At 64.6% G+C, this 888147-nt stretch carries 887 protein-coding genes, 12 tRNA genes, 1 other RNA gene and 31 pseudogenes (1 of these 931 cut by a window edge); 475 read left to right on the forward strand and 456 right to left on the reverse strand.

The window, feature by feature from the left end; translation table 11 throughout:
* The first annotated feature begins 242 nt into the window (after positions 1-242).
* From HSR122_RS01990 to HSR122_RS02015, 6 genes are read left to right on the forward strand one after another with little or no spacing between them, the layout of a single operon-like run.
* Positions 243-470 (forward strand): DNA-directed RNA polymerase subunit H, encoded by a 228-nt coding sequence (locus HSR122_RS01990; RefSeq protein WP_229111019.1) that lies wholly within the window; start codon positions 243-245, stop codon positions 468-470.
* A gap of 1 nt (position 471) precedes the next feature.
* Positions 472-2040, forward strand: a complete 1569-nt coding sequence (locus HSR122_RS01995) for a DNA-directed RNA polymerase subunit B'' (protein WP_229111020.1) — start codon at positions 472-474, stop codon at positions 2038-2040.
* A 3-nt stretch (positions 2041-2043) separates the two neighbouring features.
* Entirely contained in the window at positions 2044-3870 is a 1827-nt protein-coding gene (rpoB, locus tag HSR122_RS02000) for a DNA-directed RNA polymerase subunit B (RefSeq protein ID WP_229111021.1), read from the forward strand.
* Positions 3871-3873: 3 nt separating this feature from the next.
* Complete coding sequence (locus HSR122_RS02005; RefSeq protein ID WP_229111022.1) at positions 3874-6789, forward strand: DNA-directed RNA polymerase subunit A'; 2916 nt, start codon at positions 3874-3876, stop codon at positions 6787-6789.
* Positions 6789-8018, forward strand: a complete 1230-nt coding sequence (gene rpoA2, locus HSR122_RS02010; RefSeq protein ID WP_229111023.1) for a DNA-directed RNA polymerase subunit A'' — start codon at positions 6789-6791, stop codon at positions 8016-8018. The genes HSR122_RS02005 and rpoA2 overlap by 1 nt, the downstream gene beginning before the upstream one ends.
* Before the next feature lies 1 nt (position 8019).
* Entirely contained in the window at positions 8020-8445 is a 426-nt protein-coding gene (locus HSR122_RS02015; protein WP_229111024.1) for a NusA-like transcription termination signal-binding factor, read from the forward strand.
* Between the two features lie 15 nt (positions 8446-8460).
* Here the strand turns inward: HSR122_RS02015 and HSR122_RS02020 are convergent, their stop codons facing one another.
* Positions 8461-8982 carry a hypothetical protein gene (locus tag HSR122_RS02020; protein WP_229111025.1) on the reverse strand — a complete coding sequence of 174 codons (522 nt, stop codon included), beginning with the start codon at positions 8980-8982 and terminating at the stop codon, positions 8461-8463.
* Between the two features lie 174 nt (positions 8983-9156).
* On the opposite strand from HSR122_RS02020, the gene HSR122_RS02025 reads away from it, so the two are divergent.
* Together HSR122_RS02025 and HSR122_RS02030 are read left to right on the forward strand one after the other, a co-directional pair.
* The gene (locus tag HSR122_RS02025) at positions 9157-9585 is read left to right on the forward strand and encodes a 30S ribosomal protein S12 (RefSeq protein WP_229111026.1); all 429 of its coding nucleotides are present in this window, start codon (positions 9157-9159) and stop codon (positions 9583-9585) included.
* A 2-nt stretch (positions 9586-9587) separates the two neighbouring features.
* Positions 9588-10187 (forward strand): 30S ribosomal protein S7, encoded by a 600-nt coding sequence (locus tag HSR122_RS02030; RefSeq protein ID WP_229111027.1) that lies wholly within the window; start codon positions 9588-9590, stop codon positions 10185-10187.
* A gap of 46 nt (positions 10188-10233) precedes the next feature.
* On the opposite strand, the gene HSR122_RS02035 is transcribed toward HSR122_RS02030, so the two are convergent.
* The gene (locus tag HSR122_RS02035; protein WP_229111028.1) at positions 10234-10986 is read right to left on the reverse strand and encodes a DUF5781 family protein; all 753 of its coding nucleotides are present in this window, start codon (positions 10984-10986) and stop codon (positions 10234-10236) included.
* Positions 10987-11137: 151 nt separating this feature from the next.
* On the opposite strand from HSR122_RS02035, the gene HSR122_RS02040 reads away from it, so the two are divergent.
* On the forward strand, positions 11138-13324 hold the full coding sequence (locus HSR122_RS02040; RefSeq protein WP_229111029.1) for an elongation factor EF-2: 2187 nt from the start codon (positions 11138-11140) through the stop codon (positions 13322-13324).
* Positions 13325-13366: 42 nt separating this feature from the next.
* Here HSR122_RS02040 and HSR122_RS02045 read toward each other — a convergent pair whose 3' ends face one another.
* The gene (locus HSR122_RS02045; protein WP_229111030.1) at positions 13367-14335 is read right to left on the reverse strand and encodes a DUF5787 family protein; all 969 of its coding nucleotides are present in this window, start codon (positions 14333-14335) and stop codon (positions 13367-13369) included.
* A gap of 277 nt (positions 14336-14612) precedes the next feature.
* Between HSR122_RS02045 and HSR122_RS02050 the strand changes: the two genes are divergently transcribed.
* The 4 genes from HSR122_RS02050 to HSR122_RS02065 are packed head-to-tail and all read left to right on the forward strand — an operon-like array spanning position 14613 to position 18075.
* Positions 14613-15392 carry an electron transfer flavoprotein subunit beta/FixA family protein gene (locus HSR122_RS02050; protein WP_229111031.1) on the forward strand — a complete coding sequence of 260 codons (780 nt, stop codon included), beginning with the start codon at positions 14613-14615 and terminating at the stop codon, positions 15390-15392.
* Positions 15393-16421 (forward strand): electron transfer flavoprotein subunit alpha/FixB family protein, encoded by a 1029-nt coding sequence (locus HSR122_RS02055; protein ID WP_229111032.1) that lies wholly within the window; start codon positions 15393-15395, stop codon positions 16419-16421. It begins immediately after the preceding gene.
* Positions 16418-17746, forward strand: a complete 1329-nt coding sequence (locus HSR122_RS02060) for an FAD-dependent oxidoreductase (RefSeq protein ID WP_229111033.1) — start codon at positions 16418-16420, stop codon at positions 17744-17746. The genes HSR122_RS02055 and HSR122_RS02060 overlap by 4 nt, the downstream gene beginning before the upstream one ends.
* Positions 17747-17748: 2 nt before the next feature.
* A complete protein-coding gene (locus HSR122_RS02065) occupies positions 17749-18075 on the forward strand; it encodes a ferredoxin family protein (RefSeq protein ID WP_229111034.1) in 327 nt (108 codons plus the stop codon).
* A 118-nt stretch (positions 18076-18193) separates the two neighbouring features.
* Here the strand turns inward: HSR122_RS02065 and HSR122_RS02070 are convergent, their stop codons facing one another.
* Positions 18194-18655 carry a GNAT family N-acetyltransferase gene (locus HSR122_RS02070; RefSeq protein ID WP_229111035.1) on the reverse strand — a complete coding sequence of 154 codons (462 nt, stop codon included), beginning with the start codon at positions 18653-18655 and terminating at the stop codon, positions 18194-18196.
* Positions 18656-18722: 67 nt separating this feature from the next.
* Entirely contained in the window at positions 18723-19295 is a 573-nt protein-coding gene (locus tag HSR122_RS02075; RefSeq protein WP_229111036.1) for a cysteine hydrolase family protein, read from the reverse strand.
* 81 nt (positions 19296-19376) lie between these two features.
* Between HSR122_RS02075 and HSR122_RS02080 the strand changes: the two genes are divergently transcribed.
* Positions 19377-21026, forward strand: a complete 1650-nt coding sequence (locus tag HSR122_RS02080) for an Hvo_1808 family surface protein (RefSeq protein ID WP_229111037.1) — start codon at positions 19377-19379, stop codon at positions 21024-21026.
* 42 nt (positions 21027-21068) lie between these two features.
* Positions 21069-22376, forward strand: a complete 1308-nt coding sequence (locus HSR122_RS02085) for an Hvo_1808 family surface protein (protein WP_229111038.1) — start codon at positions 21069-21071, stop codon at positions 22374-22376.
* Between the two features lie 129 nt (positions 22377-22505).
* Here HSR122_RS02085 and HSR122_RS02090 read toward each other — a convergent pair.
* Together HSR122_RS02090 and HSR122_RS02095 are read right to left on the reverse strand one after the other, a co-directional pair.
* Positions 22506-23904: pseudogene (locus HSR122_RS02090) on the reverse strand (RNA-guided endonuclease InsQ/TnpB family protein).
* Between the two features lie 278 nt (positions 23905-24182).
* The gene (locus HSR122_RS02095; RefSeq protein ID WP_229111039.1) at positions 24183-24911 is read right to left on the reverse strand and encodes a DUF5518 domain-containing protein; all 729 of its coding nucleotides are present in this window, start codon (positions 24909-24911) and stop codon (positions 24183-24185) included.
* A gap of 164 nt (positions 24912-25075) precedes the next feature.
* Between HSR122_RS02095 and HSR122_RS02100 the strand changes: the two genes are divergently transcribed.
* Positions 25076-26233: a nicotinate phosphoribosyltransferase gene (locus HSR122_RS02100; protein ID WP_229111040.1), complete on the forward strand. Its 1158-nt coding sequence runs from the start codon at positions 25076-25078 to the stop codon at positions 26231-26233.
* 21 nt (positions 26234-26254) lie between these two features.
* On the opposite strand, the gene HSR122_RS02105 is transcribed toward HSR122_RS02100, so the two are convergent.
* On the reverse strand, positions 26255-26815 hold the full coding sequence (locus HSR122_RS02105; RefSeq protein ID WP_229111041.1) for a DUF1684 domain-containing protein: 561 nt from the start codon (positions 26813-26815) through the stop codon (positions 26255-26257).
* A 118-nt stretch (positions 26816-26933) separates the two neighbouring features.
* Positions 26934-28265 (reverse strand): M28 family metallopeptidase, encoded by a 1332-nt coding sequence (locus HSR122_RS02110; RefSeq protein WP_229111042.1) that lies wholly within the window; start codon positions 28263-28265, stop codon positions 26934-26936.
* Between the two features lie 97 nt (positions 28266-28362).
* Here HSR122_RS02110 and pepF point away from each other — a divergent pair, with 97 nt between their 5' ends.
* The 5 genes from pepF (at position 28363) to HSR122_RS02135 (ending at position 35345) form a co-directional block, all read left to right on the forward strand.
* Positions 28363-30156: an oligoendopeptidase F gene (pepF, locus tag HSR122_RS02115; RefSeq protein WP_229111043.1), complete on the forward strand. Its 1794-nt coding sequence runs from the start codon at positions 28363-28365 to the stop codon at positions 30154-30156.
* Between the two features lie 66 nt (positions 30157-30222).
* Positions 30223-31443, forward strand: a complete 1221-nt coding sequence (pan2, locus tag HSR122_RS02120) for a proteasome-activating nucleotidase Pan2 (protein ID WP_229111044.1) — start codon at positions 30223-30225, stop codon at positions 31441-31443.
* 153 nt (positions 31444-31596) lie between these two features.
* A complete protein-coding gene (locus HSR122_RS02125) occupies positions 31597-32025 on the forward strand; it encodes a universal stress protein (RefSeq protein ID WP_229111045.1) in 429 nt (142 codons plus the stop codon).
* A 56-nt stretch (positions 32026-32081) separates the two neighbouring features.
* Positions 32082-33836, forward strand: coding sequence for an arginine--tRNA ligase (gene argS, locus HSR122_RS02130; protein ID WP_229111046.1), 1755 nt, complete (start codon positions 32082-32084; stop codon positions 33834-33836).
* 552 nt (positions 33837-34388) lie between these two features.
* On the forward strand, positions 34389-35345 hold the full coding sequence (locus HSR122_RS02135; RefSeq protein WP_229112168.1) for a sulfite exporter TauE/SafE family protein: 957 nt from the start codon (positions 34389-34391) through the stop codon (positions 35343-35345).
* A 45-nt stretch (positions 35346-35390) separates the two neighbouring features.
* Here the strand turns inward: HSR122_RS02135 and HSR122_RS02140 are convergent, their stop codons facing one another.
* Positions 35391-35771 (reverse strand): metal-sulfur cluster assembly factor, encoded by a 381-nt coding sequence (locus HSR122_RS02140; protein WP_229111047.1) that lies wholly within the window; start codon positions 35769-35771, stop codon positions 35391-35393.
* 179 nt (positions 35772-35950) lie between these two features.
* Between HSR122_RS02140 and HSR122_RS02145 the strand changes: the two genes are divergently transcribed.
* A complete protein-coding gene (locus HSR122_RS02145; protein ID WP_229111048.1) occupies positions 35951-36721 on the forward strand; it encodes an SDR family oxidoreductase in 771 nt (256 codons plus the stop codon).
* Positions 36722-36775: 54 nt separating this feature from the next.
* Here the strand turns inward: HSR122_RS02145 and pyk are convergent, their stop codons facing one another.
* Positions 36776-38533, reverse strand: coding sequence for a pyruvate kinase (gene pyk, locus HSR122_RS02150; protein ID WP_229111049.1), 1758 nt, complete (start codon positions 38531-38533; stop codon positions 36776-36778).
* A gap of 233 nt (positions 38534-38766) precedes the next feature.
* Between pyk and HSR122_RS02155 the strand changes: the two genes are divergently transcribed.
* From HSR122_RS02155 to HSR122_RS02175, 5 genes are all read left to right on the forward strand, one after another.
* Positions 38767-39057 carry an AbrB/MazE/SpoVT family DNA-binding domain-containing protein gene (locus HSR122_RS02155; RefSeq protein ID WP_229111050.1) on the forward strand — a complete coding sequence of 97 codons (291 nt, stop codon included), beginning with the start codon at positions 38767-38769 and terminating at the stop codon, positions 39055-39057.
* 2 nt (positions 39058-39059) lie between these two features.
* A complete protein-coding gene (locus HSR122_RS02160; RefSeq protein ID WP_229111051.1) occupies positions 39060-39614 on the forward strand; it encodes a hypothetical protein in 555 nt (184 codons plus the stop codon).
* A 43-nt stretch (positions 39615-39657) separates the two neighbouring features.
* The gene (locus HSR122_RS02165; protein ID WP_229111052.1) at positions 39658-40212 is read left to right on the forward strand and encodes a poly(R)-hydroxyalkanoic acid synthase subunit PhaE; all 555 of its coding nucleotides are present in this window, start codon (positions 39658-39660) and stop codon (positions 40210-40212) included.
* A gap of 17 nt (positions 40213-40229) precedes the next feature.
* The gene (gene phaC, locus HSR122_RS02170) at positions 40230-41627 is read left to right on the forward strand and encodes a class III poly(R)-hydroxyalkanoic acid synthase subunit PhaC (RefSeq protein WP_394355539.1); all 1398 of its coding nucleotides are present in this window, start codon (positions 40230-40232) and stop codon (positions 41625-41627) included.
* 74 nt (positions 41628-41701) lie between these two features.
* Positions 41702-41983, forward strand: coding sequence for a hypothetical protein (locus HSR122_RS02175; RefSeq protein ID WP_229111053.1), 282 nt, complete (start codon positions 41702-41704; stop codon positions 41981-41983).
* A 234-nt stretch (positions 41984-42217) separates the two neighbouring features.
* Here the strand turns inward: HSR122_RS02175 and HSR122_RS02180 are convergent, their stop codons facing one another.
* From HSR122_RS02180 to gpmI, 4 genes are all read right to left on the reverse strand, one after another.
* The gene (locus tag HSR122_RS02180) at positions 42218-43195 is read right to left on the reverse strand and encodes a mechanosensitive ion channel family protein (protein ID WP_229111054.1); all 978 of its coding nucleotides are present in this window, start codon (positions 43193-43195) and stop codon (positions 42218-42220) included.
* Positions 43196-43786: 591 nt separating this feature from the next.
* On the reverse strand, positions 43787-44353 hold the full coding sequence (locus HSR122_RS02185; protein ID WP_229111055.1) for a hypothetical protein: 567 nt from the start codon (positions 44351-44353) through the stop codon (positions 43787-43789).
* 200 nt (positions 44354-44553) lie between these two features.
* Positions 44554-44973 carry a universal stress protein gene (locus HSR122_RS02190; protein WP_229111056.1) on the reverse strand — a complete coding sequence of 140 codons (420 nt, stop codon included), beginning with the start codon at positions 44971-44973 and terminating at the stop codon, positions 44554-44556.
* 109 nt (positions 44974-45082) lie between these two features.
* Complete coding sequence (gpmI, locus tag HSR122_RS02195; protein WP_229111057.1) at positions 45083-46603, reverse strand: 2,3-bisphosphoglycerate-independent phosphoglycerate mutase; 1521 nt, start codon at positions 46601-46603, stop codon at positions 45083-45085.
* Between the two features lie 167 nt (positions 46604-46770).
* Between gpmI and HSR122_RS02200 the strand changes: the two genes are divergently transcribed.
* The gene (locus tag HSR122_RS02200) at positions 46771-47175 is read left to right on the forward strand and encodes a DUF7522 family protein (RefSeq protein WP_229111058.1); all 405 of its coding nucleotides are present in this window, start codon (positions 46771-46773) and stop codon (positions 47173-47175) included.
* 66 nt (positions 47176-47241) lie between these two features.
* A complete protein-coding gene (gene mutS / locus HSR122_RS02205) occupies positions 47242-49872 on the forward strand; it encodes a DNA mismatch repair protein MutS (RefSeq protein WP_229111059.1) in 2631 nt (876 codons plus the stop codon).
* A gap of 30 nt (positions 49873-49902) precedes the next feature.
* Here mutS (HSR122_RS02205) and HSR122_RS02210 read toward each other — a convergent pair whose 3' ends face one another.
* On the reverse strand, positions 49903-51801 hold the full coding sequence (locus HSR122_RS02210) for a DHH family phosphoesterase (RefSeq protein ID WP_229111060.1): 1899 nt from the start codon (positions 51799-51801) through the stop codon (positions 49903-49905).
* Positions 51802-51924: 123 nt separating this feature from the next.
* Between HSR122_RS02210 and HSR122_RS02215 the strand changes: the two genes are divergently transcribed.
* The 4 genes from HSR122_RS02215 to HSR122_RS02230 all read left to right on the forward strand — a co-directional run bounded on the left by HSR122_RS02215 (position 51925) and on the right by HSR122_RS02230 (position 54378).
* Positions 51925-52440, forward strand: a complete 516-nt coding sequence (locus HSR122_RS02215; RefSeq protein ID WP_229111061.1) for a Mov34/MPN/PAD-1 family protein — start codon at positions 51925-51927, stop codon at positions 52438-52440.
* Positions 52437-52865: an FAD synthase gene (locus HSR122_RS02220; protein ID WP_229111062.1), complete on the forward strand. Its 429-nt coding sequence runs from the start codon at positions 52437-52439 to the stop codon at positions 52863-52865. Before HSR122_RS02215 ends, HSR122_RS02220 begins: the two co-directional genes overlap by 4 nt.
* Before the next feature lie 350 nt (positions 52866-53215).
* A tRNA-Arg gene (locus HSR122_RS02225) sits at positions 53216-53288 on the forward strand.
* 373 nt (positions 53289-53661) lie between these two features.
* On the forward strand, positions 53662-54378 hold the full coding sequence (locus HSR122_RS02230; protein WP_229111063.1) for a DUF309 domain-containing protein: 717 nt from the start codon (positions 53662-53664) through the stop codon (positions 54376-54378).
* 15 nt (positions 54379-54393) lie between these two features.
* On the opposite strand, the gene HSR122_RS02235 is transcribed toward HSR122_RS02230, so the two are convergent.
* The 5 genes from HSR122_RS02235 to HSR122_RS02255 form a co-directional block, all read right to left on the reverse strand.
* Positions 54394-55140 (reverse strand): MBL fold metallo-hydrolase, encoded by a 747-nt coding sequence (locus HSR122_RS02235; RefSeq protein WP_229111064.1) that lies wholly within the window; start codon positions 55138-55140, stop codon positions 54394-54396.
* 55 nt (positions 55141-55195) lie between these two features.
* A complete protein-coding gene (gene ligA / locus HSR122_RS02240) occupies positions 55196-56845 on the reverse strand; it encodes an ATP-dependent DNA ligase LigA (RefSeq protein ID WP_229111065.1) in 1650 nt (549 codons plus the stop codon).
* Positions 56846-56913: 68 nt separating this feature from the next.
* Entirely contained in the window at positions 56914-59472 is a 2559-nt protein-coding gene (locus HSR122_RS02245; RefSeq protein WP_229111066.1) for a type II secretion system F family protein, read from the reverse strand.
* A gap of 1 nt (position 59473) precedes the next feature.
* Positions 59474-61102, reverse strand: a complete 1629-nt coding sequence (locus HSR122_RS02250) for a type II/IV secretion system ATPase subunit (RefSeq protein ID WP_229111067.1) — start codon at positions 61100-61102, stop codon at positions 59474-59476.
* Positions 61103-61218: 116 nt separating this feature from the next.
* The gene (locus HSR122_RS02255; protein ID WP_229111068.1) at positions 61219-61794 is read right to left on the reverse strand and encodes a DUF7549 family protein; all 576 of its coding nucleotides are present in this window, start codon (positions 61792-61794) and stop codon (positions 61219-61221) included.
* A 122-nt stretch (positions 61795-61916) separates the two neighbouring features.
* On the opposite strand from HSR122_RS02255, the gene HSR122_RS02260 reads away from it, so the two are divergent.
* Positions 61917-62339, forward strand: coding sequence for a DUF5793 family protein (locus HSR122_RS02260; RefSeq protein WP_229111069.1), 423 nt, complete (start codon positions 61917-61919; stop codon positions 62337-62339).
* A gap of 34 nt (positions 62340-62373) precedes the next feature.
* On the opposite strand, the gene HSR122_RS02265 is transcribed toward HSR122_RS02260, so the two are convergent.
* The gene (locus HSR122_RS02265; protein ID WP_229111070.1) at positions 62374-63144 is read right to left on the reverse strand and encodes an NAD-dependent deacylase; all 771 of its coding nucleotides are present in this window, start codon (positions 63142-63144) and stop codon (positions 62374-62376) included.
* A gap of 103 nt (positions 63145-63247) precedes the next feature.
* Here HSR122_RS02265 and HSR122_RS02270 point away from each other — a divergent pair, with 103 nt between their 5' ends.
* Positions 63248-63847 carry a DUF7437 domain-containing protein gene (locus HSR122_RS02270; protein WP_229111071.1) on the forward strand — a complete coding sequence of 200 codons (600 nt, stop codon included), beginning with the start codon at positions 63248-63250 and terminating at the stop codon, positions 63845-63847.
* Positions 63844-64113: pseudogene (locus HSR122_RS02275) on the forward strand (hypothetical protein); the annotation flags it as partial. The gene HSR122_RS02270 and the pseudogene HSR122_RS02275, both read left to right, overlap by 4 nt.
* Before the next feature lie 16 nt (positions 64114-64129).
* Here the strand turns inward: HSR122_RS02275 and HSR122_RS02280 are convergent.
* Together HSR122_RS02280 and HSR122_RS02285 are read right to left on the reverse strand one after the other, a co-directional pair.
* Entirely contained in the window at positions 64130-65422 is a 1293-nt protein-coding gene (locus tag HSR122_RS02280; RefSeq protein ID WP_229111072.1) for an RNA-guided endonuclease InsQ/TnpB family protein, read from the reverse strand.
* A 5-nt stretch (positions 65423-65427) separates the two neighbouring features.
* The gene (locus HSR122_RS02285; RefSeq protein WP_229111073.1) at positions 65428-65547 is read right to left on the reverse strand and encodes an AbrB/MazE/SpoVT family DNA-binding domain-containing protein; all 120 of its coding nucleotides are present in this window, start codon (positions 65545-65547) and stop codon (positions 65428-65430) included.
* Positions 65548-65638: 91 nt separating this feature from the next.
* On the opposite strand from HSR122_RS02285, the pseudogene HSR122_RS02290 reads away from it, so the two are divergent.
* The 7 genes and pseudogenes from HSR122_RS02290 to HSR122_RS02320 form a co-directional block, all read left to right on the forward strand.
* A pseudogene (locus HSR122_RS02290) lies at positions 65639-65875 on the forward strand (hypothetical protein); the annotation flags it as partial.
* A 100-nt stretch (positions 65876-65975) separates the two neighbouring features.
* Positions 65976-67160, forward strand: coding sequence for an ADP-forming succinate--CoA ligase subunit beta (gene sucC / locus HSR122_RS02295; protein ID WP_229111074.1), 1185 nt, complete (start codon positions 65976-65978; stop codon positions 67158-67160).
* Positions 67160-68032 (forward strand): succinate--CoA ligase subunit alpha, encoded by an 873-nt coding sequence (sucD, locus tag HSR122_RS02300; protein ID WP_229111075.1) that lies wholly within the window; start codon positions 67160-67162, stop codon positions 68030-68032. The genes sucC and sucD overlap by 1 nt, the downstream gene beginning before the upstream one ends.
* A gap of 97 nt (positions 68033-68129) precedes the next feature.
* Complete coding sequence (locus HSR122_RS02305; RefSeq protein ID WP_229111076.1) at positions 68130-69500, forward strand: PAS domain S-box protein; 1371 nt, start codon at positions 68130-68132, stop codon at positions 69498-69500.
* An 82-nt stretch (positions 69501-69582) separates the two neighbouring features.
* Entirely contained in the window at positions 69583-70491 is a 909-nt protein-coding gene (locus HSR122_RS02310) for an ABC transporter ATP-binding protein (protein ID WP_229111077.1), read from the forward strand.
* A 2-nt stretch (positions 70492-70493) separates the two neighbouring features.
* The gene (locus HSR122_RS02315) at positions 70494-72386 is read left to right on the forward strand and encodes a PrsW family intramembrane metalloprotease (RefSeq protein ID WP_229111078.1); all 1893 of its coding nucleotides are present in this window, start codon (positions 70494-70496) and stop codon (positions 72384-72386) included.
* A complete protein-coding gene (locus HSR122_RS02320; RefSeq protein WP_229111079.1) occupies positions 72379-73428 on the forward strand; it encodes an ABC transporter permease in 1050 nt (349 codons plus the stop codon). The genes HSR122_RS02315 and HSR122_RS02320 overlap by 8 nt, the downstream gene beginning before the upstream one ends.
* A 74-nt stretch (positions 73429-73502) precedes the next feature.
* Here the strand turns inward: HSR122_RS02320 and trpA are convergent, their stop codons facing one another.
* From trpA to HSR122_RS02340, 4 genes are all read right to left on the reverse strand, one after another.
* Positions 73503-74330 carry a tryptophan synthase subunit alpha gene (gene trpA, locus HSR122_RS02325; protein WP_229111080.1) on the reverse strand — a complete coding sequence of 276 codons (828 nt, stop codon included), beginning with the start codon at positions 74328-74330 and terminating at the stop codon, positions 73503-73505.
* A complete protein-coding gene (trpB, locus tag HSR122_RS02330; protein ID WP_229111081.1) occupies positions 74327-75607 on the reverse strand; it encodes a tryptophan synthase subunit beta in 1281 nt (426 codons plus the stop codon). Before trpB ends, trpA begins: the two co-directional genes overlap by 4 nt.
* Positions 75604-76371 (reverse strand): indole-3-glycerol phosphate synthase, encoded by a 768-nt coding sequence (trpC, locus tag HSR122_RS02335; RefSeq protein WP_229111082.1) that lies wholly within the window; start codon positions 76369-76371, stop codon positions 75604-75606. The genes trpB and trpC overlap by 4 nt, the downstream gene beginning before the upstream one ends.
* Before the next feature lie 141 nt (positions 76372-76512).
* Complete coding sequence (locus HSR122_RS02340) at positions 76513-76683, reverse strand: DUF7556 family protein (RefSeq protein WP_229111083.1); 171 nt, start codon at positions 76681-76683, stop codon at positions 76513-76515.
* A gap of 195 nt (positions 76684-76878) precedes the next feature.
* Between HSR122_RS02340 and HSR122_RS02345 the strand changes: the two genes are divergently transcribed.
* The 3 genes from HSR122_RS02345 to HSR122_RS02355 are packed head-to-tail and all read left to right on the forward strand — an operon-like array spanning position 76879 to position 80113.
* Entirely contained in the window at positions 76879-77727 is an 849-nt protein-coding gene (locus tag HSR122_RS02345; RefSeq protein ID WP_229111084.1) for a CBS domain-containing protein, read from the forward strand.
* The gene (gene glyS, locus HSR122_RS02350) at positions 77724-79496 is read left to right on the forward strand and encodes a glycine--tRNA ligase (RefSeq protein ID WP_229111085.1); all 1773 of its coding nucleotides are present in this window, start codon (positions 77724-77726) and stop codon (positions 79494-79496) included. The genes HSR122_RS02345 and glyS overlap by 4 nt, the downstream gene beginning before the upstream one ends.
* A gap of 2 nt (positions 79497-79498) precedes the next feature.
* Positions 79499-80113, forward strand: a complete 615-nt coding sequence (locus tag HSR122_RS02355) for a diacylglycerol/polyprenol kinase family protein (RefSeq protein WP_394355540.1) — start codon at positions 79499-79501, stop codon at positions 80111-80113.
* Between the two features lie 69 nt (positions 80114-80182).
* On the opposite strand, the pseudogene HSR122_RS02360 reads toward HSR122_RS02355, so the two are convergent.
* A pseudogene (locus HSR122_RS02360) lies at positions 80183-80899 on the reverse strand (hypothetical protein); the annotation flags it as partial.
* Between the two features lie 840 nt (positions 80900-81739).
* Here HSR122_RS02360 and HSR122_RS02365 point away from each other — a divergent pair.
* The 6 genes from HSR122_RS02365 to HSR122_RS02390 all read left to right on the forward strand — a co-directional run bounded on the left by HSR122_RS02365 (position 81740) and on the right by HSR122_RS02390 (position 87201).
* On the forward strand, positions 81740-81970 hold the full coding sequence (locus HSR122_RS02365; protein WP_229111086.1) for a hypothetical protein: 231 nt from the start codon (positions 81740-81742) through the stop codon (positions 81968-81970).
* Between the two features lies 1 nt (position 81971).
* Complete coding sequence (locus HSR122_RS02370; protein ID WP_229111087.1) at positions 81972-82871, forward strand: ParB/RepB/Spo0J family partition protein; 900 nt, start codon at positions 81972-81974, stop codon at positions 82869-82871.
* A 67-nt stretch (positions 82872-82938) separates the two neighbouring features.
* Complete coding sequence (locus tag HSR122_RS02375; protein WP_229111088.1) at positions 82939-83829, forward strand: hypothetical protein; 891 nt, start codon at positions 82939-82941, stop codon at positions 83827-83829.
* 1 nt (position 83830) lies between these two features.
* Entirely contained in the window at positions 83831-84871 is a 1041-nt protein-coding gene (locus tag HSR122_RS02380) for a ParB/RepB/Spo0J family partition protein (RefSeq protein WP_229111089.1), read from the forward strand.
* A gap of 125 nt (positions 84872-84996) precedes the next feature.
* Positions 84997-85626, forward strand: coding sequence for a hypothetical protein (locus HSR122_RS02385; RefSeq protein ID WP_229111090.1), 630 nt, complete (start codon positions 84997-84999; stop codon positions 85624-85626).
* Positions 85627-86163: 537 nt separating this feature from the next.
* On the forward strand, positions 86164-87201 hold the full coding sequence (locus HSR122_RS02390) for a transposase (protein ID WP_229111091.1): 1038 nt from the start codon (positions 86164-86166) through the stop codon (positions 87199-87201).
* Positions 87202-87376: 175 nt separating this feature from the next.
* On the opposite strand, the gene HSR122_RS02395 is transcribed toward HSR122_RS02390, so the two are convergent.
* From HSR122_RS02395 to infB, 3 genes are all read right to left on the reverse strand, one after another.
* Positions 87377-87823: a hypothetical protein gene (locus tag HSR122_RS02395; RefSeq protein WP_229111092.1), complete on the reverse strand. Its 447-nt coding sequence runs from the start codon at positions 87821-87823 to the stop codon at positions 87377-87379.
* A gap of 2 nt (positions 87824-87825) precedes the next feature.
* Positions 87826-88716 carry a hypothetical protein gene (locus HSR122_RS02400; RefSeq protein ID WP_229111093.1) on the reverse strand — a complete coding sequence of 297 codons (891 nt, stop codon included), beginning with the start codon at positions 88714-88716 and terminating at the stop codon, positions 87826-87828.
* Positions 88717-88878: 162 nt separating this feature from the next.
* Positions 88879-90687, reverse strand: coding sequence for a translation initiation factor IF-2 (gene infB, locus HSR122_RS02405; RefSeq protein ID WP_229111094.1), 1809 nt, complete (start codon positions 90685-90687; stop codon positions 88879-88881).
* Between the two features lie 132 nt (positions 90688-90819).
* Between infB and HSR122_RS02410 the strand changes: the two genes are divergently transcribed.
* Positions 90820-91059, forward strand: coding sequence for a PRC-barrel domain-containing protein (locus HSR122_RS02410; protein ID WP_229111095.1), 240 nt, complete (start codon positions 90820-90822; stop codon positions 91057-91059).
* Complete coding sequence (locus HSR122_RS02415; RefSeq protein WP_229111096.1) at positions 91060-91521, forward strand: NOB1 family endonuclease; 462 nt, start codon at positions 91060-91062, stop codon at positions 91519-91521.
* Positions 91522-91607: 86 nt separating this feature from the next.
* On the opposite strand, the gene HSR122_RS02420 is transcribed toward HSR122_RS02415, so the two are convergent.
* From HSR122_RS02420 to thiD, 3 genes are all read right to left on the reverse strand, one after another.
* Entirely contained in the window at positions 91608-91763 is a 156-nt protein-coding gene (locus tag HSR122_RS02420) for a CopG family transcriptional regulator (RefSeq protein ID WP_229111097.1), read from the reverse strand.
* 125 nt (positions 91764-91888) lie between these two features.
* Positions 91889-92170, reverse strand: a complete 282-nt coding sequence (locus HSR122_RS02425; protein ID WP_229111098.1) for an FmdB family zinc ribbon protein — start codon at positions 92168-92170, stop codon at positions 91889-91891.
* A gap of 77 nt (positions 92171-92247) precedes the next feature.
* Positions 92248-93549, reverse strand: coding sequence for a bifunctional hydroxymethylpyrimidine kinase/phosphomethylpyrimidine kinase (gene thiD / locus HSR122_RS02430; protein ID WP_229111099.1), 1302 nt, complete (start codon positions 93547-93549; stop codon positions 92248-92250).
* 171 nt (positions 93550-93720) lie between these two features.
* On the opposite strand from thiD, the gene HSR122_RS02435 reads away from it, so the two are divergent.
* The 3 genes and pseudogenes from HSR122_RS02435 (at position 93721) to HSR122_RS02440 (ending at position 95691) form a co-directional block, all read left to right on the forward strand.
* Positions 93721-94191: a DUF7384 family protein gene (locus HSR122_RS02435; RefSeq protein ID WP_229111100.1), complete on the forward strand. Its 471-nt coding sequence runs from the start codon at positions 93721-93723 to the stop codon at positions 94189-94191.
* Between the two features lie 284 nt (positions 94192-94475).
* A pseudogene (locus HSR122_RS14980) lies at positions 94476-94583 on the forward strand (RNA-guided endonuclease TnpB family protein); the annotation flags it as partial.
* Positions 94584-94605: 22 nt separating this feature from the next.
* Positions 94606-95691: a geranylgeranyl reductase family protein gene (locus HSR122_RS02440; protein ID WP_229111101.1), complete on the forward strand. Its 1086-nt coding sequence runs from the start codon at positions 94606-94608 to the stop codon at positions 95689-95691.
* 39 nt (positions 95692-95730) lie between these two features.
* Here the strand turns inward: HSR122_RS02440 and HSR122_RS02445 are convergent, their stop codons facing one another.
* Both HSR122_RS02445 and tnpA (HSR122_RS02450) read right to left on the reverse strand, forming a co-directional pair.
* Entirely contained in the window at positions 95731-96729 is a 999-nt protein-coding gene (locus tag HSR122_RS02445; RefSeq protein WP_229111102.1) for a glycine cleavage T C-terminal barrel domain-containing protein, read from the reverse strand.
* Between the two features lie 180 nt (positions 96730-96909).
* Positions 96910-97317 (reverse strand): IS200/IS605 family transposase, encoded by a 408-nt coding sequence (gene tnpA / locus HSR122_RS02450; RefSeq protein WP_229111103.1) that lies wholly within the window; start codon positions 97315-97317, stop codon positions 96910-96912.
* A 44-nt stretch (positions 97318-97361) separates the two neighbouring features.
* On the opposite strand from tnpA (HSR122_RS02450), the pseudogene HSR122_RS14985 reads away from it, so the two are divergent.
* Positions 97362-98719: pseudogene (locus tag HSR122_RS14985) on the forward strand (RNA-guided endonuclease TnpB family protein).
* Between the two features lie 62 nt (positions 98720-98781).
* On the opposite strand, the gene HSR122_RS02465 reads toward HSR122_RS14985, so the two are convergent.
* Complete coding sequence (locus tag HSR122_RS02465; protein WP_229111106.1) at positions 98782-99597, reverse strand: hypothetical protein; 816 nt, start codon at positions 99595-99597, stop codon at positions 98782-98784.
* A gap of 161 nt (positions 99598-99758) precedes the next feature.
* Between HSR122_RS02465 and mutS (HSR122_RS02470) the strand changes: the two genes are divergently transcribed.
* Positions 99759-102413, forward strand: a complete 2655-nt coding sequence (gene mutS / locus HSR122_RS02470; protein WP_229111107.1) for a DNA mismatch repair protein MutS — start codon at positions 99759-99761, stop codon at positions 102411-102413.
* A 154-nt stretch (positions 102414-102567) separates the two neighbouring features.
* A complete protein-coding gene (locus tag HSR122_RS02475) occupies positions 102568-102951 on the forward strand; it encodes a DUF3450 domain-containing protein (protein WP_229111108.1) in 384 nt (127 codons plus the stop codon).
* A gap of 155 nt (positions 102952-103106) precedes the next feature.
* Here the strand turns inward: HSR122_RS02475 and HSR122_RS02480 are convergent, their stop codons facing one another.
* Positions 103107-104354, reverse strand: coding sequence for a hypothetical protein (locus HSR122_RS02480; protein ID WP_229111109.1), 1248 nt, complete (start codon positions 104352-104354; stop codon positions 103107-103109).
* Between the two features lie 151 nt (positions 104355-104505).
* On the reverse strand, positions 104506-105342 hold the full coding sequence (locus HSR122_RS02485; protein ID WP_229111110.1) for an aldo/keto reductase: 837 nt from the start codon (positions 105340-105342) through the stop codon (positions 104506-104508).
* An 872-nt stretch (positions 105343-106214) separates the two neighbouring features.
* Here HSR122_RS02485 and HSR122_RS02490 point away from each other — a divergent pair.
* Positions 106215-107613 (forward strand): annotated as a pseudogene (locus HSR122_RS02490) (RNA-guided endonuclease InsQ/TnpB family protein).
* Between the two features lie 52 nt (positions 107614-107665).
* On the opposite strand, the gene pdo reads toward HSR122_RS02490, so the two are convergent.
* Entirely contained in the window at positions 107666-108313 is a 648-nt protein-coding gene (gene pdo / locus HSR122_RS02495) for a protein disulfide oxidoreductase (RefSeq protein ID WP_229111111.1), read from the reverse strand.
* Positions 108314-108401: 88 nt separating this feature from the next.
* On the reverse strand, positions 108402-109517 hold the full coding sequence (locus tag HSR122_RS02500; protein ID WP_229111112.1) for a TDT family transporter: 1116 nt from the start codon (positions 109515-109517) through the stop codon (positions 108402-108404).
* Between the two features lie 301 nt (positions 109518-109818).
* Between HSR122_RS02500 and HSR122_RS02505 the strand changes: the two are divergent.
* From HSR122_RS02505 to HSR122_RS02550, 10 genes and pseudogenes are all read left to right on the forward strand, one after another.
* A pseudogene (locus HSR122_RS02505) lies at positions 109819-110010 on the forward strand (biotin/lipoyl-containing protein); the annotation flags it as partial.
* A 216-nt stretch (positions 110011-110226) separates the two neighbouring features.
* Complete coding sequence (gene lpdA / locus HSR122_RS02510) at positions 110227-111603, forward strand: dihydrolipoyl dehydrogenase (protein ID WP_229112171.1); 1377 nt, start codon at positions 110227-110229, stop codon at positions 111601-111603.
* Positions 111604-111715: 112 nt separating this feature from the next.
* Entirely contained in the window at positions 111716-112120 is a 405-nt protein-coding gene (locus tag HSR122_RS02515) for an OsmC family protein (RefSeq protein WP_229111113.1), read from the forward strand.
* Positions 112121-112176: 56 nt separating this feature from the next.
* Positions 112177-112446 (forward strand): hypothetical protein, encoded by a 270-nt coding sequence (locus HSR122_RS02520; RefSeq protein WP_229111114.1) that lies wholly within the window; start codon positions 112177-112179, stop codon positions 112444-112446.
* Positions 112443-113189: a lipoate--protein ligase family protein gene (locus HSR122_RS02525; RefSeq protein WP_229111115.1), complete on the forward strand. Its 747-nt coding sequence runs from the start codon at positions 112443-112445 to the stop codon at positions 113187-113189. Before HSR122_RS02520 ends, HSR122_RS02525 begins: the two co-directional genes overlap by 4 nt.
* Before the next feature lie 114 nt (positions 113190-113303).
* On the forward strand, positions 113304-113642 hold the full coding sequence (locus HSR122_RS02530) for a carboxymuconolactone decarboxylase family protein (protein ID WP_229111116.1): 339 nt from the start codon (positions 113304-113306) through the stop codon (positions 113640-113642).
* A gap of 189 nt (positions 113643-113831) precedes the next feature.
* Positions 113832-114959 (forward strand): thiamine ABC transporter substrate-binding protein, encoded by a 1128-nt coding sequence (locus tag HSR122_RS02535; protein ID WP_229111117.1) that lies wholly within the window; start codon positions 113832-113834, stop codon positions 114957-114959.
* Between the two features lie 126 nt (positions 114960-115085).
* Positions 115086-116891, forward strand: a complete 1806-nt coding sequence (locus tag HSR122_RS02540) for an ABC transporter permease (RefSeq protein WP_229111118.1) — start codon at positions 115086-115088, stop codon at positions 116889-116891.
* Positions 116888-118009, forward strand: coding sequence for an ABC transporter ATP-binding protein (locus tag HSR122_RS02545; protein WP_229111119.1), 1122 nt, complete (start codon positions 116888-116890; stop codon positions 118007-118009). The genes HSR122_RS02540 and HSR122_RS02545 overlap by 4 nt, the downstream gene beginning before the upstream one ends.
* Entirely contained in the window at positions 118002-119009 is a 1008-nt protein-coding gene (locus HSR122_RS02550; RefSeq protein WP_229111120.1) for an AIR synthase family protein, read from the forward strand. Before HSR122_RS02545 ends, HSR122_RS02550 begins: the two co-directional genes overlap by 8 nt.
* Here HSR122_RS02550 and HSR122_RS02555 read toward each other — a convergent pair.
* Entirely contained in the window at positions 119006-119173 is a 168-nt protein-coding gene (locus HSR122_RS02555; RefSeq protein ID WP_229111121.1) for a ferredoxin, read from the reverse strand. The genes HSR122_RS02550 and HSR122_RS02555 overlap by 4 nt on opposite strands.
* A gap of 95 nt (positions 119174-119268) precedes the next feature.
* Positions 119269-120120, reverse strand: coding sequence for a serine/threonine-protein kinase Rio1 (gene rio1, locus HSR122_RS02560; protein ID WP_229111122.1), 852 nt, complete (start codon positions 120118-120120; stop codon positions 119269-119271).
* 150 nt (positions 120121-120270) lie between these two features.
* On the opposite strand from rio1, the gene pth2 reads away from it, so the two are divergent.
* The 5 genes from pth2 (at position 120271) to HSR122_RS02585 (ending at position 123106) form a co-directional block, all read left to right on the forward strand.
* On the forward strand, positions 120271-120609 hold the full coding sequence (pth2, locus tag HSR122_RS02565) for a peptidyl-tRNA hydrolase Pth2 (protein ID WP_229111123.1): 339 nt from the start codon (positions 120271-120273) through the stop codon (positions 120607-120609).
* An 82-nt stretch (positions 120610-120691) separates the two neighbouring features.
* Entirely contained in the window at positions 120692-121435 is a 744-nt protein-coding gene (psmA, locus tag HSR122_RS02570) for an archaeal proteasome endopeptidase complex subunit alpha (protein ID WP_229111124.1), read from the forward strand.
* Positions 121428-122105, forward strand: a complete 678-nt coding sequence (gene psmB, locus HSR122_RS02575; RefSeq protein ID WP_229111125.1) for an archaeal proteasome endopeptidase complex subunit beta — start codon at positions 121428-121430, stop codon at positions 122103-122105. Before psmA (HSR122_RS02570) ends, psmB (HSR122_RS02575) begins: the two co-directional genes overlap by 8 nt.
* Before the next feature lie 76 nt (positions 122106-122181).
* Positions 122182-122727 carry an SOS response-associated peptidase gene (locus tag HSR122_RS02580; protein ID WP_229111126.1) on the forward strand — a complete coding sequence of 182 codons (546 nt, stop codon included), beginning with the start codon at positions 122182-122184 and terminating at the stop codon, positions 122725-122727.
* A 181-nt stretch (positions 122728-122908) separates the two neighbouring features.
* Complete coding sequence (locus HSR122_RS02585) at positions 122909-123106, forward strand: DUF7511 domain-containing protein (RefSeq protein ID WP_229111127.1); 198 nt, start codon at positions 122909-122911, stop codon at positions 123104-123106.
* 11 nt (positions 123107-123117) lie between these two features.
* Here HSR122_RS02585 and HSR122_RS02590 read toward each other — a convergent pair whose 3' ends face one another.
* On the reverse strand, positions 123118-124113 hold the full coding sequence (locus HSR122_RS02590) for a transcription initiation factor IIB (protein ID WP_229111128.1): 996 nt from the start codon (positions 124111-124113) through the stop codon (positions 123118-123120).
* A gap of 219 nt (positions 124114-124332) precedes the next feature.
* Between HSR122_RS02590 and HSR122_RS02595 the strand changes: the two genes are divergently transcribed.
* Positions 124333-125166 carry a TrmB family transcriptional regulator gene (locus HSR122_RS02595; protein ID WP_229111129.1) on the forward strand — a complete coding sequence of 278 codons (834 nt, stop codon included), beginning with the start codon at positions 124333-124335 and terminating at the stop codon, positions 125164-125166.
* Between the two features lie 79 nt (positions 125167-125245).
* Here the strand turns inward: HSR122_RS02595 and HSR122_RS02600 are convergent, their stop codons facing one another.
* Positions 125246-126577, reverse strand: coding sequence for a cytochrome P450 (locus tag HSR122_RS02600; protein WP_229111130.1), 1332 nt, complete (start codon positions 126575-126577; stop codon positions 125246-125248).
* A gap of 137 nt (positions 126578-126714) precedes the next feature.
* Here HSR122_RS02600 and HSR122_RS02605 point away from each other — a divergent pair, with 137 nt between their 5' ends.
* Positions 126715-127362: an HAD family hydrolase gene (locus HSR122_RS02605; protein WP_229111131.1), complete on the forward strand. Its 648-nt coding sequence runs from the start codon at positions 126715-126717 to the stop codon at positions 127360-127362.
* 84 nt (positions 127363-127446) lie between these two features.
* On the forward strand, positions 127447-127650 hold the full coding sequence (locus HSR122_RS02610; protein ID WP_229111132.1) for a YgaP family membrane protein: 204 nt from the start codon (positions 127447-127449) through the stop codon (positions 127648-127650).
* A gap of 46 nt (positions 127651-127696) precedes the next feature.
* Here the strand turns inward: HSR122_RS02610 and HSR122_RS02615 are convergent, their stop codons facing one another.
* From HSR122_RS02615 to HSR122_RS02650, 8 genes are all read right to left on the reverse strand, one after another.
* Positions 127697-128293, reverse strand: coding sequence for a methyltransferase family protein (locus HSR122_RS02615; protein ID WP_229111133.1), 597 nt, complete (start codon positions 128291-128293; stop codon positions 127697-127699).
* 67 nt (positions 128294-128360) lie between these two features.
* Positions 128361-129593, reverse strand: a complete 1233-nt coding sequence (locus HSR122_RS02620; RefSeq protein ID WP_229111134.1) for an MBL fold metallo-hydrolase — start codon at positions 129591-129593, stop codon at positions 128361-128363.
* A 94-nt stretch (positions 129594-129687) separates the two neighbouring features.
* Positions 129688-130167 (reverse strand): nucleoside-diphosphate kinase, encoded by a 480-nt coding sequence (gene ndk / locus HSR122_RS02625; protein WP_229111135.1) that lies wholly within the window; start codon positions 130165-130167, stop codon positions 129688-129690.
* Positions 130168-130172: 5 nt separating this feature from the next.
* On the reverse strand, positions 130173-130586 hold the full coding sequence (locus tag HSR122_RS02630; RefSeq protein WP_229111136.1) for a 50S ribosomal protein L24e: 414 nt from the start codon (positions 130584-130586) through the stop codon (positions 130173-130175).
* A gap of 1 nt (position 130587) precedes the next feature.
* Positions 130588-130815 carry a 30S ribosomal protein S28e gene (locus HSR122_RS02635; RefSeq protein WP_229111137.1) on the reverse strand — a complete coding sequence of 76 codons (228 nt, stop codon included), beginning with the start codon at positions 130813-130815 and terminating at the stop codon, positions 130588-130590.
* Positions 130816-130826: 11 nt separating this feature from the next.
* Positions 130827-131189, reverse strand: a complete 363-nt coding sequence (rpl7ae, locus tag HSR122_RS02640; RefSeq protein ID WP_229111138.1) for a 50S ribosomal protein L7Ae — start codon at positions 131187-131189, stop codon at positions 130827-130829.
* A 222-nt stretch (positions 131190-131411) separates the two neighbouring features.
* Positions 131412-132200 carry an ABC transporter permease subunit gene (locus tag HSR122_RS02645; RefSeq protein WP_229111139.1) on the reverse strand — a complete coding sequence of 263 codons (789 nt, stop codon included), beginning with the start codon at positions 132198-132200 and terminating at the stop codon, positions 131412-131414.
* Entirely contained in the window at positions 132193-133206 is a 1014-nt protein-coding gene (locus HSR122_RS02650; protein WP_229111140.1) for an ABC transporter ATP-binding protein, read from the reverse strand. Before HSR122_RS02650 ends, HSR122_RS02645 begins: the two co-directional genes overlap by 8 nt.
* 74 nt (positions 133207-133280) lie before the next feature.
* On the opposite strand from HSR122_RS02650, the gene HSR122_RS02655 reads away from it, so the two are divergent.
* Positions 133281-133703 (forward strand): DUF2391 domain-containing protein, encoded by a 423-nt coding sequence (locus tag HSR122_RS02655; RefSeq protein WP_229111141.1) that lies wholly within the window; start codon positions 133281-133283, stop codon positions 133701-133703.
* 496 nt (positions 133704-134199) lie between these two features.
* On the opposite strand, the gene HSR122_RS02660 is transcribed toward HSR122_RS02655, so the two are convergent.
* The 5 genes from HSR122_RS02660 to HSR122_RS02680 all read right to left on the reverse strand — a co-directional run bounded on the left by HSR122_RS02660 (position 134200) and on the right by HSR122_RS02680 (position 139210).
* Positions 134200-134724, reverse strand: coding sequence for a DUF456 domain-containing protein (locus HSR122_RS02660; RefSeq protein ID WP_229111142.1), 525 nt, complete (start codon positions 134722-134724; stop codon positions 134200-134202).
* The gene (gene tmcA / locus HSR122_RS02665; protein ID WP_229111143.1) at positions 134721-137015 is read right to left on the reverse strand and encodes a tRNA(Met) cytidine acetyltransferase TmcA; all 2295 of its coding nucleotides are present in this window, start codon (positions 137013-137015) and stop codon (positions 134721-134723) included. Before tmcA ends, HSR122_RS02660 begins: the two co-directional genes overlap by 4 nt.
* Positions 137016-137091: 76 nt before the next feature.
* A complete protein-coding gene (locus tag HSR122_RS02670) occupies positions 137092-137421 on the reverse strand; it encodes a 4Fe-4S dicluster domain-containing protein (RefSeq protein ID WP_229111144.1) in 330 nt (109 codons plus the stop codon).
* Positions 137422-137487: 66 nt separating this feature from the next.
* Positions 137488-138018 (reverse strand): peptide-methionine (S)-S-oxide reductase MsrA, encoded by a 531-nt coding sequence (gene msrA, locus HSR122_RS02675; protein ID WP_229111145.1) that lies wholly within the window; start codon positions 138016-138018, stop codon positions 137488-137490.
* A gap of 112 nt (positions 138019-138130) precedes the next feature.
* The gene (locus tag HSR122_RS02680; protein WP_229111146.1) at positions 138131-139210 is read right to left on the reverse strand and encodes an ATP-NAD kinase family protein; all 1080 of its coding nucleotides are present in this window, start codon (positions 139208-139210) and stop codon (positions 138131-138133) included.
* A gap of 161 nt (positions 139211-139371) precedes the next feature.
* Here HSR122_RS02680 and HSR122_RS14880 point away from each other — a divergent pair, with 161 nt between their 5' ends.
* Positions 139372-139494, forward strand: coding sequence for a hypothetical protein (locus HSR122_RS14880; RefSeq protein ID WP_267491089.1), 123 nt, complete (start codon positions 139372-139374; stop codon positions 139492-139494).
* Here HSR122_RS14880 and HSR122_RS02685 read toward each other — a convergent pair.
* The 4 genes from HSR122_RS02685 to tfe all read right to left on the reverse strand — a co-directional run bounded on the left by HSR122_RS02685 (position 139482) and on the right by tfe (position 142205).
* A complete protein-coding gene (locus tag HSR122_RS02685; protein WP_229111147.1) occupies positions 139482-140183 on the reverse strand; it encodes a competence/damage-inducible protein A in 702 nt (233 codons plus the stop codon). The two genes, HSR122_RS14880 and HSR122_RS02685, sit on opposite strands and share 13 nt — an antisense overlap.
* 62 nt (positions 140184-140245) lie before the next feature.
* Entirely contained in the window at positions 140246-141004 is a 759-nt protein-coding gene (locus HSR122_RS02690) for a DUF5803 family protein (protein WP_229111148.1), read from the reverse strand.
* Positions 141001-141672 (reverse strand): DUF2110 family protein, encoded by a 672-nt coding sequence (locus tag HSR122_RS02695; protein WP_229111149.1) that lies wholly within the window; start codon positions 141670-141672, stop codon positions 141001-141003. Before HSR122_RS02695 ends, HSR122_RS02690 begins: the two co-directional genes overlap by 4 nt.
* Positions 141672-142205, reverse strand: a complete 534-nt coding sequence (gene tfe, locus HSR122_RS02700) for a transcription factor E (RefSeq protein ID WP_229111150.1) — start codon at positions 142203-142205, stop codon at positions 141672-141674. Before tfe ends, HSR122_RS02695 begins: the two co-directional genes overlap by 1 nt.
* 269 nt (positions 142206-142474) lie before the next feature.
* Here tfe and hmgB point away from each other — a divergent pair, with 269 nt between their 5' ends.
* Complete coding sequence (gene hmgB, locus HSR122_RS02705; protein ID WP_229111151.1) at positions 142475-143809, forward strand: hydroxymethylglutaryl-CoA synthase; 1335 nt, start codon at positions 142475-142477, stop codon at positions 143807-143809.
* On the opposite strand, the gene HSR122_RS02710 is transcribed toward hmgB, so the two are convergent.
* Positions 143810-144769 carry a D-2-hydroxyacid dehydrogenase gene (locus HSR122_RS02710; protein ID WP_229111152.1) on the reverse strand — a complete coding sequence of 320 codons (960 nt, stop codon included), beginning with the start codon at positions 144767-144769 and terminating at the stop codon, positions 143810-143812. It lies immediately after the preceding gene.
* A gap of 176 nt (positions 144770-144945) precedes the next feature.
* Between HSR122_RS02710 and HSR122_RS02715 the strand changes: the two genes are divergently transcribed.
* Positions 144946-146310 carry an NAD(P)/FAD-dependent oxidoreductase gene (locus HSR122_RS02715; protein ID WP_229111153.1) on the forward strand — a complete coding sequence of 455 codons (1365 nt, stop codon included), beginning with the start codon at positions 144946-144948 and terminating at the stop codon, positions 146308-146310.
* Positions 146310-146486: a hypothetical protein gene (locus HSR122_RS02720; RefSeq protein WP_229111154.1), complete on the forward strand. Its 177-nt coding sequence runs from the start codon at positions 146310-146312 to the stop codon at positions 146484-146486. The genes HSR122_RS02715 and HSR122_RS02720 overlap by 1 nt, the downstream gene beginning before the upstream one ends.
* 58 nt (positions 146487-146544) lie before the next feature.
* On the opposite strand, the gene HSR122_RS02725 is transcribed toward HSR122_RS02720, so the two are convergent.
* Positions 146545-147408: a universal stress protein gene (locus tag HSR122_RS02725; RefSeq protein ID WP_229111155.1), complete on the reverse strand. Its 864-nt coding sequence runs from the start codon at positions 147406-147408 to the stop codon at positions 146545-146547.
* Positions 147409-147551: 143 nt separating this feature from the next.
* Here HSR122_RS02725 and HSR122_RS02730 point away from each other — a divergent pair, with 143 nt between their 5' ends.
* From HSR122_RS02730 to HSR122_RS02755, 6 genes are all read left to right on the forward strand, one after another.
* On the forward strand, positions 147552-149525 hold the full coding sequence (locus tag HSR122_RS02730) for a type II/IV secretion system ATPase subunit (RefSeq protein WP_229111156.1): 1974 nt from the start codon (positions 147552-147554) through the stop codon (positions 149523-149525).
* Between the two features lie 4 nt (positions 149526-149529).
* Positions 149530-151239, forward strand: coding sequence for a secretion system protein (locus tag HSR122_RS02735; protein WP_229111157.1), 1710 nt, complete (start codon positions 149530-149532; stop codon positions 151237-151239).
* Between the two features lie 33 nt (positions 151240-151272).
* Positions 151273-151782, forward strand: coding sequence for a DUF7283 family protein (locus tag HSR122_RS02740; protein ID WP_229111158.1), 510 nt, complete (start codon positions 151273-151275; stop codon positions 151780-151782).
* The gene (locus HSR122_RS02745) at positions 151760-152224 is read left to right on the forward strand and encodes a DUF7285 family protein (protein ID WP_229111159.1); all 465 of its coding nucleotides are present in this window, start codon (positions 151760-151762) and stop codon (positions 152222-152224) included. Before HSR122_RS02740 ends, HSR122_RS02745 begins: the two co-directional genes overlap by 23 nt.
* Before the next feature lie 142 nt (positions 152225-152366).
* A complete protein-coding gene (locus tag HSR122_RS02750; RefSeq protein WP_229111160.1) occupies positions 152367-153512 on the forward strand; it encodes a hypothetical protein in 1146 nt (381 codons plus the stop codon).
* A complete protein-coding gene (locus HSR122_RS02755) occupies positions 153509-154672 on the forward strand; it encodes a TrkA C-terminal domain-containing protein (RefSeq protein ID WP_229111161.1) in 1164 nt (387 codons plus the stop codon). The genes HSR122_RS02750 and HSR122_RS02755 overlap by 4 nt, the downstream gene beginning before the upstream one ends.
* A 65-nt stretch (positions 154673-154737) precedes the next feature.
* Here the strand turns inward: HSR122_RS02755 and cofG are convergent, their stop codons facing one another.
* The 14 genes from cofG to HSR122_RS14955 form a co-directional block, all read right to left on the reverse strand.
* Positions 154738-155832 (reverse strand): 7,8-didemethyl-8-hydroxy-5-deazariboflavin synthase subunit CofG, encoded by a 1095-nt coding sequence (cofG, locus tag HSR122_RS02760; RefSeq protein ID WP_229111162.1) that lies wholly within the window; start codon positions 155830-155832, stop codon positions 154738-154740.
* 87 nt (positions 155833-155919) lie between these two features.
* Positions 155920-157122, reverse strand: a complete 1203-nt coding sequence (locus HSR122_RS02765) for an MFS transporter (RefSeq protein ID WP_229111163.1) — start codon at positions 157120-157122, stop codon at positions 155920-155922.
* Between the two features lie 76 nt (positions 157123-157198).
* Positions 157199-157642 carry a GtrA family protein gene (locus HSR122_RS02770; RefSeq protein ID WP_229111164.1) on the reverse strand — a complete coding sequence of 148 codons (444 nt, stop codon included), beginning with the start codon at positions 157640-157642 and terminating at the stop codon, positions 157199-157201.
* Positions 157639-158253, reverse strand: a complete 615-nt coding sequence (cofC, locus tag HSR122_RS02775) for a 2-phospho-L-lactate guanylyltransferase (protein WP_229111165.1) — start codon at positions 158251-158253, stop codon at positions 157639-157641. Before cofC ends, HSR122_RS02770 begins: the two co-directional genes overlap by 4 nt.
* On the reverse strand, positions 158253-159032 hold the full coding sequence (locus HSR122_RS02780; protein WP_229111166.1) for a hypothetical protein: 780 nt from the start codon (positions 159030-159032) through the stop codon (positions 158253-158255). Before HSR122_RS02780 ends, cofC begins: the two co-directional genes overlap by 1 nt.
* Complete coding sequence (locus tag HSR122_RS02785) at positions 159004-160182, reverse strand: tubulin/FtsZ family protein (protein ID WP_229111167.1); 1179 nt, start codon at positions 160180-160182, stop codon at positions 159004-159006. Before HSR122_RS02785 ends, HSR122_RS02780 begins: the two co-directional genes overlap by 29 nt.
* Before the next feature lie 138 nt (positions 160183-160320).
* Positions 160321-161226 (reverse strand): complex I NDUFA9 subunit family protein, encoded by a 906-nt coding sequence (locus HSR122_RS02790; protein ID WP_229111168.1) that lies wholly within the window; start codon positions 161224-161226, stop codon positions 160321-160323.
* Positions 161227-161701: 475 nt separating this feature from the next.
* Positions 161702-161842 carry a hypothetical protein gene (locus HSR122_RS02795; protein WP_229111169.1) on the reverse strand — a complete coding sequence of 47 codons (141 nt, stop codon included), beginning with the start codon at positions 161840-161842 and terminating at the stop codon, positions 161702-161704.
* Positions 161839-162942: a hypothetical protein gene (locus HSR122_RS02800; RefSeq protein ID WP_229111170.1), complete on the reverse strand. Its 1104-nt coding sequence runs from the start codon at positions 162940-162942 to the stop codon at positions 161839-161841. The genes HSR122_RS02795 and HSR122_RS02800 overlap by 4 nt, the downstream gene beginning before the upstream one ends.
* Positions 162939-163895, reverse strand: a complete 957-nt coding sequence (locus HSR122_RS02805; RefSeq protein ID WP_229111171.1) for a signal peptidase I — start codon at positions 163893-163895, stop codon at positions 162939-162941. The genes HSR122_RS02800 and HSR122_RS02805 overlap by 4 nt, the downstream gene beginning before the upstream one ends.
* Complete coding sequence (locus HSR122_RS02810; protein ID WP_229111172.1) at positions 163892-165052, reverse strand: hypothetical protein; 1161 nt, start codon at positions 165050-165052, stop codon at positions 163892-163894. The genes HSR122_RS02805 and HSR122_RS02810 overlap by 4 nt, the downstream gene beginning before the upstream one ends.
* Positions 165049-165333, reverse strand: a complete 285-nt coding sequence (locus HSR122_RS02815; protein ID WP_229111173.1) for a hypothetical protein — start codon at positions 165331-165333, stop codon at positions 165049-165051. The genes HSR122_RS02810 and HSR122_RS02815 overlap by 4 nt, the downstream gene beginning before the upstream one ends.
* Before the next feature lie 158 nt (positions 165334-165491).
* Positions 165492-167195, reverse strand: coding sequence for a VWA domain-containing protein (locus HSR122_RS02820; protein WP_229111174.1), 1704 nt, complete (start codon positions 167193-167195; stop codon positions 165492-165494).
* 36 nt (positions 167196-167231) lie between these two features.
* Positions 167232-168110, reverse strand: a complete 879-nt coding sequence (locus HSR122_RS14955) for a TasA family protein (RefSeq protein WP_324254647.1) — start codon at positions 168108-168110, stop codon at positions 167232-167234.
* A gap of 347 nt (positions 168111-168457) precedes the next feature.
* Here HSR122_RS14955 and HSR122_RS02830 point away from each other — a divergent pair, with 347 nt between their 5' ends.
* The 3 genes from HSR122_RS02830 (at position 168458) to tmk (ending at position 170801) form a co-directional block, all read left to right on the forward strand.
* Positions 168458-169003 (forward strand): DUF7344 domain-containing protein, encoded by a 546-nt coding sequence (locus HSR122_RS02830; protein WP_229111175.1) that lies wholly within the window; start codon positions 168458-168460, stop codon positions 169001-169003.
* 238 nt (positions 169004-169241) lie between these two features.
* The gene (locus tag HSR122_RS02835; protein ID WP_229111176.1) at positions 169242-169871 is read left to right on the forward strand and encodes a DUF7344 domain-containing protein; all 630 of its coding nucleotides are present in this window, start codon (positions 169242-169244) and stop codon (positions 169869-169871) included.
* Between the two features lie 339 nt (positions 169872-170210).
* Positions 170211-170801 (forward strand): dTMP kinase, encoded by a 591-nt coding sequence (tmk, locus tag HSR122_RS02840; RefSeq protein WP_229111177.1) that lies wholly within the window; start codon positions 170211-170213, stop codon positions 170799-170801.
* A gap of 82 nt (positions 170802-170883) precedes the next feature.
* Here tmk and HSR122_RS02845 read toward each other — a convergent pair whose 3' ends face one another.
* Together HSR122_RS02845 and HSR122_RS02850 are read right to left on the reverse strand one after the other, a co-directional pair.
* Entirely contained in the window at positions 170884-171087 is a 204-nt protein-coding gene (locus tag HSR122_RS02845; RefSeq protein WP_229111178.1) for a hypothetical protein, read from the reverse strand.
* Positions 171088-171135: 48 nt separating this feature from the next.
* Positions 171136-171726: an alpha/beta hydrolase gene (locus HSR122_RS02850; RefSeq protein ID WP_229111179.1), complete on the reverse strand. Its 591-nt coding sequence runs from the start codon at positions 171724-171726 to the stop codon at positions 171136-171138.
* Between the two features lie 103 nt (positions 171727-171829).
* Here HSR122_RS02850 and HSR122_RS02855 point away from each other — a divergent pair.
* The 7 genes and pseudogenes from HSR122_RS02855 to HSR122_RS02885 form a co-directional block, all read left to right on the forward strand.
* A pseudogene (locus HSR122_RS02855) lies at positions 171830-172087 on the forward strand (ATP-binding cassette domain-containing protein); the annotation flags it as partial.
* A gap of 68 nt (positions 172088-172155) precedes the next feature.
* Complete coding sequence (locus HSR122_RS02860; RefSeq protein ID WP_229111180.1) at positions 172156-172401, forward strand: hypothetical protein; 246 nt, start codon at positions 172156-172158, stop codon at positions 172399-172401.
* A complete protein-coding gene (locus HSR122_RS02865) occupies positions 172398-173027 on the forward strand; it encodes an ABC transporter permease (RefSeq protein WP_229111181.1) in 630 nt (209 codons plus the stop codon). Before HSR122_RS02860 ends, HSR122_RS02865 begins: the two co-directional genes overlap by 4 nt.
* 104 nt (positions 173028-173131) lie before the next feature.
* Positions 173132-173305 (forward strand): hypothetical protein, encoded by a 174-nt coding sequence (locus HSR122_RS02870; RefSeq protein ID WP_229111182.1) that lies wholly within the window; start codon positions 173132-173134, stop codon positions 173303-173305.
* A 54-nt stretch (positions 173306-173359) separates the two neighbouring features.
* Positions 173360-174799 carry an APC family permease gene (locus tag HSR122_RS02875; protein WP_229111183.1) on the forward strand — a complete coding sequence of 480 codons (1440 nt, stop codon included), beginning with the start codon at positions 173360-173362 and terminating at the stop codon, positions 174797-174799.
* A gap of 2 nt (positions 174800-174801) precedes the next feature.
* Positions 174802-175527, forward strand: a complete 726-nt coding sequence (locus HSR122_RS02880) for a universal stress protein (RefSeq protein WP_229111184.1) — start codon at positions 174802-174804, stop codon at positions 175525-175527.
* Between the two features lie 127 nt (positions 175528-175654).
* Positions 175655-175729, forward strand: a tRNA-Met gene (locus tag HSR122_RS02885).
* A gap of 459 nt (positions 175730-176188) precedes the next feature.
* Here HSR122_RS02885 and HSR122_RS02890 read toward each other — a convergent pair.
* Together HSR122_RS02890 and HSR122_RS02895 are read right to left on the reverse strand one after the other, a co-directional pair.
* Positions 176189-176896, reverse strand: a complete 708-nt coding sequence (locus HSR122_RS02890) for a bacteriorhodopsin (RefSeq protein WP_229111185.1) — start codon at positions 176894-176896, stop codon at positions 176189-176191.
* 2 nt (positions 176897-176898) lie between these two features.
* Positions 176899-179208 (reverse strand): methyl-accepting chemotaxis protein, encoded by a 2310-nt coding sequence (locus tag HSR122_RS02895; protein ID WP_229111186.1) that lies wholly within the window; start codon positions 179206-179208, stop codon positions 176899-176901.
* Between the two features lie 139 nt (positions 179209-179347).
* On the opposite strand from HSR122_RS02895, the gene HSR122_RS02900 reads away from it, so the two are divergent.
* Entirely contained in the window at positions 179348-180769 is a 1422-nt protein-coding gene (locus tag HSR122_RS02900) for a protein kinase domain-containing protein (RefSeq protein ID WP_229111187.1), read from the forward strand.
* Positions 180769-181497 carry a hypothetical protein gene (locus tag HSR122_RS02905; RefSeq protein WP_229111188.1) on the forward strand — a complete coding sequence of 243 codons (729 nt, stop codon included), beginning with the start codon at positions 180769-180771 and terminating at the stop codon, positions 181495-181497. The genes HSR122_RS02900 and HSR122_RS02905 overlap by 1 nt, the downstream gene beginning before the upstream one ends.
* Positions 181498-181518: 21 nt before the next feature.
* Here the strand turns inward: HSR122_RS02905 and HSR122_RS02910 are convergent, their stop codons facing one another.
* On the reverse strand, positions 181519-182178 hold the full coding sequence (locus HSR122_RS02910) for a glycerophosphodiester phosphodiesterase (protein WP_229111189.1): 660 nt from the start codon (positions 182176-182178) through the stop codon (positions 181519-181521).
* Between the two features lie 108 nt (positions 182179-182286).
* Between HSR122_RS02910 and HSR122_RS02915 the strand changes: the two genes are divergently transcribed.
* Positions 182287-183000: an SDR family oxidoreductase gene (locus HSR122_RS02915; protein WP_229111190.1), complete on the forward strand. Its 714-nt coding sequence runs from the start codon at positions 182287-182289 to the stop codon at positions 182998-183000.
* On the opposite strand, the gene HSR122_RS02920 is transcribed toward HSR122_RS02915, so the two are convergent.
* Complete coding sequence (locus HSR122_RS02920) at positions 182997-184172, reverse strand: inorganic phosphate transporter (RefSeq protein ID WP_229111191.1); 1176 nt, start codon at positions 184170-184172, stop codon at positions 182997-182999. The two genes, HSR122_RS02915 and HSR122_RS02920, sit on opposite strands and share 4 nt — an antisense overlap.
* 158 nt (positions 184173-184330) lie before the next feature.
* Positions 184331-185074 carry an FAD-dependent thymidylate synthase gene (gene thyX / locus HSR122_RS02925; RefSeq protein ID WP_229111192.1) on the reverse strand — a complete coding sequence of 248 codons (744 nt, stop codon included), beginning with the start codon at positions 185072-185074 and terminating at the stop codon, positions 184331-184333.
* Between the two features lie 121 nt (positions 185075-185195).
* Here thyX and HSR122_RS02930 point away from each other — a divergent pair, with 121 nt between their 5' ends.
* Entirely contained in the window at positions 185196-185621 is a 426-nt protein-coding gene (locus tag HSR122_RS02930; protein ID WP_229111193.1) for a DUF5788 family protein, read from the forward strand.
* On the opposite strand, the gene HSR122_RS02935 is transcribed toward HSR122_RS02930, so the two are convergent.
* The gene (locus HSR122_RS02935; protein ID WP_229112172.1) at positions 185613-186269 is read right to left on the reverse strand and encodes an RAD55 family ATPase; all 657 of its coding nucleotides are present in this window, start codon (positions 186267-186269) and stop codon (positions 185613-185615) included. The genes HSR122_RS02930 and HSR122_RS02935 overlap by 9 nt on opposite strands.
* 13 nt (positions 186270-186282) lie before the next feature.
* The gene (locus HSR122_RS02940) at positions 186283-186867 is read right to left on the reverse strand and encodes a HalX domain-containing protein (protein ID WP_229111194.1); all 585 of its coding nucleotides are present in this window, start codon (positions 186865-186867) and stop codon (positions 186283-186285) included.
* Between the two features lie 114 nt (positions 186868-186981).
* Here HSR122_RS02940 and HSR122_RS02945 point away from each other — a divergent pair, with 114 nt between their 5' ends.
* On the forward strand, positions 186982-187908 hold the full coding sequence (locus HSR122_RS02945; protein WP_229111195.1) for an HhH-GPD family protein: 927 nt from the start codon (positions 186982-186984) through the stop codon (positions 187906-187908).
* A 3-nt stretch (positions 187909-187911) separates the two neighbouring features.
* Here the strand turns inward: HSR122_RS02945 and HSR122_RS02950 are convergent, their stop codons facing one another.
* Positions 187912-189192: an MFS transporter gene (locus tag HSR122_RS02950; RefSeq protein ID WP_229111196.1), complete on the reverse strand. Its 1281-nt coding sequence runs from the start codon at positions 189190-189192 to the stop codon at positions 187912-187914.
* Positions 189193-189280: 88 nt separating this feature from the next.
* Between HSR122_RS02950 and HSR122_RS02955 the strand changes: the two genes are divergently transcribed.
* Complete coding sequence (locus tag HSR122_RS02955; RefSeq protein ID WP_229111197.1) at positions 189281-190012, forward strand: helix-turn-helix domain-containing protein; 732 nt, start codon at positions 189281-189283, stop codon at positions 190010-190012.
* A 29-nt stretch (positions 190013-190041) separates the two neighbouring features.
* Here HSR122_RS02955 and HSR122_RS02960 read toward each other — a convergent pair whose 3' ends face one another.
* Positions 190042-190365 (reverse strand): DsrE family protein, encoded by a 324-nt coding sequence (locus HSR122_RS02960; protein ID WP_229111198.1) that lies wholly within the window; start codon positions 190363-190365, stop codon positions 190042-190044.
* An 84-nt stretch (positions 190366-190449) separates the two neighbouring features.
* On the opposite strand from HSR122_RS02960, the gene HSR122_RS02965 reads away from it, so the two are divergent.
* The 3 genes from HSR122_RS02965 to HSR122_RS02975 all read left to right on the forward strand — a co-directional run bounded on the left by HSR122_RS02965 (position 190450) and on the right by HSR122_RS02975 (position 192344).
* On the forward strand, positions 190450-191028 hold the full coding sequence (locus HSR122_RS02965; protein ID WP_229111199.1) for an NADPH-dependent FMN reductase: 579 nt from the start codon (positions 190450-190452) through the stop codon (positions 191026-191028).
* Between the two features lie 143 nt (positions 191029-191171).
* Complete coding sequence (locus HSR122_RS02970; RefSeq protein WP_229111200.1) at positions 191172-191648, forward strand: hypothetical protein; 477 nt, start codon at positions 191172-191174, stop codon at positions 191646-191648.
* A 72-nt stretch (positions 191649-191720) separates the two neighbouring features.
* Complete coding sequence (locus tag HSR122_RS02975) at positions 191721-192344, forward strand: YIP1 family protein (RefSeq protein ID WP_229111201.1); 624 nt, start codon at positions 191721-191723, stop codon at positions 192342-192344.
* A 66-nt stretch (positions 192345-192410) separates the two neighbouring features.
* Here HSR122_RS02975 and HSR122_RS02980 read toward each other — a convergent pair whose 3' ends face one another.
* Positions 192411-193370 carry an oxidoreductase gene (locus HSR122_RS02980; protein ID WP_229111202.1) on the reverse strand — a complete coding sequence of 320 codons (960 nt, stop codon included), beginning with the start codon at positions 193368-193370 and terminating at the stop codon, positions 192411-192413.
* A 52-nt stretch (positions 193371-193422) separates the two neighbouring features.
* On the opposite strand from HSR122_RS02980, the gene HSR122_RS02985 reads away from it, so the two are divergent.
* The gene (locus HSR122_RS02985) at positions 193423-193680 is read left to right on the forward strand and encodes a glutaredoxin family protein (protein ID WP_229111203.1); all 258 of its coding nucleotides are present in this window, start codon (positions 193423-193425) and stop codon (positions 193678-193680) included.
* A 50-nt stretch (positions 193681-193730) separates the two neighbouring features.
* Here the strand turns inward: HSR122_RS02985 and HSR122_RS02990 are convergent, their stop codons facing one another.
* Entirely contained in the window at positions 193731-194522 is a 792-nt protein-coding gene (locus tag HSR122_RS02990; RefSeq protein WP_229111204.1) for an inositol monophosphatase family protein, read from the reverse strand.
* A 38-nt stretch (positions 194523-194560) separates the two neighbouring features.
* The gene (locus HSR122_RS02995) at positions 194561-195082 is read right to left on the reverse strand and encodes an archaemetzincin family Zn-dependent metalloprotease (protein WP_229111205.1); all 522 of its coding nucleotides are present in this window, start codon (positions 195080-195082) and stop codon (positions 194561-194563) included.
* 135 nt (positions 195083-195217) lie between these two features.
* Between HSR122_RS02995 and HSR122_RS03000 the strand changes: the two genes are divergently transcribed.
* The 6 genes and pseudogenes from HSR122_RS03000 to HSR122_RS03025 all read left to right on the forward strand — a co-directional run bounded on the left by HSR122_RS03000 (position 195218) and on the right by HSR122_RS03025 (position 201526).
* Positions 195218-195520: a hypothetical protein gene (locus tag HSR122_RS03000; RefSeq protein WP_229111206.1), complete on the forward strand. Its 303-nt coding sequence runs from the start codon at positions 195218-195220 to the stop codon at positions 195518-195520.
* Entirely contained in the window at positions 195520-196032 is a 513-nt protein-coding gene (locus tag HSR122_RS03005; protein WP_229111207.1) for a hypothetical protein, read from the forward strand. Before HSR122_RS03000 ends, HSR122_RS03005 begins: the two co-directional genes overlap by 1 nt.
* A gap of 793 nt (positions 196033-196825) precedes the next feature.
* Positions 196826-197263 (forward strand): annotated as a pseudogene (locus HSR122_RS03010) (UDP-glucose/GDP-mannose dehydrogenase family protein); the annotation flags it as partial.
* A gap of 5 nt (positions 197264-197268) precedes the next feature.
* Entirely contained in the window at positions 197269-197508 is a 240-nt protein-coding gene (locus HSR122_RS03015) for a hypothetical protein (RefSeq protein ID WP_229111208.1), read from the forward strand.
* Positions 197509-197813: 305 nt separating this feature from the next.
* Positions 197814-199841: a hydantoinase/oxoprolinase family protein gene (locus HSR122_RS03020; protein ID WP_229111209.1), complete on the forward strand. Its 2028-nt coding sequence runs from the start codon at positions 197814-197816 to the stop codon at positions 199839-199841.
* Positions 199838-201526 carry a hydantoinase B/oxoprolinase family protein gene (locus HSR122_RS03025; protein WP_229111210.1) on the forward strand — a complete coding sequence of 563 codons (1689 nt, stop codon included), beginning with the start codon at positions 199838-199840 and terminating at the stop codon, positions 201524-201526. The genes HSR122_RS03020 and HSR122_RS03025 overlap by 4 nt, the downstream gene beginning before the upstream one ends.
* A 274-nt stretch (positions 201527-201800) precedes the next feature.
* Here HSR122_RS03025 and HSR122_RS03030 read toward each other — a convergent pair whose 3' ends face one another.
* Together HSR122_RS03030 and HSR122_RS03035 are read right to left on the reverse strand one after the other, a co-directional pair.
* Positions 201801-202079: a type II toxin-antitoxin system VapC family toxin gene (locus HSR122_RS03030; protein ID WP_324254655.1), complete on the reverse strand. Its 279-nt coding sequence runs from the start codon at positions 202077-202079 to the stop codon at positions 201801-201803.
* Positions 202076-202348 carry an AbrB/MazE/SpoVT family DNA-binding domain-containing protein gene (locus HSR122_RS03035; protein WP_229111211.1) on the reverse strand — a complete coding sequence of 91 codons (273 nt, stop codon included), beginning with the start codon at positions 202346-202348 and terminating at the stop codon, positions 202076-202078. The genes HSR122_RS03030 and HSR122_RS03035 overlap by 4 nt, the downstream gene beginning before the upstream one ends.
* A gap of 167 nt (positions 202349-202515) precedes the next feature.
* On the opposite strand from HSR122_RS03035, the gene HSR122_RS03040 reads away from it, so the two are divergent.
* The 3 genes from HSR122_RS03040 to HSR122_RS03050 all read left to right on the forward strand — a co-directional run bounded on the left by HSR122_RS03040 (position 202516) and on the right by HSR122_RS03050 (position 205819).
* Positions 202516-203388, forward strand: a complete 873-nt coding sequence (locus tag HSR122_RS03040; RefSeq protein WP_229111212.1) for a hypothetical protein — start codon at positions 202516-202518, stop codon at positions 203386-203388.
* A 287-nt stretch (positions 203389-203675) separates the two neighbouring features.
* Positions 203676-204776 carry an NADH:flavin oxidoreductase/NADH oxidase gene (locus tag HSR122_RS03045; protein ID WP_229111213.1) on the forward strand — a complete coding sequence of 367 codons (1101 nt, stop codon included), beginning with the start codon at positions 203676-203678 and terminating at the stop codon, positions 204774-204776.
* Between the two features lie 47 nt (positions 204777-204823).
* A complete protein-coding gene (locus tag HSR122_RS03050; RefSeq protein WP_229111214.1) occupies positions 204824-205819 on the forward strand; it encodes an ornithine cyclodeaminase family protein in 996 nt (331 codons plus the stop codon).
* Here the strand turns inward: HSR122_RS03050 and HSR122_RS03055 are convergent.
* A complete protein-coding gene (locus HSR122_RS03055; RefSeq protein WP_229111215.1) occupies positions 205816-206022 on the reverse strand; it encodes a DUF7535 family protein in 207 nt (68 codons plus the stop codon). The two genes, HSR122_RS03050 and HSR122_RS03055, sit on opposite strands and share 4 nt — an antisense overlap.
* Before the next feature lie 53 nt (positions 206023-206075).
* Entirely contained in the window at positions 206076-208988 is a 2913-nt protein-coding gene (gene leuS, locus HSR122_RS03060) for a leucine--tRNA ligase (RefSeq protein ID WP_229111216.1), read from the reverse strand.
* 104 nt (positions 208989-209092) lie between these two features.
* On the opposite strand from leuS (HSR122_RS03060), the gene HSR122_RS03065 reads away from it, so the two are divergent.
* Genes HSR122_RS03065 through HSR122_RS03075 form a run of 3 tightly spaced genes read left to right on the forward strand, consistent with a single transcriptional unit; the run spans position 209093 to position 210694 of the window.
* Positions 209093-210022, forward strand: coding sequence for an alpha/beta hydrolase (locus HSR122_RS03065; RefSeq protein WP_229111217.1), 930 nt, complete (start codon positions 209093-209095; stop codon positions 210020-210022).
* Positions 210023-210068: 46 nt separating this feature from the next.
* Positions 210069-210293 carry an antitoxin VapB family protein gene (locus HSR122_RS03070; protein WP_229111218.1) on the forward strand — a complete coding sequence of 75 codons (225 nt, stop codon included), beginning with the start codon at positions 210069-210071 and terminating at the stop codon, positions 210291-210293.
* A complete protein-coding gene (locus tag HSR122_RS03075; RefSeq protein ID WP_229111219.1) occupies positions 210290-210694 on the forward strand; it encodes a type II toxin-antitoxin system VapC family toxin in 405 nt (134 codons plus the stop codon). The genes HSR122_RS03070 and HSR122_RS03075 overlap by 4 nt, the downstream gene beginning before the upstream one ends.
* A gap of 65 nt (positions 210695-210759) precedes the next feature.
* Here the strand turns inward: HSR122_RS03075 and HSR122_RS03080 are convergent, their stop codons facing one another.
* The 4 genes from HSR122_RS03080 to HSR122_RS03095 are packed head-to-tail and all read right to left on the reverse strand — an operon-like array spanning position 210760 to position 214252.
* Complete coding sequence (locus tag HSR122_RS03080) at positions 210760-211335, reverse strand: UbiX family flavin prenyltransferase (protein ID WP_229111220.1); 576 nt, start codon at positions 211333-211335, stop codon at positions 210760-210762.
* Positions 211332-211748 (reverse strand): DUF126 domain-containing protein, encoded by a 417-nt coding sequence (locus HSR122_RS03085; protein ID WP_229111221.1) that lies wholly within the window; start codon positions 211746-211748, stop codon positions 211332-211334. Before HSR122_RS03085 ends, HSR122_RS03080 begins: the two co-directional genes overlap by 4 nt.
* A complete protein-coding gene (locus tag HSR122_RS03090) occupies positions 211741-212925 on the reverse strand; it encodes an aconitase X (protein ID WP_229111222.1) in 1185 nt (394 codons plus the stop codon). Before HSR122_RS03090 ends, HSR122_RS03085 begins: the two co-directional genes overlap by 8 nt.
* A 22-nt stretch (positions 212926-212947) precedes the next feature.
* Entirely contained in the window at positions 212948-214252 is a 1305-nt protein-coding gene (locus tag HSR122_RS03095; RefSeq protein WP_229111223.1) for a UbiD family decarboxylase, read from the reverse strand.
* A gap of 121 nt (positions 214253-214373) precedes the next feature.
* Between HSR122_RS03095 and HSR122_RS03100 the strand changes: the two genes are divergently transcribed.
* The 3 genes from HSR122_RS03100 (at position 214374) to HSR122_RS03110 (ending at position 217974) form a co-directional block, all read left to right on the forward strand.
* Positions 214374-216020 carry a histidine kinase N-terminal 7TM domain-containing protein gene (locus HSR122_RS03100; RefSeq protein WP_229111224.1) on the forward strand — a complete coding sequence of 549 codons (1647 nt, stop codon included), beginning with the start codon at positions 214374-214376 and terminating at the stop codon, positions 216018-216020.
* A gap of 149 nt (positions 216021-216169) precedes the next feature.
* On the forward strand, positions 216170-216850 hold the full coding sequence (locus HSR122_RS03105; protein ID WP_229111225.1) for a helix-turn-helix domain-containing protein: 681 nt from the start codon (positions 216170-216172) through the stop codon (positions 216848-216850).
* A gap of 329 nt (positions 216851-217179) precedes the next feature.
* Entirely contained in the window at positions 217180-217974 is a 795-nt protein-coding gene (locus HSR122_RS03110; RefSeq protein WP_229111226.1) for a 2-amino-3,7-dideoxy-D-threo-hept-6-ulosonate synthase, read from the forward strand.
* Positions 217975-217976: 2 nt separating this feature from the next.
* Here HSR122_RS03110 and HSR122_RS03115 read toward each other — a convergent pair whose 3' ends face one another.
* The 3 genes from HSR122_RS03115 to HSR122_RS03125 form a co-directional block, all read right to left on the reverse strand.
* Positions 217977-219254, reverse strand: a complete 1278-nt coding sequence (locus tag HSR122_RS03115) for a dihydroorotase (protein ID WP_229111227.1) — start codon at positions 219252-219254, stop codon at positions 217977-217979.
* Positions 219255-219406: 152 nt separating this feature from the next.
* Positions 219407-222091 (reverse strand): glycoside hydrolase family 31 protein, encoded by a 2685-nt coding sequence (locus HSR122_RS03120; RefSeq protein WP_229111228.1) that lies wholly within the window; start codon positions 222089-222091, stop codon positions 219407-219409.
* A 50-nt stretch (positions 222092-222141) separates the two neighbouring features.
* A complete protein-coding gene (locus HSR122_RS03125; RefSeq protein ID WP_229111229.1) occupies positions 222142-224823 on the reverse strand; it encodes a glycoside hydrolase family 31 protein in 2682 nt (893 codons plus the stop codon).
* Between the two features lie 474 nt (positions 224824-225297).
* On the opposite strand from HSR122_RS03125, the gene HSR122_RS03130 reads away from it, so the two are divergent.
* The 7 genes from HSR122_RS03130 (at position 225298) to HSR122_RS03160 (ending at position 233382) form a co-directional block, all read left to right on the forward strand.
* Positions 225298-226314, forward strand: coding sequence for an AI-2E family transporter (locus HSR122_RS03130; protein ID WP_229111230.1), 1017 nt, complete (start codon positions 225298-225300; stop codon positions 226312-226314).
* 280 nt (positions 226315-226594) lie between these two features.
* Positions 226595-228751, forward strand: a complete 2157-nt coding sequence (locus tag HSR122_RS03135) for an OB-fold nucleic acid binding domain-containing protein (protein ID WP_229111231.1) — start codon at positions 226595-226597, stop codon at positions 228749-228751.
* A gap of 276 nt (positions 228752-229027) precedes the next feature.
* Positions 229028-230524: an NAD(P)/FAD-dependent oxidoreductase gene (locus tag HSR122_RS03140; RefSeq protein ID WP_229111232.1), complete on the forward strand. Its 1497-nt coding sequence runs from the start codon at positions 229028-229030 to the stop codon at positions 230522-230524.
* On the forward strand, positions 230517-231836 hold the full coding sequence (locus HSR122_RS03145; protein WP_229111233.1) for an NAD(P)/FAD-dependent oxidoreductase: 1320 nt from the start codon (positions 230517-230519) through the stop codon (positions 231834-231836). The genes HSR122_RS03140 and HSR122_RS03145 overlap by 8 nt, the downstream gene beginning before the upstream one ends.
* Positions 231833-232225 (forward strand): DUF1667 domain-containing protein, encoded by a 393-nt coding sequence (locus HSR122_RS03150; protein ID WP_229111234.1) that lies wholly within the window; start codon positions 231833-231835, stop codon positions 232223-232225. The genes HSR122_RS03145 and HSR122_RS03150 overlap by 4 nt, the downstream gene beginning before the upstream one ends.
* A gap of 107 nt (positions 232226-232332) precedes the next feature.
* Entirely contained in the window at positions 232333-232527 is a 195-nt protein-coding gene (locus HSR122_RS03155; RefSeq protein ID WP_229111235.1) for a hypothetical protein, read from the forward strand.
* A gap of 84 nt (positions 232528-232611) precedes the next feature.
* On the forward strand, positions 232612-233382 hold the full coding sequence (locus tag HSR122_RS03160) for an HAD-IIA family hydrolase (RefSeq protein WP_229111236.1): 771 nt from the start codon (positions 232612-232614) through the stop codon (positions 233380-233382).
* Between the two features lie 11 nt (positions 233383-233393).
* Here HSR122_RS03160 and HSR122_RS03165 read toward each other — a convergent pair whose 3' ends face one another.
* Positions 233394-234059, reverse strand: coding sequence for a DUF7095 family protein (locus HSR122_RS03165; protein WP_229111237.1), 666 nt, complete (start codon positions 234057-234059; stop codon positions 233394-233396).
* A gap of 137 nt (positions 234060-234196) precedes the next feature.
* Here HSR122_RS03165 and HSR122_RS03170 point away from each other — a divergent pair, with 137 nt between their 5' ends.
* Positions 234197-234688, forward strand: a complete 492-nt coding sequence (locus tag HSR122_RS03170; RefSeq protein WP_229111238.1) for a phosphopantetheine adenylyltransferase — start codon at positions 234197-234199, stop codon at positions 234686-234688.
* Here the strand turns inward: HSR122_RS03170 and HSR122_RS03175 are convergent, their stop codons facing one another.
* Positions 234689-234997 (reverse strand): cyclin family protein, encoded by a 309-nt coding sequence (locus HSR122_RS03175; RefSeq protein ID WP_229111239.1) that lies wholly within the window; start codon positions 234995-234997, stop codon positions 234689-234691. It abuts the gene before it with no gap.
* Positions 234998-235323: 326 nt separating this feature from the next.
* Positions 235324-235983, reverse strand: coding sequence for a metallophosphoesterase family protein (locus HSR122_RS03180; protein ID WP_229111240.1), 660 nt, complete (start codon positions 235981-235983; stop codon positions 235324-235326).
* Between HSR122_RS03180 and HSR122_RS03185 the strand changes: the two genes are divergently transcribed.
* On the forward strand, positions 235982-236218 hold the full coding sequence (locus HSR122_RS03185) for a hypothetical protein (RefSeq protein ID WP_229111241.1): 237 nt from the start codon (positions 235982-235984) through the stop codon (positions 236216-236218). The genes HSR122_RS03180 and HSR122_RS03185 overlap by 2 nt on opposite strands.
* Positions 236219-236277: 59 nt before the next feature.
* On the opposite strand, the gene HSR122_RS03190 is transcribed toward HSR122_RS03185, so the two are convergent.
* On the reverse strand, positions 236278-238023 hold the full coding sequence (locus tag HSR122_RS03190) for a CARDB domain-containing protein (RefSeq protein WP_229111242.1): 1746 nt from the start codon (positions 238021-238023) through the stop codon (positions 236278-236280).
* A 925-nt stretch (positions 238024-238948) separates the two neighbouring features.
* Positions 238949-239425 (reverse strand): DUF7382 domain-containing protein, encoded by a 477-nt coding sequence (locus tag HSR122_RS03195; protein ID WP_229111243.1) that lies wholly within the window; start codon positions 239423-239425, stop codon positions 238949-238951.
* Between the two features lie 107 nt (positions 239426-239532).
* Between HSR122_RS03195 and HSR122_RS03200 the strand changes: the two genes are divergently transcribed.
* Genes HSR122_RS03200 through HSR122_RS03210 form a run of 3 tightly spaced genes read left to right on the forward strand, consistent with a single transcriptional unit; the run spans position 239533 to position 241803 of the window.
* The gene (locus tag HSR122_RS03200) at positions 239533-240582 is read left to right on the forward strand and encodes an ATP-binding protein (RefSeq protein WP_229111244.1); all 1050 of its coding nucleotides are present in this window, start codon (positions 239533-239535) and stop codon (positions 240580-240582) included.
* A gap of 52 nt (positions 240583-240634) precedes the next feature.
* A complete protein-coding gene (locus HSR122_RS03205) occupies positions 240635-241336 on the forward strand; it encodes an ABC transporter C-terminal domain-containing protein (RefSeq protein ID WP_229111245.1) in 702 nt (233 codons plus the stop codon).
* Positions 241333-241803 carry a DUF7311 family protein gene (locus HSR122_RS03210; RefSeq protein WP_229111246.1) on the forward strand — a complete coding sequence of 157 codons (471 nt, stop codon included), beginning with the start codon at positions 241333-241335 and terminating at the stop codon, positions 241801-241803. Before HSR122_RS03205 ends, HSR122_RS03210 begins: the two co-directional genes overlap by 4 nt.
* Positions 241804-241841: 38 nt before the next feature.
* Here HSR122_RS03210 and HSR122_RS03215 read toward each other — a convergent pair whose 3' ends face one another.
* From HSR122_RS03215 to HSR122_RS03225, 3 genes are all read right to left on the reverse strand, one after another.
* The gene (locus HSR122_RS03215; protein WP_229111247.1) at positions 241842-242201 is read right to left on the reverse strand and encodes a DUF5811 family protein; all 360 of its coding nucleotides are present in this window, start codon (positions 242199-242201) and stop codon (positions 241842-241844) included.
* Between the two features lie 83 nt (positions 242202-242284).
* The gene (locus tag HSR122_RS03220) at positions 242285-242767 is read right to left on the reverse strand and encodes a pyruvoyl-dependent arginine decarboxylase (RefSeq protein ID WP_229111248.1); all 483 of its coding nucleotides are present in this window, start codon (positions 242765-242767) and stop codon (positions 242285-242287) included.
* A gap of 187 nt (positions 242768-242954) precedes the next feature.
* On the reverse strand, positions 242955-244760 hold the full coding sequence (locus tag HSR122_RS03225) for an ATP-binding protein (RefSeq protein WP_229111249.1): 1806 nt from the start codon (positions 244758-244760) through the stop codon (positions 242955-242957).
* Positions 244761-244844: 84 nt separating this feature from the next.
* On the opposite strand from HSR122_RS03225, the gene HSR122_RS03230 reads away from it, so the two are divergent.
* From HSR122_RS03230 to HSR122_RS03250, 5 genes are all read left to right on the forward strand, one after another.
* Positions 244845-245294 (forward strand): hypothetical protein, encoded by a 450-nt coding sequence (locus HSR122_RS03230; protein WP_229111250.1) that lies wholly within the window; start codon positions 244845-244847, stop codon positions 245292-245294.
* A gap of 116 nt (positions 245295-245410) precedes the next feature.
* Complete coding sequence (locus tag HSR122_RS03235; RefSeq protein WP_229111251.1) at positions 245411-246211, forward strand: endonuclease/exonuclease/phosphatase family protein; 801 nt, start codon at positions 245411-245413, stop codon at positions 246209-246211.
* A gap of 77 nt (positions 246212-246288) precedes the next feature.
* Positions 246289-246615 carry a DUF7113 family protein gene (locus tag HSR122_RS03240; RefSeq protein ID WP_229111252.1) on the forward strand — a complete coding sequence of 109 codons (327 nt, stop codon included), beginning with the start codon at positions 246289-246291 and terminating at the stop codon, positions 246613-246615.
* 133 nt (positions 246616-246748) lie between these two features.
* Positions 246749-246991 (forward strand): antitoxin VapB family protein, encoded by a 243-nt coding sequence (locus HSR122_RS03245; RefSeq protein ID WP_229111253.1) that lies wholly within the window; start codon positions 246749-246751, stop codon positions 246989-246991.
* Complete coding sequence (locus HSR122_RS03250; protein WP_229111254.1) at positions 246988-247383, forward strand: PIN domain-containing protein; 396 nt, start codon at positions 246988-246990, stop codon at positions 247381-247383. The genes HSR122_RS03245 and HSR122_RS03250 overlap by 4 nt, the downstream gene beginning before the upstream one ends.
* 25 nt (positions 247384-247408) lie before the next feature.
* Here HSR122_RS03250 and HSR122_RS03255 read toward each other — a convergent pair whose 3' ends face one another.
* Positions 247409-248704: a tRNA (N(6)-L-threonylcarbamoyladenosine(37)-C(2))-methylthiotransferase gene (locus HSR122_RS03255; protein WP_229111255.1), complete on the reverse strand. Its 1296-nt coding sequence runs from the start codon at positions 248702-248704 to the stop codon at positions 247409-247411.
* Between the two features lie 142 nt (positions 248705-248846).
* Here HSR122_RS03255 and HSR122_RS03260 point away from each other — a divergent pair, with 142 nt between their 5' ends.
* Positions 248847-250868 carry a hypothetical protein gene (locus HSR122_RS03260; protein ID WP_229111256.1) on the forward strand — a complete coding sequence of 674 codons (2022 nt, stop codon included), beginning with the start codon at positions 248847-248849 and terminating at the stop codon, positions 250866-250868.
* Positions 250869-250899: 31 nt separating this feature from the next.
* Here the strand turns inward: HSR122_RS03260 and deoC are convergent, their stop codons facing one another.
* Entirely contained in the window at positions 250900-251520 is a 621-nt protein-coding gene (gene deoC, locus HSR122_RS03265; RefSeq protein WP_229111257.1) for a deoxyribose-phosphate aldolase, read from the reverse strand.
* A gap of 79 nt (positions 251521-251599) precedes the next feature.
* Here deoC and HSR122_RS03270 point away from each other — a divergent pair, with 79 nt between their 5' ends.
* Positions 251600-252460: a DUF63 family protein gene (locus HSR122_RS03270; RefSeq protein WP_229111258.1), complete on the forward strand. Its 861-nt coding sequence runs from the start codon at positions 251600-251602 to the stop codon at positions 252458-252460.
* Positions 252461-252569: 109 nt separating this feature from the next.
* Positions 252570-253454: a DUF4380 domain-containing protein gene (locus HSR122_RS03275; protein WP_229111259.1), complete on the forward strand. Its 885-nt coding sequence runs from the start codon at positions 252570-252572 to the stop codon at positions 253452-253454.
* A gap of 29 nt (positions 253455-253483) precedes the next feature.
* On the opposite strand, the gene HSR122_RS03280 is transcribed toward HSR122_RS03275, so the two are convergent.
* On the reverse strand, positions 253484-254539 hold the full coding sequence (locus HSR122_RS03280; protein WP_229111260.1) for a phosphoribosylaminoimidazolesuccinocarboxamide synthase: 1056 nt from the start codon (positions 254537-254539) through the stop codon (positions 253484-253486).
* Positions 254540-254622: 83 nt separating this feature from the next.
* Between HSR122_RS03280 and HSR122_RS03285 the strand changes: the two genes are divergently transcribed.
* Entirely contained in the window at positions 254623-255504 is an 882-nt protein-coding gene (locus HSR122_RS03285) for a universal stress protein (RefSeq protein WP_229111261.1), read from the forward strand.
* Positions 255505-255571: 67 nt separating this feature from the next.
* Positions 255572-256594, forward strand: a complete 1023-nt coding sequence (locus HSR122_RS03290) for a sodium:calcium antiporter (RefSeq protein ID WP_229111262.1) — start codon at positions 255572-255574, stop codon at positions 256592-256594.
* An 87-nt stretch (positions 256595-256681) separates the two neighbouring features.
* Here HSR122_RS03290 and HSR122_RS03295 read toward each other — a convergent pair whose 3' ends face one another.
* The gene (locus tag HSR122_RS03295) at positions 256682-258343 is read right to left on the reverse strand and encodes an MATE family efflux transporter (protein WP_229111263.1); all 1662 of its coding nucleotides are present in this window, start codon (positions 258341-258343) and stop codon (positions 256682-256684) included.
* Between the two features lie 139 nt (positions 258344-258482).
* Here HSR122_RS03295 and cofH point away from each other — a divergent pair, with 139 nt between their 5' ends.
* A complete protein-coding gene (gene cofH / locus HSR122_RS03300; RefSeq protein ID WP_229111264.1) occupies positions 258483-259823 on the forward strand; it encodes a 7,8-didemethyl-8-hydroxy-5-deazariboflavin synthase subunit CofH in 1341 nt (446 codons plus the stop codon).
* Between the two features lie 27 nt (positions 259824-259850).
* On the opposite strand, the gene HSR122_RS03305 is transcribed toward cofH, so the two are convergent.
* The 3 genes from HSR122_RS03305 to HSR122_RS03315 form a co-directional block, all read right to left on the reverse strand.
* A complete protein-coding gene (locus tag HSR122_RS03305) occupies positions 259851-260609 on the reverse strand; it encodes an SAM hydrolase/SAM-dependent halogenase family protein (protein ID WP_229111265.1) in 759 nt (252 codons plus the stop codon).
* Positions 260610-260731: 122 nt separating this feature from the next.
* Positions 260732-261820: a radical SAM protein gene (locus HSR122_RS03310; RefSeq protein WP_229111266.1), complete on the reverse strand. Its 1089-nt coding sequence runs from the start codon at positions 261818-261820 to the stop codon at positions 260732-260734.
* Entirely contained in the window at positions 261817-262077 is a 261-nt protein-coding gene (locus HSR122_RS03315; protein WP_229111267.1) for an rSAM-partnered protein, read from the reverse strand. Before HSR122_RS03315 ends, HSR122_RS03310 begins: the two co-directional genes overlap by 4 nt.
* Positions 262078-262245: 168 nt before the next feature.
* Between HSR122_RS03315 and HSR122_RS03320 the strand changes: the two genes are divergently transcribed.
* Complete coding sequence (locus HSR122_RS03320; protein ID WP_229111268.1) at positions 262246-262908, forward strand: 2,5-diamino-6-(ribosylamino)-4(3H)-pyrimidinone 5'-phosphate reductase; 663 nt, start codon at positions 262246-262248, stop codon at positions 262906-262908.
* Positions 262909-263351: 443 nt separating this feature from the next.
* Here HSR122_RS03320 and HSR122_RS03325 read toward each other — a convergent pair whose 3' ends face one another.
* A complete protein-coding gene (locus HSR122_RS03325; protein WP_229111269.1) occupies positions 263352-263723 on the reverse strand; it encodes a DUF5518 domain-containing protein in 372 nt (123 codons plus the stop codon).
* Positions 263724-263940: 217 nt separating this feature from the next.
* On the opposite strand from HSR122_RS03325, the gene HSR122_RS03330 reads away from it, so the two are divergent.
* From HSR122_RS03330 to HSR122_RS03370, 9 genes are all read left to right on the forward strand, one after another.
* Positions 263941-264897 carry a succinylglutamate desuccinylase/aspartoacylase family protein gene (locus HSR122_RS03330; protein WP_229111270.1) on the forward strand — a complete coding sequence of 319 codons (957 nt, stop codon included), beginning with the start codon at positions 263941-263943 and terminating at the stop codon, positions 264895-264897.
* 240 nt (positions 264898-265137) lie between these two features.
* Positions 265138-266886: an archaeosine synthase subunit alpha gene (arcS, locus tag HSR122_RS03335; RefSeq protein ID WP_229111271.1), complete on the forward strand. Its 1749-nt coding sequence runs from the start codon at positions 265138-265140 to the stop codon at positions 266884-266886.
* Between the two features lie 31 nt (positions 266887-266917).
* Complete coding sequence (locus HSR122_RS03340) at positions 266918-267292, forward strand: VanZ family protein (protein WP_229111272.1); 375 nt, start codon at positions 266918-266920, stop codon at positions 267290-267292.
* 217 nt (positions 267293-267509) lie between these two features.
* Positions 267510-268847 (forward strand): D-aminoacyl-tRNA deacylase, encoded by a 1338-nt coding sequence (locus HSR122_RS03345; RefSeq protein ID WP_229111273.1) that lies wholly within the window; start codon positions 267510-267512, stop codon positions 268845-268847.
* 179 nt (positions 268848-269026) lie between these two features.
* Positions 269027-270178 carry a cell division protein FtsZ gene (gene ftsZ, locus HSR122_RS03350; protein ID WP_229111274.1) on the forward strand — a complete coding sequence of 384 codons (1152 nt, stop codon included), beginning with the start codon at positions 269027-269029 and terminating at the stop codon, positions 270176-270178.
* Between the two features lie 76 nt (positions 270179-270254).
* Complete coding sequence (locus HSR122_RS03355; RefSeq protein ID WP_229111275.1) at positions 270255-271262, forward strand: hypothetical protein; 1008 nt, start codon at positions 270255-270257, stop codon at positions 271260-271262.
* A 70-nt stretch (positions 271263-271332) separates the two neighbouring features.
* On the forward strand, positions 271333-272199 hold the full coding sequence (locus tag HSR122_RS03360; RefSeq protein ID WP_229111276.1) for a CheF family chemotaxis protein: 867 nt from the start codon (positions 271333-271335) through the stop codon (positions 272197-272199).
* Positions 272200-272272: 73 nt separating this feature from the next.
* Entirely contained in the window at positions 272273-272641 is a 369-nt protein-coding gene (locus tag HSR122_RS03365) for a DUF5658 family protein (protein ID WP_229111277.1), read from the forward strand.
* Positions 272642-272741: 100 nt separating this feature from the next.
* Positions 272742-273164: a CopG family transcriptional regulator gene (locus tag HSR122_RS03370; RefSeq protein ID WP_229111278.1), complete on the forward strand. Its 423-nt coding sequence runs from the start codon at positions 272742-272744 to the stop codon at positions 273162-273164.
* On the opposite strand, the gene HSR122_RS03375 is transcribed toward HSR122_RS03370, so the two are convergent.
* A complete protein-coding gene (locus HSR122_RS03375) occupies positions 273161-273613 on the reverse strand; it encodes a DUF5814 domain-containing protein (RefSeq protein WP_229111279.1) in 453 nt (150 codons plus the stop codon). The two genes, HSR122_RS03370 and HSR122_RS03375, sit on opposite strands and share 4 nt — an antisense overlap.
* Before the next feature lie 123 nt (positions 273614-273736).
* Between HSR122_RS03375 and HSR122_RS03380 the strand changes: the two genes are divergently transcribed.
* Complete coding sequence (locus tag HSR122_RS03380; RefSeq protein WP_229111280.1) at positions 273737-274873, forward strand: DUF63 family protein; 1137 nt, start codon at positions 273737-273739, stop codon at positions 274871-274873.
* Positions 274874-274945: 72 nt separating this feature from the next.
* On the opposite strand, the gene sufD is transcribed toward HSR122_RS03380, so the two are convergent.
* From sufD to HSR122_RS03400, 4 genes are all read right to left on the reverse strand, one after another.
* Positions 274946-276157 carry a Fe-S cluster assembly protein SufD gene (gene sufD / locus HSR122_RS03385; protein WP_229111281.1) on the reverse strand — a complete coding sequence of 404 codons (1212 nt, stop codon included), beginning with the start codon at positions 276155-276157 and terminating at the stop codon, positions 274946-274948.
* Positions 276158-276172: 15 nt separating this feature from the next.
* Complete coding sequence (gene sufB / locus HSR122_RS03390) at positions 276173-277597, reverse strand: Fe-S cluster assembly protein SufB (protein ID WP_229111282.1); 1425 nt, start codon at positions 277595-277597, stop codon at positions 276173-276175.
* Positions 277598-277647: 50 nt separating this feature from the next.
* Positions 277648-278562, reverse strand: a complete 915-nt coding sequence (locus tag HSR122_RS03395) for an ABC transporter ATP-binding protein (RefSeq protein ID WP_229111283.1) — start codon at positions 278560-278562, stop codon at positions 277648-277650.
* Between the two features lie 126 nt (positions 278563-278688).
* Positions 278689-282630: a DNA polymerase domain-containing protein gene (locus HSR122_RS03400; RefSeq protein WP_229111284.1), complete on the reverse strand. Its 3942-nt coding sequence runs from the start codon at positions 282628-282630 to the stop codon at positions 278689-278691.
* Between the two features lie 108 nt (positions 282631-282738).
* On the opposite strand from HSR122_RS03400, the gene HSR122_RS03405 reads away from it, so the two are divergent.
* Positions 282739-282918: a DUF7331 family protein gene (locus HSR122_RS03405; RefSeq protein WP_229111285.1), complete on the forward strand. Its 180-nt coding sequence runs from the start codon at positions 282739-282741 to the stop codon at positions 282916-282918.
* A 52-nt stretch (positions 282919-282970) separates the two neighbouring features.
* Positions 282971-283300, forward strand: coding sequence for a DUF7322 domain-containing protein (locus tag HSR122_RS03410; protein ID WP_229111286.1), 330 nt, complete (start codon positions 282971-282973; stop codon positions 283298-283300).
* 168 nt (positions 283301-283468) lie between these two features.
* Here HSR122_RS03410 and HSR122_RS03415 read toward each other — a convergent pair whose 3' ends face one another.
* Entirely contained in the window at positions 283469-284533 is a 1065-nt protein-coding gene (locus tag HSR122_RS03415) for a DHH family phosphoesterase (protein WP_229111287.1), read from the reverse strand.
* 2 nt (positions 284534-284535) lie between these two features.
* On the reverse strand, positions 284536-285000 hold the full coding sequence (locus HSR122_RS03420) for a universal stress protein (RefSeq protein ID WP_229111288.1): 465 nt from the start codon (positions 284998-285000) through the stop codon (positions 284536-284538).
* A 98-nt stretch (positions 285001-285098) separates the two neighbouring features.
* On the opposite strand from HSR122_RS03420, the gene HSR122_RS03425 reads away from it, so the two are divergent.
* Positions 285099-285551: a universal stress protein gene (locus tag HSR122_RS03425; RefSeq protein ID WP_229111289.1), complete on the forward strand. Its 453-nt coding sequence runs from the start codon at positions 285099-285101 to the stop codon at positions 285549-285551.
* Here the strand turns inward: HSR122_RS03425 and HSR122_RS03430 are convergent.
* Together HSR122_RS03430 and HSR122_RS03435 are read right to left on the reverse strand one after the other, a co-directional pair.
* Positions 285548-286078, reverse strand: a complete 531-nt coding sequence (locus tag HSR122_RS03430) for a GNAT family N-acetyltransferase (RefSeq protein ID WP_229111290.1) — start codon at positions 286076-286078, stop codon at positions 285548-285550. The genes HSR122_RS03425 and HSR122_RS03430 overlap by 4 nt on opposite strands.
* Positions 286075-286443: a universal stress protein gene (locus HSR122_RS03435; RefSeq protein WP_229111291.1), complete on the reverse strand. Its 369-nt coding sequence runs from the start codon at positions 286441-286443 to the stop codon at positions 286075-286077. The genes HSR122_RS03430 and HSR122_RS03435 overlap by 4 nt, the downstream gene beginning before the upstream one ends.
* A 100-nt stretch (positions 286444-286543) precedes the next feature.
* Here HSR122_RS03435 and HSR122_RS03440 point away from each other — a divergent pair, with 100 nt between their 5' ends.
* Positions 286544-287212, forward strand: a complete 669-nt coding sequence (locus tag HSR122_RS03440; RefSeq protein ID WP_229111292.1) for a DUF5806 family protein — start codon at positions 286544-286546, stop codon at positions 287210-287212.
* Between the two features lie 209 nt (positions 287213-287421).
* On the opposite strand, the gene HSR122_RS03445 is transcribed toward HSR122_RS03440, so the two are convergent.
* Positions 287422-288639, reverse strand: a complete 1218-nt coding sequence (locus tag HSR122_RS03445; RefSeq protein WP_229111293.1) for a hypothetical protein — start codon at positions 288637-288639, stop codon at positions 287422-287424.
* Between the two features lie 103 nt (positions 288640-288742).
* Here HSR122_RS03445 and HSR122_RS03450 point away from each other — a divergent pair, with 103 nt between their 5' ends.
* The 6 genes from HSR122_RS03450 to HSR122_RS03475 all read left to right on the forward strand — a co-directional run bounded on the left by HSR122_RS03450 (position 288743) and on the right by HSR122_RS03475 (position 292565).
* On the forward strand, positions 288743-289024 hold the full coding sequence (locus tag HSR122_RS03450; protein WP_229111294.1) for a hypothetical protein: 282 nt from the start codon (positions 288743-288745) through the stop codon (positions 289022-289024).
* Positions 289024-289260, forward strand: a complete 237-nt coding sequence (locus HSR122_RS03455; RefSeq protein ID WP_229111295.1) for a DUF7123 family protein — start codon at positions 289024-289026, stop codon at positions 289258-289260. Before HSR122_RS03450 ends, HSR122_RS03455 begins: the two co-directional genes overlap by 1 nt.
* A 51-nt stretch (positions 289261-289311) precedes the next feature.
* Complete coding sequence (locus HSR122_RS03460; RefSeq protein ID WP_229111296.1) at positions 289312-289989, forward strand: class I SAM-dependent methyltransferase; 678 nt, start codon at positions 289312-289314, stop codon at positions 289987-289989.
* A 73-nt stretch (positions 289990-290062) separates the two neighbouring features.
* A tRNA-Gly gene (locus tag HSR122_RS03465) sits at positions 290063-290133 on the forward strand.
* Between the two features lie 257 nt (positions 290134-290390).
* Positions 290391-291569 carry a bifunctional sugar-1-phosphate nucleotidylyltransferase/acetyltransferase gene (gene glmU, locus HSR122_RS03470; RefSeq protein ID WP_229111297.1) on the forward strand — a complete coding sequence of 393 codons (1179 nt, stop codon included), beginning with the start codon at positions 290391-290393 and terminating at the stop codon, positions 291567-291569.
* A 93-nt stretch (positions 291570-291662) separates the two neighbouring features.
* The gene (locus tag HSR122_RS03475) at positions 291663-292565 is read left to right on the forward strand and encodes a glycosyltransferase family 2 protein (protein ID WP_229111298.1); all 903 of its coding nucleotides are present in this window, start codon (positions 291663-291665) and stop codon (positions 292563-292565) included.
* Here HSR122_RS03475 and HSR122_RS03480 read toward each other — a convergent pair whose 3' ends face one another.
* Positions 292566-292895: a carboxymuconolactone decarboxylase family protein gene (locus HSR122_RS03480; RefSeq protein ID WP_229111299.1), complete on the reverse strand. Its 330-nt coding sequence runs from the start codon at positions 292893-292895 to the stop codon at positions 292566-292568.
* A gap of 98 nt (positions 292896-292993) precedes the next feature.
* On the opposite strand from HSR122_RS03480, the gene HSR122_RS03485 reads away from it, so the two are divergent.
* The 4 genes from HSR122_RS03485 (at position 292994) to HSR122_RS03500 (ending at position 296827) form a co-directional block, all read left to right on the forward strand.
* Complete coding sequence (locus HSR122_RS03485) at positions 292994-293266, forward strand: hypothetical protein (protein ID WP_229111300.1); 273 nt, start codon at positions 292994-292996, stop codon at positions 293264-293266.
* A 49-nt stretch (positions 293267-293315) separates the two neighbouring features.
* Positions 293316-294968, forward strand: coding sequence for a histidine kinase N-terminal 7TM domain-containing protein (locus HSR122_RS03490; RefSeq protein ID WP_229111301.1), 1653 nt, complete (start codon positions 293316-293318; stop codon positions 294966-294968).
* A gap of 252 nt (positions 294969-295220) precedes the next feature.
* Positions 295221-296030, forward strand: coding sequence for a diadenylate cyclase DacZ (dacZ, locus tag HSR122_RS03495; protein WP_229111302.1), 810 nt, complete (start codon positions 295221-295223; stop codon positions 296028-296030).
* Positions 296030-296827, forward strand: a complete 798-nt coding sequence (locus HSR122_RS03500) for a mechanosensitive ion channel domain-containing protein (protein ID WP_229111303.1) — start codon at positions 296030-296032, stop codon at positions 296825-296827. Before dacZ ends, HSR122_RS03500 begins: the two co-directional genes overlap by 1 nt.
* Positions 296828-296864: 37 nt before the next feature.
* Here HSR122_RS03500 and dhaK read toward each other — a convergent pair whose 3' ends face one another.
* The 4 genes and pseudogenes from dhaK to HSR122_RS03520 form a co-directional block, all read right to left on the reverse strand.
* Positions 296865-297863 (reverse strand): dihydroxyacetone kinase subunit DhaK, encoded by a 999-nt coding sequence (gene dhaK / locus HSR122_RS03505; protein WP_229111304.1) that lies wholly within the window; start codon positions 297861-297863, stop codon positions 296865-296867.
* A gap of 389 nt (positions 297864-298252) precedes the next feature.
* On the reverse strand, positions 298253-299080 hold the full coding sequence (locus tag HSR122_RS03510) for a pantoate kinase (RefSeq protein ID WP_229111305.1): 828 nt from the start codon (positions 299078-299080) through the stop codon (positions 298253-298255).
* Between the two features lie 460 nt (positions 299081-299540).
* A complete protein-coding gene (aspS, locus tag HSR122_RS03515) occupies positions 299541-300845 on the reverse strand; it encodes an aspartate--tRNA(Asn) ligase (protein ID WP_229111306.1) in 1305 nt (434 codons plus the stop codon).
* 179 nt (positions 300846-301024) lie between these two features.
* Positions 301025-301414 (reverse strand): annotated as a pseudogene (locus tag HSR122_RS03520) (hypothetical protein); the annotation flags it as partial.
* A gap of 105 nt (positions 301415-301519) precedes the next feature.
* On the opposite strand from HSR122_RS03520, the gene HSR122_RS03525 reads away from it, so the two are divergent.
* Both HSR122_RS03525 and HSR122_RS03530 read left to right on the forward strand, forming a co-directional pair.
* Positions 301520-301693, forward strand: coding sequence for a DUF2080 family transposase-associated protein (locus tag HSR122_RS03525; protein ID WP_229111308.1), 174 nt, complete (start codon positions 301520-301522; stop codon positions 301691-301693).
* A 3-nt stretch (positions 301694-301696) separates the two neighbouring features.
* A complete protein-coding gene (locus HSR122_RS03530; protein ID WP_229111309.1) occupies positions 301697-303475 on the forward strand; it encodes an RNA-guided endonuclease InsQ/TnpB family protein in 1779 nt (592 codons plus the stop codon).
* Between the two features lie 134 nt (positions 303476-303609).
* Here the strand turns inward: HSR122_RS03530 and HSR122_RS03535 are convergent, their stop codons facing one another.
* Complete coding sequence (locus HSR122_RS03535; RefSeq protein WP_229111310.1) at positions 303610-304197, reverse strand: DUF7342 family protein; 588 nt, start codon at positions 304195-304197, stop codon at positions 303610-303612.
* A gap of 145 nt (positions 304198-304342) precedes the next feature.
* Positions 304343-304558, reverse strand: coding sequence for a hypothetical protein (locus tag HSR122_RS03540; RefSeq protein WP_229111311.1), 216 nt, complete (start codon positions 304556-304558; stop codon positions 304343-304345).
* A 96-nt stretch (positions 304559-304654) separates the two neighbouring features.
* Between HSR122_RS03540 and HSR122_RS03545 the strand changes: the two genes are divergently transcribed.
* From HSR122_RS03545 to HSR122_RS03555, 3 genes and pseudogenes are all read left to right on the forward strand, one after another.
* Positions 304655-306184: an AAA family ATPase gene (locus HSR122_RS03545; protein ID WP_229111312.1), complete on the forward strand. Its 1530-nt coding sequence runs from the start codon at positions 304655-304657 to the stop codon at positions 306182-306184.
* Positions 306177-307514 carry a hypothetical protein gene (locus tag HSR122_RS03550; protein WP_229111313.1) on the forward strand — a complete coding sequence of 446 codons (1338 nt, stop codon included), beginning with the start codon at positions 306177-306179 and terminating at the stop codon, positions 307512-307514. The genes HSR122_RS03545 and HSR122_RS03550 overlap by 8 nt, the downstream gene beginning before the upstream one ends.
* A 4-nt stretch (positions 307515-307518) precedes the next feature.
* Positions 307519-307818, forward strand: a pseudogene (locus HSR122_RS03555) (restriction endonuclease); the annotation flags it as partial.
* Positions 307819-308270: 452 nt separating this feature from the next.
* Here the strand turns inward: HSR122_RS03555 and HSR122_RS03560 are convergent.
* Entirely contained in the window at positions 308271-308675 is a 405-nt protein-coding gene (locus HSR122_RS03560; protein ID WP_229111315.1) for a helix-turn-helix transcriptional regulator, read from the reverse strand.
* Between the two features lie 126 nt (positions 308676-308801).
* On the opposite strand from HSR122_RS03560, the gene HSR122_RS03565 reads away from it, so the two are divergent.
* Positions 308802-309347 (forward strand): hypothetical protein, encoded by a 546-nt coding sequence (locus HSR122_RS03565; protein ID WP_229111316.1) that lies wholly within the window; start codon positions 308802-308804, stop codon positions 309345-309347.
* Positions 309348-309731: 384 nt separating this feature from the next.
* Here the strand turns inward: HSR122_RS03565 and HSR122_RS03570 are convergent, their stop codons facing one another.
* Positions 309732-310706 (reverse strand): deoxyhypusine synthase, encoded by a 975-nt coding sequence (locus HSR122_RS03570; RefSeq protein WP_229111317.1) that lies wholly within the window; start codon positions 310704-310706, stop codon positions 309732-309734.
* Between the two features lie 97 nt (positions 310707-310803).
* Between HSR122_RS03570 and hmgA the strand changes: the two genes are divergently transcribed.
* Complete coding sequence (gene hmgA / locus HSR122_RS03575) at positions 310804-312015, forward strand: hydroxymethylglutaryl-CoA reductase (NADPH) (protein ID WP_229111318.1); 1212 nt, start codon at positions 310804-310806, stop codon at positions 312013-312015.
* An 89-nt stretch (positions 312016-312104) separates the two neighbouring features.
* Here hmgA and HSR122_RS03580 read toward each other — a convergent pair whose 3' ends face one another.
* Positions 312105-312251 (reverse strand): hypothetical protein, encoded by a 147-nt coding sequence (locus HSR122_RS03580; protein ID WP_229111319.1) that lies wholly within the window; start codon positions 312249-312251, stop codon positions 312105-312107.
* Between the two features lie 36 nt (positions 312252-312287).
* On the opposite strand from HSR122_RS03580, the gene HSR122_RS03585 reads away from it, so the two are divergent.
* Entirely contained in the window at positions 312288-312461 is a 174-nt protein-coding gene (locus tag HSR122_RS03585) for a hypothetical protein (protein WP_229111320.1), read from the forward strand.
* Here HSR122_RS03585 and HSR122_RS03590 read toward each other — a convergent pair.
* Complete coding sequence (locus tag HSR122_RS03590; protein ID WP_229111321.1) at positions 312456-312860, reverse strand: hypothetical protein; 405 nt, start codon at positions 312858-312860, stop codon at positions 312456-312458. The genes HSR122_RS03585 and HSR122_RS03590 overlap by 6 nt on opposite strands.
* Positions 312861-313047: 187 nt before the next feature.
* Here HSR122_RS03590 and HSR122_RS03595 point away from each other — a divergent pair, with 187 nt between their 5' ends.
* Positions 313048-314265, forward strand: a complete 1218-nt coding sequence (locus HSR122_RS03595) for an RNA-guided endonuclease InsQ/TnpB family protein (protein WP_229111322.1) — start codon at positions 313048-313050, stop codon at positions 314263-314265.
* 142 nt (positions 314266-314407) lie between these two features.
* On the opposite strand, the gene HSR122_RS03600 is transcribed toward HSR122_RS03595, so the two are convergent.
* Positions 314408-314932 (reverse strand): DUF5817 domain-containing protein, encoded by a 525-nt coding sequence (locus HSR122_RS03600; protein WP_229111323.1) that lies wholly within the window; start codon positions 314930-314932, stop codon positions 314408-314410.
* A 269-nt stretch (positions 314933-315201) separates the two neighbouring features.
* Here HSR122_RS03600 and HSR122_RS03605 point away from each other — a divergent pair, with 269 nt between their 5' ends.
* Complete coding sequence (locus HSR122_RS03605; RefSeq protein ID WP_229112174.1) at positions 315202-316353, forward strand: inorganic phosphate transporter; 1152 nt, start codon at positions 315202-315204, stop codon at positions 316351-316353.
* A gap of 53 nt (positions 316354-316406) precedes the next feature.
* Here the strand turns inward: HSR122_RS03605 and HSR122_RS03610 are convergent, their stop codons facing one another.
* Complete coding sequence (locus tag HSR122_RS03610) at positions 316407-316787, reverse strand: hypothetical protein (protein ID WP_229111324.1); 381 nt, start codon at positions 316785-316787, stop codon at positions 316407-316409.
* 89 nt (positions 316788-316876) lie between these two features.
* Complete coding sequence (locus HSR122_RS03615) at positions 316877-317740, reverse strand: bacteriorhodopsin (protein ID WP_229111325.1); 864 nt, start codon at positions 317738-317740, stop codon at positions 316877-316879.
* Between the two features lie 218 nt (positions 317741-317958).
* On the opposite strand from HSR122_RS03615, the gene purH reads away from it, so the two are divergent.
* From purH to HSR122_RS03630, 3 genes are all read left to right on the forward strand, one after another.
* On the forward strand, positions 317959-319539 hold the full coding sequence (purH, locus tag HSR122_RS03620) for a bifunctional phosphoribosylaminoimidazolecarboxamide formyltransferase/IMP cyclohydrolase (protein WP_229111326.1): 1581 nt from the start codon (positions 317959-317961) through the stop codon (positions 319537-319539).
* Between the two features lie 61 nt (positions 319540-319600).
* Positions 319601-319849: a YhbY family RNA-binding protein gene (locus HSR122_RS03625; RefSeq protein ID WP_229111327.1), complete on the forward strand. Its 249-nt coding sequence runs from the start codon at positions 319601-319603 to the stop codon at positions 319847-319849.
* On the forward strand, positions 319846-320724 hold the full coding sequence (locus HSR122_RS03630) for a mechanosensitive ion channel family protein (protein WP_229111328.1): 879 nt from the start codon (positions 319846-319848) through the stop codon (positions 320722-320724). Before HSR122_RS03625 ends, HSR122_RS03630 begins: the two co-directional genes overlap by 4 nt.
* A 31-nt stretch (positions 320725-320755) precedes the next feature.
* On the opposite strand, the gene HSR122_RS03635 is transcribed toward HSR122_RS03630, so the two are convergent.
* A complete protein-coding gene (locus HSR122_RS03635) occupies positions 320756-321133 on the reverse strand; it encodes a DCC1-like thiol-disulfide oxidoreductase family protein (protein WP_229111329.1) in 378 nt (125 codons plus the stop codon).
* Between the two features lie 169 nt (positions 321134-321302).
* Here HSR122_RS03635 and HSR122_RS03640 point away from each other — a divergent pair, with 169 nt between their 5' ends.
* Positions 321303-321929 carry a phosphoribosyltransferase gene (locus HSR122_RS03640; protein ID WP_229111330.1) on the forward strand — a complete coding sequence of 209 codons (627 nt, stop codon included), beginning with the start codon at positions 321303-321305 and terminating at the stop codon, positions 321927-321929.
* Positions 321930-321978: 49 nt separating this feature from the next.
* On the opposite strand, the gene HSR122_RS14885 is transcribed toward HSR122_RS03640, so the two are convergent.
* Positions 321979-322113 carry a hypothetical protein gene (locus tag HSR122_RS14885; protein WP_267491217.1) on the reverse strand — a complete coding sequence of 45 codons (135 nt, stop codon included), beginning with the start codon at positions 322111-322113 and terminating at the stop codon, positions 321979-321981.
* A 101-nt stretch (positions 322114-322214) separates the two neighbouring features.
* Here HSR122_RS14885 and HSR122_RS03645 point away from each other — a divergent pair, with 101 nt between their 5' ends.
* Positions 322215-322886, forward strand: a complete 672-nt coding sequence (locus tag HSR122_RS03645) for an HAD family hydrolase (RefSeq protein ID WP_229111331.1) — start codon at positions 322215-322217, stop codon at positions 322884-322886.
* Between the two features lie 26 nt (positions 322887-322912).
* Here the strand turns inward: HSR122_RS03645 and HSR122_RS03650 are convergent, their stop codons facing one another.
* Positions 322913-324508, reverse strand: a complete 1596-nt coding sequence (locus tag HSR122_RS03650) for a tryptophan--tRNA ligase (protein ID WP_229111332.1) — start codon at positions 324506-324508, stop codon at positions 322913-322915.
* Positions 324509-324995: 487 nt separating this feature from the next.
* Here HSR122_RS03650 and HSR122_RS03655 point away from each other — a divergent pair, with 487 nt between their 5' ends.
* From HSR122_RS03655 to HSR122_RS03675, 5 genes are all read left to right on the forward strand, one after another.
* Positions 324996-326081, forward strand: a complete 1086-nt coding sequence (locus HSR122_RS03655) for a sulfite exporter TauE/SafE family protein (RefSeq protein WP_229111333.1) — start codon at positions 324996-324998, stop codon at positions 326079-326081.
* Between the two features lie 44 nt (positions 326082-326125).
* Positions 326126-326563 carry a universal stress protein gene (locus HSR122_RS03660; protein WP_229112175.1) on the forward strand — a complete coding sequence of 146 codons (438 nt, stop codon included), beginning with the start codon at positions 326126-326128 and terminating at the stop codon, positions 326561-326563.
* A gap of 82 nt (positions 326564-326645) precedes the next feature.
* On the forward strand, positions 326646-329180 hold the full coding sequence (locus HSR122_RS03665) for a DEAD/DEAH box helicase (protein WP_229111334.1): 2535 nt from the start codon (positions 326646-326648) through the stop codon (positions 329178-329180).
* Between the two features lie 70 nt (positions 329181-329250).
* A complete protein-coding gene (locus tag HSR122_RS03670; RefSeq protein WP_229111335.1) occupies positions 329251-329637 on the forward strand; it encodes a nascent polypeptide-associated complex protein in 387 nt (128 codons plus the stop codon).
* Positions 329637-330365 (forward strand): tRNA (adenine-N1)-methyltransferase, encoded by a 729-nt coding sequence (locus tag HSR122_RS03675; RefSeq protein WP_229111336.1) that lies wholly within the window; start codon positions 329637-329639, stop codon positions 330363-330365. The genes HSR122_RS03670 and HSR122_RS03675 overlap by 1 nt, the downstream gene beginning before the upstream one ends.
* Positions 330366-330373: 8 nt before the next feature.
* On the opposite strand, the gene HSR122_RS03680 is transcribed toward HSR122_RS03675, so the two are convergent.
* The 3 genes from HSR122_RS03680 to HSR122_RS03690 all read right to left on the reverse strand — a co-directional run bounded on the left by HSR122_RS03680 (position 330374) and on the right by HSR122_RS03690 (position 332257).
* On the reverse strand, positions 330374-330973 hold the full coding sequence (locus HSR122_RS03680; RefSeq protein ID WP_229111337.1) for a hypothetical protein: 600 nt from the start codon (positions 330971-330973) through the stop codon (positions 330374-330376).
* A 1-nt stretch (position 330974) separates the two neighbouring features.
* Positions 330975-331298 carry a transcription factor S gene (locus HSR122_RS03685; RefSeq protein WP_229111338.1) on the reverse strand — a complete coding sequence of 108 codons (324 nt, stop codon included), beginning with the start codon at positions 331296-331298 and terminating at the stop codon, positions 330975-330977.
* Between the two features lie 137 nt (positions 331299-331435).
* A complete protein-coding gene (locus HSR122_RS03690) occupies positions 331436-332257 on the reverse strand; it encodes a DUF7139 domain-containing protein (RefSeq protein ID WP_229111339.1) in 822 nt (273 codons plus the stop codon).
* A 142-nt stretch (positions 332258-332399) separates the two neighbouring features.
* Between HSR122_RS03690 and HSR122_RS03695 the strand changes: the two genes are divergently transcribed.
* The 3 genes from HSR122_RS03695 to HSR122_RS03705 all read left to right on the forward strand — a co-directional run bounded on the left by HSR122_RS03695 (position 332400) and on the right by HSR122_RS03705 (position 333808).
* Complete coding sequence (locus HSR122_RS03695) at positions 332400-332678, forward strand: DUF5789 family protein (RefSeq protein ID WP_229111340.1); 279 nt, start codon at positions 332400-332402, stop codon at positions 332676-332678.
* An 89-nt stretch (positions 332679-332767) separates the two neighbouring features.
* On the forward strand, positions 332768-333307 hold the full coding sequence (locus HSR122_RS03700; RefSeq protein WP_229111341.1) for an XTP/dITP diphosphatase: 540 nt from the start codon (positions 332768-332770) through the stop codon (positions 333305-333307).
* Positions 333308-333358: 51 nt separating this feature from the next.
* Positions 333359-333808, forward strand: a complete 450-nt coding sequence (locus HSR122_RS03705; RefSeq protein WP_229111342.1) for a TIGR00725 family protein — start codon at positions 333359-333361, stop codon at positions 333806-333808.
* Between the two features lie 168 nt (positions 333809-333976).
* On the opposite strand, the gene HSR122_RS03710 is transcribed toward HSR122_RS03705, so the two are convergent.
* The gene (locus HSR122_RS03710) at positions 333977-336199 is read right to left on the reverse strand and encodes an amino acid transporter (protein ID WP_229111343.1); all 2223 of its coding nucleotides are present in this window, start codon (positions 336197-336199) and stop codon (positions 333977-333979) included.
* A 160-nt stretch (positions 336200-336359) separates the two neighbouring features.
* A pseudogene (locus HSR122_RS03715) lies at positions 336360-336920 on the reverse strand (APC family permease); the annotation flags it as partial.
* A gap of 610 nt (positions 336921-337530) precedes the next feature.
* Between HSR122_RS03715 and HSR122_RS03720 the strand changes: the two are divergent.
* Positions 337531-337806, forward strand: a complete 276-nt coding sequence (locus tag HSR122_RS03720) for a PadR family transcriptional regulator (protein WP_229111344.1) — start codon at positions 337531-337533, stop codon at positions 337804-337806.
* Positions 337807-337916: 110 nt separating this feature from the next.
* Here the strand turns inward: HSR122_RS03720 and HSR122_RS03725 are convergent, their stop codons facing one another.
* Entirely contained in the window at positions 337917-338222 is a 306-nt protein-coding gene (locus tag HSR122_RS03725) for a DUF7565 family protein (protein ID WP_229111345.1), read from the reverse strand.
* Positions 338223-338308: 86 nt separating this feature from the next.
* Between HSR122_RS03725 and HSR122_RS03730 the strand changes: the two genes are divergently transcribed.
* Positions 338309-339073, forward strand: a complete 765-nt coding sequence (locus HSR122_RS03730; protein WP_229111346.1) for a PHP domain-containing protein — start codon at positions 338309-338311, stop codon at positions 339071-339073.
* Here the strand turns inward: HSR122_RS03730 and HSR122_RS03735 are convergent.
* Positions 339070-339555, reverse strand: coding sequence for a metal-dependent hydrolase (locus HSR122_RS03735; RefSeq protein WP_229111347.1), 486 nt, complete (start codon positions 339553-339555; stop codon positions 339070-339072). The genes HSR122_RS03730 and HSR122_RS03735 overlap by 4 nt on opposite strands.
* A 70-nt stretch (positions 339556-339625) precedes the next feature.
* Complete coding sequence (locus tag HSR122_RS03740) at positions 339626-340144, reverse strand: CinA family protein (protein WP_229111348.1); 519 nt, start codon at positions 340142-340144, stop codon at positions 339626-339628.
* A gap of 112 nt (positions 340145-340256) precedes the next feature.
* Here HSR122_RS03740 and HSR122_RS03745 point away from each other — a divergent pair, with 112 nt between their 5' ends.
* The 9 genes from HSR122_RS03745 (at position 340257) to HSR122_RS03785 (ending at position 347207) form a co-directional block, all read left to right on the forward strand.
* The gene (locus HSR122_RS03745) at positions 340257-340565 is read left to right on the forward strand and encodes an AbrB/MazE/SpoVT family DNA-binding domain-containing protein (RefSeq protein ID WP_229111349.1); all 309 of its coding nucleotides are present in this window, start codon (positions 340257-340259) and stop codon (positions 340563-340565) included.
* Positions 340558-341028 (forward strand): type II toxin-antitoxin system VapC family toxin, encoded by a 471-nt coding sequence (locus HSR122_RS03750; protein WP_229111350.1) that lies wholly within the window; start codon positions 340558-340560, stop codon positions 341026-341028. The genes HSR122_RS03745 and HSR122_RS03750 overlap by 8 nt, the downstream gene beginning before the upstream one ends.
* A 308-nt stretch (positions 341029-341336) precedes the next feature.
* Positions 341337-341567, forward strand: coding sequence for an antitoxin VapB family protein (locus tag HSR122_RS03755; protein WP_229111351.1), 231 nt, complete (start codon positions 341337-341339; stop codon positions 341565-341567).
* Positions 341564-341971, forward strand: a complete 408-nt coding sequence (locus tag HSR122_RS03760) for a PIN domain-containing protein (RefSeq protein WP_229111352.1) — start codon at positions 341564-341566, stop codon at positions 341969-341971. The genes HSR122_RS03755 and HSR122_RS03760 overlap by 4 nt, the downstream gene beginning before the upstream one ends.
* A 146-nt stretch (positions 341972-342117) precedes the next feature.
* Positions 342118-342552: a bis(5'-nucleosyl)-tetraphosphatase gene (locus tag HSR122_RS03765; protein ID WP_229111353.1), complete on the forward strand. Its 435-nt coding sequence runs from the start codon at positions 342118-342120 to the stop codon at positions 342550-342552.
* A 44-nt stretch (positions 342553-342596) separates the two neighbouring features.
* Positions 342597-343628, forward strand: coding sequence for a DUF5787 family protein (locus HSR122_RS03770; protein WP_229111354.1), 1032 nt, complete (start codon positions 342597-342599; stop codon positions 343626-343628).
* Positions 343629-343700: 72 nt separating this feature from the next.
* Entirely contained in the window at positions 343701-344531 is an 831-nt protein-coding gene (locus tag HSR122_RS03775; RefSeq protein ID WP_229111355.1) for an SDR family oxidoreductase, read from the forward strand.
* Positions 344531-345841: a glycerate kinase type-2 family protein gene (locus tag HSR122_RS03780; protein ID WP_229111356.1), complete on the forward strand. Its 1311-nt coding sequence runs from the start codon at positions 344531-344533 to the stop codon at positions 345839-345841. Before HSR122_RS03775 ends, HSR122_RS03780 begins: the two co-directional genes overlap by 1 nt.
* Before the next feature lie 49 nt (positions 345842-345890).
* Complete coding sequence (locus HSR122_RS03785; RefSeq protein WP_229111357.1) at positions 345891-347207, forward strand: DUF6498-containing protein; 1317 nt, start codon at positions 345891-345893, stop codon at positions 347205-347207.
* A gap of 183 nt (positions 347208-347390) precedes the next feature.
* Here the strand turns inward: HSR122_RS03785 and trpG are convergent, their stop codons facing one another.
* From trpG to trpD, 4 genes are read right to left on the reverse strand one after another with little or no spacing between them, the layout of a single operon-like run.
* Positions 347391-348032, reverse strand: a complete 642-nt coding sequence (gene trpG / locus HSR122_RS03790) for an anthranilate synthase component II (RefSeq protein WP_229111358.1) — start codon at positions 348030-348032, stop codon at positions 347391-347393.
* Entirely contained in the window at positions 348029-349720 is a 1692-nt protein-coding gene (gene trpE, locus HSR122_RS03795) for an anthranilate synthase component I (protein ID WP_229111359.1), read from the reverse strand. Before trpE ends, trpG begins: the two co-directional genes overlap by 4 nt.
* Positions 349717-350352 (reverse strand): phosphoribosylanthranilate isomerase, encoded by a 636-nt coding sequence (locus HSR122_RS03800; protein WP_229111360.1) that lies wholly within the window; start codon positions 350350-350352, stop codon positions 349717-349719. The genes trpE and HSR122_RS03800 overlap by 4 nt, the downstream gene beginning before the upstream one ends.
* A complete protein-coding gene (gene trpD, locus HSR122_RS03805; protein WP_229111361.1) occupies positions 350349-351350 on the reverse strand; it encodes an anthranilate phosphoribosyltransferase in 1002 nt (333 codons plus the stop codon). The genes HSR122_RS03800 and trpD overlap by 4 nt, the downstream gene beginning before the upstream one ends.
* Positions 351351-351576: 226 nt before the next feature.
* On the opposite strand from trpD, the gene HSR122_RS03810 reads away from it, so the two are divergent.
* The 3 genes from HSR122_RS03810 (at position 351577) to HSR122_RS03820 (ending at position 353069) form a co-directional block, all read left to right on the forward strand.
* Positions 351577-351651 (forward strand) — tRNA-Val (locus tag HSR122_RS03810).
* A gap of 283 nt (positions 351652-351934) precedes the next feature.
* A complete protein-coding gene (locus HSR122_RS03815) occupies positions 351935-352687 on the forward strand; it encodes a 4-phosphopantoate--beta-alanine ligase (protein WP_229111362.1) in 753 nt (250 codons plus the stop codon).
* A 97-nt stretch (positions 352688-352784) separates the two neighbouring features.
* Positions 352785-353069, forward strand: a complete 285-nt coding sequence (locus tag HSR122_RS03820) for a hypothetical protein (protein WP_229111363.1) — start codon at positions 352785-352787, stop codon at positions 353067-353069.
* 29 nt (positions 353070-353098) lie between these two features.
* Here the strand turns inward: HSR122_RS03820 and HSR122_RS03825 are convergent, their stop codons facing one another.
* Positions 353099-354799: a glycoside hydrolase family 13 protein gene (locus tag HSR122_RS03825; RefSeq protein ID WP_229111364.1), complete on the reverse strand. Its 1701-nt coding sequence runs from the start codon at positions 354797-354799 to the stop codon at positions 353099-353101.
* A gap of 267 nt (positions 354800-355066) precedes the next feature.
* On the opposite strand from HSR122_RS03825, the gene HSR122_RS03830 reads away from it, so the two are divergent.
* The 4 genes from HSR122_RS03830 (at position 355067) to HSR122_RS03845 (ending at position 357751) form a co-directional block, all read left to right on the forward strand.
* Entirely contained in the window at positions 355067-355630 is a 564-nt protein-coding gene (locus HSR122_RS03830) for a DUF420 domain-containing protein (RefSeq protein WP_229111365.1), read from the forward strand.
* A 78-nt stretch (positions 355631-355708) separates the two neighbouring features.
* On the forward strand, positions 355709-356875 hold the full coding sequence (locus tag HSR122_RS03835) for a thiolase domain-containing protein (protein WP_229111366.1): 1167 nt from the start codon (positions 355709-355711) through the stop codon (positions 356873-356875).
* Positions 356872-357258, forward strand: a complete 387-nt coding sequence (locus tag HSR122_RS03840) for a Zn-ribbon domain-containing OB-fold protein (protein ID WP_229111367.1) — start codon at positions 356872-356874, stop codon at positions 357256-357258. Before HSR122_RS03835 ends, HSR122_RS03840 begins: the two co-directional genes overlap by 4 nt.
* A gap of 202 nt (positions 357259-357460) precedes the next feature.
* Positions 357461-357751, forward strand: coding sequence for a hypothetical protein (locus HSR122_RS03845; RefSeq protein WP_229111368.1), 291 nt, complete (start codon positions 357461-357463; stop codon positions 357749-357751).
* Positions 357752-357767: 16 nt separating this feature from the next.
* On the opposite strand, the gene HSR122_RS03850 is transcribed toward HSR122_RS03845, so the two are convergent.
* The 5 genes from HSR122_RS03850 to hisC all read right to left on the reverse strand — a co-directional run bounded on the left by HSR122_RS03850 (position 357768) and on the right by hisC (position 362244).
* Positions 357768-359132, reverse strand: a complete 1365-nt coding sequence (locus HSR122_RS03850) for a phosphohexomutase domain-containing protein (protein ID WP_229111369.1) — start codon at positions 359130-359132, stop codon at positions 357768-357770.
* 107 nt (positions 359133-359239) lie between these two features.
* Complete coding sequence (psmB, locus tag HSR122_RS03855) at positions 359240-359962, reverse strand: archaeal proteasome endopeptidase complex subunit beta (RefSeq protein ID WP_229111370.1); 723 nt, start codon at positions 359960-359962, stop codon at positions 359240-359242.
* Between the two features lie 59 nt (positions 359963-360021).
* Positions 360022-360630 (reverse strand): CDP-alcohol phosphatidyltransferase family protein, encoded by a 609-nt coding sequence (locus tag HSR122_RS03860; protein ID WP_229111371.1) that lies wholly within the window; start codon positions 360628-360630, stop codon positions 360022-360024.
* A 15-nt stretch (positions 360631-360645) separates the two neighbouring features.
* Entirely contained in the window at positions 360646-361155 is a 510-nt protein-coding gene (locus HSR122_RS03865; protein WP_229111372.1) for an adenylate kinase family protein, read from the reverse strand.
* Positions 361156-361161: 6 nt separating this feature from the next.
* The gene (hisC, locus tag HSR122_RS03870; protein WP_229111373.1) at positions 361162-362244 is read right to left on the reverse strand and encodes a histidinol-phosphate transaminase; all 1083 of its coding nucleotides are present in this window, start codon (positions 362242-362244) and stop codon (positions 361162-361164) included.
* A gap of 136 nt (positions 362245-362380) precedes the next feature.
* On the opposite strand from hisC, the gene HSR122_RS03875 reads away from it, so the two are divergent.
* The 4 genes from HSR122_RS03875 to HSR122_RS03890 all read left to right on the forward strand — a co-directional run bounded on the left by HSR122_RS03875 (position 362381) and on the right by HSR122_RS03890 (position 364108).
* Entirely contained in the window at positions 362381-363016 is a 636-nt protein-coding gene (locus HSR122_RS03875) for a chemotaxis protein CheC (protein ID WP_229111374.1), read from the forward strand.
* A 45-nt stretch (positions 363017-363061) separates the two neighbouring features.
* Positions 363062-363523, forward strand: coding sequence for a transporter (locus HSR122_RS03880; protein WP_229111375.1), 462 nt, complete (start codon positions 363062-363064; stop codon positions 363521-363523).
* A gap of 75 nt (positions 363524-363598) precedes the next feature.
* Positions 363599-363859, forward strand: a complete 261-nt coding sequence (locus HSR122_RS03885) for an AbrB/MazE/SpoVT family DNA-binding domain-containing protein (RefSeq protein ID WP_229111376.1) — start codon at positions 363599-363601, stop codon at positions 363857-363859.
* Between the two features lie 84 nt (positions 363860-363943).
* Positions 363944-364108 (forward strand): hypothetical protein, encoded by a 165-nt coding sequence (locus tag HSR122_RS03890; protein ID WP_229111377.1) that lies wholly within the window; start codon positions 363944-363946, stop codon positions 364106-364108.
* A 103-nt stretch (positions 364109-364211) separates the two neighbouring features.
* Here the strand turns inward: HSR122_RS03890 and HSR122_RS03895 are convergent, their stop codons facing one another.
* Both HSR122_RS03895 and HSR122_RS03900 read right to left on the reverse strand, forming a co-directional pair.
* Positions 364212-365795, reverse strand: a complete 1584-nt coding sequence (locus HSR122_RS03895; protein WP_229111378.1) for a GMC family oxidoreductase — start codon at positions 365793-365795, stop codon at positions 364212-364214.
* 89 nt (positions 365796-365884) lie between these two features.
* On the reverse strand, positions 365885-366613 hold the full coding sequence (locus tag HSR122_RS03900; protein ID WP_229111379.1) for a fumarylacetoacetate hydrolase family protein: 729 nt from the start codon (positions 366611-366613) through the stop codon (positions 365885-365887).
* Positions 366614-366687: 74 nt separating this feature from the next.
* On the opposite strand from HSR122_RS03900, the gene HSR122_RS03905 reads away from it, so the two are divergent.
* Positions 366688-367287 (forward strand): DUF6663 family protein, encoded by a 600-nt coding sequence (locus HSR122_RS03905; protein WP_229111380.1) that lies wholly within the window; start codon positions 366688-366690, stop codon positions 367285-367287.
* A 449-nt stretch (positions 367288-367736) separates the two neighbouring features.
* On the opposite strand, the gene HSR122_RS03910 is transcribed toward HSR122_RS03905, so the two are convergent.
* Genes HSR122_RS03910 through HSR122_RS03920 form a run of 3 tightly spaced genes read right to left on the reverse strand, consistent with a single transcriptional unit; the run spans position 367737 to position 370982 of the window.
* A complete protein-coding gene (locus HSR122_RS03910) occupies positions 367737-369152 on the reverse strand; it encodes a flippase (protein WP_229111381.1) in 1416 nt (471 codons plus the stop codon).
* 1 nt (position 369153) lies between these two features.
* A complete protein-coding gene (locus HSR122_RS03915) occupies positions 369154-370023 on the reverse strand; it encodes a dTMP kinase (protein ID WP_229111382.1) in 870 nt (289 codons plus the stop codon).
* A complete protein-coding gene (locus HSR122_RS03920) occupies positions 370020-370982 on the reverse strand; it encodes a nucleotidyltransferase family protein (protein ID WP_229111383.1) in 963 nt (320 codons plus the stop codon). Before HSR122_RS03920 ends, HSR122_RS03915 begins: the two co-directional genes overlap by 4 nt.
* 776 nt (positions 370983-371758) lie before the next feature.
* Here HSR122_RS03920 and HSR122_RS03925 point away from each other — a divergent pair.
* Positions 371759-372070 carry a hypothetical protein gene (locus tag HSR122_RS03925; protein WP_229111384.1) on the forward strand — a complete coding sequence of 104 codons (312 nt, stop codon included), beginning with the start codon at positions 371759-371761 and terminating at the stop codon, positions 372068-372070.
* A 6-nt stretch (positions 372071-372076) separates the two neighbouring features.
* On the forward strand, positions 372077-372337 hold the full coding sequence (locus HSR122_RS03930) for a hypothetical protein (protein ID WP_229111385.1): 261 nt from the start codon (positions 372077-372079) through the stop codon (positions 372335-372337).
* Positions 372338-372348: 11 nt separating this feature from the next.
* Here HSR122_RS03930 and HSR122_RS03935 read toward each other — a convergent pair whose 3' ends face one another.
* The gene (locus tag HSR122_RS03935; RefSeq protein ID WP_229111386.1) at positions 372349-373266 is read right to left on the reverse strand and encodes a class I SAM-dependent methyltransferase; all 918 of its coding nucleotides are present in this window, start codon (positions 373264-373266) and stop codon (positions 372349-372351) included.
* A 21-nt stretch (positions 373267-373287) separates the two neighbouring features.
* A complete protein-coding gene (locus tag HSR122_RS03940) occupies positions 373288-374286 on the reverse strand; it encodes a sulfatase-like hydrolase/transferase (RefSeq protein WP_324254649.1) in 999 nt (332 codons plus the stop codon).
* Between the two features lie 74 nt (positions 374287-374360).
* Between HSR122_RS03940 and HSR122_RS03945 the strand changes: the two genes are divergently transcribed.
* Positions 374361-375014, forward strand: coding sequence for a transposase (locus tag HSR122_RS03945; RefSeq protein ID WP_229111388.1), 654 nt, complete (start codon positions 374361-374363; stop codon positions 375012-375014).
* 148 nt (positions 375015-375162) lie between these two features.
* Here HSR122_RS03945 and HSR122_RS03950 read toward each other — a convergent pair whose 3' ends face one another.
* Positions 375163-376335 (reverse strand): ISH3 family transposase, encoded by a 1173-nt coding sequence (locus tag HSR122_RS03950; RefSeq protein WP_229111389.1) that lies wholly within the window; start codon positions 376333-376335, stop codon positions 375163-375165.
* A gap of 61 nt (positions 376336-376396) precedes the next feature.
* Here HSR122_RS03950 and HSR122_RS03955 point away from each other — a divergent pair, with 61 nt between their 5' ends.
* A complete protein-coding gene (locus tag HSR122_RS03955) occupies positions 376397-376819 on the forward strand; it encodes a transposase (protein WP_229111390.1) in 423 nt (140 codons plus the stop codon).
* Here the strand turns inward: HSR122_RS03955 and HSR122_RS03960 are convergent.
* The 8 genes and pseudogenes from HSR122_RS03960 to HSR122_RS03995 all read right to left on the reverse strand — a co-directional run.
* Positions 376770-377180 (reverse strand): sulfatase-like hydrolase/transferase, encoded by a 411-nt coding sequence (locus HSR122_RS03960; RefSeq protein ID WP_229111391.1) that lies wholly within the window; start codon positions 377178-377180, stop codon positions 376770-376772. The two genes, HSR122_RS03955 and HSR122_RS03960, sit on opposite strands and share 50 nt — an antisense overlap.
* On the reverse strand, positions 377177-378715 hold the full coding sequence (locus HSR122_RS03965; RefSeq protein ID WP_229111392.1) for an alkaline phosphatase family protein: 1539 nt from the start codon (positions 378713-378715) through the stop codon (positions 377177-377179). The genes HSR122_RS03960 and HSR122_RS03965 overlap by 4 nt, the downstream gene beginning before the upstream one ends.
* 42 nt (positions 378716-378757) lie before the next feature.
* The gene (locus HSR122_RS03970; protein WP_229111393.1) at positions 378758-378958 is read right to left on the reverse strand and encodes a CopG family transcriptional regulator; all 201 of its coding nucleotides are present in this window, start codon (positions 378956-378958) and stop codon (positions 378758-378760) included.
* A 64-nt stretch (positions 378959-379022) separates the two neighbouring features.
* On the reverse strand, positions 379023-380051 hold the full coding sequence (locus tag HSR122_RS03975) for a hypothetical protein (protein ID WP_229111394.1): 1029 nt from the start codon (positions 380049-380051) through the stop codon (positions 379023-379025).
* Positions 380038-381198, reverse strand: a complete 1161-nt coding sequence (locus HSR122_RS03980) for a glycosyltransferase family 4 protein (RefSeq protein WP_229111395.1) — start codon at positions 381196-381198, stop codon at positions 380038-380040. Before HSR122_RS03980 ends, HSR122_RS03975 begins: the two co-directional genes overlap by 14 nt.
* Positions 381195-382391, reverse strand: a complete 1197-nt coding sequence (locus HSR122_RS03985; RefSeq protein WP_229111396.1) for a hypothetical protein — start codon at positions 382389-382391, stop codon at positions 381195-381197. The genes HSR122_RS03980 and HSR122_RS03985 overlap by 4 nt, the downstream gene beginning before the upstream one ends.
* Positions 382388-383560 carry a glycosyltransferase family 4 protein gene (locus tag HSR122_RS03990; protein WP_229111397.1) on the reverse strand — a complete coding sequence of 391 codons (1173 nt, stop codon included), beginning with the start codon at positions 383558-383560 and terminating at the stop codon, positions 382388-382390. The genes HSR122_RS03985 and HSR122_RS03990 overlap by 4 nt, the downstream gene beginning before the upstream one ends.
* 225 nt (positions 383561-383785) lie before the next feature.
* A pseudogene (locus HSR122_RS03995) lies at positions 383786-383961 on the reverse strand (IS701 family transposase); the annotation flags it as partial.
* 6 nt (positions 383962-383967) lie between these two features.
* Here HSR122_RS03995 and HSR122_RS04000 point away from each other — a divergent pair.
* A pseudogene (locus tag HSR122_RS04000) lies at positions 383968-384240 on the forward strand (ISH6 family transposase); the annotation flags it as partial.
* Between the two features lie 286 nt (positions 384241-384526).
* Here the strand turns inward: HSR122_RS04000 and HSR122_RS14990 are convergent.
* The 4 genes and pseudogenes from HSR122_RS14990 to HSR122_RS04020 all read right to left on the reverse strand — a co-directional run.
* Positions 384527-385345 (reverse strand): annotated as a pseudogene (locus HSR122_RS14990) (ISH3 family transposase); the annotation flags it as partial.
* Positions 385346-385351: 6 nt separating this feature from the next.
* Positions 385352-386446 carry an IS630 family transposase gene (locus HSR122_RS14995; protein WP_229112176.1) on the reverse strand — a complete coding sequence of 365 codons (1095 nt, stop codon included), beginning with the start codon at positions 386444-386446 and terminating at the stop codon, positions 385352-385354.
* 45 nt (positions 386447-386491) lie between these two features.
* Positions 386492-386818: pseudogene (locus HSR122_RS04015) on the reverse strand (ISH3 family transposase); the annotation flags it as partial.
* A 66-nt stretch (positions 386819-386884) separates the two neighbouring features.
* On the reverse strand, positions 386885-387091 hold the full coding sequence (locus tag HSR122_RS04020; RefSeq protein ID WP_229111398.1) for a transposase: 207 nt from the start codon (positions 387089-387091) through the stop codon (positions 386885-386887).
* 281 nt (positions 387092-387372) lie between these two features.
* On the opposite strand from HSR122_RS04020, the pseudogene HSR122_RS04025 reads away from it, so the two are divergent.
* Positions 387373-387692, forward strand: a pseudogene (locus HSR122_RS04025) (transposase); the annotation flags it as partial.
* 59 nt (positions 387693-387751) lie between these two features.
* On the opposite strand, the gene HSR122_RS04030 reads toward HSR122_RS04025, so the two are convergent.
* The 7 genes from HSR122_RS04030 to HSR122_RS04060 all read right to left on the reverse strand — a co-directional run bounded on the left by HSR122_RS04030 (position 387752) and on the right by HSR122_RS04060 (position 393813).
* Positions 387752-388315: a glycosyltransferase family 2 protein gene (locus HSR122_RS04030; protein ID WP_229111399.1), complete on the reverse strand. Its 564-nt coding sequence runs from the start codon at positions 388313-388315 to the stop codon at positions 387752-387754.
* A gap of 18 nt (positions 388316-388333) precedes the next feature.
* Entirely contained in the window at positions 388334-389398 is a 1065-nt protein-coding gene (locus tag HSR122_RS04035; RefSeq protein ID WP_229111400.1) for a glycosyltransferase family 4 protein, read from the reverse strand.
* Positions 389395-390537 (reverse strand): glycosyltransferase, encoded by a 1143-nt coding sequence (locus HSR122_RS04040; RefSeq protein WP_229111401.1) that lies wholly within the window; start codon positions 390535-390537, stop codon positions 389395-389397. Before HSR122_RS04040 ends, HSR122_RS04035 begins: the two co-directional genes overlap by 4 nt.
* 253 nt (positions 390538-390790) lie before the next feature.
* On the reverse strand, positions 390791-391750 hold the full coding sequence (gene porB, locus HSR122_RS04045; protein ID WP_229111402.1) for a pyruvate synthase subunit PorB: 960 nt from the start codon (positions 391748-391750) through the stop codon (positions 390791-390793).
* Positions 391747-392982 carry a pyruvate ferredoxin oxidoreductase gene (locus HSR122_RS04050; RefSeq protein WP_229111403.1) on the reverse strand — a complete coding sequence of 412 codons (1236 nt, stop codon included), beginning with the start codon at positions 392980-392982 and terminating at the stop codon, positions 391747-391749. Before HSR122_RS04050 ends, porB begins: the two co-directional genes overlap by 4 nt.
* Before the next feature lies 1 nt (position 392983).
* Positions 392984-393277, reverse strand: a complete 294-nt coding sequence (locus HSR122_RS04055) for a 4Fe-4S binding protein (RefSeq protein WP_229111404.1) — start codon at positions 393275-393277, stop codon at positions 392984-392986.
* Complete coding sequence (locus HSR122_RS04060; RefSeq protein ID WP_229111405.1) at positions 393274-393813, reverse strand: pyruvate ferredoxin oxidoreductase subunit gamma; 540 nt, start codon at positions 393811-393813, stop codon at positions 393274-393276. The genes HSR122_RS04055 and HSR122_RS04060 overlap by 4 nt, the downstream gene beginning before the upstream one ends.
* Before the next feature lie 705 nt (positions 393814-394518).
* Between HSR122_RS04060 and ppc the strand changes: the two genes are divergently transcribed.
* Together ppc and HSR122_RS04070 are read left to right on the forward strand one after the other, a co-directional pair.
* Positions 394519-397218 (forward strand): phosphoenolpyruvate carboxylase, encoded by a 2700-nt coding sequence (gene ppc, locus HSR122_RS04065; RefSeq protein ID WP_229111406.1) that lies wholly within the window; start codon positions 394519-394521, stop codon positions 397216-397218.
* Positions 397219-397373: 155 nt separating this feature from the next.
* Complete coding sequence (locus HSR122_RS04070) at positions 397374-397829, forward strand: universal stress protein (protein WP_229111407.1); 456 nt, start codon at positions 397374-397376, stop codon at positions 397827-397829.
* A 4-nt stretch (positions 397830-397833) separates the two neighbouring features.
* On the opposite strand, the gene HSR122_RS04075 is transcribed toward HSR122_RS04070, so the two are convergent.
* The 3 genes from HSR122_RS04075 to glpA are packed head-to-tail and all read right to left on the reverse strand — an operon-like array spanning position 397834 to position 402168.
* Complete coding sequence (locus HSR122_RS04075) at positions 397834-399159, reverse strand: anaerobic glycerol-3-phosphate dehydrogenase subunit C (protein ID WP_229111408.1); 1326 nt, start codon at positions 399157-399159, stop codon at positions 397834-397836.
* A complete protein-coding gene (gene glpB, locus HSR122_RS04080) occupies positions 399156-400430 on the reverse strand; it encodes a glycerol-3-phosphate dehydrogenase subunit GlpB (RefSeq protein WP_229111409.1) in 1275 nt (424 codons plus the stop codon). The genes HSR122_RS04075 and glpB overlap by 4 nt, the downstream gene beginning before the upstream one ends.
* Positions 400420-402168: an anaerobic glycerol-3-phosphate dehydrogenase subunit GlpA gene (glpA, locus tag HSR122_RS04085; RefSeq protein WP_229111410.1), complete on the reverse strand. Its 1749-nt coding sequence runs from the start codon at positions 402166-402168 to the stop codon at positions 400420-400422. Before glpA ends, glpB begins: the two co-directional genes overlap by 11 nt.
* 240 nt (positions 402169-402408) lie before the next feature.
* Between glpA and glpK the strand changes: the two genes are divergently transcribed.
* Positions 402409-403941 carry a glycerol kinase GlpK gene (gene glpK, locus HSR122_RS04090; protein ID WP_229111411.1) on the forward strand — a complete coding sequence of 511 codons (1533 nt, stop codon included), beginning with the start codon at positions 402409-402411 and terminating at the stop codon, positions 403939-403941.
* A gap of 3 nt (positions 403942-403944) precedes the next feature.
* Entirely contained in the window at positions 403945-405087 is a 1143-nt protein-coding gene (locus tag HSR122_RS04095; RefSeq protein ID WP_229111412.1) for a hypothetical protein, read from the forward strand.
* Between the two features lie 41 nt (positions 405088-405128).
* Here HSR122_RS04095 and HSR122_RS04100 read toward each other — a convergent pair whose 3' ends face one another.
* The 19 genes and pseudogenes from HSR122_RS04100 to HSR122_RS04190 form a co-directional block, all read right to left on the reverse strand.
* Positions 405129-405563 carry a hypothetical protein gene (locus tag HSR122_RS04100; RefSeq protein WP_229111413.1) on the reverse strand — a complete coding sequence of 145 codons (435 nt, stop codon included), beginning with the start codon at positions 405561-405563 and terminating at the stop codon, positions 405129-405131.
* 144 nt (positions 405564-405707) lie between these two features.
* The gene (locus HSR122_RS04105) at positions 405708-406985 is read right to left on the reverse strand and encodes an MFS transporter (protein ID WP_229111414.1); all 1278 of its coding nucleotides are present in this window, start codon (positions 406983-406985) and stop codon (positions 405708-405710) included.
* A 27-nt stretch (positions 406986-407012) separates the two neighbouring features.
* Positions 407013-407579 (reverse strand): GNAT family N-acetyltransferase, encoded by a 567-nt coding sequence (locus HSR122_RS04110; protein ID WP_229111415.1) that lies wholly within the window; start codon positions 407577-407579, stop codon positions 407013-407015.
* The gene (locus HSR122_RS04115; protein WP_229111416.1) at positions 407579-408112 is read right to left on the reverse strand and encodes a GNAT family N-acetyltransferase; all 534 of its coding nucleotides are present in this window, start codon (positions 408110-408112) and stop codon (positions 407579-407581) included. The genes HSR122_RS04110 and HSR122_RS04115 overlap by 1 nt, the downstream gene beginning before the upstream one ends.
* A gap of 294 nt (positions 408113-408406) precedes the next feature.
* Complete coding sequence (gene ptsP, locus HSR122_RS04120) at positions 408407-410095, reverse strand: phosphoenolpyruvate--protein phosphotransferase (RefSeq protein ID WP_229111417.1); 1689 nt, start codon at positions 410093-410095, stop codon at positions 408407-408409.
* Entirely contained in the window at positions 410088-410360 is a 273-nt protein-coding gene (locus HSR122_RS04125) for an HPr family phosphocarrier protein (RefSeq protein WP_229111418.1), read from the reverse strand. The genes ptsP and HSR122_RS04125 overlap by 8 nt, the downstream gene beginning before the upstream one ends.
* Before the next feature lie 192 nt (positions 410361-410552).
* Positions 410553-411464, reverse strand: a complete 912-nt coding sequence (pfkB, locus tag HSR122_RS04130; RefSeq protein ID WP_267491219.1) for a 1-phosphofructokinase — start codon at positions 411462-411464, stop codon at positions 410553-410555.
* A gap of 84 nt (positions 411465-411548) precedes the next feature.
* Positions 411549-412529: an isocitrate/isopropylmalate dehydrogenase family protein gene (locus HSR122_RS04135; protein WP_229111420.1), complete on the reverse strand. Its 981-nt coding sequence runs from the start codon at positions 412527-412529 to the stop codon at positions 411549-411551.
* A gap of 153 nt (positions 412530-412682) precedes the next feature.
* The gene (locus HSR122_RS04140; protein WP_229111421.1) at positions 412683-413144 is read right to left on the reverse strand and encodes a NuoI/complex I 23 kDa subunit family protein; all 462 of its coding nucleotides are present in this window, start codon (positions 413142-413144) and stop codon (positions 412683-412685) included.
* Between the two features lie 28 nt (positions 413145-413172).
* On the reverse strand, positions 413173-414231 hold the full coding sequence (locus tag HSR122_RS04145; protein ID WP_229111422.1) for a complex I subunit 1/NuoH family protein: 1059 nt from the start codon (positions 414229-414231) through the stop codon (positions 413173-413175).
* On the reverse strand, positions 414231-415913 hold the full coding sequence (locus tag HSR122_RS04150) for an NADH-quinone oxidoreductase subunit D (protein WP_229111423.1): 1683 nt from the start codon (positions 415911-415913) through the stop codon (positions 414231-414233). The genes HSR122_RS04145 and HSR122_RS04150 overlap by 1 nt, the downstream gene beginning before the upstream one ends.
* Positions 415910-416608 carry an NADH-quinone oxidoreductase subunit B gene (locus tag HSR122_RS04155; protein WP_229111424.1) on the reverse strand — a complete coding sequence of 233 codons (699 nt, stop codon included), beginning with the start codon at positions 416606-416608 and terminating at the stop codon, positions 415910-415912. The genes HSR122_RS04150 and HSR122_RS04155 overlap by 4 nt, the downstream gene beginning before the upstream one ends.
* Positions 416609-416610: 2 nt before the next feature.
* Positions 416611-417018 (reverse strand): NADH-quinone oxidoreductase subunit A, encoded by a 408-nt coding sequence (locus HSR122_RS04160; RefSeq protein ID WP_229111425.1) that lies wholly within the window; start codon positions 417016-417018, stop codon positions 416611-416613.
* A 92-nt stretch (positions 417019-417110) separates the two neighbouring features.
* Positions 417111-417764 carry a 5-(carboxyamino)imidazole ribonucleotide mutase gene (purE, locus tag HSR122_RS04165; protein WP_229111426.1) on the reverse strand — a complete coding sequence of 218 codons (654 nt, stop codon included), beginning with the start codon at positions 417762-417764 and terminating at the stop codon, positions 417111-417113.
* Positions 417765-417811: 47 nt separating this feature from the next.
* Positions 417812-418483 (reverse strand): annotated as a pseudogene (locus HSR122_RS04170) (MMPL family transporter); the annotation flags it as partial.
* 60 nt (positions 418484-418543) lie between these two features.
* Positions 418544-419107, reverse strand: a complete 564-nt coding sequence (locus tag HSR122_RS04175; RefSeq protein ID WP_229111427.1) for a helix-turn-helix domain-containing protein — start codon at positions 419105-419107, stop codon at positions 418544-418546.
* A gap of 71 nt (positions 419108-419178) precedes the next feature.
* Positions 419179-420282 carry a glutamate--cysteine ligase gene (locus HSR122_RS04180; RefSeq protein WP_229111428.1) on the reverse strand — a complete coding sequence of 368 codons (1104 nt, stop codon included), beginning with the start codon at positions 420280-420282 and terminating at the stop codon, positions 419179-419181.
* A gap of 52 nt (positions 420283-420334) precedes the next feature.
* On the reverse strand, positions 420335-420964 hold the full coding sequence (locus HSR122_RS04185; RefSeq protein ID WP_229111429.1) for a fibrillarin-like rRNA/tRNA 2'-O-methyltransferase: 630 nt from the start codon (positions 420962-420964) through the stop codon (positions 420335-420337).
* Positions 420961-421797 carry an NOP5/NOP56 family protein gene (locus tag HSR122_RS04190; RefSeq protein WP_229111430.1) on the reverse strand — a complete coding sequence of 279 codons (837 nt, stop codon included), beginning with the start codon at positions 421795-421797 and terminating at the stop codon, positions 420961-420963. The genes HSR122_RS04185 and HSR122_RS04190 overlap by 4 nt, the downstream gene beginning before the upstream one ends.
* 142 nt (positions 421798-421939) lie before the next feature.
* Here HSR122_RS04190 and HSR122_RS04195 point away from each other — a divergent pair, with 142 nt between their 5' ends.
* Positions 421940-423892, forward strand: a complete 1953-nt coding sequence (locus HSR122_RS04195; RefSeq protein WP_229111431.1) for an AMP-dependent synthetase/ligase — start codon at positions 421940-421942, stop codon at positions 423890-423892.
* A 16-nt stretch (positions 423893-423908) separates the two neighbouring features.
* Here HSR122_RS04195 and HSR122_RS04200 read toward each other — a convergent pair whose 3' ends face one another.
* The 6 genes from HSR122_RS04200 to HSR122_RS04225 form a co-directional block, all read right to left on the reverse strand.
* Positions 423909-425342, reverse strand: coding sequence for a DASH family cryptochrome (locus HSR122_RS04200; protein WP_229111432.1), 1434 nt, complete (start codon positions 425340-425342; stop codon positions 423909-423911).
* 105 nt (positions 425343-425447) lie between these two features.
* Positions 425448-425603: a hypothetical protein gene (locus HSR122_RS04205; RefSeq protein ID WP_229111433.1), complete on the reverse strand. Its 156-nt coding sequence runs from the start codon at positions 425601-425603 to the stop codon at positions 425448-425450.
* 75 nt (positions 425604-425678) lie between these two features.
* Complete coding sequence (locus HSR122_RS04210; RefSeq protein ID WP_229111434.1) at positions 425679-427679, reverse strand: SpoVR family protein; 2001 nt, start codon at positions 427677-427679, stop codon at positions 425679-425681.
* Positions 427676-428983: a YeaH/YhbH family protein gene (locus HSR122_RS04215; protein WP_229111435.1), complete on the reverse strand. Its 1308-nt coding sequence runs from the start codon at positions 428981-428983 to the stop codon at positions 427676-427678. The genes HSR122_RS04210 and HSR122_RS04215 overlap by 4 nt, the downstream gene beginning before the upstream one ends.
* Positions 428974-431247: a PrkA family serine protein kinase gene (locus HSR122_RS04220; RefSeq protein ID WP_229111436.1), complete on the reverse strand. Its 2274-nt coding sequence runs from the start codon at positions 431245-431247 to the stop codon at positions 428974-428976. Before HSR122_RS04220 ends, HSR122_RS04215 begins: the two co-directional genes overlap by 10 nt.
* Positions 431247-433313, reverse strand: a complete 2067-nt coding sequence (locus HSR122_RS04225; protein ID WP_229111437.1) for a PrkA family serine protein kinase — start codon at positions 433311-433313, stop codon at positions 431247-431249. The genes HSR122_RS04220 and HSR122_RS04225 overlap by 1 nt, the downstream gene beginning before the upstream one ends.
* A 374-nt stretch (positions 433314-433687) precedes the next feature.
* On the opposite strand from HSR122_RS04225, the gene HSR122_RS04230 reads away from it, so the two are divergent.
* Positions 433688-434089 (forward strand): DUF5820 family protein, encoded by a 402-nt coding sequence (locus tag HSR122_RS04230; protein WP_229111438.1) that lies wholly within the window; start codon positions 433688-433690, stop codon positions 434087-434089.
* A gap of 70 nt (positions 434090-434159) precedes the next feature.
* Positions 434160-434612: a UPF0179 family protein gene (locus HSR122_RS04235; protein ID WP_229111439.1), complete on the forward strand. Its 453-nt coding sequence runs from the start codon at positions 434160-434162 to the stop codon at positions 434610-434612.
* Positions 434613-434646: 34 nt separating this feature from the next.
* On the opposite strand, the gene HSR122_RS04240 is transcribed toward HSR122_RS04235, so the two are convergent.
* Positions 434647-435435: a M14 family metallopeptidase gene (locus tag HSR122_RS04240; RefSeq protein ID WP_229111440.1), complete on the reverse strand. Its 789-nt coding sequence runs from the start codon at positions 435433-435435 to the stop codon at positions 434647-434649.
* A 157-nt stretch (positions 435436-435592) separates the two neighbouring features.
* Between HSR122_RS04240 and HSR122_RS04245 the strand changes: the two genes are divergently transcribed.
* The gene (locus HSR122_RS04245; protein WP_229111441.1) at positions 435593-436558 is read left to right on the forward strand and encodes a methyl-accepting chemotaxis protein; all 966 of its coding nucleotides are present in this window, start codon (positions 435593-435595) and stop codon (positions 436556-436558) included.
* Here the strand turns inward: HSR122_RS04245 and HSR122_RS04250 are convergent.
* The 3 genes from HSR122_RS04250 to HSR122_RS04260 form a co-directional block, all read right to left on the reverse strand.
* On the reverse strand, positions 436555-437835 hold the full coding sequence (locus HSR122_RS04250; RefSeq protein ID WP_229111442.1) for an adenosylhomocysteinase: 1281 nt from the start codon (positions 437833-437835) through the stop codon (positions 436555-436557). The two genes, HSR122_RS04245 and HSR122_RS04250, sit on opposite strands and share 4 nt — an antisense overlap.
* 90 nt (positions 437836-437925) lie before the next feature.
* Positions 437926-439665 carry a histidine kinase N-terminal 7TM domain-containing protein gene (locus tag HSR122_RS04255; RefSeq protein WP_229111443.1) on the reverse strand — a complete coding sequence of 580 codons (1740 nt, stop codon included), beginning with the start codon at positions 439663-439665 and terminating at the stop codon, positions 437926-437928.
* Positions 439666-439739: 74 nt separating this feature from the next.
* Positions 439740-441017, reverse strand: a complete 1278-nt coding sequence (locus HSR122_RS04260) for a tRNA pseudouridine(54/55) synthase Pus10 (RefSeq protein WP_229111444.1) — start codon at positions 441015-441017, stop codon at positions 439740-439742.
* Positions 441018-441260: 243 nt separating this feature from the next.
* Between HSR122_RS04260 and HSR122_RS04265 the strand changes: the two genes are divergently transcribed.
* The 4 genes from HSR122_RS04265 (at position 441261) to HSR122_RS04280 (ending at position 446109) form a co-directional block, all read left to right on the forward strand.
* Entirely contained in the window at positions 441261-442274 is a 1014-nt protein-coding gene (locus HSR122_RS04265) for an ABC transporter substrate-binding protein (RefSeq protein WP_229111445.1), read from the forward strand.
* A 2-nt stretch (positions 442275-442276) separates the two neighbouring features.
* Positions 442277-443080: an ABC transporter permease gene (locus HSR122_RS04270; protein ID WP_229111446.1), complete on the forward strand. Its 804-nt coding sequence runs from the start codon at positions 442277-442279 to the stop codon at positions 443078-443080.
* Complete coding sequence (locus HSR122_RS04275; RefSeq protein WP_229111447.1) at positions 443071-443832, forward strand: ABC transporter ATP-binding protein; 762 nt, start codon at positions 443071-443073, stop codon at positions 443830-443832. Before HSR122_RS04270 ends, HSR122_RS04275 begins: the two co-directional genes overlap by 10 nt.
* Before the next feature lie 180 nt (positions 443833-444012).
* Positions 444013-446109, forward strand: a complete 2097-nt coding sequence (locus tag HSR122_RS04280) for a minichromosome maintenance protein MCM (protein ID WP_229111448.1) — start codon at positions 444013-444015, stop codon at positions 446107-446109.
* A gap of 15 nt (positions 446110-446124) precedes the next feature.
* Here HSR122_RS04280 and HSR122_RS04285 read toward each other — a convergent pair whose 3' ends face one another.
* Positions 446125-447036, reverse strand: coding sequence for a hypothetical protein (locus HSR122_RS04285; RefSeq protein WP_229111449.1), 912 nt, complete (start codon positions 447034-447036; stop codon positions 446125-446127).
* Between the two features lie 125 nt (positions 447037-447161).
* On the opposite strand from HSR122_RS04285, the gene HSR122_RS04290 reads away from it, so the two are divergent.
* The gene (locus HSR122_RS04290) at positions 447162-449381 is read left to right on the forward strand and encodes an ATP-dependent DNA helicase (RefSeq protein ID WP_267491221.1); all 2220 of its coding nucleotides are present in this window, start codon (positions 447162-447164) and stop codon (positions 449379-449381) included.
* A gap of 394 nt (positions 449382-449775) precedes the next feature.
* On the forward strand, positions 449776-450840 hold the full coding sequence (locus tag HSR122_RS04295; protein WP_229111450.1) for a 2,3-butanediol dehydrogenase: 1065 nt from the start codon (positions 449776-449778) through the stop codon (positions 450838-450840).
* A 30-nt stretch (positions 450841-450870) separates the two neighbouring features.
* Here HSR122_RS04295 and HSR122_RS04300 read toward each other — a convergent pair whose 3' ends face one another.
* A complete protein-coding gene (locus HSR122_RS04300) occupies positions 450871-452904 on the reverse strand; it encodes a MutS-related protein (protein WP_229111451.1) in 2034 nt (677 codons plus the stop codon).
* 37 nt (positions 452905-452941) lie between these two features.
* On the reverse strand, positions 452942-454027 hold the full coding sequence (locus HSR122_RS04305; protein WP_229111452.1) for a KaiC domain-containing protein: 1086 nt from the start codon (positions 454025-454027) through the stop codon (positions 452942-452944).
* Positions 454028-454146: 119 nt separating this feature from the next.
* On the opposite strand from HSR122_RS04305, the gene HSR122_RS04310 reads away from it, so the two are divergent.
* Both HSR122_RS04310 and mobA read left to right on the forward strand, forming a co-directional pair.
* The gene (locus HSR122_RS04310; protein WP_229111453.1) at positions 454147-455016 is read left to right on the forward strand and encodes an NAD(+)/NADH kinase; all 870 of its coding nucleotides are present in this window, start codon (positions 454147-454149) and stop codon (positions 455014-455016) included.
* 44 nt (positions 455017-455060) lie between these two features.
* Positions 455061-455657, forward strand: coding sequence for a molybdenum cofactor guanylyltransferase (mobA, locus tag HSR122_RS04315; protein ID WP_229111454.1), 597 nt, complete (start codon positions 455061-455063; stop codon positions 455655-455657).
* Positions 455658-455702: 45 nt separating this feature from the next.
* On the opposite strand, the gene HSR122_RS04320 is transcribed toward mobA, so the two are convergent.
* From HSR122_RS04320 to HSR122_RS04330, 3 genes are all read right to left on the reverse strand, one after another.
* Entirely contained in the window at positions 455703-456188 is a 486-nt protein-coding gene (locus HSR122_RS04320; RefSeq protein ID WP_229111455.1) for a DUF309 domain-containing protein, read from the reverse strand.
* A 119-nt stretch (positions 456189-456307) separates the two neighbouring features.
* Positions 456308-457714, reverse strand: coding sequence for a signal recognition particle protein Srp54 (locus tag HSR122_RS04325; RefSeq protein ID WP_229111456.1), 1407 nt, complete (start codon positions 457712-457714; stop codon positions 456308-456310).
* A gap of 127 nt (positions 457715-457841) precedes the next feature.
* Positions 457842-458255, reverse strand: coding sequence for a universal stress protein (locus HSR122_RS04330; RefSeq protein WP_229111457.1), 414 nt, complete (start codon positions 458253-458255; stop codon positions 457842-457844).
* A gap of 123 nt (positions 458256-458378) precedes the next feature.
* Here HSR122_RS04330 and HSR122_RS04335 point away from each other — a divergent pair, with 123 nt between their 5' ends.
* The 3 genes from HSR122_RS04335 to HSR122_RS04345 all read left to right on the forward strand — a co-directional run bounded on the left by HSR122_RS04335 (position 458379) and on the right by HSR122_RS04345 (position 462694).
* Positions 458379-459554 carry an inorganic phosphate transporter gene (locus tag HSR122_RS04335; RefSeq protein ID WP_229111458.1) on the forward strand — a complete coding sequence of 392 codons (1176 nt, stop codon included), beginning with the start codon at positions 458379-458381 and terminating at the stop codon, positions 459552-459554.
* Positions 459555-459825: 271 nt separating this feature from the next.
* Positions 459826-461247, forward strand: coding sequence for a dihydrolipoyl dehydrogenase family protein (locus HSR122_RS04340; protein WP_229111459.1), 1422 nt, complete (start codon positions 459826-459828; stop codon positions 461245-461247).
* Between the two features lie 70 nt (positions 461248-461317).
* Positions 461318-462694, forward strand: a complete 1377-nt coding sequence (locus tag HSR122_RS04345) for a UDP-N-acetyl glucosamine 2-epimerase (protein ID WP_229111460.1) — start codon at positions 461318-461320, stop codon at positions 462692-462694.
* Here the strand turns inward: HSR122_RS04345 and HSR122_RS04350 are convergent.
* The 4 genes from HSR122_RS04350 to HSR122_RS04365 form a co-directional block, all read right to left on the reverse strand.
* Entirely contained in the window at positions 462691-464133 is a 1443-nt protein-coding gene (locus tag HSR122_RS04350) for an MATE family efflux transporter (RefSeq protein ID WP_229111461.1), read from the reverse strand. The genes HSR122_RS04345 and HSR122_RS04350 overlap by 4 nt on opposite strands.
* A 180-nt stretch (positions 464134-464313) precedes the next feature.
* The gene (locus tag HSR122_RS04355; protein ID WP_229111462.1) at positions 464314-465063 is read right to left on the reverse strand and encodes a metallophosphoesterase; all 750 of its coding nucleotides are present in this window, start codon (positions 465061-465063) and stop codon (positions 464314-464316) included.
* On the reverse strand, positions 465063-466538 hold the full coding sequence (locus HSR122_RS04360; RefSeq protein WP_229111463.1) for an RPA family protein: 1476 nt from the start codon (positions 466536-466538) through the stop codon (positions 465063-465065). The genes HSR122_RS04355 and HSR122_RS04360 overlap by 1 nt, the downstream gene beginning before the upstream one ends.
* On the reverse strand, positions 466535-467809 hold the full coding sequence (locus tag HSR122_RS04365) for a Single-stranded DNA binding protein (RefSeq protein WP_229111464.1): 1275 nt from the start codon (positions 467807-467809) through the stop codon (positions 466535-466537). The genes HSR122_RS04360 and HSR122_RS04365 overlap by 4 nt, the downstream gene beginning before the upstream one ends.
* Before the next feature lie 147 nt (positions 467810-467956).
* Between HSR122_RS04365 and HSR122_RS04370 the strand changes: the two genes are divergently transcribed.
* Positions 467957-468118, forward strand: coding sequence for a zinc ribbon domain-containing protein (locus HSR122_RS04370; protein WP_229111465.1), 162 nt, complete (start codon positions 467957-467959; stop codon positions 468116-468118).
* 56 nt (positions 468119-468174) lie between these two features.
* On the forward strand, positions 468175-468606 hold the full coding sequence (locus HSR122_RS04375; protein WP_229111466.1) for a universal stress protein: 432 nt from the start codon (positions 468175-468177) through the stop codon (positions 468604-468606).
* A 59-nt stretch (positions 468607-468665) separates the two neighbouring features.
* Here the strand turns inward: HSR122_RS04375 and HSR122_RS04380 are convergent, their stop codons facing one another.
* The 4 genes from HSR122_RS04380 to HSR122_RS04395 all read right to left on the reverse strand — a co-directional run bounded on the left by HSR122_RS04380 (position 468666) and on the right by HSR122_RS04395 (position 472913).
* Complete coding sequence (locus tag HSR122_RS04380) at positions 468666-469742, reverse strand: P-loop NTPase (protein WP_229111467.1); 1077 nt, start codon at positions 469740-469742, stop codon at positions 468666-468668.
* Between the two features lie 185 nt (positions 469743-469927).
* Entirely contained in the window at positions 469928-471175 is a 1248-nt protein-coding gene (gene rbcL / locus HSR122_RS04385; protein WP_229111468.1) for a type III ribulose-bisphosphate carboxylase, read from the reverse strand.
* A gap of 40 nt (positions 471176-471215) precedes the next feature.
* On the reverse strand, positions 471216-471704 hold the full coding sequence (locus HSR122_RS04390) for a hypothetical protein (protein ID WP_229111469.1): 489 nt from the start codon (positions 471702-471704) through the stop codon (positions 471216-471218).
* A gap of 222 nt (positions 471705-471926) precedes the next feature.
* Positions 471927-472913: a formyltetrahydrofolate deformylase gene (locus HSR122_RS04395; RefSeq protein WP_229111470.1), complete on the reverse strand. Its 987-nt coding sequence runs from the start codon at positions 472911-472913 to the stop codon at positions 471927-471929.
* A 273-nt stretch (positions 472914-473186) separates the two neighbouring features.
* Between HSR122_RS04395 and HSR122_RS04400 the strand changes: the two genes are divergently transcribed.
* Both HSR122_RS04400 and HSR122_RS04405 read left to right on the forward strand, forming a co-directional pair.
* Complete coding sequence (locus HSR122_RS04400; RefSeq protein WP_229111471.1) at positions 473187-473873, forward strand: RAD55 family ATPase; 687 nt, start codon at positions 473187-473189, stop codon at positions 473871-473873.
* A gap of 1 nt (position 473874) precedes the next feature.
* Complete coding sequence (locus HSR122_RS04405; protein WP_229111472.1) at positions 473875-474282, forward strand: hypothetical protein; 408 nt, start codon at positions 473875-473877, stop codon at positions 474280-474282.
* Between the two features lie 42 nt (positions 474283-474324).
* On the opposite strand, the gene HSR122_RS04410 is transcribed toward HSR122_RS04405, so the two are convergent.
* Complete coding sequence (locus tag HSR122_RS04410; protein WP_229111473.1) at positions 474325-474609, reverse strand: DUF5789 family protein; 285 nt, start codon at positions 474607-474609, stop codon at positions 474325-474327.
* A 149-nt stretch (positions 474610-474758) separates the two neighbouring features.
* On the opposite strand from HSR122_RS04410, the gene HSR122_RS04415 reads away from it, so the two are divergent.
* The 4 genes from HSR122_RS04415 (at position 474759) to HSR122_RS04430 (ending at position 477155) form a co-directional block, all read left to right on the forward strand.
* Positions 474759-475550 (forward strand): PHP domain-containing protein, encoded by a 792-nt coding sequence (locus tag HSR122_RS04415; RefSeq protein ID WP_229111474.1) that lies wholly within the window; start codon positions 474759-474761, stop codon positions 475548-475550.
* Between the two features lie 77 nt (positions 475551-475627).
* Positions 475628-475792 (forward strand): DUF6757 family protein, encoded by a 165-nt coding sequence (locus HSR122_RS04420; RefSeq protein WP_229111476.1) that lies wholly within the window; start codon positions 475628-475630, stop codon positions 475790-475792.
* 69 nt (positions 475793-475861) lie between these two features.
* Positions 475862-476509 carry an HVO_0476 family zinc finger protein gene (locus HSR122_RS04425; RefSeq protein ID WP_229111478.1) on the forward strand — a complete coding sequence of 216 codons (648 nt, stop codon included), beginning with the start codon at positions 475862-475864 and terminating at the stop codon, positions 476507-476509.
* Position 476510: 1 nt separating this feature from the next.
* Positions 476511-477155 carry a protein-L-isoaspartate(D-aspartate) O-methyltransferase gene (locus HSR122_RS04430; protein WP_229111480.1) on the forward strand — a complete coding sequence of 215 codons (645 nt, stop codon included), beginning with the start codon at positions 476511-476513 and terminating at the stop codon, positions 477153-477155.
* Positions 477156-477170: 15 nt separating this feature from the next.
* Here the strand turns inward: HSR122_RS04430 and HSR122_RS04435 are convergent, their stop codons facing one another.
* Together HSR122_RS04435 and HSR122_RS04440 are read right to left on the reverse strand one after the other, a co-directional pair.
* A complete protein-coding gene (locus HSR122_RS04435) occupies positions 477171-477974 on the reverse strand; it encodes a TrmB family transcriptional regulator (protein ID WP_229111482.1) in 804 nt (267 codons plus the stop codon).
* Positions 477975-478015: 41 nt separating this feature from the next.
* On the reverse strand, positions 478016-479935 hold the full coding sequence (locus tag HSR122_RS04440; protein ID WP_229111484.1) for a glycosyltransferase family 39 protein: 1920 nt from the start codon (positions 479933-479935) through the stop codon (positions 478016-478018).
* 113 nt (positions 479936-480048) lie between these two features.
* Here HSR122_RS04440 and HSR122_RS04445 point away from each other — a divergent pair, with 113 nt between their 5' ends.
* The 5 genes from HSR122_RS04445 to HSR122_RS04465 are packed head-to-tail and all read left to right on the forward strand — an operon-like array spanning position 480049 to position 484719.
* Positions 480049-480837: a glycosyltransferase family 2 protein gene (locus tag HSR122_RS04445; protein ID WP_229111486.1), complete on the forward strand. Its 789-nt coding sequence runs from the start codon at positions 480049-480051 to the stop codon at positions 480835-480837.
* Positions 480834-481226: a DUF2304 domain-containing protein gene (locus HSR122_RS04450; RefSeq protein ID WP_229111488.1), complete on the forward strand. Its 393-nt coding sequence runs from the start codon at positions 480834-480836 to the stop codon at positions 481224-481226. Before HSR122_RS04445 ends, HSR122_RS04450 begins: the two co-directional genes overlap by 4 nt.
* A 3-nt stretch (positions 481227-481229) precedes the next feature.
* On the forward strand, positions 481230-482054 hold the full coding sequence (locus HSR122_RS04455) for a polysaccharide deacetylase family protein (RefSeq protein WP_229111490.1): 825 nt from the start codon (positions 481230-481232) through the stop codon (positions 482052-482054).
* 19 nt (positions 482055-482073) lie between these two features.
* On the forward strand, positions 482074-483129 hold the full coding sequence (locus tag HSR122_RS04460; protein ID WP_229111492.1) for a lysylphosphatidylglycerol synthase transmembrane domain-containing protein: 1056 nt from the start codon (positions 482074-482076) through the stop codon (positions 483127-483129).
* 48 nt (positions 483130-483177) lie between these two features.
* Positions 483178-484719, forward strand: coding sequence for an alkaline phosphatase family protein (locus HSR122_RS04465; protein ID WP_229111494.1), 1542 nt, complete (start codon positions 483178-483180; stop codon positions 484717-484719).
* Between the two features lie 18 nt (positions 484720-484737).
* Here the strand turns inward: HSR122_RS04465 and HSR122_RS04470 are convergent, their stop codons facing one another.
* Together HSR122_RS04470 and HSR122_RS04475 are read right to left on the reverse strand one after the other, a co-directional pair.
* Positions 484738-485766 (reverse strand): ArsA family ATPase, encoded by a 1029-nt coding sequence (locus HSR122_RS04470; protein ID WP_229111495.1) that lies wholly within the window; start codon positions 485764-485766, stop codon positions 484738-484740.
* 90 nt (positions 485767-485856) lie between these two features.
* Positions 485857-487230, reverse strand: a complete 1374-nt coding sequence (locus HSR122_RS04475; RefSeq protein WP_229111496.1) for an adenylosuccinate synthase — start codon at positions 487228-487230, stop codon at positions 485857-485859.
* Between the two features lie 171 nt (positions 487231-487401).
* On the opposite strand from HSR122_RS04475, the gene HSR122_RS04480 reads away from it, so the two are divergent.
* Positions 487402-487707: a hypothetical protein gene (locus tag HSR122_RS04480; protein ID WP_229111497.1), complete on the forward strand. Its 306-nt coding sequence runs from the start codon at positions 487402-487404 to the stop codon at positions 487705-487707.
* Here HSR122_RS04480 and HSR122_RS04485 read toward each other — a convergent pair.
* The gene (locus HSR122_RS04485) at positions 487704-489818 is read right to left on the reverse strand and encodes a DUF7527 domain-containing protein (RefSeq protein ID WP_229111498.1); all 2115 of its coding nucleotides are present in this window, start codon (positions 489816-489818) and stop codon (positions 487704-487706) included. The genes HSR122_RS04480 and HSR122_RS04485 overlap by 4 nt on opposite strands.
* Before the next feature lie 88 nt (positions 489819-489906).
* Between HSR122_RS04485 and HSR122_RS04490 the strand changes: the two genes are divergently transcribed.
* The 8 genes from HSR122_RS04490 to HSR122_RS04525 all read left to right on the forward strand — a co-directional run bounded on the left by HSR122_RS04490 (position 489907) and on the right by HSR122_RS04525 (position 494143).
* Positions 489907-490320: a DUF7541 family protein gene (locus HSR122_RS04490; RefSeq protein ID WP_229111500.1), complete on the forward strand. Its 414-nt coding sequence runs from the start codon at positions 489907-489909 to the stop codon at positions 490318-490320.
* Between the two features lie 44 nt (positions 490321-490364).
* Positions 490365-490661 (forward strand): DUF6684 family protein, encoded by a 297-nt coding sequence (locus tag HSR122_RS04495; protein ID WP_229111502.1) that lies wholly within the window; start codon positions 490365-490367, stop codon positions 490659-490661.
* A gap of 91 nt (positions 490662-490752) precedes the next feature.
* Positions 490753-491541, forward strand: coding sequence for an MOSC domain-containing protein (locus HSR122_RS04500; RefSeq protein WP_229111505.1), 789 nt, complete (start codon positions 490753-490755; stop codon positions 491539-491541).
* A gap of 160 nt (positions 491542-491701) precedes the next feature.
* Positions 491702-491998 (forward strand): DUF5785 family protein, encoded by a 297-nt coding sequence (locus HSR122_RS04505; protein WP_229111507.1) that lies wholly within the window; start codon positions 491702-491704, stop codon positions 491996-491998.
* 46 nt (positions 491999-492044) lie between these two features.
* Positions 492045-492806, forward strand: coding sequence for a GTP cyclohydrolase III (locus HSR122_RS04510; protein ID WP_229111508.1), 762 nt, complete (start codon positions 492045-492047; stop codon positions 492804-492806).
* Positions 492807-492915: 109 nt separating this feature from the next.
* On the forward strand, positions 492916-493479 hold the full coding sequence (locus HSR122_RS04515; protein WP_229111510.1) for a CBS domain-containing protein: 564 nt from the start codon (positions 492916-492918) through the stop codon (positions 493477-493479).
* 78 nt (positions 493480-493557) lie between these two features.
* Positions 493558-494043 carry a GNAT family N-acetyltransferase gene (locus HSR122_RS04520; RefSeq protein WP_229111511.1) on the forward strand — a complete coding sequence of 162 codons (486 nt, stop codon included), beginning with the start codon at positions 493558-493560 and terminating at the stop codon, positions 494041-494043.
* A 26-nt stretch (positions 494044-494069) separates the two neighbouring features.
* Positions 494070-494143: transfer RNA gene (locus HSR122_RS04525), tRNA-Thr, on the forward strand.
* 129 nt (positions 494144-494272) lie between these two features.
* Here HSR122_RS04525 and HSR122_RS04530 read toward each other — a convergent pair.
* Together HSR122_RS04530 and HSR122_RS04540 are read right to left on the reverse strand one after the other, a co-directional pair.
* On the reverse strand, positions 494273-495100 hold the full coding sequence (locus tag HSR122_RS04530) for an MBL fold metallo-hydrolase (protein WP_229111512.1): 828 nt from the start codon (positions 495098-495100) through the stop codon (positions 494273-494275).
* A 192-nt stretch (positions 495101-495292) separates the two neighbouring features.
* Complete coding sequence (locus tag HSR122_RS04540; protein ID WP_394355542.1) at positions 495293-498373, reverse strand: replication factor C small subunit; 3081 nt, start codon at positions 498371-498373, stop codon at positions 495293-495295.
* A gap of 221 nt (positions 498374-498594) precedes the next feature.
* Here HSR122_RS04540 and samp2 point away from each other — a divergent pair, with 221 nt between their 5' ends.
* Both samp2 and HSR122_RS04555 read left to right on the forward strand, forming a co-directional pair.
* Complete coding sequence (samp2, locus tag HSR122_RS04550; protein WP_229111513.1) at positions 498595-498795, forward strand: ubiquitin-like small modifier protein SAMP2; 201 nt, start codon at positions 498595-498597, stop codon at positions 498793-498795.
* 1 nt (position 498796) lies between these two features.
* The gene (locus tag HSR122_RS04555) at positions 498797-499177 is read left to right on the forward strand and encodes a GNAT family N-acetyltransferase (RefSeq protein ID WP_229111515.1); all 381 of its coding nucleotides are present in this window, start codon (positions 498797-498799) and stop codon (positions 499175-499177) included.
* Here the strand turns inward: HSR122_RS04555 and HSR122_RS04560 are convergent.
* The 3 genes from HSR122_RS04560 to HSR122_RS04570 all read right to left on the reverse strand — a co-directional run bounded on the left by HSR122_RS04560 (position 499174) and on the right by HSR122_RS04570 (position 501881).
* Entirely contained in the window at positions 499174-500550 is a 1377-nt protein-coding gene (locus HSR122_RS04560; protein ID WP_229111517.1) for a phosphoglucomutase/phosphomannomutase family protein, read from the reverse strand. The genes HSR122_RS04555 and HSR122_RS04560 overlap by 4 nt on opposite strands.
* A 74-nt stretch (positions 500551-500624) precedes the next feature.
* On the reverse strand, positions 500625-501239 hold the full coding sequence (locus HSR122_RS04565) for a winged helix-turn-helix transcriptional regulator (protein WP_229111518.1): 615 nt from the start codon (positions 501237-501239) through the stop codon (positions 500625-500627).
* Between the two features lie 66 nt (positions 501240-501305).
* Entirely contained in the window at positions 501306-501881 is a 576-nt protein-coding gene (locus tag HSR122_RS04570; RefSeq protein WP_229111520.1) for a GNAT family N-acetyltransferase, read from the reverse strand.
* A gap of 149 nt (positions 501882-502030) precedes the next feature.
* On the opposite strand from HSR122_RS04570, the gene HSR122_RS04575 reads away from it, so the two are divergent.
* The gene (locus HSR122_RS04575) at positions 502031-503119 is read left to right on the forward strand and encodes a metal-dependent hydrolase (protein ID WP_229111522.1); all 1089 of its coding nucleotides are present in this window, start codon (positions 502031-502033) and stop codon (positions 503117-503119) included.
* Between the two features lie 86 nt (positions 503120-503205).
* Positions 503206-505518, forward strand: a complete 2313-nt coding sequence (locus tag HSR122_RS04580; RefSeq protein ID WP_229111524.1) for a DEAD/DEAH box helicase — start codon at positions 503206-503208, stop codon at positions 505516-505518.
* A 159-nt stretch (positions 505519-505677) separates the two neighbouring features.
* On the opposite strand, the gene HSR122_RS04585 is transcribed toward HSR122_RS04580, so the two are convergent.
* Positions 505678-505878: a hypothetical protein gene (locus tag HSR122_RS04585; RefSeq protein ID WP_229111527.1), complete on the reverse strand. Its 201-nt coding sequence runs from the start codon at positions 505876-505878 to the stop codon at positions 505678-505680.
* A 62-nt stretch (positions 505879-505940) separates the two neighbouring features.
* Between HSR122_RS04585 and HSR122_RS04590 the strand changes: the two genes are divergently transcribed.
* From HSR122_RS04590 to HSR122_RS04605, 4 genes are read left to right on the forward strand one after another with little or no spacing between them, the layout of a single operon-like run.
* Positions 505941-508655 (forward strand): transglutaminase domain-containing protein, encoded by a 2715-nt coding sequence (locus tag HSR122_RS04590; RefSeq protein ID WP_229111528.1) that lies wholly within the window; start codon positions 505941-505943, stop codon positions 508653-508655.
* Complete coding sequence (locus HSR122_RS04595; protein ID WP_229111530.1) at positions 508652-509233, forward strand: DUF7269 family protein; 582 nt, start codon at positions 508652-508654, stop codon at positions 509231-509233. Before HSR122_RS04590 ends, HSR122_RS04595 begins: the two co-directional genes overlap by 4 nt.
* Positions 509230-510633, forward strand: a complete 1404-nt coding sequence (locus HSR122_RS04600) for a DUF58 domain-containing protein (RefSeq protein WP_229111532.1) — start codon at positions 509230-509232, stop codon at positions 510631-510633. The genes HSR122_RS04595 and HSR122_RS04600 overlap by 4 nt, the downstream gene beginning before the upstream one ends.
* On the forward strand, positions 510630-512147 hold the full coding sequence (locus HSR122_RS04605; protein WP_229111534.1) for a DUF7519 family protein: 1518 nt from the start codon (positions 510630-510632) through the stop codon (positions 512145-512147). Before HSR122_RS04600 ends, HSR122_RS04605 begins: the two co-directional genes overlap by 4 nt.
* Here HSR122_RS04605 and HSR122_RS04610 read toward each other — a convergent pair.
* The gene (locus tag HSR122_RS04610; protein ID WP_229111536.1) at positions 512144-513100 is read right to left on the reverse strand and encodes an AAA family ATPase; all 957 of its coding nucleotides are present in this window, start codon (positions 513098-513100) and stop codon (positions 512144-512146) included. The genes HSR122_RS04605 and HSR122_RS04610 overlap by 4 nt on opposite strands.
* Positions 513101-513203: 103 nt before the next feature.
* Between HSR122_RS04610 and HSR122_RS04615 the strand changes: the two genes are divergently transcribed.
* Together HSR122_RS04615 and HSR122_RS04620 are read left to right on the forward strand one after the other, a co-directional pair.
* Entirely contained in the window at positions 513204-514970 is a 1767-nt protein-coding gene (locus tag HSR122_RS04615; protein WP_229111538.1) for a transcription factor IIIB 50 kDa subunit, read from the forward strand.
* Between the two features lie 259 nt (positions 514971-515229).
* Positions 515230-515568 (forward strand): hypothetical protein, encoded by a 339-nt coding sequence (locus tag HSR122_RS04620; RefSeq protein WP_229111540.1) that lies wholly within the window; start codon positions 515230-515232, stop codon positions 515566-515568.
* Between the two features lie 212 nt (positions 515569-515780).
* Here HSR122_RS04620 and HSR122_RS04625 read toward each other — a convergent pair whose 3' ends face one another.
* On the reverse strand, positions 515781-517205 hold the full coding sequence (locus HSR122_RS04625) for a PAS domain S-box protein (protein WP_229111542.1): 1425 nt from the start codon (positions 517203-517205) through the stop codon (positions 515781-515783).
* Positions 517206-517555: 350 nt separating this feature from the next.
* Here HSR122_RS04625 and HSR122_RS04630 point away from each other — a divergent pair, with 350 nt between their 5' ends.
* Together HSR122_RS04630 and guaA are read left to right on the forward strand one after the other, a co-directional pair.
* On the forward strand, positions 517556-519211 hold the full coding sequence (locus tag HSR122_RS04630; protein ID WP_229111544.1) for a CTP synthase: 1656 nt from the start codon (positions 517556-517558) through the stop codon (positions 519209-519211).
* Positions 519211-520128, forward strand: a complete 918-nt coding sequence (gene guaA, locus HSR122_RS04635; RefSeq protein ID WP_229111546.1) for a glutamine-hydrolyzing GMP synthase — start codon at positions 519211-519213, stop codon at positions 520126-520128. Before HSR122_RS04630 ends, guaA begins: the two co-directional genes overlap by 1 nt.
* 135 nt (positions 520129-520263) lie before the next feature.
* Here the strand turns inward: guaA and HSR122_RS04640 are convergent, their stop codons facing one another.
* Together HSR122_RS04640 and fen are read right to left on the reverse strand one after the other, a co-directional pair.
* A complete protein-coding gene (locus tag HSR122_RS04640; RefSeq protein WP_229111547.1) occupies positions 520264-521310 on the reverse strand; it encodes a galactokinase in 1047 nt (348 codons plus the stop codon).
* Positions 521311-521312: 2 nt separating this feature from the next.
* On the reverse strand, positions 521313-522293 hold the full coding sequence (fen, locus tag HSR122_RS04645; protein WP_229111548.1) for a flap endonuclease-1: 981 nt from the start codon (positions 522291-522293) through the stop codon (positions 521313-521315).
* A gap of 88 nt (positions 522294-522381) precedes the next feature.
* On the opposite strand from fen, the gene HSR122_RS04650 reads away from it, so the two are divergent.
* Positions 522382-522975, forward strand: coding sequence for a hypothetical protein (locus HSR122_RS04650; RefSeq protein ID WP_229111549.1), 594 nt, complete (start codon positions 522382-522384; stop codon positions 522973-522975).
* A gap of 51 nt (positions 522976-523026) precedes the next feature.
* Here the strand turns inward: HSR122_RS04650 and HSR122_RS04655 are convergent, their stop codons facing one another.
* Positions 523027-523551, reverse strand: coding sequence for a GNAT family N-acetyltransferase (locus tag HSR122_RS04655; protein WP_229111551.1), 525 nt, complete (start codon positions 523549-523551; stop codon positions 523027-523029).
* Positions 523552-523626: 75 nt separating this feature from the next.
* Here HSR122_RS04655 and HSR122_RS04660 point away from each other — a divergent pair, with 75 nt between their 5' ends.
* Positions 523627-524202: a class I SAM-dependent methyltransferase gene (locus HSR122_RS04660; protein WP_229111553.1), complete on the forward strand. Its 576-nt coding sequence runs from the start codon at positions 523627-523629 to the stop codon at positions 524200-524202.
* Positions 524203-524225: 23 nt separating this feature from the next.
* Complete coding sequence (locus HSR122_RS04665) at positions 524226-524645, forward strand: DUF3054 domain-containing protein (RefSeq protein WP_229111554.1); 420 nt, start codon at positions 524226-524228, stop codon at positions 524643-524645.
* Between the two features lie 53 nt (positions 524646-524698).
* Here the strand turns inward: HSR122_RS04665 and HSR122_RS04670 are convergent, their stop codons facing one another.
* Positions 524699-524869, reverse strand: a complete 171-nt coding sequence (locus tag HSR122_RS04670) for a DUF7331 family protein (RefSeq protein WP_229111556.1) — start codon at positions 524867-524869, stop codon at positions 524699-524701.
* A 348-nt stretch (positions 524870-525217) separates the two neighbouring features.
* On the opposite strand from HSR122_RS04670, the gene HSR122_RS04675 reads away from it, so the two are divergent.
* Both HSR122_RS04675 and HSR122_RS04680 read left to right on the forward strand, forming a co-directional pair.
* Complete coding sequence (locus HSR122_RS04675) at positions 525218-525838, forward strand: hypothetical protein (protein ID WP_229111558.1); 621 nt, start codon at positions 525218-525220, stop codon at positions 525836-525838.
* 53 nt (positions 525839-525891) lie between these two features.
* The gene (locus HSR122_RS04680; RefSeq protein ID WP_229111560.1) at positions 525892-526488 is read left to right on the forward strand and encodes a hypothetical protein; all 597 of its coding nucleotides are present in this window, start codon (positions 525892-525894) and stop codon (positions 526486-526488) included.
* 43 nt (positions 526489-526531) lie between these two features.
* Here the strand turns inward: HSR122_RS04680 and HSR122_RS04685 are convergent, their stop codons facing one another.
* The 4 genes from HSR122_RS04685 to HSR122_RS04700 form a co-directional block, all read right to left on the reverse strand.
* Complete coding sequence (locus tag HSR122_RS04685; protein ID WP_229111561.1) at positions 526532-527185, reverse strand: anthranilate synthase component II; 654 nt, start codon at positions 527183-527185, stop codon at positions 526532-526534.
* Complete coding sequence (gene pabB / locus HSR122_RS04690) at positions 527182-528681, reverse strand: aminodeoxychorismate synthase, component I (protein ID WP_229111563.1); 1500 nt, start codon at positions 528679-528681, stop codon at positions 527182-527184. The genes HSR122_RS04685 and pabB overlap by 4 nt, the downstream gene beginning before the upstream one ends.
* A gap of 67 nt (positions 528682-528748) precedes the next feature.
* Entirely contained in the window at positions 528749-529324 is a 576-nt protein-coding gene (locus tag HSR122_RS04695; RefSeq protein ID WP_229111567.1) for a helix-hairpin-helix domain-containing protein, read from the reverse strand.
* A 25-nt stretch (positions 529325-529349) separates the two neighbouring features.
* Complete coding sequence (locus HSR122_RS04700; RefSeq protein WP_229111569.1) at positions 529350-530141, reverse strand: shikimate dehydrogenase; 792 nt, start codon at positions 530139-530141, stop codon at positions 529350-529352.
* Between the two features lie 95 nt (positions 530142-530236).
* On the opposite strand from HSR122_RS04700, the gene HSR122_RS04705 reads away from it, so the two are divergent.
* Positions 530237-531799, forward strand: a complete 1563-nt coding sequence (locus HSR122_RS04705; protein ID WP_229111571.1) for a hypothetical protein — start codon at positions 530237-530239, stop codon at positions 531797-531799.
* A 42-nt stretch (positions 531800-531841) separates the two neighbouring features.
* Here HSR122_RS04705 and HSR122_RS04710 read toward each other — a convergent pair whose 3' ends face one another.
* The 6 genes from HSR122_RS04710 to HSR122_RS04735 form a co-directional block, all read right to left on the reverse strand.
* Positions 531842-533239, reverse strand: a complete 1398-nt coding sequence (locus HSR122_RS04710; RefSeq protein WP_229111572.1) for an ATP-binding response regulator — start codon at positions 533237-533239, stop codon at positions 531842-531844.
* Positions 533240-533312: 73 nt separating this feature from the next.
* Positions 533313-534209, reverse strand: a complete 897-nt coding sequence (locus HSR122_RS04715; protein WP_229111574.1) for a Vms1/Ankzf1 family peptidyl-tRNA hydrolase — start codon at positions 534207-534209, stop codon at positions 533313-533315.
* A 25-nt stretch (positions 534210-534234) separates the two neighbouring features.
* Complete coding sequence (locus tag HSR122_RS04720; RefSeq protein ID WP_229111576.1) at positions 534235-534588, reverse strand: DUF5802 family protein; 354 nt, start codon at positions 534586-534588, stop codon at positions 534235-534237.
* Between the two features lie 174 nt (positions 534589-534762).
* Positions 534763-537396, reverse strand: coding sequence for a leucine--tRNA ligase (gene leuS / locus HSR122_RS04725; RefSeq protein WP_229111578.1), 2634 nt, complete (start codon positions 537394-537396; stop codon positions 534763-534765).
* Between the two features lie 135 nt (positions 537397-537531).
* Positions 537532-537975: a type IV pilin gene (locus HSR122_RS04730; protein ID WP_229111580.1), complete on the reverse strand. Its 444-nt coding sequence runs from the start codon at positions 537973-537975 to the stop codon at positions 537532-537534.
* 3 nt (positions 537976-537978) lie between these two features.
* The gene (locus HSR122_RS04735) at positions 537979-538467 is read right to left on the reverse strand and encodes a type IV pilin (RefSeq protein ID WP_229111581.1); all 489 of its coding nucleotides are present in this window, start codon (positions 538465-538467) and stop codon (positions 537979-537981) included.
* A gap of 425 nt (positions 538468-538892) precedes the next feature.
* Between HSR122_RS04735 and gnd the strand changes: the two genes are divergently transcribed.
* The 4 genes from gnd (at position 538893) to HSR122_RS04755 (ending at position 541370) form a co-directional block, all read left to right on the forward strand.
* A complete protein-coding gene (gnd, locus tag HSR122_RS04740; protein WP_229111582.1) occupies positions 538893-539798 on the forward strand; it encodes a phosphogluconate dehydrogenase (NAD(+)-dependent, decarboxylating) in 906 nt (301 codons plus the stop codon).
* A gap of 31 nt (positions 539799-539829) precedes the next feature.
* Positions 539830-540474: a hypothetical protein gene (locus HSR122_RS04745; protein WP_229111583.1), complete on the forward strand. Its 645-nt coding sequence runs from the start codon at positions 539830-539832 to the stop codon at positions 540472-540474.
* Positions 540475-540598: 124 nt separating this feature from the next.
* Positions 540599-541171: a 2Fe-2S iron-sulfur cluster-binding protein gene (locus tag HSR122_RS04750; protein ID WP_229111584.1), complete on the forward strand. Its 573-nt coding sequence runs from the start codon at positions 540599-540601 to the stop codon at positions 541169-541171.
* A gap of 126 nt (positions 541172-541297) precedes the next feature.
* A tRNA-Arg gene (locus HSR122_RS04755) sits at positions 541298-541370 on the forward strand.
* Between the two features lie 404 nt (positions 541371-541774).
* On the opposite strand, the gene HSR122_RS04760 is transcribed toward HSR122_RS04755, so the two are convergent.
* From HSR122_RS04760 to HSR122_RS04770, 3 genes and pseudogenes are all read right to left on the reverse strand, one after another.
* A complete protein-coding gene (locus tag HSR122_RS04760) occupies positions 541775-541993 on the reverse strand; it encodes a hypothetical protein (protein WP_229111586.1) in 219 nt (72 codons plus the stop codon).
* Between the two features lie 57 nt (positions 541994-542050).
* Positions 542051-542730: pseudogene (locus HSR122_RS04765) on the reverse strand (IS6 family transposase).
* Between the two features lie 99 nt (positions 542731-542829).
* Positions 542830-543489, reverse strand: coding sequence for a DUF5518 domain-containing protein (locus tag HSR122_RS04770; RefSeq protein ID WP_229111588.1), 660 nt, complete (start codon positions 543487-543489; stop codon positions 542830-542832).
* Between the two features lie 348 nt (positions 543490-543837).
* Here HSR122_RS04770 and HSR122_RS04775 point away from each other — a divergent pair, with 348 nt between their 5' ends.
* The 3 genes from HSR122_RS04775 to HSR122_RS04785 all read left to right on the forward strand — a co-directional run bounded on the left by HSR122_RS04775 (position 543838) and on the right by HSR122_RS04785 (position 546056).
* Entirely contained in the window at positions 543838-545046 is a 1209-nt protein-coding gene (locus tag HSR122_RS04775; protein WP_229111590.1) for a hypothetical protein, read from the forward strand.
* A gap of 142 nt (positions 545047-545188) precedes the next feature.
* On the forward strand, positions 545189-545707 hold the full coding sequence (locus tag HSR122_RS04780; RefSeq protein ID WP_229111591.1) for a hypothetical protein: 519 nt from the start codon (positions 545189-545191) through the stop codon (positions 545705-545707).
* 19 nt (positions 545708-545726) lie between these two features.
* A complete protein-coding gene (locus HSR122_RS04785) occupies positions 545727-546056 on the forward strand; it encodes a hypothetical protein (protein ID WP_229111592.1) in 330 nt (109 codons plus the stop codon).
* Between the two features lie 200 nt (positions 546057-546256).
* On the opposite strand, the gene HSR122_RS04790 is transcribed toward HSR122_RS04785, so the two are convergent.
* Both HSR122_RS04790 and HSR122_RS04795 read right to left on the reverse strand, forming a co-directional pair.
* Positions 546257-547180 carry a hypothetical protein gene (locus tag HSR122_RS04790; RefSeq protein ID WP_229111594.1) on the reverse strand — a complete coding sequence of 308 codons (924 nt, stop codon included), beginning with the start codon at positions 547178-547180 and terminating at the stop codon, positions 546257-546259.
* 10 nt (positions 547181-547190) lie between these two features.
* Positions 547191-547358 (reverse strand): hypothetical protein, encoded by a 168-nt coding sequence (locus tag HSR122_RS04795; protein ID WP_229111596.1) that lies wholly within the window; start codon positions 547356-547358, stop codon positions 547191-547193.
* Positions 547359-547511: 153 nt separating this feature from the next.
* Between HSR122_RS04795 and HSR122_RS04800 the strand changes: the two are divergent.
* From HSR122_RS04800 to HSR122_RS04840, 9 genes and pseudogenes are all read left to right on the forward strand, one after another.
* Positions 547512-547648 (forward strand): annotated as a pseudogene (locus HSR122_RS04800) (helix-turn-helix transcriptional regulator); the annotation flags it as partial.
* A 173-nt stretch (positions 547649-547821) separates the two neighbouring features.
* Entirely contained in the window at positions 547822-548316 is a 495-nt protein-coding gene (locus HSR122_RS04805; RefSeq protein ID WP_229111598.1) for a hypothetical protein, read from the forward strand.
* A 426-nt stretch (positions 548317-548742) separates the two neighbouring features.
* A pseudogene (locus HSR122_RS04810) lies at positions 548743-549156 on the forward strand (phosphatase PAP2 family protein); the annotation flags it as partial.
* Between the two features lie 293 nt (positions 549157-549449).
* A complete protein-coding gene (locus tag HSR122_RS04815; RefSeq protein WP_229111600.1) occupies positions 549450-550631 on the forward strand; it encodes a hydrogenase small subunit in 1182 nt (393 codons plus the stop codon).
* Positions 550632-550637: 6 nt separating this feature from the next.
* A complete protein-coding gene (locus HSR122_RS04820; protein ID WP_229111602.1) occupies positions 550638-552173 on the forward strand; it encodes a nickel-dependent hydrogenase large subunit in 1536 nt (511 codons plus the stop codon).
* Positions 552157-553116 carry a cytochrome b/b6 domain-containing protein gene (locus HSR122_RS04825; protein ID WP_229111604.1) on the forward strand — a complete coding sequence of 320 codons (960 nt, stop codon included), beginning with the start codon at positions 552157-552159 and terminating at the stop codon, positions 553114-553116. The genes HSR122_RS04820 and HSR122_RS04825 overlap by 17 nt, the downstream gene beginning before the upstream one ends.
* Entirely contained in the window at positions 553109-553591 is a 483-nt protein-coding gene (locus tag HSR122_RS04830; RefSeq protein WP_229111606.1) for a hydrogenase maturation protease, read from the forward strand. The genes HSR122_RS04825 and HSR122_RS04830 overlap by 8 nt, the downstream gene beginning before the upstream one ends.
* Positions 553588-553752, forward strand: a complete 165-nt coding sequence (locus HSR122_RS04835; RefSeq protein WP_229111608.1) for a hypothetical protein — start codon at positions 553588-553590, stop codon at positions 553750-553752. The genes HSR122_RS04830 and HSR122_RS04835 overlap by 4 nt, the downstream gene beginning before the upstream one ends.
* Positions 553753-553848: 96 nt before the next feature.
* A complete protein-coding gene (locus HSR122_RS04840; protein ID WP_229111610.1) occupies positions 553849-554085 on the forward strand; it encodes a hypothetical protein in 237 nt (78 codons plus the stop codon).
* On the opposite strand, the gene hemL is transcribed toward HSR122_RS04840, so the two are convergent.
* Entirely contained in the window at positions 554086-555420 is a 1335-nt protein-coding gene (gene hemL, locus HSR122_RS04845; protein WP_229111612.1) for a glutamate-1-semialdehyde 2,1-aminomutase, read from the reverse strand.
* 388 nt (positions 555421-555808) lie between these two features.
* Between hemL and HSR122_RS14895 the strand changes: the two genes are divergently transcribed.
* A complete protein-coding gene (locus HSR122_RS14895; protein ID WP_267491222.1) occupies positions 555809-555934 on the forward strand; it encodes a hypothetical protein in 126 nt (41 codons plus the stop codon).
* A gap of 34 nt (positions 555935-555968) precedes the next feature.
* Here HSR122_RS14895 and HSR122_RS04850 read toward each other — a convergent pair whose 3' ends face one another.
* A complete protein-coding gene (locus tag HSR122_RS04850) occupies positions 555969-556412 on the reverse strand; it encodes an SRPBCC domain-containing protein (RefSeq protein ID WP_229111614.1) in 444 nt (147 codons plus the stop codon).
* Positions 556413-556538: 126 nt separating this feature from the next.
* Here HSR122_RS04850 and HSR122_RS04855 point away from each other — a divergent pair, with 126 nt between their 5' ends.
* On the forward strand, positions 556539-558218 hold the full coding sequence (locus tag HSR122_RS04855; RefSeq protein WP_324254651.1) for a glycoside hydrolase family 13 protein: 1680 nt from the start codon (positions 556539-556541) through the stop codon (positions 558216-558218).
* A 14-nt stretch (positions 558219-558232) separates the two neighbouring features.
* On the opposite strand, the gene gfcR is transcribed toward HSR122_RS04855, so the two are convergent.
* Positions 558233-558853 carry a transcriptional regulator GfcR gene (gfcR, locus tag HSR122_RS04860; RefSeq protein WP_229111616.1) on the reverse strand — a complete coding sequence of 207 codons (621 nt, stop codon included), beginning with the start codon at positions 558851-558853 and terminating at the stop codon, positions 558233-558235.
* Between the two features lie 108 nt (positions 558854-558961).
* Between gfcR and HSR122_RS15000 the strand changes: the two are divergent.
* Positions 558962-559581: pseudogene (locus HSR122_RS15000) on the forward strand (IS6 family transposase).
* An 8-nt stretch (positions 559582-559589) separates the two neighbouring features.
* Here the strand turns inward: HSR122_RS15000 and HSR122_RS04865 are convergent.
* The 3 genes from HSR122_RS04865 to acs all read right to left on the reverse strand — a co-directional run bounded on the left by HSR122_RS04865 (position 559590) and on the right by acs (position 563986).
* Positions 559590-560645 (reverse strand): glycosyltransferase family 4 protein, encoded by a 1056-nt coding sequence (locus tag HSR122_RS04865; RefSeq protein WP_229111618.1) that lies wholly within the window; start codon positions 560643-560645, stop codon positions 559590-559592.
* A gap of 133 nt (positions 560646-560778) precedes the next feature.
* Entirely contained in the window at positions 560779-561840 is a 1062-nt protein-coding gene (locus HSR122_RS04870; RefSeq protein ID WP_229111619.1) for a phosphotransacetylase family protein, read from the reverse strand.
* A gap of 52 nt (positions 561841-561892) precedes the next feature.
* The gene (gene acs / locus HSR122_RS04875) at positions 561893-563986 is read right to left on the reverse strand and encodes an acetate--CoA ligase alpha subunit (protein WP_229111621.1); all 2094 of its coding nucleotides are present in this window, start codon (positions 563984-563986) and stop codon (positions 561893-561895) included.
* Positions 563987-564474: 488 nt separating this feature from the next.
* Here acs and HSR122_RS04880 point away from each other — a divergent pair, with 488 nt between their 5' ends.
* From HSR122_RS04880 to corA, 3 genes are read left to right on the forward strand one after another with little or no spacing between them, the layout of a single operon-like run.
* Positions 564475-564945, forward strand: a complete 471-nt coding sequence (locus HSR122_RS04880) for a DUF7523 family protein (protein ID WP_229111623.1) — start codon at positions 564475-564477, stop codon at positions 564943-564945.
* A 46-nt stretch (positions 564946-564991) separates the two neighbouring features.
* On the forward strand, positions 564992-566476 hold the full coding sequence (cysS, locus tag HSR122_RS04885) for a cysteine--tRNA ligase (protein WP_229111625.1): 1485 nt from the start codon (positions 564992-564994) through the stop codon (positions 566474-566476).
* Between the two features lie 37 nt (positions 566477-566513).
* On the forward strand, positions 566514-567479 hold the full coding sequence (corA, locus tag HSR122_RS04890) for a magnesium/cobalt transporter CorA (protein ID WP_229111626.1): 966 nt from the start codon (positions 566514-566516) through the stop codon (positions 567477-567479).
* On the opposite strand, the gene HSR122_RS04895 is transcribed toward corA, so the two are convergent.
* From HSR122_RS04895 to HSR122_RS04935, 9 genes are all read right to left on the reverse strand, one after another.
* Positions 567476-568711, reverse strand: a complete 1236-nt coding sequence (locus tag HSR122_RS04895; protein WP_229111627.1) for a tripartite tricarboxylate transporter permease — start codon at positions 568709-568711, stop codon at positions 567476-567478. The two genes, corA and HSR122_RS04895, sit on opposite strands and share 4 nt — an antisense overlap.
* A 138-nt stretch (positions 568712-568849) precedes the next feature.
* Positions 568850-569185, reverse strand: coding sequence for a 50S ribosomal protein P1 (gene rpl12p / locus HSR122_RS04900; RefSeq protein WP_229111628.1), 336 nt, complete (start codon positions 569183-569185; stop codon positions 568850-568852).
* Between the two features lie 15 nt (positions 569186-569200).
* On the reverse strand, positions 569201-570244 hold the full coding sequence (locus HSR122_RS04905) for a 50S ribosomal protein L10 (protein ID WP_229111629.1): 1044 nt from the start codon (positions 570242-570244) through the stop codon (positions 569201-569203).
* 1 nt (position 570245) lies between these two features.
* Complete coding sequence (locus HSR122_RS04910) at positions 570246-570884, reverse strand: 50S ribosomal protein L1 (protein ID WP_229111630.1); 639 nt, start codon at positions 570882-570884, stop codon at positions 570246-570248.
* 268 nt (positions 570885-571152) lie between these two features.
* Positions 571153-571314, reverse strand: a complete 162-nt coding sequence (locus HSR122_RS04915; protein ID WP_229111632.1) for a hypothetical protein — start codon at positions 571312-571314, stop codon at positions 571153-571155.
* Positions 571315-571347: 33 nt separating this feature from the next.
* A complete protein-coding gene (locus tag HSR122_RS04920; protein WP_229111634.1) occupies positions 571348-573240 on the reverse strand; it encodes a preprotein translocase subunit SecD in 1893 nt (630 codons plus the stop codon).
* On the reverse strand, positions 573237-574118 hold the full coding sequence (gene secF, locus HSR122_RS04925; RefSeq protein ID WP_229111635.1) for a protein translocase subunit SecF: 882 nt from the start codon (positions 574116-574118) through the stop codon (positions 573237-573239). The genes HSR122_RS04920 and secF overlap by 4 nt, the downstream gene beginning before the upstream one ends.
* Positions 574119-574263: 145 nt before the next feature.
* A complete protein-coding gene (locus HSR122_RS04930; protein ID WP_229111637.1) occupies positions 574264-574737 on the reverse strand; it encodes a DUF5812 family protein in 474 nt (157 codons plus the stop codon).
* An 83-nt stretch (positions 574738-574820) separates the two neighbouring features.
* Positions 574821-575384: a hypothetical protein gene (locus HSR122_RS04935; RefSeq protein ID WP_229111639.1), complete on the reverse strand. Its 564-nt coding sequence runs from the start codon at positions 575382-575384 to the stop codon at positions 574821-574823.
* An 88-nt stretch (positions 575385-575472) separates the two neighbouring features.
* On the opposite strand from HSR122_RS04935, the gene HSR122_RS04940 reads away from it, so the two are divergent.
* Positions 575473-576270, forward strand: a complete 798-nt coding sequence (locus HSR122_RS04940; RefSeq protein ID WP_229111641.1) for a CPBP family intramembrane glutamic endopeptidase — start codon at positions 575473-575475, stop codon at positions 576268-576270.
* 28 nt (positions 576271-576298) lie between these two features.
* Here the strand turns inward: HSR122_RS04940 and HSR122_RS04945 are convergent, their stop codons facing one another.
* Positions 576299-577171: an aminotransferase class IV gene (locus HSR122_RS04945; RefSeq protein WP_229111642.1), complete on the reverse strand. Its 873-nt coding sequence runs from the start codon at positions 577169-577171 to the stop codon at positions 576299-576301.
* Between the two features lie 131 nt (positions 577172-577302).
* On the opposite strand from HSR122_RS04945, the gene HSR122_RS04950 reads away from it, so the two are divergent.
* From HSR122_RS04950 to HSR122_RS04970, 5 genes are all read left to right on the forward strand, one after another.
* A complete protein-coding gene (locus HSR122_RS04950) occupies positions 577303-578229 on the forward strand; it encodes a PLP-dependent cysteine synthase family protein (protein ID WP_229112179.1) in 927 nt (308 codons plus the stop codon).
* A gap of 226 nt (positions 578230-578455) precedes the next feature.
* A complete protein-coding gene (locus HSR122_RS04955) occupies positions 578456-578920 on the forward strand; it encodes a 30S ribosomal protein S15 (protein WP_229111643.1) in 465 nt (154 codons plus the stop codon).
* Positions 578921-580045: a hypothetical protein gene (locus tag HSR122_RS04960; RefSeq protein ID WP_229111645.1), complete on the forward strand. Its 1125-nt coding sequence runs from the start codon at positions 578921-578923 to the stop codon at positions 580043-580045. It abuts the gene before it with no gap.
* Positions 580042-580317, forward strand: coding sequence for a KEOPS complex subunit Pcc1 (locus HSR122_RS04965; RefSeq protein ID WP_229111646.1), 276 nt, complete (start codon positions 580042-580044; stop codon positions 580315-580317). The genes HSR122_RS04960 and HSR122_RS04965 overlap by 4 nt, the downstream gene beginning before the upstream one ends.
* Positions 580314-580934, forward strand: coding sequence for a 30S ribosomal protein S3ae (locus tag HSR122_RS04970; RefSeq protein ID WP_229111648.1), 621 nt, complete (start codon positions 580314-580316; stop codon positions 580932-580934). Before HSR122_RS04965 ends, HSR122_RS04970 begins: the two co-directional genes overlap by 4 nt.
* 14 nt (positions 580935-580948) lie before the next feature.
* On the opposite strand, the gene HSR122_RS04975 is transcribed toward HSR122_RS04970, so the two are convergent.
* From HSR122_RS04975 to HSR122_RS04985, 3 genes are all read right to left on the reverse strand, one after another.
* On the reverse strand, positions 580949-582103 hold the full coding sequence (locus tag HSR122_RS04975) for an RNA-guided endonuclease InsQ/TnpB family protein (RefSeq protein ID WP_229111650.1): 1155 nt from the start codon (positions 582101-582103) through the stop codon (positions 580949-580951).
* A gap of 2 nt (positions 582104-582105) precedes the next feature.
* Positions 582106-582495, reverse strand: coding sequence for an IS200/IS605 family transposase (gene tnpA, locus HSR122_RS04980; RefSeq protein ID WP_229111651.1), 390 nt, complete (start codon positions 582493-582495; stop codon positions 582106-582108).
* A gap of 211 nt (positions 582496-582706) precedes the next feature.
* Positions 582707-583114: a cupredoxin domain-containing protein gene (locus HSR122_RS04985; RefSeq protein ID WP_229111653.1), complete on the reverse strand. Its 408-nt coding sequence runs from the start codon at positions 583112-583114 to the stop codon at positions 582707-582709.
* A gap of 103 nt (positions 583115-583217) precedes the next feature.
* Between HSR122_RS04985 and HSR122_RS04990 the strand changes: the two genes are divergently transcribed.
* The 4 genes from HSR122_RS04990 (at position 583218) to HSR122_RS05005 (ending at position 587814) form a co-directional block, all read left to right on the forward strand.
* Positions 583218-583913 carry a protein sorting system archaetidylserine synthase gene (locus HSR122_RS04990; protein ID WP_229112180.1) on the forward strand — a complete coding sequence of 232 codons (696 nt, stop codon included), beginning with the start codon at positions 583218-583220 and terminating at the stop codon, positions 583911-583913.
* 61 nt (positions 583914-583974) lie between these two features.
* Positions 583975-585237, forward strand: a complete 1263-nt coding sequence (locus HSR122_RS04995; RefSeq protein ID WP_229111654.1) for a HEAT repeat domain-containing protein — start codon at positions 583975-583977, stop codon at positions 585235-585237.
* A gap of 33 nt (positions 585238-585270) precedes the next feature.
* Positions 585271-587034, forward strand: a complete 1764-nt coding sequence (locus HSR122_RS05000) for a phospholipase D-like domain-containing protein (protein ID WP_229111656.1) — start codon at positions 585271-585273, stop codon at positions 587032-587034.
* Positions 587035-587124: 90 nt separating this feature from the next.
* Positions 587125-587814 (forward strand): hypothetical protein, encoded by a 690-nt coding sequence (locus HSR122_RS05005; RefSeq protein ID WP_229111658.1) that lies wholly within the window; start codon positions 587125-587127, stop codon positions 587812-587814.
* Between the two features lie 20 nt (positions 587815-587834).
* Here HSR122_RS05005 and nucS read toward each other — a convergent pair whose 3' ends face one another.
* Positions 587835-588551: an endonuclease NucS gene (gene nucS, locus HSR122_RS05010; RefSeq protein ID WP_267491223.1), complete on the reverse strand. Its 717-nt coding sequence runs from the start codon at positions 588549-588551 to the stop codon at positions 587835-587837.
* 93 nt (positions 588552-588644) lie between these two features.
* A complete protein-coding gene (locus HSR122_RS05015) occupies positions 588645-589151 on the reverse strand; it encodes a DUF6735 family protein (protein ID WP_229111660.1) in 507 nt (168 codons plus the stop codon).
* A 187-nt stretch (positions 589152-589338) separates the two neighbouring features.
* On the opposite strand from HSR122_RS05015, the gene HSR122_RS05020 reads away from it, so the two are divergent.
* From HSR122_RS05020 to HSR122_RS05040, 5 genes are all read left to right on the forward strand, one after another.
* Positions 589339-590442 (forward strand): iron ABC transporter substrate-binding protein, encoded by a 1104-nt coding sequence (locus HSR122_RS05020; protein WP_229111661.1) that lies wholly within the window; start codon positions 589339-589341, stop codon positions 590440-590442.
* Positions 590432-591550, forward strand: a complete 1119-nt coding sequence (locus HSR122_RS05025; protein ID WP_229111663.1) for a FecCD family ABC transporter permease — start codon at positions 590432-590434, stop codon at positions 591548-591550. The genes HSR122_RS05020 and HSR122_RS05025 overlap by 11 nt, the downstream gene beginning before the upstream one ends.
* Positions 591547-592362, forward strand: coding sequence for an ABC transporter ATP-binding protein (locus tag HSR122_RS05030; protein ID WP_229111665.1), 816 nt, complete (start codon positions 591547-591549; stop codon positions 592360-592362). The genes HSR122_RS05025 and HSR122_RS05030 overlap by 4 nt, the downstream gene beginning before the upstream one ends.
* 423 nt (positions 592363-592785) lie before the next feature.
* Positions 592786-594009, forward strand: a complete 1224-nt coding sequence (locus HSR122_RS05035) for a hydrogenase small subunit (RefSeq protein ID WP_229111666.1) — start codon at positions 592786-592788, stop codon at positions 594007-594009.
* The gene (locus HSR122_RS05040; RefSeq protein WP_229111668.1) at positions 594009-595538 is read left to right on the forward strand and encodes a nickel-dependent hydrogenase large subunit; all 1530 of its coding nucleotides are present in this window, start codon (positions 594009-594011) and stop codon (positions 595536-595538) included. The genes HSR122_RS05035 and HSR122_RS05040 overlap by 1 nt, the downstream gene beginning before the upstream one ends.
* 21 nt (positions 595539-595559) lie before the next feature.
* On the opposite strand, the gene HSR122_RS05045 is transcribed toward HSR122_RS05040, so the two are convergent.
* The gene (locus HSR122_RS05045; RefSeq protein ID WP_229111670.1) at positions 595560-596843 is read right to left on the reverse strand and encodes an amidohydrolase; all 1284 of its coding nucleotides are present in this window, start codon (positions 596841-596843) and stop codon (positions 595560-595562) included.
* Between the two features lie 102 nt (positions 596844-596945).
* Positions 596946-597348: RNase P RNA component (gene rnpB, locus HSR122_RS05050), an RNA gene on the reverse strand.
* Between the two features lie 110 nt (positions 597349-597458).
* On the opposite strand from rnpB, the gene HSR122_RS05055 reads away from it, so the two are divergent.
* Both HSR122_RS05055 and HSR122_RS05060 read left to right on the forward strand, forming a co-directional pair.
* Positions 597459-597860 (forward strand): prefoldin subunit beta, encoded by a 402-nt coding sequence (locus HSR122_RS05055; protein WP_229111672.1) that lies wholly within the window; start codon positions 597459-597461, stop codon positions 597858-597860.
* 4 nt (positions 597861-597864) lie between these two features.
* Positions 597865-598098 (forward strand): DUF3194 domain-containing protein, encoded by a 234-nt coding sequence (locus HSR122_RS05060; protein WP_229111674.1) that lies wholly within the window; start codon positions 597865-597867, stop codon positions 598096-598098.
* On the opposite strand, the gene HSR122_RS05065 is transcribed toward HSR122_RS05060, so the two are convergent.
* Together HSR122_RS05065 and HSR122_RS05070 are read right to left on the reverse strand one after the other, a co-directional pair.
* On the reverse strand, positions 598095-598313 hold the full coding sequence (locus HSR122_RS05065; RefSeq protein ID WP_229111675.1) for a hypothetical protein: 219 nt from the start codon (positions 598311-598313) through the stop codon (positions 598095-598097). The genes HSR122_RS05060 and HSR122_RS05065 overlap by 4 nt on opposite strands.
* Positions 598314-598411: 98 nt before the next feature.
* On the reverse strand, positions 598412-598831 hold the full coding sequence (locus tag HSR122_RS05070) for a hypothetical protein (RefSeq protein ID WP_229111677.1): 420 nt from the start codon (positions 598829-598831) through the stop codon (positions 598412-598414).
* A 232-nt stretch (positions 598832-599063) separates the two neighbouring features.
* Between HSR122_RS05070 and HSR122_RS05075 the strand changes: the two genes are divergently transcribed.
* The 4 genes from HSR122_RS05075 to HSR122_RS05090 are packed head-to-tail and all read left to right on the forward strand — an operon-like array spanning position 599064 to position 601688.
* Complete coding sequence (locus HSR122_RS05075) at positions 599064-599606, forward strand: bifunctional nuclease family protein (protein ID WP_229111678.1); 543 nt, start codon at positions 599064-599066, stop codon at positions 599604-599606.
* A 23-nt stretch (positions 599607-599629) separates the two neighbouring features.
* Positions 599630-600001 (forward strand): universal stress protein, encoded by a 372-nt coding sequence (locus HSR122_RS05080; protein ID WP_229111680.1) that lies wholly within the window; start codon positions 599630-599632, stop codon positions 599999-600001.
* Positions 600002-600045: 44 nt separating this feature from the next.
* On the forward strand, positions 600046-601560 hold the full coding sequence (locus tag HSR122_RS05085) for a hypothetical protein (RefSeq protein ID WP_229111682.1): 1515 nt from the start codon (positions 600046-600048) through the stop codon (positions 601558-601560).
* Complete coding sequence (locus HSR122_RS05090) at positions 601548-601688, forward strand: hypothetical protein (protein ID WP_229111684.1); 141 nt, start codon at positions 601548-601550, stop codon at positions 601686-601688. Before HSR122_RS05085 ends, HSR122_RS05090 begins: the two co-directional genes overlap by 13 nt.
* Before the next feature lie 19 nt (positions 601689-601707).
* Here HSR122_RS05090 and HSR122_RS05095 read toward each other — a convergent pair whose 3' ends face one another.
* Positions 601708-602193 (reverse strand): Lrp/AsnC family transcriptional regulator, encoded by a 486-nt coding sequence (locus tag HSR122_RS05095; protein WP_229111686.1) that lies wholly within the window; start codon positions 602191-602193, stop codon positions 601708-601710.
* Between the two features lie 426 nt (positions 602194-602619).
* On the opposite strand from HSR122_RS05095, the gene HSR122_RS05100 reads away from it, so the two are divergent.
* Positions 602620-603039 carry an OsmC family protein gene (locus tag HSR122_RS05100; protein ID WP_229111688.1) on the forward strand — a complete coding sequence of 140 codons (420 nt, stop codon included), beginning with the start codon at positions 602620-602622 and terminating at the stop codon, positions 603037-603039.
* Positions 603040-603123: 84 nt separating this feature from the next.
* On the opposite strand, the gene HSR122_RS05105 is transcribed toward HSR122_RS05100, so the two are convergent.
* Positions 603124-603645 carry a DUF192 domain-containing protein gene (locus HSR122_RS05105; RefSeq protein ID WP_229111690.1) on the reverse strand — a complete coding sequence of 174 codons (522 nt, stop codon included), beginning with the start codon at positions 603643-603645 and terminating at the stop codon, positions 603124-603126.
* A gap of 141 nt (positions 603646-603786) precedes the next feature.
* On the opposite strand from HSR122_RS05105, the gene HSR122_RS05110 reads away from it, so the two are divergent.
* Positions 603787-603860 (forward strand) — tRNA-Val (locus HSR122_RS05110).
* Between the two features lie 122 nt (positions 603861-603982).
* On the opposite strand, the gene HSR122_RS05115 is transcribed toward HSR122_RS05110, so the two are convergent.
* The 13 genes from HSR122_RS05115 to HSR122_RS05175 all read right to left on the reverse strand — a co-directional run bounded on the left by HSR122_RS05115 (position 603983) and on the right by HSR122_RS05175 (position 617229).
* Positions 603983-604477, reverse strand: a complete 495-nt coding sequence (locus tag HSR122_RS05115) for a DUF7321 family protein (RefSeq protein ID WP_229111691.1) — start codon at positions 604475-604477, stop codon at positions 603983-603985.
* A 135-nt stretch (positions 604478-604612) separates the two neighbouring features.
* The gene (locus HSR122_RS05120) at positions 604613-605854 is read right to left on the reverse strand and encodes a HEAT repeat domain-containing protein (protein ID WP_229111693.1); all 1242 of its coding nucleotides are present in this window, start codon (positions 605852-605854) and stop codon (positions 604613-604615) included.
* A 2-nt stretch (positions 605855-605856) separates the two neighbouring features.
* Positions 605857-606642 carry a bactofilin family protein gene (locus HSR122_RS05125; protein WP_229111695.1) on the reverse strand — a complete coding sequence of 262 codons (786 nt, stop codon included), beginning with the start codon at positions 606640-606642 and terminating at the stop codon, positions 605857-605859.
* Complete coding sequence (locus tag HSR122_RS05130) at positions 606643-607569, reverse strand: hypothetical protein (protein ID WP_229111696.1); 927 nt, start codon at positions 607567-607569, stop codon at positions 606643-606645.
* Positions 607570-607572: 3 nt separating this feature from the next.
* Positions 607573-609135, reverse strand: coding sequence for a hypothetical protein (locus tag HSR122_RS05135; RefSeq protein WP_229111698.1), 1563 nt, complete (start codon positions 609133-609135; stop codon positions 607573-607575).
* 109 nt (positions 609136-609244) lie between these two features.
* A complete protein-coding gene (locus tag HSR122_RS05140; RefSeq protein ID WP_229111699.1) occupies positions 609245-610480 on the reverse strand; it encodes a serine/threonine-protein kinase in 1236 nt (411 codons plus the stop codon).
* Between the two features lie 251 nt (positions 610481-610731).
* Positions 610732-611505: a zinc ribbon domain-containing protein gene (locus HSR122_RS05145; protein ID WP_229111700.1), complete on the reverse strand. Its 774-nt coding sequence runs from the start codon at positions 611503-611505 to the stop codon at positions 610732-610734.
* Between the two features lie 103 nt (positions 611506-611608).
* The gene (locus tag HSR122_RS05150; protein ID WP_229111701.1) at positions 611609-612379 is read right to left on the reverse strand and encodes a hypothetical protein; all 771 of its coding nucleotides are present in this window, start codon (positions 612377-612379) and stop codon (positions 611609-611611) included.
* Position 612380: 1 nt separating this feature from the next.
* Entirely contained in the window at positions 612381-614144 is a 1764-nt protein-coding gene (locus HSR122_RS05155; protein ID WP_229111702.1) for a zinc-ribbon domain-containing protein, read from the reverse strand.
* A gap of 70 nt (positions 614145-614214) precedes the next feature.
* Positions 614215-614979, reverse strand: coding sequence for a hypothetical protein (locus HSR122_RS05160; RefSeq protein ID WP_229111703.1), 765 nt, complete (start codon positions 614977-614979; stop codon positions 614215-614217).
* A gap of 3 nt (positions 614980-614982) precedes the next feature.
* Complete coding sequence (locus tag HSR122_RS05165; protein WP_229111704.1) at positions 614983-616191, reverse strand: ATP-binding protein; 1209 nt, start codon at positions 616189-616191, stop codon at positions 614983-614985.
* A 37-nt stretch (positions 616192-616228) separates the two neighbouring features.
* Positions 616229-616903 (reverse strand): hypothetical protein, encoded by a 675-nt coding sequence (locus HSR122_RS05170; RefSeq protein WP_229111705.1) that lies wholly within the window; start codon positions 616901-616903, stop codon positions 616229-616231.
* A 47-nt stretch (positions 616904-616950) separates the two neighbouring features.
* On the reverse strand, positions 616951-617229 hold the full coding sequence (locus tag HSR122_RS05175) for a hypothetical protein (RefSeq protein ID WP_229111706.1): 279 nt from the start codon (positions 617227-617229) through the stop codon (positions 616951-616953).
* A 363-nt stretch (positions 617230-617592) separates the two neighbouring features.
* On the opposite strand from HSR122_RS05175, the gene HSR122_RS05180 reads away from it, so the two are divergent.
* The 11 genes from HSR122_RS05180 (at position 617593) to HSR122_RS05230 (ending at position 626250) form a co-directional block, all read left to right on the forward strand.
* Positions 617593-618114 carry a hypothetical protein gene (locus HSR122_RS05180; protein WP_229111707.1) on the forward strand — a complete coding sequence of 174 codons (522 nt, stop codon included), beginning with the start codon at positions 617593-617595 and terminating at the stop codon, positions 618112-618114.
* Entirely contained in the window at positions 618111-620267 is a 2157-nt protein-coding gene (locus HSR122_RS05185) for a coiled-coil domain-containing protein (protein WP_229111708.1), read from the forward strand. Before HSR122_RS05180 ends, HSR122_RS05185 begins: the two co-directional genes overlap by 4 nt.
* A gap of 395 nt (positions 620268-620662) precedes the next feature.
* Entirely contained in the window at positions 620663-621502 is an 840-nt protein-coding gene (locus tag HSR122_RS05190) for a DUF7319 domain-containing protein (protein WP_229111709.1), read from the forward strand.
* 298 nt (positions 621503-621800) lie between these two features.
* Positions 621801-622427 carry a halocyanin domain-containing protein gene (locus HSR122_RS05195; RefSeq protein ID WP_229111710.1) on the forward strand — a complete coding sequence of 209 codons (627 nt, stop codon included), beginning with the start codon at positions 621801-621803 and terminating at the stop codon, positions 622425-622427.
* Positions 622424-622810: a DUF7318 family protein gene (locus tag HSR122_RS05200; protein ID WP_229112182.1), complete on the forward strand. Its 387-nt coding sequence runs from the start codon at positions 622424-622426 to the stop codon at positions 622808-622810. The genes HSR122_RS05195 and HSR122_RS05200 overlap by 4 nt, the downstream gene beginning before the upstream one ends.
* A 2-nt stretch (positions 622811-622812) precedes the next feature.
* Complete coding sequence (locus HSR122_RS05205; RefSeq protein ID WP_229111711.1) at positions 622813-623679, forward strand: ubiquinol-cytochrome c reductase iron-sulfur subunit; 867 nt, start codon at positions 622813-622815, stop codon at positions 623677-623679.
* A 4-nt stretch (positions 623680-623683) separates the two neighbouring features.
* Complete coding sequence (locus tag HSR122_RS05210; RefSeq protein ID WP_229111712.1) at positions 623684-624487, forward strand: cytochrome b; 804 nt, start codon at positions 623684-623686, stop codon at positions 624485-624487.
* A gap of 6 nt (positions 624488-624493) precedes the next feature.
* Positions 624494-625261, forward strand: coding sequence for a cytochrome b family protein (locus HSR122_RS05215; protein ID WP_229111713.1), 768 nt, complete (start codon positions 624494-624496; stop codon positions 625259-625261).
* Between the two features lie 2 nt (positions 625262-625263).
* Positions 625264-625635, forward strand: a complete 372-nt coding sequence (locus HSR122_RS05220; RefSeq protein ID WP_229111714.1) for a DUF7315 family membrane protein — start codon at positions 625264-625266, stop codon at positions 625633-625635.
* The gene (locus tag HSR122_RS05225) at positions 625628-625894 is read left to right on the forward strand and encodes a DUF7314 family protein (protein WP_229111715.1); all 267 of its coding nucleotides are present in this window, start codon (positions 625628-625630) and stop codon (positions 625892-625894) included. The genes HSR122_RS05220 and HSR122_RS05225 overlap by 8 nt, the downstream gene beginning before the upstream one ends.
* A 44-nt stretch (positions 625895-625938) precedes the next feature.
* Positions 625939-626250, forward strand: coding sequence for a PRC-barrel domain-containing protein (locus tag HSR122_RS05230; protein WP_229111716.1), 312 nt, complete (start codon positions 625939-625941; stop codon positions 626248-626250).
* A 3-nt stretch (positions 626251-626253) separates the two neighbouring features.
* On the opposite strand, the gene HSR122_RS05235 is transcribed toward HSR122_RS05230, so the two are convergent.
* Positions 626254-627708: a DHH family phosphoesterase gene (locus HSR122_RS05235; protein WP_229111717.1), complete on the reverse strand. Its 1455-nt coding sequence runs from the start codon at positions 627706-627708 to the stop codon at positions 626254-626256.
* Positions 627709-627951: 243 nt separating this feature from the next.
* Between HSR122_RS05235 and HSR122_RS05240 the strand changes: the two genes are divergently transcribed.
* From HSR122_RS05240 to HSR122_RS05280, 9 genes are all read left to right on the forward strand, one after another.
* Positions 627952-629049 carry an archaeosine biosynthesis radical SAM protein RaSEA gene (locus tag HSR122_RS05240; protein WP_229111718.1) on the forward strand — a complete coding sequence of 366 codons (1098 nt, stop codon included), beginning with the start codon at positions 627952-627954 and terminating at the stop codon, positions 629047-629049.
* Positions 629050-629097: 48 nt separating this feature from the next.
* Positions 629098-630105: an NOG1 family protein gene (locus tag HSR122_RS05245; protein ID WP_229111719.1), complete on the forward strand. Its 1008-nt coding sequence runs from the start codon at positions 629098-629100 to the stop codon at positions 630103-630105.
* Between the two features lie 93 nt (positions 630106-630198).
* Positions 630199-631491, forward strand: coding sequence for a 3-phosphoshikimate 1-carboxyvinyltransferase (gene aroA, locus HSR122_RS05250; protein ID WP_229111720.1), 1293 nt, complete (start codon positions 630199-630201; stop codon positions 631489-631491).
* A 221-nt stretch (positions 631492-631712) separates the two neighbouring features.
* The gene (locus HSR122_RS05255) at positions 631713-632795 is read left to right on the forward strand and encodes a hypothetical protein (protein ID WP_229111721.1); all 1083 of its coding nucleotides are present in this window, start codon (positions 631713-631715) and stop codon (positions 632793-632795) included.
* A gap of 51 nt (positions 632796-632846) precedes the next feature.
* On the forward strand, positions 632847-633842 hold the full coding sequence (locus HSR122_RS05260; RefSeq protein ID WP_229111722.1) for a DUF2800 domain-containing protein: 996 nt from the start codon (positions 632847-632849) through the stop codon (positions 633840-633842).
* Positions 633839-634189, forward strand: a complete 351-nt coding sequence (locus tag HSR122_RS05265; protein ID WP_229111723.1) for a calcium-binding protein — start codon at positions 633839-633841, stop codon at positions 634187-634189. Before HSR122_RS05260 ends, HSR122_RS05265 begins: the two co-directional genes overlap by 4 nt.
* A gap of 264 nt (positions 634190-634453) precedes the next feature.
* The gene (locus tag HSR122_RS05270; RefSeq protein ID WP_229111724.1) at positions 634454-635065 is read left to right on the forward strand and encodes a hypothetical protein; all 612 of its coding nucleotides are present in this window, start codon (positions 634454-634456) and stop codon (positions 635063-635065) included.
* Entirely contained in the window at positions 635058-635885 is an 828-nt protein-coding gene (locus HSR122_RS05275) for a nucleotidyl transferase AbiEii/AbiGii toxin family protein (RefSeq protein ID WP_229111725.1), read from the forward strand. Before HSR122_RS05270 ends, HSR122_RS05275 begins: the two co-directional genes overlap by 8 nt.
* Positions 635886-636152: 267 nt before the next feature.
* Complete coding sequence (locus HSR122_RS05280; RefSeq protein ID WP_229110974.1) at positions 636153-637325, forward strand: ISH3 family transposase; 1173 nt, start codon at positions 636153-636155, stop codon at positions 637323-637325.
* Positions 637326-637473: 148 nt separating this feature from the next.
* Here HSR122_RS05280 and HSR122_RS05285 read toward each other — a convergent pair whose 3' ends face one another.
* The 27 genes from HSR122_RS05285 to HSR122_RS05415 form a co-directional block, all read right to left on the reverse strand.
* Complete coding sequence (locus HSR122_RS05285; protein ID WP_229111726.1) at positions 637474-638130, reverse strand: hypothetical protein; 657 nt, start codon at positions 638128-638130, stop codon at positions 637474-637476.
* A complete protein-coding gene (locus tag HSR122_RS05290; RefSeq protein ID WP_229111727.1) occupies positions 638127-638732 on the reverse strand; it encodes a hypothetical protein in 606 nt (201 codons plus the stop codon). The genes HSR122_RS05285 and HSR122_RS05290 overlap by 4 nt, the downstream gene beginning before the upstream one ends.
* A gap of 54 nt (positions 638733-638786) precedes the next feature.
* Positions 638787-640262 (reverse strand): preprotein translocase subunit SecY, encoded by a 1476-nt coding sequence (gene secY / locus HSR122_RS05295; protein WP_229111728.1) that lies wholly within the window; start codon positions 640260-640262, stop codon positions 638787-638789.
* Positions 640263-640264: 2 nt separating this feature from the next.
* Positions 640265-640750, reverse strand: a complete 486-nt coding sequence (locus tag HSR122_RS05300; protein ID WP_229111729.1) for an uL15m family ribosomal protein — start codon at positions 640748-640750, stop codon at positions 640265-640267.
* Positions 640750-641217 (reverse strand): 50S ribosomal protein L30, encoded by a 468-nt coding sequence (locus HSR122_RS05305; protein WP_229111730.1) that lies wholly within the window; start codon positions 641215-641217, stop codon positions 640750-640752. Before HSR122_RS05305 ends, HSR122_RS05300 begins: the two co-directional genes overlap by 1 nt.
* The gene (locus HSR122_RS05310; RefSeq protein WP_229111731.1) at positions 641217-641855 is read right to left on the reverse strand and encodes a 30S ribosomal protein S5; all 639 of its coding nucleotides are present in this window, start codon (positions 641853-641855) and stop codon (positions 641217-641219) included. Before HSR122_RS05310 ends, HSR122_RS05305 begins: the two co-directional genes overlap by 1 nt.
* Complete coding sequence (locus tag HSR122_RS05315) at positions 641852-642415, reverse strand: 50S ribosomal protein L18 (RefSeq protein ID WP_229111732.1); 564 nt, start codon at positions 642413-642415, stop codon at positions 641852-641854. Before HSR122_RS05315 ends, HSR122_RS05310 begins: the two co-directional genes overlap by 4 nt.
* Entirely contained in the window at positions 642415-642867 is a 453-nt protein-coding gene (locus HSR122_RS05320) for a 50S ribosomal protein L19e (RefSeq protein WP_229111733.1), read from the reverse strand. Before HSR122_RS05320 ends, HSR122_RS05315 begins: the two co-directional genes overlap by 1 nt.
* Positions 642864-643574, reverse strand: a complete 711-nt coding sequence (locus tag HSR122_RS05325; protein ID WP_229111734.1) for a 50S ribosomal protein L32e — start codon at positions 643572-643574, stop codon at positions 642864-642866. The genes HSR122_RS05320 and HSR122_RS05325 overlap by 4 nt, the downstream gene beginning before the upstream one ends.
* Positions 643574-644110: a 50S ribosomal protein L6 gene (locus HSR122_RS05330; RefSeq protein ID WP_229111735.1), complete on the reverse strand. Its 537-nt coding sequence runs from the start codon at positions 644108-644110 to the stop codon at positions 643574-643576. The genes HSR122_RS05325 and HSR122_RS05330 overlap by 1 nt, the downstream gene beginning before the upstream one ends.
* 2 nt (positions 644111-644112) lie before the next feature.
* Positions 644113-644505: a 30S ribosomal protein S8 gene (locus HSR122_RS05335; RefSeq protein ID WP_229111736.1), complete on the reverse strand. Its 393-nt coding sequence runs from the start codon at positions 644503-644505 to the stop codon at positions 644113-644115.
* A gap of 2 nt (positions 644506-644507) precedes the next feature.
* On the reverse strand, positions 644508-644699 hold the full coding sequence (locus tag HSR122_RS05340; RefSeq protein ID WP_229111737.1) for a 30S ribosomal protein S14: 192 nt from the start codon (positions 644697-644699) through the stop codon (positions 644508-644510).
* Entirely contained in the window at positions 644696-645226 is a 531-nt protein-coding gene (locus HSR122_RS05345) for a 50S ribosomal protein L5 (RefSeq protein WP_229111738.1), read from the reverse strand. Before HSR122_RS05345 ends, HSR122_RS05340 begins: the two co-directional genes overlap by 4 nt.
* Positions 645223-646092: a 30S ribosomal protein S4e gene (locus HSR122_RS05350; protein ID WP_229111739.1), complete on the reverse strand. Its 870-nt coding sequence runs from the start codon at positions 646090-646092 to the stop codon at positions 645223-645225. The genes HSR122_RS05345 and HSR122_RS05350 overlap by 4 nt, the downstream gene beginning before the upstream one ends.
* Positions 646089-646451: a 50S ribosomal protein L24 gene (rplX, locus tag HSR122_RS05355; protein ID WP_229111740.1), complete on the reverse strand. Its 363-nt coding sequence runs from the start codon at positions 646449-646451 to the stop codon at positions 646089-646091. Before rplX ends, HSR122_RS05350 begins: the two co-directional genes overlap by 4 nt.
* Before the next feature lie 4 nt (positions 646452-646455).
* Positions 646456-646854, reverse strand: coding sequence for a 50S ribosomal protein L14 (locus tag HSR122_RS05360; RefSeq protein WP_229111741.1), 399 nt, complete (start codon positions 646852-646854; stop codon positions 646456-646458).
* Complete coding sequence (locus HSR122_RS05365) at positions 646854-647186, reverse strand: 30S ribosomal protein S17 (protein ID WP_229111742.1); 333 nt, start codon at positions 647184-647186, stop codon at positions 646854-646856. The genes HSR122_RS05360 and HSR122_RS05365 overlap by 1 nt, the downstream gene beginning before the upstream one ends.
* On the reverse strand, positions 647177-647563 hold the full coding sequence (locus HSR122_RS05370) for a ribonuclease P protein component 1 (RefSeq protein ID WP_229111743.1): 387 nt from the start codon (positions 647561-647563) through the stop codon (positions 647177-647179). Before HSR122_RS05370 ends, HSR122_RS05365 begins: the two co-directional genes overlap by 10 nt.
* A 63-nt stretch (positions 647564-647626) precedes the next feature.
* Complete coding sequence (rpmC, locus tag HSR122_RS05375; RefSeq protein WP_229111744.1) at positions 647627-647833, reverse strand: 50S ribosomal protein L29; 207 nt, start codon at positions 647831-647833, stop codon at positions 647627-647629.
* Positions 647830-648765 carry a 30S ribosomal protein S3 gene (locus HSR122_RS05380; protein WP_229111745.1) on the reverse strand — a complete coding sequence of 312 codons (936 nt, stop codon included), beginning with the start codon at positions 648763-648765 and terminating at the stop codon, positions 647830-647832. The genes rpmC and HSR122_RS05380 overlap by 4 nt, the downstream gene beginning before the upstream one ends.
* Positions 648765-649226: a 50S ribosomal protein L22 gene (locus tag HSR122_RS05385; RefSeq protein ID WP_229111746.1), complete on the reverse strand. Its 462-nt coding sequence runs from the start codon at positions 649224-649226 to the stop codon at positions 648765-648767. The genes HSR122_RS05380 and HSR122_RS05385 overlap by 1 nt, the downstream gene beginning before the upstream one ends.
* A 3-nt stretch (positions 649227-649229) precedes the next feature.
* A complete protein-coding gene (locus tag HSR122_RS05390) occupies positions 649230-649652 on the reverse strand; it encodes a 30S ribosomal protein S19 (RefSeq protein WP_229111747.1) in 423 nt (140 codons plus the stop codon).
* The gene (locus HSR122_RS05395; protein WP_229111748.1) at positions 649649-650371 is read right to left on the reverse strand and encodes a 50S ribosomal protein L2; all 723 of its coding nucleotides are present in this window, start codon (positions 650369-650371) and stop codon (positions 649649-649651) included. Before HSR122_RS05395 ends, HSR122_RS05390 begins: the two co-directional genes overlap by 4 nt.
* Before the next feature lies 1 nt (position 650372).
* Positions 650373-650633, reverse strand: a complete 261-nt coding sequence (locus HSR122_RS05400; protein ID WP_229111749.1) for a 50S ribosomal protein L23 — start codon at positions 650631-650633, stop codon at positions 650373-650375.
* Positions 650630-651373, reverse strand: coding sequence for a 50S ribosomal protein L4 (gene rpl4p, locus HSR122_RS05405; protein ID WP_229111750.1), 744 nt, complete (start codon positions 651371-651373; stop codon positions 650630-650632). Before rpl4p ends, HSR122_RS05400 begins: the two co-directional genes overlap by 4 nt.
* Before the next feature lie 5 nt (positions 651374-651378).
* Positions 651379-652389, reverse strand: a complete 1011-nt coding sequence (locus tag HSR122_RS05410; protein ID WP_229111751.1) for a 50S ribosomal protein L3 — start codon at positions 652387-652389, stop codon at positions 651379-651381.
* A gap of 7 nt (positions 652390-652396) precedes the next feature.
* A complete protein-coding gene (locus HSR122_RS05415) occupies positions 652397-653275 on the reverse strand; it encodes an RNA methyltransferase (protein ID WP_229111752.1) in 879 nt (292 codons plus the stop codon).
* Between the two features lie 495 nt (positions 653276-653770).
* Here HSR122_RS05415 and HSR122_RS05420 point away from each other — a divergent pair, with 495 nt between their 5' ends.
* The 6 genes and pseudogenes from HSR122_RS05420 (at position 653771) to HSR122_RS05450 (ending at position 660542) form a co-directional block, all read left to right on the forward strand.
* Entirely contained in the window at positions 653771-655645 is a 1875-nt protein-coding gene (locus tag HSR122_RS05420; RefSeq protein WP_229111753.1) for a HAMP domain-containing protein, read from the forward strand.
* A 273-nt stretch (positions 655646-655918) separates the two neighbouring features.
* Positions 655919-656272, forward strand: a pseudogene (gene dcd / locus HSR122_RS05425) (dCTP deaminase); the annotation flags it as partial.
* Positions 656258-657943: a dCTP deaminase domain-containing protein gene (locus HSR122_RS05430; RefSeq protein ID WP_394355551.1), complete on the forward strand. Its 1686-nt coding sequence runs from the start codon at positions 656258-656260 to the stop codon at positions 657941-657943. The pseudogene dcd and the gene HSR122_RS05430, both read left to right, overlap by 15 nt.
* 172 nt (positions 657944-658115) lie before the next feature.
* Entirely contained in the window at positions 658116-659012 is an 897-nt protein-coding gene (locus HSR122_RS05440) for a thiamine-phosphate synthase family protein (RefSeq protein WP_229111754.1), read from the forward strand.
* Position 659013: 1 nt separating this feature from the next.
* Positions 659014-659682 carry a class I SAM-dependent methyltransferase gene (locus HSR122_RS05445; protein ID WP_229111755.1) on the forward strand — a complete coding sequence of 223 codons (669 nt, stop codon included), beginning with the start codon at positions 659014-659016 and terminating at the stop codon, positions 659680-659682.
* A gap of 236 nt (positions 659683-659918) precedes the next feature.
* Positions 659919-660542, forward strand: coding sequence for a zinc ribbon domain-containing protein (locus HSR122_RS05450; RefSeq protein ID WP_229111756.1), 624 nt, complete (start codon positions 659919-659921; stop codon positions 660540-660542).
* A 44-nt stretch (positions 660543-660586) separates the two neighbouring features.
* Here HSR122_RS05450 and HSR122_RS05455 read toward each other — a convergent pair whose 3' ends face one another.
* The gene (locus HSR122_RS05455; protein ID WP_229111757.1) at positions 660587-661528 is read right to left on the reverse strand and encodes a DUF7115 domain-containing protein; all 942 of its coding nucleotides are present in this window, start codon (positions 661526-661528) and stop codon (positions 660587-660589) included.
* A 116-nt stretch (positions 661529-661644) separates the two neighbouring features.
* Between HSR122_RS05455 and HSR122_RS05460 the strand changes: the two genes are divergently transcribed.
* Positions 661645-661788 (forward strand) — tRNA-Met (locus tag HSR122_RS05460).
* 333 nt (positions 661789-662121) lie between these two features.
* Here HSR122_RS05460 and nth read toward each other — a convergent pair.
* The 3 genes from nth to HSR122_RS05475 form a co-directional block, all read right to left on the reverse strand.
* Positions 662122-662808: an endonuclease III gene (nth, locus tag HSR122_RS05465; RefSeq protein ID WP_229111758.1), complete on the reverse strand. Its 687-nt coding sequence runs from the start codon at positions 662806-662808 to the stop codon at positions 662122-662124.
* Between the two features lie 134 nt (positions 662809-662942).
* Positions 662943-664466, reverse strand: a complete 1524-nt coding sequence (locus HSR122_RS05470) for an HVO_2922 family protein (RefSeq protein ID WP_229111759.1) — start codon at positions 664464-664466, stop codon at positions 662943-662945.
* 55 nt (positions 664467-664521) lie between these two features.
* Complete coding sequence (locus HSR122_RS05475; protein WP_229111760.1) at positions 664522-664977, reverse strand: NYN domain-containing protein; 456 nt, start codon at positions 664975-664977, stop codon at positions 664522-664524.
* Positions 664978-665121: 144 nt separating this feature from the next.
* On the opposite strand from HSR122_RS05475, the gene HSR122_RS05480 reads away from it, so the two are divergent.
* The 4 genes from HSR122_RS05480 (at position 665122) to HSR122_RS05495 (ending at position 667108) form a co-directional block, all read left to right on the forward strand.
* Positions 665122-665196, forward strand: a tRNA-Glu gene (locus HSR122_RS05480).
* 164 nt (positions 665197-665360) lie between these two features.
* Positions 665361-666152: a site-specific integrase gene (locus HSR122_RS05485; RefSeq protein ID WP_229111761.1), complete on the forward strand. Its 792-nt coding sequence runs from the start codon at positions 665361-665363 to the stop codon at positions 666150-666152.
* Entirely contained in the window at positions 666153-666509 is a 357-nt protein-coding gene (locus HSR122_RS05490) for a tyrosine-type recombinase/integrase (protein ID WP_267491230.1), read from the forward strand.
* Between the two features lie 140 nt (positions 666510-666649).
* The gene (locus tag HSR122_RS05495) at positions 666650-667108 is read left to right on the forward strand and encodes a helix-turn-helix transcriptional regulator (RefSeq protein ID WP_229111763.1); all 459 of its coding nucleotides are present in this window, start codon (positions 666650-666652) and stop codon (positions 667106-667108) included.
* Positions 667109-667711: 603 nt separating this feature from the next.
* On the opposite strand, the gene HSR122_RS05500 is transcribed toward HSR122_RS05495, so the two are convergent.
* From HSR122_RS05500 to purL, 3 genes are read right to left on the reverse strand one after another with little or no spacing between them, the layout of a single operon-like run.
* Positions 667712-668833: a pyridoxal phosphate-dependent aminotransferase gene (locus HSR122_RS05500; protein ID WP_229111764.1), complete on the reverse strand. Its 1122-nt coding sequence runs from the start codon at positions 668831-668833 to the stop codon at positions 667712-667714.
* Between the two features lie 45 nt (positions 668834-668878).
* Positions 668879-669292, reverse strand: a complete 414-nt coding sequence (locus HSR122_RS05505) for an SHOCT domain-containing protein (RefSeq protein ID WP_229111765.1) — start codon at positions 669290-669292, stop codon at positions 668879-668881.
* Positions 669293-669323: 31 nt separating this feature from the next.
* Positions 669324-671450, reverse strand: a complete 2127-nt coding sequence (purL, locus tag HSR122_RS05510; RefSeq protein WP_229111766.1) for a phosphoribosylformylglycinamidine synthase subunit PurL — start codon at positions 671448-671450, stop codon at positions 669324-669326.
* Between the two features lie 124 nt (positions 671451-671574).
* Here purL and HSR122_RS05515 point away from each other — a divergent pair, with 124 nt between their 5' ends.
* From HSR122_RS05515 to HSR122_RS05525, 3 genes are all read left to right on the forward strand, one after another.
* Entirely contained in the window at positions 671575-671847 is a 273-nt protein-coding gene (locus HSR122_RS05515) for a ubiquitin-like small modifier protein 1 (protein WP_229111767.1), read from the forward strand.
* Positions 671848-671908: 61 nt separating this feature from the next.
* Positions 671909-672292 carry a hypothetical protein gene (locus HSR122_RS05520; RefSeq protein WP_229111768.1) on the forward strand — a complete coding sequence of 128 codons (384 nt, stop codon included), beginning with the start codon at positions 671909-671911 and terminating at the stop codon, positions 672290-672292.
* Positions 672293-672317: 25 nt separating this feature from the next.
* Positions 672318-672572, forward strand: a complete 255-nt coding sequence (locus HSR122_RS05525; RefSeq protein ID WP_229111769.1) for a hypothetical protein — start codon at positions 672318-672320, stop codon at positions 672570-672572.
* A 36-nt stretch (positions 672573-672608) separates the two neighbouring features.
* On the opposite strand, the gene HSR122_RS05530 is transcribed toward HSR122_RS05525, so the two are convergent.
* Complete coding sequence (locus tag HSR122_RS05530) at positions 672609-674531, reverse strand: aldehyde ferredoxin oxidoreductase family protein (RefSeq protein WP_229111770.1); 1923 nt, start codon at positions 674529-674531, stop codon at positions 672609-672611.
* A gap of 169 nt (positions 674532-674700) precedes the next feature.
* Between HSR122_RS05530 and HSR122_RS05535 the strand changes: the two genes are divergently transcribed.
* On the forward strand, positions 674701-675159 hold the full coding sequence (locus tag HSR122_RS05535; RefSeq protein WP_229111771.1) for a hypothetical protein: 459 nt from the start codon (positions 674701-674703) through the stop codon (positions 675157-675159).
* A 27-nt stretch (positions 675160-675186) separates the two neighbouring features.
* Here HSR122_RS05535 and HSR122_RS05540 read toward each other — a convergent pair whose 3' ends face one another.
* From HSR122_RS05540 to HSR122_RS05550, 3 genes are read right to left on the reverse strand one after another with little or no spacing between them, the layout of a single operon-like run.
* Complete coding sequence (locus tag HSR122_RS05540; protein WP_324254656.1) at positions 675187-675996, reverse strand: ABC transporter ATP-binding protein; 810 nt, start codon at positions 675994-675996, stop codon at positions 675187-675189.
* A 44-nt stretch (positions 675997-676040) separates the two neighbouring features.
* On the reverse strand, positions 676041-676754 hold the full coding sequence (locus HSR122_RS05545; protein WP_394355552.1) for an ABC transporter permease: 714 nt from the start codon (positions 676752-676754) through the stop codon (positions 676041-676043).
* A gap of 2 nt (positions 676755-676756) precedes the next feature.
* Positions 676757-677692: a substrate-binding domain-containing protein gene (locus HSR122_RS05550; protein ID WP_229111774.1), complete on the reverse strand. Its 936-nt coding sequence runs from the start codon at positions 677690-677692 to the stop codon at positions 676757-676759.
* Between the two features lie 137 nt (positions 677693-677829).
* On the opposite strand from HSR122_RS05550, the gene HSR122_RS05555 reads away from it, so the two are divergent.
* On the forward strand, positions 677830-678282 hold the full coding sequence (locus HSR122_RS05555; RefSeq protein WP_229111775.1) for a Tfx family DNA-binding protein: 453 nt from the start codon (positions 677830-677832) through the stop codon (positions 678280-678282).
* Here HSR122_RS05555 and HSR122_RS05560 read toward each other — a convergent pair.
* The 6 genes from HSR122_RS05560 to HSR122_RS05585 form a co-directional block, all read right to left on the reverse strand.
* A complete protein-coding gene (locus HSR122_RS05560) occupies positions 678279-678869 on the reverse strand; it encodes a J domain-containing protein (protein ID WP_229111776.1) in 591 nt (196 codons plus the stop codon). The genes HSR122_RS05555 and HSR122_RS05560 overlap by 4 nt on opposite strands.
* A gap of 111 nt (positions 678870-678980) precedes the next feature.
* A complete protein-coding gene (locus HSR122_RS05565; protein ID WP_229111777.1) occupies positions 678981-679736 on the reverse strand; it encodes a proteasome assembly chaperone family protein in 756 nt (251 codons plus the stop codon).
* A gap of 5 nt (positions 679737-679741) precedes the next feature.
* Complete coding sequence (locus HSR122_RS05570) at positions 679742-679924, reverse strand: RNA-protein complex protein Nop10 (RefSeq protein ID WP_229111778.1); 183 nt, start codon at positions 679922-679924, stop codon at positions 679742-679744.
* A 21-nt stretch (positions 679925-679945) separates the two neighbouring features.
* On the reverse strand, positions 679946-680746 hold the full coding sequence (locus tag HSR122_RS05575) for a translation initiation factor IF-2 subunit alpha (RefSeq protein ID WP_229111779.1): 801 nt from the start codon (positions 680744-680746) through the stop codon (positions 679946-679948).
* Positions 680747-680748: 2 nt separating this feature from the next.
* A complete protein-coding gene (locus HSR122_RS05580; protein WP_229111780.1) occupies positions 680749-680922 on the reverse strand; it encodes a 30S ribosomal protein S27e in 174 nt (57 codons plus the stop codon).
* A gap of 5 nt (positions 680923-680927) precedes the next feature.
* A complete protein-coding gene (locus HSR122_RS05585; RefSeq protein ID WP_229111781.1) occupies positions 680928-681209 on the reverse strand; it encodes a 50S ribosomal protein L44e in 282 nt (93 codons plus the stop codon).
* A gap of 104 nt (positions 681210-681313) precedes the next feature.
* Between HSR122_RS05585 and HSR122_RS05590 the strand changes: the two genes are divergently transcribed.
* Entirely contained in the window at positions 681314-681565 is a 252-nt protein-coding gene (locus tag HSR122_RS05590; protein WP_229111782.1) for an HAH_0734 family protein, read from the forward strand.
* Between the two features lie 3 nt (positions 681566-681568).
* Here HSR122_RS05590 and HSR122_RS05595 read toward each other — a convergent pair whose 3' ends face one another.
* On the reverse strand, positions 681569-684157 hold the full coding sequence (locus HSR122_RS05595; RefSeq protein ID WP_229111783.1) for a DUF2298 domain-containing protein: 2589 nt from the start codon (positions 684155-684157) through the stop codon (positions 681569-681571).
* Positions 684158-684634: 477 nt separating this feature from the next.
* Between HSR122_RS05595 and HSR122_RS05600 the strand changes: the two genes are divergently transcribed.
* Positions 684635-684928 carry a DUF7130 family rubredoxin-like protein gene (locus tag HSR122_RS05600; protein WP_229111785.1) on the forward strand — a complete coding sequence of 98 codons (294 nt, stop codon included), beginning with the start codon at positions 684635-684637 and terminating at the stop codon, positions 684926-684928.
* Positions 684929-685816, forward strand: coding sequence for a ketopantoate reductase family protein (locus tag HSR122_RS05605; protein ID WP_229111786.1), 888 nt, complete (start codon positions 684929-684931; stop codon positions 685814-685816).
* A gap of 27 nt (positions 685817-685843) precedes the next feature.
* Here the strand turns inward: HSR122_RS05605 and HSR122_RS05610 are convergent, their stop codons facing one another.
* The 4 genes from HSR122_RS05610 to HSR122_RS05625 all read right to left on the reverse strand — a co-directional run bounded on the left by HSR122_RS05610 (position 685844) and on the right by HSR122_RS05625 (position 693381).
* On the reverse strand, positions 685844-686212 hold the full coding sequence (locus tag HSR122_RS05610; protein WP_229111787.1) for a NifU family protein: 369 nt from the start codon (positions 686210-686212) through the stop codon (positions 685844-685846).
* 180 nt (positions 686213-686392) lie between these two features.
* Positions 686393-687817 (reverse strand): FAD-binding oxidoreductase, encoded by a 1425-nt coding sequence (locus HSR122_RS05615; RefSeq protein ID WP_229111788.1) that lies wholly within the window; start codon positions 687815-687817, stop codon positions 686393-686395.
* 90 nt (positions 687818-687907) lie between these two features.
* Positions 687908-690787: a UvrD-helicase domain-containing protein gene (locus HSR122_RS05620; protein WP_229111790.1), complete on the reverse strand. Its 2880-nt coding sequence runs from the start codon at positions 690785-690787 to the stop codon at positions 687908-687910.
* The gene (locus HSR122_RS05625) at positions 690784-693381 is read right to left on the reverse strand and encodes a PD-(D/E)XK nuclease family protein (RefSeq protein ID WP_229111791.1); all 2598 of its coding nucleotides are present in this window, start codon (positions 693379-693381) and stop codon (positions 690784-690786) included. Before HSR122_RS05625 ends, HSR122_RS05620 begins: the two co-directional genes overlap by 4 nt.
* Positions 693382-693661: 280 nt before the next feature.
* Between HSR122_RS05625 and HSR122_RS05630 the strand changes: the two genes are divergently transcribed.
* Together HSR122_RS05630 and HSR122_RS05635 are read left to right on the forward strand one after the other, a co-directional pair.
* Positions 693662-694165, forward strand: a complete 504-nt coding sequence (locus HSR122_RS05630) for a PQQ-dependent sugar dehydrogenase (protein ID WP_229111792.1) — start codon at positions 693662-693664, stop codon at positions 694163-694165.
* A gap of 98 nt (positions 694166-694263) precedes the next feature.
* Positions 694264-695538 carry an IS4 family transposase gene (locus HSR122_RS05635; protein WP_229109028.1) on the forward strand — a complete coding sequence of 425 codons (1275 nt, stop codon included), beginning with the start codon at positions 694264-694266 and terminating at the stop codon, positions 695536-695538.
* A gap of 14 nt (positions 695539-695552) precedes the next feature.
* Here HSR122_RS05635 and HSR122_RS15100 read toward each other — a convergent pair.
* Positions 695553-695819, reverse strand: a pseudogene (locus HSR122_RS15100) (IS6 family transposase); the annotation flags it as partial.
* A gap of 44 nt (positions 695820-695863) precedes the next feature.
* Between HSR122_RS15100 and HSR122_RS05640 the strand changes: the two are divergent.
* Positions 695864-696121 (forward strand): annotated as a pseudogene (locus HSR122_RS05640) (PQQ-dependent sugar dehydrogenase); the annotation flags it as partial.
* Positions 696122-696265: 144 nt separating this feature from the next.
* On the opposite strand, the pseudogene HSR122_RS05645 reads toward HSR122_RS05640, so the two are convergent.
* The 3 genes and pseudogenes from HSR122_RS05645 to HSR122_RS05655 all read right to left on the reverse strand — a co-directional run.
* A pseudogene (locus HSR122_RS05645) lies at positions 696266-696415 on the reverse strand (YccF domain-containing protein); the annotation flags it as partial.
* A 90-nt stretch (positions 696416-696505) separates the two neighbouring features.
* The gene (locus HSR122_RS05650; protein WP_229111794.1) at positions 696506-697312 is read right to left on the reverse strand and encodes an ABC transporter permease; all 807 of its coding nucleotides are present in this window, start codon (positions 697310-697312) and stop codon (positions 696506-696508) included.
* Positions 697309-698415: an ABC transporter ATP-binding protein gene (locus HSR122_RS05655; RefSeq protein WP_394355543.1), complete on the reverse strand. Its 1107-nt coding sequence runs from the start codon at positions 698413-698415 to the stop codon at positions 697309-697311. The genes HSR122_RS05650 and HSR122_RS05655 overlap by 4 nt, the downstream gene beginning before the upstream one ends.
* Positions 698416-698594: 179 nt before the next feature.
* Here HSR122_RS05655 and HSR122_RS05660 point away from each other — a divergent pair, with 179 nt between their 5' ends.
* Positions 698595-699407: an aldo/keto reductase gene (locus HSR122_RS05660; protein WP_229112183.1), complete on the forward strand. Its 813-nt coding sequence runs from the start codon at positions 698595-698597 to the stop codon at positions 699405-699407.
* A 561-nt stretch (positions 699408-699968) separates the two neighbouring features.
* The gene (locus tag HSR122_RS05665) at positions 699969-700559 is read left to right on the forward strand and encodes a methyltransferase family protein (RefSeq protein ID WP_229111796.1); all 591 of its coding nucleotides are present in this window, start codon (positions 699969-699971) and stop codon (positions 700557-700559) included.
* A gap of 6 nt (positions 700560-700565) precedes the next feature.
* Here HSR122_RS05665 and HSR122_RS05670 read toward each other — a convergent pair whose 3' ends face one another.
* From HSR122_RS05670 to HSR122_RS05695, 6 genes are all read right to left on the reverse strand, one after another.
* A complete protein-coding gene (locus tag HSR122_RS05670) occupies positions 700566-702452 on the reverse strand; it encodes an FAD-dependent oxidoreductase (protein ID WP_229111797.1) in 1887 nt (628 codons plus the stop codon).
* Positions 702453-702578: 126 nt separating this feature from the next.
* Complete coding sequence (locus HSR122_RS05675; RefSeq protein ID WP_229111798.1) at positions 702579-703235, reverse strand: metallophosphoesterase family protein; 657 nt, start codon at positions 703233-703235, stop codon at positions 702579-702581.
* Positions 703232-704170 (reverse strand): ADP-ribosylglycohydrolase family protein, encoded by a 939-nt coding sequence (locus tag HSR122_RS05680; RefSeq protein ID WP_229111799.1) that lies wholly within the window; start codon positions 704168-704170, stop codon positions 703232-703234. The genes HSR122_RS05675 and HSR122_RS05680 overlap by 4 nt, the downstream gene beginning before the upstream one ends.
* A 76-nt stretch (positions 704171-704246) precedes the next feature.
* Complete coding sequence (locus tag HSR122_RS05685) at positions 704247-705083, reverse strand: HEAT repeat domain-containing protein (RefSeq protein WP_229111800.1); 837 nt, start codon at positions 705081-705083, stop codon at positions 704247-704249.
* Between the two features lie 119 nt (positions 705084-705202).
* On the reverse strand, positions 705203-706036 hold the full coding sequence (locus tag HSR122_RS05690) for a hypothetical protein (protein WP_229111801.1): 834 nt from the start codon (positions 706034-706036) through the stop codon (positions 705203-705205).
* Entirely contained in the window at positions 706036-708123 is a 2088-nt protein-coding gene (locus tag HSR122_RS05695) for a vWA domain-containing protein (protein WP_229111803.1), read from the reverse strand. The genes HSR122_RS05690 and HSR122_RS05695 overlap by 1 nt, the downstream gene beginning before the upstream one ends.
* A 263-nt stretch (positions 708124-708386) precedes the next feature.
* Here HSR122_RS05695 and HSR122_RS05700 point away from each other — a divergent pair, with 263 nt between their 5' ends.
* Entirely contained in the window at positions 708387-709958 is a 1572-nt protein-coding gene (locus HSR122_RS05700) for an ATP-binding protein (RefSeq protein ID WP_229111804.1), read from the forward strand.
* 148 nt (positions 709959-710106) lie between these two features.
* On the opposite strand, the gene HSR122_RS05705 is transcribed toward HSR122_RS05700, so the two are convergent.
* Entirely contained in the window at positions 710107-710283 is a 177-nt protein-coding gene (locus tag HSR122_RS05705) for a hypothetical protein (RefSeq protein ID WP_229111805.1), read from the reverse strand.
* 243 nt (positions 710284-710526) lie between these two features.
* On the opposite strand from HSR122_RS05705, the gene HSR122_RS05710 reads away from it, so the two are divergent.
* Both HSR122_RS05710 and HSR122_RS05715 read left to right on the forward strand, forming a co-directional pair.
* Positions 710527-710925 (forward strand): SDR family oxidoreductase, encoded by a 399-nt coding sequence (locus HSR122_RS05710; RefSeq protein ID WP_229111806.1) that lies wholly within the window; start codon positions 710527-710529, stop codon positions 710923-710925.
* Positions 710922-711641, forward strand: a complete 720-nt coding sequence (locus tag HSR122_RS05715) for an acetoacetate decarboxylase family protein (protein WP_229111807.1) — start codon at positions 710922-710924, stop codon at positions 711639-711641. Before HSR122_RS05710 ends, HSR122_RS05715 begins: the two co-directional genes overlap by 4 nt.
* A 154-nt stretch (positions 711642-711795) precedes the next feature.
* On the opposite strand, the gene msrA (HSR122_RS05720) is transcribed toward HSR122_RS05715, so the two are convergent.
* The 6 genes from msrA (HSR122_RS05720) to HSR122_RS05745 form a co-directional block, all read right to left on the reverse strand.
* On the reverse strand, positions 711796-712461 hold the full coding sequence (gene msrA, locus HSR122_RS05720) for a peptide-methionine (S)-S-oxide reductase MsrA (RefSeq protein ID WP_229111808.1): 666 nt from the start codon (positions 712459-712461) through the stop codon (positions 711796-711798).
* Positions 712462-712851: 390 nt separating this feature from the next.
* A tRNA-Phe gene (locus tag HSR122_RS05725) sits at positions 712852-712925 on the reverse strand.
* A gap of 159 nt (positions 712926-713084) precedes the next feature.
* Entirely contained in the window at positions 713085-713903 is an 819-nt protein-coding gene (locus HSR122_RS05730; protein WP_229111809.1) for a hypothetical protein, read from the reverse strand.
* Between the two features lie 176 nt (positions 713904-714079).
* Positions 714080-714697, reverse strand: a complete 618-nt coding sequence (gene engB / locus HSR122_RS05735) for a GTP-binding protein EngB (RefSeq protein WP_229111810.1) — start codon at positions 714695-714697, stop codon at positions 714080-714082.
* An 84-nt stretch (positions 714698-714781) separates the two neighbouring features.
* Positions 714782-715201: a CBS domain-containing protein gene (locus tag HSR122_RS05740; protein WP_229111812.1), complete on the reverse strand. Its 420-nt coding sequence runs from the start codon at positions 715199-715201 to the stop codon at positions 714782-714784.
* Positions 715202-715310: 109 nt separating this feature from the next.
* Entirely contained in the window at positions 715311-716345 is a 1035-nt protein-coding gene (locus tag HSR122_RS05745) for a LamG domain-containing protein (protein ID WP_229111813.1), read from the reverse strand.
* A 128-nt stretch (positions 716346-716473) separates the two neighbouring features.
* Here HSR122_RS05745 and HSR122_RS05750 point away from each other — a divergent pair, with 128 nt between their 5' ends.
* On the forward strand, positions 716474-717760 hold the full coding sequence (locus HSR122_RS05750) for a TIGR00341 family protein (RefSeq protein ID WP_229111814.1): 1287 nt from the start codon (positions 716474-716476) through the stop codon (positions 717758-717760).
* A 324-nt stretch (positions 717761-718084) separates the two neighbouring features.
* Here the strand turns inward: HSR122_RS05750 and ftsY are convergent, their stop codons facing one another.
* The 6 genes from ftsY to HSR122_RS05780 form a co-directional block, all read right to left on the reverse strand.
* On the reverse strand, positions 718085-719380 hold the full coding sequence (gene ftsY, locus HSR122_RS05755) for a signal recognition particle-docking protein FtsY (protein ID WP_229111815.1): 1296 nt from the start codon (positions 719378-719380) through the stop codon (positions 718085-718087).
* Positions 719381-719383: 3 nt separating this feature from the next.
* Entirely contained in the window at positions 719384-719836 is a 453-nt protein-coding gene (gene pfdA / locus HSR122_RS05760; RefSeq protein WP_229111816.1) for a prefoldin subunit alpha, read from the reverse strand.
* Positions 719833-720006: a 50S ribosomal protein L18Ae gene (gene rpl18a / locus HSR122_RS05765; RefSeq protein ID WP_229111818.1), complete on the reverse strand. Its 174-nt coding sequence runs from the start codon at positions 720004-720006 to the stop codon at positions 719833-719835. The genes pfdA and rpl18a overlap by 4 nt, the downstream gene beginning before the upstream one ends.
* A 52-nt stretch (positions 720007-720058) precedes the next feature.
* Positions 720059-720502, reverse strand: a complete 444-nt coding sequence (locus HSR122_RS05770; protein WP_229111819.1) for a chemotaxis protein CheW — start codon at positions 720500-720502, stop codon at positions 720059-720061.
* Positions 720503-720504: 2 nt separating this feature from the next.
* Entirely contained in the window at positions 720505-722067 is a 1563-nt protein-coding gene (locus tag HSR122_RS05775; RefSeq protein ID WP_229111820.1) for a methyl-accepting chemotaxis protein, read from the reverse strand.
* Positions 722068-722165: 98 nt separating this feature from the next.
* Positions 722166-725525, reverse strand: coding sequence for a GAF domain-containing protein (locus HSR122_RS05780; RefSeq protein ID WP_229111821.1), 3360 nt, complete (start codon positions 725523-725525; stop codon positions 722166-722168).
* Between the two features lie 152 nt (positions 725526-725677).
* On the opposite strand from HSR122_RS05780, the gene HSR122_RS05785 reads away from it, so the two are divergent.
* The 4 genes from HSR122_RS05785 (at position 725678) to serS (ending at position 729389) form a co-directional block, all read left to right on the forward strand.
* On the forward strand, positions 725678-726769 hold the full coding sequence (locus tag HSR122_RS05785; RefSeq protein ID WP_229112184.1) for a hemolysin family protein: 1092 nt from the start codon (positions 725678-725680) through the stop codon (positions 726767-726769).
* Positions 726770-726806: 37 nt separating this feature from the next.
* Positions 726807-727538 (forward strand): tetratricopeptide repeat protein, encoded by a 732-nt coding sequence (locus tag HSR122_RS05790; RefSeq protein WP_229111822.1) that lies wholly within the window; start codon positions 726807-726809, stop codon positions 727536-727538.
* A 21-nt stretch (positions 727539-727559) separates the two neighbouring features.
* Complete coding sequence (locus HSR122_RS05795) at positions 727560-727850, forward strand: DUF424 domain-containing protein (RefSeq protein ID WP_229112185.1); 291 nt, start codon at positions 727560-727562, stop codon at positions 727848-727850.
* Positions 727851-728006: 156 nt separating this feature from the next.
* Positions 728007-729389: a serine--tRNA ligase gene (gene serS, locus HSR122_RS05800; protein ID WP_229111824.1), complete on the forward strand. Its 1383-nt coding sequence runs from the start codon at positions 728007-728009 to the stop codon at positions 729387-729389.
* A 30-nt stretch (positions 729390-729419) separates the two neighbouring features.
* Here the strand turns inward: serS and HSR122_RS05805 are convergent, their stop codons facing one another.
* Together HSR122_RS05805 and HSR122_RS05810 are read right to left on the reverse strand one after the other, a co-directional pair.
* Positions 729420-730127, reverse strand: a complete 708-nt coding sequence (locus HSR122_RS05805; RefSeq protein WP_229111826.1) for an RAD55 family ATPase — start codon at positions 730125-730127, stop codon at positions 729420-729422.
* 108 nt (positions 730128-730235) lie between these two features.
* Positions 730236-730748 carry a YkgJ family cysteine cluster protein gene (locus tag HSR122_RS05810; RefSeq protein ID WP_229111827.1) on the reverse strand — a complete coding sequence of 171 codons (513 nt, stop codon included), beginning with the start codon at positions 730746-730748 and terminating at the stop codon, positions 730236-730238.
* 129 nt (positions 730749-730877) lie between these two features.
* On the opposite strand from HSR122_RS05810, the gene HSR122_RS05815 reads away from it, so the two are divergent.
* The gene (locus HSR122_RS05815; RefSeq protein ID WP_229111828.1) at positions 730878-731312 is read left to right on the forward strand and encodes a hypothetical protein; all 435 of its coding nucleotides are present in this window, start codon (positions 730878-730880) and stop codon (positions 731310-731312) included.
* A gap of 84 nt (positions 731313-731396) precedes the next feature.
* Positions 731397-733640: an alpha-amylase family glycosyl hydrolase gene (locus tag HSR122_RS05820; RefSeq protein ID WP_229111830.1), complete on the forward strand. Its 2244-nt coding sequence runs from the start codon at positions 731397-731399 to the stop codon at positions 733638-733640.
* Between the two features lie 28 nt (positions 733641-733668).
* On the opposite strand, the gene HSR122_RS05825 is transcribed toward HSR122_RS05820, so the two are convergent.
* Together HSR122_RS05825 and HSR122_RS05830 are read right to left on the reverse strand one after the other, a co-directional pair.
* Positions 733669-734010 carry a hypothetical protein gene (locus HSR122_RS05825; protein WP_229111831.1) on the reverse strand — a complete coding sequence of 114 codons (342 nt, stop codon included), beginning with the start codon at positions 734008-734010 and terminating at the stop codon, positions 733669-733671.
* Between the two features lie 57 nt (positions 734011-734067).
* Positions 734068-734505: a zinc ribbon domain-containing protein gene (locus tag HSR122_RS05830; protein ID WP_229111833.1), complete on the reverse strand. Its 438-nt coding sequence runs from the start codon at positions 734503-734505 to the stop codon at positions 734068-734070.
* 143 nt (positions 734506-734648) lie between these two features.
* On the opposite strand from HSR122_RS05830, the gene HSR122_RS05835 reads away from it, so the two are divergent.
* From HSR122_RS05835 to HSR122_RS05865, 7 genes are all read left to right on the forward strand, one after another.
* Entirely contained in the window at positions 734649-735311 is a 663-nt protein-coding gene (locus HSR122_RS05835; RefSeq protein WP_229111834.1) for a hypothetical protein, read from the forward strand.
* A gap of 181 nt (positions 735312-735492) precedes the next feature.
* Positions 735493-735885: a succinate dehydrogenase, cytochrome b556 subunit gene (gene sdhC, locus HSR122_RS05840; protein WP_229111835.1), complete on the forward strand. Its 393-nt coding sequence runs from the start codon at positions 735493-735495 to the stop codon at positions 735883-735885.
* A 1-nt stretch (position 735886) separates the two neighbouring features.
* Positions 735887-736252, forward strand: coding sequence for a succinate dehydrogenase hydrophobic membrane anchor subunit (locus HSR122_RS05845; protein WP_229111836.1), 366 nt, complete (start codon positions 735887-735889; stop codon positions 736250-736252).
* 1 nt (position 736253) lies between these two features.
* Positions 736254-737192 (forward strand): succinate dehydrogenase/fumarate reductase iron-sulfur subunit, encoded by a 939-nt coding sequence (locus HSR122_RS05850; RefSeq protein ID WP_229111837.1) that lies wholly within the window; start codon positions 736254-736256, stop codon positions 737190-737192.
* An 89-nt stretch (positions 737193-737281) separates the two neighbouring features.
* Complete coding sequence (locus tag HSR122_RS05855; protein WP_229111838.1) at positions 737282-737569, forward strand: hypothetical protein; 288 nt, start codon at positions 737282-737284, stop codon at positions 737567-737569.
* A 124-nt stretch (positions 737570-737693) separates the two neighbouring features.
* Entirely contained in the window at positions 737694-739493 is a 1800-nt protein-coding gene (locus tag HSR122_RS05860) for a TIGR04190 family B12-binding domain/radical SAM domain protein (protein ID WP_229111840.1), read from the forward strand.
* A gap of 53 nt (positions 739494-739546) precedes the next feature.
* Positions 739547-741370, forward strand: a complete 1824-nt coding sequence (locus HSR122_RS05865) for an FAD-binding protein (RefSeq protein ID WP_229111841.1) — start codon at positions 739547-739549, stop codon at positions 741368-741370.
* 9 nt (positions 741371-741379) lie between these two features.
* On the opposite strand, the gene HSR122_RS05870 is transcribed toward HSR122_RS05865, so the two are convergent.
* From HSR122_RS05870 to truD, 7 genes are all read right to left on the reverse strand, one after another.
* Entirely contained in the window at positions 741380-741622 is a 243-nt protein-coding gene (locus HSR122_RS05870; RefSeq protein ID WP_229111842.1) for a hypothetical protein, read from the reverse strand.
* Positions 741623-741831: 209 nt separating this feature from the next.
* Positions 741832-742680 (reverse strand): aldo/keto reductase, encoded by an 849-nt coding sequence (locus HSR122_RS05875; protein WP_229111844.1) that lies wholly within the window; start codon positions 742678-742680, stop codon positions 741832-741834.
* A gap of 87 nt (positions 742681-742767) precedes the next feature.
* A complete protein-coding gene (locus HSR122_RS05880) occupies positions 742768-743022 on the reverse strand; it encodes a KEOPS complex subunit Pcc1 (RefSeq protein ID WP_229111845.1) in 255 nt (84 codons plus the stop codon).
* Positions 743023-743104: 82 nt separating this feature from the next.
* Positions 743105-743239, reverse strand: a complete 135-nt coding sequence (locus tag HSR122_RS05885) for a DNA-directed RNA polymerase subunit P (protein ID WP_229111847.1) — start codon at positions 743237-743239, stop codon at positions 743105-743107.
* A 25-nt stretch (positions 743240-743264) separates the two neighbouring features.
* Complete coding sequence (locus HSR122_RS05890) at positions 743265-743537, reverse strand: 50S ribosomal protein L37ae (RefSeq protein ID WP_229111849.1); 273 nt, start codon at positions 743535-743537, stop codon at positions 743265-743267.
* A gap of 48 nt (positions 743538-743585) precedes the next feature.
* Entirely contained in the window at positions 743586-744314 is a 729-nt protein-coding gene (locus HSR122_RS05895) for a DUF2103 domain-containing protein (protein WP_229111851.1), read from the reverse strand.
* An 81-nt stretch (positions 744315-744395) separates the two neighbouring features.
* Positions 744396-745733 carry a tRNA pseudouridine(13) synthase TruD gene (gene truD / locus HSR122_RS05900; RefSeq protein WP_229111852.1) on the reverse strand — a complete coding sequence of 446 codons (1338 nt, stop codon included), beginning with the start codon at positions 745731-745733 and terminating at the stop codon, positions 744396-744398.
* A 138-nt stretch (positions 745734-745871) separates the two neighbouring features.
* Between truD and HSR122_RS05905 the strand changes: the two genes are divergently transcribed.
* Positions 745872-746309, forward strand: coding sequence for an SRPBCC family protein (locus tag HSR122_RS05905; RefSeq protein ID WP_229111854.1), 438 nt, complete (start codon positions 745872-745874; stop codon positions 746307-746309).
* Between the two features lie 32 nt (positions 746310-746341).
* Here HSR122_RS05905 and HSR122_RS05910 read toward each other — a convergent pair whose 3' ends face one another.
* A complete protein-coding gene (locus tag HSR122_RS05910; protein WP_229111855.1) occupies positions 746342-747052 on the reverse strand; it encodes a metal-dependent hydrolase in 711 nt (236 codons plus the stop codon).
* 130 nt (positions 747053-747182) lie between these two features.
* Between HSR122_RS05910 and HSR122_RS05915 the strand changes: the two genes are divergently transcribed.
* From HSR122_RS05915 to HSR122_RS05925, 3 genes are all read left to right on the forward strand, one after another.
* Positions 747183-749780: a PAS domain S-box protein gene (locus tag HSR122_RS05915; protein ID WP_229111856.1), complete on the forward strand. Its 2598-nt coding sequence runs from the start codon at positions 747183-747185 to the stop codon at positions 749778-749780.
* 26 nt (positions 749781-749806) lie between these two features.
* On the forward strand, positions 749807-750580 hold the full coding sequence (locus HSR122_RS05920; protein WP_229111858.1) for a hypothetical protein: 774 nt from the start codon (positions 749807-749809) through the stop codon (positions 750578-750580).
* Between the two features lie 107 nt (positions 750581-750687).
* On the forward strand, positions 750688-750855 hold the full coding sequence (locus HSR122_RS05925) for a hypothetical protein (protein WP_229111860.1): 168 nt from the start codon (positions 750688-750690) through the stop codon (positions 750853-750855).
* Here the strand turns inward: HSR122_RS05925 and HSR122_RS05930 are convergent.
* The 3 genes from HSR122_RS05930 to gcvPA all read right to left on the reverse strand — a co-directional run bounded on the left by HSR122_RS05930 (position 750845) and on the right by gcvPA (position 754834).
* Entirely contained in the window at positions 750845-751909 is a 1065-nt protein-coding gene (locus HSR122_RS05930; protein WP_229111862.1) for a cell division protein FtsA, read from the reverse strand. The two genes, HSR122_RS05925 and HSR122_RS05930, sit on opposite strands and share 11 nt — an antisense overlap.
* Before the next feature lie 156 nt (positions 751910-752065).
* Positions 752066-753502 carry an aminomethyl-transferring glycine dehydrogenase subunit GcvPB gene (gene gcvPB, locus HSR122_RS05935; RefSeq protein ID WP_229111863.1) on the reverse strand — a complete coding sequence of 479 codons (1437 nt, stop codon included), beginning with the start codon at positions 753500-753502 and terminating at the stop codon, positions 752066-752068.
* On the reverse strand, positions 753503-754834 hold the full coding sequence (gene gcvPA, locus HSR122_RS05940) for an aminomethyl-transferring glycine dehydrogenase subunit GcvPA (protein WP_229111865.1): 1332 nt from the start codon (positions 754832-754834) through the stop codon (positions 753503-753505).
* A gap of 176 nt (positions 754835-755010) precedes the next feature.
* Here gcvPA and HSR122_RS05945 point away from each other — a divergent pair, with 176 nt between their 5' ends.
* Positions 755011-755451, forward strand: coding sequence for an arsenate-mycothiol transferase ArsC (locus HSR122_RS05945; protein WP_229111867.1), 441 nt, complete (start codon positions 755011-755013; stop codon positions 755449-755451).
* 15 nt (positions 755452-755466) lie between these two features.
* On the opposite strand, the pseudogene HSR122_RS05950 reads toward HSR122_RS05945, so the two are convergent.
* The 4 genes and pseudogenes from HSR122_RS05950 to dph2 form a co-directional block, all read right to left on the reverse strand.
* Positions 755467-755604: pseudogene (locus HSR122_RS05950) on the reverse strand (type II toxin-antitoxin system VapC family toxin); the annotation flags it as partial.
* A gap of 85 nt (positions 755605-755689) precedes the next feature.
* A pseudogene (locus tag HSR122_RS05955) lies at positions 755690-756291 on the reverse strand (transposase).
* Positions 756292-756548: 257 nt separating this feature from the next.
* Positions 756549-757067, reverse strand: a complete 519-nt coding sequence (locus HSR122_RS05960) for a hypothetical protein (protein ID WP_229111870.1) — start codon at positions 757065-757067, stop codon at positions 756549-756551.
* Between the two features lie 362 nt (positions 757068-757429).
* A complete protein-coding gene (gene dph2, locus HSR122_RS05965) occupies positions 757430-758476 on the reverse strand; it encodes a diphthamide biosynthesis enzyme Dph2 (protein ID WP_229111872.1) in 1047 nt (348 codons plus the stop codon).
* Positions 758477-758941: 465 nt separating this feature from the next.
* Here dph2 and HSR122_RS05970 point away from each other — a divergent pair, with 465 nt between their 5' ends.
* A complete protein-coding gene (locus HSR122_RS05970; RefSeq protein WP_229111874.1) occupies positions 758942-759526 on the forward strand; it encodes a hypothetical protein in 585 nt (194 codons plus the stop codon).
* A gap of 33 nt (positions 759527-759559) precedes the next feature.
* Here HSR122_RS05970 and HSR122_RS05975 read toward each other — a convergent pair whose 3' ends face one another.
* From HSR122_RS05975 to HSR122_RS05980, 3 genes are all read right to left on the reverse strand, one after another.
* Complete coding sequence (locus tag HSR122_RS05975; protein WP_229111875.1) at positions 759560-759709, reverse strand: hypothetical protein; 150 nt, start codon at positions 759707-759709, stop codon at positions 759560-759562.
* Positions 759710-759839: 130 nt separating this feature from the next.
* A complete protein-coding gene (locus HSR122_RS14900; protein WP_267491225.1) occupies positions 759840-759965 on the reverse strand; it encodes a hypothetical protein in 126 nt (41 codons plus the stop codon).
* 152 nt (positions 759966-760117) lie between these two features.
* Positions 760118-761446, reverse strand: coding sequence for a hypothetical protein (locus HSR122_RS05980; RefSeq protein ID WP_229111877.1), 1329 nt, complete (start codon positions 761444-761446; stop codon positions 760118-760120).
* A 79-nt stretch (positions 761447-761525) separates the two neighbouring features.
* Between HSR122_RS05980 and HSR122_RS05985 the strand changes: the two genes are divergently transcribed.
* Together HSR122_RS05985 and HSR122_RS05990 are read left to right on the forward strand one after the other, a co-directional pair.
* Positions 761526-762728, forward strand: coding sequence for a hypothetical protein (locus HSR122_RS05985; RefSeq protein WP_229111879.1), 1203 nt, complete (start codon positions 761526-761528; stop codon positions 762726-762728).
* A gap of 62 nt (positions 762729-762790) precedes the next feature.
* Positions 762791-764065 (forward strand): geranylgeranylglyceryl/heptaprenylglyceryl phosphate synthase, encoded by a 1275-nt coding sequence (locus HSR122_RS05990; protein WP_229111881.1) that lies wholly within the window; start codon positions 762791-762793, stop codon positions 764063-764065.
* A gap of 15 nt (positions 764066-764080) precedes the next feature.
* Here the strand turns inward: HSR122_RS05990 and HSR122_RS05995 are convergent, their stop codons facing one another.
* Positions 764081-764689 (reverse strand): DUF420 domain-containing protein, encoded by a 609-nt coding sequence (locus HSR122_RS05995; RefSeq protein WP_229111883.1) that lies wholly within the window; start codon positions 764687-764689, stop codon positions 764081-764083.
* 206 nt (positions 764690-764895) lie between these two features.
* Between HSR122_RS05995 and HSR122_RS06000 the strand changes: the two genes are divergently transcribed.
* From HSR122_RS06000 to ilvD, 3 genes are all read left to right on the forward strand, one after another.
* Positions 764896-765561 carry an O-methyltransferase gene (locus tag HSR122_RS06000; RefSeq protein ID WP_229111884.1) on the forward strand — a complete coding sequence of 222 codons (666 nt, stop codon included), beginning with the start codon at positions 764896-764898 and terminating at the stop codon, positions 765559-765561.
* A 298-nt stretch (positions 765562-765859) separates the two neighbouring features.
* On the forward strand, positions 765860-767221 hold the full coding sequence (locus tag HSR122_RS06005; RefSeq protein WP_229111886.1) for a sodium-dependent transporter: 1362 nt from the start codon (positions 765860-765862) through the stop codon (positions 767219-767221).
* Positions 767222-767405: 184 nt separating this feature from the next.
* A complete protein-coding gene (gene ilvD / locus HSR122_RS06010; RefSeq protein ID WP_229111887.1) occupies positions 767406-769163 on the forward strand; it encodes a dihydroxy-acid dehydratase in 1758 nt (585 codons plus the stop codon).
* Between the two features lie 66 nt (positions 769164-769229).
* On the opposite strand, the gene HSR122_RS06015 is transcribed toward ilvD, so the two are convergent.
* Positions 769230-770015, reverse strand: coding sequence for a hypothetical protein (locus HSR122_RS06015; RefSeq protein ID WP_229111888.1), 786 nt, complete (start codon positions 770013-770015; stop codon positions 769230-769232).
* Between the two features lie 139 nt (positions 770016-770154).
* Here HSR122_RS06015 and HSR122_RS06020 point away from each other — a divergent pair, with 139 nt between their 5' ends.
* Positions 770155-770328: a DUF7554 family protein gene (locus tag HSR122_RS06020; protein ID WP_229111889.1), complete on the forward strand. Its 174-nt coding sequence runs from the start codon at positions 770155-770157 to the stop codon at positions 770326-770328.
* A 40-nt stretch (positions 770329-770368) separates the two neighbouring features.
* Positions 770369-770869, forward strand: coding sequence for a 2'-5' RNA ligase family protein (locus tag HSR122_RS06025; RefSeq protein ID WP_229111890.1), 501 nt, complete (start codon positions 770369-770371; stop codon positions 770867-770869).
* A gap of 34 nt (positions 770870-770903) precedes the next feature.
* Here the strand turns inward: HSR122_RS06025 and HSR122_RS06030 are convergent, their stop codons facing one another.
* Positions 770904-772112, reverse strand: a complete 1209-nt coding sequence (locus tag HSR122_RS06030) for a CBS domain-containing protein (protein WP_229111891.1) — start codon at positions 772110-772112, stop codon at positions 770904-770906.
* 158 nt (positions 772113-772270) lie between these two features.
* On the opposite strand from HSR122_RS06030, the gene HSR122_RS06035 reads away from it, so the two are divergent.
* Positions 772271-772912 carry an acetate uptake transporter family protein gene (locus HSR122_RS06035; protein ID WP_229111892.1) on the forward strand — a complete coding sequence of 214 codons (642 nt, stop codon included), beginning with the start codon at positions 772271-772273 and terminating at the stop codon, positions 772910-772912.
* A 45-nt stretch (positions 772913-772957) separates the two neighbouring features.
* Here the strand turns inward: HSR122_RS06035 and HSR122_RS06040 are convergent, their stop codons facing one another.
* The 3 genes from HSR122_RS06040 to gghA form a co-directional block, all read right to left on the reverse strand.
* Positions 772958-774031 carry a TrmB family transcriptional regulator gene (locus HSR122_RS06040; protein WP_229111893.1) on the reverse strand — a complete coding sequence of 358 codons (1074 nt, stop codon included), beginning with the start codon at positions 774029-774031 and terminating at the stop codon, positions 772958-772960.
* Positions 774032-774092: 61 nt separating this feature from the next.
* Positions 774093-775088: an aldo/keto reductase gene (locus tag HSR122_RS06045; RefSeq protein ID WP_229111894.1), complete on the reverse strand. Its 996-nt coding sequence runs from the start codon at positions 775086-775088 to the stop codon at positions 774093-774095.
* Positions 775089-775358: 270 nt separating this feature from the next.
* Positions 775359-777773, reverse strand: a complete 2415-nt coding sequence (gene gghA / locus HSR122_RS06050; protein ID WP_229111895.1) for a glucosylglycerol hydrolase — start codon at positions 777771-777773, stop codon at positions 775359-775361.
* A gap of 132 nt (positions 777774-777905) precedes the next feature.
* On the opposite strand from gghA, the gene HSR122_RS06055 reads away from it, so the two are divergent.
* From HSR122_RS06055 to HSR122_RS06070, 4 genes are all read left to right on the forward strand, one after another.
* Complete coding sequence (locus HSR122_RS06055; RefSeq protein ID WP_229111896.1) at positions 777906-780158, forward strand: alpha-amylase family glycosyl hydrolase; 2253 nt, start codon at positions 777906-777908, stop codon at positions 780156-780158.
* An 87-nt stretch (positions 780159-780245) separates the two neighbouring features.
* Positions 780246-780731 carry an SRPBCC family protein gene (locus HSR122_RS06060; RefSeq protein ID WP_229111897.1) on the forward strand — a complete coding sequence of 162 codons (486 nt, stop codon included), beginning with the start codon at positions 780246-780248 and terminating at the stop codon, positions 780729-780731.
* 36 nt (positions 780732-780767) lie between these two features.
* Positions 780768-781667 (forward strand): DMT family transporter, encoded by a 900-nt coding sequence (locus HSR122_RS06065; protein WP_229111898.1) that lies wholly within the window; start codon positions 780768-780770, stop codon positions 781665-781667.
* Between the two features lie 57 nt (positions 781668-781724).
* Entirely contained in the window at positions 781725-782414 is a 690-nt protein-coding gene (locus HSR122_RS06070) for an HAD family hydrolase (RefSeq protein WP_229111899.1), read from the forward strand.
* A 329-nt stretch (positions 782415-782743) separates the two neighbouring features.
* Here HSR122_RS06070 and HSR122_RS06075 read toward each other — a convergent pair.
* Positions 782744-783940 (reverse strand): annotated as a pseudogene (locus HSR122_RS06075) (extracellular solute-binding protein); the annotation flags it as partial.
* A 62-nt stretch (positions 783941-784002) separates the two neighbouring features.
* Here HSR122_RS06075 and HSR122_RS06080 point away from each other — a divergent pair.
* Together HSR122_RS06080 and HSR122_RS06085 are read left to right on the forward strand one after the other, a co-directional pair.
* Positions 784003-785148, forward strand: coding sequence for an ISH3 family transposase (locus tag HSR122_RS06080; protein WP_229111900.1), 1146 nt, complete (start codon positions 784003-784005; stop codon positions 785146-785148).
* Between the two features lie 25 nt (positions 785149-785173).
* On the forward strand, positions 785174-785326 hold the full coding sequence (locus HSR122_RS06085; protein ID WP_229111901.1) for a hypothetical protein: 153 nt from the start codon (positions 785174-785176) through the stop codon (positions 785324-785326).
* Here HSR122_RS06085 and HSR122_RS06090 read toward each other — a convergent pair.
* The 3 genes from HSR122_RS06090 to HSR122_RS06100 all read right to left on the reverse strand — a co-directional run bounded on the left by HSR122_RS06090 (position 785307) and on the right by HSR122_RS06100 (position 788721).
* On the reverse strand, positions 785307-785618 hold the full coding sequence (locus HSR122_RS06090; protein WP_229111902.1) for a hypothetical protein: 312 nt from the start codon (positions 785616-785618) through the stop codon (positions 785307-785309). The genes HSR122_RS06085 and HSR122_RS06090 overlap by 20 nt on opposite strands.
* A gap of 166 nt (positions 785619-785784) precedes the next feature.
* Positions 785785-788031 carry an NADP-dependent malic enzyme gene (locus HSR122_RS06095; RefSeq protein WP_229111903.1) on the reverse strand — a complete coding sequence of 749 codons (2247 nt, stop codon included), beginning with the start codon at positions 788029-788031 and terminating at the stop codon, positions 785785-785787.
* 54 nt (positions 788032-788085) lie between these two features.
* Positions 788086-788721, reverse strand: a complete 636-nt coding sequence (locus HSR122_RS06100; RefSeq protein ID WP_229111904.1) for an IS6 family transposase — start codon at positions 788719-788721, stop codon at positions 788086-788088.
* 99 nt (positions 788722-788820) lie between these two features.
* Here HSR122_RS06100 and HSR122_RS06105 point away from each other — a divergent pair, with 99 nt between their 5' ends.
* The 4 genes from HSR122_RS06105 (at position 788821) to HSR122_RS06120 (ending at position 793500) form a co-directional block, all read left to right on the forward strand.
* Positions 788821-789837, forward strand: coding sequence for a sugar phosphate nucleotidyltransferase (locus HSR122_RS06105; protein ID WP_229111905.1), 1017 nt, complete (start codon positions 788821-788823; stop codon positions 789835-789837).
* A gap of 6 nt (positions 789838-789843) precedes the next feature.
* Positions 789844-790275: a DUF7510 family protein gene (locus HSR122_RS06110; RefSeq protein ID WP_229111906.1), complete on the forward strand. Its 432-nt coding sequence runs from the start codon at positions 789844-789846 to the stop codon at positions 790273-790275.
* A 246-nt stretch (positions 790276-790521) separates the two neighbouring features.
* Positions 790522-792747, forward strand: a complete 2226-nt coding sequence (locus tag HSR122_RS06115) for a CDC48 family AAA ATPase (RefSeq protein ID WP_229111907.1) — start codon at positions 790522-790524, stop codon at positions 792745-792747.
* A gap of 69 nt (positions 792748-792816) precedes the next feature.
* Positions 792817-793500 carry a metallophosphoesterase gene (locus HSR122_RS06120; protein WP_229111908.1) on the forward strand — a complete coding sequence of 228 codons (684 nt, stop codon included), beginning with the start codon at positions 792817-792819 and terminating at the stop codon, positions 793498-793500.
* Between the two features lie 209 nt (positions 793501-793709).
* Here the strand turns inward: HSR122_RS06120 and HSR122_RS06125 are convergent, their stop codons facing one another.
* Positions 793710-794198 (reverse strand): 50S ribosomal protein L11, encoded by a 489-nt coding sequence (locus HSR122_RS06125; RefSeq protein WP_229111909.1) that lies wholly within the window; start codon positions 794196-794198, stop codon positions 793710-793712.
* Between the two features lie 146 nt (positions 794199-794344).
* On the opposite strand from HSR122_RS06125, the gene HSR122_RS06130 reads away from it, so the two are divergent.
* Both HSR122_RS06130 and HSR122_RS06135 read left to right on the forward strand, forming a co-directional pair.
* Positions 794345-795457, forward strand: coding sequence for an OBG GTPase family GTP-binding protein (locus HSR122_RS06130; protein ID WP_229112187.1), 1113 nt, complete (start codon positions 794345-794347; stop codon positions 795455-795457).
* Between the two features lie 167 nt (positions 795458-795624).
* Positions 795625-796461, forward strand: coding sequence for a hypothetical protein (locus HSR122_RS06135; protein WP_229111910.1), 837 nt, complete (start codon positions 795625-795627; stop codon positions 796459-796461).
* A 57-nt stretch (positions 796462-796518) separates the two neighbouring features.
* On the opposite strand, the gene HSR122_RS06140 is transcribed toward HSR122_RS06135, so the two are convergent.
* Positions 796519-797076 (reverse strand): NUDIX hydrolase, encoded by a 558-nt coding sequence (locus HSR122_RS06140; RefSeq protein WP_229111911.1) that lies wholly within the window; start codon positions 797074-797076, stop codon positions 796519-796521.
* Positions 797077-797226: 150 nt separating this feature from the next.
* On the opposite strand from HSR122_RS06140, the gene HSR122_RS06145 reads away from it, so the two are divergent.
* The 6 genes from HSR122_RS06145 to psmA (HSR122_RS06170) are packed head-to-tail and all read left to right on the forward strand — an operon-like array spanning position 797227 to position 800480.
* Positions 797227-797424, forward strand: coding sequence for a DUF1918 domain-containing protein (locus tag HSR122_RS06145; RefSeq protein ID WP_229111912.1), 198 nt, complete (start codon positions 797227-797229; stop codon positions 797422-797424).
* A gap of 3 nt (positions 797425-797427) precedes the next feature.
* Positions 797428-797859, forward strand: coding sequence for an RNA-binding protein (locus HSR122_RS06150; RefSeq protein ID WP_229111913.1), 432 nt, complete (start codon positions 797428-797430; stop codon positions 797857-797859).
* A gap of 1 nt (position 797860) precedes the next feature.
* Entirely contained in the window at positions 797861-798559 is a 699-nt protein-coding gene (locus HSR122_RS06155; RefSeq protein WP_229111914.1) for an RNase P subunit p30 family protein, read from the forward strand.
* 54 nt (positions 798560-798613) lie between these two features.
* On the forward strand, positions 798614-799234 hold the full coding sequence (locus HSR122_RS06160) for a class I SAM-dependent methyltransferase (RefSeq protein ID WP_229111915.1): 621 nt from the start codon (positions 798614-798616) through the stop codon (positions 799232-799234).
* Complete coding sequence (locus tag HSR122_RS06165; protein ID WP_229111916.1) at positions 799231-799710, forward strand: Rpp14/Pop5 family protein; 480 nt, start codon at positions 799231-799233, stop codon at positions 799708-799710. The genes HSR122_RS06160 and HSR122_RS06165 overlap by 4 nt, the downstream gene beginning before the upstream one ends.
* Positions 799711-799712: 2 nt before the next feature.
* Positions 799713-800480 carry an archaeal proteasome endopeptidase complex subunit alpha gene (gene psmA, locus HSR122_RS06170; RefSeq protein ID WP_229111917.1) on the forward strand — a complete coding sequence of 256 codons (768 nt, stop codon included), beginning with the start codon at positions 799713-799715 and terminating at the stop codon, positions 800478-800480.
* Between the two features lie 319 nt (positions 800481-800799).
* Here the strand turns inward: psmA (HSR122_RS06170) and HSR122_RS06175 are convergent.
* Positions 800800-800882: transfer RNA gene (locus tag HSR122_RS06175), tRNA-Ser, on the reverse strand.
* Between the two features lie 26 nt (positions 800883-800908).
* Positions 800909-801667 carry a hypothetical protein gene (locus HSR122_RS06180; RefSeq protein WP_229111918.1) on the reverse strand — a complete coding sequence of 253 codons (759 nt, stop codon included), beginning with the start codon at positions 801665-801667 and terminating at the stop codon, positions 800909-800911.
* 91 nt (positions 801668-801758) lie between these two features.
* Between HSR122_RS06180 and HSR122_RS06185 the strand changes: the two genes are divergently transcribed.
* The 4 genes from HSR122_RS06185 (at position 801759) to HSR122_RS06200 (ending at position 806098) form a co-directional block, all read left to right on the forward strand.
* Positions 801759-802130 (forward strand): DUF998 domain-containing protein, encoded by a 372-nt coding sequence (locus tag HSR122_RS06185; protein ID WP_229111919.1) that lies wholly within the window; start codon positions 801759-801761, stop codon positions 802128-802130.
* A 61-nt stretch (positions 802131-802191) separates the two neighbouring features.
* Positions 802192-803826, forward strand: a complete 1635-nt coding sequence (locus HSR122_RS06190; protein WP_229111920.1) for a potassium channel family protein — start codon at positions 802192-802194, stop codon at positions 803824-803826.
* Between the two features lie 128 nt (positions 803827-803954).
* Positions 803955-804695, forward strand: coding sequence for an ABC transporter ATP-binding protein (locus HSR122_RS06195; RefSeq protein ID WP_229111921.1), 741 nt, complete (start codon positions 803955-803957; stop codon positions 804693-804695).
* Positions 804696-804700: 5 nt separating this feature from the next.
* A complete protein-coding gene (locus tag HSR122_RS06200) occupies positions 804701-806098 on the forward strand; it encodes a hypothetical protein (protein WP_229111922.1) in 1398 nt (465 codons plus the stop codon).
* Positions 806099-806201: 103 nt separating this feature from the next.
* On the opposite strand, the gene dnaJ is transcribed toward HSR122_RS06200, so the two are convergent.
* Positions 806202-807353, reverse strand: coding sequence for a molecular chaperone DnaJ (gene dnaJ / locus HSR122_RS06205; RefSeq protein ID WP_229111923.1), 1152 nt, complete (start codon positions 807351-807353; stop codon positions 806202-806204).
* Positions 807354-807464: 111 nt separating this feature from the next.
* On the opposite strand from dnaJ, the gene HSR122_RS06210 reads away from it, so the two are divergent.
* The 3 genes from HSR122_RS06210 (at position 807465) to HSR122_RS06220 (ending at position 809204) form a co-directional block, all read left to right on the forward strand.
* Positions 807465-807797 carry an uS10/mL48 family ribosomal protein gene (locus HSR122_RS06210; RefSeq protein WP_229111924.1) on the forward strand — a complete coding sequence of 111 codons (333 nt, stop codon included), beginning with the start codon at positions 807465-807467 and terminating at the stop codon, positions 807795-807797.
* A 76-nt stretch (positions 807798-807873) separates the two neighbouring features.
* Positions 807874-808446, forward strand: coding sequence for an NAD(P)/FAD-dependent oxidoreductase (locus tag HSR122_RS06215; RefSeq protein ID WP_229111925.1), 573 nt, complete (start codon positions 807874-807876; stop codon positions 808444-808446).
* A 50-nt stretch (positions 808447-808496) separates the two neighbouring features.
* Positions 808497-809204 carry a DUF7117 family protein gene (locus HSR122_RS06220; protein WP_229111926.1) on the forward strand — a complete coding sequence of 236 codons (708 nt, stop codon included), beginning with the start codon at positions 808497-808499 and terminating at the stop codon, positions 809202-809204.
* 19 nt (positions 809205-809223) lie between these two features.
* Here HSR122_RS06220 and HSR122_RS06225 read toward each other — a convergent pair whose 3' ends face one another.
* The 4 genes from HSR122_RS06225 to glyA form a co-directional block, all read right to left on the reverse strand.
* Positions 809224-810117 (reverse strand): bifunctional methylenetetrahydrofolate dehydrogenase/methenyltetrahydrofolate cyclohydrolase, encoded by an 894-nt coding sequence (locus HSR122_RS06225; RefSeq protein WP_229111927.1) that lies wholly within the window; start codon positions 810115-810117, stop codon positions 809224-809226.
* A 39-nt stretch (positions 810118-810156) separates the two neighbouring features.
* Entirely contained in the window at positions 810157-811107 is a 951-nt protein-coding gene (locus HSR122_RS06230) for a sugar kinase (protein WP_229111928.1), read from the reverse strand.
* Positions 811108-811157: 50 nt separating this feature from the next.
* Positions 811158-811865: a DUF47 domain-containing protein gene (locus tag HSR122_RS06235; protein WP_229111929.1), complete on the reverse strand. Its 708-nt coding sequence runs from the start codon at positions 811863-811865 to the stop codon at positions 811158-811160.
* Between the two features lie 88 nt (positions 811866-811953).
* Positions 811954-813222 (reverse strand): serine hydroxymethyltransferase, encoded by a 1269-nt coding sequence (glyA, locus tag HSR122_RS06240; protein WP_229111930.1) that lies wholly within the window; start codon positions 813220-813222, stop codon positions 811954-811956.
* Positions 813223-813981: 759 nt separating this feature from the next.
* Here glyA and tbsP point away from each other — a divergent pair.
* A complete protein-coding gene (tbsP, locus tag HSR122_RS06245; RefSeq protein WP_229111931.1) occupies positions 813982-814803 on the forward strand; it encodes a transcriptional regulator TbsP in 822 nt (273 codons plus the stop codon).
* 52 nt (positions 814804-814855) lie between these two features.
* Entirely contained in the window at positions 814856-816562 is a 1707-nt protein-coding gene (locus tag HSR122_RS06250) for a YcaO-like family protein (protein ID WP_229111932.1), read from the forward strand.
* Here the strand turns inward: HSR122_RS06250 and asd are convergent.
* Positions 816559-817599 (reverse strand): aspartate-semialdehyde dehydrogenase, encoded by a 1041-nt coding sequence (gene asd / locus HSR122_RS06255; RefSeq protein ID WP_229111933.1) that lies wholly within the window; start codon positions 817597-817599, stop codon positions 816559-816561. The two genes, HSR122_RS06250 and asd, sit on opposite strands and share 4 nt — an antisense overlap.
* A gap of 129 nt (positions 817600-817728) precedes the next feature.
* The gene (locus HSR122_RS06260; protein ID WP_229111934.1) at positions 817729-818031 is read right to left on the reverse strand and encodes a twin-arginine translocase TatA/TatE family subunit; all 303 of its coding nucleotides are present in this window, start codon (positions 818029-818031) and stop codon (positions 817729-817731) included.
* A gap of 166 nt (positions 818032-818197) precedes the next feature.
* Here HSR122_RS06260 and HSR122_RS06265 point away from each other — a divergent pair, with 166 nt between their 5' ends.
* The 4 genes from HSR122_RS06265 to HSR122_RS06280 all read left to right on the forward strand — a co-directional run bounded on the left by HSR122_RS06265 (position 818198) and on the right by HSR122_RS06280 (position 821428).
* Positions 818198-818674 (forward strand): redoxin domain-containing protein, encoded by a 477-nt coding sequence (locus tag HSR122_RS06265; RefSeq protein ID WP_229112188.1) that lies wholly within the window; start codon positions 818198-818200, stop codon positions 818672-818674.
* A gap of 107 nt (positions 818675-818781) precedes the next feature.
* On the forward strand, positions 818782-819267 hold the full coding sequence (locus tag HSR122_RS06270) for a GNAT family N-acetyltransferase (RefSeq protein WP_229111935.1): 486 nt from the start codon (positions 818782-818784) through the stop codon (positions 819265-819267).
* Between the two features lie 69 nt (positions 819268-819336).
* Positions 819337-820515 (forward strand): DNA primase small subunit PriS, encoded by a 1179-nt coding sequence (gene priS, locus HSR122_RS06275; protein WP_229111936.1) that lies wholly within the window; start codon positions 819337-819339, stop codon positions 820513-820515.
* Between the two features lies 1 nt (position 820516).
* The gene (locus HSR122_RS06280; protein WP_229111937.1) at positions 820517-821428 is read left to right on the forward strand and encodes a DNA replication complex subunit Gins51; all 912 of its coding nucleotides are present in this window, start codon (positions 820517-820519) and stop codon (positions 821426-821428) included.
* A gap of 220 nt (positions 821429-821648) precedes the next feature.
* On the opposite strand, the gene HSR122_RS06285 is transcribed toward HSR122_RS06280, so the two are convergent.
* Both HSR122_RS06285 and HSR122_RS06290 read right to left on the reverse strand, forming a co-directional pair.
* Positions 821649-822986, reverse strand: a complete 1338-nt coding sequence (locus tag HSR122_RS06285) for a glycosyltransferase (RefSeq protein ID WP_229111938.1) — start codon at positions 822984-822986, stop codon at positions 821649-821651.
* A gap of 66 nt (positions 822987-823052) precedes the next feature.
* Complete coding sequence (locus HSR122_RS06290) at positions 823053-824087, reverse strand: lysylphosphatidylglycerol synthase transmembrane domain-containing protein (protein WP_229111939.1); 1035 nt, start codon at positions 824085-824087, stop codon at positions 823053-823055.
* Positions 824088-824194: 107 nt separating this feature from the next.
* Here HSR122_RS06290 and HSR122_RS06295 point away from each other — a divergent pair, with 107 nt between their 5' ends.
* The 5 genes from HSR122_RS06295 to HSR122_RS06315 all read left to right on the forward strand — a co-directional run bounded on the left by HSR122_RS06295 (position 824195) and on the right by HSR122_RS06315 (position 829568).
* Positions 824195-824836 (forward strand): metal-dependent hydrolase, encoded by a 642-nt coding sequence (locus HSR122_RS06295; RefSeq protein WP_229111940.1) that lies wholly within the window; start codon positions 824195-824197, stop codon positions 824834-824836.
* Positions 824837-825443: 607 nt separating this feature from the next.
* Positions 825444-827354, forward strand: a complete 1911-nt coding sequence (locus HSR122_RS06300; RefSeq protein WP_229111941.1) for an autotransporter outer membrane beta-barrel domain-containing protein — start codon at positions 825444-825446, stop codon at positions 827352-827354.
* Between the two features lie 52 nt (positions 827355-827406).
* Positions 827407-828462 (forward strand): CARDB domain-containing protein, encoded by a 1056-nt coding sequence (locus HSR122_RS06305; protein WP_229111942.1) that lies wholly within the window; start codon positions 827407-827409, stop codon positions 828460-828462.
* 52 nt (positions 828463-828514) lie between these two features.
* Positions 828515-828928, forward strand: coding sequence for a hypothetical protein (locus HSR122_RS06310; protein ID WP_229111943.1), 414 nt, complete (start codon positions 828515-828517; stop codon positions 828926-828928).
* A gap of 151 nt (positions 828929-829079) precedes the next feature.
* Positions 829080-829568, forward strand: coding sequence for a transposase (locus tag HSR122_RS06315; RefSeq protein ID WP_229112189.1), 489 nt, complete (start codon positions 829080-829082; stop codon positions 829566-829568).
* On the opposite strand, the gene HSR122_RS06320 is transcribed toward HSR122_RS06315, so the two are convergent.
* The gene (locus HSR122_RS06320; protein ID WP_229111944.1) at positions 829515-830756 is read right to left on the reverse strand and encodes an NAD(P)/FAD-dependent oxidoreductase; all 1242 of its coding nucleotides are present in this window, start codon (positions 830754-830756) and stop codon (positions 829515-829517) included. The genes HSR122_RS06315 and HSR122_RS06320 overlap by 54 nt on opposite strands.
* A gap of 204 nt (positions 830757-830960) precedes the next feature.
* On the opposite strand from HSR122_RS06320, the gene HSR122_RS06325 reads away from it, so the two are divergent.
* Positions 830961-831188, forward strand: a complete 228-nt coding sequence (locus HSR122_RS06325) for a hypothetical protein (protein WP_229111945.1) — start codon at positions 830961-830963, stop codon at positions 831186-831188.
* A 69-nt stretch (positions 831189-831257) separates the two neighbouring features.
* Complete coding sequence (locus HSR122_RS06330) at positions 831258-831851, forward strand: DUF6149 family protein (protein WP_229111946.1); 594 nt, start codon at positions 831258-831260, stop codon at positions 831849-831851.
* A 3-nt stretch (positions 831852-831854) separates the two neighbouring features.
* Here HSR122_RS06330 and HSR122_RS06335 read toward each other — a convergent pair whose 3' ends face one another.
* On the reverse strand, positions 831855-833153 hold the full coding sequence (locus HSR122_RS06335; RefSeq protein ID WP_229111947.1) for an NAD(P)/FAD-dependent oxidoreductase: 1299 nt from the start codon (positions 833151-833153) through the stop codon (positions 831855-831857).
* Between the two features lie 172 nt (positions 833154-833325).
* Between HSR122_RS06335 and HSR122_RS06340 the strand changes: the two genes are divergently transcribed.
* Positions 833326-834207 carry a homoserine kinase gene (locus HSR122_RS06340; RefSeq protein ID WP_229111948.1) on the forward strand — a complete coding sequence of 294 codons (882 nt, stop codon included), beginning with the start codon at positions 833326-833328 and terminating at the stop codon, positions 834205-834207.
* Positions 834208-834248: 41 nt separating this feature from the next.
* The gene (locus HSR122_RS06345; RefSeq protein ID WP_229112190.1) at positions 834249-835310 is read left to right on the forward strand and encodes a CNNM domain-containing protein; all 1062 of its coding nucleotides are present in this window, start codon (positions 834249-834251) and stop codon (positions 835308-835310) included.
* On the opposite strand, the gene pdxS is transcribed toward HSR122_RS06345, so the two are convergent.
* The 3 genes from pdxS to HSR122_RS06360 form a co-directional block, all read right to left on the reverse strand.
* Positions 835307-836209 carry a pyridoxal 5'-phosphate synthase lyase subunit PdxS gene (gene pdxS, locus HSR122_RS06350; RefSeq protein WP_229111949.1) on the reverse strand — a complete coding sequence of 301 codons (903 nt, stop codon included), beginning with the start codon at positions 836207-836209 and terminating at the stop codon, positions 835307-835309. The two genes, HSR122_RS06345 and pdxS, sit on opposite strands and share 4 nt — an antisense overlap.
* A gap of 55 nt (positions 836210-836264) precedes the next feature.
* Positions 836265-837227: an AIR synthase family protein gene (locus tag HSR122_RS06355; protein ID WP_229111950.1), complete on the reverse strand. Its 963-nt coding sequence runs from the start codon at positions 837225-837227 to the stop codon at positions 836265-836267.
* 86 nt (positions 837228-837313) lie between these two features.
* Positions 837314-838162 (reverse strand): class 1 fructose-bisphosphatase, encoded by an 849-nt coding sequence (locus tag HSR122_RS06360; protein ID WP_229111951.1) that lies wholly within the window; start codon positions 838160-838162, stop codon positions 837314-837316.
* Positions 838163-838329: 167 nt separating this feature from the next.
* Between HSR122_RS06360 and HSR122_RS06365 the strand changes: the two genes are divergently transcribed.
* Entirely contained in the window at positions 838330-839112 is a 783-nt protein-coding gene (locus HSR122_RS06365) for a DUF1405 domain-containing protein (protein ID WP_229111952.1), read from the forward strand.
* 174 nt (positions 839113-839286) lie between these two features.
* Positions 839287-840107: pseudogene (locus HSR122_RS15005) on the forward strand (CBS domain-containing protein).
* 22 nt (positions 840108-840129) lie between these two features.
* Here HSR122_RS15005 and HSR122_RS06380 read toward each other — a convergent pair.
* Both HSR122_RS06380 and HSR122_RS06385 read right to left on the reverse strand, forming a co-directional pair.
* Positions 840130-840912 carry an SDR family oxidoreductase gene (locus HSR122_RS06380; protein WP_229111955.1) on the reverse strand — a complete coding sequence of 261 codons (783 nt, stop codon included), beginning with the start codon at positions 840910-840912 and terminating at the stop codon, positions 840130-840132.
* 85 nt (positions 840913-840997) lie between these two features.
* The gene (locus HSR122_RS06385) at positions 840998-841714 is read right to left on the reverse strand and encodes a type 1 glutamine amidotransferase (RefSeq protein ID WP_229111956.1); all 717 of its coding nucleotides are present in this window, start codon (positions 841712-841714) and stop codon (positions 840998-841000) included.
* Positions 841715-841945: 231 nt separating this feature from the next.
* Between HSR122_RS06385 and HSR122_RS06390 the strand changes: the two genes are divergently transcribed.
* Positions 841946-843034 carry a glutamate-cysteine ligase family protein gene (locus HSR122_RS06390; protein WP_394355553.1) on the forward strand — a complete coding sequence of 363 codons (1089 nt, stop codon included), beginning with the start codon at positions 841946-841948 and terminating at the stop codon, positions 843032-843034.
* Between the two features lie 196 nt (positions 843035-843230).
* On the opposite strand, the gene HSR122_RS06395 is transcribed toward HSR122_RS06390, so the two are convergent.
* The 3 genes from HSR122_RS06395 to HSR122_RS06405 form a co-directional block, all read right to left on the reverse strand.
* The gene (locus HSR122_RS06395) at positions 843231-843632 is read right to left on the reverse strand and encodes a universal stress protein (protein ID WP_229111958.1); all 402 of its coding nucleotides are present in this window, start codon (positions 843630-843632) and stop codon (positions 843231-843233) included.
* Between the two features lie 52 nt (positions 843633-843684).
* Complete coding sequence (locus HSR122_RS06400) at positions 843685-844470, reverse strand: sulfite exporter TauE/SafE family protein (RefSeq protein ID WP_229111959.1); 786 nt, start codon at positions 844468-844470, stop codon at positions 843685-843687.
* Positions 844471-844678: 208 nt separating this feature from the next.
* Complete coding sequence (locus HSR122_RS06405) at positions 844679-845305, reverse strand: SOUL family heme-binding protein (protein WP_229111960.1); 627 nt, start codon at positions 845303-845305, stop codon at positions 844679-844681.
* 160 nt (positions 845306-845465) lie between these two features.
* On the opposite strand from HSR122_RS06405, the gene HSR122_RS06410 reads away from it, so the two are divergent.
* The 6 genes from HSR122_RS06410 (at position 845466) to HSR122_RS06435 (ending at position 852906) form a co-directional block, all read left to right on the forward strand.
* Complete coding sequence (locus HSR122_RS06410) at positions 845466-845891, forward strand: NifB/NifX family molybdenum-iron cluster-binding protein (protein ID WP_229111961.1); 426 nt, start codon at positions 845466-845468, stop codon at positions 845889-845891.
* On the forward strand, positions 845888-846670 hold the full coding sequence (locus HSR122_RS06415; protein WP_229111962.1) for an MBL fold metallo-hydrolase: 783 nt from the start codon (positions 845888-845890) through the stop codon (positions 846668-846670). The genes HSR122_RS06410 and HSR122_RS06415 overlap by 4 nt, the downstream gene beginning before the upstream one ends.
* A 67-nt stretch (positions 846671-846737) precedes the next feature.
* Entirely contained in the window at positions 846738-847070 is a 333-nt protein-coding gene (locus tag HSR122_RS06420; protein ID WP_229111963.1) for a FaeA/PapI family transcriptional regulator, read from the forward strand.
* A gap of 16 nt (positions 847071-847086) precedes the next feature.
* A complete protein-coding gene (locus HSR122_RS06425) occupies positions 847087-847539 on the forward strand; it encodes a metal-dependent transcriptional regulator (protein ID WP_229111964.1) in 453 nt (150 codons plus the stop codon).
* 591 nt (positions 847540-848130) lie between these two features.
* Positions 848131-849849 (forward strand): L-lactate permease, encoded by a 1719-nt coding sequence (locus tag HSR122_RS06430; protein ID WP_229111965.1) that lies wholly within the window; start codon positions 848131-848133, stop codon positions 849847-849849.
* Between the two features lie 27 nt (positions 849850-849876).
* Positions 849877-852906, forward strand: a complete 3030-nt coding sequence (locus tag HSR122_RS06435) for an FAD-binding and (Fe-S)-binding domain-containing protein (protein WP_229111966.1) — start codon at positions 849877-849879, stop codon at positions 852904-852906.
* Positions 852907-852913: 7 nt separating this feature from the next.
* On the opposite strand, the gene HSR122_RS06440 is transcribed toward HSR122_RS06435, so the two are convergent.
* From HSR122_RS06440 to HSR122_RS06455, 4 genes are all read right to left on the reverse strand, one after another.
* Entirely contained in the window at positions 852914-853372 is a 459-nt protein-coding gene (locus HSR122_RS06440; protein ID WP_229111967.1) for a hypothetical protein, read from the reverse strand.
* Between the two features lie 44 nt (positions 853373-853416).
* Positions 853417-855150 (reverse strand): Nramp family divalent metal transporter, encoded by a 1734-nt coding sequence (locus tag HSR122_RS06445; protein ID WP_229111968.1) that lies wholly within the window; start codon positions 855148-855150, stop codon positions 853417-853419.
* A gap of 62 nt (positions 855151-855212) precedes the next feature.
* A complete protein-coding gene (locus HSR122_RS06450) occupies positions 855213-855758 on the reverse strand; it encodes a Fic family protein (protein ID WP_229111969.1) in 546 nt (181 codons plus the stop codon).
* 40 nt (positions 855759-855798) lie between these two features.
* Positions 855799-856224 carry a helix-turn-helix domain-containing protein gene (locus HSR122_RS06455; RefSeq protein ID WP_229111970.1) on the reverse strand — a complete coding sequence of 142 codons (426 nt, stop codon included), beginning with the start codon at positions 856222-856224 and terminating at the stop codon, positions 855799-855801.
* Between the two features lie 183 nt (positions 856225-856407).
* On the opposite strand from HSR122_RS06455, the gene HSR122_RS06460 reads away from it, so the two are divergent.
* The 5 genes from HSR122_RS06460 (at position 856408) to HSR122_RS06480 (ending at position 860322) form a co-directional block, all read left to right on the forward strand.
* Positions 856408-856548, forward strand: a complete 141-nt coding sequence (locus HSR122_RS06460) for a hypothetical protein (RefSeq protein ID WP_229111971.1) — start codon at positions 856408-856410, stop codon at positions 856546-856548.
* Between the two features lie 119 nt (positions 856549-856667).
* A complete protein-coding gene (locus HSR122_RS06465; RefSeq protein ID WP_229111972.1) occupies positions 856668-857417 on the forward strand; it encodes a hypothetical protein in 750 nt (249 codons plus the stop codon).
* Positions 857418-857469: 52 nt separating this feature from the next.
* On the forward strand, positions 857470-858291 hold the full coding sequence (locus tag HSR122_RS06470) for an MBL fold metallo-hydrolase (protein WP_229111973.1): 822 nt from the start codon (positions 857470-857472) through the stop codon (positions 858289-858291).
* Positions 858292-858396: 105 nt separating this feature from the next.
* Positions 858397-859926, forward strand: coding sequence for a cryptochrome/photolyase family protein (locus tag HSR122_RS06475; RefSeq protein WP_229111974.1), 1530 nt, complete (start codon positions 858397-858399; stop codon positions 859924-859926).
* A gap of 78 nt (positions 859927-860004) precedes the next feature.
* Positions 860005-860322 carry a DUF5783 family protein gene (locus HSR122_RS06480; RefSeq protein ID WP_229111975.1) on the forward strand — a complete coding sequence of 106 codons (318 nt, stop codon included), beginning with the start codon at positions 860005-860007 and terminating at the stop codon, positions 860320-860322.
* On the opposite strand, the gene HSR122_RS06485 is transcribed toward HSR122_RS06480, so the two are convergent.
* Positions 860323-860613, reverse strand: coding sequence for a hypothetical protein (locus tag HSR122_RS06485; protein WP_229111976.1), 291 nt, complete (start codon positions 860611-860613; stop codon positions 860323-860325). It lies immediately after the preceding gene.
* A gap of 294 nt (positions 860614-860907) precedes the next feature.
* Between HSR122_RS06485 and HSR122_RS06490 the strand changes: the two genes are divergently transcribed.
* The 6 genes from HSR122_RS06490 to HSR122_RS06515 all read left to right on the forward strand — a co-directional run bounded on the left by HSR122_RS06490 (position 860908) and on the right by HSR122_RS06515 (position 868287).
* Positions 860908-861060: a hypothetical protein gene (locus HSR122_RS06490; RefSeq protein WP_229111977.1), complete on the forward strand. Its 153-nt coding sequence runs from the start codon at positions 860908-860910 to the stop codon at positions 861058-861060.
* Positions 861061-861286: 226 nt separating this feature from the next.
* On the forward strand, positions 861287-861583 hold the full coding sequence (locus tag HSR122_RS06495) for a hypothetical protein (protein WP_229111978.1): 297 nt from the start codon (positions 861287-861289) through the stop codon (positions 861581-861583).
* A 1047-nt stretch (positions 861584-862630) separates the two neighbouring features.
* Positions 862631-863296 carry an outer membrane lipoprotein-sorting protein gene (locus HSR122_RS06500; RefSeq protein WP_229111979.1) on the forward strand — a complete coding sequence of 222 codons (666 nt, stop codon included), beginning with the start codon at positions 862631-862633 and terminating at the stop codon, positions 863294-863296.
* A gap of 203 nt (positions 863297-863499) precedes the next feature.
* Complete coding sequence (locus HSR122_RS06505) at positions 863500-865155, forward strand: PAS domain-containing protein (protein ID WP_229111980.1); 1656 nt, start codon at positions 863500-863502, stop codon at positions 865153-865155.
* On the forward strand, positions 865152-866837 hold the full coding sequence (locus HSR122_RS06510) for a sensor histidine kinase (protein WP_229111981.1): 1686 nt from the start codon (positions 865152-865154) through the stop codon (positions 866835-866837). Before HSR122_RS06505 ends, HSR122_RS06510 begins: the two co-directional genes overlap by 4 nt.
* A gap of 100 nt (positions 866838-866937) precedes the next feature.
* Complete coding sequence (locus HSR122_RS06515) at positions 866938-868287, forward strand: hypothetical protein (RefSeq protein WP_229111982.1); 1350 nt, start codon at positions 866938-866940, stop codon at positions 868285-868287.
* 19 nt (positions 868288-868306) lie between these two features.
* On the opposite strand, the gene HSR122_RS06520 is transcribed toward HSR122_RS06515, so the two are convergent.
* From HSR122_RS06520 to HSR122_RS06540, 5 genes are all read right to left on the reverse strand, one after another.
* Positions 868307-868762, reverse strand: a complete 456-nt coding sequence (locus tag HSR122_RS06520) for an RDD family protein (protein ID WP_267491232.1) — start codon at positions 868760-868762, stop codon at positions 868307-868309.
* A gap of 638 nt (positions 868763-869400) precedes the next feature.
* Positions 869401-869706, reverse strand: a complete 306-nt coding sequence (locus HSR122_RS06525; protein ID WP_229111984.1) for a hypothetical protein — start codon at positions 869704-869706, stop codon at positions 869401-869403.
* Between the two features lie 38 nt (positions 869707-869744).
* Positions 869745-871499, reverse strand: coding sequence for a MutS-related protein (locus HSR122_RS06530; protein WP_229111985.1), 1755 nt, complete (start codon positions 871497-871499; stop codon positions 869745-869747).
* 144 nt (positions 871500-871643) lie between these two features.
* Complete coding sequence (locus HSR122_RS06535) at positions 871644-872798, reverse strand: acyl-CoA dehydrogenase family protein (protein WP_229111986.1); 1155 nt, start codon at positions 872796-872798, stop codon at positions 871644-871646.
* A gap of 100 nt (positions 872799-872898) precedes the next feature.
* Positions 872899-873501 (reverse strand): chemotaxis protein CheC, encoded by a 603-nt coding sequence (locus HSR122_RS06540; RefSeq protein WP_229111987.1) that lies wholly within the window; start codon positions 873499-873501, stop codon positions 872899-872901.
* Positions 873502-873745: 244 nt separating this feature from the next.
* On the opposite strand from HSR122_RS06540, the gene HSR122_RS06545 reads away from it, so the two are divergent.
* Entirely contained in the window at positions 873746-874267 is a 522-nt protein-coding gene (locus tag HSR122_RS06545; protein ID WP_229111988.1) for a metallophosphoesterase, read from the forward strand.
* A gap of 109 nt (positions 874268-874376) precedes the next feature.
* Positions 874377-876269, forward strand: a complete 1893-nt coding sequence (locus tag HSR122_RS06550) for an SLC13 family permease (protein WP_394355554.1) — start codon at positions 874377-874379, stop codon at positions 876267-876269.
* On the opposite strand, the gene HSR122_RS06555 is transcribed toward HSR122_RS06550, so the two are convergent.
* Both HSR122_RS06555 and HSR122_RS06560 read right to left on the reverse strand, forming a co-directional pair.
* Entirely contained in the window at positions 876266-876538 is a 273-nt protein-coding gene (locus tag HSR122_RS06555) for a pro-sigmaK processing inhibitor BofA family protein (RefSeq protein WP_229111990.1), read from the reverse strand. The genes HSR122_RS06550 and HSR122_RS06555 overlap by 4 nt on opposite strands.
* Before the next feature lie 404 nt (positions 876539-876942).
* Positions 876943-877158, reverse strand: coding sequence for a YgaP family membrane protein (locus HSR122_RS06560; protein WP_229111991.1), 216 nt, complete (start codon positions 877156-877158; stop codon positions 876943-876945).
* A 119-nt stretch (positions 877159-877277) separates the two neighbouring features.
* On the opposite strand from HSR122_RS06560, the gene HSR122_RS06565 reads away from it, so the two are divergent.
* From HSR122_RS06565 to HSR122_RS06575, 3 genes are all read left to right on the forward strand, one after another.
* Positions 877278-877350, forward strand: a tRNA-Pro gene (locus HSR122_RS06565).
* A 157-nt stretch (positions 877351-877507) separates the two neighbouring features.
* Positions 877508-877711, forward strand: a complete 204-nt coding sequence (locus tag HSR122_RS06570) for an antitoxin VapB family protein (protein WP_229111992.1) — start codon at positions 877508-877510, stop codon at positions 877709-877711.
* Positions 877708-878103, forward strand: a complete 396-nt coding sequence (locus HSR122_RS06575) for a PIN domain-containing protein (protein WP_229111993.1) — start codon at positions 877708-877710, stop codon at positions 878101-878103. Before HSR122_RS06570 ends, HSR122_RS06575 begins: the two co-directional genes overlap by 4 nt.
* 93 nt (positions 878104-878196) lie before the next feature.
* Here HSR122_RS06575 and HSR122_RS06580 read toward each other — a convergent pair whose 3' ends face one another.
* Both HSR122_RS06580 and HSR122_RS06585 read right to left on the reverse strand, forming a co-directional pair.
* Positions 878197-878934, reverse strand: a complete 738-nt coding sequence (locus tag HSR122_RS06580; protein WP_229111994.1) for an SDR family NAD(P)-dependent oxidoreductase — start codon at positions 878932-878934, stop codon at positions 878197-878199.
* Between the two features lie 214 nt (positions 878935-879148).
* Positions 879149-879577 (reverse strand): lysylphosphatidylglycerol synthase domain-containing protein, encoded by a 429-nt coding sequence (locus tag HSR122_RS06585; protein WP_394355544.1) that lies wholly within the window; start codon positions 879575-879577, stop codon positions 879149-879151.
* Positions 879578-879584: 7 nt separating this feature from the next.
* On the opposite strand from HSR122_RS06585, the gene HSR122_RS06590 reads away from it, so the two are divergent.
* Positions 879585-879959 carry a hypothetical protein gene (locus HSR122_RS06590; RefSeq protein ID WP_229111995.1) on the forward strand — a complete coding sequence of 125 codons (375 nt, stop codon included), beginning with the start codon at positions 879585-879587 and terminating at the stop codon, positions 879957-879959.
* Between the two features lie 12 nt (positions 879960-879971).
* On the opposite strand, the gene HSR122_RS06595 is transcribed toward HSR122_RS06590, so the two are convergent.
* A complete protein-coding gene (locus tag HSR122_RS06595) occupies positions 879972-880625 on the reverse strand; it encodes an AIM24 family protein (RefSeq protein ID WP_229111996.1) in 654 nt (217 codons plus the stop codon).
* 220 nt (positions 880626-880845) lie between these two features.
* Here HSR122_RS06595 and HSR122_RS06600 point away from each other — a divergent pair, with 220 nt between their 5' ends.
* On the forward strand, positions 880846-881802 hold the full coding sequence (locus tag HSR122_RS06600) for a sensor histidine kinase (protein ID WP_229111997.1): 957 nt from the start codon (positions 880846-880848) through the stop codon (positions 881800-881802).
* 5 nt (positions 881803-881807) lie between these two features.
* On the forward strand, positions 881808-883331 hold the full coding sequence (locus HSR122_RS06605; RefSeq protein WP_229111998.1) for a bacterio-opsin activator domain-containing protein: 1524 nt from the start codon (positions 881808-881810) through the stop codon (positions 883329-883331).
* A gap of 91 nt (positions 883332-883422) precedes the next feature.
* Here HSR122_RS06605 and HSR122_RS06610 read toward each other — a convergent pair whose 3' ends face one another.
* Positions 883423-883749 (reverse strand): winged helix-turn-helix domain-containing protein, encoded by a 327-nt coding sequence (locus tag HSR122_RS06610; RefSeq protein WP_394355555.1) that lies wholly within the window; start codon positions 883747-883749, stop codon positions 883423-883425.
* Between the two features lie 187 nt (positions 883750-883936).
* Between HSR122_RS06610 and HSR122_RS06615 the strand changes: the two genes are divergently transcribed.
* From HSR122_RS06615 to HSR122_RS06625, 3 genes are all read left to right on the forward strand, one after another.
* Positions 883937-884536, forward strand: coding sequence for a response regulator (locus HSR122_RS06615; protein ID WP_229112000.1), 600 nt, complete (start codon positions 883937-883939; stop codon positions 884534-884536).
* A 189-nt stretch (positions 884537-884725) separates the two neighbouring features.
* Positions 884726-885412: a DUF5518 domain-containing protein gene (locus HSR122_RS06620; protein WP_229112001.1), complete on the forward strand. Its 687-nt coding sequence runs from the start codon at positions 884726-884728 to the stop codon at positions 885410-885412.
* A gap of 48 nt (positions 885413-885460) precedes the next feature.
* Positions 885461-886258, forward strand: coding sequence for a DUF3592 domain-containing protein (locus HSR122_RS06625; RefSeq protein WP_229112002.1), 798 nt, complete (start codon positions 885461-885463; stop codon positions 886256-886258).
* Positions 886259-886300: 42 nt separating this feature from the next.
* Here HSR122_RS06625 and HSR122_RS06630 read toward each other — a convergent pair whose 3' ends face one another.
* Positions 886301-888147: the 3' end of an adenosylcobalamin-dependent ribonucleoside-diphosphate reductase gene (locus HSR122_RS06630; RefSeq protein WP_394355556.1), read on the reverse strand. Its footprint extends 2062 nt past the window's final position; the window shows 1847 of its 3909 coding nt (coding positions 2063-3909); its start codon lies beyond the right edge, outside the window — the gene reads right to left on this strand; the stop codon is at positions 886301-886303.

Here is an 888147-nt window from a genome sequence, read left to right on the forward strand (position 1 = left end):
CTGTCGTGGCCCGCTTGCGATCGCTCTGATCCCGACTATCGCCCCGGCAACCGCTCCGAGACAACACTGCCCGTCGAAGACACCCCAACACCTTTGTCCGTGGTCCGCGTACACACGGGTACCGCCCGCAGGGGCCATCGATAGCCGTTGCCGGCGCTTTTGGCAAGCGTTAAATGCGTGCCGCCAATAGATGGCTGTAGTATCTCGAACAGCCTTCTCTAGCCGGTCAGACCACACCACACATGGTAGACGTAAGCCAACACGAACTCGTCCCGGATCACACCGTCCTCGACAGCGACGAACTCGAGGACGTACTCGCAGAGTACGACATCAAGAAAACCGACCTGCCGAAGATCAAACGCACCGACCCCGCGCTGCCAGACGAGGCCGAGGTCGGCGACGTGATCAAGGTCGAACGCGATTCACGAACGACAGACCGAGCGGTCGTCTATCGACTCGTCATCGAATAACATGGATACAGAACAACGCCGAACGGTTTCACGGGCATACTTCTCGAAGGATCGACTCGCCGAACACCACTTCCGGTCGTTCAACGCGTTCCTCGAACGCGGCATGCAGGAGGTCGTCGACGAAAAGGCGACCATCGAAACTGACATCGGAGACAAGGAAGGCCAGGAACCAGTCTGGGTCGAGCTTGGCGACGTCCGCGTCGTCACGCCCCGGGTGCGGGAGGCCGACGGCTCCGAAGAACTGCTCTACCCCCAGGAAGCGCGACTGCGCAACATCACCTACGCCGCGCCGGTCTTCATGGAGATGGCGATCGTCAGGGGCGGCGAGGAAGAGGAGGAACGCGTCGTCGACCAGACCGAGACCAAGATCGGTCGCATGCCGATCATGGTCGGCTCCCAGAAGTGTAACATCGCCGGCTTCTCCGACGAAGAACTGATCGACATCGGGGAGGACCCCGCCGACCCCGGCGGCTACTTCATCGTCAACGGGTCCGAGCGGGTGCTGATGACCAGCGAAGACCTCGCGCCGAACAAGATTCTCGCGGAGTACGACACCAAGTACGGCGACGAGGTGCAGGTCGCAAAGACCTTCTCCCAGCGCCGGGGGTACCGCGCGCTGGTGTTGACCGAGCGCACCCGCGACGGGTTGCTCGAGGTGTCGTTCCCTTCGGTTTCGGGTTCGGTCGATTTCGTCACGCTCGTGCGCGCGCTCGGACTGGAATCCGACGAGGAGATCGTCCACCGCGTCAGCGACGACCCCGAGATCGTGAAGTTCATGCTGGAGAACCTGGAGGCCGCCGACGTCCAGACGACCGAAGAAGCCATCGAGAAACTCGGCAAGCGCGTCGCGTCCGGCCAGGGCAAAAACTACCAGCTCAAGCGCGCCAACTACGTCATCGACCGGTATCTGCTGCCCCACCTCCACGAGGAGGGTGTCGACGAGGAAGAGGTCCGGATCAACAAGGCCTACTACCTCTGTCGGATGGCCGAGGCCTGCTTCGAACTGGCGCTGGGTCGCCGCGAGGCCGACGACAAGGACCACTACGCCAACAAGCGCCTGAAGGTCTCCGGCGACCTGATGCGGGACCTGTTCCGGACGGCGCTGAACAAGCTGGCACGCGACGTGAAATATCAGCTCGAGCGCGCGAACATGCGCAACCGTCAACTGTCGGTTTCGACGGTCGTGCGCTCGGACGTACTGACCGAGCGGCTGGAACATCCGCTGGCCACGGGCAACTGGGTCGGCGGTCGCTCCGGCGTTTCCCAGCTGGTCGATCGGACGGACTTCATGGGTGTACTGAGCCACCTCCGGCGGCTCCGCTCGCCGCTGTCTCGCAGTCAGCCACACTTCGAGGCACGCGATCTGCACGCGACCCAGTGGGGTCGTATCTGCCCCTCCGAGACGCCCGAGGGGCCGAACTGTGGGCTCGTGAAGAACTTCGCGCAGGCGATGGAACTCAGCCAGAACGTCGAGGACGAACAGAACCTGAAACAGTCGCTCGCCGATATGGGAGTCCAGGGCATCCCCGGCATCGAGAGCATCGAAACACAGCAGCCCGCAGACGATTAAACAATGAGTCAGGGACGCGAAGCGAAAGTCTACGTCAACGGAAGTCTGGTCGGGACCCATCCCGACCCCGAACAGCTCGCCGAACAGATCCGTCAGGCTCGCCGACGGGGCGAGATCAGCGAGATGGTCAACGTCTCGGTCAAAGACCGGACCGACGAGGTCATCGTCAACGCCGACGCCGGCCGGGCGCGACGCCCGCTGATCGTCGTCGAGGACGGCGAACCGCTGTTGACCGAGCGCGAGGTCGAACTACTCGAGGCGGACGAGATCGACTTTCAGGCCCTTGTCGATCGCGGCTACATCGAGTTCATCGACGCCGAGGAGGAAGAGGACATCCTCGTCGCCGTCGACCGCGAGGAGCTCACCGAGGACCACACCCACCTCGAGGTCGATCCCCAGCTCATCTTCGGGATCGGTGCCGGGATGATCCCCTACCCCGAGCACAACGCCAGCCCGCGCATCACGATGGGGTCGGGGATGATCAAGCAGTCGCTGGGGCTGCCAAGCGCCAACTACCGGGTCCGCCCGGACACGCGCCAGCACCTGTTGCACTACCCGCAGTTGTCGATGGTCAAGACCCAGACGACCGAGCAGATCGGCTACGACGAGCGCCCGGCCGCCCAGAACTTCGTCGTCGCCGTCATGTCCTACGAGGGGTTCAACATCGAGGACGCGCTGGTCATGAACAAGGGCTCGGTCGACCGGGCGCTGGCCCGCTCGCACTTCTTCCGGACCTACGAGGGCGAAGAACGGCGCTACCCCGGCGGTCAGGAGGACCGCTTCGAGATCCCCGACGACGAGGTCCGGGGCGCTCGCGGCGAGGACGCCTACACCCACCTCGACGAGGACGGACTGGTCAACCCCGAGACGCGCGTCGACGAGAACGCGGTCCTGCTCGGCAAGACCAGCCCGCCGAGGTTCCTTGAGGAGCCGGACGACATGGGCGGGCTTTCCCCCCAGAAGCGACGTGAAACGTCGGTAACGATGCGGTCCGGCGAGAGCGGGATCGTCGACACCGTCACTCTCATGGAAGGCGAGGACGGCTCGAAGCTCTCGAAGGTCAAGGTGCGAGACGAGCGCATCCCCGAACTCGGGGACAAGTTCGCGTCCCGACACGGCCAGAAGGGCGTCGTCGGACACATCGCTCCCCAGGAGGACATGCCCTTCACCGAGGAGGGCGTCGTGCCGGATCTCATCCTCAACCCCCACGCGCTGCCGTCGCGGATGACCGTCGGTCACATCCTCGAGATGATCGGTGGGAAGGTCGGCGCGCTGGAAGGCCGCCGGGTCGACGGCACGGCCTTCACCGGCGAAGACGAGGACGAACTCCGCGAATCGCTCGAAGAACACGGCTTCGAATCGAGCGGCAAAGAGACCATGTACTCCGGTGTCACCGGCGAGAAGATCGAGGCCGATATCTTCGTCGGCGATATCTTCTACCAGAAGCTGTATCACATGGTCTCGAACAAGATCCACGCCCGATCGCGCGGCCCGGTCCAGGTGCTGACCCGCCAGCCCACCGAGGGTCGCGCCCGCGAAGGCGGCCTGCGTATCGGGGAGATGGAACGGGACGTGTTCATCGGCCACGGGGCGGCCATGACGCTCAAAGAGCGCCTGCTCGATGAGTCCGACCGGGAGTACATCCACGTCTGCGCCGAATGCGGGATGACCGCCGTCGAGGACGTCGAGCAACGCCGCGTCTACTGCCCCAACTGCGGCGAGGAGACCGACGTCCACGAGATCGAGATGAGCTACGCGTTCAAGCTCCTGCTCGACGAGATGAAGGCCCTGGGCATCGCCCCGCGGATCGAACTGGAGGACGCAGTCTAAACCATGTCAGGACACGCACCGAAATCGATCGGGAGTCTCAGCTTCGGGCTGATGGATCCCGAGGAGTATCGCGACATGAGCGCCACGAAGGTCATCACGGCCGACACCTACGACGACGACGGGTTCCCCATCGACATGGGATTGATGGACCCGCGCCTGGGCGTGATCGACCCCGGCCTGGAGTGCAAGACCTGTGGCAAACACAGCGGGTCGTGTAACGGCCATTTCGGTCATATCGAACTCGCCGCGCCGGTGATCCACGTCGGGTTCTCGAAGCTCATTCGCCGGCTGCTTCGCGGGACCTGCCGGGAGTGTTCGCGGCTGACGCTTGACGAGCGCGAGCGCGAGGAGTTCCGCGACCGACTCGACCGGACGCGCGAACTCGGCGACGACCTCAACGACGTCACCAAGGCCGCGATCCGCCAGGCCCGCAAGAAGGACTACTGCCCGCACTGCGGCGCGGTCCAGTACGACATCAACCACGAGAAGCCGACGACCTACTACGAGGTCAAGCAGGTGCTCTCCTCGGAGTACCCCCAGCGGATCGCCGCCGCGATGGAACCCGACGAGGAGGACGCCGAACCGGTCTCTCCGCACGATCTGGCCGATGAAACCGGCATCGACGCCGGCCGGATCCAGGAGATCCTCTCCGGGGAGTTCCGTCCCCGCGAGGAGGATCGGCGCGCCATCGAGAAGGCGCTGGACGTCGATCTGACCGAGGAGGACATGGACAAGCTGATGCCCAGCGACATCCGGGACTGGTTCGAGGACATCCCGGACGAGGACCTGGAAGTGCTGGGGATCGATCCCGAGAGGTCACGGCCGGAGTGGATGATCCTCACTGTCCTGCCCGTGCCGCCGGTGACGGCGCGGCCGTCGATCACCCTCGACAACGGCCAGCGTAGCGAGGACGACCTCACGCACAAGCTTGTTGACATCATCCGGATCAACCAGCGGTTCATGGAGAACCGCGAGGCCGGCGCGCCACAGCTGATCATCGAGGACCTCTGGGAACTGCTCCAGTACCACGTCACCACGTTCATGGACAACGAGATCAGCGGGACGCCGCCGGCCCGACACCGTTCCGGGCGACCGCTGAAGACGCTCTCTCAGCGCCTGAAGGGCAAGGAGGGGCGCTTCCGTGGCTCGCTGTCAGGCAAGCGCGTCAACTTCTCGGCGCGGACGGTCATCTCGCCGGACCCGACGCTCAGCCTCAACGAGGTCGGGGTCCCCGACCGGGTCGCGACGGAGATGACCCAGACGATGAACGTCACCGAGCGCAACCTCGAGGAGGCCCGGCGGTACGTCCGCAACGGCCCCGAGAGTCATCCCGGCGCGAACTACGTTCGACGACCGGACAATCGCCGGCTGAAGGTGACCGAGAAGAACTGCGAGGAACTCGCGGAGAAGGTCGAGCCCGGCTGGGAGGTCTCCCGGCATCTCGTCGACGGCGACATCGTGATCTTCAACCGCCAGCCGAGCCTCCACCGGATGTCCATCATGGCCCACGAGGTCGTGGTGATGCCCTACAAGACCTTCCGACTGAACACCGTCGTCTGTCCCCCCTATAACGCCGACTTCGACGGCGACGAGATGAACATGCACGCGCTGCAGAACGAGGAGGCCCGGGCGGAGGCTCGCGTGCTCATGCGCGTGCAGGAACAGATGCTCAGCCCCCGATTCGGCGAGAACATCCTCGGCGCCATCCAGGACCACATCTCCGCGACGTACCTGCTGACACACACCAATCCCACGTTCAACGAGACGCAGGCGCTGGACTTGCTGCGGGCGACCAGCGTCGACGAGTTGCCCGAACCCGACGGTCACGAGGACGACGGGACGGAGTACTGGACCGGCCGCTCGATCTTCTCGGAGCTGCTGCCGGACGGACTCGATCTGGAGTTTACCTCCAGCGCCGGCGACACGGTCGTCATCGAGGACGGCCAGCATCTGGAGGGGACGATCGACGAGGACGCCGTCGGCGCGTTCGGCGGCGAGATCGTCGACACGATCGCCAAACAGTACGATAAGACCCGCGCCCGCATATTCATCAACGAGGTCGGGACGCTGGCGGTCCGGACGATCATGCACTTCGGGTTCTCGATCGGGATTGACGACGAATCGATCCCGCCGGAGGCCCAGGAGCAGGTCGACGAGGCCATCGGGAACGCCTACGAGCGCGTCGAGGAACTCATCGAGACCTACGAGCGGGGCGAACTCGAGTCCCTGCCGGGCCGGACCGTCGACGAGACCCTGGAGATGAAGATCATGCAGACGCTCGGCAAGGCCCGCGACTCTGCCGGTGACATCGCCGAAGACCACTTCGACGACGACAACCCCGCCGTGATCATGGCCGACTCCGGTGCGCGTGGATCGATGCTGAACCTCACGCAGATGGCCGGCGCGGTCGGCCAGCAGGCGGTCCGCGGCGAGCGGATCAACCGCGGCTACGAGGACCGCACCCTCTCCCATTACCGCCCGAACGACCTGAGTGCGGACGCACACGGGTTCGTCGAGCACTCCTACCGGGAGGGGCTGGAGCCCAAGGAGTTCTTCTTCCACGCGATGGGTGGCCGCGAGGGCCTGGTCGACACGGCCGTCCGGACCTCCAAGTCCGGGTACCTCCAGCGGCGGCTGATCAACGCCCTCTCTGAACTGGAGACTCAGTACGACGGGACTGTCCGGGACACCTCGGACACGATCGTCCAGTTCGAGTTCGGCGAGGACGGCACCTCGCCGGTCGAGGTCTCCTCGGGCCAGGACGAGGCGGCCGTCGACGTCGAGGAAGTCACCGACCGGATCCTCGAGGAGGAGTTCAAAGACGAGACGGAGAAACAGCAGTTCCTCGGCACCGAGAAGCGCCCGACAAACCTCTCGGAACACGCCGACGACTGGTGGTACGCGGAGGGTGATGACTGATGAGCGAGACACAATACGACGCCACGGACCGATTCGAGTACGTCGACGAGGACGTCGAACTCCTCGTCGAGGACACCGAGTTGCCGCGACGACTGAAGAACGAACTGTACGAGACGATCGACGACCGCGGCGGGATGGACCTCGACGCGGTCGAGGAGATCGCCTCCGCGGTCGAATCCCGGTATATCGACACGCGCGTCGACCCGCTCGACCCGGTCGGGACCGTCTCCGCCCAGTCGATTGGGGAACCCGGCACGCAGATGACGATGAACACGTTCCACTACGCGGGCGTCGCAGAGATCGACGTCACGCAGGGGCTGCCGCGGCTCATCGAGCTGGTGGACGCCCGCAAGACCCCGGACACCCCGATGATGACGGTCTACCTTGAAGACGAGTACGCGACCGAGCGCGAGCGCGCCCACGAGGTCGTCTGGAAGATCGAGGCGACGAAGATCCTCGCGCTGGGGGACATCTCCACGAACGTCGCGGACATGCTCGTCCAGATCGACCTCAACCCCGACACGCTGGCCGAGCGGTGGCCGACCGTCGAACACGTCGAGGACGTCGTCGACGAGATCGCCTCGACGATCGAGTCCGCGCTGGGCGTCAAGACCCGCCAGTCGGGCACTGTCATCGAGTTCGGTCCCGAGGAACCGTCCTACCGGGACCTGTTGCAGCTGGTCGAGGACCTGCGCGAGATCGTCTTCAAGGGGATCGAGGACGTCTCCCGGGTCGTCATCCGCAAGGAGGACACGGACGCGGGCGAGGAGTTCGTCCTCTACACCGAGGGGTCGGCCCTGGGCGACGTGCTTGATATCGAGGGCGTCGACGCCTCCCGGACGACGTGTAACAACATCCACGAGATCTACCGACAGCTGGGCGTCGAGGCCGCCCGCGAGGCGATCATCGACGAGACGATGAACACCCTCGAGGAACAGGGGCTGGACGACGTGAACGTCCGGCACCTGATGCTGGTCGCGGACATCATGACCAACGACGGCGAGATCGAGTCCATCGGTCGACACGGCATCTCCGGGAGCAAGGACAGCGTGCTTGCCCGGGCAGCCTTCGAGGTGACCGTCTCGCACCTGCTCGACGCCGCGATTCACGGCGAGATCGACGCCCTCGACGGCGTCACCGAGAACGTCATCGTCGGCAAGCCGATCAAACTCGGCACCGGCGACGTCGACCTGCGGATGAACCCCGGCAAGGGCGGTTCCGCGGACTGACATGAGGGTCACGCTCAGCGACGAGGCGCGCCAGCTCATCCCGATCATCGAGGACGAGACCGGCGCGACCGTCCGCGATTGCGTGATCGACGAGGAGTACGATCGCCTGCTCGTGCTCGTCAAGGCCGGCCAGATGGCGAAGGCGATCGGCTCCGGCGGCGAGACCGTCCGCGAACTCGAAGACCGGCTTGACCGGTCGATCAAGTTCGTCGAAGACGGACCCACGCCCGAGGATGTCATCGCCAGCGCGCTCGCGCCGGCGGCGGTGTACAACGTCACGATCAGCGAGAACGACGATACCGTCGCCTACGCCGAAGTCGACCAGCAGGACACCGGCGTCGCGATCGGTGCGGACGGTCGCAACATCGACGCCGCGCGAACGCTGGCGAAACGGCACTTCGATATCGACGACGTGGAGATCGCCTGATCGACGCCTCTCGTTTCACTCGTCCGGACAGGGCGGTTCGCTCCTGTTGTGGATCGTGATCGGCCGCGTTTCGCTCGCGACGCGCTCGCCGCCGTGTGATACCGTCAGGTTCGCCGTCGCCGTCGATTCCGGTTCGAGCGCCCCGTCCCACTCGCCGGCGTCGACGAACAGGAGCCGTTCGGACCCGTAGCGATCGATGGTTTTCGTCCCGTTCGACAGTCGCTGACCGTCGACGGTCAGCGTCCAGGAAAGAGTCCGCTGGCCGCTTGCGTTCCCCCGGCGTTCGAGACGCGCACTCCCCGCGAGTTGCCAGCCGTCGGGCATCGGGACAGTGCTGACACAGCTCGTCGTCCCGTTGCCGGCGAGTGCCTGCTCGAGTGAGAGCGTGTTGACCGACACGCGTGGCTCGAACTCGGTGACGGTCGCGTTTACCTCTGCCGTACCGCCGTCCGTCGAGGCGGCCCACAGAACGCTGTAGCTGAGCAGTCCGATCAGAAGAATCAGGCCGATCCCGGCGATCAGGGCGATCCGGCGCATATCTCTTCGAAGTCACACTCGCGGAATATGTCTTTCCCCGTCGAGGAACACAGCCGGGACGAGTAAGAGGATTCGATCGCCGAGAATCCGCCGGACGGGTGCCTGCGAACCAGCCACACGCCGGGGATCCAAAAGAAGACGCTTAAGTGCCTCGGCAGGGTACGGGCTTGTACTATGGCGAACGGCAAATACGCCGCACGCAAACTCAAGAAGGACCGCCAGAAACACCGGTGGTCCGACTCTGATTACGCGCGCCGCGAGCGTGGGCTGGGCGAGCAGTCCGACCCACTCGAGGGCGCTCCCCAGGGTCGAGGTATCGTACTCGAGAAGGTCGGCATCGAGGCCAAACAGCCCAACTCCGCGATCCGGAAGTGCGTTCGGGTTCAGCTGATCAAAAACGGCAAACAGGTCACCGCGTTCGCGCCGGGCGACGGGGCGATTTCCTTCATCGACGAGCACGACGAAGTCACCATCGCCGGGATCGGCGGCGCGAAGGGCCGCGCCATGGGTGACCTCTCGGGTGTCAACTACAAGGTCGAGAAGGTCAACGGCGTCTCGCTGATCGAACTGGTCCGTGGCAACGCCGAAAAGCCGGTGCGATAACCATGTCCGAGGCAGAACCCTCCGAATCCGAGTCCGAAACCGAAACCGGGGCGCAGCTGTTCGGCGTCTGGTCGGTCGAGGACATCGAGTTTCGCGATCCCTCGACCGAGCGCTACATCACGGTCACGCCGATCGCGCACACGATGGGTCGCCACGCCGAAAAGCAGTTCAAGAAAAGCGAGATCTCGATCGTCGAGCGGCTGGTCAACCGCCTGATGCAGACCGACGAGAACACGGGCAAGAAACAGCAGACGACACGGATCGTCCGCGAGGCCTTCGAGATCGTTCACGACCGCACCGAGGACAACCCTGTCCAGATCCTCGTCCGTGCCGTCGAGAACAGCGCTCCCCGAGAGGAGACCGTCCGCCTGAAGTACGGTGGCATCTCCGTCCCGAAGGCCGTCGACGTCGCACCGCAGCGCCGGGTCGATCAGGCCCTGAAGTTCATCGCCGAGGGCGTCTACAACAGCTCGTTCAAGACGACGACCGACGCCGCCGAGGCACTGGCCCAGCAGCTCGTCGGCGCGGCGAACAACGACGTTCAGACCTACTCCGTCTCCCAGAAAGAGGAGAAAGAGCGCGTCGCGGCCGCCGCACGGTAACTTCTCTGTCTTTTCGTCTCGCGCGGGTGCTCCGATCCGACGGCAGCTAGTCGGCGGCTCGAGACTCCTCGAGGGCGTATTCGCGGGTCAACGCCACCATCGACTTGCGATACGCGCTCGCGTCGGGTTCGGGATCGAGCGTCCGGAACCGTCGTCTGAACCCATCGAGGCTGACGTTCGGTGCATCCAGACCCGCGGCGTGCGCGAGGTCGTACAGCCGGTGGTCCGATTCGAGCAGGTCGTGCCGTTCCAGCAGCGCCAGCGCGAAGGCGGCGTTGACGGCGGTGATGTCGGGGTCTGACGCCGGCGTCCGTCGCGTCCAGGCCGGCGCAGGATCGATCGGGCGGTCGGCGACCGCGGCGGCGAGCGTCGACTCGAAAAACCGGACCAGCTTCCCGCCCGGGGCGAGCCCGACCCACAGGTCGTCGGCGTAGATGTCCTTGACGTGGTTGGCGATCTGATAGCAGTGCGTGACTTTCCGGCGTTCGACACTCCGTCCGGCAAGCGCCAGAAAGAGCACCTCGTCGGTCGACTGGACGTGCGAGGGATGCTCGCGTTCGTGCTGGCGCATGTGTGCGAACTCGTGCAAGGCGAGTTCGCGAGCCATCGCGCTCGTCGCGGCCTGTTTCGAGATGATCAGTCGGTGCACGCCGTCGTCGTGGCTGACCCGCGTCCGCTCGTCGGGGTCGGCCCTGATCTCGACGCGGACCGGCCACTGGAGTTCGTGCTCGGTCTCGAAGAGACTCGCCGCCCCGAGGAACGGTGCTGCCGGGCCGCCACCCCGGACCCGTATCTCCATGTGTGGTATTCTCAGGGTATGCAGACGTATCACTGTTGCGGGGCTGGGAAGCGCGTTCGCATCTCTCGAACATCCGACCGGGTGTCCCACTGTCTCGCACCCGGCTGGAAACACTACCCTTTTGACCCTCCTGCCGGTAGAGTCGCGCATAATGGGCCGACGCAAGAAAATTGTCCAGGAATGTGAGACGCTGATGGACAAACCGGAGAACATCCGGAACATCGCCATCGCTGCTCACGTCGACCACGGCAAGACGACGCTGACAGACAACCTGCTGGCCGGTGCCGGCATGATCGCCGACGAGGGCGAGGCGACGAAGCTGATGATGGACACCGAGGAGGACGAACAGGAACGCGGGATCACCATCGACGCGGCCAACGTCTCGATGACCCACGAGTACGAGGATACCAACCACCTCATCAACCTCATCGACACGCCGGGCCACGTCGACTTCGGCGGGGACGTCACCCGCGCGATGCGTGCCGTCGACGGTGCGCTGGTGGTCGTCGACGCCGTCGAAGGCGCGATGCCCCAGACCGAGACCGTGCTGCGGCAGGCACTCCGGGAGGGTGTCAAGCCCGCACTGTTCATCAACAAGGTCGACCGCCTCATCTCGGAACTCCAGGAAGGTCCCGAAGAGATGCAGGAACGGCTCCTGTCCGTGATCCACGACGTCAACGAACTCATCCGCGGGATGACCGAAGACATGGACGACGTCGAGGATTGGACAGTCTCTGTCGAAGGCGGGACTGTTGCATTCGGATCCGCGCTCTACAAGTGGGGCGTCTCGATGCCCTCGATGCAGCGGACGGGCATGGACTTCGGCGACATCATGGAACTGGAGCGCGCGGACAAGCGCCAGGAACTTCACGAGCGTACGCCGCTGTCGAACGTCGTGCTCGACATGGTCTGTGAACACTTCCCGAACCCGGTAGACGCTCAGCCCCGTCGTATCCCGCGCATTTGGCGCGGCGACGCCGACTCGGATCTCGCCGAAGAGATGCGGGTCGTCAACGAGGACGGCGAGGTCGTGTTCATGGTCACGGACATCTCGATGGACCCCCACGCCGGCGAAATCGCCACTGGACGGGTCTTCTCCGGAACCCTCGAGAAGGGCCAGGAGCTGTACGTTTCCGGGACGGCCGGCAAAAACCGCCTGCAGTCTGTCGGGCTGTTCATGGGCGGGGAACGCGAGGAAGTCGAGCACGTCCCTGCCGGAAATATCGCCGCTGTGACCGGGTTGAAGGACGCGATCGCCGGCTCGACGGTCTCCAGCGTGGAGATGACGCCGTTCGAGTCGATCGAGCACATCTCGGAGCCGGTCATCACCAAGTCCGTCGAGGCCCAGTCGATGGACGACCTGCCCAAACTCATCGAGACGCTCCAGCAGGTCGCCAAGGAGGACCCGACCATCAACGTCGAGATCAACGAGGACACCGGCGAGCACCTCATCTCCGGACAGGGTGAACTTCACCTCGAAGTCGTCACCCAGCGGATCGAGCGCAACCAGGGGATCCCGGTCAACACGGGCGAACCGATCGTCGTCTACCGCGAGGCCCCGCAGAGCGAGAGTCGCGAGGTCGAGGGTATCTCGCCGAACCGTCACAACCGGTTTTACATCACGGTCGAGCCTCTCGATGAGGACATCGTCGAGTCGATCAAGATGGGCGAAGCCTCGATGGACATGCCGGAACTCGAACGCCGCGAGGCCCTCCAAGAGGCGGGACTGGACAAAGACACCTCTCAGAACGTCGAGCACATCCACGGCAGTAACGTCTTCATCGACGACACGAAAGGGATCCAGCACCTCAACGAGACGATGGAGCTGGTCATCGAAGGGCTCGAAGAGGCCCTCAACGACGGCCCGCTGGCCGCCGAACCGGTCCAGGGGTCGCTCATCCGCCTCCACGACGCTCGTCTGCACGAGGACGCCATCCACCGCGGTCCGGCACAGGTCATCCCGGCCGTGCGACGAGCCGTCCACAACGCCCTGATCGACGCCGATATCAAGCTGCTCGAACCGATCCAGGACGTCCGTATCGACGTGCCCAACGACCACATGGGTGCCGCGAGCGGTGAGATCCAGGGTCGCCGTGGCCGCGTCGACGACATGTATCAGGAAGGTGACCTCATGGTTGTCGAGGGTATCGCACCGGTCGACGAGATGATCGGCTTCTCCAGCGACATCCGAAGCGCGACCGAGGGTCGTGCCTCCTGGAACACCGAGAACGCCGGCTTCCGCGTGATGGCCGACAACCTCCAGCCCGAGAAGATCACCGAGATCCGCGAGCGCAAGGGCATGAAGACCGAACTGCCCGAAGCCGTCGACTACTTCTAGATCGCGGCGCTGTCTCTCTCGTTTCGACGCCACGGAACCGTGTCAGCCGAACCGATCGAGTCCCACCTGTCGTCGCTGGTGGCCGTCCGGGTCGCGCCGCCAGGCACTGCTGGCCGCGCGTTCCCGCTCGCGGTCGAACGCGGGCGGCTCGGCGGACTGATAGCCCGGACAGTCCGGTCCACACTCCACGGCCGGCTCGACGATCCGGTCGTGAAACGTACAGAACGGGACAGTCGCCGCCCGCGAGTCCGCCGACGGATCGCAGTTCGCACACCCCGGGAGTTCGGTCGGTCGCCACCCCTTGCCGTACGCCCGCTCGGCCAGCCGTCTGCGGGCACGCCGCTTTTGCTCGGGGTCGACCGGCCGAATCTCGGTCCGCCCGGGGTGTTCGGCGATGATCTCGGTCCCGTCCGTCGCGGGATCGAGCGTCTCCGGCTCGCGGATTACCTCCCGGCTGCCGGTGTCGGGATCGAACCGCCAGACGCCGACCGCCTCGGGAACCCGATTGAGGTGCGCGCCAGTAACGTACGATTCCGTCGCGAGGACCACCCTGTCGAACAGCCCCAGCGCCACGTCCTGTCGGAGCTGGCGCTGGAGGTCGCCCGGCCGGGCCAGGTCGGGCTTGTTCTCGATGCCGACGAGCCGATCGAACCACTCCTCGGGATAGCGGGCCGTCTGTCGCACGTGCAGGGTTCTGTTCCGCCGTTCGCGCTCGAAGAACCCGATCTCGATGCCGTGTTCGATCAGCGACTTCGCTCGGTCCGGCTTGCGATCGGGGAAGACTTCCCGCCAGTCGCGGGCCCGACCGACGCCGACCGCCGCCTCGATGGCCGGCTGCGGGATCGTCCGATCGGTGATCTCCGCCCGTCGATCGAACCCGGGTCCGGGTTCGAGCACGACCGTATCGACGATCCGCCGGCCGTGGACGCTCGCGCCGATCTGGCGGCCGAGCACGCGCTGGTCGGTTTCGAGTGTGGCACACAGCGCCAGTTCGAACCCGTACTCGCGCACGTCGAGAGATTCGTCCCGACGAGCAAAAGCGTCTCGCCGGGACTCGCTGTCACCCCCACTATACTCGATTCTGTAACCCCGTATATATGGGGTTGCATATTGCAACGGACACGTCGGCGAATCGAACGGTCGAGGCCGTGCGCTCTCTCATATACTTGAATCTACCGCTGCGTGTGTGGCTTCTCACGCGCTGGGAATATGGCGTTTGTTTACTAAGATAAGGCGCTGTTTTTCCGAGTGAAGAGTTACCCCACACCCGATATATGGGGGTCTTACAATGACAGATGGATGGAACATAGTCGTCTGCGTCAAGCAGGTACCGGACGCGGACGACGTCTCGATAGATCCGGAGACGGGACGGTTGAATCGCTCCGACGCCGAGGCCGTGATGAACGCACCGGATTACAACGCGGTTGAGGCGGCGCTGGAACTGCGCGACGAGGTCGGCGGAACGGTGACGGCCCTCTCGATGGGGCCGCCCAACGCCGACGCAGTGTTGCGCATGGCCGTCGGGATGGGGGCCGACGACGGCGTGCTCCTGTCGGATCCGGCCTTCGGCGGCAGCGACACCTGGCCGACGAGCCTCGCACTCGCCCGCGCGGTCGACGAACTGGACGCCGACGTGGTCTTCGGCGGCGAGGAGACGACAGACTCCTCGACCGGGCAGGTCCCGCCGGGGATCGCCGCGCACAACGGTTGGGCACAACTCACCTACGTCGAGGAACTCGAAGCGCGGCCCGATGAGAAGCGGCTGGCCGCCAGACGCGACATCGAAGGGGGGTACGAGCGCGTCGCCGCCGACCTCCCCGTCGTCGTCGCGATGGGCTTCGGCGAGAACGATCCCCGTCCGGCGGGCCTGCACCGCAAGATCTACGCCGAGACCGACTTCGAACCCGAGACCTGGACGGCCGAGGACCTGGGCGTCGAGGACGAGGTCGGATTGGCCGTTTCCCCGACGCAGGTCGGCGGGATGGACACGGCCGATCCGGTCCCGCGCGAACAGGAGGTCGTCGAGGACAGCGAGGAACTGGCCGAGCAGATCGCGGAGGTGATCTAGATGGCGGCAACGAGCGACAGCGGCGTCGACATCGAGGAGTACGACGACGTCTGGGTGTTCGTCGAACAGCACGACGGCGAGGTCGCGAGCGTCACCTGGGAACTGCTGAGCAAGGGCCGTGACCTGGCCGACGAGCGCGGCGAGGACCTCGTCGCGCTGGTGATGGGCGAAGACGTTGCGGAGACGGACATCCCCCAGCAGTGTATCGCTCGCGGTGCGGACAGGGTGCTCGTCGCCGACGATCCGGTATTCGAACCGTATCGATCCGATCCCTACGGCGAGCAGTTCCGTCACCTCGTCGAGACTCGCAAGCCCGCGGTCGCACTGATCGGCGGGACTCACACCGGTCGGGACTTCGCCGGCCGGGTCGCGGTGCCGACCCACGCCGGACTGACCGCCGACTGTACCGAACTGGAGATGGAAGACGGTCGCTACGAGATGCGCCGGCCCGCCTTCGGCGGGGACGCGCTCGCGACGATCATCTGTCCCGAGCACCGCCCGCAGATGTCGACCGTCCGGCCGGGCGTGTTCCCGGCCGCCGAACCCGACGAGGACCGCGACGGCGAACTCGAGGACGTCGAAGTCGTCGTCGACGAGTCGGAGACGATGACCGAGGTACTCGACCGCGAGGTCGGCGACGTCGCCGACATCACTGACGCGGACGTCGTCGTCGCCGGCGGGATGGGCACTGAGGGCGACTTCGAACCACTGTGGGAACTGGCCGATCTGCTGGACGGCGAGGTCGCCGCGAGCCGCGACGCCGTCGAGGAAGGCTGGATCGAACCCGCCCGGCAGGTCGGCCAGACCGGCAAGACAGTCCGGCCGAAGCTGTACATCGCGGCCGGGATCTCCGGTGCGATCCAGCACCTCGAAGGGATGGACGACAGCGAGACGGTGGTCGCGATCAACACCGATCCCAACGCACCGATCTTCGACAACGCCGACTACGGTATCGTCGGGGACCTCCACGAGGTCGTCCCCGAGCTGATCGAGTACTTCGAGGAGCATGAGGAGGCGATTCCGGCATGAGTGAGACTCCGAACTACGATAACATGTACGACGCAATCGTCGTCGGCGCGGGACTGGCCGGGTCGACGGCCGCACTGACGATGGCTCGCGACGGGCTAGACGTGATCATGATCGAGCGCGGTCCGTCGCCGGGGACGAAAAACGTCTTCGGCGGCGTGCTGTACACGCCCCGGATCCGCGAACTGACGGACTTCGAGGACGCCCCGAAGGAACGGTACGTCGCGAAAAAGACCTACAGTATGCTCAGCGAGGAGGGCGACGAGACCTCGATGTCGATCGCGCCCTCCTCCTGGCGCGAGGAGCCGCACAACGACTCCTGGATGGTCCTGCGCCGGGACTTCGACGAGTGGTTCGCCGAGCAGGCCGTCGACGCGGGCGCGACGCTGATCACCGAGACGACGGTCACTGACTTGATCAAAGAAAACGGGGAGATCGTCGGCGTCGAGACCGATCGGCCGGACGGCGAGTTGCGGGCGCCCGTGGTTGTTCTCGCAGAGGGTGCCAACTCGCTGGTCAGCGAGGCCGCCGACCTCAAACAGCAGGACGACCGGGACAACGTCGCCGTCTCGGTCAAGGAGGTCCGCAAGTACGACCGCGAGAAGATCGAAGACCGCTTCCACCTTGACGGCGATGCCGGGCTGGCCGCCCACTACTTCGGCGACGGTGCCTGTGGCGACGCCGTCGGCGGCGGGTTCCTGTACACCAACAAGCGGACCGTCTCGATCGGCGTCGTCTACTCGATCGAGGACGCCGCCCGTACCGATCAGACGCCCGACGAGGTGCTCGAGGAGTTCAAACAGCACCCCGCGGTCGCGCCGCTGGTCCGCGGCGGCCGGATGGTCGAGTATTCGGCTCACGCGATCCCGGAAGGCGGGCCGGACTCGATGCCCGAACTGGTCCACGACGGCGCGGTCATCGTCGGCGACGCCGCCGGGCTGGTATTGAACAGCGGGATCCACCTCGAAGGGACGAACATGGCCGTCGAGAGCGGTTATCACGCCGGTCGGGCCGTCGCCGACGCGCTCGCACAGGGCCGGACCGACGCGGCCGCGCTGGCCAGCTACGAGACCGATCTCCGCGACTCGTACGTCGTCGAGAACCTCGATCACTACGGCTGGTTCATGGACACCGCGGCCGAGGAGAAGGAGTTCCTGTTCGATGACCTGCCGCGGGCGCTCGGCGAGGCCGGCGACGCCTACTTCAAGATGGACAACACACCGAAAGACGAGCACGTCTCGGAGGCCAAGAGCCGTATCCTCGATGCGACCGGCGGCTGGCTCGGTGCCGCCAAAAAGGCCTGGAAGTTCCGCAAAATGCTATCGTAACAATGAGTATCAAAACCCCATCCGTTCCGGACACCCCAGAGGTAGAGCGCGAGACCATCGAAGACCGCCTGTACACGGTCAAGTACAGCGACAGCGGCGAGTCCCACCTCGACGTCAAGGTCGAGGGGATCTGCGAGGAGAAGTGTACGAACTACGAGTGTGTCAACGCCTGTCCCGCCGACGTCTGGCGGGCCGAGGAGGGCGGCGTGCCGACGATCGCCTACGAGAACTGCCTCGAGTGTGGCACCTGCCGGTTCGCCTGCCCGCACGGTAACGTCGAGTGGGAGTACCCCGAAAACGGGAACGGGGTTTCCTACAAGTTCGGGTAGTGCGAGGACGAGCGAAGCGAGTCCTCGAACGGAGCGAGCGGCAACGGCGCGAGCAGCGAGACGCCGAGCGAAGCGAGTCCTCGAACGGAGCGAGACACTCCTTTCGTCGCGTCCCGCCCTACAGCGATTTCTCGAAGCTGATCAGTTCGTACTCGCCGAACGACCGTCGGCCCCGTTCTTCGAAGCCGTGGGCCGGGTAAAACTCCGTGGCCGCCTGCTGACGGCGAGCCGTCTCCGCGAGCAGTTGCGTCGCACCGCGTTCGCGGGCGCCCTGCTCCAGCCGATCGAGCAGCGCCGAGCCGATGCCGCGGTGCTGATAGGCGGGATCGACGCGCATCCGGAACACCTCGGCAACCTCGTCGTCGATCGTGAGCCCGCCCATCCCGACAACATCGCCGTCGAGATCGGCGACCAGGAACTCGCCGCCCGAATCGAGATATTCGGACTCGATCCGACGGAGGTCGTCGATCCCGGGCACGTCCTCGGGGTCGGTCCCCTCGGCGGCCATCGCTCGCTCGTTCAGCGCCAGCACGGCGTCGCCATCGGCGGGCTCGAACCGGCGGATCGTGGCGTCGATCATCGCGATGGCTGTCCCCGTATGCCGAGACGCCCACTCACGCTCGGGGATCGACTGACAACCATCGCGATCACGCGAACTCGACGTCCTCGCGGGTGGTGACCTCGCCGAACAGGAAATCGGCGTGTTCCAGGGCGTACTCGCGGTGGTCGTCCTCGATCGCGCCGACGGCGTCCTCGAGCAGGATCGGCCGGTAGTCGCGCAACCCAGCGCTGGAAGCTGTATGCAGGACGCAGACGTTCGCCAGCGTGCCGACGATCACCAGATCGTCGATACCGCGAGCGTTCAGCCATCCCTCCAGTTCAGTCCGGTAGAAGGCGTCGTAAGTGTGTTTCTCGACGATCAGGTCCGCGTCGTCGGGGTCGAGTTCGTCGACGAGTTCGGCCTCCCAGGAGCCTTCCAGCACGTGCTCGCCCCACCGCTCGAACTCGTCGTAGTAGTGGGCGTCCTCGAACTGCTCGGGCGGGTGGACGTCTCGGGTGAACACGACGGTCGCGCCCGCCTCGCTGGCTCGGTCGACCAGTTCGGCACAGGGCTCGATCGCCTCCTCGCTGCCGGGCGCATAGAGACTTCCGTCAGGGTGGCAGAACCCGTTCTGCATGTCGATCACGACGACTGCGGTCGCGTTTGGGTCCAGTCGCATACGCGCGTCTACGGGTTTCTGCCCGAAGACAATTGTGCCGTATCGCGTGCGTTTTTATACGATCAGCTCGTTGGCGAACGCATGCGCATGCGACTTGCCGTGGTGGCGGTGCTACTGTTGGCCGTTGCCGTCGTTTCGATCGGTGCGGTCGGCGGGACTGCCCCGGCGTCCGAGAGCCCGCTCGCACAGTCGTCGAACGATACCGCCAACGAGGCACCGCCCGATCCCGAGGCGGACCGGCTGGGCTGGGAGGACGGCCGCTGGTACAACGAGTCGATCGACGTGACGCCCGAGGACGGCCTCAACGACACCGAACTCGACCTCGTGGTCGCCCGGGGGATGGCCCGCGTCGAGCACGTCCGGGGTCTGGAGTTCGAGGAGACGCCGCCGGTTGAGGTTATCAGCCGTGACGAGTTCCGCGAGGAGACCGGCAGTCGCTACGGGAACGTCACCGAGAGTCAGCGGCTCGCCGAGAACGTCTACTACGAGGCGCTGCTGATGGTCGACGAGTCGACCGATGCCGTCGGCGCCCAGCAGTCGAACACCGCCGGCGGCGTCGGGGGGTACTACGATCCAGCGAGCGGCGAGATCAAGATCGTCTCCGAGAACACGGACACGCCCCAGATGAACGAGATCACCCTCTCACAGGAGCTGTTCCACGCGTTGCAGGACCAGAAATTCAACATCTCGTCGTTCAACCAGTCGACACAGGAGCTGCACAACGCCAGAGACGGCATCATCGAGGGCGACGGCAACTACGTCGACTACCTGTATCAGCAGTCCTGTGAGAACGAGTGGGACGGGGAGTGCATCATGCCCGAAGACGGCGGCACGCCGTCCGATTTCGACCCCCACTTCGGACTGTATCAGATCCAGCTCCAGCCCTACAGTGACGGTCCCGCGTTCGTTAGCGACCTCCACGAAGAGGAGGGCTGGGAGGCAGTGAACGAGGTCTACGAGAACCCGCCCGCCTCGACCGAACAGACGATCCATCCCGACAAATACGGTGCGGACGCCCCGACGAACGTGACCGTCGAGGACACCTCCAGCGAGGACTGGCGGCCGCTGGATGTCGCGAACGGAACCGACTACGAGTCCTTCGGCGAGGCCGGACTGTACGTGACGCTGTGGTATCCGGGCTACGAGAGCCGGGGAGATACGATCATTATACGGCCCACAAACCACATTGCAGGTGGTGAACTCGACCCGTACAACTACAACCACCCCTACACTGCGGGCTGGGACGGTGACAGACTCGTCCCGTACGTGACCGACGACAGCTTCGAGACCAACGAAACCGGCTACGTCTACGAGATGGTATGGGACTCGGAGGACGACGCTACCGAGTTCCTCGACGGGTACGAACAACTACTCGAGTACCGCGGGGCCGAGCCAATCCAGGCCAACGAGAGTACCTACCGGATCGCCGACAGCGAGCGCTTCGATGACGCCTTCTACGTCGAACAGGACGGGGCGAACGTGACGATCGTCAACGCACCGACTGTCGAGGCTCTCTCGGATATCCGTGCCGGTGCCGCGCCGGCGAACGAGACCGATCCCGGTGACGACACGCCCGCGGACGAACCGACTGACACGCAGACAGACGAACCCACGGATTCGCCAAGCGAGACCACGACCGAGACTGGCGACGGGTTCGGCCCCGGCTTCGGCGTACTCGCCGCGGCGCTCGCGACGATCGCGGTCGCGCTGGTAGCGGCCCGCCGGCTGTAGCGAGCGGAATCGCTTTCCCGTTCGAACCCTGTTTTCCTGCCGATGCGGCGGTTGCTCGCGATCGCGGCGCTGCTGGCAGTCGTACTCGGAGCCAGCTGTCTCGCGCCGGGCGGTCCGGGCGAACTCGGCGTCGAGAACGGGTATCACTACGACGACGCCATCGCCGTCACGGTCGAGGACGGACTGAACGAGAGCGAGCGCGAGGCGCTACTCGGGCGGACGATGGCCCGGATCGAAGTCATCCGCGAACTGGAATTCGAGCGGACGACGAACGTGACGGTCATCTCCCGCGAGGAGTACCGAAATCGGACCGGCAACTCGGGCGATCCGACGAACCTGACCGACCGACAGCTGTGGAACGAACAGGTGTGGGAGGCCCTGCACATCGTCGGTGAGAACGAAACCTATCCCGATGCGCGGTCGAGCAACCGCGGCTCGTCGGTCGTCGGCTACTACTCATCGGGGAAATCCGGGATCGTCCTCGTCAGTGATTCGTCGACGCCACAGGTGACCCGCGGGACGCTCGTCCACGAACTCGTCCACGCGCTGCAGGACCAGCAGCTGAATCTCGGCGAAACGCGCGACCTGCAGGACGCACAGCTCGCCGTCCGGAGCGTCATCGAGGGCGACGCCAACTACGTCGAGGCGCGCTACGAGAACCGCTGTGGAGCCTCGTGGGACTGCATCGAGACGCCCCGGGCGACCGGCCAGCGGTCGGACTCGTTCAATGCCGGGCTGTTTCTGGTGAGCTATCTCCCCTACGCCGAGGGGCCGCAGTTCGTCGAGTCGCTTCGCGAACGCGACGGCTGGGGGGCCGTCGACGGGAGCTACGAGGCCTTCCCCGCGAGCAGCGAGCAGGTCATCCACCCCGAGCGCTATCCCGATGACGAGCCGACGAACGTGACGGTTCCCGATCGCTCGAGCGACGAGTGGAGTCGGTTCGACGACCTCGACCGGCCCGTCTACGACACCGTCGGCGAAGGGTCGATCTACGCGATGTTCACCGCCGTCGGCGTGATCGACCGGAGCGGAGCAGCGCGCTACGACTACGAGCACCCGCTCTCGACCGGCTGGGCGGGCGATCGGCTCGTCCCCTACCGTAACGACAGCGGCGGCTACGGCTACGTCTGGCGACTCGCCTGGGAGACGCCCGAGGAGGCCGGCGAGTTCGCCGACGGCTATCGCGCGTTGCTCGAGGGATACGAGGCCGAACGCCTCGACGGCGGTCGGTACGTTGTCGAGGGCGGCGCGTTCGCCGACGCGTTCCGGCTCTCGCGGGACGGCAGGACGGTCACGGTCGTCAACGCGCCGACAGTGGAGGGACTCGAGGGCATCGACGGTCCGGGGTGACTGATCGAGAGCGCCGACAGCCAGTACTATGACATCCTCCGCGCCGTGAACAGAGAGGGACTACGTCCCTCAAGCAGTCGGGCGAAGCCCGACGACGGCGCGGTTTCCTCCGTGGGAGTCTCAGCCGGTCTAAGACTCGCCGGAGGCAACATTCCCGTTGTGGTGGACGGTACTCGGGTCTGTGCGCTGTTCTTTGGGACTTTCATGAGAGCGTGGTGACTCCGACCAGGTGTGGTCGTCCCACTCGAACCGCACGGGCCGTGCCATCGGCCTGACTGCCCGTTCTGTCTGCCGTCTCAGGAACGTTTCTGACGTCCCGAGAACCGAAGGTTCTCGTGGGCACGCAAGACGCGTCGCGTCTTGCGAACGCTGTAAGGTCGGCGTGCCCTTCAAACCCACACGGACAGGTGAGCGTGTCCTGATGCCGTGTCGTTCGGTCCGTGCCGCCACACTGCGGGCACTCTTGGCTGGTCCATGCTTCCGACCGGACTTCCACCGAGATGCCGTATTCCTCGGCGGTACACGCTAGTCGCTCGGTGAATTGCTTGAACGCCCAGAAGTTGTGGGTCTTTGCGTTCACCCTGACCGACCAGTGCGTTTCGAGTACGTCGGTCAACCCACCGATATACACCGTGTCCACGCCCTCGGCGTACAGCCGTTCCAGCAGGTCACGACACAGTGCTTCTTGGGCGTGGTCGCGGCGACGAGTCCGTTTCCGGTACAACCGCCGGATACGCTTGCTACTGTACCTGCCTTCTTCGAGTTTCGACTGCAACCGGGCGATTTCTCGTGTCGTCTCACGGAAGCGGTCGAACAACTCCCGGCCTTCGTACAGATATTGCTCGCCGGTCGTTGTGGTACAAGCGACGAGATTGTTCGCACCAATATCCAGAGCGGCTGTTTCGGAAGCCAGTGGAGTATCCCGTGCATCATCAGAAACAGTCACGGGTTGCGAAGCTCGGAAGGTGCTGTCTGTCTCGTCGTACCACAGTTCTAGTCGGCCTTGGTCCTCGTAGTCAGGCCAGTTCGGATCGCCAACGATTTCCAGCCGGAGACGACTTTTCGGGCTGTTGTGCCTGTCACGGAGTTGTTTGCCGACAACCATCTCCAGTCGAGAGCGGTCGCCCCATTCGACGGTGTAGGCATCCTTTCGGACGACGCCTTTGAGAATGCGCCCGTCGTCCTTGTTCCCACGGAAGCCCGGCGGTTCGGGGTGTTCCGTGACTGACGTATTCGACTCGTCGTGATACGCTTTCTTGTTCTTGAAGAATGACCGCCACGCTTCGGTGTTTGCCCGCCGGACAGTTTGAGCGGTGGACGCGCCGAGAACGCCCTTGTATTTGCCTTCGAGTCGGCCTGTATCGGCATCCCACACGTCGCCCTCAAAACCGTCTTCGTCGTTGTAGCGCATGAGGCGTTGGTAGTTAATCTCGTTCCAGAGAGCAGCGGAAGCGTCCAACAGGTCGCGTAGCACCTGCTCATCGTCGTCGGTGAGCGGTCGCACGGCGAACGTGTTGGTACGCTTCACGACAACAGATTATTATACTTTTAGTCTTAAAGTCTTTTCGTATGCGCCCAAATATCGACATTTCACACACCCTCGGTGGCCGAGTCAAAGACTACGCAGGAGCGAACGATTTGGACCTCTCAGAAGCCTATGCAGAGGTGTTAGAAGCAGGACTCGACACGTTGGAGACTCAAGACCAGCAGTAACACGGCGGTTTCTCATACTGCCGGCTGTAACAAACTGAAGGAATTCGCCACCCCGGGGTGCCGAATCATTTCGAAAAGTTACAGCCACCAGTATCACTCGCCGTCGGCCAGACGACCCCCCGCAAAGCCGCCCAGCGCGCCGAGCCCGGCACCGTAGGCACTGACCACCAGCAACCCGAAGAGCATCCCCGCGACGACGACGAGGCCGAGTCCCGCCTCCTGTATCGTGGCGAATCCCGCGTACAGGCCGACAGTGACGAAGCCGAGCAGGACCAGCGCCGGAGCCATCGACAGGAACCCGGAGAGCGCACCGACGCTGACTGACCGTCCGGACGCCGGCTGTTCGAGGTAGCCCGCCAGCCCACCGCCGAGGATCGGCGAGAAGGGGACGAACGAGAGCACTGCCGTCGCGACTGCACCGAGCACCGCCGACGATTGATACGAGTCGACTGGAGCCCCCTCCCCGACGTTTTGATGGGCACGGTGTCGGAACACGACGTACCCGATCGCGAACAGGACGAGCCCGATGCCCGTCACGAGGAGACCGAGCCCCGTCCAGTTGACGACCTCCAGGGAGAACTCAAGCGTCTCCGCCTCCGTGAGGTCTCGCTCCAGAACGACGACCGTGATCTGCCCGCTCTCGATATCTTCCGCGAGCAACTCCCTGTCGACGACGAAACGCACAGCGGTACCCCCGACGAGCAGTGCCATCCCGCCGAGCGCGATGACCACCCCGACGAGCCAGTCGACGTACTCTGGTATCGGCCGAGCCAACACGGGATCGTCTGGCTCACTACTGGCTGTGCTGTCTGTTGTCTCCATACGTCAGTGATACGACGTGCACCGGCTTAATTGTTGTTCAAAGTACAATTTCTGCCCGCTCGGGTGGCGAACTCGCCGGTGACCACACAGTCCATGTCTCGAAGTGGCGACTTGCGCTTCGCACAAAGGATACGCTTTTTTCGCCGCTGGACCGTAAGACAGACATGACCGACTCAGGGCCGTTCGATTTTCTCGGCAGCGAGGCGATACAGGACGGGCGGGCGAGTGACGCGTACTTCGACCGCACCGTCGAGGCGCTCGAACACGCGGGCAAGAACCCCCACGTCGTCGCGGAGGTGACCGCAGACCAGTTCCCGACCGGCGAGTTCGAGGTGCTGGCCGGAGTGAAAGACCTCGCACACCTCTTCGAGGATCTCCCGGTCGACGTCGACGCGCTGCCGGAGGGACAGCTGTTCGACGGCGGACCCGTCGCTCGCGTCGAGGGGGAGTACCTGGACTTCTGTCGGTTCGAGACGGCACTCCTGGGCTTTCTCTCGCATGCCAGCGGGGTCGCGACCAACGCGTTGCGCGCTCGACTCGCCGCGCCGGACTCGACGGTGTTGAGCTTCGGCTCGCGACACGTCCACCCCGCGATCGCGCCCGTCGTCGAGCGAAGCGCCCTGATCGGCGACCTCGACGGCATCTCCAACGTCGCCGCCGGCGAGATGATCGGCCGGGAAGCCGGCGGAACGATGCCCCACGCGTTGCTTCTGTGTTTCGGACGGGGCGAACAGGAGGCGGCCTGGCGTGCCTTCGACGAGGCCGTCGCCGAGGACGTCCCGCGGGTCGCGCTCTGTGACACCTTCTCCGACGAGGTCGACGAGACGCTCCGGGCGGTCGAGACAATCGAGGGCCTCGACAGCGTCCGACTCGACACGACGAGTTCCCGACGCGGCGACTTCCGGCACATCGTTCGGGAGGTCACGTGGGAACTGGACGCCCGTGGGCACGACGACGTGGGCGTGTTCGTCAGCGGCGGGCTCGGGCCCGCGGAACTTCTCCACCTTCGGGACGTCGTCGACGGGTTCGGCGTCGGCGGGTACGTCAGCAACGCCGATCCGATCGACTTCGCGCTGGACATCGTCGAGATCGACGGCGAGGCGACGTCCAAGCGAGGCAAACTGGCCGGCGTCAAGGACGTCTACCGGACGCCGGACGGCGGCCACCACGTCGCGCTGGCCGACCAGCCGGGCCCCGTCGACGGGGACTCGCTCATGGAGCCGCTGGTCCGTGACGGCGAGATCGTCCGGGCGTTCGACGTCGACGAGGCCGCCCGGCGGGCACGTCAGGACGCCGACGCCGTCGGCTTCGGTACCGAGTGATTCGAGAACGAAACGACGCGATCAGTGGTGGGAGTGGCCGACCGGCTCGCCCGGGTACGCCTTTTCACCGGCTCTGACCGGGATGTCGAGCCAGTTCTCCATCGGGATCAGCGGGCACTCGTAGGCCTCGTTGTACGCACAGGTGGGGTTGTACGCCTCGTTGAGGTCGAGAATCCACGTCCCCTCGTCCGTCCTGTCGTGTTCCGGTTCGAGGTCGATGTACCGGCCCGCGCCGTAGGTCTCCTCGTCGTTGGTCTCGTCGCGGAACGGCACCCATAGCCGGTCCTCGCCGCCGACCGGCTGGTAGGCCTGCAGCGTCACGTCCTCGCCGTCGACCTCGAAGCGGAACTCGCCGTCGCGGACGTACTGCTGGCTCCCGTCGGCGGTCGTCTCGACGGTGATCTGCTCTTTGTCGTCGTGTTCGTGGAGTTCGAGTTCGAACCGGTAGTCCGGATCGATCGGGTAGTAGTCGAGTCCCGCGAAATCCGCGTGGTTCGGGATCGGCGACCGCGGGTGCGAGGCGAAATACTGCTCTTTCTGCTCGCGCTGCTGTTCGAGTTCGCTCTGCCAGTCGGCGCTCATGTCCACCGATACGGTGACCAGCCAGTTTATTCTTCCGACTGTTGTGCACGTGATGGACAAGACCGCCTGTCGATCTCCGAAACCGTGGCGGCGGGGGAGTTGCAGCGTCCTCACTCGATCACTCGTCCCACGCGTCGGGCCAGACGCCGGCGGCCCGCATGCTGGGCTCGGCGTCCGACAGCTCGGCTTTCAGTCGGTCGGGATCGATCCGCTCGAGATCTGCACCGGCCAGTTCACGGACGAGCAACGCCGCGAGCATCGCGTGTTCGCGCAGCGTCCGCCGATCGACCTTGTCTCTGGTGTCCGCGCGGGTGTGCGTCCACCCTCGTTCCCAGGGGCCGGTCTCCCCGCCCGCCTGACTGTGGACCTGCAGCGTCGGGATACCCCGGCGGAGGGACGGCCAGTGATCGCTGTAGGGATGGGGGCGATCCCCGATCTCGACGGGGTGACCGACCGTCTCGAAGACCTCTTCGACCAGCGTTTCGATCTCGTCGCTGGCGTGAGTCAGCGCCTGGATCGTCCGCTCGCGGCCGACGCCGTCGAGGTTGACAACGGCGTGTACGTCATCGGTGTCGATATTCGCCGCCAGCGTCTCGCTGCCCTGCAGTCCGAGCTCCTCACAGCCGACCAGCGCGACCTCGACCGACCGGTCCAGATCGAGTCCCGAAAGCGCCTCGACGACCGACAGCAGGACCGCGACGCCACAGCCGTTGTCAAGCGCCCCCTCACCGACGTCGTGGGCGTCGTAGTGGGCGAGTAGGAGCACGCGCTCGTCGGTTTCGGGGCCGAACCGGCCCCGGACGTTCTGGCTCGTCCCCGGTTCGACCGACGCGGTGACGTTCAGCCGTGCGGCCGCCCCTTCCCGGGCGTACTCGCGGAGCCACTCGCCGGTCTCGTAGCTGACACCGACCGCCGGGAGCGTGTCTCCGACCCGGAGCGATCCGGTCGGCGGGAGCTGGCCGGGGCGATGGTTCGCGAAGATGAACCCCGTCGCTCCCCGCTCGGCCGCGTGACCGATCTTTTCGGTTCGGTGGACGAATCGGTCGGCTGAGGGCGGCGTGGCCCCGCTCGCGACGACGATCGCGTCCTCGACCTCGCTGTCGTCGAGTTCCGCCGGCGTGCCGTACCCGACGTCCACCAGCGGCGCTTCGACGGTCGATTCCGGGCAGTAGGGCAGCGCTCGCGCCTCGAAGGTTCGCTCGCGGTCGCGACTGTGGACGTGGACCAGCAGCGACGTCTCCCCGCGGGTCCACTCCGGGATCGCGAACGACTTCTCTCGGACGTTATCGAGACCGAGGGCCTCGAGTTCGTCGCGCAGGAACTCCGCCGCGCGTTTCTCGCCCGGATGCCCCCCGAGCCGGTCCTCGAACTCCGCCAGCGTGCTCAACACGCGCCAGGGGCGGTCGGACTGCCAGATCGTGCCGAGACGACGCGCCACCCGTTCGTCCATGGAGGGTGCGTCGAGCGGGGACATCAAAAACCCCGTGGCGGACCGTCCGGTCGGCACAGTCGGCAGTATTAGGGGCCCGCCGCCCTAAGCCGAGGTCATGAGTTCAGTACCGGAGCGGAGCGACGTCGAGACCGAGTACACGTGGGAACTCGAGGCCCTGTACGCCGACGACGACGAGTGGGAGACGGCCTTCGAGCAGGTGAGCGAGCGGATCGACGACCTGGCGGCGTTCGAGGGACGGGCGACCGACGACGCCGAGACGCTGCTTGCGACGCTGGAGACCTTCGAGGACGTGATGCGGCAGGTCGAGAACGTCGTCGCCTACGCCCGGATGCGCCGTGACGAGGACACCCGCGACAGCGACTATCAGGCGCTTTTCGCCCGCGCACAGTCGCTGCACTCACGGGCCAGCTCCGCGGCGAGTTTCCTCGACCCGGAGATCCAGTCCTGCACGCGCGAGGAGATCGACGCGATGATCGACGCTGCACCGGCCCTCGAGGAGTACGAGCACTACTTCGACGACGTGCTCCGGATGAAAGACCACACCCGCTCGGCGGAGGTCGAGGAGCTGCTGGCGGACCTGGGCGAGGTCCTGGGCGCGCCCTCCGAGGTGTACAACATGCTGACCAACGCGGACATGACCTTCCCGAGCGTGGAGGACCCGGAGGGCGAACCGATCGAGATCACGCTCAACAACTTCACGACTCTGCAGAAACGCCAGGATCGGGCGTTCCGCCGGGAGGTCTACGAACAGTTCTACGACGAGTGGGAGACGCTTCGCAACGCCGTCGGCGCGGCACACAAAAACAGCGTCAAGACCGACGTCAAGACCGCACGAGCGCGAAACTACGAGACTGCCCGCGAGGCCGCACTTGACGGGCCGAACGTCCCGACCGAGGTCTACGACACGCTCGTCGAGACCGTCCACGACAACCTCGACGCGCTGCACCGCCACGCCGATCTCAAACGGCAGATTATCGACGGTGACGAACTCCGGATGTGGGACCTGTACGTTCCGCTGACCGAGACTGAGAGCCCCGAGATCGACTACGAGCAGGCTTGCGAGTACGTTACCGAGGCCGTCGCGCCGCTGGGCGAGGACTACCAATCCCGGCTCGCGGAGGGGCTGGACTCGCGGTGGGTCGACGTCTACGAGACTCGCGGCAAGCAGTCCGGTGCCTACTCCGGGGGGACCTACGAGTCCCAGCCGTACATCCTGCTGAACTACCAGGACGACGTCGAGTCGATGTACACCCTCGCCCACGAACTGGGCCACTCGCTACATAGCGAGTACACCAGCGACGAGCAGCCCTACGTCTACGCCGACTACGAGATCTTCGTCGCCGAGGTGGCTTCGACGGTCAACGAGACGCTGCTGACCCACCACCTGCTGGAGACCGTCGAGGACGAACGGTTGCGCCGACACGTCCTCAACGAGTACCTCGAACGGTTCCGCTCGACGCTGTACCGACAGACGATGTTCGCGGAGTTCGAGCAGCAGACCCACGAACTCGCAGAGGCCGGCGAGGCGCTGACCGCCGAGCAACTGGACGAACTCTACGCCGACCTCAAAGGCGAGTACTACGAGCCAGCCGAACTCGACGACCGGATCGCTCGCGAGTGGATGCGGATCCCGCACTTCTACCGGGCCTTCTACGTCTACCAGTACGCCACGGGTATCTCGGCGGCGGTCGCGCTGGTCGAGTCGATCCTCGACGAGGACGACCCCGGTGCGGCGGATCGCTACCTCGAGTTCCTCTCCCGTGGCTCGCGCGCGTACCCGCTGGAACTGCTCCGTGACGCCGGTGTGGACATGGCCGAACCCGACCCGGTCGAGGCCGCGACTGGCGTCTATACCGAGTACCTCGACGAGATGGCATCGTTGCTCTGATCGCCGCCCGATCTCCGACCGCGACCCAAAGGCACTTTTCTCTGTATCGAATAGATCCACTACCAGATGTCTCGCAGTCCTTCGCTCCCGGACCGACCTACTCTGGACCTCGATCCCGATATGTCGCCGTCAGAACGGCTGGCGGCGCTGAAAGAACACTTCGCAGAGGTCCAGCGGGTGAACCGTGAACTGCAACAGCAACTGACCGCGGCCCACAATCGCCAGGACGACCTGGTCGAGGAGGTCGACAAACTCGAACGCCAGAACGAGACGCTCAAGACCTCCTCGCTGTACATCGCGACGGCAGAGGAGTTGCTCGACGACGGGGTCGTCATCAAGCAACACGGCAACAACCAGGAAGTGCTGACCGAGGTGTCGCCGCAGTTGCGTTCGGAGATCGAGGCCGGTGACCGGGTCGCGATCAACGACTCGTTTACCGTCAAGCAGACCCTGGACAGCGAGAAGGACGCTCGCACGCAGGCGATGCAGATCGACGGCTCGCCGGACGTGACCTACGACGACATCGGCGGGCTCGAGAGTCAGATCCGCGAGGTTCGGGAAGCCGTCGAGGAGCCGCTGCTCAACGCAGAACAGTTCCGCGAGGTCGGGATCGACCCGCCCAGCGGCGTCCTGCTGCACGGTCCGCCCGGGACGGGCAAGACGATGCTCGCGAAGGCCGTGGCCAACGAGACCGACGCCACGTTCATCAAGATGGCCGGCTCGGAACTGGTCCAGAAGTTCATCGGCGAGGGTGCGAAACTCGTCCGTGACCTGTTCGAACTGGCCGGCGAGCGCGAGCCGGCGATCGTCTTCATCGACGAGATCGACGCGATCGCGAGCAAGCGAACCGAATCGAAGACGTCCGGCGACGCGGAGGTCCAGCGGACGATGATGCAACTGCTCAGCGAGATGGACGGTTTCGAGGACCGCGGGGAGATCCGGATCATCGCCGCGACCAACCGCTTCGACATGCTCGACCGGGCGATCCTCCGGCCCGGCCGCTTCGACCGCCTCATCGAGGTGCCAAAGCCCGACAAGGAGGGGCGCGAACGGATCCTCGAGATCCACACCCAGGAGATGAACCTCGCCGACGGCGTCGATCTCGGTGCCTGGGCCGAGGAGACAGCGGGATTCACCGGCGCGGAACTGGCAAGTCTCGCAACCGAGGCGGGCATGTTCGCCATCCGTGACGGCCGTACCGAGGTCGGACCAGCGGACTTCGAAGACGCCGTCGAAAAGGTCGAATCGGCCGCCGATGACGTCGGAACGCCGGTCGCGTTCTACTAATTGTCCACCTTCCGTATCGACTCTTCTCTATCGGCCAGCCGGCGTGGAACGGCGTCTGATCCGCCTGCCGCAGGTGGCTTCCGCGCCGCATTTATGATGATTTACTTATGCTTTTCCCGAAGGTTAACGTTCGGTCCGTGTGAACACTCATCTATGGGCAAGCATATCCTGATCCCGGTCGATGGATCCGAACAGGCCCACGGGGCGTGTGCGTTCGTCGCTGAGGACTACCCCGACGCCGACGTGACGCTGTTGCACGTGATCAACCCCGCCGAGGCGGGCTACAGCGTCCAGGCGGGACTGCCGACGTTCTCCGAGGAGTGGTACGAGCGCCAGAAGGAGCGCGCCGAGGAGATCTTCGAGGAGGTCGAACCCGATCTGGAAGACGGTGACGGGACGGTCAACCGGGAGACCGAGATCGGCAAGCCGACCAACACGATCGTCGAGTTCGCCGAGGCGAACGACGTCGATCAGATCGTGATGGGCAGTCACGGCCGGTCGGGCGTCTCGCGGATCCTGCTGGGGAGCGTCGCCGAGACCGTCATCCGGCGCTCGCCCGCCCCGGTGACGGTCGTGCGGTAACGTTTGGTCTGGCCCGAACCGAACCCCTAATACCCGATGCCGGAGAACGGGGAGACATGTTGCTCTCCCTTCGCGCGGAGGTCGAGGACGCCCTCACGACTGCTTTAGAGGCGCTTGATCTCCCGACCGACGACCTGGGTATCGAGACGCCGCCCGAGGACGTTCCGGCCGTGCTGGCTTCAAGCGCTGCCTACCGTCTCGCCAGCGAGGCCGGCGCGCCGCCGCCCGAGATCGCCGCGGACCTCGTCGAGGCGATCGACGCCGACGACTACGAGTACATCGGCTCGGTCAGCCAGCAGGGGCCGTACGTCAACGTCTTGCCCAGCGACAGGTATCTCGAAGCCGCCGTCGAGGCCGCCCAGACGGAGTCGTTCGGAACCCTCCCCGATCGGGAGACGAGCGTGGTCGTCGAGCATACCTCGGCCAATCCCACGGGACCGGTCCACGTGGGCCGCGCCCGGAACCCGATCGTCGGCGACGCGCTCGCTCGCGTCCTCGAATACGCCGGCTACGACGTCGAACGCCACTACTACGTCAACGACGCCGGCCGCCAGATAGCCCTGTTCACCTGGGCCTACGAGACCTTCGACGAGTCGGATCTCCCCGAGCCGGCACGGGACTCCCCCGAATACGAGATGGTCCGCTACTACCGCAAGGGCAATGCCTACCTCGAGGAGGCGGACGACGACGCCGTCGAGGCGGCCGAAGCCGAGATCCAGGCGATCCTGCAGGGGCTGGAAGACGGCGACGAGGAGACCTACGAGCGGGTCTCGGAGGTGGTCGACACCGTCCTCGCGGGGATGACTGCCACGCTGGAGCGACTTCCCGCCGAGTTCGACGAGTTCGTCAAGGAGACGCGGTTCATGCGCGACGGCTCGACCGACGACGTGATCGAGCGCCTGCGAGCCCTCGAGGCGGCCGTCTACGAGGAGGACGCCTGGCAGCTGGATCTGCCCGACATCGAGAAGAACCTGGTCTTCCTGCGTGCGGACGACACGTCGCTGTACACGACGCGGGACCTCGCTCACCACGAGTGGAAGTTCGATACCTTCGACCGTGCCGTGACGGTTCTGGGCGAGGATCACAAGCTCCAGGCCGACCAGCTTGAGACGACCCTCGAGTTGCTGGGTCACGACACCGACCGGCTCGAGCAGGTGTTCTACTCGTGGGTCAACCTCCCGGAGGGCGGGATGAGCACGCGCGAGGGGACCGGTGTCGATCTCGACGACCTGCTGGACGAGGCGATCGACCGCGCCCGTCAGGAGGTCGAGGACCGGCTCGACGATCGCCTGCGGGACGATGACCTCGACGAGGCGGACGTCGAGCGGATCGCCCATCAGGTCGGGATCGGTGCCGTCCGGTACGACATCGTCGCCAAACAGCCCACGAAGGGGATCACCTTCGAGTGGGAGCGCGCGCTTGACTTCGAGGCCCAGTCGGCTCCCTACGTCCAGTACGTCCACGCGCGCTGCTGTGGGATCCTCGATGAAGCTGCATCGGCCAGCCACGAGGTACCCGACGAGATCGACGTCGACGCACTCGAAACGGAGGCGGCTCGCGATCTCGTCAGAGAGATCGCCCGCTTCCCGGCCGTGATCGAGGAGGCCGCCGACGATCTGCGTCCACACGTCGTCGCGACGTACACGCGGGACCTCGCCGAGGCGTTCAACACCTTCTATCGGGAGTGTCCGGTGCTGACGGCCGACGACCCCGAGACGCGGGCCGCGCGGCTGGCCGTCGTCGCCGGCGCGCGAAACGCGGTCGCCAACGCGCTGGACGCGCTCGGCGTTGCCGCCCCCGATTCGATGTAGGCGTCGACTGTCGGGTCGTCCGTCGCGTTCGCTGTGGTCGTCCCGTTGCTCATCGGCGGATCGTCGGCTGAGACCTCGCTCAGCAGTATCGGGGGCCCGCACTCGGTACAGGCGTCGAAATCCAGCGGCTCGGCCGACGGCTGGGCGGCGGGCGCGACTGTCGCCGGCGTCAGTCCCAGCGCGAACAGCGCGAGCACCGAGAGCGCGACGACGTGGCCCTGATCCGGACCGACATCCATACTCGTCGATACTCGCTCGCTGTCGGTAGGTTTCCAGCCTCGATATAGGGGGCCATAGTGTCCGGCCTGCGTGTCTCACCACGTCGGCCTTCGAGCCGATTCGTTCGGCCCGTGCGAGACGTGGCGATAGTCTTGCACAGATGTCCCAAAAACGTTATCAGAGCCACCGGCCTAGCGGGAGCAGGTAGTCGGACTGACATCGAGACGGACAGTCGACGGACAACGACGGAGCGGACACCCGACACAGTTTAGACACGTGGTACTACTTGCATTCGACGCCGGCCTGCTCGCGCTGTTCGTGAGCTTCGGCTTCATGGTCGGCGTCTTCTTCGGCTTTTTCGGTATGGGTGGGTCGTTTCTTGTCACGCCGGTGCTGCTGTTGCTGGGCTATCCCGCGCCGGTCGCGATCGGGTCGAGCATGGCGTTCGTGTTCGGGACCGCCGTGATCGCGACGCTCAAGCACCACGACGTGGGGCAGGTCGACTACACGCTCGGGGCGCTGATGTTCGTCGGCATCGCGCTCGGCATCGAACTGGGAAAGCGACTGGTGTTCGGACTCGAAGCGCTCGGCTACGCCGAGATCGTCGTCGGGACCAGTTACGTCCTGTTGCTCGCCGTGATCGGCCTGCTGTTCACCCGGAACGCGCTACAGGACGACAGACGGAGCGACACGGCGGGCCAGTCGGACGACGACGCGGGTACCGACGACATCCCCGACATCGCAAAGGTCATCAAGTCGTACAATATCCCGCCGATGGTGACACTCACCGACGGGAGCCGCGCCTCGCTGTGGACGATCTCCGGCGTCGGCGGCGGCGTCGGTGTCGTCTCGGGGTTCCTCGGCGTCGGGGGCGGGTTCATCCGGATGCCGGCGATCCACTACGTCATCGGCGTTCCGATCGCCGCGGCCGTCGGCACGAGCCTGTTCGGGGCACTGATGTCCGGTGCCGTCGGCGCGTTCACCTACGGGCTCTCGGGTGCGATCGATTTCGGTGTCGTCACGGCCCTGCTGGTGGGAAGCGCACTCGGAGCCAGAATCGGCTCGGCGGCGACAGTCTACATCGACGAAGACGACGTCACGATCTACTTCGGGATCATGCTGTTGCTCGCGAGCGTCGCCGTCGGACTCGGCGAACTCGCCGCGTGGTTCGAGGTCGCGCTCCTCGATACGCTCAGCCTCGTGTTGCTGCTCGGAGCGGCGGTCTTCGTCACGGGAATCATCCTCGCGTACGCGCTCGCTGGCGTCCGCGCCGACGCCGCCTACTCGTGACGGCAGTAGCGATGTCGACTGCCCTTCGATCACGTCTTGCGGTCGTCAAAACGGTGTGTCGGCGTCCGGCGACGTGTCGGCGTCCGAGCGCTCGCTCCCGTCGGCGTCGCTATCGCCGACCGAGATCCCCATCGCCGCGAGTTGCATCCGTCCCTCGTCGGTCGCCATCTCCGGGGACCACGGTGGGTCCCAGACGAGTTCGACGGTCGCCGTCTCGACGCCCTCGACTGCCTCGACGGCGGCTTCGGCACGGTTGACCATCTGGCCCGCGATCGGACAGGTCGGACTCGTCAGAGTCATCTCGACCTCGACAGCGCTGTCTTCCAGGTCGATCTCGTAGACGAGACCGAGATCGTAGACGTTGACCGGGATCTCCGGGTCGTGAACCTCCCGCAGTGCCTCGACGATGGCGTCTCTCTCGACCATACCTATTCTTGATTGCCCAGCCCCTTCAGCCTTGTACACCTCGCACAATCCGGGTCGGATCAGTCGAGTGTCCACGCATCGAAACCGGATCGGGGGATACGCACCAGGAATCATCATCGTAAAAACATTACGTTGAATGACCAAAGATCCAAATACGACGCCTGTCTGTTCTAGACTGCATGACGAGCTATGATTTCAGCGGCCGCGTGGCCGCCGTCACGGGTGGCGCTTCAGGTATCGGTCGGGAAGTAGCCGTGCAGTTCGCCGACAGCGGCGCGTCGGTGGTCGTCGCGGACGTCGACGACGAGGGCGGACAGGCCACGGTCGAACAGATCGAGAGCGACGGCGGCGAGGCCGTCTACGTCTCGACGGACGTCACGGACATGGACGACGTGGAAGCGATGGTCGAGACGGCCGTCGAGGAGTTCGGTCGGCTGGACTACGCGGTCAACAACGCCGGGATCAGCGGCGGAGAGGACCCGGCGGGCGACGTTCCCGAGGAGGACTGGGAACAGACGATCGACATCAACCTGAACGGCGTCTGGCGTTCGCTGAAGGCCGAACTCGGGCAGATGACCGACCAGGACGACGGCGGCGTCGTCATTAACATGGCGTCGATCCTCGGGAAGGTCGGCTTCGAGAACTCCTCGGCGTACGTCTCGGCCAAGCACGGCGTGCTCGGACTCACCAAGACCGCCGCCTGGGAGTACGCCGATCAGGACATCCGCGTCAACGCCGTCTGTCCCGGCTTCATCGAGACGCAAATGCTCGAAGAGGCCGGTATCAGTACCAACGAGAACGTCCGGGAGTGGATCGAGGGGATGCACTCCCAGGACCGGCTGGGCAAACCCGAAGAGATCGCCGACGCCGTCCTGTGGCTCTGTTCCGATGGCGCGTCGTTCACGAACGGCGAAGCGTTGACCGTCGACAGCGGATTCACGGCGAAATAACTCCGTCGGCCAAATACGGCTCGCGTTTTTTCGAGTGTTGGTGTCGAACAGCGACTACTGCGCCGAATCGTCGCCGGCGTCACGATAGAGCATGGCCTTCTCTGCGTCGAGCGTGACGACGGTTCCGTCTTCGAGTTCGTCGGGGACTTCGACGTCAGCGATCATCGGGATCCCGTGTTCGCGGGCGAAGACGGCGGCGTGACTCGTCGAACCCGGTTTCATGCCGCGCTCCCCGCCCACGATACCGCGGACGTGCTCGGCGTCGCCGGCCAGTTCGCCGCTGTACTCCGAGACCACTGCGATCGCCCCCTCAGGCACGGTCGAGAGGTCGCCGTCCTCGACGCGGTGGAGTTCGCCCGTGACGAGACCGCCGACGACGGCGTCGCCGCGGACGGTCGTCTCGGCCGCGACGTGGATTTTGAGTATGTTCGAACTATCTATCCCCTCGAGTTCGGTCATCATGCCCGACATGACGACGAGCCTGTCGCCGTCCCTGACGATCCCGGTGTCGAGCGCTGACTCGGCAGCGTTCTGGATGATGGCGTCCGCGCCTTCAGTCGTGCGGGGGATGGTGGTCGGGTGGATGCCCCAGGAGAGGGCGAGTCGCCGTCGGACGCGATCGTTGGGCGTCGAGGCGATGATGGGGACGCAGGGGCGGAACTTGGCCATTTTCAGCGCGGAGTGGCCCGACTCGCTGGCGGCGACAATCGCGGCGGCGTCGACGTCCTCGGCGAGGAAGCGCGCGGCGTGGGCCAGCGCGTCGGCACGGGTCCCTTCTGCTTCGGGAATCCGCTGTTGGCGGACGGTTTCGTACTCCTCGCTGTGTTCGACTTCTTCGACGATGCTGGCCATGGTGTCGACGACGCGAGCGGGGTGGTCGCCGATGGCGGTTTCGCCCGAGAGCATGACCGCGTCGGTGCCGTCGAGGACGGCGTTGGCGACGTCGGAGGCTTCGGCGCGGGTGGGGCGGCGGGCCTCGACCATCGAGTCGAGCATTTCGGTGGCGGTGATGACGGGCACGCCCGCCTCGTTGCACTTGCGGATGATCCGCTTTTGATAGAGTGGAACGACCTCAAGGGGAAGTTCGACGCCGAGGTCGCCGCGGGCGACCATGATGCCGTAGGCTTCGTCGATGATGCTGTCGAGGTTTTGGACGGCGCCGGCGCGTTCGATCTTGGCGACGATGGGGATGTCGGCGCCGAACTCGTTGAGGGTGTCGGCGATTTCGCGGATGTCGGCGCCGTCCCGGACGAACGAGGCGGCGACAAGATCGACTTGTTCTTCGGCGGCGACTTTGAGTTCCTGGCGGTCCTTTTCGGTGACGGTGGGGAGGCCGAGTTCGACGCCGGGGATGTTGACGCCCTTGCGGGCTTGCAGGTCGCCGCCGTTTTCGACGCGGGCGTAGACGTCCGAGCCGTCGACGTCCTCGACGGTGGTTTCGATGCGGCCGTCGTCGAGCAGGACGCGGTCGCCCGGTTCGACGGCGGAGATGTCGAGCGAGAGCCCGACCGCGTCGGGGGTGGCGTCGTCGCCCTGGTAGAAGCGGACGCGGGAATCGGCTGCCAGGTGGATGGGTTCGTCGATGTCGGCGGTCCGGACTTCGGGGCCGGGGATGTCGTGCATGACGGCGACGGGGTGGTCGACCTGCTGGTCGACCTCGCGAACCCGGGCGATGGTCTCCCGGCGTTCCTCGGGCGAGCCGTGGCTGGCGTTGAGTCGGGCGACCGACATGCCGGCCTCTGCGAGGTCTGTGATCCCCGCCAGCGAATCCGAGGCCGGGCCGAGCGTACAGACGATCTTGGCGTTACGCATCGCTGTTCCCCTCCAGGGCTGCCGGAAAGTCGCTGCCGTGTCCGTTGGGCATACTAGACTATCGACGCGCCTGCGACATGAAACCCGCCCGTGATTCTCAGGGGACTACAAGTAGAGTCGAACGACCCGCGTCACGACATGTGGAAGCGAAGATCGACTTGATCCGTTAGATGGTATAGGATGGTATCAAAAGGAAGATTTATGTATTCGGAAGGTATAGAAAGGGATGACAGATGACAGACGAGGACGACGGCTTCCCGTGGCCGCCGACGATGTTTCAGGAGGCGGGCGAGCAGGCGATCGAACAGCAACAGGAGTTCCTTCGCTCGATGATGGGCGCTGGGGCGTCTGGGATGGACATGAACCAGCTCAGTGCGATGAGCCAGCTGGCGACGTTCAAGACCCGCGTCCAGAGCGGCGGCCGGATATCCATTCCGGACGCCGAGCGCGAGGCGCTGGACATCGAGGAAGGCGACATCGTTCAGGCCGTCGTTCTCCCGGTCAAACGCAACCGAAGTGAGTAATCATGACAGACTACACGACCCCCGTCACGACCGCATTCGAACTGCAGCGCGCATCGATCGAACAGACACAGACCGCTCTCGAACAGGGCGTAGCGCTCCAGCAGCGGATGGGCCAGGCGATGCTCGACAGCATGGAGAGCCAGCAGTCGGCCCAGCGCCGCGGCGTCGAGCTGAGCCAGACGGCGATCCACGGCTATCTCGACGCCATCGAGTCGTCGGTTCCCGGCATGGACGTCCCCGTCGAGGAGATCCGCACGACAGTCGACGAGCAGTTCGAGTTCCTGCTGGAGAACCACGACGAGGCGTTCGACACGCTGCAGGCAGAGGCCGGCGACGGCTACGAGAGCTACGACGAAATGACCGAGGAAACGCTCGAGGCGCTGGACGAGCAGCTGTCAATGCTCATCGAGGCCCATGAGGAACTCCAGTCCCAGTCCGCCGACGCCGTCGAGGAGCTGGCATCCCAGGCCGAAACGGTTCAGGAGCAGATCCAGGACGTTCAGGAGCAGACCGCCGAGACGGTTCAGGACGTTCAGGAGCAGGCCAGCGACGCCTGATAGGGCGGCAGTTATTTCTTTCGTGCGAAGCGATATAATACACATGAGCGACGATAGCGACACGACGGACAGTATGGACGAGTGGAACCAGATGGTCGACGAGATGAACGAGGCGCTTGCCGAGTCGTTCGACCAGAGTATGCAGGCACAGACCGCATTCATGGAGTCCTGGAACGACGTGTTCGCCGACTCCACGCCCGACGACGAGACGCTCTCAGAGGGAATCGAAGGCTACAACGAGGCCTACGAGGTCTGGATGGACGCCGCCGAGCAGATGTTTGAGCGATCGGTCGACGCGGCCCAGGGCGAAGAGGTCGAAGCCACGGAGTTCCGCGACATCTGGCTGCAGTCGGCGAACAAGGCGTTCAAGGAGGTAATGGAGACGAGCGCGTTCGCGGCCGCGAACGGACAGCTCGTCGAGTCGATGCTCGAGCTCCGACAGGAAGCCGACGACGTCACCCAGGAGTCGCTGGGCGAACTCGGGTTCGCCACGCGCGAGGACGTCGTCGAGGTCGGCGAGCGCCTCGTCGAACTCGAGCGACGCCAGCAGGACCTCGAAGACAAACTCGACCGCGTCCTCGACGCACTCGAGGAGTGAGCGTCATGTTCAACCCGATGCGTCCAGTGATCGACGCGCAACGGCAAGGAGTCGAGAAGCTGGCCGAGACAGTCGAACTCGCCGGCGTACTCGACGACCGTCTCGAGACGATGCAGGAAGTCGAAGTCGGCGGGACGCCTGCTGACGTCGTCTACGAGGAGAACAAGCTCGAACTCCTCCACTACGATCCCGAAGCGGCGGGTATCGATGTCCCCGAAGAAGAGCGCGAGGACGTTCCGATCCTCGTCGTCTACGCGCTCATCAACAAGCCTTACATCCTCGATTTGCAGCCCGATCGGTCGGTCGTCCGGCGGTTGCTCGAGGCTGGACACGATGTCTACCTGATCGACTGGAACGAACCCTCGCGTCTCGACCAGCATCTGACTCTCGACGACTACGTCAACCGCTACATCGACAACTGCGTCGACGTCGTGCGCGAGCGCTCCGAACAGGAGCAGATCAACGTCCTCGGCTACTGCATGGGCGGGACGATGAGCACGATGTACACGGCGCTGCACGCCGAGAAGGTCAACGCCCTCGGGTTGATGGCCACCGGGCTGTACTTCGAGGAGACCGGCGGCGTCCTCGAGCGCTGGGGCGACGAGGAGTACTACGACCCCTCGACCGTGATCGAGGCGTTCGGCAACGTCCCGGCGGAGTTCCTCGACGAGGGGTTCGCGCTGATGGACCCCGTCCAGAACTACGTTACGAAGTACGTCCAGTTCTTCGAGAACCTCGACAACGAGGCGTTCGTCAAGAACTTCAGCCGGATGGAGCAGTGGCTCGAAGAAGGGGTCGACGTCGCCGGCGCGACCTACGAGCAGTTCCTTGAGGACATCTATCAGGGTAACAAGCTCTACAACAACGAGCTCGAACTCGACGGCACGCACGTCGACATCGAGAACATCGACATGCCCGTCCTCCAGATCCTGGGCGAATACGATCACCTCGTCCCGCCGTCGGCGAGCAAGCCGTTCAACGACGTGATTCCGAGCGAGGACACCCGCATCATCGAGTACTCGACGGGACACGTCGGCCTCGCCGTCTCCTCGAGCACCCACGAGGACGTCTGGCCCGAGGTCGCCGACTGGTTCATCGAGCGCTCCCGCGAGCAGGAAGCCGTGGAAACCGCGGCTGGGGAAGAGAATGCAGACGAGACGGCCGACGAGGCGGCTGCAGACGAAACGACCGACGAGGTAACTGCAGACGAAACGACTGCCGAGGAGAGTGCAGACGGGGCGGCTGGCTCCGACGTCGAGACTGTCGAGGGCATCGGCCCGACCTACGCCGACCGTCTTCGCGCGGCCGGCATCGAGACCGTCGGAGACCTGGCTGGATCGGATCCCGAGGCGGTCGCCGAGGCCGCCGACGCGCCGCTCGGTCGCGTCGAAGACTGGTTCGAACAGGTCGCCTGATCCGGGCCGTCTTCTACACGTCTCGTTGCTACCGAGTCGGAACCGTGAAGGTACCGACAGGAGAGTGCAAAACCATGAGTCCGACTGTCCACGAGGTTCGGAACGCGATTCGAGTAGCGACAGGTCGCTTCGAACGGGAGGTCGAGGCGTCGTTCACGAAGGAGGAGTTGCAGGCGATCTGTCAGGCGCTCGAGATAGGTACCGGGACGGAGCGGCCGTCGACAACGCGTATGCGCCGACTGATTCGAGCGCAGGTCGGCATCGCGGAGTCGCCGGAGACAGCGGACGACTCCACGTTCCGAAAGGCCGACCTCCAAGCGATTGCGGCGGCGATCGGGGCGTCGTTCGAATCGTAGCCGCCAGTTGCCCGAGCAGTTTACCTGCTATGATTCCCGATCCGATACTCTCGAAGGAGCGGATTTCCTGCCGACCGACTTGCGCCGTGTCCGCAACCGTTTTTCCACCTACGTTCCGTTCTTTGTCAGAATCGGCGGTAGATGCAATCGGTTGGCCGATCCTAGACAGCTGGTGTATCTCCCTGCGGAGCCATGTTGAGATAACCCGACTGGAGTCGTGAGGGGTTAGACTTTCTACTCGCCTGTCGTGTCTTGCTCCTCGGTCATGGTCTCTTTGGCGGTGCCGAACCATCCGTCGATATTCTCGGCAACGAAATCTTGGCCCCCTAGACCGACAGCGATGCCGATGCCAAGTGCCAGCGCCAGCGCCAGCGCACCGAAGAACGCCACCACGAATGTCGTAAACAAACTCGTTAGTGGCGACGCGTTAATCCCGATTGTGGACAACACAATCGTGATCGTGAGGTAATAAATAAAGACCTTGACTGCCAGACTGGCCACCAAGATAGGTCGACTATCCCCTCCTTCAGTGACGAGGTCTGCGACCCGTTCGGCCAACCAGATGCCGACCAACAACACGATGAAGCCAGCAGCCAACGCCGGTAGATAGCCGGCAAAGTCGCCGAGTAAACTCGAAAGGGCGTCTATGCGGAGAATATCTGCGACTGTCAAGATTGTCAGGAAATAGATGTAGTACGTGACCAGTTTGCCAACGATACCTCCCAATTCGCCTTCGCCCTCCCCGAACTGTTCGAGTGGGGTTTCTCGCAGCAACTCTCCGAGGTTGAACCCGTCAACCACGCCGGACACGATGTCTCCGATAATCCGCGCCACGATGAATCCGACCACGAGGACGAACAATGCACTGAGAATTATCGGGAGGAAGACTCCGATATCGGCCAGCATATCGGTGAGTTCGCTGATACCCAACACACTCGCTGCAGCGACTATCGCGACAAAGTAGACGTAGTACGCGACAATCTTCCCCAAAACATTTGCAATGGCGTCACCATCGCCGTCCCCGAGTTCTTCGACCGCGGTATCTTCGGCATAGCTGTCAACACCGAGACGACGAATGACCCGGGTGACTATCCCTCCAAGTATGCGACCAACTATATACCCGATAACGAGTATGAGCAGCGCACCGAGTAGAACCGGAACGAATTCAATGACGTCAGCTATGGTCTGATCGATTGTATCGCTGAATGGCACTTGCAATGGGGATGCTAAATTACTATGATTTAACATAGATGTAACAATTCACAGGCGACGAGAATAGTTATCAACGAATTATCGACTAGTATGGGCTGCTTATGATGCGATGTTGCGCGTGTGTCCAAAGTCGAAAGATATCGTCCAGCAGTGCGGTGACAGGGATGTAGGCACGATAGCTGTCGGTCACCCCGAAAACATCCGCGTGAACCGCCTCGGGGTCAAGCTCCGAGGCACTCGGCCTGCTCCGCCTGCAAATATCCCACCGCTTGCGGTGCGGTCCGGGAATCCTCGCCGTCGTCGGGTGGTTCGAGAGAGCGAAGCTCTCTCGTCATCTGCTCACGGCGCTTTGCGCCGTTCGCAGGTTCGTGGGACTGGTCCCACGCTCATCACGAAAGGCGCTCGCGCCTTTCGAACGACTACGCCCGACTGCCCGAGGGATCTTCGATCCTTCTCCGTTTACGGCGAGGAGGTCCCAGAGAACAACGATACCGAGACACACTATCTGGACAACTATATGACTGATAAGGACTACTCGTTCGATCGAGCGGAGAGAACTCGGGCCGGACAGTCACAAAGGGGCCGGCAGTGCTACTCTTCGATCTCGACGTCAACGGCCTCGGTGGCCTGCTGCTGGACGTCCTGGATCTGTGCCTGGATCTCTTCAGTCTGGTCCTTGAAGTCCTCGAACAGATCGGCCATCTGCTCGGTGGCATCGACGGACTGGGACTGGAGATCCTCGTGGGCCTCGGCGAACATCTCGACCTGCTGGTCGAGCGTCTCGACGTAGTCCTCGGAGAGCTCGTCGTAGGTTTCGACGCCGTCGGCGACCTCCGACTCGATGGTCTCGAAGACGTCCTCGTGGTTCTCCAGCAGGAAGTCAATCTGCTCGTCGACCGTCTCGCGCAGCTGCTCGACGGTCGTCTCGCTACCGGGGACGCTCTCCTCGACGGCGTCGAAGTAACTGTGGAACATCGTCCGGCTCAGCTCGACACCGCGGCGCTGGGCCGACGCCTGGCTCTCCACGCTGTCGAGCATCGCCTGACTCATTCGCTGCTGGAACTGCAGGCCCTGTTCGAACGCCTGCTGGCTGTTCTCGAGCGCGCGTCGCTGCAACTCGAACGCGGTCGTGACGGGGGTCGTGTACGAATCACTCATCTCACTCCCATCTACAACCTTCGGACTGATAAAGGTTCCGTTTGTAACCATTAGATGGTTTCATATACCACTCAATGTCTTCCATCGAAGGAGCGGGCTGGCGGGCAGCGATAGTATCGTGGTTGCAGCGGTTCGAAGGACGCGTTGCTCACAATCGTCGTGACACAGATGCCGCCAGCGAACCAGGTATTGCCGACAGGTCAGATGTCGCCGATCGTGACGACGCGGTCGTCGTCTTCTCGTAGCTCCCGGGTGACTGTCCCCTCACGTCGCTCGTGGGTCTGGCCGCGCTCGCCGAGCACGATGAGATCGGCCCCGATCTCGTCGGCGTGCGCTTCGATCGTCTCTTCGGGGATCCCGTGACAGCAGGTCGTCTTCACGGAGACGCCGCGCCGCCCGGCGGCCTCGGCGACCGCCGAGAGCACTTTCCGACCCCGGTCTTCCTCCTCGGCGACGATGACCTCGGTGCTGCTCAGGGCCGGCTCCCCAAACTCGTCGGTGTCCACGACGTACAGGGCGTGTAGCGTTGCGCCCTCGCGTTCGGCCAGCGCGATCGCGTACGCGGCCGCGCGCTGTCCGTGTTCGCTCCCGTCTGTCGGAATCAGAATCGTCTCGACCATTGTGACCGATATATAGCGTCTCCAACAGGAAATAATGTGTGATCGGTTCCCACACGCTGATAAAATTGCCGCCGTAACGGTTTGCTGAAGCCGATAGAGGGATGGTGGCCTACTCGAGCAGGCTCTCGCCGGTCATCTCATCGGGCTTGTCGATGGCCATGAGTTCGAGCATCGTCGGCGCGATGTCGGCGAGCGTGCCGCCGCCTCGCACAGACCGGCTGCCGTCTGTGCCGTTCTCGTCGAGGTAGATGATCGGGACGTCGTTGAGTGTGTGGGCCGTGTGGGGGTCGTCCTCGGTGCCCAGATCGTCGGCGTTGCCGTGGTCGGCAGTGATCAGCAGGTCGCCACCGGCGGCCATGACCGCCTCGGCGAGCCGACCCAGCTGTTCGTCGACCGCCTCGACGGCCGCGACCGCGGCGTCGAAGTCCCCGGTGTGGCCGACCATGTCCGGGTTCGCGTAATTGAGGACCATCATGTCGGGGTCATCGCTTTCGATGTATTCGAGGGCCGTATCGGTCACCTCCGCACAGGACATCTCGGGCTGGTGGTCGTAGGTCGGCACGTCCGGACTCTGGACGATCTCGCGCATCTCGCCCTCGAACTCGATCTCGCGGCCGCCGTTGAGGAAGTACGTCACGTGGGGGTACTTCTCGGATTCCGCGAGCCGAAGCTGGGTCTTGCCGGCCTCGGAGACGACCTCGCCGATCGTGTTGACGGGCTGGTTCGGCCCGTAAGCCACCGGCACGTCGAAGGTTTTGTCGTACTGGGTCATCGTGACATAGTACGTCTCCGGCGGCTCCAGGTCGTACTCCCAGTCTTCGGGGCGGATGCTGTTGAGCATCCGGGTGAGCTGGCGGGCACGATCCGACCGGAAGTTGAAGAAGATCACGGCGTCGCCGTCCTCGAGGGCTTCGCCGCCCTCGATGGTCGTCGGCTCGATGAACTCGTCGGTCGTGTCGCGCTCGTAGGATTCGGTGGCCGCTTCGACGGCAGTCTCTGCGTGGTGGTCGCCCTCTCGGTCGACGATAGCGTCGTAGGCCCGTTTCGTGCGCTCCCAGTTCTGATCGCGGTCCATCGCGTAGTACCGGCCGGTCACGGTCGCGACGTCGCCGGTGCCGTTCTCGTCGATGACCGCCTGGAGCTCTGTCAGGTAGCCCTCGCCGCCGGTCGGTGAGGTGTCCCGGCCGTCCATGAACGCGTGGGTGACAGCCTCAACGCCGCGGTCGGCCGCCATCTCGATCAGCGCGTGCAGGTGCGTCTGGCGGGAGTGGACCCCGCCGTCCGAGACCAGCCCCATGAGGTGAACGGCCCCGTCGTGCTCGTCGGCGTAGTCCATCGCCGCGACGAGTTCGTCGTTCTCGAAGAACGTGCCGTCCTCGATGTCGTCGGTGATCCGGGTGGTGTCCTGCTTGACCACGCGGCCGGCCCCGATGTTCAGGTGGCCGACCTCGGAGTTGCCCATCTGGCCCTCCGGCAGCCCGACGCGCCGGCCCGAGACCTCCAGGCGGTTGTGTGCACCGGCGTCCCAGTACGTCTCGAAGTTCGGCGTGTCCGCGGCGCGCACGGCGTCGCGGGCAGTTTCGTCGTCGTTCAGTCCCCAGCCGTCGAGGATTACGAGTCCGACGTCCATGCGAGAAAAGTTGACTCGCCAGCGTAATAGTTCTTCATATCTCTCCGGATCGCCGAAACGGGGCGTCGGGGGCGACTGTCCTCATCTGCCGTGACGGCGTTTCGGACGACTCCGGGCGACCGAGAACGTCGACTATCTTTATGAACGTATGGCGAGCAGTATGACGTATGACAGAGATCCTCTCGGAGACGCTGGCCGACGAACTCGTCTCGATCGCGCGCACGGCGACCGGCGACAGCCTGCGCTCGGTGACGTATTTCAACCGGTCGAACTTCGAGCAGTTGTATCTCCGCAGCGACCTCGAACGCGACGCCGATCTCGACACGTTCGTCGGCCACGAGTGGCGCGGCTACCGCGACACCACCAACGCCTATCAGGCGACCGAGACCGAACTCGGCGCCTACCGGTACACCATTCGGGCGTTCGAGAACGGCTACCTGCTGCGGGTCGGCACCGAGCGCTCGAGCGTCCTGCTGACGACCGACGACGTCACCATGCAGGAGTTCGAGGAAGTGGCCGAAGCCGTCAGTCGCAGTCTGGAATCCCATTCCGAGTCGAGCGATCACGAGTAACGCGACAGCGGCCGACCAGCGGGGCAACCGAGACACATATGCGTCGCGAGGGCCAGTCACTCGGGCATGGACGCGGCACTCGGAGCGCCGGAGAAGATGGCCGAACGGGCCGACGACCTGACGCCGATGATGGCCCAGTACTTCGAGTTGACCCGCGAGTACGACGACTCGCTCGTTCTCTTTCAGGTCGGTGACTTCTATGAGGCCTTCTGTGGGGCCGCCGAGCGAGTCGCCAGGCTCTGTGAGATCACGCTCACGAAACGCGAGGACTCGACCGGCGAGTACCCGATGGCCGGCATCCCGATCGACAACGCCGAGAGTTACGTCGAAACGCTGCTCGACGCCGGCTATCGCGTCGCCATTGCCGATCAGGTCGAGGATCCGGACGAGGTGAGCGGCGTCGTCGAGCGAGCGGTCACCCGGATCATCACCCCCGGGACGCTCACCGAGGACGAACTGCTGGGCGGGGCCGCGAACAACTACGTCGCCGCGCTGGCCCGCGAGAACGACCGCTACGGGCTGGCGATGGTCGACGTCTCGACCGGCGACGCCTACGCGACCGGCAGCGACTCGCTGGCGACGATCGAGGACGAGCTCGGCCGGTTCGATCCCTCGGAAGCGATCGTCGGGCCCGACGCGCCGACCGACCCCTTCGAGTGTATGGTCACGCCGTACGACGAGCGCGCCTTCACCGCCGAGCGGGCACGCGAGCGGGTCGGCCGGTATTTCGGTCCGCCGGAGCGACTGCTCGCCAGCGCCGCGGAAGTGCGGGCCTGCGGCGCGCTGCTGGCATACGCCGAGTACACTCGCGGCGGCACCGGCGTCGGTGAGGACGGCCAACTGGCGTATCTCAACCACCTCACACGGTACGATCCCCGCGAGTACATGGTCCTGGATTCGGTCGCGCTGGAGAGCCTGGAGGTGTTCGGCCGCCGGTCGGTCCGGAGTTCGGAGGGGCTGACGCTGGCCGAGGCCGTCGACGAGACCGCCTGCGCGATGGGACGGCGAGAGTTGACCGACTGGCTGCGCCGCCCGCTGATCGAGCGCGACCGGATCGAGGCCCGCCACGAGGCCGTCGCGGAACTCGTCGGCGCGGTCCGGACTCGCGAGCGCCTGCACGAGCGCCTGCGTGAGGTCTACGATCTCGAACGGCTGATCTCGCGCGTCTCGCGCGGCCGGGCGAACGCCCGTGACCTCAATTCGCTCGGCTCGACGCTGGCGGTCGTCCCCGACATACGGGCGGCGATCGAGGACAGCGACAGCCGGAAACTCCGGGCGTTGCACGACCGGCTTGACGACCTGCCGGAGGTCCGGTCGCTGCTCTCGGAGGCGATCGCCGACGATCCGCCGCCGGAACTCACCGAAGGCGGCGTCATCGCGTCCGGGTACGACGAGACGCTCGACGAGCTGCGCGAGACCGAACGCTCGGGCAAGGCCTGGGTCGAGCGACTCGAGGCGCGCGAGCGCGACCGGACCGGCATCGACTCGCTGAAGGTCGGCCACAACTCGGTGCACGGCTATTACATCGAGGTGACCGACGCCAACCTCGATCGGGTCCCCGAGGACTATCAGCGCCGCCAGACGCTGAAAAACAGCGAGCGCTACTACACGCCGGAACTCAAAGAGCGCGAAGACGAGATCGTCAGGGCCGAACAGCGGGCCGACGACCGCGAGTACGAGCTGTTCGTCGAGGTGCGCGAGACCGTCGCCGCCGAGTCCGAACGCGTCCAGCGGCTGGCGGACGCCCTGGCGCAGCTCGACGTCCTCGTCTCCTTCGCGACCGTCGCCGCGGAGTTCGACTACGCCCGCCCGGAGATCGTCTCCGAGGGCATCGATATCGAAGCCGGTCGCCATCCGGTCGTCGAGCGGACCGAGGACGCGTTCGTCCCGAACGGTGCCAGCCTCGACCGTGACGACCGCGTGATGATCGTCACCGGGCCCAACATGAGCGGCAAGTCGACCTACATGCGCCAGATCGCGCTCACGGCGCTGCTCGCCCAGGCCGGGAGTTTCGTCCCCGCGGAACGCGCGCGCTTGCGTCTCGTCGATCGGATCTTCACTCGCGTCGGCGCCAGCGACGACATCGCAGGCGGGCGATCGACGTTCATGATCGAGATGACCGAACTCGCCGAGATACTCGAGCACGCCACCGAGGACTCGCTGGTCCTGCTCGATGAGGTCGGACGCGGCACCTCGACGACGGACGGGCTCGCCATCGCACGCGCGGTGACGGAGTTCATCCACGACGAGGTGGGCGCGACGACGCTGTTCGCGACCCACCACCACGAACTCACCGACGTCGCCGAGCAACTCCCGGCGGTCCGCAACCGGCACTTCGAGACCAGTCGCGAGGACGGCGAGGTCGTCTTCGAGCACGAGGTCGCGCCCGGCGCGGCCGAGGCGTCCTACGGCGTCGAGGTCGCCGGCGTCGCCGGCGTTCCCCGGCCGGTCGTCGAGCGCGCGGCCGAACTGCTCGAAGACAGCGAGACGGTCCCCTTGGCGGACGAGGGCGGCGTCCCGGCTCGAACGAACGGGAGCGGGGACGCCGAGCGGGGTCACGAACATTCGGACTCGATGGCAGCGACTGAAACTGACGCGATCCGCGAGCGCCTGCGCGAGGTATCGATCGCCGAGACGACGCCGCTGGAGGCGCTGCGGCTGCTCGCCGAGTTGCAATCGAAACTCGAAGCGGAGTAGCGACCTGCGACGCGACCGCGCTCGGTCCGGCTACTGGTCGTGCGGGAGCGACGCGGAACTCTGCAGGTCGGCGTCGAGCTCGGCCTCGGCCATCTTCTCGATCAGCGACTCGAGGACCGTCTCGCGCTTGCCGCGGACGAACTTGATCGAACCGACGACGAGGTGACCGCCGCCGCTGACGCCCGCGCCGGGGTGCTCCTCGCGGAGCTGTTCGACCATCTCGGGGATGTCCAGCCGCACGCCGTCGCTGCGGAGCACGGCGAAGTCGGGGCCGTACCCGATCGTGATGACCGGCTCGCCGGTCTCCTCGACTTTCCGGTCGTGGACCGCGCCGGTCGTCTTGCCCGGGGCGGGGTAGCTGAACCGCCGGACGTGGTTCTCGACGTCGATCTTGTAGAGGTGGGCGTCGTTCGCCAGTCGCTCGTGCTCGAGGTGGTCGCTCGCGTACCCGAGCTGTTTCTGGACGTCCCGCTCGGAGCGGTCGGACAGAAACGCGACGAGTTCCTCGTGGCGGTCGCGGTCGTCACAATCGACGTTGAGCACGTCGGTGATCAGCGGCCCGCCGTCGTCATATCGGAGGTAGTTGGTCGCGTAGTCCAGCGCTTCACCGATCTCCCGTAGTTGCTCGCGGTCGTACCCCTCCTCGCTCGCCAGTTCGAGGTAATCGGCCATCGCCTCGGCTTCCGAGCGATCGGAAAGGCCGGCCACGGCCGGCACGTGCCGGAGGTCGTCGGTCAGCTCGGGGGCGATCATCCGGGCGAGCTCGACCGAGAGCATGCCCGTGGTGATCCGGTAGTCCTCGCCGTGGAGGTACGGGTTGACGTGGGCCTCCAGCAGCGGTTCGACGGCCTCTGGATCGGGATGGTGGTGATCGACGACGACGATCGGGATGTCGTAGTGCGCGAGGTTCTCGTAGGCCGGGACGTCCTCCTCGGTCGAGCCGTTGTCGAGCATGAGCACGAGCGGGAGTTTCTGGCCGTTTCGGCTCCGGTCTTCCAGCGCGAAGTTGAGGTCCCGGGTGACGTCCTCCAGTTCGTAGAAGGGGGCCTTGCTCGGCAGGCGCTTGAGCATGTGTCGGGCCGCATCGGGATCCTCGTAGACCTCCTCGACGAACCGCTCCAGCGCGAGTTGCAACGGGACGCTCGCGCAGATCCCGTCGCCGTCGGCGTGGTGACGCATCCGGATCGGTCGCCCCTCGAGGATCGTCCGGCGCAGCAGGTGCGCGACGTCTTTCAGGTCCTCGTACAGCGGTTCGAACGCCGACCACTCGACGAGCGGGTCGACGTCGTGTGGCTGTGCGACCTCTTCGAGCGCCTCATCGAGTCGGTCCCGGAACTGCTCGGCGGTCGCGCCGTCGAGTCGGTCGAGCGATTCGACCTCGAGCTGGACGCCGCCGTTTCGCTCCTCGACGTGTCCGGTCAGTCGGACCACGTCGTCGAGTTCAATCTCCGGGTAGGCGCGGACCCCGGCGTCCTCGAAGGCCGCACACGGGACGATCCCGGTGCCGTCACGCACCTGGAAGATCGTCGGCCCGCCGGTCTGGTTGATGCCGACGACCGTTCCGTCGAGATGGACGGTCGAGCCGACGTGGTCGTCGAGTTCCGCGACGGTCGTGCCGGCGCCGTACTCGACGGCCTCGGTCGTGTAGGACGCCGGCGCGCGCTCGACGAAGCTCAGGTCGCCGTTGTCGCGCTCGTCGTCGAGTTCGACGATGAGCTTGTCGTCGACCTCGTAGTCGCCGAGCAGGTTCGATTCGTGGACCAGTCCCGACACCTGATCTGAGATGTCGACGAAGACGCCGTACTCGACGACGCCGTTGACAGTCGCGTGATAGAGTTCGCCGGCCTCGACCGCCTCGCGGTCGCATCGAGGATCGAGATCGTAGACCGTCGGCCCGGAATCCCCGGGCTCGGAATCGGATGCCGTCATATTGGAAGGGACTCGGCTCTGTCGGGGTTTTAACCTTTGGAAACGGTCGTCGTGGACGCAACTCCAGGTACGGCCCCAGTTCGGCTCGAAGACTTTAGAAGGGGCCATCCCTCAGATAGAGGTATGCGGCTGTTCCGTAACTCGGGGATCATCGGCATCGCCGAGTCAGCACTCACGTTCGCGCTCGAGGCCTCCCGGGACAGTCATCCCAACGAGTACATGGGGCTGCTCCGGGGGGAAGACGCCCGCAAACTCGGCCTCGAAGAGTCGGGGACGGTCCTGACGGACGTGCTGATCATCCCCGGGACGGAATCGAACCCCGTTAGCGCGACAGTCAAGACGAGCATGGTTCCCAACGACATGCGCGCGGCGGGATCGGTCCACTCCCATCCCAACGGCGTCCTCCGGCCCAGCGACGCCGACCTCGCCACCTTCACCAAGGGCGACGTCCACATCATCGTCGGCGCGCCCTACGAACGCGACGACTGGCAGGCGTTCGATCGGGAGGGCGAGCCGATCGATCTGCCGGTGCTTGACGTCGACCCGCCCGAAGAGGAGTTCTTCGATTTCACCCAGGAGGACATCGACCGCGAGCTGCTGCCCAGCGAAGAGGACGACCGCGGCGGGTGGTTGTTTTGACGCGAGTCGTCGCTCAGGGCACTTTCGACATCCTCCATCCCGGCCACCTGCACTACCTCCGGGAGGCGGCCTCGTTCGGCTCCGAGTTGCACGTCATCGTCGCGCGCCGGGAGAACATCACCCACAAAGACCCGCCGATCGTCCCGGACCGCCAGCGACAGGCGATGGTCGAAGCGCTCGACCCCGTCGACGAGGCGCGTCTCGGCCACACCGAGGACATCTTCGTGCCGATCGAGCGGATCGATCCCGACGTGATCGTTCTCGGTCACGACCAGCATCACGACGAAGCCGCCATCGCGGACGCGCTCGCGATCCGCGGGATCGACTGTACGGTCGAACGGGCGAGCGCGCTCGAATCCACTGACGACGAGCGACTTCTCTCTACGGGTCAGATCATCGACCGGATCCTCGAGCAGCGGTGTTGATCGACTCCCCTCGTACAACGCTGTCGGAGTCGGACCGGAAGACTCAGATTCCCGCGTGACAACAGGTCACTCGCCGATTGCGAGATCGGCATAAAGGGGAAGAGAGGTCTGTCAGAGGCACATCGTCTCCTCCCCTTTATCCCACTCATCTATGCCTATCGGACGCACAATAAAACTACCCTCTGGTGGTGCGTACTTCGTCGCTGTGATCGTGACTGCTGTCCGTCCCTTCCGGATCGATCGTCCGATGGTAGCCGATCGCAGCGATACATCGCTACAGCAGTCACACTGTCTCGCGGAGATACCCGAACCGTAACCCCTTTAGTTGCCACCGGAGTACGGGTAGGTGAGTCCGGGTAGGGTAGTGGACTATCCTCTTGGCTTGCGGAGCCAGGGACCGGAGTTCAAATCTCCGTCCGGACGTTTCTGTCGACGCAACTCGCCGAGCGACAGCGAGGCGACTGCGTCGACGAAACTCTGCGAGGAGATTTGAGCAGACCGGGAACGCGCAGCGAAGCGAGCATTTCCGGGCGAGTTCAAATCTCCGTCCGGACGCTCACTTCGTTCACGTCCGACGTGCCCTGCGCTCCCCACGCTCGCGCAGGACTCCGTCCGGACGTTTCTGTCGACGCAACTCGCCGAGCGACAGCGAGGCGACCGCGTCGCTTCTGTGACCAGACGATATTCCGTGGTCAGAAGATGTTTTCAGCGAGGTGGGGGAACGCGTCCAGAGAGCGACTACGGAACAACTGTGACCGACGAAAGCGCCATTGGCGTCGAACGCAAACGCGGGCACATGGACGCACATCTCCGGGCCGGGATCGCGATCTACAACGAGGGGTACTACCACGCCGCCCACGACGCTTGGGAGGAACACTGGCTGACGTTGTCGACGGGCCCGGACAAGGACTTCCTGCAGGGGTTGATCCAGTACACGGCCGCGGTCTATCACACGACGACCGGCAACTGGCTCGGGACACGGAAGCTTGCGAGGAAGGCACAGACCTATCTCGAGGGGCTCGGAGAGCGGTATCGGGGCGTCGACCTGCGGTCGGTCCGGTTGCATCTCCGCGCGCTCGAACGGGAGCCCGAGCGGGTCGGCCGCGAGTCGCCGCCGGCGATCGAACACGAGGGTCGAGCGCTCGGTTTCGAGGTGCTCGGCTTCGAGGCGACCGCCGTCGCGGCGACAGTGCTCGCCGAGGAGTGGGGATACGACGAGGACGCCTTCGAGCGGGCCGCCGAGTACGCCCGCAGCGACGTCGAGAGCGGCTACGAGACGAGCCCGTTTGTGGCGTTACTGTTCGATTTTGTACGCGAGGGCGACCGCAGGGAGCCCTCGGATAGAGCGAGCGGTGAAACCGCGAGCCGCGAGGGCGACCGCAGGGAGCCCTCGGACGGTGCGGGCGATGCCGGCGCCGAGCAGGTGGACCACCGAGACATCATCGCACAGCGGCTCGGCGAACACGTCGATCGTCGCGGAAGTCGCGAAAGCGACGTCAGCGGATTGTTCTAGACGTTGTGTGCCGGCCTACGTGTCGAGCGCGACCGACACGTCGGCGTCGTCCAGTTCGGACGCGAACGCCTCGTGGTCGGTTTCCAGTGCCGCGAAAGTGTTGTAGTGGATCGGGACGACCAGTTCGGGGTCCAGCTCGACGGCGAGTGTTGCGGCCTCGGAGCGATCCATCGTGAACGCCCCGCCGATCGGCGGGAGGAACACGTCGACTTCGAGCTCGGCGTGGCCGTCAAGCACGTCGGTGTCGCCGGGCCAGCAGACGCGAGTCCCGTCGATCGAGAGCAGGAAGCCACAGCCCCGCCCCTCCGGATGGAACGGCGAGCCGTCGGGGCGGGTGTGCGGGCCGTCGGGTTCGTTGTAGGCGGGGAGCGTCCAGATCGGTACGCCAGCCACGACGAGATCGGACTCGGCGTCGACGGTCCGAACCTCGTACTCGAGATCGGCCAGCCGCGGGAGGTCGCGCCGCGACCCCCGGACGTCCATCCCCTCGAAGGCGATGACTGTGGCGTCCTCGTCCGCGACCCGGTCGATCCCGTCCGGGTCGTAGTGATGGACGTGCGTGACACAGACGATGTCGCCGTCCTCGGGTCGGTAGTCGCGGCTCGGCGGGTGGGCCACACCCGGCGTGTCCGGCTCCCAGTCGCCGGTGAGCACGCCGTAGCGACCGGGATCGAGATAGACGACCGTCCCGTCTTTCGATTCGAGCCGTACCGTCGCGTACCCGAGCCACTCGATGGTGAGTCCGTCGTGGGTGACTGGCATGTGTCCAGATACGTCGGAATCAGCAAAAGTCCCGCGCTGGGGCCGTCCCGATACGCTACTGTGCGTCGGCAAGTCGCCGGACGCGATCGAGCGTGTCGGCGTCCTCGGGGGCTTTGTCCTCGCGGACGCCGAGAAACCGGGGGAACCGCAGTGCGTAGCCCGAGTCGTATGTGTTCGAGGCCTGCAACTCCTCGTAGCCGACCTCGAAGACGACCGCGGGTTCGAGATCGACTGCGACGCCGTCCTCGCTTCGAACGTGGGGTTCGAGGCGCTCGGTCAGCGCTTCGAGTCGCTCGTCGGTGATTCCCGTCGCGACGTTGCCGACCGGCGCGTAGCCGTCGGGCGTGCGAACCGAGACCTCGAACGTGCCGAGCAGTTCCGCGCGGCGACCTTCGCCCCACTCCGCGCCCGTCACGACCAGATCGAGCGTCTCCACGTCGGGTTTGCGCTTGCGCCAGTGTTTGCCCCGACGGCCCGGCGAATACGTCGATTCGGGGTCTTTGAGCATGATCCCCTCGTGACCCGCCTCCAGGGTTTCGGCCTCGATGTCGGCGATCGCTTCGGCGTCGTCGGCGAGCCACCACTCCGAGACTCCCGACCCGAGCACCGTTTCGAGCCGATCCCGGCGGTCCCGGAGCGGCGCGTCGAGCAGGTCCGCCCCGTCTGCGTGCAGGCAGTCGAACGCCCGCAGTCGAACCGTGACGTCCTCGCGGGCCCTGGCGACGTCGTGTTTCCGGCGGAAGCGCCGAAGCACCTCCTGAAAGGGGAGCGGGTCGCCGTCCTCGTCGACCGCGACGACCTCGCCGTCGAGGATCGCCGGAGCGTCCAGTTCGCGTTCGAGGAAGGCGACGACTTCCGGAAGCGGGTCGGTCACCTCCTCCATGTTTCGCGAGAACAGCCGGACGCTCTCGCCGTCGTAGTGTACCTGGACGCGCGCCCCGTCGTATTTGACTTCGACCGCGGCCGTCCCCCAGTCCTCCAGCGCGCCGGTGACCGTTCCGGTCTGTGCGAGCATCGCCTGCACGGGCCGGCCGATCTCGAGGCCCAGTGTTTCGAGCCCGTCGTCGCCGTCCTCGCGTGCGATGTCGGCGACGAGCCCGTAGTCGTTGGTGACCTGTAGCGCCCGCTCGACCGCCTCGACCGACACGTCGAAGGCCCCGGCGATGGCGTCCCGGACCGTCCCGCCGCCGACGCCGATCCGCATCTCTCCGAGGACGAGCCGCGCGAGATAGCGCGCCTCCTCGGGGCTCGAACGGTTGAACAGCCCGAACAGGAGATCGCGCTTGGTGTCCCGGCTGCCGTCGCCCGTCGCGGCGGCGACCGCACGGAGGTCCTCGTCCACCTCGGCGACGGTCAGCCCGCCGTCGTCGCTGCCGGTGAAGGCCCCCAGCCCCTGCTGGCCGCCGAAGTCGTAGCTTGCCGCGACGGCCCCGATCTCGCCGCGGTCGGCGAGTCTCGATTCGACGTCCTCGGCGGCGACGTTCCGCCCGGCCGCCCGGGCGATCGCCTCGTAACACAGCGCGGGCCCGATATCGAGCGTTCGGGAGTCGTGAGCGGGAAACATCCGGCCCTGCAGGAAGCGGACGACTATCGGCAACTCCGAGCCGGCGTCGGCCAGCAGTTCGCCGACGCGTTCGGTGATCACCGTGTCGGCGCTTTCGGCTTCGATCGCTGCTGCCCGGTCGGCGAACGCGGCGAAGTCCATCGCCCGCGAGTTGCCCGCTCGGGCACCTAATACTGTCGGGACGCGAACGACGTGGTCGTGACAGGCGGCTAGCCGGGGACGCCGCCGCCCGCCGACGTGATCGCTCGTGCAGGCGGTGCGAGGCGACTGCCCCGGAGCGCATTCGCCGTGCTGTCGTCGGTCGCGTTCAGGTTCGTGAGCGTCGCCTCGACCGACACCTGATAGCTGCCCGCCGGGTACGGACGGTCGGTGCTGTTGCCGGTATAGTCGAACCGTTGGTTGTCGTTGGTGTCCAGATAGGGGATCGCAACGACTTCGAGTTCCGTCCTGTCGGGCGGATCGTCGAGGGGGATGACGACATCGCGGTGGGTTCCCGGCGGGAGATACGCCGTGCGCCCGAGCAGTTCGCGGTCCTCGTCGTCCAGATAGACGGCGACGAACCCGCCGTCGGACATCGAGATGGACTCGACGGAGACCTGCTCGCCGTCCGTCGCGGGCTGGGCCCCGAAGTTGATCGACGCGACCGGCGACGACAGCAGCAGGAACGCCACGTACGCGATGGCGAGCATTCCCGCGGCGTGTTTCGCGCCGTCTTTGAGCGTCCCCTCACCGAGCTGGCCGGCGATGAACCCCGAGAACACCGCCTGAACCAGCGCCGTGTGGAAGAACACGAGCGCGTAGGCGGCCTTGTCCACCTCGCCCAGTCGGGCGAACTGCTCGGCGTTGACCCCCAGCCGGTTCGGCCCCTCGGGCGTCTGTACCGACTCGGGCAGTGCCGGGATCAGCACTTCCTGGACGGCGATGATGATCACGAGAAAGACGAAAAACGAGATGTAGATGACGACGAGATAGGTGAACATCTGCTGGCGTCGCCGGCGTCGCATCCGCAGGTCCGAGCGTGACTGGGTGGCGGCGATCCGCAGGACCGGACCGATCTTGCCGCTGGCGTGCATCGCGTTGGTCAGAAGCGTCACGACGCGGGCGATCGAGGTCGTCCGGACGCGCCGTCCGAACCGGATCAGCGCCGCCTGGACGTTCGCGCCCATCTCCACGTCGCTCCAGATCCGATCGACCTCGTCGCTCAGTGCCCCGAGATCGCTGTCCCGAACGCGATCGAGGCTCTCGACGACGGACATCCCGGCCTCGTTGAGGCTCGCGAGCCGTTCGAGCAACTCGGGCGTTGCGGCCTCGATCCGGTCGATCCGGCGCTTGTAGATCTCCCTGACGACCGCGAAGGTCCCGAGCACGAACAGCCCGGCCTGAATGAGCACGTCGTCGAGAACGCGAACGCTGATGCCGGATCCGGCCAGCACGTCGGGCATTCGGAACACGACCCACAGCAGCGCGAGCGGGACGGTCACGTACAGTAGGTGTGTTGGGTGCCAGACGATCGTCTGCAGCGGGGCCGCGAATATCTCCTTGAGACGGCTCGCACGGTCGTACAGCCGCAGCTGTGCGAGGTTCGACCGGACCGCGGCGTTCGCGCCGCCGTCGGCGCTCGCCGTCGGCGTCTCGGGGACGGCCTTGCTCCGGGGCTTGCCCGCGCTGGACGCCTCGAGGGCCCTCGTGCTTTCGTCGTCGGATTCGAGCTGTGCGACGCCGCTCTCGCGGGCGATCCCGAGCTGTTCGAGTTTCTGCATCAGAAAGAGCATGAACCCGGCGTTGGCCAGCGGGATGATCAGGTACGCGATCATCTTGATGAACGGAAGCGTGTCGGTCGTCGTCAGCCCGAACACCAGCAGGATCGTCACCAGAAAGAGCATCCCGGCGACCAGCACCGTCACGTACGCCTCGGCGATCGTCGCAAGTAGTTCGAGGATTTCGTTCTGGCGCTGTTCGGCTTCCTCCTGGTAGCGCTCGTACTGTGACTGCAGGAACGTCGGCAGGCTTTGGCCGCTCTGGAGGATGCTGGCGAGGTTCTCCGTGAAGGTCTTCCACTTCTCGCTCGGGGTGCGATACGCGATCCGCCTGAGCACCGAGATCACGTCGACGTTGAACAGGTCCATCTGCCGGACGCCGACCTCGATCTCGGCGGCGGCATCGCCGTAGATCTCCTCGTTGTTCCCCAGCGTTCGCATCACCGTCGGGAAGGTCGTCCCGCCGCGCGAGAGGGCGTACATGAACGCGACCGTCCGCGGGAGCGCCTCGTTGATCCCGCGCCGGCGGACCTCGGCGTCGCTCTGTGGAATCTGCCAGCGGAAGACGTACGCGAGCGTCGCGGCCAGCGACCCGACGGCGATCCCGCCGCCGGCGTACAGCAGGTCTCTCGCCAGCGGCGAGAGCTCGATCACGAGGTTCGGATCGCCCAGCGCCTCGCCCATGACAGAGGGGAGTTGCGCCAGCGTGGCCGCCACAGCTGGCAACACGACGAGCGTTCCGGCGACGAGATAGACGCCGACCGTCCCGCCGACCAGTCCGGCGACCAGCACGTACAGATACGTCCGCGTAGCGTAGATCCGGTAGGTCTGATCGACGTGTGCGGCCTCCAGCGACCGCTTTCGTTCCGCCGAGTCGACGACGAATCGGTCGAACGCCAGCCGCGAGACCCGCGAGAGAAAGCCGCTCACGCCGCTGCTGACGAACACGAGCGAGACCAGCCCGACGAGGGCCGTGACGATCCCGAGCGGCAGCAGTTGGATCGGCTCCATGTCACTCGACCGTCGTGATGTCGCTTGCCTGTATGTCGTCCATGACAGCGTCCTTGTCGGCGTAGTAGCGGTTGACCCACGCAGTGAAACGCCGGTAGTCGGTCACGTCCTCTTCCCAGAGATACGAGAGCACAGCGCGGCGGTCGTCGAGTTCGCCAAGCAGCTCCGAGCGGGTCCAGCCACGGTCCTCCTGAATCTCCTCGAGCAGGTCGGAGTTGCGTCGCCGGAAGCTGTCGTCGCTGGCGTCCCAGGCGAACGTGTTCGAGTAGTCGAGCTCGCCGGTCCGCTGGTCGATGCCCTCGATCTCGGCGACGGTGTCGATCCGGCGCACGCGCCTGTCGTCGTGGCGAGTCAGCACCTGCACACAGAGCAGGTCGAGACTGGCGACCATCGGGCGGGGCACGTTGATCGGCTCGTTTTCGAGCCGGTTGATCACCGTCTGGACCGAGTCGGCGTGCATCGTCGAGTAGGTCGTATGGCCGGTGTTCATCGCCTGAAAGAGCGTGACTGCCTCCTGACCGCGGACCTCGCCGACGATGATGTACTCGGGCCGGTGGCGCAGCGCCGACCGCAGCAGGTCGTACATCGTGATGTCGTCCTCGTCGAACCGCTCTCGCGTCACCGAGGAGAGCCAGTTGTCGTGATACAGCGACAGTTCCCGGGTGTCCTCAATCGTCAGCATCTTCGATCGCGGCGGGACGAACATCGACATCGCGTTCATGCTCGTCGTCTTGCCGGCTGCGGTCCCGCCCGCGAAGATCAGCGACTTGTTCGACTCGATCGCGAGCCACAGGAAGGCGAGCATGTCCAGATCGACCGTGCCGAACTCCAGCAGATCGACCGGCGTGAACGGCTCTTCGGCGTACTTGCGGATCGTGAACGCCGACCCGCGCGGCGTGACCTCCTCACCGAGTGCGAGTTCGATCCGCGACCCGTCAGGCAGGGTCGTCGAGACGACCGGGTCGGACACGGAGATGTGTCGCCCCGAGCGCTGTGCGAGCTGGATGACGAAGTTCCGGAGTTCCTGGCGGCCGAAGGTGACGTTGGTCTCGATGTCCGTGTACTCCTCGTGGTAGGCGAAGATCGGCAGGTCGACCCCGTCACAGGAGATGTCCTCGATCGCCGGATCGTGCATCAGCGGATCGATCTTGCCGTAGCCCTGGAACTGCCGGTAGAGGTAGTAGAACAGCCGATAGAAGGCCTCTGGGTCGATCACGACGCCGTAGGCTTCCAGCCGGGCCTCGAGTTCCTCCATCAGTGCCGTCTCGGGATCGTCCTGAATGTCGTCACGATAAAGCAGCGGTGTCCGGATGTCCTCGAACAGCCGTTCGAGCAGTTCCCGTTCGAGTTCGTCAAGGGTCGGCTCGACGACGTGATAGCGGTGCTCGTTTTCCTCGCGGTCGTAGTTGATCGAGACGAACGCGTAGGGGGCGTTCAGCCAGTAGCGTTCGACCTCGTCCATGCCGGCCAGTCCGTCGAAGGTGACCAGCGGGTCGTGCTCGTCGGGGTCGTACGCCTCGACCTCGACCGACGAGCCCGTGACGATCCGCACCGAACGGGCCAGTCGCGCCTTCGCGCCGCTCAACAGCCCGTCCGACTCGTCGCTCCCGTTGCCTTGTGAGTTCGCCATGGCGCTGGTCTGTCGCCCCCTGCAGCGACTCTTGCTGTGGGTTTAGCACCCATGCACTTAAATTCGGCACCCCGGTTATCGTTCGTCGAAACGCGAGACGGCGGCGAGCGGTCTCGTCACCGATGCTCGGCGCGAAGCACTGCAGCCGCCAGCGCGCCCATGATGAGGGTTCCGATCGGGACCGGCACGCCGGCGAGGTCCTGCTCGAGGAAATAGAGGGCCGACGCGATTGCGGTTGCGACGGTCGCGGCGGCCAGCGCCCAGCCGATCACGCGGGCCGGATCGACGGGGCTGCGCTCGGTCACTGCCTCCTCGCGGAGATAGAACGCGAGACTGAACGCGAACGCCCCGACCAGCACGAGCGCGCCGATCGCCCACGCGATACTCCCCAGTCGCATGGCCCCGTCGTAGTGGCCGATCGACCCGATCGGCGAGGCCACGAACAGCCCGGACACGAGTTGCGTGCCGGGATACTGTGCCGCCAGGGCGTTGGCCGCGGTGACGAGCTGTTCGCCGACCGCGAGCACGACCGGGAACCGGATCTGCAACTCGATGACCGAAAACCGGACGAACACGACGGTACTGTCCAGCGGCGCGTTCGGATAGTAGACCACGTTCCAGGGCAGTACCATCGCCAGCCACGCCGAGAGGACGGCGAACTCGCCGGCGTATTCCGATCGGACCCAGGCCATCGTCAGAGTTGCCACGGGCCGGGAGCCTAAAGATGTCGTTCGCCGGCGGCAGTACGTCGGTTATCTCCTTCGCCGGCGGCGTTACGTTCTTTGGGAGTCGTCCCGTACGCTTGAGCAAGTAAATGCGGCGAGAAGAGTTCACGACGAACGTCGACACCGACGACCGAATCCCCCGGCTGACCGCCCGCTTCGAGGGTACGCCCGAGGTTCTCCGGAATCGATTAGCCGAGCACGGCCAGGCCCCGGACGCCTCCGACCTCGACGTCTCGTATCGGCACACGTCCGCGGACGAACCCGGTGTACTCGCCGTGTCACACCGGCTCACCGGTGAGTTCGCCTTCGAGGCTCCGCTGGAGCCGTCGGCGCTTCGCTCGCTCGTCGCCGCAACGAGCCGCCGCGATGAGGGCGATCGAAACTACTGTCTTCGGGTCGAGCCGGGCGACGGCGATCCCGTCGAGTTCGAGAAGGCGACGCTTCTGGTCTACGACGCAGACGGGAACCTCGACCGCGAGCACAGCCTCATTCCCGGCGGCGTCGAGCTGTAGGATCGCTGTTCCTCGGAATTGTGGCTCGACGGTCTCACCCGACCGCCTCGACCAGCGCCGGCAACGCCTCCGTCACGTCCGCCCGGAGGTCGTACTCGGCCCGGTCGCTGACCGGCGTCGCTTCGAGGTTGACGACCGCGAGCGTCGCACCTGACCGCTGGGCGCGTGCGGGCAACCCGGCCGCGGGCTGGACCTGCAGCGACGACCCGATCGCCAGAAAGAGGTCGCTTCGCCCGGCCAGTTCGTGGGCCCGGATCGTCGGCCCGTCGGGCATCGATTCGCCGAACAGCACGACCGCCGGCTTCAGCACGCCGCCACACCCCTCACATCGGGGCGGCAGTTCGCCCTCGGCGGCCCGGTCGAACGCCGCTTCGACCGGGAGTCTGTGGCCGCACTCGACGCATTCGACCTCGCGGTTCGTCCCGTGGAGTTCGACCACGGTCTCGGAGCCGGCGGCCCGATGCAATCCGTCGACGTTCTGAGTGACGACGGCGTCGAGATGGCCGCCCCGCTCCAGGTCGGCCAGCGCCCGATGAGCGGCGTTCGGCTCGGTTTCGCCGCCCCCGTAGAAGGCCTCCCGGAGGTCGAGCCGGTCGCGCCAGAACCCCTCCGGATCGGCCTCGAATCGTCGGTAGTGGAAGTCACGCTGATCGAACTGTTCCCAGATCCCGCCGTCGCCGCGAAACGAGGGGATGCCCGAGGCGGTCGAGACGCCTGCACCGGTCAGCGCGACGACTGTTTCCGCGTCGGCGATGGCAGCCGCCAGCGATTCGGTAGCCGCTTCGATCGAATCGATGCCGCTCATACCTGATTGCAGATGCCGAACCAATAGACCTGCTTCGATATCGAAACTCGCCATCCGGAAGATACTTTACTGTTTCTCTATAATCTATAATCAGGGCGGATCAATGTCACGTACTTCGAACCGGGACGACGGCGACGTCGTCCGGGACTTCCTCTCAATCGCGGACCTGCTTGAGGAGCCACAGCTGGCACAATTATACGGATATCTCGCTCGCGAAGGGGACGCAACTGTCCGGGATATCATCGATGCCCTCGGATTCCCCCAGGGGACCGCCTACACCTACGTCAATCGGCTCGTCGATGCCGGCGTTCTCGAAGTCACTCGCGACGAGCAGCCTCGCCGCTACGCCGCCTGCGAAATCGATCTAACGGTCACGGCGGACGACGGGGCGCGTACGTACACTATCACGCCGGCATTGGTCGACGCCGTCGGACGGCGCGAAACCGACGACGACATCGACACATACATCGACCGCCACGGGATCGCTGGTCTCGCGACAGCGCTCACCTACGCGGTCGCACGCGAGCGAGGCGACGTGACCCACCGGCTGATGGCGAAGGATCTCGACATCTCGCCGCTGGCCGCCGAGATGATTCTTCAGGCCCTTCGTCCCATCGTTCACGCACACGACGAGATCAAGGTGTCTGGTGCGTCGATCGACGATTTGGATTTCGACGACACTGATGCGGCCGACAGCGTATGAGCAGGCTTCATATCGCCGACACTGGGTTGTTCGTCGCGGTGGGACAACCATCGAACAGTCGGTATCGGGCCCTTCGTCGGTTTGCTCGCCGCAATGAGGTTGTCTTCGTCTTGCCGAAACGCGTCTACGACGAATTGACTCCGTCTGATCCGAATATCGAGACGCCGCCCGTCGATACCGCGATTGATGACGGTTGGGCGACGGTCGCGGAGCCGCTCGATTTTTCGGACCCGATCGTTTCGCGGACGATGGACAGCGTTCAGCGGTGAACGCACCCCGGGGTCAAGTGGTTCGAGAGACTCCGTCTCTCGTCATCACGGAAGACGACGTCTTCCGTACGACCCCGGGGCTTCCTGCTTCAACGACGCGCTTTGCATCCACAGCCTCTCGCTGAGGTGTGAACGTAGGGAGCGCAGTCTGCACAGGCGTTGATTCGGAGCGTCCCGCCCCTAACTGCTTGAGTCCTCGATGAAGAATATTCTTCGCCGCGTTGAGGTCGCGGTCGTCTGTATGGCCGCACGCCGGGCATGAATGTTCGCGCACCCAGATTGGCTTGGCCGTCTCGACACCACACACAGCGCACTCTTTCGTCGTGCCTTCCGGCTTCACCTTTTCGACGTGCGTGCCGTGTAGGTCAGCCTTGTATTCCAGTAGGTCAAGAAACCGCGACCACGCCGCGTCTTGCTTGTTTTTGCCGTTCTGACTGGTTTCCAGCATCGGCTTCACGTCCAAGTCTTCGACGGCCACAACATCGTACTCTGTGACCAGCCACGTCGTCAACTTGTGCTGATAGTCCAGCACCTTCCGCTTGATTGTCCGTTTCGCTTGTGCTACTTTTCGGCGTTGTTTCTCCCAGTTGGCAGAGCCGTGTTCTTTCCGGTCGAGTTTTCGCTGCTCGCGTGCATAGCGGTCGTACTCGTCGGACAGGTCAAGCGTATCCACGGACAGATTTTCAGACGTGTGGATGTAACTGGTAATGCCAAGGTCAACACCAACACAATCTTCGGGTTCGATCTCACTCAATGGCGGTCTCTCGGGTGTGTCTTCCACAGTAGTCACGAGTGAGACGTACCACTCGCCAGTTGTCTCTTTCTTGAGAATAACCTCGTCAATGTCGTCTGCTGGCGGTACGTCACGTTCTGCGCGAATCTTGAACCAGCCAATCTTTTCGAGTCGGAGTCGTATGAATCGGTCGTCGCCCGTGTTGTAATCCACGTTCCAGCGACAGGGTTGATTGTACGACACTGACCGAAATTCGCCTGCACCCTGCCACCGCAACCGCCCAACATCGTAGCCTTCGTTTCGGCGTTCTTGCAGTGTCTCAAGGTCGTCGTGAATCTGGCTTATTGCCTGTTGTGCGGCGTGTTGTGACGGGTCGGCAAAGGTCGGCCATTTGTCAGTCCACTCTGTGAGCTTGTCATGTTGGTCGTAGTCAGATGTCTGGTCGTTGTATTCACTGCGGTAGTAGTCTCGGACAGCGTGATTGCGAATCTGCCGGAGAATGTCGATGTGCTGCCACGCTTCGCTGGCCACGTCATCGGGCAGGTACGCACGGAAGCGAAGCGTGTGTTTCATAATTGTTAGTCGAGTTTTTCGACGGTGAGTTTCAACTGGTCACCTTCCTCCAGATTAAGCCCCTCTCGGACTTCTTCTGGAATTGTCACTTGCCCACGTTCTCTGAGTTTCGGGTAACATTCCATCGAACTCCTTATGATTAATCCGTACTCAATCGTAATAAAGATTGTGTGTTGTCGGCTTTACCCCCCCCGGGCAGTCGCCTTGTGCCGCCTGTACATCGCGAACGCCGACGATCGTCCGGCTGACGAGGTCGAACGGGCTGATGCCGCCCTCGCCGCCCTCGCTGCACAGCGCCTCAGCCAGGCTGCGGCGACCGAGGTGTACATTTATACGACTGATATCGCTGCCGGTGAGGGGGCCGAAACTGCCCTTGCCAGTGAAGGCTATGGCGATTCGGTGATGTTCGTCGACGGCTTCCAGTTCGTCGAAGACCTCCTCACAGACGAGTAGGCCAGCAGACAGTCGGTACGCGTACCGAGAGTTCGGGTCGGTTCTCGAGTGTGCCGGAAGACCGGGATTTAAGCGCGCGCCGCTCCCCTGTGTGAGTGACATGCGATTGCACGAATACCAGGCCAAGGAGGTCTTCGCGGACGCCGGGATCCCGACGCCGGACTCGCAACTGGCCGGGACCGTCGAGGAGGCCGTCGAGGCGGCCGCGTCGATCGGCTATCCGGTCGCGGTCAAGGCACAGGTACACGTCGGGGGCCGGGGCAAGGCCGGCGGGATCGAACTCGCCGACTCCGAGTCGGAACTCAGAGACGCCGCCGACGCGATCCTCGGGATGGATCTGAAGGGCTACCGCGTCGAGCGCGTGCTCGTCGAGGCGGCGGTCGACTTCGTCGACGAACTGTACGTCGGCGTGACGATGGACCGCGGGCGGGGCCGTCCCGTCGCGATGGTCTCGACGCGCGGCGGGGTCGACATCGAGGAAGTCGCCGCGGAGGACCCCGACGCCATCGCCCGCGAGCACGTCGATCCGGCCTTCGGGATGCACCCGTTTCAGGCCCGGAAGGCCGTCTACGAGGCCGGCGTCGACCGCGACGTGGCCGGCGACGTGGCCTCGATCCTGCGGACGCTCTACCAGCTGTGGGACGAGCGCGACGGGTCGGACGCCGAGATCAACCCGCTGATGATAACGAGCGCGGAGCGCGACGCCGCGGACAGCGCGAGCGACGAACGCGAGGTGATCGCCGCCGACGCCGTGTTCAACGTCGACGAGGACGCCCTCTTTCGCCAGCCGGAACTCGCCGAGATGGAGGACGAAGCCGGCACTGGCGACGAACTCGAACGGAAGGCCGACGAGTACGGTTTCGATTACGTCCGGCTCGACGGCGACGTCGGTATCATCGGCAACGGGGCTGGCCTGGTGATGACCACGCTGGATCTGGTCGACTACTACGGTGGCGACCCCGCGAACTTCCTCGACGTCGGCGGCGGTGCGAAGGCCCAGCGGATCGCCAACGCCCTTGACATGGTCTTCTCCGACGACAACGTCGAGTCGGTCGTGTTCAACATCTTCGGCGGCATCACCCGCGGCGACGAGGTCGCGACCGGGATCAACCAGGCGCTCGAACAGTTCGATGAGATCCCCAAGCCGGTCGTCGTCCGGCTGGCCGGAACCAACGCCGAGGAGGGGATGGCGATCCTCAACGAGGAGCTGGTCACGGTCGAGGACACGCTGGAGGAGGCCGTAAAGCGTGCAGTCGAGTACGCGACAACGGAGGCGGAAGCGTAATGTCCGTACTCGTCGACGAGGACACGCGCGTCGTCGTGCAGGGGATCACCGGCGGCGAGGGCCGGTTCCACACCGAACAGATGCTCGAGTACGGCACGAACGTCGTCGCCGGCGCGGTGCCGGGCAAGGGCGGCCAGGAGGTCGCCGGCGTCCCGGTCTACGATACGGTTCAAGGTGCCGTCCGCGAGGCAGACGCCGACGCCTCGGTCGTGTTCGTCCCGCCGGCGTTCGCCGCGGACGCCGTCTTCGAGGCGCTCGACGCCGACGGGCTGGAGCTGGTCGTCGCCATCACCGAGGGGATCCCGACGCAGGACATGAGCCGGGTCTATCGCAAACTCGAAGAGACCGACACCCACCTCGTCGGCCCGAACTGCCCGGGCGTCATCACGCCGGGGGCCGCGAAACTGGGGATCCTGCCCGGGAACGTCTTCTCGGCGGGTCGGGTCGGCGTCGTCTCCCGGTCGGGAACGCTGACCTACCAGGTCGTGGACAACCTCACCCAGCGCGGGATCGGGCAGACGACCGCGATCGGCATCGGCGGCGATCCCATCATCGGGACGGATTTCGTCGACGCCCTGGCGCTGTTCGAGGCCGATCCCGAGACCGACGCTGTCGTTATGTGCGGCGAGATCGGCGGGGAAGACGAGGAAGAGGCCGCTCGCTACATCGGCGAGCACATGGACACGCCCGTCGCCGGGTTCATCGCCGGTCGCACGGCCCCGCCGGGCAAGCGCATGGGGCATGCTGGCGCGATCGTCTCCGGGAGCGGGACGGGGACGGCACAGTCGAAGATCGCCGCACTGGAAGACAACGGTGTCCCGGTCGGTGACACGCCCGAGGAAGTCGCCGACCGCGTCGAAGACCTGCTGTAGGACCTCGAACGGGAGCCCTGATGTTCCGGTCGCGGTGTCAGCGCGACAACGCCCCCGACACGAACTTTGATACTAGCGAGCACACAACATGCAACCGATGACAGACACAGAGCCGATACGCGTGTTGCACGTCGACAGCGACGACGACTTGCTCGAGGTGGTGGCGGCACACCTCGAGTCCGAGGCGCCGGCTCTGGACGTCGAGGGCGTGACTGACCCCGAGACGGCGCTGGATCGACTCGACGACGGCTCGATCGACTGTGTCGTCAGCGACTATCGGCCGACCGGGATCGACGGGCTGGACCTGCTCGAACGCGTCCGTGAGCGCGACCCGGGGATGCCGTTTGTCCTCTACACCAGCCACGGTAGCGAAGAGATCGCCAGCGAGACCATCTCGGCGGGGGTCACCGAATACATGCAAAAGGAGACCGGGACCGACCAGTACGCCGTGCTCGCGAACACGATCGCCAACGCGGTCGAGCACGCCCGCACGGAGGCCGCGCTCGCGGAGAGCGAACAGCGCTACCGGACGCTCGTCGAGCAGAGCCACGACGGGATCTTCATCTATCAGCACGGTACGTTCGAGTTCGTCAACGAGCGCCTCTGTGAGATCACTGGCTACGCGGAGTCCGAACTGTTCGGGATGGACGTCTTCGAACTCATTCATCCCGAGGACCGTGACCGGGTTCGGCGAATCAGTCAAAAACGACAGTCAGGTGACGGGTATCCGAGCAGATACGAGGCCCGGGTCGTCACCGCCGACGGCGAGACGCGGCCGCTGTCGCTCAACGTCCACTCGATCACCTACGACGGCGAACCTGCCGAGATGGGATCGGTTCGGGACATCACCGATCGCTACCGGAGCGACGAACGACTCGAGGAGTTCGCCAGCGTCGTCGCCCACGACCTCCGCAATCCGCTGAACGTGCTGGCCGGCCGGCTGGACCTCGCCCGCGAGACCGGCGACGACGTTCACTTCGACGCGATCGAACGGTCGATCGACACGATGGAGGTGCTGCTCGAGGACATGCGCGACCTCGCCCGCGCCGGACTGCCGGTCCGCGATCCCGCCGTCGTCGACGTCGCCGACGCGGCCCGCGCGGGCCGGGAGTCGGTCGACGCCGAACTCGACCTGACGCTCGCGGACGGCCTGCCGACGGTCGAGGCCGACGGCGATCGCCTCGAAGACGTCTTCACCGAGTGTTTCGAGAACGTCGCGGTCCACACCGACGGCGAATCGGTCCGCGTCGAGCCGGCCGACGGCGGCTTTGCGATCGAAGACGACGGGCCCGGCATTCCCGAAGGCGAACGCGGGCGCGTCTTCGAGGCCGGGTACACGACCGACCCCGACCGGACCGGGTTCGGGCTGGCGATCGTCGAGTGGATCGGGGACGCCCACGGCTGGTCGGTCACCGCCGAAGCGTCGTCGTCTGGCGGGACGCGGATCGTCGTCACGGACGTCGAGTAGTCGCACGACCGGTCACGCCGAGATATCACTGCCGATACTGCGAGGCAACCTATACGTGTAGCCGGCCAATAGGGGGAGACGAATGATCGAGGTCCGCGACCTTCGCAAGGAGTACGGCGGGTTCCCGGCTGTCGAGGGAAGCACGTTCTCGGTCGCATCCGGCGAAGTGTTCGGGATCGTCGGCCCGAACGGGGCCGGCAAGACCACGACGCTGAAGATGCTCGCTGGGCTGATCGAGCCGACCAGCGGGAGCGCCTCTGTCGCCGGCCACGACGCGGGTGACGCCGAGATGCGACGCCGACTCGGTTTTCTCCCCGAGGAGTCGCCGCTGTACGAGGAGATGACCGCGAACACCTACCTGCACTTCTTCGCGGATCTCTACGACGTCCCCGAAGACGTCGCCGCCCGGCGGATCGACGAGACCCTCTCGGAACTCGACCTCGAACACCGGGACAGACAGCTCGGAGACGTCTCGAAGGGCATGAAACGGAAGGTGGCGATCGCCCGGTCGCTGATCAACGATCCGGACGTGTTGATCTACGACGAGCCGGCCAGCGGGCTCGACCCGCTGACGACGAACTACATCATCGAGTTCACCAGCCGGCTGGCCGATGAGGGCAAGACGATCGTCTTCAGCGCGCACAACCTCTATCACGTCGAGTCGATCTGCGATCGCGTGGCGATCATGAACGAGGGGGAAATCGTCGCCCGCGGCGACCTCGACCAGCTACAGGCCGAGCACGGCGAGACCGTCTATCAGGTCTACACGACGGTCGAGGTTCCCGACAGCGTCGCGAAAAACGGCCGGTACGTCCGGACCGTCGAATCGATGGACGCAGTCGAGGCGACGCGCGAGGCGGCGAGCGAGGCCGGCGGCGAGGTCGTCGACATCCGGACCGACCAGTCCAGTCTGGAGGAGGTCTTTCTCAACGTGGCCGACGGTCGATCGGACGACAGACGAACGGCGGGCGAGTCGAGCCCGGAGGCCTGACCGTGCGACCGCGCAAGGTCCTGCGGATCGGTCGCTGGGAAGTGACGAAAAACGCCGGCGGGATCGACCGCAAGACCGCCGTGATCGTCGCCGCGGCGCTGCTCGTGCTCGGGGCGGCCGTCCCGATCGTGCTCGCTCAGGGCGGCGTGACCCTCGACGAGGGCTTTTACCGAGTGGGTGTCGAGGAGGAGAGCCCGCTCTATCCGGTCGTCGAGAGCGATCCGACCTTTGCGGTTCGGGATTCCGACGCGGAACTGGGCTCCGAGATCGACCTGCGGATCGTCGGCTCGCAGGTGGTCGCCAGTGACTCCCGGAAGGGGGAGTCGGCGCTGGCGGAGTTACGCAACAGCGTCGACTCGTACAACGACCGCGTGATGGCCGACGAGCCAAATCAGTCGGCCGCGTTCCCGGTCACAGTGTCGCTCACCTACGCCGAGCGCAACCTCTCGGTCGGGCCTGCGGACGGGACGGGCAACGGCGGGACAGACGGCACGACTGGTGGTGGAACGGGCGACGGAGACACGGACGGAACAACGGGCGACAACGGAACGGGCGACGGCGACACAGACGGAACAACGGGTGATGGGACAGGCGACGGTGGTACGGACGGGACAGGCGACGGTGACACAGACGGAACAACGGGCGCCGGTGGAGCTGGCGGCGACGTCGGCTCGATCGCTCGCGGTCTCACGGGCAGCGACGGGATGTCGGGAACGCCCTCGGAGATCTCCCCGCCGTTTCCCTTCCAGTCGCTGATCCTGGCGTTCCTGTTCATCATTCCGCTGAACTTCGTCATCCAGGCGTACGGGTCGACGATGCTGAGCGAGCGACTCAACCGTCGCGGGGAACTCATGCTCGTCACGCCGGTCAGTCGCTGGGACATCATCGCCGGCAAGACCCTGCCGTATTTCCTCGGTGCGATGGCCTTCGAGGGGGCGATCGCGGGCGCAGTCATCGCGCTCGAGCCCAGGTCCGGCAGCGGCGCGTACGCGATGCTCGCGGTCGTCCCGCTGGTGTTGCTGTTCCTGTCGGCGACGTTCCTCGGGGCGATGTTCGCTCGGTCGTTCAAGGAACTCACCTTTGTCACTGTCACGATCACCGTCGGGCTGACGGCCTACGCGTTCGTCCCGGCGATCTTCACCGACGTGACGCCGATCGCGCTCGTCTCGCCGCTGACCGTCGTCGTCCGCGATATCCAGGGCGTCGCGATCGAACCGATCGAGATGGCGATCTCGACGGTTCCACCGCTGTTCACCGCGACGCTGTTTTTCGTCCTCGGCGCGGGCCTCTATCGCGAGGAGGACATGTTCACCCAGCGGTCGATCCCGCTGAAGGTGCTTGACTCGCTGGCCGGCCGGATCAGACGGCGGCGCAGCGTCGCGCTGATGGTCGTGTTGCTCATGCCGCTGGTCATCCTCGCCGAACTGGTCGCCGTGGCCGCGATCTATCCGATCTCGCTCGGGTTGCCCCAGCCGCTGTGGCTCGGGGCGATCCTGCTTGCGATCGTCACGATCGAGGAACTGGCCAAGAGCCTGCCGGCCTACGCGGGGTTCGTCCACAGCCGCTACGACCGGACGGTCCGATCGGCGCTGGTCGTCGGCGCACTGGCCGGTCTCGGGTTTTTCGTCGCCGAGAAGGGGTTGCTCGCCGTCCAGTTGCTGGGCGGACTGCCGGAGGTCCAGCAGGCGGCGGTCGTCTCGGCCGGCCCGACCGCCGGGATCGACCCGCTTGTCGGGCTGGGGCTGTTGCTCGCGCCGCTTGCGCTGCACGTCGTCACTGCGGCGACTTCGGCGGTCGGAATGCGATCGGGACGGCAGGGGTACGCCGTCGGACTCACCGCGGCGATCGCGATCCACTTCGCCTACAACTACGCGGTGGTGATGCTCGTTGTTTGACGACGTTCGAGTCGCCATCGCGCGACGCGACATCGCGAGCCTCTCGCGGGAACGGACGATCGTCCTCGCGCTGGCGATACAGGTCTTCATCGCGGCCTTCTCGTCGTTTCTGGTCGTCGGCCTCACCTCGATGTACGATCCCGGAAGCGTCGAGTCCGGCGAACTCACCTTCGGGGTCTCCGGGGAGACTCGCGACGAACTCGAACGGGCGGCCGGGTCGGCCGGCGTCGAGACCGAACACTACCCGACGCGCGAGGCTGCGATGGACGCCTTCCGGCGCGGGGAGGTAGTCGGTGTCTTCCACGCCGAATCGGTCGACCGGCGGATATCCGTGACGGCGACCGTCCCCGACGGGAGCGTGCAGTCGACGCTCGCCGTGGTGAAAGCCCGCGACGTCCTGGAGGCGCTCGAACGCGACGAGCGCACGCGCCGGGCCGCGTATCTCCAGACCCGGCCCGTGTCGCCCCCGCCGGAGGGCGACGGCGGTTCGTACTTCGGGTTCTCCTACACGGTGCTCGTCCCGCTGTTGTTGTTCCTGCCGCCGTTCATCAGCGGCTCGGTCACCGTCGACGTCCTGACCGAGGAAATCGAGCGCGGGACCCTGGAACTGTTGCAGGTCGCGCCCGTCACGATGACGGACATCTTCGACGGGAAAGCGCTGGGAATGGCGGTGCTGGCCCCCGCCCAGGCGTTGCTGTGGATCGCGCTGCTGGTCGTTAACGGGATCACGGTCGCGAACGTCGTCCCGCTGTTGGCGTTGGTCTCGGCGGTCACGCTGCTGGTCGTCGTGCTCGGGGCGGTCCTCGGACTCCTGCTGGGCCAGCGCCGACAGGCCCAGTTGCTGTACTCGATCATCGCGCTTGGCCTGTTCGGCGCGGCCGCGCTCCTGCCGGAACACCCCGCGACCGTGGCCGCGAAACTCGCAGTCGGCAGCGAGACGACCGTCTCGATTGCGACGGTCCTCGCGCTCTCGGTGCTTGCCGTCGCCCTGTACGTCGCGACTCGCCGGTACGTTGGCACGATCGATCCCGAGCGGTACTAGCCGCTGTCGTGGGCTTTCCGGAACGACCAACCACCAGCGGTACGAAAATCGCCCCGACCTGTTTCACCGGCAGATCACTCGCTTTCGACGGTCGCGCCGACGCCGCGCAACGCGCCCGCTTTCAGTTCGCGCGCTTTCGCCTCGAGTTTCTCGGCGGTCACGGCGACCGGTTGTCCGCTCTCGTGGCCCTCGGCGACGATATCGACCAGCGCCGAGCCGACGATGACGCCGTCCGCGCCTGCGCGGACGATCCGCTCGGCGTGCTCGCCGGTCTTGATCCCGAACCCGACGGCTTTGGGGACCGCCCAGTGGCTGATCCGGTCGAGCGTCTCGGCCGTCTGGTCGCTCACGTCGTCTCGCGCCCCCGTCACGCCGGTCCGGGCCTGGACGTAGACGTATCCCGAGACGCGCTCGCGCATGCTCGCGAGCCGGTCGTCGGTCGTCGTCGGCGCGACGATGAAGACCAGGTCCAGCCCGAACTCGTCACAGGCCGCCCGCAGCGGGTCGGCCTCCTCGGCGGGGAGATCGACGACGACGAACCCGGAGATGCCGGCCTCGGCGGCCCGTTCGACGAACGCCCGGGGGCCGGCTTCACCTCCGTACTGGAAGATGAGGTTGTAGTAGGTCATACAGACGATCGGCACGTCCACGTCGACGTCTTCGACGAACTCGAAGTACCGCTCGGGCGTCATGCCCGCCTTCAGCGCCCGGACGATCGCGCTCTGGATGGTCGACCCCTCGGCGATCGGCTCGGAGAAGGGCAGGCCGAGTTCGATCACGTCCGCACCCCCTCGCTCCAGCGCCTCGACGTACGCCATCGAGGCCTCGTAGGAGGGATCGCCGGCAGCGAGATACGGGACGAAAGCCGGCTCGTCGGTGTCGAAAACTGCGTCGAGGCTCATTCGCGCTCACCCCGGCCGAGGTGTCCGGCCCCGACCTGCTCGAAGACGCTCATGTCCGGGGAGACGTCCAGATCGCGTTTCGCGGTTTCCTCGATCACGGTTTCGAGATCCTTGTCGCCGCGACCGGAGACGTTGACGATCGTGAGGTCGCCGACTGCGTCGGGATTTTCCTCGAGGAACGCGAAGGCGTGGGCCGTCTCCAGGGCGGGGATGATCCCCTCGTCCTGTGAGAGCCGGTGAAACGCCTCCAGTGCGGCGTCGTCGTCGACGTTAACGGGCGTCACCCTCCCCTCCTCGACGAGGTGGGCCAGTTCCGGGCCGACGCCCGAGTAATCGAGTCCGGCCGACACCGAATGTGATTCCATGATCTGGCCGTCGCCGTCCTGCAGGAGTTTCGTCCGCGCGCCGTGCAGCACACCCTCGTTGCCGGTCGACAGCGACGCCGAGTTCGGCGCGACGCCCTCCTCCTCGTCGACGGTCAGCGACGATCCCCCTGCTTCCACTGCAAACAGATCGACATCGTCGTCAGCGACGAAGTGGTGGAACGCGCCCATGGTGTTCGAGCCGCCGCCCGCACACGCGACGACCGAATCGGGCAGCCGGCCCGCCTTCTCTCGGATCTGCTCGAGGGCTTCCTCGGAGATCACCGACTGGAAGTCCCGGACCATCGACGGGAACGGGTGCGGACCGACGATCGAGCCGATCACGTAGTGGGTGTCCTCGACGTTGGTCGCCCAGTCGCGCATCGTCTCGGAGATGGCTTCTTTGAGCGTGCCGCGGCCGACAGTGACGGGGTTGACCTCGGCACCGTTGATGCGCATGCGGAAGACGTTGGGCCGCTGGCGGGCGATGTCTGTCTCGCCCATGTAGATCTCGCAGGGCATGTCCAGATAGGCGGCGGCCATCGCCGTCGCGGTGCCGTGCTGGCCCGCGCCGGTCTCGGCGATGATCCGCTCTTTGCCCATGTACTTGGCGAGCAGGACCTGTCCGAGGGCGTTGTTGAGTTTGTGCGCGCCGCCGTGGAGCAGGTCCTCGCGCTTGAGATAGACGTCCGTGTCGTAGCGGTCGCTGAGCCGGTCGGCCCGCTGTAGCGGCGTAGGTCGGCCGCCGAAATCCGCCAGCCGCTGGCGGAACTCGTCCATGAAGCCGTCCTCGTTGTCGAGGACGTATCGCCGGTAGGCGTCCTCCAGTTCCTCGATCGCCGGCATCAACACCTCGGGGACGTACTGGCCCCCGTACTGTCCGAAACTCCCGTCTGCTGGTTCGTCCGTACTCATAGATTCGTTAGTCGCTCCGTGTTCTGTCGCACGTCGCCGTCCATGATCGCCGAGCCGATCAGGCAGGCATCCGCCCCCGCCGTGCGCATCCGCGTCACGTCTCCGGGCGTCGCTATGCCGCTCTCGGCAATGAGCGTGATGCCCTCGGGGACCGACGGGGCGACCGTCTCGAACGTCGAGAGGTCGACCGCCAGTTCCGTCAGGTCGCGGTTGTTGATCCCGATAACCTCCGCCCCGGCCGCCAGCGCCGTCTCGACTTCCGCTTCGGTGTGAGTCTCGACGAGCACCTGAAAGCCCCGGTCGCGAGCGGCCGCGATCAGTTCGCCGAGGTCGTCGGTTCCGTCCTCCCGGAGAAAGCGCGCGATCAACAGCACGACGTCGGCCTCGACGACGTCCAGTTGCGCCTCGTAGAGCAGGAAGTCCTTCCGGAGGACGGGCACGTCGACGGCCGCTCGAACGCGTTCGAGCGTTGCGGGCGAACCGCCGAAGTGCTCCGGCTCTGTGAGCACCGACAGTGCAGCCGCCCCGCCCCGGATCATCTCCCCGGCCAGCTCGACCGGGTCGTCCGTCCGTTCGCCGTCGGTCGTCGGGCTGGTCGGCTTGACCTCCGCGATCACGGGGACGCGACCCTCGTCTTCGGCCCGGTCGAACGCCGCCGTCAGCGACCGGCCGTCGACCGAGAGGCGCTCGTCGCCGCCACCCCGGTCGCGGGCCGCCGACAGGATCGATTCGACCGCTGGCGCGATCTCACCACTAGTCTCCATTACTGTACACTAACGTACAGTGTTGGACATAAACCTTGCGTAACGCTTCCGGGGCCAACGGCTGCGCGGCGCGGGTTGTTCGAGCGAAAAGCAAGCAGTTCGGAGACGATGTCTCGACTCGTGACGCCGCAGCGAGACGAGCTACCGCCACTCGGGCAGAGTCGCGGCGTCCTGAAGGGGAGCCGTCACGTAGGCGTCGTCGCGAGTGATATCGGCGAGGATGAAGGTCTCGCCAGCGGGGCCGGTTTCGACCGAGGCCATGACCTCGGCGTCCTCAGCAACGGCCGCGACCGCGTCCGTCTCCTGCGACATGCTTGTTACTCTGTAACACGTACACATAAACGTGCCGGAACCGGGACGGGACTCCGGAATGGAACGTCACATCTGTGACAGGAGCGGCGAAATGCGGTGTCCGGCTGCCGACCACGCCTCGAACGGCGGCGGAACGGTCACGAGCCGATCCAATGTGTAAGGTCTTAGTAGATGGACGCGGGAGTAGTTGGCATAATGAACGTCGCAGACGCCATGACGCCGCGCGAGGACGTGGTGACGGTGTCGGTTCCCGGCACCAGAGACGACGTCCTCGAGTACCTCCAGGAGCGGTCGTTCTCCTCGGTACCGGTGATCAAAGAGACCGACGACGGCGAACAGTTCCGCGGGATCGTCTCCCGAGACTCGCTGATCAACCACCCTGACGAGGACCAGCTCGCACTGCTGGTCGAGGAGGTTCCGACGGTCGCCGCCGACGCGACGATCGAAGCGGTCGCCCGTCTCATCGTCGAGGAGGGCGAACGCCGGATCCCGGTCGTCGACGGCCGTCTGGAGGGCATCGTCACGGTCACCGACGTCATCCGCGCGATCGCGGAGGGTGCGGTCGAGGGTGACGTGTCGGTGGGCGAACTGGCTCGCGAGGACGTCAACTGTGTCTACACCGGGACGCCGCTGCCGGTCGCCGAGCGGGAGCTGGCCTACGCCGACGTTCCCTACGGAGTCGCTCTCGACGACGACGGCGATCTCGCCGGCATGCTCACCGAAGTCGACATCATCCAGGTCGCCGAGGTCGTCGAGGGCGAGGCCGACACCGGCGAGTCCATCGCCAATCAGGACGACGAGTGGATGTGGGAAGGCATCAAGGCCGTCGGGAACAGCTACATGCCCACTCGCAACGTCGAGATCCCGAACGCGCCGGTCAGCGAGTTTATGACCGCGGACCTGCTGACCGTCGGCAAGCGCCGGACGGCCCGCGAGGTCGCACAGATGATGCTCAACAACGACATCGAGCAGATCCCGCTTTTGAGCGGCGACTCGCTCGTGGGCATCGTCCGGGACGTCGATCTGCTGGAGGCGCTCGTATGAGCGAGGGGAACCCGATCGTCGAACTGGCAAAGCGACGCGGGTTCTTCCTCCAGTCGGCCGATGCCTACGGCGGCGTCTCCGGCTTCTACACGTTCGGCCCGGAGGGCGCGGCGCTCAAGCAGAACATCGAGGACACCTGGCGCGAGCGGTTCACGATCCAGGAGGGCAACATGGAGGTCGACGCCCCGACGGTGATGCCCGAACCCGTTTTCGAGGCCTCGGGCCACCTGGAGGGGTTCGACGACATGCTGATCGAGTGTCCCGAGTGTGGCGACTCTCACCGGGCCGATCACATCGTCGAGGACAACACCGACATCGAGGATGCCGAGTCGATGGCGATCGAGCGCGTCGAGGAGATCGTCGCCGAGTACGAGCTGACCTGCCCGACCTGCGGGGCGGGGCTGGCCGGACAGGCGATCCAGCAGTTCAACCTGATGTTCGAGACAAACATCGGTCCGGGATCGTCATCGCCGGGCTACCTGCGGCCCGAAACGGCCCAGGGGATCTTCGTGGAGTTCCCCCAGCTGGCCGAATACGCCCGCAACCAGTTGCCCTTCGGCGTCACCCAGATCGGGCGCGCCTACCGCAACGAGATCAGTCCCCGCAAGTCTCTGCTGCGCGTCCGTGAGTTCACCCAGGCCGAACTCGAGCTGTTCATCGACCCGGAGGAGGACGAACCCGATCTCGAACGCGTCGCGGACGTGACGGCACCGTTCTATCCCGCCGACGAGCAGCAATCCGACGACGGTGAAATCGTCGAGGCGACCGTCGGCGAGGTCGTCGAGGAGGGGATCGTCGCCGATCCCTGGATCGCCTACTATCTGGGGATCGCAAAGCGGTGGTACGAGTCGATCGGCGTCGACATGGACCGGTTCCGTTTTCGCCAGCACCTGCCCGGCGAACTCGCGCACTACGCCGCCGACTGCTGGGACGCCGAGGCCGAGGTCGACGGCGACTGGATCGAGCTCGCCGGCTTCGCCTACCGGGGCGACTACGACCTCAGCAAGCACGCGGCCCACTCCGAGGAGGAGTTCACGGTCTTCAAGCAGTACGACGAGCCGGTCACCGTCGAACGGCCGACGGTCGATCCGGACATGAGTTATCTCGGGCCGGAGTTCGGCGGCGACGCCGCGGCCGTCGCCGACGCGCTGGAAACGCTGGCCGAGCGCGATCCCGACGCGTTCCGGGACGCGCAGGCCGACGGCGGGGCCGTCACCGTCGAAATCGACGGGCAGGCGTACGCGGTCCCGGTCGAGAAGACCGGCTTCGAGATCGAGGAGGTCACCGAGAGCGGCGAGCACATCACGCCCCACGTGGTCGAGCCCTCGCTGGGGATCGACCGGGCGCTGTACACCGTCCTCGATCACTCCTACCGCGAGGACGAGATCGACGGCGAGATCCGACGGGTGCTCGAACTGCCGCCGGAAGTCGCGCCGACGACGGTCGGCGTGTTCCCGCTGATGGACCGGGACGGGCTGGCCGATCGCGCCCGCGAGGTCGTCGATCGGTTGCGCGACGCCGGACTGGCGGTCACCTACGACGACTCGGGCGCGATCGGGCGACGCTACCGCCGTCAGGACGAGGTCGGGACGCCGTTCTGTGTCACCGTCGATTACGAGACGCTGGGCGAGGGCGACGACTCCGATCTGGAGGGGACGGTCACGCTTCGCGAACGGGACACGACCGAACAGAAGCGCGTCCCGATTTCGGACCTGGCCGAAACGCTGACCGAACTGCGCGACGGCGATATCGAGTTCACCGACCTGTAGCCGTGCACTCACTCGTCGGCGGTCTGGGATCGGAGGTCGCTCGTCGCGGTGTCCACGTCAGCGGCAGCGCCCTCCCGCTGGCGTACGTCGTCAATGTCCTCACCTGGGGGCAGGTGCAGGCGATCCTCGTCGCCGCGCTCGCGGCCGTGATCGTTCTGGAGGTCATCAGACTCGGGATCGGCCTGGACTGGTGGATCTACGAGTATCTCACCCGGGAGTACGAACAGGACAACCTCGCGGGCTACGCGCTGGCGGTCATCAGCGCGACCGCGGTCGTGTTGATCGCGCCGCCGCCGATCGCCGTGCCGGCCCTGCTCATGCTCACGCTCGGCGACCCGATCAGCGGACTGCTGGCCTCCGGGCGGATCCAGTCGGTCGGGGACGGCCGGTATCTGGAGTTGATCCTCAAGGCCCCGCGGGCGCTGGCGGTGACATTCGTCGTCTGCACGACGATCGGACTGGCCTTCGTCGCGCCCGTCGCGGCGCTGTTCGGCGGGTTCGCCGCGACCGTCGCCGACGGCGTCAAGCCCGTCATTGCCACGTACGTGATCGACGACAACCTCACGATCCCGCTGGCGTCGGCCGCGGGTATCGCGCTCGGACTCGCGATCGTCTAAGTGGCGTCTTCGAGAACAAGATTGTATATAAAAATAGTATTTTCGAGACTTCTCGGCTTGAGGAACTGTCTAGTTCAGCACCACCTCAGCTGGAGGCGAGCCATCTAACGCTTGGTTCGGTCGATTGCGGTTATAGTAGTGTCTGAAGCGTCTGAGGTAGCGTTTTGCGCTTGACTGACTGCCCGCCAGAATGGGTGGCTGCGGTCGATCCGCATGGTAACAGTCTGGAACTACTTTTCCATATGGTTCTGGTTGTGGTAGTTGAGATGACCGCTCAAATCGTGACGAGAGAGCAGTTAGATAGCCACCAGCATCGACGCGAAACCCGGTGTTGGCGACGTCATATCTCTCGCTGAGACGATGCAGGAACGCCGTCCTCAGAAATCAGAGATCTCTGATGTGCGAACGAGAGCGTCGCTCTCGTTAACGTCGCGGGGTCGGTCTCGCGGCGGCTGAACACGTCTGCTTCCAGCAGGAGCTTTGGCTCTGTGTCGATGGCAGCGTAAAGCCACTTCTTTTCGCCGCCTACTTCGGTTTGTCTCTTATCGGTCGTGACCCGCAACGGCGACGCCGTCGGCGGGTCAATCTGTGTTTCAACAAGCGTTTTTTCCAGTACCAGATTCCATGGTGACAGCGGTCGACACCCAACCAGTCTAAGACAGCCTCGATTTCATGTAACGACAACCCCATCGAGTGAAGTCGAACCGCGAAATAACGGACGGATGTCGGTGTACGCTCGTTCTTCCAAGTGTCTTGATTATGCGCGTCTAAGCCATCCGTCTTTAGCTAATACTCAGAGTAATACTACTCAGCCGTGATTTTTGGTCAGATCTCATCTGTACACTCGCTAAATTGCGGGAAATACCGGTTTGCAGCATCGTTTATCGACTAATTCCACTATGAACAGCGTCTCACCTCTTGAAATCCATTTATCTAGTATCAGTAATAATTTCTCACTCAATAATCACCATCAGGCTTAGTTAAAGACGAATGGCACGTCTAAGCGTTCTTTATGGAGATCTACGAGTTCCATAACCAGCTCTCGCTACGACCTCCTCGTTTCTCAATCTCTCAACTAGACAGTGTCGGTCCAGTGAGTCTGAAATCGAACTGTGCGGAGCTAAGCGGTTGTAGTGACGATGGTAGAAGTGACACAAAATCTTAAATACTTATATTACTTTAGATAATAATGTTATATGTCGAACGCGGGATGACTTCGGAAAATGGCCGCCTGCTGGAGACAGGCGAACCGTATTTCTCTGGAGTGAGAAGTAATACCACGTACTACCGCGGAGCAAAAAGGAGTACTGCCTGAAAATGACGGAGCAGAAAAAGTCGGCGAACACCACGTCATGCGGAAAAGTCAGTGGGTTCCCTGGCAGCACCCCGAGCCCCACAAACAGGATGAAACCCGAAAGGGATACACCGAGAACTACTTGGAATGCGTTGATTGCGGCGTAGAGGTGCTGAACAAATAGACTTCCCATCCGAGTGTGATAGTGGATTCCAGTAGGCACAGGAGCTATGCCGTCAGGTCTCTGAAATAGCTCCAAACAACGGGTGGAACCAGTTGAAACTGCGCGCTGAGGAACAAGCTTGAATAACCCTCCTCTTAAACGGCGTAACATGGCGCTCAGCGTAAAAGATAGTACGTTTTATCTCGTCCACCTGCCAGACGAGAAAACACTACATAACGAAGAAGATGAAGCAATCGATTACTTACGCAGCCAGTCTGAGGATGTTGACCCTGAGTCAGATGATGTCAGCGTTGTTCGTGTCGAAGTAGAGGGGGAAGACTGGACCATTGCGGAAATGTCGTGGCAGACAATCGCCCTCCGCCTTATGGGCAGTGATTAAAATGGAAGTTAGAGAAGTTGACCCATCCGAACTGGAAATTGACCCGCTCAATGAGCGAAATGAGAACGTTGGGCCTCACAAAGATGATGAGTCGCTTGAAGAGAGTATTGAAAAGCAGGGTATAATCCAACCACCTGTCGCAAGGCCTGACAACGGAGATCTTCGAGTTGTAGTTGGGCAAAGACGGACTCTCGCAGCCCAATCCGTCGGACTTGATAATATCCCAGTCATCGTCATGGACTGGGACGATTCAGAAGCACTTGAAGCAAGCATCACTGAAAATATCGAGGCGTTTGAAAAGGGGGTATCCCGGAGTGACCGTGCCGCTGCTGTTCAAAAGTTGATGGAGATTAATAACTGGGCCCCACCAGACATCGCAGATGAGTTGGGGATATCGAACCGGAGTGTGCAATACTGGCTTGAACGTACTCGGGATGAATGGGAAAGTACGTCTGTCCATGTTGATTCAAGTGATGAAGATGACGAAGAGACAGATGTAGAAGTTGAGACACATGATTCAAACTCTTTTGAAATAAATAAAGAACAGGTTGATGAAATCCCGGACAGGGATTTGGCAACGATTCGAACAGGTGCAGATTCCGCTGAAGAAAGAGAAGAGGTGGTACAGAAAGTAGCCAAAAACGACCTGTCTAGCGAGGAAGTACGAGAAGCAAAGAAGCGAGCAGACAGGGGCGAACAGTCTTTTGTTGAAACAGTCGAGGAAGTTAGTAAAGAGAAAGAAGAGCAGCGGGAGGGTGATATGAAAGTTAGGACGGAGACTACTTTCACCGGCGACTACGCTGTTGGGCTAAAAAGAGCAGCGCGGGATTATGGTACCTCCGAGGAACAGCTCGTGAGAAAAGCCATTGAAGCATTCCTGATGGACGAAGGATATCTCTAACTTCATATTCAGTCTCTACCACACTTTTTTGTCGATGGCAAACGTCTGTTTAGATACGACGGTAAACATGACTGATGACGTTCCTTACAAGGCCCTTAAACCTCTCGTCACAGATAAGTTTATAGACAAAAGACAGAAGAAAGAAAACACGAAACGTTATGTCCCTTATAGCTTTACTCAAGGGCTTCGGAAGGCAATGGCTCACCTCAATGCTGATAATATTCAACAACTTGATGCAAATCGCTCATTCAATACTGAGCGAGAAAGTATAGATTCGATTTTGTCTTCCGATGTTTCGGACATAATGGAAGGGGATGTGGTCAAGAGAAAGCAATTCGAACTGGAATTCGACCGCGCAGAGGACGGTGATTTTCCTTGGCTGGACATTCAGTCTGTACTCGGGCAATCATCTACTGTCTATGACTTGCCTGTACGGCGTTTGGTAGTCCGTTTTGAGGATGATGAATTTGAGAATGAATGGCGAGACGCTATCAGAGAGGCTCTCGACATGAATAATCCTCCTCTCTCTTGGATTGAATCACCCTTTTATGCGGTATTGGAGTCTTCTGACCCTGGAGAAGGAGATGCGCGGGACCGTGTACGAGAAGTTCACGAGGATTTCTATTTCAAGCCGATGTTCGAAGCTGAGGCAGACTATGAGGGGATGGACTGGCCAATTAGAACGTTGGACCTCCAATCTGTTTGGTCATATCAAGCTTTCATTAACAGGGCGCAAGCTATTCACACGGTACGTAAGGATGACCGACAGTATGATTGGACTCCCCGAAAGCTTGAGAAGTATATAATGAACTATTTCCAGCCATCTGAGGACTATACAGGCGTAATCCGTAGCAGTGATTTCGCCGGGTTGTGGCGTAGGGTGTATTCTCGCGATATCACATCTACAAAGGTGTTCGAGTGGGAGGAAGACGAAGAGTGGGTGCAGACTGAGGCATAAAATGGCGGAAACGGTAAATGATGGTGCCGAATCTGGTTTTAGGCACCACGATGCTGAGTTAAAATATGTCGCCCCAGGTAACGTTGAGGTGGACGAGTTCAATGAACGGCAAACTGGAGTGGGTCCCGAAACCGACTTGGGCGATTTGGAGCAGTCTATTAAGGAAAATGGTATAGAAGACCCTCCGCAGGCTCGGCCCAGTGATGACGGGGAAGGTTACAAGGTATTTGCCGGACAGAGGCGACTGATGGCAGCTAAAGCCGTTGGCCTTTCTGAAATACCACTCATAGTCAAAGATCTTGATGACATGGAGGCTCTTGCAGCTTCGGTAAACGAAAATAACGAGCATCTTGATAAGGACGTTTCTCGTAAAGACCGAGCTGAAGCACTCGAAGAATTAGTTGACGACTGGGGTATTGAGAAAGTAGCTGACCAGCTTGGTATAGATACTCAGACCGTTCGACTTCGACTGGAGCCAACAGATGATTTCTGGAGTGGCACAATTTTTGACCCCGATGTTGATGCTGACGTTGATACTGAATATCTCGCTGACGATATAGTACCTAAGTTACGTAGAGTGACCGGCGACAGTGAGTTAGCCGAAAGATTTGCAAAGAAAATAATAGAAAAGAACGTACCTCCTGGTGCGGTGAGGAGTGCGGCAGAAGTTGCAGACGGGCCAGAGGGATTCTGGGACGAAATTGTGGAGCAGTGGAACGCCAAAGTCAAAGGGGAGGATAGGATTCGTCCTCGAATCACCCTCACTGGAGATGATGTTAAGCAATTACGTGCGTGGGCTAAGGACCGCGGGCTGAATGAAAAAAAAGCAGTGAAACAGATTGTTTTAGAACGACTTGAACAAGAGCAAACCGGAAATGTCGACTTGCCCGAGTTAGATGAGGAATTAGCTAACGATCTACGCGACCTCTGTGATGAGCACGATATGGATATGAGTGAAGCCGTAGAACGTGCGCTTGATGAGTGGTTATACTATCTTACTGAGTATGAAATTGACCGATTGAGTGTCTTCGATGACAAATAAATAATATTATATAGGTGTTTATTATTTTGGATTATATTAATGCTATTGGCAGATTCTATAACCTACTCAATACTCTTGAACGGCAAGTCAGTGGGAAACGAAAGCTCAAAGATTGTACTGGATACATGGACTGGCCCGACCGAGGCGTCTACTTCTTCCTCGAACCGGGCGAAGCACGAGGCTTAACTGACCAGATGCGCGTCACCCGTGTCGGGACACATGCGGTGTCTGAGGGGAGCAGCACATCTCTCTGGGATAGACTCAAGCAACACTACGGAACGGGCAGTGGCAGCAGCAATCACCCTCACGGTGGCAATCACCGTGGGTCGGTGTATCGGAAGCGCGTCGGTGAGGCGATTATCGAGAAACACGCCCTCCACGACGACTACCCCGACTGGGACAAACGCTGGTCGAGCATTGACCGCGACCGGTCGGAGGTTCGTGACGAGGAGTACATATTGGAACGGCGTGTGAGCACGTACATCCGCGAGCAGCCATTTCTGTGGGTCGACGTCGCCGATGAGCCAAGCGCAGACAGTGACCGAGCGTCCATCGAGCAGAACGCTATTGCCCTCCTCAGCAATTTCGAAGGCCAGACGATTGACCCGCGAGACGACGGATGGCTCGGAAAATACAGTCAGAGTCAAGAGATTCGAGAATCGGGCCTTTGGAACGTGAACCACGTCGAGGAGGAATACGACCCTGACTTTTTGGACCTGCTGGAGAACGCCGTCGGCGATACGACTCCACCTTGACGGTCAGGCGCAGTCCGATTCTGTGAGGGTCAGTGTCAATTCTGTGAGGGACAGTGCCTGAGGTATGTGGTTGTGGTTGTTGAACGACTGCCATCGATTGTGGCGGCTCTTAGATAAAGAGTTAGTCACTCATTGGCCTGGATTGCCTTGTTCAGTAGAACAAATATCTGGAAACATCTCCAGAGTCTCAAGATGACGAAGAAGAACGCAAGGACAGCTGTATAAGCAAATCCGAGCTTGCGTACTTCCAAGCGAAGTGTGAATCTGAGTCAGCTGTTTATGAGTGAGTGCTGAAAAGTCAGGGTCGAACCGTTGCAGTGCTGGTCAGCAGCACTGCTATCTTTCAGTTTTTTGGGAGAATGGTGCGGTTAGTTTGGTGTGTCGACAAACGCCGCACCAACTGGATGTATCGCACCAACCAATGATTCTCTTTCGGTTCTGTTTCTCCGTGAACCGCGGTGTCCTGAGTGTGGTGCAGCCGATATTGCGAAGAATGGTACCTACGAGCGGCACCCGCACGGCCGCCAGGGCGTGCGGGTGCAGCGATACTGCTGTGAGCTCTGTGGTTCGTTCTCACCGAGCCATCCGTCGGTCAAAGATGACCACCGCTATCCACGAGCAGTCACACAACTCGCTGACGCCATCGATGCCTTCGCCGATGCCTCCTTGGAAGCTATCCAAGACATCCTCACCGTTCACTACGGTGTTCGCCCTGCTGACCAGCAAATCCACAACTGGCAGACCGAACCGACGGCGGAGATCGTCGAGAACGATCTCCCCGTCTATTCCGGCGTCTACACCTACGACGAACAGTATCTCACGATCAACGGCAACCGCGCGTATCGACTTACCGTCTACGACGAGTTGATGCGTGCGCCGGTCGCCGAGGCAATCGTCCGTGAGTGCACCAAAGAGACCGTCCGGACGTTTCTCACAACCGCACTTGCGGAGAAACCTACCGCCGTCATCACGACTGACGGACGCTCAGACTACCCAGAAATCGTCGAAGACGATCTCGACGCATTCCACCACCGCTGTCGCTTCCACTTCATCAAAAACGGGGAGAAGAAGCTTCGAAGAACCGTTTTCCAGAGTGTTCGGTACTCTGACACGGAGAAGTTACGCGGTGCGATCGTCTGGAGCGAGTTCAAGAGCGTCTTCGCCGCGCCGTCGTACGAGACCGGTCTCCGTCGGTTCGAGGCGGTGCTCGACAAGATCGAGCACCTGCCGAGTGAACTCCGGACCTACGTCGAGCAGGTCATGGGGAACTTCGACCGATTCGCCGTCCATCTCCGTGATGAAGCAGTCCCGAGCACGACAAACAACCTCGAACGCTACTACGGACACACGAAACCGACGCGCATCAAGCGTCGGTTTCGCTCACTCCAGCACGCACGGGCGTTTCTGAAACGGCAGATGCGCGTGCGTACGATCAAACAGGGGCTGATCTCACGGGAACGGTCACTCTCGCTGGGGCGAGAGTTGTTCCCGTCGCTGTCACGGGAGCAACTCGAACCGCTGTTTACGGACGCCAAACAGCGCTATCTCTCTTGGCGTGATCGTGACGTAGATTGACGAGAGAGCGACAGCGCTGGCCGCCCTACCGGAGCGGCAGCGCTGTCATCCTCTGTTTGTCTCGCCGTGAGACTATCAGAAGAAATCTCAGTCTTGTCTCCTCCTAAATTCATTCTGTCACGTCTCCCGCAGCGGAATCACTTCATTATCGTATCCTGAGAGAAAAGACGACGAGCTATACGCAATCACACTTCACTTGGATGGGGCCGAGCTTGGCTGTGCTACCGAATAGGGTGTGAAGCTCGAATACTGTAATGCTGAATGTGTAAATCCATGTAAGTCCAATAACGGCGATTGAGATAGTGAATACTGAAATCACTTCATCAAACTTCCCGACACGGTTCAGTTCTTTGATTGCTGGATTCCCATCTCTGAACCCGAACGTGTAGATGATTGCTAATACCGGGAATAGTAGACCAAGGATTGTCGTGATTGTTCGGTTTACTGCATCGATATTCTCCAACGCTATGAGCGGGATTCCTACGAAGTATAGCCCTACAGAAGCCGCTACAGAGAGAACTATTGCATACAACGTATCTCGCTTTAGGTCACCGACTGGGCCAGACGCCATGAAATCGCGCTTTGTCAGTATCGCGGGACCGAATTCCTGGAATTTTTTCATCGTTACAGACGGTCACAGAGTTCCTGTCCCAAGTTTTGGTCGAACAGTTCGTAGCCGGTCGTGTCGATTTCCTCTTTCTTGACGATGTCTGCGAGGTTATCCTCAACTTCTTCCTCATCCGACTCTACGCCCTCGATACGGAAAGTGTGCATGATTCTGGGGAAATCTATCTTGGTAATTGATTCCTCCGCAGTATCCGCATCGATGCCTAACAGCGAACTGAAGTGGCTGACAAACTCATCAACCCGTGATTCCTCGGCCTCCTTATCTTGATGAAGGCTCGCCTCAAATTTCAGCCTATAACTATCGTCAATTAGTGTCCGAATTGCTTGGTCAGTGTCCAGTTCAGAGTATGTTTGTGGGTTTTTCTTGAAACTGATTTCGACCTTTTTGAGATTGCTATCGAGTAGCCGGGTGAGTTTTTCATCATCAATATCTCTAACGTCAGTCTCGTGCTCAATATCATACTCTTCATCGCACTCAATATGCTCGTCCAGATAATCTTTGATGACACCTATCCCCGGTGTTTGGAACCCGACTTCGATTAACAAATCTATTTTCCCGCTGGTAGTCTGCGTGGCAAAATTGACATAATCGAAGTCCATATCGCCAGCCTCTCCCTCATCTTCGGTGGCCTCTGATAAACGGACTATTTCGTCCTCATGGGTAAGTCTGACAAAATCGTCTTCGTCTTTTGTCCGGATTATAACACCGTGGTGTTGGTTAGTTCCCATGCCTCGAAACTGTGTACGGTAGTTCCTATCCTCGCCATTGGAGATTTGATAAATATCGGACGAGAAAACGTCGTCAATAAGCATGTCCCCGGGATTGAGTCTTCTACCGTCTTCCCCTTCGAACCAGACGTTGTAGTGGTAGAATTTCGTGAGGCTCATTGACAGGCTTTCCTCAGCCGTTCATTGTAAATCTTGGCGTCATATTTTTGATTATTAGATGAGAGTTAGCGTCTCAACTGTGGACACCACATCTGCACACTTCTGGGACGTGAACACCCACGACTGACTCCGGTGAATTAATAGAAACTATTACTCAACCAACTACTTCCCCCAGAAGGGGTCGCGCTCGCGATGGGTATCGAGATACTGCTTGAGGACTTCCCGCTCGCCGGAGGTAATCTCCTCGCGGAGTTCCTGCTCGAGGATCTTGGCGTGTTTTTCCGGGATCTCGACCCACAGGCGTTCGCCCTCCTCGATCTGTCGGCCGACGGTCGGCCCGTCGATCGAGACGGCGACGCGATCGCCGCGGGCCGCCTCGTCGACGTCCTCGCCCTCGTCCTGGATCGTCTTGAGGTGGCCGACGCGCTCGAACTCGCCGTCCGAAAAGCGACCGACAGCGACGTTTCGACGCAGTTTCCCGCCCAGCACTTCGATCCCGACCACGGCGGGGTCCGACTGGCGGAACGTGTGATCGGGCAGGATCTCGAACCGCGCGGGCCGGGTGATGTTCTCGAGGATCTGGTCCTGCTGGGCCTCCTCGATAGCCGTGACGTGCTCGTCGTAGTCCTCGACGAGCTGGTAGATGACGTCGTCCTCGAAGATGTCGACGTCCTCCTGCTCGGCGAGCCGACGCGCGTCCTCAAGGACGTCCACGCCGAAGGCCAGGACCGCCTGGTGTTTCGGGTCGTCGGCGGTCGCGGCCATCCGGATATCGCGGGGCGCGACGTCGCCGACCTCGGCGTGCATGATCGGGATCTCCTCCTCTTCGAGCGTGCCGGAGATCGCCTCCAGCGAGCCCAGCGTGTCGGCCTTGACGGTGACGCCCTCCTCGTCGGTCCCGACCTCGAGATCGGCCAGTTCCGCCTGGACCTCCTCGATGACGGCCTCGAGGTCGCGGTCGCGGACCACTCTGATCGGCGCGCCGGCCATCGCGTCGTCCAGGTCGGGGGCGGCGATCTTGATCCCGTCGGCGGCCGCGACCGCCTCGACCGTGTCGAACTGCTTCTCGGTGCGGATCTCCGAGAGGGGTTTGGGCTTGAGCAGCGCCCGCACCTCCGTGACGATCGGCTCGTTGACGCCGCCGACGACGATCCGGTCGTCCTCGCGGACGGTGCCGTCGTAGACGATCGCGTCCAGGGTCGTCCCGAACCCGCGCTCCTCGGTCACTTCGAGGACCGTCCCCGCGCCCCGACCGCCCACGTCGATCGACATCTCTTCTTTGAGATAGCGCTGAGACAGCCCCATCAGCACGGTGAGCAGGTCCGGAATCCCCTCCCCGGTCATCGCCGAGAGGGGGACGACGCCGATGTTGTTCTGGAAGTTCTGGACGCGCCAGTACATGTCCGCGGAGAAGCCCTCGTCGCTGAGTTCGCCGATGATCTCGTAGAGCCGTTCGTTGAGGTCCGATTCGACGCGGTCGGACTGGCGGTCGATCGCGGTCTGGATCGGCTCGGTCCCGTCGGGGTTCCAGCCTGGCAGCGTGTCGACCTTGTTGGCGGCGACGACGAACGGTGTCTGGGTGCGCTTGAGGATGTCAAGCGCCTCGATAGTCTGGGGCTGGAAGCCGTCGGTGACGTCGACGACGACGATGGCGATGTCGGCCAGCGCGCCGCCGCGGGAGCGCAGCGTCGAGAAGGAGTGGTGGCCGGGCGTGTCGATGAACAGCAGACCGGGCAGGTCGAAGTCCTCGGGATCGACCAGCGACCCCGCGATGTCGCCGATCACGTCCAGCGGGACGGCCGTCGAGCCGATGTGCTGGGTGATCGCCCCGGCCTCGCCCTCCGTGACGGCCGACCCGCGGATCGTATCGAGCAGGGTCGTCTTGCCGTGGTCGACGTGTCCCAGTACGGCGACGATCGGTGTGCGTAACTGTCCCGCGGTCGGTTCGGCGCTGGCGTCAGAATCAGACATACGTACCACTCTCGAGCGACTGTTATCGAAATCCAGTCGAGCGGCGCATTTAAGTGCGTCGTCTGGGGGACGGGCGGTCGTTGCCGAACGCGGCCCGTGGCGTTTATGTAATCAGACTCGGTAAGAGCCTACATGGCCGACATACTCGCCGAGAACCTCTCGGGCAAAGCTGTCATGGGAACGGACGGAGCAGAACTGGGAATGCTGTACAACATCACGATGGATCTGGAGTCGGGTCGACTGTCGGATCTGATCATCGACCCCGACGAGCAGGTCAGAGACGTCGAGTTCGACCGCGACGAACAGGGTCGGCTCCTGGTACCGGTCGGTCGCGTCCAGGCCGTCAAGGATCACGTCATCATCGATCGCTAAATGTACGTCCTCGATTCGTCGGCGTTTATCAACGAGTACCACACGGACGCCGAGATCGCGACGATCCCGCTCGTCCGAGAGGAGCTGACCGACGAGAGCGCCTACCGGTTCGACGCGCTCGAAGGGTCGGGGATGCATCTGCACATCCCCGACAGCGAAACCGTCGAGCGCGTCGAGCGAGCCGCTCGCGAGACTGGCGACCTCGAGACACTTTCCCGGACGGACATCCGGCTCGTCGCCGCGACCTTCGAACTCGACGGGACGCTCGTCACCGACGACTACGCGATGCAGAACGTCGCCGACAAACTCGAAGTCGCCGTCGAGGTCATCGCCCAGGAGGGTATCGACGAGCAACGCGAGTGGCGATTCCAGTGTCAGGGCTGTGGTCGGGAGTTCGACGAGAACCACGACCGCTGCCCGATCTGTGGCAGCAACCTGTCGCGGAAGAACCCCGCCAGTTAGCACGACATCCGGAAACGCAAATGCCGACCGACGTGCTGCGATCCGCCAGTCACAAGTCTGCTCGCGGCGGGCGGTCGAACGCCCGATCAGACTGTCTCGATGCCCTTTGATTCGACCGCATCGAGGCCGATGTCGAGCAACTGTCGCAACACCTCTTCCTCGGTGAGGTCGTTCTCGTGTGCCAGTCGTTCGACCGCCCGCGATAGATCGTCGTCACAGACGACAGTGTACCGGGTCGGCATACTGTGTGGTAAGACTACCCACACAATAAACACCCGTCAGACGAACGTCCGACCGGGGGAGGCAGTGACCGTCGACAATCAGTTCCTGTCCGATCGCTCGGACGGGGGCGTTTCGAGCGGGCGCGTCACGCTCCGTCGTCGACTTCGACCTCGAAATCGTCGAGCGTTTTGCCCTGTCGGACGAGCTTCTCCGCGACGACGAGTTTCTCCATGCGACCGAGTCGCCCCCAGTCGAGTTCCGCCGGGGGCGACTCCTCGAACGCTTCGTACTGTTCGAGGACCCCTCCGTGAACGAACCGCGCGAACTCGCCGCAGTTCGGACACCGGATCGAGAAGTGAGAGACGTCGTACTCGCGGGTCAGCGTGTGATCGAGACAGTTCGTACAGCGATAGGTGACGGTCGGCACTGATCGTGGTACGTACCGCAGACGTTTGATTCCAGCGGAGGGGACAGCGGCGCGAACCGGACGGCCGAGAGCAGTGGCTATTCGATCGTTTCGGCCAGCGTCACGACGCGTTCCCGCAGCGCGGGCGCGCGTTCGGCGAGGACGATCGTCGAGTCCGTTCGGTGATCGAGCAGTGCGACCGTCTCCGGGCCGAGCCGTTCCTCGACGCGGCCGGGACCGCCGTTGCGTTCGAGGACGACCGTCTCCCAGCCCAGTTCGTCGAGCGCCGTCTCGATCCGCGAACCGTTGCGACACCGGCAGGCAAAGGACAGGTCGGGCCGTTCCTCGCGGGCGTTGAGCAGGAGTTCGGCGGTCCGGCCGGACGCGCCGAAGCGGACGCCGCGGTTCGGGCGCAGCCCCGACAGCGTCCGGGCGACCCGCCCCTCGACGGCGGCCACCTCGTGTTCGTGCTCGGCGTAGGGCGTTGCCCCGACCACGTCGAGCCCGGCCGAATCGACGACGGACGTGACGTCCCGGTCGATCAGCGCGGCGACGATCCCCTCGACGGTCTCGGCGGTCCGTTCGCGGGCGGCCCGGTCGCGCGCCTCGACGGTGTGATGCACCGCGCCCGGGCCTCCGCCGACGTCGAGGTTGTACCGGATCGCCCGCGAGAGCAGGTCGACCCCCGACTCGACGGCCGCCGTGAGGTCGTCGCCATGGGCCAGCCGCGTCGCGACCGCGCTCGAGAGCGTACAGCCCGAGCCGTGTGTCGCGTTCGTCTCGACCCGTGGATGGCGGATCGTCGTCACGTCGTCGGCCGTGACCAGCACGTCGGTCACCTCGGGGATGGGGATGTGGCCGCCCTTGACCAGCGCGGCGTCGGAACCGAGTTCCACGAGCTGTTCGCCCACCTCGCGGGCCTCGCCCTCGTTTTTGGGATTGATCCCCGTCAGGACGGCCGCCTCGTCGGCGTTGGGCGTCACGAGCGTGGACTCGGCGATCAATTCCTCGTAGACCTCTTCGGCGTCGGGTTCGAGCAGCCGGTCCCCGGAGGCGGCGACCATCACCGGATCGACTACGAGGTTCGGCAGGCGATCGGCGTAATCGACGACCGTCTCGATCACGTCCGCGGTCGCGAGCATCCCCGTCTTGACCGCCGCCACGTCGAAGTCCTCGAGCACGGCGTCGATCTGCGCCTCGATGTCTTCGATCGGGAGCAGATGCGAACCCCGGACACCCTGTGTGTTCTGTGCGGTGACGCTGGTGATCGCGCTCGTCCCGAACGCGCCACCGGCCTCGATCGTCTTGAGATCGGCCTGAATCCCGGCCCCGCCGCCGGAGTCGCTGCCCGCGATCGTCAACACGACTGGCGGCGACACGGGTGCTTCGTCTCGTGCCATACCTGTCTCTATTCTCGGGCGATACAAAGCGGTGGTGGAACGGTCGGCTTTTCGGTTCGGCGACCGTGTTCGCTCGCATGGAGACGTGGGACGACCTCTTCGAGCGCGCCCGGGCCTACGGGACGACGGTCGAGGCGATCCGTGAGGCGCTTGCTGCCCGGCGGGTGGACGATGACTGACGGATCGCCGGCCCGGGTCGTCGCCGACGCGGACGTACTCGCGGCGGACCTGCTCGTCGGTGGCCCGGCCCGCGAGGCGCTCGATCACGTCCGTCGCCACTCCTGGATGACGCTGCTGGCTAGCGACCCACTTCTCGAGGACACCGAGGCGGTCGTGGCCGAACTCGCCGACCCGGCGCTCGGGGCCGTCCACCGCGAGCGACTGGCGGCGGCGACGGAGCGCGTCGACCATCCAGCGGACGACCACCCGGCGCTGGCGACGGCCTACCGGGGCGGTGCCGGGCAGTTGCTGAGTTACGACGAGTCGCTCCGATCGGCGAAGACGGGGATGTCCGTCCAGCCACACGCGAACCTGAGCGTCCGTCCCCCGGACGCGTTCGCCCGCCTGTTCGACCCCGAGAGCCTCTACGAACTGGTCGAGGGCGACTCGTATCCCGGCCCGGACAGCGATCCGCGCGCGTAGCGACCACCTCACGACGGCAAAACGTCTCCTGCCCACAGTACCAGATCTGATACTGCTGTGGTTCCGTTTCGAGACCGGGGCGCGCTCGGTCAGTCGGTTCGAGAAGGTATTTAGAGGCGGTTCGAGGCGAATGCCACGGGGCTTGACCCCGTGGATGAAGCCGACAGCTCGTGAACCAAATCATTAAGTCGAACTACTTTAAACAGAGAAGTGTGACGGCACCCATCGCGTCTGGCTTAGAGTCCAAAAACACGGGCGGTCAGACGCTCTGTCGTCATCACCGAGTAGGTCAGGGAGGGGCCGAATCCACGCCTGCGGAGACTGCGCTCCCTGTGGATTCCCTTGTGGAATCTGTAAAGCGCGTCGTGGAAACAGGAAGCCTCGGGGCTTGACCCCGAGGCACTTCACACAGCCATGCACGATTTCGTCGTCGTCGGAGCGGGACCGGCCGGCTCGCGGTTCGCACGCCGGGCTGCCGAGATTGGCCACGACGTGGTCGTCTTCGAGCAGGGGGCGATCGGCGAGCCGCTGGCGTGTTCGGGCCACGTCAGCACCGATATCTGGGCGTTCACGCCCGACGGTTCGCGCGACGCGCTGCTCCAGAACGAGATCTACGGCGCGCGGTTCCGGCTCGGCGGTCCCGACAGCGAGGCCTACCCCTTCTACAAGGAGTCGGTCGTCTCGAACGTCATCGACCGCGTCGGGCTCGATCGCCGCCTCGCCCAGGCCGCCCGCGGTGCAGGCGCGGACGTCCGAGACCACCACACGGTCACCGCAGTCGAAGAGCACCGCGACCGCGTCGAAGTCACGGTTCGCGGTCCCGACGGCGTCGAAACGCACGAGGCGCGGCTGGTCGCCGGCGCGGACGGCCCGCGCTCGAAAGTCCGGAGCGAACTCGGACTGCCCGAACCTGGGGAGACACTGCACGGCGTGCTGGGCTTCGAGGCGTCGCCCGACGACGCGGACTTCGTCGACGTGCACCTGACCGTCCCCGGGTTTTTCGCCTGGCGGATCCCCCGCGGCGAGGCCGGCGTCGAGTACGGTCTCGCGGCCAGCCCCGGCGCGGAGGTCGGCGAGTGGTTCGAGGCCTTTACCGACAGCTACGGCGCGACGACGACGAACCGCTGTTCGGGATTGATCCCGGTCGGCCCGCCCGAAACGGTCACGGGCGGGCGTGCGTTTCTGGTCGGCGACGCCGCCGCCCAGACCAAGCCGTTCACCGGCGGCGGAATCCGCTACGGCATGCTCGCGGCCGATCGGGCCGCCGAGACGGTCGATCCCCACGACCCGGCAACGCTCGCGGACTACGAGTCGGCCTGGCGATCGGAACTGGGCCGGGAGATCCGACTGGGGGCGTGGATCCGGCGTGGATACTCGCTTCCACAGGCTATCCAGCGGCTCGGGCTGGGTCTCTTTTCGGGCGAGATCGGCGTCCATATGGACGAACCGTCGACGCTGTTCTCCCGCGAGCAACTGCGGGCGATGTTCTCGCGGTCGTGAACGGACGGGCGACTCACGATCGGCACCCGGTCGTCTCGGTCACGTATCGGGAATCCGCCGTGACTGCTGTCCCCCTTCGACGAACGGCAGAGGCGTTTTCTCGACCGCTATTCGTCCGCCGTCGTGGGCTTCAACGGTCGTCGGCTCGCCCGCGACGACCGCGAAGGCGATCGGCTCGCCGAGCGTCGGACTCTCCAGTGCTCGCGTGACAGCTCCGATCGCATCTCCGTCCTCGTAGACGGTCGCACCGGCATCGGGCACGACGTCGGGCGCGAGTCCGATCAGCCGCCGTCCCTCCTCGTCGCCGTGCCGGGCGAGCACGGACGGAGCGTTGCCGTCCAGTTCCGTCTCGAACAGCGGCGTTCCGGCCTCCAGCGTCAGCGACTCCCAGGTCCGATAGCCGAACGGCGCGGCGTTGAGCCCCCGGTTGACCAGCGTGTCGAACACGCGCTCGGCGTCGTCGACCCCGCAGACGACCTCGTACCCCGCCTCGCCGGTCGGAGCGTCGCTCGCGATGACTGTCACGCCCTCGTCGCCCATCGACCCTCGAACGAACGTGTGGGCCGGCTCCGGCGCGCCGCCGCCGGTCGAGAGGACGCTCGCGACCTTCTCGGTGGCCTGGCCGCCGTGGACGCCGAAGATCGCCAGTTCGCCGGTCAGATCGGTACTCTCGACTCCTGTATCCGCCAACGCCCGATCGAACCGGTCGCCGCGGCCGGGCGCGAGCAGGGCCAGCAGCCGTTCGCCGGCGTTGTAGACGTGCGCGTCGGCGGCGATCGCCCCGTCGTTGAGGACGAACCCGTAACGGCCCTCCTCCTCCGACTGCGGCACGTCAGCGGTAATCGCGCGCCCGACGGCTGCGATTCTGTCTGGGCCGGTCACCGCCCGGATGTCGTAGCCCATCTCGATCACGCCGGCGACGTTGCGAACCGCCCGGTGGGTCCGTTCCGGGCGGCCGTAGTCGGCGACGACTCGCTTGCCCCCGACCGATCGGAACGTCGCCCCGTGGTCCTCGTGGATGCCCTCGATGACGCTCATGGCGGGTGGTGGGGCGGCGTGGAAAAGAAGGTTCGCAGACGCGCGACTGCTGTCATGGCGAATATCGTCAGGGATCTAAACGAAAGGCAGCGCGAGTTCCCCGCCCTTCCGAAAACCTACGGTTTTCGGCTTTCGCAAATCTTCGATTTGCGTCAACACCGTGGGCGGGGGTGAAGCGCGTCACTCCGGCGCGTGTTCCGTCTCTTCAATATACCGTTCAACCACTTCCTCCGATACTGCTCCCGTCGTTCCCACGTAGTACCCAACCTTCCAGAATCCGCCACCCCAGAAATACGACTCCCTAATTTCGGGATTCCGTTCCAGCAAGTGCTTACCCGAGTACGACTTGAATTGGCGAGCGATGTCCGCCGGACTGTGCTTCGGGTCACACTGGACGAACAGGTGTACGTGGTCGTCCGCAATCTCCAACGCCAGAATCTCGTGTCCGAAGTGGTCAGCAGTCTCACCAAACAACTCTCGCACATCGTCTTCCACTACACCAAGAACCGGGTGGCGGTACTTGGGACACCAGACGAAGTGATACTTACAGGAACTAACCAAATGCGCGTGACTGCGGTACTCTTCCAACCCTAACCCCTACATTTATGACAGTCTGGAACGATTGTCAAAGTATGGGTGAGGAAGCCACGAAAACCATTCAGACGCGCCTTCACATAGCGTCTGGTGAACGGTCGTGGCTTCACGACGCCCGCCTCGCATCACGCGAGATATTCAACCAAACAATCCGCTTCAAACAACAAGGGTACAATCGAACCGAGATACAGAAGGAGGTTGACCGCGATGATTTCTTGCGAAACAACAAGTGCGCGGTCGTCAGCAAAGCCCTCCAAACGTGGAAATCCTACCAGTCACTTCTTGACTGGTGGCGTGAACAGGATGACCCTGATGGCGGCAAGCCGACACCGCCAAGCACGGACAAATCTGGTTCGTACCCGCTCGTGATGGCGCACACGGAAGGCTACCGCCTTACCGTTGACGACGACACGAACCGCGTCCAAGTCCGCATCAGCCCGAAACCCTACAAGAAGGTGAAGGGCCATCTGCGCGGCGAGCCGGACGCGATGGACGAACTTCGAGACGCCATCACGTCGGATGAGGTGGATGTGGGGCAGGCCGAACTCCTGTCTCGAAAATCGAAGATTTTCGACGAGTCATCGAAGTGCTCCGCACTTCGAGATACCGCGATGGCGTGTACTACCTACACGTCACGGTCACACGCGAGTTCGACGTGCCCGAACCCGACACCGCTGATACTGTGGTCGGCGTAGACATCAACGAGCGCAACGTCGCACTTACCGCCCTTGACCGTGAGACGATGCGGACGAAAGGGACACTCGTCCTTGACTACGGGCGAGTGAAGCAGGAATGTCAACGCTACCACACTATCACCACTCGCTGTCAGGAACACGGCAAGACGAGCATCCACCACAGACTCGGTGACAAGGAAGAGCGGTTCACCGAGTGGGTGTTGCATCGGCTCTCCCGTGCTGCCGTGGAGTTCGCAGAACAGTTCTCGAATCCGGTTATCGTGTTCGAGGATATGAGCGGCATCCGCGACGAAATCAAGTACGGGTCGTATATGAACCGTCGATTGCACAAACTGCCGTTCCACAAGTTCGAAAAGTTCGTCTCGTACAAGGCGACGTGGCGAGAGATTCCCACGGACACGGTGGACGCCTATTACAACTCGAAGACGTGTTCGTGCTGTGGTGAGCGTGGGTATCGTCAGGGACGGCGGTTTCGGTGTACGAACGACGAGTGTGACGTGGTGCAAGACCACGCCGACCGGAATGCGTCGGTGAACATCGCGTGGCGCGAGAAGGCAAAACTCGACGGCAACGAATCAGATTACCGGACTCACAAAACCCAGCCGCAAGTTCGGCTGGTGCGTCTGTCCGGGTCGGGGCGAGTAAGCCGCCCAACCTCATCCCGCTCGCTTGCCGAGCAGGGAGTGCTAGCGCACGGCTGAGGGAATTAGAAAAGCCTCGGGCCACCGCGCCCGAGGTTGTTTACTAACTTCTCGGGAGCGTATCAGATTACGACTTCGACATCGATGAGGAACGTCTCCTTGGCTCGTTTGGCCTCCGGCCCCTCCGGGACGAGGCCGGGTGTCGACGGTTCGTCGTTGAACCGGTCCGGATCCGGGGAGAGATACTCCAGCACCTCCTTGAATGTCGATCCCTGTCTCCCGGTGATGTGTACGAACCCACCGTACTGGCGCTGCTCGAACGGGGTCGTGTCCGGGTCGGGAACGGCTTCTCGAATGCAGTCGATGTGCTCTCGAATGTATTTCGCGGCTTCGTGCTGTGAGTACTGGCAGTCGGCGTGGAGCTGTTCTTGTTCGTGCTCGTCGAGGTCGGCCTCGACGTGCTTGGAGGACTCGTAACTGACTGCGTCAGCGCTGAAATCGCCGGTGAGAAAGCTGAGGTTCACGGTGAAACTCTTCGGATATCGCAGGATCGCCAGGAAGAAGATCTGCTCGTCGACCGTGTAGCGCTCCTGCAGGCGATAGTAACACTCCAGATAGTACGCCGCGAGCGCCCCGATCCAGTCGTCGCGCTCGCCGTCGAGATACGCGGTCGCAACGTCGTAGTAGTCCTCGCCACCGACCTGTTGCAAGCGATGCTCGAAACTCTGTCTCATCTCGTGCAGCTCGTCTTCGTATGCTTCCGTGAGCGGCACGTCCGGGTCGTCGAGCAACGTGCTCTTTCGCTCGCCGGCCGCCGCGATTCTCATCATATTTTGGTGGAAGGACCGCTCGGCCTCCACGTCCGGGAGCGGAATTCGAACTGCCTGTCGGCGCAGGATCTTCGAGCTGGCTTTCAGACGATCGCTCCAGTTGTTCACAGTACTCAAACAGGGTACTTACACAACTAACTGTTTGAATTGCGGCAATCATTTCGGTCCGGGCACACGTCTCACACTTCCTCTCCTCGGAGCGATCAGTCGTGACCGCCGGGCGAGCCGAGTCCTAAGTGTTTTAGCCGATACCACACTCACCAGGGAGTATGAGCGAGGCGACGGGAATCGTCGGGGAGTTCTTCGATCTGAAAGCCGAGACCGACGCGGACATACTCGCGATGCAGGTGGGCGACTTCTACGAGTTCTTCGACTCGGACGCCGAACTGGTCGCCGACGAACTCGACCTGAAGGTGAGCCAGAAGTCGAGCCACGGCTCCTCGTATCCGATGGCCGGCGTTCCGGTCGACGAGTTGACGCCCTACCTGAAGGCACTGGTCGAGCGCGGCTACCGCGTCGCCGTCGCCGACCAGCGCGAGGCGGGCGACGGCCACGAGCGCGAGATCACTCGCGTCGTCTCGCCCGGGACCCTGCTGGAAGTCACCGACGCCGACGCGCGCTACCTCTTGACGATCGTCCACGACGCGGTCTACGGCCTGGCGTTCACGGACGTCACGACCGGTCGGTTCCACGTCACGACTGCTGCCGACGCCGACGAACTGCTGACGACGATCTACCGGTTCGATCCCGTCGAGATCCTGCCCGGACCCGACGTGCGCAACGACGACGACCTGCTGGAGCGCCTTCGAGGGCGGACCGACGCCGCCCTGACGCTGCACACGCCCGAGGCCTTCGCCCCCGGACGGGCGCGCCACCGCGTCCGCGAGCAGTTCGGCGAGGGGGCACTCGAAAGCGTCGGCGTCGAGGCCGACGCCGCCGTCCGCGCGGCCGGTGCGGTGTTGAGCTACGTCGAGGAGACCGGCCAGGGCGTGCTGGCCTCGATCACGCGATTGCAGGCCCACGGCGATGGCAATCACGTCGAACTCGACGCGACGACGCAGCGCAACCTCGAACTCACCGAGACGATGCAGGGCGATCGGTCAGGATCGCTGTTCGAGACGATCGATCACACTGTCACCAGTGCCGGCGGCCGTCTGCTGAAAAGCTGGCTCCAGCGCCCTCGGCGTGATCGTGCGGAACTACAGCGTCGTCAGTCCGCCGTGGCTGCGCTGGCCGAGGCCGCGCTCGCCCGCGACCGGCTGCGGGAGGTGCTCGGCGACGCCTACGACCTCGAACGGCTGGCGAGCAAGGCAGCCTCCGGTAGCGCCGACGCCCGCGATCTGGTCGCCGCCCGCGAGACGCTCTCCCTGCTGCCGACGGTCCGGGAGATCGTCGCCGACACCGATCGGCTGGCTGACTCGACGCTCGGAGACGTGCTCGATCGGGCCAACCTCGATCGCGCTCGCGAGCTCCGGGAGACCCTTGAGGCCGCACTCGTCGAGGACCCGCCGGGGACGGTCACCCAGGGCGGGCTGATCCGGGAAGGATTCGACGAACAACTGGATGAGTTGATCGAGCGAAACGAAGCGATCGAGGCGTGGCTCGACGAACTCCCGAAACGCGAGAAGCGGCGCCACGGAATCACGCACCTCTCGGTCGATCGCAACAAGACCGACGGCTACTACATCCAGGTCGGCAAGAGCGAGACCGACGCCGTCCCCGACAGCTACGAGCAGATCAAGACGCTGAAGAACTCCGAGCGGTACACGATCGACGAACTCGAGGAACAAGAGCGGGAACTGCTACGGATCGAAGAACAGCGCCACGATCTCGAGCGCCGGCTGTTCGAGGAGATCCGCGAGGCGGTCGCCGCCCACGCCGAACTGTTGCAGGACGTGGGTCGCGCGCTCGCGGCGGTTGATGCCTTCGCGGGGCTCGCGACCCACGCCGTCCGGGCCGACTGGACGCGCCCCGAACTGACAGACGGCGACGAGATAGCGATCGAGGCCGGTCGCCATCCCGTCGTCGAGCGGACGACCGAGTTCGTCCCCAACGACGTCCGCATGGACCGCGACCGGCGGTTCCTCGTCGTGACCGGGCCGAACATGAGCGGGAAGTCGACCTACATGCGCCAGACCGCACTGATCACGCTGCTCGCGCAGGTGGGCAGTTTCGTGCCCGCCCGGCAAGCGCGGATCGGTCTCGTCGACGGCATCTACACCCGCGTCGGCGCGCTGGACGAACTCGCGCAGGGCCGCTCGACGTTCATGGTCGAGATGCAGGAACTCTCGAACATTCTGCACTCCGCGAGCGACGAGTCGCTGGTGATCCTCGACGAGGTCGGGCGCGGGACGGCGACCTTCGACGGTATCTCGATCGCCTGGGCCGCCACGGAGTATCTGGTCAACGAGGTCGGCGCGAAGACGCTGTTTGCGACCCACTACCACGAACTCACGGAGCTGGGCGACCAGCTTGATCCCGTCCGGAACGTCCACGTGGCGGTCGACGGCGATCCGGATTCGGACGGCGAAGAGGTGACGTTCCTGCGAACCGTCCGCGAGGGGCCGGCCGACCGATCTTACGGCGTTCACGTTGCCGACCTCGCGGGCGTACCACAACCAGTCGTCGAGCGCTCGCGCGAGGTGCTCGATCGGCTCCGCAACGACGAGGCGATCGACGTCCGCGGCGCCAGCAGCGGGACGACTCAGGCGGTGTTCGATCTCTCCTCGGGGCAGTTTCGCGGCGAGCGCGACGGATCGGCGAGCGCCGACGGTGGCTCAACGGAAGACTCGATCGCCGAGCAGTTCGGTGAGGACGCCGACGAGGTGCTAGAAGCGCTGTCCGACCTCGACGTCGACGAGACGGCCCCGGTCGAGCTGCTGTCGAAGGTGCAGGGATGGCAGGACCGGCTTGAGGGTCCCTGATACTGCCGGCTGTAACAAACTGAAGGAATTCGCCACCCCGGGGTGGCGAATATCTTTACGAACTTACAGCCGGCAGTATGAGCGCCGACGTCATGTAAGCAAACAGTTCGGTGTCTGACGGTATTTTATATCGTTGAGGGACAGATCTATGTGTATGAGTAGCGAACCCGCAGATTCGAACCCCGAGTCACCGGGCGACGACGAGTCGAACTCACCCAGGCTGACCATCGCGCTGCCGGACGGGAGCACGAGCGTCTCGGACGCGATCGTGACCAACCGGGAGATGCTGCGCGAACCCCAGGAACACGGGCTGGCGACGCAGGAAGAGATCACGCACCTCTCGGAGGCGATCGAGGGGCTCTCGGAGAAGGCACAGACGGCGACCACCCAGTCCGAACAGACGCAGGCGAGCGTCGACGAACTGCAGGCGGTCGTCGAACGGCAGCGCCGACAGATCGAGGAACTGCAGTCGATGGTTTCTTCGCTTGCCGACATCCTGGGGACGGAAGCGGAGTGGGAAACCTTCGACGACGCGTAGTCGGTCCGCGAGTTGCGGGCGATTCCCGTGCGCCGGACCTGGTGTGCCGAAACTGTGACCGAACAGCCGAGGCTACGGCTACTCGATCGATCTCAGTAGAAGGCTCACTATCAGCCATTGCGACCAGAAGCACTTAAACGGCACCGAGATCAGGCCTACCGTCGACGCGACAGCGGCTCGCAGAGCCCCCACTCGTCGGTTCGGGGATCGAGGTTCGTCGGCTCGCTGCCGCGCTCGGTGAGGATGCCCGCGTGGAACAACATGGCCTTCAGCTGGAAGACCGTCGGCGAGTGGTAGCTCGCCCCCTCTTCGAGCACTGGCGTCCGGAGTTCGCCGTCGGCGGTCAGCGCACGCTCGCGCACGTCTTCGTCGCCTCGAAGGAAGAGCTCGACGGTGAAGGTCGGATGCTGCTCGTGGAGCCACGTGACGAGGTCGACCAGCGACGGACGGCCGAGGCCGTCGTCGTGCATCGTCTGCAGTTCGGTGACGAGCAACTCGGTAGCCGGATACTCGAAGACGACTCGTCGGGCGAGCTGGCCCCAGCGCGGCGCGAGGTCACGAAAGCGCTTGCGCGAGCGCTGCCACTGCTCGAAGGCGGCGAGCGCGTCGTCCAGAGCGGGATACTCCCGGAGCGCGAACCGGACGACCTCCTGCCCGAGCGAGGTGAGTCGGTAGCTCGCGCCGCGCTCGTCGATCAACCCCAGAAACGCCGCGCCGTCGATCGCGCCGTCGACCGCGCTGACGACGTGCGCCTCGAGCAACGCGCGGTGATCGCGGTCGTGAGCGAGCGCGAGCGGGACCGCCAGATAGTTCTTCGGGTGATTGAGACTGAAGTTGCGGTCGGCGACGCCCTGTGCGCTGGCCTGGAATCGGATCGCCGTGGCCTCCTCCGCGGTTCGGTTACCGACCACGCGCGGGCGTTCGAGTACCTCGATCGAACCGTCCGCTTCGACGCCGAGCACGCCGACGTTGAGCTGCCGGGCGAGCGTCCGGTCGGTCGCGGTGATCGCCCCGGCCGGCGCGCTGACGAACGCGACGTTGGCCTCGCCGAGCCGATCGTAGGCCTGGACGATGCCACGCTGGACGTCCACCCCGCCGCGCTTGCGGCCCTTGGCCTCGACGACGACCAGCGGCGGCTCGTCGCCGAGGCGATCGACCGCCAGGTACTCCGCCTCCAGTCTCCGGACGCCGATCAGATCCGGATAGCCCGAGCCGACCCGGACGTGATTAAAGGGCGCGAGAGCGGACGTGACCTCGGCGGCGATCTCGCGGTCCTCGACCCACTTATCGCGCGCGAACTGCGTGTCCGCGACGACGTAGCTGTCGCTGTCATCCTCGGGAAAGAGCTGGGACTTCGTGTGCGCGAGCACGGTCGGCTCGGTCAGCGACGCCGCGGCAGCCATAGGCCCGGGTTCGGCGGGCCGGCCAAAGAGCGTTCCGCCGATCGCGGACCGGCGAGCGAACGGGACCTGCCTCTGAGGGCGCAGCTGCTCGACGATTGGTGGCCCTAGAAGGCTCACTATCAGCCATTGCGACCAGAACCACTTAAAGGAACTACTCGGCGATGCCCCAGACGTCGTCGTCCCAGCTCCGGCCGCGGACGTCGTAGACCGGCTCGTCGCGGTCGAGGTCGTCGATGCGCCGGCGATCCTCGGGATCGAGTTCCCAGCCGAACAACTCGAAGTTCTGCCGGATGTGGCCCTCGGAGGTCGACCGCGGCAGGACGACCACGTCGTGATCGAGCGCCCACCGGAGGACGACCTGTGCGGGCGTGCGGTCGTGCTTGTCCGCGATCTCCTCGATGGCGGGGTCGTCGAGCACCTCTGTGCGAGCCAGCGGCGCGGCGGCCTCGACGACGACGTCGTTGGCCTGACAGTACTCGACCAGTTCGGGCCGCTGGAGGTAGGGGTGGAACTCGATCTGGTTGACCGCGATCGGGACGTCCGAAATATGCAGCGCCGCGGAGAGCTGATACCGGCTGAAGTTCGAGACGCCGACGTTGCGGACGAGCCCGCGGTCGTGTAGCGTCGCCATCGCGTTCAGCGTCTCCCGCAGCGAGATCGCGGGGTTCGGCCAGTGGATCAGATACAGGTCGAGATACTCCGTGCCGAGGCGATCGAGCGTCGACTCGCAGGCGTCGATCACCGACTCGTAGTCGAGGTTCTTCGCCAGTACCTTCGAGGTGACGAAGAGGTCCTCGCGATCGTGGTCGGCAAGCACGTCGCCGATCTCGTCCTCGTTGTGATAGCCTTCGGCGGTGTCGATATGGGTGTAGCCGGTTTCGAGCGCCGCCGAGACGGCCGTTCTGGCGGTTTCGCCGTCGAGACGATACGTTCCCTTGCCGACGACGGGCAGCTCACCGTCCGGAAGCGTGACTGTCGGTACAGACATCGTTCGACAGTTCGATGTCGACGTTGTAAGGCCCTTCGTCTGAGACCCCGGATCGTATTACCGCACCAACAAGATTCATAATCGTGATGGGCGTATCACGACGCGGCGGGTCCCCGATACCAACCCTGCCCCCACTGTTGGTGTCATCGATCGGTGCCCGTCCCGCCATTGTTGATCGACCGACGTGGACGCCCGTTTCTCCCGGCGTCCCCATTTCGCTATCGTCCGTCTGTTCTGTCGTCCTGCCCGAGTCGAATGCGGATGGTAACGTGGTCCAGTCGTCCAACAGTGTACCCAATTCACACGAGGCCGCTCGGCAACCCAATCACTCCACCGACGAGCGCAAACCGCCACGCCCTCCGATCGATTCGTCGATATATGGTCCCCCTCATATCCGGCATGTTCTCAGGTAGCAAACAGCTTCGGGCGCAATATTGCCGGTCGTTCGCCGCCAGACTGGCTGTGCTACACGTCGCCGCCGTCGTCGGGGACGCCAACTCGCCGCTTCGCTCTCTGAGGCAGGCGATGCTGGACGAGAAAACCAGGTGCGACAACGACGCTATCTTGATTCAGCGAGAGAATCCCGCCCTTCCCGCGAAGGACGAGCGTTCCGACGCTCAGTCGGAACCGAGGACTGAGCAGGGCGGGAGTGAATCGCGTAAGCTCTGGTGAGAAGCCGCCGAGTTACTGCTGGTCTTGAGTCTCTAACGTGTCGAGTCCGGCTTCTAACAACTCTGTATAGGCTTCTGATAGCGTCAGGTCGCGTTCCTCTGCGAAGTCTTTGATACGTCCCTGTAACGTGTGGGTTATTTCTACGTTTGGTCGCATAGTCCAACAGTCTTTTATCTACGGAAACCTAACAATCTGTCGTCGTGAAGCGTACCAACACGTTCGCCGTGCGCCCGCTCACCGACGACGATGAGCAGGTGCTACAGGACCTGTTGGACGCGTGTGCCGCTCTCTGGAACGAAATCAATTACCAGCGCCTTATGCGCTACAACGACGAGGACGGCTTCGAGGGCGACGTGTGGGACGCTGATACTGGCGCTCTGGAAGGCAAATACAAAGGCGTTCTCGGCGCGTCCACCGCCCAGACTGTCCGGCGAGTAAACACCGAAGCGTGGCGGTCGTTCTTCGAGAACAAGAAAGCGTATCACGACGAGTCAAACACGTCGGTTACTGAACACCCCGAACCGCCCGGCTTCCGTGGCAACGAGGACGACGGACGTGTTCTCAAAGGCGTCATCCGAAAGGACGCCTACACCGTCGAATGGGGCGACCGCTCCCGGCTAGAGATGGTCGTCGGAAAAGAACTCCGTGATAGGCACAACAGCCCGAAAAGCCGTCTCCGGCTGGAAATCGTTGGCGACCCGAACTGGCCCGACTACGAAGACCAGAGCCGGTTGGAACTGTGGTACGACGAGACTGAGAGCACCTTCCGAGCTTCGCAACCCGTGACTGTTTCTGACGATGTACGGGATCCTCCACTGGCCGATGAAAAGGCCGCTCTGGATATTGGTGCAAACAATCTCGTTGCCTGTACCACCACGACCGGCGAGCAATATCTGTACGAGGGCCGCGAGTTGTTCCAGCGGTTCCGCGAGACGACACGAGAAATTGCCCGGTTGCAGTCCAAGCTACCGGAAGGCCGATACAGTAGCGAGCGTATCAGGCGACTGTATCGGAAACGAACCCGTCGCCGTGACCACGCTCAAGAAGCACTGTGTCGTGACCTGCTGGAACGACTGTACGCCGAGGGCGTGGACACGGTGTATGTCGGTGGCTTGACTGACGTACTCGAAACGCACTGGTCGGTCAGGGTGAACGCCAAGACGCACAACTTCTGGGCGTTCAAGCACTTCACCGAGCGACTGGTCTGTACCGCCGAGGAATACGGCATCTCGGTGGAAGTCCGGTCGGAAGCGTGGACCAGCCAAGAGTGCCCACAGTGTGGCGGCACAGACCGAACGACACGGCATCAGGACACGCTCACCTGCCCGTGTGGATTCGAGGGTCACGCCGACCTTACAGCGTTCGCAAGACGCGACGCGTCTTGCGTGCCCACGAGAACCTTCGGTTCTCGGGACGTCAGAAACGTTCCTGAAGCGGCACACAGAGAAGGCAGTCAGGCCGATGGCCCGGCCCGTGCGGTTCGAGTGGGACGACCACACTTGGTCGGAGTCACCACGCTCTCACGAAAGTCCCAAAGAACAGCGCACAGACCCGAGTACCGTCCACCACAACGGGAATGTTGCCTCCGGGGGATCGTAGACCGACTGAGACTCCCACGGAGGAAACCGCGCCGTTTACGGCGCGGAGGATGTCATTCCAGCGCGGAGATAACTTCGTCGACGAACTGCTCGGGCGGGAGCCCGCCGGTGAACTGTCCGGAATCGTTGACGTTAATCTGTGGGACGCCACGGACGCCGTACTCCTGGGAGAGTTCCATGAACTCCTGGGACTCGATGCCGTCGGCAGTGATCCGGTCGTTCTCGATCGCCATCTGGTGGGCGGCCTGGACTGCGCGCGGGCAGTGCGGACAGGTCGGCGTCACGAACACCTTGATGTTGACGGGCTGGTCGATGTTCTGGACTTTCTCGCGCACGTCGTCGGGGAGGTCCGTCTCGCCCGGACCCTGCGCGACCGCGATGAGCCCCTGCAGGAAGGCGCTGAACTCCTGGCCCGACGGGATGCCGAAGTACCGGACGCCGGTGACGCCGTCGCGAGTGATGACGGTGACGGGCGCGCCGTCGTACTTGGTCGCGCCGAGTTCCTCGGCCAGCGGATCGTCCATGTCGTGGGTCTCGACGACGACGTCGTCGCTTTCGCCTTCGACGTCGTCGTAGAGATCGAGTGTCTCCTCGCAATACTGACAGCCGTCCTCAGTGAAGACGTGGACGGTGACTGTCTCCTCGAGGGAGGTCAGGAGTTCGTTGACTTGACTGCGGTCGTCTGCGGAGAGGACTGACATTCTACCTTGACGTTGGCACTCTGACTGTGTTATATTTTGCGTTTTGCCCAATACTCCGAAACGAGGGGTGACAGCCACTGAGACGCCGCTATTCGGGCGTGAACGCGTGGCCCCGAAGCACCATCCGGGTAGTGAGTGCCGCAGTGACAACCCAGACGACTGCGAGCAGGCCAGTCACGGCGGCGAGCGCGGCGGTGAACGCACTGATACCGAGGAAGCCGCCGAGCGACCCCGCCGAGATGGCGAAGGCCCCGAGCGGGAAGGTGTAGGCCCACCAGGTGAAGAAAAACGGGTGCGTCCGGCGAGTGATGTAGTGGGCCACGAGTCCGGCGGTCAGCACGAACCACCAGGCGGAGAAGCCCCACATCACAAGCGCGAGGAGCTTCAGACCCGGCACCAGCGGCTCGACTGCGAGCCCCAGTCCGACGCCGGCCTCGAGCGCGTGGGCGAGCTTCACGAGGGCGATCGTGAGCACGGCCGTCGGGGCCAGCCCGATGACGAACGTCGGCGCGAGTTTCTCACGCGGGAGGCTCTCGTAGGCGTAGCGATGGAGCACGATCGAGCCGAAAAACAAGAACATGAACGTCCCGATCCCGAGCGCGATCATCGAGACGACGAAGACGAGCTGTCCGGTGGCCGTCCCGGCGAGATGACCGGCGACGAGCTCGAAGCCCAACAGCGGAATGACGAGGTGGCTCACCGGCGGGATGTACCAGGCGAAGACGCCGTGTTCAGTCCCAATCTCGTCGTTGGTGAACATGATCGTCACGACGACCAGCCCGAACCCGAAGATGCCGGCGCTTCCGAGGACGAACAGCCCCGTCAGTAGCGGTTCGAGGACGCTCGACGGGACGATATCACCCATCGTGCGAGCGATCCCGAGACCGAGGACGATCAGCGTGATCGGCATCGTCGGGAAGAACTGACTCCGGATGGGATGGGTGAGGTCCGTTCGGACTCGATGTGGGTACAGCCACATCCGCGCCAGCCACGGCAGCGTGTACGTGACCGTCATTACGGCCGTCAGCGCGACGAACAACTGCGCGAACGGGAGCAACGCGTCGATCCCGGACTGGGCGGCGAGCAACCCGAGCGCGACGCCGAGCGCGCCGGTCCCCATCGTCGATCCGAACCACTGCGGACCGAAGAACTCGACCGTGTTTGCGACTCTCGCCCTCGTCGATGTCGAAGTGACCTGACTCATAGTATTGTGTGTTTGTGTACTTTCTCTGCTGGATCGTCTTCAACTCGTCGGATCCGACAACCCCATTTAATAGTGATGTATACGTTCTTCCAGTCCGCTTTTTTCGGTTTCGCGCGCGTGAATTTCGAAGCAGATGAGTCGCTCTGTCCACAGTACACTGGTTCGGTCCACGGACCTCCACACCGGGCTCGTGCTGTGCATGGTCGTGGGATATTCACGAAAGATCGGACGGATATCCGGCGTATCAAAGCCCTATTGGTGGTCCGGTCGCCATGTAGGGGTGATGACGATGGAATTCGAAATGCCGGAATGCGACGACGGGAGCGACGAGGGGAAACTCGTCGCCTGGCACGTCGAACCCGGTGACACGGTTCAGTCCGGCGACCGGATCGCCGACGTCGAGACCGACAAGTCGGTCATCGAGGTCACCGCCCCCGGCGGGATGGTCGTGACAGAACTGCTCCATGAGGTCGGCGACGACATCCCGGTCGGCGAACCGCTCGTCGCCTACGACGAGGTCGACGACGCCGAGAGCGAGAGCGATGAATCGTCGGCGGACGAGGGGCCGGTGTCCGCCGTCTCGCGCGTCGACGACGGGAGCGAGGACGCTGAGAGCGAGGCCGACGAAGGTGGGGAGGAACCGACGTCCGCCGTCTCGCACGTCGAAGGCGAGTCGGTCGCACCGGACGAGGCCGACGACGCGACGGAGGTGCTGATCGTCGGTGCCGGACCCGGCGGGTACGTCGCGGCGATCCGGGCTGCACAGCTCGGGCTGGACGTGACGCTCGTCGAACGGGACGCCTACGGCGGGACCTGTCTCAACTACGGCTGCATCCCTTCGAAGGCGCTCATTCACGGCAGCGACGTCGCCCACGAGGCGCGCAACGCCGAGGACCTCGGGATCACTGCCGACGTCGAGGTCGATTTCGCGAAACTCGTCGACTGGAAGGACAACGTGGTCGATCAGCTCACCGGCGGCGTCGAGAACCTCTGTCAGGCGGCCGGCGCGACGCTGATCGAGGGGACCGCACGCTTCGTCGACGACCACGTCGCCGAGGTCGAGACCGACGGCGGGGCGTCGACGCTCGCCTTCGAGAACGCGATCGTTGCGACCGGCAGCCGCGTCATCGAGATCCCCGGCTTCGAGCCGGACGGCGAGTACGTCCTCGACTCGCGAGACGCGCTCGATCTCGATGAGATCCCCGACTCGCTGGTCGTCATCGGCGCAGGATATATCGGGATGGAACTGTCGACGGTCTTTGCGAAGCTCGGGACCGATGTCACGGTCGTCGAGATGCTCGAGGACGTGCTGCCGATGTACGAGGGAGACATCTCGCGGATCGTCCGCGAGGAAGCCGCCGATCTGGGGATCGAGTTCCGGTTCGGCGAGCTCGCCGCCGACTGGGAACGGGACGGCGACGGCGTCGTCGTCACGACCGAAGACGAGGACGGCGCGACGGCGGAACTGAAAGCCGACGCGGTACTGGCTGTCCCCGGGCGGGAACCCATCACCGACACGGTCGGTCTCGGCGCGCTCGGGATCGAACCCGACGATGACGGCTTCGTCCCGACGGACGCGCAGGGGCGGACCGCCCGCGATCACGTCTTCGCGATCGGCGACGTGGCCGGCGAACCCATGCTCGCCCACAAGGCCAGCCACGAGGGCGAGGTCGCCGCGGCCGCGGTCGCCGGCGAGCCCGCTGCGCTGGACCACAGAGCGATGCCGGCGGCTGTCTTCACTGACCCCGAGGTCGCGACGGTCGGCCTGACCGAGGCTGACGCCGAGGAAGCCGGGTATACGACGGCGGTCGGACAGATGCCCCTCAGTGGGAACGGCCGCGCGCTGACGGTCGAATCCCCCGAAGGGTTCGTCCGGATCGTCGCCGACGCGCCGACCGGAACCGTCCTCGGCGCACAGATCGTCGCGCCCGAGGCCTCGGAACTGATCGGCGAGGTCGCACTGGCGGTCGAACAGCGTCTCACCCTCGAGGAACTCGCCGGAACGGTCCACACCCATCCGACGCTCTCGGAAGCGATCATGGAAGCCGCCGCCGACGCCGCCGGCGAGGCTATCCATACGCACTGATACTCGCCGGTCCATCACGATCCTTGATCGTTTTTCTTCTTCAGCGGGGCCTATTGTAGCGATCGATTCCACAAGCCCTTTTACTGTATGGTGGATACTGCACAATACAGACATGTCCGATATCAGTCTGACGACGACGAACACGAGCGGTTTCGACACTGAAAGCGTCATCGGCGGTTTCGCAGTCGGTATCGATCCGATGACAGAGACCGGTCCCGATCCGAACTCGGTACTGGTCGCCGATTACGCGGCGTGTTTCCTGCCCGCGGTTCGGATGGGCGCGCGCAAGTCCGGCTACGACCTCGGCAAGATGGAGATCGAGGCCGAGGCCGACCTGACCGACGAGGACAACCTCGAGTCGATCAGCTTCACGCTGAAAGTCGAGGGTAACGTCGAGAACCCCGAGGAACTCGTCGAACTGGGCGAGCAGTTCTGTCATGTCCACACGGCGCTTCGCGAGGAACTGCACGCCGACGTCACCGTCGAGACCGAGGCCTTCGCGACGGCCTCGGCGTAACGACCGCGAGCGCGGAGACCGACACGCAGAAACACGCTCCACCCCTTTCGATTCCTATGGATCGTCGTAGCTCAGTCAAGGTGCCGGACGGCAAACTCGTCGAGGTGGCCGTCTCGGGAACCGACCGGATCGAATCCGCTCGCATCACGGGTGACTTCTTCCTCGAGCCGCCCGAGGCGCGAGCCGAACTGGAGGCCGCGATCGAGGGCCACTCCTTCGAGGTCGACCGCGAGACGCTCGTGGCGTCGATCGAGAGCGTCGACGCACGGCTCATCGGCTTCGACCACGACCACCTCGCCGAGGCGACGCTGGAGGCGATCGAATGAACCTTCGCGTCGTCGACTCAGGGCGGTACAGCGAGCCGGTCCAGCAGGCGCTGGAACGCGTTCTGACCGACCGGCTGGTGGCGGGCGAGATCGAGCCGACGCTGCGGTTCTGGTACCGCGACGGCCCCGCGGTCCCGCTGGGTCGCTTCCAGGCCTACGCCGACGAGGTCGCGACCGACTACGTCGAGGAACACGACGTTGAGGTCGTCCGCCGGATCACCGGCGGCGGTGCGATGTACGTCGAACCGGGTGCCGTGATCACCTACTCGCTGTATCTCCCCCGCGAGACTGTCTCGGACGACGTCGAGGCCAGCTACGCCGAACTCGATCAGTTCACGCTCGACGCGCTCCGGGACCTCGGATTGGCGGTCCGCCACGAGCCGCTGAACGACATCGCTCACCCGGAGGGCAAGATCGGCGGCGCTGCCCAGCTTCGGACGGACGACGCCGTGCTCCATCACACGACGATGAGCTACGAACTGGACATCGCGGAGATGCTGCGCGTGCTCCGGATCGGCGAGCAGAAGGTCTCGGATAAGGCCATCAAGTCCGCCGAAAAGCGCGTCGCCCGTATCAGCGATCACATCGATGCCGACCGCAGCGAGGTCGTCGACGCGATGATCGACGCGGCGGCAGACCGATACGACGTCTTCGAGGGCGAACTCTCCGAGCAGGTGCTCACGGAGGCACGAACGCTCGCTGACGAACAGTTCGGCACCGACGAGTGGAACCGACAGCTGTAGCCGGACGCGGATCGAAACGTGTCGGTGGGTCGCGCACCCGGTACCGGCAATTTTTGCATTGAAAACCATTGATAAATACGCTTATTATGCTGGCGTCCATCCGAAAAACCGGATATGGCATCTCCAGAAGACGAAGTCGCGGAGAAAAAGCAGAACGTACAGGAATTCGCCGGGGAAGCAGAATCTGTCGAATCGTTCCTGGGATTCGTCCACTCGGCCGAGGAAGACGGCGCGCTGGACGCGAAGACGAAGGAACTGATGTCGCTCGCGCTGGGCGTCACGCTGCGCTGTGAGGACTGTATCGTCTGGCACCTCGACGCGGCTATAGCGGCGGGCGCGACCGAGGACGAGATCGTCGAAGCGCTCGAGATCGCGGTCGTCATGGGCGGCGGTCCGGCCCTGATGTACGCCACCGAGGCCTACGAGACGCTGCAGTCGTTCGACCTCGATTGATACGGGTGGCTATCCGTTTCTAAAGATATCTGGCACGACGGCGTGCCGGATCGTTCCGCGATGGTATAGTCACCAGTATAAACTGCCGTTCTACCGCCCCGTCGGGCGGCCGATCCGGCGGACTTCGAGCAGCTGCTCTCGCGAGTCCGGTGCGTGTCCTTTAATATCACTGGGTACAACAACCGGGTAATGAGACGTCGAACGTTCCTCAGGACCGCGGGTGCCGGTTCGGTCGTCGCGCTGGCGGGCTGTACCGGAAACGGCGATCAGAACGGGACACCGAGTGACACTCCGCAGGACGGGTCATCAGGCGATACCCAACAGAACGGGACGACGACTACGGGCGACCCGGAGCGGACGCTCACGGTCGCCACCTATTCGTCGTTCACCGGCGAGGACACGGCCGGAAACTACCTCAAGTCGGCGTTCGAGGACGACCGCGACGACGTGACCGTCGAGTTCGAGGTGCCGGAGAACGGACTCAACCAGTACATCCTGCAAAAACAACAGGGGTCGAACGTCAGCGCCGACATGTACCTCGGGCTGAACACGGCGGAACTCGTCCGCGCCGAGGACGAACTCGACGCGGAGCTGTTTCTCGACTCGCGGGGCGATCTCGATCGGGCCGACGCGATCAAGTCGGATCTGGAGATCGACCCCGAGGGGCGGGCTGTCACCTACGACACCGGCTACATCACGCTCGTCTACGACGAGGACGAGGTCGACTCGCCGGCGACGTTCGACGAGTTGCTCGAGCCGGCCTACGAGGACGCGCTGATCACTCAGAACGCCCAGCAGTCCGACCCCGGCCGGGCGTTCCTGCTGTGGACGATCGCCGATCAGGGCGAAGACGAGTATCTCGACTACTGGCAGGGACTGCTCGACAACGGCGTCCGGATCCTCAGCGACTGGGAGCCCGCCTACAACGCTTACCTCGACGGAAGTGCACCGATGGTCGTCTCCTACTCGACCGATCAGGTGTACTATCACGGTCCCGACGTGGACATGTCCCGCCATCAGGTCGGGTTCATCGAGGACCAGGGGTACGCCAACCCCGAGGCGATGGCCCGGTTTGCCGACACCGACACCGCGGATCTCGCGCTGGAGTTCATGGACTTCGTCCTGCAGCCCGAACAGCAGGCCGAGATCGCGGTCAAGAACGTCCAGTTCCCGGCCGTCGAGGACGCCGACCCCGGCGAGGGGTTCTCCGAGTACGCCTACGAGCCACCGGAACCCGTCACGCACACCTACGACGAACTGCAGGGCAAAGTCGACGGGTGGATCGAGCAGTGGGCCCGACAGATCGCTGGCCCGTGATCGCCGCCGGTCGATCGCCGTCACAGCGCCGGCAGTGTGAGTCGGCGCGGCCGGATCACGCCGCGTCGATGCGACAGTGTGTCGAATATCGTCACGGACGTACATCCGGCTCCTGCACTTCCATCAATGACTGCTGATCGGACCATCTCCCGGGCGCTCCAGCGCGCCGCGCTCCCGGTCGGGGTCGCGGCGACGATCGCCGTCCTGCTGGTCGTCTTCTACTACCCGGTCGGCCACGTGCTCGTTTCGGCCGTCCGCGAGGGCGGTCACCTGACAATCGAGCCGATCCGGGCGGTCCTGACCGACCCCTTCTACGCGGGCGTCGCCCATCACCTGTTCGTCGATCCGCTCGGCGTCCCGGCCGGGGTCGTCGACTGGATCGCCGCCGGCTTCCCGTCGGTCCGGCTCGGTCTGTTCGGATTCACGGCCTACCAGGCGCTGCTGTCGACGGTCGCGAGCGTCCTGCTCGGGCTTCCCGGAGCGTACGTGCTGGCCCGCTATGACTTCCGCGGTCGGCGGACGATCCGGTCGCTGACGCTCGTGCCGTTCGTCCTCCCGTCGATCCTGGTCGCGGTCGGCTTCCGGGCGATGTTCAGCCGCCGCGGGCTCGCCAACGACCTGCTCGGCGCGGTCGGGCTGGGACCGGTCGAGTTGCTCGGCACGCTGCAGATCGTCGTCCTCGCGCACGCCTTCTACAACGCGCCGCTGGTGACGCGGCTGGTGACGACCGCCTGGGAGGGCGTCGACCGACGGCAGGTCGAGAGCGCCCGTTCGCTGGGCGCGTCCCGGATCCGGGCCTTTCTGCATGTCGTCCTGCCGGCGCTGGCTCCGGCGATCCTCACCGGGGCCGTGCTGACGTTCGTGTTCACGTTCATGTCGTTCCCGATCGTGCTGACGCTCGGCGGGCTCGATCTGGCGACCGTCGAGGTGTGGATCTACGCCCGCGTCCAGTCGCTGGCACTCCAGGAGGCCGCCACACTCGCCACCCTGGAGACCGTCCTCTCGCTCGCGTTCATCTACGTCTATCTGCGCTACGAGAACCGGCAGGTCACGACCCGGGGTGGCGGTCAGTCGCTCCCCAGGGAACGGCTAGTCGCCGGCTGGCGGTCGCTTTTCGACCCGCGTCGGCTGGCGATCGCCGCCTACGTCGCGGTCGTCGCCGTCGTGATCGTCGGGCCGCTGGTCAGTCTGCTCGTCGAGAGCGTCACCGATCCCAGCGGAAGCTTCACCACGGCCTACTACGAGTTCCTGCTGGCCCGACAGTCTTCCGGGGCCGTCGGTACCGTCCGGCCGATGCCGGCCGTGATCAACTCGCTGGTCTTCGGGGCGGGGACGCTGCTGCTTGCGATCCCGATGGGCGTGGTCGTCGCCGTCGTCGCGACGCGGGGCGGTCGCGGCAGCCGCGTCGCAGAGGCGATATTGACCGCACCGCTGGCGGTCAGCGGGATCGTCGTCGGGATCGGACTCCTGCTGACGTTCGTCTTCGGGACGACGGTCGCGGGCCACCGACTGGTGGTGACCGGTCCCGTCGCGATCGTCTTCGCACACGCCGCGGCGGCCTACCCGTTCGTGACGCGCAACGTCGCGCCCGCGCTGGGCGGACTCGATCCCCGGCTCCGGGAGGTCGCCCGATCGCTGGGCGCGACGCGACTGCGGGCGCTGCTCGAGGTCGAACTCCCGGTGATCGCGCCGGCGCTGCTCGCGGGGGCGGCCTTCGCGTTCGCGATCAGCATCGGCGAGTTCGATTCGACGGTCTTACTCGCGGAGGGCGTCGACAGTTACACGATGCCGGTCGCGCTCGAACGGTACGTCGGCACGCGCTCGCTCGGTCCCAACCTCGGCCCGGCGACCGCGATGGGGACCGTCCTGCTCGCGGTGACGGCCGTCAGCTTCGTCGTCATCGATCGCCTCGGCGGGCGGTGGGAACCGTGAGCGACGTTGCCCTCGAGGACGTCTCGGTCGCCTTCGGCGGCGTCCCCGCGCTCGAGTCGGTGTCGCTGTCGATCGAGGCGGGCGAGTTCTTCACGCTGGTCGGCCCCTCCGGGTGCGGGAAGACGACGACGCTGCGGGCGATCGCCGGCTTCGAGACGCCCGACGCCGGCACCGTCGCGATCGGCGGCGAAGACGTCGCGGGCGTTCCCCCGGAAGACCGGAACGTCGGCATCGTCTTCCAGAACTACGCGCTGTTCCCGCACATGAGCGTCCGCGAGAACGTCGCCTACGGCCTGCGTTATCGTGACCCGCCGGGGGGCGGCTCGACGGAAGAGCGGGTCGCGGAACTGCTCGATCTCGTGGACATGGACGGGATGGGCGACCGCGATCCCGAATCGCTGTCGGGCGGCCAGCAACAGCGGATCGCGCTGGCTCGAGCGCTCGCGCCCGGCCCGGACGTCCTCCTGCTGGACGAACCGCTGTCGGCGCTTGACGCCCGACTTCGGGAGCGGTTGCGCGTCGTGATCCGGGAGATCCAACGGGAACTTGATATCACGACGGTCTACGTCACCCACGACCAGTCGGAGGCGCTGGCGATCTCCGACCGCGTGGCGGTCATCTCCGACGGCCGCGTCGAACAGGTCGGGCCGCCCGAGTCGATCTACCGCGAGCCGGCGACCCGGTTCGTCGCGGCGTTCGTCGGCAATAACAACTTGCTGGAGGGCGTCGTCGTCTCCTCGGACCCGCCGCGAGTCGCGCTCGACGCGCGTTCCGGCCCCGCCGGTCGCTCGGACGTGACAGTCCCCGTGGACATCCCTCACGCGACCGACCGGGCGGTGACGCTGTCGATCCGGCCCGAATCGCTCTCGCTCGTCGAGTCAGGATCGTCCCCGGAGGGGGACAGCCGGATCACGTTTCCCGCGACCGTCTCGACGGCCGAGTTCATGGGCGACGCCTATCGCGTCCACTGCGAGTGGGGCGGCCGCGAGTTGCTGGTCAAGACCGACGCCGACGAGCCGCCGGACGGCGACGTTCGGCTGGCAGTCGATCCGGCAGACGTGACGGTTCTGGACGAACCACAGGCGAGTTCGCGTCCCGTGGAGGCCGACGATGACTGATCTCGGGAAGATCGACGCCGACTTCTTCGAACGGGTGATCGCTCCGAACATCGGTGCCGACCGCGAGGCCGTCTCGCTCGGCCCGACGGCCGGGGTCGACTTCGGCGTCCTCGAACTCGGCGGGCGGGCGGTCGTCGCCGCCACCGATCCCCTGTCGGTCCTGCCGGTGCTCGGCCTCGAGCGCGCCGGTCGGCTGGCGATCGACATCGTGCTCTCGGACGTCGCAGTCTCGGGAATCGAACCCGACCACCTGACGCTCGGTCTGACGCTGCCGCCCGACTACGAACGGGAGACGCTGGCCGCGGTCTGGCGCGGTATCGACGCCCACGCGAGCGAACTGGGCGTCGAGGTGACAGCGACGCACGTCGGGCGCTACCCTGGCGTCGAGCGCTCCTGGATCGGCTCGGCGACGGCGCTCGGCATCGGAGACCCGGAGGATCTGGTCCGCCCGGACGGCGCACGGCCGGGCGACGAACTCGTGATCTCGACCGGTCCGGCCGCGGAGGTCGCGGGGCTGTTCGCCACGCGGTACCCCGAGCGACTCGGACTCGATCCCGAAACAGTCGCGACGGCCCAGCAACGCGTGAACGACATCCCGGCGGTCGAAGACGCGCTTGCCGCCCACCGCTCCGGGGCCGTCACCGCGATGCACGACGCGACGGAGGGCGGGATCGCCGGCGGGCTCGACGAGATGGCCGACGGCGCGGGCGTCCGTTTCGATATCGACCCCAGGGCGATGCCGACGGCCGAGAGCGTCGAAGCGGTCTGCTCGGCGATCGACGTCGACCCCTGGCACGTGACCAGTTGCGGGACGCTGCTGATCAGCGTCGAGTCGGGCGAAGGCGAGACTGTCGTCGCAGCACTCGAGGAGCGTGGAACCCCGGCGGCGGTCGTCGGGCGGGTGCGCGAAGGGAGTGGCGTCTACGCCGACGGTCAGCGAGTCGAGCCGCCGGCTCGTGATCCGTCCTGGAAAGCCGCAGAACGCCTCTCGCAGTCCTAGAGCGAGATCGCGTCGACCGGGCACTGCTCGGCAGCCTGCTCGGCTTCCGGCGTGACCTCGTCGCTGACGGCTACCGCGACGCCGCCGTCCATCTCGAACGTCTCCGGTGCGACCGACACGCACACCTGACAACCCGTACAGATCGCCTCGTCAACTTCAACCATTGTTCCGGTTGCACGTTGCGACCCCCAATAAAAGGGGGTCTCGGCGATTCTCAGCCGCTGGAAACGAGGCTGTGGAACCGTGAACGATGACAGTGTCACCTGTCGGTCTCGTCCGTGACGGACTCGTACAGCTGGTCGCCGGTCACGTCCATCCCCTGGCGGGCGAAGAAGGCAGCGACGTTCTCGCAGTCCCGCTGGAGGAACTCCTCGGCGTTGGGGTGGTGTTTCGTGACGGCTTGCCCGAGGTCGATCACGACGAGTTGCCCCTCCTGAAAGACGATGTTGTACTCGCTGAGGTCGCCGTGGACCAGCCCGGCGTCGTACAGCCGGCGCATGTACTCGGCGACGACGTCGTAGGCGGTCTCGGGGTTCTCGACGTGGACCTCGTTGAGCCGCTTTGCGCGGTCGCCGTCGGTCGCGATGTACTCCATCACGAGGACGTTGCGCTCGACTGCGATCGGGTCCGGGACGCGGACGCCCGCCTGCTTTGCGCGCTGCAGGTTCGCGAACTCCTTGCGGACCCAGGCCATTACGACCTTGCGTTTGTTCTGGCCGATCCCCTCGAAACGCGGGTCGCCGTCGAGATACCCGCGCATGTCCTTGAAATCGCTGGCGTTGATCCGGTATACCTTGACTGCGACCGTTCGATCGCCCGACTTTGCCGTGTAGACGTTGGCCTCTTTCCCCGTCGAGATCGGGCCGCCGAAGGCGTCGATGTAGCCGTCTTGGACGAGCTTGTAGATCGCGGCGTAGGTCGCCTCGTCGAACACCGACTCCTCGAGCTTGAACCGCTCGCTGTCTTTGATCCGCTTGCGGAACTCGTTGAACTCCCGATCCCGCCGGCGGGCGATCCGATCGGCCTCCGTGTCGGTGACGTCGATCTCCTCCCACTCGTCGCCGGGTGAATCGACCGCCTCGGGCGCGACGAGTTCGAAATCCTCTGTCATCTACTCGCTGGTTGGTCGTCGGCGACCAAAAGGACCGGGCCTTTTTCGACGAACGTCCGGCCACCATCGAACGGCTCCGTTTCGGGCCGTCGAGAACCGCTGTATCCGGGAGTAGGCAGGCATTTATTTCGCGCCCCTTTCTCATCGGACATGAAACAGGCCATCGTCGCCCGCACGGACCTGAACATGGGCGAAGGGAAACTGGCGGCGCAGGTCGCCCACGCCTCGCTGTCGGCCTACGAGGACGCGACAGCGCGTGCACGCAACGAGTGGAAAGAGAGCGGCCAGAAGAAGATCGTTCTGCAGGCCGACGGCGAGTCCCGGCTGTTCGAACTCGCCGAAAAGGCCGAGACGGAAGGGATCCCCCACGCGATCGTCCGCGACGCCGGCCACACGCAACTCGATCCCGGGACCGTCACCGCGCTGGCAGTCGGGCCCGCGGCCGACGATCGCGTCGACGCTGTCACCGGCGATCTGCGGCTCTACTGACGACCGCAACCCAACCAAATACTTATACCTTTCTAAAAGATTTATGTATATCGCCCCCTAACCCGGAGTGAATACCGACACAATGCAAGGAAACCACGAACAGCAGGCCTACGACCGGGGAATCACTATCTTCTCGCCGGACGGACGGCTCTATCAGGTCGAGTACGCCCGGGAAGCAGTCAAGCGCGGCAGTGCCAGCGTCGGCGTCCGCACGCCCGAAGGCGTCGTCCTGGCGGCCGACCGGCGGGCCCGATCCCCGCTCATCGAGGAGGAGAGCATCGAAAAGATCCACGGCGTCGACGACCACGTCGCGCTCGCGAGCGCGGGTCACGTCGCTGACGCGCGCAAACTCATCGACTTCGCCCGGCGTCGGGCACAGGTCGAGAAACTGCGCTACGACGAGTCGATCGGTGTCGAGACGCTAACGAAAGCCGTGACCGACCACATCCAGGAGTACACCCAGACAGGTGGCGCGCGCCCGTTCGGCGTCGCGCTTCTGGTCGGCGGCGTCGAGAACGGCGAGCCGCGCCTGTTCGAGACCGATCCCTCGGGCACGCCCTACGAGTGGCAGGCGACCGCTATCGGCGGCGGGCGCGAGGACATTCAGTCGCATCTGGAAGACAACTACGAGGACGATCTCTCGCTCGAGGAGGGCGTCGGGCTGGCGCTGGAAGCGATCGCGGAGGCCAGCGACGACGGCATCACGGCCTCGGGCGTCGAACTGACGACGATCGCCGCCGAGTCCGGCCGGGTCGAGCCGGTCACCGAGGAGACGATCGCCGATCACATCGAGGACCGCGACCTCGGAGGTGAGGACGATGAATAACGACTTCTCCCCCTACGAACCCGAACTGGGCGGCTTCGAGGACGTCCCCGAAGCCGACGACGAGCCGGTCACCAAGACCGGGACGACGACCGTCGGCATCGCGACCGAGGACGGCGTCGTGATCGCGACGGACAAGCGCGCCAGCCTCGGCGGGCGGTTCGTCTCGAACAAGAACGTCCAGAAGGTCGAACAGATCCACCCGACGGCCGCGCTCACGCTCGTCGGCAGCGTCGGCGGTGCCCAGTCGTTCATCCGCTCGCTACGCGTCGAGTCGAACCTCTATGAGTCGCGCCGCGACGAGCCGATGAGCATTCACGCGCTGGCGACACTCGCGGGCAACTTCGCCCGCGGCGGACCGTTCATCGCGATCAACCCGATCCTGGGCGGCGTCGACGAGGAAGGGAGTCACGTCTACAGCATCGACCCCGCCGGCGGCGTCATGGAAGACGACTACACCGTCACCGGCAGCGGGATGCAACTGGCCCACGGTGCGCTCGAAGGCGAGTACAGCGAGGACCTCTCGATCGAGGAGGCCCGGACGCTGGCCGCGCGTGCGGTCCACGCCGCCACCGAGCGCGACACCGGCTCGGGCAACGGCATCTACTTCGCTGTCGTCACCGACGAGGGCGTCGAGATCGAGGACTACGACGACGTCACCGAGCTGCTGTAGCGGCGACGTTCCGTTTTCGTGCGACCACGCCGGTAGTGGCGACGCTTCTATTGGTGCGCGAGCCAAACGGCCGGGTATGTGTGGCCGGACCTCGCTGTTCACCCCGCAGTCCCACCTCGAAGCGCGCTTCGACGCGACGGCGACACAGCCGATCGAACCGCGGTACAACATCGCGCCCCGGGAGAAACTGGCCGTCATCCGCAACGATTCGCCGGGGACGATCGACTTGCTGGAGTGGGGCTTGCTCCCCTCGTGGGCCGACACCCGCAGCGGGAGCCAGCCCTACCGCGTCGAGCGGACCGACGGCGAGCCCTTCGCGATGGCCGGGCTGTTCGAGCGCCGCGAGGGCGAGCGCGGGATCGAGGAGACCGTCGCCGTCGTCACGACGGAGCCGAACGCGGTCGTCGAACCACTGCACCACCGGATGGCCGTCGTCCTCGATCCCGAACAACAGCAGCGATGGCTCTCGGCGGCCGATCGGTCGGTGCTCGACACGCCATCGGCCGGAGAGTGGCGCGCCTATCCCGTCTCGACGCGAGTCAACGATCCGACCAACGACGATTCAGGCGTCCTCGAGGAGGTCGAGCCCGCTACCCAGACCGGACTCGACGAGTTCGTGTAGTATACCGACGGACGTGACTTTTGATACGGCTTCAGCCGAATCGGTCGAGGTCGAACGTATCAGGGCATATGTCTGTCGGTATCGTTCGGTCGGGGCCTCAACAGCCAGAAGCCGGCAATATAATCCGTGTCGATCGATCCGTTCCGATATCATTATTAACGTTCCTGAAGAATCACGAGATATGAGCGCCATCCACCACGCGCCGCAGGAAGGGTCGTTCGACAGTGAAGATCCGACGCGGGGGGCGGTGCGGGTGGCCCGCGACGGCGACGAGGTGACGCTGTATCTCGACGCGCCGGGAATGACGGATGACGACCGCGCGACACACTGGCTGACCGCCGACGCCAGTGACGCGCACTCGCTCGAAGCGATGCGGTGACGTCGTTCGGCCTACGCGGCCTGTTCGGCCTGCTCGTGAGCGTCGAGTAGTTCCTGGTAGCGGTTGCGGATCGTCACCTCGCTGACGTCGGTCTCCTCGGCGATCGTCTGCTGGGTGATCCGTTCGTTGCTCAACAGCGCGCCGGCGTACAGCGCGCCGGCGGCCAGCCCGACGGGCGATTTCCCGGAGTGGATGCCCTGTGACTTGCCCGTTTCGAGGAGTTCGCGTGCGCGGCGCTCGACTGCTTCGGGCACCTCGAGTTCGGAGGCGAACCGCGGGAGGTACTTCGCCGGATCGGCCGGTTCGATCGCCAGCCCGAGTTCGCGGGCGAGATACCGGTAGGCGCGGGCGTACTCCTGGCGGTCGACGCGGCTGATCGGCTGGAACTCGTCGAGACTCCGGGGCGTGCCACCCTGTCGCGCAGCGGCGTACAGCGACCCTGTCGCCATCGCCTCGATCGACCGACCGGGCAGCAGGTCGTCGTACAGCGCCTTCCGATAGATGACTCCTGCCGTTTCCCGGACGTTTTCGGGCAGCCCCAGCGCCGATGCCATGCGATCTATCTCGCCAAGTGCCTGCTTGAGGTTACGCTCGCGAGCACTCTTCGCCCGGAATCGCTCGTCCCAGGTCCGCAGCCGGACCATCTGCGAGCGCTTGCGCGCCGACAGGGCCGATCCGCTGGCGTCGCTGTCCTTCCAGTCGATCTTCGTCGACAGGCCCTTGTCGTGGAGCGTCTTCGTCGAGGGCGCGCCGACTCGTGACTTCTGATCGCGCTCGCGGGAATCGAACGCCCGCCACTCCGGTCCGTGGTCGATCATGTCGTCCTCGATCACGACACCACACTCCTCACAGACGGTCTCGCCGCGCTTCTCGACTGTGATCCCCGTCGCGCCACACTCCGGACAGGTCAGTTCGTCGCTGTCTTCGGTCTCCTGCTCGCTCTGCGTTCGTTCGCGTGCGGTTCGGGTCTGTGCGTGCGCTCGAAATCGCGTGTTGGTCTCTGACATCGTCTATCTATCTCGCCCGGGTCCGGCCCCGAGTATTTTTTTCTATTGTAGAAAACAGGCTGTTCCGATATAAATCTTACCCTCTCGGCAACGGGTCCGCAATTCGATCGTGATTATGCGTTCTGTAGCTGCCCCGTAGCCTTTCGAGGATAGTAGAAAAACCAAAGCGACTTTAGTGATCCCACGCGAAAGGCGCGCAGATCAGCGGGGCGTCCACCAATGACAAAACGAACATCACCGGACGGCATCGACGCGGTGGTCGAGGAGTCCGTCGAGTTGCTCCAGGGATTCGAACTGACTGAATACGAGGCCAAGAGTTTCGTCGCGCTGTCGCGCATCTCGACCGGGACGGCCAAAGAAGTCGCGGAGGTCGCCGACATCCCGCAGGCGCGAGTCTACGACTGCATGGAGACCTTGCACGACCGCGGGTTGGTCGACATCCAGCAGTCGACGCCGCGGCGGTTTCGCGCGTCCGATTCCGAGGAGGCGGTCGCGACGCTCCAGCGACAGTACATGGACCGGCTCGATCGCCTCCGAGAGTTGTTTCCGCGGCTAGAATCGCCGGACCGCGAGGACGAAAGCGTCGACGTCTGGGTGATGGAGGGGTCGACCGAAGTGAGCGAGCGACTCCGCGAACTCGTCTCGGCGGCCGAAGACGAAGTCCTGCTCGCGCTGGCCGTCGAGGAGTTGCTCACCGACGAACTCCTGGCGGCACTCGACGATGCCGCCGAGCGGGGGGTATCGGTCGTTGTCGGGTCGCCGGGCGAACCGATCCGCGATCGGGTGGCGGCGACCGCGGCGACCGCCAGGGTCGTCGAGACCTGGACCTGGTGGGAGGCCTACCCCGTTCGACCCGGTGCCGTCAGTGCCGTGTTGATGGTCGATGGCGAGTCGATACTGGTCAGCGCCGACGCCGCTTCGTCGCTGCCCGGCGTCAGCAATCACCGCGCGGTCTGGACCGACAGCGAGCGCGCCCCGCTGGTGAAGATGTTGCGACCGCTGCTCGCACGCGCGGTCGATCCGTCCGGTGTCGACAGCTTCGCGAGTCCTTGACTTCGTTCGACTGGCAATCTCGGGGACGTCTGATACTGCCGGCCCCGCGAGTGCCTGCCTGTCGCTGCGGAGCGTCCGCCTACCGCTGGCGGAGCGTCATCGGCATCCCGCCACGCGGATGGGCCGTCAGCGACGGGAGGAGATCGAGTTCCCCCTCGCGGTCGGTGTCGAGACTGAACTCGCGGGCGACGGTCGTCAGGATGACCTGCGCCTCCAGCATCGCGAGGTGCTTGCCGATACAGTGGCGCGGCCCGCCCCCGAACGGGAAGTACGCGAATCGGGGCCGGTCGCCCTGGTCGAGCCAGCGATCCGGTTCGAACCGATCGGGCTCGTCCCAGAAGTCGGGCGACCGGTGGACTGCCCACTGTGGCAGCATGACCGCCGCTCCTTCCGGAACGCGGTAGCCGCCGAGTTCGACGTCCCGGGTCGGCTGGCGAAAGATCACGTACACCGGCGGGTACAGTCGCATCGACTCCTGGATCACCCGCTCGATCAGGTCCAGCTGCCGGACGGCCTCGAACGTGACCGGGCCTTCGACGGCGTCTGCCTCGGCCTGGACTGCCCGCTCGATCTCCGGGTGGTTCGCCAGCAGATACCAGCTGTAGGTCAGCGTCAGTGCCGTCGTGTCGTGTCCGGCCAGGAGTATCGTGACGACCTCGTCGCGCAGCTGCTTGGCGGACTGCTCGCCGCGGTTCTGTGCCCGCAACAGGATCGACAGTACGTCCATCGGCGGGTCCTCGTCGTCTTCGTGACCTTCGGTCCCGCGACGCTCTGCAATGATTTCCGACACGACTCCGTCGAGTTCGTCCAGGGCTGCCCGGTACTCGCGGTTGTCCGGCGTCGGGACCCAGTCGGGCGTGATGAACCTGATCGGATCGGGTTCGAACCGCATACCGATCGGCTCGAGGTTCTCCCGGATCGTCTCGCGCTGGCCGTGGGTCAGCTTCACGTCCAGCATGAGGTCACAGATGACGTCCAGCGTCACCTGAGTCATCTCCAGTTCGATATCGCGACTGTCTCCGTCCTGCCACGTATCGACCATCGCCTGTGCGTGATCGGCGATGGTGTCGGTAAACTGGCCCAGTCGCGTCATCGCGAACGCCGGGTTGGCGAGCTCGCGCTGGCGCTGCCAGACGTCACCTTCGCTCAACAGCAGCCCGTCTCCGAGGAGGTCACCGATCGCGTCGTCCTGGAAATCGGGTTTGATGTACTCGTCCGCGTCGGCGACGAGCACCCGCTGGATCTCGCCGGGATCTGTGAGCATGTACGTCTCCAGCGGACCGAGATCCAGACTGACGACGTCGCCGTACGATCGTTCGCAGGCCGTCAGAAACCGGAACGGATCATCGGCGTACTGCCTGGCGTTACCGAAAAGCGGCTCGCCTTTGGGCTGTGGCGGGGTCGGGCGCATCACCCTTCGAAAGGGATCGATCGGCATAAGTCCCCGTACAGCGGCCAGTACCGTTCCGTTCCTGCGACGGGGATATCTGCCCGTCCTGTCAATCCACCCGGCAGAATTGATTTACTCTCCCGACCCGGAGTTCCGCCGTGGCCTACGAAACGATCCTGTTCGACATGGATGGCGTGCTGCTGACGGGCTATCACACCGACCCCGATGTCTACCGCCAGGCGGCCGCCGCGACGCTCGCCGACTTTGGGATCGACTACGACGGTGTGCCTCCGGGACTGGTCAGGCCTGACGACGTCGCGGAGATACGGACGACCTGTGACGACCTCGGACTGGCGGCCGCCCCGGCCTGGGCCTACCGCGAACGGGCCGCGACTGACCTCGAAAACGAGCGTATCGTCGCCGGCGATCGCGTCCCATTCGAGGACACCGCCGTCCTCTCGGCGCTTGCCGGGGACCGGACGCTCGCAATCGTCAGCAACAACCGCCAGGGGACGGTCCGGTTCGCCGCCGACTACTTCGACTGGCCGGTCGAAATCGCCCGCGGCCGCTACCCGACGCTGTCGGAGTTCGGCCGCCGCAAGCCCGACGGACACCTGCTTCGGTGGACGCTCGATCGACTCGGAACTGACGACGCCCTGTTCGTCGGTGACCGCCGCTCGGACGTCGAGGCGGCCCACCGTGTCGGCATCGACGCCGCCTTGCTGTCCCGGGACGACGTGCCCGACGGCGAACCCCAACCCGCCCACCATATCGAGTCGCTTTCCGAACTTCCGGACCTGCTGTGACCGTCGACGAGCCGACGGCGGTGATTGCACAGTCTTGTGCTCGTCCCAATGTATTACTTGGTCCAGCAATTATCCCGTGTGTACATGGAACGCAACGTCGGTCGGACGGACCGGAAAGCGCGCATCGCCGCAGGATCAGCGTTCGTCGGTGCAGGACTGCTCGCGGGGCCGAAAGCCCCGGCAAAGAGCGCGGCCGCTGCCGGTGTCGGCAGCGTGATGATTGCAACGGGAGCGACGGGCCGCTGTCCCGCTTACAAACTCGCCGGGATCGATACGCTTGAAAGATAGTCAACCGCTCTTTTCCGAACCGTCGATTTCGGAGTCCAGACGCCACCTAGGGACAGTCGTTTCGACACGGACCGAACGCCTCCGAGAGACGTTCCCTGTCGACGTATCGCCCGACACGCGAGCGGTAGTCCTCGTAGCGATCACCGTAGCGCTCCGCCAGCACCGGCTCCTCGGCGAGCGGCCTGACCGCGAACCAGGCGACGATCGCACCCGCCAGAACCGTCGCCTGCCAGGAGCCGGCCGCGACCGCGAGTCCGGCGACCGCACCGGCGTGACCCACCACTTCGGGATTGCGCGAGAACCGGAACGGACCGTCGGCGTGGTGGTTCCACTCCAGTCCAAGGATCTCTTCGGGGCCCTCGAACTCGTCGGCGGTCAGGACGTTGACTGCCGCACCGAACACGAACGCGCCGCCTCCGAGGATCGAGACGACGCCGACCGGATAGAGACTGCCCGACGTGGTCGCTATCAGGGTGAAAAACGACCCCGCCATCGACATCACGAGCAGCCAGTACAGCCCGAACCGCCCCGTGATCTCGTCCGGCGGCCAGGGCCGACGTTCGGCGTCGATCGCCGCCTGCCCCGTCAGAACGAACTGCAGCGCGGCCCCGGTCAGTCCGATCGCAAGTAGCGTCGCGCTCATACGTGTCCTGTGGGCCACACTGACTTGTATTGTGGGATCGTCGAAATACTGACTCCGCGTATCCGACCTACAGCCGTCGCGTTTCGCCGAGTTCGGGGGCGCTCGCGTCGTATCCCGTCTCGCGCAACTCCGCGGCGAAGGCCTCGCACTGATCGCCGTGGCCGATCAGGAGTTCGGCGTCACGGTACGGCTCGAGAAACGAACGCAGTCCGTCGCGGTCGGCGTGCGCGGAGAAGTCGTAGGTCTCGACCTGCGCGGCGACGGGCATCCGCCGACCGTCGATCTCGGCGCTGCCGGTCTCGAGCAGTTCGCGGCCGGGCGTGCCCTCGACCTGATAGCCGGTCAGCGTGATCTTGTTCGTCGGATTGGACCGGATCTCGGGGATGTACGTCATGGCGGGACCCCCGGATAACATGCCGCTGGTCGTGATGATCGCTGCCTTCTGGTCGGCGATGCGCTTTCGCTGCCCCTCGCGGCCGGTAACGAACCGGGCGTGGGACTTCGCACGCCGCAGTCTGTCGGCGTCCCGGACGAACCCGGGATACTGTCGAAGGGTTTCGGTGACCTGCTTGCCCATCCCGTCGACGTAACAGGGGATGTCGTACGCCTCACAGACGAGCATCAGCTCCTGGGTGCGCCCGATGGCAAACGCCGGGACGACGACCGTCCCGCCCTCCCAGAGCGTCGTCTTGACGCTCTGTGCGAACTCTTCGGCAACTTCGTCACGGTCGTCGTGTTCGACATCGGCGTACGTACTCTCGCAGACGACGACGTCCGCGTCAGGTCGTGCGGTCGTCCCTGCGACCAGGCGCTGGTCGTCAGTGTGAAAATCGCCCGTATAGAGGAGTCGCGTGTCGCCGTCGTCGACGAGCACGTGAGCGCTCCCGGGAATGTGTCCGGCGTCGTAGAACGTCACTTCGTGACCTGCCGCCTCGAACGGCTCCCGGTAGCCGTGTGTCTCGGTGACTTCGGTCACGCGCTTGATGTCGTTCTCTGTGAACGGGCAACGGTACGACCCGCCGTGGAGTTTGAGCGTGTCGCGGGCGAGCGTGAGCGCGAGTTCGTACGTCGGCGGCGTCCAGTGGATCGGGGGGCGGTCGTCACCGGAAAGCAGCGACGGGACCGTCCCGACGTGATCGAGATGGCCGTGTGAGACGACGACCGCATCGGGGTCCGGACTCCCGACCGGGAACTGGGGCGGGTTCCCGGTCAACATACCGAAATCGAGGAGCAGCGAGTCGTTTACGAGGACGGCACTCCGGCCGATCTCTCGCGCGCCCCCGAGGAACCGAATCTCCATTGTCGGTACTACTGTCTCGGACGGATTACTGTACCGGTTTGTCGCTCCGACTGCCCCACGCCGGGCAGTCGATCAGAAACAGAGATACTCTATCTCAGTGATCCTCTTCCTCGTAGACCCAGACGGCGTCGGTCCGCTCGTAGTCGACAAGTTCCTCCTCGTCGAAGAACAGGTCGATCTCGCGCTCGTTGGAGCCGGGATCCTCGTGATCGGAGCCGTGGATGAGGTTCTGCCCGAGATCCAGCCCGTAGTCGCCACGGATCGTTCCGGGTTCGGCCTCGGCGGGGTCGGTCGCGCCCATCATCTGGCGGACCTGCCGGGTCGCATCAGCGCCCTCCCAGACCATCGCCATGACGGGCCCGGACGTGATGAACTCCACGAGCCCGTCGAAGAAGGGCTTGTCCTCGTGTTCGGCGTAGTGCTCGTGTGCGAGTTCCTCGTCGATCTGCATGAACTTCGCACCCACGAGTTTCAGGCCCCGCTCCTCGAGTCGCGTGATGATCTCGCCGACCAGCCCACGCTGGACGGCGTCCGGTTTCGCCATTACGAACGTTCGCTCGTCGTGGTGGCTCATTGTGATCAGGCCTCGGCCTCTTCGGCCTCAGTGTCGTCGTCTGTTTCGGAATCGTCCGATTCGTCCGCGTCGGCCTCGGTGTCGTCCGTCTTCTCGGCGTCGTCCCCCTCGGTTTCGGCGGCTTCGAGATCCGGCGCAGCCTCGGACTCGTCTTCCGTTTCGGCTGTCTCGGCGTCCGACTCGACGTCGTCTGTCTGCTCCGTCTCGGCCTCACGCTCGGCGGCGACAGTCTCCTGGCGGTCGCTCTCGCGGCCGGCTTCGGTCCAGTTCAGGTCGCGGGGTTCCCGACCGAGCTCGGCGTTCTTCTCGCACTTCGAGGAGCAGTAGTACAGCGTCGTCCCGTCGGTTCGGACGAGCATCGTCCCCGTTCCGGGTTCGATCTCGCCCCCGCAGTAGTCACACTCGCGTGTCTGTGGCATCTTACTGGCCTCCGATTGCGTCGGCTTCGCGGGCGGTTTCCCGGAGTTGCAATACGTCACCTTCCCGGACCGGGCCCAGGACGTTCCGGGTGATGATCCGGCCCTGGTTGGATCCCTCGCGGATGCGGCACTTGACCTGCATGGCCTCGCCGTGCATCCCCGTCCGGCCGACGATCTCGATGACCTCGGCGGCCGTGGATCCGCTGTCTTCGGATTCCTCAGCACTCATAACCGGTCACCTCACCGAAGCTCCTCGATCTTCTCGGCGATGTCTTCGACATCGCTGCCGGCGTCGCCGGCGTCGACGATCGCCGCGGCCGCGCTGCCGACCTCCAGGCCGGCGGCCGCTCCGAGGTCGTCCTGCTGGGCGACGAAGACGAACGGGACGTCCTTCTCGTCGGCCAGCTCGGGCAGATGCATGACGATCTCCTCGGGCTGGACGTCCTCGGCGACGAAGATCAGCTCGGCGGAGCCGCGCTCGACGGCTTTGGTCGTTTCGTTGGTACCTTTCTTGACGGATCCTGTGTCCCGCGCGATCTCGAGCGCCTCGAGGGCGTCGGATTCGAGATCGGCAGGGACGTCGAAATCGACGTATACTGGCATGTGTTGGTCACCTCCTGCACGTGGGCTCGCGCTCCCCCGCCGTTTCGGAGGCCGACCCTCCGGCCGCGCCGAAACCGGCGCGCGCAAATCCTAGATGGCTAGGAGCATCATCAACCCCGCGCAGGCTGTACTCGATAGTGAACTGCCACACCTAAAAGCGCTTTCGAAGCGCTCACTGCGTGTGGGGGCGGCACATACCGGTCGAAGCGACGGACGATACCGTCACGCGATGTCCCGGCGGCCGAAGTACAGCATGCTCGCGCCGACCAGCAGCGCCGTCGCTCCGAGCAGGATCGCGCCGCCGGCCCAGTCGTAGCTCCCCTCGACGAGCACCGCCGTCGCGTCGAAGTACCGCATCGGTGCGACCGAACCCAGCTGCTCGTAGTCTGCGATGATAGTCACCGACTCGAACAGGAACAACCCGAAAATCGCGACCAGGGCACCACGCTGAGCGACTGACGATCGGCTGGTCAACACCGATAGGACGACCCCGATCGCACCACAGGCCAGCAGATACGGGATCGCGAGCAGATGCACGACCGTCAGGTTGACCGGATCGATCGGGTACCCGATCGCGGCCGTCCCGGCGTAGATGACGACCGGCAGGACGACGTTCACGACGAGGATCGGCACGAACAGCCCGAGGAACTTCTCGCCGAGCACGCGCGCCCGCGAGATCGGGAGCGACAGCAGAACGTCCATCCGCTCGCGGTCGATGTCGCCCGCGATCAGTCCCGCGCCGCTGTAGGCCACGTACAGTCCCAGCAGGAGGACCCAGCCGATCGAATACAGTTCGGCGGCGAGAAAGCCCTCGATGGTGTTCATCGTCGCGATGTTGAACAGCTCCAGAAAGACCTCGGGCATCTGCTCGAGAAACTGATCGAGGTCTATGCCCTCAGCCAGCGACGGGAACGTCGCGATGTACATCCCCGCGAGCAGCGTGAGTCCGACCGTCAGATAGACCGTCCCCCTCAGCCGGCGTCGCGCTTCGTAGCGAGCGAGTTCAAGCATCGAGATCGCCCCCGGACGGTTCGGCTTCGACGTCCCGTGTCGACTGTCTGTCCGAGTCGTCGCTTCCCTCGGGTCCGTAAAACCGCATGAACACCTCTTCGAGCGGGGCCTCCTCGACGTCGAGATCGACGTACGTGTGCTTCCCGAGTTCGGTCACGAGATCGTTGATGTCGCCGGTGTAGGTGAACCTGACTTCGGTGACGACCTCGGCGTCGCCCTCGTGGCCGGTCGCTGCGAGCAACTCGCCGGCGCGGTCGTCGATCCGGGTTCGCTCGAGACCGTGGACCGCATCGCCGTCGAACGCGCCGGGTTCGACGCTGCCGACGATCCGGGCGCGGACGAACTTGCCCGAGCGGTCGAGCAGCGATTCGATCGCCTCGGTCGTGACGAGTTCGCCCTCCCGGAGGATCGCGACCCGGTCGCACACCCGCCGCACTTCGCTGAGCACGTGCGAGGAGAAAAACACCGTCACGCCCTGCTCGCGCTCCGCGCGGACGAACTCGTTGAACCGCTGTTGCATCAGCGGATCGAGCCCGCTCGTCGGTTCGTCCATGATCACCAGCTCTGGATCGTGCATGAACGCCTGGACGACGCCGAGTTTCTGTACGTTTCCCGAGGAGTACTCCCGGACGTTGCGGTCCAGCGGGGGCTCGAACAGTTCCAGCAACTCCTCGCGCCGGTCGTCGCCCTTGATCGAGGCGTGGAGGTCAAGTATCTCCCGGCCGGTCGCGCCGTCGTCGAACGCGGGATTCGCCGGCAGGTAGCCGATTGATCGCTTGGCCTCGATCATCGCCCGCTCGTCGGTGCTATCCGCGTTGAGTACCGTCGCCCGCCCTGCCGTCGGATCCAGTAACCCTAGCATTGTCCGGATCGTCGTTGTCTTGCCCGCACCGTTTGGACCGAGAAAACCGAACACTTCACCCGCCTCAACACTGAAGTTGATCCCCCGGACGGCCCGGACCTCGCCGTAGTGTTTGGTCAGGTCCGTCACGTCAATGACACTCATCCCCTTGTTTGTCTCGCCCGCTGGTAAAAGGTGTTTCCCGAACGCGTTTCCGGCCGGCTGAGGTAGCAAAGGACATGAAGGAACGGCAAAAGCACAAACTCGCGGACACTGCCCAGCAAATCGTCGGCGGGTTCCTCCTGTCGGGTCCGTTTGTCGTAACCCAAGAAGTGTGGGCGCTCGCGCTGAACATGACCGTATTCCACAACGTGTTCATCATCTGTATCGTCGTCGCGATCGGATACGGCGGTCTGTACGGTGCCGACAACGACCGTGACCCCGGACGCGAGGCTGCTGTCGCCGGGATTCCGGTCCGGTTCATCTCGGTGCTGATCGTCGCGTTCGGTTCTGTCGGGACCCTCGCGTTCGCGGTCACCGCCCCCAGTCAGTTCCTGGGCGGGCTTGCTCTGACCGACCGCCTGATCGTGACGTTCCGGGCCATCAGCGTCGGTGCCGTCTTCAGTGTCGTCGGCGCAGTGACGACCGATAGTCTGTTCTAAACGGAAAGCAGCGCGAGTTCCCCGCCCCACCGTGGGCGGGGGTGAAGCGCGTACGCTCCGCTGCACAATCCATATCTTCAAGTTGCTGTCGAACCATATTTACAGTACGGGAGCCACGGTATCCGCCTCGCAAAACACCGCAAGGTTGCGCCGGGCTTCAAGTGTGTCGGGCAGTGGTGAAGCCGCCGACCTCCACGGACACATCACCCACGGCGGCAACAGGCGACCCCTGTTGCGGTGGGATTCGCGGTGTGTTCGGGTGTTACTGCTCCCACACGACCCATCTGGGAAGTGCGGAGGGAATTAAATTCGCCTGCCGCCGTTACGCTCCCTGTTGGGAGAGGCCAAACGGCGAAGCCCCGCGCCACCGTGCGCGGGGTACTTCACACGTTCGGACAGCTATTCGTCACATTGCCCTGGCAGATCACTCTGGATAGTACGGCCACTAGCTGGACCCAGGTGGTGAGACGGGATACGAGGACTGTTGGATATCCGGCTACAGCAGCGCGATCACCGCGACAGTGACCAGGACCGACCCGGTCAGAAGGGTCTGGACGACGACCGTCCCGAGTACGCCCGCAGTCGCGTACGCCGCCGTTCGGATCCCGGTAGCCGCCTCCCGCTCACGGGCGTAACTCGCCAGGAACACCGTCCCTGCGACGCCTACGAGCAGACCGACCGGCCCGGCGACGACGGTTCCGGCAAGGCCGACGACGCCGGCGAGTAGGCTCACTCGTGTCGAGACACCGCTCCCCTTCGCTGCCGCCGCACCACCCAGCCAATCGACCAGTACCGCCGCCACGCCGACTGCGAGCAACGCAGCCAGTGCTAGCCAGCCTGGATCGCCGGTCGCCCACCAGTAGACGAGTACACCGCCGACAGACAGTATTGGCCCCGGTAACAGCGGGACGACGCTGAAGACGACGCCCGCGATCAGCAACGCGAACGCGACGACGACGAACGGGTCGGGAATCGGTACCCCGCGTATCAGGGGTGTGAGTATCGTTGGATCGCGAATCATTCGAATCGCTCCAGTTCCGCTTGCGCCTCGTCAGTTCCGTAGGCTTCGATCAGTCGTGCAGTCACGTCTCCGAGCGCGCGCATACACTCCCGGCGGGAGACGACGTCCAGTTCCGCCGTGACACTGTCCCAGTCGTGGGCCTGCAGCACTTTCCGGACGAGCAGTCGTTCGGCCCGGGGTTCGAGCGCCGGTTCTCCGTCGCCAGTCGGCGTCGGGCTGTCAGCGTCGGTCAACGCCCGGAGCGCGAGCGCACGGAAGGCGTCGGGTGCGGTGTCGAACAGCCCGGCCCCGTGCGGCGAGCCGGCGAGCAATCGCCACTCCCAGTCGGTCAGTTCCAGTCGAGTCGTCCCCTCGACGGCCGACAGCACCGCCCGGACCACGTCCGGGTCGAGATCCGCGAGCGGATCGGTGAGCATCCCCCGGACGCGCTCGAGGAACCACGCTGTGTGGCGGTCATGCAGCGCTTCGCCCGCCTCCGAGAGCGCCCGCAGCATGATCGCGGAGTGCTCGCCGCTGCGGTCGTTGCGGGTCGTCGAGACGTGGACGGTCCGGTAGCCGTTGTCGGCCCAGAACGAGACGAGTTCCGGCGTCGCACCGAACCCGACGCCGAGGTAGTCGTATGCGTCGGCTTCACCTGTTTCGGCCGAGCCGGATCCGCCGGCAGCCTCCGCTTCGATTCGCTCCAGCAGCAGCGAGCCCAGCCCCCGATCGCGGGCCGCGTGGTGGGTCGCGATCCGCATGACGCGCCAGCCAGTCTCGATCCCGGCGGCCTCGTCGCGGAGCTGGGTCGTCAACACGTCCGGGAGCATGTTCCCCCTGATTCGCCCGCCGGCGTACATATCGGCCCGGCGAGCGGCGTCCAGTCCCCCCTCGCGAGCCAGCAGCGCGACCGAGACGACGTGACCGTCGTGCAACAGCGCGCGAACCGAGACGTTCGGGCCGTCGAGCAGCCGCGCGAGGTCGTCGGGCTCGGTTCGGTAGTGAGCGAGCACGAGCAACCCGAACGCCTCCCGCAACAGGCGTTCGTCCGACAGGAGTCGCTCGGCCGAGAGGGGTTCGTAGGACACTGTCTCCGGGCGGGCGTCGGCGATCAGCGGCTCGACCGGCGGGCGCGCGTCGAGCAACAGCGCCCGGCTCGCCCACACTTCCACGGGGTCGCCAGCCGCGTACCGGATCGGCTCGTCCATGCGCACCTCCCGAACCGTCCGGTCGGACTCGGCCAGCCGGTCCTTGAACCGGACGGAGAAACCGCGTCCGGCCCCCTCGTAGCCGTGGATCGTCGTCGTGAACGCCACCGCGCGGGCGTCGAGAAACCCCGAAAGCAGTCGGACCGGCAGGGCCGCCGCCTCGTCGACGACGACCGCGTCCGGATCGCCGGGCAACGCGACGGCGTCGGTTGGCGGCGCGTATCGAACCCGTCCGCCGTCGGTCGAGAGCAGATGGGGCGTCGTCTCGTCGTCGACCTCGACTCGCTCGTCGAGCGCGTCGAGCAGTTCCCGGGCACGGGCGAACACCTCGCCGGCCCGCCGGTACTGCGGCGCGGTCACGAGCACGTCCCGGCCGGACGCCGCGAGACTCCCCGCGGCCAGCCCCGCAGTGCTGGACTTTCCGCGACCGCGGTCGGCCTCGACGACGACGGTTCCGCCGGGTTCGGAAAGCGCCTCCATCGCTACCAGCGTCTCGGATTGATCGCGCGTCAGACAGGCGGTGTAGGCTTCGACCGGGAACGTGCGGTCCTCGCGGTCCGGGACGGCGGGATCCGGCGAGGCCAGTCGTGGCGCGGGATCGGTCAGTCCGTCGGACTCGACGCTGTCGCGCTCGACATCGACGACTGCGACCCCGCGATGGGCGTACAGCGTCTCGATTACCCGCGACCGGAAGTGACCGGTCACGTCACCGGACTCGAACGGCGGAACGGCGAGCGTCTCGTCGAAGTCGTCCCGCCTCGAGGGCCACGCCGACAGCGGCGGCGCGAGCAGCACGAACAGGCCGCCGCCCTCGACGGCCCCGACGAGCTGGCCGAGCGCGTTCGGCCGGAGCGACTCGTGGGCGTCGTAGACGACCGCCGTGCGCGTCTGGCCGAGCAACTCGCTGGCGCGGTCGGCGTCGAAACGCTCGCAATTCAGAAACGGTTCGGGGCCGACCAGCGTCGTCTCCGCATCGTCGATCCCGGCGGCTTCGAGCGCGTCCGCGGCGCGGGCACGCGTCGTCTCCGGCTGGCCGGCCAGCACGAGCAGCCGACGCTCGTTGCAGTCCCGTGCCTCCGCCCGGAGCGCGGCCGCCACCTCCATATCCAGTGGTGATCGGCGCTCGTCGTAAGTCAATTCCGCCTCGATCGGAGCGACCTGCGAAACGGACGCGGTGTGTCTAGACGCGGTCCGGCCGGCTCGCGTCGACGTCGATCGCGTCGACCGGGCAGACGTCGACACAGAGCATACAATCGATGCACTGGCTCTCGTTCGCGGGGTCGGCTTTCATCTCGCTCTCGGGGTGACCGGGCGTCTCGACCCACTCGAAGACGTCGACCGGACAGTCCTCGAGACAGGCCCCGTCGGCGAGACAGATGTCGAAATCGACCGCGACGTGGGTCCCGTGGATCCCCAGTGACTCCGGCTCGTCGACCGGCCCCCAGACGTTGTGGCCGTTATGCTCGTCGACCTTTTCGCGGTTCTGCTCGAAGTTCGGATCGATGGCCATGGCCGTACCAGCCCCCGAACGTACCTAATACTGTCGCCGGATCGTCGCTCTCGTTTCTGGTTCCGGTTACTCCGCGAGCAACGCCGCGAACTCCTCGCGGACCTTCTGAACTTTCGGCTCGACCTGCACCTGACAGTAGCCGTCTGCAGGGTTCTTCTCGTAGTAATCCTGGTGATACTCCTCGGCCTCGTAGAAGGTCTCGAGGGGTTCGACCTCGGTAACGATCGCGCCGTCGTAGACCTCCTCGTTCAGGCGCTCGAGGAACCCCTCGACCTGTCGGCGTTGCTCGTCGTCATGATAGAGGACGATCGACCGATACTGGCTGCCGACATCCGGCCCCTGGCGGTCCTTCGTCGTCGGATCGTGCACCTTGAAGAACACTTCCAGCAGTTCGAGATAACTGATCTCTTCGGGGTCGTACTCGACCTGCACGACCTCGGCGTGGCCGGTCGAACCCGAACAGACCTCCTCGTATGAGGGGGTCGCCACGTCGCCGCCCGCGTAGCCGGACGTGACCGACCGGACGCCTCCGAGTTCTTTCATCGCGGCTTCGATACACCAGAAGCAGCCGCCGCCAAGCGTCGCCGTTTCAGTCATGGCTTCGTGTTGGTGTTGCAGGGGTAAGTCCCCCGCGGTGGTGGCAATCGAGTTCGGCGATCTGCGCACGCCACTCGCCAACAAACCAGTGTCAGCGGGGGGATCGCGCCGGCTAGACGATCTCCATGAGGCGGCGCTCGAAGCGCCCGACACGGACGCGGTGCCAGCCGCGCAGGCGTTCGTCGAGGTCGGCGTCGCCGGTATCGACCCGGAGGACGCCCAGCTGATCGACCTTCTGCCGTGACGCGACGATTTCGGTCTCGCACTGGCGGATCACGGCCGGCGAGAGTTGCTGGTTGCCCCGTCCGAAGACGAACCCCTGGCCGCCGATCGGCGAGACGACGATCACGTTCTCGTCGCCGAGCGAATCGAGAACCTCGTCCTCGCGAGCGTCGGCTACCAGCAGTTCGCCGTCGCGCCAGACGTCGACCCCGAGCGGCGACCCGTCGAATCCCAGCCGTGATTTGATCGCGCCGACGGTCCCCCCCGGTCCGAGGACGTACGTGACGCCCGGTCGGACCTCCTCGGCGACCCCCTCCGCGACTGCCTCGACAGTGCCGCCGGCGAGTTGCTTGCTCGACTGACGCTGCTGGGCCCGCGGGACGGTCACGACGGCGTGCAACTCCGAGCGGACCTCGCCCTCCCGGTAGGCTTGCTCGTCGATATCGTTGACCTCCCCGTCGGTCACCTCCTCGAAGGTCGCCGCGACCCGCCCGGCGGCGCGCGGCGTCACGCCGAAGACCGACGAATAGACCTTGACACCGGCAGGCACACCGAAGACCGGTACGCCCGATTCCCCGAGCGCCTCGGCGACGTCGACGGCCGTCCCGTCGCCCCCGACGAAGACGACGATGTCGACCCCGCGATCCAGAAACGCCCGGACGGCTGCGCGCGTGTCCTCGGCTGTTGTCTCGCCGACAGCGGCGTCGGGGCCGGCCTCGGATTCGCCGATAATTTCGGGATCGAAGCCAGCCTCGCGAGCGGCAGACGCGCCCATGACGCCGCCGTAGGTCACGAGCGTGACGTCGGTGTCGGTCGCGGCCATCGCGTCGAGCGCCTCCCGCGCCCGGTCGGGGGCACGCGGTCGCGCGCCGCGCTCGCGGGCCTGCGCCAGCTTGCCGTCGGTGCCTTTCAGCCCGACGCGCCCGCCCATGCCGGCGATGGGGTTGACGACGAACCCGATAGTGCGCATACCCGTTCCACGGGGCCTCGGAAGGAAAGCGCCACGGTGTCCGGCGTGACTGTGACACTGCTTTCCCGGGTCGACAGCGGCACTCGGTTCTGAGAGCCTGCCAGACACGTCGGACGGCTCGGCCACGCACATTTTTATCGTTCGACGACGGAGTATCGGACATGCTCGTACCGCTTGCGGAAACCGCAGTCAACGGGGACGTGATCAATCTCGCCGGCGCGATCGTCGCTGTCGGCGGGCTCGTGTTGACCTACGCCTGGCTGCAGGAACTCTATCTGGATTGATCGTCCGGGTGATCGACGCGCTCGGCGAGCCACCTCGCGGCTGACTCTACGGTTTCAACGTCAGTTCCGGAGACTTTCACGCGGACGTGATCCCCCGGATAGACGCCGACAGTCACGTCGAAGCGTCCGCGGAGGTTCTCGATCCGGTCGAGGAGCGCGCTTTCGGGCTCGTCGGCGACGACCGTCTCGGTGTGCTTGACCGTCCCGCTGAACTGGTCGGCGATCTCGCCGAACATCCCCCGCATCTCCTCGGGGACACCCGGGAGCACGTAGACGTTCTCCACGTGACAGCCCGGCGCGACCCCCTCCGGGTTCGGGATGAACTGCCCGCCGGCGGGGATCTCGGTCGTCCCCTCGGTCAGGTCCTCGCGGGCGTAGCCGCGCTGTGTCTCGATGTATTCCAGGGCCGGCTCGCTCGGCTCCATCGGCTGGCCGACGGCCGCCGCGACCGCGTCCATCGTTACGTCATCGTGCGTGGGTCCGATCCCGCCGGTGACGACCACGGCGTCGTATTCGGCGCGGTACTCGTTGACGACGCGCGCGATCTCTCCGATACGGTCCGGGACGGCGGTGGCGCGTTCGACCGTCACTCCGCGGTCGGTCAACTTCCGGGAGAGCCACGCGGCGTTCGTGTTGACGGTGTCACCGGCAAGCAACTCGTCGCCGACGGTTACCAGCGCGACGCGCATACCTGTTCGTTGTGGTCTCGATAGCAAAGGCGTGTCGCCCTCTTTTCGGCTCGTTCGAGGGCTTATCGTCCCATCCCCGGCGGCGGCCCCCGGTCTCCCAGGTCGTCGTCCTCATCTTCCACGTCGAGCCCGACCTCCTCGCGGCGGTTCTGTAGCGACCGGATCTGCAGCCAGTAGTACAGCCCGCCGCCGAGTCCGATGATCACGAGCAGCGCGAACAGGCCACCGAACAGCCACAAGTCGCGCTCGAGGTAGTACTCGACGACCAGCTGGTCGCTGTCGACGTCGTCCCAGGTGATGTGGACCCGTCCGTCGATCGTCTCGGTCTCGTAGCCGCCGGGAGCGACGTTCGAGAGGATCGGCACGCCGACGTCGGTCTTCGGCGGGAGCACGACCTCGTAACTGTCGTCGACGAACGTCGCCGTCCGGACGGCCTTGCCGTTCTGCTCGACGGTGTAAGCGACCTTCCCGGTTCGGTCGGGCAACTCGAGGCGGATCCGCTCGGCGTTTCTGGAGACGTCGAACGCCGAGGCGTTGGCGACCGTGCCGTTCGGGTAGCGGAACTGCAGCGCTCTGATCGGGAGCGGCTCGCGGTTGTTGAACATGTCCCGCTGGTAGAGGTTCAGCGCCGACGTGTTGGCGACCTCGTAGACGGCAGTGTAGCTGTCCCCGCCCAGCTGGATGGTCCCGTTCGCGGTGGTGTTCCAGTCGTACGTTGCGTCTTCGCTCAGCTGCGCGTCCGACGGGCCAGAACCGCCGAGACAGCCCGTGAGAACGAGCACAACGCCCAGTCCGAGGAGTGCGAGGAGTCGACGGTTCATGGAACGACAGCGAGCAACTCCGCGGAGAGATACGACCCGATGCTCGAGAGCAGTCCCGGCGGGTCGGTGTCGTCCGTACAGACGATGCTCTGTTCGAGCAGTCCGAGCCGTTCGACGGTGACGATGTCCCGGGCGTGGCCGGCACGGTTGACCGTCGCCCGGACCTCGGCCCGGGTCGCGCTGTTGACGTTGACCCGACCGTTGCCACGGGTCCACTCGTAGAGCCGGTCCCGCTCTCGGTCGGCCAGTCGCGCCGGACCGTCTTCCTGCGGGACGAACCGCAGCGGGAGATGCTGAACCAGCCCGAACCGGGTCCGGATCTGCTCAGGCGACCCCGGTCCGAGTCCGAGTTCCTCGGCCGGGACGTGAACCTCCCGTCCGGCGTCGAGGTAGAACCCGTCGTCGTCCCACCGTTCGAGCGTGCCGACGTGGACATCGCCCGGCGTGAGATGCGGCGTGATCTCCCCGAACTCCTCGCGCAGGAGGTTCTGGGCGACCGTCGCGTCGTCCCCCTCGACCGTCACCGACGGGAAGTCGTCGTCGCGAACGCCGACCTCGTAGGTCACGTCCAGCTCGCCGAGCAGGTTCTCGATCTGCGAGGACAGCGAATCCAGCGCTCGCTGTCGGGCGTCGCCGGCGACGTAACACTTGGTTGCGAGGACGACCATCAGACTCGTTCCGTGTCGGGTTCGACGTTGAGTTCGTCGCGCAACTGTTCGATCCGTTCCTCCATCGCCTCGAGCAACATCGTGTTCTCCATCGCATCCAGCTGGGAGCCACAGTCGGGACATTCGAAGCCGAAGTCCATCGCCTCGCCGAACTCGAAGCGGATCCCGCAGTTCTCACAGAGGTAAAACTCGTGTTCGAACTCGTACTCTCGGCGTTCCTCGAGTCCATCCAGCAACCGGTGCATCTCCGCTTCGAGTTGCTCGGGGATGTTCTCGTAGTGGAACGTCCAGAGGTAGGTCAGCCACCCCGAGTCCTCGTCGCGCAGTCGGCGGTAGCTCGCCAGGTCGTTCTCGTAGAGGATGAACAGCGCCCGGCGGACGTCGTTGAGTTCGAGTCCCAACTCCTCCGCCAGTTCCTCGTCCGTCACTTCGCCGTCCGGCGGCGCGGCGGCGACGGGCATCCCCTTCGGTCCGACGAGTTCGTGGAGGTACTTCTGTATGACCGGGTCCTCCAGGAGATCCTCAAAAGCCATTGTGCGTACCTGGGCCTGTGACGCGGTTAAGTCTTTAGCTTTTCCCGTACGAAAACGAACGCCGAGGTTCGCTATTCGTCGTCTTCGACGTTTGCCGGAAGGGACTCGTGACACCACATCGCGCCCCAGCCGCCACAGCCGACGTGAATCACTCGCTGTGTCATGGATTGGGTGGGACGTGCGTCGGACAAAAAACCGGCGTATTTCGACGATCGTCGTATCAGTAGTCGACAAACACTTAACCCAGTTCCCCGTCAGGACAGGTGAACATGAAGGACGTAGGAATCGACGCCGTCGAGTTCCGGTCAGGGAAGCTCAAGCTCGATCTCCCGGGGACGTTCGCGGAAGTCAAGGACGAAGACCCGGCGAAGTACACGAAGGGGCTGGGACTGCACGCGAGTTCGTTCCCGGACGCGTACGAGGACATCGTAACGATGGCGGCCAACGCATCCAAGCGGCTGATGGACCGCAAGGGTCTGGAACCGGACGACATCGGCCGGATCGATGTCGCAACTGAGAGCGCGTTCGATCACTCGAAGCCGGTTTCGACGTACGTCGCCGGTTGTCTGGAACAGGTCTACGACGGCGATTTCCGCCACGCCAACAAGGGCGAGCGCAAGTTCGCCTGCATCGCCGGCACCCAGAGCGTCGACGACGCCGTCAACTGGATCGCCGCCGACAAGAACCGCGGTCGCGCCGCGATCGTGATCTCGACCGACACGGCCCTCTACGAGCGCGGCGACTCCGGCGAGGCGACCCAGGGTGCCGGTGCCGTCGCGATGCTCATCGACGAGGACCCCGATCTCGTCACGATCGAGCCCGAGCAGGGTATCGGTAGCGTCGACGAGACGGACTTCCTCAAGCCCAACCAGCAGTTCCCGAGCGTCGACGGCAAGCGCTCGATGCAGGTGTATCTCATGCGGATGCGCGAGGCCCTGGAAGACTACGAGACGCAGGTGGAGACCCACCCGGACGACTTCGCGTTCATCCCGTTCCACACACCCTTCCCGGGCATGGTGCGCAAGGCCGCCCCGCTGGGGTATCGACACGTCGCGCGCGGTACCGAGGTCGAGGACGAACTCGCCGAGGAGATCGGCCGCCAGCCCCGGCCCGAGGCGTTCGACGACGACGAGGCGTACCGCGAGGCGCTCAAAGAGTACACCGACAAGCTGACCGAGACCGAGCGCTATCAGGAGTGGTACAGCCGCGCGATCGAGCCGACGCTTGACATCTCCTCGCGCGTCGGCAACTGGTACACCAGTTCCGTCCACCTCGCCCGCATCTCGGCGCTCAAGCACGCCCGCGAGAACGGCATCGACCTCGACAACGAGCGACTGCTGGTCGGCTCGTACGGTTCGGGGGCGCAGGCCGAGATCCATGGCGAGACGGTCCAGCCCGGCTGGGAGGACGAGATCGCACAGCTCAACGTCGACGATCAACTGGTCGAGCGTTACGACATCTCATGGGAGGAGTACGAGGCGATCCACGACGTGCACAATCACGAGGAGTCAGTCGATGTCGACCCGCTCACGACGCCGGACGGCGAGTTTGTCTTCGACGGCTGGGGTCGAATGGGCGAGCGGAAGTACACCTACGTTGAGTAGTCACGGAACGACCTGATTGTCGAGGTTGTCCCACGAGCCGGACTCGACCGCATGCTCGACGTTCCCGACGACGATATCGGCCAGTCGATCGTAGTACTCGGGCGTGTACCCGCCGTTGTGCGGCGTGATCAGGACGTTCTCGAAGTCCCAGAGCGGGTGCTCCGGGGGCAGCGGCTCGGGATCAGTCACGTCCAGCGCGGCCCCGCGGATGTGGTTCCACCGCAGCGCGTCGACCAGCGCGTCGGTCTCGATCACGCCGCCGCGGGCGACGTTGACGACGACCGCGTCGGGATCGAGCAGGTCGAACGCCGCACCGTCCAGCAGGTCCTCGGTCGTCTCGGTCAGCGGGCACGCGAGTACGACCCCCTCGGAACCGGCAAGCGCCGTCTCGAGGTCGTCGTAGCCGAACACCGCGTCGGCGGGGCCGCCCTTCTCCGGCGTGTGACGGACTGCCCGGAGGTCGACGTCGAACGGCCGGAGCCGACGGGCGATCGCCGTTCCGATCGCGCCCAGTCCGACGACAGTGACGGTACGGCCGGCGAGTTCGCCGGGCTGGAAGTTGCGCCACTCGTGGTTGCGTTGCTGGCGGCGCGCCCGGAAGAGACCGCGAGTCAGCGAAAGCAGCGACCCGACGGCGTGCTCGGCGACGTTCGATGCGTGGACGCCGCCGGCGTTGGTCACCGTTACGCCCTGCTCGCGCAGTTCCGAGAGCGGGAGGTGGTCGGTGCCCGCGTACGAGCAGGCGAACAGTTCGAGGGCCCCGGCCTGGTCGAGGTCGTCGGGCGAGATGTAGTTTCCGACGACGACGGTCGCCGAGGGCAACGCCGCGTCGATTTCGTCGCTCGTCCGGGCGAGCGACACGTCCCCGTCGTAGCGTGCGCGCAGCGACGAGACGAGCGACTCGACCGGGATCCCGTGTGGCTTCTGCGGGAGGACGAGAATCTCGGGTAACGCTGTCATCGTACGGGTCATGGTGTGCCGCGTTTGTCATACTGGTGGCTATACGTTCGTAACGATATCTGGCACGACGGCGTGCCAGATCAGTTCGAAATGGTATAGCCACCAGTATCAATGCTCCCGTTGGCGGCGTGACCCGAGGTCACGAGATTTAACTATCGACAGGTCGGGGTACAGGTATGGAACGAGTCGACGTCGCCATCGTCGGCGGCGGTCCGGCGGGGTCGTCAGCCGCGCGGGCCGCGGCCGAGCGTGATGCGGACGTGCTCGTCGTCGAGAAGGGGGTCCCCCGGGCGGACCGCGAGCGGCTGGGCCCCGACTCGACCGACGCAGCCGGCATGCTCGATTACTGGGTCGACCTCATGGACTACGAACCCGAGGAGATCCCCGACGATATCGTGTTGCAGGAGCTCGACGGTGCGGTCTTCGAGGGGCCGTCGGAGTCGGTGACGCTCAGAGAGACGGGGATCGACGCCAGCTACGACGAATTCGGGTTCGCCTTCCACCGCGCCCGCTTCGACGACTGGCTCCGCGAGGAAGCCGAGGTCGCCGGCGCGTCCTACGAGGTCGGTACGAGCGTCAACGACGTCACGTCGACGTTCGAACAGGGCTCGTTCGTGCACACGCTGACGCTGGCGGACGGAGAGCAAGTCGAGGCCGACGCGCTCGTGCTCGCGGACGGCCCCCAGCGGACGGTCACGATCGACGCGCTCGACCAGTTCATGCCCGACGACCGGTCGGTCGCAGACCTCCTCGGCCCGGATCGCGCGAACCACATCGCCTATCAGGAACACCGCCGTATCCCCGACGAGCTGTTCGACGAGGACCTACTCAAGTTCTGGTGGGGCATCATCCCCGGTCACACCGCCTACCCCTGGATCTTCCCGAACGACGACGGCGTCGCTCGCGTCGGACTGACGATGCCGATCGGAACGGACCTCGGAGACGTCCGGAACCGCGGCGACTACGCGCTGCTCGAGCCGGGCGACGAGCAGGTGCCGCCGGGCCGGGTCTACCTCCGTCGGCTGCTGGAGTGGCGCTATCCCGAGTACGACCTCGATGACTTCCCGCTCGTCGAGGACCGGGGCAAACGCGGCGGGACGGAAGCGTATCCAATCTCCTCGACGCGGCCGATCGAGTCACCGACCCAGGCCGACATCGCCGTCGTCGGCGGCGCGATGGGCGCGACCTCGGCGTTCCACGAGGGCGGCGATCACGTCGCCGTCCGGACCGGCAAACTCGCCGGTCGGCTCGCCGCCACGGACCGGCTCCGTCGCTACAACCGTGCGTGGAAACGTGCGCTCGGTGACGAAGTCCTGCGCAACGTCACGCTCGCGGAGCTGGCGCGTGACATGGAGCCGTCGGACTGGGACGAAACCTTCGCCACCGTCGGTCGGATGCTCTTGATCGAGGGGTCGCGCTATCGACAGGCGCTCGGAGCGGGCCTGAGTGGGCTGTCGGTGGTCGCCCGCTACAGGTGGCTCCGGCGACAGTTCCGGGACGGCAAGTACGTCCAGCTCCACGAGTCGGAGTACGTGCTCTGATGAGCCTCCTCCAGCGCGGGCTGCCGGTGATCGGGATCCTGTATCTCGGCTACCTCGCGCTCCAGCCGCCGCCGTTGCGATGGATCGGACTGCTCTGTCTGGCCGTCCTGACGCCGTTCGTGTTCGGGTGGCTGCTGGGACGACTGGCCGGGATCGGCCCGTGGGCACCGGAGTGATATCGATGGGAGTCCCTGGTTCGAGTTCCCAGACGGGCCACCAGCGTTTCCGGAACGGCTACTCACTCTGCCCGACAGTGATGACGGGGACTGGCGCGGATCGGGCGGTCTTCTCTGCGACGCTCCCGAGCAGAATGCGATCGGTGCCGCGCTTGCCCGAGGTCCCCATGACGACGGCGTGAATATCGTTCGCCTCGATCGTCTCGAGGATGACCTCGTCGGGCGTCCCGCGTTCGACGTGTCGGACGACGTCCGTGACGCCGCGATCCTCGGCCGCCGAGACGAGGTCGTCGACGGCATCGGTCGCGGCCTGCTGGCGCTCCGCGTCGGCCGATCCGACGTCCAGGCCGAGCAGGTCGTCCTCCACGACAGACAGCACGTGCACGGTCGCGTCGAGCGCCGCGGCGAGCGAGAGCCCGTGTTCGCCGGCCCGAACCGCCCGGGCGCTCCCGTCGGTCGGAACGAGGACGTTCTCGTAGGGGAACGTCAGTTGCTCGTCGGGTTGCATCCGCATCGTCAACACTGGCACGTCCGAGAGCCGGACGACCTTCTCGGTGACGCTGCCGATGACGTACCGGGAGATGCCCGCTCGGCCGTGTGTCGGCATCGCGATCAGGTCGTGGCCGTATTGCTCGGCGTACTCCGCGATCATCGGCGCCGGGTTGCCCTGAATGACGTCAGTCTCGTAGTCCGCTCCGAGCGTGCGCAGGGTCTTGGCCGCGTCCTCGACGATCTCTTCGCCCTTTTCGACGAGCGTGTCGACGACGTGGGCCTCGACGACCGTGACGCTGTCGCGCGTCGTATCCGCCACGAAGAGGACGTGGATCGTGGCGTCGGCCCAGTGTGCGATCTCGGCCGTGTGATGGAGGGCCGCCGCCGCTCCGTCGCTGCCGTCGAACGGGAGCAGAATGTCGTCGTACATCTCTTGACCGGAAGTACACGTCTCTCCCCCTAATCGTTTGTCATACTGGTGGCTATCTCCATTTCGCCATCGTCAATTGTCCGTCTGTGCCGTCGCCCTGCTCGTTGTCGAAGTTTAAGTCCGATCGGGAGGCCACGCGTGGTATGTCCGGACCCAGCGCTGGAACGGCCGCCCGGTCAGTGGCCGCGTCGCTCGGTATCGAGTCGCTGTTTGCGCCGATTCTGCCCGACCGGGACCCGCCGGCATGCACCTGTACGACGGTAGTCGAGGACGGGACGCTGACGGTTGATGCCTCCGAGTGCAGCGGCGATCTGGCGGCGTCGACGGCCTGTCGCCGGACGGTCGTCGAGACGATGATCGATCACGCCGTCACGGAACTGATCGTCCGCGATCGGGGCCTGGAATACGGCTACAGCGAGCGCGCGATCGATCTGCTGGCCGCGGCCGCCCGGTTCGTCGACCTTCTGGGAGATCGTCACGACCGACTCGCTGCGACGGCGGTCACCGACCCGCTGTCGGTCGCCGATGAACTGCGCGACCGCGTCGATCCGATCGCGAACATCGCGAGCAGAGCCGGGCTGATCGAGGCCGCCGCGGGAATCGACGACTACGAGGCGGTCCTCACGCCGACGATCGGGCTGTCGGTCGGCCACTACTTCGTCGATCAGCGCGTCTCCGAGCACGCCTCGCTCCGAGACGTCACGTCGCTGGAGACCGGCAGTGAGGCCCGGATCTACGACCGGCCCGAAGGGGCGTCGCTGTACGCGCTCGAGCTCGTCGATACGGATCTCGACGCCGACCAGCGCCGGCTCGTGGTCGAGGGCTACGAGGCGATCGCGAACGGGCTGGTCGACGGCCGACGGCTGGCCTCGGAAGCGATCAAGTACGTCGCCGACGGGTCGGTCGACCCCCGCGTGACAGCGGTGCTTGAGAAGCACACGAGCGGGTACGGGGTCCTGGAGGACTTCTTCGCGGACCCGCGCGTGACGGACGTGTACGTCACCTCGCCAGTGACGACGAACCCGCTTCGAGTCGTTGTCGACGGCGAGTTGCTGTCGACGAACGTCACCCTGACCCGCAGCGGCGGGGGCGCGCTTGCCTCGCGGGTGCGAAAGACCAGCGGCCGGTCGTTCTCGCGGGCCAACCCGACCGTCGACGCCACGGCGTCGCTGAACAACGGCACCGGGATCCGGATCGCCGGCGTGACCGACCCGGTCGCCGACGGCGTCGCCTTCGCGTTCCGCGAGCGGGCCGACGACGCGTTCACGCTCCCGGCACTGGTCGCGAACGGTACGCTCACTGCCGGGGCCGCGGCGTTTCTCTCGGTCGCCGTCGAGCGCAACGCTGCGACGCTGATCGCGGGGACGCGCGGCGCCGGGAAGACGACGCTGCTCGGGACGCTCCTGTACGAGCTCCCGCCCGGAACGCGGACGGTCGTTATCGAGGACACGCCCGAACTTCCCGTCGAACAGCTCCAGCGGGTCGACCGCGACGTGCAGGCGCTGCGGACCGGGACCGGCGAGGGGCCGGAGATCACTGCCGTCGACGCGCTCCGGACCGCCCTCAGGCTCGGTGACGGGGCACTCGTCGTCGGGGAGATCCGCGGCGAGGAGGCGCAGGTCCTCTATGAGGCGATGCGCGTCGGGGCGAACGCGAACGCGGTCCTCGGGACGATCCACGGCGACGGGGCCGCCGACGTCTACGAGCGGGTGGTGTCGGACCTGAACGTCGCGCCGTCGTCGTTCGGTGCGACGGACCTCGTCGTGACCGTGCAGGCATACCAGACCCCGACCGGCCGCAAGCGTCGGCTCTCGCGGATCGAAGAGGTCGTCGTCGAGGACGGCGAGATCCGGTTCGAACCGCTGTACGAGGTCGACGGCGACAGCGCGACCGCGACGGACCGGATCGACCGCGGCGAGAGCCGGCTGCTGGGGCAACTCGCAAAGCCGACCGAGGAGTACGCGGACCTGCTCACACGCGTCGACGACCGCGAGCAGTTGATCGCGGGGCTCGCCGCGGACGGGACGACGGAGCCGCGTGAGGTCGCCGTCGCCTACGGGAACCGCGGCACGGGCCAGCCGACCAATCGACCGACTGCGTTCGAACTGTCGGGGTGAGGGGATGCTTGCTGTACTCGACACGCTGGCGCTGCTGGCACCGGTCGAGGCGGACCCGTCTGACGAACTCACGCAGGCGGTGGCGTTTATCGAGGCACCGTACGATCCGGAGACGGTCGTTCGAGCCGGATACGGCGCCGGAATCGTCGGCGTCGCGTTCGGCGTCGGGCTGTCCGTATTCCTCCCTGTCCCGCCGCCCGTCGCAGTGCTGGTGACACTCGCGCTCGCGCTCGGCTCGGTCCACGCGGTACACGAACTGCCGGGACTGCTCGCGGCGTTCAAGCGCACCAGGGCGCTCGGGGACGCCCCGAACCTCATCGGGCGTGCAGTCTTGCGGATGGAGATCCGCCCGGCCACCGAGACTGCGGTCGCGTTCGCCGCCGAAACCGGCCAGGGCCCGCTCTCGGAGAGCCTCCAGTCGAGCATCGACCGGGCGATGGGGACGCCCCGGACGGGGCTGATCGAGTTCGCGGAGCACTGGGCAGATGATTTCCCGGCGCTGCGACGGTCGGCGCATCTGCTCTCGACGGCGGAGAACGCACCGGACGGCGAGCGCACTCGAACTCTCGACCGGTCGCTGGAAGCGATCCTGCACGGCACGCGCGAGCAGATGGCCGATTTCACCGACGCGATCCGCGGGCCGACGACGGGGCTGTACGCGTTCGGCGTGATGATCCCGATGGCGATGATCGCGCTGGTTCCCGCCGCCGCGATGGCCGGCGTGCCGGTGTCGATCTGGGTGTTCGTCGTCCTCTACGATATCGCGCTGCCGGCGGTGCTGATCGGGGCCGGCGTCTGGCTGCTCGTGCGACGACCGGTGGCGTTTCCGCCACCACGGGTGGACCGCGATCACCCGGACGTCCCCGATCGGCTGTGGCTCCCGCTGGTCGTCGGACTCGTCACCGGGGCGATCGGGTACGCCGTGCCGTCGCTCGGGGCGTTCGGCGTCGGCTATCTCTCGCCCGTCGCCGCCCTCGGGACGGGGGTCGGCGGGTTCCTGCTGTCGTATTTCGATCCGATCACTGACGTTCGCGAGCACGTCCGCGACGTGGAGGAGCACCTCACGGACGCGCTGTACCTCGTCGGACGCCAGGTATCGGAAGGCGAGGCCGTCGAGGCCGCGATCCGGCAGGCCGGCGACCGCGTCCCGGCCGAGACGGGCGAGGTCTTCGCGCAGGCCGCCGGGATCCAGAAGCGACTCCACCTGACCGTTCGCGAGGCGTTCTTCGGGGAATACGGCGCACTCAGGGGGGTTCCGAGCGCTCGCGCACACGGGACGGCGTCACTGCTCTCGATCGCGGCCGATGAGGGACAGCCGGCCGGTCGCGCGGTCGTCTCGATGGCCGACCACCTCGAGGAACTCCAGGACGTCGAAAGCGAGGCCAAACGCCAGCTGTCGACGGTCACCGGAACGCTCGATACGACGGCCGCGTACTTCGGCCCGCTCATCGCCGGCACGGTGCTGGCGCTCGCAGACGTCATCAACAGTACCGATTCGGTCGGCGAGTTCGGAGCCGAACCGCTTTCGACCGAACCGCTCGGACTCGTCGTCGGCGTGTACGTGCTGGTCATGTCGGCCGTGCTGACGACGCTCTCGGTCGGGCTCCGACACGGGCTCGACCGTCCGCTAGTCGGCTATCGCGTCGGCCAGTCGCTACTGACGGCGATGCCGCTGTACGTCGGTTCGGTCGTCCTCGTTGGGCAGCTGATGTGACGATTTAAGTACGATGGCTGGACCAGCGACGGTATGGACCTCGAGGCACCGGCCGACGCGTGGTACGTCTGGGTGGGCGTCGCCATGGTGAGCGTCGCAGCGATGGGGATCGCGCTCGGACTCCCGTCGGGGCCGCCGCCGGACGCACACGCGGCGGCCAACGCCGTCGATCGTGTCGCCGGGAGCGCACACGAGGCCACCGGGACCTACGAACACGACGCGCGCTCCTACTGGGTCGACAGGGAACGCATCGCGATGCGAAACGAGCACGGCGTCACGAAGGCGACGCTCGCGTACGGGTCCGTGGTCCCGGTCCAGGAGGACACGAAACTCGCGGCCGTCTTGCACGGCAAACCGATTACGAGCGCGTACACGTCCCCTCTGAAACCGGCACAGGAGCAGCTCCACGAGGACATTGAGGAAGCGATCGCGGCCGTCGATTCGGCTGACCCGGAGTGGCGTAGCGCTGACGGGACGTTGCGCGTGCGTTCCATCGAGTACTGGTGGGGAGGTGAGCGCCGTGTCGTCCTGGTCACGATGTGATCGCGGACAGACGGAACCGATCGCGGCGCTGTTCGCCGTCGTGCTGGTCGCGATCGCGATCACGACCTACGGCGGCGTGCTGACGGAACTGTTGCCCGGGCAGTCGGACAGAGCGCCGACGGACGCCACCGCGGAGCGCGTCTGGGACGAACTCGGCGGCGACGGCGTCTACGACGCCGGGACGCTCTCCGATCCGTCGGGTGCGATCGATCACTCGGTACTTCCCCGGGGGTTCAGCGTCTCCGTCGACGTCACGTACCGCACCGGCGACGGCCGGAAGTCAGACGGTAGAGTCGTCTACACACCGGACGGGAACACCGACGCGTACGGATCCGGAGAGCCACCGGAACGGGCCGACGTGCTCGTCCGTCCGATCCCCGTCCGGATAGCGCCCGGCGTCGTCGAGTCCGGCAGACTGTCCGTCGCCGTCTGGAAACGGTGAATCGGGCCGGACGGCAACAGCCCGGTGATCGTCGTCCACGAGACAACCGATCCCGAGCCACACGGAAGATGTATAATAGAGACAAAATATAGAATTAGATAGAATCGAAATTGATTTATCTCTCGTTGGATATTGACGTCACATGGGGGATATCGCGGTCGAGATCCTGCTGGGGATCTCGTTCGGGTTGCTCGTCGGCGTGTTGCCGGCGATCGCACTGGGGGTACTGCACGCAACAGTCGCCTACGTCGCCGATCGGGCCCTGCCGGCGTCGGTCGTCGCGTCGCTCGCACTGGCGCTGGTCGCTGTGAGCGGGTATTACGCCGACGTGCTCGCCCTCGAGACGGGGATGGTCGCCCGGAACGCGGTCGTATTCGTCGTCGGCGTGTTGCTGTCGGTGTTCGCCGCGAGTCAGGGCGAGCGTCTCGCGCGGACGCTTCCGCGCAACGTCGGCGTCGCCGTCAGGCCGGAGCGAACGCTGTCCGAAGACGCGATCGACGCGGTCGACGGTCTCGGACAGGTGACGGTGCGACCGGCCGGTCGGGTCCGCGATCTCGAGGGACACCCGCCGCTGTCGCCGACACTTCGTACGCAGATCGCCGACGACAGCTGGCGCTTGCCGGCCGACCTTCCGCTCTCGGCGCTCGCGTCCCGTCTCGAGGCGACGCTGATCACACAGTACGGCATCGAGGCGGCGTCCGTGGAGATGGACCCGCGGGGTCGGGCGACGATCGCGGCGGCGCCGCCGTCGAACACCATTTCGTCTCGACTCGAGGCGGATCACAGAGCGGTCTCGGTACGCGTGGTCGCGCCGACGGAACTTGCGCCCGGGGACTCCGTCGTCGTTCACACGGGCGACGAATCGGCCGACGGGACTGTCCTCGCTGTTGGAACCGATCTCGACGATACTGTTCGTGAGCGTGCCGCCGACGGCGGCGAGACGCGGATCACGGTCGACGTGCCGGTCGAATCGGCGGGTGAGATCCTGTCGGCGGATCGGGTCCGCGTCGTCGCCGTGTCGGACGAGGCGACCAGCGCTTTCGAGGCCTTCCGCGCGCTCTCGCAAGCCGGAGCGTCCGTCCGAAAGGTGCTCGTCGGCGAGAGGGACACGGCCGACCTCGGAGACGACGTCAGCGTGCTCGCGGTCGAGGCGTCCGACGGCGGCTGGCAGTTTACGCCGGAACGGGATGTCATGAAGCCGGGTCGGACCGCGTTCGTGACCGGGACGACCGGCAGCGACGCACTCCGGCGCTTCGAGGGGGCCCGGAAGGGGGGTGACGGCTCGTGATCCCGCTGGCGGTGGTCGGCGACTGGACGGTCCGCGCGCTCGTCCGGATACTCGGGTTCGGGTTGCTCGCGGGCGTCGTGACCGTGCTCGTCGCGGTCGCTCACCGGTGGTACAGCCGTCGTCGTCTCGCCGCCGGGGTCGGACTGCTCGTCGGCCTGTCGGTCCCGTCGGCGTGGCTGTACGTCGAAACTGTGACCGACGGCTCTCTCGTCTCCCCGACGCCGCTGTTCCACCGGGCGAGCGGTGCGTACGTCCTCGGCGTGTTCGTCGTCGCCACGGTCGCATCGGTGGTCGGCCGCCGGATCGGCGACCGAATCGCCCGGGACGTCTACGATATCGACGACGTGAACGCAAGCGGGCCGGCGGCGAGACTCGTTCGCGCCGGGAACCTCGCGGTCCCCGTGACGTTGCCGGACGCGATCGAACGCCTCGACGGCTACGAGCCGGTTGGAGAAGCGACGCGGGCCAGACTGGCCGGTCGGACGATGCTGTTCCCGCGCCGACTCGCTGCCGACGAACTGGGCGACCGCCTCGCCGAGCGCGTCCGGGAGGACTTCGATGTCGATCACGTCCACGCGACGGTCGGGCCGGACGGGACCGTCGAGCGGTTCGCGGTCGGCGCGCGCCCGAGCGGGCTCAGTCCGCGAGTTCCGCCCGGCGTTGGCGCTGTCGGGATCGTGGCCGATCCGCCCGCGAGCGTCGGTTCGGGCGACCCCGTCGAGATCCGGGACGACCGCGGCGACACGACCCGGCCGGTCGCGACCGGGAGCGTCCGTGCGACAGACGGCGACGTGACGACAGTGGCGGTCGACGCCGACGACGCGTCCGCGCTCGACGGCGACCAGTATCGACTACTCGTCCGCCCCGACGGAGTCGACGACGCCCGCGAACTGGCCGAACACGTCTGGGAGAGTGATTCGACGGTGACAACGGTGTCCGTGGCCGCCGGGAGCTCCATGGTGGGCGAGTTCGTCGGATGGCTTCCCGGCGACGTGCTCCTGATCGAGCGCGAGGAGCCGATCCCGTTCCCCGACGACAGCGTGACGTTGCAGGCCGGTGATTCGCTGTACGTCCTCGGGACGCCGTCCCAGCACCACCGGCTCGCCGACTACGATCCGGATATCGACCGGACGCCCCCGGACGACACGCCGACAGCCTAGTGGCGGCCGGGCGGGAGCGCGTCGGGTGGGCGAAACACCGATCGGGGACGAAATAGCGGGATCGACTACCGTTCGGCCTCTTCCAGCACGGCCCTGAACCGCCGGCCGGCATCGTCGTTTGCTTCGATCGCGGTCTCGATCCGGTCGGGACACCAGCCGGCTTCGAGATAGCGGTCGTACACCGGGAGTCGCTCCGACAGCGGGACGCCGGCCTCGTCGGCGAGTTCCTCGAGTCGGTCGACTGCGGGCCAGGCGTGCTCGGGGTTGATGTGATCGTCGGTGACCGGCGAGACGCCGCCGAGATCGTCGACGCCACAGTCCAGCAGGTCTTCGACGGGCGCGAGGTTCGGCGGCGACTGGACGCTGACCTCGTTGGGCAGGGCGGCGCGAGCCATCGCCGTCGCCCGTCGCATCGTCGCCAGATCGGGCGAGCCGCCCGACCAGCGCTCGTTCTCGACGACCGGCTGGACGATCACTTCCTGGATGTGGCCGTATCGCTCGTGGAGTTCGCGGATAGCCAGGAGGCTCTCGGCCCGATCGCGCCAGTCCTCGCCGATCCCGACGAGGATCCCGGTCGTGAACGGCACCCCCAGCTCGCCGGCAGTGCGGATCGTCGCCAGTCGCTGGCCGGGGGACTTCGAACGCGGACCGGCGTGGGCCCGGACGTCGGCCGTCGTCTCCAGCATGACGCCCATCGAGGCGTTCACGTCGGCCACCGTGGCCATCTGCTCGCGCGTCTGGTCGCCCGGGTTCGAGTGGGGCAACAGTCCCTCCTCGAGCGCGATCTCCGAAGCCGCCCGCAGGTACTCGTGAATGGAGCCGTAGCCCCACTCCGAGAGCTGGTCGTGGACCGCCGTGTAGCGGTCGTTGGGATCATCACCGAACGTGAACAGTGCCTCCGTACAGCCCGCCTGTGCCCCCGTCCGGCAGATCTCTCTGACCTCCTCAAGCGAGAGCAGCGAGGCCTCTCCCGGCGGATCGTAGTAGGTGCAGTAGGTGCAGGTGTACCGGCAGGCCGTCGTCAGCGGAACGAAGACGTTGCGGGCGAAGGTCAACTCGTCGGCCGCCTCGACGTCGGCCGGCGTCACCTCGAGCAGTCGCTCGATGGCCGCTTCGTCGATCTCGATGTCCACGTCGTGGGCGTCAGCCCCGGGAATCACATCGACCGATAGCCGACTGACGGCCAAAAGCGTACCGCCACCGGTCGCACTCGCCACCGGGGACGATTGCCAGCCGAGCGGCGACCGTCAGGACGACCGCGGCAGTCGCGTCGTGAGCGCGACGATCAGCACCATCAGCCCCGCGAGGACGAGATACGCCGCATCGAAGTATCCGCGGTCGGCGAGCAGGCCGAACCCGACCGGGCCGAGCGCGCCCAGTGACGCTGCCGTGGTCCGGACGACGCCCAGCCCCGTCCCCCGGATGTCGGCCGGGATCGCGTCGGCGAGATACGACTGGGTGATCGCCCCCGATCCCAGCATCGTGCTGACCAGCGCCGTGAGCGCGACGATCGGCCAGAACCCCTCCAGGAAGGGGAGCGCGGCCAGTCCGACGACCGGTCCGATCAGCACGGCAAGTAGCGATCGACGCATCCCGACGCGGTCGTAGGCGGTCCCGGCGATCGGCTTCACGACGACCCCGAAGCCGAAAAACAGCGCGAAGATCCCGCCCGCCACGCTCTCGGACAGCCCCTTCATCTCGACGAGATACGTCGGATAGAAGCCGGTGAACGACTGCCAGACCAGGATGTAGAAGAAGAGCACGACCGTGACGAGTCCCATCGTTCGAGTACGCAGTACGCCGAGGACGTCCCGGGCGAGGTCGGCCGAGAGCGCCTCGCGTTCCGAGCCGGTCCCGTCGTCGGGGACGACGACCCAGACGACCGTCGCGAGGACGAGAAAGAGCGGGACGAGCAGCCCCAGTCCGAGTTGCCAGGCGACTGCGGCTGCGACGATACCGATCGCGGGCGGCAGGACCGTCTGGCCGACGTCGCCGGTCGCCATCGTCACGCCCAGCGCGCTCCCGACCGAGTCGGCATAGATCGACGACAGCACGGTGATCCGGGCGATGGGATACAGCGAGAGCCCGATCCCGACGAGCCCGGTCGCCAGAAAGACGACTCCCGGGCCGGGGGCCAGCACCACGGCAGTCAGCGCGACCGCGACGACGCCGAGCCCGGCGGTCAGGACGCGTCGCTCGCTGTAGCGGTCGGCCAGGATACCCCCCGGGAGCTGTCCGATTGCCGAGCCGAGCCACAGGATCGTGACCAGCAACCCCGCGACCGACAGCGAGAAGCCATAGGTCTCCCGGAAATACGGCAGTAAGACCGGATAGGTCATTCGCGTCCCGACGAGCAGTCCCCAGCCCGACGCGATCGCGACCAGAATACGGCCGCGCCCCTCGCCGCGCAACGCGCCCACTGACCGTCGAATCGACCGGAGTGGATCCATCGAGGATCGATCGTTGGGACTGCTCGCGCCAAGACTGTTCCGTTCGCCGCCCGCGATGGACGCGCCGCCGTCCACGTCACCCGCGATGGACGCGCCAGGTGAGCAGGCTCTCGAAGGAGTAGTTGACGAAGAAGCCGACGCCGATCCCGACGGCGTTGGCCAGCGGATACCAGAGGCCGACGGTTTCGGTGAGCACGACCAGCACGGTCGTCGCGGTCGCGAGCCCGCCCAGCCGAACGCCGTTGGACGTGGCGAGCCGGCGCAGTCGAGCGCGCAGTGACGTCTTGCCGAACGACTCGAACGTCCAGCGTTCGTTGATCACGAACATCACGAGAAACGAGATTTCGGCCCCGGCGAGTTTCGAGATGACCAGTGACAGGCCGACGACGCTGTGGAAGACGACGAGCAGGGACATGTCGACGCTCGCGCCGATCGTCCCGACCGCGACGAACTGCGCGAGCCGATCGGCCGCGGCCAGACTGCGGAGTCGGTCACGGAGCGGGATCGAGAACATGTTCATTCGTTTCGTTGTACGGTCACTCGCCCGTCGCTGACGGCCACTTCGACGGCGTGATCGCGGAGCCATGCGGTCGGTTCCCCCTGGCCGTGAAGCAACACCTCGGCCAGATCGGCCGGTTCGTCGACGTCGGTCGAGAGCCGAAACGAATCGACAAGTGTGGGATCGACGCCGATGGCGGCGGCTCGCTCGCGATGATCGCGGATCGAAACGCCGTGGTAGTCCACCCGGAAGTCGGGGTGGCGCGCCAGCGCGACGTTGGTGCCGCCGCCGCGGCCCGCCACGAGGACGACCTCGCCGTCGGCCGCGAAGACTCGCTTCAGCGCGGCGGGCGTCGCCAGTGCGAGATCGGCCATCACGACCGCCACGGGGTCGTCACGCTCGGCCAGCATCGCGTTGACGGCGTCGCTCAGCGACCGGTCGTCGACGCGGACGGGCCACTCGATGTCGGGATCGGCTGTCGCCAGGACCGTCGGCTCGTGGCCCGTCGCTTCGACGGTCGAGCAGACGCTGTGGAGCATCACCCGTGCGAACTCGCGGCGCTCGCCGGGATCGAGGACGGGAGACAGACGGGTTTTCGGCTCGCGAGCGTCGAACGGGACGACGACGTGCATCACCGGAGTTTGTCGTAGTCGTCCTGCTGGTTGCGGTAGTAGTAGACGCCGCCCCCGATCAGCGCCAGCACGACGAGCGCGCCGACGCCGTACAGGAGCAGTTGCATCGTGTCCTGAGACTGGGTAGCCTCGTTTGCGGTCTGCTCGGCGTCCTCGGCGTTGCTGATCGCTCGATCGAACTCGCCCTCGTTGTACCAGTCGATCGCGTTCTGCAGATCCGACTCCGCGTCGGCGCTGTCGGCGTCGCTGACGGCCGTTTCGGCGTCCTGAATGATCTGACGCGCGTTTTCGCTCTCGTTGGTGTAGTGGTGGACCTCGACGGCCTCGATGACGCTTTCGCTGTCACCGACGATTTTCGTCAGTTCGGCGGCCGCGAACGACTGTGGCGGCTGGTAGGAGAACGACTCGACGGCGGGCGCGTCGCCGGTGATCGAGACGGTGATCGACTCGAAGTTGTCACTTGAGGAGATCTGCCGTTCGAACTCCGAGTCGCCCTCGTAGCTCACCTCGGCGGTCGTCCCGTTCGGATAGGTCTGGACCACGTCCCAGCCCGTGACGTTTTCCAGCTGGGTCGTCCCCCGAAGCGTCCAGTCGTCGTCGGTTTCGTACAGCTCCGACAGGGTGACTTCGACGGTGACCTCTTCGCCGACCCCCGCCTCGTCGGGTGCGGCAGTGTCGGACGGCTGGACGGCTGCGACAGTCCCGACTGCCGCCGCCGCGATCACGAGCGCTACCACGACCGCCGTACGCTTAGAAGAGAGGATCGAGTTCATCTTCATCGTCTTCGACCAATTGCTCTAAGTTTTCTTCGCTTTCTGCGCGGATCTCGTCGATGTTCTCCTGGGCCTCGATGGCCACCTGCTGGAGTTCCTTGATCCGGGGCACGTTGTGGACGCCCGACAGCAGGATGACACTCGCCACGTACGAGGAGTCGGAGACGGGATAGTCGCCGCCCCGGACCTCCATGCTGCCGGTCTGCTCTTCGAGCCACTTGCGCCCCCGCTCGATGCCCTTCCGGTTGAGCTCGGCTGGGGGCCCCGACAGCACGAGCAACGCGCGCTCGGCCCCGTTGATCTCACAGGGTAGCGTCAGTCGACCGAGCGCGGCTTTCCGGACCAGCGACGTGATCCGGTTTGTGGTGTTGGCTGCGTCCATGTTGTCGCTTGTGCCGTCGCTTTTGAACCGCGAGAGCAGTCCGCCGCCGGAGTCGTCGGTCACTTCCTCGGCGGCGTACCCGACCGTCGAGACGCCGCCGGTGTCGAGCGTGTTGACGATCTCGCTGGAGTCGACGACGCTCTCCGCGACCTCGCCCTGGGCGCCGACCTCGCCCGCACCGAAGAGAATTCCGAACCGCTTGACGATCTCGTCGTTGATCTCCTCGTAGCCGGACTCCATCGATTCGCCGGTCTTGCGCCAGGCGTCGTTGTCGAACACCAGCAGGTTGTCCACCTCGCGGACGAACGTCTGGAAGGACCGTGCGGCGTTGAGCGTGTAGATCCCACCCTCGTCGCTGGAGGGCAGGATGCCCAGCCCGTACACCGGCTCGGTGTAGATCCGCTTGAGGTGTTTCGCCAGGACCGGTGAGCCGCCCGATCCGGTCCCGCCGCCGAGTCCGGCGATGATGAGGAACGCGTCGATCTCGTGGACCGGGATGTTGTCGATGACGCTCTGGACCTCGTCGATGTCCTCCTCGGCGATCTCCGCGCCGAGTTCGTTGTCCGCGCCGACGCCGTGACCTTTCACGCGCGTCTGGCCGATCAATACCCTGTTTTCCTCTGGAACGCGTTCGAGCCCGAGCAGGTCGGCTTTCGCCGTGTTGACTGCCACGGCCGAGCGGACGATCCCGCTGCCCGTCCGATCGTCGTACTCTAGGAACTTCTCGACGATCTTCCCGCCGGCCTGCCCGAAGCCGATCATCGCGAGCTTCATAAGTATCTCTTGAGGTAGTACGATACGTATAACCATTAAAAGCCTTGTGTCCGTCTATCATTTCTAAGAACGGCTTCTGTGTGGAAATAACACACGGGACCGGAGGCGGGACAACGAGACGACAGGTCCGGCTCCCGATCAGTCGAGTCCGAGATACGCCGCGAGCGGGGTCAGCGCTTCGGGGTCGACGCCGAACGCCCCGAGGTCGTTATCGTCGGTCGTGTTGTCGAACTGCAGCGACCGGTACTGGTCGGCTCCCATCGGGAACCCGGGGACGGAGCCGAGCGTCTTCAGTCCGACGCCGGCAAGCCCCATCGGGAGGCTCACGATCTTGATCGAGCGGCCCTCGCTCTCGTAGACCAGTTCTGTGATCTCCCGGAGCGTCAGCACCTCCGGGCCGCCGAGTTCGTAGGTCTCGCCCGCGTGGGCGGCTTCGACGGCCGCGTCGGCGAGCATCGGAGCCAGATCGCCGACCCAGATCGGCTGGAACCGCGTTCGCGTCCCGCCGCCGGGGAGCGGATAGATCGGCACGCCCGGCGCGAACAGCCCCTTCAGGCGCTTGGTGAAGCTGACGAACTCCCCGCCCTCGCCGAAGATGACCGACGGTCGGACAATCGTCCATTCCAGATCAGACTCCCGAACGACTTCTTCTGCTCGCCCTTTCGCGCGGATGTAGTGTGTCGGCCCGTTCGGATCGGCACCGAGCGCGCTCATCTGGAGGATCCGATCGACGCCCGCTCGCTCTGCAGCCGCGACGACGTTCTCGGTCCCGCCGAGGTGAACGCGCTCGTGCATCTCGTCGCCGCCGCTGGGCGTGAAAAGCGGGGACAGCGCCACAAGGTTGATAACGACGTCGACGCTCTCGAACGCGTCGCCGAAGGAGTCGGGGTCAGTCACGTCGCCCCGAACGGTTTCGATGCCGTCGGGTAACACCGACGGGTCAGGGTCCCGGGAGAGGCTCACCACGTCGTGGTCACGATCGGCCAGTTCGACACACAGGTGACGGCCGACGAAACCGTCACCGCCGGTCACGAGGACGCGCATGTCGACATACAGGGTCGGATCCTTGATAAATCCCTGGCGCAACCGGTTCGGTTGCCGGAAAAGCAAGCCGATACAGACTTTCGGTGGTCGATTCGTTGGCCGCAGACTTGGCGGGTTCACACGGCGAGAACCCACGTATCCCGTGGCGAATGGCTGACGCCGTTCGTCGACACTGCAATCGCCGATGGGGGACGTCCGTTGTGCTACCGTTCGAGCCTTCTTAGCCTGTCGCGTGCGACAGATGGCGTATAGCGATACGTCGCAGCGCTCGCGCAGTTCGCAGGTCCGTGGGGCTTTGTCCTACAGAGATCCGAGGCGAAAGCCCACGGCGTTACAGAAATCTAGGAGAAAGCCCACGACTTCAGTCGTGTGGAAGACGTCAAGTGAGAGGAGGTCACCCCATCACGGATATGTCCGGTTTCCGTATGACATCGGAGTATTTCTTTGACTGAGGGGTGTGATCGTCGCCGGACACTCAGAGTGCCACGAGTATGAGCGCTACGCCCAGCGAGACGACAAAGAGATAGATGAGCAAGAGAACAAGGTTCCGGCGGACGGCACCACTGGCCATCCCCGGCAGGAGCAGCCGTTCGTGCAACCGCTGTCGGGATATCACACTGTCTCACTGTCGGTGACGTCTGTAGCTCCGCCAGCAGTCGAGCCGGTTCCGTCGCCCGGCGCGTGTTCTCCGGTAGCGTCGCTGTCAGCCACAGTCGCGTCTGCGTCGTCCGCTATCTGTTCGTCGGTGCTGTCACTCTCACTGTTTGTTCTGTCGGCGACAGTCGTCTCGGTGCCGGTGCTGTCAGTGACACCTCTCTCAGTTGTATTTATTGATGTGGTTGGTTCGTCTGTCATTTTACCCGTCTCGGCCATCTCAGCGGTACGCGACGCAGTTTCGTTCTCATCGGCACTGGACACGCTTCCGTCTCCGTCAGCACTCGTCTCGTTCCAAGTGATCGTCTCGTCGCCGTGCTGCTGTGCGGTTTCAGTGGCGTCTCCAGTGTCAGTGCCATCGGCTGACGTTCTATCAGTCGCGCCACTCTCGATGTCGTCGCCGACAGTGGCACTACTTGTCGTCTCCGTTCCGTTAGCGACAGTCCGAGCGGTCGTGTCCCCGTCGGTGCTACTGCCCGCATCGGTCGTGACGTTCGTATCAGTGTGTCTGTCGCCTCCCGGTGGGTCTGGGTCGTTCATCACTTCCCCTTTTGGCGTAGCGTTCACGCCATCGAGATTAGCGGTGGCGTTGCTGTCAGTGCTGTCGGCGTTATCAATGCCGTCTACGGCGGCGGTACGATCACTGCTACTCTCGGTGGTGTTGCCGTCGGTGCCGGTACTGTCAATGTCGTTACCGGCAACCCCGCTGACCGGCACGGGCGGTGACGCGGTGTCGCTGTCGTCGGCCGCCAGCGTGGCAGGGTCAGAGCCGACCGACTCGTTGCTGGCAGCCGGCGTGTCGGTCCCGCTGTCGCTACTGGTTGGCTCTTTGGTCCCACGGTCGTCAGTCGTCTCGTTCGCTCCACTGGTGTGAAACACGGTCGGCTCCGGCGACCGCTCAACGATGTCGAAGCCCTCGGTACCGGCGCTCGCGCTGAAATCGAGCGCGAGGCGTTCCTCGTCGCTGAGCAGGGCGGCGGACTCGCCGCCGTGGCCGAAGCCGACCGTCGCCGCTGCGAATACGACGACCGCGGCGACAAAGACAACGACCGGGCGGGTCATCGTTCGTCCTCCGTGCCGCCGTCGGCACGCGCTGATGGTGTCGTCGCTGGCCGGTCAGTGCCGGCGTCTCCGGCCGCCAGCCGTGCGGTGACCGTTACCCAGATTGCAAATCCGAGACCGAGCAGACCCCCAGTGAGCGCGCCGACCGAAACGGGGTCTGGCGCGGCGACAGCGGTCACCTCGCGGTAGACGTTCCAGGCGGCGTAGCCGACCAGCCCGAGCGTTGCGAGGACAGTAAGTTTCAGGTCAGCGACAGCGACAGCCACCGTTTCGCGGGCGTCGTCGGATTCGGTCGCAGTATCGTTGTCACTTGTTCGGTCTGTGTCGGCACGCGTGGCGCTCGCGGCGTCGGCCTGTTCGGCGCGCCCGTCGTCGATACGACGGAGGACCGGCTTCGGGACCGGACCGCCCTCCGCTCTGTCGTCGTCATTGGTATCCGATCCATCGCCACTGCTGCTGTCCTTGCCCGCCCACGCGAACAATTCGTTGGCGACGAGCAACACCAGCGGTCCGACGACGAGACTCACATAACCGATGGGAGTGTTCACCCAGAGGATGACGCGGCCGATGAACGGAATCGTCAGCGTCACACGGCCGAGCACGTCGTCCGGTGACACGGGCTGTGCGTCCGGGTTCGAGTTCGCGTCGCCCTGTGTAACGTACTGGCCGTCCTCGATAGCGACGACGCGGTGGGTCGTCGGAACGGTGTTGCCGTCGTCGAACGTGATGATATCACCGACCGAGATAGGGGCCGAGGCGTCAACGATGACAACGTCTCCGGGCGAGGTAGTCGGCTCCATGCTCCCCGAGAGGATGACAAAGCCGTGATCGGCCCCGACTACCTGCGGGACGGCGAAGACGACGAAGGGGACGACCGCGACGATCAGCACCATGACGGCCAGTGCGGCCGCGACGCGTCGAACGCCCGGCAGCCGTTCGGTGAGACTGTTCATTCGTCTCCCTCCTGCTTGCCCGCTCCGAGTCCAGTGTCTGGCTTGCCACGCGGCGGCTTGGAGCCGCCGACGCTCGCGGCGCCGGTGGCGACCGGCACCGGACAGGTCCCGTCGGCGAGCGTCGGCGAGCAGACGCTCACGAGGAGATAGCTGATGCCGTAGCGCTCGCCGCTGTCGGGATTCTCGGGCGCGTAGACGATGCCGTCGATGGCACCGTCAAGGGAGTTCGTATCGAAGCCGAAGGTGTCGTCCTGTCGGGGGTAGTGAACGTCCGGTGGACCGCCCTTGACCGCCACGTCACAGAGCGGAAGGCGCGGCACGTCGTCGTCAGTCGTGACTAGTTCGAAGGCGACGTCGCTGTCGCCGTCGGTATCGGTCACGTGGACGGCGTATCCCGCCAGTCCTTCGTCGAAGGCGTAGGTCTGACCCGACTGTAATCGCGCGTCCACCTCGACTTTTCCGATGGTCCAGCAGCAGTCACAGCTGTAGGCGGGACGGCAACGGTCGTCGATCGCGTCAGCGGGGAACGGATTCGCCCCGGGGTCGGCGTTGCGACATTGCGTCGCGACCAACGAGAACGGCAGGGAGACGGTCTCCGAGCCCAGGAACGTTCCGAGTTCGTACTCGACGACGAGGAACACCTCGTCGCTCAGACAGTCCGGTTCAGGTGTGGTCGGGTCGCCATCGATCCGACGACCGCCCCGAAGCGCGTCCGCTACCGCCCGGAGTGATCCGCGTTCAATCTCGGTCGTCGGTGTCCCGTCGGCGGTAGCGTACGAGACCGTCACCTGTAGCAACTCCGCGAGCGTCGTTTTCTCGGGACAGTCGCTCCGCAGCCAGATGCTCCCGGGGTTGTTCGGCCCCTCGTCTTGCGGGAGCGAGAGCCGGAGGACCGTCCGGCCGCGCCCGTCTGCTGTGAGAGATGTAATCGGGACGGCGAGCTGTTGCCCGTCGACGATACCGTCAGGGTTCGAACGGTCGACCCCATCCTCGGGGTTCTCCCAATATTCGACGACGAGATCGACCAGCCCGACTGAGAGGTCGAGACTGCCCTGTTCGCGGTTCCGGAGAACAGCACCGGTCGTCCGCTCGGTGAGCGCACCCGCACCGCCGACCGCCACGAGTGCCGCGAGGACGCGGCGTCGGGTCATCGTCATGCCGACCCTCCGGTACACGGGCTATCTGTCCCGATCGAGACGCCGACAAAGGCCAGGTCAAAGGTCACGCTGTCGCCCTGGGCGACGTTTGTTGCGATGCTCTCGGGCAAGACCCACGAGAGCGCGATGCAACGGGTCTGTCCAGGGTCAAGCGAGTTGAGGACGCACTGGCCGTCGGCATCGTCGATATCACTGTCCGGTCCAAATTCGAGGCTGAACCCTCCGAACCAGAGAGCCACCGCTCCGGTGCCCGCCAGCAGTTTCTGCCGTGTGAGTTGCATTGTAAATCTCCGTGGGATGGTCGCGTTCGATACTACTCTCTCGTCTGATTCCGGTATAGGTATAGCGCGGTTGCCGGTCCCGTCGAAGTCGGTACGAAAACCGTACGGACTGTTTTCGAGCGGACAAACTGGCTTCGTCGTCCGAAGAGACGGGTATGTCAGGCCGGCGCTGGCCCGCTACCGTCGTTGTTGCGCTCCTGTTCAGTGTAGAAGCCCAGATCAAAGGTCACCGAGTCGCCCTGGACTTCGTTGCCGACCTCGAAGGGTAGTTCCCACGAGAGCGCGACACAGTACATCAGACCGTCGCCTTCGAAGGCGTCGCGGTCGGGGTCGTTAGCAGGGTCCGATAGCTCGTCGTACAGCGTCAGGACGTTGCCGTCGAGCGGGATGCCGTTCCCGTCGGCCAGTTCCGCGAGGATGTTGTCGAGCGTGTCCTCTATAATGACCTTTTCGGCAACGAACTGACTGGCGAGCACGCCGAAGACGCTCGGAATCGCGACCGGGTCGTCGACGTCGTAGAAGAACTGCGGGTCGTTGCCCGTCGGGTCGGCTGCGGCACCGGCCATCTGCTGGAGAACGCTGTCGTTGGCGCTCCCGACGGAGATGGTGTACATATCCGTCGCCGGTGCCGGCGAGGTCGCGCGTGCGTCGTCGGCCGCGTTGGTCGGGGAGCTGAATTGCGTGGAGCCGCTGCCGTTGAACGACTCGCCGTCGGAGAGGACGATGTTCGCCGCGCGAGCGCCCGTGCGCCCATTGCTCGCGAGTTCGTCCTGGGCGTCGTCGACACCCTCGCCGATGTAGGTCCCGGTGGCGGTACCGCCGCCGTTGGCCGGGTCCGGGTCGCCGTCGCCGTCGAAGGGCGTCGACCCGGGGCCGCCGCTCACGACGTTCGCGAGCTTCTGGCGTAGGTCCGAGAGAGCACCGTCGACGACTGAGAGATCGCTGGTCAGCGGCTGGAGGACCCCCGTCCGGGGTTCGGTGTCGTCGCTGCCTTCACCATCGAAGTAGGCGATCCCGACTTGCACGTCGGCGTTCTGGCCATCGAGGTACTGGACAAACTCCTTAGCTGCGAGTTCGACGAGGTCGATCTTGGTCGTCTCGGTGAAGTTGTCACCGTTGACCTGGATGGAGTCCTCGCTGACGACGCCACCGAACTGGCGGTAGAGCATCGACCCCGAGAAGTCCAGCGTCAACATAATGTCGGCAGGCGAGTCTTCGTCGTGGACGTTGTCGCAGTCGGCGTCGTACCAGAGCTTTGCCTCGATCTGGCGGGCGAGGTCTGGTCCGTCCGTCTCGTCGACGGCCAGCTCGGGGTCGGTGTTGACACCCTCGCTTTCACTGACGTTGTCGGCCTGCATCCAGATGTAGCCGGGATTGTCACAGAGGTGGAGACTAAACGTGATTTCGCCCGAGTCGCCGGGTTTCACGTCGGCCAACTGGACGAGTGAGTCCATCGCCTCACCGGTTGTCGGGTCGACGCCGAAGTCCGCTTCCGAGAGCGGCGGGATGGTCTCACAGTCGAGCACTGGGATGTTCTCCCCGATGCTGTCGGGGTCTTCCGGGTCAAGGAAGTCGCTGTACTTGATGACTTGGTCGTCGGTGATGATTGACTGTTCGCCGTCGCCATCGTGGTCCGGGTGGGCGTTGACGAACGTCGTCTCGCCGTTTGCCATGTAGTGTTGTTGCCAGTCAACTAGCAGGTCGAGTTCACCCGCGGCGAGACTGTTGTTGGCAAACGATTCGCGGTCACTGAAGAACGCGGACGTCCCGGCTCCGGCGCCGACCGATGCGACGCCCACTGCGCCGAGTCCGGCCAGCACTTTCCGCCGGCTGAGGTTGTAGAGTTGTGTCTTTTCTGCCATAATTAGTGAATGTGTGGTGGTGTTCGTAGCGGATTATTAGGCGGTCTCGTTGGTCGGGCTCTCCTCCACGTCGTTCATAAACGGAGTCTCGTTGTTCCGGACCTGTTCGGTCTTGAACACGAGGTCGAAGGAGACGCTGTCTCCCTGCACCACGTTGCCGACTTCGTAGGGCAACTCGATGAGGAGGCAGAACTCGTAGACTTCAGCGTCGCTGCCGATGACCGCCGGTTCGCCAGCATCGTCTTTGATGATGTAGCCGTCGTTGGCCACGTCTAGGATGGCGTTGGCCTCGCGCGCGGTGGTGTGGTGTTGATCTGCGTCAACCACGCCATCGAGGTCGGGCTCGCCGTAGGCCAGCGGGACGATGTCGCTGTTGTTGTTGAACACCGGGTCGAGGATGTTCAGATCGGTCTTCATACCGGTGCCGTCGGTTGCACCGTTGTACTCCTGCCAGACGGTAGTCAGGAGGAACTCGCCCAGGTCGGCGTCGTTGTCGGCGTCGCCTTCGACTGCCTGTTCGGGTTCAGGGTTGTCGCCGCCATCCTCGGCGAAGTTCTCCGTGCACACCTGCACGTAGCCGGGGTTGTCGCCGACTTCGATCTCGAAGCAGATGATGCCCCAGTCGCCGGGCTTGATGTCGTCGATTTGCAGGCCCATCACCGCGTCCTGCGCGTCGGCGACGGCCGACACGTCCAGTCCACCCTGGTTCACCCAGTACTGATTGGCGGCCACCACGTCCGCGGTGACGGTCATATCAAGTGTTCCGGCGGCGAGGGTATTGTTCTCGAATTCTTCACGGTCGCTGAAGTACGCGCTCGTACCCAGACCAGCGCCAGCAGAGGCGAGTCCGATGGCTCCGAGTCCGGCAAGCATCTTGCGGCGCGAAAGGTCGTACAGTTTCGGGTCGTCAGTCATGGTGATTTCTCCCCCGTCCGGCCACCCACTTGGTCGGGCCGTTCGGGATATTCATCCCCTCGCTTAGTCAGGTATTACTTATGCACAGATTCAACCGATTCAGGACATTCATACTGTGTTTGTACGGTTTTCGTGCCACGAGTATTGACATTCTATACGGCCCTCGTATCGGGTCGTACGATCCTCGTACCGCCTTCGATAGGCTGTGTACGAGCCTCCTACCAGCTACGCACAGTCATACTACCAGGTGTGTTCAAAATCATACCGATAGATGACAATATCGTTCGGTGTCGTATGATCTCTATACGTATGTCTCAGGCATGCGTCCGAACGCGCAGAGTTATCAGATGTTCCAGCGAGTCACTATCTCGGAATCGGACGTGTATTATCTCCTTAGCAACGAGCGACGCCGTGAGACGTTAACGATACTCTGGGAATTCGACGACGAGCTGACGCTCCGTTCCCTCTCGGAGCAGATTGCGAGCATTGAATCGGAGACGACACCAGCACCACGCCCGCTCCGAGAGAGCGTTTACAACGCATTACATCAGACACACCTGCCCAAACTGGCCACGTACGGGCTCGTTGAGTACGATCCCGACCGGAAACTCGTCCGGTCGAACCCTGAGAGTCGATCGCTCGCCAGATATATGGACACGATGGCGCCTGTCGGGATCTCGTGGGGTGAGTACTACCGGGCGCTGGGTATCTTTGGCCTGTTTACCGTGGTCGCGTCGCTGACCTCACTGCCAGTGTTTGCCGCTGTCGATCCACTGGTCTTTGCGAGTGGCGCCCTCGCGCTGTTCGCACTCTCGACGGTATATCAGTTAGTAGGGACGCTCAGCCGGTCGCTGCACTCCATGACCACGTTGCTTGGGCGATATCTGCCCTGAACCACACTGTCTTGAGGTGATTTTTCTTAGGTGTATATCCGTAATTCTTTTTAGTTCCAACATCCTACCATTGCTCGGATGCGATATATATCTGCGAAAAGCCGCTTTATGGCCCGTAGATCATCCCTCTGAGATCAGTGTTTGACATTCCACTTTGGTTATGTCTCACTTCGCACTGTATGTCAGTTAGGAAATCTTTATTACGAATACGTCCCTGATATGAGTGGGGCAAGGTACAATGAACTCCGGAAAAGGAACGCGGAGTCGGATCTCAAGTGGTGGGAATACCGATTCGCAATTATCCATAGACGTGGTGTTTCAGGTGCTCGGTAGCCGTCGTCGCCGCTACGTGCTGCATTACCTGCGCCAGCAAGATCGTCCAGTCCCGATTCGCGAACTCTCCGAACAGCTTTCGGCCTGGGAGCTGGGAAAGGAGTCCGATGCAGTGACGCCGAAAGAACGCAAGCGCCTCTACACGGCACTCCACCAGACGCATCTTCCCACGATGGACAGGTCCGATATTGTTGAGTACGACCGGAATCGGGGGGTCGTGTCGCTGACTGACTACGCCAACGAGTTCGACATCTATCTCGATATCGTACCACATAACGATCTACCGTGGGGCCATTTCTATCTCGCGCTCGGCGCGGTATTGACGACGCTTGTCGCCGTCGCAGCACTCGGTATCCCGCCATTTACAGTCTTGGACGGCTTCGACTACGCGCTTGCAGTTGCGGGCCTCTTTACGCTCGTTGCCGCATATCACACCCTGCGGGACCGGCGGCTGCTGCTCGGCTCGACGGACGTTCCGGCGGGCGCGCTACCACCACAGAGCGACGACAGCGACGTTACCACAACGGACGACTGACTCTCGCTTCCCACCTGATTCTGTCCGGTTTCGATTCCGCGCGTTCGGATGCGCAGTTTGTACCGTGGACCTCGCTGCGCACCGCTCGGCAGCGCAGAGTCGGTGGTGCACACTACTCTGACTCGCAAGCAGCGGCTTCACGGACCTTCTGTCGCCTCTTGTTGAAGTCACTCGCGGCCTACTCCGAAGAAGGTATGAGGGCCGGGTGTTTGCTTGCGCCAGAGGGCAAGACACCGACGGCGAGTGTGACTGTGAATTCACACCTTAACATTCGAATCACTGTCACCTCCTTCGGACGACAAGCGCGGCGTTTACGGGCCGGGGCCGCGAGGTGCGGATATGCTCGTCACGCTGGAAGGAATCGACGGCAGCGGCAAAACGAGCGCCTGGGAGGCGCTCCGGGCGGCCGAGCTGGGCGTCGAGACGACGTTCACGCGCGAGCCGACCGACTCGTGGTACGGCGAGGCCGTCGCCCGCTCGATCGACGACGAGGGGGCCGACTCGCTGGCGGAACTGTTCCTCTATACGGCCGACCACGCCGACCACCTCTCGCGCGTCGTCCGGCCCGCGCTTGACCGGGGCGAGGTCGTGATCTCGGATCGCTATTCGGACTCGCGGTACGCCTACCAGGGGGCGACGCTATCCGATCACCCCGAACTGGACGACCCGCTCGCGTTCGTCCGCGAGATCCACGACCCCTGGACGCGACCGCCGGATCTGACTGTCTATCTGGACGTCTCGCCGTCGGTCGGTGCCGAACGGGCGGGCGCGACAAACAAGTTCGAGCAGACGGACTACCTCCAGTCGGTGGCCGAAAACTACGAACAGCTGATCGAGGCCGAGCCCGACCGGTTCGTCCGGATCGACGCCGAACGGCCGCCGGACATCGTTCAGCAGGCTGTCACCGAAGCCGTCCGCGAGCGACTCTGAGAGGCACTTGCGGAACAACACTTCCGGTACACCTTCTCGGGGACTGGCAGCAACGGCGTGCGAAACGTACTGCGCGAACTTTTCACGGCGATTCCCATACGCTGGGTCCGACGCCGAGTCTCACTACGACGAGACGGTAACCGAAGACAACGACAACTATGAGCGCGACTTCGATCCAGAAACCAATCTCGCCCACTGCCACTGACACGACCGCAAGAGTCAGGAAAGCTAGAATAAGCATTGCGACGTAATGTGGTACAAGTTCGATCAGTTGCTCTCTGTCCATACGTTTCCTAGGAGACGATCCGTCTCAAACCTTCCCCTTGCATTGCCGCTACGCTAACTCGGCCGCCAGCCACGACGTGACCGTCTCGGCGATCCGGTCGCGCTGGCCGACGAAGAAGTGATCGCCGCCGACGCGTTCGACAGTCGCGCCGCGTTCACGGGCGGCTTCGAGGACGCGTCGCCACTCGACGGTCTCGTCGCGCTCGCCGACCAGTATCTGCATCGGGACGCCGATGCCGGCCACTGCGGTTGCGACGTCGCGGTCGCCGATCGTCGCCGCCGGTGCGAGCACCGAGAGCGCGTCGGCCTCGACCTCGGGTGCAGCCAGGATCGCGACCCCGCCGCCGAAACTGTAGCCGAACAGCCCGACGCGGTCGTACCGCTCGCGCGCCCATCGACAGGCTGCGACGGCGTCGGTCACTTCGCCACGCCCCTCGTCCCAGGGGCCGTAATCGAACCGAAGCGTCGCGATCGACCGCTCCGCGAGCGCGTCGGCGACGCTCCCCAGCCGGCTGTCGGCTCTCGAACCGCCCTGCTGTGGATGCGGCGGGCACGCGACGACGATCGAGTCCACCTCCTCGGGGCCATCTCTGACGCCGCGAACGTCACGACCGCCCGGTATCGGGACGTAATCGGCCATACGTGCCCGTCGTCCTCGCCGCGCTTCAAACTGCTCGTGGCATGTGATGACACATCATCTGGTTTATAAAAACATATTATAGACACGTATCACTGGCCGATATATGGCTGCAATACGGGCGGAGGGGTTGACGAAACGATACGGGTCCGGATCGGACGCGGTCCTGGCGTTGGACGACCTCGACCTGACGGTTCGAGAGGGGGAAGTCTTCGGCTTTCTGGGGCCCAACGGGGCCGGCAAGTCGACGACGATCAACGTGTTGCTCGATTTCATCGAGCCGACGGCGGGACACGCCGAGGTGCTGGGTCACGACGTCCACTCGGAGTCGAAAGCGATCCGGGCGCGAACGGGGGCACGGCCAGCATCCAACTCGACGTCGCGTCCGTCCCGGACGGCCTCGACCTGCAGTCGATCGACGGGGTCCGGGACATGACAGTTACCAACAGGGAAATCACGGCCGTCTGCTCGAGCGCGGCGAGAAAGGTCGACGTCGTCAGACACGTCGACGAGCGAACGACAGTGAGCGATATTGTCTCCGAGGACACCTCCCTGGAGGAGCTGTTCCAGCGATACACGGGCCAGAAACCCGGGACGGCTGACTCCTCCGCGTCGAGCGCTGACACGTCCGGGGCAGACGGACAAGCCGAGTCTGAGAGAGCGGAGGTGTCCGCATGAGCACGCTCGCGGTCGCGAAGCGGGATTTCCTAGACGTGTGGCGGGCCAAACTCGTCTGGGCCCCGGTCGCGCTGGTCGTGCCGCTGATCGCGCTCGTCGCCGCGTACCTCTCGATCGCCGGCGAGCGCGAATCGGGCAGCATCAAGTTCACGCTGGGCGCGCCGGTCGACCGATCGGCGGTCGTGCTCGGCAAACTGCTCTCGCGGTCGGGCGTCGTGCTGGCCGGGCTGGGCGTCTCGTTCGTGATCGGCACGGGAATCGCCCAGGTGCTCGTCCCCGAGATGACGTTCGAGTATGCCGATTATGCGATCTTCATCGGGGTGACGCTGCTGTACGCGCTCGCGTACGTCGCCGTCGCGGTCGCGATATCGGCGGCGACCGTATCCGGTCGCAGGCGATGGCCGGCGGGATCGGCTTCTTCTTCGTGTTCAATCTCGTCTGGAACTTCCTGCCGGTCAGCCCGACGCAGATGCTCGAGTTCGTACTTGAGGAACTCGGGCGGAATCCCGACAACTACGAGCACCTCCTCGAATGATCGTCATCCTCGCCGCCTGGGTCGTCGTCCCGCTGGGACTGGGCTACTGGCGGTTCGAGCACGCACAACTCGGGTAATAATATTTAATTAGATGGGGCCACATGGTCGAGACGTGATAGTGACCGTTGTAAGTCTGTTCCCGATCGACCGCACGAATCCGCGCGGTCGCACCGGTAAATCGGTACAACAGTCACTATGACAGAACTGAGTCCGGCCGACTGGTTGCTCGCGCTGATCCCGGCACCGCTCGTGATCGGCGCGGCCGTCGGTGTCGTCTCGTCGCTGTCGCTCGCGACGGCGATCGGGGCCGGGTCGGTTCCGGCGACCGGACTGGTCGGGTACGCGCTGTTCGGGTTGCCCCCTCAGTGACACCGGCGCGTTTCGGCCCCGGTCTTTTTGTATCGAGTCACGCCAGTAGTACGTATGTCCACCCCGGAAGCGGGTGACGAACCGGGCGGGGAGAACGTCACCGGCGAGCGGCCGGAAGCGGAGCCAGTCGGCGTTACCGAGGAGACGACTGTCCACGAGGAGGACGTCGAGCTCGAGCGGACGATCGGACTGGTCGGCGGGCTGGCGATCGGGATCGGGACGATGATCGGCGCGGGGATCTTCGTGTTTCCCGGGCTCGCCGCCAGCGAGGCCGGGCCGGCGGCGACGCTGTCGTTCGCGATCGGCGGCGTGATCGCGCTGTTGGTCGCGCTCCCGACCTCGGAGCTGGCGACGGCGATGCCCCGGAGCGGTGGCGGGTACTACTTCATCTCCCGAACCATGGGCACGTCCTACGGCGCGGTCGTCGGACTGGGACTGTGGCTCGGACTGGTGTTCGCCTCGGCGTTTTACCTCGTCGGGCTGGGCCACTACGTCGTGGCCGTCCTCGCTGAGATCGGCGTCTCGATCACGGGACTGCCGGTCGGACCGCACGTCCTGCTGGGCCTGCTGTTCGGGATCGCGCTGACGGCACTCAGCGTAACCGGGACGGAGAACACCGCCTCGCTCCAGAACGTGATCGTCGTCGTCCTGCTGGTGATCCTCACTGGGTTCCTGACCTACGGCGTGCTCGACGCCACCGGGCTGTTCGGGCGCGAGTCCGTCCCCGAGGCGTTCTTCTCGCAGGGACAGCTCCCGGTGTTGAGCACGGCCGCGCTCGTGTTCACCTCGTATCTCGGGTTTGCGCAGGTCGCGACCGTCGCCGGCGAGATCACCGAGCCGAAGCGCAACCTCCCGCTGGCGATGGTCGGCTCCGTGCTGATCGTCACGCTGTTTTACGTCGTGACGATCTTCGTCGCGACCAGTTCCTTCGGGGCCGAACGCCTCGGGCAGTTCGGCGAGACCGCGATGGTCGAGGTCGCCCGCGACTTGCTTGGACGGCCCGGCGCGGTGTTGATCCTCGCCGCCGGGCTGCTGGCGACGTTTTCGAGCGCGAACGCCTCGATCCTCAGCGCCTCGCGGTCGGTGTACGCGCTGAGCCGCGACGCCCTGCTCCCGCGGTGGGCCAGCCGGATCAACCTCCAGTATGGCACGCCCCACGTCGCTCTCGGGATGGCCGGCGGCCCGATTCTGGTGCTCGTCGCCACCGGCCAGGTCGAGGTGCTCGCCGAAGTCGCGTCGTTCCTGCATCTGGTGTTGTACGCGCTGATGTGCGTGGCGTTGCTGGTCGTCCGGCGTCGCGATCCGCCGTGGTACGATCCGAGCTTTACCATTCCCGGCTATCCCGCCGTGCCTGTCCTCGGTGCCGTCGCCAGCGCGGGCCTCATCGCGTTCATGGAACTCGCTTCGATCGCGATCGGCGTCGCGATCATGGCCCTGTCGTACCTGTGGTATCGCTACTACGCGACCGACATTCGACTCAAAGGAGACGTTTAACCATGTCAGACCGACCAGCCGTACTCGTCCCGATCCGCGTGCTCAAAGGTGAATCGATCCCCGACGGCGTCCCGGAACTGCTCGCCGACGCTCACGTCGTCCTGCTGGGGTATCACGTCATCCCCGAGCAGACCCCGCCCGGTCAGGCCCGGATGCAGTTCGAGGAGCAGGCCACCGCCCGCATGGATGAACTCGAATCGCTGTTCGAAGACGCCGGCGCGACAGTCGAGCGACGGCTCGTGTTCACCGGCGAGGCCCAGAAGACGATCGACCGGACGATCTACGAACACGACTGTCTGGCCGTGCTGGTTCCCGACGCCGTCGTTGCACTCGAGGACGTGCTCGTGGCCGTCCGCGGAACCGTCGGGATCGATCGCCTCGCGCGGGTCGTGTCCGGGCTGTTCGCGAACGCCGACGCGGACGTCACCCTCTATCACGTCGCGGGCGAGTCCGAGAGCGACGCCGACGCCGAGACGCTCCTCTCCGGGCTGGCCGATCGGCTGGCGGAGTCGGGCGTCGACCCGGACCGGATCGAGACGCGGATCGAGCGCGACCGAAAGCCGCTCGCCGCGATCATCGAGGCCAGCGACACGTTCGACGCTGTCGTTATGGGCGAGAGCGATCCCTCCCTTGCGACGTTCGTCTTCGGGATGCCCGCCGAGCAGGTCGCCGAACGGTTCCTCGGGCCGGTTCTCATCGTCCAGCGAGAGCGACCGGAGTCGGAGTGACAGGCGTCTGTTTTGCCGCGGCCTGTGTTGCACACCGCTGTAGACGTGCAACGCCGAGCCACGGTAGAAAGTCACGGACGGAACACGAATCACAACCCTTAATCGTAGTGCCGGATTATGACCCGGTAGCGGGATGGGATAGCCAGGAGATTCCGGCGGGCTCATAACCCGCAGATCGGTGGTTCAAATCCACCTCCCGCTACTTTCTGACGACGCAAGACGAGAAGCGAAGTGACGAGTCTGCGTCGTCGCAAGTCGTATAGCGTGGATTTGAATGAGAGAAACGCGAGCGTAGCGAGCGTAGCGAGCGTTTCGCGTGGTTCAAATCCACCTCCCGCTATGTTTTGCCGCTCACAAACCCGTGAGCGGCAAGCATCGGTCACGGTGATTTGAACGAGACCCCCGGTCCGCGGTGACGTCAACTTTCGACCTTGGAGATTTCGACCTGATACCCACTACTGTCGTCAAGAGGAATGTAGTATGCGCCCCGCAAATCGTCCGCGTTCGCGTGGGCCTGTTCGATCACGCGTCGGAGGCTTTCTTCAAACGCTTTTTCTCGGCGTCTTGCGACATCTAGCGTCGATTAGAACAACAAAAACATAAACCTTTGTCTCACTCTCACTGAGAAATAATAACGGCCCAGCCTGGTAGCCAAACGCCTCTAGTCCGCCGATGTCGCCATCGCGCTGTCCGCCGAGAGGAACTCGATGTCGCGCAGCGTCGAGTAGGCGATCAGGCCGAAGCCGACCTTCGCGACAACGTCGATGTAGGTGACGACGAGTGAGGCGGTCTCGGTGTCCATGAATCCGATCCCGGGGCCGCCGAGCAGCCAGACGACCGGGTAGACCAGCCAGAGCACGACGACGAAGTTCCGCAGCGTCCGGTACAGCGCGAGCGTCATGTCGTCGCGCTCGTGGGCCAGTTCGCTGATATCGGTATACAGCAGGTATATCAACATGCCGAAGACGACCGCGCCAGCGGCGAACAGCGCCAGATTCAGCGGCGCGGCGACCATGCCGCCGGCGAACCCGAGCACGATCGTCGATGCCTGTAGCGCGGCGAGTTTGGCCAGCGTCGATCGGTCGGCACCGGCCAGCCAGCCGACGTAGACGATATGCAGCGGCGTCGTCAGCAACCAGTCGACGTAGCGTGGGACGTACAGCGTCGCGCCGCGGGCGCTGGTGACCGCGCCGAGGTCCAGTGCCATCAGCGCGTAGGCGACCGTTGCGATCGCCGTGACGGCGACCAGATCGAGAAACGGGATGCGATGGGGATCGGACAGGCGCGTGTATCCCGCCGCGAGGCCGATCGTTCCGGCTGCCATGCCGACGGTACCGAGCGCGAACCAGGTCGTGATAGTCAGCTCCATGGTCAATCGTCAGTGGCCGCGGTTTCGCCGGTCGGGCCCGTCGAGGCGGCCGTCTCGACGGAGAATCGTTCGAGTAGCTGTTCGAGGTCGGCCGCCCGCTGGCGCAGATCGCTCGCGGAGTCGGACACTTCCGAGATCGCCCGTTCCTGATCGTCTGCGGCCGACGCGACCGTGTCCGCCTCCTGGGCGGTCTGTCGGCTGATCGCGGAGAGGTCGTCGATCGTCTGCATGACCTCCTGTGCGGTCCGGGCTTGCTCGGCGGTCGCGTCGTCGATCTCCTGGATGCCGGCGTCGGCGTCTTCGGTGCGTTCGACGATCGTCTCCAGGGCGTCGACGGTTTCGGTGACGGTCTCGACGCCGTCGGTGATCCGCTCGCTGGTCGACTCCATCGTCTCGACGGTGTCGCCGGCCTGGCTCTGGATGCGCTCGATGCGCTGTTCGATGTCGCCGGCGGCCGACTTGGTCTCCTCGGCGAGGCTCTTGATCTCGTCGGCGACGACGGCGAAGCCGTCGCCCTGTCCGTCGGCGTGGGCGGCCTCGATCGAGGCGTTCAGCGCCAGCATGTTCGTCTGCTCGACGATCTCGGTGATCACGTTGATGATGTCGTTGATCTCGTCGAGATCGTCGTCCAGCGCGTTGATCTCCTCGACCATCGCCTCGGTTTCGGCCTCGATCGCGTTCATCTCTTCGATGGCTTCCTGTGCGGCCTCGCGGCCGGTTTCGCCGGCTTCGGCGGCGGCCCGGGAGGTCTCCGCGACTTCCTGCGCGGAGGAGGCGACTTCCTCGGCGGTCGCCGAGAGGTTCTCCATCTCCCCGGAGGCGTCTTGGAGGCGTTCGCTTTGCTTGCGTGCCCCCTCGGAGATCTCGTCGATCGAACTGGTCACCTGCTGGCTTGCGTCGCTGACCTCGTCGGCGTTGCGCTGGACGCGATCGGACGCCGCCAGCACGTCCGTCGAGAACGACTCGACGTCGGCGACGATCCGTTCCAGCGAGTCCAGCGTCGCGTTGATCCGCTTGCCGACTCGTTCCATCGCTTCGCTCTCGCTCTGTGGTTCGACCCGGCCGGTCAGGTCGCCGTCGGCGGCGCGATCGAGCACCGACTCGTATTCGCTGGCCTTGGAAGTGAGATGTGAGGTCATCGCCTCCATCTCGGCGCGTTCACTTTCGGCTTCCCGGCGAGCTTGCTCGGCTTCCTGTCTGGCGTCTTCGGCGTCTTTGCGTGCCGTTTCGGCCTCGTCTATTTTCTCCCGTAACGAATCTCGCATGTCCGCGAACGACTGGTACAGCGAGCCGAGTTCGTCCTCGCGGGTCGTCCTGAGATCCACATCCAGATCGCCGTCGGCCATCTCCTCGGCACGGGTTGTCAGCCGACGGAGCGACGTGATCGTGTTGCTCCCGATGGTCACGCCGACGAGTCCGAGGTTGATGACCGAGAGCAGGACCAGCGCGAGCAGGTCGGCGTTGATCTGGTCGGCCAGCGCGTAGGCGTCGTCGTGGTCGGCACGCACCATCACTGTCCAGTCGACCGTCTCGAGTCGCGTCGCCCCGGTCACGACCTCCTCACCGGAAACGAACGTGCTCTCACCGGCGGCCAGCGAGCCGATCCCCCCGGAGTCGGCGCGTGTGTCGAGAAGTCGGCTCTCGTCGGGGTGAGCCACGTACCGTCCCTGCTGGTCGAGCACTACCGTCCGGGTGTCGGTCGCGTCCCGTGTGATCCGGTCGGCGTGTGCCGAGAGATCGATCATATACACCAGTGCCCGGTCTTCGGCACCTTCGATCGGCGACATCACGGAGACGATCGGGTGGTCCACGATCGGAGCGCTGAACGGTTCGGTCACGACCACGTCGTCAGGCCCGTCGAATTCGGGGGGGTCGGTCGCGAACGGCGCGCCCTGGTCTTCGGCGTCGACGCCGATCATCTCGTCGGCGGAACTCGTCGTCAACTCCATCGTGACAGTGTTCATGTAGTGGACCGCCACGACGTCCTCGGGAACCTGCTCGTCGGCGATCAACTCATCGAGTTGTCCTTTTATCGTGTCGACATCGCCGCTTTGGTAGACTGATAGCTGTGAGGTCGTCTGAACGTCGTTTTCGACCGATTGCAGCCACGTGTCTAGCTGGCGTGCCTCGGTACTCGACTGTGCCGTTAGGTCTCCTTCGACGTTCTCCTGCAGTTGCCCGCTCGTCTGGGCGCTAATCACACCCCCAAACACGACGATCACTACTACCGAGAACGCGAGCGCCGCGCCTAGACGCATCGCGTAGCTCCGGCGAACGACTGCAGGGAGAAGCGATCGTTTCGACGGTTGCATCACCGTGATATTCGTCTTGCGATACTAAAACGCAGCCACTCTATTTTCACCAGTGATAACACAATCGGATAGCTGGTGCCAGTCTGGTAGGCCGGTACTATCATTACTCGGGACCGAATAGTGTCATGATACTTGTCACATGCCGAGTTTCGAAAGCGAAGGTGTGCGTACGGTGCTCGCGGACATCGTCGGCGACCCGGACCGGGGCCAGGGGGCCTTACCGCGACTGTTCGGAAGTCTCGATAGCGACGACCGGACGGTTCGACTCGGGGCGGCCTGCGGGATCTGTCTGATCGCCAGTGACGACCCGGGGAGCATCGAATACACGGTTCGGCGGCTCGTCGATCGGCTCGACGACGACACGTCGCGGCCGGAGGCGATTCTGGCATTCGAGTATCTCATGACACAGTTCCCGGAACGCGTCGACGATGTCTTGCAGCAACTCCGGGCAGAGCGCGAGGCGGAACCGCTCCGGTACACTCGACAGGGCGGGTTCGTCCGGAGCGGGTATTTCCAGCCGTCCGAGACACACCGAGACGACGTCGGGCGCGTGCGCCGCCCCGGCGAGGGAGGGGACGGACTCGTCTACGGTTCGCTTGACGAGCGATCCGAGTCCGATCGGGAAGCGCCACCGGATGAGACGGACGCGTCGTCCGACGAAGGCGCGCCGTCGGGGACCGACGAGCCGTCGACAGAGACGCCCCGTCAGCGAATCGACCGCCTCCGCGAGCGGGTCGATGTGATCGTCAAACGGAGCAGATTCGATCGGTTGATGTTGCTGACCGGGGAGTCGACCGGCCGCTACGCGGACAGCTATCGCGTGCTGGCGACGCGTGCCGGCCGCGAGGAGGCGGTCTCGCTTCGACTGTTTCACGAGCCGGCGGGCGACCGCGAACCGTTTCGGTCACAACTCGAAGCCGCGATCGAGCAGTGGGGCCAGTTCGACCACGAACACGTCGTCTCGCTGTACGACGGCGGCCCTCGACCCGAGCCGTGGGCGGCGACACAGCACGTCGACCTGACGCTGGCAGCCGACCTGCCGGCCTGGAACGTCTCCGAGGCTGTCGGAACCGTCGCGCGGCTCGCGGACGGGCTCGCGGCGATCCACCAGCGCGGTGTCGTTCACGGCGGAATCGATCCCGGGAGCGTCGCGGTCGAACTCGAAACCGAATCGGGCCGTCGCGCTAGACTCGACAACGTCGGGCTGTTGCCCGTCTATCGGCAGTTCGTCCATCCCTCGGTGTGTCTGGATCCTCGCTTCGCCGCGCCGGAGTACTTCGACGTCTCCTTCGGCGGGATCGACCAGGCGACCGATATCTATCACCTCGGAGCCGTCCTCTACTACTTGCTGGCCGAGGAACCGCCCTACGGCGGCGAGTACGACGAGGTGCGCGCGCAGGTCCCCGATGATACCCGTCCGACACCCCCTTCCGCGATCGCGGACAGCCCCGAGGTGCTCGACGACGTCGTTTCGAAAGCGCTCGACCGACAGAAACTGACGCGCTACGAGACTGCAACCGCGTTCAAACAGGACCTGCTCGACGCACGGGGGCGAATATGATGGCTGATCTGGTCGGACTCAACGAACTGGCGAACGATCCGAATCTCACGTTCATCGCCTTCATCGCGTTTTTCCTGCTGGCCGTCCTCGGCGTTCGATTCGCGCTGTACGCCTACTGGAACGGTCGCGCCGGTAACAGTACTCAGACGACGCTGTGGGGATACCTGTTGCTTGTCGGCGTCGTTGCCACGGGATACGGACTGGTCGGGATCGGCCGGATCGTCCTGTTTGCGGACTGGCTGCTGGAGGTGGCCAGCGGGATAGCACTGCTGTTCGCGCTCGTGCTGGCGCTCGCGTTACGGGAAATCGACGCTGCGAGCGCGGGAGGGCGGACGAGATCGGATACGGAGGCGTCGCTGACGGTGCTGTTTCTGGGGGCTGTCGGCGCTGTCACGGCCGGCCTCGTTGCGCTGCCCGCGTATCGTCAGTCGATCGCCGGGCTGGTCGGGACCGGCGGGCTCCTCTTTCTGTCGTACGGATACCGGTTCGGGCAGCGACAGCTTGACCGGACGCGCGTCCGCGGGACGCTTCTGGAGACGCTGTTGCGCCATCTGCTTCCGGTGTTGTTGTTCGCGGCGTTGATCCCGATCGCGGAACTGGCCGTGTTCGCGGGACTCGATCGCGTGATCGTGTTGCACGTCCAGGTCGTGCTGGTGATCATGACCGCGACGACGCTGATGACCTCAACGATCAAGCTCCGGCAGAACCTCCGCGGGATGCGGACCTGACAGTGACGCCAGTGCGACTGTTCACCGACAGGCCGCGGGTTCGTCGACGATGACGCCGTCGACTCCCATTTTCTCGTACTCCGTGGCCCGCTCCGGATCGTTTATCGGCCAGACGTTGACCGCCAGATCCGAGCGATGCGCCCGCTCCAGCAGCGCGAAATCGACCAGCCGCCAGTGGGGGTGGATCGCCGTACAGTCCAGACTCGCCGCCCGCTCGATCGCCGCCTCGGAGGAGGAATCGACTATCAGCGCCCGATCGACCGATGGATCGAGGTCCCGGGCGGTCGCGAGCGTCTCGACGTCGAACGACGACAGCAGTATCTCGGTGTCGAACTCCTCGAGGAGTTCGAGCACTCGCTCGACGAGGCCGGGCTCTTTGAGTTCGAGATTCAGCCCGACGTCGTCGGGAACGGCCCGCAGTACCGCTTCCAGTGAGGGGACACCTTCGCCGGTCTCGAGCACGTCCATCGACTGTAGCGTCGCCAGAGAGATGTCAGCCACGACCCCGGTCGAGTCGGTCACACGGTCGACGGTCTCGTCGTGGATGACGACCGGGTCACCCGAGCGACACTGGCGGACGTCGACTTCGATCATGTCCGCGCGGTCTGCGGCCTGGCGGACGGCTGTCAGCGTGTTCTCGGGATAGAGCCCGGCGAATCCGCGATGGGCGATACAGCGCATACCGGTAGCCACGGTCGGGGCACCAATAGGGCTTTGGAGGGTGGTTTCGCGCGGCCGGTGTAAGCATGCCATGTTTTATTCGCTCTCGTGCCTTGAGAACAGTCACCGATGTCAGTCGAGTTCGATTTCAGCGATTCGGTGGCACTTGTGACCGGCGCGGGCGGCGCGCTCGGAAGCGCGATCGCGACAGCCTTCGCCGAGTCGGGGGCGACAGTCGCGGCGGTAGACATCGTCGAGCCCGAGAGCGAGGACTTCCTGCTTGATCCCGAACGAGACGGGATCGACGTCTATCAGGCCGATTTCACCGACGAAGAACAGGTCAGCGAGACCGTCGAGGCGGTCGTCGCCGACCACGGCGGGATCGACGTCCTCGCGAACGTCGCCGGGACCTGGCGCGGCGGGACACCCATCGACGAGACGGACGTCGAGACCTTCGAGTTCCTGCTCGACGTCAATCTCAAGACGATGTTCCTCGCTTCGAAGCACGCGCTCCCGCACCTGCGCGAACGCGAGGGCGCGATCGTCAGCGTCTCGGCGCGCTCGGCGCTCGAAGGCGGCGAAGGCGACGGGATCTATCGCGCCTCGAAAGCGAGCGTCAAACTGCTCACCGAGACGATCGCCGAGGAGAACGAAGGGGCGGTGCGAGCCAACGCGGTCCTGCCGAGCGTGATCAACACGCCGATGAACCGCGAGATGATGCCCGACGCCGACCACGACGCGTGGGTCAACCCGCGCGAGATCGCCGATGTGGTTCGGTTTCTCTGCAGCGACGCGGCGGGCGTCACCAGCGGCGCCTCGGTCCCGGTCTACGGGGAGGCCTAGAGGCCGAAGACCGGGACGAACTCGAAGGTCAGATACGCGCCGATCGTCGCGATCACCGGCACGACGTTCTGTAACAGCACGACCCGGGCCGTCGTTGCCGGATCGAACAGGTCCGTCGCACTGGGGACGGCAGTCTCCTCTTCGCCGATCCCCGGCAACTCCTGTCCGGGTTCGTCCTCGGCGAGTGCGTCGACTGAGACCGGCGGCGTCTCTTCGCCGGTGACCGCCTCGGGCAGCGTGACCGGCCGCGTCGCCCGCCCCCAGCCCAGGCCGATGATCGAGACCGTGGCGATGACGACGAAACTCGCGGGGATGCCGATCACCGAGAGAAAGACTACAAGCGCCGAACTGACCGACGCGACGACGATGGCGGCCGTCAGCGGGAGTTCGGTGATGTCGCTGCCCATCGTATCGAGGGTGCGTCGGGCGATCGTGAACGTCCCGATCGCGACGGCGACGCCGCCCAGGATGATCGCGCGGTTCATCTCCAGGGAGTCGCTCCCGACCAGCGGCGCGACCGCGTTGGCGATGTTCGAGGTGCCGGAACTGAACGCCATGAGACAGCCGATCGAAACGACTGTCACGACGCCGAGCAACTCGCGGCGACTCGTCGTCTCGTGCGGGCGTGGGACCGGGACGACCCCGGAGCGATCGAACTCGACCAGCGGCCCCGAAGAGCGGTCCATCGCGACCGCCTCGTTGATGCGCGCGTAGAAGTACCGGCCGATGATCAGTGACACCCAGAACCCGAGCACTGGCGCGACGATCCACCAGATCGCGATCGCGCCCATCACCTCTAGGTTTAGCGATCCCGTTGCGACGCCGAGGCCAGCGATAGCCCCGACCGCAGTCATCGACGTCGAGGCCGGCACGCCGAAGACGTTCCCGACGAACAGTGCGAGCCCGATGAAAAACAGCACGCCGATACTCGTCTCAAGGGTGAAGACGCCAGCCCGGGTCACGAGATCCGACCCGAGCGTCTCGACGACGTTGCGGCCGATCGTCCACGCACCGACGAAAAAGAAGATCGACATCAGTCCCGCTGCCCCTGTCTTCGAGATCGCACCGGCGCCGACTGCCGGGCCGAACGCCGGTCCGGTCGTCGAGCCGCCGATGTTGTACCCGACGAACATCGCGACGAGCACGCCGACTACGAGGAGAACTTCGACCATACGTGGTCTCGGTTCGTGAGCGTCAAATAGTCCGTGATCCCGTCTTCACAGTCGCTCGACGTTGACCGTGGCCGTTAAACCGGTGTGAGCGGTTGATTCCGCGCGGTCGCCCCGGAACCGCGGCCGTGACAGCGCCCAACCCATCGGGTGGCCGACTGTCACGGCGCGAGCCGGTTCTTGCGGTTTTTCATGTGCTCGTTGTAGTACTCGAAGGTGATCGGTGCCCACTCCTCGGCCAGGTCGAGGATCTGTTCGGTCATCTCCCGGATTTCCCACTGGGCGTCGGCAGCGGCCCGCATATCGCCGATATGCATCAGCATGCGGGCGTTCATCGTCATCACGATGTTGACTTTCGTGCCGATCGGGAGGACGAACCGGGCGTCCTCGGGCGGCATGCCCAGCTCGAGCAGTTTCTGATAGGACTCGACAGCGCTGGCGACGGTGTCTGCGAAGACCTCCTCGCGTTTCTCGACGGTCTCCTCGTCGACGGGGCCGGTGTCCTGGTTGCGTCCGACCCAGTCGGGATCGGTCGCGGAGGGCGGGTAGACGACGAGTTCGCCCTCTCGGACCGCCTCGGGATCGACGTCGTCGAAGGAGACGTACCGCATCGACTGGATGTCGAAGGTGACGTGGCGGTGGCGGGTGATCTGGGCCATGCACGATCGGCTGACCCCCTCGATGGCGAAGGTGGCGTGAGGGTGCTCGAAGGGGCCGAAGTGGCCGTGCTCGAGCAGGTGGGTGAGCAGCGTCTCCTTTCTGTCCTCGATCGAGTCGCCGTCGATCGTCGACATGACCTCCTCGAAGGACTGGTCGGCGATGAACTCCGAGGCGTAGTCGTTGCGGGCGGCCTGACAGATCAGTTTCTCGGGGTCGTCGGTTGCGTCCAGCAGACGAACGTCCATACGCACGTTCGAGACCGGCGGAGAGATAATACCTGCCATCCCGGTCGCGCACGTTCGAGCGCTCATCGAGACGACGCCGGAAACCGAAAGACTGGCTACGCCGGACCGTCCAGTGACGGGTATGAGCAGCGAGAGTGACGTCGTCTCGGAGGAGCGACGATCGGAACTGCTCGATCGCATCTCCAAACGGGGGGCGACGATCGGCGAACAGATCCCCGACGAGGTGACGATTGACGGGCAGACGATCGCGCTGCGGTCGTTCGTCTGGGAGACCAAAAAGCAGGGCGTCGTCCCGCCGGAGAAACGCGAGGCCGTCCAGGACGTTCGCGCAACGCTCAATCGGGAGCGCGACCGGCTGAAAGACCGGCTTCGAACTGCGGACGTCTCCCCTGACGAGGCCGAGGAACTGGCCGATACGATCGTCGGGCTCGACCGGGCGATCTCCGCGCTGAAGAGTCTCCGCGAACCCGACCTTCAGCAACACACACACGAGGAATACGTCGAGAGCAACCGCCGCTGGGTCAACTTTATCGACCAGCTACTCTAGGGTCTGCCAGTCGGACGGCGAGGAGGTCAGCCCGACGACCCGTGCCTCTCGGGTGCCGTCCCGTTCGCGGATCTCGATCATCCCGTCGAACGCCTGCTTGATGACCTGCAGCGTCTGGTCGTCGTGTGCGCCCGAGTCGATGGTGAACAGGCCGAGATAGCCCGCCGAGTCCAGCCGCGAGGAGAGGACGTGACAGAACTTGAAGACCGTCTTGCGGTCGGTGTAGGTCAGCATCGTCGACAGCGATGCGAGCGCGAGCCGCCCCTTCTCGACGCCGCTCTCGTGGAGGCCTTCGAGGGCTTTAGTGATCCCGATCCCGATCCCCGTCAGGTCGCCCGGCGAGGAGACGTGGTGTGCGTACACGCCGTCGTCGGTCGTCTCGCCGCCGGACCGATCCGAGACGCAGTCGATGACGCCCAGCGGGAACGACTCTCGCCCGGTTCGCTCGCTGAAGTCCCCGATGACGCTGTCGGTCCGGTCGCCGGTCGAGACGATCACGGCACCCTCGTTCTGCCTGACGCCGTCCGCCAGCAGGTCGTACGCGAGCGATTCCTTTCCCGTCATGGCCGGACCCGAGATGAGGATCGTCGAGCCGGGCCTGACCGAGGCCAGTGCATCCACATCAAGTACGGAAGTGAGATCGTACATTGTCCCGGTGTGATCAGTGTTCGTCGCCATTCCCGAGCCCCCGCAGTGTTGCGATGAAGTCCTCGTCGTCTTCGATTCCCCCCAGCGTCTGTGAGAGATCGTCCTGCAAGTCGTCGATCCGCTCCGTTAATTCGTTGTATTCGTCGCTTTCGGCCAGCTCCGCGCTGCTTTTGGTCGCTTCCAGCGTCGCTTGCTTTTCGACGAGCGAGTAGTATTCCTGCAGCAGCCCGTCGTACTCCGAGCGTTCGAGGAGGGTTTCGACCGTCTCGTGTAGTTGCTCGCTCCGGATCGGCTTGGTGAGATACGAGTCGAACCCCATCTCGAGGATGTCGAAGTCCGGTTCGACCGCCGTCACCATCGCGACCCGACACTCGTAGCCGCTCTCGCGGATCCGCGAGAGGACTTCGTCTCCCGACAGGCCGGGCATCATCCGATCCAGCAAGACCACGTCGACCGCCTCGTCGAGCATGTTGAGGGCTTCGTCGCCGTTCTGGGCTATCCGGACCACGTACTCGTCCTGTAGCCAGAGATTATACGTTTCGGCGACGTCCGGTTCGTCTTCGACGATAAGCACGACGGGTGCGTCGGGATCTGACATCGGCTCTCCCCGGGGTGTTTACTCTCCTCGTACATATCAGTGTGGGTCCGATCGGACCTCGATTCCCGCGGACGTGCCGACAGTATCAAGCGTCTACGGCCGAACAGTCCGGTGATGACCGAGGCGTCCGGTGACGACTTTCTTCCTGACGACGCCGACCGCGTCAGGGCGGCGTTAATCGAGTGGTACGAGGACGACCACCGGGAGTACCCCTGGCGGGAGACGACCGATCCGTACCCGATCCTCGTTTCGGAAGTGATGAGCCAGCAGACCCAGCTCGACCGCGTCGTCGACGCCTGGGCGGACTTTCTCGACCGCTGGCCGACCGTCGAGGATCTCGCCGCGGCCGACCGGGCGGACGTCGTCGGCTTCTGGACCGACCACAGCCTCGGGTACAACAACCGCGCGAAGTACCTCCACGAGGCTGCCCGGGAAGTCCGGGGCGAACACGGCGGGCAGTTCCCCCGCGATCCCGACGGCCTGCAGGAGCTGATGGGCGTCGGTCCCTACACCGCCAACGCCGTCGCCTCCTTCGCGTTCGACAACGGCGACGCCGTCGTCGATACGAACGTCAGGCGAGTGCTGTATCGCGCCTTCGGTGTCCCGGACGAGGATGGCGAGTTCGAACGCGTCGCGGGACAGCTCATGCCTGACGGCGAGTCGCGGGTCTGGAACAACGCGATCATGGAACTCGGGGGCGTGGCCTGCACGAAGACGCCGGCCTGTGACGGCGCGGCCTGTCCCTGGCGGAAGTGGTGTGACGCCTACGAGACCGGCGATTTCACCGCGCCGGACGTCCCGACCCAGCCCGAGTTCGAGGGGAGCCGCCGGCAGTTCCGGGGTCGCGTGATCTCGGTGCTCGGAGACGCCGACGAACTGCCGCTTGACGACCTCGGCCCGCGCGTCCGGGTCGATTACGTCCCCGACGGCGACGGCGAGGGGGGCCGCGAGTGGCTGCGAGCACTGGTCTCCGATCTCGAGGCCGACGGACTGGTCGAACTCGACACGCGGGACGGCGACGCCGTGGTTCGACTGCAGTAGTGATCAGTCGTCGGCGACCGCGGCCTCCGGAGCCGGTGCCGGTGGTTCGTGCGTCCCGAACTCCGGGTGGGTCTCCTCCATCCAGCCGTACACAATCGCGCCCGAGAGGAACATCAGCCCGCCGGTCACGTAGAACGCGGCCTCTGCACTGACCAGTTCCATCGACAGGCCGATGAGGACGGCCCCGACGCCGTAGCCCGCGTCGCGCCACATCCGGTAGACGCCCATGCCCGCCGAACGCCAGAAGGGGTGGGCCGCGTCGCCGGGCACGGTCATCAGGTTCGGGTACAGCAGTGCCATGCCGAGCCCCGAGAGCCCGGCCAGCACCGCCCAGCCGAGATAGCTATCGACGAGGGCCATCCCGAGGACGCCGCCACCGGCCAGAAACATCCCCCAGACGACCGGCGGCCGGCGGCCGATCCGATCCGCGAGCCCGCCGGTCCCGATCTGCAGGAAGTACATCGCGCTGTGGATCCCGACGACGACGCCGACGGCCTCGATCGCGAGTCCCTCGCTCGTGAGATACAGCGGGACGGCGATCCAGAACAGCGTGTCGACGAAGTTCTCGACGTGGCCGGCCTGGGCCGCGGCGAACAGCGTCCGGTCGCCGTAGGTCGCCCGCTTCAGCACGGCACGGAACGGGAGGTTCGCGTCGCGGTGGTCGTCGTCGCCCTCCAGACGCGCCAGCTGCACGGTCTCTCTGACGAGGACGACCGACAGCACCAGCGCCAGCACGACGACGACCGCCAGGAAGTAGAACGGTTCGGGCCGAAGGCTCGTCCGACCGGCGATGACGCCCGTGACCCACGCGCCGACGGCGACGCCGGTGTACCCGAACGCCTCGTCGATCCCGACCGCCAGCCCGCGCTGGTCGGGACCGGCGAGGTCGATCTTCGCGTTGATCGCCATACTCCAGGTCAATCCCTGGTTGATCCCGAGCAGGACGTTCCCGACGGTGATCCAGGCCCAACTGGGCGCGTAGATGAGGATCACCGGGATCGGCAGCGCAGTGAGCCACCCGGCGACGAGCACCGGCTTGCGGCCGTACTCCTCGCCCCACTTGCCCGCGTAGAGGTTCAGCAGTGCCTTGACGAATCCGAAGGAGACGACGAACGACCCGATGACGAGAAACGACTCGACGCCGAGGACGTCCTCGCCCAGCACGGGAACGACCGTCCGCTCGGAACCGATCGTCAGTCCGGTCGCGAACACCAGCAGCACGTGCAGCGAGAACTGCCCGAGGTGTTCGCGGATCCCCTGTCGCAATTCCGTGGTCTCGTCCATGAGTGCTCGCCCGTACGAGCACCATTCGATTGTATATGCTGCCGGCCATGTCCGGCACCCTTTAGACTGTCGCGAGCCAACAGCAAGCATGAGCCTCTACGAGGCGTCCTTCCGGGTCAGACACGAGTGTCCCTACCGGGAGATCTCCGAGCGAAACCCCGAGTTGACGATCAGGGAGTGGTACCTCGACGACTGTCAGGTCGTGGAGATCACGGCGCCGGATGTCCCGGACGCGGACGTGCTCGACCGAATCGACGACATCGGGATGGTCCTGCACGAATCGGTCGACGAGTCGGGGCTGCACGTCGTCACGCAGTCGTGTCTCTGCTCGCTGGAGGGGTCGATCGTCGAGCGTTTCGAGGAGCACAACTGCCTCTATCAGCCGCCGACGATCCACCGTCAGGGCTGGGAGCACTACACTGTCATCGCGTTCGACGACGCGGACGTCCGGGCGCTGCTGCAGGACCTGGAGGACGACCGCGAGATCGAGGTCCTCTCGAAGACGTCGATCGAGCAGGACCCGGTCCCCCACAGCATGCTCGCGCCGGTCGATCGACTGTTCGAGGGACTGACCGACCGACAGCTGGCGGCGCTCCGGCTGGCGCTGGAGCGCGGGTACTACGAACAGCCTCGACGGACCTCGTTGCGGGAGCTGGCCGCGCAGACGGACGTCGCCCGGTCGACCTACGAGGAGCACCTCCGGAAAGCCGAGAACAAGCTACTCACCAGCGCGGGCGAGTTCCTGCGATTGGTGACCGCACAGTCGACAGGTGACCCGCTGTCGGTCGAGCAGGGCCGATCCGAACGACCGGCGGACTGACCTCTGTCGTCGTGTTCGGCCCCGTTGCCTTACCCGATCGTGAGTACCTTATCGGCGTTCTCGACGACGGCCAGACAGTCGCTCATCGTCGCCCGGGGGCGGAGCTCGCTGGACTTGAGGTCGCGCGAGTCGAGACAGGTGCCACAGGCCAGCAGCTCGCCGTCGTTGAGCGCGTACTTGCGCATCGCGCCGCGCGGGTTCATCTTCGGGTGTTCGAGGTCGGGTGCTTCGACGCCGTCACCGAGGAGAAACGCCTCGACGGAGTGGCCGTCTTCCAGTGCCGTGTTCGCGAGTCGAAAGCCGTTCCAGACCTTCTCGGGGTCGTTGGTCTCGACGATGAGTCCGAGATCCATACCTGTCGTTGCGCCGTCGACTGGCTTGGTTCTTTGGTCGGCGTCTCCGGGGGCTTCTTTGCGACGGTGCGAATATGTCGATCCATGTCAGAGCCACACGTCGCCGCGATCGCGGGAAGTCTCCGGGAGGACAGCTACACGCGAGTCGCGCTGGAGCGCGCGCTGCGTGACGCCAGCGCGGCCGGCGCGAGCACCGACCTGATCGACCTCCGCGAACTCGAACTGCCGGTCTTCGACGCGGACGCCCGGGAGGCCGGGGACGCCCCCGAACTCACACGACGAATCCGAGAAGCTGACTCGATCCTGCTGGGGACGCCGGTGTATCACGGCTCGTACGCCGCGCCGCTGAAGAACGCGCTCGATTACTGCGGGTTCGACGAGTTCGAGAAGAAGACCGTGGGGCTGCTCGCAGTCGCCGGCGGGTCGTTCCCGATCACCGCGCTGGATCACCTGCGGTCGGTCTGTCGAGCGCTGGACTGCTGGGTGATCCCCCATCAGGCGGCCGTTCCGCGAGCCAGCACCGCGATCGAGGACGGCGAGTTCGTCGATAGCGACCTGGAGGCGCGCGTGGCGACGCTGGGTGCGGACGCCGTCCAGTACGCGAACATCGAACCCGAACCGGCGTCGTTCGAGAGCGAGGAGAACGTCGGCGCCGGCGATTAGCTTCACGAGTGATGTACCGTGCGAACTGAGCGGCGGTGTCGAAGGCGCTGGCGATCGGCTGAGAAGTTCGCACGTAGCGACCTGACGGGGAAACTACCGGTATCAGCAGAAAGGGACTTTCCGACCCAGCACGTATGTCAGCCATGGAAAACGGAACAGTCAGCGAGCGACTCGAGACGTACAGAGAGCGGTTCGACGAACTCGACAGAACCATCGCCCGGGCAATGGAGCGATGGAGCATCCCGATGCTCCGGGTGTCCGTGGCTGTCGTGTTCATCTGGTTCGGCGCGCTGAAAGTGCTCGACGTCAGCCCGGCGGCGGAGCTGGTCGCGTCCACCGTCTACGTCGTGCCGCCGGAGGTGTTCGTCCCCGTGCTCGGCGTCTGGGAGATGCTCATCGGCCTCTTCCTGCTCTATCGGCCGCTGATCCGGGCCGGGATCTTCCTGCTCTTTCTACAGCTGCCCGGGACGTTCCTGCCGATTGTGCTGTTGCCCGAGGTCGTCTTCACGACGGTGCCCTACGCGCTGACCGTCGAGGGCCAGTACATCGTCAAGAACCTCGTCATCATCGGCGCCGCGCTCGCGATCGGGAGCACGGTCAGGAGCAACGCGCAACGGTAGTGTGCCCGCCCGTCTCGCGAGCGGACGGCCGGTTTCCAAACGGACAAATCACCACCGCTGCAAGGGACGACCGTGACACAGTGGATCGAGGACCCGGAGGGCGGGCGCGATCGGGGGCCGCGAGCGGTCGCCCGCGCCTGGTTCGAGGTGCTGACCGCCCCGCGGCGGTTCTTCCGGACGGGCGTCGCCCCGGCCGATCAGGCCCCCGGGCTGTTCTTCCTGATGGCGGTCGTGTTCGTTGCGGAGGGCGGGCGGTATCTGCTCGTCGCCGACGGCGCGCCGGCGGTCAGCAGCCACCCGATCGCCGGCCCGGCGCTCGCGCTCGCGCTGACAGTCGTGCTCGTCGCGCCGGTGGCGCTGCACCTGCTGGTCGCGCTCCAGACGCTCGTCTTGATGGCGCTCGTCTCCGATCGCGCCGGCGTCAGCGAGACGGTGCAGGTACTCGCGTACGCGAGCGCGCCGTGCGTCGCGGCCGGCGTTCCCGTGCCGGCCGTCAGACTCGCCTGCGGGGTGTACGGGTTCGTCCTGCTGGTCGTCGGCATCGCCGTCGTCCACGAGACGTCCTACCGGCGGGCGACGCTGGCGGCGATTCCCGTGGGTGCGATCGGGTTCGGGTACGGGTTCCGGGCGTTCGGGGCCGCACGCGATATTCTCTCGGTGGTGTCCACACTCCTCAAGTCCGGTGGCATCGTCTGATCGACGCCTCGTCATACCGGGCGCCGTCGGGACGGTCGCGAAGCGCGTCCCGTCCAACGGCCGCGACTACGCGCTCGACGGACCGTCACCACTTGTCGGCAAATCGTACGCCACGCCGGTCGCGTCCTCGGACACCGCCCACAGTCGCTTCGCGGTCTCCCGGTCGTAGGATCGATCGCTGGACCGCTGCTCCTCGGGCGCGCCTCGCATGTTCAGGAACCCGCCGGGCCCGACGTAGCTGCCGCCGTCGACCGCCTCGGCGACCGTCGCGTAGACCATCGGGAGCGCGCCCTGTCGGGCCGACTGTGCGAAGATCGTGTTGGCGAGTTTCATCCCCGCGTAGACGAGCTTCGAACCGGACTCGCGGCCCGTCCGGGCCTGCAGGTTCGTGTCCGCGTAGCCGGGGTGGACGGCGACGCTGGTGATATCGTCGATTCCCGCCGCGTCGAGTCGCCGCTGGAGTTCGTAGGCGAACAGCACGTTCGCCAGCTTGCTCTGTCCGTAGGCGTCCCACTTGTCGTAGTCGCGCTCCCCGTGGAGGTCCTCGAAGTCGATCTCGCCGCGCTCGTGCATCCCGCTCGACTGGGTGACAACGCGCGTCTCGCCGCCGGCGCGAAGCGGCTCCAGCAACCGGGCCGTCAGCGCGAAGTGTCCGAGGTGGTTGACGCCGAACTGCGTCTCGAAGCCGTCGGCGGTCTCGCTACGGGGGACCGCCATCACGCCGGCGTTGTTACAGAGGGCGTCGATTGAGTCGTACGCTTCGCGGACGCCCTCGGCGAAGCGCTCGACCGACTCGAGGTCGGCCAGATCACACTCCCGGACGTCGAGTTTCCCGTCCGGATCGGTCGCTTCGATCTCCCGTCGAGCGTCCTCGCCCCGTTCGATACTCCGGCAGGCCATCACGACCGTCGCGCCGCGCTGTGCGAACTCCCGCGTCGCCTCGAAACCGAGCCCGCTGTTGGCTCCAGTGACGACGATCGTTTCGTCCTCAAGCCGTGGCACGTCGTCGATCGACCAGTTGCTCATACCGTCCAGACGGGCCGGAAGGCAAAAACGGGCGCGGCGCAAAGCCCGATCGATGACCGAGCCGGTTCCGATCACCGTGTATCGCCGCCACCCCTGCGAGCTCTGCGAGGAGGCCGTCGAGACGATCGAATCGGCCGCCGAGGAGGCGGCGGTTCCGGTCGCGATCGAGACCGTCGACGTCGACAGCGACCCCGATCTTCGCGACCGATACGGCGACCGCGTGCCGGTCGTGGCCGTCGACAGCCGCGAGCGGTTCGAACTGTTCGTCGACGAGACCGAACTGATCGGCGCGCTCAGAGACGCGCGCTAGCGCGGCGAATCGGTCGAGTCGGTCGGGGGCGTCGTATGTCTCGCCGTCGATCACTCGTCGAACCCGTCGAGCCGGTCGAGGACGGCGTCGTGCGCCTCGCCGTTGGTCGCGACGATCGCGTCGCTGTCGGGCGTCCACGGCTCGCCGGCGAGGTCGGTGACGGTCCCGCCGGCGCGTTCGACCATGAGCGCCCCTGCGACAGTGTCCCACGCGTTCGGCGGGAACGGCCCGATCGTCGCGTCGAGCACTCCCGCAGCGACGAGCGCGAGGGTCACCTGCGCCGATCCGAGCCGTCGCACGTCGCCCAGTTCGGTCACCAGCCGGGTCGTCAGGGCGGCGAACCGGTCCCTGTCGGCCGCACTTCCGGTGTACCGGAGGATCGGGGCGACGACGAACGAGTCGGGATCGGAGCGGTCGCTGACGCGCAGGGGGTCGCCGTTCCCGGTCGCGCGTTCGGGGCCGACGAGATAGCGCTCCTCGCGCGCCGGAGCGACGACGGCACCGGCCACGGGATCGCCGTCCCGAACGACTGCGACGGCGGGGCCCCACGTCAGCAGCCCGTGGACGAAGTTCGTGGTGCCGTCGATCGGGTCGATCACCCAGGCCTCGCCGCGGTCCGGCACGGTTTTGCGGAAGTCGTCTTCCTCGGCGACGATCGTCGCGTCGGGGTCGTGCTCGCGGACGACGTCGACGATGCGGTCCTGTGCGCGGCGGTCGACCTCGGTGACGAGATCCATCGCCGTCGATTTCGTCTCGACGGCGACGTCGCGACGGAACCGCTCGATCGCGAACTCGGCGCCGGCGTCGGCCGCGCGCTCGGCGACTGCCAGCAGGTCGGACATGTGTCGGGAAAGGAGAGGTCGGAACAAGAACCCGGCGACTAGAGGATCTCGCGCTGGCAAGACCCACAGAGGTGCTGTTCCTTGACGTCGACCTCGCGGACGGTCGGGGAGAAACTCATCACGCAGCGCTTGTTGTCGCAGTGTTCGAGCCCGAGGGTGTGGCCGATCTCGTGGACGACCTCCTTGCGGACGCGCTCGGCGAAGACCTCGCCGGAAGAGCGATTCGTGAAGCCGCCGTCGGAGGAGGTCTGCAGGCGATAGGTCGAGATGACCGACCCGTTGCCGTCGAGATAGGCGAGTCCGAAGACGTAGTTGCGCCGCCGGTAGAACAGGTCCTTGTCGGTGATCGCGATGTTCTTCTGGCCCCCACCGATATCGCTGGCGAGCTGGATGAACTCCTCGGCCCGGTACTGTTCGCGGCTCGAATCGTAGGCCCCCGTCGGGATCGACTGCGTGTCGTGGACGGTCACGTCGCAGTCGTAGACAGATCGGAGTCCGGCCGACGCCTCGCGCTTGACCGAGGCGGACACGTCGCCGACCGGCACGATATCGACGTGCATGTCCCAGGGTATGGGAGACAGCAAAGTGAATGTTTCTCCCGCGAGCTGTCGACGTGGTCGCCCGCGAACCTGTGCTTTTGGCTCTCACTCGGGTCACGGCAAGGGCTAAGTGAGTTGGCTCACAATGTACACATAATGAGTAGCGAGAAGAAACGTGTCCAGTTCCGGGCCCCACGCCGGCTTGTTGACCGAACCGATGCTCTCGCAGACGTCCTCGGAGAGGATCGGACCGATATCTTGGTGACCGCGCTCCGTGAATACCTCCAAGATGCTACCCACGACGACGCGCTCACTCAAGAAATCGCGGCCGCCTACTACGACGATGAGATTTCCCTTGAACAGCTCAAATCGCTTGTCGGCGCTGAAGAGGCCGCGAACCTCCAAGTGTTGAAACAACAATTGGATGAGGACTTCATCGACGAGGCTGCAGACGCATAATGTCGGTGCTCGTAGCAGACACGTCGGGACTCGTCAGTCTCGGTATTGTCGCCACCTCAGATCCTGATCCTCTCGCACTCTGTCTCGATCAGTACGAGGTCAGTATCCCATCGGTCGTCGTCACGGAACTCGAAGAGATTGCTTCGTACGATGATATTCATGCTCGCGGAGCAACAACGGTTCTGGACCGAACTGATGAGTTTGAAATACGATCGGTTGAGTTGGATGCCAGGTTTCCACTCGATGACGGCGAAAACGCTGCGGTCTCTCTGTCAAACGAGACTGATGCTGCTCTCTTACTCTGTGACGAGTTCAACCAGCTTGGATTGATCCACGCATCGCTCGCGGATAGCCGGCTCGTGACAACGCCGACGCTTCTGTCGGTGTTCGTTCGAACTGGGCGGCTGTCCGGGTCAGATGCTCGTACGCTGCTTGATACGATGAGCGACGCTCGTAGCTGGGAGACAAACAGCTACGTTCAGCGCGCACGCTCGTTGCTCACAGATGCCTGATAGTGACCGTTGTACCGATTTACCGGTGCGACCGATTGACGATGTCACATTGAGGATGTCCAATCGCTGGCTTCCACTCTGGACGAGAGGCGTGACCGCGCGCTACGAACGCGACGCAGTCAAATATTGGGTCATCGGATCGATGGAACCTGTGCTTTTAAGCGCGTTCCACGGTGGAGTGAGCATGTAAGCTACCCATGACTAAAGTCAAGGGCTTTCCCCGTGGAGGTTTCCGCCTTCGCTTCGTCAGCCGTCATGGGCGGGTTGCACGACGCCGTGGTTCTGTGCGACCGAACTGTTCTGTTCGGTCGCACGTACTCTCGCCGGGCTTTATCCGGCGAGGGGCGCTGGCGTCAACACGCCGCTTTAATTCAGCGTGGACTCGGACACTTCAGGCCGCCATACCGGCGGTCGGAGCGGCGTCGTCGGCGTCCCGCTGTTCGGGGCCGGCCTACGGCGGCCCCTCCGGGGCGTCCGTTTTGGCCGCCTCGGAGTCCGGAGTTATGTACGGACTCAACCGGCCTAAATGTACCGATAGCGAAACCGTCGCCGGCCAGAGCGCGGTGGTCGGCAGCGCATCCGACGCGCTTCCTCCCACGACTGAAGTCGTGGGTTTCCGCGCTGCACAACTATGACTGACGTGCGGGCGGCGACCGAGTCGCTTCTCGAGGACAGGCCCGACCTCGAAACCGCGCTGGAAGAACTGCTGACCGTCGACGCCGAGCGCGACACCTGGACGTTCGATGACGTCCCCGTCGATTCGGGGACGTTCGGCGAGCTGGTCTCCCGGGAAATCGTCGAGACCAGGATCAAAGAGGCCGAGATGATCAAGTACGCCAACAACGCGTTCCTCGCGACGAAGATCAGCCTGATCAACGAGATCGGCAACGTCTGCAAGGCGTACGGCGTCGACGCTTACGAGGTGGCCGACGCGATCGCGCTGGATCACCGCATCGACGAGCACTTCCTGCGTAGCGGCGTCGGCTGGGGCGGCTCGTAATTCCCGAATGATATGAATGCGATCAGACACGCAGCCCGTGACCGCGATTACGATCCCGTCCTGCTCGACGCGGCGGTCGCAGTCAACGACCGCCAGCCCGAACGCATGCTCGACCTGCTGGACGACCACGCCGACGTCCAAGGCAAGCGCGTCGCCGTGCTGGGACTGGCGTTCAAGCCCGGGACCGACGACATTCGCTACACGCGTGCGATCCCGATCATCGAGGGCCTCACCTGGTGAATCGCCCCGGGCTCGAGTGGTTCGAGAACCGGTGGTTCTCGTCATCTCCTCACGGCGCGAGCGTCGTTCGCAGGACGCTCGGCCCCAACGCCTGGGCAGTGCAGGCCGCGTTCCTGACAGTCGGCGTCTTCGGCGGATCTCTCTATCGACATGCGAGTGCCAGACGCGGTGCATGGGCCGAGGACGGGCATGGCCGGCAGTATGAAGTGCCTGACTCCCCAGGCAGTACCTACTGACGCGGATCATTGACCCGCACCCCCTCGCGGTCGATACGGGAGAGACAATCCGCATGACACATCGGGCGACCGCCGCTCCCGGTGGGGCGTCGATTCTCCGGGTTGACGTCCCCACTTGCCGCACGCGACTGTGCGGCCTCCGGCGACCGGCGGCCCGGATACGACCGACATATGATATACAAGCGATCAACCGCGACACAGGACGTTCCGTGCGAACCAGCCGTTGACCGACACGCGACCGGCCGGCGAGACGGGTCGCGCTCCGGGCGGGCGGTCTCGGTCCACCGGAGGAGAGGCACCGACCAATGACTCGCATCGGCGTCGACATCGGCGGCACCTTCACCGACGTCGTGATCGTCGACGACGAGGGACGCCTCAGGGGAGTGAAAACCCCGAGCACGCCGGCGCAGCCGGACGATGGCGTCATCGACGGGCTCTCACAGGCCCGTGACGACGGGATCGACGTGGCCGACGCCGAATTCCTCGGTCACGGGACCACTGTCGCGACCAACGCCGTCCTCGAGGACGACCTCCCGCCGACCGCGCTCGTCACGACCGACGGGTTCCGCGACGTGCTCGAAATCGGGCGACAGGACCGACCGGACCTCTACGATCTCGATTTCGAGCGGCCCCCCTCACTCGTCCCGCGGGATCGCCGACTGACCGTCTCGGAACGGATCGACCCCGACGGGAACGTCGTCGAGCCACTGCGCGACTCGGAAGTGGGCGAACTCGCAGATCGACTCCCGGACGTCGACGCGGTCGCGGTCTCGACGCTGTTTGCCTTTCGCAACCCGGTCCACGAGCGAGCGATCCGCGAGGGACTGCGCGAGCACGACGACGTCGCTATCGCGCTCTCGTCGGCAGTGCTGCCCGAGTTCCGCGAGTACGAACGCACGTCGACCACGGCGCTCAACGCCGCGCTGAAACCGCGACTCGATGCCTATCTCGGCCGACTGTCCGACAGGACGCGATCGATCGGCATCGACGAACAGTGGGCCGTCATGCAGTCACACGGCGGTCTCATGAGCGTCCGCACGGCCCGCGAGAAACCCGTCAATACGGTTCTTTCGGGCCCTGCCGCGGGCGTCCAGGGTGCCCAGTATCTCGCCGACGAAGCCGGATACGAGGACGTCATCACGATGGACATGGGCGGGACGAGCACCGACGTCAGCCTGGTCGACGGGGGCGAACCGTCGCTCTCGACCGACTGGGAGATTGCGGGCTACCCCCTCGGCGTCCCGACGATCGACATCCACACGATCGGCGCTGGCGGCGGTTCGATCGCCTGGATCGACGCCGGTGGTGCACTCCGGGTCGGTCCTCGGTCGGCCGGTGCCGATCCCGGACCCGCGGCCTACGGCCGGGGCGGCACGCGGCCGACGGTGACTGACGCACACGTCGTCCTCGGGCGGATTCATCCCGAGTACCCGCTCGGTGGCGACCTCTCGGTGGACGTCGACGCGGCCCGGGAAGCCATCGAACGCGGGGTCGCCGACGAGCTGGGACAGTCAGTTCGCGACGCGGCGCGGGGCGTCCTCGAGGTAACTCGCGCGAACATGGAACGGGCACTGCGTGTCGTGAGCGTCGAACAGGGGTATGACCCGCGATCGTTCGCGCTGGTCGCGTTCGGCGGTGCCGGACCGCTTCATGCGCCCCGGCTCGCGGAAGAGCTGTCGATTCCGACAGTTCTCGTCCCGCGTCTCGCGGGCGTTCTGTCGGGGCTCGGGCTGCTGGCGTCCGATCTCGAACACGCCTACGTGACGTCCGTCGTCGAACCGCTGGCCGACGTGACCGCTGGCGAGCTCCGCGACCGGTTCGCCGAGCTCGTCGCCGAAGGGACAGAGACGCTCGCGGCGGACGGGATCGACGAGGCGTCGATGCGATTCGAGCGGTCGCTGGACCTCCGGTATGCGGGGCAATCGTACTCGCTGAACGTCTCGATCGAGGGCGAACCGTCCGGGGAGACGCTCGCGGCCGCGGCCGATCGGTTCCACGCGGAACACGAGACCCAGTACGGCCACGCGAACCCCGACGAACGGGTCGAACTCGTGAACGTCCGCCTCCGGGCGATCGGAGAGATCCCGTCGATCGACGTTCGAACCGGCGTCAAGGGGGCCGTCCGGGACGCCGTCCTGGGCGAGCGGTCGGTTCAGTTCGGCGACGAGGAACACGAGGTCACGGTCTACGAGCACGATCGACTGCCACCCGGCGGCGAGTTCGACGGGCCTGCGGTGGTACAGGCCGCCGAATCGACGACTGTCGTGCACCCGGGACAGTCAGTCTCGGTCGACGATCGCGGCACGCTCGTCATCACCACGGGGAACGCATGACCGACGACAGTCAGAGAGACGACGTCGACCCCGTGACCCTGGAGGTACTCCGGAACGCCTTCGCGACGGTCGCAGAGGAGATGAGTGCGAACCTCATCCGGACGAGCTACTCGCCGAACATAAAGGAGCGAAAGGACGCCTCCTCGGCAGTCTTCGACGCACGGGGGCGGATGCTCGCTCAGGCCGAGAACATCCCCGTCCACCTGGGTGCGATGCCGCACTCAGTGCGGACGGTCGTCGAGACCTTCGAGGGGGCGTTCGAGCCCGGTGACACGGTGATACATAACTCCCCGTTCAGCGGCGGGGCACACCTGCCCGACATCACCTTCGTCAGCCCGGTGTTCGTGGACGGTACACTGGTCGCGTTCGTCGCGAACCGCGCGCATCACGCGGACGTCGGGGGCAGCCTGGCGGGGAGCGTGTCTGCCGACGCCACGAGCGTCTTCGCCGAGGGGATCCAGATCCCGCCGGTCAAACTGTTCGAGCGCGGCGAGGTCGTCGACGGCGTGCTCGATCTGCTGACCGAGAACGTCCGCACGCCGGACGAACGCGAGGGGGATCTCAGGGCCCAGCAGGCCGCGAACGAGACCGGTCGCAAGCGGTTCGAAGCGCTGATCGAGAAACACGGCCGCGAGACCGTCGAGGCGACGGCCGATCGGATCCTCGACTACAGCGAACGGCGGATGCGCGAGGAGGTTCACGACCTCGCCGACGGCGTCTACGAGTTCGCCGACGCCCTCGACAGCGACGGCGCGGGAGCCGAGGACGTCACGATCCGTGCGACGGTTACCGTCGATGGTTCGTCGGTCGCGGTGGACTTCGCGGGGTCGGCCGCACAGGTCGCCGGCGCGGTCAACGCCCCCATCGCCGTCACGACGAGCGCCACGTACTACGCACTCCGGACGGTGACCGATCCCGACGTCCCGCCCAATCAGGGATGCTATCGACCGTTCTCGGTATCGGCACCCGAGGGGACTGTCGTCAACGCTCGCAAGCCGGCGGCCGTCGTCGGCGGCAACCTGGAGACCTCTCAGCGGATCGTCGACACCGTCCTCGGGGCGATGGCAGCGGCTGGCGTCCGTCCCATGGCTGCCGCAGCCAACGGATCGATGAACAACGTCACCTTCGGGAGCGCGGACTCGTCACTCGCCGATCCGTACACGTTCTACGAGACGATCGGCGGCGGGTACGGCGCACGCCCCGAGCGTGACGGCGTCGACGGCGTCCACGCCCACATGACGAACACGCAGAATACGCCAATCGAGGCGCTGGAACTCGCCTATCCGCTCCGAGTCGAGCGGTACGCACTCCGGCCCGATACCGGCGGTGCAGGGGAGTTCCGGGGCGGTCTGGGCATCCGTCGAGACATCCGCGTGCTCGATCACGACGCGTCGTTCTCCCTGTTGAGCGACCGCCGTCGCAACCGCCCGTACGGCCTCGACGGTGGGCAACCCGGAGCCGCCGGTGCGGACCGCGTCGTTATCGACGACGAGGAGCGCCTCCTCGACAGCAAGACGACGCTCGAACTGAGCGGCGGCGACCTCGTGAGCGTCCGCACGCCCGGCGGCGGCGGGTTCGGCCCGCCAGAGGACAGGTCGCCGGCGGCAATCGCTCGGGACCTCGAAGAAGGACGTCTCACGGCTGAACACGTCGCAGAACACTATCCGCACTATGACGGGAAGTGAGCGTCGTGACGGGCGCCTTTCTCGTCTTCTTCCTGTCAAACGCATTCGCATCAAACGGACATCGGTACGCGTCCACGATCGTCGACCGTATCGACAGCTAATGCCGGCGTATTTGACGCCACACAACAGCGCAACTGAAAACGACTCGAATACTGCGACGACTGTCCCTGCGATTCCAACCGCAGCAGAGGCGGTCCCGCTTCGAGTCTTCGACAAGGTTGATCGATAGCCACCGGGACTTGCCTGATCACTCTGGTATCGTCCGTCGCAACGGTTATATAAACGGATCGTCCGGCGTTTCCAGCCGCGTGATGCCATCGATAGTGTCGAAGTCGTCGTCGAACGAATACAGATACTCGATGCCTTTGCGTTCCATGTACGCGGCGATCGTTGCGTCTCCGAACGACACCTTATCGTAAATCTCGAAGAGTTCCACCGCGCGGTGGAAGTCCTTCTGTGCCGCGTGGACGAGTTCGAAGCCTGCTGACTCTGACAGGCGGGTTCGGAGATCGACCGCGATGTTGTGGCGCTGGCGCTCGTGAATCCAGTTCAGGTCTCCTCCGTGAACGCAGGATCTGCCTCGTGCCCGGCGAGATCGTGCGTCTCGAGGCCATCACTACCCATCGGTGCCTTCAGATTGTCATCTTCGAACGCACCGTATCGCTGCTTGACGACTTCGACCGAGAGGTTCCCCTCGTCGTCGATGTCCCAGCGAAGTTTGTCTCCAGCCTCGATGTCGAGCCGGTGCCGGAGTGACGCTGGAATCGTGACCATCCCCCGGTCGCTGACTGTGGTTTCCTCGGGAGGGTCTTCCGTTGCCATACCTGACGGTACAGCTCCTCCCGCAATACATGTTGCGCCACATGCGGTTGCGAATTACCGCTGGCTTGATATCACCTACGGGTTCGGGCGTGGATAAACGTCGAGACCGTCGCAAAATTTGTCATTTGCTGACAATTTAACCGTCTCGCTGAAGTACACTTTCACCGATGGGGTCTGGATTCGGGCCGGAGGACGTCGTCAATCGACGCGTCAACAGGCACGTCAAAGAGCTGCTCCCGGTCCAGGTCTCCGCACAGAAGGACTACCTGCTCGAAGGGCAGCGGTGGCTGGCGTCGGAGACACTTCCGGGTGACGCGGACCGGTGTCTGTGTCTCCTGAAGAGCTACGTCGGGCAGCGTGGTCAGTTCGAGATCCACGTCGAGCGCGTCTTCGACCGGGGGACCGACGGCGAGTGGCGCATCGAGAACACGATCACGCGCACGGGGGCCGGCTCGCTGCCGCCGTTCACGTACCTTGTGACATCGGAGATCGAACTGCTGGGCGATGTCGAGACGGATCGCACACGCGTCTCCTGGGTGGCACTCGGCGATGACCCGGTCTACGGCTGGCGGGAGGCCCAGGCGGCAGTCCTCCTCACGGAGAAGATGAGTCACTTGCGGGCACGCGAGCGCGGTCAGGGGATGGAGCATTCAGGTTCGCTGAGTCGGCTCGGCTCGCTGTCGAACGTCATCGACACCGGCCGGCAGTTGCGGACCGACTGGGAGGAGATCGACGAACTGCTCGGGCCGGACGCGGACACGATCGCCGCGACCGCTGGTTTCGACGCGCTCGAATCCCGGGAGCAATACCTCGAAGCCGAGCGGCTGGGCATCGATTTCCTCGCTGCCGACATCGAAGATTTGCAGGTGGAGGGAGACAGACGCGAACCGGCGACAAGCCGCGAGTCGGATGCTGACCGACCCGACTGGCAGACGCCGCCAGCGGAGCTGACCGTCGACGAGACCGAGTCGGAGCTCCGGAAAATCCAGCACGAGCTCCGCCGGATGAAACGGGAGTTCGACGACGAGTCTCCGGATTGATACCGGTGGCGATACCATTTCGAACTGATCTGGCACGCCGTCGTGCCAGATATCTTTCCGAACGTATCGCCACCAGTGTGAGCTACCGCAGAGCGGTATGCACAGGAACTGATAGTGATCGTTACAGCAACCACTCTCATAGTGACCGTTGTACCGATTTATCGGTGTAACCGCACGACTGCGTGCGGACAATCCGGAACAGACGTACAACGGTCACTATCAATGTGCGGTGGGGGGATGTCACGCGTACCGACACGGGTTTGTCGCGCCCGACCCAATCGCCGACCATGACGCGACTGTTTTCATCGCTCGAACTCCGCGAGACGTCGATTCCAAATCGCGTGATGGTCTCGCCGATGTGCCAGTATTCCTGTGAGGACCGTGACGGGCTGGCGACGGCGTGGCACCGAACCCACCTCGGTTCGCGTGCCGTCGGCGGCGCGGGGGTCGTGATGGCTGAGGCGACCGCCGTCGAGCCCCGCGGACGGATATCGCCCGAGGACCTAGGCATCTGGTCGGACGAACACGCCGACGCGCTCGCTCCCGTTGCCGAGTTCGTCCGCGAGCAGGGCTCGGTGCCGGCGATCCAGCTGGCCCACGCCGGGCGCAAGGCCTCGACGACCCGCCCCTGGGAGGGCCACGGCCCGGTCGCCCCCGAGGAGGGCGGCTGGACGGTCGTCGGCCCGACCGACGACCCCTGGCCACACGACGGCGAGGCCCCGCCGACCGAGCGGCTCACGCCCGAGGAGATCGAGGGCGTCGTCGAGTCGTTCCGCGCCGCCGCGGAGCGTTCGCTCGCGGCCGGCTTCGAGATCGCCGAGGTCCACGCCGCCCACGGCTACCTGCTCCATCAGTTCCTCTCGCCGGTCACGAACACCCGCGGGGACGCCTACGGCGGCGGCTTCGAGGGCCGAACCCGTCTGCTCCGGGCGGTCACCGAGGCCGTCCGGGACGTCTGGCCCGACGGGAAACCCGTCTTCGTCCGGCTCTCCGCGACCGACTGGTTGCCCGACCGCGACTCCTGGACCGTCGAGGACTCGATCAGGCTGGCCGACCGGCTCGCCGAACTGGGCGTCGACCTGATCGACGTCAGCGGCGGCGGGATCCATCCCGATTCCAGTCCCGAACGGACCGGCCCGAACTACCAGGTCCGCTACGCCGAGCGGGTCCGCGAGGAGACCGACCGGAGGGTCGCGGTCGGTGCGGTCGGCGGGATCACCACGCCCGAACAGGCCGAGGCCGTCGTCGCCAACGAGCGGGCTGACCTGGCGATTGTCGGCCGCGAACACCTCCGGGATCCGTACTTCGCGCTGCGGGCCGCGCAGGCGCTGGACGCGACCGACGAGATCGAGGGGCCGCCGCAGTACCGGCGCGCGTTCGGGTTCTGATTCCGTCCGCGGCCAACGATTAAGTAGCCAACCGGCGACCGGCCTGTATGCAGACGCGCTTGCTTCCCGCCGAGGTCGTCACCGAGCACACCGGGGTTGCGGCGGTCGTCGAGGCCGTCGCGGACGCCTTCGCCGCTGACGCCCGCGGGGACGTCCAGATGCCGGCCAAATCGTATATCGACCTCCCGCAGTACAACGGCGACTTCCGGTCGATGCCCGCCTACCTCGACGCCGGCGACTGGGACGCCGCCGCGGTCAAGTGGGTCAACGTCCACCCCGACAACCGACAGCGGTTCGGCCTGCCGACCGTCATGGGGACGATCGTCTACTCCGACCCGGAGACCGCCTTCCCGCTGGCGCTGATCGACGGGACGACGATCACGCGCCTGCGGACCGGCGCTGCGGCCGCGGTGGCGACCCGGGAACTCGCCTCCGCGGACGCGACGTCGCTGGGACTCGTCGGAGCCGGCACGCAGGCCAACACCCAGCTCGAGGCCATCGCGACCGTCCGGGACATCGAGGAGGTGATCATCGCCGACGCCGACCCGGAAGCCGTCGAGTCCTTCGTCGCGGCCTTCGAGGACCGCTTCGACGCCCGCGGCGGGACGATCGAGCAAGCGACCCAGTGTGATGTCGTCTCGACGACTACCCCGGTCAAAGAGCCGATCGTCGAGGCGGTCGGCCCCGAGACGCACGTCAACGCGATCGGCGCCGATGCCGCCGGGAAACACGAGATCGCAGACGCCGTGCTCGAGGCGGCGACGATCGTCATCGACGACTACGAACAGTGTACCCACTCCGGCGAGATCAACGTCCCCTGGGGCGAGGGAGTGCTCGACGACGGGGACATCTACGCCGAACTGGGCGAGATCGTCGCCGGCGAGGTCCCCGGCCGGGACGACCCAGCGGGCCCGGAGGGTGTGACTGTCTTCGATTCGACCGGGCTGGCGATCCAGGACGTCGCCGCCGCCCACGTCGCCTACGAGCACGCCACGGAAGCCGATGCCGGGACCCCGTTCGATCTGGTCGGGACCGAGATCTAGATCTTTTCGAGGGCCTTCGAGATCAGCCAGACGACGATCAGCAGGGGCAGGAACGGTACCAGCAAAACCACGAGCCCGAGGAACACCGACCAGCCGATGACGTCCATTTCGACGTCTCTGTGGCTGCTGTAGCCGGGTGTTACCGTTCGCAGCGCTTCGACGACAGCGGAATCTTCACTCGTCTCTGATTCGTCTTCGCTCATGAGAACCTATTGGTCTCCTGAGGAGATAAGGGCTGTTCCGGCGATCGACGCACCTACTCGAGATGGACCGCCGGCCGGAACGGTTCGGCCTGGCCGGCTTTCCCGGCCGGGTCGTGGGGATCGCCGTCTTCGGCGTAGATCTCGACCTCGGCGTCGAACTCGCGGGCGAGGAACGACCGGGCGGATTCGTAGACCGACTGTTCGTCGATCCCGAGCATCGCCTGCAGGGTCTCGTCGTCGCGCTCGCGGACGAGACGCACCATCCCCTGGGCGAGGTCGTTGACCGCGTCGCCCTTCCGGCGCAGCGACTCGTACTGCATTACGTTACCCATGACCGCGCCCACGTCAGGCCCGGTGTCAACGACTTCCTCGAAGACGGTGTGCTTCCAGTCGGCGGCGACGTACAGCCGGATCGTCTCGGGGTCGGTGTCGGTCACCTCGACGATGTCGGCGACGTCGTCGGTCACGTCCGCGACCAGTCGCTCTTCGACTTCCGTCCGGATCGACTCGAACTCGGGGTTGGGCTCGGGCCAGCCGGCGTCTTCGGCGGCCTCACCTTCGAGTTGCTCGTGGAGTTCGTTCGTCATGAACGGCGCGAACGGCGCGAGCAAGCGCAGGCGGGTCCCCAGGACCTCCCGAAGCGTCCACTTCGCGCCGGGCCGGTCGGTGTCCGTCCGGCGGCGATACCACGTGAGGTGTTCGTCGAACTGGTAGAAGACCGCCTGTGAGGCGCTTCGAGTCTCGAAACGCTCCATCGACTCGGTCGCCTCGCGGATCGTCGCCTGCAGCTTCGCGAGCAGCCAGCGGTCGATGTGCTTCAGGTCGTCGCGCGCGTCGTCGGGGACGTCCGTTTCGATCACGTCCTGTGCGCGCGTCCAGAAGCGCTCGAGCTGGTCGCGCGTCGTCGCGACCTGATCGGCCCGCCAGTCGAAGTCCTGCCACGGCTCCGAGGAGTTCAACAGGAAGAACCGAACCGTATCGGCGCCGTACTCGCCGATGGCCTCGTCCGGCAACACGACGTGGCCCTTCGAGGAGGACATCTTCTTGCCCTCGAGCAGCCCCATCCCCATGACCGTGATTCCCTGCGGCCAGTTGTCGCGATCGAACAGCTCGGCGTGGTGGAACAGGTAGAAGGTCAGGTGGTTCTGGATCAGGTCGTTGCCCGAGCACCGGAAGTCGACGGGATACCAGTGCTCCCACTCCTCGCGCAGTTCGAGCGCGGTCTCGCTGGGCTCCTCGACGTCGACTTCGACGCCCGCCGGGGCGTCCCCGCCGTCGGGCCCGTAGAACAGCGTATCGAAGAAGTCCCGGTCCATCTCCTCTGGCGGGACGTCCTCCAGCCGGTGGGCGATGGTGTAGTAAGCCATGTAGATCGTCGAATCGGAGAGGGGCTCGATGACGAACTCGTCGTCCCAGGGCAGGCGCGTCCCGAGCCCGTAGTTGCGGATGCAGGGCCACTCCTCGAGCCAGTCGATGGTGTGATCGTACTGGTCGGCCGTGCTCTTCGGGATCGCCTCCAGCTGGTCGACGACCTCGTGGGCTTTCCGGGACCACTCCTGGTCGCTGTACCGCAGGAACCACGTCTCCTTCTGGGCGACCTCGACGTCGCCGCCACACCGGCAAACGACCTCCTCGGTGAACTCGTACATCGTGTCGAACAGGGCCTGCTCGCTGTAGTGCTCGCGGAACCGCTCGCGGACGTCCTCGATGACCTCGCCCGCGAACTCCCCGTAGGAGGCAAGCAGCCGCCCGCTGTGGAACTCGTCCTGATAGAGGCCGGCCGTCACGTCCTCCAGCTGCGGGTCGTCGCTGGAGTCGATCCCGGCGGACTGGACGGCGTCGCGGGCCGGGATTTCGCCGTAGCCCTCGATCTTCAGGATCGGGACCGGCTCGATCGCCGCGACTGCCTCGGGATCGATCCCGTACTCGCGCATGCGCTCGTCGTCGGCCTTGGCCTCCTGCAGGGCGACGTAGTCGTCCGGCGAGTGGGCGGGCACGGACATGACGACGCCAGTCGCGTTGTCGGCGTCGACGAAGTCCGCGGGCAGGATCAGGACCTCGTCGCCGGTGACGGGGTTTTCCGCGGTCTCGCCGATGACGTCCGCAGGGTCGACCTCCTCGAGTACCTCGACCTCGCGGGCCTGCAGATCGAACTTCTCGGCCGCGTCCTTCGAGACGAACCACGTCTCGCCGTCCACCTCGGCCAGGACGTACTCGGCGTCGGGGTTGAGGTAGGCGTTGGTGACTCCTCGGACCGTCTCGGGTCGCAGCGTCGCCATCGGCGCGACGACGTCCTCGCCGCCGATCTCGGCACCGAACTTGACCAGCGTGAACTCCTGATACTCGGCGTCCTCGCCCTCCAGCAGGTCGTGGGTCGTGACGGGCTGCTGTTCGTTGGTGCAGTAGTTGACCGGGTTCAGCCCCTTCTCAAGCAGGCCACGTTCCTTGAGCGTCTCGTACTGCCAGGTGATGAACTTCGAGTAGCGCTCGTCGTTGGTCGTGAACTCCCGCCGCCAGTCGATCGACAGCCCCAGCTGCTCGAAGCCCTTCTTGTAGTGGTTCTCGATGAAATACCGGGCGTAGCCCATCGGCGTCTCGAGTTCCTGGAGCTCGTCCTCGGGGACGTTGTAGGTGTCCTGCAGCACCGACAGCTGCTCTTCCTCTCCTTCTTTGAGGCGTTCGACGGCTCCGACGATGGGCGTGCCGGTGACGTGCCAGCCGAGCGGGAACAGCACGTTGTCGCCTTGCAGACGTCGATATCGGGCGTAGACGTCGGGGACGGTAAAGGTTCGGACGTGTCCGATGTGCATCCCGCCGCTGGGGTAGGGGTAGGGAACCGTGATGAACGTCGGTTCCCCGTCGTCTTCCGGATCGGCCTCGTAGCGCCCCTGTTCCTCCCAGCGGGTGCGCCACTTGCGTTCCAGCTCACCCGGCTCGTACTCGGTTGTGCGTGGCGGACCGGTCATATCTCCCGTTTCCGGCCGGCTCCCTAAAAGGACTCCCATCCACAGCTCGATCGGCAGTGTCGACCGTCACGGACGTTTTTGTGTCTCACCCACCACCTGCCGTCATGGACACCGAGGGACTGCACCCGCAGGCCGCAGCCGCAGTCGAACGCCAGCAGCGAGTACAGCAGTTGCTGCCGATCCGGAGCGCACGCCTCCTTCGGGCGTTCTCCCGGCTGGACGCCTGGCGGCGCGACCCGCCGCCGGTCGCACAGGTCGCCGATCGGACGGTCCCGGGACCGGGCGGCGACCTTCCGATCCGGGTCTACCGTCCCGAGGGCGAGACGCCGTTCCCGACGGTCGTGTTCTTCCACGGCGGCGGGTTCGTCACCGGCGATCTCGACACGCACGACGCGCTCTGTCGACACCTGGCTCGCGAGAGCGAGTGCGTCGTCGTCTCGGTCGACTACCGGCTCGCGCCGGAACACCCCTTCCCCGCGGCCGCCGAGGACGCCATCGCGGCGACCGAGTGGGCCGCAGAGCACACGCGAGCCCTGGGCGGGGACGGCTCGCTCGCCGTGGCCGGCGACAGCGCCGGGGGGAACCTGGCCGCGGTCGCCGCGCTCGCGGCCCGTGACCGCGGCGACCCCGAGATCGACTATCAGGCACTGATCTATCCGGGCGTGGGCGTCGAGCGCGATCAGGCGTCGGTGCGCGAGTACGACGGACTGGTCCTCTCGGAGGACGACCTGGAGTGGTTCAACGAGTGCTACTACGGGAGCGAGCTCCATCGGAACAACCCCTACGCCGACCCGATCGCCGCCTGTGACCTCTCCGGCGTCGCGCCGGCCACAGTCCTTACCGCGGGCTTCGATCCGCTTCGGGACGGGGGTCGTGCCTACGCCGACCGTCTCCGGAGCGACGGCGTCGAGGCCCGCCACGTCGAGTACGAGGACATGATCCACGGGTTCGTCACGAGCACCGACGCGATCGACCGCGCTACCGAAGCGATCGCCGACGTCGCCGCCGATCTCCGGGACGCGCTCGGTGCGTGATGTGACCGGCGAAACGTGTAACCGACACCGTACACAACGTATACGCATGAGTACGATCCGTGTGTCCGACGACGTCAAAGAGCGCCTTCGAGATCTGAAGCGCGACGACGAATCGTTCAATGACCTGCTGGACCGGCTCAGCCGCCAGGAGAAGGAGGTCGAGGAGATCGCGGGGAGTCTCGCCTTCCTCGATGAAGACGGCGATCTCGAAGCGAAGATGAACGAAGCTCACGAAGAACTGAACGAGTCGCTGGAGAAGCGAGTCGAATGATCGTTCTTGACCGGGACATCCTTGCGAGAATCACTGGCAAGCACCCCGACCAGGATATTTTGAACCACCTGCAACGGTACCGTCAGGAAGAATGGACGATCCCGACAGTCGTCGCCTGGGAGTCGTACAAAGCTGCTTCGGGCCGCTCCCAGATGCTGCGAACACAGCGCGTTCTCAGAGAAACGCTCGATAGAATTCTCGATCTGACCGACGATGTCGCGCTCGAAGCTGCCTATCTCGACGAACAGCTCGGCGAGCAGGGCGTGTCTCTCGAGACGGCTGACCTCCTCAACCTCGCCACCGCTCACGAGGCCGGCGCGACGTTCGTCACCCACAACAGCAACGACTTCGACAAGACACCAATCCACCACCTCGCCGACGTCGATGTCGTCGTGTCTTGACTCCGTCCGGGGCGTCGTAGCCGTCCGTCACTACTCGGGCTCTCAGGCGTCGTAGCCGTCCGCCGCTACTCGGGCTCCCAGGCGTCGTAGCGGTCGTGCTCGAGATCGAACCGTTCGAGGATCTTGCCGACGACGTGATCGACGAAATCGGCCGGATCCTCGGGATCGAAGTAAAACCCCAGCACGGGCGGGACGACCTCGACGCCCATCCGGGCGAGTTTCAGCAGGTTTTCCAGATGCAACTCGCTGAGCGGCGTCTCGCGGGGGACGACCACCAGTCTGCGCCGTTCCTTGAGCGTGACGTCCGCGGCCCGCGAGACCAGGGTGTCCGAGCGACCGGTCGCGACCGCCGCGACGGTGTTCATCGAGGCGGGGACGATCACCATCCCGTCGGTCCGGACCGACCCCGAAGCGACCGGCGCGTGGACGGCGTCCTCGCCGTAGACAGCCGCCGACAGCTCCTCCAGATGCTTCATCGTCGCCTCGCGGTCACCCCGTTCGTGGGCCATCACCGACTTGGCGGCGTCGGTCACGACCGTCACGACCTCGCCGTGCTCGGAAAGCGCCTCGACGGTCCGGACTGCGATCGGGATTCCCGACGCGCCGGTGATCCCGACGACGACTCGATCCACGGTGCTCACCGCCTGACGACGCCGTCGTCGGCGTCGACCGTGACGCGCTCGCCGTCCTCGAGTCGTTCGACCGGGACGTCGTCGACACAGGGAATCTCCCCGAGGATCGCGCCCGTCGCGACGATCGTCTCGGTCTCCTCGTTGACGATCGCCGCCGGTGCGACGCCGTTCTGGGCCAGCCCGTAGAGGACGTACGAGCCGACCGTCGAGCCCTTCCCGCGCGGGAAGACCAGCACCTTTCCGGCGACGTTTGCGCCCTCGAGCTGGTGGCCCTCCTCGATGAATTCGCCGGTGTCGGGCTCGACAGCGCCGTAGAAACTGATCGGCTCCGTCGAGCGCAGGACCTCGCCCGCGGCCGTCCCCTCGGTGATCGAGTTGCCTTCGACGACGCTCTCCTCGCCTGTCCCGTCCGGCTCACTCATCTTCGATCACCCCCTCGACCAGCGAACGTTTGTCGTCGAAGACCACCTGCTGGTTGCCGAACCCGGGCAGGTAGTTGGCGGCCTTCGCGGAGTCGGTCGCGCTGGTCTCGTAGCCCAGCTCCTCGATCGGGGAGACGACGTTGCAGGTGTCGGCGAGCACCTGTCCGCCGGCCGCCTCGATGGTCTCGGTGTGGCCGTTGCGGTCGGCCCAGGTCTTGACTGCGCCGCTGGTGCAGACCCACAGGTCGCTTTCGAGCGTCTCGCCCTCGACGGCCTCGGCGACGTCGGCGATCTCCTCCGGCGAGCAGTGGGGACAGCCGATGACGACCAGTTCGGGGTCCTCGCCGTCGTTCAGCTTCGCGTGCTCCTCCTCGCGCTCGCCCGCGCCGAAGGTGGCGCTGTCGACGTGCTCAGGCGGCTCCATATCGGTGGTGACCCCTTCGACGAAGTGCAGCGCGACGGCCCCCGAGGCGGCCATCGCCGCGCCGAGCGCCTTGAGCTCGTCGGTCGTCGCCGCGTCGATCCCGGTGAAGTAGGGTTTGCCGTCCTCGACGATCCGCCCGGCCCACGAACCCAGCGCGGCGAACTCCGACTGATCGTCGAGGTCGACGTCGACGTCGATCCGGTGGGTCGGCCGGCGGTTCTCCTCCAGATGGAGGCCGTGCTTGGGCGTCCGGCCGGTGATCGCCGCCGCCAGCGCCGAGGGACCACCCTCGCGGTTGGTCTTCGCGCCGACGACGCTGTTGACGAACGAGACCGCTGAGGATTCGGCCCACGCGACGTGCTGGCCGCGATGGGGCAGGTTGCCCGCGAGATACGGCGTACAGGTAAAAGAGAGGGTGATCCCCATCTCCTTGAGGGCGTCTCTGATCCGCCGCTGTTTCTCGGCGAACTCCTCGCTGACGCCCATCTCCTCGTACTGTTCGAAGTCCATCCCCGCGGGGTTGGCGAAGGTCGTCACCGAGACCTCCGCGCCCTCCTCGGCGAACCCCTCGAGGAATTCGACGCCGGGGTCGCCGATCGACTTGTAGGAGATGCCCGACGCCTGGGCCGACTCGATCTCGACCATCTCCTCGGCCCCGTAGATGTCGCCGAGTTCGACCAGCAGTTCCATCGCCTTGCGCGTGGCCGGCGTGTCCGATTCGAGCAGTCGTTCTTCCTCTTTTGTCAGGTGCATAGGTGGTTAGTCCGTGTGGTGGCTATTGATACTCCGAGAGATCGAGTTCGTCCGCGCCGGGAACGGTCACTTCCGCGAACTCGGAGCGCTCCCGATCGCCGGGGATCGTCGCGTCGACGATCCACTTGGTCAACGTGCCGGTCTCGTAGTCCTGGGAGGGGTCCAGCGACGACCCCTTGGCGTTCTCGATCGTCTCGATGTCCCGATCGGGCTGCATCCGCGTGGCGGTCGCCCACTCGACGGCGTCGGGATCGGCCGGGTCGACGTCGCTGTCGACGACGGTGACCTTCTTCATCGAGGGGTGGGCCGCCAGCGCGGCCATCCCGGCGTTCTTGGGGTCGCCCTCGGTCCGCTTGTCGATCTGGACGACGCCGTGCAGCCACGAACAGCCGCCCGGGGTCAGCACGACGTTTTCGACCGTCGGCACGGTGTTCTCGACGATCCGGTAGATCCGCGGTTCCTGTGGGATCCCCATTAGGTGGGCGTGTTCCTTCCGACCCGGGACGATCACCCGCGCCAGCGGATCCGGTCGGGCGTGGAGTTCGTTCACCTCGACGACCGGTTGCTGGCGGGTCCGGTCCCACGTCCGGGAGAGGTCAACGAACGGCCCCTCCTCGGCGCGCTCGTCGGTGATCGTCGCCCCCATAACGAGTTCGGCCTCGCTGGGAACGGTCAGGCCGTGGAACTCCGTGGTCGCAAGCTCCCCGTCGAGCAGCCGATTGGCGAGATCGAGTTCGCTCATATCCGGCGAGAACGAGGTCGCCGCGGCGATCTCGACGGCGGGGTTGACGCCCATCACGATCGCGACGTCAAGACCACCCTCGGTGCGCGTGTATATGTCGTGGAGGTGCCGTTCGACCAGTCGCATCACCAGCCGGTTGCCCTCGTCGTACATCATCCGGTGAAAGGAGAGGTTGTGCACGCCAGTCTCGGGGTCCTTCGCGATCACGACCGTCGAGGCGAAGTACTGCCGTTCGTGTTCGTCGTAGTAGATCGGGATCGGGACGTGCTCGGCGACGTCGGGCTCGTCGGCGACGTGTTCGAAGGCGGCCGGACGCTCGCGCTCGAGCGCGAGGGGGTCGTCCATCGCGGTGCTGACGGCGTCGATGATCCCCGACGGCTCGACGCCCAGCGCCTCGCCGATCAGCGCTCGCGAGGAGACCAGGTTCGACACCGCGCGCACGTCCGGATAGTCAGCGACCGACTCGAAGACGATCGGCCGGCGCTCGTCCTGGACGGCCAGCGCCGGGAGTTCGAACCGCGTCTCGACCGGCTCCGTCAGTACGTTCCGGTCGCCGACATCGTCGAGAAAGCTTCTGAGGCCCATACCCTGGATTCGGCAAATATCTCCTTAAACGTTCGTGACTCGCGATAGCGTGTACCGTCGCTTGCGCAGAACCCCGGTCCGCCTGTCACATTTATCAACAGAGAGCAAGAACGACTAGCGGATGGCGCCGCTGACAGAAGTCGCCACGTTCGTGCTCGCGCTCGTCACGACCGCGACCGGACGCACGGCGTGGCGACAGCGGCCGAAGCCGGGCGCGCGGTCAATCGCGCTGTTCCTGTTTTCCATCGCGGCGTGGGAACTCGCCCTGCTGACGACGGCCGTGACGACGGCGTACGATCCGTCGCTGGTCGCCGAGACGTTCAGTTTTCTCGCCTCGGCGAGCGCCGTCGTCTGGTTTCTGGTCTTCACGTTCGAGTTCGCGGGATACGAACACCTCGCGACGCGACGTGGCGTCGGTCTGCTGTTCGTCGAACCGATCGCCATGGCCCCGGTCGTGTTGACCAACAGATTGCACGGCCTGTACTGGTCGTCGTTCGAGCGCGCGCCCGAGTACTTCGGACACTTTCGGATGGTGCCGGGACCGCTGTTCGGCCTCCACCTCTCGTACATGTACGGGCTGTTCGTGGTCGCGTCGGTGCTGCTGGTGATCCGGGCGGTTCGGTCCCGGTCGTTGCACCGCCGACAGTCGGTGCTGATAAGCGTCGCGCTCGTCGTCACGTGGGCCGGCAACGCCGGGACGATCCTGACCGAACGGGCGGCGCTGCAGGTCGTCGGAACCGGGATCGGGGCACTCGTTCTGTTCGTCGCAATCTTCGGGTTCCGGCTGCTGGAGGTCGTCCCGACCGCACGAGCGACCGTGATGGATCGGATCGATGTCGGCATCGTCGTTCTCGATGATGGCGACCGGATCACCGACATCAACGACCACGCGCGGGAGATCCTCGGACTCGAGCCCGACGAGACGGTCGTCGGGCTGCCGGCCGACGCAGTGGGTGACGACCGTGCTGCGGTCTTCGACGTCGACGCGACGGCGGACGAAGCGACGGTCGAACTGTCCGTCGACGATGAAACCCGTATCTATCGCGTCGACGTGTCGCCGCTGTCGGATCGGCTCGGCCGCTCGATCGGCCGGGTGTTCATCCTCCAAGACGTGACCGAACGCCGCCGCCATCAGCGCGAGCTGCGACGACAGAACGAACGCCTCGATCAGTTCGCCGAGGTCGTCGCTCACGACCTCCGCAATCCCCTGAACGTCGCCGACGGATACGTCGAGCGCATGCGGACTTCGGATGAGGAGTATCTCGACGAGATCTCCGACGCCCACGAGCGGATGGAGGCGATCATCGACGACGTGCTCGCGCTGGCTCGCCAGAACACTGACATCGATACCGAGCCCGTCGCGCTTGAATCGGCCGTCAGAGACGCCTGGGAGAGCGTCGAAACCGCCGACGCCACCCTCCGAGTTCCCGATCGGATCACGATCAGTGCGGATCGGGGGCGACTGCTCGAACAGCTCTTCGAGAACCTCTTTCGCAACGCTGTCGAGCACGCCGGAACCGACGCGACGATCACCGTCGGTGCCCTCGACGAGGGGTTCTACGTCGCCGACGACGGCCCCGGGATCGACCCCGAGCGGCGCGAGGCGGTGTTCGAGCCCGGCGAAACGTCCCGAGCGGACGGAACGGGATTCGGCCTCGCGATCGTCGACAGCATCGCGGACGCACACGGCTGGGACGTCCGCGTCACGGAGAGCGACGCAGGCGGCGCGCGGTTCGAGTTCACTGGCGTCGAAATTGTCGACCGTTGACGACAGCGGGTGTCTGGCTTGCAAAATGTCTGGTCCGTCCCTGTGGATCCCATGGCAGAGACTCGGAACGAGTATCTTGAGCAGCCACACTCGCCGGATGGTTCGACAATGGACGAAAGACCGATACCTGTGCCCGACCAATGCCGGCTGTGGACGATCAGTCGATCATCGTGGAACTGGACGTGACCTCGCCACGGGTCGTCCTCGGGCCGACGCTGTCGTCCGATCTGGACGTGGCTGTCTACGCCGAACAGCCTCCCGTCTCCCACGAGGAGACGACGTGGTTCGACGTGACGGTCTCTGCAGCCGACTTCGAGGCCTTCGAGCGCACGGTCGAGGCGGATCCAACCGTCGAGGACGTCGAGGTGTTCGTCACCTACGACGAGCGACGCACCTATCGGCTCACGATCGCCTCGGAGGTACCCGTCATGACCAACCACGTCGCCAGCTTCGGGGACGAACTGTTGACGCTTCGCTCGATTGCGAACGGCTGGCGCGTCCAGATCCGGACCACTGACCGCGCCTCGATCCGGGATTTCCTGGACTTCTGTGACACCCAGGACATCGACTGCCAGCTGTACCGCCTGTTCGAGGCTCGCGAGCCGATCGGCGAGTTCCCCGTCCCGGTCGAACCCGGCGAGTTCGAGACCCTGCAGGCTGCCTACGACGCGGGTTATTTCGAGGTTCCGCGTGAGACCGATCTCTCTGAACTCGCCGAGCAGTTCGGTGTCGCGGAATCGACGATGTCGACCCGTCTTCGAAACGCGCTCGCTCACGTCGTCGAGACTGTACTCCTCGGGGCGTCCACTCCCGATGACGTATCCAAGTGACCGTCCCGTCGCTGCCCTTCTTATAAACTCCGAACTATTTCGAGGCAACGACCTTCTATCGGTGGCTATTACCATTCGATGTAATGAAACGCCACAAGACCGCGTCAGACGACGTTGCGGGTGCCGACGGTAGAGCAGAGATCCGGGTGACGATGGAAATCGACGGGCGGCGTCTCGTGTATACCGCGGCCGACCTGGACTCGATATCGTTCTCCCCCGTTGAGCGGTAATCGCTCGAGCCGCGGACGGGGCGTCCCTCTCTGACGGCGGGCCGCATGAGCGTCGCCTCGCAACCCTTTTAACCGTGACTTGCCACAGACTCACATACCATGGACGCCGGGAAAGCCGCACGACTGGAACGGATCGGAACAGGGGGGCGACACCTCATCGTCCCCATGGATCACGGCATCACAATGGGGCCAGTCAAAGGCCTCGTAGACATCGAATCGACGATCGACGGGATCACCGCCGGTGGCGCGGACGCGGTGCTCACCCAGAAGGGGATCGCCTCGCGCGTCCACCCCCACAAGAACGGCGCGGGCTATATCGTCCACCTTAACGGGTCGACGACGATCGGCCCCGACGAGGAGGACAAGCGACTCACCGGGACGGTCGAGGACGCCATCCGCGCGGGGGCTGACGCCGTCTCCTTTCACATCAACGTCGGCTCCGAGCACGAACCCGACCAGATCACCCAGCTGGGCGACCTTACGACTGAGGCCGACCGCTACGGCATGCCGGTGCTGGCGATGGCCTACGCGCGCGGCCCGGGGATCGACGAGTCCGATCCCGAGGCGCTGGGCCACGCCGTCCGACTCGCGGAGGAACTGGGCGCGGACGTGATCAAGACCGGGTACAGCGGCGACGCCGAGAGCTTCCAGCACGTCGTCGAGGCGACCGCCAAGCCGGTCGTCATCGCCGGCGGCTCGAAGGGGACCGACGAGGAAACGCTGGAGATGGTCCGCGGCGCGATGGACGCGGGCGCGGCGGGCGTCTCGATGGGACGGTCGATCTTCCAGCACGACGACCCCGAGGCGATCACGAGCGCCGTCTCCGCGGTGATCCACGACGACGCCCCGGCCGTCGAGGCGCTGGAACGGGCCGGCCTGATCGCCGAGACGTAGTCTTACCGCCGGACGTTCCGGCCCACGGGTTCGCCGAACAGTTCCTCGTGGCGGTCCTCGTAGACGACCGTCCCCCGGACCATCGTGAGTTCGGGGAAGACGCCGTCCATGCCCTCGAACGGCGTCCAGTCACACTTCGTGTGGGTCTGCTCGCCACGGATCGGGCGGGGGTCGTCGGGATCGACGAGCACGAGGTCGGCGTCGAACCCTTCCTCGATGCGGCCCTTGTTCGAGAGCCCGAAGATCGCCGCCGGGTTGGCGGCCGTCAGGTCACGGACGCGCTCGTAGCCGAGCGTCCCCTCGCGGGCCTCGTTCAACAGCAGCGGGAGCGCCGTCTCGACGCCGGGGACGCCGCTGGGCGCGTCCCAGATCGAGGCGTCTTTCTCCTCGCGCGTGTGGGGCGCGTGATCGGTTGCGATCACGTCGACGGTGCCGTCGGCGACGCGCTCGAAGACCTTCCGGCGGCGAGTCTCCCGGCGCAGCGGCGGGTTCATCCGGCCGAACGTCCCCAGTTCGGGCAGGTCGTCGCGCGAGAGAAACAGATGGTGGGGCGTGACCTCGCAGGTCATCCCCGCGTCGTCGGCGACGTCGATCGCCTCGGGAGTCGAGGTGTGAGCGACGTGGATCCGCGCGTCGTGTTCGCTGGCGACCGTACAGGCCCGGCGGACGGCGTCGATCTCGGCCTGCGGCGTGCGGTAGGCACTCCAGGCGTCGGCGTCGTCGCGCTCGCGGGCGCTGTCGTTGAACTGCGTGGCGTCTTCCGCGTGGACGGTGACGGTCACGCCGCGCTCGCTCGCCCGCGAGACGGCGTCGGCGAACAGGTCGGCGTCGATCCCCATGTTGCCCGTCGAGTCGGCCAGAAAGACCTCCCCGAGCGCGAACAGCGGGCGCTCGAACAGCGTCTCGGGCACCCACTGCTCGGTGACGCCGCCGTTGATGCCGAAATCGACCAGCGAGTCGGCGGCGAGCGCCGCCTTTTCGTCGAAGCGCTCGCCGTCGGTCGTCGGCGGCTCGGTGTTGGGCTGGTCGACGACTGTGGTCACGCCACCGGCGGCGGCGCTCTTCGAGCCGCTCGCCCAGGTCTCCTTGTGGCTGTAGCCGGGCTGGCGAAAGTGCACGTGGACGTCGATCATCCCGGGCAGGAGCCGCTTGCCCGAGGCGTCGATCGACCGTTCGTCGGCGGTCGTCGACAGCAGTTCCCCGACCTCGGCGATAGTCTCGCCGTCGATCCGGACGTCCCGCGTGCGGCCGTCCGGCAACGTCGCGTCCGTGATGAGCATACTCCCGACTGGCACGCGCGAGAGCCTAACGCTGACGGTCTCTCGCTTGCGACGGGCAGCGGCGCGAGCGACTCATACTGCCGGCTGTAAGTTCGTAAAGATATTCGCCACCCGGGGTGGCGAATTCCTTCAGTGTGTTACAGCCGGCAGTATCACCAGATCTCGCCGTCGTACTGCTGGGCCTCTCCTGTACCGTCGAACGTGACACGTCCCGCGTCGGCGTACTCGACGGTGAGCGTCCAGTCCTCGCCACCGAGGTCGTCGAGTTCGAGGATCTTCAGCGACGGCAGCGGGCCGGACTCGGTCTCGCCTTCGGCCGCCAGCGGAATCGACCCCCGCTCGAACGTCGAGAGTCGATACGTCACGTCGGTTCGACCGTCGCCGTTCCACAGGAGCAGTCGCTCCTGCTCGGCGTTGCCGACGTGCGCGACGCCGGCGTCGACGAGCGTCTCGACGATCGCCCGGGCCTGCTCGCCGGTCAGTCGCTCCCGGAAGTCCCCGAGCCAGTCGAGGTCGGCCCGCTCGCTCGCGATGAACGCCGCCGCGTATTCCTCGATCCGGGCTTTCGACCGCGCCGGGATCTCGAGATGGCGGAGCAGCTCCCGGACGCGGTCGCGGCGCGGATCCTCGGGGACGACCAGCCCCCGGTCGGGGGCCGAAAGCGTCACCGTCACTCGCGAGGTCGCGTCGTGGTCGGGGATCGCGATCGTCTGCGCTCGCGTCTCGGTGTCGTACGCGACGGACCCGTCCGCGCCGTCGATCTCGACCGCGAGGTCCTCGCGGACGCCGCGGACACAGAGTTCGAGGTCGCGCGTCGCCGGGACGTGTTCGGTCGCCCCGCTCGCGGCTTCGACGGTCAGCGCGACCCGCCCGGGCTCGTGTGACTGGCGGATCGTCGTCGTCGCGTACTCGCCGTCGCGGTAGGCCTGACTGGTTCCGTCGTCCTCGTAGAGGTCGACGGTGTTGTCCGCACCGGGGAACGCGACGACCCGCAACGTCTCCGGGCTATCGACATCGCCGAAACCGGGATCGCCGTCCAGCGGGACGATCGCGCCCGCCCTCGCGTAGACCGGCACGTCGCCGAGGTCGCCGTAGCTGGCGTCGAGCCCGGCGCGGGACGGGCGCCCGGTCTCGAAGTCGAACCACTCGCCGTCGGGCAGCCAGACGGTCTGTCGCGACAGGTTCGTCCCGTCGCCGCGCTCGCGGACGTGCGGGGCGACGACCAGTTCGTCCCCGAAGTAGTACTGCTGGGGGACGTGATAGGCCAGCTCCTCGTTCGGGTGGTGGTAGTACATCGGCCGGACCAGCGGGACGCCGCGGTCGTGGTTGCGCCGGGCCATCGTGTAGAGATACGGGATCAGCGCGTGGCGCAGGCGTAGCGCCTCCGACAGCGTCTCCCGAACCGTCGGTTCGAACGTCCACGGTCGCTTGTCGATGTACTCGATGTTGCCGGTGTGGATCCGGTTGATCGGACTGAACACCCCGAACTGCAGCCAGCGGGCGTACAGTTCGCCGAAGCCGGTCGGCGTGCCGCTGCCGCCGAAGTGACCGCCGATGTCGTGGCTCCACCACCCGAAGTCGACGTTGCTGCCGGTCGCAGTCAGGTACGGCTGGAAGGAAAGCGAGCCCCAGGAGATGTACGCGTCGCCCGAGAACCCGACTGGATAGCGGTGCCCGCCGAGGCCGCCCCACCGCGAGAGGATAAAGGGTCGCCGACCGTCACGGGTCCGATCCAGCGCGTGGAGGTGGTTGAGCGCCCACAGGGGATCCAGCCCCGCCATTTCGGGGGATTCGTCCCACTGCTGCCAGTCGATCCACCAGAAGTCGACGCCGTCGTCCTCCAGCGGGTCGATCACGTGCTCGAAGTACCCCCGCAGGAACTGCGGGTCACTGGCGTCGAACTCGACAGGGCGTCCACTCGCCGGATCGATCCCCACGTGCTCGGCGATGTCGGGATAGGCCGCCTCGTGTGGGTGGACGCCGTCGGCCGGGTGGATGTTGAGCGTCGTCTTCAGCCCCACGTCGTGAAGCCAGTCGACGAATCCCTCGGGGTCGGGGAACAGATCGCGGTTCCACGTCCAGCCCGTCCAGCCGCCGTGGTACTCGTTGTCAGTGACGTGCCAGTCCATGTCGAGCACCCAGACCGACAGCGGCAGCTCCTCCTCGCGGAACCGCTCGATCAGCGACCGGTGCCGGTCGGCGCTGTAGTCCGCGTAGCGACTCCACCAGCTGCCCAGCGCCCACCGGGGGATCATCGGCACGTCCCCGGAGACGGCAGTGAAATCCTCGAGCGCGCCGAGGTAGTCGTGGCCGTACCCGAAGAAGTAGATGTCCTCGTAGTCGTCGTGAGCGTCCCGGGGGGCCACCCAGCCGTCGTCGAAGACGAGCCGGTCGGTGTCCTCGAGGACGGTCCAGCCGTCGCCGCCGAGCAGTCCGGGTTCGAGGTCGGTACTGCCCTCGACGCGGTCGAGCGTCCGGACCGTTCCCCCCATGTTGGCCACGTCGTCGTCGCCGTAGTGCCAGACCGATCCGGATTCGCGGACGTGCGCCGACAGCGTCGACGGGGCGAACGGCTCCTCGGCCGTGTACTCCAGCCGGAGCGCCTCGGTCTCGATCGCGAGCTGGCCGTCGCCGCGAGCGACATCGAACTCCGGCACGGGCTGCTCGCGGTGCCAGAAGACCTGACTCGGGCGGTCCTCGAACTCGCCGTCCGGATCGTACTCCGCGCGGACGATCCGCGGTGTCAACACGGTGAGCCGGAAGCGGTCGCCGCGGACGATCGCCGCCTCGTCGGCCTCGGGTGAGAAATCCGGAACGTGATACGGCGCGAGCGTCATTGACCGTACGGTCAGTCCCCGCACACAAAAAGGGCAACGCCGTCCGGCTGTCAGCGCCGATCGGTGTCGCTTGCGCTTCCCTCGTAGGTGATACTGGTGACCCCGTCGTACTCGAGCGTGAACGCCCAGTCGTAGGTCTCGAACTCGGAGAGTTCGATCACCTCGTAGCCGGGCAGCGAGCCGTGTCGGAACCCGCCCTCGTGGCCGAACGGGGTTCCCGTCCGGTCGTAGGTGGCGAACTGGTACGTGACGTCGATGCGACGGGTCCGGTTCCAGGCGAGCAGCCGGTCGTCGCCGGCGTAATCGAGCCGTTCGATACCGGCGTCGACCAGCGTCTCCGCGATCGCACGCAGCTGGGCGTCGGTCAGCGCCGCGGCGAAGTTGCCAAGCCAGTCGAGGTCGGTCCGCTCGCCTGCGAGAAACGCCTTCGCGTGTGTTTCGAGCGGGGGCTTCGAGCCGGCCGGCATCGAGAGGTTCCAGAGCAGTTCCTCGAGCTGGGAGCGTCGCCAGTCGCTCTCGGCGACCAGGTTCGTCCCTTCGCCGTCGAGGACGACCGTGGCGGTCGCATCGACGCCGACGCCGGCGTCGTCGAGGCTGACCGTCAGCGTCCGCGTGTCCTCGTCGTACGCGCGGGAGTGGCCGGCCGCGCCCTCGACGGAGACGGTCACGTCCTCGCGAACGCCGCGGAACTGGAGTTCGTAGGTCCGGTCATCGGGGACGTGTTCGGGGATCCCTTCGATCGGCCCGATCGTGAACGTGAGCCGATCGCCCTCGAAGGACTGTGCGAGGCGCGTCGTGGCGTAGTCGCCGTCGCGGCTGGCGCAGGTGACGCCGTCGTCCTCGTAGAGGTCGAAGGCGTTGTCCGCGCCGGGGAACGCGACGACCCGCAGCGCCTCCGGGGCCTCGACGTCGCCGAAGCCGGGCTCGCCGTCCAGCGGGACGATCGCGCCCGCCTTTGCGTAGACCGGCACGTCGTCGAGGTCGCCGTAGCGGGTATGAAAGCCGCTCTCGTAGCGCTCGCCGGTCTCGAAGTCGAACCACTCGCCGTCGGGCAGCCAGACGGGCCGACGCGAGAGGTGGATGTCGTCCTCGCGTTCGCGGACGTGCGGGGCGGCCAGCAACTCGCTGCCGAAGTAGTACTGATTGGGCCGGTTGTACGCGACGTCCGCCTCGGGGTGGTGATAGTACAGCGGCCGGATCGGCGGCTCGGCCCGGGCGTGATTGTGCCGGACCATCGTGTAGAGATACGGGACCAGTTCGTGTCGCCGGACGAAGGCGTCGTCCAGCGCCTCGCGGACCTCGCCGTCGTACGCCCAGGGACGTTTGTCCACGTACGGCATCTTCGAGGTGTGGATCCGGTTGATCGGACTGAACACGCCGAACTGCAGCCAGCGGGCGTACAGTTCGCCGAACTCGGTGGGGTCGCCGCTGCCCCCGAAGTGGCCGCCGATGTCGTGGCTCCACCACCCGAACTGGACGTTCGCGGCCGAGCCGGTCAGGAACGGCTGGAAGGAAAGTGAGTCCCAGGAGATGACAGTGTCCCCCGAGAAGCCGATCGGATAGCGGTGATTGCTGACGTCCGCCCACCGCGAGAAGACGAACGGCCGACTGCCGTCGCGGGTCCGATCCAGCGCGTGGAGGTGGTTGAGCGCCCACAGGGGATCCAGTCCATCCATTTCCGGTGACTCGCGCCACTGCTGCCAGTCGATCCACCAGAAGTCGACGCCGTCGTCCTCCAGCGGGTTGATCACGTGCTCGAAATAGCCACGCAGGAACTGCGGGTCGCTGGCGTCGAACTCGACGGGACGTCCGCTCGCTGGATCGATCCCGACGTGCTCGGCGATGTCGGGATAGGCCGCCTCGTGTGGGTGGACGCCGTCGGCCGGGTGGAGGTTGAGCGTCGCCTTCAGCCCCTCGTCGTGGAGCCACTCGAGAAACCCCTCGGGGTCGGGAAAGAGGTCGTCGTCCCAGGTCCAGCCCGTCCAGCCGCTGTGATGGGGGTTGTCGACGACGTGCCAGTCCATGTCGAGAACGCACACCGACAGCGGCAGGTCTCGCTCGCGGAACTGCGTCATCAGTCCGCGGAGTTCGTCCTGGCTGTACTCCCAGTAGCGACTCCACCAGTTGCCTAGCGCCCACCGGGGAATCATCGGCACGTCGCCGGCGACGTCGGTGTACGCCCGCAACGCCCCGAAATAGTCGTGGCCGAACCCGAAGAAATACAGGTCCTCGTAGTCGTCGTGGGCGTCCCGGGGGGTCACCCAGCCGTCGTCGTCGAAGACGAGTCGGTCGGTATCGTCGAGGACGGTCCAGCCGTCGCGAGAGAGCAGCCCCGGTTCCAGGTCGGTCTGGCCGTCAACGCTGTCCAGCGTCCGCGTCGTCCCGCCGAGATTGTCCTCGCTGTCGCCGTAGTGCCAGGTCTCTTCGAGGCCAGTGAGTTCGATCGACAGCGAGTCGCTCGTGAACCCGCCGCCGATCGCGTATCGCAGCTGCAGGTGTTCGGTCTCGATCTCGAGCGTGCCGTCCGTGCGCGTGGCCGAGAACTCGGGGACCGGCTGGTCGCGGTACCAGACGGCCTGACTCGGTCGGTCCTCGAACTCGCCGTCCGGAGCGTACTCCAGGCGGAGCAGCCGCGAGGAGAGGACGGTAAACCGGCAGGCGTCGGTCTCGACGATCGCCGCCTCATCGGCGACCGGTTCGAACTCGGGTACGTGATAGTCCGCAAGCGACATGACTCGCCTGTCGGCTTCCTCGTGTATAAGTATCACTCCCGGCAACCGCTGCCGCGAGATACGGTCCCCGAAGGTTATAGTCCGGTCGGACGTACGCCGTGACGTGTCCGGACTGTGTAGACGGGCGACGAGGAACTGCCGGACAGCGGCGGGAGCCTCCTGCGGTCGTTCGTCCCCGAGGACCCCAACGACCTCATACTGCCGGCTGTAAGTTCGTAAAGATATTCGCCACCCCGGGGTGGCGAATTCCTTCAGTTTGTTACAGCCGGCAGTATCAGGCGGAAACTCGCGCGGTTCGCCGCCGACCCCGCCGCGACCTACGACCCCGACTCGATGCGGACGTTCGCGTCCGAGCGGACGTTCGAGCGCGTGGCCGAGGACTTGCGTGAGGCGTACGAGACGACTGCGACCGGATCGGTTCGCAACCGCATGTAATATCGAATCTTTTTGTCAGTGGTCGATAAATACGCGACTGTGAACCTCAGCAAAGGGTTCGTCCTCGCCCTCATCGTCGCCCTGCTCGCGCTATCGATCCTGTTGGTCCAGCCGTTTCTCCAGTACGTCCTCGGTGCCGTCCTCCTTGCCTACGTCCTCTATCCACTACAGATTCGCCTCGAGGCGCACGTGTCGCCGGCGGTCGCCGCACTCTCGCTCGTGAGCCTGGCAGTCGCCGGGTTCGTCGCGCCCTTCGTCGTCGTCCTCGCGACCGTCGCGGATCGTGCTGACCGGCTCCTTCGGGACTTCGATACCGATTCGATGCAGATCGGGGTGATCGAATCCCGGATCGAGGAACTCACCGGACAGGAGATCGACGTCGCCAGCGAACTCGCCGGCTCGGGACGAGAGATCGGGACGATCGTGTTCGAACGGTCGACCCAGGCGTTCGGTACGATTACCTTTCACCTCATCGGAATCGCGCTGGCGCTCTTTCTCGTCTACTACCTGCTCAAAGACGGCGACGACCTGGTCGACTGGCTCAACCAGACGGTACCGCTTCCCGGAGAGATCCAGCGCGATCTCTATACCGATATCAACAACGTGATGTGGGGCGTTCTCTTCGGACACGTCTTCGTCGCCGTCGTCCAGGGGGTCGTCGCCGGAGTCGGGCTCGCCGTGACTGGCGTTCCCAACGCGCTGTTCTGGACGGCCGTTATGATCGTTCTCGCGATGGTTCCGCTCGTCGGTGCGATTCCTGTCTGGGGTGGGGCAGTGCTCTACCTGTATCTCACGAACGAACCGCTGCTCGCCGTCGGGCTGTTCGTCTACAGCGTCGTCGTGGTCGGACTCACCGACGACTATCTCCGTCCGTTCGCCGTCGACAGATACGCGAAGCTCAATCCCGCCGTCATCCTCCTCGGTATCCTCGGAGGGGCGTACGCGTTCGGGGTCATGGGGCTGTTCTTCGGGCCCGTCGTCCTCGGGGCGCTCAAAGCCGCCCTCCGCGTCGGCTTGGAGAACTGGTCCCGACTCGGCGGGAGCGACGCCGGCTGACCGACGTTCGAGGCGGATCTACCCAAACGCTCATCATAATGAAGGTGGTACTATTACTTCAGTAATCTTTGAGCGAACGGCGGTGGCGACTGGATCTCGTGTGGGCGGACCCCCGGCGTGGCGAACGTCCGGTTCGATCCGGTGGCCACATCGCCACCGCCGGAGCCGTCTGCGGGCGCCGAGACAGTCCTGTAGCCGTCGTTCGGGAGGGGGTTGACGGCCGCCCGCGCTCGAAGTCGATTCGACAACCGTTTTAATCCGGATGCATTTGATCAGACCAATGGGTTCGTGCATCATTTGCGGCACATCTGTCGATGGCAAGATCTGCGACATTCACCAAGAGGACGTCGCCTTCGAGTTCCGGGGATCGAGTCCCGGTCAGCTGACATCCGGCCGCTACTACAAGGGGACGGTCGACGGCTTCGCCGAGTTCGGCGTCTTCGTCGACATCGGTGACAGCGTGACCGGGCTGCTCCACGAGAGCGAACTCGACGGCCGACTCGAGAACCTCGAGTGGGAGCCCGGCGACACGGTGTACGTCCAGGTGAAAAACGTCAGAGACAACGGTAACGTCGACCTCGGGTGGTCGATCCGCCAGTCCGACCGGGAGTTCCGCGGGAAGCTGATCGACGACCCCGAGTTCGACCAGCCGAAGCTTCCCGAAGAAGTCGAGACCGGCGCGGACGACTCGGAGACAGCAGGCGAGGAGTCGACAAGCACGGCAGCGCCGGCCGACGAGTCGGCGGCGAGCGAAGGGGACAACCGCCCACAAGCGGGGGACGTCCGAGCGCGCGAGTCCGGATCGGCCGGCCCGCAGGCGGGCGAGACGCGAGCGGCCGCCACCGGAGACGTGGAGACCGTCTCCACCGAGGGCGCTGACGCGACCGAGGAGGCGCCGCTGGTGACAGTCGAGGCGCTCGGCGACCGCGTCGGCGAGGTCGTCCAGCTCGAGGGGACGATCGAGACGGCTCGCCAGACCAGCGGCCCGACGGTGTTCGAACTCGCCGACGGGACAGGAACGGTCGACTGTGCGGCCTTCGAGGAGGCCGGCGTCCGCGCCTATCCCGATATCGGCGAGGACGACGTCGTTCGACTGACGGGCGAGATCCGCGAGCGTCGCGGTGAACTGCAGGTCGAGACCGAACAGCTCGAAGCGCTCGAAGACGACGAGCGCGAGGCCGTCCGGGAACGTATGGAGGAGGCGCTGACCGAGAAGGCGCGGCCGGACGCGGTGGAACTGCTCGCGGACGACGAGGTGCTGTCGGGACTGACGGAGGCGTTCCGCGACGCGGCCGGCGAGATCCGCCGGGCCGTCTTCGAGGAGCGGCCGGTCGTCGTCCGCCACGGCGCGACCGCCGACGGGTACGTCGCCGGGGCCGCGATCGAGCACGCGACGCTGCCGCTGATCCGCGAGGAACACACCCGTTCCGACGCGGAGTATCACTACTTCGACCGGCGTCCGCTGGAGGGTGACGTCTACGAGATGGACGACGCGACCAAAGACGTCACGACGATGCTCGACAACCGGGAGCGCCACGACGAGCAACTGCCGCTGTACGTGTTCGTCGGCGTCGGCGGCACGCGCGAGTCGCTGGACGGACTGGCGTTTCTGGACGTCTACGACGCGCCGCGCGTGGTGATCGACACCGTGGCCGAGCCGGAGATCACCGACGAGGTCGAGACGGTCGTCAGCCCCGACACCGATCCCGCGACGCTGACGACGGTCGACGGCCAGCTCGACGGGCCGACGACGGCGGCGATCGCCGCGAACGTCGCCGCACACGTCAACGACGACGTCCGCGAGGAACTGTCGTATCTGCCGGCCGCAAGCTTCTGGGAGGCGCCGCCCGAGGCGTACGCCGACGCCGCCAGCGAGGCGGGCTACGACGTCGAGACGCTCGCGGAGGTCCGGGACGCCGTCGCGCTGGAGGCGTATTACCAGTCCTACGAGGACAAGCGCCAGCTGATCGCCGACCTGCTCTTCGAGGGGCGGGCCAGCGACGTCGCCGGCGACGAGGCGCGCGGACTGGCCAGCCACGTCAGCGAGCAGTTCCGGTCGAAACTCGACACGGCCGTCGAGACGGCCGAGGCCAACGTCGACCATCGGACCGTCGAGGGCGTCGACGTCGCGGTGCTGGACACGGACGCGTTCACACACCGGTTCGACTTCCCGTCGGAGACGCTGTTGCTCGACGAGTTGCTGCGGCGGCTTCGCGACGACGTCGACGCGATCGTCGGGATCGGCGAGGACGACCTGCACCTCCGCAGTGAGCACGCGCTCGACGTGCGTGACGTCGCGACACAGGTCGACGAAGCGGTTCCGGACGCCGGCGTCGAAGCGCAGAGCAGTCGGTCACAGCAGATCGCGTTCCTCGCCGGGAGACGGGACGCGGTCCTCGAGGCGACCCTAGAGACGCTCGCCGGCCAGCTGGCCTGATACCGGTGGCTATCCCATTTCGAACTGATCTGGCACGCCGTCGTGCCAGATATCTTTCCGAACGGATAGCCACCAGTATGAAAACAGCGGTAGCGACGCGAACGGCCCCGTGCGCGGCGCTCTTGAACACCCCATTGTTTACTGGTTTCTGGGAATCGCCGGTAAAGAATTTAGGGTACGTGTCGTAGTCTCACTGAGGGAGCGACACACCGGCGACGACGGATGGCATCGCCGAATCGACTCCAACGCAGTCGGGGTGTCGCTCGGAGACACACCATGCAATCAGAAACAGACGTGTTGGTCGTCGGCGGCGGGGTAACCGGGACGGCCATCGCACGCGAACTCTCGCGGTACAGGCTCGACGTCGTGCTGGTCGAAAAGGCACCCGACGTCTGCACCGGGACGAGCAAGGCCAATACGGCACTGATCCACGCCGGGTTCAACGCCGACCCGGAGAAACAGAAAGGCCGGCTGAACGTCCGCGGCAACGAACTCTACCACGAGCGGATTCAGCACGAGCTCGACGTGCCGATCGAGTGGCGCGGGGCACTGGTCGTCGCGACCGATGAGAGCGAACGACCGAAGCTGGAAGAACTGCTTGAGAAGGGACAGCGAAACGGCGTCGACGGGCTGGAGATCCTCGAGCGCGAGGCGCTGCTCGAGAAGGAGCCCCATCTGAGCGACGACGCCGTCGCGGCGCTGTGGGCACCGACGGCCGGGATCGTCAATCCCTTCGAACTGACGGTGGGGTTCGCCAACAACGCCGTCGAGAACGGCGCGAGCGTCGAACTGGAAGCGGAAGTGACCGACATCACCGAGACCGACGACGGGTTCACCGTCGAGACCGCGAAAGGCGAGATCGACGCCGAGATCGTGATCAACGCGGCCGGGCTGTACTCCGACGAGGTCTCGGCGATGGTCGGGATCGACGACTTCGAGATCACGCCCCGGCGCGGGGAGTACTACCTCTACGACAAGCAGTTCGAGATCGATATCGACACGACAATCTTCCCCGTGCCCACGGAGGTCACCAAGGGGATCGTCGTGACCCCGACAGACGAGAACAACCTGCTGATCGGCCCCAACGCCCAGGAGATCGACGACAAGCGCGACAAGGCGACGACCCGACAGGGGCTGGACAAGGTCCTCGAGGGGGCCAAAAAGACGGTCCCGGACCTGACCAAACAGGACGTGATCAAGGAGTTCGCCGGGCTGCGGCCGGCGATCAAGGAGACCGGCGACTTCCGGATCCAGATCGAGGAGGAGGTCCCGGGCTTTATCAACGCCGCCGGGATCCAGTCGCCCGGGCTGGCGTCGGCACCGGCGACCGCCGAACTGGTCGTCGACCTCGTCGAGGAACTCACCGGCGACCTCGAGGAGGACCCGACGTTCGATCCCAACTACAGCGGCCCGCCGAAGGTCAGGCACATGAGCCACAAGGAGCGGGCGGCACTGATCGAGGAAGACCCCCGCTACGGGCAGATCATCTGTCGGTGCGAGACCGTCACGGAGGGCGAGATCCGCGACGCGATCAACCAGCCCGTCCCCGCACAGACGGTCAACGCGATCAAGCGCCGGGTCAGGCCCGGCGCCGGCCGGTGTCAGGGCGGGTTCTGTGGCCCGCGCGTCATCGAGATCCTCTCGGAGGAACTCGACGTTCCCATGACAGAAATCAAACTCGAGGAGGAGGGGTCGGAGCTGCTGACCGACGAGATCAAACAGCCACTGCTTGAGAAGTCCCGCGAGGGTTCGGAGGTGAACGCCGATGACTGAGAGCCGACAGGCAGTCACCGGCGACCTCGATGCGATGCGTCGAGAAGAACACGACCTGGTCGTGGTCGGCGGCGGTCCCGCCGGGCTGGGGGCCGCACAGGCCGCCTACGACGAGGGCGTCGACGACATCGTGATCCTCGAACGCGACTTCGAACTCGGCGGTATCCTCCAGCAGTGTGTCCACCCCGGCTTCGGGCTGGAGTACTTCGAGGAGGAGCTGACGGGACCGGAGTACGCCCAGCAGTTCATCGAGAACGTCGCCGAGCGCGGCGTCGACATCCGGCTCGACACGATGGTGCTCGAGGTCACCCACGACCGGACCGTCTACGCCGTCAACGACGAGGACGGCGTGACCGAGATCGACGCCGAGAAGGTGATCCTCGCGATGGGCTGTCGCGAGCGGACGCGGGACGCGCTGGACATCCCCGGCTCGCGGCCGGCCGGCATCTTCACCGCGGGGACCGCCCAGCGGTTGATCAACATGGAGGGCAAGCTGCCCGGCGAGAAGGCCGTCATCCTCGGCTCCGGCGACGTCGGGCTCATCATGGCCCGTCACATGCACCTCGAAGGTGCCGAGGTCGAGGCCGTGCTCGAGATCATGCCCTACACGGGCGGGATAACTCGCAACGTCGTCCAGTGTCTGGAGGACTTCGACATCCCGCTTCGCACCCAGCAGACGATCACGGAGATCCACGGGAACGATCGCGTCGAGGGCGTCACCGTCCAGGAGGTCGACGAGGACTTCGAACCGATCCCGGGGACCGAATACGAGATCGAGTGTGATACCATACTGCTCTCGGTCGGGTTGATCCCCGAGAACGAGCTGTCGATCGACGCCGGCGTCGAGTTGCACTCGGTGACCGGCGGGCCGATCGTCGACGAGACGCGCGAGACCAACGTCGAGGACATCTACGCCTGCGGGAACGTCCTGCACGTCCACGACGTGGTCGACTGGGTCACCGAGGAGAGCATGATCGCCGGTCGCAGTGCCGCCCGGTCGTTGCAGGATCGCGTCGAGACTCGCGAGGAGCCGATCGAGATCGAAAGCACGGAGAAACTGCGCTATGTCGTCCCGGACCGGATCTCGACGGTCGATCCCGACCGCGAGGAGATCCCGCTGTACATGCGTGTCCACGCGCCGATGGAGGAGGTGTTCGTTACCCTCTCTTCGGGCGGCGAGCAGCTTGCCCGGACGTTCGAACGGCGAGCCGAACCCGGCGAGATGATCACGCTGAACGTCGACAGCGAGACGCTCGCGGAGCTGCCCGAGCCGCGGCTCGAACTGGATGTCGTTCAACGGGAGGAAGCATGACCGAAACTATCACCATTACGTGTATCAGGTGCCCGGTAGGCTGTGACATCGACCTGGAGGTCGAGGACGGCGAGATCCTCTCGATGGAGGGGGCTGGCTGTATCCAGGGCGAAGACTACGCCCGAGAGGAGTACCGGAACCCGACCAGAGTGCTGCCCACGACGGTGCGCGTCAAGGGCGGCGTGTTGCCGTACGTGCCAGTGAAGACGGCCGAACCGATCCCGAAAGGGGAACTCGAGGCAGCCGTCGAGGAACTCGCCACCGTCGAGGTCGAGGCCCCGATCGAACTCGGCGACGTGATCGTCGAGGACATCCGCGGTACCGGCGTCGCCATCGTCGCGACGCGTGACCTGCCGGCTGCCGAGGAGGAGCCGGTCGCGGCGGACTGATCGGGCCTCGATCGGCGGATTTCCGCAGTGTCGTGCCGTTAGATGCCGAACTTTCGAGAGGCGCGCCCGCAGCAAATTCTTTGGTACTCGTCACCGAACCACTAGGTATGGCGCTGGAAACCTGCGGGAGCTGTGGCGAGCAGGTTCCGTTCGCCGACACCGTCCACGTCCTCGTCCACACGAAAGGGGAAGACGGCGTCGTCGACGCCTACGTCTGTCGGGAGTGTTACGAGCAGCAACTTCGCCCGATCGTCGAATCGTCGGATATTGATGGCGACGAGGCGACAGCCGACAGTCCGTAGCGACCCGCCACTGTCGTTTCTGTCAGGACGTGCGGATGCGACGCGAGCGGAGCGATTTTGTCTCCTGGGCGCATAGCGGACGTAATGACAGTCGCAGGTGCCGTCGTCGATCTGGACGGCACGGTCTATCTGGACGGCGATCCGATCGACGGCGCGCTGGCGGGACTCGAACGGCTCGCGTCGCTCCCGGACGGCGTCTGGTTCGTCTCGAACAACCCGTCGCACAGCCCCAGCGAGTACGTCGAGCGCCTCGAGGACATCGGGTTCGAAACGCGACCGGACAGGATCCTCTCGTCGGGTGCCGTGACGACCGAGTACCTCGCCGACGTGCATGCCGGGGACGATGTCTTCGTGATCGGCACCGACGGGCTCCGTCGGCAACTGCGGGAGGCCGGGGTTACCCTGTGCGAGCGACGCTCGGCCGCCGACGTCTTGCTCGCCTCGTGGACGACCGAGTTCGAGTACGACGATCTGGTGGCCGCGCTCCGGATACTCGAACGCGACGTGCCGTTCTACGGAACCGATCCCGATCTGACGTTTCCCGGCACGGACGGTCGGCCGATTCCGGGCTCCGGAGCGATCGTTCGATCGATCGCCGAGACGGCCGAGCGCGAACCCGACCGGATCTTCGGGAAACCGTCGGACGCGATGGTAACGGCAATAGCGGATCGGCTTCCCGGGCCGCCGGCGGAGTACCTCGTGATCGGTGACCGGAACGAGACGGACGTCGCGCTCGGGGAGCGCGCCGGCATGACGACCGTCCGCGTCCGCACCGGGGCTGACGCCAGCGGGGACGTGACGCCCGACCACGTCGTCGCGTCTCTCGGCGACATCGAGAGTGTGCTCCGCGGGTGAGGCCGATACCGTCACACGACATCGCTGCGAACTGACCGACCGTCCCGGCGCTCGCGGACGGCCCTGAGCGCGTCGACGGCCTTGCGCGCCTCGTCTTCGTTGAGTCCGAGCATCGACAGCGATTCGGCGAGCGTCGGGAACGCGAGCGACCCCTCCCGGAGTTTCCGGAACGCGTCGTCGCTTCGACGACCGGAGCCTTCGCCGTCACCGAGCCACAGACAGACCCCGCGCGGATCGAGCAACTGCTCGTAGTTGCCGCGCGCCCGCGCACCTTCGAGGCGCTGGGTGACGTTGTCCTCGAAGGAGGCGTTGCAGACCTCCAGATGGACGGGTTCGTCCGGTTCGAGCAAGTGCGCAGCGAGACACTGCTCGGGGGCGACGTGGCCGCTCCGGTTCGCGCGGACCAACTCGGGATGCTGCTCGGCCCACTCCGCCCGGATCGTCTGTCCGACGCCTTCGACGCCATGCGAGTCACGGAAGCGTTCGGCGGCTGCCTCGTCGCGCCCGAACAGGAGGTCCTTGGTCACGTAGACGTTCAGCCGATCGACCGGATCCATCCCCAGCGCGACGTCACCGTAGACCCACACTTCCCGGACGGGGACCGGCGTCGTCTCGGTCGCGACCGTCTCGACGATCGCCTCGGCGCGGTCGAGTGCGGTCTCGCGTTCAAGCGCCATTACTTCCCGTCCGGGCGCGAGAGCCAAAACGGTTGCCCGGGCGAGTGCGCGTACGCCCGCGAGTCTATCATGATCGACGATATAGGCGGACCGACGGAAGCGAAGCCACTTTACCGGGAGCAGACCTGGGACGTGATATGAAGGTCGCGCTGGGCGGGACGTTCGATCCGATCCACGACGGCCACCGGGCGCTGTTCGAGCGCGCGTTCGAACTGGCCGACGTCACCGTCGGGCTCACCAGCGACGAACTGGCACCGCGCACCCGCAACGAGGACCGACCGATCCGGAGTTTCGAGCGGCGCAAACGCGATCTCGAAACCGAACTTCGCTCCTACGCCGAGGAGTACGACCGGGACTTCGAGGTCCGAGAGTTAACCGAGCCGACCGGCATCGCGACGGAACCGCAGTTCGACGCGCTGGTCGTCTCGCCCGAGACCGAAACCGGTGGCCGCCGGATCAACGAGATCCGCCGGGAGCACGGCGACGACCCGCTCGAGATCGAAGTCGTCGATCACGTGCTCGCCGAAGACGGCGACATCATCTCCAGCACGCGGATCGTCACCGGCGAGATCGACCAACACGGAAATCTCACGCCCGAACGCGAGGGGCGCAAGCCGATCGAGGAGTAGCTACCAGTCCGGCGCGTCGAACCCCGCGGATTCGAGGATCTCTTTCCACCGACTCTGAATCGCCAGCCGCGAGACGCCCGTCGCGTCCGCGACCGCGCTCTGGGATCGCCGCTCGCCCGTCGTGAGTGCACTCACGTAGACGCTCGCCGCGAGGACGGCCCGCTTGGAGCGGTCGGACTCGGGGGCGTTCGTCAGGAACAGATCGGCCGCCCGCGACCGCGTCTCAGTTCCGAGGTCGAGACGCTCGCTCGCCTCCTCGATGGCGGCGATCCACTGCTCGTTCTCGACGGCGTCGCGGGCGCGATACACACTCTTCGTTTCGGCCGGTGAGTGCAAAAGTCCACCGTCACCGGTGTCTCTTCCCCTAGCTGTAAGCCCCTAGCAAAGTTTTTTGCATGTTACCGTACAACATACAGACGATGGCCCGAAATACCAGAGAGTGTCCGGACTGTGGGGGAACAGGGACGCAAGCCGGTGATATCTGCCCCAGTTGCGGCGGCACGGGGCGGGAGCCCGAACTGACGCCGAACGAGAAGCCGCTCTACATTTCCTGAGACTGGTGGTTGTCCGTTCGGAACAATATTCGGCACGGCGGTGTGTCGAATTAGTTCGAAACGAGATCGCCTTCAGTACCCTCACCGGCCTTGTGTCAGCCGGAAGCCGATCTGTTGTGGGAGACCGGCGTCGACGACCTCCTTGACGACGGCGTCAGTGTCGTACTCGACGCGGCGTTCCTCGACGGCTCGAGCGTCCGGATCGACGACGCTGTAGGCCGCCCGGTGGTCCCGATCGCGGGGCTGGCCGACGCTCCCGGGGTTGAGGACGATCCCCTCGTCGTAGATCTCGTGGTGCTGGACGTGCGTGTGTCCCATGATCAGCACGTCTTCGTCACCGAGGAGGTCGGGACTGTACTCCGAGGGGCGGGTGTAGTGGTCGGGATCGTCGGGGTGGCCGTGGACGACTTTCACGCGGCCGTCGAACAGCGTCCGCTCGGTCGGCAGCTCAGATAGCCACTCTATCTGTTCGTCTGTCAGGTGCTCCCGTGCGTATTCGACGCCAGCGGCAGCCATGTCGTTGAACCCGGGATAGCGACCGGTGACGACCGCCCGGTCGTGGTTGCCCTCGACCGTCGGGACCTCGGCCTCCCGGATCCGATCGACACACTCCCCCGGCCAGGGGTTGTAGCCGACGACGTCCCCCGCACAGACCAGTTCGTCGACCTCCGGCATGTCCGACAGCACGGCGTCCAGCGCGACGATATTTCCGTGCACGTCCGAGATGACCCCGATCTGCATGCTTTCCCGTCTGTGTGGGACGAACTTATATCGCCCGCTGTTGCACCCGGCCGATCGCCAGCCCGAGGTCAGCACGGCCCGGATATTGCTCGTCGACGGGGACACGCTCCTGATGAGCGTCGTCTCGGCGGCTGTCGAGGACGACGATCAGGAAACCGCGTTCTGGAGCGCCGGCACGGCGTTTGCGACGGTCCTCGTCACGCTGTCCGAAGAACTGATAGAACTGGGTCGTTGATCGGCGCGCTACTGTGTCACGTCGCTCGGGGCCGTCGGTGGTGACCGGCCGACTCGCGTCTACAGCGAACTCGATTCGCGGAGCGCGACACCGCACCCGATAATTGCCATCAGGGCGGCGACGACGCCGAAGCCGGGGCCGAACCCGTCGCCCGACGCTGTTTCCTCGCCCGACTGTGTCGTCGGTCCGCCGGTGGACTGATCGGGGATCTGATCGCTGTCCGCACTTTCAGCGGTAATCGCACTCGACATGCTGTCGTCGCCGGTTGCGACACTGTACGTGTGTTCCCCCTGTGCCTGCAGCGTGAACGTCGCGGAAACGCGGGTGCTGCTGTCGGCCTCGACCGAGACTGTCTTGTCGGTCACGGTCGCGCCGTCGATCGTGACGTCGACCGTCGCTTCGCCATCGACACCGCCAGTATTCGCTACGGTCGCGCTGATCGTCACCTCCTGACCCGCATCGACGGTTTCGGGGGCGACGAGGTCCGTGACATCGAACCGCGCGGGGGAACGCACGTCGGTTTCGCCGTCGCCCGTCGCATCGGCGACCGACACCGAGTGCGTAGCGGTGCCCGTCTCGGACAACTCGGTCTCGAAGGCGACGGTGTTGGTGCCGGGATCGAGTGTGACAGACCGCGTCTCGATGTGGTCGTCGTCGACCGCATAGGCGACGGACGTCTCGACGGGGAGGTCAGCCTCGTTGACGATCTCGGCGGCCACCTCCGCGGTCTCGCCGGTGAGCACCTGCTCGGCCGCGGTGACGTTCGTCATAGAGACCGCCGACCGGGGGACGGCCTCGACGGTGCCAGCGTCGACGGAGTTGACCGTCAGGTTGTACGTGCCCGGTTCGTCGGGCGTCCAGGTGAACGCCGCCGTGTCGGTGGTCTCGGCCGCGACCGACACGTCTCGAGACTCGACGACCGTGTCGCCCGCAACGAGCGTCGCCGTCTCCGAGCCGGCGAGTCGATCCGGGTTTTCCAGTGTCGTCGAGACGGTCGCTTCCCGTCCAACGAGCAGTCCGTCCGCCTCGACAGACGCGTCAGTCACGGCGACTTCGGGCGGTTCGACGACCTCGACGGTACCGACCGTCTCTTCGCCGACGGTCAGGGTGTAGCTGCCGGTTTCGGTCGGTGTCCAGCGGAAGGCGACCGATCGCTCCTCGCGGCCGTCGACAGCGACGGTCGTCGAGTCGACCGTCTCGCCGTCGACCTCAAGGTCGAACGTGTCGCTGCCCTCGAGATCGCCGACGTTCTCGACGGTAGTGTCGACAGTGACGGTCGAATCTCGAGCGACGAGCGCATCGCCGGTGGTCGCGTCGGCGACGCCGAGTTCCGGCGGCGCGAGCATCGCGACGGTCACGGTGTCGGAGTGGCCGGCCACCGAGGCCGTAAGTTCGGCTGTGCCGCAGTCGGTGGCTTCGAGTGTGCCGTTCTCGATTGTAGCCGCCGAGGTGTTGAGATCGTACTCGGCGGTGGTTGTCGCCGTGGTGTTGTCGCTGGCGGCCATCTCGAGCGTGACCGTCGCGTCGGTCGATTTGCCGACCATGAGTTGCCGGTCATTGACGCGCAGCGAGAGGTCCTGGATCCGCCACTGCTGGACCGGGAGTCCGTCGGTCGTCGTCCAGACCGCCTCGAAATCAAGCCCGTCCATGTGCTCGGCGGCTTCCTGACCGGTCATCTGCTCGCGGGTGAGTTCTGTGCCGTGCTGGGAAGTGGCTCCGCTGATCGCTTCGCTCCAGTAGACGTCGCGGACGGCATCGTCATCGTTTGCACCAACAGGGTTTTCGACCTGGGTATTGATCACCACGTCTTGAGTTCGTCGGGTCTTACCGCTAATGCCTGTGTTCACACTGGCAATGTCTACACGGGCGTTTCGTACTGACCCCAGTGCTTGAGAGTCCATATTCACATCTTTATATATACCATTTCCATCGCTGAGCGATATGCCACCTACATAGACTTGACTAGTTGAGGCCCAGAGATTGGGAGCGATACCGGCATTTATTGGACTATCAAGTGTAACATTGGTTGCAACACGCTCAACTTGACCGTAGGCTGTTCGCGCAACAGCCCCGGCCCGGTACGCTCGAACTTCCCCGGTTACGACGACGTTTGTGATCGTTCCCTCATTTCGCATCGTAATTCCACCAGCCCATCCATCGACATTAATTAGTACATTAGAAAATGTAATATTTTCAATCGAACCATCAGAGTTGATTAGTTTAAAGATACCACCAAATTCTGTACCTGGCCGAAATATTTCAATACTGGTCACAGAATGGTCTCGTCCATCAAGTGTTCCCCCGAAACCATCGGAGGGAGTTCCAATCGGGTTGAATCCTTGACCATTATTCCAATTTTCTGTTCCGGATGCGTCAATATCGTTCCCAAGAATATAGTGTGCATTTTTGTCTTGTTCGATAGCCTGTAGTTCACGAGCGTTAGTAATAACGTATGGATCGTCAGCAGTACCATTGCCTTCCATCTCGTCAAGCGATACGTCCTCTGCTGCCGTGGTGGGTGTGGCGAATATAGCCACACCAACCATGAACAGCGCGAGCAGTGTCACTACTACCGGGCCCCACGCCCCACGTACCTTTGATGGCATCAGTTTGTGATAAATCAACCGCACTATAAAACTCTTATGTTATCTCTTGATAAAGTGGATTGATACTGTCGCACAGCGGTTAGTCGGTGCGACACAGTATACAAACGCGGTTACGTCTTCGATCCTATACGTTGGGGTTCAGAACGGTTATTTTATCGATCTGATCATCTTTGTAATTTCCATCTCCCGGAGGCTTGATATGGATTTCAATCTCACCCGATTCTTGTCCGGGTCTCCAGTCAATATCTGTTTTTGGATTAATATTCAGAGTATTTGTTGACCCATTATAATCTGTTTCGGTGAACGTAGTATCCGATTTGTCTAGATTTGCTGTTCCCGATTGTAGATATACAGTGGCGTTCGGAATTCCTTGACCGTCTTCATCAGTCACGGTGATATCTATAGGATATTTAATATTATTTGATAATACCTCTTCATTCGGATTCGCCGATAGTTCTTCCTCACCGACAGTTCCGACGTCGTCGATAATGGTCATCATGACCGACAGCGCCGCGACCCCCACCACGATGGCGATCACGAGCCGTATCGGTAACCCCTCGATACCCCGTTCGTCCGTGCGGAACGACCTCCGTTCACGCATACACCCACCGCTGGTCCCGTATTCGTATTTAAATTCTCACACGGAAAACCGGGCGACTGTAATCCCGAACCGAAAGACAAAATATCCGATTCCGACAGCACACCACCGTGACGTTCGTCATCGGACGTGGGGAGGGGGAATCGCTCGAGAAACGACCCACCGGGCGGCTGGGCACGTATCGCGCGCTGGACGGTTCCAGCGGCGCGCCGCTGTACGTCGACCTCGACGGCCCGCACGCGATGCTGGTCGTGGGCAAACGCGGCTACGGCAAGTCCTACACGCTGGGCGTCATCGCCGAGGCGCTCGCCCGCGCGGAGGGCGTCGCACCCGTCGTCATCGACCCCATGGGCGTGTTCGACACGCTCGCCGAGCAGTCGCGCGATGAACCCGTTCCCGCCGAGGTCATGTCGGCACCGCCCGTCCGGCCGAACACGCTCGATCCCCGATCGTGGTGTGCCCTGCTCGAACTCTCGCCGGAGAGCGGTGCCGGCGCACTGGTCTGGCAGGCCGCGGGGGAACACGACAGTCTGGCGGGGATGCGCCGGCACGTCCGGGACGCCGACGCGCCCGGAACCGACAAACGCGCGGCGATCAACCATCTCGACCTCGCCGATTCGTGGGGGGTCTTCGACGAGGAGGGGGTCGCGGCGGCCGACCTCGCCAGCCCGGCAATCACCGTCGTCGACGTGTCGGGGCTCGACTCCGCCCCGATGAACGCTGTCGCGCGCGCCATCGGCGAGACGCTGTATCGCGCCCGCGTCGACCGTGCGATCGATCGGCTGCCCTGGGTGCTGATCGACGAAGTACACACCTTTTTCGACGGCGTCGCGGCGCCAGCCCTCGAGACGATTCTCACGCGCGGCCGCGCACCCGGCGTGAGTCTCGTGATGGCGACCCAGCGCCCGAGCGCCGTGCCGCCGGTCGGCGTCTCCCAGTCTGACGTCATCGTCTCGCACCGGCTGACCTCCGGTGCCGACATCGAGGCGCTGAAAGCCACGCAACCGACCTACATGGACGCCTCGCTGGCGGAGCGAATGCCGACCGAGACCGGCGACGTGATCGTCGTCGACGACGCCACCGAGACGGTCCACGCCGCGACGATTCGAAGGCGAGACACGCCCCACGGCGGCGACAGTCCGCGCGCCTCCGAGCAGTAGACCGGGACTTTCGTCGCCGAATTTTAAGTACGATGACGGGGCCAGAACCGGTATGACCGACATCGAGCGGCTGGAAGAGCGACTGTCGGCCGTCGAGCGGACGGTGATCGACGGCGAACACGATTTCGAGGAACTGGCGGACCTCGCAGAGGTCGTCGATCGACTCGAGCGTCTCGAAGACCGGTTCGAGGAACTGGAGCATCGCGTCGCGGATCTGGAAGGGCGGACCGATTCTTTACAGGGGTATGTCACCAACGTGGACTCGGTCAACGAATCGGTCGAACAGCAGTCGGCGTCGGCCCTCGCCGCGGTCGAATCGATCGAGGAGCGCGTCGAGGAACTCGAACGACGCTCGGAGACGACTGAACGCGTCGATCAGTATCGACCGACTTCCCGCTCGCAGACGACCGAACAGCCTATCGAGGAGGATTCGATCGCGGAGACCGTCGACAGGCTGGTCGACGGGACGGACCGCGAGCAGCGACCGGGCGCCGGAGCCGCCGGTGACGGCACGACTGCGGTGGGTCAGACCGACGGCGGGTCTGTCGGCACGCCTACACATGCTGCCGGGTCGTCCGACGATCCGCACGCCGACACTCCCGAGGCCGATCCCGAGGAGATCGACCGTCGCTACGGGGAACGACCCGATCCGGTCCCCGATAGCAAGATGAACGCCGACGAGGCCGGCGAGACCGGCAAAACTGACCCGGACGACGATAGTCTCCTCTCGTCGCTGAAGTCGAAACTCCCGTGATCCGGTACGTCATCGCGGTCATCCTGGCGGCGGCACTGATCGCGGCGTCGCTGCCGGCAGTCGAATCCGCGGCGACTGTCCGGGGCGAATGCACCGTCGAGTCGAACGTCGCCGCGATCGAATCGGCCGCCGAGGCGCTCGTCGAGCAGGAGCGTCTCCCCCCGAAGGGCCTCATGGGGACACAGCGGTCCGTCGACCTCTCGTTCCCATCGGATTCGCTTACGAACGCCCCGGTTCGACACCTCGAACTCGATCGGGTCGACGGCGAGAACGTCACGGTCGCCCGCTATCGCGTCGAGGGCGGTTCGACGCAAACTGTCACGATCGACGCTCCGATCGTCGACGAATCGATGAACTCACCGGTCGACCTCGGGCGACCGACTGGAACGGTGACGTACGTACTGTTGTTACAGCGGGAACCCCCCGACGGCGAACCGATAGTCATCCTGACAAGAACGAGCCGATAGCCGTCGTGGGACGACGTCGAGTGCTAGAACAGCGAGTATCACTGCGCGGCCGGAGAGCCCTCGTCGGGGTAGGCCTGTTTCACCTGGAGGGCAGCACTGGCGGCCAGTCCCATCGCCAGGTCCTCGCGTTCCTCGTCGTCGATCGAGATATCGTCGTCCTCGCTGGGTGCGTAGCCGGCGCTGACGACCGACCCGACCGGCGGCTGGACGGCGATCGTCGCCTCGAGACCCGTCGCACTGGTCCGGAGCTCGGAACCGACGACGAAATCACCGGGGAGAAGTTCGCGAGTACGGGCGGCAACGCTCGCGAGATCGCGCCGGAGCGAACGCCGCTGGTCGGACGACAGTGGCGGATCGTCAGCACTGACGTCACCGCCGCCGGAGAGATTGCCATACATGAATTGCTATGCCGGTAGGCGAGGGAGGGATAAAAAAGCGCTGGTCGTCGACCCCGGGGACTGCCGTCCGCTCGAAACGGCAGTCACAGCAGCGATTCGCTGTGACCGTACGCGGCGACGACGACTGCCGCCGCGAAGGCGTCGGGTTCGGGCTCGGCAGTCTCGATGCGGACGGTCGGCTCGGAATCGAACGTCCAGTCGCGGAGTCGCTGTCCGTCCGCGATTCCCTCGCGGATCGTCGCTTCGACGGCGTCGGGATCGGTGCCCGAGACCTCGTAGAACAGTCCGTGACCCGACTCGCTGCGGATCCATCCCAGTCCGGCGACTGCCGGGTCGTCACTGCCCGGCCCGACCGTCTCGTGGCTCTGGACGACCGGCAGTCCCTGCCCTGCCGGACCCAGGTCGGGAGCGATTCCGACCTCCTCGAGCGACGGCTCGGCGGGGATCACCGACGAGAGCGTGATCAGGTTGTAGTTGTGAACGTTCGCGGCCGCCAGCGCGCCGTCGTAGGCCGAGATCGCGGTCGGGCTCGTGGCGCTCCCCCACGCGACCCGAATCGTGCTCATGAGCGTACATCGACGATTGGAACAAGAAGGCGTTTCGTTTTCTCTCCGTGAGACTCGTTGACCCCGTGCGTCTAGGCCACCGGGGCCGAAAGCGCACGTCATACGGTCGGTTGTAAGTCTGTTCCGGATCGATCGCATCCGTTATGCGATCGCACCGGTAAATCGTTACAACCGACCGTATCAGGCTCTACCGGCCGTGTTTTGTCACGCAGGTCGACAGCCCGATCAACTCGACCGGTTCGGAGTTGTCCGGCGAGTAGACGACCATCTGCCCTTTCTCCATGTAGGGGACCTTCGATTCGAGATTCGAGGGGATGTTGACAGCCGAGATGGCGTCCTCGTCGCCCAGGTTGAGGACGGCCGTCGTGTTGATCTGCTTGAAGACGGGATCGGCGATGTCCTGGGGGTCCTGCGTGATCAGAAAGAGGCCGAGCCGCTCCTTGCGGCCCTGCTTGGCGGCGTCGGTGAACTTCCCGATGACCTTCCGTGCCTGGACGGTATCGGCGTCGGTCAGGAAGTTGTGTGCCTCGTCCATGCCGACGATCAGCGGCGTCTCCTCGATGCGGTCGAAGGTCGGGTCGTTCGAGAGTTTCTCGTCGACCAGCAACGAGGCGAGCGCGAGCACGACCGTCTCGGTCGCCCGGCTATCGTTGATGTGGTAGGTCGGGACGACGGTCAGCCCGCCGGGGCGGACGAACTCGTGGACGAGATCCGTAATCGGGCGGGCGTCCTGATCGAAGACGCCACCGAACCCGAGCGCGCGCCGGCGGACGGCATCGAAGGTCGCCTCGTGGACCCGGCCGGACTCGTCCAGTTGTTCGCGCAGCGCCGGGTCGTCGAGAAAGCGCGTGAACTGTTCGTAGGTTCCGCCCTGTCCGTACTCGTCGCGAAAGCGGGGCAGGAGGACGTTCACGAGCGCGGAGTACTGGTTGTCGTTGAGGCCGCTTCCCGCGATCAGCCAGGGGTTGTCGTCGACCATCGAGAACGGGATGGTGAAGGGGGCCTGTTCGGCGCGGTGGTGGTCGGCGCTGTAGGAGGCCCCGTCGACGTCGGGGACGAACGCGACGGTGTCGTCGTGGCCGCCACAGGCAATGTCCTCGCGCTCGCAGCGTCGCTGGAACTCCCGGGGGAGGTCGCCGTCGTCGTGCATCTGTGCGTACTCGTCCTGTGGGTCGAACACGACCAGTGCGGGCGAGACCTTGCGGTCGCTTCCCGATTCGACGGGATAAGAGCGTTCGTCGGCGAGATATTGCCGAAGAACGTTCTTCGCGGCGTGGGTCTTGCCCGAACCGGTGCCGCCCGCCACGAGGGTGTGTCGGAACACGAGCGGGTCGCCGTTGGCGTAGTCGTCTTTCAGACGGTAGTCGATGGTCGGCGGTTCGGCGGCCGTCGTGACTCGCTCGCCACCGACCGCGAGATGGCCGAGGAAGACGCCCTCCGCGGGGATCTTCAGCCCGGTCTTGATCTCGCCCGCGTCGTCGGCCCGCCGGACGGCCGTCTCGGGTTTGGGGACGCGGTCGGTCATCCGCCGCTTGAGTTCGTCTCCCTCCTCGTAGAGAACGGCCACGGGTTCCAGCGTCGCCATGAACTTGAAGTCCTCCTCGTCGATCTCCCGGGAGTTCATCGCGCGCTGGGCGTGGATCTCCGTGGCGTCGTCGGCGCGAAACTCCGGCATGTACTCCAGTGCGGTGATCCGACAGAACAGCCGCTCGCCGTCGGGATACGGGACCAGGAGGTACGTCCCGATCCGGACGGCCGAGCGGTTGCGCACGGTGATGTACGCCCGGAGCGTGGTGTCGTCCTCGTCCTCGCTGATGGTCAGCCCCTCGGCGGCCGAGAGGACGCCGATCCCGCGCTCGGATCGCGTCGGCGAGACCTCGACCGGTTCGAACCGTTCGTCGTCCCGTTCGGCGGACGGCGACGATCGACTCTCGTCGCCAGTGTCCCCGGAATCGTCGGCGCTGAAATCGGTGAAATCCCCGAGATCGGACATACACGACCCGACGGGCGGGCGCGACTAAGGCGTTCTGCCACCCCCGGGGGAAGATCTATTAGGAATAATAATAAATAATCTAGCATGTACCGCGAGAGAACGGCGACGCGGCGGACGGTACTCGGGGCCGTCGGAGCGGCGACAGTCGCGGGCACAAGCGGGTGTACTGACATCCTCGGCGGTGGCGAGCCAGTGACCGTCCGGTGGACGCTCGAGGAGGTCGGCAGCGACGAGCCGCTCACGGACGGCCGGGAGCAGGAGCTCGATCCCGGGAGCTACTTCAGCGACGGGTTCGAGATCGTCGAGACTACCGAGGTCGCGTATTCGATCGAAGTTCTCGAGGGGCCGAACGTCAACGTGTTCGTGCTGGACGAGCGAAATCAGGACGCTTTCGATGACGACGAGGAGTTTACTGCGATCGAGGAGTCGATCTCGATCGGCGTGAGCTTCACCGAGCACCCGGGCATCGAACTCGACCCGGGTACGTACGCGTTGATCATCCTCAACGGCGACGGCGAGCCCGAGAACGCGTAGTCAGCGGTGACTGGCCGGGAAACGCGTAGCCGGCGACGGGTCGGACACCGCGTGCCACTCTGCGGGCCGGACCGCATCCCAAAAGGACACTAGGGGGGACGCCCAACAGGGGGACGATGACCGCGTGGTTTCGCGTCATGACCTACAACGTCCGCTACGACAACCCCGACGACGGCGAGCACCGGTGGTCGAACCGTCGGGAGGGCGTCGCGGACACGATCCGATTTCGCGAGCCGTCGTTGCTCGGCCTGCAGGAACCGCTCGAACACCAGCTGTCGTACCTGCGAGAGCAACTTCCCGGCTACGAGTGGGCCGGTGACCCTCGCGTCGACGGCGACAGCGAGGGCGAATACTCACCGGTCGCCTTCGACGGGCGACGGTTCGACCTCGTCGAGACCGACACGTTCTGGCTCTCGGAGACGCCCGAACGGGCGGGCAGCCTCGGCTGGGACGCCCGTCACCCGCGGATCGTCACCTGGGTGCGGCTGCGCGACCGGGAAACCGGTGCGGTGTTCGTCCACGCCAACACGCACTTCTCACACGACGGACCGCAAGCGCGCCGCCACAGCGCCCGCCTGCTCCGGGAGCGACTGGACGAGCTGACCGACGACGAGCCTGTGATCGTCACGGGCGATTTCAACTGCGTCGCCGGCGAGTCCCCCCACGAGACGATCGTCGATCCTGACGCGGGGCGACGGACGCTGTCCAACGCGATCGACCGCTCCGAACACGGCCACTACGGCCCCGAAACCTCCGTCACCGACTTCGAACACCTCGTCCCCAACCGCAAGATCGACCACGTCTTCGTCACTGACGACGTCGAGGTTCGTCAGCACGGGGTCTGTACCGACCTCTTCGCCGCGGAGCGCTACCCGTCGGATCACTTCCCCGTGCTCGCGCAGGTCCGACTCGAGTGAAAAGAGCGGGGGAAAGAGAAACTCTCCCGGAAACCCACGTCGGCGACCTTTTGCGTGCCAATCGCGTAGACGTGAGTATGCTACTGATCCGGGGCGAAGCGGGCGGAACGGCGCTGACGGGGACGCTGTACGAACCCGGCGACGACCCGCCGTCGTTCAGCGGCGCGCCCGACGACGGCGCGCCCTACGTGTGGGTCTGTGATTCCTTCTACGAGGTCGCAAGCGGCGGCCAGGTCCAGCGGATCGGCGACCGAGAGGTCAACGTCGCCTTCGAATCGCCCAGCCCCCGCGGGTTCGAAACCCGCGAGCAGGCGATCGAGGCCGCGAAAGACCACGTTCGCACGCAGTTTCAGCGGATCGGCCTGGATTCCGAGGACGTGACGATCACGCTCAAAGAGATGTGATACGGACCGTTGTAGTACCGGTCAGAGCCGTCCTCAGGGTCGGCGTTTGCCGGAAACAATAACGGTCCGTATGGAACAGTCGCTGCTACCGCCCCCACAACAGTTATTGCCGAGTGTGTGCAGGTGTATACATATGGGCACCGAGTACAAGAACGTCCGGCTGACAGCGGACGCGTACGAAACGCTCAAGCGGCGCAAACGGGACGACGAGTCGTTTTCGGATGTCGTCGAGCGCCTCGTCGAAGAGCGACCGATCAGTGACCTCGCGGGTGCGCTATCCGGGAACGACGTCGAGACGATCCGAGAAGCACGAGAAGCGTCCTACGAGGCGTATGCGGATCGTCGATCGGAGGGACTGACCGATCGATCCCAATGATCCTCGATACGTCGTTCGTGGAAGACGTCTCACGAGCGGACGAGGACGCGCTCGCGAAAGCCGACGCGCTCGCCGAGACCGGAACGCCAGAGCGACTCTCGGCGATGACCCTGTACGAATTGTACTGGGGCGTCGGTTACGTCGACCGATCTCAGGCCGAACGTGACGTCGTCGATTCGGTCCTCGAAACGAAAGAGATCTACCCGGTGACGCCCGAAATCGCACGCAAAGCCGGACGTATCGCCGGAACGATTGCCAGCGACGGACGGCCACTAGACGACCCTGGTGACGGAATCATCGGTGCTACCGGAGTTGTCCACGACGAACCGGTGCTCACGCGCAACGTCGACCACTTCGAACGAATCCCCGGACTCGAAATCGACTCGTATTGATTCGCGACGCTGACGTCCTCGCGCTCTAGTCGTCGGCCCGGGCGGCCGTCGGCGTCTCGGGCGGGGAGATCGGCTCGCCCATCGCGTAGACCGTGTTGTGGCCGGTGATCTCGACGTCGACGAAATTCCCGACCGTCAGCCCCTGGAGTTGCGCGTTCGGCAGGGCGACCTGTCGGTGGGCCTCGTCGTAGCCGACCAGCGAGTCCGCTGTGCCGTCCTCGGTGAGCAACACCGTGCGCTCGGTACCGACCATCGCCTCGTAGGCCTCGCCGACGACGTCCATCTTCAGGTCGGTCATCGCCTTCGAGCGCTCCTTCTTGACCGTGCCGCCCAGCCCCTTCAGCTCGGCGGCGTCGGTGCCCGGGCGCTTCGAGAAGCGCGTGACGTTGACCTTTTCGGGGCGGATTTCCCGAAGGAGGTCCATGCTCGCCTCGTGATCGCCGGGGTCTTCGGTCGGGAACCCGACGATGAAGTCCGTCGCGAGCGTCCAGTACTCGAGGTGGCGATCGAAGGTCGCAACGATCTCGCGGAACTGCTCGAGGCGGTGCTGGCGGCGCATGTCCGCGAGCACGTCGTCAGAGCCGCTCTGGACGGGCGCGTGCAGGAAGTTGTAGATCTCGTCGTGCTCGGCGAACACGGTCGCGAGTTCCTCGGCGATCCCGTGCAGGCCGCCGGGGTTTGCCATCCCCAGTCGAACCCGGAAGTCGCCGTCGATCTCGGCGCAGATCCGACTCAGGAGTTCGGGCAGGAGACTCTCGCCCTGGTTGATGTCCCAGCCGTAGACGCCGGTGTCCTGGCCGGTGATCCGGATCTCCCGTGCGCCGCCGTGGACGAGCGCCCGGGCCTTCCGGACGTTCTCCTCGACGGTCGGCGAATCGATCCGCCCGGTGGCCTGCTTGGTGATGCAGTACGAGCAGTCGCTCATGCAGCCCCGAGCGATCGGGAGGATGCCAGTGACGCCGTCGAGGACGGTCTCGGTGTCGGGCGTGATCGTCGGGCACTCGCCGTTGAGGACGTACTCGGGGACGTCGTCCCAGTGGAGGATTTCGGCGTCTACGTCCGCGAACTGTTCGCCCTGGGCCAGCGCCATACAGCCCGTGACGATCAGGTCCGCGGGCGTCTGTTCGTCCAGTTCTCTGGCCCGCCGGAGCATGTTTCGCTCGGTCTTCTCGACGACCGTGCACGTGTTCAGAATCGCCACGTCGGCGTCCTGCGGTGAGGACGCCGGCCGGTGGCCGCCCTCCCGCAGGGCGCGCTCGATCTGCTGTGTCTCACCTCGATTTGAGGTACAGCCGTAGGTTTCGACGTAGTAGCGGGCCATCGCGTCTGTCTACTACTACATCCACGCACGCAAAAACACGACGGATCACGTCGATCAGCACGGTCGCGAGCGCTACAGACGGACGACCACCAGGGGTTCGAGCACAACAATTATTCTACAGGAACAGAAACAGGCAGGACACATGCTGACCGAACGAACAGGAGCCGTCCTGACAGTAGCCCTCCTCGTGCTGTCGGCGATGGGGGGCGTCGCAACTGCGACGACGACAGGGGAGTTGGGGAACAGTACCGTCCCCGCCTCGAGTGGTGACGAAACGCCAGTGAACGAGACCATGTCGGCGGCGGACGCGGCGTACGTGACGAGCGACGGGTCGATCATACTGGTCTACGAGCACGGAGACCAGGAGGACCTCGAGAATGCGAGTGGGCACGCTCGTATGGACGTCTCGGACGGTGTCGCCGAGTTCGTGATGAGCCAGCGGACGGAGACGGACGCGACGGGCAACCTGACGCTGCTGGCGACGCCCGACGAGCTGACCGCCGACGGAGCGCTCGTCGCCGACCGGCCGGCCTACCTCAGGGACCTCCGGTTCGACCTGGAAACCGTACAGAACAGGACCGTCAGGGAGTCGTCGATGGCGCTGAACAGCACGGTGGCAGTCCCGGGGGACTCGCAGCTGTCGTTCGTGCTCCCGTTCCTGCAGGAGGCCCGAACGAGCGGGTCCGTCATGACGGACGCGACGTCGCTGGACGCCGAGGGGTCCGCGAGCGTCCAGCTTGCTTCGCCCCTGCTCCCGGAGCGGTCACACGAGCTCGTCCTGACCGAATCAGACGGGGCCTACACCCTCGAGGTCGATGAATCGTACACGATGAGCGCCGAGCGGGCCGAGCGCTGGAACAGTACCGACCGGACCGAGGAGACCCTCCGGTCGCAGTACTGTGACGGGTTCGAGACGACCAACGTGACATGTTCGGTCAGTCTCGACAGCCACGAGCTGACCAACGAGAGCGAAGACAGCAAGCGACTGGATGTCGCCTACACGGTCACTGTCGACGGCGTCGATTCGGCCGTCTCGACGGCGATCGTCGAAGGGCTCGGCGGTCCGGAAACGAACGTGACCGAGGCCGAAGCGACCGAGCTGGCAGACCGGATCGAGAACGTCACGCTCTCGCGCGTCGGGGCGGAGCTGTCCGTCGAGCGCCGACCGAGCGGGGGCCAGCAGGCGAGCGTCGACTGGAACGTCAGCCTCGACGGGACCGACGACCTGACGCTCGCGTACGTCGACCTCCTCGAACAGATCGAGAACGCGGCGATGTCCAGCCCGCAGACGCCCGACGCCGGAGAGTCGTTCGACTTCGGGCTGGCAAATTCGATCGAACAGCTTCGCGACCGGACGGAGGCGAGACGAGCCGCCGACCTCGAGACGACCTCGAACTGGGCGTTCGCCCTCACGACGCGTGGTATGACCGGACAGTCGTTCGTCAGCCTGAACGGGACAGCGACTTCCGAGACGACCAACTGGGCGGAGTACGTCTCCGAACTCCAGCAGCGGGAAGTCCCCATCACGGATAGCATGCGGACGTCAATCGACGTGCGGACGGACGACGAGCAGATCGTTGCAGAAGGGTCCGCAAGCGTCGAGGACGAGGGGATGCTCGACCGCGCGCTGACGGAATTCAATCGCACGGCGAACGAGACCGACGTCACGGCAATGATCGACGCGATGCGGGCGGCCGAGTTCGAACAGGCTCGCCTGACCGCAGACGTCGGTGAAGGGAACGCCACGGTCGAAGGGGCCCTCTCGGTCGGTAACGGTACGGCAGTCAGCGACCGACTGCCGGCCCCGTTCTCGATGATGGAAGCCAGCGAGACGAGCTTCGAAACCGGTCAGACCGCGATGCTGATGGACGCCGGGCTTCAGAGCGACGCCGACGAGGACGCGATACAGGCGCTGTCGTTCGTCGGCGACGAAACCGACGTCACCATGCCGGGTGAGTGGGACGAGGACGGCCGGTCGCTGGCTTCGTTCGCGACCGACGCCGGCGAGACTGACGACGGTGAAACCGACGACAGTGAAACCGAGACCGACGACGAGACCGAAAGCGGCGACGGAGACGGCCCCGGCTTCGGTCTCGTGCCCGCCCTGATCGGCGCGGCTGGTGGCGCTGCGATCGCGGGCAAGCGTCTCCGAGACGCGGCCTGACGCGTAACCGTTCTCATGCTTTCGAGCGTCGTTACTCCTCGAGGATCGCATCACCCGAGGACGCGCCGATGCGCTCGGCTCCGGCCTCGAACATGGCCGTCGCCTGCTCCCAGCTATCGATTCCGCCGGCAGCCTTGACGGGGAGATACGTCGAGAGCAATTCGACGTCGGCGACCGTCGCACCGCCGTCGGCGAAGCCCGTTGCGGTCTTGAGATAGGCCGCGTCGGCCTCGGTCGCGAGTCGGGCCGCCCGGTGTTTCTCGTCCTCGTCGAGCAGCGGTGCCTCGACGATCACCTTCACCGGGCGCGTCGTCGCGGCGACGACCTCTGCGAGATCCCGTCTGAACGACTCGTCTTCACCCGCCCGCAAGAGCCCGAGGTTCGCGACCACGTCGAGTTCGTCGGCGCCTTCCTCTGCGAGCGCTGTGGCTTCGTCGGCCTTGTTCGCGGTCGTGTGCTGGCCGTGCGGGAAGCCGACGACCGTCGTCAGTTCGACGCCAGGGGCGTACTCGGCGGCCATCGAGACACAATAGGGCGGGACGCAGGCGCGCATACCGGTCTCGATTGCCGTATCGAGGACGGCCTGCACGTCCCCTGGCGTCGTCGTCGGGCCGAGAACCGTGTGTTCGATCCGCGTGGCGACGTCGTCCATATCGGCCGGAGGGCGGCCAGCGTCAAAAACGCACCTCCGGATCGCTATCCTTTCGGTCGTGGCGGACGCTCTCTCGCGTATGCCACTCCTTCCGAGCGGGCTCGTCGTCCCGCCGCTCGCGCATCTCGCGGCCCTGATCGTCGGGACCGTGACGGTGACCGCGTTCCTGCTCGCGCTCGAACCGCGGGTCCGCCAGCGCCACGTGCTGGCGTTCACGCCGTGGATGGTCGCCGGTGCGGTCGCGCACGGGCTCCACCAGCTCGATCGGACCGTCTATCCGACCTGGGCCGAACCACTGTTCGGTGCTCCGGCCGTCTACGTCACGGCGTTCGTCGCGCTCGGTGCCGTCTGGGCGTCGCTCGCGTTCCGGGCCAGCCTCCGGACTGACGAGGACCGGGTCGCGCGCGACCTGGGCGTGACCGGAACCGTCGCGCTGCTGGGACTGCTCGTCTTCGCGAGTCGCCAGGAGACGCTTGTCGCCGGCGAGCCGCTCTGGTCGCTCGCTGGCGTCGTCATCACGGTGCCAGTGACACTGGGTGTCTACTTCGGGATGGCGTATTTCACGACCGATATCGTCGCCAGAACGCGGCTGGTCGGCGGGCTCGTGATCTTCGCGCACGCCCTCGACGGGATCACGACCGCGATCGGGATCGACGCCCTCGGGACGGGCGAACGCTCGCCGCTCCCCCGGGCGATCATGGACGTCGCCGGCAGCTTGCCCGTCGCCGAGACGATCGGCGTCGGCTGGCTGTTCGTCGTCGTCAAGCTCGCGCTCGCGGTCGTCCTCGTTGCCGTCTTCGCCGACTACCTCGAAGCCGAACCGACCCGCGGGAACCTGACCTTCGCAGCCATCATCGCGCTGGGGCTCGGCCCCGCCGTCAACAACGTCGTGCTCTTCGCGCTTCGCAACAGCGGGACGGCCGCCGCGATCGGCGGTTGATCGTGACCCGGTCAGGGCCGGCGCTACACTTTTCCACCGGCCGGTCGAATCGCAGCGGTAACAGGCCGCAACCGACCGCCTGAACCGTCGTTTGCGGCTCGGAGCAACTATGACACAGGTCGAAGACATCGCCTACGAGGGCTGGGAGCACTGCGTTCGAATCGACAACGGGCTGGTCGAACTCGTCGTCACGACCGATGTCGGGCCGCGAATTGTGGACTTTCGCCGTTCCGCGGGGGAAAACGTGTTCTTCCTCGACGAGGCCGCGACCGGGACGACCGGCGGCGAGGACTGGGAGCTGTACGGCGGCCATCGTCTGTGGCACGCCCCGGAGTCGGACCCCCGAACCTACCAGCCCGACAATGAATTGGTCGAGGTCGAACGCACCGATCGGGGATGTCGACTCGTCCAGCCGGTCGAGGGCGAGACCGGGATCCGGAAGGCGATCGAGATCGAGATGCCCGACGGCGAACCGGCCGTCGAGATCGGCCACGAACTGACAAACGAGGGGGTCTGGAGCGTCGAACTCGCGCCGTGGGCAATCTCGGTCTGCAAGCCCGGCGGGACGGCCGTCGTCCCGTTCCCGGACGGCGATCCCGACGAGTTACTGCCCGACCGGTCGCTGGTGTTCTGGCCGCGTACCGACGTCAGCGACGAGCGTATCCAGTACGTCGACGATCACGTCCTCGTCGAACAGGCCGACGGGCCCGAGTTCAAGATCGGAGCAAACGCACTCGATGGGTGGGCAGCCTACGTCAACGATGGTCGGGCGTTCGTCAAAACTTTCGAGTACGACCCCGAGGCGACCTATCCCGACCGCGGGGCCTCGGTCGAGGTGTACATGCTGGATCACATGCTCGAACTGGAGACGTTGGGACCGCTCGTCGAACTCGCGCCCGGCGAGACCACGAGCCACACCGAGCGGTGGCACCTCTTCGAAGACGTTTCAGAACCCGAAACCGGGGCCGACGCCGCGTCGATCGCGCCGGAGTAGCTAGCCGTCCACGGCTCGCGTTCGCCCGACTACAGCTCTCGCGCGGCCTCGACCGCAGTATCGATATCCGGGGCATCGAAGACGTCACCGCCGACGTAGGCGTTCATGCCGGCACAGTACAGGTCCCGCGCGGTCTCGATGACGGCCGACTCGAGCGGTTCGGGCTCGCGGTCGCACAGCGACTTCCAGTCGGCGACGCCGCGCTCGTCGGCCGCGTCCTTGGCCTCGCTGACGGCCGCGACCCACTCCGGCTGGGTGCGCTTGTGGTACTGCCGGAGCACCTCCTTGCTGACCTCCTGACCGTCGTAGGAAAAGCGGTTCTCGTCGAAGGTACCGACGACGTCGGCGACGCGAATCTCGCCCTCGTGGTAGAAACACTCGATCTTGCCGTCCTCGTGGACGAATCCCGACCGTGCGGCCTGTTCGGTGAGGATGTGATCGACGGACAGCGCCAGCTCTTCCAGACGGTCGATGTCGGCCGCCCCGGCGATCCGATCGGCCTGCTCGCGGTCGAGATACCGGTCCTGTTTCTCGTATTTCGTCGAGAACTCCACGATCGGTTCGGGGAGGTCGACCGGTTCGTCCGGCCACTCCTCATAGTCCAATCCGTACTCTGTGGGTTCCGAGCGCTTTCGCAGCGATGATCCGACGGGGACGGTGTTGCGGAAGACGATCTCCAGCGGGATCAGGTAGTTCTCGCCCGCGGCCTCGTGGTAGGCGTCGTAATCGTAATCGGCCCCGTCGTGAGGGAGGTCAGGGACCTGCGTCAGCGAGATCACCATCTCGCGCGGGGCGATCCCGGCGACGAGCGCCTCGCTCAGGTCGACGACCGCCCGCTCGGCGTCGGCCCCGACCGCCTCGCCCGGGACGGCCACGCCCTCGTAGTGGGTCGGGATGTGGTTCTGCTCGAGCACCTCGAAGTTGTACGCGCCCATCGTGCACAGCGACGCGCCCTTCTGTGGGATCTCGTCGGGCATCTTCCCCCAGTCGAACACGGAGTAGTCGTCGGTGAACACGAACGCGCCGCGGCCGAGGTCCTCGGCGGTCGGCTCCTGGTCGATCCGGAAGTCTTTGACGCTCGTCATTGGCGGGGTTTCCGCCCGGACCACCATAGGGTTTCACATCACCGCGCGACAAAGTATCTAGGTGAGGTCCCGGTCGATCAACCATGTACGAAAAGATCCTCTTTCCGTTCGACGGGAGCGACGGGGCGGCCGAAGTACTGCAGCACGCGGGGGAACTCGCCCACTGGGAGGACGGGTCGATCCGACTGTTGTACGTCGCCGATACGAACGAGGTGAGCGTCTCGCGCGTCGGCGACGAGATGCTCGATAGTCTCATCGAACACGGCGAGGAGATCCTCTCGGACGCCGCCGGGATCCTGGAGTCGCTCGACGTACGGTACACGACCGATATCGCGAAGGGGACGCCCGCCGAGACGATCGTCGAGTACGGCGAGGATCACGACTTCGACGTGATCGTCATGCCGACCAGCGGCCGGCAGGGGCTGTCCCGGTACCTGCTGGGTAGCGTCACCGAGAAGGTCGTCCGGCTCTCGGAGACGCCCGTGCTGACGGCGCGGATGGCTGCCGACGAGGAGTTCGTCGTCCCCTTCGATCGGATCCTCGTCCCGACTGACGGGAGCAAGGCGGCCGAAAGCGCCACACAGCACGCGTTCGAACTGGCAGCGGCGATGGGCGCGGACGTCCACGCGCTGTCGGTCGTCGATACCGGTGCGTTCAGTTCCGACGTGCGCTCCGAGCGTCTCTCCGACGCCGGGAAATCACACGCCTCGGAGGTCGTCGAGACGGTCGCGGACGCCGCGACGGAACACGGCCTCGACGGCGTCACGACGCACGTGGAATCGGGCTCGCCTACCGAGGAGATCCACGAGGTCGTCGACCGGGAGGGGATCGACGCCGTCGTGATGGGTACGACCGGTCGACAGGGTGTCGAACGAATTCTACTGGGGAGCGTCGCAGAGAAGACCGTTCGATCGGTTCCGGTCCCGGTCATCACGATCCGCAACGGCCCGCGACCGCTGCTGTGATCGTCTCGAACGGGTCGGTCACCTTCGCGGATCGGCAGATAATTACCGCCACTGCTCGATCACAGAGGTGATGGCGGTACTCGCAGTCGACGTGATCATCATCCTCCTGGCGACCGGTGCGATCTGGGTCGGCAGCGGCTGGCTCGAAAACGCCAGCGAACGGCTCGCGACCTACTACGGACTGCCGGAGGTCGTCCAGGGGTCGATCGTCACCGCGGTCGGGTCGAGTTTCCCCGAACTGGCGACGGTCGTCGTCGCGGCGATCACGGTCGACTCGCTGGAACTGGGCGTCGGTGCGATTGTCGGGTCCGCGGTGTTCAACATCCTCGTGATTCCGGCGCTGGCCGGAATCTCCACTGCGGAGGAACTCGAAGCCAACCGTGCGCTGGTGTACAAGGAGGCGCTGTTCTACATGCTCGCCGTCTCGATTCTCGTCATCACGTTCTCGTTCGCGGTCATCTACAACCCCGTCGACGGCACGGCCTACCTCGCCGGCGAGGTCACCCGCCCGCTGGCGGTGATCCCGCTCGGTATGTACGGACTGTACGTCTTCATCCAGTATCAGGACACCGCCGACCACGACAGCGATGTCGACAAGACCGGGATCACGGTCGGTCGCCAGTGGGGACTGCTGGCGGCCGGTCTGGCGGTCATTCTGGTCGCAGTCGAGCGGCTGGTTCACTCGGTCGACGTCATCGGGACGAGCCTGGACGTGCCCGCCTTCATCATGGGCGTGACGATCGCCGCCGCCGCGACCAGCCTGCCCGACGCGATGGTGAGCGTCCGGGCCGCGAGCGAAGACAGGGGGATAACCGCCCTCGCGAACGTGTTGGGCTCGAACACGTTCGATCTGCTGGTCGCGATTCCGGTCGGGGTGATGCTCGTCGGCAGCACCCCGATCAACTTCTCGATGGCGATCCCGATGTTCGGCGTGCTCACGCTGGCGACGATCATGCTGTTCACCGCGCTCCGGACCGACCTTGCGCTCTCAGTCGTCGAGTCGTACGGGCTGCTTGCCGCGTACGTGCTGTTCGTCCTCTGGATCGTCCTCGAGACGCTTGATGTCGCGGTCGACTTGCTGCCGACCTGATCGTTCATAGTGGCCGTTGTACGTCTCTCTCGGGTCGACCGTACGACTGCGTATGGTCACACCGGTAAATCGGTACAACGGTCACTATCAGGCGACCGTCTCCTCGGCTTTGACCGCCGGTTCGTCGATGTACCGTTCCTTCCAGGTCCCTCGCAGGAACCACGGGACCGCCACCGTCGCCCCGACGATGTTGCCCAGCGCCATCCCGACCCAGATCCCGGTCGCGCCCCAGTCGAAGACGAACACCAGCAGGGCGATGCTCGCGACCCGACCGATCCACAGCGTGACGATCGATAGCACCATCGCGGTCCGGGTGTTGCCGGCCCCGCGGAACGCCCCGAAGATGACCTGCGAGACGCCGATGAAGGCGAACTCCGCCGACCGGATCCGAACGTACTCGACGCCGAGATCGATCGTCGCCGCGGCGTCCTCGACGCCGCTGCCGAGGAAGACGCTGACGATCGGTTCGGTGAACGCCAGCGCGACCGCGGCGACGACGATCATCACGCCCGCGCCGGTCCCGGCCGCCAGCCACGTCGCGCGTGCCGCCCGATCAGCCCGGTCGGCCCCGAGGTTCTGGCCGACCATCGTATCGATCGCCCGGCCGAGCCCCATCGCCGGCAGGAACACGAGCGAGATGAGCCGGTTGCCCAGCCCGTAGGCGGCCACGACCGGCGGCGCGAACGTGACGACGATCGCGGTGAGCGTGATCATCGCCAGCGCGCTGGCAGACTGTTCGATCATGCTGGGCGTCCCCAGTCTGATGATGTCCTCGATCACGCCGAGGTCGGGTCGCAGATGCGACAGCGACACCGCCGGACCGATCCCCGTCGCGAACAGCAGGTACAGCCCGATCGCGGTCGCGACGCCCCGCGAGAGGATCGTCGCCAGCGCGGCCCCGCCGATCCCGAGCCCGGTGAAGCCGGTCGCCGACAGCAGCGTCGCTTCGATCCCGCTCAGCCCGACCATCCCGAACAGCGGGTTCGACTGGAAGCCGAAGATGAAGATCGGATCGATCACCACGTTCAGCCCCACGGAGATCGCCATCACGAACATCGGCGTCCGCGTGTCGCCGTAGCCGCGCATGAGCGCCGAGAAGACGAAGAACCCGAACATCAGCGGGATCCCCAGGAAGATGACCTCCATGTAGTCGGCAGCCAGCGGGATGACTGCTGCCGACGTCTGGGGATCGCTGGGGAGCAACTCCAGGGCCGGCCGCGTGTAGAAGTAGCCGACGATCCCGATCACGACCGACAGCAGCGAGACGAACATCACGGTCTGACCGGTGACCAGCCCGGCCGAGCGCTTCCCCTTCGCGCCGGTGTACTGTGCGACCAGGATCGCACCGGCGGTCGTGAACCCGCCCGCGATCGCGATGAGCAGGAAGATCAGCGGGAAGGCGAGGCTAATCGCGCCGACGGCGTCCGTCGAGAGCCGGCCCAGCCAGAGCGTGTCGGCGATGTTGTAAGTGACCTGCAGCAGCTGGATGACGATGATCGGCCAGGCCAGCCGGACGAGCGGCCGGATCAGGCTCCCCTCGGTGATCGACTCCGAGGGATCGTCTGCCGGCGATTCCGGGTCGTCGCCGCCACCGGACGGACCGCCGCCGGGTTCCGGATCCCCGGTGACGGATCCGGCCGACTCGTCGGGCGTCGGCTCGGGTACCGACGCGTCCGATTCGGAGTCGGGTGACTCGTCGGGCGACCTCTCGTCAGTCCGGCGGCGATCGTCCTCGGAACGATCTGTCACGACCTGAACCTCAGAAGCAACGATCAATTAGGGTTGCGTTTCCGCGGCGCCGGCGGATCGTCTCCCGACGTGGTTTCGATACAGGACAACCGCGACGCGACCCGTGTCGTTTTCACGCTCGCGCCCCCGTGTCGAACTGATGGTTGCTGCCGAACCGAACGCCGGGGGTGCACTCGAGTTCGAGCATCGCCCCACGAGCGACCAGCACTTCGAGAACGCGCTGGCGAAGGCCCGCGACGGGACGCGACTGGCGGTCGCGGACGCGATCGAACTGCTCACGACCGGCAGCGACAGCGAGGGGATCGACCGCGAGCGCAAAGAGCAGGTGCTCGAGGCCGCCGACTACCGCCGCGCCGAACGGGTCGGGCGGGAGGTCACGTTCGTCGCCAACCTCAACAACAACGTCACGACCGCCTGCAACACCGGCTGTCTGTTCTGCAACTTCAAGGACCGTTCCGACCAGTTCCTCGAATCGTCCGACGTCGACCACGGCGGGTTCACCAAGACGCCTGCCCGGTCCCGCGAAGTCGTCGCCGACGCCGTCGAGCGCGGGATCTACGAGGTGACCTCCGTCTCGGGGCTGCACCCCGCGCTGGCGCTCGACGCCGAGCACCGCGAAGTACTCGAGGCGAGCGAGCGCGGCGACCTGAACTACCGCTCGCCGGACGCCTACGAGACCGACCCGGGGACTTACGTCGAGCAGATCGAGGCGATGAGCGTCGACGGCGTCCACGTCCACTCGATGACTCCCGAGGAGGCCGAACACGCTCGCCGCGGGACGTCGTGGAGCTACGACAAAGTCTACCGGCGGCTGGTCGAGGCGGGGCTCGACTCCGCGCCGGGGACGGCCGCCGAGATCCTCGTCGACGAGGTCCGGGACGTCATCTGTCCGGGCAAGATCGACACCGACGGCTGGCTGGACGCGATGGAGGCCGCCGCGTCGGTGGGGCTTGACATCACCGCGACGATCATGTACGGCCACGTCGAGAACGCCGCCCACCGCGCGGTCCACCTCGATCGCGTCCGGGAGCTGCAGGACCGGACGGGCGCGATCACCGAGTTCATCCCGCTGTCTTTTGTCCACCAGAACACCGCGCTGTACGACTACGGGCTGGTCGAGGACGGCCCGAGCGTCCACGAGGACGAGCTGATGATCGCCGTTTCGCGGCTGTTTTTCGACAACGTCGACCACATTCAGGCCTCGTGGGTCAAGTACGGTGACGAGCAGGGACTGAAGTTGCTCAACGCCGGCGCGGACGACTTCATGGGAACGATCCTCTCCGAGGAGATCACCAAGCGCGCGGGCGGTAACTTCGGCGAGTACCGCTCGTTCGACCAGTACGTCGAGTTGGTCGAGTCGATCGGCCGGGTTCCCGTCGAGCGTTCGACCGACTACCGGACGCGCCGCCGGATCGATGGCGACCCGCCCCACGGCCCGATGCTCGGCCCGAAGGCCGACGGGACGCCGCTGATCGAGTGACTCGGGATCGCGCACGCTCGACACGGCTCACGTCCACCGAAGGCGGACCCGCGCACCTGGGCTGACGGAGAAGCGCTTGTCGCCCCGTCCCTGATTGACCGCGAGTTCGACGTTGCCGTGGCTGCCGACGGTGACGACGCGCTTGTCCGGTCCGACCGCCGCGTAGGTCCGGCGAGCGGGTGCCCACACGCCGTTGACGGTCACGTCCGAGCCGAACTGTCCCTCGAGGCGCTCGCCGGGGATGTTGGTGATCGCGTTGCCGAAGTCGTCGACGACGAGCACCTCGCCGGTGACGCCGTCCTCGCGCTCGACAGGCTCGGGAACGGAGAGGTCGACGAACGAGTCCGCCTCGACGAACCCGTCCTCGCGCTCGAAGTCGTCGATTCCGGCTTCGTGGACGGTCGCGGCCGCGGGCGCGAACACGTCTCGACCGTGGAAAGTGACGCTCTCGGGGTCGTCGTACTCGATCTCGAAGACCTCGACGTCCCCGTCGAGTTCGCGGGCGACCGGGACGAGGACGCCGTTGTCGGGTCCGACCAGCGCGTGCTCGCCGGCCCGGATCACGATCGCCGCCCGTTCGGTGCCGACGCCCGGATCGACGACGACACAATGGACCGCGGGCGGGAAGTGCGGCAGGACTTCCCGGAGCCAGAAGGCCGCGGCCCCGACGTCCTGACGCGGGAACTGGTGAGAGACGTCGACGAGACGGGCGTCGCTCTCCTGGAGAATGACGCCTTTCATCGCGGCTGGATACGGCGAGCCGAAGTCGGAGCTGAGCGTGATCATCGGTGGATGTACGTCACCTGACAGCGGCTTCAGAGTTGTGGTCATACTGGTGGCTATACCATTTCGAACTGATCCGGCACGCCGTCGTGTCAGATATCGTCACGAACGTATAGCCACCAGTATCAGTCAGCCGGCGATTCGGCTGCCGACCCGCCGACTGCGGGTTCCTCGTGGACGTAACACACGGGGTCCGGTTCGAAGGGGTCGTCGTGGGCGGTCAGCGCGCGTCCCCGGGAGCCGCCGCTACAGACGTCACCGAACTGGCAGCTCCGACATCTGTCTGGCAGGCCGGCTTCCTCGTGGCGGAGCCGCACAAGCAGCGGGTTCGCCTCGTCGGTCCAGATCGCACCGAACGGTCGAGCCCGAACCGAGTCCAGCGCGTACCGGTCCCAGAACGGGCCGGGATACACCTGTCCGGCCGGGCCGAGTTTCGCCACCGGCGGGGAGGGTGCGGCACCGAGCCGTTCGCGCAGGGCCGTCCGAACGTCGGTCGCACACTCCCCGTTGAGGTTGTCCCGTGCGTACTCGGTCACGTATCCGGCGTCGATACCGCCGCTCAGGACGGTTTCGATGTGGTTGTTCCGCTCGTGTGCATCGCGGGTCAGATCCGCGAGCCGCCGGACGGCCCGTCGACGCCGTTCTCCGTCGAGTTTTGGTTCAGGAACGTGTGTGAGCCGGAACCGGTCGGCAGACAGCAGTGCCGCGAGGTCGTAGATCTCCTCTATGTGGGTGACACTCTCGGCATGTAGCGGGAAGCGCAACTCGGTCGCTAGTTCCGTGTCGTCGGCCGCCCGGAGCGTCTCCAGCGCGGCGTCGATGTCGTCGGCAGCGGCGTGTTCCTGTCGCGGGGTCGACAGCCCCTCGACGCGGACGCTGATCCGGTGCAAGCCGGCGTCGGCCAGCGACTCCAGCCGGTCGCGATCGAGTTGCTGTCCGTCAGTGCGCAACGTTGTTTCCAGACCGCGGTCGTCGGCGTACGAGATCAGTTCGCCGACAGCCGCCGCATCGAGTCCGGTAGAGCCGGTTAGTCGCAGCGTTTCGACGCCGAAATCCGCGAGCTGGTCGACGACGGCACGACGTTCGGACGCCGACAGCGGAGCGCGGTCACCGAGCAGAGCCTCGTCTGTCAGTTCCCACTCGACGGTCGGCGTGCCCGACGGTGCGGTCGTCGGGTGCTCGCAGTCACAGAGGAGCGCGTCGAGCTGGATCACGGCAACTCACCCCTGTCGAGCGTCGTCGATCCGTCGCGGTCGATCGCGTCGGCCGGACAGAGCCACCGGGCGTCGACACTCGGGAACAGCGACGCCGCACGTTCGCGGGCGCCCGTCTCATCGTCGGCCCTGACGGTCCCGACGTGTACCATCGGGTCCGTCGGCGTTTCTCGAGTGAACACCACCCATTCCGCGTCGGGGATCACCTCGGGGTCGCTCCGGCCGGCCGCCGTCCGTGCTGCTGGTCGAGCTGGCATTGGCTGTTCGTACTCCACTCGCATCCTTACTGACCGCGCCCGTTCCCATCGATTGGGAACAGTCCGGACGCCTTATCGGCTCTATCACGGTTTCCCGGCAATCGTTTCTGGTTGTCGGCCGGGGCCTCGATCGCAAACGGTTTTCGCTCGCTCCGGGAACCGGGTCGTATGCAGGTCATCGTCAACGCCGCCACGAGCGCCGACGGGAAACTCTCGACGCGCCGACGCGAACAGATCGCGATCAGCGGCGCCGAGGACTTCGACCGCGTCGACGCGCTCCGGACCGATAGCGACGCGGTGATGGTCGGCGTCGGGACCGTGCTGGCCGACGATCCGTCGCTGACCGTCGACGACCCCGATCGGATCGAGGCCCGAACCGACCGCGGGGACCCGCCACAGCCGGCTCGCGTCGTCGCCGACTCGCGGCTTCGGACGCCCGCGGACGCGACCGTCTACGACGACAGTGCGGAGACGATCCTGTTAACCAGCGAGGCCGCCGGCGACGACGCCGTCGCTGACGCCCGGGCGCGCGACGCGACTGTCATCGTCGCCGGCGACGATCGGGTCGATCTCCCGGCAGCGGTCGGTCGACTCCCGGATCACGGTATCGAGCGGGTGATGGTCGAGGGCGGTGGCGAACTCGTCTTCTCGCTTTTCGAGGCCGGACTCGTCGACGAACTGTCCGTGTTCGTCGGCTCGCTGGTGATCGGCGGCCGCGATGCGCCGACGCTGGCGGACGGCGACGGCTTCGTCGAGTCGTTCGTGGATCTGCGACTGGACGAAATCGAACGAATCGATGACGGTGTTCTCCTGCAGTATGCCGTGTCCTGATGGACACGTGTCGGTAGAAGCGGTATACGCCGGGGGAACCGCCAAACATATAGCAGTCTCGACCTGATAAGCAGATAGTTAGCGCCGGCGGCGTCTACGGGGCGACGCAGGTTGACACCTCCTTCGCCCAGGGGGACTTCCTCGCCGAGGAGCCGCCCGACTGGACGCAGAACTTGCCCGAACCGTTCGTACCGGGCGAGTACAACGCCAAGGCGAACCTCGAGTACGTCAACGAACGCTTCCAGCGCCAGGACGCGCAGGCGAGCGTCCTGATACGCGACGGCGTCGCGGGCGACGGCACGCTCGAGACGATCCACCGGGCCCAGCGTGCGGTCGCTTCGCTGGAGATCACGCAGCGGCTGTCGAACGGGCAGGCGTCGATACGGACGCCGACAGCAGTGGCGGCGACGCCGGTGCAGCCGCGCCGGGTGAGTAGCGGCCGCCTACAGATCCGTCTCGCTTTCGAGGTACCACCCGAGGTACCCGCCGATGGCACTCAGACCGACGGTGTAGACGACCGACGCCAGGATAGCGAAGATCGCAAACACGACGAATATCCCCGCGAACGCACCCGGACCGTCGAAAAACGCCGGGAGGAACGGCAACACACTGCCGAGAAATGCGACGACGAACAGGAACGGGATTGCGGCGATCGCTCCGGAGACCGCACCGACTTTGAGCGCCGTCGAGGAGTCTTCCTTCTGCAGGTATCCCGCGACTGCACCCCCGAGCACCGGCGAGAACGGGATGAAACTCGCGAGGACCGTGACGACCGCACCGACGACCGCGTTCAGGAGGGTATCTCCGTTTCCCATACACGCCACCTGTCCGACCACTCACATGAACGTTTCGGAGAGCCACGGCGCGAGAGCCCACATCCCTTCGGAGACGGGTCACTGATACGGTCGGTTGTAACGATTTACCGGTGCGATCGCATAACGGATGCGATCGATCCGGAACAGACTTACAACCGACCGTATGAGGCATCCGCAATCGAATCGACTAATACCGTCCGTCCGTCCCTATGTTGTAATGACGAGTCTCGGCACGGCGAGTGCGGCCCCGGGCGAGATCGACACGGGGCGGCTGTGGGTCGGCGAGACGCGAGACGGCACCGATATCGGACTCCCCGTGGCGGTCGTCAACGGGGCTGAGTCCGGCAAGACGCTGTACGTCCAGGCCGCAAGCGACGGCGACGAACTCAACGGCGTCGGCGTCATACAGCGGTGGCTCCCGGAGCTCGATCCCGACGCGATCTCGGGGACGATCCTCGTCACCGGGATCGTCAACTACCACGCCTTTCAGGTCGCCGAACACCGCAACCCGGTCGACGACACGAAGATGAACCGGGTCTATCCCGGCGACGAGGAGGGGACCTCCAGCGAGCGGATCGCCGCGGCGACTTTCGAGGCCGCGACCCGGGCCGATCTGGCGGTCGACCTCCATCAGGGCTCGACCAGTCGGATGATAAACGAGGTCCGGGTGCGGTGCGGTCGACGCCACCGCCGCCACCAGTCGTGTCTGGAGCTCGCGAAGGTGTTCGACTGTGGCCACGTCCTCGATCAGAAGGGGCCGGACGGACAGCTCGCCCGCGCCGCGCCGGACGAGGGGGTTCCGACGATCGATCCGGAACTCGGCGGCTGTGTCGGCTGGGACGAACAGAGCATCGAGTACGGTCGCCGGGGACTGTGGAACGTCCTGAAATATTACGACTTCGTCGAGGCGGACGCGGCGCTGTCGACCCAGACACGAGCCGGCGGCTTCGACCAGTACGGCGCTCCGGCCGGCGGGCTCGTGGACTTCGAGTTCGACCTCGGCGAGCGGGTCGAACGCGGCGAGACGCTCTTCTCCATTACCGACGTATTCGGCCGGGTCAAAGAGACCGTCACGGCCGACTCTGAGGGCATCTTCTGGCGAACTCGCCGACTCCCGCAGGTCGCGACCGGCGAGTACGTCTGCTCGGTCGGGACGAACATCGACTCGTACTGATACTGCCGGCTGTAACAAACTGAAGGAATTCGCCATCCCGGGGTGGCGAATATCTTTACGAACGTACAGCCGGCAGTATGATACTGGTGGCTATACGTTCGTAACGATATCTGGCACGACGGCGTGCCAGATCAGTTCGAAATGGTATAGCCACCAGTATGATCGGCTCTCCCCCTCCGGCTCGCGATCGCTCCGACGGGGACCGACAGTCTCATTCACCCGCCGCCACCCAGTGCAGATATGACCGAGTACTTCGAGGTTCACCACCGCGACGGGGCCGCGCGGGTCGGTGAACTGCGCCTGTCCGAGCCAGTGCGGACGCCGGCGCTCGCCGACGATGTCGTCGATGACGCCGGGAGTCAGTGGCCCGAGCGCCGGGAACTGCCCGAGGGCGACCCCAGCAGGGTAACGATCTTGCCCCATCGCGGGTTCCCCAGCGGTACACCCGAGGAAGTCCAGGAGGCGTTCGCCCCCGAGTATCCCGAACTCGATGCCCCCAGCGGCGTCGTCGTCTCCCGCGAGACGGCAACCGATTTCGGCTCGGACGTCTACGTCCTCTCGGGCGCACAGGGGATCGTCGGCCACGCCGAGGCGTTCGTCGAGACGATCGTCGCCGTCCGCGAGGCGATTCCGGCCGACAGCGCGCTCTACCTGCCCGGCGTCGCGACGCCCGCCAACGTCGCCACGCTCGCCTACGCCGGCGTCGATCTCGTCGATACCGACCGCGCTGTCATCAGGGGAACGCAGGGCAAGTACCTCACGGGCGACGGGGAAGCCTTCCTGGAGGATCTGGCGGAGTTGCCCTGCTCATGTCCGGCCTGCCAGCAACCCGCCGAGCAGGCCGACCGCGAGGACTGTCTCGAGCACAACGTCAACGCCCTGCAGGCCGAACTCGCCCGCGTCCGCGAGCGGATCCGCGCCGGCCGGCTCCGCGATTACCTCGAGGGTCAGGCCCGCCACGAGCAGTGGCTGACCGCCACCTTCCGGCGGCTCGACCAGCAGTACGCCTACCTCGAACAGCGGACGCCGATCGTCCGCAGGGCCGAGCTGACCGCCGCCAGCGACGACACGCTCCGGCGGGTCGAAATTCAGCGTTTCGCCGAGCGAGTTACCGGGCGCTATCGCAACCGCTTCGACGCCCCGCTGGTGCTGGTGCCCTGTTCGGCGCGCAAACCCTACAGCGAGTCGCGGAGCCACGGCCGGTTCCACGACGCCATCCAGTTCCGCGGCCACACCGTCTCGATGACGTCGCCGATCGGCGTCGTGCCACAGGAACTGGAGCTGACCTATCCCGCCCAGCACTACGACTCGGTCGTGACCGGCCGCTGGAGCGCGACCGAGATCGAGTTCGTCGCCGACGTGCTCGAGGCCTACCTCGAGCGCAACGACTACCCCCGACATATCGCCCACCTGCCCGAGGACTACCTGCCGATCGTCGAGCGCGTCGAGGACCGGCTGGGGATCGACTTCGAGTACACTGTCGCCGAGCACCCGACCGACGCCGACTCGCTGTCGAACCTCGCGAGCACGCTCTCGGGCGAACCCAAGTACCGCAAGCGCGAGCGCCAGCACAACACGCTCCGGGCGATCGCCGACTACCAGTTCGGTGAGGGCGCGGGTGATGAACTCTTCGAGGACCTGCACATCGAGAGCCGCTATCCCAAACTGCGCGCCCACGACGCCGACGGCGAGCAACTGGCGGCGCTGGTCCCCAACTACGGGACGCTGTCGCTGACGCTGGCGGGCGCGAAACGCTGGCTCGACAGCGACGTCCCGACCAAGCGCGCCGCGATCGACGATTTCGTCCCGCGCGGGAGCGTCCTCGCGCCGGGCGTCGTCGACGCCGACGAGGACATCCGCGTCGGCGACGAGGTCGTCTTCGAGGGGCCGAGCGCCGTCTCGGTCGGCCGCGCGGAGATGTCCGGCCCGGAGATGGCCGAGAGCACCCGCGGGATCGCCAGCGAAGTCCGCCACACCGAAACGCGGTGACAGACTTCCAACGGTCACGATGAGATCACCCGTGGACTCGAATCGCTCCAGACGACTCGCGATCGTCGCGGCGGTCGCTCTCGCGATCCTCGCGTCGGCGCTCGTCCCGACCGGCGACGCCGTCGCCCGGACCGGCCCGTTCGGACTGGGGCTGGATCTGTGGCTGCACGCGCTGGCCTATATCGTGCTGGAGACGGCAGTGCTCGCGGCGATCGACAGTGACGCGGAGTCGCCGCTGTCAGGCGGCGCGGCGTCGGTTCTGGTCGTGACGGCCTACGGTCTGTTCGTCGAAGGACTACAGTTGCTGGTGCCGTACCGTCACGCGAGCGCCGCGGACGCGGTCGCTAACGCTCTCGGCGCGACAGTCGCGCTCGCTTGCTGGCTGGCGTACGTCCGGATGCGGTGACGCCAGACGGCGTATCGTCGGTCTGTGCTGCATCGACCGCCCGCTACGCGGTGACCGGACCGGCAAATCGTTACAGTAATCCGTCTCAGTAGTAATCTACTCGACGGAGTAGCATGATCGAGAGCTCGGCTTCGCCGGACGTAGCGCGGGACCGCCCACGTGCGACTGTCGGAACTGGACCGGGGCAGGAACCGACTGTGAACGGGGCGTCCGACTGATGCTGGGGATCGTCATTTCACGGGCCGACCGAGCGTCGGTCAACATCGGTGAACAGTTGCTGGCGCTGGCGGACTGGACCGTCGAGACCGACGAGCGACGGCCGGACGCCGACGGCGGCGGTGACGTCTACCGACTCGAGGACGTCGAACTCCGGGAGTTCGAGACCAGACACCTCGAACTCGAGGCGGTCGACGCGGTCTTCGACGACCCCGACCTGCTGGTGTTCGCCTCCAAACACGCCGGCGAGACCGGCAAGCTCCTGACGGCACATCACACTGGCAACTTCGGTCCGGCCGAGTACGGCGGGGAGGACGGCTCGTTCGCCCGCGCCGCGCCGAACGCCCACGCCGCCGTCGTCAAGGCGCTCGCGCGTCACGCGCCCGGGGACTACGACGCCGGCATGGAGTGCACCCACCACGGCCCGACCGATATCGACACGCCCTCGATGTTCGTCGAGGTCGGCAGCGCCGAACCGCAGTGGGACGATCCCGACCCGGCACGGGCGGTCGCGAAGGCGATCCTCGAACTGCGCGGCGTGGCGGCCGACGCGCCCTGGGAAAACGGAGCGCGTCGTCACCTCGTCGGGTTCGGCGGCGGCCACTACGTCCCGCGGTTCGAGCGGGTCGTCCGCGAGACCGACTGGTCGATCGGCCACATCGGGGCGGACTGGGCGCTGGAGGCGATGGGCGAGCCCGACCCGGACGTGCTCCGGGCGGCCTTCGAGGCGAGCGGGGCGGCGTACGCGCTGCTCGACGACGACCGGCCGGAACTCGCATCGACGATCGAGTCGCTTGGCTACCGCGTCGTCGGCGAGACGTTCGCCCGCGAGACGACCGGCGTGCCCCTGTCGACTGTCGAGGGGGTCGAGGACGCGCTCGGCCGGATCGACGAGGGGATCCGACTGGGCGACCCCGCCGCCGACCACGAGGGACCGCTCGCCGTCCTCGATCTGCCGGCCGACCTCCTCGAGGAAGTCCAGGGGATCGATCCCGACCGCGCGCGTGCGGCCGTCCGCCGGCGGGCCGTCGGGTTCGAGACCGTCGAGGGCGGGACGAAACTCGGCGGGCGGGTCGCACTCTCGACGAAAGGAGCACGCTCGTCGATCGTCGACGAGTTCGCCGAGATTCTCGCGACGAAATACGAGTCCGTCGAGCGAACCGACGACGCCGTCGTCGCACGCGAGCGAGCGTTCGATCCCGAGAAGGCCGCGACGCTCGGCGTTCCCGAGGGCCCGGCGTTCGGGAAACTGTCGGCCGGCCAGCCTGTCGAAGTCGACGGTCGAACGATCGATCCCGACGTCGTCCACGTCGACCGCGAGCACCGGTTTCCGTTGTAGTCGACCGCCCCACCCTCTGTTTCGTTTCCAGATTCTTGAACGTCGCTTTGCTCCCCTCGAAACGTGTCTCGACGCTGTCTGAATCATTTTCCGGGAGTGTAGCGGAGAATACATCGTCAGACGCACGTCAGCCGAGGTGCAAAGAATAATAAATGTGGCTCTGCAATCCCCCTTTAAATATGGACTCGATCATCGACGACGCCATGGAGGAAGCCGAACAGGAGCACCAACAGCCGGCTTCCGACAATGGCACCGAGCAGTCATCCCAGGAGGTTTCGACCTCCGGGCAGATGACGGACGCGGAACTGGCAGACGTCGTGGAAGACCTCGAAACGAAGATCACCGTCGTCGGGACGGGCGGTGCCGGCGGGAACACCGTCACGCGCATGATGGAGGAGGGCATCCACGGGGCGAAACTCGTCGCCGCCAACACGGACGCCCAGCACCTCGCCGACGAGGTCACAGCCGACACGAAGATCCTCATGGGACGCAAGCGCACCGGCGGTCGAGGCGCGGGTTCGGTCCCGAAGATCGGCGAGGAGGCCGCCCAGGAGAACATCGAGGACATCCAGCAGTCGATCGACGGCTCGGACATGGTCTTCGTCACCGCCGGTCTCGGCGGCGGCACCGGGACGGGTTCGGCCCCGGTCATCGCCCAGGCCGCCCAGGAGCAGGGCGCGCTGACGATCGCGATCGTGACGATCCCGTTCACCGCCGAGGGCGAGCGACGTCGGGCCAACGCCGACGCCGGGCTCGAGCGGCTGCGCGCGGTCTCGGACACCGTCATCGTCGTGCCCAACGACCGACTGCTCGATTACGCGCCCAGCATGCCCCTGCAGGACGCGTTCAAGATCTGTGACCGCGTGCTGATGCGCTCGGTCAAGGGTATGACCGAATTGATCACCAAGCCCGGCCTGGTCAACGTCGACTTCGCCGACGTCCGTACGATCATGGAGAACGGCGGCGTCGCGATGATCGGACTCGGTGAGTCCGACAGCGAGAACAAGGCCCAGGATTCGATCCGCTCGGCGCTGCGTTCGCCGCTGCTCGACGTCGAGTTCGACGGTGCGAACTCCGCGCTGGTCAACGTCGTCGGCGGCCCGGACATGTCCATCGAGGAGGCCGAGGGCGTCGTCGAGGAGATCTACGACCGGATCGACCCCGACGCCCGCATCATCTGGGGCGCGTCGGTCGATCAGGACCACGACGGCAAGATGGAGACGATGATCGTCGTCACGGGCGTCGAGAGCCCGCAGATCTACGGCCAGAGCGAAGCCGAACAGGAGAAAGCCGCCCAGCAACTCGGCGACGACATCGACTACGTCGAGTAACGGCTCTCGCTCTTCCGACTGTTTCTGTCGGCGTGTATCGCCACGATACTTGTACCGGGCGGTCGTATCCCGCCGCATGGACGGTTTCCGACGGCGTGACTTCCTCGGCGCGACAGGGGCGGCCGCCGGACTCGCACTCGCTGGCTGTCTCGACCGTGTGCCGGTACTCGGGGCGGGAGCAGCGCCGTCCGTCGGGCCGGTGCCCGCGAGTGCGACGGCGTTCGTGACTGCCGACGTGGCCGCACTGCTGGATTCCGGGCCGCTGCGTGACCTGCTCGACGACGCCGTCCCTGCGACCGACATCGACGGACTGGCCGAACTCGTCGCCGACCGGACCGGGATCGACCCCCGCGAAACGCGGCGAGCGATCGGATTCGCCACGCCGGCCGACGGCGTCGCCGGGACGGTCGTCGACGCCGACTGGTCGCGTTCCGAACTCGTCTCGGCGATCGAATCACAGGCCAACGCGCCGACCGAGGCGACCGTCGAGGGCCGTCCGGGGTATGCCTTCGAGGGGGTCGGGCTGACCGTCAGCACGCTCGAAGACGGGCGACACGTCGCCGGCATCGGCGGCGGTGTGCGTGCTATCGTCGCGACGGCGGCCGGATCGAATGGGGCCGTGAGGCCGGCGGTCCGGCGGGCGTACGGGCGCGTCCCGGCCGGCCCGGTCAGGTTCGCGATCGACGCTACCGCCACCGGCGAGCGGACGACCGACGCGATCACCCGGGACCTGCCGCGGTTCTCCCGCGACGTGATCGACAGCATCCGGTTCGTCGCCGGGTCGCTGTCGACCGTCGACGGCCGCCCGCGGGTGGTACTGCACGTGACGGGCGACGACGGGACCGGCGCGCGACAGCTCAAGGAATACGCCGAAGCGATCCCGGTCCTCATCAGCCAGCGTGTCGACGACGAGACCATCGAGCGCGCACTTGGGGAGGCCGACATTACCCGCGACGGGACGCGCGTGACGATCACCCTCGAGGGGAGCGAGACGATCCGACCACTGGTCAGGGCGGTCTTCGAGCGGGCGCTGTTCGCCGTCTTTTCGGTGACGGGGTTGTCCGTCGAAGACCTGCTCGCGTGACTGCTGCGGTCGATCACGACTGGAATTTATATAAGGGCTGGCAGACCTACGTTCGAGCAACGGCGAGTCAATGAGCGGCGACGAACAGAAACTCCTCGAGACGACCGGCGACGTGTGCCACGTGGTACGGGACGGCGAGCCCGTCGCCCAGCCTGCGTGGAGTTCCTGTCGGCTGCTGTTGACCGACAGGCGACTCGTCGTCGCGCAGAACGGCTCGAAGCGGACGATCCCCCACGGGAAGGTGACGATCCCGCGCGACGACTCGGCCGTTCCCGACGACATCGACACGACCGGCGCAGTGACGCTTCGCGTCGGTTCGTCGGTCCTCGCCGTCACGGCGACCGACAGAGACGATTTCGTCGAGACCTACTGCCGGGCCAATCTCGGCGGGGCCGTCGTCCTCGCGAAACACCCGGCGGTCGTGGGCGGCGTCGTCCGGGACGAGGCGACGTGGTCGAAGGCGAAGTTCGCCCTCGAGGAAGACGTGTTCAGGCTTCGATTTCCCGACGGCGATCAGTTGACCGCCCGGATCGACGACGTTGGAACGGTCGAAGAACGAACCGGCACGGTCATGGGATCTCAGCGCGATATCGTCGCCGTCGAACACACCGACGACCAGGACCGAAGCGTCGAGACCCACATTTCCGGAACCCCCAGACACGCCAGCGTGGCGGCGACGCTGTTCGAGCACGTCGTCGAACGCCGGGAAGACGATCACGAGCTCTCCGAAACAGAGAGTCAGGTCCTGATGGCGCTGTACTCTGGCGTCTCTCCCTTCGAGATGGCGGACTTCGTCGGCATCAGCGTCGACGAGGTCGAAGCGATCTATCAGCACCTGCTGGAGATCGGTGCCGTCGACGAGGTCCGCACCCGGACGGAAGTGACGCTGAACGCGCAGGGCCGGAACATGGCCAGCGAAGCCATGAGCGAACAATAACAGCAAACGATTTACCGCAGCCGTGCGAACTAACACCACGGACTGGGGTGGCGTGTAGTCCGTGGGGAACAGGATGTCGACACAGCTTTCAGCACAGGCAGGTCGAGGGGCGAACCGACACCGATCGCTGACCGACCGACTCGTGGCCGTCGAGCCACAGCTCTGGGCGGCGATGCTCGTGACACTGATTGCTGACGTCGCGTTGACCCATTACGGGTTGCAGGTCGGGCTGGCGGAGGGGAACCCGCTGATGCGGGCGGCGATCGAGACGGCCGGTATCGCCGCGCTCTTCGGAATCAAGTTGTCGATCGTTATCTTCGGCGTCGGCGTGCGGCTGACGCTCGGCGAGCGCGGCGTGGTCGTCCCGGTCGGGCTGGCCGTGCCGTGGCTGCTCGCGGCCGTGATCAACGCGGTGTTGCTCGGCATCGCGCTGCCACAGTAGTCGCCCCGACCGCTCAACCGCATTCGAGGACGGTTGGTCGCCGGACGTGGGAGCGTCTGACAAACGATTAAGTACGAGGAAAAGACATATCCACACAACCATGGGCAACAAAAACAAGACCATCTCCTTCCGGGTCAGCCAGGAGAAGTTCGAGACGCTCCGTGACATCGCCGAGGAGCGTGATATCTCGCTGTCTGCCGTCTTCCGGGACTACGTCGACATGCTCGTCGCCCACGACGGCCAGGTGAAGGTCGTTCCGGAACACGAACTCAACGAGGAACAGAGCGACAGCCAGAGCTTCCCGCCGAAAATCGAAGTTCCCAAGAGTTTCGTCCGCGAGCACGAACGGCTCGAACTCGAGGCCGACCACCTCCGAGAGCAACTCGAGGAGTACAAGCGCTACGCGACCGAACTCAGGCAGCGACTCGACGAGAACGACCAGGAAGACGTCGTCCTGCTTGACGAACTCGACGGCGACGAAGAGGACAAGCCCTACCGGATCGGCGACTTCGACGACCTCTAGCGGAGTCGTTTCCGTGCCTGTCGCGCGCTCTCGGCCGCGTCGGAGTGCCCGTCGACGTCGGCCAGCGTCTCGATCGCCTCGAGCTGTCTGATCGAATCGTCCAGAAACGACCGAATATCGCCCGGATAGGCATAGACCATGTACTCGTCGCTCATCACGTCGACCATCGCCTGCGGGCCGAGCCCCGTCTCGCGCAGTTCCAGCAGGTAGGCGACGAACTTCCGTTCGGGATGGCCACAGTGCGGTGCGGCCTCACAATCGCAATCGAGGAAGTCCTCGGCGAAATCGAGGATCCGATCGCGGGTGGTGTCGTCGAGTTTCGCCAGGTTCTCCCCCCGAAAGAGGAGATCGAGCGTCGCCCCCGAGAACGCCCCTTTCGGGAAGTTCGTCTCCATCTGGGTGGCGAGCTGGCGGTGGTTTTTGACGTAGATCTTGTCCGTGATGGCCACGCGTGTCCGTCGGTTGGTCGCCGGCGAGGATAAGCGTCCCGGAAGCCCTCGGCTCCGTCGCTGGCGGCGTCGCGGTCGCCGGCGACCGGAAACCTCAACACGCCGCGTCCCGCCGTGTTCGGCATGGACGTCATCGAGAGAATCGGACCCGCTCGCGCGTGGCTCGCGACGTTCGTCGCCGGCGTCGTCGCGCTCGCCGGCGGCTCGGTGCTCGCTCCGCGTCGCGTCTACGACGGGTTCATCTGGCAGTACTTCTGGGGGCCCGTCTACGCTGACGCGCACAACGCACAGTGTGCAGTCAACGACGGCGGCTCGGTCTCGATCCCCGAGAGCTGTTCCGCCGCAAGCGATCAGGGACTGATCGTCGCCGAACCCGGGTACACGCTCGTCTCGGAAGTCGGCTACATGATCGTCGGGCTGTTCTTCCTGATCGGCATCCTGCTGTTGCTCCGACGGCTGCATCTGGGCCGCAACCGCAACCTGTTTTTCGGGCTGGTCCCGTTCATGCTGTTCGGCGGGGCGCTCCGGGTCGTCGAAGACGCTAACAACTGGCTGGCGGACGCGGCGGGCACCGAACAGATCATCGGCTATCCGCTGAACACGATCCTCATCAGCCCGCTGATCTACTTCACCGTCTTCTTCCTGACGCTCGCGGCGCTGCTGGTCAGCGTCTGGCTGTCCCGCAACGGTTTCGTCGAGTCGTATCCGCCGGTTCTCGGGGCGATCGGGACGGTCCTGTTCGTCGTCACGTTTTCCGGACTGGTCGTCATCTCCGTCCTCGAGGAGTCGGTCGGCCAGTACCCCGCGTTCTTGCTGGTGACGGTCGGGCTGGCGACCGGGATCGCCTACGGGCTGTACTGGCTGGCGGATCGGTTCGCCCCGGAGATCAACAGCGGCACCGGGTACATCGGGCTGGTCGTCCTCTGGGCGCACGCCATCGACGGCGTCGCGAACGTCCTCGCCTCGGACTGGTGGGAGGCCTTCGGACTGCCCTTCCAGTACGTTCCCAAGCACCCCGCAAACGCGACGATCATCTCCGTCACTGAGACCGTCGTCCCGGCCTCGATTACCAGCGTCATCGGGACCTCCTGGCCGTTCCTGCTGGTGAAGATGGTCGTCGCGCTGGGAATCGTCTGGCTGTTCAACGACGAGTTCATCGACGAGAACCCCCGGTACGCGATCATCCTGTTGATGGGGATCGCCGCCGTCGGGCTCGGCCCCGGAACCCGCGACATGCTCCGGGCGACGTTCGGCATCTAGATCCGACAGCAGTGCCGAAAACGTTCGTGACGATCGACGACGAGCCCAAACTGGCGGAAAATACCGACTCGACTACCGCTGGAGTCGTTCGACGACGAGTTCGTCCAGGTCCTCGCGGAGCTCGTCGACGGCGATCTCCTCCATGACGGGCACGAAGAAGCCTTCGACGAGCAGATCCGTGGCCCGTTTCTCGCCGATACCGCGGGAGGTCATGTAGAACAGGTCTTCCGCGTCGACCTGTCCGACCGTCGCGGAGTGGCTGGCCTCGGTGTCGTGGTTGTTGATGATGAGCTTGGGCGAGGCGTCGGCCTCGGACTCGTCGCTCAGCATCAGCGTGTTCTCGCGCTGGTAGGAGGAGGTGTCCCACGCCTCGGTGCCGACGTCCTGAACGCCCTCGTAGACGGAGCGGGCCTCGTCGTCGAGGACGCCGCGAGTGACCAGGTCGGCGACGGTGTGTTCGCCCTCGTGCCAGACCCGGCTGGCCAGGTCGAAGTGCTGGTCCTCGTGGCCGAAGAACGCGCCGACGATCTTCGACTCGCTGGAGTCGCCGATCAGGCGCGTCTCGACGCTGGTCTTGGTCAGTCGGGAGCCGATGTTACCTTCGATCCAGTTGACCGTGGCGTAGGTGTCGGCGTGGCCGCGCTTGACCGAGAAGTTGTACGTCTCCTCGGAGAGGTTCTGGAGCGCGCCGTACTGGACGTGGGCGTTCTCCGCGGCGTCGACCTCGACGATCCCGGAGTAGTACTGCTTGTCCTCTAGATCCGTCCCGGTCGTCTGCCGTTCGAGGATCGTCACCGACGACGACTCCTCGGCGACGACCAGCGTGTAGTTGAACAGCGACTGGCTGTGCATCCGGGTCCGGATCTTCACGTCCTCGGCATCGACGCCTTCCGGGACGTAGATGACCGTTCCGGCGCTGAAAAGCGCCGTCGAGAGCGCGGTGAGGTAGTCCCGCTGGGGGTCGACGACGCTGCCGAACCGATCCTCGATCAGGTCGCCGTGCTCGGACAGCGCCTCCGACCACGAAAGCACGTCGACGCCCTCGGCCTCGACGCGATCCTTCTCCTGGGAACGGTCGAGGGGATCGACGATCCGCTCGTACTCCAGCGCGTCGAGATTCGTCCAGTCACGGCCCGGCGTCCGGATGACGCTGGGCATCTCGAGGTCCTCGAGCGCCGCCAGAGCGTCCAGCCGCGTCTCCAGCAGCCACTCGGGCTCGTCCAGATCCTCGCTGATCGTCCGCACCTGTTCGTCCGTTAGATTTGCGTGTACCTGCGTACTCATGATATCGACCGGGGATTACCCGAGCGAACCCTCCATCTCCAGTTCGATGAGACGGTTCAGTTCGACCGCGTATTCGATGGGCAGTTCCTCGGTGATCGGCTCGATGAAGCCGGCGACGATCATCTGCTTTGCGTCGTCGTCGTCGAGCCCCCGTGACTGGAGGTAGAAGACGTCCTCGTCGCCGATCTTGCCGACCGTCGCCTCGTGGGCGACGTCGACTTTGCTCTCCTGGATCTCCATGTACGGCATGGTGTCGCTCGTCGACTCGTTGTCGAACATCAGCGCGTCACACTCGACGTTCGTCTTGGAGTTCTCTGCGCCGTCGGAGATGTGGACGAGCCCCCGGTAGTTGGTGCGGCCGCCGTCCTTGCTGATGGACTTGGACTCGATGGTCGAGGAGGTGTTGGGCGCGTTGTGATAGACTTTCGCGCCGGTGTCGATGTTCTGCCCATCGCCGGCGAAGGCGATGGTGATGTGGTTGTCCGTCGCGCCGGGACCCTTGAGAATCGTCGCCGGGTACAGCATCGTCGCCTTCGAACCCATCGACCCGGAGACCCACTCCATCGTGCCGTCGGCCTCGACGATGGCGCGCTTGGTGTTGAGGTTGTAGGTGTTTTTCGACCAGTTCTGGACCGTCGAGTACTGGACGTGGGCGTTCTCGCCGACGAACACCTCGACGCCGCCGCTGTGGAGGTTGAACTCGGCGTACTGGGGGGCCGAACAGCCCTCGATGTAGTGGACCTCCGCGTTGTCCTCGGCGATGATGAGCGTGTGCTCGAACTGACCCATTCCCTCGGAGTTCATCCGGAAGTACGCCTGAATCGGCATCTCGACGGTCGTGTCCTCGGGGACGTAGACGAAGCTCCCGCCGGACCAGACCGCGCCGTGCAGCGCGGCGAACTTGTTGTCGCTCGGGGGCACGCACTTCGTCATGAAGTGCTCGCGGACGAGCTCGGGGTGCTCCCGGACGGCCTTGTCCATGTCCATGAAGATGACGCCTTTCTCCTCCCAGCGCTCCTGCATGTTCTGGTAGACGATCTCCGATTCGTACTGCGCGCCGACGCCCGAGAGGGCGTTCTTCTCGGCCTCGGGAATGCCCAGCTTGTCGAAGGTGTCCTTGATCTCATCGGGGAGGTCCTCCCAGGATTCGGCCCCGCCGCGAGTCTCGATGTCGGGCCGGATGTACGGGACGATCTCCGCGACATCTACTTCCGAGAGGTCCGGCTGGCCGGGCCAGTCGGTCGGCATCGGCATCTGCTGGAACTGTTCGAGGGCTCGAAGACGGCGTTCGAGCATCCACTCGGGTTCGTCTTTGTCCTCCGAGATGACCCGGACGGTCTCCTCGGTGAGGCCCTTTTCGGTCTCGAAAGCGGATTTCTCCTCTTTCTTGAACTCGAAGCGAGCCTCGGTGTCGGTGTCTTTGAGGTCTTCTGAACTCATGTATGTTAGTTTGTTTCCTTACGGTAAGTTGTTTCTCTAGCCTGTTGTAGTTACGCAGCGCTGTAGACTTCCTCGCGGACCCAGTCGTAGCCCTTGTCTTCGAGCTTCTCGGCCAGTTCGGGACCGCCGCTCATCGCGATCTCGCCGTCGAGCATCACGTGGACGTGGTCGGGTTCGACGTAATCGAGGATGCGCTGGTAGTGGGTGATCTGCAGAATGCCGGCCCCCTGCTCGTCGCGGAGGGCGTTGATGCCTTTCGAGACGTCCTGCAGGCGGTCGATGTCGAGCCCGGAGTCGATCTCGTCGAGCACCGCGATCGACGGCTCCAGCACCGCGGCCTGCAGCACCTCGTTTTGCTTTTTCTCCCCGCCGGAGAAGCCGGCGTTGAGATAGCGGTTGGCGAACTTCTCGTCCATGTCCAGCTGCTCCATCTTCTCCTGGAGGATCTGCTGGAACGCCGCGACACTGACTTCGCCGTCGTCGGCCGGGCCTTCCATCGGCGAGGTCTCGTAGCCGGCGTCCTCTTCCTCGTCCTCACTCGCTTCTTCGTCTTCTTCGAACAGTTCCTCGCGCTCTTCGAGCTTGGCGTTGAGCGCCGTCCGAAGGAAGTTGACCATCGTGACGCCTTCGATCTCCGCGGGGTACTGGAAGCCGAGGAAGACGCCGAGCGCGGCGCGCTCGTTGGGCTCCAGATCGAGCAGCTCCCAGGTCCGCATGTCCTCGGGGATCTCGAAGTCCTCGCCGAACTCGTCGTCCTCGAGGTGGATCAGCACTTCGCCCTCGGTCACCTCGTAGGCGGGGTGGCCGGCGATGATCTTCGCCGTCGTGGACTTCCCGCTGCCGTTCGGTCCCATCAGTGCGTGGATATCGCCCGATTCGACTTCGAGATCGACCCCTTCCAGGATCGTCTCGCCGCCGTCTTCCGCGACTTCTGCGTGGAGGTTCGAAATCTCGAGTACTGCCATGGTCTAGGTCAACCGAAAATGAGGTCGTCGGCCCCATAACCCTTTCGCATTCTTGGGGAATCAGTTTCCGTAACCGAAAAATTTGTTTTGCGTCTCGCAATCCAGTGGGACGGCCGCACCGCAGGATCACATGAACTGTCCGAGTCCGGTCTGTTCCTGGCCGCTCTTGACTTCCTCCCAGGAGATTCCCAACGCCTCGATCACGCGAGAGATCGGGCCCTTGAGCGTCTTGTCGAGCATCTTCTCCCAGTCGATCTGGAACTCGTCGGGCAGTTGCTCGGCGTACTCGAAACAGATCACGTCCGGATCGCGTTTGAATTCGCCGTACAGCGGGTCCTCAGCTGGATCGAGGCCCATCTCCGATTCGACGCGCTCGAAGAAGTCCGGGTGGACCTTCTCGAGGTACAGTCGCTTTGGCTTGCTCCCGCGCTGGAAGTTCGTCCCCAGCAGGAGATTGGCGTACTTCGCGCCGCGGACCTGTGCGGTGTCGGTGTCGTAGTTGTCCAGGCGCTTGCCGATCCCGCCGGGAATCGCGACTTCTTCGGGGTCGACGTTACCGGACAGGAAGTCCTCGATGACGCCGTTGAGATAATCGGCCACCCCGTCGATGTCGCCCTCCTTGACGATCATCTCGATGACCTCGAGCTGTACCTCTTTGGTGATCGCCGCGATGTCCGAGCGCTGGTACTCGAAGCCGGTGATGTCGACGTCGTCGACTTCCTTGCCTTCCTTCCAGACGATGTGGCCGGCGTAGCGTTTCTTCTTGCCGGCCTGGAAAAAGCGCCGGTAGAGCTTCTCGAACTCGATCTGGAACCGGTGCTCCTCGGCGTTCAACTGCTCGCGGGCGAACTCGTCGTAAGACGCGTTGATCGCCTCCTCGATGTCGAAACTCCGCTCGATCGCGTCTTCGACTGACGTGTCGCTGCCCAAACTTATCATAACGCTGTCAGTATCACCATAAGCAACTTGGTATGACAGATCTTCGACAGCATCTTCAGTGTGGTCGATGACTGACCGGCCGGTGGCCGTCACGGCGGCGGCGTTGTCCTTGTCGTACAGACGGAAGCGGTCCCACCCCGAAACGCCGTACAGTGACTGCCCGACCCACTGGAATTTGCCGTTTCGACCTGCGAGGACGGTATGATTATCCTCGACAGTGACACTGTACACACCGCTTTCTGCCTCGCTACGCGTGCCGCTTCGGTGCATCCGGAGCGTGTTCTTCGAATCTTCGGCCACGTGGATGCGATAGACGCCGCTGTCTTCGCTGTAACTCGCAGTGAGGCCGAGGTGGGCACACAACCGGAGTACGTCGTCCCGCAATTGCCTACTCGCTGTGCTGTATCGCCAGGAATTGACCTGCCAGTCACTGTCGCCAGCGACAAGCGTCTCGAGGAAGCGCCGCTTCTGGTCGCGACTCGCCTCGAACACGAACTCCGGGATCCGCTTGCTGTAACTGTCTTCGCCAGCGATGTCCTCTAGGAGATCGCCGAGGAGCCGTGACGTGAACTGATACCCGTTCTCGCCAGCGTAGTAGTCAAAGCCCATCCGATCGAGTAGTTCCCCGATCGCCGCGTGAGTGTCTCTGTCGTCTCCCCCGTCAGCGATCGCCCGTGCGTCCTGTGCAATCGAGACCGTCGTTGCGGAGCCACGGAATTTATCGCCGTCTTCGGACGTGTAGACTGACCCTTCAGTAATATACCACGCAAGCAGTTCGAGGAAGTCATCACCGCCGTACTGACGCGGAATCCACTTGCGGTTGGCCGCCGTGTGGACGTAGAACGTCGAACACGCATCCGCAAGGTACGCACGGTGTTCTTCGAACTCATCGGCGTCGAAGACGTATCCGGTTGTCTCCTCATCGGCCTTTTGGACCTTGTCCGGATAGTAGCCAATCTCGGCGGCCAGCGTGTGCCCGTGCACGTCGTTGTCCGCCCAGACCTCGTACTCGCCGTCGTAGAGCTCCGTGAGATCGACGGTCTCGATCCGCTCGCCTGCTGGTCCCGTCCAGTCGTGGGGTAACTGGTAGTTCGTCGCCCGATCGAGCTCTCCGGCTTCGACGAAGCGGTAGTCGTCTTCGTCCCACGAGATCCCGTTCGTCTCTGCCTTCCGGACGAGCATCCGGTGGTTCGGCGTGACGTTGAAATCCATCTTGTCGGTTTCGATGTCGACCAGTTCACCGTCGTAATCGGGGTATGCCCACGTCTCGGTGACGGGCTTGACCTCCATCCGTAGCGTGTCCGGATCGATCGAGTACACGTCGTCGCCCACGTCAAGCTCCCGGATGTTCCGAACGCCGTCTGGGGTCACCACCTCTGTGTCCGGCGTGAAGCAGTTCATAACCACTTTTACACTTCCTTGTTGACGGTCGTACTGTTCGTACTCTGGAGTGCCTGGCTCGTGGCTATTCCGGAGTTCCTTCTTTTCTTCGCGTTCTGATAGGAGTTCGGTGACCATCTCGCGAACGATCCCGTCGGGCTCCTTTCGGAAGTGCTGGCCGTTGGGCGCGACGAACGTATCACCGTCGTAGGAGTCGGGATCGACTTTCGTCTCCGGCGATGCGTTAATCGTTACCATGCACATCGGGTAGAGGCTCTTCAGGTCCAGCACCGAGACCATCTCCCTGACCCCGGTGATCGGGTCGAAGACCGCGCCGCCCTCGAACTCCTCGCCGGACTCGACGGTTCCCTTCGAGGGCAGGGCGAACCGACCGTGTGCCTTGTGGAGGACGTACATGTCGACGGCGTCGCCGGGGGTGGGGGCGTCTTCGAGTCGGCACCCGACGAACGAGGCGATCTCCTCGAAGAAGGCGATGATGTCCTGCTTGCGGTCCAGCTCGACACAGAGTTCGACGTCCCGGAGGTTGTACTCCAGCAGCCGCTCGGGGTCGTCTTCCCAGAGGTCGCCGATGTCGCCGGTGTAGGTCTCCTTGCCGGCATCGAGTTCCTCCTGGCCGACGTCTTCCAGTCGATAGGACTCCAGTTCGGTGAACTGCGTGCGCTTGTACGCCCGCAGGAGATCGAAGACCACCCGGCCCTTGATGTCCGGCCCCTGCCAGTCGCTCTGCCAGACCTCGTTCACCCGCGAGAGGCGGTTGTAGTCCAGATCGCGGTCGGTCGTCGGATCGAGAACCTCCAGTCGGTCGATGAGATACGGCGCGTCGAAGTCGGCGAAGTTCCAGCCCGTCAGGATGTCCGGGTCGGTTTCACGAACGTAGGAGACGAACGCCTCCAGCATCGCCGGTTCCGCCTCGAAGACCCGAATGTCGGCGTCGAGGCCGTCGTCCTCCAGCGGTTCGTAGCCGTCGAGTCGATCCGGCACTTCGGCACCTTCGCCGGCGTCGTACAGCCAGAGGACGTACTCGTCGCGATAGGAGTCGTGGCTGGCGATCGCGATGATCGGCTCCTCGCCGTCTTCGGGGAACCCCGAGCGGTCGTCGACCTCGATGTCGAACGTCGATATGCGCGGTTCGGCGTCGACGTCGACGGCCTCGATCTCGTCGTGCGGGACGCGGATCCGGTGCTCGCCGTCGTCGGTGCGACGGTCGGGCACGCGGACGCCGCTCGTGATGTCCTTGTCGACCAGCAGGCGGTCGGGAAAGAGGATGTCCGCCTCGTAGTGGTCGAACTCGTCGCGGATTTGCCCGACGTCTCTGGGCGTCTGTCCGAAGATCTTCGTCAGGTCCTCGCCCCGGATCGACTCGTAGCCGGTCTCCCAGCCGGTGATCCGGTCGCGGGATCGCAACTCGTCGAAGTCCAGATTCGCGGTCGGCGCGTAGAAGTACGGCCGGAACTCGTAGACCTCGACGTGGATCAGTTCCCGCTGTGGCGTCCGGCCGAACACGTGGACGACCGGGTACTCGTCGTCGCCGGACCCCTCGACCGTGTAATCGACCTGCGTCACCGAGAACTCCACGGCCCCCTCGGCGTCCGGATAACGGAACTCCTCGGCCTCGACGATATCGGCGGAGACGTACTCGTCGCCGGCGATTACGGCCGCTTCGCCGTCGGGCCGATCCGCCCCGCCTTCGCCGAACGCTGACAGGCCCGTCTGCTCGCCCTCGCTCATGTTGACCTCACTTCGGCAGGGCGAGTAAAAACCCCGGCGGTCGGGCTGGCAATCTCTGACGGATGGACAAGGTTTTTGGTATGTGGTGCCATACCAGTTTCTGAAGACATGTCGAACCGCGTCAACGCAGCAGGAGAGTCGGACCGTGCGGCAACCTCCGAGACGACGACCGGCGCGGAGACAATCGAGGCCTACGAAGAGGACGGGACCGTCGTCTTCTACGACGCGGAGAACCCCATCGCGTGGATCGAGTCGGACTCGGCGGTTTCGCTGGCCGACGCCGTGTAAGCGCTCTCAGCGAGCACGGAACGCTTTTGCGTCGGTTGCCCGTAAGACGGGTATGACCAACGGGTCCAGCGAGGGGCCCTCGCACGAACCCGAGGAGTTCGATCCGGAGTCGCTCGGACCGGACAGGATCGATCCCGCCTCGCTCGGACCCGACACGCCCAGCGCGCCCGACCCGCCGGACGGAAGCGACGTCGACCGCGAGATTCACGGGCTGTTCTGGTGGCTTGCCGCCCTCGCGAACGTCGCGCTGCTGGCTGCCAGTCTCGGCGTTATGTTCGTCGTCTTCCGGGGGTGGTGGGCGCTCGGGACACAACTGACGCTGTCCGGTCTGGTCGTCGGTGGCTACGTTTACTACCGCGTCAGGCAGTTCCAGTCAGAGTGAGTCGCGCTTCGCTCGCGGATGCTACTCCTCGGCGAGCCGCCGGAACGCGTCGATTATCGCGCGTTTTGCCACAGCTTTTTCCCGCTCGGGTATCCTCGGGCCGTTGGCCCTGCGGGTACCACTCACGGCAAAAACTTGGGAAAAAGCCGCTCGCTTCGCTCGCGGATGCTACTCCTCGGCGAGCCGCCGGAACGCGTCGATTATCGCGCGTTTTGCAACCGCACCCTGAGTCGTCCAGTGGTGGGCGTAATCGAGCATGTCGTCGTACACGTCGGGTTTGCAGCCCGCCGCGCGGGGATGGCCACCGCCGTTGACCTGTTCGGCGACCTCGTGACAGCGCTCGAACGACTCCGTCCCGCGCAGGCTCGCGCTCCCGGCGGGCTTGACGATCACGGCGGCGTCGGCCCCCTGCTCTCGCAGCGTTTCTGCGACCTCGTTCTGCGAGCACCGACCGTACGTCACTCCGACGGTCCAGGGGCCGACCGCCCGCATCTGGGCGCGGTCGACCGCCTTCTGGATGAGCGCCTCTTTTTCGATGCGCTTCTCTTCGAGAAACTCCTCGACCGCGGGCGGCAGGTCGGCACCGTGTTCGACGACCGCTTCGAGGTACTCTTCGGGTTCGCTCCAGTGTGAGAAGTCCGCCAGGTCGTCGCTACGTGGGTCCTCGCGGATCCAGAGGTCGTGATCGCGCGTGACCTCGGCCAGTTCGACCAGCGACTGATCGAACTCGTGATCGAGTTCGCGCAGCGCTACGTCGGCCGAACACTCCTCGTCCGACTCGCCGACGACCAGTTCGACGCCGGCAGTCCTGACGAGGTCCGCGATATCGTCGTCCCACTGGTGGTGGTCGAACCAGCGAACTGACCCCGCCTGCTCGGACAGCGCTTCGAGGGGCTCGACATCGGCGGGCTGGTCGGGACAGAGGTCGCAGACGAACACGTCAGCACCGGCCTCCAGCGACGCCGCCGTCCAGTCGAGTCGCTCCCGGAGTTCGTGCGGGCTGGCGGACACGAGGACACCGCTGTCGCGGGCCGCACGGACGAGCGCGACACAGGCCAGTCCGTCGGCGTCGGGGTCGGCGATAACGACCGTTTTGGCACCCTCGAGCGCGCTTTCGACCTCTTGTTTTCGTTCCGCCTGCGTGATGTCATCCGGCCGGAAGAACCCCTCACCGGGGAGCAGCGACTTGCGCTCGAGCGACAGCGACTCGTCGTCGATGAGTCCGGCGTCCATGCTCAGACCCCCATCTCGCCGGGTTCCGGGACGTCACCCGCCTCCTCGGGATCGAGCTGTCGTGCCGTCAACACCGGCACGGGAGACCGGCGAACGACCGATTCCGCGACACTCCCGAGCAAGAACGCGTGCTCGCCGTGCCGGCCCCGGGTCCCCGTGACGACGATATCGGCGTCGATCTTCTCGGCGTACGCACAGATCTCGTCGGCGGGATCGCCCCTCCGAACGGCCGTCGTCACGTCGGTCTCCTGGGACTCGATCTCGGACAGTGCCTCCTCGCCCCGTTCCTGCAGTGCGGCCTGAAGGTCAGCGCGGACTCGTTCCGGCGACGTTTCGACTTCCGTCTCGTCGACGACGTATAGCGCGTGGATCGTCGCGTCGAACCGCTCGGCGAAGTCGAACGCGAGCGTGACGGCTCGGGCGGCGCTCTCCGACCCGTCGGTCGCGAGCACGACTGTCTCGAACATACGTCTACGTACTGGCGGTCGGAGCATAAAAGGGGTGGAGACACCTGCGAGTTCGTTCCTCGGTGGCTTTTTGCCACCACCGGACAGATACGCTATCAATGGCCGTCGAAATCGATACCGTGCTCGTCCCCGTCGACGGGACCGACGAAGCCGAACGCGCCGTCGAGTACGCCGTCGCGGTCGCCCGGCGCTACGATGCGAGCATCCACATCCTGCATATCATCGACGATTCGGTCGCGCGTGCCATCCAGCGCGACGAGATCGACGCCGAGGCTGTGGCCGACGAGCACCGGGCGTTCATGGCCACCGTCCACGAGACAACCAGAGGCCCCGAAGGGAAAGTCGAGGCGACCCAGTCGACGGTGGCCGGCTTCTCCGCGCAACGTCTCAGCCAGCATCCGGTCAGCGTCGTACTGGACGCGGCAGAGGAAATCGAGGCCGACCTGATCGTCGTGCCGCGCGAGAGTATGCGCGAGGCCCCCGGCGCGATGCTCGGCAAAGTCGCACAGTACGTCCTCTCGTATGCGAGCCAACCTGTCCTGTCGGTCTAGTGGAGTCGGATCGACATCTCGATCTCGAAGCTCTCGGTCCCGCAGATCTCGAAGCCGACCTTCTTGTACAGTTCGATCGCCGGTTCGTTCCACCGTTCGACGGTCAGCCAGACCGTCTCGATCCCCTCGCGCTGGGCGTGCCCCAGCAGCGTCTCGAGGAGTCCAGTCCCGATCCCCGCGCCCTGGTAGGTGTGCAGGACGAAGATCGCCAGTTCGTGAGCGTCCTCGTTGTCGGGGACGAGCATCGCGTGGCCGACGGCGTCCTCGCCGTCCCAGGCGATGACGTTCAGGCAGTCCTCGGCCAGCACCGTATCGAGCCAGTTATCGATCGCGTATTCCTTGACTGGTGGGATCCCCTGTGCGCGGTCGGACGGATCGAACGCCGAGTACATCTCGACGAGCGCGTCCCGATCGTCGGGTTCGGCCACGCGGATCTCGATCTCTCGGTCTTCCCTGTCGGTAATCGTCCGGGGCGGCCTCGGAAACTCGCCGGCCGGCTCGTCGGGATAGGTTCGATTGAGAGTCATCGAACGAGGGTCACCGGGGTTTCGGAGTTGAGGACGACGAACTCCGCGACGCTTCCGAGTCTGATTTTCCCGAGTGTGCTCCGTTGCCCGCCGGAGATCACCAGTCGATCGAAGTTCTCGCTGTCGACCGTCTCGACGAGCGTCCCGGCGACGTGGCCGTCGATATGGCGGATCTCGACGTCGAGGTCGTACTCGTTGAGTTCGGATCGAATCTGCTGTTCGATCTCCGACGGCGTGGCGTCGACCGCCGTGTCGTCGTAGATCGCGATCGTCACGTCGTCGCCGGCGACCACCGCCCGCTTGAGTGTCTGGTGGAAGGCCTCCCAGGCCCCCTCGCTACCGTCGTGGCCCAGCAACACGTTCATACAACCCCTCAAGAGGTCCGGGGGATTAAAATACAGGGGATCGCCGTTTCAGTTCGAGAGGGCGACACCCTTTTTCACAGGGGCGACCACACTCTCGGCTATGACAGATACGCCCGCCGACGAGGACGGCGTCCCGGAAGATGCCGATACGACGACCGGGACGGACGCGCCTTCCCCGGCCGACGACGAAGCCCGAGACAGCCAGCACGGAGCCACGCCAGAGGACAGCCAGGGGGACGACGTTCCCGCGGACGTGCGCAAGTACGACCGGTTCAAGAAGATCGACGGCTCGACATACGAGCGCGCGAACGACTTCCTGCGCGATCGGACCTACATCACGGCCCGCGAGTGGGCGATCGCCCGGCTCTGTGCCGACTTCCGGACCGAGACCGGCGTCGAGATGACAAAGATCGGCGAGAACCTGCCGGAACTGGTTCCGTTCATGACCGACACCTACTCGCCGCAGGCGGTCAATCAGGCCCGCGCGTCGTTCGAGGAGAAGGTCCGCAAGGCCGGCGCGACGTTCCTGTACGGGGCGATGTGTGATTTCTTCACTGCCGAGGAACTGGACGACGTGATGTACGAGGCCACCGAGGTCGCGAAGTTCCTGCTGGAGGTCGAGGGCGTCGACCTGGCCGTCGAGGACGAACTCGAGGCCGAGGACCGGATCTCGAGTGTCATGCGCGACGTCCGCGAGCAGTCGGCGGCGCTGCGCCACGACGAGGTGACGTGTCCGGAATGTGGACACGAGTTCGAAGTCGGTGAGTAGGCCAGTGAGGTCCTCGTGGCCGAACACCTAGTCACCGACTGAGTTGAGGTCGGTGAGTAGGCCAGTGAGATCCTCGTGGCCGAACATCTAGTCACCGACTGAGTTGAGGTCGGTGAGTAGAGCGGGGCGAGCGAAGCGAGGCCCGCAGAGACGAACGGGGTGAGCCAAGCGAGGCCCCTAGAGGCGAGCGGGGAGGGACGACCGCCACCTCACACAAGTCCGTCGTCGCGGCCGGTCCCCGGCACGGCGGCGGTGAGCGAACTCGTCCCGCGGACGGCGGCGATCGCGACTTCGATCGGGTCGATCCGGGTCCGGGAGTCGTCGTGTTCGACCACCAGCACCATCCGCCCCTGCTCGGCCCAGTCGGCGTCACGCCGGTGGCGCAGCACTTCCGCGAGGTAGCCGGCGACGCCGACGACGTGGGCAGTCAGCAACATCGACTCCTGGTCGGAGTCGTCGCCCAGTTCGACGTCTTCGAAGCGGTCGCGGTCGAGTTCCGATTCGAGCAACTCATCGAGGCGCTCGAGCGATTCGACCGAAAAATCCAGATCGTACTCGGGCCAGCGCTCGGCGAGGTCTTCGGCTCCCGCTCGCAGGCGCTGGGCGGCGTCTTCGATCTCGGCGTCGGACGCGACGGTTTCGATGTCGGCACGGTCAAGGTCGACGGGCGTGTCGCCGTCACCGGCCCGCCCGGAGAGGTTGAGCCGATCGGCCAGAGCATCGTGCATGCCGGTGAACGTCGAGTCGCCGGTCAGGCAGTCTTCGGCGACCTGAAAGACCGTCACCGTCGCCCCGGCGGCCTCGCTGTCCGGTCCGGACGGGACGCTGACCGTCCAGCCGGTGCCGGTCTCCTGTTGCCAGACGGCGTCGTGGCGGCGGACCAGCACTTCTCCGAAGTAACTGCCGAGCTGGGTCGCCGTCTCGGTGTAGACCTTCGCGTCGTAGCTGTCGTCCCCGAACTCGATGGTCTCGAAGCGTTCGGCGTCCCACTGCTCGGCGACGAGGTCGTCCAGGCGAGTGAACGACGCGAGCGAGAAGTCCAGCTCGTACTCCCCCCAGAAGTCCGCCAGTTCGGTCGCCGCATCGACGAACTCGACGCGAGGATCGTCGTCCGGGATCGTCTCGGCCTCGTCGGGCTCCGCCTCGATCGCGTCGTCGTCCGTCTCGGCTTCTGTGATGAACTCGGCGGCGTCGTCGCCCATGTCCGGGCCGTCGTCGACCGACTCGGTCGTTAGATGGTCGAACCCGGCCTCTCGATCGGTCGCGTCACTGCCGGCCGTGTCCGTCGTATCGTCTTCCTCGCCGGCCGCTTCGTCCATGTCAGGGCCCGCAGTACTCGATGACAGCTCGGCTGTCGACGACTCCGGATCGGACTCGTCACTCTCGCGCGCCCCGAGCACCGACTTGATCACGTCGAACAGCCCCATACCGCATGGATAACGGGCGGGAGAGAAAGGGATTTCGCTGGACTCTCAAACGCTCGTTTGAGCTTCCGGTGGCTTTTGACAGGTCTCGCACGTGGCTCCGTGTATGAGCCGCCCCGAACCCGCTCTCCAGCGACTCGGTCGCCTCCCTGCCGTCGTCTTCGGACGGTTCGTCGCCGCCGTCGAGGCCGCAGCGTTCTGGGGCTCGATCCTTCTGCCTCTGGGATATCTCGCGGCGCTCGCCCTCGACGGGCCGCTGGTCGTGATCGTCGCGTTGATCGGCGCGAACGTCGTGTGTCTGCTCGTCGGACATCGCCATCAGCCGCGGATCGACGCCAGTGTGCTCGCGTCGATGGCGACAGAGCCGACCGGGGAGGGCGATCGCTGATGTCGCACGCAACAGCCGACAAGCGCCAGCGCGTCGAGAGTCACCTCCGAAGACGCGTCGATGAAGAGCCGATCTACGTCAAGAGCAAGTTCCTCGCGGAGGAACTGGACCTCTCTTCGAAAGAGGTCGGAAGCGTCCTCGGGCGCATCGCCGAGTCGTCCTCGGAGTTGCTCGTCGAAAAGTGGTCGTACACGAACGCGACGACCTGGCGAGTCGAGCGCAAGCCCTCTTCGTAGCGACCCGGACACATCCGAAACGCCGATACGGTTCGTCGACGAGCACCGAGTATGGACAACGCCGACGCCCGGGACGTCCGCGAGACCTACGAGACGATCGCGGACCATTTCGCGAAGACGCGGGCCCATCCCTGGCCGGAGGTCGAGACGTTCGTCGAGCGCGCGGAGTCGGCCGCCGTCGGGCTCGACGTGGGGTGTGGCAACGGTCGCCACGCAGCTGTCCTCGCGGAGCGAGCGGATCGCGTCGTAGCGCTGGACGCCAGCCGGAACCTGCTCGAAGTCGCCCGAGAGCGCCTCGGCGAGCCGGGTGCCCGACTCGTGCAGGGTGACGCCACGCGGTTGCCGCTCCGGACTGACAGCGTCGGGCTGGCGGTGTACGTCGCGACGCTCCATCACCTTCCGGGTCGGGAACGTCGGATCGAGAGCCTGAACGAACTGGCTCGGGTGTTGCGCGCGGATGGGTCGGCCCTCGTCAGCGCCTGGAGCACGGCACACGATCGGTTCGACGCGGACCCGGACGCCGCCAGAGGGTTCGACACGACGATCGACTGGACGCTCCCGGACGGGGACGTCGTACCGCGCTTTTATCACATCTACGCGCCGGCGGAGTTCGAGGCCGATTTGGAAGCGAGCGAGTTGCAGGTCGAGAGCGTTCGCGTCTCCAGCGGGAACTGCTACGCGGAGGTCAGAGGTCAGAGGGAGGGCGAGTCCGAAAGGAAACACCCTTAGTGACCCGTCCGCAACTGGCGAGTGCGAACGTCAGCGCCCGACCTGGAGGGCGCGACGTGAACGCAGTGAACGAGCGCCGGTGGTCTAGTGGTAGGACCTGAGCCTTCCAAGCTCATGGCCCGGGTTCAAATCCCGGCCGGCGCATGTCTGTCGCTCGCAAACTCGCGAGCGACGAATGTGGCAAGAGGGATTTGAATGACGCCACGAGCGAGCGACAGCGAGTGAAGTGGAGGTGGTTCAAATCCCGGCCGGCGTCCTCGCGAACGACGTGAGCGAGGGCTCGAAAGGCGAGCAGGCGCGAGCCTTTCGGCGCATGTCTGTCGCTCGCAAACTCGCGAGCGACTGCGGAGCCGGATTCGAATCCCGGGGGACTTATTCGAGAGGGCACAGACGCTGCGACCATGCAAGTTGTCATCCTCGCAGCGGGACAGGGAACCCGCATGCGGCCGCTGACCGAGACGCGTCCGAAGCCGATGCTGCCGGTGGCCGACCGGCCGCTGGTCGCGCACACGGCCGACGCGGCCGTCGACGCTGGCGCGAGCGAACTCGTGATCGTCGTCGGCTACGAGGCTGAGGCCGTCCGGGCGTACTTCGGCGAACAGTATCGCGGCGTGCCGGTCACGTTCGCGGTCCAGCACTCTCAGGAGGGGACCGCCGACGCCGTCCGGGCCGCCAGCGAGCACCTCGACGGGGCGTTCGCAGTGTTGAACGGCGACAACCTCTACGACCCGGAGAGCATCGAGACGCTGCTGTCGTCCGGGCCGGCGCTGGCCACCCACCGCGTCGCCGACCCGTCGAACTACGGCGTGATCTCGGTCGAAGACGGCGTGACTGGGATCGTCGAGAAGCCGGACGACCCGCCGACCGACCGCGCCAACACCGGCGCGTACGTCTTCCCGGCGACGGCCCGCGAGTGGCTGGACGTTCCCGAGAGCGAGCGCGGCGAGTACGAGATCACCGACGTCGTCGCCCGCGTGATCGAGGCGTTCGACGTGACGCCGGTCGAACTGGATCGGTGGCTCGACGTGGGCCGACCCTGGGAGTTGCTCGAAGCCAACGAGTGGAAACTCGGCGATCTCGAACGTCGGATCGACGGCGAGGTGAGCAACGACGCCGATCTGCGGGGGTCCGTCGTCGTCGAGGACGGCGCGACCGTCGAACCGGGCGTCGTCATCGAGGGACCGGCGCTGGTTCGCTCCGGCGCGGAAGTGGGTCCGAACGCCTACATCCGCGGGGCGACGCTGCTCGCGGAGGGGACCCACGTGGGCCAGAGCGTCGAAATAAAGAACAGCGTGGTCATGGCCGACAGCGCGGTGCCGCATCTCTCCTACGTGGGCGACAGCGTCCTCGGTCGCGAGGTGAACTTCGGCGCGGGGACGAACGTCGCGAACCTCCGTCACGACGGGCGAGACGTCCGGATCACAGTCAAAGGCGAGCGCGTCTCGACGGGGCGACGGAAGTTCGGCGTCGTCGCCGGTGACGGCGTGAAGACGGGAATCAACACGAGCCTGAACGCGGGCGTGGTCCTTGCCGAGGGCGCACGGACGGGACCCGGGGAGTCGGTGACGCGCGATCGGTAGCGGCGAACGTGCGTCACGTCCAATGTGAACAGCTATTGAGCCGCGATGTGACGTTTCGAGACGTTTTTAGTCGCTGGATGGGGTATGTAGCGTATGGAACTTTCCGTGGTCGTCCCGACGCTCAACGGCCGGGACCGGCTCGCGGGCACGCTCGATGCCCTCGCGAATTCGATCCCGGAGGCCGAGGTCGTCGTCGTCAACGGCCCGTCGGCCGACGGGACGACTGGGATGGTCCGCGAACGCGAGGACGTGGATGTCCTCGTCGAGATCTCCGACCGATCGGTCACGGCGGCGCGCAACGCCGGCTTCGACCACGCGAGCGGTAGCGTCGTCGCACTCGTCGATCACGGGCTCGCCGTCGACGAGTCGTGGGCCGAGGCAGTCCGAACGGGACTCGCGGAGGCCGACGTCGTCACCGGCCCGACACACCGGCCGCGACGCGCCGGTGCAGAGACGGAGACGCTCGAGACCCGGACCGTCGCGGGCCGGGAAGTCACGTACTTCAACAGCGGGAACGTGGCGTTCGATCGGGCTACTCTCGACGCGCTTGACGGCTACGACGAGTACCTCGAGGTCGGCGGGTCCCGGGACCTGGCCCACCGGCTCGCCGACAGCGAGTTCCGCGTCGAGTGGACCCAGTCGATGGCCGTCGAGCGCACATACGGGACCGACGGCGGCGAGCCACAGCGCGACTGGGAGTGGAAATACCGGTCGCTCGCCTACCGGCTGGCGAAAAACTACGGGACCCATCCCACCGTATTCCGACGACTGGCCGGTCACGCCGCCAGCGATGCCGTTGGCGCACTCAGAGATGTCGTCCACCGGACGACCGGCCCTTCGGAGTGGCTGGCGACCGGCCGGGACGTGCTTTCGGGGGCGGTCGTGGGGCTCAAAGACGGCCTGTCCGCACGGGCACGCGATCGATCCCGGGCGCGCAACCCACACGGCGCGAGCGAACAGGCGCAGCGGGCAGTCTCGGTGTACGACTGGCGGTGATCACTCGAGTTCGTCGTCGATCCAGCTCCGTGCAGCCATCGCCGTCGGGAACCCGAGCGTCGGGATCGACAGCGTCGCGACGTGCTGTAACGTCTCGGGATCGACGCCTTCCTCGAGTCCGCGTCTGACGTGGGAGTGGACGGCACCCTCCGATCGCGCGCCGATCGCGAGCGCGAGCTTGACGAGACGCTTGGTCTCCCCGTCGATCGGCCCGGCCTCCGCACAGGCCCGGCCGAGGTCGCTGTACTGTTCCCAGACCTCGGGGTGTTCGCGCGCGAGTTCGTTCGGAATCTCCGGCAGTTCGTCAAGGGACGCAGGTTCGTCTGCCATACTCGTGGTTCGGCCCCCACCATGTTGTAGTTTGCCATAGTGTAACTCGCCGACCACGAATAGTCACTGTTTTGCACGCGAGACACGACGTGCGGACGATGAGCGACGAGCGCGACGAGGGATACGTCCACCGACCGGACAGCTCCGTGGAGTCTACGCGGGAATTCGGGTGGCGGGGCTGGCTGCTGGTCGGCGCACTCGTAATCTCGTTTCTGGTCGTCCCCTGGGCGCTGATCCTGTTTTCGTCAGCCCGCGAGGCGGTCGCGGCCGTCGGCCTCCCATGGCGGGAGACGTTTCTGGTCGTGCCCCTGATCCCGGCGGTGGGGCTCGGCGTGCTCGGTGTCTGGGCCGCGCTGGCCGCGCGCCGGTAGCGTCGGCGAAACGATTTACCCAGGGGCGTGCAAGGACACAGCCACCGGCATGCTCTCGTCGCTGTACCTGCCGCTGATGTTGCTCGCCGCCGTCGCCGGATCCGGGCTCGCGCTGTTCGCCTGGCTGCACCGCGAGACGCCGGGTGCGGCACCGCTCGCGCTCTTTCTGCTCGCCGCGAGTCTCTGGTCGCTGACCGACGCCGTCGGCATCGCCTCGGGAAGGCCGCGCTTCTGGGCGTCGCTGAAACTCTCGATCGCGACGCTGGTCCCGCTCGCGTGGCTCGCGCTCGTCTTCGAGTACACCGGTCGCGAGCGCTGGCTCTCCGGATCGCGGCTGTTCGCCCTCGGCGTCGAACCGGTTGTCGTCTCGGTGCTCGTCTGGACGAATCCTTCCCACGTCATCTGGCGGGCGTCGAGTCGGGTCGTCCTCGTCGACGGCTACTACGTGTTCGACGGGACGCCGGGGCTGGCCCTGTGGGGTCATCAGGTATACGCCTACGGGCTGATCGCGATCGGCGCGGCATTGCTGGTCGGCATGCTGTGGCGGATCGACGACGTCTTCCGGGACCAGAGCACCGCGCTGCTGGTGGCGATCGCCGTCCCGATGATCGTCAACGCGCTGTATCTCTTCGGATACACGCCCGCGACGGTCGATCCGACGGGCATTGCGTTCGTCCTTTCCGGGACTGTCCTCGCGGGGGCGATCTTCTCCGAGCACTTGCTTGATGTCGCACCCGCGACCCGGGAACTGGGCCGGGAAAAGCTGATCGGCGAACTCGAGGATCCGGTCGTCATCGTCGACGCCGAACGGCGCGTGGTCGATCTCAACCCGGCCGCGGAGTCGTTGCTCGGGGTTTCATCGGACGACGCCATCGGCACGGAACTGGCGGCATTCGAGCCGGCGCTTGTCGGCATCGACGACAGCGACGAAATCACGCTGGAACGGGAGGGGCGACGCTGTTATTACGACGTGCGCGTCTCGCAACTGGATCGGGCTCACGGGACGATCACCGGCCGGATCATCAGTCTCCGGGACGTGACCGAGCGGACCCGCCGCGAGCAGCGCCTCGACGTGATGAACCGGCTCTACCGGCACAACCTCCGAAACGAGATGAACGTCGTGCGCGGCAACGCCGAACTGCTGGACGCGCGCCTGGCGACGCCGGCCCACCGCGAGTACGTGGCGACGATCATCGACACCGCAGACGAGGTGATAACGCGAAGCGAGAAGATCAGCGCTCTCTCTCGATCGGTCGAGGGCCAGTCGATGCGGCCGATCGATTTCGCCTCGATCCTGACTGCACTCGTCGGGTCGTTCCGGGAGGAGTTCCCCGAAGCGACGATCGCGCTTGAGGCACCCGAGACGTGTCGAGTGGTCGGCGACCCGTCCATCGAAATCGCGATACAGGAAGTGCTGGAAAACGCGCTCGAACACGCGGACCGTCCGGACCCGACAGTGACGGTCGAACTCGCGACCGACGGAGACGATGCCCGGCTCGCGGTTACCGACGACGGGCCGGGGATCCCCGAACAGGACCTTCGGGTGCTAGAATTGGGTGCCGAGACGCCGTTGGAACACGCAAGCGGTGTCGGGCTGTGGCTGGTCATCTGGGCGATCGAACGCGTCGGCGGGACGGTTGCGTTCGAGACCGGAGAGACGGGGACGACAGTGACGGTGACGCTTCGGAGGGCCGACTCGTAGCCGTGATCGGCGGTGTTTCTCCCCATATATCGCTGACAATTTCGATCTGAGCGGACCTGATTTCCACCCAGATACTGCAGGCGACCCCAGAAACCGAGTCAGCAATCAACAACGGTGAGAACTACCGACTGTGGGGGGCGAGCTCTCACTTCCTGGCATCCACCGCTTCTGACAGACAGTTTCCCGCCGTCGATCCGAGGAACGTCGGACGACGCCGCAATCCTTTTTTCTCTCGGCTGAGTTGGTACGATAATGACCGCTGTCGGAAACTTCCTCGAGGAGTTCACGGACGACATCGAGGGAGTCTGTCTGTTCTCGCCGAGTTCGTCGGTGTATAGTACGTTCGCGGAAGCGGACCTGCCAGTCGTGGTAATCGGGATCGAAAACACAGTCGACGCCGAGACGTTCGTCGAATTGCCGCTGGAGTTTCGTGACCCCACAGAACGGATCCGGTTTGGCGTTGAGGGTGCGCTCGGACAGGATGCCGTCGAGGAAGACATGACGCTGTTGTGTCTACTCGGGAGTTTCGGCGGCGACATGGACACTGTGATGCGCGTCCGTGCAGGTGCGTTCGCTGATTCGGGAGTCTACGACCTGTTCGCGAACTCGCGGGCCGACCCTTCGGTCGTGCGCGACGTGCTCGAAGTCGCGGTCGAACTCGGAAAGAAAGGACAGAAGGGCAAGCCCGTCGGCGCGCTGTTCGTGGTCGGCGACGCCGGCAAGGTGATGAACAAGTCCCGCCCGCTCAGTTACAACCCCTTCGAGAAGTCCCACGTCCACGTCGGCGACCCGATCGTCAACGTCATGCTCAAGGAGTTCTCCCGGCTGGACGGCGCGTTCGTCATCTCCGATTCGGGCAAGATCGTCTCGGCGTACCGCTATCTCGAACCGTCGGCCGAGGGGGTCGACATCCCGAAGGGGCTTGGCGCGAGACACATGGCTGCCGGTGCGGTTACCCGTGACACGAACGCCATTGCGATCGTCCTCAGCGAGAGCGACGGACTCGTCCGGGCGTTCAAGGGCGGTGAGCTGATCCTGGAGCTCGATCCGGAGGACTACTGATGGTACTCGAGCAGTTCGATCTCCCAACGCTGGTCAGGGCGCTGTTCTCCGAGCGTGGCGCGGTCGCGGCGGCCGTGCTGGTGCTCGTCATCGGCGCGATCGTCGGCTATCTCGTCTGGCGCGGGACGCGGAACTTCCTCTGTCGGCAGGGCGTCGACGACGCCGTCGAGGGGACGCTGTTCGAGCGGACAGCGAACAACGTCGGGCTATCGACGGTCGGAATCCTCTCGCTTCTGGCGGCGATCGCCGTCTATTTCCTGAGCGTCCTCCTCGCGTTGCACGTGGCGCGGCTAATCGACACCGAGTTCTTCTGGATCAGGTTCACGACGTTGCTCCCACGGTTGTTCGTCGCCGCACTGGCGGTCATCCTCGGACTCGTCGTCGGCGACAAGGCCAAACTCGTCGTCAGCGACCGACTCAAGAGCGTCAAACTCCCGGAAGTTTCGATCATCCCTGAACTCGTCAAGTACAGCATCTTCTACATCGCCGCGCTCATCGCGCTCGGGCAGCTGGGCGTGACGACGGCCGCACTGCTCGTGTTGCTCGCGGTCTACGCGTTCGGCCTGGTCTTTCTCGGCGGGCTGGCGTTCAAGGACCTGCTCGCGGCCGGTGCCGCCGGTATCTACCTGTTGCTCTCACAGCCGTACGGGATCGGCGACGAGGTCGAGATCGACGGGACGCGCGGGATCGTTCAGGAGATCAACGTCTTCGTCACGCACATCGAAAGCGACGAAGTCGAGTACATCATCCCGAACCAGCGAGTGTTCAAACGCGGCATCGTCCGTATCCGCCAGTGACCGCACCGAAAAAACGAGTCGTCGAACCGGACGCCGATCAGCGCTTGAGTGCCGGCGTGTCGGCTTCTGCACCGAGCAGTTCCTTGAGCTCGTCGTCGACGGTCGCCACGGTGATCGAGGCACCCATCATGTCCAGCGAGGTCATGTAGTCGCCGACCATCGCGTCCCAGACCTCCAGATCGTGGTCGTCCATCAGCTCCTGAACCTTGCGGTTGAGGACGAACAGTTCCATCAGTGGCGTCCCGCCCATGCCGTTGACGATCGTGACCACTTCGTCGCCCGCGTCGGGATCGAGGTCCTCAAGCACCTCGCCGGTCAACTCCTCGGCAATCTCGTCTGCGGGCATGATGTCGACTCGTTCGGTCCCGGGCTCGCCGTGGATGCCGATCCCGAGCTCGATTTCGTCCTCTCCCAGGTCGAAGGTCGGTTCGCCCTTCTCGGGGGTGACACAGGAGGTCAGGGCCGTCCCCATCGTGCGGACGTTGTCGATCATCTTCTCCGCAAGCCGCGCTACCTCCTCGAGGTCGTCACCACGGTCCGCGGCCGCGCCCGCGACCTTGTGGACGAGAATCGTCCCGGCGACGCCCCGACGTCCCGACGTGTACAGCGAGTCCTCGACGGCGACGTCGTCGTTGACGACGACCTGTTCGATCTGATCGACGCCTTCCATCTCGGCCATCTCGGCGCCCGTCTCGAAATTCATCACGTCGCCCTCGTAGTTTTTGACGACACAGAGGACGCCTTCGCCCGAATCTGTCGCCTGGATCATCTCGCTCAACTCGTCGGCCGTCGGCGAGGTGAACACTTCGCCTGCGGCCGCGCCGTCGAGCATCCCGTCGCCGATGTAGCCCGCGTGTGTCGGCTCGTGGCCCGATCCACCGCCGCTGACGACCGCGACTTTCCCGTCTACCGGCGCATCCGCCCGTACCATCACGTTCGTCCCATCGAGCCGGCGCAACCGCTCGGGATAGCCCGCTTCCATCCCGTCGAGCATCTCGTCTACCACGTCTTCCGGATCGTTGATCAGCTTCTTCATGGTTCATTGTGAATGTCAACGCGTACCGTCAAATAGTTTTCTTTACTATCGGTCTCGAGACTGCTCGTAAATTTCATCGCATGACTCCTGGCTGGACAACTCGCGCATGAACGCGCTCGCGAGTCGGCCGTCGTCACCACATGACTCCTGGCTGGACTGTTCACACACAAGCGTGTTCACGAGCCGGCCGTCGTCACCACATGACTCCTGGCTGGACAACTCGCGCATGAACGCGCTCGCGAGTCGGCCGTCGTCACCACATGACTCCTGGCTGGACTGTTCACAGCGATACAGCGCGGAAGCCTACGGCTTCAGCCCCTGAACTGTTCACATCCGGTGGTCCGGGCGGACAGGCAGGTCGAGACAGTGATACGCCTTCCAACCGGCGATCAGACGAGTCGCGCCCCGGCCGCGTCGACCCGACAGGCGTCGGGGTCGTACCCGGCATCGGAGAGGCCGGTCCCCAGCGCGAAGACCGTCTCGCCGAGCATCGCCATCGAGGCCTCGCCGCCGGCCTCGCTCACCTCCCGAATCGCGTCCCGAAGGCGGTCGGTCAGCAGCCCCGACTCGCGGGCGAACCGCCGGGAAGCGTAGGCGAACTGCGCGGGCGTCGGCTCGGAGACGAGCCGCGAGAGCGCCTCCGTGCCGGCCTTGCTGATCAATTCGGTATCGCCGCCGATCACCTCGCCGGTGTCGAGTTCGCCGAAGGTGACGTATTCGACGCGCGGCCGGTAGGGCACGGCGTCGATCACGTTGTGCTGTGGCCCGCCCGGTTCGAGCCGGATCGGCATGCCGCCGGCCGCCTGCGCGACGACGTCGCCCAGTCCGGTCCCCGCCTGAACGTCCGCCCCGTGAGCGATCGTGACGAGTTCGTTGCGCGAGAGGTCGCGCTCGTAGACCCGGTTGGTCGCCAGCGCGGTCCCGAGCGCCATTGCCCCCGAAATCCCGAAGCCCGACCCGATCGGCAGGTCCGTCTCGGCGACGACGGCTCCCTCGACGCCGAGCGTCTCCAGCACCGTCTCGACGGCCTCGACGCTCGCGGGCCGGCCGTTCAACTCGACGCGTCGATCCTCGGCCCGCTCGACGGTCACGCTGACGCCGTCGGCGAGTGTCACCCCTGCCCCCTGCGAACCGCTCGCGGTCGGATCGTCGTCCCGATGGACCGTGAAGAAGCCGGTCACGTGCCCGGGGACGAACGCTGTCGCCTCGTCGGTCATCGTTCGAAGATCCGGCCGGGCGAGCAAAAAGGGGGCGGTTGTGAGTCGACTCCCCATCCCAATGGGCATCGCGGCCCCCATCTTCAAACTAGGTAGCAAGGCGGATTCCCCGCCCCACCGTGGGCGGGGTTGAAAAATATACAACCACTTTTCTTCCCTCGGGTTTCCTCGCGTCTACGGCGCTGCAGGAACAGCGTTGCGGCTTCGCCGCGGTTCACAGACCAGCGGGACCGAAAGATCCCTCGCTCGGACCGCAAACTCGCGAAAAAGCCCTGCTGACTCGCTGTGTTCGCCAGCAGTGAAACGGCTTGTTTCGCTCACTGTTCCCGTGAGCTCTCAACGTTTTCGTCAGGGACTCAGTCGCTGGCGATCTCGCGGGAACGTCTGAAGACGTTCCTGCTCGGCTACGCCTGCGCGGGCTGCGACTTCCGGGCTCCCGCTCGCCGGGCAACGGAGAGTCCTACGGACTCAGCCGTTGCCGGTCTCGCGGGAAGATCACGGCCTCACGAATGTTCTCGAGCCCGAGCATCGTCATGACGAGGCGCTCGGCACCCAGCCCCCAGCCGGCGTGGGGCGGCATGCCGTACTTGAACATCTTGGTGTAGTACTCGAAGGCTTCCGGGTCCAGGCCCTGCTGTTCGAAGCCCGCGACGAGCTGATCGTAGCGGTGCTCACGCTGACCGCCCGAGACCAGCTCCATCGACGGGTGCATCATGTCGAAGCCCGTCGAGACCTCGGGGTCGTCGTCGCGGTCCTTGATGTAGAAGGGCTTGATCTCGCTGGGCCAGTCGGTGATGAAGTAGTGCTCGCCGACCGCCTGCCCGAGGGCGTGCTCGGCTTCCGTCGAGAGGTCGTCGCCCCAGACCAGCGGCTCGTCGAGTTCGCCCGTCGCGTTGATCCGCTCGATGGCCTCCTCGTAGGTCAACCGCTCGAACTCGCCGTCGGGCACCTCGAAGTCGTCTTCGATCCCGAGCGCCTCGAGCTGGGCCCCGCAGTTCTCGGCGACGCCCTCGTAGGCGGACTTGACGACGTGCTCGCAGACGTCCATCGCGTCGCCGTCGTCGAAGAAAGCCGACTCGAAGTCGATCGAGGTCGCCTCGTTGAGGTGTCGGGGCGTGTTGTGCTCCTCGGCGCGGAAGATCGGGCCGATCTCGAAGACCCGCTCCAGCCCGGAGCCGACCATCAGCTGCTTGAACAGCTGCGGGCTCTGGTTCATGAAGGCCTCGCGCCCGAAGTAGGTGATCGGGAACAGTTCGGTCCCGCCCTCGGTCCCGGTGGCCACGATCTTGGGCGTGTTGATCTCGGTTGCGTCGACCGATCGGAAGGCTTCTCGGACGCTTCGCAGCACCTCCGCTCGGATCTCGAAGACGGCCTGCACGGCGGGCTTGCGCAGATCGAGCGTCCGGTTGTCCAGCCGCGTCGACAGCTCGGCGTCGACCTTCCCGGAGGGATCCAGCGGGAGTTCGGGATCGGCCTCGGCGATGACCTTGACCGACTCGGGGACGATCTCGACGCCGGTCGGGGCGCGCTCCTCTTGCTCGACTGCGCCCGTGACGGCCACGACGCTCTCGCGGTGGACGTCAAGCCCGGTCTCGACCAGGTCGTCGTCCATCTCGTCTTTCTCGAATTTGACCTGGATCTTGCCGGTCGTGTCACGCACGATGATGAAGGCGATACCACCGAGGTCGCGGATCTCGTGCACCCAGCCCTTGATCGTCACGTCCTCGCCGGGCTCGGCGTCCGCGGTGTAGGTTCGCTCGTCCATGCTCGGCCCTATTGGTCGGCCTGACTTAAACACCGTTTATTCGTCCCGAGGGATGTGACGGTGGCGAAAGACAGTGACGAGCAGAGACCGATGCCGGTGTCAGAAAAATAGCCCTCATACGGCCGGCTGTAACGATTTACCGGTGCGATCGGTCCAGAACAGACTTACAACCGACCGTATCATGGGGGATTGCTTCCCGAGTTCAGCGGCAGATACGAACTGGTATGATAGGCCGCACGCCAGAGTTTGAGCACAGCGCGCGTGACCAACTCCTCAGGTGACTGTGTGATACAGGAGTCCTCGACCTCGTCGGGGTCCGAACTCGCGTCGGGCGGCGGATGGAAGTGTTCAGTCCCGTCGACGTGAACGTAGTCACCACCATGTGGATGGTTTCCCCAGCGGACGTTCACGCCCGCCGTATCGGTGTAGTGAAATTTGTAGTCGTCTCGTGTCGTCCACTCGACGTCGATCCGGCCCCGGTCGGCGTCACAGAGCCCGTCGTCGAGCGTCACTTCGAGCACTGATGGGTTGAGATAGTCGTCGATCCGGGCCGTCGCAAGGGGTTGTGTAACTGTTACAGAATTCGGAGTGGTTTCGTAGTAACCAGTATGAAACAGTAGTGCACTGGTTCCGTAGCCTTGATATTCGTATATAACTAATACATAGTACGAACAATGAGTAGCGTCACACTCGATATTGACGATGAAGACTTGTTCCTCATTCGTGGCGAGGAAACAATCGAAAAAGAGGTGAAACCACAGGGCAACGGCGCTCATATCATCGTCCCAAAAGACTGGATCGGCGCACAAGTCAAAATCACACGAATCTCCGATCCTGACGACGAATAACCGATGCAACTCACCGAACAGTTCCACATCCCGGATGCGTATCACGAAGCGTGCGATCGTCTCACCACGCTCGTCCAGAAACACACCCAACGCCTGCTCGAAGAGGAGTACTGGAGCAACGACCACCTCAACGCCATCACCGACCACACCGGCCAATCCTACACCTACATCCGTGACGACGACTATGACGCCTTCGAAGACGTTGAGGAGTATGTCTACAGCCGATTCAAGCGGTGTGTCTACCACCGCGTCACCCACGTCCTCGATGCTCACACCGACGAGTTTCAGGCCTTCCAGTTTGTCCTCGACACAGTTGATGAGCGCAAGATCAAGCGGATTGGCTGGCACCGCCTTCGCAGACGGTTGTTTGACGAGGACTCCCCGTACATCGCGTGGCGCGTCCTCGAAACTGTCGTCGAACAACTCAACAGGTTTTACGACCGACACGGCCACTTCCCCGAGACATACACAGAACTTATCGAGACGCCAGAACCGAACGGGACGCTTCCGTACGCCCCGGACGTAGGCGACTACCACATCCACGACCTCACCATCGAGGACGGCGACGTGGTGGTCGTACTGAACGCGCCGGACTCACTCTCACCAGACAGTTATCACGACTGGACAGACCACGAAATCCGCTTCCCGACCCACGCACGGTTCAGTGCGATGGTCGAAACCGGGTGTGTGAAAGCGCCCACGCTCCACGCATCCGAGCATGGGTACACACTTGACGTGCCCGTTGCTGTACCCGACCAGGACACTGAGACAGTCAGTGACCGCGTGTTGTCGGTTGACCTCGGCGTGAAAAAACAGGCCACGGCGGTCGTCCTCGATAACGGCGACGACAGGACACACGAGCAGATTTCACCACCGCAGTTTCTTGACCATCCGGCCAAAGACAAACTGTTCCGTCTCAAGGCTGACGCCGAGGGCATCAACGACCGACTGGCAGCACTCCGGCGACAGGGCACTGCCCACACGGAACGGTTCACCCACTTGCTCAGTGAGTACCGCCAGACACGGCGGAAAGAGCGGCGGTTGCGTGAGCAAATCCAGCACGACGTAGCGAACCAGTTGGTGTGGCTGGCGATAGAGTACGGCTGTGAAACCATCGTGTTCGAGTCACTCGGGCAAATCGACGCACCAGAGACGAGCGGTTCAGTTGCGTGGTCGATCTCCTCGTGGGCTCGCGGCGAACTCCTCGATCGCGTCGGATACAAAGCCGAGTTGGTGGGGATCGACTTCGAGACGGTGAATCCGTGGGGAACGAGTCGGCACTGTCCCCGGTGCGGTGAGAACGGGCGGACGGTGAAAGCGCCCGATGACCATACTGAACAACGGCACGGCGGGCACTTTCACTGTCCTGAGTGTGGGTACGAGTGCGACCGCGACGTAGTTGGGGCGGTGAACGTCGGTCGGAAGCACCTCGACGGCTCCAAGATGGGGGAGGCGAACCCTGCCGCCTATATGGAGGTGGGGAAGCACGCCAGTTTTCCATCACCGCGAGGTGCCCGTTCTACTGGCGGTGAGCGAAGCGAGGCTTCGCGAGCCTCAGAAACGCTTGCCGTTTCTGGCGTTCAGTCCGCGACCGACCAACAGGATCAGGCGAGCGGTCGTCAGACCCACCTGTCCCAGTACCGTGCTCCGTCACTCATCGTGAAACGGAGCGGGACCGACATGGGTGGACTGCAGCAAAATCACAGTAGTAACACGGGCCTGCGGCGGCCCAGCGGTAGTGTAACACAGCACGTTCTCGCCAGTGCTCCCGATTATGGGTGAATGCTACCAAATGCTACTGAAAATCAGAACGGTTCCATCTCCTCGACAGTATCGCGTATCGTGAGCAGTGCCGGCCGGTCGATCGCCCCGCGGAGAGTATGGTCCTCGGCTCGGACAGGCGAATCCGACATGTCTCACGCGGGAGTGCCCTCATCAGTCGGACGGCGGTCGCCGTCGACGAACTGTTCGGCGTTCCCGATCGAGAGGGCAGCGTTCGCGAACGCAAGGTTTCGGCGAAGGGTTTTCCATTCTTGCATCGTCTCCGAGTCGATCTCGGGTTCCGCTATGTCGGACTCGACGAGCGCCCGGTTCGTCCGTTCGACGGTCAACGCTTCTGGCGAGTCGACGCCGTACTCGGCCCGGAACTCGGCGAGTTGCTCGCGCATGTCCTCGATCCGCGTGACGAGTTCGTCGGTCGTGACGTGTTCGAGGATGTCCGCAGCCTGCTCGACGACGAGCGATTCGGACGAGCGGCGATAGAGCGTCCCCCCGTGTTCGCCGGTCGTCGTCTCGACGAACCCCTCGTCTGCGAGGGCGTTGAGGTGCTTGCGCGCCGTTTTCGGCGCGGTCCGTGCGGCCTCGGCGACCGCATCAGCCGCGGTTGGACGGTAGGTGTGGGCAATGACGTGTCGGATCCGCTCGTAGGGAGTCGTCTCGGACTCCCATTCGTCGCCGACCGCCTCGTTGACGTCTGTATACTCTGGCGGGCCTCGGTCTTCCATACTGGGATGTACCGCGTAGAGTAATATAGTATTTTGGCAAAGCTCTATTCTGCGCTATTTCGTGTGACGAGGAGCATACTGAATTTTGGGCGTGATTGATCGAGAAACGGTAGATCACGGTTACGATACCGCTTCAGTTTCGCGGTCACAGCGTCCGGCCGATATCTTCAGCACGCTCGTATACTTCATCACGACTCGAAACCGATGCCATGTCGATGAACGAAGTGGCGACCTCGCCCTCGCATCCTGCTGTCTGGCACTTGTAGAGCACCTTCCAGCCGCTTCCCTCCGATTTCAGGCCGTACCACAGCCGACTGTCACAGCGCTCACACCGAGCAGTCGGATGTCGACGCAAGTCCATCACCTCCGGTTGGTGGCGAATCCAGTGATAAATCGTCGGACACGATCGATGGACAGCCCTAGATGTTTTATCCATCCGTGGGTCCATGTTCGGGCCATGACCTACTCGGGGCCAGACGTCTTTCTCGCGCCGATCGGAAACGAGGCCGCAGCCGACAACTTCCGGCGGACGGTCCTCGACGGCGTCTCAGCCGATCAGGTTCGCCCACGTGCGGGGACAGATATCGACGGTGAGACGGTCCGTCTGTGGGGGACGAAGTCGACTGTCGAGGGAAGCTGGAAGAAGGTCTCGCCCGGTGACTTCCTCTTCTTCTACCGAAACGGGTCCTACGAGTACGCCGCCGAAGTTCGGGCCACGGAACAGAACGAGCGGATCGGCCGCGATATCTGGCCAAATCACGAGCCGGACGAGCCGTGGGTTTGTCTGATCTATCTCGACGCGCCTGTCGAACTCGGCGTCGACTCCGCCGAGATACATGAACTGGCTGGATACGGTCGCGATTATCCACTCGGCTTCTCGTCACTCAACGAGATGGGCGTGGGCGGGATCCGTGGTCGGTACGGCTCCGTCGAATCGCTCGTCTACGGCGAATCCTCCCCAGAGAAACAACTGTATCTAGATGCAACACCGGACTTCGACGTCGATCCGGACGTGCTCTCGGAGCTGTATTTTCCGGACGATCGCGCCGCGGAGATCGCTCAGCAGATCACGGCGGCGCTGGATGCGGGTAAACACATCGTTCTCACCGGCCCTCCAGGGACCGGCAAGACCGAAATCGCACGGCTCGTGGCGTCTCATCTCGCAGCACAGAACTCGGACGTTTTCACTGGGTTCGAGACGACGACTGCGACGGCGGACTGGTCGACGTTCGAGACGGTCGGCGGGTACATGCCGGAAGAGCAGAGTGACGACCTGTCGTTCACGCCCGGACAGATCCTCCGTTGTTTCAAGCGCCAGGACAGCCAGCGCAACGAGATACTGATAATCGACGAAATCAATCGATCGGACATCGACAAGTCGTTCGGACAGCTGTTTACGCTTCTTTCGGGCCAGCCGGTGACGCTGCCGTTCACTCGCGCCGGTGAGGAGATCGAACTGCTTCCCGCCGACAACGTCGACGGTGACCTTGCACCGCATCAGTACGCCGTTCCGAAATCCTGGCGGCTCATCGCGACGATGAACAGTTACGACAAGACATCGCTGTACGAGATGTCCTACGCGTTCATGCGACGGTTCGCGTTCGTCTACGTCGACGCACCCACAGTCCCGGAAGACGACGACGAACGTGACGCGCTCGTCGACGCGTACGCGGAGACTTGGGGCATGGATGTCGAGTCAGACGTTCGCGAGGCCGTGGGCGACGTGTGGTACGTGACGAACAACGTCGTCGACGAGCGAAAGATCGGTCCGGCGATCATCAAGGACATACTCGCTCACGTCGCGGCGACACCCAGTTCACTGGAGCGATCGCTCACCGAGGCCGTAGGTAGCTACGTCTTCCCTCAACTCGAAGGAGTTCCGCGTCGCGAACAGATCGCTGCCCAGCTCGCCGCTGTCGACGATGTCGACGAGACGCGGCTGGGTCGGCTCGCAACTGACGTCTTGCAGGTCGCGATCGATGAATAGGGACGAACTCCTCGACGAACTCACCCAGGACATCCTGGCGTACGTGATGCACGGTTCCTTCTCGGACCGTCACGTCGTCTCGGAGATCGCACCGGACGCGCTCGACGAACGGTTTCACGACTACGAGCGACTCGTCAGATTGCACTTCATTCTTCGACCCGCCGTCGTCGATTTCGTCGAGTCGCTCCCCGAGCAACTCCGGCGTATCAAAACACAGACGCAGAACACCTCTCGGCGCACCCGTGGCAGCGTCGACGGCCGTATCAACTGGGGGAAGACCCTCCAGGCCCGACACTCACGCAATCCCGACGATCGGTCGCTGTTCGTCTGCGAGCACCGCACGGAGAGCTACGACATCGACGAGAACCTCGTGCTGAAGCGCCTGCTATCGATCATATACACGACGCTCGACGAGGCCGAGCCGTACCTTCGGCGTGACTACGAGTGGATCACTGATCGGTGGCGTGAGAGTACGGACCTGATCGAACGGATGCGGGAACTGTTCGAACGGAACGTCCACGTTCGTCGGATCAGGTCACCCGCGAGCTACGAACCGACGCCACGCATGCTTCAGCGTGCTGCCGATTCCCGAAGCGAGTTGTATCGAACCGCGGCACGCCTCCTGGGAGACTACGAACGGAGTATCGACGGTGACGAGGCCGCAATCCGATCGCTGCTGGAGACGACTGCGATCACGCCGGACGACGACGAGACGTTGTTCGAACTCTACGTGCTATTCAGATACGTCTCCGCGATCGAGGAGTTGAGCGACGACCGCTTCGAAATGCGGACGATCGAGTCCGCGACACAGGAAGTGGCACGCCTCTCCCAGGACGGCACTGAAGTCGTCCTGTATCACAACAGTTCCGGCCGTGATCGGGGACTGAAATTCCTCTCGGACATCTCTGAGAAAGACCGCGAAGACCTTTCGAGAACGGAACTCATTCAGCACGAATCACGGCGCGTCGCGAACACGTATTTTCTGGACGATGAGTTCTCCGACGCGACGGGTCGTCCCGACGTGATCGTTCTTGAGATAAGCGCTGACGACCGACGCGAGTACCTGATCACGGAAGTCAAGAACTCGACGCGTCCCGAGACGATTCGAGGGGGAATCAAAGAGACGTTAGAGTATCTGGCCTTTCTCCAGCAAGACGAGAGGTTCGTTTACGACGACCCAGCGTTCGGAACGGGCTGGAACGGTGTCCTCGTGGTACAAGACTTGGAAGACACGGCGACTGCATCGCTAGACGAACAGCGATCGATCCGGATCCTTCAAGCGTCCGAACTTGAAGAGAGGTTGTCTACTGTCGTCGAACGGGTACTGTAACGGTGAGATAGTTCTGGTTGAGGCGTTCGTGCCCGTGGCTGTCGAGGAGGCCGGCGGGTTCGCGGACTTCCGGGAGACCGCGACCAAGACCAACTCCTTGATCGACCGCCTGCAACAGCTGACCTTGCCCCGTGCGGCCGACATCGAGAGTGGGCTCGAAAACTACACCGAGACGAAAGCCCGGGCCGAGGAACTGGAGGAAAAGATCGAGCGCACGGACGAGTTGATCGACGAGATCGTCTACGAATTGTACGGGCTGACAGAGGAGGAGATCGAAATCGTGGAGGAGGCGGTCGGAGACTAGCATACGCGCCGAAGGCGCGTTTCACTCGGCTGAGCGGAGCGAAGCCGAGGTCGTTTTTCCCCACGTTTTTGCGACTGAGCGGTTCCCGCAGCGCCGTAGGCGCGAGGAAACCCGAGGGAGTAAAAAGTGGTTGTGGAGGAGGCGGTTGGAGACTAGCATACGGCGAGCGAAGCGAGCCGTTTCACTCGACCGAACGCAGTGAGGTCGAGGTAGTTTTTCCCCACGTTTTTGCGACTGAGCGGTTCCCGCAGCGCCGTAGGCGCGAGGAAACCCGAGGGAGTAAAAAGTGGTTGTGGAGGAGGCGGTCGGAGACTAGCATACGCGCCGAAGGCGCGTTTCACTCGGCTGAGCGGAGCGAAGCCGAGGTCGTTTTTCCCCACGTTTTTGCGACCGAGTGGTTCCCGCAGCGAGCGAAGCGAGCGAGGAAACCCGAGGGAGTAAAAAGTGGTTGTCTAGGGCCGAGGCGCCTGCTCGTATTTGACCATCTTCTCGGGTTTGTCGGAGATAGTCTCGTACATCCGCTGGAGGGTGTCCTCGGCGGCGAGCAGGTTGTGTGCCTCGAGGAACTCCCGGCCGTCTGCAGTGAGGCCGTAGAACTTCCAGGGGTAGCCCTGCTGGCGCTGGTCGTCTTCCAGTGCGACCTCTTTGACGATGCCGGCGTCGATCAGCTTCTGGACGTGCTTGTAGACGGTCGCCTCGCTCACGCTGGGGTTGAGCTGCTCGAGTTCGTACATCGAGGGAAGCTGCTCGGGGTGTTGCAGGATGTTGGTGACCAGCGCGAACCGCGTCTGCTGGGTGACGAAGTGGACGAGTTCGCGGGATCCCATCCCCGACGCGGTTTCCAGTTCGGTGCTCATACGTCGTCGTATGTGCTCCGGCGGCAAGTAGTTTACCTCCGAGTAAATTACTCTGGAGTGAACTGAACGCTCGAACGGCACACCTCTGCCATAAAATATATCGCGCGACTCGGTGAAAAAGCGTCCATGTCCGATTCGGTGCCGCCCGTCCCCGAAGACGTCCTCACCAGTGCCATGGACCGACTCGAAGACGAAGAGATTTCGCTGGCGGACAACGAGGAAATCCTCCACGCGCTGAGCGAACTGACGCCGGTCTACGAGAACGATCGGTCGTACTTCGTGCTCGGAAACTACGACCGAGAGCCGATCCGACGGCTGAATTTGGTGGTCGATCGGCTCAACCGCCGTCAGGACGCCTACGCGTTCCGGATGGTCGATATCCGCGGCGAGTGGGACAACAGCATCCAGAAGTTCTGTTTGATCGCCGATATCGTGACGTATCTCGTCGGCGTCGCCGAGAAAGAGCCCAGCGATTTCCTCGTCGAACAGGGGCTGCTCGTCGGGACGACCGAGTATTTCTCCAAGAGCCACGTGCTCAAGCGGGAGTACGAGGACGCGCACCCATTCGGCTGGATGCAAGACGGCGTCTTTGAACTGTTCGACCGGGAAGGACGGCTGTATCGCTGGCAGACCGAAGAGGACCTCGTCGACGTGAGCGAGACGCTCCCGTGAAACTGGACGGTCGACCGTGCCCTAGCAGAGACGATCAGACGCTAGCATACGCGCCGAAGGCGCGTTTCACTCGACCGAACGCAGTGAGGTCGAGGTCGTTTTTCCCCAAGTTTTTACGAGGAGTGGTGCCCGCAGGGCCGCAGGCCCGAGGACACCCGACGAAGTAAAAAGTGGTACTGTACGGGTTGACCGACGAGGAAATCGAAGTCGTGGAAGAGGCAGTCGGCGACTAGCATACGGCGCGAACGGAGTGAGCGCCGTTTCACCGGACGCGAACGAACGAAGTGAGTGAGTCGTCCGGGTCGTTTTTCCCCAAGTTTTTGCGACTGAGCGGTTCCCGCAGCGCCGTAGGCGCGAGGAAACCCGAGGGAGTAAAAAGTGGGTTTACTTGAACGCGCTCGCGACCAAAAGCGGGAAGACGAGCGTCGCCTCGGCCTCGACGAGCGTGTAGTTGGTTTCCTCGTCCTCCTTGATCTTGCCCCAGGAGACTGCCTCGCTGGGTGGTGCGCCGGACAGCGACCCGTCGCCCTCCATCCCGGTCGAGATGTAGACGACGTGGTCCGCGCCGCCACGGAAGAGGTTCGTCATGATCGCGTGGTGTTTCGGTACGCCAGCGCCGACCGCGATCAGTCCGGTCTGGTCGGCCAGCAGGCCGTCCTCGATGAGCGAATCGTAGTCGTCGAGGATCTCGATGCCGACCTCCGAGTCGTAGGCCTGCCGGTAGTAGTACAGGAAGTTGCCGACCTCGGCGTCGGTCAGCGCCGGACAGTAGACCGGGACGTCGTTGTCCGCGGCCTGCTTGAGCACCGAGTCCTCGTCGTCGAGGGTTTCGCCCAGCTCGCGCGCGAACTCGGTCGGCGTCCGGATCTTCTCCTCGGCGAAGAAGTCGTCGAAGAAGTCATAGAGGTACTCCTCGAGCCAGACGTACCGGTCCGAGGGAACGAAGATGTTGCCGAGGCGGTTGATCCCCTGCTCGCGAAGCTGTGCCTCGTCGGCCTCCCACTCGCCCATCTTGAAGGGTTTGGCCGTCTTGATGACGTCCTCGGTCAGCGATCCGGAGGTCGTGATGACGACGTCGACGTATCCCTCGCGGATCAGGTACGCGACGGTCTCACGTAGCCCCGAAGAGATAATGTTCGAGGTGAAGGTGAGATAGATCTCGGCGTCTTCTTCCTGCATGCGCTCGGTGATGTCGATCGCTTCGGCGAGTTGGGTCGCCTGAAACCCGGTCGTCGCGTAGGCGTCCATCATCGCTTCGAAGTCGAACTCCCCGCGGAAGTCGTAGCCGCGAACGTCCGGGGTGTCCAGTTCCTCGTCGCTCCCCGGAACGACGTTGTCGCGTGTCTCGTCGGCGTCCATGCGAGCGTCTACTCCGGGGAGCGGTTTGAATACCTCGAAATCGATCGGTCCCTCTTGCGGGACAACCGTTAGGTGACTCCCCGACGAGCAGAGGGATATGACCGACGCCGCGACGCTCGCCGAGCGCGTCAGGGCGGGCGAACTTCGACTGTACGAACTCGAAGATCATGCCGACGCCGACACTGCTGCCGCGGCTCGCAGACTGCTCCTCGCGGCGGAACCGGGCGTCGACCTCGAAACGATCGGCGAGTACGCGTTCCCAGCCGAGCGCGCCGAGTCGAACGTCGAGAACATGATCGGCGCGACGCAGGTCCCGCTGGGCGTCGCCGGACCGCTCCCCGTCGACGGCGAGGCCGCGAGCGGATCCGTCTATCTGCCGCTGGCGACGACGGAAGGCGCGCTGGTCGCGAGTGTCAATCGGGGCGCTGGCGCGATCCGGGCGGCGGGCGGCGCGTCGACGACTGTCCTGCAACGCGGGATGACCCGCGCACCCGTCTTCGAGACGAGCGACGTCCGCGAGGCCGCCGCTGTCGCCGACTGGGTTCGAGGGAGCCTCGATCGGCTGGCCGACGCCGCGGAGTCGACGACCAGCCACGGCGAGCTTCGCGAGGCGACGCCTTACGTCGTCGGCGACAGCGTCTTCGTCCGGTTCGTCTACGACACCAAGGACGCCATGGGGATGAACATGGCCACGATCGCGACCCGGGCGGCTGCCGACGTGATCGAATCGGAAACGCCGGCCTCGATGGTGGCTGTCTCGGGGAACCTCTGTACCGACAAGAAGCCGGCCGGGATCAACGCTATCGAGGGTCGCGGCCGGTCGGTCGCCGCCGACGTCGTCCTCCCGGCGGACGCGACCGAGGACCGTTTCGGGACGACACCCGAGGCGATCGCCGAAGTCAACACGCGCAAGAACCTGCTCGGCAGCGCCAAGGCCGCCAGCCTGGGGTTCAACGCTCACGTCGCCAACGTCGTCGGCGCGGCCTTTCTCGCGCTCGGACAGGACGTCGCCCAGGTCGTCGAGGGCGCACACGCTATCACGAGCGTCGAAGCCCGCGAAGACGGCCTGTACGTGTCGGTGACACTCCCGGCGCTGGCAGTCGGGACTGTCGGCGGCGGGACGGGACTCCCGACCCAGTCGGAAGCGCTCGAGATTATCGGGCTCGCGGGCGGTGGCGACCCGCCGGGGACGAACGGCGACGCGCTCGCGGAAGTGCTCGCGGCGGGCGCGCTGGCCGGCGAACTATCGCTCTTGGGTGCGCTCGCGGGCCGCCATCTCGCGAGTGCCCACGCCGAACACGGTCGGTGACTGCAGTCATCGCGATTGCCGTCTGTCGATTCTGTGCCGATCGCACGCCGTCGTACGGTCGCACCGGGAAATCGGTACAACGGCCACTATCACTCCGGCGCCGACAGACCGAAACTCTCGGTGACGAGGACCGTCCCGCCGAACGCCAGTCCGGGCACGCCCAGCAGGAACGCGGTGATCGACGGGGAAACGAAAAACGACAGCCCGAACGTGACCGCGCCCGTGCCAGCGATCAATTCTCCGTATCCGCGGGCGCGTGCACCGGCTCGCAGATGATCGATCCCGACGGCGCTGAAACCGGCACCGAACAGCCCCCTGGCGGTGACGTCGAGATCGACGCCGGCGACGGTCGGCGGCCCGACCAGCCCGGCCGCGACGATGACAGCCCCGGCCAGGACACCGACGACATCGCTAGCGAGGTCGAGCCGGGGGCGCGCCGCTCATGATTCGAGTTCGTCGGCGGGCTGTTGGTCGGATTCGAGAACCCCGACCGCGATCGCGAGCTGATAGATCCCGGCGGCCAGCAGGAACAGCCCGGCCGTGACGGCGAACAGCCGGCTCGACTCGCCGTAAGGTGCGAGCAACGCCAGCACGATCGCGGAGCCGGAGACGAGGTGTGCTGCACCGCGTCTCGGGACGCCGAGCGCGACGTTGTCGTACAGGCCGGCGACGCCGAACGCGAACGCGACGACCACGAGCACGACGACTGCGAGCGACTGATCGAGCAGGTCGATCCGGCCGGTCGCACCCACGACCAGCAGTGCCAGGCCGAACAGGAACCCGACAACGCCGGCTCCGGTGCCGAAGACGAGGTCGCGTCCGTCCGCAGGGAGGGAAGACGCCATTATCGGGTATTCACTCCCGACATATTTCAAACTAGGTAGCGAGGCGGATTCCCCGCCCTTCCGAAAACCGTAGGTTTTCGGCTTTCGCAAATCTTCGATTTGCGTCAACACCGTGGGCGGGGTTGAAGCCGACACTCGTTGCCACAAACCACCAACTATTAAGTACCTCTACTGTCTATTGAAACCTGTGGCAGACGACTACCTGAGACGCACCGCAATCACCCGTCCCATCCTCACCGACGAGCAACAGAACTTGCTCGATACCACCATCAGCGAGTGGAAAACTGCCTGTAACATCAGCAGTCACATCGGATGGAAACACGGTGAAACGCGGAAAACCTACCTCCAAGACCTCGCCTACGACACGGTGATGGAGGAAACCTGTCTCGGGAGTCAGCACGCAATTCTCGCCGCTCATCAGGCCGCAGCCGCACTTGATGGTGTCGAAGCAATCGAAGACCTTGACGAACACTACAAAACGTCTCAACCAGGGTTCACTAGCAATACGGTGAAATACGACACTCGGACGATGACGTTGTTCGATGACGGGTCTGTGTCGCTTTCCACCGTCGATGGTCGGATTCGGTGTGACCTGAACCTGCCAGACAACGAAGACGGGTATCAACACGAATACCTCAACGATGACGAGTGGGAGGTAACAGAGTCTACACTGTCAAAGCGTGATGGCGAATACTACCTGCACCTCGGTTTCCGAAAGGAAAAGCCCGAAAAGCAAGTTGACGTGCAAGGTGACGATGAGGACAGGACAGTTCTCGGTGTTGACCTCGGCATCGTCAACATCGCCACCACCAGCACAGCATACTTCGCCTCTGGCAGAGAACTCAGGCACCAGCATCGAGAGTTCGAGCGGATTCGCGGCAACCTTCAGCAGACTGGGACACAATCCGCCCATCGGACGATACAGCAGATGAGCGGTAGAGAATCACGGTATCTTCGTGACCAACTCCATCAAGTTGCGAACCAGATTCTCGAAGAAGCACGTACTCATGGTTGCGAGTACATCGCGTTTGAGAATCTGAAACACATCCGGAAGCGTGCGCCGCCCGTCAAAGAGTTTCACCAGTGGGCGCACCGACAACTCGTTGACCTCGTGGAGTACAAGGCCGAAGCCGAAGGGATTAGTGTCAAGTTTGTAGACCCGAAGAACACGAGTCGGCGATGTCCCGAGTGTGGTCATACGAGTGAGGGGAACCGAGTGCGACAGGCGGAGTTTGAGTGTGAGTCGTGTGGTGCAACTCAGAATGCAGATTACGTGGGTGCGAAGAATGTTGGGTGGCGGTACGTCCGTCGCGGCCTACAGTCGTCGCGGCGGACGGGCGACAGTCAACTCGCCCTGAAGTCAGGAATAGTGACGCCAAATCGGGGATTTGTCCCGTCCGACTAACCACGCGGTCGGCAGAGGCCGAGTTCACTGACAAGCCATTCAAGCCCCGTGCCACCGTGCGCGGGGTGGCAGTTGACGGTTGATGGACAGTGTCGACAGCGCTCGAGTCTTCTATGCCGGCGGTACGCCGCCTCGACGCCGGCTAGAGCCGCCGGTAGGCGCCGTCCGACGCCGTGATCTCGCCGGCCCGACGCAGTTTCTCCAGCGTGCGATCGACGTAGTCCTCGGTGATGCCCCGCTCCCGTGCGTACGCGACGATCTCGTCTCTGGTCGGCTCGTCGAGTTCGACCAGCGCGTCGGTCACAGTCTCCTGGCGACTGCGAGAACCGCCGACTCCCTGTTCGGCTCGATCGCCCGCCTGTGTAGCGGCCTCGGGATCGACGCCCGACGATTCCAGATAGGTTTCGTCGTCGATCCCCGCCTCGTCCAGCCGGGCGGCCATGCTCGCGAAGTCATCGAGGTCGGCGAACACCTCGCCCATCTCCTGGCGCTCGGCCAGCATCGCCGCCCGGGCCTGTTTCGCCCGGTCGGGGTCGTCGGTCGTGACGAACTGCTTGAGTCGATCGAACCGCTTTCGAGTGCCGCACCGGGGACACCGGGTCGTCTCCGGTCGCCCCTCGACGACCCACAGCGCGCTACACTCGCTGCACCCGACGACAGCGTACATATCAGGGAATACGCCCCCGAAGGCAAGAAGGTGCCGCCAGACACCGACGGGGGCCTCGCGAACGCTTTTCCCGAGTGGCGATGATATATTGTGTGTGGCGTTACCCAGGATCGATTCCGGACGCTCGGCACCCGCCCGGCTGATCGACGTGTCTGAACTGCGACGAGAGACGAGATCGCGTTGGCGTCGGAGCGTTGACCGGGGGTGGCGCTGACGTGGCTGCGACGTTCTACGCGCTGGCCGTGCTGGCGACGCTGGCCGGGATCGGGATGGCCTGGGCGCTGGGGGCAAACAGCAACTCCCCGCCGTTCGCCCCGGCGATCGGTGCCAGCGCCATTTCGACGATGCGCGCGGCGTTCGTCATCGGGATTCTCGCGGCCCTCGGCGCGGTCGCGCAGGGTGGCGCGATCTCCGAGACCGTCGGGACGGACCTGATAAACGGCGTCTCGATCACGCCGCTGGCCGCGACTGCGGGACTGCTGACCGCGGCGGGGTTCATGGGTTTCGGCGTTTATACCGGCTATCCCGTGCCGGCGGCGTTCGCCACGACCGGCGCGATGGTCGGCGTCGGACTGTCGCTCGGCGGCGATCCGGCCGTCGAGACCTACCGGCAACTCGGCCGGTTCTGGCTGCTCGTCCCGCCGGTCTCGGGCGGGATCGCCTACGCGACCGCCACCCTGCTCCGGCGGGACGACATCCCGGAGACGGTCGGCGTCCCGTTGCTGGCGGCCGTCGTCGCCGCTATCGTCGCGAACATTCAGCTCGGAGTCGTTCCGTCCCCGCCCGGCGCTGACCAGAACTCGATCGCCGGATTCGTCTCGATGGTCGTGGCGTTGCCGACAGTCGGCGGCGTCGGTCCAGTGCAGGTCCTTGTGACGATCGCGTTCGCAGTGCTCGGGTTCGTCGCGATCCGCCGTCGGACCCAGCGGTCCGTCGAGAAGGGGATCCGGACGTTTCTGGTCGTGCTGGGCAGCATCGTCGCCTTCTCCAGCGGCGGCAGTCAGGTCGGCCTCGCGACCGGCCCGCTACAGGCACTGTTCGTTGACGATCTCGGTCTGCCGGTGATCGTCCTGCTGTCGATCGGTGCCGTCGGGATCCTCGCCGGCGCGTGGATGGGTGCCCCGCGTCTGTTGCAGGCGACCTCGCGGGAGTATGCACAGCTCGGTGTCAGGCGATCGATCGCCGCGCTCGTCCCCGGCTTCGTCATCGCACAGACCGCGATCGCGCTGGGGATCCCGATCTCGTTCAACAACATCATCATCTCGGGCGTGATCGGGGGCGGACTCGCCGCCGGGTCCGCGGGCGTCTCCCGGCGGAAGATCGGCGTCACCGTCCTCTTCTGGATTCTCACGCTCGGGACGTCGGTGGCCGTCGGATACGGCATCTACACCGTCTTTTCGACGGTGCTCGGCGTTCAGTGATCGGTTCCGGCCGCACCGTAACGCGACCCCGACGCTGTTTCCGGCCGTATCGGTCACTTCGTCACCCGGGTGAGAACGCTCCCAAGCGTGAGATAGATCGGTCGCAGCAGGTAGTTGAACAGCCCGAGCAGGCCGACGACCGCACCCAGCGTCTGCAACTCGGCCGGCGTCACGCCGGCGAACGCGACGAGCACGAGCGCGGCGACCGCCGCCCCGACCCAGACGGTTTCGAAGTGCAACTGCAGCCACGGTACCGGCGCGAGCGTGCGGATCGCCTCGCGAGCGAGAAACGCCAGCACGGTCAGACCGACCGCAACGACCGCGAGCGCCAGCGACGCGCCGAAGCCGGCGAACGCGGGCGCGAGCAGCACGGCGGCGGCGACAAGCGCGATCGCGGTGGTCGCGCCGGTCACGCGCTCGATTCGGTCGTGCATGCCGGGGTCTTGTTCGGACGGGGCGAAACACGTTTCGGTCCGCGCCGTCCGTTCGAGCCGCCTCAGTCACGAGTGAAACGACGCGACGATCAGTCGTCGGCGGGTATCGCGCTCGAGGTCGCGCCGTAATCGGATCCGGCGCTAACTTTCTCGACGTTGTCGACGACGTACTTCACCACGAGGAACGAGAACAGGTACTTCGCGACGATGTCGAAGGCGCTGTAGCCCCAGGAGGTGAGCCCGACCGACTCGATGACCGCCAGTCCCTCGTTGCCGAGCGCCCACCAGATCGTGTACCCGAACCACAGCACGACCGTCAGTATCTTCAGGGTGTTGAAAATGTCTGCCGTGCCGGCCTGTCTGGCGTCCTCGGGCCACTCGAACAGCAGGATGTAGACGACCACGAGGAAGAACGTGACGCTGATCCCGTACCAGGCCCACCGCATCGGGTAGGAGGACGTGGTCAGCGCGGCGGCCAGCCCGGTGATCATGATGCCGATGTCGAAGACGATCGCCGTGAAGATCTTCGTGAGGTTCGACCCGGCGATCAGGCCGAGCGCGAGCAGGATGAACGGCGTCGAGAACGCCCACGTCAGGTACCGACCCCAGAGGCTGACCGTGCCATCGACTTCTTCTCCACTGTGGGCCAGCTCTGTCGTCGTCTCGTACATCGCGTGGCCCTCCGGCATCTCAAGGATTCCGATCGTCAGTCCCGACGCGAGTCCGGTGTAGCTGGCGATCGAAACGGCCGACACCCCCATCACGGAGACGACGATCAGTTTGGCGCGCGGATCAGTCAGGCTGCGCGCCATATACACGAACAACAGCAACGTCAGCCCCGCGAGCGCGATGTTGACGTAGATCGAACTCCCGAGGAGGGGGTCGTTGAGTACGTGTTTGAACATGTCCTGTTGGGATACCTGCGCGACGACGGTCGCGGTAGTTTGTGACATGACTACATTGTAGTTACCACCGTATCGTCCCTATATCCTGTACCAAACTGGTTTGGGAACCGACCAGTCACGGGAGCAGAGCGACGCAACGGTTCGGCTCGGTCTGTCGGAGGCTCGTCTCGGCGTTCGTTCGTTATCTGTCGGCCGTACCACTGCCTCGAAACGGGCGTGTCGACGATTCCGCAACTACTTTGCGCGCTGGACACGCGCTCACGAATATGCAACTCGCCGGTATGGCATCCAATCGCGGCCGCAACCTGCTGAACATCGCCGACCGCGCTCCGGGTGGGGTGGAGTTCGCCGTCGTCCTCTCGAACGACCCCGACGCGCCGGTCCTCGAACAGGCCCGAGAACGCGGTATTCCGACCGAAGTCGTCCCGAAAGACGGGGACGAAACCCGCCGCGAACACGAATTGCGGGTCGAAGAAGCCCTCGAAGCGTACGAGTTCGACCTCGTTACCATGGACGGGTACATGCGGATCCTCACCGAGGCGTTCGTCGAGGGCCAGCCGACGATCCTCAACGTCCATCCGTCGCTGCTGCCCGCGTTCCCGGGGATGGACGCCCACGAGCAGGTCCTGGAGGCGGGCGTGAGACAGACCGGCTGTACCGTCCACGTCGTCGACGAGACCGTCGACGGCGGGCCGATCGTCACCCAGGAACCGGTTCCCGTCTTCGAGGGCGACGACGTTGATGACCTCAAAGAGCGCGTCCTCTCTCGGGGCGAGTTTAGAGCCTACCCGCGTGCAGTGCGGTGGTTCGCCGAGGACCGCGTGACCGTCGACCGCGAGGCCGGCACGGTCAGCGTCGAGGGCGACGAGGAGGGGACGTTTCCGGCTCGCCGGGTCAGTAGCGAGGACCGCGCCGCCGACCTGCGCTACGGGGAGAACCCCCATCAGGACGCCGCGCTGTATGCCGACCCGACCTGCGAGGAGGCCAGTGTCGTCCACGCGCCGCAACGCAACGAGGGCGCGAAGGGCATGGGATACAACAATTACAACGACGCCGACGCCGCGCTGAACATCGTCAAGGAGTTCGACGAGCCCGCGTGTGCGGTCATCAAGCACACTAACCCCGCCGGTGCGGCGGTCGCGGATTCGATCAGCGAGGCGTACGCCGACGCGCTCTCGACGGATCCCAAGAGCACGTTCGGCGGGATCGTCGCTCTCAATCGCGAGTGTGACGCCGCAACGGCGGAACAGATCGTCGAGTCGTTCAAGGAGGTCGTCGTCGCGCCGGGTTACACCGACGACGCGCTGGAAACGCTCTTCGAGAAGGACAACCTCCGGGTGCTGGACGTGAGCGACCGGTTCGAGACCACGGAGACGCTGACCGAGAAGAATCTGGTCGGCGGGCGACTCGTTCAGGAGCGCGACCTGCAGTCGCTGTCCCCCGACGATCTGGAGGTCGTCACCGACCGGGTTCCGACCGACGAGCAGATCGAGTCGATGCTGTTCGCCTGGCAGACGATCAAGCATGTCAAGTCCAACGCGATCCTCTTCGCGAAAGGCACAGAGACCGTCGGCGTCGGGGCCGGACAGGTCTCGCGGGTCGACGCCGTCGAAATCGCCAAGATGAAAGCCGAAAGCGATGCCGAGGGCAAGGACGCCGAGGGTGCGGTGATGGCCTCAGACGCCTTCTTCCCGTTCCCGGACGGGATCGAGGCCGCCGCAGAGGCCGGCATCGAGGCGGTCATCCAGCCCGGCGGCTCGGTCAACGACGACGACGTCATCGAGACGGCCGACGAACTCGGGATGACGATGGTCATGACCGGGACGCGGTGCTTTAGGCACGATTGAGGCTCGGCTACTGACCGGACGAAGCAAACGTTGAAAAGGGGGACGACGTAACGAGTGGGACATGACGGATACAGACCAGCAGCGCCGGATCCACGACCTGGAGGCGACGCTTCGGGTCGGTAAGGGCGGTGTCGACTCGGTCGCCGACGAACTGGCGTCGCAACTCGAGACGAGCGACCTCGTGAAAGTCAAGTTCCTGCGGTCGGCCCGCGGCGGCACGACCAGCGAGCAACTGGCCGAGGAACTCGCCGAACGCACGAACGCCGAGGTCGTCCAGACCCGGGGCCACACGGCCGTATTCCAGCGATGATCCCGCTGCAGGTCGTCTCCGAGTTCCTGATCGACGCCGGTCTCGAGGCGTCGATAGCCAACCCGCTGGGATCGCTGCTCACGTTCGTCCTCGTGTTCGCCGTGCTGTACTGGGGCGGCAAGGCGGTCGTGTTACCGATGGTGAGTCGCGTCCTCCGCAAGCGGGGACTGGACGAACACGCCCGGACGCCGATCCGGAAGATGGTCGCGATCCTCGTGCTTTTCGCCGCGATCGCCGTCGCGTTCGGGATGGCCGGCTACGGCAACTTCCTGACGTCACTGGCGACTATCGCCGCCGCCGCGACGCTGGCGATCGGGTTCGCCATGCAGGACGTCATCGCGAACTTCGTCGCCGGCGTGTTCATCTACACCGACAAGCCGTTCCGCATCGGCGACTGGATCGAGTGGGACGGCAACGCCGGCGTCGTCGAGGATATCAGCCTGCGAGTGACCCGCGTGCGGACCTTCGACAACGAACTGCTGACGGTACCGAACTCGAATCTGACCAGCGGCGTTATCAAAAACCCCGTTGCCAAAGACCAGCTGCGCCTGCAGTTCCTCTTCGGTATCGGCTACGGCGACGACATCGACAAAGCGACCGAGATCATCATCGAGGAGGCAGAAAAGCACGACGAGATCCTCGACGATCCCGCGCCCTCGGTCCGGCTGACCGAACTGGGCGATTCCTCGGTCGGACTCAAGTCCCGCGTCTGGATCGCCGACCCGGGCCGCGGTGACTTCGTCAAGACGAAAAGCGAGTACGTTCAGTCCGTCAAAGAGCGGTTCGACGAGGAAGATATCGATATCCCCTACCCGAACCGCACCATCGGCGGGTCGCTGGACGTCGAGGGCTACGAGGCCGTCGCCGAGAGCTAGAGCCGCGACCGATCGTTTTTTCCGACCGGCGCTAGTCCTCCGACTGCGCTGGCGGCTCGCGCGAGACGATCGATCCCAGCACGTCCCGGCGATCGGCGACTTCCCGGTAGAGGTGCTCGCGAACCCGGGTGTAATCCTCGAACTGGTCGAGAAAGCGGGCGAGCGGGGCGAGATCGTCACCGAGATCAGTCCGGACGAACCCCTGTTCCATCGCCGCGCCACAGGAGTAGACGGCGTCGCCGACGATCAGGTGGGCACAGTTCTCGTAGTCGGCGGGCAGGCGCTCGCGCGTCCGTTCGTCGAGGTCCGAAAAGCCGATCAGTTCGACGTCCGACCGCTCGGCGACGAACTCCGCTGCCCACGTGCAGAACCCGCACGCGTCGTCGTAGATCAGGGTCGCATCTGTCATACTCCTCCCTAGGACCGCTGGGGACTAAATAACTCCTTGGTGGTGCAGGACAAAGAAGAGAGCATGGGAGGAAAAACCATTCACACTGCGAGATTGCGGCCGTCCGTGGCGAGTACCGTCCCGGCATCGAGAGCGCGCCTCACCAGCACGACGAGAGGGCTAGAGAGCCATGTTCGCGGATCGGACTGACGCCGGTCGTCGGCTCGCCGGCGCGGTCGTGGACGCCGGCGTCGAGGCCGACGTGGTGCTTGCGATCCCGCGTGGCGGGTTACCGGTCGGGCGCGTCGTCGGGGACCGGCTCGGCGTTCCGCTGGATGTCGTCGCGGCGCGGAAACTCGGGGCCCCGGGCAATCCCGAACTCGCGATCGGTGCCGTCGCCAGCGACGGGACCGCGTGGTTGAACGACTCGCTGATCGACGACCTCGGCGTCGCGGACCGATACGTCAGCGAGCAACTCGAGCGCGAACAACGGCGAGCGCGGGAGAAAATCGACCGCTACCGCGGCGGTCGTCCGCCGCTCGACCTGCGGGCAAAGCGCGTGCTCGTCGTCGACGACGGCGTCGCGACGGGCGCGACGACGACCGCGTGTCTCAGACAGATCGCCGACGCGGGCGCAGACAGCGTCGTACTGGCCGTGCCGGTCGCTCCGCTCGGGACCCTCGAGCGGCTGCGCACCGAAGCCGACGACGTGATCTGTGTCGACGCTCCATCGGATTTCCGTGCTGTCGGGCAGTTCTACGCGACGTTCGATCAGGTATCGGACGAACAGGCCCGGTCGTATCTCGGTGATACGTAGCTGGACGACAGGGCGAGTCGCCTGTAGCCCGACTTCGACGATCCCGATCCTACTGCTCGTCTTCGCGCTCTCGATCGCTTTCGGCTTCTTGCTCCTGTTCGCGCTCCTCGTCAAGTTCGCGTTCCCGCTGTCGCTTCTCTTCGTCGTGGCCCTTCTTGTCACGGCCTCGTTTCGTGTCGGCCATTCCTAGCAATACGTTATCATGGGGCATAACAGTGCCGACTCGATACGGAGCAAGTGCGTCGACCGAAACCGTCAGGTTGTTTCCCCGCATCAGTACCGCGTATGTACGACGCGGTCGTCTTCGACAACGACGGCGTGCTCCTGGAGTTGACGGGCATGCCGCCCCACTACGAGGGCGCGCGGGACGCGTTCGCCGCCGTCGGTGTCGATGACCCTGCCGAAGAAGACGTCGAGGCGATGAGCATTGGCGTCACGGTCCCTGATCTCCTGAAGGTCTGTGAGCGCTACGACCTCGATCCCGAGACGTTCTGGCGCGCTCGCGACCGCGAGATCGCCCGCCAGCAGCAGACGGAGATGCGCGCCGGTCGCAAGGAACCGTACGACGACATCGAGGCCCTTTCGGCGCTCGACCTACCGCTGGGTGTCGTCAGTTCGAATCAGGACGCGACCGTCGAGTTCGCCTTCGAGTACTTCGACCTCGATCGACACTTCCAGACTGTCTACGGCCGTCCGCCGACCGTCGAGAGTCTCCGCCGGAAGAAGCCCGAGCCCTACTACATCGAACAGGCGCTGTCGGACCTCGGCACCCGTGACGCGCTGTACGTGGGCGACAGCGAGACCGACGTTCAGGCGGCCCACGCCGCGGGGATCGACGCCGCCTTCGTCAGGCGTTCACACCGTGCCGACCTCGAGCTGTCGTCCACTCCCGACTACGAGGTCGAGGGGCTCGACGAGGTGGCCGAGCTGATCGTGGCCGGTTCGGCCAGTGATTGATCGGTGTCAGTGCCAGCGATTGATCGTTATCGTCGCCGCTTGCGGTCGCTGTCGAAGTCGATGTCTAGTTCGTCCAGTTTCGCCTCCCACTCGGCGCGTTTCTCCTGGTGGTCTTCGAGGAAGGCTTCCATCAGTTCGGCGGCCTGTTCCTTGCAGCCGCCACAGAGGCGTTCACCGTTGACACACTCCTCGTAGACCTCGGTGGCGAACTCGTCGTCGTCGCCGGAGAGCAGGTACGCGTACAGTTCGTAGACCGGGCACTCGTCGGCTTTCCCGCCGAGCTCGCGCTGCTCTTCGGCCGTCTCGCGCCCGCCCGTGGTGGCGGCTCTGACCTTGTCGTAGCCCTCGGAGGGGTCGTCGAGTAGCGAGATATGACTCGCAGGGATCGACGAGGACATCTTGCCGCCGGTGAGGCCGGTCATGAACCGATGATAGATCGAGGACGGCGACAGGAAGCCGTAGCCGCCGTGGTCGATCTCGACCTGCCGGGCGAGTTCCTCGGCTTCCGCACGGGCGAGATCGAACGCATCGACGTGGGCCTCGTAGACGCGCTTCTCGCCGTCGATGGCCTCAATCAGCGCGTCGAAGGCCTCGTCGGTCGCGTTGCGATCGAGGAACCGCGTCCGCGGCCGAAGTGGCTCCTTGCCCGCCTCCTTGAGCATCATGATGACCGAATCCGTGGTGGTCGCGTTCGGATCGGTCGCGTCGGGGTCGCGCTCGTTTTCGAGATAGCGGGCGGCGTCCCCACAGCGGATCGTCTCGTCGGGGTGGCGCTCGCTGAGAGCGTCGTAGGCTTCGGCGATGATCGCCCGCTCGTCGGGGTCGGCCTCGAAGCTCGCGAACGCCTCGGTCACCTTGAAGTAGCGCATCCGTGCCGCGAGATCGCGCGCCAGCCGCATGTGCGGGTCCTGATCGGGGCCGACCGGGATCACCGTGGGCTTGGGCTCCTCGAGCTGGGGGTAGAGGATGTCGGCCATCTGCGTGACGACGCTCTGCATGTGACTGACGTCGGTCTCGCCGTCGAAGTCGTAGATCGCCTGCAGCTCCGAGAAGTTGGCCTTCGCGCCCAGTTCGAACCCCAGGTCCTGTACCTCCCGGTTGTCCGACTGGCGGTAGAGTTCGCCTTCCTCGGGATCAAAGCCCAGCGCGAGCAGCGAGAGGACGTAGTTGCGCGCGTGCTCGTCGATCTCCTCCCAGGAGAGTTCGCGGGCAGCGTGCGCTTCCAGGTCGGCGATCAGCCCGTAGGCGTCGCCACCCTGCTGTTGATGCCAGATGATCTCGTCGAAGACCAGCTTGTGGCCGATGTGGGGGTCGCCGGTCGGCATGAACCCCGACAGCGCGGCGAACGGCTCGTCGTTGCGCATCGCCTCGGCGACGGGCCGGTAGTCGCGGTGGCCGAAGATGACGCCCCTGCGCATCAGGTAGTGGGGGTTCGGCACCTCCGGCAGGACCGCCTCGAAGGACTCGATGCCGAACTGCTCGAACAGCTTGCGGTAGTCGTCGACGGTCGCTGAACCCCACGGGTCGAGGGTCACGTCGTCGGCACCGGCCGCCGCGCCGCCGTCAGTTTGCGGTCGTCGATTGTCTGTCGGTTCGTCGTCGGGGTCTGAATCTCGCGTCATTGTGTCGTATCTGGTGTCGTAGTCGTCGTCTCGAAGCCATCTGGCCGAGAAAGCGGAGGGAGCATCGCCGGCCGCGGCGGCGGGTTAGGCCCGCCGGCCGACGGCCGCGAGACTGTCCACTCCCGGGCCACGCCAGCGCCAGTCCGTGGAAGTGGACGCCATATGCGGTAAATATGCCAAGTGAGACTTATGTGTTCCGGGTCGGTTCGGGACCGCCACTCTGTCCGCGCGATCGCAGAACTATCCCGAAAAACGATCCCCTTCCGGCCGCAGTCTTGCGGTTTCCACAGGACTTTTCTTCGGGCGTTCGTTAGCGGGCGGTCAATCCATGACCCGAGACAGTCGTCGCCGCTTCGATGCACAGACGAGCCCGGAATCACCAACGGGAGCAGGCCCATAGATGCCCGTTGCTGCGCATCTCGATAACGACCGTTTCGCAAGCGATCACGGAACCACCGTGTCACTGATCCTGCGCTTTTGATCACCGATGAGTGCGACCCGACCCCAACGCCTCCAGAAGTCGTTTCTGAAGTATCAGCACGTGTTCGTGTTCGCAGCGCCGGCGCTGTTCGTGTTGCTGGTCGTGTTCGCCGCCCCGACAGACGGGAGCGGCGGCTTGGGCTACTGGCTGGAATACTGGTGGTTGTTCCCCTTCTTCCTGCTCGGGGCGATCACCGTCAACACCGTCGGTATCAGCGGTTCGGCGCTGTTCGTGCCGTTCCTGATCTTCGTGTTCCCGCTGCTGGCGTTCCCGCTCGAACCGGAGACGATCGTGAAGGTCGGGCTGATCAGCGAGTCGTTCGGCCTGTCGAGTTCGTCCATCGCGTTCATCCAGTACGGGCTGGTCGATCGACGGCTCGCGCTCACGATCGTCGCCGGGAGCGTGCCCTTCGTCATCGGTGGTGCGCTCCTGTCGTTTTTCATCCCGGAACCGCTCTTCCACGCGGCGCTCGGTGCGGCGCTGCTGACGGCCGGGTATCTCATGCTCAAGGCCGATCTCGGACACGGAGAGCCCGCAGACGGGAGCCCGGACGTCTCCGCCGACGGCGGCACGCCGGCGGACCTCCCGGACGACGACGGCAAACTCGGCCCTGCTGGCGTCGAGACGTCGTCCGAGGGGGAAGTCACTCGCGTCGACCGCGAGGGCGACACCTACCGGTACTCCTGGTCCGGGTATCTCGAACGGTTTGCAAACTACAGCGTCGGCGGGACCTTCCAGGGGTTGGCCGGGTTCGGTAGCGGGGAACTCGGGATCATCTCCCAGCTCCGAACGGACGTCCCACCTCGGGTCGCGATCGGGACGAATCACATCATCGTCGCGACGACGGCGATACTCGCGTCGCTCGTCCACGTGTTCGCCGGGAGCGTCCTGCCCGGCGTCCACTCACTGACGCTCGCGTCGACGCCCTGGAACATGGTCGTGTTCACCGTCCCGGCGACGGTCACCGGCGGCCAGATCGCGCCGTACGTTTCGAACGCGCTCGACACGGGGACGATCCAGAAGGGGGTCGCTGTCCTGTTCGCCCTCATTTCGACGGCACTGTTCCTGATGGCCGGGGGTGGCGGCGTGTGACTCGGCCAAACGACAACCGTCAGGAGCACGAAGGGAGCGACGAGATGTATCAGGACATCCTGCTGCCGACCGACGGGAGCGACAGCGTGGAGCGGATCGCCGAACACGCCGGTTCGCTGGCGCGCCAGTACGACGCGACGGTCCACGTCCTGTCGGTCGTCGACACGCGCAACCGGTTCGAGGGCCCGTCGATGGGGCTGGGCTCCGACGCCTGGGAGGACGCCGAACGGGAACGAGCACGAGAGGCCGTCGAAGACGCCGCCGGTGCTCTCCCGGACGACGTGTCGGCCGACCGGTCCGTCGAATCCGGCGTCCCGCACGCGGCCGTTCTGGAGTACGTCGAGACGACCGACGTCGACGTCGTCGTGATGGGGACACACGGTCGCACGGGGATCGACCACTACCTCATCGGCTCCGTCGCCGAACGGGTGGTCCGCCGGTCGCCGGTCCCGGTCCTGACCGTGCGGATCGGCGACGCGTAGTCGCTCCGCGTCGCTCGCGTTCCCTTCACTTTCACCGCGCTCGCCGAACGCTTAACCTCGCGCGCACCGAAGCGGGGACCGAATGGCGGCGACCCAGGCGACGATCGACCGGCCCCTGATCGAGGACGGCGTCCTCGAAGAGCGACGCTACCAGCTCGAGCTCGCCGAATCGGCGGCGAGCGCCCACACGCTGGTCTGTCTGCCGACCGGACTGGGCAAGACGACGATCTCGCTTCTGGTGACAGCTCGGCGGCTGCACCAGGTCGGCGGCACCGCGCTGTTGCTCGCGCCGACCAAGCCGCTGGTCTCCCAGCACGCCGACTTCTACCGGGAAGCGCTCGCGATCCCCGACGAGGAGATTGTCGTGTTCACCGGCGAAGTCCGGCCCGAGGACCGCGCCGAACTGTTCGGTGACGCCCGCGTCGTCGTCGCGACTCCGCAGGTCGTCGAGAACGATCTGGTCGGCAACCGGATCTCGCTGGCCGACGTGACACACGTCACCTTCGACGAGTGCCACCGTGCGACCGGCGACTACGCCTACACGTACATCGCCGAGCGCTACCATGAACAGGCAGACGATCCACTGGCGACGGGGATGAGCGCCTCGCCCGGCGACGACGAGGAGTCGATCCTTGAGGTGTGTGAGAACCTCGGCCTGCGCGAGGTCGAGGTGATGACCGACGAGGACAGCGACGTCGCGGAGTACACCCACCGCACAGACGTCGACTGGAAGCGGATCGAACTCCCCGAGCCGGTCGTCGAGATTCGCGACGCCCTCCACGAGGTCATTCAGGAGCGACTGACCGAGTTGAAGGAACTGGGCGTGACCGGCAAGACCCAGCCCGACATGTCCGAGCGGGAGATCCACGAGATCCAGGGCAAACTGCAGGAGCTGATGAACAACGACCAGAGCGAGGGGTATCAGGGGATGAGCCTGCTCGCGGAGGTGCGGAAACTGCGGACCGCGGTGACCTACGCCGAGACCCAGAGCGTCGAGTCGCTGTGCCGGTACTTCGAGCGCCAGCGCAACGCCGCCCGCGCGTCGGGCTCCTCGAAGGCCAGCCAGCGTCTGGTGAGCGATCCCCGGGTTCGCGAGGCGATGCGCAAGGCCGAGAACTTCGACGACCTGCACCCGAAGTTCCGCCGGACGCGGATGTTGCTGGCCGAGACGCTCGGCATCGAGGACGGCGAGCGCGTCATCGTCTTCACCGAGTCCCGCGACACCGCCGAGACGCTGACGGACTTCCTGAGCGAGCACTTCGCGACCGAGAAGTTCGTCGGCCAGAGCGACACGGAGGGCTCGGACGGGATGACCCAGAACGAGCAACAGGCAACGCTCGATCGGTTCCGCGCCGGCGAGTTCGAGGTGCTGGTCTCGACCTCGGTGGCCGAGGAGGGGCTTGACGTACCGGAAGTCGATCTCGTGCTCTTCTACGAACCTGTCCCGACGGCGATCCGGGCGATCCAGCGCAAGGGCCGGACCGGCCGCCAGACTGAAGGACGAGTGGTCGTGCTCATCGCGGAGGACACCCGCGACGAGGCCTACTTCTGGAAGGCCCGCCAGGACGAGAAGCGGATGTACCAGGAGCTGGAGTCGCTGAAGTCGATGACCGGTGAGATCGAGGCCGAACTCTCACAGGCGTCGGTCGAGGAGTTCGAGACAGCCGGCGAGAGTGACGCGAACGCGGCCGACGGCGGGGAGACCACCCCGGCAGACGACGGCGGGCGCGACGAACCGTCTTCCGACGAGGCAACGCGGGGAGAGTCGGAGCCGACGGGACCGACCGGAGACGATCAGGGCGCGGACGGCCAGACCGGCCTGGACGCCTTCGCGGGAGAGGAAGCGGGCGGTGACGACGGGAGCACCGACCCCGACCGGACCGACGACGGAGAAGCGGGCTCCGGACGGACCGACGACGACTCCGACGGGACCGTCGCCGAGGCCGGTTCCGGGATCGACGAGACCGTCGAAATCGTCGTCGACCAGCGCGAACTGGACGCGACGATCGCCCGCGACCTCTCGAAACGCGAGGGGATCGAGACGCGCCTGGAGACGCTTGCAGTCGGCGACTACGTCGTCTCCGACCGGGTCGTCGTCGAGCGCAAGACCGTCAGCGACTTCCTGGACACTCTGACCGGCGGGGACCGGTCGCTGTTCGAGCAGGTCAAAGACGGCGCGCGCTACTACGACCGGCCGGTCGTGATCATCGAGGGCGACGGGCTGTACGGCGAGCGCAACGTCCACCCCAACGCGATCCGGGGGGCGCTGGCCTCGCTGGCTGTCGACTTCGGGGCGAGCGTCGTCCGGACCGACGACGAGGACGACACCGCTGCGATGCTCGAGGTGCTTGCCACGCGCGAACAGGAGGCGGCCGACCGCGCCGTCAGCGCCCACGGTGAGAAGCAAGCGAAGACGCTCCCGGAACAGCAGGAGTACGTCGTCGCCTCGATCGCCGACGTCGGCCCGGTGACCGCCCAGTCGCTGCTGGCACACTTCGGCAGCGTCGAGGCGGCGCTAACTGCCGATCGCGACGAGCTGCAGGACGTCGAGGGCGTCGGCGAGGTGACCGCCGAACGGATCCGCGAGGTCGTCGCAAGCGAGTACGACCCCCGGTAGTCGCTCGATCGCACCGTTCAGCGCGCCCGATGACAGTAGGCTTTTGAGCACGGAACGCACACCTCGGGGTATGTTCGGAGGCGGCGGAGGCGGTCTGAACCCGCGGAAGATGGAACAGATGATGGAGCAAATGGGCATCGATATGGAGGATATCGACGCCGAGGAGGTAATTATCCGCACCAGCGACGAAGAGCTGGTGTTCACCGACGCCGAGGTCCAGCTGATGGAGGCCCAGGGACAGAAGACCTACCAGGTCGTCGGCGAACCCGAAAGGCGCGCACGCGGCGAAGGCGGGGCCGATAGTGCCGAGAGCAACGCGAGCGCGGGCGACGACAACTTCGACGCCCAGGACGTCGAGATCGTCGCCCAGCGCGGCGGCGTCAGCGAGGACGAGGCGCGCGAGGCGCTCGAAGCGAATGACGGGGACCTCGCGGCGGCAGTCGCCGACTTGGAATAGTGGCGGTCCTGCTCGTCAGGGAAGACCGGGAGTACCTCGTCGATCCCGGTCAGCGACTGGAGACGGATCTGGGGATCATCGAGGTGCCGGACGACCCCGAACCCGGCGACGTCGTCGAGTCACATCTGGGCGAGACGTTCCGGGTGCAGACGCTGCGCGGCCCAGACCTGTTCGAACACTTCGAACGGACGGGCGCGCCGATGATGCCTCGTGACATCGGGCTCGTGATGGGGCTGACCGGCGTCGGCTCGGGCGATCGCGTGCTCGATGCCGGGACCGGAACCGGCGTTCTCGTGGCCTATCTCGGCCGGGCCGGTGCCGAGGTGACGACGTTCGAGCGCGACCCCGAGTTCGCCGAGGTCGCGCGTGAGAACGTGGCGCTGGCCGGACTCGAGGACCGAATCGAGGTGCGGACGGGCGATCTGACCGACCACCTCGAGGAGCTCGCGGGCGGATCGTTCGACGTGCTCACGCTCGATACCGAGGACGCGCCGGCAGTCGTCGAGCGCGCCCCGACGCTCGTGGGCCGTGGCGGGTTCGTGGCCGTCTACTCGCCGTTCGTTGAGTCGAGCCGGGAGGCCGTCGCGGCCGCCCGCGAGGTCGGACTGACCGCGATCGAGACCTTGGAGACGATCCAGCGGGAGATGGACTTCGACGACCGGGGCTCGCGCCCCTCGACGGCCGGCGTCGGGCACACGGGCTATCTGACGATCGCCCGGCGACCGTGAACCTGCGGCTACTCGCCGACCGTCCGGATCAGCTCGAACAGCTCGGTCCGGAACGCGCCGGGGTCGGTCTCCAGGTCGATCCCCAGCACGTCGCCGAGATCGACCGCGGGATACGCGCCGCCGGCGACGTAAAACGTGCCGTCGTGGCTCCAGATTCCGACCCAGCCCTTGACCGGCAGGTCCGCCGGCCCGTCGGCACAGTCCAGCGAGTCTCGCGCCCGATAGCCGGTTAGCCCCGCACGCTCGCCGGAGCGAACCCGCAGCTCCTCGCGGCGGCTCTCTGAGACGTCGGTGAAGCCGCGCTCGCGCAGTCGGTCGGCGAACCCGTCACGGACCCGCGAGCGGACGATCCGGGCGACCATCGACGGGATCGATCCCGGGGGCGACGGCGAGAGGCCGAGTCGCGTCACGAAGAAAAACCGCCAGGGCCGGTCGCAGCCGGTCGCGTCGGTAACGCGCTCGCGCAGTCGCTCGTCGCCGTAGACGACGGTGTGGCCGTGGACGGTGACGACCGGGAGGCGAGCCAGCACTCGCTGTTCGGACTCGATCCGTGCCCAGCCGCCGTCGTGGAGGCGATCGACGGGATGGGCAGGTTCGGGGACCGTCACGTCAGTGGTCGTCTTCGCGCCACTTGTGGCCGCACTCGGTGCAGGTGAAAAACCGCGTCTCGGACTCGTCGGCCGACCGGATCTGCTTCATCTCCCAGAAGGCGCGGTCGTTGCCACACTCCGGACAGTGGGCCTCCGTCGTCGGACCCATGTCCTCGGAACTGACCTCGCTGGTGTCGACGACTTCGCTCTCCTGTTGGCCCTGCGTGGTGACTGCCTTCCGTTCAGTGGCCTCGCTGCGTGGCTTCTCCGCACCACAGTTCGAACAGACCCACTTGTCACCCTCCGTTTTCATCATCGATCCGCATTCGTCGCAAAATTCCATATCGTCGGATATGGCGACTGAGGAACTTAAGTACCGTGTTTCTCCGCAAACCGACCCGCGGTATCGTTGTCGTGGTGTGCCGAGAATCGCCAGACAGCAGCCGATCGGACCGAAACCACCGTTACAGGACGACAGCACTACCGGACGTTCGAGTCCCAGTGCTCGCAGGGCTCCATGTCGTCCATGTAGCGGCCGTCGTGACCGCAGTAGGGAGCGATCCCGTCGTCGGTACGGACGTAACTGAACTGCTCGCAGTTGCCGCAGTACCGGTCGGGCTGTCCGCGGACGGTGACCGAATCCAGGAAGGCGTCGTCGGCCGTCGCGGCCCCGGCACCGTCGCTGGCCGGCTGGCCGGACTGGGGCCGATTGGTCTGGGTCTGGACCTCGCCGTCGGGCGTCGAGCCGAAGAACCCGATGCCGCCGAGGCCCTGCTCGGGCGTCGACTCCTCGATGAGCCTGATACGGCCCGCTTCGGTCACTTCCATGCGGGCGGTTCCGCCGGGCTGTTTGCGCGTCTCGAAGGTCGCGACCGCGAGGAACAGACACCACGCCGTCGTCAGCAGGCCGGCGACGTAGACGAGCGTCGTCGCGAGCGTCAGCGTCGCACTGGGATCGGCCGCGCCGAGCCACTGATCGGGATAGGTGTGTGCGAACAGCGCGACGCCGAAGACGGTGACGCTCGCGCCGATGACCGCCGCCGCTCGTGTCGACTGACTCGCCGGCAGGACGACGAACCCGCCGAGCATGGCGGCGGGAGCGCCGACGCCAGCGAGGATACCCGCGACTTTGCGCGCCTCGTAGAGGCCGAGTCCGAGCGACTCGCTCAGCCCCGTCGTGGCGACGACGATGCCCGCGACGACGAGCGCGGCACCGGCGACGAACAGCCCGACACCCAGAGACAGCCGCCGGGAGCTCGCGACCGCCCCCCGTTCCTCGTAGACATCTGTGAGGCTGGTCATGCGGAACTGTACGGCGAGTACCATCAAAACTACCCGTCAGACACACGGCAGACGGCAGGGTCGATCGCGCCCGGGCAGACGGGACGCTCGAGTCCCTCTCGACTCCGAAAGCTCTAATCGCTGCGGGCCGGAACAGGGTGGCATGAGCGACGACGAGGAGGACGAACCCGCGATCGAGCTCGGCGACGGCGCGGACGTCGAGGGCGTCCCGATCGCGCAGGTCTCGGCGCGACTGATGTGGGGTATCGAGAAAAGCGACGTTCGCCGCCGCGAGGGCGACACCGTGATCCGGACGCCGGACGGGCCGCGCGAACTCGGCGAGATCCTCGACGAGATCGACGCCGTCTATTTCGATCGACGCCAGGCCTTCGAGTCGGCCGTCCGGAACGTGATCGGCCACGGGCCGGTCCCGACCGAGTAGCCGGGCCCCGATCCGCTCTCAGCGATCGGCGATTGCGTGTCCGTCCGGAGAGCGACGCACCTAACCGCGCCGGACACGGCGGTCCGGGTATGCTTCAGTTCGTGACGGGCAACGACGAGAAGGTCCGGGAAGTCGAGGCGCTGCTTGACGCCGACGTCTCGCAGTTCGAGTTCGATTACACGGAGATCCAGAGTCCGCAACTGGAGGCGATCGCCGCCCACGGGGCTCGCGAGGCCTATCGGGAGGTCGGCGAGCCGGTAATCGTCGACGACTCCGGACTGTTCGTCGACGCTCTCGAGGGGTTTCCGGGACCGTACTCCGCTTACGTCGAGAACACGGTCGGTATCGAACGCGTCTGGCGACTGGTCGAACCGGAAGCCGACCACGGAGCCGCGTTCCGGACTGTCGTCGCGTACTGTGACGGCACGGACGAGGATTCGGTACGGACCTTCGAGGGGCGGGTGGCTGGCGAGGTCGTCGCGCCCCGAGGGGACGGCGGGTTCGGGTACGATCCGATCTTCGAACACGACGGTCGGACCTTCGCGGAGATGGATCCCGGGGAGAAAAACGCCGTCTCCCACCGCGGCCGCGCGTTCGAGAAGTTCGCCGAGTGGTACGAGCAGCCGTAGCCGACGATGCCTGTGGCTGGTTTTTTCTCCCGTGACCACCCAGCGTTGAGCATGCGAGTCAGCGTCATCGGCGGGAGCAGCGTCGGCGAACAGCACTACGATCGCGCCCGGGAAGTCGGCAGACTGCTGGGCAAGCGCGGCCACGAGGTCGTCTGTGGCGGCCTGACGGGCGTGATGGAGGCGACTTGCCGCGGCGCGATCGAGGCGGGCGGCCACACGATCGGGATCCTCCCGGGCGAGGACCGGGCCGCGGCCAACGAGTACGTCGAGACGACGGTCGCCACGGGGATGGGAAACGCCCGCAACGCGCTGGTCGTGCTCAACGGCGACGCCGCCGTCGCGATCGACGGTTCGACCGGCACGCTCTCGGAGATCGCGCTCGCGCTGGATCGCGGACTCCCGGTCGCGGGGCTCGACACCCACGGCGTCGACGGCGTCGAAGCCGTCGAGACGCCCGAACAAGCTGTCGAGTACGTCGAACGCGAGATCGGTCGGCAGTAGATTCTTGCCGGTGGCGACCGTGCTGACTGTATGGTCGTGGATCGTGACGAAGCGGTTTCGCTCGAGGAGGAAGACGACGAGGACGACCCCTCACTGCTCGGGCGGCTCAAACGCTACTACCGAAAAGTGTTCTCCCCGGCGCGGTACTGACACAGATTCCGACAGCGCTCACAGCCGATCCTGCAGCCACCGCCAGAGCCGTCGAGAAGAGGGAATCGCCTCGGTCGGCTCTTTGACGACCAGCACGGAGCTGTCGACCTCGGCGGCGACGATATCGGTCGTCTGTCCGAAGAACTCGTGGACGCGGTCGGGGTGTGACGGGGCACCCATCACGAGGAGGTCAGCCTCGTTCGCCTCCGCGATCAGCGCGCCCTCGACGTCCGCCGTGCGGTGGAGCTTCGTCTCGGCCGGCGTCGAGAGGATGCCGGCGAGCTCCGAGAGGTACTCGTTGGCCGACGCGACCGCTTCTTCGGGGGCGTCCTCCGGAATCGCCTGCACGAGGGTGAGCGTCGCCCCGGTCGTCGCGGCGATGGCGTCGGCCAGTTCGATCTCGGCCCGGTCGTACGGCCCGGAGTCGGTGGCGACGACGATATCGTCGATAGTGCCCTCACCGCGATGTTTCAGGACGGCCAGCCGCACCGGGAACGCAGAGCGCAACACTTCGTCGACGTGGCTCTCCCGGAGGTGGTACGTCCGGATGGGGTCGTGCCAGTCGACGAGCACGCACTGAGTCTGATCGTTGATTCCGTTCAACAGCGCGTCCGTCCGATCGCGCGTCCGGACGTGATCGAAGGAGATGTCGTGATCAGCCACGCGCAGGTCGCTTTCGATCGTGGCCATCCAGTCGTCGTCAACGGGATGCGTGGCTGTCGAAAGCGGGATCGGTGCCGGCACTTCCGTACTCGTGAGCACGTCCAGGTCCGCGTCGAAGTGCGTGCTGAACGCTCCCATCACGGTTTCAAGATGCGGGTGGGTCTCCCCTTCGACCGTCTCGACGAGGATGTGTGGCCTGTCTGTCTGCAGTTCGCCGAACTCCGATCGCTTCTCCTCGATCGAACGTTGATACTGTGCGCCCCGGAGGAGGTCTCTGAGGTCGTGGTCGGGCTCGACGGGTTCGCCCCGCCGTGTCTGGACGTAATACCAGACGATACCGATCCCGACGAACGCGACGGCGACGATCTGAGAGTCCCGGCCCATGAACGGGATCAGCGCCAGTGCGGCTCCCGTCCCGGCGAGCGGTAACACCGGGAACAGCGGTACCTTGTACGCCGGATCGTACCACTCGGGCTGGGCGCGTCGAAGCAACACGACGGTGACGTTCAACAGCGCGAACACTAGGATCCCGAACGTCCCGCCGATCTTCGCCAGTCCCTCGACGTCGAACAGGAACACGAGCGCGATCATCACACCGCCGGTCAACCAGATAGAGAACGTCGGCGTACCGAACCGGGGTGAAGGCGCTCGGAGCTTCGGCGTGAGGAGCCCGTCGCGCGACATTGCGAACGGGAACCGCGAGGAGGTCAGCACCGCGGCGTTGGCGGTCGAGACAGTGGCGAGAATGCCAGCGAACGCGATGATCGCACCGCCGATCGCACCGAGGAAGAGGCCGCCGGCGTCCGCGACGGGTGCCGTACTCGCGGCGATGTCTTCGATCGGCATGACCCCAGTCACGATCAACACCACGCCCATGTACAGCAACGTGACGAAGATGACCGCGCCGAACAGTGCCTTCGGGAGCGTCTCGCCCGGATCCTTGACTTCCTCGGCGACCGCGACTGCCTTGATGACGCCGAGATACGAGATGAACACGAGCCCGGTCGTCGCCACGATCCCCTCGAGACCGCTAATGACGAACGGGTCCCACAGCCCGGGATCGGCGTCCAGAGCGCCACCGCCGGCGAAGACCGCGAGGATGCCGACCAGACCGATGACGATGACGTTCTGGAGTTTGCCGCTCTCCTCGGCCCCCACCCAGTTGACCAGAATCAACAGGACGCCGCCGGCGACGGCGACGGCGAGGACAGGCACCTCGAGGAACTCAGTGACGTACCACCCGAGTCCCACGAGCGCGAACGAGCCCTTGAAGATGAGCGAGAGCCAGGTGCCGAAGCCGACGACGGTTCCCACGAGCGGCCCCATCGCACGGCTCGTGAAGTAGTACGACCCGCCGGCCTTGGGCATCGCTGTCGCGAGTTCGACCGCACACATCGTGGCGACGAGCGCGATCAGCCCGGCGAGACCGAACGAGAGGGCCGCTGCCGGCCCCGCTGCTTCCGCGGCCGGACCGGGAAGGATGAAGATCCCGGCTCCGATCATCGTTCCGGTCGTCACGGTGAACACCGAGAACAACCCCAGGTCACGGCTCAGTTCGGAATCGGACCCGCCGACCATGCTACGTCACCTCGGACCGACGCGCTGTCCCGGTCACGAGAGTCCGCAGGCTGTGATCTCGTCCGTGTTTGCTCATGCAACGATCACCAGACGATTCATGTCTCCCTGCTACGGATAGCGCGATATAAGTGCCTGTTCATGCGGACGACCTGTCAAAACAGGTCGCGGGCAGCCACCCGCCGAGACCGTCGGCGAAGAAGTTCGCGTAGTTCCCCGACTGGACGCCGGGCGCGCTCCCGGCGGCGAACCAGCCAAGCGCCGCCAGCATGACGGCGACGATGGCGACCTGCAGTCTGCCGGTCTGTTTCGCGCCCAGCAGGTTCACCAGAATCAGGACCGTCGCCAGTCCGAGCGCGACCGGCTTCAACGGGAGATCGAACACGAGCAGCAGGTACGGGACGCCCCCGACTAGCGCCAGCGCACCTTTAAATGACAGCGAGAACCACGTCCCGACGCCGGCGATCGTCCCGAGTAACGGCCCCATCCCGCGCTCGATGTAGATGTAAGTCCCGCCGGCCTCCGGCATTGCAGTCGCCATCTCCGACTTCGAGAGCGCGGCGGGCACGACGAGCAGGCCCGCGAGCAGGTACGCGACGATCACCGCAGGTCCGGCGATTTTCAGCGCGAGAGCGGGCAGGATGAAGATACCGCTGCCGATCATCGCACCGACACTGATCGCCAGTACCGACGCCAGCCCGAGGTCGCGCTCGAGCTCCTTCATCGGCACGTCACCCCTGTCGGCATGTGGTCCGAACGACCGCCCGGTGCTGTAACGCGGCTTGATGTCGAAATCGCTTCCATACTTTGTATCCTCGGGTGTCACATCCGCTGGCTGCGCTCGCTCACTCTATATTCGACTGTTGGAGACGGATAGGGATAAATACTCGGCGTATTTTGACGACCCGTCAAAATAAGGCGAATAATATCATGCTATGTCTTATAGGTCCCGTCGATCGGTGCCGAGTCCGAGACACGCCCATCCGGGCCGCAGTCTCGGTCGGGGACCGGCCTGGATCGGCACGGCATCCGACGGAACACTCCCGGTGGGAATGCCCGTCTGTGACGGGCGCTGGTCCGTGGCCAGCACCACCCCGATCGCAGTCGTGCGTCGATTCGACTGGCGTCGTTGCCGGCGTTGTGACACCTACCAGCGTGGAGTGACAACTGATCGCTTTCGTCCGATGTCACTCGGTTATCACCCCACTCCTCAGTAGCGTTATCCTTCAGCTGCTCCCCGAAGTCGGTCGAACAGCGGGCCTGGAATCCAGCCGTGGCATTCTCTCCGATATATTTATATTATTCCGACACTAACGTAAAAGTGGACATTACCGATGTACGACTTGACAGGATTCCAGCGAGACTTGCTATATGTCATCGCCGGGAAAGAGGAGCCGCACGGGCTCGCAATCAAAGAAGAACTCGAGGAATACTACGAGAAGGAGATCCACCACGGGCGGCTGTACCCGAATCTCGATACGCTCGTCGACAAGGGTCTCGTCGAGAAGGGACAGCGCGACCGACGGACGAACTATTACAGCCTGACTCGGCGCGGCCGTCGAGAGATCGAGGCGCGACGCGAATGGGAACAGCAGTACGTCGATCTGTAGTCCCGGTCGCCGCAGCGGCGCTCGCTTTCACAGTGACCGTCGTACCGAGTTACCGGTACGACCGCACTACTCCGTGCGGTCGACCCGGAACAGACCTGCAGTAACCACTATCAGACCGCTCCAGAGCCGCCTTCGAGCCGATCGACGACGTCCCGGAGGTCGGCTTCGCTCTCGATCGTCTCCTTGACGCTCTCACGCTTGCGGACTTCCCTGGCCGTCGCGTCGTACGCCCGGACGTATTCGGCCCGGCTGTGCTCTTCGAAGGCGTGGCGGATCGCGAAATAGCCGTCGGGCAGGACCGTCCCGCAGACCTTGCACTCGACGCGAGGGTGGTCGGTCGCCTGGTGGACGATCAGGTCCTCGACCCGGTCGAACGTTCGGCCGTCGCCCTCGATAGCGCACTCCCAGCTGGTCATACGCTACCATAGGTGTCGAGACGACCGTGAATGTTTCCCCGCGAGCGATCAGAAGCGATAATTGTCCCTCGGGAGTAGACCGACAGGTGACCGGAACCGACGGGACGCATGTGGACCTCCACGTCAAGGTACTCGACGACGGCGTCGTCGAGCGGGCCAAAGCCCGCGGGCTCGACGTGGTGGTGTACGCACCGCATTTCACGCGCTGGCCGACGATCGCACGGCGGGCCGCGGCGTTCAGCGACGAGGACCTCCTCGTCGTACCGGGCCGGGAGATATTCACCGGACCGTGGTACGACAGGCGACACGTGCTGGCGCTCGATCTCGACGAACCGATCCCGGATTTCGTCACGCTCGAGGGGGCGATGGCCGAACTGCGTCGCCAGGCTGCCACCGTCCTCGCGCCCCATCCGACGTTTCTGAGCGTCAGTCTCGGCCGCGAACAACTCCGGGAGTACCGGCCCACGATCGACGCGGTCGAGGCGTACAACCCCAAGCACCTGCCCTGGCACAACCGGCGTGCCCAGTCGCTCGCGAGCGACCTCGATCTGCCGGCGTTCGCCTCCTCGTACGCGCATCTGCCGCGGACCGTCGGCGAAGTCTGGACCCGCTTCGAGAGCGAGATCCGGACTGCGGGCGACCTCGTCGACGCCCTCGAAAGCGGCGCTCAGCGACGCCTCTTTCACCGATCGGGGCACAGACATCGCGCCCGCAAACTACTGGAGTTCTCCCATCTGGGCTACGAGAACACCTGGAAGAAGTTCGACCGGATCGCCCTGTCGGGGATGGAGGCGACCCATCCCGGCCACGTCGCCTACGGCGGGCGGTTCGACGACGTCCGCGTCGTCTAGAGGCCGACGACCTGCTGGACCTGCGCCTGCAGTTCGGGTGGCGTCCCGTAGACGAGTCCCGCCGCGACGACGAGTTCGAACGCCGTCACTGTGAGCATCATCGGGGTCGCCCACTTGCTGCTGACGGGCACGCCCACCGGGAGGTTGAACTCCTCGTCCCAGAGCGGGTAAAACAGCGCGATCCCGCGGCGGCTCCCCAGGACGTCGAGCACGTAGTGGGTGAGCACGCCGATCCAGACGTACTGGAGATTGGCGAAGTAGATCGGATAGGCGAGGACGATCCCGAGCACAGGGAGGTTGTGTAGCGTCTTGCGATGCGTTCCGAACGCCGTGTCCACGTCGGGGAACAGCGCCCCGAGCACGACCGGGACGAGCACCTCGGTGATCGTCCGCACAGTCTCGAGGTCGGCGCTCGGCTGGACGATGATCCCGATGCCGACGCTCAACAGGATGGCGTTCAACACGTGGCCGCGCTTGTTCATTACCGGAATCGATGGACGGCGGGGACTCAAGCGTTTCCCTCCGGCGGTCGCCGGCCGTGGCCCGACTTCGCTACCGCTCCCGGCCGATCGCGTCGAGCAGATCGGTCAGCGACTGCCGGACGATCCGCTCGCGGACCGCCTGCCGATCGCCGTCGAAACGGTACTGCTCGACGGCGGTCGCGGAGTCGCCGCTTTCCCAGGGGGCGGCGTCGGCGACGGCGACGAAGGCCGTTCCGACGGGCGTTTCGGCGGTGCCGCCCCCGGGCCCGGCGACGCCGGTGTTGGCGATTCCCCACGTCACGTCGGACAGGTCACGGGCGGCCCGGGCGAGCTCGGCGGTCGCGGCCTCGCTGACGGCACCGTGTCGGTCGAGCGTTTCGCGATTGATACCGGTCACCGTCCGCAACGCGTCGTAGTCGTAGGGAACGAGCACTCGATCGAGGTACTCGCTGGCCCCCGGGACGGCCGTCAGCGCCGCGCCGACGCCGCCGCCGGTACAGGTCTCGGCGACGGCCAGCGTCTCGTCGGCCTCGGCCAGTCGGTCCCGCAGGCGCGCCGCCAGTTCGCGTGTCCCACCGTGAGCGTCCATGCGCGGTTCGACGCACGCCTGAAAGGTGAGGTTACCGGCTCCTCGGCTATCTGCGATGACTTCCCGCGCGCAAGGCCACAACTGCTATACATCTCCCACCTATAGTGGGAACATGGCGAAAGTCGATTCGAAAGGGCGTGTCGTCCTCCCGAAAGAGCTACGGGAGGAGCTCGGCATCACACCTGGGACGGAGGTCGAGATCCGTGAAGAGGATGGTCGAGCCGTCGTCGAACCAGAAGACGCCCCCGACGAAGTGCTTGAACGCATGGAGCGACTCGTCGCAGAGGCGTCCGCAGAGCGCGAGGAGACGGCGGGGATCGACGAAGGGGTCGAACCAGTCGCTCGGAAGCATCGAGACGCTATTCGGCGCGGCGCCGAAAAGTACGGGGGAAGCGACGCTGAGGGCCGCGACAATGGGTGACGCGGGTGGGCCGTACCTGTTCGACGTTGGGGTGATTGCTCTTGCACACACGGCGACATCCGTCCGTGACGCCGCGCTCTCGTATGTCCGAGATGCCATCGCCGGCGAGATCGATGCCGTGGTCCCGTACCCGGCGCTGTTCGGGGCCCACACTGTCCTGACGACCTCCTATGGACACTCCGGCCAGAATGCGTCCCGATTGCTACAGAACTTCATGGACGCACAGCGAATCCGCTGGTACGACGGGCTGGCCCCAGATACGGTTCGGGGCGGTTTCTCACAGGCAAGTGACGCGAACGTCGACGGCTGGGACGGGTACTACGCGCAGGTCGCGATCGAAGAAGGCGTCGAGACGGTGGTGACGATAGACGACGATTTCGAACGGTTCGACGAGTTCGAAACTGAGATCGTTCTCTCGGCCGAGGAATTCGACCGCCTGAACGAGTTCATTAAATCAGATTGATGCTTTTCTTCGCCTGATGACGGCGACATCCTGATACAGGTGGCTATACGTTCGGAACGATATCTGGCACGACGGCGTGCCGGATCATAGCGGTAACAGCGCGGAAACCCACCCGTTCACAGTAGTTGCTGAAGTCGTGTTTCTGATATATCCGGTCGCTTCGTTCACGGCTTCGCTGCCTCGTGCATCGAGTGCACGCCAATTTAAGGGACGGATCCGCTTGGCTGTCGAGACGGACTGCTTCAAATCAGCAACTACTGTTCACGGGCGGCGATACACCTATCCGTTTCTGTCAACGACGTATTCACATGAGCCAGCAGGTCCGACTGAGTGACGACGTATACGAGCGGATCAAGAGCCACAAGCAAGCGGACGAGACGTTTTCCGAGGCCGTCGATCGGCTGATCGGGGGGAAATCGCTCCGGGATCTCCGCGGCGTGTTCGACGACGACCAGGTGGCAACGATGCGGGAGGCGATCGAAGATGCGGACCGTGAGGATCAGCGGGCGGTCCGGGAGGTCGCGGAGCGGTTCGAATGATCGTCGACACGAGTTTCGTCCTTGACGTTATCGACGGCGTTGAGGCAGCTGCCGAGAAAGAGCAGGCACTCGAATCTGACGGCGTCCCGCTGGTGATCCCATCGATGACACTGTTGGAGCTGTACATCGGTGTCGGCAAGGTCGCACAGACGCAAGCGGAGCGTCGAAGAGCCGAAGGTGTACTGGCTTCGTATCCAGTGGCGGATCTGACGCCGAGCGTCGCACGGCGTGCTGGTCGCTTGCTGGGCGAGCAGATGGCTGACGGACCGGACGGCGACGGTCCCGGGATCGGGAAAGGGGACGCGGCAATCGCCGCAACAGCGCTGGAGCGTGACGAGCCGGTACTCGCCGCCGACCGCCACTATGAGCAGATTCCAGGCGTAACAGTCGAAACGTACCGATGATTGCGTCGTTTCCAAGTTGTACCAACGTTGTACCGATTTACCGGTGCGATCGCGCGCGATCGACCCGGAGAGGAGTACAACGGCCAGTATGAAAGAGGACGATGGCTCCGATATTCTCTTAAGTCACCGTCGAGTATACATCAGTAATGATAGAGGCCACGAGCGCGGGAGCGATCCTCTTTCGCGATACGCGTGGCCGTCGTGAATACCTCCTGTTGAAAAGCCGGCCCGGCGACTGGGAATTTCCCAAAGGCGGGGTCGAAGGCCAGGAGGAGTTACAGCAGACGGCCATCCGCGAAGTGAAAGAGGAAGCCGGGATCGAGGAGTTCCGACTCCTCGACGGCTTCCGCGAGGACTACGATTACATCTTCGAAGCGAACGGCAACACGATCCACAAGACCGTCCACCTGTTCGTCGCCAAGTCCTACGAGGCGAGCGCCGAACTGTCGAACGAACACCGCGACCTGCAGTGGCGTGACTACAAGCAGGCGATCAACACCATCACCCAGGACGGACCGCGGGAAATCCTCGAGGACGCACACGACTTCCTCGACGACAAGCGAGAGCGGGGCGACATCTAGCGTCCGGCGATACGGTTTTCCACGAGCGGCGTCTGCAGGCGCACGTGGACGCAGACAGCGAGTTCGTCTTCGAGTTGCAGGTCTGTCAGTGGGCCGAACGGGACTGGCCGCCGGAACGGGCGCGGCCGATCCTGATCGCCCGCCAGCTCGGCACGAAGCGACGGCGCTGGGACACGATCGTCGTCGAGTGCGATCCGGACGCGCTCGAAACACGAGCACGGTTCGGCCGCGAGCGCCTCGATTCCGACCTGCTCGACGTGCTCCGGCACGCCCCTGAGGAGTGGGCGTGGTACCGGGACGCCCTGCCCGATCCGGGCTATCCCTGGCGGTACGTCCGCGAGTCGATCCACCGGGCCGACGACCGCGAGATTCTCGAGACGCGAACGCGGGGCAACCGACTGCAGATCCGCCGACGCTGGGCCTACCCCGACTGGGTCGAACGGATCGTCGCGATCGAGAACAAGCCGGACTTCGACGCCAGTGCCGCCCGCGCACTGACCGACCAGCTCCAGCGCGACGTCGCCGTCGGGCTGGCCGACGAGGTGTGGGTGGCGACGGCCGGCGGCCGCGAGCAGTTCGAGCGCGCGCTGCTTGAGGACGTCCCGGTCGAGGTCGGCATCCTGCTTGTCGAGGGGCGCGACGCCGAGGCGATCTGGCAGCCGCGGTCGCTGTCGCCCGAGCAGCCGGGCACCCGGATCGAACAGCGACCGGACGGGGGCGAACGCGACGCCTCGGCGGCTCGGTTTTCCTACGTCGATCCGGACTGGAAACGCGAGAAGCGACTGGCGATCGCCGAGCGGGCCTACGAACGTGGCTTCCGGTCGTACGTCGGGACGATGCGCCCCGACTGCCGACACTTCGAGCTGGACGACGTTCCGGCCGGGTTCCTGCCTCACTGCGACGCGAAGTCGTGTCACCAGACAGCGAGCGAGTGTCGCGGCGGCTGTCCGGAATACGAGCCGGAACCGCCGACCTGGCGGACCGGCGGCTGGCCGATCGACGGCGGTCCGGGGGCCGGGGTCAGGCGGTTGCTCGAGCGCCAGCGACTGCGAACCCGACCCGGACTCGAAGAGTGACCGCTACGAACCCAAGCGCTTCGAGTCCGGCGAGCCGACGGTATTACCTGTCCGCGCTCCGAGGGGGCGCGTATGGCAAAGACGGTGCTGATAACGGGGTGTTCGTCGGGCATCGGACGCGCGACCGCCGAGGCCTTCCTCGAGGACGAGTGGACGGTCTACGCGACCGCCCGCGACGAGGCGGATCTCTCTGAACTTGCGCAAGCGGGCTGTGAGACGGCCGAGCTGGACGTGACGAACGCCCGCGCGGTCGAACGCGTCGTCGATCGGATCGTCGACGAACAGGGGCGGATCGACTGCCTGGTCAACAACGCCGGGACGGCCCAGTTCGGGCCGCTGGAGGACGTCCCCACGGACGCCCTCGAGGACCAGTTCGACGTGAACGTCTACGGGCCACACCGGCTGATCCGCGAGGTGTTGCCTCACATGCGCGATCGCGAGCGGGGCCGTATCGTCAACGTCTCCAGCGTGACCGGCTTTCTCGCCACGCCGGGCGAGGGGGCCTACAGCGCGTCGAAGTTCGCCCTCGAAGGGCTCAGCGACGCGCTCCGCAACGAGGTCGATCAGTACGGGATCGACGTGGTGGTCGTCCAGCCCGGGCCCGTCGCGACCGAGTTCGAGCGCCGCGTCGAGGCCTCGCGCGACTGCCTGAAGCGGTCAGGTGCCTACGAGACGATCTACGAGATCCAGGACGACCGCGTCGCCATCGAGGCCAGCGACTCCTTCGGGATGGCCCCCGAGGCGGTGGCGACGACGATCAAAGACGCCGCGACGGTGACCGATCCCGACCCGCGCTATCCCGTCGGCCGGCTCGCGAAGGCGGCCACGCTCGCGCGGTACCTCCCGGATCGGGTTCGCGACCGGCTCTGGGCTCTGCTCCGACGGGTGACTTCGCTCCGCTAATGATCCGAAACCGCGACGAACTGGCGACCACGCGGGCCCGGGAGCTCGCGCTGTCCTGTCTCGAGGCGGGCATCGAGGCCGCCCGGCCGGACCGCGTCGTCGCCGAACAGGTCGCCGTCGAGGGCGACGCGCTCTCGATCGCCGGGACTCGCTACGATCTGTCGGCGTACGACGAACTCGTCCTGCTCGGTGGGGGCAAGGCCGCCGACGCCGTCGCCCGGGCGCTGGAGGGCGTTCTCGACGACCGACTCGACCGGGGGCTGGTCGTGACAAGCGATCCCGTCGAGACCGACGCCGTCGAGGTCGTCGAGGGGTCCCATCCCGTGCCGGACGAGCGCGCTCGTGAGGGTACCAGAGCGATCCTGGACCGGGCGCGCGATCACGACGAGCGGACGCTCCTGCTTGTCTCGATAACCGGCGGCGGAAGCGCCTTGCTCCCGCTGCCTGCCGGGGACGTCCGGTTGCGCGATCTGCAGGCGATCACCGAGGCGCTCGTCGAGAGCGGCGCGGCGATCGAGGAGATCAACGCCGTCCGCAAGCACCTCTCGCTGATCAAGGGCGGCGGGCTGGCGCGGGCGGCCGCGCCGGCGACTGTCGTCGGACTGGTCTTCTCCGATGTCGTCGGCAACGACTTCGCCACGATCGCTTCGGGCCCGACCGCTCCCGACGAGACCACATATGGAGACGCGCTGTCCGTCCTCGATCGGTACGACGTGGACGCGCCGGAACCAGTCGTCGAGCACCTCAGGGCGGGCGTCGCCGGCGACTACGACGAGACGCCGTCGGACGGGTTGTCACACGTCGACAATCACGTGCTGGCCAGCGCGTGGACGGCGCTCTCGGCCGCCGAAGACGCCGTCGCCGACACCGAGTACGAACCGGTCGTCCTCTCCTCGCGGATCCGCGGGGAGGCCACCGAGGCGGCGCTGAGCCAGGTCGCGATCGCCGAGGAGTGTCGCGCGACCGGCCGTCCGATCGAACCACCGGCGGTGTTGCTCTCGGGGGGCGAGACGACGGTGACGGTCCTCGGCAACGGCGAGGGCGGGCCGAATCTGGAGTTCGCACTGCGGGCGGGGATCGAGCTCCCGGAGGGCGTCGTCTGTGCCAGCGTCGACACCGACGGCTCGGACGGGGCGACCGACGCCGCGGGCGCGCTCGTCGACAGCGCGACCGTCGAGGACCCGGCGGCCGCCCGGCGCGCGCTCGTCGAAAACGACGCGCTGTCGGTCCTCGACGACGCCGGCGCGCTGATCGAAACCGGGCCGACGGGGACGAACGTCAACGACCTGCGCGTGCTGGTCGTCGAGTGAGTGCACGAGAATCGTCAGAAAAAAGACCGCCGCGCCCGCCTACGCGTTCGTGAGCAGTGCCCTCCACGACGCGGCCTCGCCGACAGCGTTACCGGCTGTCGTCGGTAACCTGGTGCCGATTGCCGGCGTCCTCGCGCTGGACTGGTCCCCCGCGGCGGTGTTGCTCGTCTACCAGGCAGAACTGGCCGCGATCTTTCTCTGGACGATTCTGAAGGTCCCGTTCGCGTACAAGCGGCCGAACAACATGATCGAGCGACCCAACAGCATCATCGGCGACGACTCCGCCGTGTTCCGTCCGATCCAGCAAAAGCGGGGGTCGATCTCGATCCCGGGGCCGCTCCCGCCGCTGTACCCGCGGAACGTCCCGACGTTGATCGTCGCGCTCGTGTTGACACCGTTCGCGCTCGCTATCGCGTTTGTCGCCTTTTCGCTGACCCGGCCGGAGATTACCGAGGCAGCCGCCGGGGCGTTCATCGTCGGTGGCATCGTCGTGTTCGTCGCACGCGGGATCGAGACCTGGCGCGAGTATTTCCGTGGAGCGGGGTACCGCGAGCACTCCCCGCGATCGGTGCTTTTGACGCCGTTCAAGTATTTCCTGATCGTCGGAATCGTCTTCCTGGCGTTTTTCGTGCTGGAGTCGGTGATCGAGGTGAATGCGATCATCGGGGCCGAACGGGCGGTCCTGCTGCTCGCGGTGGGGAAACTCGGGTACGATATCCGGTCCTGGCGCGTCCAGCGCGACGACGAACGCCGGAGCCTCTTCGAGCGACTGTACGGGAGCGCGGCGACCGAGATCGAACCGACGCCGGTCGAGATACCCGGCGGTGAACCGGTCAGGCGTGTCTCGATGAACAGGGGGATGGCGCTGATCGACGCTCTCGTCCACGGACTGCTGTTCTGGTTTCGCGTCCCGGCGATCTTCGCCTGGCTCGTCGTCGGGTACGGCATCCTCACGTCGAACGCCACGATCGCACTCGTCGGGCTCGGAATCGGCGTGGCCGTGAGCGTCCCCCGAATCGTCGCACGGTACGTCCGATACGGGACCGTCGAGTACCGCTGTTACGACGACGCGATCGTCGTCTACGACACGTTACTCGAGGAGCCACAGGCCCGGATGGACGACCACGCTGTCACCGACGCGACCGCGTCGACCGGCTGGCTCGACCGGCTCTTCGGGACGAAGACGCTCTCCTTCGAGGTGATGGATCACGGAGACGGTCCCGATGGGAGGCTGTTCGTCCCCGAGGACGTCGACACCGAAGACGACGCCGACGAGAGCGAGCCACTGGTGCTCCCGCACGTCGAGGACCCTCGCCGAGTCACCGACGCGCTCGGTCTCTCCTGGCATCTCGACGGGGAAGCGTGACGAACTGCAGATGGGAAACCGCAGGCACCGCCAGGAGAGCGCCTCGGGACACGGATCCGGTCGCGATCCCCCGACGAGCGGTAGTCGAGGGGAAATCCGGTCAGAAAGACGCCGGCAGATCCTGATTGCCTGACTGTATACTCCCCAAAATCGCACGTCCACGATACCCACGGCCTGTGACAACTACCGGACGACACCGTCCAGGAAGTTGTGGATCAGGTCGTGACCGACGGCAGTCAGGACGGATTCGGGGTGAAACTGGACCGCCTCGAGGGGGTACTCGCGGTGGCGAATCCCCATGACCAGTTCGGTCCCGTCGTCGGTCTCGGTCGTGGCTGTCACCTGGAAGGAGTCAGGGACGTCGGTGGCGACCAGCGAGTGATAGCGCCCGCCCTGAAAGCCCTGTTCGAGGCCCGCGAACACGCCCTCGCCGTCGTGGTCGATCGGGAACGCCTTGCCGTGGATCGGTTCGGGCGCGCGTCCGACCGAGCCGCCGTACTCGTAGACGGCCGCCTCCAGCCCCAGACAGACGCCCAGCGTCGGTACCTCGGGACTGAGTTCGCGCAGCACGTCCATCGTCACGCCCACGTCGCGGTCGTTTCTCGGGTGTCCCGGGCCGGGCGAGACGACGATCGCGTCGGGATCGACCGCGCGGACCTCCTCGAGGGAGGCCGTGTTCCGGAGCACCTCGGTCTCGGCGTGCTCGCTGGTGTACTCGACGAGGTTGTAGGTGAACGAGTCGAAGTTATCGACGAACAGCACGCGCAACTGTTCGCTGTCGGGCGTGCCCGCGGAAGCGTGGCCGCCGGTTCGTTGCGCGTTCATGGCGAGACCTCCTCGGGTTCGACGCGGATCGCCTCGATGGCGTCGAGCACGCCCCGCATCTTGTTCTCCGTCTCCTCGTACTCGCGTTCGGGCACCGAATCGGCGACGATCCCCGCGCCGGCCTGGACGGTGATCCGGTCGGCCGTTTCCGACGGAGTCGCGGAGTCAGGCGGCCGCTGGTCGGCCTCGATCGTCGCCGAGCGGATCACGATCGCGAAGTCGGCGTTGCCGTCCCAGGAGAAATACCCCACGCCGCCGCCGTACAGCCCGCGCGGTTCGCGCTCCAGGTCGTCGATGATCTCCATGGCACGGATCTTCGGCGCGCCCGAGAGCGTCCCCGCCGGGAACGTCGCTCGCACCGCGTCGAACGCATCGAACTCGTCGGTCTCGCGAGCCGCCGATTCACGTCCGGAGTCAGCGTCGTCGGCAAGCGTCCCCGTGACCGTCGATTCGATGTGCTGGACGTGGCTGTACTTGAGCACGTTCATGAACTCCTCGACGCGGACCGAGCCGGGTTCGGCGACCCGCCGGACGTCGTTTCGCCCCAGGTCGACGAGCATCGTGTGCTCGGCTCGTTCCTTCTCGTCGGCGAGCATCTCGCCGGCCAGCCGGCGGTCCTCGACCGGACTCGTTCCGCGCGGACACGTCCCCGCGATGGGATTGACCATCACGCGGTCGCCGTCGACCGAGACGAGCGTCTCCGGGCTGGCGCCGACGACAGACAGATCGTCGTGATCGAGCAGGTACATGTACGGCGAGGGGTTGATTGAACGCAGCGCCTCGTACAGCCCCAGCGGATCGACGTCGCCGTAGAGTTCGCGCTTGCGGGAGATGACGCCCTGATAGATGTCGCCGTCGAGCACAGACTCTTTGGCCTGTCTGACGGCGTCCTCGTAGTCGTCTTTCGGACCGGCCGTCTCGGCCTGCTGCTCGAAGTTGCCCGACTCGACGTCGGTCGCGTCGGCGAGCAGGCCCCCGATCCGGCCGGCTTCGGCCCGGAGTTCGTCGTAGCGTTCGCCGGCGTCGTGGCCGGGTCCGAAAAGCGGCGTGGCGACCAGCGAGACGGTGTCCTCGGCGTGATCGAACACGAGCGTCTTCGTCGTGAGCAGGAACTGTGCGTCGGGGAACCGCGAGTCGGGACGGTCCAGTCCGACTTCGTCGAGCCAGAGGTCGTAGACGGCGTCGTAGGCCAGAAAGCCGACGAGCCCGCCCTCGAGCAACTGTCGGTCGTGCTCGGGGAAGCCGCGCAGTTCGGCGTCGGGCAGACACGCCCGCAGGCTGTCGAGGACGTCCCCGCCGTTTGGCGCGAGAAAGTCGGCGTAGCGGTCGTCGAAGACCTCGACCGTCGTTTCCGCGTCGACGGTGACGACGCCGACGGGGTCGTACCCGACGAACGAGTAGCGGGCGTGGCGGTCGTCGGGCGTCGGCGCGAACGCGCCGTCGGGATCGCTGGAGGCGACCTTCCCGGCACTTTCAAGCAGGAAGGTGTAATCGGCAACTTCGCGGTCGGTCGTCCGACCGGTCAGAGCGGCGTACGCCGACAGCGGATCGACGTCTGCGTCGAGGTTGGCCTCGAGGCGGACGACGGCCGGCCGGCCGCCGGACGCCAGATCCACGAACGCCTCGCGCGAGCGATCGAAGTCGACCTCACCGGTCGCAGCGTCGCCCGAATTCCGATCCGCGGTCATGGCGCGACCCGGGCGCGGGTGGCCCGCTCGACGAACCGCTCGACCGCGTCGTAGTCCTTGACGCCGCCTTCGCGTTCGACGCCGCTGGCGACGTCCACGGCGAAGGGATCAACCGTCTCGACGGCCGTCGAGACGTTCTCGGGCGTGAGCCCGCCGGCGAGAACTACCGGGACGTCAAGACCCGTAACGATCTCACGCGTGCGTTCCCAGTCGTGCGTCTCGCCGGTGCCGCCGCCGCCCTCGGCGTCGATCGAGTCGACCAGCAGCGCGTCAGCGGTCTCGGCGTAGGCGTCCAGTTCCGGATCGGTCGGCTCGACCACCGCGATCACGTCAGCCGGCGCGTCCGCGAGCGCGGCGACATCCACGGGGTCGAGTCCGTGCAACTGGACGGCGTCGGGACGGACGCGCTCGATCCGTCGGCGCGCCTCGCCGGCGTCGCCGGGCATCGTGACCAGCACGCTCGAAACGAGCGGGGGAACGGTCGCCGCCAGCCGTGACGCCACCTCGAGATCGATCTCCCGGGGCGTGTCGACGGTGACGCCGGCGATCAGCCCGACCGCGTCGACGCCGGCCGCGATCGCCGCCTCCAGGTCCGCCTCGCGGGTGAACCCACACACTTTGACCCGCGTCATGCGCTGGCCTCGCGGAGTTCGTCGAGTTTCTCGGCTGCCGCGCCCGACTCGATGGCCTGACGGGCGAGTTCGACGCCGTCCGCCGGCGACGTCGCCTGTCCGGCGACGTAGGCGGCCGCCCCGGCGTTGGCCAGCACGATGTCCTGCTTGGCGCTGTTGACCGACCCCTCGACGATCCCTTCCAGATCCGCGGCGTTCTCCTCGGGCGTCCCGCCAGCGACGGCCGAGATGTCGTGGCGGTCCAGCCCCACGTCCTCGGGCGCGATCGTGTACTGTTCGACATCGCTGCCCTCGACCTCGGCGACAGTCGTCTCGTCGTGGACGGCGATCTCGTCCATGCCGGCCCCGTGGACGACCAGCGCGTGTTCGACGGGCATGCGCGCGAGCGCGTCGGCGATCAGCGGGACCAGTTCGTCGTCGTAGACGCCGAGCACTTGCGCGTCCGCGCCGGCGGGATTAGTCAGCGGTCCGAGCACGTTGAAGATCGTCTCGACGCCCAGCTCCTTGCGCGGGCCGATGACGGCCTTCATCGCGGGGTGGAACTCCGGGGCGTGCATGTACCCGATCCCCAGCGACTCGACGTGCTCGCGGACCGAGTCGGGATCGCTCTCCAGCGTGACGCCGACCGCCTCGAGCACGTCGGAACTGCCGGACGACGACGAGACGGAGTAGTTGCCGTGCTTGGCGATCGGCACGCCCGCGCCGGCCGCGACGATGGCGGCCGTCGTCGAGACGTTGATCGTGTCGTAATCGTCCCCGCCCGTACCACAGGTGTCGACCAGCGGCGACCGGTCGGGTTCGATCGTGCGCGCGGCCTCGCGCATCCCCTGCGCGAAGCCCGCGATCTCGGTCTCCGTCTCTCCTTTCGACCGCAACGCCGAGAGCAGTGCTCCGATCTGTGCCTCGGTGGCGTCCTCGAAAACCGCCCGTGCGGCCGCTCGTGCCTCTGCGACCGTGAGGTCCTCCCCGTCTGTGACGCGTTCGATGTATTCCTTCATTGTGGTCACCAATGGACTGATTCGTATTGTAGTGTACAAATCCGTTCATCGACTTAAGCGTGTCGGGAAGCGGTGGGAGGACAGTACGGTCGCGAGGGGGCCAGCCGTGAATCACCGCGCTCGTCTGTCGGGAACCGTGGGGCACGTAGACAACCGCCGGAGGCGACGCCGTTTCGAAACCTTCAATTACCTCTGCCTGCAATCAGGAGATGCATCCGATCAGCGAGGGTTCGTGGTCTAGACCGGTTATGACACCTCCTTGACATGGAGGAGGCCGGCGGTTCAAATCCGCCCGAACCCATTTTCGGCGCGAGCAATCCGCGAGCGCCTGTTGTTTCTTCGGATTTGGACCAGACGAGTCGCGCGCAACGACGTGAGCACGTCTCGGCGAGGTTCAAATCCGCCCGAACCCATCCGGGATTCTACACTGTCGGTACTCAACCGATCACCGTCTCCTGTACCGACCTCTCTGATCGCTGAGAGTCCGGTATCTCAGGCAATCGGGATGTCAGCGTCCACGAATCAAACGTCTGGGGTCCCACGGGAACGAAAGCGGTTTTTCCCGCGCTTCCCCGAGTAGACGTATGGCCGACGAATTCGACGTCCCCGAGAGCCACCCGCGCTACGAGTCGTTGCTCACTCGTCACCGGATCGAGGCAGGGGTCAAGAAGGGGATCACGAGCACACAGGGACTGATCGCCGAGGGGCGGGGCGAGGCCTTCGATTACCTGCTCGGCGAACGGACGACCGAGAGCGCCGACGAGGCCGAACGGGTCGCCGCCGCATCCCTGCTTTTGGCCGACCGTCCCGTCCTCTCGGTCAACGGTAACGTCGCGGCGCTCGTCCCCGGCGAGATCGTCGAGCTGGCCGAGGCGACCGGTGCCGACATCGAGGTGAACCTCTTCAACCGGACCGAAGAACGGATGGAAGCCATCGCAGACCACCTGTGCGAGCACGGCGCGAGCGAGGTCAAGGGACTCCGGGCCGACGGCCGGATCCCCGGACTCGACCACGAGCGCGCGAAGGTCGACGCCGACGGGATCGAGAGCGCCGACGTCGTGGTCGTCCCGCTGGAAGACGGCGACCGGGCCGAGGCGCTCGATTCGATGGGCAAAACCGAGATCGTGATCGATCTGAACCCCCTCTCGCGGTCCGCCCAGGTCGCGGCCGTGCCGATCGTTGACAACATCCTGCGCGCCGTTCCGAATATCACCGCCCACGCCCGCGAGTTGGCCGACGAACCCGCTTCGACGCTGGAGACGATCGTCTCGGAGTTCGATCCCGACGCAGCGCTGGCGGCGGCCGAGGAAGCGATTCGCCACGGCGACCTCCAGTGATACTGTGGCTGTACGTTCGCAGAGACAGTCGGCACGCCATTGTGGCGAATCGGTTCGAGTCGGAACCGTGAAGGAGCCAACAGGAGAGTGGAGAACGATGAGCCCGACTGTTCACGAGATTCGGAACGCGATTCGGGCGGCGACGGGCCGCTTCGAGCGGGAGGTCGACGCGTCGTTCACGAAGGAGGAGCTACAGGCGATTTGTGAGGCGCTCGAGATCGATGCCAACGAGGCGGGGCGGCCGTCGACAGCGCGGATGCGCCGACTGATTCGGGCGCGGGTCGGCACCGCGGAGTCACCGGAGGCAGCCGACGACTCAACGTTCCGGAAGGCCGACCTCGAGGCGATTGCCGAGGCGATCGGGGTGTCGTTCGAGCCGTAGTCGCCCGATCAGTCACCGTGCGAGGCTTTCTACTCGAGTCGGTACACTCGCGCCTCGTAGGGTCGCAGCGCCAGCGACCCCAGTTCCGTCCCGGGATCGTCGTAGTTGCAGGCCAGCACCGCCTGGACGGCCCCGCTGTCGGAGAGGTCGACTCGCGAGGTGCGGCCCGCCCAGTTGAGCGCGACCAGCAGCGTCTCGTCGTCCAGCGTCCGCTCGAACGCCCACACGCGCGGGTGATCCTCGGTGAGCAGGTCGTAGACGCCGTAGACCAGCGCGTCCTCGTCGTGGCGCAGCCCGATCAGGTCCCGGTAGTACGAAAGCACTGCGTCATCGCGGTCACGCTGGTCGGCGACGTTGATCGTCTCGCTGGCCGGATTGACCGGGATCCAGGGCTCGCCGTCGGTGAACCCGCCGTTGCGGTCGTCGGACCACTGGACAGGCGTGCGAGCGTTGTCCCGCGAGCGATAGCGGACGACGTCCTGGACGTCCGAGAAGTCCTCGGCGCGACCCTCCTCGAAGGCTATCTCGACGCGGTTCGTGGCGTCGGCGTCGCGCATCTCCTCGCGCGAGGACCACGGGTAGTTGGTCATGCCGATCTCGTCGCCCTGAAAGCAGAAGGGCGTCGCCGGGAACGTCAGCAGGAGCGTCCCGAGCATCGTCGCCGACTCGTAGTGATAGCGGTCGTCGTTGCCGAACCGTGAGGCGATCCGCGGCGTGTCGTGCGTGCCGAGATAGACGGTGTTCCAGGCGTCGGTTACCTCCAGCTGGCGGACCCACTCCGTCAGCGCCCCCCGGATCTCCGAAACCTCCCAGTCGACGATATCCCACCAGCCGTCCGCACCGTGATCGACCATCGTATGGTCGTAGTGATACACCATGTTCAGCCCGTCACCGGAGGGGCCGCAGTACCGCTTGGCTTCTCGTGGCGTGATGTCCATCCCCTCTCCGACGGTCATCACGTCGTAGCTCGAGAGCACCTCGTCGTAGAGGCCGCCGATATACTCGTGGATGCGGGGGCCGTCCGCGAAGTGTTCCATCCCCACCCAGTCATCGTCGGGGTCACCGTCTGGGTAGCCTTCCGGCTTGGACATGACATTGAACACGTCGAAGCGGAAGCCGTCGATACCCTTCTCCAGCCAGAACTCGACGACATCGTACATTTCCCGGCGAACGTCGGGGTTGCGCCAGTTCAGGTCGGGCTGTTTCTCGTGGAAGAGATGGAGATACCACGCCTCGCGAGTCTCGTCGTAGCTCCAGGCCGGGCCGCCGAACCCGGAGGTCCAGTTGTTCGGCGGTTCGTCGGGTTCGCCCTCGACCCAGTGATAGAAGTCCCCGTATCCGTCTTCCTCGTGGCGGGACTTCTGGAACCACTCGTGTTCGTCCGAGGTGTGGTTCAAGACCATATCGAGGATCAGCCGGATATCTCGGTCGTGCAGCGCCTCGAGCAGTCGCTCGAAGTCGTCCATCTCGCCGAACTCCTCGAGGACCGAACGGTAATCGCGGACGTCGTAGCCGTTGTCCGCATGCGGGGAGTCGTACGGCGGGGTCAGCCAGACGACGTCGATCCCCAGTTCGTCGAGATAGTCCGCCTTTTCGATGATTCCGGGAATGTCACCGATTCCGTCGCCGTCACTGTCGTTGAAACTCTGGGGGTAGATCTCGTAGACGACCGCTTCTTTCCACCAGGCCGGTTCGCCGTCGCCGATCGTTCCAGCGTCTGACGCGCACATGTCAGAGGCGACTCACCGACGGATTAAATCGGTTATGAGACGTCTCCCGCAACTGACAGTCGCTCTGGGAGTGACTGGTCGCCGTCTACTCTGACGCCCGGATTTTGGGATTGTTGGGGCACTCTCGATCCTCGACATCTACGGCGGCCTCGTCGGTTCGTTCTCGGCGTCAACCCGATTCTCACTGGCGTATCGCCACCGGTATACTCCAGTCCGGGCTCTCCGATCCGGAATGGACTTACGAGTTGCCCTCCCAACAGCGGCCTGATGCGAGCAACGCTTCGCCGTCACGTCCCGCTGGTGACTGCCCTGTTGACGATCGTCTCGCTGTTCGTCGTCGTCGCGGCCGTCAGGCAGTTCGTTCCCGAAGCGCTGTTGCCGGCGCTCCCGGAACCCGTTCTCAGCGCGATCCCGCACGCGAACGCGCTCATCAGCGCACTGGCGATCGGGACGATCACCTACGGCTGGCGCTCGATCCGCGACGGACGGCTGACGGACCACCGTCGGGCGATGGGTGCGAGCGTCGTGCTCTTTCTGTCCTTCCTCGGGCTGTACCTCCTCCGGGTCGCGATCGAAGGGCCGACCCCGTTCGACGGACCGCAGGCGCTGGAACTGTGGGTCTACTACCCCGTGCTCGGGATCCACATACTGCTGGCGATCGTCTGTCTGCCGCTGGTGTACTACGTACTCCTGCTCGCGCTTACGCACGCGCCGTCCGAACTCGGCGAGACGCTCCACCCGCGGGTCGGGCGCGTCGCCGCCAGTCTGTGGCTGGTCTCGTTCGCGCTTGGGATCGTCGTCTACCTGCTTCTGTACGTCCTCCAGGTCTAGCGGTGTTGCCGGAGAGAGGACACGAAATAACTGAAGTTATATCACTGGGTAGGCCCTGCAATTACACGGAGGATTCACATGGCATCCGCACACATCGCGGGGGTCGGCATGACCGAGTTCGGGGAGTTCCCCGAGCGGACCGGTCGCGACCTCTTCGGGGAAGCCGGCGGCACCGCTATCGAAGACGCCGGGATCGACCGCGAGGAGATCGACGCGCTGTACGTCGGTAACTTCATGGGCGAACTCTCGGAAAACCAGGGCCATATGGGCCCGCTGATGGCCAAGGCCGTCGGGATCGACGCGCCCGCCACACGGATTGAGAGCGCCTGCGCCTCGGGCGGGATGGCCGTCCGCCAGGCGGTCAAGGACGTCCGCAACGGCGAGGCCGACGTGGTGCTCGTCGGCGGCGTCGAACGCATGCACAACATGGGCACGACCGGCGCGACCGGCGGCCTGTCGGTCGCGGCCGACGACCTCTGGGAGATCCGTCAGGGGATCACTTTCCCCGGGGCGTACGCGCTGATGGCCCAGCGCTACTTCGCAGTCCACGGTGGCGACCGCGAGGATCTGGCCCACGTCGCCGTCAAGAACCACGCCAATGCCGCCAACAACCCGCTCGCGCAGTACCAGACCGAGATTTCCGTCGAGAAGGTACTCGACGCCCCGCCGGTCGCGTTGCCGATGGGGCTGTTCGACTCCTCGCCGATCACCGACGGCGCGGCCGCGACGGTGCTGGTCAGCGAGGCGTACGCCGAGGAACACGGACTGGAGACGCCGGTTGCGATCACCGGGACCGGGCAAGGGACCGACAATCTCGCGCTGGCCGAGCGCGACTCGATGGTCTGGACGCCCGCGACCGAGGACGCGGGTCGGCGAGCCTACGAGGACGCCGGCATCTCGAAAGACGACGTCGACTTCCTGGAGGTCCACGACTGCTTCACGATCGCTGAGGTGCTCGCGATCGAGGGACTGGGCTTCTACGAAGAGGGGGAGGGGATCACCGCCGCTCGCGAGGGCGAGACGGCCGCCGACGGCGAGTTGCCGGTCAACCTCTCCGGCGGGCTGAAGGCCAAGGGCCACCCGGTCGGCGCGACCGGCGTCGCCCAGATCAGCGAGATGACCAAGCTGTTCCGCGGCGACCACGTCAACAGCGACGCCGTCGAAGACGCTGAGGTCGGCCTGACCCACAACGCCGGTGGGACGGTCGCCTCTGCGGTCGTCCACGTTCTGGAGGTGGCAGAATGAGCGACGACGAAATCTCCAACGACGGGTACGATCAGGCGCTCGACGCGATCGAGAACGGCGAACCGTACGCGCTCGAATGTCCGGAGGGACACCAGTCGATGCCGCCCCGGCAGGTCTGTCCCGAGTGCGGTGCGAGTGACCTCGAGGAAGTCGAGATCCCCCTCTCCGGCGAGTTGCTGAGTTACAACGTCACGTACGTCCCGACGCCCGACTTCGGTGACGACGTTCCGTTCGTGCTTGGGGTCGCCGAGTTCGACGACGTGCGCCTGACGGGCCGGGTTCAGGCCGATGCCGAGGACGTCGAGGTCGGGTCGGCGGTCGAAGTCGGACTAGGCGAATCCGAGACGACCGGGCGGCCGCTGGTCACCTTCGATCTGGCCTAAACGAAGGCCGCATTTCTCGGCTGTATGGGTTGAACACGACCGTCACAGCATATCTGTGATTCCGTGGTTGTCGTTGTGCCTGACTTTCATCCGATACTCGAAACGGGTGACGAACAGGCCGGTGAGAACCAGCAACAGACCCACCACCGTGATCGGAACAAACCACACGTATGTCTTCCCGCCGGTGTGGCTCATCCCGGCAGTGACACGCGCTGCGCCGGTGTGGCTCATCCCGGCAGTGACACGCGCTGAGTCGGTCGTCTCGGTGTTCGTCAGCCCGCGGTTTCTCGGCACGGTCGCGCTCGCCGTGTGGATCGTCGCGCTGTTGCTCGGCCACGACGTCCGACAGCACCGACTGCAGGAGCGGCTGCCGACAGTCGTTTCCTTCGAGGCCGGGCCGCCCGAGAACGTCCGCCGTCAAATCACGTGCACGGACTGGTATCGCGCAACGAGCGGTTCGATCCCCACCATATTGACGATGTCGACGCCGTGACCGACGCGCTCGATCGCTACGTCTGAGTGACGTCCGATACCGTCTCTTCGACGACCGACCGCACGTCCGCGAGCAACTCGTCGGCGGCCTCGCTCTCGACGTAGATCCGGACGTACGGCTCGGTCCCACTCGGTCGGACCAGCGTCCAGGACCCGTCCGGGAACGACAGGCGCACGCCGTAGTCGAGGGTGGCCTCGGCGTCGGGAAACGCCTCCGGAAGGCGCGTTTCGAGCCGGTCCATCACCGCCGACTTGTGCGCGTCCGGACAGCGTACCGGGTCTTTCCGGTAGGGTCGTTCGGTGACCGGTTCGCGCAACGTTTCGAGGCCGTTCGCGGCGACCAGACGCGCGAACACGGCCGCGCTGGCGACGCCGTCGATCCACCCGCCCAGCCGGGGGTGGACGTGTTTCCAGGGCTCGGCGGCGAAGACGATCTCCGTCCCGTCGGCGGCCGTCGCCCGGATCTCGGCGATCCCCTCGTGGAGCACGCCGAGGCCCGTGCGTTCGATGCGGCCGCCGGCGGCCGCGACACGCTCGTCGATCCGCTCGGAGGCGTTCGGCGTCGTCAGCACGACCGGATCGGCCGCGTCGCTGGCGCTGACGTAGTGTTCCGCGAGGACCGCCAGCACGGTGTCCTCGTGAACGATCGCGCCGTCGCCGTCGACGATCACGATCCGGTCGGCGTCGCCGTCGTGACCGATCCCCAGCTCGACGGCGTCGTGCCCGGCGACGAACTCGCACAGGCCGGTCAGCGTCTCGGGCGTCGGCTTGCTCCCCCGGGCGTCGAAGTGACTGTCGACGTTCGCGTTGAGCGCTCGCACCTCGGCTCCGAGTTCGTACAGTACCTGTGGCGTCGCGAGCGAGGCCATCCCGTTCCCGCAGTCGACCGCGACGCCGAGCCCCTCAAGCGGTGCGCCGTGCCCGCGAGCGTACGCGGCGATCGCTTCGCGGTACGTCCCGAGCACGTCCGCACGTTCGACGGTCTCCCACTCGTCCCAGGGTGCCGGCTCGAGACCGCTCTCGACGCGTCGCTCGATCCGGTCCTCGGCGTCGCCGTCGAACTCGACGCCGTCGACGAACAGTTTGATCCCGTTGTCTTCGGGCGGGTTGTGACTTGCCGTGAGCATGACGCCGTACTGGCCGCGGGACGCCCACGCCAGCGTCGGCGTCGGCACCGGTCCCAGTCTTCGGACGCGAGCCCCCGCCGATTCGATGCCGGCCTCGACGGCCGCGGCCAGCGCGCTCCCCGACTGACGGCCGTCCCGACCGACGACTACCGTCTCCGCCTCGCGGCCGACGGCCTGCCCAACCGACAGTGCGAGTTCCGGCGTGACGGTCTCCTCGACGCGGCCCCGAATCCCGGCCGTTCCGAACAGCTCCATACCCGGCGTTGCTTCGCCGACGGTAAATAGACTGTCGGCTGTGCCGTCTCCGAGCAATAGACCAGGTGTCATCGCGGGAGAGGCCCGCAAGACTGCAGACCCGCCGCCTAGATGTCGTAGTCGTCGTACGTCGTGATGTCGACGCCCTCGGACGTCACTTCGGCGACACAGAGTCCGTTCCCTGACCCGGTGTCACGCTCGGCGGCCGCCTCGATCGAGACGGCGGCGACCTCGGTGGCCTGCTCGATGCTCATGTCCGGTTCGTACCGGTCCTCGAGGGTCCCGTAGGCGACGGTCAGCCCGGACCCGGTGACGGTGTAGTCGTCCTCCATGACGCCACCGGCGGGGTCGATGCTGTAGACGTGGCTGCCCGCCTCGTCGATCCCACCGAGGATCGGGTTGATCGCGAGGAACGGCCCGCCGCGAGCGAAGTTACCCGCGAGCGTCGACAGGGCCTGCATGCTCATGTCCCGGTCACGGCGCGCCTCGTAGAGGTTGACTTCCGCGCGCAGCGTCCGGATGAACGACTGGGCACCGCCGACGCTACCGACGAGCGTGAGCGCGGCCGTCGGATGGATCTGTTCGACCTTCTGGACGTTCTTGTTCGAGACGAACCGCCCGCCCAGACTGGCGCGCCGGTCGGTGGCGACGACGACGCCGTCCTCGGTCGCGATGCCGATGGTCGTCGTCCCGGTCTTGTTGACGGTCTCCTCGTCGCGGTCGCCGCTGGGGAGCGAGCCCAGTTGCGGTTCGTAGGGCGAGTCCAGCTGTCGACCGCCGGTGTGGGGGCGGTCCTGTGAGAACTCCGGTCCCGAGTGTGGGTCGTGCATACCCGACGGCTACTGGCCCGCCGTTGATAAAGGCTCCCGTTGTCGCCGCTCCGGTCCCATCACCGCAGGTCGCCCATCGCGTAGTAGAACCGCTGGAGCGCGGTGACGTGACCGACGACCGCGAAGACGATCAGCAACCACCCGACGACCGTGAACTCGCGGATCGGGTCGGTGACGACGACGGCGAGCGCGCCGACGACGCCGATCAGCGCGAGCCGGTCGGCCCGTCCCAGGAGGCCGCCGTACACGCGATCGAGACCGACCGCCTGGGCCTGCGTTCCGAGATACGAGGTCATCAACACGCCCGTCACCGCGGCCAGCCCGAGGTCGTACCGGCCGATCCCGGCCGCGAGTCCGGCGATGATCAGGATGTCGGCGTAGCGATCGAGGGCGTGATCCAGCAGGTCGCCGGCCTCGGAAGCGGCGTCGAGTCGGCGGGCGAGCGCGCCGTCGAGCAGGTCGAGCCAGCCGTTGACAAAGACGAGCACGGCGCCGACGCCGTACAACAGCGGCTCGTCGCCGCCGAGATAGAACGCTCCGGCCGCGGCCGCGGCCACGACGATCGCGAGGACGCTCACGCCGTTGGGGGTGAGCCCGAGTCTCGCTGCGGCGGTCACGAACGGTTCGAGCGCGCGATCGGCGAGCGAGCGGTATTTATCCAGTGTCATCGTGATCGATTGTCGTCATCGCAGGTAATCGGTGTAATCGACGGTGCCGGCACTCGGTTCGCGTTCGCCGGCGATCACGGCGTCGATCTCGGCCGCGACCGCCTCGGGCGTGCGATCGGTCGTGTCGATCTCGTAGACGGCGTCTTCACCGTGGTTCTGGACGGCGTGACCCAGGATCACGTCAAGCGCCTCACTTTCGGCGTTCTCGCGGGCCGACTCGGCCGACTCGCCGCGCTCGTGAAGCCGGCGTTCGATCACCTCGGGCGCACACCGCAGGACGATCACTCCATCGGCGTCGAACTCGTGAGCCAGATGGGACTCGACGACGACGTCCTCGCGGTCGTCCAGCCACGACGCGACGGCGTCCAGATCAGTTATCAGCGTGTCTCGCTCGTCGTCGCGCCCGGTCGTCAGCTCGCGCTCGCGGATGACCTCGTTGAGGTGGATCACCTCGAAGTCGGACGCGAGCAGGTCCGTCGCGGTCGTCTTGCCCGTCCCGGGCGTCCCGGTGACGGCGACTCTCATCCCAGGTCACCCCCGGACATCCGCCAGCACCTCGTTGATCGTCTCGACGGCGCGGGGCGTCTCCTCGCGCGTGCCGGTCGTGATCCGGATGTGTTCGGGCAGGCCGAAGCTCGTGCAATCCCGAACGATGACGCCCTCGCGCTGGCAGGCGTCGGCTACCGCCTCGGCGTTCCCGACCTTCGCGAGGACGAAGTTCCCGCCGCTTTCCCAGGTCTCGGCGTCGAGATGCTCGCGGATGTACGCCCGGCCCCAGCGGGCGGTCTCGATCGTCTCCTCGAGGAACGCCTCGTCGTCCAGCGCGGCCAGTCCGGCCCGACAGGCGATCTCGCTGGCGGCGAAGGGCGTGTTCACGCGGGCGTAGGCGTCGCCCCACTCCTCGGGAACGATCGCGTAGCCGAGCCGGATCCCCGCGAGCCCGTAGGCCTTCGAGAACGAGTGGAGCAGGGCCACGTCGTCGCGCTCGCGGACCAGCCCGATCTTGCTCTCCCGTTCGCTGAACGGCTCGTAGGCCTCGTCGACGACGACCAGCGTCTGCTCGTCGGTCGCCTCGGCGATCCGTTCGACCTCCGCTATCGTGACCTCCGAGCCGGTCGGGTTGTGCGGGCTCGTCAGGTAGACGATCCGGTGGCCGTCGTAGGCCTCCAGCACGCGCTCGGGCGACTGGTGGAACCCGTCGGCCTCAGAGAGTTCGAACGTCTCGACGGTGCCGTGGTGGTACTTCGCGCTCATCCCGTGATAGGTGAAGTCGGGGTCGGGCACGAGCACGGCCTGACCCGGTTCCAGTAACGCACGCGAGAGGTAGTCGAGCGCACCGTCACCGCCGTTTGCCAGCCAGATCTGTTCGTCGCTGACGTCCCACGTCTCGGCGAGTTTCGCGATCAGGTCGGTGTGAGAGGATTTCGGATAGTAGTGGACGGCTTCGGCGACGTCACGAATCGCTTCGACGGCCTTCGGCGAGGGGCCGAGGGAGTTCTCGTTCGAGGAGAGTTTGATCAACTCGTCCGGGTCCAGTCCCAGGTCCCGGGCGACTTCCTCGATTCCCCGTCCCGCCCGGTAGACCGAGTGCATCGAGAGGTCCCGTGGTTCCATACTCGGGGCAAGCGGGCGGTGGACCTTAAGGGTGCTCAAGCGGGCCGCACGCGTCGGTGGCAACGGTTCGCGTTCGACCGGGCACGTCGCCCGACCGAAACGACTACCACGCCCGACGGAGACTCACGGGTAGGGAATGCCGCTGCTGATCGACATTCGGAAGCTCCGGATCATCAACACGTTGATGAAACGCGGGACGGAGAACGTCACGCGATCGCTGTCGTCGCTGGCCGACGTCGACGCGGACGTCGAGATCACGAGCCTCTCGTTCGTCGAGCCCAGCGACATCGCCGCCGAGATCGGCACCGACGAGATCTACAGCGCGTCGATCGACCTCCGGGAGCCGCCCTACGGGGTCTTCCTGCTCACGTTCCCGCCCGAGACGGCCGTCGAGATCGCGACGCTGATGACCGGTTCGCCCGTCGAAGACGGGTTCAATCGACTCCAGAAGAGCGCCCTGCAGGAGATGTGCAACATCCTCACCTCGGGATTCATCGACGGGATCGCGAACACGCTCGGGACGACCATCGATATGGAGACCCCGGAGTTGCAGTACTCCAACGGCCAGGTCGTCGCCGAGGAGACGCTGTCGCACGTCCGGACGGACGCGCTGTCGATCGTCCTCGACTCGATGATCGACGTCGCCGACGAGGACGCCGCGTTCAAGATCCGGGTCTTCCTGGTTCCCGATCCCGGATCGTTCGTCAACCTCCTCGATCACCTCAGCGTCGATGAGATCTCCGATCGGACCGAGTCCGCCGGTTCGCTGTGACCCGGATCCTCCACATTCAAGGACGCGCCGCCCTCGAACGCGAATATGGATCCTGAACTCGCCGGGCTGTACGCGTTGCACGTGCTGTTTGCCGGGCTCTGGACCGGCGCTGTCGTCTTCGTGACGTGGGCCGTCCTGCCGCTCGCTCGCGACGGTGACCTCGACGCACAGCCGCTCGAATCGATCGCCGGCCGGGTGAAACGCCTCTCGCGGATCAGTGCTGTCCTGCTGGCGCTGACCGGTGTCCGGATGGCGATGGTACTCGACTATACCGAGACGACCGTCCTTTTCGAGACGACGCGCGGGTACCTGCTGGTCGGGATGGTCACCCTCTGGCTGGTCTTGATGGGGCTCGTCGAGGTCGGTGCTGGCAAATTGACCGATGGGACCGGCCGCCGGAAGGTGCGCGAACCCGCCCGCAACGCCCGACCGTTCCTCCTCGGGGCGACGGTCGTCGCCGTGCTCTTGTTGGTCGACGCCGGCCTGCTGGCTGCCGGGACGCTGTAAGTCGTAACGAGCTAACTGATATTTTCTCATGCGAGCAGCGTTACATCTATAGTATTACAGCAGGTATTACGAAGCATGAGCGAGTCTACCCGCATCACGAAAAAAGGTCAGACGACGATTCCCAGGGACCTTCGCGAGAAGTACGACCTAGAGCCGGGTGACGAGGTCATCTGGATGGACACCGACGACGGCATCGTCGTCAAGAAGCGCACGCGGACCAGCGGGCGCGGGATGCTCGTTCCCGACGATACTGCCGAGGAGAAGCGCCAGGAAATCGCCGAGGAGTTGGGACAGCGTATCCGAAACTGTCGGGACCGCAACTACGAGGAGACCTGATAGTGATTACTGTACCGATTTACCGGTACGACCGCACTACTTCGTGCGGTCGACTCGGAACAGACGTACAGTAATCACTATGAGATGCCGACGTACACGGCCGACGCCGTCTCGCTGTTGGTCTATCTCGTCGATGCGCTCCCACAGCGAGCCGACCGAATTTTCGCCGAAGCCGAAGCGGGAGAAACGATCATTCAGGCACCGAGTACGCGCACGTCGTTGACGAGTTCAGTATTCACGACGGGCTGATCGTCGCCAGCCACCGAGTACGAGATACGGAGGCGATCATCACGACTGACGGGGCCATCGACGACGCGGGATACGAGACGCGCTGGGAGTGACGGCGACCGGATCACGTCTGTGATAGTGTCTCCTCGAGGCGATCCCCGATTCGGAGCGCGAGCGCCGCGATCGTCAGCGTCGGGTTCATCGCGCCCGCGCTGACGAAGACGCTGCTTGAGGCGATCCAGGCGTTGTCCAGGTCGTGGGTCCGACACTGCGAGTCGACGACGCTGGTCGCCGGGTTGTCGCCCATCCGGGTGGTCCCCATGTGGTGTGCGGCCGGCCCCGTCGAGTCCGGGCCGACGACCCACTCGATGTCGGCGTCGAGTTCCTCGAGGATCGACCGCTGGATCTCGGTCGCTCGCTCGACCGTGCGCCGGTCGCGGTCGCTGATCGACCAGTGGACCTCCGGGACGGGGTTGCCGTGATCGTCAGTGCGGGCGGGGTCGAGCGTGATCCGGTTGTCCGGTCTGGCCTCCTGCTGGACGAGGCCGGCGACTTCGAGCGTGTTCCCGTAGGTCTCCCGTAGCGTCGCCAGCAGGTCGTCGCCCCAGTGGTCGGCTTCCAGCGCGGTCGCGGCGGGCGGCCGGCCGGCGTAGTTCAGCAGCTCGAGCTTGATCGGCGGGTGGTCGTCGCTGTCGTAGAACTGGTGGCTCTCGGTGGTGATGAACTCGACGTGGTGTTGACGAGTGGGCCGGTCGACCGTTCCGCCGACGCGCGCGCCGAGGTGTTCCGTGAAGTACCGGCCGACCAGCCCCGAGGAGTTCGCCAGCCCCTCCGGGTAGTGATCGCTCTTAGAGAGCAACAGCAGTCGCGGGATCTCCACGCCGCCGGCGGCGAGCACGAACTGCCGCGCCGCCTGTCGGTGTTCGGTCCCGTCTGGCGTCGCGTACACGGCGGCCTGGATTCGATCGGCGTCGTGTTCGAGACGCTGGACCGGCGCGCGGTCAATCACGCGCGCGCCGCTGGCCTCGGCCCGCTCGACGTGCATCGGGGCGTCGTATTTCGCCCTGGTCGGACAGACCGGCTTGCACGTCCCGAAGCCCACGCACGCGCCGCGACCGTCGTACTCCTCGGAGTTGCGAGCGTTCGGTGCTGAATGGGTCGCGATCCCCAGGGACTCACAGGCCTCCGCGAAGATCGCGTCGCTGTGGGAGGGCGGGAACGGGGCCATCGGAAACGGCTCCTCGCGAGGCGGCCCGAACGGGTTGTCGTCGGCCCCGGCGACGCCCATCGCCCGTTCGGCCTGCGCGTAGTAGGGCTGGAGATCAGCGTAGTCGATCGGCCAGGGATCGCCGCCGTTTCGCCCGTCGAAGTCCCGCTCGTGCAGGCGGACGACCATCCCCTGCCAGGCCAGGGTCGTCCCGCCGACGCCTTTCACCCGGGTGCGATTCAGCGGGTAGTGGTCCGCTCCCGAGGAGGTGTAGGCGTCGCGCTGCCCGCCCACGTCCCACACCGACTGGGGTGCGTGTGCCGGCCGAAGCGACTGCTCCATGCGTCCGATCCGCCGCTCGCGGTCGAACCGCGGCCCGGCCTCCAGCACGACGACGTCGTAGCCCGCCGCCGCGAGGCGATGGGCCACGAGCGCCCCGGCCGGCCCGGCCCCGACGATACAGACGTCCGCGCGGTCGGACGGCGTTCGGTCGACTTCCATCCGCGACGGGTTTAGGCAACCCTAAATTTAGGCGTTTCCATTCGGGGCGGGGACTCAGTCGTTCCGTTGCTTGCCGTGTCCGGGCACGTTCACGCGTCCTGTCGGACGTCGTGCTCGAGCGTGCCGATCCCCTCGATCTCTATCTCGACGTGGTCGCCGTCGGTCAGCGGGCCGACGCCTTCGGGGGTCCCGGTCGCGATCACGTCGCCCGGCTCGAGTGTCATGTACGTCGTGATCTCGGCGATCAGCTCGGGGATCGAGAAGATGAAGTGCTCAATCGAGGAGGACTGTCTCGTCTCGCCGTTCACCCGGAGTTCGACGGCGGCGTCGTCGGGGATCTCCTCGGCCAGGACGGGGCCCATCGGGGCGGCGTTGTCGAAGGCCTTGCCCCGGACCCAGTTCTGTTCGCGCGACTGGTCGTCGCGGTTGGAGACATCGTTGAAGCAGGTGTACCCGCGGATCACGTCATCGGCGTCCTCGGGGTCGACGTCCTTGCACTGCTCGTCGATGACGACCGCGAGTTCGGCCTCGTGTTCGATCTGCTCTTTGCCCGCCGGGAGCGTGATCGTCGAGCCATGGCTGGCGACGGCGTTTGGTGGCTTGAGAAAGAGCAGCGGTCGGTCGGGGACGTCCTCGCCGCGTTCCTCGGCGTGTCTGGCGTAGTTGCGACCGACACAGACGATCTTCGTCGGCTCGGCGGGCGCGAGGACGTCCACCGCCTCGAGGTCGTGGGCGTCGTCGCCGAAGTGGACGTGGTCGTCGTGCAGGAGGCCGTTTCGCACAGTGCCCGCGGGATCGCGGAATCTGATGTCGTGCATACGCTCGCTATCGAGCGGCCGGGCAAAAGTCTGCGGGACCGACTGCTTTTGGCTGTCGGGGGTATACGGACGGCATGGACGAGACACTGGCGGCCCGGGTGCTTCCGGACCCCGACGAGGATTGGGCGAGTGCCGACCGGCGAACGGTCAGGTTGCTCGATCGGGACCGATACGAGCCGGTCGAGGTTCTGGTCGGGGATGGCGAGGAGTTGCGACCGGGGTATCTCATCGACGCGGACATCGAGTGGTCGGAGCCGGCCCGTCTCGAGGCGTTCTCGCTGCGACGGCCGACGCTGTATGCGTTTGCCGATGCGGTCGATCCCGTCTTCGAAGTCGCGCGGGACCTCTGGGAGACGGCGCGGGCGAACGGCGACGGCATGCACAGCAGCGTCACCAGAAACACCGACGGCGAGGTCAACGGCGTCTGCTACGTCTTCGCCGACGGCGGCGCTGGGGATCGCTTTCGGGAGTTCCGTGACGGGACGCGCCCGCTCGAGCCGCTCGTCGATCGCGTCAACGAACGCGAGGGCGCGGCACCGCGGGAGGTGTTCGTCCTCCGGCCGGACGACGGTGGCTACGTCGTGGTCACGATCGCGCTGACGAAAGGCGGGCACTTCGCCGAGACGCTCCGGGATACCTACGGGCTGGATCGGTCCGAGGGGTCGGTTGTGTGATTGTGGTGTTGGTGTTTTGGTGGTCGTCGCGAACTAACTCGGTGAAGATGTCTGCCATGACGGGTTCGACGTCAGTGATGGACCGTGAGAGGGTTGCCGAGACGGTGGACTCTCGAAGCCATACTGTCGCCAGACATCCTCGTTGTGGAGTCCCCACGCCATCGGACTAGGACCGAGGATATCGTGGTAGAAGCAGTGAAGGACCCCCTTCAGGAGTTCTGGGGCCCGTGAACCCGTGTTCGTCCCCACGGACCGGGGGAGAACACGGGATAGTCGGTGAGAAACGACAGATAGAGGTGTTCGAACAGTGCTGACGTCTCTGTTTCCAGTGCTTTGAAAAACTGTTCGGCTGTACCGTTGCTCGGCAGGACGAACTTACTGCTGGATACCTTAATTTCGACCTACCACTTTTTAGGAAGACTTCTACACCACGCCAACCGTGCAACAGGCTATGGAATTGTTTGATCGATGACTCTGTGAAATTGTGCCCGTGCTTCGCTTGATCCGATCAGGAGACCGACGAAATAGACGGCGGCGCCGAATACGACCAGAATGAGCGTTTCGATGTCCGTGAGTGGTTGTACTTGCTGGCGGATCCCCGTCACTGCAATAGCCATGACAATTGCACTGACGAATTGAACGGCGATAATATCCCAATCGATCGTGAACCCGACGACGCGACGGAGGACGCGCATAGCCAGGATCGCACTTAAGAGCATCGTCACTGCAGTGGCAACTGCCGCGCCGATGGCACCGAACTGGCTGACGAGCACGACGTTCAACGTGATATTTGCTAGGATGAAAATCATCGAGATACGGAACGTGGCGTCCGGACGATCTATTGCATTCAACGTCTGAAGTAGAAAGGTTTCGTATGATTGCCCGATTCGTCCGGCTGTCAATATCACCATGATTACGATCCCGCCCGCGAATTCTTCCCCGTATATGGCTAAAACATCCTCTCCGATGACCACTGCACCCATAAGTCCTGGAATCGCGAGCATACCTGCGAACGTAGTCGAGGTTCGAAGTATGTTCGCGATCTCCTCCATCTGTTCATTTTCCGCGTGTTTACTCAGGTACGGAAAGGTCACTTTCGCCATTGCTGACGGCAACAAAATAAAAGCGGCAGTGATTCGCCAAGATATCTCGTAGATTCCAATGACAGAATCCGTCACGAAGAAACCGAGTATTACTACGTCCATCCAGGAGTACGCGAAGGGTTTGATCGCGCTCAACCAAGCATATTTTCCATAATCGTAGAGTCGTTGAAAGTGTTTCCAAGCCGGACGGGAGAGATGGAGGGATATTAATCCAACTGTGGCGATGGTAATCACTCCAGCGGCAGCAATCTCACCTGCCAACAAGCCGAATAGTTTGTACCCGAGGAGTATGAGTGCTACCTGCAACCCAATCCGGAGCAGCTCCCAGGAACCCCCTACCAGAGCGGCAAGTTCAACCCGGTGTTCTGCACGTAACACGGCCCTGAAGAACGTCCCAAGCCCTTTTAATAATATCAGTCCCGCGACCAGAAACGTCCCATCGAATCCTAAATACCGGTTGACAGTCTCTCGGAAAAAGATTATACTTCCCAGCAAAAGACAGAGTATACAAAGCTGAATGAGCAGTCCGGCGGTGAAGAATTTGCCTTGATCCGTGTCTTCACTCACACGCTTTTGTACAGTTCCTCGGACACCTGCCGTCGGAATCATTACCCAGTTGACGACCGCGAGAGCCAGAAAATACTGGCCAAGAGTTGCTGATCCAAGCGTTCGGGCGAAATAAATCATGGCAACGAATCCCGCAACAGTCTGGAGTAATTCGATCCCGAACTGGAGTGCCGAAGAACGTGCGTGCTTAGCCATATTAAAACTCGATATATGCCTGCCAGATTTCGTCGGTAATCTTCTCGTGAGTCTGTTCGATGGGTCGGGTCGTATCGATGACAGTCACATCTTCACTCGCAAATCGGTGGAACAGTTCCCGTCGCGTACGGAGATACTCGATCGGTTCCTCGTCGATCCTGAGACGATCGAGCATTTCTTCTGTATCTTGTTTTCGCTCTTCTGCGACTTCCGCTGGAACGTCCATCAGAAACGTTGCGTCTGGTGTCGGTAACCACGATTCGATCAATGCGGCGGATCGATCCCAATATAACCCGTCGTATTCCATTTCGACGAGCTGGTCAAGAATGTAGCGATCGATCACAACGACCTCCCCTTTACGAAGAGATGGATAAATATATCTGAAAAAGAATACAATGTGATCAACAAGGAGAAAATATCCCCAGAGTCGTTGAATTAGTTTGCTTTTGTGATAGTCCTTTCGCCGCCACCCGAGCATGACGTAGAGGACGCCCATAAAGGGGTACGAGACGAACGGCCGCCACCTAGCCCAAACGTGCGTGGCATCAACTCCGTTTTCCTGTAGTTCGGAAACAACGGACTTTGCTTCTGTCGTCTTTCCAGACCCATCAATTCCGGAGAAACAAACAAGTGCTCCTCCAGTTCCGAACGGACCAGCGTTCCCTGTCTGACGAGTCGCTGCGGCGATCTCCCCTAGAGAATTCTTGTGAGTGGATGGATACCTGAATAGTTTGTAACTTATCGGGGCAACGAAGAGTAACCCGGGTACACCGATGAGGGCCAGCGGGAAAAAAAAGACACCCCCAACGAGGCTAAGGAGTGGGGGGAGGAGCAGTCCGAAAGCGATAATGTAATCCCGTATTCGAGTCATGTTTCTCCCAATAGGACTTTCGACGCCGCGGTCAAGTAATGCGACTGGAAATCCTTCCACGTCTCTCGCGGTGATAGTTGCCTTCTAGCTCGCGGGATGTGATGTCCAGATGAAACTATTGTCGGCAGCCAGGTGGGAAATTCGATCGGGAACGAACGTGGTCGGTTGCGCTTCCACCATCTGTGAATTAATGTAATAGCCCAGGTATTTGGGATTGAATCGAATACTGCGGCCGGAACACGTTGTCGATCGGTCGCGGCAAGATACTCGTCTAACAATAGGAGATATGCGTACAACCCGTCGAGACAGCCGTACTCACGGGCCGAATCGATCGCGATCGACCAGTCAATTTCGTCTGTCTCGACGATGATCTGCACCCCGTGCAACAGTTCCGCGAAAGTCACCGACAGATGAGAGTAGGCATGTGTGGCGACGAGATAAAGATCATCGGCCGGGGCCGGCGTCCGTTCACCACAGGGATCCGCTCGTTCGACGACTGCTTCCGCATCACAGACGACCTTTCGAATCCACATGGCGTCGGGATAAATGTCTACGGGTCGTGGATCCTCGGCCGATTGCTTGGCCATAACCTTGCGGGGATGTGCCAACAGTCGGAACCGGTAAAACTCGAACCCTTCGTCTGCGAGTACTTTAGCTGCGGCAGCCTGTTCGCTGGGGTCCGGGATGAGGAGATCAACGTCGCTCATCATCGCCATAGGCGTCCGGAGGTTTTTCATCGATGCGTAGGAGACACCAGCGTCGTTCAGAAGAGAGCAGATCCACTCGACGCGTTCGGCTCTCTCCTGGCGGTGTGATCGGTCCTTTGCTGCCTCTTGGAATCCTTGAAAACGATCAGAAATGTGCTCTCGCGACAGTTTGTTTTGCTGTAGATCGTTTGCAAGATCTTGTATCTTGTCTGGAGAAACTCTCAAGTTTACCCGGGAATCCACGAGAGCCATAAGCTTCAGTGATTCCTGGGCATACGGGAAAGTATCTTCCGATTGTATCGATAGTGACGGTCGCTCCATTATTACTAGTTTATAGAAGGTTTCTTCAGAGATAACCGAGGTCGTTCAATCGCTGTTCGAGTTGTGGATTCTCGATTGTATCACTTTCTCTCCGTTCGGCATGGTCTGTACGGTGGCTCACACGCCACTCAGCGAGTTTTGCTCGGAGCCTATTGGCTATTTTCGGTTCGTCCTCAATTAGGTTGTTGGTTTCATCCGGATCGTTCTGCAGATCGTATAGTTCTTCTTCTCCACCGTGGATGACGTGACAGCCATTCGTCTTTAGCTGCCATTCGTCTTTAGCTACTTGACTTCGCACGTTAGACGAACATCCCATTGATTTGTTGCATTAGCCCGTCGATGCTGCGGTTCGGACTGGTCAGTGCCCACGAGAGAAGGTTCTGAACGCTTTCACGGAAGGATCGTTTGACGTCGTTTCGGAGTGAACTTGCGTGTCCGAGAATCGTTCCAAAGGCGCTGTGTGCAGCACCGAACTTGAGGAGACTGTAGGCCAGCATCAGCAGGTGCCAGGCCGCAACAAGACCTGTGACGTAGGTTTTGGCATGATGTTTCTGCCGTGTTGAGAAACACTCGAACTGGTCGATTGGTTCAGTACACGACAGGAACGACGTTATCGGCAGCATCCACGGTTCACACGCTCTATACGCGCTCAAACGAGATAACGTGCGAAGTCAAGTAGTTAAAGACGGATGCTCAGCGATGTCATGGTGTCTGGTCTCGCGGTGTTCGGTGTCGAAACCCATCTGGCGTATGTCGCGACGATCAGCGGCGGCCGAAGCGAACAATTGCCCCCGAGTCAGTGGCCGACAGGACAGTACGAGCCACTGTTCGCGTTCGGTGAGTTCGATATGGTCGTTCGTGGCATCACTATCGTCGGTGTCGTCGCGCTCGCCGTGCTGGCCCGCTGGTCGGACGCCGAACACACCGACCGACTCGTGTTCGTCCTCGGACTGGTGACGATGGTGATCGTCACTCCCAGCCCCAACATCCACGTCCTCAACGTGCTGATCCCGGTCTAACTCCTGATGGCGGTCCACGAACTCGGCCGCGAGCGTCCCCGGATCGCACTCCTCGGCGTCTCTCTCGTGCTCGTACAGGTCGACCACCGTGCGATCGAGGCGATCACGAAACTCGGTCCGGAACTCCTTCTGGGGATCGAACGACACTTCTGGCTGATCGGCTGGCTCCAGCCTTCGGTCTACGGCGTCGCACTCCTCTTTGGGCTGATTGTCGTCCGACTGTTTCAGACGATCGACGTCTCGACTGACCTTGACCTGCCCGCCTGAAGCTCTGGTCGTCACTCGGTGGCCGAGAAGGCGACGCGGTACCGTTCGCCTCCGTTCACAATCGCGGTGAGGGCCGTCGGCCACATCAACACCGGATCGAGGAGGTCCACTCGTGGCGTATCGATTCCGCGGTCCGCAAGCCAGTACCGCAAAGAGTTTCGGAGTGCCCGTGGTGACCCGGAGTGTTCGATCTCGTCAGTCCGAAATCCTCCTGCCTCGAAAAACGACTGGAGTGCCTCTGGTGGCCAGTTGAAGACGTGCCGGGGAACTTCTCGTTCACACCAGTACTCGCCGAACACGCGTGCCGCGATCGACGCTGGATTGGGTACTTCGATCACGACGGACCCGTTCGGTCTGAGAATCCGATGGACTTCCTGTCGGTATCCGATCGGGTCGGCGACGTGTTCGAAGGAGTGTTCGAAACAGACCACATCGAAGGCATCGTCAGGATAGGAGCAATCGGGGAGTCGTCCGATGTCGATGTCGTAGCCTCGGTCTGCCGCCACACGAGCGGCATCGCTAGACACGTCACACCCGGTCACGTCATACCCGAGTTCGTCGAGGTCTGCGAGCAGTTCACCACTGCCACAGCCGACGTCGAGGACGGTTCCACTTTCGGCGATCTGATTGACGAACTCACTCAGATCGTCGAATCCCACCGCCTGATCGATCGTCGAGAGGAAGCGCCCGTACACGCGTTGGAGCCCTGACTGGGATGCTGACTGGTGGCTGTGTGGCGTGTACGTCGAGGGATAGAACTCATCCAGGTCTGCATCGCCGATCAGGGTCCGCTCCAGCCCGCAGATCTCACATTTCAGCACTTCGAAGCGGTCGTCCGGTGTCGTGTCGTACCGACGGTCGAGTGCAGTAGTGAATTCATCCATCTCGACAGAACAGACCGGACAGGTCGGAGCCTTGGGGGTGTCCATCTGTGACAGTAATCACCCTGGTCAAATATATCCCATTGCATCGAGGCGCTCCTCAGTCGCACGATCGACGCCTCGGTGCTCGCGACCGGTCGTATCGAGCGCTCGGTCGGTGATCCGATCGACGACCGATGCCGAATCGCCTCCAACGATACCGTCGTCACTCTGGTACGTATATGACCCAGAGTGGTCGACGTATCCAGCCAGTCCCTCGTCGTACCGGTCGACCGTCTCTACTGCAACTCCTGCATCGAGCAGGGTGTTCCGTCTGGCGGGCAACAAGCCGTGATATTCGGTGTAGTGGCCCCCGGATGCGTCGTCGGTCGGTATGCTCTCCCGATCGTTTCCCGAGAGTAGTCGAACTAGCCCGTTCACGTCCCGGAGGGAGATCGGCTCCGGAACACGCTCGTCCATCCCAGAGACGACGAGCGGAATCTGCGTCAACTCCGGATAGAGCCCGTATTCGTGGGCCCAATGTCCGTATTCTCCGAGGAGTTCCCCGTGATCGCTAGTAGTAATGACGTATTCGAACTCCCGATCGAGCAGATCGAACATCTGCCGATAGCTCTCGCTCAGGTACTCGACGGCATCGTAATAGGCAGTTCGGTGGGCTTCGACCGACGGATCACCCGTTAGGGCGTCCACGAGGCCTGTGACCGAGGCGACCGTGCCGCGTTCCTGGTTCACTGGTGTATCGTACGGAGAGTGTGTTGTCGTGACGTTCACGAAGAGAAATTCGCCCGAGGAATCGAATGAGAGTCTTTCGAGACATTTGATCGCCCCGACGATGTCGCTTTCGACCCGATTGGGACCGAGCGGGCCGTCCGCATCAAGGGCCAGCCGTCCGCCACGCGCCAGGGTCCTGATGGTCGACTCCTCGGCGGTAATCGCCTCCCGGACTGCCCAGGCGTACCGGCCTGGGCCAGGGTCGTGTTCGTACAGGAACGCCCGCCAGTCGAATGCGTTTCGGGGACGGAACCGATTATCGAATCCCAGTTGGCGGGCGTGCAGAATAGTTAGCACGGCTCTACTGGCTGATCAGTGATTCTGGAGGATCGATAGGAACTCTCTCGGAGATGAGGCAGGGACAGTGAGATGTGTCAACCACTACCCTGCCACACCAAGGTACGATCACAGAGGTCTTGAAATCACTGGAAACCGAGATAACAGCACTGTTCGAACATCTTGATCTCCAGTTTCTCTATAAATTCCCCGTGTTCGCCCCCGATCCGCGGGGGCGAACGCGGGATTTCCATCCACCTGAACTGTTTCGAGGATTGCTTCACTGCTTCTACAACAGCATCTACGAACCAGAAGCGATGGCGCAAGAACTCACCAACGATGATGTCTGGCGTGTCTGTGAGTTCAAGCGACCGCCGTCACGGCGGACGATTGGCCGGTTTATCGACGATCTTTCTGGTGTCGTTGAGGAAGTCTTCTCACGAATTCTTCAGCAGGTGCTTGTTCGGGTTGAGCTGGGTTCTTGCTTCCGGATTGACGGCACCGATGTCCGGGCGCCTCGCCCGGACGAGGATGCCTCGTGGAACTACGACAGTACAGCTGAGGAGACGTACTACGGCTACGGTTGCTGTCTTGTGACGACCGACAACAACATCCCGATTGCCGCAGAGTTCACAGATGAGAAATCCGTGGACAAAGAGACGGCGAGGCGCATCACACAGGATCGTTACTTCCCGAACGAGTCGAGAGGATGCTGCCTGAACGCCGCGAAACAATCACTTTCTGTATGATTTGGCGGTCAGTCTCGGCTGCTACCGCTGCGTAGATCAAGACAAGTCTAATTCACCACTCCAAACAGACGATCTCACCCGGACTTCGACGGTCTCTGCCGACAGCTGGTGCTCACCGCCCAACGAATAGGCTGTGGGCTGACCCCAGTCAGCCCGCTGCCGTTGCCTGTGACGCTGGCACACCAACCCCGTTCGCTTTGATCTTCCACCGGCGGTGTAACTCCTCTTCCAGTTCGTGCCGAATCCAGTCACAGAACGTCTTGAACGTGAACTCCTCGGGCAGGTCGCGCCCGCCCCGCCGCGGGCGGGCGACGACCGCCCACCTCAGCACGAGCCACAGGTTCTCCAGCAGTGCCGCGACGAGCATAATCGCAAACCGCACGATTGGATCACGTGTCGTCGTGATCCCGCGTGCTTGCCGCAGCAAGCGATAGGTTGTTTCAATGCCTGACCGCTTCCTGTAGAGGCGTTCGACCTGCTTGGCCGAGCGATCAGTAACGCCGCACGCGACGTAGCCACGGACAACCTCACCGTGCTTGCCGCGATCACCGTTTTGGTAGGAGACAGCGACCGCGAGCGGGAAGCGCAGTTCCCGCTCGCTGTCTTTGTACATACGATAGGTCGTCATGTACGACTTGTGGACGTCGAGTTTGTCCTTCATGCGTTCGCCCTTCTTGGGCACGTGAACGACCGTTGCGGCGATATCACGAGCACGGCGGATGACGCGTTCGTTGTAGAATCCGCTGTCGGCAAGCAGCAGGTCGATCTCGAAGGGGTAGTTCTCGACGCGGGCGAGCACGCGCTCGACCGCGTCAGCCTCATCTTCGTCACTGCGGACATACGTCATCGCCAGCGTCACCGGCTTCTTGTTGGAGACGACGTAGGCCGTGCAATAGCGGTGGCAGGTAGTTGTCCCGTCCTTGGGAGCCATCGAGCAGAGTTCGCCGTCGTCGGCGTAGTGCTCGCCATGATAGGGGTTATCGATGAAGTCGATGGAGACGATTCTCGACCGGTCAGGGTCGAGAATCGTCATGGCGAGGCGTCCGAGCAGACGGTTAGCGACGAACTCGAGCCACGCTCGGTCGAGCGTATGGAGCCATGTGAAGACAGTGTCGTCACACGGCGTTCCGTTGGTGTCGTTGCAGGTTTCCCAGATTGAGGTCTGGTTGACGCAAGCCAAGATGACGACGAGCCAGATGTCGCCGGGGTCGAGGGGGCTCCCCTCGACACCCGGCAACGGGAGTGGAGTAATGACTTCTTCCGCTACGTCTTTCACGTCCGATGCCGAAAGGTAACCGTCTGGATCGGGGATCTTGAACACATCCAGATCCAGACACTTTCTCGTTGTTAACTCGGCGATTCAATTCCGCTGATTACGCCGGTTGGGAAGTACCGAGGATGCGCTCGCCGTCAAACTGCCAGTCACGTTCGTTGGTGACGCAGAGTTCGATATGTTGGACTGGCACGACGACCTGATTGAAGCAGGTGTCGTGCCAGTGGTTCCGTACAATCCACGGAACACAAATGATCCACCGGATATCGAGTACCGCATCCAGAAACGAATCAAGGAGCATAGCGACACTGTCCGCGTCTGGGAAAAGCAGCTTGAGGATACCTACGATAACCGGTCACAGGTCGAAACAGCAATTGGCGTGTGCAAGGATCTCGGCCTCGGGACTCCGAAAGTCCGAGGCCGAGAACGGGCAAAAACTCACGTCTTCGTCGCTCTCTGTCTCCGTTTGGCTGTTGTCATCGCTAACCACGAACGAGGAGGTGACATCGCAAGTCCGATTGTTGAGCTATGAGAACCCTTCTGCACGCCCGCCATCCCAGTTCGTAAAATTCGTCGAACCCACGATCGAAGTCGAACGCGCTCGACACGTGGACGTTGGCACTGATTCCTCGCGTCCGGTACTCCTCGGCCTGGAGACTCTCGGCGAGTGTCGGTGCATCGTGATCGAGCACTTTCCGTTTGGCATGCGTCTCGACTGTCGATGGGTACTCCCCGGTGAACAGACTCGCGTGGGCGGGGACGGTCCAGTTCGACGTCGACCAGGCTTGCTCGTACCGTGTCCCCGGGAGCCAATCGAAGTACTCGTCGAAGGCGTCCTTGCGAAGGGTATCGAGGACGACGATGGCGATATTGGGTCCAGCGCTCGACGTCATCGATCCGTGAGTGAGGACTGCTTGATCACCTGGGCGATCTCTTTGCGCTGGTCTCGCTCGCGGACCGGCCGTTCGGCGGGATCGCTCCCCGGCGCGAAGATATCCCGACGAACGTCACCGTCGATCGCGTCGGCTACTGGCAGGCCCATCGCGTGCAACACCGTCGGAGCCACGTCGAAGATCTCCAGGTCGGCCGACGCTCCGGCTTGAACGTCAGGGCCCGACGCGATAAATATGCCGGGCTTGGCGTGAACACTCCAGCGGCCTTCCAGGTCGGTCGTGTTCCAGCAGTCGGACGCATACGCGGGACTCACGAAGCCATCGTCTCTGGGCAACAACAATATGTCGGGTACCTCGTCGTCGTCGCGTGGCGGTGAATTCGACTCGTAGAGTTCTTCGGGTCGATACGCGTCGACGAGCACCGGATCGCCGGTTTCGGGCGAGGTGATCGAGCACAGTTGCTCCATCAGGTCCGTGCGGAAGGTCTCGTACCGCGATCCCAGCCGGTCGGCATTGAGGAAAATCCCTCCGCCGTACATGACCGCATCGCTATCGTCCCAGACGATTCGCTCTGAGAGCTGATCAACGCCGATCTCACCGCGAGGGTTGGGGACTTTCCGACGGGTCTCGTCGGGGACGACCGTTCGCACGACCCCCATCAAGTGGAGGCGGTCGAGCCATGATGCCAGTGTCTGTGTGTCGAGTGATAGCTTCTCGAACAGCCCCGACGCCCCACCGGCTTCGAGGGTAAGGTGTCCTTCGCGTTCGAGCCACCGATTCAAATAGAAGATTCCGGTGTCGAGACTCTCGAAGCCGTGATCGGAGACGACAAAGACGTTCGTGTCGTCGATTCGATCGAGGAGTTTGCCCAGTTCACGATCGACGTACTCCCACATCTCGTGGAGAATCTCCGGCTGATTCCAGAAGAAATGCTGGTAGGTATCGGTGTAGTACATCGTCAACTGCAGGAAATCAAGATCGAGTTCGTCGACGGCGAACGTCGCGAGATCAAACCGGCTCTGCATGATCGAGCGGATCTGCTCGCGGGCGTCAGTTGTGTCGTCGGCGAGCAGTTCCGTGTGGACAGGAAATTCGACTTCCGGCCGATAGTCAAACTCGCGCTGCAGGCCCCCCTTAAGCTCAGGCGGGTAGACCCAGTCCTCGCCGCCAATGACGTAGCCCGCCGTCATGAATCCATTGATCTCAGAGGCGGGATAGGTGGTCGGCATGTTGATCGAGGCGGCAGTTCGGCCCGCTTCGGAAACGTAGTTCCAGATTTCGGGAGCCGACGTCGACGCGGGTTCGAGGTCACCCTCCTGAAAGCTGAGGAAGCTGTGAAACCCAAGTTTCGTCGGGTGCTGGCCGGTCGAGTAACACTTCCAGGCAGGGTACGTCGCCGGCGGGACTGTCGAGTCGAGCGTGCCCGACACGCCGTTCTCGATGAGTCCGGCGAGCGTGGGGAGTCGTCCCTCCTCGATGAGACCCGAGAGAACGTTGTACGTCGCCCCATCGAGACCGATTACGAGCGCGTCCATCGGTTTCGAGTTTCTGTTACGAGAGTCAAAAACGTTCGTATCTCACTCTAGGTAGCCCAGGTCTCGGAGTTTGTCCATCACTTCGTCCTGATCGCCCGCGGTCGCGTCCGCCCGTCCCTCGAACTGGTCGAGGATTTCACTCAGTGCAAATGTGGCGTACTCGTCGACTGAGTCGAAGGACTCGGGATCGCGATGGTCATCGATACGATCGTGGAGATCGTCCGGGATCGTGACTGTCGCCATGATTGAGTGCGCTCTCTCAAGCGGCAAATCCGTTTCGATCGCCGCCCCCGGCCGTTTCGACCCGTCACCGCACTGCCTCGACGTAGTCCGCGACGCCGTCGGCGAACAACTCTTGGACGCGGACGTCCGCTAACGCCTCGGAGAGGATCGTCCGTCGTCGCTTTTTTAGGATCGAGGGGTGGACGCGATGGTCGCCAGCGGCGAACGCGTACAGCGAGAGGTGATACTCCGTGGGATCGAGTTCCATGTCCGTCCCGGTCGCGATGCGGGCGGTCGCGTCGTCGGTCGCCAGCGTCCGCATCTTGGCGGTCCGGCCGCCGTTCAGGACGAACACGCGACCGATCGGGGCGCGATCGACCACGCTCTCGGCGACTGCCTCGGGGGGCAGATTCTCCGAGAGGTCGATCGAGAACGTGTGTAACAGTGCCGCTGAGAGCAGTTCCGAACGCCCGATCAAGCGCTTAAGCCGGACGCGCCGTCGAGCCCCTGCGGGAAGTTGGGTATCCTCAACGGCCGTTCCGGGGAACACGCCGAGTGTGGCCGGCCAGCCGTAAACTGTCCCCGACGCGTCGATCAAACAGATGTTGTCGCCCATGTATCCCAGATTGGCCGACTCGCGAAGCAACGTCAGTATCGTCGAGGTCTTTCCCATCCGCCCCATTGAGGTCAGCACTGTTGCGCGACCGTTCTCGACGATTGCCCCGGCATGTATCAGCGCGACACCGGCATCGAGTAGCGCAGCCGTTAGGATGCCTTCGACGATGTCACCGATTCCCGACTGGTCGCGGAATGCCGGCGTGAACAAGACCCGTGTCCGATCAGCTCCGAGGCCCGAAATTTCGAGAGCGACTGGCTTGCGGGTCGGAGTCGAGGGGTAGCGGACGGTCAGCGTGTCACCTTCGATCCAAAAGCGGTGACTTGCGAGTCGACGGGCGTTCGCGGGCGGTGAGGGTGACCAGTCAGTCCGGCACTCGATCTCGATCACGCGGTCGGCAGCTCCGGACCCGCCGGCGAAGGCGTCGGGGATCGGCAGATCGGTGTTCGTCCTGACGCTCACGAAGTCGTGGATGTCGTAGGTCTCAGTTGCGTGCATGGGTTTGGGCGTGTTCATAGATCTCGACGAGTCTGTCGGCGGCCGCCGAGGGGCTGTATCGCTCGCGGATCGTCCGGCGAGCCGCCCTCCCGAGACGCTCGCACGCCCCGGAGTCGGATCGCAACGTCTGGAGGCGGTCGACAAGCGCCGACGGATCGCCAGGCTGAATGAGATACCCGTTCTCGGCATCGACGACGGCCTCGCCCATTGAGAGCGTATCGGTCGCGACGACAGGCCGACCGCTAGCCATCGCCTCCAGTAGCGTCAGCGGCGGATCGATCGCTGGAGCTCCCTCGACGCCCAACTCACGGAACGGGAACGTCCAGACATCGGCGGCAGCGTATGCGGCACGTTTCTCGGCATCGGAGAGGTTACCGGTGTGGACTGTTAGATGCTCTAGGTCGCGCACGTCGCGATCTTCAATCTGTTTTGTTACGACGAAGCCTTCAACGCTCGCGTTGGCGGCAAACGAATCTAATGCTTCCGCGACTGTATAGGGGAATCGCGACTCGTTGACGTTGCCAAAATAGCCCGCGACGAACGCGTCGTCCGGAAGATCGAACTGGTCGCGCGCAGCTGACTGATCTATATCGCCGAAGCGGTCGAGGAAGATCGGTGGGTCGATCCCGTGGCAGTTTGCCGCGGGAACGCCAATCGATTCGAGCGCTGTGAGATCGGCATCGGTCGTCGAGACGTACGCGTCGACCCGACTGGGCGTGTCCAGTGCCTCCAGCAGTCGACCGTGTTCGATGCCACCGAACGTTTGGGCGACGACGGCCGCGTCGCCGACGAGATCGTTCAATAACGAAAAGAGACTGTGGCTCGCGAATCCGAGATGGAGGACGTCGGGGTCATCTCGAGCGAGCCGTTTGCCGACCCGCCAAGCTAGACGGGCGAACATCACTGCATCCCGATTGTACCGGTAGCCACCGAGGGCCTCAACGAGATCGCCGAGTCTGGACTCATGGGCATATTCCATTTTGAACTCCCTCACAGGTGTCGCCCCGCGACGAATCGTCGAGACGCCGCGCACCTCGATGGGATAATTTGCGAGCGCTCGCATCTGATCACGGGTCAACACCCGGGTCCCCTCGCTCCATGGGGGATGCAAGCCGTACCCGACCACACAGACATCTGCCACGCTCATCGGACGAGCCGGGTCTTGAGCCCGAACAACGTACCCATCACGCGCATGTACCAGGCGCGCAACGGGTGATACTTGTAAGCGGCCATCGCGGCGTCGCGCTGTCGCTTCGACCTGTCGCGGTTGTCCAGTGCCGTCCGATAGGCCTTAGGTGCTGTCACGGGTTCGTTCCCGCGGAGGCGCTTGTTGACTGTCACTGATTGGGGCAAAACGACTGTTCTGACGCGCCCTTCGCGGTAGTACTCGCAGGTCTTGCGCTCGGCAGTTGAGGCCGACCAGTCGGGCCGGAACTCGTTGTGGCGCGTTTCGTGAGATCGAACCGTCAGCTCGGTCGCCGGCACCTGCACACCGATGTCGGCGAGATGGGCGTTGAGGTGCTCGACGAACGCGAAACAGGCGGTAACGGCGTCTTGCAGCCGCTCGACCAGCAGCGTCTCTCGATCCGGCCGGTCCAACTCGAACCACCGCTCCCGGAGGTCGGTGATCGACGCGTCGAATGCGTCAAGCGTCGGCGTCTCGCGCTCGGTGATTTCCGAAAACAGCATCATATCGTTGCGCAGCGAATTCATACGGTGGACTGCGAACCGTGTGTCCAGATCGACCGCAAACTGCTCGGCTATCGGCCCGGGGACGAGCAGGTCGAACGCGTCGCTCAGAACGATATTAAGACGGTGGTGATCAACCGACGGGCCCGGGAACAAGAGTAGTTCGAGGAACTCCATCGGGTAGGTCGTCATCACCGAGTCGACTAGGTATACCAAGTAGTTGAACCGGTCTTGATTCTTTTGGTAATCGAGAGATTCACCGTAGTGATGTTGGAGGTCTTTGGGCATCGGGAGGACGTTGTAGTACTCGGGAAATGCCGATCGGGTGAGCACTTCGGGCCCGTGGAAGAAATAATACTCGTCGGTCTTCGCGGCTTCGATCCCCTCACGCAGTGCCGCCGGATCGTCGACTTCGTCCTCAACGACGACAATCAGGTCAATGTCGGAGATACCTGGCCTTGAGATCCCTCCCGTCCCGGACTCGTACACAGAGACGACGCCCGGAACATCGGCGATACGTTCGAGAAACGTCTCACGGGCCTCTTCGTAGGCTTTTGGTGGCTCGTATCGCGGGTGGTCGTAGAACGCGTAGGTCAGATCGGCCGAGACCGCTTGGACGGCTTCGGAGGCGATACGACCGTTGTTTATCATCGAGACCACTCCTCGAACCGCTCGAACAGTCGATCCACGATATGCTCCCAGGTGAACTGTTCTTCGATGCGCCGGCGGAGCGCCGCCCCGGTGTCAGTCTCGAATCCTTCGGCAATGGCATCGGCGAGGTCCTCGGGGTCACCCGGCTCGGTGTAGATACCGTGCTCGCCGAGGACATCTGGTGCGCCCGCGACATCGGTCGCAACGACGGTCGACCCGCTTGCGGCCGCTTCGAGGACGTTGATCGGACACCCCTCTGAGAAAGCTGCTGAGACGGCCACGTCGGCGGTTTCGAACCATCCGAGTAGTTCCTCGCGAGGCACCCGTCCGGTCAGCGTCACCGCGTCCGCGACGCCGAGTTCGGCAATTCGGTCCTTGAGGTAGTCGGCGTAGCCCGCGTGGCCGTGGCCACCGACATGGACGACGTGTGCGTTTGGGTCGTGCTCGCGGAGCATCGGAGTAGCCTCAACGAGTGTGTGGACGCCCTTCCGGGGGATTGCACTGCCGACCGAGACTGCGACGGTCGCATCCTCCAGGCCGTAGGACGCGCGGACATCCTCAGCTGGGGTCTCCTGGTCGAACTCTGCGAGGCCGACGCCGTTGGGGATCGCGACCACCCGATCGGGGTCAATCCCCATCTCGGCGAGTTCGGGGACGGAGCGTTCGGCAACGGTGTGGACGTGATCGGCGAACCGGCTCCCGTACTTCTGGATCAGGTGATCGAGATAGACGCCCGTACAGTACTTCCACTTCTGGTCGAAAGATGGGTAGTCCCGAAAGGATCGGATCTCGTTGAGATATGTTCCGTGAGCAGTCTCAATCAACGGGGCGTCGACCTTCCCGAGCAGGTCGGCGAGCACGGGCAACATGATGTAGTTCCCGTGCATATGAATCAGATCGAACTCGTGGGTGTCGTCCAATTTTGACAGTGTCGGGAGCGCGCGAACGGCAAAGGCGAGGATGTTCAGCGGAAATAGCCGGTCGGTACGCTTAATTGTCCGGATTTCCACGTCGTCGGACAGCTCCGGAGACACGTCCGATTCCCGCTCTCGATCGGTGATGACCCAGTTTTCGATGCCCCGGTCATCGAGTTCATCGACGATATTGCGGGCGACGTATGGTACCCCGCCATGCCGGTTGAACGCCGGCGCAACTGTACAAACTTTCACAAACGCGTTTTTGCTGGGATTGATAAAAGAATTATTGTCTCGACTCTACACGATCACTCTGCTTTGCACGTTGAAGTAGGGAACGTGACGTAGGCGGTATCAAGAACAGATGAGAGAGATCACGGACTTCCCTAAAGCTAACGTACAAAATGGGACGATAATAAAATTCCTTTATTCCCCCATCGTAACATTCAATATGCATGATCAGCCTAAAATCAGGGTGCACCACGAGTCAAAGATGTAGATGTACCTTCGGACACCCACCTCTTCTTCCAGTTCTGTGGCCATCTCTCGGGGGCGATCGTACGTACTTTGTCTCCTTTCTCGTACTGGCGAAACACCAGTGAATAGGATGTTTTGTCGTCAGTGTAGAGCGAGTAGATAAGATTCCGGCCCCAAACTGGTTGGTCGTCAGTGACGCTGATGAGGGTATCGTCACGGCATTTACCGACGAAAATCGCAATCACCAACTTGATTTTGTTCACGTCAGCCGGACGCTTGACTACAACCTCTGGGATGACGGTGTGTTCTCTCTGGACCAGCGGAACGAGATCGTCTCAGAGGTGATCGACGAGGTGTTCCATCTGAAGAACTCGGTCGCCAAACACCGTCCAGATGAAGGGTTCGCGGCGATCCACGGAATGATCACTGTAACCTCTGAATATCTGGAAGGAACCTCTCGATCCAGTCAGCAGCGAAGCTGAGCCGATGGCTCAGAAGGAACGTCTCGGTGACGAACTCTCTGAAGTGGTCTTTCCCTTCGAAGATGGTTGGTGAAATCTCAGTCGATCACATCGACAGCCGCGTAATCTTGTCTGATGGCGGTGAATTAGATCGAACTGGTTGTGGAGCGTCTTCGAAGCGCGGGTGGGCGTGATTTTCGGGATGGACCGTCGCTGTCGGCGGCGGACTGCCGCCGACGCGACAGCGTCGCCACTCACGACCGCTGTCCGGACCGGTGGACAGCTACCGGAAGAACCGGTCGTCGAGTGACTGGTTCGCTGGAACAGCTCTGCGCACACCAAGCGCTGTCCAGGCGGCCCGCAGCACCATCTCACAGAACTCCGTGAACGACCACTGCCAGAGGCGGCGCCCCCCGCAGCGGGGCGCCGCCACGTACTTCCAGTGGAGATACCGCCAGCTGTTCTGAAGCAACAGACTCACGACGAACATCACCAGCCGTAGTCCAGCGTCCTGAGAACTGGTGAATGCGAGGCTCTGCTTGGCTAATCGGTAGCTCGACTCGATGCCGAAGCGTTTGCTGTAGTGCTCTCGGGCATCCCGTGGCGTGTCGATGAACGGCGCGTCAGCGGCGTAGCCGTGACGCGCCACCCCGTGTTCGTCGTATCGTCCCTGCTGGTAGACGCAATCGATGAACACGGGAAAGGTCACCTCGCCGGCGAGATCGTGTTCGATCTCGCGGCTCCAGCCTGTGCTGAGTTCCTCTTGAATCGTCTCGCCTCACTTGACGATCGGCATTACGTAGGCGTAGTTGTGCGCAGACAGCAGTCCGAGACAGGTGCTGTTGTAGAATCCGCGATCGAGGTAGACGGCCTTGACGTCGAGGTCAAGGCCGTCGAGGAGTTCAAGAAACTCAGCGAGGACATCACTGGTGGTGTCGCCAGCGACGAGCTGGCGCACCGCCAGCGTGTACCGCTTGTTACGCACCCGCGCGTAAAGGGTCGCATACGCGTGAAATGCCGTTGTTCCCCGTTTCGCTTCCGAGAAGTACAGCGCTTCTGTTTCGTCTTCGTCGCCGTAGTAGGGATCGAGGTGGAGGTCGGCTAATGATCAAGGAAACTTTTGCAGATTGAGGAACTTCTGACACCAGTCTTTTGCAAAACTGATTCGCTGTGTTACCTGATCGAACACGTCCTTGACGAGTTCGTGGAACTCGTCTTCGTCCTCGACGATGATCGGTGCCATCGTCCACTTGAGGTATTTCCAGACCTGCTCGATTGGGTTGAGATGCGGTGATCCTGACGGAAGGAAGATGAGATCGATCCCGAGTTGATGGGCACGCTTGCGCGTGTATTCACAGACGTGTGAACCGTGCTTATCCAAGACGAGCAGAATCCGCTTGCCGGGATTCTGCTCGCGGACCGCTTCTAACACCTCGCAAATCCGTTCCTTCTCCTCGGTTTCTTTCCAGCGAACCGTACTCTCCCCGTTCAGTGCGTAGAATCCAACCGCCGACTCTTCTGTCTTGACTAACGGCCGTTCGACGTGTGGATCGTCTACGTACCAGACACGGCGAGAATTATCGTACGGCTGCGGCTGTGACGCATCGAAAAATCCCAGAACAGTTCCACCATCTGTACAAACATCGTCGTCAACAGTCCACCCTTCTTCGTCGTCTCCTTCCTCTCTGTTGTGAGGGCCGTCATCCTCGTCGAGCGCGTCGGCGACGCGCTCGTCGAGAATCTCTTCTGGATTTTCCGGCCGATGTGGACGCTTCGGACGGGGTTTTGCGTAGGACAAGCCCAGATCACGGAGAAATTTCCCGAGGTAATCCGGATGATATTCGACACCGAACTCGTCTTTGAGAAGATGCTGAATCTCCTGTGATTTCCACGGTTGGCCGTCCCGAAGCATCTCTAATAGCTCTTCTTGTTCGTCTTCGTCGAGTTTCGGGGGCCGACCGCCCCCGAAACTCGGCATCAATCCCTCAAGCCCACCTTCGTTCCAGGCGTCCGCCCACCGCCTCCCGGTCGCTGCCGACCGTCCCTCGCGGTCGGCAGCTTCCGCAATCGAATCGCCGTAATAGAGGTTCTTCAGAAACCCGAACCGCCCTTTCCGACGATCGTCCTCGGCTTCACGAAGTAACTCGTCGATTTCCTCCTCCGAAAGATGATACGTGATCTCTTTTCGACGCTCTCCGCTCATTGCTTTGTAATCGAACGCGACCGACAAAGGTTTTCTCGCTCATTAAACGACCTCCACCGGTCGATCCGGCAGTGTCTCAAGCGCATCTCGTTGGAGGAGCGAGTCTCCAACCGCCTCAACAGTATCAAGATCGAACTTGTCGGTGAGATGTCCCCGGACAGTGTTGGCGTGCGGTGAGTCGTCTGTTGTTTCGCAGACGTGGTTGATCGAGGTCCCGCCGGCGCTGGCGCCGGCGAGGACCTCGTACAGTTTCTCCGTCGTGACTTCGACATTCTCACCGAGATCTATCGCAAGTTCCTCGTCAAGGCTGTTGACGACAAAATTAAGCAGCTGCTCTTCCTCTATCTCGTTGTCTGCTTGGTTGGCTTCCACACTCCTCCCAAGCAGACGCTTACTCTAACCCGATGTGATCGACTGAATCTCGCGCTTGGGGTCTTTTCACAGCGGTTCGATCGCGTTCAGCGTCGGCGAGTACAGCGGGATGAAGACGAACTCGATGCCGAGTTCGTCGGCCCGTTGTTGGGTGAGGTTCGCATGATGGGAGCCATAGCTGTCCGCCACGAGCAGAATCTGGCCCCGCGGATTCTGCTCGCGGATCTCCTCAACGATCGTCTCCTTGACTAACCGATCTTTGTACGTGATCACGCTCTGGCCAGTTAACGCATAGAAGCCAATCGACCGCCATGGCACCGCTACTAACGGTTTCTCTATCTGGACGGTGCGATCGTACGACCACATCCGCTGAGAGTTCTCGAAGGGCTGTGGCCACGCCTCATCGAAAGGCTGTGTCGAATCACTAGACTGCGGCGGAACGAGTCAGTAAATCAAAGGCGTTGAAGCGGGAGACCTGAGTTGTCCATGACACAAATCTCCCGCTTCATCGGAGAAGTTGTGCCGATTGCTAAAAGAGTCACTGGTGATGGTGACGAATCCGCCGCCCTAACGCGGGCGATCTGCGGTCTCTAGCCGCCGACAAAGGCTATGACAAGCAGTTACTCCGTGAATCACTGCGCGATATCGACATTAGACTGCTGATCAAACATCGTATCTTCGCACCGTACGACCACGCGCACAACGCCAGAATCGACGAACAACGCTACAATCAGCGCTCTATGACGAGACTGTGAACTCCGCAGTCAAGCGCTCGCTCGGATTCGCCGTGCGAGCACGTTCATGGTTCCGTGAATTCCGAGAGATTGCCCTGATGTGTGTCGTTTACAATATCAAGCGAGCCGTGAAACAGTGAAATCCAACGCCTTACAGCGATTCAACACAGCCCGAGTTTCACAACGAGAGCCAGAAGTTTCATCTCGGATCGAGCCTCCGGAAAAGTAACTTCGCGGCCACGGGTCCGAACGTTGAGGGGTGCCTGCGGAGCAGGTATGTCGCCCACTCAATGTGCTCTCTCGTACTCATACCGATACCTGTATCCTCGTCGAAGTGAGGCACAGATTTGCGATCTAATCGCCTGACAGTCCCACCGACTTTCTCAACACGAATCGCGAAATCTGTATCACCACCGTGATGTCTCCGCTCGTCGAAACCCCCGACGCGCTCCCAGAGGTCACGGTGAAAAATCAGGAGCCGTCCGATAACCCAGCGGAGTGGAAGAAAGTCTGCCAATCCTGCCAGCGTCATTCGATCTATTTCATTGATTGTTTCGACAACAAGGTCAGACGGGAATCGTATATCGTCGTCGGCGATTACGATCCAGTCCGACGCCGCCGCTTTCACGCCTTCGTTTCTAGCGACATTCAGCCCCTCGTCACGGCGGACAAGTACCTCCGCCTCTACTGGAACCGTCTCCAGCGTCACTACTGAATCTCTGTTCGTCGGTACGACGACCGATATGTCGTTGAAGTCGATCATAATTCTATATTGTCTCTATCACAAGCCTTGATGGATATTTTGTCGACCCTGAAAGACCGATTCGATGTTGGATGTGACTGTATCCCACGACGTAGTGGAATCCGATTCGGGTTTTACTTTCGTTGCTTCGGTTATAGCATTGCTAACGTCTTTTGGGTCATTGGACTGCACCCCAATCACAGCAGGTGATTCGGTCCACTTCTCGAGAGCACCGTGTCGCCTGACGACACATTGTGTACCTGAAGCCAGTGCTTCGGCAACGGTCATCCCGTAAGCCTCGAACGTTGATAGTGTTAGGTAAACACGAGCACCGGAATAAAGGCTTGGGAGACGGTCGTCGCGGACATGACCCAAAAAGTCGACCCGGTCCAAGACGCCTTCCTGACGAGCCACCCGCACCAGTTCGTCTCGATACGGGCCGCTCCCGGCGATCACCAAATCGTACTCGGGTAACTCCGGTAACGCTCGAATCACATATTGTATTCCTTTGTACTCTTCAAGTCGACCGACACACAGCAAATATGGCTGTTCACGCTCTTCGGGGTCTGCGTTAGCAAATCGATCAATATCCAATCCATTCGGAACCACGGTTGCATCAACCTCGAAATCCTCGTGTAGCTGTTCCCGCTCCCACTCGCTCACGGCAATCACAACATCTGCCTGCTTGACTATCCACTTTCCGAGTGGTCGGTATACTCTTAGCAATCGATCCCGGTATGCGCTCGCACTACCGCCGTGATAGTGTGTCGTCACGATGAACCGTTCGTCACTGACACCCAGTGCAGCGAACAACATAGGAAACGCATGATAATTATGAGCGTGCACGACATCTGCCTCAGTACGACGGACAGCCCACGCCATCTGTGGCGCGACGTAGAATGCATTACCCATACTGAAAGACCGAAACCGCTGTACGCGAACTCCACCATCGAACTCGCTGGATGGAACGTCTGAACCGGCATCTGCACTAAACACGGTCACATCGTGTCCACGGTCGACAAGTCGCGTCGCGATCTCGCGAACGTGCGTTTCCACACCACCAGTGCGTGGCGGATACCGGTGCGTAACGAACAGGATCTTCATTCGAACGCCTCTCGAAGCTCTTGATCCACGTCCCACGTGCCGTCGCCGTTCCCGCGCAGCAGCTCCACGCTCGCCCGGAGCAGCGACACCTGCGTATCGAATATCGAATAGAGCGGTTGCAGCGGCCCGAGCAAGTCCTTCTGGCCGAGATAGACGAACCCGCCCACTGCAACGGGCAACGCGAGCCCAGCGATACCGAACAGCGACACTGCGGCCCCGGTTCCAACGACCAGCGTCACCGCCAGCAACCACGGCGAGACGATCATAAACCACCAGTTGAACGGCAACACGACTGTCCCGTAGCGGCTGTACTTCCCCAGCGCGTCCCGATGCTGCACCAACAACCGAATCAATCCCATCCCGCGGCGGTCTTTCTGCTTGCGTCGCTTCCGGAATGCCGAATGAGAGGCTTCCATATATCGTACGGCGGGGTCGAAGATGACTCGCTTCCCCTGTCGACGTATTTTCAGCGCCAACTCGGTATCGTCGGCCAGAGAGTTCGGATCGATCGGGACGATCGCGTCGTTTTCGAACGCCGAAAACGGCCCGTGGAAAATGAGCGTCGAATCGAGGTGTGACTCCAGTTGCTGGATGTGTGACTGGATCCCTCGATACCCCGATTCGACTTCGCTCCCGCCGAGCACGTCGACGTTTTGTCCCGTCACGGCGGCCACGTCATCGTCCGCGAGGTTCGCGACGGCTTCCCGGAGGACGTCGTCCGGCAGCTTCGAATCGCAGTCGGTTTTGACGACGATCTCGTTCGAAGCCGCCTCGTAGGCGTCGTTGAGCGCGGGTGCGAGCCCGCGGCGTTCGTCTTCCTCGAGAAGCACCAGTTCGGGCGACGCCAGATCGGAGAGGTAGTCCTGAATGATCTCGACGGTCTCGTCGGTCGAGGAGTCGACAACGACGAGTTCGATTTTGTCCATCGGGTACTCGAGCGCCAGCAAGTCATCGAGTTTCGTCGCAACGATCTCGGCTTCGTTGTACGTCGGGAGGACGATGCTCACTGTCGGCTCCCAGTCCTGCTTGTCCGCCGGCGAGCCCGCTGGCCGGGCCCACGCATAGATGACGAGATACCAGACGTACGGGAGTGCCGTCACCGCGAGCAACCCGAGGGCGACCGCAGAGAGGAGATTCATGCCGCTAGCTTCGACAGCTCCGGATAAAATTCCTCCGCTATATCGGTTTCGAGAGTGCACTACAAGCCCGCTTCGTATCGACTGCAGAACTCACAAAACGCAAATCGAACAGCAGTCCGTCCGCAAACCCGTGCAGGACAGTCTCATACTGCCGGCTGTAACAAACTGAAGGAATTCGCCACCCCGGGGTGGCGAATATCTTTACGAACTTACAGCCGGCAGTATCAGTCCCGGGTGGGGACGCGACCGACGATCAGGCGTCGAGGCCCAGATCCTCGGCGCGTTTGTCGATCCACTCCTGCAGTTCCTCGATCGCGGCTTCGCCCTTCTCCTCGTCTTTGAACAGGTGCTTGAACCGGCCCTGCGGCTCGAGCCACTCGTCGATGGGCTCGCGGTCGCGGATCTTGTTGACGCTGGTGATCTCGCCGTCTTCCATCTCGAAGACCGGGAACAGCCCCGTCTTGACGGCCATCTCGGCCAGTTCGACGGTCTTCGCGGAGTCGAAGCCCCAGCCGACCGGACAGGGGGCGTAGACGTGGAGGAACTTCGGCCCGTCGATCTCCAGGGCCTTCTCGACTTTCTGCTTGAAGTCGTGGGGGTTGGAAATCGACGCCGTCGCGACGTAGGGGACGCCGTGATCGGCGGCGATCGAGGCCATGTCCTTCTTGTTGGTGTCGTTGCCGATGCTCTCCTTGCCGGCCGGCGAGGTAGTCGTCTCGGCACCGAACGGCGTCTGGCTGGAGCGCTGGACGCCGGTGTTCATGTACGCCTCGTTGTCGTACATGATATAGAGGACGTCGTGGCCGCGCTCCATCATGCCCGACAGCGCGCGGAAGCCGATGTCGGCGGTCGCGCCGTCGCCGCCGATAGCGATGATGTTGAGGTCGTCCTCGTCCTGCACGTCGAGGTGGTCGGGGTCGCGCCGGTCGAAGGCCTGATAGGCGGCCTCGACGCCCGCGGCGACGCTGGCGGCGTTCTCGAAGATGTTGTGGATGTAGCTGGTGCCCCAGGAACTCTCGGGGTAGGGCGTCGAGATGACTTCCATACAGCCGGTGGCGTTGGCGACGATCGTGTTTTCGCCGGCGGCTTCAGTGATGTATTTCATCGCCAGCGCGGGGCCACAGCCGGCACACGCGCGATGGCCCGGGTTCCACAGTTCGTCGTCGTGCTCGAGCTGGTCGGTGTAGTCTTGCTCTTCCAGGTCGGAACTCATAGGTCATCCCCTCCTTCGAGGAGTTCGGGACGCAGTTGCGGCCACGATTCGCTCTCTTTGAAGCTCATCTGCGGCGTCGCGGTCTTGACGTCCTCGACGATCTCCGCGATGTCTTCGGGCTTGACGTCACGGCCGGCCATCCCCAGCACGTAGCTCTTGATGGGGGGCTGGCTCTCGGCGTGGTAGAGCGCGCCCTTGATCTCGCCGGCGAAGGCGCTCTCGTAGCCGGGGGACATCTCCTTGGTCAGCACGGCGACGCTTTCGGCGTCGGCCAGCGCGTCGCGCAGTTCGGGGGCCGGGAACGGCCGGAACACGCGGGGCCGGACCATGCCGACCTTCTCGCCGTCCTCGCGGTAGGCGTCGACGACGTTGCGGATGGTGCCGGCGATCGACCCCATCGCGACGACGATGTGGTCGGCGTCGTCGGCGTAGTAGGTGTCCAGCATGCCGCCGTACTCGGTGTAATCGCGGCCGAACACGTCGCGGAACTCCTCGACGGCGTCGGCCCAGACCTCTCGCGCGTCCATCATCGCGCGCTGGATCTCGTAGCGGCTTTCCGTCCAGTGCTCGGGCCGGGCGTAGGCGCCCATCGTCTTCGGATCCGAGGGATCGAGCGTGTACTCCGGATCGCGCGGCGGGAGGAACTCGCTGACTTCCGCCTCGTCGGGGATGTTCGCGGGTTCCTGGACGTGCGTCAGGATGAAGCCGTCGAAGTTCGACAGCGCGGGCAGGTTGACCTGCTCGGCGACGCGGAAACCAAGCAGGACGTGATCGATCGCTTCCTGAACGTCCTCGGCGTGGAACTGGAGCATGCCGCCGTCCCGTTCCGCGAAGGCGTCAGTGTGGTCGGCCCAGATCGACAGCGGGGCCGACAGCGACCGGTTGGCGACCGCCATCACGATCGGCAGGCGCATCCCCGCGGCCGTAAAGAGGGGTTCGCTCATCAGCTTCAGGCCCTGACTCGAGGTCGCGGAGAACGCGCGAGCGCCGGCCGCCGACGCGCCGATGCACGTCGATGCGGCGTTGAACTCGCTGTCGACCTTGATGAACTCGCTGTCGAGTTCGCCGTCGGCGACCAGTTCGGAGAGCTTCTCGACGACGCCAGTCTGGGGCGTGATCGGGTACGCCGAGACGACGTCGGGGTCGGCGGCCATGACGCCTTTGGCGACCGCCGACGTCCCCTTCATCACTTCCTGTTCGTCCGAGGGGTTCTGCTGGTTTGCTTGCGCCATATTATCTCTCCTCCCGTACCATTTCGATCGCGTCGGTCGGACACACTTCCGCGCAGATGCCACAGCCCTTGCAGTAGTCAAGATCGAACGCGTAGAAGTCCTCGCCCTCGACCGGCTTTGCGGCCTGGTCCGGACAGTACGTCTCACACTGACCGCAGTTGATACAGGTGTCCGGGTCGACGACCGGCTTGTACTCCCGCCAGGAGCCGGTCTTGTTCGCGCGGGACGTGTTCGGTTCCGCGACGACGCCAGTCGTGATCTTCAGGTCTTCGTATGGGTCTTGCGTGTCGCTCATGCGTGTACCTCCGTGTACGCGTCGGTCGTGGCCGCGACGTTCTTCTGGCCGATCTCGCCCTCGAACTTGCGGGTGATGACCGCCTCGAGGCTCTCGGTGCTCAGTTTGTCAGTCGCGCCCGCGAAGGCCCCGAGCAGCGCCGTGTTCATGATCGGCCGACCGAGGTTCTCGAGCGCGATCTCGGTCGCGTCGACGGTGACGATCTCGGCGTCGGTGTCGATGGCGACGTCCTCGGGGTCGGCGTCCGTGTTGACGATCAGGATGCCGTCGTCGCTGAGCCCTTCCGTCACGTCAACGTACTCCAGCAGGCTCGTGTCCTGAACGATGACACAATCCGGCTGTTCGACGTGGCTTCGCTCGGTGATCTTCTCGTCGCTATACCGTACGTAGGCCTCGACGGGCGCTCCGCGTCGCTCGACACCGAACGACGGTGTCGCCTGCGACCAGATGCCGTCCTCGTGGCCTGCCTGTGCGAGCAGCTGGGCAAGCGTGACCGACCCTTGCCCACCGCGTCCGTGAATTCTGATTTGATACATTGTGTGTCCCTCCGGGATGAGATGGCCCCGTAATCGTTCCGACGTAGATCGTCGGTCTATGAGCCACCGTACCCTCTCATATGTTCTCCACCCATTCACCATTTGACCCCCAAAATACGGGGTGTTTAAGAGATAGGGGGAATATGCTTCAGGAACGTTCATCATTGTAGGGAAAACCGTTACAGTTTTTCGAATTATCAATTATCAACTTTTCTCCCCCCTCGACCCCGATAGCGGCCGATCTGGGATCGAGAGCGCCAGTCTTCACGGGCAGAACGCTCCCGAGAACGGCGATCGGGATAGCTGACCGGACCCCCAATATATGGGTATGGTGTGTGGTACATCGTGGCGCAACCGCAAACGACTGATACTGGTGGCTATACGTTCGTAACGATATCTGGCACGACGGCGTGCCAGATCAGTTCGAAATGGTATAGCCACCAGTATGATACGGTCGGTTGTACGTCTGTTCCAGATCGATCGGGTATGCGATCGTACCGGTAACTCGTTACACCCGACCGTATGACGCCGGGAAATATTATAATAAGATATATTATATTAGGATAGATGTGATATCCAGAAACGCGCGTTTCAGTCCGGACGACCACTGTCGATTCGTGTTACGACCGATCTTTAATGAACATCCCTTTGATATATCCGGTCAGATCCGCCAACGTTATACCCTAGCCCCTGTCAGAGGGTGGTATGACTTTGCACGCCAGAGAGATAAACCAGGACGTCAGGGAACTGGGCGAGCTCCTGGGATCGGTCATCAAACATCAAAGCTCCGAGGAGGCGTTCGACCTCGTCGAGACGGTGCGCAACGCGGCGATCAACTACCGGCGCGGCGACGCCGACAGTCGCGACCCGATCCACGACACGCTCGATCGGCTGTCTCCGGAAAAGCAGGACGTCGTTGCACGTGCGTTCACGACCTACTTCGAACTCATCAATCTCGCCGAAGAGCGCGAACGCGTTCGGGAGATCCGAGAGGGCAGTCAGGACGGCGTGCTCGGCGACAGCGTGGAGGAGACCGCCGAATACCTCTACGAGCACGACGTCGACCCGGAGACCGTCGAGTCGATCCTCGAGGACGTGTTGATCCAGCCGACGTTCACGGCCCACCCGACCGAAGCGCGGCGCAAGACGGTCAAGGCGAAGCTCCGTGACATCGCCGGCAACCTGGAGGAACTGGACGAGGTACGGCTGACGGAAAACGAGGACCGACGGGTCCGCCAGAACGTCCGCGCGCAGGTGACGAGCCTCTGGCAGACGCCACAGGTCAGAGACCGCCGGCCGGAGGTCACCGACGAGGCACTGAACGTCCAGTGGTACCTCGAGAACGTCCTGTTCGACGTCATCGACGAGGTCTACGAGGAGTTCGAGTGGGCGCTTGACGACGTCTACGAGTCCGAGATCGACGTGCCCAAGCTCTACGAGTTCCGCTCGTGGGCCGGGTCCGACCGCGACGGGAACCCGTACGTGACCCCCGAAGTCACCGCCGAAACGCTCGAGCGACAGCGCGACGTCGTGCTCCCGCTGTACCGTGACCGACTGAAGGAACTGTCGGGCGTGCTGACACAGGACGGCCGCCAGATCGACGTCGGAGAGCGCTTCCAGGAGCGACTCGACGCGCACCGCGAGCGGCTGCCTGGTATCGCTGCCGAGGCCAAAGAGCGCTATCCGAACGAGCCCTACAGACAGAAACTCAAGCTGATGCGCGAGTCGGTGCTGCGGGTTTCGGACGTCCGCTCTGGCGGATACAGCGACGAGGATGAGTTCCTCGAGGATCTGCGAGTGGTCGCCGACAGCCTCGAACGAAACGGCGCCGGCCAGATCTCCGAAACCTACGTCGAGCCCCTGATTCGGAAGGTCGCGACGTTCGGGTTCAGCCTCGCCAGCCTCGACCTGCGCGACCACCGCGGGATGCACACCGACGCGATCGCTGAGGCGGTCGACCAGCAAGAGGACATCGACTACAAGGGCATGGACGAACAGGAGCGCCAGGAGTTCCTGACCGAGGCGATCCTGCAGGACGAGCCGATCATCGACATCACGGACAGAGCGGGGCTCTCCGACGACGCCGAGCGCGTGCTCAGGCGCTTCGAAGAGGCGGCCAACTGGCAGCAGGAGTTCGGCGTCGACGCGATCGACACCTACGCGATCAGCTGGTTCGAAGAGCCGAGCCACGGGCTGGAGGTGCTGTTCCTCGGCGATCAGGCCGGGATCGTCGACCTGCCGGGCTACTGTGGGTTCGACATCGTCCCGCTGCTCGAGAGCGAGTACGCGCTCTCGGGCGCACGGCGGATCATGGGGACGCTGTTCGAGAACGAGGCCTACGCACAGGCGCTGGAGGCGCGCAACGACACCCAGGAGATCATGCTGGGGTATTCCGACTCCAACAAGGAGAACGGCTATCTCGCGGCCCAGTGGTCGCTGTACCGCAACCAGAAGCGACTTGCGGCGATCCACGACGACTACGATATCGACCTGCGGCTGTTCCACGGTCGCGGGGGTTCGATCTCCCGCGGCGGCGTGCCGATGCACGAGGCGATGCTGGCGCTACCCAACGAGACCTGCAACGGACAGATCAAGTTCACCGAACAGGGCGAGGCCATCTCCGAGAAGTACGCCAACGACAGTATCGCCGAGCGGAACCTCGAACAGATGGTCAACGCGCAGGTCAAGGCGCGTCACAACGCGATGCACGAGCCGATCGAGGAGGTCCCCGACGAGTGGATGTCGGCGATGGAAACCGCGTCCGACGCCGCCCGCGAGGAGTATCAGGGACTGCTGGAGACCGACGGGTTCGTCGAGTTCTTCGGGCAGGCGACGCCGATCGGCGTCATCGAGGACCTGAACCTCGGCTCCCGGCCCGCCTCGCGAAGCGGCGAACGCAGCGTCGAGGACCTGCGCGCGATCCCGTGGGTGTTCTCCTGGACGCAGGCCCGCTGTATCATCCCCGGCTGGTACTCGCTGGCGTCCGGGATCGAGGCCTACCTCGAGAACGGCGGCGACGTCCAGACGCTCCAGACGATGTACGAGGAGTGGCCGTTCTTCAACACGATCCTGGACCACGCCGCGCTGGCGCTTGCCCGTACCGACATGGAGATCGCCCAGCAGTACGCCGACCTGGCCGACGACGAGTTGCGCGAGAAGATCTTCCCGACCATCCGGAACGAATACGAGAGCGCAGTCGATCTCGTCCTCAAGATCACCGGTCGCGACGAACTCACCCATCGTGACTGGCTCGAAGAGAACCTCGAACGCCGCAACCCGTACGTCGACCCGCTGAACCTCCTCCAGATCCGGCTGCTGGCCCAGAGCCACCTCACCGAGACCGAACAGCAGACGCTGCGGCTCACTGTCCACGGCATCGCTGCCGGGATGAAAAACACCGGATAACGCCGTCGCGGTCCGTCTGGCCCGCCGCTGCAGTCGTTCGCCCCACGCCCGTTCGTCGCCGCCAGCCGGAATCTTCTCCGGGGTATAATTCTACACATAGAAGTGGGCAAAAATAGAACCATTTATTTACGTCCGGGTAAACATATCCGACAGGAATGACGCTTCATACGATCCTGCTGGCAGTCGGACCGGACGACAACCACCGCGCGGAGGAGCTCGCCGAGGCCGTCGTCGAGATCGGGAAACCGGCCGACGCGGAGGTCGTCATCGGTCACGTGTTCACCGAAAGCGAGTTCCGGCGAGCGGCCGAGCGCCTGGACTTCGACGACGACCTGGCAGACCCCAACGAGGTCGCAAAGCGCCACCAGACGGTACGGACGATGACGGAGCTGCTCGACGAGGCCGGCGTCGACTACACGATCCGCGGAGAGGTCGGCGAACACGCCGAGGAGATCGTCGAACTCGCGACGAAAGTCGAGGCCGATCGCGTCGTCGTCGGCGGTCGCAAGCGCTCGCCGACCGGCAAGGCCGTGTTCGGATCGACCGCGCAGGCGGTCATGCTCGACGCGCCCTGTCCGGTGACGTTCGTGCGCGGCGAAGACAAAGAGTAGCCGATCAGTCGATCAGCGCGGCTTCGATGAGTTCGAGCGGGTGGCGGACCTCGTAGCCGGTGCCGTGTTCCATCTGGCTCGCACAGGTGGGACACTCGGTCATGCCGGTCGTCCCCTCGGATTCCTCCATGTGCTCGAACATCTCCGAGCCGATCTCCATCGACTTCTCGTATTTCTCGGACTTCCAGCCGTAGGTGCCCGAGATGCCCGAGCAGGACTCGCCGACGTCCTCGACCGCGACGCCGTCGAGATCGCGGAAGAGCTCGATCGCCTGGCGTTCCAGCCCCTGATTGCGGGCGTGACACGGCGCGTGGTAGGCGAACTCCTCTTCGAGTTCGCCCGAGACTTCGGCCGCTTCGAGTTCCTGGCGGACGTCGGTGTGGATCCGGAGGTACTCGACGGCGTCGTAGGTGTGCGCGGCGAGGTCGTCGATCCCGTCGATGTCGAACAGCTCGGGGTACTCGTTGCGCAGCGCCATCGAACAGGAGGTACAGGAGGCGACGACGTCGGCCCCCTCCTCGATCGCGGCCGTGAGTTCCTCGACGTTGGTCTCGGCGTGGCGGCGGGCGTCGTCGAGCATCCCGTTTGCGAACATCGGCGTCCCCGAGCACTTCTGGGGCGGGACCATGACCTCGTAGCCGAAGTGCTCGTAGATGCGGACCAGTGCCTTCGCGACCTCGGGCGTGTTGTAGTTCGAGTAACAGCCGTGGAAGTACGCGATCTTCTTGTCGTCCGAGTGGACTTTCGCGCCGCCGCGTTCGGACCACCACTGGCGGAACGTCTGGGTGGCGAACTCGGGGAACTCCCGCTCGCTGGGGACGTGCAGCACCTTCTCCATCGCCCACCGGACCGGACCGAAGTTCATGAAGAAGTTTGCCGTCCGCGGGAACATGCTCGCGAAGTACGCGGAGGTCCGGTAGTTGGCGAGGATCCGGTTGCGGATGTACTTGACCGAGAGCTTCGACATCTGGTTGTCGACGTACTCCCCGCGGGCGGTGTTGTGCATCTGGGCCAGATTGACCCCGGAGGGACAAGACGTATCACACCGAAGGCAGTTCGAACACTCCGAGATCGACGGATCGATCTCGTAGTCGTCGTCCGTCTGTTTGAGCCGCCACTGTTCGGGGCCCTGGAACTTCGGCCCCGGGAAGTCGTCGTCGACTTCCGCGACGGGACAGTTAGTATCACAGGTCGAACACTTGTAACACGAATCCGCGCCGGGACGGAGGTCGAAATCCTCGTCGTCGGGGAAGACCTCGAGCGGTTCGTATTCCTCGCCCGTATTCGGTACGACTGGGTCGAACTGCGTTGGGTCTCTAGCGTCGCTCATTGTGCCTCCTGTGCCGCGAGACGGCCAGCGTGATATCCTGTCGCGATCGAGACGCCACTGCCGGATTTCTCGGCGGCGAAGTCGTGCCCACCGAGGACCGAACCGGCGGCTCGCAGGTTTTCGAACTCCGGCGAGCCGCCCGAATCGAGTGGCCGCAGTTCGGTGTCGGGATCGACGCCAAATCCGGCGAACGGGTGGTCACCGAAGACGGCCTCGTCGAACCAGTCGTATCGGTCCTCCGAGTGTTCGACATGACAGTCGAAGATCGGTTCGTAGACGTGCTCGCGGTCGGACTCGACGCCCTTGCCGACGAGGCCACCGGTGGCGAGCACGAACTGGTCGGCGCTGTAGGGAATCCGCGCGCTCTGCTTGTCGACGTAGACGGTCTCGACGCGGTTCTGTCCGTCAAACGAGACGACGGGGTTGCCGCTCTCGAAGTTGCCGCCGGCCTCGTCGAACGCCTCGAAGAGCCGATCCTCCAGTCGGACGCCGGGTAGCGACGGTGGCGTCGCCGGCACCTCGAAGACCTCGACGCCGAGCTCCGCTTCGAGCGCTGCCCGGACGCCGGCGGCGTCGGCATCGCCGAGGACTGCCGGCAGGCCGACGCGCTTTTCGTCCTCGATCAAGGGGTTGAGGCGTTCGACCAGCGCGTCCCGGGCCCCGCGCTCGCGGCCGCGCACTTCGACGGGACCGTTCTTCTCGAGCAGTTTCGCGTATCGGGTCACCTTGGCGTCGTCCTGGAGATCGCCGGGGAACTGGATCGTCTCCCCGCGCACGTCGAACGGCACGCCCGCGGCCTCGAGGTGGGCCGCGACGTGGGGCGCGTCGAAGTCGGGCATCGCCTCGAACCCGACCAGCAGGAGGTCGCGGTCGTCGCTGGCGAGCCCGGCGGCCGCACCGTCGGGGTACCGAGCGGTCGGCTTGACCGTCCCGCCGTAGGTCGGCAGCAGGGCATTGGTGTCCGTGTGTCCGCCCCGGTAGGTGTCGACGACCTCGTCGAACATCGACATCGCCTCCCTGACAGTATCCTCGCCGAGGAGCCGATACGGGTGCTCGTCGGGGAGTTCGGGGATGGCGCTGTAGGGGTCAGTCAGTGGCCCCTCACCGTCTGGGGTGTACCCGAGTACGTCGATCAGCCCCGACGCCTGCCGGAGCGTGCTCTGTTTGTACGTGACCAGTCGCACGTCAGCGCCCTCGCGCGCGGCCGAGATCGCACTCGACAGCCCCGCGAGACCGCCGCCGATCACCAGCACGTCCGATTCAATAGCCATCCCGCTCACCCCCGTCGGCCGCGACGTCGGCACCGCCCGGCTCGCCGGAGGCGTCGGCCCCGGCGTCGAACGCGGCGAAGTCGATCGGCTCGCCGTCTGCGGGGTCGTTGTCGCGGTTTTGGGTGGTCGCGTGGAGCGCGTAGTTCAGCATCGCCTGGGAGAGTTGCTGGCCCCAGAGGGCGTGGCGCTGGCCCTTCCAGCGCTCCTGAAGCAGTTCGTCCCAGGCCTCGCGGGCGACGGTTTCGTCGAAGGTTTCGCCGTCGACGTTGGCCTCGTGGAGTTCACTCGCCAGCCGGTGGACGCACATGCCGCCCTGACAGTTGCCCATCGAGGCGCGGGTCCTGATGCGGACGGCGTTGAGATCCGAGCCGGACTGCTCGATGGCGTCCTGGACCTCCGCGCGCGTGACGCCCTCACACTCACAGATCACCGGGTTCGGGTCGTCGGTCGTGAGCACCTCGTCCGCGCGCGAGCCGAGTCGCTCGACGCTGCGCCGCCCGACCGGCGATCGAAGCCCGAACTCCTCCATGTAATCGCGCAGGACCGAGAAGTCCTCGCTGCCCGGCAGCGGTTCATCGGCGGTCCGGCACTCGCGCTCGATGCCGAACTGCTCGCAGACGTGGTCGCTGATCTTCTCGGCCATCAGCCGGTAGGTCGTGAACTTCCCGCCGACGATGCTCGTCATGCCCGGCAGGTCGTCGCGCTCTTCGTGGTCCAGCAGGAAGAAGTCCCGCGTGATGTCTGTCGGGTCCTCGCTGCCGACGTCCGGCGGTTCGTACAGCGGGCGCACGCCCCAGAAGGAGCGGATCGTCCGCGCCTCATCGAGCATCGGCACGAGTTCCTTGAGCGTGTCGATCATCAGGTCGACTTCCCACTGTTCTTCGGGGTAGTCCTCGGGGTCCTCGACCTCCTCGTCGGTCGTCCCGAGGATCGCGGTCGTCTCGTGGGGCACGACGATGTCGGCGTCGCCCTTCGGTCGACAGCGGTTGATGACCGTGTCGACCTGCCGGATGTTCATGATCGTCATCACGCCTTTCGACGGTCGGACCTCGATATCGACGTCGGCCATGTCGCCGATCTGTCCCGCCCAGGCCCCGCTGGCGTTGACGACGTAGTCGGCGCGGATCTCTTCGGTCCCGCCTTCGGTCCCGTGGACGCGGATCCCGGGGCCGGACTTGTGCTCGACCTCGACGCCGACGACCTCGCCGTCCTCGATCAACAGGTCGGTCACCGGCGAATGGGTCTCGATACGCGCGCCGTGCTGTTCGGCGCTGGCGGCGTTGGCGACCACGAGCCGGAACGGATCGATCGCCCCGTCCGGCACGGCGATGGCCTTGTCGATGTCCTTCGCGAGGTGTGGCTCGCGCTTGCGCGCCTCCTCGCCGGAGATTACTTCCGCCGGGATGTCACACTCCCGGCACCCGTCGAGTTTCTTCTGGAAGTACTCCTCCGAGTCCTCCGGGCGCTTGACGAACATCCCGCCGGTCATCTCGACGCAGTGGGATGCGATGTCTCGGAGGACGCGATTCTCCTGAATACACTCCTTCGCGCTGGCCTGATCGGAGACGGCATAGCGGCCGCCGCTGTGAAGCAGGCCGTGCATTCGGCCGGTCGTCCCGTGGGTGAGGTTTCCCTGCTCGACGAGCGTCACGTCCAGATCGCGCATCGCGAGATCGCGCGCGATACCGATACCGGTCGAACCTCCGCCGATCACGACAACGTGTGGTGTAGAAGCCATTCGATGAAGCCACATCTGTCCTGAACGTACTTTATTGTTACTACTATTCCCGAACTGCCGATAAAGAAATGAGCTACCCCCGCAAAACAGGTAAGTGTGAAGTAATATTTCATCGTAATCGACCCAGAGAGGGGATTTCTCTCGAATTCGCGAGCAAGTTTGCGGCAGATTTATAATCAATCACTGTGAGTTTTACTACCAACACGGCACTATCCGTAAAGTGTGCCGTGGGCACAAATCATGTCAGACACATACGTCGGTGCGATCGATCAGGGGACGACCGGCACCCGCTTCATGGTCTTCGACCATGACGGGACGGTCGCTGCAAGCGCGTACGAAAAGCACGAACAGATCTATCCGGAACCGGGTTGGGTCGAGCACGATCCGATGGAGATCTGGGAAAACACCAAAGACGTCGTCATCGAGGCGCTGGCGCAGGCTGGAATCGAGGCCAGTCAGCTCGAAGCGATCGGCGTGACAAACCAGCGTGAGACGACGATCGTGTGGGACGCCGAGACAGGCAAGCCGGTCCACAACGCCATCGTCTGGCAGGACCGCCGGACGACCGACCGCGTCGAGGAACTGCAGGAAGAGGACAAAGTCGAGTGGATCCGCGAGAAGACCGGTCTGGAAGTTGACGCCTACTTCTCGGCGACCAAGGTCGAGTGGCTACTCGAGGAGGGCGATCCGGTGAAGATGCAGCGTTCGCGTCCGCAGGACAACAAGGAGCGCGCCGAAGCCGGCGAGCTCATGATGGGGACGCCGGACGCCTGGATCATCTACAACCTCACGGGCAACAACATCACGGACGTCACCAACGCCTCGCGGACGATGCTGTACAACATCCGCGACATGGAGTGGGACGAGGAACTCCTCGAGGAGTTCGGCGTGCCCGAGGTCATGCTGCCCGAGGTTCGCCCGTCCAGCGACGAGGACTACTACGGCCACACCGACGCCGACGGGTTCCTCGACGCCGAGGTGCCGGTTGCCGGCGCGCTCGGCGACCAGCAGGCGGCGCTGTTCGGCCAGACCTGCTTCGACGCCGGTGACGCGAAGAACACCTACGGGACGGGTTCGTTCTTCCTGATGAACACCGGCGAAGAGGCCGTCAAAAGCGATCACGGCCTGCTGACGACGGTCGGCTTCCAGCGCTCCGGTGAGCCCGTCCAGTACGCCCTGGAGGGGTCGATCTTCATCACCGGCGCTGCGATCGAGTGGCTCGAGGACGTCGAACTCATCGACGACCCGACGGAGACGGCCGAACTCGCGCGGTCGGTCGACTCGACCGACGGCGTGTACATGGTGCCCGCGTTCACCGGGCTCGGTGCGCCACACTGGGACGGTCGCGCACGCGGGACAATCGTCGGGATGACCCGCGGTACCCGTCGCGAGCACATCGTGCGGGCGACGCTGGAGTCGATCGCCTACCAGACCCGCGACGTCGCGGAAGCGATGGAGGCCGACTCGGGCGTCGAGATGACGAGCCTCAAGGTCGACGGTGGCGCGGTCAAGAACAACTTCCTCGTCCAGTTGCAGTCTGACATCATCCAGACGGAGATCGCACGCCCACAGGTCGACGAGACCACTGCGCTGGGCGCGGCTTACGCGGCCGGGCTCGCGGTCGGTTACTGGGAGACACTGGACGAGCTCCGACAGAACTGGCAGGTGGATCGCTCCTTCGAGCCCGAGATGGACCCGAACAAGGCGGACAAACTGCACGACCGCTGGGAAGACGCCGTCGAGCGCTCGCTCGACTGGGCACGGGAGGAATAACGTATGGCTGTCGAGCTCGTCGATCCGGCACTCGTAGCCGATACGACGGACATCGTACTGCAGACCGAACAGACATGGGGCGGCATCGAAGACGTCACCGGCGTCCTCGTCGACAACCCCGAGATCTGGCTCGGTGCCGCGGCCGGCGGTGCCTTCGGTGCCGCGCTCGGTGCACTCCCGGCGTTCGTCTTCACTGGCTTTCTCGTTCTGGCCGGTATGGCCGGCGGTGGCATGGTCGGCGTCGGGTTCGGCCCGGTGTTCGGTCCGCACATCTCATTCGCCGGCGGTGCGGCAGCGGCCGCCTACGCCGCGAAGAACGGCATCATGGAGTCCGGTATGGCATACCATAACGGGAAAGACATAACATTCGCGTTAGGGACGCGACCTGACGTACTCACTGTCGGTGCGGCGTTCGGGTTGTTCGGCATCGCGCTCGAACAGACGTTCCGTAACCTCGCCGTGCCGACTGACCCCATCGCGTTCACCGTCGTCGCCAGCGCGTTCCTGCACCGGGCGGTCTTCGGCTACTCGATCCTCGGTGTCGTCAGCGACAAGGCGAGCGGCCGCTTCGACATGGGGCCGTTCGAGCGCGAAGAGATGGGCAACAACCACAACTTCGGCGACGGCGAGAAAGACAACTCCGAGATGCTCGCCGTCGAACCGTGGCTGGGCCACCAGTACAAGTGGAGCCACGTCGCCACGATCGGCGCCTTTGCGGGGGCCGCAGCGGCCTACGCGGGGCTGCAGATCGCAGGAGCTTACGACGGCGCAGCCGCACCCGCAGTGTTCTTCGGGTTCGGGCTGAGTGCCGCGTCGCTGCTGTTCCTGAACCTCGGCGTCGCGCAGATCCCGGTGACGCACCACATGACGCTACCGGGCGCGACTGCGTACTTCGCGGTCACACTGGATGTCGGTAACGGCGCTATATTGTCCGGTGCGGATCCGATCGTCGGTATCCTTATGGCAGCCATCTTCGGGCTGCTCGGCGGAGTCGTCGCCGAAGCCGGCCAGCGGATCTTCTATGCGCACGGTGCGACCCACGTGGACCCACCGGCGTTCGCGATCTTCATCACGATCTCGATAATTTGGCTGCTTGCGTTCCTGGGCGTCTTCGAGACGTCCGTGTGGGTCCCCGGCGGACTCTAAACGAAAGCAGCTGCTCTGACGCTTCTTTTTTGACGAGTGAACTACGACGGTAGCGCCGTCCGCAGAAGGACGAATAGAACTGCGCCAACGGCGAGTGCAACGCCGAGCGCGCCGTAGACGGCGCTGGTCGTACCAGTGGCGAAGATCTCGTGAACTGAGGGTCCGGCCACCAGGGCTGCCAGCGCGGCGAACGACGCGACGACCAGCGCGATCCCGGCCGCGCCGTGGTGGTAGTTGCCGGTCAACTCGTAGGACTGGCTGGCGATGCCACCGCTGTCCTCGCCCCAGACGCTGACGTGGTACGGGACGTAAATCCTGACACCGATAGCACCGAACGCCGCGACCACTGCGCTGAGCTGAAAACTCTCAGTCAACAGCGTCGCTAGTCCGAACATCCCCATCGCGAAAAACAGCGCGATGACCTTGCTCCACCGGTCGGCTTTTACCAACGCGTCATCGACCTGCTGGTTGGACATACCTGCGAGACAGTACCCCCACCCGCTTAATTGTTGGCAGGACATCCCCCGCGCCGCGAACGGAGAGGGGGCGACCTCTCCGGGAGGGACGAGCACCGTATCGGAGTCGCGCGAGTTGTGGCGACCAGTCGAGGACGGCGACAGCTAGTCGACCGGTTCGGGCGTTGCTGTCGATGCCCCCGACTGGTCGGGCACGTCGCCCTCGCGGATCGGCGTCGCGAACGCGTACAGCAGCGCGGCACCGGCCAGGAAGCAGGCCCCGAGTGCCGCGACAGCGGCGATCGGCGTGAACAGATCCGCGAACGCGCCGCTTCCGACGCGGAACGGGATACCGGCGACCGCCCGAACCATCGCAATCGCGGAGATGACCGTCGCACGACCGACTGAGCCGATGTGATCGTTGATGTACCGACTCGAGATCGGGAATATCAGACTGTTCGACCCCTTCATCACGAAGAACATCGGGAAGACCGCGACCGGTGCGAACACGGGGACCAGATAGAAGACCGCGATCCCGACCGGCAGCAGCAGCATCGCTTTGCGGACGCCGAGCCAGGACTCGATCTCGGCGGCGTAATCGCTCCCGATGGCCGAGACGCCCATGAACGTGGCGTAGAAGAAGCCCAGCGTCGCGGCTTCCTCGACGCCGTAGGTCGCAAGCACTGCACCGAACGACTGTTCGAGCGCGTCGCGAACCACCGGCTGGATGTACATGTCGGCGGTCATCAACGCGCCGGAGAACAGCGACAGGTAGACCACGAACCACCGCAGCTCCCGGCTCGTGATCCGATCCCTGATCGTCGGTAACGCCTCGAGCATCGAGAGGCTCTCGCCCTCGGCCTGTCGCTCGTCGCCGGTGGCGTAGGCGGCGTTCTTCGGGAGGCGGACGACGAGGCTGATGTTGAGTACGCTCAGGGCCACCGCGGCGTAGAACGGATAGTACGGGTCGGCGACGTACAGCAGTCCCCCGGCGATCATCGTGACCGCCCGGACGCCTTTCGAAATCGCGCCTGCACGGCCGGAGATCCGCGTGTACTCGCCCTCGATGTCGTGTTCCTGCAGGGTGTCGTACAGCCAGGCGCTTCCGCTTCCGGAGACGAACGTCTGCCCGAACGAGAGCGTCCCGAAGACGAACAGGAACCCCCAGAAGTCGGTGGCGAGTAGATAGCCCACGTTGGAGATCAGGAACATGACGGCCGCGATAACGAGGCTGTTGCGACGCCCGATCCGATCGCCGACGTACCCAGTCGGGATCTCCCCGCCGACGACGATGAGCGCCTGTATCGTCGCGATGATCCCGATTTCGGTGTAGCTCAGGCCGTTCAACAGCAGAAAGAGCGTGTAGATCGGATAGGTAAAGCCCGGGCCGCTGGTCGCGCGGTACAGGTAATACTTCAGAACAGTAGGGGACGGATCTGACATCTGTCGTGTCGGGGGGTTTTGCTTTCGTCAGTCCAGCCAGTCTTCGGCGAGCATCCCGTATCGGCGGCTGTCGACGTACTCGCCGTCGTAGAACGTCTCCTTGCGGAACGATCCCTCCTGCTCGAAACCCAGCGATTCGAGGACGGCCTGGGAGGCGTCGTTGGGCTCGATCACCATCGCCCAGACCTTGTTGAGCCGTCGCTGGCCGAAGGCGTGATCAAGCAGGAGCTTCGTCGCTTCCGTGGCGTATCCGTTGCCCTGCTGATCGGGCGCGATCCAGTACATCAGCATTCCGGACCCGTGTGGCTCGTTGATCCACGGGATGCCGATCTCGCCGACGCGAGTCAGTCCGTCTTCGTCGCCGGTTCGCATCGCCTCGCGATCGCCCGCGCAGATCAGAAACGCCATGCCGTCGTCGTCGTACACCCGCTCTTCGAAGTGCTGTTCGACCTGTTGCCGGTTCCGCGGCGCGACGTCAGTCAGCGGCCGCCGGATCGCTTTCTCGTTGCGGTGCCGTTCGAAGAACTCGTAGTCCTCTTGCTCCCAGGTGTGGAGGCTGACAGACTCACCACGAAGGAACGCGGGGCCGGGCATCAGCGATCCCTCCACTCGGATTCGAGCAGTCCATAGCGGAGCGTGTCGACGTACGTTCCGTTCTGGAAGACGGCCTCGCGGAACCGCCCCTCCCGGGAGAAGCCAAGCGACTCGAGCAGGCCGCGGGAAGCGTCGTTCGTGGCGAGACAGTCCGCGCGGACACGGTGGAGGCGCAGTTCCTCGAAGCCGTATTCGAGCAACAGCGAGACCGCCTCTCGGCCGAACCCCTCGCCCTGGTGTTCGGGTAGGATCCAGTAGGCGAGATCGGCCACGCCGTCACCTTCCCGGAGGTCGGGGAACATCACTGCGCCGACGGTCGCTTCGTCCGCCGACACGACGAACCAGCGACCGTCGCCGCCGGAGATCGTCTCCTCGTGGAACTCTTCGAGCGCCTCGCGGTTCTGCTGCGTGTCGAGACACAGCGGCACGCGCAGATCCGGATCGCTTCGGGCGCGGGCGAACGCGTCGAGATCGTCTTCCTCGACGGGGCGGAGGGACACGCGCTCGCCCGACTGGAAAGTCGGACCGGGCATACCACTCTGTTCTGAAGGGGCGTAGAAAGCATTTGTGGAGTCGTGGCGCGTGTTACCGCCTACCTAGGCCCATTCCGCTCGAGACCGCGCCTGTTCGCTCCTCGGTTCCGACTGGACACCCGTCACCCATAGGTATGCGCTCGGGTCCCTCCAGATTGACCTCGGGGCGGCACCGGCCGGCGCGTCGAACCCGGTTCGAGACATCATACTGCCGGCTGTACGTTCGTAAAGATATTCGCCGCCCCGGGGTGGCGAATTCCTTCAGTTTGTTACAGCATCAGGACGCGCCCGGTGTCACTCTTCGAGTCGTTCGTTCACCTGTGCTTTCGTTTCACTCGCGAGCGCCTGCTCCGCGAACTCACGTGCCTCGGCCGTGTCGATCTCGACGACGTTTGCCTTCACGTCCGGGATCGTGACGGCACTCATGCTCAACTCGTCGAGTCCGAGGCCGACCAACAGCTCCGTCAGTTCCGGGTCGCCTGCCATCTCGCCACACATCCCGATCCAGGCGTCGCCGGCGTGAGCCGCATCGACGGCGCGGTCGATCGCGCGCAACACGGCCGGATCGCGCGGGTTGTGGAGGTGTGCGACGGCCTCGTTCTGGCGTGACGCGGCCATCACGTACTGCGTGAGGTCGTTGGTCCCGATGCTGAAGAAATCGAGCCGCTCGGCCAGCTGTTCGCCCATGAACACCGCGGCCGGCGTCTCGACCATCACGCCCAGTTCGGGCATCTCGTAGGCGAGCCCGTCCTCGTCCAGTTCCGCCCGCACGTCCTCGATCACGGCGAGACTCCGGTCGACTTCCTTGACCGTCGCGACCATCGGGAACATCACGGCCAGCTCGCCGTCACCCTCGGCACCCGCCCGCAGGAGCGCCCGCAGCTGGGTCCGGAACAGCTCCGCGTCGGGCCCGAGCGACCGACGGATCCCCCGCGTCCCGAGGAACGGGTTTTCCTCCTCCTCGGCGTCGACGTAGGGGATCGGCTTGTCGCCGCCGATGTCGAGCGTTCGCACGACCACGCGCCCCTCCGGGAACGCGTCCAGCGCCTCAACGTAGGTCTCGAGCTGTTCGTCCTCGTCCGGCGGCGTCGCCCGGTCGAGAAACAGGAACTCCGTCCGGAACAGTCCGACTGCATCGGCGCCCTGCGCGACTGCCCCCTCAAGCTCCGCGGCGGTGCCGATGTTGGCTGCGACCTCGACGGGCTCGCCGTCCGCCGTCGCGACGCGTTCGGTCCGGATCTCGACGTCTCGGCTCTCCGCGGCGCGCTCGCGGGTCGCCTCGTCGGGATCGACGACCACCTCGCCGGCCTCGCCGTCGACGACGATCTCGGCGTCGGCCTCGATCTCCAGCAGTTGTTCGCCGACGCCGACGACGGCGGGGATCCCGATCGACCGGGCGAAAATCGCCGCGTGAGAGGTCCGTCCGCCCTTCGCGGTCGCGAAGCCGGCCACGCGCTCGGGGTCGAGCTGCGCGGTGTCGCTGGGCGTGAGCATCTCCGCGAGCAGGACCGTGCCCTCGGGCAGTTCCGACAGGTCGAGGCGCTCGGAGTCGGTGACGATCCGGAGCAGCCGGTCACGGATATCGCGCAGGTCGTCCGCGCGTTCGGCCATCCGGCCGCCCGCCGCTTCCATCTGCTCGATCGCGCCCTCGAACCCCTCCCGGACGGCGTGCTCGGCCGGCAACCCCTCATCGATGGCGTCCTCGACGGCACCCGTGATCTGGGGGTCGTCAAGAAACTGCAGATGCGCATCGAAGATTGCCGCCTCGTCCTCGCCGACTTCCTCGGCCGTCCGGTCGCGCTCGGCCTGGAGTTCCTCGCGAGCGGCGTCCAGCGCCGTCTCGAAACGGTCGTGTTCGGCGTCGGGGTCGACCTCGTCGGGCGCTGGCGGTTCCGGGAGGTCGACCTCCTGGTCGTACCAGATGACGGTGCCGACGCCCGAGAGAGGCGTGACGCCGGTCCCCTCGAGGCGGCGTTCACTCATCGTACTCGTCCTCCGGCGTCGTGAGGACCTCCTCCAGCGCGTCGAGCGCTGCCTCGGCGTCGGGCCCGTCGGCGATCAACCGAACGTCCTCGCCCTGTTCGGCAGCCATACTTGATACGGCGAGCATGCTGCGCGCGTCGACGGGCTCCTCGCCGCCGGCGGCGATCTGCAGCTCGGACTCGAATTCGTTGGCCGTTTCGACGAGTTTCGAGGCGGGTCGAGCGTGCAGCCCGGCCTCCGGGACGATGGTGACAGTTCGCTCCATACCACAAGTCGACGTGGAGGGACGTTACCTTTTTCGGCGATTGCGTCGCCACAGCAGTACGTGCGATACGATCCGGGAGCGTATCTCCGATACTTCGTTCGGAGACACGCCTTTTCGGCAGGTCATACCGGTGGCGATACGTTCGGAGAGATATTCGGCACCCCGTCGTGCCGAACGGTATAGCCTCCAGTGTCAGCTTCGAAGCGTCCAGACCCGGACGTCGTCCATCAGTTCTGTCGGATCGAGATGCTTGACGCCGGTCCCGGAGTGGCCGACGACCGTCGCCGAGGTCGCCACGCCGGCGCGCAGCGCCCGCTCGTCGTCCCAGCCCTGTTCGTAGGCCCACATGACGGCGGCGAACATCGAGTCGCCGGCCCCGACGGTATCGACCACGTCGACATCGAGGGACGGCGCGTAGAGCGTTTCCTCGGGCGTCACCATCATCGCGCCTTCCGCGCCGAGCGACGCGATGACGCGCTCGAATCCATCGCTCTGGAGTTGCCGGGCAGCTTCCGCGCAGTCGTCGATGTCCTCGATCGCAATCCCGGTCGCATCTTCCAGTTCGACCTCGTTGGGCTTGACGTACTCGTAGGTCCCGTCCAGCGCGATCATGTCGTTGCCGTGGATGTCCAGCGCAGTGTCCCACTCGCCGGCACCCGCGAGTCGGTCGATATCCGCGGGTTCCATGCCCGGCGGGAGGCTCCCCCCGATGTTGACGATCGATGGCTGGTACTCCTGAAGGACATCGACGAGTTCGTCGATGACCTCGCTATCGACTTCGGGACCGGACTGGTTGAGTCGGTACTGGTGGTTCGGCGCGAGGATCGCCGTGTTCATCCGGGTCGGCTCCTCGACCTCACAGAAGTCCGTCGGGACGTCGAACGACGCGAGGTTCTGCTGGATGAAATACCCGGTGAAACCGCCGATGATACCGGTCGCGAGCGTCTCGTCGCCGAGCGCCGTGACGAACTGCGAGACGTTGATCCCGTTCCCGCCGGAATCAAACCGTGTTCCGGTCGATCGCTGGACGCTGTCGGCTTCGAGCGGTTCGTCCATGTCGATGGTCTGGTCTACTGCCGGATTCGGTGTTACTGTCAGTATCATGGCTAGACATAGACTGTCATACAGCGCAGGCTACTAGCCGGTGATAACTCATCGGGGGTTGATAAACGGGTCGATACGCGCGTGCTACAGTTGCTCGATGACGGCTGCGGTGAACGCCTCAGTCGAGGCGTCGCCACCCAGATCCGGCGTGTGCGGCCCCTCGGCCAGCACTGTCTCGACGGCGTCGGTCACGCGAGTCGCCTCGTCGTCGTAATCCAGGTGATCGAGCATCATCGCGGCCGAGAGGATCATCGCCGAGGGGTTGGCGACGCCCTGGCCCGCGATGTCGGGCGCCGAGCCGTGGACCGGCTCGAACAGCGCGTTGTCGTCGCCGACGTTCGCGCTGGGCAACAGCCCCAGCCCGCCGACGAGCCCCGCAGCCAGATCCGAGAGCACGTCGCCAGCGAGATTCGGCGTGATGATCACGTCGTAGTCCTCGGGATACATCACGAGTTTCATCGCCAGCGCGTCCATCAACTCGGTGTCGTAGTCGGCGCCGCGCTCCTCGGCGACCGCCTCGGCGGCCTCGAGAAACAGGCCGTCAGTCTCCTGCATCACGTTCGCCTTGTGCGCGATCGTCACGTTGTCGTAGCCGTGTTCCTCGGCGTATTCGAAGCCGTACTCGGCGATCTTCCGGGAGGCCTCGCGCGTGACGACGCGGGTCAGCGTGGCGAGGTCGTCGGTGAGCTGGCTCTCGATCTGGGCGTACACCCCCTGGGTGTTCTCGCGGATGAAGACGAGATCGGTCTCGGGCTTGACCGCTTCCAGCCCGGGGTAGGCTTTCGCCGGCCGGACGTTGGCATAGGAGCCGACGACTTCTCTGAGCGGGAGGATGATGTCGGCCGCGCGCTCGCCGGCCGCCCCGAACAGCGTCGCGTCGGACTCCCGTGCGAGTTCGATCGTCGCTTCGGGCAGCGGGTCGCCGGTCTCCTCGGCGACGCGGTCGCCGGCTTCGCCCTCGCGGAACTCGAAGTCGACCTCCAGAGCGTCTAGCACGTCGATCGCCGCGGGCGTCACTTCCTGGCCGATCCCGTCGCCGGGTATCACCGCGATCTGATGACTCATACCTCGTGTTCGCGCGGGCGACAGAAAAGAGGATGTCGATCCACCGTTTTCCGCGTCGGGGTCGCGCCCGATGGTCGCGGCCCGCTCGCGCAAAAAGCTGGATCAAAAAGCTCGACCTCGCTTCGTTCGAGGGCAAACAACTGACTTTCGCCGCTACTGATAGTCGACTTCGCCTTCGCCCTCGCCGATCCAGGCACCGCGGTCCGGTTCGCGAGCGGCAAGCGGGTCGATGTCCTTGTACCACGGGACGTTCTTGAGCTGTTCCTTGTTGTAGGCGAGTTCGTCTTTCGTGTCGGCGGTGAACTCGAAGTTCTGGGTCAACAGGATCGCGTCGACGGGACAGACCTCCTCACAGAGCCGACAGTAGATGCATTGGCCGATGTGGAGGTTGTACTGCTCGCCGTTGCGCTGGTCGTCCTGAACGATCTGGATCGTGTCGTTCGGACAGACGCTCTCACACTGGCGACACCAGATACACCGCTCCTGGCTGAACTTGTGGACCCCGCGGAACCGGGGGCTCACTTCGGGTGTGTCTTCGGGATACTCGACGGTAAAGGTCTGGCCGTCGAGCGCGTGTTTCATCGTCGTTGCCATCGATTTGAGCATGCCGATCATTGGGTATCACCGTGGGTTAGCCGCGCCGTCATACGCCGACCACCCCGACGATGACGGCCGTCAGAATCAGATTGGCGAAGCTCAACACGAGCAGTCCTTTCCAGCCGATCTCGATGAGCTGGTCGATGCGCACGCGCGGGAGCGCCGAGCGCGCCCACTGCGTGAACAGGAACACGGCCCAGATCTTGATCGTGAACCAGACGATTCCCGGAAGTACCGGGCCGGCCGGCCCGCCGAGGAACAGCGTGGCGATGAGCGCGCCGCCGAGGAAGATGTGGATGAACTCCCCCAAATAAAAGAGGACGAAGTAGACGCTCGAGTACTCGGTCTGGTAGCCGGCGACAATCTCCGTCGGGGCTTCCGGGATGTCGAAGGGGTTGCGCCCGACCTCCGCGAGGTTCGCGACGACGAACAGCGCGAAGGCGAAGGGGTTGAGAACAGCGAACCACGCCGGGATCGCGACCGGGCCGAGCTGGAGCAGCGTCTCCTGCTGGGCAGCGACGATCTCGCTCATCTGGAGCGAACCAGCAAAGAGGACGACCGACGCGCCGGTCAGCACCAGCGGGATCTCGTAGGCGAGGTTCTGTGCGACCGCGCGCAGCCCGCCCAGAAACGAGTACTTGTTGTTCGAGGAGTAGCCGGCCATCACCAGCCCCAGCGAGGCGATCGAGGCCACGGCGAAGACGTAGGCGAGTCCGACCTCGGGGTCGGCGACCTGAATGCCGTTGCCCATCGGGATGACGGCGAAGCCGAGCAGCGCCGATCCGGCGAGCACGAGCGGCGCGAGATCGTACGCCGGCCGATCAGCGCCTTCGGGAATGATCAACTCCTTGCTGAGCAGGCGCACCGAGTCGACGATAATCGTTCCCAGGCCCCACGGGCCGACTCGATTGACCGAGATCCGGTCGGTGAACGACGCCGTGATCTTCCGCTTGGCCCACGGCCCGGCGACGGCCGTGTTCAACAGCACGAAGGTTCCCACCAGACCTGCGGCGAGCAACCCGGCGAGGAACTCCCCGGCGACGCCGAACCCCTCGAGGCCGAGCAGTTCCGAGAACGTCTCGGGCAGGGGTGCCGACTCGACCATCAGCGATCCACCTCCCCGAGCACGATGTCGAGGCTACCCAGCGAGGCGACCATGTCAGGGATGTATTCGCCTTCGCTCATCTCGGGCAGCGTCTGGAGGTTCGAGAAACACGGCGACCGGATCTTGAAGCGCGCGGGCTTGTCCGTCCCGTCGCTTCGCATGTAGATCCCGAGTTCGCCTTTCGCCCCCTCGACGGCCTCGTAGACCTCCTTTCCGGCCTCGGGGCGCAGCGTCCGTGGCACGTTGGCCTGGATCTCGCGGTCGTCTTCCGGCCAGTCCTCCAGCAGATCGACACACTGGCGGATGATCTTCGCCGACTCCTCGACCTCCCGCATGCGAACGAGCACGCGCGAGTAGTTGTCACAGCCGTCCTCGGTGACGACGTCCCAGTCGAGTTCGTCGTAGTAGCCGTAGGGGTCGTCCCGGCGCAGGTCGTAATCGACGCCAGACCCGCGGAGGACGGGCCCGGTCGCGCCGTAGTTCTTCGCGACTTCCGGCGGGAGGACGCCGGTGTCGATACACCGCAACTGGAAGATCTCGTTTTCCGTGATGAGGTTGTGGTACTCCTCGATGTATTCGGGGAGTCCGTCGAGGAACTCGCGGGTCTTCTCGAAGAACTCCTCGCGCGGTTCGGGGATGTCCCAGGCGACCCCACCGAGCCGGAAGTAGTTGAACATCAGTCGCTGGCCGGTCAGGTCCTCGAGGATGTTCTGGACGGCCTCCCGATCCCGGACCGCGTACATGAAGATCGCGTTGAAGTCGCCGTAGACGTCCAGCCCGAATGTCCCCAGCGCGAGCATGTGCGCGGCGATGCGGGTCAGTTCGGCGCTCATCGTCCGCAGGACCTGCGCGTACTCGGGCACCTCGATGTCGGCCATCGACTCCGCCGCGCGAGCGTAGGCCCACTCGTTGAGGATGCCGCCCGGCGTGTAGTCCCACCGATCGGGATAGGGCATGATCTGGTGGCGGTAGGTCGACTGCTCGCACATCTGCTCTTCGTTGCGGTGCAGATACCCGATGTCCGGATCGAGGTCGACGATCTGTTCGCCGTCGAGGACGGTCTTGACGTGGAGGACACCGTGGGTCGCGGGATGGTGTGGACCGATGTTGACGAACATCGTGTCCGAGTCCTCGCCCGCGCTGTGGTCCTCTGCGAGGGGATTGACGTGCTCGCGCAGCGTGACGACCTGTGGCTGGTTCTGGTTGTAATCTTTCCCCATCGGATGGCCCTGCCAGGTCTCCGGCAGCAGGATTCGACGCAGGTCGGGGTGGTCGTCGTACTCGATACCGACGAGGTCGTATGCTTCGCGCTCGTGCCAGTCGGCCGTCCGGAAGACCGGTTCGGCGCTTTCGGAGACCGGTTCGTCCTTGCTGGTCGGCACGACGACGCTCAGCTGCTGGGTCGGATCGTCGAACTTCTTGAGGTGGTAGATCGACTCGTAGCGGTCCTCGTACTCCTGGGCCGTGACGGCCGAACAGTGATCGAACCCGGCCTCCTCTTTCAGCGCGGAGAGGGTGTCCTGAACCGCGTCGGGCCGAATCACCAGCGCCTCGGCGTTGACGTGACTCTCGCGGTCGATGACGTGCTCGGAGACCAACGCCTCCAGCGCGTCGTAATCGAGCCCGTCCTCGGTGACACCGACTTCGTCGGCCGTTGGGGGTTCCGGCTCTTCCAGGCTCATGGTTGCTCCGTCCAGTCGTATCGCATGACGAGGTCGTCCTCGTCGATCTGATCGGCCAGATGCTGTACGAGTTCGTCCTGATCGAGGTCGCCGAACTCCTCGAGCTCGTACGGTTTGACCGTCACCGGCGCGGTCTCGCCGTGTGCGATCCGCTCCTGGAGCTTGGCGACGCCGTAGATCAGCGCCTCGGGACGGGGCGGACAGCCCGGGACGTGGATGTCGATGGGGATGACCTCCTCGGCCCCCTTGATGACGTTGTACCCCTCCTGGAACGGGCCGCCGGAGATCGTACACGAGCCCATGCCGATGACGAACTTCGGCTCGGGCATCTGGTCGTAGATGCGCTTCATCCGCGGGGCGAACTTCGAGACGATCGTCCCGGGGATGATGATCACGTCGGCCTGTCGCGGCGACGCCCGGGGCACGCCCGCGTGGAACCGGTCGAGGTCGTGTTTGACCGAATAGGTATGCATCATCTCGATGCTGCAGCAGGCGATCCCGAACTGCAGCATGAACATCGACGACCCGCGAACCCAGTTCATGAACTTGTCGAACTTCGTGAGGATGAACGGCGACGTGCCGAAGGCGTCGCGCAACTTCGAGTTGAACCGGTCGTCGACGCCCTCGCCCATCCGTGCCTCCTGGGTTGATTTCCCGCCTGTACCGTCGCCCTGTGGTGTCTGTTCGCTACTCATGGTTACCGTTCGACCTTCTGACGCTGTGCCCGCGGGCTACGAACCCACCGGACTGCGCCGTTGCGCCACGCCCACGCGAGACCGACGACGAGGACCCCGACGAACACGAGCATCGGGACGAGCGCTCGCGTCATTCCGACGGCCTCGACGGCGTCGCTGTAGATGACGGTCCAGGGAAAGATCAGGACCGTCTCGATGTCGAAGATCACGAACAGCAGCGCAACCATGTAATACTGGATGTTGAACCGGATGCGCGTGCTGCCCGTCGGGACCTCCCCGCTCTCGTAGGTGGCGCGTTTACTCAGTTCTGGGACGCGCGGCCGAAGCAGTGCCGAGACGACGATCATCGCTACCGGGATGAGAATCGCCACGACCGCCAGCGCGCCGATCGCGATCCACGGATTGCTCATAAGACTCCTGACCACCGCTTGGAGGCGGTCGCATATAAGGATTCAGTGTTGCCGTTTTCGGCAACGCTGACCGTCTCTCGCTTCGCTCGCGGTCACTCCTCCCAGTATTTGTCCTTGAAGCCGGGCGTCCCCAGTTCGTGAAGGTCCCGGGAGACCTCGCCGACATCCTGCTGGAGGTCACGGTGATAGTCGGCGAGTCGCTCGCGGAGTTCGGGATACTGTCGCGAGAGAATCTGGACAGCGCTCAGCGCGGCGTTGAACGACTTGCCCGCGTCGACGGCGGTGATCGGCGCGCCCTGCGGCATCCCGATGACGCTGTCGACGGACTTCTCCTGGACTGGCACGCCGATCACGGGCAACGGATAAGCGATCGAGGCGGTCATGTTCGGCAGGTCGGCCGACTTGCCGCCCGCGCCTGCGATAATCACGTCCAGCCCGCGGTCCTCGGCGGTCTCGGCGTAGGCGTACATCAGTTCGGGGGTGCGATGGGCCGAGACGACGAACGTCTCGAAGGTAAACCGTGCCCCGGGGGCGTCCGTGTAGTCGGTCTGCTCCTCGAAGCCGAGTTCTTCAGCGAGGGCGACGTACGCACCGGGCCGTTTGCCCTTGCCGCCGGCCATGGTCGGCAGGTCCGAATCGCTGCCCATCACGATGCCCACGTCGGGCGTCTCCTCGTTCGGCCGGTCCGTCTCGGCTTGCTCGCGTAGCTGGTCGATCAGCGACTGGACGCGCTCGGGAGTCGTCATGTGCGAGGGTGGACGCGGCACCGACTAATATGGCGGGGATGTCCGGACTACGCGCCGAGACGCTCGCGCACGACCAGCAGGCCCGGCAACATCGTGACGACGGCGACGAACGCGAAGACGATCGCCAGCCCCGTCACGATCCCGAACCGCTGGAGCGGCGGCGAGAGCGCGAAGGCGAGCACGCCGAAGGCCGCCGCGGTCGTCGCGGCGCTGGCGAGGAGTGCCCCGCCGGTCCCGGTGATCGTCCGGGCGAGTGCGGATTCGAGCGTCTCGGCACGCTCGCGCTCGTCGACGAACCGCTCGCTGGCGTGGATGCTGTAGTCGACGCCGAGGCCGATCGCCAGGCTCGTGATCACCGCCGTCTCGCTGTTGAACGACACCCCGAGCAGCGACATCGCTCCGAGCAGCCACGCCAGCGCCACCACGACCGGCAGGACCGCCACGGGACCCAGCGACCACGAGCCGTACCGGACGCGGAACAGCGCTGTCAGGAACAGCAGGATGACCACGAGCGTCACCGCGACGGCCTCGATCAGCGTCTCCAGCAGCGCGTCCTGGATGACCGCCGTCGTGACGGTCGCGCCTGTCGCCACGGCCGAGACCGTGGCCGCGCCGTCGTCGGCAACGCCGCGATCGATCTGCGCCGCGAACGCGCTGGTGTCCCCGGCGATCGTCTGGGCCGATTCGCTCAACCGGACCGAGAGCAGCAGCCGGGCCGACGCTGGATGGAACTATCTTGATTCAGCGGGAGAACCGCGCCGTTCACGGCGCAGAGGATGTCACTCTTCGTCGTTCTCGCTGGCGTCTTCGACGGTGATCGTCACGGGTTCGTCGGCGTCCAACTCGCGCTCTTCGAGGTGAGAATCGAGATTGAAGACCGTGTTGAGCTGTTCCTGTACGTCGTCGACGATCTCCGAGACGAGGTCGCTGGGGGCCATCGCGCTGTACTCGTAGGGGTTGTTGCCCGCGCCGTCGCTCTCGCGCTTGCGCCGCGTCACTTTGCCCTCCTCGTGGAGTTCCGCGAGCGCCTCCCGGACCGTGCTCGGGTACAGGCCGGTCTCCTCGGCGATCTCATCGCTCGTGCTGTGGGGGTATTGGCGGAGATTGACGTATATCCGCGCGCGGGTCTCGGTATCGAGCACCCACGCGAGCAGGTCGACCAGTCGGTCGTCGAACTCCCCGACCGCCCGGTCGGCTTCCTCTTCGAGACGCTCGCGGACGCCCCCCTCGTCGTCGACCGTTACGCCGACTGGCTCGCCGCCGTCCTCGGCCTCGACGTCGATTGATTCTCCGCCCCCTGCTACGTCAGTCCGGTCCTCGTCTGTGGTGTCGTCTGGCGACATGCGTCGTTTCTACGAGGACAAAAGCGACTCCCGAATAAAAAGCCTTGGCTGGCACGCGGCGCGAATGCCGCTCACATTCGACGAGAGGCGGCCTGCTGCACCCGCAGCTGGAGCGCGTCACAGAGCGCGTCGACGCCCGCCTCATCACGGAGACGGCGCTGCCGTTGTGATCCGCTCTCGCCCTCGTAGATCTCGCGGATGCCGTCGACGCCGAGTCGGTCGGCGTCCCGGTAGACGACCTCCTCGAGGTCGACCGTTCCGTCGCCGTCGCGGGCGATAAAGGAGGCGTCGTGGCCGTGACGGGTCGCCCGCCACTTGTTCTCGTCGAGCAGTTCGCGCCGCATCTCCGTTTTGGATTCGCCGTCCTCGTAGCGTTCGGCCAGATCGAGCACGAGCGCGTGGGCGTACTCGACGAACGCCATCGTCCGGTCGGGGTCGGCCTGTCCGTCCGGCGCGCGGATCTCGACGGTGCCGTACTCGGTGTGCGGTCGCACGTCGAACCACAGCTCCCCGCGGTCGCTGATCGAATCCGTCTCCAGCATCTGCGCTTCGAACCCGCGGTACTCCTCGATCGATTCGAACGCCGTCGGCATGCCCGTGTTGGGCAGTCCCTCGAAGATCTTCGCCCGGGCGGACGCCAGCCCCGTGTCGTAGCCGTTCCAGTACGGCGAGTTGGCCGACAGCGCCAGCATGATCGGGAGGTGCCACCGGATCTCGTTGGCGATCCACATGGCCTTCTCGCCGTCGTCGACGCCGACGTGGACGTGGACGCCGGCGGTCGTGTTGCGGTGCTGCGGGTACTGGATGCGGTCCAGTTGCGCCCGGTAGCGCGGCTTCTCGGCGCGTTCGAGTTCGCGCCACTTCGCCAGCGGGTGCAGCCCCGCTGCTGCGACCTCGAACCCGTGCTCGCGGGCGTGTTCGACGAGCGCGTTGCGCACCTCGAGAACGGCCTCGCGGGCGTGTTCCGGGTCCTCGATCAGTCGGGTCCGGGTTTCGATGACAGTCTTGAACAGTTCGTGGTCGATTCGATCGTCGAGCACGGGAGGGAGGTCGGACTCGTAGACCAGTTCGTCCGATCCGGCAGTCGGCCGGCCCGCGTCGTCGACGACGTAGAACTCTTCCTCGACACCCAGCGTTCCGAGGCGGGTGAACGGCGACTCCGTGCCCGTATCCATCGCTACCACGCGTTTGGTTTCGGCCCGATAAAACCTTCCCGTTACTGCGGGGTTATTGCCGCGGTGTGGCGACGACGCCCAGGTGATCGCCGTGGTACGGTTCCAGCCGCGCCCGATCGAGGATCTCGTAGCCGGATTCGAGAGTCGCGCTGACCTCCTCGAAGACCGTTTCGGGATCGGCGGTCACGTCCTCGCTGCGGGCTTTGATCGCCAGCAGCAGCCGACCGTCAGGTTCGAGGAACTGTCGGTTCGCGAGCGCGACCTCGGCCTGCCCGCGCGTCGCGACGTCCTGGACCAGGACCTCGACCGGCTCGACGACGTGGGCGTAGGTCTCGGGCTTGCGCGCGTCTTTCAACAGCGGGAACAACCGCTCGCGATCGGCGGCGACCTCGATCAGGTCGCGGGTCGGCCGCGGGGCGAACTCGACGGCGTAGGTCGGCCCGGCGAAATCGGCGACGTGGCTGACTGTCGTCCCGCTTGCGGCCCCGAGATAGAGCACGCGCTCGCCGCCGGCGAGGCCGTGATCCAGCCCGCGTTCGAACATCGCCGCGACCTTCGAGCGGCCGGGGTCCCAGCGGCGCCACCCGTCGACGACCGCCTCCTCGGAGACCTGTGGCCCGCGGGTCGCAAGCGACTCGCGGCCGTCGAACGTTCGGCGCTGGATGCCCTCGGGGAGGCTCATTCGCCGTCACCCCGCGCGCGGATCGTCTCGATGCGGTCGTCCAGTTCGGCCTGGAGTTCGGGTCGGCGCTCGCCGCTGTAGTGGTCGACGCGAGCGGCGAGCGTCAGTTTGCCCGCGAGCGCCCGGGCGGCCGAGCCGCGGTGTTCGGGGTCGGTCCCGCGGACGTACTCGTGGGTGTAGATGACCCCGTGCTTCGGCGAGGGGGCGTTCCCCCGCAGGTGGGCAAAAAGTGCGTCTTCGGCTCCCAGGACCTGGACCGTTCCGCTGGCCGAGCGCGCCAGCTGTTTCAGCCCGCCCGAGAGCGCGATCAGCCGCGCCGCGAGCACCGGCCCGGCCATCGCCGCGAGGTTCGGCGCGACCTCGGGCGCGAGCCGCTCGATCGACGCCCGGAGTTCGGCGGCCCGCTCGTCGAGGTCGACCACCTGCTCGGCGAGCGCGCGCAGTTGCTCGTCGAGGTCGCCCCCCGGTTCGCGCTCGGCGATCTCGCGGGTGAATGAGACGCCACCACCGGACTCGCCGATCCGACTGCCGCCCCACTCGGCGACACGCTCGGCCAGTTCGTTTGCAGTGCGTTCACAGTCGTCCATCGCGCGAACGGCGTGGACGAGCTGCTGGTCATCGGCGCGCTCGCGTTCGGCGACGGCCTCGCGGGCGGTTTCGATGGTCGCTTCGCGCAGTTTGTCGTAGTAGTCGTCTTCGTCAGCGGCGAATCCAGACTCGACCGCTCGAGCCGGCCAGTCCGCCGGCGATTCGGCGGTCCCGTTCTCGATCGCACCGCGCGCGTCGAGGTCGTCGGGATCGACGCCCTCGAACCAGCCTGTGTCCGTGGTCATTGTCGGTGTGTATACGTTCCCCTCGTATATCGGTTCCCGAGTCGGTTTTCGATCGACGAGTCAGACAATCGTCACTTCGCTCTTCGAATCCTCGATTGCCCCTTTCATTGTTATTATTCATAAAGGAATAGAACAGCCGACTATGGCCACGGCGAGGTGGCGCGAGGCGGAGCGCGAGCACACGGACGCGGTGATCGGGCGGGACACGCTGGCGGAGATGTTCGAAGGGGCGGCCCAACGCAACGCCGAGCGGGACGCACAGCTGTACAAGACGGACTGTTACGAGCGGACGCTGCCGGCGGTCGAGACGCCGGGCACCGAATCGGGGCGGTACCGGACGCTGACCTACGCGGAGATGCGCGAGAGCGTCCGTCATCTGGCGGCCGGGTTCCGCGAACTCGGGACGAGCGCGGACGATCGGGTCGGAATCTTCGCGAACACGCGCATGGAGTGGGCCCAGACCGACTTCGCGCTGCTCGCAGCGGGCGGTGTCGTCACGACAGTCTACACGGAATCCTCGCCACAGCAGGTCCGATACCTGCTGGGCGATCCCGACGCCGTCGGCGTCGTCGTCGAGAACGGCGACCTGCTCGATCGCGTCCTGGAGGTCGAAGACGACCTCGATCTGGAGTTCATCGTCGCCATGGACGAGGTCTACGGCCACGGCAACCGCGAGGACATCTACACGCTCGGTGAGGTCGCACGCCTCGGTGCGGCGGCGTTCGAGGAGTCGGCCTACCGGGAGTGGCTCGAGGCGCGCGACCCCGACGACCTGGCGACGCTGATCTACACCTCGGGGACGACGGGCAAGCCCAAGGGCGTGAAACTCACCCACTGGAACCTCCGGTCGAACGTCAACCAGACGCGCAAGCGGATCGGGCCCCGCCCCGACAAGCCCGCGGACGTCCCCACTCTGGACAGCGGCACGCGGACGATCTCGGTGCTCCCGCTGGCGCACGTCTTCGAGCGGACAGCCGGCCACTTCCTCATGTTCGCTTCGGGCGCGACCGTCGGGTACGCCGAGAGCCCGGACACGATCCCGGAGGATATCAACAAGATCCGGCCACAGACGGGGACGAGCGTCCCGCGGATCTACGAGCGGATCTTCGACCGGATGCGCGATACAGCGGGCGAGACAGCGACCAAACAGCGCGTGTTCGAGTGGTCGATCGACGTCGCTCGCTCCTATGCTCGGGCGGACTCGCCGGGACCGTTGCTCCGGGCTAAACACAGGCTGGCGGACTATCTGGTCTACGAGAGCGTCCGGAGTCGGCTCGGCGGCAACGTCGAGTTCATGGTCAGCGGCGGGGGGAGTCTCAGCCCGGAACTGGCCGAACTGTTCCTCGGGATGGGGCTACCGATTCTGGAGGGGTACGGGCTGACCGAAACGTCGCCGGTCGTGTCCGTCAACCCGCCCGAGGACGTCCGGCCCGGAACGCTCGGGCCGCCGGTCGCCGACGTGGAGACGCGGCTGGACACCGAACTGGTCACCGACGAGGAGTTCCCGGACGCCGAGGGCGAGGTCGGCGAGTTACAGGTCACGGGGCCGAACGTCTACCCCGGCTACTGGGAGCGGCCCGAGGACACCGACCGGGTGTTCACCGACGACGGCTGGTTCAGGACGGGCGACATCATCGAGCGAACCGACGACGGCTACCTGATCTATCGCGACCGGATGAAACAGATCCTCGTGCTCGATACGGGCAAGAACGTCGCGCCGGGCCGGATCGAAAACGAGTTCGCCACCAGCGACCGGATCGAGCAGATCATGGCCGTCGGCGACGGCCAGAAGTTCGTCAGCGCGCTCATCGCACCGAACTTCGAGCGCCTCGAAGCATGGGCCGACCGTGAGGGGATCGACCTGCCGGCGGATCGCGAACGGCTCTGCGAGGACGAACGCGTCCGCGAGTGGATCGGCGAGGAGGTCGAGCGCGTCAACCGGCGGCTCGAACCAGTCGAACAGGTCAAGCAGTTCCGGCTCACGCCCGAGGAGTGGACGCCCCAGAACGAACTGCTCACGCCCTCGATGAAAAAGAAGCGCCGGACGATCCTCCAGCGGTTCAACGATCAGGTCGAGGATATCTACGAGGAGTAGTCCCCCCCATCGAGACCTACGACGAGGGGCTCTCGAAGTGGGCGGTCGGATCGACCATCGGTTGAGGGTAGTCGATACCCAGTTCGACGCCGTAGCGGGCCTGTTCGTCGGCGTCCATCCGCCAGGGCTCGTGCGCGTAGCGAGGGGGAAGGTCCACCAGTTCCGGGACCCATCGACGGACGTACTCGGCGTCGGGGTCGTAGTTGTGGGCCTGCCAGAGCACGTCGAACGCCCGGTCGCGTGAATCGGTCCCGACGCCGGCGATATACGCCCAGTTGCCGTAGTTCGAGGCGACGTCGTAATCTAGCAGGCGAGACTCGTAGCGGGCAGCTCCCCATCGCCAGTCGATCCGGAGCGTGTTCGCCAGAAACGACGCGGCGTTCTGGCGGGCGCGGTTGCTCTGATAGCCCGTCGCCGCCAGTTCCCGCATCGCCGCGTCGACGAACGGGAAGCCGGTCTCGCCGTCGACCCACCGACGGAAGGCGGATCCGTCGCGGTTCCAGGCGATCTCGCGGTTCCGGATCCCGCCGGGCCGGAAGTACGCCGCGCCGTGTTTCGCGAGCTGGAACTGGAAGAAGTCCCGCCAGCGCAGCTCGAAGACCAGCCAGTAGGTCGAGTCGTTGTCGACCCGCTCGCGCTCGTAGCGATCGACCGCCTGCGTGACTCGTCGCGGCGAGAGACAGCCCAGGGCGAGCCACGGCGAGAACTTCGAGGAGAAGTCCATCCCGAGCAGTCCGTTTCGCGTCTCGCGGTACTCCCGGAGGCGGTCGCGCTCGAAGACGTACGTCTCCAGCCGTTCCAGCGCGGCCGACTCGCCGCCGGAGACGGGCATTGGAGCGTCGCGCTCGTCGGCTGGCTCGCCCGCGTCATAGCCCAACTCGGACAGCGCCGGAATCGGACTGCCGTCGAGGTCGGGCGTCGGAACCGTCGCAGGCGGGTCGAGCGGATCCCGGACCCGGGAGCTCGCCTCGACGCTGTCCTTCCAGGGCGTGAACGTGTCCTGGACGTCGCTGACTGCCATCGGCAGGTCCTCGATCGCGTGGAGCGTGTGAGTCCAGTGGGTCGAAAGGTCGATCCCGCGGTCGACGATGGCGTCCTCGACGGTCGCTCGCTCTTCGGTGCCGGGGAGCCGCTGGGCGTGCACGACGTCGGCGTCGACGGATTCGGCGACGTCCGGCACGATCGATCGCGGATCGCCGCGGCGAACGAGCAACTCGCCGTCGCGTTCGCGGAGCCGGTCCCGCAGATCACGGACGCTCTCGCGGACGAACTGCGCTCGGAGAGGGCCGATTCTCGGTTCGTCGATCCATCGACTCGACTGTCCGAACCGCCGAGTGTCGAATATATAGAGCGGAACGACCCGGTCGCTCCCGTCGATCGCCCGCCGGAGCGTCGGGTTGTCGTGGACGCGCAGGTCGCGCCGAAACCAGACGAGTGCCGTCTCTGTCATGGATATCCTGTGGGCTACGATCACTTTACGGCCACGCTCAGCGAGTCGGGCGGCGGGATGAAAGATGACCGTTCTCCCGGCTCTCTGTCCCTCGTCACGTGCCAGCTACTTCGACCTGTAGCGTCCGGGTGCGCGGCCCGTCACACGTCGAACGAACACCGTCGCGACGCCGTCGGCGTTGTCGGGAAGCGCCCGGGTGACTTCCTCGGTCACGTCCAGTCCCTCCGTTCGGTCGGTCGTCTCGATGGAAATCGTTGCCATAGCAGGCTATTCGAGCCACGACTCGAAAAAACCGGGTCTCCGGTCCGGACGACGCGGTGGCGGTCCCGACCGGATCTAGTCGAGCCACTCCTCGGGTGTGGTATCGTAGTCGACGTCGGTCGCCGCGAGGTGTTCGACCATCTCCCAGGGGACCTCGTCGACCGTGACCTCCTGACCGTCGTATCGCAGTCGTCGCCCGACCTCGATCGGTTCGGGTTCGCGGTCCTGGCGGCGGGCGACCTCTATTTCGCTGTCGTCGTACTCCTTGTCGATGGTGAGCAGGTTCACGGGCCGACCCCACAGTTCGAACGCGCGTTCGAGCACGTCCGTCGCCTGCTCGATGTCCAGCACGATCCCGTTGTATCGATGGGCGAGCAACAGCTCGCCGGCGTTGTCGTAGTTGCCGTCCTCGACAACGACCGTCGGCTTGCCGAAGTTGGTGAACTGCAACAGCAGCTTCCGCTTGACGTCTCCGGGATCCGTCGAGGAAACCCGGAAGTCGTCGGTCTGCTGGGAGTGCTCGTAGGCGAAGTAGTCGTTTTCCTCGACGAACTCGTCGGTGAGGAACTCGTCGATGAACGTCACGTCGTTGTGGCTCTGGCGGATCTCGCGCATCCGGTCCCAGCCGCGGGCGTAGTCGACGTCCGAAAGCGCCGCCTCGACGCTGTCGTAACGGCTGTCGTCGAACAGGTACCGGCTGATCCGCTCCAGCTGTGGCTGTCCGATCCGGGATAGAAAGCCCCGGTTCTGGGGCTTCACCAGCGAGTAGTGACGCCGGACGAGCCCCTCGTAGGAGAGGACCGCCCACGGGTAGGTCTCGACATCGAGGTCGCCGTTCCGGGCGCGTTCGAGCGCGTCGGCATCGACGCGGGGATCGTCCGGGTCGATCTCCTCGAGGTGGCCGGGGACGTCCTCGATCCACGCCGGCGGCGCGAGCGCCGACTGCACCGCCTCGAAGTCGACGGCCTCCTGGAAGTTCCGCCAGGTGATCCCCTCGACCCGCAGGAGGCGTTCGACGACCTCCCGTCGGTTGGCGAGGTTCTCGACGTGCTGCCACAGCTCGAACCCGAGTTTGTACGGGTTGAGCCCGCCCGAGCCGAGCACTTTCGACATGTGGTCGGCGTAGGTGACGAACTCCTCGGCGCTCGCGAACCCCTCCCCGACCATCATCAGCGACTCCCAGTAACTGGCCCACCCCTCGTTGAGCACCTTCGTCATCTTCTGGGGCGCGAAGTAGTACGCCTCCCGGCGGACGATCTCCAGTACGTCCTTTTGCCAGTCGGTCATCTCGACGGCCTTGCCCGCCGCCTCGTCGTACTGTCTGCCGTGCTCCCGGAGGAACGCGAGCACGTCTTTCTCGGGGGTCGCCGGGAACGAACGCGCCTCGTCTTCGACCTGTGCGTCGCGCCACTCGTCGTCGAAGACCTGCCGGGTGATGTCCTCCGAGAGGTCCAGTTCCTCGAGACGCTCGTCGGGATCGGCGGCGTCGAGATCCGTCTCGTCGTCGGTCACGGTCGGCGAGTACGGCCGGTGCTGGTCGATCGTGTCCGCCAGACAGAGGACGTGGTCGATCCACTGCTCGACCTCGTTGCGGTCGATCTCGGGGTCGCGCATGTACTCCCGGATCGTCTCGGCGTGGCGGGCGAGCATCTCGGCGGCCGCCGGGTCCTGCGACGACTCCTCGCCGTCGGTGAACAGCCCGAACCACTCGTTGTTGGCGAAGAAGTCGGCGTGGGCCTCGACGTGGGTGATCACCGCCTTCTGGTCGGCCAGCGAGTTCGACTCCTGAAGGAACGCGTGTGACGGGTTGTCGTTGTTGACGATCTCGAAGGCCTTCCCGCCGAGGAACTGGCTTTGCTTGCGCTGGCGGTCGTAGGCCATCCCCCACCGCCAGTGGGGATACCGCTCCTGGAACCCGCCGTAGGCGATGAGTTCGTTCATCTCGTCGTAGTCGACGATCCAGTAGTTGACCGGATAGGGCGTCAGCCCGAGTTTCCGCGCCAGTTCGCCCGCTCGGGCGACGGGTTCTTCCAGTTCGTCGGCGATCCGCTGTGCTTCGATTCGGTCGTCGATCATGATTCGTCCTCCGTGCTGAGCACCTCGTAGATGGCGTCGACGACGTCGTCGGGACTGGTGACGTAGGCGACGGCCACGTCGTCGCTGTTCCGGAAGTGGCGCTCGACCTCCTCGGCGTGTGTGGCGTTGATCGCGTTGCCCGAGGGCTGAGTCTCGACGTACGCGTGGAGGTTCGCCGGGATCTCCTCCATCAGCGGGATCACCTGCTGTTCGGTGTCGTTGCTGGAGTTCTCGCTGTCGCCTGCGGCGAAGACGTAGCGGTTCCACTCGCTGTAGGGATACTCCTGCTCGAGGACCGCCGCGGCGAGTTCGTAGGCGCTTGAGATGCGCGTCCCGCCGCCGGACCGGATGCCGAAGAACTCCTCGCGGTCGACCTCCCAGGCCTCGGCGTCGTGGGCGATGTAGACGAACTCGGCGTTGTCGTATTTCCCCTGGAGATACCAGTCCAGCGGCGTGAACGTCCGCTCGACCAGTTCGCGCTTCTGCTGGCGCATGCTCCCGGAGACGTCGCGGATGTTGACCACGACGACGTTTCGCTCGGGGGTCTCGACGACTTCGGGGTATCGGTAGCGTTCGTCCTCGCTGCGGAAGGGGATCTCCTCCAGTCCCTCCCGGCGGATCCGCTGGGCCGTCGTCTCGTGTTCGACGCTCGCCTCCATCTCCTCGACGGAGGCCCAGCGGTCGCGTTCGTCGGCCGGCAGGTCCTCGTAGGCGTTCTCGATCCAGGCCCGCGAGACGGGGATGTGCTCGCTGCGCGCCCACTCGTAGACCGTCGCCGGTCCCCAGCCGTCGACGCGCAGCGCCTCCCTGACGTACTCCTCGTCGAAGTCCATCGCCATCTTGCGCTTCAGCCCCTCCTTGAACAGCCGCTCGAAGTCAAGCGTCGAGGACGGACCGGTGCGGGTGATGTCGGTGAAATCGCCCTCGGTCTCCTCGACGACCTTCTTGCCTTTCGGCTCGAGGTCCAGTCCGAGCCGTTCGTCGAGTTCCTGTGCGAACTCCTCGGGGTCCATCTCGTAGTACTCGTGGTCGCCGCCCTCCTCGCCGGGATCGCCGTCTTCGTCGCCGTCGCCCGGCTGTGGCTGGCCGACGGGATCGCCCTCCTCGGCACCGTCGCCCTGCCCGACTCCGCCCATGTCGCGGCGGTCGTAGACGAACTCGGGGAGGTCGACGATCTTGATCGGGATCCGGACGGCGTCGCGCCGCGAGTTCCCCAGATCGCCGTACTGGATGAACGCCGCCAGATCCTGGCGGCGCTTCTCGCCCACCTCCCGGTAGCGCTCGAGGTCGTCTCTCAGTCCCATCGGTAACTCACCTGTCCCATGACGTGACGGCTCGTGAGTTCGGCCGCGGCCTCGCTGTAGCCGAACTGCTCGGCCATCGTCTCGATCGTCCGCGCCTTGATCCGGGCCGTCTCGGTGTCTTCCGGGGGATCATCCCACTGTCGCGGGTCGAAGTCCTCAAAGGCCCGCCTGACGTCCGTCCAGTCGTGGCTGCCTAGCACCGACTCGATGACCGGGATCTCGGTCAGCGTCACGTCCTCGACCCGGAACTGGTCGTCGCGGTTGTGCCAGGCGTGGCGGTTCAGCGCGGTGATGACCTTCTCCGTTCGGAACGCAGTGACCTCGTCGGTCGGCTCGTTGCCGCGGTAGTCGCTCTCGGTGAACCGACCGAGGTGCTCGATCTCGAAGACCCTCATCTTCAGCGGGTCGGGGGCGACGGACTCCCCGCGGTCGTTCTCGATGCGCTCGCTGGTCGCCCAGGCGTAGACGTGTTCGACGTACTCCTCGACGGTCTCGTCGGTGACGCCGCTCTCGTACATGATCGCTGCCAGGACGTCCGACTCCTGTCTGTCGAAGACCCGGCTCTTGACCGGGACGACTCGCTCCTCGAACTCGGCCGTCTCGGACGGCGAGAAGACCGGAGCCGTCCGGAGTCTCTGGACCATCGCGTTCAGGACGTCCCGCGGCATGAGCACGTCCTCGACCGGCAACTCGGCGTGGTGGCGGTCGGTCTCCTCCTGGAGGAGATCGGCGATCACGTCGCGCGTGTAGGTCACGGGGATTCCGTGCTCGCCGTCGGCAGCGCTCTCGTCGAACGCGAAGGCCTCGGCCCCGCGGCGCTCGTCGCCGTCCTGGAGATAGCCGCGATCGAACAGCAGCGCCTTCTCGACGAGTCCGAGGTCAGCAGGGAGGTCGCTATCGTCTAGTCGCGAGACGACGTCGTACAGCGCGGCCGCCTCTAGTGCGTGTGGCGCGAGTTCGCGCTCGCGGACGCCGTCGCCGCGATCGACCTCGACAGCGATCGCACTCCTGATGCGCTCGTCCAGTGCCGACCAGGAATCGGCCGTCCAGACGGCCGTCTCGGTAGTCAGTTCCCGGCGAAGGAGCTGGGCCTCCAGCGAGAGGTTCGTCAGGTAGGTGAACTCGTGTCTGGTCAGCCGCCGCTTAAGGGCTTTCAGCGGGTCCTCGCCCCCGCGATCGGCGTGCTGGTCGAGCGTCGCCTCCAGATCGGGGTTGGAGATGACGACCAGTTGCGTGTCGACGTCCATGCCGATCCCCTTGTCGAGTTTGACGGCTGCTTCGTCGGGGACGTTCAGCAGTCGCTGGAGGAGGTCGGCGTGCTGGGCGGCGTCCTCGACGATCGTCAGCAGGCCGTTGCCCTGACTGAGCACGCCGTCGTAGGAGAACGCCTGCGGGTTCTTCCGGCCACGCGAGTCCAGCTCGCGCAACATGCCGGCCATCCACGACCCGACGAGTCGCTCCTTGGGGCTGCCCTCGTCTTCGCTGTGCAGGACGCCGATCCCCTGACCGAGGTCGACGACGTAGTTGGTCACGCGCAGGTGGTCGGGGTCGGTCACCGCCGAGAACAGGTCCTCGACGCCCTGTCGACGGTACTGCTCGGTCAGGTGATCGTAGGCTTCCCGCGAGAACGGGTCCAGATCGGCGTCGACGTGGATCGTCGTGTGGTCGAGCCGGTCGTTGACGGCGTCGAGGACCTCCTCGCGGACCGATTCCGGGAAGACCGAGAGCGGGTGCGTCTGGACCGGGCTCTCGTACCAGTCGTCCTCGTTCTCGCGGTGGCTGGCACCGTAGGTGAGCCCGCTCGTCTCGCCCGCGCCGCTGACGTTCCACTCGAGGGTGTATCGACGGCCCTCGTCGGTCTTCGAGTACGCCCGGAGTCCGTTGATCAGACAGCGTTTCAGTTCGGACTTGCCGGTCGCGGTCGGGCCGGTGAACCAGATGATCGTCTCGTCGTTGCCCCGCCGGGCCGCGATCGATCGCAGGTCGTCGACGAAGGCGTTCAGCACGTCGGTGTTGCCGAGGATCGCGTGCTCGCCGTCGTTGTACGGGTCGTCGAAGAACCGGTAGCGCTCGGTCTGTTCGCCCTCCTCGATCACGGTTCGGGTTCCGGCCGCCTCGATGGCGTCGAGCAGGTACTGCGAGGCGTGGGCGGCGACCGCCGGCCGTTCGAGGATCAGATCGACGTACTCCGGCAGCGACAGCGGCTCCCGGTAGGCCCGGTCGAGGGTCCGATCGGCCGCATCGATGAAGTCAGTGCCGTCCATCACTCTTCCATCTCGCTTTTGGCGACCTCTGCGCCGGCGAACTCCAGCACCTCCCTGGCACCGTCGCGACTGTAGCCCTGATCGATCAGCGCTTCGATCCAGGCGCTGCGTTCGTCCTCGCTCATCTCGCCGGAGGCGACCAGCGCCGAGAAGTTGATGTTGTGTTTCTTGTCCTCCCAGAGTTTGCGCTCCAGAGCCCGACGCAGGCGGTCGTTGTCCTGCGGATCGAAACTCTCGCCCTCGCGGGCGCGCCGTGAGACCCAGTTCGCGACCTCCTGGCGGAAGTCGTCCTTGCGGTCGCGGGGCAGCTCGAGCTTCTCCTCGACGCTGCGGAGGAACGTCTCGTCGGGTTCCTGCTCGCGGCCGGTAATCTCGTCTTCGACGGTGTCGTCGTCGATGTAGGCCATCACGTGATCCATGTACTTCTCGCCCTGGCGGCGGATCTCCTCGACGTCGTAGGCCAGCGCGTGGCGGACGTCCTCGATCGCCCGTTCGCGGTACTCCTCGCGGACGAGTTCGAGGTACCGGTAGTAGGTGTCGAAGCGGTCTTCGGGAATCGACCCGTGGTTTTCGAGGTTCTCCTCGAGGTGGGTGAACGTCGCGAGCGGCGAGAGGAACGCCCGATCGCGGTGCATCGAGTCCATGATCGCCTCGGCGATCTCGTCGCCGATGAACCGCGGACTGACGCCGTCCATGCCCTCGCTGATCTCGGCGGCGGCGTCGCCCTCCTCGCGGAGTTTCCTGACGTCGACCTCGTCGCTCTCGCTCTCGCCGTTGTAGGCTTTGGCCTTCTGGAGCAAGTCGACGTTGCTGGCATCGGGTTCCTCGACCCGGGTCAGGACGCCGAACAGCCCCGCCATCTCCAGGGTGTGCGGTTCGACGGAGATGTCCGGCAGGTCGGCGTTTCGCAGCATCTTCCGGTAGATCATCGCCTCGTCCTCGTAGCTCAACACGTAGGGGAAGTCGATACGCTTGGTGCGGTCGTTGAACGCCTCCATCTTCTCGTCGCCCTTCTTGTCCCTGTATTCGGGCATGTTCGTCCGGCCGACGATCACCTGGTCGATGTCGATCCGGGGGTTGTTCTTGGGCTTGATCGTCTGTTCCTGAGTGGCGTGCAGGAAGTCATAGAGGAACTCCCGCTGGAGTTTCAGCAGTTCCTCGCCGGAGAACAGCCCGCGGTTGGCGTTGCAGAAGGCTCCCGAGTAGTCGAACGCCCGCGGGTCCGACTCGCCGTAGATCGCGATCTTGCTGTAGTTGACGTCGCCGGTCAACTCGGTCTCGTCCTGGTTTTTCTTGTCTTTGGGTTCGAAGGTCTCGACGGCCTGGCGCATGTTCTCGTCGGCGACGAGTCGGACGATCTCGACGTGGTTCTCCAGGACAGTCTCCAGATCGTCGTCGTAGTACGCCAGCAGCCGGTCCATGTAGAACTCGCTGGCCGGGTCGAGGCTCTGCTCGTTGCGGATCGTGTACGGTGCGTCGAGGATCTCGTTGACGTCGTCCAGGATCGTCCGGCGCTGACCTTCCGGCACCAGCACGAGCGGGTCCTGGTTCATCGGCGACCGGACGGTGTCGTCGGCGGGGTCCTGATCGGGGATGACGTCACAGAGGTTCGTCCACCGGAAGGTGTACATCCGGCCCGCCTCGCGGCGGGTGTAATCCTCGAAGTAGCGTCTGACCTGCCGGTCGAAGTCGGACTTGCCCGAACCGACCGGGCCCAGCAAGAGCTTGATCCGCTTTTGCGGCCCGAGTCCGCGGGCGCCGCTTTTGACCTTGTTGACGAACTCGTGGATCGACTCGTGGATGACCCGGCCGTAGAAGGTGTTCTCGCCGTCGGCGACGGGGTCTTCGGAGGCCAGTTTGTACTCGACGAGACCGGCGTCCTCGTCGTACTCGGTGCCGTAGTAGTCGAACATGTCCGCGACCCGCTGGTGTGCGCTGCGAGCGATCCGCGGCTCGTCGTAGAGCTGTTCGAGATACCACGTGAAGTCGTGGTGATCCCGCAGATCGGACGGGATCGACGCGCGGTACTCGTCGCTCAGCTCCGAGAGCGACTCCGGTTCACTCATGGTATCACGCGTGGCGTTGCCCGCGTCCAGTCTCCGCGTGACTGGCCGTACGGGGCGGCAGGCCCGGACGCTGTTTCGGAGGGGTCGAACGTTGCTGGTCGCGCCCGGCGGTGGGGACCGGACCCGGGCGACCGTGTCGTGTCGTATGGTATCGTGTGTCGCATTTTCCGATACTGTAATACCTAAGGGGACCTCATTTACTTAAACCCTCGCTTTATCCGGGGTGTGAGTAACACGCACGGGTGGCGAAGAACGCAATCTGAAAGCGCCACGAAACCAGATCTGGTTATCTCCGTCCGGCCGCCTCTGCAACCATTTATAAACCCATCGCTCCCGACCGGGAGGTTCTTTTCCATCGCGGCGGTGAGGCGACTATGGAACTGGCGAGTGCGCTGCCCGACGGGTGGTCGGTCTGGAGCGAGGAGGCGGGGCGGGCCGTGGTCGTCTACCGGCCGGGCGTCTTCGATAGCGAGGCGTTCCCGCCGCCGTGTCTGCCGACGCTGTATCTCACGAAGGGGTCGCGTGGTCGCCGTCCAGGCAGACCCGAACCGGCTCCGGACGATCCCTGGTACGTGACGCTGTCGCTGGAGCCGGACGTGACGGCCGATCGCCGGCGGTTCGACGACCGCAAGGTAGCGGTCGAGGAAACGGTCGAACTGGCGAAAGCCTTCGCCGACGGCGAGTTCGACTACCGGTCGCTGTATCAGGTCCCGCGCGAGCGATACCTCGATAAACTCGACGAGCTGACGGGACGTGGGACAAATTCGACGGGCTGACCGGCGGGGGCAGACTCGACGAGGTGGCCGGGCGAGAAACTTAATCGGCTCGGGGGTGTACTGACGGTCGATGGCTCAGCTCACGCTCGTCGGCACGCGCCTGGCGGAGGTCGGTCAGACGTTCGTCTATCAGGGGCCTGCCGAGGCCTGTGAGGGGTGTCCCTACCGCGATCAGTGTCTCAACCTCACCGCGGGCCGCAAGTACGAGATCGTCACAGTCAGAGAGAACGCCAGCGTGCTCGACTGTGGCGTCCACGACACCGGCGTGCAGGCCGTCGAGGTCGAACCCGCTTCGATCCGGGCGAACGTCGCCTCGAAGGGCGCTTACGCCGGGAGCAAGTCCCAGCTCGAAGGGCCCTGCCCGTACACGGACTGCCCCAGCCACGAGTACTGCGAGCCCGCCGGTGCCGAGTTCGACGAGCAGTACACGATCGACGAGGTGTTCGGCGAGCCGCCACACGACTACTGTATGCTGGATCGGGACCTGACGCTCGTCGAGTTCGCGCCCCCTGACGACGCTTGACCGGGCCACCGACCGCACACCGTCACGTTTCCTGCTAGGCGGAACTGTCCCGCTTTTTCGCCGTGTACCCGAAGACGTCCTCGTAGCCGTACGCAGACAGCAACACGGGGTAGAACGGTTCGTCGGCGACGACGCGCTCGCCGTCGGCCGCGGCGAAGGCGTCGCCGGCCTCGACGCGCTCGAAGTTCGAGACGCAGACCTCGTATTTCTCTGCCTCTCGTTTCGGGACGACGTCGTCGAGCCTGTAGACGTCTTTCTCGTGCGGTTCGAGCGGCGGTTGGTCAGCCAGCACGCCGGTCGCCCGCAGGAACTCCCGGACGATCCGGGTGGCGTTGTCCGCGGCGACCGTCGACCCCTGATAGCCGGCCTCGACCTCGACGAGCGTCTCGACAGACTGGAACAGTCGCCCGTCGTCGAACGGGCCGGTCTCGACGATCGCATCGACCGGCAGCCGACGCGCCAGTTCCTCCGACCGGCCGCCCGCCTGTTCGACGATCGCGAACGGCTCCTCGTAGGACTGCGTCGAGTGCAGCGCCAGCGTCGTACAGCCGTCGAGCTCGGCCGTCAGCTCGGCCGCGAGCCGAGACTCGTGTGTCGAACCGTCGGGATCGCCCGGAAACGTCCGGTTGAGGTCCTCCTCGCAGTAGCGCTGTTCGGCCGCCAGCGCTCGCTCGTTCGCGACGATCAACTTTACCGGTCGCTCGATGGGAGGGTCAGACGCCAGGAGGCGATCGATCGCCGTCACGCCACAGGGCTCGTCACCGTGGATGGCCCCGACGACGGCGACGGCCGGTTCGCCGGTGCCGAGCTGTTCTATCCGCATTCGTCATCGGATTGGGCAGTCGGTCATTTATATTGCTCGACTGGACTCCGGGCGGAGCCGACAGACGTCACGGATAAACGCCAACGCGGATCGCTCGACGAACTGCCCAATCAATTGGCTGTTAGCTTTTTATATCTGCGCCAGGAAATATGGGTAGATGTCTGAATCAAATATCGATCGAGACATCGACCGGGATATCGACGAACTCAAGGAGAATATCGACCGGAGCGCGGGATACGACCACGAGGCCGCGAGCGAGATCCAGACTTCGGTTGCGAAATTGGAAGACTCCTCGGTCGAGATCGCCGAACAGGCGGACTACATCAAGGAACTCACCGCCGAACAGTATCGGGGGATCGACAAGGTCTCCGACGAGATATCGAATCTCAGTGCGGCCGTCGAAGAGGTGGCCTCCTCGACGCAGCAGGTCTCGTCGTCCAGTCAGGAGGCCGAGCGGCTCGCCGAACGGGGGCAAGGCGTCGCCGACGAGACGATCGACGTGATGGAATCGATCAGAGAGGCGTCCGAGAGCGTCAGCGAAGACGTCCGAACGATCCAGGAAAGCGTCGAAGAAATCGATGAGGTCGTCGAAATTATCAACGATATCGCCGACCAGACGAACATGCTGGCACTGAACGCCTCGATCGAGGCTGCTCGTGCGGGTGAGGCCGGTGAGGGGTTCGGCGTCGTCGCTGACGAGGTGAAATCGCTGGCCGAGCAGGCCCAACAGGAGGCTACCAGGATAGAAGAGATGGTCGCGGACATCCAGGGCGATACCGAGAACGCCGTCGCCAGTCTCGAAGAGAACAACGAGGAGATCGAACGCGGACTCGACAGCGTCGGCGAGGCCGTCGACATCCTCGAAGAGCTCGGCGAGGCGGTTCAGGAAATCAACGCCGGGATCCAGGAGGTCGCTGATGCCACCGACGAGCAGGCCGCCTCGGCCGAGGAGATCGCCAGTATGGTCGATCAGTCGACGACTAACGCCGAGGAGATCGCAGACGAGGTCGAGCGGATCGTCGTCGAGATCGACGACCAGACCGGACAGATCGTCGATATCAATCAGGCTGTCGACGACCTCGTCGAGGATCTCGCCCGCAACACTGCCACAGCCGACGACTAGGTCCCGTGCTGCCAGGAGTCCATGTACTCGCGCTGTTCCGGGGTTAGCTCGTCGATCTCGATGCCTTCCGCGTCCAGTTTGATCTCCGCAACCTCGCGGTCGAGTCGGTCGGGAATCTCGTGGACGCCGGCGTCGTACTGGTCGCCATTGGTCGCCATCTCCCGGGCGGCGACCGCCTGGATCCCGAAGCTCTGGTCCATCACTTCGACCGGGTGGCCCTCGGCTTTCGGCGCGGCGAGGTTGACCAGCCGTCCCTCCGCGAGGACGTTGAGCTGGCGACCGTCGGGCATGACGTAGCCGGTGACTCCGTCGCGCGCCTCGACAACCTCTTCAGCCATCGATTCGAGGTGCTCGAGGTTGATCTCGACGTCGAAGTGGCCGGCGTTGGCCAGCAACACACCGTCCTGCATGACCTCGAAGTGCTGTTCGGTGATGACGTCGCGGTTGCCGGTCGTCGTCACGAAGATGTCGCCGTCCCGTGCGGCCTCGTCCATCGTCGTGACCTCGAAGCCCTCCATGTGGGCTTCCAGTGCCTGGCGCGGGTCGATTTCAGTGACGATCACGTCGGCGTTCATACCCGAGGCCTTCTTGGCGACGCCCTTGCCACACTGGCCGTAGCCGCCGACGACGACGGTCTTGCCGGCGATCGAGAGGTTCGTCGTGAGCTCGATCGCGACCATCGAGGCCTCGCCGGTCCCGTGGACGTTGTCGAACAGTCGCTTCATCGGCGTGTCGTTGACGGCGAACATCGGATACTCGAGCGCGCCGTCATCGTCCATCGCCCGCAGGCGGTGGACGCCCGTGGTCGTCTCCTCACAGCCGCCGATGATCGAGTCGATCAACTCGGGATACTCCTCGTGGACGAGAAAGACCAGGTCTGCCCCGTCGTCGACGGTGATGGTCGGGTCGTGGTCGATCACGCTGTGCATCGCGTCGTAGTAGGCCTCGTCGTCGACGCCGCGCTTGGCGTAGGAGGTGATGTTCTCGTGTGCGTCAAGCGCCGCGCTCACGTCGTCGTGAGTCGACAGCGGGTTACACCCCGTGATCGCGACCTCCGCCCCCGCGGCCGCCAGTGCCTCCGTCAGGACGGCCGTTGTGGCCTCGACGTGCATCGCCATTGCGACCGTCTCGCCGGCCAGTGGCTGGTCGGCCTCGAAGTCCTCGCGAAGCGACTCGACGATTGACATGTGCTGGCGGGCCCAGTCGATCTTCTTGCGCCCTGATTCGACTGCTGACTCGACGTCTTCGAGCTGCTCGGAGATAGACGCTCCTGTCATGGTCCGAACAACGGACACCGGTGGCAAAACCCTACCGAAGCGCAGTCGCTAGTTTCGAGAGGGCGACCCGATCGCTCACAGGGCGACATACTACGACGACTCCGCGCGTGGAAGTGACACCGTGAATATCGACCCCCGTGGCTCGTTGTCTTCGACGCTCACTGAACCGCCGTACCGTTCGACGAGCGTCCTGACGAGGTAGAGTCCGATGCCGGTCCCCTCGCTGTCGAGGCCGGTTTCTCCTTTCGAAAATAACTGCTCTTTGTGGACGTCTGGAATGCCGGGCCCGTTGTCGGCGATCGAAACACGAACCCGATCGTCTCGTTCGGTCGCCGAGACGACTACCTCGGGCTGTTCCGTATCGTTGTGCTGAACGGCGTTTTTCAGTAGATTGCGAAACACGGATCCCAGCATCTCGTCTCCCGTGACCGATACGTTTGGGATCGACCCCTCAGCTGCGATCGATACACTGTCGAACGAATCGCTAACTTTCTCGATTTCGTCAGTGAGTACGGCTCTCACGTTCACCGGCTCGAACTCCGACTCGGGTTCGAGCATCACGGTGGCGAGTTCCCGGGCCGATTTCGTCAGGTCGACCGCGTGGTCAGCGTTTTCAGTTATCATCTCCAGATATCGGGCTTCGTCATCCGTCATTTCCGCCTTCGTTGCCAGAAGGTCGGCTCCACCCAACACGCTCTGGAGGTGATTTCTGATGTCGTGTCGGACCATCTGATCCAGCACCGCGATATTGTCTCGCTGTCGCTTGACTTGTTCTTGGGCCCGTTTGCGCGCAGTGATCTCGCGGACGACGAACAGCGTACCGAGGGTCTGTTCGCTGCTCGTAGTGAACTTCGAGGTCGAGACTTCCAGCGTTCTCGTGTCGCCATCGGGACCGTCAACTGCTACTTCGAACGGTGGCGCATCGTCACCTGCTTCGAGGGCCTGTCCATCAGGCTCAGCGAACAGCTCTGATATTTTCGTGCCGACGAGTGCGGTCTCGGCGTCGAGCAACGACCGAGCGCGTGCGTTGACGTCGATGATCTCCCCGCCGGTGTCGACGAGCAAATACCCCTCTCGCATCGTTTCGATCGCGCGAGAACGGGCCAGCGCTTTCGTATCGAAGGTCTCGTACCGGAACGCCGCATAGCCCACACCTGCCATCCCGATCGAAAACGACGCCGGCGTCAGGATCGTGCCCGGTGTCTCGAACGGGAGGATATCGAACGTCTGGACGACGGACAACAGCATCGGCGCAAAGATAGCTGGGACCAGAACCGCAGTCTGCCTCCGGCTGAGACTCGAGTCGGTCCATGTCCGATACACGATATACGAGAGTCCGGCCGTCGCGACGATATAAAACGCCGAGAGGTACGCGACGTAGATTGGACTCTCACCGTGGCTGATCACGGAGAACGCTCCGAACGAGACCAGCTGTGGGTCCTCGAACAGGACAGGTACGGGATCGGTAAACAGCAAGACGAACACCGGCAACAACCCCACGCCGATGACGGACACCGTCTTTCGATTCACCCATCGACGCGCGTTCCCCATCGAGAGCGCATAGAGCAACACCGCAGGCGCAGTCGTGAACGACCCGAAGTGAAGCAACTTGTACGCCCAGTAGGACAGTCTGTAGGTCGTCGCAGTAAGTTGCAACAGCGCGAAGAACACCCAGACGGTGATCGCCGCCGCCAGAGCCGTGAAGGTCGTCACCTGCTTGGTCCGTCCAAACTTGTCGATATAATACAGTCCGTAGGCCGTCGTCAGTAGTCCGACCTCAGTCGCCAGTAGAACGAGAATCAACGGGAGATGGAGCTGGAAAGACTGCACACTATATGTCAGTGTGAGCGATTATATAAAATCTTACCTGTCCACAGCGGGACAGCGCTTCAGCGGTGAGTTGCTCACTCTGCGAGATACGCCTCAGTGAGGAACGGCTCGGTTTCGCCCTCGACCGCGAGCACGTCCAGCGCGGTCACGACAGCCCCGACACCGAGCAAGCCCGACAGGCTGGGTTCGGTCCGGCCGTCGTCGCCGGAGACGAGTTCCTTCACGTAGAGGCCCCCCTCGCCGTCGAGTTCGATCGTCGCGTGGGTCTCGTCCTCGAGGTCGCCCTTGATGTCGTATACCTCCCGCGTCCGGTCGATGTCGGCCCGGCGGTGATCGACCCGCTGGGGCGTCCGCTGGGTGATCGTCGCACCGCGGAGGTCGTCCAGGGCCGCCTGCAGGTCCGCGTCGGCCACGGGCCCGTCGAACTCGACGGCCATCCGGTAGGTCTTGGACGCCTCGTGTTCCTTGACCCGTTCGACCATCTCGTAGGTCGGGATCGCCAGATCGGTCACCTCGACCTTCCCCTCGGCGTAGTCGTTGATCGCCGCTTCGAGCGCTTCGGGATCGACCTCGCGAGTGTGGGGATCTTCGACTTCGATGACGAACGGCCGGCCCGTCCCGAGCATGAGCGCGTCGACGTCCTCGCGGCCCGCCCCGTGGAAGGTCGCGGACTCGCCCTCGTAGGCCTCGACGACCGGCGGCGCTGTCAGCTGTTCGACGCTCTCGTCGTACCGGAAGCCGGTCCCGTCACAGCCCGGACACTCCGCCCCGCGTTTCAGGCCGGTCCCGCCACACTCGTTGCAGGGCCACTTCGTCTGGGGAATGTCCCGTTCGAGTTTCCTGTAGCGACCGTAGACGAACGCGGAGTTGACCTGCAGCTCGACCTCGTCGGTGCCGAGATCGAGCAACAGCTGGACGTCCGGTCGCTCGAAGTCGACCTCGGCGTCGACCTCCCGGCCGAAGCGCTTGCCGACTTCCCGGTTGAGTTCGGCCTTCAGCGGCTCGCCGGCGTCCTCGGGCAAGCCCACGTCGTCCCGGAGGAGGGTGTCGTTTTCCTCGAGCATCGGCGGGACGCGCGTCCCGACCTGGTAGGTGTCGAACGCGTAGTCGGCGACGGCCCGGACCGCGCGATCGACCCACGTCCCGATCCGGTCCGACTCGCCCTCACAGACCCAGCAGTCGTCGGGTTCCTCGTAGGGTTCGTCGTCTTCGAGCGCGACGGTCGTGCGAAGCGCGCGCCCGCGCTCGGCGTTGGTCAGCCCGAAACTCCGGTCGGCGACCAGCCGGCCCAGACAGGCGTCACAGACGGGACCGGTCGCCAGCGCGTCGCGTGCGATCTCCAGGACGGTCATCGATCCCGTATCGCCGTCCGAAACGTAATTCCCTTTCGAGTCGTCGCCGACGGCCTCTCTGCCCTGTCACCGCTACCAGCAAGACGATCCGATGACGGGGACGTCACCGAAATCGCGGTTCGGCTGGGAGCGCCCTTACCTCTCCTGTCTCGCGTCTCTGTCGGCCGAAATCGGCGTACAGAGACGGTGCAGCCGTTGCCAGCAACTGTCTCGATAAACGACCCCGGCCCGTCGTATCCGGTAATGGCAAACCGAGAGACGCGGATTTCGAGGCGCACGTATCTCGCAGGCACGGCGGCAGCGACGACTGGCCTCGCTGGCTGTTCCGTTCTGGGCGGCAGCACCGGCGAACTGACGGTCGCGTACATGCCGATCTTCCCCGACCTGCAGTACTTCGTGATGGACGAACAGGGATACTTCGACGATATCGACCGAAAGGTCGTCGGCGAGGAGTTTACCGATGGCCCATCGATCGTCAAGGCCTACGGCGGCGGGGAGATCGACATTGCGATGTTCGGTGTGGTCCCGGCGATGATCCTCGTCGATCGGGGGCTCCCGGCGAAAGTGACGGCGGCCAACATCAAGGAACCGATGGCGATCCTCGCACACGAGGAACTCGGGCCGCTGTGGGACGAACACGGTAGTGACGCCTTCGACGTCTGGCAGGAAGAGCGCGGCGAGCCGTTCCGGTTCGGGACCTTCCCGCAGGGATCCGTCCCTGACATCCTGCTGCGTTACTGGCTCGAGCAGGAGGGGATCGAGCCCGGGGGCGACGTCGATATCATCGAGATCGGCGGCGCGAACGCCGTCTGGCAGGCCCTCGCGAACGACGAGATCGACGGCACGTCGATCATGGAGCCAGTCCCGACCCGCGTCCAGTCGGAGTCAGTTCCCTACGAGACATTCAGAACGGCCGCCCGGATCATGCCCGGTCAGCCGGCGGCCGTGACGCTGATGAGCGACGCCGTCCGGGACAGCGAGGTCGCGACACAGTTCCTCGACGCTCACGTCCGGGCGAACGAGTACATTCAGGACAACCCCGAACCGACGGCCGAGATCGTCGAGGACGGTATCGGGCTGGATTCGGATCTGGCGCTGTCGGCCCTGCAGGGGCCGCTGTCGAACTTCGTCACCGATCCCCGCGAGATCGAAAACGGGACGGCGATCTTCTCGGAGTTCGCCGCCCGGACCGGCAAGCTCGACGATCCGCTCTCGCCGGACGAGATCTTCGATTACAGCGTCTACGAGGGGATCTAACCGTGGCGACGGACGTCAGCAACGAACTCGACCGGACCGACGACCTCGGGCGGCTCGTGGACGCGTTCGACCCGCGTCGACTGGTGCTGGGCGCGGTCGGGCTCGCCGGATTCGTCGGCCTGTGGTGGGCTGGTTCGGCCGTCCAGCCGGCGTACGTCCTCCCGTCGCCGCTCGCTGTCGCCGTGACCGTCCAGTCCGAACTCGCGGCGGGCACGATGCAGGCGGCGCTGTTGGACAGCGTCCGCCACTGGCTGCCGGGCACGGTCGTCGGGACGACGCTGGGGATCGCCGCCGGCGTCGCGCTGGGCTGGAGTCGATTGCTCGACGAGACGCTGACTCCGGTCGTCCGGGTGCTCCGCCCCGTCCCCCCGCTGGCGCTGATCGGCTTCGCGATCGCGTGGTTCGGGATCGGTCACGCCGGGGCGGCGTTCATCATCGCGATCGGCGCGTTCTGGATCAACTTCTACGCCGCGTACGGCGGCGTCGAGGGCGTCTCCGAGGATCTGCTTGACGTGGCGCGCAGCCTCGGAGTGGGGCGGCAACTCGGCCTGATCAGGACGGTCGTTCTCCCGGCCTCGCTGCCCGAGATCACGACCGGGATCCGGACCGGGATCGGCCGGTGCTGGATGCTTGTCGTCGCGGCGGAGATCTTCGGCGCACCGGGGATCGGCCGCCAGATATTCCGCGCGGCGAACTCGCTGCAGGTCGATCGCGTGATCGCGTACATCCTCGTGTTGAGTGCCATGTTCCTGCTGGTCGACAGCGCGTTCCGGCTGCTCCAGCGGAGGGTTCTCGCATGGCGATAGAAACCACTGCGGATCGCGTCGCGATCGACGACGTGTCGATGGTCTACGACGGCTCGAACGGTCCCGTCGAGGCGCTTCGAGAGGTGTCCTTCGCGGTCGATCCCGGCGAGTTCGTCACGATCGTCGGTCCCTCTGGCTGTGGCAAGACGACGCTGTTCCGGATCATTGCCGGGCTGCAGACGCCCACCGAAGGCGAGGTGCGACTGGACGGCGACGTGATCGACGGACCGGGCCCGGATCTGGGGATCGTCTTCCAGGAGTACCACCTCTTCCCCTGGCGGACGGTCTCGGGCAACGTCGGGTTCGGGCTGGAGCAGGACGGCACGCCGGCGCCCGAGCGTCGTGAGCGCGTCGAACAACTGCTGGAGACGGTCGGACTCGACGGGTTCGGGGACACCCACCCGAAGGACCTCTCGGGCGGGATGAAACAGCGCGTCGCGCTCGCTCGCGCGCTGGCTCCCGACCCCGATCTGCTGTTGATGGACGAACCGTTCGGAGCGGTCGACGCACAGACGAAGGCGAAGCTGCAGGAAGAGTTGCTCGACGTCTGGACGGAGACGGGCAAGACCGTGCTGTTCGTCACTCACGACATCGAGGAGGCGATCAAACTCGGCGATCGAGTCGTCGTGATGGATCGAGAGCCGGGACGCGTCCAGGAAATCGTCGACATCGATCTCGAGCGGCCGCGCTCGCGCTCGGATCGCGCCTTCGGCAGCTACTACGAGGAACTCCTCGGACTGATCGAATACTGAACGGAGCACCCCACCCACTCACTTTCGCCGTGCTTTGCCAACCTTCAGTTGCCACTTTTTCCGCTCGCTCCCGCTGGTCGCTCGCGCAAAAACTTGGGGAAAAACCGCACCCCACCCACTCACTTTCGCCGTGCTTTGCCAACCTTCTTGAGTGAGTACGCCCAACTCTGGTTTCACTGAATGGCCACCGCGGACAACACCGAACTCATCGATCGCTTCGAGGAGTTCTACCGGGATTACTACCGCAACGAGATCGGCGAACTCGCACAGAAGTACCCCTCCGAACAGAAGTCGCTGTTCGTCGACTGGCAGGACCTCTATCGGTTCGACCCGGATCTGGCCGAGGACGTTCGCAACCAGCCCGAGCAGCTACAAGAGTACGCCGAAGAGGCGCTGCGACTGTACGACCTCCCTGTCGACGTCAAACTCGGGCAGGCCCACGTCCGGATCGAGAACCTGCCCGAGACGACGGGCATCCGGGACATCCGGGCTGATCACCGCGGACAACTCATCAGCGTTCAGGGGATCGTCCGTAAGGCCACGGAAGTCCGTCCCAAGGTGACCGACGCGGCCTTCGAGTGTCAGCGTTGCGGGACGCTGACCCGCATTCCACAGACGACCGGCGACTTCCAGGAGCCCCACGAGTGCCAGGGCTGTGAACGGCAGGGGCCGTTCCGGATCAACTTCGACCAGTCGGAGTTCATCGACGCCCAGAAGATCCGCGTTCAGGAATCCCCCGAGGGACTGCGCGGCGGCGAGACGCCCCAGTCGATCGACATCAATATCGAGGACGACATCACTGGCAACGTCACCGCGGGCGATCACGTCCGCGTGACCGGCGTCCTCAAACTCGACCAGCGCGAGAGCGGCAACGAGAAGACCCCCATGTTCGACACGTACATGGACGGGATGACCGTCGAGATCGAGGACGAGCAGTTCGAGGAGATGGACATCACCGACGAGGACAAAAAGGAGATCGTCGAGCTCTCGAACGAACCCGACATCTACGAGCAGATGGTCGGCGCGATCGCCCCCTCGATCTACGGCTACGAGCAGGAGAAGCTTTCGATGATCCTCCAGCTGTTCTCGGGCGTCTCGAAGGACCTCCCCGACGGCTCTCGGATCCGTGGGGACCTGCATATGCTCTTGATCGGTGACCCCGGAACTGGCAAATCGCAGATGTTATCATATATACAAAATATCGCCCCGAGATCCGTCTATACATCGGGGAAAGGTAGCAGTGCTGCAGGCCTTACTGCTGCGGCTGTTAGAGACGACTTCGGAGACGGCCAGCAGTGGACTTTAGAGGCTGGAGCGCTCGTTCTCGCCGATCAAGGGATCGCGGCAGTCGACGAACTCGACAAGATGGCCGCGGACGATCGATCGGCAATGCACGAAGCACTCGAGCAACAGTCAATTAGCGTAAGTAAAGCCGGAATTAACGCGACACTGAAAAGTCGCTGTTCGTTGCTCGGCGCGGCAAACCCCAAGTACGGGCGATTCGATCAGTACGAGCCGATCGGCGAGCAGATCGATCTGGAGCCCGCCCTCATTTCGCGGTTCGATCTGATCTTTACGGTCACGGACAAGCCCGACGAGGAGAAGGATCGAAAGCTGGCCCAGCACATCCTGACGACCAATTACGCGGGCGAGTTGCACACCCACCGTCAGGAGAACGCGACGCCGGACTTCTCGGCGGAGGAAGTCGAGACTGTCACCGAGGAGGTCGACCCAACAATCGAGCCCGAACTCCTGCGGAAGTACATCGCCTACGCCAAGCGCAACTGCTTCCCGACGATGACCGAGGAGGCCAAAGACGAGATCGAGTCGTTCTACGTCGACCTGCGCTCGAAAGGCCAGGACGAGGACGCCGCAGTCCCCGTCACCGCCCGGAAGATCGAGGCGCTCATCCGGCTGGCGGAATCCTCTGCCCGAGTTCGTCTTTCGGACACTGTCGAGCAACGCGACGCCGAGCGAGTGATCGAGATCGTCCGCTCGTCGCTGCAGGACATCGGCGTCGACCCCGAGACCGGCGAACTCGACGCCGACGTCGTCGAGACGGGGACCTCGAAGAGCCAGCGCGACCGCATCCAGAATATCAAGGGGATCATCGCCGACATCCAGGACGAGTACGACGACGGCGCGCCGGTCGAGGTCGTGATCGAGCGCGCCGAGGAAGTCGGGATCGACGAGTCGAAGGCCGAACACGAGATCGAGAAACTCAAACAGCAAGGCGAGATCTACGAGCCGACCAACGGTAATCTGCGGACGACGTGATCGTTTGGCACGCGATCAGCGGTCGAACTCGCCGTCTTCGGAGACAGCATCGAGTGCTGTCGCCGCGTGCGCGAGCAACAACTCAAGCAGTTGCACGTCCTCGTCGTTGAACTCGAGGTCGTCGGTCAGCGCCAGTAATACCGCGGACGCGCCGTCGAGGTCAGTGATCCGTAGCGTGATCGCGCCGTCGGCACGCTCTTCGAGCGAGTCGGGGATCGATTCGTGGATCACGACGGTCGTGGGCTCCTGTTCTCGTGACCGGCTGGCCAGTTCGACGAGCCCCTCGTCGGAGACGCCGACCACCGTGCTATCTACGATCCGAGAGTCCTCGCCACCGACGACGACGAAGGCCGCCTCGGTCAGACCGAGCAGTCCCTGCAGTGCCTGGATGCACAGCGCGCTCACCGCGTCGATAGAGTCGCTGCGGGTGAGCTCCCGGCCGTAGGTGTTGACGTCCATCGCCTTGTTGGCGAACTGTTCGATGCGGTCGCGTTCGGTTTCGAGCGCGCGCTGGTGTGCCAGCCCCCGGGCGTCGTAGAGTCCGACGAGGACGCCGACAACGGCACCGACGGTGACGTGGTTGATCGCGATCGCGGGAGCCAGTCCGAGAACGTCAACTGTCGGCCTGGCCTGCTGGCTGAAGACGACCAGCGCCGAGACCGACGCGAACAGTACCGCGCTGGCGACGCCCCATCCTGCGATCCGCGGAAGTTCCTGTTCGTATTCCGACTGGTCGGTTAACCAGTAGCCGATGTAGACGAGCGCACCGGCCACGAACAGGAACGGGACTGTCTCGACGGCGAAGACGACGGCACCTGTCTGTCCTTCGAACCCGTCCAGTTGCTGGATCCCCTGTACGAACTGGACGAGCACGAGGATCGCTCCCGCGAATGCGATCGCCCCGCCGAACAGCTCTCGTCGTTGCATTGCCCGTAGCATCTGTCCCCATCGCATTCAAACTATCCCGGCGTCGGGCACGATCGCACTCTTTCGATGTCCACTTTCACTCCGGTGGGCGAACGTTTTTGCCTGCGAGCGATGAACACAGTCGTGTGGCAACAGAGCCGTCGTATCTCCGGTTTTTCCCCTACGAGCAGCCCTACGACCACCAGCGAGAGGCGATGGGGCGGATCTACGACGCGCTCGGAGACGGTCGGGACGTGCTCTTTGAAGGGGCCTGCGGGACGGGCAAGACGCTTGCGTCGCTGACGCCGGCACTGGAGTACGCCCGCGAGACCGACAAGACCGTCGTCATCACGACGAACGTCCACCAGCAGACCCGTCAGTTCATCGAGGAGGCCAGCGCGATCGCACAGACCGAGGACCTGCGTGCGGTCGTCTTCCGCGGGAAGGCCTCGATGTGTCACATCGACGTCGGTTACGAGGAGTGTCAGGCCCTGCGGGACACGACCCGCGAACAGGTCGAACTCGAACGCGAACGGGCCGAACTCGAGCGCCGCCAGCGGGAACTGCTCGACGCGAGCCAAGCCGGCGAGGGCGAGGCCGCGGAGGCACGGTCGGCCGTGATGGATGACCTTGAGTCGATCGAGGACGACCTCTCGGCGTTCGAGGACCGGGCGACCTGCGAGCACTACTACCGGAACCTGACCGCCGACATCGACGAGTTCTACGCGTGGCTGTACGACGACGTTCGCACGCCCGACGACATCTACGCATACGCCGACCGGCAGGGCCTGTGTGGGTACGAACTCCTCAAGGAGGGGATGGACGGGGTCGATCTGGTGATCGCGAACTATCATCACCTGCTGGATCCGATGATCCGCGAGCAGTTCTTCCGGTGGCTGGGTCGCGACCCCGGGGACGTCATCGCGGTCTTCGACGAGGCGCACAACGTCGAGGACGCCGCTCGCGAGCACGCCCGGCGGACGCTCACTGAGACCACACTCGGGCAGGCGCTGGAGGAACTCGAGGAGACCGACGACCCCCGCGTCGAGGCTGCCCGAAACGTCATCGAGACTTACCGGGACGCTCTCGCGGCGACCTACAGGGAGACGATGGGTCCCGACACGGTTCGGGAAGCGGAGGTCGACGATCAGTGGACGGACCTGTCGATCGCCAACGAGGACCGCAAGGACGACCTGACGCTGTCGTTCCTGCGCTCCTACACCGGTCCCGGCTACCGTGAGGAACTGGAGCGCGCGCTGGAACTCGGTCGGGAACTCGACCAGCGCTACGAGGAGGCCTACAAGGACGGCGAGACCACCGTTCGCAAGGAGTGTCAGACGCTGCAGGCGGCGACGTTCCTCGAAGCGTGGTTCGACGAGGGTGACAGTCAGGGGATGTATCCCGTCATAAGCGTTCGTAAGCAGACTGACGACGGACAGAACGGCCTCGGTGACGACTCGGCTGGGGAAATATATGGTCGCGCCGAGTTGTACACGTGTATCCCCGAGCGCGTCACTCGGTCGCTGTTCGACGACCTCCACGCGGGAGTGTTGATGAGCGCGACGCTGCGACCGTTCGAGGTGACTGAGGATGTACTCGGCCTGACTGACGCAGAGACGATGGCCTACGGTGCGCAGTTCCCAGCGGAACGTCGGCGGACCTACGCCGTGCAAGCGCCCGCGCTGTTCGCCAGCGAGCGTGACGATCCGGCCACTCAGGACACCGTCACGAGGGTGCTGGAGGACGCGGTCGAGTTCACGCCGGGGAACACGCTCGCCTTCTTCCCGAGTTACGCCGAGGCCGAACGGTACTACCACCGGGTCGAGACCGACGCGGAGCGATATCTCGACGAACCAGCCACGCCGGCCAACGAGTTGCGCGAGGAGTTCACCGGCAGCGACGACGGCGTGCTCTTCTCGTCGCTGTGGGGGACGCTCACCGAGGGCGTCAGTTACGACGGCGACGACGCCCGGACGGTCGTGGTGGTCGGCGTACCCTATCCGCATCTCGACGATCGGATGGACGCCGTCCAGCAGGCCTATCAGGTCGCCTTCGGCGGCGAGGGACCCGATGGAGACGACGAAGCTGGCTGGCGGTATGCCGTCGAGATCCCCACGGTTCGAAAGACCCGGCAGGCGCTGGGGCGGGTCGTGCGCTCGCCGACGGATTTCGGGGCGCGGATTCTCGTCGACAAACGCTACACCCGCGACGCCGAGATCGAGATGCGCGACTACGCCGTCCGCAAGACTTTCCCGCCGGAGGAGCGCGCGGAGATGATCGATGTCGAACCGGAGAAGTTGAAGTTCGGGCTGTTGAACTTCTACAACGATCTGGACGCCTACGATGGGGATCCGCCGAAGCCGTGAGAAGCGAGGCTCTGATCGGAGCGAAGAGCCTCGAAATAGTCGAGCGGGGAGCAGAGCGACCCGCGAGCAGCGAGGACGACCGCAGGGAGTCCTCGAAATAGTCGAGCGGGGAGCAGAGCGACCCGCGAGCAGCGAGGACGACCGCAGGGAGTCCTCGAAATAGTCGAGCGGGGAGCAGAGCGACCCGCGAGCAGCGAGGACGACCGCAGGGAGTCCTCGAAATAGTCGAGCGGGGAGCAGAGCGACCCGCGAGCAGCGAGGACGACAGCGGATCCTGACGATAAATCGTATCATTTCGTCTATCGACTCAAATCATCTTAAAATGCTATGGTGAGATTCGCGTCTTGGGAAACAGTCGTCCGGTTATATCGACGCGGGTTCGATCTCAGTGTGCATGGACGCAGCCAGATATTACGGACAGGAGGACATCCGCGTCGAGGACATTGAACCGGACGAAGTCGGACCCGAAGAAGTTCGGATCGACGTCGAGGCCTGCGGGATCTGTGGGTCGGATCTCCACGAGTACACCGCCGGGCCGATTTTCGTTCCCGGGGACGCGCCCCACCCTGTTTCGGGTGTACAGGCACCCCTCACGATGGGTCACGAATTCAGCGGCACGATCTCGGAGGTTGGATCGGATGTCACTGACCTCTCAGAGGGGGACGCCGTCGCCGTCAACCCGATTATCTACTGTGGGGAGTGTCCTCGCTGTGAGGCCGGCGAGTATCACCGCTGTGAGTCGCTCGGGTTCACTGGACTGGCCTCCAACGGCGGGTTCGCCGAGAATGTCGTCGTCGACGCTGAACAGGCTGTTCTGCTCGGAGACATGCCCGTCGAACACGGCGCACTCGTCGAACCGCTGGCGGTCGCGCTGCACGCCGCGCGCGTCGCCGACGTCTCCCCCGGCGATTCGGTCGCCGTGTTCGGGAGCGGCCCGATCGGACTCTGCCAGATTCAGGCTCTGCGAGTCGCGGGTGCCGGACCGATCATCGTCTCGGAGCCGCGCGACCGGCGACGCGAGCGCGCCGAGGCGTGCGGCGCGGATGTGCTGATCGACCCGACCGAGGAAGACGCCCTCGAGGCGATCCGCGCCGAGACCGGCGAGGGCGTGGACATCGCATTCGACGTCGCTGGCGTCGAGGCGACCTACAACCAGGCGATAAACAGCACGCGCCCCGGCGGGCGCGTCGCGGAAGTCAGCATCTTCGAGGAGGGCGTCGAGACACAGCCGAACGACCTGGTCATCCCCGAGCGCGAACTCGTCGGTTCGATCGCCTATCAGGGCGGTCCCCGCTCGGCCGAGGAGTTCGGCATGGTCATCGACATGCTCGAGGACGGCCGGTTCGATCCCGACCCGCTCATCACTGACCGGATCGACCTTGACGACATCACCGACGAGGGCTTCGAGCGTCTCATCGATCCCGACAGCGATCAGGTAAAGATCCTCGTGAAACCGTAGCGGTCGGCGTCTGTCGATGCCCGAATCGGACTAGTCTTCGAATTTCTCCAGTAACCGCTCGTAGAAGCCGTCGCCGTCCGCGGCCAGTTTCTCGACGATCAGTTCGGGCGTCGAGCGGGCCAGCGTCCCTTTCACCGGCGAGCGATCGACGAGCAACTCGCCGTCGTCCAGCCCGATCGCTTCGATCCCGTCGACGGCGATGTCGATGCTAGCGACGTCCCGGATCTCGCCCGCGAGATGTGAGACGAACACTGCGGTCGCGCCGCGCGCCGAGAGCGCTTCGAGGATCCCGGCCATGATGTTCGCGCTCGCGCCGGGCTCGGTGATACTCTCCAGTTCGTCCACGAGGACGAGCGTCTCGCGGTCCTCGGCGACGCCGGTCACCAGATCGCCGAACTCTCGGAGCGTCGACTCGAAGGCTCCTGCGTCTAGCGTCCCCTGCGTTTTGGCGTAATAGTGCAGCTCGTCGATCCGCGTCACGCGGGCGGCCTCGGCCGGCACGGGTAACCCCATGTGTGCCAGCACGACCACCAGTGCGATGAGATCGAGCGTCGAGGTCTTGCCGCCGCTGTTGACGCCCGAGAGGAGCGCGACCCCGGAGACGTGATAATCGACCGGCTCGACCGCCTCGAAGGGGACGTCCAGCAGCGGCGATCGCCCGCCCTCGATCGCGACGCCACCGTCTCCCGGAACGTCCGGTTCCGGCGGGGGGCTCGCGTTCTCGGGCGTGTCGAGCGCGTCGATCGCCGGCAGGGTGCAGTCGAAGTCGTCGGCGAATCGGGCGACGGCGAGTTCCACGTCGAGGTCGAGCGCGGCGTCGACGAGGTCGTCGGCGGCCGACCGGAACGCCGCCAGATCGCTCGCCAGCTCGCGCTTGAGCCGGGTCGCACGCCGATCGCGGGCGGTCGTCAACTCCTCGCGTAGCCGAGAGACGACCTCTTCGGTGTGTTCGACGGGGTAGGTCGGTTCGTCGGGGAACGCTCTGCGGGCGATCGATTCGGTGTCTGTGAGTTCGAGGGCATCGATCAGGTGCTCGCGTGCGGCCGCGACCGCCGCGTCGTACTCGTCGGCCAGTTCCCGTGAGAGCAGCGAGTCGACGCCGGCACCGCGCTCGACCAGCGACAGCAGGTCCGTGCCCTCGATGGTCACGTCCCGTTCCTCGATCGCCTCCCGGAGGTGGTCGTTGGCGACGGATTCGGCGGTCGAGACGGCGGCGTCCAGATCGTCGACAGCGGTCGCGAGCCTGTCGAGTTCGCCGTCCCCGCGTGGCGTGCCGTCCTCGTCGAGCATCGCGAGCGCCGACTCGAGCGGCTCCAGCTCGCAGGGCGGTTCCAGATCCGCGGCCCGGTGGACGGCGATCGCGGCCTGCAAGGGCTCGCGGTTCGCGGCGAAAAACGACAGCGTGCGCTCCGGGACGACCGCCTCGGGTCGGTCGAGCGCGTCCGGCTGGACCCGCACGTCACCCTCGACGTCGACCCCGGCGAACTCCTCGTCGAGGACGATCACCGTCGCGTAGCTGCGGGCGAGTTCGGCGAGCTGGCGGGTGTCCTCGACGACCTCGACGCTGACTTCGGGGATCGCCTCGCGCGCCTGTGCGTAGCGCTCGGCGTCCCCGGTGACGAGACACCGGTCCCGGACCCGAACGTCGCCGGGGGATTCGAGCGGTTCGACGCCATCGAGTGCGTCGAGCACGGCCGGATCGGGATCGCGTGACAGCGCCTCACGGGTGAACGCCCGGACCTCGCGGATCCGGCTCTCGGCGGCGCTGGGATAGAGCGTCCGCAGGCGGGCCGCGGCGTCGTCGGTGACAGTCCGGTCCTGCAGGTGGCCGAGTATCTCGCGGTAGATCTCGCGGGTGCGGTCGGTCGCGAGGAAGTCGCCGTGGTCGTCGTGGCGCGTCTGTATCGCGGCACGGGCGATTCTGGCCGCTCGCCCCTCGCTGATTCCCGGTGCCCGGGCCAGCGTCGCCACGTCGCCCTCTGTGAGTGCTCGCTCGGCGTCGTCGAGACTCCCAAGCGCTTCAGCGGTCTTGGCACCGACGCCGGGGACCGACTCCAGTTCCATCGTCACTCGCGTACGCGTTCCCCCGGCAAACAATTTTCTAGAAGATGCTGGCCTGCTGGTAGACGTCGATGCCGTCGAGCGTGATGTCGTAGGGCTTGGTCGCCCGGGAGTGGTTGGCGTTGCGGATCTTCTGTATTTCGACGGCCAGTCGCGTCTCCTGGGTGTCGCCACGGACGTACTGGAGGACGAAGACGGCGTCGGTCAGGTACTCGATGATGCCGTGTCTGGAGGCGTAGGGGTTGTCCTCGCTGGCCTCGCTCGTGAGCATCGTGGTGACGCCGGCCTGCTTGAGTGATCGTGTGAAATCGAACACTTCAGTTCGGCGTTTGGCCTGATCGTCGTACATCATCTCCAGCAGCGACACCGAGTCGAGAACGAGTCGCTCGGCGTCGAACTCCCGGATCAGCTGCGGGAGCTCGCCGCGGATGTTGTCGAGGCTGTTCGCCATCTCGACTGGATCCAGATCGACGATAGCCAGGTCGTCTTCGGCCTCGTAGCGGTCGAACTCCCAGCCGCGTTCGTTGGCGGTGTCGAGAATCGCCTGCCTGCTCTGTTCGAGCGTGATGAACACGGCGCTGTCGCCCTGTTGAAGTCCGTGATAGAGGAACTGTAACCCGAAGGTCGTCTTCCCAGACCCGGGTGCGCCGACCACGACCATGAGGTGTCGCTCCGGGACGCCGCCCTGAATCATCTCGTCCAGCCCGGAGATGCCGAGGTCGATCCGCGGGATCTCCGATTCGAACGCCGCCTCGTCGAAGTCTTCGCCGGCCTCGTCGCCGCCCGGTCCGGCGCTCTGCATCGCGCTCGCGAAGTCGTCGTCGAACAGCGATCCCCCGGCACCGGACTCCTCGGAGGCGAACGGATCGTCGTCACTTCCGAATGGGTCGTCGTCCGCGGGAACGTCCTCATCCGTGTCGGCGTCGGCGAACGCATCCGTACTGTCGGCCACCGCTTCGTCCGGCCGGTCTGCTCCGAACGCGTCCTGCGTCGTGCTATCCTCGAACGCGTCCGCTGTGGTGTCGATGTCTTCCGAGAAATCGGCGGATGCGTCTCCGTCCTCGGAGGCGCTCCCGGTGGCGTCCTCGTCCTCGAAGGCGCTCTCGAACCAGTCGTCGTCGCTCATCTGCGGACACCACGGCCGATAGCCATGTCTCTGTATTATCTCTCGATGAATTAAATGTGTCTGTGCGACGGCCGCGGTTCGCCTGGCTTTATTGGTTGGGGAGATCAACCTCCGGGAGTATGCAACTCGGGATCGTCGGTCAGAAGGGAAACCCGCGCGCACAGTCGCTCGTCGAGGCAATCGGCCGCAGTTTCCGGGACGACGTGGACGTGCTGGTCGATTCGGTAACGGCCGAGGCGCTCTCGGAGGAACGGGATCGAGGCTACGGACCGAGCGGCAGCGAGCGCTTCGAACCCGATGCAATCGCGATAGACGACCTGAACACCTGTGATCTGGTTCTGGCCATCGGCGGCGACGGGACGTTCCTCTTTGCGGCCCGCGGCGTCGAGGACACGCCGATCATGGGTGTCAACCTCGGTGAAGTCGGCTTTCTGAATGGGGTCGCACCGGACGACGCGATCGAGGCGGTCCACGACGTCATCGATGATCTCCGCGAGGACGGTCGGACGCCGACCAGAGCGCTCTCGCGCGTTCGAGCCACCGGCGAGGACTGGACGCTCCCGCCGTCGCTCAACGAGGTCGTCATTCAGGGGCCACAGCGCGGCCACGGCAACGGCGTCGACGTCACCGTCCGCGTCGACGGCTCGCTGTACACCAGCGGTCACGCGGACGGAGTCCTCGTCGCGACACCGACCGGCAGCACCGCGTACAACCTCAGCGAAGCCGGGCCGCTCGTCCATCCGAGCGTCGATGCCCTGGTCGTGACCGAGATGGCGGCGGAACTGGCGATGCCGCCGCTGGTCGTCGACGAGGACAGCGAACTCACGATCCACGTCGAAAGCGACGGCGGCGCGACCGTCGTCAGTGACGGCCGCGTCTCACGGGACATCGAAACCCCGACGCGAGTCACGCTTCGGCGGGCCGAAGAGAGCGTTCACGTCGCCGGTCCGCCGCTGGATTTCTTCGCTGCACTCGGCAAACTCGAGTGATCTGTCGGAGCGAACGCCTATCAGGACGGGACGCGAACGACGGAATGTCCGTGCATTCGCGTGCTGGAATCGTCCTCGCCGGCGGGTTCGCGCGTCGGTTCGGCGACCGCGACAAGACACTCGCCGAGTTCCGCGGCCGACCGCTGATCGTCCACGCGGTCGAACCGCTTCGGGCGGTCGTCGAACGAGTCGTCGTGAGCTGCCGGCGCGAGCAACGTCCGGCGTTCGAGCCCGTGCTGTCGGACGTCGAGTACCGGCCCGATCCGACGCCCGACGCGGGGCCGCTTGCGGGGCTGGACGCCGCACTCGAGGGGCTCGAAGCCGAGACTGTCGCCGTCACAAGCGCCGACCGGCCGCTGGTCCCCGCGGGACTGTATCGATCGCTGCTTGACTCGCTGTCGAAAGAGGGAGTCGTGATCCGCGCCGACGGCATCGATCAGCCCGTCCCTGCAGTCTTCGAGACGCGAGCGCTCCGGCGGGCGGTCACCGAACAGCGATCGAACGGGACGCGACGGCTCCGCGCGGTGCTCGACGCGCTCGACTGTACCACGCTCGACGGCGAAACCATCACGCGACAGTGGGGCGAGGACGTGCTCGCAGACGTGAACACGCAAGCGGATCTGGATCGTCTGGAAGAGTGACCCCGTTCTCGGAACGCCGATAGTTGCGCTCCGGCGCGGCGGATCTCACTCGTCGAGGCTCTCGGCGTACTCGTAGTCTACGCTCGTCGCACGAGGGTGGGCTCCATCCAGCGGGATTCGCCAGCCATCGAGGGCGGTCGGATTCGCGAGGGCGTTCGTCAGCGCGGTTCGAACGTCGAGGACATCGACGCCGTAGTAGTCGTTCGGGACGCCGTGGAGATACTGGAGGGCGGTCTCGAAGAGACTCGCCATGCCGTCGTCGTTCTCGAAATCGAAGTGCTTGTACGCGCCGGCGGCGACCTGCACCATCCCGTGGGCGAAGGCGCTCTCGGTCGTGCCGCGACCGTAGTTGTACCACTCGGCCTCGAAACAGTCGTGCGATTCGTGGAACGCGCCGTCGTTGTACAGTCGAACGCCGGTCGCAGTCGCCCGCCGGAGCGTCGCGTGTTCCCACGTCCGAGTCGTCGGATCCCACCCTGTCGGAGAGCCGTCCGGCGGTGGCACGCTGTCGTCGCGGGTGTGCTCGTCCATGCGTCCGGTTGGGTGTACCGACGGGAAAGCCCGTCGCTCGGGTGCGATAACCTCTATCCGTTCCGGATCGACGGCCGCTGTAGTGCGGTCGTACCGACACATCGACGCGAGAATCCGTATCAGTCACCGAACGGTCCGCCGGGACCGCCGCCCATGCCACCCATCCCGCCACCGCCGCCGCCCTGCTGTTGCATCTGCTTCATCATCCGTTCCATGTCGGCGTCGCCCATGCCCTGGAACTGCTTGAGCGTCTGGGACATCATCTTGTGCTGTTCGAGCAGTTCGCGGATGCGGTCCTCGGGCTTGCCCGACCCGCGGGCGATTCGCTCGATGCGTGACTTCCCGACGATACGGGGGTTTTCCATCTCGCCCTCGGTCATCGAATCCATGATGACCTGAAAGTCGCGCATGCGCTCTTCGGTGACGTCCATGGCGTCGTCGGGGAGCTGATCCATGAGTCCGCCGCCCATTCCGGGGATCATATCGAGCACCTGATCGAGCGGCCCCATGTTGTTCATCGCCTCCATCTGCTTTTGCATGTCATAGAGGGTGAACTCCCCCTCCATCATGTCCTCGGGGTCCCAGTCCTCGTCTTCGTCCTGGGTCTGCTCCATCGCGCGCTCGACGCGGTCGGTCAGTTGCTTGAGATCGCCCATCCCGAGCAGCCGGGAGATGAACCCCGACGGCTCGAAGCGCTCGATGTCCTGAACGGTCTCGCCGGTCCCGAGGAACGCGATCGTCGAGTCGGTTTCGTCGACCGCCGCAAGCGCGCCGCCGCCTTTCGCGGTCCCGTCGAGTTTAGTGATGACCACGCCGTCGATGCCGATCGCTTCCTGGAAGTCGGCGGCCTGGCTCTTGGCGCTCTGACCCATCGCGGCGTCAAGCACCAGCAGGTTGCGGTCGGGGTTGACCTCGCGCTCGATGCGCTCTATCTGTTCGATCAGTTCCTCGTTGAGGCCGTCCCGGCCGGCGGTGTCGACGATCCGGACGTCGGCGGTCCGGGTTTCTTCGAGCCCCTCGCGGGCGATCGTGACGGGATCGTCCTCGTCGGGATCGCCGTAGAAGTCGACCTCGGCGCGCTCGGCCATCTGCTCGGCCTGGTCGTAGGCCCCGGGGCGGTCGGTGTCGGTCTGGATGATCGCCGGTCGAAGCCCCTTCGTCGAGAACCACCACGCCATCTTCGCCGCGGTCGTGGTCTTGCCGGACCCGTAGAGGCCGGCGAGCATGATCGTCTGCGACTCCAGCGGCAGTTCGGTCGATTCGCCGACCAGCTCGACCAGTTCCTCGTAGACGATCCGCAACACCCAGTCCCGTGCGGAGGTGCCGGCGGGTGGCTCCTCATCGAGCGCGCGAGATTTGATGCGATCGGACAGATCCATCACGAGGTCGACATCGACGTCGGCCTGCAGGAGCGACCGCTGGATCTCCTTGACAACGGCGTCTACGTCCTCCTCGTCGATGCGGGACTTGCCCCGGAGGTCGTCGAGGGCTCCGCGAAGGGAGGAACCGAGATCGTCGAGTACCATTTGCGTCCCGATAGGCGACTGGGCCGGTAAAGCCTTTTTGTCGGCGCTCGGCGATGTTCTCCGCGACGAGTACCGATCGTGGACCGCGTATCGCTGTCACCTGGCGACTGTCACTGGAGCCGGCCTGTCACCGGACGACAGTTACGGGAGCCGGCGAGTGACGGAACACTTGCTGTGCGACATCGCCGACGAACAGGCGGTCGGCCAGCGAACCGCCGTGGCTGCCGATCACGACGGCGTCGAACGACTCGGCCCGGTTGACGATCACCTTCGAGGGATTGCCCCACGCGACGTCGGTCGAAACCTCCCTGTCGCCGGCGATCTCGCGAGCCCGGTCGAAGATCTCCGACGCGTGTTCTTCGGCTGCTTCCTCGATATCGTCGGCCAGCGCGAGGCTCGTCGCCTTCCCCATCATCCCCGAGGGCTCTCCGACGACGTGAAGCACCGTGATCTCCGCGGCGGGGTACATCTCGAGCGCGTGTTCGAGCGCGTGTTCGGCCATATCCGAATCGTCCATTGCGACGAGAATGCGGGTGGGCATACTGATACTACGCCAACGACTGGGATAAGTCATCGGGACATCAACCCGGTCAACCTGCTGTGCGGTCCCTGTCGGCCGCTTTGCAACCGGAACATATAGACCGAACCCACCGAATGTGAGATCATGGTCGCGATACTCCTTGCCGTCGCGCTCGTAGCCGCGGTCTTCGTCGGATTCAACATCGGCGGCTCCTCGACGGGCGTCGCGTGGGGCCCGCCTGTCGGGGCGGGGGTCGTCGGCAAGACCGGCGCTGCGGGATTGATGACGGTATTCGTCTTCCTGGGGGGCTGGACGGTCGGTCGCAACGTCATCGACACGCTAGGAGGCGACCTCGTCCCGCGATCGGCGTTTTCCGCCGAGGCAAGCGTCGTCGTCCTCGGATTCATCGGTCTGGGGATGCTCTTTGCCAACCTCTACGGTGTCCCCGTCTCGACGTCGATGACGGCTGTAGGAGCGATCTCCGGACTCGGTCTCGCGACGGGACAGCTCGATTACGCCGTCGTCGGCTCGATCATGGTCTGGTGGGTCATCGCACCAGTCGTCGGGTTCTGGTTCGGTGCCGTCATCGGACGCTACCTCTATCCGCACCTCGACGATCGGTTCGCGCTCGAACAGTCCGACGGACCGCTGATCGTACTCGACCACTCCGGCGTCATTCCGACCCCGGAACTCGGCCCGGGAACGACACCGAAGGAAGTCCTTAGCACGAGTCTGGTGCTACTTATCGCCTGTTATATGGCGTTTAGCGCCGGTGCGAGCAACGTCGCGAACGCGGTCGCACCGCTGGTCGGGGGCGGTCTGGTCGGCCCGGACAGGGCCGTCGCGCTGGGCACGGCCGCGATCGGACTCGGCGCGTTCACGATCGCGCGCCGGACCATGGAATCGGTCGGCAACGACCTGACTGATCTCCCGCTGCTGGCGGCGATGATCGTCATGATCGTCGCAGCAAGCATTACGACTGTTGCGTCGGCATTGGGCATCCCGCTGAGTCTGGCCCTGGCGACAGTCATGTGTATCGTCGGACTCGGCTGGGGGCGGGCGACTCGTCCGACATCCGCAGGAGGCATGCTCAAAGGTGAATTTCAGACGGAGGTTTCCGTCGACGCAATCACCGCCGAAACCCCAAGCGATGTACCGAGTGCCGGCGAGGAAGACACGGAGTACGTGCAAGACGCGACCGAACTGTTCGATCGATCTGCCGTGGTGCGGTTCGTCGCGTTCTGGATCATCGGCCCGTCGGTCGCCACCGGGATGTCGTACGTGACGTTTCTCGTCCTCCCTGTTGCGGGGACGGCCTGACGCCGGAGTGTCCGCTCGTCGAAAAATCACTGATGACAGCGATATTGAAAACCCTCCGAAAGCGCGCTCGGATAGAATGCCCCGAGCATGCGATGGAGACCACGTCAACGCGACGACGTGACGACGCCCGAGACGGCCAAAATCGGGAGCGCCACGACGCGGTGTGAATCGAAACGAATGGTGGAGATCTACCCCGAAAAATCAAAACTATCGACAATGATTATTGTGCTGTTTCCAAACGATTAAGCCTCGCGGTCACTGTCGGTCAGATATGAGTACCCACGTCGCAATCATCGGTGCGTACGGTAGCGCCGGCGGTGCGGTCGCGAAACAGCTCGCCGACGACCCGGAGATCGAACTCACGCTGATCGACGACGGCGACCCCGGCGGCGGGCTGTGTATCCTCCGCGGTTGCATGCCCTCGAAAGAGGTCATCTCGGCCGCGAAACACCGATTCGCGGCCCGGCGAGACGACCGGCTCGTCGGTGACCTCCCCGACGTCGATCTCGAACGGACGGTCGAACGCAAGAACGAGCACACCTCTGGATGGGCCGGACACCGGCGCAGCGGAATCGAGTCGCTCGCCGAGCGCGAGGACGTCGAACTCCTCCGGGAGACGGCGACGTTCGTCGACGACCGCGTGATCGAGGTCGGCGACCGGACGATCGAACTCGACTACGTCGTGATCGCGACGGGATCGACGCCGAGCGTCCCGCCGATTCCAGGTATCGAAGACGTGGATGTCAACACGAGCGCCGACGTGCTCGACGCGACGGCGTTCGAGGACTCGGCGGTCGTGCTCGGGCTGGGATACATCGGGCTCGAACTCGCGCCCTATCTCAGCGAGGCCGGCGGCATGGACGTGACCGCGATCGACGTCCTTCCGGAGCTGTTGCCCGAGGCCGACGACGGGTTCGGCGAGGAACTGGCCGACTACTATCGCGAGGAGTTCGACATGGACGTGCTTCTGGACGCCCAGGCTAGTCAGATCGAGGCGACCGAGGACGGCGGCGTGCGCGTAACCGTCGACGACGGGGCCGAGGTCGTCGAGGCGGACCAGCTGTTCTCGTTTACCGGCCGCGAGCCGGCGCTCGACGGACTCGGTATCGAGAACACGTCGCTGTCGCCCGGCGAGAACTGGGTCGGTGCCACGATGCAGGCCGGAAACGACGAGCGCGTGTTCGTCGTGGGCGACGCCAACGGCCGCGAGCCGATCCTGCACATCTCGAAAGAGCAGGCCGCGACGGCCGCGACGAACATCCAGGCACACCGCGAAGGTGGCGATCTCACCGAACACGACTCCACGCATCACCACGTCATGTTCTCCGGACTCGCGCGGCTGCCGTTCGTCCGCGTCGGCCACTCCGCCGACTCCGCCGAGGAGGCCGGACTCGACTACGTCGCCGTCGACTCCCGCGCCGAGGACGACGGCGTGTTCAAGGCCAAAGACGCCTCCGAGGGCTGGGCCCGGCTGGTCGTCGCGCCGGACGGGACCGTGCTGGGCTATCAGGGGCTGCACTACCACGCCGACGCGATGGCCAAGACGATGCAACTCGCCGTCGAGATGGAACTGGATGTCCGCGAGATCCCCAACCGGGCGTATCACCCCACCACGCCGGAGATCCTCGACGCGCTGTTCCGGAAGGCCACCGAGAAACTGGCCGAGCGCGACGCGGCGACTGCGACGCAATAACGCCCGCGCAATATTCTCGACGGAAGCGCGAACCAGAACCTACTAGCGACTGGTCTACCCAGAGAGAGATATGCCAGCCGAACTGACGATCTACGAGGACCGGCTCGCCCGTCAGATGGACGCGGGCGAGTTCGTCCTCGCGGTCGTGACGGCGACGAAGCCCGACTTCTACAAGCAGGCCCCGGTCGTGACGGCCGCCCGGGAGGCGGGCGTTCCGACGTTCGTCCTCCACACCGGCCAGCACTACGACGACGTGCTCGGCCACGGCCTCGCCGAGTACGGCATCGAGGACCGCGTCGCGGTCGATCTGGCGATCCGCGGATCGCTCTCGGAGAAGACCGCACAGGTCCACCGGCGGATCGACGAACTCACCGATACCCTCGAACAGCGATGGCCCGACACGACGGTCCTGCCGATCGTCCACGGGGACACCCACGCCGCCGGGATCGTCCCGCAGGCGTGGCTGTTCGCCACCAACCAGGCCGTCGCCCACAACGAGGCCGGACTGCGCGGGATGTCGCCCGATTTTGAGGGCTACGAGGACGTTCCCGCGTTCGTCGACGCCCAATGGACCGGCGAGTGGTCGATCAACCGCGCCGAACCGTTCCCCGAACAGTACGACACCTTCGTCGGGTCGGCGGGTTCGATCTATCACTTCGCGCCGGTCGAACTCAACCGCGAGCACCTCCAGCGCGAGGGATACCCGGCCGCAGTCGAGGACGACGAGCGGATCCCCGTGGTCGGCAACAGCGTCGTCGACGCAATCGATCTGAAACGCGACGCCGACCTCGAGGAGAGCGTCTTCGACATCTATCCCGTGCTGGAGGAACGCGACGACTGGATCCGCGTCGACATCCACCGGCGGGCGAACCTCCTGCCCGACCGTTTCCGGGCCATCGTCGAGGGCGTGATCGGGCTGGTCGAAGACGGCTACAACGTCAACTTCGTCGAGTTGACCGCGACCCGGAAGGCACTGGAACACTACGGCTATCGCGACCGACTGCTCGAACTCGACCAGCAGCGCGAGAACTTCCTGTTTACCGGGCTCTGGAAGAAACACGCCCACGTCTACGAGTTTCTCACCTCCGGGCAGTGTTTCGCCGAGTTCACTGACTCGGGGAGCATGCAGGAGGAACTCAATTACATCGACGAGGCGATCAGCCTGACGGCCCGGTTCAACACCGACCGTCCGGAGACGGTCTTCGAGGCCGGGACGAACCTGCTGGTCCCGCCGGTCGACGGCGAATACGTCCGCGAGATGGTCGAGTACGTCGCCGAGACCGACGCCGTCCGCGAGGAGATCCAGACCGGACCGAACCTCTACGGCGAGAACGTCGGTGAGTCGATCGTCGAGTTCCTACAGGAGAAACGCGAGGCGACGCCCTTCGACTGGGCCCACGAGCGCGTCGGCTTCGAGACAGGCGAGCAGGACTTCGAGTATCTCTAGTCGTTCGCGGGCGCAGCGTCGGGCCGGTACTCGCGGCTGATCGCGCGCCACTTGCCGGTCGCGAAGCGGTAGTAGTTGATCACGGCCGGAATCCCGCTCTCGGCCAAAAAGGCCAGATACAGTCCCCAGACGCCGAGCGGCGTCGTCGCGCCGAGATACGCAAGCGGGATCGCGCCGGCGAACATTCCCAGCGCCTGACTGTAAAACGGCCAGCGAGTGTCGCCGGTCGCGTCGAGCGCTCCTGCGATGGTCGCCTTGACCGCCTGGGGGAGAATGGCGATGCTCGCGGCGTAGATCAGCCCGACCGCGATCGCCGTGCCGTCAGACTGGACGCCGAACAGTTGGACGAGCTGGGTCGCGAAAACCGCCGTCAGCGCTGCGCCGAGCGCGTAGACGGCCACGGCCAGTCGCGTGATCTCGATCCCGTAGGATTCGGCGGTGTCCTCGTTTTCCGCGCCGAGTTCCTGTCCGACAAGACTCGAGGCGGCCAGCCCGAAGCCCCAGCCGGGCGTGTTCATCAGCCCCCAGATGCGTCGGACGACGATGTACGCCGCGAGCACCGTCGGCCCGATCATGCCGACGATCGCCAGCATCGGGAAGCGCGCGACCGTCCAGACGCTGTTTCGCCCGGCGACCGGCAGCCCGATGGTCACCAGATCAGACAGCGTCTCCCGATCGAAATAGCGACTGACGAGAGCGACCTCGGCCGGGAACGCTCTGGTCGCGGGCAGCCGACCGACGACGAGACTTCCGGCGAAGACGGTCGTGACGACGGCGTTCGAGACGACCGTCCCGATGGCCGCCCCGACGACGCCCATGTTCAGCCCGAATATCAGCACGGCGTTGATCGCGATGTTCGCCAGGGCACCGCCGGCGCGGACGACCATCGGCGTCCAGGCGTCGTCGACGCCGATGTAGACCCGGCTGCCGATGAGGTTCAGCCCCGCGAAGGGCACGCCCAGCCCGAGGATTTTGAGGTAGTCGCTCCCGTATTCGATCGTTCTGGGATCGCCGGTCAGCAGGCTGATCAACTCCGTCGGGAACAGCCAGAACAGCGCCGTCACCGGCAGCGTCAGGACGACGACGAGCGCGGCGCTGGAGCGGATCGCCTGCCCCATCTGGTCGTAGCGCTCGGCGCCGTACCGCTGGGAGACCAGCGCGACCGTCCCGGCGGCGACTCCGCCGCCCAGCGAGAACGCCAACCCCCAGAACGGACCCGCGAGCCCGACGCCGTTGATGGCGAACTGCCCGAGGGCGGCCCCGACCATCGCCACGTCGACGGCGTTTTTCGACATCCGGGCGATTCCCGTGACGATCCGCGGCCACGCCAGGTCCGCCGTCCGGCGCGTGCGCTCACAGTCGACGAGTCCGAAGCGATTCAGCACGAGCCCGGCCGCGACGATGATCGCCCTGATCGGATTGCGCGCGAAGCGAGCCACAGCCGGGACTATCCGTCGCACGACCGACGCCAGACGACTGGACGGAGGGGACACAGGACTGTTTCAGTCTAGTGATTCCGTGGGTTAATCGGTTTTCATCTGCGATCCGTCCGACAACGACTATCACATCTGAAACCAGTACAACAACTGTCGCATGAATTGAATAAATGTCCGACACAGTCACAGCCGCCGATACGGCCCGAGTCGCGTGCCGTCAAGCAGGTACGCTTGCCCGTTGTCCAGTCCCTCGGGCAGGAACGGCGAGAGGAAGTCCCGTCCCTCGACGTTGACCCACGTCCCGCCGGAGCGATCGTTGAACGCGGGGAAGACGACCAGTTCGGCCGAGACCGCGCCCAGTCGATCGCCGTACTGGTCGCGAAACGGGGTCAGGTCGAGGCCCCCTCGAAGCCAGACGCGCTCGACGCGAGCGCCGCCGACCTCGTCTTCCAGTCGGACGACCGGGTGTTCGTGAGCGACACACACCGTGTCGGCCTCGAGCACGGCCGGCGCGGGCCAGGTGTGCCCGTGTGCGAACCCGACCGCGCCGATCCGCGTGCCGTCGCCGTCGGTTACCGTCACGTCGGGCCGGTCGCCGACGACGGACTCGATCTCGCCGTCGTGGTTGCCCTTGACGATCGTGATCGGGACGGCGACGGAATCGAGCAACGCCTCGATCTCGGTGCGTTCCTCGCCGGTCGGCTCGCCGATCGTGGTCGCCAGATCGCCGAGCACGACGAGCCGGTCGGAGTCAGTCTCCGCAAGCAGTGCCAGCAGTCGCTCGCGGCGCTGGCGATCGGCGGGGTCGAGTTCGACGCCCTCACGCCGGAGATGGACCTCCAGCCCGGCGTGGTAGTCCGCGACGACGAGCGCGCGTCGCTGGCCGGTGTCGGCGACCGCGGCGGGCGCGTCGGGGATCGGCTCGACGGCCATCAGATCGGCTTGAGCGTCTCGTCGTCGGGCTCGTAACACCGGCCGTTCATCAGCGCGTCCTGCACCGCGTCCTCGACGGCCCCGGGGTCGGCCCCCTGCTCGTCGACGACGGCGGCGATCACCTGCTCGCGGTCCGCGCCGCCGCCGTCGTCCAGCTCCGTCATCGCGTCCATGACCGCGTCTTCCAGATCCAGTTCGGCGGCTTCGTCCGCATCTGTGCTTTCCTCGACGGTCGACTCGGATCCGGCAGCCGGCTCGTCTGCGCGCGCCCCGGCCGCCGGTTCGCTCTCGGCGAGGTCTTCCGGATCGGGCTTCTCGATGTCCGCCTGCCCGGGCTCGTCGACTTCCGTCCCGCTCTGGAAGTCGGTGCCGTACTCCGAGCGGACCTCCTCGCGGGTCTCCTCGTCGAGGTCGAACTCGCCCGGCTCGAAATCACCGAGATCGTCTTCTTCGACACCGGCGTCCTCTTCTTCGGTGCCCGCGGTCGACTCGGGAGTCGCCGCCTCTGATCCTGATGTCCCGGCTTCAGATCCGCCCGTCTCAGCCTCGCCACCTGCCTCGGCCGTCCGCGATTCGGTGCCTTCAGCCGGGACGGCTGGCTCCTCGATCTCCCCGGGTGCTTCGGGCTCGTCGGGCATGTCCTCGGCCGTGCTCGCCTCGCTGGCGGCCTCTCCTGCTGTCCCGGCCCGGGAGTCCGCCGTCGCTGTGCCCGGTTCGGGTTCCTCAACCGTCTCGGGGGACGACAGTTCGAGGTCGGCGAGACGCGACAGATCGGCTTCGCCGCTCGCATCGGGCGTGACTGACTGGTCAGTGACTTCCTCGCGTTCGCCAGCGACCACTTCCAGCGCCTCCAGGGCGGTCCGGCGGAGCGCGTCGAGATAGGGGCCGCCGGTCCCGTAGTGGTCGACCGCTAGCGGGATCCCGGCCGCCAGCCCCTCGGGAACGCCCTGCTCGGCCAGCCGTTCCCGTAACTCCTCACCGTCGACGTCGCTGTCCAGTGCTCCGGCCATCGTCCCGACCCGTTCGAGCGTGCGCTCGGCGGTCCGCACCGTCCACCGATCGCGCGTCTCGGCGTCGACCTCGTTGACGCTCTCGGGCCGGACCGAGGTGTAGATCACGTCGCTATCCTCGGGCTGGAAGGTGCGGGCTTTACCGGCGACGGCGACGAACGCCGGCGGTTCGGCGCGTTCGAGGAACGTCTGGGCGTCGGGCTGGTACTGACCGGCGTAGACGACGAACGCCCCGGTCGGGTCGACGACTCGCGCGCGCAGGACGTCGTCGCTGACCGGCTGGACCTCCGTCAGGACGCCGACGACGAACAGCCGGTTGACCCGCGCGCCCGTCGGCGTGATCACGTAGTTCGGCGCGCGTTCCTCGTCGCTCTCGGCGTACGAGAAATCGCTGTCTTCGAATTCGCTGGCGAACAGCCGGTAGGCGACCTCCCGGCGGTTGACTGTCTCCTCGTCGGCGCTCATGGGTTCACCTCAGCGAGCAGCGCGGTCGCGCGATCGGCCGGATCGTCGGCCACCTCAGCGAAGGCCGTGGCGTTCAGGTTCGCTCCGTACTCGTCGATGCTCAGCGTGCCGCGAACGCGGAACGAGCGACCGACGATCGCCTCCCGGATGGTATCTGCGACGACTTCCTTGTCCATCGCGTCGCGGGCGTGTTCGCGGGCGTCCTCGACGTCGCCGCCGTAGATCTCGGCGGTGAGTTCGTCGTCGAGGATTGCCGTGACCGTACCGGTCCCGTCGTCGAGGATGGCCTTCGTCCGAAGGTCCTCGACGGGTTCGACCTGTCCGTGGGTGCGACACTGCCCGTTCTGGACGATCCGCCCGCACTCGGGACAGCGCTCGATCAACCCCGATCCGTCGCGGACGGCGATGACGTCGCCGCGGACCTCGACGTCGAACATCCCACCGGAGTCGAGCGCCTCCCGGATCGACAGTTCCGGCGCCGACTCGGCGGCCTCGACCGTCCGATCGAGCACCTCGACGGTCGAGAACTCCGAGACGTTGATCGACGGCGCGCCGCGGAACTCCCGGACGTAGGTGTTCTCGATCCGGACCGACGCACCCTCCTCGATCTCGGGGTGGGGATCCCAGTCGGTGAATGGCAGCCGCGCCGTCTCGTCGGCGAGCACGCCGCTGAGGATCTCCGTCTCGCCGTCCCGGCCGTCGATCATCTTGCGCTCGCACTCGAGGACGGTCACCTCGACGGCGGCCCCGCGGTCGCCGGCCTCGAGGTCGATCAGTGCCGCGCCGCCCCCGATCTCGTAGGGGACCGACAGCGACTGTTCGCGTTTCTCGACGCTGGTGGACTCGCCGAGGTTCAACTCGGCGTTTCCCTCCCATTCCCGGACGCCGGCGTTGCCCGCACGGATCGTGTCACCGGGCTCGAGATCGAAGTCCTCCCAGGCGGTGTAGGACAGCGTTCCCGTCTGGTCGGCGATCTCGCCCTCGTAGATCGTGTGATCCGCTCCCTGATAGCGGATCGATCGCTTGCCGACTGTGAGGACCCGTCCGGTGACGGTGACGTTCGAGTCTTCGGGCGTGACATCGGCCAGATCCTTGCTCTCGGGTTCCGAACCGGAGCTGTCGTCGCTGTCGCCGTACTTCCGGCGGAGACTCTGTTTGGCTTCCTCCAGCGGGACGCTGTAGGACACCAGGTTCTCCAGGTCGCGTTTGACCTCCGTCTTGTCTGCGCCGAGGGCGGAGGCGAGCTCCTCGGCCTCGCTGTCGAGATTCATCACCGGACGTTCGGCTGGCCACCACAAAAAAGGTCCGTCGGCCCGGGACCGACACAGTGTATCTGACCCGTTACAACAGCCGTTATATGTGTGACAACGCTGAACAAATACTATGCTCCCGGGCGTTGTATTCGTAGTCGAAGGGCCATGACACTCGGGACCGAGGTCGAACAGGCGATGCGTCGAACCGAACCGGACGATCCCGAGTTGCTGGTCTACGAGTGTGCGGACTGTGGACGGGCGTTCGCGCGCGAGCACGGAGCGTGTCCGGCTTGCGATGGGGCCGTGGTGGAAGTCCTGCTCCGATAGGCTTGTTTCCGGGACCGTCGGGTACAGTTATGACAGTTCCGACACGAGTGTAGCGTATGTACGATCGGATACTCCTGCCGACGGACGGCTCGGAGGAGATCGAGCCAGTCATCGAACACGCGGTCGAGCTGGCCGCCCACCACGACGCGACGCTGCACGCGCTGTACGTGCTCGATACGGCCTCGCTCAACAGTCTCCCGATGGAGACGTCCTGGGACACGATCTCGTCGATCCTCGAAGAGGAGGGGGCGGCCGCGCTCGACGTGATCGACGAGTACGCCGACGACGTGGTAATCGAACGGAAGATCGTCGAGGGATCGCCGAGCCGCCGGATCGTCCAGTACGCCGAAGACGAGGGGATGGTCCTCATCGTCATGGGCACCCACGGCCGCGGCGGGATCGATCGCCTGTTGCTGGGCAGCGTCGCCGAACGCGTCGTGCGAACCTCGTCAGTGCCCGTTCTGACCGTTCGTGTCGGCAGTGAGTGACATTGCATCCGTTGCAAATCCGTTCGGGATCGACCGTCCGCAGTCGGGTGGTCGAATCGTCATAGCCCGACGAGCGACCGAAACCGGTCCGCGAGCGATCGCTGTCCGGCGGCGTCGGAGTCGTACCCGTCGTCGGCCGCCTGTCCCCCCTCGCCATCCGCCGTTCGATCGGCGTCCGCTTTCTGTTCGTCGTCGGGAACTGCCAGTCCGCCGGTGCCGCTCCCGCCTCGTGTCGAGACGCGGTCAGTCGTTTCCGTTAGCGGGTCCGCTGTCGTTTCCGGTCGCGTGTGGTCCATCCGACGGCGGTCGTCGGAGGTAGACTGCGTCCCCTCCGTCGTGATTGCTGTGCCGTCGTCAGTCTCGTCTATCGCCACCTGGTGGAGTTCCGTGTCAGTCGTAGCTGCACGCTTCGTCTCAACCTCGTCCGTTGCTCCGAGTTTCCGGGCGATCTTGCGATACGCGATGGCCGCTCCGCTCCGGGGTGCGTTGCGGACGACGGGTTCCCCTCGGTCCTGGGCATGGGGCACCGCTTCGTCCTCCGGGACGTGACCGAGCAAATCGACGTCCAGAAACTCGGCGATACGCGTCGCACCCGGTGATGCGCCCGTCCCGGACTTGGAGAGTACGAGTCCAAACACGTCAGTCTCAGTCCGTCTGGCCAGCTGGATCGTGTTCTGTGCGTTCCGTACCGACGATATCCGCGGTGTCGAGACGATGATCGCCAGGTCGCTGAGCTGCATCGGGCGAATCGTCTCCTCGCTCAGACCTGCAGGTGTGTCGAGCAGTACCACATCGTACTCCCAGCGAAGCTGTTCGATTATGGCCGGGAGGCGTTCGAGGTCGGTGTCCGCGTACCTGTCCAGATCTGTTCCGCTCGGGACGGCCGTCAATCCCCCGTCGGTTTCGTATGTCGCCGCTTCAAGTTCGGCACGCCCCGCAAGTACGTCGTGTAACGTGGTCGCCGTCTCGAAATCGACGTCGAAATCGATGAAATCCACGAGGTTCGCCATGGCGAGGTCCAGCTCTACCGTGACGACTCGCTGGTCGAGGTCAGCTAGTACGGTCCCGAGGTTGATGCTCGTCGTGGTCTTCCCGACGCCACCTTTCGCACCCGCGACGGCGCAGACCTCGGTCATGGATACACATCACTCAAAAATCCAGTACTAAATATATTTGTGGGCCCGATTATCGGTTCTGAAAGCGGTTCAGAGCCTGAAACAGGCAATTTTTTCTGAAAGGGTACTGACTCATAGGGTAGCACACGGAACGAGCCGATCATGATTCGGCGAGAGAATCCCCGCCGTTCACGGCGCGGAGGATGTCACCGCGTCCCCTCTCGTCCCCACGTTTCGAGTGCCGTCGCGAGTTCGGGCGTCTCCTCGGCGGCAGCGTCGAGCGAGCGCCCCTCGACGGCGGCGTCGACGGCGGCTCTGAACGCTTTCGCGCCCGCATGACTGCCCTCTGGGTGGCCGTGGATGCCGCCGCCGACCTGCACCGCGAGGTTCGTCCCGAGCGCATCGAGCAACTCCGGTACGAGTCCGGGATGGAGCCCGCCCGACGCGACCGGCAACACGTCAGCGAGGCCGTGCAGGTCCGACCGAAGCCACTCGTTGATCCCCTTCGTGTCCTCGTTTTCGAGTTTGCCCAGCCCCGCGGTCCCGGTGTGCAGTTGATCGACGCCGACGAGTCGAGCGACCTGTGCGAGCACGCGCATCGAGACGCCGTGTTCCGGAACGCGATCGAACGCCGCGTGCATCGCCCGGTGAGCGTGGATCGCCAGCCCGAGGTCCGCCGCCCGCTCGCGGACCTGCTGGACGCTGCTCCAGCCCGCCGTCACTACGTCGACCATCACGTACTCACAGCCGTGTTCGGCCGCCAGATCGACCCGTTCGAGCATCTCCGGCCCCGGCGCGGTCACGTTCACCAGATAGCTCTTGGGCTCGCCGGTCTCCTCCTCGGCGCGGTCCCGCATCGCCAGACTCTCGGTCAGCCGTTCCTCGAAGGGGTTGAACGACTGGTCGGTGAGGTTCTCGTCGTCTTTGAGCAGGTCCACGCCGCCCGTCCAGATCTCGTAGCCGATCTGTGCGTGCTGGGCGGTCGAGAGCCCGACTTTCGGCTTCGGCACGCTGGCGGTGATCGGCCGGTCTTCGACGCCGAAAATCTCCGCCCGAACTGCCGACCCGTACTGCGGACCGGGAAAGCTGCTCGCCAGCGACTCGGGCCACTCACAGTCCAGCAGGCGGATCCGCTCGACGGCCTTCATCCCCATGATGTTGCCCGTGATACACGACAGCACCTGCGCCATGTTCCCGTGCTCGAACAGCGTGTCGGGGTAAGCGACGCTGACACGCCCGTCCTCGATCTCGAACGCGCGTGCGCTCAGGTCAGTGATCGACCCTTCCACCTGCAGTCGTGCCCACGTCCCGTTTGAACTCTCCGAGGCGACCCGGCCCGCGACGGCCTCCGGATCCAGTCCCTCGGCCGGCCGGACCGCGAACCGACAGACGAGGTCGTCATCGCGCGGTTCGTAGTCCCGATCCAGGAAGTCCTCGTAGCTGATGCCAGCCATGCCCGTAGTATGACCGCCCATGCCAAAAATTCACAGGGCCCTAGCCGAACACGCGAGCCCAGGCACGCAGTGCCAGCGGCAGGACGACGATCGCGGTGACGCCGCCGGTACCGCTGAGTGTCGTCAACAGTGACTCGTGGACGTCTCCCTGCTCGTCGTACTCGTCGATGAACCGGTGGACGACGTGGACCGAGTAGGCGACGCCCAGTCCGATCGTGATCGCCAGGATCGTCGCAGTCAGGGCGTTGAACGCGATCCCGGGGACCGGCATCGATCCCACGAGCATGACGACGGCGACGACGATCGTGTCGCCGGTCGCCTCCGCGTCGAAGTTGACGATCCCCTCGCCACTGACCGGGATGTCGTGGTACGTTTTTCGGCGTCCCCCCCCCACGCTTCCGGAGTTGGCGGCGCTCGCTATGCCAGTGGAGACAGTCACGGCACCGGCGATCGAACCCGCAACTACGAGCGTGGTCAGCGCCAGTGCGAGGAGTCGCTCACCGGGCGAACTCGTCGACCGTTCGCTCATGCATGGTCGCCCCCCGGTCCGACCGCGACAGTCCATTGAGTGCGAATGCTTCGCCACCGATCCGGGCCATCACTCGCGGCGTGAATCGTTCTCTACGTGTAGTTCTGTATTGCTCTCGCATAAGCGTTTAACAACTTGACATAAGTTTATAATTTATTACCTGCCGATGGCAGCAGCTGGCCAGTTCACGCGTTGACTTCGGAGACAAGTCCGTCTGGTCAGCTAATCGTCGGCTTCGGCCTGCGTTTCTTCCTGCTCGGCGAGGAACTCGCCGAGACCGTCGACCGGTCGATCGGGATTGAGTTCGTCGAGCTTTTCGGGTGCGCCCAACTGTGCGTCAGTTTCCTCGGGGTCGCGCAGTGTCGTCCGGCCGCGGTGGACGGAGACTTCCTGATCGAGATGCAGTTTGATCGCCTCCAGCAACGCTTCTGCCTCAAGCGGCTGACCGATCCGCTGGAGTTCTTCCTCGGTGGCGTCGTCGGGGACGTTGAACGCGCGCTGGGTGATAATCGGTCCCTGATCGAGGTCGGTCGTCACGTAGTGGGCGGTCACGCCGGCGATGCGGACGCCCTCTTCGATAGCCTGCATGTACGCCGACGCGCCGGGGAACGCGGGCAGCAGGCTCGGATGGACGTTGATGATCTGGTTCTCGTAGCGGAAGACGACGTCCGGGCTGAGAATGCGCATGTATCGGGCCAGTACGATCAGATCCGAGTCGTACTCCTCGAGCAGATCGAGCAGTTCCGCCTCGTCGGGCGTGCCCTTCTCGTCGCCGATGTCGTGGAACGGGACCTCGTACTTCTCGGCGAGGGGCTCCAGGTCGGAGTGGTTGCCGATCACCACGTCGATGTCCGCGCCGAGCTCGCCGCTGGCCCAGGCCTCGAAGATCGCCTCCAGACAGTGCGATTCCTTCGTCACGAGGACGGCGATCGACTGGGTCTCACGGTCCTTGGGGAACCGGACCTTGATGTCGACATCGAGTTCCTCGCCCAGGTTCTGAAGGTCAGCACGTAGTTTCGACTCCGTGCAGACCATCTCCGCGGTGTCGACGTGCATCGTCATCCGGAAGAGGCCCTCTCGGACGGCTTGATCGAGGTCCTCGATGTTGATACCGCGCTCGAACAGCAGCGACGTGACGTTGGCGATCAGTCCGGTGTCGTCCTCGCCGACGACAGTGATTTCGGTCATCTCGCTGGTCACGGGAGACACCTCCGATACGCATTCACAGTCATTGGTGTGTTGGAATCAGTCTGCGGGCAAAAGCGCTTCGCGTTCTCGCTGGCCGATACCGATCTGGAAACGGCAATATCGAACGTGTACGAGAGCGTCCCATGATAATCATGTCGAACGTGCACGAGAGCGTCCTATGGGAATCATGTCGAACGCGCACGAGGTTATCCCGGGGACAGCCGTGGCGGGAGAGTTATCACGATTGGAAACGATGAGGAAACATCTATGGCGCGAGGTCACGCTGTGTCAGGCATGCGCATCTCGAGTGGCGTCCAGGGGTTCGACGAACTCGTCGATGGCGGGCTGTTGCCGCGGCGACTGTACGTCGTCAGCGGCCCGCCCGGCAGCGGGAAGACGACGTTCTCCTCGCAGTTCATCACGCAGGGCGCAAAGCAGGGCGAGAACTGCCTGTACGTGACGATGCACGAGACGAAGGAGGAGCTGATGCAGGACATGTCCGGGTTCGACTTCGGGTTCGACAAGGCCATGCAGTCCGACGCCGTCCAGTTCCTCAATCTCGTGACCGAGAGCGGCAAGCGCACGATCACGCAGTTCGGCCACGAGGGCGGACTGACCAACCGACTGGTCGCCTATCTCGACTCCAACGACATCGATCGCGCGGTAATCGACTCGACGATGCTGCTCCAGCACTTCTTCTCGGACGCCAACCAGGAGATCACTGGCTTCCTCTCGGCGCTGAAACAGACCGACGCGACGATCATCCTCATCTCGGAGATGACCGACCCGAGCGCCTACTCCGACGAACACTACCTCGCTCACGGGGTCATCTTCTTCCACAACTACCTGGAGTCGGGCGGCATGACCCGCGGCGTGCAGGTCATCAAGATGCGCGGGACGCCGATCGACTGTGACATCCGCCGGATCTCGTTCAGCGACCGCGGACTGGCGGTCCACTCCGAGGAGAAACTCCAGGGATAGGATGTACGAACGGACCTACGACACCGACTGGGACGCTCTCGAGCGCGACGAGGCGATGAGCCGGGCGTTCGCGATCGGTGTCGCGGCCTCGCTGGGGCACGACTACAGCGACGAGTACGAGCGAATCGTCGCCGAGATGGACACGTCCTACGACCGCAGTATCGTCGAGCTGGCGTTCGAGGAAGGCAAGAACAAGGCCAAGAAAGCTAGACACGAGGCCGACAACGGTGATGAGGACGACGTCTGGTCGGAACTGGTCGAGGGCGAGACGGTCACCGTCGACCGCGACGAGGTCCCTACTGGCGGACAGAACCGCCTGCCTGCGGCACTGGACAAGACCGAAATCCTCGATCGATCCGATATCGACAGCCGCGACCGCGTCTCGAAACCGGACTTTCTCGACAAGTAGCGGCCCGCGTAGCGAGTCCCGTTCCGGACGCGTGACCGGCGGTCACAGCGAGAGCGGGTCGGGGCCGTCCTCGCCGGGCGCGATCGGATCGCGGTCGCTGTAGTACTTGCGGCCGATCCCTTTGCTCGAAACCGCACAGTACGTCGCAGTGCGAGCATCGCCCGCCGTCTCGAACGTCTCGCTCTCGAACCGGCCGAGGACCTCCCCCAGCGTCTCGGTCCCGTTGGGCAACGTCAACTCGGTCTCGCCGTACGCCTCGATCAACTCCTCCGTCGTCGCCGGGTAGGTGTGAGTCTCGAACTGTTCGACAGCTTTTGTGAGTTTCATACAAGCGTCGAACCGGCGCGGAGGCATAAACCTTAACTATTAATCATACAGTTCTATCGAAGGTATCCGTATGTGTTTAAGGTTCGTCGAGAGCGCAATCGTCTCTGACGGATCGGAAAGTGCTTCCGGGAGGCCGGGTAACGGGGGATATGGTCCGCGCGGATCTGCACGTGCACACGACAGTCTCGGACGGCGAACTCGACCCCGAGGCGGTGCCGGCAGCCGCGCGCCAGGCCGGGCTGGACGCCGTCGCGATTACCGACCACGATCGGCTCCAGCCCGACCTGGACGACCCGGTCGTCCGCCGTGACGGCCTGACGGTCGTCCACGGGATCGAGCTCCGGGTCGACGCCGGGAGCCAGCGGGTCGATCTGCTCGGGTACGGGCTGGAGCCGACAGCCGACCTCGAGGCGGCCTGCGAGCGCATCCAGCGCGACCGGATCGAGCGGGCCCGGACGATCGTCGAGTGCGTCGAGGACCGGCTCGGCGCCGCGCTGGGGGTCGATTTCCATCCGGGCGTCGGGCGGCCACACGTCGCCCGCGCGATCGCCGAGAGCGACGCCGATCTCGGCTATCAGGAGGCCTTCGAGACGCTCATCGGCGACGACGACCCCTGTTTCGTCGCCCGGGAGATTCCCGACTTCGAGACCGGCCGGCGACTGCTTGAAGAGGCGGCCGCGTTCGTCGGGCTGGCTCACCCACTGCGCTACCGCGACCCCGACCACGCCCTCGAGCTGACCGCCGAACTTGACGCCGTCGAGCTGGCCTATCCGTACGATCACGACGCCGATCTTGGCAGGGTTCGGCGGGCGATCGATCGCCACGGGCTGCTGGCGACCGGCGGAAGCGACGCGCACGGACGGCGACTGGGGATCACTGGTCTCGACGCCGAGGCGTTCGAGCGGGTCCGAAAACGGCTTCCACACCCGGCCGTCGAGTGATCGTCCCGTCGAACCTGTCAGACGCACGCACGACGACAAACGCAGGGTTCAATGTGGTCGCGGCCGTACGGTAGACCATGAACTGCCACTACTGTGATCGTGACGCCGACGTCACCGTCGAGAAGGACGGGATCAAGGTCGGCGTCTGCAAGGAGCACTTCCGCGAGCGGATGGAAGAACTCGCGGACTCGGAGTGGCTCCAGGGCGTCGAAGAGGAGCTGGACATCGATCGCGCCGAGTGAACTGTCCCCCATATTTCTCCCGCGCCGGCTGTCACACGGCTTTTACGTGCGTACCGAGTACCAGCAGGTATGACCGACGCTACGGATCGGATCGCAGTGCCGTGTCCGGCCTGCTCGCCCGAGTTCGAGACCGTCCACGAGGTGCTCTCGGAGGGCGGTCAGGCGACCGTCAGATGCACCGAGTGCGGACACGTCCACAAGACGAGTCTGCCCGAAGAGACCACGCTCCAGCGCGACGTCGTCGTCTCTCAGGACGGCGAGTCGTTCGCCGCGAGCACCGACGTGCCAGCCGAGGAGACGCTAGCTGTCGGCGAGGAGTTCCTGCTGGAGACCGACGAGGCGATCATGACCGTCCGGATCACCAGTCTCGAACTGGATGAGGATCGGGTCGAGCAGGCCCCGGCCGAAGCCGTCCGGACAATCTGGACCCGCGCAGTCGGCAACGTCAGCGTCGACGCGACCGTCCACCCGAAGGACGGCGACCGCGAGGGCACGCGCAGCGAGACGCTGCACGTCCCCGGCGACTACGAGTTCGTCGTCGGCGAGACTGACGAACTGGGCGACCTGGAGTTCACGATCGAGGGGATTCACCTCCGGGCAGACGCCCACGGATACACCCACGAGAAGCTCGATCACGACGGCGATATGGCCTTCGCCAAGGACGTCAAGCGTCTGCTCGTCCGCGACGAGAGTTCGACCGCCTGGTCGGCGTGGTAGGATGTTCGGTGGCGACGACGACGCAACGCGCGAGCACCTTCTCGAAGGTCTTCGCCAGCGGATCGACGATTCCGACGTCATCGAGGCGATGGGGGCCGTTCCGCGCGAGGAGTTCGTCCCCGACAGCCAGCGATCGAGCGCCTACGCCGACCGGCCGCTCCCGATCGGCGAGGGGCAGACGATCAGCGCACCACACATGGTCGCGATCATGGCCGAACTGCTGGATCTCGAACCCGGACAGACAGTGCTGGAGATCGGCACCGGCTGTGGCTATCACGCCGCCGTCACGGCCGAGCTCGTCGGGTCCGGTAGCGTCTACAGCGTCGAGTACCACGAGTCGCTGGCCCGCGAGGCCCGCGAGCGGCTGGCCGAACTGGGGTACGAGGGCGTCTCGATCCGCGCCGGCGACGGCCACGAGGGGTGGGCCGAGCACGCCCCCTACGACCGCGCGTATCTGACCTGTGCCGCCGCCGAGTTCCCCGACGCGGTCGTCGAACAGGTCCGGCCCGGGGGCGTCCTGCTCGGCCCGCTGGGCGACGGCCACCAGCGGCTGGTCCGCGCCAGCAAACGCGAGGGCGGCACGCTCGACCGCGAACATCACGGCGGCGTGCGGTTCGTCCGGATGCAGGGCGAAGGGCGAGCGTAGCGGGACCGGACGGACCTACAGTTCGAGCGAGTGAGCGTCCGCCCACCGAGCCTGAAACTCCGCGGTGACCGTCGCGGCGAACTCGGGATCCTTGAAATCGATGACGGCGAACGTTTCGTTCTCCCGGAGGGGGTGGGGCACCTCGATGCAGACCTCTGTGTCGTCGATCACTTCGAACGTGCCGACGACGTTCTCGCTGGTCCGGACCTCGAAACCGTCGTGCGGTTGCAGGAGTTCCCGATAGCGCTCGCCGACGTCGTCCGGGAGCGAACCGACCATCTCGGGTGGCATGAGCAGCGAGATGTCGACGCCACGGTCGAGTGCGTCCTTGAGGGTAGCGACGCTGCGGTCGCCGATCTCGTCGATGTCGAACTGCTGGGAGAACTGCGAGGTGACGATGACGATCCGGTCTTCGGCGGCCGTGAGCCGCTCGATCAGCAGGTCCGCCGTCTCCTCGGCTCCGATCGCCGCCGTCCAGAACGTCTCCCCGAGCGGCTCTGCGGCCTCAAGATCGTCTGCTAGCGAATCGACGATCTCCTCGTACTGGGCGGCCTGCTGTTCGAGTTCGCGTTTCTTGTCTTCGAGCAGGCGATCCAGCGCCGTCTCCGGTTCGACCGCGACGTACTTCTTCGGACGGCTCGCGGTCTGGCTCCGGACGAGACTGTGTGTTTCCAGGCTCTTGAGCACGTCGTAGATCCGCCCCATCGGGACATCGCTCCGGCGCGACAACTCTTTCGCCGTTGTCGGTCCCGTCTCGAGCAGTGATCGATACGTCCGAGTCTCGTATTCCGACAGCCCGAGATCACGAAGCGAAGCCATATCGGTCCGTCGAGAGGCAAACTCAAAAACGTATCGGGAGTTTACGGTTCGTCGCATTCGCCCGTCCGTTCGAGGACGATCGTGTACCCGTAGACGCCGACGTCCTGGGGGTCGCCGTACTGGATCGTCCGGGGGAAGATCCCGGTTCGGATCACGTTCCAGGTTCGGTCGTACGGCTGGCCGTCCTCGAGAAACGGCGGCTCTCGGCCGAACCGCGCGGCCACGTCGTAGGGGTAGGGTGCGTTCTCGGTCTCGTAGGGGCCGCCCTCGGCCAGCAGATCGCGGACGTACTCGGCGTCGCCCGGCCGCGTCCAGCGATCGGACAGTTGACTGTGATTGTCCGGTGCGAGCCAGATCATCGCGCGCTGGTAGTTGAGGACGACGTAGTCGGGACAGCGCCGTTCGACGTTCTGCATCCACTCTCCCCGGGGTAGGCCGTCCGTCCGGTAGATCGTCCAGCCGTGGGGAACTGCGGCCTCCTGAGAGTCGCCGGCGTAGGTCTCGACCGTCGTGTCGGCACCGCCGTGGGCCTGCAGCCAGCCGACGGCATCGTCGCGTGGCTGGCTGGCGTAGCCGACCGTCCCGACGCCCGCGTAGATCGCTGTCGAGACGATCAGAACGATTGCGAGCGTGCGAGCGACGCGTTCGCGGTCGGTATCGAGCCACTGCAACGCGAGCGCGACCAGCAGGATCCCCATCGGGAACATCGGCAGCAGGTGATGGGTCCGGAAGTACGCCCACGTCGAGTACACGCCGGTCATGACGGCGATCACCGACAGCGCGAGGGCGATCGCGGCGGTTTCGAGCGAGACGGTCGGCCGCCCGCGTCCGGCGTCGTTCGACTCCCTCACCAGCGCCGCGAACGCTCGCCGCCCCAGCGCGCCGACTCCGGCCGCGATCCCGGCGACCGAGGCGAGCGCCAGCGGCCAGCCGAGGCCGTTCGCGCTCCCGCGGACGTACCACCACCAGGCCGGCCGGGAGAGCCACCCGTGGGAACTCGTCTTCTCGCCCGCGACGCGATCGACGCGATCGAGGATCACTTCCGGGCCGTCCCACAGCTCGGCCAGCACACTGCCGGACGCGCCGCTCGGGATCGTGTTGAGCACGGCACTCGGAAACGAGAGATAGATCGTGAAAACCGCGAGCAGGGGACCGCCGACGAGCAACTCGGGCCGCAACAGCGCCCGCGTGGGGTCGTCGGCCCGACCGACGCGAAGCAGGTACGCGACGCCCAGCAGTATCGCCGTCACGCCGGCGGTCGGCTTGAACGCGATCGCGACCCCGCCAATGGCACTCCCCGCCAGAAAGAGCCGACGCGAACCCGTTTCGACGTACCGCACCGCGAGATAGAACACGAGCAGGACACAGAACAGCGCCGGGATGTCCTCGCCGGCCTCGTGTGCGAGGACGATCACGGCCCAGGTCAGCGCCAGCAACAGCGCGGCCAGCCGTCCGGTCGGCCGGTCGCGGACGTGCGTCCCGATCCGATACAGCAGATAGACCGACCCGACCGCGAAGGCGACGTTCGTCAGCCGGGCCGGCAGGACCGTCGCCCACCACAGCCAGGCCGGGATCGACTGCCAGTGGGCGTAGAAGTCCGTCCCGAGCGCGCCGAAGATGTCACCGAACGCGCTCGCGTCGCCGATCAGGACCGCGATCGCGATCGCCGGCAGCGCCACGAGCGCGTAGAGATACAGCGTCGGTCCGAACACGCGCCAGTATTTCGTCCCCTCCTGTAGCGTCTCGAGGCCGAACCCGTCGTTGACGACGAAGCCGGCGACCTCCATCACGTCGACGACCCGCCAGCGCTCGTCTCTGGTCGCGAAGTTCGGCAATCGATGCCAGAGCCAGAACGCCGAGAGCAGCGCCGACAGCAACAGGATGTACTTGAGATACGGGTCGGCAGCGAGATCCTCACGGACCTGTCGGCGGGCGCGGTCGAGCGGGGAGGGCAACCACATCACCGTCAGGTATCGCCTCGGTGTACAAAAAGACAGGCGATTCCCGGCAATCTGCCCTCGAAAGGTCTTTGAGAGCCCACGGGGAACGGTCAGGTATCTCGCCGGGGACAGTCATGGAAACGCAATCGACCCAGACGGGAACGGACAACGACCTTTCACAGGCCGGTTCGAACGTCTCGCCGGCCGACCGGGACGCGGAGCAGCCAGCCCGAGACGTGGAGACGGACCTGTCGGTGCTGGCGATCGTGCCCGCGTACAACGAGGCCGAGACGGTCGCTGACGTCGTCGCCGAGACTGATCGCTACGTCGACAGGATTGTCGTCGTCGACGACGCGAGCACGGATGACACCGTCGAAAGGGCACGTGAGGTCGCTGACGGCGTCGTTTCCCATCCCCAGAACATGGGCGTTGGGGGGGCGGTCCACACCGGCTATCGGGTCGGCGTACGCGAAGAGTTCGACGTGGTCATCCAGATCGACGCCGACGGACAGCACGACCCGGCCGACATCCCGCGCTTGCTCGAACGGATCGACGACGGGGCCGACATGGTGATCGGAAGCCGGTGGCTCAACGACAGCCACAAGGAGTACAGCCTCGTCCGGCGGGCCGGAATCCAGTTTTTCACCTGGGAGGTCAACACGCTGGCCGACCTCGACATCACGGACGTCACGAGCGGGTTCCGGGCGTACACGACCGAGCTGCTCGCGGACCTCTCCCGACCGGAGAACAGCCACTGGGCGCTCGAACAGACGCTGGAAGCGTCCCGGAAGGGATACCGGATCGTCGAGGTGTCGACGCCGATGCCCCCCGAGACCGACGGGTCACAGTTCGACTTCGGGACGTTCCTCAAGTACCCGCCGCGGATGATCAAGACCACGATGAAAGTGCTCCTGTTCAGATGATCGGGTTCGAACTCGCTCCTATCCACGGAATCGGCGCCGTCGCAGGGCTAGCGCTACTGTACCAGAGTTACCGGCTCGTCGCTGCACGCAAGGGAAGCGTCTTCGAGTTCCTGCTGTGGGCCGGCTTCGGGATCGGACTGCTCGCGATCTCGGTCGGCAGCGCGCTGAAGTCGGTCGATCTACTCTATGCGCTCGAGGGGACGCTCTCCGCGCTCGGGTTCGGCCCCGGTACCGACTCAATTTTCTTCGTCTCGAACCTCCTGTTGCTGTTCGTCGTCTTCTACACCTACGTCCAGCTCGTCGAGAGCCGCCGACGGCTCTCCGATCTCAACCAGGAACTCGCACTGCTGCGCTACGACCTCGAACAGCGGACCGACGACGAGGACTGATCCATGACAGCTCGTGCCGTCCTCTCGGTCGATTTTGAGAGTTTCGCTCACACGCCCGCCTACAGGAGCGCGTCGGGAACCACGTCGGATCCCGAGGACATCGGCCCCGATCAGACGGAGCGACTGCTCGAAACGTTCGAGACTCACGACGCGACCAGTACCTTCTTCGTCGTCTCGGAAGTCGCCCAGCGCCATCCCGATCGGATCGTCGCCGCGGCCGACCGAGGCCACGAGATCGCCTCCCATACGCACACACATCCGCTGTTGATCGATCGTACAGTCGCCGAGCGTCGCGAGGAGCTGACGCGATCGAGACAGATTCTGGAGTCGGTGACGGACGCATCGGTAACGGGCTTTCGTGCTCCGGCCTTCGATTTCGGCGCGGATCACTTCGAGTTGCTGGCCGATGCGGGCTACCAATACGACTCCAGCGTCGCCCCCTGCCGGTCGATTCCGGGCTGGTACGGCGGCGAGTGGTCAGTGCGAGAACCGACGCCGGCCAGCGAGTTGCGGGCGAACGCACCCGACTCGGTGACCGAACTGCCGATCGCAGTAATGCCCGGGCTCGGACTGCCGCTGACGGGGACCTGGATCCGGTTTTTCGGCGTCCACTACACCCTGCTGGGAATGAAACTGCTCGCCAGACGCGGGATCGCGCCCGTCCTGTACGTCCACCCGTGGGAGCTCGCGGACCTCCCGCCCGTCGAGGGCGTTCCACGACGGGTGTACGTCCGGACCGGCGAGTGGATGTGGCGTGCCGTCGAACGGATCCTACAGAGCGATTTCGAGTTCGTCACCGCCCGAAACGTTGTGGAGGAGACGGAATGATAGCCACGGGAGAACCGCGATGATCGACCGGCGGCGCGTGCTGTGGGCGTTACGCTACGGGATCGGGACCGTCGCGCTCGCGTGGCTGGTCGTCCGGGCCGACTGGGCCGAGGTGGTGACGACGCTCTCGGGGATGGCACCCTCGGCCGTCGCGATCGTGCTCGGCGCGTCGGTGATCGGGACGGTCGCGCAGTGCTGGACCTGGCACGTCCTGCTGAACCGGATACGTTCGACGCCGTTCCGGGCGGCTGCCGGCGTGCTGTTGACGGTTCGGTTCATCAACCACCTCACGCCGTCACAGGCCGTCGGCAAGTCCCTCGCACCGGCGGTGCTGCGGCAGTACACCGGCTACCCCTGGGGGACAGTCGTCGCGGTGGCGACGCTGCATACGGCGCTGTACGCCGTACTCTACGGGGTCGTCGCACTGGCCGGTCTCGGCGTGTTCGCCTCGTCGCTGTCGGTCGGACTGCTGGTCGTGATTGCCGCCTCCGCGGGGCTGTATCTCGTCGTCGGCCCGCTGCTGTTCGTGGCCGGGACACGGCTCGACGGAGCCGCAGCGGTGGCCGCCGCGGTTCGCGAGCGCGTCCCGATCCAGCGACTCCCATACGCCGAGGCGCTGCTGGCGAAGGCCGTCGGTGCACTGCCTGACATCGGCGAGGAGACCGCCGAGACGCTGACTCGGCTGCGCCGCGATCCGGTCGCGATCGGGGGGTATACCGTCGGCTGGACGATCGCGCTACTGGTCGTTCCCGGCGTCCGGGTGTGGGTGTTGCTGTCGGCGGCCGGCGTCACGTTCGCGCCGGTTTCGCTGTCGGTCGCCGGCGTCGAACTCGCCGTGCTCCTGTTGCCGATCGCGCTGGTGACCGCCTACGCCGTGACGCTGCTGCCGATCACGCCGGGCGGGATCGGCGTCGCCGAGGCCTCCGCGACGCTGGTGCTGGCCGCGCTGGGCGTCCCGGCGACCATCGCCGGGCCGACGATTCTCATCGACCGCTTTCTCGGCGTCTATCTCCCCGCGCTGGTCGGCTGGTACCCGACGATACAACTGGATCCGTCCTGGGAGACGGGCGAGTGACCACCGCGGGATGGACAGACATTTGGCGGGTGCAGGGCAACGGCCGCTATGACCAGAACGTTTGTGCTTGGGCTGGACGGGGCCAGCTGGCGGCTGCTCGAGCCCTGGATCGAGACCGGCGAGTTGCCGAACCTCGAGGCGCTGCGCGAGTCGGGCACGTGGGCGGAGAGTCGCAGTTGCCTGCCGCCGGTGACCTTCCCTAACTGGAAGTGCTACGCCTCCGGGAAGAACCCCGGCGGGTTCGGCGTCTTCTGGTTCGAGCGCGTCGATCTCGACGCCGGCGAGATCTCGGTCTGCAACGGTAACGACTTCGACACGCTCGAGCTGTGGGACTACCTCAACGACGAGGGACAGACGGCGGGCATAATGAACATGCCGTCGACGTACCCGCCGCGCGAGATCGACGACTTCATCGTCTCGGGCGGGCCGGACGCTGTCGAGGGCGAGTACCGATCGCTCGAGGAGGGCTACACCCATCCGCCCGAACTGGCCGAAGAACTCGAAGACCGATTCGGCTACCGGGTCCATCCCGAGCCGCTGCTATCGAGCAACGACGAGACCGGCGCGGAGGTCGACGCGATCCTCGACCTGTTCGAGGCGCGCTTCGAGGCCGCCATCACCCTCTTCGAGGAGCGCGATCTGGACTTCATGCACTTGACGCTGTTCTATCTGAACGTCCTGCATCACTTCTTCTGGGACGAAGCGTCGACCAGACGCGGCTGGAAACTCGTCGACGAGTGGATCGGTCGCCTCGCCGACCTGGAGGACACGGACCTGATCGTGATGTCCGACCACGGCAGCGGGCCGACTCAGACGGAGTTTTACGTCAACGAGTGGCTGGCCGAACACGGCTATCAGGCACGCACCCAGTCGATCGGGAGCGTCTTCCAGCGGGTGGGACTGACCCGGGAGAACGCGCTGGCGGTCGCCAAGCGCCTAGGGATGGTCGAGTTCCTCTCGCGAGCCGTCCCCGAACGCGTCCAGCAACTCGTCCCCCAGGAGGCCGGCGTCAAGCGCGGTCAAAAGCTCGACGCGATCGACCTGCCGAACACGCAGGCTGTCGCGAGCGCCCAGGGACCGATCTACGTCAACCCCGCATACGACGTCGAGAGCGTCGTCGACTCCCTGATCGAGGACCTCCGGACGGTCGAGGACGAGCACGGCCGGATCTTCACGGACGTCTACCGTGGCGAGGAGATCTACGACGGTCCCTACGTCGACGAGGCGCCGGAAGTCGTCGTCGAACAGCGCCCCGGCGTCCACGTCAACGACGGGATCGGCGGCGGCGAGATCATGACCGAACCGGCCCGCTGGGCCGCGGAAAACACGAACACGGGGATCTTCGTCGCGTCCGGTCCCTCCTTCGAGGCGGGCGGCAAGCGCGAGCGGATCTCGATCACCGACATCGCGCCGACGGTGCTGGCAAACGCCGGCTGTGCGGTCCCGACGGACATGCGCGGCGACGTCCTCGATATCTTCCGCGAAGACCCTGACGTCGAGACGCGCGACCCGCTCGAATCGGCGGGCCGGCGGTCCGAAGCGGGCGAGGAAGTCTCCGAGCGACTCCAGCAGCTGGGCTACATGGAGTGATCGTCAGACTGAGCCGAATCACTCGAGACAGGCCGCGACGGCCCTGAGTAGCGTCTCCCCGCGGACCTCGTCGGCGAACAGCGGGACGCGCTTGACGTCGTGGCCGCGGAAGACGTCCTGCGAGCGCTGCAGGGCCTTCTGCTGGACCTCCCAGCGGCGCTGGCAGAACTCACAGTCGTCAAGGTTCGGCGAGACGAACCAGTCGGCCTCGATGTCCGCGACGGCAGTCAAATCCTCCATCACGCGATTGACGACGATCGTCCCGACGGGAATCCCGAACTCCTCAAGCTGTGTCAGGAGTCGCTCGGACTCCATAACGCTGAGCTCTTCGGGCACCATGACGACCCGGAAGTCCGTCTTCTCGGGGTCCTGCAGGACGGCTCGCAGGCGCTCGATCCGCCGGCTGAGCTCGCGCAGATCGCCCATTCCCTCCTCAAGCTGTTCGTCCCCGTCCCCGAACATGCCCGTCACCGATTCCATGACGCCGCTCATGCGCTCGCGGAACGCGATCAGTCGACCGACCATCGTCTCCATCACGTCCGGCAACTCGAGCAGGCGCAGGGTGTGGCCGGTCGGCGCGGTGTCGACGACGACGCGATCGAACCGTTCGTCGTCGAGATACCGGACGAGCAGGCGCATCGCCGCGGCCTCGTCGGTGCCGGGCATCGCCGCGCCGAAGGGGTCGGCCATGTCGTCACCCAGCAGCTCGGCGAGCGGGCCGAGGCTGTCCTCGACGCCCAGCGGGTTCTCGCCGAAGGCGTCCTCGGGGTCGATCTCGACGGCGTACAGCGGGATCTCCTCGCGGATCTGTGTCGGTTCGCCCGGGATGTCGGTTTCGAGGGTGTCCGACAGCGAGTGTGCCGGATCGGTCGAGACGATCAGCGTCGACGTACCGTCGCGGGCGCTTGCAAGCCCCGTGGCGGCAGCCATCGTCGTCTTGCCCACACCGCCCTTGCCGCCGTAGAGCACGTAGTCGGGGGCGTCGACCCCGCTCGGCACGGCCGCGTCGTCGATCTCCTCGACCGCCTCGACGTCGATGTCAGTCATGGCCGGCGCTACCCGGGCGAGACTTGTGTACCCGTCGGTCTCACGATACTCGCGGCTACATCACCGACGCGGTCCGACCGCCTCGAACGATCAGTATTCGGGCTCGTCGAGCACGATCGACTGCTCGCGGCCGGGGCCGATACCGATCGCGTAGATCGGCGTGTCGAGTTCGTCGCTGATGTACTCCAGATACACTCGCGCGTTCTCGTCGAGCGCCTCGTAGCCCGCCTCGGCGACGGCGCCCCAGTCCTGTTCCGGCCAGCCGTCGAACGTACGGAACGTGGCCTCACACCGTTCCCACTGCTCGGTCGTCGCGGGGACCGTCCGACACTCCTCGCCGTCCAGCATGTACGTGTGGCCGACCTTCACTTCCTCGAGGCCGGCGAGCGTGTCCACGTGGTTGACCGCGAGCCCGGTGAACCCGGACGCGCGGGCGGCGTGGCGCAACATCGGCATGTCGAGCCAGCCGACGCGGCGCGGCCGACCGGTGACGGTGCCGTACTCGTCGCCTGCCTCGCGGATGTAGGTCGCCAGTTCCTCGTGTTCGCCCTCGCCCTGCTCGTCGTAGCCGGGCGTGTCACCGACGACGCCGCCAAGTTCCGTGGGCATCGGGCCCGAACCCACGCGGGACAAGTAGGCCTTGACGATGCCGATCACTTCGCCGTCACCGACGACGCCCGGCGCGAGCCCGCTCCCGACGCAGGCCCCGCCGGCGGTCGGGTTCGAGGAGGTCACGTAGGGATAGTTGCCGTGGTCGATATCGAGAAGCGTCCCCTGTGCCCCCTCGAGCATGACGTTCTTGCCGTCGGCCCTGGCCTCGGTGAGGAACTGGCCGGCGTTGACCGCCATCGAATCCAGCCGGCGGCCGTATTCGCTGAACTCCTCGTGCAACGCGTCGACGTCGAAGGCGTTCGGGTACTCCAGATCGTCCGGGTCCAGCCCGTAGACGTCCTTGACGAGCGCTCGCTTCTGTGGGACGACGTACTCCAGCCGTTCCCGAAGCACGTCGGGCTCCAGCAGGTCGCCGATCCGGACGCCGCGTCGGCCCGCCTTGTCCTCGTAGGTGGGGCCGATCCCGCGGCCGGTGGTTCCGACCTCCTGATCGTCCTCGCTTTTGACGTCCTCTTCGATCGAGTCCAGTACGCGGTGGAACGGCAGGATCACGTGTGCGCGTTCGGCGACGCGGATGTCCGGATCGAGTCCGCGCTCGCGCAGCGAGTCGATCTCCTCGAACAGCGTCCGCGGATTGATCACGCAACCGTTGCCGAGCACACCGATCTTGCCTCGAACCGCGCCGCTGGGAACCAGCGAGAGCTTGTAGGTCTCTCCGCCCTCGACGACGGTGTGACCCGCGTTGTCTCCGCCCTGGTATCGAACGACGACGTCGGCCGCGTCGCCGTAGAGATCGACGACGCCGCCCTTCCCCTCGTCGCCGAGCTGTGAGCCGACGATCGTGACAGTCATCACGGCCGATTTCCCACCACCCGGGTAAACAGATTACGGTCCGTCCCCGTCGACGGCTGCTTGTGAACACATCCCAATATCTAAATACCGGGACGTTGTAGTTCACTGTAGCGATTTCCGCTCGCTCAGACAGCAACCTTTAAACCCTGGGCATACAAGTTAACAAATGCCATGATAGACCGGCTTGAGAAGGAAGTCGACATGCTGGAGCGCCATCTGCAGGTCCTGCGGATGGTCATCGAGAACGAACCGATTGGGATCGTAAAGATGTCCAACGAGACGGGCTATCCCCACCACAAGGTCCGGTACTCGCTGCGCGTGCTCGAAGAGGAGAACCTCATCGAACCGTCCAGTCAGGGTGCGATCACGACCGAACAGACCGCGGAGTTCGTCGACGATCTCGACGGTAAGATCGATCACATCATCGAGAAGCTCGACGGGATGAAAATCGACGACGCGGCCGAAGTCGAACGCTAGAGTTCCGGAACCGAGAGGTGGAAGCCGCCGTCACGCGACTCGACCAGACAGAGGTGAAAGCCGCCTTTTCTCGACAGTCGGACGAAGCTCTCGCGCTTGTCGCGGCTGAGAATCCCGCCGCCAGTCGCTTCGGCAGCCGTCTTGAGCGCGTCCGGCTCGAAGAAACTCGACGTGACAAAGACGGCTCCGGCGAGCCGCTCGTGTGCTTCCCCGGCTCGCGTGGCGGCGGTCACCAGTCCGGTCATCATCTCCTCAGTCGTCGCCGTCCGGGAGTCGTCGAGGTTCGTCACCACGAGCGGGTTTCCCATCCGGTCGCGCACGACGACGTCGAACGACTCCTCCTGCGGTGTCGCTTCGTCTCCGTCCACGGTGACAGTTCCGGCCAGTTGCACGCGATCGATCTTCGGGATCGCGTCGTAGAGGTCCTCGAGGACCTTCCGGTGGCCGGTATCGCGGATCTCGTAGAGGAGTTCGTGGACGAGCCACTCGACGAACTGGTAGTGGATCGTCTCCTGCAGGAACGACTCGAAGGGCTCGCCCTCGACGGTCGCCTCCGAGTCGTCGAACTCCGTGTGATGCTCCAGCGAGAGGTTGGCGTCGACGGCCGCCGCGTCCACCTCGCCGTCGTGAGCGCTCGACAGCGTCGCGTCGCTTCTCGAACCGTAGCGCACGAACAGGTTCGTCCCCGCGATCGCTTCCCGCGGCGTCAGTGACGGTCCCGTCGTTGACGACTGGGACAGTTGCGAATCGTCGGCTGCGGGTTCGTCCGCGGCTTCGAGACGGTCTTCGAGGTCGGCGACCTCCGTCCGGAGTCGCTGTACTTCCTCCTGCAGGTCGTCGCGCTCCTGTCTGACCTGCTTGAGTTCCGCCTGTAGCTCGTCACGCTCCGTCCGGAGTTCCGATCGGCTGGCCTCGAGTTCCTCGATCCGCGCTTCGAGGTCGGCGATTTCCGCTCCGGCGTCGCTGGACGCCGCGCGTTGGCGATCGGGCTGGCCCCCGTGTTCAGCGTGCTGGCGATCGGGCTGGCGCCGGGCCGAGGTCGCCTGCCGGGCCGCGTCCGTCTCTGGGTGCTGTTCGTGCCGGGAGTCGTCCGCCGTCTCGCCGTCGGGCGTCCACGTGCGGTCAGGATCGACCGAGGGAATCGTCCGCCGTTCGAGAGCGGTGCTTGTCGCGCCCTCCGTGGCCTCTTCGCGCCGGGCCGAATCGTCCTCGTGTCGCCGCTCGCGTGTCGTTTGTTTGGTTTCCTGCCGGGGTTCGGCGCTGACAGTCCGGTCACGACCTTCGGGCGTCCCGGATGACGGAGGGTCATCAGTTGCCTCGGAGGAGGAGGCACTCTCGACCGTCCCGGACGACGGAGGGTCGTCAGCTGTCTCGGAGGAGGAGTCACCCGTGTCCCTCGGTCGTTCGTCGCGACGGGTACGGTCGTCCGTCTCCGACTCGTCGTCGTCCTGACTGGGATCGCTGGCTCCGCTGTCGGTGTCGTCGGCCCGAGACGGGCCGGTTTCGGCCGATTCGTCACCAGTCGGCCGATCCTCGTCGTCCCCGGACGTCGAGTCGGTCTCCGCGGCCGGGGGGTCCGGGAGTTCGATCGGATCGATGTCGACAGGTCGAACCTCGTAGATGCCGACCTCGTCGTCGGCGCGTTCGAAGGCCTCGTCGCCGCTGGCCAGCTGGCCGCTCTCCCCCAGAAAGGCCACGCTCATCGACTTGCCTGCCTGGTAGACGACGTAGTAATCGCCGCTGAGGACGTTTTCCGACAACTCGACGTGCCCTGTGAACCCCCCCTCGGAGAGTTTCCTGTCGACCTCGTGCAGCGCGGTCTCCTCGCTGTAGTACTTCGCTCGCACCTCGTCGCCGCGCTCTTGCATCACTGCAAGCAGTGGCAACGCCGGTGTCGGTGCCTTGTGGACCGTTCCGGTCGCGTCCTCGAAATCCGTGATCGTCCCGTCGAGGATGTCGACGGCCGTGCCCTCGATCATGTACAGCGTCGCACGACCCGTCGTGACCGCGCCGGAGAACGACTGGTCGGCGAGCGTCCGGAGTTGCTCGTAGCCGTCGGTGAACGGACGCGACTCCCACTCGTCGACTTGCTCGGCCGCGCGCGTCGTCATTGTCTTGGACAAGTCCTATCTGGGCCAAATAGTTTGCGCCGATCGCCGGGACCGGTGAGCCTTTTCGGCTCGAAGCCGAACCGCGTCTATGAGCGAGAAAGCGGGCGTCAGCGACCGCTACCCGACTGCGAGCCCCTGGCCAGTGTTCGTCGCGCTCGGGTTCGCGCTGACCGAACTCGGACTCTTCCTGGGCGCGTTCCCGATCGCGGTCGGCGGCGGACTGCTCTTCGGCGGGAGTGTCGCCGGAATCCTGACCGAGGCCGACTACGTGAGCCACCTCTGGCGGACGACGGCGTACATGGGCGTCGCGCTCGTGATCGCCGGTGCGGGCCTGATGGCGCTGGGCGGCCAGTTCGACCTCGGTGTCCTCGCCGACTCGATCGACCGGCCGAACGTCGCCGGTCACCGACTGCTCAGCCGCGGGCTGGCGATTGCGACCGCCGGGGTCATGCTAATCGCAACCGGCGCGGCCGGGCAGTTCGGTCGACACCCGACAGCTTAGCCGCTACCAACAACCTATTTACCTCGCTGGTCCACCTCACGGGTATGTCGGGGCGCATCTTCGATCGGGACACGCTGCTTGATCTCACCGTCAACGTCATCCCGCTGGCCATGCTCGCGTTCTTCCTCGTCGCGTTTCTCGTGTACGCGCCCGGCCCGTTCGCGTTCGACCCGGTGCTCTCGACGATCCAGCTGTCGATCGTCTTCACGACGTTCTTCTTGCTTGCCGTGCTGACCTACTACGCCGGGAAGGCGATCGCCGGTGCGGAGAAGAGCCACGGCGTCCACGCCGAGACTGCGACCGTCCAGCCGGACGAAACCGACGACTCCGGGACGCCATAGCCTCCCGAAGCTCGATCCGGCGCGACGACTGCTTGCAGCCAAATTTGCTCGAACCGCAATCGACTGTTTTTGGCCCGACTTGCAGGTGTACATGCCGCGACTCGACGCGATATACGTCTATCCGATCAAATCCCTCGACGGGGTCGAACTGGAGACCGGGCAGGTCGGCCCCGGCGGCTCGCTGACCCGCGACCGTCAGTACGCGATGGTCGATGCCGACGGCGAGTACGTCAACGGCAAGCGGACGCCAGCAGTCCATCGAATCCGCGCCGACTTCGATACGAGCGGGACGATCGTCACGCTGCGCGACGGATCGGAATCGGCGAGATTCGATCTCGAACGCGAACGCGACCGGGCGCAGGCGTGGCTCGACGAGCGGTTCGACCCCGAGATCGAACTCGTCTCCAACGACCGTCTGGGGTTTCCCGACGATACGACCGATTTCGGCCCGACCGTGATTTCGACGGGCACGCTGGCCGTCGTCGCGGACTGGTTCGACGAGATCGATGGCCCCGAGGAAATGCGGCGTCGCCTGCGCCCGAACCTCGTCGTCGACGCGGCACCGTTCTGGGATGACCGGCTCTATGCGGGTCCCGACTCGCGTGTCCGGTTCGATGTCGGAGACGTGACCTTCGAGGGTCGTGGCCCCTGCCAGCGATGTGTCGTGCCCGCACGCGACCCCGACAGCGGCCGCGAGACCGAACGATTCCGGACGCGGTTCGTCGAAAAGCGCCGCGAGACGCTCCCGGAGTGGGCACCCGAAGAGCGATTCGACCACTACTACCGGGTCATGGTCAACACGCGAACGCCGGCCGACTCCCGCGGCGAGTGGATTTCCGTCGGCTCGGAAGTCGTGATCGACGAGGCGACAGGCCGTTAGCGCTGGTCGTCGAGGAACTCGATCTGTATCCGCTCGCGCCACTCCGGATCGTCGATCATGCCGTTTCCTGCACCCTCACCGGTGATCACCTCGACGGGGACCGCCGCTCGTTTCGGCCGGCGGGGGCAACCCTTTTGGCTCGACCGGGACAGTTGCGGATATGGACTGGCCACACGATCCGGACGGCGAAGAGGGGAGCGAAGGCCGGCGCAAGTACGGCCACGCTGTCCTCGCGAAGAAAGTCTCTGAGGAGGACTTCCCGCTGACTGCGACCGAATACGTCGAGGAGTTCGGCGATCACCCGGTGCGAATCGACTACGAGACAGTCGTCAGCGTCGCGGACGTGTTCGAGCACGTCGACAGCGAGGAGTTCGAGGACTTCCCCGAGTTTCACCGGGCGATCGGACGGGCGATGCGAGAAGCCGGCTACTGGCCGTACGAACTCGAACGAGCGTAGCGGATCGACACACCAATATCGGCCGGCCCGTTATGCACGGACAGTTGTGACGAACACGCAGCTCACCCACATTCAGATCGATAACTACGGCCCCTGGACAGTGACTCCCGAACCGCGCCGGGAGGTCGACCTCCAGACGCTCCAGTCGCGGCTCTACGCCGACCTCTCGCAGTTTTTCGGTAATCGCGGCGGCTACACGTTCTTCACTCGATTCGACAATATGGTGGCCGTCTCCAACGGTCTGACGATGGACGATCATGCGATCCTTCAGGAATCGGTCGGCAATCGCTATCCCGTGACGATGAGCCTGAGCGTCGCGACCGGCACGACGCCTGCGAGCGCGCTCGCGACCGCGACCGAGCAACTTCAGGACGCCGGCAGCGCCCAGGACAAGTCCCGCCGGGAGATCCTGCGTGGCCGTCACATCGACGAGGAGTTCCGGACCGATGAGGACCTGCGGATCGCACACTTCGACGTCAACGACGCGACCGGCAAGTACACTGACCAGCTCAACGAGTTCGATACGTTCATCCGGATCGAACAGGGCTACGCCTCGCTGATGAAGTACATGCGACACGCCTACGACAGCCTCTCGTTTTTCGTCGGCGGCGACAACATCATCGCGGTCTGTCCCGAACTGGACACCGGGGAGTACCGCGACGCGATCGAACACGTCCGCGACGACGTCGGCGTCGAACTCAAGGTCGGCGTCGGCGAGGGTCGCCGCGCCGACGAGGCCGGCATGGCCGCGAAACACGCCCTCGAGGAGTGCCGCGCGACAGGCGCGGACGTCGAACTCGACTGCTAGGCGAATCGCCGGCTGCTATTCACTACCGTGGCAACATTAAGCATACGTCCGAGAGCCGTATAAACGTACTGCAGGTAGCTTTTAGACGCCATCGCGCAAAATAGCACGTATGAACGGCGACGTCACAGTTCAGGAGGCGATGACGCGTGACTACGTGGGGGTGAGTGGGTCCGATAGCGTCCGTGACACGGCGAAACTACTGCTCGAAGAGGAGACGCCGGGGGCAGTCGTCCTGAAGGGTCGGGAGCCGATCGGAATCGTCACCGCGAGTGATGCCCTCTCGTGTCACGTCGGCGACGAGAGTGCCGATGCGGCTGTGACCGAGTGCATGTCCGATGTCGTGCCCGAGGTCGCGCCCGACCAGCCGATCGAGGCCGCCGTCGACGAACTGTTCGCCCAGTCGGCGACGATGCTGGTCGTGACTGACAACGGCGGCGAGCCGCTGGGCGTACTCACCCAGCGCGACGTGATCGCGGCGACGACGTTCACTCCGAGCGAGGTCAGTTCCGAGCAGAACGCCGAGCCGGCGCGTCTCGAATCCGAATCGCAAGCCCCGGCCGACGCGGACGGCGGCTACAGCGAGCAGGGAATCTGCGAGCGATGTGGCGCGCTCACGTCCGATCTGGTCTCGTTCAACGGGCAACTGCTCTGTCCGGACTGCCGTGAAGTCTGATGGTACTGCCCTCGATATTCAGTGGTCGAACTGCCCGATCTCAGGCACTCGTACGCGAGTCGCGATGAACCGCCACACATGAGCGATCTCGATTCGGTCACGATCGAGTCAGCGACGATGGACGAACTGGACCGGCTGGTCGAGCGCTGGCTCGAACTGGCGGCTGGCCAGCGCGAGTACGGCTCGCAGTTGCAGACGGCGACCAACCGGAGCCGGATCCGGGACTCGTTCGCACGACGGATCGCTGGCGGGCAGGCACGTGTCGCCCGAGACGGCGACCGGATCGTCGGCTTCGTCACGTTCACGATGGAGGGAAGCACGTTTTCGAAGTCGGTCCAGCGCGGGGTCGTCCAGAACCTCTACGTCGAGCCGGAGTCGCGCAGTGAGGGAATCGGAACGCGACTGCTCGAAGCCGCGGAGCGCGCGCTCATCGAGGCCGGGGCGGACGCGATCTCACTGGAAGCGATGGCGGACAACGAGTCGGCCCGACAGTTCTACCGCGACCGCGGCTACCGTCCCCATCGTGTTACCTACGAAAAGTCGGTCGAAAACGATACGCCTTAAACCCTCACCCCACTACCACCACGTGCGCCAGGGGAGCTTGGGTGGTCCAAGCACCCGACTTGTAATCGGGAGTTCACGGGTTCAAATCCCGTCCCTGGCTCTTCTGCGCGAACGAACGTGAGCGGTGAAAGTCACCGAGGGATTTGAACCCCGGAAGTCGCAGCGCGCGAACGCAGTGAGCGCGACCGTCTTCCCGTGGGAAAAAGTCCGCCCAGCAAAGCCCGCACCGCTAGAGATCGATTCGATCGCCGATCTCGATAACCTTGACCTGCTCGGGGTACTCGAAACTCCGGGCGTGGTGGTGCAACACGGTCGGGTCAGCGTTCAGTCCCTTCCACATGTCCCAGTGTGTCGGCACGAGCGTCTCGACCTGAAGTTCGTTGGCGGCCTCGATAATCTCGTTTTCGTCGTTGTACCACTTCGTGTACTTGGGGTCGCGGGTCTGCTTGTCGCGGATCATCCCGGCACTGCCGAATGCCAGCGCCGCCGCGTCGATGTCGTAGTTTTCCCCGACAGGCTCGAACGCACCCGGCCTGGCGTCGCCACCGTGGACGAACGTCCCCGCCTCGTGTTCGAAGACGTAAGCGACGGAATGGGTCGCGTCGGGATCGTTTGCGGGCTCGACAGTGATCGTCAGCGATCCCAGTTCGACGGTGTCGCCCTCGCTCACTTCGACGAACTGGTCGTCGCTGATCGCCCACCGTTCGTCCCAGCCGGCCTCGCGAGCGGCGGCGAGGCTGTCGTCCGGTCCGTAGAACGGTGCGCCGGAATCCTCGAGGATCGGGCCGGTCGATTCGCCGTGGACGTGATCGGTGTGTTCGTGCGTCGCGAACACGGCGTCGACGGGGCCGACGTCCTCGGGATCGAACGGCACCGGGATCATGCGGACGGTGCGAGGCGGGTCGCCGGTCCCGAGATAAGGGTCGACGAACACCGTCGTGCCGTCGTCGGCCTTCAGGACGAACCCATTGCACCCGAGATACCAGATCGCGACGCCTTCGGGGTCGGCGTCCTCGATCGCACGCGGGAGCCAGTCTCCCCAGTCGCTGTGTACCATACTGTTCGTTCCGCTGTCGGGACGGCTAAGGGTTTCGAACCGGCCGAACCGGACCGTCGGTCCGATCGTTCAGGAGACCAGAGCAGGATCGAAGAGGGCGACGCAGTCGCCTTATACTGCCGGCTGTAAGTTCGTAAAGATATTCGGCACGACGTCGTGCCGAATCATTTCGAAAAGTTACAGCCGGCAGTATTAGTCTTCCAGCGCGAGCGACGCCAGCAGCGCCTCGAGTTGGATACGCTCGTTCGCGCCTTCGGTGATCCGGTAGTCGGCCTCGCCGACGCGGTCGAGAATCCGCACGGCGGCCTCGTCGCCGACATCGAACTCCCAGACTGACCGGTGGATCTGATCGAGGATGTCTCCGCCGGCGATGCCCTGATCGGTGAGCAGTCGGTCGAGTTCCGACCGCGCGGCGGTGAAATCGCCGTCCAGCGCCTGCTCGACCATCGCAGTGATCTCTTCGGGACGGGCCGTCGAGGTGATCTTGAAGACGGCGTCCTCGTCGACGACGTTGCCGGTGACCGAAGCGGCCTGTAGCCCGTTGATCGCCTTGCGCATGTCGCCGCCGACCACGTAGATCAGCGCCTCGACGCCGTCGTCAGTGATCTCGATTCCCTCGGCCTCGGCGATCCGGAGGATCTGCTCTTCGATGGCGTCGTCACCGAGCGGCGAGAACCGGAAGACGGCACAGCGAGACTGGATGGGGTCGATGATCTGACTGGAGTAGTTACACGAGAGGATAAACCGGACGTTGTTCGAGAACTGCTCCATCGTCCGGCGGAGCGCTGATTGCGCCTCGGAGGTAAGTGCGTCGGCCTCATCGAGGAATATAATACGATATTCGTACCCTCCAAAAGAAGTCCGCGCGAAGGACTTGACCCGGTCGCGAATGACGTCGATCCCGCGCTGGTCGGAAGCGTTCAGCTCCAGGAAGTTGTCCTGCCAGTCGTCGCCGTACAGCTCGCGGGCGATCGCCATGGCGGAAGTCGTATTGTGAACAACTGTTGGCACTTCCCCAGCGACGTAATTACGATGTGTCGGAACGGTGAGGTCGTATACGTGAATGGGCTCGTCGACGGTTTCAATTTCCGTCACTTCGTCGAAGTACAACCTGGCTGTTGCGAGTGTGTCCAGCGTAGCGACTAGTTCGACAGCTTTTGCAGACAGCATTTCCGAGGCCATCTCGTCGATACGAGTCGCCACTGTTTCGAACCGGGTCAGCGACTTGATCGAGTGGTCGTTGTTCGTCAAGAGGTTCTTGATATCGGTTCCCCGAAGATGCGTTCCGTTGGCGATGGCACTGTACTCGAGATCGAGAGAATCGACGGCGCCCCGGAGCGTCGCTTTTAGTTCGCCAATATCTGGATAGTCGTTGGCGTCGAGCTTTTCGAGTAAGTCGAACGCTCGTCCAGCGTATGGGTTCCGGTCTCCAGTCCCGTATTCCGCAAGCCGGGAAGCACTGATACCAGTTGATTCCGCAACCGCTGACTGGGCAGATCGTTCGGTAAGCGCGTGTCGTGTCTCGGCCCATCGGATCGGCACCGACGACACTTTCTGGATTGTCGGCCGGACAGCGACTAGCGTCTCTCTCACTTCTTGCGCTGCTTCGAGACGCTCGGAAGCGGCTTCGATGACGTCATCAAGCGCGTGGCGGTATCGCTCACGACCCGGCGTTTCAGGGTTCAACGACTTCGGAACTAGCGCCGACTTCGAGAGGTTGAGTTCGTCACAGAGGCTATCGACTGCCGTCTGAACAGGCATTGTGTCGTGATTTGGATTCCCCTCCTTCGAAGCGTGACGTGTCAGTGCCTCGCGCTTGTAGTCAATCGAGAATCCGACTTCGTCCTCGAACCGAGCTAGATGGGATGCGCCAGATATCAACAACGTCTCATACTGGCGTTCGGTCCCGCTCCCGTTTGTTGCCGCTTTGTGTTTGGTCTTCCGGCGGCTTGGAATCCCGAAACCCGCGAGCAGATATGACAACAGCGTAATGAGCCGCCCGTCTTTCTGTGAGAGTTCGATAATACCGTTCTTTGAGACGTGACTTTCGGCATCGAACACAGCTCGTAGAAATCGACGCCTCGTCTTCTCGTCAGCTCGAGTCAGACGATTCCCGATAGCACGGTCCGACTCACCTTTTGCCGGAAAGACATCGAAACAGGATTCAAGGAACGCGGTCAACGATCGGCTATTGATACCAACGTATGGAACGTCTTTCTGCGTTCCTCGTTTTGACTCGATCCCGAATAGGCGTTGCGCGAGTGATTCAAACCGATCGAGTAATTGCTCGTCAGTGTTGTAGAACTTGATTCGCCCGTCTTCTATTTGCGCTTCACTCACAGCGAGCCCCAGAAATTCGCCGATCTCTGGGGAAACCTCCCAGACTGGTGAAATAGGCGGGGAACGACGACCGTTCGAAGTGGCAACGCGCTGGATTGCGATGATGTGGTCTTGCAGACGCGACTGCGCAACGTCGAGGTCACGGAGGTATGAGAGCGAACAGACAGTGCTTTGAGTTTCGAGGGTGTCGGAGTCAATTCGGCGGCGCACTGCTGTCGCATATTTACGCGTCACGTCAGTACGCGAAGCTATTTCTTTCGGAGTTTGGTCTAATCGTAACCCACGAATGATCTGTTTCTTTTGCCCGACGAACTGCTCTTCGGGCGGAATATCATGCTCTCGTGCGAACGTTTCAGAGACATGAACGAGAGTGCGGTCCCCATCAAGCGCTTGGAGCCAGTCAAGGTCAGTATCGGTTTCGGGTAGTGGTGCATGGAGCGGCCGGACGATACGATCTCCGGGTTCGAGATCCGCGGCCGGTTGCCACGAGAGCCCGTCATTGGTGATGACGAGGTACCGATGCTCTGGAGTGGTCGTCATCTCTGTCCCATCCCTGCTCGTAATCCGGATCCCCGTTTCGGCGTGATCACTGTACAGGTGAGACACGGGCGAGTACTCCATTTTCCCACTGTCGGCGAATGATAACACCTGCAGTGAGGAGGGTGCCGGCTCGAAACCATTGGCGTCGCCGACAATATCTTCGATTTGGTATAGCCCACTGTTCGTGAGTACCGGTGTGTCACCAGTCACACACTTTCCCGTACCTGCAGGACCTGAAAATAACATGTGGCTCAGGTCGTTTCGGTCGACGTAACTCTGCAGTCGTTCGATGATATCCTCGTGGCCGGCGACCTCCGAGAGAGTCTGGGGACGGTATTTCTCGATCCAGACTTCCTCGCGGCCCGCCCGCGACGCTGACTCGCCCTCGCTCATGGTCGTGGTGTGGCCCCGGTCGGTGATAAACCCCGCGAGGACGAGCGAAGCGAGTCCTCGAAGTGAAGCGAGCGGTGACAACGGAGCCGTGAGCCGCGAGGACGAGCGAAGCGAGTCCTCGAAGTGAAGCGAGCGGGGAGAGACGACCCGCGAGCCGCGAGGACGAGCGAAGCGAGTTGCGAGAACGCTACGCTCATGTGGGCTGGCACGAATCCACACGTATGCGCGTCACCGTCGACGTCGTCGGCGAGGATACCCACGAGATCGAACTCGAGGCGGACGGCACCTACGCGGATCTGCTGGAGCCGCTCGAATACAGCCGCCACGAGGTCTCGATCGTCGTCGACGGCCAGCCGGTTCCCGAAGACCAGTCCGTCGAGGTCGATCGCGTGCAGGTCCTCAGACTCGTTCAGGGTGGCTAGGATGGTCCGTGTGCGACAGGCGAAACCGACCGAATTCGAGCCCGCCACGTCGATTCTCGACGCCGCTGTCCTCGAAACCGACCCCGGACTAGTTCGACAGCGTATCGACAACGACCGGGTGCTCGTCGCCGTCGACGACGGGCGAATCGTCGGTTCCGTCGTCGCACAGTCGATCGATCAGGGGGTCCGAATCGACGCGATCGCGGTACGCAAGCGCCGCCAGGGGCAGGGGATCGGGACGATGCTTGTCGAGACGCTACTTGACCATCATGAGCGTGTCATCGCCGAATTCGACGACCGGGCGCGGCCGTTCTACGAGGCACTCGGATTCGAAATACAGGAGCAGCAATCGGGACGGTATCGCGGCGTCCGGACGACCTAGACGAGCGGTTCGACCAGATCGCGGCCGGCATCGAGCAGCGCTTCGACGCGCTCGGGACTGTCGGCTTCGGCGTAGACCCGGAGCTTGGGCTCGGTGCCGCTGGGACGGACCAGCACCCAGGTGTCGTCTTCGAAGGTGATCTTAAACCCGTCGACGGTGTTCACGCTTGCGACCGCCGCGCCCGCGAGTTCGTCGGGGAGCGCACCGTCGAGTTCTTCGAGGACGCCGTCCTTGCGCGCGTCGGGACAGGCGACGCTGATGCGGTCCTGGAAGACGTGGCCGTGCTCGTCGTGAATCTCGGCGATCCGGTCGTCGATCGGCCGTTCGGCCTCGGCAGCGGCCGCAAGCAGCGCGATCAGGACGCCGTCCTTGTTGCGCAAATGGCTCGTGATGCCGAACCCACCGGACTCCTCGCCGCCCATGAGCGCGTCGTGATCTTCCATCGCCTGGGCGACCCACTTGAACCCGACCGCCGTCTCGAAGACCTCCTCGCCGTGTGCGCGGGCGACCTTGTCCAGGATGCTCGACGTCGAGACCGTCCGAACGGCGGGTCCGGATCCGTCTTCGAGCAGATATTCATAGAGGACGGCGTACTGGAGGCTCGGGTCGAGGAACCCTTCCTCGGGCGTGACGACGCTGATTCGGTCGGCGTCGCCGTCGTTTGCGATCCCCAGATCGGCCTCACCCTCGGTGACTGTTTCGATGAGGTCGTGCAGGCGGTCGGCCTCCGGTTCCGGGGGCGTGCCGCCGAACTCCGGATCGCGTTCACACCGGAGTTCGATCACGTCCGCACCGGCCCGCTCCAGCAGGTCGCCGGTCACGTCCCGACCGCTGCCGTGCATGGCGTCGTAGGCGATAGTCAACCCCGAGAGGTCGGCGTCGACGAACTCCAGGACGTGTTCGAGGTACGGCTCGACGAAGTCGGTCTCGGAGACCGAGCCGTGATCCAGCTCCGGGACGGTCTCGGGTTCGGCGAGCAGTTCCTCGAGTCGGTCGGTCACTTCGGGCAGTGCCGGCGCGCCCCCTTCGGGGATGAACTTCACGCCGTTGTAGTTCGGCGGGTTGTGACTGGCGGTGACCATCAGCGCACCGGCCAGGTCGTGATCGCGAACGGCCCAGCCGACCACGGGCGTCGGGCAATCCCGCTCGCTCAGCAGGACTTCGATCCCGTTGCCGGCCAGCGTCCGTGCGAGGTCTTCCGCGAATCCCCGCGAACTGTCCCGCGCGTCGTAGCCGACCGCGACGGGACCGTCCCCGTCCAGATACGTCGCGACAGCCTGACCGACCATCCGAACGCGCGGCGTCGTGAACACGTCGAGCGTCGCTCGCCAGCCGTCGGTACCGAACTCGATAGCGTCAGCGTCAGTTCCCATACCCCCGAGTCGGCCCTCCGCGAGCAAAAAGATGCCCCATCGTTGGTCGCTTGCCGGTTATCCGCCAGGGCCGATCACGGGTCGTAGGTGACAACCGATGCGGCGTCCCGGGCGAACGATTCCGCGTCCGCGTCGAACGAATCGGCGTATCTGACGACCAACAGCAGCACTGTCTCGGGATTCACGAGCCGGTAGCCGTCAGTCCGGTCGAGTAGCCCGACCGCTTCCAGTTCACCCGCGTACTTGCTGACCGTCGGTCGGGAAACGCCGACCGCCTCTGCGATGTCACTGCCCGACGACTCGGGCTCTTCGAGGAGCGCAATCAGTATGCCGCGGACCGTGTCCCGACGGAGGTACGACAGCGCGGTTTTCTCGAAGTCGTCGAACCGGCCTGCGGGGAAGAATCGCCGGTAGTCTCCGTCCTCGTGGCTTTCGATCGCGCCGGACTCGAGCAGTTGCCGGAGGTGGTGCTGCGTTTCGCCGGTCCCCAGGTGCAGGTCGTCGCGGAGCTTCGAGAAGTGAGCGCCGGGCGTCGCTTCGAGATAGCCGACGATCGCGTCACGAGTGTCCGAATCGCCGGTCGCGGCGTCGGCCCCACCCGCGAAGCGAGCGATCGACCCTGCGGTCCCGAGTGCCGCGAACCGCCGGAGTGTCGCCCGCTTGCTCTCGTCTACCCCCTCGTCGCTCATCGTGCATCGGTAGGCGATCCACGAATAAAATAACTTCCCCCTCAAGCCGTCGCAGTCGCACTCGGCCTAGCTGGTGTCGTATTTGTAGGTGGCCTCGTCGGGGTCGATCCCGAAGTCCTCGGGTGATTCGGTCGGTTCGTCGTCCTCCTCGGCGTCGGCCGCCTTGAACGCCTCGCGGCGGCCGGGCGGAACCTGAAAGTCCTCGACGCGCAGACGCGTGGGGACGGCGTCGGGCTGGACCCCTTCGCGTTTCTCGGTCAGCCGATCGCGGAGTTTCTCCGGCAGAGCGCTTTCGTCGATCGGTTCGAAGCCGAACTGGGCCAGGTACTCCGGCTGGTCGGTCAGCGAGTAGACGACCTCGAAGTCCTGATCGCCCGCTTTCTGGACGAGTCGCTCGACGACGTGCGCGCCGACACCCTGGCCGCGCCACGCTTCGAGGACGCCGATGCTCGTGAGTTCACAGACGGTCTCCTCGTCGGTCTTGTGGATCCGGATCCGACCGAAGCCGGCCTTCTCGTTGGTCTCCTCGTCGATAGCGATGACGTAATCGCGCGATCGAAAGGCCGTCTCGTCCAGGCCCATTTCTTCGATCCGATCCAGCAACCAGACCTCCTCGCGGTTCTTGGCGTCCCGGACGTACATATGTCACTCTACGCTACCGCCCGTCAAAAAGTGTCGCATATCGGTGGTCGGCACGGCCGATCGCATTCAGGAGCGACACCCCATCGAGAGATGCGATAGCACATTCCAGTCCGCGAGAAACTTATACGGCCAGTCCTCGTACTGACTCCATGTTCGTCGGGCACGCGCTGCTGGCGTTCTCTCTCGCGGTGCTGATCGCGGACTGGCGAGGCTGGCCCGCCCGTCGCGCGCTCGCGCTCGGCTTCGTCGCGGGCGGGTTCGCCGCGATCCCCGACGTCGATATGATCTACACGGCGGTGGCGCTCGATCTGAGTCGGCTGAGCGTCGAGACGCTGACTCGACCGAGCGTGTTCTGGGACGCCAGTCGCGGGGTCCACCGCTCGATCACGCATTCGCTCCCGATCGCGCTCGCGGCCGGTCCGGCCTTCGGCGCGTGGGCGGCCGGGACGAGTACGTCCCGCCGATGGCTCGCTGTCCGGGGGATCGCCGGGGCGTTTCTCTCGGCGCTCGTCTGGGTGGCCTGGACCTACAGCGGGCCGGCCGGCGCCGTCGTCGTCGGGACGTTCGTCGCGGCGGGACTGATCGTCGCCCGACTGGCCCGTACGCGAACCGACCTGTCCGGCTCGACGATCGCGCTCGTCGCGACTGCCGGCCTGCTGTCACACCCCTGGGGAGATCTGGTGACAGGCGATCCGCCCCGGCTGCTCTATCCCTTCGACGTCCAGGTCTTCGAGGCAATCGTCCTGTTGCACGCCGACCCGACGATCCACCTGCTCGGTGCGTTCGCACTCGAGCTGGGCGTCGTCTGGCTCGCGGCCGTCGCGGTCGCGCGCGTCGCCGATCAGTCGCTGACAGCGCTGCTGGACTCCCGGGCCGTGGCCGGCGTCGTCTACGGCGTCGCGGCGGTCGTGCTCGCACCCCCGACGCTGGACGTATCCTATCACTTCGTGCTCACGATCCTCGGGGTCGGCGCGGCCACTGGCGCGCTGGCGGCGTTCCCGAACACCCGCTCCGCGCTGACGCGTCGGCTCCGGTACCCCCCGATCACGCGCTGGAGCCCCCTCCGTTACGTCCGCCTCTCGTGGGTCAGCCCGCCGCGAGTCTACGTCCCGTCGATCGATATCGACCGGTTCCTCCAGCGGTATCCGTCGCCGTTCGAGGCTGCCTTCGTCGCTCTCGGCTGCGTTACTGTCGCCCTCGGCAGTTACGCCCTCGTTTACGTGTTCTTCGTCGCGTGACTGTCGGCTGACAGATATGATGGGGTTGGTTGCCACTCCCCTCACACTGGCGGAACCGATTTGGTGCTCTCGCCGATAGACCGGGCGTGGACGAGACGATCGACTGGCTCCGCGATCGGCCCTACTACGAGGGGCAGATCGCGGCCGAACGGACGCTCGAGGGTCGCGAGGCCTCGTTCGCCGACGTCGAACTGGACACCCGAGTCGAAAGCGTTCTCGAATCGGCCGGTATCGACGCCCTCTATCGCCACCAGGCCGACGCGATCGAAGCGGTCCGGGGCGGCGACGACGTCGTGCTGGCGACGCCGACCGCCAGCGGCAAGAGTCTGGCGTACACCGTGCCTGCCTTCGAGCGCGCTCTGGAAAGCCGGCGGACGACGCTGTACGTCGCTCCGCAGGTCGCGCTGATCAACGATCAGGCCGAGACACTCTCCGAGTGGGCGCGAGGACTCGGGTTCGCCTCGGGCGTGACCGTCGACCGCTACACGGGTCGACTCTCGAAGACCGAAAAACGCAGGGTGCGCGAGCGCCAGCCGACGGTCCTGCTGACCACGCCCGACATGCTCCACTACGGGATCTTGCCTCACGCCCACCGCCTGTGGGACTGGTTTTTCGACCGCCTGGAGACGGTCGTCCTCGACGAGGTCCACGAGTACCGCGGGGTCTTCGGCAGCCAGATCGCGCTCGTCACCCGACGGCTCGATCGCGTCGCCCGTCGGTTCGACAGCGACCCCCAGTACGTCTGCTGTTCGGCGACGATCGGCAACCCCGTCAAGCACGCCGCGACCGTCACGGGCCGGGACGCCGATTCGTTCACGCTCGTCGATCGGAGCAGCGCCGCGACGGGGCCGACCCACTGGCTGCTGTGGAACCCTCCGGAGTACGAGGGCGGCGGCTGGGGCAGCGGTCGCCGCAAGTCCAGCCACACCGAGGCCAAGCGACTGTTCGTCAATCTCCTCCAGCGCGGGCTCCAGACGGTCGTGTTCACCACCTCCAGACAGGTCGCGGAGCGGTACGCGACCGAGAGCGCCGACGCGCTGCGCGAACGCGGCGAGCACGACCTGGCGAGCGGCGTCGGTGCCTATCAGGCCGCTCTCCGGAGCGAGCGACGGCGCGAACTCGAGACCGGGCTCCGGGAGGGATCGATCCGCGGGCTCTGGAGCACGAACGCGCTCGAACTCGGCGTCGACATCGGCGGCCTCGACGCGGTCGTGCTCGACGGCTATCCGGGGACGCGGATGGCCGCCTTCCAGCAGGCCGGACGCGCGGGCCGGGGGACCGATCCCGCGCTGGTCGCGCTGGTCGCCGGCGAGGACCAGCTCGATCAGTATCTTCTCGCCCATCCGGACGCGCTGTTCGAACAAGATCCAGAACGCGCCATCGCGAACCCCGAAAACGAGCACATCCTGCCGAAACACGTGCTCGCGGCCGCCCGCGAGAACTGGTTGCATCCCGGCGACGACCGGTACTTCGGCGAGCGGTTTCCGGACGTGGTCGCCGACTTCGAATCCGCGGGCGAACTCGATCGCCGGACGACGGCTGAGGGGATCCGCTGGACCTACGCCGGCGACGGCAGCCCCCAACACGAGATGTCACTGCGGACGGCCGAAGACCGGGAGATCGTCCTGCAGGCCCGGGGCCGCGACGATCCGATCGCGACGCTGCCGTTCGGTGACGCCCTGCGGGACGCCCACCCCGGCGCGATCTATCACCATCAGGGGACGAGCTACGAGGTGACGGACCTGGATCTGCGCCACGACGTCGCCACGCTCCAGCGGACCTACGCCGGCCACTACACGCAGGTCCTGCACGACAAGGAGATCACCGTCGACCGCGACCGCGAAGAAAAGCCGTTTCCGACCCGCGAGGACGTCACTGTCAGGCTCGCGGACGTGACCATGCACAAGCAGATCACGGGCTTTGAGCGCCGGGACCGGTCGTCCGGGGAGGTTCTGGGCAGGGAGACGCTTGACCTGCCGGAGACGAGCTTGGAGACGACGGCGCTGTACTACACGCTCCCGTCGGCGCTGACCCGCCGTCTGGAGACGATGGGCGACTTCGCGGGCGGGATCCACGCCGCCGAGCACGCGATGATCTCGCTGTTCCCCTTCGAGTTCCTCTGTGATCGGCGGGACGTCGGCGGGCTCTCGACGCCGATCCACCCGCACACCGACCGCAGTACGATCTTCATCTACGACGGCTATCCCGGCGGCGTCGGGCTGGCGGAGAACGGTTACGAGGAGATCGGCAATCTCGCCTCGCGGACTCTGGAGATGCTGCGCGCCTGTGGCTGTTCGGACGGCTGTCCGGCCTGCGTGCAGTCGCCCCACTGTGGCAACGCCAACGAACCGCTGGACAAGGGCGTCGCGATCGGATTGCTTTCGGCGCTCGTCGAGTAGCCGTGTCAGCGCCAGTACGGGCGCTCGTCGAGTGACCATGTCAGCGCCAGTTCAGGCGCTCGACTATGAGGATGTCAGCACCAGTTCAGGTGCTCGGCCATTACCGTCGCGTCACGACGAGCACGCCGGCCGCGGCCACTGCGCCGGCGACAGCGCTGGTCACGACCGCGAACCGGAGGTCACCACCCACGCGAAGCCGACGAGGAACACGCCGAGAACCGTCGTTCCGAAGGCTCCGCTGGCGAAGGCGAGCACGAACGCGGCGACCCTGGCGGCGGTCGAGAGCACGGCGTCGGTGTAGCCCATCGACGGCCACGTTCTCGCGGTATCCCCAGAGTGGTTCTGCCGTTCGGCTGCCATCTCTGGGACAACTCGGGGCGTAGCTGTTTTGTCAGTCCATGCCCTCGCTGAGGGTGAAACGGATGACGACTGACGCCGCCCCGAGCGGCCGCGAGTACGGCCGCGCCGCGTTCGTCCTCGGCGGCGTGCTCGCGGTGGTGCTGGCCGGACTGTTGCTCCCGGCGCTGGTGGGACCGCTCGAGGCGGCACCCCTCGAATCGTTGCTCTCGCCTCCGCAACCTGCCGGTAACGGGGCCGGCGGCCAACTCGGCGCGCTCGATCCGGGCGACTCGACGAGCGTCGGCGGCCTCGAGGGGGGCGGAACCGCCGCACTGCGCTCCCAGAGCGCCGAGACGCACTTCGTCGTCGAATCGACGGAGGCCGCCTACTGGCGAACGGGCGCGTACGACACCTACACCGGCAGCGGCTGGGATCGCTCCGGCGATACCGCCCCCTACGACGGATCGATCGAATCCGGCGGCCTCGTCGACCGAACGCTCTCCTATCGCGTCGAACTGAAACGCGCGGCCGGCGCGTTGCCGACGGTGTGGCGGCCGCGGTCGGTCGAGACTGAAGCGCCGATCGAGGTGACAGACGGGCGAGCGATCGCCAGTTCGCGGACCGTCGATCCCGGGACGACCTACGCGGCGACCAGCGCGCGCCCGCCTGACGATTCGACGACGCTCGCGGCCGCCGGCGACGACTATCCCGACGCGATCGAAGACCGATACACGCAGTTGCCCGACTCGACGCCCGATCGGCTGGGTCGGTTCACCGATCAGGTGACCGACGGGGCCGGATCGCCCTACGAGACCGCGGCGCGGATCGAACGCTGGCTGGAGGGTAACAAGTCCTACTCGCTGAACGTCTCCGATCCGGGCGGCGATAGCGTCGCGAGTGACTTCGTTTTCGATATGGACGAGGGGTACTGCGAGTACTTCGCGACCTCGATGGTCACGATGTTGCGCACACAGGACATTCCGGCGCGGTACGTCGTCGGCTACTCGACCGGTCAGCCGAGCGGGGAGAACACCTACACTGTCCGGGGGATGAACGCCCACGCCTGGGTCGAGGTCTACTTCCCCGACGTGGGCTGGGTACAGTTCGACCCGACGCCGGGCCGCGAGCGCATGCAGGCCGAGCAGGACGCGCTACAGGAGCAGAACCCGGACGCCAGCAGCTACGAACATACCGAGACCGGAAGCCCCGGCGAGCGGTTCAGTCCCGACGAGTCGGGATCGGTCGCAGAGCCGACGCCCGAGGACGATCAGGATCAGAACGGGAACGACGGCCCCGACACCGACGACGGGTCGGGCAACGAGACCGACCCCGGCGGAAACGACGACGGATCGGGCGACGAGACCGACGATGGACAGGACCCCGGACGGGATGACTCGGTCGGCTCCTACGAGGTCGCCCTGTCGGACCGGCCCGTGCCGGGCACGAACGTTACGGTTCGCGTCACCGCTGACGGCTCGCCGGCGGCCGGCGTGGTCGTGCTGTTCAACGGCGACTCCATCGGCGAGACCGATACGGACGGGACGGTCATCGGTACGGTCCCCTACGAGCGACGACTGAACGTGACCGTTCGAACCGTCGACGGCCGCGGCGCTCCCGCAGGCGACCTTGCGAGCGACAACCGCCTGTACGCCGGCCGATCGGTCCCCTACTCCAGCCCTCGTACGGTTCGGGCGACGAACCGGACCTACGAGGTGCCGACGGACGCGACGCTATCGATAACGGGAACGGTCGTGACCGGACGGACGGTCACGCTGACGGCGACCGTCGAGGGGCAAGCGATTCCGAACGCGACGGTCGAACGCGACGGCGAACGCGTCGGCGTGACCGACGGAGACGGGCGACTCGACGTGGCGCTTCCCGACCGGCCTGGATCGACGACGCTGTCGGTCCGACGGGGCGCGGTCGGCGGGAACCGGACGCTGGAGTTGCACGAACTCGAACTGACAGCCGATCCCCGGCTGCCGGTCGCGCTCCCCTGGACCGGCGTGACCGTCACGGCCGAACTCGGCAACGAGACGGTTGCCGGCCTGCCGGTCTCGATGGGCGGCGAGCGGATCGGCACGACCGGCGTCGACGGCACGCTGTCGGCGTCACTCCCCCTCTCCGATAGCGTCTCGCTCGTCACCACGGCCTACGGCCAGCGCGCGACGACGACGATCACTGGCCTGTGGGCCAACCTCGCGCTGGTTTTCGGCGTGCTCGCGGCGGTCCCGCTCGGTGTCGTCGTCGTGGCGTACCGGCGCGGAATCAGTCTCGGGGCCGCACTCGACCGTCTCGTCGGCGTCGTCCTCGCGCTCCCGAGATATCTGCTCGTCGCGCTCGTCACGGCCGCGGACGCGGCTGTCGACGTCGCCGGTCGCCTGTTTCGAAACGGGCGTTCGACGCTGCGCGAGCTGTGGGCCGGCAATCTGACGCGCGACGCGATCGCGGCGGCCGCTCGACGGCGGATCGACGCGTTCGCCGGTCGCCTGCGGTCGCTTCGACCGGGGGCCGACGGTCGGTCGGACGCCGGCAGTTCGACGGCGCGAGTCTCGATCCGTGCGGCCTGGGCGCAGTTCCTCGCACAGGTGTCGGTTACCGACCCCGAGACGAAGACGCCGGGCGAACTCGCGGCCCACGCGATCGAGCGGGACGAACTCCCGGCCGACGCGGTCGAGACGCTCAGAGACGCCTTCCGGGCGGTCGAGTACGGCGCTCGCGCGCCCGAAGCGAAACTCCCCGCCGTCCAGTCGGCGGTCGAACGGCTGGACAGCACCGAACGGGAGGACGAGCGATGAGGGTCCGGAGCGTCGCCGGGGCCGTCGGACTGCTTGGGGCGTTGCTCGCGCTCGGGCTAGTCGCCGCGCCGCAGTCCGCCACGTCGATCCGACCAGTCGCCCTGCTGGCGGAGACGCTGCCGGTCGATCGCGCCGATCTGCTGGTGACCGGACTCGGGGCGGTCGTCGGTCTCGTGGCGGCGACGCTCGCGTACTCGCTCAGCGGCGACGGGGGAGCCGGACCGCTGGTCGAGCAGCCCCCGGAAGCCGTCAACGCGCGGACGCCCTCCCGTCCCGGCCGGGCGTTCGACCGACACCTCGAGGGCAACTTCGACGCGAGCGACACCGACGAGCGCGTCCGGGTGGTGCTTCGTGAGGCGGCGATCGAGACGCTCGTCAGACAGGACGGTATGCAACCCGAGAACGCCCGGACGGCCGTCGACCGCGGTCGCTGGACGGACGACCGCGTCGCCGCGGCGTTTCTGGGCACACCCGCGCAATCGCTGGGCGCGCGCTTGCGCCGCTGGCTCGACCCCGACCGCGAACGCCGACGGCGGGCGAACCGCACGATCGAGGCCATCGAGCGGGGACAACAGTGACGCGATACAGCCATCACCGCTGGAGCGTCGGGCTCGCGGGGGCGCTTGCGTTCGTCGCCATCGGGCTCCTGTACGGCTCGTCGGAACCGCTTCTGCTCGCCGTCGTCCCGCTGTCGTACGTCGCGTACGGCGCGCTCTCGCGGTATCCGGAGCCGACCCTCGATATCGAGCGATCGCTGTCGCCGTCGGCCCCGACGCCGGGATCGACGGTGACGGTGCAGGTGACGGTGACCAACGGCGGCGATCGGACACTGCCCGACCTGCGCGTCGTCGACGGCGTCCCGGACGAACTGGCGGTCACAGACGGGACGCCGCGGGCGGGGCTGGCGATCCCCGCCGGCGAGTCGCGGTCGTTCACCTACGGGGTGATGGCAAAGCGCGGCGAGTACGCGTTCGACTCGCCGGTCGTTCGGACGCGGTCGATCAGCGGTTCACGGGTCGTCACGACCGATGTCGAACCGGGCGGTGCGACGACGCTGTCCTGTTCGACGACGGTCGATCGGACGCCGATCGATCGGACGGCCCGCCGTCGAACCGGGACGCTGCCGACCGACTCCGGCGGCCCGGGTCTGGAGTTCTACTCGACGCGGGAGTACCGGCCGGGCGACCCGGTCAGCCGGCTGGACTGGCGGCGACTCGCCCGCACCGACGAACTCTCGACGATCGACTTCCGCGAGGAGCAGGCCACGCGCCTGATTGTCCTCGTCGACGTGCGACCGCCCGCCAGAATCGCGCCCCGGCCCGGCTATCCGACCGGAGCCGGACTCGCCGCGTACGCCGGCGAGCGCGTCTACGAGGCGCTCAGGTCGGGTGGCCATCAGGTCGGCGTGTCCGTGCTCGGTCTCGATGCGGGCGACCGACCGGGACACGGCGCAGGACTGCCGTGGGTCGAACCGCCAGCCGAGGGCGGCTCGGTCGCGGCCGCGCGAGCGCTGTTCGAGGCGGCCGCCGGCGTCGAGAGCGACGCGAACGCGGTTCCCGATCCCGTGATGCGCGAGTGGACCGGCAACGCCACTGCCGTGCGCGACCCCGCTGTCGGCCAGCAGGCAGCGCGCGGTGACGCTGACGAACCAGCGAGGCGCGACCGTGCTGACGAGCCGGACCGCGTCGAACAGCTGCTCGCCAGACTCCCGCCCGGCGCGCAGGTCCTGCTGGTGTCGCCGCTGCTCGACGACGAGCCGTCCGAGTTGACGGAGACGCTGTTGAGCCGCGGCGTTCCGGTGACGGTCCTGAGCCCGGACGTGACCGTCTCGGACACGCCAGGTAGCCGCGTGGCGGCGCTGCGCCGCCGAAACACAGTCACGTCGCTGCAGTTTCGCGGCGTGACCGTCGTCGAGTGGCCGCCGAACGAGTCGCTGGAGGTCGTCATCGACCGCTCGTTACCGGAGGTGGTCCCGTGATCGACCAGCGCCCGACGCGGTTCAGTACCGTCATCGCCGTGGCCGTCCCGGTCGCCGCGACCGCCGCGCTCGTCCGCGCCGTCGGGCTGGAGCGGCAGACCGCCTACGCGGCGATCGGTGCCGTCGCGGTCGCGATCGTGCTGGGGTTGCTCGCCACCGAGCGTCTCCGGCCGGTCGGTGCCGCGCTCGTCGGCCCCGTCTTCCCCGTCGTCGCGCTCGCCGTGATCGCCGGTGGGGGGATCGCGCTCGTCGGCCAACTGCGCAACGCGCTCCCGATCGGGTCCGCGTTCGTCGTCGGCGGAGCGGCCCTGACGGCGTTCGGTGCCGTACTGGCGGTCCGCGACTCGCTCTCACGCGACGTGCTAGCACGTGCCGTCGCGAGCGGGCTGCGCGCGACAGCCGTCATGGGACTCGCAATGGCAGTCGCGCTTTCGATCCGGTTCGCTCCAGTACGTTCCGAGGCTGCGACCGCCCTCGAGGGACTGGCGGGATGGGTGTTCGAACCGACGGCCGCGTTCCCGCTCGCGTCGTTTCTGACGCTGTCGATCGCCGTCCTGTATCTGACGCGGGCCACCGTTCGCGCGCTCCCGCTCGCGGCACTGCTCGGCGACCGTCTCGCCGACGCCCGGGAGACGCTGAAACAGGCCGATCGGACGCTCAAACTGTCTATAATGGCGCTCGTGGCGACGGCGCTGGGGGCGCTGCTGCTAGAGGTGACGGCCCCGGATCCCTACGTCTGGGTCCCGGACGGAGTCGAGGGCGTGCTCGGCACTCTGACAGGGTCGACGCAACTCCGTCAGCTGTTGGTCGCCGTGCTGGTCGTCGACGGGCTGTTGCTTGCGAGCGCGACGTCCCTCAAGCGGGCGTATCGGGGCTCCGGCCGGGCGGCGCTGCTCGCTGTCGTACCGTACTTCGGCGGTGGCGTGGTCGTCGCGGCGGTGGTTCGATACCGGGAGCCGTTCGTCTCGACGCTGGTCGAACAGGCCCTCAACCGGCTGCCAGCCCAACTCGCCAGCCCGTTCGACGCGCTGGTCTCACGGCTCGTCGCCGTCTACGGTGAGGCCGCGCTCGCGTTGATGATCGTGACTGCGCTGTCCGGGCTGACACTCGTCGTTTTGCTCGCGCTGTTCGTGAGCAGCGCGCTCGGCCTGCTCGCCGATCGAGCCGGCGGGGTGGCACTGGCGGCCAGCGGAACCGTCCTCACGACGGCGTTTGCCGCGACGATCGGCGTCGACCTCCGGCTCGCGCTGGCCGGAGCAGTCGGGGCGTTCATCGCCTGGGACGTCGGCTCGTTCGGTGCCGGGCTCGGCCGTGAACTCGGTGCGCGAGCGAGCACTGCCAGGATCGAGCTGGTTCATGGCGGCGCAACGGTACTGGTGGGCATCGGGGCAGTCGGAATGACGATCGCGGCCGACCGATCGCTCGAGTCGGTTGGCGTCAGCGAGACGCTGGCCGTGCCGGCGCTCGTCGCCGCGACCGTCGGCCTGCTGTTGCTCGTGATCGCGAGCCGCTAGTCGTCGGCGACCGCGGGGACCGCGACGCGATCGAGGACATCGTCGAGGGCGTCTGCCGGCCGGACACCCCGGACGCTGGCCTCTGCGGTGAGCACCAGCCGGTGACGGAGCGTCGGCCCGGCGACGCGCTTGACGTCGTCCGGGACGACGTACTCGCGGCCCGCCACGACAGCGCTGGCGCGGGCCGTCTCGAACAGCCGCTGGACGCCTCGCGGCGAGACGCCGACGTCGACGCGCTCGTCCTCGCGGGTCGCCCGTCCCAGATCGACGACGTAGTCGCGGATCTTCTCGTCGACCCGGACCGTCTCGGGGACGTCCTGCAGGTCGGTGACCGACTGCCCCTCGAGAACGGACCGGACGCTGGGCATCTTGGCGTCCCGGTCGGCTCGCCGATCGATCAGTTCGCGCTCGCCGGCGCGGTCGGGATACCCGAGTTCGGCCTTGACGGCGAACCGGTCGCGCTGGGCCTCCGGAAGCGCGAAGGTTCCCTCCTGCTCGATGGGGTTCTGAGTCGCGATGACGAAAAACGGCTCCGGCAGCTCGTGTGTCTCGCCGTCGACGGTGACCTGTCGCTCGCCCATCGCTTCCAGCAGTGCAGCCTGGGTCTTCGGCGGGGCGCGGTTGATCTCGTCGGCCAGCACGACGTTCGCAAAGACGGGGCCGGGCGAGAACTCGAACTGTCCGGTCGACTTGTCGTAAATATTCGACCCGGTGATGTCCGCCGGCAGGAGGTCCGGCGTGAACTGGACTCGCTGGAAGGATAGGCCGAGCGCGTCCGCGAAACTCCTGGCCGTCAGTGTTTTGCCCGTGCCGGGGACGTCCTCGAGTAGCACGTGGCCGCGAGCGAGCACGCCGATTAATACCGTCTCGAGGAACTGCTCGTCGGCGATGACAGCTTCGCCCACCCGTTCGAGCACGCTCCGGCAGGCACATGAGGCGTCCTGAGCGTCCATACCGGCCGAAGGGGCTGGTCCGGCCTAACGGTTATGCCTCAACAGTATCAAAACTGATGAACGAGGCTGAACATTAAGGTCCCGCTCTCGGAATATAGGGACAATGCCGAACGCAGCCGAACGAGACGACGTCGAACAACAGCTCACGACTGTGGCTGAGGCACTCTCGTTGCCGAGCAGCACGGCCCAGATCACCCGGGTCCGGCTCAATCAGCTGGGTTCCGAACCCGAGATCGAGGACAGCTCGCTGTCGATCGTCGGCGCGACGACGCTGTCACTGTCTGCGCGCGAAGATGGGCTCCCAATAACGGTGTCCGATGTCGCCGAAGCGTGGTCGGAGACGCTCGAGGGCACGTCGATCGACCCTGGCGCGATGACGGCACTGTTCGATGACATCGCTGCCAATCTCGATATCGACGGCGTCCCGCCGGAGCCGCGGGCGCTGATCGAGCGGTTCGGCACGGAACTGGACCTGCCGGACGGGATCGTCGTCGTCGCCAAGCGGATCCTCGAGGACGCCTTCGAGGCCGATCCTCAGACGATCGCTGGCAGCACCTCTCCCGCCGGTACCGCCGGTGCCGTCCTCTATCTCGCTGCGGCGGTCAACGACGTTGACGGTGCCGACGAGGACGCGCTCGGCGACGTCACCGACACGAGCCAGGTAACGGTCAGAAACCGCTACAAGGAACTACGCGATCTGCTGGGCGAACAGCACCTTGAGACGACACAGCGATACCAGCTCGACCCGGATACCGGCGCGCCGATGGCGACCAGCAGCGCGCCGGACACAGAGAGCGCGCCTGTCGAGACAGCCGACGACGAGACGAGCGGCGAAGACCCTGAAGCGACCGACAAGGCCTCAGCGGACGCGCCAGGGGAAGGCGAGCCCGAGACGGCGAACGCGGACGACGAGAGCACACCGACGGCTGAGACCGCCGAGGTCGTCACGGCGCTGTTCCCCGACGAACTCCCGACGACCGACCGCGTCGCCGAGGAACTCGCTGCCGATCCGGAGGCGATCGCCGCCGATCTGGAGACGCTCGTCGCGGACGGGACCGTCGAGCGAAAGCGAGCCGGCTCCACGGACGTCTGGCTGCCCGGCGATCGGGACGCGCTCGGTCCGGATCTCACCGAAGACGCCGTCCAGCGCGAGGTCGACGCGATCGCCGACGAGCTGGATCTCGACGCGTCTGTTCGACTGTTCGCTCGCGGACTCGTCAGCGACGTCGTCGAGGCCGTCGACGTCGAGCACGCGGGCGAACTCGGCGGCGCAGCGCTGCTCGCGGCCTGCCGGGTCAACGATGTCGACGTCGAGGCGAGCGAGATCGCCGCCACCGGCGAGTTCGCGGCTCGTGCGTTGTACGACTGGCTGGAGACGCTCGATTCGGCCGTCGACATCGAGATCCCGACCGCCGGTGCAGAGACGTACGTCGATCGGCTGGCCGACGTGCTCGATCTCGACGAATCGGTCCGCGAGGAGAGCGTCCGCGCCATCGAGCAGTACGACCCCCGGCCCGACGACCCGTCGTACACGCCGCCGGAGCTGGCCGCCGGCGCGACCGTCTTCGCGGCGACCGTCCGCGGGACCGGGGTCGAACTCGAGCAACTGGCCGAAGCCAGCGGCGCCGACCCCGCGTTCATCTCCGAGGCGACGGACTCCGTGCTGGTCTCGCTGTGTCTGGACCTCGTCCGGGAGGACCTCGACTACGAGGAGACCGGCTGGACGGGCGACCTGCTGGAGTCGGAACTCTCTCCGGAGTTCGGCGATTCGGAGACCGGCGCGGCGATCGCGCTGGCGAAAGCCTACGCCGCCGGTCGGGAGTCCCAGCCCGTCGACGAGGCGACGATCGACGCGCTGGTCGGTCGTTGATCCAGCCGTCCGGCTCTCACATCTGTCTCCCAGTTAATCAAAACAGAAATTCACTACCTTAATTAAACCACAGATCGAAATCCGATTGCGGAGTCCGCAGTACGTGCTTCTGACATATTGGCGTGACCTCGCGGGCTCCCTGCCGTATTTTCCGATAGACAGTGTGGCGTCTCCGACGCCACGGGCGGACGGCGAAACCGCCGCTACCGAGGCGTTCTCGGTGAATTAATACGCGTCGACGGCGACTCTCGAATCGAGCATGTCCGACGACGACATCGACGCCATCGCGGACGCGCTGGGTGCGGTCAAGGCGGGGACGGACCGCTCGACGCTACCGGTCAGATCAGTCGCTGACGACGGCGATATCGTGCGGATCTCCCTCGAGACGCCGGCCGGAAACGTCTTCGAGCGCGAACTGAAGCGTCCGCCGGTGTGGGGACCCAACTGCGAACTGAAGACGCTGCTCGACGCCTACGACCTCGGTCCCGACGAGGTGGACGCCCTGAAGGGGAAGGCTCTGCCCGTCAGGCGGGAGGTCGTCGACGGGCGGCCGCGGTTCGAACTCGATCTCGACGCGCTCAGCGATAAGAAAACATAACTACACAAGTAGCGGTGATATAGAAGTCTTCACACATCCTGACCTGCCCGATCTTGGTTTTGAGTAGACAAGATTTCGCTCTGATATGAGCCATTTGGCCCTCTGAATGTCGGTTCGGTTAATACGATCCCGGTGATCGCAATCCGCCGAGTTAGGCCTTGAGAACTATTCTGCATCACTGCCACAATGTTATACAAGATCGGGATTGCTCGCTACTGGTTCAGGCGGGGGAGTGTCACTTGTAGAGCTGTTTCGGGGATTGGCCGACCAACGAGTTCAATCTCTCCACCGATCTCAAGCAGCGTCAAATAAACCTGCGCTATGTCCAATCCAAGGCCGTGGTTTAGCTCAGTCTCTACCCCGCGAGTGAGTAGATCGTGATGGCTATCTGAGAGTAAGGGTTCGTTTCCGCGGATCGTCACCACCACTTCCGTCTCTGAGATGTCAACGGTCACATCGATGGCTGGTTGCGACATATACTCCCCAGTGTGTGAGAGGAGCTGTCCGATGGCGGAGTTTGCTGGTGCCGGTATCGCGACTGTCTCATCGGCAGTCGGAGCAGCAACTGACCCGGTTGTGGTCTCTGCAAGGACGGCCTCCATCGTGATCACGAGTTCTTCGAGGTTGAGTGGTTTAGAGCGTGCCACTGACTTGTCAGTAAGGAACTGAGACTGGGTGACTTGACGGCTTAACCCGGCTAGATCTGCGGCTGCGGTCTCGATTTTCTCGGCGGCTTTCTGTGTGAGTCCCGAATCTGGGTCTTCATCATTCTTGAGAGCCGAGGTGTGCCCCTGAATGATCGTTAGTTTGTTCCGTAGATTGTGTCGGAGCACCCGATGCAGGACTTCAAGTCCGTGGCGACGCCGCTTACGGTCGGTGATCTCGACTGCAGTCCCAATGACACCAGTCACGGTGTCATCATCGTTGTAGAGCGGCTGGGCGAATAGTTCCGTATGGAGTCGGGAACCGTCTTTCGTACGAAGAACTGTCTCATATCCGTTGAGATCCTCGCCGTCAAGGATACGATTGAGCAAGTCAGTAAGTGATTCCTCAGTCAGTAACGGATATGATTCACCGACGATTTCGGCAGAACTGTATCCGAACGTGTCTTCCGCCGCTTGATTCCACAACTGGATTTGTCCTTCGGTGTCAAGAGCAGCGATTGGTAGCGGAGCCGCATCGAGGAGCGTTTTGAGTCGAGTTGTCGTTGTCCGGAGTTGCTGTTGGCGTTCGAGACGAGCACTGATATCACGGAAGACACCGAGTACGAACGTCCGATTTTGCTTTTGAATACGTTGGGCGTTGATTTCCACTGGGACGCATTCGCCCGTCTGTGTCTCAATATAGAGCGGGCTGCCGTCCGGGAGGCGTTCGACCTGTTCACTCTCGCGCGCACGGCTGAACGCAGTGTCGTAGGCGTCGCGATTCTCCGCTGGGTGGAGTGTGTGTCGTGTATGGCCAACTAGCGTCTCGGGCTGGCATTCAAACAATTCCCCAGCTGCATCGTTAACCGCGACAATTTCGTCCGTGGTGATGTCTACAACAATCACTGCATCCGGGATACTTTCAAGGACAGTAGTCAACGAAAGTGTCGGGATCGCGTTCAACCTCTCGTACGACCGGTTCACTTCGGACATTTCATTCTCACATCCACTTTGGCTGATAGCTTGTGAACGGAGTGCCCAACAATTTGGGCTGCCGGTAGTGCAGAAGTCTTCACACACCCTGGACTGCCCGGTCTTGGTTTTGAATAGACAAGATTTCGCTCTGATATGAGCCATTTGGCCCTCTGAATGTCGGTTCGGTGATCCAGATAATCGAAACCCGCCGAGTTAGGCCTTGAGAACTATTCTGCATCACTTCCCTACACAAGTGCGAACCCGCCCGAACACTTCCGGGTGACGACGAAGGTCGGCGGGGAGTGACAGCCGTCCACGAACCGGATCGGTCCCGAAATCGTTTTGACCTGCGCGAGCGCACCGTCAGTATGCCCACTGAATCCGACACGGGGTACGACCCCACACTCGGAAACAAGTTCGTTTTCGTCACCGGCGGGGTGATGTCCGGGCTCGGCAAGGGGATCACGGCCGCCAGCACCGGCCGACTCCTGAAAAACGCCGGGTTCGACGTCACTGCTGTCAAGATCGACCCGTACCTGAACGTCGACGCAGGCACGATGAACCCCTTCCAGCACGGCGAGGTGTACGTGCTCAAGGACGGCGGCGAGGTCGACCTCGACCTGGGGAACTACGAGCGGTTCCTCGATGAGGACATGACCTCCGACCACAACGTCACGACCGGCAAGACCTATCGCCACGTCATCGAGAAGGAACGCGCCGGCGACTACCTCGGCAAGACCGTCCAGATCATCCCGCACATCACCGACGACATCAAACGGCGGATCCGCGAAGCCGCCGAAGGGACCGACGTCTGTATCGTCGAGGTCGGTGGGACCGTCGGCGACATCGAGGGGATGCCCTATCTGGAGGCGCTGCGGCAGTTCGCTCACGAACAGGACGACAACGACATCCTCTTTACCCACGTCACGCTCGTCCCCTACTCGAAAAACGGCGAGCAGAAGACCAAGCCGACCCAACACTCCGTGAAGGAACTGCGCTCGATCGGCCTCCAGCCGGATATCCTGGTCGGGCGCTGTGAGGATCGGCTCTACCCCGACGTCAAGGAGAAAATCGCGCTGTTCTGTGACGTCCCGACGGAGGCGGTCTTCTCGAACCCGGACGTCGAGGACATCTATCACGTCCCGCTGATGGTCGAGGAGGAAGGCCTCGACGAGTACGTCATGCAGGAACTCGGACTCGCGGAGCGCGCACTGCCCGAAGAGGAACGCGACAACACCTGGCGGAACCTCGTCACACAGGAGACCACCGGCGAGGTCGACATCGCCCTCGTGGGGAAGTACGACCTCGAGGACGCCTACATGTCGGTCAACGAGGCGCTGAAACACGCCGGCCTGGAGAAGAACGTCGACGTCAATATCCGCTGGGTCGACTCCGACGAGGACGACGTCACCGAGAGCGCGAACCTCACCGAGGCCGACGGCGTCGTCGTCCCCGGAGGGTTCGGTGCCCGCGGCACGGAAGGCAAGGTCGAGGCGATCCGGTACGCCCGCGAGCACGACGTGCCGTTTTTGGGGCTGTGTCTGGGCTTCCAGATGGCCGTCGTCGAGATCGCCCGCAACGTTCTGGGGTACGAGGAGGCCCACTCCGCGGAGATGGACGAGGAGACGCCCGATCCGGTCATCGACATCCTGCCCGAGCAGGAACACACCGAGGACATGGGCGGGACGATGCGACTCGGAGCCCACCAGACCGACATCACGCCCGGGACGCTCGCGGAAGACCTCTACGAGTCGACGGTCTGCACCGAACGGCATCGCCACCGCTACGAGGTCAACCCCGAGTACTTCGAGGACTTCGCCGAGACCTCGGTGGTCTTTTCCGGTCGCGCGGGTCGGCGGATGGAGATCCTCGAACTCGACGACCACCCCTACTTCCTGGGGACGCAGTTCCACCCCGAGTTCCGCTCGCGGCCGACGCGCGCCTCGCCGCCCTTCGTCGGGCTACTCGAGGCAGTGCTTGGCGAACGTGACTGGCGCGAACCGGAAACGGAGGTGGAGGCCTGATGGTCGACGTCGAGCAGTTCGTCGACGAGAAGATCGACGAGATTGGCGACGCGATCGGCGACGCCGAGGCGGTCATCGCGCTGTCGGGCGGCGTCGACTCCTCGACTGCGGCCGCGCTCGCCTACGAGGCCGTCGGCGACCAGCTGCACCCTGTCTACGTCGACACCGGTCTGATGCGAAAGGGCGAAACCGAGCAGATCCGGGAAACGTTCGACTACATGGACAGTCTGCGGATCGTCGACGCAAAAGACCGGTTCCTCGACGAGCTGTCGGGAGTCACCGACCCCGAAGAGAAACGACACGTCATCGGCGAGCAGTTCATCCGCGAGTTCGAGACCGTCGCCGATGAGGTCGACGCCGACTACCTCGTCCAGGGGACGATCTACCCGGACCGAATCGAATCGGAGGGGACGATCAAATCCCACCACAACGTCGGCGGGCTACCCGAGCGCATCGACTTCGAGGGGATCGTCGAACCCATGCGGGACCTCTACAAGGACGAGGTCCGGGAGGTCGCTCGCGAACTCGCCCTCGAGGAGATCATCTCCGAGCGGATGCCGTTTCCCGGGCCCGGACTCGCGGTGCGGATCATCGGCGAAGTCACCGAGGAGAAACTCGAGGTCGCCCGCGAGGCCAACCACGTCGTCGAGGAGGAACTGGCGGAGTACGACCCCTGGCAGGCGCTTGCCGCAGTCATCGGCAAGGCGACGGGCGTCAAAGGCGACAACCGCGTCCACGGCTGGGTCGTGGCCGTCCGTTCGGTCGACTCCCGGGACGGCATGACCGCCCGCGCACAGGAGATCGACTGGGAGACCCTCCAGCGAATCCAGTCGCGCATCACCGGTTCTCACGAGAACGTCGCCCGCGTCGTCTACGACGTCACACACAAGCCGCCGGCGACGATCGAATACGAGTGATACGGTCGGTTGTAACGATTTACCGGTACGATCGCATAACGGGTGCGATCGATCCGGAATAGACTTACAACCGACCGTATGAGGCTGTCGGCGCGTCTCGCAGTCCGAAACGATGGCACCGCTGGTTGTCTCTTTCTAACGCTCCGAGACGGTGACGCCGTCGGCCGTATCGATCGCGCTCACAGCCGCATCACCCCCGATGTTCTCGATGGCCTCGAGCAGCGCCGGCGCGCGCCCGCTCTTGACCGCCACGAGGACATCGGAACCGATCGTCCGTGCGCCGTATGCCCCGTGTTCTCCGGCCGTCTCGAGGATCCGGTCGACAGTGGGCGAACCCGCCCCGACGTTCTCGGTCAGGTCGTGGTGTGCCTCGTCGAGTAGTTCGCCGAATCGATCGAGATCGCCGTCGTCGAGCGCCGTCGCCGCCTGACTGACGCGTGCGTTCTCGCGGACGAGATAGCCCAGTCGATCCGCTCCGGGCCCGTCAAGCTGCGGGAGCATCGCCAGATCGACCTCGGGGGCGGATTCGACACCGAGCTCTTCGAGCGCCCGCCGGACGCCGTTACGCCGCTCGCTGACCCGCTCCCCGACGCCGTCAGATCCCGTCGAGACGGAGAGCAACTGGAGCGCGTCGGGCACGGCTACTCGGGCGTACGAATCAGCGTCCGCATCGACGAACAGCGCCAATCCCGCTTTCGAGAGTGCGATCGCGAACGACGCGGCGGTCGGACGGTCGCGGCCGAGAAACTCCGTCTCCACACGCCGGGCGAGTCGGGCGATATCCAGCCGCGAGAGGTCCAGCTCGTAGGCCGATCCGAGCAGCGCCAGCACTGCGAGTTCCAGGCTCGAAGTGACGTTGACGTCGGCGGGCCGATTTCCAGCCAGTGCGCTCGGTTCGATCAGTTCGCCGTCGACGCCCCCCTCGAACCCCCCAGGTTCGAACCCGGCGTCCGCGAGTACGGCGTAACAGCCGCGGATCGGGTCGGCCCAGTCGCCGGCCGGCTGTGGGTCTGCTGTTTCGAACGTCCGAGTCTCGTCCCCGAGCGTGACGGTCACGTCTTCGGCCGGAGTCGCTGCAAGCGCCGTCGCCCGATCGGTCGCGACCGAGAGCGTGTACCCGCCGGTGTCGGGCGTTCGATCGCCGAACAGGACCGCCGCTCCGGGGGAACGAACCTGATACATGCTCACGACCACTGGTCGAGGCCGGTTTGGACTTGCGATTGCTCGATCCGCTCGAACCCGCGCTCGACCTCCTCGGGATCGACCTCCCAGGTCCCGGTGACGTACTCGCGGGCCGCGTCCACGTCCGGCGAGACGTCGAGATCGAGGTCCGGCGTCTCGGTGACCGGCGGATCGCGAAAGAGCTGTCTGATCCGGTCGGCGTTCTCGACGTGGAGTCCGTCGGCCTCGATGACGCCCCACAGGTCGCCGTGCTCTTTGATGGCTTTGACGGACGTTTTCGGCCCGTATCCGGACACGCCCTCGTTGAAATCCGTCCCGCAGAGGATCGCGACGTCGATCAACTGCTCCCAGGAGATGTCGTGCGCTTCGAGCGTCGCGTCCAGATCCATCAGTTCCGGATCGCCCTTGCTGGTCAACTGCCGGAGCGTCAGCGGTGCGCCGAACAGCAGCGCGTCGTAGTCCTCGGTGCCGACGTAATCGACGTCGCCGCGGCGGGCCATCACCGCCGCCTGTGCCTCGCCCTCGGCCGGCGCGTCGACGATCGGCACGTCCAGCAGTTCGAGCAGCTCGCGGGTCGTCTCGACGATCGTCTCGGTCAGTCGCTGGGTGCGGCTCTCCAGCCGTGCGACGGCGATCTCGTCGCCTTCCTCGCGGGCGGTTTCGAGGCGCTGTTGGGCGGCCTCGCGTTGCTCGCGTCGCTGCTGTACTTCGTCGTCTTTCAGGTCGGTGACTGCGCCGTCGAAGACGAATACGGGCGTCAGATCGTGTTCGAAGAACTTCGGCAGTCCCTGGACGACGCCGACGAGGTTGGCGACTTCTTCGCCGTCGCTGGTCGTGTAGACCTCATCGCTGGTCCACTTGACTGTCGTCGTCAGGTACCGGTACAGCCAGTTGTGGGCGTCCACGGCGACGACCGACCCCTGCAGGTCGGCGAACGGGACGTCCTCGAGGACCGCCAGTTCGCGCAGCGCTGCGTTTCCCATCGATTCTCTCTTGGGTCGACAGCGATTTGAATCCCCTGACCTCCGATGAGTGGATTGATTTACAAGACGGTACGTTCAATCCAGTTCTATGACGGATCGAAATTCGTCGTCACGCGAGTCCGTGCGAACTGACGGGGGGACCGAGGGGCCACGAGTCGACGATCCCGAAGCCGAGTTGCTCGCCGCAGGGGCTCTCCAAGAGGGTCCGTCGGGCGATCTGCAGGTCACGCCGGCGTTCAACGAGGCATGGCAATCCGAGATCGAGGACGTGAAGGCCGACGAGGACGCGAACAGGGCGGAACTGGTCGAGGTCATGGGGATCGACTCGGAGGGCGACGTCGCACTTGAAGCCGTCGACGACGCCTTCCGTATCACGATCGACGGCGCGTTGATCGGCTCGCTGGAGTCACAGGCCGCCTTCTACGCGGATCTGGCCGGTGCTCGTCTGCTCGCGGACCGCGTCGACGCGTGGCACGACCTGCCGGTCGCCGACCGGAGTCGCCTGCTGAAAGGACTGCGACTGTTCCTCGAGACCTGTCCCGCATGCGGGACCGAGGTCGTCTTCGAGACCGAGACCGTTGAGTCCTGCTGTGGGAGCTATCAGGTCGCGGCGGTCGACTGTGACGGATGCGGGGCGCGGCTGTTCGAGTCGGCACCGATCAACGAAGACGCGTTGTCGTAGCGAGACTGCTCGGACGCAGCAGTGACGGGACCCACCGAACGCATCCACCGATCACGTGGAGAACGGTTCGACGACCGGCGGTGCCGTCTCGCGGGATTCGACGAACTCGGCGACACCGGATTCGAGGTCGTCCTCGCGGAAGGTCGTCAGGCCCTCTCGATAGCGTTCGTCACGGTTCGGAGCGGGCCAGGCCAGGACGCGCTCGGCCAGGCCCGTCCGTTCGCCCGTGTAGCCGAACCCGGCCTTCGAGGCGGCCTCGTAGGCGAACGGGTTGTTCACGGCGATCACGACCCGGCCGAAGCCCCGTTCCGATGCTCGTTCGCGAACCGTCCGGAGCAGCCGTGAGCCGATTCCCTCTCCCCGGCGGTCGCGACGGACGGTCACGTACCGGATCCGAAGCGCCGAGTCGTCAGTCCGATCGGGGTCGAACGCCGCCGCGGCGACGACGTCGCCGTCCTCGCGCACGACCGCCTTGCCCGTCGAGGACATGACGAACTTGCCGGCGTAGCTGAACTGCTCGTAGTCGAGTCGCAGCGTCGGTCCCTCGGCGGGCCAACCGAGCAGTTCGAATTCCATACTGACGCCAGACGCGCCGGCGGCAAAGACGTATTGCTCCGCGCTGCTTTTCTCGCTCGACCTGCTATACGTGTTATGTCCACCGGCGACGTCGCCCTCTTCGACCGTTTCGCGCGCTACTACGATTTGTTCGTGCCCGGCGCGAAGGCGACCAATCTCTCTCGCGGACTTGAGACGGCGACCCGACCGGTCGAACGACTGGTCGATGTCGGCGGCGGGACCGGCCGGGCGGCGCGGGCGCTCGGCGTCGATCAGCGGGTCGTCCTCGACGCCTCGCGGGGGATGCTCTCTCAGACTGCGCTCTCGAGCATCCAGGGCGACGCCGGCCGACTCCCGCTTGCGACCGACGCCGTCGACGCGATCACCGTCGTCGACGCGCTGCATCACATCCACGGCTGGGACGCCGTCTTCGAGGAGGCGTTTCGCGTGCTCTCCCCGGGCGGCGTGCTCGTGATCAGCGACTTCGACCCGGCGACCGTCCCCGGACGGCTGCTGGTGGCCGGCGAGCGACTCGTCGGATTCGATTCGTGTTTCGAGTCGCCTGACCGACTCCGCGAGCGTCTCGAGGCGATCGGTTTCGAGACCCGACTGATCGACGGCGGGTTCGGATACACGGTCGCCGCAGTCGTCCCGAAACGCGAAGGCACATAGGCCCGGCGTCCGAGTAGGCGGGTATGCAGGTGGTCGATGCGATCGGTCGCCGGGTCGACCGGACGCGACTGTCCGCGCTGGTCGCTCTCGGTGACGTCGCCTTGCTCGCACTGTTCGTCACGGTCGGCGAGGTTTCCCACGGTACTCCTCCCTGGGAGTTTCCGGTTCGGGCCGTCGAAGCGCTCGTCCCGTTTCTACTCGGGTGGGGGATCGCGGCGTTCGTCGGCGGGCTGTACACGAGCGACGCCTGGGAGTTTCCGCTCCGTGCCGTCTCCTGGACGACGCCCGGCTGGCTGACGGCCGTTCTGATCGCGATGGCGATCCGGTCGCTACCGTTCGTCCGCGGGGGCGTCCAGCTCTCGTTCGTCGCCGTTTCAGTGGCTGTCGGACTCGTCTTGCTCGTTCCCTGGCGAACGACGGTCGCACTGCGATACGGCCGGTAGTATGCGAAAATTGGTGCCGCCGACGGACCGACGCTCGACCGCGATGGAGGACCCTACCGGTACTCTTCGATCGCCACGGCTACGGTCGACTGGATCCAGGCCTCGTGGTTTTCCCGATCGTAGATGACGAACTCGTCGTCATCGAGTGTCAGCTCGGCGTATCGCTGTGGCTGGTTGTCGTCCGTCGCTGGCCCGGCCGTGTTGTCCGTGGCATTGCCGCTCATTGCTCTGTGTGGACGGAATTGCCGTCCCGCTGCCTCCACCCCTAGCTGCGTTCCCGTTCAGTATAAGCTCTCTGTCCCAATTATCATTCGACAAAATGGAAGTCGGATCGCTGTCTGTCGATTTTCGAGATCGACTCCGCTTCGATCCGGGCCGCTAAAACGACACTTCCACGTTTCGGTCCATCTCTCATCTCTGTTATCGGATGCGATAATCTGACGATTGCGCGTTTGTGTCGTCTTCGATCCGTCGCGTTCATCGGCGGCGTGGCAATCCGGGTGTCGTCTCGTTGCTGGATCGCGGTCGCGTTCGCAGGGGCTTTTATGCCCGGCCGTTCACAGAGGTACCGTATGGAAGTCTCGGAGCTCGACGCGCTGCTCCATGACAGTCGCAACAACGCCGTCATCGGGTGGCTGTTGATCGCACTGCTGGGCGGTACTGCCGTCGGGATCGTCGTCGCCACCGGGCTGCTGTGGTCGGTGTTCGCACTCGGCGTCGTCGTGCTGGCGCTGCTGCCGCCGCTGGCGTATCGCTCGCCGTACGTCATGCTCCCCTGGGAGGTCCTGCTGGTGGCCGCGCTCCCGATCGTCGGGCTCGCGATCGGATCGGAGCGGCTCTCAGGTCAGTTCACGGTGTATTTCGCCATCGCGGCAGTCGCGCTGGTGATCGCCGTCGAACTGCAGTCGTTCACGTCGATCCGGTATCCGCCGTGGTTCGCAGTTGTGCTCGTGGTCGTCGCGACGCTCGCTTCGGCCGCGCTGTGGGCGCTGCTCCGGTGGGGGTTCGACGTGTACGTCGGAACGAACTACATCACCACCAACGACGAACTGATGTACGAGTGGCTCTACTCGGCCGCGGCGGGGCTGCTCGCGGGTGTGACGTTCACACTGTACTTCCGACGACGACGGAAATCCGTCGACGCCATGCTCGAAGAAATCGACGAGCTGCAGAACGAGAGTGGGCAATCGTGAACGACTCCAGGATTCGACTCTCTCAGCGTCGGCAAGCACAGGTGACCCGCTTCATGGAGCTGTCGCTGGTCGGACTGTTTTTCATCGGGCTCGAACGCGGCAGCGTCGGGATTATCATCAACACCGGTGTGGCGCTACTCGTGACGCGCGTCCCATCGATCCTCGAACGCGACTATCAGCTCGCGATGGATCCGAAGATCACGCTGTGGATCACCAGTGCCGCGTTCCTCCACGCGCTCGGTACGGTCGGTGTCCCCGGGCTGGGGTGGAAGCCCTACTCCGCGATTCCGTGGTGGGATCACGCGACGCACGCGCTGTCAGCGTCGGTCGTGGCCGCCGCCGGGTACGCGACGGTCCGGGCGATCGACGAACACTCCGAAAAGGTGCATCTCCCCTCGAAGTTCGTCGCCGCGATCATCCTGCTTTTCGTCCTCGCGTTCGGGGTTCTCTGGGAACTGCTGGAGTTCGCGCTCGGTATCGCGGCGGACCAACTGGGTACCTCGTCGGTGCTCACCCAGTACGGCGTCTACGACACGCTGTGGGACCTCGTCTACAACTCCATCGGCGCGGTCCTGGTCGCGCTGTGGGGCGGGCTCTATCTCTCTGATCTCTCCGACGCGATCGGCGAACGGTTCCTGTCGACCGACTAGCGACAGCTGGTTGCGTGCCGGTCTGACGGCCAAGACGGGTAGTTCACCAGTATTCCCGGAAGAACGACGCCAGCAACCGTTTCCCGTGCTCGGTCAGGACACTCTCGGGATGGAACTGCACGCCGACGTGCGGCCGTGACTCGTGTCGAACCGCCATAACGAGCGACCGTTCGTCGTCGGTCCGGGCCGTCTCGATCAGCCCGTCGGGCAAGTCGGCCCGCTCGACCGCCAGCGAGTGATAGCGGCCGACCTCGAACGTCTCCGGCAGCCGCGCGAAGACCCCCGCCCCGTCGTGGGAGATCGTCGACGGCTTGCCGTGGACAACGTCCGGCGCGTAGCCGACCGACCCGCCGTTGGCCGCACACAGCGCCTGATGGCCCAGACACACTCCCAGCGTCGGGATCGACAGTTCCTCGAAGATTGCCGTCGAGACGCCCGCTTCCGCCGGTGTCCCCGGCCCCGGCGAGACGACGATCGCGTCCGGGTCGAGTTCGCGGATCCCCTCGATGTCGATTTCGTCGTTGCGGCGGACGATCACGTCGTCGTGGTGGCTGGTTGCTTCCTCGCCGCCGCTCGCCCACTTCGAGGACTCCTTGCGGTCGTCCTCGCTACTCTCGACGATTTCTCCAACGTACTGCACGAGATTGTACGCGAACGAATCGTAGTTGTCGATCACCAGTACCGACAGCCCGCTCATCGCGACTGCCCTCCCTCGGACTGTTCGCCACGTTCCCCGACAGCAAAATCAGGCCCGCTGTCCATAGCCGCGTCGACGGCGTTGATCAGCGCTCGCCCCTTGTCCAGCGTCTCCTGATACTCCCGCCGCGGGTCCGAGTCGTGGACGATCCCCGCGCCGACCCGGAGGTGATACTCCCGTCCGTACCGGACTAGCGTCCGGATGACGATGTTCAGCGTCGCCCGGTCGTCGAACCCGAAGATCCCGATCGATCCCGTGTAGGGACCGCGGCGGGTCGACTCGACCTCGTCGATGATAGCCATCGTCCGGGGCTTGGGCGCGCCGGTGATTGTCCCGCCCGGGAACACCGCTTCGACGGCGTCTTGGAGTGTCCGGTCGCCGCGCAGACGCCCCTCGACGAGCGACACGAGGTGCATCACCTCGCTGTAGCGGTCGACGCGGCGGTACTCGCTCACCTCGACGGTCCCGTACTCGCTGACCTTCCCGAGGTCGTTGCGCTCGAGGTCGACGAGCATCGCGTGTTCGGCCCGCTCCTTCTCGTCGCCGGTCAGCTCGGCTTCCAGTCGCTCGTCCGCCGCCGGCGTCTCGCCGCGCGGTCGCGTCCCCGCGATCGGCTCGGTTTCGAGTCGCTGACCCGCTCGATCCAGGAGCAGTTCGGGACTGGCGGACACCAGATCGACACCCGGGAACTCCAGCAACGCCGAGTACGGGGCTGGGTTGACCGACCGCAACGCATCGAAGACAGCGACCGGATGGGCCGCCGCCGGAGCCGCGAGGCGATGGGAGACGTTCGCCTGAAACGTATTCCCGTCACGGACGTGTGCTTTGACTCGTCGAACCCGCTCGGCGAAGGCGTCTGCCCCACACTCGCTCCGGAACGTCGCTCGCTCGCGCTCGACTGACGGTGGCCCGACGGTCGGATCGCCGTCGACGGCCGCTTCGGCCAGCTCGAGTGCCCGCTCGCGGCCGTGCTCGTATGCGTCAAACGCGCCCTCGAAGGCATCCACGCGGGGACAGGCGGTCACGTGCACCGTCGTCGGCTGCTCGCGCGGTTCGCGCCAGGCGGCCAGCCGGTCGTAGACGCCAAGTTGCATGCGCGGCAGGTCCCGGTCGCGGGTGGCCGATTCCGGGAGCGACTCGATCTCACGGGCGACGTCGTAGGAGAGCCAGCCGATCGCGCCGCACGGATAAGGTATCTCACAGTCTCCCCGGGACAGCGACTCCCCACCGACGACCGATTCGAGCGTCGACAGCGTCCCCTCGCCGGGCCACGTCTCGACGAGTTCGACCGGATCGACGCCGAAGTACCCCCAGCCCGAGCGACCGCCGGTGGTCCCCAGATAGACGCTGCCGTCTCCGGCCCGTGCGCGTCGGTAGGCCTCGAACGGGTCGTCGACTTCGACCGTGACCTCGACGGGGACGCGGTGGTCGCCGGAGGTCGCCGTCGCTGCCGTCAGAAAGGACTCCCGATCCGTCTCGACTCGCGGTTTGCCCATTGTCTGTCCGAAGCAGACGGGGCTGCTTGTAGGTTGCGAGGCCGGCAACGTTGACGGAACGCAGAATTCAGCGGTGTTTCGCGCGGTCGATCCAGGTCTGCAGGCGCTTCTCGGAGATGTCGGTCTCCTCGGCGAGCGCATCGGCGTCACGAACCGCCAGATCCGCGACCGTCTCCACGCCGGCGTCGGCGAGCCGATCGGCGTACGTCGATCCGATTCCCTTGATCACGTCGGTCGGTTCGTCCGTCCCGAGACCCTCGTCCGGTTCCGGTTTGGTCTCCTCGTCCGGCTCTGTTTCCTCGTCGGGTGCTGTCTCACCCTGTTCTGCACTCGGTTTTTCGCCGGGTTCTGTCTCGTCGGCCGCTTCGTCTCCCTCCGGCTCATCGTCGCCGGCCTCTTCGGCGTCCTCGGTCGCCGAGACATCGCCTTCCTCGGCAGCCTCGCCTGTCGTGTCAGTGCCCTTGACGGCGTCTTCGGACCCCGTCGAGGGTTCGCGCTCGACTGTAACTGTCGTCTCTTCGGACGTGGATTCGGTGGCCAGTTCGTCTCCCGTCCGGGGTGGTCGCCGTTCCGACTGCTGGCCTCGGGGTCCACCGAGCCCGAGCGCCGCCTTGATCCGATCGAGTAGGTCCGACAATCCCATGTGCGCGTTTTCGATCCCGGATTACTTAAAGCCGGGCGCGAAGCGCCGCGTTCATCGACTCGACCGGCGCGTCCCGCCCGGTCCACCGTTCGAAGGCCTCGACGCCCTGGTACAGCAGCATCCACGCCCCGTCGACGGTCGTCGCGCCGGCGGCCGCCGCGTCGCTGAGCAGTCGTGTCTTGATCGGCGTGTACACCGCATCGAGGACGGCAAGCCCCTCGTGGAGCGCTTCGGCCGGGACCGGCGAGCGATCCTCCTCCATACCGACGCTCGTGGCGTTGACCAGCACGTCCGCCTCGGCGAGCAGCGCCGGGAGTTCGTCGAGACCGTGACCGCTCGCCCCGGGCACTGCCTCGGCCAGTCCGTGTGCGCGTTCGACGGTCCGGTTCGCGATCCGGACGCTCGCTCCGGCGTCGGCCAGTCCGAACGCAACGGCCCGACCCGCACCGCCGGCCCCGACGACGACCGCCTCGCCGTCGAGAGCCACGCCGTGTGCTTCCAGCGCTCGCACCGCGCCGACAGCGTCGGTGTTGTAACCGACTGGACCGTTGCCGGCGAAAGCGACGGTGTTGACCGCGCCGATTCGCGCCGCGAGGTCGTCCGGCTCGACGGCCTCCAGCGCGTCCTGCTTGAACGGGATCGTCACGTTCAGTCCGGCGACGCCCAGCGTCTCGGCGGCCTCGATCGCGGGTGCCGCCGCCTCCGGCTCGAAGGTGACGTATCTGGCCTCGATCCCGAGTTCGTCGTAGGCCGCCTCGTGCATCGGCGGCGACAGCGAGTGCTCGACCGGGTTCCCGATCAATCCGTAGACGTCCATACGCCAGCCTCAGGAGCGATCGAGTTAAGCGTTCATCGATGAGTCCGTCGTAGCCGGGACATACTACTATGACCGAGGGTCCCATAGCGTCGCCAATGACAGATCTGGCCGAGCTGGTGGCGCGCTCGCTCGAAGCGGCCACGCGCGAGGAGTTCGACAGCCGTGTCCGGGAACAGACGGAGTTTCTCTACGGACAGCTCGACGAGGGCGCGCTCGACAACGAGGGGTTCGCGATCGGACTCGAGATGGAAGTGTACGCGGTCGCCGGGCAGCGAGACGACAGCGAGCGGACGGTTCGGCCGACCGAAGCGAGTCGATTGCACCAGATTCCGGGGAGCATCTTCGAGGATACCGACGCCGTCAGCAAGGAACTCGGATTGCACAACGCCGAGATCAACACTGATCCCAATACCTTCGACGCGGCCGGGCTCGACGCGCAGGCCACCGCAATCGAGATGGAAACCCGGAAAGCTCGTGCGGCGGCGGGCGAAGAGAACTGCGCGCTCGTCCTCGACGCGATGTGGACGATCCCGCCGGAATCGGGGACCGTCGAGTACCTCTCGGCGACGACGGACCTCGACGGCGTTCGGCTGGCGACCAACATGCGCACCGATCCGCGGTACGTGGCGATCGACACCGACCTGCTTGAGCGGGCCGACGGGTCGATCGAGCTGTCGGTGCCGGGCGTCGAACGATCGTTTCCCTCGATCCTCCTCGAATCGCTGGCGACGTCGATCCAGCCGCACCTGCAGATCCCACAGACAGAGGATTTCCCCGAGTACTACAACGCCGCGATCCGGACGATGGGGCCGCTGGTGGCGCTGGCGAGCAACTCCCCGTTTCTCCCTGCGGACCTCTACAGCGAAGTGTCAGATCCCGAACGGCTGCTCGAGGACTCCCACCACGAACTCCGGATCGCCGTCTTCGAGCAGTCGGTCAACGTCACCCCCAACCCGAAAGTCCGCGTCCCGTCGGACCTCGACGCCGTGACTGACGTCGTCGACGACGTGCGCGAGGACGACGTCGTCGCGCCGTTTCTCAGTGAGTGGCTCGACGCTGGCTCCGGCAGCGAGTACACGGACAACTACTGGGAGTTCGAGCACAAGCGCGGCACGTACTGGCGGTGGGTCCGCTGCGTGATCGGTGGCGACCCCGTCGAGGGGGCCGGCGACGAGCGCTCGGTCCGGATCGAGTATCGCCCGCTACCCACTCAGCCGACCGTCACGGACGTAGTCGGTCTCCAGGCGCTGACCGCCGGGTTGATCCGCGGGCTGGTCGCCGCCGACCACCCCATCACTGACCTCCCGTGGGACGCGACCGAGTCGGCGTTCTACGCGGCCGCCAGGGACGGACCGGACGCCGAGCTGGCGTGGGTGACCGCCGACGGCGAGCGCACGGCCGATCGCGACGAGATCTTCTCCGAGGTGTTCGAGTACGCCAAATACGGGCTCGACGTTCAGGGGATCGACGACGGCGCGTCGTATCTCGATCCGATCCGGGCGCGCTGGCGGGCGGAGACGACGCCCAGCAGCTGGAAGAAAACCCGCGTGCGCGAGCACATCCAAGACGGTCTCGGATTTTCGGCGGCGATCGAGCGAATGCAACGCGAGTATATCAGGCAAAGTCGCGAAACCGATTCGTTCGCGGAGTGGCTATAGCGATTCGCAGGCAACTGTTGTGGTCTTCGATGCGGTCACCGGTCACTTTTCGGCGACTTCGACGCCCGTGATCTCGAACCATGCGCCACCGCGCTCGCTGTCGGCAATCTTGATTTCCCAGCCGTGTGCACCGACGATCTGTCTGACGATCGTCAGCCCGAAACCGGTCCCTCGCTCGTCGGTCGAGTAGCCACTCTCGAAGACGGACTCACGCTCATCCGGGGGGATTCCAGGGCCGTCGTCAGCAACGTAGAAACCGCCTTCGAGCCCGCCGACTGTGACAGTGACGTCATCCCCGCCGTGCTGGTCGGCATTCCGAAACAAGTTCTCAAGCAGCGTCGTCAACCGGTTCGGATCGGCACGTATCGTCGGGATATCGTCGACAACGAGGTCAGAATCGCGTGTATCAACGTTGTTCCAGCACTGCGTGACGCATTCCTGCAGCCGTACGGGTTCGAGTTCACCGACGACCTCTCCCTGCTGGGCAAGCGACAACAGGTCCGTGATGAGGTCGTCCATCCGCTTCAGCTCCCCCTCGATGTCGTCGAGGTGCGGGCTATCACAGTCTTCTCTGACCAACTCCAGTCGTCCATTCGCCACGTTCAGGGGATTCCGAAGGTCGTGAGAGACGAAGCTGGCGAACTCCTCCAGACGGTCCCGCTCCCGTTTGAGCTCGCGTTCGCTGTACTTCAGCTCCGAAACGTCCCGACAGATGGCTACGGTCCCGTCCACGCGTCCGTTCTCGTCGTAATGCGGGTACCGGAGCGTCGAGAACCACTCCTCGCCCCGGTGAGGGAACGACGGGCGGATCTCGTACCGAAGCGCAGACTCCGTTTCGATCACTTGCGCTTTGTTCGACGCGATTGTGTCGGCAGCCTCCTCGTCCATGAACGCGTACTCGTCGGCACCGAGCAGGTCATTCGTCGACATACTCGCGTAGTCCGCCACGGCTTGATTGATGACCTCGAACTCCCCGTCCCGGTTCTGCAACATCACCGGGTCGTCGAGTTGCTCGACGACATCCCGATACAGCAGGAGCCTCTGTTCGGCGTGATAGTCCTCGATCTCCGCAAGCAGGACATCGATCAGGTCCGGCACGCTCGATTTCGGATCATTCCGTTTCCTTACGTAGCGATCCGCGCCGAGATTGAGCGCCTCGATCGCTGTTTCCGCACCAGTTTCTGAGGTGAATAAAATGAACGGTATATCACTCTCCCGTTCTAGCCGGATCGACGTCAGGATGTCGAGTCCATCACCTTTCGGGAGGTGGTAGTCGGAGACAACGGCGTCGTATTCTCGCTCGTTCAGGCAATCGAGCGCGTCGCTCGCGGACGCTGCGGTCTCGACCCTGAATTGACTCTCCGCACGTGATAGCGTCTCCTCGAGCGCGTTCGCAGCGGCCGACTCGTCGACGAGAAGTACTTCCAACGGCGCGCCCACATCCGATTTCTATGCGCTATCGCCAGATAAATGCCCATCCACCGTTATCAGCGTTGATATCACTATGACAGTATCAGATCCCGTACAGCGTGACCGTCCAGAAGTCCTCAAAGGCCTGTTCGAGCGCTGGTTCGGGCTCGCCCGTGGCGTCGACGGCGGCGGTCGCGTCGGCGGCGTCGCTGACCGCGCCGAGGACGCTTCGCTCGCCGACGACGAACAGCGGCGCGTCGCCCGGCCGCTCGGCGAGCGCCTCCTGACAGCGCCCGAGGTGCGTGTCGATCTGACCGTCGCGGATCCGCTCGAAGCGCGACTGTGAGAACCCGCCCTTGGAGTGGTTGCTCTTGAGTTCGCTGTCGAAGCCGTGAAAGGCCGTCCGCTCGCGCCCCTCGTAGACGCCCATCGCGAACAGGTCTGACCGGACGAGCGCGAGCGTGAACCGCCCGGTCGGCTCGAACCACGACCGTTCGAGTTCGACGCCGTCGCTCCAGCGCGCGAATGGCTCCGGGGGGTTCGGGATATCGAAAGCGGCACTCACCATCCCGGCGTCGTCGGTCACGGCCAGACAGGGCGCGGCCCGGGAGATCAACGCCGCACGCTCGCCGAACCCCTCTCTAAGCGCGTCCGGTATCCGGTGGTCGTCGGCGACGACCGCGGTGAGGACACTCTCCGGTTGCCCTTCGAGCGACGCCAGTCGGTCGAGGACGTCCCCGACGCGCTCGCCCGCGAGTCGCTCGCGTCGTCGGTAGGACAGGGTCTGTTCGCCGTCTTCGAGTCGGTCGATCCGGTCCCGCAATTGCGTGATCCGGTCTTCGAGTTCGTTGACGCGACGTTCGGCGGCCTGTCTGTCGGTGACGGCGTCCTTGCGACGCTCCCGCTCGGCCTCGAGGCGGTCCTGCAGGTCGGCCTTCTCGTCTTCGAGCGTTTCGATGCGCTCTTTGAGTTCGGCGCGGCCGAACAACTCGTCGAACATACCCGCATGCGGGAGACGAAGGCGCTTAAATCCCGGTCTGATCCGGCAGGGACTGTTCCATCCCCAGCAGTTGCTCGGCCCGGTCGGCCTTCACGAGGAAGACCTCTCTGAGCGCCGGGGGATTGCGGATCCGCGCGTCGTCTTCGAGAATCGCCGGCGGAACTGCGAGCGTGTCAGCCGGCACGCCGTCGTCGGCGTGGACCCGGAAGTGTCGCGTCCCGAGTTTCATTACGAGCGGCTGTTCGGGTGTCGTGTGCTCTGCGTACAGTTGCGTCGCTATCTGTTCGTACTGCTGGCGACACAGTGTCGCTGGCTCGTGGTCCTGTGGCTCGACGTAGCGACGCCCGAGATAGTACCCCCGGGAGAACTGTTCGAACATTCTATGCGTGTGTCTCTCTCACACGAACGCGTATAAGTCTTCCGCGGGCTCGTCCGGGCCGGCTGTGGGAGCAGCACAATCGACGCGGGATCACTCCCCGGAGACGCGCTTGATCGCGGTCGCGTTGACGAAGTAGACAGTCGCGTTCATTTCGAGATGGTATCGCCACCAGGATCAGGAGATATAGATCGCTGGCCGGCCGGGTTCGGCCCGCGCTGCGAGTTCGTCGTCGGCGTCGCTCGCCTCGCGCACCTCGACGGCGGCGTCGAACTCGTCTTCGAGCAGCCACGATGCTCGCTCCAGTTCCGCCCGCTCGGTCGCCCGCGAGAGGACCGGTTCCAGCCCTTCCCGCTGGAGGGACTGGGCGTACGATTCGGCGGCTGTACCGTGCTGGCGAACCGTCTCGTCGCTCATGACCGCCGAGACGATCGACTCCTCGTCGGCCTCGCGGGCGGTCTCGTAGGCAGTGTACTTCCAGCCCGGCGCGACGACCAACTCGACTCGCTCGGGGTTATCGATCCCAGCGGTCTCGACGATGTCGCGCACGTCGTCTCTGACTGTTGTGACGAGCGTGCGCTCGCGGTCGTAGGCCTCGATATCGCTCGCGGTCGTCGGCCAGTCGGCCTCGACGATCAGTCTGTCGGCCTGCAGCATGTTCCAGCACTCCTCTGCCAGGTACGGCGCGACGGGCGCGAGCAGCCGAAGCAGGGTCTTCAGTCCCGCCCGGTAGGTCTCGGCGTCCGGCGTGTCGTAGGCGCGATACCGGCCGAGCAGTCGCGTGAGCCGCCGGATTTCGTCGATCGCTTGATGAATCCGAAAGCTGTCGTAGTCCTCTGTCGCCGCCGCGACCGCCCGGTCGAGTTCTCGGTCGAGATACCGCTCCGCGGGACCGTCCCGGTCGGCCAGTTGAATCCCCTCGGCGTACTCGTAGACGAGGCTGTAGATGCCCTGCTGGAGGTCGTAAGCCTCGCCGACGTCCTTGGCCGCCCAGTCGAAGTCGCGGTTCGGGTGGGCCGCGCTGAGCACGAACAGCCGCGTCGTCTCCGCGCCGTACTCGTGAGGCGCGATCGCGTTGCCCTCGGTGTCCGACATTTTCCGGCCGCCGTGCAGGACCGTCCCCTGATTGACGAGCCGATCGACCGGCTCGCGGTGCTCGAGCAGGCCGATATCGGCCAGCGCGCGGGCGAAAAACCGGATGTACAGCAGGTGTAACACGGCGTGTTCCTTCCCGCCGACGTAGACGTCGACCGGGAGCAGCTCGTTTGCGAGGTCCGGATCGAAGGGCACGTCCTCGCGGTCGGGCGAGAGAAATCGCAGGAAGTACCACGACGAATCGACGAACGTGTCCATCGTGTCGGTCTCGCGTTCGGCGGGTCCGCCGCATTCGGGACAGGTCGTCTCCGTCCAGTCAGTCGCCTCATCGAGGGGGTTGCCCCGCGTCTGGACGAACTCGGGCAGCTCGATCGGGAGGTCGTCCTCGGGGACGAGCACCGGGCCGCACTCCTCGCAGTGGACGATCGGGATTGGCGTCCCCCAGTAGCGCTGGCGGGAGATCAGCCAGTCGCGCAGGCGATACTGAGTGTCCGGCTCGGCGGCGTCGAGGTCGTCGACGATCTCCGATCTGGCCGCCTCGGTCGAGCGACCCGTATACGCGCCGCTGTCGAGCAACTCGCCCTCGCCGGTGTAGGCCTCGCGGTCGAGATCAGCCGACCCCGACGCGGGTTCGACGACCTGTCGGACCGGAAGATCCATCGCCGTCGCGAACTCGTGATCGTGCTCGTTGTGGCCAGGGACGCCCATCACCGCGCCCGTGCCGACGTCATCGAGCACGTACGCCGCGACGTAGACCGGGATCTCCTCGCCGGTCGCGGGGTTCGTCGCCGTCCGGTCGGTCGGGACGCCCGCGGTCTCGCGCTCCTCGTCGGTCTCGACGTACTCGGCGACGGTCGCGTCCTCGGCGGCCAGTTCGCGCGCGAGGTCGTGGCCGGGACCGACCGCCAGATAGGTCGCGCCGTGGATCGTCTCGGGCCGGGCGGTGAAGACCTCGACCGGGCCGTAGCCGCCGACCTCGAAGGCGACTTGTGCGCCCTCGCGTTTGCCGATCCAGTTGCGCTGCATCTCGGTGACGCTGTCGGGCCAGCCATCGAGGTCGTCCAGTCCCGCCAGCAGTTCCTCGGCGTAGTCGGTGATCGTGAAGAACCACTGGTCGAGTTCGCGCGTCTCGACCGGCGTGTCACACCGCCAGCAGACCCCCTCCGTGCCGGGATCGAGATCGACATCCGCGGGCGGATCGACGACCTGCGCGTCGGCCAGCACGGTCTCGCAGTCGGGACACCAGTTGACCTCGGCCCCGCGGTAGTCGACCAGCCCTTCCTCGTAGAACTCCCGAAAGAAGTGCTGGTTCCAGCGGTAGTACTCGGGGTCGGAGGTCGTGATTTCGCGGCTCCAGTCGTAGCCAAAGCCCATCGTCTCCATTTCCTCGCGCATTCGCGCGATGCAGGAGTCAGTCCATGACTGGGGGTCGGTCGCGCGCTCGTGGGCGGCGTTCTCGGCGGGCAGGCCGAAGGCGTCCCAGCCCATCGGGTGCAGGACGTCGTGGCCCTGCATGCGCTTGAACCGGGCGTAGGCGTCCGTGATGGCGTAGTTGCGGACGTGGCCCATGTGGAGGTTGCCCGACGTGTAGGGGAACATCCCCAGGACGTACAGCGGGTCCTCCAGGTCCTCGAGTTCGTAGACGTCTTCCTGGTTCCAGCGGTACTGCCAGAACTCCTGTACGCTCTCGTGGTCGTAGGTGCGTCCTCGGTGCATTGGTGGCTCCCCGCGTCCGGCGCGTTACCGGGGGTTCGGGTGAACGAGGGAAAACACTTCGGCTGTTCGGGGTCGTCTAGGTGGAGACGTGGCTGTTGTGAAGAGTGAATAAAACGAAAAAGTGAGTTTCGTTAGTTAGGCCTCAGGACCTTCCCAGGTACCAAGTGTGGATGACGAGTCGCCGGAGGGATCATTGTAGACGACTCGGACAGTATCGTCAATGTCCACGCCGATATTTGCTGTATCCCCAGACGAGACATCATTTGACCAAGGCGATTCAGTACTATTTCCGTCCGTCACTTCTAGGTCCTCGCCGCTAATTGTGTCTCCGCTTTCGTGAGTTACAGTGAGTGTGCCGTTTCGAGAAGTATCATTTAGATAGTAGTTGCTAGACGGTGTGGTTGAATTGTCATAGTCGAAATCAAAGCTCGCCTGCGGTGTCGTGTTCGTTGTGTCGCCCAGTCCGAGGACGAACGACGCGATGACAGCCGCGAGGATCACCGTGATCGCGACCATCAGGATCACGCCGATCACCGGACTGACTGCGTCGTCGTCGGTGAAGAGTTCTTTCAGTTTCATAGATTATGCGTCAGGCCCTTCCCAAGTGCTGAGCGTGCTGGAGCTATCTCCAGACTCATCAGTGTATACGATTCGGACTGTGTCATCACTGTCGACTCCAAAAGTGAGAGTAGTGCCGGCACCGATTTTTTCACCATCATCTATGGTGCTGCTGAAGTTGCTACTAAGGTCCTCGATAGTATGATCTCCGTCCGTGATGGATAGCCGGTTTTCATTTATCGAGTCGCCACTTTCGTGAGTGACCGTCAGGTTTCCAGTAGTGTTGGCGCTACTGGATTGAGCCAAATCAGCGACGCTAGCATTGGTTCCGTTCCCGGCACTATCATAATCAAAGTCAAAGCTCGCCTGCGGTGTCGTGTTCGTTGTGTCGCCCAGTCCGAGGACGAACGACGCGATGACAGCCGCGAGGATCACCGTGATCGCGACCATTAGGATCACGCCGATCACCGGACTGACTGCGTCGTCGTCCGAGATGAGTTGTTTTAGTTCCATTGTTGATCACTCGTTGGCACGCTAGCGCGAGCACGTCCACGACTGCGACCGACACATCCGAATCCGTGACCGCGTGCCCGGCCCGCGTGTCTGCTTCTTTCTGTCGCCAAGGGACTACATAAAGCTTTACTATCGTTCTGTCTATATCCCCTACGTCGTGCGTTTTCTCGGCGTGAAAACACCTCAGTTCTCGTTCTCAGCCCGGAGAACCGAGCCACGGTATCGCTTACCTTACTCTCTCAGCTGATACGTGAAACCGTTGTACGAAAAACTTTGGTATCAGATCTGATGACAGTCTCGCGGAATCGGCAGTTCAGGACAGCGATTGGACGGGGACTCGACACCCGACAGCGCGCCATCGGGCGGTTGGACGGTCGCGACCCAAAACCACAACCCCTACTACCGGGGGCGAACCAGAGTGGCGTATGGAGATCGGAGTCATCGGACTCGGTCGGATGGGACGCATCGTCGCGGATCGACTGCTCGCGGACGGCCACAGCGTGGTCGCCTACGACGTCGACCCCGAGACCGTCGCCGCGGCCGCCGAAGACGGCGTCACGCCCGCGGAATCGATCCCGGATCTGGCCGAGCAGCTGGACGCGCCCAAGCGGATCTGGCTGAACGTGCCCGCCGGCGACCCTGTCGACGCCGCACTGGAGGAACTCGAACCCCACGTCGACAGCGACGACATCGTCGTCGACGGCGGCAACTCCAACTTCGAGAACTCGATCCGCCGCGCCGAGGAGACCGACGCCACCTACCTCGATTGCGGGACCAGCGGCGGCCCGGCCGGCGCTGAGCTGGGCTTCTCGATGATGATCGGCGGCCCCGAGTGGGCCTACGAGGAACTGACGCCGGCGTTCGACGCCGTGGCGACCGGGCCGGAGGGCCACGACCGGATGGGTCCCCCGGGATCGGGCCACTACGTGAAGATGATCCACAACGGCGTCGAATACGCGCTGATGCAGGCCTACGGCGAGGGCTTCGAGTTGCTGGCCAACGGCCGCTACGACCTGGACATGGAAGCGATCGCCCACACCTGGAACAACGGCGCAGTCATCCGGTCGTGGCTGCTCGAACTCGCCGAGGAGGCGTTCCGCGAGGAGGGCAACGACCTCGGGGACGTCGCGGACTACGTCGCCGGCGGCTCGACCGGCACCTGGACGGTCCAGGAAGCACTCGAACAGGAGGTGCCGGTGCCGCTGATCTATCAGGCCCTTTCCGAGCGGTTCAACTCCCGGGCGACCGGCGACGGCGAGGGGCGGTTCTCCCGTCGGCTGGCCAACCGGCTCCGGTACGGGTTCGGCCGCCACGAGATCGCACGGAAGTAACGCAGCGACCGGACGATCGGGGGTGATTCCAGTGCTGTCATCGAGCGATACTGATCGATACCGGAACGCCGAGCCCGTCGCAACGCAGTACCTCCGACGCGAGCGCCCGCTTTCGACACTCCTCGTCGTGCTCGCAGTGTCCGTGTTTCTCGGTGCGTACCTGACCACGTCGCTGGTACCCGCGGTGGGCGTCGCCGTGGTGGAGGTCGTCGTCCTTCGAATGCCAGTGCTCCGGACACACGGGACGGCCCGGCTCAGTACTGACGACGACCCGGACGCGGTTCGCGCCGCGTTCGCGGGGCCGCGGCCGCCGGTTCTGGCCTTACAGTGGGGGATCGCGGACGAGGTGGCAGCGGAGGACGACACGGCGACCTACACGATATCGTATTTGTTCGGGCTGCGATCGACCGAGTTGGCCGTCCGAACCCGAACAGCGACGATAGATGGAGGCGAGCGAGTCGAACTCGAGGTGACCGAGAACGGCCGCCCGTGGGGGAGCTACACGGCGACGATCAGGCGTGACGGCGACCGGACGATCGTCGACATCGAGTACGTGTCCGATCGGCGCACCGGCCTTCGGCGTCTCCCGCAGACGCTCGTCGCTCGAAGATACCGGGACGAGATACTCGAAGCACAGGGCTACACCGTCCTTGAACGGCATTCGCACATCGTGTAGCCTTCCAGCTATTGGACGCTGTCGCCGTCCGTCGGGCGTTCGGTCACCGTAACGCAGTCGGGAGATCGCCGGCTGATTTGCCGGTGCACCAACCCCTATAAGACGCTGTTTCATATCCGGCCACATGGTTCAGACAGCGGGTCTCCTGCTCGGCCTCGGGCTGACCCTCGTGGCGGTCGTGTTGCATTTCGCGCGCGGGACCGGCTGGCAGGCCGGTGACGACATCTCCCGGGACGTGCTCGAACGCCGGGCGGCCTCGGTACCGGAGACGGACTTCCCCGAGCCCTACAATCGCGGTGTCGGCGGCGGTGCGCCGGCCGGGGCGATCGCCGCCGGCGAGTCCGAGGCCGAGATCGAGGACAGCGACAGCGAGGACGCCGGGTTCGATCCGGACGCGATCGAGGAGGTCGAATACTACGAGATCGAGTTCACCAAGGAGGGAAAGACAATCGAGGTAGCAAGCAACGAGACCATCCTCGAGGCCGGTGAGGACGAGGACTGGGACCTGCCCTACTCCTGTCGGCAGGGGCAGTGTCTCTCGTGTGCCGCTCACATCGACGACGGGCCGGCCGAGGAGTTCGTCCGCCACAGCAACAACGACACTCTCTCCGAGGAGGAGATGGACAACGGCTACTGTCTGACGTGCGTGGCCTATCCGACCGCCGAGTTCACGATCGAAACCGGCGAACAGCCCTGACCGTCCACTCTCATACTGTACCCCCCTGTATCGATCGCCTGAGTCGAGTGGCGGGAGCGGCATATCGGCGCAGTATCAGGGCGAGTCCACAACGGTTATACTCGGTTCGCCGTTACCGGTTCGTGAGGGCGCGTAGCTCAGTGGACAGAGTGCTTGGTTCCGGACCAAGTTGTCAGGGGTTCAAATCCCCTCGCGCCCGCTTTTGCGACGAACGGACGTGAAGAGCAAAGCGGCAGGGGATTTGAACCACGCGAGACGAACGCAGTGAGTCTCGCCATCGGGTTCAAATCCCCTCGCGCCCGTCGCTGATATTTTCACCGAAATCACGTCTCACACCCTATGATTCGGGCGTTTCGCGTTCTACTGTTGGAATGTGTATGCTTTCGTTCGATGGGCAACCGGGCGAGTGGTGGCCACGGGAGTTCGCGTCCAGCCACCCTGGTCCCAGCAGAGAAAATCAGTCGCCGATTGACACGACAGTTCATATTCTGTCATATCTCGCGTGCAAGACTTAGAGGTTGTAGTCGTCACGAGACCCAATCATTTCTCCATCTGAATTCTGAATTATATTGTGGGACGTGCCTGCGAGTTTAACTCCACGAATTACAGTGCGAGACCTAACGCCACGAAGAGAACGCCCATGAGCCCGACAACATACGAGTACAACCATGCTCGCGTGCGCTGTTTGTCTTTTGCCCACTGTGGCGCACGCTCGATATCGTCAAAAGACACCCACGGTCGTGCCCGCGAGAGCGGATCGCTGGCAGTGTAGACAGCAACGGCAATCAGAAAAATGCCGAGCACAAGCGCAGCGAGGTTCATACATGACATTACAGTCAGATGTTCAAATTTTTGTCGACTGCCCTGACTCGGCACTGTCTAGTTCAGCACCTCCTCAGCTGGAGTTGAGCCATCTAACGCTTGGTTCGGTCGATTGCGGTTGTAGTAGTGTCTGAAGCGTCTCAGCCAGCGTTTCGCGCTTGATTGACTGCCCCGCCAGAACGAGTGAAAGCGGTCGATTCGCATAGTGACCGTCTGGAACCTCTTTTCGATGTGGTTCCGATCTTCATAGTCGAGGTGACCGCTTAGATCGTGTCGAGAGAGGGCAGTCAGATAGCCACCAGCATTGACGAGAAACTCTGTATCGGCGACATCGTGTTTCTCGGTGAGGCGATGCAGGAACGCCGCCGCGGGGTCATCCCGCGGCGGCTGAACACATCTACTTCGAGGAGGAGTTTCGATTCCGTGTCGATGGCGGCGTAGAGCCACTTCTTTTCGCCATCGACCTCGATCTGTTTCTCATCGACCGCAACCCGCGACGGCGCTGCCGTCGGCGGGTCGCTCTGGTCTTCGGCAAGCGTCTCCTTCCAGTACCAGATCGCTTGGTAGCAGCGATCGACACCCAGCCAGTCGAAGACGGCCTCGACTTCACGGAGCGACAACCCCATCGAGTGAAGTCGAACCGCGAAACAACGGACGGGTGTCGGCGTGCGCTCGTTCTCCCAAGTATCTTGATTCTCCACGTCTAAGCGTTCTCTAAGGAGGTCTGCGAGTTCCATGAACAGTTCTCGCTACGACCTCCTCGCTACTCAATCCCTCAACTAGACAGTGCCTCGTACGCGATTCAGCAACTACTGTCAATCGGTAGGGGAAAAGCGCTACCGGAGCCACCCGCCGAGGAACCCGCCTAGGGCACCGAATCCGACCGTGTAAACCAGGACAGCGAACAGCGCAGTAGCAAGTACGACTGCGACGGCCCCGACCACTTCACCGGCAAGACCAGTGAACAGACCAACCGCGACAAAGAGAGCGACAACGAGCAGCGGCAGGGCCGAGAACAGCCCGGCGATCGCACCTGTGACTGCCCCGCTAGCGCGCTCGTCGGGATCAAGATAGCCCGCTGTCGCGCCACCCAGTGCCGTCGAAAACGGGACGAATCCGAGGACAGTTGCGGCCGTCGCGCCCGCAATACCGAGAACCCAGCGTGGCGTCTTCGTCCCGTTCTTTCGGGCGCGTCCGTGCACGACGACCACAGCGACCCCGAAGAGGGTGAACAGGGCTCCGGCGGCCGCGAGTCCGAGACTGCCCCACTGACCGAGCGTGACGGCCGCGTCGATCACCTCTGCCTCCGTCAGCCCCTCGAGCTGGAGGTCGGCGTCACGGACGAGCTCGGACATTTCGGACCGGTCTATCTGGGAATATCCGACGATACCCGCGATTGACGTGGCCAGCCCGCCGAGGACCACCAGCCCGCCAAGCAGCCAGTCGAACAGTCGATCGAACGCGATACTGTCGGTCTCGATTTGCTTCTGACCCATACACGGTCGTACCGTCCTGACCTCGATAAAAAGGGGTTCAGTGTTTCCGACTCGAAAGTGCGACAACGATTCACTCGGTTACGAACGTCTCGGATCAGGGAGAGAGACAGCCATCGGGGCGCTCGTTGCTGTCCCGGCGCGAAAGCTGTCGATGCGCAATTACTTTATTCGGCGCGCTACGATCTCTGTACAATTAGTCCTCGATCGCAACCCATGATCGAACTCACCCGCCGCCGACTGCTCAAGGCCGGCACCGCAGCCACAGCCCTGTCGGTCGCTAGGTGCCTGCAGTCGCCCAAGTCGGGACCGAACACCGGGTGGTTTCCGGCAGGTAGCGGTCGTCGCACGATGGCGTATCTCGACTTCGGACTCACTCAGAGCGTCTCCGACGTCGATCCGACGCTTCCGCTGATTCTACACTCCGAGACGGAGGGTAGCCCGACCGAGTTCGTCCCCCAGCTTCCGTCGGCCGACGAGCTGGGCGACCCGCTTGTCCGGTTCCCCCTCAAGGCCGGCGGACAGGTGATCGCCGTTGGTATCCTGCAACTCGCCGCGACGGGACTGGGTGACCTCGTCGACCCCGGGCGGTCGGGCCGGGGAATCACCGACCTGTTCGTCGTTGACGAGACCGTCATCGGGGCCGGTGACATCGACGTCGGCCGGGCCGCGGAGTCGCTTCGGTCCGGTACTGACGGCGCGTTCGGCGAGGTCCGGTTCACCTCGACCGGCGACCACGACGGGTACACGCTGTACGAATCGGATCTCGAAGACAGCGTGGTCGTCGCCCTCGGCGAGGACGCTGTCGTCGCCGCTGGAACGGCCGCCGACGTCCGGACGGTCCTCGAGACGCGAGCCGGCGAGAACGACAGGCTCGCCGCGACATACGACACTGCAGGGTGGCTGTTCGACACTGCCGGACTGGGAAACCTGTCGGTCGGATGGGTCAACGCGATCGACCTTGAAGAGTACTACTGGGACGACCAGTCGGTGAGCCAGGCGGCGAAGACGCTCGGGGAGCACGAACACGCGCTCGCGACGCTGTCATTCGCCCCCGAGCGCGACGAGGTGACGGCTGATATCGCGGTCGCCGATCGGGACCTCGAGGCGTCCGTGACCGATCGGATCGAATCGCGGTTCGGCTCGGCGGCCGTCGAGGCGACGACCTCGGTCGATGGCAATCGGCTCACCGTGACCGGAACGTACACCGACGACGCCATCGACATTGAGTTCGACAAGCGCGGACGCACGGAGACCCCGGCGGCCCCGTCCGGCGAAGACATCCCCGAGCCGGTCCGTGAGGCCGTCGAAGACGGCGAGTTCACGTTCGAACACCGACCGGAGAACAGTCTCGTCCGCGTCAACTTCGAGGGCGAGATCGACGCCGACGAGGTGACGATCCGGGCCCGCCCGTCCGGCCTCGAGTCGTCGATGTCCCCAGCGGATTCGATCAGGTACCTCAACGTCATGGTCGAGTCGGACGACCGGGAAGTGATCGTCATCGTCACTGTCGACGACTTGTCGGGGGTCGTCGCGCGGACGACGCTCGACGAGCAGTGACACGGGCGAGTGGTAGGCAGTCACGGAACGGTCGCTGTCCGGTGGTGTAGCCCCGGGTACGGAGCGCTCGCGAGCCAGCGGTACGTTTCCGGGTGCGAAACGCTCGATCCGGTTTCATATCTCGGGGCTGCATGGGTCCGATATGGACCGATGGACTGCCGTTGAGGGTATTGATGGCAGAGCGCTTGACCGCCGGCGCGTGCTGGCGGCCGGTGCGAGCGTGACGACGGCCGTGCTGGCCGGCTGTTCGGAGATGCTCGATTTCTTCGGTGGACTCGTCCTCGAGGACGTGAACGTGTTCAACACGACAGAACACCGGATCACGGGGTCGGTCGTCGTCACGGATCCGGACGAGACGACCGCGCTTGATGCGACGTTCGATATTCCACCGGAGGGAGAAACCGAGGACGAGGGCACGGCGACGACCTACGGTGGCGTTCTTGAGGATGCCGGACAGTACACCGTGTCCACGACGATTGACGGCGGCCCCGGCGTCGACGCTCCGGTCACTGTCGAACGAAGCGTCGACGTGACCGAACCCGGAGACCAGCACGTCATCGTCGGACTCGGTACCGAAAGCGGAAGCGTCAGTGTCTTCGTCGAGGTCATCGACGAGTTCTCCGATCTCGAAGAGACGACGATCACGCCGGAAGACGGGTGACGGTGCCGGCGCTCGGGCCATGTCGCTCCAGTTCTTCGTACGGCTGGCCGACGACGTAGTCGAGGTAGACGTTGGTGAATCCGCCGGCGCACGCACCGGCCAGACTGTCTATCTTCGAGATATCGCAGTCGATACGGCGCTCAAGCGCGAGGGCGTCCGCGCCGTTGACCGTGATCGACTCGTCCGCTTTGAGTTCGAGAAGCTGGACCTGCTTCTTGTCGTCGGCGAGATACACGGTTCCGGCCCTTCGACATTCATAATCGGCATCTCCTCGCCAGTCGCGGTTCCCTTGATGAAGCCGGTGATCCCGCTCCCGGGGGAGATCTGTCCGGCAAACGATCGCCTGTGAACGCGACCATCGTTTCCGGGCGAAATCTACGGATTTCTACGCTAATCCCTATGAATACCCCGGAGTGTGAAGTACGACAGGGAGTCACGCTCTATATATGGCATTTGTATACACAATGCTGTTTACCTTTGAGGGATAGTCACCGGAGATGGGGCAGTACCTCCTATCACGGAGTCGCTGCGGAAGCTCGACGGAAACTATCACTTACGGAGTCGTTGCAGAAAATCGACAAAAATCTCGATGTCTTGGACGAAGTTGTACCCGACATAGACGAGCCAGCCGACGACCAGCACGGCCAGCGGCAGGTAGACGCCGAGCCACAGGGCGACCGCGGCGACGAGCAGCCCCGCTGACAGTCCCCCTTCCCGGAGGAGTCGCTGGCGGAGCCAGCACCGATGTCCGTCGAACCCCTGATCGGACACCAGCAGTGGTGTCTCGTCGGATCCGCGGAGGATCGGCTGGCCTGCTTCGATCCGGAGTTCGCCGCTGACGCTCACCGTCGTCCCCTCAAGCAGCGGGCGCGCTTCCAGCAGGTAGCGATCCAGATCGACGCCCTCGTTGTGTCGTCGGACGTGACCCGCGAACCACCGGAACGAGCGGTGTTCCGTCCGGTTGCGAAGGTAGTGGTATCGGGAGTCCCAGAGGTACGTCGAGAGGCGCTCGGTATTGGTGACTCCGCCGAGTTCGAGGTCCCCGAGCGTGTCGACCCCGGTCACCTTTTCGAACCAAGAGAGGTCTATGGCGACCGTCCGGCCGTTCGCCCTGACGCTGACGCGACCGGACTCGATGCCGGAGGCGAACGTGTGCCAGTGCTGGCGTTCCCACCCCCAGTCCTCGATCGTGAGGTCGCTGTTGGTGTTGTCCGGGAACCGTGCCCGCCAGACGTATGCACCGACGGGCCGGTCGGCGTCCGGAACAGCCGCGTCTCCCGTCTCGACCGGTTCGTCGACGACCAGTTCACCCGTGAGGGCCACCTGTTCGCCGTCGACGCCGAGTCGAGAGGGGCTAGACGGTTCCGACGGGACCGATCGGAGTACCAGCAAGGCAACGAGAGCGCGATACCCATAGACGAGTGCGATCGCCACGAGACCGGCGATCACGACGAGCACGAACGTGGGAGGCATACGGAAGCACTTACTCGGCTCGTTTGAGTATCTGTGGTGTGACGACGAGCTCGAGTGCAGCGATGAACAGCAGCATCAGACGGACTGTCTGATCTTCGACGACCGAAAACGCGATAGCGACGAGTATTGCGGTCGTTGCGAGCGGTATCCCCCAGTAGAAGAGTGGACTTCGAACCATTACGTCTGGCTGATATTGCCGTCAGATGAAAAACCACTGTGACCAGTTTCTCAGCCAGCAACGGAGCCGCTGTCGTGAGATCTGCCCGCCATAGTCATCGCAATGACGCTACGCGCTATCATCACGAACGCCCCCACGAAGCGGTACGGCGACGCTCTCGCGGTCAGCGTGACCCGGCAGACGATCAACGCGATCGCTACGATCCGTCCCTTGAACTCGCCTTCGCCCTTGCGGAGCACGTCGACTGTGCTATCGAGGATATCTTCGATCCCGCCGACATCGATCCGTAGGGTCGATCCGCTGTCGCTTCACGACAGCGTCGGCAGCGACCGTTGCCGAGCCTGCAACTGGTGGTGACGATTTATACTGACTCCGGCCGATTCGTCGGACAGATGCCGCTCAGCCAGCGTGACCGTATCGACTGCGAGTCCTGCTCTTCGACTGTGCATCCCTCCGATAGAGTATGTCACTGGGCATCGTGAGTGTCACTGTTGGAGCGATCGCCACCTCTGGGCTCTTCCTAACGCTCGTCCTCTGTATCGACCGCCCACGGCAGGCGCTACAGCGCCTGGACGAGGAGATACTCGACATCGCACCGTATCTCGCTCTCGTCGGCGTCGTGATGCTGCTGCACCGAATCACACACGGCCTAAGCCTCCGGATATCGGATGCGCTGGGGCTGAACATTACAGATATTATATATGATGTCGAAGGATCGTTCGTTGTGTACCTGCAAGCAGTGACGCCGGACGGCCTCGTTCCGGTGTTCTCTGGGCTCTACATGTTCGGTTTCGCATACGTGCTCGCCACGCCGGTCGTCTTGTACGTGCTGACGTCTGCGACGAGACCAGCCAAGGAGTTGCTCGTCGCCTACGCGTTCAACAACTTGACCTCCTCCCACGACTTCAGTCGTGGGATTCCTCCGTGGGTAATCCGGGTTGGATTACCCCGGCTGTGAACTTACGGGTTCGCTGATGCACCTTCGGCCCTCATGCAAGGGTGTGGCGTGTTGAATCGGTGTATCCGCTCGGTGTTGCCCTCCTTGATGGGAGTGGCACTCACGGGCGTTCAGCACCGTGAGCAGCAGGCCGGGCCATCGGCCCCACTCCCCATTGCAGCCATCACGGGGGAGTGCTTGGGGTGACATGCCAACCGCTGCTGGTTGGGCTGCGAAGGTGTGTGAGTGTGAGAGGTGAGACGCACTCGTAGCCGTCTTGAGCGTGAGCGCGTTCCCCGCAGCAGCATGTCGCATGTCTACCAGATTTTATAACAATGAATAAATTAAATCTTGGGATTACGGACAGTCTGTACTGTGTGGTTTGTGGCATGGCATGTCGGCTTCATCCCACGGCTAAAGCCGGTGGGCTTTCGCCTCGTTACCGCTGTAATCGGGGCACTGCTGTACACCCTGTTTATCGCATACGGGCCACGGATCCGGCTCAGCGGTCGCGTTGACGGGCTGTTGTACGACTGGTTCCCACAAACACAGCAACTGACCGGCGCGGTTTCGGCGAACACTAACGTCTTCCCGTCTCTGCACACGTCGCTGTCGGTCGTCGTATTGCTTTTCGCGTGGCGGCGGAGACACGTTCAACCGCGATGGTTCGGTATCGCTTTCGTCGTGACCACTGGCATCGTCACGTCGACGATGGTACTCGACATTCACTGGCTCACGGACGTCGTGGCCGGCGTCGCGCTGGCCTACGGAAGCGTCGTTGCAGCCAGTCGGACTGTGCCAGTCGTCGACATGTTGTGGGAGCAGACAGTCGCCGAACGGTTGCCGTCCTTGACGACGTAACGAACTCGGCAAGCGTGGCGAGCGGTACCGTCTTATCCTCGTCGGTGCTGATCGTGAACCGCACGTCGATTGTGACGTGCATGTGACATCTCGTGGGTGGACACCGGAAGCGTCCCGTTCCTCGCGGGAACCAGTTACAATAATACGGATCACGCTCTCGACCGGACGTTGAAACGCAACCGCTGACGAAGCCGCTGAATCTCGCCCAGTCCTCGACTCGGTATCGAACTGGTGTTCTCAGAGTCCAAGAATCCTTACCTATTTTTAATGTCTTTTGTGGCTCTTTTCTCAGTATGGCTATACGAAGCAGTGACAGCGGCCAGACCAGGCGAAATTTCTTGAAGCTCGCTGGCACGATGTCGGCTGGAGCGGTCGTGTCTCGCCACACGGGCGAGATCGCGCAGGCGCTTCAGCAGGCGACAGACGGGCCGATCGAGGTCGCCTGGCTACAGGGCCAGAGCTGTTCGGGGTGTACGATATCGCTCTTGCAGGGACAGTACCCGACCCTCGAGGAGACCTTGAGCGAGTTCCGGATGGAGTTGACCTTCCACCCCACGCTTATGGCGGAACACGGCGAGGCCGCCATCGAGTCGATGAGCAAGTCGCCGGACGTACTCGTCCTCGAGGGGTCGGTACCGACCGAGATTCCGTCCGCCGCGACGGTCGCCGAGAAGCCGATCTACGATTGGGTCACGGAGCTGGCCCCCGAGGCCGAGTACGTGATCGGCGTGGGCAACTGCGCGGCTTTCGGCGGCTGGCCGGCGGCCGAGAACAAAAGAGGACTCCACGAACTCGGCGAGAACGTCACGGGAGCGAAGGGACTCCAGTTCGAGCAACGTTCCCAGCCCGGTGTGCTCGGGCCGGATTTCAAGGCCGGGTCGGGGCATCCAGTGATCAATCTCGGGGGCTGCCCCCCACACCCCGACTACGTCCTGTTGACGATCGCGACCGTTCTCAACGGCCACGAGCCGGATCTCGACCGGTATCAGCGACCGAAGCCGTTCTACGAACCGCTCGTCCACGACAACTGCAAGTGGCGGGGATACTTCGATCGCGGCGAGTTCGCGGACAAGCCCGGCGAGGAAGGGTGTCTGTACAAGGTGGGCTGTGCCGGACCCTACACGAACTGTGACGACCAGACCCGGCTGTGGAACGACGGGACGAGCGTCTGTCTCAACGTGGGCGCGCCGTGTATCGGCTGTATGGAACCCGGGTTCTGGGATCGCTTCCAGCCGCTGGACAAGGAGGTCGAACAGCAGAATATCTTCGGTGTCGACGTCGAGACGGCCGGTCTGGCCGCGGTCGGCGCCGGCGTCGTCGGGATCGGCGCGCACGCCGCCCGGAAGGCAATGGGATACGGGACGTCCGAGCAGGACGGCGACGGAGACCAATCAGAAAGTGCCGTCGAGGAACGCACGGCATCGGACGCCGATCAGCAGTCAGACACCGAAACGGGAGCCGACAAACCGGAGTGATCGACAATGGTAGAAGTGAAAATCGACCCGACGACACGCATCGAAGGCCACCACGGAATGGAGCTGGAAGTAGAGGACGGCCAGATTACGGAGGCCAGAAGCACGATGAAGATGTTCCGGGGAGCCGAGATCATCACCGTCGGCAGATCGCCCCGGGACGCGGCACAGCTCACCGGGAAAGTCTGTGGCGTCTGTTTCATCTGTCACCGGATCGGTTCCTCGCGGGCGACCGAAGACGCGGCGATCAACGCCGGTGCCTTCGACGGGATCCCGGAGCACGCCAAGATCCTCCGGGACGCGGTCGAGGGCATCTTCTTCCTGTGGAACCACGCGATCCACCTGTTCGCGCTGGTCGGCCCCGACTACAGCGATGCAGTCGCCGACACGGGCTTCGAGCGGCTCGACCCGCTCGAAGGCGAGGGGTATCAGGGAGCGCTGGAAAACCAGCGAAAACTCATGCAGGCGCTGGCGGAGTTCGGCGGGCGCGCTCCCCACCCGCTCGCGTTCGTCCCCGGCGGGGTCGCGACGAACCCGGACGTCTCGACGGTACAGACTGTCAAATCCCGTCTCAGGGAGGTCAGCAACTGGCTCGGACCGACCGATGCGGTTCCAGAAGTGCTCGAGAACGTCCAGAACGGGGAGTTCGATCCCGAGCTGGGGGAAGGGCTCCACGACGTCGTTTCGATTCTCGTGGCCGCCGCCAGAGAGGGGGCCGCCGACCTCGGTTCGGGACCGAACCGCTACTACAGCAACGGGCTGTTCAGGGAGCCCGAGTCCGACGAACGGATCTTCAAGCGCGGCGTCTATCGGGACGGATCAGCCGAACTGATGACGAAAGACGAGATCGTCGAGGCCATCTCCGAACACACGGAGTACTCCTACTACACGGACGACTCGGGCGGGCCGCCGACCGAGGCGAAACCGCCGGATCCGGACCCCAACAAAGAGGGGGCCTACTCCTGGGGGAAAGCGCCGAGGTTCGAAGGCCAGACGATGGAGGTCGGACCGCTGGCCAGACTCACGATCTCTGGGTACGATCCGTTCGACCTCCGGGCGAACCTGGGCGGAGGCTCCGACGAGAGCAACACGCTCAACCGCCTCATCGCCCGCGCACAGGAGGTGCTGATCGTCCGTGACCGAGTGCTGGATCTGCTGGACGCGTTCGACCCGAGCGAGCCACTGATGGCCGACTTCCCCGACGATTACACCGGCAAGGGCGTCGGTCTCTGGGAGCCATCCCGGGGAACGCTCTCGCATTACGTTGACGTCGAGAACGGGGAGATCGAACGGTATCAGATCATCACGCCGACGCTGTGGAACATCGGGCCGCGAGACGGCGAGGGCAACCCGTCGATCATCGAGGGGGCCATCGTCGGCGACGAGGTCGCGGACATCGAGAACCCGATCAACGTGATGCGGACGGTCCGCTCGTTCGATCCGTGTCTGGCCTGCTCGGTCCACGTCGATAGCCCGGAGGGATCGTACGAAACCGAACTCAAGCCGGCGTCGCCGGGAGGGATGACCGATGTCGGGGACGACTGACGACGCGAACGAGACGCCCGCCAGCGACGGGACGGGCGTGCTCGCACGGGCCCGGCGACTCGTCAGGCTGGCCCGTGCGGATCTCAAGGAGACCGACGACAGGGTCGCACAGCTTGAGACGGCCGAACGGCGCTCGGTCGAACGGCACTCGCTGGGCAACCGGATCAGCCACTGGGTGCAGGCGATCCTGTTTTTCCTGTTGCTGTGGACCGGCTTCGCCATCTGGACGGGTAACTACGTCCTGCTCGAATCCGGGATCTGGGGGGGCTACTACGTCGCCTTCGGGATTCACATGTGGACGGGCATCCTGATCGCCGCGATCACGTTCGTGGTCTTTCCCTATTACTACGTCTTCGTCGACAAGCACCACCAGTTGCTCGAACTGGCTGACATTCAGGTCGGAACCGCCATCGCCGAGGCGTTCGTCGGCCTGCGGAAGTACCTCCCCTACTACCACGACGCGCGGCGCGCCTACGACGAGGAAGAGGGTGACTGGATCGCACACCATCCGATGCAGAAGACGTTCTTCTGGTGGATCGCCATCTTCATCGGCATCCTCGCGCTGACTGGCTTCGGCATGTATCGGGAGATGACGACCGAGTCGACCTGGTGGATCGACGCGCTCGGGTTCATGGCCGGCTGGCTGGCGCTGGAGACGCTCAAGCAGATCCACCTGCTGTTGGCCTTTATCACCGCAGTGATGGTCATGTTCCACATCTACTTCGCGGTCCTGCCGAGCAACTGGGACGTGCTCAGATCGATGGTCTTCGGTGACGTGAACGCCTTTATCGTTCACAGCGGCCGCGAAGAAGCGGGCAGTGAGGAGCCGTCGTCCGAGGGCGGACCGACGCCGACGGCCGCCGACGGGGGACAGTCCCGGAGCACGGAAGAGGACGAAACGAGCGACGACGCGGCACGCGGTGGTGAACGGACCGATGAGTGAGAGGTCACACGTCGCCGTCGTCGGCGTCGGCAATCCGATCATGGGGGACGACGGCGTCGGCGAGCGCGTCGTCGAGGCGTTTCGTGACGAGGATGGCGTCGTGGCGACTCACGCCGGTACCACGGCGTTTTTCGCGCTGGAGGCGATGAGCGGGGCCGACTACGCGGTCATCGTCGATGCGGTCGCGGTCGAGGGTGCGGATCCCGGAGCGATCCACCGATACCGGTATAACGAGGGGTCGTTTGACGGTTCACCGCCCGAAGTGCTGATGCACGACTTCTCCTTCTCGGAGGCGTTACAGGCGGGGCAAGACCCCTACGACCTTCCGGACGAGATGCTCGTGATCGGCGTCCAGCCAGCCGACACTGGGCCGGGAACGGAGTTGAGCGACGCCGTGGCCGAGCGCGTTCCCGACGTGATCGAGATCGTCCGCGAAACGATCGCGGTGCGTACCCGAACGGAGGTCGAACGGTGAACACCCGCTGGTACTGCACTGATTGCGAGACCGAGATCGATCGCGAGGAGATCGAAGCCCACGAGTCGGAGGGCCATCACGTCCGGGGAGTTCTCAGACCCGAACGCCTGCTCTCGAACGACCCCTGGACGTTCGGAGATGAGGCCGGCGGCGAACGGTAATCGAGGTCGGCGAGAACGGGAGCGACGGTTTGCGTTCTTCCTGCCGCCCGGTGACGATCCCCCAGTATTATTATACGTGATCGTATACCGACCAGCATGGCAGAATTCAGCGACGCACAACTGTTCGAGTCCGACGAGTACAGCCGCGAGCGATCGATCGTTTTCGCGATCGTCCTCGCGACGGCGTTTCTGGCCGTCGTCGCGGGCGTCGCGACGATCATGGCCGAAGCCAATCTGGCCGTTGCGATCGGGCTGCTCGCAGTCGGTGTCGTGCTGCTCGCCGTCGCGGGGGGGATCGGGATCGGGGAACTCGACGCGTATCTCTTCGAGTGATCACAGCACGCGCTTGTAGGCCTCGAGCGCCTGCTCGACGTCCTCGTCGGTGTGGGCGGCAGAGACGAACTGCGATTCGAACTGATTGGGGGTGAGGAAGACCCCCTCCTCTTTCATCGCGGGCCAGAAGAGGCGCTCCCAGCGTTCGGTCTCGGCACGGTCGACGTCCGCGCCGTTCTTCGGGCAGAACTCGTAGCGCGGACAGGTCGGGTCCTGAGTACACCCGCCCTCACAGTGACCCTTGCCGAACTCGCCGTCGCGAGTGAAGATCACCTTGAACATCGAGTCGGTCCCGACGACAGTGTAGGCGGGGGCCTGATCCTCGAGGATGTCGGCGATCCCGGAGCGCAATCGCTCGCCCAGAGCGTTGACGTGGTCGTAGACGTCGTTTTCGGCGACGTACCGGAGCGTCTCGAGACCGGCAGCCATCGTCACGGGGTGACCGGAGAAAGTGCCCGACTGGAAGACGTCTCCGGCGGGCGTGAAGTGCTCGACGATTTCGCTTTTCCCGCCGATCGCGCCGACCGGGAAGCCGCCGCCGACGATCTTACCGAACGTCGTGAGATCAGGGTCGACTCCGAACTTTCCCTGGGCGCACTGCAGGCCGCCAACGCGAAAGCCCGTGATGACTTCGTCGAATATCAGGAGTGCGCCGTACTGGTCGGTCAGGTCCCGGAGCGTCTCGTGGTACCCCTCGATGGGATGGACGATGCCGTGATTGCCCAGTATCGGTTCGGTGAGCACCGCAGCGATATCGTCGCCGTGCTCCTCGAAAACCTCGTGGACGGCGGTTTTGTCGTTGAACGGAACAGTGAGCGTGTGTTCGGCGAAGCTCTCGGGAATGCCCGGGCTGGAGGGGGCGGTGTGCTCGCGTTCGCCCTCGACCAGTGTCGATTCCTGCGCGCCGTGGTAGCTGCCCTCCATGATGACGATTTTGTCACGGCCGGTGTAGCCGCGGGCGAGACGGACGGCGGAGACGGTCGCTTCGGTACCGCTGTTGACGAACCGGACCATCTCGACGCCGGGGACGTGTCGGGTGACGAACTCCGCGAGTTCGACCTCGACTTCGGTGGGCGCGCCGTACATCGGCCCTTCGCTGGCGCGTTGCTGGACGGCGGCCCGGACGGTTTCGGGCAGGTCGTGGCCCAGCAGGAGGGGGCCGTACCCCATCACGAAGTCGATGTAGCGGTTGCCGTCGGCGTCGATCACGTGGCCGCCGTCGCCCTTCTGGACGAAAAACGGATACGGGCGGATCGCCCGGACCGAGGAGTTGACTCCGCCGGGCATGACCGACAGCGCACGGTCGTACAGATCACGCGACTCGTCGTGGTTCATGGTGTGCGTTTCGAACCAGAGTGGAAAGAAGGTGACGACGGCCGACCCGTGAGTGGTTTTATCCGCGAGTTGTCCAGCCGGGAGTCGTGTGATGACGACGGCCGACTCGCGAGCGCGTTCATGCGCGAGTTGTCCAGCCGGGAGTCAGGTGGTGACGACGGCCGACTCGTGAGCGGTTTTATCCGCGAGTCGTCCAGCCGGGAGTCGTGTGATGACGACGGCCGACTCGTGAGCGGTTTTATCCGCGAGTCGTCCAGCCGGGAGTCGTGTGATGACGACGGCCGACTCGTGAGCGGTTTTATCCGCGAGTCGTCCAGCCAGGAGTTATGTGGTGACGACGGCCGGCTCGCGAGCGCGTTCATGCGCGAGTCGTCCAGCCAGGAGTCATATGGTGACGACGGCCGACAGCGGGACCGTCCAGGCGGTGCTGGCCTGCAACTACGACGATCCCGGGACGGATCTGGGGTCGCTCGCGTTGCGGCCATACGAGGCGCGAGTGTATCGGCTAGAATGAGTCTCCGGGGGATGGTCCTTGGGGGCTTGCGGTCCTACGGTGTGACCTCGACGGCTGACCCTCCCTCGACGCGTTCGGCCAGAGCGCGGTTCATCGCCTCGTAATCGCGCCGGAGGCCCCTGGTGAGGATCGGAACGAGGAGTCCGGAGAAGCGCTCGTGGTTGACGAACAGCGTCCGGTCGCCGTCGAGCGCCTGGAGTTCGAACGTGTGCACCCCTCTGAAAAGCCAGCTGCCGCCGACCGTTCCAATCCACTGGAGACGACTGTTATGGACGACGTCAACGATAGACATGGTAATGGAAGCGGCGGGTAGTTTCGTGGTCTCGATGTCGACGTCGACGGTCCCGCCCTCGTGGAGCTCGCCGTCAGCGTTCGTGAACACCGGATTCCACGTTTCGTAGGCGGCGAAATCCGTGAGGACCTCCCAGACGCTCTCGGGCGGCGCATCGATTTCGGTTTCGACTCGGATCTCCTTCATGCTAGATGTACGACCAGAGAGAGCATATACGTGCCCTGTCATTGATGATGATCCTTCGATTGGTTGCGAGAACTTGTCTCGGACGATGTGGTAAACTACAAATGTTGTAAATAACCACAGACAATTATGGGCAGTGAAATCGAAGACACAGCCGGAATCGACCGAACCTGGTGGAAAGAAGCAGTCGTCTACCAGATCTATCCGCGGAGTTTCAAGGATAGTAACGGCGACGGCGTCGGCGACATACCCGGGATCATCGAGAAAGTCGAGTATCTCGACGCGTTGGGGATCGATGTCGTCTGGCTCTGTCCGGTCTACGATTCGCCGAACGCGGACAACGGCTACGACATCCGCGACTACCGGTCGATCATGGACGAGATGGGGACGATGGCCGACTGGGAGCGACTGCTCGCGGCGTTGCACGACCGCGATATCAGGCTCGTGATGGACCTCGTCGTCAACCACACCTCGGATGAACACGAGTGGTTCCGGAAGTCCCGCCGCGGGGAGGACGGCTACGAGGACTACTACCACTGGGTCGAGGGCGACCCAGACCAGCCGCCGAACAACTGGGAGTCGTACTTCGGCGGCCCGGCCTGGAGCTACGACGAGACCCGCGAGGCGTGGTATCTCCATCTCTTCGACGAGAAACAGCCCGACCTGAACTGGCGCAACCCGGACGTCAGGGCGGACGTCTACGAGATGGTCGACTGGTGGCTACAAAACGGTATCGACGGGTTCCGCATGGACGTGATCAACCTGCTCTCGAAGCCGGAAGGCTATCCCGACGGCGAGATCGAAGGATATCCGACCGGACGCGAGCACTTCGTCAACGGTCCCCGGATCCACGAGTACCTGCGCGAACTCTACGAGGAGACGTACGCGAACTACGACGTGATGACCGTCGGTGAGATGGTCGATCTCGACGTCGAGACGGCGAACGCGTATCTCGGGGAGGACGGCGACGGCCTCGACATGGTCTTTCACTTCGATCATACGTTCATCGACTTCGGGCCGGACGGTCGCTGGGACATCGGCGAGTGGTCGGTGTCGGACTTCGAGGAGATCTTCACCGAGTGGCAGACCGGCCTCGATGAAACCAGCTGGGACGGGCTCTACTGGGAGAACCACGATCAGCCGAGGGTCGTATCCCGGTTCGGCGACGACGAGCAGTACCGCTACGAGTCGGCGACGATGCTCGCGACGCTTTTGTTCGGCCTGCGGGGAACGCCGTACGTCTATCAGGGCCAGGAGATCGGAATGACCAACGCCGACTTCGAGTCGCTGGAAGCGGTCCGAGACGTCGACACGCGCCGGCCGATCGAGATCATGCTCGAGGAGGGCGAGATCGACAGTTACCAGCAGATCCGCGACGTCGTCAACTACCGCTCGCGCGATCACGCCCGGACCCCGATGCAGTGGTCCGACGGGGAAAACGCCGGGTTCACTGACGGCGACCCCTGGATCAAGGTCAATGACAACTATACAGAGATCAACGTCGAATCGGCCCGAAGCGCGGACCGGTCTGTCTGGTGGTACTACCGCGAGTTGATCGACCTGCGCGAGGACGAGCAGACGCTGGTCTACGGCGAGTACGATCTGCTCGACGTCCCGGACCCGGTGTACGCGTTCACGCGGACGCTTGGGGACGACGAGTTGCTCGTCGTACTGAACTGGAGCGATCAAGAGCAGTCGTCGTCGCTGTCGATCGAGGACGGGACGCTACTGGTCGGGAACTACAGCGGCATCGAGACGACGCTCGGCGAGACGCTTCGGCCGTACGAAGCCCGCATATATCGGCTCTAGTCGCGATTCGCGTTCTAGTCCCGCATCTGGGCAATATCGATCATCGAGTAGATCGGGACGTCGAGGATCTCCGCTTCGCCGTGTTTGTCGGTGAGTACGACAGCTGCTTCGACGTCGCCGCCCCGATTGCGGATGTGCTCGATCGTCTCGGTCATCGTTTGACCGGTGTCGATGTTGTCGTCGACAACGTAGCAATCCCGGTCGCGGATCGACGCGAAGTTCCGCGAGAACGAACCCGATCCGGCTCCCCCTTCGTCGTTCCACTGGTACTTGCTGGGCAGGTACACGCTGAGGTCGGTGTCCAGCTCCCGACTGATGACCGTCGCCAGCGGACCGCCGGACTTGCCGATCCCGACGGTCAGATCGACCGTGTCGCTCTCGTCGCCCAGCAGGTCCGCCATCGCGATCCCGACGTGAGTCAGGCGATTACTGTCGCGGCCGATCGCACTCCAGTCGACGTGGACGTCCGACGGGCTACTCGCACCGGCTAATTCGTCCGTTCCTTTGCCGCTCTGATCGACGAGCCAGCTCGCGGTTTCCCGGGAGACGTTCAGTTCGTCGGCGATTTCGCCCTTCGAGAGGCCCCGCTCCGTGAGCTCACCCGCACTGTCGATGAGGTCGTCTGTGGACTTCATTCGTCGTCCTGTTCGGTCGCCGGGAATAAAACCACCTGTGGTCTCGATCCGCCGTCGACCGTCCACCATCCCCGAACGTTTTAACAACAAATTATAAATATACAATTAATGAAGCGCATTATATATTTGTCGTTTGTGGAGCGCTGGCGGACTCCTGGGTGGGAGATCCAAGTAGGCATCCCCTGTCATTTGCGGCTGGGAGTACAACGGGGTCACGTGGCGATCCATAAGTAGGTTCACAAGGTCGATCTGCAACCGATTTCGGCGGTCACTGCGGATCAACTCGCCGTTGACGAGACGATGATGCGCCTGCACGGTCAAGAATACTGGCTGCAGGGCGCTGTCGATTTCCAGACGAACGAAATCCTCCACGCCAGTCTGTTTCCGACAGCGACGAAACAGACGACGCAGTGGTTTCTGGACGGGCCTCACCGTCGTTATCAGCTCGATGATGTCGTGTTTCTCGTCGAGGATCCCCATTACAGTGATAGCGAGGCGAAAGCCCAGCCGGTTAGGTGGGAGGAGGTCAACTCGGTCCAGTACTGGCCGAAGATAGATACCGGGCTCACATACGTCCACATGGAAATCGGAATGCAATCGAGCGTGTCTTTCGAGAGGGAGAACGGCGAACATCATCGGTTGCAAATAGTTTCAGCCATGTCGAGCTCAAGGCAGGTGCAGACTGGCTCGGAGCCTTCGCTGTCTACCACAACTCACGTCAAACGTAACGCGATGGCTATGATTCCTCGAGAATTTCCAGGTAGAACGCCTCGTGGTCGTCGGCGACGTCCCCCCAGGTGCGTTTCTCGTAGTCGACCGGGGCGTCCATCGCGAGCCCGCGCTGGATGCCGCTCGCGACCGCTCGCGAATCGGGCGTCACCTGCACGAGCACGTCGTCCGGCAGAATCTCGGCCGCGCCACAATCGGTCGTGACGACGCGCGTCCCGACCGACAGCGCCTCAACGATCGTGATCCCGAACGGCTCCGCCCGCGATGGCGAGACGAACAGGTCGGCGCTGGCGTAGTAGTCGGCCAGTTCCTCCTCGGGGACGTACCCGACGAACTCGACCTGCTCGTCGATCTCCAGCGCCTCCGCGAAGCGCTTCAGCTGGTCGGTCAGGTGTCCGGTCCCGCCGACCACGAGCGTGATGTCATCGCGGCTGAGTCGCTCGACCGCCGCAAGCAGGTACGACAGGCCCTTCTGGTGGGTGTGACGGCCGACGAAAAACAGCATCTCGCCGTCGATGTCCAGCTCCGCCTTGACGTCCCGGCCGGACGGGGTCACCGACGGGAAGCCGTTGTGGATGACGCGCGCGTCGCCGCCGTGGTGGTCGGCGATCCGCTCGCGGGTGACGTTGCTCACCGTGAGCAGGTAGTCGGCCTCGTCGACGATCCGCTGTTCGGCGTCGAGTTCCTGGCGCGGCGGATCGAGGTTGCGTTCGACCGACAGCGAGTGGAACGTCGTGATCCAGGGAATGTCGTGAGCTTTTCTGGCCGCGGCCCCGGGTCGATAGCCAAACCAGTCGTTGGTGTGAACGGCGTCGGCCTCATCGGCCAGCCGAACGAACTCGTCTTCCATCCGATTGACCCGCGTGATGAGATCGCCCGTCCCCGTCTCGATGCCGTGGATGTTCTCTCGGTCGCCGGGGTCGAACTCCGCCGGCAGTGCCAGTTGCATGTCGATGGTGTCGCGACGCTCGAACACCTCGAACAGTTCGGCGATCGCCGTGTCCAGTCCGCCGGTGATCTTCGGTGGGAATCCCCAGCCGAGGTGCAGGACAGTCGGTGCCATGTCGTCGTCACCGCCTCACCACGGTAAATGTGATGTACATATGACTACCGTGGACGGGGGAGTGGTTAAGACTAGCGGCGAGTGCAACGATCGCCCGAAAAAACAACGTGGTGACGCGTGGATCGGTCAGCGGCTACTCCTTAAGGAGCACGTCGACGTCGGCGTGGTCTTCGAGCAGCTGTCCCATCCGTTCGACGGTCTCCGGATCGCGGGTGGGACCGCTTTGCAGGACGTCCTCAGCGCGGTCGATCGCCATCCGGGTGTCGGACTGCAACAGCAGTACCGGGACACCGCGCTTCTCGGCCTCGCCGAGGACCGCACCCGTCGGCCGGAAGCCGCCACCGAGGATGATGCACTTGATCCCGGACGCCTGAAGCGCCGCAGTGACAATCTCCGAGCGGTCGCCGCCGGTGATCATCGCGGCGTTCTGCGTGCGGCGGAACTGGGTGAGCGCGCCTTCCGCGGACATCGCCCCGACGGTGATCCGCTCGATGAACACGTCCGTCGAGACGTCGGTCGTCAGCACTTCGGCACCGAGACGATCGGCGAGTTCACCGACGGTCATGCCCGCAAGTTCCTGGACGCGAGGGATGACACCCAGGACGTCGATCCCGCGGTTCTCCAGGAACGGTGCGACGTCGGTCGTCAGCTGGTCGAGTTGGCTGTCCGGGACGGCGTTGAACAGCACGCCGGCGAAGTCATCCCCGATCTGCTCGGCGGCCGAGATAATCTCGTCGACGTCGCCCGCCTCGTCGTACCGGGACAGCAGGACGACCTTCGCGCCGATCATCTCGGCGATATCTGAATCGGTGAGGTCGACGATCCCGCCGGTCGAGAGCCGGTCGGTCCCCTCGACGACCATCAGATCGCGTTCGTCGGCCTGTTTTTCGTAGTTCTCAAGGATCCGTTCACGAAGCTCGGCGGGCTGTTCGCGCCCGCGGATGGCCTCTTCGATGAACGTCGGCGTGTAGACGATGGGTTCGAGTTCGTGCATCTCGGCGTCGAGATCCAGCAGCTCCCGCGCGAGCATCGGGTCCTCGTCGCGGGTCTTGCCGGTCGCGCTCTGCAGGCGCGTGCCCTTGGGTTTCATGTAGCCGACGCTGTGGCCCGCTGCCTTGGCCAGCTGAGCGATACCGAGGCTGACGGCCGTCTTGCCGGTCGCCGCTTCCGTGGAGGTGACAACTATTGGGTCCATAGTGTAAATCCTGTGTGGGAATCGTTATAGTTCTTCGTCTACCTGTAACTCGTTATAGTTCTTCGTGATCGATCGTCGCGCGAATGTCGACAGCCTCGACGCCGTCGGGAGTTGCAACCAGCGGGTTGATGTCCAGCTCCAGTATTTGTGGGAAGTCTGTCACAAGTTGGGAGATGCGCTGGATCGTCTCGACGACGCCGTCTTCGTCGACGGGGTCGCGGCCGCGGGCCCCGCGAAGCAGCGGTGCGGAGTCGATCTCGTCGATCATCTCGCTGGCCTCGCCCTCGCTGACGGGTGCGACGCGGAAGGTCGCGTCCTCCAGCACCTCGACGAAGATCCCGCCGAGGCCGAACATCACGAGCGGCCCGAACTGCGGGTCGCGGTTCATGCCGACGATCGTCTCCGTCCCGGCGTCGAGATCGGCCATCTCCTGGACCTGCACGCCGAGGATGTTGGCGTCGGGCTGGTAGTTGCGCGCCCGGCTGATGATGTCGTCGTACGTGGAGGCGACCTCCTCGACGGGGACGTTGACCTCGACGCCGCCGATGTCGGACTTGTGGAGGATGTCCGGGCTGACGATCTTCATCACGACGTTGCCCTCGATCTCCTTCGCGGCGTCGACGGCGGCCTGCTTGTCCGAGACGATCGCGCCGTCGGGCGTGGGAATCCCGTAGGCGTCCAGCAGATCCATCGCCTCGATGCCGAGTTTGTTGGTCTCGCGCTCTTTGGTCCGTTCGAGGATCTCGCGGGCACGCTCGCGGTCGACGTCGAAGTCCGTCGCCACGTCGTAGTCGGTCGTCTTGATCTCGCTGTACTCCCGCAGTGCGTCGAGGCTCTTGACGCCGCGGGCGGGATCGAAGTACGTCGGGACGCCGACCTCGTCGATGATGTCCTTGGCGTTGCGCGCGGTCTCGCCGCCCATCAGGCTAGCGGCGATCGGGGCATCGTACTCCTGCTGTTTTTCGGCGATGACCTCCGCGAGGTCGCGGAAGTCGATCGTCTGTGGCGAGGCGACGACGATCGCCGAGCCGACGTTCGGGTCCTCGAGCACGATATCAAGCGCCTGCTCGTATCGGTCGGCCGGCGCGTCACCGAGCACGTCGACCGGGTTGAAGATGTTGGCTTCCTCGGGCATCGATTCCTCGAGTGCCTCGAGGGTCTCGTCGGCGAACGACGCCATCTGCAGCCCCGAGTCGCCGACCGCGTCGGTCGACATCACGCCCGGGCCGCCCGCGTTGGTCACGATGGCGATCTCGTCGTTGTCGGGCAGGGGCTGCCCCTCCAGGATCGAGGCGTAGTCGAACAGTTCCTGGACGCTCTCGGCCCGGATCACGCCGGCCTGCTTGAGACCCGCCTCGTAGGCGCGTTCGCTGCCTGCGATCGCGCCCGTGTGCGAGGAGGCGGCCGACGCGCCGGCCTCGGTGCGGCCTGACTTGACGACGACGATCGGCGTCTCCTTGGTCACCTCGCGGGCGGAGTCGATGAACTCCCGACCGTTCTCGATGTCCTCCAGATAGCCGAGGATCACGTCGGTGCTGGGGTCGTCGCCCCAGTGCTCGATGAAGTCGACCTCGTCGAGGACAGCCTTGTTACCCAGCGAAACGACGTCGTTGAACCCGATGTTGTGGTCGCTCGACCAGTCGAGAACGGCAGAGATAAACGCGCCCGACTGGCTCATGAAAGAGATCGAGCCCTCGAGCGCGGACTTGGTCGTGAACGTGGCGTTCATTCCGATCGACGTCGAGATGACGCCCAGACAGTTCGGACCGACGAGATTGATCCCGTACTCCTCAGCGATCTCCCGCATCTCCTGCTCGCGGGCCGCCCCTTCGCTCCCGGACTCGCCGAACCCTGCGGTGATCACGGCGATATCCCTGACACCGGCCTCGCCCGCTTCCTCCAGCACCGTATTGACGATCTGTGGCGGAACGACAACCACGGCGAAATCGACGCCGTCGACGTCGGTGATGCTCTCATGCGCTTCGAGCCCGAACACCTCGTCGGCGTTCGGGTTGATCGGGACGACGTCTCCTTCGTACCCATCTAGAAGGTTCTCCATGACGGAGCGCCCGACGGCCCCTTCGCTCTCCGTCGCACCGATCACGGCCACACGTTCCGGTGAGAACAGCGTTTCTAGGTTGCCCATCGTATCATCGAAGGTTGGAGGGGCCCCCGGAAATACTTACCTCATTGGCGCTCCGAATGACAACCAACAGCAAACACGTGTCAACCGCCCAATAATGCTTCTATCTCCCGATTTAGGCGGTTTGATCGGCATACCTGATAGTGTATCACACACCCCCCTTCGTGACTCTGACATTTTCCCTGGTTCCATACGACAGCTGTACAATCGTTGATATTCCCCCCTCAGTGAACAGTAGTCGTCGATGCAGATTCCAGCGAGCCCGGTGAGGACGAAATCAGTGAAAGTCGCCGCGAGGCAGTCATTCGAATAGCAAGTCAACTGGAGAGCGACAGGCGAGACGATTGCTACTGGCGGGACCAAGCCGCCGTTACAGCGGTCCCGGCACGGGATAGGGGTATCATGCTGCTCGAGACCTCCCGTCTTTCCGGCTGATCGCATTCCGAACGACAATGAGAAAACGTTTTGACCGGGCAGCGGAATCAGCGGCTATGTCACTCGCTGCGGACACCCGCGATGCGGTTCGATCGCACCCGTTCGTCTACGAGGGGTTGCGTGCGGGGATTCTCAACTACTCCGCCGCGGCCCGGTTCCTGGACATCGGCGAGACCGAGGCCGTCGCGGCGGCACTGCGGCGCTACGCCGAGGAACTGCCCGAACGCGACAGCGACGAACGCGAGCTCCGGGTGACGATGCACAGCGGCGTCGGTCCCGCCGAGGACAGCGACGAGCCGCTGCTCGTGGTGGGCGAGACGGCACTCGCGGCCGACGACGGGGACGCGACGGCCGTCGTTGCGACCGGCGATGTCGGTCCCGACTTCCTCCGGACGGTGCTGGGCCAGTGTGCGGCCGCCGGGATCTCGGTCGAAGCCGCGGCGGTGGGGCCTGACGCACTCGTGGTCGTCGTCGGTCGCCGGGACGGGCCGGACGCGGTGCGGCTGATCGAGCGAAGCGAGGCGTGATAGCGACTCCGACGGATTGAAACGCTGGCTCGCGTAGTGACGGGCAATGACGCTGCGCGTGACGAACACGCTGACCGGCGAGCGCGAGGAGTTCGAACCCGAGGATCCCGACGCCGTCCGGTTGTACTACTGCGGACTGACGGTCTCGGACCCGCCGCATCTGGGTCACGCCCGCGGGTGGGTCCACGTCGACGTGATGGACCGGTGGCTCTCCTGGCTTGGCTATACCGTCCACCACGTCGAGAACTTCACCGATATCAACGAGAAGATCGTCGCCCGCGTCGGCGAGGACGGCGACAGCGAGGCCGCGGTTGCCGACCACTACATCGAGGAAGTCATCCGAGCGATGCGAGACCTCAACCTCCGGCGAGCGGAAGTCTACCCCCGCGTCTCCGAGCACGTCCCCGAGATCGTCGATCTGGTCGAGACGCTGATCGAGAAGGGCTACGCTTACGAGTCGAACGGCTCGGTCTACTTCGACGTGACCGCCTTCGAGGCGTACGGCAAGCTCTCGAATCAGGACGTCGACGAACTGCAAGCGCAGGGCGACGAGGCCGAACAGGCCGAGAAGCGCAACCCTGCGGACTTCGCGCTCTGGAAAGCCGACGGCGTCGAACCAGCAGAGATCGCCGACCACCAGCACCCCGAGGCCGCGCCCGCCGAACAGGCCTGCGAAACCGCCGAGACCTGGGACTCCCCGTGGGGCGAGGGCCGTCCAGGCTGGCACATCGAGTGCTCGGTGATGAGCATGACCCACCTCGAGGAGACGCTGGACATCCACGTCGGCGGGCAGGACCTGGTCTTTCCCCACCACGAGAACGAGATCGCCCAGAGCGAGGCCGCGACCGGCCAGACGTTCGCCAACTACTGGCTGCACGTCGGCCTGCTCGAGACCAGCGACGAGAAGATGTCCTCCTCGCTGGGCAACTTCGCGACCGTCGAGGAGGCCATCGAGGCGTACGGCGTCGACGTGGTCCGGACCTTCCTGCTGTCGACGGCCTATCACAGTCGCGCGACCTACAGCGAGGAGACGATATCGGAGGCACAGGACCGATTCGAGCGCCTCGAGCGCGGCTACGAACGGGCCGTCGAGGCCTGCGACAGCGTCGACGCCCGGACGAAAGTCGAAGCCGAGGAGTTGCGCGAGGCGGTCGAGACGGCCCGCGAGGAGTTCGAGGCCGCGATGAACGACGACTTCAACACCCGCGCGGCGATGGCCGCGCTGTTAGATCTCGTCGGCGCGGTCAACGCCCACGTCGACGACTACGAGGAATACGACTACCGCGGGCTTCGGCGGGCGATCGAGACCCTCGAGGAGTTCGCCGGCGGCGTCTTCGGCCTGTCGCTCGGCGGGACCGACGGCGGCGACGTCGAACTCGCCGAGGACGTGATCGATCTCGTCCTGGACATTCGCGAACGGGAGCGGGCGGCCGGCAACTACGAGCGGGCCGACGAGTTGCGGGACGAACTGGAAGCGCTGGGCGTCGAAGTCCAGGACACCGACGACGGGCCAGTCGCGCGAATCGAGTAGGCCATAGGCTTTTTTCACTCGGCGTCGATCCACGGATATGATCGAATCCCTCGTCTACCGCGGCGGTGCCGTCGAGTCTTACGACGATCTCGCGCGGGCGAAAGCCGCCGAGGGGACGACGTGGGTTCACGCGACGGAGGTCACTGACGACGAGCGCGAACGCGTGCGTGAGATATTTAGCCTGCACCCGCTCGCGATCGACGATATCACCGGCAACGTCCGTGCCAAGACCGAGGAGTTCGCAGACTACGTGTTCGTCCTGCTGAAGACTGCTCGACTCACCCGGGGGCAAACCTCTTTCGAGGAGGAGATCACCGACGATCCAGTGGGGATCTTCTTCGGGAGTGACTGGGTGGTGACGCTGACTCCCGGTTCGGCCGAGGAGATCGGTCGCGTGCGTGCGGCCGTCGAATCCCGGGACGAGCGGCTGCTGGAGCGGGGCTCGGACTTCACGGCCTACCGGATCATCGACGCGATGATCGATCGGTATTTCGACCTGCTGGACAGCATCGAGACGAAGATCGAGTCCATCGAGGACGAGGTCGTCGCCTCGACCGACATCGATCTGCTCGAAGAGATCAACAGCGTCCGGCGGGAGCTGCTCTCCTTTCGCAAGCTCCTGTGGCCGGCCAGGGAAGCCGTCGGGACGCTCGCCAGGGGCGATCCCAAGCTCATCGCCGCGGAGACCGAGAAGTACTACCGGGACGTCTACGACCACCTCGTCCAGCTGGTCGATCTAACCGAGACCTACCGCGACCTAATCGCCGGGACGCGGGACATCTACCTCAACACGCTCTCCCAATCGACCAACGAGGTGATGAAAGTCCTGACGGTGGTGGCGACGATTTTCATCCCGCTGACCTTCGTCGCCGGGATCTACGGGATGAACTTCGAGTGGATGCCCGAGCTGGGCTGGCGGTGGGGATACCCGGTCGTGCTGGGGCTGATGACCGCTATCGCCGCCGGTATGGGCTGGTTCTTCCGCCGTCGGGGGTACATCTAGAGGATCAGCGGACCGAGCAACACTCCCATCAGCGAGACGCGGCGAGCACCGACCCGCGGGGGAAGCAGACCGACTGCCGTCGCCGCCAGAAAGATACCCAGCCCGACGACGCCGCTCAGAAGCCAGAGCAACACGACCAGCAGGGCAAGGACGCCGACCGACAGCCGCGTGTTGTCGAGTCGACCGACGACCCGGAGATACCGATCGCCGACGAGGATCACAAGCGTGAATCCCGCGAGCGACGCGATCGCGATCGCGAGCAGCCACAGCGCCAGCGACTGCGGCGCGTTGACCGAGTCGACGGCGACGACGACGCCCGTGCGAGTCGAACCGAAGGTGACGAACGCCACGAGCGCGAAAATCGCCGTCGCCGTGTTGACGCCGCTGGTCGCGACGACGAACTCGCGTGCGCCCCGGGCACGTGGCATCGCGAGCAGGACCATCGTCGCCGCGATCGCACTGGAGACGCCAGGCAAGAAGCCGACGACTGCCCCCGCCAGCGTCCCCATCGCGGCCAGGCCGACGACCAGCCAGCGAGTCGTCAGCACGACCGGTTCGTCCTGCGGCGGAACGCCCGCGCCGCCGATTGAGTCCAGCAGGATCGGCGCGCCGAACAGCCCGGCGAACAGCGGCGCGAGCGTGTTCCCGACGGGGACGACGCCGCCGACCGGCAGATCGAGGGCGGCGAACCCGAGAGCCGCGCTCGCCGCGAAAGCCAGAGCCGCGCCGATCCGCGCCGCCCGGTCCGGTTCGGACATGATCAGCACGGCGACGACGGCCGTGAGCACGACCGACAGGTGCGCTTCGAGCCACGGCATCCCGGCGCGCATCCCCTTCGTGAGCGGGATCGCGAGCGGGACGGCCGCGAGGACGGCCAGTCCGCTACCCAGTGCTGACAGCCGTAACGCTTCGCGACCCCGCCCCTCGAGGACGAGCCGATGACCCGGCAAGGCGGTCGCGGCCATCGCGGGATCGGGTACGCCCAGCGCCAGCGACGGCACGATGTCCAGAAAGGTGTGGACGACGCCTGCCGCGAGCATCGCGGCCGCGACGTACTGGGGCGGTCCCGGGACGGCCGAGGCCAGCGAGGCGAGCAACAGCGCGAACGTGTTGGCGTGCAGGCCGGGCGTGAGCCCGCTGATCGTCCCGAGACAGATCCCGCTTGCGACGTAGGCGAGTACCAGCGCGGTCGCGAGCGGATCGACCACGAACCGGATGCCCGCAGCTTCCATCGGGCCACGCTTCCTGCGGGTTCGTTGATAAACGTGTGGGCGGGCGCGACAGCCTGACGATTCTGCGAAAATGCAACGGTTGACAGCCGCGCGGCTACGCGGTCGACGTCGAAAGAAACGAACGATAGTGTCGCGAGATTAGCCGAAGAGTTCGCCGAGGCCCTCGCCGCTGGCCTCTTCGTCCTCGTCGTCGTCCTCGTCTTCGTCGGCGGCCTCTTCCTCCTCTTCGGCCTCGTCGTCGCCTTCGTCGGCAGCTTCGGTCTCGTCGGTCGTCGTGGCACCGCCCGTCGCGGGGACGGCGGCGGCCTGCTCGACGGCCTCGTCGATGTCGACGTCCTCGAGCGCGGCGATGAGCGCTTTGACGCGGGACTCCTCGACGTCGACGCCCGCGGCCTCGAGGACGTCCGTGAGGTTCGCTTCGTTGATCTCTTCGCCCGATTCGTTCAGGATGAGTGCTGCGTATACGTATTCCATTGTTGTCACCTTGTGTTAGAACATGTCTCCGAGCGCTGCGCCGGCGTCGCCGTCGTCGTCTTCTTCATCTTCGTCGGCGGCCTCGTCGGCCTCCTGTTCGTCGTCGCCGGCGGCCTCGGATTCGTCGTCGCTCTGTTCGTCGCTCGATTCGGCTTCCGGCTGTTCGAGGTCACGCAGTTCCTCGGGCAGGGCCTCTTGATCGTCGATCTGCGCGGCGAGCGCGCGGACCTGACCGTCTGCCTTGCTGAGGAGGTCCGGCATGACGTCCTCGTTCTCGATGGAGGCGTGGATCGCGAGGTTCTTGGCCTCGCCGCTGGCCTTGCCGAGCTGTGCCGGCAGGGTCTGAGCGGTCGGGAACGAGGCGTTGATCGCCAGGTTCCGTGCGCGTCCGACGGCGGCCTCGACGTCCGAGCGGTACTCGTCGGTGTCGAGTTCGAGGTCCTCGGGCTCGAAGAGCACGCCCTCCGCGTAGACGGCGCGCAGGTCCAGCCCGACTTCCTTGGGCTCGATGCCCAGCTCGGAAAGGACGTTCGAGAGGTCCGCGGAGACTTCCTCGCCCGCCTCCAGTACCGTGCTGTCCTCGAGCACCTGGATCGAGCCTTCCTGGATCCGGGCGTTCGCGCCGACGCTCTGGAGTTCGCCGACGAACGGTCCCGGATCGATGCCCGTGTCACCCTCGGGGATGACGATGTCGTTGGGCGCGACCTCGCCCGCGTTGATCGGAGCGGAGGTCTTGGAGGCTTCCAGCTGCTTGTACAGCCCGAAGGGGTTGTCGTTCGTGCCGATGAGTCCGACGTGACCCGAGATGTACCCGGTCAGTTGCTCGAAGCCCTCGTCAACCGCTTCCAGGGCGCGGACCAGCAGCGTGTTGCGGCTGACGCGCAGTTCGGCCGTGCCATAGAGGTCACGGCGCATGTCCTGGAGTTGCTGGCTCGGGATGCCGGTCAGGTCGACGATGCCGACGCTGTCGTAGGACTCGAGCGTGGCGACGAGATCGTCGATCTCCTCGCGCTTCCACTCGGGGATGTGTTCGGTCTTGCGCTGGGACTCGGCGCTCATGTTAGGCCACCTCCACGGCCGGTCCCATCGTCGTCTTCACGAACACCGAATCCACGTTCAGCGGCCCCTTCTCGAGGTTGGCGTGGAGTCGGCGCAGGATGACGTCGATGTTGTCGGCGATCTCCTCGGCGGACATGTCCTCGGCACCCACGCGGGTGTGGAAGGTCCGCCGCTCGCCGCTGCGAAGCTGGACCGTGTTCTTCATTCGGTTGACGGTCTCGACGACGTCGTCGTCCGGCTGGAGCGGTTCGGGCATCTTCCCGCGTGGCCCGAGGATCGTCCCGAGGTATCGACCGATGTCCTGCATCATGGACGCTTCCGCGATGAAGAAATCGGTCTCCTCGGCGAGATCCTTGGCCTGATCGTCGTCGTCACCCAGGTCTTCGAGATCGTCGCTGTCGAGGACGTCGTCGGCGACATCTTCGGCCCGGATGGCCGTTTCGCCTTCGGCGAAGACGACGATCTTCGTTTCCTGGCCGGTCCCTTCCGGCAGGACGACACCTTCGTCGACACGGTTCGATGGATCGTTGAGGTCAAGATCGCGCAAGTTGATCGCGAGGTCCACCGTCTCCCGGAAGTTCCGGTCAGGTGCCTCCTCGAGTGCGCGAGAGACTGCGTTCTCTATTTCCTGATCTGCCATTGTTCACCTCCGTAGTACGCCAGATGGCTTCTACGGGTCAGTGAAACAGGCGGATGCCTGTCTCGTACGGTCAGAGGCCGATGCGAAACTTAAAGCCGTCGAACGGGAGACGCGAGTGTAACGAGCGTCTCCATGTGAGCGAACGGGGAACGAACGTGACCCGTGAGAAGGCGAGGCCTGAACTGTGTGAGGGCCTCGAACAAGTGAGCGGGGAGCGGTAGCGACCCGTGAGCGGCGCGCGGACGACCCGCGCGCAGGGCAGCGCCGCTCACTCGTCTCCGACGAAGACGGTTTTCAGGCGGTTGCCGCAGTTCGGACAACAGAGCATCTGCCACTTGTCGGGATCGAGGTCGGCCATCGTCTCCCTTCGGATGGCGTCCTCGCGTGCAACCGACTGCTCGCAGGTGTCACAGTACAGGTCCTCGCTCATACGCGAACCAATGGAGCGGGAGGTGAAAAGTCGTTACTGCTGGTCCTCGCTCAACACGAGGTTGCGCAGGATGTCACCGTAGGCCGGACGGGTGACGAGCACGCCGATGAGCACGCCGACGATGGTGACGACGGCGAACCCGAACAGGTCGCCGACCGACAGGAAGGTCAGCGGGCTCATGGCAATGATCGTCGTCACCGCCGCCGCCCCGATAACCCAGAAGGCCTTCCGGAAGCGGTTCTGGAAGACCCGTCCCGTGGCGACTTCGCCCTGTTGGAGAATCTCGTCGGCGATGATGATCAGGTCGTCGACCCCGGTTCCGATCACGGCGATCAGCCCGGCGATGTGTGACAGGTCGAGCGCGAGTCCGGTGACGGCCGCGAACCCGAGCAGGATGAACACCTCCGCGATCGCGGTGAAGATCATCGGGACTGCGACCCGGACCTTGTTGTACCGGAGGAAGACCATCCCGGCGACGCCGAACCAGGCGAACAGGCCAGTGATCAGCGACAGCGACTTGAACTCCTGGGCGAGGCTGGGCTGGATGTAGGAGACGTCACCCTCTGAAATATCGAGGTTCGTCGGCAGCGACCCGACCTCGAGACTGATCTTGATCTCCTGGGCCTCGTCGGCATTCGACGCGCCGATCGTGAACGTCGGGCTCTCCGTGGCCCAGTTGTCGTTGGTACCTAACTCGGCACCGAGGTCCCCGCCCATCCCGTTTGCCCGGACCAATTCGCCGTCGAGGGTCGTCAAGAGACAGTAGCTCCCGGGCTGGTCAGCGCCGGGACCGCCCGTCAGATCACAGTTCCCGATCCCGGACGGGCTCGTGAACCCGAGCTCTTGCATCTGCTGCTGGAAGTTCTGCGCACCCTCTTCTGTGAGTGTGACGGGGGCTTCCCAGCCAGAGACTTCCCCGCCGGGACCGGTTCGCTGGCCGATCTGCCCCGTGCTGGCGATGTCTTCGCCGGTGATGACCGTGGTGTTCGTCGTCGAATTGGCCCCCGGCTCACGAACCGCTGCCTCGATGCGAACGACGCCACGGTCGGTCACGATGTCCCGGACCTGGTCGATCTCTGCGTTGGGGACTTCCACGACGACGAGCCCGTCACCGACAGTCGTCACCGTGCCGCCGGACAGTCCCGTCCGGTCGATCTTGCTCTGGAGGATGTTGACGACGTTCTCCCGGGTGTCCTCAGTCACGCCGTCGTTGACGTCGTCTTGAGTCGCGTTGAACCCCGACGCCTGAAGCGCACTCACGAACTCCTCGTCCGTGACGTTCGTGTCGAAGACCTCAACGGCCCCCTGACGGACGCGAACGTCGATGGGTTCGACGTCGAGTTGATCGGCGAGCTGGCGGTTGAGTTCAGATGACTGGTTCCGGTCGAAGTCCAGATCGCTCACGTACATGCCAGCCAGCGGTGCGCGGATGCGCGTCCCGCCGGAGAGGTCGAACCCGTACTGAAGATTCGTCGGCCCGGTGTCGGCCGGGCGTTCAAACGCGAGCGTCACGGTCGAGTTTTCGGCCCGGAGCGTCGTCTCGCCGCTGATCGAGATCGACTGTTCGGTCGCCGTGATATCGCTCGTGTTCTCCGGCGTGACGACCGTCCCGCCGGTGACCGTCAGCGATCCGTTGACGACTCGTGCCGAGGAGTCCGTCCGCTCCGATATCTCGCCGTTGACTTCGATCTCGGCGTCGGAAGCGACGATCGTGTCCGTCGACTCGTTGGTCGTCTCGACGGTCGTATTGTCGAAGTCGATCGAACTCCGTTCGAGAGTGAGCTGCTGGTCGTCGCCTTCGAGCTGGGCGTACTCCGTCTGTGTCCCGGGATCGCTCTGGGCGATCGGCCCGATGAGCGCGAGCGCGCTGGCCAGCAGGAAGACCACTAACATTACAATCCGCCAGTTTTCGCGGAGGGAGATCATCGTGCCACCCCCTCGAACTTGTACCATCGAAGGAGACTGAGGTTCAACATGTACGTATTCATCAGGTCGGCGGTCAGCCCGAACACGAGGATAAGCCCGATATCGGGCAACAGCGGGATCGCAAGGATCGTCGCGACGATAGTCATGACGGTCATCGCTGCGATCGACGTGAGCGTCATCGTTACACCGGTCCGCATCGCGTTGTAGGTCGACTCGTAGAAGCTCCCGCGCCGCCGCAAAATGTGGTTGTTCAGCAGGATGTCCGAGTCGACCGAGTACCCGATCAGCATCAGTAGGGCGGCGACCGTCCCCAGCGAGAGATTGATTTCGACCAGCCCGGTCAGCGCGAGGATGTCCATGATCGCGAGCGGGATCACGATGTCCGAGAACGCGGAAATGACGACCGCGATCGACGGCACGAACGTCCGAAAGAGGAGAAACACGAACACGCTCATGCCGGCGAACGCGAGCAGCAACCCCAGCAGGGCGTTCTGCTGGTTCGTCGACCCGAACGCTGCCGAGCGAGTATCAGTCCGAATCGGGTCGAATCCGGCCGCTTCAGCGGTTGATCTGAGAGCATCCGAACTCCCTGTGCCCTGTTCCAGGAACGTCACGATGAACTCGTCGCTCCCCTGGACGGGCCGGATCGAATCGATCGGCGCATCGAACGCCTCACGGATCCCCGACTCGGTCGCGTTCGCGATTCGCATTTCCGTCCCGCCGGTGAAATCGAACCCGAGCGGGACGGGTGTCTTGTGTATATACCAGTAGATCGCAATCACCAGCAGCGAAACCCCCAGAACAGCCAGTGGAGGCCCGGCGAGCTGGCGGTTTGAGTACCGGTCGTAGTCAATCTCCGGTACGTCGAACTCGACCATGGACGTGGGTGTGAGACGGCCGTGAATAAGTTTTCCTAAGTCCGTCTACTCACTTCGTGGACTCCCACCCGTCGTCCACGCTGCTCGCGGGTCGCTTCCGCTCCCCGCTCGCTTTTCGAGGCCCCTCGCTTCGCTCGGCGCCTCGCTACTCTGGCAGATACCGGACGCTAAGCACGCCATCGGCGGCGCGAACCTCGACGCGGTCGACGCCGAGGCGGGCGGCGCGGGCGACCGTCTGTGGGTCCTCACACACGTCCTCGGCCGCCTGCTCGGTCCCGTCGTCGGGAACAGTCAGCACGTGTAGTTCCCCCTCGCCGGCCCGCGGCTGGCGCGTCAACTCGCCGACCGACTGGTCGGCGGCGATGTCCCGCTCCTGTTTGGTCGGGGACTCGTCGCTGTACTCGACGGGGATCGTCCACCGCTGCTCGATTGACTCGACCGCGTAGACGGCCGTCGTCGGCGGTTGAGCCGTAAGCGTCCCGACGACCACCTCGCCGGCCTCCAACGGCGGGTCAGGTTGCTCGCCTAGCGTGTGGACCTGACTGGTTGCGACGTCCGTGAGAATCGCCGTCTCGGCGTCGGACTCGCTGACCAGAAACGTGCCTTTGGTCTCGGTCATACCTACTCGTAGACGACGTGAGACGTTAGGCCCTTTCGACTGGGACGGACCGAGGGATCTACGGCGATGGCTACTAGGGGATACTACCGCTGCCACCGGTGGACGAGATAGACGACGACGGCCGCCGAGACCGGCGCGGCCAGCCCCGATAGCGGCGGCAGATCGTAGAGGGCGCGGATCGCGGGTTCGAGCGCGCCGTACTGGGCGGCCGGGTCACGGAACTCCGCCGGTGCGGAAACGACGAGCATGAGGTAGATCGACAGCAGGAACAGGTAGCCGCTGGCGGCCAGCGCCCGGTCGTAGCCGGTGTCGTCGCGTCCGGTGCGGTGACGGCGCGCGACCAGCAACACCGGCGCGACGACGGGCGCGATCACGAACAGCGCGACGACGACGTAGAAGCTCCGGGAGAACGTGAACACGCCCGCGCGCGCTCCGAACGTCCCCCCGACGAGGTAGATCAGCGCCAGGACGAACGCCGCTGAAAGCGCCAGCGCGGCCAGCCCGCCGACGAGCACGTACGATCGGAACAGTCGCGAGCCACTGCGACGAAAGGCATAGGGAAACGCGCCGGGCAATCCCCGATAGGTTCGTTCACTACCGGTCTGGGTGTTCCCGGCCGGCGTCTCTTCAGGTCCCGCGTCGCTCATCGCCTACGTCAACGTTCGGAGCGGGTAAAAACTGCGTGACCGGGATCGGTGCAGTCATACGGGGTCAGCCAGTAGTACCAGTGAGAAAATGGACTCCGAGTACGTCAAGATCGGGGACTTTCAAACGCGACTCCAGGCGGTCGGGCATAGCATCGGGATCGTCATGGCCGCGTTCTTCGTGGGCGGACTCGTGCTTTCGACCGCCGGAGTACTGCTGCTCGCACCGTTCGTGGACATCAGACTTCCGGACGGCGGTCTGACTCCATTCGCGAACGCCGTCGGAATGGCGTGGCAGTTCATCGGCTTCATCGTCGTCGTCGTGGCCTATCTCTACCGGTACGAGGCGTGGTCACTGATCGGCGCTCGACTGCCGACGCTCCGCGACCTCGGATACGTCGTCGGCGGTTTCCTAGCACTCCTGGTCTTGAACATCGTTCTGAGCGTCATCATTAGCGTGATCGGCGTCGACATCGCGCAGAACGCCGTCGTCGGGATGGGGCAGGAGAACCCCGAACTATTCCTGTATCTGATCCCGATCAACTTGCTGCTCGTCGGCCCGGGCGAGGAGTTGCTCTTTCGCGGTGTCGTCCAGCGGCTGTTCAAGCGCGCTTACGGCGTCGTTCCGGCCATCCTGATCGCGAGCGCGTTCTTCGGGGTCGCTCACTTCGTCGCGACGCTCGGACAGGGAGCCAGCGGCATCGCCACGTACCTCGCTGTCGCTGCGGTCCTCGGTGTGGTCCTCGGCACGGTCTACGAGTTGACGAATAACATCGTCGTTCCGGCGGTGATCCACGGCGTCTGGAACGCGATGCAGTTCGCCACCCAGTGGTACGTCGCGACGCACGATGGCCCCGAGCAAGTGCTCGTCGTCCTGGCTCCGTTCTGATACTGCCGGCTATCTACGTTACCTCCGATCAGTAACAGATCTGTTCGACGCGCTGATCGTACAGCCGGGCGAGCAGGTCGGCCATCGGTCCGCCGCCGATCTCGTCACCGTCCAGCGCCGCGACCGGACGGATCTCCCAGGTCGTGTTCGTCAGGAACGCCTCGTCGGCCGCCCGCACCGCCTGGACGGAGTAGTGCCCCTCCTCGATCGGGACCCCTTCCTCGTCGGCGAGCTGGAGGACGATCGACCGGGTGACGCCCGGCAGGAGGGGCAGGTCGGTCGACGGCGTCTTCAGGACGCCGCCGTCGACGAAAAAGAGGTTGCTCGTCGCACCCTCGACGACGCGGCCGTCCGGGTCGCGCATGAGCGCTTCGTCGGCCTGCGTGTCGTCCGTTCGTCGCAGTTCCAGACGAGCGAGGATCCCGTCGAGGTAGTTGTGTGTCTTGGCGTCGGCCGGGATCGACTCGTCGGGGACGGGACGGGTCGTCACGGTCCGGAGCGTCGCGGGTTCGTCCCAGACGCTTTCGCCGTCGAGCCCGCCGCGCGGGAGCGGTGAGACCTGAACGACGACCGTCGGATCGACCCGCTCGTCGGGCGAGAGCTTCCCGGGCTGGACCCCGCGCGTGATCGAGAGCTTGAGGTAGGCGTCCTCGAGGTCGTTCGCTTGCAGGGTCTCGCGAACTCGCTCGCGAAGGTCAGCGCGCGGCGGGATCGCCTCCGCGAACCCCAGCGTCTCGACGGTCCGTTCCAGGCGGTCGGCGTGAGCCTCCCACGCCAGGACCGTCCCCCCGTAGGCCCGCAGCGTCTCGAAGGCCCCGTCCCCGTAGGCGAACCCGCGATCGCGGACGCTGACGGTCGCCTCCGCCTCGGGGACGAGCTTCCCGTCGAGGTGATACTGCATCCGCTTGCCATTGGGGAGTCGAAGGCTTGTGCGTTCCGCTGTCGCGCCCCTCAAGCGGCGATCCAACCAGCCGGAGGCAACGCTTGGGAGAGCCGATAGTATAAGGGACAGCGGCGGTCTACATGCCGGCAGTGAAAGACAGCATTCTGGACACGCTGGGATCGCCCCTCGTCGAGCTGGCGTCGCCGGCGGGCGTGACAGTGGCCGCGAAGGTGGAGTCGTTCAATCCGGGCGGGTCCGCAAAGGACCGCCCGGCGACGTACATGATCGAAGCCGCCGAAAAGGCAGGCGACCTCGGGCCCGGCGACCGGATCGTCGAGCCGACCAGCGGTAACACGGGGATCGGGATCTCGATGGCCGCCGCGGCGAAGGGCTACGACGTCACGATCGTCATGAGCGAGGACAAGTCGGTCGAGCGCCAGCAGCTCATGCGAGCCTACGGCGCGGACCTGCACTTGATCGAAGGCGATATGACTCGCGCACGCGAGGTGGCCGACCGCCTCGAACGCGAGGAGGGGATGGTCCAGTTGCGCCAGTTCGAGAACCCGGCCAACCCGCGTGCCCACTACGAGACGACGGGTCCGGAGATCCTCGAACAGGTCGGCGACCGGACGGTCGACGCTTTCGTCGCGGGAATCGGCACCGGCGGGACGATCACCGGGACGGGCCGGCGGCTCCGGGAGGCGTTCTCCGAACTGACGATCGTGGGCGTCGAACCGGCGGGCAACGCCGTGCTCGCAACGGGCGAAGCCGGCAGCGACGACTTCCAGGGGATGGGGCCGGGCTTCGTCAGCGAGATCCTCGACGTCGAGTTGATCGACGAACTCGAGACCGTGGCAATCGAGGACGCCGAGGCGGAGTGTCGACGCCTCGCCCGCGAGGAGGGGATCCTCGTCGGCCAGTCCTCCGGCGCGATGGGCGTGGTCGCCAGAGACGTTGCCGAGCGCCTCGCCGAGCCGAACGCGGCCGACAGCGATGATCCGCCGCTCGTGGTGACGGTCTTCTGGGACAGCGGCGAGCGATACATGTCCACCGGGATGTTCGACGAACACGAGTGAACGCGGCCGGCGTACAAGCCTCCAGGTGGCCCACCCGAAAAGAAACCGTTTAGTGGCCGCCCACGAACTCACCAGTGGGAACACACGACCGCAAATCTGACACGCCGTCCGATTGGGCGGCTCGGGATTGCGGACGTGTCCGGCGTCACGCGCCGAGTGCAGTGTTTGCTGCCGGCGCGCGAGTGGCGCCACACGGGACGCGGTCAGTGTCGTTCCAACCAGAACCATGGCACGAATGCACACACGACGCCGCGGCTCGTCCAGTTCGGACAAGCCCGTGGCAGACGAACCCCCGGAGTGGAGTGACGTAGACGAAGACGCGATCGAAGCGCGCGTCGTCGAGCTGGCCGAAGACGGCCTCAGTCCGAGTGAGATCGGGCTGAAACTGCGCGATGAAGGCGTCCAGGGCACGCCTGTTCCGGACGTCAAGCTCGCGACCGGCAGGAAGATCACCGAGATCCTCGAGGAAAACGACGCCGACCCCGAACTCCCCGAGGACCTTGCGAATCTCTTCGAGCGCGCCGTCCGCCTGCGCGAGCACATGGACGAACACCCCGGCGACCACCAGAACAAGCGCGCCCTGCAGAACACCGAGTCGAAGATCCGTCGCCTCGTGGACTACTACCGCGGCGACGAACTCGACGAGGAGTTCACCTACAGCTACGACGTCGCCAAAGAGTACCTCGAGTAGATGTCCACCGCCGGTCGCTCCCCAGAGCACGCCCCCGAAGCCAGCGACCTCGCCGACGGGCTCGCGACGGCCGAGTTCGTTCGGCTCGTCGCCGGTGCCGATGCCGACTCGCTGGCCGCCGCTGGCGTGCTCGCTCGCGCGCTTGACGGGATCGCGACCCCCTATCAGGTGAGCGTCGCACGCCCATGGGCGAGCGCCGACCGCACGACCGAGTCCGACCTGACCGTCGCGGTCGGCCCGACCGGGATCGACGGCGACCTGTCGGTGTCTGGCGTCGAGACCGCAGCGAGCGCGACCGCCTTCGAGACCGCGCGCGAACTCGACGCCGACAGCGCCGACCCGGGACTCGCGCTGGCCGGAACGCGGATGGCCGACGCCCCCGCGGCGACCGACCTCGCGGAGATCGCGGGGCTGGAGCGCCGACCCGGCGTCACCGTCCCGACCGACGAGCTCGCGGACGGGCTGGCACACACGACGCTGACGCATGCGCCGTTCTCGGGCGACTCCGAGGCGGCCGCCGAGGCGCTCGAAACGATCGACGACGGAGCCGACGATCGCGAGCGACGCGTCGCCTCGCTGCTTGCGCTTTCCGTCCTCGAAGACAGCCCCGACCGGGCCGCCGAGACGATCGGGGCCGCACTCCGACCGTACGACGGCGGTCCCTTCGAGACGATCGGCGGCTACGCCGACGTGCTCGAAGGGGCAGTCCGTGAGGACCCCGGAACGGCCGTCGCGCTGGCGCTGGGTCACGATGTCCGCGAGGCCGCGCTCGACGCCTGGCGACGCCACGCCCGGAGCGCACACGCCGCGATCGAGGCCGCGACGACGGGCCGGTACGACGGGCTGTTCGTCGCCCGCGACGACGGTGACGTTCCAGTCGAGACGGTCGCGCGACTGCTCCGGGACGTCCGATCGCCCGAACCGGTCGTGCTCGCACTGACCGACGGGCGGGCCGCCGCAGCCGCGACGCCCGAGGCCGCAGTCGATCTGGCGGGCGTCTTCGATCGAGCGGTCGATCGACTGGGCGACGGCACGGCGTTCGGGACGCCTCGGCGCGCGGTCGCGACCGTCGGAGCCGAGACCGCCGACGTGATCACGGCCGTCAGGGAGGCGATCCAGTCGTGAGTCAGCGCGATCCAGATGAGAGTCAGCGCGACTCGGGCCCGACGCGAACACTCGTCGTCCGCACGATACACGACGACGCCGAGGCGATCGCGGCCTCGGTCCGACCGGACAACACCGACGAGATGGCGACGACCGTCGAGGGGCGAACGATCGAGACCGAACTCACACGGGAGACGACCGGAGGACTGCACTCGACGGCGGACGATTACGTCGTCAACCTCCACGTAGCCGCACAGTGTATAACCGACCACGACGAACACGACAACACATGAGCGAACGATCCGTATCCAAACAGAAGCAGCAGAAACGGTGGTACACCGTCCTCGCCCCCGAGCAGTTCGGGCGGGAGGAACTCGGTTCCACACCGGCAACAGAAGTCGAACAGCTCTACGACCGACAGATCGAGACGACGCTGGGCGAACTCCGCAGCGACGCCGGCGAGAACAACACCAAACTGACCTTCAAGATCAACGACGTCGGCAGCGACACCGCCTACACCGAGTTCATCAAACACGAACTCACCCGCGATTACATGCGGAGCCTCGTCCGCCGGGGCTCCTCGAAGGTCGAGGCGTTCATTACGGTCCTGACGACCGACGACTACCGCGTCCAGATCCAGCCCGTCGCGCTCACGACCAAAAGCGCCGACGAGAGCCAGGAGAAAGCGATCCGCCGCACGATGATCGACATGGTCGAGGAGACCGCGACCGAACACACCTTCGAGGACCTCATCGACAGCGTCGTCGAGGGGCGACTCTCCTCGGCGATCTACAACGAGGCGAAGACGATCTACCCGCTGCGCCGCGTCGAGATCCAGAAAGCGACTCTGGAGGCCCGCCCCGAAGAGGTCGCCGCTGAAGAAGAGACCAGCGTCGACGTCGAAGACTGACATCCTCCACACGGCTAAAGCCGTGGGGTTCCCCCACTGGGGGTTGAATCCACGAGTAGCCGGAGGTTCGCAGGTTCGTCGTCGCGTGGCACGATGACCTGCGTTTCGGGCTGTGCCAGTACAGCCCCCGCCTCGGACAGCGGTTTCGAGAACTTGCCCAAGGCTCGTTTGCCAATATTGAGCGCACCGTTCTTGTCGGCATTGTCGTCCAGCCCACACTTTGGACACTCGAAGCGACCCTGCGTTGCTCGGACACCTTCGCAGGCACAGCGGTTGCACGTTTTCGACGTGTCGTATTCTTCGACCAACTGCACGTCGATACCAGCGTCGTGGGCCTTATACTCGATGTAGTTGAGCAGGCGGGCGAACGGCATCTTGTGGGTCTTGTCGTTGACATACCGCCCCTTGTCGTTGTCTTTGCGAATTCCATCGAGATCGCCCACAACGATGACCGCGTTCCGTTCCTCGGCATCCTCCACAATCGAGCGAGCAATCTTGTGGAGGCGGTCGTCCACCTTCCGTGCTTCGGCGTCCCCGATACGCTCAACCACCTGCTGTCCCTGTCGGGGTTTGGCTTTCCCGATGGACTTGCGCAGTTGCTTGTAGTGTTCGCGGAGACGGCGCACTTCTTCACCGTAGAAGGTGGTTTTGCGGTCGGAGAGGAACGCGCAGGTAGCGACCCAGCGTGCGCCCATGTCGATAGCCAGCACGTCGTCGTACTCGTCTTGGACGGTCACAGACCGCTTGACGACGAGATGGACGTACCAGTCACCGTCACGGCACACCAGTTCGCTGTCTCGAAGATTCCCCTCACGGACGAGTTGTGCGTCCTTTCGTGGGACGTGGGCTGGACACCAGATGGAGTTGCCCTGTCCTTTCTCGGGGTCATAGACAGGGACTTTCACCCACCACGACGAGAGAACGGTGTCTTTGTCGTAGGCCACGTCGAACACGTCGTTGCGAAGGACGACAGGTTGTTCCGTACCGGGGTTCGGGTCTTTCTGCCGTTGTACTTTCGACGCCTGCTGATCGGTTGCAGAGTACAGGTCGGCGTCTCCGCCGTGAACTTCAGTCTGGAACGCCTCATACTCACGGGCGAGCAGGTCAGCCTTCCTGTTGGTCAGTGAGTGGAGTTTGACCCGCACCGTAGTTTTGACTGTCCGTTGCATGGCTACTCACCTGCTTGGGCGTCGATGTACTCCTCGATGACTTCGCTGGATACGTCGCTCGCACTTGAGACGAAGTACGAGCGCGTCCACAGCGACGGCAAGCCGAAGTCGAACTCGTCCCGAAGTCGGCGCGAGGAGTAGCCCTTGACCTGTTGCATTATCTTGTTCGGGGCAAGCGTCGGATCGCCTGTGATGAACAAGTGTACGTGGTCGGGGCGAATCGCCAACTCCAGCATCTCTACCCCAAGTTCGTCGGCTTTCTCCTCGATGAGTTCTTCGAGACGGTCGCGTACCTCGCCCACAAGCACCGATTTGCGGTACTTCGGACACCAGATGAAGTGATACTGGAGTTTGTGGACGCTGGTACGTTCTCTGTCGAACCCACGAGGCATCGTCAGTATATAGATACCGCTCACCTAAAGATGTTATGTGAACATCTAACCCCAGCCGTGGCTATGAACGTGGAGAGGCTCCCAGTTGTCGGCTTCATCCCACGGCTAAAGCCGATGGGCTTTCGCCTCGCTACCGCTGTAACAGTTTCCGAAACGCCGTTTCGGTAGTTGTTTCCGCACCGATATGTCGACGGTCCTCTGCTGCGATCGATCACTCGGTCGCTTCGATCCGCCCGACCATGCCGCCGCCCTCGTGGGGCACACAGAAGTACTCGTAGGTGCCGGGCACCTCGACAGTGTAACTGAACGTCTCGCCCCCGTAGAGGTTGCCGCCGCCGTCGGCGAACCACCGCTCGCGGGCCTCGGCTTCGCCGTCGAACCCGCCGGTCGCGAAGTACTCGGCCGCCTCGGGGATCCGGTCCTCGTAGGCTGTGACCGTGTGGGCGCGGGAATTGGTGTTCCGCCAGACGACCGTCGTCCCGACCGGGACCGAAAGCGTCTCCGGTTCGAAGGACATCGAGGTCATCCCGACGTCGTAGCCCGAGCCGCCGGCCCCGACGCCCAGACAGCCGCCGGCGAACGCGGCCCCGCCGGTCGCGAGAAACGCCCGTCGTTTCATACCGGTCGGTCGGGGCCGGAGAGCAAAGAGGCCTCTGGTGGGACATGCGGGACTCGACCCCGAGATCGAACGGCCTAAGGCGATCCTCGGCGACGGGACGGATATGCAGCTCCGGCCCCGGTTTCTCGGTCGCCTCGGCGCGGCCGACGTCGTGACCGTCGCCAACGCCGCGCTGGGCTTTGCCGCCGCCGTGGCCGCGACGATCGACCCGCGACTGGCAGCGCGGCTCGTCCTGCTGGCGGCGATCGCCGACGGGCTCGACGGCGTGCTCGCGCGCGTCTACGGCAGCACGCAGGTCGGCGAGTACGTCGACTCGCTGGCCGACGTCGCCTCCTTCGGCGTCGCGCCCGCCGTGTTCGTCTACGTGATCGCAAGCCGGGAGTGGGGGCTAGAACTCGCGACGCTGTCCGTCGCCGAGGTCGTGACGCTCGCGATTCCGGCGCTGTACGTCGCGGCGGCGGTCGTCCGGCTGGCGATGTACACGGCCTACGACCTCGAGGATCGGACGACTCGGGGCGTCCAGACGACGCTGGCAGCGACAGTCCTGGCGGCGGCGTACCTCTCTGGCGTCACCGACCCCGCGGTCCTGCTCGGCGCGACCGGCCTGTTCGTCTACCTGATGATCACCACGATCGAGTATCCCGAACTGGCCGAACGGGACGCCCTGGCGATGGGGGTCGTGCAGGCCGGAGCCGTGCTCGCGCCGCTGGCGTTCGCGCGCGTGTTCCCGCGGGCTCTGCTTGCGGCGGCGCTGGCGTATCTGCTGCTCGCGCCGGTGGTATACCCGCGGTCGCGGTGACGACCCGAGCGCGGTAGCCGGAAGGGAAACGCTCTTGCCCGAGACACCCACAGACAGGGGTATGAGCAACGGGGACGAGCCGGACGACGGCGAGGCGGCACTGACCGACCTCGAGGACTTCGAGTCGCGGCTGGACTCGGTGGCAGAGTCGCTCGAGGCCGCCGGGACGGAGACCGACCTCGACGACGTCGAGGCGACGCTGGACGCGACCGCCGAGGCGCTCGAGGCCGCCGACCTGCCCGAACCGGACGACGAAGACGAGGACGATCCGAGCGCAGAACTCGAAGGGCGGATCGACGGCCTTCGGGAGGACCTCAACGCACAGCGCGGCCCCTATCTCGAGGACGTCACCGACGACCTCGAAAGCGTCGTCTCGACGGTCGAGGGGACCCGGTGGACCGAAACAGGTAGCGCGGAACTGGACGATGCCGTGGCGAGCTTTCTGGCGGAGATCGACGACGAGATCGATTCGACGGTCGAGGACGGCGAACCGGCCGATCGACTCGACGCCGCCGTCGAAGCGCTCTCGGAACTGGATCTCGATCCCGACGAGGACACGGAGACCATCGAGGCGCTCCTGACTGCGGTCGACGGTCTCGAAGACGATATCGACGCTGCCGAGTCCTGGGACGATCTGACAGTTCGTGAACAGCTCACTGCCGAAGGCTTCTACGAGGTCCTCGGTCCGGAGGGGCGCAGGGACTACCCGCCCGAGTGGAACGCGGTCAAGATCTACGAGAAGCGATACCAGCAGGACCGAAGCGACGGGGAAGCGATCGAGATGATCCTGCTCGCCCTGGAGAAGCTGCCCGGCGGCAAAGACCACTTCATGGAGGAGAACATCCTCGATTCGCTAGCCCGGATCGCGCCGCCGGAGGCGCTCGAGGACGTCCTCCCGATGGCGGGCAAGCGCAACGAGAAGGCGATCAGAGTCGTCGGCAAGATCGGCGACCCCGGGGCGCTGGACACGTTGCTGGATTTCATCGACGGCGACGGGGACCGCTCGCTGCAGCTCGAGACGCTCCGTGCGGTCGGCGCGATCGGCAGCGAGGCGGCCACCCGGACAGTCGCAGACCGACTCGCGGCCGAGGACGCCGAGATCCGCTCCGCCGCCGCCCGGGCGCTCGGCCGGATCGGCGACACGCGAGCGATCGAGCCGCTCGCCGACGTGCTGGCCGACGACCCCGAGGCCAGCGTGCGGGCGAGCGCGGCGTGGGCGCTCGTCCAGATCGGGACCGAACGCGCCTTCGAGGCGGTTGAGACCAACGCTGACGACTCCTATCTCGTCCAGGTCGAGGCCGAGAAGGCCGCGCTGTCGTCCTGAGGTTTTTATCCGAACTCGACGCGACCCCGTGATGTGTCACGGATCAGTGGGGCGCTGCTGGTCGCCGTCGGCCTGACTGCGATCGCCGGGCTCAGCTGCGCCGCCGCGACGACGCCGACCGGGGGAGCCGTGGCGATCGACGAAGCGGGAGTGTCAGCGGCCGACGGGACGAGTCTATCGGTCGATCGGACGACGAGTCAAGCGACCAACGAGACCACGGCGTCGTCGCCCAACGGGACGTCACCACCGGAACTGACAGCCGCCTATCCGAACCCGACCGCGTACGGCGACGAGGGGGAGTATCTCGTGCTCGAGGCACCGAACGGGACCGAACTCGGGGCGTACCGCCTCGACGACGGCCACCGGGAGGCGAGACTTCCCGACCGAACGGTCGGCGGTCGGATCGTGCTGACGGCCAACCGGAGTGCCGTCCCGGACGGCGTCCGGGGTCCGATCGTCGAGTGGTCGGAGATGGTTCCCCTGTCGAACGCCGGCGAGAGCCTGACGCTGTCGGACGGGAACGGGACGGTCGAGACGCTCGAATACGAGGACGCACCCGAAGGTGAGGTGCTCCGGCCCGACACCGACCGGCGATGGCGAGCGCTCGGCGCGACGTCGTTCGAGCCGGTCGTCGGCGGCCCCGGATCGGTTCGAGCGTTCGCGTTGCCGGATTCGCCGAGCGTCCCACTTGCGGTTATCGAGAGCGCAGAGCGGCGAGTCCTGCTGGCGGGGTACACGTTCACCTCCGAGCGCGTGGCCGATCGACTGATCGCGGTTCGCGAGCGCGGCGTCGCGGTCGAGGTGATTGTCGACGGCGCACCGGTAGGAGGACTGACCGAGCGTAGCGCGGCCGTCCTCGATCGTCTGACAGCCGCGAACGTCAGTGTTCGAGTGGTTGGTGGCGACGGGGGACGGTACGAGTTCCAGCACGGCAAATACGCCGTCGTCGACGACCGGGCGATCGTACTCACGGAGAACTGGAAGCCAGCGGGCGTCGGCGGCGCGTCGAGTCGCGGCTGGGGCGTCGTCGTCGACTCGCCAGCAATCGTCGACGGACTGAGCAGGACGTTCCGTGCCGACAGCGGGAGTCGCGGTGCCGTCCCCTGGGAAGCGTTCCGCGGGGACGTATCGCTCGAATCGGCGGCGCCGTCTCGGAGACAGTACCCCGCCCGGATCGAGTCGCAGTCGGTCGCGGTCGAGCGGGCGGAACTGGTCGTCGCACCCGATAACGCGGCCGGTCGAGTTCAGGGGTTGCTGGCGAACGCGAGCGATTCCGTCCGGATCGTGCAGGTGTCGATCGGGGGGCGCGACGATCGGTTGCTCCGGGAAGCGATCGCAGCGGCCGAGCGCGGCGTCGAGGTCCGGATCCTGCTGTCGGGTGCGTGGTACGTCGAGGAGGAAAACCGCCGGCTCGTCGACCAGCTCCGGACGCTGTCCGCCCGCGAGGACCTCCCGCTGTCGGTCAGGCTGGCCGAGCCGGGCGGCCGCTACGAGAAGATCCACGCGAAGGGAGTCGTCATCGACGGCGAGACGGTGGTGCTGGGAAGTCTCAACTGGAACGACAACGCGTACGACGACAACCGCGAGGTCGCGGTCGTCCTGCACGGGACCGAAGCCGGGGCGTACTTCCGGAAGGTCTTCGAGCGCGACTGGCGCGGCGGGATCACGCTGGTGCCCGCGGGCACGGTACTCACACTCGTCGCCGTCGTACTGCCGGTCGCGCGACTCGGCCGGCGTGTCGAATTCGCATCGCAACCCGGGACGGAGCGGGAAGTACCAGGAGCACGGATCGACTAGGTCGAAGCGATTCCGGGACGGAGGCGCTGCCGTCGCGAACGGACGGCCCGGGGCCGACGCTTTTGGTTCCGGGCGTCGAACTAGCAGGGAATGACCCGTTTGCGGCGGTATCTCGGCGAACGTCACCGCCTGCTCGCGTGGACGTTGCTGATCGCCGGCGGGGGCTGGGTCGCGCTGAGAGAGTACCCGCCCGAACTCGCCGCGTACGCGGATCGGCCGACGGCGGTCGCGGTTCTGTCGGGCGTGTGGCTGGCGGGCGTGCTGGTCGTTCGACGACGCGAGCGACGCGCCTGGCGACGGCTGATCGAGGCGACGCCGTTCGAACCGCAGCACGACGGCGGCCTTCGCCGTCCGCCGCTCCAGCGATCGCTGAAGGGCAACGTGATCACGGCAGAACCGGTCGCTCGCGGGCTCGTCCGCCAGCGCGCCGTCCGCGTCGAGGCGACGGCGGGCGGCGTCACCGAGCCGATTGACGTCGTGCTCACCTACGTCGGAAGCGGGGGCACCGATCGCGGGGTCCAAACAGGGACCGACGTGCTCGACGAACAGTTCGTCTTCGAGGTCACGTCCGGATCGAACCTCGCGTCGGTGTTCGATGCCGAGGTCCAGTCGGCGCTGCTCGACGTTTCGATCCCCGGCGAACTGGGGATCGACGGACGACACGTCAGCTACGAGATCCCGTTCACCCGCGTCCGGCCGTCGGAACTCGGTGCCGTCTCGAAGGCGGTCGCAACGGTGACCGCCCGCATGGAACACCTCGTCGCCGCCGGTCGACTGTGATCGCCGAGCGACACACGACGTTAAGGTTCCAACGCAACGAATTCGAGCCCGCGCTCGGCCAGCAGCGAACGGGCGCGGTCGGTGACCGACGGCGCGACGAGAATCCCGCGGACGCCGGTCTCCGCGTGGAGGTCCCGCTGCAGGGCCTCGACGTAGCGCGCGAGCTGGCCCACGGCGTCCGGGCCAACCCGCCGGCGTTTCAACTCCAGGACGACTGCCCGTCCGTCCTCGTCCTCGCCGTAGACGTCGACGGCACCCGCAGAAGTCCGTCGCTCGGTCGCGAGCGGGATAAAGCCGGACTCGATCAACGAGGGGTCGTCGAGGATCCGCTGGCGGAGGTCCTCCTCGGTCCCGGACAGCGACAGCTCCTCGGGGTCGGTCACGTCGAACGCCGCGACGTGCTCGACGGCCTCGAATTCCACCACGAGCTGTTCGTCGGGGTTGTCCCGGTGGCTTTCAACCACGAGCCCGCCGTCGACGGTCACCTCGCGGGTACACCCCGGCGGCTGCCAGTTCACCGGCTGGTGGCCCTCGTCAGTGTGGACCAGGACGGTCCCGTCGGGCTTGCACATGACGTGGCGGTCGCCGGGGCCGAGCGTGCTCGCCGCCCGGCCGTCGTACTCGACGGTACATTCGCCGAAGATCGTCACGACGGCCCCGCTTTCGAGGCCCGCCTCGACGACCGACCGTGCCGTCTCGATCGAGGGATCGGTCCGGGCGCGAACGTCGGATGTCACGTCCGCCCGTACTCGACCCGGGAACTAATACCGTCCGTTCCGTCCGTGCTCGCTCGGGGTGTCCATCGGACTGGGGGACTGTCGGGAGGACGGCTATCGGTCGGGCCGTCGCGGATCGAGGACCTCGCCGTCGAGGCGTTCTCGGACGGCCCGGTCCAGGATCGTCTGGGCCTCGACGACGCCGAGGGCCCCGTCCGAGATTCCCGTCGCGAGGACGCCTTTCGCCGCCCGGAGCCACCGCCGGAGCTCGGCCGCCTCGTCGGGGCTGTCGACAGCAACGATCAGTCCCCGGTCGTCTCCCGCCGTTGAACGCTCCCTCAGGTAGTGGTCGAACCCGAACCACAGCGGCAAGTACGTCTCGATATCGTACTCGACGCCGACGCGATAGACGGCCTCGTGGCGGGCGAGATCGACCATCGTGAGCACGTGTTCGAACGGGCGCGCGACGACGTTCGGAGTCGGATCGACGTCACCGCCGGCGTACGGATCCGATGGCGTGATCGACCGGGCGAGCCGGCAGTCTAGCCCGCCCAGCCGAGACGTGTGCACGTTGAACCGCCCGTCCGGACGTTCGTAAGCGACCAGCGCGCGATGGCTCACGGCTCCCATCCCCTCCGTGCGTCTGCGAGTGCGATCACGCCCCGAGATGTGTCGGACCCCGGTATAAACGTCCGCCCGCGCCGGGGACTGTCCGAATTCACCCCTATTTTCCGAGAGGGACACGTTCCCGAGTATTACGAATTAGGGCAAAAGTATTATTTCTCCGTCCGGTATCGACGGCAAGAGCATGTACGATCGTCGCACGGTACTCCGGGCGGCCGGTGCGGGGGCGGCGGCCGCACTGGCGGGCTGTTCAGTGACGGGCGATACGGCCACCGGCGCACGGACAGTGACCGACGGCGCGGGTCGGGACGTCGAACTGCCCGAGTCGGTCGAGCGCGTCGTCGCAGTCGGGCCCGGATCCCTGCGGCAGGTGGCGTATCTCGGCGCGACCGATCGGGTCGTCGGCGTCGAGGCCGACAGGAACGGCTCGACGACGTCGGCACCGTACAACGTGGCCAACCCGGACCTCCGCGAGAAACCCGTTATCGGCTCTGTCGGACCCAACGCGGGCGGCAACGCCGAAGCGATCATCGCTGCCGATCCGGACGTGATCTTCTTCTACGGCGACACCTCTCGCGCCGAGACGCTGCAATCCCAGACCGGCATCCCCGTGGTAGCGTTGCGGATTACGGACTTCGGCAACGAGCACCGACGGAAACGCGTCTACGACATGTGGCGACTGGTCGGGACAGTCCTCGGACGCGAGGACCGGGCCGAGAAGCTGGCGACGTTTGTCGAGGAGACGGTCGCCGACCTGCGTGATCGGACGGCGGACCTCCCGGACAGCCAGCGAGCGGCGGCATATGCCGGTGCGATCAGTTACAAGGGGGCACACGGGATCGCGACCACGCGCAGACAGTTCCCGCCGTTCAGGTACGCCGGCGTCGAGAACGTCGCGAACGGGCTCGAGACCGACGGGCCGTCCGTCGAGGTCAGCGAGGAGGCGCTGCTCGACTGGGACCCGGAGACGATATTCGTCGACGCGGATAACCTCTCGCGCGCTCGCGAAGATCTGACAGACAACGACGTGTACGACCGGCTCGCGGCCGTCGAGAACGGCGAGGTGTACACGCTCCTTCCCCACGCGAGCTACCACCACAACTACGGATCGGTCCTGGCGAACGGCTACTTCGTCGGCACGACGCTGTATCCCGACCGGTTCGGCGACGTCGACTTCCGGACGAGGGTCGATTCGATCTACGAAACGATGCTCGGTGCACCGCTATACGACGATCTGATCGACACCTACGGGGCCTATCAGCGCCTCGATGATCTCGATGTCGGGTGAGACTGTCCGGGAGAACGACCCGGGTCAGCACTCCGGGCGTGACGAGACGGCAACATCGCGAGGTAGCGAGACAGTCCGAGAGCACCGCAAACAGACGACGCGACGCACCTACGTCGTCGCCGCGGGATCGACGCTCGTGCTCGTCGTCGTGTCGCTGCTCGCGATCGCTCTCGGATCTGTACACGTTCCGTTGCCCGACGTCCTCGCCGCGCTCGTCGGCGGCGGGAGTCAGACCCAGCGCACGATCGTCTGGAACGTTCGCTTGCCCCGGATCCTCGGTGCCGTCGTCGCCGGGGCGGGGCTAGCGGTCGCCGGCGCGGCGATGCAGACTGTCCTCCGGAATCCGCTCGGCGCGCCGTACACGCTGGGCATCTCGCAGGCGGCAGCGTTCGGCGCGGCCGTCACGGTCGTGTTCGGGTTTGGCACCGCGGCCTCGGAGTTCGCCTCGCTCGGGCCGTACGTGACGACCGTCGCGGCCTTCCTTGCGGCGATGGCCTCGACTGGACTGATCCTCCTGCTGGTGATATACCGACAGGCCACTCCGGAGACACTGATTCTCACGGGCGTCGCCGTGGGATCGCTGTTCACTGCCGGGATGACGCTGTTGCAGTACTTCGCCAGCGACACCGAGGTCGCGGCGATCGTCTACTGGACGTTCGGTGACGTCGGCCGCGCCGGCTGGCCCCACGTCGTCGTCATGGGCGTCGTCGTCGCGGTCGGACTGGCGTACTTCCTGGCCAACGCCTGGAACTACGACGTCATGGACTCGGGGACGGCGACCGCGAAGAGCCTCGGCGTCCCCGTCGAGTCTCTGCGGATCAGGGGGATGGCCGTCGCGTCGTTCGTGACCGCGATCGTCATCTCGTTCGTGGGAATCATCGGCTTCGTCGGACTGGTCGCCCCCCACATCGTCCGGATGCTCGTCGGCGGGACCGAGCGCCACTTGTTGCCGATCACGGCCGTCGTCGGCGGTGCGCTGCTGGTCGCGGCCGACACGCTCGCGCGGACGGTCCTCGCGCCGGTCGTCCTGCCGGTCGGGATCCTCACGTCGTTTCTGGGCGCGCCGCTTTTCGTCTATCTCGTGATCAACGGGAGGGAGTACTGGTGACTCTCGAGATCCGGGATCTCGCGTTCGCGTACGGCGACGAACCGGTCCTCGACGGCATCGATCTGACCGCCCGTTCGGGGGAGTTGCTCGGGTTACTCGGACCCAACGGCTCGGGGAAATCGACGCTGTTGCAGACGCTCAACCGGATTCTCGAACCCGATGCGGGGAGCGTCCGGGTCGCGGGCGACCGCGTCTCGGAACTGGATCGCACGGCGCTCGCCCGCCGGATCGGCTACGTCCCGCAGGACGAACAGGGCGCGTTCCCGGCGACGGTCTTCGAGACGATCCTGCAGGGCCGGCGGCCCCACGGCGGCTGGTCACCGGGTCCGGACGACCGCGCGGCCGTCGAGGCGACGATCGAGCGACTCGGACTCGCCGAGTTCACGACCCGGAACGTCGCCGACCTCAGCGGTGGCCAGCGACAGAAGGTCCGGCTCGGGCGCGCGCTCGTCGGCGATCCGCCGGTGTTGCTGCTGGACGAACCGACCAGCGCGCTCGACCTGAAACACCAGCTCGACGTGATGGAACTGGTGGTCGGACACGTCCGCCAGCGAGGCGTCACCGGCGTCGTCGCCATCCACGATCTGAACCTCGCGGCGCGGTACTGCGACCGTGTCGCGTTGCTTTCCGACGGCGAAATATACGACGTCGGCGGCCCGAACGTGCTGACTCCGGAGACGATCCGCGATGTCTACGGCGTCGAGGCCACCGTCAAGGACCACCGCGGTCGGCGGCTGATCGTCACCGAGCGTCCCGTAGACGCGCTGCCCGCTGATGCGCGGACCCCGGTCGCGAGTGCCGACGACGACTGATCAACGTGCGACTCGGATCGGAACGGTGCGGAGCGACGATCCGGACGCGATGAACGACCACGATCGCTATCAGGCTGCAAATACGTACTAGCAACTATGACACATTTATTATAAATGAATCCAAATCGACTGAGAACGTCTTTTTCCGGACTGTATTCTTTACTGTCGCTTCCGATATGCGGAGAAAATAGCCGATAACATCACAGAGGCGAACCACTCTACGGGCGATCATATCTATCCCCAAATAATCGAGATTGTGCGGTTTTGTAGGGTTATATGCCGATATGATCCCGGAACAGTCTACTACAATCCGTTCAGAGAGCACCACGATACGAGGGGGATCGATCGACGCCATCTCCAAATTCTTACTGTTTACCCCGGACCACCAGTAAACATATGTATTAGTAGTCGAATACAGGTTGTATGGCGACGGCTCCACAGGGCAGGCGTCCCGTCAAACGGATACAACAGGAAACGAGGTACGACTTCCTTTCGCTGGCGGTCGATCGGGAGCCGGGAGACGTGGTTTCGGAGTTCTCGGCAGAGATCGACGCGGCGCTGGAGCGTGCCATCGAGGACGACCTCGAGGTCGCGTGGCTTCAGGGGCAGAGCTGTACCGGTTGTACGATCTCGCTGCTCCAGGGGGAGTATCCGGGAGACACGTTCCAGCTGGAGCGGTTCAGAGAGTCGATCGGGTTCCACCCGACGCTGATGACCGACGCCGGGGACAGGGCGCTGGAGTCGATCGAGACCGCTCCGGACGTGCTGGTCATCGAAGGTTCGATCCCGGTCGAGGTCCCGCGCTCGGCGACGCTCGGGGTCGATCGGTTCGGGAACCGTCGGCCGATCGTCGACTGGGTGATGGAACTCGCGGAGCGTGCCGAGGTGGTCGTTGCCGTCGGGAGCTGTGCGGCGTACGGCGGGCTTCCGGCTGCCGGCAAGCGCGATCCGGAGGCAGCACGGCCCAGTCCGACCGGTGCGTCGGGCGTCCAGTTCGACGGTATCGACCCGGGTGGCGTGGTCGGTCCGGCGTTCACCACCGGCGCCGACCTCCCGGTGATCAACGTTCCGGGCTGTCCGGTCCATCCGGACCACATCCTGCTGACGCTCGCGACCGTTCTCAACGGCCACACGCCAACTCTCGACGAATTCAATCGGCCGCTGCCGCTTTTCACGCCGCTTATTCACGATGATTGCGCCCGTCGCCCGGACTACGAGGCGAAGAACTTCGCGTCGGAACCCGGCGAGGATGGATGTCTCTACGAGGTCGGCTGTGCCGGCGTCCACGCCCACTGTGACGATTCCAAGCGACTCCGGAACGGCGAGACGACGATCTGTCGTGACGTCGGTGCGCCCTGTATCGGCTGTGTCGAGCCGGCGTTCTGGGACCGATTCACGCCGTTCTATGAGACCCGTGAGACGAGAGAGGAGGTCGACGAGCCCGAGCCGATCGACGAGTCCGAGCCGCTGATCCCGAGACCGGGGAACAGCCTCGCCGGGTTGTTGATCGCGATCCCGGTCTGTCTCCTGCTGGTGCCGTTGCTGCCGGTCTTCGGGGCGGTGTGGCTGCTCGACCGCTGGGTCGGTCCGGACGGGCCGATCGCCTGGCGTGACGATCCACGAAACCGAACGGTCGGTGATCGCTGATGCCGGAGATCGAGATCAACCCGACCACGCGGATCGAAGGCCACCACAGCACGACGATCGACGTGCAGGACGGACAGATCGCGTCGGCCAAAAGCCACATGGAGATGTTCCGGGGCATCGAGAACATCACCGTCGGACGACCGCCCTCTGACGTCCCGCAGATCACGCAGATGGTCTGTGGGGTCTGTTTCACCTCCCACCGGAAGGCCGCGACGCTCGCGCTCGAGGACGCGGCCGCCCGCGCGGGCGTCTTCAGCGGCGTCCCGTACAACGCGCGAGTCCTTCAGAACGTCATGGAGGGGATGTTCCTGCTCTGGAACCACGCGATCCACCTGTTCACGCTGGCCGGGCCCGACTACAGCGACGCCGTCGCGGACACTGGCTACGAGCGACTCGATCCCAACGGCGGGGCCGGCTACGAGAGCGCGCTGTCCAACCAGCGGACGCTGCTACAGGCGTTCACAGAGTTCGGCGGCCGGGCGCCGCACCCCCTGACGTACGCGCCGGGTGGCGTCGTCGCCCAACCGGACGCGGAGACGATGGAACGGGTCCGCGAGCGCGTCGAATCGGTCGACGAGTGGATCGGCCCGACCGACGCAGTCCCGGAAGTGCTGGAGGCGGTCCGCGACCGGCGGGGGCCGCCGAGCGGCGCGAGTGGACTGTACGACGTGCTGAGCGTGATCGTCGCTGCCGCCAGGGAAGACGCCGACGAGTTCGGGGTCGGGCCCGGGCGCTTCTACGCCAACGGGATGTTTTACGACGAAGGGGGCGGTCTCGTGTTCCCGGGCGGCGTCGTCTCGGACGGGTCGCTGCGTGATCCGAGTCGGACGGAGCTGCTCACGAGCATCACCGAAGACACGAGCCACGCATGGTACACCGAGTCGTCCGGAGGCCATCCACAGCGCGCCCCGCCCCCGGAGCCGGCACCGGACAAGGAGGGGGCGTACTCCTGGGGGAAAGCGCCGCGGTTCGACGGCAGGGCGGTCGAGACGGGACCGCTCGCGAGGCTGATCGCCGCCGACGAGGACCCGTTCGCCCTCCGGTCGCGACTCGGCGACGATCCCCGGCAGAGCAGCACGCTGAATCGTCTGATCGCCCGGGTACAGGAGTTCTTGCTCGTCAGGGACATGCTCGGGGAGTGGCTCGACGCGGTGGACGTCGACGGACCGCTACGGGCCGAGTGGACCGACGACTTCACGGGCGAAGGAGCGGGACTCTGGGGCGCTTCGCGCGGTGCTCTCTCCCACTGGGTTCGGGTCGAGGACGGTGAGATCGCCAACTACCAGATCATCTCGCCGACGCTGTGGAACCTCGGCCCCCGGGACGAAGCTGGCAACCCGAGCATCCTCGAGTACGCACTGGAGGGGATGGCCGTCGAGGATCCCCGCGATCCGGTGAACGTGATGCGGACGATCCGGTCGTTCGATCCCTGTCTCGGCTGTGCCGTCCACGTTCAGGCCGGCGGCGGCGAACGGTTCGTTGGCGATCTGGAGCCACCACGTCCGGGAACCGGTGCGATCGACGGGTAGGGATCTCCCGGCGACGAACGGTCACACGTCACGGTCCGAGAGCGCCAGCACCGCCCCTGCCAGTACGTCAACGGCGATTTCGATCGACGCCTCGTCGACGTCGAAGGTACTCGTGTGATGGCCGCCCGGGTGATCGGTTCCGACGCCGACGTAGGTGGCATCGCCGCCGCTGTCCTGAACATGCCGCATCAGGTAGGTCGCGTCCTCGCTCCCGCCGAGTTCGTCGCGCTCGGTGACCGCGGTCACTCCCGGGCTCTCGCGCGCGACCTCGGCCACGACCGCGACCAGTTCGTCGTCGCTCTCGGCGCTCGGGGCCTGCCCGCGCGTCTCGACGGCCACGTCGCACTCGTGCATCTCCGCCGCGCTCGCCAGCACGCGCTCGGCGCGCTCGTAAGTGTAGTCGGCGAGTGCCGTCGTCTCGCCCCGGACCTCGCCCTCGACGAACGACTCGTCGGGGACGATGTTCGTCGCGGTGCCGCCGCCGACGATACCGGCGTTGACCCGGGTCGCCCCGTCGGTGTGTCGCGGGATGGCATACAGGTTCTGTACAGCGGTCGCGAGTGCCTGTACCGCGTTCGCCCCCTGCTCGGGGTGGGCTCCCGCGTGAGACGATTCTCCGGTGAATTCCGCGAGGAACTGCCGGACGGCGAGGAAGCCGTCGATTCCGGCGACCACCTCGCCGGTCGGGTGGTCCAGTCCGACGTGGACTGCGAGCAGATACTCGACGTCGTCGAGGTGACCCGACTCGGCCATCGGCTTCCCGCCGGCGATACGTTCTTCCCCCGGCTGGAAGAACACCTTTAGCGTCCCGGCGAAGTCCGACGCGAGCACCGCGTCGATCACGCCCACCCCGAACGTTGCGTGGGCGTCGTGACCACAGGCGTGCATGTAGCCGTCGTGTTTCGAACGGAACCCCTCGGCTGCGGGGTAGTGGTGTTCCGCGTCCGACTCCGTGATCGGGAGCGCGTCGATGTCGACCCGGAGTCCGACGGTCGGCCCCTCACCGCGTTCGATCACGGCGATCGCGCCGGTGTACCCGCCTTCCATCGGCTCCAGCAGCTCGGGATCCACACCGGCCGAGAGCGCCCGGTCGTACCACTCGGCGATCCCCTCCTCGTCGGGAACGTTCATCCGGGCAGCCTCCTCGAGCACCGCCGGCCCGTAGTGGATCTCGTCGACGTCGCGTGCTCGCAACGCCTCGACGATCCGGGCAGTGGTGTAGAACTCCCGCCAGGCGGGCTCTGGGTGTTGGTGGAGATCGCGTCTGAGGGCGATCAGGCCCTCGACCGTGTGTGTAGATACCATGTCGGTGCCACGGGATCGGTCGGCATAAACACCTGTGACGAGCAGCGACACGCCGAGGCGTTGCGATCCGACAGACCGGTGCGGTCGCTCGCGGGTTCGAGCGGCTGCGGGGAGTAAGCCCCCTTCTGTTCGGCCCGGCATTCGGCTGAGCGTCCGCGCCGCGTCCGGGCTACCTTGTGGCGCGGACTTGCACCGGTGAGGATTCGCCGTTCCATCCGTTCTCTGCTGTCGGCCTTCGGCGGGTCAACTTCCCGTTCCTTTCTCGGCAGGATACTCTGCCGGGCTTTCGTCCGACAGTCGACCCGACCTTCGTCAGTCAGGGTTCGCACGCTTCATCAGTCGAGCAGAGCGGTCTCGTTTCTGTTCCAGAGCCAGCGGTCTCCCGCTCCGGGTTTGCACCCGGTCACCTGCCCGGACGGTGGGGGGACTTTCCTCATGCCCCTTGCACGTGTTCCGGCGAGGCCTGAACAGTGATCCGGGGCACGGGGTCCGGGCTCCCGCTGCCATCTGACGTAGTCGGTCGTCCGGATTAACACTGTCGGCTGCCGTCGAGCGGTCGCGTGTTGGCCGGAACAAAAACGTGGGTTTAACAGTCCGGGTCACGACGGTCCGGGTATGCAGGGTAATCTGCCGCCGGAAGCACAGGAGAAACTCGAGGAACTGCAGGATCTGCAGGAGACGGCCCAGCAGGTCGCCACGCAGAAACAGCAGGCCGAGACCCAGCTCTCGGAGGCCGAGAGCGCGCTCGACGCGCTCGAGGACATCGACGAGGACACGGGCATGTACCGTCAGGTCGGCGAACTGCTCGTCGAGAGCGACTACGACGAGGCCTACGACGACCTCGACGAGAAGGTCGACAACCTCGAAGTACGCGTCGAGACCCTCGAGAAACAGGAAGAGCGCGTCCAGGAACAGTTCGAGGAACTCCAGCAGGAGCTCCAGCAAATGCTCGGCGGCGGCGGCGGTGGCGGCGGTGCCGGCGGCCCGAGCCCCGACGTCGGCCCCGGCGGCGACTGAGGCCATGGTCGAAGACCGCGAGGTCGTCCGGACGGCCGCCGATGCGGCCGAGAACGTTATCTTTTCGCGTTGTGACCGCTCGGCAGTCGACGACCTCGACATCACCGTGACCTTCGAGGAAGGCGTGCTCGAAGTCGACGTCTATCTCGACGTCGCGGACGACCGGATCGACGACCAGCAACTCGCCGACGACGCCGCACTGGCCGCGCGAGCCGCCGTCGACGAGCTGTTTGCCTAGGCCTCGCCCTCGTCGCGGACGAACCCCGTCCGGAAGGCGATCCAGGCCAGCACACTGATGAACAGGATGGGCGGCAAGATCAGAAACGCCCACAGCGGTTTCAGTCCCCACCCGAGCAACAGGACCAGGTTCCCGAGTCCCAACAAGAGAAAGGGCAACACCGCCAGCGTCGCCTGCTTGCGGTCGAGTTCGACCTCTACGCTGGAGGCGCTCATGGCCGCGTGTACGCGAGTCCGATAGAAAAGAACGGCGTTACCGGCGATTTCCAGGGGGAGGGCCGAGCGCAGGGGGTCTACTCGTCGGGGCCGGGAGTTCAGCTCTCGACCGTGTCGTCCGCGTCAGTCTGCTCGTCGCTATCGCCGTCGTCCGGCGTGATCTCGGCGATCGACGAGCCGAGGTCACCCTCCAGCTCGCCGTCGAGGAACTGGTTGATCGTCTCGTGGATCTCGGTCACGAAGTCGGGGACCTGCTCGGGCATATCGGTCGGCGGGCCGCGGTCGTGGTCGGCGTTCGGACCGCGGTCGTCACTCGCGTGCGGGCCACGGTCGGCGGGCGGGCCACGCTCGGACTCGACCTCAGCCGTCGTCTCGTTGGCGTCGTCCGCGTCGGGCGTCGCGTTCGGCTGGTCAGTCGTCGGTCCGTCCGTGGGGGCGTTGCCAGGCAGGGCCGCCGCCGTACCGCCGGCGACGAGCACCACTGCGAGGGCAATGCCTGCGATCTTTGTGAGATTCATGTTCGTTGCCTCCGGTCGGACCTATGTCGAGAGAGCCACTTCAACCGGGAACTCGCCGAAGCCGGTTCAGGGTCGATCGATCCGAATTGCGGCGACTTGATCGGTCAAACCGGCTTAATCGACGACAAATTTATATCGGATGATCGAATTCGGGCCACGTCCCGCCGGTAGCACGACCGGTCTTCGATGGCGCGCCCGAGTACTTTTGACAGTTCGCACCAAACGTCGAGACATGGAACACGAGGCGACAGTCGAGGGGATCGGCGTCGGGGTCGGGGAGGAAGGAGCCGGCGCGCCCGTCGTCCTGTTGCGAGCCGGCGGGCAGTACGTGCCGATCTTCGTCAGCGCCGATCAGGCCCAGTCGATGCAGCTGGCGATCGACGAGGAGCCCTTCGAGCGGCCGCTGACACACGACCTGCTGATCGAGATGCTCTCGGAGTTCGGTGGGGCGATCGATCGCGTCAGGATCGACGACCTGGCGGACGGCACCTTCTACGCGAAGATCGACGCCGAGCAGTACAACGAGGGGTCACGCAAGGACGCCGTCTTCGACGCGCGGCCGAGCGACGGGATCGCGATTGCACTGCGGGTCGACTGTCCGATCGTCGTCGACGACGGGGTCGTCGAGGCGGCCGGTCGACCGCCGGAGGCCTTCGAGGTCGACGACGAAGCCGGGGAGTTCGGCGGCGAGGAACTCGACGAGATCGGCGATTTCGAGGAGGAAGACGACGAGTTCGGCGGGTTCGGCGACGACCCTGACGAGTTCGGGCGCTGACGATCGCGTGAGGACAGTAGAGCATGACCACGTATCTCCTCGCGAGCGCGTCCGTCCACACGACTGCAACGGTCTGTGACTACCTCGTCGATCGACTCGCCGACGACGACACGGTGATGGTACTCGGCGTGGTCGAACCGGGGGCCCCACAGCGGGACGTCGGTGACGCGATCAACGTCGCCCGCGCACGCCTCGCCGCGGCGACGGTCTGGACCGAACGACGCGAGGGCGAGCCGGTCGAGGAGATCCTCGAGCTAGCGGCCGACATCGACGCCGACGAGCTCCTCGTCGGTCGGCGGAGCGGCGATCCCGAACGCCAGAGCGCGGGTCTCGGGAGCACCGCGGCGGCCGTCGCTGGCGAAGCCGAACGGCCGGTCGTGGTCGTGCCGGTGTGATCGCGTCCGACAGTATCAACATACCCGGCGCGCAATCGGGGGGTATGTCGGCATCCGAACTCGCAGCCGCCGTCAAGAAGTCGCTCGCGGTCGACGACGAGGAGTTTCAGGCACAGGCGGTCGAGGAGGCCGAACGGCTCAAAGCGGAAGTTCGGGACGGGACCTTCGACAACAGCGAGACGATTGTCGGTCTCGAACTGGAGCTGTACGCCGTCGACGACCGGACCGACGCGCTCCAGCGGGTGCCCCGCCCATTGCTCGAGCGGATCGGCTTCGAGAAGGAACTCGGCCTGCACAACGCCGAGATGCAGACCAGCCCGCAGCCGCTGAACTCCTACGGGCTGGCCGCCCAGGAACAGGAACTACAAGCCAACCTGGTCCCCGCTCAGGAGCGCACGCGCGCAGACGACATCCGGCTGGTCAGCGACGGGATGTGGACCGTCCCGCCGAACGGCGAGACCGCTCACTCGTATCTCTGTGACTCGGTCGAAGCCGACGGGATCCGCATCGCGACGAACATGTCCGATTCCGTCCGCTATCACGCGATGGCAAACACCGACTATCCCTCGGGGCTGCGCCTGGACGCGCCGAACGTCACGCTTGAGGCCGACACGGTCATGCCCGAGAGTTTGATCACCTCGATCCAGCCCCACGTCCAGGTGCCTCACGCACCCGATCTGCCCGAGTATTTCCGATATGCGCTGCGGATCGCCGGGCCGCTGCTCGCGCTCGGGGTCAACTCGCCGTTCTTCCCGCCGGACCTGTACGACGACGTCCCCGACGCGACGATCCTGGACGACGCCTGGATGGAGCACCGCGTCTCGGTGTTCGAGTCGGTACTGAACGCCGCCGACGGGTCGATCCCGGACAAAGTGTGTTTCCCGCCCGACTTCGAGACCGTCGAGGACGCCATCGACGCCATCGTCGCCGACGAGACGATCGTCCCGATGGAAGTCGCCCGCGGCGAACGGTTCGACGATCAGTTCGCGCACGTCCGGCACAAACACGGCTCCTACTGGCGGTGGGTGCGGCCCGTCTTCGACGGCGCGACCCGTTCGCAGGCCAACGCCCGCATCGAGTTCCGACCGCTGCCGGGCCAGCCGACGATCCGGGACGCGATCGCGTTCCAGGCCGTGTTCGCCGGCCTCCTGGAGAGTTTGATCCGGCGAGAACACCCCGTTCGAACCCTCGATTGGGAGCGCGCCGAACAGAACTTCTACAACGCGATGCGGGACGGACTGGAGGCGGAACTGGTCTGGATCACGGGCGCGGGCGAGACGGCCGATCTCGACGAGATCTACGGCGAACTGTTCGAACACGCACGCGACGGCCTCGAGCTGCAGGGCCTGTCGGCCGAGCAGGCCCGGCGGTACATCCGCCCGCTGCGTGAGCGCGTCGACCGGCGGATGACCCCCGCCCGCTGGAAGTACGGCTACGTCCGCCGGCGCGTCCAAGAGGGCGTCCCGCTTCCGGAGGCGATCTGGGGGATGCAGGCCCAGTACATCCGCAAGCAGGAGGAGACGCTCATCGAGGGCGAGTTCACCGAGTGGCTCTCGTGACCGCGCTCGACGTCCTCGCGGCGTTCGCGACCGACGAGTTCCCGACGGACGAACTCTCGCCGCGGCGACGACGGCCTCGCGGTCGCCGTCGAGAACGCCTACCGCGTCGCCAGTACTGCGGCGCGTGACTTGCGCGAACGGTGACGCCTACGGTTCGTCTTCGGTGTGTTCGTCCTCGAGAAAGCCGTGGTACGAGCAGACGTACTCGTCGCGGATGATCTGCTCGTCGACGATTTCCAGCCCGAGGGCGTCGAGGTCCTCGGCGATCCGGTTGAGATCGTCGTGTGACTGCCCGATCGCGTTGACGTAGACGTTGCGCTTGCCAGTCATGATCTCGCGGACAGCGGTGACTCCCTCGACCTCGCGGGCCGCTTTCGCGAGTTCGTCTCGCTCGGTCACCGGTGCCGTACAGATGATCTTCGTGTACAGCGGGTAGCCGGCCCTGTCGTAGTCGATATCGATGTGATACCCGCGGACGACCCCGCTGTCTTCGAGTTTGCTGAGCCTGGTTCGAACCGTACTCGGAGACAGATCGAGTTCGGCTGCGATGTCGCTCGATGACGTGTGTCTCGCGTCTTTCTGCAGGTAGTAGAGGATCGACCGGTCGATCGAGTCCAGCTGTCCGTCTTTCATCTATTGTCCCTTCTCTACCGAATGCATAATCATGGGGTTTTCGACTCGATCCGGATCGGCTGCGGCCGTTGCACGGAAGCCTCGCTGATCCGTAAGTAGCAACGAGTGGAAAGCGAACCGGCCGGGAAAAGTCCGGCCGGACGCTTGCCGCCCTGAATTGGTCCCCGCTGACGCTTCGGCCCTCCAAGCGAAGCGTCATCTGAACTTTGAGGTATGGACGGACTTAAAAGTACCGACACCAGGGGAAGAATACCACCCGTGAATGATCGACGATTCGATGCTCGCACCGGTTGACGGGACAGAATAACTGGGAGACGGGGACCGCCTGTCGATCATCGACCGGAACTATCACGATCTCTCCCGACCGCGGCAGAACCCGCGCGTTCGCCAACCTCTTTCCGTTCGGAAATCGTCTTCCGAGTTGCTATGCCAACACGCAACGCTGAAGCGACCTGGCGCGGCGACCTCAAGAGCGGGAGCGGCGACCTCGCACTCGGGAGCGGGGTCTACGAGGGTCCGTATTCGTTTGCGTCCCGGTTCGAGGACGGGGACGCGACCAACCCGGAGGAACTGATCGGGGCGGCCCACGCCGGCTGTTTCGTCATGGCGCTGTCGAACGAACTCGACGAGGCGGGCTACGAGCCCGAGCAACTGCACGCCGACGCGGAGGTCCATCTCGACCCCGAAGCGCTCGAGATCGACTGGATCGAACTCACGCTCGAAGCGACGATCCCGGACATCGACGAGGACACGTTTCAGGAGATCGCCGCCGGCGCGAAAGCGGGCTGTCCGGTCTCGAAAGCGCTTGCAGGCGTCGACATTCGACTCGACGCGACGCTCGCGTAGGCGATCGTCCAGACGGGACGTCTGTTCCGTATCGACGACTCGATACGAGGTGGGAGGATCGGCAACTCGGTGTACGAACCCGTATCAGCCGGTCGCGTTCTTCGGGACGACGAGGCGATCGCCCACGCCGACACCGGTCGCGTTTGCGTACCCGCGCGGGACTTCGAGGACGTACTGGCCAGTCCCGGGGTACCGCCGGAGGTCGTCGTCCGGCGTCTGTCCGGGGACGGGTGCGTGGTGGATCGTCGTGATCGTGCCGTTCGGGGCGGCGAAGACGATGTCGAGCGGGAAGTCCATGTCGCGCATGACGAACTCGTGGCGGCCGGAATCGGGAAAGACGAACAGCATGCCCTCACCGTCGGCGAGCGAGTCAGTCTTGCTGAGCCCCACATAGCGTTCACGCTGGCTGTCGGCGACTCGGACGTCGACGGTCGCCAGTTCGGTTCCGTTTTCGTCGGCCAGCGTGACCGTGGCTTCCTCGTAGTCCAGCGGGTGCAGAAGGCCGCCGAGCGGCCCGGTCGGATGCAGTGCCCAGAAGCCGACCACGAGGACGATGACCCCGACGGCGACGAGCGTAACGAGTCGGTCCCGGTCGGGCAACTCCATACGGACGCGAGGAGACGGCCGAGCGTAATACTGTCGCTGTACCGTTCCGACACCGCGGTGCCGACGGTATGGGCGAGCGTACAGCCGACTGTCGATCCAGAGAGAAAGCGTTATTCACCCGGGCGGGCAAGACCGGTCTGTGGGTCCGTGGTCTAGTTGGTTATGACGCGGCCTTTACAAGGCCGAAGTCGGCGGTTCAAATCCGCCCGGGCCCATCACTGCCGTCGAACGGACGTGAGACGGCTGTTTTGCCGACAAGGATTTGAACCAGACGAGTCGCGCGCAGCGAGGCGAGCACGTCTCGACGAGGTTCACAATCCGCCCGGGCCCATCACGGTCAAAACGGCAGTCCGTACTTGCTGAGATACTGTGCGAGCCCGGTGAAGTAGGCGATCAGCCAGAGGACGACGTAGCCGGCGACGCCGATCCGCAGTCGGGAGCGCCAGTGGTCCATACGGTCGCCGCCGATCTCCGAGAGCAACAGGTCCTCGTCGTAGTCGTGATAGAGGTCGTGTTCCCACTTGGCGCGGAAGATCCGGACGATCCCGGTGAGCGCGAAGGCGAGAAACGCGTACGCGTGTAGTCCGATCACGGCGTGGAGGACGCTGAACCCGTAAAATTGTTCGAGCAGGTTCGGAAGCATCCAGCCGACAAGCGGGATCGTCGTCAGCGCGAGACCGGTGAACACAACCGAGAGGTGTCGGACCAGCACGCTCCAGGTGACGGGATCGTTGTCGATCACGATCCAGGCGCCGTACAGAAAGCAGGGGAAACTGAGCGTCACCGAGAGCACGACCAGCGTCGCGACCGTCCCGTCGGCCAGCCCGAGCATTGGCGACCGTAGGGACGGGGTCGTTAAAGAGTGTCCGGAGGCGGTCAGCGTTTCATACGGACTACTGTGCGTCTGTTCCGCATTGACCGCCCGTATTCGGGCAGTCGGAGCGGTAAATCGTTACGGCAGTCCGTATCAATTGAGTGCGCTGACGGCCACATTCACGACTCGGTTGTCGGGATCGATACGGCGGTTTCGCAGGATCTCGTCCGTCCGTTCGTCCTCGAGTTCGGCACAGATTTCGGCGACCGCGAGTCGGATATCAGGATCGTCGGCATCGGCGTGTCGCCTAAGGAAGTCAAAAACTCGATCCGGAATCCGATCGGACGGCAACTCCGAGCCGATCGAACGGACGGTCTCGGCATCGACATCGTCTGTGTCCACGTTCGCGAGTGTCGCCTCGACACCTGTCGATTCGGTCTCCGTGTTGGTTCCGTTGTCGGTCACTTCACTATCGGAGGCATCGCCTGTCTCCTGGGCTATCGGTTCGACCTCGCTTGTCGGACCAGCAGCCCCACTCTCGGCAGAAACAGACGCGTCAGTCTGCTTCGAACTGGATGGAGCCTCAGGCGCCGGGTTCTCTATCGAGCCGTCGGTAGTCACCGAATCGGACGGCGAGTGACTGCTCGACGAAGTCTCGGTGCCGCTATCGCCACCAGAGGCACTGTGCTCAGGTCGGATATGGTCGTCTGAGGCCGTCGAGAGGACAGTGTGTCGTCCCTTCCAGCCGGCACCAAGGATCGATCCGAGGAATGCGAACTCGCCGAGCGAGATGAGAAACAGGAGCGGCCGATCGAGCCCCGGCGAAGGAGTGACGACGCCAAGCGGGGCAAGGTCGATCAGCGAGAGGATGCGCCCGAAGAGGAAAAGAAAAGTGAGGCCGAAGGCGATCATCCAGGTGACTTTTCGCTGCGCGCGAGCGATCACCGCGACAACGGCGATCGGTGCTGTCGCGAAGAGAGTTATACGGATAATATCTCCCATCGACAAATAGATGGTCGCGCTGGTGAGGACGGTCAGCGAAAGGATCGTCGCCACGAAAACGTAGCCAGCGTAGGCCGCGTACAGCGTCCCGAACCGGTCGAACTGGGCCTGAGCGTCGGCATCCGGGAGTTGCGTAGCCGTCTCTGAAGGTAACGAGTCAATAGAGTCGGACCCGGGCTCTGGCGAGGACTCCTGCGTGTTCGAACCCGTCTCGCTGGCGTTCTTGGCGACGTCACTTGCAGTGCTCGTGGCGCTGGCTGCAGCACTCGCGGCTGTCCGCGATCCGCCGATCAGTTTCAGGATCGCGGTCTTGATCGTCCGGAACGCGGACAGCACGACGAACAGAGGTGCCAGGGCGCTCTTGATCGGCGCCATGATGAGCCGTCGGAGCATGCTCAGACCACCGCCGGGTACTGGGACTGGTCGACGCCGAGTGTCTCTAGCAAGTCCTGTGCGGGTGGTACGTCATCGGCCGAGGTCGCGGTCGCGACCCGGTCGAGCGCACCCTCGAGTTCTTCGAGTCGGTCAGTGACTTCCTCGAGATTCAATATCCGCGGCGACAGTGAGAGGTACGTCGATCCTTCGACCTCAATGAGGTCGTCCATGTCCATCGTCGGCATCCCCTCGTCCGGCAGTTCCAGCCGTCCGAAGCCGGTGACAGTAACGGGAGACGCCAGTTCGATCTCACCTTCGACGACGGCCTGTGGCAAGACGGTTGACACGTCGTTCAGTTTTGTCTGGCCGTAGGATTTGAACGTGTAGACGAGACTGTTCTGGGCAACCAGTTTCCGCTCTGCGCTGACAATACCAATGACGGCGCAATTCTCAAGGATCACGTCGGTACCGACGACGTTGCCGTAGACGATTGCGTCCGTGAGGCGGATTCGGGTTCCCGTCACCGTTCCGTAGACAGTCGCACCCGACCCAGCGACCTTGCCGTCGGCTCCGACTTCACCTTCGACGCTTCCGTCCTCGAACTCGACACTTTCGGCCCCCATGACCGAGCCTTCGACGGTGCCGCCCTTGATTTCGACCGTCTCGCCGTAGACGCTGCCCTGAACTGTCGCTCCCTCGTAGATACGGACTGGCCGTCCGATCTCGGCTTTGACTGTGGGGACGATCTTGCCGTCATAAGTTTCGCCCTCCTCGACGATGGCTCGAGTCTTTTCGATCGACGCCATTCAAGATCCCCCCTCCGTAGCGACAGTTACCTGATCGTCCACTGCGTCCGCGACCACCGCTTCGTAGGACAGGAGCGGTCGACTGTCGTCGATGTGTGACTCCAGCCCATCGAGGATCTCCGACCCTTCGATCGTATCCGAACGAGCAGGGGTGAGAGACGTCCGCCCGACGAGTCGTTCCATTCCGGGGAAGGTATCGAGCGACACGTCGACAGGACCGTCCCTTGACGTAGCCTGGGACGGGGCGACGACGTGCTGTTCGGTCTGGCCGTCCCGTTCGACGGTCACGACGTAGTAGGGGACCTGAACCGTCGTCGGCTCGGGCTGTGGGGGATCAAACGAGGTCCGCGTCCGCTGGATCCGTTCGACGAGTTCGTGCTGCTGGTCGACGAACTCGTGGATCTCGGAGACGACCTCGCCGGTCGTGGATTCGATCCGGTCGTGGCGCCGCTGTTCGACCGCTTGGTTTTGGGACTGGAGGGTCTGCCAGGTCGTCGTGACGTGTTCGACGAAGGGTTGCTCGATTCCTTCCTCGAACTCCTCTTCGTCGATCTCGAAGATGTGAGCACCAAGATCTCGAATCCGTTTCGCGGCCTTCTCGTCGAGTTCCTCGTGTTTTCGCTCGTATCGCTCCGCGATCCGATCGAGTTGGCGTTCGAGTTCCTCGTGTTCTGTCTCGATACGCTCCTGTTCGGCCGTGATCTGTGGACGGATCTCTCTGACCTCCGCGACCCGCTCCATCATCTTCATCTCGGCCTGGGCCTGGATCGATTCATAAATCGCATCGATGAGCTCTTCGAAGCCCTCTTTCGCGACTGTGTGGACCTTTTTGACTTCTTGCCGGACTTCCTTGACAGACTTGAGAATATCACCGACCGTCTGGTGAATCCGCTTGAGGATCGGATGTAGGTCGTCGTTCCCAGCCATGGGTTAGGCCCCCCTCCGGTCGGGATGATTCGCACTGTTCTGGTTGATCGTGTGCGCGAGCCGTGCCGCGTTTTTGTCCTCCTCGGCCTGTTTTTTCCTCGCACGCTCGTCCTCTGCTGCCTGCTGGGCGGCGAGGAACTCACGCTGACGCTGGCGTTCGTCCTCGCGTAACATCTCAGCCCGTTGTTCGGCCTCGGACTCGGCCTGTTCGATACGGTCGTTGACGACCCCTTCGGTTTCTTCGAGGACGCGTTCGGTCTCCTCGTCGATCGTCTCGAATGCCTGGGAGACGTCTTGCCGGAACTGGTTTATCTTCTGTTCTTGCAGGCGATCGTACTCATCCATCAGGTCGCCGAGGACGTCGACCATCCCCTGTTTGGCCCGTGCCTCCGTCTGGAGATCCCGGATCTTCGAGCGGATGTCCTTGATGCGTTCTTCCACGGTCCGGATCTCCTCGCGTTGCTGTTCGTACTCGCGTTCTTGCAGTTCGGCTTTCTGGTCCTCGATAGACTCGTAGATCTCTCGACGCTGGTCGTCCTTCTCGATCCAGAGCTGTTCCCACACGTCAAGGACGATCTCGTCACGGATGCGATGTCGAGGGATCCCCGCTGCCGGGTCAAACGACGACCGGCAGGTGTCACAGTACCACTCACCGTCGTCGCGAACTTCGAGTTGTGACTCGATGTCGTCTGTCATGCAGTCCGGGCAGTAGAAGTGATACGAGACGAGTCCGAACATGTCGCTGGCCCGTCGAATGTGATCGTTGAGCAAGTCCGTCGCCAACTCTTGGAGTCCGGAGAGGTCGTTGGCGATACGGCGGCTCTGTTCACTCACGTCGAGCAGGACAGATTCTCCATGGTCCTCGTCGGCCATCGACTCGAACTCGTCGAACGTCCGGACCTGTTCTGTCGCTTCCTCCTGCGACAGCGATACGCCCCCAGCGTCGACAGTGTCGTTCTCGGCCGACGGGACCAACCGAGACAGCGAATCGATAGCTGGGTCCCCCTCATCAAGGACCGGGGCGGAAATCTCGTGGGTCTGACTGTCGTTGATCTCCGATCTAATGGTCGAAATGGTCTGGACGAACTCCTTTTCAACGTCGGTTTCGTCGGTCATCACGACAGGGTACTCACTCATCGAGTCCAGCGTCTGTTTGACCTGCTGTGCGTGTTCCGGGCTATCGAGAAGGCGCAACTGAAACTGTTTTGACTCGATCGATTCCGTCGCGTCGAAGACCACCGTCCCGTCGTCGTCGGGGACGAGATGACCCGTCCAGTAGCCCTTCTCGATCGACGTGACAGTCGGCTCTGGACTCCGGGAACGAACGTAGGCGCCGCCGCCGACACCGCCAACGATACCGACCCCAGCAAGCGCCAGTCCCGGTCCGGATTGGTTGGACGCCACCAGGGCGATCCCCGCGATCATCACAACGACGGCCGACACGACGACGAGTTTTAGTCGGGACCACTGCTGCTCGTAGTGATCTTCGAGGTCGTCGCTGACGGCCTCGTGAACCGCGATCGATTGGGCGTGTCGTTCGTCGACACCGTTCGAATTGACGTACACCACAGAGGGTATGCGCATATGTAGCACATATCTCGTAGAAGGCATGATACATAGTTCCTACGCCTGGTAACCGCTCCGTCGGGTGGCGTCACGAGACTCGACTCCGCGATCACGAACCGAATAGCTCGCGTAGCTGCCTGAACAGAGAACCAGCCACGTCCGAGAGGCTGCGTTCGATCTCAGTCGCTTCCGTCGTCTCGCCCGACGAGCGAGTCGCCTCGGAACGACGGAGGCTATCCGTTTCAATACCGACACGTTCCCGGTCGAGAGTCCCGGACGCCTCGCCGGCGATACCGGGAGCGTCCGTCCGTCTCTGCCAGGGGAACGTCCGCATCTCCGTCGACTGGGACTGGTCCCGGATTGTATCGAGGACGCTGCTGTCTTCCGCACGAGCGGCGAAGGAACTCCCCTCGGCGAAATCGCTTCGAGCGCGATGACGGCTCGTCGATCCGCCGACATCGGTCGAATAAGTACCACCGGAACAGCACAGAAGCGACACCGACTCGTCGAGGACAACCGCACGGAACAGCGCAGTCAGATCACGTCGGAAATCGAGCATCGATTCGTATCGCTCGTCCCGTTTTTTCGCAAGGGCCGTTCCGAGGACCCCATCGACCGCTGCTGGAAGGTCGGGATCGACCTGTGTCGGCGGGTCAGGTGCATCAGTGAGATGGTGGTTCATCACCGCTTTGGCGGTGCCTGTAAACGGTGGATGCCCGGTCAGGAGCTCGTACACTACTGTCCCGAGCTGGTAGATGTCAGTTCGATCGTCCGGCGGCCCGAGCGTCTCGGGATCGAACTGTTCCGGTGCCGAGTACCGCGGTGAGAGTCCGTTCACCTCCTGTGAGTGGTGCAACAACAGTTTGGACAGTCCCCAGTCGCTCACCTTCGGAACGTCCCAGGTTCGGTCGTCGGTCGTCCGAAACAGCACGTTCTCGGGTTTCAGATCGAGATGTGCGACACCGTAGCGGTGGGCGTCCCGGACAGCGTTCGCGACCCAGGCACCGATCCACAGCGCTTCACCAAAGTCAATCTCACCGGTTCGGTCGGCAAGCGAGCCTCCGTCCATGTACTCCAGGGCGATCCAGGGAACCGGTGTCGAACCCCAGTCGACGATACCGACGATCCCGTCGTGGCTGTCGATCTGCTCCCACGTTTCTGCCTCCGAGACGACCCGCTGGGCGAGTTCCCGGTCCAGCGTCCCCTGCAGGCGCGGTTGCTTAACTGCCAGCACGGTGCCGTCCGGAGCACGCATCTTCGTTACGTCGGCTGTTCCTCCGATACCGATCTGCGCCTGCTCTTCCAGCGTCGAGAGATCAACATCGATCGCTGGCGCCGCGGGCACGTGCTCTGGGATCGCCGTGTGATCAGTCGGCGATAGATTCATTGGACCCGACTAGCCGTATCCCGGTTCGGATGGGGTTCCCGAATCCGAAGCGGATATCTGGTCGCCCCCCTCTTGACGAGCGGGCGTCGGAGGGGGACGCTGTCGAATCCATCGGACGCGGTGTTCGGACGCACAGTTGTATGCCAGTCTGGCACGATAAATAGTGTTTCGCTCGTTTCATAAAGTACTGGCCACCGGATAGGAGCCAGTCACACATCAGTGAGGTCCTCGCCGCACTCGGGACAGACCTGCGCTTTCGCGGGGATGGACTCGCCACAGAACAGACAGTACTTGCGAGTTCGTTTGTCTGCCGAACGTTCGGCCTCGCACTTCGGACAGACCGGACCGGTATAGGTGATCCCATGAGTCTGACAGCTGTTTTGCGTGTCCGTTTCGCTGACTGTCTCCGGCGCGTCACCGGACGTGGCGCTCTGTGAGTTACCACCGACGTTCGACCTGTTGACGACACTATCGTCGACGGTCACGTCGCCACCCCGCGAATCTTCCCCCGCCTGTCCGGGGCCGATGTCCGATCGGTTGACGACGCTGTCGTTGACGGTCGTGCTGTTGTCGACCTTATCGCCGGCGACGTAATCGCCGCCGCTGACTTCGATCCGGGCGTCGCGCTCGACGGTCAGGCGGAGTTGGGTCTGGTAGCCGAGTTCGATCACCGCGTCTCGACGCACGCGCTCGCTGAATCCCTCTTCGATGTCGTGGGAGTCCCCTTCGGTCCGGACGACGACGCCGTTAGAGTTTCCCCGGTTACGGACTTCGATCGACTCCGGCTGTGGGACGAACACGACAGGCGGATCGTCGCCTTTCTTCTTGGAGACGGTCACGTCCGCGATCCCGAGCGGTGCGACGCCGGTTTCGGTCTCGACGACGACTTCTTGATCCCGGGCGGGATCGCGGTAGACCTCCGTGCGTGACTCGATCGGGACGGCCCCATTGTCGGTCCTCTCGGGCGAGAGATAGCCCTTCATGCCTCTCTGCAAGCGTATTATATCTGGGAACCCATGAAAATGTGGGAATATGTCTGATGCATATACATAGACCCAGACAAGCGTTTGGCCGCGACTTCGGGCGTCACTCCCGCATGTACGCCTGCTCGACCCGACTTGCGATCCGCTCGACACGCCTGATCCGATCCTCGGCCAACTCCCCATCCGTACCCAGCGCCTCGAAGGCCTCGATCAATCCCTCGACATCTTCCCGGACGTCCTCGTAGGCGCTATCGTCGACGGGATGTTCGGCCATGAACTCCCGAACTTCCTCGGCGCGTTGGAGACACGCTGTCGCGGAGTCGTGGGCAGCTGCTTCCAGATGCTCCGCAAGCGACTGCCCGAGATAATCGACCGCCTCTTCACCGCCCTCGTCTTCCTCGTCGCTACCTTCATCTCGTTCCATCCGGGTGATATCCGACAGTCGCCGCCGGGCACGCCTGCGCTCGTCTTCGTAGGTCGCGTTGCCGGCGATCTCCGCCAGCGCCTTCCCCACTTCGCCCCGGAGCGTCTCACCCAGACCGGCATAGATCTCCCGGAGCGCGTCGATAGCGTCTAGCCGGTCGTCCGAAAACTTCGAATCATCAGCGAGTTCGGTTAGCGTCTCGACGACGACCTCTTCAATCGGGTCTGACTCGCTTTCGAAACAGGCCAGCAACTCCTCGCGGGCCAACTCGCGCTCGTCGCGGTGAGTCGACTCCAGTGTGATTTCCCGGAACGCCTCAGCGATAGTCCGCTTGTCCTCCACGGGCGCGTCCGGATACAGCTCGGCCAGCGACTCGATGGCCTCCTCGCGATCCCGCGAATAGGGCGAATCCAGCGCAGTCTCGCGATGCGTGTCGATGCTGTGCTGCATCTCAGTCACCTCCGAGGTCGTGGCCGCAATTGAGGCAAAACTCGTCGTCCGGCTCGACTTCCGCCTCACACTCGGGACAGACGACGACCCGATCGGTACCGGAGTCATTACTACCGTCCGAGTCACTACCGCCGCCCTGGACGATCGTGGTGTCGCCGTCGTCGCTGCGCCCCGGATCGGAGACGATCACGTTGTCGGAGGTGTCTTCGGCCGCGGCTGTGCCGGTCTCGCTCACGTTGTCCATCGCGGACTCGCTGGTCTCCTGTACCCGGTCCATCGAATCCGCAGCGATGTCTTTGATCTCCTCGCGGAACTCCTTTTGATCCTCGGCACGCTTGCGCTCGGCCTCGGCGTTGTGGGCCTCCTGGCGGGCCTTCGCGAGTTCGTCGGAGTCTTTCGCGCCAAGCGCTTCCAGTTGCTCGGGGGTGAGGTCCTCGGCAGCCTCGATCTCGGCGATCTCGGAGACGGCCTCGTCGACACTGTCCATACTCGCAAGCGTCGAAAGATCGACTTCGTCGCGTGCCCGCAGACGCTCTTTCTCGACTTCGGCCTCGTGTTCCTCGCGGCGCATTTCCAACTCATCTTCGCGTTCCTCGACGTCGAGACCGTCCATATCCTTCTTTTTCTTGAGGTGCATCAGGTCCTCGATCTCATCGACGTCCTGCTCGTGTTCGAGTTCGCGCCGTTCGACCTCGCCCTCTTTTTTCGTGGTTTTGATCTCTTCGGTGTGCTCAACGTCCTCGCGTTCGGCCGTGTGCTCGTGGCGGCGCTCCATGTCCGACTTCTCGTGTCGGTGTTCGATCTCCTGGGTCTCGATCTCGTGGTCGGCGGCCTGCTCGCTGGTCTCCCGGCGGACGCGCTGCTCGTTTTCGTGAACGCTGTCCGCAGTCTCGCGCTCGCGATCCCGGCGGTCCAGTCGGGCTTCGTCGTCCTTGATATCCTCCTCTTTCTCGCGGATCTCGACGTCCTTGTTCGCCTCGCGGATGTGGTCCTGATCGTCCACGAAACTGACAGACAGCAGATCGACCAATCGAAGACCGTACCGCTGGAGGGCCGAGCGACAGGCACGCTCGATATTCTGAGCGAGTCGCTGTTTGAGTTCGCGATTACCATAGACGTCCTCGCGGTCGTACTCGCGCATCGTCGCTTCCAGTTCGTCCTCGATCGGACCGCCAAGCACCTGTTGGAAAGTCCGGCTGGTGACGGTCCCGCGGTCGGAAAGCAGACTCGTAAACAGTGTCATCGGATCGTCGACATCGATGGCGAGTTCGAAAGCGACGTCCAGCGGATACTCGCTGGCGGTCCGAGCACTCGCTTCGAGCGTGACCGTTGTCTCACGGCGCTCGATCAAGATTGCCGCGATGTCGCCGGTCTTCTGCAAGGACGTGATCTGCTCACCCAGCGAGTCTAGCGTATGTTTGCCCGGTCCCAGCCGCTCGACGACTTGCCCATCGTGCACGAAAAGCGCCTCGTTGCCGGCCTCGATCGAGACCTGCTTTCGCCGTGTTAGTTTCCCCCAGAGACTATCGGATCCGAGCTCGCCGGCGTCGGCACGGCGAGCGAACTCGTGCGGTTTCAACCGGAGTGCGCCGTCCTGAGACGCTGTTGTCGGGCCGAGTTCGGCACGGCAGTTCGGGCAAAAGTTCGCCGCTGCTGGCACGGCTGTCCCGCAGTCGGGGCAAGTCCGCTCGACGGACGCACCACACTCACTGCAGAACGTCGCCTCGTCAGGCAGCGAGGCCCCGCAGTCGGGGCAGGTCGTCATAGTTGCCCCCCATGCAGCGAGTCAAGACGGTTTGGGTCAGTCGATACGCGCGTAGTGGTCTGCTCGTGTGTCATCGTGGATTATCTCCCTGATCGAGGCGCTGCTGTCGGCGTTCGAGGGCGGTTTCGAGGTCGCGGAGCCGGCGGTGAACCGTCTCGAAGTGTTCTCCGGCGGGGTTAGGAAGAGACTGCTCTAGGGCGTCAAGTTCCTCGTGGAGCCGGTCGATAGCCGCCACGAGATCCGTATGAATAGAGACAACGGCCGAACGATCGCGAAGAGATACGGCATCAGTAGATATGCCGTCCTGTGGACTCGTTATTCGCTGTTCGGCCTGCCGGACGGTTTCGGCCAGCGAGCCGACTCGGGCGGCAGCGTCCCGGTCACCACTCTCGACGAGTCGATCGTGAACGTCGTCAAGGACTGACCTGGCCGCCGCGAGCTCGGTAGCCAGGTGCGATCGAACCTCGGCGTCGACGCTGGCGATCGAATCGGGCGACGAGTACGGCTCCGAGACGACGTCCCTGAGCGGTTCCGGAACGTCAACCGCGTCGGGCTGAGGGGGTGTCGACAGATCAGCCGCTGCTGGCGCAGACGCGGCTTCGGAGCTGTGGCGGGCAAAATGATACGCGATCCCCCAGAGAAACGCCAAAGCGGTGGATATCAGCAACATGCCGGTCACGGACTCGGGCAGCGAGAGGCCGACAGTCGAGAGCACTGAATCACCGATCGACCGACTGATCCCCGTCACAAGGGACGTATGAGCACTGATGTATGCGCCGAGGACGATACTTCCGAAAGAAGCGATCGCGTGTGAAGCGCCTGTCTTGGCCGGCATACGTCACCTCTCGTATCCCGTCAGTGTCGCCTCGGTCTCCTCGATCGCCCGTTCGAGATGGGATTGAGTGATCGGCTGGACATCGTCACTCTCGCGGGCGTCTTCGAGGGCGTATCTGGCGGCATTGGTCGCAACGATCTCCAGATCGCGCGCCGAGTAGCCCGCCGTCTGTCCCTTCGTCGTTTCCCAGTCGATCTCTTCGTGGAGGACCGGTCGATTCCGGAAGTGAACTCGCAATATCGCTGCGCGTGCCGGTGCGTCAGGAGGGGGGACTTCGATCCGCTCCTGAAAGCGGCTAACTGCGGCGTCGTCGACTTCCTCGGGGAGGTTCGTCGCGCCGACAACGATCACATCCTCGCCGCGGGTTTCGGTGAGTTCAGTCAGAAACTGGTTGACCATCTGGCGTTCGCTCTGAGTCTTCTGCGAGCCGCCGCTTCGGGACGGCATCAGGGCGTCGATCTCGTCGACGAAGATCAGACATGGCTGGTTCGATCGAGCGACCTCGAACAGCTCCGCGACGTTGTCAGCCGCTTCCCCGACCAGTGAGCTGGTGATGTCCGTGGCCCCGATCTCGATGAAATTGTAGCCGAGCTCTCCGGCCAGGGCGTTCGTAATGTACGTCTTCCCGGTTCCCGGCGGCCCGTACAGGAGGATCGCGTTGACGACGCCGAGATCGTACTCCTCGTAGAGGTCCGGCCGCTCCAGCGGATCGATCACGGTGTCTCTGAGTGTCTCCTTGAGCTCGCCCATCCCGCCGACGTCCTCGAAAGCCATCTCGGGCGGCTCTTCGAGAAATCCGCTCGCGTCCGTCTCTGTATCCGGTGTGGCTGACGACACCCCACTCGGCCGGGAGCCGTTGTTTCGACCGTCTGACGACTTCCCGCTCGCCGACGGAGTACTGTTCGGTGGCGTATCTGACCTCAATGGCCCATCGGGAGCATCTGCACCCGTTCCCGGCTGCTGACCGTCGAGCGAGCCAGCCCCTTCGAGTCGCTCGGCAGCCGTTCGAAGGTTTTCGGCGAGTTCGTGCCGCTTCGTCGCGAGCCGATCGCTCGACTCGGCGTTGGCGATGTCTTCGAGCGTCTCCGCACACTTGCGGTAGAGCTTCGCGGCTTTCTCGGCGTCACCGCGTTCCCGGTAGGCGTCGGCCTTCACCCGGTACTGCTCGTAGTTGTCCTTGAGGATCTGCTTCTGGGCCTGATCTTCGATCATCGCGGGTCCTCCGATCGTTGCGCCGCCCGAATCATGGTCAGATCGTGCCGATGTCTTCGTCGAGGTCCTCATCGAGGTCGGCGTCGAGACTCACCTCATCGAGGCCCTCTTCAGCTTCAACTTCCTGTTCGACGTCGATCTCTTCCTCGGAGATCTCTCCCGCCGCCATCTCCTCCATCATCTCCATCTCTTCGCTGTCTTCGGTCCCCATCTCGACGTTCATCACATCGATGTCCAGCCCTTCCTGAACCTCCTGCATGATCTCCATGTCGAGGTCGAACTCGACCATCTGATTCATCATGTCCTCCTGAACGGACTCGACGTCGACATCACGTTCCCGGATGATCTGTTCGATTTCGGTCGTGTCCCCATCGTGCATGTCCTGGAGTTCGCGCGCCCCTTCTACGCTGACGACCGTCCCGAGGACAACGCTGTTTTTCTGGTACTGCTTCTTCTTTAGTTTGTACTTCTTTTTCGCAATCTGTGCCTTCTTCGCGTAGCTTTCCCGCTCGATTTCGTTCGTCTGTGCTCCCTTCTGGAGCAACTCCTTGTACTCGTTTGCATACTGATTCATCTCCTGTTCGATCCGCTTGCGCTGCTTGCGGAGTTTGATCTTGTCCCGACGGAGGTCCTCGTCGTTGTAGACTGCCTCATCAAGCAGGGAATTGGCCGATTCACCGAAGTAATCCTGTACCCAGTTGCGAACTTGCATGGTTGGTGTGTATGTTTGGATTGGCAAATTACTTTGCACGCGATCCATCAGATCTCTGGTTCAAACACCAGCAGCGTCCCGAGCACGCCCAGCACCGAGCCAGCGGCGGCAGCCAGCACCAGCAACTTCATCTCCGAAACGGTGACCGTCAGCATCTCCTCGCCGAACGTCGCCTCGGCGTAGATGATCGCTGCGCCAACGAGTACGCCGCCGAACGCCCCAGCCGCGACCCGCTGTTCCATCAACTTGTACACGCCCAACACGAGGGTCGCAGCGACGAGGAGGTTCAGTACGAACGCGCCTCCGATCCAGAGTGTGATCGACATGGCTTTGTCAGCTCACGTGACCAACATCCGTGTCTACCCACTTAAATTTACCTACTATCTGGTTCTTCTACTGAATATCCATTTTGGAGAAGAATGTGTATCGAATATTCACACTCGTAGACGATCAATAGGCCGACAAAGTGGGGTATAGCGACCCGTTTGTGCGCTGTACACGACCGAGCGTCGTTGAAAGCGACCACTGTGCCCACAGACTGCTTGCCTCCGATTTGGAGAAAAGCTTTAGTTATTGGCATCGGAGATATAGAACAGAGATGAGACAGTCAGGTATGCGGACCCGCGCAGTCCGGTCGATCGGGGCAGTCGATCGACGTGAGAGGTGGCGGTCAGTGCAGGTGTTCGCCCATGAGTGGTGAGTCAGATGAGGAGTACCTGTTCGTGGTCGACTACAAGTCGGACGCCGAGCGCAAACGCGTCGAGTATCTGTTCGAGAACGCGGACGGCGAGATCGAGTCGCTCGAAGGGCTGTCACGGATTGCGCACGATGTCGACCACGAGGCCATCTACGAGCAGCTCGTCTCGAAGGTCCCCGACGAGCAAGTCACGGCGTATCGTCTCGAACCGGTCGACATCGCGGCCGAACCCGAGCGCGTCACCGTCGAGCAGACGATCGACGCGGCACCCGAAACCGTCGAGACGTTCGTCGAGTACATGCTCTCGAAGAAGAAAGCGGTCCTCCAGTCGTCAGCACGCAACGTGTACGAAGTCTACACGAAGAAAGGCCGTGCGGAGATCAGCTACGAACTCGACGGCGACGGCGGCGGGACGGTCGCCAGGATCCGGATCGACGGCTATCCGCCAGCACCGTCGTTTCTCGCCGAGTTCTTCGAGACCGAACTGACAGATTATGCGGAGAGCCAATTATGACAACGTTCACCGACCGATTCGACGAGTTGACTCACGAAATGGAGGTCCTCCTCGATGAGGACCTCGCGTCGATCCAGAAGATGCCCGAACAGACCCGGCTGGAACGGTACAACAGTCTCAAATCCGACGAGGAGGAGTTCGTCTGGGAGTTCGCCAAGGAATTCGATCAGCTGACCGGCAGCGAGCGCGAAGACGTGCGGGCGAAGTTCAGACTCGCGCGACTGCTGATCGCGGCGAGCTTCTACGAGGAAGGGTCGCTCCCGCGCGCGATGCGCGACGATTTCGTCGAGACTGAACTGCAAGCCGTTGTCGACTTCGAGCGCTACAAGCGCTTCGACGTGCTCACCGAAGAAGAGATCGAGGCCAAGATCCGCCGGATGGACGGCGAAGTGTACGAACTCGTCACCGAGTACACCTCGACTCAGATCGCCAACATGGACGAGCTGATGGACGAACCGGACGTCCAAAGCGACGTCATGCGAAAGCTTCTGGACCGCTATCAGGAGCGTTGCGAGAAGATCCGACAAGGGTTTTTCGTCTACGTCGAGACCCACGGCCTCGAACACATGGTCGAGTCTATCGAGGCGGCCGTCCAAGCGGTCTCGGAGTCGGCCGACGAGCGTGAGGCGATCCAAGCAGAGCTCCGTGAAGAGATTCAGTCATTGTCTGAGTCACTGGAAGCCGACTTTCGACAGCAACAGCGTACATTCGAGGCACAGCTCCAGCAGGTCGAACACGAGATTACCAGCCAGACCGTCGATAGCGAGCAACTTCAGTCGGAACTCCAGCGCCTCGAACAGCAGGGCGATTCACTTACCGAACAGCAGGAGGTGCTCCTGGAGGAGTTCGGCGAGCGGATCGAACGCACGTCGACACTGGAGACGCGTCTCTCGACAAAGATCGAACAGCTCGAGGAGGTCCAACGCCAGACCAGAGAGGAGGTCCGCAAGGCCGCCCGCGAGGAGACGACCGCCGTCGTCGAGGAGGAACTGGCTGCGTTGCGCGAGCAGCGCGAGCAGCTCCAAGCGGAGATCGACACGCTCGAGCGCGAACGCGAGAGCATCGAGGTCGCCCGCGAACGTCTCGGTGAGAAGCAACAGCGCCTGTCCACCGAAGTCGATGGCCTGGCCGAACAGCGTGCTACGATCGAAGACACGACGGAGAAGCTCGACGAAACAGAGGCCGAACTCGCCGAACAAACCGACCGCCTTGCTGACGAGCGCGACGAACTCGCAGACACACGCGACCAGCTCAAGGACCGGCAGCGAGACCTCAAATCCGAGGTCGAGGACGCCCAGCAGTCGCTCAGCGCGGGCGACAACACGCTACCGGACCGGGCAATCAGCACTTCAATGGCCCGACTGCTGGAGATGGACTACGTCGGTCGCTTCGACACGTCGATGCACGACGCCGAATCGGTCGTCACGACCGACGGGACCGTCGAGATCCCGGACGGGTACTGGGCCGATCGAAGCGAGCATTTGAACGATCAAGTCCGACTCGACCAGTTACTCGACGCCGACGGCACGCCCGAGAAATATCCCCTCGACCGTCGCGCCAGATATTTCGTCACCGGTTCGGGACTACTGGGATTGCGGTCACGCCGGAAGATGGTGATCGAGGCGGCGATCAAGTCTAACCTTGAGGCCCACGCGACGAACGGTTTCGACGCTGCGCCCCGCGATCTCGACGATCTGCTCAATGTGGTCAACGACGCCGTCTACGAGGCTCAACAGAACGATTATCACTATCTGTTGGGTGTTGCCTCACCGACGGGCTGGACCGACCGGGTGATCAGACAGGTCGAGGGCGGGAACGTAGCACGATCACGGTACTCCCGCCATCTCAGTCTGGTGCTGGTCGATCTCCAGCACGGCGACATCTACTACGACGATAGTGACGAGATCGCCAGCGAAAACAGCGATCTCTACGAAATTCCCGTAACGGCCGAGCGTGTCGATAAGGCGGTCGACGTGATCCGGTCGAACTACATCGAGGAGGTGGGGATCGATAGCGTCCTGCTGGAAGAGGTCGTCGAGGAGCAGGGATTCGACGTCCGTGAAACCAAGGAGGCCTTCGACCGACTTGCGGAGAGCGGAGTGGGCGAACAACTGCATATCGACGAGTACGGGCTTGCGCTCGACGTCTCGTGATAAATTCTGACAGTGAAACGAAAGCCAAGATTCGCAGTGATTACTGTCAGTCTGTTCTGGATCGACCGCACGAAGGGGTGCAGTCGGACCGGTAAATCGTTGCAGTAACGACTATCAAGCGTGCTTGCCGACAGTGGGGCAGAGCCAGCAGTGATCGACGAGATGGGGTTCTGGAACTGCGGTCAGTGGATCGAGACACTCATACGGTCGGTTGTAAGTCTGTTCCAGATCGATCGCATCCGTTATGCGATCGTACCGGTAAATCGTTACAACCGACCGTATCAGCTATTGCGGGCCGAATACGATCCCGATGCCAAGCGCACCACCCTGCGACTGCAGAGACCTCACGCCGGTGAACGATACGTGTAAGGCCCCGGAAACCGAATCTATGGCTAATGGACGCGTCCGGTTCCACGCCGCCCGAGGCCGACTCGTCGACAAATAACGGGGACGAAGCGGGCGACGGGACGAGCACCGAAGACGATGACCGCTCGACGGAGCAGCTCCGCGAACGGGTCGAACAGAAGTACGACTTCGAGGACTTCGGCCCGCGAGATATGGCCGAGATGACCGCCGAGGAGTGGGAGGCGGCGTTCGACGCCGACAGCTGGATCACTGGCGACGAACTGCTCAACCGCGTCGAGGCCGACCTCAAACAGCGGGTGCTCGATCGGGACGTCTTCGCCCGGATCGAACGCGGCGACGAGTACCTGCTGGCATACTCCGAGGCCGGCTTCGCGCTGGTCTACCCTGACGGCAGCGTCGAGGGCGAAGGAACGGTCCTGCGGGACGTCAAGCCGGTGATCGCGCTGTGCTCGATGGACGACTACGAGGTCCCGGACGTACCCGACGGCGAGGTGCTCCCCGAGCCACAGGATGTGCCCGAGGGCGGCAGCGAACTCGGGAACATGATGGTCCAGGTGATCGCCGTCGTGCAGCTGCTGGCCGGCGTGATCCTGTTCGGTGCCGGGATCGTCCTCGGGCTGGAGCCGATCCCGCTCGTCGCCGGGCTCGGATTTTTCGTCGTCGGTGTGGGGCTGCTGTTCGTCGTGGCCAACGCCCGACTGTCCGATCGGTTCCGCTCCGAGGAGTTTCGGGACCGCCTGCGAGCGGTCAACGTCGGCGGCGAACGCCCGGACTTTCTCCCCGTCGACGAGGACGGCAACCTGACGACCGACCGACTCGACGGCGACTCCGAGAGTGTGCTTCCGCCCCGACCGGATCGCGAGGAGTGATCGTACGTCTGTTTCGTATCGATCGCAGGCGGTCGGAGCGGTACGACAACCCGTGTGATGCTGTCGGTTACCGGTCTGTGACAGCATTCGCCATATCGGGACAGCGAATCGTCTCGAAACGGCACCGTCAATATATGTTATAAATGCCGTGTGAATCGCTACCGCTGAACTATATACCCGAGTGTTTGGGCCACCTGTGCGAAAAGAATATATATTGGATTGTGTTGCGGTCCCGATTTCCCCCATATATCGGGGGTTCCGGTGGCTTTATACAAAAAAGAGGCGGAGGGTGTGGTACATGCACAGGCGGGACTTTCTCCGGACGGCCGGCGGTGCGGCCGGCGGGGCGGGCGCGCTCGCGGCCAGCGGGTCGGCGACCGCCCAGGCCGCCGAGCAGCCGGATTACGGCGGGTATCTGGACAGCGCGAACGGGTTCGGCGGCTCGACGACTGACCTCCGGGGCCAGGAGGAGGTCACGATCGCCGTCGGGGCCGGCAGCGACGGCTACGCGTTCGATCCCGCGGCCGTGTGGGTCGATCCCGGGACGACCATCGTCTGGGAGTGGACCGGGGCGGGCGGCGATCACAACGTCGTCGGCGAGAGCGTCGAGTTCACCTCCGGCGATCCCGTCGGCGAGGAAGGCTACACCTACGAACAGACCTTCGCGGAGTCCGCCGTCGTCACCTACTACTGCAGCCCACACGAGAACCTCGGCATGCTCGGCGCCGTCGCCGTCGGCGACGACATCCCCACCGTCGAGGTCGAGGCCGGCGGCGGCGCACAGAGTCCCGAGGAGATGGGCGTCCCCTTCCAGCCACATTTCGTCGGTATCGCGACGTTGCTGATGATGGGTGTGACGTTCATCTATACGTTCTTCTTCCTGAAGTACGGTGAATCGGCCCACACCAGCGGGGGGCGAAACTGATGTCCTCGGGCAGCACCTACGGCGACATCCACCGCTACGAACAGCCCCGGGAGAGCCCGGCGGCGGCGCTGGCGATCGTCCTGTTGACGATCGTCGAGATCGTCTTCGTCGGCCTGTTCACCTTGGGACTGCTCAACGGCTGGGGCCGGAGCGCGGAGGGCAACATGTTCCTCGGCGGGGTTCTCGGTGTCATCTTCATCGACCTGTCGTTCGTCCTGCTGTTGTACCGCAAGGAGTTCCTGCCGGACGTGATGATCGTCAAGAAGCGCCGGCGCAAGTGGGAGGATCTGTACGTCCGCGAGGAGGACGTCGACGGGACCTCCGTAACTGACGGGGCTCTCGAGAACGCAAAACGCGCGCTCTATCCCTACTACAAACGATAACCATGTCCGCAGACGAAGACAAGTATCCGAGCGAATCGGGACGACGGCGGTTCGTGAAAGGCGTCGTCGGCAGCGCCGCTCTCGGGACGGTTGCGACCGGGACCGCGGCGACTGTCGAGGTGGCAACCTCCGCCGCCGGTGCTGGCGGCGGGATCACGGAATACTTCGCCATCGAGAACACCGACGGGCCGGCCCCGCGCGGGATGCCGATCATTCCCGTCGAGATCAGAAACGACAACGAGATATACGGCCGCTGGCCCGAACCGGAAACCCAGACGGTCCAGGGTAAGGAGGTGACCGTTGCCGAGATGGACGTCGGCGGGACGACCTACAGTACTACCTGGTTCCAGTACTGTGGCGTCCAGACCTACGAGGGCATTCAGCCCGACGCAGACCAAGATAACGCATTCCGCTCGGCCGGTGGTACCTACGACTGGCAGGCCGACGTCGACGACGGCGCGGTGCTGACGCTGGATATGTTCGACGACTACGAAGGGTGGGGCAACGGCATCGGACAAGACGGCCTCGGCAAGCCGGCGGTGGCGAACTGGCGCTCGGACGGCGACGTCCAGACGATCCCCGTCCAGGTCATGCGCAGCCCCGAAGTGAGCAAGATGATCGCGGGCGAAGGCAAGTACGCCTCGCTGTCGGGCGAGGCGCGAAGTTTCCTGGAAGCGGCGACCGAAAACGACGTGATGGCGTGGCTCAACAAGTGCACGCACTTCTGCTGTGTGCCCGGGTTCAAAGCCTTCGGCGGCAGCGCCCGCTTCGGCGGTGAAAACTCCGTGTACTGCCAGTGTCACCAGTCGATCTACGATCCCTTCAGCCCGGTGAGACGGACGTTCACCGCACTGCCACGGACCGAGTGATATCATGAGTCTCGAACGCAAAGACGACCACGATCACAACGCCTGGCTGGAGAACCGCGACGACCTCTCGCACATCGAGACCGTCTACCTGACTGCGCTGATGTGGCTCGACAAGCGGCTTCGCATCGTCGACTACCTGGAACTGCTCGAGGACCTCTACTACAAGGTCAACATGCAGATGCCAAAGAGCCACACCGAACAATACGGCCTGGACAACAAGTTCTGGTACTGGTACCCGCTGTACGCGCTGGGATCGTTCTCGACGCTGGCATATATCGTCGCGGCGATCTCGGGTGCGCTGCTGGGCTTTTACTACACACCCGGTGCCGGCGCGAGCGAGTCCGCGTCACTGGCCTACACCCAGATCGAGTTCATCATGATGGAGCTGAACTTCGGGTACTTCCTGCGGAGCCTCCATCGCTGGTCCGCGCAGGTGATGGTCGCGGCCGTCTTCCTGCACATGCTCCGGGTGTACTTCACCGGGGCCTACAAGGAACCGCGCGAACTGAACTGGCTGCTCGGGATCGTGTTGATCAGCCTGACGATGGTCTTCGGGTACACCGGCTACCTGCTGCCGTGGGATCAGCTGGCCTTCTGGGCCGGCCAGATCGGCGTCGAGATGAGCCTCTCGATCCCGCTGATCGGCGAGTGGGTCGCCCAGTTGCTGTTCGGCGGCTTCACGCCGAACCCGGCGACGCTCCAGCGGATGTACATCCTGCACGTGTTCTTCCTGCCCTTCATCGTGACGACGCTGATCGCCATCCACATCGGCATCGTCTGGATGCAGGGCATCGCGGAACCGCACTGATCACACATGACTGACGACACAGACACCACGGACGAACGCACCGACGGCGGCGAGACGGGGATCGTCCCGCCCGACGACGAAACCCCGACCTGGAGCGAGCGCAAGGCGCGCAAGCAAGGGCTCTCGCGGCTGACCTACGAGTACTTCGAGCGCGCTCGACGCGAGGATCAGGATCTGCGCCAGCAGTCGAGTTACGTCGAACGGGACGTGCTCGGCTTCCCGGCCTGGCCCCACGAGATGGTGCGCAACCTCTCGCTGGCGAGTTTCTTCGTCGGGATGATTATCGTCCTCTCGGCGACACTGCCGCCACACATCGACGCGCCGGCCAACCCCAGCAGTACACCGGCGGTCATCCTGCCGGACTGGTATCTCTACTGGTCGTTTGGCCTGCTCAAACTCGGCTTTCTCAATCCCGACCTGTCGCTTCTAGGCGGCGAGAAGCTGATGTCCGACCGGACCTACGGCGTCGTCGCGAACCTCGTCGTCGTCGGGATCGTCGCCATCGTCCCGTTCCTGAACAAGGGCAGCGCGCGCCGGCCGGTCGAACAGCCGTTCTGGGCGTCGGTCGGCGTCGCCGGCGTCGTCTTCGCGTTCACGATCGCAGTTCTCTCGATCAAGAACCTCGTTCCGATCGAAGAGGGGCTGTTGAACGACCTGACCTTCCTGTTGCCGGTCGTCGCCGGGTTCATCAGCTATACGGTGTTGAAGTCGATGCGCGAGGGCTACATGTTCAACCTCAACCGCCGGTACTACCGGCTCAGACCACCCAAGTAACTATGAGCAGCGATACACCACCACGGCGCACGTCCGACGGATCGGTCGTCGTCCCGATGCGCGTCTACAAGGGGATCACCGTCTTCTCGACGCTCGTCGCGACGGGACTGGTCGTGTTCGGATTCTTCATGTTCGACGCGGCCACCCGGCTAGACAACCCGATCCGCGAGGCGGCCGTCTGGACGGTCGGACTCACCGGATGGACGCCCTCGGTCGGCGCGGTCAACGTCGCCTTCGGCCTGCTCGGGATCGGGGTCATCGTTCTCGGGGCCGGATCGTACGTCCTCGGCACGCGGTTCAAGACCGCCGAGATGGTCGACAGCGAGCGGCGAGACACCACTGCGGACTCACAGGAGGCACACGACGATGGCTGACGAATTCGCGAAAGGATTCGGGATTCTGATGACGGCTGGACTGGGCTGGATGATCATCGCGGGCTGGTACCAGACGCCGAGTTTTTCGGGCGCACAGCTGTTCGGCGAACGACCGTCCGATCCGGGCGTCTACGCCGAGCTCGCGCTGACGCTCGGCGACGCGCTGTTCTGGTTCGCCGCCTTCGGCGCGCTCGCGTTCTGGCTCGTCATTCCGGCCGGACGCAAGCTCCGGGCCGAGATCGAATCACGCTCCGGGTGACCTACCTATCAAAAGTTAAGGCCCCACATCCCGAGACACTGCATATGGCTGTCGACAGAGAGACTCCTCCGTCGGAGATCACGACGCTGGTCGGTCGCGAGGTCTACTCGAACAACGGCGTTTTCGTCGGCGAGATCGAGGATCTGCGGCTCGATCTCGCGACCGAGAACGTCACCGGGCTGGCGCTGCACCAGCTCAACCAGGAACTGTTCGATCAGGAGATCAACCGTTCGCGCGGCGTCATCGTACCCTACCGGTGGGTGCAGGCCGTCGGCGACATCGTCATCGTCAACGACATCGTCGAGAGACTCAAGCGCCCCGGCGAAGACGAGTCCGACGACGATGTCGTCGCCTGACCGCTAGCTCCCGTTCGAACCGTCGCTCTCGACGCCCATCGCCTCGAACAACTTCGTCTTGACGGCTTCCTCGGTCAGCGACAGCAACAGGTCGCGGTTGTCCTCGGTCGATTCGATCCCCGTGAAGATGCCCAGCGGGATCTCGACGCTCGCGTCGGTCGAGTGGCCCGCTGCCTCGCCGATGTCGGAGAAGGCATCGCCGAGAACGTTCCCGATGTTCAGTCGGATGTCCTTCGAGCGTGCGGCGAGATAGATCGTGTCGTCGACGATCCCGAAGACGGCCGTCGTCGTGATCCCCTCGAGGTTGAGCAGTTGCTGGGCGGCCTGGGTCAGCGCCTCGCGGTCGCGGATGAACCCCGCGTTCGATATCAGGTGACTCCCCCGGACGTCGCGGTTGCGGATCGCCTCTGCGAGCACGTCCAGCGTCTCGGGGCTCATCGACGGCGATTCGACCTGCTCGAGCGTGTCGTGATCGGCGAAGGGGTACAGATATGCCGCGGCCGTCAGGTCTGCTGGCGTGGTGTCGCGCTTGAAATCCAGCGTCTCCGCGCGGATGCCGTACAGCAGTGCGGTCGCGACTTCCTGACTGAGATTTAGATCGAACTCCTGGACGTACTTCGTGAGGATCGTCGAGGTTGCCGAGACGTTCGGGCGGATGTCCGAGAAGTCGGTCTCGATTTCGGCGTCCGGTTCGCGATGATCGATGACGATGTCGACGTCCGTCTCGGGCATCAACTCCGTGTCGCCGGTCTTGGAGTAATCGACCAGCGCGACGGTGTCGTAAGTCTCGAAATCGACCTCGTTTCGCGAGACGAGTTCGATCCCGAGGAGGTTGACGAACGCCCGGTTCTCGTGGTGGCCGATCTCGCCCTCGTAGACGATATCGGCCTCGATATCCCGATGTTCGGCGATCGCCTGCAGCGCCGCAGCGCTGGCGATCGAGTCCGGATCCGGGCCGCGATGGATCAGGATCGCGAGCCGCGATTCGGTACCGTCGATGAGTGCCGCCAGCTGTTCGGCCCGGTGTTCGAGTTCGCCGGTCTCCAGCGATCGAAGCGCCGAGTCCGCGATCACTGCCGAGGGGTTGATGACGACATCGGCTCCCAGTTCCGTCAGTTCGTCGGCGGAGACCGGATCGGACGCTCGGGCGACGATGAAGTGATCGGTCTCGGCCGCTCTGAGCGTCTCCGTGGCCGCCTTGTTCGCCTCGACGTCCGAGGAGAGGATCAACACCGCGTCGCGTCCCTCGACGTGCTCGACGATCTCGGGATCGCGGATGTCGCTGACCTGCGCGTTGAGGTCCTGATCCCGGAGCGCCTCGACTCGTCCCTCGTCCTTGTCGAGAATGAGCACGTCCTTGCCCTCCTCGACGAGTTCCTCGGCAACCGCGTGCCCCACGCTCCCGCAGCCGAGAATGGCATACGAGGACATCGACGCCATCGTAGTCCCGGTACTCATGGTGTCTTGTCTGTTGGCGTCGAGACTCTTATAATCCGGACTTTCGCCCCCGAGATGGACACGTCGGGTCCGGTGTGTGTCACCCGAAGTAGGTGGTCGGAAGAGCCAGACCGGAGACGGATCGTCGTATCGCGCTGATCACGGTGTGATCGATCCGGAAGACGACTCGGAGGGATAGCCAGTGTCACGAGTTCGATTCCGTGAACGCAGAGGATTTACGACCGCACCGGCTACGTCACGGCGATGAGCAAGCCGAGCCCCGAGGTCTACGAGCGGGGGAAGGGAATGGACGCCCACAACCAGGTGATGCGGGAGATCCGCAGCCGCAAGGACAAAAGTTACGACCCGACCGAGCCGACCCGGGTCTGGCTCGACGAGGACAACACGCCGGACGGGATCGTCCGGAGCCTGACGATCGTGCTCAACACCGGCGGCTGTCGGTGGGCCCGCGCCGGCGGCTGTACGATGTGCGGGTACGTCGCCGAGTCGGTCGAGGGCGGTACCGTCGCCCACGAAGACCTGCTGACCCAGATCGACGCGACGCTTGAGCACGAGCGTGACAACGCCGACGAACCCGCCGAGCAGGTCAAGATCTACACCTCCGGGAGTTTCCTCGACGAACGCGAGGTCCCGGCCGAGACCCGACAGGCCATCGCGTCGGCGTTCGCCGACCGCGAGCGGATCGTCGTCGAAAGTCTGCCGGACTTCGTCGACCGCGGGAAGATCGCCGACTTCACCGACGAAGGACTGGAGACTGACGTCGCCGTCGGCCTCGAGACCGCGACCGATCGTGTCCGCCGCGACTGCGTGAACAAGTACTTCGAGTTCGCCGACTTCGAGGAAGCCGCCGCCGAAGTCCGGGCGGCCGACGCCGCCGCCGAGGACGCAAGCGTGGGCGTGAAAGCCTATCTCCTGTTGAAGCCGCCGTTTCTCAGCGAGTCCGAGGCGATCGAGGACATGAAGCGATCGATCCGCCGCTGTGCGGGCGTCGATGGGTGTCACACCGTCTCGATGAACCCGACGAACGTCCAGAAGTACACCGAGGTCGAGCAACTCTACTTCGAGGACGGCTACCGGCCGCCGTGGCTCTGGAGCGTCGCCGAGGTGCTCGAATCGACGGCCGACGAGGACGTCATCGTCGTCTCCGATCCGGTCGGTCACGGCTCGGATCGGGGCCCGCACAACTGCGGGGAGTGTGACGACCGCGTCCAGAAGGCGATCAAGGACTTCAACCTCCGGCAGGACCCGTCGGTCTTCGAGCAGGTCTCCTGTGAGTGCGAGCTGACCTGGGAGGCTGTCGTTGAACGCGAGACCGGGTACAACCTGCCGCTTGCACGGTGACGATCGCAATAGGGTCGCTTTTCCGTTCCCGTCGTCTACGGACGGCCAATGAGCCAACCCTTCGAGAATCTCCCGACGACCCCGCGATCGTCGGAACTCATCGATAAGGCCTTCTCGCGGGCGGCCCGTGCCGGACGGGCCAAGGACGGCTTCGACGCCCAATCGTCGATGCTCCAGACGGCCGCGAACATCTGCTCGGACAACCTCGAGAACGTCGTCACCGAGTGGCCCGACTTCGACGGTCTGGACCCGTTCTACCGCGACCTCGCCGACGCCGTGCTCGCCGGCGAAACCGCCATCGGCAGCGAAGATCAGCGCGGCGTCGACGCCCTGCGCCAGCACCTCTCGGAAGTCACCTGGGCCTCCCGAAAGGCCGCCGACATCCGCGGGGAGTACCACACGAAGCTCCGCAACGCGAGCGACGTCGATCACGCGCGCAAGCTTCGCAAACAGGCCTTCGCCCGGCTGGCTGACGTCGTCGAGCAGGTCGAGGACTCGCTGCTGGCGATCGCCGCCGCTCGCGAGGCTCTGCGAGATCTGCCGGACATCCGCCCGGACGAACCGACGATCGTGGTCGCCGGCTACCCCAACGTCGGCAAGTCCTCGTTCGTCAACAGCGTCACCCGTGCCTCCAACGAGATCAACTCCTATCCGTTCACCACCACTGAGATCCACGTCGGCCACGTCGAGGATGACCATATCCGCTATCAACTCGTCGATACGCCGGGGCTGCTCGATCGCCCGCCCCAAGAGCGCAACGAGATCGAGTCCCAGGCCGTGAGCGCGCTGGAGCATCTGGCCGACGCCGTGCTCGTGCTCGTCGACGCCAGCGGCGAGTGTGGCTACCCGATCGAGGTCCAGCTGGAGCTGCGCGACGCGCTGTGCGAGCGGTTCGCCGAGGTGCCCGTGCTGACGGTCGCGAACAAGGCCGATCGCTCCCGGGACGTCGAAGCCGACCACTACATGAGCGTCACCGAAGACGAGAACGTCGAGACTGTTCTCGCGGCCGCGATCGAAGCCGTCGACTACGAGCCCGAGCTGCCTTTCGAGGAGTGACGGAAGAGACACACTCATCTCGACACGTGTGACCACCAGATACTGGCCTCGACAATCGTGACTGCTTTGACCTGGGACGCCGAGAGACCCTGTATGGACACAGACGTTTCCCAGTCGACGGTCGGCGGGACAGTACAGGCCCCGCCGTCGAAGAGTTACACACACCGGGCGATTCTGGCGGCCGGCTACGCTGAGGGCGCGACGGTGCGGGATCCGCTGGTCAGTGCCGACACAAAGGCGACGATGCGCGCAGTCGAAGCCTACGGCGGCAGTGTCGAGCGACACGACGATCATCTCGAAGTTGACGGTTTCGACGGGCTTCCCGATGTCCCCGACGACGTGATCGACTGTGCCAACAGCGGGACGACCATGCGGCTCGTGACCGCGACGGCCGCACTCGGCGACGGGCTGACGGTCCTCACCGGGGACGACTCGCTCCGATCGCGTCCGCAGGGTCCGCTACTCGACGCTATCGACCAGCTCGACGGTCGGGCGGAGAGCACCCGGGCGAACGGTCAGGCGCCGCTGGTCGTCGGCGGTCCCGTAGCGGGCGGGTACGTCTCGATTCCGGGCGACGTTTCCTCTCAATACATCACGGCCCTGCTGATGGCCGGCGCGATCACCGACGAAGGGGTCGAGATCGGCCTCGAAACCGAACTCAAGTCCGCGCCGTACGTCGACATCACGATCGAAGTTCTGGAGGCGTTCGGCGTCGAGACCGAATCGATCGCCGACGGGTTCACCGTCGCGGGCGGACAATCCTACGATCCCGCCGGCGGCGAGTACACTGTCCCCGGCGATTTCTCGTCGATCTCATATTTGCTCGCGATGGGCGCGCTGGCCGCGCCGGACGGGCTGACTGTCACCGGTGCGTATCCGAGCGCGCAGGGCGATTCGGCGATCGTCGACGTGCTCCAGCGGATGGGTGCGGACCTCACCTGGGACCGCGAAGCGGGCGAAATTCACGTCAGCAAGTCCGATCTCACGGGCGTCGAAGTCAGCGTCGCGGACACGCCTGACCTCCTGCCGACGATCGCCGTCATCGGGGCTGTCGCCGACGGGACGACGACGATCGTCGACTGTGAGCACGTTCGATACAAGGAGACTGACCGCGTCGCCGCGATGGCCGAGGCGCTCTCCGCGATGGGCGCGTCGATCGAAGAGGAACACGACACGCTGACGATCCACGGCGGTGACAGCGATCTCGACGGGACGACCGTCGACGGCCGAGCCGATCACCGGATCATCATGTCGCTGTCGGTCGCGGGGCTCGTCGCTGACGGGACGACGACTGTCGAGGGAATCGAACACGTCGACGTGTCGTTCCCCCACTTTTTCGATGAACTCGACGCACTCGGCGGCGATGTGACAACCTCACGCGCCTGACGCGATTCGAGACACACGCCCGTCGCTCCGAAAATCCTGTCGAACGAATTGAGTTGGGAATACGCGAAACGCAGCTGCTCAGTATCTCTAGCCAAACATCTGGCGCATAATCCATGTTTTGGGGACACACAGGGAACCCAACAGCGGTGAATATCGACATCCGACTCAGTAACAGCGGCTTCTGAAAATCCTTACTTCGCGGGCCGTCGTAAATGCCGATAATGAGTCACGAGTGCGACGATTGCGGACAAGAGTTTGACACACTCTCACGGCTCCGCCTGCACGATTGTCCCGGCAACCAGCCTGCCGAAGCGACAGAGAACTCCACGACTGAGACGACAGACGCATCTACTGGAACCTCGCTTGATGATTCCGGCCTTGACCGAGAGAAACTCGAACGCGAGTACCCCGACGTAGTTGGAGACCTGCCCGAACTCTTTGACGACGCGCGCGAGGGGGATCTATCAGCTCTGTTTCGTGCAATTGCCGAATACGAACGAGTGCTGGCGAAAGTCTTCCGCGGCGACGCACCGGGCGGCGACGAGCTCCACCGTGACCTCTTGTTCGCCTACTACGAACCGCTCGCCGATGGACTTGCTGCCGCAGCGGAGACGAACGGATGGGACGCACTCATTGAATTTGCTGACGCCTATGATCCGCGCGAACAGGACGCGCTCCCTGAAGTCGGGCACGTCATCGCCAATGCACTCGGCCGCTCGGTGATTCGGACCCGCCAGGACGACGGCGTCGATGCTATCCCGGCTGCCGCGCTGGCGTTTCTCGGTGCGATCCCTGAGTATGTTGACGAGCACCACGTCGCGTACGAGGAGTCGTACACCTACGGCTGGGGGATCGGCCATCCCGAGTATTCCGTCGCTGACCAGCTCCTCGCGCTCGCTGAAGACGAACCAAAGTTCGTGAAAATCACGCTGAACACGGCGTTCTACGTAGATCAGCACGCCGCCATCGACGTGTTAGAGACGCTCGTCACCGACGATGAAATCTCCGGCACACGCAGTACCCTTGGGTTGGAAACCGACCTCACGGAGTTCTACTTCCAAGCCGTCGCCGACCTCGAAACAGAGGCACTGCTCGGGCCCCACGCCCCGCCGTACTGGGACGAGGACGACGACCTCCCTCGCGTCGTTGATGTCGATCCCGACGTGAAACAGCGGATTCGAGCCCTTGCCCACGAGACCGGTGTTGCTGACGGGCTTCCCGCCGAGTGGGCACTTCGAGACCTTGAGCCAGGGCCGATGTCGGAGATGCTGGACATGATGAGCGCGAGGGACGATACTCCCTGATCAGTCCAACGGCCCCACACGATTTTATTCGTTGCTCGCCTCACTCGACCTATGTCGTTCAGTGTCTCGTGGCACACGCTTCTTGACGAACTCGATGATCTCCCGGAGGATGCTACACTGCTCACGCCGCTGTCACACGACCGCTTTCGCGTGACCGACGTACAAGAGCAACGAGTGGTCATCGAGTTTCTCGACCGCGACATTGACGAGTCGCGGCCGCTCCAACGGGACCAGTTCGAGACGCTGTACCGCCGACTCACTGACGAGTATGATGGCTTTGACCTCGACAGGCTCCCGCCTGACGCCGACCCGTACCCTGCGGTGCTGTCTGTGCATCCACGGTTCGAAATCGACGAAGACCAGGGTGTGCTCGTCGAGAAAGAAGGCCCGACGGCCAGCCAACTCCTTGACGCCGAAGACGAATCCACGACTGTGGAGGACCGAACTGAGCCAGAGCTGGACGTGTATGCTGATGCGCTGTTACTCGTGGATGCCCTCGAACGTCACGAAGTCGAGGTCCTCGAGGACATGGAGACGGACGCGCTGGTCAACCTCTATACGCTGCTCTCGGACGTGCAACGCAACGCGAACGACCTCCGGCAGGACGTGGCCGACGTGCTGTTGAACCGCCTCCACCACGACCGGCCGGTGAGCGGGCCGTTCGGTTCCGTCCAGCGAACCACGCGGCGCAACCGCTCACTCAAAGACGACGACGAGGTGCTAGAAACCCTCGAAGCGGCTGGCATCGACCGCGAGCGCGTTTTGGGCGTGGATCGTGACAAGGTAGACGACGCCTTGGACGTCACCGAACTGTCGGAGAGCGACGTGTACGAGATCGAGCAGTCCGAGTACGTCCGCAAAGCCGAGGTAGACGAGGAACGCAAGGAAACCCGGCTTCAGGGACTCAAAGATCAACTTGCTGCCGCTGAGGGTGACGAGGCCGAGGAACTCCGCGAGGAGATCGAAGACCTCGAAGATCGCATCGAGGAGTTGACCGAGTTCAAATCGGGTGCATCGTTTCACACCCGCGCCGGGGGTGAGCCATGACCGAGCGCGACGAGGAACGAGAAGAGCGCATCAAGATGGAGATTATCGTGGACGCTTATACTCAGGACGAACAGGCGATGGGTTGGCATATCTATCTGGAGGAGATGATGGACTTCCCCTTTGAGGTGCGCTGTATCGACGAGCAGGAGGTCTCACCGCTGGAGGAAGGGGAGACAGTTCGTGTGATCGGTAAGCCATCATCGGAGCCGTCGCTCCGCCAGCAGTTCGTCACCATCGAGTGGAACGACCGCGAGTTCGGTGTCCCACTGAGCCAACTGGAACCTGTCGAAGCCAGCGCTGACACTGAGCAAGCTGTCGCCGACTGGCACTACTGGCTCGAACGATAGCCTCACCAGTGTGTTGGGTTGCGAATTCTCTGCTGAGCGTTCACGGTTTCAGCCAGTTTCGACGGTCTACCCTTCGATTCTCACCTTGACCGACCCACCGAACCCTATCAGAAACCAGGACTACCAGCGATCAGCTGGGAAATCAACTGGAAACCAGCTGCGCTGCCTACTGATGGCTGTGACGTATTCCGGTTAGATATATAAATATTTGAGTTTGCCGGAATTCCGGTTAAGTATATAAGATAGCGCGATAACCTAGACATCATGCTGCTGGAGCCCCCAGACAGGGATCGCGGATTCAAGAAAGAACGCATCCATCGCGTCCTGCTCAACCATCCAGACGGCGAGCTTAGCCGCTACGAAATCACACAACAAGCCAACGCCTCAACCTCATGGGCTTACGACTACCTCGACCAACTCGAGAACGACGCCCTCGTCGAAGACACGGTCGTTCTGGACCCGCGAACGCTGTACGACCGTTGGCGCGAGACTCGGATCCAACCCAACACAATCCAGGTTTCCCTCCAACAGCCCCTCGATCGCATCCAAAGCACCGGACTGGACTATGCGCTCACAACCGACGAGGCCGAACAGATCCATCAAGGATTCCTGTTCCCCTCGACAACCGCCGTCTACGTCCATGAAGCCGACATCGAGGAGTGGCTTGAGATGATCGAACAGTCGGGGCTAATTGGCGGCGGGAACACGGAACTTCGCGCCACCGACGAACACGTCTTCTACAACGCCCAGACCGTCGAAGAGATGACGACAGTCTCCATCCCACAGCTGATCGTTGACTTGCTTGACTCGGACGGTCCCGCCGTTGAAGCGGCCAATCGCCTCATGTCCCGCCACCACGGGTTAAACGATGAGTAGGGCCGACCGCAGCCAATACACAGACGCGGTGACGCAGTATTCGGAACGCGAACTGCAAGACATCCTGACGGTCGCGGAGCCACCTGTGTGTCTCCTCGGTGGCTGGGCCGTCCACATCCATGTGACCGACGCGTTCCAAACCCAGCAAGGCCGTCGCTACATTGGCTCCCGGGATATTGACATCGGTGTCCACATTGACCCTGAGTGGACATCTGAAGAGCTGTCAGAGACGCCGGTCGCCCTGACGCTCACCCGTATCGAGGATGACCTTGAGTATAACCGCGGGCGCTTCGGTTTCTACCAACAGTTTCACCGCGAGACGGGTGATCGACTCACTGATGCGGACGCCAGTGAACTGCCACCTCACGAACTGTTCCGTGTAGACATCGATGTCATTCCTGACACGACGGCGTTGGACGCGTTCGAAGACCGGTTTGGGTTTCGGCCGCCTGCCGAGCCGCTGCTCAAACCGGTGTTCCAGCACGGAGTCGGTGACCCGCTCTCCGACTACGTGGACTGGGACGTTCCGGACGGGGTTGGGATTGCCCCGCCAGCGGCATTAGCGGCGATGAAAGTTCGGGCGTTCCCGGATCGAGACAAGAGCCACAAGCGCCTGAAAGACCTGGCAGATCTTCACGCGTTGCTGTGGTACGTTACCGACTACGAGGAAATTACGGCAGCAACCCGGGAGAGGATTACGGCGGATGACATCGCGGGGTTTGAGCAGGCACTCACAGACGGAGAGTACGACCAGGCAGCATCATTACTCCAAGTAGACTCCACGACCGTTCGACAGTCAATTGAACGATTTTTGCAGTGAATCGTGATGCGTCCTCCATCTTGACAGGGCGTTTGGAGGAGTCGGCCCAGACGTGAAGTGATCGGCGGAGCCACTGCTCACTATGGCGCGACGCTCCGAAACCTGTCCCAACTGTGGCCACAGCTTCAGCTACAACGAAGCGACCGGGACCGGCCCATCAGAATTCATGAACGAAGGCCAGTGTCCCAACTGTCGGTACTTCCCAACCGGCGTAATCAGCGGAATTGAATCGCCGAGTTAACAACGAGAAAGTGTCTGGATCTGGATGTGTTCAAGATCCCCGATCCAGACGGTTACCTTTCGGCATCGGACGTGAAAGACGTAGCGGAAGAAGTCATTACTCCACTCCCGTTGCCGGGTGTCGAGGGGAGCCCCCTCGACCCCGGCGACATCTGGCTCGTCGTCATCTTGGCTTGCGTCAACCAGACCTCGATTTGGGAAACCTGCAACGACACCAACGGAACGCCGTGTGACGACACTGTCTTCACATGGCTCCATACGCTCGACCGAGCGTGGCTCGAGTTCGTCGCTAACCGTCTGCTCGGACGCCTCGCCATGACGATTCTCGACCCTGACCGGTCGAGAATCGTCTCCATCGACTTCATCGATAACCCCTATCATGGCGAGCACTACGCCGACGACGGCGAACTCTGCTCGATGGCTCCCAAGGACGGGACAACTACCTGCCACCGCTATTGCACGGCCTACGTCGTCTCCAACGAGAAGCCGGTGACGCTGGCGATGACGTATGTCCGCAGTGACGAAGATGAGGCTGACGCGGTCGAGCGCGTGCTCGCCCGCGTCGAGAACTACCCCTTCGAGATCGACCTGCTGCTTGCCGACAGCGGCTTCTACAACGAGCGCGTCATCCGCCGTGCTCGCGATATCGCCGCAACGGTCGTCCACGTTCCGAAGAAGGGCGAGCGCATGAAAGACAAACTCGACGTCCACAAGTCGTACATGACGACCTATCGCATGTACAAAGACAGCGAGCGGGAACTGCGCTTCCCGCTCGCGGTCGCTGTCTCCTACCAGAACGGTGATCGTGGCAAGCACGGTGAGGTTGTCCGTGGCTACGTCGCGTGCGGCGTTACTGATCGCTCGGCCAAGCAAATCGAACGCCTCTACAGGAAACGCTCTGGCATTGAAACAACCTACCGCTTACTCCGGCAAGCACGCGGGATCACGACGACGCGTGATCCTGTCGTGCGGTTTGCCATCATGTTGGTCGCAGCATTGCTGGAGAACCTGTGGCTCGTGCTCAGGTGGGCGGTCGTCGCCCGCCCGCGCCGGGGCGGGCGCGACCTGCCCGAGGAGTTCACATTCAAGACGTTCCGTGACTGGATTCGGCACGAGCTGGAAGAAGAGTTACGACGCCGGTGGAAAGTCAAAGCGAACGGGGTTGGTGTGCGGGCGTCACAGGCAACGGCCGCGGGCTGACCGGGGTCAGCCCACGGCCTGTTCACTGGGCGGTGAGCGACAGCTGTCGGCAGACACCGGCGAGATTTGGTTGCTATCGTCTGTTCGGAGCGGTGAATCGGAATCATCTCGATCTACACCGCGGGAGCAGCCGAAACTGATAGTCAAATCATACAGAAAGTGACTTTTTCGGGCCGTTCAGACAGGCCCCTCTCGACTCATTTGGGAAGTAACGGGTATACCAGTTCAGCCGCACCGCAATTTCATTCCTGAGCCGTGTCTGCTTCCTCTTTCCCGGCACGTTGTCAAACAGTTGCTCGACAGCCTGCGGCTTCAGTGCGAGGACCGCATCACCGTCCCGTGTCCCGTCTAAATCTAGCCCAGCCGTAGTGTGTTGTCGTTTGTACTCTGAGGTCGATGCGTGCACGTCGAAATCATCCTTCAGATTGATATCACTCTTGTCACGACAGGGGTGCCCGTGCTCGAGCTCCAACCGGTCGTGCATCTGATCGTTCTCGACAACCGAATAAAATGACTGGACTGACCGATAGTAACTGTCGATCGTCGTATCCGACTGATCCGTGATCGATTGGATATACCCTATGACATCCTCAGTCACTGCCGCAAGCGGATCAATACCCCGCTGCTCGCAATAAGCCAACCAGTACCTGACTTCCCTCCCGCGAGTGTCCGACGTCGATCCTTTGGTGCCCTGCTTCTGCGACTTGAGACTGTCTAGGTATAGGCCCAGAAGTTCCTCATTCTCGGGAGAAATCTGATTTTCGTCGGGCGTTGCAAACTGCCCTTTGTCGTTTCGCTTCGTCATAGAGTCATCCAATGCCGTGTACCATCAACGACGATACTCTCCACCGACAGGGTCGATCGTTTCTCGAGGTAGATCAGTGCCTCGCGCACCAACGGCTCCGGCTCATTCAATACGTCAGCAACCTTTTCTGCCGATCCATCGATGTCACCCTTCTCGGCTACCTCTGCGGCGCTCAAGAGTTGTTCCTGCGCCTTTTTCAGTCGCAAATCCTGAGTGTTCGTCGTTGATTCTGCATCCGCTGGCGGTTCGGGTGCCGCAGGGAGTTCTTCATACGCATCCATGGCCGTCGATTCGACTTGCTCCTGGGAGTACCCCTCTGAGACCATCATCTCGTCAATTTGGTTTTGGAGGGCCTCGGTCCGGTTCTCAACTTCCTCCATGGCCTTCTGATGCATCTGCTCAGCTAATTCGACTCCATCAGCTTCGACTCCCCCGTAAGCACCCAACTCAGATTCGTGTACGTACTCGTCTCTAATTTCTCGATCAACCGCGCGACGAACCAGCGTCGTCAGCGTCTCCCCTTCCTCGAGTGCCTCCCGCCACTCTTCTTTCTTCTCGGGCGTCACCCGCACATTCAGTTTGACTTTCTTCCGGTCGCTCACACCCGCAGCTACTCACACTAATAAAATAAATCTAGGGTCCCAGCGGGTCCCCAGTTAACCGAACATCTGGCGCATCATGGGGTGCATCTCCATGAGCTGTTCTTCGGCGATCTCCTCGTAGAGCTTGTAGGTAATCGAGACAGTCAGCAGCAGCCCCGTTCCGGAGACGCCACCGATCGTCCCGAGCATGTTCGCGCCGACGGCGAGCAGGCCAACGAGTGCACCGCCGATGACAGTCACCTGCGGGATGTATCGTTCGAGCACCTTCTCGAGGACGCCGGGGTTCTGCCGGAACCCGGGGATCTGCATCCCGGAGTTCTGGATCTGCTGGGCCGTCGCTTCCGGCCCCATGTCGGTCGTCTCGACCCAGAAGATGGCGAAGATCGCACCGCCGATGACCATGAACGTCAGGTCCACGGCCACCCGCAGCAGGATCTGCCAGACTTCCGGACTCCCGGTCGGTGTCGTGACGAACCACATCCAGTCCTGGCGCGTCTGGATCGGAGCCAGGTAGTAGAACAACCCACTGATGGGCTGGCCCTGCGCGTTGTACGCACCGACCCAGGCCGGCAGCGAGGCCTGGGAGTTGAGCAGTTGCCCGATGAACTGGATGTTCTGCTGGAGCGCCCGCACGAGGATCATCGGCAGGACGCTCGCGTAGATGAGTTTGACCGGGAAGCGCCCGCGTGCGCCCTTGACCCGGGCGTGACTCAACGGGATCTCGACCCGGACGGACTCGGCATAAACCACGATCACGAAGATAAGGATCGTCGTGATGATCGCGAGGATGCCCGAAATCTGTCCGCTCCCGCTCTGGAACCCGAAGAAGAGGTTCTCGGCGGTGACGGGTAGATTGCCGAGCGCCATCCGAATATACGCCGGGATGATACCGAGCGTCGCCCCGGGGAGTGCCTCGATAGCGATGATGCCGCCGATGAGCCGCTGGCTCACGCCGGCGATGATGAACAGCCCGACGCCGCTGCCGACGCCCCACTTGCTGATCACCTCGTCCATGTACAGGATGAGAACACCGCCGACGAACACCTGCCCGAACATGAGCATGTTCACGCCGAACGTGCCGCCCGGGAACGTCTGTGCGAGCGTCTCACTCGCCGGCAGGAAGTTCCCGGCGAACACCATCGGGAGTCCCGTCAGCACGACCATCGCGATCACAAGCAGCTTCTGCAGCCCCTGATAGAGGATCTGATCGCGGGGGTTGTTCTGGGTGTCGAGCCCCAGCAGGTTCGCACCGCCCAGTAGTTGCAGGACGATGCTCCCCGTGACGATCGGGCCGATACCGAGATGGACGATCGTCCCCTGTCCGCCCGCGAGGATCGATCGGAAGCGGCCGAACGCGTCGCTACCGGCACCGCGCTCGAGCCCGAACAGGAACACGTTCGTCAGGAAGAAATACAGGACCAGGACGCCCGCAGTCCAGGCCAGCTTCCGTTTGAACGGCACGTGTCGGTCGGGCCGCTCCACGGAGGGCATGCGGGTGAGCACCGGTTCGGCGGTGTCCTTCCAGCTCATCGTTATTCGTTGTCGGCGTCGGATCCGTCTTCAGCCTGTCGCTTCTCCCCGCGTTCGGTCAGCTCGACGCTGCCCCCCGCGGCCTCGACTTTCTCGCGAGCGCTCTCGGAGAAGTCGTCGGCGACCAGCTCGAGCTCGTTGCGGACCTGCCCGGCACCGAGCACCTTCACGACGTCGGTGTCGGCGGTCGTATCGACGATCTCGCGGACATCGATCCGGTAACCGCCGTCGGTCTCCTCTGCGAGGCCGTCCGCTGCGAGCAGCGGCGCGTCCTCGTCGAGTTCGCGAACGTCGATCGTCTCGACGGTTTCTTTGCTCTTCTCCGGGCGCGTGAACCCGGACTTGCCGAGCGGTTCGTGGTTGTGGAACTCGTGTTTGTCCCGACCGGCCGCGCCGCGACCGCCGCGGTGACCGGCCCCGCGTCGGTTCTTGTGGGAACCGCCGCCGTGCGTGCGCGAACCGCGCTGGCGTTTCTTCTTGCTCGTCATTATCGCATCGCCTCCAGGAGTTCGTCGATATCCTCGGTCGCCTGTTTGCCGAGCTGTCCGCCTTCCTTGGTCGGGTGTTTGATCCCGTCGTGGCCGCCACGCGGCGGGTGCAGTCGCAGCGTCGGTGACAGTCCCTGCTCTTTCAGCGTCGTCTCCTCCTCGAGCAGCGCCTGTGCGAGTTCGCCGACGCTGTCGTAGTCGGTCTCCCAGGTCGCCCACCAGCTGTCGTCGTCGAAGCCGTCACCCTCGAGGGGTTCGGCCCGCTTTTTCAGCACTGTCTCCAGGGCGTCCTGGCTGGGTTCACCGTGTGCGACCCAGTCGTTGACCTTCGTGATCATGCCGCGATAGGCGTCCGTGTCCGGCACCAGTGTCGCGTGGTTGACACGCCCCAGGTTCAGCATGTCGAGCGTATCCTCGACATCGCCGGACATGTTGACCTCGCCGCGAAGTTGAACCACTGCCTTCATCATTCGATCACCTCGCGCTTCTCGTAGGCTCGCTCGGGGACGCGCGCCTCGGCGGTGTTTCGCAGGGCGTTGAACGTCGCCTTTGCGAAGTTGACCGTCGTGCGCGTGTTCCCGGACGAACGCGTCCAGATGTCCTCGATGCCTGCGAGTTCGAGCACCTTGCGGACGGTCTCCCCGCCCGCCAGGCCCAGTCCGCGTGGTGCGGGCTGGAGCTCGACCTCGACGCTGCCGGCCTTGCCGGTCGTGCGTAGCGCGACCGTGTGCGGTCGGCCACAGCCACACTCCCAGGAGCCACAGCTCCGGGAGACGTCGATGAGGTTGAGTTTGGCGATGTCGATCGCCTTCTGGATCGCGCCGCCGACCTGATCGTCACGCCCCTCGGCGTAGCCGACCAGTCCGTCGCGGTTGCCCACGACGACGACACAGCGGAACTTGACCCGCCGCCCCGAGTCGGTCATCCGCTGGACCATGTTGATGTCCAGTACTTCGTCCTCCAGATCGGGGACGAGCTGGTCTACGATCTCCGGCTCTTTCAGCGGCAGGCCGGCGTTGAGGGCGTCGACCATCGTGTCGATCTCGCCCTCGGCTACCTTCCGGCCGAGCCGCGTCCGTGGTGTCCATCCGTCTGCTTCACTCATAGGTCGATGTCACCCTTCAGGAGGGCCTCTCGAATCGTGTCGAAGTGCGACGGCAGCTCCGTCGCGTCGAAGTCCCCACTGTAGAGGTCCTCGTCCAGCGAGTCGGCGTACTCGGCGATGTGCTCGCCGCGCGTGCGCTCCCAGGGCGCGAGTACCTCGTCGTTGTGGGGGATTTCCAGGCCGGCGTCGATTGCGCCTTCCTGCACTGCGAATACTTTACTACCGGGGGTCGGGCTGTTGAGTCCGATGTCCAGCACGGCCGACTCGTAGCCGGCCTCGACGGCCCGCAGTCCGGCCAGCAGCCCCGTGAGGTACGCGGCCGGCAGATTGCCCGTGGGGGCTTGCCAGCCGTACTCCTCGAGGTCGCTGGAGACCGCACTCGCGGCCGTCTCGTCGCCGTCGGGACCCCTCGTCACCAGCTGCGCCCTGACGTGTTTGTTGCTCTTGCGAGCGACCAGGCGTGGCTTGCCGGATTTCAGCAGGCGCAACCGCTGATGGTAGTCCGTCCGGGCCTCGCGGCGCCGGCGCATCGGAACGTTGTATCGTGGTCCTGTCGCCATCAGTTCTCACCGAATTGGGCTTCGATATACCGCTCAAGGTCGGCGACCGAATCGAACTCGCCGCCGCTCGCGCGGTCGTATAGCGTGCGATACTCCGAGGGACTCAGCTTCTCTTCCTCGTCGCGCAGCTCGCGCAGCCGACGCCGCTGGGCGCGGATGCGCGACTGCCAGTCTTCGCGGTCGTCCTGTCGACCGCCGGCTTTCCCCTTGCGGGAACCGTGTCCCTTCTGGTGGCCGTAGGAACGCTTCTGCTGGCGCTCCTTCGCGCGGCCGCGGGAGTTGCCGGCGGCTTCTTCGGTCTGAATGAGTCCCTGCTCGACCAGTTCGCGGACGTCCTCGCGAGTGATCGCGTCGGCGATCTCGCCCTGCGCGTCGGGATCGAACCAGATCCGGTTCTTCCCGACGTCCAGCACGTCCGCAGCCAGTCGCTTCTGTGCGCTGAGATCGGTCATTCTGACACCTCCACTTCGACGTAGGTGGGATTGAGGACGCGAATCTCGGCGTCCTCGGCGGCTTCCTCGATCCGCTCGCGCTTGCGCGCGCCGACTTTCGAGGCGATGCGCACGGCCTGGGTGTCGCCGTCGACGTCCTCGAGGTCGTCCACGTTGTGCACGCGGACCTCCTCGAAGCCGCTGGGGTGCAGTCCCCGAACTTCCTCGGGCGTCCGGAAGCCGGCTTCGACTTTCGGACCCTTGCCCTTGACGCCCTTCCGCTGCTTGGAGAGGCCGCCCCGGGGCTCGCGCCACGAGGTCGGCGTGCGCTTTTTCTTGTGGTAGTCCTGGCGGTTGAACTGCGGCTTGCCGACCCGCTTGCGCTGGGTCAGCAGTCGCTCGGTCCCCTCGTCGAGATCGGGCGTCTTCGACGCCAGCCCGCGGGGCTGCAGTTCCGTCTCGACTTCTTCCTCGGGCTCTTCCTCCGCCTCGGGCTCTTCTTCTTCGACTTCGCCCTCGGCTTCTTCGGAGACTTCGAGCCCGCCGACGTCGGCTTTGATTCGCGCGGCGAGCGCGTTCCCGACGCCCTCTGTTTCGGCGAGTTCTTCCTGCGAGGCGGCTTGGACGTCGTCGACCGTCTCGAAGCCGGCCTCTCGCAGTGCTTCGGCTTTCGCGTCGCCGACACCGCTGATGTCGGTCAACGCCTCGAACTCGTTTTCCTCGGCCATCAGACGTCACCTCGCGATGGTTTCTGGGTAATGTAGACGCCGTCTTGGAAGATCCGGACGTCCTTGTCCGTGACGCGGGTCAACTGTTCGATATCGGCAGCCGTCTGGCCGACGTCTTCGATGCTCGGCCCGGAGAGTGTGACCTCCTCGCCGTCGACATCGACCTCGGTGTCGCCGTGGATCGGCGTCTTCCGCGGGGCCTTCTCCCCGAGGAAGTTCTCGATGACGACCTCGTCGCCTTCGGCGCGGACCTGCATCGGGAAGTGTGAGTAGAAGACTTCCATCTTGTACTCCCAGCCTTCGGTAACCCCGTGGAACATGTTCTCCACGTGGCTCTCGAAGGTCCCGACGGTCGCGCGCGTCTTGGCGTCCCCGGCCTCGGACTCGATGACGACCTCGCCACCGTTTGCCTCAACAGAGACGTCCGGGTACCAGAGTCGGCGCGTGACGCTGCCCTGCGGTCCCTCGACGGTCAGCTCGAGACGGTCCATCTCGGCGCTGACGTCATCCGGAATTTCGAGTGCTGTTCGTGCCATTGTTAGTAGACGTATGCGATCACCTGGCCACCGACGCCCGCTTCGCGGGCCTCGTAGTGGCTCATGATCCCGTGGCTGGTGGTCACGACGAGTGCGCCGTAATCCTGTGCGGGGAGAAACCGCTTCTCCCACTTCTCGAACTCGTCAGCGCCCGCCGAATAGCGGGGCTGGACCGAGCCGCACTCGTTGATCGCACCCTTCAGTTCGACCTCGAACCGACCGGCTTTGCCGTCGTCGACGAACTCGAAGCCGCCGATGTACCCGCTGTCGTAGAAGACTTCGAGTACGCTGCCGATCTCGTTCGAGGCGGGCTCGACTGTCTGTGTCAGCTTCCCGACGCCCTCGGCGTTGTCGATCGCCGACAGCGCGTTGCTGAGTGGGTCGTTTCCTGTCATTGTTAGCTGTACTTCTTGAAGCCCATGTCGCGGGAGATCTCCCGGAAGCACTGGCGACACAGCCAGATGTCGTACTTGCCGACCAGACCCTGCTCGCGACCGCAGCGCTGGCAGACCTGCATCTGTTCGGTTCGCTTTGCGGCCTGCTCGCCGGTGGCTTCGTTCGTGTCCTGCTCGGATTCGCTCTCGCTCATTCGTTCACCTCCGCGTCGAAGGTCGACTCGACGAACGCGATTGCGTCCTCCGGATCGAGCCGGTGGTTCGAGGGGATCGGACGGGCGGCCTTCTCGCGCTTGGCGACGCGATAGCCCGGACGGACCAGGTTGACCGTCACGTCCAGCCCGTAGATCCCGATCGTCGGGTCGTACTCCTGACTCGGGAACTCGGTGTGTTCCTCGACACCGAAGCTGAAGTTGCCCGTGTCGTCGAACTGCCCCGCGTCGAGATCGACCAGGGGCAGTGACGTCTCGAGGAACTGTTCGGCCTGCTCGTCGCGCAGCGTGACCTTCGCTCCGATCGGGTCGCCCTCTCGGATGTTGAACTCACCGACCGTCTCTTTCGCCTGGGTCCGGACGGACTCCTGGCCGGTGATCTCTTCGAGGATCTCCTCGGCGTTGGCGAGTTCGCGACCGCCCTCGCCGACGCCCATGTGGACGACGACCTTCTCGATGCGCGGCTCGCGCATCTCGTGGAACTCGCCGCTCTCGCTTTCCGAGCTCATTCGTCGTCACCTCCGGCGTCTTCAGTGTCTGCCTGCTCGTCGCTGTCGGCGTCTGCGTCGTCGGCCTCGTCAGGGGTCTCGGCCCCGGCGTCTGCCTCAGGTGCAGCCTGTTCGTCCTCCTCGTCGTCGCTCGCGGTTTCACCGCTCGCTGATTCCGATTCGGTCCCCGAATCGCCCGTAAAGTTCTCGTCGATGACGACGACGTACTTGTCGATGGTCTCGAAGCCGTCGCCGTCTTCCTGGGCGACCAGGACGTTGTTCGGCGAGGAGCCGGCGGTGACCTGGATCTCTTCGATCTCCCCGATCTCGCCGGCGTGCTGACCGTCGACGGCTGTGACGAGCGCGCCCTCCTCGTACTCGAAGTGAGCGACGATCTCGTCGTCTTCGTTCGCGATGACGATCGAGTCGCCCGGCGTGTACTCGCTGTCGGCTTCGACCAGCAGCGTGTGCCCGTCGTGCAGCGTCAGCTGGACGTCGCCGCCGGGGACGTGTTGCTTGCCGACGATCTTGCCGAGCTTGGACTCGGCGGCCTCGCCGTCGATGGCTGTCAGTGCGAGTCGACCGCCCTCGCCGGGGAACACCCGGTAGTACTCCTCGCGCTCGGTGAACGCCAGGATGTCGAACATCCCGACCGGGCGCGACTCGTCGCTCTCGGGCGTCCCGTTGATCAGGATCTGGTCCTGACCCAGGGCGTAGCGGGCTTCCTTGCGGCTGTCGACGTACCCAAGCACGTCCCGGAGGACGATCAGCAGGGGCACGCCGTCCTCACCGTGCGGGCCGGCGTCGGCCTTGACGGTGAACGTCTGGGTCTTTCGTTCGACTGGCCAACTGTTCGGTACCGAAAGTCGTTTCTGGTGGTTGCTCATGCGCTATCCTCCTCGCTTTCCAGGCGCGCCTGCCGACGGTCGTCTTCGAGGTCGAGGTCGGTCACGCGGAGATTGCTCGGTTCGAGCGCCCGGGGAACTTCCTCCCCGTCTGCCGTCTCCAGGGTGACGTCCTCGACGTGGACGACGGATTCGCGGAGGTCGACGTCGACAACGTCGCCTTCCTCGCCGGCGAAGTCACCGCGCATGACCTCGACGGTGTCGCCCTCGTTGACGCGGACGTTGCGCTGTCCGTACTCCTCGCGGAGATCCTCGGACAGCGTCGCCCGCACCTGCTTTTGCTTCTCGTGCAGCGGGGCGCGCCGTGTCTGTGTTCGCTGTTTCGATGGTTGCTTGCTCATGGTTCTATACGATCATCGTCGCTGTCGATGCGATGCTGCCGAACCGCTCCGCGACTTCCCGTGCGACGGGGCCTTTGATCTCGGTCCCGCGCGGGTCCTCGTTCTCGTCGACGATGACGGCCGCGTTGTCCTCGTACTTGACGCGCGTGCCGTCGGGTCGGCGGATGGGCTTGCGCTGGCGGATGATGACCGCCTCGAGCACCTGACGACGCATCTCCGGCGTCCCCTTGGTGACCGAGACGGTGATCTTGTCACCCAGACCAGCCTTCGGGTGGCGGTTCTTGGTACCCTGGTAGTTGCTGATGCTGATCACTTTGAGTTCGCGTGCGCCGGTGTTGTCGGCGCAGTTGATCAGCGACCCCTTCTCCAAACCCTGAGTGACGTCGGCTTTCAGCGCCTCCATCACTCTTCACCCCCTTCGGGGGTCACGTCGACGACGACGTGGGATTTCGTCTTCGAGAGCGGTCGTGTCTCTGCTATCGTGACCGTGTCGCCGACCTCGATGTCGAGGCACGGCGGAGCGTGCGCGGGCACCCGGGACCGACGCTTCATGTATCGGTCGTATTTGGGCACCTTGACGTCGTACTCGCGCTCGACGACGACGGTCTTCTCCATGTCTGTGGAGGCGACTGTGCCTTCGAGCGTCTGCCCGCGCACCGAAAGGGTGCCGTGGAACGGGCAGTTCTCGTCGTCACAGCTCGTCTCCGGCTGTTGTACGTTCAGTCCTATCGCCATGTGGAATCACCTGTGTGTTCTGTGCGTCGGGCCGGTCGTGCGACGAGTCGCTCTCCTTCGATCTGGACTCGCTGTCCGTCCGAAAGAGTGAATTCGAACGCCGCAGCCGCCTTCGGCACCAGTTTCTCGCGGGCGCGAGGCGGTGACACCGCCTCGGACTCGCGGCGCGTGGCGCCGCGCTGGCCCGCTCGAACGTCACGCGGAACGTCGTTCCGCGCTGGCCACGCCCGGTCGGCTCGCTCGATATGCAACGTGTTGGTCGTCTCCATGACGACCTCGCCTTCGATATCCAGCAAGTCGGGGTTAGACGCCGCCGTAACGCGGACGTCTAGTCCGACCAGTTCGTGTCGCGCGAGCGTCTCGGGCGTGCGTGTCATCTTACTGTTCCTCCGGAAGGTCGCCCTTCTCGCGGCTAGCGCCGCTTCGAGTGTCCGGTGATCTCATTCGAGATCACCCTCCTCACGCTGGATCGTTTTGATCCGCGCGATCGTCCGGCGGAGTTCGCCGATACGGCCGGGGTTGTCCGGCGCACCACCGGCGGCCTTGACGGCCTCGGCGTTCAGCAGTTCCGTCTCGAGTTCCTCGAGTTCGTTCTGCCGTTCCGCGGGCGTCATGTCCCGCAGTTCTTCGACGTGGACGATGCTCATTGGTCACCCTCCTCGTCGGTGTCTTCGCCGTCGTTCGCGGTTTCTTCGCTGTCCATCTCGTCGAGCAGTTCCTCGGCTTCCGCCTCGGTCTCCTCGTCGAGCTCTTCGTCGACGGCTTCTTCGAGTTCGTCGAGGTTCTCCTCGACGTCACCGCCGGGAGTTTCGACCTCTTCGAACTCCTCGTCGACGACCTCCTCCTCGACGACTTCCTCGCCGGTGGACGGTTCCTCAGGTTCGCTCTCGGTCACCGGGGTCGCGCTCTCCTCGTCGGGTTCGCCTTCGAGGAGTTCCTCGACGGACTCGCCCTCGACGTCTTCGACGTAATCGGCGACGTCGACGTCCTCGTAGATCTCGAAGTCGTCGGGCAACTCGGCGTCCGGCGGGATGATCTTGACGTCCACACCGATCGTCCCGAGCTTCATGACGGCGACGCCCTGTCCGTGATCGACGATGTTCTGTGCGGGTTCGCCGTTGTGCTTGATGTAGCCACGGTTGAACTTCTCGACGCGCGAGCGTGCGCCCGTGACCTTTCCGGAGAGGACGATCTCGGCACCCTTCGCGCCGGCCTCCATGATCCGGTCGATCGTGGTGTGGCCGGCCTTCCGGAAGTACCAGCCGCGTTCGAGGGCGTTCGCCAGTCGATCGGCGACGATCTGGGCGTTCAGATCCGGCTCCTCGACCTCTTGGACGTCGACCTGCGGGTCGTCGAGGTCGAACTCCTCTTCCAGCGTGGTCGTGAGCTTGCGGATGTTCTTCCCACCCTTGCCGATGACCATGCCGGGCTTCTCGGCCTTGAGGACGATCTGGGTCCCCATCGGCGTCTTGGCGACGTCCATGCCGCCGTAGCCCGCACGACCGAGCTCTTCAGCGAAGAACTCGTCGATCTGGGTCCGCTGGAGCCCGTCCTCGATGAACTGCTGTTCGTCGGCCATTATGCTTCGACCTCCTCTAAGACGAGTTCGACGTCGACTTCCATGCTGTTGAACGCGGATGCCCGCCCCATCGCGCGGGGCTGGCGACCTTCGACCTCACCGACCTTGTGGGCCGCGACGTGCATGATCTCCATCGACTCGCCGTCGAATCCCTGGTGGTCGGCGTTCCCGATCGCGTTCTCCAGCAGGTCGAGAAACGCCTCGCTGGCCTTTTCGGGGAAACGACCGGCGTCCCAGCCGTCGATGTTCTTTCGGTGGCCCACGCCCGAGTTGTGCTGTCGGAAGGGAACCGGCTGGTCCCCCTCGATGACGGCTTCGAGGTACTCGACAGCCTCGCCGGCTGTTTTCCCTTTGATCTCTCGGGCGATGGCCTTGCTGTGCTTGTGGCTCATCTGCCGCTCCCGGAGCATCGCTTTCGCGGTCGTCTCGGGGTCGGCCTCGACTGAGTAGCTGATTCCCATGATTTACTTGAGCGGTACGAACTTCGAGGATCGGGTCGCCCCGATTCCGGCCTGTCCGTGCTCGACGGACGTCCGCGTGAGCTGGAACTCGCCCAGGTAGTGGCCGAGCATCTCCGGCTCGACCGTCACGCGCTCGAAGCTCTGGCCGTTGTGGACGGCGAAGGTCAACCCGACCATCTCGGGAACGATCGGCATGTCCCGCAGGTGTGTCCGGATCGGGTCGTTGGCCGTCTCCTCCTCCTCGGCCTCGCGGGCTTCCTCGAGCAACTGTCGTTTCTCGTAGGACAGACCGCGTTCGATACTTCGCCGCACACGTGCGGGCAGCAGTTCCGCGACTTCCTCGAGCTCCATGTCCTGCAACTCCTCGAGCGTGTAGCCACGGTAGGTAAACTCGCCTTCGTGGCCGATCTGATAGTCCGAGCTCATTCGTTACCACCGCGACCCGTTCGTCGCGAGGAGATGTCCCCGACCTTCCGGCCCGGCGGGGCGTTCCGGGAGATCGATTTGGGCTTGCCGGGGTGCTGGCGGCCACCGCCACCGAACGGGTGGTCGACCGCGTTCATCGCGACCCCGCGAACCCGCGGCCAGACCATGCCGCGTGCTTTCGCTTTGTGGTGTTTCTTCCCGGCCTTGACAAGGGGCTTCTCGGTCCGACCGCCGCCGGCAACCACGCCGATCGTGGCCCGACACTGCGGATCGAGTCGCTTGAACTCCCCGCTGGGCAGTTGCACGACCGCGACCGATCGGTCGTGGCTGACCAGTCGGCCGTTGACGCCCGACGCCCGGGCGAACTTGCCGCCGTCGCCCTGGTTGGCCTCGATGTTGCAGACGGGGACCCCTTCGGGGATCTCCGCCAGCGGCAGCGTGTTGCCGGGCGCGATCTCGGCGCTGACGCCGACCTGGATCTCGTCGCCGACCCCGACCCCTTCGGGAGCCAGCACGAGTCGCTGCTCGCCATCCTCGAACTCGACGGCCGCGATCGGTGCCGAGCGGGCCGGGTCGTGTTCGATGTCGACGACCGTCCCGGAGACGACATCGTCGTCTTCGACCGTGCGATGCTGCAGATCGGATTTGTACCGGTGCGACGGGGCACGGAACGTCGGCGTCCCGCGACCACGTCGCTGTCCGCGAATGCGTCGTCCCATCTTAGAACACCCCGATTCGTGAAGCGACTTCCTGTGCGTCGTCGTCCTCGGACAGTGTCACTTCGGCTTTCTTGTCGCCGTCCATCGTCACCATCGTCGTCACGTTCTCGACCGTGACGTCGAACTGCGTCTCGATCGCCTCGACGATCTCGTCTTTCGTCGCGTCGACGTTGGCGATGAACAGCAGCTTGTTCTGGAAGTCCATCTTGTCCATCGCCTTCTCGGTGACGTGCGGATGCTTGATCACGTCGCGTACGCTCATCGGTCAGCCACCTCCGCGAGTGCGCTCTCGGTCCAGATCGTCAGTCGACCGACGTCGCCGCCGGGCGCGAGGTCCTCCGCGTTGACCTCCGCCGCGGTCGCGACGTCGGCTCCGGCGAGGTTCCGCGCGGCCTTCGACGGCTCCTCGCTCGTGACGAACAGGATCGATTTGGGCCGGCGGTACTTCCGACCGCGGGACTTGCCCTGTCCGGCCTTGATCTTCGTGTCGTCGGCGCGCTCGATATCGGCGTGAACGCCGAGTTCCTCGAGCATGTCGACGACGTCCTGGGTCTTCACCAGCTCCTCGAAGTCGTCGCTGACGACCAGCGGCAGTTCGAGGTCCGATTCGAATTCGTGACCGCGATCGGTGACGGCCTCTGCGTCGGCGGTCGCCGCGATCGCCGATCGGATCGCCTTCTGGCGTTCCTTGTCGTTGAGGTCGAGGCCGCGGTCCGTGCTTTCTTTCGGCGGGTGGGCCCGACGGCCGGAGACCGCCTGGGGGACCCGCTTGGCTGTGCCGTCCTGGCGCGGGACGTGCGCCTGTCCGCGGCCGCTGCCGAACGATTCGGCTGGCGTCCGGAGACCGGCGTAGTCGTCGCTGCCGTAGTCCTGCTTTCGGTTTGCCTGGGCGGCCTGGACCGCTCGCGAGATCAGGTCCGGCCGAACGGTCGTCTCGAAGACCGCCGGCAGGTCGACCTCGTCGTCGGCCTCGCCGTCCAGATCGTATACTGTAGCCTGCATTCAGGTCACCCCTGGTTGGAGTCGGTGGAGACGTAGCGCAACTCGGGATCGAGTCGCGGGCTGTCGCTCGGGCGGACGGCCGGACGGAAACGCACCAGGCGCTTTTCCGGACCCGGCAGCGATCCTTTTACCAGCGTGTACTCGCCCTCGACGTCGCCGTAGTTGACGAAGCCACCCTCGGGGGTGACGTCGTCGTCGCCGATGTCGAGAATGCGCTTGTTGAGTTCCGTCCGCTGGTGGTAGCCGGTCTGGCCTTGCTGGGGCACGGTCGACCGGACGCGGCTGGGGTTCCACGGACCGAGGTTGCCGATCCGTCGTCGCCAGCCCTGACGGGCGTGTTTGCCCTTGCGCTTCTGGACACCCCAGCGCTTGACGGGACCCTGCGTCCCTTTGCCCTTGGTGGTGCCCGCGACGTCCGCGTACTCGCCCGCGCGGAACACGTCGTTCATCGAGTGTTCCCCACCGTCTTCGATGAGGTCCAGCCCGTGCTCGACGCGATCGGCGAGCGAGCCGCCGCCGACGCGTGTCTCCATCACGTCGGGTTTCTTTTTCGGGACGCCATCGAGTTCGCCGGGGACGGTGTGCGTGATGAGACGCACGTCGCCCAGTTCGCCCGACTCGAGCGCGTCCTCGATCTGTTCCTCTGCACCGTCGGACGACCCCTCGGGAAGGTCCAGCGCCCGGTCGAGTTCCGGGTGGAACTCGTCGGTCCAGACCTCCGTCAGTGGGCGGAGTCCGTACGGCGTGTCTTCGTAAGCTCGAAGCGCCACAGCGCGCATCGGCGGCGTCTCGACGACAGTGACGGGAACGGTCGTCTCCATTCCCTCGCGTGGCGAGTTGGGTTCGTCGTTGATGAGCACGACGTGTGTCATCCCGGCCTTGTAGCCGGCAAACCCCTGCACGCCAGGCTGTCCGTCGTCGTCGGGCCAGCTGTTGAACCGCGGCGTCTCGCTGGCCGTCCGCTTGCGCGGGCTGAAGCCCATCGAGCCTTTGCGTGGTCTGCTTGGTTGTGGCATCGGATTCTCACTCCGTGAGACTGAGGCAGGCCAGTGTTGCGAACATCGCTTCCTCGGTTCGCACCACCTCGCTGCCTTGATCCGGGATCGTGTTCAGCCAGAGGTCGAATCGGGTGGTGTCCGATTCGGATCCGGTGACCACGTCCTCGACGTCCGTGGGCCCGACATCGTCGGGGTCGATCCCCATGATGGCGGGCAAGCCGCGCTCCGGTGCGCCAAAGGCGACGGTTAGATCGCCCGCGCCGTCGTCCTCACCGTGGATCGCCTCGACCAGCTGGCCGAGACGGTCGGTCGTGAGTTCGACACCGTGGCGCGATGCCGCGATCCGCACGCCGGCGTCGGCACGCGAGAGCGCTTCGTCCAGGTCCGCGCGGTCGACCGCAAACCCCGGAAGGGGTTCGTCGACGAGTTTCGCGCGGACCGGTCGTCGCGAATAGATCCTGACGGCGACGCGCTCCCCCTCGCTGACCTCCATATCGGAGGGAACAGCCAGAGAGATCGGGTGTTGCATGCCGCAATTGACCCGAACGCGCCCATCAGATCCGACCTCGGTCACGAGTCCCTGTCTCAACGACCCCGAATCGTCCGATCCGGAGCCGGTCCGTGGTGTCACGTGGAGCGGCGGCAGGACGCCGACGTACTCCAGTTCGTCCCGCGTACCCCATACCTCCTTTCGGAGGTACGGCGGCGTCGCGGCGTACCGCAAGACGGTTTCGACGAACCCGCCGTCCAACTTCCTTTCCCCGTCGGGGTCGGGAACGATCGTCAGCCGATCCGCCCGGAAGACCGTAGCCGCGCGGGCCACGTAACCGAGTTTGCGAGTCGCCTCGCGTTTGTCCTCGGCTTCCCGGGTGAGGGACGACGGCACGAGCACGCTGGTCGTCATGCCGTGACGCTTCCACGTCACGCCACTAGACTGTAGCGATTAGTCTTCGGGCCGTACCTAAAAGGGTAGCGGATCGAAATCGGGATGACACGCGCTCTCACGGGCCAGTGTGCCAGTTTCGGGCCTCTCTCCGTGTGATTCATCCCGCGAACGCGACCATATTAGTCGTCCGGTACGACCGCACTTTCCGGCGCGTCGCTCGCCGGCAATCGGTCGTGCGAGCGGGACAGTCGCTCCGATTCGCGGGGCAAGTATTATAACAACGTGTGTTGTTAACGGCTAGTATCGTGAACTCACCCGTGCCGTCTGCTGCTGAATCCGCCCGTGAGGGGGGATTTCGGGGGTGAGCGAGTTGAGACTGTGGCAAGCCGATCAAAAGATGGTTCCAGAAGCAGATAGATGAATATGAAACAATAAAGAAATATATTGTTCTGGTATAAAATGTAGAGTGTTATACATAAATCTTATTATTGTGCATATGAATAATCACAGATTATGTTCGACAGGGTACGGACAGTCGTCCCGGGCGTAATCAGGCGACGCTATGCCGTCAAGTTCGGGATCGTGATTCTCGTTATTGGACTGGTAATCGGGGCCGTCGGACTCGGCGGGACGTCGCTGATGGCCGAACAGGTTGAACAGAGCGTGAACAGCGACTTCGAATCGACGGCGACGTCTGACGCGCTGACACTGGACAACTGGCTCGAATCGAATGCGGCCGAGATGCGAACACTCGAACGGAATCTCCCCGATTCCGGAGCGAGTGACAGTGCGATCAACGAGTACTTGCAGACTCATCAAAACGATCTCTCGGACCGATCGGTGCTGACGCTCGTACACGTAGTCGACACAGAGACGAGCACGATCGAATACTCTTCGCGCACAGCGATGAGAGGGGAGACGTTCGACGAGGAGGCGGTCGGCTGGTCCGGCGAACCCGACTTCGAAACCGGTGACGTCGGCGTCTCCCCGCTGTATGTCGCCGAGGACGACTACCACGCGATCGCGTTCATGAAAGACCTTGAGGGAGATCAACGGCTCGTCGCGGTCTACGACGCCGAAGACGTGGGCGACGAGATCCTGTCTGGCGGAGCGAATCCCGAGTACAGTTCCTCGGAGACGGTCGTGGTCGACAGCAGTGGCACAATCGTGATGGCGGACGCGAGACTCGGCGAAGCGGTCGGCGAATCGTATCCAAGCAAGAGTCCCGCACTCAAGCGCGTCCGGCAAGTCGAAGCACGGACGGTGAGCGAATCGACCACCGTCGCACCCGAGCACGTGCACGACAGCGCGCTCGCCCCTGCAGCAGAACATCTGGTCGGGTTCGCGCCGTCAGGGCCACGGAGCGCACCGGATTTCGGTAGCGACTGGGTCGTCCTCGTTCACGCACCGAGCGACGAGGCATACGGGTTCGCCGGGACGCTCGAAACCTACGGACTGTACGCGACGCTGCTTGGGATCCTGCTTGCTGGACTGATCGGGGCGGCAGTCGGCCGGAACACGGCGGCTTCGGTCAATCGGCTCACCGACCGGGTCGAGGAGATGGAAGACGGGAATCTCGATGCGGATTTTTCGACCGGACGGGTCGACGAGATCGGCCGTCTCTACGACGGGTTCGCGAACATGCGTGACGCGCTCAAACAGCAGATCAACGAGGCCGAACAGGCCCGCAAGGAGGCGGAGGTCTCGCGGGCGGAAGCGATGGAGATGTCGAACTACCTGCAGGAGAAGGCCGACGAGTACGCCCGGATCATGCAGCAGTGTGCCGCGGGCGATCTCACCCAGCGGATGGAACCCGACGGCGAGAACGAGGCGATGGACCGCATCGCGGGCGAGTTCAACGAGATGATCGACGAACTGGAGAAGACGACCGGCCAGCTCAAGAGTTTCGCCGACGAGGTCGAAACCGCCGGTGAGGTCGTCCAGACCTCCTCCGAAAGCGTCCGCGACGCCTCCGAACAGGTGGCTGATTCCATCCAGAAAATCTCCGACGACGCCCACGATCAGAAAGAGCGTCTGCAGGAAATCTCCAACACGATGGACGACATCGCGCGCGACCTGGAGACGTTCGCCGCCGACAACGACGTCGACTTCGGCGAGTCGCTGGACCGCATCGAGGAGGTCGCCACGACGCTCAACGACGTCGTCGAGTTGAGCGAACAGACCATGGCCGAGTCCGAGAACGTCGCTGGCGCCGCCGAGGAACAGGCCGCCGAACTCAACGAAGTCACCCAGCGCGCCGAAGACCTCTCCCGGTACGCCCGCCCGCTGAAGGAAGTCCTCGACCGCTTCGAGACCGAATCCGAACACGAGTTCTACTTCCCCACCGGCCCCGGCTCCGGCGAGGCGAACCTCCCCGACGAGAGGTAGTCGATGGGGAATACCTAGTCAAAAAATAACATTATATCTTGCCAGCACCGGATCCGTGGTATCGCTGTCAAACTGTGTGAGCGACCAGACGCCCTTCATCGAGCCGATTTCGAACGATAATGTCGAAAACTAAACATCATATGATGATTCTGAAACGCGTCAGAGACGTCTCTACGGACGCCACTCGTCGATCCCGGGTCGTACTTCGAGCGTGACGACCGGCCGTCGACGGTTTCCGGGACGCTTTATACATCGGGGGTTCGGAATACCTGTATGATCCTTTCGGACGCGGACATTCTGCGACGCCTGGAGGAGGGGGATCTGGTGATCGAACCGCTCGACGATCCGGACATCCAGATCCAGCCCGCCAGCGTCGATCTCCGCCTGGGACGGGAGTTCCTGGAGTTCCAGCGAACGAACATCCCCAGCATTCACCCGAACAGCGAGCAGGAAGTCGAGGAGTACGTCGAGGAAACTGTCGTCGAGGAGAGTGAAGAGTTCATCCTCCATCCCGGCGATTTCGTGCTCGGCACGACACACGAGCGCGTCGAGATTCCGGACGATTTGATCGCCCACGTCGAGGGGCGGTCGTCGCTGGGCCGGCTGGCGATCGTGGTCCACGCTTCACTCCCGTACGACGAGGAAGTGTTCCTGTGGACGCCAGCGGATGGATTCGGGTTTTACGAGATCGGTGACATCGTCGAAAACGAGCGCCCAGCGCGAGCTGTGGCATTCGATCCGCAGACACTACGGGTTAGTACGCACCGTGTTACCGATTACATTACGAACCCAACACAACGGATCTACCGAGTGACACTCGACTCGGGACGACAGATTCACGTCACGAAAGATCACAACCTGTTCACACTCGATAGAGACGGTGGCGTCACCCGGATCCCCAGTGAGGACGCTGAGGGAACGCAGGTCATGGTCCCGAAGCAACTCCCTGGATCGCCGACCGAGCATCGTTCGATCGACGTTCTCGATCACGTTGAGCCGACGGAAACGACGTTATATGCCACAGACGGGTTCGGATTTGTCGATTCCGCGGGAATGGCACAGGGTTCGGAACGACATTACGATGCCAACGGAAGCGCGCCGATGGAAGCGGTACCGAAGATCACAATGCCAGACGATGTCGAAGTCGCGTTCCGACAGAGCGACTATCGTCTCCCGCGTGAACTCCCGTTGACCCGCGAATTCGGTTGGATGCTCGGGTTCTATATCGCAGAAGGGTCGGCTCGACGAAAGCAAATTCAGGTAGCAAACACCGAACGCCAGTATCTAAACCGATTCAGGGAGTTCTTCGCACAGTACGACGCGTCGATCTCGATTCGGCAAACGGATGATCTCACTCGACTCACTGTCTGTTCGGCGCTCTGGTCTGCGGTTGTTCGTAGCCTCGCAGGGGCTGGCAGCGAGAAAACGATCCCCGAGTCAGCATTTGGTTGGCCCCGTGACACCCTCGAAGGGCTGCTTGAAGGGTTGCTCGATGGAGATGGGTGCCGTCGCGACGAGCGTGATACGTTCTACACTGCTAACGAGGAGCTGGCGAACAAGGTCATGTATCTCGCGGCTCGCCTTGGGAGGGGTGGCTCTCTCTACAGCAGGGAACGGAAACAATATATCGAGATAAGCGATGTCGAATGGGAGGGGGAAATGTGGAGCGTCGACGTGAGTGGTGAACGGCACAAGCGAGGTCAGTATGTACCCGTTCCGAGTCGCTATCTACGCGAACTCCGGAAGCGGGCTGGTCTCACGATGGACGAAGCGGCAGAGCTGATGGGTTATTCGTCGAAGTCCAGTATTTCCAACGTCGAGAACGAGGAGTACGATACCATCAAGCGCGATACGCTCCGTCGATTCTGTGACGCGTACAGTGGAACTGGCGTCGAGACGACGCGATTGGATCAGATACTCGATGGTGGTGTTCGGTTCGAGGAAGTCGTATCCGTAGAAGAGACAGAACGTGTCGAACCGACATATGACCTCGAGGTCCAGCCCAACGGCGAGACTATCGAGAACTTCCTTGGCGGGCGTGGCGGCGTATTCCTCTCGAACACAGCCGGACTCTGCGACCCGGGATACAACGGCCAGATAACCCTCGAGCTGTCAAATCTCGGGACCGCACCGGTCGCACTCTCGCCCGGGATGCGGATCTCGCAGCTGACGTTCACCGAGCTAAAATCGCCGGCCGAGCGACCATATGGCGAGGAACGCGGGTCGAAATATCAGGATCAGGAAGGGCCACAGGCGTCGAAGATACAGGGCGATCGGGAGTTCGGAGGCGACCAATGAGCCGAGTCTCGTCTCGCGGAGATGTCGCCGAGAAACGACGTGGAGTTCGGAGGCGACCAATGAGCCGAGTCTCGTCTCGCGGAGATGTCGCCGAGAAACGACGTGGAGTTCGGAGGCGACCAATGAGCGGACGCGAGCACTGCGAGCGATCGATCAGCAGAGGTGATCAGTAGTGCGGTTCATCGAAGAGGTCGTCGTCGAGGAGTTCCTCCCGACGTTCAGGTCACTGCTCGCGGAGGCGCTGCGCGAGCGCGGGCTGACCCAGAGCGAGGTCGCCGACCTGCTGGGGATCAGCCAGAGCGCTGTCTCGAAGTACGCCCACGGCGAGGTCGAGCGCAACGAGCGATTGCTCGAGGACGACCGGCTGGCGGAACTCGTCGAACAGTTGGCTGACGGGCTGGCCGCCGGCGAGATGACGTCCGTTCAGGCACTGGTCGAGGCAGAAGTGTTCGTCCGGCGGCTCGAGCGCGGGGGCCTGCTGGCGAAACTGCACGAGGAGTCGTTCCCGCCGCTGGCCGACTACGAGGACGAGTTCGACATCCACGACCCCGACAGCCAGCTCCGGCAGACAGAACGCGTGCGCTCGTCGCTGCGGCGCGGCCTGCGCGTCCTCGAGAACACGAGCGGGTTCGCGGGATTGATCCCGGCAGTGGGATCGAATCTCGTGGAGTGTCTGCCGGACGCCGAGGGGATCGATGACGTGGCCGCCGTGCCGGGCCGGATCCTCGACCTGAAGGGGCGAGCGCACGTCCCCGGCGAGCCCGAGTTCGGCGTGAGCGAGCACGTCGCCGGCGTGTTACTCGCCGCCCGAACGGCCGGAAACGACGCCCGGGCGGCGCTGAACGTCAGGTACGACCCGGAGACGATCGAGCAACTGCAAGCGCAGGGACTGACGACCGCACAGTTCGACATCGAAGGCGAAATCGGGCCGGCAATCGGCGACGCGCTGGCCGAGACCCCCGACGCGGACGTGCTCTACCAGACCGGCGGATTCGGCGTCGAGCCGGTCGTGTACGTTCTCGGCCCGGACGCACCGACCGTCGCCGGGGTCGTCCGGGATCTCGTCTGACATGGGTAGCGACGACGCGACCCGTGTCACCGACTTCTACGAGCGACTGGCCGAGTGGTACGACCCCCTCGCGACCGCGCCGGTAGTCCGTGGCTGGCGGGCGATGGCGGCGGACGAACTGTCGCTGTCGCCCGGTGATACCGTCGTCGAGATGGGCTGTGGAACGGGCGCGAATCTGCCGTACCTGCGCGAGCGCGTCGGCCCCGGGGGACGCGTCGTCGGGGTCGATCTCACGCCGGGGATGCTCGAGCAGGCCGGGAAACGCATCGAACGTGCCGGCTGGACGAACGTCTCGGTCTGTCGCGGCGACGCGGCCCGGCCGCCGGTCTCGGAGGCCGACGCCGTGCTCGGGTCGTTCGTCGTCGGGCTGTTCGACGAGCCCGCGACGGTCGTGGATCGCTGGCTCGACGTGCTCCGGCCGGGCGGTCGAATCGTGATCCTGGAAGCGACTCGAAGCGATCGTACGGTTGCCACCCCGCTTAACCTCGCGTTCCGACTGTTTCTGCGGTTCTCCTCGCCGGGCGGCTGGACGCGATGGCGCTCGCCGGCCGTGGAACTCGATCGGAAAGTCACCGCGGCACAGGTGGTCGTCGCCACACGGACCGTCGAGCGGCAGTATCGAACCGTCGGGTGCGGGCTCGTTTCAGTCACGTCCGGCCGATTGAAGTGACACACCCGGTTCGGGTCGCGCTTCGAGACGAAAGCGACCGGATCCCAGCGGATGTCCGGAGGTCAGGTAGCCCATTCATAGTGACCGTTGTATGTCCGTGCCGGATCGACCGCCCGAGGGCGGTCGTACCGGTAAGTCGCTACAATAATCACGATGATACTGCCGGTGGACGGTTCCGAACTGTAGGGAGTATCGTCGCCGGCAGGATGAAATACGTCGGGCGAGAACGGCCCCACGTGAGCGACGAACGCCCCCCGGAGGACGTAGAAGCTACCTGTCCGCGCTGCGGGGCGTCAATCGGCGACCACGACGGATCGTGTCCATCCTGTGGGCTCGTCTTTCTCGATGACGACGGCCGATTGACCGACGAAACCGCGACGGCACTGTTTGAGGACAGTGATCTCGACCTCGACACGCTGGATCTGTCCGGGAACGAGTTGTACACTCCGCGGTGGGTTCGACTGCTCGTCGGACTGGCGATCAGCGCACCGCTGGCTCCGCTCGTGGCGTTTGTCGCCGGATCGATCGTGTCGTTCCCGCTGTGGGTCGGAAGTCTCGTCTTCGCGTTGGGCTGGGCACTGCCGGCGGTGTTTCTCTCGCGGCTGGCGCTCCCGAGCGCGATCGTCGCCGCCGGACTCGTCGTCCTCGGTTCGACGCTCGTGGTGACCCCGCCCGTGATTGTCGCTGGACGTACACTCGTCGGCTCGAACGCCGAGACGATCGGTGCGTTTGGGCCCGACGCCTGGACTGCTCAGGCCGCGTTCCTGACAGTCGGGGCCGTCGTCCTCGTACTCGGTGCGTTCCTCTATCGGTACGTAAAACGCAAACGCGACGCGTGGGCCGAAGCGGGCACCCGGTGAACGCGGTTCGCACGACTGCCGAGCGCGACGCCGGGCGGACCGTCCTATCGATCCGATTGCAACTCCTCGACCAGCTGCTTGATCGCCGTGTGATGATTGCGAAGTAACTGGTTTTGCTTGTCGACGGCGGCCGTCAATTCGTCGAGTTGTGCTTCGATCCGTTCCAGATCGGCCGGAGTCATGGCCGCGTCGACGGGCTCCGTCTCGCTGCCCGTGTCGGACGGGCCGGTGCCGTCGACTGTATCGGTGTCGGCACGGGATCCGGGGTCGTCACCGAGGGGCCGGATCTCGCTGTCGAAGGGGTACTCGTCGTTCGATCGCGCCGCCGCTGAATCTGTCTCGTCGACCTCCGACTGGAAGCGCGACTGGAGTTGCGACAGCGACGTCACCTCGAAGTACTCGTTCAGCGCGCGTTCGAGCGCGCGCTCGACGAGCCGGGCCTCGTCGTTGGGCGTCTTGATTCGCTTCGGTCGCCCGTCGACGGACAGCACGACTTCCGTCGCGACGCGGGCCTGCTCGAAGTCGATCCCGGTGAGCGCCTCGTATTCGAAGGACTCGTACTCGCCGTCCCAGACGGCGTTGCCGACGTGCTTGACGATCCGGTCGTCGGCGACGACCAGCGTGAGCTCGCTGAATCGAAACGCCTCGACGACGCCCTCCTCAGCGTCGAGAACCCGCTCGGCACGGAGGATCCCCTCGAGGAGCAACCCGAGCACGTCACGGGTCGCGTCGGCCGGCACCGTCAGCGACTGTTCGTCGTCGACGTATTCGAAATGAAACTTCGTTTTCCGTCGCCCCTCAGACAGCTCGAGCCGTTCGACATCGTGGGGGTAGTCGGTAACGCGCTCGTCGCTGAGCAGGCCGTCCGCCCGGTAGAGCAGCGTCCGGGTCGGGGTCAGACAGAGCAGATCGTCGTCACCCAGCGCGAGTCCGGCCTGTACGTCCTCGTTGCCAAGGTGTTCGCGAACCAGTTCCGGCAGTTCCATACCGCCTGTGTGATCTGCCGGGAGCATAAATCCGCGGGCTGTGCCAACGGATCGCGTAGCCGTCGGGCGACGAAGATGAGAAGGTTAAAGAGCGACACTCTGCTACCATCGGATGCGCCCGGGTGGCTTAGCTGGACATAGCGCCGCACTCATAGGGTTTCACTCTGAACGCGGCACCATCCCGGCATGCCCGTCGAGGCGCTGTCGAGCCTCGGACCTGGGTCATGCGGAGATCGAGGGTTCGGAGCCCTCCCCGGGCATTTTCATTTCGTCACTCGCTCCGTCGAGTGACAACGCAAGAAATGGGTCGTGTCGCAAAGTCCTCTAGAGTTCAGTAGTGACTGGGTCCCGTGAGGAACGGGACGCCTCCGGTGTCCACCCACGAGGTGTCCCAGGCACGCCACAATCGACGTGCGGCTCACGATCGGCATCGACGAGGATAAGACGGTACCGCTCGCCACGCTTGCCGAGTTCGTTACCTGGCTATCGATATGGCTGAGGTGACTGTTGCCCTCAACGACGCGAACGCAACGAGCGCTATCAAGGCGCTTCTGTAACGACTGGCGTTACTGCTCGATCACGCCGTTTTTGGCTCACGTCCAGGATTCGCCGCTCGCCAGATCGGTCTCCCCATCCAGTTTCGAGGACGGGCAGATGTCTTCCAGCACGCAGTCGGCACAGTCCGGGTTGCGTGCCGTACAGACCGCCCGTCCGTGGTCGATAAACAGATGGGTGAACGCCTGCCACTCCTCCCGGGGGACGAGCGACGTGAGATCGTCTTCGATCGCTTCCGGTCGTTCCCGTTCGGTGAGCCCGAGTCGCCGCGTGAGCCGCTGGACGTGCGTGTCGACGACGATTCCCTCAACGACATCGTGGCCGTGCTGGAGGACGACGTTGGCGGTCTTGCGTCCGACGCCCGGCAGATCGGTCAGCTCGCTCATCGTGTCCGGGACCTCGCCATCGTGTTCGTCGGCGAGCTTCCGTCCGATGCCCTTGAGATACCCGCCTTTGTTGTTGTGAAACGTGACGCCGTAGATGTCCTCGGCGAGTTGCTCCTCGCTGGCTTCAGCGTAGTCCTCGGCGGTCTCGTAGTTCTCGAACAGGTCTTCGGTGACTTCGTTGACGCGCTCGTCGGTACACTGCGCCGAGAGCACGACTGCGACGAGCAGTTCGAGACGGTTTGAGAACTGCAGCGAGATCGTCGAGTCGGGGTACTCCTCGTGGAGTCGGTCGATGATCTCGGCGGCCTGTGCTTCGCGAGAATCGAGCGGATCGCCCATGACCGACCCTCGGGCCGGCGGGGCTTGAGCGGTTCGAAACTGATACTGCCGGCTGTAAGTTCGTAAAGATATTCGCCACCCCGGGGTGGCGAATTCCTTCAGTTTGTTACAGCCGGCAGTATGACTCGCGGCCCTCACTCGATCGTTGCACCGGGAGCGTTTTTCTTGACGCTCTCGATGGCGTCGTGGACCTTGTTCCGCTCCGCGTAGCCCTCGCCGCTGTCTGCGATGACGTTGCCGTTGCGGTGGCGCAGTCGCCAGCGCCACTGTTCGCCCTGATCCTCGAAGACCTCGAACGCCGCGGGTCCGACGTCGAGCGCGTCAGCATCGGGCGCGAGCTGCCGGATCCGCTCGACAGCCTCCTCAGCGTCCGACTGGGTGCTGTATCCCTCGCCGCTCGTGGCGACGATTTCGCCGTTTCCGCCCCGCCATCGCCAGCGGGTTTCGCCGCGGTTGTCCTCGTAGATTTCGAAGCGGTCGTCCGAGAGGTCGTCACGGAGCGAGTCGACCGCGCGTTTCGCGTCGCGCCGTCGGGTGTATCCCTCGCTGGCCGCCGCGATGACGTTCCCGTTGCGATGGAGGAGGCGGAACCGCCACTCGCCAGCGTTGTCGCGGTAGATCTCGAACGACGCCGGATCGAACTGCAGGTAGCTGGCCGGACCAGCGTTCTGCTTGACGCTGTCGATCCCCTGTCGCGCCTTCTGCTTGCTGGCGTAGCCCTCGCCGCCGTCGGCGATGACGTTGCCGTTGTCGTGGACCAGCCGCCAGCGCCACTGCCCGCTGCGGTCCTCGTACAACTCAAACGTCGCTCGACTCTCGTCGGTCATGTCTGGAATGAGTGGGGCCGCTTCGAGTGCGTCTTCGGGCATTTCGTCTGGCTCGGGTGTGATTTCGAGTAGCGTCGCGCCGATGGCGTTGCGTCTGACGCTCGCCATCCCCTTTTTGCCGTTGTGCTTTCGCGTGTACCCTTCACCGCTGTCGGCGATGACGTTGCCGTTTCGGTGTCGCAGCCGCCAGCGCCACTGCCCGCTGCGGTCCTCGTACAACTCGAACTGCGCCTGACTGGCGTGCAGCGAATCGACCAATGCCTCGCGTTCGTCGAGTTCGGAAGTCAACTCCGACTGGACGGTCTCGCGTTCCTCGCTGGTCGCTTCCAGCTCGGCTTCGAGTTCTGAGGCATGCTGTTCGCTGACTCCGAGCGCCTCACGGGTCGCCCCACCGATGACCGAACCGGCGACGCCGGCCAGCGCGATGATCGCCAGTCCAGCGGTGTACAGGAAGATCACTGGTTGATTGCCAGTGAGCGTCGACCACTCGGCCGGGAAGACGACAGCGAACCAGACGACGGCCGCGAGACAGATCGCCTGCCCGAGATACGCCGCGTAGGTGGCCCACGACTGCAATGGCAACCGGATGATCGGCCCCGCGACCAGCATCGCCAGCCCAATCGACAGCAGCATCACGCTCCCTTCCCGGAGCGTGAACCCGTCGGCCCCGCTGGCCGACTCACTGAGGAAAAACAATACGAGTCCCGCGATTCCGAGGAGCAACCCGACCAGAAATACCCAGTAGCCGCGAACCTCGTCGTCGGTGTCGGGCTCGCCGATCCGGTTCCGGTAGAAGCTGTACAACGGTCCCTGCGTGGTCGTCGTTCCCATAGCGTCTGAAACATCTCAGCCAAACCTAATAAAAGATACTGAAATTCAGATCCGATCACAGTTCGTCGAGCGTGACGGCCTCGTGCGCTGCGTTTCGAAGCGCGTCAGAGCGGCCGTACGCGCCCGGTGCGATCGCGACCGTTCGGAGTCCCTCGCGAGCGGCGAGTTCCAGTACCGGTTTGAAGTCGGTATCTCGGGAGGCGATCGCCAGTACGTCGGCGTCGCCGCTCGCTGCGAGCGCGGCCGCGTCGACGGCGAGTTTGACGTCGACGTCGCCGCTGGTCGTGACGACCTCGAACCCGCGGGCCTCGGCCGCCTGAATCAGCCCGGGGGTCGCGTGCTCGTCGAGATACAGACGCGTCGTCACAAGCCGGCCGCGTTGGCTTGCGACGGCGCGGAGTTCGTCCAGATCGACATCGAACTCGTCACGGAAGACGTTCGGTCCGTCGACGAGCAGTGCGACGCGCGATCCGCTCGTAGCGGAGCCGAACAGTCGGCCGAGCAGTCCCATACCCGTCGGTATTTCCCAGCAGATATGGATGTTGCGACAGCGGCCGGTGGTGTTTGCGTCGCTGCGGGATGATGTAGCACACCCCGTGCTCGCTCCGATTGGTGTGATTTATAAACCCGCAAGCCATCGTTCCCGATGTCGAACGCTCGGTTGGTGTAGTCCGGCCAATCATCTTGGCCTTTCGAGCCGAGGACCAGGGTTCAAATCCCTGACCGAGCATACAAATCCGTTCCCCTTCTCGCACTTTTTCCGTCTCTGAGCTATGCAACTATGTCACCACGCAAAGCCAACGAGACGGGTGTTTGGGACACATCCCTGCGCGGTCTTGCGATTATAGTATCGAATCAGTCCAGATATATGAATCGCCATACTGGGGCAGGGCTATGAGTATCGAGACAGGCGGTTCCAGTGACGGACGCCCGTACCCAGAGAAAATCAGAGGCATATCAGTTGTCCCAGAGCCGTCGCGCGAGCGACTTGGCGAGCGAGAGTTGATTGACTACGGCCAGCACCGTACTGATCTACTCCGCTGGGCATTCGACGTAGGGAAGAACCCTGACCGTGCAGAGGGCTATGCACAGCAAACTGTGTTTGGTCGTGCCTACCGCCTTGACCAATTCTCTAGGTGGGTGTGGGACGAATACGATGGATACACGACGAACATCACTCATAGCTATGCAGACGACTACACACGGTATCTTGTCCGTCGAGATGGGGGTGATGAAGACAAGTCGAATCACCAGAAAGCGATTAAGATGCTGTTCAAGTGGAAAGCTTGGAACGGAACGGGAGAGACGTGGAACCCCGACGTGACGATCAACAGTAATAGCGGGACTACGAACCCCGCAGACTTCTTTACAATCGAAGAACGGTCACAGATTCGTGAGACGCTCCTCTCATTCGATTCTGTCCCGAACTATAGCAGCTGTAGCCCCGAGCAACGTGATCGGATCAAACAACACCTTGCCCAACGCTTCGAGAAACCAAAGCGTGACGTGACGCCAGAGGACTTTGAACGGGCAAACTCGTGGCAACTGCCGTCACTGTTCTGGACCGCACTTGACACGGGGCTACGCCCCATCGAAGTGAGGCGGGCAAACGTTAGTTGGGTGGATATCGACAATAACGTACTACGCATCCCAAAAGATGAGTCCTCGAAGAACAGTGACAACTGAATTGTCTCGGTTACGGATCGGACTGCCGAGGCACTACGTCGCTGGTTGCACGAACGTGACGCTTATCCGAAGTACGAAGACAGTACAGCACTCTGGTTGAATCGGCAGGGGAATCGCTACGAAGGCTATTCCCTGAACAGGCGATTACGGCAGATCTGTGACGAAGCAGGCATAGACACAGAGAACCGTGACGTATCGTTCTACTCGATTCGGCACTCTGTCGGGACATATATGGCCCGCGAAGAGGGGCTTGCGGCTGCACAAGCACAACTCCGTCACAAGTCAGAACAGACGACTATGCGTTATGATCAAGCCCCTGTAGAAGATCGACGTGATGCTCTGAATTGGATGGAGTGACTCATACTGCTGGTTTCTCTATACGTCTTCCCCCGTTTAGCATGGTTTAAAACAGATTTGCACCCAAATTCGTATTTGCGTACAAACTATTTCTTACCACCCATACTACTAAGTGCTTGGATCTATGTACTCTAGTCGTGATGCCGAGTGCTAAAAGCTCATTTGAGTTTGAAGGTGAGAAGGCTCTTGAAACAGCCAAAACCGTACTGAGTAACTACGAAATCGAGGGGAAGGTAGAACGAATCTCAGTCGAAATCGAAGAGAACTCTACGGAGGACGAAGTGGGAAACGGACAATCTTCGAGTGGCAGTGACGACCGAGAGCTAAAGCAAATTCGTCCAGACACGAACCATCACATGGTTCTTACGGCAGTTAAAGAACTACAAGGCGCGGGGGAAACCCCTGTTAGCGCCAAGGATATTCACAAACACATCGGTTCGGACAAAATCAAGGAAGGTTCGGTATATGCGTCTCTAAACGACTTGTATAATCGAAGACTGGTTGAACGCGAGCGGATCAAACGAGATGGTACACATAAGAACGTATATGAGATGACAGGCTACGGTGATGAAGAGATTAAGCGACTCGGAGGATACTAATAGGAACTGAGCCGTCTGATGATTGGCATTAAGGATGCTGCACGGGGCGCACCTGTAGCCGCGTTTTGGCCTACAGCTGCTTCAGTAATTGTATATACTGAATCCCCCTCCACTCTCAATCTGATTTTCTTGTCCGTGATGACCTTTGCAGGGGCAATGACGTACGTCACCATGAGACAGGTAAAGTCGCTATTCGAGCAAGCTCAAAACAATACTCCACATCGGGGAAGGGGGAGACGGAACAGACCATCTAAATCCAGGATGGACTATTTTCGGGAAGTCCATAATATGACGATCGATCTAATGCCTGACTCCAAGGGGGCTAAGAGACTCATCGTCTTTTGGATAGTTATTGATATGATGGGTCTGATAGGGCTTTCCGCCATTTTTCTATATCGAGTGTTTGTTGAGTCTCAGCTTGGTGCTACTGTAACAGGATTCACGCTACTCCCGATCGTGTATATTTGTGTTTTGCTCAGTATCTTAATCTGGAACGTGTAACAACAGACAGCACAGCATTTTTCGTTGTAGTTCAGTGGGATTCTCCGAGCGACTGCTGTTCATCGCTCGAACGTTCCGAACGAAGTGAGCGAGAAGCGCGACCTATCGCACGGCCCGCGTCGCGGCGTCCATGATCTCGATCGCCTCTTTGAGCTGCTCGATACCGGTCGCGTACGAGATGCGGGCGTACCCGTCGCCGTGCTGGCCGAAGGCGTCGCCGGGCACGACTACGACCCCGCGGGCGAGCACTTCCTCGACCCAGCCGTCGGGGACTCTCGGCATCGCGTAGAACGCGCCTTTCGGGGTCGGATACGTTAGTCCCATGTCGTCAAGCCCATCGAGCAGGACGTCCCGTCGTCGCTCGAAGGCCGCGACCATCTCCTCGACAGCGTCCTGTGGGCCCGAAAGGGCGGCTTCCGCGGCGTACTGGGCGGGCGCGCTGGCACAGGCCTGAACGTACTGGTGGACGCGCAACATCCGCTCAATCCGGTCGGTCGGCCCGGTCACCCAGCCGAGTCGCCACCCGGTCATCGAGTAGGTCTTCGAGCAGGCGTTGATCAACACGACGTTGCCCTCTTCGGAGAACTCCAGCGGCGAGCGGTGCTCGCCCTCGAAGACGATGTGTTCGTACACCTCGTCGGTGATACAGAGCACGTCGTGCTCGTCGGCTATCCGGGCGAACTCCCGCATGTCCGCGGGCGACTGGACCGCGCCCGTCGGGTTGGCGGGACTGTTGACCACGAACGCGGCCGTGTCGTCGGTGATCGCCTCCTCGACCGTTTCGGGATCGAGCGTCAGATCCTCCCGCAGCCGAACGGGATTCGGCGTCCCGCCGGCGAGTCGAGTCAGCGCGTCGTAGGAGACGAAGCCCGGATCCGGGAAAATCACTTCCTCGCCGGCGTCGACGTGGGCCTCCAGCGCGATGTGCAGCGCCTCGCTCCCGCCGGCGGTCGCGATCACGTCCTCGGGATCGACCTCGAGGTCGTTGTCCCGGGCGTGTTTCGCGCTGATCGCCGCCCGGAGTTCGCGGGTTCCCTTGTTCGAAGTGTAGCCGTCGGCCTCGCCGGCCTGAATCGCTTCGACAGCGGCCTGACGGGCGTGGTCGGGCGTCGGGAAGTCCGGCTGGCCGAGTCCGAGGTTGATCGCGTCCTCGCTTGCGGCCTCGAACACCTCGCGGATCCCCGAGATCGATACCTGTTCGACTCGCCGTGAGAAGTCGGTCATATCTGTCTTCGAGGACGGGAACGCGATAACTGTTGATGATCGCAGCTACGCTCGTTCCCGCTCGCGCGCGTCTCCCGTCTCCGAGGTCACCCGGGACCGGTCTTCGGCGTCTTCGAGCGTCTCCGTTTCCAGCAGGCGCTCGACCTTGCGCTCGAACTGCTCGTCAGTGAGTTCGCCGCGCGCGTATCGCTCCCGAAGCGTCTCCAGCGCGTCGAGTTGCTCGTCAGTGTGTGATTGTGCCGTCGTCTCGACCTCGTCGTCCCACCACTCCGAAATGTCGTCCTCGTCGCCGAACAGAAGCGCCGTCAGCGGGACGATCACGACGTACCCGACCAGCATGAAGGGGAGCCACCAATTCTGTCCGGTGAACATCGCGGCGAGCCAGATTCCCGTGACGAGCACGGAGACGATTTCCGTGAGGTTCTCCCGGGCACGACTCAGCGCCGAGCGCTCGTTCATGTGCCGGGATTCGGCGACCACCGACAAAAACCTACAGTTCGTCCTCGATGACCGCGCGCAGTTCGGCCACCTCAGACGCGTCGACGGTCAGCGACGCGTCGCCGGCCTCGATCGAGAGTGTTCCATCGGCAGTCGCCGCACCCAGTTTCTCGACGGGGGCGACGCCGTCGAACGCCTCGCGCACGGCGTCGGGGTCGGTCGTCTCGACGACGACGCGGCCGGGCTGTTCGTCGAAGGGCGCTAGCGAGTTCTCGACGGTCACGTCCGCACCGGCGTCGTCAGTGAGCATCTCCGCGAGCGCGACCGCCAGCCCGCCGTGGCTGACGTCGTGAGTCGACAGCGTGCTCTCGAAGTCCGCGACCGCGGCGATCGTCTCGATCAACTCGGCCGCGTTCCCGGGGAGTTCCGGGAAGCGATCGCTCCCGCCCGACCGGGCGAGCAGCTCCGAGCCGCCGAGGGCCGGCCCGTCGTCGGTCCCGCCGACGAGCAGGAGCGTCCCCTCGCCGGACAGCGCCATCGGCGGGGCGTCGTAGCCGTCTTTCGTCCCGACCATCGTCAGCGTCGGCGTCGGCGGGATCGGCCCCTCGACGGAGTCGTTGTACAGCGAGACGTTGCCGCCGACGACCGGCGTCGAAAGCGTCGAGCAGACGTCGGCCAGTCCGTCGACGATCGCCTTGAACCCGCCGTAGACGTCCGGTTTCTCCGGGTTGCCGCCGTTGAGACAGTCGACCGCGGCCAGCGGCGTCGCTCCCTTGGCAGCGAGGTTCGTCGCGTTCTCCAGTCCGACCGCGCGGGCCCCGTCGTACGGTGCCGCAGTCGTCCAGTTGGGGTCCGCACCGGCCGAGATCGCCAGCCCCGTCTCGGCCTCGCGGATCGCCATCACTGCCGCGTCGTCGCCCGGCGGCGTGGCCGTCCGGACCTGCACCTCGTGGTCGTACTGTCGGTAGACCCAGCGCTTGCTCGCGGTGTTGGGCGACCCGACGACCGTCTCGAAGGCCGCCTCGAGGTCGAACTCCGGCAGGTCGCGTTCGGGCTGGTCGGGTTCGGCGTGATCGAGATCGTGCATCGGCGCGCCCTCGCCGAGGAACTCGGCGTCGGCTTCGACGACCGTCTCGCCCTCGAAGGTGCAGTGGTAGATCCCGTCGTCGGTCGTCTCGCCGATGACCGAGGCCTGCAGATCGTAGCGCTCGGCGATCTCGGCCACCCGATCGACGTTTCCGGGCTCGACCTCGTAGACCATCCGCTCCTGGGACTCCGAAAGCAGGATCTCGGTCCCGTTCATGCCGGGTTCACGCTGGTGGACGCGATCCAGTTCGATATCCCCGCCGAGCCCGCCTTTCGCGACCAGTTCCGAGGACGCCCCGCCCAGCCCGGCCGCGCCGAGGTCGCGGGCCGACTCGATCAGGTCCTCGTCTATCAACTGCTCGTTGCACTCGATCAGCAGTTTCTCGCTGTAGGGGTCGCCGACCTGGACCGCGGGACGGTCCTCGGTCTCGGCGTCCTCTGCGAGGTCCTCGCTGGCGAAGGAGGCGCCGCCCATGCCGTCTCGGCCGGTCTCTCGGCCGACGAGGACGAGCTTGTTGCCCGGTTCCTGCGCCTCCGCAGTGACGAGGCGGTCACCGTCGGTCAGCCCGACGCAGGCGACGTTGACCAGCGGGTTCCCCTCGTAGCCGTCGTGGAAGGCGACGCTCCCGGCGACCGTGGGAACGCCGATGCTGTTGCCGTAATGGGAGATCCCCTCGACGACCCCCTCGAAGAGATAGCGGGGGTACTCCTTCTCGAAATCCCCGAAGTAGAGGCTGTCGGTCAGTGCGATCGGGTACGCCCCCATCGAGAGGATGTCCCGGACGATGCCGCCGACGCCCGTCGCCGCGCCGTCGAACGGATCGACGTAACTGGGGTGGTTGTGACTCTCGATGCCCATCGCGATGTAGGTGTCCCCGTCCCCGGACGACGGTATGGCCACGACACCGGCGTCGTCACCGGGCGGGACGATCACGTTCTCGCCATCGCTCTCGAACGCACCGAGTAGCGGGCGCGAGGAGCGATACGCACAGTGTTCGCTCCAGAGGTTTTCGAACAGGGCTGTTTCGGCCTGTGTCGGCTCGCGCCCGAGGTGCTCGGTCACGAGCTTGTGATCCGAGTCGTTGAGACTCATTACCGGACCCTCGCGCAGGCCCACCAAAAGCGCTTTCTATCCCGCTACAGTCCGATCCCGAACAGCCACGCGCCGGTTGGCCGCCCGGGACGCGCTTATACCGCTGGACGCTCTCTGTTCGAACATGGAGATCACGCTGCGGTTTTTCGCCAGCTTCCGCGAGGCGGTGGGTCAGAAGACGCTCGTCCGGGAGTACGACGACGTCTCGACCGTCGGCGGCGCGCTCGAAGCGATCACCGCGGAGTACCCCGACCTCGACCTCTACGACGACGGCGCGCTCCGGGAGTACGTCACCGTCATGCGAGACGGGAGAGACGTGACTCACATCGACGGACTGGACACGGAACTGGCAGGTGGCGAGGCGCTGAGTCTGTTCCCGCCGGTCGCCGGCGGATAGCCGAGCGTGCTGTCACAGCCAACTGGCGAAGCTATTTGAATCCGCCAGCCGTACCGCGGGCATGGACACTGTCTCACTGGGCGTCCCCCAGCCGATTCTCGACGCCTTGCCGGAGGAGGGCATCGACGCCGGATCGGACATGCAGCGGGTCGTCGCGTCCTGGCAAGAGCGGATCAACGAGGCCATCGAGACGGCCGAGTCGGATCGCGACGCCGCCGGCGCGGTCGCCGACGCCGTCGAAGTTCTCGAGGACCGCCACGAGCGCTACGACGAACACGTCGTCGAACTGCGCGCGTGGGGCCAGTCGCCCATCTACGCTATCGCGTGGCGGAACCTCTACGCGGATCTGATCGCACAGCTGTACGACCACGACGACCTCGCAGACGAAATGAACCGCGAGCGCAACGCACGGATCGTCGAGGACGGGATCCGGTTCAGCGACTGATGCGCTCCCGGACGCGCCCACAGTAATGCGAGTCGAACGGTCCTTTCGCGGCATCTCGGCGCGGCTGGCGCGCCGCTACCTCTCGAAACTCGGCGGGTCGGTCGTCGACGAGACGACCGTCGAGGGGTCGGACTGGACGGCGACGCTCTCGACGGAGACGGTCGAGATCGGTCCCTCGATCGAGCTCACCGAAGTGACCGTCGTCGTCGAAGGCGACGAGGAGACCGTCCCGTCGCTCGTCGAGTCATTCGCGCAGAAAGCGATACGAGCGGGCGGATGAGACGAGCGACGGACTGCAGACGTCCTGGGGCTACGGTCAGTCGTCGGCCGAAACACCGGCGGAGACGCCGGTCCCCGGACCGATGGTGATGTCGAGTTCGTCAAGGCGCTCGTCAGGCACGACGCCGTCGACCCACTGACGTGCCTCGTAGTACTCGTCTTTGAGCTGGTCGAGTTCCGCGAGCTGGCCCTCCGCGGCACCCATGCCGGGGATGGCGTCCTCGCTTCCTTCGATGAACCGGTCCGGTAGCGAGTCGTCGTCGCCGTCGAAGCCCACGAGGTTGTTGTAGTAGCGTTCGAGCGTGTAGATGCGCTTGCCGGTCTCGATGAGGTCCTCCTCGCTCACGTCACGACCGGTCATCCCGTTGTACTGCAACACGTACTCCTCGATGCCCTCCGCGAAGGCGTTGAACTTGCAGATGTCGAACGAATCGGAGATGGCATGCAGGTCCTGGAAGGTGACCTGCAGTTCGCCCTTGCCCTCGGGATCGGCGGGGTCGACGGCCTCCGGAATGCCGAGGATCTCGGCCGCGGGCGTGTACCCCCGGAGGTGACACGCGCCACGGTTCGAGGTGGCGTAGCCGATGGCCATGCCCTTCATCGAACGCGGGTCGTAGGCGGGGATGGTCTGGTTTTTCACGTCCAGCCGGGAGTCCTCGGCGTCAAAGCGCTCGGCCGCGCCGGCCGCGCCCTCCGCCAGGGCGTCGGCGAGCTCGCCCTCGCGCTCGGCGATCTTGCGCAGCATCTCGTACATGGCGTCGTGATCGCCCCAGTCGATGCCGTCCTCGACCTGCCCCTTCTCGGTCATCTCCATGGCCATCGCGAGCATGTTGCCCGACTCGATGGCGTCGATGCCGTACTTGTTACAGCGGTCGATCAGGACCGCGGTCACTTCGGCGTCGTCGTTCATCGAGTTCGACCCGAAGGTGAAAGCCGGCTCGTACTCCAGCGACTCCATCCGGACGTTCTGTGTCTCGCCGCCGAGTTCCGTCTCGACTTCGACTTCCTTCTTGCAGGCGACCGGACAGGAGTGACAGGTCGGCTCGTCGACGAGGATGTTCTCCCGGACCCACTCCCCGGAGGTGTTCTCGGCGTCGATGTTCGGCTCGCTCGGGTCGTCATCGCGTTCCGCGGACGTCGAAGTGTATCGCCCGTTGCGAGTGGGCAGGCCGTCCATCTCCTCGGTCAGATTCGTCAGGACGTTCGTGCCGTACACCGACAGGCCGCCCTCGTTGGGGGCGGTCACGTCCGATTCCTGGATGACCTTCATGGCCTGTTGGTGGCCCTCCGCGAACGTCTCTTCGTCCGCCGGCTTCGGCATGTCGGTGCCCGACTTGACGACGACCGCTTTGAGGTTCTTCGAGCCCATGACCGCGCCCGTCCCGCCGCGGCCGGACGCGCGGTCGTCCTCGTTGATGATACAGCCGAACCGGACCTCGTTCTCGCCGCCGGGGCCGATCCCCATGAAGCTCAGGCTCTTGCCGTACTCGCCGTCGAGTTCGTCCTCGATAAGCTCGCGGGCCTCGTGAGTGGTCTTGCCCCACAGGTGCGAGGCGTCTCGCAGTTCGACCTCGCCGTCCTCGACGTAGGCGTAGACCGGTTCGTCGGCCTGTCCCTCGAACAGCAGCGCGTCGAAACCGGCCCACTTGAGTCGGGCGGCCGACCAGCCGCCGTGATGGGAGTCGGTCACCGTGTTAGTCAGCGGTGATTTGGTGACGACGGCCATCCGGCCGCTCATCGTCGCCTGTGTGCCCGTCAGCGGGCCGTTCATGAACGCCAGCAGGTTCTCGGGGCCGAGCGGGTCCACGTCCGGACCCTGCTCGAAGACGTACTTGACCCCGAGACCTCGTCCCCCGATGTACTTCTTGGCGTCCTCGTCGTCGATGCCCTCGTAGCCGATGTCACCGCTCCCGAGGTCGATCCGCGCGACCCGATCGCGGTAGCCGCCGAGTTCCGTCATCGTTATCCCTCATGATTATATACGGTCGCCAGCGAGTTATCTCTACGTCCGGCGATGTAATCGTCCTCGATTACGTCGCGCTGGTTCGCTCTGTCTTGTCGATCCCATCCGCAGCCACCGACGCCTGTGGACGGTACGTTCTTGGGGACGGGCAGCGAACGTCTCGAAGATGGCGTCACAGGAGTCCGAACCTGCCGTGACGGTCGCGGGGGACAGCGAGGTCGTGCTCGCGGACGCGCCGGCGACCCGCGAGCGGTTCCCGTGGCAGACCCGCGGGTTCACGATCAACTGCCACTCCGGGCGCGAGATCGAGGGGCGCTGGAGCGGAGTCCCGATCGCGCCGGTGGCCGAAGCCGCGCAATTCCCGCCCGAGACCACACATCTGCTGCTGACCGCGGACGACGGATATCGAGTCTGCATCGACGCCTGGTTCGGGCTCGATGGGTTCGTCGGGTTCGTCTGTGAGGAACTCACCGTCGAAGGTGGCGAGGCGTACGCCCTGCGTGAGACGCCGCGGTTTCTGGCCCCGGAGATCGACTCCTCGCGGACGATCCGGAACCTCTCGGCGATCGAGGCGATCGAACTGCAACCCGGCGAGGACGCTCGCGACTACGAGACCGGTCATTGATCGGTGTCGGAGGCTGGACCACGTCGGTCAGTAGACCAGCTCTCCTGCGATAAACTTCCGGGTGCGCGGATCCGATGGGTCCTCGAAGATCGTCTCCGTCGGGCCGACCTCGGTGATCGTCTCGCCGAGCAGGACCGCCACCCGGTCGGCGACGCGCTCGGCCTGATGCATGTCGTGGGTGGCCACGACGACGCCGATACCTCGGTTTCGCGCCTCGGCGATCGCCTCCTCGATGACGGCGGTGTTTCGCGGATCGAGGTCGGAGGTCGGTTCGTCGAGCAACAGCACGTCGGGGTCGTACGCCAGCGCGCGGGCGAAGGAGACGCGCTGGGCCTCGCCGCCCGAGAGCGACTCCGCCTGCTGGTCGGTCTTGTCCCGTAACTCGACGACGCCGAGCGCTTCGTGGACGGCCTCGGCGGTCCCGTTGAAGCCGAGTATCGACTGCACTTCAGCACGGACCCGTTCGGACCAGGACCGGCGGACTCGAAGTCCGTACTCGACGTTGCGGGCGACCGAGGCGTCGAACAGGGACGCCTCCTGAAAGACCATCCCGATGCGCCGGCGCAGCGAGAGCCGTTCGGACGTGCCGACGCGCCAGGCCTCGGTCCCGTCGAAGGTGACAGTCCCGGCGTCCGGCTCAAGCGCGAGCGCGAGCATCCGCAGCAGCGTCGACTTGCCGACGCCGGAGGGCCCGATGACAGCGACGACCTCGCCACTGCCGATGGCGAGTGAGAGGTCGCGAAACACCGTTTCGTTCCCGTAGGACTGGGCGAGGTCTGTCGCCCAGAGCGTTGCCGTGCCCGTTTGCGGCTGTGAACGGTCGATCGCCCGGACCATCGTACCGTCTTCTCGCGTCTGTGAACGCTCGGGTTCCCGGAGCATCATCGGACCCCCTGATCGCCGAGTCGGACGACGACGGCGTTGATCACCAGCACGAGCGCGAGCAGGATCGCCCCGAGTACCATCGCCGTCTCGTATTTCCCCTGCCGGGCCTCGAGCTGGATGGCGGTCGTCAGCGTCCGGGTCTTGGAGATCCCGTCCGCGCCGGTGATGTTGCCGCCGACGATCAGCACGGACCCGACCTCGCTGATCGCGCGGCCGAACCCGGCCAGGATCGCCGTCGCGATCCCGTAGCGCGCCTCCTTGAGAACGACCAGCGCCACGTCGAGACGCGTCCCGCCGAGGACGTGGGCGGCGTCGCGAACGCGATCGTTCACGCCGGTGATAGCGGCGAGGCTGATCGCGGTGATCGGCGGCGTCGCGAGCACGAACTGCGAGATGATCATCGCTTCCTTGGTGAAGATCAGCTCCAGCGATCCCAGCGGCCCCTGATTGGAGACGAGGAACAGCACGGCCAGCCCGACGACCACGCTGGGAAAGCCCATGCCGGTGTTGATCACCGACTTCACGAACTGTCGGCCGGGGAACGCAGAAAACCCCATCACGATCGCAACCGGGACGCTGACCAGCGTGCTCAACGCGACGGCGGTGAGGCTCACGTACAGCGAGACGTAGATGATGCTCCAGACGTAGCCGTCTCTGAACGGGAGATCGAAGACGGCCGCCAGCGGGTATCCGAGCAGTTCCAGTAACACGATCACTCCCCGGACGAGTCGCTGTTCCACCCCTCGGGAACGTACTGCTGGAAGTCCGGGTTCTCGGAGATCGCTTCGGGATAGAACAGCTGTTCGCCGTTTCGCTCGTGGTCCGCGATCGCGTCCTGGGCGTCGGGACTGGTTAGCCACCCGATGTAGGCCATCGCGAGGTCGTAGTTGGCGTTATCGTGGATCGCGGGATTGACCGCCATGACGCCGTAGGGATTGGCGAGGATCTCCGGCCCGTCCTTGATGGGGCCTTGCACCAGGATGACCAGGTCGGTATCCGCGCGCCGAGAGAGGAAGGTCCCGCGGTCCGAGAGGGTGTACGCGCCCTGCTGGTTGGCGACGTTCAGCGCCTCGCCCATCCCGGACCCGGTCTCCTGATACCAGTCCCCGCCGGGTTCGGTCCCGGCGGCCTCCCAGAGGTTCAGCTCCTTAGTGTGGGTGCCGGAGTTGTCCCCGCGCGAGACGAACGTCGCCCCGGTCTCGGCAATGGCGGTAAGCGCCTCGGTCGCCGAGCCCATCCCGTCGATCCCCGCCGGATCGCCCTCCGGGCCGACGATGACGAAGTCGTTGAACATGAGGTCCCGACGGTTGACGCCGTACCCGTTGCGCATGAACTCGTCTTCGAGACCCCGTGCGTGGACCATCACCACGTCGGAGTCGCCGTTGCGGGCCGACTCGAGCGCGGCTCCCGTCCCCTGTGCGACCGGGTCGACCTCGACGCCGTACAGCTCCTCGAAGTCGGGGTGGATCGCATCGAGCAACCCCGTGTCGTAGGTGCTCGTTGTCGTCGTGAGCGTGAGCGTTTCCCCGACGACGTCCGGCCGGTCGTCGTCCGCCTCACCGTCGCCCCCCAGCTGTGCACACCCGGCCGTGAGCGCGACTGCCCCCGCACCGATCCCCGCGACGAACTCCCGTCGTTGTATCGCCATAGACATAACGAAAACCCATTAATAAATATACTTTTCGGCAGATAACGTGATCGGGATCGATTACGGTCGCGGGCATCGCGACAGTCGGCAGTCTTAAGCGCCGGTGACGAGTACAGTTGGACCCACACACGTAGTGCATGGACCGAGAGACCGACCCCCTTGACGACACCGAGTACGAGGCCGACGAGCTGGTGGTGACGCGCCGACAGGCCGAGGTGCTCGCGCTGCGGGAACAGGGGCTGACACAGGCCGACATCGCCGACCGCTTCGGGACGTCCCGTGCCAACGTCGCCAACATCGAGGCGAGCGCGCGCGAGAACGCCGAGAAGGCACGCAACACTGTCGACTTTCTGGAGCGGTTGCGCCCGCTCGTGGAGCTTGAGATCGACGCACATACGTCGCTGTTCGACGTCCCGCCGATGGTGTACTCGGCCTGCGACGAGGCCGACATCAAGGTGAGCAGTTCCGCCGTCGATCTGGTCCAGACGGTCCGCTCGGAGGCCGGCGAGGCGATCAGCGGCAACGTCGTCACCGAGCCGATCCGGGTGCTCGTCACCGAGAGCGGCGACGTTCGCGTGGTCCGCGACTAGTCGGTCGCGTGCTGTCTGGCCGTCGTGTACGCCTCCCGGACGCGGCGGAACGCGGCCTCGTCGCCGCCCTGGTCGGGATGGACCTCCTTGACTTTCTGTCGGTAGGCGTCTCGAACGTCCGCGAGCGGCGCACCAGCAGGCAGTCCGAGCCGGGCAAACGCCTCGCTCGCCGGGTGAGAATCACTCCCAGGAGACGGAGCACTCCCCGGCGTCTCGAAGGGCAGTCGCGGGCCGATCGCGACGCCCGGGAGTTCGTGTTCGACGAGCACCGGCGTGGTGTCCGTCCCGACGAGACGGAAGTAGACGCGCGCGTCGAAGGTGATCGCCACCGCGCGACCGGGGAGATAGAACGCGACCGACTGACCGGCGACGACGTGGTTCTCGACGTAGCGCTCGCCGATCCCGTCCAGATACGCCCGGATCTCCGAGCGACGGCGCGCTTCCGTGTCGCTGGACTGAGAGGGTCCCCGGGTGGGGAACAGGCGAACGATCGCGACGAACAGCCCCGCGATGGCGACGCTACTGGCGACTCCAAGCACGAGACCGGTGACCAGCCACGAGGGTAGGGTCACGAGACCGTCTAGCACACTTGAAGCGAGTAACGGATACCGCAAACAAGAACGGTTCGCTGGAGGCAAGCCGTGCTGGATTCCGGCCGACGGGCGCGATACCGTGGCCGTCGTTGCGGAGGTGCGAGCCTAGCCGATATACCGGAGGTCTTCCTCGGACGCCGCGGGACCGCCGCCCTCCATCTCCTGGATCTTCCGGACGACCTCTTCCATCTCGTCGGCGCGCTCTTCCAGCGAGGCGAAATCGACCTCGAAGCCGATCACGTCCTGCAGGATCTCGAGCACTGCCTGGGCGCTCTTGGGATCGACGAGATAGCCGGAGGTCTCGCCCATCAGGCAGGCGGCCGGGAGGTCGCGGCGGCCGCTCAACCCGAGCAGCAGGCCCGAAACGCCGACGATCCCGCCGGCGGGCTCGTCCTCGCGGAACTCCACGCCGGCGCTCTCGAGTTCGTCGACCAACTCGTCGGTCGTCGCCGCCCCGAGCACGTCGTACTCCTCGATGAGTTCACCGGTCGGGACGCCGCCGAGAGCGAACACGCGCTGGACGCCCAGTCGGTCGGCGACATCCAGAAACGTGTCCGTCAGCCCGTAGTGACCCTCGTTGTCCTGTGCCTGGTGATCGCCGGTCAGCGTGATCAGGTCGGATCCGTCCTCGGTCTCGACGGCGTGAAACTCGGCGTGGGCCAGTTCGGCCGTGCCGTCCTCGACGGTCACCTGCGGCGGGAAGTGCGTCGAATAGACGCGCGCGACGAGCGTGCTGTCCAGCTCTTCGAGGACGTGCTCGGCGGCGAGTTTGCCGACGTGGCCGACGCCGGGCAACCCCTCGACGAGCACCGGATCGTCCAGTTCTGGCTCGGCGAGAATCTCGATCTCGAATGGGTCCATACCCGCTACTCGCGGCGTCGCTCCTTAAGTGCCCGTCGGTACGAACCGTACCGATCCTCGGGCGAGAACGGGGCCGGCGCGCTGTTGACGGCCTCGGATCCACAGTCGGGACAGCGTTCCGAGAGAGTGTAGACCGGGCGATCGTGGGCCTCGCGCCACGCCGAACACACGCGGATATCGGATTTCATGCGTGAAAACAGCGAACGGAGTTACTCTTCGTCGGTGTTGCGCTCGCGGTGATACTGTGCCGTCCCACCGCGGCTTTCAATGACGTCGACGGCCCGGTCGGCACTGTCTTCCAGTTCCGACTCGGCGGTCTTGTAATCCGGCGCTTTGACCTTGATCCGGTACTCCGGCGATCCGACATAGGTCACCTCGAGTTCGACTTCCTCCGGCACTGCTCCGTTGCCCTCCGCGGCCTGCAGCGCCTCCTTGATCGCGTCGACGCCGTCGCTGTCGAACGCCTGCAGATCGACGTATCCGGTCACCTCGACGTAGGGCACCGAGACGTTTTCGCGGGCCGTTTCGACGATCGACTCGATCTCGCCGTCGTCGAGGTCGGTGTCCGCGAGCGCCTCGCTGCCACGGATGGCTGCCTCCTCGAAGCCGGCGTACATCGAGCCGAACGCCGCGAGCAGTTCGTTCGCGACGGCGGCGTACTGCTCGTCGGAGATGTCCTCACCGAAGGACTGCTCCATCCAGTTGTCGGCCTTGCGCTCGTTTTTCCATTCCTGGATCTTGTCCTTGCGCTGGTGGTCGTTGACGTCCTTCAGCGAGAGGTCGATCTGCTGGGAGGACTCGTCGACATCGAGCACCTTCGCGACGACGCGCTGGTCGGGGCTGACGTGATCGCGGACGTTCTTGATCCAGCCGCTCGCGACCTCGCTGACGTGGACGAGCCCGCGCTTGTCCTCGTACTCCAGCAGGTCGACGAAGACGCCGAAGTCCTCGATCTCGTCGATCCGACCCACGACGAGTTCGCCCGGTTCCGGCCACCCGCTGTACTTCATCGTTACCGGGCCTCGACGGTCTCGACGACCTCGCCTTCGATCTCGGCCTTCCCGCCCGTGGGGACCGCGAGCGTGTGCCCGCAGACCGCACAGGAGACCTCGGTGGCGGCCTTGCCGAAGACGATCTGTTCGTTCTCACAGTCCGGACAGACGACGGTGTGGAAGTTCCCGGCCATCGTGATCACTCCTGGAACTCCAGCCGTCCGGCGCGCCATCCCTCGCGAACGTGGGCGTTGCCACACTCGCTGCAGCGGTAGGTGAGGTTGGTCTTCTTGGTGGGTTTGTCCCCACCGGGGACCTTCGAGAACTTGCCGTCGTTCCCGATGCCGGACTGGCGCTCGCGCTGGCGGTCGTTGACCTTCTTCATGCCCGAGGATCGGCCCGTCCGGACCTTCTCGACCTCGTGTTCGTGGTGTTCGTTACAGTGCGGACAGTACGTGTTAAATCGGCGTGGCATCTGCATAGCGAATCGTCCTTGACGGGGATTTGACGTGGGCGCTTAAAACCCGTTTGGTTCCGCTCGCTCCCTCCGAAGTCCCTAAGTGCGGTTGCACCGAACGAGCGGGCATGAAGAACCTCATCATCAACGGCGATCCCGGCGACCTCCGAAAGGACGCCGTCATCGAGTACGACGGCGAGCAGTACGTCTGTTTCTCGGTCAAGCGCCAGGGCGACTGGCACGGGCCGGATCGACCGCAGCTGTGGTGCACGATCGGGCAGGAAGACGAGCGCGAAGCCTACGCGCGCCGCCAGTACATCCCGATGCACCTCGAGACGCTCTCGACCGAGGCGGAGGCGGTGAGCGTCGTCGAGGCGTAGCTCCTAGCCAGTCCCGTTGCCGAGCGCCCCCTGATCGACGCGATAGATCGTCACGGCGGGCCACTGTTTCGCGACGGTCACCGCGCTCAGGTTCGCAACGGTACTGTCGGGGTAGTTGCGGCGTTCGTGGGGGCCGACGTAGACCAACTCGACGTCGTACTCGGCCAGCAGCCGGCGCTGTTCGTCGGGCCGACCGGTGAAGATCGTCTCGACGTCCGCGACGCGCTGTCGATACACGTCACCCCCGCGATAGACGCTCTCCGGTGGCTTGCCCACGACCGTCGGCACGCCGGTCAGGCTGGCGGGCGCATTGTCCCACTGGTACTGCTGGCCCGGATAGCTGACCATGTTCGGCTGTCCGTCGACCTCCCGATCGAGCCAGTAGATCGCATCGGCCTCTTCAGGGTGGTCCGACTCGACGAACGCCAGCGCATCCACTGTCGGATCGGCGTCTCCGGCCGCGTCGACGACCGCGAGGCCGCCGACGAACGCGACCGAGACGACGAGCACCCCGACCGCCAGCCGGCTACCGGCCCGATACGCCCCACGCTCGGCCGGTATCGCTGCCGAGACCCGCCGCAGTGTTAGCCAGCCGATCGCGGTCAGGCCGAGCAGCAATCCCCCGAGGACGACACCCACGGGGACGGCCGACAGCGGTCCGGGCAGACTCGCCGCAGAGTCGGCCAGCCCGAAGTGCCCCGAGAGGGCGAGACCGCCGTACAGCGAGAGCATCGCGGCGAGCGCAACCGCGCCGACCAGGAACCCGCGTCGCCACCGCGGTCCCGAGAGGCCGAGCGCCGAGTGGTGCTGGTCGATCAGTCGCGTCAGGACGACCCCGGCCGCGACCGCTGCGAGTAGCCAGGCCTGCGCGTAGACCTTGAACACCGTGTTGAACCGCCCGGAGGCCCCTCCGTCCTGCAGGTAGACGAACTCGACGAGCACGATCAGTCCGGCCGCCCCGACCAGCAGCACGGTCTCGAACCCGGGGCGGGCCGGTGCGTCGCTGTCGGCCGGTTTTGGGGCGTCGGTCGCTTTCGGGGGGGCCGGCGTGTAGAGGCGTTCGTCGCGGAGCAACACCCAGCCGACGAGGATCAGCGGGCCGAACAGGCCGATCGCGACGACGTCGATTGCCACCGTCACCGCAAGGAGCAGGACGGCGAGCGCGGCCAGCACCGCCCGTGAGGCGACGACTGGCCGACTGTATCGGTAGAGGTACAGCCAGAAGAGGAGCAGGAAGGACCCGTGTGCGACGAGCAGTTCCGCGAGCGTGCTCCGGTCGGGAAACAGCCCGATCCCACCCGTCGAACTCGCGACAGCGAGCCAGTACGGCGAGGAGAGCAGCCAGGCCAGCCCGAGGACGACGCCGCCGGCGACGGCCGCGAGGGCGAGCGTTCGCGCCTCAAGCAGCGGGCGGGCGAACGGCCCGTCGTAATTCAGGATCGGTCGTTCTCGATCGAGAAGTGACATCATCGGTCGCTCGGGCGCGAGCGCGAGCGTCAGCACGGTCAGGCCGCCGACGGCGGGGAACGACCACGAGTTGACGACGGCAATCGTCGCCCCCAGCGCCGGGACGACGCCGAAGACTGTAACCAGCGTCCGGGACTGCGAGCGGTCGGTTCCGGCGGCGAACGTCTGAAAGAGCACGGCCGCGACGGCCAGCAGGAACGGCGTGCTCATCATGTGAGCGTGGAGGTCGCCGTTGAGCCACGCGAACAGCGGGAACTCGGTAATCGCGCCCTCGAGCACCCGGCTTGCGGGCCAGTAGCTGAACTCCGAGGTCGAGGTCGCGATCCCGTAGTCCCGCGGCAACGGGAGCAAGAGCCCGGCGAACCAGTTCCAGACGGCCGCCAATACCGACGGGAATACACCCAGCGGCCCGGCCCGAGCGGCGACGGCTTCAAGCACCGCGCCGCCGAACCGCAGCGGCGTCAGGAGGTTGCTGGCGAACCCGACGAAGAAGGCGGCCGCGATCCCGGCCCGCCGGTAGGAGAACCCGCGGTGGGCGGCGATCGAGCCGGCCAGCCCGTAGGCCGCCGTCACGAGCATCGCGCAGTAGCCCGACAGCGCGAGGTTGCAGGCCAGCCGACCGCTCGTTCCCGTCAGTCGAGCCAGCAGCGACGCAAGCAGGTGCCCGCCGTAGTAATACCGGACAGTCTCGCCGGCGAACCAGGCGTCTTCCGGCGGGATCGTCGTCCCTCGGAGCGAGGACTGCAGCAGGCTCATATCGAGGAATTTCTCGCCCGCCACGGGCGAGGCGGCCGGATCGACCGCCCGAACCGCGACCAGAAAGAGAAACGCGATCGCGAACACGAGCGCGGTGCGTGCGTACGCGTCGTGGTCGACCTCGAACCCCCGATAGACCGCGACCCCCGAGAGCCCGGCGAGGGCGAGCAACCCGACCCAGAGCCCGAGCTGGATCGAGACGCGCCCGAGGACGAACACGACGAGCCAGACGACCGCCAGCCCAAGCGGGAGCGCGACCGTGGCCCCACGATCCTCGAGGTCGGGAAGTAGCGCGGCAGCGAGCGGCTGTCCGAGATACAGCAACAGGAGATACGTCACCAGCCACAGCGCGACGAGAGCGTATTCCATTACGAGCACGAACGGCAATCTGGCCAATAGGTTTTGTGAACGACGGCCTCGCGCCGACAGACGGCTTTCCCGGTCGAAACCGTCCGCTACCGAAGATTAGTCTTGCATACCGGACGAAAATCTATGTGGCTGTCTGACCGGCTATCTGGAGGCGTGCTTGAGGGGACGAGTGACACCTCCGGAAGGGGGAGTCGCAAGCCTTTAGTAGTGTGGTGTGCGTACAATATACTGCAACGGGGACTTGTCCCCGGCCGGGGTCGGCGTCGAGCCCCGCCCACGATTGATCGACGCGATGCCATCCATCCCACGACGGTCGCGGGACATGCCACCTGCGGCCGCCATCCTACCGGACCGGAACATCTGGCCTCCCCGGCGTTCCTGTTCGGTGCTTTTCACACCCCCGAGTCACGACTGCGCCCCGTCAGAGCAAGCAGTCGGACGGTTCGTTTTATACGCTGCGGCGTGGTACGACCACACATGAGCGAGCCAGACGACGCCGACGTCACGTTCGGCACGGAGATATACGACGAGAAGGGCAATCGACTCGGCACCGTCCGGGGCTTCGACGAGCACGGTTTCTACGTCAGTACGGACGAGGGGATCACGGCGATGTCGAGCGAACACGTCGCCTCGGGGATCCCGGGCGAGGCCGAGTTGACCTGGCGGTGTTACGAGTGTGGCGCTATCGGGGACATCGAAGAATTGCCCGAAGACGGCTGTCCCGACTGCGGCGCGCCGAAAGAAGCCATCTACTACCACATTCAGGATTGAATGCGAGTCGTCGTCTTCGGGGCGGGGAGCCTCGGTAGCCTGATCGGAGGACTGCTCGCCGACGAGCACGACGTGACGCTGATCGGTCGCGAGCCCCACGTGCGCGCCGTCCGGGACCACGGGCTGGAGATCACCGGCGAGATCGAGACGACGAGCTACCCCGGCGCGGCCACAGCCGTGTCAGGACCGGCCGAACTGGCGATCGTGACAGTCAAAAGCTACGACACTCCCGAAGCGGCTCGGGCGCTGCAGGCACTCGATACCGATGTCGTGCTCTCGCTGCAGAACGGGCTCGGCAACGAGGAAGCGCTGGACGAGGCGCTCGCGGCGACCGTCCTGGCGGGGACGTGCACGTACGGGGCGCGGCTAATCGAGCCCGGCGTCGTCCGGTGCACCGGCGCAGGCGAGGTGACGCTCGGAGCGAGATCCGGGGGCCGCTCCGAGGCCGCCGAACGGGTCGGGAACGCCGTCCGTCGGGCCGGCATCGACGCGACCGTCGCAACCGACATGCCGCGACGGCTCTGGGAGAAACTGGCGATCAACGCGGGGATCAACGCAGTCACGGCGCTGGCCCGTGTCGAGAACGGCGCGCTCGGAGACGGACCCGCGAACGACGTCGCCACACGCGCGGTCCGGGAGACTGCACACGTCGCCCGGGCGAACGGGATCGATCTCCCCGACGAACGCGCGACCGCCGCGCTCGACACTGTCGTCGAAACGACGGCGGCCAACCGCTCGTCGATGTATCAGGACCTCGAAGCCGGGCGACGGACGGAAATCGACGCGATCAACGGGGCTGTCCTCGAGCGGGCGAACGATCCCGTTCCGGTGAACGAGACGCTGGCGGCGCTCGTCAGAGCATGGGAACGCGAGCGAAAGCTACGATAGGTGAATCAAAAGCGCAACCGACGGAGATCAGAACGGAGCCTGCGGGCCTTCGTCGTCGCCGCCGTCGTCGACACTCCCGCCGCGGGACTCGCCGGGGAGCGTCGGACCGTCGTCGGCACCGCCCATGCCACCGCCGCTGCCGGTGTTGGCGTGGACGGTCTCGATCTCGGGGATCTCTTTGGTCATTCGGGTCTTGATCGCCTGGATCGTCATCGGGGAGATACCACAGCCACTGCAGGCTCCGCCCAGCGCAATCGTGACTTCTCCGGCTTCCGGATCGAGCTCCCGGATCGCCGCGCTCCCGCCGTGCATCTGGATCTGCGGGAAGTTCCGCCGCAGGAAGTTCGCAACGCGGTTTTCGAGGTCGCTCGTTCCGCTGTCGCTGTCAGTACTCATACTCCCGCGTAAGCGAGCGCGGCGTTTGAACCTTTGGTTCGTGACAGCCACACGCCGCGGATACAGATTGCTATACGTCTGTTCCGGATCGACTGTCAGATGCAGGACGATCGGATCGTCATCGATTGAGGTGCTTGCTCGGCAACGTGGCTCTGGACAGGGATGACGCTGCCCTTGCTCTCACGTTCGGGGGACGACGTTGATGTTCGTCCGGAACCGGTTGTCCGGATCGTAGATCGCCTTCAGTTCGGCGAGTCGATCGTAGTTCTCGCCGTAGACCAGCTTCGCCCAGTCCTCGTCGTCCTGCTGTTCGTACCCGACGTAGCCCGGATACGCGTATTCGCCTCCGATATCGCGGGCTTCTCGCTCACGTCGTCGCACCCATTCGAGGTTCTGGTCGGTCGCCTCGGGGTCGACCCACTGTCCCTCGATAACGAGCAAGTACTCCTTGTCGGTCCAGGGCGCGGCTGTCGCGTGATCGCTGTCCCCGATAGCGCCGCCCGTCGTCCAGAGACCGATCCCGTCGAGTGGCGACGGCGCGTCGTCCGTGCCGGTCCGGATGAGGTCGAGGTGATCGTCAGTCAGCTCGTCGAGGAAGACCGACCGCTGACTGTACAGGTGCCCGTCGGGGAACATCTCCGCACCGAGTTCGTGCAACGCCATGTAGGGCATCTCTCCGGACATGTCAAGAATAGGGTCACCGAGTGCCCGGTACGGATCGAGTACCTGCGCGGCGGCGTCGGGGTCGCCGAGATACGCCCCCATGATCGCGATCGACGGCGTCCCCTGCAGGTCCTCCGGGACGTCCGGCAACGGCGGGACGTGCGTGTTCAGCAACATGGTACTGAGCGCGTCCGGGGCCTCGGTCGCCAACTCGCGGAAGCCTTCGAGCACCGCCTCGGCGTCGTCGCGTGGATAGAAGACGCCGAGTGCCGGGACGACGGGCGGTGTCTCGTACAGCTCGAACGTGAGTGCAGTGACGACGCCGAAGTTCGCGCCAGCGCCACAGATCGCCCAGAACAGGTCCGGATCATCGTCCGGGCTGACAGTGCGAACCGTGCCGTCGGCAGTGACGAGCTCGACTTCCCGGAGGCCGTCGAACCCGGCCCCGTGCTTGCGTCGCATCCAGCCGAGTCCGCCACCGAGTGTCGATCCGGACAGGCCGACCACGGATGCGCTCCCCGTGGGGAACGCGAGTCCGTGTTCGAGTGTTCGTTCGAGAGCCGCCCCGGCAGTCGCGCCGGCACCGACGGTGACGCGCCGCGCGCCGCTGTCGACGTCCACGGCAGTGAGATCCGCGAGGTCGACGACGAGCCCGTCCTCCACGAGGGCGCTCCCGGCCTGGTGGTGGGCGTTTCCCCGGATCGAGAGATCGAAGTCGTATCGATCCGCGAATTCGAGGCTGGCTGCCACGTCTTCGGCGTGCCGGACCCGGACGATGACTGCCGGATGCTTGTCGACGAGTCCGTTCCACACGTCCCGGGCATCGTCATACGCGTCGTGATCCGGAAGGATCAGGTCGCCGTCGAGTCGCTCGTCGAACGTTTCGACGTCTGTCGCTGGTATCTCACTGACCGAATCGTTCGGTGACGAACCGTCACTCATGCTCATCAATGGACACAAAAGCGGTATAGTGGTCCGGAAACGAGCAGAAAGTTCCGGTGCAGCGTCATGGTGATTACTCTGAGACGCGGCCTATGCCGAATCCGGGTTCCGAATGTTCTCGACAAGAGTTTGCAGCGCAGATTCCGACAGCGGTTCGATGTCGACTTGACTCCCTGTTTCCGTGTACAAGATCGCGGTCGAGATCGCCCGCTCCGGGTACAGGGCATCCAGTACGTGGTAGTAGACGCTGAGCTGCTTTCGGTACTCGGACTCGGCGTGCCGGCCGCGGTCCGTTTTGTAGTCGATGATGTCGATGCTGTCTGGCGTGATGTGGAGTAAATCGATCACGCCGGAAAGCGTGATGTCGCCACTGTCGGTCGTCATTGGGAGATACACTTGCTGTTCTGGTCGAAGCTCACCGGGCAGCGAATCGATACGTTGCTGAACGTGTTCCTCATCAGTGTTACGTGGGACGACATCAGCGCCGAGGACGTACGCCTCTGCGAACTCGTGGACCTGCGTTCCGAATTCTGTGCCCATCCCGTCCTCGACGTCCTCGTACACTGCCGTGTCCATCAACGAATGCGGTGAGAGCTTTGTCGGACCGACCTCGTCGGGAATAGAGAGTGTAAGTGTGGCCCGTGGATCACCAGCGATATCGGCGTCCTCGACGTCAGCGGTCCCTGGCTGAATATCGACTGGGAGTTCGTCTAAGAACGTGTTCGGATCGTCGCCGGCAGTGAAGAGGACGTGGTTTTCGGCGCGGGTAATCGAGACGTAGAGCAACCGTCGCTCCTCGTCGTACTCGCGGTTCAGACAACGAGTGAGAACGTCTGCTTTCCAGTTATCGTAGATATACGGGTCGCCATGCGCGTTGGCGAAGGTTTTGCGTTGGCGGAGGCCGGCCGCGTCGTCGTACATAATCGTCGGCGAGCGACCGCCGGACGGTGGAAACCGGCCGTTGTTCATGTTCGCCAGGATCACGATGGGATGTTCGAGGCCTTTGGTGGCGTGAATCGTCTGGACAGTGACCGAGTTCGTCGCGGCGCTCGTGTTGACTTCGTGCGTACTTCCGTGTTCGATGCCACGCGCAATGAACCGGATCAGGTCACCGACTGTGAGCGTCGTCGTATCGCGAATCGAGTTGATTGTGTGAAGGAGGACGTCAGCTCGCGACCCATCGAATCCGTAGCGGTCGAAGACTTTCCGCATCACGCCGCCGAGACTCTCGAGTGACGCGAGTGAGTCTCGGAAGGCACGCATATCCGCAGGATACGACTCCGTCTCAAGGATGTGATCTATCTCGTCAAGGGTATAGCCGGCCCGTTCGAGAACCGGTGCCCAGCCCCGGTCGGCGTTCGAGTCGAGAATACGGAGCCACGCGAGCAGGAGCTTCGCCTGATCGGTACGGAACAGTTCGATACCGCCGTCATAGGCCATTGGAAAGTCATGGTCGTCGGCAACGGCCTGGAGTTCTCGCCCGAAATCACGCGTCCGGGTCAACACGGCGATATCGCGGTACTCCGGGTCCCGAAGCTCGCCGTTTTCGTCCCGGACCTGGTATGCAGAGTTGCCGACGACGTCTTGGATTTTCGTGAGGACAGCCTCGTGTTCGTCTTCGTGCTGGTAGGCTTCGATACGTGAGTTCTCGTGCTCGGTATTTGAGTCAAGGCTCACGATGCGGTCCTGGATCTCGTCAGCGTCGAACGAGTCGTACGTGGCGGCAGGCGTGACCAGACCCTCCTCAGAGAAATCCAGAATACGCTGCGTCGACCGGTAGTTCTGTGTCAGTTCGATCGTCTGGACAGACGAGGTATCGTAGGTGATCCGTGAGACATCATCGTTCAGATCAGCGGCGAACTGGGTGAGACGCTGGCGAAAGTCGAGAATGTTCTCGACAGCGGCATACTGAAAGGAGTAGATACTCTGTTTCCAGTCGCCGACAACGCAGATGTTGTCGGTGCCGGCCAGCAGAAGCCCAAGCTTGAACTGGATCTCACTGGAGTCCTGGAATTCGTCGATCATCAGGTACTCGTATTCGAGACGATCCCGGAGTGCGTGGTCCTCATAGAGGAGCACAAACGCGAACAACTGGAGGAACCCGAAATTCAGGTAGTTCCGACTAAGCGCGAATTCGAGGTACTCGAAGTACACGTCATGCACGAACCCCTTGAGGTCCTCACGATCCTCCGCAAAGACTCGCTGTGCGAGTTCCTCGGGGACCTGTTTGCCGTCGCCGCGGACCGCAGCTTTCGACGGTGCCTCCGGCAGATAGCATTTGTTCTTCCCGTACTGGTAGAGTTTCGACCGAAGCCGTGACTGTTTGCTCCCGCCGTTGCGTGGCTCGTTCAGCGTGTCGAACTGGCGCTTGAACGCCTCGAAGTCCCCGTCGAGGTACTGCCCGCTATCACGGTACCAGCCATCGCTGGTCGGGAAGACACCCTTCGAGGCCAGCTGATTGATCAAACCAAGCAACGCCAACGGATCCGAAACGACACGGATCAGGTCGGTGTACTCGGGGTGGTCATCGACGAACTGCTCGAAGAATTCACTGAACAACGCTTCTTCGACGATATCGTCTTCGATGATACGCGTCGAGCTCGGGATCCGCTCATCAATACCGAGTCGCGTCGGCACATCAAAGCCGTGATTCTGAAGAATATCGTGACAGAGGCTGTGAAACGTTTGAATCGGCGCATCAGCGAGTTCAGCCATGCTGTAGTCACACTGGCCGACAATTCGGTCTTTCATCTCCGTTGCCGCGTTTCTGGTGAACGTGATCAGCAAGATGTCATCGGGCGAGGCGTCAGTCGTCGCCAGGATATTCGCGTACCGGCGAGTAATAGCGAAGGTTTTGCCCGTGCCTGCACCGGCATCGACGAGATAGGTTCCGTCAAGGCTCTCGATGAGTTTCGTCTGTCCGGCGTTCGGCGTCGGCCGGTCAGGCTGTTCAGACGAGACGTTGCTCATTGGTCGCCCTCCAACAGGAGGTCACGGTGATTCACGCGTCGGTAGTTCGGTTCGTCACGCAATTCAGCGACTGGGAACCGTTCAGCACCGCCGCGACGCGTGTTCAACTCCCCGAGGCGATCGGTGACGAACGATTCAAACGCGTCGAGGTCGTCCTCGAAATAGTTCTGGTTCCGGATGCTGATCAGTTCGCGGATCGCTTGTTGACACCCTGTCTCGACGTACTTGTAGTCGCCGACGGCGTCTTTCATACGATGTTCGAGCGCTGTCCCGAACGGTGAGTCGATAACGTCGTCGCTATCGCGGGTCTTCGGGAAGTCCGCCGCTTCGAACACTGCCACGTAATCATCATACGCCACCTGTGAGAGAGTCTTCTGGCACTTCTGCGAGCCCTCATCTCGCAACCGTTCAAAGACGGCTCGCTGCTGGATATACTCGTCATACGGAGTCGGGTAGTAGGTGATCTCAGTGAGCGTGTCAGATAGCTCTCCTTCGCCCCGGACGACGTCGTCGACATTTTCGAGGAAATGCAAGAAGACGAACTCAAGCTGCTCATTGGGGTGTTCCGTGCGCTGGTGGGTAAGATACAGCAGTGCCTGGAAGTTCGGCGTGTCGGAGATCCCCTCCAGCGCAGAGTTCTTGACGACTTTCGTGGCCGACTTCTTCGATCCCGATTTGTAATCGACGAGTCGCGTCGCTGACTGGACAAGGTCGATTTTCCCTTTCACACCGACGTCTTCGTTCTCGAACCACCGCTCGGTCAGGTCTGAATCGACAGATCGGTCGTAGTATGCCGCGAAATCGTTTTGCTGCCACGACTGTGTTTCGACGGCAATATTGCCAGTCTCTGGCCGATTCTCGTCGAGAAATGCCACGATGTTCTCGACCCCGACACGGTACCGTGTCCGGCGTACGTCCCGATCAACGTCGCGTACGAACGGCTCCATCTCGGCGACCATGAAATCGACGACCTCGTCTAGCCCGCGTGCGGCGATCACCTCAGGATGGTGAACGTAGAACTCGGCGAAGTCGTGAAAGAGATTCCCTTCGCGGAAGTAGTCCTTGTTTGGCGAGTCCACGAGCCGGTCGAAGAAGTAATCGCGAGGCGAGTTGACATAGGTACTCAGACCCGATTGACTGATCGTCGTGAGCTCAGTCGGTTCAACCGAGACTGCGTCGTTCCCGAACGGTGTCTCGCTCTTGATGCCATCGCGGGGAGCAGCATATCGTTCGGCATCGAGATCGGTGAATCGAGTGAACGACGTATCCAATAACTCCTCGAAGTAGAGACACGGTGTGACAGGGCTTCCGCCGACGGTATCGCGGACGAGGTAATACTGCGCGGCGCCGTTCTGGAGAAGCAGCTGGAACTGCCGGATATGGCGGTCGTATTCAGCATCGCGATCGACCCACGGCCGCCGCAGTGGTGACCTTGTCCACCCATCGTCCAGCCCCAGATAAAACACGAGCGGCCGGTCAACGTGTGTCGCCGATTTCGCGTCTGCAAGCAACACTCCCTTGTTCTCCCGCGACACTGGAACCTCGTAGGACTGGAGATAGAACTCCAAGTCATCAACGCGCGCTTCAGTAATTGGGTGCGTTGCGATCCCGAGCGACGCTAACTCGTCATGAAATGCCTCGAACTCGGTACGCAGCATCGATTCGTACTCGGAAAGCGCACGTTCAAACGACCACGTACCGCTCTCGACGGCGTCACAGAACGTCTGAAAACGAGTTACTTCTGGGACATCGAGCGAGTGGAGCCGCTTTTCGTCGTGATCGACATCGAGGTCGAGCCCGATATGCTGTAGTACGGGCTTGATATCCGAGACTCGGACATCCTGCCCACGGAATGGGGCCCGGAGCAGGTTCACGAACGCACGGTGATCCGGATCGTCCAGAAAGCCCGGCCCACCGTAGAACGGGATACCAGCGGCGTCGAATGCGGACTCGACGAGCGTGGAGAACTCACTCCCGGCATCAAGCACGACCGCGGTGTTGTCAGCATTGGCAGGGGAAATCGTGTCGAGAAGGGCCCCGACGATGTCTGCGGAGGTATCGAAAAGGCGGAACGGTGGCTGATCGAACGCGTCATCGGTGAAGCGATCGATTTCGGTGTACTCTGACGGGAGGATCGACCGTTCGAGCGCCGTCAGCTGAGGATACCCGACAACTGCGAGATCGATATCCTCGTCGATCGTGAAGTCGGTGAGGTGCCGTGACGTCGTATCAAGGTCGCGAGTCTGCGCAACGGCTTGCCTGACTGCTGGTGTATTGAACTGCTCAAACTCAAGGATCCCGTCCGGTCGGGCCGTATACTCCCAGCTGTGGATGATTTCCTCACCGAGGTAGGACGCTTGCTTCCAGGAGAGGTCCGTCTCGTGAAGGAGTTCGAGAAACACAGTCCGCTCCTCGACCTGTTCGCGCCGACCGGCGGCAGCGCGACGCGGTGTTGTGGCAAAGTCGCCGAGATGTGGCCGGTCCAAGTGCCGGTTGAGAGCACTGGCCAGCGGGGCATCGGGGACGAGAACCAGATCGTATTGCTTCACCTCATCATACAGAGTTTCGAGCGGTTTTGCTCGCTGAATTGGCACGTACACAACGACCGGCGTCCAGCGTATAAGTTTAACTTATACAGAGACCGTCATAGAAAACTTCGATGAAAAAGGCGGACTGCTCAGCCTTCGGCCTCGCCGTCCGGGAACCGCGCTCGCTCCGCTCGCGCGGATACGACTGCTGCATACAATCTCTATATCTTATACTATCTTCTGTAACTATATCTATCTTAACATTTCACTATTCAGAATTTTGAGGTGAAATATTCGCGCTTCGGCGTGGGCGGAAGTCAAATATACGTAGTGCGATAGACGAAGTATGGTCGATAAGCACATTTCTCGTCGCCGGCTGCTCGCAGCAGTGGCCCTCTCTAGCTCGGTCGCGGGCTGTACCGGCCTATCCAACGAGGAGTCCGGGACCACCCCATCGGGTAACTCAACCACCAGTGTCGAGGTCACCAAGGCAGTAACCGGCATCTCGAACCCTTGGGGACTCGCTTTCCTCCCCGACGAGTCAGGTCTGCTGGTGACCGAGCAGGCAGGGCGGCTCCTGCTAACGGACCCGAAGACCGGCGACCGAACCACACTGGCAGGAGTCCCCGATGTCTATGCACGCGGCCAGGGCGGGCTACTAGACGTGACGCTGCATCCCGACTTCGACTCGAATCACCTCGTCTACCTCACTTACTCTGTGGCGGATGCGGATGGTTCGACCACACGGGTCGGTCGCGGACGACTGGAGCGCGACCGGGGGCAGATCGCTGACTTCGAACCTATCTACACTGCCCGCCCGTTCGTCGAGTCTGCATCCGTCTTTAGCTAAGAGAAGAACCGCAGTACAGCAGTAGCTTATCGAGGCTTCTTTTCGAGAGGAATGAGGAGGTGTCGGTTGTGCACACTAAAACCTCCTCATCGAGAGTTATGCGTCGGCTCACTACACTGTTTCCCTCCGAGTTCCTCGAAGAGCACGCCGAGGAACTCGGCGTGGTCGAACGAGAGGGAAAACTCCAGGTTCCAGTCCTCGTGTGGGCGCTCGTGTTCGGCTTCGCCGCAGGCGAGAGCCGAACACTCGCTGGGTTCAGACGCAGCTACAACTCCACAGCTGACGAAACGATCTCGCCCGGTGGCTTCTATCACCGGTTGACACCGACGCTGGCGGAGTACCTCCGCGACCTCGTTGAGCGCGGTCTCGACGAGGTCGCTGTTCCCGACGCTGTTGACGCTGATATCGACCGATTCAGGGACGTGATGATTGCTGATGGAACGGTGTTGCGGCTCCACGAGTTCCTCTCTGATGAGTTCCAAGCCCGTCACGAGGAGCAGGCTGGAGCGACGCTCCACCTGCTCCATAACGCCACCGACAAGACAATTGAACGGATCGACGTAACAGACGAGAAAACGCACGACAGCACGTTGTTCAATACAGGTTCGTGGCTGCAAGGACGGCTCGTTTTGCTCGATCTAGCGTACTTCAAGTACCGCCGCTTCGCGTTAATCGACGAGAACGACGGCTACTTCGTGAGTCGGCTGAAGAAGAGCGCGAACCCGGTGATAACAGAGGAATTACGGGAATGGCGCGGGCGCGCCATTCCCTTGGAGGGCAAGCAGATCCACGATGTGGTCGATGACCTCTCGCGGAAGTACATCGACGTAGAGGTCGAGGCGGAGTTCAAGCGAGGACCGTACGAAGGGACGCGCTCGCTGGATACGAAGCGGTTCCGCGTCGTCGGCGTCCGCGACGAGGACGCCGACGACTACCATCTCTACATCACGAATCTGCCGAGAGAGGAGTTTCTCCCGGCAGATCTAGCAACGCTGTATCGGTGTCGCTGGGAAGTAGAAACGTTGTTCCGTGAGCTGAAGACACAGTACGAACTGGATGAATTCGACACAAGCGACCCGGATGTCGTGGAGATTCTGCTGTATGCGGCGTTGCTGTCACTGCTGGTGAGTCGTGAGCTGTTGGATCTGGTCACCGAGCAGGCTGACGATGAGATCGTGTTTCCGCCGGAACGCTGGGCGGCGACCTTCCGGTCGCACGCCCAGCTCATCCTCCACGAACTCGGTGAGTACCTTGGCTACTCGCCACCGCCGCTGTTGGAGCGGCTGATCGAAGACGCACAGAAGATCCACCAGCAACGACCGATCTTACAAGAGACGCTCGCTACCGCCACGCAACCGAGGTGTGAGTCTTAGCTAAAGACGAATGGGCGGATCATTTTCTCGTCGACCGTAAGCTGATCCGCAGTGACTGTCGAAATTGGCTGTAGATCGGCTTTGTGAACCCACTCGTGGATCGCTACATGACTCCGTTGGACTCCCAACTCATCGAGAAACTGACTGGCATCCCGTAATGACATACCTGCCAAGTGACATCGGATGCCTACTTGAATCGCCCACTCGGGAGTCCGATCTCGCTCCACAAACGACAAGTCTATCCACGCGATACTCTCGCTGAGGCGGCCGGTTTCTGTCATAGACACTCAGAACTCGTCCGCCTCATCCTCTAACTTAACGCGACCCGCCGAGCGGCACCACCTTTTATGACGGGGACGCGTTCCCTGACTGGCGTGGCGACCTGTTTATCGCCGGCCTGGCGAAACGGTATCTCGCGCACTTTACCGTCGATGGTCGCGAAGTAACAGAGGTTGAGCCACTACTGGCCGACCGCGACCAGCGTATTCGTGACGTGATAGCTTCGCCAGTCTCGGGTCACCTTTTTGCAGCGGTGGATGCCGACAACGCGCCGATATACCGTATTGCGCCTGCTATCAGCTAAAAGTCCCGTTGCGAGGGGCTCAGATTTGTGGCTCATTCTCATTGGTATGAACAATCCTGACGGCACCTCCGACCCCGACACGGTGACGGCGTCATCGCTTTGAGCGAGCCTCGAACGGTGCTGACGGGGCAGTGGCCGTTGGAGTTATCCGTGAAACCAGTACAGGGAGGTGACGTATGGCAGCCGGTTGAGCATCCAGATCGCGACCGGGATCCCCACGATCGTGACTGCGAACAACGACGCAGCGTTCGCCCACAGCAGGCTCAACCACCACCCGACGAGGACGAAGTTAACCCACATCGTTCCCCTAGCGCTTCCCGACCCATTCACTCCACAGGTTTTGGCCCCACCCCACGTCAAGGGCGGGCTTTTCGCCTCAGGCGGTCAATAATCGCCGAGAACGCCGAGTCGGCGAGCTCGCCGTGTCGCATAGTGAAATACTAGGTAGCCGGCTGCCAGATAACCCACTGCAACACCAACAAGCAAAGCGAGATCGAACGGGCTGAACTGCCAGATCCGGGTCCCGTCAACCATCGCCCGCTGAAGCAGTGCACTCCCGTGTGCAAGCGGGAGCAGCCGAGTCCACGGAGCGTCGAACACGGGAGCAGAGATCAACACGATGAACCCGAACTGGAGGAGGTTGAGCCAGTTCCCGATCCGCTTGTAGAGGACCGTGACCCCGCCAGCTGCGAACCCGAGCCCGAGCACCGACGTGATCGCCAAGCCCGCGACGCTGATTGTCGTCACCGGCTCGATCCGGAGTGTCGTCCCTGTCATCAGGAGCATCGCGACCAGTACGATCAGTGACGTCAGGAACGTCCGGACAATCTTGGCAACGCCTTTCAGTAACGCGACCGGCGCAAACCCGAACGGCGTGGTGATGTGTCGTTCAAGGGTCCCCCACTGTACCTCGCTGCCGATGTCGTTCGACACCGACGAGTACGCGCCGACAGACAGCGTCCAGAGGAAGTAGCCAACGATGATGCCTTCGAGTGACTCGGTGAGGGCTTGCCCGGCCAACTGACGGCCGCCATAGAATAGCACGCCAAAGAAGAACAGTGAGACGACGATTCCCCCGATCGCGTTGGCCGGATACCGGACAAAGATGAGAAACTCACGGTACAGTACCGCTCGTGCGAGATGGTAGTACGTTGCCGGGCGAGGCTGTTCGATCGACTCGGGATCTGTCATAGCGACCGCTCACCCTCACTCGGCCCGCGAAGTCCCTGCGTGTCACCAGTCAGGCTGACGAACACGTCCTCAAGATCGGGCTCGACGGTGTGGAGTTGCTCGACTGTGACTCCCGCATCACGGAGTGTGTCCATCAGCGTGTACAGTTCCTCACCAACCGCTTCCAGTTCGACGCGACGACTCCCGTCGACCGTCTCGACGCTTAGTAGCGTGAACGCGCTTTCGAGTCGATTCACGACGTGATCGTCGATGTCCGCGCTGGTGATTCGGATCGCGTTGCGGTCGGCACTGCCCAACAACTCCTCGACGGTGCCGTCAGCGACGATCTGGCCCGCCGACATCACGATCACGCGATCACAGACGTCCTCGATGACAGTCATATTGTGGCTGCTGATGAAGATCGTCAGCCCTTCTTCACGGGCGAGTCGCGTCAGCTCGGTCCGAAGCGTGCGAGAACTCTCGACGTCCAGGCCGAGCGTCGGCTCGTCGAGAAAGATGAGTTTCGCGCCACCCGCAAGCACGCTCGCCAGCGACACCTTTTGCTTCATCCCACGTGAGAGGTTCCGGACAGCGGTGTCGGCGTGGTCGCCAAGCCCGAGCCGATTCAGGAGTCGGTCGTGTCGGGCCGTGACCGAATCGGGATCGACCCCGCTGATCGTCGCAAAGTACCGCAGATTCTCTCTGACAGTGAGTCGCCAGTAGTCGTTGCGTGCCCCTTCGAGCATCGCGTCCACGTCGATGTAGGCCCCGCGCCGGCCATCGCTCGCGTCAGTCCCGAAGATCTCCACCGATCCCTCGTCCGGCAGCACCATCCCGAGAATGGATTTGATCAGCGTCGTTTTTCCCGCACCGTTAGGACCAAGTAGCCCAACGACAGCGCCCTGTTGGACTGTAAAACTCACGTCGTCAACGGCAATAACCGCGCTTTCTCCGTCGCCAAACCGTTTGGAGACACCGTTGACAACCAGCGCATGCTCGCCGACAGCAGTGGTAGCCATCTCCCCGAGACCGTCGCGAGCGCCATTCTCTGTCGGACCAGCCAGTGTGGCCTCCTTACGGCTCCGATCACCCGGTTCCTGGCCGGTCGACGTAGCGTCGCCCATTGCCGTGTCTTATACTCTCGATGGACATAAGCGGCACCCGGCAAATCCGGGTCGATTGCCCGTTCCGTATTATCGTTCTACAGATCGAAATATGGCGTGACACTCGTTGGCGAGTACACGACGATGTCGACTTCGGTTTGTGCCTTCCTTCTTTGGTGCCACAGACACGAATACCGGATATGGAGTCCGTAACCGTTCAGGGTACTGCGGTCCCGATGTTAGGGCTTGGCACGTATCAGCTACGGGGCGATGCGTGTGTCCAGACGGTGCGCGAGGCCATCGAGATGGGGTATCGGCATATCGACACAGCCGAATACTACAACAACCAGCGCGAGGTCGGCCAGGGTATTGCGGCCGCCGATGTCGATCGAGAAGACATCTTTCTCACGACGAAAGTGTGGCGGTCGAACCTGGCCCATGACGACGTGCTGCAGTCTGTCCAGGAGAGTCTCGACAAACTCGGGGTGGAGACTGTCGATCTCTTGCTGATTCACTGGCCGAGTCAGTCGGTTCCCGTGGGTGAGACGCTTACCGCAATGGAACAGTTACAGACGGAAGGCAAAGTACGTCATATCGGCGTCAGTAACTTCTCAGTCGAGCAGTTGCGGGAGGCGATGCAAGTGGCTGAGAGCCCGGTGCTGACCAACCAGGTGAAGTATCATCCGTTCCACAGCCAGGCCGAGCTCGTCGAGTTCTGCATCGAGCATGACGTGCTGCTCACCGCCTATAGTCCATTAGCGAAGGGGGACGTCGTCGGCAACGAGACGTTGGCGACGATCGGCGAGCGATACGGGAAGTCCGCCGCACAGGTCGCACTGCGCTGGTTGCTCCAGCAAGAGGTGGTGGCGGCGATTCCAAAGGCCGCTAGCCGAGCGCATCTCGAAGAGAATATGGCAGTGTTCGACTTCGAACTCACCGACGCGGAGATGGAACGCATCTTTGAGTTGCAGGACGGGCTTATCGCTGCTCTCCGTGATCGACTCGGACTCTGAGCGTGCTGTGGCGTGTCAACGATAAGAACTCGCATATACTGACATAAAGCATCCACCTTTCCCCCTAGTCATTGATGATATCGTCCCAATGGGGGTGTACAGCGTTGAGTGTACACGGCAGGTCAGGCGCGCATTTGACGCTGACTTGCCACTCATTGCAGCCATCCGCTATCACGCGACGGAGGGGTTCATCGGCGAAATCAAGAAACGCGATACCGTCTTACAAGTCGCCGGTTTCACGGGCCGCAGTAGCCCGGCCCCTGACTGGTGGGGACGCCGACTCCGAAGGTCGTTTGGTACGGGCGAGGAACGACCTTCCTCCGCGGTGACAACTGGCGACGAGTCCCAGATCAAAGCCCCACCATCCACGAGCGAACCCGTTGGGTGAAGCGAAGTAGAGTGGAGTCGGTTACAGCGAGCGCACTGGGAAACCGACACAACTGACCGTATGAGACGTTTTGGCGATCAAGCCTGGCCGAATCCCTGAACGGGGTGCCGTCCCCGAGCAGCATCGACGTCGTGTGGGTCTGATTCAAGGCTGTCCGGTCCAAACAGAGCGGTGTGGCCGGAACGCTCGTGATCGGTTCGCTCGCGCTCGCACTGCTCGCTGAAACGGCCGAAATCGCTGCGCTAGCGGTGAGCGTCCGCTGGCCGGATCGACGAATGTGGCCCCCTGGCGAGATCGACCGTCGGTGGCTATTCTACTGGGGAAATACCGCGGTCGTGGTCGGTGCACTCAGCGCCGTCGCGTTCCACGACGCGGAGAGCTGGGTCTTTGCCGGACTGGTCTGGGACGTCCTCGGAGGTGGGCTCGTAGTTGTTGGTGGCGCACTCGCTGTCTGGGCTGGACGGACACTCCGGTTGCGCGAAAGTGTCGGCCTCGACGGGTCACTTGTCACTGACGGTCCGTACCGCTACTCGCGCAACCCGCAGCTCGTCGGCATTGGTTTGGTGGCGATCGGTGTCCTCGTCGCCGTGAACTCGACACTGCTGACTGTCGGTGCGATTCCGGGCGTGATCTGGCTCTGGTTGTTACCTGTGGCCGAAGAGCCGTGGCTGGGCGAACAGTTCGGCGAGGAATATCGCGCGTATCAGCGGACAGTCCCACGATTCGTGGGCTGGCGCACGATCGACCGGCTGCTTGATCGATGACCGCGGCTACAGCGTTCGGGCGACTTCGAAGCCGTCAGCGATCGCGTCCTGAGCTTTGCCAACGGATTCGGCATCGCCGACAGGATACACTGGAACGTCGATATCCTCGGCGGTCGAGGGGAACACATCGTCACTTGTGACGCCGGTCGCGAGCACGTACCGATCGATGTCGTTCCACTCTCGGGTGGTCCCGTTGTGCGTCGCGACAGCGCGACGCCCGTCGACGCGGTCGAGATCGGTCTCCGGGTGCAGTTCGACACGTTCGTCCGCGCGCAAGCGGGCGAGGAGTGGCCCCTTTTCAAGACCGAGCATATCGCCACCTAGTTCATCAAGCAACTCGATAACGATCACGTCGTTGTCGGCCGCCGCAAGCGTATCTGCCGCTTCCAGACCGACGTATCCGCCACCGATCACCATCACTCGCTCCTCGGACGGCATTCGTTCGGGGGCGAGTATCTCTGCACCGTCCGGATCAACGTCTTCGAGCCCGTCGATCGGCGGCACGATCGGAGTCGATCCGGTCGCCGCGATCACGGCGTCGAAATCCACGATATCCGTCGGTTCGGCCCGCTGGTCGCGTACCGTGACACTCTCGCTGGCTTCGAGTCTGTCGACGAAAAAGTCAATTCCCCTCTGGAGGGGGTCTTTCCCAGGTGGAGACGGGGCATACTGGAACTGCCCGCCGAGTTCGTCCGATTCGAACAGCGTGACATCGTGGCCGCGGTCGGCAAGCGTCAGGGCGGCAGACATTCCTGCTGGACCCCCACCGACGACTGCGATCTCGCGTGGATCGCTCGTCGGTTCGACCCGGAGGCTGCGGTCCGTACCGACGGCAGGATTGATCACACAGCCGAGGCCGTCGCCGGATTTTACACCGCCGAGACAGCCGTCGTTGCAGGCCATACACGGTCGGGGTGCCCCATCGACAGCCTCGAAGTACTTGCCGAGGAAGTCCGGATCAGCAACCAGTGGTCGCCCGACTGCGATCAGATCCGCGAGTCCGCGCTCTTCGATCGATTCGATGTCCTCGAACGTGTTGATCTGCCCGACTGCCATCACGGGGACATCGAGTTCCGCTCGGAGCCGTCCTGCGTACTCCCAGGGTTTGCCCTTCTCGGCGTACATATGCTGGAAGAACGCCGGCGGTCGAGCACAGATCGTCCCGACCGTCACGTGGATCCCATCCACACCACGGGCCTGCAGTCGCCGTGCGAGCCACTGTGCCTGCTCGAAATCGATCCCGCCATCGACGCCGTCGTCGGCCGTGAGACGAACCAGTATGGGCAAATCCGTCGCTGATCGAACAGCCTCGAATACCTCGAATCCGAACCGTGCCCGGTCTTCGAGATTGCCGCCGTAAGCGTCGTCACGGTCGTTGACGGCCGACGAGAGGAACTGCGCGATAAGATAGCCGTGGCCAAACTGTAGCTCGATCGCGTCGAAACCACCATCCTGGGCGCGTTTCGCGCCGTCTCTGTATAGCTCGATCGCCGACTCGATGTCCGTGTCGTCCATCCGTTCTGGCGTGATGCCCGTCCGCTCGCACGGCGTGGCCGACGCCGAGCGGTGGGCGGTCCCCTCGATCTGGGGATTGGCCATCCGACCGGGATGGTTGAGGTGCGCGATAGCTGCCGCCTCCCCGTCGTGGATCGTCTCGGTGAGCGAGCGAAGGCCCGGTATCGCGTCATCGCTATCGATTCGCAACTGTGTCGGCAACTCCCGTAGCGTCGGGTCGAGCGCGAGTGGTTCCGGCGTTATCGCCCCGACGTACTCGGCCCGGCGTGCGTAGAACTGTCGAACGCGATCTGTCACGTGGCCGTCTGCATCCCCGTATCCCGTCTTGACCGGGGCCATCACGAACTTGTTTGACAGCGTGTGATTTCCCAGTTCCATCGTTATATCTATTCCCGACCATAGACCATCAATATTGTCCTATAAGTCCACAATAGTGAACTCTCCCGGGGTCAAGCCCCGGGGCAGTCTCCTTGACCGCCTGTACATTGCTGGCTGCTGTGCGGGTTACCGACCGCGAGCGAGTCGCTCAGCGTTGTAGCTGTCGATACTGGTGTTCTCGATCCGGCGCCGTACCGCCTCGATATCATAGGAAACTCGATGCAGATCAACAGCCATCGCATCGAGATCGACGACCGCATAGGCCGCATCTGGATCCCTGTCGCGTGGCTGGCCGACACTACCGGGATTGACGACGATCCCGTCAGCAAACACTTCGGCATACTGGACGTGCGTATGCCCGAGGACAAGCACGTCTTCGTCGTCAAGAAGCGTCGGTTCGAATGCCGCGGGTCGCGTGTAGCGATTCCGCTCTTCGGGATGATCGTGGACGACCTTCAGTCGGCCGTCGAAAAGCAGGCGCTCTCGCGGAAGGGCCGCCAGCCACGACCGCTGACCCTCCGACAGCGTGCGGCTGGCGTACTGGTCGCCTGTCTCGTATGGCTGGTCGGTGACAACGGCCCGATCGTGGTTGCCCTCCACCGTTGGAATTGACTGCCCGCGAACTATCTCGATGCACTGCCCCGGTGACGGACCGTATCCGACAACGTCACCGGCACAGACCAGTGCATCCACGTCGTCCATCTCCTCGAGGACGGCTTCCAGCGCGATGGCGTTGCCGTGGATATCTGAGAGCAGGCCGATGCGAGTCGGGTGGTCACTCACTCGGCATCACCCCCGGTATGCTCCAGTTCGAGTAATTCGCCCGCGAGATCGCGGAGTTCGTCGGTTTCATCGATCGCGGCCAGCCACGCGTCGGGAAGCGACTCCGCGCCAAAGCGAGCGCCGGCGACGGCCCCAGTGATCGCACCGACTGTGTCGGCGTCGCCACCAGCGTTGACCGCCCGGACGATCGCCTCTTCGACACTGTCTGCGTCAAGCGCATAGTACAGCCCCGCCTGGAGCGCATCGACGACGTAGCCACCGTTGTTGAGCTCGCTTTCCGAAACGCTGTCCGGCAGTCCCTCGACAGCGTTGACGAGCTCCGGTGCGTCTGACTGGCCGGGATAGGTCGCCGCAAGAGCGCGTCGCAACGGCTCGTCCTCGCCGCGAAGCAGACCCGCAATAGTGAGATTCAGGACGGCACAGCCACGCTTACAGCGGGGATCCGCGTGGGTGATCGCTGAAGATTGTTCGCTCACGCGCCCGAGATGCTGCGGGTCGTCGGTGAAAGCCAGCGCGTACGGCGCACACCGCATCACACTCCCGTTGCCGGCGTTACTACCTTCCCGTCGTGACTCCCAGACATCTTGGCCGGCGTGCTCCCACGACTCACCCTGCTGGAGACGAGCGAGGGCGTCGCGAGTCATCAAGCCAATATCGAAGGGGTCGGTCTCGTACCAGCCCACGAACCGCTCCGCGACGTCAGCGCCGTCGAAACCGCCGGCGTCGACGAGACTGCGGGCGATCCGAAGCGCGAGTTCGGTATCGTCGGTGATCGTGCCGGGCGGTTGCCCGTGACTGCCGTCGCCGAGCATTGAGTCAACGGTGCCGTGCTGTGCCTCGATCGTCGCGGCGGATTTGAATTCGACTGGCCGGCCAAGGGCATCGCCGCAGGCTAGCCCGAGGAGACAGTCTTCCGCCTGTGAGGAGGGAATCATCATTGGAGGTCCTGTGATCGCTTTCGATATCTGACGCGCTGTGCTACTATGTGTGCTGGAATCCTGGTAAGCGTACTCATACTGGGTCAATCTCCGCAAGTGCCCACGCGATTCTGTTCCGAACGGCTTCGTTTGGCTCTTCCTGGAGACGTTCTTCGAGTGTCGCTTTCGCCTCCGACGCCTCAAGACGGCCCAGCGTCCAGCAGGCGTTCTCTCGGACCATCTCGTTGTCATCCGAGAGCAGGTCGATGAACGTCGGAGTCAGGGGATCGACCGACGCCGGGAAATCCTTAGCCACCCGTGCGAGCGTGCCACTCGCGTTGATCCGGGTCCGAGCATCGTCGACCGTGAGCAGTGCTGCGATATCATCGACGTACTGCTTGACCGTATCGGTATGGAGGTCAGCCACTTCGTAGGTCAGCGCGACGGCGTTGTTCCGGAGTTTGTAGTTGTCGGCGTCGTACAGTTCGACGAGATCCTCGAAGACGTCGATCACAAGTGCAGAGGATGCCCTGACGGTACGGCCGAGCGCCGCTATCGCGCTCAATCGAACGTGATCCAGTTCGGACTCGTCGATGGCGATGTCGGCGAGCGAATCAGCAGCCGCTTCGGTCGCCTCGGGGACCTCTGTCGCGACCGCTGCGAGAGCGGAGACAGCATGCTGTCGTTGCTCGGCACCTTCGTCGAGCAGAGCAACGAGTGACGGGACGGCGTCGACGATATCGCTTGGGACCTCCCTGGTAATCGCAGCAAGACAACCGGCCGCCTCACGTCGGACCGACGGCCGATCCGAATCGAGATACGGTTCAATGTCTGCGACCGCCGGTGCGATGTCCTCTGGACTGGTACTGCCGATCGCGTGGAGGGTCGCCAATGCGTCGTGGAGGCCAGCGGGGTCGTCCTTCCGAAGCAATGAACGCAGGATAGGAATCGCGGGCGTGCACGCTGCTGGTCGAACCGCCGCGAGGGCGGCCAAAGCGTGGAGGGCATCTCGCTGCTGTTGGGGCGGCAACGGTTGCTGATCTAGCAGTGTCAACACGGGCGAGAGCCGCAGCTGGTTCGGCGCTGTATCCGCAACCCGGCGGAGCGCCGCTGCTGCGTCGGGTTGTGTCCGGCCTGTGCGGTGACCGCTTCCGCCGACAGTGTGACGGCGTGGACAACGTCAATTGCACCGACGGGCACAGTGACCGACTCCCCCTCGGGGACGAGTGCAGAGCAGCGAACGCCCGGCCCCGCACCCTCAGCCGAGTCCTCAACCACGGTAACGTTCCAGCACAGTCGCGTCACGTCGTCGCCGTCCTGTTCGTAGGTGATCTCGAATCCGGGCGTGTCATCGTACTTCCCTAGGAAGGATGCGAGCTGGTCAGCGTCCGCGGGCATAATCCCTGCCACCGTCGGTAGCCCGCCATCCGTGACGAGATCGTCATCACTCACTTGCGCATCAACTGACGGGAGCGAGAGGTCGAGGTGCCCATCACGGACTGCCGGGGCAAACTCCCAGGCGTGGTAGTGCTGCCAGCCCTCGACGTCGCTCAGATCGAGGTCGTCAACGACGATATAGCGGTCGGCTGCCGGGTGCAACGCTTCGATCAGTGCCAACCGTTCCCGCCGCGTCGGGAAGCGTTCGTATCGGCCGTCCGGCTGTTTGTCGCCGAGCCAGTGGTCCCAGTCATCTGCGTGACGGCCAACGATATCGACGACGCCGGGAATCGCCGCTTCCTCGGCCAGATCTTGGTTTCCAATCGCGTAGACGGCGTGGTCAGTTTCGTGCGCGAGGTGACGTACCCACTCCAGCGGGACCGCCTCGTGCCGCGGATGCGGGTTGACATCGACAGTCCAGTCGCGATCGAACGCAAAGACCCACATCAGTCCCGATCGCCCGCCTGCTCGACCGTCGGCTGGATCTCGACGCCGGCCTCGGCACACAGCGTCTCAAGCACGTCGATCTCCTGCCCCAGCGTGTCGTCACCGAGTGCGTTGGCTTCCGCGACCAGATACGCCCGCAGCGTCTTGAACTGGCGGCCATACTTTGCTGGCACTGTCAGCGGTACCGACTCGCGTTCCTGTTCGTCCGGTCTCCCGGCGTCGATCCAGTCATCGACACCTGCCGACCCGTTCACGCGTGAGTGGACGTCCTCGGCCCACGCGCGAAGCAGACCCGCATACCGGGCGAGCGCAGTCGCTTTCCGGACGCCGCTGTGATCGAACGACGGCATATCCCGTGGGAGTTCGACGGCGACGCGCTCGGTGTGATGGCTGCCGTCGCGTTCGACCCACGACGCGACCAGATCGACCGCACGGTCCTCGTCGGTCACGTCCAGTTCGACCAAGACGACCCCGCCGCGGGTCTCGCCGTCGGCCTTGGGCGAAGGGAACAGCGTCGTCACGTGAATCAGCTGGTCAGTGCTGTCATTGCCGGGGGCGCCGTGGACAGCGGCGATCTCGCAGCCCTCCGCATCGAGTTCCAGCTGGAGATCGAACACCAGTGGCGACACCATGTACGCGAACTCCTCGCCGAGGCGTTGCTCGAACCCCTCGACGGAGTGGACAAAGTAGTGGTTCGCACCGCGGACATCTGAGACGGCGTCAGCGAGGTCGGCGTTCTCGTCGAGCCCGATCCCGAGAAACGTTGTGTGGATCCCGTCAGCAGCAGCGTCCGCGAACAACTCACGGAGTCGCGTCTCGCCGGTGCTGCCCATATTCGGCATCATATCGGTCATAAACACGACGCGGCGCTCGCTGTCGGGCTCGGCCGATGCGTCCTGCAGGAGATCCCACGCTGCCATGAAGCCGTCCTCCATGTTCGTCCCGCCGCCAGCCGACACCTCACGGATGTGTTCCCGGATCGCGTGCATATCCGTCGAGCCAACGTCTCGCAGCGGCTTGGCGACGTGGGCGCGGTTGTTGTACAGGACGACGCCCAGTCGATCCTCGTCGTCTAACTGCTCTGTAAGCGCACACAGCGCGCGAGTGGCGGCGTCGATCTTTCGCTCGCTCGACGTCTCGACCTCGCGGCGGCGGCCATGTTCGTCGTAGTAATACTCGTCGAACGGGGAGTCCATCGACCCTGAGACATCCACCACCGCCACCAGATCGAGGCGCGGCCGCTCGAAGTCATCAGTCGACAGCGTTGAGTCCAGCCCGACGCTCAGAACATGTTCGGTCTCAGTGGTGACGGGATCTTTCGAGACGCCGGCAGCGTACCGGGGCGCGAACAGCGCGTCCGTCTCGGCGCGGCGGCCGCCCGTCTCGAAATAGTAGTCGTAGAACAATCCCTCCGTGCTGATCGCCCCGGGCTGGGGCGTGTACCCTTGCTCGATGTTCTCCCGAAAGTTCGTCGCGTCTTTCCCGCCGCCAGTCGCCAGTCCTATCGTGTCTGACGACGATGCCATCATCGAGTGTTCCATACTCTCGATGCTAGGCTCGCGCTCCCCGTCGGCCGGGAGATGCAGGTCGCGGTCGTCGAAGACCTCCCCACAGTTGTCACAGACGTAGTCCGGCGCCGTATGTCGCGTTCGGTCGTCCCGATCCATCGGCTGCCAGTCGTCAACTGTCTCGCGGTCAGCGCGAACGAGCCGCGTCTGCTCTGTCGCGATGAAAAACGGGTCGTCGATCCCCAACTCCGCAACAGCCTGTCGAAGTGATGCCGGTGCGGCGTCGATCGCGACGGCGTGGCGCAGTTGTGCGTCGCAGTTCGGGCAGCGTTCGTCGCTCGGGTCCGCGGCGGCTGTCGGCACGCAGTACCGCACCTCGGTGACCTCGTAACGGCGTCCGGTCTGGAGGCCGTGGACGTCGCAGTCGGCAGCGGCTGGAACCAGCAGCGTCTGCGTCGTTTCGTCGCCATCGAACGACAGTCGATGGACGCTGGTTCCATCGATGTTGATCGTGCGGCGCGTGATGAAAGCACCCGTGAAGTCGGTCCGCTCGCCGTCGGCGGTATGTGTTGCTGACATAGGTTCCTCCCCTTTGAGTCGTACCGGCCGCACTGTCTCCGGAACAGTTGGATGACGCTCCCATCCTGAACAAAGACATCCTATTGTGCCTTTTCTGGCCGGGACACCCAACAATATGTTCTTTAGTGGCATAAATCCTTCGACAAGGGGAACACTATTGTGGGTAGCGCTCTGATAACGGACAATACGATGTCGATAATCCGGCGGACGGATCAACGCGACGACCACCCAGCAATCCACAGCTACGGCTGCGTCACATAGCCATGTCTGCCGACATTCAGGACGCGCTGGTCCGGGCGCTCGCCGACCACAACCCGTGGTGGCAAGCTGGCGCCGCAGCACTTCAGGGAGAGCTGCCCGACCGGCAGAAAAGCGACTTCTACCACCTCGTACGGCCCGACGAAGCGTCGACGCAGTTCGAGGACGCGACGGTGTTCGGGCTCGTCGGTCGCCACGGCGTCGGCAAGACCACGCTCCTCAAGCAATTCATCCACCTCCAACTGCAGCAGGGTGTCGAGCCGGAGCGATTCCTCTACGTCCCCTTCGACGCAAACGCGCTCTATCAGCTCCACTCGGCCGACCAGCTCCAGCAGGTCTTCCGGTATTACGAAAGCCGTGTCCTCGGCCGGCTCGACGACCCGGCTCCACACTTCGTGATCCTCGACGATGTCCACCGGGTCGCCCACAGCGATAAACGGAGTGTCGATGGCTGGGGCACCGTCGTCCGCGACGCCCTCGCTGACGAACAAGGTCGAAACGTCGTCGTCGCGGCCGGCGCGACCGAGCAGGTCAACGGTGAACTCGACCGCGTCGGCTTCGACTCTGACGCGTACCACACGCAGCCGATCCTCCCCGAGAAATTCCGTGATTACATCTTCACCCGCTATCCCGATCTCGAAGACGGGGACACGCGTGTCAGTCCGACCCCGCTGCGCGCCGGCGACGGCAGCCTGCCGCACGCGCTCGAAACCGGCGAGACAGAGGCACTCGTGGAGACGCTCCGCGACCAGCACCAACGTGTCGCAGACGTGTCTCGCCGCCTCCAGTCCCAGGTCGCTCACTATCTGACGCTGGGCGGCGTCCTCAGCTACGTTGCGGACGGTTCTGCCGTCGATGCCTCCGACATCGGGGCCGACGCCTACCAGTTACTCTACCGGAACCTGACGGCGACGCTCTATCAGGACGCACCGAGCCTGGACTCGATGCGGACGATCGCGGATCTCGAACGGCTGTGTGCGCTCGCCGCGCGCAACCGTGGTCGCGAACCGATCCGGTTCCAGCGTCTCGTGGACCTGTTTGATGTCGATCGCCGCACGATCCGCGACAGTTACCTGTCTGTCCTCGAAAAACTGTTCGTCCTGACCGCGGTCACCGAGTACGACAACCAGCGCCCGCGATCGACGCGGCTGTATCTCCGTGATACGGGGCTGGTCTCGGCACTGGAAAACAAGACCCCCCGTGCAGCACTGGACGATCTGGATTACGAAGCCGATCTCGCCCGGATCGCGGCGTTTGACCACACGATGCGGCTTTCCTACGGGGTGAACGCCGCGCAAGGGAATCCGGAACCACCGTCAGTGCAATATTGGCGGGGCCGGAACGGCGAAGTCGATTATGTCTTCGAAGTCGGTAGTACACCAGTTCCAGTCGCCCTTGCCTACCGATCCAGCGCTCGTGAGAACAAGTATGAAGCACTGGCAGAATTCAGAGATCACTATCAGGCACCAATCGGCTTGCTCGTCACTGGAGAGACGAGTGGCCGCATTGAGCCCGTGATGCAGCGGGATTCAAGCGTGATCGAACTGCCGTACTGGCTGTATCTCCTGCTATGCTGACGACGGCCCAGAGTGAAGCTTCAACTCCCGACGTGTGAGTTCCACACCAGGTTCTTGCGGGGAAGAACGCACTTTGACAAAAATGATGTGCAAGATGTAGAGCATATCTGCAGCACTGAATGACAACTCGCCCCAATCGAGACGCTTGCTATCCAGTCTGCCACCCGATGAACCTCTCAAACCCAAGAGTAAAGCCGAGAAAGGCGACAGCGAACACGAACCAACGGAACACATCGAAGGTGCCAGTGAACGCAAGCACGTTGAAAATGTACGACAACGATGCACCAACGAATGCAGCGACGTAGAGGTTCCGTCGGATGTCCATGCAGGTACTTCTAACGACAGTGTGTTAATTCTTCCCCAGTGTCATACGAATGCGTACTTTGATTGTCGAGTACATCTCACGAATTCCTTCGGTGCTGTACACGCGCCCTACATCTTGCACGCCTCACAGGGTGCAGCTTCTATTTGGCAGGCAAGAAGTCGGATCAAGCTCACAACCCACAATGAAGTACCACTGAACTAGGTGTCGGAACAGTTTCCTCGGTCCTCTACGGAGTACGAATCGATGAAGACGGCGCTCGTGACCGGCGCTGGCTCAGGAATCGGACGCGCCACCGCTGAAAAGTTAGCCAGTAATGGATGGCGGGTCTATGCTACCGATATTGACGCCGACGGCCTCGAAACCGTCGAAGGCTGTGTCACGGAGACAGTGGACGTCACCGACACAGCCGACATCGAGCGGCTCCGTGCACAGATCGCCGACGACGTTGGTGGGTTGGACTGTGTGGTCGCAAACGCAGGGCTTGCCCAACTCGGCCCTGTCGCCGATCTGCCGAACGAACACCTCGAAGCCCAGTTCGACGTCAACGTCCACGGCGTCCACCGGACCGTGCAGTCACTCGGACACCGAACAGCCATCAAAGCGTTTGCCGCGTTGCACCGCGTCCGAACCTACGTCCAATGACGTCACAAGCGACCATTTCGACCGGACACACGTTTCAGCTGCCGGCACAGCTATCGGCATCGATCGTCGGCGCTGTCTTCCCCGCAGATCGTGGTGCTGTCGCGACGCTGCTGCCCGCAGGACTCGAACCGATTCGAGCGACACGGACACGGGCGGCACTGACAGTGCTGGCCGTCACGTACGACCGCGTCGGCGAGGACACGATCGATCCATACGACGAGGTCGGTGTGCTCATTCCAGCGGTCGAGACCGGCACACGGACGTGGCCGTATCTGTCCGGACTTCGCCGCGGCGTCAGTGGGTACGTCTACACGCTCCCGGTCTCGACCGAACCAGCCCGAGCATTCGGCGTGGATATCTGGGGGTATCCGAAACTCGTCGCCGAGATCGACCTGCGAGACACGGGCCGCATACGGCACGCGACTGTCATCGCCGACGGGCAACAGATCATCTCTTTCGAGGGGTGGCGACCACCGACGATACCAGCACGGCTGTCCGGCTACAACTACACCGTCAAAGACGAGCAACTACTCCGAGAGAAGACGCGACTCTCCGGCAGCGTCGGGATGTGGCCCCGAGGTCACGCTGAGCTTGCGTTCGGCAAACACCCGATCGGACAGCGACTCGCCAACGTCGCAGTCGATGAACGGCCGCTGTACACCGTTGCCGCCGACTGTGATTTCGAGATTGAAGCTGGTTCTGCAATCCAGTCGTAGCACAAACGCAGGCATTGACTTCCTCCACACGGCTGAACGGGTGGATTTTCGCCTTGCTACCGCTGTAAGGCTGCTGACCACAGATGCGTGAGGGGACGACGTCCACCGAGAGCAATCCGCTGGCAAGAGCGCCCCCAGCATAGAGTACGGTCCTTCAGAGTCGGCGTCGGATTTCGTCGATGACGACCGGGGGCAAATCAAGTGTCGCCAGCAGTTCACGGCGTTGGTCGGCACTGCCGTACCCGGCAACGAACCCGTTGAGGCGCGCAGCGACCGTCGACGCAGTGAACGCGTCACCGTACAGCGCTTCGAGTTCATCGGCAACGACTGGGACAGTCCGGAGTTCGTATTTCTGATGGTAGTCTTCGGCTTCGTAGAACTGGTCGAGTATCTCCACAGCGGTGGCGACTGATTGGCCGGTCCGGTCAGCCAGCGCTGCCCGCGATCGTTCTGCGATTGCCCGCTTTGTGTCGTCGTGAGCGAGGATGACACTACGGTACTGGCGTTTTTGCTCGGTTGCCCAGTTATGATTCGCCCAGACGACCTCCAGCAGTTCGTCGTAGGTCCACTGATCGGGATCGTACTCGATCTGGACGACTTCAGTGTGATCGTCCAATGCGTGGTACGTGGGGTTACGTGACGTTCCGCCGGCGTAGCCGACTCGCGTCCGAACGACCCCCTCCCGAGCACCGAACAGCGCGTCCGGTCCCCAGAAACACCCCATTCCAAATGTGGCCATCTCAGTCTCTGCTGGCAACAACGCGTCAGCGTCTCGCGCCAGCGGCGACGACTGGTCCGTCGGTAACGCAGTGGAAGGCATACACAGTATGGGGTACAGCGCAATATGTGTGTATCGCCACACTCAGATCCTCCAGCCCCACCGCAGCCGGGTTCTATTTTCTGGCTCAGCTGAAACACTCAACTGATGGTGTTTTTCAGCCGTCGTGCTGCATACAACGCGCGTACCGTCCACTATATACTCAATCGGAGAATCGCGTTCGGACGTGCTGAATCGGCCAACAAACCCATCGCGGCTACGAAGGCATTTGAACTCCGCGTCTAATGCCGCCTCCCGGATTGTGAACCACGCCGAGACGTTCCTGCTCGCTCCGCTGCGCGGGCTGCGACTCGTCTGGTTCAAATCCGTTCGGGAGCATTTTCACGGCTCACCGGCTCGGTCGCGTCGCTCTCTCGCTGGTTCGCAGTAAAATGCCGCCTCCCGGATTTGAACCGGGGACAGCTCGATCTTCAGTCGAGTGCTCTCCCAGTCTGAGCTAAGGCGGCGCGCATTCCTACGTGCGTGGGACCAAGGAAAAAGGATTTCGAATCGATCCCGCTGCCGTCAGGGATGCTTCCGAAAGTGGAAACTGTCGCGACGACTGTGAACGCGCACGTTCGGCCGGGATCGACTTGATTCGTCACCGCGAAACTGCCCGCAATCGGTCATGGACTCGACGAACCGCTGTCGCCCCGGTTGGGACTCTCCTCCGCCCCCGAGGAATCACTACCGTTCTGTCCGGAATTAGTGGGCGGCCCCGAGCGATTGCTGTCGTTCTGTCGGGGGTTGGTGGGTAAATCTGGAGTATTACCGTCGTCCTGTCCGGGACTGTCTTCGGGCGGGCCCGAGCGATTACTGTCGTTCCGCTCGGATGGGTCTGCAGGGCCTGTGTTCGGTCCCGGTCTGTCTTCAGGCGGGCCACGGTTCGCGGGTGGCCCCACCGTCGTGAGGTTCCGGGCCATCCTGGCGACTTCGTGTCCGCGGAGTTGCGAGGCGTTCTCCCGGAGTCGGTGGAGTCGCGTCGTGTTCACGCCCGCCTCTCCGGCGGCCGTCCTGGTCCGCTCAATCGTCGAGTTGAGCGCATCGATCCGTGCCTTCAGCGAGGCGACCTCCCTCGCTTCGGACGGATCACTGAGAGTCGCGTTCCCGGACGCGTTGTCGAGTTGCGCTTCGAGCGCGTGGAGTCGATCCCGGAGTGCGTTCGCCCGTCGCTCGACCATTTCGGTCCTGTTCGCGTCGCTGTCGTTGAACTGGGCGAGCCACATGCCTGTCTCGACGCTGCTATCGACGGCCGTCGAGGTAGACGCCATGAACGCGCTGATCTGACTGCCCGTCGTCGCGTTCGTCTCCTCGGACGGCAGCGGCTCGAACGGGCTCGCTTCCCGGTCGGCGTGTTCGTTGACAGTCGACGCCGCGAGCACTGGCGTCCCTACTCCCACAACCGCCAGCACGACGACGATTACAACCGTCCAGCGAGGGGCCATCACGACGTGTATTGATCCGGATCACGTAAAAACCCGGACTTTCGTTCGGACTGTTCAGATCTCCCATCTTGGCCCTTGAATGGGGCGGAGAGCGTTTATAAATCCATCTAAGTCGATATCGCGACCAGAACAGAGACGGGCAGAACGATGTATTGACGGTGTCGGGGTGAGACTTTTCAAAAGAACTGGAACAGATCGTCCCGGCCGGCCTCGTGGAGGTGGTGTCGGACGGCCGCCTCGAGCGCGCCGAGGTTACCGCGCTTGGCGCTGATCGGTGCAATCGTCTCCTGCCACTGTTTCCAGGGGGGATACAGCCCCAGTCGGTCACAGAGATCGTTCAGCCGCTGGTCGCGGTCGTCGACCTTGTCCATCTTGTTGACAGCGACAACTGGGGGGACACCCACATCCCGCAGGAAGTGAAACATCTCGACGTCGTGTGGAATCTCGTCTTCGCCGGAGTGGCGGTCGATGATGTCGATCACGCTCTTGCCGTCGACGACGAGGATTCCGACGAGGATCTTCTCGGCGTTGTCCTCGACGTATCGAACCACGTCGGTCTTGATCTGCTCGCGGACGTCCTCGGGGACGCCTTTCATGAAGCCGAAGCCGGGCAGGTCGCTGATCACGAAGTCCTCGCTGGCCCAGTCGTAGTGGTTGGGTTCGCGCGTGACACCCGGCCGCTGACCCGTATCGAAGGTGTGGCCGGTCAACTCGCGCATCAGCGTGGACTTGCCGACGTTGGATCGCCCGACGAGGACGACCTCCGCGTCACGGTCCGGCCGCGTCTCAAACATACCGGGAGATAGCGCTCCGGTGCCGAAAAACCTGTCTGGTTCGTCGCGACGGGCGGAAACCGTGTATTCCTACGCTCCTCGCCATCAGTACTCCGGACGCTGACCGCGAATGATATCCCCGAGGTGTTGCTGTTCGTCGGCGAGCAATTCAGTGATGTCGTCGGCGGTGATGATCCCGACGAGAGTGCCGTCCTCACTGATGGGGAGCCGTCGGATCCCGTGGTCAGCCATGAGAGTGGCTGCCTCGTAGAAGCCAGCGTCGGGCTCGGCCGTGTAGAGGTCGTCGGTCATCACGTCTTCGGCAGTCATTCCGGTCGGGTCGTCCGCTTCCCCGAGGACGCGAACAGCCAGATCCCGGTCCGTGACGATGCCGACTGGCGTCTCGTCGTTCGTGATCACGATACTTCCCACGTGTTCCTCGCCCATGGTCGCTGCGAGATCGGTCACAGGCGTTTCGGGTCCGGCTGTGACGACGTCGCTCCGAGCGAGGTCTTCGATTGGCATGTGAACTCACCCCGTATGAATATCGGGCAGGACAAACATAATAGATAGTGATGATTATTGCTGTGCGGGAGCTCGGGACGATATCGGTGTGCGGGATTGCCGTCTCCGATCACTCCATCGCCTCTGTGAGCACCCGGACCTGCTGATCGTCGAACGCGGTGTAGTAGAGTCGGATCTCGTAAATTTCACCGTCGAGATAGTCGTCGTTGCTTGGCTCGATGTCTTTCCCGATATTCAGATCACCCATACTGATGTCACCCTCGTACTCGCCACTGCTCGCCTGCTCGCCGTCGACGTAGAGGGTGTGGCCGCTGCCGTTGAACGTACCGACGAGCGTCTGACGAGTGTTAGCCTGCTCGCCATCGCCGAAAATCTGTTCGTCCTGGGTGCCACCGGCTTGATCGACGCTGAAGACGGGGACGTACTGATCGTCACCATCACACAGATCGCTGTCTGCGCTCTCGACTTCGTCGTTGTCACACGGTTTCAGTTCCAAAAGCCAGTTGTCGTCGTCGCTCTTGTGTTCGACGAGTTCCTGCTTCTCGCTCTCGTCGTCCGTTCGGTAGGTGACTGCGATGGTGAACTCCGAGACGGTTTCGACTGGCGTGTTGAACTGATCGACCTCGATGTAGTCGCCATCTCCGTCGAACGCGAGTGAACTCTCCTGCCAGTCGAGGTCCCCACTGAGATTGCCGTCGTTGTCGTTGTTCGAGCGATCGAGCAGTGTGTCGCCGCTCCCGGCCTCAAAGGTGTAGTAGGCGATGAAGTCACCGACCTCGTCACGATCCTCGATCTCCCTGGCGACGAGCACCGACTTTTCGCGGTCCTGAGACACGACCGTGATTCGATCGCCGGGTGCCGTCGGGACGAGCACCGACTCGCCAGCGTCGCCCGCCTCGATAGTCGTGACGGGCCGACCGTTCAACTGGACGGTGACGTCGGTTCCGATCGCTGTCGCTGTCATCTCCAGTCCGACCGGCGTCTGTTCGTATTCGAAGGAAGCCTCAGCGCTGGGCGCGCCGGTCCCCTCGAGAAACGAAAACGACAGTGTCACGAGAACGATCCCGATTACGATCACGACGGCGACCAGCAGGACGTTGCCGACGACCGGTGTGGCCCCCCGATCAGTACTGTCAGTCCCCATTGCTTGTCAGGTTCGTCCGGTAACATCATAAAGACCAGCGTCGCGGGCATCAGTCGCCTGCCGGGCACTCGGCCGCTGGAAAGCGATCGACCACCGGTTATTTGCCCGTCCGAGTAGATACGACAGGCGTGCGACTCCTGCAGGTGACCATCCCCACTGGGAAACGCCAGGCCATCGAGCGGGCGCTGGAAGACGAGGGCGTCGACTACGTGCTGACCGACGAGGCGAGCCACCGGGAATACACCGCCGTCGCATACGTCCCGCTCCCGACGAACGCCGTCGAGCCCGTTCTGCAGCGACTCCGGGACGCTGGACTCGACGATCAGGCCTACACGGTAATCGTCGAGGCCAACACGGTCATTTCGCGTCGGTTCGAGGCGCTGCAAGAGGAGTACGCCGAAGAGGTAGACGAGGAGCGGATCGCCCGCGAGGAACTCACCTCCAAGGCCGAAGGGCTCGCACCGAGCATGAACAACTACGTTGTCCTCACGGTCGTCAGCGCGGTCATCGCCACCGCCGGGCTCCTGCTGGATTCGCCGGCCGTCATCGTCGGCTCGATGGTGATCGCGCCGCTGATCGGCCCCGCAATGGCCGCCAGCGTCGGGACAGTCGTCGACGACGACGAGCTCTTCCGGCGAGGCGTTCTCCTGCAGTTCGTCGGACTCGGCCTCGCGGTAGCGAGCGCCGCTGTCTTTGCCTGGGTCGCCCGGACGGCGAATCTGGTTCCGCCGGGACTGGCCATCGCTGACGTGCCGGCGATCCGCGAGCGACTGTTGCCGGACTTCCTGTCGCTCGCGGTCGCGATCGGCGCGGGGATCGCTGGCGTTATCAGCCTCTCGGCGGGCGTCTCGACCGCGCTGGTCGGCGTGATGATCGCCGTCGCGCTCATTCCACCGGCGGCGACGGTCGGCATCGGGATCGCCTGGGGCGACCCGTGGATCAGCCTGCCCGCCGCCGTGTTGACGCTTGTGAACGTCCTCTCGATCAACTTCGTCGCGCTGGCGGTGCTGTGGTATCGCGGCTACCGGCCCAGCGAGTGGCTGTATCAGGTGGACGCCCGGCGGACGACGATCCGCCGCGTCGCGGTGCTGGTCGCCGGAATCGCCGTCCTCTCGGTGTTCCTGGGCGGGATTACCTACGACTCCTACCAGCGCTCGACGACCGAGAATGCGATCCGGGCCGACGTCGATGACGTCCTCGACGAACGCCCGACTGCGACGCTACTCGACGTCGATATCGAACGGTCCGAGGACACGATCTTCCGTGACACCGAACGGGTCGTCGTCACGGTCGGCTTGCCACCGGGCGAGAGCGAACCAAGCCTCGCAACGACGATCGACGACCGTCTCGACCGGACCGTCGGCCGCGACATCGAGACGGAAGTCAGGTACGTGGGCGTCGAGATCGCCCAGTAGTGATCCACCTGGTAGGAATCATTGTAACGGTTCACCGCTCCGACCGCCCTACGTCGGGCGGTCAATGCGGAACAGACGTACAAAAGTCCGTGTGAAGCCGGCCAACCATGGACACTCCTGCGAGGCCACCCGCTCCTGCCGTTGTCAGTCCGGCCGTCCCCATCCGAAGAGCTGCTCGCCGCGATATCCCGGTACGTCCCATGATGTGTTCGGGCTTTCAAGACCGGGTATGTCATAGTTACTGGACGTGATACGCACAGGAACTGTCCCGATTCGGCGAGCGAAGCCCGGGTGGACGCTATCCGGGCGTGACGCCCGCGACGATCACTCGTCGAGGAGCCGATCGACGATCGTCTCGGGATTGAACCGCTCGAGATCGTCGTAGTCCTGGCCGGTCCCCAGAAAGAGGATCGGCTTGCCGGTCACGTGAGCGATCGATATCGCCGCACCGCCCTGCGGATCGGCGTCGGCTTTCGTCAGGATCGTCCCGTCGATCTCGGCGGCGGCGTCGAACTCCCTGGCCCGGTTGACGGCGTCCTGTCCGGCGACGGCCTCGTCGACGAACAGCGTCATGTCGGGCTCGATCACGCGGTCGATCTTCTCCAGCTGGGCCATCAGGTCGTCGCTGGTGTGAAGCCGACCGGCCGTATCGCCGAGCACGACATCCACGTCGTTGGCTTCGGCGTACTCAACGGCGTCGTAGATGACCGCGGTCGGGTCCGAGCCTTGCTCGTGGGAGATGAACGTCCGATCCAGGTTCTCGGCGTGCTCGCGCAGTTGTTCGTTCGCGCCGGCGCGGTAGGTGTCGCCGTTCGCCAGCACCGACGAATACTCCTCTTGTTCGAGATAGTGGCTGAGCTTGGCGATCGAGGTCGTCTTCCCGACGCCGTTGACGCCGGTGAAGACGATCACGATCGGCTTCTCGGCCTCGGCGATCCGCCGTTCGAAGTCGAACTGGCCGACGCTGATCACGTCGTACAGCGCTTCGCGCAGCGCGTCCCGGACGATGTTCCCGGTCGATTCGAGCCGTCTGCGGGTCTCGCCCGTGAGGTTGGCCTTCACGCCCTCGAGGATCTCCTGGGCGACGTCCATCTCGACGTCACTCTGGAGCAATGCGATCTCCAGATCGTCGAGGTGGCCCTCCAGGTCGTCCTCGTCGATGACCGTCTTGCCGGTCGCGAACAGCTTCGCCTTCTCGGCCAGGCCACGGTCCACATCCTCGCTCGTGTCGTCCGCATCCTCGCCCGATTGCGACGCTGGCGCGCCATCGTCGTCTTCATCCGCCTGTGCGGGCGTCTCCTCGTCGCCCGTCGTTTCGGACTTGGTGTCCGCTGTCGGCTCGCGGTCGGGTTCCGACGGGCGATCCACGCGCTCGCTGTCGGCTGACCCGTCGCCGGCCGCGTCCTCGCGGGTAGGCTCTCTCTCGGCGGTTTCGGCATCCGCGGCTTGCTCGACAGTCCCCGAAGCCGGACTCCCGTCGCGGTCTTCCTCGACGCCCCCCGGATTCTCGCCCGCCGCTTGCTCGGTTGCTTCGGCGTCTTCCTCGACCGCGTCCTCATCGACGTCTTCTTCGACGTCACTGCTGAAACGCCCGAGTTTCTCCTTCAGTCCGTCGAACATCGCCTACTCGTCTTGCTGTTGCTGCATCTGCTGCATCTGCTGCATCTGCTGTTGCTGGAGTTGCTGGGCGCGCTGTTCGAGCTGTTCGCTCTCGGATTCGACCTCCGAGATCTCCTCGCGCACGTCTTCGATCCGGTCGTCGATGGCGTCCTTTTTCGTCTCCAGGGTGTCGATGGCGTCGTCCTGCTCCTGCTCGGCGGCGTAGTCCGCGCCGAGCCCGACGATGACCTCGTCGATGTCCTGAATCTCCGCGCGGACGTACGCGCCGCCGCCGAGCGGGACCTGCACCGTCGAGCCGGTCTCGAGGGTCTCGATCGCCTCGATCGCCTCGTCGGTCTCGGCCTTTTCGGTCTGGAGGTCCTCGATGTCGCCTTCCAGTTCCTCCTTTTCTTCTTCGAGCGCTTCGATCGCCTGGGTGATCTCCTGCATCTGGCCGCCGCCACCACCGAGGCTCATGCCTGCACCTCCGAGATATCGATCTGGGTGCGTTTCAGCGCGTGCTTGGACCCGAACTCGGCGTAGGTTCGCTCGACTGCGACGTCCTCGTTCGGTGCCTCGATCTCCGTCTCGAAGTTCTGCTGACCGTCCCGCGCCTGGAACGATCCCTGAACAGTGAACGTGCTCATGCTCGGGTGGTGGAGAGTCAGCGGGAAGAATCTTCCCATCCGTGTCGTGGGACTACGCCGAACCGCGGTTGATCACCGCCGGGTCGACCCAGATGAGAAATCCGTCGTCGCGGTTGACCAACCCCCGGACGGTCCGGGAGTCGTCCTGCTGTTCGACGTCGGATCGACGAAACGTGCTGACGCGGTGGACGGTATCGACGAGCCAGCCGAACTGCTCGTCGGTCCCGTCGTCGAAGATGACGATCCGGCGCTCGTTGTCGTCCCGCTCAAGGTCGAAAACGATTTTCGGGTCGACGATCGTCGTCGTCTCGTCACGGAGGTTCATCACACCGACGACGTGGGGATCGCTGTCCGGCACCGCCGTCAGTGGCTCCTCGTCGACGATCTCGGCGATCGTCTCGATCTCGACACAGTAGCGCTGGCCGTTCAGTCCGAACTCCAGCACCTGCAGTTCTTCGACCGTCGGGTCGTCCGACTCACGTGCTTGCAGCGACACGCTCAGTCACCCTGTTCGAGTCGATCGACCGCTGACTCGAGGCTCTGTACCATCTGTGCCTGTTCTTCGTTCGCGGCGTAGATGTTCTCGATTTCGTCGGACACTTCCCTGGCTTGTTCGGCCACCTGATCGACCAATGAGGCGACTTCCTCGGCGCTTGCGGCCTGGTCGTCGGTCGCTTCGGCGACTTCGCCGATCCCGCGGGACGCCTCCTGGGTGGCGTCGAGGATCTCATCAAGCGCCTCCATCGTCGCCTGTACCTGCTCGATCCCGGATTCAACCTGTCGGTTGGCCTGTGTCAGACTCTCGGCAGTCTCGTCGGTGTCTTCCTTGATTCCCGCGATCATCGACTCGATCTTCTCGGCGTTCGACTGGGCGTCCTCGGCGAGGCTCTTGACCTCGTTGGCAACGACGGCGAAGCCCTCGCCCTCCTCGCCGGCGCGAGCCGCCTCGATGTTGGCGTTCAGCGCCAGCAGGTTCGTCTGGTCGGCGATGTCGTTGATCACCTCGACGATTTCGTCGATTTCGTCGACCCGCTGCTGGAGGTCGTCCAAGTCTTCGGTCACCTCTCTGGTCGCCGTGTCGATACCTTCCATCTCCTCGATCGCCCCCTCGGCACGCTCGTAGCCGTCTTCGGCACGTGTTTCGGCCTGCTCGCTGGTCGCCGCGACTTCCTCGGCGCTTGAGGCGACCTCCTCGACGGAGGCGCTGACGTTGCCGACTTCGCCGGTGACCTCGTCCATCGACTCGGCCATCCGCTCGGCTGTCGAACTGATCTCGTCGGAACTCTGGGCGACGTCGTCGGCGTTCCGGCGCAACTCCTGCATCGAGTCTGCGACTTCTTCGGCCGCGGCCTTGACGTTCGAGATGTCCTTGAAGCTCTCGGTGATCCCGACGACTTCGCCCCGCTCGTTGGTGATTTGTTCGGAGACCAGCAGCGTCTGTTTCGTCTCGCCGTTGGGCAGTTCCTTCTCAATCTCCACCTCGACGCGCTGTTTGCCCTGGTCCATCAATTGCCGGAGCGTGCAGTCTTTGGTCCCGCAGAATCTCCCCGACATCTGGTTCATGCACTTGAGCTCGTCGTGCTGCTGGTCGGCGTCGACGCCGGTCCATTCGGTCATCACGCGGTTCTGCTTGACGACGTTCAGGTTCTCGTCGATGACGCGCTGTGCCGACCCCGAGGTGTCGTACAACTGGTCGGGGTCGTCCTCCAGCACGATCTCGATCTCCGGGCGGTCCGGTTCGGCCGGTCGCTCGGGCTCGTCTGTGTAGGCCAGTTGCTCGTCGTTGCTGACTGTCCCCCCGTCGGATTCGACGGGACGCGTGTCGGATTCAGTCGGCGTCCCGACTGTCAGTTCCGGCTCCGCCGTCGGTTCGGCAGACGTACCGGAATCCCCGTCCGACGCTTCGGCGTCGAGCGAGTCGGTCTCGTCGATCGAGTCCCCGTCAGTCGTCCGATTCGGGCCCGCCGACGTCTCGCTATCCGTCTCAGGCCGTTCTGATTGGTCGTCTCCGTCACGTTGCTTCGCACCGAGCCACGCAGAGAGTCGGTCTGTGAGCGTCATCGCTGTCTCCGGTTAGTTCTTCGATATCCGGCAAGGTGTAGCCATGTCCTCCAGTCATTGGCCGGCGCCGACACTGCAGCCTATTTCTTTAGGCGCAGTCACTCTCGCGGCCCGAACAGCGCCTCGAAGACGCGCTGTTCGACGGCGCGGACGTGCTCGTGAAACGTCGCGGGGGCGATCCCGAGCGCCTCCGCGACGGCCTCGCCGCTGCTCTCGCGCGGCCACGCGAAGAACCCGCGCTGGTGAGCGACAGAGACGACCTCGCGCTGGCGATCGGTCAGGCTCTCGAAGACGCCGGGGAGCGACGACACGACCGGTTCTTCGACCGCGCGCTGTGCCCGGACCGTCGATTCGGGGTAGTGTTGCCGGAGGTGCTCGACGAACGCACGGACCTGATCCGGGCGGGGCAACCGGACGCGAAGGGCGTTCGCCTGCCCGTCGACGACGAACTGGTCCAGCCGCGCGTCGTAGGTCGCCAGCACGTCAAGCAACTGGCTGGACCGGAAGCCGAACTCGACGCGCTCCGCGGTGTTCGCCCCGAACTCGTTTGCCCGGTCAACAACGGGGAGCGTCCCGAGCACCGTCGCCACCCGGTCCGGTTCGTCCGTTCTCGCGTACGCGAGATAGCCTCCGTCGGTTCGGGGGACGACGTGGGTGACGCAGAGGTCGGTTTCCAGCGTCGCGGCGAGTTCGAGGAGCCACTCGCCATCGGTCGGCATCGAGCACTCGAGTACGACGTGGCTGTCTGCACGCAGGGCCTGTCGCTGTTCGACGGCGGCGATCGCGTACGCGATCGTCGTCCCGAGCTCGGCGAGCACGCTCCGCTCGCTGTCGGAGAACGCCCCTGGCCTGTCGGCGTAGATCTCGAGGACGCCGTACGCTCTCGACTCGTAGCTGATGGGGATGCTGATCGCCGACTGATGGCCCTGTTCGATGGCAGTGCGACGCCAGGGTTCCGGTCCATCGGCGGCGAGCAGCCGCGATCGCTCGACGATCCGCTGCTGGTCGAACGCCGCGTGCGCGATCGAGCCCTGTCCGTCGAAGTCGCTGGCCGCGGCGAGCGACTTCGCCTCCGGCCCGGAGCTGGCTCGGACGGTGAACGAGCGTCCGGGGTGGTCCGGCGCGCCGATCCAGGCCAGCTCCCAGTGTTCGATCGCCGTGAGGTTCTCACAGACGGCCGTCTCGATCGCTGACCGCGAGTCGGCCTCGACGAGCGTCCGCTGGGTGTCGCGCACGATCGCGTTGATCCGCCTGAGCCGTTCGAGCTGGTCGTTGCGTCGCTCCAGACGCTCGGTGTAGGACTGCAGTTGCTCGTTCTGTCGAACCGTCTCGAGGGCGGCGGCGACGCTCCGGGCCAGCGTCTGGAGAAACGCGTGTCCGAACACTGTTTCGGGCGACTCGGCGGCCTGATCCGCGACGAGGACGCCGAAGTCCTGAATCGGAACGACGAACCCACTGTCTGCCGTTTCGCGCTCGATCTGAAGCGGTTCGAGTGTCGGATCGTTGCGGACGAAGGTCGTCCAGACCGGATCGTCACCGGGCTGGATCTGTTCCGGTCGCTGGGCTCCCGCCGTAGAGGGCGCAGTGTCGTCGGCCAGCACGAGCGTCCCGCTGTCTTCGTCCCAGCGATAGAACGCCACGGGGAACGAATCGGCGACGGCCTCGACCGATTGGATCGTCAGCGACGGGATCTCGTCGGTCGTCTCGGCCGCAAACAGTGACTGGGTAGCCTTGTGGAGCGCCTGCAACTGCTCGCGTCGACGACGGCGCTCGAACAGCGCGGCGACCTGCTGGACGAGCAGTCGGATGAATGTCCGCTGGATCTCGGGGAACGGCCGATCGCGCGGCTCGGGATCGACGAAACACAGCGTCCCGCGGAGTTCGTCGCCGAGGAAAAACGGCGCTCCGACGTACGAATCGAGTTCGAACCGACGGTACGCCGGATCCTCGGCGAACCCCTGGGCCGGCGCGTCGTAGATGCTGATGACCGCTTCGCGATCGGTGACCTTCCGGCAGAAGGTCTCCGCCAGCGGGAGGCACGCTCCCTCGTGAAGTCCCGGCGCGTCGCCGACGAGATGCGAGATCTCGACCGTCTCGTCGTCGACCGACGTGAGATAGCCCGCGGCGAGCCCCGCACGTTCGACGCCGACCTCGAGCATCGCCTCGATCCGCTCGTCGAACGAGAGGCGCGTATCCGCGACCAGTTCGTGCAACCGACGCAGCGCGCGTTCGTTACGTTCCAGTTGCCGGCGCTGGCGGTACGCGGAGGTGACATCGAGCAGTGCGCCACGTACGGTATCGACAGTCCCACTCTCGAAGACGGGTTCGCCGACCACCCGTACCCGTCGCACGCCGTCGTCTCTGACGATCCGCACCCGATAGTCGAAGCCGATCCCGAACTCCAGGGCCCGATCGACTGCAGTCTCGATCCTGTCGCGGTCCTCGGGGTGATACACGGCCAGCCCGTCGTCGAACGAGACAGGTCCCTCCAGGGGGAGATCACTGAGCCGTCGCGTCTGGGCCGTGAGATGGATCGTCCCGGAGCCGTCGTACTCCCACGCGCCGACGTCCGCGAGGCGCTGGGCGCGTTCGAGCAGGTCGCGGTTCTGCGTGAGCTCGCGTTTCCGGTCGAGTCGGTCGAGAGCGGCCCGGGCGCTCCGGGCGAGGATGCGCGCGAGATCGCGTTCCGCGTCCCCGAACGCGTGGTCGTCGCGCCTCGCGATCGAGACGATCCCGTGTGAGCCGAGCGCCGCGACCAGTGCCGTCTGAACCGGGACGGCGGCGGCGAGGTCCTCGGGTTCGAGGTTCGCGAGCACGTGCGGCCCGGCGTCTTCGAACGCCTCCCAGACGCGGTCGCCGCGCTCGTGGACGAACGGCGGCTCGCCGGCAGTCGAAAGCAGGTCCCGCAGCGGCCGGGTCGCCGTCTCCAGTCGGAGCGCGTCGCGGTCGTCGGTCACGTACCAGATCGACACCAGATCCGTCTCGAAGGCGTCGCGGGCCGCCTCGACGGCGATCGTCGCGATCTCTCCCGCCGTCGCGGCGCCGAGAAACTGCCGTGTTGCCTCGTTCACCCGTTCGAGCGCCTGCCAGCGCGTCGCGGACTGTGCCGACCGGGTAGCGGTCACGCCCCGCGGCTGACACACCTGCTGGACGGCTTCGACGGCGTCGACGCCGTCGGCTCCAAGTATCGTCGTCGACTCGTCTTCGGCCAGTACTGTCCGGACATGGGCTTCACGGTCGCCGGCGCGGACGACGAACGAGAGCGTCGGATCCCGCTGCCGTGCGGCTGCGAGCAACTCGATTCCGCTTGCCCCTTCCAGATCGTAGTCACAGACCACACAGTCGAATCCCCCGCCGTCGAGTCGGTTGAGCGCGGCCGTCGCGTCCGTCTCGACGACCGCCGTCGCGTCGAGCGCCGTCCGAAGCTGTGTCGCTGTCGTCCGTTCGGTGACCAGCAAAACCGTATGCTCGTCCCCTGAAGTGTTGGGATTCTGGATAACCGGACAACGACGTCGGCCCGTCTAAACGTGTCGGTCGTTCTCGACTCGACAGAATCCCGATCGGCCACGATCACCAGATACTTGACTGGTGACCGACAGCACCCTGACAAATAAATTCAGTTGAACTGACGATTCGCCTGATCGCAGGTGTGTTCTTGATCCTGACGAACGGGTTTTTCGTCGCGATCGAGTTCGCGCTCACTCGGGCGCGCCAGTTCGACAAGTCGGAGTTTATCGGCGACGGCCATCCCGGGCTGGAACGGGCGTGGGAGATGACACAGGACCTCGAACTGTATCTCACGACCTGCCAGGTCGGGATCACCGCTTCGAGCATCGCGGTCGGGATCGTCGCCGAGCCCGCACTGGCTGCCATCTTCGAGCCGCTGTTCGAGAACACGGTGCTGGCGTCGGTCGGCTCGGGCGCGATCATCGCGTTCCTGATCATCAATCTCGTCCATCTGACTCACGGCGAACAGACGCCAACGTACCTCGGTGTCGAACGGTCCCGGTTCGTCTCCCGGTACGGCGCGCGACCGCTGTACTGGTTCCACTTCGCGATCTCGCCGATCATCACGTTCGGCGACTGGATCGCGAAGGGGACGCTCAAGCTGTTCGGCATCGAGATGACAGGCGCGTGGCTCGAGACTGAACAGGACGTCATCGAGTCCCGTGCGGACCTTCGGAACGAACTCGGTTCCGTACTCGACGAGGGCGACCTCTCCGAGGAGCGGCGCGAAGAGGTGATGAACGCCCTCCAGATCGGCGAACAGCCTGTCAGAGAGGTGATGGTCCCGGCCGAGGACATCGTCGCACTCTCGACGGACGTCGAGACGGAGGAGAACTTCCGGCGCATGGAGGAACGACCGCACACGCGCTATCCGCTGATCGGCGACGGCCTGACCGACTTCCGGGGCATCGTCTACTCGCCGATCCTCTCGCGACACCGCGAGGAACTCACCGGCGGCGAGCTCGATTTCACCGACGTCGCCGCGCCGACGATGACGCTCTCGCCGGACACCGACGTCAGCGACGCGATCGACCAGTTCCAGGCCGAAAACCAGGAACTCGCGCTGGTCATCGAGGACGGTAACGTGGTAGGGATGGTGACCGTGACCGACCTGCTCGAGGCGATCATGGGCGACATCGACGATCCGATCGACGTGACACACCCCGATGACCGGACCTCGGCGCGCTCGCCGTGACGTAGCCCTTAACCCTGCGGATCGCCAACCTCGGCGTATGACTGACGACGACCGCCGCGATCACGACTTCTCGGAGGGGCAGGGGTTCGACGACCCCTACGAAGGGTTCGACCTCGATCCCCCCGAACTCGACGTCGATCCCGACCGGATCGATCCCGTCGACAGCCGGGCCCTCGCGGACATGCTCGACGAGCGCAACGTCGGCCCCGAGCAGGTCGACTCCGAGCAACTGCTTGACGTCGGGATGAGTTACATGGGCATCAACCGCCACGAACAGGCGGTCGACACCTTCGAACGAGCCGCCCGCTTCACTGACGACGACGGCCTCAAACAGGAGGCGTGGGTGAACAAGGGCGTCGCACACGCCCAGCTCGAGGAGTACGACGAGGCGATCGGTGCCTACAGGGAGGCGTTGCGGATCGACGACGAGTCCGAACACGCCGCCGCCGCGGAGACGAACCTGGCATACGCGCTCTGGGAGGCCGGGCGGAGCGAGCAGGCGCTCGAACACGCCGAACGCGCCGTCGAACTCGACGAGCGCTCCGGTCAGGCGTGGTACAACCGCGGGTTCTTCCTGCTGGAGCGGGGCCTCGTCGAGGAGGCGCTGACCGCCTTCGACAACGCCACTCGCCTCGGGTTCAGGAACGCGGAGGTCCTCGAAGAGAAGGCCCGAGCGCTCGAGGAGGCCGGCGAGCACGACCGCGCCGAGGAAGTCGCCGAGGAGGCCGAACAGTTGCGCGCCAAAGAGCAAGAGAAACTCATGGAGTGAGCGATGGCGGCCGAATCCAGTCTGCTGTTGTCCGAGCGTGACACACAGGAGGGGCTGCTCGTGGCCGTCTGTGACGCCGACGTCCTCGGAGAGACCTTCGAGAACGGCGACGTCTCGCTGACCGTCTCCGAGGAGTTCTACGACGGCGAGCCGGCCGACCCCGACACGGTCGCGTCGAGTCTCGCACGCTGTTCGACCGCGAACCTCGTCGGCGAGACTGCCGTCGAACTGGCCATCGAGGAGGGATTCGTCGACGAGAACCACGTCATGGATCTGGACGGGACCCGCCACGCACAACTCCTGTGGCTGTAGCCGGCGGGGAGCTCGCATCGCCGCTATTGCTCGTGTTGTAGTGTACCACACCTGACCTCGTGTGGGCGAGTACCATCCCGACCTCGTGTGGCTGCCATGCAACTCCCGACCACGGTATCGCTACGATTTTCACCCGTCGTCCAGAACCCACGGGTAATGATTCCACGACAGTACCTCCGGGAGCAGCCCGAACGGATCCGCGACGCCATCGAGAAGAAGGGCGTCGAGGGGGTCGATCTGGATCGCGTTCTCGATATCGACGAGCAGTGGCGCGATCTGAAGGCCAGAGGCGACGAACTACGCCACGAGCGCAACGAGATATCCAGTCGGATCGGCGAGCTGAAACAGGACGGAAAAGAGGCGCAAGCGCAGGAAGCCATCGAGCGCTCCCAGCAGCTCAAAGACGAGCTACAGGAGGTCGAAGAGCGTGCCGACGAACTGGGGGCGAAACTCGAGGACGCGCTGCTTGAGATCCCCCAGATCCCGCACGAGGACGTCCCCGTCGGCGACGACGAGAGCGACAACGTCGAGCGCTACCGGCGCGGCTTCGACGACCTCCGGGAGTTGCCCGGTGAGGTCGTTCCTCACTACGATCTCGGCGAGGAACTTGACGTCCTGGATTTCGATCGCGGGGCGAAAGTCTCCGGCGGTGGCTTCTACTTCCTGAAAGGCGAGGCCGCTCGGCTGGAGCACGCGCTCATCGGGTTCATGCGCGACGTCCACCGCGAGCAGGGCTACCGGGAGGTCTTCCCGCCGATCCCCGTCCGCTCGAAGTCCATGGAGGGGACGGGCCAGTTCCCCAAGTTCGTCGACGACGCCTACCGCCTCGGCGGGGGCAACGACGAACCCTACGACGACGACGACCTGTGGCTCTGTCCCACCGCCGAAGTCCCCGTCACGAACATGCACCGCGACGAGATCCTGCTGGACGACGACCTCCCGCTGAAATATCAGGCCTACACGCCCAACTTCCGTCGCGAGGCCGGCGAACACGGCACCGAGACCCGTGGAATGGTTCGCGTCCACCAGTTCAACAAGGTCGAGATGGTCAACTTCGTCCGCCCGGAGGACAGCTACGACCGCCTGGAGGGGCTGCTCGAAGAGGCCGAAGCGGTCCTCGACCGGCTCGATCTGCCCTATCGCGTGCTGGAGATGTGCACCGGCGACATGGGGTTCACCCAGGCCAAGAAGTACGACATCGAGGTGTGGGCACCCGGGGACGACATGGACGACGGCCCGGAAGAAGGCGGCCGGTGGCTGGAGGTCTCCTCGGTGTCGAACTTCGAGGACTTCCAGGCCCGACGGGCCGGGATCCGGTATCGGCCCGAGCGCCACGAGTCCGCCGAGTACGTCCACACGCTCAACGGCTCCGGGCTCGCGCTCCCGCGCGTGATGGTCGCGATCCTCGAATACTACCAGAACGACGACGGCACCGTCACGATCCCCGAGCCGCTGCGGCCGTACATGGGCGGCACCGAGTTGATCGAGGGTCAGACGCCCGTCGGCGAGAGTGCCGTCGGGGCGGGCGAACGGGAGTAGCGCAGCGATCAGCCGCCGGCGCGAATCCCCTCAGATCGCCCGGCTGTCGTCGATCGTCACGGTACGGTTGCTGATGTCCAGCGATAGATCCTCGGTGATGATCGTCCCGCCCCGGTTTTTCGGGACGCGAAGCTGATACTCGATGTCGTCTTTCGAGATCGAGACGACGTCGACCTCCCAGACGATGTCCGCGGCGATCAGCGTCAGATCGCGAAACGGAGGCTGGGATTCGCTCGTGTGACAGAGGAGTATTCCCAGACTGTCTGTCTCCGCCAGTTTCGCGCCCAGAAACGAGAGCGTCTCGTTGTACGCGTCTCGCGAGTCACCGCGCTCGAGCGGGTTCGCCGGATCGACGATCAGGTTGATCGATCTCTCGATGGACTCGACGAAATCGTACAGGTCGTCGAGCGGGTCGTCTTTGACGGCCGAGTTGCCAGTATACGTCCGGCTGCCGGTCAGTTCGTGGATCAACTCGCCTTCCATCGTGAGGTTGTTCCCGGTCGTCTCGATTCGATAGGAGACATCGATCCCGCCGTGCTTGTCGAAGTCGCGCTGGACGGATTCCTCCGGTCGCAACGTCGAGACGTACAGCGTCGGCCGTTCGTTCATGACCTGATAGAGCAGCGCCTGGCTCTGTGTTGCTGGCGGCGCGACGAGCGCGAGGATGTCCCCCGGATAGAGCCCACCGTCGAGACGGCGATCCAGCGCCGGAATCCCCGTCGAAAGTTCCCCGACCATCCCTTGGTATGTTAACTACCCTCGTGGACTTATACGTTTCCGAAAAATACAGATCAGATGATATGAATTTCAGCGGTTCGAGCGTAGATACCAGCCCGTTCAGCCGTCTCACAGCTCCTTTCGCGTCGTCGGGTCGTCCAGTTCCCACAGCACTTCGGGCAGGAACGCTTCCAGGTTGTCGATCACGCGTCGGTCGCTGACGTGCAACCCCTCGCAGTGTTCCCGGGCCTTGTCCCTGACGGAGACGTGGATGTCACCGTCCTCGACGGAGACCTCCAGCGGGAACGTCGAACACCGGGCGGGCTTCCAGTCGTGTTCGGCGTGGAGTTCACAGAGGCCGTCCTCGCGCAGGAAGTAACAGGCCTGTCCGTCGACGTCGACGTGCTCCTCGCGGTCTTTCGGCTCGCGCTTGACGAAGTCTCGTCCCTTGCGCTGGACGGTCGCGTCGCTGAGACTGGCGTGGTTGGCCAGTTCGAAGAAGTCCTGCTCGTACAGCAACACCCCGTGGTGACAGCACCAGGTACACTCATCGACGCACTCAAAGGTGAGTTCGGGGTCGAACTCCACGACGACCTCCCTGTCACCGTGGACGGTCACGCGCCGCTGTTGCTCGCCGCTCACGTGTCGGTGGTGGTGAGTCACGAGCAAAGTCCTTCCGGAAGGGGCAGTCGATCAAGCAACCAGCCGCGACAACACCGGGCGTGGGACAAAACATGTCTTTTTTGTCGTGTCCGCTCGCGGTCGTTACCGATGGACGAGACCGCCTTCCGCACGCGCCTGCCGGACCGCGAGCAGGTTCGCCGTCGGCTCGTCGGTGCGGGACTCGTCGGCGTGATATTTTACGTGCCCGATCAGTCACTCGGGTCGGCCGCCGTCATCGCCGCGATGGTCTTCGTATTGTTGCTGGCGATCGACACCGCCGAGACGGCGATCGGAGACTACGCCGGCAACGTCGCCGTGGGCGGCCTCCTGATCGTCTTCGCTGGAACAGTGATGTGGCCGTGGCTGCCGGGACTTCTCGCGGGTACGGCCGCCGGCGGGTGGCTCGTCTTCGACGGGATCCAGCACCTGCGACACGGCGAATCCAGAGCCGAGTACGCGCACCTGCAAGCGCACGACGGCGGCGCGCTCTCGGGCGTCTTGCGCGCGCTCGTCCGACGGCTGCTGGAGCCGTTCCGGCTGTGATACCGTTTCTGCACGATCGTTTCATCCCGCATTGTACACATCACAAAGGTTATACCCGGAGATAGTCGAGTGTCCGGACGAACGATGTCTTCGCCAGAGCCCTCGCGGGGTCACCGTCCCGGGCCGCCCCGGTTTATCCACGCCGACGAGCTGATCGTCGACCCGATCTTCGTCGACAGTCAGCACGGTCTCGACCGGGACAACCTCGCGCCGTCGATCGACGGACCGCCCGAGCGCGATCCCGACCCGTACGACCCGGAGGCGTTCTCGTGGTCGCTGATCGAGCGGCCGGACGACAGCGACGCGATCGTGGAGTTCGCGCCCAGTCCCTACGACGACGTCGAGCAGTACGATCACGGCGACCACCACACCGCCGAGTTCCGGCCGGACGTGCCGGGCACGTACGTCTTCGAACTCGACGCCCCGGACGGCACGCACCGTCAGACCGTCCGCGTCTTTCCGGCCGCACCGGACGACACCGGCGGGCCCCCGCGGCTCGAACTCGACGGCCGCTACGAGGCCGAGACCGACGAGTTCGTCCTCGTCGCAGACGCCGAACTCTCCCCGACAAGCAACGCCTTTCGTGACGGTCTCACCGTCGAGTGGCTCCCCGAAGACGGGACGGAACTCTCGCTTTCGGACGTGACGATCGAGTCGCCGATCACCGAGTCGACGACACCGCCCTCAGAGGACGACGAGGTCGTCGGCCAGCAGGTCCGGATCCCTGCAGACGCGCTGGACGGGTCGACACGGCTGTTCGCCGCACCCTACGACGGGCACGTCGTGGGCAACGTCGACGAGATCGTGCTCGACCCCGACGCCGGGACCGTCGAGTTGCCCAACCGCCCGCCCGAGTGGCTCGATGACGCCGTCGTCTACGAGATCTTCACGCGCTCGTTCGCGGGCGAACCCGGCGAGACCGATTTCGAGTTCCTCGCCGAGCAGGTATCGTATCTCGACGAACTGGGGATCGACATGGTCTGGCTGACGCCGATCGTCCCCGCGTGGTCCGCGCAGGTCGACCGCGCGCCGGGCGGCCCACACGCCTACTCGACGGAAGATTACTTCGACACCGCCGACGACCTCGGAACGATCGAGGAGTACGAGCGGTTCGTCGAGACCTGCCACGACCACGATATCAGAGTGTGTTTCGACCTGGTGATCAACCACGCGGGCTGGACGAACCCCCGGTTTCAGGACACGATCGCCGAGCTGGGCGAGGACATCGGCGACGAGTACGTCCTGCCGCACGTCGAGGCGTGGGACAGCGACTCGCCGTACTTCGACTGGTTCGACCGGCGGGCCGACGGCACCGACACCGACGCCCCGCCCGCGGCGATGTACTTCTTCGGGACGCGCCTGCAGCCGAACCTCAACTACGGCAACGTGGCGCTGCGCGAGCACATCATGGCCGCCGCGGAGTTCTGGGCCCCGAAAGTCGACGCCTTCCGGTGTGACATCGCCTGGGGCGTTCCCCACTCCTTCTGGAAGGAGCTGCGTCGTCGCGTCAGATCGATGGACAGCGAGTTCATGCTGCTCGACGAGACGATCCCGCGGATGCCGTCCTTCACCGAATCCGAGTTCGACGCCCACTTCGACACGACGGGGTTCATGGACGCCGCCCACGCCGTCGCGCGAGGCGACCGCCCGGCAGCAGACATCGTCAGAGCGATCGAGAAGCGGTTCATCGACGGCTTCCCGACGTTCACGCGGCTCCTCAACACGACCGAGAACCACGACGAACGACGCCTCTACTACGAGGCGAAGACCGAGGGGCGACGCGAGAATGTCCCGAAGGCCCAGCGGGCGGCGATGGCCGCTGCCGTGACGCTTCCGGGTATCCCGTTCGTCCTCTACGGCCAGGAGCGACTCATCGGCGAGTACGGCACGCCGCGGGAGAGCGCCTTCGACGAGGAGGACGACCGGTCGGACGACGATATCAGGAACGACCCCTACAAGCGGGCGTTCATGAACTGGGACGAGTATCCCGACGAGCATTTCCGGTTCTATCGGGACCTATTTGATATCTATCACGAACTGGATGTCCTCGGGCCGGGCGCCGACCTCGCGCAGGCACCCCACAGCAACGTCGACCCCGACGACGTGCTGGTGTTCGGCCGTGAGACCGACGAGCAGTCGGTCGTCGTCGTGATCAACTTCGGCGACGGACCGGCGACGGTCGATCTGCGCAACGCCGTCGACCCCTGTAACCTCTTCACCGGCGAGAACTGCGAGACCGGTAGCCCGGACCACGCGACCCGCGTCGAAGTCGAGACGCTCGGTGTCTTCGAGACACCCAGTGTCCTCGGACCGAGCCATCGGCCATAGGCCGAGCTACTGGAGCGCGGACCGACTGTCACCGCTTTTCGATCACGCTCGCACACCGCAGACAGAGGACCGCGTCGGCGACGTAGTTGACGTCACTCGCCCCGCAGTCGGGGCACTGGAAGTCGGCGTCGTATTCCGTCGAGCCGCGCGGCGGGTGGAGCCGACCCGCCCCGAGTCGGCCATCGAGCAATTCAGGTAGCCGGTTTCGACGGAACCGGAGGCGGCGGGCCAGCGCTTCGCGGTAGTGGTTCTCCAGCCCGGCGAGTTCGCCGTAGGCCGCGTGCGTGTAGGCGTCGCCGGCCGCCCGGTAGTCGGCTGCTGCGAGCGCGAGAATCGCCTCGTCGCGGTGGTCGCGTTCGGACGTCGACATGGGCCGACTGTGGACTGGAGCGGAAAATACACCACGGTCGCGAGCGGTCGATCCCCGTCACCCGTCGTCCTGGAGGTCGTGATAGTTCGCGAGCAGTTCGTCGACGTCGACACCCGAAAACGATTCGGTGATCAGCCCGAGCAGGACGGTCAGGCCGAGCAGTTGCCGTGTCGGCCGGTCGGCGTCGATCGGATCGGCCGGCGGCTCGACCCGAGTCGATCGGTCGACCGCGAGCAGATCGTGCAGGTCGGCACCGGCGTCAAGCAGGTGCGCGAAGTCACCGATCGCCGCGGCCACGTCCCGTTCGAACTGCTCGTGATACGGCGAGTCCGGATCGAACGTGCGCGCGCCGTTGCGCACGCCGTCGAGGTACTGGACGACGACCGGGTCGAGAAACCCCTCGCGATCGCCGCGGTCGGTCTGGCGCTCGCCACACCGCGGGCAGTACCGGTCGGACTCGGCGATCGGTCCGCCACAGTAGGGACACTCGGACATACTGGGTCATCCACGCCGGTCGGGCAAGAGGATTGTGCCAGCGACGCTGCGCCCGCAACCGGTCTGCGGATCGTTCGACCGGGCGTGCGGTCGAGCGCGTCCATCCACCAAAGGTTTAGGCCGGGATGACCGAACAGTGAGACATGGATAGCTGGGACGACGCCGACGAGCAGGAACTCCCCGGCGCGCTCGTGACCGAGTACCTCGAACGCGAGTCCGGGACGCGAGCGTTGCTGGACGATCTCGAGCGCCTCGTCCTCGAAGGCGAACACGAGCGTGCCCGCGAGCGGACCCGGGCGTTCGCCGAGAACAGCCCGGGCGTGTTCTTCGCCGTGGCGCTGAGCCTCACCGGCTCAAAGCAGTTCTTCGGCGACGTGGAAGCCCAGCTGGACGTGAGCGCTGCCGACGAACTCCGCGATCTCGCGGAGACGTATCCCGCGCTACAGGAGCCGTTCAACGTCGTCCGCACCGAGCAGTCTCACGACCGGTACAACCCCGTGACCGGGCTCTCGACGACGACGACCTACCACGGCGAGGAGGAGGTGCCGCTGATCCGGTATGCGATGCAGTCCGGCGACCTGTCGCTACTCGAGGCGACCGAGTCGCCACAGGAAGTCCTGCAGGTCGCGATCTACCTCGTGCAGGCGACCAACGACGCGCTCGGAGCGTCGCTGGAACAGGACCACTCGGTCAACACGCAGGAACTGAGCGGGTTGATCGACCGCCGGGAGGAACTGGAGTCGGAACTCGACCAGCTTCGCGCCCAGATCGACGAGCTCCGCCGCCGTCCCGTCGGCGACGAGTGATCGTGACCGTTGTACCGATGTACCGGTGCGACCGCACGACTGCGTGCGGACGATCCGGAAGGGACGTACAACGGTCACTATGAGACCGAGACGGATCGGTAGCACTGGCCACGACGCGTTTGCGTGTCTGACCGCCCGGACCACCGCAGAAGATAAACCGGAGCCACTCCTGGGGCAGTGTATGAGTGAGACATACAACCGCGGGAGGGTCGAGGACGTCGGCCGCTGGCGGGAGTTCTCGGCCGGGATGTGGGCCTGGATCTTCCACAAGTTCACCGGCTGGGTGCTCGTGGGTTACCTGTTCACCCACATCGCCGTGTTGAGCACAGCGACCTCCGGGGCGACGGTCTACAACGAGACGCTCGTCGGACTCGAGAGCCTGCTGGTCGTCCGGATCCTGGAAGTCGGACTGCTCGCAGTCGCGGTCTTTCACATCCTCAACGGGATCCGGCTGCTGTTGGTCGACCTCGGGATCGGGCTCGAAGCACAGGACAAGAGCTTCTACGTCTCGCTGATCCTGACCGGAGCGATCGCGGTCGCAAGCGTGCCGACGTTCCTCGCGGGGGCGTTCTGAGATGGCCGAACACTACAGCTCCTTCGACCGGAGCGGTCGACGCTGGCTGCTGCAGCGGCTGACGGCCGTCTTCCTGATCGGGACGCTCGCGTTTCACTTCTTCCTGCTGCATTTCGTCAACCACGCCTCCGAGATCCGGTTCGCCGGCACGCAGGCCCGGATGGACGAGGTGGGATATTTCTCGATGATGGTGCTGTTTCTGGTCGCGGCGACGTTCCACGGCGTCAACGGGGTCTACAACGCCCTCGTGAACATGGGACTGGACGGAACGCAAAAGCGCGTCGTCGGGGGCGTACTGGCGCTGTCGGGCGTCCTGCTGATCGGACAGGGGATTCGCGTCGCCCTCGCGATGGCGGGAGTGATCTAACATGAGCACGGACACAGACGCCGAAACAGAGACTGATGTCGAAGCAGACGCGGAAACGGACGTCGACGCGAGCACGGACGCCGAGGCGACGGATATCGATGCTCCCGAGCCGGACGTGAGCGTCCACCGGACGCGACGTCTCGAGGAGAAGGAGAAGCGACGGGAAGACCGCGCGGCCGACGAACGGGCCGCCGCCGAGTCACTGGCCGGACAAGAGACGGTCGAGCTGAAGGTCTTCAGGTACGACCCGGAGGTCGAGGGGAAGGAAGAACCGCGGTTCGACACGTTCAAAGTGCCGTTCCACACGGGGATGACGGTCCTGGACGCGCTCATCTACGCACGCGATCACTACGATTCCTCGCTGACGTTCCGACACTCCTGCCAGCAGGCGATCTGTGGCTCGGACGCGCTGTTCATCAACGGCTCCCAGCGGCTGGGCTGCAAGACCCAGCTCGCGGACCTGGACGAGCCGATCCGGGTCGAGCCGCTCCCCCATCAGGAGGTCGTCAAGGACCTGGTCGTCGACATGGAGCACTTCTACGACCAGATGGAGGCGGTCGAGCCGTACTTCGATCCCGACGACCTGCCCGAGGGCGAACTCGAAGAGCAGCGCCAGAGCCGCGACAACCGCGAGAAGATCAAGATGTCCACGCGTTGCATCTGGTGTGGCGCGTGTATGTCCTCGTGTAACATCGCCGCGGGGGACAACCAGTACCTCGGGCCGGCGGCGATCAACAAGGCCTATCGCTTCGCGATGGACGAACGCGAGGGCGACGACCGCAAGCAAGAGCGCATGGAGATCATCGAACAGGAGCACGGCGTCTGGCGGTGTCAGACCCAGTTCTCCTGTACGGAGGTCTGTCCGAAGGACATCCCGCTGACAGAGCACATTCAGGAACTCAAGCGCGAAGCCGTCAAGAGCAACCTCAAATTCTGGTGAATCCCCGCGGCTGCAGCGGTGAGTGCCGGTCTGCGCGTTTGCATATACAGACAGGACGATTCATCACACTGGGACTCGTACTTCTAGGTATGCTTCGAAAGGCTCGCAGGGCCGGCTACGGGTTGCTCGCACTCAGTGGCGTCCTGCATGCGCTCGCACCGCGATTGTCGCTCAGGCTCGCGGCCCGAACGTGGCTGACGGGCTTTGAGAACACCGAAGACGTCGAGCCCAAAGACTGGTTCGCGACTGCGATGCGCGCCGCCGGTGTCGGGATGGCAGCGGCCGGCCTCGCCGGGTTCCGGCTCGAGAGACCATCGACGGAGGGACGTACGGATGACGAGCAACCGGCCGAGGTCGGCCACGAGTCACCCGAGTAGCCGGCGGACAAACCCGGCGGATCTGCAGGTGCGGGGCTGAGAATGCTGCCACATCTGGCCCGAGACCTGAACATGCCAGCGGCGAATCCGTGTCTTCTTGGTATTTCGGCAGTTACGTGAGGGCATGAGGTTCTTCAGGTCAGGTCACGATCGGGGATCGTGTGAGTCCGGTCTGACCCGCCGTCTCCTGTTTTCCGAGCCCGACGTCACGTTCTTCCATCCGCCGAGCATCTTCGACTTCCGGGAGCGGCCGGAGGTGCTCGGTCCGATCAGCGACGTCATTCCGTCTTCACCGGTTTTCGAGATGTATCCGATCGGGCTGACGAGTCTGGCCGACCGTCTCGAAGGCGCGGGATACAACGCCCGGATCATCAACCTCGCACGCGAGATGCTGACCGATCCGGAGTACGATCCGGAAACGGATATCGCCGCCTGCACGGCGAACGTCTACGCCATCGACCTGCACTGGCTTCCCCACGCACACGGAGCGATCGAAGTCGCCCGACTCGTCAAGAAACACCACCCTGACGCGCCCGTCATCTTCGGTGGCCTGAGTTCGACGTATTACCACGAGGAACTGATCGAGTACCCATCGGTCGATTACGTCCTCCGGGGGGATTCGACGGAAGAACCGATGGAGCAGCTCGTCGACGCGCTGACGGGAGACGGGGACGTCTCGGACGTGCCGAATTTGACCTATCGAGACGGCGGCGAGACGACGGTGAACCCGCTGACCTACCAGCCGGACGACCTCGACGACATCTCGGTGCCGTCGTACACCTACGCTATCAGATCCGTACTCAAGTACGGCAGTCTGCGGAAGGTGCTTCCGCACAAGGGCTGGCTCGACAAGCCGATCACCATGCTGTTGACCTCGCGGGGCTGTCGCCACGCGTGTTCGTTCTGTGGCGGGGCCGACTCCTACGCGGACGTCCACGACCGGCCGAAACCCGCGTTCCGGTCCCCGGAGCGTCTCATCGAGGACGTCCGGACGATCACCGCGTTCTCGGAGGGACCGATCTTTATCGTGCACGACCTCCGACAGGGCGGCTGGGACTACGCCACGGAGTTCTTCGAGCTGCTGGCCGAGGAGGACATCGAGAACGAGTTCGTCTTCGAGCTGTTCGGCCCGGCACCAGCCGAGTACTTCGAGCTGATCGACGACGCCGTCGAACGGTATAGCCTCGAACTCAGTCCCGAGTCACACAAACCGGAGATCCGCGAGAAGATGGGCAAGTTCGCCGTCTCGAACGAGGCTATCGAGGACACGCTCCGGGCGGCGCTGGACAACGGCTGTCGGAACATCGACGTGTTCTTCATGATCGGGCTTCCCGAGCAGAGCTACGAGGACGCCGTCGGTGCGGTCGAGTACGCCGAACACCTCCTGACGGATATCGACGACGATCGCGTCGTCCCCTTCATCGCGCCGCTGGCGCCGTTTCTCGATCCGGGCAGTCCGGCTTTCGAGAATCCCGAGGCGTACGGATACGAGCCGCTCGCGGAGACGCTCGAAGAGCACAGACAGCTACTGCTCGAGCCGAGCTGGAAGCGAATGTTGGGTTACGAGACGACCGAGTTATCGCGTGACGATATCGTCGACGCGACCTACGAGGCGGCGGAACGGATGAACCGGCTGAAGTACGAACACGGACAGCTCGACGAGGAGACGTTACAGACGATCCTTGACCGTCTCGAGACCTCCCGGTGGGTCGTCGACCGCGTCGACGAGATTTACGAGTCGATACCGGACGGACGGCGTGAAGCCGAGTTGCAGGCAATCGCCGAGGAAGTGCCTGACTTCGGTGAGTACAGCATCGCCGGAGAGGACGAACTCTGGTGGAAAAACGACGGTCTCAGGGGCATGCCGAGGCTTGCGGGCGTAGCCGGGAAACTCCTCGTGGGCGAACTCAGGCAGCGGCTGTGACGCGTTCCCGGGGCAAAGCCTGAAGTTACGATGCGCCGTAGAGACGATAATCAATGTACGAATACGACGTGATCGTGGTCGGTGCCGGCGGTGCCGGCCTCCGTGCGGCCATCGCCGCCCACGAGGAAGGCGCGGACGTCGCACTCGTCACGAAACTCCACCCCGTCCGCAGCCACACCGGCGCGGCGGAAGGCGGCATCAACGCCGCCCTGCGCGAGGGCGACGACTGGGAACTGCACGCCTACGACACGATGAAGGGGTCGGACTATCTGGGTGACGCGCCGGCGATCGACACGTTCGCTCAGGACGCCCCCGACGAGGTGATCCAGCTCGAACACTGGGGGATGCCGTTCTCCCGGGAGGACGACGGCCGGGTCTCACAGCGACCGTTCGGCGGGCTGTCGTTCCCGCGGACGACCTACGCCGGCGCGGAGACCGGCCATCACCTGCTGCACACGATGTACGAACAGGCCGTCAAGCGCGGGATCGACGTCTACGACGAGTGGTACGTGATGAACCTCGCGGTGACCGACCACGACGACCCCGAAGACCGGGAGTGTCACGGCGTCGTCGCCTACGAGATCAAGTCGGGCGAGGTCGCCGGCTTCCGCGCACGGAACGGCGTCGTGTTGGCGACCGGCGGGCTGGGACAGGTGTTCGAGCACACGACCAACGCCGTCGCGAACACGGGCGACGGCGCGGCGATGGCCTACCGTGCCGGCGTCCCGCTCGAGGACATGGAGATGATCCAGTTCCACCCGACGACGCTGCCCTCGACGGGCGTGCTCATCTCCGAGGGAGTCCGCGGCGAGGGCGGGATCCTCTATAACGACGACGGCGAGCGGTTCATGTTCGAGCGCGGGTACGCCAACAACGAGGGCGAACTCGCCTCCCGTGACGTGGTCTCGCGGGCTGAACTGACCGAGGTCCAGGAGGGGCGGGGCATCGAGGACGAGTACGTCCACCTCGATATGCGCCACCTCGGTGAGGAGCGCATCGTCGATCGACTGGAGAACATCCTCCACCTGGCTGAGGACTTCGAGGGCGTGGACGGCCTCGAGGAGCCGATGCCGGTCAAGCCCGGCCAGCACTACGCGATGGGCGGCATCGAGACCGACGAGAACGGCCAGACCTGCATCGACGGGCTGTACGCCGCCGGCGAGAACGCTTGCGTCTCCCTGCACGGTGCGAACCGGCTGGGCGGCAACGCCCTGCCGGAACTGCTCGTGTTCGGGGCTCGGGCCGGCAAACACGCCGCGGGCGGGGACATGGCCGCGGCGCGGATCGAGACGGGGCCCTCCGCGAAAAGCGAGGACGCCGATGTCGAGGCCAGCGTCGACCTCGGAGCGGTGGACGCGAGCGGCGACGCGGCTGCCGACGGTGCGATGACCGCCCCCGAGGCGGTGCTCGAGTCAGCCGTCGAGCGCGAGCGCGAACGCGTCGAGTCGCTCATCGAGCGCGAGGGGACGAACCACGCCGAGGTCCGGGCCGACGTCCAGGAGACCATGACCGAATACGTCAACGTCTTCCGCGAGGAGGAGGGCCTGAAGCAGGCGCTCGAGGAACTGAAGCGAGCACGCGAGGCCTATCAGGACGTGGCCGTTGCCGACCCCTCCCGGACGTACAACACGGACCTGATCCATACGATCGAGACGCGCAATATCCTCGATCTGGCCGAGGCGATCACCGTCGGCGCGCTCGCCCGCGAGGAGTTCCGCGGCGCACACTGGCGGAAAGCCCACCAGCAGCGCAAGGACGACGAGTGGATCAAACACACCATGCTCGCCTGGAACGAGGGTTCGCCGGAACTGTACTACAAGCCGGTCATCCTCGAGGGCGACGAGCAGACCTACGAACCCAAGGAGCGCTCGTATTGAATCGACGACCTAGCCGACCGGTCGATGGCTGCCGATCCAGCGGCTCGTCTCTCGCAAGAGGCCGACAGCGACGATAACCAGCGGAGCCGCCGCGACCGCGACGATCACGCTCGCGAGCGTCTCGAAGCCCAGCCGGAGCAACTGCAGCGCGACGAGGTTCGCCAGCACGAACCCGATGATCAGCAGCGACCGCGCCTCGTAGATCGCCTGGAGCCGCTCGTGTTCGAAGACGTCTCCCGGCGTCCCGTACATACCTGGGTGTTGGACACCATCGCTATCAAAAGTATCGGAACTTGTCACTAACTACCGATCATCCGGAATCGACGGGGTCGTTCACGCAGCGACTCCCAGCATGGCGACGTCGTCTACGGATACTGTCGTCTCGCCGTCGGTCCGTTGTGCGACCGCCGAGCTCGCGGAACGGTACATCCCGTTCGACGACGACGCGCGATGCGGACATGTTACTCTCGCAGGCGCGCCAGTTCGTCGTCACGCAACTCGATTTCGGTGGCGGCGACGTTCTCTTTCAGGTGCTCGACGCTCGAGGTACCGGGAATCGGGAGCGTGACCGGCGAGTGCTGGAGCAGCCACGCCAGCGCGACCTGATAGCGAGTGGCGCCGTGTGCCTCGGCGATCGCATCGAGGTCGGCCGCCTTCCCGTCGAGTTCGCCCGCCCCGAGCGGGAACCACGGGATGAACCCGACGTCGTACGATTCGCAGGCCTGCAGGACGGCCTCGTCCTCGCGGTCGGCGACGTTGTACTGGTTCTGGACGGTGGCGACGTCGACGATCTCGCGCGCCGTCTCGAGTTGCTCGACGGAGACGTTGCTCAGCCCGACGTGGCGGATCAGTCCCTCGTCTTTCATCTCCGCGAGCGCGTGCACCGAGTCCTCGAACGGCGTGTCGGGGTCCGGGCGGTGATACTGGTAGAGGTCGATCGTCTCGACGCCCAGCCGATCCCGGCTCGCGAGGACGGCGTTGCGCAGGTACTCGGGGTCGCCCTGCGGGAGCCAGTCGCCGTCGGTGTTTCGCAGGAGCCCGCCCTTGGTCGCGACGACGAGGTCGTCCGGATACGGTGCGAGCGCCTCGCGGATGAGCCGCTCGCTGACGCCCGGGCCGTACGAGTCGGCCGTGTCGATGAAGTCGACGCCGAGCGCGAGCGCCTGATGGAGCACTCGCCGGGCCTCGTCTTCGTCCTCGGGACGGCCGATGATGTCTTCGCCGGTCAGTCGCATTGCGCCGTAGCCCAGTCGGTGGATCGTCGTCTCGCCGTCGAGATCGAACGTGTCACTTCGGTTTGTGGGTGCCATATCCCTCACTCGACCGCCGTAGTGATGTGGTTTTGGCTCAAGTGTGGGTGGTAACACTACCCACGATCGATGGCGGTGCGAGATGGGTCACCGGGCGGCCGCTTCGATGCCGCCACAGCGTTCGGCGACGTCGACCAGCGACAGCCAGGTGTTGATCCCGGCACGTAGCGCGATCAGGTCTGCCGCTTCGACCGTGACGGTCAGTCGGTCGCCGTCGCGATCGACGGACGCGACTGTGCGGTCGCCTTCGATGTCGCCGGCTTCGGGTTCGACGCTGCGTTCGACGCGGCGTGCGTACTCGTTGGACTCGTAGACGGCAGTGAAAGCAGCTTCGTGGTCCATTATCGTGATCGTCGTAACGGTTCGCCGTTGCGACCACGCGAGGCTGCGTGGTCGATCCGGGACAGATTGACGACGGTCGCAGTCACTTGACGTCGACTTCCTTGACGTCCGGAGAGCGCTCCTTGAGGAGCACCCGGTGTCCGCAGTAGGGACAGCGGACGCCGCCGTAGGAGTCCAGTTCGACGTCACGCTTGCAGCGAGAACACTTGTAGCTCATATGTGTATCCTGTGGCTGGAGCCAGTTAGTCTTCGTCCTCGGAGAGTGCCGCGCGGATCGAACGCCGGACGGTCTGGCCGGCGGGCGTCTCGGGCTGGTAGGCACCGCCGGTGAAGGCGTACCCGCAGGCCTGACACTCCCAGATGCCGGTCCCCTGGCGGTCGACGCGGTCCTCGCCGCAGCTGGGACAGGTGTGATCGTCGTTCATTTCCGCTTCGATCTCGGCGACGCGACGCCGGGCGACGCGCCCGTAGCGGGCACCGAACCGGCCCGCGCTCCCGGTGCGTTTCTCGGCCATAGTACCGTACTCTCGCGCCAGCGTATTCTTAAGTCCTGCGAGTCGCGGTCAGGAGTCGTCACGCAGATCCGCCTCGGCCAGCGCCTCGTTGAGGTCGGCCCGGACGTGCTCGCCGAGCTGTCGATCCCCGGCGGTCGTCACGACGCGGTTCTCCTGGACGCTGGAGCCGTCCCGGATGAGCAGCCGGACGTTGCCGTCCGTGCCGGCACGGGTCGCCTTCGCGCGGACGCCCGTCCGGGAGCCGCTGCCGCCGGCGTCGATCGGTCCGGGGATGACCTTCTTGACGTGGGGGTGGCCGGCCACCGTCCGGATCGCGCGCTGGCCGTCGCGGCCGCCGATCAGCGTCGAGTGACTGCCGCCGAGTTTCTCCGCGGGCGCGGCGTCGACGACGTCCAGCGCGGGTTCGCCACGGCGTTCGAGGACGTGCTCGATGGGATCGTCCGCTCGAACCCGATAGAAGGGGTAGTGCAACTGGCCGCGCAGGCGCTCGATCACGGTCCGGTCGCCGGTGACGTAGACCTCCTCGGGGCGCTTGCGCCGGACTTCGTCGGCCACGAGCCCGGCGAAGTTCCGGAGTTCGACCACCTCGGCCTCGCCGTCGTCTTCGGGCGTGGTGGTGATGGTGTGCTCGCCGACGACCGAGTCATCGAGCAGCGAGACGATCCGCGCCCGATCGCGGTCGAGATCGAGCACGACGGCGTCGGCGTTGTGCGTCCGGCAGACCAGACAGTAGTCCCCGGGACGCTCAAGCGGCGAGGCACACTGCCGACACTCCATACACGAACAGTTCGCACTCGGCGCGAATAAGCCGGACGATTCGAATCGTCCGCCGTGAGAGACGGCATTTTCGGAGGCCGGTCACGCGAGGTCGTCGGGCGGGGCCTTCATGTACTCCCGAAGCAGGACGGTCGCGTAGGACCCTTTCGGGAGCGCGAAGGAGAACGTCGGCGGATCGCCCGACACCTCGAGATCAGTCCGCACCAGTATCGCCCGCCGGGTGCCCGACGATTCGAACTCGCCGGGCAGCTCGAAATCGGCCGGTTCGAGCTCGAGATCGTCGAGCACGTCACGGGCGATTTCGGCCGGCTCGCCCGCGCCGAACTCGGTGTCAGTTCCGACCAGCGGCGCGGTCACGAACGCCCGGCCGCGCTCGACGTGTCGGCGCGCCGTCTCGACGCGACGCTCGGTGACCGATTGTGTCCGACTCGTATCGGGCAACGCCGGATCAGGTGGGGCGTCGCTGTCGGCGAAGCAGATCACGTCGCCCTCGATCGGTTCGTCGAACGGCAGTCCGCGGCGGAGTCGCTCCGAGCAGATCCGGTTGAACGCGTACGACTGGGCGGCGTTGACCAGCAGGCGCTGGAGGTTGCTCGGCAGCGCGGTCAGCGCCGACCGGAAGTCGGCCGGCTCGTCGCCGTCGAGTTCGGCGAGTCGCTGCAACATCGCCCGCTCGTAGCCCAGGTACGCCGGCATCGCCTCGAGCGCCCGCTGCCACTCGCGACGCTCCCAGCTGTCTTCGACAGTCGCGCGTGCCGTCCGGGTTCGCTCGCGTTCGCGCTCGCTGGGATTTCCGACGTAGGTCCGGACGGCCTGCTCCCACTCGCGGCGGACGATCGCCAGTCCGACCTCGTGGGTGATCGCGCGGCGACTGCCGAAGCGCTGCTGGCCGAAGACGTTGGGCACGCCCACCCGGTCGCCGCCGAACGATCGCAGGTCGTCGGTGATCGACTCGATCGTATCAGTCCGGTTGGCCCCCGTGACCGTGATCTCGAAGCGGTTGCCCGCCAGATCGCCGAACTGCAGGCCGCGCCCGGTTCGGCCCAGTATCTCGATATCCGTCTCCGGCAGGTCGACGGCCGCGAGCGCGTCCGGATCGCCCTTCCGGACGGTGAACAGCTGCGTCGTGACCGCGTACTTGTCCTTCGTGCCGGCCCAGTCGATCCGCTCGCGGCTGATCCCCAGTCGGTCCGACAGCGCGCCCGCGAAGTCGTTGGTATCCCACTCTCGCAGCGTAGCCCGCAAAAGCACGTGCGGGTACGCGCCGGGATCGGCCGACAGCGGCTCGGGATCGACGGTCTCGATCTCCTCGACCCGGAAGTGTTCGGGCGACTCGCGGAGTCGGCCGCCGATCCCCGCCGCGTCGCTGACGTAGTAGTCGATCCCGACGGCCGCCTCGAGTGGGTGTGCCTCGCGCATCGCGTCGCCCGAACCCTGCAGCGGGAGGGGTAAAGCCCTGTCGTCACCGCCGCTAGCCCGATCGATGCGGAACAGACGGGGAACGGTCGCGATATGTTGGGTCCGTATCTTATGTCCCTACGGGTGAAACGACGCGATATGGTCACGGTTAGCCGATCGATCCACATCGATGCCCCTGTCGAGGACGTGTTCGCGTACCTGGACGATCCCCGAAACCACGCGGAGGTGACACCGAGTCTGGCGGAAGTCCGCAACGTCGAGGCGCTCGACAACGGCGGCAAACGCGTCGAACACACCTACAAGATGGCCGGCGTGGGACTCGACGGCGAACTCGTCGAGCGGGTCCACGAGGAAAACGAGCGGATGGTCTTCGAGATGCGCGGGAGCCTCACGGGCGAGATCGAGATCGAGACCACGGCGGCCGACCGCGGGACGGAACTGCGGTACAGCGCCGAGTACGAACTTCCGGGAAAAGTTCTCGCAACAGTGGCCAAGCCGTTCGTCCGCTGGTACAACGAGCGAGAGCTGCAAACGACGCTGGAAAACACGAAGACGCGGCTCGAAGCCGGCAGTTGAACCTCTCCCGTCGCGAATCTCCGTTTCCTCGGCTACAGCTCGAAGGTCTCGTCGCCCTCGAGGACGTGCACGTCGGCGTTACTGCCGGTCGCTTTCACCTCGCGGACGAACTCGTCGGTGTCGATCTCGATGGGCGGGAACGAGTCGTAGTGCATCGGGAAGGCGTGATCGACGTCCAGCCAGTCGACAGCGATGGCCGCCTGCATCGGCCCCATGGTGAAGTGGTCGCCGACCGGGACGGCGGCGGCGTCGGGTTCGAGATACGGTCCGATTACCTCGCGCATCTCGGTCATCAGGCTCGTATCGCCGGCGTGATAGAACGTCGTCGAGTCGGGATCGCTCCCCTGAGTGGGCTTGGTGTCCGAGACGATGAACCCGGCGGGCATCCCGCCGGTCGCCTCGTAGTCGGTGTCCATACCGTTGGTGTGATCGGCCCGGTGCATCGTCACGAACGCACCGCCCAGTTCGATCGTGCCGCCGAGGTTAAACCCGATCGTCTCCTCGACGCCGTAGTTGTCCTCGACGTAGCCCGCGACCTCGGGCGTCGCCGCGACCGGCGTCGACTGGAAGCGATCCACGTCGCCGATGTGGTCGGCGTGACCGTGCGTGAGCAGGACGTAGTCCGGATCGAGCGTCGCCGGATCGACCTCGGTTTTCGGATTCCCGAAGAAGGGGTCGATCAACAGGTCCGTCGATCCGACCGATACGTACCACGTCGAATGGCCGTGCCAGGTGAGTTCCATAGTGCAATCCCACGTACACGACGGAAACACTTATATCCTGAAGTGATCCTGTCTCGCGGCCGGATCGACACGGACGCTGTCGCCGCATTTTCCTCCAAGAACTATACCGGAGGAACACGTAGTACAGACGATGGCCACGCCACGGCGACCGGCCCAGAACATTTGTCGGACAGACGAGATTACCGTGCTGTACGTCGATGGCGATGCTGCAACCAGGCATTCACTGGCCGAGTCCGTCGAACGCGAGGACGAGCGGATTACCGTGTTGACCGCGACCGACGCTCGTGGAGCGCTCGACCAGTTCGTCGACGGCGGGGCCGACTGTATCGTCTCGGACTACGAGATCCCAAAGCGAGACGGGATCGACCTGCTCAAATCCGTTCGCGAAGACGATCCCGACCTCCCGTTCATTCTGTTCACTGATAGTGGTTCCGAGCGGGTCGCCAGCGAAGCGATCAGTGCCGGTGTCACGGACTATCTCCGGAAGGAGTCCAGTGGCGACCAGTACGCGCTGCTGGCAGACCGGATCGTCGACGCAGTCGACGAGTACCGCGCGGCCGGCACAGTCGAACGGCAGCGTGACGTCTGCAGAGCCGGCCAGGAGATTGCCGATATCGGGTTCTGGGAGTACGACGTCGAGGCTGAGACGGTCTACACCAGCGAAGGTCTGTTGGGGCTATGCGGTGTCGCCGCACAGCCTGACCTCCGGAAAGAGCAATTATTCGATTCTTATCATCCCGACGACCGCCCGGCAATCCGGGACGCGTTCGACCGGGCGGTCGAGGCGGGTGAGTCTTTCGACCTCGAACTGCGGCTAATCGATGACGACGGACACGAACGTTGGGTTCGCACTCAAGGAGAACCACGGATCAAAGACGGTGACACCGTTCGCGTCAGGGGGTCGGTCCAGGACGTCACCGAACACAAAGCGCAGAAGCGAGACCTCCGTGAAGACAGGGATCGATACCGGCACTTCGTCGAGCGCGCGACAGACGTCATCACCGTTGCAGACACGGACGGCACAATCCGATACGAAAGTCCGGCAGTCGAACGGATCTTCGGCTACCCGCCCGAAGAGCGGGTCGGAGATCCGGTATTCGAGTACGTGCATCCGGACGACCGCCAGCGTGTTCTCAGCCAGTTCAGGGAGCTCGTGGATAGAGAAGCGGACACGGCAGAGCGGATCGAATTCCGATACGAGGGGTCGGACGGTTCGTATCGCTGGATCGAGTCGATCGGCACCGATCGCACCGAGACAGTCATCGACGGCGTCGTCGTCTATTCACGCGATATAACGGACCGGAAAGAACGCGAACGGGAGATTCAACAACTTACCGAGCGTCTCAAACTCGCGGTGGACGGTGCCGGGTTAGGGATCTGGGACTGGGATATGACCACCGACGAGGTCGAGTTCAACGACCAGTGGGCCGAGATACTCGGGTATACGCCAGACGAGATCGAACCGCACCTGGACGCCTGGGAGAAACGTGTCCACCCCGAAGACGCCGATCCGGTTCAGGCGGCACTCGAGGAACATATCCGGGACGGCACTGATTTCTACGAGACCGAACACCGAATGCGAACGGCCGACGGCGACTGGAAGTGGATCAGGGACATCGGACGAATCGTCGAGCGAGACGACGATGGGACCCCTCTCAGAGCGGTCGGCGTCCACCTCGACATCGACGAACGGAAAGCGCACGAACAGGAGCTGGAACGGGCCCGCAGGGAACTCCGCCAGATAATCGATCTCATCCCGGACCTCGTCTTCGCCAAAAACCGGGAGGGCGAGTATCTACTGGCCAACGAGGCGGCTGCCGAACTGTACGGGACGACACGCGAAAACATCGAAGGGCGAAAAGAACAGGACGTCATCCCGGATCCAGCAGACGCCGAGGAGTTCAGGCAAGACGACCTCGAGGTGATCGAATCGGGCGAACCCAAATACATCCCAGAAGAGGAGATCACGACCGCCGACGGAGAGACACGCATCCTGCAGACACGCAAGATTCCGTTTGAGGTTCCCGGACGTGACGAGGAGGCCGTGCTCGGGTACGCTCGTGATGTGACCGATCTCAAACAGCACGAGCGGGATCTCGAGCGACGGAACCAGCAGCTCGACAAGTTCGCGAGGATCGTCTCTCACGACCTGCGAAACCCGCTCGAAGTCGCGTCCGGGCGGCTGGAGCTAGCCCGTCAGACGTGTGAGTCGCCACACCTGGACGATATCGAGACCGCACTGGACCGTATCGACACGATCATCGCTGACACGCTTGCGCTGGCTCGGCTCGGGCAGACGATCAACGAAAAGCAGGACATCAACCTCAGGGCCCGTGCCGAGGAGTGTTGGGACAGTGTCGAGACGGCGGGGGCGTCGTTCGACCCGCCGGAATCGGTGACGATACGGGCGGACCTGGATCGGCTCAAGCACGTCTGTGAGAACCTCTTCCGGAACGCGATCGAACACGGCGGCGAAGGCGTGACTGTGAGCGTCGACCGTCTCGAAGACGGGTTCGCGATCACCGACGACGGGTCCGGTCTCCCCGAGGACGTCGACATATTCGAGCCCGGGGCCACTACCAGTGCTGACGGCAACGGGTTCGGTCTCGCGATCGTCGAGGAGATCGTCACCGCACACGGATGGGATATCCACGCGACAGAGAGCGAAGACGGCGGTGCACGGTTCGAAATAACGGATGTGGACCTCCGCGAGACGGGCGAAAGATAAGTCGTTCCGGCATCACACTACTGATGATGGATCCGTTCCCGACGTACGTCGATCTGGCCGAGAACCCGACGACCGGGCAGGGCCACCACTGGATGTTCGAATACGTCGAAGGGGTCCCGCTACGGTTCACCCTCCAGTCCGACGGTCGGCTCGCCTTCGCCGGGAAACAGCGCCGATACGAGGACAGTTCGGAACCGCCGAGCGTCGCCCCCGCGATCGAGACAGTCCGGTCGGGATTCCGACGGGACGCCTTCCGGGAGGCGGTCGCGGAGCCCGACTCGGTCACCTTCTACGGGATCGCCACCTGCCAGCACCGGATCGAGTACGACTGGGACGAACTGCCCGCGTTCCTGGGATACGACGTTCGCGTCCCCGGCCGTGGCGGGTTGCTCGCTCCGGAGCGGGCACACGCGAGTTTCGACCGGCTCGGGCTCGCTCCGGCACCGCCGGTCGACCGCGAGATCCGGGCCGACGCGATCGATCCCGGCCGCGAGCAGCTCCCCGACAGCGACTGGGCCGACCGACCTGTCGCCGGACTGGTCTTCGCCGACAAGCACGGCTGGCGCGGCAAACTGCTCGATCCCGACCGACCGCCCGGGCCCGAGGCGTCGTTCGACTCGCCAGCATCCGCCGCCGAAGCCCTGCTCTCCGGCGACCTCCCGGCGTCCGGGAACGTCGAGGCGACGCTGCGACAACTGGCGCGCCGTTACCGGGCCACGCTGGCCGACGCTAACGTGGACCCCACGTCTTCCGCGTTTCGGAGCGCGGTCGCCGAACACCTGCAGCGACGCTCGAAGTGACTTATCAGCGAATACCTCGGATAACTCGACGACAGACGCTCGGAGTGGCTCGACGACAGACGCTCGTCTGACGGGTATTTAGGGGATGTGCGTGAGACGTTCACGCAATGGGACGTCTCGTCATCGACATGCCGACCGAACTCCGCGTTCGATCGGATCCGGCGGACAGCGAGCCCCAGCCGTGCACGGACAGCAACGTAGAGGGAGAGTCGCTCCCGCCGGACGTGCGGCGGTTCCTGTCGTGGTTCGCCTGCTGGTCGCCGATCAGTCGCTGAGCCGGTCGGCGATCCGCTGGGCCCCGAGCGTCGCCGCGAGCGCGGGTTCGTCCGGTGCGACGGCCTCGATATCGCGGTTGAGTTCGTCGCTGGCTCGCTCGGCAAATTCGTCGACGATGCCCGGGATACAGGCCATCCCGCCGGTGAGCACGACCGGCTTCTCGAGCGCGAGGTTGTACACCTTCATGTGTTCGTTGGCCAGTTCCGGCAGGAAGGTGTTGGCGAACTCGTCGACCACCTCGTCGACGTACTCGTCGACGGCGTCCATGACGCTTCGCTCGATCGTGAACTCGTGTGCGCCGCCGCCGGGCTGCTGGATGACGTCGGTAAAGGGCTCGTAGTCCTCGAAGTCCGCGTGTTCCTCCTTGTACTCGCGGGCGGTCTGAACGTCGATGTTGACTCGCCCCTGCGTCTCTTCTTCGACGTAATTTGCGATCACACGGTCGACCTCGTTGCCGGTGACTGCGCCCGTCGTGTACGGCGCGAGTTGCTCGCCGCGCCGATAGGCCGAGGCCTCCAGGTTCGTCGACCCCAGGTTGACCGCCAGCAGGATCTCGTTGATCGCCTCCAGATCCTCGCCGAAGGCCGGGATCGTCCCGCACAGCGACTCGGGATAGCTCTCGACCAGTTCCGTCCCGATCGAGCTGTTCTCGATGACGGTTTCGAGGTTCTGCAGCCCCGCCTCGTTGTCGATCGTCGGGATGGCGTAGACGACGGTACTGTCCTCGGGGACGCCGTTCGCCTCGATGACCTCCTCGAAGAACGTGCTCGTCAGTTCCGCCCGGTCGTCGTCCTCCGGCAGCCCGGACCTGAGCATGAACTCCACCCGGTCGGGGTACTCCCGAGCCGCTTCCTCGCCGTAGAGGACCTGCTCCTCGCCGGTGAGCGCATCCTCGTAGGTCGCCATACAGGTCAGTGTGTTCACGATCTCCAGATCGCCGTCCCCGTCGGGATAAGCGATCACGGTCCTGGTGCTACCGAGTTTCACTCCGACCGGAACGGGTCCGTCCGTCGAACTGTCGGCCGCGTCGTCAGTCTCGTCGTCCTCGCTCATACGCCTGCGTGATGGTCCCCCCGAAGTATATAACCGCCCGGAAAAGGTAGCGAATTTTATTGTTGTACGGAGATACGATCGGGGGTTGCCCGGTCGACGCTCGTCCGCTCGGAGGCGTCGAGGCTCGCAAGACGGGAGTCGACGGCGGCGATCGCGCTACGGATCGGTCCGAGAGCCGCCGTCGTCGAGCGCCCGCCAAGAGAGGCGCGGCGACCGCGCGGCCGCGACCTGATCGATCCGGCTGGCGGTCGTCCGGTGCGGTGCCGACTCAAGCGCGTCCGCGTCGGCGTCGCCGGCGGCATCGAACGCGGCCACCAGCAGATCGAGCGTCTCCCTGGACTCGGCCTCGGTCGGTTCGACCATCAGTGCCTCCTCGACGAGTTCGGGCCACTTCGTCGTCGGCGGGTGCACGCCGTGATCGAGCATGTGCTTGGCCACGTCGGCTGCGTCCCGATCGCCGGCGCTGGCGACGAACTCGTGGTGAAACGGGCCGTACGGCACCTCGAAGTCGATCCGCTCGGCCAGGTAGTTGGCGTTGAGGACGGCCTTCGCGCTCGCGTCGGCCAGCCCCTCGTCGCCGAGTCGCCGGATATACGCGTAGGCCTTCAGCAGGACGAGCCAGTTGCCCTCGAACCCGTGGACCTTCCCGATCGAGTGGGCGGGCTCGTAGCGCTCGTAGGTGCCTCCGTCAGTCTCGCGGACGTGGGGCGCGGGCAGGTACGGCGCGAGGTCCTCGCGTACGCCGACCGGCCCGGCACCCGGCCCGCCGCCGCCGTGAGGCGTCGCGAAGGTCTTGTGGACGTTGTAGTGCATCACGTCAAAGCCCATGTCGCCCGGCCGGGCCTGTCCGAGCAGGGCGTTGAGGTTCGCCCCGTCGTAGTAGACCAGCCCCCCCGCGTCGTGGACGACCTCGGTGACGGTCTCGATGTCGCGCTCGAACAGCCCCAGCGTGTTCGGGTTCGTCAGCATGAGCGCCGCGGTTTCCTCGCCGACCGCGGCCTCGAGCGCCTCGAGGTTCACCCGGCCGTCGTCGCCGCTGGGCAACTCGACGACGTCGAACCCCGCCATCGCCGCACTGGCGAAGTTCGTCCCGTGTGCGCTGTCCGGAACCACGACCTCCGTCCGGTCCTCGCCCCGCTGTTCGTGGTATGCCCTGGTGATCAGCAACCCCGTGTACTCGCCAGCCGCGCCGGCCGGCGGCTGCAGCGTCACGGCGTCCATCCCGCCGATCCGGCCGAGCCACTCCTGTAGTGTCGCCATGACTTCGAGTGTCCCCTGGACGCTCTCGTCGGGCCGGTCCGGGTGGACGGCCGCGTTCTCGTCGCTCGCGACGCGTTCGAGCAGCGCCGGGTTGTACTTCATCGTGCAACTGCCCAGCGGAAACGGACCGCTGTCGACCCCGTAGGTCTCCTGTGAGAGGCGCGTGTAGTGGCGCGCCAGCTCCGGCTCGGCAGGGGCTGCCATCGTGAGTTCGTCACGGGTCAGCTCCTCGGGCAACGGCGCGTCGTCGATCTCGACCGTTTCGGAGCGCTTCTCGATCAACAGCGGCTCGTAGCGGTCCTCGTCGGCCCACCGCGCCTGATCGTAGCGCATTCAGGCCACCTCCGAGAGCGCGGCGACGAGGCCGTCCGTCGCGTGTTCGTTCGCGTCGGTCACGCACAGCTGGAGGCGGTGGTCGTCGACCGCGTGAACGGCGTAGCCCCGATCCAGCAACGCGTCGCGTATCTCCGGGGCGGGCCGATCCGTGGCGGCGAGAAACTCCCGGAAGTGGTGGCGGTCGTGAACCGGCGCGCGGACGCCGTCGATATCGTCGACTCGAGACGCGAGCGTCCGCGCGTCCCGGACGGCCCGCTCGGCCAGTTCGAGCAGGCCGTCCGGGCCGAGCCAGGCGAGGTGGATCGCCGTCCGCAGCGCGACCCACGCCTGATTGGTGCAGATGTTCGAGGTCGCCCGCTCGCGGCGGATGTGCTGTTCCCGGGTCTGCAGCGTCAGCGTGTAGGCCCGCCGCCCGCGCTCGTCTGTTCCAGCCCCGACCAGCCGTCCGGGGACCTGCCGGAGGAACTGCTCGCGCGTGACGAACAGGCCGTGTCCCATCCCGTGGGCGTGGCCGAGTCCGAGCGTCCCGGCATCGCCGACGACGACGTCCGCGCCGACGCTCGCCGGCGTCTCCAGCAGCGACAGCGCGACCGGGTCGGTCCCGAGACAGAACAGCGCCTCGCTGTCCGCGGCGAGGTCGCCGACGGCCGACAGTCGCTCCTCGATCGTCCCGCGGACGGTCGGGTTCTCCGCGTAGACCATGAGCGTGTCCGAATCGACCATCGACGTCAGCGCGTCAAGATCGGCGTTGCCGTCGTCGGTCGGGTAGGACTCGACGGTGAGATCGGCCCCCTCCGCGTAGTTTTCGAGCACCGACCGTCGCCGGAGCGGGAGCAGTTCGGGAACGAGCACGCGCGAGCCGCTGGTCGATCGCACCCGGGCGGCGAGCGTCGCGGCCTCGCCGAGGGCGGTCGCGTGGTCGTACATCGAGGCGTTCGCGACCGGCAGGCCGGTCAGGTCGACGAGCATCGACTGGTACTCGAACAGCGCCTGCAGGAACCCCTGGGCGATCTCGGGCTGATACTGCGTGTAGGAGGTCAGAAACTCGGAGCGCGAGGACAGCCGATCGACCACCGCCGGGACGTGATGGACGTAATGGCCCCGGCCCAGAAACGAGGTCATGTCGTCGTTTTCCGCGAGCGTCCCCGCAATCTCCCGGGCCGTCCCCGCGTCGTCTCGCGCTTCGATCCCGAAGGCCCGATCGAACTGCACCGCCTCGGGGATGTCGAACAGTTCGTCCACGTCGTCGGCTCCGACCGTCTCGAGCATCGCCCGCGTCTCCGCGTCCGTGTGAGGAGCGTACGGACTCCCCTCGCGCGTCCCGGTCATGTAACGACCGAGCCTACCGGCCGGGCGCATATATCGATTGCCGTCAGGCCCACGCGCTCTGTCGTCGACGGGTCGGCTCTGTGAACGGGCTCGCTGTTCGCGGCCCACAGCGAGATATATAGCAATACGTAGCGATCATAGAAATCCTCGTATATGCCGAGAATAAAGGGGGGACGATGACAGCAGATCCCGTTCGATTCGGATTCGTCTGTGTCCAGAATGCCGGCCGGAGTCAGATGGCGACGGCGTTCGCCGAGCGCGAGCGCGACCGGCGCGGGCTCGAGGACGAGGTCGAGATCCTCACTGGGGGCACCCGGCCCGCGGACCACGTCCACGAGGAAGTCGTCGAGACCATGCGCGAGCTGGACATCGACATCTCGGATCGGACGCCGCGCGAGATCACACACGAGGAGACGGGGTCGTGTGATTACGTCCTCACGATGGGCTGTTCGGCCGAGAACGTCTGCCCGGCAGTCTGGCACGGAGAGAGCCGCGACTGGGACCTCGAGGACCCGGACGGCAAGGACCCACAACGCGTCCGCGAGATCCGTGACGAGGTCCAGCGACGGGTCGAGTCGCTCTTTGACGACGTGTTCGAATCGGGCGAGCAGCAGTGAACCGCCTCGGGGTCGTCACTCTCGCAGGTTCGTGACGGCCATGACGTCCTCGAGCGGGGCAGTCCGGAAATCGGAGTCCGCGACGACGAGTTCGTCGCCGGTCGAGCGGGCGGTCGCGGCGATGAGCATGTCCGTCGTCGAGAGATGCATTCCAGCAGGCTTCAACACTACGAGGGTCCGTCTGAAACCCGGGAAATCCACACCACACACTGCTGAAGGCAGTGGTGCGGAACTGTTCTCATAGCGTGATGGTTGGGCTGGCAACATCGTTTCCTCTCTGGTGATTGGCAAGTGCAACGACCAATTGCGGGCAAAGGGCGATGAAGACGTGTGACTTGACGCGTGCTCGGCCTCGGACCCGCGGGGTCCCGAGGCCGAGATCCTTGCAGACGCCAATCGCTGTTTCAACCCGTGAACGTTCTGCATACGTTTCCTCAAGCTGGCGTTGCCAGAGACGAACGGTGTCGCTGTGCTCTTTGATTCGCTCTTCGACACGGTATTCTATGTCTGGAGGATCGTCCGTATTCCGTGGGTTGTACGGCGATATCGGCACGACTGACGCTCGAAGCTACACTGTCGCCAGACATTCTCGTTGTGGAGTTCCAGCGCCATCGGACGGGGGCCATAGATGTCGCGGTAGAAGCAGTGAAGGACACCTTTCAGGAGTTCTGGAGGTTGGTGAACCCGTGTTCGCCCCCTTGGATCGGGGGCGAACACGGAATAATCAGTGAGGAACGACAAATCGAGGTGTTCGAACAGTGCCATCGTCTCTGTCTCCAATGCTTTGAAAACCTGTTCGACCGTATCGTTACTCGGTAGGACGGACTTGCTGCTGGACACATCAATTTCGTCCTACCACTCCCTTGTGAAGACTTCTGCACCAGCGCCCCCCGTTAGCGTGAATCTTGACGTACGCTCACTCAGAACGCCGGCTACCGCAGTGCTTCTGAGCCAGACGTAGTTGAACAGGAGTCCACAATGCCCTCTCCGTGCAGCGGTTTACCACTGTATATTACTGATAGTATTAAACTAGAACGAATGCATCGTCGGCCAGCCGTACGAAGAACTGGAGCGACATGGCCCGAGCGCCGGCACCGTCACCCGTCTTCCGGCGTGATCGTCGTCTCTTCGAGATCGGAGAACTCGTCGATGACCTCGACGAAGACACCGACGCTTCCGCTTTCGGTACCGAGTCCGACGATGACGTGCTGGTCTCCGGGTTCGGTCACGTCGACGCTTCGTTCGACAGTGACCGGAGCGTCGACGCCGGGGCCGCCGTCAATCGTCGTGGACACGGTGTACTGTCCGGCATCCTCAAGAACGCCACCGTAGGTCGTCGCCGTGCCCTCGTCCTCGGTTTCTCCCTCCGGTGGAATATCGAACGTCGCATCAAGCGCGGTCGTCTCGTCCGGATCCGTGACGACGACCGACCCCGTGATCCGGTGTTCTGTCGTGTTGAACACGTTCACGTCCTCGAGGACGAGTCCACCGAAGAAATCGAGCATCTCCGAACAGCCGGCCAGCACGGCCGTCGTCACGCTCGCACCGGCCGCCAGCACGCGCCGGCGGTCAAGCGCTCTGCCATCAATACCCTCAACGGCAGTCCATCGGTCCATATCGGACCCATGCAGCCCCGAGATATGAAACCGGATCGAGCGTTTCGCACCCGGAAACGTACCGCTGGCTCGCGAGCGCTCCGTACCCGGGGCTACACCACCGGACAGCGACCGTTCCGTGACCGCCGTGCTATCGCCCGTGTCACTGCTCGTCGAGCGTCGTCCGCGCGACGACCCCCGACAAGTCGTCGACAGTGACGATGACGATCACTTCCCGGTCGTCCGACTCGACCATGACGTTGAGGCACCTGATCGAATCCGCCGGGCATATCGACGACTCGAAACCGGACGGACGGGCCCGGATCGTCACCTCGTCGCGCTCGGGGACGAACGATATCGTTCCGGGTGTATCGCCGGCGGTGTTACCAGGTGCCGTGGAACGTGTCGAACTCCAGGTCTTCGAGGGATTCCTCGCCGACTGCGATCCGGTACTCCTGGGGGGTGAGGATCGGCTGTTTGAACTGCGGGCCGTCGTCGGTCGTGATCCGCGGACAGGCCGTGTTAACGTAGGCGTCGAGCCCGAAGTTCGTCAGCCGGTCGGGCGTGACCTCGTCCATCGTGATCATGTAGGCGTCGTCGTTGTTCTCGACGATCTCCTGTGCCGTCTCCCAGCGGCCCTGCCCGATCTTCGTCGAGAAGATGACGCCCCACGTCTCGGCGTCCATCGCCTTGTGGACGGCGGCGTAACGCTGTTTCATGAACTTCTCGGAGTCGGCCAGATCGAGGACGTTGTTCACCGGGTCGGCGATGACGACCGTCTTCTCGGGGTGTTCCATCGCCAGTCCCAGCGGGTGGAACTTCCCGCCGCCGACATAGAGGATCTGGTCGGCGTCGACGTCCGCGCTAGCGTAGTTACAGCCCAGGACCTGCCCCTCGTGGGTCAGCCGCTCGTCGCCCCGGCGCGTGTGGACCGTGTACCCGCGGCCCTCGAGCCACTCGCGCATCTCGTCGAACTTGTTCATGTGCTGGGCGGTCGTCACGAGACCGACGTTCTCGTCTTCCTCGGGCGGATCGAGCTTCTCCTCGAAGGCCCGTTTCATGATGGGGAAGACGTCCACGTTCGAGAACAGCGGGACGTAGATGATCTTCTCGGACTGTTTCATCGGGGAGTGACCGAAGTGGACGAACACGTCCGTCCGACGCATGAGGTCGGTGTCCAGATCACAGGCACCGTAGCAGTGTTCGCCCGACAGCAGCACGTTCACGTCGTCGGGCAGTTCCGACCGGAGGTCGTTGACGACGGCGGGACCGCGCCGTTTGAGCCCCTCGGGGAACTGCAACCCGACTGAGGTCGCGTCGCGCTCGTCGACTTCGGAGATAATCCGATCGAGTTCGTAGTCCCACTCGCGGTCGTGCTTGAGAGAGAGGCCGGTATTGCGGAGATCGCCCTCGGTCCGTTCTTGACTCATTGAACCGTCTTAACCGTCGAGACTGTTTAAGAGGCGTGTTTCCGGAAGGCCAGTCGAGAGACGGAGTATCCTTTCGCGGGTCCCGATCCGCTGGGGTTCGAGGCCGTCCCCGACGGCGCGGCCGACCCGCCCTCGTTCGATGGAGAGCAGGTCTACGAATCGGACGTCGCCCGGGGGATTATCGACGTCCTCGACTGGCCGAGCGGGTGGACGACGCTCGTGTACGGCCGTTCGCAGGACGGCTTCGAGTCACCGAACTGAGGGAGCTCTCGCCGGACGGAGAGATGGTCAGTTCCCGGACGCTGGACGCGGTCCCGTCGAACAGGGTCTGGCATCTGGAACAGCCCGGAGAGCGACTCGTCGTGGGCGGACAACGAGAGCAGGACGACCGGGGAAGCGTCGTGGTTCCGTGGTGTCGACTCCGAGTTCGCGTTCGATGCCGACTGGCGGACCATCTACGCCGGTGTGACCGTCGAGGATACGGGGCCCGACACGCAATTCTGGTCGGTCACGACCACCCACGAAGGCGTGCTGGCAGGCGGATTGAACGCCGGAGACGTGTGGCTCGTCTCCTACGCCAACGGCGAGGAATCCTGGCGACGAACGATCACCCACGGCGAGGAGGCCTACATCGTCGAACACCTCGCTGCCGGGCAGACGGGAACGTACGCAGTAGCCCAGACGAACCAGTTCGCGACGGGAAACAACCACCTGCTGTTACTCTCGCTCGGTGGAGAGGGATCCGTCGAATGGGCGCGCGTCTTCGATCCGAACTACGAGGAGTACACCGAGGGGCCGATGGAGCTGTACGGTCATGGGATCGTCGACGCCGGCGGACCGGTCCTCGTCGGCACCACCAGTGATCGGGTCTGGCTGGCCGCGACCGAGCCGGACGGAACGATGCGGTGGGCCGGCTATTACCCCGGTTCCCGGGAGTCTCGGACTGTCAGATCACTCGGAATCGAGGCGAGTGCAGAGCGACGCTCGCTGTACGGCAGCACCGGAACTCATCAGGAGGAGACACCCTGGCTCGCCTGGCTGGATCCGTGACGGCGTCGCAGCCAGCCCAAACCCACACGGCGATCAGGACTCGACGTCGTCCCGAAGGTCCTCGACGTGCGTGCGGACGACTCTCAGTGTCGCGTCGGCGTCGGCGTATCCCTGGTCGTACTCCTCGAACGCGGCGTCGATGGCGTCCAGAAACTCCTCGACAGAGGTGTCTGTGTCGGTCATACGCGGCTGTTCGGTCCGGTCGCTGTAAGTCAATTCCGGATTAACACCATTCGCAGACCGGATTCGGCCGGTTGCCGTCTCGATTCAGTCGATGACATCACGTCCTGTCGTCTCGAGCTAGCCGGCATCATCACGGCATCGCCGTCTCGAACGCGTCGAGCGCGTCGTCACTGCCGGCGACCAGCAGTCTGTCGTCGGGGCCGACCTCGAAGTCGGGATCGAAGTCGTCAGGAGCCGCTCGCCCCACCTGACGCACGCGTACGGGACGCCCCTGATAGTGGTTGCTGGACGTCTGTTCCGTGCGGTCACATCGGTAAATCGGTATAGCAACCACTATGGCCCGCCACACTCCGAGCGGTCGGTCAGTTTCATCCCGAAAGGGGATACCAGTGATGCCACGGAACAATATCACTCCGGCTGACCGTCCGTTTCGAACCACGCCACGACCTGGTCCGCGATCGACTCCGAAAGGTCGGTCAGATAGACCGTCCCCCAGACCGTGACGACGAGCGCGCCGAGTGCGTTGAACAGCAGATCGCCCATCGTGTCGTCGATCCCGTACTGGATGAGCACGGCCTGAACCCCCAGCGCGGCGGCGCTCTGATCGAGTGCGAACTCGAGAATCTCCCAGACGACGCCGGCGGCGAACACGAACAACAGGATGAACGCGCCCATCAGCTTCGGGGGGACATAGACGCGCTCGACGTGGACGTGGATCGCCCGGAAGACGGCGTAGCCGCCGGCGGCGACGACCGTCGCCGACAGCGCGTGTGTGAAACGGTCGAACAGCGGGATCTGAGAGTAGAGTCCGGTCGAGCCCAGCGCGTGCAGGGACACCGCGGCGGTGATCCAGAGGACCAGTCCGACGTCCATCGCGAGGTCGTATTCGCGGCGCAAAATTGCCGGGACAAACGTGATCGCGAGCATGACTGCCGCGTTGACGATCACTGCCAAATCGCGCGCGTACAGCCCTCCAAGCAGGATCACGACGAGCAGCACCTGCATCGCGCGGCTGGCCTGGCGCTGTCGACGCGGGCTGATCGAGAGCCGATCGCGCAACCGCCGCGACTCAGACGCGTTACGTGTGCCGGACGTGAGATCGTCTCCAGCCCTCGGATCACCTTCCGGTTCCGGCGGGACGTACGTTCGGTCGGACTGGTCGTCGTCCCGCGAGCGAACGAACAGGTCGAAGAGTACGCCAGCGCCGATCCCGGCACAGCCGGCGGCGACGAACTCCACCATTATGTCGGCGTTGATCGCGTCCTGGCTGCGCCCGTCGAGTACGAACGCCGTCTCGAAGAGCACGTCCGAGGTCCACTGGAGGACGTTCCAGACGCCGGCGACCGCGAGCGTCGTCAACACGACCAGCACGATCGCGAACGAGCGGTTCATCCGGACCGACGTGAACTGGTGCAGTTCGGTGATGACGAGCAGCGCGAGCGCAGCCACGGCCAGGTACGCCGGGATGTCCGTTCGGAAAGAGTGGCCCAGCAACGCCTGCCAGAGGATCGGCGCGAGCACGAGCGCGATCAGTTCCCAAGGCGGCATTGCCCGTCGCTCGCGGAAGACAATGGCTGGAATCAAAACTATCACCGCGACGACGAGCGCGATGAACGTCCAGTTGAACGCCCCGTCGAAAAGTGTCTCGACGATCGTCAGCGCGAGCACGGCGACGGCGACCCAGCCGACGATCACGTCGCGTTCCCGGCTCGCGAGCAACGCGCTCAGCTGGTTCATGTCTAGGTGTACTGGACCAAAGGACAAGCGTCTTTATCTGGCCGGGAGGAGAACCCGCAACTGCACTGAACACCCACCTATGACAGGACCACTTCGCGCGACTGCCGGCTGGCTGGCCCGCCGTTCGACGCTCCCGACGGCCGTGCGAGCCGTCTTCGGCTACTACGACCACACCGGGCGGTTCGACCTTGCGAGTCTACGGCTGAAATCGACCGTCGACGACCGGACCGAGGCGATGGTCGAGGACGTGTTCACGAGCGTCGAGTCGGCGCTCGCCAGGGAGTTCGGCGTCGAGTCGGTCAGCTTCGAGTACGACACCAAGTTGCTGTTGCCGGCCGAGTTGACGCTGGGGTATCTCTACCGGCGCGCACAGCGCCGCGCCGACGGCGTCGACCCGGTCGCCGAAAGCACGTGGGCCAGCCGCGTCGACGACGCGGTCGGGAGCGAGGCGTACCGCGCACCGACTGACCCGGCCGAGTGGGATACCGACCCCGACGACCCCCGGGAACTGGTCGATCGAGCGGAGTATCTCACCCAGGTCGTGATCGGGGCGCTGCTCGACGGCGACATGCGCGACGCCGTCAACGACGCCGAATACGAGGACTTCGAGGTCTCGTTCGACGTCGACCGCGAGGAACGGGCGAGGGTCGCACGGGTCGCCCAGGAGACCCTGCAGGCCGATCTGGAACACCGTCTCGAAGCGCTCCCGGACGAACTCACCGAGATCTACGAGTGGGCGGTCGACCTCTCGGAAGCACATCAGGACCGCGACCCGCATTTCCGTGACCTCTACGAGCGCGCCCGCGAGGGCGACGGCGACGCCCGCACGAGCATCGAGGCGGAGTACCGTGACGCGCCGTTCGACGCCGATACCGACGTGTTCACCGACGAGGAACGCGACCTGCCGTATCTCTGGACGCAGTACGCCCGGGTCGGCGTGATCTACGACGCGATGATCGAGATGTACCGCGCCGCTGGGCTGCCGGTCGAGACGGCGTTCAAACGCTCGATCGTGCTGTCGATCGTCGCGGCCCAGATCTGGCTCGACGACGTCGACGACTACGGGGCCGACGTGGAAGACGGACAGCTCACGCCCGTCACCGCCGAGTATCTGCTGGCCGAGGGCGACCGCGAGGCGGCCCGCCGCGTTCGGGGCCTGACCGAACGGTATCTCGACCTCGCGCGAACCTACGCCGCCGAGACCGAGTCGCCGCTGACTGGCATCGCGACCGAGTACATCTACCTGTCCGGCGACCCATACGTTCTTCCGGGAACGGACTAGCCCCCGAGCGGACGAAAGACATTCTACCAGGCTTTTATACTAACGCGCCCACGGAACGGGTAATGACGGGGCTCGAAAACATCGCACGGGGCGTCGAGCGGTACTCGACGCTCGCACGGATCGCCGGTCGATCGCTGCTGGACGTGGACACGAACCCGGTTCCGAACTCGTGGACCCACATCACCAAGATCGATCCGGAAGACGAGAAGAAGGTACCGCTGTTGTTCCCGCTGTATCTCCAGCACACGAGCGCGCTGGAGGTCGGCGGCTCGCGGGATGTGACCGGCCAGAACACCGAGGAGACGCTCGAACTCGTCGCCGACCGACCAGTGCCGGCCTTTCAGGAGCCGAGCGGTCCCAAACAGGTCACGACCGACACCCACTCGAAGGCGGAGTTTCTGGCCATCCCCGAAGTGCTCAACGGCGACGTCGAGGCGCTGATCGGCCAGTTGGGGTCAGGCGTCGAGTACATCGAGTCCGACCTCGCGCCGGAGATGATCGCCGAGAAGCTTCCCATCTCGCCCGGCGAGACCATCGAGGATCGGCTCGCGGCGTTCGCGACGTCCTGGCTGCTCAAGGAGGCGGTCTTCGAGGCGTACATCATCATGAACCCGGACAGCGCGGCCGCCCGCGAGAGCAACGTCACTGAGGCCGACCTGCTTGATCCGCGGACGGCCAAACAGCGCGCGATGGCCGCCGAGCGCCACCTCGGGAGCGAACTCATCTATCTCGAGTACTCGGGAACGTTCGGCGGCGAGCAAGCCGAGGCGATCCTCGAAGCCGTCGACGATGGCCGCCGGTGGTCGCGGCTGTGGTACGGCGGCGGCCTCGACAGCCGCGAGAACGCGCGGACTGTCCTCGACGCCGGTGCGGACGCCGTCGTCGTCGGCAACGTCTTCCACGAGATCGCCGACGAGGAGGCCGACATCTGCGAGCGAGCCGTCGAGGAACTCGACGTCGACGCGACCCGCGAGGAGATTCTGGAGTGGCTCGAAGACGACGTCGACATTGCCGACAGCAGCGCGGCCAGCTACCTCTCGACGATCGTCGACGTCCCTAACCCCGAGGGCCGCGCCCGGGAGTACCTCGTCACGACCGTCCGGACCTGGCTCGCGGTCCAGGACGTGGTCGCGGACCTCGACGAGAAGGGCGTCGCCTCGATCCCGGAGATCCGAGAGCTGTTCCGCTCGACGGAGTTGCCCGGCCGGTCGGACGTGACGGCCGTGCTCGACGAGGAGTCGTTCCTGACGGACGTGCTCGTCGCGCTGGCCGCCCCGCGATACGGGCTTGAGGCCGACGGCCCGCCGGTCGAGCACCTGAGCCTCAAGATGGCGTGACCGGGGTCGGACTAGTTACAGCGGGACGACGATCGCGCCCACCGTCTCCAGTTCCGAGCCGGCGATCCGGAGCATGGCGCTGGTGACGATCCCGAGCGCGAGGCTGACCGACCAGACCCCGACGGCGACGCGGCCGACGCGTGCGTGTGCGGTGTCCGCGAGTTCCGTCGGCGTGCGGGTTAGTCCCAGCAGGACGGCGTATATCACGAGCGGGACCGAAAGCGCCGAGCAGATCAGATGGACGGCGAGGATCAGCAGGTACGCCGTCCGGAACAGGCCGCTCGCCTGGATGTACAGCTCGCCGCCGCCGCCGACTTTCCAGAGGTACAGCACCAGAAACCCCAGCTCCAGGGCGACGGCCGTCACCATCGCGGCCCGGTGGCGCTCGATCCGGCGCTGGCGGATGTAGTAGACGCCCGCGAGCAGCGCGGTCAGGGTCGCGGCGTTGATCACCACGATGACGTTGCTGAGCAGTCGGACAGTCGGTTCGCCGATCGAGGGAAACAGCGGGACGAACCCCTCGAAGGCGTTCATGACGAGAGCGTAGCCGACCGCCGTGATCGCCGCGGCGACCCCGAGCGTGTGCGATCGGACTCTCCGGCGGAGCGCTGTCAGGACAGCCATTGGTCGGTGTCCGGGCCCCAGTGGCTTTTGCCTTGCGCGGCGCGGGTTGTCCGCTCCTTGTCACCGGAGGGGGAAATCCTGCCTAGAACTGACCGGCGGGACCACCTTCCACCCGACGGGTCCGTATTCTGTCTCGTCCGTTCGATAGCACGAGTGTTTCTGTCAAAGAGAGCAACGTTTTCAATCCGACCCCCGTCCGTTGTCGTATGGCTAATCCGATCCCCGATAGCATCGAACAGTTCGCACGCGTCGTCGGCCCGGACGGCGACGAGGTACTCGCCGAGATGGACGCGTACGCCGACCGCGAGGGCTTTCCGACGGTCGGCCCCGCCGTCGGCGGGTGGCTCGAACTGCTCGCGCGCATGGTCGGGGCCGAACGGGTCTTCGAGTTCGGGTCGGGGTACGGCTACTCCGCCTACTGGTTCTGTCGGGCGCTTCCCGACGACGGCGAGATCGTCCTCACCGAGATCGACGAGGACGAACTCGAACTGGCACGCGAGTACCTCGACCGCGGGGACTTCGGGGCGAGTGCGCACTTCGAGTTGGGCGATGCGATCGAAACGATCAACTCATACGACGGCCCCTTCGATGTGGTGTTGATCGACAACGAGAAACACCGATACAGAGAGGCCTTCGAAGCCGTCCGAGAGAGGGTCGCTCCCGGCGGGGTCGTCGTGGCGGACAACGCCGTCGCCGGGAGCACGATCGACCACGAGGATGTCCGACGACTGCTCGAGGGCGAGTCCATCAACGCGACCGGTCCGACCGAGGGAATCGCCGACTACCTGTCGGCCGTCCGGGCAGATCCCGACTTCCAGACGACGCTGTTGCCCGTCGGTGAGGGCGTCGCAGTGAGCTACCGGACTGCCTGATACTGCCGGCTGTAAGTTCGTAAAGATATTCGCCACCCCGGGGTGGCGAATTCCTTCAGTTTGTTACAGCCGACAGTATGAGTTTACCCACGAGTGAACTCTGGGGTTCACACGGTCACAGACCGTGTAGCCCACGGTTGGGTGTTCCGAACTCACAGTGGAATGCTGACGACTGCCACAGCCACCCGCGAGCCACGGCCGTTTCGAACTGCCCCATTTATCGTTTGTTTAGGTTTCAGACAGCTTCCGGCAAATATCGATGATTTAATTGAGAGGCGTGGTCAAGCACGGCTGAAACATGAGTAATTCAAGCGCAGGACGCGAAACGTGGGCGACACGCATCGGATTCATCCTCGCGGCGGTCGGAAGCGCCGTGGGGCTCGGCAACATCTGGCGGTTTCCGTTCCAGGTCGGTCAGAATGGCGGTGCAGCGTTCGTCATCATGTATCTCGCGTTCGTCGTGCTCATCGGGTTCCCGGCGATGATGGTCGAGTTCGTCGTCGGGCGCAAGACGGGACTGAACGCCGTCGGTGGAATCCGGGAGTTCGCTGGCGGCCGGTGGAAATATCTCGGTGGACTGTTCGTGTTCATCGGGTTCGTGATCCTCTCGTATTACAGCGTCGTCGGTGGCTGGGTCCTCCGGTACGTCCTCGGGAGCGCGACGGGCCGCTACATGGCACAGGGTCCGGGCGAATACTTCGGTCAGATCTCGGTCGGGATGGACGCGTTGCTGGCCCACGCGGTGTTCATGCTGCTCGTTATCGGCATCGTCGCGCTCGGCGTCAAGCGTGGGATCGAAATCGCCGTGAAGATCATGGTCCCCGCGATCATCGCCATCTTCGCCGTCCTCGCGGTCTATGCGTTCACCCTTTCGGGAGCCGGCGAGGCCTACAGTTACTATCTCTCTCCTGACCTGGGATACCTCCTCGACAACTGGCAGAGTATCGTCCCGGCCGCGGCCGGGCAGGGCTTCTTCACGCTCTCGCTCGGGATGGGCGTGATGATCACCTACGCCTCGTATCTCTCCGAGGACGAGAACCTCGCGATCGACGGCGGGACAGTCGTCGTGTTCAATACTGGGATCTCGATTCTAACTGGACTGATCGTCTTCCCGATCCTCTTTACGGCCGGTGTCGATCCGGCGGCTCCTGGTCCAGGCGCGATCTTCGTGAGCGTCGCCGAGGCACTCGGTGACCTCCAGTTCGGCCGTCTCATTGGGGTCCTGTTTTTCACTACGGTTGCTATCGCTGCACTCTCCTCGGCGATCAGCCTGATTGAGGTCGTCGTCTCCTACGCGATCGACGAGTTCGGGATCGCTCGTGAACGGGCGACGGTTTTCATCGGGACCGCGATCTTCCTCCTTGGCGCGCCCGTCACGATCGATATCGTCATGGTCGACCTGTACGATATCTTCGCCGCTCAGATCCTGCTGGTACTGGGTGGTATCCTGCTCGTTACCGCAGTCGCCTGGATCTATGCTGACAAGGCGATTGACGAACTCGGTAAAGGTGTCAAATCGTTCTCCGGCCTCGACAAAGTCTGGCTGTGGATCGTCCGGATCCCGGTCCTCGTCGTGCTGCTCGTCTCGTTGTACCTGGGCATCGACGGCTTCATTGAGTTCTTACAGGGCGACTTCGCCGAGTTCCTGAACTCGCTGTAACGTCGTTTTCCCGTCTTTTTCGGTCCAGAAGCAGTCTGCACCAGTGCGATCTGTGGAGCGCTCACGTCCCAACGGTCTGAAACGATCGGTGGGTAACGCGCACGGCCCGTCCGATCTGAAAAGGAGACGCCAACCGTAACCTACACCGTACCCGATCGATAACGGACACCAACAGCACACAGCAATGTCGGACGACCACCTGACTTCGGAGAAAGACGCGTCCCTCCGGAGCGCGGAAGTGACCGAAGGCGTCGACCGTGCGCCACACCGGTCGCTGTTTCGCGCCGCGGGGCTGAGCGACGAAGAGATCCACAACCCACACATCGGGATCGCCAACTCCTGGAACGAGATCGTGCCCGGCCACGTCCACCTCGACGAGTTGGCCGAGTACGTCAAGGAGGGCGTCCGCGAGGCCGGCGGGACGCCACTGGAGTTCAACACGATCGCCGTCGATGACGGGATCGCGATGGGTCACGAGGGGATGCGGTCCTCGCTGCCCTCCAGAGAGGTGATCGCCGATTCCGTCGAGCTGATGGCCAACGCCCACCAGTTCGACGGGATCGTCGCGCTCGCGTCCTGCGACAAGATCGTCCCCGGAATGCTGATGGCGATCGCCCGGCTGGACATCCCGGCGATCGTCGTCACCGGCGGCCACATGGAGGCCGGCGAGCACGACGGCGATCCCGTCGATCTGGTCGACGTCTTCGAGGGCGTCAGCCAGCACGCCGAGGGGGAGATGGACGACGACGAGCTCTACCAGCTCGAGTGTACGGCCTGTCCCGGCGAGGGGTCCTGTGCGGGGATGTTCACCGCGAACACGATGGCCTGCGTCACGGAGACGCTCGGGCTGTCTTGGACCGAGTGCGCGACCTACGGGGCGACCGACGATCGAAAGCGCGACATCGCCTACGAGAGCGGCAAGCGGATCCTCGATCTCGTCGAGAGAGACGTCCGCCCCTCGGCGTTTCTCACGCGCGAGAGCTTCGAGAACGCCGTCACCGTCGATCTCGCGCTCGGCGGATCGACCAACACGATGCTCCACCTGCCGGCGATCGCACAGGAGGCCGGACTTGACCTGACGCTGACCGACTTCGAGGAGATCGCCGAACGGACCCCCCATCTCGCGCATATGAGTCCTGCCGGTCCCTGGCGGATGGAGCACCTGCGCGACGACGGTGGCCTCCCCGCGCTGTACCACCGGATCGACGACCTGCTCCATCTCGACACGCCGACGGTCGACGGCCGGACGATCGGCGGTCGGATGGCCGATCGCCAGCCCGGCGGGCGAGTCATCCGCGACCGGGACGATCCCGTCCACGAGGAGGGAGGACTCGCAGTCCTCCGTGGGAACCTCGCACCGGAGGGATCGGTCGTCAAGGCCGGCGCGATGGAGCCCTCGATGCGCCAGTTCGAGGGCTCCGCCAGGGTCTACGAGTCCCAGCGCGCGATGCTCGACGCCTACGACGCGGGCGAGATCGAGCAGGGCGACGTGGTCGTGATCCGCTACGAGGGGCCGAAAGGCGGGCCGGGCATGCCCGAGATGCTCGAGCCGACCTCGAAGATCAGCGGCTCGCCCGCGCTCTCGGGCGAGGTTGCCCTGCTGACTGACGGCCGCTTCTCCGGTGGCACCCGCGGCGCGGCGATCGGGCATATCAGTCCGGAGGCGGCCGCGGGCGGGCCGATCGCGCTGGTCGAGGACGGCGACACGATCCGGATCGACGTCGATGCGGGCGAGTTGACGCTCGACGTTTCCCCGGACGGACTACGGGCTCGCGCAGCCGACTGGGAGCCGCCGGCGATCGACGCGAATGGCGTCATCGAGCGGTTCGCCGCGCTTGCGACCAGCGCCGCGACCGGCGGCGTCCTCGAAGCGCCGGAGCTGGCCGCCCCGGAGATTCGACTCGAGGAGTCGTCCAGTCGCACCGCGACAGGCGACGACTGAGGCGGAATCGTACGTCTGTTCCGCAGCGATACCGCCCTGCGTGGGCAGCCGGAGCGGGAGGTCAGCTCAATCGTCGAACGAGATCCGCTTCACGCGCCCAGGGACAGAGCGGTACTCCCAGATGTGGCCGCCGTCGCGGGCGGGCTTGACGCGATCGACCTGTTCGAGCCCCTGCTTGACACACTCCCACCAGGCCGATTCGGAGTCGTAGCCGGCGGGGAACTCTTCGTAGAGCGCGTCGACGAAGTCGCTTCGTTTGGCCGATTCGAGGTCGCGCAGCAGCGCGAGCGCGGCCCCGACGGCTCGCCGTCGCCGCTCGATCAGTTCGTCGTCGTACCCGGGGACCTCGATCGCGTCGAGGTCGGCGATGTCCTCGCCGACGCGGCGGTCGTCGTCGATCGCCGTCTGTGAACTGTAGTCGATGCCGGAGCCGACGCCGTCGCCGAGTCGCTCGCGGGTCTGTGCGACCGCCCGGCGCGCGATCTCGTTGAAACGGTTCGCCTCCACGCTCGAGAGTGCATCGGCGTTGTCGGCCACGGTGTCGTCCTCGACCCGGGCGACGTCCGGCGCGAGGTTCGTCCCCATGACCGTCGCGAGGTCGCCGGGATCGGGCGGGTCGGCCTCGACCTCGCGGTCGATCGGCGGCGTTTCGACGTTCTCGAGATCCATCTCCTCGGCCCGCTCGGCGTAGGTGGCCAGCAACGCGGCCCGCTCGTCGTCACCGTCGATCGCGAACCGGCGGCTGACGATCCACTCGAGGTACGCCTCTCGCGTTTCGAACCCGAGCAAGTCCGCCTCGACGGCCAGCCCGCGAGCGGTCGCTTCCGACACGTCCAACTCGAACGTGGGCATTCGATATCCGATACAGGTCTGGCGGTGATAAAACCACTTCCTCCGCGCGACCGGTCTTACTCCCCGCCCTGCGTTTTCGAACTGATCAGCCGTCGCTGTGGCCGCAACTTCTTTCATCGCCTCCGACCCATCTACTGGTATGGACGCAGACGACCTCCTGAAAATCGTCCTCGCGCTCGTCGTCGTATGGCTCCTCCTGGAAATCGTCGGCGAGTTCCTCAACATCCTCGCCTGGTTGCTCGGGCCGTTTCAGCCGCTGCTCGCCCTGGTGATCGTCGTGTTGATCGTCCTGTGGCTGCTCGATCGCCTGTAGGACCACGACGCTTATTCACGCCGGTCGCCAACTCGAACCCGTGTACAGTCTGAACGTCCCGCCGCCGTCGGCAGTGACGCGACTGGCAAGCGACCTCGCACGGGACGTACCGCGTGCGCGTGCCCGTCAGCGGGGCGAGCACACGCTGGTCTGCAAGCGACTCGGCGACGGCGACGGGGCTCGGCTGGCCGCGCGTGCCCGCGAAGCGCTCTCCGGTGTCGCGCCGTTCGAACTCCGGGTATCGGGAATCGATCTGTTCGAGACGCCGTCGTCCGGTCCCGGCCCCGTCATCTACCTCGACGTCGAGAGCCCGGGACTGCAGCGGCTCCACGAACGACTCTGTGCGGCCTTCGATCCCGTCGCGGGGATCGAGGCCGACGGGTACACGCCACACGTGACGATCGCCCGCGGGGGTGAACTGACGAGCGCACGCCGGCTCGCACGCCGGGAGATCGACCCGATCCGGTGGACTGCCGATCGACTCTCAGTCTGGGACAGTCATCGGTCGGTGCCAGTCAGGGAGTTTTCGCTCCCGCTGTGATAGTGACCGTTGTACCGATTTACCGGTACGATTTTCAAAGCCGGTCTCGCTCGGCCGACAACGACTCGTCGGTCGGTTCGGACGGGACGGGCCGGCGGCCGACGCTACCGCCTTCCTTGATGATGTTGAGGGCCGTCAGCAGGTCCGAACGGGTGAGCAACCCGACGAACTCCCCGTCGTCGTAGACGAGCAACCGCCCGATGTTGTTTCGCTGGAGGCGCTCCATCGCCTCCATGGCGCTGGCGGTCGGCCCGATGGTCTCCAGATCGGTCGTCATGATCTCCTCAACGCGGTAGGCTTCGCGTTCGATATCCCGCACTGCGCGGGCGTCTTCGAGCGTGACCAGCCCGACGATCTCGTCGTTGTGTTCGACCGGATAGCCGGTGTGTCGCTCGCGGAACATCTGCTCGACCAGCTCGGCGACGCTGTCCCCGGCGTCGACGGTCTGGACGCGATCGGCCGTCGTCATGATATCGCGGACCTCGAACCCTTCGAAGGCAGCTTTCATCATCGTCTGCTGGGCCTCGCCCGAGGCACCGAGATAGATGAAGAAGGCGATCGCGACCAGGAACAGGCTCCCCGGGCCGAACAGCCCGAACAGCCCCAGCAGGATCGCGAACACCTTGCCGACCTCCGCGGCGATCTTCGTCGCCCGGGCGTAGCCGCGAGTGCGCGCGAGCAGCGCGCGCAGGACTCGTCCGCCGTCCATCGGAAAGCCGGGAAGCATGTTGAACACGGCCAGCGCGACGTTCATCAGCGCGAGATAGCCCAGCAGGAACTTCCCGGAAGCCAGCGCGACACTGCTGCTTGCGGGCACCGCCAGAAACGCCAGATAGGAGAGGACGCCGAGCGCGACGCTGACAATGGGGCCGGCGAGCGCGATGAGGAGTTCGTGACGCCAGTCTTCGGGCATCTCGTCGAGCTGTGCGATGCCGCCGAACAGCCACAGCGTGATCGAGGAGATCGGATAGCCGTACCGGATCGCGACCAGCGAGTGGCCGAGTTCGTGCAGGACGACACCGACGAAAAGCCCCGTCGCGGCCGCCAGACCGAGGACCCACCGAATCACGTCTCCTTCGAGGGGTTCGATCGGCAATCCGGCACCCCACACGTCGTTCAACACGGCGGCTGTCTCGCCGACCTGCACGCCGATGATCCAGGCGAAAAGCGGCAGGACGATCAGAAAGGTCAGATCCAGCTGAATCGGGATCCCGAACGCGCTGCCGATCCGGAAACGTGGCATACCTGACTGTAGTCGGGGGAGCACCTTAAGCCCGGTTGCCCGTGCGCGCCGACAGGATATCCATCGAAAACCGTGAACTAGAATCATCGTTACAGATGAAAATACCACTATAGAAACTATTTTGGCACGGATGCTGCTAAAGCAGGTAGAGGCAACATATGTCAGAAACAGACGCGATCGATCCAAACGGCGAGCGCTGGGCCGACCCGAGCGCGCTTGGGCTGGCTCCGCTGGTGGGTATCAACCTCGCGTTCGCGGGGGACTTCCTGGGCTGGTGGGGATCGGGTGCGGCCCCGCTGATCGCGGTCGTCGGGTTCGTCGGCGGCCTGCTCCAGTTGCTGACCGGCGTGCTGTCGCTCAAGCGCGGCGACGCCGCCGGCGGGACGCTGATGGGAACGTTCGGGATGTTGTTCATGTGGGGTCCCGGCTTCATGCTCGTCGCGAACGAGATCGGACTCGCGGGCGGGCTGAATCCCTTCTTCGGGACGTGGTCGCTGTTCCTGGGCGCGCTGCTCGGGATGTGGTCGCTGGCGCTGTTGCAGAAGCCGTGGTTCGAGTTCCTGATCGGGCCGCTGGGCTTTCTCGCGCTCGGGTCGGCCGGGATGCACGACCTTGGACTGCTCCCGGCCGTGATCCCCGGCATCGGCTTCCTCGCGCTGCTGGGCTGGGGGGCGTACATGCTGGCGCACGCGCTGGCCGCGGCGAGCGGGCTGTCGATCCCGCTGGGCCGGCCGGCGATGGAACTGTTCGTCGGTCGTTCGGAAGACGTCGCGCCGACGCAGGCCTCACGGAGCGATTGACTGGACTGTGTTCGTCGTTCGATGGGGTCCCCGGTGGGGGACGCGTCACTCGGAGACGATCTCTTCGAGGACGATCCGGGTCGCCTCGTAGTCCTCGATGACGGCACCCCAGCCGCCGACTTCGACGGTTTCCGCGTCAGTTTCGATCGTGATCGTGGCCTGACCGCCCAGATAGAGGAAGGGGGCGTCTGTCCCCGCGGCTTCCAGACTCGGGTACGTGACGTCGACGATTTCGCCCTCGAAGGAGACGGTCGATCCGGATTCGACTTCGATGCCCTCGACAGTGACCGACACCGTCGCGCCGTCCTCGAGCAGCGGCCAGATGTCCCGGATACACTGGCGGATGTTGACGTACGACCGCGGGAGCGAGTCGTCGCCGTCCTCGAGCAGCGGTTCCGTCGACTCCCAGAGTCCGGCCATGAAAAACCAGTGGAAGACGTACGCGTGGGTCCGGTCCTCCACGATGACCCCGTAGCGATTTGCGGAGAGGACGTGCGGGGCAAAGCACGTCGAGGTCCGATCGACGAGCGCGATGAACGGCATCGGGATCGACCGGTATCGCACCTGCGTTGCGACGTCGTTCAACGCGTCCTCCGAAGGGAGTGCCTCGTCGTCTTCGAGACACAGCGCGAGCTTGATGTGGACGCCGTTGTCGTGGGCCGCCTCGAGCGCCGGACGGAGACGCTCGTACTGCTCGCGGTCGGCGGCGACCTGGACCTGGTTTTCCGCCTCTCTGATTTTCGTCTCGGCTTTGTCCAGTACCGTGTCCATCCGCTTGACGAAACTCACCGTGTGTGTGTCCATCGTCGGTGCTTCCCACCGGTCTTCGATCTCATCGGCCGCCTGCTCGAACCGGTCCGCACGCTTGCGGAGATCATCGAGCACTGATTCGGGACTGTACGCCCTGGCGTGGAGACTGTCCTGCTCGTAGGTCTCGATGTACCCGTGTTTTTCGAGGTCCCGGAGGACGTCGTAGATCCGTGGATCGGGAACGTCGCTTTTCTCGGCGATGTCGGTCGCTGACGCCGAACCGAGCTCGAGGATCGTCACGTACGCGTCGGCCTGATACGGGGAGAGACCGGCGTCCTCAAGTACTGTCGTCAGCGTCGAGGTTTCCATTGTCATTTCGGTCGTGTGTCGCGCCTGTAAACTGTCCGTTTCGATATCTGTTCGTGCGTCGTCATCGGTCTTTTTCAGGTTGTGGCCACTGCGGGAACTTCGGTTCGGCGATCCGCCGTACCTCTTCGTCGGTCAACTCGAGATCGACGGCGGCGACGTTCTCCTCGAGATGGTCGATCCGTCGGGGCCCGATGATCGGCGCGGTGACCACGTCCTGTTCGAGCAGCCACGCCAGGCTGACCTGCGCCGGCGTCGCGTCTCTCTCCTCGGCGATCGCCCGGATCTCCTCCAGCACGTCCCAGTTCTCCTCGGTGAACCGGTTGCGGGTGTATTCGTCGGTCGCCGCCCGCAGGTCTTCGTCCGGGTCGGCGTCGCGCTCGTACTTGCCGGTGAGAAAACCGCCGGCCAGCGGCGACCACGGGATCACGCCGATGTCCTCCTCGGCACAGATCGGAAGCAGGTTCGCTTCCTCGTGTCGATCGACGGCGTTGTACTCCGGCTGCATCGAGACGAACCGTTCGTAGCCCTCGATGTCGGCAGTGTACAGCGCCTTCGAGAACTGCCAGCCGGCCATCGTCGAGGCACCGATATACCGGACGATCCCCTCGTCGACGAGGTGGGTCAGCGCCGATAGCGTCTCCTCGATCGGCGTGTTCTCGTCCCAGCGGTGGATCTGATAGAGGTCGATGTAATCGACGCCGAGCCGGTCCAGACTGGCGTGGGCCTGATCGATGATGTGCTTGCGCGAGAGCCCTTGTCCGTTGGGACCGTCGTGCATCTCCCCGAAGACCTTCGTCGCGATCACCAGCTCGTCTCGGCGATGGCTGGCGATGGCCTCGCCGACGATTTCCTCGCTCTCACCTGTCGAGTAAACGTTCGCCGTGTCCAAAACGTTGATCCCCAGGTCGATCGCCCGGTCGATGATCTCGAAACTCCGCTCGCGGTCGTCGATCATCCACTCGGCCTCGCTCCCGAAGTTCATACACCCGAGAGCCAGCCGGGACACTTCCAGTCCCGTCGATCCGAGTGTCGTATATGGTACCACGTCACTGTCCATGATCATATGTTTTAATCGACGTTGTAAAAATCTACTGCGAACGTACCGATCGAACGAGTTCCGAGAATGACACGACTGTCGGAGCAGTGCTCGCAGGTTCGAGCGAGGCGCTCGTCGGTGCAGCGTTCGAAAGGGTGTGGTGGGGGGGGGGGGTGGGGTGGCCCGTGAGGGCACCCCAGTAGAGAGAACGTCGTCACGGCGGGGTGCCCACGGGCTATCAGCATATACAACCCTGATTGTAAAAAACCGTTTCGATATCGGACGCGACGGCTACGGCCGGCGCGTCCAGACGACGGCCTCGCCGTTGTCGAGCGCGACGCCGTCCAGGTCGGGCTCAACACCGGGCGCGGTCAGGGCAGGCTCCCAGTCCGAGTCGGGTATCGACTCGTCCAGCGCCGTCGGTTCGACGGTCGCTTCGGGGCCTTCCATGTTGCCCACGAACAGGATCTGTTCGTCACCGTCGGGCGATTCCCGGAAGCCGTAGTAGACGACCGTGCCGTCGACGGGATGGACGTAGTCGAAGACCTCCTCGCCGTCGACGTCGATATCCCCGCGGAGCCACGGCCGATCCTGGCGGAACTGTCGGACGCGATGGGTGAACTCGGCGCGGTCGTCGTCGAGCGTGTCCAGCCAGTGGGTGAGGTTCGCGAACTCGTTGACGTCGGCCATCCAGGCCTCGCCGAAGCGTTCGAGGTCCGCCGGCGTCACCGTCTCGCCGTCGAGGGGCGATCCCAGCGCCTCGATGGTCGCCGCCATGTCCGCCAGATCCCAGTCGGTGGCCTCGCCGACGTCGTGCAGGACGTGGACAAAGTGATCGAGGTCGTCACGCTCGTCGATCCCCATTCCTTTCAACCGGCCGAAGAACTGGCCGTCGTCGTACAGTTCGGCGGGGACGTGCCAATCGAGGAAGTTGTCCTCTTCGGCGACGACCTTGACGTTCCACTCGTCGTCGGTGTCGCGCATGAACGACCACGGCGCGTGGGCGTTGGCGTTGAGAAAGTCCATCGGGACGCCCGGCAGCAGGCAGTGCAACAGCATGTTCGTCGAGGGCTGGTCGTAGGCCTCGTCGATGATCTCTGGGCCGTCATCCCCGAGGTAGGGGTTGATCGGGTCTTCCTCCCACCCCTTCGGTAGGGGCTGTTGAGTCCCTCGCCGGAGCGTGTCGTGGTTGGCGACGCCGGTGATCCAGTTTTCCCCGAAGTCCGCGACCTCGAAGACGCGCCACCACTTGCTCGCCCAGAAGGTCAGCAGCGCGGGCTTGTTGTGCGCGAACGTGATCGGCGACCACTGGAAGCTGTGGGGGTGTTGTTGGATAAGTTCCCGGTAGGTCGAAGCCAGTTCCCAGTCCCCGCGGGGCCATGGTCGGCCGTCCTCGTAGATCATCCACGGCCGGTATTCGGTCCCGCCGACTTCCTGTGTGACTTCGTCCATCTCCGCGAGGAACTCGTCATCGTGGAACAGCTCGTCCGAGTCGGGATCGTAGTACTTGAAGTCCTGTGCGCCGTCGACGCGGATCCCGTCGGCACCGAAGTCCATCTTCCGGCGCTGTAGATCGAGCACGCTCGCCCGGACGACCGGGTGCTGGTAGTCCAGTTCGAGGCCGTACATCCCCGGCCCCTCGATGAACCCCTCGTCGAGCAGCTCGTCGGCCCGGCCCTCGGCGTGGCCCAGCGCGATGTCGAAGACGATCCGGATCGGGTCGGGCAAGTTGTGACACGCGGCGATGAAATCGACCAGTTCGTGCGGTCGGCCCGTCTCCAGGATTGCGGGATTGGGGGCCGAGAACGCCCGGATGACGACGTCGTATCCCCAGTTGATCAGGTCGGGCTGTTCGGCGACGAGCTCGACCGTCTCGCCGCCATCGAGCGCGGCGCGATCGCCCTCGACCGACCAGAAGTCGTGGTTCTCGCGGTGTTCGGTGATCGGCTCGATCGGCATCAGCTGGATGGCGTCATAGCCCACGTGGATCCGCTCGCCAGCGTCCAGCTCCTCGCCGTCTCGGAGTTTCTCACCGATTTGCTCGTACCGGCGCGCGAGCCCGTCAAGTGAGCCGTTTTCGGTTGCCGTCCCGGGATGAATCTCGACCATGCTCGTCGCCGGATCGACCCGGGGGAGCCCGTCGTCTTCGGTCGTGGGGATCGGCTCCCCGTCGGTGCCGAGAGCCTTGAAGTACTCCCGGTCGTCGCGCTCGGCGTCGAGCGCCTCGAGGTCGATCAACTCCGCCGGTCCGAACACGCCGAACGGCACCGAGTACGCCATCGGATCCTGAACGGTGTGCCACTCGCCGTCCTCGCGGTAGACGAGTTGGTAGAGCGAGCCGAACTGCTCGCGCGTCCCCGGAGCCATCCCCTCGACGACGGCCCAGTGATATTCGCCTTCCCGGTTGATGGGCAATCGACCCCGACGGACCTCGATCCGCTGTTGATCGACGCCGTCCTCGAAGACGCGGACGTCCTCTGTCGGCGTCAGCACCTCCAGATACACGTCCTCGCTGGGGACGCCGGCCTCGACGATCCCCGGCGTCCAGAACCCGATCTCGGTGCGACCGTCCTCGTAGTGTGCGCCCAGCCGGGTGACGATCTCTTTGGCCGCCTCGAAATCGTCCTCGTGGCGATCACGGCAGTCCCGATGCCACTCACAGAGCGCTTCCGTGGCGTCTTCCAGCAGGCTGACTTCGGTGCTCATGTTGGTACAACTCTTGTTGTACTCGATGTCGGCCACCAGCATAAAATCCGGGGGGCGACCTGTCACCTCGAATACGGTATGTCACCACACCCGTTGTAAAGAATTTTATTCCGGGAACGACAACAGTGCAGCATGAACGCGAGCGAGCAGGAGTTGCCGGTCGACGCGTGGCCCCCGGACGATCCGGTCGAGACGCTCCGGACGTTCCTGGTGGACCGGTACGCCGACCGCCCGGACGCGGTTCGTGAACGGATCGACGAACAGTTGCCCGCCCTCTGGCGGGCCTACACCGAGGTCTACGGCGACGACCGCGAGGCGGTCGCGTGGCTGCTCGAAGCAGTCGAGGCAGCGGTCGAGGCCTTCGAGGAGCGACCCGGGCGGCTGCGCTCGCTGGACCGTTCGCGCGCCGGCGTCGACGACTGGTTCCAGGGACCCGGGGAAGTCGGCTACATGTGTTACGTCGACCTGTTCGCGGGCGATCTGGAAGGCGTCCGCGAGAAGATCCCCTATCTGAAGGAGCTCGGTGTGACCTACCTCCATCTCATGCCGCTGCTGGAACCCCGGGAAGGGCGCAACGACGGGGGATACGCCGTCAAGGACTACCGCTCGGTCGATCCCGGCCTGGGCACGATGGACGACCTGCGCGAACTGGCCGCCGACCTGCACGATGCGGGAATCAAACTGGCGCTAGATTTCGTAATGAACCACACTGCCCGCGAACACGAGTGGGCACAGGCCGCGATGGACGGCGACGAGCGCTTCGAGGACTTCTATCTCACCTTCGAGGACCGCGAACTCCCCGACCAGTACGAGCAGACGCTCCCGGAGGTGTTCCCCGACTTCGCGCCGGGGAACTTCACCTACGTCGACGACCTGGAACAGTGGGTCTGGACGAGCTTCTACGACTTCCAGTGGGACCTCGATTACACGAACCCGGACGTGTTCGTCCAGATGTTCCGCGAGATGGCGTTTCTCGCGAACGTGGGAACCGACGTGCTTCGACTCGACGCCGTCCCCTTTCTCTGGAAAGAACTGGGGACTGACTGCCGGAACCTCGAGGAGGCCCACTGGATCCTGCGGGCCTACCGGGCGCTGATGCGCATCGCCGCGCCGGGCGTGCTCTTCAAAGCCGAGGCCATCGTCGCACCCGAGGAGACGATTAGATACCTCGGGACGGGCGGCTACGAGGGCGAGGAATGTGACATCGCCTACAACGCGCCGCTGATGGCACACCTCTGGCACGCGCTGGCCAGCGAGAACACCCGACTGCTGGAGCAGGCCCTCGAATCGCTACCGTCGACGCCCGAAGAGGCATCGTGGCTCAACTACGTCCGGTGTCACGACGATATCGGCTGGGGGCTGGCCGACGAGGACGTCCGCGCCGTCGGGCAGGACCCGACGAGCACGCGCAAGTTCTGCTCGGACTTCTACGCGGGCGATCACCCCGACAGCTACGCCGAGGGCTATCGCTTCCAGGAGGAGCCGACCGGCGTCGCCCGCACGTCCGGGACGGCGGCGGCGCTGACGGGCCTGCAGAAGGCCCGCGTCGAGAGCGATTCCGAAGCCATCGATACGGCAGTCCAGCGCTATCTGCTCATGCACCAGGCCGCGTTCGTCATGCAAGGGATGCCGTTGCTGTACAGCGGCGACGAACTCGCCCAGCTCAACGACTTCTCGTATCTGAACAACCCGATCAAAGCCGAGGACAACCGCTGGGTGCACCGCTCGCCCATGGACTGGGACGCCGCCGAGCGCCGCACGCTTGAGGGATCTGTTGAACAGCGGGTCTTCGACGGGATCGGGCGCCTGTCGGAGGTCCGGGAGGGTCGGACGGCGCTACACCACCGCGGCGAGGAAATCGTCCACGATGTGGCTGACGATTCGGTGTTCGTCGTCGAGCGCGCTCACGACGGCGAGCACGTGCTCGCGCTTTCGAACTTCTCCGGGGAATCGCGGGCGGTCGCCCTCGAAGACCTCCCCGAGCCCTGGACCGGCGGTAGTTACCACGAGATCCTCCGCGACGAGACTGCCCGCTACCCCGACGGTCGGATCTTCCTGGAACCGTACGGCTATCGCTGGCTCGAGCCGACCGACGCCGAACCGAGCGAGGGCGTGACGACTCGTGTCGAGATCGACGTCGAGGCCGAATACGGCGAGCAGCTGTTCCTGACCGGCGACCACGAGGCGCTGGGCAACTGGGACGTCGAGTCGGCCGTGCCGCTGTCCGGCGAGGACTATCCGACCTGGCGGGGCGAGTTCGATCTCCCCGAGGGGACCTACGTCGAGTTCGAGTGGCTGAAAAAGCGCGACGGCGAACCGATCGAGTGGTCCGGACATCGCTACGTCACGAAAGCCGGGTGGGACACCGCCTGGCGACTGGCGTGACCGGGCAGCCGGGAACGTGTCTCCGGCCCGCCCCGGATACCCCGCCGCGACCCACCGACATATCCGTCTCGCGTCCGAAAGACGGGCATGGCAACGTACAAGCGGTCGGTCCGCGTCGAGGCCCCGTTCGAGGACGTCTGGGAGTTTCACGCGACCGGTGACGGGCTGGTCGCGCTCACGCCGGGATGGATGCACCTCCGGATCGAGTCCGAACGCGGGCCAGACGGCGAGCCCGATCCCGAGGCCCTCGAAACGGGCTCGACGGTCGTTTCGACGATCCGGCCGTTCGGCGTCGGTCCGCGCCAGCGGTGGGTCTCCGACATCGTCGCCCGCGAGCGCGAGGACGACTACGCGATGTTCCGCGACGAGATGGCCGAGGGACCGTTCCCGCGATGGGTCCACACCCATTCGTTCTATCGGGACGACGGGGCGACGGTCGTCCGTGATTTCGTCGAGTACGACCTGCCCGGCGGGCCGGCCGGACGCGTCGCGAACCCGCTGGCGTGGATCGGTCTCGAACCGATGTTCCGATATCGTCACCGGAAGACGAAGGAACTGCTCGAAGAGTCATAACGAAACGGTGAACCACTCGGCGACCGAGGCCCGACTGTGGACAGTGACGCTCCGCCCGTGCCGCCGCTGGCCGCGCTCGCCGTCGCCGTCGTCGCGGTCAGTACCAGCGCCATCCTGATCCGCTGGAGTCACGCGCCCTCATCGGTCGCGGCCTTCTATCGCGTGTTGTTCACGACGGTGCTGCTTGCCCCCTTTGCGGTCGTTCGCTACCGCCAGCAGTTCGCGCACCTCTCGACGCGCGACTGGCTGGTCGCCGTCGCCTCCGGGCTGGCGCTCGCCGCACACTTCGCCGCCTGGTTCGAGAGCCTCGCGTGGACCAGCGTCGCCGCCTCGGTCACGCTCGTCCAGACCCAGCCGGTGTTCGTCGCGGTCGGTGCTGTCTGGCTGCTCGGCGAGCGCCTGAACCGGCCGATGGCCCTCGGCATCGCTGTCGCCCTGGTCGGGAGCGTCCTCCTGTCGGTCGGCGACTTCCTCTCCGGGGGTGCGTTCGCCGGCGCGAATCCGCTCTATGGCAACACGCTCGCACTGCTCGGAGCGCTCGCTGCTGCGGGGTACGTCCTCGCCGGACGGTCGCTCCGTCAGCGACTGCCGCTGGTCCCGTACGTGATCGTCGTCTACACCGTCAGCGCCGCGGGACTGCTCGCCTGGACCGTCGGGCAGGGCGCGTCGCTCGGCCCGTATCCGCCCCGGGAGTGGCTGCTCTTTCTCGGGATGGCGGTCGGCCCGGGCATCTTCGGGCACACAGTCGTCAACTGGGCGCTCGCGCACGTCGAATCGAGCGTCGTCAGCGTGACCCTGGTCGGTGAACCCGTTGGGAGCACGCTCCTGGCGCTGGTGTTGCTCGGCGAGGTCCCGGCCGCGATGACGGCCGTCGGCGGCGGCGTCGTGCTCGCCGGGATCGTCCTGACGGCGCGGTCGCGACCGAGTCCGGGCTAGTTCTGGTCGCCGGACGGAACCGCAAACCATCTCCGACCACAGCGCGACAGGTGAATGATGACGGAGTACGACGCCGTCCTGCTGGATCTGGACGGGACTCTCTGTGAATATACCCGCGGGACCGAACAGCTCCTGCCGGCCGCCTTCGAACGCGTCGGCGTCGAGCCGATGTTCGCCCCCGAGGCGTACGTCGAGCGCGTCGACAGCTACGCCGACCGGGCCGACTCGATGCTCGAACGCCGACGGCTGTGTTTCGCCGATCTGGCCGCGGAGCACGGCTACGATCGACAGATCGGTCGCGAGGTCGCCGACGCGTACGCGGCCGAGCGCGACCACAGCAACGTCCGGTTTCTGGACGGCGCGGCCGAGGCCGTCGAACAGCTTGCCGAGCGCTATCCGCTCGCGATGGTGACCAACGGCGGCCCGGACATGCAGGACCCGAAACTCGAGACGCTCGGCCTCGAACGGTATCTCGATTCCCTCGTCTACGCCGGCTACGAGGGCCCCGCCAAGCCCGATCCGGAGCCGTTCGAGCGCGCGCTCGATGCGCTCGGTGTGTCCGCCGACCGCGCGGTCTACGTCGGCAACAACTACGAGACGGACGTGCTCGGAGCGGCGTCAGCGGACCTCTCGTCGATACTGGTCGGCGAGCCACCCGCAAGCGGCCCGGTCGAACCGATATCGACGGTCTCGACGCCCGGGGAGATACCGCGGGCGCTCGAAGGGCCGTCGTCGGACCGACGATAACGCCGTCGTCGCCGTTATTTGACCGCGACGATTGCACACCGGAGGACTCGCGAGGACACCGGACGATTCACACGGCTCAACTTCCGAGCCCTCGCTCGCTCCACTCGCGAGGACGCCGGACGATTCACACGGCTCAACTTCCGAGCCCTCGCTCGCTCCACTCGCGAGGACGCCGGACGATTCACACGGCTCAACTTCCGAGCCCTCGCTCGCTCCACTCGCGAGGACGCCGGACGATTCACACGGCTCAACTTCCGAGCCCTCGCTCGCTCCACTCGCGAGGACGCCGCCGTGCAATCGATGCGGAACAGTCCGTATCAGTGGCGGTCTCACCCATTTTCGATCTCCAACAACCGTTCTTCGAGGTCTGACATGGCTCTCTCGGGGGACTTCTCGTTGCGATAGGCGGCGTGGACCTCTTCGGCGATGATCGGGCTCTGGTCGGACCAGATGGTCGTCACCGGGCGCGCGACCGTGTTCTCGGCTGCGACGGCCAGCGTGTCGAGGTGGTTCCCGATCGCGCCGACGTTGTCGGGGTTCGCCTGCTCCGTGACGGCCGGGTCCGGCGGCAGGTGGCCGACGTTCTCAAGAATTGTCAGCATCACGTCCTCGCTGGCAAAGGCCTCCAGCAGCTTGATGGCGTCGCCCAGTCGATCGCTGTGAGGATTGACGGAGAGGTGCCACCCGTTGAATGCGTGACTCGACCCGCCGGTGCCCTCGTAGTTGCCCTCGCCCTTTTCGACAGCGTAGGGCAGCGGCATCGTCCCGTACGTGTCGGCGGTGATCGGGGAGTCATCGTAACCGACCGTCGCCTCGATCGCATATGGCCAGTTGCGCATGAAGACCGCGTCCCCACTCGCGAACGGCCCACGCGCGTCTTCTTCGTCGAACTCGAAGACGTCCGTGTTCGTGACCTGCTGGTACCCGTCAAGTGCGTTCTCGGCGCCGGGGCCCGCAACGAACGATCGCATCATCCGGATCGTGTCGTGGACCGGCTCTTCGTTGACGGTGACTGGCCGGTCTCCGACTGGTCCGAAGAGGTTGTCGTGGTCGCCGAAGTACGCGCCGCCCCACGAGGTCATCGTCTCGCTGAACGTACAGCAGGACAGCCCGATGTATTCGTCCGCCTGGGTCGTGAACCCGTACTCGACGCCGCTCTGCTCCCAGACGTCGGCGGCGATCTCCGAGAAGCGCTGCCAGGTCATCGGCTCGGTCGCCCAGTTCTCGCCCTCGGGATCGTAGCCCGCATCCTCGACGAGGTCCTTCCGGTAGTGCATCACCGGGTAGTCCGTGAACATCGGGAGACCGTAGAGGTCGCCCGTCTCGGGATCGCTCGCCGTCTGGACCGCCGAGTCCAGGTAGTCGTTCTGGACGTAATCAAGCGTCTCCTGGGACAACTCCTCGCTCAGGTTGACGAGCTGATCGCGGACGATGAACGGGATCGTCCATCCCGAGTCCATCATGAAAATGTCCGGACCGCTCTGACCGGCATCCAGCGCCGATATATAAGTACTCCTTCTTTCGCCGTAGGAACCCGTAGTCTCAGTCGATCACATCGGATTAGAGGAAGTGTCTGCTTGGGTATGGTGTGAAGCCTACCGAAGCAGACAGCGAGATAGAGGAAGAGCACCTGCTTAATTTTGTCGTCAACAGTCTTGATGAGGAACTGGCAATAGATCTCGGCGAGAACGTCGAAGTCACCACGGAGAAACTATACGAGGTCCTCGCCGGCGCCAGCGCCGGCGGGACCTCGATCAATCACGTCTGTGAATCGACCGCTGACTCACCGCACGCTAACACCGTTCGGGGACATCTCACAGACCAGTTCGACCTTGATATTGTTGAGGCGGTTGGAGACACGCTCTTGCAACGAGATGCGCTTGAGACACTGCCGGATCGACCGGTGGAGGTCGTCGCCGACCTCCACCTCGATCCCTACTACGGTGACGAAGACGAGACAGAAGCGCTGTACTTCTCGGAGGCGAAACGGGGAACAACGACGTTTCACGCGTATGCGACGCTCTACGCGCGGGTACGTAACAAGCGGTACACGCTGGCGGTGCGCCAGCTTGTCGCTGGCGACACCACCAGCGATGTCCTCACTGAGTTTCTCGAACTCCTCGACGGCCTTGACCTCGGCGTCAAGGCCGTCTACCTCGATCGCGGTTTCTACAACAGCACCTGTCTCGGACTGCTGTACGCGCACAACTACGCCTACGTGATGCCGATCGTCGAGTGGGGCGAGACGATTCAACATGAGCTCAGCACAGGCTGGAGCCGCGAGATCGAACACAATCTCGCCGGCGAAGTGACCTTCCCCGTGTTCATCGACTGCGTCTACCAACAGGGACGATACGACGAACACGGGGTGGCGCGTCACGGCTACGCCGCTGACGCGCCGTTTATCGACACGCCACGGGATGCGCGAGAACACTACAGCAAGCGCTTCGGCATCGAGTCCAGCTACCGCTTAGCCAGACAGAGCCTCGCGTTCACCAGTTCTCAGGACGCTGGACTACGGCTGGTGATGTTTGTCGTGAGTCTGCTGCTCCAGAACAGCTGGCGGTATCTCCACTGGAAGTACGTGGCGGCGCCCCGCCGCGGGGGGCGCCGCCTCTGGAACTGGCCGTTCACGGAGTTCTGTGAGATGGTGCTGCGGGCCGCTTGGACAGCGCTCGGTGTGCGCAGGGCTGTTCCAGCGAACCAGTCACTCGACGACCGGTTCTTCCGGTAGCTGTCCACTGGTCTGGACAGCGATCGTGAGTGGCGACACTGTCGCGTCGGCGGCGGTCCGCCGCCGACAGCGACTCCTCATCACCGAGACTCACCGTTCGTCCTACTTCGAGACAGTCCAAGCACAGACCAAACAGATTCAGCGCTTACTGAACGGGATTATGCGGCTGTCGATGTGATCGACTGAGTCTCGAACTCGATGTCGACGTCCTCGCTGAGACCGGCGTCGTATAGCGCGTTGGCGATTGCTTCTTCAGCGTCCTTGTATGCTCGATCGGCTATGATCCGCACGGCCGCACTTTCCGGGGTCCTGTCGTCTTCCGTCGCTGTCGGCGTTGTCTCTTCTGTCGTCGTTTCAGTTTGCCGGCGGTCACCAGCTGGCTGGTCTTCCCCGTCGTCGAGCAGCGTCGACGAACACCCGGCCACGAGTGAAGCTGACCCGACCCCGAGCAGGAAGCGGCGTCGTTCCATACACTGATATGCTCAGCGATAAAATAAATTTTTTGCGCCCAAATCGAGTGCTGTTGTGCCTGCGCTCACGTTCACCGCAACCTCGAACCGGCCGGCCTGACCTGCCGATTGTCACGGCACTCACGAGCACTGTTTGTCCGGTGAAACTGGTAATCCGGCCGGTGGTTCACTCCTGCTGTGCGTCGACGACGGCCACGCCGGCGAGGTTGACGACGTCTTTGACCTCGTCGCCGCGCTGGATGATGTGGACCGGCTTGTCCATCCCGACGAGCATGGGGCCGATCGCCTCGGCCCCGCCGAGCCGCTGGAGGAGCTTGTACCCGATGTTACCCGCTTCGAGGTTCGGGAAGACCAGCACGTTCGCCGGCTCGTCGAGCTCAGAGAACTCGTAGCTCTCGGTGAGCATCTCCTCGACGAGCGCCGTGTCGGCCTGCATCTCCCCGTCGACGGGGAAGTCGACGCTCGGGTCCGACCGCAGTCGCTCGGCCGCGCGGCGCGGGACGGCGGCACCCTCGGTGTCGACGCTCCCGAAGTCCGAGTACGACAGCAGCGCGGCCCGGGGCTCGACGTTGAACCGCCGGGCGAGTTCGGCGGTGTGGCAGGTCACTTCCGCAAGCACGTCCGCGTCGGGTTCGACGTTGACCGTCGCGTCGGCACAGAAGACGACGCGGTTCTTGAACGTCAGCATGTACACGCCGGCGGCGTACTCGGCGTTGGGCGCGGTGCCGACGACCTCGAGCGGCGGGCGCAGCGCCGACGGGTAGTGGTGAGTGAGGCCAGTCAGAAGCGCGTCGGCCTCGTCCATCTCCACGAGGACGCTCCCGAGGTAGTCGCCGTTTCGAACCAGTTCCGCGGCCTCCCGGCGGGTGACGCCCTTGCGCTGGCGCTGCTCGTAGAGCCACTCCGCATAGCGGTCAAGATCCGCCACGGCCGGATCGAGCACGTCCGGCTCGAACGACAGTCCCAGGGTCTCGACGACGGCGTCGATCCGGTCACGGTCGCCGATCAACAGCGGGCGGGCGATCCCCTGATCGACGAGCTGGTAGGCCGCGCGGATCATCTTCTCGTCGCCACCTTCCGCGAGCACGACGCGTTTGGGGTCGCTTTTGGCCTTGTTCAACACGACGCGCATCATCTCGCGGGACTTGCCTAGCCGCCCCTCCAGTCGTTCGACGTACTGGTCCAGGTCCAGTTCCGTCCGGGCACATCCAGACTCGATGGCCGCTTCGGCGACGGCCGGCGTCACCTCGAAGAGAACACGGGGATCAAGCGGTTTGGGGATGATGTACTCCGGACCGAACTGTAGCGGTTCGTCGCCGTAGGCCTTGACGACGGCGTCGGGAACGTCCTGTCGCGCGAGGTCGGCCAGCGCCCGTGCGGCCGCGATCTTCATCGCTTCGTTGATCTCTCTCGCACGCACGTCGAGCGCGCCCCGGAAGATGAAGGGGAACCCGAGCACGTTGTTGACCTGATTGGGGTAGTCCGAGCGACCGGTCGCCATGATGACCGTGTCGTCGCGTGCGACCTTCGCCTCCTCGTAGCCGATCTCGGGATCGGGGTTGGCCATCGCAAAGACGATCGGGTTCGAGGCCATCGATCGGATCATCTCCTGGTCGACGATCCCGCCGACCGACAGCCCCACGAACACGTCCGCCCCCTCCATCGCGTCGGCCAGATCGCCCTCCGGACGGTCGCTGGCGAACTCCCGTTTGAAGCGGTTGACTTCATCCGCTCGCGATTCGGTGATGATTCCGGCGGAGTCACACATCGTGATGTTCTCCCGTTCGATTCCGAGCGAGACGTAAAAGCGCGCGCTGGCGATCGCGCTCGCACCGGCCCCCGAGAAGACGACCTCCAGTTCGTCGAGGTCTTTGCCCGCCAGTTCCGCGGCGTTGAGCAGCGCCGCACCGGAGATGATCGCCGTCCCGTGCTGGTCGTCGTGAAAGACCGGGATGTCCAGTCGCTCGCGCAGGCGTGACTCGACCTCGAAACACTCCGGGGCCTTGATGTCCTCGAGGTTGATCCCGCCGAAGGTCGGCTCCATCGCCGCGATCGCCTGCACCATCCCGTCGGGGTCGTCGGCGTCCAGCTCCAGATCGAAGACGTCGATGTCGGCAAAGCGCTTGAACAGCACGCCCTTCCCTTCCATGACGGGCTTTGATGCCTGCGGTCCGATGTCGCCGAGACCGAGCGTCGCGCTGCCGTCCGAGACCACGCCCACGAGGTTTCCCTTCGCGGTATACTCGAAAACCGAACTCGGCGCGTCCCGGATCTCCCGGCAGGGGGCTGCGACGCCCGGCGAGTATGCCAGCGAGAGATCGCGCTGGGTGTTGGTCGGTTTGGTCGTCTCGATCGCGATCTTGCCGGGCGGATCCCGGCGGTGGTAGTCGAGTGCGTCCTCTTCGAGTCCCATAGACCATGGCTGTCAGCCGCGAGTAAAAACCTAGGCCACCGTGCCGGGTAGTGTTCAGATTAGTTGATTCCATGCGAAGGCGAACGATCGAAGCCAGTCGTCGGCTGTTTCTGCTTCGGCGTTGCTGAAACAGTTTGAGAACGAGGAGGTTCGTTGTTTTACCTCACGGAAGACACGTTCGACACTATTCCGATTTCCATGACGTTCGTATCTGAAATCGAGGCCGTGTCGTGAGCAGGCGTCTTTCAGCGAGAGCGATCCATCGATGAGAAACACGGCGTTCTCGACGTCGTGTTTCTCGCGAAGTTCGGTGAAGAAAGCGTGTGCTATCACCTTGTTTGTTGTCGGATCAAGCTTTGTGTGGAGTAATTCGTTGGTTTCGGGATCGACAGCAGCGTACAGCCAGTAGTTCTCATCGTTGAGTCGGATCACGGTCTCATCAACCGCAACGTGATCCGGTGATCGGCCAGACTCTGGCTGTAGATCGGCTTTGTGAACCCAATTATGGATGGTAGATCGCGCTCGTTCGACACCGAATATCTCAAGAATTGAAACTGTATTCGAAAGCGATAATCCAGACAGATGTAGCTGAATACCCAGCTTCATCAGCAGTCGCGGTGTCGCTTCTCGTTCAACAAACTCTAAGTCGATCTGGTCGATACTACCGCTGAGGCGTGTGTTTTCGGGCATGGACACTCAGAAAACACACCGCCTCACTATTCATCCTTATCTGAACACCGCCGTCACGCTAGTGGAAAAAGGCATAATGGTTGATGCCGAAAGCCCGGTATGGACGCAATTGTCCTTGCAGGCGGGTTCGCGACCAGGCTCTGGCCGATCACGCGCAACCGTCCGAAGATGTTCCTCCCGATCGGAGAAACGACAGTCATCGACCGGATCTTTCGGGAACTCGAAGAGGACGACCGCATCGATGACGTCTACGTCTCTACCAACGAGGAGTTCGAGGACGTCTTCGCCAAACACCTCGAGGAGTCGCCCTTCGAGAAACCGCAGCTGTCGGTCGAGGAGGCCCGCGAGGAAGACGAGAAGTTCGGCGTCGTCGGCGCGCTCGGAGAACTGGTCGAGCGGGAGGGCATCGACAGCGACACGCTGGTGATCGCCGGCGATAACCTCATCAGCTTCTCGCTGTCGGAGTTCATCGACTCCTTCCAGAACAACGGCGCGACGACGATCGCCGCCTACGACGTCGGAAACCTCGAACGGGCGACCCAGTACGGCGTGATCGATGTCGAAGACGACCGCGTCGTCGCCTTCGAGGAAAAGCCCGACGAGCCGCCGAGCACGCTCGTCTCGATCGCCTGCTACGCGTTCCCGGCCAATGCAATCGGGCTGTTCGAGACGTACCTCTCGGGGGAGAACAACCCCGACGAGCCCGGCTGGTTCATCCAGTGGCTGCTCGAACGCAGCCCCGTCTACGCCTACTCCTTCGAAGACGCGTGGTTCGACATCGGGACGCCGGACGCGTACCTCGACACCGTCGAGTGGTACCTCGACGGCGGGACGCTCGTCCACCCCGACGCCACCGTCGAGAACTCCGACCTGGGACAGAACGTCCACATCATGGAAGGTGCGGAGGTGATCGACTCCTCGCTAGAGCGAGCCGTCGTCTTCCCGAACGCGCGGATCGAGGACTGCCGGATCTACTCGTCGATCGTCGACGAGAACACCGAACTCGAGGAAGTCAACCTCTCGGAGGCACAGATCGGCGCACACACCTCCCTCGCACAGCAGCAGCAGTCGCCGCCCGCCGAATGGGTGTGGGAACAGAACCGCGATTCGGAGTGATGATCGATGACTAATACAGACGATGGGATGGCCTTCGACGTCGAGGTTAGGGACGACCGGACGATCCTGACGATTGAGGGCGTACGCGACGCCGCCGTCATCGTCCGGTCCCCCAAGGGCGAGCGGATCTATCTCCCGCCCGAGGACTTCGACGCCGAGCCGACGGTGACCACTCCCTACAGCACGAGTCCGTACAGCACGGCCGACGAGTCGACGATCCCAACGACCACGCGAGCCGGACAGACAGCCTCCAGCACGGCCGACAGGCGCAGAGACGACACGGGCGATCCGGAGACAGCGGACGACGTACCGTCGCCATATAGCAAGACCACCGACGACGCGCCCGCGGACAATCCGGAGTACGGCCGAACCCGCATCTCGCAGGGCATCCGGATCGTCCACCCTGACCCGGTGACGGACGTTCGCGTCGTTCGATAACGGCACTCACACTCTACAGGCGGAACAGGCCGAGTGTCTCGGGGTCGTCCGGACATCGGCGATTTCCGTGATGGGCGTGGGACGAAGTCCCACGAACCTGCGAACGGCGCGAGCGCCGTGAGCAGATCACGAGAATCGGAGATTCTCGAACGACTTGACCCCGGAGTGAGTTCACCACAGACTGGCCGCCGGTAGCAAAAAGCATATCTCTGGGCATGCCCCAGTCTCTCACATCGACCCTCGACTATGAACGAAGTCCAACTAGAGGTCGCGAAAGCGTACCCAAACGATTCGGGGAGAGGCATCGCACGCCTCGACCCCGACACGCTCTTGCATCTCAAACTCTCCCCCGGTGACATCATCGAGATCGAGGGCGGGGACACGACCGCCGCCAAGGTCTGGCGGGCCGACCGCCAGGACTGGAACACCGATACGGTCCGCATCGACGGGTTCACTCGTCAGAACGCGGACGTCGGGATCGGCGAGCGTGTCACCATCCGCAAGGCAGAAGCAGAAAAGGCAGAGAAACTCGTGCTCGCCCCGCCAGAGGAGGCCAGCGTCCAGTTCGGCAGCGACGCGGCGGGCATGGTCAAACGACAGATCCTCAAGCGCCCGGTCGTCGAACGCGATATCGTCCCCGTGATGTCCTCGACGAACCACCCGTTCATGCGTTCGCCCGGGCAGGCGATCCCGCTGATCGCCGTCGAGACCGAACCCGACGGCGTCGCTCTGATCACCGAAGACACCGACGTCGAGTTGCGCGAGGAGCCGATCTCCGGCTTCGAGAAGACCGGCGGCGGGATCACCTACGAGGACATCGGCGGTCTCCAGAACGAGATCCAGCGGGTCCGCGAGATGGTCGAGTTGCCGATGAAGCACCCCCAGATCTTCAAGAAACTGGGGATCGAACCGCCCCAGGGGGTGCTGCTGCACGGCCCGCCCGGCACCGGGAAGACCCTGCTGGCCAAGGCCGTCGCCAACGAGACCTCCGCGAGTTTCTTCTCTATCGCCGGCCCGGAGATCATCTCGAAGTACTACGGCGAGTCCGAACAGCAGTTGCGAGAGATCTTCGAGGACGCGACCGAGGAGTCGCCCTCGATCATCTTCATCGACGAACTCGACTCGATCGCGCCCAAACGGGAAGACGTGACCGGCGAGGTCGAACGACGTGTCGTCGCCCAGTTGCTGACGATGATGGACGGCCTCGAATCGCGGGGGCAGGTCATCGTCATCGCCGCGACGAACCGGGTCGATTCGGTCGATCCCGCCCTCCGGCGGCCCGGCCGGTTCGACCGGGAGATCGAGATCGGCGTCCCCGACGAGGTCGGTCGCGAGGAGATCCTCCAGATCCACACCCGCGGGATGCCCCTCTCTGACGACGTCGAACTGTCGCGACTCGCGGCCGAGACGCACGGCTTCGTCGGCGCAGATATCGAGAGCCTGACCAAGGAAGCGGCGATGAAAGCGCTGCGTCGGTACCTTCCGGAGATCGATCTCGACGAGGAGGACATCCCGCCGAGCCTGATCGACCGGATGATCATCAAACGCGAGGACTTCCGCGGTGCGCTCAACGAGGTCTCGCCTAGCGCGATGCGGGAAGTGCTGGTCGAGTTGCCCAAGATCTCCTGGGACGACGTCGGAGGACTCGAAGAGGCGAAAGGACAGATCAAAGAGAGCATCGAGTGGCCGATGAACCAGGCCGAGAAATTCGAGCGGATGGGGATCGAACCGCCCGCCGGCGTGTTGCTGTACGGGCCACCCGGGACTGGCAAGACGCTGATGGCCAAGGCCGTCGCCAACGAGACCGACGCCAACTTCATCTCCGTGCGCGGACCGCAACTGCTCAGCAAGTGGGTCGGCGAGAGCGAGAAGGCCATCCGACAGACGTTCAGAAAAGCCCGGCAGGTTGCGCCGACGGTGATCTTCTTCGACGAACTGGACAGTCTCGCGCCCGGACGCGGCGGCGACGTCGGTTCGAACGTCTCCGAGCGCGTGGTCAACCAGCTGCTGACCGAGATGGACGGCCTCGAGGACATGGAGGACGTGATGGTCATCGGCGCGACCAACCGTCCGGACATGATCGATCCCGCTCTCATCCGGTCGGGTCGGTTCGACCGCCTGATCAACATCGGCGAGCCAGACGTCGAGGGTCGCGAGCAGATCCTGAAGATCCACACCGACGACACGCCGCTGGCACCGGACGTCAGCCTGCGCGAACTCGCCGAGACCACCGAGGGCTACGTCGGTTCGGATCTGGAATCGATCGCCCGCGAAGCCGCAATCGAAGCGCTTCGAGACGACGACGACGCTGAAGAGGTCGAGATGCGGCACTTCCGGGCGGCACTGGAGAACGTCCGCCCGACTATCGACGAGGACATCAGGGAGTTCTTCGAGCGGATGGATGACCAGTTCCGCGGCGGTAGCCGCGAGATGAGTCGCCAGCGCGGCTCCGGCCGAATCGGCTTCCAATAGGCCGACGCCACTGTCTGCGCTCCGCCGCGTGACACACCGCTTTTGTCGCTTGCGAACGCACGTCCGACGATGACGGTCACGTTTCGCGACCGGGCGGTCCTGATCGACGGGACGCTCGTTCTCGCGGACCTGCACTTCGGTCGTGGGGCGACGTCTGCGGTCGAGGCTCCGATCGAGGACGGCCGGGATATGATCGATCGGCTGGACGACCTCCTCGATTCGATGGCTCCCCGGACGGTCGCCCTCGCCGGGGACGTCCTTCACGCGTTCGATACGGTCCCGTCCATGGTCGACGACCGACTCGCGGCGCTAGAAGAGCGCGTCATCGACGCCGACGCGGAGCTGATCGTCGTCGCCGGCAACCACGACACGATGCTCGGCGAAGTCTGGGACGGCCCGATCGCGGACCGATATCGAATCGACGATCGAACCGTCGTCGTGCACGGACACGAGCGGCCCGCCGTCGAGGCCGAACGGTACGTCCTGGGTCACGACCACCCCGCAATCGAGATCCAGGGGACGCGCCGGCCGTGCTTTCTGCAGGGGCCCGGTGGACCCGACGGGAGCGACGTGCTCGTCCTGCCGTCGTTCAATCGCTTCACCGCCGGCGTTCCGATCAACGAGATGGGCGCGACGGACTTCCAGTCGCCGCTGATCGTTGCCGCCGACCCGCTCGAACCGATCGTGCGCGACGAGCGAGCCGACGAGACGCTGCAGTTCCCGCCGCTGGGGACCTTCCGGAACCACCTGTAAGAAGCGGTACTGCTTTATCGCTCGCCGGTGGACAACCGGACATGGACACAGCTGTCGTCATCACGATCGCGACCGTACTGATCCTGCTCGGGCTGACTGCAGTAACGCGCTGGCTCGTCCCGAAAGCACTGACCGAGTGATCGCCCGTCAGCGAAGACATCGAAAACTCACTGCGTTCGCTTTCGGGCCTTCGCTTCGTCAGCGCCGGCTTACGCCGCCGCTTCCTCAGCGAAGACGTCGTCGTACTCGCCGTCGTCGATCCGCTCTTTGAATTCGCGAGGATCGTTGCCCTCGATGGTGACGCCCAGCGAGGTGCACGTGCCGACGACCTCTTTGGCCGCGGCCTTGAGATCGTAGGAAAGCAGGTCGGGGTGTTTCTGCTCCGCGATCTGCTTGATCTGGTCCACGGAGAGGTCGGCGACGAACTCCTCCTGGGGTTCGCCGCTGCCGGTCTCGAAACCGGCCTCGTCTTTGACCAGTTCGGCTGTCGGCGGGACACCGACCTCGATCTCGAAGGAACCGTCGTCCTCGTACTCGACGGTAACGGGGACTTCGGTGCCGTCGAAGGCCGCGGTCTGATCGTTGATCTCCTGGACGACTGCCTGCACGTCTACGGGGGTCGGCCCGAGTTCGGGGCCGAGCGGCGGGCCGGGATCGGCCTGGCCGCCCGGAACGAGAACTTCGATTGTGCCTGCCATATCCGAGAATCCGTCGGCGCGGGTTTAAGAATTGCTTTTCCGTGTCCCGCGTGCGATCCCTGCCCACGGCGACCGTGGCGGTGTCGATCCGTCGTGGCGACTGCGGACGAAAGCCCTTTTGAGCGACGATGGCGGAGTACCCACTGATGGGGCTCGAAGAGGAGATCGAGGAACTCGAGCAGGAGATCGCCGATACGCCCTACAACAAGGCGACCGAAGAGCACATCGGCCGTCTAAAGGCCAAACTCGCCGAGAAGAAAGACAAGCTCGAGGCCCAGCAATCGGGGTCGGGCGGCGGCCCCGGCTACGCCGTCGAGAAACACGGCGACGCGACCGTCGCGCTGGTCGGCTTCCCCAGCGTCGGCAAATCGACGCTCATCAACGCGATGACCAACGCCGACAGCGAGGTCGCCGAGTACGAGTTCACCACGCTGAACGTCAACCCCGGTATGCTCCAGTACAGGGGCGCGAACATCCAGATGCTGGACGTCCCCGGGCTGATCGAAGGCGCGGCCGGCGGCCGGGGCGGTGGCAAGGAAGTACTGTCGGTCGTCCGCACGGCCGATCTTATCGTGTTCGTCCTTTCGGTGTTCGAGATCGACCAGTACGAGCGCCTCAGCGAGGAACTCTACCGGAACAAGGTCCGGCTGGACGCCGATCCCCCGAACGTCTCGGTTCGCAAGAAACACAAAGACGGGATCAGCGTCAACGCCTCAGTCGATCTCGACCTCGACGAGGAGACGATCAAGAGCGTCCTGCGCGAGCACGGGTACGTCAACGCCGACGTCACGGTCGGCGAACAGGTCGATATCGATCGGCTCATCGACGGGATCATGGACAACCGCGAGTACCTCCCCTCGATCGTGGCCGTCAACAAGGCCGATCTCATCGAGCCCGACTACAAGGGAACCGTCGACGAGAATCTCCGCGAGCACGGGCTCGATCCCGACGACGCGATCTTCATCAGCGCCGAACTGGAGAAGGGGCTCGACGCGCTGAAAGAGCGGATTTACGACGAACTCGGGCTGATCCGGATCTACATGGACAAGCCCGGTCGCGGGATCGACCGCGAGGACCCACTCATGCTGTTCGAGGGCGATACTGTCGGCGACGCCTGCAAGAAGATCGGCGGTCGCTTCGACGAGCGCTTTCGCTTCGCCCGCGTGTCCGGTCCCAGCGCCAAACACGACGACCAGCAAGTCGGTCGCGACCACGAACTGGCCGACGAGGACGTCCTCCGGATCGTCGTCGACCGGTGACCGTGCGAGGGGAAAGACTTTATCTCGGTAGACCGTCATCTCGATTGATGTCTACGAAAGCGAAACTCCTGATCGCCCTGGTTGCGCTCGTACTGGTGTACAAGTTCGTCGTCAAAGAGTAGCGTCGCGAACGTGACTGACTTGGCGCTGGCTCCCGTGGTGGGGATATGGTCGGCGTCGTCACGCGAAACGAACCGGAACTGTCGTGGTCGGGCTTCGACCGCGCCTTCTACGAGCAGAAGTCCGCCAGCGGCCGCGCCAGCGAGCCGACGACCGACGGCGTCAACACGCTGGCCTGTTTCGCAGACGCAGCGACGGTCCGCGAGCGACCGGCGCTCGCCGCCCGGACCCGGGACGGTAAGTTGGCGACCGGCGACCGCCCCGATCTCGATCAGTCGTACGTTTGTCCCACGAACGAGTCCTATCGCGAGGGGCTGCTGGAGATGATCGCGGACGCCGGGCGGGCGAGCGGTGACGTGCGTCTTGACGACATCGGATTCCCGGGGGCCGAGTACTGCCACTGCGACCGCTGTACTCGCCGCTTCTCCGAAAGCGAGTTTGATGACCGTCTCGACTGGCGCGCGAGCGTCGTCACCGAGTTCGCTGCGGCGGCGCGCGAGCGCGTCCCCGGCGACCTGATCGTCGGGCTCTTCCCAGACCCCTATCCCGGCCACCTCTACGAGCGGTCGGGGATCGACCTCGAGGCGCTCGAACCGATTGTCGAGGAGTTCGTCGTCCCGCTGTACGACCCGAGCTACGAGACGACCTACTGGCTCGAAGCGCTCGCGAGCGGGTTCGCCGACCGTCTGGACGCCCGCCTGAGCGTCGAACTGTACGCCAACGTCGAGATCGATGCGCTGCTGGCGGCGACAGACGCCGTCGAACCACACGCGGATTCAGTGCTGTACGGCTACGACGCCAGCACGGCCAGAGCGGCGATCAGGCGGCGCGCTGCCGACGCTCGCGACGGCGCCACCCACCGACCGGACGAGCGGTCGGGGTGAGGTCGACCGGACTATCGTTCGGAGTGATATGGGACGGACGACCCACCGCAGTGCCCCTCACGAGCCGTCTTCGAGCCAGGACCGAAGGACTGACCGGTCCCTGGCGTCGTCGGGAAGCGTCTCGAACCAGCGCGCCTGGACGATCTCGCCGTCGGGATCGTCGACGGACAGTTCGGTGGAGTCGGCCGCACCCTCGTATATCGGTAACGCGCCCCAGGTCGTATGTCCATCGCCGTGAAACTCCACGCGCCCGAGCAGTGCGAGCCCGTCGAACGTGGCTTCGATCCCCGCCTCCTCGTGGAGTTCGCGCCGTGCGGCCGCCTTGAACGATTCTCCGTCATCGACTTCGCCGCCGGGTAACACCCACATGTCGACGTCGCGGTGGCGGACGAGCAGGACCGAACCGCTGTCGTCGGTCACCAGCGCGTGTGCGCCGTATGGGAGCCCGTTCCCGCTGATCCGCTGGGCGACCGTCTGGAACCGCCGTCGCGAGACCCACCGCGTCTTCGTGAACTCGGTGACGCCGTCGTGACGCGACTGGAGGTCATGGTAGGTCTGCTCGGCCTGCTGGTCGGCCTCGTCGGCCAGGTACCACAGGTTGTCGACGGCCGTCATCGTCCCAGGAAAGATGGTGTTGCTCGTGGCTGCAAGCGACCGCGGAGAACGTGCGTGACAGTCATATCTCACTCTTTGTCGGTGAGGAGCATAAGTCTTCGACCGGGACGAATCAGTCCCTTTTTTACCGGCCACGGAGAACGGCTGGCCATGAGCTTCGAAGAAGACGACCGCGTCATTCTGCACGACGAACACAGTGAACACGACGGCGAAGTCGGGACCGTCACCCAGAAGATGGAAACGATGTTCGGCGACGCCAACTATATCGTCAGTTTCGAGGAGGGGCAAGAGCAGGGCGTGCCCGAGGACAACCTCGAACCCGCAGAGGAAGACGACGAAGACGACTGATTGATGTCGTCGGTCCCGCTTCACTACATCGACCTCCGTGCGTTCTGCTACGCGACGGAAGACGACAGGCGCGTCGAGAGCGCGCTCCGAACGCTGCTGCCTGAAGCGTTCGAGCTCCAGCGACTGGAAAACGAGGGGCATCACGGCGACCGGATCCTCGTCTTCTCGGCACGGGTCGAGAACGCCGACGAGATGCGGGTCGTGCTGGATCGGCTCGGCGAGTTGCCCGCCGACCAGCGCCAGCGACTACGCTCGGAACTCGACGAGCGGGTTACCGACAACACCGAACTGTTTCTGACCCTCGACAAGCAGGCGGCGTTCGGCGGCGACGTCCGACTCGGCGACGGGATTACGGTCCGCGCGAAAGTCGAGGCCTACCCCGCCACGAAGGACGCCGCCGTCGAGAACGCGCGCGACGTACTCGAATCGCCCTAACATGACACGCTACGAGGCGGTCCACGCCCACCCGGACGGCGACGCGACTGTCGCCAGGCTCGCGCTCACGGCGAGCGAATACGGCTATGACGGCCTCGTCGTCCGCAATCACGGCGACGCACTGCCGGAATACGACGCCGACCGGATCAGTGCGGCATACGGGATCGACATCGTCGAGGGTGTCGAGATTCGTGCTGACGATCCGGGGCGAGCCAGCGGGTTCGTCGGCAGCCATCGCGACCGTCGGACGATCGTCGCCGTCCACGGCGGGTCCGTCGAGATGAACCGGTTCGCCGTCGAGCAACCGGCAGTAGACGTACTCGCCCATCCGATGGTCGGCGACGGCGATTTCAACCACGTGCTCGCGAAAGCCGCGAAACGGAACAGCGTCCACGTGGCACTGTCGCTGGCGCGCGTCCTCCGGGCCGACGGCGGCGAACGCGTGCGGGCGCTGCGCGACCTCCGGAAACTCCGTGAGCTGCTCGCGGACGCCGACGCGCCGTTCGTCGTCAGTGCCGACCCGCGGAGCCATCTCCAGTTGCGCGCGCCGAGGGAACTCCGTGCTCTCGGGGACGTGATCGGCTTCGACGCCGACGTGATCGAGACGGGGCTGGCCGCCTGGGGCGACCTCGCCGAGCGGAACCGGGAGCGGGCCAGCGACGCGTTCGTCGAACCCGGTGTCCGACTCGACGAGGAGTGACGCGTTCGCGCGACGATCGATCCTTCTTTGCGCGGCGCGCTCGTAGGCCCAATCATGACTGGAGACGTCGAGGAGCACGCAGCACGTTTCGACGAGAAGGCCGCCGAGTACGACGACGGCGACCACAGCCCCGAGTATCGGGACTGCCGCGACCTGGTGATCGAGCACGCGGCGGTCGACGGCGATATCGTGCTCGATCTCGGGGCCGGAACGGGTGCGATCTCGCTCGCACTCGCCCCGGCGGCCGACCGCGTGATCGGCCGGGACGTGAGCGAGGGCATGCTCGAGCAGGCCCGAAAAAAGGCGTCCGACGCCGGAATCGAGAACGTCGAGTTCGGCCGGGGTCGATTCCGCGAGCCCGACGTACCCGGAGATGCGGCCGTCGACGTCGTCGTCTCGAACTTCGCGATGCATCACCTCTCGGACGGGGAGAAACGCGACGCGATCGACGTGATCGCGGGCCTCGAACCCGACCGGTTCGTCCTCGGGGACGTCATGCTGTTCGGCGAGGCCGACCCCGAGGAACCGTTCTACTCGCCCGAAGTGGACGACCCGGCGACGGTTGGCGTGCTGGCCGACGCGCTGACCGACGCCGGGTTCGCGCTGACCGCGGTCGAGGCGGTCCACGAGCAGGTCGGCGTGCTCGTCGCCGAGCGGGGGGACGACCGAACGTGAAACACCTCCCGAAACACCTCCAGCCGCGGTGGCGATACCTGGCGGTCGGGTTCGAGACGTGGCCCGACGCGGACGTCGATCGTGGCGTCTTCCAGCGCGAGCTGTGGTACGCCGCCCAGAACCTGCTCGGCGACGTCGGAAGTGCGGACGTGGATCTGACCGTCGTGCGCTTCGACCGCTGGGACGGTGGCGGCGAGGCGATCGTCCGGGTTCGGCGCGACGAGAGCGACCGCGCCCGGGCGATCGTCGCCTGCGTCGAGACGGTCGGGTCGGACCCGATCGGGGTTCGGGTCGCCGGGACCAGCGGAACCGTCCGGGCTTGTGAAGAAAAGTATATGCGTGGGGGACCGGAACGAACCGAGCAGAGACACGTCACAGCCGGGGGCGACACGCAGGCGGTTGCCGTCCGCGACGGCCGGCTCGAATACCGCACGAACGACGCGCTCACGGCTGGGACGCCACTCGACATCGAGTAACTATGCAGGGAAGCCAACAACAGCAAGCGTACGATCGGGGAATCACCATCTTCTCGCCCGACGGACGCCTCTATCAGGTCGAGTACGCCCGGGAAGCAGTCAAGCGCGGGACGGCGAGCATTGGCGTGCGAACGCCCGAGGGCGTCGTCCTGGCCGTCGACAAGCGGATCCGCTCGCCGCTGATGGAGCGTTCCTCCGTCGAGAAGATTCACAAGGCCGACGACCACATCGGGATCGCCAGCGCGGGCCACGTCGCCGACGCCCGCCAGCTCATCGACTTCGCGCGCCAGCAGGCCCAGATCAACCAGCTGCGCTACGACGAGCCGATCGGCGTCGAGACGCTGACGAAAGCCGTCACCGACCACATCCAGCAGTACACGCAGGTCGGCGGCGCGCGCCCGTTCGGCGTCGCGCTGATCATCGCTGGCGTCGCCGACGGACAGCCACGACTCTACGAGACTGACCCCTCCGGCACGCCCTACGAGTGGAAGGCGCTGGCCGTCGGGGCCGACCGCAACGACATCCGTGAGTATCTCGAAGACAACTACGAGGACGACATGACCCTCGATGACGGCGTCGGACTGGCGCTGTCGGCGCTGGCGTCGGTCAACGACGACGGGCTCTCGCCTGAAGGCGTCGGCGTCGCCACGATCGCCGTCGAGGACGAACGCTTCCGGGAACTCGACGACGACGAGAAACGCGAGTACCTCGAGGCGAACGGCGTTCTGGCGACCGAAGAGGACGACGAGGACGAGGAGAGCGACGAGTAGCTCGCCTGCTCCCTTGTCGGACTGTTCCTGCTGGCGCAGGTCGTGAGCGATGTCGATCGACAGTGAACGGAGCAAAGCGATGGGACTGGGATTTGAACCGGACCAAGACGTTCCTGCTCGCTCCGCTGCGCGGGCTGCGACTTGCTGGCTTCAAATCGCCAGTTACAGCCGTTGCTCCTCGCGGAGTTGCTCGGAGCAAAGCGGTGGGGCTGGGATTTGAACCACGCGAAGACGGTCGCTCACTTCGCTCGCGCTGCGTCTTCTCTCGTTCAAATCCAGCGTGTTATTCGGCGCGGCGCGTCGATGCGCCGCGCACTCACGGTGGGGCTGGGATTCGAACCCAGGAGGCGTAACGCCACCTGCTTTCAAGGCAGGCGCAATAGGCCGCTCTGCCACCCCACCGCAGGCGTCCCTTGCGCGTCGCCCATTTAATCACTGTCGGTTTTCTCGACGTCCAACCCGTCTTCGCCCTCGACCCCGTACACCCCGTGGGTCTCCGCCCACTCGTAGGTCCGTGACGGATAGATGCGATCGGCCCGCGCTCGCGCCCGGACGACCGAGACGACGGACGCCAGATCGGCCGCCGTCTCGACCGGCTGCAGCGACGGCACGAAGTCCGCGTCCAGATCCGCCGCTCGCGCCGCCTCGACCAGCGACGTCACGGCCGGCGGCTCGTAGGCACCGTCGAAATCGACCGGCTCGCTGAACCCCGCGTACCCGACCCGACCTCCCGGCCCGGGCGAGAGCACGACCGGGCTCCGCCGGAGTTTCATCGACATCGAGTCGATCCCCTGACGAGTCACCAGCGGGACCGTCGGCTCGATGACGTGGACGCTGCCTTCCTCTTCGCCCTCGAGCAGGTGTGTGACGGTGTTGCCGACCCGGGCCGCGTGGGAACTGCCGACCTGCACCTCGTATCTGACGGCCTCGGGGTCGTCGACGGCCTCGGCGACGACCGACTCGAGCCGGCGCTTGGGTGACACGTCGGCGTCGAGATCGAGGTGGTCGCGCGGTCGGTAGTTGACGAGCAGCTGTCCGCTGGCGGCTTCCGCCGCCCGGGCGATGTCTGACAGCATCGCCTCGTACAGCGAGACGACCTCTTCGGCGTCGAGCGGCGTCGTCTCCGCGAGCGATCGGCCGACGACGCCCTCGACCGGCGGGTCCGCGAGCACGACGAGCGTGGTCATACCCGTTCTCGGGCCGGCCCGCTCTTGAACGTCGCGCTTGCGACCGTCCGGGACACCAATTACTATCGGGCTGTCCGCGGTACTCGCAGGTATGGATACCGGATGGCTCGGGCGTGATCGCACTGACCCCCCGCTGGACCGCCTCGGGCGCGTGGCCGGAACGGCCTCGGTCGCCGTCGCGTTCGTCGGAATCGCGACTGCGATCGCGCTCTCGCCGTCGTTCGCGTTCGGGGCGAACGCCCTCTCGGATCTCGGGAACCCGGGCCACCCGGCCGGCACGCCGGCGACTGCGCTGGCGTTCAACGGCGGGCTGATCGTCGGCGGGGTGCTGGGAACGGCGTTCGCCCTCGCGATCCCCGAGATTGCCGGCGCGCTGTTCGTCGCGCTGTGGGTGCTCGTCCACGCCCGGCAGTCGCCGCCGATCGATCGACGGACGAACGCACATCGCACCCGAGACAGGTAGGTCGGCACTCCGAAGCCGACGACGGAACCGTTTACTCTCCGCGGACTGAACGCGGAGACGGATGAACAAGTGGTACCGCCGAACGATCTACTCGTTCGCCGTCCTCGTGGTGATTATCTTCGCCTACGCCGTCGTCTACCATTACGGGATGCTCTACCTCGAGGGCGAGTCGAAGACCTTCCTGCAGTCGCTGGAGGTCGTCGTCCAGACGTTCACGACGACGGGTTTCGGCGAGGACGCCCCGTGGAGTTCCGATCTGATGAACGTCCTCGTCATCACGATGGACCTGACGGGTGTCGCGTTGATTTTCCTGGCGCTGCCGGTGTTGATCTTCCCGCTGTTCGAGGAGGCGCTTTCGACGACCGTGCCGACCAGCGTCGAAGACGACCTTGCGGATCACGTCGTCGTCTGTGCGGACACGCCGCGAGCGGAGGTGTTGATCGACGAACTCGACTCCTGGGACGTCGAGTACGTCCTCGTCGAACCCGATCGAGAGGCGGCGACCGAGCGCTACGAGAGCGGGTACCGGGTCGTTCACGACGATCCGACGACCGTCTCGGGACTGGAGAGCGCGAACCTCGCCGACGCGCGCGCGATCGTCGCTGACGTGGACGACGACGTCGACGCGAGCATCGTCCTGACCGCACAGGAGGTCAGCGAGGACGTCCAGATCGTGAGCGTCGTCGAGGACCCCGACCAGCGACGCTACCACGAACTCGCCGGGGCCGACGCGGTGCTGTCACCGCGGCCGCTTCTGGGCGAGAGCCTCGCCGCGAAAGTCACGACCGGTGTCCGGGCGGAGTTCGAGGACGCGGTCGCCATCGACGGCGACCTGCAGATCGCCGAGCTCCCGGTCGGTGCCGGCAGTCCACTCGAGGGGCGGACGATCGCCGAGAGCGGCATCCGCGAGGCGACCGGCGTCAACGTGATCGGGGCGTGGTTCTGTGGCGAGTTCGAGAGCCCGCCCTCGCCGGAGACGACGATCGACCGGGGGACCGTCCTGCTGGTCACCGGTCGTCCGGACCAGCTCGCCGACCTCCGTGAGCAAGCGAGCGCGTCGATCCGACAGTTCGACGGCGGGCGCGTGCTGATCGCCGGGTACGGACAGGTCGGACAGCGCGTCGCCGAGATGCTTGACGAACAGGGCGTTCCCCACACGACCGTCGACGCCGTCGACCGCGATGGCGTCGATGTCGTCGGCGACGTAACCGATCCCGAAACGCTGGAGGCGGCCCGCATTCACGACGCCAGGACGGTCCTGCTTGCGATTCCCGACGACACGGCCTCGGAGTTCGCGACGCTGGTCGTCCGGGATCTCAGCCCCGACACGGAGATCGTCGCCCGCGTCGAACAGGCCGAGAGCGTCCAGAAGATGTACCGCGCCGGTGCCGATTACGTGCTCGCGCTGGAGACGATCACCGGCCGGATGATCGCCTCGACCGTCCTCGAAGACGAGGACGTCATCGCGTTCGATACCCAGATCGAGGTCGTCCGGACGACGGCCCCGGGGATGACGGGTCAGACGCTCCAGGAAGCGGACGTCAGATCGCGCACGGGCTGTACGGTTGTCGCCGTCGAACGCGACGGCGCGGTCCACACAGATCTCGGATCCGAGTTCCGGATCGAGAGCGGCGACGAACTGGTGGTCGTCGGCACCGACGAGGGGACGAACCGCTTCACCGAGCAGTACCGGTAGTTCGTCCGGGCCCGAGAGATCGAACGCACGAGATCACGATCGGACCGAACCCCTAAGGGCTTCTCACTCGATGACCCGGATATGTCGGCATCGACACGCGGCGAGTGTGGCGCTCTCGGAGTCAGCGTATGACCGCTATCGAGACGACGGATCTCCGGATGGAGTTCGGGGACGTGACGGCGCTTGCGGACCTGAATCTGACTGTCGGCGACGGGGAACTGTTCGGGCTGCTGGGTCCGAACGGGTCCGGGAAGACGACGACGATCGAGATCCTGACCGGTCAGTTGCGGCCGACAAGCGGTGGCGCGACTGTCCTGGGGATCGACCCGGTCGAGGAACCGCTCGAAGTGCGGTCGCAGGTCGGCATCCTCCCCGAGCGCGAGGACCCGCCGAGTTTCCTCACGCCGCGGGAGTATCTGGAGTTCGCCGGGGAGATCCGCGGTCTCGACGACACCGCCGACCGGATCGACGAGTGGGCGGGGAAACTTGCCTTCGAGGGGAAACTCGACACGCTGGCGACCAACCTCTCGGAGGGCGAACGCCAGCGCGTCATGCTCGCACAGGCGTTCTTCCACGAGCCGTCGCTGGTGTTCATCGACGAGCCGCTGGTCAACCTGGACCCGATCCTGCAAGAGGAGGTTAAAGACCACTTGCGGGCATACTGTGAGGCCGGCAACACGCTGTTTCTCTCGACGCACTTCGTCGACGTCGCCGAGGAGCTCTGTACACAGGTCGGCGTTCTCAGGGAAGGACGGCTGCTCGGGACGACCGACCCGCGGACCCTGTCGGAGGAGGAGTCGCTGCTTGAGTACTTCCTCGCGACGGTCGACGGCGACGGCCCCGAGGCGGTCCCGACGACCGGGAGGTGACCATCGTGAGTCTCCTGCGCGCCATGATCGAAGAGGAGTGGCGGTTGCACGCCGACCTGTTCGGCGGCCGGCGGTTCGGCGCGTTCCCGGTCGCCGTCGCGGCGATCGCCGCCGGCGCGTTCTGGCTGCTGTCCGCGGTCGGGACGGACCCCGCGACGATCGCCGCCGGATTGCACGCCCTGGTCGGCTTTTTCGGGCTGCAGGTCGGGACGATCGGGCTCGTCGGCCGGGACGCGATGCGCGACGTGCTCGGGGACGTGACGCTTCTGGTGTTCAGTTCCCGCACGTTGCCGGTGTCGTGGCGGCGGCTGCTCGCGACGTTCGTGCTGAAGGACCTGCTGTACTATTCGGGGCTGTTCCTGGCCCCGATCGCGCTGGCGTACGCGCCGCTTGCGCTGACGGCGGGCGATGGAGCGCTGTCTGTCCCGTCGCTGTGGGTGACGCTGGCCGGCACCTTCGGGCTGGGCGTCGGGCTGAGTCTGGCGCTGGTCGGACTCGCGAGCCGGCACGGCGGACTCGCGCTGGCGGCCGTCGCGCTGGCGAGCGCTGCGGTGCTTGCAAGCGGTCTCGATCCGGTAGCGCTGACGCCGTACGGGTTCTACGCCGAGCCGACGGCCGCGGCGGCCGTGGCCGGGTTCGCGCCGGGAGCGGTCGTCGCCGTGCTGGGGATCGCCCTGTTCGAGCCCATCGAGGAGACCGATGGCCGCCAGCGGATCGGCCCGCTCTCGAGGTACGCGCGGGCAATCCCCGACGAGACGGGACTCGCCCGCCGGACGGTACTGTCGGTCGCGCGCTCGAGCGGGTCGGTCTGGAAGGTCCTCTTCTCGATGGGCGTGCTGGTCGTCGTGGTGGTCGCGTTGCTGGCCGAAATGGCTCGCGTGACCGTCCTCGATCCCCACTTCGGGCTCGCGCTCGGGACCTTCCTCGGTCTGGGCGGGTTCACGACCTACGCGTGGCTCACGCAGTTCGAAGACCCCCGCGAGATCCTGCGGTATCCGGTCGCGATCGAGCAGGTGTTCGCGAGCAAGCGACGGGCATACCTCGCGCTGGTCCTGCCGGCCGGACTGGCCTACATCGCGGTGGCGGCGCTGTGGTTACCGCCGGTCGAACTGGTCGTCGCCGCAGCGGTCTTTCCTGGCGTCGCCGTCTACGTCTTCGGGCTGACCGCGTTCGTCACCGGACTCTCCCCGACCGAGTTACTGTTCGACACGCCGCTGTTCGCGGCCTTCGGCGCGGGGCTGTCCGTCGTCGCGGTGCCGTTGCTGGTCGCGGCGCTCGCGACGACCGCGGCACCGACGCTCACCGTCGCTGTCGGAGTCGGTATTCCGGTGCTTTCGGGACTGGTCGGGTTCGCGCTGACCCGGCGTGCAGGGCCGCGATGGGAGCGGAAACTTCGACAGTGAGCGAGCAGAGATGTGGCCGGCCTCATACTGCCGGCTGTAACAAACTGAAGGAATTCGCCACTCCGGGGTGGCGAATATCTTTACGAACTTACAGCCGGCAGTATCAGATAGAGTTCTTCAGTTTCTCGAAAAAGCCCTGCTCGACGTCGATGTCCTCGTCGCTGGCCTCGGCGAACGCCTCCAGAGCCTCGCGCTGGTCGTCGTTGAGTTGCTCGGGCGTGTACACCTGGACGGTCACGTAGAGGTCGCCGTTCCCGCGCCGGCGCAGGCGTGGCATCCCCTTGCCCTCGAGGCGGAACGTCTCACCGCTCTGGGTGCCCGACGGGACCTCTAACTCGACGGCGCCGTCGAGCGTCTCCACCTCGATCGTGTCGCCGAAGACCGCCTGCGGGAACGAGAGCGGCTCGCGCCGCCGGAGGTCGTCGCCGTCGCGTTCGAACTCGGGGTGATCGCGGATCGAGACGTCGATCAGCAGGTCGCCGTTCGGCCCGCCGTTCTCGCCGGGCGCGCCCTCCCGCTCCATCCGGAGCGTCTGGCCGTCCTGAATGCCGGCGGGGATCTCGACGGTCAGCGTCGCCTCGTTGCGGACGACGCCGTCGCCGCCGCAGGTCGAGCAGGTCTCCTCGTAGAGGGTTCCCTCGCCGCCACAGCGACGGCAGGTCGTCGTCTGCTGGACGCGCCCCATCGGCGTCTGCTGGACCTGCGTGACCTGGCCGCGCCCGTTGCACTCCGGGCAGGTCCGGCTGTCCGCGTCCGGCGGGTGGCCGCTGCCGTCGCAGTCCGGACAGGTCTCGGGCCGACGGACCGTCACCTGTTTTTCGGCTCCCTCGTAGGCCTCCTCGAGGTCGATCTCGAGTGTGGTTTTCAGGTCCTGGCCCTGCCGCGGCCGGTCGCTGCCGCCACGACGCCGGCGACCGCCGCCGAAGAACTGATCGAAGATGTCCTCCATGTTGAACCCGCCGCCGAACGGGTCGCCGCCGCGGCCGCCGCGACCGCCGGGGCCGTCGCCGTCGAAACCGCCCCGCTTTTCGGCCTGCTCGAAGCGCTCGTGGCCCATCTGGTCGTAGGCGCGTCGCTTCTCCTCGTCTGTCAGGACCTCCTTCGCTTTCTTGACCTGCTTGAACTTCTCCTCGGCGTCGGGGTCGTCGCTCACGTCGGGGTGGTACTCGCGGGCCTTCTCTCGGTAGGCCTCCTGAATCTCCTCCTCGCTGGCGTCGCGCGAGACGCCGAGTATCTCGTAGAAATCCTCGCTCATTCGTTACTGCTGGATAATCGGTTGAGACACTTCAAAAGCCCGGGTCCGGTCGATCGGTCGCCCGCGGGATGAACGCGCTTTTACCTTCCGGCGACCCACCCACGGGCAGGAATGCCCTTCGTCACGAAACTCACCTTCGAGAGCGGGGATCGCCACCGCCTCGAGGACGTCGTCGAGGAGATCAAGACCGACGCCGCGCGCAAGGGCGTCGAACACAAGGGGCCGCATCCACAGCCGCCCGAAAACGTCCGCGTCCCCCAGTCGAAGACGCTGCTCGATACGGGCGGCGAGTTCGACGCCTGGGACTACACCGTCTACACCAGAACGATCGAGATCGTCGGCCACGACGAATTCGCCCGATCGGTCGCCGGCCGTGACGTGCCCGACGCGATCTCGGTCGGCGTCGAGGTCGAACAGCAGCGGGGACAGGGACACAAAAACTAGTCGACGGCGCGTTTCGACCGCGGCCATCGTTGCAGCCGTCTAAAGACCTTTCACGATTCCGGTAGTATCGGTAGACATGACGAACGTACTCGTCGTCGGCGGCGGTCCCGCCGGACTGAGCGCGGCACTGTTCACACAGAAGAACGGTCTCGAGACGACAGTCTTCGACACCGACGGCACCTGGATGCACAAGGCCCACCTGTTCAACTACCCGGGCATCGGCTCCCAGGACGGCTCGGCGTACATGGAGACGCTCCGAACGCAGGTCGACAGCTTCGGCGTCGAACACCTCCAGCAGGAGGTCACCGACGTCGCGGCGACCGACGATGGGTTCACTGTCACGACCGAGGAGGGCGACCACGAGGGGTCGTATCTGGTCCTCGCGACGGGCGCGGACCGCGACCTCGCGGACGCGCTGGGCTGTGCCTTCGACGGCGACCTCGTTGAGGTCGACCTGTCGATGGAGACCAGCGTCGACGACGCCTACGCGACCGGGGCGATGGTCCGCGCCGAGGAGTGGCAGGCGATCATCTCCGCCGGTGACGGGGCCGCGGCGGCGCTGAACATCCTCTCGAAGGAGAAGGGTGAACACTACCACGACTTCGACGTGCCCGCCGACGCGGCCGCGACGTTCGGCCCCGAAGAATAGGCGCAGCCGACAGCGCGGCTGTTTTGACTCTCCGTCGTGTACGTCCGGGCATGAAGATCCGCGGCGAGCGCGAGTGCCAGTCCTGTGGCGCGCGGTGGTCGTACTACGAGACGGGGTCGATCACGTGTCCGGAGTGTGGGAGCGTGCGGAGCGTCGGCGTCGACGAACGTACCGAACACACCGACAACCCCGCGGACCTCGACCTCGCTTCGATCGTGGACAACCTCGACGCCGAACCGATCGACCGCGTCGCCGAGCGCGCCGTCGAGCAGTGTCGCGAATACGTCAGACAGCGGGGATTCATCCGCGGTGGCGAATTACGCCAACTCGACACGGAGTTCGTTATGGCTGTCGAACTCCAGTATATCGCGAGCGAGATCGCCCGCTCGATGCGTGTCACCGAGGACGAACAGCAGTATTTCCTCTCGCTTGTTCGGGGTCTCACCGACGGGGACCGACCCGATCCCGAGGCAGTCCCCGACTCGCTCGCCGCCGCGCGGGGACTCGCGATCGCCGCGATCATCGACGCCTATCGTCGGGATCTGACGCGACATCTCTCCGAACACCCGGACAGTGAGACGCGCACGACGATGGGTCGGTTCGTCGACCACCGCAAGCGGATCGAGGCCCTGGACGGATCGATCCCACCGGAAAACGCCGAGGCGATTCTGGACGGACTGATCGCGCTCAGCAAGTACGCCACGGGCGATCAGTCGGCGCTCGAAACCGCGCGCGATCGCCTCGACGGTCTCGACTGATGGTTGCTACCCCGTTCGCTCAGGGCAGTTCGATCTCTACGTCGGCCCGGCTGCCGGCTGCCTTGACCGTGTTGTACAGCAGCATCGCGCGGGTCATCGGCCCGACGCCGCCCGGGACCGGCGTGATCGCGCTGGCTTTCTCCTTCGCGCTCTCGAAGTCGACGTCGCCGACCAGCTCGTAGCCTTTCTCAGTATCGGCGTCCACGCGGTTGATCCCCACGTCGATGACGACGGCCCCTTCCGAGAGCATCGACCCGTCGATCATCTCGGGGACGCCGGCCGCCGCGACGACGATATCGGCCGCTCTGGTCTTGGCCGCGAGGTCCTCGGTTCGGGAGTGACAGACTGTCGTCGTCGCGTTCCCACCGGGCGCTTTCTGGATGAACAGGTTCGCCATCGGCTTGCCGACGATGTCCGATCGACCAACGACGACCGCGTCTTTCCCTTCGGTGTCCACGTCAGCGGCCTCAAGCAGTTTCTGGATCCCGTGTGGCGTGCAGGGCTTGTATCGGGCGTCGCCCGCGACGAGTCGGCCGACGTTTTCGGGATGGAACCCGTCGACGTCCTTCATCGGATCGATCGCGCGCAGGACCGCACGCTTGTCGACGTGATCGGGGACGGGCATCTGGACGAGGATGCCATCGACATCGTCGTCGGCGTTCAAATCATCGACCGTCTCGAACAGTTCCTCGGCGGGCGCGTCGGGGTCGATCTCGACGTCGATCGCCTCGATGCCGACTTCCTCGCAGTCGTCCTGTTTCATCGAGACGTAGGTCTCGCTGGCCGGATCGTCGCTCATTAGGACCGTCGCAAGGGTCGGCGTCGTCCCCTCGGCTTCGAGCGTTTCTATCGAATCGCGCAACTCGTCCCGGATCCGCTGGGCGACGGCGTTACCGTCGATGACGTGTGTCATTACGTGGAATGGCTCGCCCGCGGGACAAAAGGCTCACTATCAGAAGCCGCGCTGGTCGAACGTCTCCGAGAGCCGCTCGACCTCCTCGGCGTCGACCGTCGCGAGCGGGCCGGGAATCGTCCGGGCGAGCGACGCCGTCGCGACGGCGTTCGAGAGCGCCTCGTCCGGTTCCTCGCCGTCCAGCAGCGCCGCGAGGAAGGCACCGACGAACGCGTCGTGCTGTCCGGTCTCGTCGACGGTATCGGTCTCGATCGCGTCACGGTCGTGAATGACGCCGTCGTGATAGACGAGCGCCCCGTGTTCGCTGCGGGTGAGCACGACCATCCGAAAGTCCCACTCGGCGGCCACGGACGGGGCGAGCTCTCTCGCCTGCCCGCTCCGATCGAGGACGTCCCGCACGTCGTCTTCGGACGCGAACAGGATATCGACCGCGTCGAAAACGTCGGTCAGCGTGTCCCTGGCGTCTCCGCTCGACCACAGTTCCGGCCGGTAGTCGAGGTCGAGCGCGGACGCGGCCTCTCCGCCGCTACCGGCCCGCAACACGGCTTCGCCGGTTTCGACCGCCGTCTCCGAGAGCGCGAACGTACTGCCGCCGACGAAGACGCTCGAGGCGGACCGGATCAACTCCATGTCGAGGTCCCCTGGCGTCATCGTCGCGGCCGCCGCACCCTCCCGATCGTCGATCCGGACACGATCGCGGGGATCACGCGGCGGTTCGTAGAAGGACAGTCCCTGTCGCCCCGCCTCGCTCCAGCCGACGCGCGTCTCGATCCCGTGTTCGTGGAGTTCCGAGACGACGCGCCGCCCGAGCGGCGTGTCCGAGAGCTTCGACAGCCAGACCACGTCGGTCCCGAACCGACTGGCTGCGACGGCCACGTTGCTCTCCGTCCCGGTCGCGTGCATCCTGACGTCCGTGGCCGTTTCGAGTCGCTCGTTACTCCTCGGAGATAGCCGAAGCGACGTGTCCCCAACAGTCACCAGTTCGACCATATCGGGCTATCACGATGGAGGGGCTTAGATGTACTGTCGAACTGGGGGTGTCATACGTCGGGCCCTTCCTCTGCGACGATTCCGGGCGCGTTGCTCGCGACGACGATGATCTCCTCGGTGATGTCTTCCATCTGGTTGGCCAACTCGTCGAACAGGATCGCGAACTCCCGGTACATCAGCGGCTGGTCGATCGTCTCGTCTTCGAACGCGGTGGCGATCACCTCGTTGCGGAGCTCGTCACATCGGCTCTCCATGTTCCGGATCTCCTGTATCTCCTCGGTCAGCGAGTCCGAGGCCTCGTAGGTGCCGAGGTCGTGGACGAACCGCTCGATGACCTCCTCGAGTACGGCGGTCGTGTCCGCGACTTCCGCGGCCATCTCCTGCAGCCCTTCGAAACACGCGTTGTCGTGGGGCGGTCGCATCATATCGAGCTCGTGAGCGATCCGTTCGGTGACGTTCACGACGACGTCGACGGTCCGGTAGAACTCGACCAGCGCCGACTGGTTGTAGTTGATCCGCGTGTTGAGTTTCCCCATGTCGATGGGATCGGCGTTGGTGATCAGCGCGACGATCGTCAGATTGCGGTCGTCACACTCGCTTTCGAGATTTTCGATCGCCGTGATGGTCTCGCTGTAATCGTCGCCGGCGGCGTACTGATCGAGTAGTTCCGGCAGGAGATCGATGCCCGCCTTGAAACTCTCGAGGTACGCGTCGGTATGCGATTCGAGTTGCTGGCTGAAGCTGCTGCCCGCGGTCATGAACCAAGCAACGGCGGGCGCGACTAAAGAGTATTCGGCTGGGGCTCCGCCACGACTGGCCTTCGAAGCGCCGAAGTCACGGCACGAATCACTCGTACAGCGGTTCTTCGTCGTCGTACAGCGGGTATTCGTCGGTGAGTGCCGCGACGCGTTCGCTGACCTCGGCGACGAGATCGTCGTCTTCAGGCGCGTCGACGACCTCGTAGATCAGGTCGGCGACTTCGCGGCAGGCGTCCTCGTCGAACCCACGAGTCGTGAGCGCGGGCGTACCGGCGCGAATGCCCGAGGGGTTGAACGCCGAACGCGTCTCGCCGGGGACGGTGTTCGCGTTGAGGACGATCCCGGCTTCCTCGAGAGCCTCCTCGACTTCCTTGCCGGTCGTGTCGGGATGGGACGGCCGGAGGTCCACGAGCACGAGGTGGTTGTCGGTACCGCCCGAGACCAGTTCCAGCCCATGCTCCTGCAGGCGATCGGCCAGCGCCTTCGCGTTGGCGACGGTCTGTTCGGCGTACGCCTCGAAGGAGGGCTCCAGCGCTTCCCTGAATCCGACGGCTTTGCCCGCGATGTTGTGCATCAGCGGGCCGCCCTGACTGCCGGGGAACACCGCCGAGTCGATGTCGTCGGCGTACTCCTCGTCGCACATGATGATGCCGCCCCGCCCCGAGCGGATCGTCTTGTGGGTCGATCCGGTGACGAAGTCGGCGACACCGACCGGCGAACTGTGGACGCCAGCGGCCACGAGACCGGTGATGTGCGCGATATCGGCGAGGTGGTAGGCGTCGACGTCGTCGGCCACCGCCTGAATGCGTTCCCACTCGACCTCGCGCGGATACGCGGAGTAGCCGGAGACGATGATGTCCGGGTCGAACTCGGCGGCGTGATCGGCCAGCCCTTCGTAGTCGATGTAGCCCGTCTCCTCGTCGACCTTGTACTGTTCGACCTCGTAGACCTGCCCGGCGAAGTTCGCCGGGTGGCCGTGGCTGAGGTGGCCCCCGTGAGTGAGATCCAGCGAGAGGATCCTGTCACCGGGTTCGAGCATCGCCAGATAGACGCCCATGTTGGCCTGACTGCCGGAGTGTGGCTGGACGTTGACGTGCTCTGCGCCCCACAGCTCTTTCGCGCGGTCGATCGCCAGCTGCTCGATCTCGTCGGCGTACTCACAGCCGCCGTAGTACCGCGAACCGGGGTACCCCTCGGCGTACTTGTTGGTCAGGACCGAACTCTGCGCTTCGAGGACGGCCTCACTGACGTGGTTCTCGCTGGCGATCATCGCCAGCGTCTCGTTTTGCCGCTCGACTTCGCCCGAGAGTGCCGCCGCGACTTCCGGATCGATCGCTCTGACCGCGTCGTAATCCATGTTCGTGGGTGACGGCCGGCCGAACAATAATCTACCTGTCTCGGCTCGCCCCGCAACGGCCACGCCCCGACCGAAAAGTACAAGGCATCGAACAGTTCATGTGTGAGTTGCATGGTCACCTGGGGGAGTGACAGCATTGCGTCCTCGTCCCGGCGAGCTCGATCGATACTGACCGGCCGGTGGTGAGCGGCTCATAGTGACCGTTGTACGTCCCTTCCGGATTGTCCGCACGCAGTCGTGCGGTCGCACCGGTACAACGGTCACTATCAGTACACGCCCCCGCCGCATGCCCGGCAGGTCGAGCGTGCGACCGCGAAAACGCCCACAAACGTCCGAACTCGAGGAGACCGGCTAATCGGGGGAAACGTCTGGCTGACCGATTTCCGCCCGACCGTCGTGGTGGCACACAACCTGCGGACACTGCGGCGCGGCCGGTGTCGAAGCGCGCTGGGCCTGTCGCCCTGACTCCCAGGGGCCTGCGTGGGGTGCGCAACGCTCGCAACCCCCGTTATCCTCCGAACAGGTAATTTAATCCATATTTATAATATATATGAGTGGTGTGCGGGGAGCAATTTTTGATTTAGTATATTTGATAGGACCCCACTCAATCGGCCGTATTTGAGGATTTTCGTTGGTTTCAAGATGGTGGCATATCTACACCCACATAAACCGAGTCGGGTTTGACGTTACATTCTATTGAAATAAAACCAACTGCAGCGACACAATTAAATGCACGTAGGTTGTACGTAGTAATACAATATGGTCAGCCAAAACCTCCTCGAGTCGGACGTCGAAACCATACTCGAAACGACGCTGGCGGACGCGGACGAACTGGTCGTGGTCAATCCGTCCCACGAGACAGTCCGTGCGCTCGTCTCGTCGATGGGCGAACTCGACGACGTACCGGTCGTAAACGTACTTGCGGAAGAGCGGACGCTCAAGGACGTCATGGACGACTTCCTGGTCGCGAGTGCCGCAGCCGACCTGATCGAATCGGACACACTCACCCTGCGTGTGCTAGAGGATCCGCCGGTCAATTCGCTGCTGATTTCGACGGACGCCGTCGTCTCGCTCGCCACCGCGGGCGAGCGGGTCGCGGGCCTGACGACGACTGACGACGATTTCGTGACAGACGCCTACGAGCACTACACCGATCAGTGGGAAATCGCCAAACGGTTCAAGCTCCGAACGCCGCCGATCTCTCGCGTCCGGGAGACGCTCGAGCGGGACATCGGCGACGATGTCGCGGCCGACTTCGACGACGTGCTGGAATCGCTGGAGACGGCACGGGGCAACGGCGACGGCCTCGACGAGGTGACGATCAGCCTGCTGGTCGCCGCGAAGAACGGCGAACTGCTGTACGACATCAGCAAGTGGGGCGAGGACATCGGCCTCGCGAGCAAGGCCACCTTCTCGCGAACGAAGACACAGCTCGAGGATCAGGGCCTGATCGACACCGAAAAGGTCCCGATCGACGTCGGACGGCCCCGACTCCGGCTGAAGTTCGGCAAGGACGAGCTGCTGGACGCCAGCGCGGCGGAGCTGGCGGGCGTCGCCCACTCGTTGATCCACGGCGAGTAGCGACGACCCGCCGCGGGGTTTTTTCCTCCGGCCTGCGTCTGGATAGTCAGTGATGACTGTAGGTCTCGTCGGATCAGGACCGGCGGCCGAGGCTGTAACTGCCGCGGTCGCCGACGTCAACGTCTCCGTGACCCAGACCGACCCGTCGGCGTTCGGGAGCCAGCAGCTCGGCGTCGTCGTCGCGGTCGCGGGCGATCGCGCGTTCGAGCGGGCGAACAGCCACGCGCTCGAAACGGACACGCCGTGGATCGCAGTCGAACTGGGTGGGATCGGCGGCTACCCGGTCGTCGACGCCGCCGTCGCCGGGTTCGATCCCGAAAGCGGGTGTTACGAGTGTCTACAGGGTCGGGTCGGCGCGACCGTCGATCCGGACGCCCAACCGACGGCCGCGCCGGCCGTCCCGGTCCAGCGGTTCGCGGGTGCGATCGCGGGCCGGGCCGCGTCGACGGCGGCGACCGGGGGCGACTCGCCGCTGTTCGGGCAGGCACAGACCATCCCGCAGGCAACGCATCCGCTGCTCGAACTCCCGGGCTGTGTGTGCGGGTCGGCTCCGTCGCCGGCGATCGAACGCGACACGTCCGACGGTGACTTCGAGGTGTCTCTCGAACTGGCAGAGCAGGCGCTCGACGAGCGGACGGGAATCGTCACCGAAGTCGGCGAGGCCGAATCGTATCCGGCCCCGTACTACCTCGCGCAGGTCTGTGACACGAACGGCTTCAGCGACGTCACGGCCAGCCAGGAGGCCGCAGGCGTCTCCGACGACTGGAACGAGGCGCTGATGAAGGCCCTCGGCGAGGGGCTCGAGCGGTACTGCGCCGGCGTCTACCGGACCGATGACTTCAGGGAGGCCACAGCAGCCGACCTCGACGGCGCGGTCACGCCGTCGCTGTTCGTCTCGCCGGGCCGGCCGGACGACAGCGCGCGGCGCGAGTGGGTGCCCGGCGAACATCTCCAGAGCGGCGACGACGCCTGGCTCCCGGCCGAGCTCGTCTACTATCCGCCACACGAGCAGGACATCCGCCCGGCGATCACGACCGGACTCGGGCTCGAACGTTCGACGGTCGGGGCGTTGCTCGCCGGACTGTACGAGATCGTCGAACGCGACGCTGCGATGCTGTCGTGGTACTCCACGTTCGAGCCGCTGGAACTGGACGTGAGCGACGACCGATTCCACGAACTGGCCGGGCGCGCCCGTTCGGAGAACCTGTCCGTGACGCCGCTGCTGTTGACGCAGGATATCGATATCCCGGTCGTCGCCGTGGCCGTCCACCGGAACGCGGAGTGGCCGCGGTTCGCGCTCGGATCGGCCGCCGACCTCGACGCCGAGGCCGGCGCGCGGTCGGCGCTCGCCGAAGCCGTCCAGAACTGGCTCGAACTCGACGGGATGGGACGCGAGCAGGCCGCCGAAGCGAGCGGCGCGATCGGCTGGTACGCCGACTTCCCAGAGGAAATCGAGGCGTTCATGGGTGCTGACCGGTCGGTGCCGGCCGCCAGCGTGGGCCCCGACGAGGTGCCGTCCGACGAGGACGAACTGGACCTGGTCCTCGACCGACTCGCGGACGCCGATCTGGACGCGTACGCGACTCGCATCACGACCCGCGACGTCGCGTCGGTCGGGTTCGAGGCCGTGCGCGTGCTCGCTCCCGGTGCACAGCCACTGTTCTTCGACGACGCGTACTTCGGCGAACGTGCCAGAACCGTACCGGAGTCGCTCGGATTCGAGTCACGCCTCGACCGGGAACACCATCCGTTCCCCTAGATATACCCTTCTTCCAGCAGGAGTTCGCCGTTGAGAATCGACGCGCCGGCCGCGCCGCGCAGCGTGTTGTGCGCGAGACAGTTGAACTGGACACCCTCGGTTGTCTCCTGGATCCCGCCGACGGCGATGCCCATCCCGTTGTCGCGGTTGCGGTCCAGCCGGGGCTGGGGACGGTCGGGCTCCTCGAAGACCCGGATCAACTGCTCGGGCGAGGAATAGAGGTCCTCGGCCGAGGGATACGACTCCATCGCCTCGGCGACCGCCTCGGGCGTGGCGTCCTCGCTGGTGTCGGCCCAGACGTTCTCGAGATGACCGTCGAGCGTCGGGATCCGGTTGCACGAGGCGGCGACGTCGAAGTTGTTCCAGCGAATCGCCGCGCCGTCGAACTCGCCCAGAAGTTTGCGCGATTCGGTCTCCATCTTCTCCTCTTCGCCGCCGATGTGCGGGATCGCGTTGTCGATGATCTCCATCGAGGTGACGCCGGAGTAGCCCGCCCCGGAGACGGCCTGTAGCGTCGAGACGTCGACGCGTTCGAGTCCGAACGCCGCATCGACGGCCGCGAGCGGCGGGACCATCGTGATCGTCGAACAGTTGGGATTCTTGATGATCGCGCCGTCCCAGCCGCGCTCGTCGCGCTGGACCTCGATCAGGTCGAGGTGGTCGGGGTTGACCTCGGGGATCGTCAGCGGGACGTCGGGATCCGTCCGGAAGTTCGAGGAGTTCGACGAGAGGACGTACCCCTCCTCGGCGAACTTCGGCTCGACGGCTTCACCGACGCTGGAGGGAAGCGACGAGAAGAGGAGCTCAACGTCGTTCGGGACGTAGGTCGGGTCGGTCTGGCGGACTTCCAGGCCGGCGACCGAGTCGGGGATCGGCGTGTCGATCCGCCACTTGGCCGCCTCGCGGTAGGTCTTGCCCGCGCTGTCCTGGCTGGCAGTGACTGCCGTGATCTCGAAGTTCGGATGGGGATCGAGCAGCTGGATGAGTCGCTGTCCGACTGCCCCGGTCGCGCCGAGGATGCCGACGTTGGTTGCCATTGGTACTCTGGGGTAGCGCGAGGCACATTCAAAACAGTTTGGATACGACAGTAGTGACCGTTCGCCCGGCCCGGCCCGCTGTGGGCCGGACAAAGCGGGGACTTCGACGGGGTGGAAGAACGACGAGCGTTATTGTTTGGTGTCGCTGTCGAACGACGATTCAGTTTCGGGTTCGACTTGTGATTCGGTCCCGAACTCGGGCTCCTCTTCCTCCTCGTCTTCCCCGGAACTGGATGTCTCACCTTCTTTCATCTCTTCGAGTTCCTGTTCGACCTGTTCGCGCCCCTTCTGGAATTCACCGATCGCCTGCCCGGACGAACGGGCGAGCTTCGGGATCTTGTTCGCGCCGAACAACAGCACGACGAGCAACAGCAACAGCAGCACTTCGGGACCCCCTGGGATCCCCGGGATCTGTAGGACTGTACTGAACATCTCTACCTCCCCTTTGCTTGCTGGCTATTATAGGCTTTTTGCTAGACACCACACTGTGAGACCGATGAGGAACCCGACAGACGGACGCTCCGGTCTCGATCCGCACCTGCCGAAACTCGCCGGTGGCGGCACAGTCTTCCCGCTGGCAGTCGTATCGATGCTCGCTATGCTATCCGAAGGCGACTCCGCACCGGAGTTCACCGCACCGCTCGCGAACGGCGACATCGAGTCGTTCACACTCTCGGAACACCTTGAGGACGCACCGCTCGTGCTGGCGTTCTTCCCGGGCGCGTTCACCAGCGTCTGCACCCACGAGATGAACACCTTCCAGGACAGGCTGCAGGCGTTCGAGGACGCCGGCGCTTCCGTCTACGGAATCAGCGTCGACTCGCCGTTCGCACTGAACGAGTTCCGCGAGAAGCTCGGACTTGCGTTCGATCTGATCAGCGACGCCGACAAAGAACTCGTGGAGACGTACGACATCGCGATGGACTTCGACGATCTGGGCGTGTACGACGTGGCGAAGCGCTCGGTGTTCGTCCTCGACGGTGACGGTGTCGTCCAGTACGCGTGGGTCAGCGACGACCCCGGCGTTGAGCCGGACTACGACGAGGTGCTCGATACGGTCGAATCGATCGCGTAGGTGGTCGCGACGCCCGGGCGAGTGTCGCGCCTGCGGCCCGAGCCGGCTGGGGCAGAGACACGCCCGGGGCGGAAAAATTATATTCGCATCACCGCTACTGACTGCTAGTGAGCATCAACGTCGACACCCGGGTCGTCGACCGCGGCAGCGATGAGTACATCGGCGAGGCGTGGGAACTCAAAGAGCGAATCCGTCGCTCCGAGGGCGTGTTGCGCCAGCGACGGCGCTTTTTCGAAAACGCCTATCGCCGATCGAAAGTCTACGCCTATCTCAACCGGGCCCGCGAGCGGAAACTCATCGGGTTCGCGGCGGTTCGACGCGACGGATACGTGCTCTTTCTGGCCGTCGACGAACAGTATCGCGGCGAGGGGTTCGGCAAGCGCCTCGTCGCCCGGGTCGCGGAGGACTACGACGCGGTGACCTGTCACGCCCGGACGACGAACGAGGAAGCCATTTCCTTCTACCAGCACGTCGGCTTCGATATCCAGCGACGGATCGACGACTACTACGAGGACGGCGGTGACGCCTACTATCTCAAACTCGGGGAGGACGGCTCGATCGCAGAGCGGCTCTCGCAGTTTCTCGGTCGATGATCGCGTGACACCGGCCGCCGGTATCGGTGACGAAAACGCTTTACCCCCGAGTTCGCAAACAGTGAGTCGATGGAAGAACGGACGCGCGCATATCTCCGGGGCCGGTTCGGCGATTACTACCGGCGGGCCGAGCTGACGCCGCCGCCGGACACCAGCGAGCGCGAGTGGGGCTATATCCCCTGGACGTCCGGCCCCGGGACGACGATGGTTCGTCACCGGTCGCTGCTGGATCTCGGCTCGATCGACGATTTCCTCGCGCGCGAGCGGCCCCGGCACGTCTACTTTTCCGCCGGCCGGTACGACGACCCGAGCGCCTCGTCGATGGGCGAGAAGGGATGGCGATCCTCCGACCTGGTGTTCGATCTCGACGCCGATCACCTCCCGTCGGTCTCGCCCGGCGAGGACACCTACGCCGAGATGCTCGCGGCCTGCAAGGACGCGCTGGGTCGTCTGCTGGACTTTCTCGAGAGCGACTTCGGATTCGAGGACCTGACGGTCGTCTTCTCGGGCAGTCGCGGCTATCACGTGCACGTCCGCGACCGGGACGTACGGCGACTCGACCGGCAGTCCCGCCGGGAGATCGTCGATTACGTTCGCGGGATCGGCCTGGAGTTCGACGCCCTGGTCGAGGAGGAGGCCGTCGGCGGGACGGCCGGTCGGAGCAGTCCCGCCCACAAGCGGACGCTGCCGACCGAGGGCGGCTGGGGCGGGCGCGCACACGAGCACATCGTGGCGATCGTCGAGGAACTGCTCGCGCTCGAGGAATCCGAAGCGATCGAGCGACTCACCGAGTACGAGGGAATCGGCGACGGCAAGGCCGAGGCCGCACTCCGGGCAATGGGATCGAACACCGACCAGCTCCGGGCCGGGAACGTCGACATCCACCCGGCGTTTCTCTCGGTCGCGAAAGCGCTCGTCGAGGAGGTCGTCGAACGGGACGACGCGCCGATCGACGAGCCGGTCACGACCGATACGAACCGACTGATCCGGTTGCCGGGCAGTCTTCACGGCGGCAGCGGGCTGGCGGTCAGACGGATCGACCGCGACGAACTGTCCGCGTTCGATCCGCTGGTCGACGCCGTCCCGGAGACGTTCGTCGGCCACGAGATTACCGTGGACGTGTCTGAGGAAGTAGCGGGCGAACTCAACGGCGATAGTTTTACCTTCTCGGAGGGAGTGCATTCCGTTCCGGAGTACCTCGGCGTGTTCCTCATGGCCCGGGGCCGCGCCGAGAAGGGCCAGGAATAGCATGGATCTCGACGAACTACAGACGGTCAAGAGTCGCGAGCGCCAGACCGATAGCCTCCAGCAGTTGCGCGACTCCTTCTACACCGAGGCCAGCGAGTACATCCAGCAGTTGCGCGAGGCGCGTGACCGGGCCGCCGAGCGCGCTGACGACCCCTGGAACGATCCCGAGGTCGGTCGACTGTCCGACGAGATCGAGACCGCAGAACAGACCGTCGAGTCGATCCACAAGCGCCGCGTCGCCAAGATCGTCAAGAACGCGTCGCTCGCGGCGCACGGTTCCCCGGTCGACGACGGTGGGCTCACCGCCGAGGAACAGGAGATGTTCGAGCAACTCGTCGCCGACATCGAGGCCAACCGCGAGCACGTCCTCGACAAGATCGCGGGCGAGGTGCCGGTCGACGCCGACCCGAGTGCGGGGCAGTCCGATGCGACAACCGAACAGCCGGGAGCCGAACCGTCGCCCGTCGAAAACCCCGGTCAGCCGTCACCCGCTCAGAGTGGCGGTCAGCCGTCGTCCGTCGAGAGCGGCAGTCGTCCGCCCCACGATGAAGACGCCGGACGAGGAGCCGGGGACGACGCTTCGGCTGGCGAGCAAGCGCTGGCCGCGGCGGACGTGATGAACGACGGTGGCAGCGCGCGGGCGAGCGAGCCCGGTCCCCCGTCCGGTTCCGACGGGAGCGCTCCCGAGCCAGCGGGCGGGTCGGAGACACCGTCAGGGGGCGACCCTCGCCCGACCGGCGACACGGACGCACAGCGCGTCGACCGGCGGACGGTGCGCATCACGGCGGACATCGGCGCTATTTTGGGCGTCGATCAGCGTGAATACGACCTCTCGACCGACGATATCGTGACGCTCCCGGAAGCGAACGCCGAGCCGCTGCTCGAGCGGGACGCGGCACAGCCGCTGGATTGATCGTCGTATCGCCCGACGGAGACGCCACGCGCGGTTTTCTGGTCTTGCTGGAGACGACGATCGTTGGGCCGGACGATATCGAACTGGACGGCGACGGAGTCCTCGCAACGCGGGGATACCTCGGGGCCGCCTCGACCTAAAATTCCGGCTCGGTATTCTCGCGTTCGCCTGCTCGTCGCCTTTCTCGGGGTCGGGATCCAACCCAGGAGCGGAACGACGGTCAGTCCGACTCGGAGTGGCTCCGTTCGGTTCGCCGTCGGTCGTCCGCCGAGACCAGATCCGGATCTGAACAGCCGCGCTTTTCGACCTGATACCACTGTCCTCGCTGCCCGAGCGCGTAACCGACGACGACTCTGACGACGACGAGCCCGAAGAGCGTCAACGCAACGGGCATGAGCAGCCACCCGAGCCCGAACCCGTCGATGCCGGCGGTGTGGTTGTCGACGACGCGGGTCACGAGCGCGAGGCCGTAGATCCCGCCGACGCCCAAGGCGACGAGGACGGGGCTGGCAGTGGCCGCCACGACGAGTTTCGGGAGCGTCATCGAGAGGACGATCCCGGCGACGAACGTTCCAGCGAGCGTAAGCATCGACGAAAGAAAGTCGGTATCGATGGCGTGACGCCAGCCCCGGAGATGCCGGTGACAGACTGCGACGTGACCGGTCAGCCAGCGGACGCGCTGGCCCCACCAGTCCCGAAGCGTGTGGGCCGGCTCCTCGAAACAGGGGTAGTACAGCAGCTCCCGGATCGAGAGGTCGGCCCGATGGCACCGGTGGGTGAAGTCCATGTCCTCGGTGAGCGCGTCCTCGTCGAAGTGCCCGACCGCCTCGAACACCGAGCGTTCGATCAGCACGCTCCTGGTGCCGACGAAACCGAGCCCCAGCAGGAAGCGAGCCAGTTTCTGTGGCAGGAAAAACAGCAATAGGTACTCGTAGTAGACCATCGACTCCAGAAGCCCGCCCGGTCGCGGGAGACTCCTGACGCGTGCGATGTCGTGGGCTTCGAGCGCGGCCATCCCGTGTGCGATCAGGTCGGGGTGGGGCTGCTGATCAGCGTCGAACAGCGCGACGACGTCAGCGTCGCTGCGTTCGATGGCGTCGTTGAGCGCCCCCGCCTTCGATCCCGGACGACCGTTGATGACGTACCGGGCGTGATCGGCGTCGGCCGTCAGTTCCGCGGCCCGGTCGATCGTGGGCTGGTCGTCCGGCTCGCAGACGACCGTGACGGTCAAGTCCTCGTAGGAAGAGTCGAGCAGGCTGTCGACCGACTGATGGAGTACTTCGGGCTCGTCGTAGACGGGGATCACCGCCTCGACCGACCGGCCCGAACGGACCAGCGCTTCGGGGTCTTCTCGGGACAGCGAGACCAAATACAGGGCCAGCGAGAGCGCGAACACGGCCAGCGCAACGCCGAGCAACACGCGCGTCTCGAGGAGCACGAGGAGGACGCCGAGCGGCGGCGCAAATTGCGTGAGATCACCGAACAGCGAGAGCGCTACAGTAGCGAGCACGAACCCGATACCGACGAGCGCGCGGAGCGATCGACGAGCGGAGGGCATACGCCGGAGTTGTGACAGCCATCATATAAAAATGCATCCACTGTTTCTGGTTCGGACGTACCAGTGTCACCCTCGACGGCGGCGATATCGGTCGTCGATGAGGACGGCAGCGACGCCGCCGCCGACGAGCATGGGAAGCCAGTAGGTCACGCCCCGGTAGATGACGACGGCGGCCGTCGCGGCGGTCGTGGCGACGCCGGTCGTGGCGACGATCATGACGATAAACGCCGCCTCGACACCCCCGAGACCGCCGGGGACCGGGAAGACGCCGGCGACGCTCGCCACGGGCAGGACCACGAGCATCGCCGCGAAGGGAACGGTCGAGCCGATCGACGCGAGCGCGACCCACAGACAGACCGCGAGCGTGAGCCACCCGGCAAACGAGAACGTGACCGCCAGAAACAGGCTGGGACCATCGCTCGCGATGCGTTCGATCGAGGCGAAAAAGCCGTCGACTCGCTCCTCGACGGTCTCGCGGGTCGGCGGACTGACGCGCGGGAGCAAACGGCCCGCCCGCCGAGCGATCGGCACGAGAGCCGTGAGGACCCCCGATTCGATCCGGTCGCGGAACCGCCAGCCGACCGCCAGCGCGAGGGCGAACCCGGCGACGAGCGCCGCGACGGTGATAGCGGCGAGAAGCAGGTTCCGACCGAACGCGAACCCGCGCACTGCGAACAGCCCGAACCCGACGACGGCCATCCCGATCGACGGGAAGAAATGCAGCGTGTCGACGCTCGCGATCGCCGCCAGCGCGTTCTCGTAGTCGGTGTCGGCCGCCTCGGAGATCAGGAGCGCGCTGATCGGTTCGCCGCCGGCCTGTCCGAACGGCGTGACCTGGTTCGCGAAGGTCGCCGCGACGAACACGACGACCGACCGCACCCGGGACATCGGCGCTCCGAGTGCGCGCAAGACCGCGTGGAGACAGAGTCCCCAGGCAGCGAGCCAGAGCGGGACCAGGCCGAACAGGACCGCGACGACAGGGAGTCGGGCCTCGCGCAGCCGTGCGACGATGCCGTCGATACCGACGACCCACAACAGCACCGAGAGAACGATCCCGGCACCCGCGAATCCGACGAGGATCGACCGCCAGTCGAGTCGCATGCCGGTCGCTAGTGACGCGGCGATACGTATAACTCCCGCACCGCTGTTTCCCGGTGAGACACGGCTCCCGATACTGTTATAGGACGTGACCTCGTACGGAGGTCACAATGATGGCGACGACACACGGCCTCGTCGGGCTCGCTTTCGGGGCCGTCATCGCCGTGCTCGTGCCGGAACACGCGACCCCCGCGATGGCCGCCGGACTCGCCGGTGGGATCGCTCCCGATCTGGACCTGTACCGCGGCCACCGGCGGACGCTTCACTTCCCGGTGTACGGACCGATGGTCGCGGTGGCAGCCGTCGGGGTCGCCCTGCTCGTTCCGTCCCCCGTGACCGTCGCGCTCGCGTCGTTCGCCGCCGGTGGGGCCCTCCACGGCGCGACTGACGTCCTCGGCGGCGGGCTCGAGCTCCGTCCCTGGGAGGGGACCTCAGAGCGGGCGGTATACTCACACTACCACGGTCGCTGGCTGTCGCCCCGGCGGCTCGTTCCCTACGACGGCTCGCCCCACGACCTCGGTCTCGCTGTCGGGTTCGCCGTGCCGGCCCTGGTCTGGACCGACAGCCAGTTGCAACTCGTGATCGCGGCCGCGTTGACCGTCTCACTGGGGTATACGCTGCTGCGCAAGCGACTGGCGGCGATCGCCGTCACGCTGGTCGGGTTGCTCCCGGCGGCCGTTCGCCCTCACGTCCCCGAACGCTACCGCACTGTCGCGAGCAGTCGGTCGAACACCGCGTCACGATACCGGTGAACTGCATCGGGATCAAGTGGTTCGAGAGACTCGTCTCTCGTCATCACAGAAGACTGCGTCTTCCGTACGATCCTGGAGCTTCTTCCCGTGGCTGTTCGACCCCGAGTGGACTCCAGTTGCGTCCCCGTCTGCTTCCCACTCCCCAGCAGCGGGTACGGGACCAGTAGAGACCGCCTCGACGGACGAGGCAATCGACGAACGGCCCAGGAATGTCAACGCGGACCGACGACCGCCCGGCACTACCGATGAGAAAAAATCGAACAGCAACAACTAGTCAATGTGTCGTGGCGACTGCTCCCCCCTGTAGGGGTTTGCGGCGTCCCCGACTGGTGAACTAGAACGCATGTTCGACACCCCTAGAAAAAGACCCGTGGGACTTCGGTCAAACATGACGGAAGCAAATTGACAGAGACGAGACTCTGTTACCATTGATAGCCGTCGTATTGGCTGGCAGTGAATTCAGAAATTGATAATGGTCCGAATTGTTTATCCGATATAACCTACACAGCTAGTGTATGTTCGGGCCAGTCCTGCGAAAACAGGGAATTACTATCAGGCCGGGGTCAGCTGACCTGCCAGCTGCGCAAAAACGGAGGAGGGGTCGTAGATGAGCCAGCGAACAACGGAACTTCGAGCTGTCGTGCTCGCGATGATCATGGTGGCGTCGGTGGTCGTAGTGACAGCCCCAATCAGCGGCCCCGTTGCGGCCGAGGCTAGTGGCTTGACAGTCGATGAGGATGCTGTCCCCTCGGACGGGACGATTACAGTCAATGGAGATATCAGCGACGAAAACAACAACGTAACGTTCCTTGTGCAGGACCCCGTCGATGAAGACGTGGCGACCGTGACGAAGTCGGTCGACACCGACTTCAGTGTCGATATCGACCTAAGTAATCTTACGTTCGGGGGCGGTGACAGCTCTCTGGACGAGGGAGACGTGACGATTCTCGCCGACGAGGGGAGGGATTTTGACGGGGCTGAGGCGAGTGCAACCGTCATCGTCGACGACACGAAGCCGACTGCGAGTCTCGACAACCCCACAGAGGGTGCAGAGTTGACGGACCACCCGCTGATCGATGGGACAGCTAGCGACGACACGGCTGTCGCGACAGTAGAAGTGACCGTCCAGAACAGCTCCGGATACTACTACGACGGCGGCTCGTTTGTTGATGAAAAGACGTGGGTTGAGGCTACTGGAACCACCAGCTGGGAGTACAACACCACTGACGCGGGTATCAGTACTGACGGAGAGTACGACGTCAGCATCCGGGTGACCGATACTGCTGGGAACACCAGGGATGTCACTATCCCACACCCCGAGGGCGAGGCCACAGAAGTGAGCTACGAGGTCGACAGTACTCCCCCGACGATCGATTCGGTCAAGGCGACTGACGGGACGGACGGCGACGGAACGATCGAAGACGGTGACAGCGTTAACGTAACGGCGAGTGTGACCGACGAGACGAGTGGCGTCGATACGGTGACTGTCGACGCATCACCGCTCGGCGGTGCCGAAAACGAGGTGCTATCCGCTGATTCCGGCAACACGTACACGACGACCTTCGAAGTCGATAGTCCGACTGCCGGTGATGGGACCGTTGACCTGGACGTGACTGCCACCGACGCGTTCGGCAACGAGCAGACTGACAACGACACGCTGGATCTGGAGACGAACGTCGCGGGCGTCGGGGAGCTTACCGTCGACAAGGAGTTCGTCGGCATCGTGCACGACGAGGAAGAGCTAACAGTCAGTGCCCGCGAGATCACGGATCCACAGGGCAAACAGATCACTGGCCCGACTAACGTTACTGTTCGCATCGCGGGTACGGAGACGACTTACGAGGCCACCGTCGAGGATGGCAGTTTGGAGACGACTATCGACCCGACGGCCGTCACCGACACGGCTGCCACCGGCGAGGCGACCGTCGAGATCGCCGGGACCGTCACGGACGCGGACACCGCGAAGGTCGAACTCGTCCACGAGGCGAAAGACCTCCACAAGGGCTTCCAGGCGATGGGAACGCCCATGCCGGCTGAGAGACTTGTCGTCGAGGACGTGAAAGACGTGCTCACGTACGATCCGACAGCCGAAGGCGACGAGAGCGAGTGGAAGCTGCCCGACGGCACCCAGTCGGGTGAAGGATACTACGTCGAAGGTCGATCCGACGACGCACGGATAGGTTACGTCTTCGATATGTCGATCGACGAGGGGGTTGAGGCTCGAACGCTCCACGACGGCTGGAACCTCGTCGGGACCTCCATCGACCTCACGGAGGGTGAGAGCCACGCTGCAACAAACGATCTCGGCGGTGCTGTCGATGTCAACAGCAACGATAACGTCGAAGTCTACGTGCGTACAGACTCCGACCTAGATCAGACTGATGGAGAGACCGGATACAAGAGTGTCGATGGGAACACAGATGTGAGTAGCTTCGAGGGCTACTTTGTCTACGTCGAAGACGGAACCGAAGTTCGGAACGTCGATATCATCGCATACGTGGCCGGCGACAGAGCCTGACGCGGAGTAAAACTCAGTTTTTTAACCGATGCGCACTATTCCGTTGACGAGAGTGAGCCGAAGCGATTATAGACTAGTCGTCCTTACGCTCGCCGTCGCCATATCGTCGATCGCCGGAGTCGGCATCGCGACGAGCCAGACCGCACCGAGTTCCTACTATGGAGCGGCACAGACCGAAGACGGAACGGATATCCCCGCCGGCACGACGATACTCGCTGTCGTCGACGGTAACGTCGAGGACAGCATCGAGGTCGATCCCGCAGGCCAGTACGGTGGCTCCGGGCTGAACGAGAAACTGCGGGTCAGCAGCAATACCAATGCTACGGTCTACTTCTACATCGAGAAAGACGACGGCACGCGGATAGAAGCAGCCGAAACGGACGAGAACCCGACAGCAGGTTCACAAGAGTTCGATCTGACGTTTCCGCCTGGGACGCTCGATTCCGGACCGTACTTCACGGTGTCCGATCTATCGCCGGACAAGGTGACGGTCACGGAGAACGAAACTCTCGACGTGTCTGCGACTGTAACGAACCAGGTCCAGTCAGGGACGGAGACCGTCGCGCTCCAAGTCGACGGTGAAACAATTCGATCTCGGGACGTGACTCTTGAGACGGGAGACAGCCAGTCAGTCGCGTTCGAAAACATCGAAACGAGTTCGCTGGACGCCGGGGAGTACACGTACACCATCACAACTGACAACGAAAGCCAGGCCGGAACGTTGACCGTCGAGGCCAAAACCGAGACGCCGACGCCAACTCCGACACCGACGCCAACTCCGACACCGACGCCAACCGAGACGCCGACACCAACTCCGACACCGACGTCAACCGAGACGCCGACGCCAACTCCGACACCGACGTCAACCGAGATGCCAACGCCAACCGAGGCACCGACGCCAACTCCGACAGAAACCGCGCTACCTGATGGGAATCTGTCAACCGGCGGCGAAAACAACACAAGCGACGACGAAAGCGCGGATAGTGGCTTGATTCCCTGGAGGCTGTTTGGCTCGATAGCGTTCTATCTTGGGAGCCTCATGCTCGTCGGGTATGCCAGCCTGAAACTGGTCGCTCTGTACCTCGAGTTCTCTTCGTCGGAGTCATAGCATCAAAAAGAAGTGGCAACTTATTTCACCGATTATACGCTAGTGACATTGAATGGAACGAGCGCAGGCGAGCAAACTCATCGCCGCAGTCGGAAGTGTGCTGATGATCGTCTCGGTCGCGCTGCCGTGGGTCGTCGCGGAGAACGGCGAACTGGTACTATCGGAGGTCAGTAGTGCGAGTCTATTGAACCTGATCGCCATCGATACCGGATTTCTCATATTTATCGTCGTCGCAGTCGTTATTCCGATCACGACAGTCTTGGATCAATTGGCGGAGAGTGGATCCGATATCTTTGATATAGCGGGTCGGTCGCTGAGCCTGCTGTTTCTGCTTGTGCTCATTGTACTGATCAGATTCGGTAGCACATCCAATATCAATGGTAACATCGGGTTCGGAATGTATGTGGCGCTGATCGGAAACGTGCTGATACTCGTAAGCGACTTCGTGAACGTCCTCAATGGATGAAGACGAGAGTCGGAGAACGCGTGCGATGTTTCGTATGCAGCTGTCCCGTTTCGAGTACCGATAATCCTCGTATCTCTACGACGAGGCGGCAAGCAAGCTTCGTGTCAAGCATCCAGTTCGCATACAGCCAGACACATCGCAAGAACAGCGACTGGATACCTTCACTCACACACTCGACGCCGAGAACACGACATATGCTGGCGCCATCGACGTAGGCGCGAACAATACCCTCGCCATTGTCACTACGACTGGGGAAACCGCCGTGTACTACGCTCGCCCCGAGTTCGACCGGTTCCAAGTACTGTCCGAGTTGATTGCCGAGTCGCAATCAGAACACCCCGAAGACCGGTACACGAGCAAACGGATTCACGCGTGTACGACGAGACTGAGTGTAGAATCTCTGGCGTGGTTCGTGATGGTGACGCGTTCCGCTGTCCACGAGTGTGAATTGGACGCGTATAGTGACGTCGGTGGGGCGTGGAATCTCCTGCATGAGGAAGTTGGGCCGATGGCGCGGCCTGTTGCCCTATCTGCTGGCCGGATTGCCCACGGAGGAATCCCCAGGACTTCAGTCGTGTGGAGGACGTCACTCGATCGGCGACGGCGCGAGCGCGTCCAGATCGACCTCTTTCTCGAGTAGCGCTTCCTTCTGGTCGGCGACCGGGCGCTCCTGGCGGATGATCTTCTTGAACGTGCTCTGCTGGGAGAGATCACCGATCAACACGCCGCCGATCAGTTTCCCGTTCTTGAACGTGAGCCGGCGCCACTCGTCGTCGGAATACTTGCGCTCGGCCTCCTCCTTGCCGATCGTCGGGTGGCCGAAGGAGAGAAACGGGAAGTCGAAGTGCGTGATCGAGTAGGAGGGGACGTACCGGAACTCGCTGGTCGCCTCGTCGGTGGCCATGTTCTTGCCGGCGACGACGCCCTGTTCCTTGGCCGATCCCCACGAGCCGTTCTGGGTCCGATCCTCGAGGATGACGTCGTAGTACCGGGTGATGTCGCCGGCCGCGTAGACGTCCTCGACGTTCGTCCCCATGTACTGATCGACGAGCACGCCGTCGTCGACCTCGACCGCCGTGTCTTCGAGGAATTCGGTGTTGTAATCGAGCCCGACGGCGATCCCGACGAACTCCGCCTCGTGAGTGACGCCGTTGGTGTCGACGACGCCGCTGACGTGGCCGGTTTCGTCGGCCTCGAAGTGGTCCAGTCCGCTCTCGAAGACCGGTTCGACGCCCATCTCTTCGAGCGCCCTGTGGATGATCTCGGCACCGTCGAGGCTCAGCGCGTAGCGCCACCAGCGGTTGCCCCGCATAAGATACTTCGCGTCGACGCCCTGCGCGCCACAGATCGCGGCCAGATCGATCCCGAGCAGGCCCGCCCCGATGACGACGCCTTTCTCGGCCTCGGCGGCGTGCTCTCGGATCTTCCGGGCGTCCTGAAACGTCCAGAAGTGGTGGATCCCCTCGGCGTCGGCGTTCTCGACGGGGAGTTGCAGCGGCGTCCCGCCCGTCGCGACCAGGAGTTTGTCGTACTCGTAGGTCCCGCTGTCGTAGGTGTGGACGGTCTTGTCGTCGGTATCGACGCCGGTGACGTGCGTGTTGAGTTCGAGGTCGATATCCCGCTCGTCGTACCAGCCGGGTTCGTGGATCGACACCGGCGCTTCGGGCAACTTGCCCTTCGCGAACTCCTTGATGAGAATCCGGTTGTACAGCGCCTCACCTTCCTCGGTGACGACGGTAACGTCGGCCTCGGGGTCCGTCTCGCGGATCGTCTCTGCCGCGGAACTCCCCGCGATCCCGTCGCCGAGGATCACGTGCGACGTGGTCATGGCCTCCCGTTCGTGTTGGCCCCTAATGTGGGTTGCTATCTCTCCGACGGCTGATAGTGACCGCTTTGGGTCTGTTCCGGGCCGACCACGCGACACCTCCTTGTGAACGGAATCTCACACGACCGTCCCTCGATACCCGATGATAAATACAGATGTTTCCCGAACGTACAAACGTTCTTCAGCGTCGAGACCGTACGACGAGATATGCGTGACAGAATTTCGCGCGTCTTCGGGCTGGATCGGTTCAGCCGCCGGCTGATCGCGCTCGGCGTAGTGCTCGTCGTCGGGAGTCTCGCGCTGGCCGGGTGGCTGCTCGTCACCGGCGAACTCGTGACCGGGCTGTCCCTGCTGCTGTACGTCGTCGTCGGGACGCTGCTGGCGGCGATCGGGCTCTCGACGAGCGTCGGGTCCGGCCCGAACCAGCGCGTGTGACCTGCCGGAATCGCGTGTGGCCTGCCGGTACCGCCGTGTTCAAGCCGAACAACTCCATACCAGCCGTCGATGAAGATCCGTCAGAACGTCCGCCACTGGGCCGCGAAGCAGGCGCTGACCATGCCCGTCGTCGGCGAGTACGCCATCGACAAGTTGGTCGACATTCACACGTCCGTCTTTCTGGACCGTGCCGAGGAGAGTTACAAAGACGATCGGCGTGAGTACCTCGACGTCTTTTTCGAGGCGACAATGGACACCTACGTCGCCGCGCTAGAGGACGGCTATCCGGAAGCCGAGGCCCGCGAGATAACCCACATCCAGGCCAACTTCGCCTTCTACAATCACGGCTGGACCGAGATGATGGAGTTCCCCAGCGACGAACTGGATGTCCACTACGATCGTTACGCCGAGTTCTTCGAGACCTACGGTATCGCGATCGAGGACCCGCTCGGGGAGTTCGAGCCCGCTGGTGGGCTCCCGAACGCGCCCTCGACGCCCGAGCGACTCGAGGAACCAGAACATCCCTACGCCGAGGGCGGGTTCGAGGACGATGTCTACGTCGAGACCGGCGACGGCGAACTCGTGGTCGGCGGCGGCGAGGAACCCGACGAGGTCGACGTCGAGGCCGCGCCGGGTGTCGACGAGGAAAAGATCGAAGGATAGCCGTTACTCGATCAGATTCGCACACGCGTACCCGGCCTCAATCGCGCCGTCGAGCGACCGTTCGGGATACTGCGCCCGCGAGGCCATTCCCGCGTAGTAGACGTCCTCGGCGACCTCCTCGCTCAGGTCGTAGGGCACGACCATGTCGAGATAGCCCCGCTCGTAGACGGGGGCCGTCCGGGGATTGCGCGCGATCTTCATCCAGTTGACCGACTCCCGGTCGAAGTGGGGAAACAGGTCTGCGACGCCGTCGAGCCACAGCTGTTCGACCTCGTCGTCGTCGAGTTGCCACAGCTGCTCGTCGTACTCCTGGACGTAACTCGCCAGGTAATAGAGGTGCTCGCCGCCGTAGCGCTGTTCGGGGATGAAGTTCGTGTGCTCGATGAGCACGCCGAAGGGGGCGTCGTCGATGAGGTTCAGCCAGTAGGTGTCGGTCAGCGACTGCTCGAGCGAGAGGACCCCACAGACGGTCCCCTGAAAGTCGATCTTGCAGGGATAGCCCGTCAGGTCCTCGAGGACGTTCGGCATCGCGGCGACGATCGCGGCGTCGACGTCGCGGGTGGCCGTGCCGTCGTCGGTTTCGACGGTCAGCGAGTCGACCGCGCCGTCGCTGGCGTCGAGTTCCGTCACTCGCGCGCCGGTCGTGATGTTCTCGCGACCGACAGCCTCGATGAGGGCCTCGAGCAGTCGACCGAAACCCCCCTCGACGTATCCAAGTTGCTCGCCGCGCAGGAGGTCGCGCTCGCCGCGGAACTTGACCCGCCCCAGCAGCCAGGCCGCCGAGACGTCCGCTTTCCGGGAGCCGAACTTCGCGTCGAGCAGCGGCTCCCAGAAGTACTCGTAGACGCCGCGAGTCGTATGCTCGAGCAGGAACTCCCTGATGGGGACGTCCTCGAAGTCTTCGAGGTCGTCGTAGGTGTCGAACCGCGGCCGGCCGCCGCGGACGTCGATCTCGCTGACAAGCATCCCCAGCCGGAACGTGTCGTAGAGACTCAGATACGGGTACGCGAGGATCTCCCAGGGTTTGTCCATCGGGTAGATCCGCCCGTCGACGTAGAAGGCGTCGGACTTGTAGCGCCACTCGACATCGACGCCCAGTTCCGCGGCCAGTTCGAGGATCGTCCCTTCGGACTTCGAGAGGTGGTGGTAGTACTGCTCGACGGGATCGCCCGCAGTCTCGTAGGTGGCCGCGAGCCCGCCCAGCTGCTCGCTGGCCTCGAAGACTTCGACCTCGTGGCCGCGCTGCTGGAGCCGATAGGCGGCCGCGAGCCCGGCGATCCCGCCGCCGACAACGCCGATCATGTCTCAGCGTTCCGCGGTGGCGCGAAAAGGTCTTTCCATCCGTGTGTCATCACCACCGTTGCACCGACTTACCGATATGACCGCTCGCAGTCGGGCGGCCGATCCGGAACAGACGGATAACGGTCACTACCAGTCCGCTACCTTTTTGCGGGTACTCCGGCTACGGCAGGGTATGCTGACGGTGCGGGCGCCAGCGACGAGTGCCAACCTGGGGAGTGGCTTCGACGTCTTCGGTGTGGCGCTCTCCCACCCGGCGGACGTGGTCCGCGTCGAGCGCGCCGACCGGACCACGATCGAAGTGACGGGGGCGGGAAGCCAGTACATCCCCGAGGATCCCGAGAAGAACACGGTCGGCGCAGTCGCCGAGGCGCTCGACGCGCCCGCACACATCAAGATCGACAAGGGCATTCGACCGGCCTCGGGGCTGGGGTCATCGGCTGCCAGTGCTGCCGCGGCCGCGGTCGCGCTCAACGAACTCTACGACCGGGGCAAGACCCGCAAGGAGCTGGTGCCGATCGCCGCGAAAGGTGAGGCCGTCGTCTCCGGTGACGCCCACGACGACAACGTCGCGCCGGCGATCCTCGGCGGGTTCACGATCGCGACCCCCGAGGGCGTCACCCAGGTCGACACCGACGTGGCGCTGGTGGCCTGTCTGCCCGAGATCGTCGTCTCGACGCGTGACGCCCGGAAAGTCGTCCCCGAGCGGACGAGTGTCGACCAACTGATCGAGACCGTGGGCAACGCCGCGACGCTGACGGCGGGGATGTACCGCGACGATCCCGAGTTGATCGGACGCGGGATGGAGGATTCGGTCGTCACGCCCGCGCGGGCGAAACTCATCGACGGGTACGCCGAGGTCCGCGAGGCAGCCCTCGAGGCCGGCAGCACGGGTGTGACGATCAGCGGTGCCGGTCCCGGGGTGCTCGCCGTCTGTCGTGAAGACGATCAGTCCCGAGTCGCCTCTGCGATGCTCGACGCCTTCGACGACGCCGGCGTCGAGGCGCGTGCCTACCAGACCCGGATCGGCGAGGGCGCGACGGTCTACGAATCATAGAGTTTGATAACGCGCCGCATCGAACACCCGACGCTATGGCGATGTCCACCGTCGAGATCGTCGCTCGGCTGATCGCAGGGATCGGACTGATCCTCGGCAACGCGTTCTTCGTCGCGATCGAGTTCGCGCTGACACGCACCCGCCAGTACAGCAAAGACGAGTTCCTTGAGGAAGGGTCGCGGGGACTCCGTCGCGCCTGGGAGATGACCAGCGACCTGGAGATCTATCTCACCAGCTGTCAGGTGGGGATCACCGCGACCAGCATCGCGGTCGGGATCGTCGCCGAGCCGGCGCTGGCGTTCCTGCTCGAGCCGGTGTTCGCTAACACGGCACTTGCGTCGGCAGGTGCAGGCGGCGTCATCGCGTTCCTGATCATCAATCTCGTCCACCTCACCCACGGCGAGCAGACGCCGACGTATCTGGGCGTCGAGCGCACGCGCATGGTCGCCAGGTACGGCGCGGAGCCGCTGTACTGGTTTCACTTCCTGATCTCGCCGATGATCATCGTCGGCGACAGCGTCGCCAAGTGGACGCTCAAGCTCTTCGGGATCGAGATGACCGGCGCGTGGCTCGAAACCGAGACCGACTCCATCGAGACGCGGGCGGAACTGCGGAACCGTCTGGGGTCGGTACTGGAGGAAGGGGAACTGAGCGACGAGCGCCGCTCGGAGGTGCTGAACGCCCTCGATATCGGGGATAGCACCGTCGCGGACATCATGGTCGACCGCGAGGCGATCGTCGCGCTCTCGACGGAAGCGGATCTCGAGGAGAACCTCGATCGAATGGACGGGACGCCCCACGTGCGGTTCCCGCTGGTCGAGGACAAACTCGAAGCCTTCGTCGGCGTGATCTACGCGCCGACCGTGCTTCACAACCTGGACGCGCTGGAGCGCGGCGACACGACGCTCCGAGCGCTGGCGACGCCACCGATGACCGTCGCGGCCGATACGGTCGTCAGCGATTTCATCGACCAGTGCCAGGCAGAGAATCAGGAACTCGCGCTGGTGCTCGACGGCGGCGAGGTCGTCGGGCTCGTCACCGCGACCGACGCCTTCGAGGAAGTGCTCGGCGAGCTCGAAGATCCGATGGACCGGAACGTCTAGACGCCGCGATCCTGCAGCTGCTCTTCCTCGGGCAGGTCCGCGTTGGCGTCGCCTTTCATACCCGAGCCGATGTTCGAGGAGATCTCGGCCAGTTTCTCGGGGTCGTCCCAGTTGTTGACGGCCTCGACGATGGCCGTCCCCATCGCTTCGGGGTCCTCGGCCCCGAAGATGCCGCTGCCGACGAAGATGCCGTCACAGCCGTGGTGCATCATCAGCGCGGCGTCAGCGGGCGTGGCGATCCCGCCGGCGGCGAAGTTGACGACCGGGAGCCGCCCCATCTCGGCGGTCTCGTGGACCAGATCGGCGGGCGCTTCGTGCTCGCGGGCCCACTTCTCGCGTTCCTCGTGGGTCATTCCCTCGAGTTTGCGGATCGAGCCCTTGATGTTGCGCTGGTGGTGGACCGCCTGGTTGACGTCGCCGGTGCCGGCCTCGCCTTTCGTCCGGATCATCGCCGCACCCTCGTCGATCCGGCGCAGCGCCTCGCCGAGGTTGCGCGCGCCACAGACAAAGGGCGAGGTAAAGTCGCGCTTGTCGATGTGATAGCGGTCGTCGGCGGGCGTCAGTACCTCCGACTCGTCGATCATGTCGACGCCGACCGCTTCGAGGATCTCGGCTTCTTTGGTGTGGCCGATCCGGGACTTGCCCATCACCGGGATCGACACCTCGTCGATGATCTCCTCGACGTCCGCTGGATCGGCCATCCGGGCGACGCCGCCGCGCTTGCGGATGTCCGCCGGGACAGCCTCCAGAGACATGACCGCGACCGCGCCCACGTCTTCGGCGATCCGCGCCTGTTCTCGGTTGACGACGTCCATGATGACGCCGCCCTTCTGCATCTTCGCGAACCCGCGCTTGACCAGTTCAGTCCCGCGCTTGAGGTCTTCGAGATCTTCTGGCATGCCTGCACTTTTGTATTGGGTCCACTTATACTGACGGTTGTACGTGCGAGCGTCGTCACTCCCAGAGCGGGTAACAGTCGTCCCGCGGCTGCGAGCGGATCGTCTCGTCGTCGATCTTGACGACCGGTTCGCCCGCCTGTACGGTGCCGACGACCCTCGCCTCGATCCCCGCGTCGGCCAGTGCCCCGAGCGCTCGCTCGCTGTCGTCCGGGTCGACCGTCGCAAGAAGTGCGCCCGAGCCGAAGATCCGGAGCGGATCGACGCCCATCGCGTCACAGATCGCTCGCGTCTCCGGACGGATCGGCACCGCGGACCGGTCGAGTTCGACAGTCGCATCGGCAGCCTGCGCGATCTCGTATACCCCGGTGAGGACGCCGCCCTCCGTCGGGTCGTGGAGGCCGGTCGCGGTCGGCCACAGCGCTCGCGCGGCCTCGAGGACGCTAATCTCCTCGAAAAATCCCGCCGCGCGGTCGAGCGTCTCGGCGGGCACCGAGTCGAGGTCGTCGCGGAAGTCGGTCGCGAGGATGGCCGTCCCCTCGATGGCGGCCCCGCCGGTCAACAGCAGGTCGTCGCCCGCCCGCGCGCCGCCCGTCGGAACGGGGTCGTCGGTCCGGCCCATCGCCGTCAGCGAGAGGAGCGGCCGCGAGAGGTCGTCCAGCACCTCGGCGTGGCCGCCGACGATCGCCACGTCCAGTTCGCGGGCGGCCCGGTCGAGTTGTGCCGTCAGCGCGTCGAGTCGCTCGGGATCGCCGTCGGGCAGAAAGACCGTGCTGGTGAGCCACGCCGGCTCGGCTCCGGTCGCAGCGACGTCGTTGGTCGCGACTGGCACCCCGAGGGTCCCGGCAGCCTCGGCAGCCAGCGAGACGGGGTCGGAACTGACCACCAGCGAGTCAGTCCCGAGGTCAATCGCTGCGGCGTCCTCGCCGGTCGCCGGGCCGAGCGTGACTCGTTCGTCGGACGCGCCGGTCCGCGAGAGGACGTGTGCGTCGAGCACTTGCGGATCGAGTTTCCCGACCATGCGCCCGGCTACATCGCCGGCACGTATACCACTCGCGGATCGGAGCGTACCCGTCGAGTGACAGTGGGCAGCGACCGCTCGGCCTGCTATCCTCCGCCGAGCGCGGCTTCGACCTGTTCGATCAGTTCGGAGTTGCCCAGAAACGTCGGTGTCCGGGCGTGCAGTCCGCCGGGCTCGACATCGAGCAGCGACTTCTGCCCGTCGCTGGAGTCGCCGCCGGCCGCCTCGACGAGATACGCCAGCGGCGCGGCCTCGAAGTGGATCCGGAGCTTGCCCTCGGGATACACCTCCGACTTCGGATACCCGAAGAGGCCGCCGTACTCGAGAACTTGCGCGAGGTCTGCGACGGTCGCACCGCCATACCGGAGTTTGAGGTCGCGTTGCAGGTCCTCGGCGAGGGCGTTGACCTGTTCGGAGCGGTCGATGGGCTTGCCGGCGATCCCGACGACGGCGTAGTCCTCGGGCAACTCGAAGACGCCCCGGCGCTCGTTGTGGCCGTCCCGGAGCAGGTACTCCTGGACGACGTCGCTGTCGGCCCGCGCGACGGTCATCGTCGTGTAGGGGCCGTGCAAGACCATCATCGCCGCCACCAGGTCCCGGCCGCTGGTCGGGAGCGGCCGGTCGTAGACGCCGACGATCGTCCCGACGGAGTTGTTCGACGCGAGGTTGCCCGACCCGTCTAGCGGGTCGATCGCGATCGCGTACCCTTCCCCGCAATCGACGGTCTCCGAGCGCTCCTCGCTGGTGTAACTGCCGACCCCATCGAGCGGCGCGAGCGCGTCGAAAAACAGGTCGTCCGACCACACGTCGGCACCGGTCTGAACCTCGTCACTGGGATTGGTCTGGCCGCGCTTGCCAGCGTGCGTGCCGAGATTGCGTTTCACGTAGTGTGAGGTCTCGCGAACCGCGCGTTCGATCCGATCGATCGTGTTCATCGCCGCCACCCCGACAGTGTTGTGGTGTCCATACCGGGCTATCGAGGTGAAGGAAGTTACATTCTTCCCCTATGAAACATTCAGTCCTAGAATGTGAGAGGGTCGCTACCACGGTCGCGTTCGTCCGATCCATCACGGTTTAGTCGTCGGTGTTCCGAGAGGCAGGTATGTCCGGGGCTGGTATCGGTCGTCGCATGGAGCAGGTCGTCGCACGATGGTGGGGTGGTCGGGTACCGGACTCCGAGAGGGTGCCCCGGTACGTCGCGCCGCTGCCGGCGTGGCTCGAGGATATCGGGTTGCGATTGGCGTGGCCGATCGTCGCGGTCAATCTCGTGGGGACGGTGTTCGGCTTCTGGTACTACGCCGGCCAGCCGACGACGCTCGCCGTGGGCGGGCAACTCGACGCCGCGCCAATCCCCGCCTGGCCGCTGATCCCTGACAGCCCGGTCGCGACGCTTTTCATCGCGCTGTCGCTCGCGGCCTGGCGGCTCGACCTCGACGCGGACTGGCTGCACGCGCTGGCGTTTTTCGGCTGTATCAAGCTCGGGCTGTGGACGCCGTACGTCCAGCTCGCGTTGAACGGTCCGGGCGGGATCGAACTGTGGCTGTACGTCTTCCTGATCGTGAGCCACCTCGCGATGGCGCTGGAAGCGTTTCTCATCCACCGCTATGCACGCTTCGCCGTCCGCTCGGTCGCGGTGGCGGTCGCGTGGTACGCGTTCAACGACGTGGTCGATTACTTCTGGCCGGTTCTGGACGGCCCCCATCACACCTGGCTGCGGGCCGAACCGCTCGTGACGACCGCCGCGGGAGTAGCCCCCGATCACACCGTCCCGGCCCACGATTTCGCGGCGGCCTGGGCCGTCCTGCTGACCGTCCTTGCGACCTTTCTCGCACTGGCGACTCGCGTCGAGAAACTACGGACGCGACTCGACGACCGGGAAGCTTGACGTCCTCCACGCGACGGAAGTCGTGGGCTTTCCCCCGTATTTCTGTAACCGCGACCGGTTTCCAGCCATCGAGAACGACCGTCGAATCTTTGGTAATAGATAACAAATAATGAACCGCAGACTGCACGGCGACCGGGGGATCGAGCGGCGACCACCACACAGCGGCATGCAACCATGGACATCGCGAACATCGTTTCGGACGACTACGTACAGTTCCCACCGGACAGCCCCGTCTCGAAGCTCGTTGGAACGTTCGACGACCCCGCGGTCAAGGGGGTCGTTGTACGAGACGATCGATTCAGGGGAATCGTCACCAGGAGACAGCTCGCCACCTCACACCGTCAGCCCGGACCGACTCGTTCGGCGGGAACATCTCTTCGAGCGCCGGCCGGACACACGGCGGGTTCGGCGCGCGAGAGGGTGAACTGGCCCGGATCCTGGACCTCCCGGTCCGGGACGTCATGACGTCACCGGTGCGGACGATCAGCCCGGACGCGACACTCGAGACGGCCGTCGAGGAGATGTTCGCCATCGGCGGATCGTCGCTCGTCGTTACCGAGGACGGCCACCCCCACGGGATCGTCACGAAGACCGACGTGCTCGATTCGCTCACCTGGGAGGCTGGCGGGAACCGGGCCGTGCAGGTCTACGGGGCCGACCTGCTCGACGACGTGCAGTACGAGGACGTCGTCGCGCTGATCGAGAAGTTCGACCAGCGCGACGGGGAGATGTCTCTGCTGGACGCGAAAGTCCACCTCCACGAACACGACGAGACGCTCCGCGGGACGCCGCTGTTGCTCGCCCGGATTCGCCTGCACACAGACCGAGGGCTGTACATCGCGTCCGGAGAAGGCTACGGGGCGAGTCACGCGCTCAACGAGGCGCGGGACGTGCTCGAACGCCGGATTCGTGACCGCAAGACCTACGCCCAGACGAAAAAGCCCCCGAGCGAGGAGTTCTGGGAGAAGCGGTTCGGCTGGCTGCTCGAGGAGTGACGTCGAGCCGTCGCCGACACCGTCAGCTGCGCATCGATCCCCCGTCGATCGGCACGCCCGCCCCCGTGACGTAACTCGCCCGCTCGCTCGCCAGAAACGCCACCACGTCGCCGAGTTCGTCGGGGTCGCCGATCCGCTCGAGCGGGACGTCCTCGGCCCAGTCGGCCAGCCCCGCCTCGTAGTCGTCGTACTCGCCGCGTTCGACGGCGGCCTCGACCAGCTCCTGAATCCGGCTGGTCTCGTGTGCGCCGGGCAACACGGCGTTGACCCGGACCTCGGGCGCGAACTCCCGGGACTGAGTCTTGACGAGACCGATTACCGCTCGCCGGACCGAGTTCGACAACACGAGGTCGTCGATGACTTCCCGGACCGAGCGGGAGGTGATCGCGACGATCGAGCCGCCACCGTCCCGGAGGTGGGGAAGCGCCGCCCGGGTCGTCCAGACGTAACTCATCACCAGCAGGTCGTAGGCCTGATACCAGTCGCGTTCAGTCGTCTCGGTGAACGGGCCGCTGGGCGGGCCGCCCGCGCTCGTGACGACGTGATCCAGGCGACCGAACTCCTCGACGGTCGCCTCGACGAACGCCTCGACCGCGTCCGGATCAGTGACGTCCGCCTGCACCGCCAGCACGTCGCCGTCGCCGACCGATTGCAGGTGCTCGCGTGCCTCTTCGACGTGTTCGTCGGTCGTGCCACAGACGGCGACGTCACAGCCCTCGCGGGCGAGTGCCTCGGCGCTCGCCAGTCCGAGGCCGCTGGTCGCCGCCGTACAGAGTGCCGCGTTTCCCTCGAGTCGCAGATCCATAGTGGCTGTTCGATGCGTACTGTCAAAAGCGTGTTCGCGGGTGGAACGTCGTGTGCGCCACCCGCGTCTCGAGCCGTCCGGTCGCTCACCGATCGACAGATAGTGACTCGACGGCGGCACGATCAGCTCGGACGCGCTCGACGAACGCCAGAAAGTTGTCGAACAGTTGTTTCGCCTCGCGGGCCGCCCGGTAGTTCTCCTCGGTGATCCCCGCGAGCACGGCATCGATTTTCGCCTGATCGATGTCCTTGCCCTTCGTGACGGAGCGGGCCATCTCCATGTCGTACTCGGGGTGAAACTGCACGGTCAGGACGCGCCCCTTCCGGAAGCCATGGATCCCGTAGTCGTTGTGAGCGAAGACCCTCGCACCGGGTGGCGCTCGGCGCACGCGATCGGAATGGGTCGTGAACGCCGTGAATTCTTCGTCGACACCGTCGAGCAACGGGTTCTCGCCGTCGTGGCGGATCGTCCGGTATCCGATCTCGTACTCGCCCATTCTCTCGACTTGCCCGCCGAGGACGTCAGCCAGTAACTGGTGACCGTAACAGACGCCCAGAAACGGGACCCCCGCCGAGACGGCGTCGCCGACCCACTCTTTGAGCCGCCCGATCCACGGCTCGTCCCAGTAGACAGAGGCCTCCGACCCCGTCACGACGCACGCGTCGAACGCGAACGACGACGGCAACTCCCCGTCGGGGCAGTTGAACTCGACGAGTTCGGCATCTAACTCGCGCTCGAAGTTCCGCCTGGTCTCGGCGGCCGAACGTGCCGCGTTCAACAGCGCGATGCGTAATTCACTCACGGTGGACGAATACGCGTCGAAACATAAATAATCTGCCTATCGTGGTATATTTGGCACGATCTATAGCCTTTTGTGTCGGAATCTGGCGCAAGTTTTGCGAGATACAGTATATTCATTGTAGCCCTTCGAGAACGTGTGCGTAATGGTACCACGGAACTGGACCGTTTCACCCTCCCGAGCCGGGACGGCGACGAGACATCCGAGGTGGTGCCGGTGATCGAGGCGGGAGGGATGCGTCGGAGCGTCGAGGTCGAGTACTGGGTCGTCGATACCGACGGCACGCTGACCGGACCGGGCGACCTCGTCTCGGCGTCACCCGGCGTCGAACGGGAGTTCGTCGAACCGTTGCTTGAGATCAAAACGACGCCGTGTTCCTCGAGCGACGAGCTTCGCGGAGAACTGCTCGACCGCCTGGAGGCTGTGCTCGACCGCGCAGAGGATCTCGGGAAGCGGCTGGTGCCGCTGGCGACGCCCGTGCGTGCGGACGAGATCGCCGAGATTCCGAGCGAGCGGACCCGGATTCAAAACGAGATCGTCGGCGAGGACTTCCAGTACGTCCGTCACTGTGCCGGAACGCACGTCCACTTCGAACAGCAGCCCGGGCACACGGTCGATCAGTTCAACGTGCTCGTCGCGCTCGATCCCGCGTTCGCGGCGGTCAACTCCTCGCCGTACTTCCGGGGTCGCCGCCTGGCCGCCGGTGCCCGGTCGAAACTGTACCGGGATATGGCGTACGACACCGTTCCACACCAGGGCAAGCTGTGGCGGTATCTCGCCGATCAACGGGAGTGGGCGCGACGGCTCGAACGCCGCTACGAGGAGTTCCTCACGGCCGCTAGCGAAGCGGGCGTGGACCGGTCGGCCGTCTACAGGCACTTCGATCCCGAGAGCGCGATCTGGACGCCGGTACAACTCCGTGATCGGTTCGGAACCGTCGAGTGGCGCTCACCCGACACGGCGCTCCCGAGCCAGGTGCTCCGGTTGGCTGACGACCTCGTCGGCGTCGTCGAACGCGCCGTCGACACCGAGGTCCGAATCGGTGGAAATCGAGGCTATCGAACCGAGACCGAGACCGTCCTCCCCGAGTTCGATACAGTGGTCGAACACGTCAACGGGTCGATCCGTCTCGGTCTCGAATCGGACACCGTTCGTACGTATCTCGATCGGATGGGGATCGATCCCGACGCATACGAGCCGATCACGACCCGGTTCGACCAGCGAGGGCGCATCACCGAAGCGTCGGCCCGTCGGCTCCGCCTCGAGTACGCGGACCGGCTCGAAGCGGACGTCCGAAGCCGGAGCGCGCTTCGAGCCGACTGATAGTGCTTATTGTAGCGATTTACCGGTACGACCGCCCGAAGTCGGGCGGCTGATCCGGAACAGACCGACAATAGTCACTGTGGGATCGCCGCTCCGCGGGGCGCGGTTGTCGATACTCTACTGGTGGCTGTACAATCTCGAACTGATTCGGCACGACGGCGTGTCGAACGTCGTTACGAGCGTCTGGCCACCAGTATCACGTCATCCCGCCAGTGATCGTGACGGGCCGATCGGCGTCGACGATGACGTTCTGGCTGACGCTACCGAACAGCACTGCACCGACCGGGGATCGCTTGCGGCCACCGAGAACGATATGGTCGGCCCCGACCTCGTCGGCCGCAGCAAGGATCTTGATCGCTGGATCACCAACGCGAGAGGTCTGTTCGACCGCGACGCCGGCGTCCCGCAGCCGATTCGCCGCTACGTTCCCGCCGGCGATCTCCTCGGGGGTTGTCGTCTCCATTTCGTCTTCGTCGTCGAACACGTACAGCAGTATTACTGTGATGCTTTCCGTCGCGTCCGGAAGGGCGATCACTGTTTCGGCCTGGGCTGCGCCACGTGACTCGCTTCCATCGATCGGCATCAGCACCCGGTACATCTATCAATAGGTTCGAAGCCACACGGAAATATAACTACGGGACGCCCGATACTCACGCGATTCCGAGTCCGCCCACGATCAACCGGACGCCGATCACCGCAAGCAGGCCGAGTACGACTGCCCGCCGGCCGCGCTCGTCGACACTGGTCCGGAGTCGTTTGCCGGCGGCGACGCCGACCACGGCCGGAAGCACGGCGACGACCGAGACGAGAAAGAACGCGACGCTGGGGTACAGGCCGAGCGCGCCGGCGGCTCCGATCCGGATCGCGTTGAGTCCCAGAAAGACCATCGCCACGACGCCGACGAAGACCCCGTGAGAGAGGTTACAGCTCCGGAGGTACGCGACCAGCTGGACGCCGACGTTCGTCCCGCCGAACAGCAGCCCCGAGACGGCACCCACCCCGATCATGCCGGCCGTCGATTCGACGAAACACCCCTCTCTGGCGCGGTCGAGCCCCGGCAGTCGGACGACTCGCTGTGCGCTGGCGACGAAGGCCAGCGAGATGGTCCCGAGGCCGACCTTCAGCGGCCCCTGCGGGAGTCGTTCGAGAGCGACCAGTCCGAGGAGCGTCCCGACCAGCGCCGCGAGGACCAGCGGCGCGAACCGCCGACCGCACGTCCGCAGATCGTCCAGCGAGAGGTCCCGGAGCAACGAGAGGTTCACGCCCAAAATCGGCGCGATCATGAACACGACCGCGACCGCCGGGTCCATGGCTGTCGCCAGTACCATCGTGCCGACCAGCGCGAACCCGAAGCCGGCCAGGCCGTTCACCGCGCCGGCGACGACGATGACGAGCGTCAGGACGACGAGCAGCTCGGGCGCGAGCGCAGTGAGCATGCGTCAGCTACTCCTCCCGGAGACGTCGCGCGAGATAGCGGTGGAGACGCGCGTATAGCTGTCGATCAAGGGTACGACACGATACGGCGGGAGCGTACATCAAGGTTGTATTCCGGCCGGGAAAGCCGGTTTCGTCACCGTAACGTTTCGAACTGTGCGTGCTCAACGCCCGTGCGATGACGTCACTCGACGGGGACTCCGGCTTCGATCACTCGACGGCGACTTCGACCGCAACCTCGTTCCGTCGCAGGAACGGCGGCGTCCACGGGTCGTTGTACCGGAGTAGCGACGGGTCGCCGCGCGGTTCGATCCCTCCGCGCTCGAGCGCGTCGAGCAACCGCCGCGCGTGACGATCGACTCGCCACTGGGGGGTGTACCACGAAAACCGACGGGCTGCGACCGTCTTCTCGGGCTCGATGACGAGTTCGACGCCCGACTCGGTCGGTTCCGGGGCCGTGTCGGGGCCGTACTCCGGCGGGAGGTAGAAGCCCATGCGGACGCTCTCGCGTTCGGTCGTCTCTGACCGTACCGGCGTCGTCATCGAGATCGATGTCCCCGCCCGTGTCTCGACGGGGGTCGTCATCGAGAGCGACTCGGCGCCGCTGTTGGCTCCCGAGATATATCGGAACAGCCGCCGAAACGCCGTCCACTGGTCGTCCGCGGTCGTCTCGACGAGGACCGTCTCCGGATAGCGTCTGAGTTCGGCCCCGTCGATCCGCCGGAGGCGCTCGTAGGGTACGGGCTTCGCTGTCCGCGTCGAATAGATTCCCCACCCGATCCAGCCGAGAAGCCCGACCCCGGCACCGACAAGAGCCGCTTTCGTCAGTCGATCCATACTGTCCCTTTGCGGCCTGTAAGCATCAATCGTCCCCTCGCGTGACCGAGCCCATCCGAGCAACCGGTCACCCGCCTCGGGACCGGACTCCGGGGGAGTCTTGTACGGGTGACGAAACCGGAAGCGGCATTTTTTGCCGTCGACAACGTCAAAAGAGACAATGCAAGTCTGTATGCCGACCCTCGGCGAAGGGGGTCTCGACGCCGACGTGTCCCATCACTTCGGTCGCGCGCCGACGTATACGGTCTACGATACCGACGCTGACGAGGTCGCCGTCTACGAAAACGACAGCGACCACCGCGGCGGGAGCGGATCACCGCCGGAGATCGTGGTCGATCTCGGTGCCGACGCGCTCGTCTGTGTCCACCTCGGGGAGCGCGCGAGCGAGCAGTTCCACGAGATGGGTATCCCGATCTACTGCGGGGCCGAGGGGACCGTCGAAGACGCTCTCGAGCGCTTCCGGAACGACGATCTCACGCGGGAGCGGCCCGGCAGTGACGCCTGTCGAGAGGACGACGATCACGAACACGGCCACAGTTCTGGTGGCGACAAGGGTCATGAACACGCCGGAGGTGACGCCCGATGACGCGCGTGACGATCCTCTCGGACAACGAGGTCGTCGACTCCCGACCAAAGGGGTTGCGGGCCGAGTGGGGCTTCGCCGCCGACGTCGACGGGCTGCTCTTCGACACCGGACAGACGGGAATCGCCGCAGACAACGCCGACAAACTGGGGCTGGGCCCCTACGAGACGATCGTGTTGAGCCACGGCCACTACGACCACACCAAGGGGCTGCCGGCGTTCGTCGACGACGTCGAGGAGATCTACGTCCACCCCGACGCGTTCGAGCCGAAATATCACGGCGAGGAGTCCATCGGCCTGCCGTACACCCGGGAGTGGATCGCCTCCTACGCGACGATCAACACCCACCGCGATCCGGTCGAAGTCGCTGACGGGATCTACGCGCTCGGGGAGATCCCGCGTCGCTATCCCGACAGTTCGACCGGCGAACTGCGAGATTCGGACGGCAACGCCCGCCCCGATCCCGTCCACGACGACCAGTCGCTCGCCGTCGAGGGCGAAGACGGGCTCGGGCTGGTCCTTGGGTGCTGTCACGCCGGCCTGCGGAACACGGTTGCCCACGCCGAGGACGTCTTCGATCGCCCCGTCCGGACCGTCCTCGGCGGGACGCACCTCCGGTCGCCCGATCCCGACGAACTCGACGAGATCGTCGCCTGGGTGACCGACCGCGTCGATCGGATCGCGCCCACGCACTGTACCGGCCACGACGCGCGCCGGAAGCTCGAAGACGCGTTCGGCGAGGACTACGAACGCGTCGGCGTCGGCTCGACGATCGAGTTGTAATCGAATTCCGAATACCAATTTGGTACTAGCAAAAGGATTATGCTCACGGACGACAAACGGTCGGGTGATGGCACCCAGACACGGAAACGGCGGCAAAGCGGGCGCTGGACAGTCGAACCGACGCGGCGGGCGCGGCGACGGGCCCGGTGGGAAGCGCCACGAGCGGCGGCGCGAGCGCGTCCGCGACGAGGACGGACAGTTCGTCGAGACGGTCGACGGAGAGACCGTACTGAGCGTCTTCGAGGCCGTCTCTGGACCGGTCGTCACGACGACGGACGTCTCGGACGTGCTCGGCGTAAGCACCGAATCGGCTCGACAGAAGCTCAACGAACTCGTCGAAGCGGGCGAGTTACGGCGGCGCAAGACCGGCCGTACGGTCGTCTACTGGCGGGTCGAATGAGCGGACGGGGGCAACGATGAGCGAGTATCCGCCGGCGATCGACACGGAACTGCCGGTCAGTCCCGGCGAAGGGCGGTATCTCTGCGGCCTGCTGTACCGGACGCTGCTGGACGAGCCGCCGATCGGCAACGGCGAGCTCGCCGAGCACCTCGGCGTCAGCGGAGCCAGCGTCTCGGAGATGATCGACGCGTTCGACGAGGCCGGCCTCGTCGAGTACGAACCCTACCGCGGTGCGACGCTGACCGACGACGGCGAGCGACTCGCAAGGGAGATCCTCTGGCGGCGGTGTGTCGTCACGCGGTTCTTCGATCGGATTAGCGGCGTCGATCTGGCCGACGAGCAGGCCTATCAGATCGGCTGTCTGCTCGAAGAGAAAGACGTCGAGGCGCTCGCGCGGCAGGTTGACCAGCCTTGCCGGACCCGCTGTCAGGCCGACAGTGCCGAGGACTGCGCGGAGCTGGCGGTCTGACCGTCGACCTGCCTCATAGTGATTCCTGTACCGATTTGCCAGTGCGACTGCACGACTGCGTGCGGTCGATCCGGAAGGGACGTACAGTAATCACCATCACTGGTTTTCGCGTCATCCCGTCGCGACCGCTGTGACGGTATCTCTCGTCGTGCCGTCGCAACATTGTATTGTGCGCCAGTCGGGCTATTGCAATATTACACTCGTGTGTACCCAATCTATTTTCGTGTGTGTCTTCCATACAGTCGTATGTTTCCGATAGCGACCCGGTCCCTCTTTTTATATACCCTTTCGCTGCTCCCAATTTCGCTGTTTTCTCCCCGATATTCGTATCTGGACTCTTGAAACCGTATCATAATATATACTTTACCCATATCATTTCTGGGAAAAGGCGGCGTCGAGCCATCCTATCATTCATATAGAATCATGCGGTAGATACAAGTGGTTCCAGTTGGACCTTCGATCCATGCCAGGCTTGAACGGGCATAACACGCGTTCGGACGGTGTCACACACGCTCTGCCGAACGCGTCAAATAAAAGCACATACCGGACACAGGACTCGGGCGATCCAGGCCAGAGAGTGGTGGATCACTGATGGTGGGGACGCTCACGCTGGCAGCGCTGGCAGCGACTCCGATCGCGGCGGCGTTCGCGCTGCTGCTGGTATTTCGCTGGTCGGCCGCGCGGTCGATGGGCGTCGGCTGGCTCATCGCGACAGTCCTCGGGCTGGCGTACTGGCAGATGGATCCCGGGTGGTGGGTCGCATCCGCCATCTACGGCGGGCTCGAGGCCATCGACATCATCCTGATCGTGTTCGGCGCGATCTTGCTGATGAACTACCTGGACATCAGCGGCGCGATCTCGACGATCCGGTGGCACTTCAGCGGGATCGCGACCGACCGGCGGATCCAGTTGCTGTTGATCGGGCTGGGGTTCGAGACGATCATCGAGGGCGTGGCCGGTTTCGGCACGCCCGGGGCGCTGGCCGCGCCGCTGTTGATCGGGCTGGGGTTCCCGCCGCTGGGCGCGGCCGTGTTCGCGCTATTTTTCAACGCGCCGAACCCCCAGTTCGGTGCCGCTGGGACGCCGATCCTCGGCGGCGTCAACGCCGTCATTACCGAAGGGAAACTCGCGGAAGCGGCTGAACCGATCACGCAGGCTCAGTTCCAGGCGCTGGTCTCGGGCTACTCCGGTGTGGTCACCGGGCTGGCCTTCGCGTTCTGGGGCGTGCTGGGGATCTTCCTGCTCGCGTACTGGTTCGGTAACGAGCACGAGCGCTCTATCGGCGGGGCGGCACGCGCCACCGCGCCAGTTGCGCCGTTCGCACTGGTGCTCGGCGTCGTCGCCGGGCTGACCCAGTGGTCGATCGCGTGGTTCGTCGGCACCGAACTCCCGTCGATCGTCGCCGGGTTCGTCGTCTTCGGACTCGGACTCGCGATGGCCGATCGGGGGATCCTCGTCCCCGAGGAGCCCTGGATGTTCCCGGAACGGGAATCCTGGTCAGACCTGTGGCTCGGTGGTCTGACGCTCGATAGCATCTCCGGAGACGAGCCAAAGAAGGAAATGCCCGTGCTGCTGGCCTGGGCGCCGTACCTGCTCGTCGGTGCCGTGTTGCTGGTCACGCGCTGGCCGACGCTCGATCTCGTTGCTACCCTACAGGAGTTCACGATCGGTATCCCGGCCGTGCTCGGGTACAGCGATCTCTCGTGGAACCTGCAGTATCTCTACCTGCCCGGGACGATGCCGTTCATCCCGGTCGCGATTCTGACGGGCTTTCTCTACCAGATGGACAGCTCGGACACGGCCGAGGCCTGGCGCGAATCGGTCCGTCAGATCGGCCCGGCCGCGGTGACGCTTGTCGTCGTCGTCTCGCTGACCCAGATCCTGATCCAGTCGGGTGCCGACCCCGCCAGTGCCCGTTTCGATGCGGGGATGATGGACGCGCTCTCGCAAGCCGTCGCGTTCGGTGCTGGAGCGGCACTGCCGGCGGTCGCTCCCTGGATCGGTGCGCTCGGCGGCTTCGTCACCGGATCGAACACCGTCTCGGACATCCTGTTCGCCGCGCTCCAGTACGACGCGGCCGAGCAAGTCGGCGTCTCCCGGTCGATCGTCGTCGCGCTCCAGAACGTCGGCGGCGGCATCGGGAACATGATCTCCGTCCAGAACATCGCCGCGATCAGCGGCGTGGTCGGGATCACCGGCCGCGAAGGCGACATCCTGCGCAAGACGATCGTCCCCACGATCATCTTCGCGCTGTTCGCCGGCGCGGTCGGGATGGTGCTAGTGTACGTCGTGGCTCCCGGGGCGTTCTAACTCGAACAGACAACCACATCCAACACAATGTCACAGAAAATACATTCCGACGGCGTCACGGATCCGGCAGTCGATCCCCGCGCCGATTACGATTACCAGAGTACAGCAACGCATCGAGAGGGGTTCGTCTCGGACCTCCGAGCTCGCGTCGACGGCGACGTCCGGTTCGACACCTATAGCCGACAGCTGTTCGCGACGGACGCCAGCGCCTACGAGCAACTGCCGATCGGCGTCGTCTCGCCGACCTCGACGGCGGACGTCGTCGCCGTCATGGAGTACTGTGCACAGCGAGACATTCCTGTGCTCCCCCGAGGCGGCGGGACGAGTCTCGCCGGCCAGGCGGTCAACGAAGCAGTCGTTCTGGACTTCAAACAGTACATGGACGAGCTGCTCGAGATCGATCCCGACGCGGCGACGGCGCGCGCCCAGCCGGGCATCACGATCGCCCACCTCGATCAGGCGCTCGAACCGCACGACCTCAAGTTCGCGCCCGATCCTGCGTGGGGCGAAAAGAGTGTTCTCGGCGGTGCGATCGGGAACAACACCACCGGAGCACACTCGCTGAAGTACGGCAAGACCGACGCCTACATCGAGGAGTGCGAGGTCGTGCTCGCCGACGGCACCAGGACGACGCTGGGGTGGGTCGACGTCGATTCGCTTGCCGACCGCGCGCGACAGGCCGAAGAAGACGGCTCTCCGATCGAGGCCCGGCTGTACGCCGAGGTCGATCGGATTGTCACCGAGGACGCCGAGGAAATCGAGCAACGCTACCCCGACCTGAAGCGCAACGTCTCGGGATACAACCTCGACATGCTGATAGACAACGCTCGCGAGCGAGGCGAGGTAAACCTCGCACGACTACTAGCCGGTAGCGAGGGGACGCTCGCGATCGTCACCGAGGCGACGGTCTCGCTGGAACCGATTCCGAACGAGACGGCGGTCGTACTGCTGACCTACGACGGTGTGATCCCCGCGATGCGTGACGTCGCCCCGATCCTCGAACACGATCCGTCCGCCGTCGAGGTGATGGACGACGTCTTCCTGGATCTGGCGCGGGACACCTCCGAGTTCTCGGACCTCGTCGCGACGCTGCCCGAGGGAACCGATTCGACGCTGCTGGTCGAGTTCTACGCCGAGACGGCCGAGCAAGCCAGAGAGAAAGTCGCCGACCTGCTCGCCGATCGGCTTCCCGGCCACGACGGGGCGGCCGACGCGTCCCCCGACGCCGACGGCCCGGACGACGTCTACGCCAGCGACGCGCTGGAGGCCTACGACGACGAGCGTCAGGCGAAGTTCTGGAAGATGCGAAAGGCCGGGCTGCCGATTCTGCTCTCGCGCACGACCGACGAGAAACACTGGCCGTTCGTCGAGGACACGGCGGTCCCGCCCGAGAACTTGCCGGAGTACGTCACCGGCATGCGCGAGATCTTCGACGAGTACGACACGTTCGCCGCGTACTACGCCCACGCCGGCCCCGGCGTGTTGCACATCCGGCCGCTGTTGAACCTCAAAGCCGAGGACGGCGTCGAAACGATGCGGGAGATGGCCGATCAGATCACCGATCTGGTCATCGAACACGGCGGCTCGGTCTCCGGCGAGCACGGCGACGGCCGGGCCCGAACGAAGTGGAACCGGAAACTCTACGGCGAGGACCTCTGGGAGACGTTCCGGGACCTCAAGTCGGCGTTCGATCCCGACTGGTTGCTCAATCCTGGGAACGTCTGCGGGGACTTCGATCCCGGCGAGAACCTCCGGTACGACGCCTCCTCCACCTTTGATGCCGACTTCGAGCCCGTCCTGAACTGGGACAACGACAACGGCTTCCAGGGGATGGTCGAACTCTGTCACGGCTGTGGCGGCTGTACCGGTCACCAGGACACCACCGGCGGCGTGATGTGTCCGACCTATCGCGCGGCCGACGAGGAGATCACAAGCACGCGCGGGCGGGCGAACATGCTCCGATCGGCGATGAACGGGAACCTGCCCGAGGATCCCTTCGACGACGAATTCATCCACGAGGTGATGGGTCTCTGTATCGGCTGCAAGGGATGCAAGAACGACTGCCCCAGCGGCGTCGACATGGCCAAGCTCAAGGCCGAAGTCGTCCACGAGTACCACCAGCGCGAGGGGACGAGCCTGCGCGACAAGCTGTTCGCGAACGTCGAGACCGTGCTCTGGCTCGGGAGCGCCTTCGCGCCGCTGTCCAACTGGGCGATGCAGGTTCCTGGCAGCGGACTGGTGATGGAGAAGGCGCTCGGGATCGCCCAGGAGCGTGATCTCCCGTCGTTCCACCGGACGACGTTCCGAGACTGGATTGACGACCGGGGCGGGACACGCGTACCCAGGGCCAGCGCGGCGCGGAAGGCGTTGCTGATAGCCGACCCGTACACGAACTACAGCCACCCCTACGTCGGAAAGGCGGCCGTCCGCGTCCTCGAAGCCGCCAATATCCACGTCGAAGTTCCCGAGGAAGTGTCCGACAGTGGTCGGCCCGCCTTCTCGAAGAGCATGCTCGACCACGCCCGCGCAACCGCCGAGGAGAACATCCGGGCGCTGGAACCGTACGTCGACGACGGCTGGGATATCGTCACCGTCGAGCCGTCCGATGCCGTGATGTATCAGTCGGACTACCTGGATCTGGTGCCGTCCGACGCGGCGGCGCGGATCGCGGCCAACACCTACGGCGTCACGGAGTACATCGACGTCCACGAACTCGATCGCAACGTCGACTTCGACCCGCCCGAGGAGTCGCTGTCCTATCACGGTCACTGCCAGCAGAAGGCGACGAAGAAAGACCACCACGCGGCGACCGTCCTGCGACGGGCCGGCTACGAGGTCGACGCCGTCGACTCGGCGTGCTGTGGCATGGCCGGCTCGTTCGGGTACGAGGCCGAACACGTCTCGATGAGCAAGGCGATCGGCTCGATACTGTTCGACCAGCTCGACGATTCGCCGGCAGACCAGCCCGTCGCGCCCGGTGCGTCGTGTCGATCCCAGCTCGAAGAGTACGAGGGCGAACCACCACATCCCATCGAAAAAGTCGCCGACGCGCTCTAGGGAGGATTCACCGATCGGCGAGAAAGCGCCTGAGACTGTTCGTCGGACTGTATCCGACCCCTGACCGCGACTCGACGGCGAACCCGCGGCGATCGCCGAGGGACTCGAGTGCGGCCGAGAGTGCCTCGACATCGACGGGTGCGTGAACCCGATACGCGTAGGGCGGGCCGTCCCGCACGTCGACCGCGAGCTTCGGTCGTGCCAGTCGACTGTCGTACGTCCGTACCCGCTCGATCGACTCGTAGTCGACGGTATGGGCCCGCTTGGCCAGTTCGAACAGCCCAGCCGGCCCGTCTTCGCGATACCGTTCGCGGGCCCGGTCGCCGGCCGTGGAAAGCCTGCCGCGTGCCAGTCCGAACAGCGGCGTCAGGTACGCGTGTTCGACGACGTGCAAGCGGTCGTCGACGAACAGCAGGTCACAGGCGCGAAGCGGGAACGAGCCGGCGACAGCGAGATGGACGTGCACGTGTACGGCCGATCCCGGTCGAAGTGCTCCCGAAGAGTGTGTCATCAGTGGAGTGGTCCTTGCGCCTGTTCGGAACCGGGAACGGTGTCTTTCGACGCGAGTTTCGCCCGTGCGGACCGCACCACGACGAATCCGACCACGAGAGCTGCGGCGGCAAACAGCGCCAGCCCGCCAGGCTCGCTCGCGAGGACGCCCGCGTCAGTTTCGAACTGCGGCAATCCGGCAGCGGACGCCCACGTGCCGAGTAACAGGACGCTGAAGTAGCCGAAAAACGCCGTCGCCCACCACAGCATGCCGAGCCGCGTCCAGCTGGGCTGGGTGTGCTCCGGCAGTCGTTCCGTGTTCATGATCGCGAGCAGCGCCGTGTAGGGCAACATCATCAGTCCCGAGGCCGCTGCACCCACTACGAGCAACTCGAAGGGGCGGTCGAACGCGAACGGCACCGGGAGCGCCAGGACGGCGATCCCACCACCAGTGAAGACGGTCAACAGCGTCCAGAATAGCCGCGGCAGACTCCAGCCGGCCGAACGGCCGTGCAACTCGTAGACGATGTCGGCACTGTTGCGAACGAACGATTCGACGATGCCGTACTCGGTCGTCAACAGCGCGGTGAATAGCGCCACGTACAGGAGTATCTCCGGAAGGACACCCACCTGCGGGACGACGACGTCCGTCCACATGGCGATCCCGCTTTCGGCCGTGCCAGTCGCGTATTCCGCAGCGACCGCCATGAGCATCGTCGCGACGGCAACCAGGCCGAGAACGAACGTGAGCAGGTGCTCGAGCTGGACGAGCCGCCACCACCCCCGCCACCGGCGCATATTCGTCGGCGTCGGCGGAAACGTGAATCCGCCGCGTCGAACCGGCTCCGGGTCGTCGCCGACGATGGGATTTTTGATTCGACCCTGGTAGCGACCCATGCCGTATCCCTTCTCGCGGACCCAGAGGCTCTGTGACAGGTTGAGATACCCACCCGCGCCCGCGAAGGCGATGCCACCGAGCAGCAGGGCGATGTCGCTCCCAGCCGGGAGCTGCCCGACGCTGTCGACCGCGGTGGGAATCGCCGCGAGTTCGGAGATCGATCCCAGGACGACAAACAGCAAGAGAGCGATCAGCAGCGCGAGCGAGACCAGCACTGCCTGGACCCGCTCGACGACGTTGTACATCACGGGCGTCACCTGGTAGGTGAGCCAGACGAGCACGAGCAGTGCGATCCCGAGGACGCGCCAGCTCGCCAGGCCGATCCCGCCGAGGCCGACCGTCGTCTCTTCGACCCCCAGACCGATCGTGCCGATGCGGGCGGCCCCGGCCGCCCAGCCGGGCCAGCCGAGGCTCGCGAACCCGAACACGAGCAAAATGAGAGGCCACACCCTGCCGAGGCGCTCGAACCCGCGGAAGATCGACTCGCCCGTCGCGACGGTCCAGCGCTGGATCTCGGTGTTGAGAAAGAACTGTGTGGCGACTCCGAGGAGAAACAGCCAGTAGAGGTCCCAGCCGTGGGTCGCGACGAGCAGCGGCCAGAACAGGGTTTCCCCGCTCCCCAGCGACGCCCCCAGTAGGATCGCACTCGGACCGAGGACGTGGGACAGTCGGGGCACGCGCGGCAGATCGAGCAGCCGGAACCCCTCGTCGTCACCACGATCGGGTTGCGTCGCGTCGTCGCGCGCGACGTCCAGGTTGTCGTACGCCGTCGGCATGTAGGAGCTGCCGTGGTACGTTCGCCCCTCTGAACCCGACAGGTACACGTCGTCGCGGACAGGCGTATCATCGTCCGACATATCGGAGTCTCGCCCCTTAGGGTCGAGTTGTCGGTAGGGAAAGCACGATGGTCACAAAAGCGTTACCCACCGAGGAAATGCCAGATGTGGCCACGTTCCTCAGGTGGATCGACGCCGGGCAGTTCCGCCAGCGCCGGCTGCAGCGCGTTCCACCACCCCTCCGCCGTCTCGAACTCTGCCGGATGCTCGGGATAGACGTCGGTGAGAAAGTCGGACTTCTTCGCCTCCGGGTGTTCGCGGAGATACTGGTACGCGGCGACGAGTGCCTGCTGGCGTGTCTCGAGCGTCGTGCCCGTCCCCGGGAGATCGACCTGCGTCACCAGTTCTTCGATCCGTGGTCCCTCGGGTCCGTCGTCGGGCTGCTCTTCGATCGGAACCCACCAGACGCGACTTCGGGAGCCGACTTTTCGCGTTCGCAGCACGCCTTGTTCGACGAGTTCGTTGAGCTTGTTGTGTGCGGTCCGGCGGGAACAGTCGACGGCCTCCATGATGTCGTCCGCAGTCAGCGGACGGGCGCGGTCTTCCCGCTGCTCGAACACCTCGAGGACGTCGCTGAGCGGGATCCGTCCACGGTCTGTGGCCTCGAGTCGTTCCCGCTCGGGAGCCATACACGAACGTCTCCCGAGAAGACGCAAAAGCGTTTCCCCGTCACGATTCTGGCCGATCGACCGGACTTTCGCCGTCCGCTCCGAACAGTCCGCAGTCGGCGACCGGATCGGCCGCGAAAGCCTCGATGGCGTCCCGACAGTCGGTATAGACCTGATCGACGCGAGCTTCCATGCGCTGGGCGACCACCGCCGGATCGACGGCGTCGTAGACCGAGCGCTGACAGGTACTGTCCCTGATCGTCGAGGTCTCGACCAGGTCGTGCGTCTCCAGGCTATCGACGATCCGGTAAGCGGTCGTCAGTGCACAGTCCAGTTCGGACGACAGTTCCTGCACGCTCAGCGGTCCGTCGCTCTCACAGAGGCGCTCGTAGGCCTCCCGCTCGGAACTGTTGAGTCCGAACACGATCGCCAGCGCCTGTTCCGGGTCCGGCTCGGCGACGGCAACCTCCTGAAAGGACTGCGCCATTGTCTGTACTTGATCGGTGTCGACTTTGTATCTGTCTATCCGGATATCCGAATCAGGCTGTCGGCGGCACGTTCGCGGAGGCTTTCGCCACGGCAGGTATCGGAATGCTATCCGCATGTTACAGCCGACAGTACCGATCCGAAAAGCAATACGTATCCCTCGCTCGCCCCTAGACGACTCACGATGGCCGAACTCCGCGACGACGGCGTCCACAGCCACTATGCGCTGTCCGACGACCGGATCGCGACAGGGATGGAGCTGATGCGCGAGATCCTCTTCGACCAACTCGGCGACGACCACCACGTCCCGCCGGCCGAACACTAGATCGTCCGGTCTGTCCGGAGCGCCGATCCCGACGGAATAGCGACCTGTTCTCACGTCATATACAAGACTGTGCGACTGCACGACAGGTTCAAGCGACGAGATACGCTACTGTCCCTGCAATGGCTATCGAGACGTTCGATCTGAAGCGAGAGTGGCTACGGGAGGTACTGCCCGATGGACTGCCGGTCGGAGAGACGACGGTCGTCTCCGGACCCGGGGGGTCGGGCAAACCGTTGATCGGGTTCGCGGCCGTGAAATCGTGGCTGGAGTCGGGCGGGAGCGTCGTTTTCCTGCTGACCAATTCCGGGCGCGAGTTCGTCGACGAGACGATGACCGAACTGTATGACTTCGACGTTGACGCCTACCCTGATCGACTGTCATTTGTCGATTTCGACCCGACGCTGGAGCCGAGCGTCGAGGGGATGGTCGTCGACGATCCGATCGAGGCGAACCTCCTCGAACCCGAGGTCTGGGACGAGGCGCTCTCGACGGCGATCGACCGCGTCGGCGACGACGTACTGGTGTTCGCCAGCGCGCTGAACCTGTTTCTGTTCTCGCCGACCTACGGCGACGACAGCCTCAAGGCCTTCGTCGACACCGTCGAACGCGACGACGACCACACGTACCTGTTCACCGTCAGCACGTCCGCCTTCGAGGACGACATCGCGCGCGTCGAGGACGCCTCGGACACGGTGTTGATGACCGAGATGCGCGACGATCGACTTTTCCTGCGCGGCGAGCGGTCGGACTCGGTCGCGGTCTCGATCGACGAAGTGCAGGTCCCGTTCACTCCCGAACAGCTCGGGACGATCAAGTCCGTCTCCGAGGAGACCCGGACGAGCCTGATCCCGACGCTGAAAGAGCTGTAGGCCGGTGACGTGATCGCCACCCTCAAAGCCGTCGCGTCCGTTTCGTTCGCCGATGGAAGTCACCCTGCTGGGAACCGGCGACACGACGGGAACGCCGACCGTCGGGTGTGACTGTGACACCTGCCAGCGTGCCCGTTCGATGGGTGTCGAGCGAACGCGCTTTTCGGTACACGTCCGGTCCGCGTCAGGGCAGTCGCTACTCGTCGATTTCAGCCCCGATTTCCGGTCGCAGTTTCTGCGGGAGGACCTCGAACCGCCGGACGCCGCCGTTGTTACGCACATCCACTTCGATCACCTCGACGGACTGGGAAACGTCTACCGGCTCGCCGACGATCTGCCGGTGTACGCGGCCGACGAGACCGATCCGGCGACCGGCGAGAGCGTCGCCCGGACGGTCCGCGAGCGGTACGACTACCTCGATGCGGTCTCGGTGGAGCCGACCGCCCCCTTCGAGCCCGTCAGGGCGGCGGGACTGGCGGTGACGCTCGTCCCTGTCGATCACCCGCCGTTTCTGTGTTACGGACTCCTCGTCGAGGACCCCGAGACGGGCGGCCGGCTCGCGCTCTCGGGCGACACCAGCTACGACGTTCCCGACCGCTCGCTTGCGGCCCTCTCGGGGGCCGACCTGCTGCTGGCTGACGGGATCGTCCCCGCCGAGAACTGCGAGTACCACCCGCTGGGCGGTCGTCACCACGACGACGCGGGCGTCCCCCGGACCTTCGGCGACAAACACATGACTGTCGAAGGGGCCCGCCAGCTCGGCGACCGGCTCGATGCCGAGCGGACGCGGCTCGTCCATCTCTCACATTACATCCCCGCCGACCGCGCCTTCGAGGACGATATGGCCGTCGACGGCGAGCGGTTCCACCTGTGAACGCCTGCCGCCCGCGGGGAGGGCCGTCCCCAGCCGTCTCGACACTCGCGCTGTCGCTCCCCTTGATGCGGGCGTTTTTGCCGACCCGCACCCTATATCGCAGGTATGACTGTTCTCGTTCTGGGCGATCAGCTCAACGCCGACGTCGGGCCGCTGGCTGACCGCCCCGGCGAGCGCGTCCTGCTGATCGAGGCGGCGGACCTCGCCCGGAGGCGACCGTATCACCCGCACAAGCTCACGCTCGTGTTCAGCGCGATGCGACACTTCCGGGACCGGCTCCGCGAGTCGGGACGTACTGTCGAATACCGACAGGTCGAACGGTTCGCCGACGGGATCGAGGCCCATCTCGACGCCGATCCCGGGGACGAACTCGTCGTGATGCGCCCGCCGAACCACGGTACAGGCGACCGGTTACGGGAACTCGTCGAGCGCCACGGGGGACAGATCGAATTCGTCACAAACGATCTGTTTCTCTGTTCGCCCGACCGGTTCGACGACTGGGCCGGCGAGCAGCCCAGATACCGACACGAGGACTTCTACCGGTTCATGCGCCGCGAGACCGGCTACCTCATGGACGACTCCGAACCGGTCGGCGGCGAGTGGAACTACGACGAACAGAACCGCGAGACACCACCCGACGACTACAGCCCGCCCGATCCGCCCGTCTTCGAGCCGGACGCGATCACCCGCGAGGTACAGTCCCGCGTCGCTGAGACGTTCGTGGGGAGTTACGAGGAGCCGCCGTACGGCGGCGAGTGGGCCGATCCCGGGCCGTTCCGGTGGCCAGTGACGAGCGATCAGGCGGAGACCGCGCTGGAGCGGTTCGTGACTGACCGGCTGGCCGAGTTCGGCCCCTATCAGGACGCACTGGCCGCCGGGGAGTGGGCACTCAATCATGCGCTTCTGTCTCCGGCGCTCAATCTCGGGCTTCTTCGCCCGGAGGCGGTCATCGAACGGGTGATCGAGGCCTACCACGAGCGAGACGTCCCGCTGAACAGCGTCGAGGGGTTCGTCCGGCAGGTGCTCGGCTGGCGGGAGTTCATGCGTCAGATCTACCGTCGGGAGATGCCCGAACTGGCTGATGCGAACCAGCTGGAGCAGTCCGAGTCGCTGCCGCCGCTGTTCTGGACCGGCGAGACCGACATGGCCTGTCTGGCCGACGTGATCGACGGCGTTCGGACGCGGGGGTACGCCCATCACATCGAGCGACTGATGATCCTGTCGAACTTCGCGACGCTGCTGGGCGTCGAACCCCAGGAGCTGAACCGCTGGTTCCACGCGGCCTACATCGACGCCTCCCACTGGGTGACGACCCCGAACGTCGTCGGCATGGGCACGTTCGGGACGGACGTTCTCTCGACGAAACCCTACGTCTCCTCGGCCAACTACGTCGACAAGATGAGCGACTACTGCGGCGACTGTCCCTACTACAAGACCAAGACCACCGGCGAGCGAGCCTGTCCGTTCAACGCCCTGTACTGGGATTTCCTGGATCGCAACGCCGAACACCTCTCGGACAACCACCGGATGGGGCTGGTCTACAACCACCTGGAAAACAAGGGCGAGGACGAACGCGAAGCGATTCGTGCACGTGCCGAACGGCTTCGAGAGCGCGCGCAACGGTCGGAGTTGTAGCGCAGGCGTCCACTGCTCACAGCGGCCGAAATTGTAGGTATCCTCCGTCTTTTGTGCGCGGACGCCAACTATCGGTCGATGACCGACTTCGATCCCGAGCGCTTCGAGGACAAGTACGAACACTACTTCACCGAACTCCAGCACGCCTACAAGAGCGCGTTCGACGTGATGTCCGAACGCTACGACTCCGGACTGGTCCATGCGATCGACCAGTACACGCTGGCCGAGAGCGAACCCTTCTACGAGGGCGACGGACAGTTCCGCATCGAACTCCCCGACGACGCGATCGAGCGCGTCGCCCCCGAGACGGAACTCGACGATTCGGAACTCGCGGACATCTACACAGCGTACACTGACGAACTCGAACGCCAGCTTCAGGACGTATTCGGCCTGTGACTATTTTCGAGCGGTCGCGTACAGCAACGGTGCGGCGAACACGAGCACGAGACCGAAGAACTTGTACGCGAGCGGTTCGCTCAGCAGGCTCTGTTCGGCGGCGACGAGTTCCGACGATGGGGTTACGACGAAGATGATGCCGAACAGACCCGATTGCAGCGCCAGCACTTTCCGCGAGCGGACGACCAGCGCGGCGACGACCGCCAGACCGAAAACCAGTAGTAGCGCGTCCCCGACGTTGTACTTCAGCAGAAAGCTATCGACCAACTGCAGCGGGACTGACGTCGCCATTGCTGTCTCCCAGTGGTCTCGTTCCGGTATTCAACCTTCCGCTACCGGAGACTATCGCAGTCTGTCCGCCGGTGCTGAGAGTGCACATGTCATCTGGCCGCGCTGGGCTGGCAACCCACCCGCTCCAGCGACGAGGCGATCAGACAGGGCGTGCGAGACCTGCCCGATGACCCCGAGAACGAGCCACACAGTCTCCAGGAGTGACAGAGAGTACCATGCGAACGCGTTCCATTCGTGGAAAAGAATTAATATATTCCCGCTCACAGGACGGAGTACAGCGATCAGGTGATCCAGATGACTGACGTCCACTATCCGTCGCCGGCCGCTGCAGCCAGCAGCGGCACGGCCGCGATTGCGGGGTCGATTCCAGCCCCGTCGATCGGCGGCGAGGCGGCGGATGTCGGGGATCACTGGTCCACCCGGTTCGCAGCCAGCCTCGCCGCGTAACCCGCCCGCGAAGCGACGGCGGACGACTGGCCGCGACCGCGTGGACGCGTCCGTTTTCCGTCGTCGATGTCATCCCGTGTGGACGGCAGTCCGTCCCTCGCGACTGGTTCGGAAGAGTCCGTCCGACCCTCGCTGGCGTGACCCTCCAGCGGCGATTCCACCGACCAGCCGCAGCATCCGGCGCACGTGGTCGTGACAGTGCCGGTTCGATTCCGGCCGCCGACCTATGGCAGTGCGAGCCAGACACACCGACGTGACGGTGACAGTGACGCTGTGGGTCCCCCGCGACGCGGGCAGCGACCTCCGGAGCAGCGTCGAGAGCGTCCTCGGCGACATCGAGGGCGTCGACGCGGTGACGGTCCGTAATGTGACCGACGTGCAGCCGCGTTCGACCGACATCCAGGTCACCACCGTTGCTGACGTGACGGTTGCCGTGCCCGTAGACGGCGAGGGTGCCGTTCGAGAGACACTGGCCGACGGCTTCGGCGTCATGGACGTCGGCCGCTGCACCGTCGAGACGTGACCGATCATCTCGGCTGGTACGGTGACGATGCGGGTTCGATTCCCGCACGGGGACTGGGGATACTACCCCGCTGATAGCGTGTTCCAACTCATCTTTGCACGGTGAAGTGGGTGCCTGACATAGGTGCCAGCAAAGACAGATGACGTCGGTCACGGAGTTTTCTGAGGCTCACGTCCAAAGCTGCACGGAGGGACACGACAGTAATCCGCAATACTTGGGCGTGATGATCGGTCTCGTCGGGCTTGTGGGACTCACCAATGCTCTACTCGCCGCTGTTTTGGCTGGCTTGCACATCGTGTGGTTCCTCTTGTTTCCGTTCGCGGCGGAACCGTGGCTCAAAGCCGAGCTCGGCGAGGACCACGAGCGCTATTGCAGCCGTGTGCCACGGTTTGTTGGATGGAAGACGTTCCACCGGCCAGCACGGTGAACCCGACGGACAGTCCTGGACGGTTGGGGCTCCCGGAATTAGCAAGATCATATGCTGCCCCTTTTGAACCGGATGCCTCCAATAGGTTTTTTCGGGATCTGTTCGTACTGTTTCGCATGTCCTCGGCTTCCGACGTCCCGTTTCGAGCACTCCTCCTGCTCTTTGCCGTGGTTCTCGTGGCTCTTTCGGGTTGTGCAGCGTTGGACAGTCAGCAGACGGAATTTCCAACGGCAGGGGCAGTCGAGGAGACGCTTGCCGATCTTGAAGCGGTGAATGCGACGGTCGTGTCCTCGCTGGACGGGTCACGGGTATCAGAACAGCAGATCGCGTTCGAAGTCGGGACCCAACGGAGACGATCGACGACCCAAGTCGGCGAGACTGAGTCTCTGGTCGTGGCAAACGACTCCGTGACCTGGCGATACGACCGAGCTGCGAACACCGTTCAGGTGACTCGACGAAGCGATCGGGATCGACAGTCAAATGCCAGCATTTCGAGATCGATGGCGTCGATCTTCGGGAGATTGAACGCCGGGTCGGACGATTCCGAACAGAAAGATGTGTTGGAGCCACTTATCCTGCCGTCCGCCGGTGCAGGCGGTCAACAACCGTTTTCCGGGCCAGTGGAGCGTTTCGAGAACGCCTCGCTGACGTATCTCGGGACCGAGACGATTGCCGATCGCGAGGCGTACGTTGTGGAGGTCGTCCCACAACCGGACGTCAACACGGCCAACATCACGTTGTGGATCGACAAAGAGTGGTACTATCCGCTCCAGTGGGATTCGACGATCGTCGTCGATGGAGAACGACGGACCGTCACGACGGCCTACCGGAACGTCACATTCAATCCCGAGATCCCGGCCGACACGTTCAGGTTCGAGCCGCCGGCGAACGCGACGGTCGTCGAACGGACGGTCGTCAGCCGGTCCTTCGAGACCAGAGGTGAACTAGTCGCTGCGAGCGAGATGACGATTCCCGACCCGGACGTGCCCGAACCACTGATATTCGATTCCGCTCGATATTTCGATGACAACGGAACGGTCCGAACGTCACTCCAGTATACGAACGGGTCAGCAACGCTGCGCGTGACAAAGTCCGAACCGATCGGTGACAGTGCCTCTCTCCCCGAGGGAAATCGCGTCGAGATCAACGACCACGAGGGAGTGATCCAGACATTCGAAAGCGGCACTTCGCTGGTATGGTCCTGTGAAGGATATCGATATACAGTCTTCGGCGACGTTCCGGCGGAGACGGTACACGCCGTTGGTAAATCGATCAACTGTGGTTGACCAGACAGCCTTTCGAGGATCGATTGTCTGTGATCCGTGTCATCGCTTATCGGATACGTTCCCACCCCGATATCCAAGTGTCACGGGCGTCTACAGGAACGCACAGGCCGCTGATCGAACGCGGCAGCGGGTGTCGCTCCACCCGCCGGCCGTTCGACGCCGTCACTTTCGGCCCGACGCAACGCCCTGATCGACAACGATACATGGTGCCCCTCACTGCGCTCCGCCTCGGAACTGCGTTCTTCGCGACGCTGGTAGCCGTCACACTTGTCGCAGTCCTTCTTCGGCATCGCGAGCGAGCCAGCGCCAGGGCCCTGCTGGGCGTCGGCGCAGTCACAGCAGTGGGGTCCCTTTTGCATCTACTGGTCGCCGATCTCACGCCGCCGAACGCGGCGCTCACGGTCACCGGCTGGGAGATCGAGGCGACGGCCTGGGTCGTGGTCGGCACGACTGTAGCGGTGATCGCCAGTGGGTTGTGGGTGCTGTTCGCCTTTCGATACACCGGTCGATCGCAACGCGTGATTCAGGTGACTGTCGGGCTTGTGGCAGGAATCTCGTTCGGCGCCGTCGGGATCGCAACGGCCGCGCTCGGAGATCCCTCGACGCTCGCTTTTCAGCTACTGACGGTGACGTATCTCCTGGTCGGATTCCTCGTGACGATCGGTGTGTTCCTCCTCATATGGATGTCAATTGGTCAGCAAACAGTTCCGTACCGGGAGCCGCTGTTGCTGTCCGCCGGTGCTATCGTGTTGCTGTCCGGGAGTTTCGTCGCACAGATAGTCGAACGCCCGATTCTCCTTCCGGCGTTCTCGTCGGTCGCGAGTGGGGTTTTCCTGATCGCTGTCATTCGCTATCCGGTCTTCGAGACAGCGCCGGCTGCACGGGTTCTGGGCCGGGATCGCGTCGTCGACGAACTGGCCGACGGGATCCTCATCGTCGACCGGCGTGGACGGCTACGCGATCTCAATCCGGCTGCGGAACGACTTTTCGACGTCTCGCGAGCGTCGGCCGTGGGGCAGCCGATCAAGTCGATAATCCCCACCTCATTCGATCCTGGAGCGCTGACCAGAGACGGGGAATCCCACCGAGTCAAACTATCAGATGGAACAACGATTTCCGTTACTGCCGATCCTGTCACCGATGGGCGCGACCGATCATTCGGCTATTTGCTGCGGTGTACGGACGTGACCAATCGACGGCGGCAGGAGGAACAGCTGACACTGCTCAGCCGGTTCGTCGTCGAGGTAATCGACGAGCGGATGGCCGCGGTAGCCGAGGAGGCGACGAGAGCCGGCGACTCGGAGTCCGTCGACTCTGCGGCCGCCGCGGATCAGATCTGGGAGCGGACGACCCGACTGACGAATCTAGTCGCCCAGACGCGGTCGATCGAACAGATAATCGCCGAAAACGGCGTCTCTCCGGGCCAAGAACTCGATATCTGCCCCGTCCTTCGAGAACTCCGTGATTCGATTGCCGCGGGATCAGGTCCCCGGATCGAACTCGACGTTTCCGGAGACCCCATCGCCACGACAGTCAGTCCGGCGCTGCTGACATCGCTGCTCGAACCAGTGCTCGAAGACGCGTACGACCACGCCGAGACGCGAGTTGATGTCTCGGTGGATCGTGACAGCCCGGCGATCCGGATCGTCGCCGACTGGCCTGACGCGACTGATCCCGGGGAACAGGATCACGACGCCCAACTGCCGCTGGCCGTCACGCGCCTGGAGATCGACCAGCTCGGCGGACATCTCTCCGTCGAGCGGACCGACGACGGGCGACGGGCGGTCGTCGTTGCCCTCCCCACGAATGACACACGCGAAGCGAGGCGAACGGGAGTAGATGGAGGTGCCGAGCGGTGATCCGACTCGCTTGGGCCGCGGTCGGCGTGGTCGTTCTCGGGACCGGCGTCCTGACCGCGGGACGAACCGCACGCCGACACGACCATCCGGGAGTTATCCCCTACGCGCTGCTGGCTGTTCTGCTCGCCGGCCTGGGTACGACGATCGCGTTCAGCCGGTCCGGTCTGGTGCCGATCGAACTCGATGCGGTCAGCGAGTTGCTCCTCATCGGCGGGTACGCGTTCGCGTCGCTGCTATGGATCGCCTTCGTCTTCGAATACACCGGTCGCGGGCCAGCGATCACGCCGCGGCGTTGGGTCGGGATTGTCCTCCTCGGCGGGCTGACGGTTACGAGTACGGCGCTCACCTGGGGTCAGCAGACGGGCCGAGTTCGGCTGGAGGCACTCGGTCAAGTGTCGTATCTCACGACGTTCGTCCTGCAGGTGGCAGTGTTCTCGTTGGGCCTGCTCGGCGTGGTGTTGCTCGTGCGCTCGGCGGTGACCTACGACGACCTGCCGCTTGGCTCCGCGGCGGTGTTCGTCCTCGCGGGTGTCGGCATCACGTTTCTGCCGCTTGCGATCGGCTACGGCGGTCAGCTCGGTGGCGAATCGATCTATCGTGTCGTATTCCTTCAGCTCACAATTGTCGTCGGCGTCTTCGCCTGGATCGCGTTCGGTACCGACGCCTTCGAGCGGGGAGCTGCGACGGGACATCTCGCACGGGAGACAGCCCTCGACGCGATGTCCGCCCCAGTGATCGTCGTCGATCGATCCGGCCGCCTACTGGACGTGAACCGGGTCGCCACAGAAACGTTCGGCATCGAGACGACTCGACTCCGGAACCAGTCGCTCGCCGACGTGGCAGCTGTCCCTGCGAATCCTTCCGACGAGCAGCCGATCACGCTCCAGACAACCGCTGGACGGCGAGACTTTGTCATCGAACGAACTCGAGTCGCCGACACAGACGGCGACGTGCTCGGCCGGGCCTACCGGTTTCAGGACGTCACGGACCGCGAGATCCGTGAACAGCGTCTTCAGGTCCTTAACAGGGTGATAAGGCACAATCTCCGGAACGATCTCGATGCGATTCGCGGGTTCGCGGAACCGATTCGTGACGAGGATCTCCCGGCGGAGGAGGCGGGTCAGTACTTCGACCGCATCGGGACGCTCGCGACCGATCTGGCCGATCTCGCGGATACTGTCGAACGATCCGGGCGCGTTCTGACCGAGGTCTACCTTGAACGAGAGCGGTGTGACCTTGTCGCGATCGCACGGACAGTCGCCGAAGGGGTCACAGATGCCGATGTTACGCTTGATGTCCCCGATGACGTCGAGATCTGGTCCGACCGCGACGCGATCGAACTGCTCCTCGACGAATTAGTCGAGAACGCCGTGACGCACACCGACCGGACGACGCCGTCGGTGACGATTCGCGTCCGCTCGACGGGCGGCGGCGGGCGAATCGAGGTCGCCGACGACGGCCCGGGGATCCCGCCCGAAGAGCAGGCCGTCCTCCTCGAAGGTGAAGAGACACCGGTCAGACACGGGAGCGGAATCGGCCTTTGGCTGGTCTCCTGGACCGTGACACGACTGGGCGGTGACTTGTCGTTCGACAAACGCGATCCACGTGGAAGCGCCGTACGTATAGATTTACCGGGCTTCCAGGACTCGATCCGCCCCGATCCGACGGCGGAGGGATCGTAGCTGTGGTCGCGATGCGGCGTCTGAGGACATGGTTTATGTCGCTTGTCGCCCAACGCCCCAGTCAAGACGGCCGATCACCTGATCGGTCCTCGCTATACCCATGACAAACCTCCATCGACGACGGTTTCTGGAACTCGGCGCGGCAGCGACGGCAGTCTCGCTCGGCGGCTGTCTCGGGTCCAGCGATGAGATGCCGGCCTACGCGGAGTGGATCCCGGCGACGGATGGTGGCGTTCACGTTGGCTATCTGGACTTCAGTATCGCGACCGAGGCAGAAGGTGGCAACGAACTGTTGCCATTGATCCTTCCCACGAACGCGACCGGTAGTCCCAGGGAAGTCTTGAGCGAAGTGTCGGGTCTGGATAGTGTCGATGATCCGTTGCTCACCTGGCCCCTCGAAGTCGGGGGGAAACTGATCGCCGGGGCAGCACTTGGCATTGCTGTGTCCGGACTCGGCCATCTCGTCGATCCGGAACAGCCGGACCGCGGTATCGAGGAACTGTTCATGGCTGACACCGTGGCTGTCGGACGAGGTACAATCGACCTCGACGAGGCGGCGGAGACACTCCGGTCGGGATCTGACGGTCCGATCGGAGAAATTCCGTTCGAGGAATCGGGGTCTGTCGGGGAGTTCACGCTGTATGAACCCACCGACGACGAGACACTGGACGGCGTCACGGCGATCAGCGAGACTGCCGTCCTCGTCGCCGACACCCGCGAAGAGATTCAGCGCGTCGTCGAGACCACGCAGGGTGAACGGGACAGAGAAATCGAGGAGACGGAGACCTTCGAGTGGCTGCTGGAGACAGCAGGCGACGGCCACGTCGCAGGCGGTTGGATGGGGCCGATCGACCTGGAAGACGTGTATTTCGGTGATCCAGCAGAGCGTCCCGTGGACGACCTTCTCAGAGCAGACGACGACGTCCTCGCGTCGGTGACTTTTGACCCCAACGAGGGCGAGGTCACAGCCGATCTCGCTGTCCAGCGCCCGCTCGACGACGCAACGGCCAGCCGGCTCGAATCACAGTTTGGATCCGAAAGCGGAGATCACTCGGTGTCGATCGAAGACGAGCGGGTGACCGCTAGCGGAACCTACAGCGAGGACGTTCTCGATTTCGAGTTCGCCCAGCCCGACCGGACGACGACAGCGATCCCCGATGCGAGCGAGCCGGTCGATCCGCCCAAAGCGGTCGCGAAAGCAGTCCCCGACGATGCGTTCGAGTTCACCTACGAGGCCGATCAGGACCGCGTTAAGATCGGGATCACCGAGGACCTCGACGTCGAGGAAGTGACGTTCGAGGCCGTCAAGGCGGACTACGAAGCCTCAACGACGACGCCACGAGCTGACATGTACATGTACGTTTACGTCGACACGGAGGGTGACACCGTGGTCGTGACTGTCACCGTTGACGGCACTTCGGGCGTCGTCGCTCGAAAGGAATTTCCCTGACGGTGACTCCAGCCGCCGCTCAGGGTCGCACCACGATCGTGTTCCCCACTCGGTCACCGAGACGTCTGTCCGATTTCGAGACAGCGATCGTGACGATCCCGACCAAGTAAAAGAACGGTAACCAGTCGATCAATCGGAGGAGATTCCGGAGGAGTGAACCCAGAAGCGACGGCGATTTTCCGTCCACCCCAGTCACTTTTATGCTGACGAGGTACTTCCCGAGCGTCTTTCCCCACCGCCACTCCAGAACGGTGTGATACAAAATCGAGACAGCAAGCCAGAGAGTCAATCCCGCGAGTGCTGCCCCGCCTTCCAAGTTCGTCTCGACCCCCTCGCTCGTGGTCTGCAAGTCACCGGTCATGAGGCCGACGGCTGAGACGGTGATCATGAACAGGGCCATCCAGATGATCGAGTCGATCGCCATCGCGACGCCGCGGATACCGACACCACAGCGCCGCTTGGTGTTCGAACTCATCGTACCTAGGACTTGGTCCACGGGCGGAAAGGTCGTGTCCGTGCGTTTCTGCCGGTGAAACATTCCGCCCTAACGGCGAGGCGCGGACCGTCGTCAGCGTCTTTCAAGGCGGAGTCCCCGGCCTCAACGAGCGAACCCGTCAGGTTGAAAGAAGTAGGGAGGGGTCGGTTACACCCGCCTCCGGTCGGGGCGGGCATGAGTTCCTATGAAATGGTAGATAATCAACCAGTGTGCAGTGTTTCCAGGCACGAAACGCTCGGGGATTCCCCTCACGCTACGTGGGAAGTCAGTCGAACTGCTTGAATCCACCCAGAAAGGGTTCGTCTAATATCATTTCCGTTCGTTCTCCTGACGATGACGACAGACGTGCTCCCGCATATCGGTGAGCGAGTCGAACTGTCGGGGGCAGTGGGACCATTTCAGGAGCGGCATTGTGGTACCTCCGCGTATCACAGTATTCGGCCCACGTTCATATACTTGGTATATGGTCAAAGAGGCGTTTGGGGCACGCTCAGCGACGATCCGGGCAGTGTCCAGAGAACGTCACACACTCGTTTACCACAGGCGTACAGGTCACAACCACCGACGACACACCGGCGGTATTATCGGTGATCGTCGGCTATCGCAGCCGTTTTCGATCAGTCGTCCGGTTCCGTGCTGACGACGTCGACACCGTCGTGGTCCTCGGCGTCGTCACCGCCGCGTTCGAACGCGAGTCCGGCGAGGCCGGTCGCGATCATCCCGACGCCGGTCGCGCGCGTGGCGTCCGTGTACCACTCGCGCGGTTCGAGTTCGTCGGCGTTCTCGAACCCCATCGTCAGCATCTTCGAGGACATCTTGAGCGCCAGTCGCGGCGCAAGCGCGTACAGGACGCCGTTGAGCGCCAGCCACGCGTAGCCGGCCGAGCGACACTTCCCGCCCATCGAGGGACATTTGTCGAGCATCACTATCGATAGGGGCTCCAGCACTGTCAATGCACGCCCTACCGCGACCACCGGGCGTCAGAGAGGGTCCGCTGGACGGCTTCCTTGCCGATCGCCCGTGCGAGGGTGTCGAACCCGGCTCGCTCCTCGCGGTCGTCGGCGTCGGCCACGAGCCGCGAGACGATGAACTCCGGCGTCGAGCGCCCGACCGTCTCGAACCTGGGCTGGTAATCGACTTCGAGTTCGAGTTCCGGCGTCAGTCCTTCGGCGAAAATCCCGTCGATTCGGGCCGACTCCGGGAGCGGCGCCAGATCGTCCGCGAGGTGGGTGACGAACACGCCCAGCGCCTCGCGTTCGACCGTCAGCGTCACCAGCCCGTGGAGCAGATCGGCCGCGCTGCCGGGTTCGGTGATCGCCTCGAACTCGTCGACGAGCATCAGCGTGTGACCCTCGGCAGAAAGCGGCGGAACGACGTTTTTCAGCGTCGATTCGAGCACGCCGGCGTTGAAACTGGCGTGACGCCGGTGGAACACGATCGCGTCCACGAGCCCGACTTCCGCCGCCTGTGTCGGGACGGGTAGTCCCATCTGGGCGAGCAACTGCACCTGCGCGAGCGTCTCCAGCAGCGTCGTCTTCCCGCCGCTGTTGGCGCCCGTGAGAACGGTGACGCGGTCGCCGCTGGGAGGCGCGTTCGCCGTCGGGTACTGCAGGCCGTGCTCCCCGACGGCGTAGTCGACCGGCTGGACGGTCTCGTCGTTGGCTTCGAGAAAGAGGTTCCGGGCGTTCTCGACGGCGAGGACGTCGCTGTCGTCGACGAACGTCGGGCGCGTGAGATCGAAGTCGATCGCGAAGCGAGCCAGCGACAGCGACAGCGCGATGTCGTCGACGGCTTCGACCGCAGTGTCGATCTCCGGACGTGCGTCGTCGATCGTCTCGCGGGCGTCAGCGGCGACGGCCTCGGCCCGCTCGTCGACGGCCGAGCGGAGATCGTCGGCGAGCGATCGCAGCGTTGCCGCGACGAAGTCCCGCGCGTCGGTCGCGTCGGCCGGCATCGCGGCCCGAGCGCGTTCGAGATCGGTACCCGTCTCCCGGACCACGTGATCGAGGACGCCCTCCTCGAACTCTTCGCTCGTCCGGATCTCGCTGCGGACGCGCTCGACGACCGACTCGCTGTCGGCCGCCAGGTCCTCGACGGTCCCGAGCTGCGTATCGAGTTGCTGCAGCGTCTCGTCGGCCCCGGCCGCGACCGACCCGTCGCCGTCCAGTGCGGCCAGTGCGTCGGCCGCTTCGGCGAGTGCATCGGCGTCCAGTTCGCCCAGCGACTCGAACACGCCCGTGTCGAGGCCGGCGTCCCGGAGCGCGAGCGCGGCCCGGACGGCAGACAGATCGCCGTCGAGACGTTCGTAGGCCTCGAAGGCGTCCATCACCGTTTCGCGCTCGGCGTCGTCGAGGCGCGCCCACGTGTCTCTGGCCTCGATCACGTCTTCGAGGCGATCCGTCACGTCGCCACGGTCGCGCAGTGGCGTGAGCAATCGGATCCGGTCGGCGGCGTGATCGGTGACGGCATAGCGGCCGATTACCGAGAGCAGATCCTTGTAGACCTCACGCGCGTCCCGCGTGGCGAGGACGTCCATCGCGGCTCCGCCCTCGACGCGCCGCAAGATTCGCGTCGCCCGGCCGCGGCTCAGTCCGGCCTCAGTCAGCGTCCGGATGTCTCCGCTCTCGATGGCCTCGACGGCCGTCTCGACGCCCAGTTCGGAGGCGAGCAACTCACTGGTCTTCGGTCCGACGCCCCAGTAGTCCTCCAGTCGCATACCGGATCGTCGGCCCCGGCTCGGGTATAGCTTTCCTCGTTCGACCGACTCCCGGCGAGCGCAACGCCGATGCGCGTATATCCGCGTCCGGTCGTATCCCGATCCGTCCGGCCATCGGACCGAAGGATCGCTGTAAGAATCCCGTTAGCGGGGTTGCTGACGATAGATCAGGTCGCGCTGGATGTCGTTGGCCCCCTCGTAGATGACCGGGATCCGGACGTCCCGGTAGACGCGAGCGATCCGGCGGTCAGTCAACACGGAGCGGCCGCCGTGGAGTTTCATCCCCTGCTCGGCACACTCGGCTGCGACCTCCGTCGATTTCGTCTTGGCGAGCGCGGCCCAGAAGCCGGCGTCGTCGCTCGCTGCGACCTTGTTCGCGGCCCGCCAGGTCAGCGCGCGGGCGGCCTCGAACTCCAGACGCATCTCCGCGAGCGTGTGCTGGACCGCCTGAAAGTCGGCGACGTCCCGGCCGAACGCCGCCCGATCGTGGACGAAGTCGTTGGCCTCCTCGATGGCGGCCGCCGCCAGCCCCAGGCCGTGACCGCCGACGATCACCCGACCGTGGTTGAAAAACTCCGCCAGGATGAAAAAGCCCGCACCCTCCGGCCCGATCAGGTTCTCCTCGGGGATCCGGCAGTCGTCGAACTCGATGTGGGCCTGCTTGCTCGCCCGAAACCCCATCTTCTCGGGGATGTGCTCGGCATCGTAGCCGTCGGCGTCGGTCGGGACGACGAACAGCGAGTAGTTGCCGTAGCGATTGTCCGGGTCGTCGCCGGTCTTTGCGTAGACGGTCACCCAGTCGGCCTCGACGCCGTTGCCGATCCAGTACTTCTCGCCGTTCAGCACCCACTCGTCGCCGTCCTGCTCGGCGGTGGTCGTCATCCCCGCGAGGTCGCTTCCGGTCTCGGGCTCCGATACTGCCAGTCCGGTGAGTTGCTCGTCTTCCGCGACTGGCCTGAGATATTCCTCCTTCTGGGCCTCGGTGCCGTGATCGGCCAGGATCTCCGCGCCGAAACTCGCCAGCTGGAGCGTCAGCGCGATCCCCGCGTCGGCGCGATAGAACTCCTCGGCGATCGCCAGGACCTGCTCTAAGTCGAAGCCGCGTCCCCCGTACTCCTCGGGAACGTCCTGGGCGACGAGTCCGGCCTCTATTCCCGCCTCGAGGACCTCCCAGGGGTACTCCCCGCGCCGGTAATACTCTTCGGCGTTCGGGGCGATGTGTTCCGCGGCGAACTCCCGTGCCTCGTGTTTGACCTCGCGCGCGTGCTCCGGGACGATCCCGTCGTCGAGCAACTCCATGATCTATCGTGTTGTTTCGGGCCGATAAATACGCGATGGAACCGGAAGAAACGCCGGGAGAGTTTGCAGGGCCGAGGCGCGATATCGGGAGATAACAGTCCTAGACTTCGATTTCCTGCATCAGGTCGACCAACTCTTCCAGTTGCGGGAACGTGTAGACGGTGACGTCGATGTCGGAGTCAAGCGCGTGGATGTGCGAGTCGAACATCAGCGCCATTTCGGAGTCGCGGCCGCCGACGAGCTCGTCGACCATGCCGCTGCCTGGCCCGTAGGTGAACGTCGGCGTGGACATGTCGATGGTCGTCTCGAGGACGTTCGCCCACCCGTCGATGAACCCGGAGGTCATGATGTTGCCGATCTCCTCGATAGCCGACCGTTCCATATCGGTGAACCCGCTCTGTTCGGGGTCAGCTCCGCCCATGTCCCCGAGCATTCCCTGGGCGAGGTTCTTCGCGTTGGCGTAATCGAGCAGAAAGAGGATGTGTCCGTGCGGCGGTTCCTGGAGTTCGATCGAGATGCCGATCAGCTTCTCGTCGCCGACGTGGGTCTTGATGTCGGGGATGTCGATGAAGTTGATCTTGGTGATCTCCATCTCGGTCTCCATCCCCGTCATCTGGCTGAGGTGGTCGGCGACGGTGTTCCCCCCTTCCTTGGCCATCTTGTTGAACAACGCGAGTTTCCGGATGTCGAGCATCAGACTCATGGTGACGATTGAATTATCGACCTGTTTCTATCCCATCCTCTTAAGTCATAGTCCCGCAGTTTTCGCTGGCGAGAATCGGCCAGGTGTTCTGGCAGTCTTGCCAGTAGCGTATTGATACTGGTGGCTACCCCATTTCGAACTGATTCGGCACGAGGGTATGTGTACGAACGTATCGCCACCAGTACGACGTTCCGATCGGTGGCCGATCCACAACGGTTGTGACGACCGACGACCATCGATTCGTATGCTCGTCACACTCGGAGACACCCACGGGGACCGAGCGCACAGACTCGAAGGTCGAACGCTGACCGCTGTCCGAGAGGCCGAACAGGTCTGTCACACCGGCGATTTCACGACCGAACGCGTCTACGAAGCGATCGCCGAGGAGGCAGGCCGCGAGCGAGGCGGTGCACCACTGTCCGCGGTCGCGGGCAACAGCGACGACCCCGATCTCGCGGCGCGTCTCCCGGAGACGATCACGGTCGAGTACGCGGGCCGGACGATCGTCCTCGCGCACGGCCACGACCGCGACGACACGTCGCTGTCACTGCTGGCCAGACAGGAAGACGCGGACGTCGTGATCGTCGGACACACTCACCGACCCGGGATCGAGCGAACGCCTCACTGTCCGGTCGTCAACCCGGGAAGTCACGCCGATCCCCGGGGCAACCGAGCCGCACACGGGGAACTGAGACAGGCAGGCGACGAACTCGCGATCGAGATCCGGACCCCGGACGGCGATCTCCTGGCGGAGCAGACGGTATAATCCGTATGAGTCCGGACGGTTTCGAGCTCGCCAGGTCGTGCTCGACGCGAAGCGAAGTGATAGTCTCGAAAGGTAATTGAACGATGCCGTGCTCTGTGCTGGCGTGGTACTGTTCGGGCTCTCGGCAGGCGCGGCGATCGTTTTCGCGATCATCCTCGCAGCGCTAGTGTTGTTCGCGACGGAAGTCGTGCCGGTCGACATCACTGCGCTCGGAATTCTGGTCGCACTCCTGCTGGTACAGCCAGTCACGGAACAACTGGCTATGTGGGGCGTGCTACAAGGGCCGGTATACGTCCTGACCGAACCGGGAAGTGACGTGACGGCCGTCTCACAGGGGTTGTCCGGGTTCGCGAGCACGGCGACGATCACGGTGCTGGCGATGTTCATTCTCAGCGCGGGCGTTCGACGAACCGGCGCCATCCAGATCCTCGGATCGAAGGTCGCCGCCTACACTCGCGACGACGAGACCAGACAACTCGGGGCGACGATCGGCCTCGTCAGCCCGATCTCGGGGTTCATCAACAACACGGCCGCCGTCGCGATCCTGCTGCCGATGGTCACCGATCTCGCACACAGGGGCAAGTCGTCGCCCTCGAAGCTGTTGATGCCGCTGTCCTTTGCCTCGATGTTCGGCGGGACGCTGACGCTGATCGGGACCTCCACGAACATCCTCGCCAGCGAGATCACCGGTCGCCTCGGTCGCGAACTCGGTATCGCCACTCTGGAGGAGTTCTCGATGTTCGAGTTCACCGGCCTCGGGATCGTTGTCATGATCGTGGGAACAATCTATCTCATGACCGTCGGGCGGTTGCTCACGCCGGCGCGGATCAAGCCCGCCGAGGACCTGACCGAGGAGTTCGAGATGGCCGACTACCTGACCGAGGTCGTCGTCCGCGAGGACTCGCCGATCGTCGGCGAGGCGGTCCAGACGGCGCTGACGGATTCCGATTTCGACGTCGATCTCGTCCAGTTGATCCGCGAGGACGACGTGTTCCTCGAGCCGCTCGGTCCGAAGACGATCCAGCCGGGCGACATCTTCGCCGTGCGAACCGACCGGGAGACGCTCGTCGAGTTGATGGACGTTGACGGCCTCGATCTACTACCGGAAGTCGAAGTCACAGATACGGAACTCGAGACCGCAGAACGAAACCAAAACCTCGTCGAGGTCGTGATCGCGCCGGGATCGTCGCTGGTGGGAGAAACCCTCGCGAGTTCGAACTTCCGCCAGCGCTACGACGCGACGGTGCTGGCGTTGCGTCGCGGCGAGTCGCTGATCCGCAAGCGCATGGACAGAGCGCAACTGCGGGTCGGTGACACGCTGCTGGTCCAGGCGACTTCCGACAGCGTCGACCGGCTGAACAACAACCGCGACTTCATCGTCGCACAGGAAGTCACACGCCCGGACTACCGGAAATCGAGGATTCCGGTCGCCGTCGGTATCGTCGCCGGAGTCGTCGGATTAGCCGCGCTCACGCCGATCGACATCGCGACGGCGGCACTGACGGGTTCGCTCGGAATGGTCCTGACCGGTTGTCTGAAGCCGACCGAGATCTACGACGCCGTGCAGTGGGATGTCATCGTTCTGCTGGCCGGCGTGATCCCGCTCGGAGTCGCGCTCGAGGTGACTGGCGGCGCGGCACTGATCGCCGACGGCATCGTCGTCGTCGCCCCGTCGCTCCCGCCGATATTCGTCCTCGGACTCATGTACGTCGTGACTGCGCTTTTGACGAACGTCATCTCGAACAACGCGTCGGTCGTGTTGATGATCCCCGTCGCGGTCGAAGTAGCGACGCAACTCACCGTCAACCCGTTCGCGTTCGTGCTGTCAGTGACTTTCGCGGCCTCGACGGCCTTCATGACGCCCGTCGGCTATCAGACGAACCTCTTCGTCTACGGGCCGGGCGGCTACCGGTTCACCGACTACGTGCGCGTCGGCGGGCCGCTGCAGGCCCTGCTCGCGGTCGTCACGACGGTCGGAATCGCGGCGATCTGGGGTCTCTAGAGCACGAACAGTCCGGCGACGAAGGCCACTTCCAGATACGACAGCAGGATCACGAGCAGTGCGCCCGGCACGCCGGCGATCGCCACGACGAGAAGCGTCAGCGGGGAGATCGCAACTGATAACCCGAAGAGCAGATCCGCGAGGACGAACACGATCAGTCCGAGGACGGCGTTCCAGACGAACGGCTTGACCGCCTTGACGATCCTGTAGGCACCGACGAGCAGGGCCAGAAGGACGAGCACCAGGGCGACTTCGATCGGTGTGACCATACCCGATCAGAGGTCGGGGACGGACATGTGCTTTCGGGCCGCAGCTGGCCGCCGGGACCCTCGCCGGAATCAGAGGTTGCTGTCCGAGCGCTCGATCGGTTTCGGGGCGGCGAAGACACTCACGGTGTCGGTCCGGGGATCGATCTCGCCGTCGCCGTCCGGTGGATCCGACGAAACTGACCACTCGAAAGAGTCGGGATCGGGCGAGTCGTGTGTGGCCGAGAGCTCCGGGAGCCGCGGCGCGAGGTTGTCCCGGCCGTGATCCGTGGCGTCGATCTCCAGATTCGACTGGCGTTTCTGGATCGAACCCGGCCATTGTCACGGCGTATCGGACACCGCGGTGGTCAGTGTGTCTGACCCGTCGCTGGTCGGAGCGTAGGATAACTGCGATAACGCCGTGCCGATCACGCCGAGCAGGTATCGATGCCGAGCACCGAGTACAGTCCGCAGGTGCCGGTTGCGGCCGTGCCGAGCATCATGATCGCCACGATACCCAGTACCGGCGATACAACCGCCGGTAGGTCGAGCTGTCCGCCCAGCACTGCGAGGGACACGATTCCGGCGACTGCGCCGACGACGATACGAACGTTCTTGTCGAGAGAACCGACGTTCTGTTCCATGCATGTGTCATGGGGGCCGGAGGGGTATTATTGTATCGCTCCCCCACGACTGCGACGGTTCTGACGGGGCCGCCTGGCAACGAAACGTTTTACCACCCCACCATACTACAGACGAGTGCGGGGTCGTGGGGTAGCTTGGTAACCTTCGGGCCTTGGGTGCCCGTACCCCCGGTTCAAATCCGGGCGACCCCATTTGCTGTCGCGAACATGGTCCGTGAGCGACAGCAATCGAAGCGCACGGATTTGAGCGAGACTGCGGTTCTGCGGGCTTGATGGTCCCGCTCGATGACACCGACCCGTCCGGATGACCGGCAAAACGCTTACCACTCGGTATAATCGAAGTATACATATGGAGAGCACGATTCGAGTTTCCGATACCACGAAAGAACTGCTCAGCCGACTCAAACAGGAAAACGAAACGTACGACGAACTGCTGGCACGACTCGCTCGGGAGAGTGATACGATGAATCCCGGCGTCTGGGACGAAGAACAGGCAGACGCTGCCCGTGAAGTGCTGCAACAGTCACGTCGGAGCTTCGAACGGGACCGATGAGCTTTCTGGAGACATCCGCCATCATCGACTATCTGGCCGGCGTTGAGGACGTAGTTGCGTTCGTGGACGACCAAGAGACGCTTTTCACCTCGAGCATCTGTGTCTACGAGGTTCTCGCGGGTGAGGTCCTCGGTCCCGGGCCGACCGACGTCTACCAGCGTCGGCAGGATTTTGGCCGAGTCCAGGCGCTCGACTTTTCAGAGACAGTCGCGATCGAGGCCGCGCAGTTGCAACGAGAGTTGATGGAAGACGGGGTTCAGCTCGCTGCCAGGGACATGATGATTGCCGCGACTGCCCGCTCAACCGGTGCGGAGTTGGTCGTCGCCGATTCCGACTTTGAGGTGGCAAGCCTCGAATCCCACGTGGCCGTTCGGAATCTTCGAGACGAGTAGCGCCTGGTCCTGTCTCCCACAATCCTCTGACAGCCACCAGCGAGTCAATGAGATCGCATCGACGAGCACGGGGCGACACCAACGAGTCCCTGATCACACTGTCTCGGGTAGCCACCCGCCGTCGACCTCGACGTTCTGCCCGGAGATGTACCCGCTGTCGGGATCCAGGAAGAACAGCATCACCTGCGCGACGTCGTCGGTGGTGGCCCAGCGACCGCGAGGGGCCTCGGCGGGGAACTCGTCGGAGTTCTCGACGACGTACGGCGAGACGGCGTTGACAGTGATCCCGTCGTGCTGGGTGTCGGCGGCGAGCATCCGGGTGAACATCAGGACGCCGCTTTTCGCCGCGAAGTACGGGAAGTTCTTGGTGTTGACCAGCCCCTTCTCGCTGGAGGCGTAGCCGACGTTGACGATCCGGCCGTAGCCCTGCTCGCGCATCGGCCCCAGCGCGGCCTTCGAGCAGAGGTAGGTCCCGTTGATGTTCGTCTCCAGCACCGTGTTCCAGGTGGCGAAGTCGATGTCTTCCCAGTGGCAGGGCGCGAACGCGCCGACGTTGTTGACGAGGATATCGACCGTCCCGAGGTCGGCCTCGACGCGCTCGAACATCCCGGCCACGTCCTCGGGCTCGGTGACATCCCCCTGGACGACCGTCGTCTGGACGCCGGCTTTCGCGGCCCGGTCGGCGACCTCGTTCGCGGCGTCGTCGCTCGTCCGGTAATGGACGGCCGCGTCCGCGCCGCGGTCGGCCAGCGCCAGCAGGAGTCCGCGGCCGACGCCTTTGGCGCTCCCGGTGACGAGTGCTGTCTGTCCGGTGAGATCCGGTTCGATCATACCCCTCATTCGGGCGCGGCGATAAAAGTCACAGTGGTGGTTTCGGAAGCGACGGCTTTGTCTCACGACGCAAGTCGTAGGCTTTCGCCTCGACAGCCTGTAAGTCGAGACGTTGTGGTGCACTCTTCGAAGCGTGTCCGCTATCTCTCGCGGTATCTGTTGTCGACGAGCACAGCGGCGACACCACCGCCAACTAACATCCGAAGCCAGTACGTCACCCCCCGGTAGATGACGACGGCAGCCGTCGCGGTAGTCGTCGCAATCCCAGTCGTAGAGACAACCCGGAGAATGAACGCTGTCTCGACGCCGCCCAGACCGCCCGGTAGCGCAAGTCGAACCCGCGCACGACGAATAACGCAAACCCGGTGATCGCCATCCCGATCGACGGGAAGAAATGGAGCGTGTCGACGCTGGCGATGGCAGCCAATCCGTCCTCGTACTCTGTGTCGGCAGCCTCGGAAACCAGGAGCGCACTGATCGGTTCGCCACCGGCCTGGCCGAACGGCGTGACCTGGTTCGCAAACGTCGCGGCGACGAACACGAGAATCGCTCGTGCCCGGGAAATCGGCGTCCCGAGTGCACGCAGGACAGTGTGCAGACAGAGTCCCCAGGCGCTCTGCCAGAGGACGACGAGACCGACCATTGCGGCGATGGCGAGCAAAAGGGATTTGACCGCCAAAAACCAACAAGAAATAATACCTCAGACATGGTCCGGTGATGTTCGAACACCAGCCGGAAGACATCTTCGTTCGGGCTACTTCAACGCTGGAATCAACGCCGACGAAGTGACGATCCGGGCCTACCTATCCGGGAGCGAAGTGTCCCCGAGGCTACCGGATTCCCGTTACATCAACTTCAGGATCGCGCCGGACGACGAGGAGGTCGTCGTTATCGTCACTGTCGACGGTGAGTCCGGAATCGTCGCACGGACGGAGCTTGATACTGCCGGCTGTAAGTTCGTAAAGATATTCGCCACTCCGGGGTGGCGAATTCCTTCAGTTTGTTACAGCCGGCAGTATGAGTGAACACAGCGTCGGTCACAGTTCCTCGTACGGCTGGACGAGGACGTACCCGTCGGTACCGCCGAACTGCATCTGGAACCGCTCTCCGGACTCCTGGCCGATCATGTCCGAGAGGTTCTTGTTGACCTCGACATCGGGGGTCGTCCGGCTCCAGGCGACGGTTGCGCTCGGGTCGGTCGTGACAGGCGGCTCGAAAACGATCGGGTCGCCGTGGGTGGTCAGCGCAACATGACCGGGGCCTTCGAGGTAGACGTTCGTGAACCCGCCAGCGAACGCCCCGGCGAGACTATCGAGCGTCGAGATGTCGTAGTCGATCCTCGACTCGAACGCGAGGATGTCCTCGCCGTTGACCGTGATCGCGTCGCTCGCGTCGAGTTCGATGATCTGGACCTTCTTCTCGCTATCCGCGAGATAGAGCTGTCCAGTACCCTCGACCGTCATGACCGGTGTCCCTTCGCTGGTCACGGCGTCCTTGAGGAAGCCACCGACGCCGCTGTTCGGCGTCGATTTTCCGGTGAACGAGAGATCTCCCGTGTAGGCGACCATCGATCCGGCCTTCGCGAAGACCGACCCGTCGACGGTGATATCGAGCGTGTAGCTGTTCTCCAGTGCGAACGGCGATCCGCTCGCAGTCTGTGCGTCCTCCGTGGTGAACTGCTCAATTGACATGGTAGCGACAGGCAACGTCACGTTGCCTTACTCGTCCCGTCCGGCCGCAACGATATAATATTCCATTCGGTGTCTCTCGTCCGGCGACACGGCCGAACGTTATATCAGGGTCTGTGCCGATGTCGGAGACGAGAGCCGATCAGAAACACACCCCGACGGACAGCACAACCAGGACGGAATCGAACGCAGACGTATCCGACCGAAACGGACGACACCACAGATGGCCCTCGACACGGCAGCGATTCCGATCGACGCGTACCCGGATCCGATAGTCACCTATACTGTCGAGGACGGGACCGCAGTGATCACGGCGGTCAACGACGCTTTCAGCGACGCGCTCGGACCGCCACCGGAGACTCTCCAGAGCGTATTCGAGCGGTTCGGACAGCCCGCGTTCGACGAACCCTACGAACGACTTCGGCAGGGGGGACCGATCCGGGTCAGCCTCGACAGTGCGGACGACCCCGCGTACGTCGTCCGGGAGGTTCAGGAGGGCGACGGCAGCGGATGTCTCGTCTTCGTGCGTCTTCCAGCACGCGACACCGAGGCGGTCTCGCTCGATCACGTCGCGAGTATCGTCAGTCACGACCTTCGGAACCCGATCGACGTGGCCAAGGCACACCTGCGAGCCGCTGAAGAGACCGGCGAGCAGGAACACTTCGATGCGGTCGCAGATGCTCACGACCGGATGGAACACATCGTCCGGGACGTCCTGACGCTTGCACGCGGAGACGACGTGATCGATGCGTCCGAGGAGATCTCGATAGCGTCAGTGGCCGAAGACGCGTGGCGCTCGGTCGAAACCCGACAGGCGTCGATCGCGATCGCCGACTCGCTTCCGACCGCGCGAGCCGACCGTGACCGGGCTCGACGCGTGTTCGAGAACCTGTTTCGAAACGCGATCCAGCACGGCTCGGACGGGAACGATCCGCCGCTGGAGATCCGTGTCGGCTCGCTCGGGGACGGCTTCTACGTCTCCGACAGCGGAGCGGGTATCCCACCGGACGACCGCGACGCCGTCTTCGAGGCGGGCTATACGACGGCCGACCGTGGGACAGGGCTCGGGCTCGCGATCGTTCGACGCATCGTCGACGCTCACGGCTGGCAGCTCGCGCTCACCGAATCTCGGAACGGCGGTGCCAGGTTCGAGATCCGCCTGTCCGGCACGGAGCGATAGCACACATGGACGATCGACTTCACGCAGCTCCGATCGGCGCTCTCACGGTGTCAAGCGAGGGGGTCATCAGCGACAGTAACGAGACGGCCCAGGAGTTACTCGGCGGAGATCCGAGCGGCAGCCCAGTCGCCGAGTCAGACCTCCGGTCGGTCGAAGACTCGCTACTGGCAGCCCTCGAAGAGCCGACCGACGAGGTAACCTTCGAAGAGTACTATCCGGAACTCGAACGATGGCTGTCCGTGACTGTCACTCCCGTCGACGGTAACGTGACGGTTTACTTGCGTGACGTCTCCAGACGGTATCGCGCCAGGCAGACGGTAGAGACGCTCCGGTCGGAGCGCCGACGGACAGCCGCAATCGACGAGACACGCTCCGAGGTCGTGGCCGAGCTCGTCTCGTCACCGTCCCGAGAGGAGATCGAACGAACGCTCGCCCGTGAGCTGGGTGAACGGGACCTCTGGTCGTTCGTCTGGATCGGTGAGCGAACCGACGGAACGGCCGGCCTTGACGTCCGGGCAGTCGCGGGGGAGACCGGTGACACGTTTCCCGCTGTGCGGGAGACCATCGAACGTCCAGCCACGACGCCCGAGGAGCGTGCCGTCGAACAACAACAGATCCAGGTCGTCAGGTCGATCGCCGACGAGGATGGTATTCCCGAAGCGGTCCGGCTGGCGGCGTTCAGCGACGGCGTCCAGTCGATGCTGTCGGTTCCACTCACGTACGGCGCGGCCGTGCACGGCGTCGTCGGCGTCTATGCCGATCGAGTCGACGCGTTCTCCGAACGCGAACGCACGAGCTTCGAGACGCTCGGGACAGTCGCGGGGTTCGCCGTCACGGCCGGGCGCAACCGGGACCTGCTCCTCTCGGACACGGTCACGGAAGTGACGTTCGAACCCGGCGCCGACGCGCTGCTGGTGGCGGTCGCCCGAGAGGTGGATGCGACGATGGCGCTCACGGGAACCGTTCCACACGAGAGCGACGCCCTGCTCTGTTACGTGACACCGACGGACGGCGATCCCGACGACATCGCAGCCGCTGCTTCGAACAACCCCGACGTCGGTCACGCGAGAGTGCTCGGTGACAGCGGCACGGTCGAGATTGAACTCCATCGCGCGACGCCGTTGATCGAAGTGTCATCGCTGGGTGGCACGATCCGCCGGGCGACGTACGAACCGGACGACAGTCAGATCGTCGTCGAGTTCCCGCCCGATAGCGATACCCGCAGGATCGTCACGTCGCTCACTCGCGAGTACGACCTCGACGTTCGATCGAAACGCGAACGCGAACGGGGAGCCACGACCGCCCGCGAGTTCCGCGACGGGCTGGCCGAGCGGCTCACCGAACGCCAGAAAACCGCGCTCCGTACGGCGTACTTTGCTGACTACTTCGAAACGCCGCGGGGGAGCACCGCCGAAGAGGTCGCGGACTTGCTCGATATCACCGGGTCGACACTGCTGTATCACCTTCGGGCAGGACAGCGAAAACTACTATCGGCGTTCTTTGATGGCGTTGGCGACCGAGGCGAGTGATCAGTTATCCAGATCGGGGACCGAGAGGACGACTTCACGTCTCACCGGCAATTCTCGGGCGGCAGAGGGCCGACGCGTACCAAGCAGCTCGTTATCTGCGAGAACTATCAGTCTCCCGCCGTCTCGCTTCGAGACCGTTCTCGTCAAGCGCGATAGCGAACGACACGTCGACGGCCTCGAACTGTTCCCGATGGTGGCCGTCAGTCTGAATCTGCATTTCGCTGCGGACGAGCCCCGCATCGCGAAGGTCGTTAAGTCGTCGATACGCGGTTGCACGGGAGATGTCTGCTGCCTCGGCGACCTCACGGCCGCTTCGAGGCTGTTCGGCGACGAGCCGGAGGACCGTTCGAGTGTACTCGTCACCGAACAGATCCAGCAGTTCGGGCGTCGTCAGGTTATTGGAAACGTCGCTATCCATCGGTCGTTTCGGCTTGGAGGGATCAGCGGTGGACACGGTAAGTACCAGGAGTGGGAGTACAGTAGAACGTGTGGCTAGGTATGCAGAGAAGCCGCTTCGCCCTCCCTTCTAGGTATGCAGACGTTATCGACCCGACTTGTTCCGAAGGCCTATACCGATACGGCCCACATATGGTCGTATTCTGTAGATGGTGGAACCCGGCCCACACGAGAATCTCCAAGTGCTCGTCGTCGACGACGAGCGGGAAGTCGCCGACGCATACGCCCTCCGTCTCCGGGGGTTCTGTGCAGTCGAAACTGCCTACAGCGGCCAGGACGCGCTGTCGGTCATCGACGGCTCGGAGGTAGATATCGTGCTGCTCGACCGGCACATGCCTGATATGTCCGGCGACGAGGTGCTCGCCGAACTCGACGATCGGGAGTATTACGGTCGCGTGATTATGGTGACGGCTGTTGATCCCGATTTCGACGTGCTCGAACTCCCGTTCGACGAGTATCTCTGCAAGCCGGTCGAACGGGAGGATCTGCAGACCGTGGTCGACCAGCAACGCCGGGTCCTTGCCTTTGATACCCTCGGAGAGTACTTCAGCGTCGAGTCGAAACGGGCGGTGATCGAGGCACAGACCAGCGACGAACGACGACAGAACCACGACGGATACGCTGACCTCGTCGATCGCTCCAAACAGCTCCATGAGCGTGCGACGCGACTCCTCGGGGACAAGAACGTGCTCGAACAGTTCCACCGGATCGGACGTGAGCGCTCGGATCGGTCAGCTACCAATCGGTGAAGCTGCGGGCTTTCGCGCTGTTGCCGTATGACTATGGCTATTGATACGGTCGGTTGTAAGTCTGTTCCGGATCGATCGCCTCCGTTATGCGATCGTACCGGTAAATCGTTACAGCAGTCACTGCGATCTCGTTTCACGTCCCGAAACACTGTGGGCTGTTTTACTGTTGGCCCCCTCGTTCGTGATAACATGGAGACTGCCACACACTCCACGTCGAGAACAGACGCGGAAACGCGCGTCGCGTTCAGTCCCGTAGTCGACTGGATCGTCGGCGCGATACTCGGTCTCGTCGGGCTTTTCACCGGCGGTACCGGTGCGGTGATTTACTCCGAGATAGACAGAGCGAGCGCGGTAGAGTTCGTGAACGATGCCGATATACAGACGGACGTGTTCACCGACGCAGAACTCGTCGACGCGCTGGTGGCCGTGGGAGAATGGCTCGGTATCGGGCTCGTCGCTGCCGGCGTGCTGACCGTGGTCGCAGGGGTCGCGCTCGTCGTTTTCCATCGCCAGGCCCGAGCGGCAGGCGAACCGACGCAGCGATGGATGCTCGGTCTCGTCGGCGCGGTCGTCAGTGTCGTCACCGGGTTTCTGATCGTTTCGCCACTGCTCGGCGGCGGGGTCGCGAGCTACCTCGATCCGGTCGAACACCGGAGCGGATTCCGGACGGGTGCTCTCGCCGGCGTCTTCGCCGTCGTCCCGGTGCTCGTGGTCGTGCTCTTCGGAATCGTTGGAGCGTTTGCTGGCCTCTCCGGTGAGCTGGTAACGGCTATCGCCGGACTCCTGGCCGGCACTGCGGTGCTGTATCTCCTGTACTTTGTCGGCTTGAGCGCGGTCGGCGGCTACGTCGGCGCGTGGATCGCGTCAGAAGGCTAAAGCGGACGCCATTCGATTCAAGACCCCACACTCCAAACGCCTCAACCGATGAGATGGTCCGTCCGAGGGGTGCCGATCACTGTCGAGCACACGTACCGGTTCCAGGGCACTGAGTACACGAGCCGACAGGTGTTCCCTGGACGAATTAGCCCCATGTACGTCCTCCGGAGCGATGCGGCGGCGGTCATCGAACCGTACGAACCGAACGCGACAGCGACCGCTTACGTCGATCCAGACGCGCCGAGTCAGGCGTTTCTCGAACGCCGGACGGTGCGCATGCCCTTCGTATACGTCGGATTCGGTGGTCTGCTCGCCCTCTTGACGACGCTTCACGCTATCGGTGCGCGCAACCCCGGTCAGGACACGGAGTTGCGACTGGGGGACGAATACGGGTCGACACGTGACGAAACACTGCTGGGATTCGATCTCGGCACGATAAACAGTCTCAGTAAGTACCTCATGCTCGGCTCGCCGGTCGTTCTCGCGCTATCGCTCGTCGGGACAGTGTATCTCACATACCGGGCCGAACCGTCGTCGGTACAGGCCGAGATCACGGACCCGATCGGAGTTACGGCTGTCGGTGCTTTCGTCGCTGCGCTCGGGCTGATCGCCGGACTCGCACTCTATACTGCCTGGTCGTTCAGCGAGTACCGTCGACTCCGCGAGCGGATTCCACAGCCACGGCCCCCGAGTCCGTTCAGACATCCATCACGGCTCGTCACGATTCTCTACACCAGCGACGGCCTCGACACGTACGGGAAGCGAGTGAAGCTGACGGGGTTTGCCGGAGTTGTGACGGTGTTTATCGCCGTAATTCTCGCCCTCGTGCTCGTCTGGGGAGCGTAGCCGGAAAACCGACCGGCGCGACAGATCGCTACGAAGTCGGACCTAACACTCGCTCCAGCCGCAGTTCTCGCAGGTCTTGCAGCCTTCAGAGTAGTACAGCGACATCGAGCCACACTCCGGACACTCGGGGCTCTCGCCGTTCTCGATGAGTTTCTGCTGGTCGTCAGTGGTCGCCTCGTCCGCGGCGGCCGCACCGCCGTCAGTCGACCGGGACCCGGCGTCCGCTTGGGGGTCCTCGACCTCGTCTTCGAGTTCGGTCAGGTTCTGCTGCTGAGGGTAGGCCCGCTCGATATCGTTGTCCAGATACCGACGCATCGCGGTGCCGATGGCGTCGGGGATTGACTGGATCTGTTCGCCCTTGTCCCAGGCGACTTTCGGCGAGCGGATGCCCTGCAGTTCGTCGGCGATCTCCTCGGGGTCGACGCCGCTGCGCAGCGCCGTCGAGATGGTCTTGGCCAGCGCCTCGGTGAACGACGCGGTGAATCCGCCTGAGTTGCCGATATTGGCGAACAGCTCGAACGGTCGGCCGTCCTCGTCTTCGTTGATGTTGACGTACAGCTTCCCGTAGCCGGTATCGATCCGCTGGGTGACGCCGTGGAGGACATCCGGCCGCGGACGTTTCTGGGCGTACTCGGTCGTCTCGCCGTCGGCCACGCCGAGCAAGTCCTCGATGGACTCCTCCAGCGCGGCCTGGACTTCCTCGCTCTCGAGGAAACCCTCGATCCCGTCGAAGACCTCCTCGATCTGGGCGACGATCTCCTCGCGGTCCATGTCGGCGAACTCGGTGTTCTGGGCGCGGGTCGTCAGCACCTGCTTCGACCGGGTTCCGTCCCGGTAGTAAGTGACACCCTTGCCGCCGTGCTCGTAGATGTACTCGAAGGATTCCTTGGCGTCCTCGACGGTCGAATCGTTCGGGGCGTTGACAGTTTTGCTGATCGCCGAGTCCACCCCGTCCTGTAGAGCGCACTGGATCGACGCGTGCTGTTTGGGATCCAGGTCGCCGGTCGTGACGAACAACTCGCCGATGGCGTCCGGGACCGTCGAGAGGCCGTCGATGCCGTCGAACTCGTTTTCGGCCATCTGCTCCTGGGCTTCTTTCTTGACAGCCTCGACGTCGATGTCGTTCTTCTCCAGCACCCGGAGGAAGTAGTCGTCGAACTCGACGAGCATCTCGTCGCCCTGGACGTCGTCGGAGACGTTCTTATAGTAGGCGACGTTGTAGATGGGCTCACAGCCGCCCGTAGTGTTGCCCACCATGCTAGTCGTTCCCGTGGGCGCGATCGTCGTGGTGTTGTGGTTGCGGATCGGGAAGCCGTCGGCCCACTCGTCGGCGTCTAGGCCGGTGTGGTGTTCGAACCAGTCGGCGTACTCGGTCGGGTCGGCGTACTTCGAGTCGTCCCACTCCTCGAAGGTTCCGCGCTCCTCGGCCAGTTCGTGTGAGACCCACTTCGACTCGTGGTTGATGTGGGTCATTAGCCGCCGCGCGACCCTGTCGGAGACGTCCTCGCCGTATTTCATCCCGAGCTGGACGTACAGCTGGGCAAGCCCCATGATGCCCATCCCGATCTTGCGCATCTCTCGGACCGTCTGTTCGATCTCCGGGACGGGGAAATCGGACATCGTGACGACGCCCTCAAGGAAGCGAGTCCCGGTCTCGATGCGGTAATCGAACTCCTCCCAGTCGATCGCCTCCTCGAGGAAGGCGTCGATCGCTTCGTCGGTCGAGTCGTACTTGTCGGCGTGCGCCTCCGACCAGACGCGCCAGTCAGGGGCCTCCTCGTCGACCAGCGTCGAGAGGTTGATGTGTCCGAGGTTGCAGGCCTCGTACTCCTCCAACGGTTGCTCGCCACAGGGATTTGTTGCAAGCATTCGATGGTCTGGATTTTTTT

This window comes from Halapricum desulfuricans, from assembly GCF_017094525.1.
In the GTDB taxonomy this organism is placed as follows: domain Archaea; phylum Halobacteriota; class Halobacteria; order Halobacteriales; family Haloarculaceae; genus Halapricum; species Halapricum desulfuricans.

What these genes read in the sequence shown, in the direction of transcription:
- HSR122_RS01990 (WP_229111019.1), top strand. Translation starts at nt 243, where the DNA reads ATGGTAGACGTAAGCCAACACGAACTCGTCCCGGATCACACCGTCCTC.
- HSR122_RS01995 (WP_229111020.1), top strand. Translation starts at nt 472, where the DNA reads ATGGATACAGAACAACGCCGAACGGTTTCACGGGCATACTTCTCGAAG.
- rpoB (WP_229111021.1), top strand. Translation starts at nt 2,044, where the DNA reads ATGAGTCAGGGACGCGAAGCGAAAGTCTACGTCAACGGAAGTCTGGTC.
- HSR122_RS02005 (WP_229111022.1), top strand. Translation starts at nt 3,874, where the DNA reads ATGTCAGGACACGCACCGAAATCGATCGGGAGTCTCAGCTTCGGGCTG.
- rpoA2 (WP_229111023.1), top strand. Translation starts at nt 6,789, where the DNA reads ATGAGCGAGACACAATACGACGCCACGGACCGATTCGAGTACGTCGAC.
- HSR122_RS02015 (WP_229111024.1), top strand. Translation starts at nt 8,020, where the DNA reads ATGAGGGTCACGCTCAGCGACGAGGCGCGCCAGCTCATCCCGATCATC.
- HSR122_RS02020 (WP_229111025.1), bottom strand. Translation starts at nt 8,982, where the DNA reads ATGCGCCGGATCGCCCTGATCGCCGGGATCGGCCTGATTCTTCTGATC.
- HSR122_RS02025 (WP_229111026.1), top strand. Translation starts at nt 9,157, where the DNA reads ATGGCGAACGGCAAATACGCCGCACGCAAACTCAAGAAGGACCGCCAG.
- HSR122_RS02030 (WP_229111027.1), top strand. Translation starts at nt 9,588, where the DNA reads ATGTCCGAGGCAGAACCCTCCGAATCCGAGTCCGAAACCGAAACCGGG.
- HSR122_RS02035 (WP_229111028.1), bottom strand. Translation starts at nt 10,986, where the DNA reads ATGGAGATACGGGTCCGGGGTGGCGGCCCGGCAGCACCGTTCCTCGGG.
- HSR122_RS02040 (WP_229111029.1), top strand. Translation starts at nt 11,138, where the DNA reads ATGGGCCGACGCAAGAAAATTGTCCAGGAATGTGAGACGCTGATGGAC.
- HSR122_RS02050 (WP_229111031.1), top strand. Translation starts at nt 14,613, where the DNA reads ATGACAGATGGATGGAACATAGTCGTCTGCGTCAAGCAGGTACCGGAC.
- HSR122_RS02055 (WP_229111032.1), top strand. Translation starts at nt 15,393, where the DNA reads ATGGCGGCAACGAGCGACAGCGGCGTCGACATCGAGGAGTACGACGAC.
- HSR122_RS02060 (WP_229111033.1), top strand. Translation starts at nt 16,418, where the DNA reads ATGAGTGAGACTCCGAACTACGATAACATGTACGACGCAATCGTCGTC.
- HSR122_RS02065 (WP_229111034.1), top strand. Translation starts at nt 17,749, where the DNA reads ATGAGTATCAAAACCCCATCCGTTCCGGACACCCCAGAGGTAGAGCGC.
- HSR122_RS02070 (WP_229111035.1), bottom strand. Translation starts at nt 18,655, where the DNA reads ATGATCGACGCCACGATCCGCCGGTTCGAGCCCGCCGATGGCGACGCC.
- HSR122_RS02075 (WP_229111036.1), bottom strand. Translation starts at nt 19,295, where the DNA reads ATGCGACTGGACCCAAACGCGACCGCAGTCGTCGTGATCGACATGCAG.
- HSR122_RS02080 (WP_229111037.1), top strand. Translation starts at nt 19,377, where the DNA reads ATGCGCATGCGACTTGCCGTGGTGGCGGTGCTACTGTTGGCCGTTGCC.
- HSR122_RS02085 (WP_229111038.1), top strand. Translation starts at nt 21,069, where the DNA reads ATGCGGCGGTTGCTCGCGATCGCGGCGCTGCTGGCAGTCGTACTCGGA.
- HSR122_RS02095 (WP_229111039.1), bottom strand. Translation starts at nt 24,911, where the DNA reads ATGGAGACAACAGACAGCACAGCCAGTAGTGAGCCAGACGATCCCGTG.
- HSR122_RS02100 (WP_229111040.1), top strand. Translation starts at nt 25,076, where the DNA reads ATGACCGACTCAGGGCCGTTCGATTTTCTCGGCAGCGAGGCGATACAG.
- HSR122_RS02105 (WP_229111041.1), bottom strand. Translation starts at nt 26,815, where the DNA reads ATGAGCGCCGACTGGCAGAGCGAACTCGAACAGCAGCGCGAGCAGAAA.
- HSR122_RS02110 (WP_229111042.1), bottom strand. Translation starts at nt 28,265, where the DNA reads ATGGACGAACGGGTGGCGCGTCGTCTCGGCACGATCTGGCAGTCCGAC.
- pepF (WP_229111043.1), top strand. Translation starts at nt 28,363, where the DNA reads ATGAGTTCAGTACCGGAGCGGAGCGACGTCGAGACCGAGTACACGTGG.
- pan2 (WP_229111044.1), top strand. Translation starts at nt 30,223, where the DNA reads ATGTCTCGCAGTCCTTCGCTCCCGGACCGACCTACTCTGGACCTCGAT.
- HSR122_RS02125 (WP_229111045.1), top strand. Translation starts at nt 31,597, where the DNA reads ATGGGCAAGCATATCCTGATCCCGGTCGATGGATCCGAACAGGCCCAC.
- argS (WP_229111046.1), top strand. Translation starts at nt 32,082, where the DNA reads ATGTTGCTCTCCCTTCGCGCGGAGGTCGAGGACGCCCTCACGACTGCT.
- HSR122_RS02135 (WP_229112168.1), top strand. Translation starts at nt 34,389, where the DNA reads ATGGTCGGCGTCTTCTTCGGCTTTTTCGGTATGGGTGGGTCGTTTCTT.
- HSR122_RS02140 (WP_229111047.1), bottom strand. Translation starts at nt 35,771, where the DNA reads ATGGTCGAGAGAGACGCCATCGTCGAGGCACTGCGGGAGGTTCACGAC.
- HSR122_RS02145 (WP_229111048.1), top strand. Translation starts at nt 35,951, where the DNA reads ATGACGAGCTATGATTTCAGCGGCCGCGTGGCCGCCGTCACGGGTGGC.
- pyk (WP_229111049.1), bottom strand. Translation starts at nt 38,533, where the DNA reads ATGCGTAACGCCAAGATCGTCTGTACGCTCGGCCCGGCCTCGGATTCG.
- HSR122_RS02155 (WP_229111050.1), top strand. Translation starts at nt 38,767, where the DNA reads ATGACAGACGAGGACGACGGCTTCCCGTGGCCGCCGACGATGTTTCAG.
- HSR122_RS02160 (WP_229111051.1), top strand. Translation starts at nt 39,060, where the DNA reads ATGACAGACTACACGACCCCCGTCACGACCGCATTCGAACTGCAGCGC.
- HSR122_RS02165 (WP_229111052.1), top strand. Translation starts at nt 39,658, where the DNA reads ATGAGCGACGATAGCGACACGACGGACAGTATGGACGAGTGGAACCAG.
- phaC (WP_394355539.1), top strand. Translation starts at nt 40,230, where the DNA reads ATGCGTCCAGTGATCGACGCGCAACGGCAAGGAGTCGAGAAGCTGGCC.
- HSR122_RS02175 (WP_229111053.1), top strand. Translation starts at nt 41,702, where the DNA reads ATGAGTCCGACTGTCCACGAGGTTCGGAACGCGATTCGAGTAGCGACA.
- HSR122_RS02185 (WP_229111055.1), bottom strand. Translation starts at nt 44,353, where the DNA reads ATGAGTGATTCGTACACGACCCCCGTCACGACCGCGTTCGAGTTGCAG.
- HSR122_RS02190 (WP_229111056.1), bottom strand. Translation starts at nt 44,973, where the DNA reads ATGGTCGAGACGATTCTGATTCCGACAGACGGGAGCGAACACGGACAG.
- gpmI (WP_229111057.1), bottom strand. Translation starts at nt 46,603, where the DNA reads ATGGACGTCGGACTCGTAATCCTCGACGGCTGGGGACTGAACGACGAC.
- HSR122_RS02200 (WP_229111058.1), top strand. Translation starts at nt 46,771, where the DNA reads ATGACAGAGATCCTCTCGGAGACGCTGGCCGACGAACTCGTCTCGATC.
- mutS (WP_229111059.1), top strand. Translation starts at nt 47,242, where the DNA reads ATGGACGCGGCACTCGGAGCGCCGGAGAAGATGGCCGAACGGGCCGAC.
- HSR122_RS02210 (WP_229111060.1), bottom strand. Translation starts at nt 51,801, where the DNA reads ATGACGGCATCCGATTCCGAGCCCGGGGATTCCGGGCCGACGGTCTAC.
- HSR122_RS02215 (WP_229111061.1), top strand. Translation starts at nt 51,925, where the DNA reads ATGCGGCTGTTCCGTAACTCGGGGATCATCGGCATCGCCGAGTCAGCA.
- HSR122_RS02230 (WP_229111063.1), top strand. Translation starts at nt 53,662, where the DNA reads ATGGACGCACATCTCCGGGCCGGGATCGCGATCTACAACGAGGGGTAC.
- HSR122_RS02235 (WP_229111064.1), bottom strand. Translation starts at nt 55,140, where the DNA reads ATGCCAGTCACCCACGACGGACTCACCATCGAGTGGCTCGGGTACGCG.
- ligA (WP_229111065.1), bottom strand. Translation starts at nt 56,845, where the DNA reads ATGGACTTCGCCGCGTTCGCCGACCGGGCAGCAGCGATCGAAGCCGAA.
- HSR122_RS02245 (WP_229111066.1), bottom strand. Translation starts at nt 59,472, where the DNA reads ATGGAGCCGATCCAACTGCTGCCGCTCGGGATCGTCACGGCCCTCGTC.
- HSR122_RS02250 (WP_229111067.1), bottom strand. Translation starts at nt 61,102, where the DNA reads ATGGCGAACTCACAAGGCAACGGGAGCGACGAGTCGGACGGGCTGTTG.
- HSR122_RS02255 (WP_229111068.1), bottom strand. Translation starts at nt 61,794, where the DNA reads ATGGCCTGGGTCCGATCGGAATACGCCGGCGAGTTCGCCGTCCTCTCG.
- HSR122_RS02260 (WP_229111069.1), top strand. Translation starts at nt 61,917, where the DNA reads ATGCGGCGAGAAGAGTTCACGACGAACGTCGACACCGACGACCGAATC.
- HSR122_RS02265 (WP_229111070.1), bottom strand. Translation starts at nt 63,144, where the DNA reads ATGAGCGGCATCGATTCGATCGAAGCGGCTACCGAATCGCTGGCGGCT.
- HSR122_RS02270 (WP_229111071.1), top strand. Translation starts at nt 63,248, where the DNA reads ATGTCACGTACTTCGAACCGGGACGACGGCGACGTCGTCCGGGACTTC.
- HSR122_RS02280 (WP_229111072.1), bottom strand. Translation starts at nt 65,422, where the DNA reads ATGAAACACACGCTTCGCTTCCGTGCGTACCTGCCCGATGACGTGGCC.
- HSR122_RS02285 (WP_229111073.1), bottom strand. Translation starts at nt 65,547, where the DNA reads ATGGAATGTTACCCGAAACTCAGAGAACGTGGGCAAGTGACAATTCCA.
- sucC (WP_229111074.1), top strand. Translation starts at nt 65,976, where the DNA reads ATGCGATTGCACGAATACCAGGCCAAGGAGGTCTTCGCGGACGCCGGG.
- sucD (WP_229111075.1), top strand. Translation starts at nt 67,160, where the DNA reads ATGTCCGTACTCGTCGACGAGGACACGCGCGTCGTCGTGCAGGGGATC.
- HSR122_RS02305 (WP_229111076.1), top strand. Translation starts at nt 68,130, where the DNA reads ATGACAGACACAGAGCCGATACGCGTGTTGCACGTCGACAGCGACGAC.
- HSR122_RS02310 (WP_229111077.1), top strand. Translation starts at nt 69,583, where the DNA reads ATGATCGAGGTCCGCGACCTTCGCAAGGAGTACGGCGGGTTCCCGGCT.
- trpA (WP_229111080.1), bottom strand. Translation starts at nt 74,330, where the DNA reads ATGAGCCTCGACGCAGTTTTCGACACCGACGAGCCGGCTTTCGTCCCG.
- trpB (WP_229111081.1), bottom strand. Translation starts at nt 75,607, where the DNA reads ATGAGTACGGACGAACCAGCAGACGGGAGTTTCGGACAGTACGGGGGC.
- trpC (WP_229111082.1), bottom strand. Translation starts at nt 76,371, where the DNA reads ATGGAGACTAGTGGTGAGATCGCGCCAGCGGTCGAATCGATCCTGTCG.
- HSR122_RS02340 (WP_229111083.1), bottom strand. Translation starts at nt 76,683, where the DNA reads ATGTCGCAGGAGACGGACGCGGTCGCGGCCGTTGCTGAGGACGCCGAG.
- HSR122_RS02345 (WP_229111084.1), top strand. Translation starts at nt 76,879, where the DNA reads ATGAACGTCGCAGACGCCATGACGCCGCGCGAGGACGTGGTGACGGTG.
- glyS (WP_229111085.1), top strand. Translation starts at nt 77,724, where the DNA reads ATGAGCGAGGGGAACCCGATCGTCGAACTGGCAAAGCGACGCGGGTTC.
- HSR122_RS02365 (WP_229111086.1), top strand. Translation starts at nt 81,740, where the DNA reads ATGGCGCTCAGCGTAAAAGATAGTACGTTTTATCTCGTCCACCTGCCA.
- HSR122_RS02370 (WP_229111087.1), top strand. Translation starts at nt 81,972, where the DNA reads ATGGAAGTTAGAGAAGTTGACCCATCCGAACTGGAAATTGACCCGCTC.
- HSR122_RS02375 (WP_229111088.1), top strand. Translation starts at nt 82,939, where the DNA reads ATGACTGATGACGTTCCTTACAAGGCCCTTAAACCTCTCGTCACAGAT.
- HSR122_RS02380 (WP_229111089.1), top strand. Translation starts at nt 83,831, where the DNA reads ATGGCGGAAACGGTAAATGATGGTGCCGAATCTGGTTTTAGGCACCAC.
- HSR122_RS02385 (WP_229111090.1), top strand. Translation starts at nt 84,997, where the DNA reads ATGGACTGGCCCGACCGAGGCGTCTACTTCTTCCTCGAACCGGGCGAA.
- HSR122_RS02395 (WP_229111092.1), bottom strand. Translation starts at nt 87,823, where the DNA reads ATGAAAAAATTCCAGGAATTCGGTCCCGCGATACTGACAAAGCGCGAT.
- HSR122_RS02400 (WP_229111093.1), bottom strand. Translation starts at nt 88,716, where the DNA reads ATGAGCCTCACGAAATTCTACCACTACAACGTCTGGTTCGAAGGGGAA.
- infB (WP_229111094.1), bottom strand. Translation starts at nt 90,687, where the DNA reads ATGTCTGATTCTGACGCCAGCGCCGAACCGACCGCGGGACAGTTACGC.
- HSR122_RS02410 (WP_229111095.1), top strand. Translation starts at nt 90,820, where the DNA reads ATGGCCGACATACTCGCCGAGAACCTCTCGGGCAAAGCTGTCATGGGA.
- HSR122_RS02415 (WP_229111096.1), top strand. Translation starts at nt 91,060, where the DNA reads ATGTACGTCCTCGATTCGTCGGCGTTTATCAACGAGTACCACACGGAC.
- HSR122_RS02420 (WP_229111097.1), bottom strand. Translation starts at nt 91,763, where the DNA reads ATGCCGACCCGGTACACTGTCGTCTGTGACGACGATCTATCGCGGGCG.
- thiD (WP_229111099.1), bottom strand. Translation starts at nt 93,549, where the DNA reads ATGGCACGAGACGAAGCACCCGTGTCGCCGCCAGTCGTGTTGACGATC.
- HSR122_RS02435 (WP_229111100.1), top strand. Translation starts at nt 93,721, where the DNA reads ATGACTGACGGATCGCCGGCCCGGGTCGTCGCCGACGCGGACGTACTC.
- HSR122_RS02440 (WP_229111101.1), top strand. Translation starts at nt 94,606, where the DNA reads ATGCACGATTTCGTCGTCGTCGGAGCGGGACCGGCCGGCTCGCGGTTC.
- HSR122_RS02445 (WP_229111102.1), bottom strand. Translation starts at nt 96,729, where the DNA reads ATGAGCGTCATCGAGGGCATCCACGAGGACCACGGGGCGACGTTCCGA.
- mutS (WP_229111107.1), top strand. Translation starts at nt 99,759, where the DNA reads ATGAGCGAGGCGACGGGAATCGTCGGGGAGTTCTTCGATCTGAAAGCC.
- HSR122_RS02475 (WP_229111108.1), top strand. Translation starts at nt 102,568, where the DNA reads ATGAGTAGCGAACCCGCAGATTCGAACCCCGAGTCACCGGGCGACGAC.
- HSR122_RS02480 (WP_229111109.1), bottom strand. Translation starts at nt 104,354, where the DNA reads ATGGCTGCCGCGGCGTCGCTGACCGAGCCGACCGTGCTCGCGCACACG.
- HSR122_RS02485 (WP_229111110.1), bottom strand. Translation starts at nt 105,342, where the DNA reads ATGTCTGTACCGACAGTCACGCTTCCGGACGGTGAGCTGCCCGTCGTC.
- pdo (WP_229111111.1), bottom strand. Translation starts at nt 108,313, where the DNA reads ATGTCAGTCCTCTCCGCAGACGACCGCAGTCAAGTCAACGAACTCCTG.
- HSR122_RS02500 (WP_229111112.1), bottom strand. Translation starts at nt 109,517, where the DNA reads ATGAGTCAGGTCACTTCGACATCGACGAGGGCGAGAGTCGCAAACACG.
- HSR122_RS02515 (WP_229111113.1), top strand. Translation starts at nt 111,716, where the DNA reads ATGTCCGATATCAGTCTGACGACGACGAACACGAGCGGTTTCGACACT.
- HSR122_RS02520 (WP_229111114.1), top strand. Translation starts at nt 112,177, where the DNA reads ATGGATCGTCGTAGCTCAGTCAAGGTGCCGGACGGCAAACTCGTCGAG.
- HSR122_RS02525 (WP_229111115.1), top strand. Translation starts at nt 112,443, where the DNA reads ATGAACCTTCGCGTCGTCGACTCAGGGCGGTACAGCGAGCCGGTCCAG.
- HSR122_RS02530 (WP_229111116.1), top strand. Translation starts at nt 113,304, where the DNA reads ATGGCATCTCCAGAAGACGAAGTCGCGGAGAAAAAGCAGAACGTACAG.
- HSR122_RS02535 (WP_229111117.1), top strand. Translation starts at nt 113,832, where the DNA reads ATGAGACGTCGAACGTTCCTCAGGACCGCGGGTGCCGGTTCGGTCGTC.
- HSR122_RS02540 (WP_229111118.1), top strand. Translation starts at nt 115,086, where the DNA reads ATGACTGCTGATCGGACCATCTCCCGGGCGCTCCAGCGCGCCGCGCTC.
- HSR122_RS02550 (WP_229111120.1), top strand. Translation starts at nt 118,002, where the DNA reads ATGACTGATCTCGGGAAGATCGACGCCGACTTCTTCGAACGGGTGATC.
- HSR122_RS02555 (WP_229111121.1), bottom strand. Translation starts at nt 119,173, where the DNA reads ATGGTTGAAGTTGACGAGGCGATCTGTACGGGTTGTCAGGTGTGCGTG.
- rio1 (WP_229111122.1), bottom strand. Translation starts at nt 120,120, where the DNA reads ATGACAGAGGATTTCGAACTCGTCGCGCCCGAGGCGGTCGATTCACCC.
- pth2 (WP_229111123.1), top strand. Translation starts at nt 120,271, where the DNA reads ATGAAACAGGCCATCGTCGCCCGCACGGACCTGAACATGGGCGAAGGG.
- psmA (WP_229111124.1), top strand. Translation starts at nt 120,692, where the DNA reads ATGCAAGGAAACCACGAACAGCAGGCCTACGACCGGGGAATCACTATC.
- psmB (WP_229111125.1), top strand. Translation starts at nt 121,428, where the DNA reads ATGAATAACGACTTCTCCCCCTACGAACCCGAACTGGGCGGCTTCGAG.
- HSR122_RS02580 (WP_229111126.1), top strand. Translation starts at nt 122,182, where the DNA reads ATGTGTGGCCGGACCTCGCTGTTCACCCCGCAGTCCCACCTCGAAGCG.
- HSR122_RS02585 (WP_229111127.1), top strand. Translation starts at nt 122,909, where the DNA reads ATGAGCGCCATCCACCACGCGCCGCAGGAAGGGTCGTTCGACAGTGAA.
- HSR122_RS02590 (WP_229111128.1), bottom strand. Translation starts at nt 124,113, where the DNA reads ATGTCAGAGACCAACACGCGATTTCGAGCGCACGCACAGACCCGAACC.
- HSR122_RS02595 (WP_229111129.1), top strand. Translation starts at nt 124,333, where the DNA reads ATGACAAAACGAACATCACCGGACGGCATCGACGCGGTGGTCGAGGAG.
- HSR122_RS02600 (WP_229111130.1), bottom strand. Translation starts at nt 126,577, where the DNA reads ATGCGCCCGACCCCGCCACAGCCCAAAGGCGAGCCGCTTTTCGGTAAC.
- HSR122_RS02610 (WP_229111132.1), top strand. Translation starts at nt 127,447, where the DNA reads ATGGAACGCAACGTCGGTCGGACGGACCGGAAAGCGCGCATCGCCGCA.
- HSR122_RS02615 (WP_229111133.1), bottom strand. Translation starts at nt 128,293, where the DNA reads ATGAGCGCGACGCTACTTGCGATCGGACTGACCGGGGCCGCGCTGCAG.
- HSR122_RS02620 (WP_229111134.1), bottom strand. Translation starts at nt 129,593, where the DNA reads ATGGAGATTCGGTTCCTCGGGGGCGCGCGAGAGATCGGCCGGAGTGCC.
- ndk (WP_229111135.1), bottom strand. Translation starts at nt 130,167, where the DNA reads ATGAGCCACCACGACGAGCGAACGTTCGTAATGGCGAAACCGGACGCC.
- HSR122_RS02630 (WP_229111136.1), bottom strand. Translation starts at nt 130,586, where the DNA reads ATGCCACAGACACGCGAGTGTGACTACTGCGGGGGCGAGATCGAACCC.
- HSR122_RS02635 (WP_229111137.1), bottom strand. Translation starts at nt 130,815, where the DNA reads ATGAGTGCTGAGGAATCCGAAGACAGCGGATCCACGGCCGCCGAGGTC.
- rpl7ae (WP_229111138.1), bottom strand. Translation starts at nt 131,189, where the DNA reads ATGCCAGTATACGTCGATTTCGACGTCCCTGCCGATCTCGAATCCGAC.
- HSR122_RS02645 (WP_229111139.1), bottom strand. Translation starts at nt 132,200, where the DNA reads ATGCTTGAACTCGCTCGCTACGAAGCGCGACGCCGGCTGAGGGGGACG.
- HSR122_RS02650 (WP_229111140.1), bottom strand. Translation starts at nt 133,206, where the DNA reads ATGAGTGTCATTGACGTGACGGACCTGACCAAACACTACGGCGAGGTC.
- HSR122_RS02655 (WP_229111141.1), top strand. Translation starts at nt 133,281, where the DNA reads ATGAAGGAACGGCAAAAGCACAAACTCGCGGACACTGCCCAGCAAATC.
- HSR122_RS02660 (WP_229111142.1), bottom strand. Translation starts at nt 134,724, where the DNA reads ATGATTCGCGATCCAACGATACTCACACCCCTGATACGCGGGGTACCG.
- tmcA (WP_229111143.1), bottom strand. Translation starts at nt 137,015, where the DNA reads ATGGAGGTGGCGGCCGCGCTCCGGGCGGAGGCACGGGACTGCAACGAG.
- HSR122_RS02670 (WP_229111144.1), bottom strand. Translation starts at nt 137,421, where the DNA reads ATGGCCATCGATCCGAACTTCGAGCAGAACCGCGAAAAGGTCGACGAG.
- msrA (WP_229111145.1), bottom strand. Translation starts at nt 138,018, where the DNA reads ATGACTGAAACGGCGACGCTTGGCGGCGGCTGCTTCTGGTGTATCGAA.
- HSR122_RS02680 (WP_229111146.1), bottom strand. Translation starts at nt 139,210, where the DNA reads ATGCGCACTATCGGGTTCGTCGTCAACCCCATCGCCGGCATGGGCGGG.
- HSR122_RS14880 (WP_267491089.1), top strand. Translation starts at nt 139,372, where the DNA reads ATGCTCGTACCGCTTGCGGAAACCGCAGTCAACGGGGACGTGATCAAT.
- HSR122_RS02685 (WP_229111147.1), bottom strand. Translation starts at nt 140,183, where the DNA reads ATGCGCGTCGCGCTGGTAACCGTCGGCGACGAGTTGCTTGCCGGTGAC.
- HSR122_RS02690 (WP_229111148.1), bottom strand. Translation starts at nt 141,004, where the DNA reads ATGAACCGTCGACTCCTCGCACTCCTCGGACTGGGCGTTGTGCTCGTT.
- HSR122_RS02695 (WP_229111149.1), bottom strand. Translation starts at nt 141,672, where the DNA reads ATGGTCGTCCTCGCAACCAAGTGTTACGTCGCCGGCGACGCCCGACAG.
- tfe (WP_229111150.1), bottom strand. Translation starts at nt 142,205, where the DNA reads ATGGCTTTTGAGGATCTCCTGGAGGACCCGGTCATACAGAAGTACCTC.
- hmgB (WP_229111151.1), top strand. Translation starts at nt 142,475, where the DNA reads ATGAAGGACGTAGGAATCGACGCCGTCGAGTTCCGGTCAGGGAAGCTC.
- HSR122_RS02710 (WP_229111152.1), bottom strand. Translation starts at nt 144,769, where the DNA reads ATGACAGCGTTACCCGAGATTCTCGTCCTCCCGCAGAAGCCACACGGG.
- HSR122_RS02715 (WP_229111153.1), top strand. Translation starts at nt 144,946, where the DNA reads ATGGAACGAGTCGACGTCGCCATCGTCGGCGGCGGTCCGGCGGGGTCG.
- HSR122_RS02720 (WP_229111154.1), top strand. Translation starts at nt 146,310, where the DNA reads ATGAGCCTCCTCCAGCGCGGGCTGCCGGTGATCGGGATCCTGTATCTC.
- HSR122_RS02725 (WP_229111155.1), bottom strand. Translation starts at nt 147,408, where the DNA reads ATGTACGACGACATTCTGCTCCCGTTCGACGGCAGCGACGGAGCGGCG.
- HSR122_RS02730 (WP_229111156.1), top strand. Translation starts at nt 147,552, where the DNA reads ATGTCCGGACCCAGCGCTGGAACGGCCGCCCGGTCAGTGGCCGCGTCG.
- HSR122_RS02735 (WP_229111157.1), top strand. Translation starts at nt 149,530, where the DNA reads ATGCTTGCTGTACTCGACACGCTGGCGCTGCTGGCACCGGTCGAGGCG.
- HSR122_RS02740 (WP_229111158.1), top strand. Translation starts at nt 151,273, where the DNA reads ATGGACCTCGAGGCACCGGCCGACGCGTGGTACGTCTGGGTGGGCGTC.
- HSR122_RS02750 (WP_229111160.1), top strand. Translation starts at nt 152,367, where the DNA reads ATGGGGGATATCGCGGTCGAGATCCTGCTGGGGATCTCGTTCGGGTTG.
- HSR122_RS02765 (WP_229111163.1), bottom strand. Translation starts at nt 157,122, where the DNA reads ATGGATCCACTCCGGTCGATTCGACGGTCAGTGGGCGCGTTGCGCGGC.
- HSR122_RS02770 (WP_229111164.1), bottom strand. Translation starts at nt 157,642, where the DNA reads ATGAACATGTTCTCGATCCCGCTCCGTGACCGACTCCGCAGTCTGGCC.
- cofC (WP_229111165.1), bottom strand. Translation starts at nt 158,253, where the DNA reads ATGCACGTCGTCGTCCCGTTCGACGCTCGCGAGCCGAAAACCCGTCTG.
- HSR122_RS02780 (WP_229111166.1), bottom strand. Translation starts at nt 159,032, where the DNA reads ATGAAGATGAACTCGATCCTCTCTTCTAAGCGTACGGCGGTCGTGGTA.
- HSR122_RS02785 (WP_229111167.1), bottom strand. Translation starts at nt 160,182, where the DNA reads ATGAAGCTCGCGATGATCGGCTTCGGGCAGGCCGGCGGGAAGATCGTC.
- HSR122_RS02790 (WP_229111168.1), bottom strand. Translation starts at nt 161,226, where the DNA reads ATGCGCGTCCTCGTGACCGGCGGTGACGGTTTCGTCGGCCGTCACCTG.
- HSR122_RS02800 (WP_229111170.1), bottom strand. Translation starts at nt 162,942, where the DNA reads ATGACCCGCCCGGTCGTTGTCTTTGTCGCCGCGGTCGTCGTATTCGCA.
- HSR122_RS02805 (WP_229111171.1), bottom strand. Translation starts at nt 163,895, where the DNA reads ATGAACAGTCTCACCGAACGGCTGCCGGGCGTTCGACGCGTCGCGGCC.
- HSR122_RS02810 (WP_229111172.1), bottom strand. Translation starts at nt 165,052, where the DNA reads ATGACGATGACCCGACGCCGCGTCCTCGCGGCACTCGTGGCGGTCGGC.
- HSR122_RS02815 (WP_229111173.1), bottom strand. Translation starts at nt 165,333, where the DNA reads ATGCAACTCACACGGCAGAAACTGCTGGCGGGCACCGGAGCGGTGGCT.
- HSR122_RS02820 (WP_229111174.1), bottom strand. Translation starts at nt 167,195, where the DNA reads ATGGCAGAAAAGACACAACTCTACAACCTCAGCCGGCGGAAAGTGCTG.
- HSR122_RS14955 (WP_324254647.1), bottom strand. Translation starts at nt 168,110, where the DNA reads ATGACTGACGACCCGAAACTGTACGACCTTTCGCGCCGCAAGATGCTT.
- HSR122_RS02830 (WP_229111175.1), top strand. Translation starts at nt 168,458, where the DNA reads ATGTTCCAGCGAGTCACTATCTCGGAATCGGACGTGTATTATCTCCTT.
- HSR122_RS02835 (WP_229111176.1), top strand. Translation starts at nt 169,242, where the DNA reads ATGAACTCCGGAAAAGGAACGCGGAGTCGGATCTCAAGTGGTGGGAAT.
- tmk (WP_229111177.1), top strand. Translation starts at nt 170,211, where the DNA reads ATGCTCGTCACGCTGGAAGGAATCGACGGCAGCGGCAAAACGAGCGCC.
- HSR122_RS02845 (WP_229111178.1), bottom strand. Translation starts at nt 171,087, where the DNA reads ATGGACAGAGAGCAACTGATCGAACTTGTACCACATTACGTCGCAATG.
- HSR122_RS02850 (WP_229111179.1), bottom strand. Translation starts at nt 171,726, where the DNA reads ATGGCCGATTACGTCCCGATACCGGGCGGTCGTGACGTTCGCGGCGTC.
- HSR122_RS02860 (WP_229111180.1), top strand. Translation starts at nt 172,156, where the DNA reads ATGACAGTTACCAACAGGGAAATCACGGCCGTCTGCTCGAGCGCGGCG.
- HSR122_RS02865 (WP_229111181.1), top strand. Translation starts at nt 172,398, where the DNA reads ATGAGCACGCTCGCGGTCGCGAAGCGGGATTTCCTAGACGTGTGGCGG.
- HSR122_RS02870 (WP_229111182.1), top strand. Translation starts at nt 173,132, where the DNA reads ATGACAGAACTGAGTCCGGCCGACTGGTTGCTCGCGCTGATCCCGGCA.
- HSR122_RS02875 (WP_229111183.1), top strand. Translation starts at nt 173,360, where the DNA reads ATGTCCACCCCGGAAGCGGGTGACGAACCGGGCGGGGAGAACGTCACC.
- HSR122_RS02880 (WP_229111184.1), top strand. Translation starts at nt 174,802, where the DNA reads ATGTCAGACCGACCAGCCGTACTCGTCCCGATCCGCGTGCTCAAAGGT.
- HSR122_RS02890 (WP_229111185.1), bottom strand. Translation starts at nt 176,896, where the DNA reads ATGGAGCTGACTATCACGACCTGGTTCGCGCTCGGTACCGTCGGCATG.
- HSR122_RS02895 (WP_229111186.1), bottom strand. Translation starts at nt 179,208, where the DNA reads ATGCAACCGTCGAAACGATCGCTTCTCCCTGCAGTCGTTCGCCGGAGC.
- HSR122_RS02900 (WP_229111187.1), top strand. Translation starts at nt 179,348, where the DNA reads ATGCCGAGTTTCGAAAGCGAAGGTGTGCGTACGGTGCTCGCGGACATC.
- HSR122_RS02905 (WP_229111188.1), top strand. Translation starts at nt 180,769, where the DNA reads ATGGCTGATCTGGTCGGACTCAACGAACTGGCGAACGATCCGAATCTC.
- HSR122_RS02910 (WP_229111189.1), bottom strand. Translation starts at nt 182,178, where the DNA reads ATGCGCTGTATCGCCCATCGCGGATTCGCCGGGCTCTATCCCGAGAAC.
- HSR122_RS02915 (WP_229111190.1), top strand. Translation starts at nt 182,287, where the DNA reads ATGTCAGTCGAGTTCGATTTCAGCGATTCGGTGGCACTTGTGACCGGC.
- HSR122_RS02920 (WP_229111191.1), bottom strand. Translation starts at nt 184,172, where the DNA reads ATGGTCGAAGTTCTCCTCGTAGTCGGCGTGCTCGTCGCGATGTTCGTC.
- thyX (WP_229111192.1), bottom strand. Translation starts at nt 185,074, where the DNA reads ATGGACGTTCGTCTGCTGGACGCAACCGACGACCCCGAGAAACTGATC.
- HSR122_RS02930 (WP_229111193.1), top strand. Translation starts at nt 185,196, where the DNA reads ATGAGCAGCGAGAGTGACGTCGTCTCGGAGGAGCGACGATCGGAACTG.
- HSR122_RS02935 (WP_229112172.1), bottom strand. Translation starts at nt 186,269, where the DNA reads ATGTACGATCTCACTTCCGTACTTGATGTGGATGCACTGGCCTCGGTC.
- HSR122_RS02940 (WP_229111194.1), bottom strand. Translation starts at nt 186,867, where the DNA reads ATGTCAGATCCCGACGCACCCGTCGTGCTTATCGTCGAAGACGAACCG.
- HSR122_RS02945 (WP_229111195.1), top strand. Translation starts at nt 186,982, where the DNA reads ATGACCGAGGCGTCCGGTGACGACTTTCTTCCTGACGACGCCGACCGC.
- HSR122_RS02950 (WP_229111196.1), bottom strand. Translation starts at nt 189,192, where the DNA reads ATGGACGAGACCACGGAATTGCGACAGGGGATCCGCGAACACCTCGGG.
- HSR122_RS02955 (WP_229111197.1), top strand. Translation starts at nt 189,281, where the DNA reads ATGAGCCTCTACGAGGCGTCCTTCCGGGTCAGACACGAGTGTCCCTAC.
- HSR122_RS02960 (WP_229111198.1), bottom strand. Translation starts at nt 190,365, where the DNA reads ATGGATCTCGGACTCATCGTCGAGACCAACGACCCCGAGAAGGTCTGG.
- HSR122_RS02965 (WP_229111199.1), top strand. Translation starts at nt 190,450, where the DNA reads ATGTCAGAGCCACACGTCGCCGCGATCGCGGGAAGTCTCCGGGAGGAC.
- HSR122_RS02970 (WP_229111200.1), top strand. Translation starts at nt 191,172, where the DNA reads ATGGAAAACGGAACAGTCAGCGAGCGACTCGAGACGTACAGAGAGCGG.
- HSR122_RS02980 (WP_229111202.1), bottom strand. Translation starts at nt 193,370, where the DNA reads ATGAGCAACTGGTCGATCGACGACGTGCCACGGCTTGAGGACGAAACG.
- HSR122_RS02985 (WP_229111203.1), top strand. Translation starts at nt 193,423, where the DNA reads ATGACCGAGCCGGTTCCGATCACCGTGTATCGCCGCCACCCCTGCGAG.
- HSR122_RS02990 (WP_229111204.1), bottom strand. Translation starts at nt 194,522, where the DNA reads ATGTCCGACCTGCTGGCAGTCGCCGAGCGCGCGGCCGACGCCGGCGCC.
- HSR122_RS02995 (WP_229111205.1), bottom strand. Translation starts at nt 195,082, where the DNA reads ATGCACGTCGATATCGTGCCGGTCGGCGACGTGTCCGCCTCGGTCAAG.
- HSR122_RS03000 (WP_229111206.1), top strand. Translation starts at nt 195,218, where the DNA reads ATGAGTAGCGAGAAGAAACGTGTCCAGTTCCGGGCCCCACGCCGGCTT.
- HSR122_RS03005 (WP_229111207.1), top strand. Translation starts at nt 195,520, where the DNA reads ATGTCGGTGCTCGTAGCAGACACGTCGGGACTCGTCAGTCTCGGTATT.
- HSR122_RS03020 (WP_229111209.1), top strand. Translation starts at nt 197,814, where the DNA reads ATGACTCGCATCGGCGTCGACATCGGCGGCACCTTCACCGACGTCGTG.
- HSR122_RS03025 (WP_229111210.1), top strand. Translation starts at nt 199,838, where the DNA reads ATGACCGACGACAGTCAGAGAGACGACGTCGACCCCGTGACCCTGGAG.
- HSR122_RS03035 (WP_229111211.1), bottom strand. Translation starts at nt 202,348, where the DNA reads ATGGCAACGGAAGACCCTCCCGAGGAAACCACAGTCAGCGACCGGGGG.
- HSR122_RS03040 (WP_229111212.1), top strand. Translation starts at nt 202,516, where the DNA reads ATGGGGTCTGGATTCGGGCCGGAGGACGTCGTCAATCGACGCGTCAAC.
- HSR122_RS03045 (WP_229111213.1), top strand. Translation starts at nt 203,676, where the DNA reads ATGACGCGACTGTTTTCATCGCTCGAACTCCGCGAGACGTCGATTCCA.
- HSR122_RS03050 (WP_229111214.1), top strand. Translation starts at nt 204,824, where the DNA reads ATGCAGACGCGCTTGCTTCCCGCCGAGGTCGTCACCGAGCACACCGGG.
- HSR122_RS03055 (WP_229111215.1), bottom strand. Translation starts at nt 206,022, where the DNA reads ATGAGCGAAGACGAATCAGAGACGAGTGAAGATTCCGCTGTCGTCGAA.
- leuS (WP_229111216.1), bottom strand. Translation starts at nt 208,988, where the DNA reads ATGACCGGTCCGCCACGCACAACCGAGTACGAGCCGGGTGAGCTGGAA.
- HSR122_RS03065 (WP_229111217.1), top strand. Translation starts at nt 209,093, where the DNA reads ATGGACACCGAGGGACTGCACCCGCAGGCCGCAGCCGCAGTCGAACGC.
- HSR122_RS03070 (WP_229111218.1), top strand. Translation starts at nt 210,069, where the DNA reads ATGAGTACGATCCGTGTGTCCGACGACGTCAAAGAGCGCCTTCGAGAT.
- HSR122_RS03075 (WP_229111219.1), top strand. Translation starts at nt 210,290, where the DNA reads ATGATCGTTCTTGACCGGGACATCCTTGCGAGAATCACTGGCAAGCAC.
- HSR122_RS03085 (WP_229111221.1), bottom strand. Translation starts at nt 211,748, where the DNA reads ATGAGTGAGCCGGACGGGACAGGCGAGGAGAGCGTCGTCGAAGGCAAC.
- HSR122_RS03090 (WP_229111222.1), bottom strand. Translation starts at nt 212,925, where the DNA reads ATGCACCTGACAAAAGAGGAAGAACGACTGCTCGAATCGGACACGCCG.
- HSR122_RS03095 (WP_229111223.1), bottom strand. Translation starts at nt 214,252, where the DNA reads ATGGGCCTCAGAAGCTTTCTCGACGATGTCGGCGACCGGAACGTACTG.
- HSR122_RS03100 (WP_229111224.1), top strand. Translation starts at nt 214,374, where the DNA reads ATGGCGCCGCTGACAGAAGTCGCCACGTTCGTGCTCGCGCTCGTCACG.
- HSR122_RS03110 (WP_229111226.1), top strand. Translation starts at nt 217,180, where the DNA reads ATGGACGCCGGGAAAGCCGCACGACTGGAACGGATCGGAACAGGGGGG.
- HSR122_RS03115 (WP_229111227.1), bottom strand. Translation starts at nt 219,254, where the DNA reads ATGCTCATCACGGACGCGACGTTGCCGGACGGCCGCACGCGGGACGTC.
- HSR122_RS03120 (WP_229111228.1), bottom strand. Translation starts at nt 222,091, where the DNA reads ATGACGCTCGCGCCGTATCACGTTCCGGATTTCTCACCCGAGGCCGAC.
- HSR122_RS03125 (WP_229111229.1), bottom strand. Translation starts at nt 224,823, where the DNA reads ATGTCGCTTGCGGACTATCACGTACCCGAGTTCGAACCGGTCGCCGAT.
- HSR122_RS03135 (WP_229111231.1), top strand. Translation starts at nt 226,595, where the DNA reads ATGGGTTCGTGCATCATTTGCGGCACATCTGTCGATGGCAAGATCTGC.
- HSR122_RS03140 (WP_229111232.1), top strand. Translation starts at nt 229,028, where the DNA reads ATGCAATCAGAAACAGACGTGTTGGTCGTCGGCGGCGGGGTAACCGGG.
- HSR122_RS03145 (WP_229111233.1), top strand. Translation starts at nt 230,517, where the DNA reads ATGACTGAGAGCCGACAGGCAGTCACCGGCGACCTCGATGCGATGCGT.
- HSR122_RS03150 (WP_229111234.1), top strand. Translation starts at nt 231,833, where the DNA reads ATGACCGAAACTATCACCATTACGTGTATCAGGTGCCCGGTAGGCTGT.
- HSR122_RS03155 (WP_229111235.1), top strand. Translation starts at nt 232,333, where the DNA reads ATGGCGCTGGAAACCTGCGGGAGCTGTGGCGAGCAGGTTCCGTTCGCC.
- HSR122_RS03160 (WP_229111236.1), top strand. Translation starts at nt 232,612, where the DNA reads ATGACAGTCGCAGGTGCCGTCGTCGATCTGGACGGCACGGTCTATCTG.
- HSR122_RS03165 (WP_229111237.1), bottom strand. Translation starts at nt 234,059, where the DNA reads ATGGCGCTTGAACGCGAGACCGCACTCGACCGCGCCGAGGCGATCGTC.
- HSR122_RS03170 (WP_229111238.1), top strand. Translation starts at nt 234,197, where the DNA reads ATGAAGGTCGCGCTGGGCGGGACGTTCGATCCGATCCACGACGGCCAC.
- HSR122_RS03185 (WP_229111241.1), top strand. Translation starts at nt 235,982, where the DNA reads ATGCTTTCCCGTCTGTGTGGGACGAACTTATATCGCCCGCTGTTGCAC.
- HSR122_RS03180 (WP_229111240.1), bottom strand. Translation starts at nt 235,983, where the DNA reads ATGCAGATCGGGGTCATCTCGGACGTGCACGGAAATATCGTCGCGCTG.
- HSR122_RS03195 (WP_229111243.1), bottom strand. Translation starts at nt 239,425, where the DNA reads ATGCGTGAACGGAGGTCGTTCCGCACGGACGAACGGGGTATCGAGGGG.
- HSR122_RS03205 (WP_229111245.1), top strand. Translation starts at nt 240,635, where the DNA reads ATGACCGACATCGAGCGGCTGGAAGAGCGACTGTCGGCCGTCGAGCGG.
- HSR122_RS03215 (WP_229111247.1), bottom strand. Translation starts at nt 242,201, where the DNA reads ATGTATGGCAATCTCTCCGGCGGCGGTGACGTCAGTGCTGACGATCCG.
- HSR122_RS03220 (WP_229111248.1), bottom strand. Translation starts at nt 242,767, where the DNA reads ATGAGCACGATTCGGGTCGCGTGGGGGAGCGCCACGAGCCCGACCGCG.
- HSR122_RS03225 (WP_229111249.1), bottom strand. Translation starts at nt 244,760, where the DNA reads ATGTCCGATCTCGGGGATTTCACCGATTTCAGCGCCGACGATTCCGGG.
- HSR122_RS03230 (WP_229111250.1), top strand. Translation starts at nt 244,845, where the DNA reads ATGTACCGCGAGAGAACGGCGACGCGGCGGACGGTACTCGGGGCCGTC.
- HSR122_RS03235 (WP_229111251.1), top strand. Translation starts at nt 245,411, where the DNA reads ATGACCGCGTGGTTTCGCGTCATGACCTACAACGTCCGCTACGACAAC.
- HSR122_RS03240 (WP_229111252.1), top strand. Translation starts at nt 246,289, where the DNA reads ATGCTACTGATCCGGGGCGAAGCGGGCGGAACGGCGCTGACGGGGACG.
- HSR122_RS03245 (WP_229111253.1), top strand. Translation starts at nt 246,749, where the DNA reads ATGGGCACCGAGTACAAGAACGTCCGGCTGACAGCGGACGCGTACGAA.
- HSR122_RS03250 (WP_229111254.1), top strand. Translation starts at nt 246,988, where the DNA reads ATGATCCTCGATACGTCGTTCGTGGAAGACGTCTCACGAGCGGACGAG.
- HSR122_RS03255 (WP_229111255.1), bottom strand. Translation starts at nt 248,704, where the DNA reads ATGGCCCGCTACTACGTCGAAACCTACGGCTGTACCTCAAATCGAGGT.
- HSR122_RS03260 (WP_229111256.1), top strand. Translation starts at nt 248,847, where the DNA reads ATGCTGACCGAACGAACAGGAGCCGTCCTGACAGTAGCCCTCCTCGTG.
- deoC (WP_229111257.1), bottom strand. Translation starts at nt 251,520, where the DNA reads ATGGACGACGTCGCCACGCGGATCGAACACACGGTTCTCGGCCCGACG.
- HSR122_RS03270 (WP_229111258.1), top strand. Translation starts at nt 251,600, where the DNA reads ATGCCACTCCTTCCGAGCGGGCTCGTCGTCCCGCCGCTCGCGCATCTC.
- HSR122_RS03275 (WP_229111259.1), top strand. Translation starts at nt 252,570, where the DNA reads ATGACACAGGTCGAAGACATCGCCTACGAGGGCTGGGAGCACTGCGTT.
- HSR122_RS03280 (WP_229111260.1), bottom strand. Translation starts at nt 254,539, where the DNA reads ATGACGAGCGTCAAAGACTTCCGGATCGACCAGGAGCCGACCGCCGAG.
- HSR122_RS03285 (WP_229111261.1), top strand. Translation starts at nt 254,623, where the DNA reads ATGTACGAAAAGATCCTCTTTCCGTTCGACGGGAGCGACGGGGCGGCC.
- cofH (WP_229111264.1), top strand. Translation starts at nt 258,483, where the DNA reads ATGGTTGCTGCCGAACCGAACGCCGGGGGTGCACTCGAGTTCGAGCAT.
- HSR122_RS03305 (WP_229111265.1), bottom strand. Translation starts at nt 260,609, where the DNA reads ATGATCACGCTCAGCTCCGACTTCGGCTCGCCGTATCCAGCCGCGATG.
- HSR122_RS03315 (WP_229111267.1), bottom strand. Translation starts at nt 262,077, where the DNA reads ATGCCAGCTCGACCAGCAGCACGGACGGCGGCCGGCCGGAGCGACCCC.
- HSR122_RS03320 (WP_229111268.1), top strand. Translation starts at nt 262,246, where the DNA reads ATGCAGGTCATCGTCAACGCCGCCACGAGCGCCGACGGGAAACTCTCG.
- HSR122_RS03325 (WP_229111269.1), bottom strand. Translation starts at nt 263,723, where the DNA reads ATGGGAAACGGAGATACCCTCCTGAACGCGGTCGTCGGTGCGGTCGTC.
- HSR122_RS03330 (WP_229111270.1), top strand. Translation starts at nt 263,941, where the DNA reads ATGACGAGTCTCGGCACGGCGAGTGCGGCCCCGGGCGAGATCGACACG.
- arcS (WP_229111271.1), top strand. Translation starts at nt 265,138, where the DNA reads ATGACCGAGTACTTCGAGGTTCACCACCGCGACGGGGCCGCGCGGGTC.
- HSR122_RS03345 (WP_229111273.1), top strand. Translation starts at nt 267,510, where the DNA reads ATGCTGGGGATCGTCATTTCACGGGCCGACCGAGCGTCGGTCAACATC.
- ftsZ (WP_229111274.1), top strand. Translation starts at nt 269,027, where the DNA reads ATGGACTCGATCATCGACGACGCCATGGAGGAAGCCGAACAGGAGCAC.
- HSR122_RS03355 (WP_229111275.1), top strand. Translation starts at nt 270,255, where the DNA reads ATGGACGGTTTCCGACGGCGTGACTTCCTCGGCGCGACAGGGGCGGCC.
- HSR122_RS03360 (WP_229111276.1), top strand. Translation starts at nt 271,333, where the DNA reads ATGAGCGGCGACGAACAGAAACTCCTCGAGACGACCGGCGACGTGTGC.
- HSR122_RS03365 (WP_229111277.1), top strand. Translation starts at nt 272,273, where the DNA reads ATGTCGACACAGCTTTCAGCACAGGCAGGTCGAGGGGCGAACCGACAC.
- HSR122_RS03370 (WP_229111278.1), top strand. Translation starts at nt 272,742, where the DNA reads ATGGGCAACAAAAACAAGACCATCTCCTTCCGGGTCAGCCAGGAGAAG.
- HSR122_RS03380 (WP_229111280.1), top strand. Translation starts at nt 273,737, where the DNA reads ATGGACGTCATCGAGAGAATCGGACCCGCTCGCGCGTGGCTCGCGACG.
- sufD (WP_229111281.1), bottom strand. Translation starts at nt 276,157, where the DNA reads ATGAGTACGCAGGTACACGCAAATCTAACGGACGAACAGGTGCGGACG.
- sufB (WP_229111282.1), bottom strand. Translation starts at nt 277,597, where the DNA reads ATGAGTTCAGAAGACCTCAAAGACACCGACACCGAGGCTCGCTTCGAG.
- HSR122_RS03395 (WP_229111283.1), bottom strand. Translation starts at nt 278,562, where the DNA reads ATGGCAGTACTCGAGATTTCGAACCTCCACGCAGAAGTCGCGGAAGAC.
- HSR122_RS03400 (WP_229111284.1), bottom strand. Translation starts at nt 282,630, where the DNA reads ATGAGCGAGGGCGAGCAGACGGGCCTGTCAGCGTTCGGCGAAGGCGGG.
- HSR122_RS03405 (WP_229111285.1), top strand. Translation starts at nt 282,739, where the DNA reads ATGTCGAACCGCGTCAACGCAGCAGGAGAGTCGGACCGTGCGGCAACC.
- HSR122_RS03410 (WP_229111286.1), top strand. Translation starts at nt 282,971, where the DNA reads ATGACCAACGGGTCCAGCGAGGGGCCCTCGCACGAACCCGAGGAGTTC.
- HSR122_RS03415 (WP_229111287.1), bottom strand. Translation starts at nt 284,533, where the DNA reads ATGGACGCCGGACTCATCGACGACGAGTCGCTGTCGCTCGAGCGCAAG.
- HSR122_RS03420 (WP_229111288.1), bottom strand. Translation starts at nt 285,000, where the DNA reads ATGTTCGAGACAGTCGTGCTCGCGACCGACGGGTCGGAGAGCGCCGCC.
- HSR122_RS03425 (WP_229111289.1), top strand. Translation starts at nt 285,099, where the DNA reads ATGGCCGTCGAAATCGATACCGTGCTCGTCCCCGTCGACGGGACCGAC.
- HSR122_RS03430 (WP_229111290.1), bottom strand. Translation starts at nt 286,078, where the DNA reads ATGACTCTCAATCGAACCTATCCCGACGAGCCGGCCGGCGAGTTTCCG.
- HSR122_RS03435 (WP_229111291.1), bottom strand. Translation starts at nt 286,443, where the DNA reads ATGAACGTGTTGCTGGGCCACGACGGTAGCGAGGGGGCCTGGGAGGCC.
- HSR122_RS03440 (WP_229111292.1), top strand. Translation starts at nt 286,544, where the DNA reads ATGACAGATACGCCCGCCGACGAGGACGGCGTCCCGGAAGATGCCGAT.
- HSR122_RS03445 (WP_229111293.1), bottom strand. Translation starts at nt 288,639, where the DNA reads ATGGGGCTGTTCGACGTGATCAAGTCGGTGCTCGGGGCGCGCGAGAGT.
- HSR122_RS03450 (WP_229111294.1), top strand. Translation starts at nt 288,743, where the DNA reads ATGAGCCGCCCCGAACCCGCTCTCCAGCGACTCGGTCGCCTCCCTGCC.
- HSR122_RS03455 (WP_229111295.1), top strand. Translation starts at nt 289,024, where the DNA reads ATGTCGCACGCAACAGCCGACAAGCGCCAGCGCGTCGAGAGTCACCTC.
- HSR122_RS03460 (WP_229111296.1), top strand. Translation starts at nt 289,312, where the DNA reads ATGGACAACGCCGACGCCCGGGACGTCCGCGAGACCTACGAGACGATC.
- glmU (WP_229111297.1), top strand. Translation starts at nt 290,391, where the DNA reads ATGCAAGTTGTCATCCTCGCAGCGGGACAGGGAACCCGCATGCGGCCG.
- HSR122_RS03475 (WP_229111298.1), top strand. Translation starts at nt 291,663, where the DNA reads ATGGAACTTTCCGTGGTCGTCCCGACGCTCAACGGCCGGGACCGGCTC.
- HSR122_RS03480 (WP_229111299.1), bottom strand. Translation starts at nt 292,895, where the DNA reads ATGGCAGACGAACCTGCGTCCCTTGACGAACTGCCGGAGATTCCGAAC.
- HSR122_RS03485 (WP_229111300.1), top strand. Translation starts at nt 292,994, where the DNA reads ATGAGCGACGAGCGCGACGAGGGATACGTCCACCGACCGGACAGCTCC.
- HSR122_RS03490 (WP_229111301.1), top strand. Translation starts at nt 293,316, where the DNA reads ATGCTCTCGTCGCTGTACCTGCCGCTGATGTTGCTCGCCGCCGTCGCC.
- dacZ (WP_229111302.1), top strand. Translation starts at nt 295,221, where the DNA reads ATGACCGCTGTCGGAAACTTCCTCGAGGAGTTCACGGACGACATCGAG.
- HSR122_RS03500 (WP_229111303.1), top strand. Translation starts at nt 296,030, where the DNA reads ATGGTACTCGAGCAGTTCGATCTCCCAACGCTGGTCAGGGCGCTGTTC.
- dhaK (WP_229111304.1), bottom strand. Translation starts at nt 297,863, where the DNA reads ATGAAGAAGCTGATCAACGATCCGGAAGACGTGGTAGACGAGATGCTC.
- HSR122_RS03510 (WP_229111305.1), bottom strand. Translation starts at nt 299,080, where the DNA reads ATGACCGACGAGGCGACAGCGTTCGTCCCCGGGCACGTGACCGGCTTC.
- aspS (WP_229111306.1), bottom strand. Translation starts at nt 300,845, where the DNA reads ATGGACGAGCGAACCTACACCGCGGACGCCGAGCCCGGCGAGGACGTG.
- HSR122_RS03525 (WP_229111308.1), top strand. Translation starts at nt 301,520, where the DNA reads ATGAGTAGCGTCACACTCGATATTGACGATGAAGACTTGTTCCTCATT.
- HSR122_RS03530 (WP_229111309.1), top strand. Translation starts at nt 301,697, where the DNA reads ATGCAACTCACCGAACAGTTCCACATCCCGGATGCGTATCACGAAGCG.
- HSR122_RS03535 (WP_229111310.1), bottom strand. Translation starts at nt 304,197, where the DNA reads ATGGAAGACCGAGGCCCGCCAGAGTATACAGACGTCAACGAGGCGGTC.
- HSR122_RS03540 (WP_229111311.1), bottom strand. Translation starts at nt 304,558, where the DNA reads ATGGACTTGCGTCGACATCCGACTGCTCGGTGTGAGCGCTGTGACAGT.
- HSR122_RS03545 (WP_229111312.1), top strand. Translation starts at nt 304,655, where the DNA reads ATGACCTACTCGGGGCCAGACGTCTTTCTCGCGCCGATCGGAAACGAG.
- HSR122_RS03550 (WP_229111313.1), top strand. Translation starts at nt 306,177, where the DNA reads ATGAATAGGGACGAACTCCTCGACGAACTCACCCAGGACATCCTGGCG.
- HSR122_RS03560 (WP_229111315.1), bottom strand. Translation starts at nt 308,675, where the DNA reads ATGAGCACCGAACTGGAAACCGCGTCGGGGATGGGATCCCGCGAACTC.
- HSR122_RS03565 (WP_229111316.1), top strand. Translation starts at nt 308,802, where the DNA reads ATGTCCGATTCGGTGCCGCCCGTCCCCGAAGACGTCCTCACCAGTGCC.
- HSR122_RS03570 (WP_229111317.1), bottom strand. Translation starts at nt 310,706, where the DNA reads ATGGACGCCGACGAGACACGCGACAACGTCGTTCCGGGGAGCGACGAG.
- hmgA (WP_229111318.1), top strand. Translation starts at nt 310,804, where the DNA reads ATGACCGACGCCGCGACGCTCGCCGAGCGCGTCAGGGCGGGCGAACTT.
- HSR122_RS03585 (WP_229111320.1), top strand. Translation starts at nt 312,288, where the DNA reads ATGATCGATCCCGACGGCGCTGAAACCGGCACCGAACAGCCCCCTGGC.
- HSR122_RS03590 (WP_229111321.1), bottom strand. Translation starts at nt 312,860, where the DNA reads ATGGCGTCTTCCCTCCCTGCGGACGGACGCGACCTCGTCTTCGGCACC.
- HSR122_RS03600 (WP_229111323.1), bottom strand. Translation starts at nt 314,932, where the DNA reads ATGTACGCTGTCGTCGGGTGCAGCGAGTGTAGCGCGCTGTGGGTCGTC.
- HSR122_RS03605 (WP_229112174.1), top strand. Translation starts at nt 315,202, where the DNA reads ATGGCCTGGGCGCTGGGGGCAAACAGCAACTCCCCGCCGTTCGCCCCG.
- HSR122_RS03610 (WP_229111324.1), bottom strand. Translation starts at nt 316,787, where the DNA reads ATGCACGACCGAATCGAGCGCGTGACCGGCGCGACCACCGCGATCGCG.
- HSR122_RS03615 (WP_229111325.1), bottom strand. Translation starts at nt 317,740, where the DNA reads ATGTCACAAACTACCGCGACCGTCGTCGCGCAGGTATCCCAACAGGAC.
- purH (WP_229111326.1), top strand. Translation starts at nt 317,959, where the DNA reads ATGCAACTCGCCGGTATGGCATCCAATCGCGGCCGCAACCTGCTGAAC.
- HSR122_RS03625 (WP_229111327.1), top strand. Translation starts at nt 319,601, where the DNA reads ATGACGGATACAGACCAGCAGCGCCGGATCCACGACCTGGAGGCGACG.
- HSR122_RS03630 (WP_229111328.1), top strand. Translation starts at nt 319,846, where the DNA reads ATGATCCCGCTGCAGGTCGTCTCCGAGTTCCTGATCGACGCCGGTCTC.
- HSR122_RS03635 (WP_229111329.1), bottom strand. Translation starts at nt 321,133, where the DNA reads ATGACAGATGCGACCCTGATCTACGACGACGCGTGCGGGTTCTGCACG.
- HSR122_RS03640 (WP_229111330.1), top strand. Translation starts at nt 321,303, where the DNA reads ATGTTCGCGGATCGGACTGACGCCGGTCGTCGGCTCGCCGGCGCGGTC.
- HSR122_RS14885 (WP_267491217.1), bottom strand. Translation starts at nt 322,113, where the DNA reads ATGGCCGACACGAAACGAGGCCGTGACAAGAAGGGCCACGACGAAGAG.
- HSR122_RS03645 (WP_229111331.1), top strand. Translation starts at nt 322,215, where the DNA reads ATGTACGACGCGGTCGTCTTCGACAACGACGGCGTGCTCCTGGAGTTG.
- HSR122_RS03650 (WP_229111332.1), bottom strand. Translation starts at nt 324,508, where the DNA reads ATGACGCGAGATTCAGACCCCGACGACGAACCGACAGACAATCGACGA.
- HSR122_RS03655 (WP_229111333.1), top strand. Translation starts at nt 324,996, where the DNA reads ATGAGTGCGACCCGACCCCAACGCCTCCAGAAGTCGTTTCTGAAGTAT.
- HSR122_RS03660 (WP_229112175.1), top strand. Translation starts at nt 326,126, where the DNA reads ATGTATCAGGACATCCTGCTGCCGACCGACGGGAGCGACAGCGTGGAG.
- HSR122_RS03665 (WP_229111334.1), top strand. Translation starts at nt 326,646, where the DNA reads ATGGCGGCGACCCAGGCGACGATCGACCGGCCCCTGATCGAGGACGGC.
- HSR122_RS03670 (WP_229111335.1), top strand. Translation starts at nt 329,251, where the DNA reads ATGTTCGGAGGCGGCGGAGGCGGTCTGAACCCGCGGAAGATGGAACAG.
- HSR122_RS03685 (WP_229111338.1), bottom strand. Translation starts at nt 331,298, where the DNA reads ATGGAATTTTGCGACGAATGCGGATCGATGATGAAAACGGAGGGTGAC.
- HSR122_RS03690 (WP_229111339.1), bottom strand. Translation starts at nt 332,257, where the DNA reads ATGACCAGCCTCACAGATGTCTACGAGGAACGGGGGGCGGTCGCGAGC.
- HSR122_RS03695 (WP_229111340.1), top strand. Translation starts at nt 332,400, where the DNA reads ATGAGCGACGACGAGGAGGACGAACCCGCGATCGAGCTCGGCGACGGC.
- HSR122_RS03700 (WP_229111341.1), top strand. Translation starts at nt 332,768, where the DNA reads ATGCTTCAGTTCGTGACGGGCAACGACGAGAAGGTCCGGGAAGTCGAG.
- HSR122_RS03705 (WP_229111342.1), top strand. Translation starts at nt 333,359, where the DNA reads ATGCGAGTCAGCGTCATCGGCGGGAGCAGCGTCGGCGAACAGCACTAC.
- HSR122_RS03710 (WP_229111343.1), bottom strand. Translation starts at nt 336,199, where the DNA reads ATGGTCGGCGGGTCCGATTCCGAACTGAGCCGTGACCTGGGGTTGTTC.
- HSR122_RS03720 (WP_229111344.1), top strand. Translation starts at nt 337,531, where the DNA reads ATGTACGACTTGACAGGATTCCAGCGAGACTTGCTATATGTCATCGCC.
- HSR122_RS03725 (WP_229111345.1), bottom strand. Translation starts at nt 338,222, where the DNA reads ATGACCAGCTGGGAGTGCGCTATCGAGGGCGACGGCCGAACGTTCGAC.
- HSR122_RS03735 (WP_229111347.1), bottom strand. Translation starts at nt 339,555, where the DNA reads ATGAACAAGCGCGGCCACGTGTTGAACGCCATCCTGTTGAGCGTCGGC.
- HSR122_RS03740 (WP_229111348.1), bottom strand. Translation starts at nt 340,144, where the DNA reads ATGGACGCTCACGGTGGGACACGCGAACTGGCGGCGCGCCTGCGGGAC.
- HSR122_RS03745 (WP_229111349.1), top strand. Translation starts at nt 340,257, where the DNA reads ATGGCGAAAGTCGATTCGAAAGGGCGTGTCGTCCTCCCGAAAGAGCTA.
- HSR122_RS03750 (WP_229111350.1), top strand. Translation starts at nt 340,558, where the DNA reads ATGGGTGACGCGGGTGGGCCGTACCTGTTCGACGTTGGGGTGATTGCT.
- HSR122_RS03755 (WP_229111351.1), top strand. Translation starts at nt 341,337, where the DNA reads ATGAGCCAGCAGGTCCGACTGAGTGACGACGTATACGAGCGGATCAAG.
- HSR122_RS03760 (WP_229111352.1), top strand. Translation starts at nt 341,564, where the DNA reads ATGATCGTCGACACGAGTTTCGTCCTTGACGTTATCGACGGCGTTGAG.
- HSR122_RS03765 (WP_229111353.1), top strand. Translation starts at nt 342,118, where the DNA reads ATGATAGAGGCCACGAGCGCGGGAGCGATCCTCTTTCGCGATACGCGT.
- HSR122_RS03775 (WP_229111355.1), top strand. Translation starts at nt 343,701, where the DNA reads ATGGCAAAGACGGTGCTGATAACGGGGTGTTCGTCGGGCATCGGACGC.
- HSR122_RS03780 (WP_229111356.1), top strand. Translation starts at nt 344,531, where the DNA reads ATGATCCGAAACCGCGACGAACTGGCGACCACGCGGGCCCGGGAGCTC.
- trpG (WP_229111358.1), bottom strand. Translation starts at nt 348,032, where the DNA reads ATGAACGCGCAACGAACCGGCGGCCACGCTTCCGCGGGCACGCCCGAC.
- trpE (WP_229111359.1), bottom strand. Translation starts at nt 349,720, where the DNA reads ATGACCGCGGATCGGAATTCGGGCGACGCTGCGACCGGTGAGGTCGAC.
- HSR122_RS03800 (WP_229111360.1), bottom strand. Translation starts at nt 350,352, where the DNA reads ATGACGCGGGTCAAAGTGTGTGGGTTCACCCGCGAGGCGGACCTGGAG.
- trpD (WP_229111361.1), bottom strand. Translation starts at nt 351,350, where the DNA reads ATGAAGGAATACATCGAACGCGTCACAGACGGGGAGGACCTCACGGTC.
- HSR122_RS03815 (WP_229111362.1), top strand. Translation starts at nt 351,935, where the DNA reads ATGGCCGACGAATTCGACGTCCCCGAGAGCCACCCGCGCTACGAGTCG.
- HSR122_RS03820 (WP_229111363.1), top strand. Translation starts at nt 352,785, where the DNA reads ATGAGCCCGACTGTTCACGAGATTCGGAACGCGATTCGGGCGGCGACG.
- HSR122_RS03825 (WP_229111364.1), bottom strand. Translation starts at nt 354,799, where the DNA reads ATGTGCGCGTCAGACGCTGGAACGATCGGCGACGGCGAACCGGCCTGG.
- HSR122_RS03830 (WP_229111365.1), top strand. Translation starts at nt 355,067, where the DNA reads ATGCGAGCAACGCTTCGCCGTCACGTCCCGCTGGTGACTGCCCTGTTG.
- HSR122_RS03835 (WP_229111366.1), top strand. Translation starts at nt 355,709, where the DNA reads ATGGCATCCGCACACATCGCGGGGGTCGGCATGACCGAGTTCGGGGAG.
- HSR122_RS03840 (WP_229111367.1), top strand. Translation starts at nt 356,872, where the DNA reads ATGAGCGACGACGAAATCTCCAACGACGGGTACGATCAGGCGCTCGAC.
- HSR122_RS03850 (WP_229111369.1), bottom strand. Translation starts at nt 359,132, where the DNA reads ATGGAGCTGTTCGGAACGGCCGGGATTCGGGGCCGCGTCGAGGAGACC.
- psmB (WP_229111370.1), bottom strand. Translation starts at nt 359,962, where the DNA reads ATGCACGACCCACACTCGGGACCGGAGTTCTCACAGGACCGCCCCCAC.
- HSR122_RS03860 (WP_229111371.1), bottom strand. Translation starts at nt 360,630, where the DNA reads ATGACACTGGATAAATACCGCTCGCTCGCCGATCGCGCGCTCGAACCG.
- HSR122_RS03865 (WP_229111372.1), bottom strand. Translation starts at nt 361,155, where the DNA reads ATGAGAGTCGCCGTCACCGGGACGCCCGGGACGGGCAAGACGACCGCG.
- hisC (WP_229111373.1), bottom strand. Translation starts at nt 362,244, where the DNA reads ATGGAACCACGGGACCTCTCGATGCACTCGGTCTACCGGGCGGGACGG.
- HSR122_RS03875 (WP_229111374.1), top strand. Translation starts at nt 362,381, where the DNA reads ATGCCGCTGCTGATCGACATTCGGAAGCTCCGGATCATCAACACGTTG.
- HSR122_RS03880 (WP_229111375.1), top strand. Translation starts at nt 363,062, where the DNA reads ATGGATCCTGAACTCGCCGGGCTGTACGCGTTGCACGTGCTGTTTGCC.
- HSR122_RS03885 (WP_229111376.1), top strand. Translation starts at nt 363,599, where the DNA reads ATGAGCGAGTCTACCCGCATCACGAAAAAAGGTCAGACGACGATTCCC.
- HSR122_RS03890 (WP_229111377.1), top strand. Translation starts at nt 363,944, where the DNA reads ATGCCGACGTACACGGCCGACGCCGTCTCGCTGTTGGTCTATCTCGTC.
- HSR122_RS03895 (WP_229111378.1), bottom strand. Translation starts at nt 365,795, where the DNA reads ATGGAAGTCGACCGAACGCCGTCCGACCGCGCGGACGTCTGTATCGTC.
- HSR122_RS03900 (WP_229111379.1), bottom strand. Translation starts at nt 366,613, where the DNA reads ATGCACGACATCAGATTCCGCGATCCCGCGGGCACTGTGCGAAACGGC.
- HSR122_RS03905 (WP_229111380.1), top strand. Translation starts at nt 366,688, where the DNA reads ATGGACGAGACACTGGCGGCCCGGGTGCTTCCGGACCCCGACGAGGAT.
- HSR122_RS03910 (WP_229111381.1), bottom strand. Translation starts at nt 369,152, where the DNA reads ATGGCTAAGCACGCACGTTCTTCGGCACTCCAGTTCGGGATCGAATTA.
- HSR122_RS03915 (WP_229111382.1), bottom strand. Translation starts at nt 370,023, where the DNA reads ATGACTCGAATACGGGATTACATTATCGCTTTCGGACTGCTCCTCCCC.
- HSR122_RS03920 (WP_229111383.1), bottom strand. Translation starts at nt 370,982, where the DNA reads ATGGCTCTCGTGGATTCCCGGGTAAACTTGAGAGTTTCTCCAGACAAG.
- HSR122_RS03930 (WP_229111385.1), top strand. Translation starts at nt 372,077, where the DNA reads ATGGCGGTCCACGAACTCGGCCGCGAGCGTCCCCGGATCGCACTCCTC.
- HSR122_RS03935 (WP_229111386.1), bottom strand. Translation starts at nt 373,266, where the DNA reads ATGGACACCCCCAAGGCTCCGACCTGTCCGGTCTGTTCTGTCGAGATG.
- HSR122_RS03960 (WP_229111391.1), bottom strand. Translation starts at nt 377,180, where the DNA reads ATGACGTCGAGCGCTGGACCCAATATCGCCATCGTCGTCCTCGATACC.
- HSR122_RS03965 (WP_229111392.1), bottom strand. Translation starts at nt 378,715, where the DNA reads ATGGACGCGCTCGTAATCGGTCTCGATGGGGCGACGTACAACGTTCTC.
- HSR122_RS03970 (WP_229111393.1), bottom strand. Translation starts at nt 378,958, where the DNA reads ATGGCGACAGTCACGATCCCGGACGATCTCCACGATCGTATCGATGAC.
- HSR122_RS03975 (WP_229111394.1), bottom strand. Translation starts at nt 380,051, where the DNA reads ATGCACGCAACTGAGACCTACGACATCCACGACTTCGTGAGCGTCAGG.
- HSR122_RS03980 (WP_229111395.1), bottom strand. Translation starts at nt 381,198, where the DNA reads ATGAGCGTGGCAGATGTCTGTGTGGTCGGGTACGGCTTGCATCCCCCA.
- HSR122_RS03985 (WP_229111396.1), bottom strand. Translation starts at nt 382,391, where the DNA reads ATGATAAACAACGGTCGTATCGCCTCCGAAGCCGTCCAAGCGGTCTCG.
- HSR122_RS14995 (WP_229112176.1), bottom strand. Translation starts at nt 386,446, where the DNA reads ATGAGCGGAGAGCGTCGAAAAGAGATCACGTATCATCTTTCGGAGGAG.
- HSR122_RS04030 (WP_229111399.1), bottom strand. Translation starts at nt 388,315, where the DNA reads ATGATCGACTTCAACGACATATCGGTCGTCGTACCGACGAACAGAGAT.
- HSR122_RS04035 (WP_229111400.1), bottom strand. Translation starts at nt 389,398, where the DNA reads ATGAAGATCCTGTTCGTTACGCACCGGTATCCGCCACGCACTGGTGGT.
- HSR122_RS04040 (WP_229111401.1), bottom strand. Translation starts at nt 390,537, where the DNA reads ATGAATCTCCTCTCTGCGGTCGCCCTCGGGTTGCTCGCGGTGACGGCA.
- porB (WP_229111402.1), bottom strand. Translation starts at nt 391,750, where the DNA reads ATGAGTTCCGACCTGGAAGAGCAAGACTACACCGACCAGCTCGAGCAC.
- HSR122_RS04050 (WP_229111403.1), bottom strand. Translation starts at nt 392,982, where the DNA reads ATGGCGCAAGCAAACCAGCAGAACCCCTCGGACGAACAGGAAGTGATG.
- HSR122_RS04055 (WP_229111404.1), bottom strand. Translation starts at nt 393,277, where the DNA reads ATGAGCGACACGCAAGACCCATACGAAGACCTGAAGATCACGACTGGC.
- HSR122_RS04060 (WP_229111405.1), bottom strand. Translation starts at nt 393,813, where the DNA reads ATGTATCAAATCAGAATTCACGGACGCGGTGGGCAAGGGTCGGTCACG.
- ppc (WP_229111406.1), top strand. Translation starts at nt 394,519, where the DNA reads ATGACTTTGCACGCCAGAGAGATAAACCAGGACGTCAGGGAACTGGGC.
- HSR122_RS04070 (WP_229111407.1), top strand. Translation starts at nt 397,374, where the DNA reads ATGACGCTTCATACGATCCTGCTGGCAGTCGGACCGGACGACAACCAC.
- HSR122_RS04075 (WP_229111408.1), bottom strand. Translation starts at nt 399,159, where the DNA reads ATGAGCGACGCTAGAGACCCAACGCAGTTCGACCCAGTCGTACCGAAT.
- glpB (WP_229111409.1), bottom strand. Translation starts at nt 400,430, where the DNA reads ATGGCTATTGAATCGGACGTGCTGGTGATCGGCGGCGGTCTCGCGGGG.
- glpA (WP_229111410.1), bottom strand. Translation starts at nt 402,168, where the DNA reads ATGGCTTCTACACCACACGTTGTCGTGATCGGCGGAGGTTCGACCGGT.
- glpK (WP_229111411.1), top strand. Translation starts at nt 402,409, where the DNA reads ATGTCAGACACATACGTCGGTGCGATCGATCAGGGGACGACCGGCACC.
- HSR122_RS04095 (WP_229111412.1), top strand. Translation starts at nt 403,945, where the DNA reads ATGGCTGTCGAGCTCGTCGATCCGGCACTCGTAGCCGATACGACGGAC.
- HSR122_RS04100 (WP_229111413.1), bottom strand. Translation starts at nt 405,563, where the DNA reads ATGTCCAACCAGCAGGTCGATGACGCGTTGGTAAAAGCCGACCGGTGG.
- HSR122_RS04105 (WP_229111414.1), bottom strand. Translation starts at nt 406,985, where the DNA reads ATGTCAGATCCGTCCCCTACTGTTCTGAAGTATTACCTGTACCGCGCG.
- HSR122_RS04110 (WP_229111415.1), bottom strand. Translation starts at nt 407,579, where the DNA reads ATGCCCGGCCCCGCGTTCCTTCGTGGTGAGTCTGTCAGCCTCCACACC.
- HSR122_RS04115 (WP_229111416.1), bottom strand. Translation starts at nt 408,112, where the DNA reads ATGCCCGGTCCGACTTTCCAGTCGGGCGAGCGCGTGTCCCTCCGCCCC.
- ptsP (WP_229111417.1), bottom strand. Translation starts at nt 410,095, where the DNA reads ATGAGTGAACGCCGCCTCGAGGGGACCGGCGTCACGCCTCTCTCGGGC.
- HSR122_RS04125 (WP_229111418.1), bottom strand. Translation starts at nt 410,360, where the DNA reads ATGGAGCGAACTGTCACCATCGTCCCGGAGGCCGGGCTGCACGCTCGA.
- pfkB (WP_267491219.1), bottom strand. Translation starts at nt 411,464, where the DNA reads ATGATACTGACAGTAACACCGAATCCGGCAGTAGACCAGACCATCGAC.
- HSR122_RS04135 (WP_229111420.1), bottom strand. Translation starts at nt 412,529, where the DNA reads ATGAGTCATCAGATCGCGGTGATACCCGGCGACGGGATCGGCCAGGAA.
- HSR122_RS04140 (WP_229111421.1), bottom strand. Translation starts at nt 413,144, where the DNA reads ATGATCGGCATGCTCAAATCGATGGCAACGACGATGAAACACGCGCTC.
- HSR122_RS04145 (WP_229111422.1), bottom strand. Translation starts at nt 414,231, where the DNA reads ATGGTCGAGTCGGCACCCCTGCCCGAGACGTTCTCGGAACTGCTCGGC.
- HSR122_RS04150 (WP_229111423.1), bottom strand. Translation starts at nt 415,913, where the DNA reads ATGAGCCTGGAAGAGCCGGAACCCCCAACGGCCGACGAAGTCGGTGTC.
- HSR122_RS04155 (WP_229111424.1), bottom strand. Translation starts at nt 416,608, where the DNA reads ATGAGTAGCGAACAGACACCACAGGGCGACGGTACAGGCGGGAAATCA.
- HSR122_RS04160 (WP_229111425.1), bottom strand. Translation starts at nt 417,018, where the DNA reads ATGAGCAATCCGTGGATCGCGATCGGCGCGCTGGCGGTCGTGGCGATT.
- purE (WP_229111426.1), bottom strand. Translation starts at nt 417,764, where the DNA reads ATGACGACTCCCGAGCGCGTCCAGTCGCTGATCGACCAGCTACGCGAG.
- HSR122_RS04175 (WP_229111427.1), bottom strand. Translation starts at nt 419,107, where the DNA reads ATGTCGCCAGACGACACCACAGACGAGGACCGGACTGACGTAGCAGGG.
- HSR122_RS04180 (WP_229111428.1), bottom strand. Translation starts at nt 420,282, where the DNA reads ATGGATACGGGCACGGAGTCGCCGTTCACCCGCCTCGGAACGCTGGGT.
- HSR122_RS04185 (WP_229111429.1), bottom strand. Translation starts at nt 420,964, where the DNA reads ATGAGCCTCCCCGAGGGCATCCAGCGCCGAACGTTCGACGGCCGCGAG.
- HSR122_RS04190 (WP_229111430.1), bottom strand. Translation starts at nt 421,797, where the DNA reads ATGACCACGGACACAGGCTGGTTCGAGGGCGTCGATCCCGACGACCTC.
- HSR122_RS04195 (WP_229111431.1), top strand. Translation starts at nt 421,940, where the DNA reads ATGGCCACGGCGAGGTGGCGCGAGGCGGAGCGCGAGCACACGGACGCG.
- HSR122_RS04200 (WP_229111432.1), bottom strand. Translation starts at nt 425,342, where the DNA reads ATGACAGAGACGGCACTCGTCTGGTTTCGGCGCGACCTGCGCGTCCAC.
- HSR122_RS04205 (WP_229111433.1), bottom strand. Translation starts at nt 425,603, where the DNA reads ATGGCAACGATTTCCATCGAGACGACCGACCGAACGGAGGGACTGGAC.
- HSR122_RS04210 (WP_229111434.1), bottom strand. Translation starts at nt 427,679, where the DNA reads ATGATCGACGACCGAATCGAAGCACAGCGGATCGCCGACGAACTGGAA.
- HSR122_RS04215 (WP_229111435.1), bottom strand. Translation starts at nt 428,983, where the DNA reads ATGGGACTGAGAGACGACCTCGAGCGCTACCGGGAGGTGGGCGAGAAG.
- HSR122_RS04220 (WP_229111436.1), bottom strand. Translation starts at nt 431,247, where the DNA reads ATGGACGGCACTGACTTCATCGATGCGGCCGATCGGACCCTCGACCGG.
- HSR122_RS04225 (WP_229111437.1), bottom strand. Translation starts at nt 433,313, where the DNA reads ATGAGTGAACCGGAGTCGCTCTCGGAGCTGAGCGACGAGTACCGCGCG.
- HSR122_RS04230 (WP_229111438.1), top strand. Translation starts at nt 433,688, where the DNA reads ATGGAACTGGCGAGTGCGCTGCCCGACGGGTGGTCGGTCTGGAGCGAG.
- HSR122_RS04235 (WP_229111439.1), top strand. Translation starts at nt 434,160, where the DNA reads ATGGCTCAGCTCACGCTCGTCGGCACGCGCCTGGCGGAGGTCGGTCAG.
- HSR122_RS04240 (WP_229111440.1), bottom strand. Translation starts at nt 435,435, where the DNA reads ATGCGGATAGAACAGCTCGGCACCGGCGAACCGGCCGTCGCCGTCGTC.
- HSR122_RS04245 (WP_229111441.1), top strand. Translation starts at nt 435,593, where the DNA reads ATGTCTGAATCAAATATCGATCGAGACATCGACCGGGATATCGACGAA.
- HSR122_RS04250 (WP_229111442.1), bottom strand. Translation starts at nt 437,835, where the DNA reads ATGACAGGAGCGTCTATCTCCGAGCAGCTCGAAGACGTCGAGTCAGCA.
- HSR122_RS04260 (WP_229111444.1), bottom strand. Translation starts at nt 441,017, where the DNA reads ATGACCGTCCTGGAGATCGCACGCGACGCGCTGGCGACCGGTCCCGTC.
- HSR122_RS04265 (WP_229111445.1), top strand. Translation starts at nt 441,261, where the DNA reads ATGGCAAACCGAGAGACGCGGATTTCGAGGCGCACGTATCTCGCAGGC.
- HSR122_RS04275 (WP_229111447.1), top strand. Translation starts at nt 443,071, where the DNA reads ATGGCGATAGAAACCACTGCGGATCGCGTCGCGATCGACGACGTGTCG.
- HSR122_RS04280 (WP_229111448.1), top strand. Translation starts at nt 444,013, where the DNA reads ATGGCCACCGCGGACAACACCGAACTCATCGATCGCTTCGAGGAGTTC.
- HSR122_RS04285 (WP_229111449.1), bottom strand. Translation starts at nt 447,036, where the DNA reads ATGCAACGACGAGAGCTGTTCGGCGGGGCGATCGCATTCGCGGGAGCG.
- HSR122_RS04295 (WP_229111450.1), top strand. Translation starts at nt 449,776, where the DNA reads ATGGACGCAGCCAGATATTACGGACAGGAGGACATCCGCGTCGAGGAC.
- HSR122_RS04300 (WP_229111451.1), bottom strand. Translation starts at nt 452,904, where the DNA reads ATGGAACTGGAGTCGGTCCCCGGCGTCGGTGCCAAGACCGCTGAAGCG.
- HSR122_RS04305 (WP_229111452.1), bottom strand. Translation starts at nt 454,027, where the DNA reads ATGAGCGACGACGACTGGTTCGAGAGCGCCTTCGAGGACGAGGACGCC.
- HSR122_RS04310 (WP_229111453.1), top strand. Translation starts at nt 454,147, where the DNA reads ATGCAACTCGGGATCGTCGGTCAGAAGGGAAACCCGCGCGCACAGTCG.
- mobA (WP_229111454.1), top strand. Translation starts at nt 455,061, where the DNA reads ATGTCCGTGCATTCGCGTGCTGGAATCGTCCTCGCCGGCGGGTTCGCG.
- HSR122_RS04320 (WP_229111455.1), bottom strand. Translation starts at nt 456,188, where the DNA reads ATGGACGAGCACACCCGCGACGACAGCGTGCCACCGCCGGACGGCTCT.
- HSR122_RS04325 (WP_229111456.1), bottom strand. Translation starts at nt 457,714, where the DNA reads ATGGTACTCGACGATCTCGGTTCCTCCCTTCGCGGAGCCCTCGACGAC.
- HSR122_RS04330 (WP_229111457.1), bottom strand. Translation starts at nt 458,255, where the DNA reads ATGCCCACCCGCATTCTCGTCGCAATGGACGATTCGGATATGGCCGAA.
- HSR122_RS04335 (WP_229111458.1), top strand. Translation starts at nt 458,379, where the DNA reads ATGGTCGCGATACTCCTTGCCGTCGCGCTCGTAGCCGCGGTCTTCGTC.
- HSR122_RS04340 (WP_229111459.1), top strand. Translation starts at nt 459,826, where the DNA reads ATGAGTACCCACGTCGCAATCATCGGTGCGTACGGTAGCGCCGGCGGT.
- HSR122_RS04345 (WP_229111460.1), top strand. Translation starts at nt 461,318, where the DNA reads ATGCCAGCCGAACTGACGATCTACGAGGACCGGCTCGCCCGTCAGATG.
- HSR122_RS04355 (WP_229111462.1), bottom strand. Translation starts at nt 465,063, where the DNA reads ATGGCCGTCGAGCCGATCCCCGACGCGCCCGCCGCGGTCGCCGACACC.
- HSR122_RS04360 (WP_229111463.1), bottom strand. Translation starts at nt 466,538, where the DNA reads ATGAGCGCCGACGAGGAGACAGTCAACCGCCGGGAGGTCGCCTACCGG.
- HSR122_RS04365 (WP_229111464.1), bottom strand. Translation starts at nt 467,809, where the DNA reads ATGAATCTCGACAGCGAGGCCGAGGAGCTCGCCTCCGCCCTCGGCGCA.
- HSR122_RS04370 (WP_229111465.1), top strand. Translation starts at nt 467,957, where the DNA reads ATGACACTCGGGACCGAGGTCGAACAGGCGATGCGTCGAACCGAACCG.
- HSR122_RS04375 (WP_229111466.1), top strand. Translation starts at nt 468,175, where the DNA reads ATGTACGATCGGATACTCCTGCCGACGGACGGCTCGGAGGAGATCGAG.
- HSR122_RS04380 (WP_229111467.1), bottom strand. Translation starts at nt 469,742, where the DNA reads ATGACCGAGGTCTGCGCCGTCGCGGGTGCGAAAGGTGGCGTCGGGAAG.
- rbcL (WP_229111468.1), bottom strand. Translation starts at nt 471,175, where the DNA reads ATGGCTGGCATCAGCTACGAGGACTTCCTGGATCGGGACTACGAACCG.
- HSR122_RS04390 (WP_229111469.1), bottom strand. Translation starts at nt 471,704, where the DNA reads ATGAGCGAACGGTCGACGAGTTCGCCCGGTGAGCGACTCCTCGCACTG.
- HSR122_RS04400 (WP_229111471.1), top strand. Translation starts at nt 473,187, where the DNA reads ATGCGCATCTCGAGTGGCGTCCAGGGGTTCGACGAACTCGTCGATGGC.
- HSR122_RS04405 (WP_229111472.1), top strand. Translation starts at nt 473,875, where the DNA reads ATGTACGAACGGACCTACGACACCGACTGGGACGCTCTCGAGCGCGAC.
- HSR122_RS04410 (WP_229111473.1), bottom strand. Translation starts at nt 474,609, where the DNA reads ATGAAACTCACAAAAGCTGTCGAACAGTTCGAGACTCACACCTACCCG.
- HSR122_RS04415 (WP_229111474.1), top strand. Translation starts at nt 474,759, where the DNA reads ATGGTCCGCGCGGATCTGCACGTGCACACGACAGTCTCGGACGGCGAA.
- HSR122_RS04420 (WP_229111476.1), top strand. Translation starts at nt 475,628, where the DNA reads ATGAACTGCCACTACTGTGATCGTGACGCCGACGTCACCGTCGAGAAG.
- HSR122_RS04425 (WP_229111478.1), top strand. Translation starts at nt 475,862, where the DNA reads ATGACCGACGCTACGGATCGGATCGCAGTGCCGTGTCCGGCCTGCTCG.
- HSR122_RS04430 (WP_229111480.1), top strand. Translation starts at nt 476,511, where the DNA reads ATGTTCGGTGGCGACGACGACGCAACGCGCGAGCACCTTCTCGAAGGT.
- HSR122_RS04435 (WP_229111482.1), bottom strand. Translation starts at nt 477,974, where the DNA reads ATGGCTTCGCTTCGTGATCTCGGGCTGTCGGAATACGAGACTCGGACG.
- HSR122_RS04440 (WP_229111484.1), bottom strand. Translation starts at nt 479,935, where the DNA reads ATGTGGTTGCCCTCCCCGCTCGACCGCGCCCGCCGACAGGTCCGTGAG.
- HSR122_RS04445 (WP_229111486.1), top strand. Translation starts at nt 480,049, where the DNA reads ATGGAAACGCAATCGACCCAGACGGGAACGGACAACGACCTTTCACAG.
- HSR122_RS04450 (WP_229111488.1), top strand. Translation starts at nt 480,834, where the DNA reads ATGATCGGGTTCGAACTCGCTCCTATCCACGGAATCGGCGCCGTCGCA.
- HSR122_RS04455 (WP_229111490.1), top strand. Translation starts at nt 481,230, where the DNA reads ATGACAGCTCGTGCCGTCCTCTCGGTCGATTTTGAGAGTTTCGCTCAC.
- HSR122_RS04460 (WP_229111492.1), top strand. Translation starts at nt 482,074, where the DNA reads ATGATCGACCGGCGGCGCGTGCTGTGGGCGTTACGCTACGGGATCGGG.
- HSR122_RS04465 (WP_229111494.1), top strand. Translation starts at nt 483,178, where the DNA reads ATGACCAGAACGTTTGTGCTTGGGCTGGACGGGGCCAGCTGGCGGCTG.
- HSR122_RS04470 (WP_229111495.1), bottom strand. Translation starts at nt 485,766, where the DNA reads ATGACTGACATCGACGTCGAGGCGGTCGAGGAGATCGACGACGCGGCC.
- HSR122_RS04475 (WP_229111496.1), bottom strand. Translation starts at nt 487,230, where the DNA reads ATGACTGTCACGATCGTCGGCTCACAGCTCGGCGACGAGGGGAAGGGC.
- HSR122_RS04480 (WP_229111497.1), top strand. Translation starts at nt 487,402, where the DNA reads ATGATAGACCGGCTTGAGAAGGAAGTCGACATGCTGGAGCGCCATCTG.
- HSR122_RS04485 (WP_229111498.1), bottom strand. Translation starts at nt 489,818, where the DNA reads ATGACGACGCGCGCGGCCGAGCAAGTCGACGAGTGGGAGTCGCGTCCG.
- HSR122_RS04490 (WP_229111500.1), top strand. Translation starts at nt 489,907, where the DNA reads ATGAGCGAGAAAGCGGGCGTCAGCGACCGCTACCCGACTGCGAGCCCC.
- HSR122_RS04495 (WP_229111502.1), top strand. Translation starts at nt 490,365, where the DNA reads ATGTCGGGGCGCATCTTCGATCGGGACACGCTGCTTGATCTCACCGTC.
- HSR122_RS04500 (WP_229111505.1), top strand. Translation starts at nt 490,753, where the DNA reads ATGCCGCGACTCGACGCGATATACGTCTATCCGATCAAATCCCTCGAC.
- HSR122_RS04505 (WP_229111507.1), top strand. Translation starts at nt 491,702, where the DNA reads ATGGACTGGCCACACGATCCGGACGGCGAAGAGGGGAGCGAAGGCCGG.
- HSR122_RS04515 (WP_229111510.1), top strand. Translation starts at nt 492,916, where the DNA reads ATGAACGGCGACGTCACAGTTCAGGAGGCGATGACGCGTGACTACGTG.
- HSR122_RS04520 (WP_229111511.1), top strand. Translation starts at nt 493,558, where the DNA reads ATGAGCGATCTCGATTCGGTCACGATCGAGTCAGCGACGATGGACGAA.
- HSR122_RS04530 (WP_229111512.1), bottom strand. Translation starts at nt 495,100, where the DNA reads ATGGTACACAGCGACTGGGGAGACTGGCTCCCGCGTGCGATCGAGGAC.
- HSR122_RS04540 (WP_394355542.1), bottom strand. Translation starts at nt 498,373, where the DNA reads ATGAGCGAGGGCGAGTCAGCGTCGCGGGCGGGCCGCGAGGAAGTCTGG.
- samp2 (WP_229111513.1), top strand. Translation starts at nt 498,595, where the DNA reads ATGCGCGTCACCGTCGACGTCGTCGGCGAGGATACCCACGAGATCGAA.
- HSR122_RS04555 (WP_229111515.1), top strand. Translation starts at nt 498,797, where the DNA reads ATGGTCCGTGTGCGACAGGCGAAACCGACCGAATTCGAGCCCGCCACG.
- HSR122_RS04560 (WP_229111517.1), bottom strand. Translation starts at nt 500,550, where the DNA reads ATGGGAACTGACGCTGACGCTATCGAGTTCGGTACCGACGGCTGGCGA.
- HSR122_RS04565 (WP_229111518.1), bottom strand. Translation starts at nt 501,239, where the DNA reads ATGAGCGACGAGGGGGTAGACGAGAGCAAGCGGGCGACACTCCGGCGG.
- HSR122_RS04570 (WP_229111520.1), bottom strand. Translation starts at nt 501,881, where the DNA reads ATGTACGTCCGGGACGCCAAGAACCGCGAGGAGGTCTGGTTGCTGGAT.
- HSR122_RS04575 (WP_229111522.1), top strand. Translation starts at nt 502,031, where the DNA reads ATGTTCGTCGGGCACGCGCTGCTGGCGTTCTCTCTCGCGGTGCTGATC.
- HSR122_RS04585 (WP_229111527.1), bottom strand. Translation starts at nt 505,878, where the DNA reads ATGGCAGCCGAACGGCAGAACCACTCTGGGGATACCGCGAGAACGTGG.
- HSR122_RS04590 (WP_229111528.1), top strand. Translation starts at nt 505,941, where the DNA reads ATGACGACTGACGCCGCCCCGAGCGGCCGCGAGTACGGCCGCGCCGCG.
- HSR122_RS04595 (WP_229111530.1), top strand. Translation starts at nt 508,652, where the DNA reads ATGAGGGTCCGGAGCGTCGCCGGGGCCGTCGGACTGCTTGGGGCGTTG.
- HSR122_RS04610 (WP_229111536.1), bottom strand. Translation starts at nt 513,100, where the DNA reads ATGGACGCTCAGGACGCCTCATGTGCCTGCCGGAGCGTGCTCGAACGG.
- HSR122_RS04615 (WP_229111538.1), top strand. Translation starts at nt 513,204, where the DNA reads ATGCCGAACGCAGCCGAACGAGACGACGTCGAACAACAGCTCACGACT.
- HSR122_RS04620 (WP_229111540.1), top strand. Translation starts at nt 515,230, where the DNA reads ATGTCCGACGACGACATCGACGCCATCGCGGACGCGCTGGGTGCGGTC.
- HSR122_RS04625 (WP_229111542.1), bottom strand. Translation starts at nt 517,205, where the DNA reads ATGTCCGAAGTGAACCGGTCGTACGAGAGGTTGAACGCGATCCCGACA.
- HSR122_RS04630 (WP_229111544.1), top strand. Translation starts at nt 517,556, where the DNA reads ATGCCCACTGAATCCGACACGGGGTACGACCCCACACTCGGAAACAAG.
- guaA (WP_229111546.1), top strand. Translation starts at nt 519,211, where the DNA reads ATGGTCGACGTCGAGCAGTTCGTCGACGAGAAGATCGACGAGATTGGC.
- HSR122_RS04640 (WP_229111547.1), bottom strand. Translation starts at nt 521,310, where the DNA reads ATGTATCAGGTTCGTTCCCCCGGAGCGGCGGTCCTGTTCGGCGATCGA.
- fen (WP_229111548.1), bottom strand. Translation starts at nt 522,293, where the DNA reads ATGGGAAACGCAGCGCTGCGCGAACTGGCGGTCCTCGAGGACGTCCCG.
- HSR122_RS04650 (WP_229111549.1), top strand. Translation starts at nt 522,382, where the DNA reads ATGACGGATCGAAATTCGTCGTCACGCGAGTCCGTGCGAACTGACGGG.
- HSR122_RS04655 (WP_229111551.1), bottom strand. Translation starts at nt 523,551, where the DNA reads ATGGAATTCGAACTGCTCGGTTGGCCCGCCGAGGGACCGACGCTGCGA.
- HSR122_RS04660 (WP_229111553.1), top strand. Translation starts at nt 523,627, where the DNA reads ATGTCCACCGGCGACGTCGCCCTCTTCGACCGTTTCGCGCGCTACTAC.
- HSR122_RS04665 (WP_229111554.1), top strand. Translation starts at nt 524,226, where the DNA reads ATGCAGGTGGTCGATGCGATCGGTCGCCGGGTCGACCGGACGCGACTG.
- HSR122_RS04670 (WP_229111556.1), bottom strand. Translation starts at nt 524,869, where the DNA reads ATGAGCGGCAATGCCACGGACAACACGGCCGGGCCAGCGACGGACGAC.
- HSR122_RS04675 (WP_229111558.1), top strand. Translation starts at nt 525,218, where the DNA reads ATGGAAGTCTCGGAGCTCGACGCGCTGCTCCATGACAGTCGCAACAAC.
- HSR122_RS04680 (WP_229111560.1), top strand. Translation starts at nt 525,892, where the DNA reads ATGGAGCTGTCGCTGGTCGGACTGTTTTTCATCGGGCTCGAACGCGGC.
- HSR122_RS04685 (WP_229111561.1), bottom strand. Translation starts at nt 527,185, where the DNA reads ATGAGCGGGCTGTCGGTACTGGTGATCGACAACTACGATTCGTTCGCG.
- pabB (WP_229111563.1), bottom strand. Translation starts at nt 528,681, where the DNA reads ATGGGCAAACCGCGAGTCGAGACGGATCGGGAGTCCTTTCTGACGGCA.
- HSR122_RS04695 (WP_229111567.1), bottom strand. Translation starts at nt 529,324, where the DNA reads ATGGGATTGTCGGACCTACTCGATCGGATCAAGGCGGCGCTCGGGCTC.
- HSR122_RS04700 (WP_229111569.1), bottom strand. Translation starts at nt 530,141, where the DNA reads ATGGACGTCTACGGATTGATCGGGAACCCGGTCGAGCACTCGCTGTCG.
- HSR122_RS04705 (WP_229111571.1), top strand. Translation starts at nt 530,237, where the DNA reads ATGACAGATCTGGCCGAGCTGGTGGCGCGCTCGCTCGAAGCGGCCACG.
- HSR122_RS04715 (WP_229111574.1), bottom strand. Translation starts at nt 534,209, where the DNA reads ATGTTCGACGAGTTGTTCGGCCGCGCCGAACTCAAAGAGCGCATCGAA.
- HSR122_RS04720 (WP_229111576.1), bottom strand. Translation starts at nt 534,588, where the DNA reads ATGTTCGAACAGTTCTCCCGGGGGTACTATCTCGGGCGTCGCTACGTC.
- leuS (WP_229111578.1), bottom strand. Translation starts at nt 537,396, where the DNA reads ATGCACCGAGGACGCACCTACGACCACGAGAGCGTACAGGAGTTCTGG.
- HSR122_RS04730 (WP_229111580.1), bottom strand. Translation starts at nt 537,975, where the DNA reads ATGAAACTGAAAGAACTCTTCACCGACGACGACGCAGTCAGTCCGGTG.
- HSR122_RS04735 (WP_229111581.1), bottom strand. Translation starts at nt 538,467, where the DNA reads ATGGAACTAAAACAACTCATCTCGGACGACGACGCAGTCAGTCCGGTG.
- gnd (WP_229111582.1), top strand. Translation starts at nt 538,893, where the DNA reads ATGGAGATCGGAGTCATCGGACTCGGTCGGATGGGACGCATCGTCGCG.
- HSR122_RS04750 (WP_229111584.1), top strand. Translation starts at nt 540,599, where the DNA reads ATGGTTCAGACAGCGGGTCTCCTGCTCGGCCTCGGGCTGACCCTCGTG.
- HSR122_RS04760 (WP_229111586.1), bottom strand. Translation starts at nt 541,993, where the DNA reads ATGAACCTCGCTGCGCTTGTGCTCGGCATTTTTCTGATTGCCGTTGCT.
- HSR122_RS04770 (WP_229111588.1), bottom strand. Translation starts at nt 543,489, where the DNA reads ATGGGTCAGAAGCAAATCGAGACCGACAGTATCGCGTTCGATCGACTG.
- HSR122_RS04775 (WP_229111590.1), top strand. Translation starts at nt 543,838, where the DNA reads ATGGCGTATCTCGACTTCGGACTCACTCAGAGCGTCTCCGACGTCGAT.
- HSR122_RS04780 (WP_229111591.1), top strand. Translation starts at nt 545,189, where the DNA reads ATGGACCGATGGACTGCCGTTGAGGGTATTGATGGCAGAGCGCTTGAC.
- HSR122_RS04785 (WP_229111592.1), top strand. Translation starts at nt 545,727, where the DNA reads ATGTCGCTCCAGTTCTTCGTACGGCTGGCCGACGACGTAGTCGAGGTA.
- HSR122_RS04790 (WP_229111594.1), bottom strand. Translation starts at nt 547,180, where the DNA reads ATGCCTCCCACGTTCGTGCTCGTCGTGATCGCCGGTCTCGTGGCGATC.
- HSR122_RS04795 (WP_229111596.1), bottom strand. Translation starts at nt 547,358, where the DNA reads ATGGTTCGAAGTCCACTCTTCTACTGGGGGATACCGCTCGCAACGACC.
- HSR122_RS04805 (WP_229111598.1), top strand. Translation starts at nt 547,822, where the DNA reads ATGTCACTGGGCATCGTGAGTGTCACTGTTGGAGCGATCGCCACCTCT.
- HSR122_RS04815 (WP_229111600.1), top strand. Translation starts at nt 549,450, where the DNA reads ATGGCTATACGAAGCAGTGACAGCGGCCAGACCAGGCGAAATTTCTTG.
- HSR122_RS04820 (WP_229111602.1), top strand. Translation starts at nt 550,638, where the DNA reads ATGGTAGAAGTGAAAATCGACCCGACGACACGCATCGAAGGCCACCAC.
- HSR122_RS04825 (WP_229111604.1), top strand. Translation starts at nt 552,157, where the DNA reads ATGTCGGGGACGACTGACGACGCGAACGAGACGCCCGCCAGCGACGGG.
- HSR122_RS04830 (WP_229111606.1), top strand. Translation starts at nt 553,109, where the DNA reads ATGAGTGAGAGGTCACACGTCGCCGTCGTCGGCGTCGGCAATCCGATC.
- HSR122_RS04840 (WP_229111610.1), top strand. Translation starts at nt 553,849, where the DNA reads ATGGCAGAATTCAGCGACGCACAACTGTTCGAGTCCGACGAGTACAGC.
- hemL (WP_229111612.1), bottom strand. Translation starts at nt 555,420, where the DNA reads ATGAACCACGACGAGTCGCGTGATCTGTACGACCGTGCGCTGTCGGTC.
- HSR122_RS14895 (WP_267491222.1), top strand. Translation starts at nt 555,809, where the DNA reads ATGGTGACGACGGCCGACAGCGGGACCGTCCAGGCGGTGCTGGCCTGC.
- HSR122_RS04850 (WP_229111614.1), bottom strand. Translation starts at nt 556,412, where the DNA reads ATGAAGGAGATCCGAGTCGAAACCGAAATCGATGCGCCGCCCGAGAGC.
- HSR122_RS04855 (WP_324254651.1), top strand. Translation starts at nt 556,539, where the DNA reads ATGGGCAGTGAAATCGAAGACACAGCCGGAATCGACCGAACCTGGTGG.
- gfcR (WP_229111616.1), bottom strand. Translation starts at nt 558,853, where the DNA reads ATGAAGTCCACAGACGACCTCATCGACAGTGCGGGTGAGCTCACGGAG.
- HSR122_RS04865 (WP_229111618.1), bottom strand. Translation starts at nt 560,645, where the DNA reads ATGGCACCGACTGTCCTGCACCTCGGCTGGGGATTCCCACCGAAGATC.
- HSR122_RS04870 (WP_229111619.1), bottom strand. Translation starts at nt 561,840, where the DNA reads ATGGACCCAATAGTTGTCACCTCCACGGAAGCGGCGACCGGCAAGACG.
- acs (WP_229111621.1), bottom strand. Translation starts at nt 563,986, where the DNA reads ATGGGCAACCTAGAAACGCTGTTCTCACCGGAACGTGTGGCCGTGATC.
- HSR122_RS04880 (WP_229111623.1), top strand. Translation starts at nt 564,475, where the DNA reads ATGTCACTCGCTGCGGACACCCGCGATGCGGTTCGATCGCACCCGTTC.
- cysS (WP_229111625.1), top strand. Translation starts at nt 564,992, where the DNA reads ATGACGCTGCGCGTGACGAACACGCTGACCGGCGAGCGCGAGGAGTTC.
- corA (WP_229111626.1), top strand. Translation starts at nt 566,514, where the DNA reads ATGATCGAATCCCTCGTCTACCGCGGCGGTGCCGTCGAGTCTTACGAC.
- HSR122_RS04895 (WP_229111627.1), bottom strand. Translation starts at nt 568,711, where the DNA reads ATGGAAGCTGCGGGCATCCGGTTCGTGGTCGATCCGCTCGCGACCGCG.
- rpl12p (WP_229111628.1), bottom strand. Translation starts at nt 569,185, where the DNA reads ATGGAATACGTATACGCAGCACTCATCCTGAACGAATCGGGCGAAGAG.
- HSR122_RS04905 (WP_229111629.1), bottom strand. Translation starts at nt 570,244, where the DNA reads ATGAGCGCCGAGTCCCAGCGCAAGACCGAACACATCCCCGAGTGGAAG.
- HSR122_RS04910 (WP_229111630.1), bottom strand. Translation starts at nt 570,884, where the DNA reads ATGGCAGATCAGGAAATAGAGAACGCAGTCTCTCGCGCACTCGAGGAG.
- HSR122_RS04915 (WP_229111632.1), bottom strand. Translation starts at nt 571,314, where the DNA reads ATGAGCGAGGACCTGTACTGTGACACCTGCGAGCAGTCGGTTGCACGC.
- HSR122_RS04920 (WP_229111634.1), bottom strand. Translation starts at nt 573,240, where the DNA reads ATGATCTCCCTCCGCGAAAACTGGCGGATTGTAATGTTAGTGGTCTTC.
- secF (WP_229111635.1), bottom strand. Translation starts at nt 574,118, where the DNA reads ATGGTCGAGTTCGACGTACCGGAGATTGACTACGACCGGTACTCAAAC.
- HSR122_RS04930 (WP_229111637.1), bottom strand. Translation starts at nt 574,737, where the DNA reads ATGACCGAGACCAAAGGCACGTTTCTGGTCAGCGAGTCCGACGCCGAG.
- HSR122_RS04935 (WP_229111639.1), bottom strand. Translation starts at nt 575,384, where the DNA reads ATGAGCGACGCGGGACCTGAAGAGACGCCGGCCGGGAACACCCAGACC.
- HSR122_RS04940 (WP_229111641.1), top strand. Translation starts at nt 575,473, where the DNA reads ATGGACTCCGAGTACGTCAAGATCGGGGACTTTCAAACGCGACTCCAG.
- HSR122_RS04945 (WP_229111642.1), bottom strand. Translation starts at nt 577,171, where the DNA reads ATGCAGTATCACCTCGACGGGAAGCTCGTCCCCGAGGCGGAGGCGACC.
- HSR122_RS04955 (WP_229111643.1), top strand. Translation starts at nt 578,456, where the DNA reads ATGGCACGAATGCACACACGACGCCGCGGCTCGTCCAGTTCGGACAAG.
- HSR122_RS04960 (WP_229111645.1), top strand. Translation starts at nt 578,921, where the DNA reads ATGTCCACCGCCGGTCGCTCCCCAGAGCACGCCCCCGAAGCCAGCGAC.
- HSR122_RS04970 (WP_229111648.1), top strand. Translation starts at nt 580,314, where the DNA reads ATGAGCGAACGATCCGTATCCAAACAGAAGCAGCAGAAACGGTGGTAC.
- HSR122_RS04975 (WP_229111650.1), bottom strand. Translation starts at nt 582,103, where the DNA reads ATGCAACGGACAGTCAAAACTACGGTGCGGGTCAAACTCCACTCACTG.
- tnpA (WP_229111651.1), bottom strand. Translation starts at nt 582,495, where the DNA reads ATGCCTCGTGGGTTCGACAGAGAACGTACCAGCGTCCACAAACTCCAG.
- HSR122_RS04985 (WP_229111653.1), bottom strand. Translation starts at nt 583,114, where the DNA reads ATGAAACGACGGGCGTTTCTCGCGACCGGCGGGGCCGCGTTCGCCGGC.
- HSR122_RS04990 (WP_229112180.1), top strand. Translation starts at nt 583,218, where the DNA reads ATGCAGCTCCGGCCCCGGTTTCTCGGTCGCCTCGGCGCGGCCGACGTC.
- HSR122_RS04995 (WP_229111654.1), top strand. Translation starts at nt 583,975, where the DNA reads ATGAGCAACGGGGACGAGCCGGACGACGGCGAGGCGGCACTGACCGAC.
- HSR122_RS05005 (WP_229111658.1), top strand. Translation starts at nt 587,125, where the DNA reads ATGACCCGTTTGCGGCGGTATCTCGGCGAACGTCACCGCCTGCTCGCG.
- HSR122_RS05020 (WP_229111661.1), top strand. Translation starts at nt 589,339, where the DNA reads ATGTACGATCGTCGCACGGTACTCCGGGCGGCCGGTGCGGGGGCGGCG.
- HSR122_RS05025 (WP_229111663.1), top strand. Translation starts at nt 590,432, where the DNA reads ATGTCGGGTGAGACTGTCCGGGAGAACGACCCGGGTCAGCACTCCGGG.
- HSR122_RS05035 (WP_229111666.1), top strand. Translation starts at nt 592,786, where the DNA reads ATGGCGACGGCTCCACAGGGCAGGCGTCCCGTCAAACGGATACAACAG.
- HSR122_RS05040 (WP_229111668.1), top strand. Translation starts at nt 594,009, where the DNA reads ATGCCGGAGATCGAGATCAACCCGACCACGCGGATCGAAGGCCACCAC.
- HSR122_RS05045 (WP_229111670.1), bottom strand. Translation starts at nt 596,843, where the DNA reads ATGGTATCTACACACACGGTCGAGGGCCTGATCGCCCTCAGACGCGAT.
- HSR122_RS05055 (WP_229111672.1), top strand. Translation starts at nt 597,459, where the DNA reads ATGCAGGGTAATCTGCCGCCGGAAGCACAGGAGAAACTCGAGGAACTG.
- HSR122_RS05060 (WP_229111674.1), top strand. Translation starts at nt 597,865, where the DNA reads ATGGTCGAAGACCGCGAGGTCGTCCGGACGGCCGCCGATGCGGCCGAG.
- HSR122_RS05065 (WP_229111675.1), bottom strand. Translation starts at nt 598,313, where the DNA reads ATGAGCGCCTCCAGCGTAGAGGTCGAACTCGACCGCAAGCAGGCGACG.
- HSR122_RS05070 (WP_229111677.1), bottom strand. Translation starts at nt 598,831, where the DNA reads ATGAATCTCACAAAGATCGCAGGCATTGCCCTCGCAGTGGTGCTCGTC.
- HSR122_RS05075 (WP_229111678.1), top strand. Translation starts at nt 599,064, where the DNA reads ATGGAACACGAGGCGACAGTCGAGGGGATCGGCGTCGGGGTCGGGGAG.
- HSR122_RS05080 (WP_229111680.1), top strand. Translation starts at nt 599,630, where the DNA reads ATGACCACGTATCTCCTCGCGAGCGCGTCCGTCCACACGACTGCAACG.
- HSR122_RS05085 (WP_229111682.1), top strand. Translation starts at nt 600,046, where the DNA reads ATGTCGGCATCCGAACTCGCAGCCGCCGTCAAGAAGTCGCTCGCGGTC.
- HSR122_RS05095 (WP_229111686.1), bottom strand. Translation starts at nt 602,193, where the DNA reads ATGAAAGACGGACAGCTGGACTCGATCGACCGGTCGATCCTCTACTAC.
- HSR122_RS05100 (WP_229111688.1), top strand. Translation starts at nt 602,620, where the DNA reads ATGCCAACACGCAACGCTGAAGCGACCTGGCGCGGCGACCTCAAGAGC.
- HSR122_RS05105 (WP_229111690.1), bottom strand. Translation starts at nt 603,645, where the DNA reads ATGGAGTTGCCCGACCGGGACCGACTCGTTACGCTCGTCGCCGTCGGG.
- HSR122_RS05115 (WP_229111691.1), bottom strand. Translation starts at nt 604,477, where the DNA reads ATGCTCGGGCTGGCCGACGGGACGGTCGCGACGCTGGTCGTGCTCTCG.
- HSR122_RS05120 (WP_229111693.1), bottom strand. Translation starts at nt 605,854, where the DNA reads ATGCTCCGACGGCTCATCATGGCGCCGATCAAGAGCGCCCTGGCACCT.
- HSR122_RS05125 (WP_229111695.1), bottom strand. Translation starts at nt 606,642, where the DNA reads ATGGCGTCGATCGAAAAGACTCGAGCCATCGTCGAGGAGGGCGAAACT.
- HSR122_RS05130 (WP_229111696.1), bottom strand. Translation starts at nt 607,569, where the DNA reads ATGGCTGGGAACGACGACCTACATCCGATCCTCAAGCGGATTCACCAG.
- HSR122_RS05145 (WP_229111700.1), bottom strand. Translation starts at nt 611,505, where the DNA reads ATGAAGGGCTATCTCTCGCCCGAGAGGACCGACAATGGGGCCGTCCCG.
- HSR122_RS05150 (WP_229111701.1), bottom strand. Translation starts at nt 612,379, where the DNA reads ATGCAGCACAGCATCGACACGCATCGCGAGACTGCGCTGGATTCGCCC.
- HSR122_RS05155 (WP_229111702.1), bottom strand. Translation starts at nt 614,144, where the DNA reads ATGACGACCTGCCCCGACTGCGGGGCCTCGCTGCCTGACGAGGCGACG.
- HSR122_RS05160 (WP_229111703.1), bottom strand. Translation starts at nt 614,979, where the DNA reads ATGCCGGCCAAGACAGGCGCTTCACACGCGATCGCTTCTTTCGGAAGT.
- HSR122_RS05165 (WP_229111704.1), bottom strand. Translation starts at nt 616,191, where the DNA reads ATGATCGAAGATCAGGCCCAGAAGCAGATCCTCAAGGACAACTACGAG.
- HSR122_RS05170 (WP_229111705.1), bottom strand. Translation starts at nt 616,903, where the DNA reads ATGCAAGTTCGCAACTGGGTACAGGATTACTTCGGTGAATCGGCCAAT.
- HSR122_RS05175 (WP_229111706.1), bottom strand. Translation starts at nt 617,229, where the DNA reads ATGTCGATCACACTCTGGATCGGAGGCGCGTTCGTACTGAACCTCCTC.
- HSR122_RS05180 (WP_229111707.1), top strand. Translation starts at nt 617,593, where the DNA reads ATGAGTGGTGAGTCAGATGAGGAGTACCTGTTCGTGGTCGACTACAAG.
- HSR122_RS05185 (WP_229111708.1), top strand. Translation starts at nt 618,111, where the DNA reads ATGACAACGTTCACCGACCGATTCGACGAGTTGACTCACGAAATGGAG.
- HSR122_RS05190 (WP_229111709.1), top strand. Translation starts at nt 620,663, where the DNA reads ATGGACGCGTCCGGTTCCACGCCGCCCGAGGCCGACTCGTCGACAAAT.
- HSR122_RS05195 (WP_229111710.1), top strand. Translation starts at nt 621,801, where the DNA reads ATGCACAGGCGGGACTTTCTCCGGACGGCCGGCGGTGCGGCCGGCGGG.
- HSR122_RS05205 (WP_229111711.1), top strand. Translation starts at nt 622,813, where the DNA reads ATGTCCGCAGACGAAGACAAGTATCCGAGCGAATCGGGACGACGGCGG.
- HSR122_RS05210 (WP_229111712.1), top strand. Translation starts at nt 623,684, where the DNA reads ATGAGTCTCGAACGCAAAGACGACCACGATCACAACGCCTGGCTGGAG.
- HSR122_RS05215 (WP_229111713.1), top strand. Translation starts at nt 624,494, where the DNA reads ATGACTGACGACACAGACACCACGGACGAACGCACCGACGGCGGCGAG.
- HSR122_RS05220 (WP_229111714.1), top strand. Translation starts at nt 625,264, where the DNA reads ATGAGCAGCGATACACCACCACGGCGCACGTCCGACGGATCGGTCGTC.
- HSR122_RS05225 (WP_229111715.1), top strand. Translation starts at nt 625,628, where the DNA reads ATGGCTGACGAATTCGCGAAAGGATTCGGGATTCTGATGACGGCTGGA.
- HSR122_RS05230 (WP_229111716.1), top strand. Translation starts at nt 625,939, where the DNA reads ATGGCTGTCGACAGAGAGACTCCTCCGTCGGAGATCACGACGCTGGTC.
- HSR122_RS05235 (WP_229111717.1), bottom strand. Translation starts at nt 627,708, where the DNA reads ATGAGTACCGGGACTACGATGGCGTCGATGTCCTCGTATGCCATTCTC.
- HSR122_RS05240 (WP_229111718.1), top strand. Translation starts at nt 627,952, where the DNA reads ATGAGCAAGCCGAGCCCCGAGGTCTACGAGCGGGGGAAGGGAATGGAC.
- HSR122_RS05245 (WP_229111719.1), top strand. Translation starts at nt 629,098, where the DNA reads ATGAGCCAACCCTTCGAGAATCTCCCGACGACCCCGCGATCGTCGGAA.
- aroA (WP_229111720.1), top strand. Translation starts at nt 630,199, where the DNA reads ATGGACACAGACGTTTCCCAGTCGACGGTCGGCGGGACAGTACAGGCC.
- HSR122_RS05255 (WP_229111721.1), top strand. Translation starts at nt 631,713, where the DNA reads ATGAGTCACGAGTGCGACGATTGCGGACAAGAGTTTGACACACTCTCA.
- HSR122_RS05260 (WP_229111722.1), top strand. Translation starts at nt 632,847, where the DNA reads ATGTCGTTCAGTGTCTCGTGGCACACGCTTCTTGACGAACTCGATGAT.
- HSR122_RS05265 (WP_229111723.1), top strand. Translation starts at nt 633,839, where the DNA reads ATGACCGAGCGCGACGAGGAACGAGAAGAGCGCATCAAGATGGAGATT.
- HSR122_RS05270 (WP_229111724.1), top strand. Translation starts at nt 634,454, where the DNA reads ATGCTGCTGGAGCCCCCAGACAGGGATCGCGGATTCAAGAAAGAACGC.
- HSR122_RS05275 (WP_229111725.1), top strand. Translation starts at nt 635,058, where the DNA reads ATGAGTAGGGCCGACCGCAGCCAATACACAGACGCGGTGACGCAGTAT.
- HSR122_RS05285 (WP_229111726.1), bottom strand. Translation starts at nt 638,130, where the DNA reads ATGACGAAGCGAAACGACAAAGGGCAGTTTGCAACGCCCGACGAAAAT.
- secY (WP_229111728.1), bottom strand. Translation starts at nt 640,262, where the DNA reads ATGAGCTGGAAGGACACCGCCGAACCGGTGCTCACCCGCATGCCCTCC.
- HSR122_RS05300 (WP_229111729.1), bottom strand. Translation starts at nt 640,750, where the DNA reads ATGACGAGCAAGAAGAAACGCCAGCGCGGTTCGCGCACGCACGGCGGC.
- HSR122_RS05305 (WP_229111730.1), bottom strand. Translation starts at nt 641,217, where the DNA reads ATGAAGGCAGTGGTTCAACTTCGCGGCGAGGTCAACATGTCCGGCGAT.
- HSR122_RS05310 (WP_229111731.1), bottom strand. Translation starts at nt 641,855, where the DNA reads ATGAGTGAAGCAGACGGATGGACACCACGGACGCGGCTCGGCCGGAAG.
- HSR122_RS05315 (WP_229111732.1), bottom strand. Translation starts at nt 642,415, where the DNA reads ATGGCGACAGGACCACGATACAACGTTCCGATGCGCCGGCGCCGCGAG.
- HSR122_RS05320 (WP_229111733.1), bottom strand. Translation starts at nt 642,867, where the DNA reads ATGACCGATCTCAGCGCACAGAAGCGACTGGCTGCGGACGTGCTGGAC.
- HSR122_RS05325 (WP_229111734.1), bottom strand. Translation starts at nt 643,574, where the DNA reads ATGGCCGAGGAAAACGAGTTCGAGGCGTTGACCGACATCAGCGGTGTC.
- HSR122_RS05330 (WP_229111735.1), bottom strand. Translation starts at nt 644,110, where the DNA reads ATGGCACGAACAGCACTCGAAATTCCGGATGACGTCAGCGCCGAGATG.
- HSR122_RS05335 (WP_229111736.1), bottom strand. Translation starts at nt 644,505, where the DNA reads ATGACAGGAAACGACCCACTCAGCAACGCGCTGTCGGCGATCGACAAC.
- HSR122_RS05340 (WP_229111737.1), bottom strand. Translation starts at nt 644,699, where the DNA reads ATGAGCGAGAGCGAATCCGAGCAGGACACGAACGAAGCCACCGGCGAG.
- HSR122_RS05345 (WP_229111738.1), bottom strand. Translation starts at nt 645,226, where the DNA reads ATGAGCTCGGAAAGCGAGAGCGGCGAGTTCCACGAGATGCGCGAGCCG.
- HSR122_RS05350 (WP_229111739.1), bottom strand. Translation starts at nt 646,092, where the DNA reads ATGAGCAACCACCAGAAACGACTTTCGGTACCGAACAGTTGGCCAGTC.
- rplX (WP_229111740.1), bottom strand. Translation starts at nt 646,451, where the DNA reads ATGAGCAAGCAACCATCGAAACAGCGAACACAGACACGGCGCGCCCCG.
- HSR122_RS05360 (WP_229111741.1), bottom strand. Translation starts at nt 646,854, where the DNA reads ATGGAGGCGCTGAAAGCCGACGTCACTCAGGGTTTGGAGAAGGGGTCG.
- HSR122_RS05365 (WP_229111742.1), bottom strand. Translation starts at nt 647,186, where the DNA reads ATGGCGATAGGACTGAACGTACAACAGCCGGAGACGAGCTGTGACGAC.
- HSR122_RS05370 (WP_229111743.1), bottom strand. Translation starts at nt 647,563, where the DNA reads ATGACACGCACGCCCGAGACGCTCGCGCGACACGAACTGGTCGGACTA.
- rpmC (WP_229111744.1), bottom strand. Translation starts at nt 647,833, where the DNA reads ATGAGCATCGTCCACGTCGAAGAACTGCGGGACATGACGCCCGCGGAA.
- HSR122_RS05380 (WP_229111745.1), bottom strand. Translation starts at nt 648,765, where the DNA reads ATGGCCGACGAACAGCAGTTCATCGAGGACGGGCTCCAGCGGACCCAG.
- HSR122_RS05385 (WP_229111746.1), bottom strand. Translation starts at nt 649,226, where the DNA reads ATGGGAATCAGCTACTCAGTCGAGGCCGACCCCGAGACGACCGCGAAA.
- HSR122_RS05390 (WP_229111747.1), bottom strand. Translation starts at nt 649,652, where the DNA reads ATGAGCTCGGACTATCAGATCGGCCACGAAGGCGAGTTTACCTACCGT.
- HSR122_RS05395 (WP_229111748.1), bottom strand. Translation starts at nt 650,371, where the DNA reads ATGGGACGACGCATTCGCGGACAGCGACGTGGTCGCGGGACGCCGACG.
- HSR122_RS05400 (WP_229111749.1), bottom strand. Translation starts at nt 650,633, where the DNA reads ATGAGCGTACGCGACGTGATCAAGCATCCGCACGTCACCGAGAAGGCG.
- rpl4p (WP_229111750.1), bottom strand. Translation starts at nt 651,373, where the DNA reads ATGCAGGCTACAGTATACGATCTGGACGGCGAGGCCGACGACGAGGTC.
- HSR122_RS05410 (WP_229111751.1), bottom strand. Translation starts at nt 652,389, where the DNA reads ATGCCACAACCAAGCAGACCACGCAAAGGCTCGATGGGCTTCAGCCCG.
- HSR122_RS05415 (WP_229111752.1), bottom strand. Translation starts at nt 653,275, where the DNA reads ATGACGACCAGCGTGCTCGTGCCGTCGTCCCTCACCCGGGAAGCCGAG.
- HSR122_RS05420 (WP_229111753.1), top strand. Translation starts at nt 653,771, where the DNA reads ATGTTCGACAGGGTACGGACAGTCGTCCCGGGCGTAATCAGGCGACGC.
- HSR122_RS05445 (WP_229111755.1), top strand. Translation starts at nt 659,014, where the DNA reads ATGGGTAGCGACGACGCGACCCGTGTCACCGACTTCTACGAGCGACTG.
- HSR122_RS05455 (WP_229111757.1), bottom strand. Translation starts at nt 661,528, where the DNA reads ATGGAACTGCCGGAACTGGTTCGCGAACACCTTGGCAACGAGGACGTA.
- nth (WP_229111758.1), bottom strand. Translation starts at nt 662,808, where the DNA reads ATGGGCGATCCGCTCGATTCTCGCGAAGCACAGGCCGCCGAGATCATC.
- HSR122_RS05470 (WP_229111759.1), bottom strand. Translation starts at nt 664,466, where the DNA reads ATGGGAACGACGACCACGCAGGGACCGTTGTACAGCTTCTACCGGAAC.
- HSR122_RS05475 (WP_229111760.1), bottom strand. Translation starts at nt 664,977, where the DNA reads ATGGGACTGCTCGGCCGACTGTTCGGCTCCGCTACGAGCGGATCGCGC.
- HSR122_RS05485 (WP_229111761.1), top strand. Translation starts at nt 665,361, where the DNA reads ATGAGTATCGAGACAGGCGGTTCCAGTGACGGACGCCCGTACCCAGAG.
- HSR122_RS05495 (WP_229111763.1), top strand. Translation starts at nt 666,650, where the DNA reads ATGCCGAGTGCTAAAAGCTCATTTGAGTTTGAAGGTGAGAAGGCTCTT.
- HSR122_RS05500 (WP_229111764.1), bottom strand. Translation starts at nt 668,833, where the DNA reads ATGACCGACTTCTCACGGCGAGTCGAACAGGTATCGATCTCGGGGATC.
- HSR122_RS05505 (WP_229111765.1), bottom strand. Translation starts at nt 669,292, where the DNA reads ATGAACGAGCGCTCGGCGCTGAGTCGTGCCCGGGAGAACCTCACGGAA.
- purL (WP_229111766.1), bottom strand. Translation starts at nt 671,450, where the DNA reads ATGAGTCTCAACGACTCGGATCACAAGCTCGTGACCGAGCACCTCGGG.
- HSR122_RS05515 (WP_229111767.1), top strand. Translation starts at nt 671,575, where the DNA reads ATGGAGATCACGCTGCGGTTTTTCGCCAGCTTCCGCGAGGCGGTGGGT.
- HSR122_RS05520 (WP_229111768.1), top strand. Translation starts at nt 671,909, where the DNA reads ATGGACACTGTCTCACTGGGCGTCCCCCAGCCGATTCTCGACGCCTTG.
- HSR122_RS05525 (WP_229111769.1), top strand. Translation starts at nt 672,318, where the DNA reads ATGCGAGTCGAACGGTCCTTTCGCGGCATCTCGGCGCGGCTGGCGCGC.
- HSR122_RS05530 (WP_229111770.1), bottom strand. Translation starts at nt 674,531, where the DNA reads ATGACGGAACTCGGCGGCTACCGCGATCGGGTCGCGCGGATCGACCTC.
- HSR122_RS05535 (WP_229111771.1), top strand. Translation starts at nt 674,701, where the DNA reads ATGGCGTCACAGGAGTCCGAACCTGCCGTGACGGTCGCGGGGGACAGC.
- HSR122_RS05540 (WP_324254656.1), bottom strand. Translation starts at nt 675,996, where the DNA reads ATGGTCCGGGCGATCGACCGTTCACAGCCGCAAACGGGCACGGCAACG.
- HSR122_RS05550 (WP_229111774.1), bottom strand. Translation starts at nt 677,692, where the DNA reads ATGGCGATACAACGACGGGAGTTCGTCGCGGGGATCGGTGCGGGGGCA.
- HSR122_RS05555 (WP_229111775.1), top strand. Translation starts at nt 677,830, where the DNA reads ATGGACCGAGAGACCGACCCCCTTGACGACACCGAGTACGAGGCCGAC.
- HSR122_RS05565 (WP_229111777.1), bottom strand. Translation starts at nt 679,736, where the DNA reads ATGGACCCATTCGAGATCGAGATTCTCGCCGAGCCAGAACTGGACGAT.
- HSR122_RS05570 (WP_229111778.1), bottom strand. Translation starts at nt 679,924, where the DNA reads ATGAAATCCGATATCCGCGTGTGTTCGGCGTGGCGCGAGGCCCACGAT.
- HSR122_RS05575 (WP_229111779.1), bottom strand. Translation starts at nt 680,746, where the DNA reads ATGAAGTACAGCGGGTGGCCGGAACCGGGCGAACTCGTCGTGGGTCGG.
- HSR122_RS05580 (WP_229111780.1), bottom strand. Translation starts at nt 680,922, where the DNA reads ATGGCCGGGAACTTCCACACCGTCGTCTGTCCGGACTGTGAGAACGAA.
- HSR122_RS05585 (WP_229111781.1), bottom strand. Translation starts at nt 681,209, where the DNA reads ATGCAGATGCCACGCCGATTTAACACGTACTGTCCGCACTGTAACGAA.
- HSR122_RS05590 (WP_229111782.1), top strand. Translation starts at nt 681,314, where the DNA reads ATGAAGAACCTCATCATCAACGGCGATCCCGGCGACCTCCGAAAGGAC.
- HSR122_RS05595 (WP_229111783.1), bottom strand. Translation starts at nt 684,157, where the DNA reads ATGGAATACGCTCTCGTCGCGCTGTGGCTGGTGACGTATCTCCTGTTG.
- HSR122_RS05600 (WP_229111785.1), top strand. Translation starts at nt 684,635, where the DNA reads ATGAGCGAGCCAGACGACGCCGACGTCACGTTCGGCACGGAGATATAC.
- HSR122_RS05605 (WP_229111786.1), top strand. Translation starts at nt 684,929, where the DNA reads ATGCGAGTCGTCGTCTTCGGGGCGGGGAGCCTCGGTAGCCTGATCGGA.
- HSR122_RS05610 (WP_229111787.1), bottom strand. Translation starts at nt 686,212, where the DNA reads ATGAGTACTGACAGCGACAGCGGAACGAGCGACCTCGAAAACCGCGTT.
- HSR122_RS05615 (WP_229111788.1), bottom strand. Translation starts at nt 687,817, where the DNA reads ATGAGTGACGGTTCGTCACCGAACGATTCGGTCAGTGAGATACCAGCG.
- HSR122_RS05620 (WP_229111790.1), bottom strand. Translation starts at nt 690,787, where the DNA reads ATGAGCAACGTCTCGTCTGAACAGCCTGACCGGCCGACGCCGAACGCC.
- HSR122_RS05630 (WP_229111792.1), top strand. Translation starts at nt 693,662, where the DNA reads ATGGTCGATAAGCACATTTCTCGTCGCCGGCTGCTCGCAGCAGTGGCC.
- HSR122_RS05635 (WP_229109028.1), top strand. Translation starts at nt 694,264, where the DNA reads ATGCGTCGGCTCACTACACTGTTTCCCTCCGAGTTCCTCGAAGAGCAC.
- HSR122_RS05650 (WP_229111794.1), bottom strand. Translation starts at nt 697,312, where the DNA reads ATGACAGATCCCGAGTCGATCGAACAGCCTCGCCCGGCAACGTACTAC.
- HSR122_RS05655 (WP_394355543.1), bottom strand. Translation starts at nt 698,415, where the DNA reads ATGGGCGACGCTACGTCGACCGGCCAGGAACCGGGTGATCGGAGCCGT.
- HSR122_RS05660 (WP_229112183.1), top strand. Translation starts at nt 698,595, where the DNA reads ATGGAGTCCGTAACCGTTCAGGGTACTGCGGTCCCGATGTTAGGGCTT.
- HSR122_RS05670 (WP_229111797.1), bottom strand. Translation starts at nt 702,452, where the DNA reads ATGGAACTGGGAAATCACACGCTGTCAAACAAGTTCGTGATGGCCCCG.
- HSR122_RS05680 (WP_229111799.1), bottom strand. Translation starts at nt 704,170, where the DNA reads ATGATTCCCTCCTCACAGGCGGAAGACTGTCTCCTCGGGCTAGCCTGC.
- HSR122_RS05690 (WP_229111801.1), bottom strand. Translation starts at nt 706,036, where the DNA reads ATGTGGGTCTTTGCGTTCGATCGCGACTGGACTGTCGATGTCAACCCG.
- HSR122_RS05695 (WP_229111803.1), bottom strand. Translation starts at nt 708,123, where the DNA reads ATGTCAGCAACACATACCGCCGACGGCGAGCGGACCGACTTCACGGGT.
- HSR122_RS05700 (WP_229111804.1), top strand. Translation starts at nt 708,387, where the DNA reads ATGTCTGCCGACATTCAGGACGCGCTGGTCCGGGCGCTCGCCGACCAC.
- HSR122_RS05705 (WP_229111805.1), bottom strand. Translation starts at nt 710,283, where the DNA reads ATGGACATCCGACGGAACCTCTACGTCGCTGCATTCGTTGGTGCATCG.
- HSR122_RS05710 (WP_229111806.1), top strand. Translation starts at nt 710,527, where the DNA reads ATGAAGACGGCGCTCGTGACCGGCGCTGGCTCAGGAATCGGACGCGCC.
- HSR122_RS05715 (WP_229111807.1), top strand. Translation starts at nt 710,922, where the DNA reads ATGACGTCACAAGCGACCATTTCGACCGGACACACGTTTCAGCTGCCG.
- msrA (WP_229111808.1), bottom strand. Translation starts at nt 712,461, where the DNA reads ATGCCTTCCACTGCGTTACCGACGGACCAGTCGTCGCCGCTGGCGCGA.
- HSR122_RS05730 (WP_229111809.1), bottom strand. Translation starts at nt 713,903, where the DNA reads ATGGCCCCTCGCTGGACGGTTGTAATCGTCGTCGTGCTGGCGGTTGTG.
- engB (WP_229111810.1), bottom strand. Translation starts at nt 714,697, where the DNA reads ATGTTTGAGACGCGGCCGGACCGTGACGCGGAGGTCGTCCTCGTCGGG.
- HSR122_RS05740 (WP_229111812.1), bottom strand. Translation starts at nt 715,201, where the DNA reads ATGCCAATCGAAGACCTCGCTCGGAGCGACGTCGTCACAGCCGGACCC.
- HSR122_RS05745 (WP_229111813.1), bottom strand. Translation starts at nt 716,345, where the DNA reads ATGGGGACTGACAGTACTGATCGGGGGGCCACACCGGTCGTCGGCAAC.
- ftsY (WP_229111815.1), bottom strand. Translation starts at nt 719,380, where the DNA reads ATGTTCGACGGACTGAAGGAGAAACTCGGGCGTTTCAGCAGTGACGTC.
- pfdA (WP_229111816.1), bottom strand. Translation starts at nt 719,836, where the DNA reads ATGAGCCTCGGTGGTGGCGGCGGCCAGATGCAGGAGATCACCCAGGCG.
- rpl18a (WP_229111818.1), bottom strand. Translation starts at nt 720,006, where the DNA reads ATGAGCACGTTCACTGTTCAGGGATCGTTCCAGGCGCGGGACGGTCAG.
- HSR122_RS05775 (WP_229111820.1), bottom strand. Translation starts at nt 722,067, where the DNA reads ATGACGCTCACAGACCGACTCTCTGCGTGGCTCGGTGCGAAGCAACGT.
- HSR122_RS05790 (WP_229111822.1), top strand. Translation starts at nt 726,807, where the DNA reads ATGACTGACGACGACCGCCGCGATCACGACTTCTCGGAGGGGCAGGGG.
- serS (WP_229111824.1), top strand. Translation starts at nt 728,007, where the DNA reads ATGATTCCACGACAGTACCTCCGGGAGCAGCCCGAACGGATCCGCGAC.
- HSR122_RS05805 (WP_229111826.1), bottom strand. Translation starts at nt 730,127, where the DNA reads ATGGTCGGGGAACTTTCGACGGGGATTCCGGCGCTGGATCGCCGTCTC.
- HSR122_RS05815 (WP_229111828.1), top strand. Translation starts at nt 730,878, where the DNA reads ATGGACGAGACCGCCTTCCGCACGCGCCTGCCGGACCGCGAGCAGGTT.
- HSR122_RS05820 (WP_229111830.1), top strand. Translation starts at nt 731,397, where the DNA reads ATGTCTTCGCCAGAGCCCTCGCGGGGTCACCGTCCCGGGCCGCCCCGG.
- HSR122_RS05825 (WP_229111831.1), bottom strand. Translation starts at nt 734,010, where the DNA reads ATGTCGACGTCCGAACGCGACCACCGCGACGAGGCGATTCTCGCGCTC.
- HSR122_RS05830 (WP_229111833.1), bottom strand. Translation starts at nt 734,505, where the DNA reads ATGTCCGAGTGTCCCTACTGTGGCGGACCGATCGCCGAGTCCGACCGG.
- HSR122_RS05835 (WP_229111834.1), top strand. Translation starts at nt 734,649, where the DNA reads ATGGATAGCTGGGACGACGCCGACGAGCAGGAACTCCCCGGCGCGCTC.
- sdhC (WP_229111835.1), top strand. Translation starts at nt 735,493, where the DNA reads ATGAGTGAGACATACAACCGCGGGAGGGTCGAGGACGTCGGCCGCTGG.
- HSR122_RS05845 (WP_229111836.1), top strand. Translation starts at nt 735,887, where the DNA reads ATGGCCGAACACTACAGCTCCTTCGACCGGAGCGGTCGACGCTGGCTG.
- HSR122_RS05850 (WP_229111837.1), top strand. Translation starts at nt 736,254, where the DNA reads ATGAGCACGGACACAGACGCCGAAACAGAGACTGATGTCGAAGCAGAC.
- HSR122_RS05855 (WP_229111838.1), top strand. Translation starts at nt 737,282, where the DNA reads ATGCTTCGAAAGGCTCGCAGGGCCGGCTACGGGTTGCTCGCACTCAGT.
- HSR122_RS05860 (WP_229111840.1), top strand. Translation starts at nt 737,694, where the DNA reads ATGAGGTTCTTCAGGTCAGGTCACGATCGGGGATCGTGTGAGTCCGGT.
- HSR122_RS05865 (WP_229111841.1), top strand. Translation starts at nt 739,547, where the DNA reads ATGTACGAATACGACGTGATCGTGGTCGGTGCCGGCGGTGCCGGCCTC.
- HSR122_RS05870 (WP_229111842.1), bottom strand. Translation starts at nt 741,622, where the DNA reads ATGTACGGGACGCCGGGAGACGTCTTCGAACACGAGCGGCTCCAGGCG.
- HSR122_RS05875 (WP_229111844.1), bottom strand. Translation starts at nt 742,680, where the DNA reads ATGGCACCCACAAACCGAAGTGACACGTTCGATCTCGACGGCGAGACG.
- HSR122_RS05880 (WP_229111845.1), bottom strand. Translation starts at nt 743,022, where the DNA reads ATGGACCACGAAGCTGCTTTCACTGCCGTCTACGAGTCCAACGAGTAC.
- HSR122_RS05885 (WP_229111847.1), bottom strand. Translation starts at nt 743,239, where the DNA reads ATGAGCTACAAGTGTTCTCGCTGCAAGCGTGACGTCGAACTGGACTCC.
- HSR122_RS05890 (WP_229111849.1), bottom strand. Translation starts at nt 743,537, where the DNA reads ATGGCCGAGAAACGCACCGGGAGCGCGGGCCGGTTCGGTGCCCGCTAC.
- HSR122_RS05895 (WP_229111851.1), bottom strand. Translation starts at nt 744,314, where the DNA reads ATGGAGTGTCGGCAGTGTGCCTCGCCGCTTGAGCGTCCCGGGGACTAC.
- truD (WP_229111852.1), bottom strand. Translation starts at nt 745,733, where the DNA reads ATGCGCGAGGCACACCCACTCGAGGCGGCCGTCGGGATCGACTACTAC.
- HSR122_RS05905 (WP_229111854.1), top strand. Translation starts at nt 745,872, where the DNA reads ATGGTCACGGTTAGCCGATCGATCCACATCGATGCCCCTGTCGAGGAC.
- HSR122_RS05910 (WP_229111855.1), bottom strand. Translation starts at nt 747,052, where the DNA reads ATGGAACTCACCTGGCACGGCCATTCGACGTGGTACGTATCGGTCGGA.
- HSR122_RS05915 (WP_229111856.1), top strand. Translation starts at nt 747,183, where the DNA reads ATGGCCACGCCACGGCGACCGGCCCAGAACATTTGTCGGACAGACGAG.
- HSR122_RS05920 (WP_229111858.1), top strand. Translation starts at nt 749,807, where the DNA reads ATGGATCCGTTCCCGACGTACGTCGATCTGGCCGAGAACCCGACGACC.
- HSR122_RS05925 (WP_229111860.1), top strand. Translation starts at nt 750,688, where the DNA reads ATGGGACGTCTCGTCATCGACATGCCGACCGAACTCCGCGTTCGATCG.
- HSR122_RS05930 (WP_229111862.1), bottom strand. Translation starts at nt 751,909, where the DNA reads ATGAGCGAGGACGACGAGACTGACGACGCGGCCGACAGTTCGACGGAC.
- gcvPB (WP_229111863.1), bottom strand. Translation starts at nt 753,502, where the DNA reads ATGCGCTACGATCAGGCGCGGTGGGCCGACGAGGACCGCTACGAGCCG.
- gcvPA (WP_229111865.1), bottom strand. Translation starts at nt 754,834, where the DNA reads ATGACCGGGACGCGCGAGGGGAGTCCGTACGCTCCTCACACGGACGCG.
- HSR122_RS05945 (WP_229111867.1), top strand. Translation starts at nt 755,011, where the DNA reads ATGACAGCAGATCCCGTTCGATTCGGATTCGTCTGTGTCCAGAATGCC.
- HSR122_RS05960 (WP_229111870.1), bottom strand. Translation starts at nt 757,067, where the DNA reads ATGGACCGATGGACTGCCGTTGAGGGTATTGATGGCAGAGCGCTTGAC.
- dph2 (WP_229111872.1), bottom strand. Translation starts at nt 758,476, where the DNA reads ATGAGTCAAGAACGGACCGAGGGCGATCTCCGCAATACCGGCCTCTCT.
- HSR122_RS05975 (WP_229111875.1), bottom strand. Translation starts at nt 759,709, where the DNA reads ATGACCGACACAGACACCTCTGTCGAGGAGTTTCTGGACGCCATCGAC.
- HSR122_RS05980 (WP_229111877.1), bottom strand. Translation starts at nt 761,446, where the DNA reads ATGAACCAGCTGAGCGCGTTGCTCGCGAGCCGGGAACGCGACGTGATC.
- HSR122_RS05985 (WP_229111879.1), top strand. Translation starts at nt 761,526, where the DNA reads ATGACAGGACCACTTCGCGCGACTGCCGGCTGGCTGGCCCGCCGTTCG.
- HSR122_RS05990 (WP_229111881.1), top strand. Translation starts at nt 762,791, where the DNA reads ATGACGGGGCTCGAAAACATCGCACGGGGCGTCGAGCGGTACTCGACG.
- HSR122_RS05995 (WP_229111883.1), bottom strand. Translation starts at nt 764,689, where the DNA reads ATGGCTGTCCTGACAGCGCTCCGCCGGAGAGTCCGATCGCACACGCTC.
- HSR122_RS06000 (WP_229111884.1), top strand. Translation starts at nt 764,896, where the DNA reads ATGGCTAATCCGATCCCCGATAGCATCGAACAGTTCGCACGCGTCGTC.
- HSR122_RS06005 (WP_229111886.1), top strand. Translation starts at nt 765,860, where the DNA reads ATGAGTAATTCAAGCGCAGGACGCGAAACGTGGGCGACACGCATCGGA.
- ilvD (WP_229111887.1), top strand. Translation starts at nt 767,406, where the DNA reads ATGTCGGACGACCACCTGACTTCGGAGAAAGACGCGTCCCTCCGGAGC.
- HSR122_RS06015 (WP_229111888.1), bottom strand. Translation starts at nt 770,015, where the DNA reads ATGCCCACGTTCGAGTTGGACGTGTCGGAAGCGACCGCTCGCGGGCTG.
- HSR122_RS06020 (WP_229111889.1), top strand. Translation starts at nt 770,155, where the DNA reads ATGGACGCAGACGACCTCCTGAAAATCGTCCTCGCGCTCGTCGTCGTA.
- HSR122_RS06030 (WP_229111891.1), bottom strand. Translation starts at nt 772,112, where the DNA reads ATGCCACGTTTCCGGATCGGCAGCGCGTTCGGGATCCCGATTCAGCTG.
- HSR122_RS06035 (WP_229111892.1), top strand. Translation starts at nt 772,271, where the DNA reads ATGTCAGAAACAGACGCGATCGATCCAAACGGCGAGCGCTGGGCCGAC.
- HSR122_RS06040 (WP_229111893.1), bottom strand. Translation starts at nt 774,031, where the DNA reads ATGGAAACCTCGACGCTGACGACAGTACTTGAGGACGCCGGTCTCTCC.
- HSR122_RS06045 (WP_229111894.1), bottom strand. Translation starts at nt 775,088, where the DNA reads ATGGACAGTGACGTGGTACCATATACGACACTCGGATCGACGGGACTG.
- gghA (WP_229111895.1), bottom strand. Translation starts at nt 777,773, where the DNA reads ATGAGCACCGAAGTCAGCCTGCTGGAAGACGCCACGGAAGCGCTCTGT.
- HSR122_RS06055 (WP_229111896.1), top strand. Translation starts at nt 777,906, where the DNA reads ATGAACGCGAGCGAGCAGGAGTTGCCGGTCGACGCGTGGCCCCCGGAC.
- HSR122_RS06060 (WP_229111897.1), top strand. Translation starts at nt 780,246, where the DNA reads ATGGCAACGTACAAGCGGTCGGTCCGCGTCGAGGCCCCGTTCGAGGAC.
- HSR122_RS06070 (WP_229111899.1), top strand. Translation starts at nt 781,725, where the DNA reads ATGACGGAGTACGACGCCGTCCTGCTGGATCTGGACGGGACTCTCTGT.
- HSR122_RS06090 (WP_229111902.1), bottom strand. Translation starts at nt 785,618, where the DNA reads ATGGAACGACGCCGCTTCCTGCTCGGGGTCGGGTCAGCTTCACTCGTG.
- HSR122_RS06095 (WP_229111903.1), bottom strand. Translation starts at nt 788,031, where the DNA reads ATGGGACTCGAAGAGGACGCACTCGACTACCACCGCCGGGATCCGCCC.
- HSR122_RS06100 (WP_229111904.1), bottom strand. Translation starts at nt 788,721, where the DNA reads ATGCCCGAAAACACACGCCTCAGCGGTAGTATCGACCAGATCGACTTA.
- HSR122_RS06105 (WP_229111905.1), top strand. Translation starts at nt 788,821, where the DNA reads ATGGACGCAATTGTCCTTGCAGGCGGGTTCGCGACCAGGCTCTGGCCG.
- HSR122_RS06110 (WP_229111906.1), top strand. Translation starts at nt 789,844, where the DNA reads ATGACTAATACAGACGATGGGATGGCCTTCGACGTCGAGGTTAGGGAC.
- HSR122_RS06115 (WP_229111907.1), top strand. Translation starts at nt 790,522, where the DNA reads ATGAACGAAGTCCAACTAGAGGTCGCGAAAGCGTACCCAAACGATTCG.
- HSR122_RS06120 (WP_229111908.1), top strand. Translation starts at nt 792,817, where the DNA reads ATGACGGTCACGTTTCGCGACCGGGCGGTCCTGATCGACGGGACGCTC.
- HSR122_RS06125 (WP_229111909.1), bottom strand. Translation starts at nt 794,198, where the DNA reads ATGGCAGGCACAATCGAAGTTCTCGTTCCGGGCGGCCAGGCCGATCCC.
- HSR122_RS06130 (WP_229112187.1), top strand. Translation starts at nt 794,345, where the DNA reads ATGGGGCTCGAAGAGGAGATCGAGGAACTCGAGCAGGAGATCGCCGAT.
- HSR122_RS06135 (WP_229111910.1), top strand. Translation starts at nt 795,625, where the DNA reads ATGGTCGGCGTCGTCACGCGAAACGAACCGGAACTGTCGTGGTCGGGC.
- HSR122_RS06140 (WP_229111911.1), bottom strand. Translation starts at nt 797,076, where the DNA reads ATGACGGCCGTCGACAACCTGTGGTACCTGGCCGACGAGGCCGACCAG.
- HSR122_RS06145 (WP_229111912.1), top strand. Translation starts at nt 797,227, where the DNA reads ATGAGCTTCGAAGAAGACGACCGCGTCATTCTGCACGACGAACACAGT.
- HSR122_RS06150 (WP_229111913.1), top strand. Translation starts at nt 797,428, where the DNA reads ATGTCGTCGGTCCCGCTTCACTACATCGACCTCCGTGCGTTCTGCTAC.
- HSR122_RS06155 (WP_229111914.1), top strand. Translation starts at nt 797,861, where the DNA reads ATGACACGCTACGAGGCGGTCCACGCCCACCCGGACGGCGACGCGACT.
- HSR122_RS06160 (WP_229111915.1), top strand. Translation starts at nt 798,614, where the DNA reads ATGACTGGAGACGTCGAGGAGCACGCAGCACGTTTCGACGAGAAGGCC.
- psmA (WP_229111917.1), top strand. Translation starts at nt 799,713, where the DNA reads ATGCAGGGAAGCCAACAACAGCAAGCGTACGATCGGGGAATCACCATC.
- HSR122_RS06180 (WP_229111918.1), bottom strand. Translation starts at nt 801,667, where the DNA reads ATGACCACGCTCGTCGTGCTCGCGGACCCGCCGGTCGAGGGCGTCGTC.
- HSR122_RS06185 (WP_229111919.1), top strand. Translation starts at nt 801,759, where the DNA reads ATGGATACCGGATGGCTCGGGCGTGATCGCACTGACCCCCCGCTGGAC.
- HSR122_RS06190 (WP_229111920.1), top strand. Translation starts at nt 802,192, where the DNA reads ATGAACAAGTGGTACCGCCGAACGATCTACTCGTTCGCCGTCCTCGTG.
- HSR122_RS06195 (WP_229111921.1), top strand. Translation starts at nt 803,955, where the DNA reads ATGACCGCTATCGAGACGACGGATCTCCGGATGGAGTTCGGGGACGTG.
- dnaJ (WP_229111923.1), bottom strand. Translation starts at nt 807,353, where the DNA reads ATGAGCGAGGATTTCTACGAGATACTCGGCGTCTCGCGCGACGCCAGC.
- HSR122_RS06210 (WP_229111924.1), top strand. Translation starts at nt 807,465, where the DNA reads ATGCCCTTCGTCACGAAACTCACCTTCGAGAGCGGGGATCGCCACCGC.
- HSR122_RS06215 (WP_229111925.1), top strand. Translation starts at nt 807,874, where the DNA reads ATGACGAACGTACTCGTCGTCGGCGGCGGTCCCGCCGGACTGAGCGCG.
- HSR122_RS06220 (WP_229111926.1), top strand. Translation starts at nt 808,497, where the DNA reads ATGAAGATCCGCGGCGAGCGCGAGTGCCAGTCCTGTGGCGCGCGGTGG.
- HSR122_RS06225 (WP_229111927.1), bottom strand. Translation starts at nt 810,117, where the DNA reads ATGACACACGTCATCGACGGTAACGCCGTCGCCCAGCGGATCCGGGAC.
- HSR122_RS06230 (WP_229111928.1), bottom strand. Translation starts at nt 811,107, where the DNA reads ATGGTCGAACTGGTGACTGTTGGGGACACGTCGCTTCGGCTATCTCCG.
- HSR122_RS06235 (WP_229111929.1), bottom strand. Translation starts at nt 811,865, where the DNA reads ATGACCGCGGGCAGCAGCTTCAGCCAGCAACTCGAATCGCATACCGAC.
- glyA (WP_229111930.1), bottom strand. Translation starts at nt 813,222, where the DNA reads ATGGATTACGACGCGGTCAGAGCGATCGATCCGGAAGTCGCGGCGGCA.
- tbsP (WP_229111931.1), top strand. Translation starts at nt 813,982, where the DNA reads ATGGTCAGCCAAAACCTCCTCGAGTCGGACGTCGAAACCATACTCGAA.
- HSR122_RS06250 (WP_229111932.1), top strand. Translation starts at nt 814,856, where the DNA reads ATGACTGTAGGTCTCGTCGGATCAGGACCGGCGGCCGAGGCTGTAACT.
- asd (WP_229111933.1), bottom strand. Translation starts at nt 817,599, where the DNA reads ATGGCAACCAACGTCGGCATCCTCGGCGCGACCGGGGCAGTCGGACAG.
- HSR122_RS06260 (WP_229111934.1), bottom strand. Translation starts at nt 818,031, where the DNA reads ATGTTCAGTACAGTCCTACAGATCCCGGGGATCCCAGGGGGTCCCGAA.
- HSR122_RS06265 (WP_229112188.1), top strand. Translation starts at nt 818,198, where the DNA reads ATGCTATCCGAAGGCGACTCCGCACCGGAGTTCACCGCACCGCTCGCG.
- priS (WP_229111936.1), top strand. Translation starts at nt 819,337, where the DNA reads ATGGAAGAACGGACGCGCGCATATCTCCGGGGCCGGTTCGGCGATTAC.
- HSR122_RS06280 (WP_229111937.1), top strand. Translation starts at nt 820,517, where the DNA reads ATGGATCTCGACGAACTACAGACGGTCAAGAGTCGCGAGCGCCAGACC.
- HSR122_RS06285 (WP_229111938.1), bottom strand. Translation starts at nt 822,986, where the DNA reads ATGCCCTCCGCTCGTCGATCGCTCCGCGCGCTCGTCGGTATCGGGTTC.
- HSR122_RS06290 (WP_229111939.1), bottom strand. Translation starts at nt 824,087, where the DNA reads ATGCGACTCGACTGGCGGTCGATCCTCGTCGGATTCGCGGGTGCCGGG.
- HSR122_RS06295 (WP_229111940.1), top strand. Translation starts at nt 824,195, where the DNA reads ATGATGGCGACGACACACGGCCTCGTCGGGCTCGCTTTCGGGGCCGTC.
- HSR122_RS06300 (WP_229111941.1), top strand. Translation starts at nt 825,444, where the DNA reads ATGAGCCAGCGAACAACGGAACTTCGAGCTGTCGTGCTCGCGATGATC.
- HSR122_RS06310 (WP_229111943.1), top strand. Translation starts at nt 828,515, where the DNA reads ATGGAACGAGCGCAGGCGAGCAAACTCATCGCCGCAGTCGGAAGTGTG.
- HSR122_RS06320 (WP_229111944.1), bottom strand. Translation starts at nt 830,756, where the DNA reads ATGACCACGTCGCACGTGATCCTCGGCGACGGGATCGCGGGGAGTTCC.
- HSR122_RS06325 (WP_229111945.1), top strand. Translation starts at nt 830,961, where the DNA reads ATGCGTGACAGAATTTCGCGCGTCTTCGGGCTGGATCGGTTCAGCCGC.
- HSR122_RS06330 (WP_229111946.1), top strand. Translation starts at nt 831,258, where the DNA reads ATGAAGATCCGTCAGAACGTCCGCCACTGGGCCGCGAAGCAGGCGCTG.
- HSR122_RS06335 (WP_229111947.1), bottom strand. Translation starts at nt 833,153, where the DNA reads ATGATCGGCGTTGTCGGCGGCGGGATCGCCGGGCTCGCGGCCGCCTAT.
- HSR122_RS06340 (WP_229111948.1), top strand. Translation starts at nt 833,326, where the DNA reads ATGCTGACGGTGCGGGCGCCAGCGACGAGTGCCAACCTGGGGAGTGGC.
- HSR122_RS06345 (WP_229112190.1), top strand. Translation starts at nt 834,249, where the DNA reads ATGTCCACCGTCGAGATCGTCGCTCGGCTGATCGCAGGGATCGGACTG.
- pdxS (WP_229111949.1), bottom strand. Translation starts at nt 836,209, where the DNA reads ATGCCAGAAGATCTCGAAGACCTCAAGCGCGGGACTGAACTGGTCAAG.
- HSR122_RS06355 (WP_229111950.1), bottom strand. Translation starts at nt 837,227, where the DNA reads ATGGTCGGGAAACTCGATCCGCAAGTGCTCGACGCACACGTCCTCTCG.
- HSR122_RS06360 (WP_229111951.1), bottom strand. Translation starts at nt 838,162, where the DNA reads ATGAACACGATCGATCGGATCGAACGCGCGGTTCGCGAGACCTCACAC.
- HSR122_RS06365 (WP_229111952.1), top strand. Translation starts at nt 838,330, where the DNA reads ATGTCCGGGGCTGGTATCGGTCGTCGCATGGAGCAGGTCGTCGCACGA.
- HSR122_RS06380 (WP_229111955.1), bottom strand. Translation starts at nt 840,912, where the DNA reads ATGGATCTGCGACTCGAGGGAAACGCGGCACTCTGTACGGCGGCGACC.
- HSR122_RS06390 (WP_394355553.1), top strand. Translation starts at nt 841,946, where the DNA reads ATGCGTCGGAGCGTCGAGGTCGAGTACTGGGTCGTCGATACCGACGGC.
- HSR122_RS06395 (WP_229111958.1), bottom strand. Translation starts at nt 843,632, where the DNA reads ATGTACCGGGTGCTGATGCCGATCGATGGAAGCGAGTCACGTGGCGCA.
- HSR122_RS06400 (WP_229111959.1), bottom strand. Translation starts at nt 844,470, where the DNA reads ATGCTCACTGCGCTCGCGCCCGAGCTGCTCGTCGTCCTGACGCTCGTC.
- HSR122_RS06405 (WP_229111960.1), bottom strand. Translation starts at nt 845,305, where the DNA reads ATGGATCGACTGACGAAAGCGGCTCTTGTCGGTGCCGGGGTCGGGCTT.
- HSR122_RS06410 (WP_229111961.1), top strand. Translation starts at nt 845,466, where the DNA reads ATGCAAGTCTGTATGCCGACCCTCGGCGAAGGGGGTCTCGACGCCGAC.
- HSR122_RS06415 (WP_229111962.1), top strand. Translation starts at nt 845,888, where the DNA reads ATGACGCGCGTGACGATCCTCTCGGACAACGAGGTCGTCGACTCCCGA.
- HSR122_RS06420 (WP_229111963.1), top strand. Translation starts at nt 846,738, where the DNA reads ATGGCACCCAGACACGGAAACGGCGGCAAAGCGGGCGCTGGACAGTCG.
- HSR122_RS06425 (WP_229111964.1), top strand. Translation starts at nt 847,087, where the DNA reads ATGAGCGAGTATCCGCCGGCGATCGACACGGAACTGCCGGTCAGTCCC.
- HSR122_RS06430 (WP_229111965.1), top strand. Translation starts at nt 848,131, where the DNA reads ATGGTGGGGACGCTCACGCTGGCAGCGCTGGCAGCGACTCCGATCGCG.
- HSR122_RS06435 (WP_229111966.1), top strand. Translation starts at nt 849,877, where the DNA reads ATGTCACAGAAAATACATTCCGACGGCGTCACGGATCCGGCAGTCGAT.
- HSR122_RS06445 (WP_229111968.1), bottom strand. Translation starts at nt 855,150, where the DNA reads ATGTCGGACGATGATACGCCTGTCCGCGACGACGTGTACCTGTCGGGT.
- HSR122_RS06450 (WP_229111969.1), bottom strand. Translation starts at nt 855,758, where the DNA reads ATGGCTCCCGAGCGGGAACGACTCGAGGCCACAGACCGTGGACGGATC.
- HSR122_RS06455 (WP_229111970.1), bottom strand. Translation starts at nt 856,224, where the DNA reads ATGGCGCAGTCCTTTCAGGAGGTTGCCGTCGCCGAGCCGGACCCGGAA.
- HSR122_RS06460 (WP_229111971.1), top strand. Translation starts at nt 856,408, where the DNA reads ATGGCCGAACTCCGCGACGACGGCGTCCACAGCCACTATGCGCTGTCC.
- HSR122_RS06465 (WP_229111972.1), top strand. Translation starts at nt 856,668, where the DNA reads ATGGCTATCGAGACGTTCGATCTGAAGCGAGAGTGGCTACGGGAGGTA.
- HSR122_RS06470 (WP_229111973.1), top strand. Translation starts at nt 857,470, where the DNA reads ATGGAAGTCACCCTGCTGGGAACCGGCGACACGACGGGAACGCCGACC.
- HSR122_RS06475 (WP_229111974.1), top strand. Translation starts at nt 858,397, where the DNA reads ATGACTGTTCTCGTTCTGGGCGATCAGCTCAACGCCGACGTCGGGCCG.
- HSR122_RS06480 (WP_229111975.1), top strand. Translation starts at nt 860,005, where the DNA reads ATGACCGACTTCGATCCCGAGCGCTTCGAGGACAAGTACGAACACTAC.
- HSR122_RS06485 (WP_229111976.1), bottom strand. Translation starts at nt 860,613, where the DNA reads ATGGCGACGTCAGTCCCGCTGCAGTTGGTCGATAGCTTTCTGCTGAAG.
- HSR122_RS06490 (WP_229111977.1), top strand. Translation starts at nt 860,908, where the DNA reads ATGACTGACGTCCACTATCCGTCGCCGGCCGCTGCAGCCAGCAGCGGC.
- HSR122_RS06495 (WP_229111978.1), top strand. Translation starts at nt 861,287, where the DNA reads ATGGCAGTGCGAGCCAGACACACCGACGTGACGGTGACAGTGACGCTG.
- HSR122_RS06505 (WP_229111980.1), top strand. Translation starts at nt 863,500, where the DNA reads ATGGTGCCCCTCACTGCGCTCCGCCTCGGAACTGCGTTCTTCGCGACG.
- HSR122_RS06515 (WP_229111982.1), top strand. Translation starts at nt 866,938, where the DNA reads ATGACAAACCTCCATCGACGACGGTTTCTGGAACTCGGCGCGGCAGCG.
- HSR122_RS06520 (WP_267491232.1), bottom strand. Translation starts at nt 868,762, where the DNA reads ATGAGTTCGAACACCAAGCGGCGCTGTGGTGTCGGTATCCGCGGCGTC.
- HSR122_RS06525 (WP_229111984.1), bottom strand. Translation starts at nt 869,706, where the DNA reads ATGCTCGACAAATGTCCCTCGATGGGCGGGAAGTGTCGCTCGGCCGGC.
- HSR122_RS06530 (WP_229111985.1), bottom strand. Translation starts at nt 871,499, where the DNA reads ATGCGACTGGAGGACTACTGGGGCGTCGGACCGAAGACCAGTGAGTTG.
- HSR122_RS06535 (WP_229111986.1), bottom strand. Translation starts at nt 872,798, where the DNA reads ATGGAGTTGCTCGACGACGGGATCGTCCCGGAGCACGCGCGCGAGGTC.
- HSR122_RS06540 (WP_229111987.1), bottom strand. Translation starts at nt 873,501, where the DNA reads ATGAGTCTGATGCTCGACATCCGGAAACTCGCGTTGTTCAACAAGATG.
- HSR122_RS06545 (WP_229111988.1), top strand. Translation starts at nt 873,746, where the DNA reads ATGCTCGTCACACTCGGAGACACCCACGGGGACCGAGCGCACAGACTC.
- HSR122_RS06555 (WP_229111990.1), bottom strand. Translation starts at nt 876,538, where the DNA reads ATGGTCACACCGATCGAAGTCGCCCTGGTGCTCGTCCTTCTGGCCCTG.
- HSR122_RS06560 (WP_229111991.1), bottom strand. Translation starts at nt 877,158, where the DNA reads ATGGAACAGAACGTCGGTTCTCTCGACAAGAACGTTCGTATCGTCGTC.
- HSR122_RS06570 (WP_229111992.1), top strand. Translation starts at nt 877,508, where the DNA reads ATGGAGAGCACGATTCGAGTTTCCGATACCACGAAAGAACTGCTCAGC.
- HSR122_RS06575 (WP_229111993.1), top strand. Translation starts at nt 877,708, where the DNA reads ATGAGCTTTCTGGAGACATCCGCCATCATCGACTATCTGGCCGGCGTT.
- HSR122_RS06580 (WP_229111994.1), bottom strand. Translation starts at nt 878,934, where the DNA reads ATGATCGAACCGGATCTCACCGGACAGACAGCACTCGTCACCGGGAGC.
- HSR122_RS06585 (WP_394355544.1), bottom strand. Translation starts at nt 879,577, where the DNA reads ATGGTCGGTCTCGTCGTCCTCTGGCAGAGCGCCTGGGGACTCTGTCTG.
- HSR122_RS06590 (WP_229111995.1), top strand. Translation starts at nt 879,585, where the DNA reads ATGGCGAGCAAAAGGGATTTGACCGCCAAAAACCAACAAGAAATAATA.
- HSR122_RS06595 (WP_229111996.1), bottom strand. Translation starts at nt 880,625, where the DNA reads ATGTCAATTGAGCAGTTCACCACGGAGGACGCACAGACTGCGAGCGGA.
- HSR122_RS06600 (WP_229111997.1), top strand. Translation starts at nt 880,846, where the DNA reads ATGGCCCTCGACACGGCAGCGATTCCGATCGACGCGTACCCGGATCCG.
- HSR122_RS06605 (WP_229111998.1), top strand. Translation starts at nt 881,808, where the DNA reads ATGGACGATCGACTTCACGCAGCTCCGATCGGCGCTCTCACGGTGTCA.
- HSR122_RS06610 (WP_394355555.1), bottom strand. Translation starts at nt 883,749, where the DNA reads ATGGATAGCGACGTTTCCAATAACCTGACGACGCCCGAACTGCTGGAT.
- HSR122_RS06615 (WP_229112000.1), top strand. Translation starts at nt 883,937, where the DNA reads ATGGTGGAACCCGGCCCACACGAGAATCTCCAAGTGCTCGTCGTCGAC.
- HSR122_RS06620 (WP_229112001.1), top strand. Translation starts at nt 884,726, where the DNA reads ATGGAGACTGCCACACACTCCACGTCGAGAACAGACGCGGAAACGCGC.
- HSR122_RS06625 (WP_229112002.1), top strand. Translation starts at nt 885,461, where the DNA reads ATGAGATGGTCCGTCCGAGGGGTGCCGATCACTGTCGAGCACACGTAC.